Here is a 919,503-nt window from a genome sequence, read left to right on the forward strand (position 1 = left end):
CAGCCAGGTCATCGATGCGCTGAACCTGGACATCCGCCCCGGCGAGAAGATCGGCCTGATCGGCCCGTCCGGCGCCGGCAAGTCGACCCTGGTCAACCTGCTGCTGCGCCTGTATGACGTGCAGGCCGGGCGCATTCTCATCGACGGCCAGAACATCGCCGAGGTCAACCAGGCCAGCCTGCGCGCACAGATCGGCATGATCACTCAGGACACCTCGCTGCTGCACCGCTCGATCCGCGACAACCTGCTGTACGGTCGCCCCGATGCCACTGATGAAGAAGTGTGGGAAGCGGTGCGACGGGCAAAGGCCGACGAGTTCATCCCGCAGTTGTCCGACGCCCAGGGCCGCACCGGCTTTGACGCCCATGTCGGCGAGCGCGGGGTCAAGCTCTCCGGCGGTCAACGCCAGCGCATCGCCATTGCCCGGGTGCTGCTGAAGAACGCACCAATCCTGGTCATGGACGAAGCCACCTCAGCGCTGGACTCGGAGGTCGAGGCAGCGATTCAGGAGAGCCTGGAGACGCTGATGCAGGGCAAGACAGTGATCGCCATCGCCCACCGCCTGTCGACCATCGCCCGCATGGACCGCCTGGTGGTGCTGGACAAAGGGCATATCGTCGAAAGCGGCAGCCACAGTGAACTGCTGGCCCAGCACGGGCTGTATGCGCGGCTGTGGCATCACCAGACCGGTGGCTTCGTCGGCGTCGACTGACCGTGCATGTCGCCTCAAGCTCGCGCCCACCCTGCCGACATATGTTGTCGTACAACAACATGAGGGCCCTGGTGGGCCGGCGAGGTGGTAATGCTGTTACGCCAATGGAACATCGCGCCCCGAGCAACATCGGGGTTCGCCTGCATTGCACTGATGGTTGCCTTACTTGGCATGTTCTCCCTTGCCAAGATGGACGACATCCGTGACTCGGCCACGGCCATGGAAGAAAACTGGGTGCCCAGCATCCGCACCGTGGACACCATTCGCGAAAACATGCTGCGGGTACGAACCATCTCGTTGCGCGTTGCTCTCGACCCGAACCCGGCCAACGTCGACACCTATGTCAGCCAGTACGAAGCCCGCAACAAGGTCCTGATGCAGAACATCAAGGACTACGAGGCGTTCGTCGACACCCCTGAAGAATCCCGCATCTACCAGCAGTTCCAGCGCGACTTCGCGACTTACCAGAAAGGCATGGCCGACTCCTTCTCGCTGGCCCGGCGCGGCGACATCGTCGCCCTGCACAAACTGGTGCTGGTCGACATGAAGCCGGTCGTCGACGGCACCGGCGCGCAATTGGCCGAGCTGGGCGAACTGTATGCCAAGAGCATCGAACGCGAGGGTAACCAGGCGGCCGAGCGTTATGACCAGTCCCGAGCCATCGTCATCGGCGTGATCCTGCTGGCCGCACTGTTCACAGTCACCCTGGCCTGGCTGCTCACTCGCAGCATCGTGCAGCCGCTCAAGGATGCGGTACTGGCAGCCAAGCAAGTGGCCGAGGGCAACCTGAGCAATGCCATCGCCGCCAGCGGCAACGACGAAGTCAGCCAGTTGCAGCACTCACTGGCACAGATGCGCGACCGCCTGCGCGACACCCTGGGCGAGATATCCGGCTCCTCCACGCAACTGGCGGCGGCGTCCGAAGAGCTGCACGCGGTCACCGAGGAAGCCGGACGCGGCATCACTCGCCAGCACGACGAAATCGAGCAGGCCGCCACCGCCGTCAACGAAATGAGCACAGCGGTCGAAGAAGTGGCGCGCAATGCCGTGTCCACCTCCGAAGCCTCGCGACAATCGACCCAGTCGGCGCAGCAGGGCCAGGCCCGGGTGTCGCAGACCATCGAGGCGATCAGCGACCTGGCCGAAGAAGTGGCAGCCTCCGCTGCGCTGGTGGGGCAACTGGCCGAACAGTCCCAGAAAGTGGGCACGGTGTTGGATGTGATCCGCGCCATCGCCGAGCAGACCAACCTGCTGGCGCTCAACGCGGCCATCGAGGCCGCCCGTGCCGGTGAGTCGGGCCGCGGCTTCGCCGTGGTAGCTGACGAGGTGCGCGCGCTGGCCCATCGCACCCAGAACTCGACCCAGGAGATCGAGCAGATGGTATCGCTGATGCGCAGCGGCGCCAGCCAGGCACTGACCGCCATGCAGACCAGCAGCACCCGCGCCCGCGATACTCGCGAACTGGCCCAGAGCGCTGGCCACGCGTTACAGGAGATCACCTCGGGGATCAGCGAGATGTACGAGCGCAACCTGGTGATCGCCAGTGCCGCCGAAGAGCAGGCACAGGTGGCCCGAGAGGTGGACCGCAACCTCACCAACATCCGCGACCTGTCGGTGCAGAGCGCCACGGGTGCGCAGCAGACCAATGCCTCGAGCCAGGAGCTGTCGCGCCTGGCAAGCGGGCTCAATGGGTTGGTCAAGCGCTTTACCCTTTGAGGGCCCATGGGGCTGCTTTGCAGCCCTTTCGCGACACAAGGCCGCTCCTGCAGGGGATCGCGTGTACCTGTAGGAGCGGCCTTGTGCCGCGAAAGGGCCGCAAAGCGGCCCTGACAATCTCAAGCCTTGCGATAAGGCAGCGCTGCCTTCGCCTGCTCGGCATACCCCAGCACCCCGGCCCGCTCCTGCAACAGGAAATCCTCCACCGCCCGTCGCAACCCCGGGTGCAGCAGGTAGTGCCACGAACGGGTAATCACCGGCTCGAACCCTCGAATCAGCTTGTGCTCACCCTGTGCCCCGGCATCGAAACGCTGCAGCCCTTCGGCAATGGCAAAGTCCATGCCCTGGTAGAAACAGGTCTCGAAATGCAGGCGGTCGAACTCGTCCAGGCAGCCCCAGTAACGACCGTAGAGGCTGTCGCCCCCCACCAGGCTCAAGGCCATGGCCACCTCACGACCGTTCTGCCGGGCGATCACCACCCGGATCGCCTCAGGCATGCGCGCGGCAATCAGGCTGAAAAATTCGCGGGTCAGGTAGGGTGAACGGCGGCGCACGGTGTAGGTGTTGGCGTAGCACAAGTAGACGAAGTCCCACTGCGCCTCGCTCAGTTGGTCGCCCCGGTACCACTCGAACTCGATGCCATGGGCCGATACCTGCTCGCGCTCCTTGCGCATCTGTTTGCGCTTGCGCGAGCTGAGCGTGTCGAGGAAGTCCTGGAAGTCGCGGTAACCCCGGTTGCGCCAGTGGAATTGGCAGCCCAGGCGCTCCATCCAGCCCGGCAGGCCAACCACCATCTCGTCCAAGGCACTGTCGGTGAAGTTGATATGCGCCCCGGACAACCCACCCTTGCCCAGGTATTCCGGCAGTGCCTGCAACATCAGCAGGGCGTCGCCGGGCTCGGTACTCAACAGGCGCGGCCCGCTGACCGGGCTGAACGGCACAGCGCCGAGCAGCTTGGGGTAGTAGGCGATGCCGGCACGTTCGCAGGCGTCGGCCCAACCATGGTCGAACACGTACTCGCCGAACGAATGCCACTTGCGGTAGGCCGGCAGCAGCGCCCGCACCTCACCGTCGCGCTCCAGCACCAGGTGTTCGGCGGCCCAGCCGTTGTCAGGCGCGACACTGCCGCTGTCTTCCATGGCACAGAGAAAGGCGTGGCGCAGGAAGGGCTGGCCAGCGGGCACCAGTGCATCCCAGGTGGTCGCCGGCAGGTCGCGCAGGTGGGCAAGGCTGTGAAGGCTGATCACGATTGGGACTCGTTGAATTGAAGTGGGCAGTATTGCCAATGCAGCCGCGACACTCAATTGAACTGCCGTTCACTTAACAGCAGTGCCACCAATTGGACATTATTCTGTCATTCCCCCCCGCAATACTGGCGCCTGTTTTTCGGAAGCCAAGAACCTGTCTAGCCAGGGCTTTTCCGAAGGCATGCCAACTCGGGGGCGGCCGCATGAGCCTCCCCACTTTATTCAACAGGGAGAACCTTATGCGTCTTGTTTCTACACTTACTGGAGTGAGCCTCACCGGCATGATGCTGGCTCTGAGTACTCCAGCCAGTGCTGCTGTCGACGCCAAGCTGCTCGAAATGCTCCGCGCCAATGGTTCGATCAACCAGGCGCAGTACAACGAACTGCAGGGCGACCTGGCAAAAGAAACCAAGGAAAAGGCCGACCAGAAAGCTCAGTCCGAACGTATGAGCTCCTTTGAACAAAAAGTGGCATGGGCCGCCAAGACCCAGATCAAGGGTGATGTGCGCCTGCGTTACGAAGACGTCAACGTCGACAACCCGATCGCCCGCAGCGGCAACCAGGACCGTGAGCGCGTCCGTGCCCGTGTCGGCTTCTACAGCGAGATCAACCCGCAGGTCGACGCCGGCGTGCGTGTGGCCACCGGCAGCAGCGCCGATGCCCGCTCGACCAACCAGAGCCTGGACAACTACTTCGAGAAGAAATCGCTGTGGGTCGACCTGGCCTACCTCGACTGGCACCCCACCGCGGTGCCGAACCTGCACCTGATCGGCGGCAAGATGATGCAGCCTTGGGTCAGCATGGGCGACATCATCTGGGACAGCGACATCAACCCCGAAGGCCTGGCCGTCACCTACAAGACCAACCTGGGCCCTGCCGAAGTGTTCGGCAGCCTCGGTCACTACAACCTGAAGGACAACGTCGACGGCGACGGCGTGCAGTTCAAGCACGACGCACAGCTGTACCACGGCCAGTTGGGCACCAAGTTCAACGCCGCCGACACCCTCAAGGTCACCGTGGGCGGCAGCATCTACGGCTACGACAACGACAAGCAATCGGCGGCACTGCGCTCGCTGGGCAACACCACCAACGAGTTCAACCTGGTGGAAGGTTTCGGTCAGCTGGACTTCACCGGCTTCGCCATCCCGCTGTCGGCCTACGGCCAGTTCGTCAAGAACACCGAAAGCACCGACGGCAAGGACAAGGCCTGGCTGGCTGGTCTGAAAACCAAAGTGGGTGCCTGGAGCCTGGACTACAACTACCGCGACGTGCAGCGTAACGCCGTGGTCAGCCTGTTCACCGACTCCGACTTCGGCAACGGCTTCACCGGTTCGCGTGGCCACAAGTTCAAGGTTGGCTACGAGATCGACAAGAACTTCGCCCTCGGCGCGGCCTACATGATGGCCAAGACCGACTACTCCAACCTGCCGAACAGCGATGCTGACGTAGACACGCTGCAGGTGGACCTGGAAGCCAAGTTCTAAGCGACACGCTCCACTGCTTCGCACTCAGGCGGGAAATGCTGACCCCATCCAGCATTTCCTGCCTTTTTTTGCCTGCTGGAAATGTATCGGCCCTATCGCCGGCAAGCCGGCTCCCACAGGGGAAACATTTATCCTGTGGGAGCCGGCTTGCCGGCGATAGGGCCGATACAGGCGAACCCGCAGATCAGCGCTTGCGCAGAATCACGCTACCGATCGAATACCCCGCGCCAAACGAACTCAACACACCCAGCGAGCCCGCAGCCAAGTCATCCTGGTACAGATGGAAGGCGATCACCGAGCCCGCCGAACTGGTGTTGGCATAACGGTCCAGAATCACCGGCGCCTCTTGCTCGGCCACCTCACGCCCCAACAGCTTCTTGACGATCAGGTGGTTCATGCTCAGGTTGGCCTGGTGCAGCCAGAAGCGCTTGACGTCGTTGGGCTGCAGATCGTTCTCTTCAAGGTGCTGGCCGACGATCTCGGCCACCTTCGGGCACACCTCACGGAACACCTTGCGGCCTTCCTGGATGAACAGTTTGTCCGCGGCGCCCTCGCCCTCCTCTGCCGCACGGTTGAGGAAACCGAAGTTGTTGCGGATGTTGTTGGAGAACTCGGTCCACAGCTTGCTGCTGACGATGTCGAACTGGTGCTTCGAGGTGGCCTGGTCGGCACGCTCGATCAGCACGGCAGTGGCGGCGTCACCGAAGATGAAGTGGCTGTCACGGTCACGGAAGTTCAGGTGGCCGGTGCAGACCTCTGGGTTGACCATCAGCACCGCACGCGCCTGGCCCAGCTGCACGCTGTTGGCGGCGGTCTGGATGCCGAAGGTGGCCGAGGAACAGGCCACGTTCATGTCGAAGGCGAAGCCCTGGATGCCCAGCGCCTGCTGCACTTCGATGGCGATGGCCGGGTACGGGCGCTGCAGGTTGGAACAGGCGACGATCACGCCGTCGACATCGGCGGCAGTGCGACCGGCGCGCTCCAGTGCCTGGCGGGCGGCGGCCACGGCCATTTCGCAAAGCACCGAGGGTTCGTCGTTGCTGCGCTCAGCCAGGCGCGGCTTCATGCGCTGTGGGTCAAGGATGCCGGCCTTGTCCATCACGAAGCGGCTCTTGATGCCCGAGGCCTTCTCGATGAAGGCGGCATCGGACAGCGGCGCTGCCTCGATTTCGCCGCGCTCGATGGCTGCCGCGTTGTCCTGGTTGAACTGCTGCGACCAGGTGTTGAAGGATTCCACCAGTTCTTCGTTGGAAATGCTCTGGGCCGGGGTATACAGGCCGGTGCCGCTGATCACGACGTTGTGCACGGTCGTTCCTCTGGTCAAAGGCCATCGCCATGCGGCGCAGGCCGGGAAAAGGGCAACATAATGGCACCTTGGTACCAATTTACAGACGAGGGCTGCGCCCTCGTTCGCGGGTAAATCCACTCCCACAGCGACTGCATTACCCTGTGGGAGCGGGTTTACCTACGAACGGCCGCACAGCGGCCGCAAATTCCAGCAAGTTTGCCACAAGTTGCAACGGTTAGGCTTCCACCTGACTCCACTGCTTGCTCAGTCGCTTGTCGGAAACCGGCACTTTTGTTCCCAACTGCTGGGCGAACAACGACACCCGGTACTCCTCCAGCAGCCAGCGGTACATCAGCAACTGCTCGTCACGCTTGCCCTCCTGGGCATGCTTGTCGGCACGGGCCTTGTACTGGGCCCAGCAATTGGCCAGTTCGCCACTCCACACCCGATCCTTCTGCACCTGCGACCCCAGCTTCTCCAGGCGCAGTTCCACCGCCTTGAGATAACGTGGCAGTTCCTTGAGCCAGACGCCCGGCGTCTCACGCACGAAGCCTGGGTAGACCAGGTTGGCCAGTTGCTGCTTGATGTCGTTCAGCGCCACTGCCTGGCTCAGGTCGATCTTGCCCTTGAAGCGCTTCTGCAGGCCATGCCACAGCTTCAGCACGTCAAGGGTCAGGCGCGCCAGGCGTTCGGCATGCTCGGTCCAGCTGCCGCGCTTGCGCTCGGCCAGTGACGCCAGGCCGGCACCGTCGCGGGGCAAAGGGTCTTCGCCTTCGAGGATGCAACTGTCGAGGCTGGCCAGCAGGATGTCCTCGACCAACGCCTCGACCCGCCCCAGCTCGCGGTACAGCAAGCCCAGTTCAGTCAGCCCCGGCAGCTTGCCGCGCAGGAACTTGGCCGGCTCGGCCAGCTGCTGCAGCAACAGGCGCTGCAGTGCGCGGCGGTGCTGGAACTCGGCTTCGGCCTGGGTGGAGAAACGCCCCTCGCGCACGGTGCCGTTGTCCTCGACCAGCGCCGGGTAGACGGTCATCGACAGCCCGGCGATCTTCTGCTGGGCGGTCTGCGCCACCTGGGTGAAGGCCTTGGCCTGCACCGGCTGCTCGGCCTTCTCGTTGCGCGGCAGGGCCAGCGCCGCCTGGCTGGCGGCGGCGAAGCGCGCGGTCAGCTCGGCCAGGTCACGGCCCTCACCGAGGAACTTGCCTGCGGCGTCGACCACTTCGATGTTCATGCGCAGGTGGCCTTCCACCAGCCCGGCGGCTTCCGCCCAGGCTTCATCGGACACCCGTGCCCCGGTCATGCGCAGCAGTTCCTGCCCCAGGGCCTGCGGCAGGCCGCCCTGGCCGAAGGTCATGCGCGAAAGCGCCGCCTTGACGAAGTCCGGCACCGGCACGAAGTTCTTGCGCAAGGCCTTGGGCAGGTTGCGCACCAGGGCAATGCACTTGGCCTCCAGCAGCCCCGGCACCAGCCATTCCAGACGTTCGCCCGGCAGGTTCGGCAGCAGTGGCGCCGGCACCCGCACGGTGACACCATCGCGCGGGTGGTTGGGCTCGAAGTGATAGCTCAGCGACAGGCGCAGGTCGCCCACCTGCAGGTGGTCCGGGTACTGCGCGGCGGTCACCTCGCTGGCCTCGCGGGCCAGCACATCTTCCTCGCGCATGATCAGCAGGTTGGCATCCTTCTGGCTGGTCATCCGGTACCAGGCGTCGAAGGTCGCGGTCTGGTGAATCTCTTGCGGCAGGCGCGCCTCGTAGAAGGCGTACAGCGTCTCTTCATCGGCAAGGATGTCGCGCCGGCGTGCCTTGGCTTCCAGCTCGTCGAGCTGCTCGAGCAGGCGTTTGTTGGCCGCCAGGCACTTGGCCCGCGACTGGATCTCGCCGCCGACCAGCCCCTCGCGGATGAACAGCTCCCGTGACGTGACCGGGTCGATCGGGCCGAAGTGCACCGGCCGGCGGCCGACCACGATCAGCCCGTACAGGGTGATCTGCTCGTAAGCCACCACCTGCCCGCGCTTCTTCTCCCAATGAGGCTCGAAGTGATTCTTCTTGATCAGGTGGGTGGCCAGCGGTTCGATCCAGTCCGGCTCGATCTTGGCCACCATGCGCGCATACAGCTTGGTGGTTTCCACCAGTTCGGCGGCCATCACCCATTGCGGGCGCTTGCGGCCGATGCCGGACGAGGGATGAATCCAGAAGCGGCGCTGACGCGCGCCCTGATAGTCGCCCTCTTCGGCCTTGTGGCCGATCTGGCTGAGCAGGCCGCTGAGGATCGCCTTGTGCATGCGCGGGTAATCGCACGGGTCTTTGTTCACCGTAAGCTGCAGGTCGCGGCAGATCAGCGCCAGTTGACGATGGGCATCGCGCCACTCGCGCAAACGCAGGTAGTTGAGGAAGTTCTTCCGGCACCAGTTACGCAGCGGGTTGGCGGTCAGCGCCTGGCGCTGTTCCTCGAAACCGCGCCACAGGTTGACCAGGGCGGCGAAGTCGGAGTCGACGTCCTTCCACTGGGCATGGGCCTGGTCGGCCGCCTGCTGGCGCTCCGGCGGGCGCTCGCGCGGGTCCTGCACCGACAACGCACTGGCAACGATCAACACCTCTTGCAGGCTGCCCAGGCGTGCGCCTTCAAGCAGCATGCGGCCCAGCCGCGGGTCGATCGGCAAGCGCGCCAGTTGGCGGCCCAGCGGCGTGAGCTGGTTCTCGCGATTGACCGCCGACAGCTCCTGCAGCAGGTTGAAACCGTCGCTGATGGCCTTGCCATCCGGTGGCTCGATGAACGGGAACGCGTCGATGGCACCCAGGCGCAGGTGCAGCATCTGCAGGATCACCGCCGCCAAGTTGGTACGCAGGATCTCCGGGTCGGTGAACGCCGGCCGGCCGTTGAAGTCCTCTTCGCTGTACAGGCGGATGCAGATACCCGGCTCGACCCGGCCGCAGCGGCCTTTACGCTGGTTGGCGCTGGCCTGGGACACCGCCTCGATGGGCAGGCGCTGGACCTTGGCGCGGTAGCTGTAGCGGCTGATGCGCGCGGTGCCGCTGTCGATGACATAGCGGATGCCCGGCACCGTCAGCGAGGTTTCGGCGACGTTGGTCGCCAACACCACACGGCGGCCGCTGTGGGACTGGAAGATCCGCTGTTGCTCGGCCGGCGACAGGCGTGCATACAGCGGCAGGATCTCGGTATGGCGCAGTTGCGCCTTGCGCAGAATCTCGGCGGCATCGCGGATTTCGCGCTCGCCGGGCAGGAACACCAGCACATCGCCCGGGCCCTTGCCCTGGCTGCGTTCGTGCTGGGCAATCTCGTCGAGTGTGGCGAGGATCGCCTGGTCGACCGAGAGATCGTCCTCGATCTGGTTGCCCTCCTCGTCCTGCTCGCTGGTCAACGGGCGATACCAGGTATCCACCGGGTACGTGCGCCCGGAAACCTCGATGATCGGCGCGCCGTCGAAGTGCTTGGAGAAGCGCTCCAGGTCGATGGTCGCCGAGGTGATGATCAGCTTCAGCTCCGGGCGACGGTGCAGCAGGGTCTTGAGGTAGCCCAGCAGGAAATCGATGTTCAGGCTGCGCTCGTGGGCCTCGTCGACGATGATCGTGTCGTAGCGCTCGAGGAAGCGGTCGTGCTGGGTCTCGGCCAGCAGGATGCCGTCGGTCATCAGTTTGACCAAGGTGTTCGAATCGCTCTGGTCCTCGAAACGCACCTGGTAACCGACCAGCGCGCCCAGCGGCGTGCCGAGTTCTTCGGCGACCCGCGCCGCCACGCTGCGCGCGGCGATCCGCCGGGGCTGGGTGTGGGCGATCAGGCCATGGCTGCCGCGTCCCAGCTCCAGGCAGATCTTCGGCAACTGGGTGGTCTTGCCCGAACCGGTCTCGCCGGCGATCACCAGCACCTGGTGTTCGGCCAGGGCCTTCTTGATCTCGTCACGCTTGGCCGCAATCGGCAGGCTGTCGTCGTAACGGATGCTCGGCACGCTCTGCTGGCGCGCGGTGACCTGGGCAAAGGAGGCCTGGACCTTCTCCACCCACTGCGCAAGCTTGGCCTCGTCTGGGCGCTTGCGCAGCTCATGCAGTTGCCGCCGCAGGCGATGGCGGTCGGCGATCATGGCGTGGTCGAGGTTGTTCAGCAGTTGGTCGATGGCGTGGTCTGTCATGGGGCTTTTTAATGATGCAGCGGGCGCTGCTTATTCATGATCGGCATTCGAAGGGGCGGGATTGTCGCAGATTTGCCGTTTTTTTGCTGTCTGCGCTGGCCCTTTCGCGGGTAAACCCGCTCCCACAGGGCTGTGTGGGAGCGGGTTTACCCGCGAAAGGGCCAGCACAAATGTTTAGCCGAACGCGGAATGAACGTCGCCATTCACTGCTTTAATCAACCTTACGCACCATGTGAGTATCCAAGGCATGCTCCCCGACCCGCTCATCGCCCGCCCGCTGCCTCGCCCTTCGCTGCCGAAGGCCAGGGCCCGTGCCGGCGAAAATCCGCTGGTGCATGTCATCCTCGCCTTCTGGGCCCTGTGGCACTGCCGCCACGCGCGCCCACCAGACACCTCGCTCGCCACTCACTGACCCGTTGCGGCATCACGCCGACCTTTTCAGTACGACCGACCGAACCATTACGGCGGTCCTGTGCGCCCATGGGCGCGAGCGAATTCCACCATGCACTTTGCACCCGCAGAGCAAGCCAGACGCTTCCTGGCCGACAACCCCGATATCGACCTGATCGAACTGTTCATCCTCGACGCCAACGGCGTGCCACGCGGCAAGCTGCTGCACCGCGATGAACTGCTGGCGGTGTTCGAAACCGGCCGCCCGCTGCCAAGCACCATCCTCGGCCTTACCCTCAACGGCGACGACGTGGAAAACTCCGGCCTGGTCTGGGATGTCGGCGACATCGATTGCCGCGCCTACCCGCTGGAAGGCAGCCTGGTGCGCCTGCCCTGGCGCCGGGTGCCGACCGCGGCGGTGCAGGTCAGCATGCACCCCAGCGAAGGCCTGCCAGCCAGCATCGCCGACCCGCGTCACGTACTGCTGCGCACCATCGATGCGCTCAAGGCCGACGGTTACTACCCGGTGATGGCCTGCGAGCTGGAGTTCTACCTGCTCGACCAGAAGCCTGACGCCCAGGGCCGCCCGCAACCGGCGCTGGACAACGACGGCGGCCGACCGCGCACGACACAGGTTTATGGCCTGCGCGAACTGGAACAGATCGAACCCTTCCTCGCCGACCTCTATGCCGCCTGCAAGGCCCAGGGCATCCCCGCACGCACGGCGATCTCCGAATACGCCCCGGGCCAGGTCGAAATCACCCTGGAACATGGCGATGCGCTGGAGGCGATGGATCAGGCCGTGCGCTATAAACGCCTGGTCAAAGGCGTCGCCCACGCCCACGGCATGCAGGCCTGCTTCATGGCCAAGCCGTTCGCCCAGCTGGCCGGCACCGGCATGCACATGCACCTGAGCCTGGCCGATGCCGACGGCAACAACCTGTTCGCCAGCGAGGACAAGGCCGGCACCCCGCTGCTGCGCCAGGCGGTCGCCGGCATGCTGCGCCACCTGCGCGAATCGCTGCTGCTGTTCTGCCCCAACGCCAACTCGTACCGCCGCTTCCAGGCCAACAGCTATGCGCCGCTGGCGCCGACCTGGGGCGTCGACAACCGCACCGTCAGCCTGCGTGTGCCGGGCGGGCCGGCCAACAGCCGGCATGTGGAGCACCGCATCTGTGGCGCCGACGCCAATCCCTACCTGGCCGCCGCGGCGATTCTGGCCGCCAGCCACCAAGGCATTCGCGAGCAGCTCGACCCGGGCGCACCGGTGCAAGGCAACGGTTATGCCCAGGCCACCGAGCACCTGCCCACCGACTGGCTAACCACCCTCGATGCCCTCGAGCGTTCGGCGTGGGCCCGGGAAGCCTTCGGCGAGGCCTTCCTGGGTGTGTACCTGAAGGTCAAGCGCGCCGAATACCGCCAGTTCATGGCCGAAGTGGGCGAGCAGGACTGGCGCTGGTACCTGCACCAGGCCTGACAGACGAATTACAACAAGGAACACTCATGAACGCAGCAGTGAACAAGGGGCCGGCCCAGCGCGCGCCGTCCTACTACAGCGCCACCCTCAACGACCACAGCGAATACCCCACCCTCAAGGGCACGGTGCAGGTCGACGTGGCAATCATCGGCGGCGGTTTCACCGGCGTGGCCACCGCAGTGGAGCTGGCCGAGCGCGGCCTGAAGGTCGCCATCGTCGAGACCAACCGCATCGGCTGGGGCGCCAGCGGACGCAACGGCGGGCAGGTGACCGGCAGCCTGTCGGGCGACGAGGCCATGCGCACGCAAATGCGTGAACGGCTCGGTGCCGAGGTGGATGACTTCATCTGGCACCTGCGCTGGCGCGGGCACCAGATCATCGAGCAGCGGGTGGAACGCTATGGCATCGCCTGCGACCTCAAGCGCGGCCACCTGCATGCGGCGATGAAACCCTCGCACCTGAACGAACTGCGCGTCTTCGAGGCCGAGGCCCAGCGCCGCGGCATGGGCGACCAGGTGCAATTGCTCGACCGCGCCGCCATGGCCGAGCACCTGCAAAGCCCGCTGTACATCGGCGCGCTGAAGAACCGCCGCAACCTGCACCTGCACCCGCTCAACCTGTGCCTGGGCGAGGCCCGCGCGGCCCACAGCCTGGGCGCACTGATCTTCGAAAACTCCGAGGTCCTGGACATCATCCACGGCCCGCGCCCGGCAGTGGTCACCGCCCACGGCCGGATCGAAGCGCGGCAGGTGATGCTGGCCGGCGATGTCTACCACAAGCTGGAAAAGCGCCAGCTCAAGGGCAAGATTTTCCCGGCCATGGGCGGCATCGTCACCACCGCGCCACTGGGCGAGCTGGCCGCGCAGATCAACCCTCAGGACCTGGCGGTGTACGACTGCCGCTTCGTCCTCGACTACTACCGCCTGACCGCCGACAAGCGCCTGCTGTTCGGCGGTGGCGCCAACTATTCCGGGCGTGATTCGCGGGATATCGAGGCCGAACTGCGCCCGTGCATCGAACGCACCTTCCCGGCGCTCAAGGGCGTGCCGATCGAGTTCCAGTGGAGCTGCGCCATGGGCATCGTGGTCAACCGCATCCCACAGTTGGGCAAGCTGTCGGACAACGTGTGGTACTGCCAGGGCTATTCCGGGCATGGCATCGCCACCAGCCACATCATGGGCGAGATCATGGCCGAGGCATTGACCGGGACGCTGGAGAAATTCGACACCTTTGCGGCGTGCAAGCACATCAAGGTGCCGATGGGGGACCTGCTGGGGAATCCGCTGCTGGCGGCGGGGATGTGGTACTACCAGATGCTTGAAAAGCTGCGCTGATTTTCACTGGCCCATTCGCGGGTAAACCCGCTCCCACAGGTTCATCGCCGCTTCTGAAAACGGCGCGACTCCTGTGGGAGCGGGTTTACCCGCGAATAAGCCGGTGAAGGCTATCAGGCGATCTTCTTCAGGCCCTGCTTCTTCAGCTCTTCATCACGCAGCTCGCGGCGCAGGATCTTGCCGACGTTGGTGGTCGGCAGTGCATCGCGGAACTCGATGTAGCGCGGCACCTTGTAGCCGGTGACGTTGGCGCGCATGTGCTCCAACACCTGCTCCTTGGTGACGGTCATGCCCGGCTTGACCACGATGAACACCTTGATCACCTCGCCGGATTTTTCGTCCGGCACGCCGATGGCGGCGCACTGCAACACACCCGGCAAGGCGGCGAGCACGTCTTCGAGCTCGTTGGGGTACACGTTGAAACCCGAGACCAGGATCATGTCCTTCTTGCGGTCGACGATGCGCATGTAGCCGTCCGGCTGGATCACGGCGATGTCGCCGGTCTTCAGCCAGCCATTGCTGTCGAGGATCTCGGCGGTGGCCTCCTCACGCTGCCAGTAGCCCTTCATAACCTGCGGGCCCTTGATGCACAGTTCGCCTACTTCGCCCAGCGGCAGTTCCTGACCGTTGTCGTCGATGACCTTGCACAGGGTCGAGGGTACCGGGATGCCGATGGTGCCGACCTGGTTGGCCTCGGACGGGTTGACCGTCGCCACCGGGCTGGTCTCGGTCATGCCGTAACCTTCACAGATGGCGCAGCCGGTCACCGTCCTCCAGCGCTCGGCCACGCTCTGCTGCAGCGCCATGCCACCGGACAAGGTGATCTTCAGCCCCGAGAAATCCAGGTTGCGGAAGGTTTCGTTGTTGCACAGGGCGACGAACAAGGTGTTCAGGCCGACGAAGCCGCTGAACTTCCACTTGCCCAGCTCCTTGACCATGGCCGGCAGGTCGCGCGGGTTGCTGATGAGTATGTTGTGGTTACCGATCAGCATCATGGCCATGCAATGGAAGGTGAAGGCGTAGATGTGGTACAGCGGCAGCGGGGTGATGAGGATCTCGCAGCCTTCGTGCAGGTTCGAGCCCATCAGCGCGCGGCACTGCAGCATGTTGGCGACCAGGTTGCGGTGGGTGAGCATCGCGCCCTTGGCCACGCCGGTGGTGCCGCCGGTGTACTGCAGCACGGCCACATCGTTGGCCTGCGGGTTGGCCTCGGTGACCGCGCCGCCCTTGCCCAGGGCCAGCGCATCGTTGAAGCGCACGGCATTGGGCAGGTTGTAGGCCGGCACCATTTTCTTCACGTACTTGATGACGCTGTTGACCAGCAAGCGCTTGAGCGGTGGCAACAGGTCGGCCACTTCGGTGACAATGACGTGCTTGACCTGGGTCTTCGGCACGACCTTTTCGGCCAGGTGCGCCATGTTGGCCAGGCACACCAGCGCCTTGGCGCCGGAATCGTTGAACTGGTGCTCCAGCTCCCGCGCGGTGTACAGCGGGTTGGTGTTGACCACGATCAGCCCGGCACGCATGGCGCCGAACACGGCGACAGGGTATTGCAGGACGTTGGGCAACTGGACGGCAATGCGATCGCCAGGCTTCAGGTCGGTATGCTGCTGCAGCCAGGCGGCAAAAGCGCCGGACAGCGCATACAGTTCGCCGTAGGTGATGGTCTTGCCCAGGTTGCTAAAGGCAGGTTTGTCGGCAAAGCGTTGGCAGGATTGCTTGAGAACCGCCTGGATATTGGGGAATTCGTCAGGATTGATGTCCGCCGTGACCCCGGCTGGGTACTTATCCTTCCAAAAATGTTCGATCATGGAAGCCCGCTCCTTCAGCAACAGCGAATTCGGTACGCGTCGATGCGCTTATTATTGATATGCGAAGCCGGCTCATTGCAAACCGGATCCTGGGAAAGCGCGCCGAGAGTAACAGCTTTACCAGGGGTCGCCTAGAGGCCGAAACGGGCCTCTCGGTCACAAAAATGACTCAAAGAAATGTACAGGTCATTTTTAGAGTATTTATCCAAAGTGTCGCAATATCGGCTGAAAATGCCGAAATAGAGCCATTACTGCTGTGGGAGCGGGTTCACCCGCGAACTTGGCAGTGGCCCCGCCTACGCTTTCGCGGGTAAACCCGCTCCCACAGGACCTGCAAAGCCTCAGGCGATATCGCGCAGCTCCCGACGCAAGATCTTGCCCACCGGTGTCATCGGCAACGAATCACGCAGCACGATGTGCTTGGGCACCTTGTAGCCGGTGAAGTTGGCCTTGCAGTAAGCCTTGAGCTCGTCAACGCTCAGCCCCCCCGCGCGCGGCACCACGAACAGCTTGACCGCCTCGCCGGATCGTTCGTCCGGTACACCGATGGCCGCACAGCTGGCCACCTGCGGGTGGTTCATCACCACGTCCTCGATTTCGTTGGGGTACACGTTGAAACCCGAGACGATGATCATGTCCTTCTTGCGGTCGACGATGCGGGTGAAGCCGTCCGGGTCGATGATCGCAATGTCGCCGGTCTTGAACCAGCCTTCGGCATCCAGCGCCTGGGCCGTGGCTTGCGGTTGCTGCCAGTAGCCCTTCATCACCTGCGGCCCTTTGATGCACAGCTCGCCGCGCTCACCCAGCGGCTGCTCGTTACCCTCGTCGTCGATCACCTTGAATGCCGTACCGACCACCGGGATACCCACCGTCCCCAACCGCGCCAGTTGGCCATAAGGGTTGGTACTGGCCACCGGGGACGTCTCGGTCAGGCCGTAGCCTTCGACGATGCGACAGCCGGTCAAGGCCTCCCAGCGCTCGGCGGTGGCCTTGACCAGCGCCGTACCGCCGGAGTTGGTGACCTTGAGTGCGGAAAAATCCAGGGATTTGAAGCCGGGGTGGTCCATCAAGGCGACGAACAGTGTGTTCAGCCCCAGCAGCGCCGAGAACCGCCACTTGCCCAGCTCCTTGATGAAGCCCGAGATGTCGCGGGGGTTGGTGATCAGCACGTTGTGGTTGCCGGTGACCATCATGCACATGCAGTTCGCGGTGAACGCATAGATGTGATACAGCGGCAGCGGCGCGATCATCACCTCCTGGCCTTCCTTGATCAGCGGCTGGCCGTCGGGGCCGTGCTGGGCGAAGCAAGCCAATACCTGCAGCATGTTGGCCACCAGGTTGCCGTGGCTGAGCATCGCGCCCTTGGCCAGGCCGGTAGTGCCGCCGGTGTACTGCAGCACGGCGATATCTTCGTGCACTTGCGGCACCGGTTTGTGGGTCAGCCCACGCCCCAGGCGCAACACCTGCTTGAACGACACGGCCTGGGGCAACTGGTAGGCGGGCACCATCTTCTTCAGTTTGTCGACCACGGTATTGATCAACCAGCCCTTGGCAGTAGGCAGCAGATCGCCCATCTTCGCCTCGATCAGATACTCGATGCCGGTGTCGGGCAATACCTCCTGCACGCGGCTGCCGAACATGTTCAGGTAGACCAGCGCGCGGGCCCCGGAGTCCTTGAACTGGTGGCGCATCTCGCGTGCGGTGTACAGCGGGTTGGTGTTGACCACCACCAGCCCGGCACGCAGGGCGCCGAACACGGCGATGGGGTACTGCAGCACGTTGGGCATCTGCACCGCGATGCGGTCGCCCGGTACCAGGTCGGTATGCTGCTGCAGCCAAGCGGCGAAGGCCGCGGAGTGGCGTTCGAGCTCGGCATAGCTGAGCGTCACGCCCAGGTTGCTGAATGCCGGGCGGTCAGCGAAGCGCTTGCAGGAGCGTTCGAAGACATCGACGACGGACGCATAGGCCGTCAAATCCAGTGTGGAAGGCACGCCCGCCGGGCGCTTGTCGTTCCAGAAATCGGCTTGCATTTATTGTTGTTCCTCTGCCGGGACCTTCCCTGACCTTGATGCCAGGTGGCAAAAAGGCGTTCTGCCGACGTTAGCAGTTCGGCCCAAGGTGGCAAATACGCCAAGTGCTGCCATTAACATTGTGAATCTTATTTATGCCCTTCCTGCAATTGTGGCCTTTGCGCATACACTGTTCCTCGAACTCCGTGCGCAAGGACCCGCCATGCCCCATGACGCCTTCTGGCTGCCCGCCAGCGAGCATTGCAGCCTCTACGTGCACCAATGGCTGCCGGCCACGCCGGTCAAGGCCGTGGTGTTGCTGGCCCACGGCATGGCCGAGCATGCCGGGCGCTACCAGCGCCTGGGGCATGCCCTGAATGACGCCGGTTACGCCCTGTTCGCGCCAGACCTGCGTGGCCACGGGCGTACCGCCGAACTGGGTCACCTCGGCCTGTTCGCCAGCCACAATGGCTGGAATGCCGTGGTCAACGACCTGGGCTTGCTGGCCCAGCACATCGGCCAGCTGTTTCCCGGCACACCGCTGTTCCTGTTCGGCCACAGCATGGGCAGCTATATCGCCCAGGCCTACCTGCTGCATCACAGCGCCAGCCTGCAGGGGGCGATCCTCAGCGGTTCGAACTTCCAGCCTGCAGCGCTCTACCGCAGCGCGCGCCTGATCGCTCGGCTCGAAGCCTGGCGCCAGGGGCCGCTGGGCAAGAGCGCGTTGATCGACTGGCTGTCGTTCGGTGCGTTCAACAAGGCGTTCAAGCCCAACCGCACCGCCTTCGACTGGCTCAGCCGCGACCCGGACGAGGTGGACAAGTACATCGCCGACCCGCTGTGCGGCTTTCGCTGCAGCAACCAACTGTGGCTCGACTTGCTGCAGGGCCTGGCGCAGATCAGCCAGGCCAAGCACCTCGCGCAGATCGATCCGAACCTGCCAGTGCTGGTAATTGGCGGTGAATGTGATCCGGTGAGTGCCGGCAAGCGTCTCACGGTTCTGGCCGACGCCCTGCGCGCGACCGGCAACCGCCACGTGCAGTTGCGCGTCTATCCTGGCGCACGGCACGAAGTGCTCAACGAAACCCATCGCGACGAGGTCTGCGCCGATATCATCGGCTGGCTGGAACAGGCGCTGGCCCTTGGCCGCCCTGTCCGCAGTGAATGATAGGCAGCCTCGCCCGCCCCACAAGGAAGCCCCGATGACCCAGGTCAGCAACACGCCTTACGAAGCCCTCGAAGTCGGCCAGAAAGCTGAGTACCAGAAGTCCGTGGAAGAACGCGACATCCAGCTGTTCGCCGCGATGTCCGGTGACCACAACCCGGTGCACCTTGACGCCGAGTTCGCCGCCAAGAGCATGTTCCGCGAACGCATCGCCCACGGCATGTTCAGCGGTGCGCTGATCAGCGCCGCGGTGGCCTGCACCCTGCCCGGCCCCGGCACCATCTACCTGGGCCAGCAGATGAGCTTCCAGAAGCCGGTGAAGATCGGCGACACCCTGACCGTGCGCCTGGAAGTGCTCGAGAAGCTGCCCAAGTTCAAGGTGCGCATCGCCACCAACGTGTACAACCAGAACGACGAGCTGGTGGTCGCCGGTGAGGCCGAGATCCTGGCGCCGCGCAAGCTGCAGACCGTCGAACTGGTGAGCCCGCCGAATTTCGTTGCCAGCTGATTTCAGTGCTGGCTTTTTCGCGGGTAAACCCGCTCCCACAGGTTCTGCGCCACTTTTGAAAGCAACGCTTAACCTGTGGGAGCGGGTTTACCCGCGAAGAGTCCTCCCAACCTGCTCAAGCGCCGCTCGATGTGCCGCCGCTCCGGCCCCTGCCGGGTCAGCGCAAGCGCCTGCTGCCAAGCCTCCCGCGCCTGCTCCTCATTACCCAGCTGCCAATGCAGCTCGGCCCGCGCAGCATGGGCCAGGTGATAATCACCCAGCTCGCCACGCGCCAGAATCGCCTCCACCGCCTGCAAGCCCACCTGCGCACCGTCCCGACGGGCCAGCGCCGCCGCACGGTTGAGCTCGACCACCGGTGACGGCCAATGCCGTTGCAGCACCTCGTACAAACCGACAATCTCCCCCCAGTCCGTGGCTTCGGCACTGGGCGCTTCGGCATGCACGGCGGCAATCGCCGCCTGCAGGCTGTAGGGCCCGAACGCCCGGCTACGCAGCGCCTGCTGCACCAACTGGCAACCTTCCTCGATCTGCGCCCGATCCCACAGGCTGCGGTCCTGCTCATCGAGCACCACCAGTTCGCCTTCGGCATCGCTGCGCGCTCTTTGCCGCGAGGCCTGCAGCAGCATCAGCGCCAGCAGGCCGAGCACCTCGGCATCCGGCAGCAACTGCCCAACCAGCCGGCCCAGGCGAATAGCCTCATCGGTCAACGCCTGGGTCACCACGTCTTCGCCCGTCGAAGCCGAATAGCCTTCGTTGAACACCAGGTAGATCACCCGCAACACGCTTTCCAGACGCTCGGGCAACTCGTTCAGGGCGGGCACCTGGTAGGGGATCCTGGCATCACGGATCTTCGCCTTGGCGCGCACAATACGCTGGGCGATGGTCGTCGGGCTCTGCAGGAAGGCACGGGCGATCTGCTCGGTGGTGAGGTCGCACACCTCGCGCAGGGTCAGCGCCACTTGGGCATCGAAGGCCAGCGACGGGTGGCAGCAGGTGAAGATCAGACGCAGACGATCGTCAGCCAGCAGCTCCTCATCGCCGGGGTCGTGCGCCTCGCCTTCGAGCAGCATGATCAGCTCGGCCTGGGAACGGTCGAAACGGGCACGTCGGCGCAAGGCGTCGATAGCCTTGAAACGCCCGGTCGAGACCAGCCAGGCCCGCGGATTGTCGGGGATGCCGTCGCGCTGCCAACGCTCGACGGCAATGAAGAAGGCATCGTGCATGGCCTCCTCGGCCAGGTCGAAATCCCCCAGCAAGCGGATCAGGGTAGCCAGGATGCGCCGCGAGTCGCGGCGATAGACCGCCTCGACCTCCTCGCGTACCTGCGCCGGCGCTTGCATCAGTCCGGCATCCGCTGGGTCACTACCTCCACCAGGCGGTCCAGGCTTTCTCCCCAGCCCTGATGAAAGCCCATTTCTTCATGGGCAAGGCAGTCGGCGGCATTCCAGTGCCAGGCACGCGCGGTATAGCGGGTCTTGCCATGCTCTTCATCGAAGGTGACCACGGCGGTCATGAAGGCCTTCTCCGACGGCACCCACCCAGGGCGGAAGGCGTCGGTGAACACCAGCCGGTGCGGTGGGTGGATTTCCAGGAACACGCCCTGATGCGGGTATTCGCTGCCGTCAGGCGCACGCATCAAGGTGCGGAACAGCCCACCCGCCCACAGTTGCATCTCGCATTCCGGGGTGGTCATGCCGTGCGGCCCCCACCACTGCATCAGCCATTGGGGTTCGGTCCAGGCCCGGAACACCTTGGCCGGCGGGGCATCGATCAGGCGGCTGATGGACAGCTCGTGCGGGGCCTGTAGCGGTTGCGCCAGTGTCATGCTTGCTGTTCTCCTTCAGGGTTGCAGTTCGCGTATGGGCCGTACTTCAACACTGCCAACCCGTGCTGCCGGGATGCCCTTGGCGATGTTCAGCGCCTCGTTGAGGTCACGGGCTTCGACCAGGTAGAAGCCCGCCAGCTGCTCCTTGGTTTCGGCGAACGGGCCGTCGGTGAGGCTCATGTGCCCACCGCGAACACGCACCGTGGTGGCCGTCTGCACCGGCTTCAGCGCCTCGGCGGCGAGCATGCGCCCGGAGCCCTGGATGGACTGGGCGTAGGCCATGCATTCGGCGTCTTCGGGGCTGTCGGGCAGGCTGTGCAACAGCCCTTCATCACAGTAGACCAGGCACAGGTATTTCATGATCGTCTCCAGCGTGAGGTGGCGATGGGCGGTCGACAGGCTTCAGGGCTTGAGGTCGAACAGGGCTTTTTGCGTTTCTATGTCGAAAGGTGCCGACCAGTGCTCATGGATGACCTGCCATTGGCCCGCCTGGCGCCGGTACGCCACCGTGACCCGCATGAAGCCGCACTGGCTTTCATCGTCAGAGGGCCCGCAGCGGTTGAGCCAGTGGGCCAGGCCCAGGTCGCCGTCGGCATGCACGGTCAGTTGCGCCACTTCGAATACCATGGGGCCGGTGCAAAACCCCATGCACATTTCCCAGTGCGCGCGGTAGGCGGCCTTGCCCTTGAACTGCAGGGCCTGGATCGCATCGAAGGCGAGGATGTCGTCGGCGTAGGGCGCGACGATCTTGTCGACATCGCGGTCGCGCACGGCCTGGATCCAGTGCTCGATCAGTTGGCGGATTTCATGTTCGGCTGCGCTGTTCATCGATGTTTCCTCCGGACGTTGGGGCGACGGTGTTGATGTTGCGTTCACCTTTGGTCGAACGGGGATCGGGCAAATCGACAGCGCCTGGGAGAATTTCCCATCGCCTCAGCGGCGCTCGAGCGGAATCCAGATTTCCATGACGGACTGCGGGTCGGCAGGGTCGAACCCGGCCGGGTAACGCTCGAACACCGCGGCGTTGGCCGAGCGCTCGCCGGAGGCAGGCAGCCACTGCTGGAAAATGCCGTCGAAGGTCGCCTTGATGCCCTGCAGGCTGCCGTGGTGTTCGAACACTGCGTAATGCTGCGGCGAGAGCGTCAGGTGAGTGAAGCCGGCGGGCAAGCCGGCAGTCGCAGCGACCTCGACGCCGGCCAGATAGTCGAAGCCGCCCTGCTCGTCAGGGTTGTAGCACACACCATAACTGTCATGGCCATGGGCGCCGGGCACATGCCCGATATGCGGCCCGAAGCGCTGCCACAGGCGCGGCAGCCCACTGAGATCGGCCATGTCGAAGCGCTCGGCGAAGCCGGCCAGGGTCAGCGCCCGGCCATCTTCGTAGCGAACGGGGATCGGGTTCTTCATCATTGCTCTCGCTGAATTGACGTGGAGGCCATTGCACCGGGCCATGCTGGTTCGATAGCGTAGCCCAGATCCGCCACAGGAAAGCGCCCCCATGCCGTTGACCAGCCAACCCCTGCTCGCCTGCGCACAGCTGGAGTTGTCGTGGGTGCACGCGCAGGGCAGTGCCAGTTTTGCTCGCCATACCCACGACGAATACGTGCTGGGCGCCAATTTGCGAGGCGCTGAACAGATTTGGCTGGACGGTCGCGAGCTGGCCGTACCCGCCCGCCGCGTAACCTTGTACAACCCATTGGCCGTGCAGGCTTCGACCTTCGGCCCCGACGGCGTTGAATACATCAGCCTGCACCTGGCCACCGATACCCTGCGCCAGGTGATCGGTGACAACAATCTGCGCTCGTCCGACCAGCCCCCGGCGTTCGAGCAGGGCATCCTCGAGCACCCCGGCCTGTTTGCAGCCCTGCTCGACCTGGCCCGGGCCGACGCTGGCGAGCGCGAGCAGGCATTGCTGTTGCTGGTGGCGCAATTGCTCGAACAACCCACGGCCACGCCCGGCGAGCAGTCGGTCGCGGTCAGTCGCAGCCTGGCCGCGATGAACGCGAGCCTCGACAGCCGCCTGGAACTTGAGCAACTGGCGCAGCTGGCCGGGCTCAGCAAATACCACTACGCGCGCTGTTTCAAGAAAGCCACCGGCCTTGGGCCGCTGCAGTACCACATGCAACTGCGCCTGATCGAAGCGCGCCGCCGCCTACGCGCAGGCCAGCACCCGCAGGACGTGGCGCTCGACCTGGGCTTTTATGACCAGAGCCATTTCATCGGTGCCTTCCGCCGCGTGCACGGGGTAACCCCGCAGCACTACGCGACCCACTACAAGGGTGGCGCGGCCAGGATGAATTCGCGGTAACCGGAGAGGACTACGTACAATTCTTGAGGCATTTAGGTCCGAGTGAGCTGGCAACGCAGCACCAGCCTTTTGCAGTCAATAAAAAATCGTGGCACCCCATCACTCTGCTCGTGACCAAACCACCTCATCACTATCACCACAGAACACCAACACTTTCTTTGTCGAGTCAATCAACCAGTATATAAACCCAGTGGTCTCATGCAGCAACAACTGCAAATCCTTTGGCGACTGAAATTGCCAAACATGCCACTCATCATCCACCACCATCAAATAGACAAAACTCTCTTCCTGGCAAACTACCTTCCTCCAAAAATCAGCATCATAACAACTACTAGCCTCGCTAATATAACGAGGATCCAACCCACCACCCGATTCATAAAAAATTTCTACGTAGCTCAGAAACTCATCGAGCTCCGCACCAAGCACGCGAACAACCTCAATGGAATTATTCAACAATTCCTCTTCAATCTCTTTCTGCAAATACCTCATATCTCGCTTACGTCCCTTCCGCATCTCGCAAGCCACCCATGACTTCCGAAACCTCACGACAACAGAGGCCAACCGAACTAACACTACTCCGCTTCAATAGCGTAATGTTTTCTCGCGACAGCAACAAACTAAACGCACCCATCAAATAGTACACACCCACCACAACACTCAAACACCACGCAAGCTTACTCTACATGCGACCAGACCACTTCATCGCTATCTCCAAAAAACACTAAAACCTTCTTGGCAGAATCTAGCAACCAAAAAACATACCTCGTTGTTTCCGCTACAAGCAGCTGTAGATCCTCTTTGCTTTCGAACCTCCAAGCATGCCAATCACTATCTCGAACAAACAGATAAACAAAGCTATCCGACTGCCTTGATATCTTGCTCCAGAAATTTTTATCATAGCGAACCATCGGCCTCTGCCTGTAAGCGAACTCAAAACAAGCACCACCACCATAAAAATTATGACTCAAATAATCCATAAGCCCTTTCAAATGCTCACCTTCTATCCGCTCCACATTTAGCGAATGCAGAGCTATCTCCTCTTCAATTTCCAACTTCAAATACTCCATACAACCTCCTACCCCTCTGACGCTCTGCCTCTTGCAACATGTACTCGTTGAACGAGAATATGCCCACTTAATGACCCGGTACGCCTGCGCTTCCCAGCAGTCTGGTAACCAATGTGCGGGACTTTCGGGCCAAGCTGACTTGCTGCAAGCCCTGGATCATCAATATTAACCTCAGCTCCTTTGTTTAGCCCTCCCCTAACCGACCACTCTGTCGGATGTGACTTCCCATATTGATCCTTACCCCATCTCGTCACCTCAAATTCCGACCTGGGAACCCCTGTTCGTCTAAATGCCTCATCCAATGCCTTTCTATCTTGATCATAGGGCGATCCTGGCAGGGTTCGATAATCCAGATCCTTTTCTGGGTCAAACTTCCGGACAGCACCCCGCCAACCCCAACGGATCCACCCACCCCGTCGGGTTCACACCATACAAATACCCATTAACCCCACCCGCCAGTCCAATCGGATCCGGCGTCAGGTACTGCCCAGTCTGCGGGCTGTAATAGCGGTGCCGATTGTAATACTGCCCGGTTTCTTCATCGTAGTACTGCCCCTGGAAGCGCAGGGGGTTGTCGACGTGGTCCACGTCCAGCCGCAGCACGTGGCCGTATACTGCCAATTTTCACGTTCACACACGACCATTCACACCGAGTTATCCAAACACAAAAATCTGCCAATTAGCCATAGTCACCGTACAGACAAACCAAACGATCACACTTATTCATCACCTCCGCATTATCCTTACTCACATTCACCTCGCACCAATCAAAAATCATTCTTGCACCCTCAGACATCTTATACACAGCAGACTCTCCAATAAACTCGAACGCCATTCCATTTTCAAAATCAACTAGATATGCTGGCATATTATCCAAATCCTCATCTTTCTGAACGAACACGCCAGACATCTCAATACCGACACCCTCAAACTGCAGCAAGCAATCAAGCAAAACATCAAGATAGCTCTCTACATATTTTGCCCCTGAATCCCGAAAATCCATCAAGCACGCACTAACAATTTCAGCAAAACTAAATGCAGCCATAAAGCCACCCTGACTAGGTCATCAACTCATTAAAAACCCCTTAATAACATTCTATTTCCGCACACACACCCTCTCACTCGATAGCACTAAGCCTTATCTAGCTGCCTTACATAGCACAACAACCACTCTCACTTACGTTTCCCCAAGCCACTTCCACCATAAACTGACACCAATTTATTACACGCCTCCAGAACAACCTCCCTATCACGATAAACTTTCCTCTCACACCAATCACGTATAATTTCCGCCCCTCCGGCATAGTACATACGAAGCTCTTACCCATAAATTCAAAAGCCATACAACCTTCTCGACCAACCAAGTACGATGGAATCATTTGAAAATCCTCATCACACTCCAAGTACACACCAGATTCTTCTACGGCAATACCCTCATAGACCAATAGCTTTCGCAACATTACACCTATGTAGCTATCCGCACAGCTACTAGAACACTCTCTAAAACCCACCAAACAATCCCATATAACAGATTTATCGCCTCCAAGTTTCATTAGCCTTACCTCATGGGCGAATCTAAAACCACACCAGAAATACCTTTATAAACTTCAAGCCCCACCCCTTACACGCCGCTTTACAAATCCCTGATATACAAACTACGCACACCACCGCCAATCCAAAAATTTCTCACAGCACTCAAAACCTCCAGATCACCATGAAGAGCGGAATAAGAACTTGAATAAAGGCAATGAACGACTCCCTCACACCTCTTTAAATCAAATAAGCTCTCCACTAGGATGCAGCCAATTGCGGCCTGCACCATCCAAGGCTCCTTATTCGCGTCAATAACTTTAATCGCCGATGCAATCAAGGAAACGTCAGCCAAAATAATCCCCTAATCCTCTCCCATGTCCTCAGCTGAGAGGCTTAACAACTTTGTAACTCGCACTCACACATCCGGCGGCGCGCCAACGCACTCCATAAATTCCTCTCAACCAAACTCCCAGTCCATCTAATAAAATCGCATCCGAACAAATTATAAAACCCTGCAAGACCTATCCATCTACAGAACGCGCCTAGCGCGACAAAAACCATCACAGAGCTCCACCAACTTATCACAAGCAGCTATTATCGCTACTTTATCTGAAGCATCACCTACGGAATGGATATTATTCTTACACCAATTTTTAATATAACTAGCACCTACCAAAATAGAACAAGTGATACGCTCACCCATAAATTCAAAGACCATACTCCTATCACAGCCAAACACCTCCCCCTCCTTCACATACACCCCAGCGATGCCCACTCCCATACCCCCACCTTTAACCAAACAATCCAACAACTGTAAAATCTTACTATTTCCACACGTATCCAAAGAAAGAAAAACAGCAAGCAGACACTCACCTGAAATCTCACTCCGAGTGAGGCTACTCATCCCGCCATACAGGCTAACCAACTTACTACATGCTTTTAGTGTTGACTCCCTTTCAACGACCACATTTCTATAACACCACTCCTCTATAAACCTCGCGCCAACCCCCATAGGGCAAACTACATGCTCATCATTATATTCAAACGACATATCAAACCCATCAGGATCCAAGTAATTTGGAATACTCAGAGGATCACTATCACAACCCAATGAAATATCCGACATTTCCGTACCCACCCCTTCAAAATCAAGCAGCCGATCAATCAGCACCCCAATGAAGCTCACACCTTCAACATCTGCAGAGATTTTGAAATCAAGCATACAGATGCTCATTATCTCTTTATCAACTTCACTTAGCATTTGACTTACCTACGGAAGGATGGAAGTTTGTAACTGCCTTGGTATCCCTATCAAGATAAACCCTATAACTAATCCCATTATAACTTGAACTATAAACAGCCTGACCGCCTTCAACAGCCTCTTCATATTTAAGAAGCGCCGCCCTCAGACCTCCAAAATACACCCTATCCGTTGGATGCTTAACATCATCATAGACAGTTTTCGGCCTATCAAATTTCTTTACACCAATCACAGTCCCGTCCCGCTCCAGTAAATCCAGCCCATAAAAAACCTGAGTAACCCCATCCACATCGCCTGGAGCTTCCGAAATAATATGCAACTGCATTTCATCCACTACCCTCACAAATTCACTTCGACTATGTGCCCCTTTAACTCCATGTTTTTTGGAAAAACCATCATACCTCTCCATATGTTGCTTTATCCCCTTGTTAACTGGCATTCCCCGATAGGTGAATACCTCCGGACAACACGCCTCCAACCCCAACGGATCCACCCACCCCGTCGGGTTCACACCATACAAATACCCATTAACCCCACCCGCCAGTCCAATCGGATCCGGCGTCAGGTACCGCCCTGTCTGTGGGTTGTAATAACGGTGCCGGTTGTAATGCAGCCCGGTTTCTTCATCGTAGTACTGCCCCTGGAACCGCAGGGGGTTGTCGACCTGGTCCACGTCCAGCCGCAGCACGTGGCCGTAGGCGCGGTAGCGCGCCGACCAGCGGATGCGGCCGTTGGCGGCGGTCAGCTCCTGGGGAGTGCCGAGGTGGTCGAGGTGGTAGTGCAGGGCCTCGGCGGGGGTGTCGCCGTCGCGTAGCAGCATCACCATTGGGCGAAAGCTGCCGGGTTCGTACACGTAGCTGCGCCAGCGGCTTTGGCAGTGCTCGGCCAGCAGGCGCTCGCCTTGCCAGATGAAGGCGGTTTCGGTGCCGTCGACGTCCTTGGACACGCGCCGTCCGAAGGCATCGTAGCGGTAGCGGGCCTGGCGGCCGTCGGGCAGCTGGACGCTGGCGAGGCGGTGCTGGCTGTCGTACTGGTAATCGGTGACCAGCTGCTGGCCGTGGCCGCGGCGTTCGCTGGCCTGGTTGCCGAAGCGGTCGTAGCTGTAGTGGCAGTCGCCGTGCATCAGCAGGCGGTTGGCCTGCACCTGCACGTCGCGGGGGTCGCCGCGCAGGCCGCTCTGGGCCAGGAGGTTGCCGGCGGGGTCATGGACGAAATACTCGGCCAGTTCGCCGCGCACGCTGGTCAAGCGGTCGAGCGGGTCGTAGTGGTAGCTGCGGGTGCCGCGGCGGGTGTCCTCCAGGCGTGCCAGGTTGCCGCTGTCGTCGTAGTGGTAGCGGCGCATGAACACCGGGCCTTCCTTGCGATCGACCCGTTGGCTTACCAGGCGGCCCTGGCCGTCATGCTGGAACTGGCTGAGCAGCTCGCCCTGCTCACGGGCCAGTTCCTGGCCGAGGCCATGGCGGTGGGCGGTGAGGCGCTGGCCGTCGAGGTCGATGGTTTGCAGGTGGCCACCGGGCTGGTAGCGGTAGTCGAGGCGGCTGCCGTCGGGCAAGCGGCAATGGCTGACCTGGCCCATCACGTCGTAGCCGTAGTGCAGGGTCGCCCAGCCCTGGTGCTCGGTAACCAGGCGGTCGCACAGGTCGTACTCGTAGGCCAGCGGCCAGTGGCCGTCGTCCACCCGCACCAGGCGGCCCAGGGCGTCGTACTGGTGGCTGACCTGCTGGCCGTCGGGCAGGGTCTTGACCAGTAGCCGGCCTTGCTTGTCGCGGGTGTAGCGGGTCAACCAGGGCTCGCCGTCGTCGCCCAGCTCGGTCTTTTCCAGTAGCTGGCCATTGAGGTCGTAGCCGTAGCGGGTGACGCGCCCGTCGAAACCGGTTTCTTCGGCGAGCAGGCCGTTGGCGTGGTAGGCCAGGCGGTAGCATTCGTCACGCTCGTTGATGACTTGCGACAGTTGCAGCTGGCCGTTGTCGTAGCGGTAGTGCAGGCAGCTGCCATCGGGGTTGATGCGCCGCGACGGCAGGTGCAGGCCGCCCTCGTACTCGAAGCGGGTCACCCGGCCCTGCTCGTCGCTTTGCGCGGTCACCCGGCCATAGGCGTTGTACTGATAGCGGCGCACACCGCCGCCAGGCAGCGACACTTCGCTCAGGCGCCCGGCCAGGTCCCAGGTGTACTGGGTGGCCGAGGCATTCTCGCGCAGGCGCATCACCAGGCGGCCGAGGGCGTCGTAGCGGTAGCGCCGCGAACCGCCGCCGGGCAGGGCTTCGCTGACCAGTTGCCCAGAGGCGTTCCAGCCCAGCTCGTGCAGGCCGCCGTCGGCCTGGCGGATGGCGACCAGGCGGCCCTGTTCGTCGTAGCGGTAGCCGGTGACCTGCCCGCAGGGGTCGGTCTGGCTGAGCACATCGCCCTGGGCGTTGCGCTGGTACAACCAGCGCGCCTGGCCACGGCGCACCTCGCACACATGGCCGTCGCGATAGTGGTAGTGGGTAGCCTCGCTGTCCTCGGGGCGCACCGACAGCAAGTAGCCGGCGTCGTCGTAGCTGTAGAAGGTTTCGGCACCCAGCGGGTTGCGCTCGCCGATCAGCCGGCCCTTGGCGTCATAGGTCTTGTGGTGCTCGGCGCCGTCGGCGTCTACCTGGCGCACCAGCCGGGCCTTGTCGTCGTGCTGATAGAACTGCTGGCTGCCATCGGCGTTGTGCACCGTCACGCCGCCCTGGCCGTCCCACTGGTAGCGAGCCTCCAGGCCCGGCACGCTGGACCAGTGGCGCACGCAGCGGGCGTGCCGGCCCTCGCCTTCCCACTCCCAGTAAAACGCCGCGCCCCCCGCCAGCTGGCGCTCGAGGATGACGTTGGCGGCGTCATAGCGGTAGCGCTCGCGCTCGTCCAGGCCATTGCCGGCCTCGGTCAATTGCCCGGCGTCGTTGTAATGGTAGGTGGCCAGGATCGCCACCCGCACCCAGGGCGCCTGCTCGCGCCCCTTGCTGTCGTACATCGACTGCCAGAACTGCTGCTCCACCGTCACCAGGCGGCCTTGCTGGTAGCTCAGCAGCAGGCGGTTGCCGGCGCCGTTGTCGATGTGCTGCAAGCGGCCGCTGTGATCGTACGCCAGGCTTACGCGGTTACCGTAGGCGTCGCTCAGGGCCATCAGCCGGCCATCGATGAAGTGCAGGTAGCGTGGGCGCGCGCCGGCCTCGGCGATCACCAGCTCGCCGTCGGCCTGGCCCAGGTAGATGGCCGCGCTGCACAGGCTGTTGCCGATCACCGGGCGCTGGCTGTCCGGCATCGGGAAGTGGGTGCGGCGGTTTTCGTGGTCGCACCACAGCACGCCCTGGCCGTCGGCCTGCAAACGGTGGCACAGGCTGTGGCTCCAGCCGGGGCCCAGGCCGTGGTCGATTTCAGCCGCACTGGTGCGGTACAGGCGCACCCACTCTACCGGCAGCACGCCGAACAGCTCGGCATCCTTGAGGGTAAGCAGTTCCTCGCCGGTGACCATCGACACCGGGCAGCGGTGGGTGGCGGTCTCGTCGGCGCGCTGGGCGGGTTTGTCGCTGGGGGTGCGCGGCTGGCTGGGGGCATCGGGCAGGTCGAGCTCCTGCTCCACCCGCAGCGTGCTGTGGCGCTTGCCGCGCACCACCGACACGGCATCGTCCACGACCAGGTCGAGGTCCTGCGCGGCGCTCTTGATTGCCAGCGGTACCTTGGCCGCGCTGTTGACCTCGACACTGCCGCCGGTCAAGAGCGGCTGGGCGCGTTTGGTATGGGTCGCCAGGGCATGCTGGCGGCTGAGGTCGATCAGCCGTTGCAGGCCGTCCAGCAAGCCGTCGGCCCCCCGGGCGGTATTGCTGGCGTACTTGAGGCCCTTGGCGGTGAGGCGGAACGCCAGCCCCAGGCCGCCGGACAGCACGATCCCCAACAGCACATCCAGCAACAGCCCGGCATTGAGCATGGCGTAAGCCTGGGCTTGCCACTCGGGCGGGCTCAGGGCCAGCCACTGCAGGATCGCGGTGGCGTAGTAGAACATCAGCAGCTCGTCGTCGAGCATCAGGAAGGCGGTGTGCAGCAGGCTGCCGGCCTGGGCCTTGAGCTTGTCGAAGTCGGCCTCGCTGATGAACTGCAACAGTTGGTCGCGCGCGCCGTCGAGGTTGAACAGCAGCTTGACCAGGGCCTTGAGGTCGTCGAACAGGTTCATCAGCACGCTGCCGACACCCTTGGCCATTGCCTTGTGGATGTCGTTCACGCGCTGCATCGACCCCACCGGCGGCATGCGGTCCCAATGTGGGGCGATACGTTCGGCCCACTCGCCGTCCAGCCAGCCCTTGAGCTGGTCGAGCAGGCTGTCGTACGAGGCGTACAGGGCCTGGACCTCGGCCGGGCTGACCTTGGGGTGGAAGTACAGGCGATAGCGGCGGTTGGCGTGGCAACCGCTGATGGTTGCCTGGCCGTTGGCATCGAGCACCCCTTCGAAGCGTTGCGGGGTCTGGCCCGCCGCCACCTGCTCGACCAGTTGGTAGGGGGTGCCGCCGATGGGCACGAAGGCCAGGCTTTCGAAGCGGTGCACGATATTCAGCACGCCATTGGCCGGGCAGTTGGCGTAGCCGGTGATGCGCCGTTCGCCAAGGCCCTTGGCCTGGCGCATCACCTCGTTGCCAACACTGTCGGTGAAGCGCAGCTCTTGCTCCAGGTCCAGCGCCCAGCCCAGCAAGAAGCTGTCCTGCAGCGCTTCGAAGGTGGCGAGGCTGTGCTGGCGGAAGGCGGCGATGCGTGCCGGGCCATCGGGCTTGTGGGCGTCGAGATTGTCGAGGAGGAACTTGGCGTAGATGATCAGGCTCATGGCGTGATGTCCTTGTTCACGTGCGCCAGCAACCGTTCCAGGGCTGGCGGGTCGAGCGGAGCACCCAGGGCCAGGCGCGCGACCTTGCAGCGCAGATTGGCCTCGGGGAGGGCGAAGTAAAGGTCGGCATGGGCCTCGCGCAGCCATTGCATGAGGTTGTCCAGCACCGGGCCGGGGTCGTGGCGGTGCAGGCGCTCGAGTAGCGCGGCACTCACCTGCCACCAAAGGAAGGGTTCGATGTTCAGGCGCTGCGCCTGGCGCAGCGGACGGGCCTGGCCGTTGCACCAGACGCGGCTGAATACCGGCAGCAGCGGCGCCTCGCCTGGCGCGTGGTGATCGAGCAGGGCCAGCAACTGATGGCCGTCCCACAGACGCGGGAACACCGCGGTGCCGTCGGGCAGCTTCACCTGGGTCAGGCTGCGCAGGTAGTCGAACACCAGGGTCGGTGAATGCGAGGACACCGCCAGCCAGCCCCAGTCAAGGCAGCGCTGGTTGCCGCACCAGGTGAGGAAGTCCCCTTGCGGCGCGGCCTCCACCAGGTAAGGCATGGCCTCCAGCCAGCCGGCATAGGGGGTACCTTTCCACAGCGGCTGGGGCACGTGGGAGCCATCGCGCTGCCGGTAGGCGGCCAGCGTATCGGCCTTTGCAAGGCTGCCGAACACCAGGTAAAGCCGCTCACCATCAGCCAGCGGGCTGGCTGCCAGCCAGTCTTGGGGGGCAAGGGATTCAAAGCTCACAGGCACCCTCCTTGCACCGCTCGCATTCCTCGCAGAACGCGGCATTGCGCCGGAAGGTGTCGAGCTGCGCCTGGGTCAGCGGCAGGCCCGAAACCGAGCGTTCGGCCTCAGCCGTGATACCCGGCAGCACTGGCGCGGCCGGGGTGCCGGCGGCGACCTGGCCACTGGAGTCGACATACAGCGAGCCACCCACGGTTACCCCGCCAGCCGCGATCCGCACGAAACCACCGCCCGCCCGTAGCACCACCTCGCTGCCGGCATCCAGCACCAGGCGCTTGCCGGCCGACAGGTGGATTTCCTGCCCGGCCTCCACCAGCAAGGCCTGGCCCAGGGTGATATGCCGGCTGTTGGCGACGGTCAGGTGGTCGTCGCCGCGCAGCTCGGTCTTGCGATCGCCGTGCACGGTGCGGTGTTGCTGGGCGTGGTACTCGCTGTGTACATCGGCCAGCACAGTGTCGTGGCGCTCATGGCCAACGTGGCTGCGCTGGTCGTGGCCGATACGCTGCTCCCAGTCACGCTGGGCGTGGATGTAGATCTGCTCCTGGCCGGCGCGGTCCTCGATACGCAGCTCGTTGTGGCCTTCGGCGGCGGGCGAGCTGCAGGTCTTGAACACGCTGCGGGTCTTGTTGGCGGGCAGCTCATAGGGCGGCTGGTGCTCGGCGTGGTACAGGCAGCCGGTGACCAGCGGCCGGTCGGGGTTGCCGTCGAGGAAGCTCACCAGCACTTCCATGCCCACCCGCGGGATGACCAGCCCGCCGTACTGGTTACCGGCCCACTGGCTGGCGACGCGCAGCCAGCAGCTGGACTTTTCATCCAGCCGGCCATCGCGATCCCAGTGGAACTGCACCTTGATCCGGCCAAGGCGGTCGCAGTGGATCTCCTCCCCTTGCGGGCCGGTCACCCGGGCGGTCTGGGCGCCGTGTACCCGAGGCCGGGGGCTGGGGGCGGGCGGCCGGTAGGGGGTGCCCCAGGGCAAAGCCTTGAAAGTGTTGCGGTAGCCTTGCCAGGCCTCGCCGGCGGTGCTGGCGGCGGCCTCCTCCAGCACCTGGGGCTGGTGGCCCTCGTGTGTCACCTCCCCCAACAGCCAAAGCGCGTTCCAGGCGGCGCGCGGATGTGCTTCGAGGGTGAAGAAATGACCGCAGCGCAAGGCCGGTTGGTCACTGTTGCCTTCGGCTTGCAGGTAGTCGGCGCGGTGGCCTTCCAGGGCCCGCTGGCTCAGTTGGCGGCCACGCTCGCGGTCGGTGAAATCCCCCGGGTAGCCGTAGTCCTCCAGGTCCGGCTGGGGCACAGGCAGTTCGGGTTGATGCTGGGCTTCGAGCAGCAGCTTGGGCTTGAGCGGGTCGTAGTCGCGCCGGCTGACCCGCCCGGTACGCGCCGCCACCCGCGCGCCGAACTGGCTGACCACCGGCTGCTGCGCGACCTGGCCGCTGTCCGGCGCGAAGGGGGTGGGCCGCGCCAGGCGCGGGAAGGCGCTCTGCTCGTCGCCAAACACCAGCAGGTGGGCGTCGGCACTATGCTCGAAGTGGTAGTGCAGCCCCTCCTCCTCGCACAGGCGCTGCACGAAGGCGAGGTCGGTCTCGTCGTACTGGGTGCAGTACTCGCGTTTTGGGTATGGGGTGGGGCCGAGGCGGAACACGTAGGCGTCGGCGAGAATACCGTGAGCCTTGAGCACCCCGGCGATGATCTGCGGCACGTTCTGCTGCTGGAAGATCCGCAGGTTGCGGCAGTGCGCCAGGCTGGCCAGGCGCGGCACCAGCTCCAGCCGGTAATGGGTCAACCGCCGCCCGCTGTCAGCCTGAGCGACGCTGGCGACCTGGCCGTGGAAGCACTGCTCATCGTTGCCGACCCGCAGCGTGGCCAGTTTGTGCAGCAGGCTTTCGAGGTCGAGCGACGGGTCTTCGCTGACCAGTTCGAGGTGGAATGAATAGGGGCAACTCAGTGCCTCTGCCCCTTTGAAACGCAAAACCTGCAAGTCCGTTTGAACACCATGAACCTGCAAACTGAAAGGGGGTTGATCGCCAGGGCCGGACATTCGCATTCCTTATGACAGGTACGTCCAAAGCTCCCCGCTTGCATTCCGTGCAAGTAAGGGGTCGCTCTAGAGCGATAAATAAGCACCCGAATCATAAGGCAATGAAAATGCGCAAGTTTCTGCGCACCCGCACACAAATCAATGATTTAAAAGAAGAATTACGAAATTACTTCAAATCGTTACTTATAAAAATAACGCAGAATTTTAACTTCCCTGCATTTATCAATTCAGATGCTTCCTATACGCGAATAGGAAGGATCCGAATAATTAAGTAAATATTTAAACAAACTTATAAACAGCGCCCGGCACAACCAGGCCGTTTCAGACGGGAACAGCCAGAATGAACTCGCGATACCCGGACAAGATCACGTACACCGCGAAGTAACAGAAGATCGCCGCCGACAGCAGGTACGACCAGGTCAGCAGCCGGTCGCCAAGCAGGCGCCCGCCGTGGCTGGCGATGGTGCACAGTGATACGCACCAGAACAGCCCGGCAGCGAAGAAGCCACTGAGGAACAAGCCCGCATCCAACGCGCTGCCGCCACCGGACCGGGAGATCAGTACACCGCCAACGGCGGCGAACCAAAGGATCGCGGTAGGCGAGGACATGGCCAGGAAGATCCCGCGCAGGAACTCGCGCCAGCCCGACTCGATCACCACCTCGCGGCTGGCCTCCATGTGCCCGCCACGCCAGGCCGCCAGCAGCATCTTCACGGCGAACCACACCAGCAACGCCGAACCGCCCAGCCACAGGGTCCAGCGCACGCTTTCGAACTGCAGCAACACGGTCATCCCGGCCAGGGCGGCGATGGCATAGACCAGGTCGCCGACGCAGGTACCCAAGCCCAGCCAGAAGCCCTTGAGAAAACCGCGTTGCATGGCCAGGGTGATCATGGCGATGTTGGCCACGCCGATGTCCAGGCACAGGGACAGGCTGAGGAGGAAACCGTTGGAAAAAGGCATGGCGCACTCGGTGCAGTGAGAAAGTTGGCCAATTGAACACTGGGCGAGGGGCGCCGGTATTGGAAAAAATTGCGCCTGTTCAGGCCATCGCCGCCTGCTCGAAGACCTCATCAGCCCATTGGTTGAGGCTCTTGCCGGCAGCATGGGCGGCAATACTGGCGGCCGCATGGACTTCCGGGCGGATGCGCAGCATGACTTTGCCAGAGGCTGGTTTTTCAGGGGTGATGCCCTGCTCGGCGCAATCGGCCAGGTAATCGTCCAGCGCCTCGCGAAACGCTTCATGCAGCTCGGGAACGGAGCTTGCGTGGAAGCTGATGATATCGCGCAAGCCAAGTACACGGCCGACGAAGATATCGTCACGTGCGTCGTAATCGATGCGGGCGGCATAGCCCTTGTAGCGCATGCAGCTCATGGTCGGACTCCTGCCCGCAACAGAAACTCGCGGGCTTCTTCAATCTAATACCGCCTGGCCTCCCTGCCAGGATGTGGGCGGTGGCATCGCCAGCACTGCTCACCCAGCAGGATCTTCACTCGGGAGCCCTGCCGTTCAAGTACCTGGCCGCCGAGGTACAGCACCAATGCCTCGATTTCAGCGAAAGGCAGTGATGCCGTGGTCGGCGTTCGGAAAATACTGTCCAGGATCTTGCGATATCGTGAGTTCATCGGAAAATGCTATCAAATTAAGATAGCACCTCCGTCCACAACATTCATTCAGGATTTTTCATCACCCGCCAATACCCGCGCATAGCGTTCACGGTCCACATTCGCCCCGCTCAACACCACCGCCACCCGTTTGCCGGCCTGGCGCCCACGCTCCTGCATCAGCGCAGCCAGCGCCGCAGCCCCTGCCCCTTCGGCGGTGTTGTGGGTGGTTTCGTGATACAGGCGCATGGCGCTGGCGATCTCGTCATCGCTCACCCGCACGATACGTGCCGCATGCTCGCGCACCAGCGCAAAGGCCTGCGGATGGGGGACCCGGCAGGCCATGCCGTCGGCAAAAGTGTTGGCGCTGGCGGTAGTGACGATGCGGCCCTGTTCGAAGCTTTGCGCGTAGGCATCCGCCGCGCCGGAGACCACACCGACGATCTCGGTGCGCAGCCCCAGCAGGTTACGCGCCTGGATCAGCCCGCAAATGCCCGACCCCATGCCGATCGGCACATACACACAATCGAGGTCGGCGACCGCCTCGAACAGCTCCAGGGCGTAAGTGGCAACGCCCTTCACCAGTTCCGGATGGAACGACGGCACCATGGCATAGCCACGCACTTCGGCCAGGCGGGCCGCCTCTTCACGCGCCACGTCGAAATCGACGCCGTGCTCCACCAGTTCGGCGCCGAGGGCGCGCATGGCGGCGTTCTTCTCCCGCGAGTTGCCTTCAGGCACCACGATCACCAGGGGCAGGCCAGCCTGGCGTGCCGCCAAGGCCATGCTCTGGCCATGGTTGCCACGGGTGGCGGTGACCAGACCACGCGGCAACACAGCCTGCGCCAGCAGCGAGCGCACATAGACCAGCCCGCCGCGCACCTTGAAAGCGCCGGTGGGCGCGTGGTTCTCATGCTTGACCCACAACTGGCAGCCAAGCCGCTCGGCCAGCAGCGGCCAGGCGTGCTGCGGGGTCGGCGGGACGTGCTGATGGACGTAGGTGGCCGCTTCACGCAGCGCGGGCAGGTCGAACATGACGATCATCCTTCATCGGTACGAGGTTGAACCGATCCTAAGCGCCGGGCATTGTATGGGTCCAAAGTTATATTGCATGGGTGGCAATATCGTGTGGACTCCAACCCTGGCCGATGACGGCCAGCCGCGTTACCTGGCATTGGTGGCAGCCATTGCCGAGGCCATCGAACGCGGTGAACTCAAGGTGGGTGAGCGCCTGCCACCGCAACGTCGGCTGGCCTGGACCCTCGGCCTCAACCCCAGCACCACGCAGCAGGCCTACCGTGAAGCGGCGGCGCGGCACCTGGTGTCCGGCGAGGTGGGGCGTGGCACCTATGTGCTGGCGGGAAGCAAGGAGGCCACGCTGTTCCGTCTCAAGCAACCGGACCAGCAGCAGGCGGTCATCGACCTGTCGACCAACGTGCCGGTAGCCGACCCGCATAACCTGGACCTGCAACACAGCTTGCAGGCCCTGCTCAGCCAGGGTGAAACCGCACTGCTTGAACACTACCTGGGCCCCGAGCAATTGCTACTCGGCCGTGTGCAGGGTGCCCGCTGGCTGGCCAATCGCGGCCTGACCCTGGCGCCGGATGAACTGCTGCTGTGCGGCGGTGCCCAGCAAGGCCTGACGACGATATTGCAGTCGCTGTGCCAGGCCGGTGAGCCGGTCATGGTCGAGGCGCTGACCGCCCCCGGCATCAAGGCCGCCTGTCGCCAACTGCGCCTGCCGGTGCATGGTGTGGCGCTGGATGAGCAGGGCCTGTGCCCAGAGCAACTGGACCGGGTTGCCCGCGCCAGCGGTGCGCGCATGCTGGTGACCACCCCGACCCTGCACAACCCCACCGCTGCCTGCCCCAGCGACGAACGGCGCCAGGCCCTGGCCGACGTGGTCAGGCGCCACCAACTGCTGGTGATCGAAGATGACGTGTATGGAGCGCTGGCAGACAGCCCGCCGCTGTATCCGTTGCTGGAGGGCCGCGGCATCCTGATCAGCAGCCTGTCCAAGACGGTCGCGGCCGGGCTACGCCTGGGCTGGATCGCCGCCCGCCCGGGCTTGCTCGAACAGATCGACCCCCATGCCCAGGCCACCCACTGGCCGGTTTCGCCGCTGAATTTGCACATTGCCTGCCAGTGGATTGCCGACGGCACCGCCGCACGGCGGCTGGCCTGGCAAAGGCAGGAGATCGGCGAGCGCTGGCGCCTGGCGCGGGCGATATTGGGCGATCACCTCGTGGCCGGTGCAGTGCCTTCACCGCATGCCTGGGTCGCCACGCCTGGCGATGCCGAAACGCTGGTGGGGCGCTGCCGCGCGCAGGGTGTCGAGGTGGTCCCGGGAGTGTGTTCGCGATTGGTACGCAAACGCTGCAGGCGGTGCGGATCAGCCTGTCGGCGGCACTTGGCCGCGCCCAGTTGAAGCAGGGGCTGGAAATTGTTGCCCGGGTGATGGCGCAACAGGCGTAAAGGACCAGCGGTTTGCAAGGCCTGTACGGGCCTCATCGCTGGCAAGCCAGCTCCCACTCTGATCGCGCACGGCTCGAGGTCAGCGCGGTCGAGGTGGGAGCTGGCTTGCCAGCGATGAGGCCCGCACAGACAACACAGGACAGTTGCTCCCACAGGGGAAAGCAGCGGCTTGTCGGCGATGACAGGGCCAGGCTCAACCCTGCTGGCAACCCTCGCCCATGGCACGGTACTGCAGCGTGTGCACCTGCCCTTGATGATCCTCATAGGTCATGGTGGCGGGTACCACTTCACAGACGTTGGGGATGGTCGACAGGTTGATCACGCGCTTGATGTCGAGGTTGGTGGAGTAATCGTACTGCTCGACCACGGGTTGGCTGGCGGCGGGCTTGGCCTCGTCTGCCAGGGCGAACGAGGACATACCGACCAATGCAAGAATCAGTAGGGCTTTCATGGGCAACGACCTTGATGGTTTTCAAGCTGATCGAGTGACTTCTGATGCCGTCAATGGCGCGGAGAAGTTGTCATCGGCGATGCAGATGACACGAAGTACCGATCCCGCTGTGTCGTACTGCTGGGGGGATGAGGAAAATTCTACTCCCCGCCTGGAATAGTTGAACCCCGAAGTAGGACAATCACCCTTGCCGGTTTTGCAACAATCTGCGACAAAGCCAGGCCCTGATTGTTACCCGCCATTGCATTGCCTTTGACCATGCCCACCCTGACCTTCACTCACCTCCCTCACCTGCAACGCCGCCTGCTGGACCATTTCTACCGCCAGCACGGTTCACGCATGCGCGCCGCCGGTGAGGGCGAGCAGTGGGTGGCCCGCGCAGGCGACATGATCGCAGGGATGAACCTGATAAGCGTGACGGGCGGCCGCTGGCTGACCGGGCTGTTCGTCGCGCCGGGCTGGCGTGGCCAGCGGGTGGCAGCACGGCTGATCGAAGCAGGCTTGCAAGGCAGTACTGGCCCCACCTGGCTGTTCTGTGAGCCGCAACTGGCACCCTTCTATGAGCGTCTGGGCTTCAGCGTTACCGAGCAGTTGCCCGAAGCACTGGCCTCGCGCCTGGCCCGCTACCGGCGCAGCAAGCCATTGGTGGCGCTGGTGCGCAATCAGTCCTCGGCCACATCAAGCCCGGGGAATAGCACTTCGGTGTAGCCGAATTTGCTGAAATCCTGGATGCGTGAGGGGTAGAGCCGGCCGATCAGGTGGTCGCATTCATGCTGCACCACCCGGGCATGGAAGCCGTCGGCGAAGCGGTTGATCGGGTTGCCCTGCGGGTCGATGCCCGAATAGCTGATGTGCTTGTAACGTGGCACCACACCCCGCAGCCCCGGCACCGACAGACAGCCTTCCCAACCGTCCTCGACCTCCGTGGCCAGCGGCGTGATCACCGGGTTCAGCAGAATGGTCGTGGGCACCGGCTCGGCGTCCGGGTAGCGCTCGCTGCGCTCGAAACCGAAGATCACCAGTTGCAGGTCGATACCAATCTGCGGCGCCGCGAGCCCCACACCGCCGACATGACGCATGGTCTCGAACATGTCGTCGATCAGCTGTTGCAGTTCGGCGCTGCCGATCATCGCTGCGGGCACGGGCGGGGCGATGCGCAGCAGGCGTTCGTCGCCCATCTTGAGGATGTCACGGATCATCGGGTGCTCGACTCGTGGGGGTGAGGTTCGGATGTCACCGGGTGTTCATGGCCAAGCACGGTGATGGTTTCCTGCGGATTGTCATGGGCAAAGCCCTTCTCGCCAGGGTTCTTGCCCTCACTCGACATATGCTCGATCACCGCGTTCATCTCCGCACCCAGCAGCAGCACGGCGGCAGAAATGTAGAAATACAGCAAGAGCACGATGATCGCACCAATGCTGCCGTACATGGCGTTGTAGTCGGCGAAGGTCTTCACGTAATAGGCAAAGCCCAATGACGCGATGATCCACACCACCACCGCCAGCACCGAGCCCGGGGTGATGAAGCGAAATTTCTGCTTCACGTCGGGCATCACAAAATAGATCAGCGCCACCGCCACCATCATCAGGATGATGATCGCCGGCCAGCGCAACACGGTCCAGACGATGACCACCGCCTCCTGCAGGCCTACCTGGGCGGCGATCCACTCCATGACCTGCGGCCCGAGCACCATCAGCGCAGCGGCGGCCAGCAGCATGCCGGCGATGCCGATGGTGTAGATCACCGACAACGGAATCCGCTTCCACAACGGCCGCCCCTCGGGCACGTCATACGCGGCGTTCATCGCGCTCATCATCAGGCGCACGCCCGCCGACGCGGTCCACAGGGCAATCACGATACCCACCGAGAGCAAGCCGCCTTTGGATTGCTGCAACTGGTCGATCACCGGGTTGACCTGCTCCAGCGCCTGCGGTGGCAGCACCAGCTCCGACTGCAGGCGCAGCCAGGAGAAGAAGTCCGGCAAATGCAGGAAACCGATCAGGGCGATCAGGAACAGCAGGAAGGGGAACAGCGAGAACAGCATCTGGTAGGCCATAGCAGACGCGTAGGTGGACATCTCGTCGTCAAGGAACTCCTTGACGGTGCGCACCAGCACGCGGTGCAGGGGCAGGCCGCGCAGGTCGGGGAAAATCATAGCGTCTCCTTTCGCCGCTTGATCATCTGAGGGTCTGGCTTACTACAGGGGAAGGCCTGTCAATGCAGACAAGTCTAATAGACCCTGCCGCAGCTGTGGTTGCTCAGTGCGCAGGTTAAGAAAAACGCCACACCCGCCCCCACGTCGTGGGAGCGGGCTTGCCCCGCGATCAGCGCTTCAGGGTCATGGCTTCTTCAACGCATCCTTGGCCTTGCCCACCGCCTGCTGCGCCTCGCCCTTGAGCTCCTGGGCCTTGCCTTCGGCGCGCAGCCGATCGTTGTCGGTCACCTTGCCGACGCCTTGCTTGATGTTGCCCACGGCCTCGTTGGCCAGGCCTTTGGCTTTGTCTTTGGTGCCACTCATGGGATCTCTCCTTGCGCGAAAGACACGGGAAATCGTGCCGACAGTGGGTCGACCCGCGCCCCTTTGCCAGAGTTTCAATCGGTTCGATTGCCGCCAGCCGAACGGTAAACAGCGGGCGAATACCGCACCGATTCACCTGCCACGACGCCGCGAAGCCGAACGGCTGCCCTAGAATCGCCCCCAGACAGCCCGCCCGATCACGGCGTGGCGCATAACAACAAACAGTCAGTGGAATCCCGCACCATGCGCTTGATGCCTGCGCTGGCAGCCCTGCTGCCACTACTCCCCTTGTCCGCTCACGCCGTTGCGCCTCCCCAAATACAGACGCTGACCGTCAACCGCTATGCCGACGACGGCCAACCCGGCACCCTGCGCTGGGCCATCGAAACCAGCAACCTGAACCCCGGCCACTACCGCATCGATATCGCCGCCGTGGGTAAACCGCCCCATGTGATCCGCCCGAATCGAGCGCTACCGGAAATCAAGGGGCCGGTCAGCATCACCGGCCTGGCCTGGGCCCGCGACGGCCAGTACATCACCCTCGATGGCTCGGGTTATATCAAGGACCAGGGCGTACACACCTGCCCTGGCGCCCTGCCCGGCCAGTACGGCACCAACGTGCGCACCACCACCAACCCTGGCCTGGTGCTGCGCGATACCCAAGGCGTGCACCTGCAGGGCCTGGAAGTGCGCAACTTCTGCATCGGCATCCTGATCAACCGCGCCAGCCACAACGTCATCGAAGACAACCGGATCGTCGCCAACAAGGGCGGCGCCGGAATCATGCTGACCGGCGACGACGGCGCCGGCAACCCGACCGCCACCACCACGAACAACAACAAGGTCCTGCGCAACCAGCTGATCGACAACGGCGATGGCCTGGAGCTGACCCGTGGCGCGGCCTTCAACCTGGTAGCCGACAACCTGTTCCGCTCCACCCCTGCCAACCCGGAACCCTCCCAGGGCATCGAGATCCTGCTGGGCAACGACAACAGCGTGGTGCGTAACCGCTTCGAAAACTACTCCGACGGCCTGCAGATCAACTGGGGCAAGCGCAACTACCTGGCCGCCAACACCTTCAGCGGCAACTCCATCGGCGTCAGTGTCACCGGCGAGGGCAATATCCTCGACGGCAACCTGATCCACGGCAACCGCATCGGCGTGGCGCTGCGCCCGGAGCCGGAGATCACCGCCACCCGCCTCACCGCCAACCGCATCTGGGGCAACAGCCAGGATATCCGCCGCTGCGAGGCCGGGGGCTCGTGCGTGGCCGACCAGCGCACCGGCGCCATCGTGTTCGGCGTGCCGGCCCAGGCCCATGCGCTGTACGTGGGCTCGCGCGGCATCGGCGCGCAGTTGGCGACGCAGGACCAAGCCATCATCTGCGACGGCAAGGGTGAACCCAAACCCTGCCAGCCGCTGCCCAACCATAACCAGCAGCCACCGACACTGCTCGCCCTGCAAGGCAATGTACTGCGCGGCGAGGTGCAGGGGCCGGCATCAAGCCTGCTGCGGGTCGAGCTGTTCGGTAATGCCCAGGCTGAAGCGACCGAGGCCGAGCAGTATCTGGGTGAAGTGCTGGTGAACAGCGATGACAAGGGGCAGGCGCGGTTTGCTCAAGTGCTTGAACAAAGCGAAGGGCTGCAAAGCTTCACCGCGACCGTCACCACCGCTGATGGCGCCACGTCGGCATTGAGCGCCGCACTTCGCCGTTGAGGCCACAGACCTTATCGCCGGCATGCCGACGATAAGGTCACCCCGCGCCCCAGGCAGCCGCTACCGATTTCACGTAGCATGCGCACATACCCACCACCACTGCCCATCGCCATGCTGATCCCCTACGAGCAACTCGAAGCCGACACCCTCACCCGCCTGATCGAGGACTTCGTCACCCGCGACGGCACCGACAACGGCGACGACACGCCACTGGAAACCCGTGTGCTGCGAGTGCGCCAGGCGCTGGCCAGAAAGCAGGCATTCATCCTGTTCGATTTCGAGAGCGAGCAATGCCAACTGCTGGCCCGGCATGATGTGCCGCCGGAACTGCTGGCACCCTAGGCCCCAGGCCTGTTTCAGGCCCGCGCTTTCGCCTGCTGCTCCTTGATCCGCTTGTACACCTCCACCCGGTGCACATCGACATTGCGCGGCGCGCTGATGCCGAAGCGAACCTGGCCATTCTCGACCGACACCACCTGGATGCTGATGTCGTCTCCGATGAAAATCACCTCACCCACTTCACGTCCGATTACCAACATGCTCCGATCCTCCAGCCTTAGGGAAAACCGGAGACTGCCTTGATGGCTTTATCCTACTCAATCACTCCAGGGTGAAAGAGATCTAGCCTACCAACAGAGGTAAAAGGTCCTACAAAAATGCGGCTCAACCATAATGTCAGCCAGTTAAGCCAATTGGGGCCGCCCTGCGGCCCTTCGCGGGTAAACCCGCTCCCACAGGATTGCGCAAAATCTCAAGCTAGCGCTGTACCTGTGGGAGCGGGTTTACCCGCGAAGGGCTGCAAGGCAGCCCCATTAGTGGCTTTGAAGCGCTATCTGACTGGCATCAGGCTCAACCAGCACTCTTGCCGGCCTTGGCGCGCATCTTGACCGCCATATCGGCCATTTCGTCATACAGCCGCTGGGGCGCCTGGCACTTGAGCTGCCAAGCCTGGCGCCCGGTTTCGTGGGGCAGGATGAGGAACTCGCCGGCGGCCACCTGTGCATGAATGTACTCGGCAATATCGGCAGCGCTGATGGGCGAGCCTTCCAGCAACTTGCCCACCTGGGCTTTCATTGCCGGGGTCGGCCCACGGAACGAATCAAGCAGGTTGGTCTGGAAGAACGACGGGCAGACCACGTGCACCGCCACCCCGACCTGGCGCAGCTCCACCAGCAGGCTTTCCGACAGCGCCAGCACCCCGGCCTTGGCCACGTTGTAGTTGCTCATCCCCGGCCCCTGCATCAGCGCGGCCATGGAGGCAATGTTGATGATCCGTCCGCGGCTGCGTTCGAGCAGCGGCAGGAACGCCTTGCAACCCTTGACCACGCCCATCAGGTTGACTGCGATCTGCCAGTCCCAGTCTTCCAGCGACAGCTCGCTGAAGAAGCCGCCCGAGGCCACCCCCGCGTTGTTGACGATCACGTCGCAGCCACCCAGTCGCTGTTCGCAGGCCTGGGCCAGGGCGGTGAGCTGGCTGTAGTCGCGCACGTCGCAGCGCTGGACAAAACCGTCGCCACCGGCGGCGCGCACTTGCTCCAGTGTCTCGCGCAGGCCTGCCTCGTTGACATCGGCCAAGGCCAGCTGCCAACCCTCGCGGGCCCAGCGCAGGGCAATCTCACGGCCCAGGCCGGAACCGGCCCCGGTGATCATCATTCGCTTGTGCATGGTCGCTGCCTTGTACTGAACAGTGGGAATGCCCGGAGTCTAGCGACAAGCAGGGCTGCGCCGGTGTGGCATCAGGCAGCTGAATGTGGGGGTATCGGGCGACGCCGGGGGACCGGCCTGCGTGTACCGACAGCCGATTGAATTATTACCGGCGTGCACAGGTCGGAAATTGTGAGCGGCCAGCATTGTTCCGCGGCCCTTGACCCCCAACCACGCAAGGACTCCGCCATGACCACGATCCTCATCATCATCCTGATCCTGCTGCTGATCGGTGGCTTACCGGTCTTCCCCCACTCGCGCAGCTGGGGCTATGGCCCTTCGGGCATCGTCGGCGTGGTGCTGGTGGTGCTGTTGATACTGGTGTTGCTGGGGCACATCTGACCTAACCAGGCGGCACCAAGCGCAGGTCACCGCGCAGGCGCCGCAACAGCGCCTCGCGGTCCAGCGGCAGTGCAAGGTAGTCGCCCTGGGCGCTCTCGCAGCCCATCCCCAGCAAGGCCAGGTGCTGTTCGGCGCTGGATACCCCGACCACCGTCAGGTGCTGCTCGAGGGCCAGCGCCAAGTTCAGGCAATGCTGGACCACAGCACGGCACCGGGCTTCATGGGGCAGGCCACGAATGAAGCGCTCGGCCAGTTTGATCCGGGTGAACGGTAGCTGGCACAACAGCTGGCTGCCGGCCTGGTCGCTGCCGAACTCGGCCAGGCTCAGCTCGCAACCCAGCGCCCGCAGGCGCAGCAAGTTCTCAAGCTCCACCACGGTGATGTGGTAGAGGCTGCGCCCGCTCAGCTCGAAGCACAGGTGACGCACATCGAAGCGCTGCTGGTGCAGCAAGGTACGAATACGCAACACCAGCGAGCGATCCAGCAGTTGCGGCCCCTTCAGGCGCAGGGTGATGCGCAACCGGCGCCCCTCGGCCTGCAGTTCGCTGTGCAGCGCCAGGCCCTGCTCAAGCAGTAACAACGCCAGTTCATCGAGCAAGCCACAACGTTCCACGGCAGGCAGGAAGATCTCCGGCGCCAGCACCCCCATCAACGGATGGTGCCAGAACGGTATCAGGTCAACGCCAGTGATGCGCCCGTCGCGCAAGTCGAAACTGGGTAGGTAGAACGCCGTGAACTGCCCGTCGCGCATGCCGCCGCGCACCCCTTCCTCACCCGGCCAGAACACCGCAGGGCGAGGTGAGGCCGTATCCACCGGCAGCGGATTCGGCAGGCACTGGCGCAGCATCTCCACCGACAAGGGTGGGTCCAGGTCGGCGATGAAACGCATGCCAAGCCGCTCCACCAATTGCTGTACGCCGCGGCGCATGCTCGGGCTCAGGCTGCAGGTCAACAGCACCGCCCCCGCCAACCTGGCCTTGCCCAGTCGATGGAGGAATTCAAGGGTATCCATGCTGCCGTCGCTCCCGCCCGTCAGGGCACACACCGCCAGATCGACCCGTCCTGCCTGCTGCAGGCACAGCAAGGCTTCATTGATATCCTGTGCCTGCAACACCTCGGCACACCCCAGGTAACCAAAGGTCTTCACCGCGATCACCCGCTGGAAGCGGTGCTCTTCGACTACCAGCACCCGCAACCCGTCTACCTCCATGTTCCACCTCTCGCTGCTCAATCCTGGCCGACGTGCCTGTCACGCGCGGCGCTGTTCTGTGTGCTGTAGCGCTGCAACACCCGTTCGAGCTCACTCAGCGCCTGGCAAACGGCCTCCAGTTGCCCGGGCGGGAGCGTGCCACCGGCGCAACTGCGCTCGACCTGCTCGCAGGCTTCGATCACCTTGCGGGCGCGAATGATTCGCGCCCCACCCTTGATCCGGTGAGCCAGCGCAGCAAGTGCCCCCAGATCCTCGTCTTCACCATGGCCGAGCAGTTGGCCAAGGTCTTTGCGGTTGCTGGCCAGCAGGTCATTGAGCAGCGCGTCCAGCGCCTGCTGGTCCCCCCCGGTCAGGCGCTCCAGGCTGCTCAGGTCGAAGCCGTCGTCCACCGCGACGGGCGCGTCGTCACTCACCCGCGGCATGCCCGCCAGAGCCAAGGCCAGGGCCTTGAGCCCCAACGGCTTGAAATGGCAGGCATCCATGCCGGCCCGCTCGCAGCGCTGACGCTCGCCCACCAGTGCATTGGCAGTCAGCCCCAGCACCCGGCAGGCCCGGCGCCCCTGCCGACGCTCGTGCAGGCGAATCGCCCGGGCCAGGGTGTAGCCATCGAGCACGGGCATGTTGCAGTCGCTGATCACCACATCGAAATTGCCCTGCAACCATGCACGCAAGCCTTGGGCACCATCTTCGGCAACGCTGGCGCGATGGCCCAGGTAGCCCAGCTGGTTGACCAGCAACAGGCGATTGGCCGGATAGTCATCGACCACCAGTACCCGCAAGCTCTCACTCTTCGCCAGCAGGGCGTCGGGCGCCTCCTGCGCCGCCATCGTTTCGCGGGCGTCGACTCGCTCGAGCCGCAGTGCCAGATCGATCCGCGTGCCCACGCCCAGGGTGCTGCGCAGGTGCATGTGCCCGCCCATCAACTCGCACAAGGTACGGCTGATCGACAAGCCCAGGCCCGCCCCGCGCCGTGCCGACTGACGGTTGTTGCTGGCCTGCCAGAAAAGCCCGCCAAGCCGTGACAGCTCCGCCTCGGGAATGCCGATACCGGTGTCCTCCACGGTCAGCTCGACCGCCACCGCACGCGCCTGCACGGTGCTGCGCAGGCTTACCCGGACGCTGCCACGGTGGGTGAACTTGATCGCGTTGCTCAGCAGGTTGGCGAGGATCTGCTTGAAGCGCAGCGGGTCGAGCAGCACCTCCGCGTCCGCCGGTCCCTCCAGTTCCAGCAGCAGCTGCAACCCTTTGCTGCGTGCCTGCTGCTCGAACAACTGCACCACCTCGGCCACATGCTGTTGCAGGCACCCCGGCTGCGGTGCCAGTTGCAGATGGCCAGTTTCGATGCGGGTAACGTCGAGGATGTCGCCGATCAGCCCGAGCAGGCTGCGCGCCGCGTCCGAGGCGACTTCGATCGACAAGCGGTCGAGCACTCCCTGCTCGGCCTTGCGCAAAGCCAGCTCGAGCATGCCCAGCACGGCATTGAGCGGTGTGCGTATCTCGTGGCTCATGGTGGCAAGGAAGTGGGTCTTGGCCTGGTTGGCACTGTCGGCATCGTCCTTGGCCGCCTGCAACTGCGCCTGCAGGTGCTGGCGTTCGGTAACATCGATCCAGCCGGCGATCACCCCTGCCTGGCCATCGCGCAGACCGCGGTAAGGCAGCATCCAGTGTGACAGGGTGCGTTGCACGCCTTCGCCCAGGCTGACCTGCAGGTCTTCGACATGCACCTGGCCGCTGGCCAGCACCTCGCGCCAGACGCCCTGCCAGGCCAAGGCCTCGCTCTGGCCCAAAGGCTGACCGATGACCGCCGCCTGACTGACCTGCAAGGCCTGCAGGTAGCTGTTGTTGCAGGTCAGCAGACGGCCGTGCTGGTCGCAGACATAGATCGGATGCGGTGTGCCATCGATCATCACGCGCATGAACGCTAACTGGTCAGCCAGTTCTCGCTCGGCCTGCTCGCGCACCCGCACCAGCCGGCGCAGGTAGCGGACCCAGGCCAGTGCCAGCAGCAGCGACAGGGCGACCGCGGCAAAACCTTGCAGCACCGCCAACCGATAGCGCTGCCAGAAACTGTCGGCAACGATCACCTCGCTGCGCCAACGGCGGGCCAAGGCGTCCATTTCCTGGGGTGACAGGCTGAGCAGCGCCTTGTTGAGGATCGCCTGCAGTTCCAGCGCGCCCCGTGGGCTGGCGAACGCGAAATAGGCCGGCTCCAGGGTTAGGCTGGCACTGATCTTCAGGCGTGTCGGCGCCAGCCGCTCGGTCAACGCCCGGGCACCGATCATGGGCACCAGCGCAGCATCGGCGCGGCCGCTGGCCACGCGCCAGACCGCATCCACCGGCCCGTCGGACTCGACCAGGTGGATGTCCGGATAGTGCTGGCGCAGATACGCCTTGGGATAGCCGCTGCGGGTCACGGCCAGGCGCAGCCCGGTCAGTTGCTCCAGGGTGGATACCGCCGCGCCGCTGTCGGCAGTGACCAACACCCGCGCCGAACTGGCAAAGCTGCGGCTGAACGTCAGGTGCTGCTCACGTTCATTGCTGGGCGTGACGCCGGCGATCAGGTCGGCCTCGCCCCTGGCGGTACGCTCGATCATGCGCTCCAGGGTCCCGCCGGCCACCAGGTCGAAGGTCAGGCCGGTGCGCCGGCCTATGCGTTGCAACACATCCACCGCCAGCCCGCGCAGACGCCCCTCGCCGTCGCGGTAGCTGATGGGTGGGTATTGATCGTTGAGCAGCACCCGCAACGGCCCCTGGCCCTGTACCCAACTCAGCTCCTTGTCACTCAGTCGCAGCGGACCGCGCTCAACCAGCCCCTGCCCGCCCCAGCGACGACGGATGCGCGCATGCTCCTGCGGCTCGATGCTGGCCAGCACCGAATCGACCAGGCCGTGCAACGGCGTGTCGTGCGGATGCATGGCAAACCCCAGCGGCTGGCTTTCTAGGTCGGGACTGTCGAAGGCTTCCAGCGGCCCGACCAGCCCTTTGCCGATCAGGTACTGACTTTCCAGTGCACCACCCAGGTAAAGGTCGGCCTGGCCAAAGGCCAAGGCACCCAGCGCTGCACGGGTGGAGGGGAATACCTGGACCTGCGCCTGAGGATATCGAGCCAGTATGCTGTCGAGCCTGCGGTAACCTTCGCGCATGGCCACGCGCAAAGGCACATCGGCCGCTGGTTCATCCTCTCGCAGCACCACCACTGGCAGGTCTTGCGCATAGGCATGCGACAACCACAGGCCGGCATCGCTGGCCTGCCGGGCAGTGACACTGGCCAGCAGGTCCACTTCACGCGCCCGCAACGCCTCGATGGCGGCATTGAGCGAGGCATACACATGGATTTGCACGGGTAGCTGCAGTTGCCCGGCCAGCAACCCGGCATAGTCGGCGCTGATCCCTTCGTAGTCGCGACCGGTACCGAGGACGTCCAACGGCGGGTTGTCCGGCCTCACCACTGCCAGCCTGAGCTGCTGTCGCTCCCACAGCCAGCGCAACTGCGCTTCATCCGGGGTCAGCCGGGGGCCAGAGAAGGTCGAGCGGCCGTGCAACTGCGGCAGTTGATCGGCAGGCAGAAGAGGTGCGTAACACAACAACACAGCCAGCAGCCCCCTGTGTATCAGCCCCACGCGATGACCACTAGATCAGCAGGTTGCGACGGGCAACGTCGGCCAGTTCTATCACCGAACCGACCCGTAGCTTGTCCAGCAGCCTGGACTTGTAGGTGCTGATGGTCTTGTTGCTGAGCAGCATGGTTTCGCCGATGGCCTTGTTGCTCAGGCCCCGCGACAGGTGCTGGAGAATGATCACTTCCCGGTCGCTGAGGCCGGAAAGGCGCTGCGCTTCGCTGGCATGGATATCCTGGCGGTTTACCGAGCTCAGCGACACCTCGGGGAAATAGCTGTAGCCCGAGCGCAGGGCCAGCACCGCCTTGCTCAGTTCGCAGAGGTCATCGGACTTCGACACGAAGCCGGCAGCCCCGGCCTTCATGCAGCGCAACGAGAAGCACTCGGCCAACTGCGAGGTGAGCACCAGGATCTTCGGTGGCTGTGGCAGCGCCCGCAACCGCGCCATGACCTGCAGCCCATCCAGGCCAGGCATGATGATGTCGAGGATGACCAGGTCAGGGGTGTGCTCGCGGGCCAGCTGCACGGCATCGACGCCGTTGTCGGCCTGGCCGATGATGTCCAGGCGCTCCTGACGCAACTGCAGGCACACACTGGCGCGGATAAAAGGGTGATCGTCCACCACGAGGGCTTTTTGCATGGCGTTGTCCTCTTCGTTGAGCGGTTTCTTGGCTCGCAGTACGAGTAGACGCGCGAGGCGGCCATTGCGGGCCTTGGGGCACATTGTTCACCCTGCCCCAGGCCCCCGAATGCACGATACGTCCTAAATAAAACAAGAATTTTCCCAAGATCGAGTCGACCTTCCCTGCTTATCACCGCACAAAAAAAACGCCCCGCAAGCGGGGCGTTTTTCACACCAGGGTTGGATCAGTGCGAAACCGCACCACTGGCCCCCAGGCCGGTCTGCGAGCGGACGAACTGCGGGTAGAACAGCGCGCGTTCGTCTTCGGCAGCCTTGGACTTGTCGGTGACCGAGAAGAACCAGATACCGACAAAGGCGATCAGCATCGAGAACAGCGCCGGGTACTCGTAGGGGTAGATGGCTTTCTCGTGGCCGAGGATCTGTACCCAGATGGTCGGGCCGAGGATCATCAGGCCCACCGCGCTGATCAGCCCCAGCCAGCCGCCGATCATGGCGCCGCGGGTGGTCAGCTTCTTCCAGTACATCGAGAGCAGCAGCACCGGGAAGTTGCAGCTGGCGGCAATGGAGAACGCCAGGCCGACCATGAAGGCGATGTTCTGCTTCTCGAACAGAATCCCCAGGCCGATTGCCAGCACACCCAGGGCGATGGTGGTGATCTTCGATACGCGGATCTCGTCCTTGTCGTTGGCCTTGCCCTTGCGCCAGACGCTGGCGTACAGGTCATGGGACACCGCCGAGGCACCGGCCAGGGTCAGGCCGGCAACCACCGCCAGGATGGTGGCGAAGGCCACGGCCGAGATGAAGCCGAGGAAGATGCTGCCACCCACGGCATCGGCCAGGTGCACCGCCGCCATGTTGTTGCCACCCAGCAGGGCGCCGGCGGCGTCCTTGAAGTCCGGGTTGGTGCTGACCAGCAGGATTGCGCCGAAGCCGATGATGAAGGTCAGGATGTAGAAGTAACCGATGAAGCCGGTGGCGTAGAGCACGCTCTTGCGGGCTTCCTTGGCGTCACTGACGGTGAAGAAGCGCATCAGGATGTGCGGCAGGCCGGCGGTACCGAACATCAGCGCCAGGCCCAGCGAGAACGCCGAGATCGGGTCCTTGACCAGGCCGCCCGGGCTCATGATCGCCTCGCCCTTGGCGTGCACCTTGACGGCCTCGGAGAACAGGGTGTTGAAGTCGAAGCCCACGTGCTTCATCACCATCAGCGCCATGAAGCTGGCACCGGACAGCAGCAGCACGGCCTTGATGATCTGTACCCAGGTGGTGGCGAGCATGCCGCCAAACAGCACGTACAGGCACATCAGCACGCCGACCAGGATCACCGCAACATGGTAGTCAAGGCCGAACAGCAGCTCGATCAGCTTGCCGGCACCGACCATCTGCGCGATCAGGTAGAACGCCACCACCACCAGCGAGCCGGAGGCCGACAGGGTGCGGATTTCCTTCTGCCCGAGGCGGTAGGAGGCAACGTCGGCGAAGGTGTACTTGCCCAGGTTGCGCAGGCGTTCGGCGATCAGGAACAGGATGATCGGCCAGCCGACCAAAAAGCCGATGGAGTAGATCAGGCCGTCGTAGCCCGAAGTGAACACCAGGGCGGAAATACCCAGGAACGAGGCTGCCGACATGTAGTCGCCGGCAATCGCCAGGCCGTTCTGGAAGCCGGTGATCTTGCCGCCGGCGGCATAGTAGTCGGCGGCAGAGTTGTTGCGCTTGGAGGCCCAGTAGGTGATGCCCAGGGTAAAGGCGACGAAGGCCACGAACATGGCGATCGCGGCAACGTTCAGCGGTTGCTTCTGCACCTCGCCAGTCAGGGCATCAGCTGCCCACACCGCGGGTGCGAAAGCGCCGCAGGCCAGGACGGCCAGGGCTTTGGCATGACGGATCATTGCTTGGCCTCCTCGAGGATTGCCTTGTTCAACTCGTCGAACTCGCCGTTGGCGCGGCGTACGTAGATGGCGGTGAGCACGAACGCCGAAACGATCAGGCCGACGCCCAGGGGGATGCCCCAGGTGATCGACGAGCCGGGGCTGAGCTTGGCACCAAGCAGGTGCGGGCCGTAGGCGATGAGGAGGATGAAGGCGCAGTAGAGGCCGAGCATGACTGCCGAGAGGATCCAGGCGAAACGCTCGCGCTTGGTGACCAGTTCCTTGAAGCGCGGACTGTTCTGTATCGATTGGTAAATGCTGTCGTTCATTGTTTTTGTCCTAGCAGCACAGATGTAGGGAGAACCCGACTCCACTTTATGCTGCCGCTGGACGCCAACCAGACGACCTTAGTCTTAGATGCAAGGGTGTTTTACAGATTGCGTAACAAAGTGACGACATATTCGCGGGTAAACCCGCTCCCACAGGTCGCCACGATGTTTGGGTGCGTGGTGATCCTGTGGGAGCGGGTTTACCCGCGAAGGGGCCTTGGCCTAATTGGCCCTTGATGTCAGGTTACTTACCGGTCCACTCCTTGACCCGCTCCGGATGCTTGGCCACCCAGTCCTTGGCCGCCGCTTCCGGCTTGGCGCCTTCCTGGATCGCCAGCATCACTTCACCGATCTCATCCTTGGACTGCCATTGGAACTTCTTCAGGAACTCGGCCACTTCCGGGGCCTTGGTGGCCAATTCCTTGCTGCCGATGCTGTTGACCGTTTCCGCGGCGCCATACACGCCTTTCGGATCTTCAAGGAACTTGAGCTTCCACTTGGCGAACATCCAGTGCGGCACCCAGCCGGTGACGGCGATGGATTGCTGCTTGGCATAGGAGCGCCCAAGCTCGGCGGTCATTGCCGCGCCGGAGCTGGCGGTCAGTTTGTAGCCGGTCAGGTCGTAGTCCTTGATGGCCTGTTCGGTCTTGAGCATGACCCCGGAGCCTGCGTCGATGCCGACGATCTTCTGCTTGAAGCTCTGGTCGGTCTTGAGGTCTTCGATGCTGTTGGCCTTGACGTACTCGGGGACGATCAGGCCGATCTTGGCGTCCTTGAAGTTGGGGCCGTAGTCGACCACGTTGTCCTTGTTCTTGGCCCAGTACTCGCCGTGGGTGACCGGCAGCCAGGCCGACAGCATGGCGTCGAGTTTGCCGGTGGCCACGCCCTGCCACATGATGCCGGTGGCCACGGCCTGCAGTTTCACGTCGTAGCCGAGCTTCTGCCTGATCACTTCGGCGGCCACGTTGGTGGTCGCCACGCTATCGGACCAACCATCCACGTAACCGATGCTGACTTCCTTGGCCATGGCTTGCGCAGTGCTCATGGCCAGTACCACAGCAGTGCCCACGCCCAGGAAACGTCGCATTCTTGTAAAAGTCGCCATCAAAGCATCCCCTCGTCAGGTCTTGGAGATTGCATCATCAACCTGACACAACAGGCGACCTGCTCTGTCAGCGACCTTTAGCGAACGATCAGCGACAGCACTGTGCCATTAGCGCCAGCAGCCCGCGCCGAACTGCGCGATCCTTGCATGCCAAACGCTTGGCGCCGGGCTAATATCACAGGTTCGCCCGCACCGGGCCCATCGCCGGCAAGCCGGCTCCCACAGGGTTCATGCGATTTTCTGTGGGAGCCGGCTTGCCGGCGATGGGCCGCGCAGCGGCCCCTGCTCACGAACCCGACGATGGACCGCCCGATGTTCCGCACGACCTACCTGCTCGCCTGCCTGCTCGCCGTCCTCGGCCTGGGCGCCCTCTGGTACGGCCTCGGCAAGCCGGTGCAGCTGCCAGACGCCGCCAGCCCCACACACAAGTTGCAGTGCGCCTCCTACACGCCATTCGACAAGGACCAGTCGCCGTTCGACCAGCCGTTTCGCCTGCGCCCGGCGCGCATGGACGCCGACCTGGCCTTGCTGGCCGAGCGTTTCCAGTGCATCCGCACTTACTCGATGACCGGCCTTGAAGCCATCCCGGCACTGGCCCGCAAGCACGGCCTGAAGGTGATGCTGGGGGCCTGGGTCAACGCCAACCCGCTGGACACCGACAAGGAAATCGACCTGCTGATCGCCGCCGCCAACGCCAATCCCGACGTGGTCAGCGCAGTAATCGTCGGCAACGAGGCGCTGCTGCGCAAGGAAGTCACCGGCGAGCGCCTGGCCGAGTTGATCAACAAGGTGAAAAGCCAGGTCAAGGTGCCGGTGACCTACGCCGATGTCTGGGAGTTCTGGCTGCAGCACCCGCAGATTGCCCCTGCCGTGGACTTCCTCACCATCCACCTGCTGCCGTACTGGGAGGATGACCCGCGTGGCATCGATGCGGCCCTGACGCATGTCGCCGAGGTGCGCCAGGTGTTCGGCAACCGCTTTGCGCCCAAGGACATCCTGATCGGCGAAACCGGCTGGCCAAGCGAGGGCCGCCAGCGCGAGACGGCGGTGCCGAGCCGGGTCAACGAAGCGCGTTTCATCCGTGGTTTCGTCGCCCTGGCCGAGGCCAATGGCTGGCACTACAACCTGATCGAAGCCTTCGACCAACCGTGGAAGCGCGCCAGCGAAGGCGCGGTGGGCGGCTACTGGGGGCTGTACGACGCCGACCGCCAGGACAAGGGCGTGCTCGAAGGGCCGGTAAGCAACCTGGCGCTGTGGCCACAGTGGCTGCTGGCCTCGCTGCTGTTGCTGCTGGCGACCCTGGCCCTGGCCGGGCGCCCGGCGAATGCCCGCGCCGCCTTGCTATTGCCGCTACTGGCGGCGTTGGGCGCCGGTAGCCTGGGGCTGTGGGGCGAGCTGATGCGCACCAATGCACGGTTTGCCGGTGAGTGGCTGTGGGCCGTGTTGCTGGCGGGGCTCAACCTGCTGGTGCTGGCCCAGGCGGCCTTGGCCCTGGCCCGCCGTGACGGCTGGCGGCAGCGGTTGTTCGCCTGGCTTGAAGGGCATGCTGGCAAGTGGTTGCTGGCTGCGGGGTTCGCGGCGGCGGTGAGCATGCTGGCGATGGTGTTCGACCCGCGCTATCGCAGCTTCCCCAGTGCGGCACTGCTGCTGCCGGCGGTGGTCTACCTGCTGCGCCCGGTGCGCGCGTCTCGGGCCGAGGTGGCGTTGCTGGCGTTCATCGTTGGTGCGGGCGTGGCGCCGCAGTTGTACCAGGAGGGGTTGGCAAACCGGCAAGCGTTGGGTTGGGCGCTGGTCAGCGTGTTGATGGTCGGGGCGTTGTGGCGCAGTTTGCGATTGCGCAAGGCCTGAAGATGCCTGTCAGTCAAGCCAATTGGGGTCGCTGCGCGACCCTTCGCGGGTAAACCCGCTCCCACAGGGCCCGCGCAAGTTTCAAGGGCAGTACCTGTCCTGTGGGAGCGGGTTTACCCGCGAAGGGGCGCAAAGCGGCCCCAGCAATCTCAAGTAAACAGCCTTACTCATCAACCGCGGCTTTCGCACTGCCCGATCGGCTTCAAATGCGCAACAAAGTTGCACGGCCGGTGCCGAGCATCCAACTGCTCGGCCAGAATACCCTCCCACGCCGTCCGGCACGCCCCGGTCGAGCCCGGCAGGCAGCACACCAGAGTGCGGTTGGCCAGCCCGGCCAGCGCCCGGCTCTGCACGGTCGAAGTGCCGATGTCGAGGATCGACAGCGCGCGGAACAACTCGCCAAAACCATCGATGCGCTTGTCCAGCAGGCACTCGACCGCTTCGGGTGTACTGTCGCGGCCGGTAAAGCCCGTGCCGCCGGTGATCAGCACCACCTGCACCTGCTCATCGGCAATCCAGGTGGCGACCTGGGCGCGGATCTTGTACAGGTCGTCCTTGAGCAGTTCCCGTGCGATCAGCCGATGGCCGACCTCCACCGCGCGGCTGGCCAGCAGCTCGCCGGAGGTGTCGTTGGCGTAACTGCGGGTATCGCTGACAGTCAGTACGGCGATGTTCAGTGGCACGAACACCGCATCCGGTTTGACACTCATCAAGTTCTGCTCCGTGATTGGCCTTGCGGCCACGTTAGAGGCAAGCCTCGGACCGCGTCCAATCGATAGGGCGAACCAACCGATCAAGGGCCTCTATCAAGCGGTCACCATTAAAGATTGGCCAGCCCACGCGGAGTTGGTTAAGGTCGCCGAACCCGCCACCCCGCTCGCCAGGCCGCACCATGGACATCAAGCAGCTCAAGTTCCTCATCGCCCTCGACCAGACCCGTCACTTCGGCCAGGCCGCAGCGCTGTGCCATATCACCCAGCCGACCCTGTCGATGCGCCTGCGCAACCTGGAGGACGAGCTGGACCTGGTGCTGGTCAAGCGCGGCCAGCGCTTCGAGGGTTTCACCGAGGCCGGCGAGCGCATCCTGGCCTGGGCCCGCACCCTGCTGGCCGCCCACGACGGCCTGCAGGCCGAGGCCGCCAGCTGCCGTGGCCAGGTGGTCGGCAGCCTGCGCCTGGGCACCGTGCCGCTGGCCAGCTTCAACCCCATGCAACTGCTGCTGCCGCTGCGGGAGAAATATCCCGAGCTGAGCTTCCAGCTGTCGTCGCTGAGCTCCGAGCAGATCATCGACGGCCTGTCGCGCAACCAGCTGGACTTAGGCATCTGCTACCTCGACCAGGTCAATGCCAGCTTCTTCGAAGTGATCGAGCTGAGCACCACCACCATGGGCCTGCTGCACGACACCCGGCACTTTCAGTTCGACGCCGACACCCTGCGTTGGGACGAACTCGGCGAGATTCCACTTGGCCTGCTGAGCAAGGGCATGCACTACCGCCAGTCACTTGACCTGAGTTTGCGCAGCCGTGGCCTTGAACCCAACTCCGTGCTGGAAAGCGACTCGACCTTCCAGCTGATCCAGGCCATCAACGTTGGCGTGTGCTGCGCGATCATGCCGCTGGATTGCGGCCTGGAAGAGCTGAGCACGCACCTGCGGATCATCCCCGTGGCCGACGCCAGCATCCACAGCCCGGTGGGCCTGCTGCTGCGCCGCAGCGAGCCGCGTTCAGCCATTGCCGAACAGTGTTTCGCTGAAGCCAAGGTGCTGTTTCAACCCTCCTGAGCCGTCGCCTGGCGATACTGCCTCGGAGTAAACCCGGTCAGCTGCCGGAACTGGCGGCTGAACGCGCTGTGGTCGGTGTAGCCGCAGCGCAGGGCGACCTCGGTGATCGGCAGGTCCGAATGCAGTAACTGATGGGCGTGTTCCAGGCGGGCTTTGTGGATCATCTGCCGTGGCGTCAGGTGGAACACCCGTTTGCAGTAGCGCTCCAGCTGCGCCACTGAAATCCCGGCGATACGGGTCAGCTCGCCCATGCTGATCGGCTGGTGAAAATGCGCGCGGATATGCGCGTCCACCGCAGCCAGGCGCTGATAAGCGGGGTGGGTGTCGGCGGCGGATTGCAGATCCACGGAAATACCCACCAGGCCGATGATCCTGCCAGCGGGATCGTAGAGCGGGCGCTTGTGGGTCAGGCACCAGCCCGGTTCGCGACTGCCGTACAGGTGCAGTTCCAGCTGGTCCTCCAGCACCAACCCTTGCTCCAGCACACGGCGGTCCTGTTCGGTATAGCCGGGCCCGAGCCGGGCCGGGAACACTTCGGCGCTGGTCTTGCCCAGCAGGGGTTGCAACTGTTTCAGGCCGCAGCGCTGCACCAGGGTGCGGTTGGCCAGCACGTAACGCGCCTGCTCGTCCTTGATGAAGATCGCCGCGTTGGCGATGACGTCGAGCATCGGCAGCAGCCAGACCACCCCGGTGAGCAGCGCCTCCAGGGACTCGGGGCGGTGCTGGTCGAGCTGCTGGTACAGGGTGGCGAGAGGTTGCTGGGGCATCAGTATCTTCGCTCTTGATTGTCGGCCTCTCGCGGGGCAAGCCCGCTCCCACGCATTGCTCGTGGGAGCGGGCTTGCCCCGCGATTGCACACGCACAGCCGGCACAGCTGTTACGGCAAGGCCTGCAGCCTATCCAGCCACATCGCCCTTCACCAGCGCTTTCGAGAACTGTGCCGATTTCGTCATCCCCCTTGCCGAAAACCATCAAGAACCCCCGCCCCGATCGGTCCACTCTATGCCCCACGCAAGCCGCCCCATGACCTACAAGAACGCGGCCCGCAAAGCCGCATCGTGACATCAGACCTGCCTATCCAAAACCTACAAAAAGGCGACCCCATGTCAGGCAAATTCAAGAAACAGCTGTCATTGCTGGACCTCACCTTCATCGGCCTCGGCGCCATCTTCGGCTCCGGCTGGCTGTTCGCCGCCAGCCACGTGTCGGCCATCGCCGGCCCGGCCGGGATCCTCTCCTGGTTCCTCGGCGGTTTCGCCGTACTGCTGCTGGGCATCGTCTACTGCGAGCTCGGCGCTCCACTGCCGCGCGCCGGTGGCGTGGTGCGCTACCCGGTGTATTCCCACGGCCCGTTGCTGGGCTACCTGATGGGCTTCATTACCTTGATTGCCTTCTCCAGCCTGATCGCCATCGAAGTGGTCGCCTCGCGCCAATACGCCGCGGCCTGGTTCCCCAGCCTGACCAAGGCCGGTTCCAGCGACCCGACCGTGCTCGGCTGGCTGGTGCAGTTCGCCCTGCTCGGGCTGTTCTTCGCGCTCAACTACCGCAGCGTGAAGACCTTCGCCAAGGCCAACAATCTGGTCAGCGTGTTCAAGTTCATCGTGCCGTTGCTGGTGATCGGCGTGCTGTTCACCTTCTTCAAACCGGAAAACTTCGAGGTGCAGGGCTTTGCCCCGTTCGGCATGTCCGGCGTGGAAATGGCCGTGTCGGCCGGCGGCATCATCTTCGCCTACCTGGGCCTTACCCCGATCATCTCGGTGGCCAGCGAGGTGAAGAACCCGCAGCGCACCATCCCCATCGCGCTGATCCTCTCGGTCCTGCTGTCCACCGCGATCTACGCCCTGCTGCAACTGGCCTTCCTCGGCAGCGTGCCGACCGAAATGCTGGCCAATGGCTGGGCCGGGGTGACCAAGGAACTGGCCCTGCCCTACCGTGACATCGCCCTGGCCCTGGGCGTCGGCTGGCTGGCCTACCTGGTGGTGGCCGATGCGGTGGTCTCGCCCAGCGGCTGCGGCAACATCTACATGAACGCCACCCCGCGGGTGATCTATGGCTGGGCGCAGACCGGCACCTTCTTCAAGTACTTCACCCGCATCGACGAGCAGTCCGGTATCCCGCGCCCGGCACTGTGGCTGACCTTCGCCCTGTCGGTGTTCTGGACCCTGCCGTTCCCGTCCTGGGAGGCGCTGATCAACGTGGTCTCGGCCGCCCTGGTGCTGAGCTACGCGGTGGCGCCGGTGACCGTCGCCGCCCTGCGCCGCACGGCCCCGGACATGCCGCGCCCGTTCCGGGTCAAGGGCATGGGAGTGCTCGGCCCGCTGTCGTTCATCATCGCTGCGCTGATCGTCTACTGGTCGGGCTGGAACACCGTGTCGTGGCTGCTGGCCCTGCAGATCGTGATGTTCGTGCTGTACCTGCTGTGCCGCCGCTTCGTGCCCACCGAGCACCTTTCCATTGGCCAGCAAGTGCGCTCGTCGGCCTGGCTGATCGGCTTTTACGCCGTGACCATCCTGCTGTCCTGGCTGGGCAGCTTCGGCGGGCTGGGGGTGATCGGGCATCCGTTCGACACGGCGGTCGTGGCTGCTGCGGCGCTGGGTATCTATTACTGGGGCGCGGCGACCGGCGTGCCGGCGCATCTGGTGCGACTGGAAGGTGAGGACGAGAGCGAAGCCAACCATGAGCCCCTGGTTGGTCACCGTCCGGCTGCACTGGCTCCGTGAAGGCTACTGGCCCTATCGCCGGCAAGCCGGCTCCCACAGTTTCAACGCGGTCCCTGTGGGAGCCGGCTTGCCGGCGATGAGGCCCGCAGCAACTGCACAACACTTCGCTTATCGGAAGACGGACAAGCCCATGAAACAGATCCACGTCATCGACTCCCACACCGGCGGCGAACCGACCCGCCTGGTCATGCAAGGCTTCCCGCAATTGACCGGCCGCAGCATGGCCGAACAGCGCGACGAACTGCGCGAGCTGCACGACCACTGGCGCCGCGCCTGCCTGCTGGAGCCACGCGGCAACGATGTGCTGGTGGGGGCGCTGTACTGCCCGCCGGTTTCCAGCGACGCCACCTGCGGGGTGATCTTCTTCAACAACGCCGGCTACCTGAACATGTGCGGCCACGGCACCATCGGCCTGGTCGCCTCCTTGCAGCACCTGGGGCTGATCGAACCGGGCGTGCACAAGATCGACACCCCGGTGGGCCAGGTCAGCGCCACCCTGCATGAGGACGGCGCGGTCACCGTCGGCAACGTGCCGTCCTGGCGCTACCGCCAGCAGGTGGCGGTCGAGGTGCCGGGCTTTGGCCCGGTGCGCGGCGACATCGCCTGGGGCGGCAACTGGTTCTTCCTGGTCAGCGAACATGGCCAGCGCATCGAACTGGACAACGTCGAGGCCCTGACCGACTACACCTGGAAAATGCTCAAGGCCCTGGAAACCCAGGGCATCACCGGCGAGCACGGCGCGCCGATCGACCATATCGAGCTGTTCGCCGACGACGCCCACGCCGACAGCCGCAACTTCGTGATGTGCCCGGGCAAGGCCTATGACCGCTCGCCCTGCGGCACCGGTACCAGCGCCAAGCTGGCGTGCCTGGCCGCCGACGGCAAGCTCGCCGAGGGCCAAGCCTGGGTGCAGGCGAGCATCACCGGCAGCCAGTTCCAGGGCCGCTTCGAACGTGAAGGCGAGCGTATCCGCCCGTTCATCACCGGCCGCGCCCACATGACCGCCGACAGCACCCTGCTGATCGACGAACAAGACCCGTTTGCCTGGGGCATCTGACCCCGCTTTCTTCCCAACGAACACTGCAAGGAGTGACAACAATGACTGACAACATCTTCACCGGTTGCATGCCCGCCCTGATGACCCCGTGCACCGCGCAGCGCACCCCCGACTTCGATGCCCTGGTGCGCAAGGGCCGCGAACTGATCGAGGCCGGCATGAGCGCCGTGGTGTACTGCGGCTCGATGGGCGACTGGCCGCTGCTGACCGAGGCCGAGCGCCAGGAAGGCGTGGCGCGCCTGGTGGCCGCTGGCATCCCGACCATCGTCGGCACCGGCGCGGTGAACACCCGCGAGGCGGTAGCCCATGCCGCCCACGCGGCCAAGGTCGGCGCTGCCGGGCTGATGGTCATCCCCCGCGTGCTGTCCCGTGGCGCGTCGCTGATTGCCCAGAAGCATCACTTCTCGGCGATCCTGGCGGCCGCGCCCAAGCTGCCGGCGGTGATCTACAACAGCCCCTACTACGGCTTTGCCACCCGCGCCGACCTGTTCTTCGAACTGCGCCGCGAGTACCCCAACCTGATCGGCTTCAAGGAGTTCGGCGGCGCCGCCGACCTGCGCTACGCCGCCGAACACATCACCTCCCAGGATGACGACGTGACCCTGATGGTCGGCGTCGACACGCAAGTGGTGCACGGCTTCGTCAACTGCAACGCCACCGGCGCCATTACCGGCATCGGCAACGCCCTGCCACGCCAGGTGCTGCAACTGGTGAGCCTGAGCAAGCAGGCGGCCAAGGGCGACGCCAAGGCCCGGCGCCTGGCGCGGGAGCTGGAAGCCGCGCTGGCGGTGCTGTCGTCGTTCGATGAAGGCTGCGACCTGGTGCTGTACTACAAGCACCTGATGGTGCTCAACGGCGATACCGAGTACAGCCTGCACTTCAACGAGACCGACGCCCTCACCGATGCCCAGCGCCACTACGCCGAGCAGCAGTACACACTGTTCCGCACCTGGTACGCCAACTGGTCGGCCGAACAGAACCTGGCCTGAAGCCCTGCTCGCCAGCAAGCACGGCTCCTGTGGGAGCCGGCTTGCCGGCGATCACCGGCCTGGCCGGTGCCATCCTCCGAATCCTCCGCCCCAAGGACGCCCCCATGCCCCTCACAGGCAACCTGCTGATTGGCCAGCGCGCCGTAACCGGCACCCAGGCCGCGATCCGCGCTATCGACCCGGCCACCGACAAACCACTCGATCCGCCCTACGCCGGCGCCAGCGCCGAGCAAGTGGCCCAAGCTTGTGCCCTGGCCTGGTCGGCGTTCGATGAATACCGCGTAACCTCGCTGGCGCACCGCGCCCGCTTTCTTGAAACCATCGCCGAGCAGATCGAAGCTCTGGGCGATGAACTGATCCACCGGGCCGTCGCCGAAACCGGCCTGCCCGCGGCCCGCATCCAGGGCGAACGCGCACGCACCTGCACCCAGTTGCGCACCTTCGCCCGAGTAGTGCGTGCCGGCGAATGGCTGGACGTGCGCATCGACCACGCCCTGCCCGCGCGCCAACCATTGCCACGCGCCGACCTGCGCCAGCGCCAGGTGGCCCTGGGCCCGGTGGCGGTGTTCGGCGCCAGCAACTTCCCGCTGGCCTTTTCGGTGGCCGGTGGCGATACCGCCTCGGCGCTGGCTGCTGGCTGCCCGGTGGTGGTCAAGGCCCACAGCGCCCACCCCGGCACCAGCGAGCTGGTCGGCCAGGCCGTGGCCCGGGCGGTGCAGTTGTGCGAACTGCCCGAAGGCGTGTTCTCCCTGCTGTACGGCGCCGGCCGCGACATCGGCCTGGGCCTGGTCAACGACCCGCGCATCAAGGCGGTCGGTTTCACCGGTTCGCGCAGTGGCGGCGTTGCCCTGTGCCAGGCCGCCCAGGCACGCCCGGAACCGATTCCGGTGTACGCCGAAATGAGTTCGATCAACCCGGTGTTCCTGTTCGACGCCGCCCTGCAAACCCGCGGCGAAGTGCTGGCACAGGGTTTCGTCGCTTCGCTGACCCAGGGCGCCGGCCAGTTCTGCACTAACCCCGGCCTGCTGATCGCCCGCCAGGGCCCGGCGCTGCAACGCTTCATCGCCGCCGCCGGCGAACAGCTGCAGCGCACCGCCGCGCAGACCATGCTCACCCCTGGCATCTTCGCGGCCTATGCCGCCGGCGTCGCCGCGCTGACCGCAAACCGCAACGCCCAACGGGTCGCCAGCGGCCAGGCGCCGCAGGGGCCGAACCAGTGCCAGGCGCAGCTGTTCCTGACCGAGGCTAAGGCTTTCCTGGGTGACCCGGCCTTGCAGGCCGAAGTGTTTGGCGCGGCCTCATTGGTGGTGGCCTGTGACAGCGATGCGCAGGTGCGCCAGGTCGCCGAGCACCTGGAAGGGCAACTGACGGCCACCTTGCACCTGAACGAGGCCGACTTCGACAGTGCCCGGCAACTGCTGCCGACCCTGGAGCGCAAGGCCGGGCGCATTCTGCTCAACGGCTGGCCGACCGGCGTCGAGGTGTGCGATGCGATGGTCCACGGTGGCCCCTTCCCCGCCACTTCCGATACCCGCAGCACCTCGGTGGGGACGGCGGCAATCCTGCGCTTCCTGCGCCCGGTCTGTTACCAGGATCTCCCCGATGCCCTGCTGCCCGCTGAGCTGCAACACGCCAACCCGCTGCATCTGCGCCGTCTGGTCGACGGCAAACGGGAAGGCTAGGCATGCTCGAAACCCCTGAAACCGATATCGCCGTGGTCGGCGCCGGCATCGTCGGCGTCGCCTGTGCCTTGCAACTGGCCCGCCAGGGCAAGCGGGTGTTGCTGATCGACCGCCAGGCCCCCGGCCACGGCGCGTCCTGGGGCAATGCCGGGCACCTGGCCACCGAGCAAGTGTTCCCCATCGCCGACCTGTCGATCCTCAAGCGCCTGCCGGCCATGCTGCTGGACCCGATGGGCCCGCTGCGCCTGGACTGGAAGTACCTGCCCAGGGCGTTGCCCTGGTTCACCCGGCTGCTGCTCAACCTGCGCCCGGCCCCTTTCCAGCGCAGCGTGGCCGGCCTGCGCGCGCTCAACGAGGCCAGCCTGGGCGCCTGGCAGCGTTTGCTGGGCTCGATCGGGCGTGCTGACCTGCTGCATGAGGATGGTTCGCTGCTGGTATTCGAACGCGCCGAATCGCGCCCGGCACTGCAGGCCTTGCGCGCACGCCTGCAGCAGCAGGCGGTGCCGGTGGACTACTGGTCGGCGCAGGCCGTACAGGCCGCAGCGCCACAGTTGAGCCCGTCGCTTCAGGGCGGCCTGTTCTTCCCGCGTACCGGGCATTTCGTCGACCCGTACCGGGTGGTCGGCGCGCTGTTCGACGCCGCCCAGGCGGCCGGTGTGCGGTTCGCCAGGCGCCAGGTAAGCGGTGGCCGGCTGCACGCTGGCAGGGTCACCCTGCACAGTGACCAGGGCGAGCTGCAGGCCCGCCAGGTGCTGATCGCATGCGGTGCGCATTCGGCAAGGCTGGTGCACAGCTTGACCGGCAAACGCGTCCCGCTGGACACCGAACGCGGCTACCACCTGATGCTGCCCAACGAGCAGCAGCGGCTGCCGTTCGCGGTCACCTCACTGGAGCGCAAGTTCATCATGACGCCCATGGCCGGTGGCTTGCGCCTGGCCGGCACGGTGGAGTTCGCCGGGCTCGATGCCGCACCGAGCATGCAGCGGGCGTGGCAGTTGCATCGGTTGAGCAAGGGGTTGTTCCGGCGCGAGCTGGATGCTGAGGGGGCGACGCCGTGGATGGGGTTCAGGCCGTCGTTGCCGGATTCACTGCCGGTGATCGATCGGGTGGCGGACGGCAAGGTGTTGCTGGCGTTCGGGCACCAGCACTTGGGGTTGACCCAGGCGGCGGTGACGGCGCAGTGGGTGGGGCAGTTGATTGAAGGTTTGCGGATTCCCGAGGCTTACCGGTTGGATCGGTTTTGATAGCGGGGGCCGCTGCGCGCCCCTTCGCGGGTAAACCCGCTCCCACAGGTTCTGCGCCGACCTGAATGTGGGAGCGGGTTTACCCGCGAAGGGCTGCGCAGCAGCCCCCCATTCACTCAGCGATAACGCTCAAGCCAGTGTGCGTAAGGCGCAGGCAGCGTCCACGACGCCTTGTCCACGCCCAGCGCCTTGGCCGCGAAATACGGCCAGTGCGGATCAGCCAGGTGCGCACGCCCCACCGAGACCAGGTCCAGCTGGTTGGCTTGCAGCGCCCCTTCGGCCAGCTCCGGCGTACCGAAGCCCCACGCCGAAGTCACCGGCAGTTTCGCTTCCCGGCGTACACGCTCGGCAATCGGCCCCATGAAGGCCGGGCCCCACGGAATGTTGGTCTCGGGGATGGTAAAGCCGACGCTGACGCTCAGCAGGTCCAGGCCACCGGCCTTGAAACGCCGCGCCAGTTCGATGGACTCCTGCAGGGTCTGCTCGTCACGCCCGTCGTATTCCAGCACACCAAAGCGCGCCGTCAGCGGCAGGTGCTCCGGCCACACTTCACGCACGGCCGCCAGGGTTTCCAGGAGGAAGCGGCTGCGGTTGTCGAAGCTGCCGCCATAGGCGTCGGTACGCTGGTTGGAATGCTCGGAGAAGAAGCTCTGCCCCAGGTAGCCGTGGGCGAAATGCAGCTCGATCCACTCGAAACCGGCATCACGGGCACGGCGGGCGCCGTCGACGAAGTCCTGCTTGACCCGGGCGATGTCATCCAGGGTCATGGCCTTTGGCACTTTCGGCAGGTGGGCACCGAAAGCGATGGCCGAGGGGGCGATGGTGTCCCAGCCGCGTGCGTCGTCGGCGGCGATATGGTCGTCACCTTCCCACGGGCGGTTGGCGCTGGCCTTGCGCCCGGCGTGGGCGATCTGGATGCCCGGCACCGAGCCTGCGGCCTTGATCGCCTGCACCACCGGCACGAAGGCCTGGGCGTGGGCATCACTCCAGATACCGGCGCAGCCGGGGGTAATGCGGCCTTCCGGCGACACGGCAGTGGCTTCGACCACCACCAGGCCGGCACCGCCCCGAGCCAGGCCGGCCAGGTGGACGTGGTGCCAGTCGTTGATCATGCCGTCCTCGGCCATGTACTGACACATCGGCGGGATGGCGATGCGGTTGCGCAGGGTGACGTCCTTGAGGGTATAGGGTTCGAACAGGGCGGACATGTGGTTACTCCGGGGTGAGTTAACTTACGATTGTTCGATCATATTCGAACTATGGCAATTTGTGAAACCCCCGTTATCATGTCGGCCATGCGAACCTATACCCACCCCTCCCCCGACAACCTCACCCTGGAGCGCCTGCTCTACGCCCTGAGCGACCCTGTGCGCATGGAAATCGTCCGCCACCTGGCCGGTGTGGCCGAGGCCAGCTGCGGCGAACTGGATGGCGGGCGGCCGAAGTCGAGCATGTCCCATCACTTTCGCGTGTTGCGCGAGGCGGGGCTGGTGTTTACCCGCAATGTGGGGACCACGCACATGAACTCGCTGCGCAGCGATGAGCTCGAGGGGCGCTTCCCCGGGCTGCTGGGCAGCATTCTCGGGCAGCGCTGATAGGCGCGCACTCCGTGGGAGCGGGCTTGCCCCGCGATGACACCTCACGCTCGACACGCCAGCCTGAGCTAACAGCATCGCGGGGCAAGCCCGCTCCCACGCCCGTGTACAAATTTGCAGGCACAAAAAAACCACGAGGCCGCCGGGGGCGACGCTCGTGGTTGGTGTTGCCGGGTTTCCCCGGCAAGCAGCAGGGCCTTACAGGGCCATGTCGTTAGCAGGCTTGCTCTCGACCGCTGCGGCTGGCGCAACGCTGGTGCCGACGCTCTGGTCGATCACTGGCGGCTTCTCCAGCTGCAGTACTTCGGCGGTGTAGTTCCACTCTTTCTGGGTAGCCGCTGCCGAATCGTTCAGCTTGGTACCGTAGCTCGGGACGATCTCCTTGATCTTGGCCTGCCACTCAGGGGTAGCCACCTTTTCCTTGAACACGGTCTGCAGCACGTTGAGCATGATCGGCGCGGCAGTCGATGCACCTGGGGAGGCGCCCAGCAGGCCGGCGATGGTGCGGTCTTCGGAGGCAACCACTTCGGTGCCCAGCTTCAGCACGCCGCCCTTCTCTTCGTCACGCTTGATGATCTGCACGCGCTGACCGGCCTGCCACAGGCGCCAGTCTTCTTTCTTGGCGTTCGGGAAGTAGGTGCGCAGGGCTTCGAATCGGTCATCATCCGACAGCATCAGCTGGCCGGCGAGGTACTCGACCAGTGGGTACTGTTCGATACCGACCTTGGTCATCGGCCACACGTTGTGCATCGTGGTGCTGCCCAACAGGTCCAGGTACGAGCCGTTCTTCAGGAACTTGGTCGAGAAGGTGGCGAATGGCCCGAACAGGATGACGCGCTTGCCGTCCAGAACGCGGGTGTCCAGGTGCGGCACCGACATGGGTGGCGCGCCGGTCGAAGCGATGCCGTAGGCCTTGGCCATGTGCTGCATGGCAACAGTCGGGTTCTCGGTCACCAGGAACGAACCGCCCACCGGGAAGCCTGCGTATTCCTTGGCTTCCGGGATGCCCGACTTCTGCAGCAGCTTCAGCGCGCCGCCGCCGGCACCGATGAACAGGAACTTGGCGTCGGTAGCCGATTCGGTACCGTCCTTCAGGTTCTTGTACTCGACGTGCCAGGAGCCGTCCGCATTGCGGGTGATGTCCTGCACTTCGGTGGACAGCTTGAGGTCGAAGTTCTCTTTGGTCTTCAGGTGGCCAACGAACTGGCGGGTGATCTCACCGAAGTTGACGTCGGTGCCGATCGGCGTCCAGGTCACGGCCAGCTTCTGGTTCGGGTCACGCCCTTCCATCATCAGCGGGACCCACTTGGCGATCTGCGCGTGGTCTTCGGAGTACTGCATCGGGCGGAACAGCGGGCTGGTCTGCAGCGCGTCGTAACGCTTCTTCAGGAACTTGATGTTGTCATCGCCCCAGACGAAGCTCATGTGCGGGGTGGTGTTGATGAACGAGTGCGGGTTCTTCAGCACGCCCTGGCGCACCTGCCAGGCCCAGAACTGGCGGGAGATCTGGAACGACTCGTTGATCTCGATGGCCTTGGTGATGTTGACGTTGCCGTCTTTGTCTTCCGGGGTGTAGTTCAGCTCGGCCAGCGCGGAGTGGCCGGTACCGGCGTTGTTCCAGCCGTTGGAGCTTTCTTCGGCGACGCCGTCCAGGCGCTCGACCATTTCCATCGACCAGCTTGGTTCCAGCTCGTTGAGCCAGACAGCCAGGGTGGAGCTCATGATGCCGCCGCCAACCAGCAGCACGTCAACTTTTTTGGTCTCTGCTGCGTGCGCTTGCATGAAGCTCGCTGCAACAGCCAGACCCAGCAAGGTCTTGCCAGCTTTCTTGAACATTGATCAATTCCAGTGTGTAGAACGGAGGGTGGGCCTGTGGCTGGCCCAGGTGTTCCATGTTCTTCAGCGCAGGCTTGTTGTGATCATTGTTCAGCAGCCAGAGAGCATTGGACGCGCCAGCCTTTGGTCGGATTGACCGACAGGGCTGAAACGATTTACGGATTGTATCTGAATTGCCAGCACAAACAAATTGCGGGGCAACCCGCAAGGCGGTGGGTTGTCACGCGACAAGGTGCCACGCCCCAGTGGGCAATGGCGGGCGCCAAAAACAAAAACCCCCAGCCACATCCATGGCCGGGGGTCTTGGATCAGGTCGCAAACGACCCGATCGGGGTGCAACCAAGATTACTGCTGAGGCAGTTTGTCGATCGCGCCGCAGCCGCCGATGATCTTGGAGATGGAAACCGATGGGTGGAACAGGTAGTCGTACGAGCAGTTCTTAGGCTGGTTGTAGACTTGGCCGGTGCAGCCGGACAGCAGGGCAACGCCCGAAACGAGAGCAACGGCAACAGTAGCTTTGATCAGCTTTTTCATAAAAAATCCTTTAGTCCATGATCCGCCATCATTCTGATGGCCGCCGGATGATACGGGAAAAGTTGCCCGAGTAGAAGCCAGATAGTGCATTCGTAATAACTGCCCTGCTCCCGGCAAGTTTTTCGGCAGCGACTAACTCATGTTCAAGCAGCGCATTATTGCGGACGCACAGCGCACTGCATGCAATGAATTCAGTACCAATTGGAATGAACTCGAGCATGCTCTGCCGATGATTTAGCGATAATCGGTAAAGACCCGAATGCCCTGGGTAAAACAAGGTAAATGCTCTACCGATTTTGCTGTACTCCACCTGCCCCCTTGAAAGATAAGCCCGCACAACGGCCAGTTGTAGGGGCCTTCGATCACCTGATCAGAGCTTGAACTGGCCCACCAACGTTTGCAGTTCTGCACCGAGGCGGGCCAATTTTACGCTGGACGCCGCTGTTTCTTCGCTGGCCGCCGCAGTCTGTTCCGAGACTTCGCGCACATTGAGCACGCTGCGATTGATTTCCTCGGCCACAGCGCTTTGCTGCTCAGAAGCGGTGGCAATTTGCAGGTTCATCGATTCGATGGTGGCCACCGAACGGCTGATACTCATCAATGAAGTGCCCGCTCGGCGCGTCAACTCTACGCTGTTGCTGGTCAGTTCGCGGCTGCGCTCCAGAATATCGCCCACTTGCTGCGTACCACGGTGCAGGCCGCCAATCAGCCCTTCAATTTCTTCGGTGGAAGTCTGTGTGCGTTGCGCGAGGCTGCGAACTTCATCGGCAACTACCGCAAAGCCACGGCCTGCCTCACCGGCACGTGCGGCTTCGATGGCTGCGTTCAAGGCCAGCAGGTTGGTCTGCTGGGCAACCGACTTGATCACATCCAGCACCGTGCCGATCTTGTCGCTCTCGCGCTTGAGTTCGGCCATGGCTTGCGTCGAGTGCCCCACCTCGGCATCCAGGTGGGTAATCTGCTCGATGGCCTGATTGACCACCACGTCGCTTTCGCGCGCCTCCTGGCTGGCATTGACCGCCGCAGTCGATGCCTGCTCGGCACTGCGCGCCACATCCTGCACGGTCGACGCCATCTGGTTCATGGCCGTCGCCACCTGATCGGTCTCGACCTTCTGGCTGCTGACCCCTGCGCTGGTCTGCTCGGTCACGGTGGACAGTTCCTCGGCTGCACTGGCGATCTGCACCACACCGTCACGCAATCCACCAATAAGACCACGCAGGTTCAGGGTCATGCGCTGCATGCTGGCTTGCAGTTCACCCAGCTCATCACGCCGGGATACCTGGATATCCTGGCTCAGATTGCCATTGGCGACCCGCTCGACGCTCTGCAGCACCTCTTTCAAAGGCACGACGATCAGACGGGTGATCGACCAGGCAGCCAGCGCTCCGAGCAACAGCGCCAGCCCAGCTGCGACGATCAAACGCTGGATAAAGGACTGCACTTCGTTGTCACGCTTGCTCGACTGGCTATCCGATAACTGCCCGAACGCCTCGAGCAGGCTCTTCAGGTTGGCCTCCAGGGCATCGAGGGCCTGGACTGCCTGGGCATCGTTGTGTGCGTCGATGGCGCGGGCATAGTCCTGGAAGTGGGCGCGGTAAAGTTCGACAGCGCTACTTGCCTGCTTGGTCCAGCGCAGGTCGTTCGGGTCGCTGAGCAGTTTGGCGAGCGTATCCACCCGAAGATTGAGTTCATCAAGCGCCTTGACCAAGAGCGTTGCTTGCGCGGCACCAGGAGAGACTGTGTAGTTCAGGCGTGCAATGCGAACCTCGCGTGCCTCTTCATTGACCTTGGCAATACTGCTGAGTTTGGCACTGCGCTCGCCCAGTCCGCTCAACCCTCCCCAGCCAATGCCCGCGATAATGATGGTCAGCAATAAAACCAGTGCAAAGCCCAAGGTCAGTTTCGACCTCACACTCATATCGGCCAGCACCTTCACACTTGCATCGAACATCTGCACAGCCCTTATATCTATGTTCTTCAGACAACCATCGCCGGCCAAACCTGCAGCGGTTGAAGGAGGTAGGGAATACCGTCAGGTCCAGCTGAAGTGACGGCGCAAGAGAAATAGAGCAAGGCCCGTAAAAGATGAATGCGCGCAATTCATGCGCCTTCGCAAACACTAAGGGAAAGCCTGAGGGGATTCGAAGGATTGAAACGACGCGATTCATAGCACTAGGCCATCATTCGCGAAGAAATATACATCTGAGAGAAATTTTCGACAACATAACACCATGCTATTTGTGACCAATAGCACGATTAAATTGTGAACAATATCCAGTTGGCATTCACCACATCGCTGATGCACCGCCCCGCCTCCAAGGGCAAACCGTGCATTAACTGGCTCAGCGAGAGATCTGTCGTCGAAGCATCGCGAAGGGAGGTTGTATTGATAGCACCCAGAAACGACGAAGCCCCCGAAAACTCAAGGTTTTCGGGGGCTTCGACTACTTCGCGTATGGCGGAGAGATAGGGATTTGAACCCTAGGTACTGTTGCCAGTACAACGGATTTCGAATCCGTCCCGTTCGACCACTCCGGCATCTCTCCAATGGCGCGCATCATACCAGCGATTTAGATTCTGGCAAACCTTTTTTTGAAAAAAAATCGCGTGGTATCAGGCGCTTGCGTGAACGTGCCGGTTACAGCGGCACGCCCAGGCGTTTTGCAACTTCTTCGTAGGCTTCGATCACATCACCCAGGCCCTGGCGGAAGCGGTCCTTGTCCATCTTCTTGCGGGTCTCTTTGTCCCACAGGCGGCAGCCGTCCGGGCTGAACTCGTCGCCCAGGACGATCTGGCCGTGGAACACGCCGAACTCCAGCTTGAAGTCGACCAGCAGCAGGCCTGCGTCATCGAACAGCTTGGTCAGCACTTCGTTGACCTTCAACGACAGCTTCTTCATCTCGACCAGCTGCTCGGCGGTGCCCCAGCCGAACGCGACAACGTGGGATTCGTTGATGAAGGGGTCGCCCTTCTCGTCGTTCTTGAGGAACAGTTCGAAGGTGGACGGCTCGAGCTTGATGCCCTCCTCCACGCCCAGGCGCTTGACCAGGCTGCCGGCGGCGTAGTTGCGCACCACGCACTCGACCGGGATCATGTCGAGCTTCTTGACCAGGCACTCGTTATCACCCAGCAGTTTGTCGAACTGAGTCGGCACGCCGGCTTCTTCGAGCTTCTGCATGATGAAGGCGTTGAACTTGTTGTTCACCATGCCTTTACGGTCGAGCTGCTCGATGCGCTTGCCGTCGAACGCCGAAGTGTCGTTACGGAACAGCAGGATCAAGCGATCGGCGTCATCGGTCTTGTAAACCGATTTGGCCTTGCCACGGTAGAGTTCTTCGCGTTTTTCCATGATGGGCTCCGCTTGCTTGAGTTGGTGGGCTAGGCGATCAGGCGCCAGTCGAGCCCATGGTCTTGATTAGCCACCTGGAGCCAGTCCGGGTCGCACCCGAGGGCGTCGACGAAGCACTGGCGGGCCAGGTGTGGCTGGTTGTTCTTGCTGCTGAGGTGGGCCAGCACCAGGTGCTGAAGGTTCTGCCAGCCCAACTCGGCCACCAGGCTTGCGGCCTGGTGGTTGTTCAGATGTCCTTGGCTGCCGCCGACCCGTCGCTTGAGGAACTGCGGGTAATGCCCGCGTGCCAGCAGGTCACGGCAGTGGTTGGCCTCGATCAGCAGGGCGTCGAGGGCCTGGTAACGCTCCAGCAGGTACATGTCGTAACTGCCAAGGTCGGTCAGCATGCCGAAGCGCCGGCGACCATCGCTGATCACGTACTGCAGTGGCTCGTAGGCATCATGCTCGACCCGTGCGGCGCTGACCTGCAGATCGCCGATCTGCAGTGTATCGCCACAGCTGAGAAACCCCGCTACCTCCACCGGCTTGCGCAGGCCACGCAAAGTGCCCTGGCTCATGTAGACCGGTACATTGTAGCGGCGCGCCAGCAAACCCACCCCATGCACATGGTCGGCATGTTCGTGGGTGACCAGCACCGCGCTCAGTTGCGTGGCCGACACCCCGAGCAGCGCCAGGCGCCGCTCGGTCTCCCGCAACGAGAAGCCGCAATCGACCAGGATGAGCGTGTCACCACTGGCGATCAGCGTGCCGTTTCCCTGGCTACCGCTTCCAAGAACCGCGAAACGCACTTAGCCCAGACGGTCCTGGATTGCGCTCAGCACGCGGCGGGCCACATCGGCCGGGGCCACGGTATTGATGTTCTTCTCGACGGTGACCTGGACGTTTTCACCGACCTTGCTCAGGCGTACCTGGTAACGCTCGGCGCGGGCCTCACGCTCTTCCTTGCTCGGTTCGCTGCCGAACAGACGACTGAGGAAGCCAGGTTCCTTGTGCTTGTCGTCCGGTTTTTCCGACAGGTTGATGTAGTACAGGCCCAGGCTGCGGTTGATGTCCTCGACGCGCCACTCACCCTGCTCCAGGGCACGGCCCACGCCGGACCAGGCACGGTCCAGGTCGGAGCCCAGGTACAGCACCGGGTTGCCGCTGCCGTCCTCACTGAGGCTGACCTGGCTCGGCGCATCAAAATCACGCGCGGCCAGCAGCGACACCGAACCGCCCTTCTCGGCGTTGCGGTTCATGCTGGCGAGCATTTCATCGACCAGCAGCGCGTCGGCGCCAGTGTTGCTCGAAGTGGACGAGAACTCGGGCTCGGCGGTGCTGCCTGCCGGGCGCTCGACGCTGACCACATAGACTTCCGAGGTGTTGCGCTGCACGCCTGGTTCCATGCGCACCCGCACCCGGACTTCGCTGTCGGGGCTGCTGGAGGCGCTGGCCAGACGCTGGCCGAGCGACGCGGAGAGCTCGTCAAAACGCTGCCAGCTGGTGCTGAACTCACCAGTCTGCGGACGCTCTTCGGCAATGCGGAAGCCGTTGTCTTCGAAGAACTGATGGGTCACCGGCCAGACTTCGGCCGGCGAGCGCTGGGCCAGCACCCAGCGGCTGCTGCCACTGCGCTGCAGGCTGAAATCGCTGATGTCGGCTGTTGCCGACAGCGGTTGCGGGCGCGGTACTTCGAACTCGCCAGTGGCGTGATCGTCGGCAACGTTGCGCGGGATCGGCAGCAGCGGGTCCATGCGTTTGACGTTGCTGGCGTCCGGCGGCAGCTGCATCGGCGCGGTGGGCTGCGCCTGCAGGTAATCGCTGCCGCGGTCGCGGAAATAGCCATCCTCGCCCCACAGCCAGCCACAACCGCTGGTGCTGGAGATGATCAGGGCAAGGGTGGAAAGACCAGCCAGTCGCTTCATGCGGTGTACTTCCTCGATTAAACCAGTACGCCGGACTGGCGCAAGGCAGTACGGACTTTTTCGTGACAGCTGTCGCTCAGCCAGGTCAGCGGCAGGCGGATACCTTTGTGCATCAGGCCCATTTCAACGAGCGCCCACTTCACCGGGATCGGGTTGGCTTCGCAGAACAGGTCTTTGTGCAGCGGCATGAGTTTTTCGTTGATCGCGCGGGCCTTCTCGGCATTGCCCTCAAGGGCGGCCTCGCACAGGTCGGCCATTTCGCGCGGGGCGACGTTGGCGGTAACGGAGATGTTGCCCTTGCCGCCCATCAGGATCAGCTCGACGGCAGTCGGGTCGTCGCCGGACAGGACGACGAAGTCGCTGTCAACGCCGTCGAGGATGGCCTTGGCGCGCACCAGGTCGCCGGTAGCTTCCTTGATGCCGATGATGTTCTTGACCTTCGACAGGCGGATCACGGTATCGGCCTGCATGTCGCAGGAGGTGCGGCCGGGTACGTTATAGAGGATCTGCGGGATGTCGACGGCTTCGGCAATGTGCTTGAAGTGCTGGTACAGGCCTTCCTGGGTTGGCTTGTTGTAGTACGGGACTACCAGCAGGCAGGCGTCGGCGCCAGCATTCTTGGCGTTCTGCGTGAGGTGAACGGCTTCGGCAGTGGAGTTGGCACCGGTGCCGGCGATGACCGGGATGCGCTTCTTGCTGTGCTTTACACGCTCGACCACGTGCTTGATGACCAGGATGTGTTCCTCCACATCCAGGGTGGCCGACTCACCGGTGGTGCCGACAGCGACGATCGCATGGGTGCCATTTTCCAGGTGGAAGTCTACAAGTTTGTCGAGGCTGTCCCAATCAAGACGCCCTTGTGCATCCATGGGAGTGACCAATGCCACCATACTGCCCGCAATCATGTAACTGCTCCTGCCGGAAAAAGAGAGCGGTAATGGTACTGGGGGCATCGGCCTTGCACAAGCGAAGCAGGCGGGCGGAGCATTCCCCTTCGCGCCGCTTTTCGCTACCCTTGATCCTTTGATCGGTACAGCGCGGCCCGCCGGGCCGTCGACAGTGCTCCCGGCCTGTGTTCATCGCCATGAAACCGTGGCCGTGCCCCCACGCAAACAGCAGGCTTGTCCCGTCCTGTACCGACCGCTCATCGCTTTAGGAATGCTGCATGTCCACCCCCACCGTTCGCGAACAATTCCTCGTCATCAGCGCCCTGGGCCCCAACCCGATGGAGCTGGCCAATGTTCTGAGCCGCGCAGCTTTCGAAAACCGCTGCGCGGTCGTCACCTCGCGCCTGAGCCGCCACGGCGAAACCAGCGCCCTGGTATTGCAGGTCGGCGGCAGCTGGGATGCCCTGGCGCGCCTGGAGACCACGCTGCCGGGCCTGGCCAAGAAGCACGGCCTGACCCTGGACGTGGTGCGCAGCGCCGAGCAGGAAGTGCGCCCACAGGCCCTGCCTTATGTGGCCTACGTCAGCGCCGCCTATCGCCCGGACATCATCAACGAGCTGTGCCAGTTCTTCCTCGACCACCGCGTCGAGCTGGACGCGATGACCTGCGACACCTACCTGGCCCCGCAGACCGGCAGCAGCATGCTCAATGCCCAGTTCACCGTGATCCTGCCGGCCGGCACCCAGATCAGCTGGCTGCGCGACCAGTTCCTGGACTTTGCCGACGCCCTCAACCTGGACGCGCTGATCGAACCGTGGCGCCCACAGAACCCTGTCTAAGGAAGCCCTCATGGCCGTAGCACTCGACCAACCCGTTGCCGATTTCCAGGTCCAGGCCACCAGCGGCCAGGCCGTCAGCCTCGCCCAACTCAAGGGCCAGCAGGTAGTGCTGTACTTCTACCCCAAGGACAGCACCCCGGGCTGCACCACCGAAGGCCAGGGTTTCCGTGACCAGTACGCGGCGTTCCAGGCCGCCAATACCGTGGTATTCGGCGTATCGCGCGACGGCATCAAGTCGCACGAGAACTTCAAGGCCAAGCAAGCCTTCCCCTTCGAGCTGATCAGCGACAAGGACGAGGCGCTGTGCCAGTTGTTCGACGTGATCAAGCTGAAGAAGCTGTACGGCAAGGAGTACCTGGGCGTCGACCGCAGCACCTTCCTGATCGACAAGGACGGTGTGCTGCGCCAGGAATGGCGTGGGGTGAAGGTACCGGGGCATGTGGATGCCGTGCTCGCGGCAGCCGAGGCCTTGAACAAAGCCTGATACCTCTGTGGGAGCGGGCTTGCCCCGCGATGGCGCCAGCGAGGCCATAGGTGTTGCCTGGGCAGGCGCTATCGCGGGGCAAGCCCGCTCCCACGAAGCACGCTCCCACGGGTAGCCCCTAGAGCATCGGCGCGACCGATGCCTCCTGCCGCGGCCACGCATCCAGCACCGCCTTGAACAGCGTCGCCAGCGGGATCGCGAAGAAGATCCCCCAGAAGCCCCATAACCCGCCAAACAACAGCACCGCGCAGATGATCGCCACCGGGTGCAGGCTCACCGCCTCGGAGAACAGCAGCGGCACCAGCACGTTGCCATCGAGCGCCTGGATGATCGCGTACACCGCCATCAGGTAGATGAACTGATCGCCCCAGCCCCACTGGAACAGCGCGATCAGGGTCACCGGCACGGTCACCACCACCGCCCCCACGTAAGGCACCACCACCGACAGCCCCACCAGCAGCGCCAACAATGCGGCGTAGTTGAGCCCCAGGCTGATGAAGGCGATATAGGTGGCGACGCCACAGATCAGGATCTCGATGCCCTTGCCACGGATGTAGTTGGCGATCTGCCGGTTCATCTCGTCGCCCACCCGGTTGAGCAGGGCGCGCTCGCGTGGCAGGTAGCCACTGACCCAGCGGCCGATCAGTTCGCGGTCCTTGAGGAAGAAGAACACCAGGATCGGCACCAGCACCAGGTAGATCATCGCGTTGACCAGCAGCGGCAGGCTCGACAACGAGAAGGTCAGCGCCCACTGGCCGAACTTGCCGATTTCACCGCGCACCGATTCGATGGCACGCAGCACCTGCTCATCCGACACCAGGTGCGGGTAGCGCTCGGGCAGCAGCAGCAACAGCGACTGCCACTTGCCCAGCATGCCGGGCAGCTCATTGAACAGGGTGATCAACTGATGCCAGAGCAACGGCACCAGCACCAGCATGAACACCGCCAGGGCGCCCATGAACAGCGCGAACACCAGCCACACCGCCAGCCGTGACGGCACCTTGAAGCGCTCCAGGGCGTTGACCAGCCCCTGCATCAGGAAGGCCAGGACCATGCCCGCCAGCACCGGCGCGAGCATCCCGCCCAACGTCAGCACCACGGTGAAGGCCAGGAACAGCAGGACCGCCAGCACCACTGCCTCCTCATCGGAGAAGTAGCGCTGCATCCAGTCGCGTAGCACTTTGATCATTGCCGATCCTTGAAAGAAAACTCAGGCCTTGCGCAGCCAGTACGTGTACACCCCGGCCTCGGCCGTTTCGTGCAGCAGCGTATGACCGGCAAGCCGGGCAAAAGTGCGAAAGTCGCGTTGCGAGCCTGCGTCGGTGGCGATCACCTTGAGCACCGCGCCACTGGCCAGGCGATTGAGCTCCATCTTCGCCTTGAGCAGCGGCAACGGGCAGTTCAGCCCGCTGGCGTCGAGTTCGGCGTCGCAGGTCAGGGTGTCACTCATCGGGCGCGTCTCCACTGGCAAGGCAAAAAGGGCACTAGGATACCGCCACTGGTCGGCATCGTGCGACCCGGCTACAGTAAGGCTTTTGACCGACGCGAGCTTGTGCATGAATCTACTGCGCCCCACCCTGCTGACGCTGGCCTGCCTGATGGCCCTGCCCGGCCACGCCGACGACCTGCCGTCACTGGGCGATGCCAGTTCCGCGATCGTTTCGCCACAACAGGAGCACCAGCTCGGGCGCGCCTGGCTGAGCCTGCTGCGTGGCAACGTCAACCAGCTGAACGACCCGCAACTCAAGGATTTCGTCGAGACCAGCGTGTACAAGCTGGCCGAGACCAGCCAGGTGCAGGACCGGCGCCTGGAATTCATCCTCATCGACAGCAAGGAACTCAACGCCTTCGCCGCGCCCGGCGGCATCGTCGGGGTCAACGGCGGGCTGTTCCTCAACGCCCAGACCGAAGGCGAATATGCCTCGGTACTGGCCCACGAACTGGCGCACTTGTCGCAGCGCCACTTCGCCCGTGGCGTCGAAGCCCAGCAGCGCATGCAGTTGCCGATGATGGCAGCGCTGCTGGCGGGCATCGTGCTGGCGGCGGGGGGCGGTGGCGACGCCGGCATTGGCGTGATTGCCGGTACCCAGGCGGCGGCCATCCAGGAGCAGCGGCGCTTCTCCCGGCAGAACGAGCAGGAGGCCGACCGAATCGGCATCCAGAACCTCGAAAAAGCCGGTTACGATCCGCGCAACATGCCCAACATGTTCGAGCGCCTGGCGCGCCAGTACCGCTACGACGCCAAACCGCCGGAATTCCTCCTGACCCACCCGGTCACCGAATCCCGGGTGGCCGACACCCGCAACCGCGCCGAGCAGGCGCCGGCGGGCGGCGTCGAGGACAGCCTGCGCTACCAGTTGATCCGCGCCCGCGTGCAGCTCACCTACGAAGGCACCCCGGGCCTGGCCGCCAAGCGCTTCCGCGCCCAGCTTGAAGAGAACCCGCAAATGGACGCCGCGCGCTATGGCCTGGCCTTGGCGCAGATCAAGGGCGGCCAGCTCAACGAAGCGCGGGAGAGCCTTAAGCCGCTGCTGGCCAAGGCGCCCAACGACATCACCTACAACCTGGCGCAAATCGACCTGGACATCACCAACAACCGCCTGGCCGACGCCCAGCAGCGCGCGACACGCCTGCAGGCGCTTTACCCGGGCAACTATCCGCTGAAACAGGTGCGCGCCGACCTGCTGGTCAAGCAGGGCAAGCCGGCCGAGGCGGAGAAAGTGCTGGATGATCTGGTCAAGAGCCGCCCGGACGATCCGGACGTGTGGTACGACGTTGCCGAAGTGCGCGGCCTTTCCGGCAACACCATCGGCCTGCACCGCGCCCGCGCCGAGTACTTCACCCTGGTTGGCGACTTCGACCAGGCCATTCAGCAGCTCGACTATGCCAAACGCCGTTCGGGCAGCAACTTCCCGCTGGCCTCGCAGATCGACCAGCGCCAGCGCGAGGTCATGGAGCAGCAGCGCATGGTCAAGGACATGATGGGGCGCTGATTTACCGCCAGAAAGCATCGCGGGGCAAGCCCGCTCCCACGCCGCCAAGGGTTGGTTTGATGATGCTTCATCAGCCCTGGCTACGTGGGAGCGGGCTTGCCCCGCGATGGTTTCAAGCTTCGGTCAGGCGTTGCCCGACAACTTCAAGCGCGCCGCCTGGGTGAAATCCAGCATGCGGTTGAGCGGCTTGATCGCCTTGGGGATCAGTGCCGGCTCGACGAAGATTTCGTTGCTGCCAGTGCGCAGGCAATCCAGCACACGCTCCAGGGTATTCATGGCCATCCACGGGCAGTGCGCGCAGCTGCGGCAGGCCGCGCCGTTGCCGGCTGTGGGGGCTTCGACGAATTCCTTGTCCGGGCACAACTGCTGCATCTTGTAGAAGATGCCGCGGTCGGTCGCGACAATGAACGTCTTGTTCGGCAGGGTCTGCGCAGCCTTGATCAGCTGGCTGGTGGAACCCACCGCGTCGGCCAGCTCGATCACCGCTTCCGGCGACTCCGGGTGAACCAGGATCGCCGCGTCCGGGTACAGCGCCTTCATGTCGGCCAATTGGCGCGACTTGAATTCTTCGTGGACGATGCAGGCACCGTCCCACAGCAGCATGTCGGCGCCGGTCTGCTTCTGGATGTAGCGACCCAGGTGCTGGTCCGGGCCCCAGATGATGGTCTCGCCGTTGTCCATCAGGCTTTCGACGATTTCCAGTGCGCAGCTGGAGGTCACTACCCAGTCGGCCCGTGCCTTCACTGCGGCGGAAGTGTTGGCGTACACCACCACGGTGCGCTCGGGGTGCTGGTCGCAGAAGTCCGAGAACTCCTTGACCGGGCAGCCCAGGTCGAGCGAGCAGGTGGCTTCCAGGGTCGGCATCAGCACGCGCTTTTCCGGGGTGAGGATCTTCGCCGTCTCGCCCATGAAGCGCACCCCGGCCACGATCACCGTGTCAGCGGGGTGGTTCTTGCCGAAGCGGGCCATTTCCAGCGAGTCGGACACGCAACCGCCGGTCTCCTCGGCCAGGGCCTGGATCACCGGATCGCAATAGTAGTGGGCGACCAGCACGGCATTCTGCTTCTTCAGCTCGGCGGCGATGGCCGCACGGTACTCGGCCTCCTGCGCGGGCGTCAGCGGGTGGGGCTGCTTGGCGTCGAGGTGAGCCTGTACCAACAGGCGTTCGGAAATCTGGGTCATGATCGCAGGACCTGCAGGGCGCGTACGCGCGTCAATCGAGTGTATCACCCGGCCCTGACAGATCGGCTAGCGGTGCCGGACGGCCAGCTGGACGGGCCCTCGCGGCCCCTCTGCGGGCGCGGATTATTATCGGACGGCGAAGGCTACAGGCAATCGCAGCGATGCAAAAGGGGTTTTTGCGTGGCGGGCCTGAATGCAATCGCGGGGCAAGCCCGCTCCCACTGTGGGAGCGGGCTTGCCCCGCGAATTGGGCCTGGGACCTGCGATCAGCCCTGGGGCTGCAGGGCCGCCAGGTGGCCACTGATCAGCATGGCGAACTCTTCGACGGTCATCTTCTTGCCGTTGAAGTCGACCATGCCATCGGCATACTTCAGGCTCGAAACCACGTCAGTGCCCTGCACCGTGGCCATGCCACTCTGCACCGCCATCATGCCGACCATCTCACCGGCCTGGCTGGATTGTTGGGCGATGGCCTGCGCGTCGGTCTCGCCACCCAGCAGTGCTTGCAGGGTGGCCAGGTCACCGACCATCGGCTTGGACACGCTCAGCTTGCTGTGCAGGCTGCTGACCAACTGCTTGCCCAACTGATCAGGCGGCAGGTCGAACGAGGTCGGGTTGGCGAAGTCCATGGCCAGGCTGAAGTGGCTCTCGCCGTTGGCCGTCTTGAACGACAGTTTTTCCAGCGCCAACTGCGGCTTGCCGGCCAGCATCTTTTGCAGATCGCCCTGGACCTTGGCCTGTTCTGCCGGGGTCATGTCGAGCGACGGCAGCGCCTGCCCTTCGGCGGCAGCCTGCTGAACCTGCGGCATCTTGGTCTGGTACCACTCCAGCAGTGCCTGCATGGCCTGGATGTCGATGGACTTCATGGTGAAGACCATCTCGCCGCTGCCCACCTTGCGCCCGGCATAGCTGATGTCGGCCACCTTGTACTCCAGGCGCCCGGACAGCTTGTCCTTGGCTTCGCCTTCGGCGCTGTACAGGTTGTTCTGCTGCAGCCCCTTGAGCACCAGCACTTGCTGATCGGCACCGCTGGTGATCTGCGTATCAGCCAGGGCCAGGTCGATGTTGCCGAGGTAGATCATGTCGTGGGCGGACTGACTGAGCTTGCCACCGACCTTGAAGCCGCTGAGCAGGATCTTCACCGGCGTCTCTTGCGCATCGGCGAAATTCAGTTCCAGACGGTCGGCATTGGCGTGAATTTCGGCAGCCTTGCCCTCGCGGTCACCGCTCACCAGCAATTGCATGCCGGAGAAGTCCAGAACCTTTTTGCCATCCTGCTCGAGCTTGACCGGCGCCAGGCGGATATCGCTTTCGACCGTGCCGCCATAGCCCAGGCTGAATTGGCCGGTGACGGGCGCTTTGTCACCCGCCGCAGCGAACCACGACGCGGTGAAATCGTCCTTTTCCAGTGCGCTGTTGCTGGTGGCCATCACCGGCATCAGCTTGAATGCCTTGACCCGCGACCAGGGGAACGGGCCGTGCTCGATCTGGTCGACCACGCCGACGTCGAAGTTCAGCTTCTCGACCTCGCCCAGTTGAATGTCCTTGGCCTTGAGGCGGTAGTGCGCCGTGCTGGTGAAGAAATGCTGCTCCAGCGAAGCCAGTTCGATGGTCATGCTGCCGCCAGTGCCGACCAGGGCTTTCTTCAGCTCTTCGTTACCCTGGGTGATGGAGCGCTCCAGCTCCGCCGGCAGTTGTTTGCCGGTGTACCAGGCGCCAGCGGTGGCTGCGACGGCGATGGCGACGGCCAGGCCGGAAAGGATGCTTACTGATTTCTTCATGAATAGAACCGATTGCTGTCCATAAGGGGCTGCGCGTGGAGGTACGCGAGGACGCGCAGAATACCACTGTCAGGGTGAGCGCATGGCATAGCAGCAGCACACACGCAGGCGAGGCACCGTACCACCACCCGCCAAATCGTAAATATTTATAGACACGAAAATCCGCACAAAACAGGTAAAGCGCCAAGAAAAGGCCGAAAACCCCTTTCAATGTAGATAAAAAACAACATGACCGGTCAGTCTGTCATGTTTAACTTGACACCCTAATGACCATCGTTTTTTATTTCACCCACCTTGCAAGCGCCCATTCCACGAAGAAGAACAATCGCGCCGCCATCATGCCCAAACGCCCCTGCCCGCACGCGCCGCCTTCCTCGTCCCGGCGCTTGAAGCCCTGACACCCGCGCCCTCTCCGCGCACTTCGCAGCTCCAACATAAAAGGTGAACAACATGGAGCCCACCCGCTCGACCTTGCCGTGCCCGCCGCACGCCGTGCCTGCCGTCCAACGCCAGGAGTACCACGCGCATGCAGCCTGACCACCGCGCCACCGGCAACGGCCAGTTCCGTAAATCCCTGCGCCTCTGGCACGTAGTGATCATCGGCCTGGCCTACCTCACCCCGATGACCGTGTTCGACACCTTCGGCATCGTCTCCGGCATCACCGCCGGGCACGTGCCCAGTGCCTATATCCTGGCGCTGGCGGGCATCCTGTTCACCGCTGTGAGTTATGGCACCCTGGTGCGGCGCTTCCCGCAGTCCGGTTCGGCCTACACCTACACCCAACGCGCGATCAACCCGCACGTGGGCTTCCTGGTGGGCTGGTCGTCGCTGCTGGACTACCTGCTGCTGCCCATGGTCAACGCGCTGCTGGCCAAGCTGTACCTGTCGGCGATGTTCCCCGAGGTACCGGCATGGATGTGGGTGGCCGGCTTCGTCACCGTGATCAGCCTGATCAACATGCGCAGCATCAACCTGGTGGCGCATTTCAACCTGCTGTTCGTGCTCGTCCAGGTGGCGATCATGAGCGTGTTCGTCTACCTCTGCGTGCGTGGCCTGGATCAAGGAGAGGGCCTGGGCACCGCGTGGAGCCTGGTACCGTTCGGCGACGAGCAGACCCAGTTCGCCGCCTTGGCCGCGGGTGCGACCATCCTGTGCTTCTCGTTCCTGGGCTTCGACGCGGTCACCTGCCTGTCGGAAGAAACCCGTAATCCAGGCAAGACCATCCCGCTGGCGATCTTCCTCACCGCGCTGATCGGCGGCGTGGTGTTCATCGGCGTGTCGTACTTCATCCAGGCCTACTTCCCGACCATGCAGCGCTTCCACGACCAGGAAGCGGCGCTGCCGGAAATCGCCCTGTATGTCGGCGGCAAGCTGTTCCAGTCGGTATTCATCGCCTGCACGGTGATCAACACCATCGCTTCGGGCCTGGCGTCGCAGACCAGCGTGTCGCGCCTGCTGTACGTGATGGGCCGCGACAAGGTGATCCCGGCCAGCGTGTTCGCCCGCCTGCACTCGCGCTACAAGACCCCGGTGCTGAACATCGCGATTGTCGGCCTGGTGGCGCTGTCGGCGATCTTCTTCGACCTGGTCACCGCCACATCGATCATCAACTTTGGCGCGCTGGTGGCGTTCAGCTTCGTCAACCTCTCGGTGATCAACCACTGCTACCTGCGCGAGGGCAACCGCCAGGGGCTGGCCAACAAGATGAAGTACCTGGTGCTGCCGACCATCGGCTTCTGCATCATCGTTTCGCTGTGGCTGGACCTGAATGAACACTCGCTGCTGTTCGGCGGTGTCTGGGCGGCACTTGGCGTGCTGTACCTGGGCTGGCTGACCAAAGCCTTCCGGGTTGCGCCACCGAACTACATCGCTGAATGAACCACACCCGACGCCCGCCTGACCGCGGGCGTTCTGTTTTGATCGAGAAGGAAAAGCCCATGTCGCTGCGCCGCCTCTCCATCCAGTGGAAGATCACCCTGCTCGCCGGCCTGTGCCTGTTGGCCATCGTCGCCCTGCTGGTGGCCACCTCGCTCACCCAGGCCCGGCGCAACGCCGAGCAGGTGTTCCAGGCCAACACCGAGCTGCTCGACCGCAGTGCCCGCCTGCGCCTGCAGGCCCACGGCGAAACCCAGGCACTGCGCATCCAGCGCTACTTCATGGACGCCTACCAGTACGGCAACGGTTTCGCCCGCCTGGTGCAGGCGCTCAAGGCCCGGGGCGGCACCGACCTGCGCAACCAGCTCAACCACGAAGCCCGCGCCGCACTGGCCGGCAACCCCGACCTGATCGGCCTGTACCTGGTGTTCCAGCCCAACGCCCTGGACCAGCGCGACGCCCAGTTCGTCGGCCAGGCCGATGCCGGCAGCAACGACAGCGGGCGCTTCTCGCTGTACTGGTCGCAAAGCAGCCCAGGCGCGCTGGAAACCGAGGCCATGCCCGAGTCGATGCTCGCCGACGCCAGCATTGGCGCCAACGGCTCACCCTACAACCGCTGGCTGACCTGCCCACTGGAAACCGCCAAGGCCTGCGTGCTCGACCCCTACTTCGACGAGATCAACGGCCAGAAGGTGCTGATGACCAGCATTGCCCTGCCGTTGCTCGAAGGCGGCAAGGTGGTGGGCGTGATCGGCCTGGACATCGGCCTGGACAACCTGCAGCAGTTGGCCCTGGCCGGGCGCCAGGAACTGTTCGACGGCCAGGGCCAGGTGAGCATCGTCAGCCCGGTCGGGCTGTTGGCCGGCCATAGCCAGGACGCCCGGCAACTGAGCCAGACCGTGGAGCAGGCCTTCGGCAGCGCCGCCAGCGCCTTTGCCGCTCCCCTGCGCGCCAGCCAGCCGGTCGAGCGCCTGGATAACGGCATGATGCGCATCTCGCGCCCCTTCACCCCGATCCCCGGCGCCGCGCCCTGGCAGGTGCTGCTGGAGCTGCCGGAGAGCGTGCTGCAAGCGCCGGCGGTAGCCCTCAACCAACGCCTGGACGATCACAACCAGCGCGCCAACCTGACCAGCCTGCTGATCGGCCTGGGCGCTGCCGTACTGGGCCTGCTGCTGGTGTGGCTGACCGCCCGCGGCGTGACTCGGCCAATCCTGGCGGTGGCCGCGCGCCTGAAAGACATCGCCAGCGGCGAAGGCGACCTGACCCGGCGCCTGGACTACGCCCGCGACGACGAACTGGGGCAATTGACCGGCTGGTTCAACCGCTTCCTGGACAAGCTGCAGCCGGTGATCGCCCAGCTCAAAGGCTCGGTGCAGGAGGCCCGTGGCACCGCCGACCAGTCATCGCTGATCGCCAGCCAGACCAGCACCGGCATGCAGCAGCAACACCGGGAAATCGAACAGGTGGCCACCGCCGCCAACGAAATGAGCGCCACCGCCCAGGACGTCGCCCACAACGCCGCGCAAGCCGCCCAGGCCGCACGCGGCGCCGACCAGGCTACCCGCGAAGGCCTGGCCCTGGTCGCGGCCACCCGCCAGGCCATCGACCAGCTGGCCGGCGGCATGGATGCCGCCATGGAGCAGGCACGCTCGCTGGAGAGCCGTGGCGAGCAGATCGGCTCGGTGCTCGAGGTGATCCGCGCCATTGCCGAGCAGACCAACCTGCTGGCACTCAATGCCGCGATCGAGGCCGCCCGCGCCGGCGAGGCCGGGCGTGGCTTCGCGGTGGTCGCCGACGAAGTGCGCAGCCTGGCCCAGCGCACCCAGGTATCAGTGGAGGAAATTCGTCAGGTGATCGAAGGCCTGCAACAGGGCACCCAGGACGTCGTCGGTGCCATGCACGGTGGCCAGCGCCAGGCCCGCGAGAGCGCCGCGCAGATGGAACAGACCCTGCCCGCCCTGCAACGCATCGACCAGGCGGTAACGGTGATCACCGACATGAACCTGCAGATCGCCTCCGCAGCCGAGCAGCAGAGCGCGGTGGCCGAGGAAGTGAATCGCAATGTCGCGGGGATTCGCGATGTGACCGAATCGCTGGCCGGGCAGGCCGATGAATCGGCACGGATCAGCCAGGCGCTCAACCGGCTGGCCAACCAGCAACAGGGCCTGATGGAGCAGTTCCGCGTCTAGGTACGGCTGCGCACTGAAACTTTGAGGGCCGCTCAGCGGCCCAGACAGGTGCCAGCAGACGTTTCTCGAGGCTTTCATTTCCTGTTGACGATCTTTTCACTTCACCTGCTCTAGCGTCGCCTCCTTTAAGCAGCCGCCAGCCTAATGGCGGCTATCTGGCTCCTGAGGCGCACGTGACCACCCCATCCCCCTCCGCTAAAAAAACCATGGACTGGGCAGGCCTCGGCTGGCTCCTGCTGTTTTTCTGGTATTTCTCCGGCGTCACCCAGGCGCTGTTGCTGTTCAGCGGTACCACCGGTTTCGCCGGGTTTCGCGACGCTTTCATCCTCAGCAGCCTGTGGCTGGCACCGGTACTGTTGCTGCCACGCCTGACCCGCGGGCTTGCGGCCGTCATCGGCCTGGTGTTGTGGGCCAGCTCGCTGGTGGGCCTGAGTTACTTCGGCATCTACCATCAGGAGTTCTCGCAGAGCGTGATCTTCGTGATGTTCGAGTCGAACACCGCCGAGGCCAGTGAGTACTTCAGCCAGTACTTCAGTGTTTCGCTGTGCCTGGCACTGCTGCTGTACACGGCGGTTGCAGTGCTGCTGTGGACCCGCATTCGCCCGGTTACCCTGCCTCTGCGCAGCCGCATCCCCGTGGTAGCCTTGCTGCTGGTGTCGCTGCTGGTGCTGCCGTTCTACAAACAGCTCGTCACCCAGCAACGCACCTTTGCCGAAGCCCGCGAGAAGGTCGAACAGCGCATGGAGCCGGCAGTCCCCTGGCAGTTGGTGGTGGGCTACCGGCAATACCGCCAGCAGCTCGACAACATGCAGGAGCTGCTGCAACAGAACGCCGCCCTGCCGCCGCTGCAGAACCTTGCCGACAGCAGCGGCGACACGCCGCGCACCCTGGTGCTGGTGCTGGGTGAGTCCACCACCCGCGAGCACATGCACCTGTATGGCTACAACCGCGACACCACGCCGAACCTCGACGCCCTGGCCGCCAGTGACAAGGGCCTGACGGTGTTCCGCAACGTGGTGTCGCCGCGCCCCTACACCATCGAAGTGATGCAGCAGATCCTCACCTTCGGTGACGAACAGCACCCGGACCGTTTCCTGACCGATCCGTCGCTGATCAACCTGATGAAGCAGGCGGGCTACAAGACCTTCTGGATTACCAACCAGCAGACCATGACCAAGCGCAACACCATGCTCACCACCTTCTCCCAGCAGACGGACGAGCAGGTCTACCTGAACAACCAGCGCAACCAGAACGCCAGCCAGTACGACGATGTGGTACTCGCCCCCTTCGAAAAAGCGCTGCAGGACCCGACGCAGAAGAAGTTCATCATCATCCACCTGCTCGGCACCCACATGGATTACCGCTACCGCTATCCGGCAGATTACGAGCATTTCAAGGACAATGCCGGCGCCCCGGCGGCGCTGTCGCCGGACAAGGTGCAAACCTACAACTTCTATGACAACGCGGTGCGCTACAACGACTACGTGGTATCGAGCCTGATCAAACGGTACGCGGCCACCACGCCGAACGGCTTCTTGCTGTACCTCTCCGACCATGGCGAGGATGTCTACAGCTCCGGCCAGCACGATCGCCTGGGGCGCAACGAAGGCGACCCGACCCGACCGATGTACACCATCCCGTTCCTGCTCTGGACCTCGCCGAGCTGGCAGGCCAGCCACCCACGAGACCTGCAGGCGATGGCCTCGCGCCCTTACAGCAGCTCGCACCTGATCCACACCCTGTCCGACCTGGCCGGGCTGAGCTACGACCGCTACGAGCCCGCCAAGAGCCTGGTGAGCACGCAGTTCAGCCCCGGCCCACGCTGGATCGGCAACCCTTATGTGAAGAACGGCCTGCGCGAATTCGACCAACTGCCCGACAGCAAGGCGCAACACGAGCAAAGCACCGCATCCAGCGACGAGGTAAAGCCGGGCAAAGGCTGACAGAGACAACGCCCATCAAAAAGCCGATGCCCGAACAATCAGGTATCGGCTTTTTTGTTGTAACCAGGGCGATGGGGAGAACATTCTCGCGGCAGCGGAAACGAAAAAGCCCGCCATGAAGGCGGGCTTTTCGTACTGCAATATGGTGGGTCGTGTAGGATTCGAACCTACGACCAATTGGTTAAAAGCCAACTGCTCTACCAACTGAGCTAACGACCCGTTGGATGGCGCGTATATTACTGATTTCTCAGGAGAAATCAACACCTCATACGCATTTTTTTAAAAATAACGAGTCGGGTCCGCTACACCGGCTGCACTGAAGCCATCGGCCCGCAGGCGGCAGCTGTCGCACTTGCCGCAGGCGCGCCCATCATCATCGGCCTGATAGCAGGACACGGTCAGGCTGTAGTCCACGCCGCGAGCGATACCGGCCTGGACAATCTGCGCCTTGCTCAGGTTCTGCAGCGGCGCCTGGATGCGGAAGCCCTGCCCTTCGACCCCGGCCTTGGTGGCCAGGTTGGCCATGCGCTCGAAGGCCTCGACGAACTCGGGGCGGCAGTCCGGGTAACCGGAATAGTCCACCGCATTGACACCAATGAAGATGTCGCGCGCCTGAAGCACTTCGGCCCAGCCGAGCGCCAGCGAGAGGAACACGGTGTTGCGCGCCGGCACGTAAGTCACCGGGATGCCTTCGCTTGGCGCTTCCGGCACGTCGATGCTGCTGTCGGTCAGGGCCGAGCCGCCGATACCGTTCAGGTTCAGGCCAATCACCTTGTGCTCGACCACGCCCAGGTCATGGGCAACCCGCGCCGCGGCCTCGAGCTCGGCACGATGGCGCTGGCCATAGTCGAAGCTCATGGTGTAGCAGGCGTAGCCTTCAGCCTTGGCCATGGCCACCACGGTGGCCGAATCGAGGCCGCCAGAAAGCAGGATTACCGCGCGTTTTTCAGTCATGTCTTTTCTCTCAGCGTCCAGGTTCGTCGTTCCACAGCAGCTTGTGCAGCTGCAGCTGGAAACGCACGGGCAGGTTGTCGGCGACGATCCAGTCAGCCAGGTCGGAGGCTTTCACCTGATGGTGGCTGGGCGAGAACAGCACTTCGCCGGCACGCTCGGTCAGGTTGTACTGGATCAGTTTGGAGACCGCCCAGTCGTAGTCTTCGCGTGAGCAGATAACGAACTTGACCTGATCGTTGCGGGTCAGTAGCTCGATGTTCTCGTAGCGGTTACGGTGCGACTCTTCGGAGCCTGGCGTCTTCAGGTCGACCACGCGGCTGACCCGGGTATCGACGCCGCTGATATCGAGAGCGCCGCTGGTTTCCAGAGAAACCTCGTAACCGGCATCGCACAGGCTGCGCAGCAGCGGCAGCGCATTCGGCTGGGCCAAAGGCTCACCGCCGGTGACACAGACATAGCGCGGCTTGAAGCCGGCCACCTGCTCGAGGATCGAATCCAGGCTACGCAGAGTGCCGCCGCTGAAGGCATAGGCACTGTCGCAGTACTGGCAACGCAGGGGGCAACCGGTCAGGCGCACGAATACCGTGGGCAGCCCAGCCGTTCGCGTTTCACCCTGCAACGAGTAAAAGACTTCGGTGATGCGTAATGTGTCTTGCATGATCGCCACGGGCGTGACAGCTGAACAGGCTGTCCGCCTCCGTCAGGCACTGTCGCGGACTCGACATGGCGTTATCCGCAGCAGCGTGTTTACGAAAAAAGGGCAGTGATTCTAACGAAAAAACCCGCGACAGGCGCGGGTTTCTTCATGAAGCATTGACTCAGAGCTTTTGCAGGTCACGCTCAGCCAGTTTGGCGGCAGTGGTTTTAGGGTAGTCAGTGACCACCTTCTGCAAAATGCCTTTGACCTTGTCGGTGTGGCCCAGGCGGCGCTCGACGTCGGCCAGCTTGTAGAGCGAATCCGGCACCTTATTGTGCTGCGGATACAGCTGGCTGACCTTGGCAAAGGCCTGGCTGGCGCCCTGCAGGTCGCCTTTGGCGAGGTTCACTTCGCCCAGCCAGTATTGCGCGTTACCGGCGTACTGGCTGTTGGGGTACTTGCGCAGGAAGGCGTTGAAGGCCTGGCTGGCCTTGTCGAAGTCCTTCTGCTTGATCAGGTCGAAAGCGGCGTCGTAATAGAGCTTTTCTTTCGCCGGATCACCCGGCTCGCTGCTGGCGGCCGGTGGCTGCGCGGCGCTGGCGCCGGCGGCGGCACCCGTGGCTGCGTTGTTCGCACCACCGGTGGAGGAATTATCGGGAGTCGCGGCAGGTGCCGTTCCGCTGCCAATGCGGCGGTCCAGTTCCTGATAGCGCTCGAGGTTTTCCTGCTTCATGCGCGACACATCGTTCTGCAGCTCTTCGATGATGCCTTGCTGGCGGGAAATCTGGTCCTGCATCTGCTGCAGCTGCATGAACAGCTGGCCGTTTGCAGAAGCAGGGGCCGAAGCCCCTGCTCCGGCATAGGCGCCGCTCGTGCCATAACCCGCAGGTGGCAAACCACCTGCGTTGTCATCTACTACGGGAACCGCAGCCCACGCCGAGAGGGGCAGGCTGAGTGCGAGGACGGTTACTACACGGCGGCACATACGCATAGGAACTTACTTACGCAGTTCTACGCGACGGTTCTGAGCCCAGGACTGCTCGTCGTTGCCGGTGGCAACTGGACGCTCTTCGCCGTAGGAGACCAGTTCCAGCTGAGCAGGGGAAACGCCCTGCAGAACCAGGTAACGCTGAACGGCCTTGGCACGACGCTCACCCAGAGCCATGTTGTACTCGCGGGTGCCGCGCTCGTCGGTGTTGCCTTCCAGGACAACGCGGTTGCCGTTGGACTTCAGGTCCTTGGCGTGAACGTCCAGAGCGCGCATGGCTTCTGGCTTCAGGTCCGAGCTGTCGTATTCGAAGTAGAAGGTGGTGATTGCGCGCAGGGCGGCTTCTTCGCTCAGGGAGCCGTCAACAGCGCCAGTGTTGGCACCGTAGCCAGCGTTCGGATCAACAGCGCCTTCACCAGCGTTGTCGCCGCCTTTCGAGGAGCAACCTACAGCTACGGCCATGGCCAGAGCCAGCGCAGCGAATTTACCAAACTTCAGCATTTCCATCTTGAAACTCCTAATGAAACCCCAATGTGTTAAGCAAAACGTGTTACGCCGCAATCAGTTCAGGTAAGGGGACCAGGACGGTTCTCTGACTTCGCCTTGAGCGGTAGGAAGCGGGAGCCTCACGCGGCCGTTAAGCGACACGAGCATCAAGACTCCCCGGCCCTGCTGGCGGGTGGCGTAGATTAGCATGGTGCCGTTTGGCGCAACAGTGGGAGACTCATCAAGACTGGTCTCGGTGAGAATCTTTACACTTCCGCGTTGCAGATCCTGGGCAGCCACTTTGAAGTTGGTGAAACCCTGTTGGCGATGGATCATCACCAGGGTCTTTTCATCCGCCGACAGTTTCGGGTTGGCGTTGTAGTTGCCCACGAAAGTTACCCGCTCGGCACCACCGCCACTAACCGACTGTTTGTAGATCTGCGGCTTGCCGCCACGGTCGGATGTGAAGTAAAGGGTGTTGCCATCCTTGCCCCAGAACGGCTCGGTATTGATACCGGGGCCGGCAGTGACACGGCTGATCTGACGCGAGGCGACGTTCATCACGTAGATGTCCGGGTTGCCGTCCTTCGACAGCACGAACGCCAGGCGAGTACCGTCGGGCGACCAGGCTGGAGCGCCGTTCAGGCCTTCGAAATTGGTGACCTGTTCGCGGCGACCGGTATCGATGTGCTGGATGAAGATGCGCGGACGCTTCTGCTCGAACGACACGTAGGCGATGCGCTTGCCATCCGGGGCGAAACGCGGCGACAGGATCGGCTCGCGCGACTGCAGCAGGGTGACCGCGCGGGCGCCGTCGTAGTCCGAACGCTGCAGGGTGTAACGGGTGTTGTTGGTCGAGAAACGCTCGGCGGTCACGTACAGCATACGGGTGGAGAACGCACCCTTGATGCCGGTGAGCTTCTCGAACGACTGGTCGGCGATGTAGTGGGACATGTCACGCAGCTGATCGACACCACCCGCGACGCTACCGGTCAGCACTTGCTGCTCGGTGGCGACGTTGAACAGTGCATAGCTGACCTGCAGGCGACCACCGGCAGGCACGATGCTGCCGACCATGACGTACTGCGCGCCCAGTGCTTTCCAGTCACGGAAGATGACTTCGCTGGCCTGGGTAGGCTGGCTGATCATGTTCTGCTTCGGAATCGGCGAATAGTAGCCGGAGTTGCGCAGGTCGTTGCCAATGATATCGGCCATGTCCTCGGGCAGCACGCTGCCGCCCTGCACGCCGAAGGGCACTACCGCGATGGGGGTTGCCCGGTCGCTGCCGCTGGTGACCAGGATGTTCTTTTCCTCCGCCATGGCCATGCCTGCCACGCAGCAGAGCAAGACCAGGAGTCCTCTCAGACGTTTAATCACAACGCTAGATCCTCAGGTGTAAATGTCATCTTGAATGAACGATACGGATTGAATTCGTTCGGCTTCAAGCCCTGCATCTCGGTCAACCGACCAATGTTCTTCACCGCGGCCACGGCCGAGCTGTCGAACGGACCGTCGCCGCTGGATTTGGCCACGCTCACATTGGTGAGGGTACCGTCCGGCAACATGTTGATCTGCAGAACTACCGTCATGCCCTTGCGCGCAGAGGGCGGACGCGCCCAGCCTTCGGCTGCTCGCATACGGATCAGGTCGTCGAAATCGCCGGCCACCTGGTCACCCTGCTCATCGGCCAGCGCCTGCTGGCGCTCGGTGGTGTCGGACAACAGCTCGGCAAGTGCCTGAGCCTTCTTGTCTTCCGCCGATTTGCGGGCCGCTTCCTGTGCTTTTTTCTTCTGGGCGTCTGCAGCGGCCTTTTTCTTGGCCTCTTCAGCTGCCTTCTTCTTCGCTTCCTCGGCCGCCGCTTTCTTCTTGGCGTCCTCGGCTGCTTTTTTCTTTGCGTCTTCGGCGGCTTTCTTCTTCGCCTCTTCCGCTGCCTGTTTCTTGGCCTCTTCTTCGGCCTGCTTTTTCGCCTCTTCTTCAGCCTTCTTCTTGGCGATGTCGGCCTGCTGTTTTTCAGCTGCCTTCTTCGCTTCTTCGGCTTTCTTGGCTTCTGCGGCTTTCTTCTGCTCGGTCGCCTTGGCGGCCTCTTCGGCTTTCTTGGCCTCGGCGGCTTCGCGGGCTTCCTCAGCTTTTTGAGCAGCGTCGGCTTTCTTTTGTTCCGCAGCCTTCACGGCTTCCTGCTCGACCTTCTTCTGCTCCAGCTGCTCGACCTCGGTCTGCCGCGACGCGGTCTTCTTCGCTTCCCCGGCAATCTTCTGATTGGTCTGGGTGGTAGCTTGACTCTTGGACTTGAGCTGGTAGAGCGTGGCCTGGACGATCGGCTTGGAGGGTGGCAGCTCAGGCGTCATGGCGAAACTGACGAACAGCATGCCGAACACCAGCACATGCAGGCCGATGGCCCAGACACTGGGCCAGAAGTAGCTTTCCGAGGCGGATGGCTCTCGCTGCTGCATCAGGGCGCCTCGGTAATCAGGCCAACGTTACCGACACCAGCCTTCTGCAACCCGCCCATGGCACCCATGACCGCGCCGTAGTCGACGGACTTGTCGCCACGAATGAAGACCTGGGTCTGCTTGCCCTGGTCGCGACCGGCGGCAATGATCTTGGTCACCGCGCTGGTCATTTCCGGCAAGGTCATGGCCTTGTCCATCTGCTTGTCGGTGTCGACTTCACTGCCGAGGTTCCAGAAGTAAGTCTTGTCGGCCTTGATCGAGATGGTCAGGATCTGGACATTGTTGTCCTGCGGCAGGGCCTCGCTGGACACCTTGGGCAGGTCTACTTTCACGCCCTGGTTGAGCATGGGGGCGGTCACCATGAAGATGACCAGCAGCACCAGCATCACGTCGATGTAGGGCACCACGTTCATCTCGGCGACCGGCTTGCGTTTGTGGCGAACTCGGGCCATGGGTTTCTACCTGATCACTCTTCGCTGGTGTGTACTTTGCGGTGCAGGATCGCCTGGAACTCGTCGGCGAAGGTGTAGTAACGACCAATCAGTACTTCACTGCGTGCGGCAAAGCGGTTGTAGGCGATGACCGCCGGGATCGCGGCAAACAGGCCGATCGCAGTGGCAATCAGGGCCTCGGCGATACCGGGAGCCACGGTGGCGAGGGTCGCCTGCTGGGCGCTGGCCAGGCCGCGGAACGAGTTCATGATGCCCCAGACGGTACCGAACAGGCCGATGTACGGGCTGGTGGAGCCGACGGTGGCGAGGAACGGCAGGCTCTGCTCGAGCTTCTCTTCTTCACGGGAGATGGCAACGCGCATCGCACGGCCAACACCTTCCATCACGGCGTCCGGGTCGACACCCGGCTGCTGGCGCAGGCGCGAGAATTCCTTGAAGCCGGCACGAAATACCTGCTCGACACCCGAGTCCGGGTCCGGGTTGCTGCCGGCCTGGCGGTACAGCTTGGACAGGTCGATACCCGACCAGAAGCGCTCCTCGAAGGCATCCAGGGCACGACGACCGGCGCGCAGCATGGTGCTGCGCTGGAAGATCATGACCCAGGACATGACCGAAGCGGCCACCAGGGTGAGCATTACCAGCTGAACCACGACGCTGGCATTGGCGACCAGGCTCCACATGGAGGTATGGTCGACGACGTTTGCTTCCACGCTTATTCTCCTGCGTTGGATTGAGTACCCGCACCGTCCGCCAGGAACGCATCGCGCAGTTCTGGGGGAATGGCCCGGGGCTTGAAAGTGTCGGCACGCACGGCGGCCACAAGGAACTGCCCCTCGCAGAGCAGCACTTCATCCTTTATTCGCCATACCTGCTGCACGAAGCGCAGGCTGGCGCGATTCAATTCAAGCACTTGCGCGGTTACCCGCAATTCGTCGTCCAGCCGCGCCGGCGCGTGGTAGCGCGCTTCGCTGGAGTGCACGACGAACAGAAGATTGTCACCCGCCAGTTGCGCCTGGGAAAAGCCCAGGTGACGCAGGCGCTCGGTACGCGCTCGCTCCATGAACTTGAGGTAGTTGACGTAGTACACCACCCCACCCGCGTCGGTATCCTCGTAATAGACGCGACAGCGGTGTGCGAACGGTTCCAGCCCATTTTGCGCGCGCATACTCTAGTGCTTACTCCTGAACTTGCCAATCCGCCCAGGCAACTGTTTTTGCCGGGTTAATGTCGTATTGCCAGCGTTTGGTGGGCATGCCTGCGGTAGGACCACGAAATCGCCGGTTCGATCTGTCATTCGTCGTCCTGCGCGGAATATTCCCCGCCTTCACAGAAACGCCCGGGAATGTTCAGGCCGAAATGCAGGTAGGCGTGGCGAGTGACCACCCGGCCTCGCGGGGTGCGCATGATATAGCCTTGCTGGATGAGGTACGGTTCCAGCACGTCTTCAATGGTATGGCGCTCTTCGCTGATAGCCGCGGCCAGGTTGTCCACGCCCACCGGGCCACCGTCGAACTTCTCGATCATGGTCAGCAGCAGGCGTCGGTCGGAATGGTCGAAACCGCGCTCGTCGACGTCCAGCAGGTTGAGCGCCATGTCTGCCACGGCCTTGGTGATTTCGCCCTTGCCGCGCACCTCGGCGTAGTCACGCACGCGGCGCAGCAGGCGGTTGGCAATACGCGGGGTACCGCGCGCACGGCGGGCAATCTCGAACGCACCGGTATCCTCGATCGACAACCCGAGAATGCCGGCCGAACGGCTGACGATGGTCGCCAGGTCCCGATCGCTGTAGAACTCCAGGCGCTGGACGATACCGAAACGGTCACGCAGGGGGTTGGTCAGCATGCCTGCGCGGGTGGTGGCGCCGACCAGGGTGAACGGTGGCAGATCGAGCTTGATCGAGCGCGCAGCCGGCCCCTCTCCGATCATGATGTCCAGCTGGAAGTCTTCCATTGCCGGATACAGCACTTCCTCGACCACCGGCGACAAGCGGTGAATTTCGTCAATGAACAGCACATCGTGCGGTTCCAGATTGGTGAGCATCGCCGCCAGGTCGCCCGGGCGCTCAAGGATCGGCCCTGAGGTACTCTTGACCGAAACGCCCATTTCATGGGCAATGATATTGGCCAGCGTGGTCTTGCCCAGACCGGGCGGGCCGAAGATCAGGGTATGGTCGAGGGACTCGTTGCGACCGCGCGCAGCCTGGATGAACAGCGCCATCTGCTCGCGCACCACCGGCTGGCCGATGTATTCCTCCAGCCGCAGCGGACGGATTGCGCGGTCCTGGACCTCTTCGCGGTCGCGTCCGGAGGCGGCAATCAGGCGGTCGGTCTCGATCACTTGGTAATCATCCCTTTGAGGCTGCGACGGATCAGTTCTTCACTGCTGAGGTTGGCCTTGCCTTCGATGGCGGAAATGGCCTTGCTGGCCTCCTGCGGCTTGTAGCCCAACGACACCAGCGCACTGACCGCGTCTGCCTCGGCCGTGTTGACGCTGGCCACCGGCAGCGGGCCGTCGGACACCAGGGCGAACATCGCCGGCGAGGTTTCCCAGGCCTTGAAGCGGTCCTTGAGTTCGACCAGCAGGCGCTCGGCGGTCTTCTTGCCGACGCCCGGCACGCGCACCAGCACGGCGGCGTCCTGCGCCTGCACGCAGCGCACCAGATCGTCGACTTCAAGCCCGGACATCAACGCCAGCGCCAGCTTCGGGCCAACGCCATTGAGCCGGATCAGCTCGCGGAACAGTTCACGCTCGCGCTTTTCAGCGAAGCCATACAGCAGGTGGGCATCTTCACGCACCACCTGGTGGGTATGCAGGGTCACGACCTCCCCCACCTTTGGCAGGCGATAAAGGGTGGTCATCGGCACTTCGAGCTCGTAGCCCAGGCCATTGACGTCGACAATCAGGTGCGGCGGCTGTTTTTCCGCCAGGGTGCCGCGCAAACGTCCAATCACGTTCCGATCCTTTCTCTGGGGCGCCGGTCAGAAACCGCACAACCCTATCAGCAAATGCTTCGGGCGAACGGGCCACCCGGACAAAATGTGTATCAGCGCATGAAGCGGCTACAGACGCAAGCGCCCGCCGCGTCGCCGCGCCGTGGTCAAACCATGAGGAATCAGGCTGGACCGGGTATGGGCATGGCACAGGGCGATGGCCAGGGCATCGGAGGCATCGACTTGCGGTTTCTGGGTGAGCTTGAGCAGGTGCATGACCATCAACATCACTTGATCCTTGTTGGCCCCACCGGTGCCCGCTACCGCCTGTTTGACCTGGCTGGCGGTATATTCGGCGATCTCCAGGCCCGCTTCTGCGGCGGCAACGATCGCGGCACCACGCGCCTGCCCCAGCTTGAGCGCCGAGTCGGCATTGCGCGCCATGAACACCCGCTCGATACCCATGGTCACCGGGCCGTGCTGGCGAATGATCTCGCTGACGCCGCGAAAGACGACGAGCAGCCGATCGTGCAGCTCGCCATCACCGGTGCGAATACAGCCCGAGGTGACGTACTCGCAGCCGCGCGCAGTCTGCCGGACCACACCGAAGCCGGTGATGCGCGAACCGGGGTCGATACCAAGAATCAGAGTCATAACGCCTACAGATATTTACGAATTTGCCGGCCCTATCGCGGGACAAGCCGCATCGGCGCACCGCCGCTCCCACAGGGAGCATGCAAAACCCCCTGCGGGAGCGGCGGTGCGCCGATGCGACTTGCCCTGCGATAGCGCCTGTCGCCGAAACTATCAGCCCAGTGCTTCCATGATCTCGTCGGAGATCTGTGCATTGGAGTAGACGTTCTGCACGTCGTCCAGGTCCTCGAGCATGTCGATCAGCTTGAGCACCTTCTCGGCGCCCTCCTGATCCAGCTCGGCACTGGTGGTCGGCTGCATCACGATCTCGGCATCCGAAGCCTTGAAGCCCGCCTCTTCCAGCGCATTACGCACCGCGTAGAAGCTGTTGAACGAGGTGAACACATCGAAGGAGCCGTCGTCGTTGACCACCACGTCGTCGGCATCGGCCTCCATCGCGGCTTCCATCAGCGCATCTTCGTCAACGGCCAGTTCTGCGGCGAAGCTGATCTGCCCCTTGCGCTCGAACAGGTAGGCCACCGAACCGTCGGTGCCCAGGTTGCCACCGCACTTGGTGAAGGCATGGCGCACGGCCGCGGCGGTACGGTTGCGGTTGTCGGTCATGGCTTCGACCATGATCGCCACGCCACCCGGGCCGTAACCTTCATAGCTGAGCTCTTCGACGTTGTCGCTTTCGTTGGTGCCGGCACCCCGGGCCACGGCGCGATCGATGATGTCGCGGCTCATGTTCGCACCCAGGGCCTTGTCCAGCGCCAGGCGCAGACGCGGGTTGGAAGCCGGGTCACCACCGCCCTGCTTGGCGGCGACGGTCAGCTCGCGGATCCACTTGGTGAAGATCTTGCCCCTCTTGGCATCCTGGCGCTCTTTGCGGTGCTTGATGTTCGCCCACTTGGAATGACCAGCCATAACGACTCCAAATCCTTGAAACAGAAACAGGTTCCGCCCCGAAGGGCGGAACGCGTGGAATACGTGGGCGCAGCGCTAGCTACCGATGCGCCCGAGGTCGCAATTACTCGACCTTGGTCTGCTCGCGCAGACGGATGTGCAGCTCGCGCAGGGCCTTGGCGTCGACCAGACCAGGGGCCTGGGTCATCACGCACGCGGCGCTCTGGGTTTTCGGGAAGGCGATCACTTCACGGATCGACTGGGCACCGGTCATCAGCATGACCAGGCGGTCCAGACCGAAGGCCAGGCCACCGTGGGGCGGCGCACCGAATTTCAGGGCGTCGAGCAGGAAGCCGAACTTCTCTTCCTGTTCCGCCGCCTCGATACCCAGCAGACGGAAGACCGCCTGTTGCATTTCTTTGCGGTGGATACGGATCGAACCGCCACCCAGCTCGGTGCCGTTGAGCACCATGTCGTAGGCACGGGACAGTGCAGTGGCCGGGTTGGCCTCCAGCTCTTCCGGGGTGCATTTCGGCGCGGTGAACGGGTGGTGCAGTGCGGTGAAGCTGCCGTCTTCGTTCTCTTCGAACATCGGGAAGTCGACGACCCACATTGGGGCCCACTCGCAGGTCAGCAGTTCGAAATCGTGGCCCAGGCGGATACGCAGTGCGCCCAGGGCTTCGCTGACGACTTTGAACTTGTCGGCGCCGAAGAACACGATGTCGCCGTCGACCGCACCCACGCGATCGAGGATGTTGTTGAGGTTGGCCTCGGGGATGTTCTTGACGATCGGCGACTGCAGGCCTTCGACACCCTTGGCGCGCTCGTTGACCTTGATGTAAGCCAGGCCCTTGGCACCGTAGATGCCGACGAACTTGGTGTACTCGTCGATCTTGCTGCGCGGCATGCTCGCGCCGCCTGGCACACGCAGGGCGGTGACGCGGCATTTAGGATCGTTTGCCGGGCCGGCGAACACCTTGAAGTCGACGTCCTTCAGCTGGTCGGCAACGTCAACCAGTTCCAGCGGGTTACGCAGGTCGGGCTTGTCGGAACCGTAGCGACGCATGGCCTCTTCGAAGGTCATGTGCGGGAATTCACCGAACTCCAGATCCAGCACTTCCTTGAACAGCTTGCGGATCATGCTCTCGGTGAGGCCCATGATCTCGGATTCGTCGAGGAAGCTGGTCTCGATGTCGATCTGGGTGAATTCCGGCTGGCGGTCGGCACGCAGGTCTTCGTCACGGAAGCACTTGGCGATCTGGTAGTAGCGGTCGAAGCCCGCGACCATCAGCAGCTGCTTGAACAGCTGCGGCGACTGCGGCAGGGCGAAGAAGCTGCCAGCGTGGGTACGGCTCGGCACCAGGTAGTCGCGGGCGCCTTCCGGGGTGGCGCGGGTCAGGATCGGCGTCTCGACGTCAAGGAAGCCATTTTCGTCGAGGAAGCGGCGGATGCTGGTGGTGATGCGCGAACGCAGGCGCAGCTTCTCGGCCATTTCCGGACGACGCAGGTCGATGAAGCGGTAACGCAGACGGGTTTCCTCGCCAACGTCGGAGTATTCGTTCAGCGGGAACGGCGGCGTTTCGGCTTCGTTGAGCACGGTCAGCTGGTAGCCGAGGATCTCGATGGCGCCGGAGGCCATGTTGGCGTTTACCGCGCCTTCCGGACGCTTGCGCACCTTGCCGGTGATCTGTACCACGTATTCGCTGCGCACGCGGTCGGCGGCGGCGAAGGTTTCGGCGCGATCCGGGTCGAATACGACCTGGGCCATGCCCTCGCGGTCACGGATATCGAGGAAGATCACCCCGCCGTGGTCGCGACGACGATGGACCCAGCCGCAAAGGGTGACTTCCTGGCCGTCCAGGCTCTCGTTCAGTTGGCCGCAATAATGGCTGCGCATCATGGTCGTGGTTTCGCTTCTCGTGATTCGTGTATTCGGTGGAGGTCTTCGCCGCCCAAGGGGCTAATACTGCAAGACCCGGTCGGTGCAATTCAACTCAGTCGGCCTTGTCGCCGCCTGCCAGATTCTTTTTTGCCCCGGTCTTGAAGTCGGTCTCGTACCAGCCGTTGCCACTCAGGCGAAAGCCGGGGACCGACAGCAGCTTCTTCAATGCCGGGGCCTGACACGCCGGGCAATCGGTCAGCGGCGCAGCACTGATCTTCTGCAACACCTCCATGCGGTGTTCGCAGGATGCACATTGATAGTCGTAAAGGGGCATGGTGTCTCTCGTCAACCACATTGCAGGCTGCCCACGGCAGCAAAGAGCGGGATTATATATGGTTAACCGGAGCAGTGCAGCCCGCCTGGCGAACAGTGTGAATCCGACGCATCCTGCAGCCAAGCCACGCAGATCACCCGGATCAGGCCACTGAAGTTCCTCACCCCGCCATGGCGCAGGTGCACCTCACGGTCCACATAGGACAGCACAGCACTGACCGAACACCGATTGGCCTGGGCAATCCGTTCAAGGATCCGCCAGTAGACCGCCTCCAGGCGCAGACAGGTTGCAAAACCATTGAGCCGTACCGAACGCGACACCGGCCCGGCCTGCTGCATGTCGAAATCAACCTTGAACGGGTCAATGCGCGGCCGACCACTCCCCTGCCCTTGCCTGCTCCCAGCATTTACTCCTTGCGTAACACCGTACATCGCTTCGCTCCATCGTCACGAACATCCCCGTCCGTCGCTCCGGACAGGGTCCTGGCCGTCAATGAAGCGCTGCCACGCATGCAGATAGCAGCAGCAAAGTCTTCCCCCCAAACGAACAGAGCACGGCACCTTCCCTGGCGCCGCCCCTCCCTTCAATGCTTGCGCAAGAATCAAGCAGCAATTACTTCCCGTCGAGCAATACCCGCAGCATCCAGGCCGTTTTCTCATGCACCTGCATGCGCTGGGTGAGCAAGTCAGCGGTTGGTTCGTCGCTGACCTTGTCCACCACTGGGAAGATGCTGCGCGCGGTGCGCACCACCGCCTCCTGGCCCTGCACCAGTTGCCGGATCATTTCATCGGCGACGGGCACCCCCTCTTCCTCCTTGATCGACGAATGGCGCGCATAAAAGGCATAGGAACCCGGCGCGGGAAAACCCAGCGCGCGGATGCGTTCGGCAATGGAGTCCACTGCCAGCGCCAACTCGTTGTACTGCTCCTCGAACATCAGGTGCAGGGTGCGAAACGACGGGCCGGTGACGTTCCAGTGGAAATTGTGGGTTTTCAGGTACAGCACATAGGTATCCGACAGTAATCGGGACAACCCTTCGACAATGGATTTGCGATCTTCTTCACTGATACCGATATCGATTGCCATGACGCTCCCCTCTCCTTAGTAGGCCTGGATGATCAAGCGGGCGCGAGTCACTGTGAGACGTGACTGCGCGACAACCCTACAAACCCTAGCAAGAGATTCCTCGCCACGCAGGCCGCGACGTCCAGCCGGCGCACGCGGTTTGAGATGCCTGCGCCTTTGCTGTTAAATAGGCAGCGTGCCACCCGTGCGGACTGTTATTGCCGGGTGCATAGGCTGGCCTGTCACGTTTTTGCGCTTACACCTCACGCGCACCGTGCAGCCAGCTCATCCTGTGATCGGCCTTATCAATGCGAGCCTAATCAAATGTTCAAGATCGTCCATCTGGTGACGGGCGTGGCTGCCTTGCTGCTATCGCTCATACCCAGCCTCAGAACCGACGCCACACCCCTGCTGCAACAACCCGAGGCCGTATACCTGGCCTTGCTCGGGCTGCTCAACCTGATCCTGGCCCCGGCCCTGCCGCTGTATTACAACGGCATGCGCCAGCAATTGCAGCGCGCGACCAGCATCCTGCTGGTACTGGCCGTAGCCCTGCAGACGCTTACCCTGCTGGCACGCCCGGAACTGGGCAGCCTGCCCGCACTGGCCTGCGCCATCTTCGCCTGCGCCCTGCACCTGGCAGCAGGTTTTGCCCGCACGCCACGCAAAGCCCGCAGCCAGGGCGTAGCGCAAGACGCAGGTCTGCGCGATACCGGTACGGTGAAGTGGTTCAATACCTCGAAGGGCTTCGGCTTCATCTCCCGCGATACCGGTGACGATATCTTCGTGCACTTTCGCGCCATCCGTGGCGAAGGCCACCGCGTCCTGGTCGAAGGCCAGCGCGTGGAGTTTTCGGTGATGCACCGTGACAAGGGCCTGCAGGCCGAAGACGTGGTCGCGGTCTCGCGCCGCTGACCACAGACTCCGCCGCCCTCAATAATGAGGCGGCGGAGCCTCCTCTCCCTCGCTGCCGTACTGGCCGACCATCTCTTCGTAACGCTTGATCAACTCGGCCACCTGCAATTGCAGGCGCTCGATCACCCGCCCCTGTTCGACCACCACGTCATTCAGCGCCTGGATGGTGTCATCCTGGAACGCCTGTCGGGTTTGGAGCTCGACGATCTGCATTTCCAGCGACATGCCTCAGGCCTCCTTGAAGCTTTCACCGAGCAGCGCACGCACACGCTGGCGAATGCCTTCCACCTGTTCCGGCGCATAGTCGATGGCCGGCACCTTGCCCCACACCGGCGCAGGCCAGGCGGCATCGCCGTGGCGACGGACGATGACATGCATGTGCAACTGGCTGACAACGTTACCGAGCGTGGCGACGTTCATCTTGTCGGCGGCAAAGGCATCCTTCAACGCTTCGGCCAAGGCATTGGTTTCCTGCCAGAGCTGCTGCTGATCAACCTCCTCGAGGTCGAAAAGCTCGCTGATGTCGGCACGACGCGGCACCAGGATGAACCAGGGGTAGTTGGCATCCTTGCTCAACAGCAAGCGGCATAGCGGCAGATCGCCCAGCACCAGGGAATCCTGCTGCAGGCGCGAATCGAGAGTGAACACGGCGTACCTCCTGAAAACAATGACGCCCCACAGGGCGAAAACAGGGGCGAAGGATACCCTGCTTCCACTTTTGCCACATCAGCGAGGATGCGCACCCAACAGGCATGCGCCCCCGTTTGAGCCGGCGGCGGTAACACCACGCTACTTTTCGCACCAAAATGATGCCAATCGTCACCGCACCACCACACTTTCTTCACACAAAACACGCAGGATCAACAGTTACGGGTAACACCTTGACTTTGAAGGCAACTGTTGCCAACAAGCAGGACATTGATCTATGGCACACCATAAGACAGGCGCCGCCCCGTGTTTACGGTGATTTCCACCCTACCGCTTCGGCAACTGTGAAAATTTCATCAAACGTTCGTGATTTTGAGCACGCTTGTTGCATTCGTTTGACGCCAAGTCGGCACGACACCTGCATCGTCGGGTGGACGCGACAAATAACAACAGCGGCATCGGATCCACCAGGGAGTTTGCAGGCCACAACTTTGTGATTACGCACTTTTGATGGCTTGACAACAGCGCTGGCGTTGTACGCCCAACTAAACAGGGCGTGATTTGCGACATGGAAATAACTGTACGCGACACGGCCATAAAGTTATCGAAAGGTTGTTTTTGCCCGTATCGCCAAGAATAGTCAGCGTGATATACATTTTCGCCGACATAACAAGAAAGAGCTGCCCCTATAACTAAAACACCTGGGCGCAGCGGTACTCTTCCTAAAAACCAAAGGAGCAAATCACGATGCGCGTGATGAAGTGGAGCATGATCGCCCTGGCAGTAGCAGCAGGGACCTCGCAGTTTGCTGTCGCCTCTTCGCAGGATGAGTCCAAGGGCTTCCTCGAAGACAGCAAGCTCAACGTCAAGACCCGGATGCTGTATTTCAGCCGTGACTTCCGCAACAACGATCGTGACAAAGACGGCAACCGTCAGAGCCGCGTTGAAGAAACCGGCCTGGGCTTCCTGGGTACCTACGAGTCCGGCTTCACCCAAGGCACCGTCGGTGTCGGCGTCGACGCCATCGGCATGCTGGGCCTGAAACTGGACAGCGGCAAAGGCCGCGCCGGCACCGGCCTGTTCCCGACCGGTTCCGACGGTCGCTCGCAGGATGACTACTCGAAAGGCGGCGGCGCGGTCAAATTCCGCGTATCCGACACCGTGCTGAAGGTCGGCGACCAGTTCACCGCACTGCCGGTCTTCGCCACCGACGACAGCCGCTTGCTGCCAGAGATCGCCCAGGGCGGCCTGATCACCAGCAACGAGATCAAGGGCCTGACCCTGCACGCCGGTCGCTTCACCAGCCTGACCGCGCAAGCCGAGACCAACCGCGACAGCCTGCACCTCAAGGAAGCTGACGTACTCGGCGGCACCTACGCCTTTACCGATACCCTGAGCACCAGCCTGTACTACTCCAAGGTTGAAGACTACTGGCGCAAATACTACGCCAACATCAACTGGGCACTGCCGATCTCCGACAAGCAAGGCCTGGTGTTCGACTTCAACATCTATGACACCAAGAGCGACGGCGCTGCCCTGGTCAAGGCCTTCGACGGCGACAAACTGGACAACCGTGCATTCAGCCTGTCCGGCGCCTACAACATCGGCGCCCACACCTTCACCCTGGCCTACCAGAAGGTCACCGGTGACGGCGACTACGCCTACGGCGTGGACGGCGGCGGCACCATCTTCCTGGCCAACTCCATTGCCCGTTCCGACTTCAACGCCGAAGACGAGAAATCCTGGCAGGCTCGCTACGACCTGAACTTCGCCGAGTACGGCATTCCAGGCCTGTCGTTCATGACCCGTTACGTCCGCGGTACCGGCGCCAACGTCACTGGCACCGACAACGGCAAGGAATGGGAACGCGACGTAGACGTCAAGTACGTGCTGCAGGAAGGCCCGGCTAAAGACCTGAGCTTCCGCGTCCGTCAAGCTACCTACCGCTCCAGCGATGGCGTTTACTACGGTTCGAGCTCGATCGACGAACTGCGCCTGATCGTCGAGTACCCGCTGAGCATCCTGTAAGCCTGTGCTTGCAACGCTTCGCGAATGAAAAAGCCCGGCCTAGGCCGGGCTTTTTCATGGCTGACACAATCGCACGACTGCTGCATTCTGTACGCTTTCGTCTCGCCCCCGTACAATGCGGGGTCATTTCACATTCAGGCAATCGACACGGCTCACCATGCGCACCAGTCAATATTTGCTCGCCACCCAAAAAGAAACTCCGGCAGATGCCGTGGTCATCAGCCATCAGCTCATGCTGCGTGCCGGCATGATCCGCAAGCTGGCCTCCGGCCTCTACACCTGGCTGCCGATGGGCCTGCGGGTGATGCGCAAGGTCGAGGCCGTGGTCCGCGAGGAAATGAACGCCGCCGGTGCCCTCGAAGTGCTGATGCCAAGCATCCAGCCCGCCGAGCTGTGGCAGGAATCCGGCCGCTGGGAACAGTACGGCCCAGAACTGCTGCGCCTGAAGGACCGCCACAACCGCGACTTCTGCGTCGGCCCGACCCACGAGGAGGTCATCACCGACCTCGCGCGCAACGAGCTGTCGAGCTACAAGCAGCTGCCGCTGAACATGTACCAGATCCAGACCAAGTTCCGTGACGAGATCCGTCCGCGCTTCGGCCTGATGCGCGGCCGCGAGTTCATCATGAAGGACGCCTACTCCTTCCATGCCGACCAGGCTTCCCTGCAGGAAACCTACGACCGCATGCACCTGGCCTACAGCAACATCTTTACCCGCCTGGGCCTGGACTTCCGTCCGGTGCAGGCCGACACCGGTTCCATCGGTGGCAACTACTCCCACGAATTCCACGTGCTCGCCTCTTCCGGTGAGGACGACGTGATCTTCAGCGACAGCTCCGACTACGCCGCCAACATCGAGAAGGCCGAGGCCATCCCGCGCGAAACCGTGCGCCCGGCCCCAACCGAAGAACTGCGCCTGGTCGACACCCCTGACGCCAAGACCATCGCGCAACTGGTGGAAAACTTCGGCCTGCCGATCGAGAAGACCGTCAAGACCCTGATCGTGCATGGCGCCGAAGAAGGCAAGCTGATCGCCCTGATCGTCCGCGGCGATCACGAACTCAACGAAATCAAGGCCACCAAGCTGGAACAGGTTGCCGAGCCACTGGTCATGGCCAGCGAAGCCGAACTGCGCGACGCGATTGGTGCCGGCGCCGGCTCCCTCGGCCCGCTGAACCTGCCGCTGGAATGCATCATCGACCGTTCGGTCGCCCTGATGAGCGACTTCGGCATCGGTGCCAACATCGACGACAAGCACTACTTCGGCGTGAACTGGGAGCGTGACCTGCCGGTTCCACAAGTCGCCGATCTGCGCAATGTCGTCGAAGGCGACCCGAGCCCGGACGGCCAAGGTACCCTGGTCATCAAGCGCGGCATCGAAGTCGGCCACATCTTCCAGCTCGGCACCAAGTACAGCGAGGCGCTCAAGTGCCAGGTGCTGGGTGAAAACGGCAAGCCGGTGGTGCTGTCGATGGGTTGCTACGGCATCGGCGTATCCCGCGTGGTCGCCGCTGCCATCGAGCAGAGCTACGACGACAAGGGCATCATCTGGAACGACGCCCTGGCTCCCTTCCAGATCGCCCTGGTACCGCTGCGCTACGAAACCGACGTGGTACGCGAAGCCACCGACAAGCTGTACGCCGAACTGACCGCTGCCGGTTTCGACGTGCTGCTGGACGACCGCGACAAGAAGACCAGCCCCGGCATCAAGTTCGCCGACATGGAATTGATCGGCATCCCGCACCGCATCGTCGTCAGCGATCGCGGCCTGGCTGAAGGCAACCTGGAATACAAGCACCGCACCGAGCAAGACGCCCAGGCGTTGCCGCTCAATGAAGTGCTGAGCTTCCTGCAGGCCCGTATCCGCCGCTGATAAACCGTTGCGCGAGTGATCATGTCCAAGCGAAGTACCTACACCCTGGGGGGCGCCGCACTGTGCGGCGCCCTGCTCCTCAGCGGTTGCGCCAACCAGATGCCCCAGCGCAGCGACCATGAAGAGCGCGTCGAGCGCAAGCTGCTCGAACACAGTCTGCAGATCGATGTCGGCGAGCCCAAGGTCATGGAGCTTCCGCAACGGCGCGTGCGCATTCACGAACAGCAGCGCTTCGAGGTCACCGAATTCGAGGTGACCCGCCGATACGACCGCTACACGCCCTACCAGCCCTGGCGGGAGATCTACGAGATCCCGCTGGGTGCGGTTGCCGTGGTTGCCGGTATCGGCGCCAACGTGGCCAACGTGTTCGCCCTGGGCAACCTGCCCGAGAGCATGACCCACGACTGGCTCAGCTATGGCGTGGCAGGGCTCAACCCCTTCATGAACACGCCGTCCAACGGCCGGGCGCAACAGAACCTGGCCGGCATCAGCGAAGTCGAGAAGGGCAAGCGCGAAGAGTTCACCAGCGTGCCCTGGAACGAGCGCCTGGTCGAGGTCAAGGCTGGCAAGATGACCCACGAGCTGACCACCGACAAGAACGGTGTTCTACGCCTGAACCTGCTCGACAGCCCGTTCTCCGAGCAGAACCTCAAGCACGTTGGCACCCTGCACTTGCAGGTGGTCGACGAGGACAACGGCGTGCGTGGCGATGCCAGCCTGCTGGTAAGCGGCAACCTGCGTGGCAAGCTGCTGGAAGCGCACGAGCTGATCTTCGATGACCTCGAAGACGACGATGTCGGCCAGTGGGTACATCGGGTCAAGCGCCTCTCAGAGCTGGGCCTGGAAGAGGAAGCCAGCGAGCTGGAGCAGAGCCTGATCGAGCTGACTCGCAACGATCCGGAACTGCAGCAGGACTTCCTCAAGACGTTGACCAAGGAAACCGGCCGCCTGGTCGCCGACCCTGGCGCGCAATGAATGGCTTGACGCAATAACAGCAAGGGGCGCACATCGCGCCCCTTCTTTATGTGTCTTCGAACAACTCCAACTGCTCATGGGCGCCGCGCAGATCACGCAACCTCACACCTACGCCCAGTAAGCGCACGGGCTTGCCCCCGCGCGCGAACGCCTGGCTGAGCAACTGCCGGTAACTATCAAGGCTACGCCCTGCCCCTGCCTGCTCCAGGGTGGTTTGGCTGAAGTCATGGAACTTCACCTTGACGAAAGGCTTGTCGGGCCGGTAGCTACTGTCCATCCGGGCAATCCGCTCGTTCAGGCTGGCCAGCAGGTCGGGGAGTTTTTCCAGGCAACTGGCCAGGTCCGGCAGATCATGATCGTAGGTGTTTTCCACGCTGACCGACTGGCGACGGCTGTCATTTTGCACCGCACGCTCATCGATCCCCCGCGCCAGCCCCCACAAGCGCTCACCGAAACTGCCGAATTCACGGACCAATGCCAGGCGCGACCAATCACGCAAGGATAGGCAGGTATCAATACCCAGCCGCGACAGCTTGTCCGCAGTGACTTTACCTACCCCGTGCAGACGAGCGACCGGCAGCGCGGCGACGAACGCCTCCACCTGATCCGGGGTAATCACGAACAGGCCGTTGGGCTTGCGCCAGTCACTGGCAATCTTGGCCAGGAACTTGTTGGGCGCCACCCCGGCAGAAACCGTGATGTGCAACTGCTGCGCGACACGCCTGCGGATATCTTCGGCAATGCGCGTGGCGCTGCCGGCAAACCACTGGCTGTCACTGACATCCAGATAAGCCTCGTCCAGTGATAAGGGTTCGATCAGCTCGGTGTAGTCACGGAAGATCGCGTGTATCTCGCGCGACGCTTCACGGTAGGCGTCGAAGCGAGGCTTGACGATCTGCAGGTCTGGGCACAGCTTCATGGCATGCCCTGAGGACATCGCCGAGCGCACGCCATAGGCCCGCGCTTCATAATTGCAGGTGGCAATCACCCCACGCTGCCCTGGCTGCCCACCCACCGCCATGGGGCGCCCCACCAGGCGCGGGTCGTCACGCATCTCGATGGCGGCGTAGAAGCAGTCACAGTCGACATGAATGATCTTGCGCAAGGACATGGACGACAGCCAGTACTGTAAATTCATACAGATATTACCCCAAGCCCCATGAACGGAGACAGGGTGTACACGACAATCGGCCTGAAACCCCCGTCAACACTGGGTCAGCCACCGATCTGGCACGCTAAGAGTCTGAACGGGAAAGGTTTTTTTGATTTAAAACTTGACATCGGGAAGGAATTCCGTAGAATTCGATCTCACAGGCGCGGGATGGAGCAGCCTGGTAGCTCGTCGGGCTCATAACCCGAAGGTCGTCGGTTCAAATCCGGCTCCCGCAACCAGATTAAAGAAAAGGCCACTGTTTCGACAGTGGCCTTTTTTATTGATCCCTGAAAAGCATTTCGGATAAACCTTAGAGATTATTAAGCATTAATGCTTGACAGCTTTTGGATAATCCGTAGAATGCGCACCTCTGACGCGGGATGGAGCAGCCTGGTAGCTCGTCGGGCTCATAACCCGAAGGTCGTCGGTTCAAATCCGGCTCCCGCAACCAGATTCTAGAAAGGCCACTGTTTTTACAGTGGCCTTTTTTATTGCCCACGTTCGGCAGTTTTGAAAAGTTCAAGTAAATCAAGCATTTGTGCTTGACAGCCACTCGCTAATCGGTAGAATGCGCACCACTGACGCGGGATGGAGCAGCCTGGTAGCTCGTCGGGCTCATAACCCGAAGGTCGTCGGTTCAAATCCGGCTCCCGCAACCATATCGTCAGAACAAGCCCCGCCTATCGAAAGATAGTGCGGGGCTTGTTGCATTCCGGCTCATCGCATTGAGCCACGCAGACCAGGCGCAGTGCGCCTCCCGCCTCGCCTCCGCGGCTGATCCACATAGCTGAATGAACTATCTTTAACTATCCTGAAACAGATTAACTACATGGGCCGGAGTAATATCTGGACACGTTTTTCCAAAGGGATTTTCACTTGGCCGTAGCTCGCTTGCACCTCGCGCTGATCGCACGGGGTAACCCATGACCGCCCCCACCCCCGAAACCCAGGCACCGCTGACTGCGGCCTTGCCTACGGCTGCACAACGCCTGCCCTGGCTGGAACGCCTGAGCAAGTACCGCCAACCCCTGGGCCTCGCGCTGACCCTGGTGCTGTTCACCATGGGCCTGATTGCCTGCCGTCACCTGTTGAGCGAGCTGGACATCTACGCGCTGCATGACGCCATGCTCAGCGTGCCGTCCAACGCTTTGCTGGGGGCACTGCTGGCGACCGCAGTCGGCTTCCTGATCCTGCTGGGCTACGAATGGTCGGCCAGCCGTTTCGCGGCGGTGCAGTTGCCGCCACGAACCTTGGTGTTAGGTGGTTTCAGCGCCTTCGCCATCGGTAATGCCATCGGCCTGTCGATGCTCTCAGGTGGTTCGGTACGTTATCGCCTGTATGCCCGCCAGGGTCTGAGCGCTACGGAAGTCGCACGCATGACCGTGTTCGCCAGCCTGTCGCTGGGCTGTGCGCTGCCGCCGCTGGCTGCCCTGGCCTCCCTCAGCAATCTGCCGGCCGCAGCCACTGCACTGCGCCTGCCCGCGCCGCTGCTGGGCGGGATTGCCGTGGCAGTGCTGGCCTTGACCGCTGCCTTGGTCCTGGGCCTGTACCGTCGCCGCCTGGCAGAGCAACCGCACAAGGACAGCCTGCTGGTTCAGTTCGGTCGCCGCACCCTGCGCCTGCCAAGCGCTCGCCTGGCCGGCCTGCAACTGCTGATCACCGCGCTGGACGTAGCCGCCGCCGCTACAGTGCTGTACCTGTTGCTGCCGGAAGCTCCACCATTTGGTGCCTTTGTACTGGTCTACCTGCTGGCACTGGCTGCCGGTGTGCTGAGCCACGTACCCGGCGGTGTCGGTGTATTCGAGGCGATCCTGCTGGCCGCCTTTGCCAACCAGCTGGGCGCCGCACCACTGGCCGCCGCACTGCTGCTGTACCGGCTCATCTACGTTGTGCTACCGCTGCTGCTGGCGTGCGTACTGCTGCTGGCCAACGAAGCGCGCCGCCTGCTGTTCGCCCAACAAGCCATCCGCGCGGCTTCCGGGCTGGCTGCACCGGTACTGGCAATCCTGGTGTTCCTCTCCGGTGTGGTGCTGCTGTTCTCCGGCGCCACCCCCGAGATCGACAGCCGCCTGGAACACATGGGTTTCCTGATCCCGCACCGGCTGATCGATGCGTCGCACTTCGGCGCCAGCCTCATCGGCGTGCTGTGCCTGCTACTGGCTCAGGGCCTGCGCCGCCGTCTGTCAGCCGCCTGGCTACTGACCACCGTGCTGCTGCTGGCAGGCGCAGTCCTGTCGCTGCTCAAGGGCTTCGACTGGGAAGAGGCCACGCTCATGTGCCTCACCGCTGCCCTGCTGGCACTGTTCCGCCGTTCGTTCTATCGCCCCAGCAGGCTGCTCGAGCTGCCGTTCTCGCCGGTGTACCTGGTGGCCAGCGCCTGCGTGGTCGGTGCGTCGATCTGGCTGCTGCTGTTCGCCTATCAGGACGTACCCTACACCCACAAGCTGTGGTGGCAGTTCACCCTTGATGCCGATGCCCCACGCGGCCTGCGCGCAGCCATGGGCAGCGCCGTACTTCTGGTGATCGTCTCCCTGACCTGGCTGCTGCGCACCGCGCGCCCGGTGATCCACCTGCCCACCGAAGACGAACTGCAACGCGCCAACCGCATCCTGCTGGCCTCCGACCAGCCCGACGGTGGCCTGGCGTTGACCGGCGACAAGGCCCTGCTGTTCCATCCCAGCGACAACGCCTTCCTCATGTACGCCCGCCGTGGCCGCAGCCTGGTGGCGTTGTACGACCCGATCGGGCCGGCCCAGGAGCGCGCCGAGATGATCTGGCAGTTCCGCGACCTGTGCGACCTGCACCACGCCCGCCCGGTGTTCTACCAGGTGCGCGCGGAGAACCTGCCGTTCTACATGGACATCGGCCTGACCGCGATCAAGCTGGGCGAGGAAGCCCGGGTCGACCTGCGCCGCTTCGACCTCGAAGCCAAGGGCAAGGAAATGAAGGACCTGCGTTACACCTGGAACCGCGGTGGGCGCGACGGCCTGAGCCTTGAGGTGCACGAGCCCGGCCAAGCGCCGCTGGCCGAGCTCAAGGAAATCTCCGACGCCTGGCTCGAAGGCAAGAACGTGCGCGAGAAAGGCTTCTCGCTCGGCCGCTTCAGCCCTGAATACCTGCAGCACTTCCGTATCGCGCTGATCCGTTTTCAGGGCCGCCCGGTGGCCTTTGCCAACCTGCTGGAAACCCACAGCAACGAGCTGGCCAGTCTGGACCTGATGCGCGCCCACCCGGACGCGCCGAAGCTGACCATGGAATTCATGATGGTTGGCCTGATCCTCCACTACAAGAGCCATGACTATGGCCGTTTCAGCCTGGGGATGGTCCCCCTTTCCGGCTTGCAGCCGCGGCGCGGTGCACCCTTGACCCAGCGCTTGGGTTCGATGGTGTTCCAGCGTGGCGAGCAGCTGTACAACTTCCAGGGCCTGCGGCGCTTCAAGGACAAGTTCCAGCCGGACTGGGAACCCCGTTACATGGCCGTGCCGGCCGGGCTCGACCCGCTGGTGGCACTGGCTGATACCGCCGCCCTGATCGCTGGTGGCCTGACTGGATTGGTGAAACGTTGATGATCCGACGCTATTGGCTGTACGTACTGATTCCCCTGCTACTGGCCGCCCTGGCCGGCGCTGCAGCCTTCTGGCTGTGGACCCGCCCTGCCCCAGAAGCGCGCCTGGACCACCTGACCTTGGGCGACGGCAGCAGCCTGACCCGAGCCACCCCTGGCGTGCATGCCAAGGCCCGGGTAGCCATCGGCGTGCCACAGGAGCAGGCCTTGAGCGACAAGCAGCTGCTGGACCTGAGCCAGGCCGGCGAAGCTCAACTGGTGCAGGTGATCCTGCCACCGGCCGACTGCGGTAAACAGCAGGCGGCCATGAATGAGGCGCTGGCGCAGTTGTCCGACAAACCCACCGTGGTCGCCGGCATCGGCCCCGGCGCCGCCCAGGCCTGGCGCTGGCTGGCCACACAGAGCGATGACAAGGCCCGCGCCATCTCGGTGGACTTCACCCTTGAACAACCGGGCTGCCAGGTTGCATTGCCCAAATCCGCCGCCCACGGCCACTGGAACGTGGCCTGGAACGACAACCCGGACGATGCCAGTGCCGCCTTCGTGCGCGACCAGGCCAACGCCGAGACCAGCATTGCCGACTACGACATCCACCTGCCCCAGGTACTCAAGGCTCAGCTCACCCAAGCCCTGGTCGGCCAGGACGGCAACGCCCTGGCGATCCCGGTAGTCGAAGTCCCGGCCGGGCAGACCACCGACACCGTCACCCTGTTCCTCTCGGGCGACGGTGGCTGGCGCGACCTGGACCGCGACGTCGCCGGCGAGATGGCCAAGCTCGGCTTCCCGGTGGTGGGTATCGACACCCTGCGCTACTACTGGCAGCACAAGGCGCCGGAGCAAAGCGCCGCCGACCTGTCCGAGCTGATGCAGCACTACCGCCAAAAATGGGGCACCAAACGTTTCGTGCTGACCGGCTACTCGTTCGGCGCCGACGTACTGCCAGCCATCTATAACCGCCTGCCCGAAGAAGACCAGAAACGCGTCGATGCGGTGATCCTGCTGGCCTTCGCCCGCAGCGGCAGCTTCGAGATCGAGGTCGAGGGCTGGTTGGGCAAGGAAGGCCAGGAAGCCCCGACCGGGCTGGAGATGGCCAAGCTGCCCGCCGCCAAGGTGGTCTGCGTGTATGGTGTCGAGGAAACCGACGAAAGCGGCTGCACCGACAAGACTGCCGTGGGTGAACGCATGAAGCTGCCCGGCGGCCACCACTTCGACGAGAACTACCCGGCACTGGCCAAGCGCCTGATCAACGAGATCGAGACCCGCCAGGGGAAGTCCAGCGTCGCTGAAAAATGATGTGAAAAGGGGCCGCTATGCGGCCCCTAACTGTTACTAAATCTCGACCTGGGTTCCCAGCTCGATCACCCGGTTCAACGGCAGGTTGAAGAAGCGCAGGTTACCGTTAGCGTTCTTGAGCAGGAATGCGAACAGGTTGCTGCGCCAGCGCGACATCCCCTCCAGCCGCGATGCAATCACCGTCTCGCGGCTGAGGAAATACGTGGTGCGCATCGGGCTGAAATCCAGCTGGTCCAGATGGCACAGTTTCAAGGCCGCCGGCACGTCGGGCTCATCCATGAAACCGAAGTGCAGCAGCACCCGGAAGAAGCCGTCGCCATAGGCCTCCACTTCAAAACGCTCGCTCTCCGGCACCCGCGGCTGGTCCTCGCTGACGACCGTCAGCAACACCACCTGGCTGTGCAGCACCTGATTGTGCAGCATGTTGTGCAACAGCGCGTGGGGCACGGCGTTCGATCGCGCGGTGAGGAACACCGCTGTTCCCTCGACCCGGTGCGGTGGTTGCACACGGATGCTGGCGATGAACAGCGGCAGCGGCAACGCGCCTTCGTCGATGCGCTCGACCAGGATCTGCTTGCCACGCTTCCAGGTGCTCATCAGCACGAACAGCACGATCCCCGCCAAGACCGGGAAAGCACCGCCCTGGACGATCTTCGGCACGTTGGCGGCAAAGAACAGCCCGTCGACGAACAGGAAGCCCACCAGAATCGGCACCGCCAGTACCGGTGGCCACTTCCACAGCAGCAGCATCACCGCCGACACCAGGATGGTGGTCATCAACATGGTGCCGGTCACCGCCACCCCATAGGCCGCGGCCAAGGCGCCGGACGACTCGAAGCCGATCACCAGCAGCACCACGCCGACCATCAGCGTCCAGTTCACCGCACCGATGTAGATCTGCCCCTGCTCGTCGCTGGAGGTGTGCTGGATCTGCATGCGCGGGATATAGCCGAGCTGGATGGCCTGGCGGGTCAGGGAAAAGGCACCCGAAATGACCGCCTGCGAAGCGATCACCGTAGCCATGGTAGCCAGACCCACCAAAGGCAGCAGTGCCCAGCTCGGTGCCAGCAGGTAGAAGGGGTTACGGGCGGCTTCGGGGTTCTGCAGCAGCATCGCCCCCTGGCCAAAGTAGTTGAGCACCAGCGCCGGCAGCACCAGGATGAACCAGGCACGGGCAATCGGCTTGCGGCCAAAGTGCCCCATGTCGGCATAAAGCGCCTCGGCACCGGTCAGCGCCAGCACCACGGCGCCGAGGATGGCCACGCCCATGCCCGGATGAACGATGAAGAAGTTCAACGCCCAGCCCGGGTTGAAGGCCTTGAGCACTTCCGGGCTCTGCGAGATGCCATGCACCCCGAGTGCCCCCAGCACCAGGAACCAGGTGACCATGATCGGGCCGAACAGCTTGCCGATCGTCTCGGTGCCGTGCTTCTGCACCAGGAACAGCGCCACCAGCACCACCAGCGAGATGGGCACCACCCAGTGATCGATGCCGTCGAACGCCAGGCCCATGCCCTCCACCGCCGACAGCACCGACACCGCCGGGGTGATCATGCTGTCGCCATAGAACAGCGAGGCGCCGATCAGGCCGCAGATGACCATCAGCGCGCGCAGCTTCGGATGGCTGGCCGTGGCCCGCCGTGCCAGCGCCGTCAGTGCCATGGTGCCACCCTCGCCCTGGTTGTCGGCGCGCAAGATGAACATCACGTACTTGAACGACACCACCCACAGCAGCGACCAGAGGATCAGCGACAGGATGCCCAGCACCCCATCGTGGTTGACCGGTACGCCATAACCTCCGGTGAAGACCTCTTTGAGGGTGTAAAGCGGGCTGGTGCCGATATCGCCATAGACCACCCCAACAGCTGCCACGAGCAGGCCCAGCGACCGCGTCGCGCCCTGCTTACCCTCGTGCCCGCCCTCGGCGTGACTGCTTGCCTGAACCATCGACCACTCCCGCAGAAGGCCTGTTAGACCGATTGAATTCCCATCCGCGTCGGGGCATCCCATAGGCCCCTGCGCAACGGCGCGAAGCATAGCGCAGCGTTCGTCGTATTTCTGCTGGTCAAGCGACCTTGCGCTCGCTAGAATTGCGCACTTTTTGATCAGAGGCGCGAAAAGCGCCCGCCAGGATCGCCCCCGTTACCGGCCGGGCGACCTGTATTCAATACCGAGGTTAGCCATGTCCACCACTCCCGCCACCCCTAAGGTCGGCTTCGTTTCCCTGGGTTGCCCCAAGGCCCTGGTCGATTCCGAGCGCATCCTGACCCAGCTGCGCATGGAAGGCTATGAAGTCGTGCCGACCTACGAGGACGCCGACGTGGTGGTGGTCAACACCTGCGGCTTCATCGACAGCGCCAAGGCCGAGTCGCTGGAAGTGATCGGCGAAGCCATCAAGGAAAACGGCAAGGTCATCGTCACCGGCTGCATGGGCGTCGAAGAGGGCAGCATCCGTGACGTGCACCCGAGCGTGCTGTCTGTCACCGGCCCCCAGCAGTACGAGCAGGTGGTCAACGCCGTGCACGAAGTGGTGCCGCCACGCCAGGACCACAACCCGCTGATCGACCTGGTGCCGCCTCAAGGCGTGAAGCTGACGCCGCGCCACTACGCCTACCTGAAGATTTCCGAAGGCTGCAACCACAGCTGCAGCTTCTGCATCATTCCATCGATGCGCGGCAAGCTGGTCAGCCGCCCGGTCGGTGAAGTGCTGAGCGAGGCCGAGCGCCTGGTCAAGGCCGGCGTCAAGGAAATCCTGGTGATTTCCCAGGACACCAGCGCCTACGGCGTCGACGTCAAGTACAAGACCGACTTCTGGAACGGCCGCCCGGTCAAGACCCGCATGCTCGAGCTGTGCGAAGCGCTGAGCAGCCTGGGCGCCTGGGTGCGCCTGCACTACGTCTACCCGTACCCGAACGTGGACGACGTGATCCCGCTGATGGCCGCCGGCAAGATCCTGCCGTACCTGGACATCCCGTTCCAGCACGCCAGCCCCAAAGTGCTCAAGTCGATGAAGCGCCCGGCCTTCGAAGACCGCACCCTGGCCCGTATCAAGAACTGGCGCGAACAGTGCCCCGAGCTGGTGATCCGTTCGACCTTCATCGTCGGTTTCCCAGGCGAGACCGAGGAAGACTTCCAGTACCTGCTGGACTGGCTGACCGAAGCCCAGCTCGACCGCGTCGGCTGCTTCCAGTACTCGCCGGTAGAGGGCGCCCCGGCCAACGACCTGGGCCTGGACGAGGTACCGGATGACGTCAAGCAGGAACGTTGGGACCGCTTCATGGCCCACCAGCAGGCCATCAGCACCGCCCGCCTGCAACTGCGCATCGGCAAGGAAATCGAAGTGCTGATCGACGAAGTCGAAGAGCAGGGTTCGGTAGGCCGTAGCTTCTTCGACGCGCCGGAAATCGACGGCAGCGTGTTCATCGATGGCGACCACGGCTTCAAGCCAGGCGACAAAGTGCGTTGCCGCGTCGTTGATGCCGATGAATACGACATGTGGGCAGAGCCAGTCTGACAGCCCGCTGCACTGAAAATACCCCGCCCACTGGCGGGGTATTTTTTTGCATCTATGTTTGTGCAGAGGCCAACGCACACCGGAGCCGCCGAGGATGAAGCCGACGCTGACCCTGCACACCCCCCGCTATGCCGACTACCCGGAACTGGTGCGGATCTGGGAGGCTTCGGTACGGGCTACCCATGATTTCCTCCCCGACGCCTACATCCAACTGTTACGTGAACATGTGCTGTCCCAATATCTGGATGCAGTGATGCTGGTCTGCTGCAAGGACCGTGACCGCCGCATCCTTGGCTTTGCCGGCGTGGCCAATGGTCGCGTCGACCTGCTGTTCGTCGCTCCCGAACATTTCGGCCGGGGCGTCGGCCAACTTTTGCTGCGTCACGCAGTGGCAGAACTGAATGCCGAACGCCTGGATGTCAACGAACAAAACCCCCAGGCCATTGGCTTCTACTTGCACGAAGGCTTCGAGATCATTGGCCGCTCGGCAACGGACGGCCTGGGGCAGCCTTATCCACTGCTGCACATGCAACGGGGCCGTGCAACGCTGTGAAGCGCGGCCTACGAGGTAGCGGTTGTTTGCCGAAATGGCGCAAATGACACCAATTTGCAGCCCCAAACCTACCGGGGCAGGTACAATGAGCGCTTTCCCTGCCCTGCGAACTCATTGTCCATGTCCGAGCCTATCCGCCTGTCCAAACGCCTCATCGAACAGCTTGGCTGCTCGCGCCGAGAGGCCGAGCTGTACATCGAAGGAGGCTGGGTCACGGTCGATGGCGAAGTGGTCGAGCAGCCGCAATTCAAGATCGTCGACCAACGCGTGGAACTGCTGCCTGGCGCCCGCGCCGAAACCCTCGAGCCGGTAACCTTGCTGCTCAATCAGCAAGCTGGCCAGAACGTGACAATCGCCCAGGCCGGCATGTCCATGGCCACCCTCAGCGAAGCCCACCGCGAAGGCCTGCGCCCGCTGCACGGCCACTTCACCCGCCAGGACTGCATCGCCCCACTGCTGCCGGGCGCCAGCGGCCTGCAGGTGTTCACCCAGGACTGGCGCGTCAGCCGCAAGATCGACGCCGACCTGCGTCGCCTCGAGCAGGAATACATCGTCCAGGTCAGCGGCGAGGCCAAACCTGGTGCGCTGGAACGCCTGGCCCGCGGCGTGGAGCGCAAGGGCGTGGAGCTACCCAAGGCCAAGGCCAGCTGGCAGAACGAACAGCATCTGCGCATGGTGCTGAAGAACCCGCAACGCGGGCAGATCGAGGCGCTGTGCGAAACCGCTGGCCTGACGGTGCTGGGCATGCGCCGCATCCGCCTGGGCGGCGTGTCGATGGGCAAGCTGCCAGCCGGGCAATGGCGCTATGTCGCCGCCACCGAACGCTTCTAGCATTACTGCCGCGCGCACAGGTGCGGCACTTGAACAGGATTTGCTGCAATGAACCATAACGATGTCATGCGTAGCCTGCGCTACATGATCAAAGCCAACGACCAGAAAATGGCCGAGATCATCGGCCTGGCCGGCCTGCAGGTAACCGCAGAGGCGATTGCCGGCTATGTGAAGAAAGAAGAAGAGCCCGGCTTCGTACAGTGCCCGGACAAGGTCATGGCCTATTTTCTCGACGGCCTGGTGATCCACCGCCGTGGTCGCGACGAAAGCCGCCCGCCACAACCTGTCGAATTGCCGGTGACCAACAACACCATTCTCAAGAAGCTGCGAGTGGCCTTCGAGCTGAAGGAGGACGACCTGCACGCGGTGCTCAAGGCGGTCAACTTCCCGGTGTCCAAGCCCGAACTGAGCGCGCTGTTCCGCAAGGTCGGCCATGACAACTACCGCCCTTGCGGCGACCAGTTGCTGCGCAACTTCCTCAAGGGCCTCACCCAGCGCGTGCGTGGCTGATGCAACACACCGTCTCGCCGGTCGGCATCGTCCGCTCCTGCTTCAAGGAGAAGTTCGCCATCCCGCGCCAGCCGCAACTGGCGCCAGCAGCGCGGGGCGTGCTCGAACTGCTGCCGCCGTTCGACCAGGGCGACGCGGTAGAGGGATTGGAGCAGGTCAGCCACGTTTGGCTGTTGTTCCTGTTCCACGAAGCGCTGGAGGACAAGCCACGGCTGAAAGTGCGCCCGCCGCGCCTGGGCGGCAACAAGAGCATGGGGGTGTTCGCCACCCGCGCCACCCATCGCCCCAACGGCATCGGTCAGTCAGTGGTGCGCCTGGAAGGCGTCGAGCCTGGGCGCCTGCTGCTTTCAGGCATCGACCTGCTCGACGGCACGCCGGTGCTGGATATCAAACCCTACGTGCCCTATGCCGATAGCATCCTGGAGGCGACCAACCAGATGGCTGGCGCGGCACCAGCGCCCATTACCGTACAGTGGAGTGAAAGCGCCCTGCCCCAGGCTCGCGAGCATGCGCTGCGCCTGGATGAGCCACTGGTGGCGTTGATCGAACAATGTTTGGCACAGGACCCCCGGCCCGCCTATCAGGTACCGCCCGTCGAGCGGGTTTACGGGGTGAAGTTCTGGGATGTGCAGGTGCGCTGGCACTACCCTCAGCCTGATCAGATCCGGGTGCTGGAGGTCGTGCGGGATTGTTGAGCCTGCACCGGCTTTGCTGAATCCAGGCATAAAAAAACGCAGGCCAAGGCCTGCGTTTTTCGTTTACCGCGCTCGCCTTACTTCTCGACGAAGGCGCGCTCGATCAGGTAATCACCCGGCTCGCGCATGCGCGCAGAGATCTTCAGGCCGAAGCTGTCCAGCACTTCGCTGGTCTCGTCGAGCATGCTCGGGCTGCCGCAGATCATCGCGCGGTCGTCCTGCGGGTTGATCGGTGGCAGGCCGATATCGCTGAACAGCTTGCCGCTGCGCATCAGGTCGGTCAGACGGCCCTGGTTCTCGAACGGCTCGCGGGTCACGGTCGGGTAGTAGATCAGCTTGTCACGTACGGACTCGCCGAAGAACTCGTTCTGCGGCAGGTGCTCGGTGATGAACTCGCGGTAGGCGACTTCGTTCACGTAGCGCACGCCGTGGACCAGGATCACCTTCTCGAAACGCTCGTAGGTCTCGGGATCCTGGATGACGCTCATGAATGGCGCCAGGCCAGTGCCGGTGCTCAGCAGGTACAGATGCTTGCCCGGGTTCAGGTCGTCAAGCACCAGCGTGCCGGTAGGCTTCTTGCTGATGATGATCTCGTCGCCTTCCTTCAGATGTTGCAGCTGCGAGGTCAGCGGACCATCCGGCACCTTGATGCTGAAGAATTCCAGGTGCTCTTCCCAGTTCGGTGACGCGATGGAGTAGGCGCGCATGAGCGGGCGGCCGTTGTCCTGCTGCAGGCCGATCATCACGAACTGACCGTTCTCGAAGCGCAGGCCCGGATCGCGGGTGCACTTGAAGCTGAACAGGGTGTCGTTCCAGTGGTGAACACTGAGGACACGTTCGTGGTTCATGTTGCTCATCGATGGGGCTCCTGAAGAAAAACGCAGCGCGCACAAGGCGCACAGTTGCGCGATAGTTTAGGGGCAGCGACAATATCTGTTAACTGAATTATCAAGATATGTGTTATCGGTTATATAGATATGCGATTTACACTTCGTCAACTTCAGGTCTTCGTCGCCGTCGCCCAGCACCAGAGCGTGTCCCGGGCTGCGGGCGTGCTGGCCTTGTCGCAGTCAGCCGCCAGCACCTCGATCACCGAACTGGAGCGCCAATCCAGTTGCCAACTGTTCGACCGCGCCGGCAAGCGCCTGAGCCTCAACGCCCTGGGCCATCAGTTACTGCCCCAGGCAGTGGCCCTGCTCGACCAGGCCAAAGAAATCGAGGACCTGCTCAATGGCAAGTCCGGCTTCGGCTCGCTGGCGGTCGGAGCCACCCTGACCATCGGCAACTACCTGGCCACCCTGCTGATCGGCAGTTTCATGCAGGTACACCCGGAGAGTCAGGTCAAACTGCACGTGCAGAACACTGCGCATATCGTGCAACAGGTCGCCCACTATGAAATTGACTTGGGTCTAATCGAAGGTGATTGCAACCACCCTGACCTGGAAGTACAGCCCTGGGTGGAAGATGAACTGGTGGTGTTCTGCGCCCCACAGCACCCACTGGCCAAAGTCGGCCACGCCAGCATCGAGCAGCTCTCCCATGAGGCCTGGATTTTGCGTGAACAGGGTTCTGGCACACGCCTGACCTTCGACCAGGCCATGCGCCATCACCGCGCCAACCTCAATATTCGCCTTGAACTGGAACACACCGAAGCGATCAAGCGCGCGGTGGAGTCAGGCCTGGGGATCGGCTGCATTTCGCGCCTGGCCCTGCGCGACGCCTTCCGCCGCGGCAGCCTGGTGCCGGTGGAAACCCCGGCCCTGGACCTGGCGCGGCAGTTCTATTTCATCTGGCACAAGCAGAAGTACCAGACCTCGGCCATGCGCGAGTTCCTCGAACTGTGCCGCAGCTTCACCGCAGGCGTGCAGCGTAGCGACGAAATCGTCCTGCCGCCGATCGCCTGAAGGTCAGCCCAGCAGGATCACGCCCCACACCACCGCCACCATGGACATCGCCACCAGTTGCGCGGCGCTGCCCATGTCCTTGGCGTTTTTCGACAGTGGGTGGCGCTCCAGCGAAATGCGATCGATGGCCGCCTCCACCGCCGAGTTGAGCAGTTCGACGATCAGCCCCAGCAGGCACACGGCAATCAGGATCGCCCGCTCGACACGGCTCACCGGCAGCCAGAAAGCCGTCGGGATCAGCAGCACATTGAGCAACACCAGTTGGCGGAAAGCGGCTTCGCCCTTGAAGGCGGTACGCAGGCCGTCCAGCGAGTAGCCGGCAGCATTGAAAATCCGTTTGAGGCCGGTCTGGCCCTTGAATGGCGACATGTGTCACTCACTTCATCGATGAAAGCCTGGCAGGCTAATCCGACACTGGTCAAAAAAGCGTGAAGGCGCAGGGACTTAGCTGGCGGAAACCGATTCAAGTTGTTGCAACAGCAACGCGGCCTGCGTGCGCGTGCGCACCCCGAGCTTGCGGAAGATTGCAGTCACATGGGCCTTGATGGTCGCTTCCGACACGCTCAGCTCATAGGCGATCTGTTTGTTCAGCAGGCCTTCGCAGACCATGGTCAGCACCCGGAACTGCTGAGGGGTTAGGCTTGCGAGCCCCTCGCTGGCGGCCTTTGCCTCTGCCGATACATCGACCTTCTCGAATGCCTGGGTGGCCACCAGACATCGCCATCGAGCACGTTGCGTACCGCTTCCTGGATCTTGCTCAGCTCGCTGGACTTGGGAATGAAACCACTGGCACCGAACTCACGGGATTTCACCACGACCGCCGCTTCTTCCTGCGCCGACACCATCACCACCGGGATTTGCGGGTACTGCCCACGCAACAGGACCAGGCCAGAGAAGCCATAGGCACCGGGCATGTTCAAGTCCAGCAGGACCAGGTCCCAATCGGACTTTTCCGTCAGGCTGGCTTCCAGTTCGGCGATGCTTGCCACCTCAACCAGCCGCACGTCCGGCCCGAGGCCGAGGGTAACGGCCTGGCGCAGTGCGCTGCGAAACAACGGGTGGTCATCGGCAATCAGGATTTCGTATGTGGCCATCGATCTATGGATCCTGTTCTGTGCCAGGCGCGGGGATACGGGATACACCTGGCAGGCAACTCAAGGCGCGAACGGCAGGGCCGCCGGCCGGGACGGCACGGCGAAGTCCGGGGTAACAGCAGCTTCGTCGTGCCCGAATCGGCGCCAAGGATGACGAGCACGCACCGAGTGGTCAAGCCAATTGCCCGGTCGAACCCACCTCCCTGGCTGCCAGCCCCGTCAGTATGAACCAATCCGCAGCGCCCGCCCCTTGGACTATAGGAAGGTATGCAAACGCTGGTGTACCTCATCCTGCTCGTCGAGCGGCAGGCGTCGCTTGCCACTGAGGTAATGCAGGCTGAACACATCCAGATAGGCATCCAGGGCCTGCGAAGCCTGGCTGTCGCCGGCCAGGTCCAGGCACATGGCCGCCACTTCAGCCGTGCAGAAATGGTCGTCGCGCTTGGAGCGACGCAGGCGATAGCGCGACATTTGTTCGGCCTGCAGGCTCAGTACCGGGAATTTGTCGAGGTACGGGCTCTTGCGGAACATCTTGCGCGCTTCGGTCCAGGTGGCATCCAGCAGGATGAACAGCGGGCGCTTGCCCGGGGCGCAGGCGACCTCGCTGACCACCCGCTCCTGGGCGACGAACTCACCAGGGAAGACGATATAGGGCTGCCACTGCGGATGTTCCAGCAGCGCCAGCAAACCCTCGTCCACCGACGTGCGCAGCCAGCCGAAGGCCGAGGTGTCCTCGATCAGGTCGGCGATCAGCCAGCCAGTATTGGTGGGTTTGAGTGGCTCGGTGTCATGCATCAGCAGGCACATGCCGGACTCGGCCTGCACCCTGGGCTTCCAGGCACACAGGCAATGCGTGGCGATGACCCGGCACTGCGGGCAGCGTTCGGCACGCGAGCCGCGGGCGACGAAAGGTTTGATGCTGCGGGCCAGACGCTCGGCGCGCAGCCGCGCTACCGCATGGCTCATGGCTGCAGGCCTTGGCGTTGAGAAGGGACGAACACAAAAAACGACTCTACGGATGACAAGGCGCCAGTCTACCAGAGGCGGCGTCATTTGCCGTGCAGCCCCGCCTGCGGCTCCTTTATAATCGCCGGTTGTGGCGGCCGGAAACACCGAGTTTCAGGGAACGCCGCCTGCCGGCGCAGGTCAAAGCGCCAGTCATCGAACCAGGAGAGATCCATGCTGCGTCTAATTGCCCCGACCCTGAGCCTGCTGCTCGCCCTGCCCCTGGCTGCCCAGGCCGCCTCCAAGCAGGAATACGAGCTGAAACAGACGCTGGAGAAGGTCGCCAAGGAAAGCAGCGTCGGCACCCCACGCGCCATCAACGAAGATATCCTCGACCAAGGCTATACCGTCGAAAAAGGCAAGGCGCTGGTCAACCACCTCAGCGTGCGCGAAAGCCATGCCGAACGCATGCGCGCCAACCCGCAGCAGGTACGCAGCCAGCTGGGCGACAGCGTTTGCCGCAATACCGGCTACCGCCAGCTGATGTCCAAGGGTGCAGTGCTGGTCTATCGATTCACCGTCTACAAGACCAACCAGCCCATCATGGATCAGGCCTTCGATGCCGCCAGCTGCGTGGCCGGCAACAAGAAGAAGTGATTTAGACCACCTGATCGCTGGCGCGCCGTTGCTCTTCGTCGGCGCGCAATTCAGCCAGCAAGGCCTGTAGATACCGTGATTGCCGCTCTGCACCTTGCAGACGACGCAGGCATTCACCTTCAAGGCTCAGGTGATGGGCCTGCGCCTCGCGCGCCAGCAACTGAAACAGCTGCCCATCCACCTCGATCACCAGTCGATGCATACCGCCACCTCCCGCGTCGCGCTTTTGCCCCCCTCCAGTAAACCAAAGCCCCATAAAGGCTGGGCCTGACCTGACCGACGGCCCGCTTGCAGGGCGGGCGGCGCAATGGCGCGCCAGCGTCTAGATTGATAACGAGACCCACAACAACGACAACAAGATGGAATTGCCACTGCATCATGGCCTTGAAGGCCTACTGCAATGCTCGGGGTGCACACTCGAGCCATAGCAGCCAGCGGCACACGCAGTGCCGCGGCCGGGACACACCATCGACCCGGTCAGAGGTTTTGCTGCAGAAGGAGACGTTGAATGCCTTACCAACCGAATGAGCTTCTGTTCAACCATTTCAAAGACCAGGGTATCGACCTGGGCAACATCGACAAGCAACTGCAACTGGTCGCCCCGAACAGCCCCAACCTGCCGTTGTACCGCGACATGATGCTGACCATCCTGCGCATGGCTCATGACGACCGCAACCGCTGGAACGCCAAGATCACATTGCAGGCCCTGCGTGAGCTCGACCAGTCGTTCCGCACCCTCGAACGCTACAAAGGACGGCGCAAGGTGACGGTCTTCGGCTCGGCGCGCACCCCGCTGGAACACCCGATGTACGCCCTGGCCAGGGAGCTGGGCGCGACGCTGGCACGCTCCGATTTAATGGTCATCACCGGTGCCGGGGGTGGCATCATGGCCGCTGCCCACGAAGGTGCCGGCGCCGACCACAGCCTGGGGTTCAACATCACCCTGCCCTTCGAGCAGCATGCCAACCCCACGGTCGATGGCACCGACAAACTGCTGCCGTTCCACTTTTTCTTCATTCGCAAGCTGTTTTTCGTCAAGGAAGCCGACGCGCTGGTGCTGTGCCCCGGGGGTTTCGGCACCCTCGACGAAGCCCTGGAAGTGTTGACCCTGATCCAGACCGGGAAAAGCCCGCTGGTGCCTGTGGTGCTGCTGGATTCGCCCGGCGGCAGCTTCTGGCGCGACTGCCTCGATTTCATCAGCCGCCAGCTGGAAGAGAACCGCTACATCCTGCCCAGCGACCTCAAGCTGGTGCGCCTGGTGCACAGTGCCGACGAGGCCGTGGATGAGATCAACCAGTTCTACAGCAACTACCACTCCAGCCGCTGGTTGAAGAACCAGTTCGTCATCCGCATGCACCATCCGCTCAGCGAAGCGGCGTTGCATGACGTCGAGGAAGGTTTCGCCGACTTGCGTCTAAGTGGCCGTTACAACCAGCAACCGGACAGTGGCGCCGAACATGAGGAGGGGGATTTCAGCCACCTGACACGCCTGACATTCGCGTTCAATGGCCGCGACCAGGGGCGCCTGCGTGAGCTGGTGGACTTTATCAACTTGCCGGAAAACTGGGCCAAGCCCCAGCCGATGCACACCACCCAGCGGGCGCGAGAAGCCTTGAAGGTGAGCTGAACGCAAAATGCCCTGCATGGCTCCCTTCAGGTGGCCATGCAGGGCATCAGTAGGCTTTGTACGAAAAGTGCCTGCGCGACGATCATGCTGCGTTGAAAACAGGCTGGTGCGCCAGCCCGGTCGGAATGCTCATTTGCAACCAGCAAAGTCGAGCGCGACCCCGGCCGTTCCTCGCCTGTTTTCGCCTTGCCTGATCGCCGCTCGGCGACTTTTCCTACAAACCCTAGTCGTCGAGATCCCGACCGCTGAGCAGCCGCCCGATCATCTCCATGGAAAAACCACGGTAAGCGAGAAAGCGCGTTTGCTGCCCACGGCTGCGTGGGTCATGTGGGCGCTGACCGGCGAACTTGCGCTGCCAGACATCTTGCAACTGCGCCGCCCAGTCCACCTCGCTTTCACGCAGGGCCTGGTCAATGTCACTGCGGGCAAGCCCACGCTGCCCCAGCTCCTCGCGAATACGCGCGGGGCCGTAGCCAGCACTGGATCGGTAGCGGATAAAGCTTTCGAGGTAGCGGGCCTCACTGAGCAGCCCTTCTTCGGCAAGCCGATCGAGCGCGGGCTCGATCAGCTCATCCGTTGCGCCGCGCTGACGCAATTTGCGCGTCAACTCCACGCGACCATGCTCGCGGCGTGCAAGCAGGTCCATGGCTGTCCGCCGCACGGCGACCGGGGTGTCGAGTACGGCGGACATGGGGCAGATCAATAACCGGCGTCGGCGTCAGCCATGTCGTCGGCATCAGCCTCAACGGCAGCGGCCTTGCCAGCAGCGGCGACGGCGCCAGCAGTGAGCAGCTTCTCGCGGATCTGCTTCTCGATCTCGGCACCGACGGCCGGGTTTTCTTGCAGGTACTTGGCGGCGTTGGCCTTACCCTGGCCGATCTTGTTGCCCTGGTAGCTGTACCAGGCACCGGCCTTCTCCACGAAGCCGTGAGCAACGCCCAGGTCGATGACCTCGCCGTTACGGTAGATACCCTTGCCGTAGAGAATCTGGAATTCGGCTTGACGGAACGGCGGCGAGACCTTGTTCTTGACGATCTTGACGCGGGTTTCGCTACCCACCACCTCGTCGCCTTCCTTGACCGCGCCGGTACGGCGAATGTCCAGACGTACCGAAGCATAGAACTTCAGGGCGTTACCACCGGTGGTGGTTTCCGGGCTACCGAACATCACACCGATCTTCATACGGATCTGGTTGATGAAGATGACCAGGCAGTTGGCGTTCTTGATGTTACCGGTGATCTTGCGCAGCGCCTGGGACATCAGACGCGCCTGCAGGCCGACGTGCATGTCGCCCATCTCGCCTTCGATCTCGGCCTTGGGTACCAGTGCAGCCACGGAGTCGACGATGATCACGTCGACCGCGTTGGAGCGCACCAGCATGTCGGTGATTTCCAGGGCCTGTTCGCCGGTGTCCGGCTGCGAAACCAGCAGGTCGTCAACGTTGACTCCCAGCTTGCCAGCGTATTCCGGATCGAGGGCGTGCTCGGCGTCGACGAAGGCGCAGGTGGCGCCGTTCTTCTGGGCTTCAGCGATGACCGACAAGGTCAGCGTGGTTTTACCGGAGGATTCCGGACCGTAGATCTCGACGATACGGCCCTTGGGCAGGCCGCCGATGCCAAGGGCGATATCCAGGCCCAGGGAGCCGGTGGAGATGGAAGGGATGCCTTGGCGCTCGTGGTCGCCCATGCGCATGACGGCGCCCTTGCCGAATTGGCGTTCGATCTGACCCAGGGCCGCAGCCAAGGCGCGCTTCTTGTTGTCGTCCATTGAAATCCTCACGTGTTCGACTTGGCCCTGACGGCCGGAATAACTGTATAAGTAGCCAGTATTATTCCACAGGGATTCGTTTCCGCAAACCCCCGCTTGGCGATTTACTCCGCGCCAAGCTGTAACAAGCCGTCTAACGCGGCGATTACCGTCTGTCGGCGCACCGCTTCGCGGTCACCTTCGAAGTGACGCCGTTCGCTGCGGACATGGGCCCCATCGGCCCAGGCCAGCCATACCGTGCCCACCGGTTTGGCCGGCGAGCCCCCATCAGGCCCGGCCACACCACTGACCGCCACGGCAAAGCGTGCGCCGCTGGCCTGCTGGGCCCCGCGCGCCATCGCCTCGACCACCTCCTGACTGACCGCGCCCACCTCGGCGAACAACGGTTGCGGGACGCCCAACTGACGGGTCTTCTGCGTATTTGAATAGGTGACGTAGCCCGCCTCGAACCAGGCCGAGCTGCCGGGGATACGGGTAATGGCCTCGGCGATGCCACCCCCGGTGCAGGATTCGGCGGTGGTCACCTGGGCATTGAGGCGTCGCAGGTGCTCGCCCAGGCGGGTGGAAAGCGCGGTGATCGGGTCCATGACGGGCTCCTGAGTGAATGCCGCCCTACCCTAACACCCGGCAAGGGCTCACCGCGACAAGGCACGAACATAGTCCTGGCAGGCGCGCAGGGCGATCAGTCCGCGGTCGCCGCTGTCGGTGATGGCGATAATTCGTCGAGCATGCGCTGGGTCAAGTCGGGCGCGTACGGGACCATGATCCAAGCCGCTGGCGGCGGTGGCGGCAGGCACTGCGCCACAGCTGGCGCCGCGCTCGACCAGGACCGACAGGCGCAGATCGGCAGTAGCAAGGCGGTCACGCAGGCGAGCCTGAGTCTGTTGCGCATCGGTAAGCTCCTGGAAATGTCTCGATTCACTCTCGTGCAGGCGTTGCTCCACCCCCTGGCGCTGTTCACGCTCGGCGAGCAGCAGGCCATGCAGCGCCTCGGCCTGATCCAGCCGTTGCTGCACCAGCTGCTGCTCCTGCTGTGCCAGCAACCGCCCATAGCGCCAGGCCTGCAGTTGCCAGGCCAGCGCCGCCCCCAACAGCAGGAGCAGCGCGCAAAGCCCGAGCTGCCAGCGGCTCAACACAGCACCTCACGGGCTCGCTGCCACAGCAGCAGGCGATCGGAAAGGCCATTGAGGCCGCCATTGATGTGGCGGGTGATGCGATTGAACTCACCTTGGTCGGCCAGCGCGTTCAGCCCGCGCGAGTGCCAGAACCAGGCCGCCGATTCGCAGGCCCAGCGTGGTTGTTCTAGCATCTGCGGCTGCGCCAGGAGGCGTTCGTCACCGAACAAGGCGCGGCTGCAGGCCTGGTAGTTGTTGCGGCCGGTCACCTGGATGAGGCCGCGGCCACAATAGCGCTGGCCGTCGCCATCGGCCTCGGGCGTGTTGCCCAGGCGCAGGGCCAGGCTGCCGGTGTCATAGCGTGCCAGGTAACGGTCGCCACCCAGTTCCTTGACGTAGCGCAGTTGGCCGGACTCATGGCCGACCTGGGCAAGAAACGCGGCGACACGCTTTGGATGGTCGATTTCCCAACGGGCCATGGCCTCATTGAGCGCCGGCAGGAAGGCTGTGACCCGCTGGCCGGCTGCTGGATAGATTTCTTTCAATTGCGGTTCGGTTAACACCATCGATGGCGGCTCCATTGCGGTCTGATCGAATGGCGGCCAGTGCCGCCGGTGATTCGCTCAGGGGCGATGGCTCGAAGCGCATGGCTTTCACATGATTCAACGTGCGGCAGCGGCCACATTTGATCTGGAGCTCGGAAGCGGGCGTGATGCGGGCCAGCAGCTTGCGGCACTGGCCACAGCGAAAATCGATGAACATAGGCGCAGGTCCTGGCGGGTTGACCACTGATGTCGGCTTGGGCGGCCTTGCATTCAAAGGCACGCCTGCGCCGACTATAGAAAGCCTGCCGCCACACGGGCATCGGGAACCTTCACCCTGTGCACTGGGCCTTGAGCGACGTCGCGCGACGCGGCGCCGCGCCCTTGGCCCTGGCCTTGCCCTGCCGGCCACCGCTGCACTGCACGGTGGTGCGCCAGCCACTGCTGGTGAACACCTGCTCCACCGACTCGATCAGGTATGGCCCATCGAGTCCGGCCAGAAACCCTCGGGCGTCGATTTCGCGTTCGGCGAACAGGTCGGTACGCCCGGGCATGTCCAGTCGCACACTGGCGGTATCGCGGTTGAAGCTAGCCAGGCGCGCCTTCGCGGCCTGTTCGGCTGCGGCCCGATTGGGGTACAGATGGCGGTCGGTGTGCACCGCCTGCAAGCCATCCGGGGCATCGCCGTTGGCCAGTTCCACGGCCTGCATGCGACCGCTGGCACTGTCCATATGACGGGTGCGAACGGCCTTGTGGGTGCTCCTGTCAGCCAGGCGGAACTGCCACTGGCTAACCTCGTCGCGAGCGATAGTGACCACACCCAAGGCCTTGCCGCTGGCGCTCTGTCGCCCCTGACGCGGGAGCACCAGCAACTGGCCATTGGCGAGTTTTCCGGTGCAGTCGTGCAGGCGGGCCAGGCGCGTGATGAAGTTGTAATCCGACTCGCTGTACTGGTCGACACGCGGTATCTGCACCGTCACCGGGCATACCGCCTGCCAGCCGTTGCGGGCAGCGATCTCGGCGACGATGCGCTGCAGTGTCACATTCTCCCAACTGCCGCTGCGGATGGTCTTGCCACTGCCGCGCAAGTCGCAGGCCTTGCCACGGATCACCAGGGTGTCGGGCGGGCCGGACAGTTCCACCTCGTCTACGGTGTAACGGCCCAGGCGGTTCAGGGGCTGCCCGGCATAGCCGAGCAACACCTCGAGCACCGCCCCCCGGGCCGGCAACGCAACGGCGCCGTCACGGGCATCGATGCGCAGTTCGAACTCGTCCGATTCAAGGCCCGGTTTGTCGGTGGTACGCATCAGCAACAGGCGATCGTTGATCAGCGCGGTGATGTCCTTGCCATCGGCCTGGATGCTGAACACAGGTTTCATGATTCTGCCTCCCTGGGGGCTACGCTGCGCAATCGGCACCGTAGCCCCCTGTCAGTCCCACAATTGAAGGGTATTGCTCGCCACCACAGGCCGTTCCGGCAGCACTATCCTTACCCCGGCGCGAAACGGCTGGGCCTCGTCCGCGAGCCCCTGGTTGGCATCCAGCACCGCCTCGACCATCCCTTCGAGCTGCCCGTAGTAGTGCTGGCAGAGGGTGTCGAGCAGGTCGCCTTCAGACGTTATGCAGATCCTGGCCATAGCTCACGAACTCCAGTGAAAAGCCTTGTTTGCGTGGAATACCGCCGGCCTGCAGCAGGCTCTGTTCCTCTTCGATACTGGTCAGGCACCAAGTGCCAAGTACCTCGCCATAGCCACTGGTCAACGACAGCGGCAACAACTGGCGACCAATGCTGCGCAGGGTCTGCAGCTGGCCAAGGCCGCCCTTGAAGCCGGGGAAGATTGCCCCGCGGATACTGATGCTTTCTTCGCCCAGGCTGACCGCCTGCTGTGCGCTGTCGCGGCTCAGGCGTTCCTGCCCGGCCCAACGAAAGCGTGTTTGCCGGCGCAACTGGTCGAAGGCCGCAGTGTCGAGGTTGAAGTAGTAGGGTGTGGCCCCGGCTTTGAGGGGTTGCAGCACCAGCAGATGGGGGAATGGCTTGATCGCCTCCGCCGCTGGTGTCGCCTGGGGCGCAAAGCCCAAGGTCGACAGCACGCCGTTGACGGTCGAACGCACCTCACCCACCATCCGCCGAATGGCCGCACCGGCCTTGGCCACATGGCCGGCGAACCCGTCGATGCGGTCACGCACCTGGCGGACCACGGCCACGGCCTGGTCATACTTGGCCACCACCTTGGCCACCCGTGCCTGGGCGGTTTCGATGGCGCGCATCGTGCGCTGCAACTTGGCGCCGATGATCGGGCCGACCACCGGCAACCCTTCCAGCTCGACGACCGCACCTTGAATATGGTCGATCGCCTCGTTCATTGGGTCGAGCATGGCGTCGGCACGCCGACGCCCTGCCTCTCCCGCCTTGACCAGGGCGTGCAGCGTGGCTTGCAGCTGCTCCAGATAGGTCATGCATGCTCCTTAAAGTGCGATATGTGAGGGGTCGGTCATCTGCACCGATTGGGCCTGACGCATGAACTCGTCCAACTGCCGGCGCATCATGGCCTCCAGTTGCTGCACCACACTCGGGTCGCCCAGGCTGTTGGTGAAGGTCACTGGCAAGTTGGCGTTGAAGGTGAACTGCTGATTGACCGGGGGCGCGGGTGCAGCGGTCTGCGCCGGTTGCATTTGTACGTTCGTCGGCGCTGCCGGAGAATCCAGAGCCCGGGCCGCATTGCCCATCGCCGGCTGGGCGAGGGGGTCATCCTTTCCAGCTCCCAGTGCCTTACCCAGCAAGCCACCCAGGCTTTCCCCGCCCATGCTGCCGAGCACACCACCGACCAGGCCACCGATCGCAGTACCAATCACGGGCACCACCGAGCCGATCGCCGCACCCACGGCAGCACCGGCCAGGCCACCGCCCAGACCTCCTACGGCTGTTCCGTAACCTTCGAGTTTCTGTTCTGCCGTGGCATCGCTGTTGTAGGTTTCGGCAAGTTGTAGCCCAGTAGTGAGCTGACTCATTCCCGGTAGGCGCCGCAAAATCCGGCCCGTTAGAGAGGCACCGGCGTGGCTCGCGCCGGCCTTGCCCATCGACCCAAGAAGCGAGGTGGCGCCAAGCGCGGCCGAGCTGGCCGTCGACACGAAGCCTGCACTTTCCGATGGCCTGCGCGAAACGCTGTCTTTTGCTTCAAACTGCGCTTCCTCCTCTTCCTCCTCTTCCTCCTCTTCTACCTCTTCCTCTTCCTCCTCCTCCTCTTCCTCCGTCTTCGCTGCATTTTTTTCGGCCACGCGCCGGGTCAGCTTGGACGGTTGCTGGCCCTGTGTGGGTGAGTTCGTTTCATCGCTGGCGAACCAGCCATAGACATTCTCGCCAACCAGCCCCCCCATCGACTCACCAAGCATGCCGCCGACCAGACTGCCGTAGTTCTTTCCACGCTCTTTGTTTCCCAGCAGCCCTCCGAGGGCGGCACCTAGCACGGTCCCCCCCATCTCACCAAGCGCACCGCCAATATCCTTGGCTCTCTCCGCACCCGATTTATCGCTTAAGGCCGAGACTGCAGATTTGGCGAGAAAGGTGGCACCGGCCATCTCTAAGCTTTTTTTTCCAGCATTGGCAGCATTCAGGCGCTGCCCGGGTGTCGTCCGCTTACCGAGCTTGTATGCCCCCACGCCAAGCGCGCCCGCCGCTGCAAGGCTTCCTGCCGACAGGGCCAGGCTGGCGCCAATGACCGACGGAGACTGTTCGAAAGGCACCCGCCCGTGCTCAAAGCTGCGACCGTCTACCGGGTCGTCCTGTTGCGGCTTTGGCTTGGAACGCACGGTCGCGCGGATCGCTGCGCTCCAGTCCTCCGGTGCCAGGAACGCCTGTGAGTCGTACACCTCGCCACTCACGTTTCTACCAGGTATGACTGAGGGCTGAGGTATGCGCCATGCCTGAGTCTCGATGACTGGAAGTGAGGGTACAGCTGTCAGGCTGATCCGCCCCAGCGCCAGATAATGCTGTCGCAAACGCCTGACTTGTTCGGCTTCCAGCTTTAGCCGTTCAATCTGCGCCATACGTGCTTTTGCCTGTTCTGCGCTCGAGGCCTGATCAACCTGGCGAGTATCGTTCAGCTCCTGTCGAACCGTCCCCATACGAAAAGGCACGCCTCCCGCGCCACTGAGCTGCCCGCGAGAGGCCTCCAGCTGCAGGCGAAGTGCTTCAAACAACCTACCAGGCGAAGCGTCGGCCCCGACGCCCAGCCCCAGGGTGAACACAGGTGTGTTCGCCATGCGTTCCTCCTTGTCACTCCGCCAGCCACCAGAGCATGTCGCTGAACGACATGCCCATGATTTCGCTGGCGGAAAAGTTCAGCTCCTTGGCCAGCCGCCGTGCAGCGGCCTTCTGCCGGGCTGGATCAAACTTCGTCGTCCTGCACCAGGCGAAAGTAGCCACTCTGCAGGCGGCTGTAGTCCTTCAATGCCAGGCCTTCGAGGTCCTTGACGCCGACTTCGGCGAGGGAGGCGAACAGGTTCAGCTCACGCTGCTCGTCGTCCCCTGCGCCACCAAGCTGCGCGTTACGGATGTCACGCACGGTCGGCGCCCGCAGCGACAGGCTGTCCACCTGCAGGCCATTGGCCTCGCTGGGGCGCGACAGGCGCACGGTCACCCGCTCGGCGCTGAGCATCATCCATTGCGGCAATTTCTTCGCTTGAGCCATTGCAGGTTCTCCTTACAAACCAAGGGCGGCGCGCTGGGCGGCCAGTTGGTCGACACCGTCGATCACCCGCTTCATGCCCAGAGCGTCGATCTCGTAGACCAGCCGACCGTCCACTTCGAGCTTGTAGTAGGTGACGCCGACACTGTGCTTGATCTCGGCCTTGTCGCCGGACTTCCAGTCGCCCATGTCGACTTCCTTGAGGGTGCCGCGCAGGGTGACCACCACCGGGTTGATCTGCCCCTTGAGGCCCTTGAAGGCGCCGCGGAAGGTGCCGTTGAAGCCGTTGCCGTCGGCCAGGCCGAAGAACTTCAGCGACTCGCGGCGCACACCGGTGGTGGTGAAGGCCGCTTCCTGTTTCTCCATGCCCTGGTCCATCTCGACCGCCATGTCCATGCCGCCCGGGCGGTACTCCTCCATCTTCAGGGTGAGCTTGGGCAGGGTCAGGCTGGGTACATCGCCCTGGAAGCTGACGCCATCTACGAACAGGTTCAGGTTGGCCAGGGTTTCGGGAATCATTGCCATGTAAATGCGCTCCTTAAGCGGCGGAATCGAGGACTTCGGTCAGCCACTGGTTGGTGACTTCAACGCGGAAATTGGGGTTTTCGGCAGGCGGTACGTCGGTGAAGCGGATGTTCCAGTACACCTTGCCCTGCTCGAGTTGGCTGGCGGTGTTCAACTGCGGGTCGGCGTAGACCTCGAAGTTGATGATCGCGCCCTGGTTCTTCAGGTCGCGCATGAAGGCCTGCAGGCCTTCGGTGACATCCTTCACGTAGGTGGCGGTGATGGAGCGGTCGACGGCCCACTTGTGGCCATAAAGGATCGCGTCCATGACGATGTCCATGGTCCGCACGCGGGTGACGAAGGCCCACTTCGGGTCGCTGGACAGGGTGCGGTTGCCCCACAGGCGGAAGCCGTCGTCACGGATGATGGTGGCGATGTTGGCGTTGTTCAGCAGGTTGGCGCGGCAGCTGTCGTCGCCATCGAGGAACTCCACCGCGCGGGTGGTGCCGGTGATGCCGACGAACTCCTTGTTCGACGGCGAAGCCCAGAAACCGTATTCACGGTCGGTCCAGGCGAACAGGCCGGCGACCCAGGCCGAGCCGGGTGCGTCGACAGTGGCCTCGGCGTCGTTGTCCCAGTAGCGCACGCCCGGGTCGACCAGGAATGCGCGCTTGGCGCCGAAGTTCTTGGCGTAGGCGATGGCTGCCTCATCGGTGCTGTTGGGGCCGTCGATGATGGCGATGGCGCGCAGCTTGTCGGCCAGGGCCACCAGCGCGGTGCCGACGGCCTGGGTGGCGCTGTGTTTCGGCGCCACCAGCAGGCGCGGCTGGGCGTTGAAGCGGCTTTTGCCGTCGAGCAGCGCTTGCAGGCCGGTACGTTTGCCGTCGGCCAGCACGTTGCCGATGATCGCCGAGGTTTGCTCGGCGGCGTCCTCGACCTTGGCCACGCCGCAGGCAACGATGACCGCCTTGGCGCGGCTGTAGATGGCGCGACAGGCCTTGGTGATCGGCGCATTCAGGCCGAACGCCGCAACCGCCTCGCGCTCGCTGGTGATCAGCACCAGGTCGTTGGCCTTGGCGCTGACGTTCGGGCCTTCGGTGAAGGTATCGACCAGGCCGATGATCGAAGAAGACGGCAGCGCGATGCTGCGCGCGCCGGTGTCGACGTTGGTCACGGTGACGCCGTGGAAAAATCCACTCATACAGGTTTACTCCAGGTTCGGGTATGAAAAGGCCCTGCGGGTGCAGGGCCTTGAGAGGTTGTTTACGGGTGAAAAAAAGCCCCGGCGGTGCGGGGCTTCATTGGATGTATTCGGCGAGCCACGGCAGTGCCACGGGGCCGTTCAGGGCGCAGGACGGTTCGATAAGGTACGTATGCATGCCACCCTCAAATCAGTTTGATACGCATAGGGAAAGCAAGGTTGCGCGGGCGGGTTGTGCCAAACATGTACGCGCCGCTTGGCGAGACTGGGGTTAACGATGACGTGGTGACCGTATAGATGCCCGTCCACTCCGCATTGGCCGAAGGGTCATAGCCATACTCCGCCGCGCCCTGTGAGGCCGTCGGCGCCAAGGCGGTCGCCCCTTGGCCGCCGGACGGGTAGTCCGCGACAATCAGCGAACCACGCTGGCGACTGCCGGCCGCGCGGGCCACATCCACACCGCGCCCTTCATCCAGCGCCCGCAGGAACTCACCACGCAGCTCCGGCATGCGGAACGAGTTAGTACCGTCACCGCTGGTCCAGGCACCTTCCATGCCTACGCGCTGGGCCTCGGTCACGATCAAACCGGACTGCTGGGCGTGGTCCCACAGCCAAGGCCACTCGGCGCGGTTCAGCAGTGAACCGTTGGGTACCCCCCAACCACCCGGGCTTATTGCAGTAGTCGTCTCGAAAATCGGTCGACCCAAGGCCGTGCCGTCCAGACGGTCCAGAGGCAGCCACGCACCGGCGCCATCGCTACGCAAATGCCAGAAGTCACCAGCGCCCATCAAGACGAAGAACGCATAACCCGTCGCACGCAAGTGGGTGTGAAACCTGACCGTTTCATCGCTGGCGGCCTGGACCGTCAGGCGATTATCGCTGCTATCGATGCGCTGTACGCGCACATCCATGGGCCTGTTGGCCGGCGGCAAGGTGATGGTCACGGCACCCGCCGAGGCATCTACCAGCAGCACACCGGTTTCATGGGGTGCAAGTACCTTGCTTGTGGTAATTGGGGCGTTGTTCAGCCCACGCAATGCGAGCAGGCCGCGCTCCAGTTCGGCCAGGTCATCGGCGCGACTCATTGATCAATCCTCGCTTGTTCAAGAAATGCGGGCGGCTCAGGGCGGTCCGAAGATACAGGGAAAGCTTCGGATTGCGGCCAGTCGCGCAGTTGCTGCATGTACACCAGCAATCCGCTGAACTGCTCAGGTGTCAACGTGCTGCCCGCGCCGATTTCCAGCTGGTCGCGGTGGCGATCACGCAGCCAGACCAACGCCGTCAACGCGGTGTCACGCCACACTCTCTCCTCGGCGAACAGTGCAGCCTGCAAATCATCCGGCGATGGCACCTGAACCGCCCAAAGCCCGCCTTCCTGCGCAACATGCTCGGGCGATGGACGCTGTCCCTGCATCACAACCCAACCTTGCGGACATTCACCGCCAATCTGCTGACAACTTCCGCCCAGTTCTGCGTAGACAGTCATGCAATCACCCCTTTCAATTTCCAAATGAGCACACGGCATGGCAACGGTGATACGAGAGACGTTGCACCTATTACAAACGGGGACCCGCCATATGCATTGGGATAGACGAGGGTATCGAGCCCTGTCTGGACAACGATTGAATTGCCCATCTGATTCGCCCTTACCCCATGCGCCACTCGTGAACTGGCACTATAGGTATGATCCCCGAACTCAGCATTGGCCCACTCGCCGTTGTAGAGCACCTGCGCCATACAAATCACGTGATGATCGGGGAATGGGTTCGCCTCGACATAGCGGCTGTTGATCGCAACATTGCCCGGAGCGGCCTTGCTACCGCCTGCCGGATACAACACTGCAAACGCAACACTGTTCTGCAACTCAGACATCTGCAGAGCTAATGCAGCAATGTCTATTTGCCCCTGATTGACAGGCGCACTCCACGCCTTGATGCACCACATCACCGCCAGGTTGCGCGAGCGCGTTTCCGACCCAGTCCGAGCTCCAGGCGATGCCGCCGAATCAAACTCAAGGTCTTTCGGCCAAGATCCGCCCCCGGATGTGGTGTGAGACTGGACGTTGCTGCCACTCTTTTTCAGCGCGCCCTCACCGGCACCGAAAGCGGTGCCGGAGTTAATGTTATCCAGCCTGCCAGTGATGCGTTGCATCTGGTCAAGCTGAGCGCTTCCCAACGTCCGTCCAGGATCGATCCCGCGTCCATGATCCCAGCCACGCAAGAATTCACCGCGCGAGTCAGGCAAGCGGAAGAACCCGACCTCCTCGGTGCCGGTATTGAACGTCGAGCCAAGGTAAGCAGCCAGGTCCGGATAGCACGCTGCGCTCTGCGCACTGCCATCGACCTCCAGGAACCCCAGCGGCACCGTACCTTTGGGGAACGGCAGCATGGTGCCAACCGGGAGTGCTGAGGCCGTCTTCACCAACATATCCATTTCGGCCTTGGTGTACGTGTCGACCGCCTGGAATGTGCCGAACGACAGGATCTCCACCGCCTCCCCCATGCCACAAGGAGCACGGAAGGTGATCTTCTGGCCATCCGCCAGGTAGTCGGTCACTTCCCGGCCATTACGCAGGACGACGGTGCTCCCTATCGAATGCGGGGCATTGAACACCGTTTGCCCCAGCGAGGCCGCAAACGAAAACCTTTCAAAAGCCCGGCCGCTGCTGACACCGCCCCCCAGCTGGAAGTAAGTGCCGTCGTAGTTCAGGTCATAGAGCGCCCCGGCGCGCACATCACCGCCGGCCAGGTCGACCAGGCCGCCGGGGCCGGCCTTCTTCACCGCCACCGCCGGTCGGCCATTGATGCGTGCCGTTACCGCGCCAGTGTTGGTGGCGACGGCCTGGAACTGGAAGCGCTGGCCAGCCGCGTAGGTAGGTAGCGCGGCCTCGCTGCTCTTGAGCGTCAACACCAGGGCATCTGCCGTGCCGTTGGCCGCGCCGAGCCAAGCCAGCGGCCCGGCGTCCTTGGCCACATCGGCGCGGCGCAGGTATTGCGGATGCGGGTCGGTGGCTTCGACGTGGGCCTTGAGCTGATTGCGTGCATAAAGCTCGGCCGCTTCGCGGGCCTTGTCGACGTAGTCGCGGGTGGCCAGGACGATGCTCGGGTCGATCTTCAAGGTGACGTTGGCCAGGTTGCCGAACACCACGTGCATGCGGATGGTCTGGGTACGCCCCGAACCTTGCGCCAGCAGTGGCTTGTAGCTCGGCGCCGGCTTGGCCACGGCAATGAAGTTGCCGTTGGCGTCTTCCAGCGCCAGTTCACGGATCCACCAGCCGCCGGTCTCCGGCGGCAGCACCAGCTCGGCCACCAGCACGCCGGGGTCGGCAGGCGACTGGTAGAGCGCGTTGAGTTGCGCACGGTAGACCTGGCGCACCAGCGCATTCTGAGTTGGTTTCGGTGTCGGGTCGGGGGTTTGTGAGGGTTCGCCGCCGGCATCGCCGATCAGCATGTGGGTGATGTTCCAGGGCAGCCCCAGCGCGGCAGTGTTGGCCTGCTGGGCGATGCCGACGTTGGTCAGGAACCCACCGAATTGGGTGGTTGAGTTAGCCATTAAGATAGATGTCCAGTATGTCCAGAGTGGTTTCGTTCACCCAGTGCGCAGCGCCCAGGTGCACGTCGATGTCCGCCGCTTCCCAGGGGTACACCTCGAGCAGTTCGCCCTCGTTTAGGGCAACCGCCTGGTAGGCCGGCAGCAGGCTTTCGAGGCTGATATCGAGGCCGATGAGGTGGCGGCTGACCGGCTTGGCGTCGTCGATCAGGCGGCTCAGTTCCTGGTAGGTCTGCTCATCGATACCGGCTTCCTCCACCCCCACCTTGAGGGCGAAGGTGCCGGGTACGCCGACCGGCTCGAGTTGCCACCATTCGCGCACCTCGATCAGGTAGCCGAAGGGCTCGACCACCCGCCGCAACGCGCCGAGCGTGCCCTTGTGGGCATGCACGAAAAACGCCGAGCGGATCACCGATCGCTTGATCGTCTCGCTCCAGCTGTCGTCCCAGCGGTCGACCGACCATGCCCAGGCCAGTTGGTAAAGCAGATGCGCCGGGCAACTGTCGGGGTTGTACAAGCTGCGCAGCCCTGCCTTGAGGTCTTCGTCGGCGGCCGCCTCGAGGGCGCGTTCAAGGGGTGTGCGGTTGAGCGGCAGAAGGCTTTGCATGTCAGCCTCCGCGCTTGAGGTCGAAGCCGCTGCACCAGGCCGCCTGCGCCTTGCTCGGCTGCAGGTCGGCCCAGCCGATCAGCTCGACCCGGCTGACGCCGTCGATGTGCAGCAGCGCGTCGATACCCGAGCGCGCTACCTCAACGCCCAGGCGCCGTCGCGGGTTGATCGCACATTCAAGGCGCCGTCGACACTCGGCGAGGATCGCTTCGTACTCCGGGCCGCTGCCGGCCATATGCAGCACGGCATCGATGCGATACGGCAGTATCTCGGCACTGCGCACCACCACCCGGTCAGCGACCGGACGAATGTCGTCGTCGTTGAGGTAGCTGGCCACTTCGGCCAGCAGTGCCGGGCTGGCGGTACCGTCGCCGTCCAGGCTCAGTACGGTGATGTCCACCACGGCTGGCGACGCGCTTTCGGCCGTGGCATCGGCAACCTGCCCCGAGGCATTGCGGGCATGCAGGATGTAGCTGTTGCGCGGGCCGGCGGTGGTCAGGCCTTCATAGACCAACTGCACCCGCTCGCGCAGGGCGTCGTCGGACTCGAGCAACGCTTCGGCAGGAGGCGAGGCGGTTGGGTCCGCGGCCTGGATGACCAGGCGTTGCAGGCTGACGTTGCCGGCCAGCTGCTCCAGGTCGCTACCTTCGGCGTAGGCCAGCAGCAGCGCCTTGGCCGCGTCGTTGATCCGCGCCCGGTTGAGCAGCTTGCGGTAAGCCCCGACTTCCAACAGCTTGGTGACCGGGTCGCTCTCCAGCAAGGCGTTCCAGCCGTCGCCCAGGCGGCTTCGGAAGGTGTCCAGGTCTTCCTGGTAGATCGCCTCGAAATCGAGGTCTTCGAGCACCTGGGGTGCCGGCAGCCTGGACAGGTCGACCTGGCTCATACGCTCACCTCCAGCAGTGCGTCGTCGCCCAGGTAACGGCCGCTCAGGGCCAGGCTGACCTGGCCGTCGAGCACCGCCACCACCCGCACCCGTTCAAGCGCCAGGCGCGGCTCCCAGCGCCCAAGGGCCCGGGCAACTTCGGCCTGCACGGCGCTCTTCCAGCCGTCGTTCACCGGCAGGTCGACGTAGCGACGCAACTGGCTGCCATAGTCGGGGCGCATGCGCCGGCTGCCGAGGGGGGTGGAAAGGATGTCTTCGATGGATTGGCGAAGGTGGGCGATGCCGCTCAGGGGCTGCCCCGTACGGCGGTCCAGGCCGATCATGGGGCACCTCCCGACGCAGGCGCATCCCGTTCATGAATATGCATGGCGTTCTCTACCTGTAGAAGAGCGTGATGGCGTGCGCAAAGCTGCGCACTCTGGTCGCTCGCAGGCGATCGCGCAGGGCTCGAGGCCTTGGCATGATTCAAGGTGCCGCAGCGCGGGCACTTGATCTGCAGTTCAGTGAAATCGCCCGTGCGGGCGAGCAGTCGCGCGCAATGGCCGCAGCGCAGGTCTTTGAGCATGGGCTTGCCTCCCTGGCATCGATTAGGTGGGCTCAGTGCTTGTGATTGGCGGTGTTGCCGGCGGTATCGATGATCCGACCGCCGCCGTTGATGTCACCGCTGACCAGCAGCGGGCCATCGATGGCGACATTGCCAGTGAGGGTGATGGACGTGGCATCCAGAGCGATGGACGTGGCCTCCAAAGTGATGGCCGACGTCTCGAGTGTGATGCCGGCATCGCTGACCTGCAGTGTGCTGGCGCCCACCTTGATGTTGGCGTTGCCCTTGGGCAGCTGGATGTCGTAGCGGCTGGCCTGCCAGTCGTAGCTCAGCGAACCGCCATCGTCGAAACGCCAGATCTCGACATGATCGCGGTTGTCCGGCGCAGCCCCGGCATTGCCATACAGGCCCGGCACGAAGGTGCCTTGCGCGGGCTCGCCACTGGGGCTTACCAGGACCCCCTGTTCATCCAGGCTTGGCACCCGCCAGTGGCGGGCCTTGCCGGCAGCCAGTGCGTGCCAGCGCACCCAGGTGCTGGTCCAGCCACCGCCGTCACTCACACGCACCCGGGCAGCGGCCAGGTCCACCGCCACTACCCGACACGGGATCACCAGCGCGGCCAACATGCGATCGTGCATGGCACTGGCGTAACTCATGCCAGATCCTCCGGGTTGATATAGCGGCCTTCGTTGCCCGGCCCGGTCTCAGGCTCAAAACCCAGCACCAGGCTGCCCGGCGGCTGGTCAGGCCACTCCCAGCGTGGCTCGCCCAACAGCACCGGCTGTTCCCAGCGCACCTTCCACTGGGCCCCGAGGTACTGGGCCTGGACGTTGCGGGTCGCCTCGACGAACTCCAGCCCCCAGAGTTGCTGGCGCAGCAGGTCCATCAATTGCGCTGCCAGTTCGCTGCCTTGCAGCCGAGCATCCGTGCTGGCCGTGTCAGGGGTGATATCGGCCTCGAAGGTGATCGCCAGTACCGAACGGCCATCCCGAGGCGCGGCGTCGGCGACCATGCTGACGATGCCATGGCGCAGGGCCGGTAACGCCGTGTTGCTTCCTACAGCTGCTTGCGCCTCTACCGACGCAAGATCCGGTATCGCCTCACGAATGGTCTGGGTCAGCGTCGTTTGCAACATCGCCAACTGGCTCATGCATCCTCCTTCCAGGGTTGATCACCGTTGATCGGTTCGCGCAAACCCAGACGCTTGGCGGCCCATCGTTCATAGAGACCGATGGCCACATCAGCGCCTGCCATGGCCGTCAGGCAACCAAAGGCGCTGGCGCTCCATATCGACATGCCCGTTGCATACAGCAGCATGACCGTTGAAACCCCGCAGACCATGCAGGCCCCGGATCGCAGCGCCAGCCGCCTGATCAGCGACCAGCCTCGGGCACCGGCCTTGTCGGCGCGCCACATTTCGCCGCTGAGGCCGCCCAGCAATGCCAGGACGATCACCAGCCAGAGCGGCATTTCCAGCAACGTCTGTTGCTCGTTCGTCACTGTCCTGTACTCCTTGTGTGATGCCCGCCGGCGACATGCCGGCGAACGGATGGTTGTTGCCTTCGGCATTCCAAAAAGCCCGGCTTGCAGGCCTTTCAGTAATGCGTTGGCGAACCGCTGGCCACGACTGGTGACGCCGCGCGGTTCCGCTTCAAATTGGTGTCTCCGACCGCGGCCACCTGCCCGCCGGATAACTGATCGTGGTGCTTTACGCTGCACACCCGGGCCAGTTGCCAACCCTCTGAACAGTTGAGGCCTGTTCATCGCTGCCTGTGTAACAACCGGTTGCTGACCGGCTTGAGACACAGGTTATGCATCAATGCATATGCAGTCAATGCATTTGTTCAAACATTTATGCATTCACTTTTGCCTAAATGCATGAAGGGCTTGTTGGACGTGGGGTGTAGGGCTTTTCTGCAGACGAAAAAAAACCCGCCTAAGCGGGTTTTCGTCGGGAATCAAGGTGGGTCAGCGTGCGTACATGCCCCACCAGAACACGTGGCCCAGCAGACTGATCTGCTCGTCCTGCATCTGCTGGAAGCTGTAGTCCTCGTCAGGGTGCTCATCACGGTTGAAGCTGCGCAGACGGATGCCAGTGGGCAACCGGTAGACCTGCTTCACCCGCAGCTGGCCGTTGTGGTTGATGGCGTAAAGATCGCCATCGATGATATCGCCGATGGTGCACCTGCCGGTGTTGACCCCTACCGTAGCGCCGTCACGCAGCACCGGCAGCATGCTGTTGCCGCGTACCGTCACGCACTTGGCATGATCGAATTGCACGCCGTTGTGGCGCAGGCTGCGTTTGCCGAAGCGCAAGCGTGCGTGCTCGCTTTCTTCGATGACGAATCTTCCTGATCCTGCTGCCAACTCGACCTCACGAAGAAAAGGAACAGACACCTCGTCATCCTCGACGGGGGTTTCATCGTCCCACAGGCTGATATCGCTCAGCGCCGCATGCGCCTCGGTGCGTGGCGCCGCTTCACGGGTGTCGCCCAGTTCGGCACGGCCGCGCAGTTGATCGGTGCTCACGCCGAAATACTCGGCGATCTTCGACACGTGTTTGTCGGACGGGTCGACGATCTTTTCGCTGAGAATGCGCGAAAGCGTGGATTGCGGGATGCCCGTGCGCCGGTGCAGCTCTGTCGGGGACAGGCCGTGGCGTTCGAGCAGCGCTTTAAGAGTGGAGGCTACGTTGCGTTTTTGCATAGCGTGCATAATGCCGCCCACCCAAGGTAAATGCAATCACTCCGCGGCGCGTAGTTTTGCCCCACCCATACGCCCTGCAGCAGGCGTAAAAAGCCTGTACCATTACGCGTTTCGCAATTTGCCACCAGACCACCCGCTGTAAGGCCCTGAATGTCTGATCTCTCCGCACACACCCCGATGATGCAGCAGTACTGGAAGCTGAAGAACCAGCACCTGGACCAGCTGATGTTCTACCGCATGGGCGATTTCTACGAGATCTTCTACGAAGATGCGAAGAAAGCCGCGAAACTGCTGGATATCACCCTGACCGCCCGCGGCCAGTCGGCGGGCCAGTCGATCCCCATGTGCGGGATTCCGTTCCATTCGCTGGAAGGCTACCTGGCCAAGCTGGTCAAGCTCGGCGAATCGGTGGTGATCTGCGAGCAGATCGGCGACCCGGCCACCAGCAAGGGCCCGGTGGAGCGCCAGGTGGTGCGCATCATCACCCCCGGCACGATCAGCGACGAGGCCCTGCTGGACGAGCGCCGCGACAACCTGATCGCCGCCCTACTGGGCGATGAACGCCTGTTCGGCCTGGCGGTGCTGGACATCACCAGCGGCAACTTCAGCGTGCAGGAAATCAAGGGCTGGGAGAACCTGCTGGCGGAGCTTGAGCGCATCAACCCGGTCGAGCTGCTGATCCCCGATGACTGGCCCCAGGGCCTGCCGGCCGAGAAGCGCCCAGGCGCTCGTCGCCGTGCACCATGGGACTTCGACCGTGATTCGGCGCGCAAGAGCCTGTGCCAGCAGTTTGCAACCAAGGACCTCAAAGGTTTCGGCTGCGACAAGCTGACCCTGGCCATCGGCGCCGCCGGTTGCCTGCTGACCTACGCCAAGGAAACCCAGCGCACTGCCCTGCCGCACCTGCGCAGCCTGCGCCACGAGCGCATGGACGACACCGTCATCCTAGATGCCGCCAGCCGCCGCAACCTGGAGCTGGACATCAACCTGGCCGGTGGCCGCGACAACACCCTGCAGTCGGTGCTGGACCGTTGCCAGACCGCCATGGCCAGCCGCCTGCTGACCCGCTGGCTGAACCGCCCGCTGCGCGACCTCAAAGTACTCAAGGCGCGCCAGGACTCGATCCGCTGCCTGCTCGACGGCTACCGATTCGAAAAGCTGCAGCCGCAGCTCAAGGAGATCGGTGACCTCGAACGCATCCTGGCGCGTATCGGCCTGCGCAACGCCCGCCCGCGTGACCTGGCGCGCCTGCGCGACGCCCTCGGCGCCCTGCCCGAGCTGCAGAACGCCATGGCTGAGCTTGAGGCGCCGCACCTGGCGCGTCTGGCCGCGATCACCGGCACCTACCCCGAACTTGCCGGCATGCTAGAGCGGGCGATCATCGACAACCCGCCCGCGGTGATCCGCGACGGCGGCGTGCTCAAGACCGGTTACGACAGCGAGCTCGACGAGCTGCTGGCGATGAGCGAGAACGCCGGCCAGTTCCTCATCGACCTGGAAGCCCGCGAGAAAGCCCGTACTGGCCTGGCCAACCTCAAGGTCGGCTACAACCGCGTACACGGCTATTTCATCGAATTGCCGACCAAGCAGGCCGAGCAGGCACCGGGCGATTACATTCGCCGCCAGACGCTCAAAGGCGCCGAGCGCTTCATCACCCCTGAGCTCAAGGCCTTCGAGGACAAGGCGCTGTCGGCCAAGAGCCGCGCCCTGGCTCGCGAGAAGATGCTCTACGACGCCCTGCTCGAAACCCTGATCGGTCACCTGGCACCGCTGCAAGACAGCGCTGCCGCCCTGGCTGAACTGGACGTACTGAGCAACCTCGCAGAGCGCGCGCTGAACCTGGACCTGAACTGCCCCAGCTTCGTCGACGAACCCTGCCTGCGTATCGAGCAGGGCCGCCACCCGGTGGTCGAGCAGGTGCTGACCACGCCGTTCGTGGCCAACGACCTGGGCCTGGACAACAGCACACGCATGCTGATCATCACCGGCCCGAACATGGGCGGTAAATCCACCTACATGCGCCAGACCGCCCTGATCGTGCTGATGGCCCATATCGGCAGCTTCGTGCCGGCAGCCCGTTGCGAGCTGTCGCTGGTCGACCGCATCTTCACCCGTATCGGCTCCAGCGACGACCTGGCCGGCGGGCGCTCGACCTTCATGGTCGAGATGAGCGAGACCGCCAACATCCTGCACAACGCCACCGACCGCAGCCTGGTGCTGATGGACGAAGTGGGCCGCGGCACCAGCACCTTCGACGGCCTGTCGCTGGCCTGGGCCGCCGCCGAGCGCCTGGCCCAGTTGCGTGCCTATACGCTGTTCGCCACGCACTACTTCGAACTGACCGTGCTGCCGGAGAGCGAGCCGCTGGTGGCCAACGTGCACCTGAACGCCACCGAACACAATGAGCGCATCGTTTTCCTGCACCACGTGCTGCCTGGCCCTGCCAGCCAGAGCTACGGCCTGGCCGTGGCGCAACTGGCGGGCGTGCCGGGGCCGGTGATCCAGCGTGCCCGTGAGCACCTGGGCCGCCTGGAAACCACCAGCCTGCCCCATGAAACGCCGATTGCCAGCAAGAGCAAGGGCGAGCCGGGCGTGCCGCACCAAAGCGACCTGTTCGCCAGCCTGCCACACCCGGCCATCGAGAAGCTGGGTAAGCTGGAGCTGGACGACATGACGCCGCGCCAAGCTATCGAAATGCTATATCAACTGAAGAACCTGTTATAACGGCCACCCACACAAGCTGGTAGAATCCGGCGCGGTTCGCGAGCGCTGCAGGTTATTAGCCTGGCCTGCAGCCACCACCGTGAACCGCGCTGCCCTGGAAGGAAGGGCAAGCTGCCGTCGCCTGAGGAGAGAATTAGAAATGACCTTCGTCGTCACCGACAACTGCATCAAATGCAAATACACCGACTGCGTGGAAGTCTGTCCGGTGGACTGCTTCTACGAAGGCCCGAATTTCCTGGTGATTCACCCGGACGAGTGCATCGATTGTGCACTCTGCGAGCCAGAGTGCCCGGCCCAGGCCATCTTCTCTGAAGACGAAGTGCCTTCCGGCATGGAGAACTTCATCGAGCTGAACGCCGAGCTGGCGGAGATCTGGCCGAACATCACCGAGCGCAAGGACGCTCTGCCCGACGCTGAAGAGTGGGACGGCAAGCCAGGCAAGATCGCCGATCTGGAGCGCTGATCGTCCAGATGCAAAAAAGGCCCTTAATGGGCCTTTTTTCATTTTCAGCGGGCAAAAAAAAGGGGCGGTTTGACCCGCCCACATTTTTTCCGTAGTCCCTGTATATCCCACTCATCGTCCTGATGAATCGCTTCCTGCGATGTCCTGGCACTCATCCTGAGCACCTGTGCCTGTCCGTCGGCACAGTTCGAATACTAGCGATTCCCACGGCGCCGGCAAGCGACGAATCTCTCAAGAGATTTCAGGCGCAACAATCGTTAACATCGAAAAATATCTTTATATTCAGCCACTTAGAAAAAGTACGTCAGTGGAAACGACATTGATTTACTAACCCCTACAACGATTACTTACATCACAAGTAAGCGATCGCTTACACGCGATAGCACAAGGGTAGATAACTAAACATTTAGCCTGGGTGAACAAAAACGCCCCGAGATTATCGGGGCGTTTTTTTGCGGCGACGTCAGTGCTACTGGAACAAGGACTCGCTGGACAAACCGTTCTTCTCGAGGATCTCGCGCAGGCGCTTGAGGCCCTCGACCTGGATCTGCCGCACCCGCTCACGGGTCAGGCCGATCTCCAGGCCCACGTCCTCCAGGGTACTGCTTTCATGGCCGCGCAAGCCGAAACGACGCACGACGACCTCACGCTGCTTGTCGGTCAACTCGCCCAGCCACTGGTCGATGCTTTGCGACAGGTCATCGTCCTGCAACAACTCGCAAGGGTCGGTGGGGCGGTCATCGGTGAGCGTATCCAGCAGCGTCTTGTCGGAATCCGGACCCAGCGAGACGTCCACCGACGAAACCCGCTCATTGAGACCGAGCATGCGCTTGACCTCGGCTACCGGTTTCTCCAGCAGGTTGGCGATCTCTTCTGGTGACGGCTCATGGTCGAGCTTTTGCGTCAGCTCCCGCGCAGCACGCAGGTAGACGTTGAGCTCCTTGACCACGTGAATCGGCAGGCGGATGGTGCGGGTCTGGTTCATGATCGCCCGCTCGATGGTCTGGCGGATCCACCAGGTGGCATAGGTCGAGAAGCGGAAGCCGCGTTCGGGGTCGAACTTCTCCACCGCACGAATCAGGCCCAGGTTGCCTTCCTCGATCAGGTCGAGCAGCGACAGGCCACGATTGACGTAACGACGGGCGATCTTCACCACCAGGCGCAGGTTGCTTTCGATCATGCGCTTGCGCCCTGCGGGGTCGCCCTTCTGCGACAGGCGCGCGAAATGCACTTCTTCCTCTGGCGAGAGCAGAGGCGAGAAGCCGATTTCGTTGAGATACAGCTGGGTGGCATCGAGCGCCCGGCTGTAATCGATGTACTTGTGCTGCTTGAGCGATGCGCTCTGTTTCGACTTGGTCCGAACCGAAGGTACAGCAGGTTCGTCTGACACCACATCCGTTTCCAAAACGATGCCTGTCTCCATCAGGAGCAGGTCGTCGTCGATGTCAAACTCCGGCACTTCTTTACTGAGAGCCATTGTTATAGTCCTTTGCTGAGTTCGAACTCAGACTCGAGCGTCACCTTTCCGTGGTAGCGCTGGAGCCTGTCCCCTCTACGTCGGAGGAACAGGCTGGGACAAAGATCAACGGCGTGGCAGGAACTGGAGTGGGTCGACGGGTTTACCCTGGCGGCGAATCTCGAAATGCAGCTTCACCCGATCAGTGCCCGTGGATCCCATCTCTGCGATCGTCTGCCCTGCCTTGACCTGCTGCCCCTCCCGAACCAAAAGCCTGCGGTTGTGGCCGTAGGCACTGACGTAGGTATCGCTGTGCTTGATGATGATCAGCTCGCCGTAGCCCCGCAAGCCACTCCCCGCGTAAACCACTGCACCATCAGCGGCAGCAAAAACAGGCTGTCCCAAATCACCGGCGATATCAATGCCTTTATTCAAACTGCCGTTTGAAGCAAATTTTCCAATCAGCACGCCGTTCGCCGGCCACGTCCAGCCGCCAACGGCGCGCTCTGCGGCGGGCACCTGGGCAACCGTTTGCGAGGAAGACGAAGACGCCGAAGTGGCCGATTTGCCATTGCTCGCCGGCGGCGGCGGGGTACCGACCGGGCGGCGGATGACTGTGGTCTTACTCGACGAAGATGGGCTGCTGGTGACCACCGTGGTACTGCCACCGGCACCACTGCTGAAGCGAATCGGCTGGCCCGGACGAATGGTGTAGGGCGGGGGAATATTGTTGCGCGCCGCCAACTCCTTGTAATCCCAGCCGTAGCGGAAGGCGATGGAGAACAGCGTGTCGCCGGGTTTGACCACGTACTGCCCAGAGGTGACAGCCGGGCGCTTGGGCGCGGCATTGTTGCGGTCGACCACCCGCGCACCGCTCGAGCCGGTACTGGAGCAGCCGGCCAACAGGGTTCCCATGGCCAGCGCAATCACCACAAGCTTCAAAACCGATCGTTCCTTGCGCTGCCCAATGCCTGTGTGACCCACCCGCGCTCCCCTCATGGTGCCGAAAGATGACGATGCAAAATGCAATAATGTTGCAATTATAACCGAGCCGCCTCGCTTGGGGTGGCCCGTAGTGAACCGGCGAACGCCAGATACCCCGCCAGATAGACAGGGCCCGGCCGCGGGAATTCGCTGCTGGCGCAAATATTCCGTGTTTTGTCAGGCCAACGGGCCGTTGAGCAACGGCACGAAGCGCACCGCCCCCAGCACGCGGCGCGAGAAACCGTGCTCTTCGCGGACGATCAGCATCAACTGCTGCACCTCCCCTGCCGGCCCGACCGGGATGACCATGCGCCCGCCGGGTGCCAGTTGGTCAAGCAGTGCCTGGGGCACCTCCGGCGCCACGGCGGTGACGATGATGCCGTTGTACGGCGCCAGCGCCGGCCAGCCTTCGCAGCCATCGCCCCAGCGAAACACCACATTGCGCAGGTTGAGCTCGACCAGACGCTCCTTGGCACGGTCCTGCAGGACCTTGATGCGCTCCACCGAGAACACCCGCTCCACCAACTGCGCCAGGATCGCGGTCTGATAGCCCGAACCGGTGCCGATCTCCAGCACCTTGTCCAGCGGACCGGCCTCCAGCAACAGCTCACTCATGTGCGCAACCATGAAGGGTTGCGAGATGGTCTGGTTGTGGCCGATCGGCAACGCGGTGTCTTCGTAGGCACGGTGCGCCAGGGCCTCGTCGACGAACAGGTGGCGCGGGGTACGGCGAATCGCGTCGAGCACCTGGGTATTCGACACGCCTTCCTCGCACAAGCGCTGGATCAGCCGCTCCCGGGTACGCTGTGAGGTCATGCCGATACCTCGGCGCATCAGATCGTCCTGTTCGCGCATCAGAGCACGCCCTCCAGCCAGCCCTCGAAGCGCTCGAAGGCGTCATTGAAGGTGCGGTCCAGCTGCAACGGGGTGATCGACACATAGCCCTGCATCACCGCGTGGAAGTCAGTGCCCGGCCCACCATCCTCGGCATCGCCGGCCACGGCGATCCAATAGCCTTCCTTGCCCCGCGGGTTGACCACCTTGGTCGGTGCCGCCGCGCGTGCTCGATGCCCCAGCCGGGTGAGCTGGATGCCGCGGATATGCTCCAACGGCAGGTTGGGGATGTTGATGTTGAGCACGGTGCGTGGCGGCAGCTCCAGGCGTGCCTGCGCCTCGACCAGGCGACGGGCGATGTAGGCCGCCGCCGGCAGGTTGTCGGTTTGCCGCGAGAGCAACGAGAAGGCCAGTGACGTTCCACCCAGGAAGCGCCCTTCGAGCGCAGCCGCGACCGTGCCGGAATACAGCACGTCATCGCCCAGGTTGGCGCCCAGGTTGATACCCGACACCACCATGTCAGGGGTATGCGGCAACAGGCCGTTGAGCCCCAGGTGCACGCAGTCGGTCGGCGTGCCGTTGAGGCTGATGAAGCCATTGGCCAATGTCTGCGGGTGCAGGGGCCGGTCCAGCGTCAGCGAACTGCCGGCGCCGCTCTTGTCTTGATCCGGGGCAATCACCGCGCACTCGGCGTAATCCGCCAGCGCAGCATGCAGCGCGGCGAGGCCTGGTGCGGTAACACCGTCGTCATTCGAAATCAGAATACGCATGGGCTGTCCGTCTGCCCTGCCGGCACCAGATCGACGAGTTCGCGCACCACCACGGTGGCGAAGCATCCGGCCGGAAGGACGAATTCCAGTTGCAGGATATCAGGCTCGGGATAATGCCACGTCAGCCGCCCAATAGGGAGCCGCAGGATGCGTCGTTCGTGATCCATGCCCGCACGCGCCAGCCATTGGCACAGTGCCGGATGCTGTTCGGCGATGGCCGATTCGATCGCCAGCGTGGCGCCACTGCTCGGGGCATCGCCTTCGCCCCACAGCGGGCCGGTGGGGTGCAGGTCGAGAATGGCCAGGCGCGGATCGCTGCACTCGGCCTCTCCCGCCGGGAAGAAGCTGCGGCTGTCGGTGAAGGCCAACAAGTCGCCGACCTGGGCGCGCTGCCAGCTGCCATCGGCCACGCGCGCGGCCAGCACCTGGTTGAACAGGTAGCTGCGCGCCGCCGAGAGCAACCGCGAACGTAGGTTGCGTTGCTCCGGCAACGCCTGGCGCGCCGCCCATTCCTGGGCATCGTGAACGTTGCCACCGGCATGGCCGAAACGTTGGCCACCGAAGTAGTTGGGCACACCCTTTTGCTTGAGTTGCTCGAGGCGCGCATCGAGGGCCTGGTGGTCGGCCTGCAGCGCGGTCAGGCGCAGCGTGAAACCGTTGGCCGCATGGGCGCCACGCTGCAGCTTGCGCTGGTGGCGTACCTGCTTGAGCACACGCAGGGATTCGTCTTCGGCACGGGACAGGTCAGGGTCGGCCTTGCCCGGCAGGTGCAGGCTGAACCATTGGCGGGTCAGGGCCTGACGGTCCTTGAGGCCGGCATAGCTGATCGAGCGCACTGGCACGCCGGCGGCGCGCGCCAGGCGGCGGGCGGCTTCTTCGGTATTGAGGTCACGCTTCTCGACCCACAGCCACAGGTGCTCGCCCTGGCCGGACAGCGGGATGTCGAGCACTTCGTCGACCTGGAAATCTTCGGCCACCGCCTTGAGCACTGCAGTACCCAGGGCGTCACCCGAGGCACGCGGCCCCAGCAGTTGCAGTTCGTTCATACCGGCAGCAACAGGGCAACCGCGTGAACGGCGATCCCCTCCTCACGGCCGGTGAAGCCCAGCTTTTCTTCGGTGGTGGCCTTGACGTTGACCTGGTCGAGCTCGACCTGCAGGTCTTCGGCGATGCGCTGGCGCATGGTTTCGATATGCGGGGCCATTTTCGGCGCCTGGGCGACGATGGTGGCGTCGACGTTGCCGACCTTCCAACCCTTGTTGCGCACCACACCCAGCACATGGCGCAGCAGCACGCGGCTGTCGGCGCCCTTGAACTGCGGGTCGGTGTCCGGGAAGTGCTTGCCGATGTCGCCCAGCGCCGCAGCGCCAAGCAGGGCATCGCTCAGGGCATGCAGCAGCACGTCACCATCGGAATGGGCCAGCAGGCCGTATTTGTGGGGGATACGCACCCCGCCCAGGGTAATGAAATCACCGTCGGCGAAACGGTGGACATCGTAGCCATGGCCAATACGCATAGAAAAACGCCCTGATTGAGACAGGGCGTGATTCTACCTGCTTTCATGCAGTCTTGGGGCTGCTGTGCAGCCCTTCGCGGGTGAACCCGCTCCCACAAGGAACGCTGCAAGCCGAGGGCTGCAGATACCCTGTGGCAGCGGGTTTACCCGCGAAAAAGCCAACACCATGCTGCCAGGTCAAACCCTGCCCAGTGCCACCGCATGATGGCGCAGATGCTCATCGATGAAGCTGGCGATGAAGTAGTAGCTATGGTCGTAACCCGGCTGCAAACGCAGGGTCAGCCCATGCCCACCCTTGCGGGCGGCCTGCTCCAGCGCCTCTGGCTTGAGCTGTTTTTCGAGGAAGTCGTCGCGATCCCCCTGGTCCACCAGCAGCGGCGGGCATTCACCCGCCTCGGCCAGCAACACACTGGCATCCCACTCGCGCCAGCGCGCCCGGTCTTCGCCCAGGTAGCGGCTGAAAGCCTTCTCGCCCCAAGGGCAGTCCATCGGGTTGCTGATTGGCGAGAACGCCGACACCGAGCGGTAACGCCCCGGGTTGCGCAGGGCGCAGACCAGCGCGCCATGCCCGCCCATGGAGTGGCCACTGATGCTGCGCTGATCGGACGCAGGGAAGTGCGCTTCGATCAGTGCCGGTAACTCGTCCACCACGTAGTCGTGCATGCGGTAGTGCTGAGCCCAGGGCTGCTGGGTGGCGTTGAGGTAGAAGCCGGCCCCCAGGCCGAAGTCCCAGGCGCCCTCCGGATCACCCGGCACCCCTTCGCCACGCGGGCTGGTATCAGGGGCGACGATGATCAGCCCAAGCTCCGCGGCCAGACGCTGGGCGCCGGCCTTCTGCATGAAGTTCTCGTCGGTGCAGGTCAGGCCGCTGAGCCAGTACAGCACCGGCAGCTTCTCGCCCTGCTCGGCCTGGGGCGGCAGGTACACGGCGAACACCATGTCGCAACCGAGCACCTTGGAACTGTGCCGGTAGCGCTTGTGCCAGCCGCCGTAGCTTTTCTGGCAGGAGATGTTTTCCAGCGTCATGGCAGGGGCCTCAGAAGTGGATAACGCTACGGATGCTCTTGCCTTCGTGCATCAGGTCGAAGGCCTTGTTGATGTCTTCCAGGCCCATGGTGTGGGTAATGAAGGTATCCAGCGGGATCTCGCCCTTCTCGGCCATCTCCACGTAGCTCGGCAGCTCGCTGCGGCCACGCACGCCGCCGAACGCCGAACCGCGCCAGACGCGGCCGGTGACCAGCTGGAACGGACGGGTGGCGATTTCCTGGCCGGCACCGGCCACGCCGATGATCACTGACTCGCCCCAGCCCTTGTGGCAGCACTCCAGCGCCGCACGCATCAGCTGCACGTTGCCGATGCACTCGAAGGAGAAGTCCACGCCGCCGTCGGTAAGGTCGACGATGACTTCCTGGATCGGGCGGTCGTAATCCTTCGGGTTGATGCAGTCGGTGGCGCCCAATTGGCGGGCGATCTCGAACTTGGCCGGGTTGATGTCGATGGCGATGATGCGCGAGGCCTTGGCCTTGACCGCACCGATCACCGCCGACAAGCCAATGCCGCCCAGGCCGAAGATGGCCACGGTGTCACCCGGCTTGACCTTGGCGGTGTTGAGCACGGCACCGATGCCCGTGGTGACGCCGCAGCCGAGCAGGCAGACCTTCTCCAGCGGCGCTTCCTTCTGGATCTTGGCCACGGAGATTTCCGGCAGCACGGTGTACTCGGAGAACGTCGAGGTACCCATGTAGTGGAACAGTTGCTGGCCCTTGTAGCTGAAACGGCTGGTGCCGTCGGGCATCAGGCCCTTGCCCTGGGTGGCGCGGATCGCCTGGCACAGGTTGGTCTTGCCCGACAGGCAGAATTTGCACTTGCCGCATTCCGGGGTGTACAGCGGGATCACATGGTCACCGACCGCCACCGAGGTGACGCCCTCACCTACCGCCTCGACGATCGCCCCGCCCTCATGGCCGAGGATCGACGGGAAGATGCCCTCCGGGTCGGCACCGGACAGGGTGTAGGCGTCGGTGTGGCAGACCCCGGAGGCGACCACGCGCAACAGCACTTCACCGGCCTTGGGCATGGCCACGTCAACTTCGACGATTTCCAGGGGTTTCTTGGCCTCGAAGGCTACGGCAGCACGGGACTTGATCATCATGGGTCTCCAGACAGAGTGTCGATATCAGTCTCGCAGTGTAATTCATGCCTATTTGATGAATAATCCGGCCAACTAAAAAACATTATTGCCATACAGGGATAATCCATGAGCAGTCGCTGGGAAGGCATCGACGAGTTCGTCGCCGTCGCCGAATCAGGCCAGTTCACCGCGGCCGCCGAGCGCCTGGGGGTGTCCTCGTCCCATATCAGCCGGCAGATCGCCCGCCTTGAAGAACGCCTGCAGACCCGCCTGCTGTACCGCAGCACCCGGCGGGTGACCCTGAGCGAAGCCGGGCAGACCTTCCTCCAGCACTGCCAGCGCCTGCAGGATGGCCGTGAAGAGGCGCTGCGCGCCATGGGCGATCTGGCCAGCGAACCCAAAGGCTTGCTGCGCATGACCTGCGCCGTTGCCTATGGTGAGCGGTTCATCGTGCCGCTGGTGACGCGGTTCATGGCGCAGTACCCGCAATTACGGGTCGAAGTGGAACTGAGCAACCGCACCCTCGACCTGCTGCATGAAGGCATGGACATGGCGATCCGCCTGGGCCGCCTGCAGGACTCGCGACTGGTCGCCACGCGCCTGGCGCCTCGGCGCATGTACCTGTGCGCCTCGCCCGCCTACCTGGAGCGTTATGGTCGCCCCCACAGCCTGTCGGAACTGGCGCGGCACAATTGCCTGATCGGCAGCTCCGACCTGTGGGCGCTGCAGCAGGATGGGCGCGAATTCAGCCAGCGGGTGCAGGGCAATTGGCGTTGCAACAGCGGGCAGGCGGTGCTGGATGCGGCGCTGCAGGGGATGGGCTTGTGTCAGCTACCGGATTATTACGTGCTGGAACATCTGCACAGCGGCGCGCTGGTGTCGTTGCTGGAGGGGCACCAGCCACCGAACACGGCGGTGTGGGCGCTTTATCCGCAGCAGCGGCATCTGTCGCCGAAGGTGCGACGGTTGGTGGACTATCTCAAGGAAGGGTTGGCGCTGTTGCCGGAGTATCGCCAGGGCTGAAGATAGCGGCTGGTTGTACTGGCCTCTTCGCGGGTAAACCCGCTCCCACAGGATTTCACCGCACCTGAAGTCAGTGACAGTCCTGTGGGAGCGGGTTTACCCGCGAAGAGGCCATTACAGGCAGATGACCTTTAGCGGCGAGTCGCCCAGCGCTGACGCAACCACTCCAGGTCTTCCGGCCGGGTCACCTTGATGTTGTCGCTGCGCCCTTCGATCAGCCGTGGCGCGTAGCCGGCCCACTCGATGGCGGAGGACTCGTCGGTGACCGCCACATCCGACACCAGGCACTCGGCCAGCGCCCGGTGCAGCATCCCCAGACGGAACATCTGCGGCGTATACGCCAGCCAGACAGTACTGCGGTCCACCGTGGCACTCACCCGGCCATCGGCGCCGGCACGCTTGAGGGTGTCCCGCGCCGGGACCGCCAACAAGCCACCCACGGCGTCATCGGCCAACTCGGTCAACAACCGGTCCAAGTCGCTACGTGCCAGGTTCGGCCGCGCCGCATCGTGCACCAGTACCCAGTCGTCGTCCGACGCACCCTGGGCATGCAGCAACAGCAAGGCATTGAGCACCGAGTCGGCACGCTCGTGCCCGCCCGGGGCACGCTGGATGCGCCCATCGCTGGCACAGCGCAGGCCGGGCCAGTACGGGTCTTGATCGGCAATGCTGACCACCACGCCCTTGAGCGCAGGATGGCCTAGAAAACAGTCGAGGCTATGCTCGAGGATGGTCTGCCCGCCCAACTGCAGATACTGCTTGGGCCGGTCGGCAGCCATGCGGGCACCAACGCCCGCGGCGGGAATCACGGCCCAGAAGGCCGGCAATTGCTGAGTCATTTTTGCGGCAACTGGTAGAGGGTTTCGCCCTCCTTGACCATCCCCAGTTCATGACGAGCCCGTTCTTCCACGGTCTCCATACCTTTCTTCAGCTCCAGGACCTCCGCATCGAGCACGCGATTACGCTCCAGCAGCCGTTCGTTCTCGGCGTGCTGTTCGTCAATCTGCTGCTTGAGCTCGGTCACTTGCGCCAGGCTGCCATTACCCACCCAAAGGCGATATTGCAGGCCGCCGAGCAGCAGGAGCAGAACGAGAAACAACCAATAGGGACTGCGCATGAAGATATCCAGGGTATAAGGCCGCCGCAGCGAGCTTCCGATAGCACGAAGCCTGGCCGAGGCCAGGCTTCGTCGACAGAAACCCGTGTGAAGCATCTGAACATTCAGTACGAATGTTCAGGCTGCCTCGGCTGCTGCCTTTTTACCATCTCTTGCTCAGCCGCGAAACTCGGCGCGGCCACGGTAGACGGCCTTGGCACCCAGTTGCTCTTCGATACGCAGCAGCTGGTTGTACTTGCTGACGCGGTCGGAGCGGCACAGCGAGCCGGTCTTGATCTGGCCAGCAGCGGTACCAACGGCCAGGTCGGCAATGGTCGAGTCCTCGGTTTCACCCGAACGGTGCGAAATCACCGCGGTGTAGCCGGCGGCCTTGGCCATCTGGATGGCTTCCAGGGTTTCGGTCAGCGAGCCGATCTGGTTGAACTTGATCAGGATCGAGTTACCGATGCCCTTCTCGATGCCTTCCTTGAGGATCTTGGTGTTGGTAACGAACAGGTCGTCGCCCACCAGCTGGACTTTCTCGCCGATCTTGTCGGTGAGGATTTTCCAGCCAGCCCAGTCGGACTCGTCCAGGCCGTCTTCGATCGAGATGATCGGGAAACGCTCGGTCAGGCCTTTGAGGTACTCGGCGAAACCTTCGGCGTCGAACGACTTGCCTTCACCGGACAGGTTGTACTTGCCGTCTTCGTAGAACTCGGAAGCGGCGCAGTCCAGGGCCAGGGTCACGTCGGTGCCCAGCTTGTAGCCGGCTTTTTCGACGGCTTCGGCGATGGCGGCCAGGGCGTCTTCGTTGGAAGCCAGGTTCGGCGCGAAGCCACCTTCGTCACCGACGGCGGTGTTCAGGCCACGGGCCTTGAGCACGGCTTTGAGGTGGTGGAAGATTTCGGTGCCCATGCGCAGGCCGTCGGAGAAGGTCTTGGCGCCAACCGGCTGCACCATGAACTCCTGGATGTCGACGTTGTTGTCGGCGTGCTCGCCGCCGTTGATGATGTTCATCATCGGAACCGGCATGGAGTACTGGCCCGGGGTGCCGTTGAGGTTGGCGATGTGCGCGTACAGCGGCAGGTCCAGGTCCTGGGCGGCAGCCTTGGCGGCAGCCAGGGAAACAGCCAGGATGGCGTTGGCGCCCAGCTTGGCCTTGTTCTCGGTACCGTCCAGCTCGATCATGGCGCGGTCCAGGGCCTTCTGGTCAGCCGGATCCTTGCCCAGCAGCAGTTCGCGGATCGGGCCGTTGATGTTGGCGACGGCCTTCAGCACGCCCTTGCCCAGGTAACGGCTCTTGTCGCCATCACGCAGCTCCAGCGCTTCGCGCGAGCCAGTGGAAGCACCCGACGGCGCGCAGGCGCTGCCGATGATGCCGTTGTCGAGCAGCACGTCGGCTTCCACGGTGGGGTTGCCACGGGAATCGAGAACTTCACGACCTTTGATGTCGACGATCTTTGCCATTGTTGTAAGCACTCCAGAATTGACGAAACTAACGCAACTTTTGGGAATTCTTGCCGTTCACCAGGCGACATGGCACGGGCAGGCCTGGCGAAGGGAGCCCCTGACCGATAGGTCAGGGGGTGGAACGGGCGGTACTTTACCCGAGAAATGAGCTTTACGCGGTTTCTACCGTCGGAAAACTTTTCACCAGGTCGTCCAGCTGCTTGAGCTGGGCGAGGAACGGTTCCAGCTTGTCCAGGCGCAGGGCGCACGGGCCGTCGCACTTGGCGTTGTCCGGGTCCGGGTGGGCTTCGAGGAACAGCCCGGCCAGGCCCTGGCTCATGCCGGCCTTGGCCAGGTCGGTGACCTGGGCACGGCGGCCACCGGCGGAGTCGGCACGGCCGCCCGGCGTCTGCAGCGAGTGGGTGACGTCGAAGAACACCGGGTACTCGAACTGCTTCATGATGCCGAAGCCGAGCATGTCCACCACCAGGTTGTTGTAGCCGAAACTCGAACCGCGCTCACACAGGATGAGCTGGTCGTTGCCGGCTTCGACGCACTTGGCGAGGATGTGCTTCATCTCGTGAGGCGCAAGGAACTGCGCCTTCTTGATGTTGATCACCGCGCCGGTCTTGGCCATCGCCACCACCAGGTCGGTCTGGCGCGACAGGAAGGCCGGCAACTGGATGATGTCGCACACCTTGGCCACCGGTTCGCACTGGTAGGGCTCGTGCACGTCGGTGATCACCGGCACGTTGAAGGTCTGCTTGATCTCTTCGAAGATCTTCAAGCCTTCTTCCATGCCCGGGCCACGGTATGAGGCCACCGACGAGCGGTTGGCCTTGTCGAAGCTGGCCTTGAACACGTACGGGATGCCGAGTTTCTCGGTCACCCGCACGTACTCCTCGCAGACCTTCATTGCCAGGTCACGGGATTCCAGGACGTTCATGCCGCCGAACAGGACGAACGGCTTGTCGTTGGCGATCTCGATGTTACCGACGCGAATGATCTTCTGAGTCATGGATCAGGCCTTGTTCTTCTGTGCCAGGGCTGCCTTGACGAAGCCGCTGAACAGCGGGTGGCCGTCACGTGGCGTCGAGGTGAACTCTGGGTGGAACTGGCAGGCGACGAACCATGGGTGGTCCTTGGATTCGACCACTTCCACCAGCGCGCCGTCTTCGGAACGACCCGAGACCACCAGGCCGGCATCGACCAGTTGTGGCAACAGGTTGTTGTTCACTTCGTAGCGGTGACGGTGACGCTCGGTGATGATGTCCTTGCCGTAGCAGTCGTGCACTTTCGAGCCCGATGCCAGCTGGCAGTCCTGTGCGCCCAGGCGCATGGTGCCGCCCAGGTCGGAGGCTTCGGTACGGGTCTCGACCGCGCCGGTGGCGTCTGCCCACTCGGTGATCAGGCCGACGACCGGGTGGCCGCTGTTGCGGTCGAACTCGGTGGAGTTGGCGTCTTTCCAGCCCATCACGTTACGGGCGAACTCGATCACGGCCACCTGCATGCCGAGGCAGATGCCCAGGTACGGGACCTTGTTCTCACGGGCGTACTGCACCGCGGTGATCTTGCCTTCCACGCCGCGCAGGCCGAAACCGCCCGGGACCAGGATGGCATCGGCGCCTTCGAGCAGGCTGGTGCCCTGGTTCTCGATGTCTTCGGAGTCGATGTAACGCAGGTTGACCTTGGTACGGTTGGTGATGCCGGCGTGGCTCATCGCTTCGATCAGCGACTTGTACGCGTCCAGCAGCTCCATGTACTTGCCGACCATGGCGATGGTCACTTCCTGCTCAGGATTGAGCTTGGCATCGACCACCTTGTCCCACTCGGACAGGTCGGCGCTGTTGCACTGCAGGGCGAAGCGCTCGACGACGAAATCGTCCAGGCCTTGTGCGTGCAGTACGCCAGGGATCTTGTAGATGGTGTCGACGTCTTCCAGCGAAATCACCGCACGCTCTTCGACGTTGGTGAACAGCGCGATCTTGCGACGCGACGAGGCATCGACCGGGTGGTCGGAACGGCAGATCAGCACGTCCGGCTGCAGGCCGATGGAGCGCAGCTCCTTGACCGAGTGCTGGGTCGGCTTGGTCTTGGTCTCACCGGCGGTGGCGATGTACGGCACCAGCGTCAGGTGCATCAGCATGGCGCGCTTGGAGCCCACTTCGACGCGCAGCTGGCGGATGGCCTCGAGGAACGGCTGCGACTCGATGTCACCCACGGTGCCGCCGATCTCGACCAGCGCGACGTCGGCATCGCCGGCGCCCTTGATGATGCGGCGCTTGATTTCGTCGGTGATGTGCGGGATGACCTGGATGGTAGCGCCCAGGTAGTCACCACGGCGCTCTTTGCGCAGCACGTGCTCGTAGATACGGCCGGTGGTGAAGTTGTTGTTCTGGGTCATCGTGGTGCGGATGAACCGCTCGTAGTGGCCCAGGTCGAGGTCGGTCTCGGCGCCGTCGTGGGTGACGAATACTTCACCGTGCTGGAACGGGCTCATGGTGCCCGGGTCGACGTTGATGTACGGGTCCAGCTTGAGCATGGTGACTTTGAGCCCCCGCGCTTCCAGGATGGCCGCCAGGGAAGCCGAGGCAATGCCTTTCCCCAATGAAGAAACAACACCGCCCGTGACGAATATGTAGCGCGTCATGAAAAACCCTAGAAGTCTGCGTTAAGGCGGCATGCGCCGCCGGAGAAAGCGAAGGAAGGCCGAAGCCCCCGATCACCTGCGTCAATCACAGTGCATCTCGAACAACTGCCGCGTCTGTACAGACCAGGGGTATCCCCGGCATGGAGCTCGCTCGTCATTTTAAGAATCAGCCCAGCAAAAAACTGCTTGGTAATCGGCAACCCCTGTGTTTTCGAGGAACCCACAGAAGTTGTATCAAGAAGGGAGGGTAGTCTACCGGAATGTACCCTTCAGCTCAAACCTTGCACGCTGGTCGGCGGCTGCCAGTGCAACTGGCAATTTGCCGCCCCCAGCTCGGGCAGGTTGGCCACCGCCAGCAACTGCTCGCCCTGATACAGCAACGGCAGACGCGGGCGCACGAAATGCGGGATCTGCAACTCGTTGAGCAGACGCTTGAGGTCGCGCCGGCCACGACCAGGAAGGTCCAGCACTTCGCCACCCTGGCGATAGACGATGCGCAGGCCCGCAGCGACTGATTGCGCAGCCAACCGCACATGACCGTTGCCCGGCAATGCCAGCGGCCGGGTCGGGTCCTGCCAGGCCAGCGCCCCGGATGGCGCGCGCTGCCACTCGCCACTCAACCACCAGATGCGTCCATGGCTGCGCTGCAACTCGCCGTCGGTCAGGCACCACACCGGCCGGGCGTCGGCTGCTGCGTCGCGCAGGTCGTTCCAGCCCGCCCAGTGGCGGCTGTCGGGCAACCGGGTGCGGCGGCCAAGCCAGTATTGCAGGGCATTGCGCTGGCGCGCTGGCGACAATGCCGCGATGGTGGCAAGGTCGAGGGAGTCCAGCCCGAGCCAGGGCAGCGGCGCATTGCCGCAGGCCGTCGCCAGGTCGTCTGTGGCCAGTTCATCGAGCAGGCCCAATGCCTCCCCCAGGTGCTCGGCGCTGCGCGCCAGGCTCGCTTCGGCCTGGGGCCAGCGCTGCCTCAGCAGCGGCAACACCTCGCTACGCAGGTAGTTGCGGGCGAAGGTGGTGTCGGTATTGGTGGGATCATCGACCCACACCAGCCCCTTGCTCCGGGCATAGGCCTGCAATTGCGCGCGCGACAGTTTGAGCATCGGGCGAACCAGCCCGCCCTGCCCCAGCGGCCGCACCTCGGGCATGGCCGACAGGCCCCGCAACCCGGCGCCGCGCAGCAGACGGAACAGCAAGGTTTCGGCCTGATCGTCACGGTGCTGGCCGGTGAACAGCACGGCGCCTGGGGCGAGCAGCTTTTCGAAGGCTGTGTAACGGGCATCGCGGGCAGCCTGCTCAAGGCTGGCACCCAGGGCTACCTGAACGTGAATGACGTCGAGTTCAATGCCCAGGGCATCACAGACGGTTCTGCAGTGGGCGGGCCATGCATCGGCGGCAGCTTGCAGACCATGATGCACATGGACGGCACGCAGCGGCGGCGCGGGGTGGTTGCGGGCGTAGTCGGCCAGCAGGTGCAGGAGGACGGTGGAGTCGAGGCCACCGGAGAAGGCGATGTACCAGCCGGGGGCGCTTAGCCAAGGGGTGAGGTTGAGCATCGGGGCCTCACTTGCGAAAGCATCGCGGGGCAAGCCCGCTCCCACGGGAACGGCGCTTGCTTCAGACATTGCGCGATCCCGTGGGAGCGGGCTTGCCCCGCGATTGCTGCTGCGGCGTATTAGAGACCGTAGCTCATCAGGCGATCGTAACGGCGCTTGAGCAGCGCATCGTTGTCGAGCTTGCCGAGCATGTCCAGCTGTTCGATCAGGTCGGCACGGATGCTTGCAGAGACCTTGGCCGGGTCACGGTGGGCGCCGCCCAGCGGTTCCTGGATGACCTTGTCGACGATGTTCAGGCTCTTCAGGCGATCGGCGGTCACGCCCATGGCCTCGGCAGCGTCGGCGGCACGGTCGGCGGTCTTCCACAGGATCGAGGCGCAACCTTCCGGCGAGATCACCGAGTAGGTCGAGTACTGCAGCATGTTCAGCTGGTCGCACACGCCAATGGCCAGTGCACCGCCGGAACCACCTTCACCGATCACGGTGGCGATGATCGGAGTCTTCAGGCGCGCCATCACCCGCAGGTTCCAGGCGATGGCTTCGCTCTGGTTGCGCTCTTCGGCGTCGATGCCTGGGTAGGCGCCGGGGGTGTCGATGAAGGTCAGGATCGGCATCTTGAAGCGCTCGGCCATCTCCATCAGACGGCAGGCCTTGCGGTAGCCCTCCGGGCGCGGCATGCCGAAGTTGCGGCGAACCTTCTCGCGCACTTCGCGGCCTTTCTGATGACCGATGACCATCACCGGCTTGTCGTTCAGGCGCGCGGTACCACCGACGATGGCGGCGTCGTCGGCGAAATGACGGTCGCCATGCAGCTCTTCGAACTCGGTGAAGATGTGATCGATGTAGTCGAGGGTATACGGACGGCGCGGGTGACGGGCCAGGCGAGCGATCTGCCAGCTGGTCAGGTTGCCGAAGATGCTCTCGGTCAGTGTGTTGCTCTTGTCTTGCAGACGGGCAATTTCATCGCTGATGTTCAGCGAGTTGTCGTTGCCTACCAGGCGCAGGCCTTCGATCTTGGCTTGCAGGTCGGCAATCGGCTGTTCGAAATCGAGAAAATTCGGGTTCATAGTCATCCGTCTTGGGTCTACGGCCAGGCGGCCGGCCGGTTGATCCGTTTGGCGCCCTACCTTAAGGGATCAGGCGCATTCAGGTCGAGATTAAATTTTTTGTCGATTCAACGATATTGCAGGAAGACGTTCTCACGCCCGAACTGGTCACGCAGTGCCTGAATCAACCCATCGGCCGGGTCGATGCACCACTGGTCGCCGAACTGCAGCATGGCCTTGGCGTCGCTGCCGGTGTACTCCAGGGTGATCGGGCAGCCCCCGCGATGACGGGTGATCAGCTCGCCCAGCCACTTCAGCCGATCGCCCTTGAGCGCCTCATGGGCGACTTTCAGGCGCAGGCTCTCGGCCAGTTTGGTGCGTGCATCCTCCATGGTCATCACCGTCTTGACCCGCAGGCGCAGGCCGCCGGAGAAGTCATCGTTGCTGACCTCCCCTTCCACCACCACCATGGCGTCGGTCTGCAGCAACGCTTGCGCGGCCATGAAGGCGTCGGCGAACAACGAGGCTTCGATACGCCCGGAGCGGTCGTCCAGGGTCACGAAGCCCATCTTGTCGCCCTTCTTGTTCTTCATCACCCGCAGGGCAATGATCATTCCAGCAATGGTCTGGGTGTCACGCGCCGGCTTGAGGTCGATGATGCGCTGGCGGGCGAAGCGGCGGATCTCGGCCTCGTACTCGTCGATCGGGTGGCCGGTGAGATACAGCCCGAGGGTGTCCTTTTCGCCCTTGAGGCGCTCCTTGAGCGTCAGTTCGCGCACCTTGCGGTGGTTGGCGTAGACGTCGACATCCGCCTCGTCGAACATGCTGCCGAACAGGTCGACGTGACCACTGTCGGCGGTATGCGCCGCCTGCTCGGCAGCCTTGACGGCCTCGCCCAGCGCCGACAGCAAGGTGGCGCGATTGATGTCGATGTTGGCCTGGTAGGCCTTGATCTCGTCATGGAAGTGCGGGCCCAGGCGGTCCAGCGCACCGCTGCGGATCAGCGCGTCGAGGGTACGCTTGTTGACCCTTTTGAGGTCGATGCGTTCACAGAAGTCGAACAGGTCCTTGAACGGGCCACCTTGCGCCCGCGCCTCGACAATCGCCTCCACCGGCCCCTCACCCACGCCCTTGATCGCCCCCAGGCCATAGACGATGCGGCCATGGTCGTTGACGGCGAACTTGAAGTCGGAGAAGTTCACGTCCGGCGCATCGAGCCGCAGCTTCATGCTGCGCACTTCCTCGACCAGCACCACCACCTTGTCGGTGTTGTGCATGTCCGCCGACAGTACCGCGGCCATGAACGGCGCCGGGTAGTGGGTCTTCAGCCAGGCAGTCTGGTAGGAAACCAGGCCATAGGCTGCGGAGTGGGACTTGTTGAAGCCGTAACCGGCGAATTTTTCTACCAGATCGAAGATGTTACCGGCCAGGTCCGCATCGATGTTGTTGCCAACGCAACCCTCGATGAAACCACCGCGCTGCTTGGCCATCTCCTCGGGCTTTTTCTTACCCATCGCCCGGCGCAGCATGTCGGCGCCACCGAGGGTGTAGCCGGCCATCACCTGGGCAATCTGCATCACCTGTTCCTGGTACAGGATGATGCCGTAGGTGGGCGCCAGTACCGGCTTGAGGCCTTCGTACTGGTAGTCGGCGTGCGGGTAGGCCAGCTCGGCGCGGCCGTGCTTGCGGTTGATGAAGTCGTCCACCATGCCCGACTGCAGCGGGCCGGGACGGAACAACGCCACCAGTGCGATCAAGTCTTCCAGGCAGTCGGGCTTGAGCTTCTTGATCAGCTCTTTCATGCCGCGCGATTCAAGCTGGAACACTGCAGTGGTCTCGGCCTTCTGCAGCAGCTCGTAGGTCTTGCGGTCATCCAGCGGGATGAAGTCGATGTTCACGTCGGGCAGATTGTTCTTTTTCTGCTCGCGATTGATGATCTCCATCGCCCATTTGATGATGGTCAGCGTGCGCAGGCCGAGGAAGTCGAACTTCACCAGGCCCGCGGCCTCGACGTCGTCCTTGTCGAACTGGGTCACCAGGCCGCCGCCCTCTTCGTCACAGGCGATCGGCGAGAAGTCGGTGAGCTTGGTGGGCGCGATCACCACACCACCGGCGTGCTTGCCGGTACCGCGGGTGACACCCTCGAGCTTGAGGGCCATGTCCCAGATCTCGCGGCCATCCTCGTCGCTCTTGAGGAAGTCGCGCAGGATTTCTTCCTGCTCGTAGGCCTTCTCCAGGGTCATGCCCACTTCGAACGGGATCATCTTCGACAGCCGGTCGGCCAAACCGTACGACTTGCCCTGCACCCGCGCCACGTCACGCACCACCGCCTTGGCGGCCATGGTGCCGAAAGTGATGATCTGGCTGACCGCATTGCGGCCATAGGCCTCGGCCACGTAGTCGATCACCCGGTCGCGGCCATCCATGCAGAAGTCGACGTCGAAGTCGGGCATGGAAATACGTTCAGGGTTGAGGAAACGCTCGAACAGCAGGTCGTAGGCCAGCGGGTCGAGGTCGGTGATCTTCAGTACATAGGCCACCAGCGAGCCGGCACCCGAGCCCCGGCCCGGGCCGACCGGCACGTCGTTGTTCTTGGCCCACTTGATGAAGTCCATAACGATCAGGAAGTAACCGGGGAAGCCCATCTGGATGATGATGTCCAGTTCGAACTTCAGACGGTCCAGGTAGACCTGGCGCTTCTCTTCGTAGTTGGGCGTGGTCTCCTTCGGCCAAAGTACCGCCAGGCGCTCTTCCAGGCCTTCGTGGGAGACATGGCGCAGGTAGTCGTCGATGCCCATGCCGTTGGGCGTGGGGAAGTCGGGCAGGAAGTACTTGCCCAGCTGCACGGTGATGTTGCAGCGTTTGGCGATCTCCACGGTGTTGGCGATGGCGTCAGGCAGGTCGCTGAACAGCTCGGCCATCTCTTCGGCGGACTTGAGGTACTGCTGGTCGCTGTAGCCACGTGGCCGACGGGGATCGTCGAGGGTCCAGCCTTCGCCGATGCAGACCCGGGTTTCGTGGGCGTCGAAGTCCGACTGCTTGATGAAGCGCACGTCGTTGGTCGCCACCAGCGGCGCGCCGAGCTTGTCGGCCAGGGCCACGGCGGCGTGCACATACTCTTCGTCACCGGCACGGTTGGTACGCTGCACCTCGACGTAGAAGCGCTCCGGGAACATGCCCATCCAGTCGCCGAGCAAGGCCTCGGCCTCATGCTCGCGGCCCGCCATCAACGCCGCGCCGATATCGCCTTCCTTGCCAGCGGACAGGGCGATCAGGCCCTCGCTGGCCGGGGCGATCCATTCGCGCTGGATGATCACCAGGCCATTGCGCTGGCCGTCGGTCCAACCCCTGGAGATCAGCTCGGTGAGGTTGCGGTAGCCCTGGGGGTTCATAGCCAGGAAACAGATCCGCGACAGTGGCGCCTCGGGATCGCTGCCCGCCAGCCACAGGTCTGCGCCGCAGATGGGCTTGATACCGGCGCCCATGGCGGTCTTGTAGAACTTCACCAGCGAGCACATGTTGCTCTGGTCGGTGATCGCCACCGCCGGCATGTTCATCCCGGCCAAGGCCTTGGCCAGCGGCTTGATCCGCACCAGGCCGTCGACCAGGGAGAATTCGGAATGCACGCGAAGGTGAATGAAGGAGACCGACATGGAAAGTCCTGTAGCAGCGCTGAACGACAAGGGCGGGATTGTAGCGTAAACGGGCGGAATGTATGGGGCCGCTTCGCAGCCCTTTCGCCGGCAAGCCGGCTCCCACAGTTACAGTGCAGCTCTTGAAGTCTGCACCGGCCTGTGGGAGCCGGCTTGCCGGCGAAAGGGGCGCGAAGCGGCCCCAATGGATCAGATCAAGGAAGTGGACAGCCCCTCACGGGCCTCCCAGGCCGCTCGCACCGGCGCGAACGAGCGCCGATGAATCGGCGTAGGCCCAAGCCGAGCCAGCGCCTCCAGGTGCACCGGCGTCGGGTAGCCCTTGTGCCCGCCGATCCCGTAGCCCGGGTAGATCAGCTCGAACGCGCTCATCTCACGGTCACGGGTGACCTTGGCCAGGATCGACGCGGCGGCAATGGCCGGCACCTGGGAATCCCCCTTGACCACCGGCGCCGCCGGCACCGACAGTTTCGGGCAGCGGTTGCCGTCGATCAGCGCCAGTTTGGGCGTGACGTGCAACCCCTCGACCGCGCGCTGCATGGCCAGCATGGTGGCTTGCAGGATGTTCAGGCGGTCGATTTCCTCGACCTCGGCGCGGGCGATGCAGAAGCTCAGGGCTTTCTCGCAGATCTCGTCGAACAACGCCTCGCGCTTGGCTTCGGTGAGCTTCTTCGAGTCGTTCAGGCCAAGGATCGGGCGCTGAGGATCGAGAATCACCGCCGCAGTAACGACCGCGCCGCACAGCGGGCCGCGGCCGACCTCATCGACACCGGCGACCAGGTCCTCGACCAGGTTGAAATCCAGTCCCATCTGCATGTCAGTGATCCTTCAACAGGGCAAGCACCGCGTCAGCCGCCTGATTGGAGGCATCACGGCGCAGGGTACGGTGGATCTGGTCGAAACTTTCGGTCTGCTGCGAGCCATCCTTGACCAGTGGTGCCAGGGTCTGGGCCAGGGCTTCGCTGGTGGCGGCATCCTGCAGCAGCTCGGGCACCAGCAGGCGCTGGGCCAGCAGGTTGGGCAGCGACACGTAGGGGCTCTTGACCATGCGTTTGAGGATCCAGTACGTCAGCGGCGCCAGGCGATAGGCCACCACCATCGGCCGCTTGTACAGCATCGCCTCCAGCGTGGCGGTACCGGAGGCGATCAGCACCGCATCGCACGCCGCCAGGGCTGTGTGCGACTGGCCGTCCAGCAGGGTCAACGGCAGCTCGCGCCCTGCGAGCATCTGCTCGAGCTGGGCACGCCGCGCGGCATTCGCGCAGGGCAGCACAAAGCGTACGCCCGGCACCAGCTCGACCAGACGCTGGGCAGCGTCCAGGAACAGTGCGCCCAGGCGCCCTACTTCGCCGCCTCGGCTACCTGGCATCAGTGCCACCACTGGCCCGGCGGCTAGCCCGAGTTCGCTGCGGGCTCCGCTGCGATCAGCCTCTAGCGGTATGGTGTCAGCCAACGGGTGACCGACGAAACGCACCGGCACGCCCTGCTCTTCATAGAAGCGCGCCTCGAACGGCAGCAGGGTCAGCATCAGGTCGCAGCCTTCGCGAATCTTCAACACGCGCTTCTGCCGCCACGCCCATACCGAGGGGCTGACGTAGTGCACGGTCTTGATCCCGGCCTGACGCAACTTGAGTTCGATGTTGAGGGTGAAGTCCGGCGCGTCGATGCCGATGAAAACGTCCGGCTTTTCGTCGATCAGCGTCTGGATCAGCAGCTTGCGCCGTTTGAGCAGCTCACGCAGGCGCCCCAGCACTTCCACCAGGCCCATCACCGCCAGGCGCTCCATGGGGAAGTAGGAGGTCATGCCTTCGGCTTCCATCAAGGGCCCGCCCACGCCGATGAAACGCACATCGGGATGGCGGGCCTTGATGGCGCGCATCAGGCCGGAGCCTAGGATATCGCCGCTGGCCTCACCCGCGACCAACGCAACACAGAGTTGGGCCATATCAGCGGGTGATGCCGCGGGCGGAATCGACGATCGATTTGCGGAACACTTCGACTTCAGGGAACTGGCTGGCCAATTCCTCGAGTTCCTTCAGTGCTTCCTCGACGGTCAGCCCCTGGCGATAGACCACCTTGTAGGCACGGCGCAGGGCATGCAGCACTTCGTCGCTGAAACCGCGACGGCGCAAGCCTTCGAAGTTCATGCTGCGTGCTTCGGCCGGGCTGCCGAATACCGTGACGAAAGCCGGGACATCCTTGCCGATCGCCGTCCCCATGCCGGAGAAGGCGTGGGCACCGATATGGCAATACTGGTGCACCAGCGTATAGCCGGACAGGATCGCCCAGTCACCCACATGCACATGGCCAGCCAGCGCTGTGTTGTTGACCAGGATGCAGTGGTTGCCGATCACGCTGTCGTGGCCGATGTGCGCGTAGGCCATGATCAGGTTGTGGTCGCCCAGGGTGGTCTCCGAACGGTCCTGCACGGTACCGCGATGGATGGTGACACCCTCGCGAATCACATTGTGATCGCCGATCACCAGGCGGGTGAGTTCACCCTTGTACTTCAGGTCCGGGGTGTCTTCACCGATGGAACTGAACTGGTAGATACGGTTGTGTTTGCCAATGCGGGTCGGGCCCTTGAGCACCACATGAGGGCCGATAACGGTACCCTCGCCGATTTCCACATCAGGGCCTACGATCGACCAAGGGCCGACCTCGACGCCTTCGGCCAGCTTGGCCGAAGGGTCGATGATCGCCCGAGGATCAATCGAATTCATAGGGACTGTTCCGCGCAAGTGATTTCTGCCGAGCAGACGGCCTTGCCATCAACCAGTGCACGGCATTCGAACTTCCAGATCATGCGCTTGCGGCTGATGAATTTGGCTTCCAGCACCAGCTGATCGCCCGGCAGCACAGGCTGGCGGAAACGCAGCTTGTCGGAACCGACGAAGTAGTACAGGGTGCCATCAGCCGGTTTGGCATCGAGCATCTTGAAACCGAGAATTCCGGCCGCCTGGGCCATCGCCTCGATGATCAGCACGCCCGGCATGATCGGGTGCGCCGGGAAATGGCCGTTGAAGAACGGCTCGTTGATGCTGACATTCTTGTAGGCACGAATGCTCTGGGCCTCGAAATCCAGATCCGTCACCCGGTCCACCAGCAGGAACGGGTAACGGTGAGGCAGGTATTCGCGAATCTCGTTGATGTCCATCATTTCGGGGGGAAGCCTGTAATAAGAATAGGGAGCGCAGGTGCTGACCACACGCTCCTTTTGCAGATCCAAAGAGGAGCCAGCTAGCGATTGTGCACGCTTGCTCAGAAGGCGGTATTAGCCTTCTGATGTCGGCTGGCCACCTGAGGTCACTGTATCGACACGTTTTTCCAGCTGCTGCAGGCGCTTGGCCGTCTCATCCAACTGGCGAATTCGCGCGGCACTCTTGCGCCATTCGGCCAGTGGTTGCATGGCCGTGCCAGAAGAATAGCCGCCTGGCTCGGTGATCGAACGGGTAACCATGGTCATGCCGGAAACGAATACGTTGTCGCACACCTCGATATGCCCGACCATGCCGACGCCGCCCGCAATCATGCAATGCTTGCCGATCTTGGTGCTGCCGGAAATACCGACGCAGGCCGCCATCGCCGTGTGGTCACCGACCTGCACGTTGTGGGCGATCTGGATCTGGTTGTCGAGCTTGACGCCATTGCCGATAAGGGTATCCGACAGCGCACCGCGGTCGACGGCGGTGTTCACGCCGATCTCCACGTCATCGCCCAGCGTCACGCCACCGATTTGGGCGATCTTCTGCCACACGCCCTTCTCGTTGGCGAAACCGAAGCCCTCACCACCGATCACGGCGCCAGACTGGATGACCACACGCTTGCCGATGGTCACGTCGTGATACAGCGTGACGCGCGGCGCAAGCCAGCCACCTTCACCGATGACGCAACGTGCACCAATGAAGCAGTGCGCGCCGACCGTGACGTTCGCGCCAATACGCACGCCAGCTTCGATCACCGCGAAGGGACCGATGCTGGCGCTGGCATCCACCTGTGCGTCCTCGGCTACCACGGCGCTGGGATGAATTCCCGCCACAGCCTTGGGCTTAGGGTCGAACAGGTGCGAAATACGAGCATAGGCAAGGTACGGGTCAGGCACGATCAGTGCGTTGCCGGCAAAGGCTGCGGCATCCTCGGCCTTGAGCAGCACCGCACCTGCCTGGGCATTGTCCAGGTACTTGCGGTACTGCTTGTTGGCGAGGAAGCTCAGTTGCCCGGGCCCGGCCTCCTGCAAGGTGGCCAGCCCACTGATTTGCAGCGCCTCGGGGCCTTTGAGCTCAGCCCCGAGGGCCTCGGCCAGCTGGCCGAGCGTCATGGTCACGGTCATATCAACGGGCTTGGTTCATGCGCTCGATGACCTGGCGGGTGATGTCGTACTGCGGTTTGACATCGATGACCGCGCCACGCTCGAGCACCAGGTCAAAGCCACCCTTCTTGATCACTTCTTCGACAGCACCGTCCAGCTTGGGCTTGAGCTGCTTGAGCATGTCGCGGTCGGCTACGGCCTTGGCTTCGTTCAGCTCCTTGGACTGGAACTGGAAGTCACGGGCCTTCTGCTTGAATTCGAGTTCCAGACGCTCACGCTCAGGCTGTGCCATTTTATCCCCGCCTTTGATCAGGCGGTCCTGGATGCCTTTGGCGCTGCTTTCCAGGCCCTTGAGCTTGGTCAGTTGCGGGCCGAATTTCTTCTCGGCGTCAACGGCGTACTTCTTGGCCGCATCGGACTCGAGCAGGGCCATCTGATAGTTCAGCACGGCAACCTTCATTTCGGCGAAAGCCGGGGTGGCGACCAGCGCCGCAGCCACGAGGGCCAGTTGGGTCAACTTACGCACGATGCACTCCTGGATAAACCGTTGTCGTTATGCAAGGGCTGACCTTAGAAGGTCTGGCCCAGAGAGAATTGGAACACCTGGGTGTCGGCGTCGTCCGGCTTCTTGATTGGCATCGCCAGGCTGAAGCTCAACGGGCCCAGCGCGGTGATCCAGGTCACACCCAGACCAACGGAGCTGGCCATGTCGGAGAAACCGACCTTGGCGCAATCCGGCTTGGAGCCGCAATTGGTGTCGAATACGTTACCCACATCCCAGAACACCGAGGTACGCAGGGAGCGCTGGTCCTTGACGAACGGCAGCGGGAACAGCAGCTCTACACCGCCCTGCACCAGCACGTTGCCACCGAACGGCAGCGGATCCTGGTCCGGGTCGGCGATGGTGCCTGGGTTCTTGCCGGTACTTGGGGTACTGCGCGGACCGAGGCTGCTGTCCTTGAAGCCACGTACCGAGTTGAAACCACCCGCGTAGTAGTTTTCATAGAACGGCAGGCCGGAGGTACCGCCGAAACCATCACCATAGCCCAGTTCAGTGTGCAGGCGCAGGGTGTAGTCGTTGTTGATCGGCTTGAACAGCTGGCCGCGGTAGTCGAGCTTGTAGAACGACAGGTCGCTGCCTGGGACGGTAGTTTCGAGTGTCAGGCTCTGCGAGTGGCCACGGGTAGCCAGCACGCCCTTGTTGAGGGTCGATTCGGACCAGCCGACCGAGGCCTTGAAGTTCAGGAAGCTGTCGCCCTCCTCTTTGAGGAAGTCGAAGATCTCGTCGACGGTGTAACGGCCGGTTTTAAGCTTGTCCTGCTGCACGGTCAGGCCGTAGGTCAGACGCGAGGTTTCGCTGATCGGGTAACCCAGGCTGACACCGGCGCCGAGGCTGTCGACCGCATAGCTGGCCACGTCGACGTCGAGGTCGTCGTAGTTGGTGCTGCGGTAGAAGGCGTTGTAGCCCAGGCTCACGCCGTCGGCAGTGAAGTAGGGGTCAACGAAGCCGAAGTTGTAGCGAGTCTGGTATTCCGAACGGGTCAGGCCGATGGACACCTTGTTACCGGTACCCAGGAAGTTGGTCTGGCTGATCGAACCACCGAGGATCAAACCGGCACTCTGGGCGAAACCGACGCTGGCGGTGATCGAGCCGGAGGCCTGCTCTTCTACGCTGTAGTTGACGTCGACCTGGTCGTCGGTGCCTGGCACTGCCGGGGTCTCGACGTTGACTTCCTTGAAGAAGCCCAGGCGCTCGAGGCGGGTCTTGGACTGATCGATCAGGTAGGTCGAAGCCCAGCCACCTTCCATCTGACGCATTTCACGACGCAGCACTTCGTCTTCGGTCTTGGTGTTGCCGCGGTAGTTGATGCGGTTGACGTAGGCGCGTTTGCCCGGATCGACGACGAACATGATGTCGACGGTGTGATCCTGGTCGTTCGGCTGTGGCACGCCGTTGACGTTGGCGAAGGTGTAGCCCTCGTTACCCAGGCGGCGGGTAATGAGGTCGGAAGTGGTGGTCATCACCTTGCGCGAGAACACCTGGCCTGGCTGTACCAGCAGCAGCGACTTGACCTGGTCTTCCGGTACCTTGAGGTCGCCGGAGAGCTTCACGTCACGGACGGTGTACTTCTCGCCTTCATTGATGTTGACGGTGATGTAGACGTGCTTCTTGTCCGGGGTGATGGACACCTGGGTGGACGCGATGTCCATGTTGATGTAGCCGCGGTCCAGGTAGTAGGAGCGCAGGCGCTCGAGGTCACCGGACAGCTTCTCGCGGGCGTACTTGTCGTCGTTCTTGAAGAACGACAGCCAGTTGGTGGTTTTCAGCTCGAACAGCTGGCCCAGGGTTTCGTCGTCGAACACCGTGTTGCCGACCACGTTGATGTGCTGGATTGCAGCGACGGTGCCTTCGTTGATCTTGATCTTCAGGCCGACCCGGTTGCGCGGCTGCGGCACGACTTCGGCGTCGACTTCGGCCGAATAGCGCCCCTGGGCCACATACTGGCGCTGCAGTTCGTTACGCACGCCTTCGAGCGTCGCGCGCTGGAAGATCTCGCCTTCGGCCAGGCCAGACTGCTTGAGGCCCTTCATCAGGTCTTCGGTGCTGATGGCCTTGTTGCCTTCGATCTCGATGCTGGCGACCGACGGGCGCTCGACCACGTTGATGATCAGGACATTGCCGTCGCGATTCAGCTGGATGTCCTGGAAGAAACCGGTCTTGAACAGCGAGCGGGTGGAGTCGACCAGACGGCGGTCATCGACCTGATCGCCGACGTTCAGCGGCAGGGCGCCGAACACGCTGCCGGCGGAAACCCGCTGCAGGCCGTTGACACGAATATCGGAGATGGTGAAGGACTCGGCGTGAACTTCAGCGATCATCAGTGCGGAGAGGACCGCAGTTAGCAGCAGACGTTTCATGAAGTCCTTTTATTCCAACTGGCAATAAACTACCCGCCGCGATGAGGCAGCAGGTTTCGCGATTGAGCGAAGCTTTTATAGTCGACCCAGATCGTTGATCAGGGCGAGCAACATCACCCCTATGACCAAACTGATACCGATCTGGACCCCCCAACCCTGCACCCGATCCGAGAGCGGACGACCGCGCGCCCATTCGATCAGGTAGAACAGCAAATGCCCCCCATCCAGTACTGGAATAGGCAGCAAATTCAGAACCCCCAGGCTTATGCTCAGGTAGGCCAGGAAATTCAGGAAATCCCCAACGCCCGACTGGGCTGAAGCGCCCGCCACTTTAGCAATGGTTATCGGTCCGCTCAAGTTTTTTACCGAGAGCTCCCCGAACAGCATTTTCTTCAACGATTCAAGGGTCAGGACACTCATGCTCCAGGTCCGCGAAAGGCCCTCGCCCACGGCCTCAAGCGGGCCGTAGCTGACTTCGCGGAGCATCTGCGGCGGCCATTGCGCGCCTTTCACACCGGCGCCCAGATAACCACCGGCTGCCTGGCCTTCACCCTTGCGCGCCAGCGTTACCGGCAGCTCCAGCTGCGCGCCGTCACGTTCGATGCGCAGATTGACCTTTTGTTCAGGGCGGGCGCGAACGGCATCGACCACCTGCTGCCAGTCAGCCAACGCCACACCATCGAGGGCCAACAGCTTGTCGCCGGTCTTGAGCCCCGCCGCTGCGGCAGGGCCCTTGGGATCGATCTCGGCCAGCACCGGCGTCACTGCCGGGCGCCACGGGCGCAGGCCCAGTGACTGGATCGGGTCGGGCTCGTCGACGCCCTTGAGCCAATGGCTCAGCTGGATATCGCGCTGCTGCGGGGCCGTTGCGCCCTCATCGAGCACGCCCACGCGCAGGGTGCCGCTCTCGCCGAGGCGACGCACCAGTTGCAGGTTGACCGCCGACCAGCCATTGGTCGGCTCACCGTCAACCGAGACAATTTCCTGGCCCGCGCTCAAGCCGGCGACAGCCGCCAGGCTGCCCGACTCGACTGCACCGATGACCGGGCGCACCTGCTGGGTGCCGAGCATGGCGATGACCCAGAAGAACAGGATGGCGAGCAGGAAGTTGGCGATGGGGCCGGCGGCAACGATGGCGATGCGCTGGCGTACCGACTTGCGGTTGAACGACTGCTCGATCAGCGCTGGCGGGACCTCGCCCTCGCGCTCATCGAGCATTTTGACGTAGCCACCCAGGGGGATGGCTGCCACCACGAACTCGGTGCCCTGCCGATCATGCCAACGCAACAGCGGCGTGCCGAAGCCTACCGAGAAGCGCAGCACCTTGACGCCACAGCGCCGCGCCACCCAGAAGTGACCGAATTCGTGAAAAGTGACCAGCACACCCAATGCCACCAGAGTGCCAACAATCATGTACAGCGCAGTCATGTGCTATCTCCGCAAGACGTTCGGTGCTGCCGCTCAGCGGCCGTGGCGCCTCAGCCACTCACGGGACAGCTCCCGCGCACGCTGGTCGGCGGCGAACACCGCATCGAGCGTGGCAACTGGCACCACAGGCTCCTGTTCGAGCACCTGCTCGATCATACCCGCGATCTCCGGGAAGCGGATACGCCGCGCCAGGAACGCGTCCACCGCCACTTCGTTGGCGGCATTGAGTACCGCTGGCGCACTATTGCCCGCCTCGGCAGCCTGACGCGCCAGGCGCAGGCAAGGGAAGCGCTGTTCGTCGGGGGCCTGGAAATCCAGACGGGCGATGGCGAACAGGTCCAGTGGCGCAACCCCCGAGTCGATACGCTCCGGCCAGGCCAGGGCGTTGGCGATCGGGGTACGCATGTCCGGGTTGCCCAGTTGGGCGAGCACCGAGCCATCGATATAGTCGACCAGCGAGTGGATCACGCTTTGCGGGTGCACCACCACTTCCACGGTCGCAGGCGCCGTATCAAACAGCCAGCAGGCCTCGATCAGCTCCAGGCCTTTGTTCATCATGCTGGCCGAGTCGACCGATATCTTGCGCCCCATGGACCAGTTGGGATGGGCGCAGGCTTGTTCAGGCGTGACATCGACCAGCGCCGCCGCAGGCATTTCGCGGAACGGGCCGCCCGAGGCGGTGAGCAGGATGCGCCGCACCCCCACTGCACTCAGGCCGCGGGCGTAGTCGCCAGGCATGCACTGGAAGATCGCATTGTGCTCGCTGTCGATCGGCAACAGCACGGCGCCACTGCGACGCACGGCATCCATGAACAGCGCGCCGGACATCACCAGCGCTTCCTTGTTGGCCAGCAGTACCTTCTTGCCCGCCTCGACCGCCGCCAGGGTTGGGCGCAAGCCTGCGGCGCCAACGATGGCCGCCATCACCGCATCCACTTCCGGCGCGGATGCGACCTGGCACAAACCTGCCTCGCCCTCGAGCACCTCGGTGGCGCAGCCGGCAACAGCCAAGCCCTCACGCAGACGAGTGGCCGCTTCGGCGCTCGGCACCACGGCGAACGCCGGACGATGGCGCTCGCACAGCGCCAGCAACTCGTCGACCCGGGAGTAGCCGGTCAGCGCGAATACCTGGTAGCGCTCGGGATGTCGGGCAATGACATCCAGGGTACTCAGGCCGATTGAGCCGGTAGCGCCCAGTACAGTGATGCGCTGCACAGTACTCACAGCACACCCCACTCGGCGGCCCACAGCAGCACGGCGAACATCGGAATGGCCGCGGTCAGGCTGTCTATACGGTCGAGCACGCCACCGTGGCCGGGCAGCAGGTTGCTGCTGTCCTTGATCCCTTCGCGGCGCTTGAACATGCTCTCGGTCAGGTCACCGACCACCGAGGACATGACCACCACCACTGCGCCCAGCAAGCCCAGCAGCAACTGGCCAACACTCCAGTCGCGGTACAGGGCGACGCCCAGGCTGATCAGCAGGCTGACTGCCAGCCCACCGTAGACACCTTCCCAGCTCTTGCCCGGGCTGACTTGCGGCGCCAGCTTGCGCTTGCCGAAGGCACGCCCCGAGAAGTAGGCGCCGATGTCGGCGGCCCACACCAGCACCATGACCGCCAGGATCAGCCAATTGCCCTGCGGCCAGTGCTTGAGCAGCACCAACCCCTGCCAGGCCGGCAACAGGATCAGCAGGCCGATCAGCAAACGACAGGCGGCACTGGTCCACAACTCGTTGCTGCGCGGGTAGGTCAGCACCAGCCAGGTGGCCAGCGCCCACCAGATCACCGAGGCACCCAGCACCCAGGGCGCAAGGTCGGGCATGAGATAGAGCAGCATCAGCGCGCCAGCAACCACCGCGGCATAGGCAATGCGCAGCGGCTGGGCCACCAGCCCGGCCAACCGCGCCCACTCCCAGGCACCCAGCGTGACCACGAAGCCGATGAACAAGGCGAAATCCCCACCGTTGAGCAGGAAGAAACCACCCAGCGCGACCGGCAACAGGATCAGCGCAGTAATGATGCGTTGTTTAAGCATTAAGCACGGGCTCCGGCTTCGACCTGCTCGCTGGTCTTACCGAAGCGGCGCTGGCGCGAAGCGAAATCGGCCAGTGCGTTACGCATGGCCTCGTGTTTGAAGTCCGGCCAGAACAGGTCGGAGAAGTACAGCTCGGCATAGGCCAGCTGCCACAGCAGGAAGTTGCTGATGCGACGCTCGCCGCCGGTGCGGATGCACAGGTCGGGCAGCGGCAGGTCACCAGTGGCCAGGCACGTCTGCAGCAGCTCGGGAGTGATGTCGTCCGGGCGCAGATGACCGGCCTGGACTTCCCGCGCCAGGCGTTGGGCCGCCTGGGCGATATCCCACTGACCACCGTAGTTGGCGGCAATCTGCAGGATGAACCGATTGCTGCCGACAGTGGCGGCCTCGGCCTCGCGCATCGCTGCTTGCAGCTCAGGGTGGAAGCGCGAACGGTCACCAATGATGCGCAGGCTGATGTTGTTGTCATTCAGCCGCTTGGCCTCGCGGCGCAACGCAGAGAAGAACAACTCCATCAACGCCCCGACCTCTTCGGCCGGGCGCTGCCAGTTCTCGCTGGAGAAGGCGAACAGAGTCAGTACTTCAACCCCGGACTCGGCGCAGACTTCGATGACCGCACGCACGGCATCGACACCCGCCTTGTGCCCGGCAACGCCGGGCAACAGGCGCTTCTTCGCCCAGCGATTGTTGCCATCCATGATGATCGCGACGTGACGCGGCACCGAAGACAGTGCCGCCAGCTTGGTCTTTTCCATTAAAAAACCTCGGCCTTAGACGGCCAACAGGTCCTTTTCCTTGGCTTTGTACGCGGCGTCGACTTCGGCGACGAACTTGTCGGTCAGCTTCTGGATTTCGTCAGCGGCGCGACGCTCTTCGTCTTCGCTGATTTCCTTGTCCTTGGTCAGCTTCTTCAAGTCGGCAAGGGCATCGCGACGCACGTTGCGCACGGCAACCTTGGCATCTTCGGCAACGCCGCTGGCCTGCTTGGTGTAACCCTTGCGGGTTTCCTCGGTCAGGGCCGGCATCGGTACACGGATGGTGGTACCGGCGCTGGACGGGTTCAGGCCCAGGTCGGAGGTCAGGATGGCCTTCTCGATGGCTGCGCTGAGGTTCTTGTCGTGGGCGACGATCTTCAGGGTGCGGGCATCTTCGACGGTAATGGCGGCCACCTGGTTCAGCGGCATGTCGCTACCCCAGGCAGGAACCTTGACGCTGTCCAGGATGCTTGGGTGGGCACGGCCGGTGCGGATGGCAGCCAGGTGGCGACCCAGCGCCTCGATGGACTTGCCCATGCGGTCCTGGGCGTCTTTCTTGATGTCGTTGATCATTTCTGAACTTCCTCGATCAGGGTTCCTTCAGCGCCGCCGTGCACGATGTTCAGCAGGGCGCCAGGCTTATTCATGTTGAAGACGCGCAGCGGCATCTTGTGGTCGCGGCACAGACAGATTGCCGTCAGGTCCATTACCCCCAGCTTGCGATCCAGCACTTCATCGTAGGTCAGATGATCGAACTTCTCGGCATGCGGGTCTTTGAATGGATCTGCAGTGTATACACCATCGACCTTGGTTGCTTTCAATACTACGTCGGCATCGATTTCGATGGCGCGCAGGCAAGCGGCAGAGTCGGTGGTAAAGAACGGGTTGCCGGTACCGGCAGCGAAGATCACCACTTCTTTGGCGTTCAGGTGGCGCATGGCCTTGCGGCGATCATAGTGATCGGTCACACCGACCATGGAGATGGCAGACATGACGATGGCGGTGATGTTCGCACGCTCCAGCGCGTCGCGCATGGCCAGGGCGTTCATCACGGTTGCCAGCATGCCCATGTGGTCGCCGGTGACACGATCCATGCCGGCTGCGCTGAGCGCCGCACCACGGAACAGGTTGCCACCACCGATCACCAGACCGACCTGAACACCGATACCGACCAGCTGGCCGACTTCCAGCGCCATGCGATCCAGGACCTTGGGGTCGATCCCGAACTCTTCCGAGCCCATCAGGGCCTCGCCGCTCAGTTTGAGTAGAATGCGTTTATAGCGAGCCTGATAACCACTGCCCTGCTGAGCCATTGCGAATCTCTCCTGCGGCGTTTGTAAAATTCTGGCGGGCTGTTTCAGCCTGCGCGTAACTCCAGCGTGACGCAGCTTCTGCGTCAGCGAGCAGCGGTTGGGTAAACCGCTGCCGCTTTGACAAAGAGGCTGCGCGCGTGAGCGGGCAGCCTCTTTGGGGCGACAGACGAGTCTGTCTTACTGCTTGGCAGCAGCCAGCTGAGCGGCAACTTCTTCAGCGAAGTTGTCGACTGGCTTCTCGATGCCTTCGCCTACTTTGAAGTAGGTGAAGGAAACGATTTCAGCACCGGCTTTCTTGGCCAGCTCGCCGACTTTGACTTCCGGGTTCATGACGAAGGCCTGCTCTTTCAGCGACGCTTCGGCTTTGAACTTGGAAATACGGCCGTTGACCATGTTTTCAACGATGTTTTCCGGCTTGCCGGCGATCTTGTCGGCGTTCAGTTGCAGGAAGACGTTCTTCTCGCGCTCGACGGCCTCGGCGGAAATTTCCGACGCATCCAGGAACTCTGGGTTCGAAGCTGCAACGTGCATGGCGATGTTCTTGGCCAGCTCGACGTCGCCGCCTTTCAGGACAACGACAGCACCGATCTTGTTGCCGTGCAGGTAGGCACCGACAACGTCACCCTCAACGCGCACCAGGCGACGGATGTTGACGTTCTCGCCGCACTTGGCAACCAGGGCTTCACGAGCGGCTTCGCGGGAAGCGATCAGCGGAGCAGCTTCGGTCAGCTTCTGAGCGAAGGCTTCTTCAACGCTTTCAGCGACGAAGTTCTTGAAGTCGTCTTGCAGGGCCAGGAAGTCGGTCTGCGAGTTCACTTCCAGCAGAACGGCGGCTTTACCGTCGGTCTTGACCGCGATAGCGCCTTCAGCGGCAACGTTGCCGGCTTTCTTGGCGGCCTTGATGGCGCCCGAAGCACGCATGTCGTCGATGGCTTTTTCGATGTCGCCACCGGCCTTTTCCAGGGCCTTCTTGCAATCCATCATGCCTTCGCCGGTACGCTCGCGCAGTTCTTTGACCAGCGCTGCAGTAATTGCTGCCATTTCAAAATCCTCTTGGAAAGTTTTTCAACCATTCCACCCGCTCTTCACGGGCGTTAAATTCTGCAAATCCGCTGCTTTTATGCATCAGCGCGCCCATGATGCGGGGCCGTTGCTGACAGCAGGATTTCAAGGTGGCAAAAAGGGGGCCTAGCCCCCTTTTTGCGTGCCAAGTAGACGCTAAGCGTCAATTACTCAGCAGCAGGTGCAGCCGCTTCTTCAACGTAGACTTCGGTGCCGCCAGCAACGTTGTTGCGGCCGCGGATGACGGCGTCAGCCATCGAAGTCATGTACAGCTCGATGGCGCGGATGGCGTCGTCGTTACCTGGAATGACGTAGTCAACGCCTTCTGGGCTGCTGTTGGTATCGACAACGCCGATAACCGGGATGCCCAGCTTGTTGGCTTCGGTGATCGCGATGCGCTCGTGATCAACGTCGATAACGAACAGTGCGTCAGGCAGACCGCCCATGTCCTTGATACCACCCAGGCTGCGGTCCAGTTTTTCCAGATCGCGCGAACGCATCAGGGCTTCTTTCTTGGTCAGCTTGGCGAAGGTGCCATCTTCGGCCTGGACTTCCAGGTCGCGCAGACGCTTGATCGAAGCACGAATGGTCTTGTAGTTGGTCAGCATGCCGCCCAACCAGCGGTGGTCAACGTATGGCGAACCGCAACGAGCAGCTTGCTCGGCGACGATCTTGCCGGCGGAACGCTTGGTGCCGACGAACATGATCTTGTTCTTGCCCTGGGCCAGGCGCTCGACGAACGACAGAGCGTCGTTGAACATCGGCAGGGTTTTTTCCAGGTTGATGATGTGGATCTTGTTACGCGCGCCGAAAATGTACTTGCCCATTTTCGGGTTCCAGTAACGGGTCTGGTGGCCGAAGTGCACACCGGCCTTCAGCATATCGCGCATGTTGACTTGGGACATGATAGTTCCTTGATAAGTCGGGTTGGGCCTCCACGCATCCCAATGACCAACCCGCGAATCCGTGGACTCGGGGCACCCAGGTCATCGTGTCGACACGTGTGTGGGTTTGAGCTTACGGAGGTCATCCCCCGAAAGCGGCGCATTTTATACCACAGAGTACGAACGAACGGAACCCGTTAACGCAGCTTCAAGTCTCAAGCCGCAAGCTGCAAGAAAAAGCAGCCGGCACACGCCCCGCTTTTTCTTGCAGCTCGCAGCTTGCGGCTTGAAACTCGAGACCTGAGGCTTGCTGCCAGTTCTACATCGCCCTCTGGTAGAATGAGGCCTTTCCCGTTTGTTTGCGCCGTACCCGGTGCCGTAGAGAGCCTGTTCATGACCGTTACCATCAAGACTGCAGAAGACATCGAGAAGATGCGCATTGCCGGCCGCCTGGCCGCCGAAGTGCTGGAAATGATCGAAGCACACGTCAAGCCCGGTGTCACCACCGAAGAGCTCGACCGCCTGTGCCATGACTACATCGTCAACGTCCAGCAGGCGATCCCGGCGCCGCTCAACTACAAAGGTTTCCCCAAGTCGATCTGCACCTCGATCAACCATGTGGTGTGCCACGGCATCCCCAACGAGAAGCCGCTCAAGGACGGTGACACCATCAACATCGATGTCACCGTGATCAAGGACGGCTACCACGGCGACACCAGCCGCATGTTCCACGTCGGCACCGTCGCCCCCTGGGCCGAGCGCCTGTCGCAGGTCACCCAGGAGTGCCTGTACAAAGCCATCGAGCTGGTCAAGCCGGGCTGCCGCCTGGGCGATATCGGCGAAGTGATCCAGAAACACGCCGAGAAGAACGGTTTCTCGGTGGTCCGCGAGTTCTGCGGCCACGGCATCGGCAAGGTGTTCCACGAAGAGCCGCAGATCCTGCACTACGGGCGCGCTGGCACCGGCATGGAACTCAAGGAAGGCATGACCTTCACCATCGAGCCGATGATCAACCAGGGCAAGGCAGACACCAAGGTACTGGGCGACGGCTGGACCGCCATCACCAAGGACCGCAAGCTCTCCGCCCAGTGGGAACACACCCTGGTGGTGACCGCCACCGGCTACGAGGTGTTCACCCTGCGCAAGGACGACACCCTGCCGCGCACCTCGGCCTGATATTCATACACAGGAACGCGACTCGATGCCCCAGGTGGATCCCGAGCTGTTCGACCGTGGCCAGTTCCAGGCGGAACTGGCCCTCAAGGCAAGCCCCATCGCCGCTTTCAAGAAAGCCATTCGCATGGCCGGCGAGGTGCTCGACAAGCGTTTCCGTGAAGGCCGCGAGATTCGCCGGCTGATCGAGGACCGCGCCTGGTTCGTCGACAATATCCTGCAGCAGGCCTGGCACCAGTTCACCTGGGGGCAAGCGGACGGCATCGCCCTGGTGGCGGTTGGCGGCTATGGGCGTGGCGAGCTGCACCCCTGGTCGGACATCGACCTGCTGATCCTGCTCGACGCCGCCGAGCACGAGCAGTACCGCGACGCCATCGAACGCTTCCTCACCCTGCTGTGGGACATCGGCCTGGAAGTCGGCCAGAGCGTGCGCACCGTGGACGAGTGCGCCGAGCAGGCCCGGGCCGACCTCACGGTCATCACCAACCTGATGGAAAGCCGCACCATTGCCGGGCCCGAGTCGCTGCGCCAGCGCATGCTGGAAGTCACCAGCACCGCGCACATGTGGCCGAGCAAGGAGTTCTTCCTGGCCAAGCGCGCCGAACTCAAGGCGCGCCACCACAAATACAACGACACCGAGTACAACCTCGAGCCCAATGTCAAAGGTGGGCCAGGCGGGCTGCGCGACATCCAGACCGTACTGTGGGTGGCTCGCCGCCAGTACGGCACCCTGAACCTGCACGCGCTGGCCGGCGAAGGCTTCCTGCTGGAGAGCGAGAACGAATTGCTGGCCTCGTCGCAGGCCTTCCTCTGGCGCGTGCGCTACGCCCTGCACATGCTCGCCGGGCGCGCCGAAGATCGCCTTTTGTTCGACCACCAGCGCAGCATCGCCACGTTGTTGGGCTACAGCGACGAAAACCCCAAGCGCGCCATCGAGCAGTTCATGCAGCAGTACTACCGGGTGGTGATGAGCATCAGCCAGTTGTGCGACCTGATCATCCAGCACTTCGAGGAAGTGATCCTCGCCGATGACGACAGTGGCAGCACCACACCGCTCAATGCCCGCTTCCGCCTGCACGACGGCTATATAGAAGCCGTAAGCCCCAACGTGTTCCGCCGTACACCCTTCGCCATGCTCGAGATCTTCGTGCTGATGGCCCAGCACCCCGAAATCAAGGGGGTACGCGCCGATACCGTGCGACTGCTGCGCGAACACCGTCACCTGATCGACGACAAGTTCCGCCACGACATTCGCAATACCAGCCTGTTCATCGAGCTGTTCAAGTGCGAGATCGGCATCCACCGCAACCTGCGCCGGATGAACCGTTACGGCATTCTTGGCCGCTACCTGCCGGAATTCGGCCTGATCGTCGGGCAGATGCAGCACGACCTGTTCCACATCTATACGGTCGACGCGCACACCCTCAACCTGATCAAGCACCTGCGCAAACTGCAGTACACCCCGGTGTCGGAAAAATTCCCGCTGGCCAGCAAGCTCATGGGCCGCCTGCCCAAGCCCGAGCTGATCTACCTGGCCGGGCTTTACCATGACATCGGCAAAGGCCGCCAGGGCGACCACTCCGAGCTGGGCGCCGTAGACGCGCAAGCGTTCTGCGAACGCCACCAGCTACCCGCCTGGGACAGCCGCCTGATCGTCTGGCTGGTGCTGAACCACCTGGTGATGTCCACCACCGCCCAGCGCAAGGACCTCTCCGACCCACAGGTGATCAACGATTTCGCCCTGCATGTCGGCGACGAGACACGCCTGGACTACCTCTACGTGCTGACCGTGGCCGACATCAATGCCACCAACCCCAGCCTGTGGAACTCCTGGCGCGCCAGCCTGCTGCGCCAGCTCTACACCGAGACCAAGCGCGCGCTGCGCCGCGGCCTGGAAAACCCGCTGGACCGCGAAGAGCAGATTCGTCAGACACAAACCGCAGCACTGGACATCCTGGTGCGCGAAGGCACCGATCCGGACGACGTGGAGCAGCTCTGGTCGCAGCTGGGTGACGATTATTTCCTCAAGCACAATGCCGCCGACGTGGCCTGGCATTCCGACGCGATCCTCCAGCAGCCGGCCGATGGCGGCCCGCTGGTGCTGATCAAGGAGACCACCCAGCGCGAGTTCGAGGGCGGCACGCAGATCTTCATCTACGCCCCCGACCAGCACGACTTCTTCGCCGTGACCGTAGCCGCGATGTCGCAGCTCAACCTGAACATCCACGACGCGCGCATCATCACCTCGAGCAGCCAGTTCACCCTCGACACCTACATCGTGCTCGACAACGACGGCGGCTCGATCGGCGACAACCCGCAGCGGGTCAAACAGATCCGCGACGGCCTGACCGAAGCCCTGCGCAACCCTGAAGACTACCCGACCATCATCCAGCGCCGGGTGCCGCGCCAGCTCAAGCATTTCGACTTTCCACCCCAGGTGACCATCCTCAACGACGCCCAGCGCCCGGTGACCATCCTCGAGATCACCGCCCCTGACCGCCCCGGCCTGCTGGCACGGATCGGGCGGATCTTCCTGGAGTTCGACCTGTCGCTGCAGAACGCCAAGATCGCCACCCTGGGCGAACGCGTGGAAGACGTGTTTTTCATCACCGATGCCGACAACCAGCCGCTGTCCGACCCGCAGCTGTGCAGCCGCCTGCAGGAAGCCATCGTCCAGCAGCTGCAGGCCGGCCAGGCCAGCGACGCCAGCCCTACCCGCATGACCTTTTGACGATTACGAGACCTTGCGCCGATGAACCATGCCTTGACCCAGCTTCAGCCCTACCCGTTCGAGAAACTGCGCGCCCTGCTGGGCACCGTACAACCGGCAGCGGACAAACGTGCCATCGCCCTGTCGATCGGTGAGCCGAAGCATGCATCGCCGGCATTCGTCGCCCAAGCCATGGCCGACAACCTCGACAAGCTGGCGGTGTACCCAAGCACCATCGGCCTGCCCGCCCTGCGCCAGGCCATTGGCCAGTGGTGTGAGCGGCGTTTCGGCGTACCGGCCGGCTGGCTCGATGCCGACCGCCATATCCTGCCGGTCAACGGCACTCGCGAGGCACTGTTCGCCTTCACCCAGGCCGTGGTCAACCGTGCCGATGACGGCCTGGTGGTCAGCCCCAACCCGTTCTACCAGATCTACGAAGGCGCGGCGCTGCTGGCCGGCGCCACCCCACATTACCTGCCGTGCCTGGAAGACAATGGCTTCAACCCCGACTTCGACGCCGTGCCGGCCGATGTGTGGAAGCGCTGCCAGATCCTGTTCCTGTGCTCGCCGGGCAACCCCACCGGCGCGCTGGTGCCGATGGACACCCTGAAGAAGCTGATCGCCCTGGCCGACGAGCACGATTTCGTGATCGCTGCCGACGAGTGCTACAGCGAGCTGTACTTCGACGAAGACGCACCGCCACCCGGCCTGCTGAGCGCATGCGCCGAGCTTGGCCGTAGTGACTTCAAGCGCTGCGTGGTGTTCCACAGCCTGTCCAAGCGCTCCAACCTGCCAGGCCTGCGCTCGGGCTTCGTCGCCGGCGATGCCAGCATCATCAAGCCGTTCTTGCTGTACCGCACCTACCACGGCTGCGCCATGCCGGTGCAGACCCAACTGGCCAGCGTCGCCGCCTGGCAGGACGAGGCCCATGTGCGCGAGAACCGCGACCAGTACCGCGCCAAGTACGATGCCGTGCTCGACATCCTGCAGCCGGTGATGGACGTTCAGCGCCCCGACGGCAGCTTCTACCTGTGGGCCAAGGTACCGGGTAACGACGATGCCGCCTTCACCCGCGACCTGTTCGAAGCCGAGCACGTGACCGTGGTACCGGGTTCGTACCTGTCCCGTGAAGTGGATGGCGTCAACCCGGGTGCCGGGCGCGTGCGCATGGCGCTGGTCGCGCCGCTGGCCGAATGCATCGAGGCGGCCGAGCGGATCCGCGCGTTCCTGAGCAAGCGCTGAACACCGGGATGGCCTGCCCTCCACCCAAGACATAACTAATGCATGGCCTGCACGGCCTTGACCAATGCTCTGGCCTCCTTCAACCAGGAGTCCAGAGCATGATCGAACTCATCAACTGCAGTGCCCACGGCCCTGCCCATCACCACCGCCAGAAACGCTCCCTGGGCGACTGGCAGGTGAACATCAATTCACAGGTCAGCGAGAAGGACAAAGCCTTCATGCGCATGGCCTACCCGCACTGATACGGCTTTGGGCATTGCGCCATCGTGGCACCTGCGCCGCTCGACGAGGTGCCACGCCCCGGGCTGCCCGGCTGGCTTGTCCAACCTGAAATACCCACCGTTGGGCAAGGCGCGTCCGGTCAGATATCCCCCAGCGATATGTACCGCTCTTGCCCGACCGCCAAACCGGATAGTGCGCCTCCATTCAATCGAAAAGGCGCTTACCGATGACCGATGTACTTCTGGCCAACACGCTCTACCGCCTGCGCGAGAAACTGCACGCAGGGCCTGCAACCTCCGGCATCCGCAAAAAACGCTCCCTGGGCGCCCACTCGACCTTCTGGCAACCCGGGCAAACGCTCAGGATATCCTTCACGGGCACCCCTGATCCGTGGCTGAAACGGGCGGTTTTCCAGACGGCCAGCCAATGGCTCGAACATGCATACCTGCAGTTCGAACTCGTCGACGACAACGATGATCGCGCCGAAATCCGCATCCGCACCGACGTGGCCGAAAACGTCAACTACAGCTTGCTGGGACGCGACTCCCAATGGGTTACGGGCGCCAGCATGGCGTTAGGGGTAAGCCTGTCCGACCCCCAGTTCGACCAGATCGTGCTGCATGAATTTGGTCATGCACTGGGCATGGAGCACGAGCATCAACATCCTCATGCCCATATTCCATGGAACCTCGACGCCTTGAGCCAAGGGTTGGCACAAGCCCTGAGCCAGGAGCAGAAAGATCCGCAAGAGTTGCTGACCGCCATCGAGACAGAGCTCACCACTCAGTTCCTGCCCCTTGCCGAAGACGACGTACAACCGCTGCTGCCCTACGACGTAGAGTCGATCATGCACTACCCCATCCGGCAGGCGCATACCTGGGGCAATTGGGAAGTTGGGCAGAACACCAAGCTCAGCCAGAAAGACAAACGCTTCATGCGCCTGCTCTACCCAGCGCCAGGTCAGAACGGCTGCCGCCGCACATGAGCGTATTGCATCTGACTGACGCCCAGGTTGCCCGCCTGCCAGGCAGGCTACCCGAGGCACCTGGCGCACCCGGCATTGGCCTGGTTCGCCTGCGCTTCGATCCGCGCCAGAAGCGTCACGCAAAGCGTTGCGTTACCTGACCTGGCCAAGATTGGCCTCGCTCAGATCAAGCTCGCCGAGCACCTGGCGCACCACTTCATCCCCCACCAGGTGCTGGCGATGCAGGTTGTACAACTCCAGCCGCTGCGCCCGCAGCGCACGCAACCGTAAACGACGCTCCAGCAGATCCATCTGCTCGGCCAGGGCACGGGCCTCGGCGCTGTCGTTGTAACTGTCGAGTTCATCCCGATATTCGGCCATAAGCCGTGCCTTGAGTTCGGTGGCCAGGGTCGCCTGCGTCGCATCCTGGGGGGCGCTGGCGTCGATCACTTCTTCGGCCTCCAGGGCATGGATCGCCGCCTCGGCGGTGCGTCTCCAGGCTTCCTGCACCTCTTGATGCAGCCGCTCATCCGGGCTCCGAGTAACGCCGCGCAGCAGGATGGGCAAGGCAATCACGGCACTGACCAGCGACAACAGGATCACCCCGGCGGCAATGAAGATCAGCAGGTCACGCTCAGGGAAGGCCTGGCCGGCGCCGATCAGCAACGGAATCGACATCACGCCGGCCAGGGTCACCGCCCCGCGTACCCCACCCAAGGTCAACAGCCAGCACGACCGCGCGGTCGGCATCAGCACCAGCGCCGGCCTGCCGCGCCAGCGCCGCACCACGCCGATGGCACGCCAGATGCTCTGCACCCAGACGAAGCGCAGCAACACAAGCGCGGCGAAAATCGCCAGCACGTCCAGACAGCGCCAGGCTAACGCCGGCCAGACGGTCGGCTCGTGGCTGACCACCGCCTTGATGATGTCCGGCAATTGCAGGCCCAGCAGCAGGAAGATCAGGCCATTGAAGGCGAATTCGAGCAACGACCAGACACTGCGATTGAGCAGGCGCGTGCTGGTCTGGCGTGGCAGCAGGTCGAGCCAGCTCTGCATCATGCCGGCGGCCACCGCCGAAAGAATGCCCGACACCCCAAGGCGCTCGGCCAGCACATAGGCGGCGAACGGCAACAGCAACATGAACACCACGTGGGTGGCCGGGTCGTCCCAGCCGCGGGTGATCATCCACATGCGCAGACGCCCCACCAGCCAGCTCAGAACCACCCCCACCGCCAGGCCGCCAAGGGCGACAAGGACGAAGGTAAGGCTGGCTTCGGTCAGGGAGAACACCCCGGTGATGGCCGCGACCAGGGCAAACTTGAAAGTCACCAGACCCGAGGCGTCGTTCATCAGCGCCTCGCCCTGGAGCATGTGCATCAGCGGCGTGGGCAAACGGTCCTGGGCGATGGCCGAGACCGCCACGGCATCGGTGGGCGACAACACCGCCGCCAGGGCGAAGGCAACGGCCAACGGGATACTCGGCAGCAACCAGTGGATGAAGTAACCGGCGCCGACCACGGTGAACAACACCAGCCCCACCGCCAGCGCCACCACCGGCCCGCGGATGCGCCACAGTTCGCGCTTGGGCATGCGCCAGCCATCGGCGAACAGCAGCGGCGGCAAGAACAGGAACAGGAACAGTTCCGGGTCCAGCGCCACGTGCAGGCCCAGGGTGGGCCAGGCCAGCAAGGCACCTGCGCCGATCTGCACCAACGGCAACGGCAGCGGCACCACGCGCCCCACCAGTTTCGACAGGCTCACCAGCATCAGCAGGATTAGGACGGTATAGGCTGACTGCATCGGCAAGCTTCCTGTTAATCGAAAAACGACAGCGGGGCGAAACATCGCCATTGAAACAATATGTTAGCGGCGACCGGCTATGCTGGACCGCTCCACAATAGTCGCAGCCAGGCCAAGAATATGTAACACAATGCTACCCACACGCGAATGACACACCTCAAGCCGTGCCATCTGGCCCGCAGCCGTGGCGCCAGCATCCTTGATACCGCATAATCGCCCCCACCCAGTCTTCAAGGAGCATCGGGGACGCCCGGCCAGGCCCGGCAGCCCCAGGCATTCAATGGCTTACACTCTCTACGGCATCAAAGCCTGCGACACCATGAAAAAGGCGCGTACCTGGCTCGAAGACAAGGCCATCGCCTACGAATTCCACGATTACAAAACCCAAGGCATCGACCGTGACAGCTTGAACCGCTGGTGCGACGAGCACGGCTGGGAAGTCATCCTCAACCGTGCCGGCACCACCTTCCGCAAGCTGGACGACGCCAGCAAGGCAGACCTCGACCAGGCCAAGGCCGTCGAGCTGATGCTGGCACAGCCGTCGATGATCAAACGCCCGGTGCTGGACCTTGGCGCGCGTACCCTGGTCGGCTTCAAGCCCGACCTGTACGCCGCTGCCCTGGCCTGAGCCCCTACCCTATTTCGCACGAGGTAATCACATGTCCAATACCCTGTTCAGCCTGGCCTTCGGTGTCGGCACCCAGAACCGCCAGGGCGCCTGGCTGGAAGTCTTCTACGCGCAGCCTTTGCTCAACCCATCCGCCGAGCTGGTCGCCGCCATCGCGCCGATCCTTGGCTATGAAGGTGGCAACCAGGCCATCGCCTTCAGCAATGCCCAGGCCGCGCAACTGGCCGAGGCCCTGAAAGGCGTCGATGCCACCCAGGCCGCCTTGCTGACCCGCCTGGCCGAGAGCCACAAGCCGCTGGTCGCCACCGTGCTGGCCGAAGACGGTGCCCTGGCGTCCACCCCAGAGGCGTACCTCAAGCTGCACCTGCTGTCGCACCGCCTAGTCAAGCCACACGGTGTCTCGCTGGCCGGCATCTTCCCGCTGCTGCCGAACGTGGCCTGGACCAACCAGGGCGCGGTCGATCTGGCCGAGCTGGCCGAGCTGCAACTGGAAGCGCGCCTGAAGGGCGAACTACTGGAAGTGTTCTCGGTGGACAAGTTCCCGAAGATGACCGACTACGTCGTGCCGGCCGGCGTGCGCATCGCCGATGCCGCCCGTGTGCGCCTGGGCGCCTACATCGGCGAAGCCACCACCATCATGCACGAAGGCTTCGTCAACTTTAACGCCGGCACCGAAGGCCCGGGCATGATCGAAGGCCGCGTCTCCGCTGGCGTATTCGTCGGCAAGGGCTCGGACCTGGGCGGCGGCTGCTCGACCATGGGCACCCTGTCCGGTGGCGGCAACATCGTCATCAAGGTCGGCGAAGGCTGCCTGATCGGCGCCAACGCCGGTATCGGCATCCCGCTGGGTGATCGCAACACCGTGGAAGCCGGCCTGTACATCACCGCCGGTACCAAGGTGAACCTGCTGGACGAGAACAACCAGCTGGTCAAGGTGGTCAAGGCCCGTGACCTGGCCGGCCAGACCGACCTGCTGTTCCGCCGCAATTCGCTCAACGGCGCAGTGGAGTGCAAAACCCACAAGTCGGCCATCGAGCTGAACGAGGCGCTGCACGCCCACAACTGAGAACCTGCGAGTTCGAAGTGATAAGATCGGGGCTGGCCGCAAGGCCCGCCCCGATTTTTCATTCCAGGCCCCGCGAACATGTTCCAGCCCTCCCCCTGGCGTGCCGACTTCCCCGCCATTGCCGCCCTGCAACGCCAGCACCAGACCTACCTGGACAGCGCCGCCACCACGCAGAAGCCGCAGGCCCTGCTCGACGCCCTGAGCCACTATTACGGCCATGGCGCGGCCAACGTGCACCGTGCCCAGCACCTGCCGGGCGCCCTTGCCACCCAAGCCTTCGAAGCCAGCCGTGACAAAGCCTGCGCCTGGCTCAATGCCGCCGACTCACGGCAGATCGTCTTCACCCATGGCGCCACTTCAGCCCTGAACCTGCTGGCCTATGGCCTGGAGCACCGCTTCGAGGCCGGCGACGAGATTGCCGTCAGCGCCCTGGAGCACCACGCCAACCTGCTGCCCTGGCAGCAGCTGGCGCAACGTCGTCAACTGCGCCTGGTGGTGTTGCCGGTGAATGAACACGGCCATGTCGATCTGGACCAGGCCCTGCAGTTGATCGGCCCACGGACTCGCCTGCTCGCCATCAGCCAACTGTCCAACGTGCTCGGCACCTGGCAACCCCTGGCCCCGCTGCTGGCGCACGCCCAGGCTCAGGGCGCGCTGACCGTGGTCGATGGCGCCCAGGGCGTGGTGCATGGCCGCCACGATGTGCAGCAACTGGGCTGCGACTTCTACGTGTTCTCCAGCCACAAACTGTACGGCCCCGACGGTGTCGGCGTGCTGTATGGCCGCCACCAGGCCCTGGCGCTGCTGCGCCACTGGCAGTTCGGTGGCGAAATGGTGCAACTGGCCGAGTACCAGAGCGCCAGTTTCCGCCCCGCGCCGCTGGGCTTCGAGGCCGGTACGCCGCCCATCGCCAGTGTGATCGCCCTGGGGGCTACCCTGGATTACCTGGCCAGCCTCGATGGCGAGGCCGTCGCCCGCCATGAAGCCGGTCTGCACCAGCAACTGCTGCGGGGCCTGGGGGATCGCGAAGGTATTCGCCTGCTGGGTTCACCACAGGCAGCGCTGGCCAGCTTCATCATCGAAGGTGTGCACAACGCCGACATCGCCCACCTGCTGACCGAACAGGGCATTGCCGTGCGTGCCGGGCATCATTGCGCCATGCCGTTGCTCAAGGGCATGGGGCTGGAGGGAGCGATCCGCGTATCGCTGGGGCTGTACAACGACAGCGATGACCTGCAGCGCTTCTTCGACGCGCTGGACCAAGGCCTGGGGCTGCTGCGATGAGCCTGTCGCCAGAAGCCAGCCAGGCGCTGGAGAGTTTCGAGCAGGCGCGCGGCTGGGAGCAGCGGGCAAGGCTGCTGATGCAGTGGGGGGATCGGCTGGAGGCGCTGGACGACAGTGAGAAAACCGAGGCCAACCGGGTGCATGGGTGCGAGAGCCTGGTGTGGCTGGTGGCCCTGCAGGAGGACGGCCAGTGGCGGTTCAAGGCCAGCAGCGATGCGCGGCTGTTACGCGGTTTGCTGGCGCTGTTGCTGGTCAGGGTACAGGGGCTGGCCAGTGATGAATTGGCCAAAGTGGCTCTGGGCGGCTGGTTCAGCCAACTGGGGCTGGAGCGCCAGCTGTCGCCATCGCGCAGCAATGGGTTGCATGCGGTGTTGCAGCGGATGGCTGAGCTCGCCTCCAACCGGTGAATCGGTGGCGCCTTCTTCGCAGGTAAACCCGCTCCCACAGGTTTTGCGCCGGCTTTGCGGCACGCACGCACCTGTGGGAGCGGGTTTACCCGCGAAGAAGCAAACGCCGCCTATTCTGCCTTGACCCGCTCCGCCGGCCGCCGCGCGCCGGCAACCAGCTTCTCCACCGCCTTGCTCGCCGCCACCATGCCGAACGTCGCGGTCACCATCATCACCGCGCCAAAACCGCCCGAACAATCCAAGCGTACGCCCTCACCGACGAAGCTCTTCTGCAGGCACACGCTGCCGTCGCCCTTGGGGTAGCGCAGCTGTTCGCTGGAGAACACGCAGGGCACCTGGTAATTGCGGCTGGTATTGCGCGAGAAGTTGTAGTCCCGGCGCAGGGTCGAGCGCACCCGCGAAGCCAGCGGGTCGTTGAAGGTCTTGTTCAGGTCGCCAACCTGGATGCGCGTCGGGTCGATCTGCCCTCCCGCGCCACCTGTGGTGATGATGGCGATCTTGCGCCGCTTGCACCAGGCAATCAGCGCGGCCTTGGCCATCACGCTGTCGATGCAGTCGATCACGCAATCCATCTGTTCGGTGATGTACTCGGCCATGGTCTCGCGGGTGACGAAGTCGGCCACCGCATGCACCGTGCAGGCCGGGTTGATCGCCCGCAGGCGTTCGGCCATCACCTCGACCTTGGGCCGCCCCACTTGGCCGTCCAGGGCATGGGCCTGGCGGTTGGTGTTGCTGACGCAGACATCGTCGAGGTCGAACAGGCTGATCTCACCCACGCCGCTGCGTGCCAGGGCCTCGGCCGCCCACGAGCCCACCCCGCCGATGCCGACGATGGCCACATGGGCCTGGCGCAGGCGTTGCAGCCCGTCATCGCCGTACAGCCGGGCGACGCCGGCAAAGCGTGGATCTTCTGTGCTCATGTTCGTACCCCAGGCCAATACCTCGAAAATCGGCGCGCAGTATAAGCCAAGCGCCTGGATTAAGGGCTGCCGTTGGCAAGTGTCCTACCAAGCCTGCTTTAATGTCCTATCAGACAAAAAGATCTGGACGACAAACAGGCGGCCGCAGAACTTCATCCTCTGTTGAAAATCCAACGGATTGCCTTCTTCGGTAAGCGTAGGACCGACGCACCGGAGACACCGCCCCGCCCTCAGCTTCGGAACCTCGACCCCTTATGTCATCACGCAAATTCGGCCTCAACCTGGTGGTGGTCCTGGCCATCGCCGCGCTGTTCACCGGGTTCTGGGCGCTCATCAACCGCCCGGTGTCCGCCCCTGCCTGGCCGGAGCAGATCTCCGGCTTTTCCTATTCGCCGTTCCGCCTCGGTGAAAGTCCGCAAAAGGGCCAGTACCCGACCGAGGACGAGATTCGCCAGGATCTGGAACAGCTGAACAAGCTGACCGACAACATCCGCATCTATACCGTCGAAGGGACCCAGGCCGAGGTGCCGCGGCTGGCCGAGGAACTGGGGCTGCGGGTTACCCTGGGCATCTGGATCAGCAAGGACCTGGAGCGCAACGAGCGCGAGATCGAAAAAGCCATCGGCATTGCCAACACCTCCCGCAGCGTCGTGCGGGTGGTGGTGGGCAACGAAGCGCTGTTCCGCGAAGAGGTCACCCCCGAGGAACTGATCGCCTACCTCGACCGCGTGCGCAAGGCGGTGAAAGTGCCGGTGACCACCAGCGAGCAGTGGCACATCTGGAAGGAACACCCCGAACTTGCCAAGCATGTCGACCTGATCGCCGCGCACATCCTGCCCTACTGGGAGTTCGTGCCGATGAAGGACTCGGTGCAGTTCGTCCTCGACCGCGCCCGTGAGCTGCGCAAGCAGTTCCCGCGCAAGCCGCTGCTGCTCTCGGAGGTCGGCTGGCCGAGCAATGGCCGCATGCGCGGCGGCGCCGACGCCACCCAGGCCGACCAGGCCATCTACCTGCGCACCCTGGTCAATACCCTCAACCGCCGCGGCTACAACTACTTCGTCATCGAAGCCTACGACCAGCCGTGGAAAGCCAGCGACGAAGGCTCGGTGGGTGCGTACTGGGGCGTGTTCAACGCCGAGCGCCAGCAGAAGTTCAACTTCGAAGGCCCGATCGTCGCCATCCCGCAATGGCGCGCCCTTGCCGTAGCCTCGGTGGTGCTGGCCATGATCGCCCTGATGGTGCTGTTCATCGACGGCTCGGCGCTGCGCCAGCGCGGGCGCACCTTCCTCACGTTCATTACCTTCCTGTGCGGGTCGGTGCTGGTGTGGATCGCCTACGACTACAGCCAGCAGTACAGCACCTGGTTCAGCATGACCGTGGGCGTGCTGCTGGCACTGGGTGCGCTGGGTGTGTTCATCGTGCTGCTGACCGAGGCCCATGAACTGGCCGAAGCCGTGTGGACGCACAAGCGCAGGCGCGAATTCCTGCCCGTGCACGCCGACAGCGCCTATCGCCCGAAAGTGTCGGTGCATGTGCCGTGCTACAACGAGCCGCCCGAGATGGTCAAACAGACCCTCGACGCCCTCGCCGCACTGGACTACCCCGACTACGAAGTGCTGGTGATCGACAACAACACCAAGGACCCGGCCGTGTGGGAGCCGCTCAAGGCCCACTGTGAAAAGCTCGGCGAGCGCTTCAAGTTCTTCCACGTCGCGCCCCTGGCCGGCTTCAAGGGCGGCGCGCTCAACTACCTGATCCCGCATACCGCCAAGGACGCCGAGGTGATCGCGGTGATCGACTCGGACTACTGCGTCGACCGCAACTGGCTCAAGCACATGGTGCCGCACTTCGCCGATCCGAAGATCGCCGTGGTGCAGTCGCCCCAGGACTACCGCGACCAGCATGAAAGCGCCTTCAAGAAGCTGTGCTACAGCGAGTACAAGGGCTTCTTCCACATCGGCATGGTCACCCGCAACGACCGTGACGCGATCATCCAGCACGGCACCATGACCATGACCCGACGCTCGGTGCTCGAAGAGCTGGGCTGGGCCGAATGGTGCATCTGCGAGGATGCCGAACTGGGCCTGCGGGTGTTCGAGAAGGGCCTGTCGGCCGCCTACGCCCACAACAGCTATGGCAAGGGCCTGATGCCCGATACCTTCATCGACTTCAAGAAGCAGCGTTTCCGCTGGGCCTACGGCGCCATCCAGATCATCAAGCACCATGCCAGCGCCCTGCTGCGCGGCAAGGACAGCGAACTGACCCGCGGCCAGCGCTATCACTTCCTGGCCGGGTGGCTGCCGTGGATCGCCGATGGCATGAACATCTTCTTCACCGTCGGCGCGCTGCTATGGTCGGCGGCGATGATCATCGTGCCGCACCGGGTCGACCCGCCACTGATGATGTTCGCCATCCCGCCGCTGGCGCTGTTCTTCTTCAAGGTCGGCAAGATCGTGTTCCTCTACCGCCGTGCGGTGGGGGTGAACCTCAAGGATGCCTTCGCAGCGGCCCTGGCGGGCCTGGCGCTGTCGCATACCATCGCCAAGGCGGTGCTGTACGGCTTCTTCACCAGCAGCATGCCGTTCTTCCGCACGCCTAAGAACGCCGACAGCCATGGCCTGCTGGTGGCCATCTCGGAAGCGCGGGAAGAGCTGTTCATCATGCTCCTGCTGTGGGGCGCAGCCGGCGGCATCTACCTGGTGCAGGGCCTGCCGAGCTCGGACATGCGCTTCTGGGTGGCCATGCTGCTGGTGCAATCGCTGCCGTATCTGGCGGCGCTGATCATGGCCTTCCTGTCTTCGCTGCCCAAGCCCGCCGAGGCCAGCGAACCGGCCACCGCCGGCCAGGCCTGAGCCTGAGGCGCCGATACCGTTGCGCGGTATCGGCGCCAGCGCTTACAGGTACACCACCTCCATCGTCCCCTCACCGTCAAAGGCAATATCGTCGCTGGTATCCAGCGATTCGGTCGGCGCCACCACCACCTGCACCATCAAGGTCGCGGTGAGATCGCGGATCGGCACCGGCCCGGCAGTGCTGCCGAGGGTGTCGCTGAACCCCAGCAGCAAGTCGTTGCTGCCGATCCGGTCCACCTGCAGGTCGGCCGCATGCCAACCGCGCCCGCCGGTAGTGGAGTCGGTGATATACACCTGGGTCAGCGCATCGGCCTGGATGCGCCTGGGGTCGAACTGCACCTCGTACAAGCCGATGCGGTTGCCGCGCTTGTCCAGCCCCAGGCCGTAGTAGATGCCACTGTTCACCAGGGCGCTGCCGTCGCGGTTGTCGCGCATGCGCAGGGCAAAGCGGGTGGCCGCGTCGCAGCTGATGCTCAGGCCGATGGGGCGGGGCTTGAGCATCGTGCGCTGGGTCTTGCTCAAGTCCTGCACCGAGATCCGGCCGAAATCCACCACCCCGCCGCTGGTCAGTGCCGGCGTACAAGAGGCGGGAGTCACACTGCCGCGCACGTTCAGCTCGATGGTCGATTGGGCATGAGCCCAGGGTGCGATCAGCAGGGCCAGCATCGTCAGGGCTTGGGGTTTCATGGTGTTCGCTTCCTATGAGTCGTGGTGCCTAGAGGTAGATGATTTCAAGGGTCGCGGCACCATCGATGGGTGCCTCCTCGTTCAGGCTCAGGGCGCCGGCCGCCGGCAGGAACAGCTCCACCGCGAGGCTGGCGTTGAGTTGGCTCATCGCCGTGGGGCCTGCCTGGCGGGCGTTGCCTTGGGCGAAGCCGAGCAGGCGGCGATCAGGTGCCAGGTAGGCCGGGCCACTGGGCGAAAGCCATTGCAGCGCGCCGAACGGGGCCTGCAGCGCCGATACCGAAGCCCCGTCAGCCAGCACACTGTCGAACGACACCGCATAGGCACCCAGCGCCTGCCCCGCACGGGTCCGGCCCACACCGAACAGCAGCGTGGGGTCGACCAGCCCCGGGAAGTGCCGCACGCTGGCTGACCGGTTGTCACGGGCACTCAAGGCAAAACGGGTTGGCGCATCGCAATGCACGCTCAGCGATACGCTGCGCTGCCAGCGGCTGCCGGCCTCCTGCAGCAGTTGCCGGGCGGGAATACGGCCAAAGTCCACCACCCCGCCATTGCCCAGTTGCGGGGTGCAGGCTACGGGTGCGATGGCCGCCATTACATCCAGGTGGCCCTTGCCGCCAGCGGCTTCAACCTGGCCTGCAGCGCGCAGCGACAGCGCATCGGTCAGGCCCAGCATCGCCGGCAAGCCCCAGCCCTTCACCTCCAGGCGGGCGCTGAACACCCGCCCTGGCAAGGTCTGCCCGGCACGCAGGGGCGCCAGCCAGGTTTGCGGCAGCCAGTCCAGCGCCCTGCCACTGGCCTGCGGCGCCTGCCCGGGCGCGCTGAACCGCCCCACTTCCACGGGGGCGCCATCGAGCAGCGCCTGGTCCAGACGCACGGCGAAACTGCCCTGGTCGCCGAGGGCGAATCTTGTACCGTTGTGCTGCGCAGCACGGAAGAACAGCGACAAGTCCTGAGCCTGTGCGCAGGTCACCGTCAAGCCAACACTGCGCGTGCCCAATTCGAGCTCTTGCGCATGCTTGATGAGGGTGGTGCGGTTGAAGCGGCCGAAATCCGCCTGGGGCTGGCTGAGGCTTACCTGGCAATCATCGGCCTGGCCGATCGTCGGCAACAGGCCGACAGCGGCGAGCAATTCCGGAATAAAACGTCGAAACGAGCGCATGGCGGGCTCCATCAAGGGACGCGGCACAGGGCCGTGGTGGATTCGAAATAGGCGTCCAGATCCGCTTGCTGCGCCAAGCTGAACTGCAGTTCGCACGCAGGGCCATCGACCGGGTTGACCCAAAGCCGTCGGGCCTCCTGCAGGCCATGGACAAACACCAGCCCGCCCTCCTGCACCAGCGTGACGAACTGCCCCTCGCCATCGGTGACCATCGCCCCGCCCGGCAAGGGCTCGCCGGCCTGATCGCGGGCCTGCAGCAGTGCCCGGCGCGTGCTGGTCACGCGAAAATCGATGCGTGGCACTGCGCCGCGCCCGGCCTGGACCAACTCGACAGCGTTGTCCAGGTCGACGTTGCGCGGCAACGAACGTGGCTGCACTTCCACGGTGCTGCTGCCATAGGGGGTCAGTTGCGCCACCAACGCCTGGCCATCGCCGTCGGTCCAGGTCGGCCCGGCCGGCGTATCGAGCTTCACCCCGGACAACTGGCCCACCGACACCAGGGCAAAGGTGTCCTGCACCGCGTAGGGCGAGAAAGTGATGCCTTCGCCGTGCATCGCCACACCGCCGCGCATGCCCAGGCCGATACTGCGGTTGCCCTTGCCGTAGCCGGCGTAGTTGACGTCCACCTGGGTGTAGCGTGGCAAGGCCGACAGGCCGGCATTCAGGTCCACCAGGCGGTCGCGGCTGTCACGCTCGGCGCCCAGGCGGTAGCTCAGGGTGTCACTGACCCGTTCCTGCATCGACAGGCCCAGACGGCTGTCGCCACCGCTCTCGCGCAGCGAAGCGCGCAAGCGTCGTTCACGCCCCAACGGCATGCTCACACTGACGTAGGCGGCATTGCCCAGGTTGCTGCTGCCCCCCAGGTTCCATTCCATGCTGGCCGACAACGACACCTCTGCGAAACGCCGCCCCCAGGAGGCATAGGCGCGGCTGGATTCACTGCCGTCATGCAGCGCAGCCCGGGAAAAACCGCCGCTGAGGCTGCCGACCCAGGGCTGGGCCCAGGATACGCCGAAGCTGTACTGGTGCTTGAAGCGGCTCGCTACGAAGGCATCGTCGTCACGGGCAAAGCTGTCCAGCAGGTCACGGTAGCCTTGGGTCTGCTGGGTATAAGCACCATTGATGGCCCACTGCGGGGTCAGTTGCTGGGAAAACGATACCTGGCTCTGCAACCCCCGCGAGTCCGACTCATGTGCTCTGGCCGCCTGGACCATCCACTGCACCTGCGAGCCCAACCAAGGCTGCAGGCCCACACCCAGGCCTGCCGCCTCGTATTCGCTGGCCATCAGCACGCCGCTGCTCAGGGTGGTGACCGGGCTCAGGCCCTGGGTCCAGCCTGCGCTGAGCACCCAAGGGTCGGCGGCGACATCGGCGTTTTCCCGCACACGCCCCAGGCCCAGGTTGAAACCCGGGGCAGGTATGTCCAAGGCCACCATGGCCGCCGGCACCGTGAAGCTGCGCTGCATGCCATCGGCTTCGATCACCGTCACTTCAAGGTCGGTGAGACGGTCCAGGTGCGGCAGATCGCCCAACGCGAAGGGGCCGGCGGGCACCACGGTCGAGTAGATCAGCGCGCCTGCCTGACGTACCTCGACCCGTGCCTGGCTCTGTGCGATGCCTTCGATGGCAGCCCGCCGCGTGGGGCCGTCCAGAGCCTGCTCGGTGCTCAGTTGCAGGCCATCGACCCGTGCACCGGCCAGCACCGGGTTGACCAGGTTGATCTGCCCGGCCTGGAACACCGTGCCCAGTTCGGCGAAGGTGCGCTGAGCATAGGCATCGAGGAACTCGCTACGGCGCATGCCATCCACGGCGGTGTGAATCTGGTGACTGCGCACCACCCAGTCGCCGGCGTTGAAACCCAGTTCGGTGCTGGCCGACCAGTAATCGCTGTTACGCCCTTCGAAGCGGTTACGCAGGCCCGAAAGCTCGTAGTTGAAAATGCCGGCCATGCCGCCGGTGTGGTAGGCCGACAGGTCCTGACGCGTCTCGACCGGACGCAGGGCCTGGGTTGGCACCACCAAGCTGGCCCGCGCGGCCTGTGGATCCAGGTTGACCTGCGCCTGGCGGTACTGGCCAAGAAAGTTCTGACAGGCGTCAGGGTCTACACCCTCGCCTGCGGGCGACAGCAGTCCTGCGGCATCCAGCAGACGCTGATCGAAACACAGTTGCCCATCGCTGGAAAACCGCGCCTCGACCCGCCCGCGGGGCTTGTCGTTAACGCTCAGGCTGATCCGATGGCTGCCCGGAGTGAAGCGCGCCGTCTCACCCAGATAGGCCGCCAGCGCCGGGTCGATGCCGCGCAGCCGCAGCACTTCGGCATCGAACGCCACAGGCTCGGCAGCCATCGTTTCGCCCGCCACGAAAACCATCAGCCCAAGCCAGGCAATTGGCCGCCCCATCTCAGGCACCACCGGCCTGCACAGCGGCTTCATGGGCATCCACCGCAAAACCGTAGACCGTCGCCGGGAACGAGCGAACCGTCACCGGTGCACCTTGCAAGGCACCATCGGTTTCGACGTCCAGTGTGTCGCCTGGCAGTACGTAGCTGCGCCCCAGGCGGGCCGCCTGGCCGCTGGGCAGCAAACGCAGCTCCTGGGCCAGACGTACCACGTAGGGCGAGCCGTTGTGCACGCTTAGCTTGCCGTCGACCAGGCGCCACTGCAGCTCGACCCACGGCGTGCGGTTCAGCGCCAGCCCCTTGGGATGGATGATCACCGGCAGGTTCTGGCGCAGGCTGACACCGACTTTGGCCACGCCCTGCGCCTTGGCATCGGCCGACTGCGCAATGCCTTCGAAGATCACTCGTTTCAGGCGCTGGGTGACCAACGGCTTATCGCCGCGCAGGATGAAACGCACCAGTTGCTCCTTGCCGGCATCCACTCGCCAGACCGGCTGCGACAAAAACAGCAAGGGTTCTGTGTCTTCGGGCAGGTCCTGCAAGGTGACGTGCAGCAACGCCGTGCTGTTGTCGCTGTTACGCACCTTGATGGAGGCTTCGCCGTCTTCTTCCTTGACGATGACCACAGAGGTTTCGGGGATCATGCCGTCCGCCCAGGCAGGCAAGGACGCGGATACGGCCAGCAGACTGACCAACAGCGGGTGGGACAGACAACGCGGGATGAATGGCACGGCTAACTCCAGGCGTGACCCGGCCGCCCGTGGGCAACCGGGTGAAATAGGGGGGGGGTGAAAAAAGGGCCCTCGCCCTGCCGTCTTGCTGCGGCTCAGGGACTGCCAGGGCCTTACAGGTAGGCCACCTCGAGGGTGGCTGCACCGTCGATGGGCACCTCGTCGGTCAGTGTCAGCGACTCACCTGGCGCCAGATGCATGTCCACTTCGATCAGTGCGTTCAGCGAGCGGGCCGCCGACGGCTCCAGGCTCCCGACCGTGGCAAAGCCGATCAAACCGGCGCCACCATCGTTGGGCAACGGGCTGTCCGCGGTAGGCACCAGTTGCCAGCTGGCGCCGTTGTCGGCACTTCTCAACCTGGCGACCTGGGTGCTGCCATCTAGCGTGAGCCCCTCGGACTTGAACAACACGAAGTAGGTACCCACTTTCTGCGTGCCATGCAGGCCCACGCCGAAATGCCGATCATGCACAGGCCACTGCGCCGAGCCTGCGCGCCCGTCGATACCGCGCAAGGCGAAGCGGGTAGGTGCCAGGCAGGTGATCGACAAGCGCTGACGAGCCGACACGAACTGCGTACGGTGTACCGGGTGCAGTTCGATCGAGCCGATCTTGCCGTATTCGAAGCTGCCATCGCCGCTGAGTGAAGGCACGCAGGCAGCCGGGGTGATCAGGCCGGTGACATTGATCACTGCCGAGGACTGGGCGAACGAGGTCGGTGCCATGGCAGCGCAGAGCACCAGCAGCAAGTAAGTGGGTTTCATGTGGACGCTTTCCCTGAGCTGCGGCAGACGGTCAGAGGCAGACGAGGATCGCTCCTCGTCTGCCCAGAGGTCACAGGTAGGTCACCTCGATGCTGGCGGCGCCATCGATGTTGATGTCGTCGGTCAGGGTGAGGTCGCTGCCCTTGACGATGTTCATCGTGACCTGCAGGTCAGCCGCCAGCGTACCGATTGGCGCAGGCTCGGTAGCGCCTTGCCGTCCAAAGCCCAGCAACACTCGAGCGATGTCACGGTTGATCAGGTAGCTGACCTGGTCGCTGCGGGGAATCCAGCTTGCACCGCCGTTGACCGAGATCATGCGCTGAACGTCGGTATTGCCATCAGCCGTGATCCCGGCGGCCTGCAGCCCCATCATGAAGCCGCCGATCTTCTCGGTACCGTTCAACCCCAGGCCAAAATACGAACTGTTCGCAACATGCGCCGTACCGGAACGGTTATCAACGCCATCAATCGCGAAGCGAGTAGGTGCACTGCAGGCGACGGTCAGACGCTGGAACTCGGACTTGAAGCTGGTGATCTTGTCCTGGTTGAGGTCCTGCGCGGAGATCTTGCCGAAATCGAAGCTGCCCGCACCGCTCAGCGAAGGGGTACAGGCTGCCGGAGTGATCATGCCGGTAACGCTGACATCGGTGGAGGAAGCCGCCAGGGCAGAAGTACTGCCGAGCAGGGTTGCGCACAGAGCAAGCAGAGGAGCGTATTTGTTCATTGTGTAGTCCGATCAAGCGGGTCAAGGGAAGATGTTTGATGCAGGGCCCATGGTAGGGACCCGGCTCTTGGCCACATCACTGGCAATTTCCCAGCGACTTTGAGAAATCTCCTGCCGGAGCGTCATCTTTTCCCAAGCTCCGGTTCCCAGCCGTCCCACAGATCCGACGCTTTTTGCTTTAGACTATCGCCCCTCAATGCCCGCCTTGCCTTGCCTTCGGAGTTCCCCCATGACGGCCCCCGCCGAGCTCTCGCCCACCCTTCAACTGGCCTGCGACCTGATCCGCCGCCCATCGGTCACCCCGGTCGACGCCGACTGCCAGACGCAAATGATGAACCGCCTGGGCGCCGTCGGCTTCATGCTCGAGCCCATGCGCTTCGAGGACGTCGACAATTTCTGGGCCACCCACGGTACCCAGGACGGCCCGGTGCTGTGCTTCGCCGGCCACACCGACGTAGTGCCTACCGGCCCGGTGCAGCAATGGCAGCATGAGCCGTTCGAGGCGCTGATCGATGCCGACGGCATGCTCTGCGGCCGTGGCGCCGCCGACATGAAAGGCAGCCTGGCCTCGATGGTGGTGGCCAGCGAACGCTTCGTGCAGGACTACCCGAACCACCGTGGCAAGGTCGCCTTCCTGATCACCAGCGACGAAGAAGGCCCGGCGCACCACGGCACCAAGGCCGTGGTCGAGCTGCTCAAGGCGCGCAACGAGCGCCTGGACTGGTGCATCGTCGGCGAACCGTCGAGCACCACCCTGCTCGGCGATGTGGTCAAGAACGGCCGCCGTGGCTCCCTCGGCGCCAAGCTGACCATCCGCGGCAAGCAAGGCCACGTGGCCTACCCGCACCTGGCGCGCAATCCGATCCACCTGGCCGCACCGGCCCTGGCGGAACTGGCCGCAGAGCACTGGGACGAGGGCAACGCGTTCTTCCCGCCGACCAGCTTCCAGATCTCCAACCTCAACTCGGGCACCGGTGCCACCAACGTGGTGCCGGGCGAGCTGACCGCGCTGTTCAACTTCCGTTTCTCCACCGAGTCGACCGTCGAAGGCCTGCAACAGCGGGTCGCGGCGATCCTCGACAAGCATCAGCTGGAGTGGTCGATCGACTGGGCGCTGTCAGGCCTGCCGTTCCTCACCGAGCCGGGCGAGTTGCTCGACGCGGTCGCTTCGAGCATCAAGACGGTCACCGGCCGCGAAACCCAGCCGTCCACCAGCGGTGGCACCTCCGATGGCCGCTTCATCGCCACCATGGGCACCCAGGTGGTCGAGCTCGGCCCGGTCAACGCCACCATTCACCAGGTGGACGAGCGCATCCTGGCCAGCGACCTCGAGCTGCTGACCGAGATCTACTACCAGACCCTGGTGCGGTTGCTCGCCTGATGCTCGCCTGCCCACTCTGCCAGGCGCCCCTGGCGCGGCTCGACAACGGCGTGGCCTGCCCCGCCGGCCACCGTTTCGACCGTGCCCGCCAGGGCTACCTGAACCTGCTGCCGGTGCAGCACAAGAACAGTCGCGACCCCGGCGACAACCAGGCCATGGTCGAAGCCCGCCGCGGCTTCCTCGACGCCGGCCACTATGCACCGGTGGCCCGCCGCCTGGCGCAACTGGCCGCCGAGCGCCAGCCAGGCACCTGGCTGGACATCGGCTGCGGCGAGGGTTACTACACCGCCCTGCTGGCCGAGGCGCTGCCACAGGCCGAGGGTTACGCCCTGGACATCTCACGCGAGGCGGTCAAGCGTGCCTGCCGGCGTGCCCCGCAAGTCACCTGGATGGTCGCCAGCATGGCCCGCGTGCCCCTGCAGGACGCCAGCTGCGGCTTCATCGCCAGCGTGTTCAGCCCGCTCGACTGGGACGAGGCTCGGCGCCTGCTGGCCCCCGGCGGCGGCCTGATGCGGGTCGGCCCGACCAGCGGCCACCTGATGGAACTGCGCGAGGTGCTCTACGATGAAGTGCGCCCCTACGCCGATGACAAGCACCTGGCCCTGGTCCCCGAGGGCATGGCCCACGCCCATGGCGAAGTACTCGAGTTCCGCCTGAGCCTGGCCGAACCCCAGGCCCGCGCCGACCTGCTGGCCATGACCCCGCACGGCTGGCGCGCCAGCGCCGAGAAACGCGCCAAGGTGATCGACCAGCCCGAGCCGTTCGAGGTCACGGTTTCCATGCGTTATGACTATTTCGTGCGCCAAGCCTGAGCACACCCCGGAGCCCCTTATGCGCCAACCCGATATCGAGATTTACCTGAAGGACGCCGACGTCGATCACAAGCAGATCGCCGCCTGGCTGGCCGAGGCCTTGGGCCCGTGCAGCGAATGGAAGCAGAAAGGCCAGACCTTCAAGTGCATGGCCGGTAACATTCCGGTCACCTGGTTACCGAAGGCTGTGGGGAAATGGAACAGCCTGCTGCTGGAAAGCGACCAGACCCCATGGGCCGATGACATCGCCTGCGCCCACGCGGCATTCGCCGCGCTCAACGTCGAAGTACGTTGTGCACCAGGTAGCTGGACAGAGGAACAAGGGGAAGAAGATGCCGATCGCTGGATCCGCATCAGCGCCGACGGTGAAGAGGAAATCACCTGGCGCACACACTGAAGCTGCAAGCTACGAGTTGCAAGCTTCTAGTTCGATCGCATCAGGCTGCAAGCTCCACGGACAGCTTGCAGCTTGAAGCTTACCGCTTGCGGCGGCGGTCAGAGACCGACGACGTCTTCAGCCTGCAGGCCTTTCTGGCCCTGCACGAGTGCGTACTCCACCTGCTGCCCTTCGACCAGGGTGCGATGCCCCTCACCGCGGATAGCCCGATAGTGGACGAACACATCCGCACCACCGTCGCGCTGAATGAAGCCATAACCTTTGGCATCGTTGAACCACTTCACATTCCCAGTCTCACGAGACGACATCTGCACTACTCCGGATTTTTATTTTGAAGATCGCCTTGCTGGCATGGGCTCACCGCCCCTGCCGTCGCAGCTTGCTCAAATAGTAAGCAAGCGGCAGGCCGAGTATATGACAGGGAACAAAAAAAATTCATTACAGCCCTGATTTTTGCCGATTTTTGCTGAACTTACGCAGATACGGCAGACTAACGTCCTGAAAAACACCGAAACATCTCACCCAGGGCACCTACCCCATGACCCGTTCCCCCCTGCGCCGCCTGATCTTCGGCGCCCTGCGCCGCGTGCTGTACCTATGGGTGCGCTCCGAGACCATCAACCAGTCTTCGCTGACCCTCAAGCTCGACCGCAGCCGCCCGGTGTTCTACGCCCTGCCCTCGCCCTCGCTGACCGACCTGGCCGTGATCGACCACGAATGCACCAAAGCGGGGCTGCCACGCCCGGTCTTGCCGGTGGCGGTCGGCCCGCTGCAGGAGCCTGCCGGGTTCTTCTACCTGACCCCCGACCCGGACTGGCTCGGCCGCCACGACAAACGTGGCGCGCCACCGACCCTGGAGCGCCTGGTCGCGGCGATCAGCCAGCATGCCGAGGAGGACGCGCAGATCATCCCGGTCAGCGTGTTCTGGGGCCAGACCCCGTCCAGCGAGTCGAGCCCCTGGAAACTGCTGTTCGCCGATAGCTGGGCGGTCACCGGGCGCCTGCGCCGGCTGCTGAGCATCCTCATTCTGGGGCGCAAGACCCGGGTGCAGTTCTCCGCGCCTATCCACCTGCGCGAGCTGGTGGGCCACAACAAAGGCCATGAGCGCACCGTACGCATGGCCCAACGGCTGATGCGCGTGCACTTTCGCAATCTCAAGACCGCGGTGATCGGCCCGGACATCTCGCACCGTCGCAACCTGGTCAAGGGCCTGGTGCACGACCCACTGGTGCGCCAGGCCATCAGCGACGAAGCCGAGCGCGAGAAGATCCCCTACGCCAAGGCAGAGGCCAAGGCACTGCACTACGGCAACGAAATCGCCTCGGACTACACCTACACCGCGATCCGCTTCCTCGAAGTGGTGCTCAGCTGGTTCTGGAACAAGATCTACGACGGCATCAAGGTCAACCACATCGAGCAGGTGCAGGGCATCGCCCCGGGCCACGAAGTGATCTACGTGCCCTGCCACCGCAGCCACATCGACTACCTGCTGCTGTCCTACCTGCTGTTCCGCAATGGCCTGACACCACCGCACATCGCCGCCGGCATCAACCTCAACATGCCGGTGATCGGCGGCCTGCTGCGCCGCGGCGGTGCCTTCTTCATGCGCCGCACCTTCAAGGGCAACCCGCTGTACACCGCGGTATTCAACGAATACCTGCACACCCTGTTCACCAAGGGTTTCCCGGTGGAGTATTTCGTCGAGGGCGGGCGTTCGCGCACCGGCCGCATGCTGCAGCCACGCACCGGCATGCTGGCGATCACCCTGCGCAGTTTCCTGCGCTCGTCGCGTACGCCGATCGTGTTCGTGCCGGTGTACATCGGCTATGAGCGGGTGCTGGAAGGCCGCACCTACCTGGGTGAACTGCGTGGCGCGAGCAAAAAGAAAGAGTCGATCTTCGACATCTTCAAGGTCTTCGGTGCCCTCAGGCAGCGCTTTGGCCAGGTGTACGTCAACTTCGGCGAACCGATCCGCCTGGCCGGTTTCCTCGACCAGCAGCAGCCCGGTTGGCGCGAGCAGTCACTGGCCCCGCAGTTCCGCCCGGACTGGCTCAACGACACCACCACGCGCCTGGGCGAAACCGTGGCCCGACACCTCAACGAAGCGGCGGCGGTCAACCCGGTCAACCTTGTAGCCCTGGCACTGCTGTCGACCAGCCGCATGGCCCTCGATGAGCGCGCCCTGACCCGTGTGCTCGACCTGTACCTGGCCTTACTGCGCCAGGTGCCCTACTCGCCCCACACCACCTTGCCCGAGGGCGACGGCAATGCGCTGATCAAGCATGTGCTGGGCATGGACCTGCTGGCCGAGCAGAAGGACGCGCTGGGCCACATCCTGTATCTGGACGAAGCCAACGCGGTGCTGATGACCTACTACCGCAACAACGTCCTGCACATCTTCGCCCTGCCAGCGCTGCTGGCGAGCTTCTTCCTCAGCAGCTCGCGCATGAGCCGCGAGCTGGTTGGGCAGTACGTGAAGGCGTTGTACCCGTACCTGCAGGCCGAGCTGTTCCTGCGTTGGGCGCCCGAGCAACTGGACGAGGTCATCGACCAGTGGCTGGCGGCGCTGGTCGAGCAAGGCCTGCTGCGCTTCGAGAACGGCGTGTACCTGCGCCCAGCCCCCAGCTCGCGGCAGTTCGTGCTGCTGACGCTGCTGGCGCGCACCATCACCCAGACCCTGCAGCGCTTCTACATGGCCACCTCGTTGCTGCTCAACAGCGGGCAGCACACACTGACTGCCGAAGAACTGGAGGAGCTTTGCGTGATGATGGCCCAGCGCCTGTCGATCCTGCATGGGCTCAACGCTCCGGAGTTCTTCGACAAGACCCTGTTCCGCCACTTTATCCAGACCTTGGTGCGCGAAGGGGTGCTACGCCCCGACAGCAACGGCAAGCTGGGTTACCACGACAAACTGGCCGAACTGGCCGAAGGCGTGGCCAAGCGTGTGCTGTCGGCGGAGTTGCGTTTGTCGATTCGTCAGGTGGCGCTGCACCGCGATGAAACAGCGGAGCCTGCGCCCTCCGAGTGAACTGGCCTTGGTGCGCCCAGGGCCGCTGCGCAGCCCATCGCCGGCAAGCCGGCTCCCACAGGAGTCATCACCCTCTGTGGGACCCGGCTTGCCGGCGATGGGGCGCACAGCGCCTCCATACCGAAAGCCGCATCCCAGGCAAAAATCCGCTAAAGTCCCCGGTGTTGGCCACAAGCCAGCGCCATGTACACCGGAGATACCATGAAAAAACTCTTCACCCTGTGCTGCGCCACCCTGCTTGCAGCGTGCTCCAGCAACACCCCGTCGAACCACGCCAGCCTCGATGGCGAAGTCTTCTACCTGCAGCGCATCGCCCTGCCGCCCGCCGCCACCCTGAACGTGGCCCTGCAGGACGTGTCGCTGATGGACGCACCGGCGGTCACCCTGGCCAGCCAGAATGGCCCGGTCAAAGGCAACGTGCCGCTGCCCTTCCACCTGACCTACGACCCAGCCCAGATCAAGCCCGGCCACCGCTACGCGGTGAGTGCGCGCATCGAACTGGACGGCAAGCTGCTGTTCATCAACACCGAGCACCACGGCGTGATGCTCGACGGCAGCGACCAGCAGCCGGTGCGGATCAAGGTCGACCCGGTCCGCTGAGCCCCCGCCCCACATTGCCCATAAGGAAATATCCATGATCCGCACCTCCCTGCGCTTCACCACCCTGTGTGCCGGCGTGCTGCTTTCGGCCAGTGCCATGGCCCTGTCGCTGGGCGACCTGTCGCAAAGTGACGCCAGCGGCGGCCTGAAGGACGCCCTCACCCAAGGCACGCAGATCGCTGTCAAGCAACTGAGCACCCCAGGCGGCTTCAGCAACAACCCCGACGTGCGCATCGAGCTGCCAGGCAACCTCGGCAAGGCCGCCAAGGCCATGAAGATGTTCGGCAAGGGTGATCAGGTGGAAGCCCTGGAAGCCGGCATGAACAAGGCTGCCGAAGCGGCCGTGCCACAGGCCCAGGCGATCCTCGTGGATGCGGTGAAGAAGATGACCGTGACCGATGCCAAGGGCATCCTCAGCGGTGGTCAGGACTCGGCTACCCAGTACCTGAACAAGAGCAGCCGCGAGCAGATCCGCGCCAAGTTCCTGCCGATCGTCAAGCAGGCCACCGACAAGGTCGGCCTGGCCCAGCAGTACAACAGCTTCGCCGGGCAGGCCAAGGGCCTGGGGCTGATCAAGGATGACGCCAACATCGAGAACTACGTGACCGAGAAGGCGCTGGACGGTCTGTTCGAAATGATCGGCAAACAGGAAGAAAGCATTCGCCAGAACCCGGCCGGGGCTGCTACCAGCCTGGCCAAGAAGGTGTTCGGCGCGCTGTGATTCTGCTTTGAGACCCTCAGGGCTGCTGCGCAGCCCGTTCGCGGCACAAGGCCGCTCCTACAGGGGGACACACTCGCCTGTGGGAGCGGCTTTAGCCGCGAACACCGGCATAGCCGGTGCCATTCACCGCGTCGTCTGCTTCGCGGCTAAAGCCGCTCCCACAGGGTGCGTGACTCATTCCTTCCTCACCCTGAACCACGCCGCATACAACGCCGGCAGGAACAGTAGCGTCAGTACCGTGGCCACGATCAAACCACCCATGATCGCCACCGCCATCGGCCCGTAGAACACACTGCGCGACAACGGAATCATCGCCAGCACCGCCGCCAGCGCGGTCAGCACGATCGGCCGGAAGCGCCGCACCGTGGCCTCGATGATCGCCTGCCAGCGCTCCATCCCGGCAGCGATGTCCTGCTCGATCTGGTCCACCAGGATCACCGAGTTGCGCATGATCATGCCCGCCAGGGCGATGGTGCCGAGCATCGCGACGAAACCGAACGGCTGGCGGAACACCAGCAGGAACAAGGTCACGCCGATCAGCCCCAAAGGCGCGGTGAGGAACACCATGAACATCCGCGAGAAGCTGCGCAGTTGGATCATCAACAGGCTCAACACCACCACGATGAACAGCGGCATGCCGGCATTCACCGAACGCTGGCCACGCTCGGAGTCCTCCACCGTGCCGCCGACTTCCAGCAGATAGCCGTCCGGCAGTTCCGCCTTGATCTGCTGCAGGCTCGGCTGGATCTGTTTCACCAGCGTGGCCGGCTGTTCCTTGTCGTAGATGTCGGCACGCACGGTCACCGTCGGCAGGCGATTGCGGTGCCAGATGATGCCTTCCTCGAAGCCATATTCCAGCGTGGCCACCTGCGACAGCGCCACACTCGGACCGTTGTCGGTGGGCAGCGCCAGGCTGCCGAGGTTGCCCAACTCACGGCGTTCTTCAGGGGTGCCGCGCAAGAGGATCTCGATCAGTTCATTGTCTTCACGGTACTGGCTGACGGTGCTGCCGGTCAGCGAACTCTGCAGGAAACTCGACAAGTGCGCGGTGCTCACCCCCAGGGCGCGGGCGCGGTCCTGGTCGATGTCCAGGTACACCGCCTTGCTCGGCTCCTCCCAGTCCAGGTGGACGTTGACCACATGGGGGTTCTCGCGCACCTTGGCCGCCACCTCGCGGGCCAGGGCACGGACCTTCTCGATGTGCTCGCCGGTGATGCGGAACTGCACCGGGTAGCCCACGGGCGGGCCGTTCTCAAGGCGGGTGACCCGCGAGCGCAGGTCGGGGAATTGCTCATCGAGGGTTGCGATCAGCCAGCTGCGCAGGCGCTCACGGTCTTCCAGCGATTTGGCCAGCACCACGAACTGGGCGAAGCTCGCGGCCGGCAGTTGCTGGTCCAGGGGCAGGTAGAAGCGTGGCGAGCCGGTGCCGACATAGGCCACATAGTTGTCGATGCCGTCCTGCTGCTTGAGCAGCGCTTCCAGCTGTTTGACCCGCTCGGCGGTGTTGTTCAGCGAAGCACCTTCGGCCAGCTTCAGGTCGACCATCAGCTCTGGCCGGCCGGAGGCCGGGAAGAACTGCTGGGGCACGAAGCGGAACAGCAGGATGCTGCCGACGAATGCCGCGATGGTCAGCAATATGACTGTCTTGCGCCGCCGCACGCACCACTCCACCACCCGCCGCACGCGCTGGTAGAACGGCGTGGCGTAGGGGTCGGGCGCATGCCCGTCGCTGCCATGGCGCGCCGCATGCAGCTTGGCCAGGTCCGGCAGCAGGCGTTCGCCCAGGTACGGCACGAACACCACCGCCGCTACCCACGAGGTCAGCAGGGCGATGGTCACCACCTGGAAGATCGAGCGGGTGTACTCGCCGGTGCTCGACGCCGCCGTGGCGATCGGCAGGAAGCCCGCTGCCGTGATCAGGGTGCCGGTGAGCATCGGGAAGGCCGTGCTGGTCCAGGCGTAACTGGCCGCCTTGAGCCGGTCGTAGCCCTGCTCCATCTTGATCGCCATCATCTCCACGGCAATGATCGCGTCGTCCACCAGCAGGCCCAGCGCCAGCACCAGCGCGCCCAGCGAAATCTTATGCAGGCCGATGCCGAAGTAGTGCATCAGGGCGAAGGTCATGGCCAGCACCAGCGGGATCGCCAGGGCCACCACCAGCCCGGTGCGCAGGCCCAGGGAGAAGAAGCTCACCAGCAGGACGATGGCCAGCGCCTCGACCAGCACCTGGACGAACTCGCCGACGCCGGCTTTCACCGCCGCCGGCTGGTCGGACACCTTGCGCAACTGCATGCCTGCCGGCAGCCCTTCGGCCAGGCGGGCGAACTCGCCCTCCAGGGCCTTGCCCAGCACCAGGATGTCACCGCCGTCCTTCATCGACACGGCAAGGCCGATGGCGTCCTCGCCCATGAAGCGCATGCGCGGCGCGGGCGGGTCGTTGAAGCCACGCTGAACCTCGGCGACGTCACCGATGCGGAAGGTGCGGTCGCCCACGCGGATGGGGAACTGGCGGATCTGCTCGACACTGTCGAAACGCCCGCTGACCCGCAGTTGCAGGCGCTCGCTGGGGGTCTCGAAGAAGCCGGCGGTACTCACCGCGTTCTGCTCGCGCAGTGCCTGCTGCACCGCGGCCAGCGGCACACCCAGGGTGGCCAGCTTGACGTTGGACAGCTCGATCCAGATTTTCTCGTCCTGCAGGCCGATCAGCTCGACCTTGCCGACATCCTTCACCCGCTGCAGCTGGATCTGGATACGGTCGGCGTAGTCCTTGAGCACCGCGTAGTCGAAGCCCTCACCGGTCAGCGCGTAGATGTTGCCGAAGGTGGTGCCGAACTCATCGTTGAAGAACGGCCCCTGGGCCTCGGGCGGCAGGGTGTGCTTGATGTCCGCGACTTTTTTGCGGATCTGGTACCACAGCTCGGGGATGTCCTTGGAGTGCAGCGAATCGCGGGCCATGAAGGTGACCTGGGACTCACCTGGCCGGGAGAACGAGACGATCTTCTCGTACTCGCCGGTCTCCATCAGCTTCTTCTCGATGCGCTCGGTGACCTGGCGCGACACTTCTTCGGCAGTCGCCCCCGGCCACAAGGTGCGGATGACCATGGCCTTGAAGGTGAAGGGCGGATCTTCGCTCTGCCCGAGCTTGGTGTAGGACATGGCGCCAATAGCCGCCAGCAGGATCATCAGGAACAGTACGATCTGGCGATTGCGCAGCGCCCAGGCGGAAAGGTTGAAACCCATCGGGACTTACTCCTTGGCCGTCAGGTTCACGTCTCGGTTGCTGCGGTCCACAGGCCGCACCTGTTGCCCTTCGCGCAGCACATGGCCGCCGGCGGCGACCACCCAGTCGCTGGCCTGCAGGCCCTCGAGCACCGGCACGCTGTCGGCGCCATAAGGCCCCAGGCGAACCGCCGCGCGCTCCAGCCGGTTGTCCTTGCCGACCCGCCACACATAGGCCTGCCCGGCTTCGGCGCTGACCGCCGAGAGCGGCACCGCCAACGGCGCGTTTTCAGCGTGGGCGATGAACACCCGCGCGCTCTGGCCGAGTTCGGCCGGGGCGTTGCCGGAGGTGAAGGCAATACGTGCGGCAAAGGTGCGCGAACGCGGGTCGGCGGCTGGCGACAGCTCACGGATACGCCCGTCGAACCGAGCATTGGGGTGCGACCACAGCTCCACGCTGACGGCCTGGCCGACGCTGAAGCGGGCGAACTGTTGCTCGGGCAGGCCGATCACCACCTCACGCTCGCCGTCAGCGGCCAGGGTGAACACGGTTTGCCCGGCGCCCACCACCTGGCCGACTTCGACCTGGCGCTTGGCGATCACTCCGGCCTGGGGCGCACGCAGCACGGCGTACTCGGCCTGGTTACCGGCCACCTCGAATTCGGCCTTGGCCTGTTTCAGGCGAGCGAGGCCGGCACGGTAGAGGTTTTCGGCGTTATCGAATTGGGAATGGCTGACCATCTGGCGGTCGAGCAGTTTCTGGTAGCGTTCACGTTCGGTGCGCACCAGCGCCAGGTTGGCTTCGGCAGCCGCTACCTGGGCACGGTTGGCCTCCAGTTGCAGGCGCACGTCCTGCGGATCGAGTTCGGCCAGCGCCTGTTCGGCCTTGACCCGCTGCCCCTCCTCCACCAGGCGCTTGCTCACCTTGCCGCCGATGCGAAACGCCAGCTCAGGCTCGAAGCGCGCACGCACCTCACCGGGGTAACTGTCTGCCGACGCGCCTGCGGGCTGGGGCTGGACCACCAGGGCCGGGCGCGGCGCAGCAGGTGGCGCGGCCTCCTGGCCGCAGGCGGCCAGCAGCACAAGGGCAGCGGGCAAGGCGAGGGATAACACACGACGCAACATGATGAAGGACCTTTGGCAGAGGGGCGCATCGAATATTTATACTGGCGAGTATATTAAGTCAGCACATGCGCTCCGGGAAGCGGTCTGCCAAGAGAAAAACCATAATAACGTTGCGACGCACGCTACAGCCGGATCGTGCGCGACCCGGTAAGATGGTCACCTTTCCCAGCAGGTAACGATTGCACATGCCCACTGACGCACCCATCGGCCCCGGCCGGCCCAAGGATCTGGCCAAGCGCGAGGCCATCCTCCAAGCCGCCAAGTCGCTGTTCCTCAGCCTTGGCTATGCCAACACCAGCATGGATGCGGTCGCTGCGGCGGCAGGTGTTTCGAAACTCACGGTCTACAGCCACTTCACCGACAAGCAGACGTTGTTTGGCGCGGCGGTCATGGCGACCTGCCAGGCGCAATTGCCCGATTTGATCTTCGAGTACCCGGAAGGGGCGGCGCTGATGGATGTGCTGCTGAACATCGCCCGTGGCTTCCAGGCGCTGATCAGCGCGGACGAGTCGGTCCAGCTCAGCCGCCTGATCATTGCCTTGAGCAGCCAGGATCCGGGGTTCGGGCATTACTTCTATGAGGCCGGGCCCAAGCGGGTGGTCGCGGGAATGGAGGCGCTGCTGCGCGGGATCGACCAGCGGGGGTTGCTGCGGATCGACAATCCGTTACGGGCGGCGGAGCAGTTCTTCTGTCTGGTGAAGGGGGCGCCGGATTACCGGTTGTTGATCGGGTGTGCGCCGGCGCTGACGGGGGATGAGGCGGAGGTGCATGTGCGGGAGGCGGTTGAGGTGTTTGTTCGGGCTTATCGGAGTTAGATCGCGTTCGGCGTTCGGCGTTCGGCGTTCGGCGTTCGGGGCTGAGTGTGTTGGTTTTGATAGATGTATGCGCATTCGGCGGCGATGGCGACTTTTAGTCACCTTTCCGCCCTTACGGCGGGTTACTTTGGTCTTGCCTCGCCGGCCGCGGCCAAAGTAACCAAAGCCGCCCGCTCCCATCATACGGCCCCTGCGCTGCGCTCCGGGGTCCCCTCGCTCCGGTGCCTTCCGGGCCCGCGCGGCCTACGACTTGCTACGCAAGTCTACATCTCGCGCCTTCGGCTGCGCCGAAGGGTGCTGCGCACCAGGGCCCTACAGTCACCTCCACTCGGCCTCCTGAAGTCGCAATTTGTGTTGCCTGGACTATTGCGCGCTTAGAAGCAAAAGCAAAAACAGATCAAGAGCAGATCAAGAGCAGATCAAGAGCAGATCAAGAGCAGATCAAGAGCAGTGATACGGCTATCTAGGTTTGGCTGTTGTTTATGTGTTGTTTATTCGGGCCCTATCGCCGGCAAGCCGGCTCCCACAGGTGCCGCGCAAGGCTGAAAGTTCGCACTAACCTGTGGGAGCTGGCTTGCCAGCGATTGCAATCCTGAGTTCCCAACCCATCCAACTAGCGTCAGCTAACGCCAGCCCAGGCGCCGCCCCTAACTTCGCGACTTCAGGAGGCTGAGCGTAGGCGTCTGGAGGGCCCTGGTGCGCAGCACCCTTCGGCGCAGCCGAAGGCGCGAGATGTAGACTTGCGCAGCAAGTCGGAGGCCGCGCGGGCCCGGAGGACGCCGGAGCGAAGGGACCCCGAAGCGCAGCGTAGGGGCCGTATGATGGGAGCGAGCGGCTTTGGTTACTTTGGCCAAGACCAAAGTAACCCGCCGTAAGGGCGGAAAGGTGACTATGCGTCGACATCGCAAACGAATGCGCATACAACTACAAAAACCAACCAACCAACCAACCAACCAACCAACCAACCAACCAACCAACCAACCAACCAACCAACCAACCAACTAACCAACTAACTAACTAACTAACTAACTAACTAACCAACTAACTAACTAACTAACTAACTAACCCAAGGCCAGTCACCGCGCCTCCATGTGAGCAATCATCAACTGCACACTCTCATTCCCACGAAACTCATTCACATCCAACTTGTAAGCCAACTCCACCCACCGCACCGTAGGATTCGGCCAAACCTCCCGATCAATCCCAAAGGCAATCCCATCCAACCGCACCGAACCACACTCGCTCTTGAGCACCACCTTCAGGTGCCGCTCACCGACAACCCGCTGCTCGACCAACTGAAACACCCCATGGAACAACGGCTCAGGAAAGTGCTGCCCCCAGGGCCCGGCATTACGCAGAGCCCGCGCCAAGTCCAGGTGAAACTCCTCGACCGCCAAGCTGCCATCGGACAACAACCGCCCGGTCAGATCCTCCTCCCGCAGTTGCCGCCGCACCTCTTCATCGAAGGCCTCGGCAAACGCCGGGAAGTTCTCAGCCGGCAACGACAATCCCGCCGCCATGGCATGCCCACCGAACTTGCTGATCAACGCCGGGTGCCGCGCCGCCACCGCATCCAGCGCATCACGGATATGGAACCCCGCCACCGAACGCGCCGAGCCCTTGAGCATGCCCTCGCCCGCGTCGGCAAAAGCGATGGTCGGTCGGTGGTAACGCTCCTTCAGGCGTGAGGCCAGAATACCGATCACCCCTTGGTGCCAATCGGCATCGAACAGGCACAGGCCATAGGGCATCGATTCGACCGGCAGGTCCTTGAGCTGCGCCAGGGCTTCGCGCTGCATGCCCTGCTCGATGGACTTGCGGTCCTGGTTCAGGCCATCCAGTTGCTGGGCCATGTCCAATGCCAGCGCTGCGTCATCGCACAGCAGGCATTCGATGCCCAGGCTCATGTCGTCCAGACGCCCGGCGGCGTTGAGCCGTGGGCCGAGGATGAAACCCAGGTCGGTGGAGGTGATGCGCCGATGGTCGCGGCGGGCCACCTCGAGGATCGCCTTGAGCCCGGGACGGGCGCGGCCAGCGCGGATGCGCTCAAGGCCCTGGTGCACCAGGATGCGGTTGTTGGCATCCAGCGGCACCACGTCGGCGACGCTGCCCAGCGCGACCAGGTCGAGCAGTTCACCGATGTTCGGCTGCGGCTGGCTGTCGTAGCGGCCGAGGCTGCGCAAGCGCGCACGCAGGGCCATCAGCACGTAGAAGATCACCCCCACGCCCGCCAGCGACTTGCTCGGGAACGCGCAGCCTGGCTGGTTCGGGTTGACGATGGCATCAGCATCGGGCAGCTGCTGGCCCGGCAGGTGGTGGTCGGTGACCAGCACCCTGAGCCCGGCCGCCTTGGCCGCTGCCACGCCTTCGACGCTGGAGATACCGTTATCCACGGTGATCAGCAGCTGCGGCTGGCGCTGCAACGCCACTTCGACGATCTCGGGGGTCAGGCCGTAGCCGTATTCGAACCGGTTGGGCACCAGGTAATCGACATGCGCCGCGCCCAGCAGGCGCAGCCCCAGCACACCGACGGTGCTGGCGGTGGCGCCGTCGGCGTCGAAGTCGCCAACGATGAGGATGCGCTGGCGCTGATCCAGGGCTTCGACCAGCAGGTCCACCGCCGCCTCGATGCCCTTGAGCTGCTGGTACGGCAGCAGCCGGGCCAGGCCTTTGTCCAGCTCGGCTTCGGACTGCACGCCACGGGCGGCGTACAGGCGGGTCAGCAAGGGCGGCAGGTTGCCCAGGAATGGCAGGGTCGACGGCAGGGGGCGGGGTTCGATACGCATGGGGTCTTCGGTAATCAGTGTCAGGGGCGGCTCAGCCGCGCTCGCCAAGCAGCCACTCCAGCTGCACTTCGTGCTGGCCACGGTCGTCGGTGACGAAAATGGTGCCTTCGCTGATCATCACGTCCCACTTGATGGTACGTGGCATGTCGGTGGCCAGGGTCTCCAGCACCTCTTGCGGCACAGCGGCGATGTTCAGGTTCTTCAGGCCCTTGACCGCATCACCGACCTTGGTCCGCCACACCCGCAGGCTGCCGTAGGCCAGCAGGCTGGTGCGTTCAGTGCGGCGCGAGCACCAGGTCAGGCGCTCGGCGTCCGGCTGGCCGACTTCGATCCAGTGCAGGATGCGGTCGTCCAGGCTCTTTTCCCACAGTGGGGCTTCGTCGACATCCGACAGGCCACGGCCAAACGACAGCTGCTCGTTGTACCAGATGGCATAGGCCAGCAAGCGCACGGCCATGCGTTCCTCGGTCTCCGAAGGGTGACGGGCGATGGTCTGACGGACGCTCTCGTACACGCCGCGATCAAGGTCGGTCAGATTCAGTTCGAATTTGTAGGTGGTGGACGGCTGGGCCATGGGCGCGGGGCTTCGTAGAAAAGAAAGTCGCACAGTTTAACCGATCTGGCAGACGAAGGCCCTTGCGCATCGCGAGTGCGCCGCGACAGTACCTGCCACTGCCGAGCTGTGATACAACCTGCGTTTACGCCCAGCTGCCACGGATGCCCCATGCCCACGCCCAGCAAACCCCTCGCCGGCCTGAAAGTGATCGAACTCGGCACCCTGATCGCCGGCCCGTTCGCCTCGCGCATCTGCGCCGAGTTCGGTGCCGAGGTGATCAAGGTCGAGTCGCCCGACGGCGGCGACCCGCTGCGCAAGTGGCGCAAGCTGTATGAAGGCACGTCGCTGTGGTGGTTCGTGCAGGCACGCAACAAGCAGTCGCTGACCCTCAACCTCAAGCACCCGGAAGGCCGCGAGGTGCTCAAGCGCCTGCTGGCCGAGGCCGACATCCTGATCGAGAATTTCCGCCCCGGCGTGCTGGAAAAACTCGGCCTGGGCTGGGATGTGCTGCACGCGTTGAACCCGCGCCTGGTGATGGTGCGCCTGTCGGGCTTCGGCCAGACCGGCCCGATGAAGGACCAGCCGGGCTTTGGCGCGGTGGGCGAGTCGATGGGTGGGCTGCGCTACATCACCGGTTTCGAGGACCGCCCGCCAGTGCGCACGGGGATCTCCATCGGTGATTCGATCGCCGCCCTGTGGGGCGTGATCGGCGCGCTGATGGCCCTGCGTCACTGCGAGGTGAACGGCGGCCAGGGCCAGGTGGTGGACGTGGCGCTGTACGAGGCGATCTTCGCCATGATGGAGAGCATGGTCCCGGAGTTCGACGTGTTCGGTTTCATCCGCGAGCGCACCGGTAACATCATGCCCGGCATCACCCCCTCCTCCATCCACACCACCGCCGATGGCCGCCATGTGCAGATCGGCGCCAATGGCGACGCGATCTTCAAGCGCTTCATGCAGGCCATCGGCCGCGACGACCTGGCAAACGATGCGGCATTGGCCAGCAATGATGGCCGCGACGCACGCCGCGACGAGCTATATGGGGTGATCGACCGTTGGGCCAACGGCCTGCCGCTCGACAGCGTCATGCAGGTACTCAATGACGCCGAAGTGCCGGCCAGCCGGATCTTTTCGGCCGAAGACATGTTCAGCGACCCGCAGTACCTTGCCCGCGAGATGTTCCTCCAGGCCAAGTTACCGGACGGCAAGCCGTTCAAGATGCCCGGCATCGTACCCAAGCTCTCCGACACCCCAGGCTCCACCGAATGGGTAGGCCCGGCCCTGGGTGAGCACACCGACAGCGTGCTGGCCAGCCTGGGCTACGACGCGGCGGCCATCGCCGGCCTGCGCCAGGCGGGCACGGTCTGACTCGCGCAACAGCCTGGCGCAGGCGCCTTGCGCGCCTGCCCGTCATCCTCTGCCTGCTGCTGGCGATGCCGCTGGCGCACGCCAAGGAGCGCCTGTTCTGGCTGGTCCGCGACCTGCCGCCGTTCACCATTTTCGAAGGTGCCGAGAAGGGCCAGGGCGTAATGGACCTGATGCTGCCGAAGCTGATCGCGCAGATGCCCGAGTACGACCACAGCATCGTGCGGGTCAATCGCGCCCGGGGCATCCAGATGCTCATGGAGCCGAGTTTCACCTGCGACCCGACCCTGCTCTGGACACCCGAGCGCGCCAAGTACGTGCATTTCTCCAAGCCTTCGCTGGGGGTGCTGAGCACCGGGCTGGTGGTGCGCAAGCAGGACCAGGCATTGCTGGAACCCTTCCTCGACGGCCAGCAGGTCGAGCTCAAAGCCTTGCTCGACAAGACCCGGCTCAAACTGGGCATCGTCGCCGAGCGCAGCTACAGCGCGCAGGTCGACGAAATCCTGCGCCAGCTGCCCGACAGCGCCTTCAGCCGCCACTTCGGCAACGATGCGACCGCCAGCCTGCTGCAGATGCAGCAACTGGGCCGCCTGCAGCTGGTGCTCAGCTACTGGCCAGAGGCGCGCTACCTGATCGAGCAGCAAGGCGGCTCACTGGAGGACTACCGCTTCTACCCCATCAGCGGCGTAAACCACTACCAGTTCCTGCATGTGGGTTGCTCGGACACACCGCAAGGGCGCGAAGCCATCGCCCACATCGACCAGTTGCTGCCAGCCCTGCGCCGCGACACCCTGCCCGCCCTGTATGCCCGCTGGCTGGACCCGGATCTGCGCGAGGACTACCTGCAACAGGCGCGTCACTTCTTCGACGACAGCAACGGCGCCTCGGCAGCGCAGCCCTGAAGCGGGCAAAAAGAAACCCCGGCCGCTGGGGAAGACGACCGGGGTCAAGCGAAAGCCAATGCGGGCTTCCCGCGACAGCCTGACACTACCGGAGCTAAGCACCGTCAAACTGGCGTTGATGAATCTGATGCGGCTGTCAGGCAAAGGTTCCCTGGGTGGGGCGTTGATGTTGCAACGCGGCGATCACACAGGGCTGCAGGCGGCCCTCGGCAATCTGCAGGTCACGGTGCAGGCCATCGACCAGGTCGATCAGCAACTGCTGCTCCTGCAACTGGCGCTCAGCCACCTGGCGCTGCAAGGTCACGCCGCCGCGTGGGTCGTAGAGGGTCAGTTGGCGATTACCGCTGGCGTCGACGGCGCCAAGTGCGGCCAGGTAGGGGGTCAGGGCATCGTTGAGCAGGCTGCAGACTCTTTCCATCCGTATCACTCGCTGGCTTATGGGCTTGGAGGAACTGACCGTCAGGCCTGGCGCAAAGTTCTCGAGTGCCGGCCCTTGCAGCGAGCATGCGCGGGCAAGATGACAGTTTGAATGCCCTAGCCGTCCAGTTAGCCAATCGGTGCCGGCAGACGCCCAAGTGCCTTGCCCAACGCTACGGTGGACATCGGCCATGGCAGCTCGTCCAGCACCCACAACCCCAGCTTGCGGGCTTCCCGGGCCAGATCCGGGCCATTGCCTTTGCCTTGCCCGACGAACAACAGCGCCTGTGCCGCACCTTCGGTCGCCAGGTGGCGGAACAACGACTGCGCGCTGCTGATCGGCATGTCGTGATCGAGCACCAGCACATCCACTGGCCGCTCCTGGTTCAGGCAGGCCAGGGTACCCGGCATGTCCTCGGTCAGCCGCACGCTGTAGACGCCCTGGGCATTGAATGCCTGGTGCAGAACAATCTGGTGGAAAGGACGGGGCTGGTGGATAAGAACCTGAAATTGATGCATGGACGTTTCCCTCGACGAGGCGCTCTGGCGGTTCGATGCCCCGCACTTTAGTAGCCACTTCGACAACGCCAAACAGGAAAATTCTGAAAAGCCCTGAGAAAAAACGCAAAAAAAATCGCGCGCACAAAAAAGCCCGTCCGAGGACGGGCTTTTTCAGTTGCAGCCAGGCTTACAACGGCTTGCCGCGATTCCCATGCTGGCTGACGAAGGCCTGTACGGCCTTCAGGTCGTTGGCCAGCACCGTGCAGCGCTCTTCGCGGCTGAACAGGTCGCTGAGGTGAGCCGGCAGCTCCAGGGCCTTGCCGACGCCGGCTTTCTCGACCGCGTCCGGGAACTTGACCGGGTGCGCGGTACCCAGCACCACCATTGGCGTGTCCAGGCTGCGACGGCATTCGCGGGCGGCCTTGACGCCGATCGCGGTGTGCGGGTCAAGCACTTCACCGGTGCTGGCGAAGACTTCGGCGATGGTCTCGCAGGTCTGCTCGTCGGTCACCGCCAGCGAATCGAACAACTTGCGCGCTTCGGTCCAGCGGTCCTGGTCAACGCTGAAGCCGCCACCTTGCTTGAAGGTGTCCATCAACTCGGCGATGGCGGCACCGTTGCGGCCGTGCAGGTCGAACAGCAGGCGCTCGAAGTTCGACGAGACCATGATGTCCATCGACGGCGACAGGGTCGCGTGCAGGGTTTCCTTGACGTACTGGTTGCCGCTCATGAAGCGGTGCAGGATGTCGTTGCGGTTGGTCGCGACCACCAGCTGGCTGATCGGCAGGCCCATGTTGCGGGCCAGGTAACCGGCGAAGATGTCGCCGAAGTTGCCGGTCGGCACCGAGAACGCCACCGAACGTGCCGGGCCGCCGAGCTGCAGAGCGGCGTGGAAGTAGTAGACGATCTGGGCCATGATCCGCGCCCAGTTGATCGAGTTGACCGCCACCAGGCGGGTGCCCTTGAGGAACGACTGGTCGGCGAAGCTGGCCTTGACCATCTCCTGGCAGTCGTCGAAGTTGCCCTCGATGGCGATGTTGTGGATGTTGTCGCCGAGGATGGTGGTCATCTGGCGGCGCTGCACTTCCGACACACGCTGGTGCGGGTGCAGGATGAAGATATCGACGTTGTCGCAACGGCGGCAGCCTTCGATGGCGGCGGAACCGGTGTCACCGCTGGTGGCGCCAACGATCACCACACGCTCGCCACGCTTGACCAGCAGGTGGTCGAGCAAGCGACCGAGCAGCTGCAGGGCAAAGTCCTTGAACGCCAGGGTCGGGCCGTGGAACAGCTCCATCACCCACTCGTTGCCGTTGAGCTGGCGCAGCGGCGCGACGGAGGCATGGGCGAAGGAGCCGTAGGTTTCTTCGAGGATCTTCTTGAAGTCGGCGTCGGCGATGCTGCCGGCGACGAACGGGCGCATCACCCGGAACGCCAGCTCGTGGTACGGCAGGCCGGCCCAGGAAGCGATCTCTTCCTGGGTAAAGCGTGGCAGGTTCTCAGGGACGTACAGGCCACCGTCACTGGCCAGGCCGGCGAGCAGCACGTCTTCGAAGTTCAGGGCCGGAGCCTGGCCGCGGGTACTGATATAGCGCATGGGTACAAACCTTTGGTTTGAGCGACAAGCTTCGAGCTGCAAGCTACAAGTTAAAGCCGATTGGCGTTGCTCTCGTGCTCTGCGTCTCACCTTGCCACGAATGTTTTCTGTTCAAGCCTCAACACCGCACTGCCTTTACTTGCAGCTTGCAGCTTGAAGCTTGCCGCTTAGTTGAGCTGTTCGACGCGGATGCGCACGACCGGGCCAACCACGTCCTGCAGGGATTCCAGGGCGACGATGGCATCATTGATGCGCTGCTCGACCACGCCGTGGGTAACCAGGATCATCGGTACCAGGCCATCCTGCTCCTCGGCTTCCTTCTGCATGATCGACTCGATGTTGATGCCGCGCTCCGAGAGGATGCTGGCGACCTGCGCGAGCACACCCGGATGGTCCTTGGCCTGGATGCGCAGGTAGTAGGCGCTTTCGCAGGCTTCGATCGGCAGGATCGGGTGGGCCGACAGCGAGTCCGGCTGGAAGGCCAGGTGCGGCACACGGTTCTCCGGGTCGCTGGTCATGGCACGGACCACGTCGACCAGGTCGGCGATCACCGACGAGGCGGTTGGCTCCATGCCGGCGCCGGCGCCGTAGTACAGGGTGGAACCAGCAGCATCACCGTTGACCATCACCGCGTTCATCACGCCATTGACGTTGGCGATCAGGCGGTCGCTGGGGATCAGGGTCGGGTGCACGCGCAGCTCGATGCCTTCGGCGGTGCGACGGGCCACGCCCAGGTGCTTGATGCGGTAGCCCAGGGCTTCGGCGTAGTTCACGTCGGCAGTGGTCAACTGGGTGATGCCTTCGGTGTAGGCCTTGTCGAACTGCAGCGGGATGCCGAAAGCGATGGACGCCAGGATGGTCAGCTTGTGCGCGGCGTCGATGCCCTCGACGTCGAAGGTCGGGTCGGCCTCGGCATAGCCCAGCGCCTGGGCTTCGGCCAGCACGTCGGGGAAGGCACGGCCTTTTTCGCGCATTTCGGTGAGGATGAAGTTGCCGGTGCCGTTGATGATCCCGGCCAGCCAGTTGATGCGGTTGGCCGACAGGCCTTCACGGATCGCCTTGATCACCGGGATGCCACCGGCGACGGCTGCCTCGAAGGCGACGATGACGCCCTTCTCGCGGGCCTTGGCGAAGATCTCGTTGCCGTGCACGGCAATCAGCGCCTTGTTGGCGGTGACCACGTGCTTGCCGTTTTCGATGGCCTTGAGCACCAGGTCGCGGGCGATGGTATAGCCACCGATCAGCTCGATGACGATATCGATTTCGGGGTTGCTCGCCACGTCGAACACATCAGCGGTAATGGGGGTACCGGTAATCTGGCAGTTCGGGTTGGGCGAGCGCATGGCAATCTGTGCCACTTCAATACCGCGCCCGGCACGGCGGGCAATCTCCTCGGCGTTGCGCTGAAGTACGTTGAAGGTTCCGCCACCGACGGTCCCTAACCCACAGATGCCTACTTTGACCGGTTTCACTGTGAACTCCCCATTGAACGGCCGACACTTGCGCCGACCGTGAAACATGCCATCACCCCATGACGATGGCGTATTGATTTGATTACTTGCGCTCTGCCAGGGCCAGCTTGGCCACTTGCGGTGCCGGCTGATAGCCCGGAATCACCTGGCCACTTTCCAGGACGATGGCGGGCGTGCCATTCACGCCGATCGACTGGCCGAGCTGGAACTGCTTGCCGACCGGGTTGGCGCACTTGGCGGCCTTGATCTCTTTACCGTCGACCATCTTGTCCATCGCAGCGCGGCGGTCGCTGGAGCACCACACCGCCTGCAACTGCTCGTCACCCGGCGAGCCCAGGCCCTGGCGCGGGAAGGCGACGTAGCGCACTTCGATACCGCGGCGGTTGAGCTCCGGTACTTCAGCGTGCAGCTTGTGGCAGTACGGGCAGGTGGTGTCGGTGAACACGGTGATGTGCGACTTGGTCTCGCCCTTGGCTGGATAAACGACCATTTCCGCCGCCGGGATGCCGTTGATCAGCTTGGCGATGCCTTGGCGCTCGGTCTTCTCGGTGAGGTTGACCGGCTTGCCATCCTGGATCTGGTACAGGTAGCCCTGCATCACGAACTGGCCATCGGCGCTGGCGTACAGCACGCGACCGCCCTGCAGCTTCACTTCGTACAGGCCGTTGAGCGGGCTGCTGGCAACGCTTTCGACCGGCACTTCCAGGGCCAGGTTCTGCAGCGACTTGCGGATCGCCTGCTCGGCACCGGCCGCAGGTTCAGTGGCAGCAGCGCCGGCAAAGGTGCTGACCAACGCCAGGGCGGCGGCGGCAAAAATACGGGTGACACGCATGGGGGTACTCCTGAAGACGGACGGGGCCGGAGGGGCGTCGCCCACGCTTCAGAGGTGGCGAACGGTCGGCCCGTGCAACAAACCGTCCAAGCCTACCACAACAGGCCCGCGCAGAAAGGCTCCTCAGGCACCGGTAAGCGGAACATGAAGATCATTCATCCACGCGGATGGTGCTGGGCGTGCAACTGCTGCAGCCGCGCCTTGGCCACATGGGTGTAGATCTGCGTGGTGGACAGGTCGCTGTGGCCCAGCAGCATCTGCACCACACGCAGGTCGGCACCGTGGTTGAGCAGGTGCGTGGCGAAAGCGTGGCGCAGGGTATGCGGCGACAGCGGCTTGTCGATACCGGCCACCCGCGCCTGGTGCTTGATACGGTGCCAGAAGGTCTGGCGGGTCATCTGCTCACCGCGCAGGCTGGGGAACAGCACATCGCTGGGGCGACCGTTGAGCAGCTCGGTTCGGCCATCGCGCAGGTAGCGCTCGATCCAGACCACCGCCTCTTCGCCCATCGGCACCAGGCGCTCCTTGCTGCCCTTGCCCATCACCCGCAGCACACCCTGGCGCAGGTTGACCTGGTCGAGCGTGAGGCTGACCAGCTCGGTCACCCGCAGGCCGCAGGCGTACAGCACTTCGAGCATGGCCCGGTCACGTTGGCCGATAGCTTCACCCAGGTCCGGCGCCTGCAGCAGCGCCTCGACGTCGGCTTCCGACAGCGACTTTGGCAGCGGGCGCCCCAATTGCGGCATGTCCACCTGCAGGGTCGGGTCGACGGCGATCAGTCGCTCGCGCAGCAGGTAGCGGAAGAACCCCCGTACGCCGGAGAGAAATCGCGCCGTGGAACGGGGTTTGTAGCCTTGGTCGAAACGCCAGGCGAGATGATCGAGGATCAGCTCGCGACCGGCATCGGGCAGCGCCACCCCGTGCTCCTGCAACCAGCCATTGAACAAGGCCAGGTCGCTGCGGTAAGAGGCGCGGGTGTTGTCGGAAAGCCCCTTTTCCAGCCACAGGGCATCGAGGAACTGGTCAATCAGGGGGTGGTCGAGGGCGGGCATGAAGACTCGGTGGCAAACGGCGAAATGGCGCTTAGTCTTTCATAACCGCGCACGCATAGGGAGCCCGCATGAGCGAACAGCAGATTCTCCTGAGTTTCGGTGGCATCGGTGCCGCCGCCCTCGCCTGCCAGTGGCTGGCCTGGCGCCTGAAGTTGCCGGCGATCCTGTTCCTGCTGCTGTCCGGCATACTCGCCGGGCCTGTGCTTGGCTGGCTGCAGCCACAAGCGCTGTTTGGCCCGTTGCTGATGCCGTTGGTGTCGCTGGCCGTGGCCCTGATCCTGTTCGAGGGCAGCCTGACCCTGCATATCTCGCAATGGCGCGAGATAGGCAGCGTGGTGCACCGTCTGGTCACGGTCGGCGCCCTGAGTACCTGGCTGGTGATCGCCGTGGCCACCCACTGGCTGCTGGGTTTCGACTGGCCGCTGGCGATCCTGTTCGGCACCCTCACGCTGGTCACCGGGCCCACGGTGATCGTGCCCATGCTGCGTGTGGTTCGGCCCAAGGCGACCATCGCCAACATCCTGCGCTGGGAAGGCATCGTCATCGACCCGATCGGCGCGCTGCTGGCGGTGGTGGTGTACAGCTTCATCATCGCCCGCAGCGACGGTGACGGACTGATCCAGAGCCTGGGCACCTTCGCCGGGGTGATCTTCTGTGGCGGCGCGCTGGGCGCCGCCGGGGGCTGGTTGCTTGGGCAGATCATGCGCGCCCAGTGGCTGCCGGAATACCTGCACAACCTGGCCTCGCTGGCCGCGGTGCTGGGCATCTTCATCGCCGCCAACCAGATCGTCCACGAGTCCGGGCTGCTGGCCGTGACGGTGATGGGCATGTGGCTGGCCAACATGCCAGGAGTGGATGTGCGGCAGATCCTGCACTTCAAGGAAAACCTCAGCGTACTGCTGATCTCCGGCCTGTTCATCCTTCTGGCGGCACGCCTGGACCTGCATGCCATGCTCGGCTTGGGCCCCGCTGTACTCGCCCTGCTGCTGGTGATCCAGTTGCTGGCGCGACCGCTGAACGTGTTCATCTCGACACTGGGCTCCACCTTGAGCTGGCGCGAACGTGCGCTGCTGGCCTGGATCGCCCCGCGCGGCATCGTTGCGGCGGCGGTATCGGCGATCTTCGCCATCCGCCTGCATGAGGCCGGCCACGAGGGGGCGCTGCTGCTGGTGCCACTGACCTTCGCCGTGATCATCGGCACCGTGGTACTGCAGAGCGCTACCGCCAGGCCCCTGGCGCGCCTGCTCAAGGTCGCCGAGCCCGCCCCCAGCGGCTTTCTCATGGTGGGCGCCAACCCGCCTGCGCGGGCCATTGCCAAGGCCTTGCAACAACTTGGCTGCCGCGTGCTGCTGACCGATTCGAGCTGGGAGAACATCCGTGCCGCGCGCATGGACAACCTGCCCACCTACTTCGGCAACCCGGCCTCGCAACATGCCGACGCGCATTTGGACCTGGTAGGCCTGGGGCATCTGCTCGGCCTGTCACCGGCCGGGGAAATCAACGCCCTGGCCTGCGCACGGTTCCGCCACGATTTCGGCCATGGCCGGCTGTTCGTGCTGGCCAGCGGCCTGGAGAAACAGCGCAGCGACAAGCACCGGGCCAGCGAGGAGCATCGTGGCCAGCCACTGGGCTCCAGCGCGCTGACCTACAACCAACTGGCCACGTTGCTGAATCAGGGGGCAGAGCTATACAGCACGACCCTGACCGAGGCGTTCAACTGGGATGCCTACCGGCAATTGCACGGTGAGCGTGCGACATTGATGTTCGCCCGTGACAACCACGGCTGGGTGCATGTGGCCACCCCGGAACACCCGCTGCAGCCGCAGCCGGGCTGGACGCTGGTGGCGCTGATAGAGCCTGAAAATAAAGCACAGGCTGAAGGGGCAGCGTAATTCGTGTGGGAGCGGGTTTACCCGCGAAGCAGGCGGCGCGGTGGATGGCGCCGGCTCTGCCGGTGTTCGCGGGTAAACCCGCTCCCACAGTGGCCGTGCAAGTCCGTTTAGTGGGAGCCGGCCTGCGGCAGCACCGGCACCGGGCGCTTGTCCTCGTCGATGGCGACGAAGCTGAACACCCCATGGATCGCGCGCTCGCGGCCATCGAGGTACATGTTCTCGACGAACACATCCACCTGCACTTGCAGGCTGGTGTTGCCGACCTTGATCACGCTACCCACCAGCTCGACGATCGAGCCCGCGGGGATCGGGTGCTTGAAGTCGATGCGGTCGGTGGACACGGTCACCAGCGGCAGGCGGCAAAAACGCGTGGCGGCGATGAACGACACTTCGTCCATCCACGCCAGGGCCGTACCGCCGAACAGGGTGTTGTGGTGGTTGGTGGTGTTGGGGAACACCGCCTTGGTCACACGGGTTTCCGACAGTTCGGTGCGGCGCAGGATTTCCTGGTCTCGGGAGGTGGTCATGAGGGGCTCGCAAAGGTGATGGGGCTGGCGGCCTCATCGCGGGGCAAGCCCGCTCCCACGCGGCAGTGCGAGGTTCGTGGGAGCGGGCTTGCCCCGCGATAAGGCCAGAAAGCAAAAAAGCAGCCCGAAGGCTGCTTTTTCTCTCGCAAGATGGCCGAGGCCACCGGTCAAACTGCACTCAGGACAGTTTTTCCTTGATGCGAGCGGCTTTGCCGGACAGGTCGCGCAGGTAGTACAGCTTGGCTTTACGCACGTCACCACGACGTTTCACGGCCAGGCTGTCGATCTGTGGGCTGTAGGTCTGGAAGGTACGCTCTACGCCAACGCCGCTGGAGATCTTGCGCACGGTGAAGGCGCTGTTCAGACCGCGGTTACGCTTGGCGATAACGACGCCTTCGAACGCCTGCAGACGCGAGCGGTCGCCTTCCTTCACTTTAACCTGGACGACAATGGTGTCGCCTGGTGCGAAGGTCGGGATCTCTTTGCTCATCTGCTCGGCTTCGAGCTGCTGGATGATCTTGTTGGTCATGCTGTGCTCCTAAGATGGATAACGCGATCCACCATCGATACGTTTAACTATCGTCCCGCTCGCGGAGGTATTCCTCGAGCAGCTTCTTCTCTTCTCCAGAAAGCGAGCGACTTTCCAGAAGATCGGCGCGTCGTTCGAAGGTCCTACCAAGGGACTGCTTCATCCGCCAACGCCGGATGTGTGCATGGTTGCCACTAAGCAACACGTCGGGTACACGCTGATCCGCATACACCTCAGGTCGGGTGTAGTGCGGGCAATCCAGCAGACCGTCGGTGAAAGAATCTTCCTCCGCCGAGTCCACATGCCCTAAAGCTCCGGGCAGCAGCCGCGTAACCGCATCGATCAGTACCATGGCCGGCAGCTCGCCACCGGAAAGCACATAGTCGCCAATCGACCACTCCTCATCGACATGAGCCTCGATAAAGCGCTCGTCGATGCCTTCATAACGACCGGCGATCAGGATCAAAGATTCCTGTTCGGCCAGGCCTTTGACCGCTTGCTGAGTCAGCTTGCGGCCTTGCGGCGAAAGGTAGATCACCTTTGCCGTTGCTCCGGCGACTTGCCTGGCGTTGACCAGGGCGTCTTCCAGAGGCTTGATTTTCATCACCATGCCCGGACCACCGCCAAACGGCCGATCATCCACGGTGTGGTGGCGATCAGTGGTGTAGTCCCGCGGGTTCCAGCAGGTCACTTGCAGCAACCCCTGTTTCACCGCACGGCTGGTAATGCCGTACTCAGTGATGGCCGAGAACATCTCGGGGAACAACGTGATGACGTCTACGCGAAGGTTACCCATCGTTTAGAAATCCGCGTCCCATTCGACTCGCATCACACCCGCTTCGAGGTCGATTGCCAGCACGCATTGCTCCGTATAGGGCAACAGTCGCTCGCGATCATCCAGGCTGCCTGTGCAAGGCTTGACCACCATTACATCGTTCGCGCCGGTCTCCAACAGGTGATCGATCGTGCCGAACAGCTGTTCGTCCTGATTGATGACCTTCAGGCCTTCCAACTGGTACCAGTAGTACTCGTCGGCTGCCAGGTTGGGCAAAAGGCTCCGCGCAATGCAGATTTCGTAACCACTCAGAAGCCGGGCTTCATCACGATCATCGAGGCCTTTCAATTTCACGACCAGGCCCTTTTGGGAGCCACGACCGCTGACCAGCTCGACCTGCTTTACCTTGCCTTCGTGCTTGAGCGTCCAGCGCGGATAATCCAACAGGTTTTCAATCGGATCGGTAAAGGAGTACACCTTCACCTCGCCGCGAACGCCGTGAACCGAAAAAATCTTGCCAACGACGATGAGGTCGTCAGCCTTTTCTGGCGTCGCGTTCATACTGCTCAGGCTGCAGCCTTGGCAGCTTCCTTCAGCAGCTGAGCAACACGCTCAGACGGCTGTGCGCCCTGGCTCAGCCAGTAGGTGACGCGCTCTTGGTTGACCGACAGCTTGACTTCGGCGCCCGATGCGATCGGGTTGAAGAAGCCAACGCGCTCAACGAAACGGCCGTCACGGGCGTTACGCGAGTTGGTCACGGTCAGGTGGTAGAAAGGGCGCTTTTTCGAGCCGCCACGGGCAAGACGGATGGTTACCATGTGAACATCGTTCCTATAGTCGGTGCTGCAAAACTGAATGCCCAATGGGCACACGCGTGCCCAAAAGGCCGCATATTCTCGGGGAATACACGGACATTTGCAAATGCCTTTTTCGGCGAGGCTGCGCCCCACCGTTCAGTTCTGCTGATTGAGCCGCCTTTCGGCGGCCGTGTTCCCGCCGAGGCGGGGGCTGGTGGGCAGCTTTCCCATGGAAGGCAGCCCGCCAAATTCGATTACATCTTGGGCATGCCGCCGCCCGGCAGCATGCCGCCAAGACCGCGCATCATCTTGGCCATGCCGCCCTTGGCGGAGAATTTCTTCATCATCTTCTGCATCTGCTTGTGCTGCTTGATCAGCCGGCCGATGTCCTGCACCTGGGTACCGGAACCCAGGGCGATGCGGCGCTTGCGCGAACCGCTGATCAGGTCAGGGTCGCGACGCTCGGCCGGGGTCATGGAGTTGATGATCGCCTCCATCTGCTTGAACTGCTTCTCGGCCGCGCCCTGGGCGTTGCCCATCTGCGACAGGTTGACGCCGCCCATGTTCGGCAGTTTGTCCATCAGCCCGCCGAGACCGCCCATGTTCTTCATCTGCTGCAGCTGATCACGGAAGTCTTCGAGGTCGAAGCCCTTACCCTTCTTCAGCTTCTTGGCCAGCTTGTCGGCCTTGGCCTTGTCGATGGTCTGCTCGGCCTGCTCGATCAGGCTGAGCACGTCACCCATGCCGAGGATGCGCGAAGCGATCCGGTCAGGGTGGAACGGCTCGAGGGCTTCGGTCTTCTCGCCCATACCGATGAACTTGATCGGCTTGCCGGTGATGGCACGCACCGACAGTGCGGCACCGCCACGGGCATCACCGTCGACCTTGGTCAGGATCACACCGGTCAACGGCAATGCGTCGCCGAAGGCCTTGGCGGTATTGGCGGCATCCTGGCCGGTCATGGCATCGACCACGAACAGCGTTTCGATCGGCTTGACCGCGGCGTGCAGCGCCTTGATCTCGTCCATCATTTCGGCGTCGACGTGCAGGCGACCGGCGGTGTCGACGATCACCACATCGATGAACTTGAGCTTGGCTTCGCGGATCGCCGCTTGCGCGATGTCCACCGGTTTCTGGCTGATGTCGGACGGGAAGAAGGTCACGCCGATGTCGTTGGCCAGGGTTTCCAGCTGCTTGATCGCCGCCGGGCGGTAAACGTCGGCGGACACCACCATCACGCTTTTCTTCTTGCGCTCTTTCAGGTGGCGCGCCAGCTTGCCGGCGGTGGTGGTCTTACCGGCACCCTGCAGGCCGGCCATCAGCACGACTGCGGGCGGTGCGGCATTGAGCGTCAGCTCTTCGTTGGCCGCGCCCATCAGGCGTTCCAGCTCGGCCTGGACGATCTTGACGAAGGCCTGGCCCGGGGTGAGGCTGCGCGACACTTCGGTGCCGACCGCGCGCTCCTTGATGCTGTTGACGAAATCCTTGACCACCGGCAGGGCAACGTCGGCCTCGAGCAGGGCCATGCGCACTTCGCGCAGCGTGTCCTTGATATTGTCTTCGGTCAGCTTGGCCTTGCCGGTGACATGGCGCAGCGTCTGTGACAGGCGGTCGGTCAGGTTTTCGAACATGGTGATCCTTTCAGGCCCAGTGAAGCCGAGGTTTTTCAGGCGCCCAGGTGGAAATGCACACGCGCTGGGCACAACAAGGCGGCGATTATAGCGAAGACTGCCGCCGCCGCACACCTTGCTCGGGACCACCGGCCATTCGCGGGGCAAGCCCGCTCCCACAATGCCCCACAGCCCCTGTGGGAGCGGGCTTGCCCCGCGATTGATCCGCAGTCTTCCTTGCCCACCGCGTTCTATGCCAAACTCCGTCCCTTTAAGGCTTGCCTGCCAGGACTTATGCTCTCTTCACCCAGCCTCATCCCCAACCTGATCGCCGCCTTCCTTTATGTGGCCGCGACCGTCTACCAGGCTACCGGCCTGGCCCGTGGCGCCCGCGCCGACAAGCGGCTGCTCGGTGTGCTCGGCGCACTGGCGGTGCTCGCCCAGGGCGGCGCGCTGTTCTTCCAGCTGATCACCCCGCTGGGGCTGAGCCTGGATTTCTTCAGCGCCGCCAGCCTGATCGCCGTGGCGGTGATCGGCCTGACGCTGATCGCCTGCCTGAGCATTCCAGTGGAGAACCTGCTGGTGCTGCTGTTCCCGCTGGGTGCCATAACCGCGCTGCTGGCGCAGTTCGCCCCGCCCGGCACGGTGCCGCTGATCAATGAAGAGCCGGGCATCCTCGCGCACATCCTGCTGTCGATCCTCGCCTATGGCCTGTTCACCATCGCCGTGTTCCAGGCCCTGCTGCTGTTGCTGCAGGACCACCAGCTCAAGCACAAGCACCCGTCCGGGCTGATCCGCAATTTCCCGCCGCTGCAAACCATGGAAAGCCTGCTGTTCGGCTTCCTCTGGGCCGGTTGGGGGCTGCTGTCGCTGTCGCTGGTCTCCGGCTGGCTGTTCCTCGACAACCTGTTTGCCCAGCACCTGGTGCACAAGACCCTGCTGGCCTGCGTGGCGTGGATCGTGTTCAGTGTATTGCTGTGGGGCCGCACCCGCCTGGGCTGGCGTGGCCACAAGGCGATCCGCTGGACCCTCGCCGGTTTCTGCCTGCTGATGCTGGCCTATTTCGGCAGCAAGCTGGTCCGCGAATTCATCTTGCATATCTGACGGCCGCCCATGGATACCCTGCCGTACGCCCCGCTGCTCGGCACACTGGTACTGGCACTGCTGTGGTCGGCGCTGTTCACCGCCGTGGACTGCGCTCGCCAGCAACAGAACGGCCACGCCGACCCGACCCTGCCCGCCCAGGCCCTGGTGCTCTGCGCCAGCCTCGGCAAGCTGCTGGTGTTGGGCCTGGCCTGCCTGATCGGCCAGCGCTACAGCGGCGAACACGGTTTCTGGCTCGCTGGGCTGGCCGCTACCGCAGCCCTGCTGGTGCTCGCCGAATACCTGCCGCGACGCCTGGCCCGACGCAATCCGCAGGCATTCATCAGCCTTGGCGCCAGCCTGCTCAAGGTCCCGCTGGCCGCACTGCAACCCTTGGCCTGCCTGCTCGATGGCTGCGCCCGGTTGATCCTGCGCCCGTTCCGCGTGCAGCCCATGGCGGTGGCGCTGCACCCGCAGGAAGACGACTTCGATGACGACGAGCAGCATGACCCGTCCCACAATGGCTTGCTGGCGGGCTTGCAGGCCCTGGACAAGATCACCGTCAACGACATCCTGGTGCCGCGCAACGAAGTCGACGGCATCAACCTCGACGACCCCATCGAGCGCATCGTCGAGCAGCTGATCGTCAGCCGCCACACCCGCCTGCCGGTCTATCACAACGACATCAACCAGGTGGAAGCGGTACTCAACACCAAACTGATCAGCCACCTGCTGCCGCGCGCCGAACTCACCTTCGAAAAGCTCCAGGCCGCCTGCTACGAGCCCTACTTCGTCCCCGAAAGCACGCCCCTGCAGATGCAATTGCTGAATTTCCACAAGCAACAGCGGCGCATGGGCGTGGTGGTGGACGAATACGGCGAAGTGCTGGGCATCGTCACCCTCGAAGACATCCTCGAAGAGATCGTCGGCGAATTCGAAGACGAACACAGCCTCGACAACCCGCATGTGCACCCGCAGAGCGATGGCCGCTTCATCATCGAAGGCACCGCCTCGCTGCGTGAGATCAACCGCACCCTCGGCTGGCACCTGCCCTGTGATGGCGGGCCGAAAACCCTCAACGGCCTGGTCACCGAGGCGCTGGAAAGCATCCCGGCAACGGCGGTATGCCTGAAGATCGGCCGTTATCGCCTGGAAATCCTCGAAACCGAGGACAATTGCGCCAGCAAGGTGCTGGTCTGGACCCTGACCCGATAGTTATACTCGGCCAACGCTTACCCAGCCCTGCCGTCCCGCCTGCTACCCGCACCCGGCGCCCCACGGCCAGTCCGCATCACTGACACGCCCCACGGCCCTGCGTCACCACCCCGAACAGCGCCCGCCCCTCCCTACCCCCTGGGCTATCGTCAGTCACGCGACTCATAACAATACGCTCCGGCTCCCGTGTGCCTGCCACATGGGCCGTGCCCCATGGAGCATCGACTGTCAGGGACCTACGCATGACTACCAGCAGCACCTACGCCGAACCTGCCTCGGCGGCCCCGGTCAACTCGCCAGCGCGGGTGGCCACCGCCAGTTTCATCGGCACTGCCATCGAGTTCTACGATTTCTACGTCTACGCCACCGCCGCCGCCCTGGTGATCGGGCCGGTGTTCTTCCCGTCCGGGTCGGGCACCGCGCAGATGCTCGCGGCCTTCCTCACCTTCGGCATCGCGTTCCTCGCCCGACCACTGGGCTCGGCGCTGTTCGGCCACTTCGGCGACCGTATCGGGCGCAAGTCGACCCTGGTCGCTTCGCTGTTGCTGATGGGGGTTTCGACCACGCTGATTGGCGTGCTGCCGGGCTATGACAGCATCGGCGTATGGGCGCCGGTCCTGCTCTGCATCCTGCGCTTCGGCCAAGGCCTGGGCCTGGGCGGCGAATGGGGTGGCGCGGCACTGCTGGCCACCGAGAACGCCCCCGAAGGCAAGCGCGCCTGGTTCGGCATGTTCCCGCAACTGGGCCCCTCGATCGGCTTTTTGGCCGCCAACGGCCTGTTCCTCACCCTGGCCCTGGTGCTCAGCGACGAGCAGTTCCGCGACTGGGGCTGGCGCATTCCGTTCCTGCTCAGTGCCGCGCTGGTGCTGGTTGGCCTGTACGTGCGCCTGAAACTCGAGGAAAGCCCGGTATTCGCCAAGGCCGTGGCGCGCCAGGAGCGGGTCAAGATGCCGGTGGTCGAGCTGTTCGCCCAGTACTGGCTGCCGACCCTGCTGGGCGCGGCGGCGATGGTGGTGTGCTACGCGCTGTTCTACATCTCCACGGTGTTCTCGCTGAGCTACGGCGTGACGACGCTGGGCTACAGCCGCGAGACCTTCCTCGGCCTGCTGTGCTTCGCCGTGGTGTTCATGGCCCTGGCCACGCCACTGTCGGCCTGGCTCAGCGACCGCTACGGGCGCAAGCCGGTATTGATCGTTGGTGCGCTGCTGGCCATCGCCTCGGGCTTCGCCATGGAGCCACTGCTCACCTCGGGCTCGACCACGGGCGTGGCACTGTTCCTGAGCATCGAGCTGTTCCTGATGGGGGTGACCTTCGCGCCGATGGGCGCCTTGCTGCCAGAGCTGTTCCCGACCCACGTGCGCTACACCGGCGCCTCGGCGGCCTACAACCTGGGCGGCATCGTCGGCGCCTCGGCGGCACCGTTCTTTGCCCAGAAGCTGGTGAGCATGGGGGGCTTGAGCTGGGTGGGGGGATATGTGTCGGCGGCGGCGGTGATCAGCCTGATTGCCGTGTTGTGCCTGAAAGAGACGCGTGACAGCAAGCTGTAAGCTACAAGCTACAAGAGGAAGCAAACCCGCATGCGGCCTGCTTCCTCTTGCGGCTTGAAGCTTGTAGCTCGAAGCTTAGAACTCGACCTTGACCGCCTGCGAAGCGCGGGTCGCCTTGGCGCGTGCCGCTTCAACCGACTCGTCACGCGCCAGGCACACGCCCATGCGGCGGGTGCCATTGATCTCAGGCTTGCCGAACAGGCGGATGGCGGTGTCCGGCTCGCTCAAAGCGGCGTTCAAGTTGGCGAAGGCGGTCTGCTGCGACTGGCCTTCGGGCAGGATCACCGCCGAAGCCGACGGACCGAACTGGCGCACCACCGGGATCGGCAGGCCGAGAATCGCCCGGGCGTGCAGGGCGAACTGCGACAGGTCCTGGGAAATCAAGGTCACCAGGCCAGTGTCGTGCGGGCGCGGCGACACTTCGCTGAACCACACCTGGTCACCCTTGACGAACAGCTCGACGCCGAACAGGCCACGCCCACCCAGGGCATCGGTGACCGCCTGGGCCACACGCTGCGATTCGGCCAGGGCTTTCGGGCTCATCGCCTGAGGCTGCCAGGACTCCTGGTAGTCGCCCTTCTCCTGACGGTGGCCGACCGGCTCAAGGAAGGTGGTGCCGCCCACATGGCGCACGGTCAGCAAGGTGATTTCGTATTCGAAGTCGATGAAGCCCTCGATGATCACCCGGCCCTTGCCGGCGCGGCCGCCTTCCTGGGCATAGTCCCAGGCCTTCTGCAAGTCATCGGCGCTGCGCAGCAGGCTCTGGCCCTTGCCCGACGAGCTCATCACCGGCTTGACCACGCATGGGTAGCCAAGGTCGGCGACGGCCTTGCTGTAGTCCTCGAAGGTGTCGGCGAAGTGGTAAGGCGAGGTCGGCAGGTCCAGCTCTTCGGCGGCCAGGCGGCGGATGCCTTCGCGGTTCATGGTCAGTTGGGTGGCGCGGGCGGTGGGGACGACATTGAAGCCTTCGTTCTCAAGCTCCACCAGCGTGGCGGTGGCGATGGCCTCGATCTCGGGGACAATGTAGTGCGGTTTTTCCGCCTCGATCACCGCGCGCAGGGCCACGCCATCGAGCATGTTGATCACGTGGCTGCGGTGCGCGACCTGCATGGCCGGGGCATTGGCGTAGCGGTCGACGGCGATCACCTCGACGCCCAGGCGCTGCAGCTCGATCACCACTTCCTTGCCCAGCTCGCCGCAGCCGCACAGCAGTACACGGGTCGCGGTGGGCGACAATGGGGTTCCGATACGGGTCATTTCAGGTCCTCGAAGGCGTCCGGGGCCGCGCCACGCTGGCTGCCGCCCGCTGAAAATTGGACCCGCATTCTACATCAGGATACGACCATCGCGCGCCGGGCACGCCAGGCCATGATCAGCCATACCGCGGTGACTCCGGCGAACTTCGACGCCAGCGCCGTGCCGATCACCACGGGGGTCAACGCGCCGATCATGCCGAAGAAGATGAAGGTATCCACCGGGATGCTCAGCGCCGAGCTCAGCCACAGGCGGTCGCGCAGGGGCCGGCGGGTGACGCTGAATACCAGCCAGTCGATCAGTTCGGAGACGAAGAACGCCGTAGCGCTGGCCAGGGCGATGGCAGGCTCGGAGGTGGCATACGAGAGCACCAGCGCCGCCAGCATGGCCAGCAGCGCGCCATGGCCGTAGCGGGTCTGCACCATGTCGCGCAGGATGAACACCAACCCGCCCCAGGCGGACCAGATCACATCCAGGTGCGGTGCGCTGGAGAAGGCGTAGTTGATCAGCACCACGCTGCTGATATAGGCGATGAGGTAGAACATGGGCTATCTGGATGTTGGGCAAGCCGCACAGAATACTTGAATTCAAAGTCAGCGCCAGACTCTTCGCGGGTAAACCCGCTCCCACATGGATCGCGCTAGGCTTGAGGCAAGCATCGTAACTGTGGGAGCGGCGGTTCGCCGCTGCGATTTACCCGCGAATGAAACCGCAACGGTTCACAAGCCGATGATCAGCCCCGCCGCCACAGCCCGCTCATGGCAGCGCTTGAGCACCTCACGGCGCTCCTGGTTGTCCATCCGCCCCCAGCGGGTGATCTCGCTCACCGTGCGCTGGCACCCGGTGCAGATATCCTGCTCGTCCAGGGCGCAAATGCTGACGCAGGGGGAGGCCACGGGCCGTTCGTCAGTCTTCATCGGGCACCAGTTCACGGGCGTAACGCTGAGCGTTGTGCACGTAATGCGCAGCGCTGGCTTCGAGCATGCGCTGCTGCTGCTCGGTCAGCTCGCGCACCACCTTGCCAGGCGAGCCCATTACCAGCGAGCCGTCGGGGATTTCCTTGCCTTCAGGGATCAGTGCATTGGCGCCGATGATGCAGTGTTTGCCGATGCGCGCACCGTTGAGGATCACCGCGTTGATGCCGATCAGGCTGTAGTCGCCCACCGTGCAGCCATGCAGCATGGCGTTATGGCCGATGGTCACGCCCTTGCCGAGGGTCAGCGGCGAGCCCATGTCGGTGTGCATCACCGTGCCGTCCTGGACGTTGCTGTCCTCGCCGATGTCGATCAGCTCGTTGTCGCCGCGCAGCACCGCGCCGAACCACACGCTGGCACGCGCCTGCAGGCGCACCTTGCCGATCAGCGTGGCATTGGGTGCGGCCCAGCTGGTGGGATGGGTCTCGACCCGCAGGTCGCCCAGGCGGTATTTCATGTGTCGCTCCTCACGGTTGAACGCCGGTGGCGGGGTGTGCCCCGCTCAGTTCTGGATGAAACGCTCTGGCGGCTTGTGCAGGCTGATACCGGCATCGAACAGCAGGTTGACCAGCTCGACGATCATGATCGCCGACAGCCCCCAGATCTTGTAGTCGCCGTAGCGGTAGCTGGGCACGTACCAGCTGCGGCCCTGGTAATCGATACGGTGGGTGTGGTCGCGCGGGTCCTGGCGAAAGAATGCCAGCGGCACCGTGAATACGGCGGCAATTTCCGCATCGTTGGCGTGGTACTCGACGTAATCGGGGATCAGCCCGACGAAGGGTGTCACCTTCAGGCCATGCAATGAAATCAGCGGGCTGAGCGGGCCGATCACCTCGACCAGGCCAGGCGGCAGACCGATCTCTTCTTCTGCTTCACGCAGGGCCGTGAACACCAGGTCCGGGTCCTCCGGATCGCGCCGCCCGCCAGGGAACGCCACTTCGCCACCGTGGGTGGACAAGCCCTTGGCACGCAGGGTAAGCACCAGCTCGGGCTCATCGCTGCGGGTGATGGGTAACAGCACCGCTGCTTCCGGAAAACGGCTGTCCACCTGCAGTGATGCAGGGGTGTGGTTGCTCATTCGGCGAAGAAGCTCGTCCAGCATTACGCACTCTCGATTCCAAGGCCTGCCGTGCATGATGCACCAAAGCCTGCGGGCACCCAAGCCCTGCCCCGGGCTGCTTGCAGTGGGCCGACCGCGCGCGCCAAGATAGCCAGACCCCACAGGAATGATGAAAGCATGAAATTCTGCAGCGCGTGCGGCCAGCCGGTCATCCAGCGAATCCCCGAGGGCGACAGCCGCCCACGGTTTGTTTGCGAGCATTGCCAGACCATCCATTACCAGAACCCCAACATCGTTGCCGGTGTGCTGCCCACCTGGGGCAGCCAGGTGCTGCTGTGCCGCCGCGCCATCGAGCCACGCCGCGGCTTCTGGACCCTGCCCGCCGGTTTCATGGAGAACGGCGAGACCCTCGACGACGCCGCTCGTCGCGAAACCGTCGAAGAGGCCTGCGCCCGGGTCACGCAAATGAGCCTCTACCAGTTGTTCGACTTGCCGCACATCAACCAGGTGCACGTGTTCTTCCGCGCGGAACTGGCCGACCTGGACTTCGCCGTCGGCGTCGAGAGCCTGGAGGTGCGCTTGTTCGAGGAACACGAGATCCCGTGGGATGAGCTGGCTTTCCGCACCGTCACACGCACACTAGAATGCTACTATCGCGACCGCGTCAGGCAGCACTACCCGATAGGCCATGAATACCTGCCGCCGATGAATGTCGCGTCATCCACCACTTAAGTTTTCAGGGATACGGTTTCATGCGCTGGTTGCTTGCCCTTTTCTGCCTCAGTGTCGCCTCGGTGTCGCATGCCGCGTTCACCGAAACCATCATTCGCAAGCCACAACCGGTCGTGCAGCCCGTTTCACCCGCCAGCGCCGTGGTGCAGGGGCCGTTGATCGACAAAGTGCTGGTGCTCAAGTCCGAACGCCGCCTGCAACTGATCAGCCGTGGCGAACCGCTGAAGACCTACCGCATTTCCCTGGGCAAGCAACCCAAGGGCGCCAAGGTGCGCGAGGGCGACAAGAAAACCCCCGAGGGCCTGTACTGGCTCGATTGGCGCAAGGTCAGCGACCGCTACAACCTGGCAATGCATATCTCCTATCCGAACATCACCGACGCCGCCAAGGCGCGCCGTGAAGGGGTGGATGCCGGTGGCATGATCATGATCCACGGCACCCCGATCAACGAGGAATACCCGGAGTGGTACTTCCACACCCTCGACTGGACCGAGGGCTGCATCGCCATGCGTAACGACGACATGCGCGAGGTGTGGAGCATGGTCAAGGACGGTACATTGATCGAAATTCGCCCTTGAGCGACCGCCCCGTCGACGCAATTTCTTAGGAAACACCCTACATTTTCTCACCACCCATCTGACATTCAGATGGGCGCGAGACCGCATCTAATCGGCTAGGCAGATTCATAGAATCCACGCAAACGAGTACTTCCTTCGTACACGAATTGCCGGATTTCGCCATGCCGACCACCCTCCGTCGTGCCATCCCGCTGTACCTCGCCTGCCTGCTGCTGAGCCTGTGCAGCGTACCGGCTGCCGCGGCAGAAGACCCGGCCAGCCTGCAACTGCGCGACCAGCAGCAGTCGATACGCGAACTGGAACAGCGCCAGCGGCTGCAACGCTGGCAGTACCGCCAGCCGTCCAGCCGCATGCCGCGAGGCACTTCGCCAGACGATGCCGGCAGCCCCTGCTGGCCAGTGTCGGGGGCGCGCATGAGCGGCAATCGCCGCCTCTCGGCCAGCGACCTCGAACGCACCTTGCGCCCGCTGGTGCTGCCCTGCATGGACGTGGCAGCCGTCAACCGGCTCTTCAGGGCGCTGACCGAACGCTATGTGCAGGCCGGCTATCCACTTGCGCGCCCCTATCTGCTGCAGGCACCGCAGCCCGGCCTGCCACTGGACATCCTGATCGTCGAAGGTTTTGTCGAAGCCATCGAACTGGCCGGCGACGAGCTGCCGCTGTCGCTGCGCGGCGCCTTCCCCGGCCTGCTCGGCCAGCCACTGCACCTGCCAGACCTGGAGCAAGGCCTGGATCAGCTCAATCGCCTGCGGGCCTACGAGCTTGGCGCCGACCTGCTGCCCGGCGAGGTGGCCGGGGCGACGCGCGTGCGCATAGTCCCACACCAGGTCGGCGCCCGCTGGCACCTGGACAGCCGCTTCGACAACCGCGGCAGCCCACTGACCGGCCGTCAGCGCCTCAACCTCGGGCTCGGCCTGGACAGCCCGCTGGGGCTGAACGACGACCTGCGGGTGGCGCTGTTCTCGACCGTGCTGCAGGCGCCCGGCGCCAGCCAGGGGGTGAGCCTGTACTACAGCATTCCTTACGGCCCCTGGTCCTTCGCGCTCAACGCCAGCCAGTTGCGCTATCACTCACCGTTGCCCGGCGGGCGCCAGGCCAGCGGAGGCAGCCAGTTCCAGGGCCTGAGCGGCGAGCGGGTACTGTGGCGCAACCAGCAGGGCATGCTCAGCGCCGGCCTGCGCCTGGACCACAAACGCTTGGACAACTACCTGCAACGCCAGCGCCTGGCGGTGCAAAGCCCGACCCTCACCACCCTCGACGCCGGCCTCAACCTGCTGTGGCTGGAGCATGGGCTTTGGAGCGCCTCGCTAGGGGTCAGCCAAGGCCTCGACGCACTCGGCGCCGACCGCGGCGCGCTGCGCCCCGGCGCCCCGAAACCCGACTTTCGCAAGTACCGCGCCAGCCTGCTGTATCTGGCCCAGGCACCGCCCGCGCATCCCTGGCGCTGGCAAAGCGAGCTGAACCTGCAATACAGCCCCGACCCGCTGCCCGCCATCGAGCAGCTGCTGCTCAGTGACAACAACAGTGTCCGCGGCGTGCGCCAGCGCACCGTCTCCGGCGCCAGCGGGGCCGTCTGGCGCAATACCCTCAGCTACCCCTTCGACCTCCTTTCATCCACCGCCGTGCAACTGCGCCCCTATCTGGGCCTGGACCTGGGCTGGACCCGCTTCGACCACGGCAGCCCTTCGCAGCGCCTGGCCGGCGGCACCCTGGGCCTGGAGCTGAGCCTGCCCGGCAACCGCATACGCCTCGACTACCAACGCGCCCTGTACGCCAGCGATCGCCCGCGCCACGCGCTCGAGCCCGGCTTCTGGGGCCTGGAGTGGACCTTGAACCTCTGATTCATCCACCGAAAGGAGAGCACCACCATGAAACCGTCCGAACATCCCCGCCCGCTGCACCCTGACCGACTGCGCTGGGCGATGTTCCTCTGTCTGTGCGCCTCGCCCACGCTGCTGGCCGCCGGCCCGCTGCAACCTGCCACCGGCCCGGGCGGCACGCCATTGGTCAGCGAGGCGCACGGCGTCCCGGTGATCGATATCGTTGCGCCCAACGCCAGCGGCCTGTCGCACAACCAGTTCCTCGACTACAACGTCGGCAACCAGGGCCTGGTCCTGAACAACGCCGTGCACGCCGGCCAGTCGCAACTGGCCGGCGCCCTGGCGGCCAACCCACAGTTCCAGGGCCAGGCCGCCTCGACCATCCTCAACGAAGTGATCAGCCGCAACGCCTCACTGATTGAGGGCCCACAGGAAATCTTCGGCCGTACGGCCGACTACATCCTCGCCAACCCCAACGGCATCACCCTCAACGGCGGCAGCTTCATCAACACCACCCGCGCCGGTATGCTGGTCGGCACCCCGGTCATCGAAGACCAGCAGCTCAAGTACCTGGATACGCTCGAGGCCGAGGGCGCGCTGCAGGTACTGGCGGGAGGGCAGTCCAACAAGGAAGGCGCGCTGGACCTTATCGCCCCGCGTATCGAAAGCGTCGGGCCGCTCGAGGCCAAGGGCGAGCTGAACCTGAAGGTCGGCCGCCAGCGCCTCGACGCTGCCAGCGGCGAGGTACTTAAGCACCTGCCAGGCACCCCGGGCAGCATCGACGCCAGCCTGTTCGGGGCCATGCGTGCCGGGCGCATCCGCGTGCTGAGCAGCGCCGAAGGCGCAGGCGTCAAGGTCGGCGACGTGGCCTTGCATGCCGATGACGGGCTGACCATCCGCTCCGCCGGCGACCTGCGCGTGCAAGGCACCGGGCAGCACCAGGCCAGCCTGACCAGCACCCGCGGCGCCCTGACCCTGGACGCCGCCGGCGACCTGCAACTGACCGCCACCCGTGGCCAGGCCGAGCGCATCGACGCCCGCTCGGGGCAGACGCTGACCCTGGATGCCGCCACCCGCGAAGAGGTGCAGCGAGACCGCGAGGCCTGGGACAAGAAATGGTGGTTCGTCACCAGCGAAACCTACAGCCGCGAACGCACCCAGACCGACCTTGCGCAACAGGGCTCGGACCTGCAGGCCAGTGACAACCTCACGCTCGACGCCCGCGACGACCTGCAACTGAGCGCCGCCCATCTGCAGGCCGGCGGCACGCTGGCCTTGCACAGCGGTGCCGACCTGGCAATCGACGCCGCAGTCGACAGCAGCACCGTCGACGAGCAGGTGCGCCATCGCAAACACCTCTGGCGCGGCGACAGCGACAGCCAGCAATACCGCGAAAAGGCCAGCCCCAGCACCCTCCAGGGCGCGCAGATCGTGGCCAGCGCCGCCAATGCCCTGCGGGTTCGCGCCAGCACCCTGCACAGCCAGGGCGACCTGCAATTGCAGGCACGCCAGGTCGAGGTGGGCGAGCAGGCGCTCAAGGACAGTGGCAACCAGCGCGACTACCGCGGCGACCTGGTGTCCGGCACCTTCTTCGGCAAGCGCAACGGCGACCAGACCCAGGGCAGCCAGGCCAGCGGCAGCAGCCTGCGCGCCGAAGGCAAGCTCAGTGTCAGTGCCGACAGCATGGCCATCCGCGGCAGCACGGTCAGCAGTGGCGGCGACGCCGTGCTGTACAGCGACAAGGCCTCGCTGACGGTCGAGGCCGCCAAGAGCACCCGCCAATCGCAGCAAAACGCCAGTGACAGCAAAGTGTTCGGCCTGCTCGGCAAGAGCAGCGAAACCCGGCAGAACACGCAACAGGTGCTGCAGAGCGACCTGCGCTCCACCAGCAACCTGCGCCTGGCCAGCGCCGATGAGTTGAAGGTGCAAGGGGCTACCCTCAGTGCCGGGCAAAAACTGGAGCTCGATGCCAAGGGCAACCTCGACATCGAAAGTGCACAAACCACCCACAGCAGTGAACGCTCCAGCCAACATCGCTATCTGACCGCCAGCGCCCAGCAAACCCGGCTGGCGCAGGACGGCAAGCCGGACTCGCGCCAGTACGACGCCAGGGTCGGCTATGAGGTTGCCCAGGTCGACGAGCGGCAATCGGCAACGCAGCAGGTCGCCAGCACGCTGAGCGGCGCTGCCGTTGACCTGCACAGCGGCGGACAGCTGAACGTCACGGGCTCACAGGTTCTGGCCAATTCCGGGGACCTGAACCTGCAGGCGCAGAAGGTGGTTCTCGACGCCGCGCGCCATACCGAGGACAACCAAACGATCGACACTCGCAGCGGCGGCGGCCTTGCCTTGACCGGCGGCATCGACCGCATCGGCAGTGCCTTCTACGGCCACCGCAAGCAGGACAGCCAGCGCGAAACCAGCAGCACCCTGCAACGCAGCGAACTCAAGGCCGCTGGCGACCTGCGCATCGACACCCCGCACCTGGCCAGCGAAGCGGCCAGTGTCGAGGCCGCAGGTACACTGCTGGTCAACGCGCCGCGCATCGACAATGGTGCCGCGCACAACAGCACGACCCGCGAACAGCGCAGCAACCACTGGCAGGGCAGCCTGGGGGCGAGCCTCGAGTACCGCGATATTTCCCGGCCTGTCGAGCGCCTGATCAACGGCGAAGAAGCCGCGCGCTTCCAGCAGCCCGGCATCGAGGACGCGCTGGCGCCCCCCAGTGTCGGCGCCGACCTGAACGTAAACCACCTTGCCCGCACCCAGACCGACACCAGCAGCAGCGCCCAGGCCAGCACTTTCAGTGGCGCCACGGTGCGTATCGACGCCAAGCGTATCGATGACCAAGGCACCCACTACAGCGCCAGCAGCGGCCCGCTGCAGATCCAGGCCGACACGCATCAACTGCTTGCGGCAAGCGACGAGCTGCAGCACGAAGTGCGACGCCTGGCAGTCGACGGCGGCTTGCGCGTGGATACCAGCACCGGGCAGGACATCAACGGCCGCCTCGAAGGCAAAGGCGGCACCCTGGCGCATGAGCAGACCACTACCCTCGCCCGCCCCGGCAGCCTGTATGGGCAAACCGGTATCCAGGTACAACTGGGCAGCGATGGGCGGTATGAAGGGACGCGCTTCAACGGTGGCGATGGCGCGGTCAACCTGGCCAGCACCGGCAACCTGACCTTGGCTGCGGCCCATGACAGCACCACGCAGAACAAATCGCAGCTGGACGCCAGCCTCTGGGCCAAGGGCGGCAACCGCCCCGGCAGCCAAGGCCTCGACCTGCGTGGCTACCTCGATCACAGCTGGCGGCAAGGCGAAGACACCAAGGCGCAAGTGGCCCAGGTCGACGCCAAAGGCGCGGTCGAGCTCAGCAGCGCCTCCAACCTGCACCTGGAGGGCACGCGCATCGATGCCAACGGCGATATCACGCTGCACAGCGACGGCCTGCTGACCGTTGGCGCCGCCAGTGAAAGCCATGAGGCCAGCGGTTCCACCCTCGGTGGCGGGCTGGAAATCGCCGGCACAATCGGTGCAGGCAAGGGCGGTAACCTGGGCGGGCATTTCACCAGTGCCAAGGTGGATGAACATGACCTTCAGGCCGTGGATGCCCGCTTCACCAGCAACGCTGCGCTGCAGTTCACAAGCCTGGCCCGTGATGACGTCGCCTTGCAGGTTCAGGGGCTGCAGGCCAGCGCCGCGCGGATCGGCCTGGATGCCAGGAATGGCGGTTTGCTGATCGAAGCATCGAGCCAGCAGGAGCACCGCAACAATCGCGATATCACCGCCGGGGCCGGCTTCAAGCTGAACCGTGGCGAAGCCCGCGACAAGGATGTGCGCGCCCTGCACGGACGGGTGCAGGTGGCACTCGACAGGCGCGACAACCAGACCTGGCACGACAGCACCCTGAACGCCGGGGAAATCGACCTGCACAGCCGTGGCGACTCACGTATCGAAGGCGCGCGCCTGGATGCCGAGCGCATCCGTGGCAAGGTGGGCGGTGACTTGCTGGTCGCCAGCCGCAAGGACCGAGTCGACAGCCTCGCACTGAAGGTCGACGGGCGCCTCAGCCAGGAAAAGAACCCGCAGGGCCATATCAACGCGGTCAGCGCACTGGCCGGGCCGGCTGGCGGCAAGGTGCGCGACAAGGCGGGCAAATTGCTGGCCAAGTCGGAGCCCGCCTTGTCGCCGACGCTCAAGGTGGAAGTCAGCCATCAACAACGTGACACCGTCACCCGGCAGACCACCCTCGCCGGCACCCAGGGCATCGACCTGAAAGTGGCAGGCGATACCCGTCTGACCGGTGCCAGGCTGCTGGCCAGCGAAGGCCGCGTCGATCTGGGCGGCAGCAGCGTCACCCGCGAGACCTTGAGCGGTCGTGACTATCGCCGCGACCTGTCGCTGGACGCGTCCAACTCGCCGATCGACCTGGGCACCGCGGTGCTCGAAAGCACCAGAGGCAAAGGCGCCGCCGAGGGCGACAACCCGCTTGACCTGGGCCTGTTGCGTACCAGTGGCCACAGCCGTGATGCCGAGTGGGCATCACGAATCGACGGCAAGCCGTAGCCATCACGGCTAAACATGCAGAAACAAAGCATGCGCAGCAATCGCCGGGGCCCCGCGCCCCGGTAACCTTTCTGCAAACTGATCGTCATGTTTGCGACCTACAGTTTGCGTTTGCTTCAACTCGGATAAAAAAGGACACCTGATGAGTCGAGACAGCGGCGACAACCTGGACCGCAACCTGAGCGGCAACCTGCCGATGGCCAGCATCATGGACGCCTACCTGAGCCGTCGGGCCGTGGTACGCGGCGGCCTTGGCGCGGCGATCGCCATGATCGCCGGCGCAGGCCTGACCGGCTGCTTCGACAGCGGCGCCAGCACCCCTGCCCCCACGCCAAAACCTGCCACACCCAAACTTGGCTTCCAATCGATCAAGGGCTCGCGCACCGACGCCTGCGTCGTCGCCGCCGGCTACAGCGCCTATGTACTGGCGCCTTGGGGCACGCCGCTCAACAGCAGCGGCAAACCTTGGCAAGCGGACGGCAGCAACAGCGCCGCCGACCAGGCCAACGCCATGGGCATGCACCATGACGGCATGCATTTCTTCCCCATCGATGGCAGCTCCGAAGACGGCCTGCTGGCGATCAACTTCGAATACATCGACACCGCCGCCCTGCACCCGGCCGGCCCTACCACGGTCGACGGTAAACGCCCGGCCGAAGAGGTGCGCAAGGAGATCAACGCACACGGCGCTGGCGTGGTGCGCATCCGCAAGGTCAGCGGGCGCTGGCAGGTGGTCGACAACGACCCGCTGAACCGGCGCTTCACCACCGCCACGGTGATGGACATCGCCGGCCCCCTGCGTGGCACAGAGCACGTCAAGACCCGCTTCTCGCCCAGCGGCGTGGAATGCCGTGGCACCAACAACAACTGCGGCAACGGCTACACCCCATGGGGCACTTACCTGACCTGCGAGGAGAACTGGCCGGGCATCTTCGTCAACACCGCCACGCGCCCCGCCGACCAGGTACGCATCGGCGTCTCCGCCACCACGGGCCAGTACAGCTGGGAAACCGCCGCCGGTGACGCCAGCGAGTTCGACGACGAATTCGCCCGCTTCAACCTCACCTCAAGCGGTGCCAGCGCCAGCGACGACTACCGCAACGAGGCCAGCACCTACGGCTACATCGTCGAGATCGACCCATACAACAGCGCCAGCCGGGCGGTGAAGCGCACCGCGCTGGGCCGATTCCGCCACGAGGGCTGCTGCCCGGGCCTGGCCGTGGCCGGCAAGCCGCTGGTCTGGTACAGCGGCGACGACTCCAACAACGAGTACCTGTACAAGTTCGTCTCGGACGCGCCGTGGGACCCTGCCGACGCCAAGCCTGCCGACCGCCTGGCCACCGGCGCCAAGTACCTGGACAAGGGCAAGCTCTACGTGGCGCGGTTCGATGCCGACGGCAAGGGTGTGTGGCTGCTGCTCGATGCCGTATCCGCCACGACCGACGGCGCCACCCTGGGGGCACGTTACGGTGACCTGGCGGGCATCATCCTCAATACCCGTGGCGCCGCCGACGCCGTGGGCGCAACGCCGATGGACCGCCCCGAGTGGACCGCGGTCAACCCGCTCAATGGCGACGCCTACCTCACCCTGACCAACAACAGCGCGCGCAGCCCGGACAAGGTCGATGCGGCCAACCCGCGCGGCCCCAACCGCCACGGCCACATCATCCGTTGGCACGAAAGCGACGATCACCAGCGCTTCACCTGGGACATCTTCGTGTTCGGCGCCAACGCCGCCGGCGGCCCCGACATCAACCGCTCCGGCCTGACCGAGATGAACCAGTTCGCCAGCCCTGACGGCATGCGCTTCGATAGCCGTGGCGTGCTGTGGTTCGAGACCGACAACGGCGAACAGAGCGTGACCAGCTACACCAACGACCAGTTGCTGGCGGTGATCCCCACCGACCTGGTGGATGGCAACGGCAAGCAGATACCGGTCAACCCCAGCAACCAGGCGGACCTGCGGCGCTTCTTCGTCGGGCCCAATGGCTGCGAGGTGACGGGCATCGCCTTCACCCCGGATAACAAGACCCTGTTCGTCAACATCCAGCACCCGGAAAACTGGCCAGCCAGCGGGATCGCCACCGATGCCACGCCGGCCGGCGATAAGGTGCGCCCACGCTCTTCGACCGTGGTGATCCAGCGTAACGACGGCGGGGAGATCGGCATCGCCTGAAAGGCGCGGTAAATCGCTTGCAACAGGCCACATGGCAGCAACTGACGGCAAGGTCGTCAGTTGCTGCGGCCAGCCGACTCAGACCTGGATGAACACCAAGAAAGATGTTTCCCGCGTCACTGTAGGTTCCAGTTCCATATTCTTCCGGTGCTTGTGAACCATCACGCTGAACGTCCTACACATTTGATGAGAGGACGCGACATGCACGACATGAACAACGCCACGATGTACGAGGAAGAAGCACCCGTTTTCGAGAGTTCCTTCGCTCACGACCAGCTTACCGTGTTTGCCATGGATACCCCGGAGCTCGACTTCATGCTCACCTTCATGCCGGTGTTCGGCCTGGAAGTACCGGCTGAGGTCTATCTCAAGCTGCGCACCGACATACTTGAAGGCACCCTCACCAACCCTGCATACCAGGTGGTGACGCAGCAAGACACCATCACCCGCTACGACAACGACTTGCAGGTCATCTTCATCGACCAGTCGGCCATCGACCGGGTGCTCGCCAACCCACAAGACACACCCGAATTCCTGTTGGCCCTGCTCGGCGCCTTTGGTAGCCATCTGGCGAACCTGATCCAGATCGAGCGCCACGCCATGGGCGAGAGCGATCTGTCGCCAGAAACACCCGAACAAGCGCAGCAAGTTGCCGGCAGATACGCCAGCATGATGGCCTTCATCGACAGCTCACCCGAGAACGGCACGGTGTTCGGCTATTTCACCGTTGCCGGGGAAGAACTGACACTGGCACTGGATGTGAGCGACGCGCCCCCTGTCGAAGCAGTGATCCCGGAACTGCGTCGTGTCGGGCCACAACCACGGTTCGCCGCAGGCGAAGATGGCCACGAAACGATCGCGCAGGTGCTGAGGGAAGTCGGTTTCAGTGCGCAGGAAGTCCAGGCTGTCTACTTCGGCAACTGGCTACGCGACCATTCGCAACTGATCGACCCCAAGCTCGTTCGCCCCGAAGGTGCCCCCAAGCAATTCCCCAGGAAGATCTCCAGAGACGTCCTCACCCAGATCGTCGACCTGTTGGCACTCAAAGCGTTCAACGGCCTGCAGAACACCGAGGAGGGGCGCGAAGCCTACAGGGTGACCACCGAGCTGCTCGGGGTGTATCGCCCGTCGGAACACATCGACAACCCCACCGACCATAGCGAGATGCCCCTCGACCCTAGGGAAATCGACAAGGATTTCGAAGCGCCAGTCAGGCCAGGTGATTACGCGACCATGGTCTATCCCTATCAATCGATAAAGGGCTACATGGATGGGCCGATCACTAACCTGCATCACCACATCCAAAGGGCTGGGTACTCCAGCGAAAAAACAGATCGCCTTCGGCATTTCGGCGAAGCCCTGCATATCGTTGAAGATTATTTCGCCCACTCCAACTTCGTCGAGCTTAGCTTGCGCAAGCTTGGCTATACGGAGGTACTGCCTTGGACAACAGAAGCCGAATGTAGACATGGCCTGCCGGTGGTTACCGGCCTGTTCAGCGGTTTCGACATCCTCGCCAGTGTCGCCGAACCGTTGGGCAAGATGATGTTCCCCGCCACCCCTCCGGCGTTCGAGGACATTGAACGTGGCTACCGTAGCGATGCCGAGAAGGTGATGCTAATTCTGCTCCGCGAGCAGGAAAATCCCATGTGGCTGCAAGCACTGGAACGACTGCTGGCCCTGCGCGACAACCTCGCCGATAACCCGTTGTTCCGCTTTGCCCATCATGCGTATTGGGCAGTGACCCTGCCGTTGCGGGTGGTCGGCCATTACTGCAACCAGGTCTTCCAGTCACTGCTGACAAAACTCGGCGACCTGGTGGACGATTTCCAGACAGAGTTTGGTGATGACCCCAACACTACGCCGGGCGTAGACCCGACCCACTCACAGCTGGCCAAGGATCACGACACCCACCCCTTCCACGAACTGGCGATGTTGCTCGCCAAGGAGGCAGTACGACAGTTGGGTGGTCACATGCAGGCGTACTGGAGGGGTGAGCTGGCACTGCCACCCTCAGAAGAGGCCACCGCCTTCATCAAGCACCCTTATGACACCGACTGGCAGGATGCAATCGTCGCCGAATGGGCAAGTACCCATGAACAGGAAATTGCGCGGGGAGCCTCTTCCAGCCTGTTCGACGAGCTGCGTGACAATTACGAGAAACATGCACGGGAACATCTGCGCGAGCTTGATGAGAACAAGAACTACACGCCGATCAAGACCAGCGAAAGTTTCAGAAATCTCTTCCCGTTCTTTTGATTGCAATAACCTTTGAGCACAAAAAAAGGGTGGGCCTATGGCCTAATGTCGGTCAGTTAAGCCAATTTGGGCCGCTTTGCGGCCCTTCGCGGGTAAACCCGCTCCCACAGGATCTCGCAAAGCCTGAAGCTGGCGCGAAACCTGTGGGAGCGGGTTTACCCGCGAAGGGCTGCAGAGCAGCCCAAATAAGTGCAATGAAGCGCTAACTGACTGGCATTAGCCTGTGCCCACCCTTTTGGGGCCCATTCAAATCTCGGCTCAAAGGTCCAGCAACTGCCAGACCTCAAAAGCCGGTGTCTGATACGGATGGCTGCGCTTGAGCGCGTCGACGACCTGCATGATCAGCCCGTCGGCCACCACCAGCTCCACTTTCCACTCCTCGACCACCTCGACCTGGCCGGCCTGCCCGAGGTACGGCTGGCTGCCGTGCAACGGGCGGAACTGGCCCTGGCCGAGGGTCTGCCAGGCGCAGTGGTCATAGTCGCCGATGCGTCCGCCACCGGCGGCAAACACAGCGGCCTTGACCACCTCGACATGGCTGTCGGGGACGAAGAAGGCGAGCTTGTGCACCCTTAGTTCACCCAGACGCGCGCGTTACGGAACATGCGCATCAGGGCCGCGTCTTCCTGCCACTCGTCCGGGCGCCAGGAGTTCTGCACGGCACGGAACATACGCTCCGGGTGCGGCATCATGATGGTCACGCGACCGTCACGGCTGGTGAGGCCGGTAATACCGCGCGGCGAGCCGTTCGGGTTGGCCGGGTAGGCTTCGGTGACCTTGCCGTGGTTGTCGACGTAGCGCAGGGCCACGCAACCGGACAGGTCGGCCTCCAGCAGTGCCTCTTCGCTTGCGAACTCGGCATGGCCTTCACCGTGGGCAATGGCGATCGGCATGCGCGAACCGGCCATGCCCTGCAGGAAGATCGAGTTGGACTTCTGCACCTCGACCATGGCCACGCGCGCCTCGAACTGCTCCGAGCGGTTACGCACGAAGTGCGGCCAGTACTCGGTGCCCGGGATCAGCTCGTGCAGGTTGGACATCATCTGGCAACCGTTGCACACGCCCAGGGCGAAGCTGTCGGTACGCTCGAAGAACGCCTGGAAGGCATCGCGGGCACGGGCGTTGAACAACGCCGACTTGGCCCAGCCTTCACCGGCACCGAGTACATCGCCGTAGGAGAAGCCACCGCAGGCCACCAGGCCCTTGAAGGCTTCGAAGTCGACGCGGCCGGCGAGGATGTCGCTCATGTGCACGTCGATCGCGGCAAAGCCTGCGCGGTCGAAGGCGGCTGCCATCTCGACCTGGCCGTTGACGCCCTGCTCGCGCAGGATCGCCACTTGCGGGCGCACGCCCTTCTTGATGTACGGCGCGGCGATGTCGTCGTTGACGTCGTAGCCGAGCTTGACCGACAGGCCAGGGTTGTCTTCTTCGAGCAGCAGGTCGAATTCCTGGTCGGCGCAGTCGGCGTTGTCGCGCAGGCGCTGGACCTGGTAGCTGGTCTCGGCCCACTGGCGCTGCAGCAGACGACGATCGCCCTTGAACAGTTCTTCACCTTCGAAGTTGATCAGGACTTCACCATTGTTGATCGGCTGGCCGATCACCGCGACGCAGTCTTCACCCAGCCCGGCGGCGCTGAACTGTGCCAGCACTTCACCGGTGGCGTCCTGACGCACCTGGATCACCGCACCCAACTCCTCGTTGAAGAGGATGGCAGCAACCTTTTCACGCTTGCTGGTCAGGGTGTTCAGTTCCAGCTCGAGGCCGCAGTGGCCAGCGAAAGCCATTTCCAGCACGGTGGTCATCAGGCCGCCGTCGGAACGGTCGTGGTAGGCCAGCAGGTGACCGTCTTCGTTGAGGCCCTGGATCACGGCGAAGAACGCCTTGAGGTCTTCGGCGTCGTCGACGTCAGGGGCGGCACTGGCCAGCTTGCCGTGGGTCTGCGCCAGGATCGAGGCGCCCATGCGGTTCTGGCCACGCCCCAGGTCGATCAGGATCAGGTCGGTTTCGCCCTTGTCCATGCGCAGTTGCGGGGTCAGGGTCTTGCGGATGTCGGTGACCGGGGCAAAGCCGGTGATGATCAGCGACATTGGCGAAGTAACGCTCTTCTCGCCGCTCTCATCGCTCCACTTGGTCTTCATCGACATCGAGTCTTTGCCGACCGGGATGGTGATACCCAGTTCAGGGCACAGCTCCATGCCCACGGCCTTGACGGTGTCGTACAGGCGGGCGTCTTCACCCGGGTGACCCGCGGCGGACATCCAGTTGGCCGACAGTTTGATGTCGGACAGTTTTTCGATGCGCGAGGCGGCCAGGTTGGTGATGGTCTCGCCGATGGCCATGCGGCCGGACGCTGGGGCATCCAGCAGTGCCAGCGGAGTACGCTCGCCCATGGCCATGGCTTCGCCGGTGTAGACGTCGAAGCTGGTGGCGGTGACGGCGCAGTCGGCCACCGGGACCTGCCACGGGCCGACCATCTGGTCGCGGGCAACCAGGCCGGTGATGGTGCGGTCGCCGATGGTGATCAGGAAGCTCTTGCTGGCCACGGCCGGGTGACGCAGGACGCGCTCGACGGAATCGGCCAGCTCCAGCGTGCTCGGGTCGAACTCATCGCCCAGCTCGGCTTCGCGGGTCACCGAACGGTGCATACGCGGCGGCTTGCCCAGCAGCACGTCCAGCGGCATGTCCACCGGGGTGTTGTCGAAGTGGCTGTCGGTGACGGTCAGGTGCTTCTCTTCGGTGGCTTCGCCAACGACCGCGAACGGGCAGCGCTCGCGCTCGCAGATGGCTTGGAAGCGCTCGAAGTCTTCGGCGCTGACCGCCAGCACGTAGCGCTCCTGGGATTCGTTGCTCCAGATCTCGTGCGGGGCCATGCCCGGCTCGTCGTTGGGTACGTTGCGCAGTTCGAAGCGCCCGCCGCGGCCGCCGTCGTTGACCAGCTCAGGGAAGGCGTTGGAGATACCGCCGGCACCCACGTCGTGGATGAAGGCGATCGGGTTCTTGTCACCCAGCTGCCAGCAACGGTCGATGACCTCCTGGCAACGGCGCTCCATTTCCGGGTTTTCGCGCTGTACCGAGGCGAAATCCAGGTCGGCAGAGCTGGCGCCGGTGGCCACCGACGAAGCGGCGCCGCCACCCAGGCCGATCAGCATGGCCGGGCCGCCGAGCACGATCAGCTTGGCGCCGACGGTGATCTCGCCCTTCTGTACGTGGTCTTCACGGATGTTGCCCATGCCGCCGGCGAGCATGATCGGCTTGTGGTAGCCGCGCACTTCTTCGCCGTGGGGGGTGTTGATGCTCTGCTCGAAGGTACGGAAGTAGCCGGTCAGTGCAGGGCGGCCGAATTCGTTGTTGAACGCAGCGCCGCCCAGCGGGCCCTCGATCATGATGTCCAGCGCGTCGACGATGCGCTCCGGCTTGCCATAGGCTTTTTCCCATGGCTGTTCGAAGCCCGGGATACGCAGGTTGGACACGGTGAAGCCGGTCAGGCCAGCCTTGGGTTTGGCGCCGCGGCCGGTGGCGCCTTCGTCGCGGATTTCGCCGCCGGAGCCGGTGGAGGCGCCGGAGAACGGGGCGATGGCGGTCGGGTGGTTATGGGTCTCGACCTTCATCAGGATGTGCACCGGCTCCTGCACCGCGCCGTATTGGCGGGTTTCAGGGTTCGGGAAGAAGCGGCCGGCCACCGAACCGACGATCACCGAGGCGTTGTCCTTGTAAGCGGACAACACGCCTTCGCTGTGCATCTGGTAGGTGTTCTTGATCATGCCGAACAGGCTTTTTTCCTGCTCTTCGCCGTCGATGTCCCAACTGGCGTTGAAGATCTTGTGGCGGCAGTGCTCGGAGTTGGCCTGGGCGAACATCATCAGCTCGATGTCGTTCGGGTTGCGCTTCAAGCCCTGGAAGGCATTGACCAGATAGTCGATCTCGTCTTCGGCCAGGGCCAGGCCCAGGTCGATGTTGGCTCGCGCCAGGGCGGCGCGGCCACCGGCCAGCACGTCGACCGAGGTCATCGGCTTGGGCTGGGCGTGGCTGAACAGGTCGGCTGCCTGCTCCAGCTTGGCCAGCACGCGCTGGGTCATGCGGTCGTGCAGCTCGGCGGCGATCAGCTGGGCATCGGCGTCGGACAGCTCACCGGCGACGTAGTAGGCGATGCCGCGCTCCAGGCGCTGGATCGACTGCAGGCCGCAGTTGTGGGCGATGTCGCTGGCCTTGGAGGCCCAGGGCGAGATGGTGCCCAGGCGCGGGACCACCAGGAACAGACGACCGGTCGGCTCCTGCACCGGCACGCTCGGGCCGTACTTGAGCAGACGGCCCAGCACCTGCTGCTGGTCGGCGGTCAGCTCGCCGTCGACGTCGGCGAAGTGGGCGAATTCGGCATACAAACCAGTAACAGCGGGGACTTTCTGGCTCAGTTGCTCGAGTAATTTACCGTGGCGAAAGGCAGAAAGGGCAGGAGCGCCGCGCAGGATCAACATCGTCGGGACAGCCTCAGGAAGGGGTGTGCTTAGAGGCCGTGCATTCTAGCCTAATTTGCAGGCTTTCGGCACCCGCTCTAAGCCAATGGTGCCGGGCGGTGGAACCGGACCTCGGGGTCAAAAAAGCAGCTGCAAGCTGCAAGCTCCAAGCCACAAGAAAAAAGCGAGCATGCATGCCCTGCTTTTTGCTTGCAGCTTGCAGCTTGTCACTTGCCGCTCAGGTCAGCTAGCAGACCTGCCAACCATTGTCGAGATATGGCGCCAGCAGTCCTTTGCGTATACTGCACGCTATGTTCGCCCACACTGCTTTGCGCCAGCGTTGCGCCAAATGGCTCTTCGCAACCGGACTCTTCCTGATGCTCGGTGCCTGCGTTGAAAAACCCAGCACCCTCGAACGCGTCAAGGAGGACGGCGTATTGCGCGTGATTACCCGCAACAGCCCGGCCACCTACTTCCAGGACCGCAACGGCGAAACCGGCTTCGAGTACGAGCTGGTCAAGCGTTTTGCCGACGACCTTGGGGTGAAGCTGCAGATCGAGACCGCCGACAACCTCGACCAACTGTTCGACCAGCTGGGCAAGCCGTCCGGCCCGGTGCTGGCCGCCGCCGGCCTGGTCAGCAGCGAGCGGCGCGCTACCCAGGCGAAGTTCTCCCACCCCTACCTTGAAGTCACGCCCCAGGTCATCTACCGCAATGGCCGTTCGCGCCCCACCAACGCCAAAGGCCTGGTGGGCAAGAAGATCATGGTGCTCAAGGGCAGCAGCCACGCCGACCAGCTGGCGGAACTGAAAAAGCAGAACCCGGGGCTGGAATACGAAGAGTCCGACGCCGTCGAAGTGGTCGACCTGCTGCGCATGGTCGACGAAGGCCAGATCGACCTGACCCTGGTCGACTCCAATGAGCTGGCGATGAACCAGGTCTACTTCCCCAACGTGCGCGTGGCCTTCGACCTGGGCGACAGCCGCGACCAGCGCTGGGCGGTGGCCGCCGGTGACGACAACAGCCTGCTCAACGAGGTCAACGAGTTCCTCGACAAGGCGCAGAAGAACGGCACCCTGCAGCGCCTGAAAGACCGCTACTACGGCCACGTCGATGTACTCGGCTACGTGGGCGCCTACACCTTCGCCCAGCACCTGCAGCAGCGCCTGCCCAAGTACGAGAAGCACTTCAAGAGCTACGCCAAGGTCGAGCAAGTGGACTGGCGCCTGCTGGCGGCCATCGGCTACCAGGAATCCATGTGGCAACCGGAGGTCACCTCCAAGACCGGCGTGCGCGGCCTGATGATGCTCACCCAGCGCACCGCCCAGGCCATGGGGGTGTCCAACCGCCTCGACCCCAAGCAGAGCATCCAGGGCGGTGCCAAGTACTTCATGAAGATCAAGGAAGAGCTCGACGACAGCATCAAGGAGCCCGACCGCACCTGGTTCGCCCTGGCCGCCTACAACGTCGGCAGTGGCCACCTGGAAGACGCCCGCACCCTGGCCAAGCGCGAAAAGCTCGACCCGAACAAGTGGCTGGACGTGAAGAAGATGCTGCCGCGCCTGTCGCAGAAACAGTGGTACAGCAAGACCAAGTACGGCTATGCCCGCGGCGGTGAGCCGGTGCATTTCGTGGCCAACATCCGCCGTTACTACGACATCCTCACCTGGGTGACCCAGCCGCAGCTCGAAGGCCAAGTGGCCGAAGGCAACCTGCATGTGCCAGGGGTGAACAAGGACAAGCCGGCGGAGCAGTCGCCGGCGATGTAATTCCGGCTTCCCATGGCGACTGTGGGAGCGGGTTTACCCGCGAAAGGGCCGGCACAGGCGACACAAGACTGCCAGAGCTACCCCTTCGCCCGCCTGGCCTTGAAGAACGCGCTCAGAATCGCCCCGCACTCCTCGGCCAACACCCCGCCCTCGACCATCACCCGATGGTTGAGAAAGCCCTGCCCGAAGAACTGCCCCTGGCTCTGCACGATGCCGGCCTTGGGTTCCAGCGCCCCGAACACCACCCGCGCCACTCGCGAATGGACGATCAGCCCGGCACACATGCTGCAGGGCTCCAGGGTCACGTACAGGGTGCTGCCCGGCAGCCGGTAGTTGCTGGCGGATTTCGCCGCAGCACGGATGGCAACCATCTCGGCATGGGCACTGGGGTCGCTGTCGACGATCGGCCGGTTGAAGCCCTGGCCGATCACCTGGCCGTGCTGCACCAGCACCGCCCCCACCGGTACTTCGCCCAGGCTTGCGCCTTCGGCGGCCAGTTGCAGCGCCAGGCGCATGAATTCCTGATCGCGGCTGCGATCGATGATCTGTGGGCGCATCAGACCACCGCGATCGCGGCCATCAGGCCGGTTTCCATGTGGTCGATGACATGGCAATGGAACATCCAGGTCCCCGGGTTATCGGCCACCAATGCCACCTGGGCACGCTCGTTCTTGCCCAGCAGGTAGGTGTCGGTGAACCACGGCTCGACGATTTTGCGGCGATTGGACGCGATCACCTTGAAACTCATGCCATGCAGGTGGATCGGGTGCTGGTACTGGGTCATGTTCTTCAGCTCGAAGATGTAGCTCTTGCCCTTCTGCAGCGTGGCGATCGGCCGGTCGGCGCAGGTCTTGTCGGTGATGTCCCAGGCCTGGCCGTTGATCTGCCACAGGCTCGGCGGCTTGCCGTTGTCGGTGTTCACCGAGACCTTGCCGACCCATTCGAAGTTGAAGTTGAGCTTCTCGGCGTTCTGCAGGTCCGGCTCGGCAATCGGGTTGGCCGGCAGCGCCTTGGGCCAGTCGCCCGGCGCCTGGTTGCTGGCCACCGAGCGCAGGGTCCCCAGGCGCACGAAGCCGTCACGCAGGGAAACCTCCTCGCCCGCCTCTGGGATACGGATGGCCAGGCAGATACGCATGCCCGGCCCGAGCCAGTAATCGTCGTCCAGAGGGCGCGGCGTGACCGGGTTGCCATCGAGGGCGTAGATCATCGCCTCGCAGTTGCCCTTGAGGTTGAGGCGATAGGTCCAGGTGTTGTCCAGGTTCAGCAGGCGCACCCGCACCACCTGCCCGGCCGGCAGCTCGGTGACCGAGTCGGCCTGGCCATTGATGGTGATCAGCCGGCCTGCGGTGCCATTGCGGGCAGCCTCGCGCGGCACGCTGAACGGCATCCAGGCGCCCTGCTCATCGACATGCCAGTTTTTCAGGCTGAGGGTGCGCTCATGCGCGAAGCCGGTCGGCTCGCGCTCCTCGACGATCAGCGGGCCGACCAGCCCACGGCCGAGCTCCTCGGAGCTGCTGACGTGCGGGTGGTACCAGTAACTGCCCGCATCCGGCACCTTGAACTTGTAGTCGAAGTACTCGCCCGGCTTGACCGGCAACTGCGATACATAAGGCACACCGTCCATTTCCAGCGGCAGGCGGATGCCGTGCCAATGAATGGTGGTTTCCACCGGCAGGTGGTTGATGAAGCGCACCCGCAACCAGGTGCCCTGACGTACCCGCAGCTCGGTACCCGGCGCCGACGGGCCAAAGGCCCAGGCCTCGGTCTTGAAACCCGGCACCAGCTCGACATCCAGGGGGGCGGCGATCAGCTCGTAGTCGTGCCCGGCGTTGTCATCCTCGACCTTGCCCAGCCAGTAGCGCGCCGCGCCCCCGGCGCCCAGGCCTACCACCACAAGCCCGGTCAGGCCCTTGAGCATTTGTCGACGGGTAAAGGACATCGGTGCGGGTACCTCGTTTCTGCACAATCAGTACACCGGCAGTGGCCGGCGATGAAGGGCGAATACGATACACCTGCATTTGCGAAATATTAAGTGAAAGGACACATTTAAGCCCGAGCCTGTCCAGGCCCCAAGCAATATGTACCACCAGCATGGCTACGCTTCCGACAGGCTGACATCCGTACCTCCCACACGGATAAAAGCAATGTCACTCGACCCCATGCATACCAATGAACAAAAAGCCCTGCACAACCTGGCAAGCCAGCTGATCGCAGACTGCCCGGACATGCGCGAAATGGCGCGCCATGTCGCGCAGCAGGTCCTCGAACGCAACGGCTTGCGCTCGCTGGACCCCGACAAAGTTTTTCTGCATCGATTCAAAAGGGCCGTCAGCAGCCCCAGGACGTTCAATGGATGGCAGCATTTCGAAACCCCTTACCAGTCGCTGACCTTGCCTCAGCTGGTAATGCATCGCTTCAACGTCAGCGAGCAGGACAATGCCGACCTGCTCGGCTACCTGGTCGGCTTCTACAGCGATGGGCCGGACAAGGGTGTGTACGACGAACACAACGAAGTGAGGCTCGATGCCAGGCAAGTCATGGACTACTTCTGGAGCATCGATTTTGCCGCCGACTTCAACAAGCACCTCAGCGCGTTCTGGTCCGGGCAGTCGACACAGTTCCGCACCCTGGCTAAAGCCAACTTCCTGAGCAAGGTGCTGGAAGTATGCGCCCACGACCCGGGTTCGGCGCTTGCCCGGTGCTGCGGCGAGGTCTCGCAGGCCCTCGTTGGCGGACAGTTCTGGCCACCCACCCAGGAACAGTTGCAACAGGAAGTCGTCCCAAGCCCAGAAATTCGCCTGTGCGCCCTGGATATCGGCGGCCATGTGGCAACCGATATTCTGCGGGTGGAAATGCAAGACGGTCGGCAATTGCTCTACTTACCCGGCGAAGTCGATGCCCTGCAGCTATTCCCGGACAGCAACGAACTGTTCTGGTGGGTGCTCAATCACAACAACCAGGCCGAGAACCGCGTCCGCTTCATGGGGCACTTCTCGCTTGCAGATCGCGAAGAAGGCGACAGCAATGTCGGGCTCAACCACCTGGTCGACCTGCTGTACCAAGGCTGGGGCAGAAGCGACTACTCGGGCCTGAATACGCTGGACCTGACGATCCAGGGCGACGCGTTCAGCTGGCTACGGGACAAGGCTCACCAGCGCATGCTGGATGATGCGTACTTCTCCTTGCGCACCAACAGCGACCTGCGCAAGCAAATGTGGATCGGCTACCTGAGAGCATTCGCGCGGGTATTCGGGCCTATGGCTGCGGTGGACTGGCCCGTCGCGCTGGCGGTGGTCGGCGCGGGCCTGGCCGAGACCGGCCTGAACATCGACCAGGCGATCAATGGCCATACCACGCGCGACCGCAAGGCTGGCGTCACAGGCGCAATCTTCGCCGCCATCAATACGTTGTTCAATGCCACCTTCCTACGCGGCGCCCCTGGCAAACCTCTGGCAGAGCTGGGAGAGTCTGCCGAGGCCGCAGAAACGGGCAGCATCGAAGAAGATGCCGCTTCATCCGAGCAAGACGAGACGCAAGCCCAGGAGGAGGATCGCGCCATTGAGGCGGATGACCTGCATGCCTGGGTGCCTCGCCCCTTCTGGCCGGGTCAGAGCTGGGAGCTGCTGGCCCCCTTCGAAACCAACGTGCTGCTCACCGGCGAACCCGGCTCCGGCGTGCTCGAAGGCGTCTACACCCAGGACGGCCAATTCTACGTGCTGGTCGACGAGCTGCCCTACCAGGTGCGCTATGTGAACGAGCTGAAGACTTGGACCATCGTCGACCCCGAAAACCCGTTCTCCTTCTACAAGAGCCAAGGCATTCGCCTGGCAGACGACGGTCAGTGGTATCCCCTCGAACGCCTGGGTCTCAATGGAGGCGGGCTCTCGCGACTGAAAGTCTGGGGGCGCACCGGCAACGGGGCCAGCCTGCCTGCACTTCCCGAGACGCCTTATGAGGTTCCGGCGAACCAGCGCCCGCTCTTGAGAGCGGTCACCGACCTGGAGCTCACTGGTGACCGGCTGGACATCATGAATCCACAGCGCAATACGGCCATTCAACACTTCCTCGAATTGCGCGAGCAATTGGCGGCTGACGCGGCCAGGTTCATGCAGGCGCCTGAACTGCCGCCGCGACCACGGATACCTGAGCCTGTCGCCAATTCGACACCCAAAGACCTGTTCAGACAGATCTATGACAACACCAATGGCCTGGTCGTCGGGGAAGCCCACAGCGGTATCGGCAGCAAGCGCTTGCTGATCGACAACATGAGTTTGCTGCGCAAGTTAAAGGTAAAAACGCTGTACATGGAGCACTTCCAGACCGATTTCCAGCAGGCCGACCTCGACATGTTCAACCGCACCGGCCAGATGAGCCCGGACCTGGATACCTATGTCAGCAGCCAGGACAGAGGCCACTTTACCGACCCCTCGGGCCGCTACACATTCCGCCAGGTACTGGTAGCGGCACAAAAGAACGGCGTACGGATCCAATCCATCGACTGCATGGCGAGCTACAAACAGCAATGGTCCACCGCGCCGTCCAAGGTGGCGCGCCAGGAAATGATGAACTTCTTCGCCCACCGCATCATCCAGGCCGATCAGGCGGTACGCGGCCCGGGGAGGTGGGTGGCCCTGGTGGGCAACACGCATGCCAATTCATTCGCAGGGGTCGCAGGGCTTGCCGAGACGGAAGGTGCCATCGGCCTGCGTGTCGAGGATGTACCCACAGGCCAGCCGGACCGCTTCGACACCGATCCTGGGCTCGACATCGCCGACGGCCGGGTATCCCGAGTCAAGAGCGACCTGCGCCTGCGGGCGGCCGTGGACACATCTCGCTCGGCTGCCCAAGACCTCGATACGCTACTGCCACACCCAGGCGACTACACCCTCGAGCATGAAGGTGGCAATTCGGTTGTGGTCAGCAGAGGCCGTGACATGACCCTGCGACGCACCCTGATCAAACGCGAAGGCCGCTATATCTACATCGAACGACCGGAATGGGGATCGCTACATGAACGTCGGCTGCCGCAGCTCGCCGACCTGCACACCTTCCTCGCGCTGCGCGGAATGCACTACATCGGCACTTGAGGACCAATAAACCGGGCAATGCCGACAAGTGTGCTGCATAGCGCACTTGTCGTACCCGTCCTCCGAGTCGGGCACCAGCCTCACGACGGCTCGTCGACCTTGCGCAGTTCTGGGCCGGCTGCTTAAGTTCTTGCAATCGAGGCCTGCCAGCGACGGCCTGCCCAACGCCCGTTGAGCATATTGCATCCCTTCGACGAACTGGGGCTTGAAACCATGTGGAAAAGGACTTGGCCGCTGCACATCGCCCTACTGCTCGCCTTATCCCTGTTGCTGGTGCCGAAGATCATCCTGATCGGCTACTTCGCCAATCGCTGGATCGACACCAGCCCGTCCAGCATCGCCCTGTACCTGCTGCAGGACCTGCTTTTGGCGGCACTGGTCTACCTGCTTGCCATCACCACGTTGCGCAGGCGCAAGTACAGTTTCTTCCTGGTCGCGTTCCTGGCCGGCGCCCTGCTGCTCCTGTTGCTCATCGACATGCGCGTCAGGGAGCTCTGGCTCAAACCGCTGGACTGGTCGCTGATCCAGTACAGCCTCGAGAATGCCAGCAACCTGACGTCAGGGGCGCCGGTGTTCCTCAACCAGCTGGCAGGCTTTGGCCTGACCTTCCGCTTCATCGTGTTCGTTCTGTGCCTGGCTTACCTGGCCGCTTGGGGGCTGGTGGGCCTGGCCACCTACCAGGCGTTCAAGCGCCCTCCTGCCGCGCCGGCTAGGGCACGCACGCTGGGTTTGGTCGTGTTGCTGTGCGGCCTGCTGCTGGGGGCGATCTTCGCCAAGGACGCCCGCTATGACCTGAACGAGAACATCGTCACCCGCTCGCTGGTCTCAGCCCTGCAGAACGCCACCCAGGTGAATGCGAGCCTGCACCCCAACCTGCTGCCCTTCGAACAACCCGCTTACCCCGTGTCGGCCATCAACACCCTACCCAAACTCGACAGCGCGCCCGCGGCAGACTTCAAGAACCTGGTGTACATCGTCATGGAGTCGGTGCGCTGGAACAGCATTTTCGGCACCGAGGTCAACACCGCCCAGCGCTACCCCACCTTCGACAGGCTTGCGCGCGAGGGCATGCTGTTCAAGTCGTATGTGACGGTGCCCCATTCATCCAAGGGCTACTACTCGATCTTCACCGGGCAGCACGCCTACCCCGGCGTTGAAATCAAAGAGGCGATGCCCCTGCACCAGCCCGGCGTGATCCATGAACTGCAGCAGAAAAACAACATGCAGGCCGTCGCCTTCAGCTCACTCTTCCTGCAGTTCGAAAACATGGACGGTTTCCTCAAGTCCATCGGTGTTGCCAAGGCCTATGCCGTCGCCGACATCGCGCCCGCCAACACACTGGCGCAGAACAACAGCAGCTTTGGCGACAGCGACGAGCTGCTGTACACATCCAGCATTCCCCACCTGCAGGCCATCAGCAAAACCGGCAAAGGGTTTATCGCGTTGTACTTCCCAAGCGCCGCGCATTACCCCTACGACTGCACGGGCACGTCCGCCTCGCAATCAGCGCTGGAAAAGTACGAAACCTGCATCGAGACCACCGACACCCTGATCGGGCAAATGCTCGAGGGGTACGACAAGGCGGGCCTGCTCGACTCCACCCTGTTCGTGCTGGTGGGCGACCATGGCGAGTCGTTCGGCGAACACGGGCTGTTCATTCACAACTCGTCCATGCACGAAGAAGAAGTGACCGTGCCGCTGATTTTCTGGGCCAAGGGCAAGACCCTGGCCAAGCCGATCTCGACCACCAGCCAGCAGACCGACATCGCCCCCACCATTGCCGATTTCTTCGCGGTGGCCGACGCGCCGTTCAACGTACAAGGCATCAGCTTGCTCAGGGACCACGGCAAGCGGGTGTTCTACATGTCGACGTTCTTCGACCAGTTGTCCTCGGCACTGGTGGAGCACCCGTACAAGTACATCTACGAATACAGCCCGGATACCCTGGTGCGCTACCACCTTGAGGACGACCCACAGGAAAAGAACCCTCAGCCGGTCGAAGGCGACGCGTTCACGACCCTGAAGAACCGCCTGCTGTCCTACGACGCGTACCAGAAGGCGCTGTTTGCAAAAGACCCCAAGCCAGGCGAGTGATGTGCAATTATCCTCCGGCCATACGCACTCACAAGGAGGGGGTCATGAAAGAGCATACCTACGCGCTGACCGTGAACTGGACCGGCAACACCGGCCAGGGCACCACCAGTTATACCGCTTACCAACGGGACTTCAGTGTCGAGGCCCAGGGCAAGCCAGCGCTGCCCGGCTCGGCCGACCCGGCTTTTCGTGGCGACCGCAGCCGCTGGAACCCCGAAGACCTGCTGCTCGCCTCGGTATCAGCCTGCCACAAGCTGTGGTACCTGCACCTGTGCGCGGTGAACAACGTGAATGTGCTGGCGTACATCGACAACCCAGAGGGCCGAATGGTCGAAGGCGATGGCGAACGCAAGGGGCATTTCACGGGCATCGTGCTGCGCCCGCAGGTAGTGGTGAGCAACGATTCGGATGCGCAAGTCGCCCTGCGCCTGCATGAAGACGCCCATCACGAATGCTTCATCGCCAACTCGGTGAACTTCCCGGTGCATTGTGAGGCAGTGATCAATCGCGAAGGCTGAGGCCAGATACGACAAGGGCGCCTTGCGGAGCCCTTGTGGCTCAACCTATTCCCACTCTATTATCAATAGGCACATATAAACCCTTGAAACCACACTCCTTAAAGCAACTGCTATTTCAAGATCATGAGAAATACCATGCTAGGGACTCCTCTTTAGGGTGATATCGCTAGAAACACCTTCCCAAGGCAACGCCGGTAAACGCTGACGTATCAACACCGGAATCCGGAGAACATCAGTCCATAATCGAACCGATTGGGATCAAGCAATGAGAGGCTAGGAAGCGAACGGGTTGAGCGGATACGGCTTAGGCCTTAACGGCGCAGCGCAAATGCCGCAGCATCCTCAGCGCCGTGCACCTCGGCGTCAAGCAGGCGCTCGTAGATCGTCATCGCACGAGTTTTGATCTCTATTGGTGAGCGCTGAAGTGCAATAACTAGCCCTATAAATTCGCCGTCGTACAACCCTCCAACGGTCCTATCCAACGATGTACGTGCAAGCTCAGTTGCAGCCTCTGCGATTTCAAGTACCAACATTTCAAAGCCTGGATAAAGCAACAGGTGCTGAAGCGAACGTACAAACAGCAGCCCCATCGATTCTCTGAGCAGATCAATATTTACTGCAACAGACGCCAGCAGGGCTCGCGTCATCTCATCGGGAGGTAGTCGCTCGCCACGATCTACAGCTGTAGATAGAGCATGAGCCTCGAACCCACTGACAATGCTGGCGACAGAAATGAGGTAGGCATGCGAGCGGCTTCGAATATCGTGATCAAGTTCACCCCACCCCGCTGCAGCCGCAAATAATACGCCAGATCTGGCGGAAATATCATTCCCACCCATAACCGCTTCGACTATCTCGCCCATCCCACAAGAAGCAGCGCCATCGACAATCACGCTAGCAGCAGAGAACTCACCACCGATCTGCCTTAGCTTATGATCGCTATGACTTATCCAGAAGTTGACAATCTCCTGCTGTAGGCTCGAATGCATGCGAGTGCGCAGGCGCCACAACGACTGGATTACAGCTGCGTCTTCAAACGCCGCTGGAAACCTCCGCCAGATCGCCCCAATCAGCTCGCCCACTCTTGTCGCATCTGCCCACCAAAGTTGATGCGACCTGAACATTAGGATCGCACTCCAGACCTCGGGATCTTCAGGATAAGTAACGTGTAGTTCCAACTCCGCCAGCCAACCATCGCAATCCACGCCGTCACGATGGATATATCCCGCAGCGATCGCTGACAGCAGCGTGAAATTGCGATGAGGGAGAAAATGCATCCCGCCGCCCCGGCCAAATAGCATGGCCTCAGGGCGTTGATCTGGTTTCTCATTCCGCTCACGATTGGATTTGTTTAACTCGGCATGACGTACAGTTTCTGCGGCCAACACATTGGGGTCGCGCTGCAGCCAGCCCTTGAGCAACTCGATGTCACGAGCCTCAAGACCTTTCAGGCGTTTAGCGAGTACCTCCATGGCACTGGCAACATCGTGGCGAAAGCTAGTCGACGAAAAACCTCGGGATTGGGCATCCCAAATCAAAATTTTTTGTGCCTGAGCGTCAACTGCCTCAACCGCCGACAACTCCCTAATCGCGGCGCCCATAACCTGCTCGTGCAGACGCGGTTCTAAACGCGGAATGATACGAAGAACACGATCTGGAAACGACTTCGCAAACGCGGCAAAAGCCCGAGACAACTCAGTAACACCGCCCTTCAGCCAGCGTTTCGGGTGCTCATGGCGGCCTGTATGGTCATTTACTGCATCGAACATTTTGATAATCGCATCGTCACTGGCTTTCGCCATCTGATCGTGGCTCATGGGTGATCCAACGAGCTGCGCCATCCTCCGACCGCCACGCTTTGCTTTTAGCGTGGGCTGTTCGACCTGCCACTCTTCAACTTGCCTACGACGACGGGGCGTCAGCACCTGCACAGGTAGTTCGGCAAGTAAACGCAACCTCCGCTCGTCAGACCAACGGAGAAATTGCCTTCGCAGGGCAGGTTCTCGCTCTTCCTGTAATTCTTCCTCCCAAGGCCCCCAAGCCTCAATGTAATCGCGCAACTGCTCAATATCAGCGAGAGAGAGGTAGGGAATGATCTGGGCAATTAGTGTGCTTGACGACCAACCGCAGATCACGTGGCCGACACTGCTTTCATCGTCAAACATGTCGCTACCTAGGTGAAGACGCCGCTGATCGGCCAGGAGAAACGTGAGCGCATACTCAGCAAATACAGCCGAATTCGCCGCTAGGGTATCGGCCACTAGCGACTGGACCTCGTCAATTTCCACATCCACAACAGTAACAAGCAAGGTGCGCACACCTAGCGGGTCAGATACTGCTGACTCTTCGAGCGCACTTCGCAGAAGCTGCGTCAAATGCCCCTGGCCAGAGTCATATTTCCAATCGTATGGAATAGATATCGATTGCGGATACCGACGCCCTGGCCGTCCATCACCAACCTCACGCGATGCCAAGCCGACAAACCAAGGCAGGAGCCGTTCGGCACAATAGAGCGGCGCGGCTGCCGCAATCATTTCAACACCATAAATCCTGATGCCGTTGTGTCGATCCGCAGGCTGCAACTCAGCCCATAATGAGATGAGATCTAAAGCAACGCGAGTATTACCGTTCTCATGCAAAGTCTTGGCGTAATGGGATATCGCCCAACCTGCCAACGTCGTTCGATTAAAGATCGTACGGACATGGGCGACTGCACGGTCGGTCGCAATACCAGAACGCTCAAAGAGATTAAACACGTCTCCGTCATGTGAAGCATCCGACCAATAGCGGTCGACCAGATCCATAACTTGCTTCGAGTCCTCATAAACTTCACGAACGAGTAGCATGGTCGCATTCCAGCGATGCTTTTCGTCCTGTAGAAGAAAAGGAAGTAGCGGCAGCACCCCTGACCTCCAGCACGGCCATCTTGTCGCTAGCTGCCTGAATGCCCGATTCGCAAGCGCATGATCGTTACGCGCCATCCAATCGACCCACGCAATATCACTTGCGCTCGGATCATCAGCACTCGCCAAATAATCGGCCACAAGATGGCGCAAATGTCTGCGTGTCTTCGGGTTTGGTAGCAACAAGCGAACAGACCCTTCATAGGAAGCTATATCAACCCTTCGCATGTGCTCAAGGCCGCGCAGGACTGTTCCCCGCGCAAATAACCCTTCTTGGCGACTCCAAGCGTAATCAGCCAACTCTTGTGCGGTTCGGAGCGTCTTAGCCTGAAAATCATCGAGCCAAGACTGATGACTGAATCCAATACTGGCGTCTTCACGGATGACAATGCCAATCGACTCGGCCCAACGCAGCATCTCGCTGTAGTCCGGGTCATAGTAAGCGGCCGGCCGCCAGAGGCTCTCATGCTGCGTCATGTCAGCTGCGAGTTGGCGCAAGAACGCCAGACACGACGCACGCGCGGCCCCTACAGGTAGTTTTTTGTCGAGCCATCGATCAAGTAAGTTTGCTGCTGTAAAATCTGCAGGATTCAAGCCAGATTTTACAAGATCGACGTATATACCCAGAGCAAAAGGTATGCGCAGCGCCTCCTTGAGACTATCCGGCACGACCGTGGAGTCGATACCAAGCTCACCAAGCAGTGTGGATATCCGCTCGAACGGAGGCAGAGTAAGTAGTAACTCATCCGCATCAAGCAACCTGAATCGAGCGTCAAACTTCGCCTCAAATGGTCGCGAAGAAACGATGACATGAATGGGAAGTTTATTACCCTCTTGACTCTCTGCCTCCTGTAGCCGAGACGCAAGGCGAAGTAAGACCTGCATGCGCTGTGAACTCTGGTCCATCACTTCACTGACAGCGTCAAGCTGATCAATGATCAGCACAACTGGGGCTTCAACCGCCAGCGAAAGAAGCTCCTGTTCGATATCACCTGACATACCAAGATCGCGAGCGAGGTCGGCGAAATTCACAATATTAGGGCTAAGCATGTCGGCCTTTATCGCTAGCACAATCTGGCCGCGGGCTTTGAGGGCACAATACAGCTCAGCGAGAAGTGCTGACTTCCCTGTCCCTGCTCCTCCAACGACCAGCGTGGAGCCTGCAGGATGCCGATTAATTCGCTGGATCAGATCGTCGAACTCTGGTCGTTCTATATGCTGCCCCCAAATCAGTTGAGGCCAGTCAGCCAGACCGCGCGACCCGCGCGTAATGTCTTCCTCAATATCAGCTCTGGTGAATGTTTGTGTGCTCTTTGAGATCAAACCAACTGCAGCGAACTGAGCCTCAATCATGGCCTCGGCATCCTCCACAGCCACGACAAGTTGAACTTTGAAAAACCGCCCACGGATAGCAGGGATGCACTCCAGTAACGCATCGAGGTCGACTGGTCTAAGAAGCTCATATCTCAGGTTCTTCAGAGCCGTCCTGATGCCTGGCATGACAACCTCGATCTTCAGCATCGAGAATGCTTCATACTTTTTAATGACGTCGGTAGCCAGATCTAAAAGCTCTGTTTCATTGGCAGTTAGCCAAGCCTGTGGCGCTTCGAAAAAGTCGGTTGTAGTGCTGGCAGGATCAGAAGCAAGGGCAAGAATGAATCGAAAACCGGCCGAGTCTGGCATAAGCGCCGGCTCAAGCATGACATTTAGAAGGAACTTGATTACCTCACGAAGCGTGTCCGGCCGGGTGAAACCACCCTTAACCTTTTTGCACTGAATAAGCCCAACTGGCCGTTCATCCTTCGTGAGCCAAACATCCCGCCCTTGATCAGCGCCTGTGACCATCAAGCGAGCATTGCTGTACCACGACGACTCAGATGCACGCCCTCGATAGATGCTATACAGGAGAAGTTCAAAATCAGCGTCCGTTAACGCAAGATAATTTGCTCTATCTGGTCCCACACGTCCTTCGTCTACTGCCTTGACATGATCGTACGCAACGTTAGCTTCATCATCTGTGAGGACTTTCATACTCGTCTTCCGTATTTGACGATATCCAACTACCGACAGAGAGCTGCTGCCAACACAATGCGGCACTTTCAATAGCGATAATAAACCATTACTGCAGGCATGAAAAAACCGGCCAAGGCCGGTTTCTTCATGCAGCCATACGGCGCTGCAGGATCATTCCCACTCGATAGTGGCAGGCGGCTTGCTCGACACGTCGTAGGTGACGCGGGAGATACCGGCGATTTCGTTGATGATGCGGCCGCTGACGGTTTCCAGCAGCTCGTACGGCAGGTGCGCCCAACGTGCGGTCATGAAGTCCACGGTCTCGACAGCGCGCAGCGCCACGACCCAGGCGTAGCGACGGCCATCGCCGACGACACCCACCGATTTGACCGGCTGGAACACCACGAAGGCCTGGCTGGTCTTGTGGTACCAGTCGGCCTTGCGCAGTTCTTCGATGAAGATGTGGTCGGCGCGACGCAGGATGTCGGCGTATTCCTTCTTCACTTCACCGAGGATACGCACGCCCAGGCCCGGGCCCGGGAACGGGTGGCGGTAGACCATGTCGTACGGCAGGCCCAGCTCCAGGCCGATCTTGCGCACTTCGTCCTTGAACAGTTCACGCAGCGGCTCGACCAGCTTGAGGTTCATCTCCTCCGGCAGGCCACCGACGTTGTGGTGCGACTTGATCACGTGGGCCTTGCCGCTCTTGGCGCCAGCCGACTCGATCACGTCGGGGTAGATGGTGCCCTGGGCGAGGAACTGGATGTTGTCCAGTTTGCTGGCTTCGGCGTCGAACACGTCGATGAAGGTGCGGCCGATGATCTTGCGTTTCTTCTCCGGGTCCGCTTCGCCTTCCAAGTTGTCGAGGAACTGCTTCTCGGCGTCGGCGCGGATCACCTTGACGCCCATGTTCTCCTTGAACATGGCCATCACCTGGTCGCCTTCGTGCAGACGCAGCAGGCCGTTGTCGACGAATACGCAGGTCAGCTGGTCGCCAATGGCGCGGTGCAGCAGCGCGGCAACCACGGAAGAGTCGACGCCGCCGGACAGGCCCAGCAGGACGTTGGCCGAACCGACCTGCTCACGCACCTGGGCGATGGCGTCTTCGACGATGTTCGACGGGGTCCACAGGGCTTCGCAGCCACAGATGTCCTGGACGAAGCGCGAGAGGATGCGGCCGCCCTGCTTGGTGTGGGTCACTTCCGGGTGGAACTGCACGCCGTAGTAGCCCAGGGCATCGTCGTACATGCCGGCGATCGGGCAGCTCGGGGTGCTGGCCAGCACGCTGAAGTTGCCTGGCATCTGGGTGACCTTGTCGCCGTGGCTCATCCACACGTCCAGGCCCAGTACGCCGTCATCGTCGACGTGGTCTTCGATACCGTCGAGCAGGCGGCTCTTGCCAACCACGTCAACGCGGGCATAGCCGAACTCGCGCAGCTCGGAACCTTCGACCTTGCCACCCATCTGTTCGGCCATGGTCTGCATGCCGTAGCAGATGCCCAGCACCGGCACTTTCAGGTCGAACACGGCCTGTGGCGCGCGCGGGCTGTTGGCTTCGTGGACCGACTCGGGGCCGCCAGCGAGGATGATGCCGCGCGGGTTGAATTCGCGGATCGCTTCATCGTCCATGTCGAACGGGTGCAGCTCGCAGTACACGCCGATTTCGCGCACGCGGCGGGCGATCAGCTGGGTGTACTGGGAACCGAAATCGAGGATCAGGATGCGGTGAGCGTGAATGTCGAGGGCCATGACTCAATCTCTGATGCAGCTGCATGCTTCAAGCCGCAAGCTGCAAGTTGATCGGGGAAAACGCGGTAGTTGCAGAAGGGCAACTACCGCTTGTAGCTTGAAGCTTGTCGCTTACCGCTGGAGGCGTTAGCCGACCCGGTAGTTAGGGGCTTCTTTGGTGATCTGCACGTCATGCACGTGGGACTCGGCCATGCCGGCACCGGTGATGCGCACGAACTCCGGTTTGGTACGCATCTCTTCGATGGTCGCGCTGCCGGTGTAGCCCATGGACGAACGCAGGCCGCCCATCAGCTGGTGGATGATCGCCGACAGGGCGCCTTTGTATGGCACGCGGCCTTCGATCCCCTCGGGAACAAGCTTCTCGGCACCGGCCGAGGAGTCCTGGAAGTAACGGTCGGAGGAGCCTTGCGCCTGCGCCATGGCGCCCAGCGAGCCCATGCCGCGGTAAGCCTTGTACGAACGGCCCTGGAACAGCTCGACTTCACCCGGGGCTTCTTCGGTACCGGCGAACATCGAACCCATCATCACGCAGGAAGCACCGGCAACGATGGCCTTGGACAGGTCACCGGAGAAGCGGATGCCGCCGTCGGCGATCAGTGGCACACCGGTGCCTTCCAGCGCAGCGGCGACGTTGGCGATGGCGCTGATCTGCGGCACGCCGACGCCGGCAACGATACGGGTGGTGCAGATCGAGCCTGGGCCGATACCGACCTTGACGGCGTCAGCGCCCGCTTCGGCCAGGGCCTTGGCAGCAGCGCCGGTGGCGATGTTGCCGCCGATCACCTGCACTTGCGGGTAGGTTTCTTTCACCCAACGTACGCGGTCGATCACGCCTTTGGAGTGACCGTGGGCGGTGTCGACCACCACCACGTCAACGCCGGCAGCAACCAGGGCGGCAACGCGCTCGCCGGTGTCCTTGCCGGTGCCGACGGCAGCGCCGACGCGCAGGCGACCCTGGTCGTCCTTGCTCGCCAGTGGGTAGGCCTTGGCTTTTTCGATGTCCTTGACGGTCATCATGCCCTTGAGCGCGAACTTGTCGTCGACGATCAGGACTTTTTCCAGACGGTGCTTGTGCAGCAGCTCGCGGACTTCGTTCTTGTCGGCGCCTTCGCGCACGGTGACCAGGCGCTCTTTAGGCGTCATCACGTCGCGGACCTTGGCGTCCAGGCGGGTTTCGAAGCGCACGTCACGGGAGGTGACGATGCCTACCAGGTCGCCGTTGGCCAGCACCGGAACGCCCGAGATGTTGTTCAGGCGGGTCAGGTCGAACAGGTCGCGCACGGTGGCGTCGGCGTCGATGGTGATCGGGTCCTTGACCACGCCAGCCTCGAACTTCTTGACCTTGCGCACTTCGCCGGCCTGCTGCTCGATGGTCATGTTCTTGTGGATGATGCCGATGCCGCCTTCCTGGGCCATGGCGATGGCCAGACGCGCTTCGGTCACGGTATCCATGGCGGCGGAAACAAGGGGAATGTTCAGCTCGATGCCACGAGTCAAACGGGTCTTGAGACTGACTTCATTGGGCAGTACCTCGGAATAACCAGGTACAAGGAGGATATCGTCGAAAGTCAGGGCTTCTTGGCTGATACGCAGCATCGCGGGGGCTCCCGGGAGGGAAAAATGGAAGCGCGCCATTATACTCATCCACGGCGCGCCGCTCAATGCAATTCAAGCTTCAAGTTACAAGCGGCAAGCTACAAGAATCAGCGTCTGGACAAAGCGCGCATGCTTGATGCTTGCGGCTTAAAGCTTGCAGCTGACTTGTACCACCGCCACCGGCTGATCGAGCCAGTCGGCAAAGCTGTCGAGGAAGGCCTGGGTAAACCCGGCCTCGCCCCAGTTGTTGAAGATGAACCCCAGGTTGGAAAAGGCACATGGCTGCAGGTAAAGGAAGCCATTGATGTCGTCCTCGAAGCCGCACAACGGGCAGGTGAAGTTGTCGCTCACCCCCGGTGTCCACTCCTCCAGGCTCTCGAACAGCGGCTCGCCGACCTCGCGCCGGCACTCCGGGCAGCCAGCTTCTTCGAGGAAACCGTCGGTGGGGGTGTAGATGCACCGCTTGAGCACCACCTCAAGGCCGTTGACCTGCTCGCCGAAGGGCAGTTTCTCCGGGTGCAGGGCCACCTTGCGCGCGCCCTCGGCCAGGGCATGGCCCATTCGGTTGCCGGTACGCCCACAGGTGGTCAGCTGCTCCTCGACGATCTTCTCGCGCACCAGCCAGCGCAGGATGGCCCTTGAGCGGGCTTCGTGGGACGGCACGGTGGACAGTTTGGGGACGATGATGCTTTGGGTGTTCATGAACGAAACGCGCCTGCGGACTGCGGTAATGGCGCAATTCTACCGCTCACGCGCCCAGGTAGCGACCGATCAACGCCAGGCCGCTGGCCAGCACCAGCCAGGTGACCAGGCGCACGAAGGCTTCGCGGGACAACTTCAGGGTCAACCGCCTGCCAACCCACAGCCCGAGGAACATCACCGGTAGCAGGCAGGCGGCCAGCAACAGCAGGCTGGTATCGGCATACACACCGGCGATCAGGAACAGCGACAGGCGTACCACCGTGCTGCAACTAATCAATGCGCTCTGGGTCGCCCGCACCTGCTCCTTGGCCTCCAGCCGTGCGCTGAGGTAGATCGCGTATAAAAAACCACCACTGCCGAACATGGCGCCGAACAATCCACCCACCGTGCCCATGGGCACCGCCCAGGCGCCCGACAGCCTCGCCGGCCTCACCTTCACCGCCAGGCCGTAGACCGCGTAAGCGGTGACGAACAGCCCCATCAGCAACAGCAGCACATCCGACTTCAGGCGCAGCAGGAACACCACGCCCAGCGTGCAGCCCACGCCCATGAACGGCAGCAGCCTCAGCAGTTCGCCGCGCACCACGTCGCGCCGCGACGGCAGCAAGTTGCCGAAGGCGGCGACGAAGTCCAGCAGCACCAGCAACGGAACGATCCGCGACAATGGCATGAAATGGATCAGCACGGGGCCGGCGACCAGCGCAGTGCCGAAGCCGGCGATGCCGAAGACGATATAGGCCACCCCCACACCGAGCAGAATGGGTAGCCAGTCGAGCATGGAAAACGAAAGTTGAGCGAGCATTGCGGCAGTTCCTCGGGAGACCCCAGAAGGTTAGCCAGCGACAAGCCATGCCGACTAATATGCCTTTACGCCATGAGCCATCTGAAAAAGGCATGACATGACCTCGATTCGCCAACTGCGCTATTTCGTCGAAATCGCCGAGGCCGGCAGTTTCAGTGCCGCCGCCGAGCGGCTGTACATCGCCCAGTCGGCACTCAGCCGTCAGATCAAGGAACTGGAGCTGCACCTGGGGTCCGCGCTGTTCGAACGTACCGCCCGCCAGCCACGGCTGACCGCCGCTGGGCTGGCCTTCCTCGACCGCGCCCGACGCCTGCTGGCCGACCTGGACAAGGCCGAACGCCTGGCCCGCGAGGTGGGCCAGGGCCTGCGCGGCAACCTGCGGCTGAACCACTCCAGTACCGTGCCGCTGACAGGGCAGCTGCTGCAGCGCCTCGGCAGCTACCTCGAGGACAACCCCGGCGTCTCCCTGGAGATCGCCCAGCAATCGTCGGAGGCGCAACTGGAAGACATCGCCGAAGGCCGCCTGGAGATCGGCCTGCTGCGCCTGCCGGTGCTGCGTCAGCACGAGGGCGTGGAGCTGCATGCACTGTTCGACGAGCCCCTGCTGCTGGCGCTGGCGGCAAGCCACCCACTGGCCACGGTCGGCAGTGTTCGGCTGGGGCAACTGCGCGAGGAACGCTTCATTTCCATACCCCATCGTCAGCGCGGCGGGTTGAGCTACCTGTCGGCGTCGTTGTGCATGAACGAGGGATTCTTCCCCCAGGCGGCGCAGGTGGTGTCGCGCAAGACCACGCAACTGCAGCTGATCCAGGCCGGGTTCGGGGTGGCGTTGCTGCCCCTGAGCATGCGCGAGATCGCCCCGCCCTCGGTCACCTTCGTGCCGCTGGCCGAGGCCTGCCAGAGCACCGTGGCCCTGGCCTGCCGACGCGACGCGGGAGCGCTGTCGAGAAAGCTGCTGGACAGCCTGCGCTCGCCATAGGGCGATCAGGGCATGTAGCGCTCCGCCAGCGCAAAGGCGATCGCCGCGGTCTCGGCATCCAGCACACCGTCAAAGTTGCCCGGCCGGAAATGCAGCTGGAACGCCCTGAGCAAGGCTCGCACCTGGGCCGGACCGGGGCTGGTCGGGAAGCTGTACCCGTACGTACGCAGCTTGTCGAGGACGACCTCGAGCTGCGGCAGGCAACCCGCAAACCGCTGCTGGTAGTGCGCCTTGCGTGCCTCGTCGTACCAGGCACCGATACCGGCCTGGTGCAGGGCCTGCCAGGGGAAAGCGGCGCCAGGGTCGCTCTTGCGGCCAATGGCAATGTCGCTATGGCCGACCACCTGGGTCGGCGTGATGTCCGGATAACGCTGCAGGATCGCCTGGCAAAGTTGGATCAAGGCTTCCACCTGCTGGGGGTGATAGGGCGGGAACATGAGCTGGCCGTTGCTCACCGACGCCTGGTTGACGATCTCGATGCCGATCGACGTATCGTTCAGGTTGCTGCGTCCTGCCCAGCCGCTGACACCTGCGTGCCAGGCACGCTCGTTCTCGTCGACGAGGCTGAAGGTGCGCATGGCGTCAAAACCTGCTCTCGCGAAGCTCGGATCGGACGGGTCGGGCACCAGGTAATGGGCGCTGACCTGAGTGCCGTTGACCAGCGCATTGATCGAGCCGTTGAAATTGACGGCTGTGTAATGCAGCACGAGGAATCGCACCCGTCGGTTGGAAGCCTTGGAGCGGTAGGTGTGGGCGTCTATGGGGTACATGGCGGATCTCCTCATGGAGTCAGGCGCCCAGACTGCATCGCCGGGTGTCGGGGCCGGCAGCCGGAAATGCTCCCAAGGTTGGGCGTGCCAGCAGCCGGCACAGTGCATCCGCGCGACGGCTCCTTTATGATGCCCGGCATGATCAGAGACCCTTTCGAACGACTCGGCCTGGACCGCGAGGTCCTCACCGTCAGCCAACTCAACGGCCGCGCCCGCGTGCTGCTCGAGGACGTGTTCCGCAGCGTCTGGGTGGAAGGCGAGATTTCCAACCTCGCCCGCCCGGCATCCGGCCACCTGTATTTCACCCTCAAGGACAGCGGCGCGCAGATCCGCTGCGCGCTGTTCCGCCAGAACGCCCTGCGCGTGCGCCAAGCGCTGCGCGACGGCCTGGCGGTCAAGGTGCGCGGCAAAGTCTCGCTGTTCGAAGGCCGTGGCGACTACCAACTGATCCTCGACACCGTCGAACCAGCCGGTGACGGCGCCCTGCGCCTGGCCTTCGAGGCCCTTAAGGAAAAACTCGGCGCCGAAGGCCTGTTCAGCACCGAGCGCAAAAAAGCCTTGCCGGTGCATCCGCAACGCATCGGCATCATCACCTCGCCCACCGGCGCTGTGATCCGCGACATCATCAGCGTGTTCGGCCGCCGTGCGCCGCAGGTCGAGCTGAACCTGATCCCCACCGCAGTGCAGGGCCGTGAGGCCATCGGGCAGATCGTCCGCGCCCTGCAGCTGGCCGACCGCCAGGGTTTCGATGCGCTGATCCTGGCCCGTGGCGGTGGCTCGCTGGAAGACCTCTGGTGCTTCAACGAAGAAGCCGTGGCTCGCGCCGTGGCGGCGTGCGTGACGCCTATCGTCAGTGCCGTGGGCCATGAAACCGACGTGTCGATCAGCGACTTCGTCGCCGACGTGCGCGCCCCCACCCCGTCGGCCGCCGCCGAACTGCTGGCGCCCGACAGCAGCGGCCTGCAGCAGCGCCTCGACAGCCTGCAGCGGCGCCTGTTGCTGCGCATCCAAAACCGCCTGGCCCACGACCGCCTGCGCGTCGATGGCCTGGCCCGGCGCCTGCGCCACCCGGGCGAGCGCCTGCGCCAGCAGGCACAGCGCCTGGATGACCTGGACATGCGCATGCGCCGCGCCTTCATGCTCAGCCTGCAACGCCGCCACGAGCGCCTGGGCCGTCTCGACACCCGCCTGGCCGCGCAACACCCAGGCCGTTCGCTGAAGCTGCTCAAGCAACGCCTGGACAGCCTTGGCGAACGCCTGCCACGGGCCATGCGCGAAGTGCTCAAGGACCGTCGCCAGCGCTTCCAGGCGCAACTGCAGACCCTGCAGGTGGTCAGCCCGCTGGCGACCCTGGCCCGTGGCTACAGCATCCTGCTCGACGAACGCGGCCAGGCCATTCGCAGCGCCGCCCAGACCCACAACGGCCAGCGCCTGACCGCCCGCCTCAACGAAGGCGAGCTCAAGGTGCGGGTCGAGGACAACCACCAGACTCCGGTCACCCTTTCGCTACTGGACTGACACATGCCTCGCCTGCTCGCTCCCCTGCTTGCCCTGTTCCTGCTGCTGCCGGTCACCGCTGCCCAGGCCAGCTACATCACCCGCACCCTCGACAAGCCGGTGCCCGGCGGCGTCGCGGTGGTCGACCTTGGCCCTTCGGCCAGCGCCCCGAGCGCGCGCTTCGATGGCAAGCCGGTGCTGGTGATCAAGGAGCAGGACACCTGGCTGGCCATCGTCGGCATCCCGCTGACGCAAAAGCCCGGCAACGCCGTGCTCACCCAGGGCGGCCGCACCCTGCCCTTCACCGTCGGCAGCAAGAAGTACCCCGAACAGCACATCACCCTGAAGAACAAGCGCCAGGTCAACCCCGAGCCCGACGACCTCAAGCGCATCGAGCGCGAACTGGCCGAGCAAGTAAAGGCCTACCGCAGCTTCAGCCCCATGCTGCCGAGCAATCTGATCCTCGACAAGCCGGTCAATGGCCCGCTGTCGAGCAAGTTCGGCGTGCGCCGTTTCTTCAATGGCGAAGAGCGCAACCCCCACGCCGGGCTGGACTTCGCCGTGCCCGCCGGCACGCCGATCAAGACCCCGGCTAATGGCAAGGTGATCCTGGTGGGCGATTACTTCTTCAATGGCCGCACGGTGTTCGTCGACCATGGCCAAGGTTTCATCAGCATGTTCTGCCACATGTCGAAGATCGACGTTAAGCCAGGCCAGGTGCTGCGCCGTGGCGAAGTGGTCGGGCGAGTGGGCTCGACCGGGCGCGCCACCGGGCCGCACATGCACTGGAACGTCAGCCTCAATGATGCGCGGGTCGATCCGGCGATTTTCATTGGTGCGTTCCAACCCTGAAATCGGCATCCCCCCATTCGCGGGTAAACCCGCTCCCACAGGCACAGTGACACCTGTGGGAGCGGGTTTACCCGCGAAGAGGCCAGCACTGCCACCCGCAGAGCCCATGTCTTGCGCCATCCAAAAATACTGCGCAACGACACAAACAAAACAAACAACAACCAGCCATAAAATCTCGCAAATCCTGTTTTTTTAAGCATTCCTCTCAATTTTTTCTGAAGCCTTGCCATCCCCCACCCCACTGGTTAGGGTTGAGCACATGAAAACCTTCAGCACCCTCATCCTTCTCCGACAACATCGCAGCCTCTGCCTGGTCAGTGCACGACTACCAGGTTGAATCGCGTCGCCTCGCCTTTTCATCTCGTTATCGTTTGGCAGGCCCGATTTCGGCCGCACATAAAAGGATTGCTTCCATGACCATGCTCAAAGACCCTTCGAAGAAATACCGCGCCTTCCCGACCATCGACCTGCCCGACCGCACCTGGCCGTCGAAAACCATCACCCAGGCGCCGATCTGGTGCAGCTCCGACCTGCGTGATGGCAACCAGTCGCTGATCGAGCCGATGGATTCGGAGAAGAAGCTGCGTTTCTGGAAGACCCTGGTGCAGGTCGGCGTGAAGGAAATCGAAGCCTCGTTCCCGTCGGCATCGCAAACCGACTTCGACTTCGTGCGCACCCTGATCGAAGACGGCCACATCCCGGACGACACCACCATCCAGGTGCTCACTCAAGCCCGTGAAGACCTGATCGCCCGCACCTTCGAATCCCTGCGCGGCGCCAAGAAGGCCATCGTCCACCTGTACAACGCCACCTGCCCGTCGTTCCGCCGCATCGTCTTCAACCAGGACAAGCAGGGCGTCAAGGACATCGCGGTCAACGCCGCCAAGCTGTTCGTCAAATACGCCGCCCAGCAGCCGGAAACCCACTGGACCTTCCAGTACTCGCCAGAGACCTTCAGCGCCACCGAGCTGGAATTCGCCAAAGAGGTGTGCGACGCGGTGATCGAGGTGTGGAACCCGACCCCTGAGCACAAGGTCATCCTCAACCTGCCGGCCACCGTCGAAGTCGCCACGCCGAACATCTACGCCGACCAGATCGAATGGTTCTGCCGCAATGTCAGCCGCCGCGACAGCGTGATCATCAGCCTGCACTGCCACAACGACCGTGGCACCGGCATCGCCGCCACCGAGTTGGGCCTGATGGCCGGCGCCGACCGTGCCGAAGGCTGCCTGTTCGGCAACGGCGAGCGCACCGGCAACGTCGACCTGGTGACCCTGGCGTTGAACCTCTACACCCAGGGCATCGACCCACAGCTGGACTTCTCCGACATCGACGGCGTGCGCAAGGTCGTCGAAGAGTGCAACCAGTTGCCGGTGCACCCACGTCACCCGTACGTCGGCGACCTGGTCCACACCGCCTTCTCCGGCTCGCACCAGGATGCCATCCGCAAAGGCTTCGCCAAGCAGCAGGAAGGCGAATTGTGGGAAGTGCCATACCTGCCGATCGACCCGGCCGACATCGGCCGCAGCTACGAGGCGGTGATCCGCGTCAACAGCCAGTCGGGCAAGGGCGGCATCACCTACCTGCTCGAGCAGGAGTACGGCATCAGCCTGCCGCGCCGCATGCAGATCGAGTTCAGCCAGGTGGTCCAAGGCGAGACCGACCGCCTGGGCCTGGAAATGACCGCCAAGCAGATTTACACCCTGCTGCAAAAGGAATACCTGCAAGCCAATGCGCCGTACGCGCTGGTCAGCCACCGCCTGCAGGAAGAGAACGGCAGCAGCCACGTGCAGGTGGAAGTTTCCGGTGAAGGCGAGACCACCCTGCACTGGCACGGTAAAGGCAATGGCGCCCTGGAAGCCTTGGTGGCCGGCCTGCCGGTGGCCGTGGAAATCATGGACTACAACGAGCACGCCATCGGCGCCGGCACCAACGCCAAAGCCGCGGCCTACATCGAGCTGCGCGTTGCCGGCGGTCGCCCGGTGCACGGCGTGGGCATCGACGAGAACATCACCACCGCAAGCTTCAAGGCACTGTTCAGCGCGCTGAACCGCTCCCTGAGCCAGCAGGAAGCCAAGGCGGCGTAAACCCGCCCTGCTCGCCTGCAAACCCGCATCCTCGGATGCGGGTTTTTTTATGCCCGGAATATCCAGCAAGGTGCGTCAGACAACGCCGTCATTTCGCCATGGCGAAAAATTTGCAGGATGCCTTGGATCAAGCGGCGCAGCCGGCTGCCTACAGGGAAGCACAATGCAGGCAGCCTGCTTTACAACCCCCGATCAAAGCTTATTAAGTCGCTGATGCACTGATATGGATCAATACTTTATTACTTGAACTAAATAAGTGCATTTTCATTAGTCAAAACCTGTCGCTACTTACTCTTTATTAGTGCAACACAATAAAAGTAAAATAGTGGCAGCGAGCCATCAAACAACAACAGCAGCGGCATTCGCCTATTAACCTACTGCCCACTTCCCAGAGGCCAGACGCATGCTGACCAATGCCCCGCTTCGCCTGAAGCTGTTGTTGATACTGATATTTCCCTTACTCGGTTTCCTACTACTGAGCAGTGTTTACCTGCTCGATAATTATCGAACCTTGCGCGACATGGAAAGCACCGTAAGCGCCAGCAGCACGGCGCAATCGCTGAGCGTGTTGATCACCAGCCTGCAGCGTGAACGCGGTGCGAGCGGGGTGTTCATCGGCAGCCGCGGCACGGCCATGGGCAACCGCCTGGGGCAAATCCGCGAAGAAAGCAGCGCCGCCATCGAAGCGGTCCGACGCTTGCCGACAGCCAATGACAGCGACATCGCCAAGTTACTCGGCACCTTGCAGGCGATTACCGAGCTGCGCCAGCAGGTGAGCCAGTTGTCGATTGACAGCACTGTATCCGGCACCCGCTATACCGAGATGATCCAGCAATTGATCGGCTATACCCACTCACTGGAAAAACGCGTCAACAACACTGCCGTGGTTCATGCGCTGAGTGCACTCAATCAGTTCATCGAGCTGAAGGAGCGGGCCGGCCGTGAGCGGGTCATCCTTGGCCTGGCATTCAATCAAGATCACTTGGACGCTACTCTGCTGTCGCGCTTCAGCCGCAACCTCGGTGAGTTTTCCGCCTATGCCGACGGGTTCCAGCGCAAGGCGTCAGCTGAACTGCTGAGCCAGTTCCAGGCCCGCCAACAATCGCCTGCCGCCAATGAAGTGAGCAGGCTGCAACGCCTGGCCTTCGAGGTGCCGCTGGGCCAGGCGCTGGGGATCAAACCGGAAGCCTGGTTCGACATTTCGACCCAGCGCATCGACCAGATGAGCGAGGTCGAGCAGGCCCTGGCCGAGCGCGTCGGCAAACTTGCCGCCAACGCCCATGGCAACGCCAGCCAAGCCCTGTGGCTGACGCTCGGCGGCGCGCTCCTGGCGCTGGCCCTCGTAGCCCTGCTGTCGTGGATGATCATCCACAGCATCGGCAAGGCGGTGCAGGACATCAACAGCGCCCTCGATGGCCTCGCTCGCCGCGACCTTACCGCGCGCAGCGGTTACCGCAGCAAGGACGAGTTCGGCCAGATCGCCGACAACCTCAACCGCATGGCCGACGAACTCGGCGAAATCGTCCGCGAGATCGGCAGCGCCACCGCCCAGGTCGCCACCGCCGCTGAAGAGTCCTCAGCGGTGACCCTGCAGACCAGCCGCAGTGTCGAACAGCAACGCCAGAGCACCGAGCTGGTGGCCACCGCGATCAACGAGATGAGCGCCACGGTGCGTGAAGTGGCACACAGCACCAACGACGCGGCCAATCTGTCCCAGCAGATTCACACCAGCACCAGCCAGGGCCAGGCCGAAGTCGAAGGCACCATCGAACTGATCCGCGAGCTGTCGTCCCAGGCCGAACAGACCGCCAACCTGATCAATGAGCTGAAGCAGGAAAGCGATGCGATTTCATCGGTACTGGACGTGATCCGGGGTATCGCCGAGCAGACCAACCTGTTGGCCCTGAATGCCGCCATCGAAGCCGCCCGCGCCGGCGACCACGGTCGCGGCTTCGCCGTGGTGGCCTCGGAAGTGCGCACCCTGGCACAGCGCACCCAGGAATCGACCGGCAATATCCAGCAGATGATCAGCAACCTGCAGGCCGGCTCTGATCGGGCCAGCAGTTCCATGCTGGAAACCTTGGGCAAGGCGCAGTCCGGCGCTAGCCGCATCGGCCGCGCAGGCGAGCTGCTGGCGTCTATCACCGAGGGCGTCGCCCGCATCAGCGACCGCAACATCCAGATCGCCTCTGCTGCCGAAGAGCAGAGCGCGGTGTCCGAAGACATCAACCGCAACGTCAACGCAATCAATGACCTGGTGATACAGGTCAGTGCCGGCGCCCAGCAGACTGCGGTGACCAGCCAGGAACTGGCCCGCCTGGCCGAGCATCAACAGCAACTGGTCAGCCGCTTCCGCCTGGCATGACGGCCTCGATCCTTTCGTTGCCTGACACGGCCCTATCGCCGGCAAGCCGGCTCCCACAGGTACGATACTGGGCTTGAGGCCAATGCGGTCGGGGTGGGAGCCGGCGATAGGGCCAAGGCAGGCAATACAAAACCCACAGGCAAAAAAAAGGGGCGCCGACCAAGCGCCCCACAAGCCGTGTAGCACACAACGAAATCGGTCAGTCCAGCAGCGCCATCGCCTCGGCGCTGCACGCCTCGATACGGGCCCAGTCGCCGTTCTTGATCCAGCTGCTGTCGAGCATCCAGGTGCCACCCACGCACATCACATTGGGCAGTGCCATGTAGTTGCGTACGTTGGCCGGGTTCACCCCGCCGGTGGGGCAGAAGCGGATATCGCCGAACGGGCCGGCGAAGGCCTTGATCGCCGCCACGCCGCCGCTGATCTCGGCCGGGAACAGCTTGAAGCGCCGGTAACCCAGGGCGTAGCCCATCATGATCTCGGACGGCGTGCTGATGCCGGGCAGCAGCGGGATGTCGCTGTCCACGCCGGCCTCGAGAATGTCCTGGGTGATGCCCGGGGTGACGACGAACTGCGCGCCTGCGGCCTGCACGGCGGCGAACATGCTGCGGTCGAGCACGGTACCGGCACCGACGCACAGCTCCGGGCGCTGCTCACGCAGCACCTGGATGGCCTTCAGGCCCAGCGCCGAGCGCAGGGTCACTTCCAGGGTGCGGATGCCACCGGCGGCCAGGGCGTCGGCCAGCGGCAGGATGTCTTGCTCGCGGGCGATGGTGATCACCGGCAGGATGCGCGCCTTGGCGCAGATCGCGTCGATGCGTTCGGCTTTCTCGGCCATCGAGAGCAAAGGCTGTGGGCGTTCGAGGGTGGTCATGACTGTGGATCCTTGGCTCATGGGCACCAGTAGATGCTCAGGGGGTCGTGAAGAAAAGCGCGAATCGGCATTTCGGTAAGGTCGTTGCCCGCCAGCGCGGCGCGCAGGGTAGCGAGTTTGCCGGCCCCTTGCACGGACAGGGCAGTGAAACCGGCGCTGGCCAGCAGCGCGCGGGTCATGCTCAGGCGCTGGTGCGGCACGCTGGGCGCCAGCATCGGCAGGCAGCGGCGCTCACCCACTTTGGCCAAGCCCTGGCGCAGGTTGGGGCTGGCCGGGAACAGCGAGGCGGTGTGGCCATCGTCGCCCATGCCCAGCACCAGTACATCGATCGGCGGCAAGTCGGCCAGTACCTGGTCGGCCTGTTCGGCAGCGGCTTCCAGATTGGCGGCAGCCTGGTAGAGGCCGATGAAGCGTGCCTTGGCCGCCGCGCCCTTGAGCAAGTGACGGGCCAGCAAGCCCGCGTTGCTGTCGGCATGCTCCACCGGCACCCAACGCTCGTCGGCCAGGCTCACGGTCACCTTCGACCAGTCCAGCTCTTGCGCAGCCAGCTGCTCGAGGAACGGCACCGGGCTGCGCCCGCCGGACAGCACCACACAGGCCTGGCCCTTGCTGGCGATGGCCTGGCGCAGGCGTTCGGCCACGTCATGGGCCAGGGTCGCCGCCAGGCTGTTCGAATCGGCCAGCGCATGCGCCTTCACGCTCGCCGGCAGTTGCAGTTCAGATATCGCCATACCAGGCCCTCCCATCACGTGTAATCAATGCAATCGAGCTCATGGGCCCCCAGGAACCGGCCGCATAGGGCTTGGGGGCATCGCCGCTGGTCTTCCAGCCGGCGATCAGCTGGTCGCACCATTTCCAGGCGTATTCGATTTCGTCCTTGCGCACGAACAGGTTCTGGTTGCCGCGCATCACTTCCAGCAGCAAGCGCTCGTAGGCATCAGGAATCCGCGCGCTGCGCCAGGTGTCGGAGAAATTCAGTTGCAGCGGGCCGCTGCGCAGTTGCATGCCCTTGTCCAGGCCCTGCTCCTTGGTCATCACCCGCAGCGAGATACCTTCGTCCGGCTGCAGGCGGATGATCAGCTTGTTGCCGATCTGCAAGCGCTGTTCCGGGGCAAAGATGTAGTGCGGCGTCTCTTTGAAGTGGATGACGATCTGCGACAGCTTGCCGGGCATGCGCTTGCCGGTGCGCAGGTAGAACGGCACGCCCGACCAGCGCCAGTTGCGGATGTCGGCGCGCAGGGCGACGAAGGTTTCGGTGTCGCTTTGGGCGTTGGCGTTGTCTTCTTCCAGATAGCCCGGCACCGGCTTGCCGTCGCTGTAGCCGGCGATGTACTGGCCACGCACCACGCGAGTGCTCAGGCCCTCTCCGGTGATTGGCGCCAGGGCCTTGAGCACCTTGACCTTCTCGTCGCGGATGCTGTCGGCGGAGAGGTCGCTGGGCGGGTCCATGGCGATCAGGCAAAGCAGCTGCAACAGGTGGTTCTGGATCATGTCGCGCAGTTGGCCGGCCTTGTCGAAGTAGCCCCAACGGCCTTCGATACCGACCTTTTCAGCGACAGTGATCTCCACGTGGGAGATGGAATTCTGGTTCCACTGGGTTTCGAACAGGCTGTTGGCAAAGCGCAGGGCGATCAGGTTCTGCACCGTCTCTTTGCCCAGGTAGTGGTCGATGCGATAGACGCGGTTTTCCGGGAAGAACCGCGCCACGGCGTCGTTAACCCGGCGCGACGACTCCAGGTCGTGGCCAATGGGCTTTTCCAGCACCACCCGGGTGCGCGGCGCCAGGCCGGCCTTGTCGAGGTTCTCGCAGATCGCCCCGTAGACTGCGGCGGCCGTGGCGAAGTAGGCGATCAGTGGCAGCTCGCCTGGCGTTTGCTCGACCAGCGCCTGGTAATCCTCGGGCTGGACGAAGTCCACATGCAGGTAGTTCAGCCGTTCAAGGAAGCGGCCCAGGGCAACGGCGTCGATGTCCGCGTCGGGGACGTGGCGGCGCAGGTGCGCCTCGATGGTGCCCAGGTGCTCCTGCGCGGTGCCCGGCTCACGGGCCAGGGCCAGCAGCCGGGTATCCGGGTGCAGCAGGTTGGCACGGTCGAGCTGGTAGAGCGCGGGAAACAGCTTGCGCAATGCCAGGTCGCCCAAGGCGCCAAACAGGGCAAATGTGCAAGGTTCGACACTGATCGCAGCCATGATGTTGGTTCTTTTATTAAAGTTGAGCTAGGAATACCGCTTTCAAAGCGGGTTTTCAAGGCCTAATGTAGTAAAAACCACAACATTATCTACATCTATTACAACCCAGTGGTGTGACAATCTCACCGCCAGTAGGATACACAACACTGCAAAAAGCCTGCTGCCCCGCCAGCCGGCTGTCACCTAGAGCCGACCAAGGACACCCCATGGACCGCGTGCGTAACCTCCTGGAACAGATCCAGGGCCGCCTGGACGAGTTGAACAAGGCCGAACGCAAAGTCGCCGAAGTCATCCTGCTCAACCCGCAACAAGCCACCCGCTTCAGCATCGCCGCGCTGGCCCAGGCGGCCTCGGTCAGCGAACCGACCGTCAACCGCTTCTGCCGCTCGTTCGGCGTCAACGGCTACCCCGAGCTCAAACTGCAACTGGCGCAGAGCCTGGCCAGCGGCGCGGCCTACGTCAGCCGTGCGGTGGAAGCCGACGACGATCCTGCGGCCTACACCCAGAAAATCTTTGGCAGCGCCATCGCCTCGCTCGACAGCGCCTGCCAGCAACTCGATCCACAGCAGGTCAGCCGCGCCGTGGACATGATGATCCAGGCCCGGCAGATCCACTTCTTCGGCCTTGGCGCTTCCGCCCCGGTGGCCCTCGATGCGCAACACAAGTTCTTCCGCTTCAACCTTGCCGTGTCGGCCCATGCCGATGTGCTGATGCAGCGCATGCTGGCCTCGGTGGCCCACACCGGCGACCTGTTCGTGATCATCTCCTACACCGGGCGCACCCGCGAACTGGTCGAGGTGGCGCGCGTGGCGCGGGAAAACGGCGCCTCGGTGCTCGGCCTGACCGCCGCCGGCTCGCCCCTGGCCCAGGCCTGCAGCCTGAGCCTGCACATCCCGTTGCCGGAGGACACCGACATCTATATGCCGATGACCTCGCGAATCATCCAGCTCACCGTGCTCGACGTGCTCGCCACCGGCATGACCCTGCGCCGCGGCGTGGACTTCCAGCCGCACCTGCGCAAGATCAAGGAAAGCCTCAACGCCAGCCGCTACCCGATCGAGGACGACGACCTCAGCTGAGGCGGTGCGCCTGCAGCCGCAGGTGCGCACGCTCACCCGGCCTCAGGCTCAGGCCTTCATCGCTGCCGCTGGCCGCCTCGACGCAGACGAAACCCTGGCACTCGCGCCCGCTCACGCCCATCAGCGGGCGGTTGCCCGGGTGCCAGACCACGGTGTCGTCGCTGTCGCCGGTGTCGATGCACAGCTCGCGCTGCCAGGCCGGGTCCTGCAACTGCACCTTGGGCGTGCCGGGGTAGACCTTCTGGCAACCGCCCTTGAGTTTCAACGCGCCGTCTTCGCGGCACGCCTGGCGGTTGAGGCGGTCGTAGCCTTCTATGTCCTCAAGCCCAGACAGCGCTATCTTCGACACGTCACTGATCCGCCAGTAAGCCAGCAGCGCATGGCTCAACTGACAGGGCTCGCTGTCCTGGTGCTCGGTACTCAGGCTCAATTCCATGCTGGCGCCCAGGCGCGCATGCAGGTCGACCTGCCAGTCGCACAGGTCCAGGCGCCACTTCAAGGTCACGCCCTCCTCGTCTTCACGGCTGTCCACCAGCTTCCAGTCCAGCAGCCGTGCCCAGCCGTGGGCCGGCCACAGGTCCTCGCTTGGGTGGCGGCCATACCAGGGCCAGCACACCGGCACGCCACCGCGAATGGCGCCAACCTGCGGCCACTGTTCGGCGCACCACAGCCAGGGCTTTTCACCGGTGGGCTGAAAATGCAGCAACTGCCCGCCCTGGCGGCTGAACACCGCCTGGCAGCGAGGGTGGTCGATGATCAGCACATCGCGCTGCTGGTAACGCTCCCACTCGAAGGTCGGCCTCGGCCGTTGCGAGGTGAAGAAGCGATGTAGCGGATGTTCTGCCATGGTTCCAAGCTCTTTTGTTGTTCGAGATAGCGCTGTCTCAGCCCGTACCCGCTAACCACTGCAGACCAGTGGTTAGCGGAGGGCCGAAAATGGATGGCGTAAATTTACAACAATTCGTCTCAGAATGACGACTGAATCTTCAACCCTGCGACCAGCGCGTTGTCCACCTCGTCCACCGCACCCGGGCTCTTGATGTACTGCAGGTTCGGCCGCACGGTCAGCCAATTGGTGACGTGGAAGCCGTAGTAGAGCTCGGCGTTGTACTCGGTACGCTGCAGCGGCACGAAGCCTGGATTGTCGTAATCGCTAATGCCGGACTGAGCGTTGAGCAGCTCGGCGCGTTTCTTCACGTCGTCGTTGACATGGATACGGGCCACGCCGAAGCCGATATCGTCCTTGGGCCGGGCGTCGAAGGCGCCTTTGTACACCAGGCCGACCTGCTGGTAGTTGTCGACCACGTTGGTGGCCTTGTCGTGCACGGTGAAGTTGGCGAACAGGCTCAGGCCACGGCTGGCATCACTGGCGTGGGCAGTCACCTGCTGCTGCGCCACCACCCACCAGCCATGCTTGCTGGAGTGCGACTTGAAGTCCTGCCCGGTCAATGCCTGCGGGTTGCCGTTGATGTCGTCATATACATCGTCGGCCTTGGCGGTGCTGTAGTAGTAGCCCAGGCGATACTCGCCCGGCAGGCCGTTGACCTTGGGCGACCACACCGCTTCCACCGGCAGGATCGCGCCCTTGGTGCCGCTGCCGCTGAGCTTGAAGCCGTTGCCGGTCTCCAGGTTCGAAGGGTTCTGCTCGTAGGCACCGACCTGGACGAAGAATTCCGGGGTGATGTTGTATTTCACCCGCAGGGCCCACTGGCTGACCGGCCAGTTGTACCAGATGCCCCCCACCCAGTTGCCCACCTGCGAGCCGCAGAACGCCAGGTTCTGGAAGTCGCAGGGGAAGCTGTTGAAGTCTTCGCCTTCGCCAAAGCGGCCGACTTTCACGTCCAGCGCACCGTCGAAGTACTTCTGCTTGACCCACATCTGCGTCAGCCGCCAGGTCTGGCCGCGCCCCCAGACCTCCTGCACCGAGCTGAACTGCCCGGCGCGTGGGTCGCTGATGCGGTCGTTGGACAGGTTGCGGCCGCTGCGCTCGGTGATCGCCAGTTTGAACTCGGCATCGTGCCAGCCGAAGATCTTTTCCAGGTCCAGGTGCGCGCCGAGGGCGAACTGGTCGCTGTAGCGCGCAGTCTTGTCGTCGTTGTAGCCACCGTGCAGGTTGCCGGCCACCTCGCCGACGTAGTCGAGGGTGAAGTCATAACCCTTTTCCAGCAGCTCGGTGCGGGTGCCACCCCAGTCGCCGGTCATCCATTTCGATTCCGACGAGAAAGCCTCGGCAGCCTGGGCCCCGCTGCTGCCAACCATGGCCAGCAGTGCCAGCGAGCCCAATGTCCTGATGCGATTGCGCTGTTCCATCCCTTTGCGTCCTCTTTTCTTGTTATTAACAGAACGGTTTAACGGTCGAGCCCTTGCAGGCCGTGGGAGCGGTCTTGCCCCGCGATGGCGATTTCAGCCTATCCATCGCTATCGCGGGGCAAGCCCGCTCCCACATCAACGCCCCTTGAAGCGCGTTACGTTGTCCTTCACGGCGCTAGCGGCCAGATCGAGCCGCTCGCCGCTGGCGGCGTCGAACAGCAGCACCCGCGCCGGGTCGAACTGCAGGTTCAGGCTGTCGCCCACCCGGCACGCCACATCCGGCGCCAGGCGGCAGCAAACCTTGGTCTGGTTGAGGGTGACGAACACCAGCAGGTCCGGCCCAGTGGGCTCGGTCACCTGCACTTCGGCGCGGATACCCGGCAGGCCGTTGCCTTGCGCGTCCCCCAGCGAAATCTGCTCCGGGCGCACACCCAGGATGACCTCGCGCCCGTCCAGCACATCGGCCTCCACCCCCAGCGGCAGTTCGCAGCGCGCCTGGCCACTGTCGAGCAGCGCCAGCACCCGGCCGTCCTGGCGGGTCAGGCGCACCGGGATGAAGTTCATCGGCGGCGAACCAATGAAGCTGGCGACGAACAGGTTGGCCGGTTCGTTGTAGATCTGCTGCGGCGTGCCGAACTGCTGGATCAGGCCGTCCTTCATCACCGCCACCTTGTCGCCCAGGGTCATGGCCTCGATCTGATCGTGGGTGACGTACACCGTGGTGGTCTTCAGGCGCTGATGCATCAGCTTGATCTCGGTACGCATCTCTACCCGCAGTTTCGCGTCGAGGTTCGACAGCGGCTCGTCGAACAGGTAGATCTTCGGCCGCCGTGCCAGCGCCCGGCCCATGGCCACGCGCTGCTGCTGGCCGCCGGAGAGCTGGCCTGGCTTGCGGCCGAGCAGGTGCTCGATCTGCAGCAGCTTGGCGACCCGCGCCACCTCCTCGTCGATGGCCGCCTGGGGCAGCTTGCGGATCTTCAGGCCGAACGCGATGTTGTCGCGCACGTTCATGGTCGGGTACAGCGCGTAGGACTGGAACACCATGGCGATGTCGCGATCCTTCGGGCTCATGCCGCTGACGTCTTCATCGTCGATCAGGATCGCCCCGCCACTGATGTTCTCAAGGCCGGCGATGCAGTTCATCAAGGTGGACTTGCCGCAGCCCGAGGGGCCGACCAGGATCAGGAACTCGCCGTCCTTGATCGCCAGCTGGATGTCCTTGAGCGTGTCCGGCAAACCGGCGCCGTAGGTCTTGTTCACGTTGCGAAGTTCAAGCGTTGCCATGACTTACCCCTTTACCGCGCCGGCGGTCAGCCCGCGCACGAAATACTTGCCCGCAATCACGTAGACCAGCAGCGTCGGCAGCCCGGCGATCATCGCCGCGGCCATGTCGACGTTGTATTCCTTGGCCCCGGTGCTGGTGTTGACCAGGTTGTTGAGGGCCACGGTGATCGGTTGCGAATCGCCGCTTGAGAACACCACGCCGAACAGGAAGTCGTTCCAGATCTGGGTGAACTGCCAGATCAGGCAGACCATGATGATCGGTGTCGACATCGGCAGAATGATCCTCCCGAAGATGGTGAAGAACCCGGCGCCATCCAGGCGCGCAGCCTTGACCAGGGCATCGGGGATGCTCACGTAGTAGTTGCGAAAGAACAGCGTGGTGAAGGCCAGCCCATACACCACATGCACCAGCACCAGGCCGCTGGTGGTGCTGGCCAGGCCGAGCTTGCCGAGGGTGAACGAAGCCGGCAGCAGCACGGTCTGGAACGGCAGGAAGCAGCCGAACAGCAGCAAGCCGAAGAACAGCTGCGAGCCACGGAAGCGCCACATCGACAGCACGTAGCCGTTGAGCGCGCCGATGGTGGTGGAGATCAGCACCGCCGGCACGGTGATCAGCACCGAGTTGACGAAGTAGCCGTTGACCGTGGCCCAGGCCTTGGCCCAGCCGATGCCGGTGAACACCGTCGGCCAGCTCAGCAGGTTGCCGGTGCTGATGTCTTCGGGGGTCTTGAAGCTGGTCAACAGCATCACCACCAGCGGCACCAGGTACAGCAGCACGGCAAGCAGCAGCACGGCATGGATGGCGATGCGGCTGAGGCTCAATGCGGGTTTGTCGAGGCGGCTATTCATGGCGTTTACCCCGCAGCTCCGAGTACAGGTAGGGGACGATGATCGCCAGGATGGCGCCGAGCATCAGGATCGCACTGGCCGAGCCCATGCCCATCTGCCCGCGGCTGAAGGTGAAGGCGTACATGAACATCGCCGGCAGGTCGGAGGAATAGCCGGGGCCGCCGGCGGTCATGGCCGCGACCAGGTCGAAGCTCTTGATGGCGATGTGCGCCAGGATCATCAGTGAACTGAAGAACACCGGGCGCAGGCTGGGCAGCACCACCGTCCAGTAGATGCGCGGCAGGCTGGCGCCATCCAGTTGCGCGGCGCGGATGATCGACTGGTCGACCCCGCGCAGGCCGGCGAGGAACATCGCCATGATGAAGCCCGAGGCCTGCCACACCGCGGCGATCACCAGGCAGTAGACCACCCGGTCCGGGTCGATCAGCCAGTCCAGGCGAAAGCCCTCCCAGCCCCAGTCGCGCAGCAGCTTGTCCAGGCCCATCCCGGGGTTGAGCAGCCACTTCCAGGCGGTGCCGGTGACGATCATCGACAGCGCCATGGGGTAGAGGTAGATCGTGCGGATAAAGCCCTCACGGCGAATGCGCTGGTCCAGCAGCACGGCAAGGAACACGCCGATGGCCAGGGTGATGGCGATGAACAGGCCGCCGAACAGCAGCAGGTTCTTGCTCGCCACCCACCAGCGGTCGTTGTCGAACAGCCGTGCGTATTGCGCAAGCCCGGCCCATTTGTAGGTGGGCAGGAAGGTCGAGGTGGTGAACGAGAGGACGAAGGTCCACAGGATGTAGCCGTAGAACCCCACCAGGATGATGAACATGCTCGGCGCCAGTACCAGTTTTGGCAGCCAGCGCTGGAGCGCGTCCAGGGGTGAGGCCCGCAGGCGGGCGGTTGCTGTAGTCATGGTTTCACACCTGAAGAAGGGGCAATACATCACCTGTGGGAGCGGGTTTACCCGCGAAGCAGACACTGCGGTGCCTGGCACCGGCTATGCCGGTGTTCGCGGGTAAACCCGCTCCCACAGGGATCTCGCCAGCCTCGGCGTTGGCTATTGGGCGGCTTTGACTGCGGCGTAGAGTTTCTTCGCCGCATCGGCAGGCTCAGCCTTGGGGTCGTTGATGTAGTTGGTCACCACATCGAAGAACGCCCCTTGCACGGCCAGCGTGGTGGCCATGTTGTGCGCCATGCTCGGCTGCAGGCCGCCACTCTTGGCGTCGGCCAGGAAGTCCTTGGCGGAGGTCTGGGCGCAGGCGTCGAAGCCGTACTTGCCCATGTCGGCGAGCATGTCGTTGCGCACCGGGATCGAGCCCTTGTTGGTGCTGAACACCTTCTGGAAGTCCTCGCCCAGCACCTTGCGGGCAATGTCCTGCTGGCCCGCCGCGGTGCCGGCATCCTTCTGCTTGAACACCACCAGCGAATCGATGTTGTAGAGGAAGGCCTTGTCGGTGCCGGGGAACGCTACGCACTGGTAGTCCTTGCCGGCGGTTTTCCTGGCCAGGGTCCACTCGCTCTTGGCCCAGTCACCCATGATCTGCATACCGGCCTTGCCGTTGATGACCTTGGCGGCTTCCAGGTTCCAGTCCTGGCCCTTGCCGTCGGGGTCCATGTAGGTGGCGACCTTCTTCAGTTCGGTCAGCGCCTTGACCATCTCGGGGCCGGTCAGGGCTTTTTCATCGAGGTCGACCAGGGCCTTCTTGTAACCCTCCACGCCCATCACCGAGAGCACCACGCTCTCGAACACGGTGCTGTCCTGCCATGGCTGGCCACCGTGGGCAAGCGGGATGAAACCGGCGGCCTTGAGCTTGTCGCCTGCTGTGTAGAATTCATCGAGGGTGGTTGGGGCCTTGTCGATCCCGGCCTTCTTGAACACCTCGGGGTTGATCCACAGCCAGTTGATGCGGTGGATGTTCACCGGCACGGCCACGTAGTCACCGTCGTACTTCACGGTGTCGGCGACTTTCTTGTCGAGCAGACTGTCCCACTTCTCTTGCTTGGCAACGTCCTTCAACACATCGGCATCGAGCAATCCGGTGGACGCCCAGTCCTGGATATCCGGCCCCTTGATCTGCGCCACACCGGGCGGGTTGCCGGCCACTGCGCGGCTCTTGAGCACGGTCATGGCGGTGGCACCGCCGCCGCCGGCAACCGCGCCGTCCTTCCAGATGAAACCGTCTTTTTCGACCTGAGCCTTGAGCACATCCACGGCGGCTTTTTCACCGCCGGAAGTCCACCAATGGACCACCTCCACGCTGCCTTTGGTATCGGCGGCATGGGCACTGAGGGCGTACAGGGAAGCGAACGAGATCGCGGCGGCGAGACGAAGCGTCGAATGCATGGGGAATACCTTTCTTGTTGTTATGCGTGGCAAGACTGTCGCTTGCTTTGCAGTGAGTGTAAGGACCTCGCGCCCGGCGCCAGGTAACGAACGGATGCGCGAATGTCAGCGTTTGGTTACAAAGCCAGCGCAGTGGCCAGGCTCGGCGCCAGCGGCAGGCGCGGCAGCAACAGGGCCTGCAGTGCGTGGTAGAGATCGGGCTTGCCGCCCCAGATGCGCGCGCTGGGCTGGTTGCTCGGGTCCAGTTCGTGGTGCCAGCTGCCGTGTACGCGGTCGATGAAATGCGTGGCAATGAAGTCCCAGAAGCAGCGGTACCACTGCTCGTAGTGCGGCTCGCCTGTGCGCCGCAGCAAGGCGGCGGCGGTGGCGGCGGCCTCGGCATGCACCCAGTGCAAGCGCTCGCGCACCAGCGGGCGGTCGCACCAGTCCAGGGTGTAGACCAGGCCCGGGGCGCCGTCGGCGAACCAGGCGTTGCGGCAAGCGCTGCCGAACAGGCCTTTGGCGGCGTTCAGCAGCGCCTTGGGCACCGGCAGGTCGGCACGCCGCCGGGCAGCTTCCAGGTGCAACAGCAGGCGCGCCCATTCGAAGGCATGCCCGGGGGTGGTGCCATATGGGCGAAAACCATCGGTGGGGTTGTCACGGTTGTAGTCCGGCAGCGCTTGCCAGCCTGGGTCGAAATGCTCGGTGACGCGGAACCCGTCGCTGGCGGCCTGGTCGAGGATCAGCCGCTCGACGATGCGCAGGGCGCGGTCCAGCCACAAGGCATCGCCGGTGACATCCGCCAGCGCCAGGAAGGCCTCGACACCATGCATGTTGCTGTTGGCGCCGCGGTAGGCTTCGGCCTGTTGCCAGTCGCGGCTGAAGGACTCACGCAGGGCGCCCTGCGCTTCGCACCAGAAGCGGGTTTCGATGACCTTGATCGCTTGTTCCAGCAACGCGCGAGCAGCGGCGACACCCGCCACCACCGCCGAACTGGCGGCCAGGGCAACGAAAGCGTGCAGGTACGCGGCCTTGTCGCTGCCGGCCTGGCCTTCAGGATGGGTGAACCAGCCACCGTACTCGGCATCACGCAGCGGACCTTGCAGGGCGGCGACGCCATGCTCGACCAGGTGCAGACAACCCGGCACGCCCTGCAGATGGGCCAGGGCAAAGCTGTGGGTCATGCGGGCGGTATTCAGGGTTTCGGCGAGGGCGCCGCGCGGCAGGCGGCCATCGTCATCCAGGTTGCCGAAGCCCTGGGGCAGGCGTGCGGCCTTGGCGAAATCGAGCAGGCGCAAGGCCTCGGTGGTGAGCCAGGCGTGGTGTACGGGGGAATCGAGCCAGCTACGGGTCATTGGCGTCTTCCTTGTTGTTGTCAGCCGATTCTAGCCAGCCGTCCTGGGTGGCATGTCACGAAGGCCCGCCGGTTTGTCACCATACCGTGACAGTGGCGAAGTCATCGCGGGGCAAGCCCGCTCCCACGAGGTCAACACCGTGGGAGCGGGCTTGCCCCGCGATTGGCATCAATCAGGCGTACGCGGCAAGTACAGCGTCACCCGCAACCCACCCTCACGCAGATTCAACAGGCTCACCTCACCGCCATGGCTATGGGCGATATTGCGCGCAATCCCCAGCCCCAACCCATATCCCTGCTGCTGCCCAGCCAAACGGAAGTGCGGCTCGAACACCTGCTCCAAGCGCTGCTCCGGCACCCCCGGCCCCTGATCGTCGACCTGCAACACAAAGCTCTCGGCGCTATCGATGATGCGCAGTTGCGCCCGTTCGCCGTACTTGATGGCGTTGTCGATCAGGTTGCCGATGCAGCGGCGCAGGGCCAGCGACTTGCCCGGGTACGGCGCCAGCGCCCGGCCTTCGAGGGTGATGCGGCCGTCGCGCAGATAAGGCTCGGCCAGCAGCTCCAGCACCTGGTTGAGATCGATCGGCTCGATGTTCTCGTGAATGTCGGTGTCCTTCACGCATTGCAGCGCCCCCTTGACCAGCAGCTCCAGCTCATCGAGGTCACGGCTGAACTTGGCCTGCAAGGCCTCGTCCTCCAGCAGCTCGACCCGCAGCCGCAGGCGGGTGATCGGTGTGCGCAGATCATGGGAGATGGCACTGAACAGTTGCGAGCGCTCGGTCAGGTAGCGGCTGATGCGCTCGCGCATGTTGTTGAAGGCCCGCCCCACTTCCACCACTTCACTGCCGCCGCCTTCGGCCACCGGTGCCACCTCGGCGCCCAGCGACAGCTCCCGGGCCGCCCGCGCCAGGCGCTTGAGCGGCCGGCTCTGCCAGTGCACCAGCAAGCCGATGAACAGCAGCAACAGGGCGGTGGTCAGGGCGATGAAACCGATCTGCTGGCGCGGCAGGCGTTCGGCTTCAAGGCTGGTGTAGGGCTCGGGCAACAGCGAGGCGATATACAGCCACTCGCCCTCGCCCAGGCGGATCTGGGTGACCAGCACCGGCGGGTTGAGCGGTTCGAGGGTCAGCGAGTAATGCGCCCACGAGCGCGGCAGCTCATCGAGCTTCAGGCCACTGTTGAAGATGCGCAGATCGTCGGGGCTGACGAACTCCACCGAGATGTCCATCTGCTGCCCGAGGCGTTCGTGCAGCACCTGCTGGAACACTTCGATCACCGCCTGCTTGCGCGGGGTGACGGGCAGCACCGGCATGTCCAGCGGCTTGACGTTGAGCGACACGAAGAAGCGCGTGCCGCCCATGCTGCGCAACTGGTCGAGCACCATTGGCCGGTAGGCCACCGGCAACGAACGGAAGTAGCTGACGCTGGCGCTCATCGAGTGGGCCAGGCTGCTGGCGCTGGCCCGCAGGCCCTGCAGCTGGCTGGCGCGCAGCTGGGCGACCCAGATCACGCTGGAAAGCCCCTGGGCCAGTACCACCACCAGCAAGGTGAGCAGCAACATGCGCCCCAGCAGGGAGCGTGGCAGCAGGCGCCAGCGCCGCTCGCTAGGCCGGGCTGACATGGGCCGCCAGCAAGTAGCCGCTGCCACGCACGGTGCGGATCAGCCGGGGTGGTTTTTCGGTGTCACGCAGGCGCTGGCGCAAGCGGCTGACGCCCATGTCGACGATACGGTCCAGGGGCATCGGCTCGCGCCCACGGGTGGCATTGCCGATGGTGTCGCGGTCGAGGATCTGCTGGGGGTGGTCGAGGAACAGCTTGAGCAAGGCGAAGTCGGCGCCGGAGAGGATCACCTCCTCGCCATCGCGGTGGAACAGCCGGTGGCTCACCGTGTCCAGGCGCCAGTCGTCAAATGCCAGCACAGCGCTGGCCGGTGCGGCCTGACCGAAGTCGGCGCGGCGCAGCAGGGCCTTGATCCGCGCCTGCAGCTCACGCGGGCTGAAGGGTTTGCCCAGGTAGTCGTCGGCGCCCAGCTCCAGGCCGATGACCCGGTCGGCCTCGTCGGAGCTGGCGGTGAGCATGATGATCGGCACCCGCGACAGCCGGGGGTGCTGGCGTACCCAGCGGCACAGGCTGAAGCCGTCTTCGTCGGGCAGCATCACGTCGAGGATCACCAGGTCGCAGGGGCTGGCGTCCAGTGCCCGGCGGAAGGACTGACCGTCGGGCTCGGCCTGCACCTGGAAACCGGCGCGACTCAGGTAGGTTTGCAGCAGTTCGCGAATATCCTGGTCGTCGTCGACCATCAGGATCGATTTGCCGGCAGTGGTCATCATGGTCCGTCCTCTTGTATGCGCAGATCTTCTGCCTGCTGTACGGATCCTGTGGGAGCGGGTTCACCCGCGAAAGCGTCGGTAAGGCAGCCGCCGCATTCGCGGGTAAACCCGCTCCCACAGCAATCGCCTTGTGCTTCAGCTACCCAGATCTTGCTGCAAGGCCACCCCCGCCCCCAGCAACCCGGAAAACTCCGCTGTCACCAGCCACACCGGCACCCCAGCGAAATACCCGCTCATGCAGCCCTTGTCGGCGAAACTCGCGGCAAAGCCACTGCGCAGGAACAGCTCGGCAAAACGCGGAATCACCCCGCCGACGATATAAACCCCGCCGCGCGCGCCCAAGGTGAGCACATTGTTGCCCGCCACCCGCCCGAGGAACCGACAGAACTGCTCGACCACCGCCAGCGCCCGTGGCTCACCGGCCAGTGCCGCATCAGTGATCTGCGCCGGGGTCTTGTGCCTGGGCATGTCGCCATCGAGCGCGCAGAGCGCCTGGTACAAACGCACCAACCCGCCACCGCTGAGCACCGTCTCGGCACTGACATGGCCGATCTGGCGCTGAATCTCCTGGTGAATCGCCGCTTCGCGGGCATTGCCCACCGGCAGGTCGACATGCCCACCCTCACCCGGCAGCGCCAGCCATTGCTCGCCGTGACGCACGAGGCTACCAACACCAAGGCCGGTGCCAGGGCCAATCACCAGCACTGGGCGGGAGGGATCGGCCTGGCCCGGGCAGACTTCTCGATATTCGCCTTCGCGCAAACGGGTCATGCCCAGGGCCATGGCGGAGAAATCGTTGATCAATTGCAGCCGCTCGACCTGCAGGGTCTGGCAGAACGCCCGGCGGCTCAGGCGCCAGTGATTGTTGGTAAAGCGAAACTCATCGCCATCCACCGGCCCGGCAACGGACAGGCACACCGCCGCCAGCCCGCCACGGGCGATGCCCTGTTCGCCCAGGTACGCCTCGATCGCCTGTTCGGGACTGGTGTAGTCAGCGGTCGCGAGCACCTGGACCGCGTGCAGCTGGTTGTCGCGCCACAGGGCAAAACGTGCGTTGGTACCACCAATGTCGCCAACCAGCAGTTCTTTCACTTGAGAGTCTCCAGGCCAGAGGTGAAGGCACTGGCGCCCTTCTCTGCCGAGCTGAACGCCACACGCATGAAGCCGAACAGCTCGCGACCACAGCCCAGGTCGTTGCCCTTGGGCGGCTCGGGCAGCTCGCGGCTGGCCAGTTCCTCGGCCGACAGCAGGATCCGCAACGTGCCTTCGACACCATCGACCCGCACGATATCACCATCGCGCACCCGCGCCAGCGGGCCGCCGTCGAAGGCCTCCGGGCACACATGGATGGCCGCCGGGATCTTGCCCGAAGCGCCGGACATGCGCCCGTCGGTGACCAGCGCCACCTTGAAGCCACGGTCCTGCAGCACGCCGAGGAACGGCGTCAGCTTGTGCAGCTCGGGCATGCCGTTGCAGCGCGGGCCCTGGAAGCGCACCACGGCCACGAAGTCGCACTCCAGCTCACCGGCCTTGAACGCATCGGCCAGCGACTGCTGGTCGTGGAACACCCGCGCCGGGGCTTCTACCACCTGGTGTTCAGGGGCCACGGCGGAGACCTTCATCACGCCACGCCCCAGGTTGCCTTCCATTACCCGCAGGCCGCCCTCGGCGGAGAACGGCCGCGCCACCGGGCGCAGGATGCTCTCGTCGAGGCTCTGTTGCGGGCCTTCGCGCCAGACCAGCTGGCCATTGTCGAGGAAGGGTTCCTGGGTGTAGCGACGCAGCCCCGGGCCGGCCACGGTGTTGACGTCCTCGTGCAGCAGCCCGGCATCGAGCAGCTCGCGGATGAGGAAGGCCATGCCGCCGGCGGCCTGGAAGTGGTTGATGTCGGCTTTGCCATTTGGGTACACGTGGGACAGGGTCGGCACCACCTCGGACAGGTCGGCCATGTCCTGCCAGGTCAGCTGGATGCCGGCGGCCTGGGCGATGGCCGGGATGTGCAGGGTGTGGTTGGTCGAGCCGCCGGTGGCGTGCAGGGCGACGATCGAGTTGACCAGCGCCTTCTCGTCGACGATCTCGCCGATCGGCATGAAGCTGCCGCTGGCCTTGGTCATGCGCGTGACCTGGCGCGCAGCCTCGGCGGTGAGGGCATCGCGCAGCGGCGTGTAGGGGTTGACGAACGAGGCGCCGGGCAGGTGCATGCCCATCACTTCCATCACCAGCTGGTTGGTGTTGGCGGTGCCGTAGAAGGTACAGGTGCCTGGGCCGTGGTAGCTGTTCATTTCCGATTCGAGCAGCTCTTCACGGGTGGCCTTGCCCTCGGCGTAGCGCTGGCGCACGTCGGCCTTCTGCTTGTTGGAGATGCCCGAAACCATCGGCCCGCCGGGGACGAAAACGGTCGGCAGGTGGCCAAAGCGCAGCGCCCCCATCATCAGCCCGGGGACGATCTTGTCGCAGATGCCCAGCATCAGGGCGGCATCGAACATGTTGTGGGACAGGGCAATGGCGGTGGACATGGCGATCACTTCGCGGCTGGCGATGGCCAGCTCCATGCCCGGCTCGCCCTGGGTCACGCCGTCGCACATGGCCGGCACGCCACCGGCGAACTGGCCGACCGAGCCAACCTCGCGCAGGGCCTGCTTGATCTGCTCGGGGAAGTGCAGGTACGGCTGGTGCGCCGAGAGCATATCGTTATATGACGAGACAATGGCCACGTTGGCGGCGTTCATCAGGCGCAAGGTCTGCTTGTCGTCGGCACCGCAGCCGGCCACGCCATGGGCGAAGTTGGCGCATTGCAGGCTGGCGCGCATCGGTCCGTCACTGGCCGCGCCGCGGATAAGCTCAAGGTAGCGTTCACGGGTGGGACGGCTGCGTTCGATCAGCCGTGCGGTGACCTCAAGGATGCGCGGATGCATGTACTGGACTCCAGGCTAACGGTAAGGGCGGCTTCAATGGGCATTTTCCCTCCAAACGATTGCGGCCTAGGCTTGCAGTAAAGGTACCCGGCACATTCGCGGAGCAGCCTGCCCGGCCACTCGTTGTAGATTTAACAAAATACTGCCACTAAAAAGGCTTGTTTTCTATCACGCAGTGAATAATCTTGTAATTCCAATAACAAAACCGTTTCAGTGAAGCTGCCTTTTTGCCACAGGCTTCACCCGACTGCCAGAGGTAACGCCATGACCCTACGCATCGCCATCAACGGATTCGGCCGCATCGGACGCAATGTCCTGCGCGCACTCTACACGCACGGCTACCGTCAGGACCTGCAGGTCGTCGCCATCAACGACCTGGGCGACAGCGCGATGAACGCCCACCTGCTCAAGTACGACAGCGTTCACGGCCATTTCGATGCTCAGGTCGAGGCCGACCACGAGAGCCTCACCGTCAACGGCGACCGCATTGCCGTCAGCGCCATTCGCAACCCCGCCGAGCTGCCCTGGAAAGCCCTGGCCATCGATGTGGTGTTCGAATGCACCGGGCTGTTCACCGAGCGCGCCAAGGCCGCCGCGCACCTGGCCGCCGGCGCCGGCAAGGTGATCATCAGCGCACCGGCCAAGGGCGCCGACGCCACCGTGGTGTACGGGGTCAACCACGATGTGCTGCGCGCCTCGCACCAGATCATTTCCAATGCCTCGTGCACCACCAACTGCCTGGCACCGGTGGCCCAGGTGCTGCACCGCGAGTTCGGCATCGAGCAGGGGCTGATGACCACCATCCACGCCTACACCAACGACCAGGTGCTCACCGACGTCTGCCACGCCGACCCGTACCGCGCGCGCTCCGCCACCCAGTCGATGATCCCGAGCAAGACCGGCGCCGCCGAGGCGGTGGGCCTGGTGCTGCCAGAGCTGGCCGGCAAGCTCACCGGCATGGCCGTGAGGGTGCCGGTGATCAACGTGTCGCTGGTCGACCTTACGGTCAACCTGCAGCGTGAGACCACCACAGAGGAGGTCAACCAGCTGTTCCTCGAGGCCAGCCGCCATTCGCGAGTGCTGGGCTACAACGCGCTGCCGCTGGTGTCGTGCGACTTCAACCACAACCCACTGTCGTCGATCTTCGACGCCAACCATACCCGCGCCAACGGTCGCATGCTCAAGGTGCTGGCCTGGTACGACAACGAATGGGCGTTCTCCAACCGCATGCTGGACAACTGCCTGGCGCTGTTCAGCGCCAAGTAAGTACTTTGGCGGTGGGCGTGGGAGCAACTGTCTTATGTTGTCAGTGCTGGCCTCATCGCTGGCAAGCCAGCTCCCACAGGTACGATGCTGCCTCAAGTTAGCGCGATCCATGTGGGAGCGGGCTTGCCCGCGATGAGGCCGGAGCGACATGGCACCCATCGCGGAGCAAGCCCGCTCCCACGCCCACCGCCCCACGCGCAAAGCGCAATCTTTACCTGTTCGTGACATTTCAGCGCTTGACCTGCCATATGGATGATAAGCATTATCATTCGCCCCACAGTGGCCAGGTCCCCCCGTGAGTCAATCCCGGTTCAATTCAGTCTTCCTCACCCAGCGCCTCAGCCTGCTGCGCACCTTGCAACGCATGGTCGGCAACCCCAGCACCGCCGAGGACCTGCTGCAGGAAACCTACCTGCGGGTCACCCGTGCCCTGGGCGAGCGGCCGATCGAGCACCTTGAACCCTTCGTGTTCCAGACCGCGCGCAACCTCGCCCTGGACCACCTGCGCGCCCGCCGGGTGCAGGCACGCACCCTGGTCGACGACGTGCCCGAGCAAGTGCTGCACAACGTCGCCGCGCCCGCCGGCAGCAGCGAGGATGCCGCCCACGCCGAGCAACTGCTCAAGCACCTGAGCACGAGCCTCGGCCAGCTGACCGAACGCCAGCAGCGCATTTTCATCCAGAGCCGCCTGCATGGCGCCAGCTACCTGGAAATCGCCGAGCAACTGAACGTCTCGGCCAGCACCGTGCAGAAGGAACTGAAACTGATCATGGCCATCTGCATGGGCGTCGCCGCTCGGCACCAGTGACGCGACCACTCGCCGCGCACCTGCGTAAAGCCCTTGCCATGTGCCGGGCCTGCGCCGATCATGCGCAAAAAAGCCCCCGCAAGGATCCTTCGTGACCGATCAGCCCACCCCTCGCCCGACACCTGCCGAGCCTGATGCCCGCGCCCGTGCCCGCGAGGAGGCGATGGACTGGCTGATCCGCCTGCAGTGCGCCACTGACCAAGACACCCAGGCCTTCGAGCACTGGCTGGGCGCCGAGCCGGAAAACGCCGAAGCCTACGTCGAGGCCGAAGCGCTGTGGAACGGTGCGCCACTGCGCCAGGCCGCCGAGCAAATGCAGCAACGCCAGCGCCGCTCCCTCGGCGGGCGCCTGCGCAGCCACTGGAAGCCGCTGGCCACCGCCGCCGTGCTGCTGGTCGGGCTTTTCACCTTCGGCAACCTGCCTGTGCGCCTGCAGGCCGACCACCTCACCGTGGTCGGCGAGCGCCAGCGCCTGCAACTGGAGGACGGCGCCAAGGTTCTACTCAACACCAACTCGGCCTTCGCCAGCGATGTGCGCGACGGGCGCCAGGTTGCCCGCTTGCTGCAGGGCGAAGCCTACTTCCAGGTCGCCGGCGGCAGCCAGCCGCCGCTGGAGGTGCAGGCCGGGCCGCTGCGCGCCAACGTGCGCGACACCGACTTCGCCGTGCGCTACCTGGATGGCGAAGCGCAGGTGCGCGTGCAGCGCGGCGACGTCGATCTGCAGGGGGCCCGCGACCAACGCATCCGCCTGAGCGCTGGCGACAGCATCAGTGTCGGCCCCCAGGGCTTCGGCCAGCGCCAGCGCGTCGACCTGAACAAAGAACTGGCCTGGGTCGAAGGCCGCCTGGTATTCGAGAACTGCCCGCTGGGCCAGGTCATCGCCGAAGTGCAGCGCTACTACCCAGGCTGGATCATCAGCCGCAATGCGCAGCTGGAGCAGGTTGCAGTCACCGGCAACTACCGCCTCGACCAGCCCCTGCAAACCCTGCGCGCCCTCGCCCACATCACCTCGGCGCAGCTGCATGAATACCCCGCCGTGGTGATTCTCAACTAAGCCAACAAGTTTTTTTACGCGACCCCTGTAGGCAGCACGTCTCGTTATAGCCAATGCAACTGATTCTCGTTCGATAACGACAACAGTCCACGCCTATAACCCCTCGCGCGACAGGGAGCGCTTTCGATGTCCACAGGTCCAACCCGCCCGTTCACCCCTTCCCGCCGCCACGGGCAGCTGTCCTTGCTGACCCTCGCCCTGCTCGCCAGTGGCGCCGGCAGCCTGCCGGCCCTGGCCGTGGAGCCCGCCCAGGCGAGCAGCCCGCGCATGGGCGACTACCGCTTCGCCATTGCCCAGCAGCCGTTGGTTTCGGCGATCAATGCGTTCAGCCAGGTCACCGGCTGGCAGGTCGGCTTCAACGCCGAGCTGGCCGAAGGCGTGGCCTCGCCAGGGGTGCAGGGCTCGCTGGCCCCGGAAGCGGCGCTGCAGCGCCTGCTGCACGGCACTGGCCTTGCCTATCGCAAGATCGACAACGCCAACGTGGTGCTCGAGCGCCAGGCGGGCAGCGCCATCGCCCTGCAACAGATGACCGTCAGCGCCACCCGTAGCGCCCAGGAAGTCAGCCAGGTGCCCAGCACCGTCAGCGTGCAGACCCGTGAGCAGCTGGACCGGCAGAACGTCAACGACATCAAGGACCTGGTGCGCTACGAGCCAGGCGTGTCGGTCGGCGGCGTTGGCCAGCGCAGCGGCCTGAACGGCTACAACATCCGCGGCATCGACGGTGAGCGCATCCTCACCCAGGTAGACGGCGTGTCGATCCCCGACAGCTTCTTCTACGGCCCCTACGCCCAGACCCAGCGCAACTACGTCGACCCGGAAATCGTCAAGCGCGTCGAGATCCTGCGCGGCCCGGCCTCGGTGTTGTACGGCAGCAACGCCATCGGCGGCGCGGTCAGCTACTTCACCCTCGACCCTGAAGACATCATCAAGCCCGGCAAGGATGTCGGCGCGCGCCTGAAGACCGGCTACAGCTCCGCCGACGAGAGCTGGCTGACGTCCGCCACCGTCGCAGGCCGCCACGCCGACTTCGACGGCCTGCTGCACCTGAGCCAGCGCAACGGCCACGAGACCGAGTCCTACGGCGAACACGGCGGCAGCGGCCTGGCCCGCACCGAAGCCAACCCCGAGGACGTGCGCACCACCAACGTGCTGGCCAAACTGGGCTGGAACTACGCCGACGACGCCCGCCTGGGCCTGACCTACGAGCACTACAAGGACGACCGCGACCAGAACATCCTGAGCTCCGTGGGCGGGCCGTTCATTCCCGGCTTCGGCGCCTCGAACTCGTACCGCATGCGCCAGGGCAACGACACCGTCACCCGCGAACGCTTCGGCATCAATCATGAATTCGGCCTCGACAGCCTGGTCGCCGACCACGTGAAGTGGAGCCTCAACTACCAGATCGCCAAGACTGACCAGCGCACCGACGAGCTGTACTTCGCCGCCGGCCGCCAGGTGTTCCGAGACCGCCAGACCACCTACAAGGACCGCCAGTGGGTCGTTGACGCCCAACTGGACAAAGCCTTCAGCATTGGCACCACCGAGCACCTGCTGACCTATGGCACCACCCTCAAGCACGAGAAGATCAGCGGCATCCGCCAGGGCGTCGGCACCTGCCTGAACGTCGGCGGTTCCTGCACAGCCGTCGGCCAGAACAGCGCCCGTGATGGCCAGGTACCGGTCAGCGACTTCCCCGATCCGACCGTGAACACCTACAGCCTGTTCGCCCAGGACGAGATCCGCTGGAACAACTGGACCTTCCTGCCGGGTGCCCGCTACGACTACACCCGCATGGAGCCCAAGTTCACCGACGAATTCCTGCGCGGCGTGCAGAGCACCAGCGTGACCGGTGCCGCCAATGCCGACGACTCGGCCAAGAAGTGGCACCGCGTATCGCCCAAGCTGGGGGTCACCTACGCCTTCAACGACAACTACACCTGGTACGGCCAGTACGCCGAGGGCTTCCGCACGCCGACCGCCAAGGCCATGTACGGCCGCTTCGACAACCCGGGCCTGGGTTACAGCGTGCAGCCCAACCCTGACCTGGAGCCGGAAAAGAGCAAGAGCTACGAGACCGGCCTGCGCGGCAACTTCGACGCCGGCAACTTCGACGTGGCGGTGTTCTATAACAAGTACCGCGACTTCATCAACGAAGACGCCATCCTGTCGTCCAACCTGGGCGCCAGGTTCCAGGCCAACAACATCAAGCACGCCACCATCCGCGGCGCCGAGTTCAAGGGCCGCCTGAACCTCGACCACTTCGGTGCCGCGCAAGGCCTGTACACCCAGGGCTCGGTGGCCTATGCCCGTGGCCGCAACGACGACAACGGCCAGCCGCTGAACAGCGTCAACCCGCTCACCGCCGTGCTCGGCCTGGGCTACGAGCAGCAGAACTACGGTGGCTTGCTCAGCTGGACCCTGGTCAAGCAGAAGGATCGCGTCGACGACACCACCTTCTTCGCCCCCGACGGCACCAGCAAACAGTTCCGCAGCCCCGGCTACGGCGTGCTGGACCTGACCGGCTTCTACAAGGTGAGCGAGGACGTCACCGTCAACGCTGGCCTGTACAACCTCACCGACAAGAAGTACTGGCAGTGGGATGACGTGCGCGGCTACGACTCGATCGGCGAAGCCAGCGTGACTCAGCCAGCCAACCTCGACCGCCTGACCATGCCGGGGCGCAACTTCGCCATCAATGTGGTGTGGGATATCTGATCTGAAATCGGTGCAGCCCCTATCGCCGGCAAGCCGGCTCCCACAGACAAAGCGCCAAGCCTGAGGCGGGCGCTCACCTGCGGGAGCCACTGCCTTGCTCGCCATTCAAACAGCTGCGCGATCACTGTGGGAGCGGGTTTACCCGCGAACACGGGCATAGCCCGTGCCAGGCACCAAGTTGTCATCTTCGCGGGTAAATCGCAGCGGCGAACCGCCGCTCTCACAGCCTGAGTGCAGGTCTTGAGTTAGGCGCGGTCAGGTGGGAGCCGGCTTGCCGGCGATAGGGGCAACGCCAATGCTGCGTCCGACGAATGATTCAACTTCCCAGATGAGGTTTTTTTACTGTCGTGCGTCATCTGTTTCGTCTTAACACTAGACAACCCATTTCCCAAGGATGCCCCCGATGTCCACCTCCTCCGAGCGCGCCGCCCTGCGCTCCCAGCGCCTGAACCAGGTCACCCACGCCCCGCACACCGAGCTGGACGCCCTGGTCAAGTCGCACAAGCCGTTCGACAGCCGCGAGAGCTTCGCCCGCTTCGTGGTCGCCCAGTACCTGTTCCAGTCGGAGCTGCAGGCCCTGTACAACGACCCGCAATTGATCGCCATCGTCCCCGACCTGGCGGCGCGCTGCCGCGCCGAACAGGCTCGCCTGGACCTTGCCGACCTCGACACCGAAGTGCCGGCGCCCTTCGCCGGCGCCCTGCAGAAACCGAGCCTGGGTGAAGCGCTGGGCTGGATCTTCGTCTCCGAAGGCTCCAAACTGGGCGCCGCATTCCTGATCAAGCGCGCCGTGGCGCTGGAACTGTCCGACAGCTTCGGTGCCCGTCACCTGGGCGAACCGGAAGGTGGCCGCGCCGAAGGCTGGAAGCAGTTCACCCGCATTCTCGACAGCCAGGCCCTGTCGCCCGAGGAAGACGCCGCCGCCGAACGTGGCGCGGTCGCCGCCTTCGAGCGCTTCACCGAGCTGCTCAAGCATGCCTACGCCACCGACGCCGCGCTGGCCTGACACGCTTCACCCGGCCGCCCGCGGGCGGCCGCACCGCTGTAGTGAGACCATGACCCGACTCGCCCGCTCCAAAGTGTCCCGGCTGCTCTACGCGATCCTGGCTTATGTCAGCTTAGGGATCGGCCTGGTTGCCATCGTCATCCCTGGCCTACCCACCACCGAGTTCATCCTGCTCGCCGCCTGGGCCGCTACCCGCAGTTCGCCGCGGCTGTCCGCCTGGCTGGAGAACCACCGGTTGTTCGGGCCGATCCTGTACAACTGGCGCAATGGCCGGGTGATCCAGCGTCGCGCCAAGGTCAGCGCGACCCTGAGCATGCTGCTGTGCGCGGGGCTGATGCTGACCTTTCTTGCGCACCACTGGCCGGTCTACCTGGCCATCGCCGGCATGACCCTGGGCAACCTTTGGATCTGGTCGCGCCCGGAGCGGCCGACCACGCCGAGTTGCGCCGAACCGCAACGCTGAGGGGTTTGCACTGTGCTGGCGGATGTACTGCAATAGGGCCCAGCAAGGAGGACCCTGCATGCAGCCGTTGCTCGACACCATCGCCCAGTCCCTGAGCCTCGACCCCGCCGCCGTGCGCTGGCAAGGGGTCGGCGCACTGCCCTCGACGTTCGCCGTGAGCGAACTGGCCACCGCCAGTATTGCCGCCTGCGGCCTGGCTCTGGCCAAACTGCTGGAAAGCCAGGCGGGCGCTTGCCCAGCGGTGCGGATCGACCGTCGCCTGGCCTCATTCTGGTTCAACACCAGCCTGCGCCCTCACCGCTGGCAACTGCCGCCATTGTGGGACGCCATCGCTGGCGACTACCCAACCGGCGACGGCTGGATCCGTCTGCACACCAATGCCCCGCACCATCGTGCCGCTGCCTTGCAGGTGCTCGGCACCCACGCCGAACGCGCCAGCGTCGCCCGCGAGGTGGCCAGATGGCAGGGCGATGCCCTTGAAGCCGCTGTGGTCGCAGCCGGTGGCTGCGCGGCGCGCATGCGCAGTTGGCCGCAATGGTGCGCCCATCCACAGGGCCAGGCGGTCAACCGGCAACCGCTGATCCTGCGCCAGGCCTTCGCCGGGCCGGCACAGGCCTGGCAGGGCAACACCGCCAGGCCGTTGGCCGGCGTGAAGGTGCTCGACCTCACCCGCATCATCGCCGGCCCCGTGGCCACCCGCTTGCTGGCCGCGTTCGGCGCCGAGGTGCTGCGCCTAGACCCACCCGGCTGGGACGAGCCTTCCCTAGCGGCGGAAGTCACCCTGGGCAAGCGCTGCGCGCGCTTGGACTTGCGGGCACAGGCTGATCGCCAGGTATTCGAACGCCTGCTGAGCGAGGCCGATATCCTGGTCCACGGTTACCGCGCCGATGCGCTCGAACGGCTGGGTATGGGTGCCGAACGTCGCCGCCAGCTCAACCCCGGCCTCATCGATGTGGGCCTGAACGCCTATGGCTGGGGTGGCCCCTGGCAGGACCGCCGCGGCTTCGACAGCCTGGTGCAGATGAGCGCCGGCATCGCCCACGAAGGCATGCGCTGGCAGCAAGCGGATCGGCCTGTGCCGCTGCCAGTGCAGGCGCTGGACCATGCCACCGGCTACCTGATGGCGGCGGAGGCGATCCGCGCGCTGACCGAGCGTTTACGCAGCGGCCAGGGGTGCCAGGCGCGGCTGTCGCTGGCGCGTACCGCGGCATTGCTGGTGGAACGCGGAACGGTGGCAGAAGACCTGCCGCTGGCGGCGGAAACGGCTGCGGACCTCGAGCCGTACATCGAGCACACCCCATGGGGTGCGGCGCAACGGATCAAAGGGCCGCTGCAGGTGGGCACGGCGGTGATGGCATGGGCACGAGGGAGTTGCGAGCTGGGTTCGGCCACTGCTCAGTGGTGACCACTCAACACGCATCTTGTACCGCTCAACGCGCATTCTCTGTGTAAGAGCAACTGTCTTGCTCAACTGCTAAAGCCAGCGCGATCCCTGTGGGAGCGGGCTTGCCCAGCGAACACGGGCGAAGCCCGTGCCACCCTGCACAGCCCTTTCGCGGCGCAAGGCCGCTCCTACAGAAGGCGCGTCATGCGCGGTTCACAGACTCAACAGCCCCGAATACAACGCATACGCCGCCAGCCCCGCGCCTGCCAGCACCCCCGCGAAGATCAGCTTTTCCCACGGGGTGAACAGCGCCTGCCCCTGCTCGTGCCTGGCCCGGGCGAACAGAATCACCCCCGGCGCGTACAGCAGCGCTGACAGCAGCACATACTTGAGCCCACCGGCATACAGCAGCCAGACCGCGTACAGCAAAGCGATCAGCGCCACCAGCAGGTCATTGCGGCGCACGCTGGGCTGGCCTTGATAGCTGTCGCCACGCAACGCCAGCAACACCGCATAGGCCGCCGACCAGAAGTACGGCACCAGGATCATCGATGACGCCAGGTAGATCAGGCTGGTGTAGGTCCCCGCCGAGAACAGCGTGATCAACAGGAAACCCTGAATCATCACGTTGGTCAGCCACAGCGCATTGGCCGGCACGTGGTTGGCGTTTTCCCGGGCAAGGAAGCGCGGCATGGTCTTGTCGCGGGCGGTGGCGAACAGGATCTCGGCGCACAGCAGCGCCCAGGACAACAACGCGCCCAGCAGCGACACCGCCAGCCCGATGCTGATCAACAGCGCGCCCCACGGCCCGACGATGTGTTCCAGCACCGAGGCCAGCGACGGGTTCTGCAGCCCGGCCAGTTCCGGCTGGGTCATCACCCCCAGCGACAGCACGTTGACCAGCACCAGCAGCGCCAGCACCCCGAGAAAGCCCACCACCGTGGCCTTGCCCACATCAGATCGGCGCTCGGCACGGCCGGAATACACGCTGGCACCCTCGATACCGATGAACACGAACACCGTCACCAGCATCATGTTGCGCACCTGTTCCAGCACGCTGCCGAACTTGGGGTTGCTCAAGCCCCAGATGTCGCGAGTGAAGATATCGGCACGGAAAGCGAACGCGGCAATCACGATGAACATCAGCAGCGGCACCACCTTCGCCACGGTGGTCACCTGGTTGATGAACGCCGCCTCCTTGATGCCGCGCAGCACCAAAAAATGCACCGCCCACAGCAGCAGCGAGGCGCAACCGATGGCCAGCGGCGTATTGCCTTCACCGAACGCCGGGAAATAGAAACCCAGGGTGCTGAACAGCAACACGAAGTAGCCGACGTTGCCCAGCCAGGCGCTTATCCAGTAGCCCCAGGCGGACGAAAAACCCATGTAGTTGCCGAAGCCGGCCTTGGCGTAGGCGTACACCCCCGAGTCCAGTTCCGGCTTGCGGTTGGCCAGGGTCTGGAACACGAAGGCCAGCGCCAGCATGCCTACTGCGGTGATGCTCCAGCCGATCAGCACGGCGCCGACGTCGGCGCGCGCCGCCATGTTCTGTGGCAGCGAGAAGATCCCCCCGCCAATCATCGAGCCGACCACCAACGCGATCAGGGCGCCTAGGCGCAGCTTCTGTCCCGGTTCGCTCATGGCGCTTCTCCCCTCTGCCCCGTGCGGCGCATGAAATTTCGATCTAACGCATATAAATGTTACAGCATATTTATATTAATGCAGGACATTAAAGCTAGTTCACTCATAACTCCTTTGTCTAACTAAAAGCGCACGACGCGCAGAGTTTTAACGGACTTTCTCGCGCATGGCGCATTGCCACCACTCAATCATGTGAAAAATTTGCGAAATATCCAGAAACGGCTAGCTTCATAGCGCAGGCAAAACGGAGCGTTTGCTCTAGATGGACACGGAGGTGCCAGTGCACAAGGCTTGCAGCAGAGCTGTCGGCATCCTCCAGGAGGTACATGAAGGGTCTTTTTAACCCTTCATGTCGGCATGAACTGATCTAAATCAGCTAATGACCCAGGCGTCAGATTTATTCTGAAGTCAACTTTCTCCTGGTACGGAGTCGTTAAATGTCTGATTCTCCCGCAAAACTAAAGTTAGGTGCACTTGTTGCACTTGTCGTCGGCTCGATGATTGGTGGCGGGATCTTCTCGCTGCCGCAAAACATGGCCGCCAGCGCCGGCGTAGGGGCCGTGCTGATCGGCTGGGCCATCACCGCGGTGGGCATGCTCACCCTCGCCTTTGTGTTCCAGACCCTGGCCAACCGCAAACCTGACCTCGACGGCGGCGTATACGCCTACGCCAAGGCAGGCTTCGGCGATTACATGGGCTTTTCGTCCGCCTGGGGCTACTGGATCAGCGCCTGGCTGGGCAACGTCGGCTACTTCGTGCTGCTGTTCAGCACCCTGGGGTATTTCTTCCCGATCTTCGGCGAAGGCAATACACCGGCGGCGGTGATCGGTGCCTCGATCCTGCTGTGGGCCGTGCACTTCCTGGTGCTGCGCGGCATCAAGGAAGCGGCGTTCATCAACCTGGTCACCACCGTGGCCAAGGTCGTGCCGCTGGCGCTGTTCGCGTTGATCTGCCTGTTCGCCTTCCGGCTCGACATCTTCACCGCTGATATCTGGGCCGTCGGTACGCCGGAGCTGGGCAGCGTGATGAACCAGGTGCGCAACATGATGCTGGTCACCGTGTGGGTGTTCATCGGCATCGAGGGCGCGAGCATCTTCTCCTCCCGCGCCGAAAAACGCTCCGACGTGGGCAAGGCCACGGTCATCGGTTTCGTCACCGTGCTGCTGTTCCTGGTGCTGGTCAACGTACTGTCGCTGGGGGTGATGACCCAGCCGGAACTGGCCAAGCTGCAGAACCCGTCCATGGCCGCCGTGCTTGAACATGTGGTCGGCCACTGGGGGGCGGTGCTGATCAGCGTCGGCCTGATCATCTCGCTGCTGGGGGCGCTGCTGTCGTGGGTGCTGCTGTGCGCCGAGATCATGTTCGCCGCCGCCAAGGACCACACCATGCCGGAGTTCCTGCGCCGCGAGAACGCCAACCAGGTGCCGGCCAACGCCCTGTGGCTGACCAACGCCATGGTGCAGATCTTCCTGGTGATCACGCTGTTCTCCAACAGCACCTACCTGTCGCTGATCTACCTCGCCACCTCGATGATCCTGGTGCCCTACCTGTGGTCGGCGGCCTACGCCTTCCTGCTGGCCTGGCGCAGCGAGACCTACGAGCAGGCCCTGGCCGAACGCAAGAAAGACCTGATCATCGGCGGCATCGCCCTGGTCTACGCGATCTGGCTGCTGTACGCCGGCGGCGTGAAGTACCTGCTGCTCTCGGCCCTGCTGTACGCCCCTGGCGCCATCCTGTTCGCCAAGGCCAAGCGCGAAGTGGGCCAGCCGATCTTCACCAGCATCGAAAAACTGATTTTCGCCGCCGTGGTGGTGGGCGCCCTGGTGGCGGCCTACGGCTTGTACGACGGCTTCCTGACCCTTTGAACACCTGTCTTCGCTTTACTGGAGGAATGAACCATGTCCACTGAAAAACAGAAATACGGCGTCCACTCCGAAGCCGGCAAACTGCGCAAAGTGATGGTTTGCTCGCCAGGCCTGGCGCACAAGCGCCTGACCCCGAGCAACTGCGACGAACTGCTGTTCGACGACGTGATCTGGGTTGACCAGGCCAAACGCGACCACTTCGACTTCGTCACCAAGATGCGCGAGCGCGGCGTCGATGTGCTGGAAATGCACAACCTGCTGACCGACATCGTCCAGCAACCCGATGCGCTGAAGTGGATTCTCGACCGCAAGATCACCTCCGACTCTGTCGGCGTCGGCCTCACCAACGAAGTGCGCAGCTGGCTCGAAGGCCTGGAGCCGCGCAAGCTGGCCGAGTTCCTGATCGGCGGCGTGGCCGGTGAAGACCTGCCTGACAGCGAAGGCGCCAGCGTGATCAAGATGTACCGCGACTACCTGGGCCACTCCAGCTTCCTGCTCGACCCGCTGCCCAACACCCAGTTCACCCGCGACACCACCTGCTGGATCTATGGCGGCGTGACGCTCAACCCGATGTACTGGCCGGCGCGACGCCAGGAAACCCTGCTGACCACCGCCATCTACAAATTCCACAAGGAATTCACCGGCGCCGACTTCCAGGTCTGGTACGGCGACCCTGACAAGGACCATGGCAAGGCCACCCTCGAAGGCGGCGACGTGATGCCGATCGGCAATGGCATCGTGCTGATCGGCATGGGCGAGCGCACCTCGCGCCAGGCCATCGGCCAGCTGGCGCAGAACCTGTTCGCCAAGGGCGCGGTGGAAAAAGTCATCGTCGCCGGGCTGCCCAAGTCCCGCGCCGCGATGCACCTGGACACCGTGTTCAGCTTCTGCGACCGCGACCTGGTCACGGTCTTCCCGGAAGTGGTCAAGGAGATCGTGCCGTTCATCATTCGCCCGGACGAAAGCAAGCCTTACGGCATGGACGTGCGCCGCGAGAACAAGTCGTTCATTGAGGTGGTCGGCGAACAGCTGGGGGTCAAGCTGCGCGTGGTCGAAACCGGCGGCAACAGCTTCGCCGCCGAGCGCGAACAGTGGGATGACGGCAACAACGTGGTGGCCATCGAGCCCGGCGTGGTCATCGGCTACGACCGCAACACCTACACCAACACCCTGTTGCGCAAGGCCGGCATCGAAGTCATCACCATCAGCGCCGGCGAACTGGGCCGGGGCCGCGGCGGCGGCCACTGCATGACCTGCCCGATCGTCCGCGACCCTATCGACTACTAACGCCCATTGCACCCGGCCGCTTCCAACAGACAGCGGCCGGGCATACCTCACCGAATCCAAGGAGAACCGTCATGGCGTTCAACATCCATAACCGTAACCTGCTCAGCCTCGAGCACCACACCACCCGCGAACTGCGCTACCTGCTGGACCTGTCCCGCGACCTCAAGCGCGCCAAGTACACCGGCACCGAGCAGCAGCACCTGAAGGGCAACAACATCGCCCTGATCTTCGAGAAGACCTCGACCCGCACCCGCTGCGCCTTCGAAGTCGCCGCCTACGACCAGGGCGCCAATGTCACCTACATCGATCCCAATTCCTCGCAGATCGGCCACAAGGAAAGCATGAAGGACACCGCCCGCGTGCTCGGGCGCATGTACGACGCCATCGAGTACCGTGGCTTCAAGCAGGAGATCGTCGAAGAGCTGGCCAAGTTCGCCGGCGTGCCGGTGTTCAACGGCCTGACCGACGAGTACCACCCGACCCAGATGATCGCCGACGTGCTGACCATGCGTGAGAACAGCGACAAGCCGCTGCACGACATCAGCTACGCCTACCTGGGCGACGCCCGCAACAACATGGGCAACTCGCTGCTGCTGATCGGCGCCAAGCTCGGCATGGACGTGCGCATCGCCGCGCCGAAGGCGCTGTGGCCCCATGACGACCTGGTCGAGCGTTGCAAGAAGTACGCAGAAGAAAGCGGTGCGCGCATCACCCTCACCGAAGACCCGAAAGCCGCAGTCAAAGGCGTGGACTTCGTTCACACCGACGTCTGGGTATCGATGGGCGAGCCGGTCGAAGCCTGGGGCGAACGCATCCAGCAACTGCTGCCCTACCAGGTGAACAAGGAGCTGATGAAGGCCACCGGCAACCCACGCACCAAGTTCATGCACTGCCTGCCGGCATTCCACAACTCCGACACCAAGGTCGGCAAGCAGATCGCCGAGCAGTACCCGCACCTGGCCAACGGCATCGAAGTGACCGATGACGTGTTCGAATCGCCGGCGTGCATCGCCTTCGAGCAGGCGGAAAACCGCATGCACACGATCAAGGCGATCCTGGTTTCGACTCTGGCTGATCTCTGAACCCCGGTAGCGGCAAGCTGCAAGCGGCAAGCGACAAGAAGAAGCAAGACCGCGTGCGATCCGCTTTTTCTAGTAGCTTGAAGCTTGAAGCTTGCAGCTCCAACCAAAGGACATTCCCCATGCGTATCGTTGTTGCATTGGGCGGCAACGCCCTGCTGCGCCGTGGCGAGCCAATGACCGCTGACAACCAGCGCGCCAATATCCGCACCGCCACCGAACAGATCGCCAAGATCCACCCCGGCAACGAACTGGTCATCGCCCACGGCAACGGCCCGCAGGTCGGCCTGCTGTCGCTGCAGGGCCTGTCGTACAAGCCGGATGAAGCCTACCCGCTGGATGTGCTCGGCGCCGAGACCGAAGGCATGATCGGCTACATGATCGAACAGGAGCTGGGCAACCTGCTGGCCTTCGAGGTGCCGTTCGCCACCCTGCTCACCCAGGTTGAAGTGGACGCCAATGACCCGGCCTTCAAGGACCCGACCAAGTTCATCGGCCCTGTGTATGCCAAGGAAGAAGCCGAGCGCCTGGCCAAGGAGAAAGGCTGGGTGGTCAAGCCCGACGGCGACAAGTACCGCCGCGTGGTGGCCAGCCCCAAACCCAAGCGCATCTTCGAGATCCGCCCGATCAAGTGGCTGCTGGAAAAGAGCAGCATCGTGATCTGCGCCGGTGGCGGCGGCATCCCCACCATGTACGACGAAAACCGCAAGCTCAAGGGCGTCGAGGCGGTGATCGACAAGGACCTGTGCTCGGCACTGTTGGCCGAGCAATTGGAAGCCGACCTTCTGATCATCGCCACCGACGTCGATGCCGCCTACATTGACTACGGCAAGCCGACCCAGAAAGCGATTGCCCAGGCCCACCCCGACGAGCTCGAAAAGCTGGGCTTCGCCGCCGGTTCCATGGGGCCCAAGGTGCAGGCTGCCTGCGATTTCGCCCGGCATACCGGCAAGGTCGCGGTGATCAGCTCGCTGGAAAACATCGAGGACATCGTCAAAGGCACCGCCGGCACACGGGTTTCCACCGCCAAGCCGGGTATCAGCTACCGTTGAATGCAGTTGGCGGGCGCCCGGCGCCCGCCGTTTTCAACCTTCCGGAGGTTTCCACCATGGCCCAGTACCAACCCGGTCACGTTCATATCGAGCGCACCGCGCTGAACACCAACGACCACAGCTACGACCTGAACATCGAGTACGAGGCCACGTCGGACCCCAGGGAAGGCCGCGGCATCCAGTTCCGTATGCATGGCAGCATCGAGGGTAAGAATGTCGACGAGAAGTTCTTCCTGGCCAAGGACCAGGTGCTGCCGAGCTTTCTGATGCAGTTGAGCCGCAAGGCCCAGTCTTACCTGCCGGCGCCGAAGAAGTTCGAGAACCTCGGCTCGCCGCACAAGCTCTACGACTACATGTTCGAGGACATCCGGCAGAAGCTTGATGTGAAGTCCGGCGACCCGATCAAGCCTGAACACCTGGAATAGTCGAATTCATCGCGGGGCAAGCCCGCTCCCACAGGGACTGCACCACCCTCCGGGGCAGCGCTGTAATTGTGGGAGCTGGTTTACCAGCGATGAGGCCCGTACAAGCAACACCGGACAGATGCTCACATGTTGCCACCGTGGGAGCGGGCTTGCCCCGCGATAGGCTTCATACGATCACCAAGGCATACTGTCGCCCTCCCCGGCCATAACCGCCTACCCCATGCGCATCCACGTCAGCTTCATCGACCGCGTCGGCATCACCCAGGAAGTCCTGGCCCTGCTTGGTGCCCGCAACCTCAACCTCGATGCCGTGGAGATGGTCCCACCGAACGTCTACATAGACGCCCCGACCCTCAGCCCCGCCGTGCTCGAAGAGCTGCACGACGCCCTGTTCGAGGTGCGTGGCGTGCAGTCGGTGGAAGTGGTCGACATCCTCCCCGGCCAACGCCGCCACCTGCAGCTCGACGCCCTGCTCGCCGCCATGAGCGACCCGGTGCTGGCGGTGGACAGCGCCGGCAAAGTGCTGCTGGCCAACCCGGCGCTGATCGCCTTGTGCGGGCGTGAGTCGGCCGGGCGTTCATTGGCCGAGCTGTTCGGCGACCCCGACCTGCTCCAGGTCCTGCTGGATAACAATTTCCACCTGCCCATGCGCGAGATGCAGCTCAATGGCCAGAGCCTGCTGCTCGACGCCACGCCGATCACCAATGCCGGCGGGCTGCTCACCCTGTACCCGCCCAACCGCATGGGCGAGCGGCTGTCGGCGCTGCACCACGATCACGCCGAAGGCTTCGACGCCATGCTCGGCGACTCGCCGGCCATTCGCACCCTCAAGGCCCGCGCCCTGCGCGTGGCGGCCCTCGACGCACCCTTGCTGGTGCACGGCGAAACCGGCACCGGCAAAGAGCTGGTAGCCCGCGCCTGCCATGCCATCAGCAGCCGCCATGCCGCGCCCTTCCTGGCCCTCAACTGCGCCGCCCTGCCCGAGAGCTTGGCCGAGAGCGAGCTGTTCGGCTATGCTCCGGGCGCCTTCACCGGCGCCCAGCGCGGCGGCAAGCCGGGGCTGATGGAGCTGGCCAACCAGGGCACGGTGTTCCTCGACGAGATCGGCGAGATGTCGCCCTACCTGCAGGCCAAGCTTCTGCGCTTCCTCAGCGATGGCAGCTTCCGCCGGGTCGGTGGCGACCGCGAAGTGAAGGTGGACGTGCGCATCATCAGCGCCACCCACCGCAACCTTGAGCAGATGGTCAGCGAAGGCAGCTTCCGCGAAGACCTGTTCTATCGCCTCAACGTACTCAACCTGCAAGTGCCGCCGCTGCGCGAGCGCGGCCAGGACATCCTGCTGCTGGCGCACTACTTCATGCAGCAGGCCTGCACCCAGATCCAGCGGCCACAGTGCCGACTGGCGCCGGCCACCCATGCGGCGCTGCTGGCCAACCCCTGGCCGGGCAATGTGCGCCAGCTGCAGAACGTGATCTTCCGCGCTGCGGCCATCTGCGAAAGCAACGTGGTGGATATCGGCGACCTGGACATCGCCGGCACCTCGGTGGCGCGCGGGCAGGACGGCGAAGTGGCGAGCCTGGACCAGGCCGTCGGCGATTTCGAGCGCGAGCTGTTGCAGCGGCTGTATGCCAGCTATCCGTCGACCCGGCAGTTGGCCGGGCGGCTGCAGACCTCGCACACCGCCATCGCCCAGCGCCTGCGCAAGTACGGCATTCCCGGCAAGGCCTGAGCGTCGCCATCGAGCTCGACGACTCATCAGAAAATAGCAAAGGCAATCTCAGAATTACCCTACCCGCACACCCCAAACTTCCTAAACGCCGCCGCGTACCATACCGGGCTCTGTTCATGGGGCATGCGGTTTTCGCCCCGGCTTTTAAGGAAGAGTACGCTGAATGCTTGAGCTCGATTTCTATGGAACGCTGGTGGCCGCTTCGCTGGTCCTTCTGCTGGGACGCGGCCTGGTCAAACGGGTCGGTTTCCTGCGCACCTACAACATTCCCGAACCGGTAGCCGGCGGCCTGGTGGTCGCCCTGCTGCTGTTGGCGCTACGCGGCCTTGATGTCCGGGTCCAGTTCGACACCTCGTTGCAAACACCGCTGATGCTGGCGTTCTTCGCCACCATCGGCTTGAACGCAGACATAGCAAGCCTGAAAAAGGGCGGGCGCGTCGTCGGCGTATTCCTGCTGGCAGTCGCCGGGCTGCTGGTCGTGCAGAACGCCCTGGGCATCGGACTGGCCAAGGCCTTGGGGCTTGACCCGCTGATGGGCCTGCTGTCCGGCTCCATTTCCTTGTCCGGCGGCCATGGCACCAGTGCCGCGTGGGGCGCGACCTTCAGTGAGAAGTTCGGCCTGGCCTCGGCCACCGAACTTGGCATGGCCTCGGCAACGTTCGGCCTGGTGCTGGGGGGCCTGATCGGTGGCCCCGTCGCGCGTCTGCTGATTGCCGGGGTCAAGACGCCTGGCTTCGAACAGCAACCTCCCCGGCTGCCCAAGGGCTTCGAACAGCCCGACAAGGAGCGCTTGATCACGCCCTTTTCCCTCATCGAAACCATTGCCCTCATCGCCATCAGCCTGCTGGCCGGTACCCAGCTCAATGGTGTGCTGCATGACACCGCCTTCGAGTTGCCGACCTTCGTGTGCGTGCTGTTCGTCGGCGTGACCCTGCGCAACGGCTTGTCAATGCTGGGCGTGTACCAGGTGTTCGAACGGGAGGTTTCAGTGCTGGGCAATGTCAGCTTGTCGCTGTTCCTGGCGATTGCACTGATGTCGCTCAAGTTGTGGGACCTCGCCGCCCTGGCCTTGCCCTTCCTCGTCCTGTTGGCCGCGCAGACGCTGGTCATGGCGCTGTTCGCGATTTTCGTGACCTTCCGCATCATGGGCCGCAACTACGATGCGGCAGTGCTGGCGGCCGGCCATTGCGGCTTCGGCCTCGGCGCCACGCCGACGGCCATCGCCAACATGCAGGCGATCACCCAACGCTACGGGCCTTCGCAACTGGCCTTCCTGGCAGTGCCGATGGTGGGCGCGTTCTTCATCGACATCATCAATGTCATCGTGATCAAGCTGTACCTTGCCTTGCCCTTGTTCAGCGTCGGCTGATCAGCTGAGCGCCCGCCTGTTCCCCTCGCCTACGGCTACGGGAATCGCCGCTGCGTATTGCGCTCCACCCACATGTGCTGGTTCCCCCAGAAGGCGGTGCTCAGGCGCCGCCTTTTTTAATGTAACGAAACAAGTACATCGTATCGAAATCAATACACACCCATTCGAGTGCGCCTGCACAAGGGTTTGATCCTCAAGTGCTTTTGAATCCAGCTGGCTGTGTATCGATTTCATTCCATGCACATGACAAAACGCGTGCTAAAAATATGTAAGCCATTGATTTTAATGCATTTATCTATACTGGCCGCATTATTGCTAAGGAAATTCCAACCTTAAGAGCGCGGGTCTACCGCGCCAACGCCCCCTGCTTCCCGAGGAATTCCCATGAGCGAGTTGCGTTTCACCGAAGATCACGAATGGCTGCGCGTCGAAGCCGACGGCAGCGTCACCGTGGGCATCACCGCCTACGCCCAGAACGCCCTTGGCGATGTGGTCTACGTGCAACTGCCGGAACTGCAGCAGTACGACAAAGGCGCCGAAGCCTCCACCGTGGAATCGGTCAAGGCCGCCAGCGGCGTGTACATGCCCCTGAGCGGTGAAGTGGTCGCGGTCAACGACGGCCTCAACGATCAACCCGAGCTGGTCAACGAAGACCCGCTGGGCGAAGGCTGGTTCTTCCGCTTCATCCCCGCCGACATGACCGAAGTGGCCGCCCTGCTCGACCAGGACGCCTACGACCGCCTGCTCAAAGCCAACGACGACGCCTGAGGAACCTGCCATGACCATCAACCTCGGCACCGCCAACGAATTCATCGCCCGTCACATCGGCCCACGCGCCGCTGACGAGCAAGCCATGCTCGCCACCCTCGGTTTCGACTCGCTGGAGGCCATGAGCGCTGCGGTCATCCCCGACAGCATCAAGGGCACCAGCGTGCTGGGCAGCGAAGACGGCCAGAGCGAGGCCGATGCCCTCGCCGCCCTGAAAGCCATCGCCGCCAAGAACCAACTGTTCAAGAGCTACATCGGCCAGGGCTACTACAACACCCACACCCCGGCACCGATCCTGCGCAACCTCCTGGAAAACCCGGCCTGGTACACCGCCTACACTCCCTACCAGCCAGAAATCTCCCAAGGCCGCCTGGAAGCGCTGCTGAACTTCCAGACCCTGATCAGCGACCTGACCGGCCTGCCGATCGCCAACGCCTCCCTGCTCGACGAAGCCACCGCTGCCGCCGAGGCCATGACCTTCTGCAAGCGCTTGTCGAAGAACAAGGCCAGCCATGCCTTCTTTGCCTCGGTACACTGCCACCCGCAAACCCTCGACGTGCTGCGCACCCGCGCCGAACCGCTGGGTATCGACGTGGTGGTGGGCGACGAGCGTGAACTGAGCGACGCCAGCGCCTACTTCGGCGCCCTGCTGCAGTACCCGGCCAGCAACGGTGACGTGTTCGACTACCGCGCCGTGGTGCAGCAGTTCCACGCCGCCGGCGCCCTGGTGGCCGTGGCCGCCGACCTGCTGGCCCTGACCCTGCTGACCCCGCCTGGTGAATTCGAGGCCGACGTGGCCATCGGCAGCGCCCAGCGCTTCGGCGTGCCCCTGGGCTTCGGTGGCCCGCACGCGGCCTACTTCGCCACCCGTGACGCGTTCAAACGCGACATGCCAGGCCGCCTGGTCGGCGTGTCGATCGACCGCTTCGGCAAGAGCGCCCTGCGCCTGGCCATGCAGACCCGCGAGCAGCACATCCGCCGCGAGAAAGCCACCAGCAACATCTGCACCGCCCAGGTACTGCTGGCCAACATTGCCAGCATGTACGCCGTGTACCACGGCCCGGCCGGCCTCAAGCGCATCGCCGAACGCACCCACGCGCTGACCGCGATTCTGGCCACCGGCCTGGTGAAACTGGGTGTGAAAGTGCTCACCAGCGATTTCTTCGACACCCTCACCCTGGCTACCGGCACCAACACCGCCGGCCTGCATGACAAGGCCCGCGCCCAGGGCATCAACCTGCGCCAGATCGACGCCGCGTACCTGGGCCTGTCGCTGGACGAAACCACCAGCCAGGCCGATATCGAAGCCCTGTGGCAGCTGTTCGCCGAAGGCCAGGCCACCCCGGACTTCGCCGCCCTGGCCGCGACTGTCGCCATGCGTCTGCCGGCCGCCCTGCTGCGCCAGTCGGCCATCCTTGAACACCCGGTGTTCAACCGCTACCACAGCGAAACCGAGCTGATGCGTTACCTGCGCCGCCTGGCCGACAAGGACCTGGCGCTGGACCGCACCATGATCCCGCTGGGCTCGTGCACCATGAAGCTCAACGCCGCCAGCGAGATGATCCCGGTGACCTGGGCCGAGTTCGGCAACCTGCACCCGTTCGCCCCGGCCGCGCAAAGCCAGGGCTACCTGCAGATGACCAGCGAGCTCGAAGCCATGCTCTGCGCTGCCACTGGCTACGACGCCGTATCGCTGCAGCCCAACGCCGGCTCGCAAGGCGAATATGCAGGCCTGCTGGCGATCCGCGCCTACCACCGCAGCCGTGGCGACAGCCATCGCGATATCTGCCTGATCCCGTCCTCGGCCCACGGCACCAACCCGGCCACCGCCCACATGGCCGGCATGCGTGTGGTAGTGACCGCCTGTGACGCCCGTGGCAACGTCGATATCGACGACCTGCGCGCCAAGGCCCTCGAGCACCGCGAACGCCTGGCCGCGATCATGATCACCTACCCGTCGACCCATGGCGTGTTCGAAGAAGCCATCGGCGAGATCTGCGCGATCATCCACGACAACGGCGGCCAGGTGTATATCGACGGCGCCAACATGAACGCCATGGTCGGCCTGTGCGCCCCGGGCAAGTTCGGCGGCGACGTGTCGCACCTGAACCTGCACAAGACCTTCTGCATCCCCCACGGCGGCGGCGGCCCGGGCGTCGGCCCGATCGGCGTCAAATCGCACCTGGCACCGTTCCTGCCGGGCCACGCTACGCTTGAAAACACCGCTGGCGCGGTATGCGCCGCACCGTTCGGCAGCGCAAGCATCCTGCCGATCACCTGGATGTACATTCGCATGATGGGTGGCGCCGGGCTCAAGCGCGCTTCGCAGATGGCGATCCTCAACGCCAACTACATCGCCCGTCGCCTGGAAGAGCACTATCCTGTGCTGTACACCGGCGGCAACGGCCTGGTGGCGCATGAGTGCATCCTCGACCTGCGCCCGCTCAAGGACACCAGTGGCATCAGCGTCGACGACGTGGCCAAGCGCCTGATCGACTTTGGTTTCCACGCCCCGACCATGTCGTTCCCGGTAGCGGGCACGCTGATGATCGAGCCGACCGAGAGCGAATCGAAAGAAGAACTGGACCGCTTCTGCAACGCCATGATCCAGATCCGCGAAGAGATCCGCGCCGTGGAGAACGGCAGCCTGGACAAGGACGACAACCCGCTGAAGAACGCCCCGCACACCGCGGCGGAGCTGGCCGGCGAATGGACCCACGGCTACAGCCGCGAGCAGGCGGTTTACCCGCTGCCGAGTCTGGTGGAAAGCAAGTACTGGCCACCGGTCGGCCGCGTCGACAACGTGTTCGGCGACCGCAACCTGGTCTGTGCCTGCCCGTCGATCGAGAACTATCAGGACGTCTGATAGCCCTCGGGCCGACAGCGCGCCCTGTGGGAGCGGCGGTGCGCCGGTGCGATTCACCCGCGAATGCGATAGTGGTTTCACCGACGTATTCGCGGGTAAATCGCATCGGCGCACCGCCGCCCCCACAGGTTCACCGTCAACCTGTAGAGCCGGGAGGTCAGCATGTCACTTAGCGTCTTCGACCTGTTCAAGATCGGCATCGGCCCCTCCAGCTCCCATACGGTCGGGCCGATGCGCGCCGCCGCGCGCTTCGCCGAAGGCCTGCGGCGCGACGGCCTGCTGACCGGCACGGTCAGCGTCAAGGCCGAGCTGTATGGCTCGCTCGGCGCCACCGGCAAGGGCCACGGCAGCGACAAGGCCGTGCTACTCGGGCTTGAAGGCGAGCACCCGGACACCGTCGATACCGAAAGCATCCCCGCCCGCCTCAAGGCAATCCGCGACAGCGGTCACCTGCGCCTGCTTGGCGAGCATGAGATCGAATTCGTCGAAAAACAGCACCTGGCGATGATCCGCAAGCCGTTGGCCTACCACCCCAATGGCATGATCTTCCGTGCCTTCGATACGGCCGGGTTGCAGGTCCGCAGCCGCGAGTACTACTCGGTGGGTGGCGGTTTCGTGGTCGATGAAGAGGCCGCCGGCCATGACCGCATCGTCGAGGACAGCACCGTGCTGCCCTACCCGTTCAAGACCGGCAAGCAGCTGCTCGGGCATTGCGCCACGCAACAGTTTTCGTTCAGCCAGGTGATGCTGGCCAACGAAGCGGCATGGCGCCCCGAGGCCGAAACCCGCGCCGGGCTATTGCGCATCTGGCAGGTGATGCAGGACTGCGTCGAGGCCGGTTGCCGCCACGAGGGCATCCTGCCAGGTGGGCTGAAGGTCAAGCGCCGCGCGCCGGCGCTGTACCGCCAGCTCAGCCAGCACCCGGAAGCCAGCCTGCGCGATGCCCTGTCGGTGCTCGACTGGGTCAACCTGTACGCCCTGGCGGTGAACGAGGAAAACGCCTACGGCGGGCGGGTGGTCACGGCGCCGACCAATGGCGCGGCCGGCATCGTGCCCGCGGTGCTGCACTACTACATGCGCTTCGTCCCCGGCGCCAACGAGGATGGGGTGGTGCGCTTCCTGCTCACCGCAGCGGCGATCGGCATTCTGTACAAGGAGAACGCGTCGATTTCCGGCGCCGAGGTGGGCTGCCAGGGCGAGGTCGGCGTGGCCTGCTCAATGGCTGCCGGGGCCTTGTGCGAGGTAATGGGAGGGACCCCGCAACAGGTGGAAAACGCCGCCGAGATCGGCATGGAACATAACCTGGGCCTGACCTGCGACCCCATCGGCGGGCTGGTCCAGGTGCCCTGCATCGAGCGCAACGCCATGGGCTCGGTGAAGGCAATCAATGCGGTGCGCATGGCCCTACGCGGCGACGGGCAACATTACGTCTCGCTCGACAAGGTCATCCGCACCATGCGCCAGACCGGCGCCGACATGAAAAGCAAATACAAGGAGACCGCCCGCGGCGGTCTGGCCGTCAACATCATCGAATGTTGACCCGAACAAAAACCAAGGAGTCACCGATGTCCGAAACACTGCTCAAGACCCCACTGCACGCCCTGCATCTCGAACTGGGCGCACGCATGGTGCCGTTCGCCGGCTATGACATGCCGGTGCAGTACCCGCTGGGTGTGCTCAAGGAGCACCTGCACACCCGCGAGCAGGCCGGCCTGTTCGACGTCTCGCACATGGGCCAGATCGTCCTGCGCGGCAGCGATGCGGCCCGCGCGCTGGAAACCCTGGTGCCAGTGGACATCATCGACCTGCCGATGGGCATGCAGCGCTATGCCATGTTCACCAACGAACAAGGCGGCATTCTTGACGACCTGATGGTCGCCAACCTGGGTGACGACACCCTGTTCCTGGTGGTCAACGCCGCCTGCAAGGACCAGGACCTGGCCCACCTGCGCCAGCACATCGGCGCGCAGTGCGAAATCGAGCCGCTGTTCGAAGCCCGCGCGCTGCTGGCCCTGCAAGGCCCGGCGGCGGTCAAGGTGCTGGAGCGCCTGGCGCCGGAAGTGGCCGGCATGACCTTCATGCAGTTCCGCCCGGTCACCTTGCTGGGCAGCGAATGTTTCGTCAGCCGCTCGGGCTACACCGGTGAAGACGGCTACGAGATCTCGGTACCGGCGACTGCCGCCGAAGCCCTGGCCCGTCGCCTGCTGGCCGAGCCGGAAGTACAGCCGATCGGCCTCGGTGCGCGCGATTCGCTGCGCCTGGAAGCCGGCCTGTGCCTGTACGGCCACGACATGAATACCGCCACCACGCCGATCGAGGCCAGCCTGCTGTGGGCGATCTCCAAGGTGCGCCGTGCCGACGGCGCGCGTGCCGGTGGCTTCCCCGGCGCCGCAGCCGTATTCGCCCAACAGCAACAAGGCGTTGCACGCAAGCGCGTAGGCCTGCTGCCGCAGGAACGCACCCCGGTGCGCGAGGGTGCCGAAATTGTCGACGGCACCGGCAAAATGGTTGGCCAGGTGTGCAGCGGTGGATTTGGCCCGACCCTCGGCGCACCGGTGGCGATGGGCTATGTCGATACCGAACATGCGGCACTGGACACGGCATTGTTCGCTGTCGTGCGTGGCAAGCAAGTTGCCCTTAAAGTCAGCAGAATGCCTTTCGTGGCACAGCGTTACTACCGCGGTTGATTGACGGTTTGGGCAGGTTCGGCATATTCGTTTCCGAACCTGCCCAATAACTTCTGAACATAGCGCCAGGCCAGGCGCCATGCCGCTTCGGGCAAATCGCTCAAGGCTTCGGAAAAGCCTGATTTTCACCCCGGCGCAGGGCTTGTTTTTCGCTCGACAGTTGGCGTAGAGTCACTGCACTGTGTTTGCATGGGTCGCAACAGTTCGTGACCTGGGCCAGTAGCCGCAATTTGCTACAACCCGTTCGACGTCTCTTACTTTCCTGCAACCCAGCCCAGTACTCTTTCACGTACATAACGTGTGAAAGAAACTGTCATCAAATTCAAGTTTCATAGGAAATAAGACAATGTCCCAACGTCAGAGCGGTACCGTCAAGTGGTTCAATGACGAGAAAGGTTTCGGTTTCATCACCCCTGAAAGCGGTCCGGATCTGTTCGTGCACTTCCGTGCCATTCAGGGCAACGGCTTCAAGAGCCTGAAAGAAGGCCAGAAAGTGACCTTCATTGCCGTGCAAGGCCAGAAAGGCATGCAGGCTGACGAAGTCATCGCAGAAGCCTGACTTCTTAAAAAAAGCCCCTGTGTTGACGCACAGGGGCTTTTTTGTGCCCGCAATTCCATAGAATGGGCCTTTGCCATCTGGAGCCGTCGTGCATGTCCAAGCCTTTGCTCAATCCCCAGGGTGAATTCCCCCCCGTCGGCCTGGGCCGCCGATTGGCAGCGATGTTCTATGACTTCCTGCTGTGCACCGCCCTACTGATCGTGACCGCCGGTGCCTACAAGATGGTCCAGATGGCGATTATCGGCGAAGCACGTATGCGCGAACTGACCGAGGCCGGCGCGCTGGATGGCGACCCATTGCTGTCGACCATCCTGCTGTTCGCGCTGTTCGGCTTCTTCGCCAAGTTCTGGACCCATGGCGGCCAGACCCTTGGCATGCAGGTATGGGGAGTGCGCGTACAGAACGCCGATGGCAGCGCCATCAGCCTGTGGCAGGCGTTACTGCGTTTTGTGGTGTCGATCGCTTCATGGCTGTGCCTGGGGCTGGGCTTTATCTGGTCACTGTTCGACAAGCGCAAGCGCAGCTGGCACGACATCTACTCCGACACGCAGTTGGTGCGACTGCCAAAGCGTAAAAAGTGACTGCAAAAGTCACAGCGTGGGAGCGGCGGTTCGTGGGAGCGGGCTTGCCCCGCGATGGCCTTCGCAACGCCATCGCGGGGCAAGCCCGCTCCCACGAACCGCCGCTCCCACACTCCACACAGAGCAGCAATGAAAAAGCCGACCCAAGGGTCGGCTTTTTCATTGCTGTGACGCCATCAACCGGCTCGACGCAACATCCACACACCCGCCAGCGCACAGATCCCGGCCGGGATCAGTACCGCCAGCAGCGGCGGGAAGCCGAACACCTGGCTCGACGGGCCAAGCAGGTCGCCGGCGATGCGGAACACGAAGCCCACCAGCACACCGGTGAACACGCGCTGGCCGAGAGTGACCGAACGCAGCGGCCCGAAGATGAAGGAGATCGCCATCAGCACCAGCGCTGCCGTCACCGCCGGTTGCAGCACCTTGGTCCAGAAGGCCAGCCAGTAACGGGCGTTGTTAAGGCCCTGGTCGGAAAGGTAGTGGATGTAGTCCCACAGGCCAGTGATCGACAGCGACTCCGGCGCCAGCACCACGGTGTTGAGCAGCTCGGGGGTGACCGAGACATCCCACGGTTCCTGGGCGTTCTTCACCACTTCGGTGTGATCGCCACGGAAATAAGTGGTGCTCACATCGCTCAGCATCCAGCGGTTGTCGCTGTACTGGGCCTTGCGCGCAAAGCTCGAGGTGAGGATCTTGCGCTGGTCGTCGAAGCGGTAACGGGTGACACCCAGCAGCAGGCCGTTGGGCTGCACCGAGTTGATGTGCACGAACTCTTCGCCCTGGCGATGCCACATGCCGCGCTTGGAGCTTTGCGCCTCGCCACCACCCTGGGCCAGCGAGCGGTCGGCCTGGGCCTTGTTCTCGGTAGCGGGGGCGACGTATTCGCCAATCAGTACGCCCACCAGCATCAGCACCAGCATGGGCTTCATCACCGCCCAGACGATGCGGCCGATGGATACACCGGCGGCACGCATGATGGTCAGTTCGCTGCTGCTGGCCAGACTGCCCAGGCCGATCAGGCAGCCGATCAGCGCTGCCATCGGCAACATGTCGTAGAGCCGGCGCGGCGCGGTCAGCAGCACGTAGCTGCTGGCATCCAGCACGGTATAGGTGTCGCTGAGGTCGCTCATCTCATCGATGAAGGCGAACAGCGAAGCCAGGCCGAGGATGATGCCCAGCACGGCAAGAATGGCCAGCAGCACGCTCTGGCCGATGTAGCGATCCAGTTTAACCACGGGCCACCTCCGCACGGCGCGCGGCGCGCTTGAGGCGCAGCGGCTCCCAGTACATCAGCCCCAGGCCGATGAGCAGGAACAGGCCATGGACCCACCAGATACCCAGTGAAATGGGCAACTTGCCCTTCTCCAGGGCGCCACGCACGGAAATCAGCATCGTCAGATAGGCCATGTACAGAAGAATCGCCGGCAGCAGCTTGAGGAAGCGGCCCTGGCGTGGATTGACGCGGGACAGCGGTACCGCCAGCAGGGTCACGACGAACACCAGCAGCGGCAGCGACAGCCGCCACTGCAGTTCGGCGCGCTCACGCGTACCGTCCTGGCCGAACAACTGGGAGGTCGGGATCGCTTCACGCTCGGTCACGTCCTCGGCGACTTCCGGCTTGGGCAGCAGCACACCGTAGGTGTCGTACTTGATCGCACGGTAATCGGCCTGGCCGGGGTTGCCGTCATAGCGGTAGCCGTTCTCCAGCACCAGGTAGCGGTTGCCGTCGGCCTGCACTTCCTGGTGGCCCTTCTCGGCAACCAGCACCGAAGGCGCGCGGTCCTTGGTCTTGTCCTGGTTGAAGCGCTTCTCGGAGATGAACACCCCGGCCAGGTTTATACGGTCGTCGGACAGCTGCTCGGTGTAGGTCACCCGGGAGCCGTCACGCAGGGTCTGGAAACGGCCCGGCACCAGGGTGTCGAACTCGGTCAGCGCATCCTGCTGGGCAATGATCTTCTGCACCTGGGCCACGCCGAGCGGCGCCAGGCTCAGGCTCAGCCAGGCCACCAGCAGGGCGACCAGCGCCGCCGGCGCCATGGTCATTGCCAGCAGGCGTTGCTGGCTCATGCCCGTGGCCGAGAGCACGGTCATCTCGCTCTCGAGATAGAGCCGGCCATAAGCGAGCAGGATGCCGAGGAACAGGCCCAGGGGCAGGATCAGCTGCAGGAAACCCGGCAGGCGGTAGCCCATGATCAGGAACAGCACGCTCGGGTCGAGCACGCCCTGGGCGGCCTGGGCCAGGTACTTGATGAAGCGCCCGCTCATGATGATCACCAACAGCACGGCGCTGACGGCGCTCAAGGTCAGCAGGACCTCGCGGGACAGATAACGAAAGACGATCAAACCAGACACTCCTGGGTTGTCAGGGGCGGACAGCCATACGAACGATTCGCAACAGCCAGGACCAATGCCGGTTCGCCAAGGCGAACCTCCATGTAAAGTGCGCGCATTATCCTGTGATTGACGGCGCCTGTCACTTGGCCGCGCATGACAGAGCACATCGGGGTTGTCATGAAGGTTGCGCCAGGCTCAAACTGGCAGCTTTTCCGCTGGCCGGCAAAGGCCGCCAGCCCCGTATTCCGAGCGCCTGCGAAAGACAGCGCCCACTCACAGACCATTCGGGGATCCAGACATGGAACTGGTTGTAAAAAGCGTAGCCGCCGCATCCGTCAAGACCGCCACCTTGGTGGTGCCGGTGGGTGAAGGGCGCAAGCTCGGCAATATCGCCAAGGCCGTCGACCAGGCCACCGACGGCGCCATCAGTGCGCTGCTCAAGCGCGGTGACCTGGCCGGCAAGCCGGGCCAGACCCTGCTGCTGCACAGCCTGCCCGGCCTCAAGGCCGAGCGCGTGCTGCTGGTGGGCAGCGGCAAGGAAGAGGCGCTGGGTGACCGCGCCTGGCGCAAGCTGGTCGCCAGTGTCGCCGGCGTGCTCAAAGGCCTCGGCGGTACCGATGCGGTGCTGGCCCTGGACGATATCGCCGTGACCGCCCGTGACGGCCACTACGGCAAATACCGCCTGCTGGCCGAAACCCTGCTCGACGGCAACTACGTGTTCGACCGTTTCAAGAGCCAGAAGGCCGAGCCGCGTGCACTGAAGAAAGTCACCCTGCTGGCCGACAAGGCCGGCCAGGGCGAAGTGGAGCGCGCCGTCAAGCACGCCACCGCGATCGCCAGCGGCATGACCTTCACCCGTGACCTGGGCAACCTGCCGCCGAACATCTGTCACCCAAGCTTCCTCGCCGACCAGGCCAAGGAGCTAGGCAAGGCGCACAAAGGCCTCAAGGTCGAAGTGCTGGACGAGAAGAAGATCAAGGACCTGGGCATGGGCGCGTTCTACGCCGTGGGCCAGGGCAGCGATCAACCACCGCGCCTGATCGTGATGAACTACCAGGGCGGCAAGAAAGCCGACAAACCTTACGTACTGGTCGGCAAGGGCATCACTTTCGACACCGGCGGCATCAGCCTCAAGCCAGGTGCCGGCATGGACGAGATGAAGTACGACATGTGCGGCGCCGCCAGCGTGTTCGGCACGCTCAAGGCCGTGCTGGAACTGCAACTGCCGATCAACCTGGTGTGCCTGCTGGCGTGCGCCGAGAACATGCCGAGCGGCGGCGCCACCCGCCCGGGCGACATCGTGACCACCATGAGCGGCCAGACCGTCGAGATCCTCAACACCGACGCCGAAGGCCGCCTGGTGCTGTGCGACACCCTCACCTACGCCGAGCGCTTCAAGCCCCAGGCGGTGATCGACCTAGCCACCCTGACCGGCGCCTGCATCGTCGCCCTGGGCAGCCACACCTCGGGCCTGATGGGCAACAACGACGAGCTGATCGGCCAGTTGCTGGACGCCGGCAAGCGCGCCGACGACCGCGCCTGGCAGCTGCCGCTGTTCGACGAGTACCAGGAGCAGCTGGACAGCCCGTTCGCCGACATCGCCAACATCGGCGGCCCCAAGGCTGGCACCATCACCGCCGGCTGCTTCCTGTCGCGCTTCGCCAAGGCCTACCACTGGGCACACCTGGACATCGCCGGCACCGCCTGGATCAGCGGCGGCAAGGACAAGGGGGCCTCGGGCCGCCCGGTGCCACTGCTGACCCAGTACCTGCTCGACCGCGCCGGCGCCTGATGGCGCACGGTCGGTGGCGCCTGCTGGCGCCACTGACTGGCGAAACCAACCATGAGCAAAGTCGACTTCTATATCCTGCCCACCGACTCGCTGTCGGCGCGGCTGGATTTTGCCTGCAAGCTGTGCGAGAAGGCCTGGCGCCTCGGCCACCGGGTCTACCTGCACTGCCAGGACGAGGCGCAACGCCACGAACTGGACCTGCTTCTTTGGCAGTTCAAGGGCGAGGCATTCGTGCCCCACGACCACGCCGAACTGCACCAGGACGCCCCCGTGGCGCTGGGCGTCGGCAGCGATGCCGGCGAGCACCGTGACCTGCTGATCAACCTGGGCGGCGATGTGCCCGGGTTCGCCAAGCAGTTCGAACGCGTCGCCGAAATCGTCGTCGAGGCACCGGCAATCCGCCAGGCCGCCCGAGAACGATTCCGTTTCTACCGCGAACAGGGCTATGCTCTGCAAGACCACCGCTTACAGCGACTCTGACGACGATGGATAAGCAGCTGAACTCCCTCACCCATTCCGCCCACCTGCTCGACGATCTCGAATCGATTCGCGAACTGCTGGGTGACGCCAACCTGCAACCGCCGCTGCTGACCGAGACGGTTGAGCAGATTCCACTGTTGCTCGATGAGCCTGCCGGCGCACCTCCGGTCGCCCAGGCGACAGCCGCACCGGCCCTCGAAGAGGATGCCCAGACCCGCCGCCAGGACACCCTGCTGCACCTGGACGCCGAGCTGCGTGCCGCCGCCGCGCAGATCATGCAGGACGTGATCAACGACTTCACCCCGCATATCGAGACCGAGATCAAGCGCCGGCTGGATGCGCGACTGGAACGCCTGCTCAAGCGCTCCGAATAAGCTGCCCCTTTCAGCGCCTTCTTCGCGGGTAAACCCGCTCCCACAGGTACAGCGCTGTCCTTGAGTGCAGCACTGTACCTGTGGGAGCGGGTTTACCCGCGAAAAGCCTCACTCGGTGCAATGTCACTACACCGTGTCCCCTGCCGTCTCGCCGTTGTATACTTCCCGGCTTTCCTGAACAAATGCCATAGGGTCCCGCCGCGCATGGACAAGACCTACCAGCCGCACGCCATCGAAACTTCCTGGTACAACACCTGGGAGTCCGAGAACTACTTCGCCCCACAAGGTGCAGGCGAGTCCTACACCATCATGATCCCGCCGCCGAACGTCACCGGCAGCCTGCACATGGGTCATGGCTTCAACAATGCGATCATGGACGCCCTGATCCGCTTCCGCCGCATGCAGGGCCGCGACACCCTGTGGCAGCCAGGCACCGACCACGCCGGTATCGCCACCCAGATGCTCGTCGAGCGCCAGCTGGAAGCCAAAGGCCAGAACCGCCACGACCTGGGCCGCGACAAGTTCCTGGAGAAGGTCTGGGAGTGGAAGGATCAGTCCGGTGGCAACATCAGCCGCCAGATCCGCCGCCTGGGCTCTTCGGTGGACTGGAGCCGCGAGCGCTTCACCATGGACGACGGCCTGTCGGACGCGGTCAAGGAAGCCTTCGTGCGCCTGCATGAAGACGGCCTGATCTACCGCGGCAAGCGCCTGGTCAACTGGGACACCAAGCTGCACACGGCGATCTCCGACCTCGAAGTGGAAAACCACGACGAGAAAGGCCACCTGTGGAACCTGCGCTACCCGCTGGCCGACGGCGCCAAGACCGCCGAAGGCAAGGACTACCTGGTGGTCGCCACCACCCGCCCGGAAACCCTGCTGGGTGACGCCGCCGTGGCCGTCAACCCGAACGACGAGCGCTACCAGGCGCTGATCGGCAAGTTCGTCAAGCTGCCGCTGGTCGGCCGCCTGATCCCGATCATCGCCGACGACTACTGCGACCCCGAGTTCGGCACCGGCTGCGTGAAGATCACCCCGGCCCACGACTTCAACGACTATGAAGTCGGCAAGCGCCACAACCTGCCGCTGCTGAACATCTTCGACAAGAATGCGATGGTGCTGGCCAGTGCCCAGGCGTTCAACCTCGACGGCAGCGTCAACGAGCAGATCGATACCAGCCTGCCCGCGCAGTACGCCACCCTCGACCGCTTTGTCGCGCGCAAACAGATCGTTGCCGACCTCGACGCCCAGGGCCTGCTGGTCAGCATCGACGATCACGCCCTGAAAGTACCGAAGGGCGACCGTTCCGGCACCGTCATCGAGCCGTGGCTGACCGACCAGTGGTACGTGTCCACCAAGCCGCTGGCCGAACCGGCCATTGCCGCCGTGGAAGACGGCCGTATCCAGTTCGTGCCGAAACAGTACGAGAACATGTACTTCTCCTGGATGCGTGACATCCAGGACTGGTGCATCAGCCGCCAGCTGTGGTGGGGCCACCGCATCCCGGCCTGGTACGACGAGGCCGGCCAGGTCTATGTCGGCCGCGACGAGGCCGAAGTGCGCGCCAAGCACAACCTGGGCAGCGATGTGCAACTGCGCCAGGACGACGACGTGCTCGACACCTGGTTCAGCTCGGGCCTGTGGACCTTCTCCACCCTGGGCTGGCCGGAACAGACCGAGTTCCTCAAGAAGTTCCACTCCACCGACGTGCTGGTCACCGGCTTCGACATCATTTTCTTCTGGGTCGCCCGGATGATCATGCTGACCATGCACCTGATCAAGAACGACGACGGCACCCCGCAGGTCCCGTTCAAGACCGTGTACGTGCACGGCCTGGTGCGTGATGGCCAGGGCCAGAAGATGTCCAAGTCCAAGGGTAACGTGCTCGACCCGCTGGACATCGTCGACGGCATCACCCTCGACGCCCTGCTGGAAAAACGCACCAGCGGCATGATGCAGCCCAAGCTTGCCGAGAAGATCGCCAAGCAGACCAAGGCCGAGTTCCCCGAAGGTATCGCCAGCTACGGCACCGACGCCCTGCGCTTCACTTTCTGCTCGCTGGCCTCCACCGGCCGTGACATCAAGTTCGACATGGGCCGTGTCGAGGGCTACCGCAACTTCTGCAACAAGATCTGGAACGCCGCCCGCTACGTGCTGGACAAGGGCGAGGACTGCGGCCAGAACGGCGAGGCCTACGAGCTGTCGCTGGCTGATCGCTGGATCATCTCGCAGCTGCAGCGCACCGAAGCCGAAGTGACCCGCCAGCTCGAGCAGTTCCGCTTCGACCTGGCCAGCCAGGCGCTGTACGAGTTCATCTGGAACCAGTACTGCGACTGGTACCTGGAGCTGTCCAAGCCGGTGCTGTGGGACGAGAATGCCCCGGTCGAGCGCGCCCGCGGCACCCGTCGCACCCTGGTGCGCGTGCTGGAAGTGGCGCTGCGCCTGGCCCACCCGTTCATGCCGTTCATCACCGAAGAAATCTGGCAGCGCATCGCGCCGCTGGCTGGCATCGACGGCAAGACCATCATGCTGCAGCCTTGGCCAGAAGCGAACGAGAGCCGCATCGACGCCGCCGCCGAAGGCGACATCGAATGGCTCAAGGAGCTGATGGTCGGCCTGCGCAACATCCGCGCCGAGATGAACATCGGCCCGGGCAAGCCACTGCCGCTGTTCCTCAAGAACGCCAATGCCGACGACCAGCGTCGCCTGCAGGAGAACGAAGCCCTGCTGAAGAAACTGGCCAAGGTCGAGTCGTTCACCGTGCTGGGCGAACAGGACGAAGCACCGCTGTCGGCCACCGCGCTGGTGGGTGACCTGCAAGTGCTGGTACCGATGGCCGGCCTGATCGACAAGGACGCTGAGCTTGCACGCCTGAACAAGGAAATCCAGCGCCTGCAGGGCGAAGTCCAGCGCGTGGGCGGCAAGCTGTCCAACGCCGCCTTCGTCGACAAGGCCCCGCCTGCCGTGATCGAGAAAGAGCGCGCCAAGCTGGCCGAGTCGGAACAGGCCCTGGCCAACTTCACCGAGCAGCATGCGCGGATCGCTGCGCTGTAACATTCAGTGAAGCTATCGCGGGGCAAGCCCGCTCCCACGGGATCCGCACCGGACTCGTGGGAGCGGGCTTGCCCCGCGATGCTTTTCAGGACCGAAACCATGACCGACAAACCCACCCTGCACCCCCGCAACCGTCACCAGGGCCGTTACGACTTCCCGGCACTGATCAAGGCCCATCCGGACCTCGCCCGCTTCACCATCACCAACCCCTACGGCAAACCCAGCATCGACTTCGCCAACCCCGAAGCCGTGCGGGTGTTCAACCGTGCGCTGCTCAAGGCCCAGTACGGCATCCAGCACTGGGACATCCCGGCCGACTACCTGTGCCCGCCGATCCCGGGCCGCGCCGACTACATCCATGTGGCCGCCGACCTGCTGGCCGCCGACAACGCCGGCGAGGTGCCACGCGGCGCCCAGGTGCGCGTGCTGGACATCGGCGTGGGTGCCAACTGCATCTACCCGCTGCTCGGCCACAGCGACTACCGCTGGCGCTTCACTGGCTCCGACATCGACCCGATCGCCCTGGCCTCGGCCAAGGCCATCGTCCAGGCCAACCAACTGGACAAGGCCATCGGCCTGCGTCTGCAAGCCGAGCGCAAGAAAATCCTCAGCGGTTTGTTGCAGGAGGGTGAGCGCTTCGACCTGACCCTGTGCAACCCGCCCTTCCATGCCTCGCGCGAAGAAGCCACCCGCGGCAGCCAGCGCAAATGGAAGAACCTCGGCAAGCAGGACCCCAAGCGCAAGCTGCCGGTGCTGAACTTTGGCGGGCAGAACAACGAACTGTGGTGCGAAGGCGGCGAGATCCGTTTCGTCAGCCAACTGATCGATGAAAGCGTGCAGTACGCAGCGCAAGTGCTGTGGTTCACCAGCCTGGTATCCAAGGCCAGCAACCTGCCGGGCATCGAGGCGGCGCTGAAGAAGGCCGGAGTGAAGGCCTTGCATGTCGTCGAGATGGGCCAGGGGCAGAAGCAGAGCCGCATGGTCGCGTGGAGCTTCCATGACGACGAGGCGCGCAAGGGCTGGCTGACCAAGCGCTGATCTTTCTGTGGGAGCCGGCTTGCCGGCGATCCAGACGACACGATGGATGGCACCGGCATTGCCGGTGATCGCCGGCAAGCCGGCTCCCACAGGCACAAAAAAAACCGCGCCCGGGCAAGCCGGGCGCGGTCTCGTCAACGCAGCAACAATTACTTGTTGATGGCGTCGTTCAGCGACTTGGCCGGAACGAACTTGACGACTTTCTTGGCAGCGATTTCGATGGCAGCGCCAGTCGAAGGGTTACGGCCGGTACGGGCAGGACGCTCGGAGACTTTCAGCTTGCCGATGCCTGGCAGGGTGATTTCGGCGCCGTTTTCCAGTTGGTCGGCGACGATCTGGCCCAGTTGCTCCAGGGCGTTGCGCGCGGTGGTTTTTGGCGCGTCGATGGCTTCAGCGATATCGGCAATCAGTTGGTCTTTGGTCAGTGCCATGGTGGTGTTCCTTCCCTATCAAATCAGAGGTTGTGCAGCGTGCTTGGTCGGTGGTCGGGCCAGCCCGGGACAATCCAGAGGCCGCGTCGATCGCGTATGTAGATGCGCAAATCGGCGTTTGGTTCGACACCCCGCCAGCACGCTGCCAGCAATGCGCCACTCAAGGGGCGCAAGACCGCGCAAAGCTACCACAGGAATCGATAAATATCCGCTGTCGACACTGATTTTGTGCAGGTTTTTCGGGGGTTTAAGGAAAAAACGCACAAAAATGAACAAAAAACGAACAACCGTCATTTCTGCCAACATCTGGCCACTGCATCGTCCCCACCCTGAGGTAAACTGAGCGACTTTGCAGCGCGGCCTCGCTCCCGCTTACATCACAGAGAATTCCATGCCAATCCGTCATTGCATCGTTCACCTGATCGACAAGAAGCCCGATGGCAGCCCCGCTGTACTGCATGCGCGCGACAGCGAACTGGCGGCCTCGGATGCCATCGAAAACCTGCTGGCCGACCTCAACGACAGCTACAACGCCAAGCAAGGCAAAGCCTGGGGCCTGTTCCATGGCGAATCCGGCGCCTACCCGTTCAGCGGCTGGCTCAAGCAGTACCTGGAACAGGAAAAGGACTTCACCAGCTTCAGCCGCGTCGCCGTCGAGCACCTGCAGAAGCTGATGGAAGAATCCAACCTGTCCACCGGCGGCCACGTCTTGTTCGCCCACTATCAGCAGGGCATGACCGAGTACCTGGCAATCGCCCTGCTGCACCACAGCGAAGGCGTGGCGGTGAACGCCGAACTCGACGTGACGCCATCGCGCCACCTCGACCTGGGCCAGCTGCACCTGGCCGCGCGGGTCAATCTGTCCGAGTGGAAGAACAACCAGAACTCCAAGCAGTACATCTCGTTCATCAAGGGCAAGAACGGCAAGAAAGTCTCGGATTACTTCCGTGACTTCATCGGCTGCCAGGAAGGCGTGGACGGCCCGGGCGAAACCCGCACCCTGCTCAAGGCCTTCAGCGATTTCGTCGAGAAGGAAGACCTGCCGGAAGAATCCGCCCGGGAAAAGACCCAGACCCTGGTCGACTACGCCACCTCACAGACCAAGATGGGCGAGCCGATGGGCCTCGAAGAGCTGTCCAGCCTGATCGACGAGGACCGCCCACAGGCGTTCTTCGATCACATCCGCAACAGTGACTACGGCCTGTCGCCGGAAATCCCCGCCGATAAACGCACGCTCAATCAGTTCCGCCGTTTCACCGGGCGGGCCGAAGGGCTGTCGATCAGCTTCGAGTCGCACCTGCTGGGTTCGAAGATCGAGTATGACGAGGAAGCGGGGACGCTGGTGATCAAGGGGCTGCCGACGCAGTTGGTCGATCAGCTGAAGCGGCGCAAGGACTGAACATACGCTGTGGGAGCAACTGTCTTACTGTAGGAGCGGCCTTGTGTCGCGATTGGGTCGCGAAGCGGCCCCAGTTTTCAGCAACGCAACAAAAATCGCCGGGGCTGCTGCGCAGCCCTTTCCGACCGGTCCGGCGCCCCGGCACGGCCGCTCCTACAGTTGTCGTGCAATACATGTGGGAGCGGGTTTACCCGCGAAGCAGGCAACACGGCGGATGGCACCGGCTTTGCCGGTGTTCGCGGGTAAACCCGCTCCCACAAATCAGTGCGCTGAGGTTTCGCAATAGGAGGCAACAAGCGCCTCCTTGGCCTTCTTGCGCAGCTTCTTCACCAGGCGCTCCTGGCGCAGCGCTTCGCCTTTGTCCGGCCACTGCTCCACGTACACCAGCGCCTGCGCCGGGCTGGTCTTGAAGTAACGTGCGCCCTGCCCCTTCTGGTGCTTGATGAAGCGCCGCTGCGGATCATCGCTGATGCCGCAGTACAGCGAGCCATTGGCGGCCCGCACCAGGTAGACGTACCAGGGTTTGCACTCGACGGTGGAAGGTATCTCGCTCACGGCTCGATTCGATACAGCTGAAGATGGCCGCCAGCTTACCCGCTCAGCGCGCCTGCTGGAACGCCCGCAGCCCTTTGAAGGCTTGCTGGCGAACCTTGTTCTGCAGCATCGGCGACCAGCCAAGCAACACCCCCGGCATGCCCAACGCCTGGCGCGACCAGCGCCACAGGTCAAAGCTGTCGTCGTGCTGGCAGATCAGCCCGTCGCGGATCACGAAACGCGCCTGGATATCGTTGACCACTACCCGCCCGGTCTGGCTGAACAGGTAGGTTGCCACCCAGTGGGCCTCGCCGCCGCGCTCATCGCTGCGAACGTTGTCGAAGGTCAGGGTGAAGTCCTTGGCGCGGCGGGTGAGCATCCGCCACATATCGCCGGCATCCTGACCGCGCAGGGTGCCGAACACCGGGTCGCTGAAGGCGATGTCGTCGCTGTAGCAGGCCACCATGGCCTCGGCATCCAGGCGCTGGAAGGCCTGGTAGAAACGGGTGATCAGGGCGCTGTTGGCATCGCTCATGGGGTGGTCCTGCGAAGATACGGAACCCGCACGATACTGCGTGGCTCGCAGCAGTACCATGCCCATTCGCGCCGTGAATGATGATCGCGGGCGGCGTGCTCTACACCCGCTCGCTGCTGACCTGCACATGCAGGGACCGCCCGGCGCCCAGCCCGAACGCGATAGCCCCTATCCCCAGCACTGCGAAGATCCAGCCCAGGGCATCCCAGCCCCCGGTCAGGTCATGCACCAGGCCGACAGCGAAGGGCCCGGTGGACGCCAGGGTGTACCCCACCCCTTGGGCCATGCTCGACAGGTTGGCAGCCACGTGCGCATCCCTGGAGCGCAACACGATCAGGGTCAAGGCCAGGGCAAAGGTGCCGCCCTGGCCCAGCCCCAGCAGCACCGCCCAGCCCCACAGCCCGTCAATAGGCGCGTAGAGGCAGCCGAACAGGCCGGCCAGGGTTACCAGCATCACCACCACGATAGCCAACCGCTGGTCCTTGCCACGGGTCGCCAGCCACGGCGCGCTCAGTGAGCTGATCAGTTGCACCAGCACCGATCCCGACAGCACCAGGCCTGCCTCGGTCGGGCTCAGGCCTCGGCCCACCAGGATCGAGGGCAGCCAGCCGAAGACAATGTAGGCCAGCGACGACTGCAAGCCCATGTACAGCGTCACCTGCCAGGCCAGTGGGTCACGCCACAGCCCGCGTACCCGATACGCCACCTTATGCAGGCCGTGGCCCTGTTGTGCCTGGGGCAGCCAGACCAGCATCGCCAACAGCGCCGGCAGCATCCAGAAACCCAGGCCCAGCGCCCAGCTGTCATCGAAGTGCTGGCTCAGCGGCACGGTTGCGCCGGCGGCCAGCGCCGCCCCCAGGCACAAGGCCATTGTGTAGACCCCGGTCAGGGTGCCGGCATGTTGTGGGAAGTCGCGCTTGACGATACCTGGCAGCAGCACACCGATGATGCCGATGCTCGCCCCCGCCATCAGGCTGCCGAGGAACACCCCCGTCACGCCCAGTACGCTGCGCACCAGGATGCCCAGGGCCAGGGTGAGGAGGATCCCGAGGATCACCCGCTCGCTGCCGAAGCGCCGTGCCAGGATCGGCGCCAGCGGCGCGAACAGCCCCAGGCAGAGCACCGGCAAGGTGGTCAGCAAGCCCGCTTGCGAGGCGTTGAGGCCGAGGCTTTGCGAGACCTGGCCCAGCGCCGGCGCCATGCTCGACAGGGCCGGGCGCAGGTTCAGTGCTACCAGCACCAGGCCCAGCAACAGCAGCCAGGGCCGGCGCAACAGCACCGGCTGTTGCTGCACTTGCTCGTCGTCAGCCTCAGCGTCGATCAGCAGTTCGTCGAGCTCCGCTTCGCGGGGAGTCGTGTCGCGTGTCATAGGTTCGGCCATGGCCATCTCCCGTTCAGGATTCGATAAGGGTTCGGCTCAGGCGCTTGGCCAGTTCCGGGTCGCGCTGTGCGACGGCGTCGAGAATCTGCTCATGCAGGTCGAACACCGCCTGGCAACGGGGGACGGTGGTCATGTTGTGCTGCAGGGCGGCGGCCGCCACGCCGGAGAAGTAGCGGTAGAGTTCGCTGAGCGCCGGGTTGTGGGCGGCATCCACCAGGCGCTGGTGGAAATTGATGTCGCATTCGACGTAGGCGTCCACGTCCCCCTGGAAGTGTGCCGCGCTGTGCTGCAGGGCTTGGCGCAGTTCGCGCAGGTCCTGTTCGGTGCGGCGCAGCGCCGCCAGGCCGATGGCTTCGGCTTCGAGGATGTGGCGGGTTTCGCGGGCGTGCTCGACGGTGCAATGGGCCATGGCCTGCACGGCTTGCAGGGGGTCCTGAGCGGTGCGCAGGTAGCTGCCGTCGCCTTGGCGGATTTCGACCAGGCCGCTGAAGGCCAGGACGCGCATGGCTTCGCGCACGGTGTTGCGGCTGATGCCGAGGTCGCTGGCCAGTTCGGGTTCGGTGGGCAGGCGCTGGCCTATCGACCAAGTGCCTTGGGCAATGCGATCGCGGAGCTGGTCGACGGCTTGCTCGACCAGGGAGCGTTTGATCAGGAGGGTCACCTGGGCACGTCCAGTCATCGGATGAATTTTTGGGGTGGTGGGACGATAGCGGGTTGGGGTGGGGGTGGCAAGGTTCGGGTTCGGCGTTCGGCGTTCGGCGTTCGGCGTTCGGCGTTCGGCGTTCGGCGTTCGGGTTTCAGGGTGTTGGTTTTTGTAGATGTATGCGCATTCAGCGGCGATGGCGACTTTTAGTCACCTTTCCGCCCTTACGGCGGCCTACTTTGGTCTTGGCCAAAGTAGGCAAAGCCGCCCGCTCCCATCATACGGCCCCTGCGCTGCGCTCCGGGGTCCCCTCGCTCCGGTGCCTTCCGGGCCCGCGCGGCCTACGACTTGCTGCGCAAGTCTACATCTCGCGCCTTCGGCTTACGCCGAAGGGTGCTGCGCACCAGGGCCCTACAGTCACCTCCACTCGGCCTCCTGAAGTCGCAATTTGTGTTGCCTGGACTATTGCGCGCTTAGAAGCAAAAGCAAAAACAGATCAAGAGCAGATCAAGAGCAGTGATACGGCTATCTAGGTTTGGCTGTTGTTTATGTGTTGTTTATTCGGGCCCTATCGCCGGCAAGCCGGCTCCCACAGGTGCCGCGCAAGGCTGAAAGTTCGCACTAACCTGTGGGAGCTGGCTTGCCAGCGATTGCAATCCTGAGTTCCCAACCCATCCAACTAGCGTCAGCTAACGCCAGCCCAGGCGCCGCCCCTAACTTCGCGACTTCAGGAGGCTGAGCGCAGGCGTCTGGAGGGCCCTGGTGCGCAGCACCCTTCGGCGTAGCCGAAGGCGCGAGATGTAGACTTGCGCAGCAAGTCGGAGGCCGCGCGGGCCCGGAGGACGCCGGAGCGAAGGGACCCGGAGCGCAGCGGAGGGCCGTATGAATGGAGCGAGCGGTTTTTGGTTACTTTTTTCCAAGAAAAAAAGTAACCCGCCGTAAGGGCGGAAAGGTGACTACGCGTCGACATCACAAATGAATGCGCATAAAACTTTCAAAACAACAACAACAACAACAACAACAACAACAACAACAACAACAAAGGGCGAATCAGGAGAAAACCAACCAACCCCCAATTCGCCCCAGCATCAACAACTCAAATCAACTCAAATCAATCAAGCGCATCAAGCAACGCCTGATTCATCTCCGGCGTCCCAACCGTAATCCGCAAGAACTGCGCAATCCGCGCCTGCTTGAAGTGCCGCACAATAACCCCCTGCTCCCGCAGCCGCGCCGCAATCCCCGCCGCATCCTGCTGCGGATGCCGGGCAAAGATGAAGTTCGCCGCCGAAGGCAACACCTCGAACCCCCGCGCCTGCAACGCCGCAACCAACACCTCACGGCTCTCGACCACCTTGCGGCACGTCTCGTCAAAGTACTCGCGATCCTCGAACGCCACCGCAGCCCCGACAATCGCAGCCCGATCCAACGGGTAAGAGTTGAAGCTGTTCTTGATCCGCTCCAGCGCCTCGATCAGGTCAGCATGCCCCACCGCCAGGCCAACCCGCAGGCCAGCCAGCGAACGCGACTTGGACAGCGTCTGCGTCACCAGCAGGTTGTCATAGCGATCAACCAGGCTGATGGCCGTCTCGCCACCAAAGTCGATGTACGCCTCGTCCACCACCACTACCGAATCCCGATTGGCCTGCAGCAGCTGCTCCACGGCCTCAAGCGGCAGCAGGCAACCGGTCGGTGCATTGGGGTTGGGGAAGATGATCCCGGCGTTCGGCTTGTTGTAGTCCGAAACGCGAATCTGGAACTGCTCGTCCAGCGCCACCTGCTCGTAGGGGATGCCGTACAGGCCGCAGTACACCGGGTAGAAGCTGTAGCTGACGTCCGGGAACAGCAACGGCGCATCGTGCTGGAACAGGCCGTGGAAGATGTGCGCCAGCACCTCGTCCGAGCCGTTGCCGACAAACACCTGCGCCGGGGTGACGCCATAGTACTCGGCCACCGCCTGCTTGAGCCGGTCACCATTCGGGTCCGGGTACAGGCGCAGGTTGTCGTTCAACTCGCCACGCATGGCCTCCAGCGCCTTGGGCGATGGGCCATAGGGGTTCTCGTTGGTGTTGAGCTTGACCAGCTTGGCCAACTTGGGCTGCTCGCCCGGCACATAGGGCACCAAGTCCTTGACGAAGGGACTCCAGAAACGACTCATGCTCAATTCCCCTTCTCGGTGAGGATGCGGTATTCGGCGCTGCGGGCGTGGGCGGTCAACGACTCGCCACGGGCCAGTACCGAAGCGGTGTGGCCAAGCTCGGATGCGCCCTGCTCGGAACAGAAGATGATCGACGAGCGCTTCTGGAAGTCATACACACCCAGTGGCGAGGAGAAGCGCGCGGTGCCGGAGGTCGGCAGTACGTGGTTGGGGCCGGCGCAGTAGTCGCCCAGCGCCTCGCTGGTGTGACGGCCCATGAAGATCGCGCCGGCGTGGCGGATCTGCGGCAGCCAGGCCTGCGGGTCGGCCACCGACAACTCCAGGTGTTCCGGGGCGATGCGGTTGGCCACTTCAATGGCCTGTTGCATATCGCGCACCTGGATCAGGGCGCCACGGCCGTTGATCGACTTTTCGATGATCTCGGCGCGCTCCATGGTTGGCAGCAGCTTGTCGATGCTGGCGGCAACGCGATCGAGGAACTCGGCATCGGGGCTGACCAGGATGGCCTGGGCATCTTCATCGTGTTCGGCCTGGGAGAACAGGTCCATGGCGATCCAGTCCGGATCGGTCTGGCCATCGCACACCACCAGGATCTCCGACGGGCCGGCGATCATGTCGATACCAACCTGGCCAAATACATGGCGCTTGGCGGTGGCCACGTAGATGTTGCCCGGGCCGACGATCTTGTCCACCTGCGGCACGCTTTCGGTGCCGTAGGCCAGGGCCGCGACGGCCTGGGCGCCACCAACGGTGAACACCCGGTCGACGCCGGCGATGCAGGCAGCGGCCAGCACCAGCTCATTGACCTCGCCACGCGGGGTCGGCACCACCATGACCACTTCAGCGACACCCGCGACCTTGGCTGGAATCGCGTTCATCAGCACCGACGAGGGGTACGACGCCTTGCCGCCCGGCACGTATAGGCCGGCACGGTCCAGCGGGGTGACCTTCTGGCCAAGCACGGTGCCGTCGGCTTCGGTGTACTGCCACGAGTCCTGCTTCTGCCGCTCGTGGTACAGACGCACGCGGTTGGCGGCTTTCTCCAGCGCCTCACGCTGCACCGGGGTGATGCGGGTCAGCGCCAGCTCCAGGCGGGCACGGTCGAGGATCAGGTCATCGATGGTCTTGGCGTCGACACCGTCGAAGCGCTGGGTGAATTCGACCAGCGCTGCGTCACCGCGCTCGCGCACGGCCTTGATGATGTCGAGCACGCGCTGGTTGACCGCGTCATCGGACACACTTTCCCAGCTCAGCAGATGATCCAGATGTCGGGCGAAATCCTGATCAGCGGCGTTGAGACGGGCAATTGCAGTGGACACGGTCATGGCGAGGGCCTCGATTATTAGCGAATGCTCAGGCGCCCTAGGCTACCAGTCCATCCGCGCGGGCACCTGAGAAAGAAGGCTATGACGCGGATAGACGGGCGCGACAGCGAAGGTCGCGCGCAGAAGTCAGCCGCGGTGTCGCGATTCGACGGCGTTGCGCAGGGTGTCGATCAGGCTTTGAATACGGGCGTGCTGCATTTTCATCGAGGCCTTGTTCACCACCAGGCGCGAACTGATCGTGGCAATCAGCTCCTGGGGTTCGAGGCCATTGGCACGCAGGGTGTTGCCGGTGTCGACCACGTCGATGATCTTGTCGGCGAGGTTGATCAGCGGGGCCAGTTCCATCGAGCCGTACAGCTTGATGATGTCGACCTGGCGGCCCTGTTCAGCGTAATAACGCTTGGCCACGTTGACGAACTTGGTCGCCACACGCAGACGGCCCTTGGGCTCAGGGGCACCGGTGACGCCAGCGGTCATCAGCTTGCATTGGGCAATCTGCAGGTCCAGAGGCTCGTACAGGCCCTGGCCGCCGTATTCCATCAGCACGTCCTTGCCGGCTACACCGAGGTCGGCGGCGCCATGCTCGACATAGGTCGGCACGTCGGTGGCTCGCACGATGAGCAGGCGCACGTCGTCCTGCGTGGTGGGGATGATCAGCTTGCGGCTCTTGTCCGGGTTCTCGGTCGGCACGATACCGGCCTCGGCCAGCAGTGGCAGGGTATCGTCGAGAATACGGCCTTTGGATAGCGCGATGGTCAACATGGGAAACGTCGGTCCTTAAGCGGCTACAGCCGGCCAGGCAGTGAGCCTGGCCGGTATTCGATTCGGTAGGCGCGTCCGTGCGCCTGCAGGCTACTAGCCCGGTACGCGACGGATCTTCGCGCCCAGCATCTGCAGCTTCTCCTCGATGCACTCGTAACCACGGTCGATGTGGTAGATGCGATCGATCAGGGTGTCACCTTCAGCGACCAGCGCCGACAGCACCAGGCTGGCGGAAGCACGCAGGTCGGTGGCCATCACCGGAGCGCCCTTGAGCGCCTTGACGCCAGTAACGATGGCGGTATTGCCTTCGACCTGGATCTGCGCGCCCATGCGGTGCATCTCGTAAACGTGCATGAAGCGGTTTTCAAAGATGGTTTCGATCACTGCGCCAGTGCCCTCGGCGATGGCATTGAGCGAAATGAACTGCGCCTGCATGTCGGTAGGGAACGCCGGGTAAGGAGCGGTACGCAAGTTGACGGCCTTGGGCCGCTTGCCGTGCATGTCCAGCTCGATCCAGTCTTCACCGGTGGTGATGTCGGCGCCGGCCTCCTTGAGCTTCTCAAGCACGGCTTCAAGGATGGTCGGATCGGTGTCCTTGACCTTGACGCGACCACCGGTGACGGCAGCGGCGACCAGGTAGGTACCGGTCTCGATACGGTCGGGCATGACGCGGTAGTTGGCCGAGGCCAGGCGCTCGACGCCATCGATGGTGATGGTGTCGGTGCCAGCGCCCTGAACCTTGCCGCCCATGGCGTTGATGAAGTTGGCCAGGTCAACCACTTCAGGCTCGCGAGCGGCGTTCTGCAACACGCTGCGGCCCTTGGCCAATGCTGCGGCCATCATGATGTTCTCGGTACCGGTCACGCTGACGGTATCGAAGAAGAAGTGTGCGCCGCGCAGGCCGCCCTCGGGGGCCTTGGCCTTGATGTAGCCGCCTTCGACCTCGATCTTCGCGCCCATGGCTTCCAGGCCGCGGATGTGCAGGTCTACCGGACGAGAGCCGATGGCGCAGCCGCCAGGCAGGGCCACTTCGGCTTCACCGAAACGGGCAACCATCGGGCCGAGTACCAGGATCGAGGCACGCATGGTCTTGACCAGCTCGTAAGGAGCAACCAGGGTCTTGATGGTGCGCGGGTCGATCTCCACGGCCAGCTTTTCGTCGATCACAGGCTCGATGCCCATGCGACCGAACAGCTCGATCATGGTGGTGATGTCGTGCAGGTGTGGCAGGTTGCCCACGGTAACCGGGCCGTCGGCCAGCAGGGTCGCCGCCAGAATCGGCAGGGCCGCGTTTTTCGCGCCGGAAATGCGAATTTCGCCGTCGAGGCGTGGGCCGCCAGTGATAATCAGTTTGTCCATTTGTGTCTCGCCGCCAAGTTGGCTCAGGTGCGCTCAGCCCAGGCTGCGCTGCTGAAGAATTTCATGGTTACCGCGTGAATGGCGCCATTGGCAATCCACGGATTGAGGTGAGCATAGATCGCCTGCTGACGCTTGACCGGGCTCAGGCCGGCCAGCTCGTCGCTGATCACGTTCAACTGGAAGTTGCAGCCTTCGCCTTCAACTTCGACCCGGGATCCCGGCAATTTCTCTTCCAGAAAGCTTTTGACTTCTACGGCCTGCATGCTCAACCTCGATCGGCGCCCAACGCGCGCGGGTCGGCCATCATACAAAAAAGCCCCTCGCCTGCGAAGCCCATGACGGGATGCGCTGACCGAGGGGCCTTCACCTTGGTGCAAGCCATCAACCGGCCAGCACTTCATCGAGGTCATAGACCCCGGCAATTTCCCGCATGTCGGCAGGCATGCCGTGCACTTCGCAGGCCTTGCCAGCCGCCTGTGCATCGCGCATGAAGGCCAACAGCAGGGCCAGCCCGACGCTACTCGACTTGACCACCGCGCTGCAGTCGAGCACCAGCCGCTGCTCGCCACTGGCGGCGATCAGCGCCTTGCCCTGCTGGCGCAGGGCCGGCCCGCTGCGGTAGTCGAGCACCCCGGCCAGGCAGAGAACGCCAGGCTCGGACATGCTCACGACGGCATCGCTCATTTGACTTCCTTATCCGGCGAGTTGTCGGCGGTTTCCTTGGCCTTGGCCACCTCGCCGGCCCAGCCGTCGATGGTTTTGTCCAGGCTGTTGCCGTTGCGCTGCATGGCGTCGGCGAACTGGTCGCGGAACAGCTTGCCGATGTTGATGCCGTTGACGATGACGTTGCGCACTTTCCACTCGCCGTCGATCTTCTGCATGGTGTACTGCACCGGATAGACCGCACCGTTGTTGCCGGTGATCTTCATGCCGACACTGGTGCGATCGCCATCCTCGGCCTTGGCCGGGTCGACGGTGATGCCCTGGTTGTTGTACTCGAGCAGGGCATTGCCATAGAACTGCATCAGGCTGCGCTTGAAGTTCTCCTGGAAGCGCTGCATCTGCTCCGCAGTGGCCTTGCGCGAATACTTGACGGTCATGATGCTCTTGGAGATGCCGTCAGCATCGACCACCGGGCCAAGGTTGCTGTTGAGCGCGGTATAGAATGCCTCGGGGTTGGCCTTGTACTGCGCCTTGTTGGCCTTGAGGTCGTTGAGCAACTGGGTCGTGGTGCCCTGGATGACATCACGGGCGGACTGCCCCGGCGCCGCCATGGCCAGCAGGGGGAAGGCCGCCAGCAGAACCAGCAGGCCACGTCGCAGGATCGAAATCATGGAAACTCCTTAATTAGCCGGTTGCGCTTCTTTGGGTTCCTTGCCCACTGTATTGAGCAGGAATTTGCCGATCAGGTCTTCCAGCACCAGCGCCGACTGGGTGTCGTGGATGGTGCTGCCGTCTTTGAGAACCGCTTCTTCGCCGCCCACGCTGATGCCGATGTACTTCTCGCCCAGCAGGCCGGCGGTCAGGATCGAGGCAGTGGAGTCGGTCGGCAGGTTGTCGACGTTCTTGTCCAGCTGCAACGTGACCCGACCGGTGTACGAGTCGCGGTCCAGATCGATGGCCGTGACCTTGCCGATGGTCACACCAGCCATGGTCACTTTAGCTCTGACCGTCAAACCGGCGATATTGTCGAAGTAGGCATAAACTTTGTACGTGTCGCTGCTCGGGCTGGCCGACAGCCCGCTGACACGCAGGGCCAGCAGCAGCAGCGCCAGGATCCCGGCCAGGAGGAACAGGCCGACACCGATTTCCAGGGTGCGGTTTTGCATCAGAAATCTCCAAACATCAAGGCGGTCAGAATAAAGTCCAGACCCAGCACTGCCAACGAGGCATAGACTACGGTCTTGGTGGTGGCACGACTGATCCCTTCTGAGGTGGGCTCGCAGTCATACCCCTGGAATACGGCGATCCAGGTGACGACGAAGGCAAACACCAGGCTCTTGATCAGCCCGTTGATCACGTCGTCGGTGAAAGAAACGCTGTTCTGCATGTTGGCCCAGAACGAGCCTTCGTAGACGCCCAGCCAGTCGACCGCGACCCACGAGCCACCCCAGATACCCACCACGCTGAAGATCAGCGCCAGCAGCGGCAGCGAGATGAAGCCGGCCCACAGGCGTGGGGCGACGATGTACTTGAGCGGATCGACACCGATCATTTCCAGGCTCGACAGCTGCTCGGTGGACTTCATGTTGCCGATTTCGGCCGTCAGCGCGGAACCCGCACGGCCGGCGAACAGCAGGCCGGTCACCACTGGCCCGAGCTCACGCAGCAGGGTCAGGGCAACCATCTGCCCCACGGCCTGCTCCGAACCATAGCGGGCGAGGATGCTGTAGCCCTGCAGCGCCAGCACCATGCCGATGAACACCCCGGACACGACGATGATCGCCAACGACAGCACGCCAACCGAATAGAGCTGCTTGACCAGCAACTGGAAGCCGCCGCCGACACCACCTCGACCGCTCAGCGCGTGACCAAGGAACAGGCAGGAACGGCCCAGCACCGCCAGCACGTCGATGGCCGAGCGGCCAAACAGACGGATACGTTCGAGTAAGGATTTTCTGCGCATCAACGCGCCCCCAGCAAATCGGCGCGGTAGTCTGGCGCAGGGAAGTGGAAGGGTACCGGACCGTCCGGGTCGCCCTTCATGAACTGGCGGATACGCGGGTTGTCCGAGCCCATCAGTTCGGCGGGCGTGCCCTGCCCCAGCACCTGGCCATCACCCACCACATAGATGTAGTCGGCGATGCTGGCGGTTTCCGCCAGGTCGTGGGAAACCACGATGCTGGTGATACCCAGGGCGTCGTTGAGCAGACGGATCAGGCGGACCAGCACGCCCATGGCGATCGGGTCCTGGCCGACGAACGGCTCGTCGTACATGAGGATCTGCGGGTCGAGGGCAATCGCCCGGGCTAGCGCCACGCGGCGCTTCATGCCGCCGGAGAGCTCGTCGGGCATCAGGTCGATGGCACCGCGCAGGCCCACGGCCTGCAACTTCATCAGGACGATGTCACGAATCAGATCGTCCGGCAGCTCGGTGTGTACGCGCAGCGGGAAGGCGACGTTCTCGAAGACATCGAGGTCGGTGAACAGGGCGCCGCTCTGGAACAGCACGCCCATCTGCTTGCGTGCATCGAACAGGTCGCCACGCGACAACGCGGGCAGGTTCTGGCCATTGACCCAGACTTCACCGCTGGACGGCCGCAACTGTGCGCCCATCAGACGCAGCAATGTCGTCTTGCCGCACCCCGAGGGCCCCATGATACCGGTGACCTTGCCACGGGGAATGCGAATGTCCACGTTGCTGAAAATGCTGCGCGAACCACGCTTGAAGGTGACTCCCTTCAGCTCGACCGCGCAGGCGCTATCCACACTCATCTAGACTCCTTGCAATGCAGCCTCGTCTTCGTGGACGCCTGCCCTCATCTTGAAGGCACACTGGTCCCTGGCGGGCCGAACAGCGGCGAACTATAGCACCGCAGATGGCACGCCCCCAAGGCCGCAAATCCGGCTGTTCAGGCAGGCGACAGCCTTGCGTTGCTTTCTTACGACAATCGAATGGATGAGCCTTTCACACATTGCGGCTATAATCGCCGCCTTTTCATCAGGCATTGCGTTTTCGACATGAGCCAATCCAGCGAGCTGATCCAATCCGCCCAGCGCACCCTGCGCCTGGAACTCGAGGCTGTGCAGGCACTGCTGGCCCGCATCGACGGTGACTTCGTCAAGGCCTGCGAGCTGATCCTGGCGAGCAAGGGCCGGGTAGTCGTGGTCGGCATGGGCAAATCCGGGCATATCGGCAACAAGATCGCCGCCACCCTCGCCAGCACCGGCACGCCGGCATTTTTCGTGCACCCGGCCGAAGCCAGCCATGGCGACATGGGCATGATCACCCGTGACGATGTCATCCTTGCCCTGTCCAACTCGGGCAGCACCGCCGAGATCGTCACCCTGCTGCCGCTGATCAAGCGCCTGGGCATCCAGTTGATCAGCCTGACCGGCAACCCGGACTCGCCGCTGGCGCAGGCCGCCGAAGTCAACCTCGACGCCAGCGTCGCCCAGGAAGCCTGCCCGCTCAACCTGGCACCGACCTCCTCCACCACCGCCTCGCTGGCCCTGGGCGATGCACTGGCCATCGCCCTGCTGGAAGCGCGCGGGTTCACCGCCGAAGACTTCGCCTTCTCCCACCCCGGTGGGGCACTGGGCCGCCGCTTGTTGCTGAAGGTCGAGAACGTGATGCATGCCGGCGACGAACTGCCCCAGGTGCAGCGCGGCACCCTGCTCAAGGACGCGCTGATCGAAATGTCGCGCAAGGGCCTGGGCATGACCGTGGTACTGGAGCACGACGGCACGCTGGCCGGGATCTTCACCGACGGCGACCTGCGCCGCAGCCTTGATCGCAATATCGACGTGCACAAGACCCTCATCGACGAAGTCATGACCGTGCACGGCAAGACCGCCCGCGCCGAGATGCTCGCTGCCGAGGCGCTCAAAATCATGGAAGACCACAAGATCAGCGCACTTGTCGTTGTCGATCAGAGCGACCGGCCGACCGGCGCCCTGAACATGCACGACCTGCTGCGCGCCGGAGTGATGTAAATGAACCAGGACCTCATGCAACGCGCCAAGGCCATCAAGCTGGCGGTGTTCGACGTTGACGGCGTGCTCACCGATGGCCGCCTGTACTTCCTTGAAGACGGCAGCGAATTCAAGACCTTCAACACCCTCGACGGCCACGGCATCAAGATGCTCATGGCCGCAGGGGTCACCACGGCGATCATCAGCGGGCGCAAGACGCCGGTGGTCGAGCGCCGGGCGAAGAACCTCGGCATCCCGCACCTGTTCCAGGGGCGCGAGGACAAGCTGGTGGTGCTGGACGGCCTGCTTGCCGAACTCAATCTAAGCTACGAACAGGTGGCTTATCTGGGTGACGACCTGCCCGACCTGCCGGTGATTCGCCGAGTGGGCCTGGGCATGGCGGTAAGCAATGCCGCGCCGTTCGTTCGCCAGCATGCCCACGGCGTCACCCAGGCACGCGGCGGCGAGGGTGCCGCCCGCGAGTTCTGCGAACTGATCATGCAGGCCCAGGGTACCCTGGACGCTGCCAACGCCCACTACCTGTAAGGCCCCCCATGTTCAGCAAGAAGATCAGAAATTTCGCGCTGCTTGGCGTGATAGCCGCCGTGCTGGCGGCCGTCGGGTACTGGAACATCAGCCCCGAGAGCTTCCTCGACAAGCCGGTCGCGCAGACCGACGAGAGCGCCATCGACTACTACGCGATCAACGCTCACAGCGTGCAGTTCCTGCCTGACGGCAAGCTGCAATACGAAATGACCGCCGACAAGGTCGAGCACCTCAAGGCCAGCGAAGTCACTCTGGTGACCACACCCGACCTGCACATGTACCGCGGCACCGAGTACCCCTGGCATGTGCAGAGCACGCGCGCCGAGGTCAACCCGGACGGCACCGAAGTCGAATTGATCGACAACGTGCGGGTTGCCCGCACCGACGAAAAGCAACGTCAAACCATCATTACCAGCACACGCATGACCGTGTTCCCGCAGAAGCAATATGCGCAGACCGAGCAAGCCGTTAGAATCGACGGCGCCGGTGGCACGACTACGGGCAAAGGAATGAAAGCGTATTTGAAAGAAGGCAGGATGGACCTGCTCTCTAACGTAAGAGGACAGTATGAGGCTCGTTAAAACCATCCCCCTTCTGCTCAGCCTGGGCGTAGCACTGGGAAGCGCGAGCGCCTTCGCCCTGCCGAACGACCGTGACCAGCCAATTCGCATCCAGGCCGACAACGCGCACCTGGACGACAAGCAGGGTGTGGCCACCTACACCGGCGACGTGATCATCACCCAAGGTTCGATGATGATCAAAGGCAACACCGTGACCATGACCCGCGCCGCCAACGGCGACATCGACGTGGTCACCTCGGTGGGCAACCTGGCCTACTTCGAGCAGCAGCAGAGCGCTGCCAAGCCGGACAAGATGAAAGGCTGGGCCGTGACCATCCAGTACCAGGCGCAAAAAGAAATGGTCATCCTGACCGACCGCGCCAAGGTCGAGAACGAAGGCAACACCACCGAAGGCGAGAAGATCGTCTACAACACCAAAACCCAGGTGGCGACCGCCGGCCGCGGCGGCAACGTGACTGCACCACGTCAGCGCATCGACATGGTCATTCAACCGAAGAAAAAGGCCGAGTAAATGGCAACCCTCAAAGCCCAGCACCTGGCCAAGAGCTACAAAGGCCGGCAAGTCGTTCGCGACGTCAGCCTGTCCATCGACAGCGGCCAGATCGTCGGTTTGCTCGGCCCTAACGGCGCCGGCAAGACCACCTGCTTCTACATGATCGTCGGCCTGGTACAGGCCGATCAGGGCCGGGTACTGATCGACAGCCTCGACGTCAGCCACCAGCCCATGCACGGCCGCGCCCAATCCGGCATCGGCTACCTGCCGCAGGAAGCCTCGATCTTCCGCAAGCTGTCGGTGGCCGACAACATCATGGCCATCCTCGAGACCCGCAAGGACCTCGACCGCGACGGCCGGCGCAAGGAGCTGGAAAGCCTGCTGCAGGAATTCCACATCAGCCACATCCGCGACAACCTCGGCATGAGCCTTTCCGGTGGTGAACGCCGCCGTGTCGAAATCGCCCGCGCCCTGGCCACTGCGCCCAAGTTCATCCTGCTGGATGAACCGTTCGCCGGCGTCGACCCGATCTCGGTGGGCGACATCAAGCAGATCATCCACCACCTCAAGAACAAGGGGATCGGCGTGCTGATCACCGACCACAACGTTCGCGAGACGCTCGACATCTGTGAGACGGCCTACATCGTCAACGATGGTCAACTGATCGCCGAGGGCGACGCCGAGACCATCCTGGCCAACCAGTTGGTCAAGGAGGTCTACCTGGGTCACGAGTTCCGCCTCTGATCCAGGCCCGCCTGGAGCACTGGCGCACACGCCCGTTCAGGGCTTAAGTGTTACTGTGCTCTAGGCAAGCGCTAGAATTTCAGGCATACGAGTTGCATACGAACTTGCTTAAAATCGGCGCCCAGCGCCCTACAGGTAGTAGATGGCGCATGTGCGCCGGCTAACAAGGTATTAAGCCCCTGCCATGAAACCATCGCTCGTCCTAAAAATGGGCCAGCAACTGACGATGACCCCGCAGTTGCAACAGGCCATTCGTCTGCTTCAGCTTTCCACCCTGGACCTACAGCAGGAAATCCAGGAGGCGCTGGAATCCAATCCGATGCTCGAACGCCAGGAAGACGGCGACGACTTCGACAACAGCGACCCGATGGCGGACAACGCCGAAAGCAAACCGGTCGCCGAAGCCCAGGACACCAGCTTCCAGGAAACCACCGGCAACACCGAAACCCTGGAAGAAGGCGAGTGGGCCGAGCGCATCCCCAACGAGCTGCCTGTCGACACCGCCTGGGAAGACATCTACCAGACCAGCGCCAGCAGCCTGCCCAGCAACGATGATGACGAGTGGGACTTCACCACCCGCACGTCCGTGGGCGAGAGCCTGCAAAGCCACCTGCTCTGGCAGCTCAACCTCGCGCCGATGTCCGACACCGACAGGCTGATTGCCGTTACCCTGATCGACAGCATCAACGGCCAGGGCTACCTGGAAGATACCCTCGAAGAAATCTGCGCCGGCTTCGACCCTGAGCTCGACATCGAGCTGGACGAGGTAGAGGCGGTGCTGCACCGCATCCAGCAGTTCGAGCCCGCCGGCATCGGCGCCCGCTCCCTGGGTGAGTGCCTGTTGTTGCAACTGCGCCAGCTGCCGGCCTCGACGCCGTGGATGAGCGAAGCTCAGCGCCTGGTCAGCGACTATATCGACCTGCTCGGCAGCCGCGACTACAGCCAGCTCATGCGCCGCATGAAACTCAAGGAAGACGAACTGCGCCAAGTCATCGAGCTGGTGCAGACGCTCAATCCGCGCCCTGGCTCACAGATCGAGTCGAGCGAACCCGAATACGTGGTGCCGGACGTCATCGTGCGCAAGGACAACGAACGCTGGCTGGTCGAGCTCAACCAGGAAGCCGTGCCGCGCCTGCGGGTCAATCCGCAGTACGCAGGTTTCGTGCGTCGCGCCGACACCAGCGCCGACAACACCTTCATGCGCAACCAGTTGCAGGAAGCGCGCTGGTTCATCAAGAGCCTGCAAAGCCGCAACGAAACCCTGATGAAAGTGGCGACCCAGATCGTCGAACACCAGCGCGGCTTCCTTGATCACGGCGACGAGGCCATGAAGCCGCTGGTGCTGCACGACATCGCCGAGGCGGTGGGCATGCATGAGTCGACCATTTCCCGGGTCACCACACAGAAATACATGCACACGCCACGCGGCATCTACGAGCTCAAGTACTTTTTCTCGAGCCACGTGAGCACTGCCGAAGGCGGCGAATGCTCGTCCACGGCGATCCGCGCGATCATCAAGAAACTGGTCGCTGCGGAAAATCAGAAAAAGCCATTGAGTGACAGCAAGATCGCTGGTTTACTGGAGGCACAAGGCATCCAGGTAGCCCGTCGCACCGTCGCCAAGTACCGTGAATCGTTGGGCATCGCCCCTTCGAGTGAGCGCAAGCGACTGATGTAGCCCCTGGGTAAGCCATAGCGTTTCAGTGGCAGGTGCAATACCTGCCTCTTTATGCACGGGCAACAAAGGAGAAGCTGTATGCAAGTCAACATCAGTGGACAGCATGTAGAAGTCACCCAACCACTGCGCGATTACGTGCTCGAAAAGCTCGCCCGACTGGAGGGTCATTTCGACAAGATCACCAACGTGACGGTGATCATGAAAGTCGAGAAGCTGCAGCAAAAGGTTGAAGCCACGCTCCAGATACCCGGTGGCGAAGTTGTTGCCAATGCCGAACACCAAGACATGTATGCCGCGATCGACGCGCTTGCCGACAAGCTCGACCGCCAACTGAAAAAACACAAGGAAAAACAGCAAAGCCTGCTGCAAGGCGCAGCCGCCCGCTGATCCCCCTCATCCATGATCCGACTTGAAACCATCCTGACCCCCGGCCGTTCACTCGTGAACGTGCCGGGCGGCAGTAAGAAGCGCGCCCTCGAAAAGGTCGCCACTGTAATTGCCGAGCAAATCCCAGAGCTCGAGATGCAAGACGTCTTCGAGAAGCTGATTGCCCGCGAAAAGCTCGGCTCCACCGGTTTTGGCAATGGCATCGCCATTCCCCACTGCAGGCTCGAGGGTTGCTCAGCGCCCGTCAGTGCCCTGCTGCACCTGGAAGCTCCCATCGATTACGACGCCATCGATGGCGCGCCCGTGGACCTGCTGTTCGTCCTGCTGGTCCCCGAAGCCGCGACCGATGCGCACCTTGAATTGCTGCGCCAGATCGCCAGCATGCTCGATCGCGAGGATGTGCGTAAGCGCCTGCGTGCTGCCAACAGCAACGAAGCGCTCTACCAGGTGGTCCTGGACGTCCAGAACGAGGCCTGAACATGCGCCTGATCATCGTCAGCGGCCGCTCCGGCTCGGGTAAAAGCACCGCCCTCGACGTGCTGGAAGACAATGGCTACTACTGCATCGACAACCTGCCTGCCGGGTTGTTGCCGCAGTTGGCGGAAAACGCGCTGATCAACACCGAGTTGCAACAGCCCAAAGTGGCTGTCTCCATCGATGCGCGCAACCTGCCCAGCCACCTGACGCGCTTCCCCGAACTGCTGGAAGAGGCACGTTCCCGGCATATCCAGTGCGATGTGCTGTATCTGGACGCTGACGAAGAAACCCTGCTCAAGCGCTTTTCCGAGACCCGCCGCCGCCACCCGCTGACCAACGCCAACCGTTCGCTGGCCGAGGCCATCCGGGTAGAAAGCGAGCTGCTGGGCCCCATCGCTGACCTGGCCGACCTGAAGATCGACACCACCCGGCTGAACCTCTACCAACTGCGCGACTCGATCAAGCTGCGGCTGCTCAACCAGCCCGAGCCCGGCACCGCCTTTCTGGTCGAATCCTTCGGTTTCAAGCGAGGCATGCCAGTGGATGCCGATGTGGTATTCGACGTGCGCTGCCTGCCCAACCCTTATTGGAAGCCGGAACTTCGTGACCACTCCGGGCTCGAACAGCCGGTGATCGACTACCTGGCCGCCCAGCCGGACGTCGACGAGATGTTCCAGGACATCTCCAGCTACTTGCTTAAATGGCTGCCCCGCTTCGCCGCCAGCAACCGCGCCTATGTCACCATCGCCATCGGCTGCACTGGCGGCCATCACCGCTCGGTGTACATCACCGAACGGCTCGGCCAGTTGCTCCAGCAATCCCTGAAAAATGTCCAGGTCCGCCACCGCGACCTCTAGCCCACAGGATCCGCCACACGATGCCCGCCCGCGAAATAACCATCATCAATAAGCTGGGCCTGCATGCCCGCGCGGCAGCCAAGTTCGTCGGCGTGGCCGGGCGCTTCCCCTGCCAGGTGCGGGTCGGCCGCGCACCGGACAAACTGGTGGACGGCAAGAGCATCATGGCGGTGATGATGCTCGCCGCCGGGAAGGGCACCCAGGTGCATCTGCTCACCGAAGGCGAGCAGGACAACGACGCCCTCGAAGCGCTGGTGGCGCTGATCAACAACTTCTTCGACGAAGGCGAGTAACCCTCCCCGCGTAACATCCGCTACCAATTGTCGGTGTGAACAATCCTGCGATTGTCTCTATACCAATATAGGTATAGATTCGAGGCGATCTCATGGAAGCGATCAAGAATGTCAAACGCCTGTTCTGGGTTGGTAGCTCCCGAAAGGATATCCAGGCACTCCCGGCTGATGTCCAAGATGTGTTCGGTTTTGCTCTGTATCAGGCTCAGGAAGGCGGCAAGCACTGGCAGGCAAAGGTGCTTAAAGGGTTTTCAGGCGGCGGCGTGCTCGAGGTGGTCGAAGACCATCACGGCGACACCTATCGTGCGGTCTACACCATCAGCCTGGTCGACGCGGTTTACGTGCTGCACTGTTTCCAGCAGAAATCCCGCAGCGGCATCAAAACCTCAAGGCATGACGTGGATTTGATTCATGCCCGCCTGAAACTGGCACAGGCTCACTCGAAGGGGAAAACACATGATTGAAATCGAAGAAGGCACAGACAACGTCTATGCCGACCTGCACCTTGCCGACGCCAGCGAGATGCTGGTCAAGGCCTGCCTGGCCAGCAAGATCTGCAGCATCATCAAGGCACGCCAGCTCACTCAACTACAGGCCGCTGAGCTGCTCGGCCTGAGCCAACCCAAGGTCTCCGCCCTGACCCGCGGCAAATTCCGTGGCATCAGCGAAAGCAAGATGATCGATTGCCTCGCCCGCCTGGGCCGGGACATACAGATCGTGGTCAAGGAAGCCCCCAAGACCCGGCGCGAAGGCCGGGTGGAAGTGATTTTCGCCTGACACTCAGGACATCGCCGTATCCATCACCATCATCAGACAGAAGCCCACGCACAACCCCAGGCTCGCCAGGCGGTGATGTCCGTTGCTGCGTGATTCGGGGATGATTTCCTGGGTCACCACCAGCAGCATCGCTCCCGCCGCGCAGGCCAGGCCCAGTGGCAGCAGCAGTTCGGCGATGTTCACCAGCCAGGCGCAGATGACCGCCGCCAGCGGCTCGACCAGCCCGGACGCAGCGCCAATCAGGAATGCCTTGAAGCGCGGCATCCCGGCCCCCGCCAACACCAGGGCAATCACCAGCCCCTCCGGCACATCCTGCAGGGCAATGCCCATGGCCAGGCTGTCGGCATCGGCCATGCCGCCCCCGGCAGACACACCAATGGCCATGCCTTCGGGAATGTTGTGGGCGATGATGGCAATGACGAACAGCCAGATTCGCGCAGCGATCACCGGCTGCTGCCCGGTACCGACCAGCGCTTCGGGGGACGCCCCGGAAACCCTGAGATCGACCAGGAACAGGCACAACGCCCCGAACAGCAGGCCGCCGCTGATCAAGCCACCGGCGCCCCAGGGGCTGTAGCCGATGGCCTGGGCCGCCTCCAGCCCCGGGATGATCAACGAGAACGCGGTGGCGGCCAACATCACCCCGGCGCCAAAGCCAAGCAAGGTGTCGGCCAGCGCCACAGGCATGTTGCGAATCACCAGCACCGGTACCGCGCCCAATGCCGTGCCCAGTGCGCACAGTGCACCGCCCTCCAGGGCACGCAACATGCGCGGTTCCAGGTCCAGCCAGGCGATGCCGCGCGCCACCAGCAGCGCGGTGCCAACCAGCAACAGCAAGGTCCCAAGCGCCAGGCGGAACAGGCGCACACTGCTGACAGACATCACCTCGGAGCGCATACCGGTTCGACTCACTTCAGGGTTTCAAGGTAGCGGCGTTCCACTTCGGCCCAGTCGACCACGTTGTAGAAAGCACCAATGTATTCCGGGCGACGGTTCTGGTACTTCAGGTAGTAGGCATGCTCCCACACGTCGAGCCCCAGGATAGGCGTGTTGCCGTGCATCAGCGGGCTGTCCTGGTTGCCACTGCTTTCCACCACCAGTGTTTTCGCCGGCGTGACGCTGAGCCAGGCCCAGCCACTGCCGAAGCGGCTCAGCGCGGCCTTGGTGAACGCGTCCTTGAATGCCTCGAAACCACCCAGCTGGGCATCGATGGCCTTGGCCACCTCGCCCTGTGGTTCGCCTCCGCCCTTGGGCGACATGACGGTCCAGAACAGGGTGTGGTTGGCGTGGCCGCCGCCTTGGTTGATCACTGCCCCTTGCAGCTTCTCGGGCAACTGCTTGACCGCGCCAACCAACCGCTCCACCGGCCATTCGGCCCACTCGGTGCCCTCGATGGCGGCGTTGAGGTTGTTGATGTAGGTCTGGTGGTGCTTGCTGTGGTGGATCTCCATGGTCTGGGTATCGATGTGCGGCTCCAGCGCATCGTAGGCATAAGGCAGTGCAGGCAAGGTATGGGGCATGTCAGTGGATTCCATGAGCAGATGTACGAAGCGTGAGGTCCGCTTGTGCGACCAGTTCACTGGCAGCCGGCGCCTGGCGATTGAGCAGGCGCTCGGTGCGCGGGTACTGGCCATAGTCGGCGATGAAACTCAGCAACTCGGTGTAGGTGCGTGCGCTGTGGCGCAGCGCGGCATCGCGCAACGCCTGGGGCAGACGTTGCTCCTGGCTGGCCTGGAGCAATGCCTGGTGCGCAGCGCACAGGTAGTCGGCGCTTTCGTGCGGCTGGTTCAGCCGCAGGTGTAGGTCGGCCAGGTTGTGATGGGCGACGACCAGCGCGGCCACCGCCTCATCGACGTCATGCCAGCGCTCGAACAGCACCTGGGCCAAGGCCAGCGCTTGCAGGTAGTGTTCCCGGGCATCGACCAGCTCGCCCTGGTCGAACAGGCGATTGGCGTTTTGCGTGGTGCGTCTCCAGTGCTGCATGACGTGCCTCCTGGGCAGCCTTGGCTCAGATGCCGCCGGCGGTGAGTTTTTCCGGATCCAGCAGCGCTTCGAGCTGGTCGCGGGACAGGTCGGTGTGCTCCAGCGCCACGTCGATGACCGGGCGCCCCTGCTTGTAGGCGGTCTTGGCGATTTCGGCAGCCTTGAGGTAACCGATGATCGGGTTCAACGCGGTGACCAGGATCGGGTTGCGCGACAACGCTTCCTTGAGCTTGCCTTCGTTGACCTTGAAGGTCGCGATAGCCTTGTCGGCCAACAGGCGGCTGACGTTGGCCATCAGTTCGATGCTTTCCAGCAGGTTGCGGGCGATCACCGGCAGCATCACGTTGAGCTCGAAGTTGCCCGACTGCCCCGCCACGGCGATGGTGGCGTCGTTGCCGATCACCTGGGCTGCAACCATCGCGGTAGCCTCCGGGATCACCGGGTTGACCTTGCCCGGCATGATCGACGAACCCGGCTGCAGGCCCTGCAGTTCGATTTCACCGAGGCCGGCCAGCGGGCCGGAGTTCATCCAGCGCAGGTCGTTGGCGATCTTCATCAGCGCCACCGCGGTGGTCTTGAGCTGGCCGGACAACGCCACGGCGGTGTCCTGGGAGCCGATCAGAGCGAACAGGTTCTGGCCTGGGGTGAACTCGACCTTGGTCAGGCCACTGAGCTGGCGAGCGAAGCCAGCCGCGAACTGCGGATGGGCATTGATCCCGGTGCCGACCGCGGTGCCACCCTGGGCCAGCGCCTGCACGCTTGGCAGCGTGGCCTCGACATGGGCCTGGGCGCCTTTGATCTGCGCCGCCCAACCATCGAGCACCTGGCTCATGCGCACCGGCATGGCATCCATCAGGTGGGTGCGGCCGGTCTTGACGTACTTGTGCACTTCGACGGCTTTGCTCTCGATCACCTGCGTCAGGTGACGCAAGGCCGGCAGCAACTGCTCATGCAGGGCCAGGGCGGCGCTGACGTGGATGGTGGTGGGGATGATGTCGTTGCTGCTCTGGCCGCAATTGACGTGGTCGTTGGCATTGACCTGCTCGCCAAGCACGCGGCTGGCCAGGGTGGCGATCACCTCGTTGGCGTTCATGTTCGAACTGGTGCCGGAGCCGGTCTGGAACACATCGACCGGGAAGTGCTGGATGAAATCCTCGGCCAGCAGTTGCTCCACGGCCTTGACGATTGCCCCGCCCTGCTCCGGGCTCAGTTGCTGCAGTTCGACGTTGGCCTTGGCCGCGGCCGCCTTGGCCAGCAGCAGGGCGCGGATGAACTGGGCCGGCATCGGCTTGCCGCTGACCGGGAAGTTGTCGACCGCGCGCTGGGTCTGGGCGCCGTACAGGGCCTGGGCCGGCACCTGCAGTTCACCCATGCTGTCACGCTCGATACGGGTATCACTCATCTTCAAGTCCTTGCATCAGTTCTTCGGGAGAAATCGACGGCAACAGCACACAGGTGGCCAGTTGCATCGCAAAGGGTTGCCAGCGCTCGTTGTGCGCCTGGCGATCGAGGTTGCGCAGGTCGAGCAACGGGCGCCATGCCTGGTCGAGGCACAGGCAGCGCCAGTGCCAGGGCAGCATGCGGTCGCAGGCGGTATCCAGCAGCAGGCGGAAAGAGGTCATTGCCACCGTCCAGGGCGAGGTCTCGGTGCAGCACACCAGGTAACGGCCTTCGGCCAGGTAGTGCTCGATCAGGCGTGGCTCGTCAGGCGCCAGGGCGCAACGAATACGCCGGCTGAGCCAGCGCCAGTTTTCCAGGTAGGGCAGTTCGTGGAGGACGGTTTTCATGAAGATCATCGCCGGGTGACTGGGTAATGATATTCATTATTAATTGATAAATAGAATCAATTCAAGCTAACCAAAAGGCAAATAAAAACCCGGCGCGATGGCCGGGTCGGGGTACAGAGGATGCTGACAGCGTGGGAGCGGCGGTGCGCCGCTCCCACAAAGGTGCCGCGCAGGCTTTTGAGTCAGCTACCCGCCACCGTCATCCGCTCGATCAATACCGAGCCACTGTGGATATTGCTACGGGTTTCGATATCGCTGCCAATCGCCACAATTTGCTGGAACATGTCTTTCATATTGCCGGCGATGGTCACTTCCTGCACCGCATGCTGGATCTCGCCGTTCTCGACCCAGAAGCCCGCCGCACCACGGGAATAGTCGCCGGTGACCATGTTCAGGCCATGCCCCATCAGCTCGGTCACCAGCAGACCGCGCCCCATGCGACGGATCAACGCCGCCTGGTCCTCGACCCCATGGGTGACGAACAGGTTGTGCACACCGCCGGAGTTGGCGGTGCTCGGCAGCCCCAGCTTGCGCCCGGAATAAGTGCCGAGGATGTAGGAGACCAGCTCACCCTTGTCGACGAACGGCTTGGCGTAGGTAGCCAGACCATCACCGTCGAACGAGGCACTGCCCAGCGCTCGCGGAATGTGCGGGCGCTCGTCCAGGGTCAGCCAGGTGGGGAACAGGCGCTGGCCAAGGGTGCCTTCGAGGAACGACGACTTGCGGTACAGGTTGCCGCCGGAGATCGCCGACAGGAAGCTGCCGAACAGCCCGCCCGCCAGCTCGGCGCTGAACAGCACCGGCACTTCGCAGGTCGGCACCGGTCGGGCCCCCAGGCGGCTGGCGGCGCGCTGGGCGGCCCGCACGCCAATGCTGCTCGGGTCGGCCAGCAAATGGCCCTGGCGATTGACGTCGTACCAGTAGTCACGCTGCATCTGCCCGTCGCCCTCGGCGATCATCACGCAGCTCAGGCTGTGGCGGGTGGAGGCGTAGCCGCCGATGAAGCCATGGCTGTTACCGTAAACCCGTACACCTTGGTGGGTATTGAGGGTGGTGCCATCGGCATTGAGGATGCGCTTGTCGGCATCGAAGGCGGCAGCCTCGCAGGCCAACGCCATCTCGATGGCCTTTTCCGGCTCGATGTCCCAATCGTGGTACAGATCGAGGTCGGGCAGCTCCCGGGCCATCAGCGCCGCATCGGCCAGGCCCGAGCATTCGTCTTCGGAAGTATGCTTGGCGATGGCCAGTGCCGCCGCGACGGTCTCACGGATCGCCTCAGGGCCGCTGGCCGAGGTGCTGGCCGAGCCCTTGCGCTGGCCAACGTAGAGGGTGATGCCGAAGCCCTGGTCGCGGTTGAACTCGACGGTCTCGACTTCGCGCTGGCGCACGCTGGTGGACAGGCCCTGCTCCAGCGACACCGCCACTTCGCAGGCGCTGGCACCCTGGCGGCGCGCTTCGGCGACGATCGCTTCGACCTGTTCCTGCAACGCCGGCAGGTCCTTGGGGCCTACGCTCTGGACTGCACTCATGGTTCTCTCCACTGAAAATTCTGCGTACGGCTTGGGTCATTCTACGACCGGGCCGGACAAGCGGCCCCGACTGGTTATCATGGCGGCGATTTCTTGCGGACGGCCCCCATGGTTGATTCTTACGACGACGCCTTCGATGGCGAAAAAAGCAAAACCCAGATCAAGCGCGAGCTGCATGCGCTGGTCGAACTCGGTGAGCGCCTCACCACCCTCAAGGCCGACACCCTGGCGCGCCTGCCGCTGACCGACGAGCTGCGCAAGGCGCTGGCCGAGGCCAGCAAGCACGTAGCGCACGGTGCCCGTAAACGCCACATGTCGTTCGTCGGCAAGTTGATGCGCGTGCAGGACCTGGACGCCATCCATGCCGTGCTCGACCAGATCGACAGCTCGACCCGTCAGTACAACGAGCGCTTCCACAACCTGGAGCGCTGGCGCGACCGCCTGATCGACGGCAACGACGAGGACCTCGAGCGCTTCGTCAACGAGTACCCCGACACCGACCGCCAGCAACTGCGCTCGCTGATCCGTCATGCCCAGCACGAGAAGGCGCGGAACAAGCCGCCTGCTGCCATGCGTAAAGTGTTCAAGTACATCCGCGAGCTCGACGAGTCCCAGCGCGGCCTGCGCTGAGCCCATCGCGGGGCAAGCCCGCTCCCACAAACGTGGGAGCGGGCCTGCCCCGCGATCGTTCATCAAGCGCCCGTACCGCCCACGGTAATGGCGTCCAGCTTCAGGGTCGGCTGGCCCACTCCCACCGGCACCGACTGCCCATCCTTCCCGCACGTCCCCACGCCGCTGTCCAGTGCCAGGTCATTGCCGACCATCGACACCCGGCTCATCGCCTCCGGGCCATTGCCGATCAACGTGGCGCCCTTGACCGGCGCGGTGATCTTGCCGTCCTCGATCAGGTAGGCCTCGCTGGTGGAGAACACGAACTTGCCGCTGGTGATGTCCACCTGGCCACCGCCGAGGTTGGCGCAATAGATGCCCTTCTTCACCGAGGCGATGATCTCCTGCGGGTCGCTGTCGCCAGCACGCATGTAGGTGTTGGTCATGCGCGGCATCGGCAGGTGGGCGTAGGATTCGCGACGGCCGTTACCGGTCACCGCCATGCCCATCAGGCGGGCGTTTAGCTTGTCCTGCATGTAGCCCTTGAGGATGCCGTTCTCGATCAGCGTGGTGCACTCGGTCGGGGTGCCTTCGTCATCGACGCTCAGCGAACCGCGGCGCCCTTCCAGGGTGCCGTCGTCGACGATGGTGCACAGGCTCGACGCCACTTGCTCGCCGATGCGCCCGCTGAACGCCGAGCTGCCCTTGCGGTTGAAGTCGCCTTCCAGGCCATGGCCGACCGCTTCATGCAGCAGCACGCCGGACCAGCCCGAGCCGAGCACCACCGGCAGGGTACCGGCCGGAGCAGGGATCGCTTCAAGGTTGACCAGCGCCTGGCGCAGCGCTTCGCGGGCATAGCCCATCACCCGATCTTCGGTGAAATAGCGGTAGTCGGTACGCCCGCCACCGCCCTGCCCGCCGCGCTCGCGACGGCCGTTCTGCTCGACGATCACGCTGACGTTGAAACGCACCAGCGGCCGAATGTCGGCAGCCAGACTGCCGTCGGCGGCGGCAATCAGAATGCGCTCCCACACCCCGGCCATGCTCACGCTGACTTGCTGGATCCGCGGATCGAGCGCACGGGTGGCGGCGTCGACGCGCTTGAGCAACTCGACCTTCTCGGCACGGCTGAGCACGTCCAGAGGGTTGTCCGGTGCGTACAGCGCGGTCACGTCCTGGCTGCGGAAGGCCTGCACCGTGCCGTTCTGCCCGGCGCGGGAGATCGAGCGGGCGGCGCGGGCGGCCGAGGTCAGGGCTTCAAGGTTGATCGCGTTGCTGTAGGCAAAGCCGGTTTTCTCACCGGACTGGGCACGCACGCCCACGCCTTGGTCGAGGTTGAAGCTGCCTTCTTTGACGATGCCATCTTCCAGCGCCCAGGTTTCCGAAATCTGGCCCTGGAAATACAGGTCTGCCGCGTCGATACCGGGGCCCGCCAACTCGCCGAGCACCGTCTGCAAGCTGTCGAGGGTCAATCCGCCCGGGGCCAGGAGCTGCTCACTGACGGTGGATAACATCTGGCTCATAGTCACTCCGAGGTCTGCGCAGGCCGCAAAGCGTCCTGCGGGAAAAAGCGCCGGTGGGTAAGCACCGGCATGCGCGCCCGGATGGACGCCTGTTCTTCGCTGTCGCGCGTGGCCAGCAAGACTGCTTCGCCACGCGCCTGTTGCGCGACGATCCGCCCCCAAGGGTCGACGATCGCCGCCTGGCCGTGGGTTTCCCGCGGCCCTGGATGCATGCCGCCCTGGGCGGCGGCCAGTACATAGCACTGGGTCTCGATGGCCCGCGCGCGGATCAGCACTTCCCAGTGCGCCGCGCCGGTCACTGCGGTGAACGCCGCCGGTGCACTGATCAGCTCGGCACCGGCAGCGCGCAGGGCGCTGTACAGCTCTGGAAAGCGCAGGTCGTAGCACACCGACAAGCCCAGGCGCCCCACTGGCGTATCGGCGACCACCACCTGGCTGCCATGGGCGTAGTCATCCGACTCGCGGTAGCGGCCACGGTTGTCGGCCACATCCACGTCGAACAGGTGCAGCTTGTCGTAGCGCGCGGCGATCTCGCCGTGCTCATCGATCAGCAGCGAGCAGGCGTGGGACTTTGCCTCAGGCTGGCCGACCGGTGGCAGCGGCAGCGTGCCGGCGACAATCCATAACTTGAGGTCGCGGGCCGTGCGTTTCAACCACGGCAGGATCGGCCCCTCGCCCAGGGCCTCGGCCCGCCCGATGGCGGCAGCGTCGCGCCGGCCCATGGCCGCGAAATTCTCCGGCAGCACCGCCAGCCGCGCACCGCCGGCAGCGGCCTGCTCGAGCAGCGCAGTGGCACGTTGCAGGTTGGCCAGCACATCGTCCTGGCTGACCATCTGGATCACTGCTGACGTCATCGCAACCCCGGGCTTATTTATCAAAAGGTTTCACAAAGGTGATTTTAGGCTCTTTCACCGGCCCCTCGACGCGGTAATGCACGCTGGCAAAACGCGCCACACGGTCGCCGATCAGGCGGTCGACCAGGAACAGTGCCCCACCCACTGCCGGCGCACCGATGATCAGCGCGGCGAGCGGCAGGTTGTTGGTCACCGGCAGCGTCACCATCAGGTTGGCGTCGACCCGATCGCGCGCCAGATCCAGGGTGCCATCGAGCTCAAAGTTGCTCGACGGGCCGGTGACGGTGATCGGTTCGCGGGTCACGTACACGCCCTCGCTCGCCACCAGCAGGCCTTTCACCCGGTCGTAGGCCAGGCCTTTGCTGAACAGGTCGGAGAAGTCCAGGCGCAAGCGTCGGCCAATCGAGTTGAAGTTGAGCAGGCCGAACACCCGCAGGGCCTGGGCGCTGCCTTCGACCTCGACGAACTGACCGGTACGCAGCGCCGCGTCGAGGCTGCCCGAATAGCGATTGAGGCTCACCCAGGCAGGCGAACCCGGCCAGCGGCCGTCCACGTCCATGCGGAAGTCGCGGCTGGTGACGGTGGGCGCAAAGCCCCAGGCCTTGAGCACTTCGGCGAGGTTCTTGCCGTCCAGGCGGCCCTTGTACCAGCTCGAGGTGCTGCCCGCTTCACCTTCCCAACCGCCACTGCCATCGATGTGCAGGCCCTTGAGGTCCAGATCGACGTCGCTGAGGGCGATACCACGGGGGGTCTGGCGTACTTTCAGGGTTGCACTGCCGAACAGGTCGTCGCCTCGGTACAGCTTGTCGATGGTCAGGTCCAGCGGTGGCACGTTGCGCGGATCGACGCTGGCCAACGGGTCCGGAGCGTTCTCCGGCGCGGTCACGTTCGGATCGGCGGGCGGCAGGCGCAGCGATGGCAAGCGGATGGTGAGCGGCACACCCTTGGCATCGGGAATACGTGCATTGCCAATGACTTCCTTGCTGTCCAGGCGCAGGTCCCAGGCTGGGCCGCTGCGCGCCAGGCGCACCACGGCCTGGTTGAGGTCCATGCCGAAAGCCTTGAGCTGGCCAATGCTCAGGTCGACGCCTTGCAGGTTCTGCCGGGCACTGCCGCCTGGGTCCTGGCCGGCCAGGCTCGACATCTGTGCCTGCCAGGGGGCCAGGTCCAGTGTTTCGAGGTGTCCGCGGACCCGCAAGCCCTGGCCGCCGGGCAGGTTGGCCTCACCGCTGCCCAGCAGCAGTTCGCCACGGCCCTGGCCAAGCTTGTCGGCGGGCGCGGCATAGGCAAAGCGGGCCAGGTCTGCATAAGCTGCGTCGATGCGCCGCTCCGGGCCTTGCAAGGTCAGGCTGAAGCGGCTGTCGCGGATATCCGAGGCCGCCTTGCCGAATGGCGCCGGCAGGTCGATGGTCAGGCCCTTGAGCGAAGAGTTGACGGTCAGCCGGTTATCGCGGCTGCCCAGCAGCAATTGCAACTGGTAGGGCAGCTCACCCGAAACGGGCAGCGTCTGCTGGAACTGCAGCCAGTCGGTCAGCGCCTTGAGGCCCACCTGGCCATTGGCGGTGATGCGGCTCTGGATCTGCCCGTCCTTGCCTTCGGCGGCAATCTGCGCCGTGACCGGCTTGCCGAACGCCTGCAGAACAATGTCCTTGCCGCTCAGCCCCTTGTCGTAATCGAAGCTGAAATCACCTTTGAGGCGGCTCAGTTCCAGGGTTGGCGGCGCCACCTTGAGCGTGGCGTTCGCGGTTGCAAAGTCCACCAGCACCTTGGGCCGCTGGCCATGTTCCAGGGGAATGTCCAGCTTGACCTTGCCCTTGAGCGGCCCCTCGCCTTCCCAGCCGGCGAAGATCGCCCCCGTGCCGATGGGGGCTTCCTTGAGAATCTTCAGGCCGTCGCCGAGGCTGCCGTCGAAATCGCCATCCAGGTAAAGGTGGCTGTGCTGCCCCGCGTCGACATGCGGAATGTTGACGCGGACATCACTGACCTGGGTGTCGAGCAGCATGCCACTGCGGGCATTGACGCGAACACCGCTGTCTTCGATGAATACTTCGCCGTCCACCTGCTGCACCTGCGGCCAGCCCGGCTGGAAGTCCAATGCCGCGTCATGCACCTTGAAGAACAGGCTGATGTCGCGGGCATGTGGCGGCGCGCCATGGTTGAGCGAGCCCTGGTACTGGAAGTAGCCCTCGTCGACGTTGCCCTTGACGATGGCACTGCGCAGCCATTCGTCGAGCGCCGGGCTGAGCACCTCGGGCAGGTATTTGGCGGTGTAGCGGCCGTCGCCCTCGGTCATGCCGACACGCAGGTCCATGTAGTCTTCGCGGCCCTCTTCGAACAACAGCCGGATCAGGAAGTCAGCCGCGATCTTGCCCTCTTCGCCCAGCACCTTGATGTAGGGGGCGATCAGCGTGAAGCCTTCCTTGTCGAGCGTCCAGGTCAGGCGGGCGTTGGCTTTCTGGTAATGCCAGGGTTTGGCGAAGATCGGGTACAAATGCAGCATGAGCGCCTCGGTATCCAGGCGCAGCTCGCCCTGACCCAGGTCGCCGCTGATGGCGCCGCTGACATTACCGGCCGCAGGCGCTCCGTGGTAGGCATCGAAGCCGACCTTCTCCAGGTTGGCGGCGAACTGCACGCGCTGGTCGCCTTCGGCCTTGGGGCGGATGTCCAGGCGCACATTGCGCAAGGCGCCCGTGACCTTGAGGGCGTCGACCACGGCCTTGAGGTTGTCCGGCAGCGGCGCCAGGGCGTCGATCAATGGGGTCAGGGGCGTCAGCTCGAGGCGATCGGCCTGGACCTGCCAGGACTCCTCGGCCGGCGTCTGCCCCGTGCGCTGCGCCACTTGCAGGTGAGATTCCCAGCGGGTCTTGCCGATGCTCGCGGCAAGCGAGTCCACGGCCACATCGAAACCTTCGCTGCGGCGCTGGAACCAGGCCGACAACGCCACGTTGTCGAGGGCGACCGCTTTACGCTCGCTGTAGGCGCCCTTGAGTTGCGGTGCATTCAGGCGCACCACGGCGCTTTGCAGCTGGCCTTGGCTCCAGTCGACCCAGAACTCGCCGCCGGCCCGCAGGGTATCGGCTTGCCACTGGCCCAGCAGGCGCGGCGGCAGCCAGCGCGCCCAGTCACTCTGCGGCAGGCTGAGGTAGGCTTCCACCTGGCCATCGCGCCAGGCCCTGGCCGTGGCCCGGCTGCGCAGGCTGACGGCCAGCGGCTGGCCATCGGGCAAGGTGGCGCGCAGGTCCAGGCTCTGGCGCGAGGCACCGGCCTGCAGGCCGAGGCTGACATAGGTGAGGGTAAGGGGCTCGCGCTGCCACGGGTGCAAGGTGACCTGGCTGTCGAACAGGTCGACCCGGCCCAACTGGCGCAGGCGCTTGAGGGCATCTGCCAGGTCGAGCGGCGCATCATCCTTGTGCGGCAAGCCTTCCAGGGCCCAGGCGCCCTGCTCGTTTTCACGCAGGATCAACTGCAGGCCACCGAGCTGGATGCGCGCCAGGCGCACTTCGCGCGCCTTGAGGCTGGCCCACAGGTCCGGCACCAGCTTGACGTCGTCCAGGCGCAGCGCGGCGGCGCCTTCGCCCAGTTGCAGATCGCGCACCCGCAGGACCGGGGCCAGGCCGCTCCAGCGGCCTTCCAGCGCCCCCACATGCACAGGCAGGCCCAAGGCCTGTTCGGCCTTGAGCTCAGCGTCTGCACGGTATTCGGCGACCAGCGGTATCAGTTGCCGACCGAGGCTGACGTAAAGCGCCACTAGCACCGCCAGCAGGGCGCAAATTGCCAACCCCCAGCGGGTCAAGGCGCTCAGAACGCGGGTCAGACGCTCCATGGCCAAGGCCCTCCAAGTCGTCCACTAACTATGGCCGCTGAATAGCGCTTTGCCAGCCCGTCCCTGGGGCAGATAGGTTCAGTGACGGTCAGAGCAGCACCACATCATATTGTTCCTGGGAATACATGGACTCGACCTGGAAGCGGATGGTTCGCCCAATGAAAGTCTCAAGTTCGGCGACGTTACCCGACTCTTCGTCCAGCAGCCGGTCGACCACCTTCTGGTTGGCCAGTACCCGATAGCCCTCTGCCTGGTAGGCACGGGCTTCGCGAAGGATCTCACGGAAGATCTCGTAGCAAATGGTCTCGGGCGTCTTCAGTTTGCCGCGCCCCTGGCAGGCGGCACACGGCTCGCACAGCACCTGTTCGAGGCTCTCGCGGGTGCGCTTGCGGGTCATCTGCACCAGGCCCAGCTCGGTGATGCCGATGATGTTGGTCTTGGCGTGATCGCGCTCCAACTGCTTCTCCAGCGTGCGCAGCACCTGGCGTTGGTGCTCTTCGTCTTCCATGTCGATGAAGTCGATGATGATGATCCCGCCGATGTTGCGCAGGCGCAGTTGCCGGGCAATGGCCGTGGCCGCTTCCAGGTTGGTCTTGAAAATGGTCTCTTCAAGGTTGCGATGGCCGACGAACGCACCGGTGTTGACGTCGATGGTGGTCATCGCCTCCGCCGGGTCGACCACCAGGTAGCCGCCTGACTTGAGCGGCACCTTGCGGTCCAGGGCACGCTGGATTTCGTCCTCCACGCCATACAGGTCGAAGATCGGCCGCTCGCCCGGGTAGTGCTCAAGGCGATCGGCGATTTCCGGCATCAGTTCGCCGACGAACTGCGTGGTCTTCTGGAAAGTTTCTCGTGAGTCGATGCGGATCTTCTCGATCTTGGCGTTGACCAGGTCGCGCAGCGTTCGCAGCGCCAGGCCCAGGTCTTCATAGATCACGGTAGGGGCGCCACAGGTCTTGATCTGCGAGCCAATCTGCTCCCACAAGCGGCGCAGGTAGCGGATGTCCTGGAGAATGTCCTCGGCACGCGCGCCCTCGGCGGCGGTGCGCAGGATGAACCCACCGGCGTCCTTCATCTCTTCCTGGGCCATGCAGTCGGTGACCACCTGCTTGAGGCGATCACGCTCGGCTTCTTCCTCGATTTTCAGCGAGATGCCGACATGGCTGCTGCGCGGCATGTACACCAGGTAGCGCGAGGGGATCGACAACTGGGTGGTGAGGCGCGCGCCCTTGGTACCGATGGGGTCCTTGGTCACCTGCACCACCAGTGCCTGCCCTTCATGCACCAGCGCAGTGATGGTCTCTACCGCCGACCCTTCGCGCAGGGAAATCTCCGAGGCATGGATGAACGCCGCACGCTCAAGGCCGATATCGACGAACGCTGCCTGCATGCCCGGCAACACCCGGACCACCTTGCCTTTATAGATGTTGCCGACGATGCCGCGGCGCTGGGTGCGCTCTACGTGCACCTCCTGCAGGACACCGTTCTCCACCACTGCCACGCGTGATTCCATCGGGGTGATGTTGATCAGAATCTCTTCACTCATGGCAGGCTCTCGTCAAGGTTTTCGGTAATGATGGATCGCTGCGGGATGGCTGGCTAGCGCGCTGTCGAACCCTCTTGCGGCTGCCAGACAGCAACGGCGAATTGCTCCAGCAGCTCGGCGGTCTCGCTCAAGGGCAGGCCGACCACGGCCGAATAGCTGCCCTCGATGCCGCTGACGAATACCGCGCCCAAACCCTGGATGGCATAGCCACCGGCCTTGTCCAGCGGCTCGCCGCTGGCCCAGTAGCGCAGGGCTTCTTCGAAGGAGATGGCGCGAAAACGCACCGTGGTGCTGACGCAGCGGCTGATGCTGCGCCGGCCGTCGGTCAGCGCCACCGCGGTGAGCACCTGGTGCTCGCGCTTGGACAGGTCGCCGAGCATCGCCAGGAAGTGTTCGCGGTCTTCTGGCTTGCCGAGGATTTCGTCATCGAGCACCACCGTGGTGTCCGCGCCCAGCACCACGCCGTTGCCGTCGGTGTGAGCGAAACCGGCCACCGCCTTGGCCTGGGCCAGGCGCTCGACATAGGCTGCCGGGGCTTCGCCGGGCAACGGGGTTTCATCGATGGGGGCACTGACGACCGTGAACGGCACGCCGATCTGGGTCAGCAGTTCACGACGACGCGGCGAACCGGAGGCCAGGTAAAGTTGAGGCATGTGGACATCTCCCTGTCAGTGGTGGCGCAGCGTCAATGAATGTGCAAGCGCACGCGCAAGCCGCGCAGGGCGAAGCTGACCCACGGCCAGAGCAAGGCACTGATCACCGCCGACCAGACCAACGCCAGCGTTGGCAGGCGGTTGCCGGTCAGGGCGCTGAGCCACAGCTGGATCAGTTGGGCGATACCGAAGATCACCAGGATCACCAGGCTCTGCTGCCACATGGGGAACATGCGCAGGCGCTGCTGCAGCGACAGCACGAGGAACGTGATGAGGGTAAGGATGAGCGCGTTCTGCCCCAGCAAAGTGCCGTACAGCACATCTTCCGCCAGGCCCAGCACGAAGGCGGTGGTCATGCCGACCTTGGTGGGCACCGTGAGGGTCCAGAACGCCAGCAGCAACGCCAGCCACATGGGCCGGAACACTTCCATGAACTGCGGCATCGGCGAGACGCTGAGCAACAGGCCGATGGCAAAGGTCAGCCAGATGGCCCAGCCGTTTCTGCTACGGGTGCTGGCCATTATTGCCTCCGGGGTTGAGCGGGCGCTGCGGCCGGGTGGGCCGGGGCCGTGACGTTTGCGGCAGGTGCCGGAGCTGCGGCGGGTGCGGCAGGCTGCGCGGCGTTGGCCGCGGCTGGCGTTGCCGGGGCTGCAGGTGCCTGGCCATGCCCGGCCCCCTGGCGGTCGGCTTCTTCCTGGGCAATCGCCGCTTCCGTTGCACGCTCTTCCGGGGTCCGCCGGTCGCTGAACACCAGCAGCATGTAGCGGCTGCGGTTGAGCGCGGCAGTCGGGATGGCGCGGACGATGGCGAATGGCTGGCCGGAATCGTGGATCACTTCGTTGACCGTGGCCACCGGGTAGCCGGCCGGGAAGCGTTGGCCCATGCCGGAGCTGACCAGCAGGTCGCCTTCCTTGACGTCGGCAGTGTCGGCTACGTGGCGCAGTTCCAGGCGCTCCGGGTTGCCGGTGCCGCTGGCGATGGCGCGCAGGCCGTTGCGGTTGACCTGCACCGGAATGCTGTGGGTGGTATCGGTGAGCAGCAGCACCCGCGAGGTGTACGGCATCAGCTCGACCACCTGGCCCATCAGGCCACGGGCATCGAGCACCGGCTGGCCGAGGAACACGCCGTCGCGCTCGCCCTTGTTGATCAGGATGCGGTGGGTGAACGGGTTGGGATCGACACCGATCAGCTCGGCAACCTCGACCTTCTCGTTGACCAGCGCCGAGGAATTGAGCAGCTCACGCAGGCGCACGTTCTGCTCGGTCAAGGCCGCCAGCTTTTGCAGGCGCCCTTGCAGCAGCAAGGCTTCGGTCTTGAGTTTCTCGTTTTCGGCGATCAGCTCGGTGCGGCTGCCGAACTGGCCAGCCACACCCTGCCACATGCGCTGCGGCAGGTCGGTGATCCAGTAGGACTCCATCAACACCAGGCCCATCTGGCTGCGCACGGGCTTGAGCAGGTCGAAACGCGAGTCGACCACCATCAGTGCGATCGACATCACCACCAGCACGAGCAGGCGTACGCCCAGCGAGGGGCCTTTGGAGAAAAGCGGTTTAATGGGCCGTTCCTCGCGGACGACTCAGGAAGTCACTGAACATGGGGCAACGCACCGGCCTGCTTGCGGATTGACGGAAAACGACGCCCTCACGGGCGCCAACCCAGCGCATACAGGTAGCACTGCGCGTGCTACCTGTAAACCGGGTGATGAAACGGCAGCGTCAGGGCTCACTCGCTGGAGAGCAGGTCCATCGCGTGCTTGTCCATCATTTCCAGGGCGCGGCCGCCGCCACGGGCGACGCAGGTCAGCGGGTCTTCGGCGACGATCACCGGCAGGCCGGTTTCCTGGGCCAGCAGCTTGTCCAGGTCACGCAGCAGCGCGCCACCACCGGTCAGCACCAGGCCGCGCTCGGCGATGTCCGAGGCCAGCTCAGGCGGCGATTGCTCCAGGGCGCTCTTGACCGCCTGGACGATAGTCGCCAGCGACTCTTGCAGAGCTTCAAGCACTTCGTTGGAGTTCAAGGTGAAGGCACGTGGAACGCCCTCGGCCAGATTACGGCCACGGACGTCGACTTCGCGCACTTCGCCGCCCGGGTAGGCGGTGCCGATTTCCTGCTTGATGCGCTCGGCGGTGGACTCGCCGATCAGGCTGCCGTAGTTACGGCGCACGTAGGTGACGATGGCTTCGTCGAAGCGGTCGCCGCCAACACGCACGGACTCGGCATAGACCACGCCGTTGAGCGAGATCAGCGCGATTTCGGTGGTACCGCCACCAATATCGACGACCATCGAACCGCGGGCTTCTTCGACCGGCAGGCCGGCACCGATGGCAGCGGCCATCGGCTCTTCGATCAGGAACACTTCACGGGCACCGGCACCCAGGGCCGACTCGCGAATGGCGCGACGCTCTACCTGGGTCGACTTGCACGGCACGCAGATCAGCACGCGAGGGCTGGGCTGCAGGAAGCTGTTTTCGTGAACTTTGTTGATGAAATACTGCAACATTTTTTCACAAACGCTGAAGTCGGCGATCACGCCATCTTTCATCGGACGAATGGCCGCGATGTTGCCGGGTGTACGGCCCAGCATGCGCTTGGCTTCGGTACCGACAGCGACGACGCTTTTCTGGTTGCCGTGGGTACGGATGGCAACAACCGAGGGCTCATTCAGGACGATACCGCGCTCACGCACGTAAATAAGGGTGTTGGCAGTACCCAGGTCGATAGACAGATCGCTGGAAAACATGCCACGCAGTTTCTTGAACATGGGAAAGTGACCCTGGGGAAAGCGTGGGTAAAAAAGTGCGGCAAACTCTAACAATGGCAGGGATTTTGGGCAAGGAGCCAATATGTTAAATTGGCTGTTTTTCCGAGCATGCCTACCGATGATCGCGGCCCTTTGACCGCCAGAATCCTGACATGTTCCTCATTTTGTTAGCGGACAATTCCGTTCATCGTTCCCCCTGGAGATCCCCATGGCGCTGCAACGCTCCGACGTGGAAAAGATCGCCCATCTGGCCCGCCTGGGCCTGAATGAAGGCGAGCTGCCACGCATTACCGACGCCTTGAACAGCATTCTCGGGCTGGTCGACCAGATGCAAGCCGTCGACACCACAGGCATCGAACCCCTCGCCCACCCGCTGGAAACCACCCAGCGCCTGCGTCCCGACCAGGTCACCGAGAGCAATCAGCGCGACCAGTATCAAGCCGTCGCCCCGTCGACCGAGAACGGTCTGTACCTGGTTCCGAAAGTCATCGATTAAGGGATAGCGCCTGCCATGCATCAATTCACTCTGGCCGAGATCGCCCGCGGCCTCGCTGACAAGTCGTTCTCTTCGGCAGAACTGACCGGCGCGCTGCTGTCGCGCATCAAGCAGCTCGACCCACAGCTCAACAGCTTCATCACCGTCACCGAAGAGCAGGCCCTGGAGCAGGCGCGCGCCGCCGACGCCCGCCGCGCCGCCGGTGAAACCGGTGCGCTGCTGGGCGCGCCGATCGCCCACAAGGACCTGTTCTGCACCAACGGCACCCGCACCAGCTGCGGCTCGAAGATGCTCGACAACTTCACCGCCCCGTATGACGCCACCGTGGTCGCCAAACTGGCCGCAGCCGGCATGGTCACCCTGGGCAAGACCAACATGGACGAGTTCGCCATGGGCTCGGCCAACGAGTCCAGCCACTACGGCGCGGTGAAGAACCCGTGGAACCTGGAACACGTGCCTGGCGGTTCGTCCGGCGGCTCGGCCGCGGCCGTGGCCGCGCGCCTGCTGCCGGCCACCACCGGTACCGACACCGGCGGTTCGATCCGCCAACCGGCGGCCTTCACCAACCTGACCGGCCTCAAGCCGACCTACGGCCGTGTTTCGCGCTGGGGCATGATTGCCTATGCCTCCAGCCTCGACCAGGGCGGCCCGCTGGCCCGTACCGCTGAAGACTGCGCCCTGCTGCTGCAAGGCATGGCCGGTTTCGACGCCAAGGACTCGACCTCGGTCGACGAGCCAGTGCCGGACTTCAGCGCCAGCCTGAACGGCTCGCTGCAAGGCCTGCGCATCGGCGTGCCGAAGGAATACTTCGGTGCCGGCCTCGACCCGCGCATCGCCGAACTGGTGCATGCCAGCGTCAAGGAGCTGGAAAAGCTCGGCGCCGTGGTCAAGCAAATCAGCCTGCCGAACATGCAGCACGCCATCCCGGCCTACTACGTGATCGCCCCGGCGGAAGCGTCCTCCAACCTGTCGCGTTTCGACGGCGTGCGCTTCGGCTACCGCTGCGAAAACCCCAAAGACCTCACCGACCTGTACAAGCGCTCGCGCGGTGAAGGCTTCGGCGTCGAAGTGCAGCGCCGGATCATGGTCGGCACCTACGCCCTGTCGGCCGGCTACTACGATGCCTACTACGTCAAGGCGCAGCAGATCCGCCGCCTGATCAAGAACGACTTCGTGGCCGCCTTCCACGACGTCGACGTGATCCTCGGCCCGACCACGCCAAACCCGGCCTGGAAGCTCGGCGCCAAGAGCAGCGACCCGGTCGCCGCCTACCTGGAAGACGTCTACACCATCACCGCCAACCTGGCGGGCCTGCCGGGCCTGTCGATGCCGGCCGGCTTCGTCGATGGCCTGCCGGTGGGCGTGCAGCTGCTGGCCCCGTATTTCCAGGAAGGCCGCCTGCTCAACATCGCGCACCGTTACCAGCAAGTCACCGACTGGCACACCCGCGCCCCCAACGGCTTCTGAGGAATTCACACATGCAATGGGAAGTTGTGATCGGGCTGGAAATTCATACCCAGCTCGCCACCCAGTCGAAGATTTTCTCCGGCAGCGCCACCACCTTCGGTTCCGAGCCGAACACCCAGGCCAGCCTGGTCGATCTGGGCATGCCCGGCGTACTGCCGGTGCTCAACCAGGAAGCCGTGCGCATGGCGTGCATGTTCGGCCTGGCGATCGATGCCGAAATCGGCCCGCGCAACGTGTTCGCGCGCAAGAACTACTTCTACCCTGACCTGCCCAAGGGCTACCAGATCAGCCAGATGGACCTGCCGATCGTCGGCAAGGGCCACCTGGACATCGCCCTGGAAGACGGCACCGTCAAGCGCATTGGCGTGACCCGCGCGCACCTTGAAGAAGACGCCGGCAAAAGCCTGCACGAAGACTTCAACGGCGCCACCGGCATCGACCTGAACCGCGCCGGCACGCCGCTGCTGGAAATCGTCTCCGAGCCGGACATGCGCAGCGCCAAAGAGGCCGTGGCCTACGTCAAGGCGATCCATGCCCTGGTGCGCTACCTGGGCATCTGCGACGGCAACATGGCCGAAGGCTCGCTGCGCTGCGACTGCAACGTGTCGATCCGCCCGAAAGGCCAGGCCGAGTTCGGCACCCGCTGCGAGATCAAGAACGTCAACTCGTTCCGCTTCATCGAGCGCGCGATCAACAGCGAAATCCAGCGCCAGATCGACCTGATCGAGGACGGCGGCAAGGTGGTGCAGGAAACCCGCCTGTACGACCCGAACAAGGATGAGACCCGCTCCATGCGCAGCAAGGAGGAAGCCAACGACTACCGTTACTTCCCCGACCCGGACCTGCTGCCGGTGGTCATCGAGCCTGCGTTCCTCGACAGCGTGCGCGCCGGCCTGCCGGAGCTGCCACCGCAGAAAGTCGAACGCTTCCAGAGCCAGTACGGCCTGTCGGCCTACGACGCCAACGTGCTGGCCTCCAGCCGCGAACAGGCCGACTACTTCGAACAGGTGGTGAAGATCGGCGGCGACGCCAAGCTGGCCGCCAACTGGGTCATGGTCGAGCTGGGCAGCCTGCTGAACAAGCTGGGCCTGGAGATCGATCAGTCGCCGGTCAGCGCCGAGCAACTGGGCGGCATGCTGCTGCGCATCCGTGACAACACCATCAGCGGCAAGATTGCCAAGACCGTGTTCGAGGCCATGGCCGCTGGCGAAGGCGATGCCGACAGCATCATCGAAAGCAAAGGCCTGAAGCAGGTCACCGACACCGGCGCGATCGACAAGATGCTCGACGAGATGCTCGCCGCCAACGCCGACCAGGTCGAACAGTACCGCGCCGCTGACGAAGCCAAGCGCGGCAAGATGTTCGGCTTCTTCGTCGGCCAGGCGATGAAGGCCTCGAAAGGTAAGGCCAACCCGGGACAAGTGAACCAATTGCTCAAGTCCAAGCTCGAAGGGTGACCTGAAAGCGCGGCGAGGGCTTCGCCCTCGTTCGCGGGTAAACCCGCTCCCACAGGACAGCGACATACCTGTGGGAGCGGGTTTACCCGCGAAGGGCCGCACAGCGGCCCCAATGGCGGAGCTTCCAAATTGCAGAAATATTTCCTCACCAGCCTCACCCTCTTCGCCCTGCTGGCCGGCTGCGCCAGCCACGACATCGACCCACGCGGTTACAACGAAACCGGCACCGCCTCCTACTACGGCAGCCGCCACCACGGCAAACGCACCGCCAGTGGCGAACCGTTCAACCAGCATGGCCTCACCGCCGCCCACCGCAGCCTGCCCTTCGGCAGCCGGGTGCTGGTGACCAACCTCGCCAACCAGCGCAGCGTGGTGGTACGCATCAACGACCGCGGCCCGCACACACGCGGCCGGCTGATCGACCTGTCACGCGCCGCAGCAGAAAAAATCGGCATGCTCCGTAGCGGAACGGCGCGAGTCCGGGTACAAGGTCTGAGCGATTGACCTGACTGGAGCCCTCGCCATTTTCGACCTGGCCACCCTCCCCACCTTCAGCCTGCTGCAACTGGGCCTGGGCCTGCTGTTGCTGATCCTCGGCGCCGAGCTGCTGGTGCGCGCGGCGCTGCGCCTGGCCACCCGCCTGCATGTTCGCCCGCTGATCATCGGCCTGAGCCTGGTGGCGTTCGGCAGTACCGCGCCGCAACTCACCGTCAGCCTGCAGGCTGCCTATCAAGGCGCGCCCGATGTGGCGGTGGGCAGCGTGATCGGCAGCAATATCTTCAACGTGCTGGTGATTCTCGGCCTGGCCGCGCTGATCATTCCGCTGCGCGTGTCGCGCCAGCTGGTGCGCCTGGACATTCCCTTGATGATCGCCGCCAGCGGCCTGGTCTATCTGCTGGCCGGCAATGGCCAGCTGGGGCGCTTCGAAGGTGCGCTGTTGCTGCTCGGCCTGCTCGGCTACCTGCTGATGCTCCGGCACCAGTCACGCCACCATGCGCGCACCTACCCGGCAGCGAATACGCCGGTCACAGGCGCCGGACGCTTCTGGAGCGGCGTATTGCTGCAGGTGTTCCTGGGCCTCGGCCTGCTGAGCCTGGCCGGGCACCTGCTGCTGCAGGCCGCCGTCGAGGTCGCCACCGACCTCGGGCTCTCCGAACGGGTCATCGGCCTGACCGTGGTCGCGGTGTGCACTTCGTTGCCGGAGTTGGCCGCCGCCCTGATCGCCGCGCTGCGCGGCGAACGCGAGGTGGCCGTGGGCACGGTAATCGGCAGCAACCTGTTCAACCTGCTGGCGGTGCTGGGGCTGACCGCCGTGGTTGCACCCGAGCCGCTGTCGATCTCGCCCAACGCCCTGGATTTCGACCTGCCGGTGATGCTCGGGGTCGCGGCGCTGTGCCTGCCGGTGTTCTATTCGGGCTTTCGGGTGACCCGCGCCGAGGGCTTGGTGTTCCTCTGCCTGTACCTGGCCTACGGCCTGCACGTGGTGACGTTCACCACCGGGCTGCCCCTGGCCGGGCGCCTGGAAAACCTGATGCTGTTCTACGTTCTGCCAGCGCTCGGCGTCGTGCTGCTGTATACGACATTGCGCGCCTGGCGCCGCCAACACTAGGCTTTGTACGAAAAGTGCCTGCGCGACGATCATGCTGCGTTGAAAACAGGCTCGGAATGCTCATTTGCAACTAGCAAACTCCGCTTCCTCGCCTGTTTTCGCCTTGCCTGATCGCCGCTCGGCGACTTTTCGTACAAACCCAAAGGAAAACAACATGGCTGATACGAAACAGACCGGCGAAAGCATTCGCCGCCAGGTGATGGGCGATGCCTTCGTCGACCGCGCCCTGGGCAATGCGACCGCGTTCACCCAACCGCTGCAGGACTTCGTCAACGAACATGCCTGGGGCAGCGTCTGGGCCCGCGACGGCCTGCCACTGAAGACCCGCAGCCTGATCACCCTGGCAACGCTGACCGCGCTCAAGTGCCCGCAAGAGCTCAAGGGGCATGTGCGCGGGGCGTTGAACAATGGCTGTACGGTGGAGGAGATTCGCGAGGCGTTGCTGCATTGCGCCGTGTATGCCGGCGTACCGGCGGCGATCGATGCGTTCCGGGCGGCGCAGGAAGTGATCGACAGCTACCAGAACTGAGAGCTCACAAACCTCTTCGCGGGTAAACCCGCTCCCACAGGTACTGTGCATTCCCTGGGATGGCACAGCACCTGTGGGAGCGGGTTTACCCGCGAAGAAGCCAACGCGAAAACCGAAGTCAGGCCTTGGCCTGACGGGCCTTCTTCATGCGGAACGCCACCCAAAGCACCAGGATCCACGCCGGGATCAGCATCACCGAGATACGAATCGGTGGCGTCAGGTACATCACCACCAGAATCAGCACGATGAACGCCAGGCACAGGTAGTTGCTCACCGGGTGCCCCCAGCTGCGGTAGGACGGCGTGATGCCGACCGCCAGCTTGGCCTTGCGGAACTTCAGGTGGGTGATGCTGATGCTCGCCCAGTTGATCACCAGCGCCGAAACGGCCAGGGCCATCAACAGGCCGAAGGCTTCACCGGGCATCAGGTAGTTGATCAGCACGCACATCCCCGTGGCGAATGCCGACACGCCCAATGCGGTGAGCGGCACGCCCCGACGGCTGACTTTGAGCAGCTGGCGCGGCGCATCACCCTGGGAGGCCAGGCCGAACAGCATGCGGCTGTTGGCGTAGACACAGCTGTTGTACACCGACAGCGCGGCGGTCAGCACCACCACGTTGAGGATGGTCGCCACCAGGTCGCTGTCCAGCTCGTGGAAGATCATCACGAACGGGCTGCCGCCCTGCACCACCTTCTGCCACGGATACAGCGACAGCAGCACCGCCAGGGCACCGATGTAGAAGATCAGGATGCGATACACCACCTGGTTGGTGGCTTTGGGGATGCTCTCGCGCGGGTTTTCGGCTTCGGCAGCAGTGATGCCGACCAGCTCCAGGCCGCCGAAGGAGAACATGATCACCGCCAGCGCCATGATCAGCCCGGTCACGCCATTGGGGAAGAAGCCACCGTATTGCCACAGGTTGGCGACGCTGGCGTCCGGCCCGCCGTGGCCGCTGCCCAGCAGCCAGGCACCAAAGCCGATCATGCTGACGATGGCCACCACCTTGATCAGGGCGAACCAGAACTCCATCTCGCCATACACCTTCACCTGGGTCAGGTTGATGGCGTTGATGGCCACGAAGAAGATCGCTGCCGTGGCCCAGGTGGGGAAATCCGGCCACCAGTACTGCACGTAGATGCCCACGGCGGTGAGCTCGGCCATGCCGACCAGCACGTAGACCACCCAGTAGTTCCAACCCGAGACGAAGCCTGCGAACTCGCTCCAGTAGTGGTGCGCGAAGTGACTGAAGCTGCCGGCCACCGGCTCCTCGACCACCATCTCGCCAAGCTGGCGCATGATCAGGAAGGCCATCAGGCCGGCGACGGCATAGCCCAACAGCACGGAGGGGCCGGCCAGCTGGATGGTCTGGGCGATGCCCAGGAACAACCCGGTGCCGATGGCACCGCCCAGCGCGATCAGCTGGATATGGCGATTCTTCAGCCCGCGCTGCAAGCGCTCGGGCGTGCTCTGGTCTTGCATGAAGTGTCCTTTAGGTGAGGCCGTGTTGTTGGTGTTGTGTGCAGTCAAGCTCTAGATCCAGCCGCCCCACTGCAAGACGAAAATTCCGATGTTGGTGGTGATGGCCGCCATCAGTGTAGTGATCACGATGATCGAGGCGGCCAGTTCGTGGTTGCCGTTGGCCGCCCGCGCCATCACATAGCTCGCCGCCGCGGTGGGGCTGCCGATGTAGAGGAACAGGATGCCCAGCTCGGCCCCGCGGAAACCGCAGAGCCAGGCGCCCAGGGTACCCAGCAGCGGCAGCCAGACCATCTTCACCAGGCTCACATCGAACGCCAGCCTGCCGCTGTCGCGCAGCGCCGCCAGCGACAAGGTGCCACCGATGCAGATCAGCGCCAGCGGCAAGGTCATCTGCGCCAGGTAGTCGGCAGACGTCAGCAGCCAGTTGGGCAGCGGCACCTGGCCATAGGCCATGGGCGTTGCGAGCAGCACGCTGATGATCAGCGGGTTGCTGAGAATGCTCTTGCAGATGCTCCACGGGTCGGACTTCAGGTCCGGGCTGTACACCGCCAGTACCACTGCCGACAGCGAGTTGTACATGAGGATAACCAGCCCGGCCAGCACCGCGCCGAGGGAGATACCGTAGTCGCCGTAGAGGCTGGCGGCCAGCGCCAGGCCGATCACGCCATTGTTGCCGCGAAATGCGCCCTGGGTGTAGATCCCTCGGTCCGCCTGCGGACAGCGCCAGATCGCCAGGCCCCAGGCCAGGCCGAACCCCACCAGGGTGGCAACGATGAAGTAGAGGATGACCCCGGGCTTGACCGCGGCGGCCAGGTCGGCGTGGTAGATGCCAAGGAACAATAGCGCCGGCATGCAGACGTTGAACACCAGCGATGACGCGACCTTGCTGAAGTTGTCGTCGATCACGCGGATGCGCTTGAGCAGCACGCCCATGAACAGCATGGCGAACACGGGCGCCGTGATGTTCAGTGTCTGGATAAGAAGGGCGAGCATGCAGCTTGATCCTGGGAGTTGCCGTTAGGGGGCTAATCATACGTTAGTGCCAGGGCCTTGCGCCCATCGAAGGTGCCAGTTGGCAGCACAAACTGAGCTTGACGTAGGAAATTTCCCGAATATGATGGTGAATACTGTATATACATACAGTTCAAAATGGATTATCCCGACATCGCAAGGAGCTGATCATGTCAGGAATGCAAACCGCGCCCGTGGCCAACCAAGCCCAGGCCAAACAGGTCGTTGCCGACCTCGATCAATTGTTCGACCCGCAGGGCATCGACCTTCCCGGCCCGGACAGCCAGCTGATGCTGGTCATGCACGGCCACCACACCCTCAAGTACCATCGCTTCGCCGTGCCACAAGGCACAGGCCAAGCGCCCAAACGCAAACCCGAGCTGTTCTTCGAAGGGGGTGAGCACACCGCTATCGGTGACAACACCCTGCTGCGCTATGAAGCTGGCCAGCCGGGCATCCCCGCCCACCAGTCGCCCCTGCCGTTGCCCAACGGCCTGAGCCTGACCTACGGCCAGGTCATCGCCCTGGGCGGCGACTTCTATGGCGTACCCGAGCGACCCATCGCCGATGGCGCCAGCGAGGCCGAACGCATCACACGCTTCACCCAGGCCTTCGACTCCCTGGCTCGTCTGCCGGCGGCCAAGGAAGAAGCCGGGCAGATCCTCGCCGTGATGCAGGAAGAAATCGCCGCCGCCAACCAGGCCATCCAGGACGGCCGCCAGCCCCACGAAGCCTACGACGCACTGGGCGACAGCCTGTCGGCACGCTGGAATCGCATCACCGGCGGCGGCAGTTTCGCGTCCGACCTGTTCCCGCTTGGCCGCTACCTGAAGCTGGCCGCCAGCAACTGGGACCATTTCGGCCCCTGGGCGCTGCTGGCCTACCAGGCCGGCCACGCCGCAGCCTTGCAGCAAGCCGTGAAGGCGCATGCCAGTGGCGAAGAGCGCGACCTGCAACTGGCCTACGCCATGAATGCCTTCGCCGATCACTTCCTCACTGACCTGTTCTCCGCCGGCCATTTGCGGGTGCCGCGCAAGGCCCTGGCCGACAGCGTCACCCCGAGCGACGTCGGCTCGCTGATTTCGCGCTTCATGCACGATGAAGACAGCAAGTACGGCCTGCTGGTGCGCAACGCCGAAGGCGAGCAATGGCGCGCCTATGGCGACAAACGCTACTTCGACAGCGTCGATGTGGCCAACCGTCGCCAGGTCGGCCGGGCAGTGCAGCGCTCGGCCGACGAGGTGTTCCAGGCGTTCGTCGATGGCCGCCTGCCCTTGGCCAAGGACTATGCCGCCCTGCGCCTGGCGCCGGATCTGCACGCCGCCGAGCAGGACCTGGTGCCGGGCAACTTTGCTCCGCTGTATTTCCAGGACGGCAAGACCGTGTTGCGGCGCAAGGACGTCAACAACCTCAACGACCGCGAGCGCATCGCCGACTGGTGGGGCTGGAGCACCTACCTGCTGCTCAAGGACTACAAGCCCAATACCCCCAGCGGATTCATCGCCCCACCGAGTGCGTCACCGGCCATCATCGGCTGGCAAAGCACCGAACCGGATGGCCTCAACTGGCAGCGGGGCAACTCGGTGCGTTACGCCTTCAGCGTGAGCGAACAGTTCAACGAGTCCTATATCGGGCCGTGGAGCGCCTATGCCCTACTGGGCGAGCAGTTCCACCCGACCGTACAGGTACCGCTGGACGGCAAGCAGCGCGGGCGCAACCTGTTCCGCCAGTTCCGCGGCGGCTCGCCGGAGCTGATCGCCAGCCTGGACAGCGTGGCAACCACTTACATCGATCGCAATGCGTGACAAGGAGGTCACCGATGAACATCAAGATCAAACTGGAGCTGGCTTCGGGTCAGTCGCTGGCAGGCATGCCGCTGGAGTTGCTGCGTGATGGCAAGGTCATTGGCCGGGCCAAGGTGCCGGCTGGAGGGCTGGTGGCGTTCGAGGCGCCTGCTGGTGCAGGGCCACTGGCGGTGCGGGTTGACCGCTCTGGGGTAAAAGCCTTCTAAATACAATCGCGGGGCAAGCCCGCTCCCACGTGGGAGCGGGCTTGCCCCGCGATGCCTTTAGCGCCGTACCGGGCGCTTCTGCAACTTGCGCTGCAAGGTGCGCCGGTGCATGCCCAGCGCTCGCGCGGTGGCGGAGATATTGCCTTCATGCTCGCCCAGCACGCGCTGGATATGCTCCCACTGCAAGCGATCCACCGACATCGGGTTTTCCGGCACCAGGGCATCCAGGTCGGTGTGCTCCGACAGCAGTGCAGCCAGCACATCGTCGGCATCTGCAGGTTTGCACAGGTAGTTGCAGGCCCCGCGCTTCACCGCTTCGACCGCAGTGGCGATGCTCGAGTATCCGGTCAGGATCACCACGCGCATTTCCGGGTCCAGCTCCAGCAGCTTGGGCAGCAGCACCAGGCCCGAATCGCCTTCCATCTTCAGGTCCAGCGTGGCGTAGTCCGGCAGGTCCTGCTCGGCCAGCTTCAAGCCTTCCTCGGCAGAGCTTGCGGTACTCACGCGGAAACCGCGGCGGCTCATGGCCCGCGCCATGACCCGGGTGAAGGTGGCATCGTCATCCACCAGCAGCAGGTGCGGCAGTTCTTCGCCTTCGACCTGGTTTTCTTCGCTCATCATTCATCTCCTCGCTTGCCATGGGGCAGGCGCAATTCGGTCAGGGTGCCACCCTGCTCATGACTATAGAGTTTCACCGAACCGCCCGCACGCGTCACGCTGGCCTTGCTCAAGAACAGGCCCAGGCCGAAGCCTTTGCCCTTGGTGGTAATAAAGGGTTTGCCGATCGCTTCGGCAATGGCCGGCGGCATGCCGGGGCCATGGTCGCGGATGCTGATGACGATGTCCTGGGCGTCCCAGTCAAGGCGCACCTCCAGGTCGTCCGGGCAGGCATCGGCGGCATTGTTCAGCAGGTTCAGCAGGGCCTGGGTCAGGTCGGGCGGCGGCGCCAGTCGCGGTACCTGGCCATCACGCAGGCGCTGGAAACGGTAGCTGGCTTCCGGGCGCATCAGGTGCCAGCGGTTGAGCGCTTCGTCGAGCCAGGCCGTGACGTCCTGCTCGACGATGGCCAGGCGGCGGTTGGCTTCGGCAGCGCGTACCAGTTGCTGCAGGGTTTCCTTGCACAGCTTGACCTGGTCCTGAAGGATCTGCAGGTCTTCCTGCAGCAACGGATCGGTGTGGTCCTGGCGCATTTCATTGAGCAGCACGCTCATGGTCGCCAACGGCGTGCCCAGCTCATGGGCGGCGCCGGCGGCCTGGGTGGCCACCGCCAGCAGTTGTTCGTCGCGCAGGCTCTCTTCACGGCGCTCGGCACGCAGGTGCTCCTGGCGGCGCAACTCCTCGGCCATGCGTGCGGCGAAGAAAGTAATCACCGCCGCGGCCAGGGCGATACTCAGCCACATGCCGTAGACCTGCATGGTGTCGCGCGACTGCGGCAAGGTTTCCAACGGATAGAACTGCACCAACAGCAGGCTGTAGGCCACCAGGGCGATGCCCGACAGCACCAGCGAGTAGATCCACGGCAGCGTGACGGCGGCGATCGCCAGCGGCACCAGGTAATAAGAGACGAAGGGGTTGGTCGAACCACCGGAGTAATACAGCAGCGCGCTGTGGATAAGCAGGTCGCAGGCCAGTTGCAGCGCGTACTCAAGTTCGGTGACCGGCAGTGACAGGCGCAAGCGCACGGCGGTGAACGCGCACAGCAGCGACGACAGGGCCAAGGTGACCACCAACGAAAACCATGGCAGCGGCAGCAACTCGGTCCAGTAGGCCACGCCCACGGAACCGGCCTGGGCAGCCAGCACAAGGATGCGGATGAAGGTCAGGCGCCAAAGGTTCTGGCGTGTAGCGGACAGCGGATGTGCGGCGGCGAGCATGAGCTCTCCCGATGAGGCTCCAAGAAAATCGGCTGGAGTATACCGAAGCCAGGCGCCTCGCTGCAGCGATGCGGCAAAGCGCCACAGGAGTCAGCTTCAAGACTCTAGCTACAAGCTTCAAGCGTTCTCGCGGCGAACCTTCATTTGATGCTTTGACCTAGGGGCTGTGAAACTTATCTCGATAATACCCACATACTTTCTTACAGCTTGCCGCTTGTCGCTTTGAACTGCCTAAACTGTCCCCGGTCTGATCGGCCATGCGTGGCACGAACGTTCTAACCACGCTTTTCATTGCCAAGGAGCTACACATGCACATTTCCCGTCGCGGCAAAGCCTTCGCCCTGTCCTGCGGCCTGCTCGCCACCCTGCCCGCCGTGGCCGCCGACGAGCCACGCTACAACCAGGTGTCGCTGCGCGCCGAAGTCAGCAAGGAAGTCGCCCGCGACCTGATGGTCGTGACGCTGTACAGCGAAGCGCAGAACAGCGACCCGGGCAAGCTCGCCAAGCAGATCACCGAAACCATGAACAAGGCCGTACAGCAGGCCCGTGACGTGAAGGACGTGAAGATCAGCCAGGGCAGCCGCAATAGCTACCCGATCTACGACACCAAGGGGCAGAAGATCACCGGCTGGCGTGAGCGCGCCGAACTGCGCCTGGAAAGTGCCGATTTCCCGGCCCTGTCCAAGCTCACCGGCGAACTGCTGCAGGACCTGAAGATGGGCGGCATGGACTTCTCCATCGCCCCGGCCACCCGCAAGACCAGCGAAGACGAGCTGCTCAAGGATGCCGTGGCCGCGTTCAAGGCTCGCGCCCAGCTGGCCACCGAAGCGCTCGGCGGCCAGGGCTACAAGGTGGTCAGCCTGAACCTCAACAGCAGCGGCTACCCGCGCCCGTACCTGCGCAGCGCACCGATGGCGATGATGGCCAAGGCTGCCGACGAAGCGGCGCCAGCGCCTGATATCGAGGCCGGCACCAGCGAAGTCAGCATGAGCGCCGATGGCCTGATCGAAGTCCAGGTGCCCTGACCCCTCCAAGTGGATGTCCGTGGCGGTGAAATCCGCCTCGGACAGCACTTTCCGACTATTCCTACGCACCAATCAGGTGCGTCCGTCTGTCATCGAAAATGCGAAACATCTTGAAATTCTTGCAATTTCAGGCCGCGCAAACGATCAACATTCGACAAACTTATATTTTTGCGACATCCATGTACGACCGTCCCACGTTTTGCCGCCAACCACCCTGCTGAGTGTTGCATTGGGAATAGCCCCTGCATAAGTATCCGCAGGTCGGCTCACGAGGCCGCCTCACTCTAAAAAAATGACAACAATGAGGCCACCATGCTCAAACACGCAGTCATTCCGTTCCTGGTCGGCGCAGGCTTGCTAGCCGGCGCTCCCTCCGCCCTCGCCGCGACCAACCTGGTGTTCTGCTCCGAAGGCAGCCCGGCCGGCTTCGACCCAGGCCAATACACCACCGGAACCGACTTCGACGCCTCGGCTGAAACCATCTTCAACCGGCTCACGCAATTCGAACGTGGCGGCACCGCGGTGATTCCGGGCCTGGCCACCAAGTGGGAAGTGTCCGACGACGGCAAGGCCTACGTCTTCCACCTGCGTGAAGGCGTCAAGTTCCACACCACCGACTACTTCAAGCCGACCCGCGAATTCAACGCCGACGACGTGCTGTTCACTTTCAACCGCATGCTCGACAAGGACCAACCGTTCCGCAAGGCGTACCCCACCGAATTCCCGTACTTCACCGACATGGGCATGGACAAGAACATCGCCAAGGTCGAGAAGGTCGATGACCACACCGTGAAGTTCACCCTCAACGAGGTCGACGCCGCGTTCATCCAGAACCTGGCCATGAGCTTCGCCTCGATCCAGTCGGCCGAATACGCCGACCAGTTGCTCAAGCAAGGCAAGCCTGCCGACATCAACCAGAAGCCGATCGGCACCGGCCCATTCGTGTTCAGCAAGTACCAGAAGGACGCGCAGATCCGCTACAAGGGCAACAAGGACTACTGGAAGCCCGAGGACGTGAAGATCGACAACCTGATCTTCGCCATCAGCACCGACGCCTCGGTACGCATGCAGAAGCTCAAGAAGAACGAGTGCCAGGTCACCCTGTTCCCCCGCCCGGCCGATATCCAGCCGCTGAAGCAGGACCCGAAGCTGAAGATGCCCGACCAGGCCGGTTTCAACCTCGGCTACATCGCCTACAACGTGATGGACAAGGTCAAGGGCAGCAACGAGCCTAACCCGCTGTCGCAACTCAAGGTGCGTGAAGCCCTGGACATGGCGGTGAACAAGCAGCAGATCATCGAGTCGGTGTACCAGGGCGCCGGCCAGCTGGCGGTCAACGCCATGCCGCCAACCCAGTGGTCCTACGACACCACCATCAAGGATGCCAAGTACGACCCCGAGAAGGCCAAGCAGCTACTCAAGGAAGCCGGCATCAAGGAAGGCACCGAGATCACCCTGTGGGCCATGCCGGTGCAACGCCCCTATAACCCCAACGCCAAGCTGATGGCCGAAATGCTGCAGTCCGACTGGGCCAAGATCGGTATCAAGGCCAAGATCGTCAGCTACGAATGGGGTGAGTACATCAAGCGCTCCAAGGGCGGTGAGCAGGGTGCCATGCTGATTGGCTGGAGCGGCGACAACGGTGACCCGGACAACTGGCTGGGCACCCTCTATGGCTGCGACGCCATGGACGGCAACAACTTCTCCAAGTGGTGCTACAAGCCGTACGACGACCTGATCAAGCAAGCCAAGGCCACCCCCGACCAGGCTAAACGCACCGAGCTGTACAAGCAGGCGCAACACATCCTCAAGGAACAGGTGCCGATCACCCCGATCGCCCACTCTACCGTGTATCAGCCCATGAGCACGTCCGTGAAGGACTTCAAGATCAGCCCCTTCGGCCTGAACTCCTTCTACGGGGTAAGCGTGGACAAGTAACGGCCATGCCCGCCCCGCCCGCACGGTTTGCGGCGGGGCGATTACATGACCGGGCGGCGCGTAGGACTTTTCCACCGCAGTCGCCGGAATACTCCCGCTCCCTTATCAGTCTCTGAACCATGGCTCCCACGCCTTGACGACTCTATCGTCAGGGCCGGGATGTCATCGCCGCGCTTTGCCTGTCGCGGCCAGAAAAGACCAGGACAAAGGATTTGCCATGCGCCCTACCACGCTGTGCTCCACCCTCTTTGCACTCGGCCTGCTGAGCCACGCGCCGCTGACACTGGCCAACAACCTGGTGTTCTGCTCCGAAGGCAGCCCGGCAGGCTTCGACACCGCCCAGTACACCTCGGCCACCGACAACGATGCCGCCGAACCGATCTACAACCGCCTGGTCGAGTTCGAGCGCGGCGGCACCGCCGTGCATCCAGCCCTGGCCACCGACTGGCAGGTCTCCGACGACGGCCTGCGCTACACCTTCCACCTGCGGCCCGGGGTGAAGTTCCACGCCAACAAGGGCTTCCAGCCCACCAGGGATTTCAACGCCGACGACGTGCTGTTCACCTTCAACCGCATGCTCGACAAGCAGCACCCGTTCCGCCAGGCCTACCCCACCGAATTTCCGTACTTCATCAGCATGGGGCTGGACAAGAACATCGCCAAGGTCGAGAAGACCGCCCCGCTGACCGTGGTGTTCACCCTCAACAAGGTCGATGCCGCGTTCATCCAGAACCTCGCCATGGCCTTCGCCGCGATCCTCTCCGCCGAGTACGCCGAACACCTGCTGGCCGAGGGCAGGCCGAGCGACATCAACCAGAAACCGATCGGCACTGGCCCGTTCGTGTTCCAGCGTTACCAGAAAGACGCGCAGATTCGCTACAAGGGCAACAAGGACTATTGGGCACCGGACCAGGTGAAGCTCGACAACCTGGTGTTCTCCATCAACATCGACCCGTCGGTGCGCATCCAGAAGCTGCGCCGCAACGAATGCCAGGTCACCCTGCACCCGCGCCCGGCCGACCTGCCCGCTCTCAGGCAGGACGGCAAGCTGCAGGTGCTGCAGCAACCCGGCTTCAACCTCGGCTACATCGCCTACAACACCCAGCACCCACCCTTCGACCGCCTCGAAGTACGCCAGGCCATGGACATGGCGGTGAACAAGCAGGCGATCATCCAGGCCGTCTACCAGGAAGCCGGGCAACTTGCGGTCAATGCCATGCCGCCCACGCAGTGGTCCTACGACGACTCGCTCAAGGACGCACCGTTCGACCCGCAAAAGGCCAAGGCCCTGCTCAAGCAGGCCGGGGTCAAGGAAGGCACCGAAATCACCCTCTGGGCCATGCCCGTACAGCGCCCCTACAACCCCAACGCCAAGCTCATGGCCGAAATGCTTCAGGCCGACTGGAGCAAGCTCGGTTTCAAAGTGCGCATCGTCAGCTACGAGTGGGGGGAATACCTCAAGCGCATGAAAAGCGGTGAACACGATATCGCCCTGATCGGCTGGACCGGCGACAACGGCGACCCCGACAACTGGCTGGGCACGCTCTACAACTGTGACGCCATCGGCAGCAACAACTACTCGCTGTGGTGCGACCCGCAGTACGACGCGTTGGTCAAGCAAGCCAAGCAGGTCACCGACCGCGAACAACGCAGCGCCCTCTACCAGCAGGCCCAGCAACGCCTCAAGCAACAGGTACCGATCACGCCCGTGGCCCACTCCACGGTCAACCAACCGCTGAGCAGTAACGTCAACGATTTCAAGGTCAGCCCCTTCGGACGCAACGTTTTCTCCGGCGTCAGTATCGATTGACCCCTGCATGGTCTGGCCGGGAGTGCGACCCACTCCCGCGGCCGCGTGCAGCCTGGATTTGCCTGGCGACCCCAGGCGAATACCTGCAGTACCGCGTCACCGTTGCAGGCCCGGCCCACGAGGCACGGGTGATAACTAAAAGAACAGAAAGGGAGCTTTGATTTTGAAACGCACCATGAAAACCGCATTGGCCTTGTCCATCGGCGCCTTCAGCGCCTTGGCCCAGGCCGAACCGATGAGCCAGGACTTCGTCCCTACCACGCTCAAGTCCAGCAGCGAGCAAGCCGAAGCCAAGGGCTTCATCGACGGCCAGAGCCTGTCCGGCAGTACCCGCAACTGGTATGCCCGCGAACGCGCCACCCGCGCGCCACTGTGGAAGTACTACAAGAGCGACGGTACTCGCAAACCCACCCACAGCCGCGACAACTGGGTGCAGGGCACCATCCTCAACTACAGCTCTGGCTTCACCGAGGGCACCGTGGGCTTCGCCGTCGAGGCCGCCGCCTACAACGCCGTGGCGCTGGAGCGCGGCCGTGCCGCCGTGGCCGGCCCCAACAACCGCACGCTCACCCACAGCGACGGCGACGTGATCGGCCAGTGGAGCAAGATGGGCCTGGGCAACGTCAAGGCGCGGGTGTCCAACACCACCCTCACCCTCGGCCGCCAGGCGGTCGACACCCCGATGATCGCCTACATCGGCAACCGCGCGCTGCCGTCGAGCTTCCAGGGTGCCTTCCTGCACAGCGCCGAGTTCGACAACCTGTCGCTCGACCTGGGCACCTTCGACCGCGTCTCGCCACGTACCGAGCAGAGCCTGAGCAAGTTCCGCAGCGAATACGGCAATGGCGTGGAAACCGACCGCGCCAGCACCGCCGGTATCAACTACCAGCCGCTGAAAAGCCTGAGTACCAGCCTGTACGCCACCAAGGTCGACGACTTCTGGAATCAGTACTACTTCGGCGCCAACCATGTGCTGGGCGACAGCGCGGTGCTGAGCCTGACCACCGGCTTGAACTACTACAAGACCGTAGACGCCGGCAGCAAGAAGATGGGCGAGATCGACAACGACACCTACAGCCTGTCGTTCGGCCTGACCCATCAGGCCCACACCCTGAGCGCGTCGTGGCAGCAGGTGAATGGCAACGAGTACTTCGACTACCTGCATGAAACCAACGGCATCTACCTGGCCAACTCGCTGTTGTCGGACTTCAACGGCCCCAACGAGAAATCGCTGCAGATCAGCTATGTGCTGAACATGGCGCCCTACGGTGTGCCGGGCCTCAAGTTCAACCTGTACAACGCCCGCGGCTGGGGCATCGACGGCACCCACTACAAGGGTAACGTCTACGACGTGAAAGGCCTCGACGGCGAAACCCACTACGAGTGGGGCTTCGGCACCAGCTACGCGGTGCAGAGCGGCCCGCTGAAAGACACCAGCATCCGTGCCACCTACACCGCCCACCGCGCCAGCAAGGCCCAGGGCGATGGCAGCCTCGACGAGTTCCGCCTGGTCACTACCATTCCATTCAACATCCTCTGACCGCTGGCGCCACGGCCCGACTCCCCACGGGCCGTGGCGGCTACGCTGGAATAGCACTGCAGGGAGGTTTCATGAAATCGTTACCGCTACGCGCTGCCCTGGCAGCGGTCATCCTGGGCGCTGCATCCACCGTTGCGGCCAAGCCGCTGGTGGTGTGCACCGAGGCCAGCCCCGAGGGCTTCGACATTGTCCAGTACACCACCGCCGTCACCGCCGACGCCTCGGCCGAGACCATCTTCAATCGCCTGGTCGACTTCAAGCCAGGCACCACGGATATCCAGCCGGCCCTGGCCACCCACTGGGACATCAGCCCGGACGGCCTGGTCTACACCTTCCACCTGCGCGAAGGCGTGAAGTTCCACAGCACCGACTACTTCACCCCCACCCGCGATTTCAACGCCGACGACGTGCTGTGGAGCCTGAACCGCCAGCTCAGGCCAGACCACCCGTGGCACGACAAGAGCAGCGTCGGCTACCCCTATTTCGAGAGCATGGCCTTCAAGGACCTGCTCAAATCGGTGGAGAAGACCGACGACCACACCGTGGTGATCACCCTGACCCGCCCGGAAGCACCCTTCCTGCATGACCTGGGCATGGCCTTCACCTCGATCTACTCCGCCGAATACGGCGACCAGTTGCTCAAGGCCGGCAAAACCGCCGAACTCAACAGCAAGCCCATCGGCACCGGCCCGTTCGTCTTTCAGCGCTACAACAAGGATGCCCAGGTCCGCTACAAGCCCAACCCGGACTACTTCCGTGGCAAGCCACCGGCCGACGCTCTGATCTTCGCCATCGCCACCGACAGCAATGTCCGCCTGCAAAAACTGCGTGCCAACGAGTGCCAGGTGGCGCTGTACCCCAAGCCTGACGACGTGTCCTCGATCAAGGCCGACCCGAAACTCAAGGTTGTCGAGATCGAAGCGCTGGTCACCGGCTACATCGCGATGAACACCGAGCACAAGTACCTGAGCGACGTCCGCGTGCGCAAGGCGATCAACATGGCCTTCGACCGCCAGCCCCACGTCGACCAGTTGTTCGGCAAGGGCAACGCGATGGTAGGGGTCAACCCGTATCCACCGAGCATGCTCGGCTACAACAGTGCCAACCAGAACCCGCCCCACGACCTGGACAAGGCTCGCGCCCTGCTCAAGGAAGCCGGCGTACCGGAAGGCACGGTGATCACGCTGTTCACCCGCAATGGTGGTGGCGCGACCAACCCCAACCCACGCCTGTCAGCGGAAATGCTGCAGGCCGACCTGGCCAAGGTCGGTATCAAGCTCGATATTCGCGTGATGGAATGGGCCGAAATGTTGCGCCGAGCCAAGAACGGCGAGGCCGACCTCGTGTCGACCGGCTGGGCCGGTGACAACGGCGACCCGGACAACTTCCTCAGCCCGCTGCTCAGCTGCGATGCGGCAAAATCCGGCGAGAACTATGCGCGCTGGTGCAACCCCAAGTTCCAGCAGTTGATCACCCGCGCCCGTGAAGCCATCGACAACGACGAACGCGCCAAACTCTATAGCGAAGCGCTGGCGGTGTACGATGAGGACCAACCGTGGATCAGCATGGCCCACCCGAAGATGTTCACTGCGATGCGCGAGAACGTCGAGGGCTACGTGATCAACCCACTGACCAACAATAACTTCGCCACCACCAAGGTGAAGTAGAACAACAACGACCGCCGGCGATCTGCAAGGCAGCCGGCGGCTGTGCCCTTAGTGGCTGATGAGGTACCCCAAACATGTTGAGTTTCATTGCCCGGCGTCTGGGCCTGCTGATCCCGACCTTCTTCGGTATCACCCTGCTGACTTTCGCGCTCATACGCCTGATCCCCGGCGACCCCGTCGAAGTGATGATGGGTGAACGCAGGGTCGACCCCGAAATGCATGCCCAGGCCATGGAGCGCCTTGGCCTGAACAAACCGCTCCCGGTGCAGTACCTGGACTACGTCGGCAAGCTTGCCCAGGGCGATCTCGGTGAGTCGCTGCGCACCCGCGAAAGCGTCTGGCACGAGTTCACCACGCTGTTCCCGGCGACCCTCGAACTGGCCTTTGCCGCCCTGCTGTTCGCCGGCATCATCGGCCTGCTGGCCGGGGTGATCGCCGCGCTCAAGCGCGGTTCGCTGTTCGACCACGGCGTCATGGGCATCTCGCTGGCCGGCTACTCCATGCCAATTTTCTGGTGGGGCCTGATTCTCATCATGTTCTTCTCCGTGAGCCTGGGCTGGACGCCAGTCTCCGGGCGCATCGACCTGCTGTACGACATCGAGCCGAAGACCGGCTTCATGCTCATCGACACCCTGCTCAGCGACGAAGAAGGGGCCTTCAAGGACGCGCTGATGCACCTGATCCTGCCGGCCATCGTGCTGGGCACCATCCCGCTGGCGGTGATCGCCCGCATGACCCGCTCGTCGATGCTCGAAGTGCTGCGCGAGGATTACATCCGCACCGCCCGCGCCAAAGGCCTGTCGCCCGCCCGCGTGGTGTTCATCCACGGCCTGCGCAACGCCCTGATCCCGGTACTGACCGTGTTCGGCCTGCAGGTCGGCACGCTGCTGGCCGGCGCCGTGCTCACCGAAACCATCTTCTCCTGGCCGGGCATTGGCAAATGGCTGATCGAAGCCATCGGCGCCCGTGACTACCCCGTGGTGCAGAACGGCATTCTGCTGATCGCCTGCCTGGTGATCCTGGTCAACTTCGTCGTGGACATCCTCTACGGCCTGGTCAACCCACGCATCCGCCATCAGCGCTGAGGACTTCGTCATGACCAGCCCGATTCCAAAATCCGTCACCCCGCCAGCCGCGGTTGACCAAAGTTTGCTCTACCCCTCGCCCTACAAGGAGTTCTGGCAGGCCTTCTCGCGCAACAAAGGCGCGGTTGCCGGCCTGGCCTTCATGACCCTGGTGGTGTTCTGCGCGCTGTTCGCGCCCTGGGTGGCACCGCACAACCCCAGCGAGCAGTACCGCGACTTCCTGCTCACGCCACCGGTGTGGCTCGAAGGCGGCACCTGGCAGTTCATCCTCGGCACCGACGAACTGGGCCGCGACCTGCTTTCACGGCTTATCCAGGGTGCACGCCTGTCGCTGCTGATTGGCCTGTCGTCGGTGGTGATGTCGCTAATCCCCGGCATCCTGCTGGGCCTGTTGGCCGGGTTCTTCCCGCAGATTCTCGGCCCGTCGATCATGCGCCTGATGGATGTAATGCTCGCCCTGCCCTCGCTGCTGCTGGCCGTGGCCATCGTCGCCATCCTCGGCCCAGGCCTGATCAACACGGTGATCGCCATCGCCATCGTTTCGCTGCCGTCCTACGTGCGCCTGACCCGCGCCGCGGTGATGGGCGAGCTGAACCGTGACTACGTGACCGCCGCACGCCTGGCCGGCGCCAGCCTGCCACGGCTGATGTTCGTCACCGTGCTGCCCAACTGCATGGCCCCGCTGATCGTGCAGGCCACCTTGAGTTTCTCCTCGGCAATCCTCGACGCCGCCGCCCTGGGCTTCCTCGGCCTTGGCGTGCAGCCGCCCACCCCCGAGTGGGGCACCATGCTGGCCTCGGCGCGCGACTACATCGAGCGCGCCTGGTGGGTGGTGAGCCTGCCCGGCCTGACCATCCTGCTCAGTGTCCTGGCCATCAACCTGATGGGCGACGGCCTGCGCGATGCGCTGGACCCGAAACTCAAGAACGCCGCCTGAGGAGACCGCCATGTCACTGTTGCAGATCAACAACCTGAACGTGCGCTTCGGCGACGCCAATGCAGTACCGGTGGTGGACGGCCTCGACCTGAACGTGGACGCCGGCGAGATCCTCGCCATCGTCGGCGAGTCCGGCTCCGGCAAATCGGTCACCATGATGGCCCTGATGGGGCTGATCGACGCCCCCGGGCGCATCACCGCCGATGCCCTCACCTTCGATGGCACCGACATGCTCAAGCTCAGCGGCCGGCAACGGCGCAAGGTGGTGGGCAAGGACATCGCCATGGTCTTCCAGGACCCGATGACCGCGCTCAACCCCAGTTACACCGTGGGCTACCAGATCGAGGAAGTGCTGCGCCAGCACCTCGGGCTCAAGGGCAAGGCCGCCCGCCAGCGGGCCCTGGAGTTGCTGAAAAAAGTCGAGATCCCGGGCGCCGAAAGCCGCCTGGACGCCTACCCGCACCAACTGTCCGGGGGCATGAGCCAACGGGTGGCGATCGCCATGGCCATCGCCGGTGAACCCAAGCTGCTGATCGCCGACGAACCGACCACCGCGCTGGATGTGACCATCCAGGCGCAGATCATGGAGCTGCTGGTCAACCTGCAGAAAGAGCGCAACATGGCGCTCATCCTGATCACCCACGACCTGGCCGTGGTCGCCGAGACCGCCAAACGCGTGTGTGTGATGTATGCAGGCCAAGCCGTCGAGGTCGGCCAGGTGCCGGAACTCTTCGACATCCCTGCCCACCCCTACAGCGAAGCGCTGCTGGCGGCCATCCCCGAGCACAGTATCGGCGCCGAACGCCTGGCCACCCTGCCCGGCATCGTTCCCGGCCGCTACGACCGCCCGCAGGGTTGCCTGTTGTCGCCACGCTGCCCTTACGTGCAGGACAACTGCCGCCGCCAACGCCCCGCCCTCGACCCACAGGCCCATAGCCTGGTGCGTTGCTTCTACCCGCTCAACCAGGAGGTGGCGTGATGGCCGTCGTTCTTTCAGCCCGTGAGCTGACCCGTCACTACGAAGTGTCCCGCGGCCTGTTCAAGGGCCATGCCCTGGTGCGCGCGCTGAACGGCGTGTCGTTCGAACTGGAGGCTGGCAAGACCCTGGCCGTGGTCGGCGAATCGGGATGCGGCAAGTCGACCCTGGCCCGTGCCTTGACCTTGATCGAGGAGCCGTCGTCCGGCTCGCTGCAGATCGCCGGCACCGAGGTCAACGGCGCCGGCAAGGCCGAGCGCAAGCAGCTGCGCCGCGATGTGCAGATGGTGTTCCAAAGCCCTTACGCCTCGCTCAACCCGCGGCAGAAGATCGGTGACCAGTTGGCCGAGCCACTGCTGATCAACACCTCGCTGAGCAAAGCCGAGCGCCGCGAAAAAGTGCAGAAGATGATGGAGCAGGTGGGCCTGCGCCCCGAGCACTACCAGCGCTACCCGCACATGTTTTCCGGTGGTCAGCGCCAGCGCATCGCCCTGGCCCGGGCGATGATGCTGCAGCCCAAGGTGCTGGTGGCGGATGAGCCGACCTCGGCGCTCGACGTGTCGATCCAGGCCCAGGTACTGAACCTGTTCATGGACCTACAGAAGGAGTTCAACACCGCCTACGTGTTCATCTCCCACAACCTGGCGGTGGTGCGCCATGTGGCTGACCAGGTGCTGGTGATGTACCTGGGCCGGCCGGCGGAGATGGGGCCGAAGGAGGATATCTACGAGAAGCCCCTGCATCCGTACACCCAGGCACTGTTGTCGGCGACGCCAGCGATCCATCCGGACCCGCTGAAGCCGAAGATCCGCATTGCCGGTGAACTGCCCAACCCGCTGAATCCGCCGGATGGCTGCGCGTTCCACAAGCGTTGCCCGTATGCCACCGAGCGTTGCGCCAAGGAGGTGCCGGCGCTGAGGCAAGTGGGTACGCGGCAGGTGGCCTGCCACTACGCCGAGCAGTTCCTGTAAACGTCATCGCGGGGCAAGCCCGCTCCCACGAGCCCGCACAGGCCTCGTGGGAGCGGGCTTGCCCCGCGATTTTCTCAATGCATAAAGAACCAGATCAGGATGATCACCGGAATCGGCACACCGATCATCCACAGCAGTATCGAGCGCATGATGCTTCTCCTCGTTCGTGGTCTACCAAGGTCCGTGCAGCGCTCATGCCAGTTGTGTCAAAAAATGACATCCATATGAAACAAGGCCTTAGCTGTTAAGCCGCTTTGATTCGCCGTGCAAAATGCCGGATCACCGCTTGGCCCCGAAGGCGTTCTGCAATGCCTGGCCTTGTCACCCGCAAGCGGGCCAATGCACTATCGCTGCCATGACCTCGACCCCCCTCCCCGACGGCCCTGGGCAAACCCCGCTCACCGCCGACACCGTCATGCGCTACCACCTGTGCTGGAAGCATCGCGACCTGGACGGGGTGATGGCGCTGTACCACCCGGATATCCAGTACCACGACTTCTTCCAGAACCGCGTGCTCGGCCATGATGAGCTGCGCGACTACGTGCGCGCCTGCCTGCCCCATGAGGCCGGCGAGGACATCGTCCACAGCGACCGCATTCGCGTCGACGGCTGCACCGCGTTCATCCAGTACCAGGTCACCGTGCAAGGGGGCGAAGGGCTGGTGGCGTTCCAGTCCAGCGAGGCGATCACGGTCAAGGACGGGTTGATCTGGCGGATCAACGAATACGCAACACTGGTGCGCCAGCACGCCAAAGGCAGCCAGACAGGCGGCCCGCGCCCGGCCACCAGCCGCCTGGGCCTGTCGCCGCGCCAGCTGTCGACCATGGCCCAGGACCTGGAGCACTACTTCAATCACCAGCGCCCCTACCTGGACCCCGAGCTGGACCTGCAACAAGTGGCCGATGAAAGCGGCTACAGCCGCAACCAGATTTCCTACCTGCTCAACCAGGTGCTGGGCCAGAGCTTCTACCGCTACGTCAACCAGGCGCGCCTGCAATACCTGATGGCCGGCCTGGACAACGGCAGCGCCGAAGCCCCTATCGACCAGCTGGCGTTCAATGCCGGGTTCAACTCGCTGTCGGCGTTCTACAAGTGCTTCCGCGAACACACCGGGCTGTCGCCCAAGGCCTACCTCAAGCAAATTTCCCTGCGTGCACGCACGTAAGACAGCCATCGCAGCGCACTAATAGGATCGCCCACAGACCAAGACGGATGTGGAGCCCGACCCGATGCAACCCCTGCGCACGATCAGCCTGTGGATGGACCAGCTCGAAGAGCCGCTGTGCGCACGCCCGGCACTGCGCGCAGACCTGGATCTGGATGTGTGCATCATCGGCGCCGGCTACACCGGGCTGTGGACCGCCTACTACCTCAAGCGCCAGGCCCCGCAGCTGAACATCGCGGTGATCGAGGCCAATATCGCCGGCTTCGGTGCCTCCGGGCGCAACGGTGGCTGGCTGATGGGCAACCTGCTGGGCGAGGACCGCCTGCTGGCCAGCCTGTCACCGCAACAGCGCCGCGCCAGCATCGACCTGCTGCACGGCGTCCCTGACGAAGTGCACAGCGTGCTGCAGCGCGAAGGCATCGACTGCGACTACCGCAAGGGCGGCGTGCTCTACTGTGCAGCCCGCTACCCGGAGCAGGAGCGCAGCCTGCGCGCATGGCTGGACGACCTGTATCGCCAGGGCATGACCGAGGACGACTACCACTGGCTGCGCCCCGAGCAGCTGGATGCGCACCTGCGCATCAGCAACCCCTACGGCGCGATCTTCAGCCCGCACACCGCGACCATCCAGCCGGCCAAGCTGGTGCGCGGGCTGGCCCGAGCAGTGGAAAACCTGGGTGTGCCCATCTACGAAAACACCCCGGCCATCGACTGGCAAACCGGTGAGGTACGCACACCCTTGGCGCGCATCCGCAGCCACTGGGTCGTGCCGGCAGTGGAGGGCTATGCCGCCAGCCTGCCGCCGCTCGGGCGCCATCAGTTGCCCGTGCAGAGCTTGCTGGTGGCCACCGAACCGCTGCCGGAATCGACCTGGGAGCAGATCGGCCTGAGCCAGGGGCAGGCCTTCAGCGAAAACAGCCGCCAGGTCACCTACGGCCAGCGCAGCGCCGATAACCGCCTGGTGTTCGGCGCCCGCGGCGGCTACCGCTTCGGCGGCCGGCTACGCGAAGATTTCACCCTCACCGACAGCGAAGTCGAACTGCGTCGCTACCTGTTCGGCGAGCTGTTCCCGCAACTCAAGCACGTGCGCATCACCCATTCCTGGGGCGGCAACCTGGGCATGGCCCGACGCTTCAGGCCGCACATGCTCTGCGACCGCCAGCGTGGCGTCGCGCTGTCGGGCGGCTACGGCGGCGAAGGCGTCGGTGCCACCAACCTCGGCGGGCGCACCCTGGCGGCGCTGATCCTCGGCCAGCACAACGCCCTCACCGCACAGCCCTGGGTACACGACAACCGCCCGCTGGCCAGCCTGGCCAGCTGGCCGCCCGAGCCATGCCGCTGGCTGGGCTACAACGCAATCATCCAGAGTTTCGTCCACGAGGACCGGACCCTCGCCAGCCCGGCCAGCGCCCCCTGGCGGCGGCGCCTGGCCAGTGGGCTGGCCGACTTCATGGAAGGCTTCATGCACTGACTTCCCCCTCCACAACAACAGGATCCACCGGTCATGAGCATCACCCAGTTCAAGCACACCGACAGCGCCATCCTGCAGAGCTGCAACCCGGTCGCCGTGCCCCTCGGCGAGCCGGTCGCCGTCACCTCGGTCACCTGCGTCGAACGCAGCGACGGGGTCGAGACCGGCATCTGGGAATGCACCCCCGGGCGCTGGCGGCGGCAGATCGTGCAACAGGAGTTCTGCCATTTCATCAAGGGCCGTTGCACCTTCACCCCCGACGGTGGCGAGCCCCTGGTCATAGAAGCCGGAGACGCACTGATGCTACCGGCCAACAGCGTCGGCACCTGGGACATCCAGGAGACCGTGCGCAAGACCTACGTTCTGATCTTCTGATCCGCTGATCGCCTGCCTTCGATAACAACAGACAAAGCAAGGTAACCCCGACATGCGCACGCTCCTTCTCGCTCCCCTGATGCTGGCCGCCAGCGTGGCCAGTGCCGCCGACTCGGTGAAGATCTACAACTGGTCGAGCTACATCGCCCCCGACACCTTGAAGAACTTCCAGCAGGCCAGTGGCATCGTGCCGACCTACGACGTGTTCGACAGCAACGAGACCCTCGACGGCAAGCTGATGACCGGCAACTCCGGCTACGACGTGGTGTTCCCCTCCAACCACTTCATGGCCCGGCAGATCCAGGGCAAGGCCCTGAAGAAGCTGGACAAGTCGCAGTTGCCCAACTGGAAGAACCTCAACCCGGTGCTGCTCAAGGCCCTGGAAGTCAACGACCCGGGCAACCAGTACGGTTTCCCGTACCTGTGGGGCAGCACCGGCATCGGCTACAACATCGACAAGGTCAAGGCGGTACTGGGCGACAACGCCCCGGTCGATTCCTGGGACCTGATCTTCAAGCCCGAGTACATCGGCAAGCTGAAAAGCTGCGGCGTGGCGGTGCTGGACAACGGCCCCGAACTGCTGCCGATCGCCCTGCATTACCTGGGCTTGCCGCAGCACAGCCAGGACCCGGCCGACTACGACAAGGCCAAGGCGCTGCTGATGAAAGTGCGCCCGTACATCAGCTACTTCCACTCATCGAAGTACACCGGCGACCTGGCCAATGGCGATGTGTGCGTGGTGGTGGGTTTCTCGGGCGACGTGCTGCAGGCGAAAAACCGCGCCGAAGAGGCGAAGAACGGGGTGAAGGTGGGGTATTCGATCCCCAAGGAAGGCGCGCCGTTGTGGTTCGACATGGTCGCCATGCCGGCCGATGCGCCGGACGAAAAAGCCGGCTACGCCTACATGAACTACCTGTTGCAGCCTGAGGTGATGGCGGGCATCAGCAACTTCGTGCAGTACGCCAATGGCAACCAGCAGGCCGACGCGAAGGTGGACCCGGCCATCAAGGGCAACACGATGATCTACCCGAGCGAGGATGTGATGGGCAAGCTGTATGCCCTGGAGGCGATGCCGGCGAAGATTGACCGCATCAGGACGCGAATCTGGACCAGCATAAAAGCAGGCAACTGACATTCGTCAGTTGCAAAGTCTCAAGCTGCAAGCGGCAAGAAGAAACGGGCCAATTCGGGCCCGCTTCTTCTTGTAGCTTGTAGCTTGCAACTTGAAACTTGTCGCTGCTGTCAGTGGTGCTCGCGGGTCGCGCGGAACTTCACATCCGGCCAGCGCTCTTCCATCAGCGACAGGTTGACTCGGGTCGGCGCCAGGTAGGTCAGGTGCCCACCGCCGTCGATGGCCAGGTTCTCCATGGCCTTGTTCTGGAAGTCCTCGAGCTTCTTCTTGTCATCGCAGCTGATCCAGCGCGCCGACCACACGGTGATGGGCTCGTAGGCGCACTCGACCTTGTACTCTTCCTTCAAACGGCTGGCGACCACATCGAACTGCAGCACACCGACCGCACCCAGGATGATGTCGTTGCTGCGCTGGGGGAAGAACACCTGGGTCGCACCCTCTTCGGCCAACTGCTGCAGGCCCTGGCGCAGCTGCTTGGATTTCAGCGGGTCCTTCAGGCGCACGCGGCGGAACAGCTCCGGGGCGAAGTGCGGGATACCGGTAAAGCCCAGCGCCTCGCCTTCGGTGAAGGTGTCGCCGATCTGAATGGTGCCGTGGTTGTGCAGGCCGATGATGTCGCCGGCGAAGGCCTCGTCGAGCTGTTCACGCTCGGAGGAGAAGAAGGTCAGCGCATCGCCGATGCGCAGGTCCTTGCCGGTGCGTACGTGGCGCATCTTCATGCCCTTTTCGTACTTGCCCGAGCAGATGCGCATGAAGGCGATACGGTCGCGGTGCTTCGGGTCCATGTTCGCCTGGATCTTGAACACGAAGCCCGAGAATTTCTCTTCCACCGGCTCCACGGTACGCTCGTGGGCCACACGTGCCAACGGGCGCGGCGCCCAGTCGACCACCGCGTCGAGCACATGGTCGACACCGAAGTTGCCCAATGCGGTACCAAAGAACACCGGGGTGAGCTGGCCGTTGATGAACTCGTCCTGGTCGAACTCGTGGCAGGCGCCCTGCACCAGCTCCAGTTGCTCGAGGAAGCGCTCGTATTCGTCACCCAGGTGCGCGCGGGCTTCATCGGAGTCGAGCTTTTCGATGATCTTCACCGCGGTACGCTCGTGGCCGTGGCCTGGGGTGTAGACGATGATGTAGTCGCCCGCCAGGTGGTACACACCCTTGAAGTCGCGGTAGCAACCGATCGGCCAGGTGATCGGCGCGGCCTTGATCTTAAGTACTGCCTCGATTTCGTCGAGCAGCTCGATCGGGTCGCGGATATCACGGTCGAGTTTGTTGATGAAGCTGACGATGGGCGTATCGCGCAGGCGGCAGACGTCCATCAGGGCGATGGTGCGCGGCTCTACACCCTTACCGCCGTCGAGCACCATCAGCGCCGAGTCCACCGCGGTCAGGGTGCGGTAGGTGTCTTCCGAGAAGTCTTCGTGGCCGGGGGTGTCGAGCAGGTTGATCATGTGCTCGCGGTAGGGGAACTGCATCACCGAGGTGGTGATGGAGATGCCGCGCTGCTTCTCCATTTCCATCCAGTCGGAGGTGGCGTGGCGGTCGGACTTGCGCGACTTCACGGTGCCCGCGACGGAGATCGCCTTGCCCATCAGCAGGAGCTTCTCGGTGATGGTGGTCTTACCGGCGTCGGGGTGGGAAATGATTGCGAAAGTGCGGCGTTTCGCGACTTCGGCGGCCTGGTTGGTCATGGGAAATCGCCTGACTGGGGGATTAAAAAAGGGGCCGTATCATACCTGAAGTTGGTCCTAGACCAAAATTTGCGGAACCAGCGGCACCTGTTCCGGCCCTTTCGCGGGTGAACCCGCTCCCACAGGTACTGCACTCGGCCTGAGGTCGGTGGAGAGCTCAGGTACTGCATGGCTATCGCACAAGGCCTAGGGCAATGCAGAACCCTGTGGGAGCGGGTTTACCCGCGAAAGGGCCGGCACTGCCACAGCAAATTCATCAGGCAACCGCTTCATCACGACAAATGGCCACAGCACAGTTATTTCAACGCCTGTAGCGCATTAACCTGCTGTTTTTTCTCGCCAGAATCCCTTCACCCCAGTGATTAACACTGGCCAAATGCCGCCTCAGATGGGAACCTTTACGCCCACGGAGACGTCCACTCCCCTGCAACCCGCTTCGGTTGGGGGATTGGTTTCATCAGCATTTTCGGGCCCGACGGGGTTCGGCTCATGGCGTGATCGCGGCGTTCTGCCCGCCTCGCGCTGCTACTCGCGTTCACACCGCCCGCCGCCAGGAATGGCCGGCCACACGGGGGTGCGAGCGCCGACTACAAGAAGGAGTCCGCCTGTGGCTGCACGCTACGGAAAAGGGCTGTTGGGATGGGCCGCCGTGCTCGTCATCCTGGCCCTGCTGGTCCACTGGATCGGCATCGATACGATCGCCCGCTACCGCGACGATCTTGCTTTCTACCTGCAAGCGCACCTGATGCTGGTGCTGGCTTCGATGGCGGCGGCGTTGGCCGTGGGCATCCCCGCCGGCATTGCCCTGAGTCGACCGCAACGGGTCGACAAAGCCGAACGCTTCATGCAGTTCTTCAACATTGGCAACACCATTCCTCCCCTGGCCGTCCTGGCCATCGCCCTGAGCGTTCTGGGCATCGGCGCAGGTCCTGCGATCTTCGCGCTGTTCCTCGCCTCGCTGCTGCCCATCGTGCGCAACACCTACGAGGGCCTGAAAAACGTCCCTGCCTCGCTCAAGGAAGCCGCCACCGGCATCGGCATGACCCCGCGCCAGCAGTTGTGGCAGGTGGAGTTGCCCAACGCCGTGCCGATCATTGTCGGCGGCGTGCGGGTGGCCCTGGCCTTGAACGTGGGCACCGCGCCCCTGGCGTTCCTGATCGGCGCCAACAGCCTGGGCAGTTTGATCTTCCCCGGCATCGCCCTGAACAACCAACCGCAGCTGTTGCTCGGCGCCGCGTGCACGGCACTGCTGGCCCTGGTGCTCGACGCGCTGGTAAGTGCCTCCAGCAAGCGCTGGCTGGAACGTGGCCTGGCCCACTAAAAAAGGGAACCCATGAACAAGACAATCGCCTTGCTGCTGGGCGCGGCCCTGCTGTACGCAGGATTTGCCCAGGCAGCGGAAAAACCGCTGATCCACGTCGGGGCGCGGATGTTCACCGAACAGACCGTGCTCGCCGAAATCACCGCCCAGTACCTGCGTGCCAACGGCTTCGAGGTACGCGTGACCACCGGCCTTGGCAGCAACATCGCGCGCCAGGCGCAGGAAACCGGCCAGCTCGACCTGATGTGGGAATACACCGGCGTGTCGCTGGTGTCCTACAACCATATCGACGAGCGCATGCCCAACGCAGACGCCACCTACGCCCGGGTGAAAGCACTCGATGGCAAAAAAGGCCTGGTCTGGCTGACCCCGTCGAAGTTCAGCAACACCTATGCCCTGGGCCTGCCCAAGCAGGTTGCCGAGGCCTACCCGCAGATCAACACGATCAGCGACCTCAACCAGGTACTGCACGACGAGCAGCAACGCCTGCACCTGGTAGCGCTGGACACCGAGTTCGCCAACCGCCCCGATGGCCTGGTCGGCCTGCGCGAGCTGTACGGTCTGCCGCTGGATCGACGCAACATCCGCCAGATGGACGGCGGCCTGGTGTACACCGCGATGCGCAATAACCAGGTATTCGCCGGCCTGGTCTACACCACCGACGGGCGCTTGAACGCGTTCAACCTCAAGCTGCTCGAAGACGACAAGCACTACTTCCCCGATTACACCGCCGCCCCGGTGCTGCGCCAGGCAGTGCTCGACGCCCATCCGCAACTGGCCACGCTGCTCAAGCCACTGGCCGAACAGCTGGATGACGAGACCATGCGCCAGCTCAACGCCAAGGTTGATGTCGAGCACCAGAGCCCGGCCGTGGTCGCCGCAGCGTTCCTGCAAGCGCACCCACTCAGCGAGGTGACACCATGAACCTGCTCGACACCTTCGCCCACCTGGACTGGGCCCAGGTCCTGCAACTGACCGGGCAGCACATCACTCTGGTCGGCATCGCGGTGGGCCTGGCGATCCTCGTCGGCGTGCCGCTGGGCATTCTGATGACCCGCTTCCCGTCCCTGGCCGGCCCGCTGCAGGCCAGCGCCACGGTGCTGCTGACCATTCCGTCGATCGCCCTGTTCGGCCTGCTGCTGCCGTTCTACTCGAAGTTCGGCCAGGGCCTCGGCCCGCTGCCGGCCATCACCGCGGTGTTCCTTTATTCACTGCTGCCGATCCTGCGCAACACCTACCTGGCCCTGACCAATGTCGAGCCCGGTATCCGTGAGGCCGCGCGCGGCATCGGCATGACCTTCGGCCAGCGCCTGCGCATGGTCGAGCTGCCCATCGCCGTGCCGGTGATCCTCGCCGGCGTGCGCACCGCCGTGGTGATGAACATCGGCGTGATGACCATCGCCGCCACCATCGGCGCCGGCGGCCTGGGCGTGCTCATCCTCACCTCCATCAGCCGCAGCGACATGTCGATGCTGCTGGTCGGCGCCGTGCTGGTCAGCCTGCTGGCGATCGTCGCCGACCTGCTCTTGCAAACCCTGCAACGTGCCCTGACTCCAGAAGGACTGCGCCCATGATCGAATTGAAGAACCTCAGCAAGACCTTCCACGCCAACGGCAAGGAGGTCAAAGCCGTCGATGCCGTGAACCTCACCGTCAACGAAGGCGAGATCTGCGTGTTCCTCGGCCCCTCGGGCTGCGGCAAGAGCACCACGCTGAAAATGATCAACCGCCTGATCACCCCCACCTCAGGCCAGGTGTTCATCAATGGCGAGGACACCAGCGGGTTGGACGAAGTGACCCTGCGCCGCCATATCGGCTATGTGATCCAGCAGATCGGCCTGTTCCCCAACATGACCATCGAGGAAAACATCACCGTCGTGCCGCGCCTGCTCGGCTGGGACAAACAGAAATGCCACGACCGTGCCCGCGAACTGATGAGCATGATCAAGCTGGAGCCCAAGCAGTACCTGCAGCGCTACCCGCGCGAGCTGTCCGGTGGCCAGCAACAGCGCATCGGGGTGATCCGCGCACTGGCCGCCGAGGCGCCGGTGCTATTGATGGATGAGCCGTTCGGTGCGGTCGACCCGATCAACCGCGAGCTGATCCAGAACGAGTTCTTCGAGATGCAGCGGGCGCTGAACAAGACCGTGATCATGGTCAGCCACGACATCGACGAGGCGATCAAGCTGGGTGACAAGATCGCCATCTTCCGTGCCGGCAAGCTGTTGCAGCTGGATCACCCGGACACCCTGCTGGCGCACCCGGTGGACGACTTCGTCAGCAACTTCGTCGGCCAGGACAGCACGCTCAAGCGCCTGCTGCTGGTGCGCGCCGAAGACGCGGCGGACAACGCGCCGTCGGTGAGCCCGCAAACGCCGGTGGCCGATGCGCTCGAGCTGCTGGATGAGCACGACCGCCGCTATGTGGTGGTGACTGACGGGCAGAACAAGGCGCTGGGCTATGTGCGCCGGCGCGACATGCATCGCCAACAGGGCACCTGCGGCGACTTCCTGCGGCCGTTCAACGCCACGGCATCACACGATGAACATCTGCGCATCCTGCTGTCGCGGATGTACGAGTTCAACCGGGCGTGGCTGCCGGTGCTGGATGCCGAGCAGGTGTTCCTTGGGGAGGTGACGCAGGAGTCGATTGCGGCGTACCTGAGTTCCGGGCGATCGCGGGGGGGCAAGACCAGTATCGTGTCGCCGGCTGAGGCCGTGGCCTCCTGATACGCCCAATCGCGGGGCAAGCCCGCTCCCACGATCTGCGACCTGGCGTGGGAGCAACTGTCTTGCTCACAACTTAAAGACCTGGCGCGATCCCTGTGGGAGCGGGCTTGCCCCGCGATGAAGGCAACGTCGGATCAGAACCCTACACTGGCCTGCACATAGAACGTGCGCGGCTCACCCACATAGATCCCCGAGTTGTTGTCGCTGGAGCGGGTGAAGTACTGCTTGTCGAACAGGTTCTTCACCCCGGCTGCCAGCTTCAGGTTGGACAGCTGCGGCCCGAAGTCATAGCCACCCCGGGCATGCCAGGTCACGTAGCCCGGGATATCGCCGTACTGCCCATCGGCGCTCGGTTCGGTGATGTAGTTGCCGGTGAACTGGCCGGTCCTGGTCATGCCGGTACCCGGAGCGCGCTGCCCGGACTGGGCGAACGCATCGAGGTTCCAGGTCCAGCGATTGACCTGGTAACGCAGGCCGGCAGTCGCCACCTGGCGCGAGTAGAACGGCAGGTCGCGGCCTTCGAAGCCGGGGATGTCACCCTCGTAGGTGGCACGGGTGTAGGTGTACCCGGCATTTACCGACAACCCTTGCAGGCGTGGGTCCAGCCCGGCCAGGTCATAGCGCGCCGACGCCTCGATACCCTGGTGCGTGGTGGCGCCGAGGTTGGTCCAGCCCACCGTGTTGCTGATGTACTGCAGTTCGTCATCGAAGTCGATGTAGAACGCCGTCAGCTCACCGGCAAAATGGCCATCGTCATAGCGCGTGCCAAGCTCGTAGGTCTTGGCCTTCTCCGGCTCCAGGCCATTGGCGGTACTGTCGCCGCTACCGCCCTGGCCCAGCTGGAAGTACTGCAGGCTGCCGAACGAGGTCTCGTAGTTGGCGAACAGCTTCCACGCATCGGACAGGTGGTACATCACACTCAGCGCCGGCAGCGGCTCGTTGCTGGTGATGCTGCGGTTCTTCTCCGCCACCGGCTTGAGGCTGTCGTCCAGCACCGGGCGGTCGCGCCAGTCGGTGTTGATGTGCTCGAAGCGGATACCCGGGGTGATGGTCCAGTTGCCCACGTCGATCTTGTCATCGATGTAGTAAGCGCTGGCTTCGGTGCCGCCGCTGCGGTCCTGGAACACATGGCCGTCGGACTTGGCGGTCTGGGTCGGCACATTGTCGATCAACGACAACCGGGTCGATTGCTCGCGCATGGCCTCCTTCAGGTAGCGGTAGCCGACGCTGACCTCCTGGGTGGTCGGGCCGACGAAGAACACCCGCGACAAGCGCGGCTCGATGGCGAAGGTGTGGTAGTTGCGCGGGTACGACGACAGGGTCTTCATGTCGCTGGAAGCGATGGTGCTGCCACGGAAACTGTCGGTGTAGTAGGTCAACACCTCGAACTGGGTGGCGTCGTCGAGCTGGCGCTGCCACTTGAACGACACGTCCTTGCGCCGGCCTGCGAAGTAGTCGTAGTCACGCAGCGACTGGTAGGGGTCCTGGTCGTACTGGGCCTGGGTCAGGCCGCCGGGCATGTCGGCGCGGCCATCGTAGTAGTGGAAGTTCAGCCAGAACTCGTCGACATCGGTCGGCGCCCAGTGGGTCTTGAGCAGCACATCGTCGATGTCGTTGTCGTTGTTGCTGCGCCGGTAGCCATTGCCATTGACGCCGCTGTACAGCAGCGCGACGCCGATGCCGTTGTCGGCGGTGCCGCCGAGGAAGGCCGACTCGGTGTGTTTCCAGCCGCCATAACGCGAGGTCTCAAGGGTGCTCGCCAGCTCGCCGCTGGCCTTTTCGGGGATCGCCCGGGTGACGAAGTTGATCACCCCGCCGACGTTCTGCGGGCCATAGCGCACCGAGCCTGCACCACGCACCACGTCGATGCTGTCGAGGTTGCCCGAGGAGATCGGCGCCATCGACAGCTGCGGCTGGCCATAGGGCGCGAAGGCGGCCGGGATGCCGTCGATCAGCACGGTCGAGCGCGGCGACAGGCGCGAGGTGAGGCCACGCACGCCGACGTTCAGCGACAGGTCGCTGCCGCCGGTGCCGTTGGAGTCCTGCACCTGCACCCCGGGGATGCCCCGCAGGGCATCGCGCACGTTCATGGTGCCCTGCTCCACCATCGCCTCGCGGCGTACCACGGTGCGCGCGCCGGGGTGGTTCTGCACCACGCTCTGCTGAGCATCGCCCAGCCAGTCGCCGACCACTTTCACATCGGTGGGCGCCAGCTCCAGGCTGCCGGTTGTCAGCGTCCCGGCGACTGCCGCCGGCTTGACCACCACGGTATCGGCCGACTGCTCGAAGGTCAGCCCGCTGCCTTGCAGCAGCTGCTGCAGCGCCTGTTCCGGAGCCAGGTCGCCGGACACCGCCGGGGCCTCTTTGCCCGCCACCAGTTCGGGGCTGAAGAACAGCTGCAGGTTGGTCTGCTGGCCCAGTTGCTTGAGGGCGGTCGCCAGCGGCTGGGCCTGGATCTGAATACTGTCGGCGTAGCTGTTGGCGGCAGCGGCACTGACCGCCAGGGCCAGCGCCAGGCGGCGCAGCTGGAGAAGGGGCTTGTTGTTGTTCACGTCTTCGAGAAATCCTGAAAGGTCGGATAAACGCCAACCGCATGCAAATGTAAATGCTTGGCAGTTGCAGCTGGCGGGGAAGACGAACGGGCGAAAAAAAACCTGAATCTATTTTGCAATTATTTCGCTGGAGCCATCGGCATGCTGCCTGATCGCCACCGGCAGGATGCTCGGCAAGGCGCGCAGCAGGGCATCGGGGTCATCCGTGCTGAAACTGCTCGACAGGCGCAGGCCGGCCACTTTACCGGGGGCGACTCGCAGCGGTTGGGCACGGTAGCGCGACACTTCGACGACCACTTCGCTGAGCGGCGTGTTGTCGAACACCAGCTTGCCCTGGCGCCAGGCGGTGAGCGAATCGACGTCGATGGCATAGGGCGCGGCAACCTTGCCGTGGGCATCGATATGCGAGCCCTGGCCGGCCCCCAACTGCGCCAGCCCATCACCTGCGCCTTGCACCCGCACCGAGCCCTGCTCCACTGCCACGCGAGTGCTGGCCGGGTCCTGGCGCACATCGAAGCGCGTGCCGGTGACCGTCACCTCACCCTGGGCGGTGCTGACCACAAAGGGGCGACTAGTGTCGTGGGCGACGATGAACATCGCCTCGCCCTGGCTCAACAGCACATGCCGGCGACCCACTGAAAAGTCCACGCTCAACCGTGTGCCGCTGTTGAGCTGCAACTGCGAACCGTCCGGCAGGTCGAACTGGCGGCGCTCGCCCAGTGCCGTTTGCAATGCGTCCTGATGATTGAGCCGCTGGTAGTGCCAGCCACTCCAGCCCAGGCCAAGTGCGGCGATCGCCACCCCGGCCGCCAGGGCTTGGCGCAGTACCCGTCGGCGTGGCAACTGGCGCACCGGCTCAGGTGCGCAGAGCGCCTGAAGCCGTTGCCGTGGAATCAGCTCGGCGGCGCGCCACAGCTGCGTGAGCCGGCGATACTCGTCGCGGTGCCGTGCATCCTGCGCCAGCCACTGCTGCAGGGCCGCCTGCAGCTCGGCGTCGCCCGGCGCGTCCTGAACCCGGGCGAACCAGGCGGCCGCCTGCTCACCGGCGGGGTCGAACGCATGCTGTTTCATCAATGGGGTCTCCTGACTCATCTGGCCGACACATCCAGGTGCTCACGCAGATGTCGGAGCGTGCGGATCATATACTTTTCGACCATGTTCTTGCTCAAGCCCATGCGCTCGGCGATCTCGGCCTGGCTCAGGCCCTCGAGCTTCTGCCAGACGAACACCTGCCGGCAGTTGAGTGGCAGCTCGGCCAGCGCCCGCTCGACACTGTCGGCCAGTTCCAGGGCATGCACGTAGGCCTCCGGGTCATCACCCGCCGCCGCTTCGTCGTCGAAACCTTCCAGCACCAGGGCCTGGCGGCGGTCTTCACGGCGGTAGCCATCGACAGCGATATTGCGTGCGGTCTGGTGCAGGTAGGCACGTGGCTGCTCGACCTGATCGCGCGGATTTTCCAGAACCCGCACGAAGGCATCATGGGTGAGGTCCTCGGCCTGCTGACGACTGCGCAACTTGCGCGTCCAGGTGCCGATCAGCTCGTGATAGTGGTCGAGGAAGCCTTTGTGTCCGGACACGGTGGGTGATCATCAGGCAGGCAGATAAGGGTGCGAATAGTAATGTTTCTCATCAAAAGCGGCAATTCCGCCAGTCGGTAACAAAAAATTTATGACGGGTTTCATGCACCGACGTACCAGGTATACGTGGCCATAAATATGAACACCTTGGCCTCCTTCGCGGGTAAACCCGCTCCCACAGGAATCGCGTAATCCCTGTGGGAGCGGGTTCACCCACGAAGGGGCCAGCCCGGTCTATTCCACAATATTTAACGCTTCAAAGATCCCGGGGAACATCTGCCGGTCACACGAGTCGGTTATTCAGGTAACTGCTCGTCGATCCACGGCGAACCCACCGGGATTGCCTGTTGATCTTGCTGGAATCACGCCCTAAAGTGCGCGCCGAACGTCCATGCTGGAAACGATCCATCCGGCTCAAGTACTGACGACGAGACAGCAAGGTCACCCGCAGCCACAGCCTGGCACGGTTGACCTTTTTGCTTTCGGCGACATGCCTTGGGAAGTAGGCGAACCAAAGTGGGGATACGGAGGACGTTCAGTTTGCAGCCACTTATTCTTTCAGTTTGCCCATGGAGCCCTTGAGCATGTCGATCCAGGTCGAAGACTATTTCGCGCGTGACACCTTCCAGAAAATGAAGGCGTTCGCCGACAAGCAGGAAACCCCGTTCGTACTCATCGACACCCAGATGATCAGCCAGGCCTACGACGACCTGCGCGCCGGGTTCGAATTCGCCAAGGTCTACTACGCGGTCAAGGCCAACCCGGCCGTCGAGATCATCGACCTGCTCAAAGAGAAAGGCTCGAGCTTCGACATCGCCTCGATCTACGAGCTGGACAAAGTGCTTGGCCGTGGCGTCAGCCCTGATCGCATCAGCTACGGCAACACCATCAAGAAGTCCAAGGACATCCGCTACTTCTTCGAAAAAGGCGTGCGCCTGTTCGCCACCGACTCCGAAGCCGACCTGCGCAACATCGCCAAGGCCGCGCCGGGCTCGAAGGTCTATGTGCGTATCCTCACCGAAGGCTCCACCACCGCCGACTGGCCACTGTCGCGCAAGTTCGGCTGCCAGACCGACATGGCCATGGACCTGCTGATCCTCGCCCGCGACCTGGGCCTGGTGCCGTACGGCATCTCCTTCCACGTTGGCTCGCAGCAGCGCGACATCAGCGTGTGGGACGCCGCCATCGCCAAGGTCAAGGTGATCTTCGAGCGCCTTAAGGAAGAAGACGGCATCGAGCTGAAGCTGATCAACATGGGTGGCGGCTTCCCGGCCAACTACATCACCCGCACCAACAGCCTCGAGACCTATGCCGAAGAGATCATTCGCTTCCTCAAGGAAGACTTCGGTGACGACCTGCCGGAAATCATCCTCGAGCCAGGCCGTTCGCTGATCGCCAACGCCGGCATCCTGGTCAGCGAAGTGGTGCTGGTGGCACGCAAGTCGCGCACCGCGGTCGAGCGCTGGATCTACACCGACGTGGGCAAGTTCTCCGGCCTGATCGAAACCATGGACGAGGCCATCAAGTTCCCGATCTGGACCGAGAAAAAAGGCGAGACCGAAGAAGTGGTTATTGCCGGCCCGACCTGCGACAGCGCCGACATCATGTACGAGAACTACAAGTACGGCCTGCCACTGAACCTGGCCATCGGTGACCGCCTGTACTGGCTGTCCACCGGTGCCTACACCACCAGCTACAGCGCGGTGGAATTCAACGGCTTCCCGCCGCTGAAGGCCTACTACCTGTAATGCAGAGCGGGGCCGAAAGGCCCCGTTTTCATGCCTGATCAGAGGCGGCGAAACATCGAGAAATTGTCGAAACTCGGCACATTCACCTCGCTGACGCTCATCCGCATGATCAACTTGTTTGGCGCACCCGCGCTGACATAGCGATCCTCCCAGGACTTTCGGTTACGAACCCCTAGCGGCACGCTGCCCACGGCGGCAATCGTCACCTGGGAGTAGTCGCTGACCTCAGGAATCGCCAGTTTCTGGCCATCGACCCAGATACGCCACAACAGTGGCTTGGCCACCTTCACGTAATAGCCGACGCAATCTCCGCGCCCCAGGTCCCAGATATCACGATGGGATGCACCCGCCTCCGACTCCACGGTAACGACCTTATAGCCAGGGTTCGCCCCCTCGTAGTAACCGAACCAGAAACGCTGCTGCGCGTGTACCGAAAAATGGGAAGTGAGGGTCAGCCAATTATTGCAGCGTGAGGCAGGAACGCTTTTGAACTCGACCGAATCGAGAACACCTTCATATCCAGGCGTCGTGGAAGAGAGTGTTGCAATGAATGAACGTTCTTGAATGAAACGCATGCCAGTTCCTCCGTGGTAAAGCGCTACCATGATCGGAAAGGAAGCTTGATGATCAGCTGGAAACACTGACAACGGCGCCCATAAATGCCATGGGCCGACAGGTTCACCTTTACTGTTCGCGCAGTTCGATCTCGTCGGCATACCGCGCCCGGTGGCCAGCAGGTTACCCACGTTGTACATGCCCCAGTCCAGCCCGGTGTCGGCCGCGTGCGCATAGTGAAGGCCGCCTGGGCCAGGGCCAACACCTGCTCACGACGCAACTGGCAGGACACGGCTCAGACCTCGGCCCAGCGGTGAAGCAGGTTGTACTGTCCGACAAAAACCTAAAGCGGCTCTTCGATGCCCATTTGCACGATATCCACATCGAACAGGGCTGACGGCTCCGCCCCCAAGCGCAGGTAGCTACCCATGCGCCCGGTGCTCCAGGCTGCCTTGTCCCAGTGCACGCCCACCCCTTTGCCGTCGAGACTGGTCATGCGCATCTTGCCGTCATCGGTATGCGCCATGCGCCAGAGGGGGCCCACGATTGGGGTGATTTCATAGAGGCCTAAGTAACCATTGGAACTGATGTCGAACCGCCGGTTGTACATCGGGCCCGCACTGTTGCCGGTCCATAGACGGACCTCATAGACATGGCCTTCGTCGCCGTACTCCACGGCGCCGAACCACAACTTCAAGGCCTCACGGTCTTGGCGCGAGGTCGTCAGCCAGGTGTTCTGATGCCAGTGGACGCTGCCGTTGTAGCCCGGGCTGTACTCCCAGCGACCTACAGGCCCCGGATACTTGGTGTTGAGCACATTCAGACGGGCAATGAAGGATTGTTCTGTGATGTAGGGTTCAGCCATGGTGCGACTCCTGTGGGAAAGTCGCCTCAGCATGCTCGTCACCCCACGCCCGCTTAAGATCGAAGGCTTTCCCCTGCACCAGCACGCAGCTCGAGCTCGCCGCTATAACGGGCCGCCTGAGCAGACAGCAGCGGGCCGGCCGCCAGCAGGAGCGCCTGGCTGCTGCGCAGGAAGTTCAGGTTGCCCTCTGCACGAGCCTGCTCGAACCATGGCTCGGCCTCGGCCATCTGACCGCGCTCGGCAAGCACCATCGCCAGGCTGAACATGCCACGGAAATCACCCGCCTCGGCCGAGCGGCGATACCAGCGCACGGCACGGGCCGGGCTGGCGGCGGTGGCGATACCTTGCTCCAGATAACGGCCGTACAAGTTCATCGACTTGGCATGGCCCAGCTGAGCAGCCTTCTCGTAGCACGCCAATGCCTGGGTCTGGTTGGTCGGTACGCCGCGCCCCGTGGCCAGCAGGTTACCCAGGTTGTACATGCCCCAGTCCAGCCCGGCGTCGGCCGCACGCGCGTAGTGAATGGCCGCCTGGGCCAGGTCCACTGCACCGCCCCAGCCATGCTCCAAGCAGCGCCCCAGCATGTTGTGCGCCATGCCGTTGCCCCCTTGAGCAGCAATCTGGAACCAGCGCCGGGCGACCTCGGCATCCTGCTCGATGCCGCGCCCGTCGAGCAGGATCTGCCCCAGCAGCAACTGTGCCTCGACCGCGCCCTGCCCCGCTGCCGCGAGGATGGCCTGGGCGGCCTGGCCCGGGCTATGTTCGAGCATGGCCTGCAGCCCGGCGAGGTCCACCACCTGTTCACGACGCAACTGATAAGACACGGCTCAGACCTCGGCCCAGCGGCGCAGCAGGTTGTGGTAGGTGCCGGTCAGTTGCAGCAGCGATGGATGATCCGGCACGTCGGCAGTGAGCTGGCGGATGGCGTTGTCCATCTCGAACAGCAGGGTGCGCTGGCCGTCATCGCGCACCAGGCTCTGGGTCCAGAAGAACGCTGCATAGCGGGCGCCGCGGGTCACCGGGTTGACCTTGTGCAGGCTGGTGCCGGGGTACAACACCATGTCGCCAGCCGCCAGCTTGACCTGCTGTACGCCGTAGGTGTCCTGGATCACCAGCTCGCCGCCGTCGTAACTGTCAGGGTCGCTGAGGAACAGGGTGGAAGACAGGTCGGTGCGCACCCGCTCCGGGCTGCCTTTGGGTTGGCGCAGGGCGTTGTCGATATGGAAATCGAAATTGCCCCCCTCCTGGTAACAGTTGACCAGCGGCGGGAACACCTTGTGCGGCAGCGCTGCCGACATGAACAACGGGTTGCGCCACAGCCGTTCGATCAGCGCGCTGCCGATCTCCTTGGCCAGCGGATGGCCTTCGGCCAACTGCAGGTTGTGCTTGGCCTTGGCCGACTGGTAACCCGCCGTGACCTTGCCATCGGCCCAGTCGGCCTGCTCCAGGGCCTGGCGAATACGCGAGATTTCGTCGGCGTCGAACAGCCCGGGAATGTGAAGCAGCATGGCGATGGCACCTGGCGCGGGTTAGGGGCGCCAATGATATTGATTCCCTTTTACCAATCACAAGCCCCTTTCGGACCAATCGACGCACGAACCCGTAAAAACCGTAAGGTGAAAATGTAAAGAATGTAAATTTCTAGCGAATGGTAACGCTTCTCAATTGTTCCTTACATTCGCTTACATTAACATCCGCGGCCTTCATACCTTGGGGAAGGTCAATAACAATGCGTCACGTGCCAACCGCCGTCAGTTCACCACGTCTGCTCGCCTCCGCCATCGGCCTGGCGATCACTGCCACTTCTGCTTACGCTGCCGACCCGGCCGCCAACAACGCCATCACCCTCGACGCCACCAGCGTCAACGGCAAGGCCGAACAGGCGAACACCGAGTACAAGGTCGAGAAAGCCTCTTCGCAGAAGTACACCGCACCCTTGGTGGACACGCCGCGTTCGGTCACCGTGATCCCGCAGCAAGTGATCAAGGACACCAACGCCCTGAACCTGCAGGATGCCCTGCGCACCGTGCCCGGCATCACCTTCGGCGCTGGCGAAGGCGGCAACCCGCAAGGCGACCGCCCGTTCATCCGTGGCTTCGACGCCCAGGGCGATACCTACCTGGACGGCGTGCGTGACACTGGCGCGCAAACCCGTGAGATCTTCGCCATCGAATCGGTGGAAGTGGCCAAGGGCCCGAACTCGGCCATCGGTGGCCGTGGCGCGGCGGGCGGCACCATCAACCTGGTGAGCAAGCGCGCGCACCTGGGCAACTCGCTGGACGGCGCCTGGACCTGGGGCAGCGACCAGACCCAGCGTTATACCTTCGACGGCAACTACCAGTTCAGCGATACCGTTGCCGGGCGCCTGAACCTGATGACCCACGAAAGCAACGTCGCCGGCCGCGACAAGGTCAACTACGACCGTTGGGGTATCGCCCCGTCGCTGGCCTTCGGCCTGGGTACGCCGACCCGCGTCAACCTCGACTATTACCACCTGGAAAGCGACGACCTGCCGGATTCGGGCATCCCGTACAGCATTCCTGTGCGTGGCAGCGCAGCGCGAACCTCGGCGCACCCGAGCAAACCTCAGGACGGTGGTGACAGCGACAATTTCTATGGCCTGACCGACCGAGATTTTCGCAAGTCGCGGGTGGACATCGCCACCTTCGCCATCGAGCACGACCTGACCGACGCGCTGACCATAAAGAACACCCTGCGCCACGGCAACAGCATGCAGGACTACATCCTGACCCAGCCCGACGACAGCCAGGGCAACGTCAACCGTGGCAGCGTCTGGCGCCGAGCCAACACCCGGGTCGGCAATACCTCCACCACCACCAACCAGACCGACCTGTTCGGTGAGTTCTACCTGGGCGGCCTGAAGAACAGCTTCTCCACCGGTATCGAGCTGAGCCGCGAGGAGTCCGACCGGACGTCCTACGATGTCGCCACCACCGCCGGCACCACCGTGGTCAACAACCTGCGCCAATGCAACGGCATCGGCGCACCGTCCTACAACTGCACCTCGCTGAGCAACCCGAACCCGGACGATCCGTGGAACGGCGCCATCTCGCGCAACTACGCCGGCACCAACACCAAGAGCAACACCCGCGCCCTGTACGTGTTCGACACCCTCGAGCTGAGCCCAGCCTGGCTGCTGAACATGGGCCTGCGCTACGACCACTTCGATACCCAGTACCGCACCCGCAACGCCAACGGCAGCACCACGGTGAACGCCAAGGGCGTCGCCGCCAAGGGCGAGGACACCAGCGAATTCATCACCGGCCAATTGGGCCTGGTATGGAAACCGGCCGACAACGGCAGCGTCTATGTGTCCTACGCCACTTCCGCCACCCCGCCGGGCGCGCAACTTGGCGAAGGCATGGAAGGCAACCCGCTGGGCAACACCACCGACCGCGCCGGCAACCTGCTCGCCAGCGACATGGAGCCGGAAGAAACCACCAACTACGAGATCGGCACCAAGTGGGACCTGCTCGAAGAGCGTCTGTCCCTCACCGCCGCGCTGTTCCGCACCGAGAAAGAAAACGCCCGTGTGCAGGTTGGCACCACCAGCTACGAAAACGTCGGCGAAACCCGCGTGCAGGGCATCGAGTTGTCGGCCAGCGGCAAGCTGACCAACAAGTGGCAGGTATTCGCCGGCTACACCTACATGCAGGCCCGCCAGATCGACGGCGGCCCGCTGGGCAAGGCCAACGACGGCAACCAGCTGCCGAACACCCCGAACAACAGCGCCAGCCTGTGGACCACCTACCAGGTCACGCCTAAGTTCACCGTCGGCGGCGGCGCCTTCTACGTCGATGACGTGTTCGGCAACGTGGCCAACACCACCATGGTCGACAGCTACGTGCGTTACGACGCCATGGCCGCCTACAAGCTGACCAAGAACATCGACCTGCAGCTGAACGTGCAGAACCTCACCAACGAGGTCTACTACGACAAGGCGTTCTCCACCCACTTCGCCAACCAGGCGGCGGGCCGGACCGCATTGCTGACCACCAGCGTCCACTTCTGAAGGATGCAACCCAAGCCCCGTTCATTTGCCTGAACGGGGCTTTTGCGTATCAAGGCATAATGCACGCCGCGCGGCAGGCGGCCAGACAAGGTGATCGATGTGTTGAAGAAGACGCTGTTCCAGGTGCACTGGTTGTTCGGCATCACCGCTGGCCTGGTGCTGGCGCTGATGGGCATCACCGGGGCGATCTGGTCGTTCCAGGAAGAGCTGCTGCGCGCGTTCAACGCCGAGGTGCTCAAGGTCGAGGTGCGCCAGGAGGGCGTGCTGCCGCCGGCCGAGCTGGTGCGCCGGGTCGAAGCCGCGCAAGGCGACAAGGTCTCGATGCTGTGGGTAGACACCCGCGAGGGCAATGCCGCACGGATCTTCTTCACCCCCGCGCCCGGTGAGCGCCGTGGCGAGTTGCGCTATGCCGACCCCTACACCGGCGAGCTCAAGGGCGAAGTGAGCGGGCTGGGCTTCTTCAATTTCGTGCTCAACCTGCATCGATTCCTGGCCATGGGCGACACCGGCCGGCAGATCACCGGCGCCTGCACCCTGATGCTGATCTTCTTCTGCCTGTCCGGCCTGTACCTGCGCTGGCCGCGCAAGGCCCTGAACTGGCGGACCTGGCTGACCCTGGATTGGGCCAAGAAGGGCCGCGCGTTCAACTGGGACCTGCATGCAGTGTTTGGCACCTGGTGCCTGCTGTTCTACCTGTTGTTCGCCCTGACCGGGCTGTTCTGGTCCTATGAGTGGTACCGCGCAGGCCTGAACAAGTTGCTGGCCGACCCACCGGTGGCCGGCGAGCAGAAGCGCGGCGAAGGCCGCGGTGGCCGCCACGGCCCGCCCAAGGTCGACAAGAACGCCCCGCCACTGGTGGTCGACTACGACGCCATCTGGGCCAACCTCAAGGACGCGGCGGGCCCTGGCCTTGCCACCTACAACCTGCGGCTGCCGCCGGCCGGCGGCCAGCCGGCCACGCTGTTCTACCTGTTGCAGGACGCCGACCACGAGCGCGCCTTCAACACCCTCACCCTCGACCCGGCCAGCGGCCAGATCAAGCGCCACCAGCGCTACAGCGACAGCTCGTTCAAGGCCCAATTGCTGCAGAGCGTCTACGCCCTGCACGTGGGCAGCTACTTTGGCTTGCCGGGGCGGATCATCGTCACCGTGGCCAGCCTGACCATGCCGCTGTTCTTCGTCACCGGCTGGCTGCTGTACCTCGACCGCCGACGCAAGAAGCGCCAGGTGCGTGCCGCCCGTGGCGCGGTATCTGCTGCCACCGGCAACGGCGACAGCTGGCTGATCGGTTTCGCCAGCCAGAGCGGCTTCGCCGAGCAACTGGCCTGGCAGAGCGCCGGCCAGTTGCAGGCCGCCGGCTTGCCGGTGCAGGTGCGCCCGCTGGCGCAGTTGGGCGAAGCCGAACTGCGCCAGGCCAACCGCGCGCTGTTCGTGGTGAGCACCTTCGGCGACGGCGAAGCGCCGGACAGCGCTCGGGCCTTCGAGCGCAAAGTCATCGGCAAGCCTTGGGCACTGAAACACCTGGACTATGCCGTGCTGGCCCTGGGCGACCGCCAGTATCCGCACTTCTGCGGCTTTGCCCGACGGCTGCAGGCCTGGCTCAGTGAACGTGGCGCCAGCAGCGCTTTCAGCGCGGTCGAAGTGGACAACGCCGACCCCGCCGCGCTGCAACTGTGGCAACAAGAACTGGCACAACTGACCGGCGCGCACCCGGTAGCCGCGTGGCAGCCCGCCAGCTTCGGCAATTGGCGCCTGACCCGCCGTGATTTGCTCAACCCGGGCAGCCAGGGCGCACCGGTGTTCCTGCTGGGATTGCAGGCGCATGCCCCGGCAAGCTGGGCGGCCGGCGACCTGGTGGAGATCCTGCCGCGCAATGGCCAGCCCCGCGTGGCGGCGTTGCTGGCAGGCCTCGGGCTCGATCCGCAAAGCCCGGTGCAACTGGACGGCCTCGAACAAACCCTGGCCCAGGCCTTGTCCAGCCGGCAGTTGCCGGCCAACCGCGAGCACCTGGTGGGCCTGCACGCCCAGGCGCTGGTCGATGCGCTGATCCCGCTGAGTACCCGTGAATACTCGATCGCCTCCATCGCCAGCGATGGCGAGCTGGAATTGATCGTGCGCCAGGAGCGCCACCCCGATGGCAACCTGGGCCTGGGTTCCGGCTGGCTGACCGAGTACCTGGCGCTGGACGGCACGGTCAGCGCTCGACTGCGCCGCAACAGCGGCTTCCACTTGCCCGACGCCGCCGCGCCGATGGTTCTGATCGGCAACGGCACTGGCCTTGCCGGTTTGCGCAGCCTCTTGAAGGCACGTATTGGCGCAGGCGAACAGCGCAACTGGCTGCTGTTTGGCGAGCGCAATCGTGCCCACGACCTGCTGTGTGGCGAGGAGCTTCAGGGCTGGTTGGCCAAGGGGGACCTGCAGCGGCTGGACCTGGCGTTTTCACGCGACCAGGCCGAGAAGGTCTATGTGCAGGATGTCCTGCTGCAGCAGGCCGCCGAGTTCAAGCGCTGGATTGATGATGGCGCCTGTGTGTATGTGTGCGGCAGTTTGCACGGCATGGCTGCAGGGGTGGATGCGGCGCTGCAGGGGATGCTCGGTGAAGCGCAGGTGCAGCAGCTGATCGAGGATGGGCGCTATAGGCGGGATGTGTACTAATCAGACAGTGATATCGTCAGTACCGGCCTCATCGCCGGCAAGCCGGCTCCCACAGGTACAGCACCAGGCGCTGAATGTGTGGGAGCCGGCTTGCCGGCGATGAGGCCGGTGCAGCAATCAGTGCAATTCGAAGGTATCGGCGTCCAGGTTGGCCGGGAATCGCGCCCGGTACGCTGCCAGTTCCGCAGCACGCAGCACCACGGTGAACACCCCGTCGGCCTCGCCCGCGCTCAACAGGCTCTCGCCCTGGAAGTCCAGCACCTGGCTGTCGCCGGAATAGGCAAAGCCCTTGCCATCGGTGCCCACCCGGTTCACCGCCGCCACGAAGCACAGGTTCTCGATCCCCCGCGCCGGCAGCAGCCGGTTCCAATGGGTGCGCCGTGCCGCGGGCCAGTTCGCCGTGTACAGCAGCAGGTCGGTGTCCTGGGCGTCGCGGCTCCACACCGGGAAGCGCAGGTCGTAGCAGATCAGCGGGCGAATGCGCCAGCCCTTGAGTTCGAACTGCACCTGGCGCTCACCGGGGGTGTAGTGCTTGTGTTCGCCGGCCATGCGGAACAGGTGGCGCTTGTCGTAGTGCAGGATCTCGCCATCGGGCCGCGCCCACAGCAGGCGGTTGCGGTGGCTGCCATCGGCGGCCTGGATGATCACGCTGCCGGTGATCACTGCATTGCGCTTCTTCGCCTGGGCCTTGAGCCATTTGTAGGTCGGGCCGTTCTCCGGCTCCGCCAGGCTTTGCGACTCCATCGAAAAACCGGTGGTGAACATTTCCGGCAGGATCACCAGATCGACTTCACCGGCCTGGCCAATCAACTCCTCGAAATGGGCATAGTTGGCTTCGCGGTCATGCCAGGCCAGGGTGGTCTGCACCAGGGCGATTTTCAGGTTCGGCAGTTCACTCAGATCGCGCATAGTTTTTCCGCCGCCTGTCGCAGCGTCTCCTCACGTTTGGCAAAGCACAGGCGCACCAGGCGTTGCTCGGGGATGGGTTGCTGGTAGAACACCGACACCGGGATGCTGGCCACGCCGTGTTCGCGGGTCAGCCACAAGGCCATGTCGACGTCGTTCAGGTCGGGGCGGATCTGCGAATAGTCCACCAGTTGGAAATAGGTGCCCGGGGTGCGGGTGAAGCTGAACCGCGAGGCCTGCAACAGGTCGCAGAACAGGTCACGCTTGGCCTGGTAGAAGGCCGGCAGCTGGTCGATGTGCTCCGGGTGCTCGGCCATGAAGTCGGCCAGGGCGCACTGCAAGGGCGTGACACCGCAGAAGTTGACGTACTGGTGAACCTTGCGCAGTTCGGCGCTGAGCGCCGCTGGCGCGACCACGTAGCCGGTCTTCCAGCCGGTGACGTGGTAGGTCTTGCCGAACGAGCTGATGACGAAGGCTCTGCTGTACAGCTGCTCGTGGGCCAGCACGCTGGCGTGGCGCACGCCGTCGTAGATCAGGTGCTCGTAGACTTCGTCACTGACCAGGTAGATGTCGCGGTTGGCGATCAGCGCGGCCAGCTGGTCCAGGTCGTCGCGGCTGATCAGCGCGCCGCTGGGATTGTGCGGCGAGTTGAGGATGACCATGCGCGTGCGCGGGCTGAGGGCGTCGCTGAACTTCTGCCAGTCGATGCTGAAGCTGCCGTCAGTGAGCGGCACGTGCACGCAGCGACCACCGGCCAGCTCCACCGAGGGTTCGTAGCTGTCGTAGCACGGGTCGAAGACGATCACCTCATCGCCGGGGTGGATCACCGCCTGGATGGCACAGAAGATCGCTTCGGTGGCGCCGGGGGTGATGGTCACTTCCTGGTCCGCGTCCACCGCCACGCCGTACAGCCGGGCGATCTTGGCCGCTACTTGCTGGCGCAGGGCGGGCAGGCCGGTCATCGGCGAATACTGGTTGTGCCCGGCGGCCACATGGCGGCCAACGGCATCGAGCAGGGCCTGGGGGCCGTTGAAGTCAGGGAAGCCCTGGGACAGGTTGAGCGCACCGGTCTGCATGGCGAGCTGCGACATGGTGGTGAAGATGGTCGTGCCGACGTTCGGCAGTTTGCTGCGGATCATGGAGCCCTCTTTCCTGGGGACTGAGAGCTATAAGCTACAAGTTTCAAGCCACAAGAAAAAGCAGCGTGGATCGCCATCTGCTTTTACTTGCAGCTTGAGGCTTATAGCTTGCCGCTGATCAGCGCTTGTCGCGGCGCTTCTTCTCGGCCTTCTTGTGGTGCGACATCAAGCGGCGTTTCTTGTTGACCTGGCGATCGGTGAGGGTGTTCTTGTTGCCCTCGTACGGGTTCTCACCGCCCTTGTACTCGATGCGGATCGGCGTACCGACCAGCTTGAGTACACGGCGGTAGGTGTTCTCCAGGTAACGCGAGTAGGACTTGGGCACCTTCTCGGTCTGGTTGCCGTGGATCACGATCAGCGGCGGGTTGGCGCCACCGAGGTGGGCATAGCGCAGCTTGATGCGGCGACCGTTGACCAGCGGCGGCTGGTGCTCGCTGATGGCGTCTTCGAGGATCTGCGTCAGGCGGCTGGTCGGCCAGCGGGTGACCGCCGACTTGAACGCGGCCTGCACCGACTTGTACAGGTGGCCAACGCCGGTGCCGTGCAGAGCGGAGATGAAGTGGATGTCGCAGAAGTCGACGAAGAACAGCCGGCGCTCCAGCTCGGTCTTCACATAGTCGCGCTCGCCCGCTTCCATGCCATCCCACTTGTTCAGCGCGATGACGATGGCCCGGCCGGCTTCGAGAGCGAAGCCCAGCAGGTTGAGATCGTGGTCGACCACGCCTTCGCGGGCGTCCATGACGAAGACCACCACGTTGGCGTCCTTGATCGCCTGCAGGGTCTTCACCACCGAGAACTTTTCGACCTCCTCGTGGATCTTGCCGCGCTTGCGCACCCCGGCGGTGTCGATGAAGGTGTACTTCTCGCCATCACGCTCGAACGGGATGTAGATACTGTCGCGGGTGGTTCCCGGCTGGTCGTACACCACCACGCGCTCTTCGCCGAGCATGCGGTTGACCAGGGTCGACTTGCCCACGTTCGGGCGGCCGATGATAGCGATCTTGATGCCGTCTTTCTCGCTCGGGCCTGGGATGCGCACGGCCTCTTCGCCTTCGGCGACGTTCAGGTCGAGGGCTTCTTCCTCGGCATCACGCGGGATGTGGCCGAGCAGCGATTCCATCAGGGCGTTGATGCCACGGCCCTGGGAGCCGGCCACCGGGATGGCGTTGCCCATGCCCAGCGGCGAGAACTCGGCGCGGGCGATGTCCGGATCGATGTTGTCGATCTTGTTGGCCACCAGCACCGCCGCCTTGTTCCGCTTGCGCAGGTGGTCGGCGATCATCTGGTCGGCGGCGGTCATGCCGGCGCGGGCATCCACCAGGAACAGGACGTAGTCGGCTTCTTCGATGGCCATCAGCGACTGCTCGGCCATCTTCTCGTCCATGCCCACTTCGTCACCGGTGATACCGCCGGTGTCGATGAGGATGAAGGAACGACCCTGCCAGGTGGCATCGCCGTACTGGCGGTCACGGGTCAGGCCCGACAGGTCACCGACGATGGCATCGCGGGTCTTGGTCAGGCGGTTGAACATGGTGGATTTGCCGACGTTCGGGCGGCCCACCAGGGCGATTACGGGAACCATGCGGCTCTCCACTCTTGAATTCTTGAAAATGCAAAGGCCGCTGCAAGGCAGCGGCCGGAGTTCGGGCGGCGTTTCCTACGCCGCTACTTGAGCCCGCGAACGGGCTCAAGCATAGCTTCAGCGGATGGTCAGTGCCTCGAGCTTGCCGCTGTTGCCGAAGACGTAGATGGTGTCGCCGACCACAAGTGGGCGGGCGCGCAGGCCATCGCTGTCGATACGCTCACGGCCGACGAAGCGGCCATCGACCTGGCTCAGCAGGTGCAGGTAACCCTCGAAGTCACCCACCGCCACGTAGCTGGAGAACACTTCCGGCGCCGACAGCTGGCGACGGGCCATGCTGTCGTTGCTCCACAGGGCGCTGGAGGAACGCTCGTCGATACCCTCGACGGTGCCCGAAGCCAGGCTCACGTAGACGTTGCCGAAGCCCTGGGCGACACCCACGTAGCTGGAGGCATCACGCTGCCACAGCACACGGCCGCTTTCCAGGTCCAGGCCGGCGACGCGGCCCTGGTAGGTGCTGACGTACAAGGTGCCACCGGACAGCAGCAGGCCGCCGTCGATGTCCACCACGCGGTCCAGCTCGGAGCGGCCTTGCGGGATGGCCACGCGGCTTTCCCACACCGGTACGCCGTTGTTGATGTCCACCGCCACCACCTTGCCGGTGGACAGGCCGGCGACGGCCAGGCGATTGGTGACGATCGGCGCGCCGGTACCACGCAGGGTGAGCACCGCTGGGGTGTTTTCGTAGATCCAGCGACGGTCGCCGGTGGCGGCGTCGAGGCCGATCAGGCGGTCGTCCTGGGTCTGTACCACCACCACGTCGCCGTTGTTGGCGGGCGGTGCCAGGACTTCGCTGGTGACGCGCGAACGCCAGCGCTCTTCGCCGGTGCTCGAGTCCAGGGCAATCACCTCACCCTTGAGCGTGCCCAGCATGACCAGGCCGTAGCCCACACCAACCGCGCCGGAAACCGGCAGATCGAGGTCCTTCTTCCACACCACGTCGCCGTTGAGACGGTCGAGTGCGAAGACTTCACCGGTAACGTCGGCAGCGTAGATGCGGTCGTTCTCGATGGCCGGTACCAGGGTGTTGTACGTCTCGCCCTGGCCGTCACCGATCGAACGGCTCCACTGCTTCTTCAGCACCACTTCCTCGGTGAACTTGGTCAGCTCGGCCGGGGGCAGTTCCTTCTTGCTGTTGCTGCTGCAACCCGCCGCCAGAACGGCGAGGGTGAGCACTGCTGCTTGTTTCCAACCCTTCACTTCAGGCGTCCCCTTTGGCCAGGTCATCCAGCTTCAGTTGCAGGCCACCGATCGCGGCGTCGTCGGACAGCGCGGCCTTGGCTTTTTCGTAGGCGCCGTGGGCGTCGTCGGCACGGCCCAGCTGCACCAGCAGGTCGCCCTTGAGCTCCTCGCGGCTGGCCAGGAAGGCTTTGTCGGCATCGCCGTCGAGCAGTTTCAGGGCCTCTTCGGCCTTGTCCTGTGCCGCGAGCACGCGGGCCAGGCGCTGACGGGCGATTTCACCCAGGGTGGCGTCGGCCGGCTTGTCCATCACGGCCTTGAGCTCGGTGGCGGCGTCGTCCAGCTTGCCGCTGTCGACCGCAACCTTGGCCACGAACAGGCTGCCGTACTGGGCGTAGGCGCTACCGCCAAACTCGCTCTTGAGCTTGCCGGACAGCTCGGCGACCTTGCTAGCGTCAGGCTGGCCAGACGGCGTCAGCGAGGTCTCCAGCAGGGCCTGGTACAGCGCCGAGGCGCCTTGCGACTGGTTGGCCTGGTACTTGTGCCAGGTCTGCCAGCCCATCACCACCACACCGGCCAGCAGCGCGCCGGTCAGCAGTGGCTTGCCGTTGCGGTTCCACCAGTCCTTGACCCCAGCCAGCTCGTCATCATCGGTACTCGACACCCCAATACTCCTTTTCGCCTATTCGTTGTTGAACCGCGTTACGCCTGGGCGATCGCGGTTTCCAGGTGCTCGGCAAGAGCATCCCAGGCAATGTTCTGTTGTTCGCCCTGGCCACGCAGGGGCTTCAGACCGATTTCTTGCTTGGCCAGCTCGTCGTCGCCGAGGATCAGGGCGAACAGCGCGCCGCTCTTGTCGGCTTTCTTGAACTGGCTCTTGAAGCTGCCGGCACCGGCGTTGACCGCCAGGCGCAGGCCCGGCAGGCGGTCGCGCAGGCTTTCGCTCAGACGCAGGCCGGCCAGCTCCGCCTGCTCGCCGAAGGCGCACAGGTAGACGTCGATGGTGCGGCTGATCGACTCGGGCACCTTGCCCAGGGTCTCCAGCAGCAGGATCAGGCGTTCGATGCCCATGGCGAAACCAACGCCCGGGGTCGGTTTGCCGCCCATCTGCTCGACCAGGCCGTCATAGCGGCCACCGGCACAGACGGTGCCCTGGGCGCCGAGCTTGTCGGTGACCCACTCGAACACGGTCTTGCTGTAGTAATCGAGGCCACGCACCAGCTTGGTGTTGATCACGAACGGGATACCGGCGGCATCCAGGCGAGCCTTGAGGCCCTCGAAGTGCACGCGGGATTCTTCGTCCAGGTAGTCTTCCAGCTTCGGCGCGCCGACCAGCACCGCCTGGGTGCCCGCATCCTTGCTGTCGAGGATGCGCAGCGGGTTGCTCTTGAGGCGACGCTGGCTGTCTTCGTCCAGTTGCTCGAGGCGCGCGGACAGGAACTCGACCAGCGCATCGCGGTAGCGCGCGCGGGCTTCGCTGGTGCCCAGGCTGTTGAGCTGCAGCTCCACGGCGTCCTGGATGCCCAACAGGCCCCACAGGCGCCAGGTCAGCATGATCAGCTCTGCATCGACGTCCGGGCCGTCGAGGTTGAACACCTCCACGCCGATCTGGTGGAACTGCCGATAGCGGCCCTTCTGCGGGCGCTCGTGGCGGAACATCTGGCCGATGTACCAGAGCTTCTGCACCTGGCCGTTGCCGGTGATGCCGTGCTCGAGTACCGCGCGCACGCAGGCGGCGGTGCCTTCGGGGCGCAGGGTGAGCGAATCGCCGTTGCGGTCGTCGAAGGTGTACATCTCTTTTTCAACGATATCGGTGACTTCACCGATCGAGCGCTTGAACAGCTCGGTGAACTCGACGATCGGCGTACGGATCTGGCTGTAGCCGTAGCTGTCCAGCAGGCCGGCCACGGTGCCCTCGAAGTAGCGCCACAGCGGCGACTGGTCGGGCAGGATGTCGTTCATGCCACGGATGGCTTGCAGCGATTTGCTCACGAGTAGTCCTTACGAATTCTGTGTATCAGCCACGGGCGATCAGCGCCGCGTCGGCCTCGGCCTTCTCGGCCGCTTTCTGGCGGATGAGTTTTTCCAGCTCATCGACCAGGTTGTCGTTGTTCAGCTTCTGCGATGGCTTGCCATCGATGTAGATCAGGTTCGGCGTGCCGCCGGTGAGGCCGACGTGCGCCTCCTTGGCTTCGCCCGGGCCGTTGACCACGCAACCGATCACGGCCACGTCCAGCGGTACCAGCAGGTCTTCCAGGCGCCCTTCCAGCTCGTTCATGGTCTTGACCACATCGAAGTTCTGCCGCGAGCAGCTCGGGCAGGCGATGAAGTTGATGCCACGGGAACGCAGATGCAGCGACTTGAGGATGTCGTAGCCGACCTTCACTTCTTCGACCGGGTCAGCGGCCAGCGAAATGCGGATGGTGTCGCCGATGCCTTCGGCCAGCAGCATACCGAGGCCGACGGCGGATTTCACTGTCCCCGAACGCAGACCACCGGCTTCGGTGATCCCTAAGTGCAGCGGCTGGATGATCTGCTTGGCCAGCAGGCGGTAGGCTTCGACGGCCATGAACACGTCGGAGGCCTTGACGCTGACCTTGAAGTCCTGGAAATCCAGGCGGTCGAGGTGCTCGACATGGCGCAGCGCCGACTCGACCAATGCGGCCGGGGTCGGTTCGCCGTACTTCTTCTGCAGGTCTTTCTCGAGGGAGCCGGCGTTGACGCCGATGCGGATCGGAATGCCACGGTCACGGGCGGCATCGACCACCGCGCGCACACGGTCTTCGCGGCCGATGTTGCCCGGGTTGATGCGCAGGCAGTCGACGCCCAGTTCGGCCACGCGCAGGGCGATCTTGTAGTCGAAGTGGATGTCGGCGACCAGCGGCACGCTGACCAGTTTCTTGATCTTGCCGAACGCCTCGGCGGCGTCCATGTCCGGTACCGAGACACGCACGATATCGACGCCGGCATCGACCAGGCGCTGGATCTGCCCCACGGTGGCGGCGACGTCATTGGTGTCGGTGTTGGTCATGCTCTGCACCGCGATGGGCGCATCGCCGCCCACCGGCACATTGCCGACCCAGATTTTGCGGGATTCGCGACGTTTGATCGGAGATTCGCCGTGCATGACTTACTGTCCCAACTTCAGGCGAGCGGTTTCGCCACTGGTGAACGGGGCGACATCGACCGCCTGGCCGTTGTAGCTCACCTGGGCGCCGCGGGCGAACCCGAGGCGTACCGCGAACGGTGGCTTGCCGGTCAGTTCCAGGCTGTCGCCCTTGCGCTTGATGGCGCTGAACAGCACCTTGCCGTTGCCGTCAGAGACCTGGGTCCAGCAATCGGCGGTGAACTGGATGTGTACGCTGCCGCTGCCGGCCGGTACTGGCGCCGGAGCCGCTGTCGCCTGGGCGACGGGAGCCGGGGCGACGGCCACCGGGCTGGCGGGCGCAGGCTGGGCGACCGGGGCGACGGTTGCAGCCGCAGCAGGCGCGGGAGCAGGAGCAGTGCTTGGCGCTGGCGCCGGCACGCTGTTGGACGGTGCCACAGCCACTACCGGTGCCGGGGTTTCAGCGGCCACTGCCGGAGCTTGTTCGCTGGCCACGGGCTCCAATGGCAGCACTTCACCAGCAGGCTGCTGGGCTTCGCTGACAGCCTGGTCTTCCGGCTCGTCCAGCGGGTGAATCTGGGTAGTGCCGTCGGCGCTCTCGACCTCGACGTGCTCCAGGGCGATCTTGGCCAGGTCCTTGCCGCGCAGGCTGCCTTGGTCCTGCCACCAGAAGAAGCCACCGCCCACCACGGCCACCAGCAACAGCAGGCTGACCACGCGCATGATGTTGTGCGACAGGCGGACCGGCTCCTCGATGCGACCGAGTGCGTGCACGTCGCTGCCTTGGGCGTGGGTGCCGGTGATGTTGTCGAACGCCTGCACCAGCGGAGCCTGGTCCATGCCCATCAGTTTGGCGTAGGCACGGATGTAACCACGGGCGAAGGTGTGGCCGGGCAGCTTGTCGAAGGCGCCGGCTTCCAGGTTGTTCAGCGAAGATACCGTGAGGTTGAGCTTTTGCGCGACTTCGGCCTGGCTCCACTCCCGCTGTTCACGGGCCTGGCGCAAGACGTCACCGGGGTTCTGGCGAGTCGCTGCTACTTCTGTTTGCGCGGCTTTCATCGTTGCTCCGACAGGTATTGCTGATATTCCGGCGTACCGGGATAAAGTCGTTGTAATTGCTGGCCCAACCGGGCCTCGTCACCCTGTTGATCAAGGGCGCGGGCCAAGCGGCTGCCCAGCAACAGGCTACGGGCGTTCTGTTCGCTCAGCTGGCTGAAACGATCGTAGTAGTCCCGGGCCGGCACATAATGCCTGTTTTCGTAGGACAACTCAGCCATTTCAAGCAACGCCTTCGGTTGCCGCTGATCGAGGCGCAGTGCCTTTTCCAAGTATTCGCGGGCCTGCTCGCCCTGCCCCAGCTTGCGCGCGGTCAGGCCGAGGTTCTCGTACACCCGCGAACGCTCAGGGTACAAGGTATCGGCGGCCGCCTGGCGAAACATCGCTTCAGCGTCGGCAAAACGGCCCTGAGCATATAGGAAACTGCCGTAGTTGTTGCGGATTCGCGTGTCATCCGGGCGTGCAGCCAGCGCTTTGCGGAAGTGCTGGCCTGCCAGTTGCGGCTCAGCCTCGGCCTGGAACACCAGCGCCAGTGCCGCATTGGCGTCGGCATCGGTACCGTTCAAGGCCAGTGCCTTGGCCAATGGTGCCTTGGCCTGCCCGGTCAAACCTTGTTGCAAATAGCCCAGCCCCAGTTGCACATAAGCCCGCACAGCCTCGTCACGCCCCTGGCGGCTGGCCAGCGGGTCGGCCCCACCGCTGGAAACGCAGCCAGCCAGCAGCGCAAGCGTGAGGATCGACAGCACGGCGCGCAGGCTCATGGGGCGGGTGCTCGTCAGGGGCGCGCGGCGCTGTCTTGCGGCTCGTCGGCAGCCAGCTGGCGCACGGCGATGTAACGCTCGCTGCGGCGGGTGCGGTCGTTGACCTGGCCGACCAACTGCCCGCAAGCGGCATCGATGTCGTCACCGCGGGTGGTGCGGGTGGTGACGTTGAAACCACCGTGGTGCAACAGGTCCTGGAAGCGGCGAATGGCATTGTTGCTCGGCCGCTCGTAGCCCGAGTGCGGGAACGGGTTGAACGGGATCAGGTTGATCTTGCACGGCACGTCGCGCAGCAGCTCGATCATCTGTGCCGCGTGCTCGGGCTGGTCGTTGACGTCCTTGAGCAGGGTGTACTCGATCGTCAGCACGCGCTTGCCGCCGAGCGTGGACATGTAGCCCATGCACGACTCCAGCAGCATCTTCAGCGGGTACTTCTTGTTGATCGGTACCAGCTGGTTGCGCAGTTCGTCGTTGGGAGCGTGCAGCGACAGGGCCAGCGACACGTCGATGTGCTTGGCCAGCTCGTCGATCATCGGCACCACGCCCGACGTCGAAAGCGTCACGCGGCGCTTGGAAATGCCATAACCCAGATCTTCCATCATGATCTTCATGGCGGCGATGACATTGTCGAAATTCAGCAGGGGTTCGCCCATGCCCATCATGACCACGTTGGTGATGGCGCGGTCGATCTTGGCCGGAACGGTCCCGAAGGATTTGTTGGCAAGCCACACCTGGCCGATCACTTCGGCGGCGGTGAGGTTGCTGTTGAAGCCTTGCTTGCCAGTGGAGCAGAAGCTGCAGTCCAGGGCACAGCCGGCTTGCGACGACACGCAGAGCGTACCGCGATCGTCGGTAGGGATGTAGACGGTCTCGACGCAGCTGCCAGAGGCAACGCGGACCACCCACTTGCGGGTGCCGTCGGCGGAAATGTCTTCACTGACCACTTCCGGGCCCCGAATCTCGGCAACGGCCTCGAGCTTTTCGCGCAAGACCTTGCCGACATTGGTCATGGCGGCGAAATCATCGACGCCAAAATGGTGAATCCATTTCATCACCTGACCGGCGCGGAAGCGCTTCTCCCCGATTGAGTCGAAGAACTGTTCCATTTCCGCCAGGGTCAGCCCCAGCAGGTTGATCTTGCCAGTAGATGTCGTCATGGATTCACCCTCACCCGTAAGCTTTCGCTTAGCGAGTGGTTACCTCGGTAGCAGCGAAGAAGTAAGCGATTTCGCGAGCAGCGGCAGCTTCGGAGTCCGAACCGTGAACGGCGTTGGCGTCGATCGACTCGGCGAAGTCAGCGCGGATGGTGCCTGGAGCAGCTTCTTTAGGGTTGGTGGCGCCCATCAGCTCACGGTTCAGAGCGATGGCGTTTTCGCCTTCCAGAACCTGGACAACGACCGGGCCGGAAGTCATGAAGGCAACCAGGTCACCGAAGAAGCCACGAGCGCTGTGCTCGGCGTAGAAGCCTTCGGCTTCGGCTTTGGACAGTTGCTTGATTTTCGAGGCAACGATTTTCAGGCCGGCTTCTTCGAAGCGAGTGGTGATCTTGCCGATGACGTTTTTGGCGACGGCGTCAGGCTTGATGATCGAGAAAGTACGTTGAACAGCCATGGAGAACTCCAGAAATATGAGTGTTGCGAAAAATTAAACCCGCGAATTATACGCGGGTTCCAGGGGATTGCCTAACCTGCAGCGTGCGCTTAGTCGGCTTCGTCGATCCAGGCCGCCTGGATGGCCTCGAGCACTTTCTCACCGCCGCGTGACGGATCGTCGCTGAAGTCTGGCAGTGCCAGCACCCAGCGGTGCAGATCGACGAAATTCACGTAACGAGGATCGACGTCGGGCTTGCTTTCTGCAAGCTGGATGGCGATCTCAAGTACATCAATCCATTTCAGGCTCATGGGGCAAACCTCAGTGCGGCGCTTCGGCGGCGTGGTTGAGCGAGTATTTGGGGATTTCGATGGTGAGGTCTTCATCGGCCACCACCACCTGGCAACCCAGGCGCGATTGCGCTTCCAGGCCCCACGCTTTGTCCAGCATGTCTTCTTCGAGCTCGTCGGCCTCTTCAAGCGAGTCGAAGCCCTTGCGCACGATGCAGTGGCAGGTGGTGCAGGCCTTGACGCCGCCGCAGGCGCTTTCCATCTCGATGTGATGGTCGTGGGCCAGCTCCAGGATATTGGTCCCGGCGGGCACTTCCACGGTCAGCCCCTCGGGGCAGAACTTTTCATGCGGCAGGAATGTCACCAGCGGCATCGGTTACTCCTCGATCTCATTCAGGTTGCGCCCGGCCAGTGCGGCTTTGACCGTCGAATCAAGGCGACGGGCGGCAAATGCATCGGTCACCTGCGACAGACGCTTGGTCTGTTGCTCGATGGCAGCGCCATCGGTGCCGCTCAGCAAATCACGTAGTTCCTGCATCTGGAATTGGATGGCGTCGCGCTCGTCGGCACTGAGCAGACGCTCACCATCGGCGTCCAGGGCGCCCTGTACCGCTTCGAGCAGACGCTCGCCGTCGACTTGGTGCTCGCGCAGCTGGCGCGCCTGCTTGTCAGAGCCTGCGTGCTCGAACGAGTCCTTGAGCATGCGGGCGATTTCGCCGTCGGTCAGGCCATAGGATGGCTTGACCTGGATGCTCGACTCCACGCCCGAACCCAGTTCGCGCGCGGCGACACTGAGCAGGCCATCGGCATCGACCTGGAAGGTGACGCGGATCTTCGCGGCGCCGGCAACCATGGCCGGGATGCCGCGCAGCTCGAAGCGCGCCAGCGAGCGGCAGTCGCTGATCAGCTCGCGCTCGCCCTGCAGCACATGGATCATCATGGCCGACTGACCATCTTTATAGGTAGTGAACTCCTGGGCACGGGCCACCGGAATGGTGGTATTGCGCGGAATCACCTTTTCCATCAGCCCGCCCATGGTCTCAAGGCCGAGCGACAGCGGGATGACGTCGAGCAACAGCAGCTCGCCCCCTTCGCGACGGTTGCCGGCCAGGGTGTCGGCCTGGATGGCGGCGCCAATGGCGACCACCTGGTCCGGGTCGATGGAGGTCAGCGGGGTGCGGCCAAACAGCGTACCCACGGCGTCGCGCACACGCGGCACGCGGGTAGAGCCGCCAACCATCACCACCGCCCCCACCTCCTCCAGCTCGATACCGCTGTCGCGCACGGCGCGGCGGCAGGCCTTGAGGCTGCGGGCAATCATCGGCTCGATCATGGCGTCGAAGGCGGCGCGGGTCAGCTCGCCCTGCCAGGCAGCATGCTGCACGCTGACCACGTCGGCATCGGTCAAGGCTTCCTTGGCCGCACAGGCAGTTTGCAGCAACAGGCGCTGGGTGGCGGGGTCGAGATCGGCGGACAGGCCGGCCTGTTCGATGATCCAGCCGGCAATGGCGTGGTCGAAGTCATCGCCACCCAGGGCGGTGTCGCCGCCGGTGGCCAGCACTTCAAAGACGCCGGCCGTCAGGCGCAGGATGGAAATATCGAAGGTACCGCCGCCCAGGTCGAAGATCGCCACGACGCCTTCGGCATTCTGATCCAGGCCATAGGCCACGGCAGCAGCGGTCGGTTCGTTGAGCAGGCGCAGCACGTTGAGGCCGGCCAGCTTGGCGGCGTCTTTGGTGGCCTGACGCTGGGCGTCGTCGAAATACGCAGGAACAGTGATCACCGCGCCCACCAGCTCACCGCCGAGCGTCTCTTCGGCACGCGCACGCAGCACCTTGAGGATGTCGGCCGACACTTCCACCGGGCTCTTCGGCCCCTGGACGGTGTCGATGAACGGCATGTGCGACTCACCGCCGACAAACCGGTACGGCAGCTGCTCGCCGAGCTGCTTGACGTCGGCCAGGCCACGCCCCATCAGGCGCTTGACCGAAACGATGGTGTTGAGCGGGTCGCTGGGCGCAGCTTCGCGCGCGCTCAGGCCAACGTCGACGCCGTTATCCAGGTAGCGCACCGCGGAGGGCAGGATGACCCGGCCCTGAGCATCGGGCAGCGGCTCGCTGCGCCCGCTGCGCACGGCGGCGACGAGAGAATTGGTGGTGCCCAGGTCGATACCCACCGCCAGGCGGCGCTGGTGCGGCTGGGGGCTCTGACCGGGTTCGGCGATCTGCAGTAGGGCCATGCTTATCTGAGTACCTTAGGCGTCATCACGGGTAACGCCGGGATTAATCGTCGAGGCGCTCTTCGAGTTGGCGCACTTCTTGGGCGAGCTTGTCGAGGAACTGCATGCGGCGCATCAGGCGTTCGGCCTGGTCACGCTCGGCTGCAACATCCCAGCAGGCGGCGAAATCCTCGTTCAGCGTGTCCTGGGCGGCCTTGAGCCGCTTCTTGAACACGGCCACGCCGTCGAGGTCGGCTTCGTCCTGCAGCTCTTCGAGCTCTTCGCGCCACTGCATCTGCTGCAACAGGAAGGCCGGGTCGTGCACCGTGACTTCCTGGGGCACTTCATGGCCACCGATGGCCAACAGGTAACGAGCTCGGCGCGGTGCGCTGCGCAAGGTCTGGTAGGCGTCGTTCAGAGCCGCCGACTTTTCCAGGGCAACACGCTGTTCGCGCTCGGAGGCATCGGCGAAGCGGTCCGGATGGACCTCACGGGCCAGCTCGCGATAGCGAGTGGCCAGTTTGTCGAGGTCCAGGCGAAAGCTCGGTTGCAGGTCAAACAGTGCGTAATGACAAGGAGTACCCACGGCCAGCCTCAAACGTTGAAGCTTTCGCCGCAGCCACATTCACCGCGCACGTTGGGGTTGTTGAACTTGAAGCCTTCGTTCAACCCTTCCTTGACGAAGTCCAGCTCGGTGCCGTCGAGGTACACCAGGCTTTTCGGGTCGATGATGACCTTCACGCCGTGGTTCTCGAACACCTGGTCTTCTTCGGCCAGCTCGTCAACGAACTCCAGCACGTAGGCCAGGCCCGAGCAACCGGTGGTGCGCACGCCCAGGCGAATGCCTTCACCTTTGCCGCGCCCGTCGAGGGAGCGGCGAATGTGGTTGGCGGCGGCTTCTGTCATGCTGATGGCCATCGGAACTCCTTACCTTGCAACAGGCGACTTAGACCAGGCCTTTCTTCTGCTTGTAATCGCGAACGGCTGCCTTGATGGCATCTTCGGCGAGTACGGAGCAGTGGATCTTGACCGGCGGCAGTGCCAGCTCTTCAGCCAGCTGGGTGTTCTTGATGGTTTCGGCTTCGTCCAGGGTCTTGCCCTTCATCCACTCGGTGGCGAGGGAGCTGGAGGCGATGGCCGAACCGCAGCCGTAGGTCTTGAACTTGGCGTCTTCGATGATGCCTTGCTCGTTGACCTTGATCTGCAGACGCATCACGTCACCGCACGCCGGAGCGCCGACCATGCCGGTACCGACATCCGGATCCTCGGCATTCATCTTGCCGACGTTGCGTGGGTTTTCGTAGTGGTCGATGACCTTTTCACTGTATGCCATGGTGCAATTCCTTCCTCATCAGGGAGCCGCTCTTGCCGGCGACTGCTTAGTGGGCGGCCCACTCGATCTTGGAGATGTCGACGCCGTCTTTGTACATGTCCCAAAGGGGCGACAGCTCACGCAGTTTGTTGACGGCCTCGCAGACTTTCTGCGCGGCGTAGTCGACTTCTTCTTCGCTGGTGAAGCGGCCGAAAGAGAAGCGGATCGAGCTGTGCGCCAGTTCGTCGTTGCGGCCCAGGGCGCGCAGGACGTAGGACGGCTCGAGCGAAGCGGAAGTGCAGGCCGAACCGGACGAAACAGCGATGTCCTTGAGCGACATCAGCAGCGACTCGCCTTCGACGTAGTTGAAGCTCAGGTTCAGGTTGTGCGGTACGCGGGCGGTCTGGCTGCCGTTGACGTACAGCTCTTCGAGGCCCGAGACCTGCTTGAAGAAGCGCTCGCTCAGAGCCTTGATGCGCACGTTTTCGCTGGCCATTTCCTGCTTGGCAATGGCGAAGGCTTCGCCCATGCCGACGATCTGGTGGGTTGGCAGGGTGCCCGAGCGCATGCCGCGCTCATGGCCACCGCCGTGAACCATGGCTTCCAGGCGTACACGCGGCTTGCGGCTGACGTACAGCGCGCCGATGCCTTTGGGGCCGTAGACCTTGTGCGCCGAGAACGACATCAGGTCGACTTTCAGCTTTTGCAGGTCGATTTCGACCTTGCCGGCCGACTGGGCGGCATCGACGTGGAACAGCACGCCGCGCGAGCGGGTCAGTTCGCCGATGGCGGCGATGTCGTTGATCGAGCCGACTTCGTTGTTCACGTGCATCAGCGAAACCAGGATGGTGTCGTCACGCAGGGCAGCTTCGACCATGGCCGGGGTGACGATGCCGTCATCGCCTGGCTCGAGGTAGGTGACTTCGAAACCTTCACGCTCGAGCTGGCGAGCGGTGTCCAGGACCGCCTTGTGCTCGATCTTGGAGGTGATGATGTGCTTGCCCTTGGTCTGATAGAAGTGCGCCACGCCTTTGAGGGCGAGGTTGTCGGACTCGGTGGCACCGCTGGTCCAGACGATCTCGCGCGGGTCGGCATTGATCAGCTCGGCCACCTGGCGACGGCCATTCTCGACCGCTTCTTCGGCTTTCCAGCCAAACACGTGGGAACGCGAGGCCGGGTTACCGAAGTTCCCGTCGACCAGCAGGCATTCGGCCATTTTCTGGGCCACACGTGGATCGACCGGTGTGGTCGCGGAGTAATCGAGGTAGATCGGCAACTTCATTGAGTATCTCCTATCAGGCGTTGGCGTCGCTCGGCGCTGAATTTCAGTCGACGGCGGACGTCTCAATCTTGTCCAACATGGCGGTACGGCCTGCAACACGGCGCAGGTCCTGGCGCTGGGCGACTTCTTGCACCTCACGGCGCTTGACGAGGTCGGCCAGGCTGATGCCGCTGAGGAATTCATGGATCTGCTGGCTCAGGTCGCACCACAGGTGGTGAGTCAGGCAGGTATCACCGGCATGGCAGTCGCCCAGGCCCTGGCAGCGGGTGGCATCGACCGACTCGTTGACCGCGTCGATCACCTGGGCCACCTGGATGGTTTCCATGCCGCGCGACAGCTGGTAACCGCCGCCCGGGCCGCGAACGCTGGATACCAGGCTGCTGCGGCGCAGCTTGGCGAACAGCTGCTCCAGATAAGAAAGGGAAATGCCCTGGCGCTCGGAAATATCGGCCAGTGACACCGGCCCATGCTGCGCGTGTAACGCCAGGTCAAGCATGGCGGTCACGGCGTATCGGCCTTTGGTAGTCAGTCGCATGGCGTATGGTTACCACGGGAGTTACAGAATGTGTGCGAGTATGCGATTCCCGAGCATTTAAGTCAACTATTAGACCTAGTGCTTTAGTCGGGTATGCATGCGGGAGGCGGGCGCGAGTGTAGCAGACGAGGGGCGCGAGCACACGCCCCTTGTGTCGGGCTGGCGGAATCAATGCGGCTGAGTGTCGCCCTGCTTCAGCTCTGCGCAGGCATTGGCGAAGTCATCGGCGGGCAGTGCCGGCAGCTCCTTGGCACAGTAGTCACTGCCCATCCTGGTCAGGGCGCCACACATCCCCTCCAGGCGCTCGTCGACTGCCTGCAAGTGGTCGAGCATCTGGCCGATGGCCCTGGCCACCGGGTCAGGCATGTCGCCGCTGACGCCATAGGCGTCGAAACCGATCTTCTCGGCCATGGCCTTGCGCTTGGCTTCGACGGCATCGTCCTCGCTCTTGACGATGATGCGCCCCGGGATGCCCACCGCCGTGGCGCCGGCCGGCACCGCCTTGGTGACCACGGCGTTGGAGCCGATCTTGGCCCCGGCACCGACCGTGAACGGCCCCAGCACCTTGGCGCCCGCCCCCACCACCACGCCGTTTTCCAGGGTCGGGTGGCGCTTGCCTTTGTTCCAGCTGGTGCCGCCCAGGGTTACGCCCTGGTACAGCGTCACGTCGTCACCGATCTCGGCAGTCTCGCCAATGACGATGCCCATGCCGTGGTCGATGAAGAAACGCCGGCCGATGGTCGCGCCCGGGTGGATCTCGATACCGGTCATCCAGCGCCCGAAGTTCGACACCAGGCGAGCCAGCCATTTGAAATCGCGCTTCCACAGGGCATTGCCCAGACGGTGCAGCCAGATAGCGTGCATGCCCGGGTAGCAGGTCAGGACCTCGAAGGCGTTGCGCGCCGCCGGGTCACGATGGAAAACACTTTGAATATCTTCACGCAGACGCTCGAACATCGTTCAGTCCTTCCGTTTATGCGGCTCGCCCCGGACGACTTTCTGGGTCTCGGTGAGGATGCCGCGCAAAATGCTCATTTCCGTACGCTCGACCGAGCTGCGCCCGAACAGCCGGCGCATGCGCGGCATCAGGTGCTTGGGCTTGGCGGGGTCGAGGAAGCCAATGTCCACCAGGGTTTTTTCCAGGTGGTCATAGAACAGCTCCATTTCGTCCATGGTCGCCAGCTCGTTGGCGTCCGCTTTCTCGACCTTGGGCGCCACGCCCTGCACCGCCAACGAGGCCATGCGCACCTCGTAGGAGAGCACCTGGACGGCGGCGGCCAGATTCAGCGAGCTGAAGTCGGGATTGGATGGAATGTGCACGTGGAAGTGACATCGCTGCAGTTCTTCGTTGGTCAGCCCGGCGTGTTCGCGACCGAACACCAGGGCGATTTCCTCGCCAGCCAGGGCATGCTCCACTGCCTTGGTGCCGCACTCCCGGGGGCCGATCAACGGCCAGGGGATGCTGCGCTCACGAGCACTGGTGCCCATCACCAGGTTGCAACCGACCAGTGCCTGCTCGAGGCTGTCGACCACCTGGGCATTGTCGAGCACATCGTCGGCACCGGAGGCGCGCGCCGAGGCATCGGCGGCCGGGAATTCTTTTGGCTGCACCAGCACCAGACGCGCCAGGCCCATGTTTTTCATGGCACGCGCAGCGCCGCCGATATTGCCGGGGTGGCTGGTATTGACCAGAACAACACGAATATTTTGCAGCAAGGTGTTGTGCTCACAGACGCGGATGAAGAAGGTTTCGATCTTACAGAACCGACCAGCGTAACGCCATGAAAGCAAATGTGACACTTCTTCCGTCAAAGATTTCTGCTAGAATGTGCGGCTTTCTTCTTTAACATCTCCAGGTGACCTTCCCATGCAGCCTATGCTGAATATCGCCCTGCGCGCCGCTCGCAGCGCCAGTGAACTGATTTTCCGCTCCATCGAACGCCTGGACAGCATCAAAGTCGACGAAAAGCAGGCCAAGGACTATGTGTCCGAGGTCGACCGTGCCGCCGAGAAGGTCATCGTCGAAGCCCTGCGCAAAGCCTACCCGAACCACTCGATCCAGGGCGAAGAGACCGGCCTGCACGCCGGCACCGGCGAAGAAGGCAAGGACTACCTGTGGATCATCGATCCTCTGGACGGCACCACCAACTTCCTGCGCGGCATCCCGCACTTCGCGGTCAGCATCGCTTGCAAATACCGCGGCCGCCTGGAGCACGCCGTGGTCCTCGACCCGGTTCGCCAGGAAGAATTCACCGCCAGCCGTGGCCGTGGCGCCCAGATCAATGGCCGTCGCCTGCGCGTCAGCTCGCGCACCAGCCTGGAAGGCGCCCTGCTGGGCACCGGCTTCCCGTTCCGTGACAACCAGCTGGCCGACCTGGACAACTATCTGGGTATGTTCCGCGCACTGACCGGCCAGACCGCCGGCATCCGCCGCGCCGGCTCCGCCAGCCTGGATCTCGCCTATGTGGCCGCCGGCCGCTTCGACGCCTTCTGGGAGTCGGGCCTGTCCGAGTGGGACATGGCTGCAGGCGTGCTGCTGATCCAGGAAGCAGGCGGCCTGGTGAGCGACTTCAACGGTGGCCATGACTTCCTCGAGAAGGGCCATATCGTTGCCGGCAACATCAAGTGCTTCAAGGCCGTGCTGACTGCCATCCAGCCGCACCTGCCGGAGAGCATGAAGCGCTAAGCGCTGATTGCCGAGCACAAAAAAGCACCTCTAGAGGTGCTTTTTTTATGCCGTTTTTATAGGGAATCGCTAGCTGTTTGGGCGGCGTTGTCGCGCAGAGTAACGCGTGGGAGCGGGCTTGCACTGCGATGCGATCGATATATGGCACCGGCTTCGCCGGTGATCGCGGGGCAAGCCCGCTCCCACGCTGTTCCTGCTAACCGATTAAAGCCATGAGAGCGGCAGGCAAACGACTCACTGCCCCGCCTGGTTCTCGCTCAGGATCAGCTTGCCGTTCTTGTCCACAGGGATGGTCGAGCCCGGCTCGTGATTCATCTTCACCTTGCCCACCTGGTCACCGAGGGAATAGGTGACGTTGTACCCCACCACCTTCTCGCTGATGTCGTTGACCGTGCTGCAGCGGGTCTGCATGGTCGTGGTGGTGTCACGCTCCTGCATGTATTCCTGGGTCTTGTTGCCCGCATAGCCACCGCCTACCGCGCCGGCGACCGTGGCGATCTTCTTGCCGGTACCGCCGCCGATCTGGTTACCCAGCAGACCGCCGGCAATGGCTCCGACCACGGTACCGGCAATCTGATGCTGGTCCTTGACCGGTGCCTGGCGGGTCACAGCGACCTCCTTGCACACCTCGCGCGGTGTCTTCACCTGCTGCTTGATTGGCTGCACGTCGGTGACCTGGGCGTATTCAGGGCCCTTGTTCACCAAGCTGTAGGTCGCCACAGCACCTCCGGCAGTCACACCGACAGCACCCAGTACCGCACCCACCAGCATTGATTTATTCACCTGAACCTCCTGATCTTTCTTACGGGCTCCAGCCCGCTTTCTCCCAGCCTTGGAGCAAAAAAAAAGGCGCGAGTTCAACACTCGCGCCTTTGATTACGCCGAACGGCGTTGAACGATCGTTTACGGACGCTCGTCCACACCCTCGTTCTTGGCCGGCGGGATCAGGTCTTCACTGTTCAGGTTCAGCCAGATCAGCACCACGTTGGCGATGTAGATCGACGAGTAGGTACCCGCCATGACGCCGATGAACAGCGCCAGGGAGAAACCAAACAGGTTGTCACCACCGAAGAACAGCAGGGCCGCGATGGCCAGCAAGGTCGACACCGAGGTGGCGATAGTGCGCAGCAGGGTCTGGGTGGTCGAGACGTTGATGTTCTCGATCAGCGAAGCCTTGCGCATCACCCGGAAGTTCTCACGCACCCGGTCGAACACGACGATGGTGTCGTTGAGCGAGTAACCGATGATCGCCAGCACCGCTGCCAGCACCGTCAGGTCGAAGGTGATCTGGAAGAACGACAGGATACCCAGGGTCACCACCACGTCGTGGATCAGCGAGACGATGGCACCCACGGCGAACTTCCACTGGAAGCGGAACGCCAGGTAGATGAGGATGCCGCCAAGGGCCAGGAGCATGCCCATGCCGCCCTGGTCACGCAGCTCTTCACCCACCTGCGGGCCGACGAACTCGACGCGCTTGAGGGTGGCCGGGTTGTCACCGCCGGCCTTCTGCAGCGCCGCCGCTACCTTGTTGCCCAGCAGCGGGTCATCGCCCGGCATGCGCACCAGCAGGTCGGTGGTGGCGCCGAAGCTCTGCACCACGGCCTCGTGGAAGCCCGACTCGACCAGCTCGGCACGGACGGCCTTGAGGTCTGCAGGGCGCTCGTAGGTGAGCTCGATCAGCGTACCGCCGGTGAAGTCCAGGCCGAAGTTCAGGCCCTTCTGCCACCAGCTGAACAACGCCAGTACGGTGAGGAGCACGGTAATGGCGAATGCGACATTGCGCACGCCCATGAAATTGATGGTTTTCATCGCAGCTCCCTCAAACCCACAGCTTCTTGATGTCACGCCCGCCACAGGTCAGGTTGACCATGGCGCGGGTCACCATGACGGCGGTGAACATCGAGGTGAAAATCCCGAGGGACATGGTGACCGCGAAGCCCTTGACCGGGCCGGTACCCATGGCGAACAGGATGCCGCCCACCAGCAGGCTGGTCAGGTTGGCGTCGATGATCGCGGTGTACGCACGGTTGAAGCCTTCGTGGATGGCACGCTGCACCGACATGCCCGCTTTGAGCTCCTCACGGATACGCGAGAAGATCAGTACGTTGGCGTCGACCGCCATACCCATGGTCAGCACGATACCGGCGATACCCGGCAAGGTCAGCGTGGCGCCCAGCAGCGACATCAATGCCAGCAGCAGCACCATGTTGCCCGCCAGGGCGACAGTGGCGATCACGCCGAAGCCGCGGTAGATGGCGATGATGAACAGCGAGACGAACAGCATGCCCCACAGGGATGCATCGATACCCTTGGTGATGTTGTCGGCACCCAGGCTCGGGCCAATGGTACGTTCTTCGGCGAAGTACATCGGCGCAGCCAGACCACCGGCACGCAGCAGCAGGGCCAGTTCGGACGATTCGCCCTGGCCGTTCAGGCCGGTGATGCGGAACTGGCTGCCCAGCGGCGACTGAATGGTCGCCAGGCTGATGATCTTCTTCTCTTCCTTGAAGCTCTGGACCGCAACGTCCTTCTCGACGCCGTTGACTGTCTGCTTCTCGTAGTGAGTGACCGGCTTCTGCTCGATGAAGATCACCGCCATGCTGCGCCCGACGTTGGAGCGGGTAGCGCGGCTCATCAGCTCGCCGCCGTGGCCGTCGAGGCGGATGTTCACCTGCGGGCGACCGTGCTCGTCGAAGCTGGCCTGGGCGTCGGTGACCTGGTCACCAGTGATGATCAGGCCGCGCTCGACCGGGGCAGAGCGGCCGCCTTCGCGGAACTCGAACACCTCGGTGGTGGCTTTGGACGCACCCGGCTCGGCGCCGAAGCGGAACTCCAGGTTGGCGGTCTTGCCGAGGATACGCTTGGCTTCTGCGGTGTCCTGCACACCCGGCAGCTCGACCACGATGCGGTTGGCGCCCTGGCGCTGTACCAGCGGCTCGGCCACACCCAGCTCGTTCACACGGTTGCGAACGGTGGTCAGGTTCTGCTTGATGGAGTATTCGCGGATTTCGGCGACCTTGGCCTGGGTCAGTGCCAGGCGCAGCACGGCGAGCTCGTTGCGCTCGGTGGTGGTCAGTTCGAAATCATTGAAATTCTTGCGGATCAGGCTGCGGGCCTGTTCGCGGGTAGCGTCGTCGGCGAAGCCCAGCATGATGCCGCCATCCTGCTGAGGCAGGCTGCGGTAGCGGACGCGCTCTTTGCGCAGCAAGGTCTTGACCTCGCCTTCGTAGACTTTCATGCGGGCAGTCATGGCCTTGTCCATGTCCACTTCCAGCAGGAAGTGCACACCACCGGACAGGTCCAGGCCCAGCTTCATCGGGCTGGCACCCAGGTTGCGCAGCCACTGCGGGGTGGTCTGGGCCAGGTTCAGGGCCACGACATAGTCATCGCCGAGGGCCTTGCGCGCCACATCCTTGGCTGGCAGCTGGTCTTCCTGGTTGGTCAGGCGCACCAGCGCACTGCCCTTCTCGCCCAGGTTGCCGCCTTTCACCGCGATGCCGGCATCGGTCAGCGCCTTGGTAACGCGATCGAGGTCAGCCTGGCTGACATGCAGCGCGGAGCTGGCGCCGCTGATCTGTACCGCCGGATCATCCGGGTAGAGGTTGGGTGCGGAATAAATAAAACCGATCGCCAGTACCACCACGATCAGCAGGTATTTCCACAGAGGGTATTTGTTCAGCATCACGCCGCCCGTTCAAGACGCGGGGCGCTTTGCGCGCCCCGACTGGAAAAATGAAACCGGTAACTCAGATAGCCTTGAGCGTACCTTTTGGCAGGGTCGCGGCAATCGCGCCCTTCTGGAACTTCAGTTCGACGGTGTCGGACACTTCCAGAACCACGAAATCATCGGAAACCTTGACGATCTTGCCGGCGATGCCGCCGTTGGTGACAACTTCGTCACCCTTCTGCAAGTTGCTCAGCAGGTTCTTCTGCTCTTTGGCGCGCTTGGCCTGTGGGCGCCAGATCATCAGGTAGAAGATGACCAGGAAGCCGACCAGGAAGATCCACTCGAAGCCGGTACCGGCTGGGCCGGCGGCAGGGGCTGCAGCGTCCGCGTAGGCGGCGGGAATCAAGAAGCTCATTGTGCACTCCTAATGCAAATTTTCTAATAATGGATGCAAACAGTCAGTCCAAAGGCGGCACAGGGAGCCCGCGTTTGGCGTAGAAGGCGTCGACAAAGGCGGCCAATTTACCCTGTTGAATAGCCTCGCGTAAACCGGCCATCAAGCGCTGGTAATGGCGCAAGTTGTGGATGGTATTCAGCATGCTGCTCAACATTTCGCCGCACTTGTCCAGGTGGTGCAGGTAGGCGCGCGAGAAGTTGGTGCAGGTGTAGCAATCGCAGGTCGGATCCAGCGGCGATTCATCATGACGATGGAACGCATTGCGGATCTTGATCACCCCTGTGTCGATGAACAGATGGCCGTTGCGCGCATTGCGCGTGGGCATCACGCAGTCGAACATGTCGACGCCGCGGCGCACACCCTCTACAAGATCCTCCGGCTTGCCTACCCCCATAAGGTAACGAGGTTTGTCAGCCGGCATCTGGCCTGGCAGGTAGTCCAGCACCTTGATCATCTCGTGCTTGGGCTCACCCACCGACAGACCACCGATGGCCAGGCCGTCGAAGCCGATGTTGTCCAGGCCTTCCAGCGAACGCATGCGCAGGTCCTGATACATGCCGCCCTGCACGATACCGAACAGCGCCGCGGTGTTGTCGGCGTGGGCGTTCTTCGAGCGCTGGGCCCAACGCAGCGACAGCTCCATCGAGGTGCGCGCCACGTCGTGCTCGGCCGGGTACGGCGTGCACTCGTCGAAGATCATCACGATGTCCGAGCCCAGGTCGCGCTGCACCTGCATGGACTCTTCCGGGCCCATGAACACTTTCGAGCCATCCACGGGCGAGGCGAAGGTTACGCCCTCCTCCTTGATCTTGCGCATGGCGCCCAGGCTGAATACCTGGAAACCACCGGAGTCGGTGAGGATGGGGCCTTTCCATTGCATGAAGTCGTGCAGGCCGTTGTGCTTCTTGATCACCTCGGTGCCTGGGCGCAGCCACAGGTGGAAGGTGTTGCCAAGGATGATCTCGGCGCCGATGGCTTCAATGTCGCGCGGCAGCATGCCCTTGACCGTGCCATAGGTACCCACCGGCATGAACGCCGGGGTTTCCACGGTGCCACGGGGGAAGGACAGCCGACCGCGACGGGCCTTGCCGTCGGTGGCCAGCAGTTCGAACGACATTCGACAGGTGCGACTCATGCTTGATCCTCTGGGCCGCGTGGCGCCGGATTGCGGGTGATGAACATGGCATCACCGTAACTGAAGAAGCGGTAACCGTTCGCCACCGCCGCCGCATAGGCAGCCATGGTCTCGGGGTAACCGGCGAAGGCCGAGACCAGCATCAGCAGCGTGGACTCCGGCAGGTGGAAGTTGGTCACCAGGCAGTCGACCACATGGAACGGCCGGCCCGGGAAGATGAAGATATCGGTGTCGCCGCTGAACGCCTTGAGCACGCCATCGCGCGCCGCGCTTTCCAGCGAACGCACGCTGGTGGTACCCACGGCGATCACCCGGCCACCACGGGCACGGCAGGCCTCGACGGCGTCGACCACATCCTGGCTCACTTCGAGCCACTCTTTGTGCATGTGGTGGTCTTCGATCTTGTCGACCCGCACCGGCTGGAAGGTGCCGGCGCCCACATGCAGAGTGACGAAGGCGCGCTCGACGCCCTTGGCTGCGATCTTTTCCAGCAGCGCCTCGTCGAAGTGCAGCCCGGCGGTAGGCGCAGCCACTGCGCCCGCACGCTCGGCATAGACCGTCTGATAGCGCTCACGGTCGGCGCCCTCGTCCGGGCGGTCGATGTAGGGCGGCAGCGGCATATGGCCGACACGTTCGAGCAGAGGCAGCACCTCTTCGGTGAAGCGCAGCTCGAACAGGGTATCGTGGCGCGCGACCATCTCGGCCTCGCCACCGCCATCGATGAGGATCACCGCGCCTTCTTTCGGCGCCTTGCTGGCGCGCACATGGGCCAGCACGCGGTGGCTGTCCAGCACACGCTCGACCAGCACTTCCAGCTTGCCGCCGGAGGCTTTCTGGCCGAACAGCCGCGCAGGAATAACCCGGGTGTTGTTGAACACCATCAGGTCGCCGGGGCGCAGGTAGTCGAGCAGGTCAGTGAATTGCTGGTGGGCCAGCGCGCCGCTTTGACCGTCGAGCACGAGCAGGCGGCTGCCGTGACGCTCGGCCAACGGGTGGCGGGCGATGAGGGAGTCTGGGAGTTCGAAAGAAAAATCGGCGACGCGCATGATGATGTTCGGTTCGACAGGGCCGGGAAGTTTAGCCCAACGCATGAAAATTGACCATGAAAGACGATTGACCGACCTCATGCGCCTCTCTATACTGCGCCGCGACAAGCCCTGATGGCGGAATTGGTAGACGCGGCGGATTCAAAATCCGTTTTCGAAAGGAGTGGGAGTTCGAGTCTCCCTCGGGGCACCAAATCCAGAAAAAACCGACCTTATGGTCGGTTTTTTTGTGCCTGGGAATCGGGGAAAGTTGGGCTGACCGTAGTGGTTTCATCGCCGGCAAGCCGGCTCCCACAGGTATGTGCCATGCCTGAACCCTGCGCCGTCCACTGTGGGAGCTGGCTTGCCAGCGATGCGCCACGACAGTGAAGCCCGCTTCGCTGATTCAATCTTGCACCCAAGTCTTTAAGACTTTCCCCATTCCCTGTAGTCCATTTCCCAAACATACTCCAAACCCCTTTCAAGCCATTGCGGTGGTCTGGGTCGGGCTCTAGTCTCGGCCGATCGTTGCTAAATCAACGATCAGCTTTGACAGGCTGACTCAGTAATAAACTCGCATGGCTTCGCCTTTCATGGCGGCTGTACGTGGGGCACTTTCGAGTGCGCCGGGTTTTCCTTACTGACCGGTCTGTCAACCCACGTACGCTGCCACCCACTTGTTTGACAGCAATGGTGGATAGCTCTTCAGTAAGGATTACCCCATGTTGAAGATTGTCCCCGACCCACCGCTTTCCCCTGAGAAGTTCCACTCCCTTGAAGACCTCCTGGTCCAGATCTCGGAGAGGCTCTTCTGCGCCCTCTCCATCATCCACCTGCACACCCCGGCCCATGTCACGCCCTTGGACCGAGGCCTGTCGCTGACAACTACCCACGAGATCGAAGCCGCCCGTCAATTAGCGGAGTTGGCATTGAGCACACTGCAGGTCAAGCACTGACCAAGGGGAAAACGCGATGACCGACTGGACTGCCGGCATTACCAGTTTCGGTAATGCCTATGGTGAACAGGACGTGTACGCATAGAGCGTGGTAGCCACGCCAGCCCCGCAATTGGACTATGAGGGCAACATGCTGCGGGTAGGGATGGCGAAGCTCCAAACGGCCCTGTATGAGGCTCCTAGAAGCCTTTTTGGCCACTGCTCTGCGTAGGCAGCACCGACGCCTTATACATAGAGCGTGGGAGCGGGCTTGCCCCGCGATGAGGCCAACCCAGCCAGCCTCACTGCCTGAGCAGTGCCTGGCCAGAGCTATCGCGGGGCAAGCCCGCTCCCACAGGCGCTCCTCACCAGGCTTGTGTAATCGCGGAAAAGACAAAACCCCTACCTGCATGCGCAGATAGGGGTTTTGCGAAATGAATCTTGACGATGACCTACTCTCACATGGGGAAACCCCACACTACCATCGGCGATGCATCGTTTCACTACTGAGTTCGGGATGGGATCAGGTGGTTCCAATGCTCTATGGTCGTCAAGAAATTCGGTTGCCCAGAATGTCTTGTGAACACTCTTGGCTAATTCAGATATGTGATTTGTGATGTTGCGAACTTTCGGGTCTTTCGTCTTCACCACCACAATTTGGCATACGTGCTCAAATTGCTTGGGTGTTATATGGTCAAGCCTCACGGGCAATTAGTATTGGTTAGCTCAACGCCTCACAGCGCTTACACACCCAACCTATCAACGTCGTAGTCTTCGACGGCCCTTCAGGGGATTCAAGATCCCAGTGAGATCTCATCTTGAGGCAAGTTTCCCGCTTAGATGCTTTCAGCGGTTATCTCTTCCGAACATAGCTACCCGGCAATGCCACTGGCGTGACAACCGGAACACCAGAGGTTCGTCCACTCCGGTCCTCTCGTACTAGGAGCAGCCCCTCTCAAATCTCAAACGTCCACGGCAGATAGGGACCGAACTGTCTCACGACGTTCTAAACCCAGCTCGCGTACCACTTTAAATGGCGAACAGCCATACCCTTGGGACCGGCTTCAGCCCCAGGATGTGATGAGCCGACATCGAGGTGCCAAACACCGCCGTCGATATGAACTCTTGGGCGGTATCAGCCTGTTATCCCCGGAGTACCTTTTATCCGTTGAGCGATGGCCCTTCCATACAGAACCACCGGATCACTAAGACCTACTTTCGTACCTGCTCGACGTGTTTGTCTCGCAGTCAAGCGCGCTTTTGCCTTTATACTCTACGACCGATTTCCGACCGGTCTGAGCGCACCTTCGTACTCCTCCGTTACTCTTTGGGAGGAGACCGCCCCAGTCAAACTACCCACCATACACTGTCCTCGATCCGGATAACGGACCTGAGTTAGAACCTCAAGGTTGCCAGGGTGGTATTTCAAGGATGGCTCCATGAGAACTGGCGTCCCCACTTCAAAGCCTCCCACCTATCCTACACAAGCAAGCTCAAAGTCCAGTGCAAAGCTATAGTAAAGGTTCACGGGGTCTTTCCGTCTAGCCGCGGATACACTGCATCTTCACAGCGATTTCAATTTCACTGAGTCTCGGGTGGAGACAGCGCCGCCATCGTTACGCCATTCGTGCAGGTCGGAACTTACCCGACAAGGAATTTCGCTACCTTAGGACCGTTATAGTTACGGCCGCCGTTTACCGGGGCTTCGATCAAGAGCTTCGCTTGCGCTAACCCCATCAATTAACCTTCCGGCACCGGGCAGGCGTCACACCCTATACGTCCACTTTCGTGTTTGCAGAGTGCTGTGTTTTTAATAAACAGTCGCAGCGGCCTGGTATCTTCGACCGGCATGGGCTTACGGAGCAAGTCCTTCACCCTCGCCGGCGCACCTTCTCCCGAAGTTACGGTGCCATTTTGCCTAGTTCCTTCACCCGAGTTCTCTCAAGCGCCTTGGTATTCTCTACCTAACCACCTGTGTCGGTTTGGGGTACGGTTCCCAGTTATCTGAAGCTTAGGAGCTTTTCTTGGAAGCATGGCATCAACCACTTCGCGCTCTAAAGAGCACTCGTCATCAGCTCTCGGCCTTGAGATCCCGGATTTGCCTAAGATCTCAGCCTACCACCTTAAACTTGGACAACCAACGCCAAGCTGGCCTAGCCTTCTCCGTCCCTCCATCGCAATAACTGGAAGTACAGGAATATTAACCTGTTTTCCATCGACTACGCTTTTCAGCCTCGCCTTAGGGACCGACTAACCCTGCGTCGATTAACGTTGCGCAGGAAACCTTGGTCTTTCGGCGTGGGAGTTTTTCACTCCCATTGTCGTTACTCATGTCAGCATTCGCACTTCTGATACCTCCAGCAAGCTTCTCAACTCACCTTCACAGGCTTACAGAACGCTCCTCTACCGCATCACCAAAAGGTGATACCCGTAGCTTCGGTGCATGGTTTGAGCCCCGTTACATCTTCCGCGCAGGCCGACTCGACTAGTGAGCTATTACGCTTTCTTTAAAGGGTGGCTGCTTCTAAGCCAACCTCCTAGCTGTCTAAGCCTTCCCACATCGTTTCCCACTTAACCATGACTTTGGGACCTTAGCTGACGGTCTGGGTTGTTTCCCTTTTCACGACGGACGTTAGCACCCGCCGTGTGTCTCCCATGCTCGGCACTTGTAGGTATTCGGAGTTTGCATCGGTTTGGTAAGTCGGGATGACCCCCTAGCCGAAACAGTGCTCTACCCCCTACAGTGATACATGAGGCGCTACCTAAATAGCTTTCGAGGAGAACCAGCTATCTCCGAGCTTGATTAGCCTTTCACTCCGATCCACAGGTCATCCGCTAACTTTTCAACGGTAGTCGGTTCGGTCCTCCAGTCAGTGTTACCTAACCTTCAACCTGCCCATGGATAGATCGCCCGGTTTCGGGTCTATACCCAGCGACTAAAGCGCCCTATTAAGACTCGCTTTCGCTACGCCTCCCCTATTCGGTTAAGCTCGCCACTGAATATAAGTCGCTGACCCATTATACAAAAGGTACGCAGTCACCTAACAAAGTAGGCTCCCACTGCTTGTACGCATACGGTTTCAGGTTCTATTTCACTCCCCTCTCCGGGGTTCTTTTCGCCTTTCCCTCACGGTACTGGTTCACTATCGGTCAGTCAGTAGTATTTAGCCTTGGAGGATGGTCCCCCCATATTCAGACAAAGTTTCTCGTGCTCCGTCCTACTCGATTTCATTGATAAGAGATTTTCGTGTACGGGGCTATCACCCACTATGGCCGCACTTTCCAGAGCGTTCCACTAATCTCAAACCAACTTAAGGGCTGGTCCCCGTTCGCTCGCCACTACTAAGGGAATCTCGGTTGATTTCTTTTCCTCAGGGTACTTAGATGTTTCAGTTCCCCTGGTTCGCCTCTTGCACCTATGTATTCAGTACAAGATAACCAGCTTATGCTGGCTGGGTTCCCCCATTCAGAGATCTCTGGATCACAGTCTGTTTGCCGACTCCCCAAAGCTTATCGCAGGCTACCACGTCTTTCATCGCCTCTGACTGCCAAGGCATCCACCGTATGCGCTTCTTCACTTGACCATATAACCCCAAGCAATCTGGTTATACTGTGAAGACGACATTCGCCGAAAATTCGCATTTCGCTCAATTAAGAGCAGAACTCACAAATTTTACCTTAGCCTGATCACACACCAGTGAAAGTGCATGTCAGTCTATCTATCACATATCCGAATTTTTAAAGAACGTACTAGTCAAAGACTAGAAATCAATATTCACAATGGAATATTCATTTCTAAACTCTAACGCGACAGACCAACATCATGGCTGGCCTTCCGTCTTTCACAAAGAATCAAGCAATTCGTGTGGGAGCTCATCAGCAGGCTGATGTCGTCGATTAAGGAGGTGATCCAGCCGCAGGTTCCCCTACGGCTACCTTGTTACGACTTCACCCCAGTCATGAATCACACCGTGGTAACCGTCCTCCCGAAGGTTAGACTAGCTACTTCTGGTGCAACCCACTCCCATGGTGTGACGGGCGGTGTGTACAAGGCCCGGGAACGTATTCACCGCAACATTCTGATTTGCGATTACTAGCGATTCCGACTTCACGCAGTCGAGTTGCAGACTGCGATCCGGACTACGATCGGTTTTGTGAGATTAGCTCCACCTCGCGGCTTGGCAACCCTCTGTACCGACCATTGTAGCACGTGTGTAGCCCAGGCCGTAAGGGCCATGATGACTTGACGTCATCCCCACCTTCCTCCGGTTTGTCACCGGCAGTCTCCTTAGAGTGCCCACCATAACGTGCTGGTAACTAAGGACAAGGGTTGCGCTCGTTACGGGACTTAACCCAACATCTCACGACACGAGCTGACGACAGCCATGCAGCACCTGTGTCAGAGTTCCCGAAGGCACCAATCCATCTCTGGAAAGTTCTCTGCATGTCAAGGCCTGGTAAGGTTCTTCGCGTTGCTTCGAATTAAACCACATGCTCCACCGCTTGTGCGGGCCCCCGTCAATTCATTTGAGTTTTAACCTTGCGGCCGTACTCCCCAGGCGGTCAACTTAATGCGTTAGCTGCGCCACTAAAATCTCAAGGATTCCAACGGCTAGTTGACATCGTTTACGGCGTGGACTACCAGGGTATCTAATCCTGTTTGCTCCCCACGCTTTCGCACCTCAGTGTCAGTATCAGTCCAGGTGGTCGCCTTCGCCACTGGTGTTCCTTCCTATATCTACGCATTTCACCGCTACACAGGAAATTCCACCACCCTCTACCATACTCTAGCTCGCCAGTTTTGGATGCAGTTCCCAGGTTGAGCCCGGGGCTTTCACATCCAACTTAACGAACCACCTACGCGCGCTTTACGCCCAGTAATTCCGATTAACGCTTGCACCCTCTGTATTACCGCGGCTGCTGGCACAGAGTTAGCCGGTGCTTATTCTGTCGGTAACGTCAAAACAGCAAGGTATTAACTTACTGCCCTTCCTCCCAACTTAAAGTGCTTTACAATCCGAAGACCTTCTTCACACACGCGGCATGGCTGGATCAGGCTTTCGCCCATTGTCCAATATTCCCCACTGCTGCCTCCCGTAGGAGTCTGGACCGTGTCTCAGTTCCAGTGTGACTGATCATCCTCTCAGACCAGTTACGGATCGTCGCCTTGGTGAGCCATTACCTCACCAACTAGCTAATCCGACCTAGGCTCATCTGATAGCGCAAGGCCCGAAGGTCCCCTGCTTTCTCCCGTAGGACGTATGCGGTATTAGCGTTCCTTTCGAAACGTTGTCCCCCACTACCAGGCAGATTCCTAGGCATTACTCACCCGTCCGCCGCTGAATCGAAGAGCAAGCTCTTCTCATCCGCTCGACTTGCATGTGTTAGGCCTGCCGCCAGCGTTCAATCTGAGCCATGATCAAACTCTTCAGTTCAATACTGCTTGGGTTTTTAAGAAACCCTAAACTTGGCTCAGCAATCTCAAATGACTATGTGATTTCTCGCATGGCCACTTGTGATGCTGATAATCTTTTTGACTATCAGTCCGTACTCACAAGCACCCACACGAATTGCTTGACTCAATCTGTTAAAGAGCGTTTGGTTAAGAGCTTTTCGTCTCAACCGAGGCGCGCATTCTACGCTTTCCTCATTGGCTGTCAAGCGTTTATTTTGAAGTTCTTTCCGAGAAACTCGTTTAGCTTCAACCGCTTAACTCGCTGCGATCTCTCGTAGCGGGAGGCGAATCATACAGCGTTACAACCTGCTGTCAACTGCCTCGTTGAAATTTTTTCAGGAATTTCAACAGCTTACTGCTTCTCCGCTGCGATGTCTCGCTGCGGGAGGCGAATAATACAGTATTAAATCAGGCCGTCAACCCTGCCCAACAATTAAATGCTTAGCAAGGTCCCCGCGCCCACCCCAAGCGCTTTCAAGCCCCCACAAGGCATTACCCTATATATAAGGTACTGCCCAAACCACAGGCGCTAAGCTCGCCTAACCCTTTCAGGATGAAGCCCCTATGCCGCTGACCCACCGCCCAGTCCAAACCACCGACATCCCCGCCATCTGCTGCTTCCCCCAGGGCCCGGACGAACTGTTCTACATGTTCCCCAAAGCCACCTACCCGCTGACACCCAACCAACTGAGCGAAGCCATCGCCCAGCGCAGCGGTTCGACAGTGGTTGAAGAGGACGGCGTACTACTGGGTTTCGCCAACTTCTATAAAGCAGAAGCCGGCGGCATCTGTGCGCTCGGTAACGTGGTGGTCGCCCCCGCCGCACGCGGCAAGGGCGTGGCGCGCTATCTGGTGCAGTGCATGATCGCGCTGGCCCGCGAACAGTACGCAGCGCAAGAAGTCTGGGTGTCGTGCTTCAACCACAATACTGCAGGCTTGTTGCTCTATCCGCAGCTTGGGTTCACGCCCTTCCATATAGAGGAGCGCCAGGCACCGGATCACAGCCGGGTTGCACTGATACAGATGAAGCAACTGCTGGGCTGATTGCGCGCCTCAGCGCCCCGCCGCCGCAAACGCCTGCAACTGTGGATAGAACGCCCGAAAATCCGTCAGCAACGGCTCATACAGGCGCTCCAGCTCCACCATCACCCCTTGCAGGCCTTCCGGTCGCGACAAACGCCGGGCGATGCCGCCAAATACCTGCTCCAGGGTGGCGAAATCGCCATACGCCCCCAGCCAGTCATCGGCGGCCATGAACGGCGCGATACGCGCCAGCCGCCCCGGCAATTGCGGTTCGGCCAATAGCACACGGTAGAAGTTGCCGGTGAACTGCGCCAACGGCTGGTCAGCGTACTCCCCCCAGAAACGCGCCAGGCAGTGGTCGAAGAACACATCCAGAACGATCCCGGCATAGCGCCTGCGTTCACGCGGGAAGCGCGCCAGCGCGGCCAGCACCAACGGGTGGCTGTCGGTGTAACTGTCGATCTGCCGGTGCAAGCGGATCGCGGCCTCCAGTTCCGCTGGAAAGCGCCCTTCCAGCGCGCCTTTGACGAAATCGCCATACAGGCTGCCGAGCAGTTGCTGCGGCGCGGGGCCGCCCAGGTGCAGGTGTGCGAGGTAATTCATGGCCGCAGTCTAGCACTGCGCCAACCTATATCGTCATAACCCGATATAGCGATTTTCGATCAACTCAGAACCTTTTCATATTTGTATATCGCGAAATACCGATTTATATTTCGCTCCATCGCGATATACCGCTATACACCACGAGCCTATCCATGCCACTCGATCTCGACGAAATAATAAAAGCCCTGTCCCACCCGGTACGGCGAGAAATCCTCAGCTGGCTGAAGGACCCGGCCACGCAGTTCCCCGACCAGCATCACAGCACCGAACAAGGTGTATGTGCCGGGCAGATCGACCAACGCTGCGGCCTATCGCAGTCGACCGTCTCGGCCCACCTGGCGACCCTGCAGCGCGCCGGCCTGATCAGCAGCCAGAAGATCGGCCAATGGCACTTCTTCAAACGCAACGAGGCCACCATCCAGGCGTTCCTCGCGCAGATGAGCCAAGAGCTCTGACAAGGACCTTGCAATGCCCCTTTCCTTATTGATCCTGGCGCTCAGCGCATTCGCCATCGGCACCACCGAGTTCGTCATCATGGGCCTGCTGCCCGATGTCGCGCAGGACCTGGGCGTCAGCATCCCCGGTGCTGGCTGGCTGGTGACCGGCTACGCCCTCGGCGTGGCCATCGGCGCGCCGTTCATGGCCCTGGCCACCGCTCGCCTGCCGCGCAAGGCCGCGCTGGTGGCGCTGATGGGCGTGTTCATCATTGGCAACCTGCTGTGCGCGGTGGCCGGCGACTACAACCTGCTGATGTTCGCCCGGGTGGTAACCGCGTTGTGCCACGGCGCGTTCTTCGGAATCGGCTCGGTGGTGGCGGCCAGCCTGGTACCAGCCAACCGCCGCGCCTCGGCCGTCGCGCTGATGTTCACCGGCCTCACCCTCGCCAACGTACTGGGTGTGCCGCTGGGCACTGCGCTGGGCCAGGTCGCCGGCTGGCGTTCGACATTCTGGGCGGTGACCGGCATCGGCGTGATCGCACTGATCGGTCTGCTGCGCTTCCTGCCACGCCAGGCCGAAGAGCAGAGCGTGAACATGCGCGCCGAACTGGCTGCGCTCAAAGGCGCCGGCATCTGGCTGTCGCTGAGCATGACCGTGCTGTTTTCGGCGTCGATGTTCGCCCTGTTCACCTACGTTGCGCCGCTGCTCGGCGATGTCACTGGCGTGTCGCCGCGTGGCGTGACCTGGACCCTGCTGCTGATCGGCCTGGGCCTGACCCTGGGCAATATTGTCGGCGGCAAGCTCGCCGACCGACGCCTGGGCGCCACCTTGGTGGGTGTATTCACCGCCATGGCCGTGGTGTCCACCGCACTGAGCTGGACCAGCACGGCGCTGGTCCCCGCCGAGATCACCCTGTTCCTCTGGGCCACCGCCGCCTTCGCCGCCGTACCGGCACTGCAGGTCAATGTGGTCACCTACGGCAAGGCAGCACCTAACCTGGTGTCGACCCTCAATATCGGCGCGTTCAACCTGGGCAACGCCCTGGGGGCCTGGGTGGGCGGCAGCGTCATTGCCCACGGCTTCGGCCTGACCCGCGTGCCGCTGGCTGCGGCGGCCCTGGCGGTACTGGCGCTGATCGTCACCCTGATCACCTTCAACCAGCGCGGCAGCGACGCCGAACTGGCCACGGTTTCCAATTGATAGCTGCGAGGCAATCGGTATGACCACGCTGTTCGATCCAATCACACTGGGCGACCTGCAACTGCCCAACCGCATCATCATGGCCCCGCTGACCCGTTGCCGTGCCGACGAAGGCCGGGTACCCAACGCGCTGATGGCCGAGTACTACGTGCAACGCGCCAGCGCCGGGCTGATCCTCAGCGAAGCGACCTCGGTCACCCCGATGGGTGTCGGCTACCCCGACACCCCAGGCATCTGGAACGACGAGCAGGTACGTGGCTGGCACAACGTCACCAAGGCCATCCATGCCGCAGGCGGGCGCATCTTCCTGCAGCTGTGGCACGTCGGGCGCATCTCTCATCCGTCGTACCTGAACGGCGAGCTGCCGGTAGCCCCCAGCGCCATCCAGCCCAAGGGCCACGTGAGCCTGGTGCGGCCGCTCAGCGACTACCCCACCCCGCGCGCCCTGGAAACCGAAGAGATCGCCGACATCGTCGAGGCCTACCGCAGCGGTGCGGAGAACGCCAAGGCCGCCGGTTTCGACGGTGTGGAGATCCATGGCGCCAATGGCTACCTGCTCGACCAGTTCCTGCAGAGCAGCACCAACCAGCGCACCGACCGCTACGGCGGCTCGCTGGAAAACCGTACGCGCCTGCTGCTGGAAGTGACCGACGCAGTCATCGAGGTGTGGGGCGCCGGCCGCGTCGGCGTACACCTGGCACCACGCGCCGATGCCCACGACATGGGCGACGCCGACCGCGCCGAGACTTTCACCTACGTGGCCCGGGAACTGGGCAAGCGCGGTATCGCGTTCATCTGTTCACGGGAGAAGGAGGCCGACGACAGTATTGGCCTGCTTATAAAGGAAGCGTTCGGCGGCCCGTACATCGTCAACGAGCGCTTCGACAAAGCCAGTGCCAATGCCGCCCTGGCCAGCGGCAAGGCCGATGCGGTGGCCTTTGGCATCCCGTTCATCGCCAACCCCGACCTGCCGGCACGGCTGGCGGCCGATGCGCCGCTCAATGCGCCGCATCCGGAAACCTTCTATGGCAAGGGGCCGGTGGGGTACATCGATTACCCGCGGCTGTGAGCCATGCCCTGGGGCTGCTTTGCAGCCCTCTCGCCGGCAAGCCGGCTCCCACACTGACCGCACTAGCCTTACCTGTGGGAGCTGGCTTGCCAGCGTTTGAGCCGCACAGCGGCCCCTTGCATCAACGCTTCTTGCCGCCGAGCAACGACCCCATCAACCCGCGCACCAACTGCCGCCCCAACTGGTTGGCCGCCTGGCGCACCGCCGACTTGATCGCCTGCCCGGCCGCACTCTGCAGAAACTCGCCGGCCTTGTCGGCCAGGCTTTCCTCATCGGCCTTGGGCTGGGGCGCCGGCTCCAACGGCGCGCCTTTGCGCTGCAAGAGCATTTCATAGGCCGACTCGCGGTCGATCGGTTTGTCGTAACGACCCAGCAATGGCGAAGCCGCGATCAACGCGCTGCGCTCGGCCGCGCTCAACGGCCCGATCCGCGACTGCGGTGGGGCAATCAGCACCCGCTGGACCACGGCCGGCGTGCCCTTTTCTTCCAGGGTGCCCACCAGCGCCTCACCGATACCCAGTTCGGTCAGCACCGTCAGGCTGTCGAACGCAGGGTTGGGGCGAAAGCCATCGGCCACGGCGCGCAACGACTTCTGCTCCTTGGCGGTGAATGCCCGCAGGCCGTGCTGAATACGCAACCCCAACTGGGCCAGCACGGTGTCGGGGAGGTCGCCGGGCGACTGGGTGACGAAATACACCCCTACGCCTTTGGAGCGGATCAGTCGCACCACTTGCTCCAGGCGGTCCTGCAACGCCTTTGGCGTATCGCTGAACAGCAGGTGAGCTTCATCGAAGAACAGCGCCAGTACCGGCTTGTCGGCATCACCGCGCTCGGGCAGTTGCTCGAACAGCTCGGCGAGCAGCCATAGCAGGAAGGTCGCGTAGACCTTGGGCGCCTCATGCACCAGGCGGCTGGCGTCAAGCAGATGGATGCGACCACGGCCGTCGCTGTCCGGGTGCAGCAAGTCCTGCAATTGCAGCGCTGGCTCGCCGAACAGCGCCTCGGCGCCCTGCTGCTCGAGGGTGGCCAACCGGCGCAGCAGGGCTTGGGTCGAGGCACTGGTCATCAGCGCGCTGTCCTCGCCGAGCAGTTGCGGGGTGTCCTTCAAGTGCGCCAACAAGGCCATGAGGTCCTTGAGGTCGAGCAACAACAGCCCCTCACGGTCGGCCACCTTGAACGCCGCATACAAGGCTGCCTGCTGGCTGTCGGTGAGCTCCAGCAGGTTGCCCAGCAGCAAGGGCCCCATTTCACTCAGGGTGGTACGCAAAGGGTGCCCCGACTGGCCGGCGATATCCCACAAGGTGACCGGGTAGGCCTGCGGCCGGTGGTTCAGCCAAGGCATCCCGGCGATGCGCTCGGCCACCTTGCCCTGCGGCGCGCCGGCCGCGCCCAGGCCGCACAGGTCGCCCTTCACATCGGCGGCGAACACTGCCACACCGGCATCGCTGAACAGCTCGGCCAGATGCTGCAAGGTGACGGTCTTGCCGGTACCTGTGGCACCCGCCACCAGCCCGTGGCGATTGGCCAGGCGCATGGCCTGGGACACTGGCTGACCGTCAGGGCCAGCGCCTACAAGCATCTGAAAAGAATCCGACATCTTCGTCATCCTTTGCTCAAGTTCTGCGTGGTAACGGCCGATATTTCAAAATGATTCCAAACAGAAAGACAGTTACAACCCGAAAAGGACCCACGGGACCTGTTGCACTGTTTTCCCACCGTGCTTTGTGCGAACGACCCGATAAAAAAACCTTAGCGGACGCGATCACGTCATGAATAAAAGCCTTCGTTTCAGCCACAAGATTCTTATGGCGGCATCACTCATCGTGATCCTCGCCTTCAGCCTGTTCACCCTGTACAACGACTACCTCCAGCGTAATGCCATTCGCGAGAACCTGGAGAATTACCTGGCTGAGATGGGCGAATCCACGTCCACCAACATCCGCAACCTGTTCGAGGGGCGCATCAAGCTGGTCGAGAACGTTGCCCAGAACCTTGCCCAATACCCACAGAACATCGGCACCCTGCTGGGCCAGAATGCCCTCACCTCCAGCTTCCTGACCATCTACCTCGGCCAGCCCGACGGCACCTTCACCGTGCGCCCGGACACCAAGATGCCAGATGGCTACGACCCACGCGTGCGCCCCTGGTACAAGGACGGCATGAACGCCAACGGGCCGATGCTCACCGAACCCTACATCGACATGGCCACCAACAAGATGGTCATCTCGATCATCAGCACCGCTTCGCGCTCGGTCGGCGTGGTCGGTGGCGACCTGGCCCTCGACGGCCTGGTCGAGATCATCAACTCGCTGAACTTCGGCGGCATGGGCTATGCCTTCCTGGTCAACGACCAAGGCAAGATCCTGGTGCACCCGGACAAGAACCTGGTAATGAAGTCGCTGTCGGACCTGTTCCCGCAGCACACACCTAAGCTGTCCCGTGAGTTGACTGAAGTCGAACTCAATGGCCAGACCCGCCTGCTGACCTTTACCCCGGTCAAAGGCCTGCCTTCGGCCAACTGGTACATCGGCCTGTCGGTAGACAAAGACAAAGCCTTCACCATGCTCAGCAACTTCCGCACCTCGGCGGTCATCGCCACCCTGGTGGCGGTGGTGATCATCATCGCCCTGCTCGGCCTGCTGATCCGAGTGCTGCTGCAGCCGCTGCACACCATGACCCGCGCCATGGAGAACATTGCCGAAGGTGAAGGCGACCTGACCCGTCGACTGCAGATCGACAACCACGACGAGTTCGGCATTCTCGGCACGGCGTTCAACCGCTTCGTCGAACGCATCCACACCTCGATCCGCGAGGTGTCCTCGGCCACCGAGCAGGTCAACGAAGTGGCCCTGCGGGTGATCAGCGCCTCCAACTCGTCGATGACCAACTCCGACGAGCAGTCCAACCGCACCAACAGCGTCGCTGCCGCCATCAACCAACTGGGTGCCGCCGCCCAGGAGATCGCCGGCAACGCCGCCCAGGCATCGCAGCACGCCAGCTCCGCACGCCTGCTGGCCGAGGAAGGCCAACACGTGGTGCAGCGCAACATCGATGCGATGAACCGCCTGTCGGACCTGATCGTCACCTCCAGCTCGCACATCGAGACGCTCAACAACAAGACCGTCAACATCGGCCAGATTCTCGAGGTGATCACCAGCATCTCGCAGCAGACCAACCTGCTGGCGCTCAACGCCGCCATCGAGGCTGCACGCGCAGGCGAAGCCGGGCGTGGTTTTGCCGTGGTCGCCGATGAAGTGCGCAACCTGGCCCACCGCACCCAGGAGTCGGCACAGCAGGTGCAGACCATGATCGAGGAGCTGCAAATCGGCGCCCGCGAGTCGGTCGACACCATGGGCCAGAGCCAGCGCCACAGCCAGGACAGCATGGAGATCGCCAACCAGGCCGGCGAGCGCCTGGGCAGCGTGACTCAGCGCATCGGCGAAATCGACGGCATGAACCAGTCGGTGGCCACCGCCACCGAAGAGCAGACCGCCGTGGTCGACTCGATCAACATGGACATCAACGAGATCAACATGCTCAACCAGGAAGGCGTCGAGAACCTGCAAGCCACCCTGCGCGCCTGCTCGGACCTCGAGCAACAGGCCGGCCGCCTCAAGCACCTGGTCGGCAGCTTCCGCATCTGACCTTCTGACCAAGTTGCCTGCTTCGCGGGTGAACCCGCTCCCACAGGATCTGTACAGTATCTGAAACTGTCTCGATCACTGTGGGAGCGGGTTCACCCGCGAAGAAGCCAGCGCCGCTCCCCCTGCCAGCCCCACAGCCCGATCGAACAAACTATCCTTCTGTAAGGTCAACCTTCAGGCGAATCATCATCGGCGTATCACCCCCGATGACGATCCTGAAGTCGATCCCGGAGGGATGCTGATCGTGCACATCGCCGACATCACCATGTTCTACGCTCCAGCCAGCGGTGGTGTGCGGACGTACCTCGATGCCAAGCACCGCCGCCTCGGCGCCATGCCCGGCGTACGCCACAGCTTGTTGATCCCCGGCCCCAGCGCCAGCTGCGCCGATGGCATCCATCACGTCCCCGCGCCACCCCTGCCGTTCGGCAACGGCTACCGTTTCCCGCTGCGCCTGGCCCCCTGGTGCAACATGCTGCGCCGCCTGCAGCCCGACCTTATCGAAGTCGGCGACCCCTACCTCACCGCCTGGGCCGCGCTGGAGGCACGGCGCAAGCTCGGTGTACCAGTGATCGGCTTCTATCACTCCGACCTGCCGCTGCTGGCAAGCAACCGCATGGGCCACTGGTGCACGCCCAATGTCGAGGCCTATGTGAGCAAACTGTACGGCAACTTCGATCGGGTGCTGGCGCCGAGCCAGGTGATGGCCGACAAACTGCGCCGGCTGGGGATCAGGGATGTGCACGTGCAGCACCTGGGCGTTGACCTGGCACTGTTCAACCCAACCCAGCACGACCCCGGCCTGCGCGCCCAGCTGGGCATCGCTGAAACCAGCCGCCTGCTGGTGTTCGCCGGGCGCGGCTCGCGGGAAAAGAACCTGCCGGTACTGCTCGACTGCATGCGCCTGCTGGGCCACCGCTACCACCTGCTGCTGCTGGGTTCGAACATGCCGGCCAGCGTGCCGGACAACGTCAGCGTGATCGACCATTTCTGCCCAGCGCAGGAAGTCGCCCGGCTACTGGCCAGTGCCGACCTGCTGCTGCATGCCGGCGATCAGGAAACCTTTGGCCTGGTGATTCTCGAAGCCATGGCCAGCGCTACGGCGGTGGTCGCCGTGCGTGCCGGCGCGTTCAGGGAGATCGTCAACGAGCAGTGTGGCCGCCTGTGTCGCCCCAACGACAGCCAGGCCATGGCCGACGGGGTGCGCGAAGCGTTCGAGGACGGCGTGGCCCGCCTCGGTGCCCAGGCCCGCTTGCATGCAGAGCAGCACTATAGCTGGGACCAGGTAGTCAACGGCCTGCTGCTGCACTACCAGGCGGTACTGGGCCACCTGCCGCAGGTACGCGCCCATGGCTGAGCCCGCCGGCGCCACACGTAGCCTGATGCTGGTGCTGCACGATGTCGCGCCACAAACCTGGCACGACTACCAGCCCTTCGTGCAGGCCATCGACACCCTCGGCGGCGTGCCGATGACCTGGCTGGTGGTCCCGGACTTCCACCACCGCAACTACCTGGCCCGCTCACCGACCTTCTGCCGGCTGCTCGAGCGGCGCCTGGCACTGGGTGACGAGTTGGCACTGCACGGTTACTACCACGCCGACGACGGGCCGCCGCCCCGTGGGCCTGGCGAGTACTTCATGCGCCGTGTCTTCACCCATGAAGCCGAGTTCTACGGGCTCGACCAAATGGCTGCCTTGCAACGCCTGCAAGCCGGGTTGGCGCTGTTCGATCAGCAAGGCTGGCCCGTTGCCGGATTCGTCGCCCCTGCGTGGCTGATGAGCGAAGGCACTCGGCAGGCCTTGCGCCAATTGCCGCTGCGCTACACCAGCACTGCCCGATACCTGTATCGCCTGCCAGACTTCACCGCATTAGACGCCCCAGGCCTGGTGTGGAGTGCGCGCAGCCCCTGGCGCCGCAGCCTGTCGAAGCTGATGAACGACTGGCAGTACCGACGCTGGCAACAGGCCGATACGTTGCGCCTGGGTGTACACCCGATCGATATGCGCTATCCAGCCTCCCGCAACTACTGGCTGGACACCGTGCACCAACTGTTGGCCGAAGGCCGCGAACCCCTGACCAAATGCGCCTGGCTTGATCGCCAGATCACAGCATGAAATGCACCGAGGCGCGGTTACCTGCTATTGCTCTCGGTCGGCCGCAATGGGCAGCGGGCGTTCGCCTGCTTGCGTGTGCGCTGCTCGAGCGCTGGCGGCCTCAGGGGGGTTAAGCGCTTGCCACAACGCGGCGGCACCGGGGAACTCGGTGCCGTCCTCGTCGCGCAGCGCTTCGGGGTCGAAGCGCGCCAGGCAGCCTTCGCCCAAGGTCGGGGGCGCGCTGGCGCCGGCCTTGTCGCGAGAGCCTGCCATGGTCAGTCGAAGACCACGGTCTTGTTACCGTGCACCAGCACGCGGTCTTCGAGGTGATAACGCAGGCCACGGGCCAGCACCATCTTCTCCACGTCACGGCCGAAACGCACCATGTCCTCGATGCTGTCGGCGTGGCTGACACGCACCACGTCCTGCTCGATGATCGGGCCGGCATCCAGCTCTTCGGTGACGTAGTGACAGGTCGCGCCGATCAGCTTCACCCCTCGCAGGGCGGCCTGGTGGTAGGGTTTGGCACCGACGAACGACGGCAGGAAGCTGTGGTGGATATTGATGACCTTTTCCGCGTAGTCGCGGCACAGCTGTGGCGGAAGAATTTGCATGTAGCGCGCCAGCACCACCACGTCGGCACCATGTTCCTGGACTAGGCGCGAGACTTCGGCGAAGGCCGGGGCCTTGTCCTTCGGGTCGACCGGCACATGGAAGAACGGAATCCCATGCCACTCGACCATGCTGCGCAGGTCGTCATGGTTGGAGATCACGCAGGGGATCTCGCAATCCAGTTCATCGGTGTGCCAGCGGTGCAGCAGGTCGGCCAGGCAGTGGGATTCCCGGCTGGCCATCAGCACCACGCGCTTCTTCTGCGCCGAGTCGGTGATCCGCCAGGTCATGGAGAACTCTTCGGCGATCGGCGCAAAGGCCTCGCGGAATGCTTCGATGCCGAACGGCAGGGATTCGGCGCGGATTTCATGGCGCATGAAGAACCAGCCACTCTGTTCATCGGAGTGGTGGCTGGCCTCGTTGATCCAGCCATTATAGAGGGCCAGGAAATTACTGACTTTTGCCACGATGCCGACACGGTCGGGGCAGGCAATCACCAGTCGATAGGTGCGCATGAGGGGGGCTCCAGAACTTCGCAAAGGCGCATATTCTAGCGGCCCGGAAGGAAAAACGCAGTATTGATCGACAGGCATCGCAGCGCCGGCGACAGGGAAAATTCGCACACGGCATATCCCTTCTTCGTAAAGGGGTATGGCGATTAACCTGTCATTTATGTAAATTTTTTTTAACCAAACAGCGATCTGGCCATTCACTGCTATTAATTGATTCGTGACTTTTTAATTGTTTACTTGCGAGTATCGCCTGTCTATTATTGCCCGCACTGTCTCCCTGAATATGCATTAAGGAACACGCCATGTCGCTGATCAACGAATACCGCGCCACCGAAGAAGCCATCAAAGAACTTCAGGCCCGCCTGGCCAACCTGTCCCAGGATGACAAGCTGAAGAAAGAACTGGAGTTCGAAGGCAAACTGCGCACCCTGATGGGCGAATACTCCAAGTCGCTGCGTGACGTGATTGCCCTGCTCGACCCGGAAAGCAAACTGAGCAAGGCCCCACGCGGCGCGACCAAAGTCACCGCCACCAAACGCGCACGCAAGGTCAAGCAGTACAAGAACCCGCACAATGGCGAGGTTATTGAAACCAAGGGTGGCAACCACAAGACCCTGAAAGAGTGGAAAGCCAAGTGGGGCGGCGACGTCGTTGAAGGCTGGGCCACCCTGCTGGACTGATACGCGTATCACGCAATCAGTTACAACTTGAAAAACGCCGGCAGCTGCCGGCGTTTTTATTACTGCTTGCGTTCAAATCTGGAACTGCGCTTTCAATTGCCCGGCATGCGCCTGCCAGGCCTTCAATACCGCTTTCCCCGCCTCGTCAGCCTCGGCCCAACTGCTCTGCAACGCCTTCTCGAAGTCACCCAGGGTGTTCGGTGCGCCCATGGCAGGGTCACTTAATCGCTGCTGGCAGAATGCCTGCCAACGCGCCTGTTCTTGTGCGTCGAGGGTGTCGGCAAAATTGCGTGCACGATAACGGAACAACAGCTCGGGCAAGCGCGAATCATCGAACATCCAGTGGCCCTTGGCCAATTGCGCCGGGTCTGTGGTACGTACTTGTTCACACAAGCGCCTGTCTCGATCACCGATGAATCCGTCGTACAACTGTTGTTCCGGATCCTCACACGGGGCAAAGTCTTCTTCCCCGTAAATAATCTCGAGCTTGTTACGCCAATGGGCCTGCTGGCTGGCCAATTGCTCAGCGTGCTTCTGCAATTGCGCCATATCCAGGCCCAACCGTTGTTGATCGGCGGGGCGCACTACCGACAAGGGTGCCAGCACCGGGCAACGATTGACATGCACCAACTTCAACGGCACGGGTAGTTCGCCTTCAGCCAATGCTTCGCGCCGCGTGTACAACCGCTGACGCAGCACCTCGGCACTGTCCTGCAGCAGCGGTGAAGTTTCCTGCCCCAAGTCACAGACAATCAGGGCGTTGCGATTACGCGGATGCCAGGCCAATGGCAGCACCACACCGATGTAATTACGCTGGGCAGAGAAACGCCCTGACACATGTACCAATGGTTGCAGCAGACGAATCTGCTCCATCACTTTGTGCTTGCTGCGCAACTGGAACAGCCAGTCATAGAGTTTCGGTTGTTTCTCGCGAATCAGTCGCGCCAGGGCGATGGTTGCCCGTACGTCGGACAGCGCTTCGTGGGCGTGGCCATGGTCGATGCCATTGGCCTTGCTGAGCAGCTCCAGGCGCAGGCTGGTGCGTCCCTCCTGCTGCGGCCAGACAATCCCTTCAGGGCGCAGTGCATAGGCAGTGCGCACCACATCAATCAGATCCCAACGGCTGTTGCCGCCTTGCCATTCGCGGGCATAGGGGTCGAAAAAGTTGCGGTAAAGGCTGTAGCGGGTGACTTCGTCGTCAAAGCGCAGGGTGTTGTAGCCGGCACCACAGGTGCCTGGGCGCGCCAACTGCTCATGGATGCGGGTCATGAACTCGGCCTCGCACAAGCCCTGGCTGGCCAGTTGCTGCGGCGTGATACCGGTCACCAGGCACGCGGCGGGGTGCGGCAGGATGTCATCGGAGGGGCGGCAATAGAGGCTGATCGGCGCCTCGATCTCGTTGAGGTCGAGGTCGGTGCGCACACCGGCCACCTGCAACGGGCGGTCGTTACGTGGGTTGATGCCGGTGGTTTCGTAGTCGTGCCAGAAGATGCTGGAGCTCACGGGGTCTTCCTGTAACAAGGTCGACCAGAGTCTAGCGGGCGCAGTGGCGCCAGGGCCAGCGTTCAGGCAGAGGCGTTGAGCGGGCGGAAGCTGAAGTAGTCGCGCAGCGAGCGCACGAAATCATCGTATTCCTGGGGTGCCTGCAACAGCATGAAGCCGGCATCGTAATGCCCCGGCGTCTCGTCTTCGCGGCACCACAGGCAACTGGCGGTGAGGTTGATCGGTTGCTGCCCGCCACCGGCCTGCGGCACGCGCAGTTGCAGCTCGAAGTCTGGCCCCACCAACACCGGCAACTGACTGATCAGCATCAGGCCGTCCTCGGAGGCATTGCCCAGGTAGCCGATCTGCTGGTCGGTAAAGCGGTTGTAGACCTTGAGTACGCAAGGCAGTTGGTGACGTTGAATATGACGTTCGATGAACATGGCGGCTATGTATTCCTGTACCCGGAGCCAGGAAGACAAGGTACTGGCAGTGATCGTTACAACTTGTTTAACAGATTAGCGCAGCCCGATGGGCCATTACCATGAAATCGATGACACCTTGGGATTAACGCCAAGGTGTACCTTTTACCGGGCTGGCCACTGCCGCTTCACCCCGCAGATAGCCCAGCCTTTCCAGGGTCTGCAGACGGGCCTGAGCGCGATAGGCGTATTCGTTGCGCGGGTACTGCTGGATCAGGTACTGGTAGGTCTGCGCTGCATCTACGTAGAGTTTCTGCCGCTCCAGGCACTGGCCACGCAGCATCGACACTTCCGGATGGATGAACGGCCGTGCGCGGCTGGCGCGGTCGACCTGGGACAGCTCCAGCATGACCCGCGAGCAGTCGCCACGGTCATAGGCGCGGTAGGCATTGTTCAAATGGTGGTCCATGGACCAGCGGGTGCAGCCGACGACACTGGCCGCCATGGTCAAAACGATCAGGGTGCGCATGGGAACTCTCCTTGGATGCCAAGTGTATCGGCGCCTGTGTGAAATTCTCCAGCATCAAGTTACAACTGGCGAAATGCACGAGTCCGCCGCTCATCCATCTGCTTGTAGCTTGCCACTTGTAGCTTGCAGCTTTAAGCGTGCAAGCGACCGTTGATTCTGCCTCCCGGTAGTGCAACGGAACAATGACTACAGCTCAATTGAGGAGTAGCCTTTCGCTGCGCTTCACTATAGGAGTCTGTGCATGACCATCCGCCGTACCAAAATCGTCGCCACCCTTGGCCCCGCCAGCAACTCGCCGGAAGTGATCGAACAACTGATCCTTGCCGGCCTGGACGTGGCACGCCTGAACTTCTCCCACGGCACCCCGGACGAGCACAAAGCCCGCGCCCGCCTGATCCGCGACATCGCCGCCAAGAACGGCCGCCACGTCGCGCTGCTGGGTGACCTGCAGGGTCCGAAGATCCGCATCGCCAAATTCAGCAATAAGCGCATCGAACTGAAAGTCGGTGACAAGTTCACCTTCTCCACCGCCCACCCGCTCACCGAAGGCAACCAGGACATCGTCGGCATCGATTACCCCGACCTGGTCAAGGACTGCGGCGTCGGTGACGAACTGCTGCTCGACGACGGCCGCGTGGTCATGCGCGTCGAGACCGCCACCAGCGATGCCCTGCATTGCGTGGTGATCATCGGTGGCCCGCTGTCCGACCACAAGGGCATCAACCGCAAGGGTGGCGGCCTGACCGCGCCAGCCCTGACCGAAAAAGACAAGGCCGATATCAAGCTGGCCGCGGAAATGGACCTGGACTACCTGGCCGTCTCCTTCCCGCGTGACGCCAGCGACATGGAATACGCCCGCAAGCTGCGTGACGAAGCCGGCGGCAGCGCCTGGCTGGTGGCCAAGATCGAACGCGCCGAAGCGGTGGCCGACGACGAGACCCTCGACCAGCTGATCCGCGCCTCCGACGCGGTGATGGTTGCCCGTGGCGACCTGGGCGTGGAAATCGGCGACGCCGAGCTGATCGCCATCCAGAAGAAGATCATCCAGCACGCACGCCGCAACAACAAAGCGGTGATCGTCGCGACCCAGATGATGGAGTCGATGATCCAGAACCCGATGCCGACCCGCGCCGAAGTGTCCGACGTGGCCAACGCCGTGCTGGACAACACCGACGCGGTGATGCTGTCGGCCGAAAGCGCCGCCGGTTCCTATCCGATCGAAGCCGTCCAGGCCATGGCACGGATCTGCTCGGGCGCCGAAAAGCACCCGACCAGCCAGAAATCCAGCCACCGCCTGCACACCACCTTCGAGCGCTGCGACGAGTCCATCGCCCTCGCGGCGATGTACACCGCCAACCACTTCCCCGGCGTCAAGGCGATCATCGCCCTCACCGAAAGTGGCTACACCCCGCTGATCATGTCGCGCCTGCGTTCGCACGTGCCGATCTTCGCGCTGTCGCCGCACCGCGCCACCCAGGCCCGTGCCAACATGTTCCGCGGCGTGTACCCGATTGCCTTCGACCCGGCTTCGCTGCCGGCCGACAAGGTCAGCCAGGCGGCGGTCGACGAGCTGCTCAAGCGTGGCCTGGTGGAGCAAGGTGACTGGGTCATCCTCACCAAGGGCGACAGCTACCACACCATCGGTGGCACCAACGGCATGAAGATCCTGCATGTCGGTGATCCGCTGGTCGGCTGATCGGCACGCGGTCCCCATCGCGGGGCAAGCCCGCTCCCACGCAGCCGATACTGGTTGCGTGGAGCGGGCTTGCCCCGCGATGCTTTTCAGCCCTCAAGCGTGCTCGGTAAATACGTCCGCAAACACCTGATTGCGTGGCACCCCGGCAATGAACAAGCGCCGGGCGAAACGTTCCACACTCGCCGGCGACCCGCACACCAGCGCCATGGTCCGACGCGACATCAGCTTCAACCCAGCCACCGCCTCATCCAACTGCGCCGCCAACACCAATTCGACCGTCACCCCATCCAGCGCCTGTAACTCCTGCGCCAAATAGTGCCCTTCAGCGCTGTGTGCAACGTGCAGCACCCGAATATCCCCCTGATGCCCCTGGCGCAGCGCCTCGCGCAAGATGCCCCACAACGGTGCCAACCCGGTCCCCGCCGCCAACAACCACAGCGGCCGCTCCTGCCAGTCCGGGTCGTAATGCAACGCCCCACCTCTCAACTCGCCCAGCCTCAGCTCATCGCCCACCTGTAACTGCCTGGCCCGATCGCAAAAGGCGCCCGAACGCCTGCAATCAAGGTGAAATTCCAGAAAAGCTTCCTCGCCCGGCAGGCTGGCCAACGAGTAGGGCCGCGCAACATCGCCGCACCACAGCACCTGGTGCTGGCCGGCCTGGTAGCGCAAAGGGCGCTCGGCCAGCAGCCGCAGGCGCAACACATCGCCAAACCAGGCCAGTTCGCTGACCGTGGCAGCAACACCGTCGCGTCGAGGGTCGAACAGTTCCAGCACCAGGTCACTGTTGACCGAGCACTGGCAGGCCAGGCGCCAGCCTTGTTCACGCTTGTCCAACGCCAGAGCCTCGGGCTTCGCATCCCCGGGAATACCGTCCAGGCAGCGCACCAGGCAGGCATGGCAACTGCCGGCGCGGCAGCTGTAGGGCACGGCGTAACCGGCGCCGTTGAGCGCATCCAGAAGATTACTGCCGAAAGGCACCGCCCATTGGCGCGCCCCCACATTCAGTTGGGCCATGTCATTGATCTCCGAATACTCGCCTGATGATCAAGCAATGGGGCCGCTTGGCGGCCCTTCGCGGGTAAACCCGCTCCCACAAGGTCGGTGCATTCCCTGTGGGAGCGGCGGTTCGCCGCTGCGATTTACCCGCGAAGGGCTGCGCAGCAGCCCCAGTCGATGTCACCCGTTAAACCATTGAATAGCATCACACTGCCCACGTCATCAGCAAAAACGATGCCCGCCCCGCAGCCGACCAAGGTCCAGACCACCCGCAGGTGTTTCCCACGGCGGGGCGCGGTATACTGCCGCGCCTTTTTGCCCCGGCCCGACCAGCCGGAGCCTTGCCAGGCACTGCCGACATACCGGTGTGCGTTGTCGGTGTGCCTATTTGAATGTTCCCGTCTTTAAGAGGAGCGCGCTGCATGACCGTGATCAAGCAAGACGACCTGATTCAGAGCGTTGCCGACGCCCTGCAATTCATCTCGTACTACCACCCCGTCGACTTCATCCAGGCGATGCACGAGGCCTACCTGCGTGAAGAGTCGCCCGCCGCGCGTGACTCGATCGCCCAGATCCTGATCAACTCGCGCATGTGCGCCACCGGCCACCGCCCGATCTGCCAGGACACCGGTATCGTCACCGTGTTCGTGCGCGTGGGCATGGACGTACGCTGGGACGGCGCCACCCTGAGCGTCGACGACATGATCAACGAAGGTGTGCGCCGCGCCTACAACCTGCCCGAGAACGTCCTGCGCGCCTCGATCCTGGCCGACCCGGCCGGTGCCCGCAAAAACACCAAGGACAACACCCCGGCCGTCATCCACTACTCCATCGTCCCCGGCGACAAGGTCGAGGTCGATGTCGCAGCCAAGGGCGGCGGCTCGGAAAACAAGTCGAAGATGGCCATGCTCAACCCGTCCGACTCGATCGTCGACTGGGTACTCAAGACCGTCCCGACCATGGGCGCTGGCTGGTGCCCGCCAGGCATGCTGGGCATCGGCATCGGCGGTACCGCCGAGAAAGCCGCGGTAATGGCCAAGGAAGTGTTGATGGAGTCCATCGACATTCATGAGCTCAAGGCCCGCGGCCCGCAGAACCGCATCGAAGAGATCCGCCTGGAGCTGTTCGACAAGGTCAACCAGCTGGGCATCGGCGCCCAGGGCCTGGGCGGCCTGACCACCGTGCTCGACGTCAAGATCATGGACTACCCGACCCACGCCGCTTCCCTGCCGGTGTGCATGATCCCCAACTGCGCCGCCACCCGTCACGCCCACTTCGTGCTCGACGGTTCCGGCCCTGCCGAACTGGAAGCACCGTCGCTGGACGCCTACCCGGAAATCGTCTGGGAAGCCGGCCCGAGCGCCCGTCGCGTCAACCTCGACGAGATCACCCCGGAAGAAGTCGCCAGCTGGCAGCCAGGCGAGACCATCCTGCTCAACGGCAAGATGCTCACTGGCCGCGACGCCGCGCACAAGCGCATGGTCGAGATGCTCAACCGCGGCGAAGAGCTGCCGGTCGACCTCAAAGGCCGCTTCATCTATTACGTCGGCCCGGTCGACCCGGTCGGTGACGAAGTGGTAGGCCCAGCCGGCCCGACCACCGCCACTCGCATGGACAAGTTCACCCGCCAGATCCTCGAACAAACTGGCCTGCTGGGCATGATCGGCAAGTCCGAACGTGGCCCGACCGCCATCGAAGCGATCAAGGACAACAAGGCCGTGTACCTGATGGCCGTCGGCGGCGCCGCCTACCTGGTGGCCCAGGCCATCCGCAAGTCGAAGGTCCTGGCCTTCGCCGAGCTGGGCATGGAAGCGATCTACGAGTTCGAAGTGAAGGACATGCCAGTCACCGTTGCGGTGGACAGCAAGGGTGAGTCGGTGCACATCACCGGCCCTGCGCTGTGGCAGAGCAAGATTGCCGAAAGCCTGGCGGTGGAAGTTAAGTAATCATCGCCCATGCGATATGAAACGCCCGGCCATTGCCGGGCGTTTTTATTCAATTTCATTATTTGGTTTCTGATTGCCGACCTTTATCGACGCCTGTGACAGGGGCACTGCCGATATCGCCAACTGATATTTTTGCCAAGTTTCAACTGCTCGCAGCCTGAATACGGAGTCTTACCTGAACGCCGACAGGTGGAAGTCATCAGACTCCCTTGCAGACAGCGTCCGCCTCTAGACACCGACAGCCATCGCATTGGATCGGCCTTCAAGATTTAAGTACCGCTTATCCCTGATCACTTCCCACTTAAATGAGCCCTCATCTCCCACAGAGGAAAGGCTCATGACCCACTCACAATCCGCCAATCAATGGCTTAGTCGTTTCCGCGTCGATATCACCTCCAACTCCAATCGCGTCTACGCCAACGGCCGCCAGCAGGTGGAAGTCACCGTCACCCTCGAACCGCGCGATGGCCAGACCATTTCGGAACAAAGCCTGGCCTCGCTCGAACTGCTGCAGATCGACGACGAAGGACAGTTCCACATCCTGGATGCCGAACTGCAAGCCCATCACGAGCGCGACCCGCGCTTTACCTACCACGCAGCCTCCGGCGTTGTACCCAGCCCCTTGATGGAGTCCTCGCCCCGTACCCTCCGTCGCCGCTTCTACGTGACCTCGACACTGCCCGGCGGCACCCTGAGCACCCTGTATGCCGGGATCTGGAAGGACGAGCAGAGCCATTACGAAACCAACGTCGCCCCGTTCAAGTCGTCGGTGGTCATCGAGTCCATCTCGCCCCAGCGCCTCCCCGAGTCGGCCTTCGAGCTGAAGATGGAAGACACCATCGCTTACAAGGAGTCCGTCGGGCGCACCTGGGATGACGAAGTCGAGCACCAGGTCGGTTACTTCGGCCTCAGGGACCCCAACACCTTCATCGTGGAAAGTCGCTCCCAGGCAACACCCGGTGGGCGCGCCTTCTATGAACGCCACAACTGGGACCATGCGCTGTTTTCCTTGCAACTGACCAACGACTACAGCCAGCACGCCGAAGTGAGCGTCCATGGTGTGGATCAGGCCTTCGCACTGGATGCAGGTACGCGGGGCCGCCTGACCCATCGCCCCCACCAGATGACGCTGCACCGCTACCACCGACGCTTCTATGCACGCCACTACAACGCGCTCAGCGAAGAGCAGAGCCTGTGGAAAGTCATCGACCGTAACGGCAACGAACATCGCATCGAATTCCTCAGCAAGGAAAACGGCAACGCCATCGCGTTCCAGATCATCCAGGACAACGCCTGATCCACAGGCTCAGCGCCCCGAAAAGGGGAGCCTGGCGTTTCTGCTTCAACCGAGGAAAGCTGCATGTCCACACTGCACACCCAAGCCGGCAACTTCCTGGACTTCCTGAAGACCGGTGTAGACCAACGCACCGGCCAGTTCACCCTGGCCATCGCCCTGCCCCTGCCACCGGCCAACCAACTCTGCGGCCCCACCCTGCCCCTGACACTCAGCTTCAACCTGCTGAACTCCGCGCTCGATCGCGGTTATGGCCAAGGCTGGGCCCTGGGCCTGTCGGAAATCGATCTGGACCAGAAAGCAGCAAGGCTGCGCCTGAGTTCGGGCGAGCAGTTCGCCGTCGACCTGAGTGCCTCCCAGTTCACCGTCAATGGCCGACTGGCGTTGCGCGATCAGAAGCTGGCCACCTTCCTGGTGACCTGGCAGGCCGACGGCAGCCTGCGCGTCGACCACAAGTCCGGGGAATGCGAGATTCTCAGGCGCCAGGACAGCGACAGCGGCCGCTACCTGTTGGCCGAGCTGCGCTCCCCGGAAGGTCGCCGACTGTTCTTCGACTGGCTGCCGTTCGCCGAGGGCGATTACAGGCTCCAGCAGATCCGCGACGAGCAACGCACCCTGCTGAGCCTGGAGGATCGCCAGGGCGAGCTGCACTTCATCCTGAACCCACACAGCGAGCAGTCCGCTACCTTGCGCGCGCTGCTCAGCAATGACTGGCTGACCGAGGTCCATCTACCTGGTGTCGACGAACCGTTGAGCATCGACTATGAGCCCATCGACCTTGCCGGCGCGACGACCCTGTTGCTGCCCAGCTACATCCGCAGCCCGCTGGGTGCCGAGGACTTCGTGCACTGGGCCAGCGACAGCGATGGCCATCACCTGCCTCCGGGGGCACCCTTCCCCTACCTGCCTCGGGTGACGGCCTGGACCCATGCCACAGGCCGCAATGGCAACGAACTCAACCGTAGCTATACCTGGCTCGGCGAACACAACTTTCTGGGCTTCGGCAGCGACCAGGCCTTCGTGTGGCACACCGGCCGAGACAACCTGTACCAAGTCGAAGGCGACTATCGCTACGAAGTCATCGAAACCCTGAGCGACGGCGACGGCCGGGCCCTTGGCAGCCATCACTTCACCTGGGACCGTCATCACCTGCTGGTCAGCGAAGTGACGCGCCAAGGCCTGTGTGAAACACGCAGGACCACCACCCATGGCGTGGACCCGAGCCTCACCTGGGAACAGCAGCCGGCCTGGTGCCAGTTGCCCCTGCAGGTCTGTATGACCTACATCGACCATGCCCGCGATGGCGCCAGCCGCACCGAGACCACTACCTACCTATACGATGATGCAGGCAACATCCTGCACGTGCGCTACCCCAGCGGTGTCGAGGAACACAACAGCTACTACCCGGCGACAGGCGCCGACGGTTGCCCAGCCGATGCCCTGGGCAGGGTGCGCTGGCTCAGGCACAAGACCGTGATGCCGGCTCCGGCTGACGGCCAGGCCCCCACACTAGGCACCCTGTATACGTACCAGGCTCTGCCATCGCTGCTCGAGGGCGAACCTGCCCACACCGTGGTGGCACGCGAACAGGGCTGGGATGAGAGCGAGCAACGCCTGCTGGAATCCACCAGCCAGGCCTACTGCACCGCACCAGGTCCCGGCTACGGGCGGCTGGCCGGCAGCGCCACGACCCTGAACGGCAAGACCACCACGACCGAGTACCGCTACCGCACCGAACACGACGAGCTGGTCACGCAGACCACGCTCATCGGCTTCGAAAACGACGCCGAGAACCGCTCGACCCGCAGCGATGCCCGCTCGCTGCTGAGCGGCCTGACCACCTGGGAGCGTGACGAAGCAGGGGCACTCACGACCTACGCCCATGACGCGCTCGGCCGGATCGTGCGCACCATCACGGCCGCCAACAGCCCCTACCAGGCCGAGCGCCAGGCCAGCTACCACCTGGGCGACGCCGTCGCCAGGCAAGCCGGCAGCGGCGAGGCGCTCAACCCCGTGATGATCGAACAGGTCGAGATCACCGGTCGCCGCCAACGGCAGTGGCTCGATGGCGATGGACGAACGGTCAGGGTGGAGTTGGAAGATATCCAACAGGCACCCGGCACCTTCAGGACCGTCGCTCACACGCAGTTTGACGCGATGGGCCGTCCGGTCAGCGAGACGACCGTCGACTGGCTCGGCGAAGGCATTGCACCACTACGCCTGACCACCACCACCGCCTACGACGACTGGGGTCAGGCCGCACTCAGCATCAGCCCAGAAGGCATCGAGCGCCATGTTCGCCATGACCCGGTTCGCCAGCGTACCGAGCACTGGCAGGTTGCCGCAGGGCGCAACGGCCCGCGCCAGGTCATCGAGCTGAATGCGGCCGGCAGCCCTGCCCGACAACAGCATTTCGACAGCGACGGCCGGCTGGTGCGCACCTTGAAGCTCACACGCGACGGCCTGGACCGGGTCATCGAGGAGCGCCTCACCGCCCCAGGCGCTACCGACATCGTCAACCGCAAGCGCTACGACCACTACTCCCGGCTGGTCGAGCACCAACTGCCCGACGGTACCCGCCTGGCCTGGACCTTCGCCGCCCACAGCGATGACCAGCACGTGGAATCCATTGCCATCACTCCCGCACCAGCGCAGGCCCCCGCATGACCACCGACACCCTGATTCTCGGTCGCCAGACCTTCGACGGCCTCGGCCGCCAGCGCTCGGTGCAAGTCGCCGGGCGCAGCACCCACTACCACTACCGCGCCGGGCAGCTACCGCCCAGCGCCAACACCTTGGCCGATGGCAAGCGCGTGGCCTTCACCTACGAGCCACAACTGGGTAATGCATTGCTTGGCAGCCACGCCGAGGGCGCCACACAGCAACGACTCGACTACCACCCCACGCTCGGCCTGCCGTGCACCGCCAGTGGCGAGCTGGGCAGCCAGCATTGGAGCTTTGACGCAGCGGGCCTGCCACTGCGTGACGCATGGCAGGTCGATGGCGAGGAGCACAGCACCCAATGGCGCTACTCGCTCAATGGCCTGCTGCTGGGTTTCACCGACAGCGGCGCAGTGGAGCACCAGCGTCAGCACGATGGGTTCGGCCGGCTCAGTGTGCTCAAAGTCGGCGAAGTGACGACCACTTTTGCCTACGACGCCTTCTCCCGCCTCGACACCCTGACCACCCAGGACCCCGTCGCTGACCGTCGGCTCACGCGAAAAACCACTTACGACAGCCTGGGCCGCGAACATCGCAACACCTTCACCGTGGTCCAGGACGGCAACCCCCGGACCTTCACCCAGACCCTCGCCTACTCGGGCCTGGACCAACTCATCTCACGCACCTGGCACGACGGCGAGCAGCAGGGCGAAGAGACCTTCGCCTATGACCTGCGCGGACGCCTGGTGCTCTACCGGGCCGACCTGCACGCCGCGCCGCAAGCCCCCTTCGGTAACCGGGTCGTAGAACAGCGCTTCAGCTTCAACGCCCTGAACGGCCATACCCAGATCATCAGTGCCTTTGCCGATGGCAGCCGTGACGAGGCTCGGTTCAGCTACGCCGCACACGACCCCACCCAGGTAGTCTCGATCACCCATACCCATCCATCCTGGCCCGAACGGATCGACCTCACCTACGATGCGTGCGGCCGGCTGATCGCCGACAGCCTGGGCCGTCAGTTGGCCTGGGACGCGCATGAGCGGCTGGCACGGGTGCAGCTCGATGGCCAAACCTGCGAATACCGCTACGACGCCAGCGGCCACCTGTGCGACCGGGTGCTCGATGGCCAGCTCGATCGCAGCTTCTTCAGCGCCGATCAACTGACCCACGCGCAACAGTCTGGTCAACGCCACGGCCTGGTGGGTGATGGTGCCTCGCTGTTCGCGATCAACCACCCAGGCGCCGCTACCACCCTGCTGGGCTGCGACGGCCAGGGCAGCGTACGCCTGGAAGTGGACGACGATGTTCGCCAACGCCGCTACACCGCTCACGGCTGCGGGCCAGACGGTTCGGCCGTGTCCCGGTTCGGCTTTACCGGGGAGCGCCAGGAGCCGCTGACCAACTGGCTGATACCCGGTGGCTATCGCCCCTACGATCCGCTGTTGATGATTTTCCTCGCTCCCGACAGCGAAAGCCCGTTCGGCCGTGGTGGCATCAATGCCTACGCCTACTGCGGCGGCGACCCGGTCAACCGCATCGACCCGGATGGCCACAGCTGGATGAGCTGGACCTTGGCCGGCATCGGCCTGGCCATGGGCGCCGCGGCCTCCCTGGCCAGCCTGGGCAGCGCCGCCCCGGCCGTCGCCGCCGTCCTCGCCGGAGGCCTGGGCGCCCTCAGCGCCAACAGTGCCCTGGCAATCGGCACCGCCGCCCTCAGTGCCGTTTCCCTCGGCACCGGCGCCGCTGGTGCCGCCCTGCAAGCCAGCGATGCCGACAGCAAGGCCGCCAGCGTGCTTGGCTGGATCTCCCTGGGCGCCGGCATTGCCAGCGCGGTGACGGGCATGGCGCCTGCTGCGGCCAAATGGGCCGCCGGGCTCGCGAACAGTTCAGGTCGCGCGGCCAGCAAACTTGCTCAATTCAAGCCCTACAGAATAGGGCCGGGTGACGGCCAGCGCCCCGCCACGGTGCTGTTCGGCAGGGCCAAGGACAGCAGCGATGTGGCCTTCATCCCGAACTTGTATGCAGAGAACACCGCGGCATTCGTGACTCACGGCCACCCGCTGGGCATGCTGATGAATGCCCAGGGCCAAGCCGACGATGCCGTGAACATCGCCAGGAACCTGATCGCACCACGCCTGGCCGAGATGGGCTACCCGGCCGAGCAGAAGATCGTGCTACTGGCGTGCTGGGGCGGCAAGAGCGGTGCGGCGCAGAAGATCGCCAATGAGCTGCGTCGGCCCGTGGAAGCCTACAACCAGAAGATTTTCCTGCGAGGGGCCGCCGCCCTGCAGATGCCTCGAACGTACGAACCGCTCTGGAACAAGGGCTTCAACAACATTCCTGTCTACAAGCCCTCTTTGGCAAGCAGGGCCTGGAGCCGGTTGCACGGCCATTTCCCGGCTTTTGCCGACAAACCCTACTCGGTTGCCAGCAGCAAGCTCTATCACCCTGGCTGAGCGACGCAAGCAGACAACTGTTCCGGCCAGTCCCGCCGGGTGAGGACCTGCCCTTCCTGCCTCACCCGACGGAGCTGAACAAGGTCAAGATCGCACGACAACCATTGGCTGCCAGGCGGATCAAGCTCGGTGCTCAGTGCGATCACGCCATCCGCCGGCATGCCATGGTCCGGCGGCACGAACAACCCGGCGCGGCCGACATTCACGTCCAGCGCCGGCGACCAGCTCGCCTGCCCCACGGTCGGGCTCTGCAATACGGCGATCTGGCTCTCCAGCGCCCGGGCCTGAGCACCGATGCGTACGCGGTGATAACCGGCCTCGGTGTCGGTGCAACTGGGCGCCAGGATCAGGTCGGCACCGGCCTCGGCCAGGTGCCTGGCGAGCAGGGGAAATTCGTTGTCGTAGCAGATCAGGATGCCCAACCGCCCCAACGCCGTGTCGAACACCCGCAGCCCTCGCCCGGGGGCGATGTCCCACTGCTCGCGCTCGAAGCGCGTCATCATCAGCTTGTCCTGGTGGCCTAGCCGCCCCTCGGGGCCAAACAAAAAGGCGCGGTTGCGGTAGCGGCCATCGATACCCAGTACTGGTGCGCTGCCGGGCTGCAAATAGATGCCCCGACGCCGGGCGATGCCTTCGCACAACGCCAGCCAAGGCTCGATCAGCGGCTGAACCCCAGCGATCGAGCCCTTCAGGTCACTGCGCTGGGCGGCAGGCAACTGGCCGCTGAGCACCAGCCCTGCGTACTCAGGCAACAGCAGCAGTTGCGCGCCCTGCCCGGCGGCCTCGGCGCACAGCCGTTCAAGGTGCGCCGCATAAGCCTCCCAGGTTTCGAACAGCTCGATGGCGTACTGGCAGGCGGCGAGGCGAATCATGCCGGCAACGCCTTGAGCCAGAACGACATGATCTTGCTCGTTTGCTCCTGCTCGTCGAGGTCGCGCCAACTGTAAGTCGTGCGCAGCGAGGGCTCATGCAGAAAGCCACGGTTGCGCCAGAAGCCATGCAAGGGTTTGTAGTCCGAAGGCCTGCGCGGATGCCCGGCCGGGCGCTCCACCGCGCAGAAGGCGCAGCAGTCGAACTCGGCCAGTTTGTGCGCATAGGATTCGCGCTCGATGAAAAAGCGCACGCCCAGGCCCTGGCCACGGTAGGCCGGCAGCAGCACCGACTCACCGAAGTAGTAGACCGAGGCCGGGTCACGGCCCTGGGCCAGGAACGGCTGCTGGAACTCGGGCGTCTCGTCCACCAGCGGCAGGCCGGTTGAAGCGCCGACCACCTGGCCGCCGTCCAGCGCCAGCACTGCCAGGCTGCGCCCGGACTGGGCATAGGTGGCCAGGTAGTCGGCTTCGTAGGCTTCAGTGCCTTGGTAAAGGTAGGGAAACTCGCGGAACACCGTCAGGCGCAGGCGAGCGAGGTCATCGATGTAAGGCGCGATGGCGGCGCCATGGAGCAGGCGAATTTCCATGGGGGGCGGTCGTTTTGTCGATGTGGATGACGCGCTCGGCTAAGCCGGGCCTGAGGGGAAACCCTATCATCGGGCCCAAGCCATTCCCTTTCCCCTGCGCGACAGGTATTTCTCCATGACCGCTACCGAACTCGTCACCGCCTACTACAACGCCTTCAACGCCGGCGACATGCCCGCCTTCCTCGCCCTGCTCAGCGAAGACGTGATCCATGACATCAATCAGGGCGAGCGGCAGATGGGCAAGGCCAGGTTTGCCGCGTTCATGGACAAGATGAACCGCTGCTACCGCGAGCGGCTGGCCGATCTGGTGGTGATGCAGAACGCCGAAGGCAACCGCGCGGCGGCGGAGTTCACCGTGCATGGCGAGTACCTGGCCGACGATGAAGGGTTGCCGCCGGCCAATGGGCAAAAGTATGTGCTGGCGGCGGGGGCGTTCTTCTACATTCACTGCGGCAAGATTGCCAGGGTGAGCAACTACTACAACCTCAATGACTGGGTCGAGCAGGTGGGTTGAAAGATCAGCGGAGCCTGGCAAGCATGTCGCGTACCCTGTGGGAGCGGGTTTACCCGCGAAGCAAGCGACGCGGTAAATGGCACCGGCTTCGCCGGTGTTCGCGGCTAAAGCCGCTCCCACAGGCCCCTGCTAAATCAACCACTCATCTGCAGTTCTGTGGCAGAAGGTCAGGCGATCCTCGTCCCCAGCACCTTGAGAAACGCCGCCAGCCAAGCCGGATGAGCAGGCCACGCCGGCGCGGTCACCAGGTTGCCATCCACATGCGCCTGGTCCACCGCGATGTCGATGAACTTGCCACCCGCCAGCCGCACTTCCGGCGCACACGCCGGGTAGGCGCTGCACTCGCGACCTTCCAGCACCCCGGCCGCCGCCAGCAACTGCGCACCATGGCACACCGCTGCAATCGGCTTGCCCGCCTGGTCGAACGCCCGCACCAGCTCCAGCACTTTGTCATTCAGGCGCAGGTACTCCGGTGCCCGCCCGCCAGGGATCAGCAGCGCGTCATAGCTTTCGGCCCGCACCTGGACGAAGTCGTAGTTCAGGGCAAAGTTGTGCCCGGGCTTCTCGCTGTAGGTCTGCTCGCCCTCGAAGTCGTGGATCGCCGTACGCACGGTCTGCCCCGCGATCTTCTCCGGGCATACCGCATGGACGGTATGGCCCACCATGGCCAGGGCCTGGAACGGCACCATCACCTCGTAGTCTTCGACGTAGTCACCGACCAGCATGAGAATCTTCTTCGCCGTCATCGCATCCACTCCTTCCGTTGCATGGGAACAATCCCAGCACGATAGTCCGCTTTGCCGGCCAGCGATATAAGCCGCTAGTCGCGTCGATTGAGCAGGTTGGCTACCAACCGATCCAGCCAGCCCCACAGCCGCTGCTGCACCCGCCGCCACAACGGGCGGGCATGCCAGCGGGCCAGGTCGACTTCCTGGCTCTGGGCGAAATCGCGCTCGAAGCTGGCGGCCACGGCGGCGGTCAGCGGCGGGTCGAGTGCTTCGACGTTGGCTTCGAGGTTGAAGCGCAGGTTCCAGTGGTCGAAGTTGCACGAACCGACACTGACCCAGTCGTCCACCAGCACCATCTTCAGGTGCAGGAAGCACGGCTGGTATTCGAAGATCCGCACCCCGGCGCGCAGCAACCGGGGGTAATAACGGTGGCCGGCGTAGCGCACCGCCGGGTGGTCGGTGCGCGGGCCGGTGAGCAGCAGGCGCACATCGACGCCCTTCTGCGCGGCGCGGCGCAACGAGCGGCGCACGCTGAAGGTGGGCAAAAAGTACGGGGTGGCCAGCCAGATGCGCTGCTGGCCGCTGTTCAATGCGCGCACCAGCGCATGCAGGATGTCCTTGTGCTGGCGGGCATCGGCATAGGCCACCCGGCCCATGCCCTGCCCCTGCGCCGGCACCTGCGGCAAGCGCGGCAGGCCAAAGCCTTCGGGTGGACGCCAGGCGGTACGCCGCTGGTTGGCGGTCCATTGACGGTCGAACAGCAGTTGCCAGTCGCCGACCAACGGCCCCTGGATACCCACCATCACTTCGTGCCATTCGCTGGTGGGTTCGTCGGGCTGCCAGAAATCGTCAGTCACGCCAGTGCCGCCGACCACCGCCCAGCGCTCGTCCACCAGCAGCAGCTTGCGATGATCGCGGTACAGGTTGCGCAAGCCCCGGCGCCAGCGCAGGCGGTTGTACCAGCGCAGGTAGACGCCGGCGGCCAGCAACCTTTGGCGCAGGGCCGTCGGGAAGGCCAGCGAGCCGTAGTCGTCGAACAGGCAGCGTACCCGCACGCCACGTCGGGCGGCCTGCTCGAGGGCATCCACCACCGCCTCGGCGCAGGCGCCGCCTTCCACCAGGTACAGCTCCAGGTCAACCTGGAACTCGGCACGCACGATGGCCAGCAGCATGCGCGGAAAGAATTCGGGGCCGTCGATCAACAGTTCGAACTGGTTGCCATCCCGCCAGGGGAAGACCGGCCCCGGCATGTCAGCGGGCGTTGAAGATCAGCACCGCACTCACCGGCACCGATGGGTTGATCGACTTGAGCCCGGCAAGCTTGCGCAGCTTGTCCAGCCCCGGCAGCAGGCCGAAGTGATCGGCACGCAGCACCAGCGGCTCCAGGGTCACCACCTGGAAGCGCCGTTCGTCCAGGCGCGTGGCCAGCAACAGAGTGTCGTAGTTGTGGGTCTGGCCATGCAGGGTGACGCTCACCGGCAGGCGCAGCTCCAGCTGGGCACCGTTGGCCAGGTCGTTGATCGGGCGCAGGTCGATCTGCGCCTGCACCTTGCCGTCGGCGAAGCGTTCTACTTCGAACAGTTCGTCACGCAGGCGCTCGTCGCGCAGCGGGATGCCGCTGCTGACCGAGTCCATCTCGATGCTCACCTCGGCCGCGCCCTTGCGATCGACCGTGCCATGCAGCACCAGGAAACGGTTCACTTCAGCGATATTGCCATTCTTGCCAGTGACGAAGGACAGCCGCGACGACTCGCCATCCAGGTGCCAGTTGGCATGGGCGGGCAAGCCAGCGGCCAGGAACAGGGGCAGCAGCAGCGAGGGCAGAACACGGGACGGCTTGAACATGTGAAATCCTGTTACACAAGGCCGTCAACCTTAACCGCCCGGTTTCACGGCAGCAAGCGGCAGCCCGCGCGCGCGCCCTGCCAGGCCGCCTCGTGTCGCCGGCCCAAACCCTCGGCGCTGACCCGGCGGCCAGCGCTGTCTTCCTCAAGCAGGCCCAGCGGCAGATATTGCTGCACATAGCCACGGCAATAGGCCTGGTCGAAACCCATGACAAAGCGACACGAGCAATACTCCTTGGCCGAATAGGCCGAGAGGATGCCGGGGAAGTCCGCCAGCGCCTGGCGTTCATGCCAGGCCCAGGCCAGCAGGGCCACTACCAGTAGCAGGGCAATCCGCTTCATGCACCCTCCCCGGCCAGTGCGGCCAGCACGCGCTTGAGCAGTTCGTTGTGGCTGTAACTACCGTCGCGGTCATCGGCGTAGCGCACGATCACCAGCTTCTGCGCCGGCAGCACATACAAGGCCTGCCCCCAGTGGCCGAGCGCCGCGAAGCTATCCGCCGGTGCGTCGGGCCAGGGCAAGGGTTGGCCGGCTAGCGGCTGGTTGAGCCACCAGTGGCCGCCCGGGTTGGCCTCACCGGGTATCGCTTCGGCCTGCGCGAACAGGGTGCGGTTGAACGCCACCCAATCGGCGGGCAACAACTGCCGCTCGCCCCAACGTCCGCCGCGCTGCATCAGCAGGCCGATGCGTGCCAGGTCGCGAGCGCTCAGGTACAGGTAAGAGGAACCGACCAGGGTGCCGGCGTCATCGCGCTCCCAGACCGCACTGTCGATGCCCAGCGGGGTGAACAGCGCCTGCCAGGCATAGTCATCGTACTGGCCGGCGTCGAGCATGCCACGCAAGGTGGCGGCCAGCAGATTGCTGTCACCGCTGGAATAGACAAAGCGCTGGCCGGGCGCGCTGGCGGCGGGCATGGCCGCGGTGTAGGCCGCCATGTCGGCGCGGCCACGGGTGTACAGCATAGCCACCACCGATGACTTGAGCGGTGCGTATTCATAGTCTTCCTGCCAGGCCAGGCCGCTGGCCCAGTGCAGCAGGTCGCGCTGCCGCAGTTCGGGATGTTGCTGCAAAGGCGGGTAATAGCGGGCGGCAGGCTCATCGAGCTTGAAGCGGCCTTCGCCGAAGGCTACGCCCATCACCGTCGCCAGCACGCTCTTGCTCACCGACCAGGACAGGTGCGGGGTATCGGCGCGGGTCGGGGCGCTGTAGCGCTCATGGATGATTCGGCCATCGCGGATGATCAGCAGCGCGTCGGTGCGGATGCCGCTGCGGTCGGTGGTGCGTGGCGGGAAGGCGTAGGTGTCGACGGCTTGCCAGTCGATGGCGGTTTTGTCGACCGGCCAATCCAAGGTGGGCCAGTCCTCGGCCCAGACAGGGCCAATAACCATGGCCAAGGCCAGCAGTATTGCCTTCATTGTGATTGCCTTCGGCTGCTTTGCGACCTATCGCGGGGCAAGTCGCATCGGCGCACCGCCGCTCCCACGATATGGACTGGCCCCACAGGTTGGATTGGTGTCCAACTTCTTGGGGGCAGTCCAACCCTGCGTGGGAGCGGGCTTGCCCCGCGATGGCCTTGCAAATGAAACAAGCCTCTCAGGCTTTCATGACAATCCTGCGGCGCTCCAGGCCTTGCCCAGACGCTTTTCTCGGGCAGCGCTGGCCAGCGCCAACACCCCCTGGTCGCGCTGCCACAACTGCGCCCAGTGGCCCGGCCCGTTGCCAAAGGCCTTGTCGATCTCGGCGCGCAGGCTCTCGAACTGCGCGAACAACCCACCCAGCAACAGGTGACAGGCCACACTGTCGGCACACTGCCGACTGCCTTCGGCACAGCCGGCGAGCAAGCCGATCAAACGCAGACGCAACGGCTGCGGCCACGCGCATTCCTGGGCCACGCCATGCAGCCAGGCCACCAGCGCGGCGAGCACATAGAGGTCTTCGAGGGAGCGGAAGGGTTTGACGTAGGCATCCCAGCCGTCGCCGGCCAGCAGCTCGCAGGCCGCCTCGTCCAGGCGCACACGGCCATGCCCCACCTCAGGCATCAGCGGCAAGGTCGGCAAGGCCTCCACGGTCACCCCCGGCTCACCGGGGTAGACCACCGCCAACTGCAACCGTACCGCCTCGCCGGGCAGTTCGCTGCGCGCCGCCACCAGCAGCCATTCAGCATCCAGCCCTGCGGTGACGAAGTCCTTGCTGCCGGTCAAGCGCAGGCCCTCCAGGCGGGTATGCATGTCGGCCGGGCGCACGCTGCGCCGCTCGGTGGCGCACAAGGCGCCGAGGCTGGCCGGGGCGCTGGGCCAAAGCACACGCAAGGCGGCCTGGTAGCCCACCAGGAACGCCAGCCCCGGCGTGGCCATGGCCCGCCCGCCGAGCACCGCCAGCTCGAACGGGCTGACGCCCCCGAGGCGTTCGAGCAATGCCGCGTAGGTTTCACCAAGGGTGGCCGCCAGCGGGTGCCGCAGCGGGTCGTTGAGTCGTTGCAACCAGGCCATCGGACGCTCCTTGAAGAGGGCTTGTGGGGGTGTCACGCAAGCATCACCAAAGGTTCACAGGGGTGACACCACCCCTACCTAGGCTGACTTTGCACAACAAAGCCGACCGGCCGCAACCCTTTGGCTGGCTTATGGAGACTCGCAATGACTCGGATCGCTCGCTCTGGCGACAACAGCCCTGAACGCCGTCTGCAAGCCGAACGCCTGGTTGGCGAGGCGGCCCTGCAGGAAGCACAGGCCCTGCGCTACAAGGTGTTCAGCGCCGAATTCAAGGCCAAGCTCAAGGGCGCCGAACAGGGCCTGGACATGGACGACTACGACATCCACTGCCGCCACATCGGCGTACGTGACCTGGCCACCGGGCAGCTGGTGGCCACCACCCGCCTGCTCGACCACCAGGCCGCCAGCAGCCTGGGGCGCTTCTACAGCGAAGAAGAGTTCCGCCTGCATGGCCTGCTGCAACTGCAAGGCCCGATCCTTGAACTGGGCCGCACCTGCGTCGATGCCGACTACCGCAACGGCGGCACCATCGCCGTACTCTGGGGCGAGCTGGCAGAGGTGCTCAACGAAGGCCGTTACAGCTACCTGATGGGCTGCGCCAGCATCCCCATGCAGGATGGCGGCGTGCAGGCCCACGCGATCATGCAGCGCCTGCGCGACCGCTACCTGTGCACCGAACACCTGCGCGCCGAACCGAAGAACCCGCTGCCCAGCCTGGATATCCCCGGCAACGTCATCACCGAGATGCCGCCGCTGCTCAAGGCCTACATGCGCCTGGGCGCGAAGATCTGCGGGGAACCGTGCTGGGACGAGGATTTCCAGGTCGCCGACGTGTTCATCCTGCTCAAGCGCGACGACCTCTGCCCGCGCTATGCCCGCCACTTCAAGGCGGCAGTCTGATGCCGCGCCTGCGGGCCTGCGCCCGCCTGCTGCGGTTGTTCATGGTCCTGGCGCTGGGCTTAGGCCTGGCCAGCCTGATCGCCGTTGGCGAACGCCTGGGGTTCAAGGCTTCCCTCGCACGCCGCCAGCGCTGGACGCGCATGTTCATGCAGCGCCTGGTCGGCGCCCTGCCCTTCGAGGTGCGGGTGGTCGGTACCCTGCCGCAACGGCCAATGCTTTGGGTCAGCAACCATGTGTCCTGGACCGATATCCCACTGCTGGGCATGCTCACCCCGCTGTCGTTCCTGTCCAAGGCCGAAGTGCGCCACTGGCCAGTAGCCGGCTGGTTGGCCGAGAAAGCCGGCACCCTGTTCATCCGCCGTGGCGGTGGCGACGGCCAGCGCCTGCGCGAACAGATCAGCGGCCAGCTGGAGCAGCAGCAACCGCTGCTGATCTTCCCCGAAGGCACCACCACCGATGGCCGCAGCCTGCGTACCTTCCATGGCCGCCTGCTGGCCGGTGCCATCGACCACGGCACCCCCTTGCAGCCGGTGGCTATCCAGTACTTGCGCGCTGGCATGCCGGACCCGATCGCCCCCTTCATTGGCGAGGACGACCTGGTGTCACACCTGATGCGTCTGTTCGGCCAGGACCGTGGCGAAGTGGTGATCCACTTGCTGGCGCCGGTCACCAGCGCCGACAAGGAACGCGCCGCGCTGGCCTTCCAGGCCCAGCAGGCGATTCAACGGGCACTGTTCGGCGCCGAGCCAGTAGAAGCGGCGCCGCGACGCCAGGCGCGTGCGGCCTGAGGTTCAGGCGCGCACGTAGCGCTGGCGCAACAGGTCGCTGAAGGCATCCACCAGCAGCACCAGCACCAGCATGGCGATGATCACCGTGCTGGCCTGGGCCTCCTGGAACAGGCTCAGGGTGGTGTAGAGCATCTGCCCCAGGCCGCCTGCGCCGACGAAGCCCAGCACGCTGGCCATGCGGATGTTGTTCTCCCAGCGGTACAGGCTGTACGCCAGCAACTGCGGCCACAGGTTGGGCAAGGTACCGAAGCAGAACGCCGCCACCTGGCTGCCGCCCTGCAGGCGGATCGCCGCCGCCGGTTCAGGCGGCGCGTTCTCCAGCGCCTCGGCGAACAGCCGGCCGAGCACCCCGGCAGTGTGCAGCGCCAACGCCAGGGTCCCGGCATTGGGCCCCAGCCCTGCGGCCAGCACGGTCAGCGCTGCCCAGACCAGTTCAGGAATTGCCCGCAGCGCATTGAGCAGCAACCGCGTCGCCCCCTGCAACGGCCAACCGAACCGGCCAGCGGCCGGCAGTGCCAGCAGCATGCCGAGGGCCATCGCCAGCAAGGTGCCCAGCCCGGACATGGCCAGGGTTTCCAAAGCGCCCCAGCCCACCGCGCGCAGATGCCCGGCGGACAGGTCCGGGGCCAGGAAGCGCCCGGCGTACTCGCCCATCTGCGCCAGCCCGCCATTGCCGACCACGGCCTGCATGTCCAGCTCAAGGTAGGCGAACGAGGCCAGCACCGCGGCAACGATCGCCAGCAGCACCAGCAGGTTGATCGCCCGGTTCATGCCAACCTCCCGCGCAGCAGGCGGCTGAGGATATCGGCGAGGGTCACCAGCGCCAGGAACGCCAGCAGCATGCTCGCCACCTCGGCGCCGGCGAACATGCGCATCGACAAGTCGATCTGCTGCCCCAGGCCGCCGGCGCCGACGAAGCCCATCACCACCGAGGCACGCACCGCGCACTCCCAGCGGTACACGGTGTACGACACCACTTCGGCCGCCGCGTTGGGCAGGATGCCGTAGCAGAATGCCGCCAGCCGCCCGCTGCCGGCTTGCATCAAGGCGTGGGCCGGGCGCTGGTCGACCGACTCGAAGATTTCCGCATAGACCTTGCCCAGCATGCCGCTGTAGGTGATGGCGATGGCCAGCACCCCGGCGGTCGGCCCCAGGCCCACGGCGCGCACGAACAACAGCGCCCAGACGATCTCCGGCACGCTGCGCAGGAACACCAAAAGCCCCCGCACCGGCAGCCGCAGGGTGCGCGACCAGCCGCCTGCCCTGCCGCCCCGCGACGCCGCACGCAGCGACAGCGCACGGCTCGCCAGCAAGCTGGCAGGCAGCGCCAGCAGCAGCGCCAGGGTCATGCCGGCGGTCGCCACGGCCAGGGTCTGCAACGTGGCCTGCCACAGCAGGCCGAGGAAATCGCGGTCATGGGCCGGCGGCCAGAAGCCCGCGACGAAGCTGGCCATCTGCTGACGGTTTTCTGCCTGCAGCAACACACCGGGGTTCAACTCGCTCAGCTGCAACCCTGGCCACAGCAAAGCCAGGCACAGCAGCGTCACCAGCAGACGCGGCAGCGCCGCCGGATCGCGGGCGTCAGTGTTCAGCATCGCGGGATCTGCACGGTCAGGGTCGGGCCTGGGGCAACAGGTGACCCAAGCTGTTCGTTGGCATAGAGCGCATCGAGCAGGCCCTGGGTCACCGCCGTGGCCGGGCAGTCGAAGGCCACCTGGCCCTCGCGGATACCGACCACCCGCGGGAAGTGCGCCAACGCCAGTTCAACGGCATGCAGGCTGGCCACCAGCGTCACGCCCTGGGCCACGGCGTGGCGGTTGAGCAGTGCCAGGCTGTGATCAGCCAGCACCGGGTCCATCGCCGACACCGGCTCGTCTGCCAGCAGTACCTGCGGCTGCTGATACAGCGCCCGGGCGATACCGACCCGCTGCAGCTGGCCACCGGACAACTGCCCGCACTGCACGAACAATTTGTCCGCCAGGCCCAGCTCGGCCAGCACCTGGCGCACGCCAGGCACATCGCTGGGGTGCAGCAGGTTGAGCAGGCCACGCAAGGTGCTCCACTGCCCCAGGCGCCCGGCCAGTACCGCCGTCACCACCCGCTGGCGCGGCGGCAGCGGTGGCGCCTGGTGCACCAGCGCCACCCGCGCACGCAGGTGTTGGCGGGCGCCTGCCGACAGGGCCCAGGGTTGCGTGCCCAGCAGTTCCAGGCGCCCGGCGCTGGGTTGCACCGCCGTGGCCATCAAGTGCAGCAGGCTGGATTTGCCCGCCCCGGACGGGCCGATGATCGCTACCCGCTCGCCCGTTTCGATACGCAGGTCGACTGCGTGCAGGGCCTGGACCTGGCCATGGCGCAGGCCGGCCCCTTGCAGACGGATACTCACTTGAGCAGGCCGGCCTCGCGCGCGGCTTGCTCGGTGCCCTGGTAGTTCTCGGGCTTGGTCTCGATGAAGCGGCTGGCGGCCTGCAGGTCGAGGATCGCCTTCTGCTCAGGCTTGGCCGGGTCGAGGGCGAGGAAGGCCTGCTTGATCTTTTCCTTGAGCGCCGGGTCCATGTTGCCGCGCACGGTCCAGTTGTAGTCGTAGTAGGTCGGGGTGGTGGCGAACACTTTCACCTTGCTGGTATCGACCTTGCCGGCATCGACCAGCTTCTGCCACACGCTCGCGTTGAGCACGCCGCCATCGACCTTGCCGGCCGCCACCCAGGCCACGGTGGCGTCGTGGGCACCGGAGTAGGCAACGCGGCTGAAGTAGTCCTCGGGCTTGATGTTGTCTTCTTTCAACATGAAGTAGCGCGGCATCAGGCTGCCCGAGGTAGACGAGATCGAGCCGAAGGCAAAGGTCTTGCCCTTGAGGTCTTTGAGGCTCTTCACCTCGGGGTTGGCGGTGATGAACTTGCTGGTGAACTGGGCGTCTTGCTCACGCTGCACCAGCGGGGTGGCGGTCGGGTCCTTGAGGTGCACCTGGACGAAGGTGAAGCCACCCAGCCAGGCCAGGTCCAGGCGGTTGCTGGCCAGCGACTCGACCACCGCCGGGTAGTCGGCGACCGGGACGAACTTGACCTCCATCCCCAACTGCTTCTCGAGGTATTCGCCCAGTGGCTTGAACTTGCGCAGCAGTTCGGTCGGCGCTTCATCGGGGATGGCGCTGACCCGCAGTACCTCGGCGGCCTGGGCAACGACGGCGCAGCAGGACAGCACGAGGCCGGCAGCGAGTGCCAGAGGGCGTTTGAGCATGGGGGTTCTCCGAATTTGAAAGCAGCATTGAAAGCAGCTTCAAGCTGTGAGCTTCAAGCGACAAGAAGAAAGCAAGACAGCATGCGGACAGCTTCGACTTGCTGCTTGAGGCTACAAACTTGCAGCTGTGTTGGGGAATTATAAGAGCCGCTGGCGCAAAGGCCAGCTTTGCTACAATCGCGCCACTATTTGTGCAGAGGTGCGTATGAGCGAGCCGATTCGTCTGACCCAGTACAGCCACGGCGCCGGTTGTGGCTGCAAGATCTCCCCCAAGGTGCTGGACGTGATCCTCGCCGAGAGCGGCACCCAGGCGCTTGACCCGAAGCTGTGGGTCGGCAACGCCTCGCGCGACGACGCCGCGGTGTACGCCCTGGACGACGAGCGCGGCGTGGTCTCGACCACCGACTTCTTCATGCCCATCGTCGACGACCCCTACGACTTCGGCCGCATCGCCGCCACCAACGCCATCAGCGACATCTACGCCATGGGCGGCGACCCGCTGATGGCCATCGCCATCCTCGGCTGGCCGGTCAACGTGCTGCCGCCGGAAGTGGCCCGCGAAGTGATCCGTGGCGGCCGCGCCGTGTGCGCCGAAGCCGGCATCCCGCTGGCCGGCGGCCACTCCATCGACGCCCCCGAGCCTATCTTCGGCCTGGCCGTCACCGGCGTGGTGAGCAAGCGCCACCTCAAGCGCAACGACACCGCCAGCGTTGGCTGCCGCCTGTACCTGACCAAGCCGCTGGGCATCGGCATCCTCACCACCGCCGAGAAGAAAGCCAAGCTGCGCGACCAGGACCGTGGCCTGGCCCGCGACTGGATGTGCACCCTCAACACCCCGGGCAGCCGCTTCGGCAAGCTCGACGGCGTCAAAGCCATGACCGACGTCACCGGCTTCGGCCTGCTCGGCCACCTGGTCGAAGTCGCCGAAGGCAGCAAGCTCACCGCACGCCTGCAGTTCGCTGCCGTGCCGCGCCTGCCCAGCGTCGACCACTACTTGGCCGAAGGCTGCATCCCCGGCGGCACGCTGCGCAATTACGAAAGCTATGGGCACAAGATCGGCGCCCTCAGCGACGATCAGAAGCACCTGCTGTGCGACCCGCAAACCAGCGGTGGCCTGCTGGTAGCGGTCAGCCCTGAAGGCGAAGCCGAGTTCCTGGCCGTGGCCGCCGAGCTGAACCTCGCACTGGCACCGATCGGTGAACTGGTGGAGCGACAGAGCCACGCAGTCGAGGTGATCTGATGCGCCCCGACTGCACCCACCTGAAACAACTGTTCCTCGACGACGTGCCGATGATGGACATGCGCGCCCCGGTCGAATTCAACAAAGGCGCCTTCCCCGGCGTGGTCAACCTGCCGCTGATGACCGACCAGGAGCGGCAGAAGGTCGGCACCTGCTACAAGCAGCAGGGCCAGGCCGCCGCTATCACCCTTGGCCACCAGTTGGTCAACGGCGCGGTGAAAGCGCAACGCCTGGAAGCCTGGGCGGCGTTCGCCCAAGCCCACCCCGACGGCTACCTGTATTGCTTCCGTGGCGGCCTGCGCTCGCAGATCGTCCAGGGCTGGCTCAAGGAAGCCGGCATCCACTATCCCAAGGTGGTCGGTGGCTACAAAGCCATGCGCACCCTGCTGCTGGAAACCACCCAGCAGGCGGTCGAGCAGTGCGACTTCGTGCTGCTGGGCGGCCTCACCGGCACCGGCAAGACCGACGTGCTGCACCAACTGGACAACGTGCTGGACCTCGAAGGCCATGCCAACCACCGTGGCTCCAGCTTCGGCAAACGCGCCACCGCGCAACCGGCGCAGATCGACTTCGAGAACGCATTGGCCATCGATGTGTTGAAAAAGCGCGACCGGGGCATCGGCCAGTTCGTGCTGGAAGACGAGGGCCGCATCGTGGGCAGCTGCACGGTGCCATTGGAACTCTACCAAGGCATGCAGCACTACCCGCTGGTGTGGCTGGAGGACAGTTTCGACAGCCGCGTGGCGCGTATCCTGCGCGATTACGTGACCAACCTGTGCGCCGAGTTCGTTGCGGTGCACGGTGAAGAAGAAGGCCGCAGGCTGTATGCCGAGCGCCTGCGCCAGAGCATGGCCAATATCCACAAGCGCCTGGGCGGCGAGCGTTTTCAGCGGTTGTCCGCGCTGCTCGGCCAGGCCCTCGACGAGCAGTTGCACAGCGGTGATGTGAGCCTGCACCGGGGCTGGATCGAAGGGTTGCTAAAGGAATACTACGACCCGATGTACGCCTACCAGCGCGACGCCAAGGCCGGGCGGATCGAGTTTGCCGGGGATGCGCGGGAAGTGCGCGAGTACCTCAAGGCCAGGGCCCGGCGCGGGCAGCATTAAGGACGCTTCGCCGGCAAGCCGGCTCCCACATGTACTGCCGCTCCTACACCGACTGCGTGATCTCAAGAATTGCGCGGTACCTGTGGGAGCGGGCTTGCCCCGCGAAGTAAACGCCGCGGTGGATGAAGGCCGTCACTGCCCTGGGCTGAGCACCCGTTCCAGCTCCGCCGCGCGGTCCTTGCTCATGTCCATCACGCACATCGCCCCTTCGATACGGTAGAGGCTGCCGCTGCTCAAGCTACCGTGAAACGCGCAGTTGCCATCACGGTATTTGATCCAGCTGCGCTGCACCTCGCGCAGGTCCTTCTGCTGCTGGCCCTCGAGCTTGGCCATCAATTGCTTGTAGACACGGTTCAGGCGCTCATCCTGCAATTTGGTCTCGGCCTGGATGCAGGCGCCCATGGCCAGGGTGCTGGAAGCCTTGTCCATGCACTGGGTGTAGCTGGCCGAGTAATCTTCGGCCTGGGCCGCAGTGATGGCCAGCAGGGTGCTGCCGGCAAGCAGATAACGCTTGAGCATGGGTAATCCTTTCAAAGGTGATCGGCGCAAATCCTAGCACTCGGCCAACGCCGGGGCCGTACACAAAGTCTGAAGTTGCCTGCGCAGCCAACGGTGCCCGGCATCCCCCTCGCGGCGCGAATGCCAGGCCTGGCAGAACGTGAATGGCGCGATCGCCAGCGGTGGCGGGAACTGGCGCAAGGCGGGGTCCAGGCGGGCGCCCTCCAGGCTGCGGCGGGCCACCGTGAGCACCAGGTCGGTGCCGGCAAGCAGCCCCTGGGCGGCCCCCCAGTGCGGCAGGCTGAGGGCGATGCGGCGGCGCGCACCGAGCGCGCCAAGGGCCAGGTCGATTTCGTTGTCGATCCCCGGGCGTACCGCCACCAGCACATGGGGGCGGGCCAGCCACTGGGCAAAGTCCAGCCCGCCGCGCGGCGGTAGCGTGCCACGGTCGGCCAGGCAGACGAACGACTCCTCGAACAGCACTTGCTCGCAAACCTCGGCAGGCAACTCGGGAAACACACCCAGCGCCAGGTCGGTCTCGCCATCGATCAGCTGCCCGAGCATCGCCTCGCGGCTGCCCTGGGACACCACCAGGTCGATGCCCGGCGCCTGCTCGCGCAACAGCCGCATCAACGCCGGCAGCACCACCCGCGCGCCGTAGTCCGACATCGCCAGGCGGAAGGTACGGCGCGCTCGGCCCGGCTCGAAGCCGGGGCTGCCGAGCAGGCCATCGAGCTGTTGCAGCGCCTGCTGCAAAGGCTCGCGCAGGGCTTCGGCACGGGCGCTCAGTTGCAACCCGCCGCCCCGGCGGACCAGCAACGGGTCGGCGAAAATCTCGCGTAGCTGGGCCAGCGCGTGGCTGACCGCTGGTTGGCTGCGATGCAGGCGCAGAGCCGCCCGCGAGACATGCCGCTCGCTGAGCAGGGCATGCAGGGTGAGCATCAGGTTGAGGTCGATGCGGCGCAAATCATCCATGTGGCGAATACAGCCTCTACAGAATTCGAATTTCCATCATTCAAGTGCATATCACAAACTGATACCAGTGTTTCGCACAGGAGTAGACACCATGCCCAACAGCCTTTTTGCCGCCCTGCCCTTGCTGATCGCCTTGCTCGCCGGCGCCGCCGTGCCCTTCCAGGCAGGCAGCAACGCCGCCCTTGGGCGCTTGCTGGGGCATCCGTTGTGGGCGGCGGGGGTGTCGTTGCTGGTCAGCCTGCTGATGCTGGTACCCGCCCTGCTGCTGATGCGTGCGCCGCTGCCGCCGCTGCCGCCGCTGCACAACCTCGCCCAGGCCCCGTGGTGGGCGTGGTTCGGCGGGGTTGCCGGGGTGCTCTACATCACCGCGGCGCTGGTACTGACACCACGCCTTGGCGCTGCCGGGTTCATCGTCTGCGTGGTGGCCGGGCAAGTGCTGTCGTCGCTGTTGATCGACCAGTTCGGCCTGATGGGGTTGCCGGAACGGCCAGTCAACCTGCTGCGCCTGGCCGGGGTGGGGATGATCGTGGTGGGGATGCTGGTGGTGCAGTGGGGGACAGTGCGTTGAATCGCGGGACAGGTCGTATCGGCGCACCGCCGCTCACACGGGCCTTGCACAAGCTTCGTGGGAGCGGGCTTGCCCCGCGAGAGGTTCAAAAGGCCTGCGGTAGCTCGGGCGGCATAATCACCTTGTGCGGTTCGAATTGCAGCTCAGGCATCTGCGTGGCGTAGCAGAACGTTGCCCCAAGCGCCGCCATCAATGCCACATCCAGCCAGCGCCAGCCCGGCACATCCGCTGCGGATTTCGCCTTCCAGCACCACCACGCCTGCCCCAGGGTAAATACCAGGATGGCCATCAACCACAGGTAGAACCCCGCGCCAAAACCGCTGAGGTCGTGGAAGGCATAGCTCTGGTTATCCGGCAGCCGTTCGACCGCGAAGCTGCTGGCCGCCAGGTACAGCGCCAGCAGGCCGCACGCCAGCGCCAGCCGCCGGAACCGGCGATGGGCAAGCACCGCCAAGGCCAACAAGGGGTTGGCAAACCACTGGTACAGCCCGAAGGGGATGCCCCACGGCCCATACAGCAGCATCTGCAATGCCGGCAAATGCCGCCCGGCACCGGTCAAGGCACCGTCGAACGCCAGGCTCAGCAGGTACAGGGCCAAGCTTGTGGTCAGGTAGAAGGCGGGCAAGTAAGGCACCTGGTGGCAGCGGGACGAAGTGCGACCTTAACCCAGCCCTCGCTGTCATTCCAAACCCGGTGCAGGTTCCTTCACCTCGGCCGATGGGCTGATCCGTACGCCCAGGCTCGGCAGGTTGGTCGCAACAACGATCGTCGCCACCAGCACCGCGATCAGTAGCCCATCGAACCAGCGCCAAGCCGGCATGCCTTGCGCCGAACTTGCCTTGCGGCACCACCACCCCTGCCCCAGGCAGAACAGCAGAATCGCCAGGGCCCAGAGGTAGTACCCGGCGCCAAAGCCGGTCAGCGGCAGGAAGTCGTAGCTACGGTTGTCCGGCAACCGCTCGATGCCCAGGCAACTGAGCGCCAGGCCCAGGGCGATCACCCCTGCGCCCAGCGCCACCCGGCGAAAGCGCCGACGGGCGAGTATCGCCAGCCCCAGCAGCGGATTGGCAAACCACTGGTAGAGCCCGAAGGCGATGCCCCACGGGCCCATGATCAATATCTGCAAGGCCGGCATATGCCCATCGACGCCCATCGACAGGCCGTCGAAACACAGGCTCAGCAGGAACAGCACGAGCGTGAAACTCACGTAGAAAGCAGGCAACCGCAGGCTCCATCCATTATCCAAAAGCACTGCCGAACGTCAGGCAACAGGCGGCTCGAGCAGCAACCCATAAAGCCCTGAGTCGGACAGCTCGCCGGCCACGCACCAGCGCGCGCGCAGCGTGCCTTCGAGCACGAAGCCCTGGCGCTCCAAGGTGCGCGCCGAACCCTGGTTGCGCGGGTCGATTTCCGCCTCCAGGCGGCGCAGGTGCAGGGTGTGGGCCAGGTAGTCGATGAAGCAGGTCAGGGCTTCGTCCATGTAGCCGCGGCCCTGGACGGACTTGGCCAGGCAGTAGCCGATCTCGCCCCGGCGCGAGCCCTCTTCGAGGTTGAACAGCTGGACCATGCCGATCAGCTCGCCGTTGTCGCGGCGGTACATGCCCAGTTTGAGCAACTGGCCGGCGGCATAGGCTTCACGGTCGGCGGCCAGGGCGCTCTCGGCCTCGGCCAGGGTCTGCCACGGGGCGTGGTACCAGTAACGCATCACTTCGGGGTCGGCCATGATGGTCAGCCATTGCTGCGCATCGCCATGGCGCATGGGGCGCAGCTGCAGGCGTGGGCTTTGCAGGCTCAGGTCGCTGGGGAAACTGCGGGGGTCGGGCACGCCGGGACTCCTGTCCGGTGGTGGGGAGATGACAGTCTAGCGACAGTGGCATGGTCTGGCATCCGGGAAAACAAACGGCGCCCACCGCGATGGCGTGTCGTGCCAACAAGGCGGACGAGGTGATGGCACAGGAAAGACTGGCCCGAAACAAACTGTGGGAGCGGGTTTACCCGCGAAGCGCCGCGCGGGCGGCGCTCGATCTCATAGGCGCTGAAAATCTTCCGCCCTGCACCTCGTGGCCCACATGCGATCCCAATACAGGCCCTTGGGCATCACACCGCTGGCCTTGGGTAATCAGGATTGGGTAATGGCCGTCAGGTGTATGGCGGGAGATAGGGTGAAGGCCACCAGGTGCCTGCCGATGTTTTTGCAGCGCCTATGAGATCGAGCGCCGCCCGCGCGGCGCATCGCTGGCAAGTCGCAGCGGCGAACCGCAGCTCCCACAGTTTGTTTCGGGCCAATTATTCCTGTGAAAGTACCGCTGCCCGCCTTGGTGCATGTCGCAAGGCAGTAGCAGCACCAGTCACCTCAGCGGGCTCTGATGTTTATCCGCCACACCGCCTTGTAGGACCTGAGCCGCGCAGGATGCCGCTGATTCTGAGCCGGCCATCGGAGCCGTCCTGCATCGTCGCCGCTGCCATTGCCCTAGGGTCTTACTCTTTTCAACCCAGAGAAGTGAACCCATGGCTTATCTCAGCTACTTGTCCATCAACGGCGACCGTCAGGGCCTGATTTCCGCTGGCTGCTCCACCGAGGCCTCGATTGGCAATCATTGCCAGGCGGGACACACCGACGAGGTGATGGTGCTCTCAGTCGCACATCAGCTGATCGGCGACGACAGCCAGCGTGCCCTGCACCAACCGGTGCTGATCACCAAGTTCGTCGACAAGGCGACCCCACTGCTGGCCCAGGCTCTGGACAGCGGCGAACGCCTTGAATGCAACCTCAACTTCTACCGCACTAACCCCGCCGGGCTTCTGGAACGCTACTTCACCCTCAAGCTCGGCGGCGCGGTGCTGGTGGAGCAGCGCGTGGACATGCCCCACAGCATGCTGCAAAGCGACCAGGAGGCTCAGGAACACCTGGCAATCCGTTACCGCGATATCAGCTGGATCCACCACACCGGCAGCACCTCGGCCCGTGTCGCCTGGCGAGACCTCACATGAGCGCTCGTCAAGGTAACTATCCGCTGGGGCCCGACTATTGGGATGTAAACCAGGCCGCTACGCGCCTGACTGCGTTCGCCTGCACGGTCAGTGCACGGCATTTGAGCCATGGCATGGGTCGGATGCAGTTCAATCGGGAGATTGCCTATTTCTCCAAACAGGTTATGGACAAAGTGGCTCTGCGTGAACTGAGCCCAGAGGACGGGTTGAAGTTGCTCAGGGCGGAGGAAGTGAGCCTACGGGGCCAGGCTGAGACGTTGGGCCTGCAGGCCATTGGGCTAGTTGGTGGAGTCAGCCAGATGGCAGCGGGCGCAGGCGCCTGCGCGACAGGCCCCCTCTTATGCACTTTTTTTGGGGCGCCTATGCTCGCCCACGGTGCAAACAACGTTTACGAAAACGCGAGCAATATGTGGAACAAACGAAGCGATACCGTCGGCCCTGTTCGCAAGGGGTATCAACATATCGCCAGTGAACTGGGACATGGCGAAAGAGAGGGTAATATTGCCTATTACACAGCAGATCTGGGTATGGCCGGGTACGGTGTGTTTTTTCGAAAACTACTGAAGCCAGGAGCGTGGCGCCTCTACAAATATCATGACGTTGACCGAGCGCGAGCATTCCGCGTGATGGGGCATCATACACTGCTTCTGGAAGGAGTTATCAGCGGGTTAACGAGCTACCAATTGATTTTAGAGCACTTCCGAAAATGATAATTGCACTGTCCGCATTTATCATAATTGATATTACTGCCTCATTAAAACTCAAATCTTACCTGGCACATGATAATTGCTCCTGGCCTGGTGCAATTTTCGGCTACTTCTATAACACGCTGATCGGAGCACTATATCTCTACATGGCCATCCACAATAAGTTCCTATTGGTGCTTGACATCACAGAACTGTACGCAAGGCTTTGGCCCGTTTCATTTGCATTCTGCTTCTTCATGGTGTTTTTTCATTGCTGGGCATTTCCGGCGAATTTCAAAGAATGACCCATGGAAACTTGGATTGTGAGGTGCTAGAGGAAAATAGCCATCAACGGAAACTCATAAGCTTGGCCTATCGAGACTGCCCGGCAGTCTCGATAAGTGTTGGCCTTTACTTGCCTTGGCCAGCCCGTTCAGGATCCCCACGGTGCTGCCGGCCAGGAGATCACCCTCCATTTCAGCTTCGGTGATCAGGTGCCTGATGCAGCCAGATGCACCAATGGGTCAAAGAGTATTTTCGCGAATGATTTTTGCACTTGCACTTTTTGTCGTATCAGACATATGCGCCTCAGTCATCTTGAGGCGCCACGCCATTCAAAACACTCAATCACTAGCCGCCGCTATCACAAGCTACATCTACAACACAGCAACTGCAGGACTTTACTTGCACTTGATCACACACAGAAGCTTTTTGATTTTCATAGACTTTGAGGAAACCCACATGAATTTCCGAGGTTTGATTTTCTTTTCATCAGTATTCATGGTTCTCTTCCACTGCTGGGCGTTTTCAGGAAGTGCTAAAAAATAGTCCATCACTTGCTGAGACCTACCATAAGCGCCGCAGCGGCGAACCACCGCTCCCAGGACAAGGCATGTCCGACATATTATCCAGTGTCAGCCTGCGGTATGGATGCAGACGGCAGAATTCGACGTGTTACGTGATTATAGAAAACCCTGCCGACATGCCCAGCGTGTCCCCGGCCTCAGCACTTTATCAGGCAGTAACTTACCGCCAGCAAACATGTCCCTAGGGTGTTGGCCCAAAATGACAGTTGCAGACAGCGCTTTAAAAAAATCGGAACAGTCCGATAATCGTATTCACTCAACCAGCCATGACGAATGCCAAATTTTGGCCAGGCCACACCAACACTTACGCCCGCGACAATCACCACACGCGAGCGGAGTGTCAATGTACCCCATAGTTTCCGATCATCTTCCAAACCACGACTATTCTTGAATGCCTCGCACAGAGCAGAAAAATGCTGCGTACCTGCAACCAGCCACGTCGCGAACATTCCGACTATGATAATTAGCGTGGGCACCAACAATAGAATCAACTTTGCAGCAACAGGCCAATTGGCGGGATCAGTCATAGATGACTCCATGAATGAACTCTCCCAACGCCTCGCCTCCAGCGCCCCCCCCTGAACTACCAGCAAAGGATCCAGCACCAACAACGGCGACACCACAAATAGCTCTGCCATGGGGAGTGAAACGACAGACCGCCTTGATTGCATAACCTCCCAAGGTTGCTCCTAAAGATCCACCCAATAAACCACCGGTGAAACTGCCTGTCTCAGTGAACCTAATCCGTTTGCACGTTTCGGTCTCCCCCGCCCGGCACGCCTCGTAGATCTTCATGTACGACGATGTCGCCCCCACCCCCACCGCCACATGCCCGCCGTACTTGAGGTACTTGGTCATCTTCGCCACCTCATCCAGGTGCGTCGCATACCCAGGAATCGCCCCCGGCGCGCCGGCCTTCGACCAGTGATGCACCAGGCTCTTGGTCGAGATCCCCAGCCCCCGGCGCAAGTCCTCGTGCTGCCCCAGGTTCAGGTACTTGCCGAGAAACGCGCTGCGCAGCTGTGCATTCAGCTGGCCAGACAGCGCCTTGCGCTCGGCGAAGAACTGCGGGCTGTTCAGGTGCCGATGCGCAATGAACTCGCGCTGGTGCAAACGCTCGATGCCTTTGAGTGTGTCTTCCACCTGACCCAGCCCCCGCGACAGCATGTCCTTGCCCACCCCCATCGACTGGCTCGCGCCGTTGAGCACACCGGCGATCTCGGCCATGTGTCGCATCATGAAGTCGGCTTCTTCGGTGCTGAGCTGCGCCAGCGACGCCCGGGCACTGCGGGCCGCTGCCATCAATTCGGCTTCTTCGCGAGTGCAGGCGTAGCTGTGCTCGGGGGCGCCAAGCACGAATAGCTCGCCCGCCTTGAAGCCCTCGTCGAAGGTGGGGTTGAGGCGACGCACCAGCGACAGCGGCAGGTTGCCCGGCAGCGCGGCCAGCTGTTGCAGCACCTGCTCGCCGGTCATGCTGCGCGGCACGATGTAGAAACCGGGTTGCAGCCCTGCAGGGGTCGCCATGGCGGCTTGTGGGGTGAGTGTGGCGCGTTCAGCAGCCACCGGTGAAGTGACAGGCGCCTTGGCCGGGGCGGCCTGCGAGGATGCGATCAGGCGGTTGCTGCCCAACGGGCAGCCACAGCGCACGCGGGCGCCGTCGACGACGGTGGGTACGCCATCCTGGAGGAAGCGCTGTTCGCCGTCGATGAGGGTGCCCACCTGTCCGCACTTCGGGCAGGCGGTGGTCTGGTCGCCTTCGAGCAGCCAGGCGCGGCCATTCACGTTACCCGCTGCGCGGTCTCCGATGCAGGTGGCGCCGGTGGTGGTGCGGTCGCCCACCAGGCCCTGCCCCTTGCCGAAAATCACGATGCGATAGGTCATGGGCGGTCACCTGCGGCGATGCCCTTGAAAGAGTTGCGGGTCATGCGGCCTTTCCTTTGTACGCAGAAAACGCCGAACGCTAGCAGCTTGATGACGCCTCCGACGGCACCGGAAGCGGATCGAGAAACGTCCTACAGCAACAGCAGAACACTCACTCGAACATGCCTTGTTCTGGAGACAGTCCTCCGCAACAGTGGGTTGTTATGTATCAGAAGGTCAGGCCCACCTGGCATCCCATTCACAAGGCCAGTGCAACGGCAGCAGCGCCACCACGATGCAGCGTCACGACCTTGGCACATCGAGACTGCCCGGCAGTCTCGATAAGTGATGGGTTTACTTGCCTTGGCTCATTCCCGACTCCATGTCATCGATCAGCCCCTTGGCCAACCCGCTCAGGATCCGCGCGGCGCTGCCGGCCAGCAAATCACCCTCCATTTCAGCTTCAGTAGTCAGGTGCCTGATGCAGCCAAGCAGCGCGGACAGCTCGCCGAAGGCATGTTCGAACGGGATGCCCGGCTTGATGCAGAACAGGTCCAGGCAGGTGGTGCTGCCCTCGGTCGGGCCGTAGAGGCTTTTATCGCTCATGGGCGGCCCTCTTGGACTTGGCGTGGTTGATCAGGGCGATCACCAATTGCGTGAGGACCGAGGCGTTGTCCAGCAGGATGTCCGAACGCAGCTCGGGAGGACAATCGGCGTAGGCGTGGACGGTATCGACGAGGGGGTCCATCAACGTGGCGGCATGGGCCATGGCCTGCTCGGCGGTGAGGTCGTTGATGATGGTGATGAAAGGAATCGGATACGGTGGATCGGGGACGATCTTTTTCATAGTTGTCACTCTCTGAAAGTAGTTTTCATGAGCAACCACCGACATCCTTCTCACAGACAAGGGTGGCAGCCGTACGCGAGGTGAGAAGACCGTGTTCAGAGCACCACGGCCAGACCGGAGTCTGCACGCGCACGGCTGCCATAACAGGCGGCCTGCTACTGAAAACACCACGGGCTTCTCACACCCGGTCGCCAAATGTGACGACCCAGCGACGTTACCCCCGAGGTATTTCCCAGCCAATGCAGAGCCTTCCGACAGGCGCGTAGGATAGGTCCCAAGCGCTGGCCGATTGAAGTATTTGGTTTCAGATTCGGAAATGTCTTACGCCTTCTGGCCTGCCCCCACGCTGACCGTGCCAACGCGATTTCGCGCCATGCCAACAAGGCGGACCAGGTGATGGCACAGGAGAGACTGGCCCGAAACAAACTGTGGGAGCGGGTTTACCCGCGAAGCGCCGCGCGGGCGGCGCTCGATCTTGAGAACGCTGCAAGGCTACCGTCATGCACCTGGTGGCCCTCATGCGATTTCAAGACAGGCCCTTGGGCGTCACACCGCTGGCCCTGGGGAATCAGGATTGGGTAATGGCCACCAGTTGCATGGCGGAAGATTGGGTGAGGGCCACCAGGTGCCAGGCGAAAGCTTTGCAGCGCCTATGAGATCGAGCGCCGCCCGCGCGGCGCGTCGCTGGCAAGCCAGCTCCCACATTTGTTTCGGGCCAATTAGTCCTGCGAAGGTACCGCTGCCCGCCTTGGCGCATGTCTCAAGTCGGGCGAGGCGCCAGTGGTGCCCACCTCAATACCAAGTCGAACCAACAAGGCGGACAGTGGTGAAATCACAGGAGTAACTGTCCCGAAACAAATGTGGGAGCTGGCTTGCCAGCGATGCGCCGCGCGGGCGGCGCTCGATCTTCAGAGCGCTGCAAGGCTACCGTCATGCACCTGGTGGCCATCATGCGGTCTCAAGACAGGCTAATGGGCGTCACACCTAGGATTTGGCAATAGCTCTCCCACATCTGTTTCGGCCAGTCATGCCTGTTGTCTCACCGCCGCTCGCCTTGCGAAAGGGCCGCAAAGCGGCCCCGGCCATAACCCTCAGAACCCCATGCTAAAGCTCACCGTCACCCCATGGTCGCGGGCATCATTGGACAGCTGCCCGGAATACCCGATGCCCAGCTTGCCACTCTCGCCCACCGCCAGGTCCAACCCGGCCTCGACCACCGCCGCATCCTTGGCAATCGGCACACCCGAGCTACTGAAACCTGCCCCGCCTTCGATAAACCGCAGGTCGGCGTCGGGCTTGGTGTCGCCGAAGGCATGCCGCCAGCCCAACGACGCGCGCGGGGTGATGGCGGTGCCGTTGGCCAGCTCGATACGCTTGCCGGCGCGCACGCCCAGGGTGGAATAGGTCACGTCCTGATCGACGCTACCCTCCAGCCGCCCTGCCCCGCCCTTCTCATGGGCGGTATCGCTGTCGTAGTTGACGTAGGCCAGCCCGGCAAACGGCTCCAGGGCAATGCCGCCGGCGTCGATGGCGTAGCCCACTTCGCCGAACACCTGGGCGCTGCGGGCCTTGTACTTGGCCTTGAGGCGGTCGTTGTAGGCGCCCACCTCGACGTCACGCTTGGTGTCGATGTCGTGCCAGCTGTAGGCCACGCCCAGGCGGGCGGCGAAGGCGTCCAGCTGGTAGCCCAGGTAGGTGCTCAGGTGGTAGCTGTCGACCGAAGCATCCGAACGGCGCTGGTGCGCATCGATGCTGGAGTTGGTGTAGCCGGCGGCAACGCCGACCTTCCACTGCTCGTCCAGTGCCCGGTCGACGCCAAGCATGAAGCCCTGCAGGTCGCGATCGACACTGGCGTGGCTGCTGCTGCCATCGAAGTCGCCCCAACCACCGAGGGCGCGGATCCAGCCGACGGCCTGGCCCTGGCAACCTTCGCTGGTGAGCTGCTGGTTGGCGCTGGGGGCCAGGGTGCGACGCGGGTCGTCCTGGCGGCTGCAATCGGCCTGGCGCAGGCGGTCGTTGACCGCTTCGCGCACGTAGCGCGAGTCCTCGATCAGCACGCTCGCCGTGCTGGCGTGGATCTCGCCGGACAGGCTGTCGAACGCCGCCCGCGCCTGCGCCGCGCTCATTGGCAGGATATTGCCGGTCAACTCGGCTGGCGCGCCCGGGCCGCTGAGGGCGGTTGCCACGCCACGCTGGTTGCCGGTGTAAGCGACCCCGGCAAAGCCGGTGCCGTTGCGGCTCAGCGACAGGGTCACCTGGTTGGCGCCATAGGCCACGGCGCTGTTGAGGAACGCCGAGTTGCTCAGGTTGGTGCTGGCGAAGGTCCCGGTGACACCGCCCGCGGCAGTGACCACGGTGTAATGGCCACTGCCACTGAAGCCCGCCAGGTTGACCACCTGCAGGCTGCCGCCGAGGTTGGCGGTGCCGCCGACGTCGAGGTAGCTGGTCGGGTTGCCGCTGACATCGACGAGCAGGCTGCCGCTGGCGGCGTTGGTGAAGTTGCCGGTGACACTGAGTTCACCGCCCTTGCCCGGCATTACCGTGCCTTGGTTGACCAGGCTGGCGACCGTGCCGGTACCGGTCAGCGCGGCGCCATTGGCCACGGTGACCTGCGCCGCGAGGCTGGCGCCGGGGTTGGCGGCATTGCCCACCTCAAGCACGCCCTGGTTGACGTTGAAGGCGCCGCTGAAGGCCTGGTTGCCGGTCAGCAGCAAGGTGCCGGCGCCGGTCTTGGTGGTGGTGCCGGTACCGGTCAGGCTGCCGTTGAAGGTGCCATTGGCGCCCTGGGCGAATACCAGGCTGGCGTTGTTGAGGATGTTGCCTTGCAGGCTGGTGGTGTTGCCCATCAGGGTACCGCCGCTGACCGTGGTGCCGCCGGTGTAGGTGTTGGCGCCGGCCAGTACCAGGGTGCCCGAGTCGAGTTTCTGGATACCGCCGGTACCCACCAGCGGCGCGCTGATCAACGCCGTGGCGCCGGCATCCACACGCACCGCCGCGAGGCTGCCGCCGCTACCGTTGGTGGCGGTCAGGCTGCCATTGTTGCCGGCCACCAGTTGGTAGCCATTGGTGAGGAACTGCATGCCGGTGAACGCCTGGTTGCCGTCCACGGTCACGGTGCCGGCCTGGCCACCGAACACGGCGAACTGCGCGCCCCAGTTGTTGCTGGCGGTGCCGGTGGAGTTGGTCCAGTTGGTGGCCGAGTTCCAGGTACCGCTGCCGCCACCGATGCTGCCATTGGGGGTAGTCTGGCTGCCGTTCCAGAACTGCAGCGAACCGCCGGCGCCCTGCACCACCAGGTTGAGCTGGTTGGCGATGGCGGTCTGCAGGCTCAGGTCGCCCAGCACCACGCTGCCGGGGATGGCGCCGAACACCAGGCCGTTGTCGGTCAGCGAACCGCCATAGCTGAACAGCCGGTATACCCCTGGGCCGAAGCCGCCGGCGTCGGTGATGTTGAGGGTGCCGTCGACGGTCAGGTTGCCGTCCACCTGCACCACAGTGGTCGCCGCATTGGGTGCGCCAAGGCTGAAGTCCAGGGTACTGCCAGAGGCCAGGCTCAGGCTGCCCACCGACAACGGCGTGCTGCCAGGGCCTGCGGCGAGGGTGGCGCCGTTCTGGATCTGCACCGCACCGGCCAGGGTGCCGCTGCCGCTCAGGCTGGCGCCGGTGGCGACCGTGACCGTGGCGCTGTCGAGGCGGCCGTTGACCACCAGGCGCCCGGCGTTGACGTTGGTGGCGCCGGTGAGGCCGTTGTTGCCGGTGAGCAGCAGCTCGCCGGTGCCGGCCTTGGTCAGGGTGCCGCTGCCGGTGAGGTTGCCGGTGTAGCTGCCGTTGGCGTTCTGCTCGAAGGTCAGTGCGGCGTTGTTGACGATGGCGCCCTTGAGGCTGTCGCTGTCGCCCACCACGCTACCGGCGTTGATCAGGGTGCCGCCGGTGTAGCTGTTGCTGCCGCTGAGGGTGAGCTGGGCGCTGCCGTTCTTGATCAGGCCGCCCGCGCCACTGATGTTGCCGGCCAGTTCCAGGGCGTTGCTGCCGGCAATGGCCAGGGCGCCGTTGAGCACGGCATTGTTGGCCAGGGTGACGGCGCTGTTGCTGTCCAGCGTGGTGCCGGCGGCTGCGGTCAACGCGCCGCTGCCCAGGGCGCTGTTGTTGCCCACCACCAGGGTGCCGCCGTTGAGCGCGGTGCCGCCGCTGTAGCCGTTGGCGGCGTTGAGCACCAGGGTACCGGTGTCGTACTTGGCGATGCTGCCGGTGCCATTGAGGGCGACGTTGAGGGTGGCCGTTGCGCCGTTATCGACCCGCAGGTTGGTGGTGCCGGTGGTGAGCAGCTCACCGGCGGCGCCAGCATTGAGTACATAGCCGTTGCTGACGAACTGCATGCCACCGATGCTCTGGCTGCCGTTGACGGTGACGGTACCTGGGGTGCCCTGGAACACCGCGAAGGTGTCGTTCCATGGGGTGTTGAGCACGCCGTTGGCGTCGGTCCAGTTGGTGTTGGTGGCATCCCAGGTGCCGCTACCGCCGTCGATCACGCCGTTGGGGACGGACTGGCTGCCATCCCAGAACAGCACGTTGCTGGCCCCACCCACCACCAGGTTGACCTGGTTGGCGATGGCGGTTTGCACGGTCAGGTCGCTGGCCGGTACCGGCGTGCTGCCGATGGCCATGCCGTTGTTGACCAGGCTGCCGCCGTAGGCGAACAGGCGGTACACCCCGGCGCCGAAGCCACCGATATCGGTGATGTTGAGCGTGCCGCCGAGGGTCAGGTTGTTGGCCACGTTGACCAGTGGGGTGCTGCCGATCGGCGCACCGAGGGCGGCGTTGAAGTTGGCGCTGCTGCCAAGCACCAGGTTGCCGACGTTCAGGGTGCTGCCGCTGGCGGCGCTGAGGGTGCCGCCGTTGGCCACCGCCACCGTTCCGCCAATGCTGCCACTGCCGCCGAGGGTGGCGCCACTGGCAACGTTGACCGTGTTGCTGGCCAGGCTGCCGTTGACCACCAGGCCACCGGCCTGGACGTTGGTGGTGCCGCTGTGGCTGTTGCTGGCGCTGAGGGTCAGGGTATCGATGCCCAGCTTGTTCAGGGTGCCGGTACCGCTGATGTCACCGGCGAATACGCCGCCCTGCACGCCCAGGCTGTTGCCCGCGGCAATCTGGATGGCGCCGCTGCCGCCGATGTCGCCCAGGGTGGTGTTGCCGTCCAGGTTGAGGGTGGCGCCGCTGCTGACATTGAGCTCGCTCTGGCTGCCCAGGGCCGTGGTGCCGATGGTGCTGAGGCTGCCGGCGAGCAGGTTGATGATGCCGCTGAAGGTGTTGTTGCCCGACAGGGTCAGGTCGGCCAGGCCGCTCTTGTTGAGGGTGCCGTTGCCGCTGAGCACGCCGGCCAGTTGCAGGTCGTTGCTGCCCAGCACGTTCAGCGTACCGCTGACGGCCACCGGATTACCCAGGGTGACCGCGCTGCTGCTGTCGAGGTTGGCGTTGCCGGTGACGCTCAGGCCACCACTGCCGAGCGCTGCGTTGTTGCCGAGCACCAGCGTGCCCGCCTGCAGCTCGGTACCACCGCTGTAGGTATTGGCGCCATTGAGCGTCAACGCCGAGGCACCGCTCTTGACCAGGCGCCCGACACCCGCCAGGGTGCCGCCGAGGGTCAGGTCGTTGCTGCCCAGCACGTTGAACAGGCCGGCCAGGTTGAGGTTGTTGGCCAGGGTCACGGCCTGGCTGCTCTGCAGGCTGGTGCCGGCAGCCGCATTCAGCGCGCCGCTGCCCAGCGCCGTGTTGGAGCCGACGATCAAGGTACCGGCGTTGAGCGCAGTGTTGCCGCTGTAGCTGTTGTTGCCGGCCAGCAGCAGGCTGGCGTTGCCGGCCTTGACCAGGCCGCCGCTGCCGCTGATGTCGCCATTGAGCGCCAGGTCGTTGCTGCCGGCGATGTTCAACGGCCCGGCCAGGCTGATGGCGTTGCCCAGTGCCACGGTCTTGTTGCTGTCCAGGGTGGTACCCGCCGTGGTGCTCAGCACGCCGCTGCCCAAGGCACTGTCGCTGCCGACGATCAAGGTGCCACCACTGAGGGTGGTGCCGCCGCTGTAACTGTTGCTGCCATTGAGCACCAGGGTGCCGCTGTCGAGCTTGTTCAGCTTGCCGCTGCCGGCCAGGGCCACGTCGAGGGTGGCGACGGCCCCCGGGTCGACACGCACGCTGGTGTCGCCGCTACTGCCGTTGACCAGGTTCAGCACACCGCCGGCACCGCCCAGCAGGCGGTAGCCGTTGCTGACGAACTGCATGCCATTGATGGCTTGCGGGCCAACCACGGTGACATCGCCGGCAGTGCCCTGGAACACCGCGAAGCTGCCGTTCCAGGCGCTGTTGGTGGTGCCGTTGAGGTCGGTCCAGTTGTTGCTGCCGGCGTTCCAGGTGCCGGTGCCGCCGTTGACCTGGCCGTTGGCGGTGGTGTCGCTGCCGTCCCAGAACAGGATGTTCTGGCCACTGGCGCTGACCAGCAGGTTGACCTGGTTGGCCAGGCTGGTCTGCAGGCTCAGGTCGCCGAGGCCGAAGCCAAAGGGCAGGTTGCCGAAGTCCAGACCGTTATCGGTGAGCAAGCCGGCGTAGTCGAAGATCCGGTACACGCCGTTGCCGAAGCCGCCGATATTGCTGACGTTGAGCGTACCGTCGAGGGTCAGGTTGCCGCCGACGTTGAACAGTGCGGTACCGCCGGAGGCGGGCGAGCCGAGGCCGGCATCGACGACCGAGCCGCTGTTGAGCACCAGGGAACCGAGCCCCAGGGTGCTACCGCTCTGCCCGGCCAGGTGGCCGCCGTTGTTGATGACCACCGTGGCGTTGGCACTGCCGCTGCCGGTGAGGGTGGCGCCGCTGGCGACGGTCAGCAGGTTGCTGCCCAGGGTGCCATCGACCTTCAGGGTGCCGCCGTTGACCTGGGTGTTGTCGGCGAGGTTGCTGGTGCCGGTCAAGGTCAGGGTGCCGGTGCCGACCTTGGTCAGGCCACCGAGGCCGTTGAGGCCGCCGGCGAAGGTGCTGTTGAGGTTGTTGCTGCCCAGGCTCAGGACGCTGCCGACACCGACATCGACCAGGCCGCTACCGGTCAGGCTGCCCAGGCTGGCATTGCCATTGAGGTTGAACTGGCCGCTGGCACCAACGTTGAGGGTGTCGACGTTGGCCAGCACGCCGCTGCCCAGGGTGGTAAGGGAGCCGGCCTGGATATCGACGTCACCGGTGAAGGTCTTGACGCCAACCAGGGTGAGGTCGTCGACGCCGGTCTTGATCAGGTTGCCGGTACCACTGAGGTCACCGCTGAGGATCAGCGCGTTGTTGACGTCGAAGGTCAGGTTGGCGTTGTTGCTCAGGGCAATGGTGTTGCCCAGGGCCATGGGTGCGCTGTTGGCCAGGGCGGCATCGGCGCTGACCGAAAGGGTGCCGGTGCCCAGGGCGCCACTGCTGCCCAGGGTCAGGCGCCCGGCATTGAGCTGGGTACCGCCCTGGTAACCATTGTTGCCGTTGAGGGTCAGGTTGCCGCTGCCGTTCTTGGTCAGCCCGGCGGTGCCGTTGAGCACACCGTTGAGGGTCAGGTCGTTGACGCCGGCGACGGTCAGGCCGGCGTTGAGGGTGACGTTGTTGGCCAGGCTGACGTTGCTGCCGGCGCTCAGGGTCGAGGCCCCGGCGACGGTCAGGGCGCCCTGCCCCAGCGCGTTGTCGTTGCCGACCACCAGTTGGCCGGCGTTCAGGGTGGTGCCACCCAGGTAGTTGTTGGCGCCATTGAGGGTCAGGGTGGCAGCGCCCGACTTGTTCAAGCCACCGACGCCATCGAGCACGCCGTTGAGGGTGAGGTCGGCGCTGCCCAGCACATTGAGCAGGCCCCCCAGGTGCACGGCGTTGGCCAGGGTAACGCCCGCGCCGCTGGCATCGAGGCTGGTATTGGCGCCGGCACTCAGGGCACCGCTGCCCAGGGCGGTGTTGCTGCCCACCACCAGGGTACCGCCGTTGAGCGTGGTGCCGCCGCTGTAGGTGTTGTTGCCGTTGAGCGTCAGGCTGGCGGCGCCGTTCTTGATCAGGCTGTTGTTGCCCGCGACCACGCCGTTGAGGGTCAGCGCCTGTCCGCCGCCGAGGGTGAGGTTGCCGCCAGCCAGGTTGATGGCGTTGGCCAGCGCCAGCGCCAGGCTGGTATCGAGGGTGGCGGCACCGTTCACGTTCAGCGCGCCACTGCCCAGGGCGCCGGCATTGCCCAGCAGCAGGCTGCCGGCTTGCAGCGCGGTGCCGCCGGTGTAGGTGTTGTTGCCGTTGAGGATCAGTTGGCCACTGCCCAGTTTGTTCAGGCCGCCATCACCACTGATGACGCCGTTGAGGGTCAGCGCCTGGGTATTGCTGACGCCAAGGGTGGTACCGCTGCCAAGGCCGATGGCGTTGGCCACCTGCAGCACCCCGCTGCTGGCCAGTGTGCTGTTGCCGGTCACCGAAAGGTTGCCCTGGCTCAGCGCAGTGTTGTTGCCCAGGGTGAGGGTACCGGCGTTGAGGGTGGTAGTGCCCTGGTAGGTGTTGGCGGCGCCAAGGGTCAGGTTGCCCGTGCCGGTCTTGCTCAGGCCAGCGGTGCCGCTGATCACGCCGTTCAGCGCCAGGTCATTGTTGCCGGTCAGGCTCAGGTTGCCGTTGAGCAACACTTGGTTGGCCACAGTCAGCGCGCCGAGGGTAGCCAGGTTGGCGGCGGCGCCGACGGTGAGGGTACCGGTGCCCAGCGCCTGGTTGTTGCCCAGGGTCAGGGTGCCGGCATTGAGGGTCACACCGCCGGTGAAGGTGTTGGCGCCACTGAGGGTCAGGTTGCTGGCACCGTTCTTGGTCAGGCTGCCGGCACCGGTGACGAGACCGCCCAGACCCAGGTCGTTGCTGCCAGCAATGGTCAGGTTGCCACCAAGGTTGACGGTATTGCCGATGTTCAGCGCGGTGTTGCTGTCCAGTGTGGTGCCGGCGGCCGCGTTGAGCTGGCCCAGGCCGAGGGCGCTGGCGTTACCGAGCACCAGGGTGCCGGCATTGAGGTTGGTGTTGCCCAGGATGCCGTTGGTCCCGTTCAGGGTCAGGATGCCGCTGCCGGTCTTGGTCAGGCCGCCGACACCGTTGATATTGCCGCCCAACGTCAGGTTCTGGGCACCGGCAAGGGTCAGGTTGCCGGCCAGGTTGATCTGGTTGGCCAGGGTCACGTTGGCGTTGCTGCTCAAGGTGGTACCACCTGCGGCATTCAACGCACCAGTACCCAACGCGGTGTTGCTGCCCACGACAAGCGTGCCACCGTTGAGGCTGGTGATGCCCTGGTAGCTGTTGCTGCCGTTGAGGGTGAGGGTGCCGCTGCCGGACTTGACCAGCCCACCGGTGCCGCTCACGACGCCGTTGAGGGTCAGGTTGTTGCTGCCCGGCAGGGAGAGGTTGGCGTTCAGGGCGACGCTGTTGGCCAGGCTGAAATCGCCCGTGCTGGTCAGGCTGGAAGCGCCGTTGACCGTAAGGCCGCCAGTGCCAAGCGCCTGGGCGTTGCCCAGGGTCAGGGTGCCGGCGCCGAGCGTGGTACCGCCACTGTAGGTGTTGGCGTTGCCCAAAGTGAGATTGCCGCCGCCGGTTTTGATCAGGCTGCCATTGCCCGAGACGATGCCGGCCAGGCCAAGGTCGGCACTGCCGGCCACGGTCAGCGCGCCGTTGAGGGTGAAGGCGTTGCCAAGGGTGACGGCGGTGTTGCTGTCCAGGCTGGTGCCCGCTGCGGTACTGACCGAGCCGGTGCCCAAGGCGGTGTTGCTGCCGACCACCAGCGACCCACCGTTGAGCAGGGTGCCGCCGGTGTAGCTGTTGGCACCGTTGAGCACCAGGGTGCCGCTGTCCAGTTTGGCCAGCTGGCCGCTGCCGGACAGGCCAACGTTGAGCGTGGCGGTGACGCCTGGGTCGACACGCACAGCGAAAGCGCCGTTGCTGCCGTTGACCAGGTCCAGGCCACCGGCGCCGATCAGGCGGTAGCCGTTGGTGACGAACTGCAGGCCGGTGGCGGCCTGGGTACCGACCACGGTGACGTCGCCTGCAGTGCCCTGGAACACGGCGAAGTCGGCGGCCCAGCTGCCGTTGAGCACCCCGTTGACGTCGGTCCAGTTGGTGTTGCTGCCATTCCAGGTGCCGGTGCCGCCGTCGATCACACCGTTGGCCACGCTCTGGCCACCATCCCAGAACTGCACGGTGCTGGAGCCGCCGCCCACCAGCAGGTTGATCTGGCTGCCGATCGAGGTCTGCACCTGCAGGTCGCCTGGCAACATGGCGCCAGGCACCGTACCCAGTACCAAGCCGTTGTCGACCAGGGCGCCGGTGTAGTCGAACAGGCGGTAGATGCCCACGCCGAAGCCGCCGATATCGGTGACGTTGAGGGTGCCGTCCAGGGTCAGGTTGCCATTGACGTTGACCAGCGCGGTGCCGCCGGTGGACGGCCCGGCCAGGCCGAAATCGAGGATCGAGCCGCTGTGCAGGGTCAGCGAGCCGGTACTCAGGGTGGCGCCGCTGTTGGCCAGCAGGTGCGCGCCATTGGCGATGTCCACGGCGCCCACCAGGCTGCCGGTGCCGCCCAGGCTGGCACCGCTGTTGACCTGCACGTTGGCGCTGGCCAAGGCACCGCTGACGTTGAGCAGGCCGCCATTGACCGTGGTATTGCCCGCCAGCACGCTGACGCCGGACAGATCCAGGCTGCCGCTGCCGTTCTTCACCAGCCCGCCCGCGCCTGCCAGCACGCCGCTGAAGACGTTGTTGAGGTTGTTGCCGCCCACGCTCAGGTTGCCGCCGCCCGCCACGTTCACCGTGCCGGCACCGCTCAGGCCGCCGACGGTGGTACTGTTGCCAAGGTTGAGGCTGGCACCGGCGCCGACATTGAGCGCCGAGGCATTGCCCAGGGCGCCAGTGCCGACGGTGGTCAGGCTGCCGCCGAGCAGGTCGATGGCGCCGCTGAAGGTGTTGTTGCCGGCCAGTGTCAGGTCAGACAGGCCGTTCTTGATCAGGCCGCCCGTGCCACTGATCACCCCGCTCAGGGTGAGGTCGTTGCTGCCGCCCAGGGTCAGGTTGGCACCCAGCCCGATGTTGTTGCCGAGGTTGAGCACGGCGCTGTTGTCGAGGCTGGCGGCACCGGTCACGTTCAAGGCGCCACTGCCCAGGGCGTTGCCGTTGCCGATGACCACGCCACCGGCATTGAGGGTGGTGCCACCGGTGTAGGTGTTGACGCCATTGAGGGTCAGGGTGGCAAGGCCGTTCTTGATCAGTTGCCCTGCCCCGCTGAGCACGCCGCCGAGGGTCAGGGCGTTGCTGCCGCCCAGAGTGAGATTGGCGTCGAGCGCGACGTTGTTGCCCAGGCTGATGGCGCTGCTGTTGTCCAGGCTCGCCGCGCCGCCCACGGTCAGGGTACCGGTGCCGATCGCACTGCCGTTGCCCAGCACCAGCCCGCCGGCGTTCAGCAGGGTGCCACCGGCGTAAGTGTTGAGTCCGCCGAGGGTGAGCGTGGTGCTGCCGTTCTTGATCAGACGGCCGGTGCCGTCGATCACGCCATTGAGGTTGAGGTTGTTGCTGCCGGCCAGGGTGAGGTCGGCGTCGAGGGTGATGGCGTTGCCGACACTGACGGCGGCGTTGGTGTCGAGGCTGCCGGCGCCGGCCACGGTCAGTTTGCCTACGCCCAAGGCGGCGCCGTTACCCAGCACAAGGCCACCGGCGTTGAGGGTGGTGCCGCCCAGGTAGGCATTGGGGCCGGACAGGGTCAGGGTCGCGCTGCCATTCTTGACCAGGCTGCCGGCACCGCTGATCAGGCCACCGAGGCCGAGGTTGGCACCACCGCCGATGGTCAGGGCACCGGCCAGGTTGACGGCATTGCCGAGGGTGACCGCGCTGCTGGCATCCAGGCTGGTGCCGGCGGCGGCATTGAGCGCGCCGCTGCCCAGCGCGGTGTTGCTGCCGACCACGATGCGCCCGGCGTTGAGGTTGGTGGCGCCGATGTAGGTGTTGGCACCGTTGAGGGCCAGGGTGCTGGTGCCGTTCTTGGTCAGGCCGCCGACGCCGGCAACCACACCGCCAAAGGTGAGGTCGTTGCTGCCGGCCAGGTTGAGGTTGCCCGCCAGGTTGAGGTTGTTGGCCAGGCTCAGCCCGGCCACGCTGCTGTCAAGGGTGGTGTTGGCGGCGGCATTGAGCGCGCCGGTGCCGAGCGCGGTGTTGCTGCCAAGCACCAGGGTGCCGGCGTTGAGCGTGGTGCTGCCGCTCTGGGTGTTGTTGCCGCTGAGGGTCAGGCTGCCTGCGCCGTTCTTGATCAACCCGCCGGCGCCACTGATGTTGCCGGCCAGGATCAGGTTGTTGGCGCCGGCCACGGTCAGGTTGCCGCCCAGGCTGACGGCGTTGTTCAGGGCCATGGCCACGGTGTTGCTCAGCGTGGCGGCGCCACCGACGGTCAAGCCCCCGGTACCAAGCGCGGCGGCGTCGGCCAGGGTCAGGGTGCCGGCGTTGAGGGTCAGGCCACCGCTGAAGGTGTTGGCACCGGCCAGGGTGAGGTTGCTGCTGCCGTTCTTGATCAGGGCGCCGGCTCCGCTGACCACCCCGCCCAGGGTGGTGGCGTTGCTTCCTGCCAGGGTCAGGGTGTTGCTCCCCAGGTTGATGGCGTTGCCCAGGTTGACCGCAGTGCTGGCGTCGAGCCCGGCATTGCCGCCAAGGGTAAGCGCGCCGGTACCCAGGGCGTTGTTGTGGCCCACAATCAGTTGCCCGGCGTTGAGCGTGGTGCCACCGCTGAAGGTGTTGTTGCCGCTGAGGGTCAGCCCGGCGCTGCCGTTCTTCAGCAGTGCGCCGGTGCCGCTGATCACCCCGCCCAGGGTGGTGGCGCTGGTGCCCAGCAGGCTGAGGGTGTTGGCGCCGAGGTTGACGGCGTTGCCCAGGCTGACTGCGGTGCTGGCATCGAGGCTGGCATTGCCGCCCAGGGTCAGTGCGCCGCCGCCCAGGGCGTTGCTGTGGCCGACGGTAAGCTTGCCGTTGTTCAGCGTCAGGCCGCCGCTGAAGGTGTTGTTGCCGTTCAGGGTCAGGTCGCTGGCACCGTTCTTGACCAGCGCGCCGGTGCCGCTGATCACGCCGCCCAGGGTGGTGGCGCTGGTGCCCAGCAGGTTGAGGGTGTTGGCGCCCAGGTTGATCGCATTGCCCAGGCTGACCGCGGTGCTGGCATCGAGGCTGGCGTTGCCGGTCAAGGCCAGGGCTCCGGTGCCCAGCGCGGCACTATTACCGACGGTAAGCTTGCCAGCGGCCAGGCTGGTGCCGCCGCTGTAGGTATTGACGCCGTTGAGGGTGAGGTCGGCGGCGCCGTTCTTGACCAGGCTGCCAGTGCCGCCGATCACGCCACCCAGGGTGAGTGCGTTGTTGCCCGTCAAGGTCAGGGCACTGCTGCCCAGGTTGATGGCGTTGCCCAGGGACATCGCCGCCGTGGTGTCCAGGCTGGCGTTGCCGGTGAGGCCCAGGGCTCCCGTGCCCAGGGCGTTGCTGTTGCCCAGGGTGAGCGTGCCGTTGGCCAGGGTGGTGCCACCGCTGAAGGTATTTATACCGTTGAGGGTCAGGTTGCCGCTGCCGTTCTTGACCAGTGAGCCGGTACCGCTGAGCACACCGCCCAGGGTCAGGGCATTGCTGCCAGGCAGGCTGAGGGCGGCGTTGAGTGCCACGGCGTTGGTCAGCACCAGCGGCACGCTGCCTTGCAGGCTGCCGGCGCCGTTGACGGTGAGCCCGCCGGTGCCAAGCGCCGCAGCGCTGGTCAGGTTGAGGCCGCCGGCGGCCAGGGTGGTGCCGCCGCTGTAAGTGTTGGTGCCGCCGAGGGTGAGCAGGCCGGCGCCGGTCTTGGTCAGCCCGCCAACACCACTGACCACGCCGCTGAGGGCCATGTCGGTGGCGCCGCCGACGTTCAGGCCGGCGTTCAGGGTCAGCGCGTTGCTCAGGTTCAGCCCGCCAACGGTGCCTGCCAGACCACCGCCATTGACGGTAATGGCACCACTGCCGAACGCGCTGGAATTGTCAAAGTTGACCTGGCCGCCATTCAGGGTGGTCAGGGTGGTGCCGTTGAGCACTTGGCCGAGCAAGCTCCAGGTGCCGCTGTCGACGATCAGCCGGCTGAAGTTGATGTAGTTGCTGGCGTTGATGGTGCCGCTGCCACTGGTGCCGCTGCCGCCGCCGATGGCGTTTTGCAGCGCCAGGGTGTTGGTACCGCCGGCGCCGCCGTCGATCTTGCCCGCTGCCGCGTAGGCGAGGTTGGGGTTGCTGGTGACCAACAGGGCCACGCCGACGCCCAGCCCCGCGCCGACACTGGAACCGGTGATGGCGTTGAAGCGGTTGGTGCTGTTGGCGCCCATCGACAGGCTGCCGGTGAGGGTGCCGGCGTTGGTGAAGGTGTTGCCTGCCGCAGAGGCCTCGAAGGCTGCACGGCCGAGAATGGTGCCGGTGTTGGTGAAGTTCACCGTGCTGCCGCCGGTGACGGCGATCACCGGGGTGTCCTCGCTCACCAGGGTCAGGCTGGCCAGCGCCGAGGAGCCGATGCTGCCGGCGTTGGTAATGGTGGTGGTGCCACCTGCACCGTTGCGCGCATCCAGCGCCATGCCCGTGAGGTTCAGCAGGTTCGCGCCAAGCAAGGCACCGGTGCCCTTGATCACGCCCGTGGCGTTGTTGTTGATGTTGAGGGTGCTGCCGGTGCCGGTGTTGCCGATCAGCACCGCACTGGACTGAATGCTCAGCAACCCCAGCAAGGTCGGGTCGATGGTGCCGGAGTTGTTCAAGGTGTTGTTGTTGCCGGCCAGCGACAACGAGGTGCCGCCCACGCCCAGCAGCGTCCCCAGGCTGGCGCCTGGGTTGACGTTGACCGTGAGGCCACTGCCGCCGTTGGTATAGCTCGGCGCCAGCGGGTTGGCCGCGCCGTTGCAGGTGATCGTGGACCCCGCCGCGCTACAGACGGCCAGCGCCTGTTCACTGTTGAGGGAAAGGGCCATGCCCCCGACAACCAGGCTGACAGCCAGGGACAATTGCGAAAGACGGGCAGGCAAACGGGCGGCGACACTTCTGTCCACGGAGAGCTCCTTCGTGGATCAGGTCATTCAGTCCTTGAATACGTGTATCGCGGTGATGCAGGAGCGCGACATACGCCGGCCGAAACGCCTGACCCTGGCTACAAGTTCCTTTGTGGAAATGTGTAGCCGCTCAAGCACGGACAGCACGCCGCTTGGGGCGGTCAAATGGTGTTAATACTATTTCGAGGCAGTACGAACTACGCGGGTTGCAGCGCAGTGGCGATTGGATCCATCCGACAAGCGGTCATGGCCAATCGCCAGAATGTGACCGCTTCACCGTTTCGCCTGGGCCTCAGGCAACCTCGGCGCCGTCGTCCGGCCAATGCGGCTCGTTGGCGCCAGGCGGTGTCAGGGGTGGCAGGCCGTAGGCCGCACGGGCGTCGTCGCAGCTGGGGTTGTGCACGCCATGCTCCCAGGATGCTTCGAATTCACGGCAGGGGCTCGAGCGGTTCTCGTAGATGCCGCAGGCGACCTGCTTGCCGATCTCGCCGCCCAGGCTGGTACAGCGGCAGGGCTTGGCGTCGGTGCCGATCATGGCGACGCGGGTGGGGTTGATCTGCACCACCAGGTCGTCGGGCACCAGGCCGCCGGCCGATTGGCATTCACCCCAGAAGAAAGACACACGAAAGTAGCCGCAGCAGGCGCCGCAGGTCAGGCAAGGGTTCTGTTCGGACATGATGGCCAGGGAGGGAGGTTGTTGTTATCGGGGCGAGCGCCCGCGGCGCTATTTGTAATCCAGGCGCGACTGGCTGAGAAGAGGGGGAATGAAAAAAAGATCGCCGCTGATCGGCGTAAACGCATCGCGGGGCAAGCCCGCTCCCACGCCGAGCATACCTTGCGTGGGAGCGGGCTTGCCCCGCGATCAGGCCTGGCCTGCTTACTTGCTGGTCAGCCCATCGGCGCGGAACATCTGGCGAATGCCGCGAATGGCCTGGCGAATACGGTCCTGGTTCTCGATCAGGGCGAAGCGCACGTGGTCATCGCCGTAGTCGCCAAAACCCACGCCTGGCGATACGCAGACCTTGGCTTCGGCCAGCAGCTTCTTGGAAAACTCCAGCGAACCCAGGTGTGCGTACTGTTCGGGGATCTTGGCCCAGACGTACATCGACGCTTTGGGGTTCTCGACCATCCAGCCCATCTCGTGCAGGCCCTTGACCAGCAGGTTGCGGCGCTGGCGGTACTGCTCGGCGATGTCGCGCACGCACTGCTGGTCGCCTTCCAGGGCGGCGATGGCCGCCACCTGCAACGGGGTGAAGGTGCCGTAGTCGTGGTAGCTCTTGATGCGTGCCAGGGCGCTGACCAGCTCCGGGTTGCCGACCATGAAGCCGATCCGCCAGCCGGCCATGTTGTAGCTCTTGGACAGGGTAAAGAACTCCACCGCGATGTCCTTGGCCCCCGGCACCTGCATGATCGACGGCGCCTTCCAGCCGTCGTAGACGATATCGGCGTAGGCCAGGTCGTGCACCACCAGCACGTCATACTGCTTGGCCAGGGCCACCACGCGCTCGAAGAAATCCAGCTCGACGCACTGGGCAGTGGGGTTGGACGGGAAGCCGAGGATCATCATCTTCGGCTTGGGGATCGACTCGCGGATCGCCCGCTCCAGCTCGTTGAAGAAGTCCACGCCCGGCACCAGCGGCACCGAACGCACCTGGGCGCCGGCGATCACCGCGCCGTAGATGTGGATCGGGTAGCTGGGGTTGGGCACCAGCACGGTGTCGCCCTGGTCGAGGGTGGCGAGCATCAGGTGCGCCAGGCCCTCTTTCGAGCCGATGGTGACGATGGCTTCGCTCTCCGGGTCGATCTCGACCTCGTAGCGGTCCTTGTACCAGTTGGAGATGGCCCGGCGCAGGCGCGGGATACCGCGCGAGGTGGAATAGCCATGGGTGTCTTCACGCTGGGCGACCTGCACCAGCTTCTCGACGATGTGCGGCGGGGTGGCGCCATCGGGGTTGCCCATGCTCAGGTCGATGATGTCCTCGCCACGGCGGCGGGCAGCCATCTTGAGCTCGGCGGTGATGTTGAAGACGTAAGGGGGCAGACGATCGATGCGCGCGAAACGGCGCGGCGAACCTGGATTGGCCATGGTTTCCTCTGGAGACGTAAGCGCCCGGAACCGTCCGAGCGACGTTGGCCGCCGCGGCGGCCGAATCAGAAGATAATCCCGCCAAGTAAATTTCGCAAAGGATAATTTTCTGTTTTTTTTAAACTTTTCAGGCGCATAGATTGAAAAACCAGAAAATTCAAAATTGACGAGTCCCTGTGGGAGCGGGTTTACCCGCTCCCACAGGCAGGTCAATGAATCAATAAACCTGCACCCGCCACAACTCACGCGAAGCCGAGGCGGCGCTCATGGGCAGGCGCCCGTGCAGGGTCCGGTAATTGTCGATCAGCACCAGGTCGCCCGCCGCCCATTCATGGGCGATCAGGCACTGCGGGTCGTACACCAGCCCGTCGAGCTGTTCGATCAACTGACGCTGATAGGCCTCGTCACCGCCCTGCACCTGCTGCTCGAGGGTCTGCAACGACGACTCGCACCCTTCCTGGTAACGCAGCACCGGCTCGCCCGTGCGCGGGTCGCGGTCCACCAGCGGATAGGTACGTGGCGAGCCGCCGAAATAGGTCATGCGCGTGTAGTAGGTGATGTCGACCTCCTGCCATTGCCGGGCCACCTTGAGCCCGACCTGACGCAGGGCGTTGCGGCTGTCGACGATGGTGGTCTGCCCTTCCCCGGGTTGCGGCGGCGTCTTGCAGTAGAGCATGAAGGTATGGGCGCAGAACTTGGGGTCGCGCTGCACCAGCGGGTCGCTGTCGGGCAGCAGGTTGAGGTCCCAGTGCAGCGGCGTCTTCTCCAGCGAATGCACCACGCCCTGGGGCTGCTCGGCCGGCTTGACCACGTGCACCTCGCCAAAGGCCCAGCGGTAGATGGTGCCGAAGCGCGCGCAGTCGGCGGCGAAGTTGCCCTGGTCGGGATATTCGCAGCCCTTCAGGCAGACGAAGCCGAAACTGCGCACCAGCGCCTGCAAGGTCTCGGTGGCCAGCCGTTGTTGCCCCTCCCCCGTGGGGGCGCTGACCACCAGGCCGAACAGCGGCAGTTTCTGCAGTTCGAAGCGGTAGCCCTCCAGCGCCTCGCCGGTGGTTTCATGCAGCAGCCACGGCCGTCCTTGCCAGGTCACCTGCACATGCCGAGCGTTGTCGATCTCGGCACGGCCACGCAGCGACTGGCCGCCATCGAGCTGGCGCACCGGCACCGCGTGCCAGGGGCTGACGACATGGCTCAACCCCTCGGCCAGGGCCAGGGTGAACTTGGGCCCGGCGTTGTCGTACTGGTGCACCGACAGGCGAATGTGCTCGGGGAAGAAGCGATCGACCGCCGCATTGAGCGCTTGCCCGCGCAGCATCATCTGGTAGGCCTTGTGGGAGAGCTGGCGCAGATGCTCGTCCTGATCCTGGCCGGGCTCGCAACACAGGCGCAAGTCGTTGTACAGGTGGCTGCACAGCTTGTCGTGGCTGCGGGCCAGGGTTTCGTCGCCCTGGCAGTGCTCGATCAACGCCTCGACGTTCTTCCACGGCAGGCGCGCCTGCTTGACCAAGGTCGCGCGCAGCGCCTCGGGGCTGCTGGCCTGGGGGAACAGGTCTTCCATGCTCACCCAGCGGATGCAGTGGGTGACGCACAGGCTGCGCAGGGCCTGGTTGTAGGCGCGGCGTACCTCGTCGGGCACGCCGACGATGTCGTTGAAGGTGGTGCCATCGCTGAGGATGGCGATCTCGCAACCCGGTGCGTGCAGCGCGGCGATCTCCTGGCCGAGGCGGTCGAGACGCTCGATGGCCATCACCTCGCCGTAGTCCGGCAGCACGCCGAAGGTTTTGTCGCGATCGTTCGGCGATTTGCAGGGGAAACCCGGCAGCACCATGCGCAGCGGCTCGCCACGTTCGAAGCAGCGGGCCAGGCTCTGGGCCAGGTGCGCCTTGCCGCTGTCGGCGAAGCGATCGCCCTCGGCCTTGAGCAGATAACCGTCCAGCACCTGGCTGACGGCTGCGATCCAGCTGTCTTGATCATGCATCTGTGTGTCGTCCTTTGGTGGTGTTACAACGAGCCGGCCAGTTCCATGGATTGGCTCAAGGGGGGAACAGCTGTGGGGCGCAAGGCCGCGAGCAACTGGTCGGGGGTCTGGCAGTACAACTGCGGGCCGTGGGCACGCAGCGTCTCGGGCTCGCCATAACCCCAACCTGCGGCGACCACCGGCATGCCGGCAGCGTGCGCCGTCAGCAGGTCGATAGGCGTGTCGCCGACGAACAGGCAATGCACGGGTGCCACGCCGAGCCGCTCGGCAGCCAGCAGCGCGGTATCAGGAGCGGGTTTGAGCGGCTGCCCCGGTTGGTGCCCCAAGACCGCGCCAAAGGCCGTGGTCGGCAGCAGCCGCTCCAGCACTTGCAGGGCCAGGACGTGGGCCTTGTTGGTGACCACGGCGATGGGCAAGCCGCGCGCTGCAAGGGTTTCGAGCAGCCGATCGATCCCGGCATAGGGGCGCGAGTACTGCACCAGGTGCTGACGGTAACAGGCGCTGTAGTCAGCCAGCAGGCGCCCGGCGTCCGATGCCCCCTGCTCCAGCGCCACCTGTTCGATCATCGCCGCCACGCCACCGCCGACCAGGGCGCGCACGCGTGCCTCGGGCAGCGCGGCCAACTGGTGCTGGACCAGTACTTGATTCAGGCACCAGGCAATGTCCGGCAGGGTGTCCACCAGGGTGCCGTCCAGGTCGAACAGCACCGCTTGCGCTTCGCTCAACCGCGCCATCACTGCACGCTCGCGTAATGGCAGGGGCGGCCGCGACGGAACACCAGGCGGCTGTAGCGCTCGTCGACATTGCTGCGCCGCTCGAGGGTAACCACGCCACGGCGCTTGATCGCCACCGAGTGCCAGGGCGTGCGCCACAGGTCGCTGGTGGGCACCAGGCGGATGCCGATCTTGCTCGACACGGCCAGTTGCGGGTGGATCGACAAGCGCAGGCACTGCGGATAGCGCGCCTGCAGCAGCGCGCTCCAGGCTTCGCTGCGCTGGATCACCCGCTGGGAGGCAGGCTTGGCCACTTTCTTCACCGCGTTCATGCTCATGCCGGCAAAGTCGGCAAGGCCGGCGTAGTCCTCCGACAGGAAACGGTGGATGCCGCAGTACATCAGCATCATGTGGTCCTCGGACTCGAAGCGCTGCTGCAACGTACGTAGCGACTGGCCGTGCTCGATCATCAGCTCTTCGCGCATGGAGTCCAGGCAGCCCAGTTGCGGGTAGGCGTCCTTGAGGTCGAACAGGGTGAACCGGCCCGGGTAGTGCTGGTCGGCGTAGCGCTGGATATCGTCGGTGTAGGCCTGAACATGGGCGTCGGGCACCCGCACCAGGTCAGAGAACACATAGCCGTCGGAGCAGATATGGATCACCGCGCCCGGTGCGTGCAGCGCGCGGATCTCTTCACAAAGCCTGTGCAGTTCATCGATGGCGTGGTGCTCGGCCAGGTCCGGCAGCGGGCCGAGGGTCTTCTGGCGATTGGGGGACTTGCCTGGAAAAGCCGGCAGCACCATTTCGATCGGCTGACCCTGCTCGAGGGCGGCCAGGACCTTGGGCAGGTGCGGCGCGAGGGCTAATTCGTCCAGCGCAGGATCCTGCCCCGGCGCCAGGCTGCGGCGACTGAACAGGCAGTGCAGGATGGCAAGGGCGGTGTCGATGGGCGCAGCGGGGTGACGTTGGCGCAACAACGCGCCATACGCCGAAAGAGCGAGGCTCGAATCGGTCATGGGACATTCCTTTGTCTGAAAACGCGGCATTTGGGCCGCCGGGTCATCCTGACCCGCGGCGCATAAAGTCCTGCAAAGCGGGTGACGATGTCAACCACGCCCCGATGAATTTTTACCAAGGCATAAAAAAACCCCGGCGCAAAGGCCGGGGTTTTTCGGGTAACAGCCCGCTGTATCAGCGTGCGTAGGTCATCAGCACATCGGCTGCGGTCTGGCTGTCCACACCCATCATCACGCTCAGGGCGGTGACGGTGAGGATGGAGAAGCCGAATACCTTGCGCGCCCACTTGCTGTCGTCCTCGGCCTTGTAGCCGCCCCAGGCCATGTACAGCCAGTACAGGCCCATGGCAGCTGCCACGGCGAGGTAACCCAGGCCGGCGTAGCCGCCCAGGGTCAGCATCAGGGTGGCAAGCACGAAGGCCAGCACGTACAGCACGATCTGCTTCTTCGCCGCGAGGATACCGCGCGCCACCGGCAGGACCGGGATGTTGGCGGCGCTGTAGTCCTTGAAGCGGAAGATGGCGATGGCAAAGCTGTGCGGCATCTGCCACAGGCTGAACATCACCAGCAGGGTCACTGCAGCGAGGTCGAAGCTGTTGCTCACGGCGCAGTAGCCGATCACCGGAGGCATGGCACCGGACAGGCTGCCGACCAGGGTGCCGTGCACCGATTTGCGCTTCAGCCAGAGGCTGTAGAAACCGACGTAGACCACGAAGCCAACCAGGGCGCAGAACGCCGACAGTGGGTTGGCCTGCACATACAACAGGCTGAAACCCGCCACCCCGAGCAGGGTGGCGTAGATCAGCGCGAGGGGCAGCGACATGCCGCCCTGCACCATGACGCGGTTCTTGGTGCGCTCCATCTTGTGGTCGATGTCACGGTCGATGCAGTTGTTGAACACGCATCCGGACGCGACCACCAGGGAGGTACCGATCACCACTGCCAGGAACAGGGCGAAGTCCACTTGGCCCTTCGCGGCAAGGAAGAACCCGCCTGCCACGGAAAGCACGTTACCGAAAATGATCCCCGGTTTGGTGATTTGGATAAAGTGCTTCACGGACATGCAGTCTTACCTCACTTGGCCATCATTTCGAAGTGGATGCTGAACATGATCCACAGCGACAGGCCGACCAGCAGTGCAATTACCAGAACGGTGAACAGGAACGTCGACACGTTGGAACGCTGCTCTTTCGAGCGGTCCATGTGCAGGAAGTACACGAGGTGCACTACCACCTGGATGACGGCCATGGCCACCACGATCAGGACGGTCAGGTTCTTCGGCAGGCTTGGGTACATCACCAGGCCGAACGGGATCGCGGTCAGGATGATCGACAGTACGAAGCCGATCATGTAGGACTTCACGCTGCCGTGGCTGCCTTCGTGATGAGTGTCGTGTGCGTTAGCCATTACAGAACCCCCAGCAGGTAGACGACGGTGAATACGCAGATCCAGACCACGTCGAGGAAGTGCCAGAACAGGCTCAGGCAGCTCATGCGGGTCTTGGCGGTCGGCGTGATGCCGTGCTTGTTGATCTGGTACATCATGATCGCCATCCAGATCAGACCAGCGGTCACGTGCAGACCGTGGGTACCGACCAGCGCGAAGAACGCCGACAGGAAGCCGCTGCGCTGCGGGCCGTAGCCCTCAGCGATCAGGTGATGGAACTCGTAGATTTCCATCGCGATGAAGCCAGCACCGAACAGGAAGGTCACAGCCAACCAGCCCAGTACACCTGCTTTCTTGCCGTCGAACATCTTCAGCATGGCGAAGCCGAAGGTGATCGAGGACAGCAGCAGGAACGCGGTTTCAACCAGCACGAAGTCGAGCTGGAAGATGTCGTGACCCGACGGGCCGCCGGCGAAACCGCCGGACAGCACCGCGTAGGTGGCGAAGAGCGACGCAAACAGGATGCAGTCGGTCATCAGGTACAGCCAGAAACCGAGGACGGTCATCTGGCCCGAGTCGTGGTGGTGCTCGTCGTGCCCATGGTCGTGACCATGAGCAGCACCGTGGATTACTTGACTGGACATTGATTACACCCGTTCAAACGATTCGACACGTGCGCCGCCGGCAGGCAGTACACCAGCCTTGGCCAGCGCCTTCATGCGCTCGCCTTCGATGCGCGCCACTTCTTCGGCCGGAACCATGTAGCCCTGGTCGTCACGTGCAGCGTGGCGAACGAAGACCGCGATGGTCGCAACCAGGCTCGCACCCACCAGCCACCAGATGTGCCAGATGAAGGCGAAGCCGAACACGGTCAGGAACAGACCCATGAACAGACCGGTGGACGTGTTGCTCGGCATGTGGATCGCTTCGTACTTGGCCGGAGCCTTGTACGCAACGCCGGCTTCCTTGGCTTCGTGCCAGGCGTCCAGGCCAACTTTCTCAGGCATGTGAGCGAAGTTGTAGAACGGAGGTGGCGACGAAGTGGACCATTCGATGGTACGGCCGCCCCATGGGTCGCCAGTGACGTCCATGTTGTCTTTGCGGTCGCGAACCGATACGAAGATCTGGATCAGCTGGCAAGCGATACCGAACAGGATCAGCACGGCGCCGACAACGGCTACGTACAGGTAGGGTTCCCACAGTGGGTTGTCGGAGTGGTTCAGACGACGGGTCATGCCCATGAAGCCCAGGGCGTACAGCGGCATGAACGCAACGTAGAAGCCCGACAGCCAGAACCAGAAGGCAGCTTTGCCCCACTTCTCGTTCAGGGTGAAACCGAAGGCTTTCGGGAACCAGAAGGCGAAACCGGCGATGTAGCCGAATACCGCGCCACCGATGATCACGTTGTGGAAGTGAGCGATAACGAACAGGCTGTTGTGCAGGACGAAGTCAGCACCTGGAACGGCCAGCAGTACGCCGGTCATGCCACCGATGGAGAAGGTGACCATGAAGCCCAGGGTCCAGAGCATCGGTGCGGTGAAGCGCACACGGCCTTGGTACATGGTGAACAGCCAGTTGAACAGCTTCACACCGGTCGGGATGGAGATCAGCATCGTCGCCAGGCCGAAGAAGGTGTTGACGCTGGCGCCGGCACCCATGGTGAAGAAGTGGTGCAGCCAGACCGCAAAGCCGAGGATGGCGATGGCGCCCGATGCGTAGATCATCGAGTGGTGGCCGAACAGGCGTTTGCCAGAGAACGTCGAAGTCACTTCCGAGAACACGCCGAAGGCCGGCAGGATCAGGATGTAAACCTCAGGGTGACCCCAGGCCCAGAACAGGTTGACGTACATCATCGGGTTCCCACCAAGCTCGTTGGTGAAAATGTGGAAGTCCAGATAACGGTCAACAGTCAGCAGGGCGAGTGCGGCGGTCAGGATCGGGAACGAAGCGACGATCAGCACGTTGGCCCAGGTGCAGGTCCAGGTGAAGATCGGCATGTCCATCAGCTTCATGCCAGGTGCGCGCATCTTCATCACGGTGACGAGGAAGTTCACGCCGGTCAGTGTCGTACCCAAGCCTGAGAGCTGTAGCGCCCAGATGTAGTAGTCGACACCCACCCCAGGGCTGTACTGAATGCCCGCGAGCGGCGGATAGGCAACCCAGCCGGTCTTGGCGAATTCACCAACGCCCAGCGAGATGTTGACCAGCAGCACGCCTGCCAGCAGCAGGTAGAAGCTCAGGGAGTTCAGGAACGGGAAGGCAACGTCACGTGCACCGATCTGCAGAGGAACCGCCAGGTTCATCAGGCCGGTGAAGAACGGCATCGCCATGAAGATGATCATGATCACACCGTGGGCGGTGAAGATCTGGTCATAGTGTTCAGGCGGCAGGTAGCCTTCGGAGCCACCGGTAGCGGCAGCCAGCTGGGTACGCATCATGATGGCGTCGGCGAAGCCGCGCAGCAGCATGACCATAGCGACGATGATGTACATCACGCCGATTTTCTTGTGGTCGACCGTGGTCAGCCACTCGGTCCACAAGTAGGTCCACTTGCGGAAATAGGTGATGGCACCAACGACAGCGATACCACCGAGCGCGATCATGGCAAGCGTCACCATGACTATCGGCTCGTGATACGGTATCGCCTCCAGAGTTAATTTACCGAACATCTCTTACTCCTCTGCACCGGCAGCTGGTTGCATACTCGATTCCACACCCTTGGTGGTCGCCAGATCTTTGCTGCCTGCTTCTTCGTGGACCGGCTTGCCGCGGTTCATGCCTTCGTACTTGTCGACGATGCGCTGGAACTGGTCAGCCGGTGCCTCGCTGTACAGCGCGACCGGGTTGTTTTCGCTTGGTTTGGCCAGGGCTTCGTATTCGGCCTTGTCCAGCTTCTTCGGCGAGGCCTTCACTTCAGCGACCCATGCATCGAAGTCAGCTTGCGAAGTGGCGGTTGCCTTGAATTTCATACCGGTGAAACCGGCGCCGCTGTAGTTGGCGCTGATACCGTCAAACACACCGTTCTCGTTGGCGATCAGGTGCAGTTTGGTGGTCATGCCAGCCATGGCGTAGATCTGGCCGCCCAGGCCCGGGATGAAGAACGAGTTCATCACGGCGTCCGAGGTGACGCGGAAGTTGACCGGGGTGTTGGCCGGGAAAACGATCGTGTTGACCGTGGCAATGCCTTGTTCCGGGTAGATGAACAGCCATTTCCAGTCCAGCGCGACCACGTCGATCTGCACCGGCTTCACATCGGAATCCAGTGGACGGTACGGGTCCAGCTTGTGGGTGGAGTGGTAGGTGACGTAACCCAGGGCGATGATGATCAGGATCGGGATGATCCACACCGCGGCCTCGATCTTGGTCGAGTGCGACCAGTCGGGGGTGTAGGTGGCGGACTTGTTGGAAGCACGGTACTTCCAGGCGAACGCCAGCGTCATGATGATCACGGGAATGACCACCAGCAGCATCAAGCCGGTGGCGATCAGGATCAGGTTCTTCTGCTCAATGCCTACCTGGCCCTTCGGGTCGAGCAGGGTCCAGTTGCACCCACTGAGTAAAAGCATGCCTAAAAAGGGCAATATGCCAAACAGTCTGGGGTAACGCTTTTTACTCATCTCACGACCTCTAGATCAGCTTGCTTCAATGCAATTTGTGTTTTGGTAGCCAACACTTCGTCCTGCCAAGCGTCAGCAATTCGAGCCCGAATTCGCCCCTGCCTGGGGTCCGACTGCTGGACCTGGGCGCGAGCGCATATACGGTGCTTTATGGTTTCGTAGGCAAACGGCCTGTACTTCAGACCAAGTCCATTTGGTGCGGGAAAACGCGGAGGGGTGTCCGCCCGGATCGCCGTTGGGCGAAACTTGTCGAAGTCAGCAATAAGAAAGCGCTGCGGCTTCCTTCAATCCTGCGACTCGCAAGCAGTGCCGAACGGAAATTGGGGGCGATTGTAGATAGGTCGCCCCCCATTGACTATGACTTATTGAGCAACAGTCTTTTACAGAATCCGCAACAATAGCACCCCAAAAATCAACTTCGCGACAGTTTGTCGCACCCTGCGCAGTAGCCCTGAAACCCTTGTAGCGCAAGGCTTGGGGGTTGATCCAGAGCAACCCTGGGGGCTGATTTCCTACTTATCTCGTCGCGCAATAGACCTGGGTCAAACAAGGACTTTGGTCTAACGAACGGTGCGTTCGTGGCGACGGTTACGGTAGATCCCCAGCGGCACCAGGATGGCCGTCAGCACGAACGCCAACAGGGCCCACTGGGCAAGCGACAGACCGAGAATCGGTGGGTAGGGCGTTGAGCAGAAGCCATCGACCTGGAAGGCCAGCGGCCAGAGCTTGGCCAGCGGCAGGTCATCGACGATCGGCTGCAAGGTGTCGATGCCGCAGCTGACCATCGGGTTGGCGAGTATATACACATGGTTACCGGCTGCAACGATGCCACCGATGGCGCTCAGCACCACCAGCGCCTCGAACAGGGTCAGGCTTTTACGCCCGGGCATGGCCGCGGCGATGAAGGCGAAGATCGCGATGAACAGCAAGGCGTAGCGTTGCAGGATGCACAGCGGGCATGGCGCTTCGCCCAGCACCACCTGCATGTACAGGGCACCGCCGATCAGCGCCAGGCAGATCAGGCCAAGGAGCACCAGAAAGCGCCGTTCGCGGTTCAGGCGCGATGAGAGTTCGTTCATTGCCGATTCCTTCGATGGAGAGTGGCAGCGCTGGCTGCCCGAGGGGCGCCAAGTCTACACGCTGGAGTGGACCTGTGACTGCGTCGAGGAACGGTGAGCGCGGCTATCCATTGATGACCTAGGACCGAGCGTGTCGGTTTCGGTTCACTGCCGCGCGTAAAAAACACGGCAGCCCGAGCGCCGGACAGGGACAAGCCCCTCGACACTCGGGAGTGAAGGATACAGTGATTAAAGGAGGATTAAAGATGAAGGCGGGTGTAACCGCGTTCATCACTTCCTTATATAGAAGAGAGGCTGGGCCCAATCGCTGCGGTTCGGCGCTCGGCCAGGCCGGCAGCGCCGAATGTCATCGTCCGCTTCGTTCTCGATTACCCACGGCCGGAGCATCCGGGTGCTGCCGGCCCGACAGAACGCCGAACCGCAGCGATTGGGATGAAACCCATCGCGGGGCAAGCCCGCTCCCACGAAGATCGAGATCTGGCGTGGGAGCGGGCTTGCCCCGCGATGACATCAGTGCATCACTCCAGCGCCGCCGCCGGCCCGAAGAACTCATAACGGCTCTGCCCTTCCGGCACACCAATCGCCTTGAGCTGGCGCTTGATCGCCGCCATGAAGCCCTTCGGCCCCAGGAAGTAGGCATCCACATCACGCTCGCGTGGCAGCCACTCAGCCAACAGCTCCTGGCTCAGCAGGCCCACGGCATCAGCCGCCTGGCTACCGTCATCCTCGGCGTAGCAGTAAAAGCGCTTGAGCTGCGGATGACGCGCAACCAGGCCGTCAATCCAGTCGGCAAAGGCATGCACCGCGCCATTGCGTGCGCAGTGGATGAAATGCACCGGGCGCTGGGTTTTCAACGCAGCCTCGAGCATGGCCAAGGTCGGGGTAATGCCCACGCCGCCACTGATCAGCACCAGCGGCTTGTCGCTGGCCGCCAGGGTGAAGTCGCCGGCCGGCGGGAACAGCTGCAGGCTGTCGCCCACCATCAGCCCGTCATGCAGGTAGTTGGACACCTTGCCGCCCGCTTCGCGCTTGACGCTGATGCGGTACTGCTCGCCGTCGCACAGCGCCGACAGCGAATAGTTGCGACGCTGCTCCTGGCCATCGATGAACAGCTGCAAGCCGATGTACTGGCCCGGCTCGGCCTTGAGTACTGGCTTGCCATCCACCGGGGCGAAGTAGAACGAGACGATCTCGCTGCTTTCCTGCTCGCGGCGCACCAGGCGGAACTCGCGGGCACCACGCCAGCCGCCGGCGGCTTCTTCCTTCTGTTTGTACAGGCTCTCTTCGGCGCCGATCAGGATGTCGGCCAGCTGGCCGTAGGCGGCGCCCCAGGCGGCGATCACCTCAGGGGTGGCGATCTCCTTGCCCAACACTTCCTCGATGGCGCGCAACAGGCAGCTGCCGACGATCGGATAGTGCTCGGGGAGGATCTGCAGGGCCACATGCTTGTTGATGATCTGGCCGACCAGGCCACCAAGCTGTTCAAGCTTGTCGATGTGGCGGGCGTACATCAGCACGCCGTTGGCCAGGGCGCGCGGCTGGTCGCCGCTGGCCTGGTGGGCCTGGTTGAACAGCGGACGCACCTCGGGGAACTCGCTGAGCATCATCTTGTAGAAGTGGGTGGTCAGCGCTTCGCCGCCGCTTTCCAGCAGAGGAACAGTGGCTTTGATGATTGCACGTTGTTCGGCATTGAGCATTGCTGCAACTCCTGAGCCTTTGGCTTCGAATGGTTGCCTTGGACTTATCAGCAATCGTGCCAACTTTAAAAGCCAATGAAATCAGGCACTTGAGCATATAAGTGTCAAAAAGACACACTCAGGCGTATAGTCATTTCGACCAAATGGAGTCCATATGACTGCAAAACCCCTGCTCACCGCCCTCCTCCCCCTGGTCAGCGACCTGTCCTGCGACCTGCCCGACCAGGAACGCTATCGCCGCCTGCTCCAGGCCATGCGCGGCCTGTTGCCATGCGATGCTGCGGCGCTGCTGCGCCTGGATGGCGAATGGCTGGTGCCGCTGGCGGTGGATGGCTTGTCGCCCGACACCCTCGGCCGGCGCTTTCGGGTCAGCGAGCACCCGCGCTTCCAGGCCCTGCTCAGCCGCCCCGAGCCGACCCGCTTCCCCAGCGACAGCCCGCTGCCCGACCCCTACGACGGCCTGGTCGATGCCGAACATGTCGACCTGCAAGTGCACGACTGCATGGGCTGCCCGTTGATGGTCGACGAGCAGCCCTGGGGCCTGCTGACCCTCGACGCCCTCACCGCCGGGCAGTTCCAGAGCCTGGAGCTGGACGCCCTGCAGGCCTTCGCCAGCCTGGCCGCCGCCACCGTCACCGTGGCCGAGCGCATCGAGCACCTGGCCCTGCGCGCCGAGGATGAACACCAGCGCGCCGAGGTGTACCGCCAGGCCAGCGGCCAGGACAAGGAACTGATCGGCCAGAGCAAGGCGCACAAACGCCTGGTCGAAGAAATCCGCCTGGTCGGCGGCAGCGACCTGACCGTGCTGATCACCGGTGAAACCGGTGTCGGCAAGGAGCTGGTAGCCCAGGCCCTGCACCGCGCCAGCAAGCGCGCCGACAAGCCGCTGATCAGCCTCAATTGCGCCGCCCTGCCCGACACCCTGGTGGAGAGCGAGCTGTTCGGCCACGTGCGCGGCGCGTTCACCGGCGCCCATGGCGAGCGGCGCGGCAAGTTCGAACTGGCCAACGGCGGCACGCTGTTCCTCGACGAAGTCGGCGAACTGCCCCTGGCGGTGCAGGCCAAGCTGCTGCGGGTGTTGCAGAGCGGCCAGTTGCAGCGCCTGGGCTCGGACCGCGACCACCAGGTGGACGTGCGCCTGATCGCCGCCACCAACCGCGACCTGGCCGAAGAGGTACGCAACGGCCACTACCGAGCCGACTTCTACCACCGGCTCAGCGTGTACCCGTTGCAGGTGCCGCCGCTGCGCGAGCGCGGCCGTGATGTGCTGTTGCTGGCGGGGTATTTCCTCGAGCAGAACCGTTCGCGCCTGGGCCTGGGCAGTTTGCGCCTGTCCGCCGAGGCTCAGGCCGCGCTCGAAACCTACGACTGGCCAGGCAATGTGCGAGAGCTGGAACACTTGATAGGGCGTTCGGCGTTGAAGGCCATGGGGCGTCATGCACAACGTCCGCGCATCCTGACCTTGAGCAGCGATGATTTGGACCTGCGCCAAGCCGCCTTGCCCGGCACTGTGGCGCAGGTAGCGCCCCCCCAGGCCACCGGCGTGCCGGACGGCGGCCTGCGCGAAGCGCTGGATGCTTATCAACGCCAACTGATCGAGGCCTGCCTGCAACGTCATAACCACAACTGGGCAGCGGCAGCACGCGAGCTGGGGCTGGACCGCGCCAACCTCAGTAGACTCGCCAAGCGCCTGGGGCTGCAATAAGCAGTACCTGTTGCTGATTCAGACACAGGCAAGGCGAACCAGCAAGGGTTCGCCTTGCCTGATCGCCGCTCGGCGACTTTTCGTAGAAACCCTACATGGCCCAATACCATGGGTCCAGGTCCGAAGGTGGCTGCCCCGATAAGCGCGGCAACCACCCCCTACTCCTGACTACTCTTCGGACACCGTGACCTCGATTCCCACCAATCGCGACAATGCGCTCTGCACGCCTTCCTTGTTGGTGACGCGATAGCCGAAGAACAGAACGCGATTGTTCCCCAGCGTCAACATGTCACGGCGTGAGAAAGCAATCAGCGACTTTTGCTCCGGATCCCCAGCGACGAACATCTTCAGGTACTGTCCGGAGTCTGTTGACTCGGACGTACCCAGCCAGGTTTCAATGCGGTCTCCCGCCTCCCCCCCGAAGTAGGGATTCACCCAGGTATTGAGCAACCCTCCATCCAGGTCGGCCTCGCTGATGCCTTGACGCTGCGCATCGCTGAAGGCAATCGCGGGTAGGTTCACGGGTACGCGACTGAAGGAACTAACGGCGGTGTTGCCAAACAGCACCGGGCAACTACCCCCCGCCACGTTCAACGCGAAGCGAACGAACTTCTGCGGCGCAGCTTTTGAACCGTACTGATTGGCCAGCGTGTAATCCAGTGTCGCGCCATTCCTGCAGATCAGCCGGATATGGGCATAGGGCATGGAGATTTCGAAGTAGCCCTGATCAAGGTGTTGCTGTGTCAGTGGCACATTGTCCACTTTCAATCGAGTGGCCTCAATTGGCGCTGCTGGCGGATTTGTAGGAGGCACCGTCGCATCACCACTCTGGATCCCGACGAAGTTGTAACTGAGTGTAGGGCTCTTGACCAGTTCAATATTGCTCACACCCGCCAGCGGAATCCTGAATGGCGTACCATCAAGACCGTTTGCACGGGTGATGATGTTATTGGCATTGGCCTCAGGGAATACACCCGGAAGCAATGCAGCAGGGCCACCCGGCAAACTCTCCACAGACGCGACTTTCACGATCTGGACAGGTGATTTCACCGTAACAGGAACAGGCCCCTTGTCACCCGCCAACTCACGTGTGATCTCATAGTAGACAGGAATATCACCGACACCCTCGGTTTCGATGACGTCAGCATGGGGCACCGGATAATCAATATTGGCCCCCTCGTTACTCTGATCGACGGTCTTAGTATTGGGTAATTTGGTCGATCCCCAATACAACTGGATGACATCACCCCTCTGCCAGATCAGCGTGTTTTCTTCGCCCTGCCGGCGAATCACGGCGGTGGCGTCCTTGCCGAAATCGCCCGGAAGGATTTCATTGAGCGGACTGCTGCCCTGGTTGACACGCACTTCGGCTCGGCGCAGGTTGTCATGTTCCGGCGTACCAGGGTCCGGATCAACGATACCGCCCGGCCCGCTCAGGTCGACCCTGATCGTGGTAGTGGGTGAGGAGACGACCGGATCGCTGCCGTGCGCCATGTTATAGCTGACGTTGACACTGCGTGATGCGTAACCGCCCGCAGCAACCTCGGCCAATGGCACCTGAACACTCAGCACAGGGTCGCCGGCCGCGTTGCTGATGGGCACCGCAGGCTGGGCTCTGCCCTCCCAGATGACAGTGATCATATCGCCGTCGGCAACGCCGTCATAGGTAGGGATCTGCACCTCTACATGGGTATTGGCATCAGAAAAGGTCACCAGACCGTCGTCGGCTTCCGGTACCAATGGCGCGTCAAGGGCGGCCAAGTTGATGTAGACGGGGATACGCGTGACGAAGGAACGCGGGCTGACGTTGCCGGCATAATCGGTGACCCGATAGGCGAAATACAGCGGTTTGCCATCGCCCGCAGTGACGAAGTCATTCGTCAGGAACTTGACCTCCGTGGGGTCGCTGGCCGGGTCCACCTCATAGCTGCCGGATAGGTACTTGGTATCGTCCTGAGCATTCGAGTCACTCAGCCACATCTGGATCTTATCGCCCAGTTCCGCGTACAAGTAGGGGTCTACCAATACTTCCAGATCGCCGTCGGTATTCAGATCAGCGACCGTGATGCCACTCAATTGATCATCGCTGAATGCGATCGGCGGCAGCTGGGAGCCCCCGGCAGCTCGGCGATCAAAGCGTACTTGCACCGGATCGATGGATGTTTGTCCGTCCTCCGAAGCGGCATCATAGAGGAAGTAGTCCAACTTAACGGTTACATCACTACCGTTAGCCGGATATTTACTAGTCTTAAAAAGCAACGTTAATTCATCAGGCACAGGGAGTGCAATTTGCAGTACTTCACTCACCACGCTATCCGGATCCAGCGGATCGTCACCAATGAACAAACGCACCGACAAAGTATCTACGAATTCAGCATTCGTCGGAATGATAACTTCCAAGTCATTGACCAAATCCGCAATCTTGATAAGACCTCTATCGAGTTTGGGAACCGTGGGTGCGGGCAGTGTAGCGTTAACCCCTGCTTTACCTGCACGATTTAATTTGTCAAACGCAGTCATACGATCACCTTTATTGGCAATGATAATCACACTAACGACAAAAACCAGAAATACCAAACTGTAAGGTTTCAGCACCCTCTACTTTTACTTGCCTGCCACTTCCGACAACCAAGCACTGACAATCCTAACCCACGCATCTGCACCAGAAACCTAGCATTATTGTCAGGTGCCAAAACAACAATCCTGCGTATAGTGATCAATCAAGACTGACCTCGGTGATAAACATGCACTCGACGCGATAAGCCACATGCCGTCAACTTGGAGGTAGAGGCAATGAAATCCCGTCAATCGACCAGGGCCACACCCAGTCAATTCCGATCATTGCTTCTATTGCTCTCCACCCTGGGAGGCGTGGCCTCGGCAGCCACCCTTCCCCCCGGCGGCAGCGCCAGTGTCGGCCCAGGCACCCCGGCGGAGTCATGGCTGCTGAACAGCGCCACCTTGACTGTCCAGCCAGGTGGGCAAACCCTGCAGATCACCGCCAACCAGGGTTCGCAAGTGACCCTGGACGCAGCCACCGTCAACGGCGGCAATGCTCGGGCCTTGGTGCTGTCCGCCAGCCAGGCCACCATCCGTGATTCCACCTTGACCTCCAGCGCCAACATCGGTCTGTCGCTGACCAGTGATCTGGCGGGCTCATCGCCGGGCTCCAGCGCGCTAGTGCAGAACAGCACGATCACCGGTTTCGGCCGCGGGCTCAACGTTTCAGGAGGCAGCAGCGCCACGCTCGTCAACTCGACCCTCACAGGCACAGGGACCGGAGCAGGGGGTGTGGCTGGCGATGGGCTGGGCATCAGCCTGGTCGGCGGTGAAGCGATCCTGCAAGACAGCACGGCCACTGGCAGCAACAGAGGCGCGGGGCTGTTCGCCAACGCCGTCGGGGGCAATACCCAACCCCACCTGGTGCTGGATCACTCCAGCCTCACCTCGCAGACGGGCAGCGCGATCGTGGTGAGCAACCTCAACGCGCCGGCGATGCTGGCGCGCATCGAGATACGCAATGGCTCGACGTTGTCGGCGGCCAACGGCACCCTGGTTGAAATCGGCCTACCGGACGATGGGCCCGGCACGCTGACCCAGGCCAGCGTGAGCATCGATGCCAGCAGCCTGCAAGGCGATGTGCGTGCCAGCAATGGCGCCATCGCGGATGTCGCCTTGAACAACGGTGCCGCGCTGACAGGGAACATGATCGATGTCACCAGCTTGTCGCTGGATGCCAGCCGTATGACGGGCGATGTGCGTTCGTCATCGGCCAGCACGGTCATACGCCTGACCAACCAGGCCAACCTGACGGGCTCGGTGAACACGGCCCAGAGCACGCTGGTCGCCAGCGGTTCACGCTTTGACATGGTCAACGACTCTCACGTCGGTGCCCTGACGCTGGATGGCGGCACGGTGAGCCTGCGCGGGGGCAATGGCGCCTTTCGCACCCTGACCGCCACCCAGCTGAACGGCGCCGGCACCTTCGTGCTCGGCACGGACCTGGCCCAGGTGACGGGCGACCTGGTGAACATCGAGGGGCAGGCCCAAGGCACCCACGGCCTGCTCATCGCCAACACCGGCGCCGAGCCCGCGGCGGGCAGCGCGCCCCTGCGGGTGGTGCATACCCAAGGGGGCGACGCTCAGTTTTCGGTGCTGAGCAGCAATGGCCGGGTGGATGTCGGCACCTTCTCCTACGGACTGGAACAGCGCGATACCGACTGGTACCTGGTGCAAGGCGACACCCCGGTCATCTCCTCCAGCACGCAGACCGCCATTGCCCTGTTCAGCGCCGCACCCACCGTGTGGTACGGCGAACTCAGCACGTTGCGCAGCCGCATGGGCGAGCTACGCAGCGGCTACGGCCAAGGCGGTTTCTGGGCACGGAGCTACGGCAACAAGTACCGGGTGGCCGCCGCCGACCAGGTGCACTACGCGCAGAATCAGCAAGGTGTTTCATTCGGCGTCGACACCCCGCTACCCAGCCAAGGCGGCCTCTGGCTGCTCGGCGTGATGGCCGGCTACAGCGATTCGCAACTGGACATGCGCCTGGGCAGCAATGGCCGTGTCGCCAGCTACTACCTGGGCGTATACAGCACCTGGCTGGCCGACAACGGCTACTACGTCGACGCGGTGCTCAAGGCCAACCGCTTCGACAACAAGGCCGATGTGCGCATGAGCGATGGCGCCAAGGCCAAGGGGGACTACAACAACTATGGCCTGGGGGGCTCCGTGGAGGCTGGCCGGCATTTCAAGCTGGACGACGGCTGGTTCATCGAACCCTACGTCCAGCTCTCGGCACTGTGGGTCAATGGCGAACACTACGACCTGGACAACGGCATGCGCGCCAGCAGCGACAGGGCCGACTCGCTGCTGGGCAAGGTGGGGGCACAGGCCGGCCGGACCATTCCCCTGCAAGCGGGTGGTTTCGTGCAGCCCTACGTGAAAGCGGCGGCCGTGCGCGAGTTCGCGCGCAACAACGATGTGCAGATCAACCAAACCTCCTTTCATGACGACCTGTCCGGAGAGCGTCTGGAACTGGGAGCAGGTCTCGCGGCCCAGGTTTCAGCTCGCCTGCAACTGCATGCCGACATCGACTACGGCAACGGTAAGAACATCGAACAGCCCTGGGGTGTGAACCTCGGTTTGCATTACGCCTGGTAAGGGCATCGACGGACGGACCCGTTCGGCATCATGGCTATATTCCTACAACATCACAGGTATTTTCCTAGGGTCACTTGGGATTCGCCTCGGTCAAATAGCACCTCTTTTTTGACCGGGCCACCCCATGACCTACTTACCCATTCGCACGCTGCTCGCGTCGACGATCGCAGCCTTGGCGGTATCTGCCCACGCCGTGGACGTCATCGAAGTACCTGCCGGTGACAGCCACACCGTAGGCCAAGGCGATCCAGTCAACCGCTATCACGTGCTCGGCGGGACACTGAACGTCACACAAGGCGCACAGACCGAGCGAATCCTGGGCAGGAACGGGGCGCAGCTGAACATGAGCGGCGCAACCGTGAATACCGTCGGTATCGCGGGTATTTCCTTGTTCGACAGCAATGCCGTCATTGACGGCAGCACCATCACCGCCACCGCCGACCCTGCGCGCCCCGGAGACTCCGCCGCGGGCATCACCCTGCAGGACTCCAGCGCCCGCGTCAGCAACAGCCGCGTCTCTGGCAGCGGGCATGGCATCAATGCTGCGGGTGCGAGTGTGCTCGATCTGTCGAACTCACAGGTCGATGGCCGCGCACTGGCCAATGGCAGCGGCCCTCTGGCGGGCGGCGTCGGCCTGGTGGCCACCGGCGCGACGGTGCGCATCCGTGAGAACAGCGTGATCTCGGGCGACGACAATGGCGTCGTGCTGTTCACCAGTTCCCTGTTCCCGGGCAGGCCCGCAACGACACTGAGCCTCGACGGCTCCGCCATAGTCGGCCGCAACGGCAGTGCCATCCGGGTCATCCGCGCCCCTGGCGCCGACGAAACCGTGCAGATCGACATCAGCAATGGCTCGACGCTCTCGGGCGGCAACGGCGTGATCATCGAGGTCGTGGAAGGTGGCCGCGCCAATGCCGTGGTGAACGACAGCCAGTTGACCGGCAACATCGTGGTCGACGAGGACTCTACCCTGGACCTGAAGCTCACCAACCACGCCAGCCTGACCGGCCGCCTCGACAACGTCACATCGCTGGTGCTCGAAGACGCGTCCAGCTGGGTCGTGACCGGCGACTCCACGGTCGGTCGCCTGTCGCTCGACACAGGTACGGTCGACCTGCGCGGCAATGCCCCTGGCGCCGCTTTCAACCACCTGCAAGTGGGCGAATTGTCCGGCAGCGGGACCTTCATGCTGCGCGCCGACCTGAGCGGCCAGCAGGGCGACTTCCTCGATGTCAGCGGCAAGGCCAGCGGCGATCACCAGTTGTTGGTGCAGAGCACCGGCACCGACCCGAACAGCGCGGTGGACGCCCATCAGGTCGTGCATACCGGCCAAGGCAGCACCTCGCAGTTCGGCCTGATCGGTGGGCAAGTGGACTTCGGTACGTTCGCCTACGAGCTCGAGCAACGGGGCGATGACTGGTTCCTGGTGCGCAAGGGCAACACCACCACGCCGGGCACGCGCTCGGTCACCGGCCTGTTCAGCGCCGCGCCGACCGTGTGGTACGGCGAGTCGAGCACCCTGCGCGGGCGCATGGGCGAGTTGCGCAACGGCCAGCAAAGCGGCGGTGGCTGGCTGCGCAGCTACGCCAACAAGTATCAGGTAGCGGCCGGTGCCGGCGCGGCTTATGACCAGGTGCAGCAGGGTATCGCCTTCGGTGCCGACGCCCCGTTGCCCTCCCGCGATGGCCAATGGCTGGTGGGCCTGATGGGCGGCTACAGCCGCTCGCAACTGGATCTTTCCGGCGGCACCACTGGCCAGGTCGACAGCTACCACATCGGCGCCTACAGCACCTGGCTGGCGGACGATGGCCTGTACATCGATGCCCTGATCAAGGCCAACCGCTTCCAGAACAGCTCGGACGTGCGCATGAGCGATGGCCGCAAAGCCAAGGGCGAATACAGCAACCACGGCATCGGCGCCTCGGTCGAGATGGGCAAGCATTTCAAGCTCGACGATGGCTGGTTCGTCGAACCCTACGCCCAAGGCTCCGCACTGTGGGTCGACGGCGCCAGCTATAGCCTCGATAACGGCATGCGCGCCAGCACCCGCAACGCCGATTCGCTGCTGGCCAAGGCGGGCAGCCATGTGGGACGCACCTTTGCCCTGGCCGACGGCGGCTTCGCGCAACCCTATGTGAAGGCGGCTTACGCCCACGAGTTCGCCCGCGACAACCAGGTACGGGTCAACGACACGCGGTTCGCCAATGACCTGTCGGGCAGCCGCATCGAACTGGGGGCCGGCATCAACGCCCAGCTGACCGACGTGCTGCAGGTGCAGGCCGGTTTCGACTACATGAAGGGCGAGCGCATCGAACAACCCTGGGGGGTCAACCTGGGGGTACGTTACAACTGGTAATCAGCAAAGGGCCGCAAGGCCCTTTTTATCTAAAGCCTGGCCGTCGCAGGCCGATACCCCGGCATCCTCCTCTATTCCCGACACTCCGGAAGGTTGCCCATGGCCACGCAAAAAGCCCGCGCGGACTCGTTGTCCCTGCTGCTGTTCACCCTGCGCAGCGGCAAGCTGATGGCAATCAACCTGCTCAAGGTCAGCGAGATCATCACCTGCCCGCCGCTGACCAAGCTGCCGGAGGCCCACCCGCACGTCAAAGGCGTGGCCACCCTGCGCGGCAACTCGCTGTCGGTGATCGACCTGTCCCGCGCCATCGGCGAAATGCCCCTGGCCGACCCCGACGGCGGCTGCCTGATCGTCACCGAGATCAGCCGCTCGCGCCAGGGCCTGCACGTGCAGGCGGTGAGCCGCATCGTCCACTGCCTGAGCACCGACATCAAACCGCCGCCGTTCGGCTCGGGCAACCGCTCGTTCATCACCGGCGTGACCCGGGTCGACAACACCCTGGTGCAGGTGCTGGACATCGAAAAGGTCATCCACGGCATCGCCCCGCCACAGCACGAACCGCACCCGGGCGAAGTCAGCGAAGAAGACGCAAGCCTGCTGGCGGCCGCCAACATCCTGGTGGTCGACGACAGCCAGGTGGCGCTGCAGCAGTCGGTGCACACCCTGCGCAACCTCGGCATCGAATGCCACACCGCACGCAGCGCCAAGGATGCAATCAACGTACTGCTGGAGCTCCAAGGCACCGAGCGGGAGATCAACATCATCGTCTCGGACATCGAGATGTCCGAAATGGACGGCTTTGCCTTCACCCGCACCCTGCGCGAAACCCCGGACTTCCAGCACCTGTACATCCTGCTGCACACCTCGCTGGACAGCGCCATGAGCGGCAAGAAGGCCGAGGAAGCCGGGGCCAACGCCATCCTCACCAAATTCAGCTCGCCGGAGCTGACCGACTGCCTGGTGGTGGCGGCCCGCGCTGTGGTGTTCGCCGAGCGCTGATATATTCAGCGACAAACTCCCCGGCTTGCTGTCGGGGAGCGTTCGGGCATAATTCGCGCCCTTCGCAGCCAACGGCGGACCCGCACATGAAATACCTCAGCTCCCTGCTGATCGCTTTCGCGTTGTTCAGCGGCGCGGCCCACGCGTCCAGCACCCAGGCCTGGAACGACCAGCGCCAGCACATGCTCAAGGCTTGCCTGAAGGCCAGCCAGTTCAAGCAAGCCCACGCCCTGGGCAAGCCTGCCGAATTCGACGACCAGGTCGGCTACAGCGCCCTCCTGATCGAAGGCGTGTACCCGCAAAAGCACATGAACAACGCCACCGGCACCGAACTGTGCCTGTACGACCGCCAGCGCCAGCAGGCTTTCGTCACCGAGTGGGCGGCCGGCAAGTGAGCGACAGCATCCGTTTCGGCTGTACCGGCTGCGGCAAGTGCTGCACCGGCCACCATGTGCCGCTGACCCTCGCCGAGGCGGGCCAGTGGGCGCATGCCGGGGGCCAGGTGATCGTGCTGATCGAAGGCTTCATGGTCGATGGCCCGGGCATGCCGCCAGAGCAGCGCGAACACGTGCTGCGCCGCTCCCACCCGGTGCCCTGCGGCACAGGCGAGCTGAGCGTGTCGGTGACCTTCGCCGCGTTCAACCCGGGGCGCTGCCGCAACCTGAACGCCGACGACCTGTGCAGCATCTATGAAAGCCGCCCGCTGGTGTGCCGCATCTACCCGGCCGAAATCAACCCGCACCTGCCGCTGCGCCCCGAGAGCAAGGACTGCCCGGCCGAAGCCTGGGAGCAGGGGCCGGAGCTGATCCATGGCGGATTGCTGCAGGATGCAGAACTGCGCCGGTTGATCGAGGCGTCGCGCCAGGCCGACCGTGACGACATCGCCAGCAAGGTCGCCATCTGCCAGGCGCTGGGGATGACCACCAGTGCGCTCAAGGGCAATGGCTTCACCGCCTGGCTGCCGGACATGGGCGCCTTGGCAGCCGCGCTGGCCGCAGTGCCTGTGGATAACCCTGCGCAGTGGCAGGTGCATGTGGTGGATGGCGAGCTGGCCGGCGGCCTGCAGGGGCATGGGTTGCAAACCACCGCCGAGACGCCGGTGTATTACGCCTTTATCGGGTTCTGATCTGCCCGCTACCCATTGGCCAAACCAGCCCCTGTGGGAGCGGCTTTAGCCGCGAAAACCGGCAAAGCCGGTGCCATCCACCGCGTCGTCTGCTTCGCGGCTAAAGCCGCTCCCACAGTGATCGCTTCTGCAAACTACCCAGCCGCTTACTGACACCTGCGCCAGAACTCATCCGCCAGCCGCCGCAGGTCCTGCGCCAGATCCGCCACGTCGCTGGCGCTGCCATGGCTGCGCTGCCCCACCTGCACCGTCGCCTCGCTGGCCTGGCGGATGCTGATGATGTTGCGGTTGATGTTCTCGCTGACCTGGCTCTGCTGCTCCACCGCCGCGGCAATCTGCAAACTCATCTCGTTGATCTGGTTGACCCGCACGCTGATGCTGTCCAGCGCATCGCTGGCCAGTTGCGCCTGCTCGACGCTGTGCCCGGCATGGGCGCTGCTCTCGCGCATCACCTGCACGGCAGCGCGGGCGCCGTCCTGCAGGGCGCTGATCATGTGCTGGATATCATGGGTGGACTGCGCGGTGCGCTGGGCCAGGCCACGCACCTCGTCGGCCACCACGGCAAAGCCGCGCCCCTGGTCGCCGGCCCGCGCCGCCTCGATGGCGGCGTTGAGCGCCAGCAGGTTGGTCTGCTCGGCAATGCCGCGGATCACGTCGAGCACCCCGGAAATCTCGCTGCTGTGGCTTTCCAGTTGCTGGATCACCTCGCCGGCCTCAACCAGCGAACCGGCCAGGTCCTGGATCGCGCAGCGGTTACGGTCCACCAGCTGGTGCCCGGCCTGGGTCTCGCCCTCGGCCTGGTCGGCGGCCATCGAGGCCATCTGCGCGCTCGTGGCCACCTGGGCCACGCTGGCGCTCATCTGGTGGATGGCAGTGGCCACCTGGTCAGCCTCGCTTTGCTGCTCAAGGCTATTGGCATGGCTGCTGTGCAGGGCCTCGACCAGCGAGCCGGAATGCCCGGCCAGGCGCGACGAGGTGTCGCCGATGCGCCCGACCACGGCGCCCAGCTGCGCCTTGAGCATGCGCATGGCGAACTCGATCTGGCCCAGGCCATCGCGCCGGCCTGTGTATAAAAGCTGGCTCAGCGGGTTGTCGGCAATCGCCAGGGCCTGACGACGCAGGCGCTCATAGGGGCGCAGCAACAGCAGGATGGCCAGGCCAGCCAGGCCCGCCACGGCAAGCACTTCGGCCAATGACACCAGCAGTGACGCCCCTGCCCACCACTGCCCCACGCCGATCACCAGTGCCGCTACCCCCGCCACCGCCAGCGCCAGGCGCGTTGCCAGGCCCGCCACCGGCAAGCGTTCGCGCCAGCTGCGCCGCCCTTCGCGCAGGCGTGCATAGCAGGCTTCGGCCGCCGCCACCTGCTCTGCGCGAGGTTTGGTACGCACCGACTGATACTCCAGCGCCTGCCCGCCACTGCTGATGGGCGAGACGAACGCACTGACCCAGTAATGGTCGCCGTTCTTGCAGCGGTTCTTCACCAGCCCCATCCACGAACGCCCGGCCTTGAGCGCCTGCCACATCTGCGCGAAGGCCTGGGGCGGCATGTCCGGGTGGCGGACCAGGTGGTGGGGCTGGCCCAGCAACTCGTCGCGGGTAAAACCGCTGACCTGCATGAACACGTCGTTGGCGTAGGTGATGCGGCTGTCCAGGTCGGTGGTGGACAGGATGTTGGCGTCGCCGGGGTAATCCACTTCGCGACCGGTAACAGGCAAATTGCACTTCATCGGAGGCTCTCGTTGTTGTTGGGGACAATCGGCAGGGCGCTCGAGATTAGTGGCAATTGGCAATCATTTTTTGATCTGGCTCAATCATTTGTAGGTCAGGGTGAAGCTCAGCGAAGCGTTGGCTACACCGGCCGTGGGGGCGTCGTCGCCCAGCTGGATGTAACGAGCGGATAACGGCAGATCAAAATCGCCATCGGAGAACTCGAAGATCGGCACCTCCTCGTTAAGCCGCATAGGTTTTCCGCCGTAGGACTCCATCACCTGTACGCCAATCCCCGTGGCGTCGGACTCGGCATTGAGGCCAATGATGCCATTCGCGGAATCCACCACGGGCGAGCCATTGCGTGGGTCCAGGCGCAGGTAGGCAGTGGGGTAGTTGCCAGGCTCCGATCCACCTATGCAGTTCCTGAGCGGCAGGTAGAACACCTTGGTGTCGGTGAAACTGCCCGGCCCGCTGAAATGCGCGACCTGCCAGGTGCCCATCGGTACCCGTACCTGCTCCGAGGACGCGCCAGGCAAACCACACTGCGCCACATTCAGCGTGCCGCCGGAAAAGTCCACCTCCAGCACCTTGCCGCTACGGTTGCTGGTGAACTGGGCCAGGGTGTGCCCGGCAAGCGGTTGAGGGCCCATGCCTGGGTCGATGGGGCCGATCTTGATCAGGCGGTAGTGGTATTGCAGTGAGTTCACAAAAGGCACCCGGATCGCGCCGCCCACCTCTGCCGGGCTGACGATCTCGCGGTGCGGCACGCCCCAGCCAAAACGCCCCTGCCCCGGAATGAACTGCCAGTGCCGGCCAGGCGTGGCGTTGCCGAAGCTGGCCAGCACGGCCAGGCCGACACCGGGGATATTCGTGTGCAGCAACACCTCTCCTGGCGCCACCCAGGGTGAACCCGTCTCTTGCCGCAAGGGGGTGGCGACCTCGAATACCGTCTGCTCAGGGCAGTTGATATTGACTGCGGAGAAAACCACCGAGCTGTAGGTGTAACGGGTTTCGCTCGAGAAGATGAGGCTGCCGATGGGCGCATCCCTGCCCACCACCAGGTTGCCTGGGTCGAAGGAGATCCGCTGGAAGAATCCAGGGGGAAACTCACAGGCCAACGCCTGCAACGGCAGGTACAGGCCAGCCAGCACTACCAGTTTGCGCAAATACATACTGCTACGCCTCCGGGGTAAGAAACCGGTTCAAGCTCATTTGTAGGTCAGGCTGAAGGCCACCGATGCATTGGCCACGCCACCGACGGGGGCGTCCTTGCCAACCTGGATGTAGCGGGCAGCCATGGGGATGTGGATATCGCCGTTCTGCAGGCGAGTCATCGGCACATCTTCCAGCAGCGGCATGGGCGTGAGGTCAGGCTTGAGCACCTGCACGCCGATGCCGGTGGCATCCGAGTCCTGGTTGAGGCCAAGGATGCCGCGCGGCGCGTCGAGCACACTGGAACCATTGCGTGGGTCCAGGCGCAACTCGGCAAAGTGCTCGTTGCCGGGCTCGGTGCCGGCCTGACAGGCTTGCAGCGGGAGGTTGAACGAACGGGCGTCGGTGAAGCTGCCCTCGCCGGTGAACTGGCTAGTGCGCCAGGTCCCCATGGGCACGGTGACCTGGGTGGACGGTGCGCCGGGCAAGCCACACAGGGCGATGTCGAGGGAACCCGCCGAGAACACCAGCTCGACCACTTTGCCTGCCTTGTCGTTGATGACCTCCGCCAAGGTGTGGCCAGCCAGGGATTGTGGCCCCATTCCCGAATCCACAGGGGCGTACTTGATGATGCGGTAGTCGTAGTACATGGGGCGGATTCCAGAACCCACCTCATCGCTTTCAGTCTGGACGGTCGACGTGTGGGGCACGCCCCACCCGAAGCGTCCATGGCCAGGCATGTACGTCCAGTAGCGACTCGAGGGCCAGCCATAGCTGGCGCCCATCACGACGCCGATCCCCGGTATCCGCGTCTGTAGGATCACCTCGCCAGGGCCGACCAGACTGGAGCCATGGATCTGCGGCATGGGCGATTTGACCTCGAACCTATTGGTCCCACGGCACCAAATCAGCTCCACGCTTGTGTACTCCCATTGATAGCTCGGCCTCTGAGGACGAATGACCGTGCCGACGGGGGCGTCCCGGCCGACAAACAGGTGCCCCGGGTCAATGTTCACCCGGTAGAAGAAACCCGGTGGAAAATCGCAGCCCAGCACTGACAGCGGCAACCACGAAAACATCGCCAGCACCCACTTCAATGCCCCACGCCAAATGGCACCATCCGACACACCACGCATTGCTCTGTCCAACAGACTGCTCCTCATCCACGCCCCTCGGCATGATGCTCAACCAACGCCACCTCTCCTGGGCGACAGACACTCTGCACCTGTCGATACCCTTGTGCAGGCGCTGCGCCAGCCAGTGCCAGCAGCGCCCGGCACTGTTGCGAGGCACTGGCGCCCCAGCGCACGGTCAGCGCCCCTGCTGCCCCTTCGAATGCCAGCAATGCCTGCCCGCCAGGCCCGACCACGCCGACCGTGCGCTGCGCCGCGTCCAGCACCTGAGCGCCGAAAGGCGGCAGCCCGCCGTCTTCCAGGCGCAGGTTCAACAACACCTTCTCCACCCGCTGCGCGGCAAATTCGGCCTTGACCACCGCACCCCGGCGCGGCACCACGTTGGTGACGCCGTTGTCGATCTCGGTGCTGTGGTCCAGCCCGCTGGTATCCAGGCTCACACGGTTCTTGCGGTACGGCGTGAGGTAGGGGATCAGCGCATAGCCGCTGCTGTCGGTTCGGGTGCCCGGTGCATTGCCAAGGCCCACCCCCGGCGTGTCGGCCACATGCACCAGCCCCAGGGTTTCGCCCAGTGTCTGGCCCAGGGCGATGCCGCCGCCATGGGCGAGCAACGAGCCCGAGGCACTGACGTTGACTTGCTGGTAGCGTTCGCCGGCACTCACCCCGGCGCCGAGCTGGGCGAACGGCGCCAGGTAGTTGAGCGAGGCCGAGCCGCTACCGCCGGAACGCTCGGCATGGCTGGCATCCACCGCGTAGTTGAGGTGCCCTGAACGGCCCCGGTAGCCGGCACGCTGGTCGTAGCTGCCGTCGTTATTGCGGGTCAGCGCCAGGGTGCCGCTGCTGCCGCCCCCCAGCGGAATCGACAGGTTGAAGCTGATGAAACTGGACTGGCCGAACGAGTCGACCAGGCTCTTGCTGGCGTACAGCCCATAGCTCACCCCGCGGTACACGGTGTTGACGCCCAACTGCAACTGACGCTCGCGGCGCGAGGTGTTCCAGTAGTCCTGCTGGCTGAGGTTCAGGTACAGCGAGGTGTTGCCGAAATTCTGGTTGATGCTGGCCTGCACCCGGCTGCGCTTGGTCATGCGGTTGAAGTCATCGCCCTGGTGCTGCCACACCGCCTCGCTGAAATCGCGGTAGCCCTCGGTGGAGTAGCGGTAACCGGCGAAGCGCACCGAAGTGCCAGTGGCGAAGGCCTTGCCGTAGCGAATGCCATAGCTGCGCCCTTGATCGCTGTGCCCATCACGGCCCTCGGTGCGGGCCTGGGTCACATCCAGCGAGATGGCGCCGAGGCTGCCCAGGTTCTTGCCCAGGCCCACCTGCGTGGCGCGGTAGAAGTCATTGCCCAGCAGGCCGCCTGACAAGGTGTAGTCATGGGGCAGGCCGTAGGCCAGCGTGGCCTGGGCCAGGCCTGGGCGATTGCCGTTTTCGTCGGCGGCGTTGTACTCGCCGAAGGTCAGGCCGTAGCGCCAGGTATTCTCGCGCAGCAGGTTGCCGAGGGTGGCGTAGGGCTGGGTGAAGCTCCGCTCACGGCCATCGGCCTCGGTGATGATCACCTCGAGGTCACCGCTGCCGCTGGAGGCGTTGAGGTCGTTGATCTCGAACGGCCCGGGCGGCACGTAGGTGGTGTACAGCGAATAGCCGTTATGGCGCACCTCGACCCGCGCGCGGGTTTCGGCCACGCCACGGATCACCGGCGCGTAGCCCTGCATCGAATCGGGCAGCATGCCGATGTCGCTGGCCACCTGCACACCACGAAACGGCAGGCTGTCGAACACATCACCGGCCGTGAAGCTCTCGCCGAGGGTGAAGGTGCCGAGGCTGCCCGGCAGGTCGGTTTGCGCGTAGCTGGTCGAACGCTGCCACTGGCGGCGGTTGTTCTGGTCCTGGGTGAAGCTGCCATTGGAGCGCAGGCGCCAGCCGGAAAGGTTGAGCCCGCCATTGAGGTACAGGCTGAACTGGTTGTGATCGCCCTGCCCTGCCGTGTGCCCTTGCGAGCTGGTGAACTGGTAGTTGAGCAGCCCGGCGTTGATGCCGGCGTCCCATTCCTCCGGCGCCACGTAGCCCGCTGCGTCGCGACGCAGGGCCACCTGCGGCACGCTGATGTCCAGCGCCAGATAGGCGGGATCGAAGGTCACCAGAGCGCCTTCGACCGCCTGCTGCAGGTCGACGCAGTCCAGCGTATCCAGCTCGCGCTGGTCGATGAACGCGGCCAGCTTCACGCCCATGGCGTCGAGCATTGCCGGGCTCAGGCAGGCACGAACCTCGCCGTTGCCGGCATCGTCGAAGCGCAGTTCGCGGCGCTCGTAGAAGCTCTGGTTCAGGCGGATGGTCACCTGGTGCAGGCCAGGAGGTACCTGGGCGTTGTGGGCGATAGCCTCGAGGTCGAGGTTGGGGCCGGCCGAGCCGCCGCCAAAGGGCTGCATGAAGCTGCTGTCGAACATCGCCGCCTGGGCAACCGGCAGGCCGACAGCGAACAAACAGGCGAGCAGGGTCGGGCCGCAGGCGCCAGGCCTGCGGCAGGAAGAATTGGGCATTACGGTTACTCGATCAGAGAGCGTGCGCCAGTCAGCGCGTAGCGCCAAGGCTGACCCGTTCGGGCTTGGTGTAGCCGCCGTAGTCGTTAATCACCGAGAACTCGACGCTGTTCGGCGTCCAGCCCAGGCGCGGGGCAATGGCGTACTGGCGGGTGGAGAACGGCGCCACCATCACCGGCTTGTCGATTTCGCTGTCGCGCCCGCCGTCGGCCACCTTGATATGGATGAACGAGACGTGGAACGGCGTTGGGTTGTGCACCTGAAGCCGCGCTTCGCCGGCCTCCTGGCGAATGGCCCACTCCAGCCGTGGCAGGGCTTCGAGCAGGCTGCCCTGCAACCCCTTGGGCCGGTAGAACAGCTTGATCCGCGTGCGCAGGGCGATCTTCAGGGTGTTGCCATCGTCGTTGCTGGCAGCGGGGATTTCCTGGGCGTTGAAATAGAACACCGACTCGCGGTCGGTCGGCAGGTTGTGCGCGGTCGGCACGATACGCACCATCTGCTCCTTCATCGCATCCAGTCGAAACAGCGGCGGCGTGGCAATGAACGGCGCGCTGATGGCGTGGTCGTCTTCCTCGGTGTTGACCCAGGCCTGCACGGCGTAGGGTTTGTCGGTGCCGTTGCCAGCGGTGATCGATGCATCGCGCTTGCTGGCATCGAAGATGATGCGCGTGCCGCTCAGGGTCACCCCTGCCTGCGCCATTGGCAGCAGTGCCAGCAACAACGCGCCGGCCAGCCACCTGTGTGAATGGGTGCGGAACATCACAACCCCCTTGGTTTCAGGGTGAGCCACGCCCTGCACAGGGCGCGGCTGCAGCCCGGTTTACTGGATGTTCACGGTGAACTGCGCCTTGGCGTTGGCCGGGCCAGGGGTGGCAGTGCCGGTGGCGATGTAGTTGGCGGTGAAGCGCAGGGGCTGGCTGAGGTTGGCGTACTCGGCGGACGGCTCGGACACCGGCAGCTCGGTGCCCCTGAAATCGCGCAGTTGCACCGCCACGTTGCTGGCGGCACCGGCCACCGGCTCCAGTGCCAGCCACTGGCCCGCCGCACCGGCGGAGCCGGTGATCGGCAGGAAAGTCACGGTGGCGGCTTTGCCGGTGATATCGCAACCTGGGTCGCTGGCGTTGACCTGCAGGGTGAATGCCCCACCGCCGGCCACGTCGCCGGCCTTGGCCAGGCTGCTCACCGGCACTTGGTCGCCGAGCTTGACCACACCCTTGGCACCGCCGGTGCCGTTACCCACCTCGATGGCGCAGGTGCTGTTGACGATGGTGCCTTCAAAGCTGATCTCGCCGTCGGCGGCCTGTGCGAACTGGGCCGCGCCCATCAATGCCACTGCGGCGGCCAGGCCGCTCAAGGTTACCTTTTTCATGGTTGCTCCCTTCATGATGCTGCGCGCGTTGCGCCTTGATGATTCGTGCAACGGCAACCGTGGGTGGCTTGCCGAGCACGAAGAGCATCATGCCGTGGCCGACAGGCCGGTCCACGGCGAAACGGAGCAAGTTCATGGGAACGCTTTCCCAAGCAAACTGCGAAATTTCCCAAACGCATGCAAAACTGACAGTGCTGACAGCCAGCGGTCACCCTGGCGACCCGATCGGCACGCTATAAGACACTGTCCCCTTCCCCTTTCCGGCCACCGCCACATGACCCGACCCCTGCCCCGCAAAGCCCTGATCCTGCTGCTCGTCGTCGCCCTCGGCGGCGCCGCCTGGTGGCTGCGCCCGAGCGCGAATACCGCGCACAAGCCGGCTGCCGCCATCCCGGTGCGGGTGGTCGGCGTGGCCCAGCAGGATGTGCCGCGTTACCTCGGCGCCATCGGTTCGGTGCTGTCGCTGCACAGCGTCGAGGTGCGCCCGCAGGTCGAAGGCGTGCTGACCCAGGTGCTGGTGAAGGAAGGGCAATGGGTGAAGCAGGGCGACCTGCTGGCCACCCTCGATGACCGGGCGATCCGCGCCAGCCTCGACCAGGCCCGTGCCCAGCTTGGCCAGACCCAGGCGCAACTGCAGGTGGCGCGGGTCAACCTCAAGCGCTACCAGTTGCTGAGCAGCGATGACGGCGTGTCGAAGCAGACCCTCGACCAGCAGCAGGCGCTGGTGAACCAGTTGCAGGCAACGATCACCGGCGACCAGGCGGCCATCGACAACGCCGCCGTACAGCTCAGCTATACGCAAATCCGCTCACCGGTAAGCGGCCGCGTGGGCATCCGCAACGTCGACCCGGGCAACCTGGTGCGCACCAGCGACAGCCAGGGCCTGTTCAGCGTTACCCAGATCGACCCGATCGCCGTGGAGTTCAGCCTGCCCCAGCAAAACCTGCCGACCCTGCACAAACTGCTCGAAGCCCCCACGCCCGCCGCAGTGGAGGCGTTCATGGATGCCGACGGCGAGCGCAGCCTGCTGGGCAAGGGCCACCTGGCATTGATCGACAACCAGGTGTCGGCCAATACCGGCACGGTGCGGGTCAAGGCCGAGTTCGACAACAAGGACGGCCACCTGTGGCCCGGTCAACTGGTGACCGTGCGCCTGCTCACCGCGGTGGACGAGAACGCCCTGGTGGTGCCGCCGCCGGTGGTGCAGCGCAGCATCGACGGGCACTTCGTTTACCGCCTCGATGGCGACAAGGTCGCCGCCGTGCCGGTGAAAGTGCTGTATCAGGACAGCACGCTGAACGTCGTTGATGGTGTGAAGCCTAGGGATTGCCTGGTGCTCGATGGCCAGTCGCGGCTTAAGCCCGGCAGCCGGGTTGAAACCAGCGGACAGTGCGCAGAGCCGCAGCGCCTGGCCGATGGCAATCGCGGGGCAAGCCCGCTCCCACGCGATACCGCCACTGCCCGGGATGCAGGTAGTACCGTGGGAGCGGGCTTGCCCCGCGATGGCGTCAGCGCAAACAACCCGGAGCCCCAGCCATGAACACCCGCAACGGCGTGTCGGCCTGGTGCATCGACCACCCCATCGCCACCCTGCTGCTGACCTTCGCCCTGGTGCTGCTGGGCGCCATCGCCTTCCCGCGCCTGCCGGTGGCGCCGCTGCCGGAGGCCGACTTCCCGACCATCCAGGTTACCGCCCAACTGCCCGGCGCCAGCCCCGAAACCATGGCCTCGTCGGTGGCCACGCCCCTGGAGGTGCAGTTCAGCGCCATCCCCGGCATGACCCAGATGACCAGCAGCAGCGCCCTGGGCTCGACCAACCTGACCCTGCAGTTCACCCTCGACAAGAACATCGACACCGCCGCCCAGGAGGTCCAGGCGGCGATCAACACCGCCACCGCGCGCCTGCCCCAGGACCTGCCCAGCCCGCCGACCTGGCGTAAGGTGAACCCGGCCGACAGCCCGGTGCTGATCCTCACCGTAAGCTCGGCGCAGATGCCCGGCAACGAGCTCAGCGACTACGCCGAAACCCTGCTGGCGCGCCAGCTCAGCCAGATCGACGGGGTCGGCCTGATCAACATCACCGGCCAGCTGCGCCCGGCCATCCGCGTGCAGGCCCAACCGGAGAAACTCGCCGCCATCGGCCTGACCCTGGCCGACATCCGCCAGGCCATCCAGCAGACCAGCCTGAACCTGGCCAAGGGCGCGCTGTATGGCGAACACAGCGTGTCGACCATCGCCGCCAACGACCAACTGTTCCACCCCGAAGACTATGCCCGGCTGATCGTCAGCTACCGCAACGGCGCCCCCGTGCACCTTGCCGACGTGGCCAAGGTGATCAACGGCGCCGAGAACGCCTACGTCAAGGCTTGGTCGGGCGACCAGCCGGGGCTCAACCTGGTGATCTTCCGCCAGCCCGGGGCGAACATCGTCGACACCGTGGACCGGGTGCTCGATGCCCTGCCGCGCCTGCAGCAAATGCTGCCGGCCTCGGTCGAGGTGTCGGTGCTGCAGGACCGCACCCAGACCATCCGCGCCTCGCTGCACGAGGTGGAACTGACGCTGATGATCGCCGTGGCCCTGGTGATCGGCGTGATGGCGCTGTTCCTGCGCCAGTGGTCGGCAACCCTGGTGGTGTCCAGCGTGCTGGGCGTGTCGCTGATCGCCAGCTGCGCATTGATGTACGTGTTCGGCTTCAGCCTCAACAACCTGACCCTGGTGGCCATCGTCATCGCCGTGGGCTTCGTGGTCGACGACGCCATCGTGGTGGTGGAGAACATCCACCGCCATCTGGAGGCCGGCGACGACAGCCGCACCGCCGCGCTCAAGGGCGCGGGCGAAATCGGCTTCACCGTGGTGTCGATCAGCTTCTCGCTGATTGCCGCGTTCATCCCGCTGCTGTTCATGGGCGGCGTGGTCGGCCGGCTGTTCAAGGAGTTCGCCCTGACCGCCACAGCGACCATCCTGATTTCGGTGCTGGTGTCGCTGACCCTGGCGCCGACGCTGTGCGCGCTGTTCATGCGCAAGCCGCCGCAGGAGCAGCATGGCGGCTTCGGCCAGCGCCTGCTGGGCTGGTACGAGAAAGGCCTGGACCGCGCCCTGGCGCACCAACGCCTGACCCTCGGCATCTTCGGCATCACCCTCGCCCTGGCGGTGGTCGGCTACGTCGGCATCCCCAAGGGCTTCTTCCCGCTGCAGGACACCGGCTTCATCCTCGGCACCACCGAGGCGGCGGCGGATGTGTCATACCCCGCGATGATCGAAAAACACCTGGCCCTGGCCAAAATCATCGGCGACGACCCGGCGGTGCGCGCGTTCTCCCATTCGGTGGGGGTGACCGGCAGCAACCAGACCATCGCCAACGGCCGCTTCTGGATCTCGCTCAAGCCCCGTGGCGAACGCGATGTCTCGGCCAGCGAGTTCATCGACCGCCTGCGGCCCAAGCTGGCCCAGGTGCCCGGCATCGTCCTGTACATGCGCGCCGGCCAGGACATCAACCTCAGCTCCGGCCCTTCGCGCACCCAGTACCAGTACGTGCTCAAGAGCAACGACGGCGTGGCGCTGAACCTGTGGACCCAGCGCCTGACCGAGCGCCTGCGGGAAAACCCGGCGTTGCGTGACCTTTCCAACGACCTGCAACTGGGCGCCAGCGTCACCCGCATCGACATCGACCGCCAGGCCGCGGCGCGCTTCGGCCTGACCACCACCGATGTCGACCAGGCGCTGTACGACGCCTTCGGCCAGCGCCAGATCAGCGAATTCCAGACCGAGACCAACCAGTACAAGGTGATCCTCGAGCTGGACGCCCGCCAGCGTGGCAAGGCCGAAAGCCTGAACTACTTCTACCTGCGCTCGCCGTTGTCGGGCGAGATGGTGCCGCTGTCGGCACTGGCCCATGTGGCGTCGCCCAGCACCGGGCCGCTGTCGATCAGCCACGACGGCCTGTTCCCCGCCGCCAACCTGTCGTTCAACCTGGCCCCCGGCGTGGCCCTGGGCGATGCGGTGCAGATCCTCGAACGCACCCAGCGCGAGCTCGGCATGCCCGACTCGATCACCGGCAACTTCCAGGGCGCGGCCCAGGCATTCCAGAGCTCGCTGTCGAGCCAGCCGTACCTGATACTCGCCGCGCTGGTGGCGGTGTACATCATCCTCGGCGTGCTCTACGAGAGCTTCGTGCACCCACTGACCATCATCTCCACCCTGCCCTCGGCGGGCCTGGGGGCGATCATCCTGCTGTGGGGCAGCGGGCAGGACTTCAGCATCATGGGGCTGATCGGCGTGGTGCTGCTGATCGGCATCGTCAAGAAGAACGGCATCCTGTTGATCGACTTCGCCCTCGACGCCCAGCGCCACCACGGCATGACGCCTGAACAGGCGATCCGCCAGGCGTGCCTGGTGCGCTTCCGGCCGATCATCATGACCACCCTGGCCGCGCTGCTCGGCGCGGTGCCGCTGATGTTCGGCTTCGGCGCTGGTGCCGAGCTGCGCCAGCCACTGGGCATCGCGGTGGTGGGCGGGCTGCTGGTGAGCCAGGCGCTGACGCTGTTCTCCACCCCGGTCATATACTTGGCCCTGGAGCGCCTGTTCCATCGCCGCCAGGCCGCCACCGTCGCCGCGCCGACCGCCCGCTGAGACAAGACCATGCGTGTACTGATCATCGAAGACGAAGAAAAAACCGCCGACTACCTGCACCGCGGCCTGACCGAGCAGGGCTTTACCGTGGACCTGGCGCGGGACGGCATCGACGGCCTGCACCTGGCCCTGGAAGGCGACTATGCGGTGATCGTGCTCGACGTGATGCTGCCGGGCCTGGACGGCTACGGTGTGCTGCGCGCGTTGCGGGCACGCAAGCAGACGCCGGTGATCATGCTCACCGCCCGCGAACGGGTCGAGGACCGCATCCATGGCCTGCGCGAAGGCGCCGACGATTACCTGGGCAAGCCGTTCTCGTTCCTTGAGCTGGTCGCCCGCCTGCAAGCCCTGACCCGCCGCAGCAGCAGCCACGAACCGCTGCAGGTGCAGGTGGCCGACCTGTGGATCGACCTGATGGCGCGCAAGGCCACCCGCGCAGGCCAGCGCCTGGAGCTGACCGCCAAGGAGTTCTCGTTGCTCAGTGTGCTGGCCCGGCGCCAGGGCGAAATCCTGTCCAAGACGGCCATTGCGGAGCTGGTGTGGGACATCAATTTCGACAGTGACGCCAATGTGGTGGAGGTGGCGATCAAGCGCCTGCGCGCCAAGCTTGACGGGCCCTTCGACAACAAGCTGCTGCATACCATCCGAGGCATGGGCTATGTCCTGGAAAACCGTGGGTAGTGAGCAGTCCCTGTGGGAGCGGGTTTACCCGCGAAGTGGCCACCGAGGTGCCTGGCACCGGCTTCGCCGGTGTTCGCGGGTAAACCCGCTCCCACAGGGGCTTGGCGGCGGCGATTGGATTGACAGTCAATGAACACAAAAGACCATTTGCGCAAAAGAGCCGGCAACTCCATCGCCCTGCGCCTCTGCGCCCTGTTCACCCTGGTCGCCCTGGGCGTGTTCGTGCTGATCGGCAGCGCCCTGTACCGCCAGGTCGACCGCAGCCTCGACCTGCTGCCTGCCGCCGAACTGGAAGCCCGCTTCAGCGTGCTCGAGTCCGCCCTCAACCGCTACGGCACGCCCGAGCACTGGGCCAAGATCCACAACAAGCTCAACCTGCTCGGCGAAGAGGACAAGCGCATCCGCTTCTGGGCGGTCGGCAGCAACCCGAACTACGAATATGGCCAACCCACCGAACTGATCCGCGCCTTCGCCGAAGGCCCGCCGGGCATGCGCGAGCTGCGCCTGGCGAACAGCCCCTACCCTTACAAGGTGCTGGTCAGCGAGCTGCCGGCACTGGGCGAACGCCCGCCGCTGCGCTTTCTGATCGGCATCAACACCGAAACCTTCTGGCAGGCCCAACACAGCCTGCTGGTGGCCATCGTCGGCCTGGCAGCATTCGGCGTGGTGCTGGCATCGCTGCTCAGCTACTGGGTGGCGCGCATCGGTTTGAAGCCCTTGCTGACGCTGTCTGACCAGGCCCAGGGGCTCGCCCCGCCACGCCTGGACGGGCGCCTGCCAACCGAAGCCCTGCCACCGGAACTGGCGCGCTTCGCCGGCGCCTTCAACGCCGCGCTGGACCGGGTCAGCCAGGCCTATACCCAGCTCGAAGCGTTCAACGCCGACGTCGCCCACGAGCTGCGCTCGCCGCTGACCAACCTGATCGGCCAGACCCAGGTGGCACTGACCCGCGGGCGCAGCGCCGAACACTACTTCGAGGTGCTGCAATCGAACCTGGAGGAACTGGAGCGCCTGCGCAGCATCATCAACGACATGCTGTTCCTCGCCAGCGCCGACCAGGGCAGCAAGGCCACCGCCCTGGCCGAGGCCTCGCTGGCCGAAGAGGTGGCCACCACCCTCGACTACCTGGACTACATCCTCGAGGACGCCCAGGTGCGCGTGAGCGTCAGTGGCGACGCCCGCGCACGCATCGAGAAAGCCCAGCTGCGCCGGGCGCTGATCAACCTGCTGAACAACGCCGTGCAGCACACCGCGCCTCACCAGGTGATCCAGGTACGCATCGAGGCCGATGAGCAACAGGTCAGCATCACGGTGAGCAACCCGGGGCCGAGCATCGCCGAGGAACACCTGCCGCTGCTGTTCGAGCGCTTCTACCGGGTGGATGCCGCGCGCGCCAACAGCGGTGGCAACAACCACGGCCTGGGGCTGGCGATCGTCAAGGCCATCGCCTTGATGCATGGAGGTGAGGTCTTCGTGCACAGCGATAAGGCAGGGAATTGCTTTGGGATCCGCTTACCGAATGCGGGACCGGAGTACACCGCACAAGACGCCAGCAAAAAGAAAAGAGGCGAGCAGGTCTGAACGCCTCTTTCGCTAGGGGTTGTACGAAAAGTCGCCGAGCGGCGATCAGGCAAGGCGAAAACAGGCGAGGAACGGTCGGAGTCGCGCACGACTTTGCTGGTTGCAAATGAGCATTCCGACCGGGCTGGCGCACCAGCCTGTTTTCAACGTAGCATGATCGTCGCGCAGGCACTTTTCGTACAAAGCCTAAAACCGATCTGCTATTTCTTGGCGCTAACAGCCGTGGCCTTGAATTTGCCCGATTTGTTTGGGTCGAGTACCTTGGTGAAGGTTACTTCTGAGCCTACGGCAATTCCGGAGTTGGCTATTAATTCGAATTGAAGCTGGTCATCCTCTTCCTCCGACTCAGGTTCGAATTCAATCCAACCGAACTGCAAGTCGGTGTTCATTGATTTAACTTTTCCACTCTGCTCGGCCATGTTGTTCACCTAAATATTGAGTTGCTCCAAGCGCTCCGAATGCCTTGACAACTCAGTATTCGGAACAGCCTCTCTTCAAGCCTATTAAACTCATCAAACAAGCGCCACTAGCATTTCTATCAGGTCCTGCACCACGCGGCGAGTCAAATACTGAGCTCCATTGCGCTGCGAATTTCGAACTGGCTAATAGCACGTGCTACTTCCTTGATGTTGGGATCAGGAAGATAAGAGCCTCTTGCCCTTGCACTGATTGTCGAGGTTTGATTACCCCGCGCCAGTGCAATCGACGACTCGATCGTCCCGCGCAGGATGTTCGCCTCGATCGCCAACGCCATGTTTTCACTGAGTGTGGAAACAAAGCGCGATTGGTTCGCCCACTTGTAGAAGGCGGCCGATCTACCCGTGAGTTTGAGGGGATCCGGTCCCTCCCAAAGGCTTTTCAACTTGCCGAACACACCATGCCTTCCGTAAGTGGGCATAGGCTCAAGCCGAGCGGCCGGGGCCTTGATAAAGTCGTCCACCTTACACAGGAGCTTTCCAGGCGCGGACTTGGCGGCTGCTATCGCCCTGGATGCACCTTCTCGCATACTCAGCCACACTGATTGGCGCGTGACGCCCAGTTTGGCGGACTTCAGTCGCTTGAAGCCCTGCCCGACGGCCTTCAACCCGTTCCCCACCCACCGGACAGTGCGTTGCACCAAAGTCCTGGTAGCGTTGAACAGCTTGATACTGGCTTTCATCACCCCCTGGAAGCCCTGCGTGGACGCCACGCCGGTTGCCATTGACGCAATCCCCAGCGCCTTGGACAACTCCGGATTGGTCTCTGCGGTCAACGCCGAGGCCACTTCCAGTCCGAAGGACGTTACAGCCATGGTGGTCAAAAAGGCGAAGAGCAACATCGAGGCTGTTCCCCCCGAAAACACCGTCGCTCCCACTCCTAGTACCGTCAGCACGAATGACAAGGCCAGCCCTCGCCACTTGCCCCCCAGCCCCACGTTCCTGGTCCCCCGCAATTGCTCCTCGCGCTCGCGCAATTGACGGTCCTGCCCCCATCGGCTGAGCATGATCGCGCCGCTAGGGTCATGCAGGTTGACCGGGTCCGGACAGTGCTGATAAGGATTGTGGCCACCGTCCCCAAACGGGGCCAGCCAGTCAGGCTGAGCATAGCGGCCTATGCCGGGATCATAACTACGGTACCCGTTGCCCGCAGGATACTGCCCTGTCACTGGGTCACGACGCATGCCGTTGTATCCGCTGACCACGCCCTCCAGCAACGCGCCCTCGCCAAACGGCAATCGCGGGGCCAACGTGAGCCCACCGTCCCTGACCTGCCCTGCAATGCCAACCTGTGGATCGTCGATCAACCAGCGCACCTGGTCGTCTTCGTACTCCGCCAGGCCTGCCGAGATGCTCGTACGACGCGTGACGGCACGAGTCTTGTCGAACCAGATTTCGCCAATCAGCTCATCACCGTCATATCGCAGCTCGCAAATGCTTTCGTCCTGTTCGACGTGTTGCGCGACCAAGCGCTGATAGCCGTCGTACTGATAGCGCGATAACAGTTGGCCTTCGGCATCCTTCACCCTGCTCACCTGGCCGGCACCGGTATAGCTGAATGCGTGGCTCTGTCCATCATCGACCAAGTAGCCATTATCGCTCCAGCTCAAAACCCGAGACTGCGAGCCGTGCTGCACCGAGGTCATGCGCGTGGGGTCTGCATTCGCGTCGTAGCTGAAATCCTGCGTGTGCTGGGTGCCATCAAAGCGCGTAGTCACTTTAGTGACAACGTTGTCCAAGGCGTCCCAGGTAAACGCTTGCGCCTTCACGGCATCGCCGCTGGCATTGGTCGGGCAGTAGGCGGTATCGTCGCTTTCGCAGGTGTAGCCCTCAAGACGATCAAGTGCATCGTAAACGAAGCGCTCGGTGCTCTTGAGCTGACCGTCCTGGTAGTTCTCTTTGCTGATCAGCCGGCCATCACCGCGCCAGGTCATGCGTTGACTGAAGCGTATCGCGCCATTGTGCAGGAAAGTCCGCACGATCTCCTGACCGAGACCATTGTGTTCACTGAGTACCTGCCATTGCTCACCGGCCTTCATTGCATGGACGAGGCGCGACTTCAGCCTGCCCAAGGCATCGTAACGGTACAGCACATCCTCATGATCCTTGCATGTACGTAGCAACCGCCCCTGGTCGTCGACGAAGACTCGCTGCCAACGCCCATCGGCACGCAGTGAAGCCACGGTGGCGCCACACAAGGTCTGCCAGTCCTGCGTCGGCACCTTTCCACGAGGCGTAGTCTCTGTGCCCTCGATGCGCCCTGGCAGGTCGCCCTGGATGAAGCGGTGCCTCCAGGTACCGCCCGCTCCATCCTCGCAGACCACAGTGGCTCCGCCATTCTTGCGTGCAAGACTGCCCATGGCGCTGTCGCCCGCGCGCCAACGGACGCAGTCGGCATCGATGTGCGTCTGCAGGCACGTCTTGTCGGGCAGGGTAATGGTATCGTCATCGAAGGAGTAAGTGCGGTTGCCGACCGTGCGCGACTTTAGCGTGGAATCATTGGCCACGGTCTGGGTGGCAATGACCCTGCCGTCTATCTTGAGGGCAGTGGGCTGGTTGCTGAAACCGTGATAGGCACGTTCGACAGTGCTGCCATCGGGGCGCGTTGCCTTGGTAATCCGGCCCAGATCATCACGCTCGAAGGCATAGATGCGTGTTTCACCGTCCACGAAGCGTTCGCTGCGCACCACTTGGGCACTCGCATCGAGTTGTTGGACCAGTTTTACCTGCTGCAGCCCGGCACCGTCGACGAGGGTTTCGGTACGCTCGAAGGTGCCATCCGTTAGGGTCACGTATTCGGTGGTGAGTTCAGACAGGCATTGTTGCGCCAATCCCTCTTTCACAACCTGACGGGTAGTGGTGCCTTTGGCAGGATTCGCATAAGTGAAAAGCACGGGACTGGCGATCTGTAGATAGCCTCGTGCCCGCTCGGCTTCTGCTGAATCGAGTAGCTTCAGAAAGTCCAGAACCTCAGCATTCTCGACATCAGCCCCGCCGAGGTTGAAGTCTTTAATTACGAGGTTCGCGGCCCACCTTTCGAGCTTCTGCCCATATCTGACCGGAATCCGAGACGCCCCCACCACTGGAATACATTGACCCCCTTTGCGCCCCGCAAGACCTTGAAAGAACTTGAAGAAATAAGGGAGAAAATATCTGTATCTATCGAACAGGCTCACTAACAGATACAGGGCTTGCCTAATCAAGTCTGTGATGTATTCATCGGACACATCGTGTGCATCTCTCACATCCCTTAGTTGCACAAGACAAGTAAGAAACTTGAGCATTTCCTCTTCATCATCCCCACCACTGCACGTTAGCGCGACAGCAACGTCCCACTCACTTGAATCGACGTCCGGTGGAGTTTGGTTTGCGCTCGATTGCTCCTCGACAACGGCTCCCAGCGCTGTCAGCCACGGTTCTCGCCCGTCCTTGGGCTGCACCTGTGCCATCTCGATCACTGCCTGGCCCCCCGGCAGATAGTCCCACTCCCAACACCCTACCGACTGCGATTCATCGAGCCCGTCCCTGCAGTACTCATCCAGTGGCACATAATCAATGGCCCCAGCGGGCTGCCATTCACTGCGCCAAACCCGCTGAACACCGTCCAGGTGATTGCGGCGTTGAGCACCGTTGGCATGGGTGTGAGTCTCCAACTTGTTATCCGCGGAATAAGCAGTGGTGATATGTATCACTGCTCGCTGGTTTTCTGCCCTGCTTTTTCTGCCAGGCTCCAGGCGATACCGAGCGTCGTCCACGACCCGCCCAAGAGCGTCGTACTGCCTTGTCATCTCGATCTCAGCGTCCGTTTGAGTAAGCCAGTTCGCGCTAAGGCGTGAGAAGTGACGGACACTGACCTGCTGCGTGCCGGCCTGGGTTTGCAAGGTAATACGCTCCAGGATGTACGGGGCATTTGGGTTGTCCTCGAACGTCTTGGTGGTTTTCTCCCAGAAGACATCAGGCCCCTGAAGCGTCATCTGAGTATCCTGGACGGTCCATACTTTGACCTTGCTCGCATCGCTCGGCGTCACCTTGTGCGTCACCGTCGACGAACCATGCAAATGTCGACGACACAGCACCGAGGCAAGGCCGATTTGCGTCGGTTCGTCCGTAGGGATGAAGAGCTCGCCGGATGCCATCTCCAGGCGCCCCCCCTGAATGACTCGCTCTTCGGCCAATTCAAGGTACGGTCTGCCTGCATGCGCTACCGTGCGGTAGCCGAAGAGTTTCAGACCAAGTGGATGACCGAAATCGTCACATTCATACTCGAACATCACAGGTAGCATCGCGTACTCAGGTACTGCCGGGCAGTCCAGTAGCGGTAGTTCCTGTAGTTCCTGTAGTTCCGGCAGGCAGTCAACTGTGCGCAACAGATCGGCCTCGATACGATTCGCGCCACCCGCGCGACCATAGTAGCCACGGCAAAGCGTATGCTGGCCCTCGATGACCACTTTCACGGGCAGTCCGTCATCGTCCGTCGTCATGATCTGCATATCGACCGCCTTGCCATGGGGCTGACGCTGTGCGACCGGGACGACTTGCAAGCAGGCCTGAATAGCGTTGACCAACACCACACGTTGATTGCGGCTGAATCGCCAGAGCATCTCTACGATTTCCTGCTGATGCTTGACGGATTGTTTGCCAGCCAATGCAGGCTTTCCCTTCCTGATGACCAACTTGATCGACTCGATCACCTTGATCAGGTCATTCCCATACCCCGTGTATCGAATGCTCTGCGTCGTATTCTTGTTCTGGGCCTTTAACTCCAGCCACTGGTCCTCGGCGGATGCCTCACCTGCCAGTATTTCTCGCCTGTGACTGCCGTCCTCACCGAACACCTGCAAATGATGCCGTCGCTTGCCATAGGGACCTCGCCGGCCGGCAATGATGTACAACTGATCAGAGATGTCACGCAACTCCCCCGTGTATTGGTAGGTGGCCACGTGGTTCTCTTGCCCACCGCCAGGAATCAAGGCATGGAGCTTGACCTTGGGCCACGAGGGCCACTTATTGGTGTCGTGTGGTTCTGGGCGTACACCCGGGGTGTAGCGCACGTACTCGACCGAACCATCCAACTCCTCTAACCGACACAGCACCCGGTCTAGAACCGGATCGTCTTCATAGCCACATTTGACCTGCTGAAGGCACGCACCTGCTTGAGTCCACTCAAGGGTCCGTAGCAGCCAGTCTTTCAATTGCAGCTTGACCTCGAAGCGTTCATCGCTTGCTGGCCATATCTGCATGTTCACCTGCGCAGCCGACTTGTCCGGGGTGACGTACTCAGCCGTGAACAAGGTTTGTTTCTCGCTCTCGATGCGCATGAGCAGGAATTGCCCAAGCTGACGCTTCCACGTCAGTTCGAGCACCTCACCATAATGCGAGATGATGCGAGCAGGCAGCAGCTGCACGAATGGACGCTCGTAGTAGGCGATGCGCTCGTTCAGCTCCTCGATCGTTCCATGCGTTGCCCAGGCCTTGGCGGCCTCGTTGTAATCGAGCGCCGCACCAATGTAGTAGGCCCCCGGTGAAGCCACCAGCAGCACCCATTGAGTCCAGTGCTCAGGCACGGCGGGAAACTGCGGTTTGCTTTTCTCCTTGATAGCCCGCAGGAGCTTCAGGACTGTCTGGCGAAATTCATCATTGGGCTCGACCTCGTTGGCGGCCACCACGGCAGGCTTTTTCAAGACTTCCTGACGGCCATTGGGCAGCTCGATCGTGAATTCACTGTAATCCTTGTTGCAGCTCAACAGGCAATGCTTCTTCTTCAACGGTTGTTCCTTGCCTAGGTCTTCCCACTCCTTGGGGGTGAACGTGATTCGCCCGCCATTGGCCAGGGTCAACACACGGTCACGCACGTCCAGGCTGGAGAAGCGCCAGGCCCAGCCATCCCCCAACCCCGCCTCGTTTCCGCGCAAGGCCGAATAATGCAAGGTCAGGTCGCACAATGGCCCCCGTGCGCCCAGACCTTGCAGCGTTGCGATCGGGTAGTGAGCATGGAACAAGCCCAGGCGGCCATCCACGCCGGTCATGTCATGCCCGAAAGTATCGAAAATTTCCGAGTGATCCGTGTTCCCCCAGTCTTCGCATAGCAGACTCCTCGGCGTGTAGGGCGCCAATGCGGCGGACGGGGTGAACTCGACCGATTTCGAATTTTTCCAGAATGCGTGTTCGTCAAAGGCGCCGAAATGGCCGACGATCAATTTGTCTTCACCGCGCAGGCTTTCGGGATAATCCAGAACGATCTCGTAGTCTTGCTTGACCCGGCCGCCCCAGATGATCTTGCCGGCGCTGACCCAAAGCGGCGACTCTTCACCTTTGCCGAAAACCGTCGGCTCGCAGGCGGCCACCCGTATACCCTTGTCCCAGGCGTGCTGAGTCAGACGAAACTCGAGCTCCCCTGACTGCAAGTTGATGGAGGCATTGAGTTGGCCCTTGGCTGAGTCGAACTCAACGGACGGCGCCGAGGCCATTTCCTCCTTCAGAACATCGGGTGCCACTTCTACGAAGGGTTCGAATTCGACCTGCAGTTCACTGAAGGCTGAGTCGAAGTCAACGGACAGCACCGAGGCCATTTCCTCCTTCTGAACATCGGGTGCCTCTTCTACGAGGGGTTCGAATTCGACCTGCAGTTCACTGAAGCGTGGGATTGATAGCGACCCGGCACCTCCAGTCGTGCTGTCAATGTCAACGTAAAGTTCAGGCCAGGCTTGTTCCTGGAGAAAACGCGCCAAGGCAATGCGCCAGGACGGCAGCTCGATCTCGCCGCCTTTCTCTGTCTGCGGAGGTCTGAACACGCCAGTATGTAAGGCCCGGTTGCTAAAGGGATGCCGTACCGCAACGTTCAGCGAGGCTCGGGACATCGCTTTTGTCGGAAGCTCCAGCGCCGGTACCCAGTTACCCGCATCCGGCAGCGAGGTGAAGATGCGCAAGGCGTCGCCCCGGTGCCATAAACCAAGGCCGAGGGCATCCTGGCCGATAAGATTGTTGGACGCAGGCCTTGAGGAACTGGCTTGCACATAAGCGGACACCTCTGAACGATTCAGGGCAGTAGCCCAGTCCGCCAGCCATTTGCCACTTGCCCTCAGGGTCGTGGTGGGGCCCCACTGATGATGACCCAGCAAGCGCTGAGAACATGCATCGTAGACCCAGGTATGCAACGTGGTACCGACCGGTAAAGCCTGCGATCCTTCGACTTTGCGGCTTTCCCACCAGCCTGAGACGGTCAGGTTCACGCTCAGTTCGGCCCGCTGCGGCACCCAAAACGCGTTGCCGATTTCGGCGGGCGTTACCTGACAGTCGCTGTTCAATACACCCGCCCGCAGCAGATGGCTGTCACGATTGATCTGATCGCACAATGCCTTGGACCAGCCCAAGCCGACCTGCCCCTGCGTGGGGCTGAAGAAATGATTTTCGAACAGCGCTTGTGTTTTAAGGTCGCGAACCTGCAAACAAAGCGTCTGCCGGGCAGTCAAGCGGAAACTGTCATTGCAGGCCAGCGCCTGTACCAGATTGCTATCGAAGGGAGCATTGCTGAAAGCCCGGTACTTGGCATGGCTCCACAGCCGTAATGGGCCACTCTCGGTCGTGAAGTTATTGTTCTCGTCCCATGCTCCGGCAGTGATCGGGGCGCCCTGGTCGGCAACAAACTTGGCGAATGCCCGAGGCCACTTCTGTGCCGTTAGTTCACTGGCCTGAGGGGTGAAGGCAAACCGACTGACCTCTCCATCGCAGCGGTTGACCAGAAACGCACTGAGCGTTTCATCACGCGCGAGTTCGCGACCTGCCTTGATCGGTACGGTGCTGTACCACCCATCGTCGACGCTGCCCTCTCGCATCAGTGTGAAGTCGGTCATGTCAGGAAGGTAACCGTCAGACCGCGTGGTGATCTGGTAAGGAACCGCATAAGGGTCAATCTGACTGACGATTCCGCTGAGCAAATAGACATTCTTGATGAAGCTGAAAAACTCATGCTGACCATTGAATAGGCCAGTCCCCTTCAATATCGGATAGTCAAGGGTGAGTTGAGCATGATGATCCTGCAGAGCATCATCGACAGTGAACACAAATTTCGCGTATTGACCGGGGTAGTCTACGACCGTTACGTGGCCAAAAAATGAGTAGTAGCCGTTTAAATCAGTAGTCAGCTCCACCCACACCGCCCCCAACGCTGGTGACAGCTTCCCCCACTCCTCGGGTTTGACCAGTACCGCGCCGCTTTCGAGCATGGCCTCCAGCTGCATGGCCTCTTGCTCTAGCTTCGCATCCAGCTCGGGCACAAGCTCGATGTCGGTGTAAGCCAAGTTTCGTTTGTCTGGAGACCTGATACGCAGCACATCGTTCTCTGCGAATTCGTAAACAGCTTTGACGCCGTTCACCGTGATGAGATCGCCATTCTTGAAGAATTTCCTGAAGGCGTGACAGTTGTAGGTCATCACCAAACCCTCGCGTGCTATCGGCTCGTCGTCATTGAATGGCGACCAGGTGATCTGCACAACTGACAAAAATGCCAGGTGCCCGCTGCGTGGGCGAGAACATGTGCACCGCGAGAAGATGCGTTTCAATCCTGAAGCGCTCTACAACGTGGGTTGTGAACGAAAATCCGCGCATGCAAGCGCCTACAATTACATTTTTCGCAACAGTGCTTATCGAACGGGGTGCTGTTTCAGGCCTAGGGAAACGACTAACTTTAGCCCTGTCTCCATTAACACTTGCCCCCGCAAGAAGGTAGTTTCAAATGTCCAACAGTATGGGTATTGCCAGCGTTTTCGTCCTGTCTTCCCTGTTGTTGTCGCCACTGGCCATGGCCGAAGAATCCCAGGCCTTCGTCACCCGCAATACAGAACTTGCCGCTGTTCACCAAGAATCCCGCGAAGCCTTGGCGCACAAGGCCGACGCCGGCGAGTCCGCAGAACAGACAGCCTCGAAGGTTTCCAGCGACGCCAATGTCGATAGCTGATCGCGCACCGTCGCACCTCCCATCTTCCCTTGGCTACACATGGGCACCCGCGGTGCCGATATGTTAGCCTTTCAAAGCCGCTGCTCATCAGCGGCTTTTTTTATGTGTCGAAAATATCAGCCAGGCTGCTGCGTCTCTAATAAGAAACTTGCAGAACACGACAATAAAAAACTGCCCCACCGCTTGACCAAAGGAGTTTGTACCGGTGTCTTTCGCGTTTCGTTTTACCCCGCTTTTCCTTGCGTTAACCGCAACGATGCCCCTGGCCGCCCAGGCCGATGAAGACAAGGCTGATGGCTTCATCGAAGGCTCTACGCTGAACCTGCATTTTCGCAATGCCTACTTCAACCGCAACGAACTCAACCGCGACGTGCGTGACAAGCGCGAATGGGGCCAGGGCGCCGTGGCGCGCTTCGAGTCCGGCTACACCCCTGGTGTGATCGGCTTCGGCCTGGACGCCCACGGCATTCTCGGCCTCAAGCTCGACGGTGGCGCGGGCCATGCCGGCACCTCGATCCTGCCCAACCACGTCAAGGACGACGGCAGCCAGGGCGCTGCCCCGCACTCGTTCTCCACTGCGGGCGGGGCGATCAAGCTCAAGGGCTTCGACACCGAGTTCAAGGCCGGTGACCTGTTCCTCACCAACCCGGTGATCGCCGGCGGCGAATCGCGCATGCTGCCGCAGACCTTCCGTGGTTTCGCCCTGACCAACACCAGCATCGACGGGCTGATGCTCGAAGGTGGCCAGGTAAGCTTCACCAAACCGTACAACCAGAGCGGCCACCGCCGTATCGACACCTACTACGGTGCACTGGAAGACGGCGACAAGAGCAAGCACCTGAACTGGGCCGGCGCGTCCTGGAGCGGCACCGAAAACGTCACCGCCAATGTCTACGCCGCTGAGCTGAAGGACATCTGGAACCAGTACTACGCCGACTTCGACTACACCTACCAGGTCAACGACCTGGTCAGCCTGAACCCGGGCGCGCACTACTACCATACCCAGGACACCGGCCAGTCGCTGCTGGGCAAGATCGACAACAACACCTACAGCCTGCACTTCACCGTGGCCGCCGGGTTCCACAGCGTCACCGCCGCCTACCAGCGGGTCAACGGCAACACGCCGTTCGACTACATCAACCTGGGTGACAGCATCTACCTGGACAACTCGCGCATGTACTCGGACTTCAACGCGCCCAACGAGCGCTCGTGGAAGCTGCAGTACGACTATGACTTCGCCGGTGTCGGCGTGCCGGGGCTGACCAGCTCGCTGTCGTACTCGCGCGGCGAGGCGGACCTGACCAAAGCCACCCAGGACACCACGCACTACGACTACTACAACGAAGATGGCAAGCACGCCACCCACTGGGAGCGTGACTTCGACCTGAAGTACGTGTTCCAGGAAGGCCAGCTGAAGGATTTGTCGGTGCTGCTGCGCTATGCCAGCCACCGGGCCAATGCGGCCTACGCGGCAGAGTCGGATAACGACGAAGTGCGGGTGATCGTCGATTACCCGGTGAACGTGTTCTGATCTGACGTCGGCGCACGGCGAGGGCTTCGCCCTCGTTTCGCCGGCACTGAAAACGCCAGACCGAAGGTAAACGTGGGAGCGGGCTTGCCCCGCGATTGCAGCACCGCGATATACGGCACCGGCTTCGCCGGTGCTCGCGGGGCAAGCCCGCTCCCACGGTAAGTGCTATTGCCGCGATACCGATGAAACAGGATATGCAAGGTTTCAGCAGTTTCTGTTCAACCCGAGTTCCAGGTCATTGACCAGTGCCTTGGCCATCGCGCTGAGAATCCGCGCCGCACTGCCGGCCAGCAAATCCCCCTCCATTTCCGCCTCGGTCGTCAGGTGCAGGATGCAGCCCTGCAACATCGACAGCTCATCGAATGCCCGGCTGAACGGGATATCGGGCTGGACACGGTACAACTCAAGGAAGGTCTCGACGCCTGCGGTGAAGGCGGGTTCGGGTTTGTCGCTCATGGCGTCACCTGCAGTGACCGGGCATGGTCGAACAGGCAGCGCAGCAACTGGCTGAGGATGGCCACGTTTTCCATCAGGACCATGGGGCGGTCGTCAGGGGGGAACGCGCGGTAGGCGTCCAGGGTTCGGCTCATGGTCGACATCAGCACGGCGGCGTGGGCCATGGCGGCGTCGTGGGTCAGGTGGTCGATGATGCTGATGTAGGGGATGGGGGGATCGGGGACTAGCTTTTTCATATGCAATTCCCAATATCGATAAAGGAAACCGCCAGCTCATCCTTTCTCACGAGACAAGGGTGGCAGCCGTACATGGGGTGAGAAAGCCGAGGACATTGGAACCCGGCCAGACCTAAGTCTGCCCATGCACGACTGCCATAACAGCGTGCGGGACCAACATCGTTCGGGTTTCTCACGCCCGGTCACCATTCGGCGACCCGAGAAAGTTATCCCTGATGATTGTCCCGGCATATCTGGAACCTTCCGGCAGGCGCGTAGGATAGGTCCCAAGCATGGCCTGACTGAAGTATTTGGTTTCATATTCGGAAATGTCGTACGCCGTTGCGGGGTGGCTGATCGGGAGCTGGTAATGGCCACCAGGTGCATGTCGAAAGATGGGGTCAGGGCCACCAGGTGCTTGCCGGTGTTTTTGCAGCGCCTATGGGGACTGTCAGTTTTTTTGTGTTCGGGCCGGTAATGGCCTGCCGCTAGGCAGGCCCTGATTTTCACCAGGTCGGCCTGATGAACCGATCTCCGTACAAAATCGCAAATTGATTCATCGCGCTTTTCCAGTCATGGGCCGGTTTTCCCCAATTGGCTGTGATGTTGCGCAATCCCAGCCAAATCAGTTTGGTCGCTGCATCATCATTCGGGAAATGCCCGCGAGTCTTGATGACCTTGCGTAGCTGGGCATTGATGCTCTCGATGGCGTTGGTGGTATAGATCACCTTTCGGATGGCGGGCGGGAAAACAAAGAATGGAATCACGCGATCCCAAGCCCGTCGCCAAGCAGCCACCACCGTCGGATATTTCTCGCCCCACGGCCCGTTCTCAAACTCATCGAGTGCTTGCTCTGCCGCTTCAGCATTGATGGCTTGGTAAATCGGCTTCAGCTCCTTGGCCAGAGCCCGCCGCTTGTCCCAGGCCGCGTAGTCGAGGCTGTTGCGGATCAGGTGCACGATGCACGTCTGCAGCGTCGTTTCTGGAAACACTGCGCTGAGGGCCTCTGGCATGCCTTTGAGGCCATCGGTCACGGCAATCAGCACATCTTCGACGCCACGCTTCTTGAGGTCGTTAAAGACCTTCATCCAGAACTTCGCACCCTCGGTGTTCTCGATCCAGATGCCCAGGATATCGCGCGTCCCGTCGGGGAGAACGCCCAGGGCCAAGTAAATGGCCTTGTTGCGAACCAGACCTTCTTCGCGGATCTTCACCCGCAGCGCATCGAAGAAAATGACCGGGTACATCGGCTCCAGTGGCCGCTGTTGCCACGCGCCAATCTCTTCCATGACCTCGTCTGTCACAGAGCTGATGAAATCGGGTGAAACGTCGGTTCCATACTGCTCGGACAGGAAGGCCCGGATCTCTCTGACCGTCATTCCACGGGCGTACATGGCGATGATTTTGTCATCGAATCCGGTGTAACGGCGCTCATGCTTGGGGATCAGAATGGGCGAAAAACTGCCGTCACGGTCCCGAGGGATATCCAGCCGTAGCGGGCCATCGCCTGTCAGTACAGTCTTGCCACTCGTGCCATTGCGCTGGTTGGTCTCATCCTCTGGGCGCTGCGCGCCCGGCGGATAGCCCAGGTGATGACCAAGTTCGGCGTTCAGGGCTCGCTCGATCAGTGCTTTCTTGAAGGCGGCAGAGGCCTCTTCGATAGCCTCTGCGGTCATCAGTGGGGTCGCGGAAAACTGTTCAAGCAGCTCTTTCGGGACCTTCGGTAACTCTCGAAGCGGTTTCTTTTTGGTTGGCATACATGCACCTCTTACTCATGGTATGCCCGAACACAAAATTTCTGACACCCTCCGCCTATGAGATCGAGCGCCGCCCGCGCGGCGCTTCGCGGGTAAACCCGCTCCCACAGTTTGTTTCGGGCCAGTCTCTCCTGGGCCTTTACCTGGTCCGCCTTGTTGGTACGACGCGGTTTCATTGTGGGCGTTGCCGCCGCCCCGCATGACTCAAGGCATGCACCAAGGCAGGCGCCGGTACTTTCATAGGAATAATTGGCCCGAAACAAACTGTGGGAGCGGGTTTACCCGCGAAGCGCCGCGCGGGCGGCGCTCGATCTGATAGGCGCTGCAAGGGCTGCGGCAAGCACCTTCATGCCCTGATGCAATCAACAGCCAGGCCCCTGTATGCCCTGACGCCATCAACAACCAGCCACCCGATACCCCTCAAGCGACCCCAAGCCCGCCACCAGACTCCCCGCCCCCCACGATTTCGTCGGACGAATCACCATAATTCTTGTCCGACAATCCACCGTTCCTTAGAATACCGCCGCCGCGTAATGGCCCATCCCCCATGGATCAAGGGGCTTATGCAGTAGCGAGCATGACGTCAGTTACCCGATCACCGCGTTCAGCCCTGTACAAGTCGCACCCCGAACTGATCCTCAACCTGGGCAGTTGCCTCGCCGTGCTCGCCATAGTGGGCATCGTCAGCTACCTGCTGGCGCGCGAGCGCGACAGCGTCGAGCAGTCGGCCATCCGCTCCTCGGGCAACATCGTGCAGCTGATCGAAAGCGACATCGTGCGCAATGTCGAACTCTACGACCAATCCCTCAAAGGCCTGATCTGGGCCGTGAAACACCCCGAATTGCTCAGCGTCCAGCCCAGCCTGCGCCAGCAGATCCTGTTCAGCCAGGCGATATCGGCACCGGTGCGCGGCGACATTCTCTGGCTCGACGCCAAGGGCGATGTGGTCGGTGACTCCACCAGCGTGGTGCCCCGCCAGGCCAACTTCGCCGACACCATCCCCTTCCAGCGGCACCGCGACCACCCCGGCCTGGGCCTGCTGATCAGCCCACCGTTCAAGGCCCGGCTGGGCGACCTGGACTGGTGCATCAGCTTCAGCCGGCGGATCTCCGGCAGCAACGGTGAATTCGTCGGCCTGGCCGCCGGGGCCCTGCGCCTGTCGTATTTCAGCCGGCTGTTCGAGCGCCTGGACATCGGCGACGACAGCAGCATCAACCTGCTCAACACCGACGGCCAGCTGCTGGCCCGCCAGCCTTCCCGGCCACAGGACCCGCTGATCGGCACCAGCTTCAGCGAACGGCCCAACTTCAAGCGCATCCTCAGCGAGCGCAGTGGCAGCTTCACGGCCAGGTCGAGCCTGCAGGACACCCAGCGCATGTACACCTTCGCCCGGGTCGCCGACCTGCCGTTGATCGTGCTGGTGGTGCACTCCACCGACGAGGTGTTCCAGTCCTGGCGGCGCACGGCCATCGTGGTCAGTGTGGCCACCGGCGTGCTGTGCATCGGCATCCTCTGGCTCACGTTGTTGCTGGGCCGTGAATTGCGCCGGCGCCACGATGCCGAGCAGGGCCTGGCGACCCTGGCTGCCACCGACAGCCTCACCGGGCTGGCCAACCGCCGCCGGCTCGACCAGGTGCTGCGCCTGGAATGGGCACGCGCCCAGCGCAACCGCAAGCCACTGGCGGTGCTGATGGTGGATGTGGATCACTTCAAGGCGTTCAACCAGCGCCACGGCCATGCCGGCGGCGACCATGTGCTACGCGAGGTGGCCAAGACCATCGAGCATTGCATTCGGCGCCCGGCGGACCTGGCGGCGCGTTATGGCGGGGAAGAGTTCCAGGTGGTACTGCCGGAGACCGAACTGGCCGGCGCGCTGCTGCTGGCCGAGCGTATTCGCGCCAGCGTCGAGTCGATGCCGCCGTTCGGCGCGGACGAACGCTCGGTGACGGTGAGCGTCGGCATCGGCCTGCACATCCCCGGCACCCAGCACGACCTGACCCGGCTGCTGGGTGACGCGGACGAAGCGCTCTACCGGGCCAAGGCCAATGGCCGTAACCGGGTAGAGGGCCCTCAGGTTTAAGAAGCGGCGCGGGCTGCGTTGCGCAGCGCCTTCACCTGGTCGTGGTTGCGCTGTACACCCTGCAGCTGGTTTTCCACCAGCATGTAGGTCTGGTCACTGGCGGTGCGGCCCAGTTTCACCAGCTTCTCACGGCCATCCTTGTAGGCCTTGAGCGCGTGATCCTCACCGCGCTCCACTTCATTGAGCACCGCCGCTTCATCCTTGCCGGTGACCATCGACTTGAGGTTGACCCAGCCACGGTGCAGGTCGCCGCTGATGCTGGTGCTGGTTTCCGGGTCGCCACCCAGGCGACGGACTTCGCTTTGCAGCTGGGCCGCGGCATTGGCACACTCGCCGGCACGCTGAACGAAGAACGCCTTGAGTTGTGGGTTCTTCACATCCTCGGCGGAGGTCTTGAAGCCCTTCTCGCCGTCCTTGCTGTACTCGATCAGGTCGTTGAGCACATCGATGACGTCTTTGTTGGGGTTACTCATGGCAACAACTCCTTGGCAGGTGATAGTCACCTTAACTGGAGCAGGCTTCATGCCAGGCTTGCCGGTTAAAAATAATTTATAAAAATCAATAATTTACAGTTATTGCGAAACCGTCGTGCTGGTGCGTTCTGCATGATCGCCGCTTGGGTCGTCGTGCAGATTGCAGTATCGTCCGCGCTTCACCCGCCACAGGCTGCCGCGCCAATGAAACCTGAATCCCTGCAACTGCTGGTTACCCGCACCATGCCTTTTGGCAAGTACCAGGGGCGGATCATCGCCGACCTGCCGGGCGACTACCTGGCGTGGTTTGCGCGCAAGGGTTTCCCCCATGGCGAGCTGGGCGCGTTGCTGGCGTTGATGCATGAGATCGACCACAACGGCCTGGCCGACCTGCTGGTGCCGCTGCGCGCAAAAACACGTCAGGGCTGAGCGCTCAAGACTGCGCTGTACCCGCCGAAAACTCGAAGAACTCTTTTCAAGGACGAATGACCTTCCATGCAATCGCGTCAATCCGCTTCATCGGCGTTTGTCATTTCCCTGCTGATCGCAGGCTCAGGGCTCTACTATGTAGGCCGCCTGCGTTGGGCGCTGATACTGCTGGCACTGTTCCTCATCGACTTCTTCCTGATCGGCCTGTTCGCCACGCCCAAGGCGGTGATCGTCGGCCTGTGCGTCGCCTTGGCGCTGAAGCTCGGCTCGGCCTGCCTGGCCGCCTGGATCGCCTGGCGCGGCCACCCGGGCAGCGAACCACCCGGGGCACGCCTGGTGGCCTACGCCGCTGCGGTGGTAGTGCTGGCCGGCGTGCTGGTGGTGCTGCGGGGGCCGTTGTTCGGTTACCGGCTCGACCAGATTCCTTCGGGCTCGATGGAGCCGGCGCTGCAGATCGGCGATCACATCGTCAGCGACTCGCGCTTGCTTGGCGATCTCAAGGTGGGGGATGTGGTGCTGTACCGCCAGGGCAATGTGGAAGGGTTCAAGCGCGTGGCGGGGGTGGCCGGCGACCGGCTGGAGATCGTTGCGGGCGAACTGTTGGTCAATGGCCGCAACCTGGGGTTGTTTCACGCACCCGCCGAGATGGTGCGCAGCGCTTATTCACTGAGCCTGGCGCCCCTGGTGGTTGAACCCGGCCATGTCTACCTGCTCGGCGACCGGCGCGACAACAGCACCGACAGCCGTTACTTCGGCCAGGTCGCAGTGGCGGATGTAACGGCGAAGGTTAACGGGGTCTGGTACGCGAAGAATCGCCAGCGGATCGGTACGACCTTCGAATAGCCATCGCGGGGCTAACAATGTGGGAGCGGCGGTGCGCCGATGCGACTTGCACCGCGATGGGCGCTAGCCCTTGGCCGGCGCCACCACCATCTCCACCTGCTCGCCCTTCTTGATCACGGCATACACCACCGCCGTCACCAGGCTCCCTGCCAGGATCGCCAGCAAGTACAGCAACGCGTGGTTGATGGCATTGGGGATCAGCAGCACGAACAGCCCGCCGTGCGGGGCCATCAGCTTGCAACCGAAGTACATCGACAGCGCGCCGGTCAAGGCGCCGCCGGCGATGCTCGCCGGGATCACCCGCAGCGGGTCCTTGGCGGCGAACGGGATGGCACCCTCGGAGATAAAGCACAGCCCCAGCGCCAGCGCCGCCTTGCCGGCCTCGCGCTCGCTCTGGGCGAACTTGCGCCGGGCAAGGAAGGTGGCGATGCCCAGACCGATCGGCGGCACCATGCCGGCTGCCATGGTCGCCGCCATCGGCGCGTAGCTGGACGACGCCAGCAAACCCACCGAAAACGCATAGGCGGCCTTGTTGATCGGGCCACCCAGGTCGACGCACATCATGCCGCCGAGCAGCAGCCCGAGCAGGATGGCGTTGGTGGTGCCCATGCTGTCGAGGAAGTGCGTGAGGCCTGCGAGCATGGCCGCCACCGGCTGGCCGACCACGTAGATCATCACCAGCCCGGTGAACAGGCTGGCCAGCAGCGGGATGATCAGGATCGGCTTGAGCGCTTCGAGGCTGCTGGGCAGGTTCACCCAGCGAGCGATGGCCTTGGCGCTGTAACCGGCGAGAAAGCCGGCGACGATGCCGCCGATGAAACCTGCGCCGAGGGTGCCGGCCAGCAGGCCGCCGATCATCCCCGGCGCCAGGCCCGGGCGGTCGGCGATGGACCAGGCGATGTAGCCGGCCAGCAGCGGCACCATCAGTTTGAACGCCGCTTCGCCGCCGATCTGCATCAATGCCGCCGGCAGCGTGCCGGGCTGCTTGTAGGCCTCGATGCCGAACACGAACGACAGGGCGATCAGCAAGCCGCCGGCCACCACCATCGGCAGCATGAACGACACGCCGGTCAGAAGGTGCTTGTAGACGCCGGTCTTCTCGGCTTTTTGCGGGGCGCTGGCGGCATCAGCGGCGCTTTCCACCTTGCCTTCGGCCAGGGCCTTGTCCAGGGTGGCGCGGGCCTGCTTGAGGGCGATGCCGGTACCGCAGCGGTAGATGCGCTTGCCGGCGAAGCGCGCGGTGGGCACTTCGATGTCGGCGGCCAGCAGCACCACGTCGGCGGCGGCGATGGCCTCGGCCGGCAATGGGTTGCGGGCGCCTACCGAGCCTTGGGTTTCCACGGTCAGCGTGTAGCCCAGGGCCTGGGCGGCCTGCTGCAGCGCCTCTGCGGCCATGAAGGTATGGGCAACGCCTGTCGGGCAAGCCGTTACCGCAACAATCTTCGGCGTGCTGGCTGCCGCACTGGGGGCGGATTGCTGCTCGTGCACCCGGGCCTTGGCGGCGGCTTCGTCAAGAAAGCCTTCGCGGTCGGCCAGGGCCTGGGCCGGCGTGCTCTGGTACAGGCGCTTGCCGGTGAAACGGGCCAGATCGACCGGCCCGGTGCTCACTACCAACACCCAGTCGGCCTCGGCGATCTGCGCGGGCGACAGGCGCCGCTCGGGGTGTTCGGCCTCCTGCACTTCGACACTGGTGCTCCAGCCTCGACGCTGGGCGGCGGCGGCCAACAGGCGCGCACTGAGCACGCTGGACACCTGGCCGTTGGGGCAGGCGGTGACAATGGCAATGTTCATCAGCAGCCCTCTTGTTGTTCTGTCAGGTGCACGGCGGCTTCCAGGCGCGCCAGTTGCTCGCGGTCGTGGATGCCGAAACCGACCTGGGTGACCGCCTGGGCGGCGATCGCGGTGGCGCGGCGCAAGGTAGCTGTGGGCGCTTCGCCCTGCAGCAGGCCATGGACCATGCCTGCCACCAGTGAATCACCGGCGCCCACGGTGCTGGCGATGCGCACCTGCGGTGGCTGAGCATGCAGCGCCAGGCCTGCGGCAAACCAGGTGACGCCGTGCTCGCCCTGGGACACCACCACATGCTCGACACCACTGGCCAGCAACTGGTCGGCGGCGGCGCGTTGCTGTGCCAGGCCGTCCACTGGCAAGCCGAGCACTTCACCCAGTTCGTCAGTGTTCGGCTTGACCAGCCAGGGCGCGGCCTGCAGGCCGGCGCGCAAGGCTTCGCCGCTGCTGTCCAGGGCCACTTTCAGGCCCTGCACCTTGAGCATCTGCAGCAACTCGCGCAACCAGTCCGGGCTGATCCCCCGTGGCAGGCTGCCGGCCACCACCACCGCATCATGCCCCGGCGCTACCTGCGCCAGGCGGTGCAGCAGGTCGTTCCTGGCGGCCTCATCGACCTGCGGGCCCTGGCCATTGATGTCGGTGACCCGGCCGTCGGCCTCGACCAGCTTGATGTTGCTGCGGGTCTCGCCAGGCACGCGGACGAAGCAGTCGGCAAAGCCGCGCTGGGCGATCAGCGCCTCGAAGGGTTGCAGGTTTTCCTGGCCGAGAAAACCACCGACGGTGACGCTGTGGCCCAGGTCGGCCAGCACCTGGGCGACGTTCAGGCCCTTGCCGGCGGCATGGCTGTGCTGGGCCTGGCTGCGGTTGACGGCACCGGCCTGCAGGCGGTCGAGGCTGACGGTGATGTCCAGCGCCGGGTTGAGGGTAAGGGTGAGGATCTTGGCCATTTCAGTAACGCTCCACCAGCGCCCGGACCGCTTCGGCGCTGTCTTGTTGCAGGGCCTCGCGCGCCAGGGCGCGGGCCGTCGATAGGGTGGCCTGGCGCACCAGTGCCTTGACTTCGGGGATGCTGCGGGCGGCGACGCTCAACTCGTCCACCTCCAGCCCCAGCAACACCGCGACCGCCTGCGGGTCGGCCGCCAGTTCACCGCAGATACCCACCCATTTGCCTTCGGCGTGGGCGGCGCGCACGGTCATGTCGATCAGTTGGAGCACTGCCGGGTGCAGGCCGTCGGCCTGGGCCGAAAGGCTCGGGTGGCCGCGGTCGATGGCCAGGGTGTACTGGGTGAGGTCGTTGGTGCCGATGCTGAAGAAGTCCACCTCACGCGCCAGCTGCGGCGCCAGCAACGCGGCGGACGGCACCTCGACCATGATCCCGACCTGCAGGTCGCTCACCGGGATCTCCAGGCGCAAGCGCTCGACCATGGCCTTGGCGGCGCGCCACTCGTGCACCTGCCCGACCATGGGGAACATGATCCGCAGGGGGCGATTGTCGGCCGCGCGCAGCAGGGCACGCAGCTGCTCTTCCATCACCTGTGGGCGTTGCAGGGTCAGGCGTACGCCGCGCACGCCGAGGAAGGGGTTGTCTTCCGCCGCGATCGGCCAGTAGGGCAAGGGCTTGTCGCCGCCCACGTCGAGGGTGCGCACCACCAGTGGCCGCCCGCCCAGGCCGTCGAGCACGCGGCGGTATTCGGCTTCCTGGGTGGCCACGTCGGGGGCCTGCGGGTGGGCCATGAAGATCAGCTCGGTGCGCAGCAGGCCGACGCCTTCGGCGCCCTGCTCCACCACCTTGTCGATGCCGCTACTTTCGCCAATGTTGGCGCACACTTCGACGCGGTGGGCGTCGCGGGTCACTGCCGGTTCATGGCGGTTGGCCCAGGCGATCTGCAAGCGCCGCTCGCGGGCATCGCGTTCGGCCAGGGCGCGTTGCAGTTCATCGGCGGGCGGGGCAATGGCGACACGCCCGCGCTGGCCGTCGAGCAACAGCGGCGTGCCGCTGTCGAGCAGCAAGATCGCCGCGCCGGCACCGACCACCGCCGGGATGCCCAGGGCGCGGGCAACGATGGCGCTGTGCGCAGTGGCGCCCCCTTGGGCGGTGACGATGCCGGCGACCCGTGCCGGGTCCAGGCGCGCCACGTCCGAGGGGCCCACTTCGGCCATCACCAGCACGTAGGGTTGTGTCGGCTCGACGGCCTGCTGCACACCGCACAGCTGGGCGAGCACCCGCCGGCCGATGTCGCGCAGGTCGGCGGCGCGCTCGGCCAGCAGGGTGTCGTGCAGGGCCTCCTGCTGGCGCGCGGCGGCGTCGATCACGGCCATCCAGGCGGCGGCGGCGCTTTCGCCCTGGGCCAGGCGCAGCTCGACCTCGTCCATCAGGGCCGGGTCGCTGAGCATCTCTTGATGGGTGACGAAGATTTCGCCGATGGCCTTGTCACTGCGCTGCACCAGGGCCTGCAGCTCGGCGTGCACCGCCGCCACGGCGCTGCGCAATTTCAGGCGCTCCTGTGCCGGGGACTCGCCGCGCAGGGGGTAGTCGATGTCGCGCTCGACCCGCACAAAGGCCGGGCCGCTGGCAATCCCGGGGGCTGCCGCGACGCCTTGGACAGTGCTGCCGGGCAGCGGCGCCTCAAGCACCTGCGCGGATGCCTCGGCGACAGGCTGGGTAACGGCCGGCAGTGGCTCCACCTCCTCACCAAGGCCTTGCTCGATGGCGGCCAGCAATACCGGCAGCGCGTCACTGGCGATGGCCGGTTCGGCGATCAGCTCCAGCACCTGGCCACGCCGGGCGCCCAGGCTGAGCAGCTTGCTCAGGCTCTTGACCGAAACCGCAGGCTGGGGGTTGTCGAGCACACGCACGCGGATCTCACCGTCGAAGCCCTTGGCCAGTTGCGCCAGCGCCTTGGCCGGGCGGGCATGCAAGCCATGGGGGTTGGCCAGCGCCACCCGGGCGCTGGGCCAGTCGGCAGGCGCTTCACCGCCGAGCACTTCGAGCACGGCACGGCTGCTGGTGGCCTGGTAGAGCATCTGCCCGCGGCCTTCGATCAGCACTTCGCACAGGCGTTCGAGCAAGGCCTGGTGCGCGGCACCGAGGCTGGCCAGGCAGAACAGGCCATTGAGTGGCTGATCGCGGTAACGCAGGGGTGTTTGCGGGGTGACGAAGGCCAGGCCCGGCTGGCGCACCTGGCGCTCGCTGTGCAGCCACCACAGGCCTTCGCCCAGGGGCAGCGGCTCGGCCTGTTGCAGTACGGCGGCAAAACCGCTGTCGACACAGCCGGCGCGCTGCAACAGGCGTGCACCGCGCCAGGCCAGTTCGTCGAAGTCTTCGGCGGCCAGGTTGAGGCCGACCAGTTGCGCATCCAGTGCCAGTTCCTGGGGGGCGCCCTGCAGCAGCTTGAGCAAGGCCTCGGCACTGCCAGCACGGCGCAAGGCCTCGGCCAGGTCGGTCTCGCCGAGGGCGCGGGTGAGCAGTTGCAGCAGGCGCAGGTGTTCGTCGGAACGGGCGGCGATGCCGATGGCCAGGTACACGATTTGCCCATCGCCCCAGTCCACCCCTTCGGGGAACTGCAGCAGGCGCACGCCGGTGGCGAACACCAGCTCACGGGTCTGCGGTGTGCCATGGGGGATGGCGATGCCCTGGCCGAGGAAGGTCGAGCCCTGCGCCTCACGGGCGCGCAAGCCGTCGACATAGCCCTCGGCAACCAGCCCGTCGGCCACCAGCCGCGCGGCCAGCAAGGCCAACGCCTCGCCTTTGTCGGCAGCCTTCTGGCCCATGGCAATCTGCTCCACGGCAAGCTCGAGCATGACCTTCTCCTTTCCGGCGCCCAGGTGGGGTACCGAGGTATTGTTGTGGATTTTCCGGCAAAAGCCGTTCAATTGATCAGCGCAAGTGGCCAGGCTGGATGTGGCAAGCAGGAAAAATCAGCCAAGCTGAAACGATTAATCTGACCAAGCGGCCACGTTACTCGATAATCTGCCGACGAAAAAGCCCCATCCTGTCGGACAATTGCGACAATGGTCGTCTGCGCGCGGGCCTGCGCTTGGGTGAAACTACCCGGTCAGGCAAGCAGTCAGCCCCGGAAATAACAAGGAAAATTCGGTGAAACTCAGCGATATCGCCCGTCTGGCCGGTGTGTCCGTGACCACGGCCAGCTACGTCATCAATGGCAAGGCCGAGCAGCAGCGCATCAGCAACAGTACCGTCGAGCGCGTGCGCGCGGTGGTCGAGGCCCATGGCTTCACCCCCAACCCGCAGGCCGCCGGCCTGCGCAGCCGGCACACCCGCACCCTGGGCTTCATTCTCCCCGACCTCGAGAACCCCAGCTACGCCCGCATCGCCAAGCAGCTGGAACAGGGCGCCCGCGCCCGTGGTTACCAGTTGCTGATCGCCAGCAGCGACGACCAGCCCGGCAGCGAGCACCAGTTGCAGCAACTGTTCCGCGCCCGCCGCTGCGATGCGCTGTTCGTCGCCAGCTGCCTGCCGCCCGAGGACGACAGCTACCGTGAGCTGCAGGACAAGGGCCTGCCGGTGATCGCCATCGACCGGCGCCTGGACCCGGCGCACTTCTGCTCGGTGATCAGCGACGACCGCGACGCCAGCCGCCAGCTCGCCGAGAGCCTGCTGAAAACCCGCCCACAAAGCATCGCGCTGATCGGCGCCCGCCCCGAGCTGTCGGTGAGCCAGGCCCGCGCCGGTGGCTTCGACGAGGCCATGCATGCCTATGCCGGTGAAGTGCGCCGCTACCAGGGCGATGCGTTCAGCCGCGAGTGCGGCCAGCGCCTGATGCAGCAACTGATCGCCGAACACGGCGGCCTGCCGGACGCCCTGGTGACCACCTCCTATGTGCTGCTGCAAGGGGTGTTCGACATTTTGCAGGCGCGCCCGGCCGATTCGCGCCAGCTGCAACTGGGCACCTTCGGTGACAACCAGTTGCTCGACTTCCTGCCACTGCCGGTCAACGCCATGGCCCAGCAGCACGGGCTGATTGCCGCCACCGCGCTGGAGCTGGCGCTGGCCGCCATCGAAGAGAAGCGCTACGAGCCCGGCGTGCACGCCATCGGTCGCACCTTCAAGCAACGCATTCCGGGCGCCTGACATGCGCCTGATCGACACCCACACCCACCTGGACTTCCCCGACTTCGACGCAGACCGCCCGCAGCTGCTGGCCAACGCGGCAGCGCGCGGGGTGGAGCGGATGGTGGTGCTGGGGGTGTACCAGGCCAACTTCCAGCGCGTGTGGGAGCTGGCCTGCAGTGACTCGCGCCTGTACGCCGCACTCGGCCTGCACCCGGTCTACCTCGATCAGCATCGCCCAGAGCACCTGGTGCATCTGCGCGACTGGCTGGAGCGCCTGCGTGGCGACCCGCGCCTGTGCGCGGTGGGCGAGTTCGGCCTGGACTACTACCTGCCGGAACTTGACCCGCAGCGCCAGCAAGCGCTGTTCGAAGCCCAACTGCAACTGGCCTGCGACTTCGAACTGCCGGCCCTGCTGCACGTGCGCCGCAGCCACGCCCAGGTGATCGCCACGCTCAAACGCTACAAACCGCAGCGGGCGGGGATCATCCATGCCTTTGCCGGCAGTTACGAAGAGGCGCGCGAGTACCTCAAGCTGGGGTTCAAGCTGGGCCTGGGCGGCGCGGCGACCTGGCCACAGGCGTTGCGGCTGCGCAAGACCCTGGCGCGCCTGCCGCTGGACAGCGTGGTGCTGGAGACCGACTCGCCGGACATGGCGCCGGTGATGTACCCGGGGATGCGCAACAGCCCGGAGCACCTGCCGGAGATCGCCGCGGCGCTGGCCGAGGTGATGGGGGTTGACGTCGGGCTGCTGGCCGAGGCCAGTAGCCGTAATGCCGGCGAGCTGTTTGGCTGGTAGTTGTGTGGTGCTCCTACCGGCCTCATCGCCGGCAAGCCGGCTCCCACAGTGACGGCCTGTGGGAGCCGGCTTGCCGGCGATGAGGCCGGTACAGGCAGTCACTAAACCCTGAACGCCCCGATCAACCGCTTCAACTCCACCACCTGCACCGACAACGCCCGGCTGGCATCCTCGGTCTGGCAGGCACCTTCGGTAGTGTCCTGGGCGGCCCGGTTGATCGCCACGATGTTCTGGTCGATGTCGTGGGCCACGGCGGTCTGCTGCTCCACCGCTGCCGCGATCTGCTGGTTCTGCTCGACGATGCCGCTGACCGCGCCAAGGATGTTGCCCAGCGCCTGCTGCACCTGGCGCGCCTCGTCCACCGTACCGGCGGCCATCTGGTGGCTGCTGCCCATCACCCGCACCGCCGCACCGACCCCCTCGCGCAGGCGCTCGATCATCTGGGCGATCTCCTCGGTGGAGTCCTGGGTGCGCCTGGCCAGTGTGCGGACTTCATCGGCCACTACCGCAAAGCCGCGGCCCTGCTCGCCGGCCCGGGCGGCTTCGATGGCGGCGTTGAGGGCCAGCAGGTTGGTCTGCTCGGCTATGCTGCGGATCACCTCCAGTACCCGGCCGATGGCCTGGCTGTCGGCGGCCAGCTGGTTGACCGCCACCACGCTCTGGTCGATCTCCCCCGCCAGGCGGGCGATGCTGCCCTGCTGGCTTTCGACCAGGTCGCGGCCCGAGGCGCTTTCGTGGTTGACCCGTTGTGCGCCCTCGGCCGCCAGCGCCGCGCTGCGCGCCACTTCCAGCGCGGTGGCGGTCATCTGGTTCATGGCCGTGGCCACCTGCTCGATCTGCTCGCGCTGGCCGCCAACCGCCTGGTTGCTGCGCGCCGACACCGACAACACCTGGCCGGCCTGTTCCTCGACCGTGGCTACCGTATGGCCGACCTGTTCGATCAACCCGCGGATGCGCCGCACGGTCTCGCTGAAACCACGGCCCAGCTCGCCCAGTTCGTCCTGGCTGCTGGCCTGGAAACTCACCGTCATGTCGCCGGCGGCCACTTTGTCCATGGCGCTGCCGAGCTTGCCCAGGGTTTCGCGGGTGGACACGTAAAAGCCGCTGTAGAGGTAGATGATCAGCACGAACACCGTGGCCAGCGCGGCGACCAGGGCGACCATGCGCACGCGGTGCTGGGCGAGGCGGTCTTCCAGTTGCCCGTTCAATTGAGCCAGCACGGCGTCGTTGAGGCGGTAGGTCTGGGCCATCAGCTCGCTGGTCTGCTGGTAGAAACCGGCCCAGGGCGCGTCCAGGGTCTCGGCCACCACCACCTGGTCCTCGAACAGGCTGGCGGCCTGCTTGACCGTGGCTTGGCTGGCCTGGGCACTGGCCGCCAGCGCCGCCTTGGCCCGGTTGTCGGCAGCCAGGGCGTCGTCCAGGCGGATGGCGTAGTCGGCAGAGAGCCGCTCCAGGCGTTGCAGCAGGTCTTCGAAACGGGCGCTGCCGGCGGAGTCCATGAAGCCGCGGCCCAAGGCCACCGAGCCCATCGCCCGCCCTTCGCCAAGGGCCTGGGTGACCTGCGCCGTGGCACTACCGATCAGCTCGCCGAGCTGGCGCACCGAGGCCTGGCTGTCCTGGTTGAGGCCCGACTGGCTGGCAACCAGCTTGCCCAGCACTTGGGCCTGGGCGAGCAGTTTTTCGAACAACGCTGCCTTGTTCTGCAACGAGGTTTCGCCGCGGGCGCGGGTGAAGGCGTCGGCCAGCTCGGCGCGCTTGGCTTCGAGGGCCGGGTCGCTACCCTTGAGCGCCTCGAGCCGGGCCTGAACCTTGTCCTGCAAGCTGGCGATTCGGCCTTCCACATCACCGGCCTGGCCCGACTGGCCAAGTACGGCGTTGATCTGCAGCAGGTTGCCGAGGGTTTCCAGGTCGCCCCGCAACGCCAGGCTCTCGCCCAGTGGGGCCAGGCCCTGCAGCTCGACGCGGGTGGCGTGGAACTGGTTATAGGCGTCGCGAACCAGATAGAAGCTGGTGACCAGCATGGGCAGGAAGAACAGGACGCTGATCAGGCTGAACTTCATGCCGAAGCTCAGCCGATTCATCAGCGCGATGGCCGGATAGAGCAGACGCTTCACAGGTCACCTCCTTGAATTCTTGTTGTTCTGCGGGGTAGCACTTGGCCATCGAGGGCCAAACACTTTGTATAACGCAGAATGAATTCAAGGTTTGTAACTTAAGGTTAAGCGACCCGCCCTCAACCCTTGCGTCAGACCAGTACCGTCCACAGGGCGAAACAGGCATACCACAGCACCGCGCTGCGCAGCAGCAGCTCCCACAGGCTGTCCAGCCGCTCCAGCCCGCGCTGGCGGTCTTCTTCCTCGGGAATGTCGTCGGCTACCCGACCGACCTTGGCCACCAGATGGCCGGCGCTGATATGCCAGTCGAGCAGTTCGTGCAGCATCACCCGGGTGACTGCGACGAAGTTGCCGACCAGGGCAAAGCTCACCGCCAGCACCCGTACCGGCAGCCAGTCCAGCGCATGGCGCAGTTGCTCGGCGAGGGTCTTGAGCGCCGGCTGGCGGCTGTTTTCGCCGGTCAAGGCCAGCAAGCGGTAGGCCAGCGCCGCCGCCGGACCGAGCAGGAAGTACCAGAAGATCACCGCGAAGAAACTCTGGTAGGCCTGCCACAGCAGATGCCCCTGGGCCCGCTTGATCAGGCCCATGGCATCGTCGGCGGCCAGCCCCAGGTCGCGCTCGGCCACGTGCAGCGCGGCCTGGTCGTCGCCACGGCGCCAGGCGTCGCGGAACGGGCCAAGGGCGGCTTTGACGTCACCGCGGCCGAGGCTGTAGATCAGCACCAGCAGATGCACCGGCAGCGCCAGCAAGCCATAGGCTACCGGCTCCAGCACATGCAGCAGCAGGACCAGCAGCGCCACCGGGGCGAGGATCAGGATGGCCAGGGTCCACCAGGGGTGAACCTTGCCGCTGCGCTCCAGGCGCACCAGTTCGCCAAGGTAGAAACCGTCGCGCTGCAACCGTTGGCGCAGCGACGAAAACTTCTCGAACCACAGCGCCAGCACCAACACCAGAAAGCTCATGCCTTGTCCTCATTGCGTTGCACAGCGTCGCGGTAGCGCGGCCAGTCGAAGGCCGGGCCTGGGTCGGTCTTGCGTTGCGGGGCGATATCGCTATGGCCGCAAATGCGCTGCAGGTCGATCACTGGCCAGGCTGCGCGAATCGCTTGGGTGAGTTGGCGCAGGGCGCTGTACTGGGCATCGGTGTAGGGCAAGTCGTCGGTGCCTTCCAGCTCGATACCGATGGAAAAGTCGTTGCAGCCTTCACGGTCCTCGAAGCGCGACACACCCGCGTGCCAGGCGCGGTCGAGCAGCGAGACGAACTGGGTGACCGCGCCGTCGCGCTCGACGAACAGGTGCGCCGACACGGTCAGGTGGCTGATGCTGGCGAAATAGGGGTGCTCGTTCGGGTCGAGGCGGTTCTGGAAGAACTGCTGGACCTTGCCGGTGCCGAAGCAGGCCGGTGGCAGGCTGATGTTGTGGATCACCAGCAGCGAGATCGCCTCGCCGTCAGGGCGGGCATTGCAGTTCGGTGAAGGGCAGTGGCTTACGCCGGTGAACCAGCCGGTCGCATGGTCCAATTGCATGGGGCAGATCCTGAATGACGCCGGGGGCAGGCGTTTAGTATGCCGCGCACGTGCAGCGCTTGCATGTAAATGATTGTTCAGCCAATGCCCTGCTCGGCACGCAGCCGCGCCAGCACGGCCTCCAGTGCGCGCTCGAACAACTGCCCGTCATCGAGCGTGCGCACCTGGCCCAGGCACAGCGCCTGGGCCAGGCCCGCGTGGCTCCATTCGCGCACTTTCATGCCGGTACGGTTGGCGAACACCAGCCGATCACTGCCGTCGATGCGGGCCACCAGCTTGCAGCGCAGTGGCTCTTCGTCGTCCAGCACCTCGATCCAGGCGCCGATGCGCAAGTGCTCCACCAGGCGCTGCGCGGGCGCCTGCTCATCGCCGTCCAGGCATGGGCCACCGGGCGTTTGCTCGGCAGTGGCCAGGACGATATCGGCCTGTACGCACACCTCCTGCAACGCATCATCGGGCACCCACGGGCCGCCGCAGGCGCGCTGGTGCAACTGCTCCAGGTGCTGGAAGAAATCACGGGTGGCCGCGGCGTCCAGCGCCACGCCAGCCAGCCCCTCGCGCAACGCTTTGAGCAAACCGGGCAACTGCTCCAGCAGCTGCGCAGGTTCGCGCTGCGGGGCAATGCTGGCCAGCAACTGGTCGACCGTCACCAGGCCTGCTCGCCAGGCCGCAGAGGCCTCGCCCTGCTTCAGCCAGGCCAGCAGCAGCACCTGGCTCCAGGCCTGCTCCAGCATCTGCACCACCACCTGCGGCAACACCCGGCCGCGCAGGCGCAGGTTGAGTGCCTGCTGTACCCGCAGCTTGGCCTGCAACGCCCGTGCGCGCCCTTCCTCGGCGTCGCGGGTGCGCTGCTCGAGCAGTTCGTTGCGCCGCCGTTCGTCCTGGCTGAAGGCAAGAAACTCGTCGAGCAGTTCGTCGAACAGCTGACAGTCTTCGGCGAAGTCCTTGAGCAGCCGCTGGACGATGCGCTCGACGCGTCGGTGCAGGCCCTCGCCGTCGGCCTCCCAGCCGATGGCCACGGCGGCGATCTCGTTGAGCAGGCGGCGTGCCGGGTGGCTGGCGCGGCTGAACAGGCCTTTGTCGATCAGGGCAACCTTGAGCAGCGGGATATGCAGGCGGCCGACCAGCGCGCGCACTGTCGCTGGCAGGTTGTGGTCAGCGTCGATGAAGGTGAACAGCAGGCCGAACAGGTTGATCATGTCTTCGTCGCCGGTGGCGATATAGCGGCGTGTGCCGCTGCGCACGCTGACCCGCAGCACCAGCTGTTCGAGCTGCATGCCCAGGTCGAAATCGTCTGCCTCGCCGGGGCCCGGAACATAATGCTGCAGGTGGGTCAAAAGGCGCAGCAGGTCGCCGGTGCTGATCGGCTGTGCGTCGGTGGCCGCCTGCAGGCGCGGCGCTATACGCCCGCGAACAGGGGCCAGCAGGGCTTGCAGGGAGGCGAAGAACGCCTGACCGGCAACGTCGACCCCGGCGCCCCTCTCTTGCGCAGGGCTGGCCGCCACCCTGCGGGGAATATTGCGTCGATCGTCGGCGCGACGGCGTGGCGCGGGCGCCAGGTCAGGCAACACGCCAGCAGCGACGAGCAACTGGTTGGCCTCGCCATAGAGCAGGTCGAGGTCGCGCAACACATAGCGCTCGAACAGTTTGAGCAGGACCTGCTTGACCTCAGGCCCCACGCCCAGGTTGCGCCCGGCAGTGAGGAAGTAGCCACACAGGTTGCCAGGCCCCAGCGGGTTGCAGGCCGGGTCCAGGCCCTGCTCGAGCAGGGCGGCGCAGCGCAGGTTCAGTTGCAGCAAGTCGAAACCGTCGCGCGACAGTACACGGTCGACCATCGCCTGGACCACGGCGGAATGCGCCGGTGCGGCCATGGCATCGGCCTGACCGATCAGGGCGAAGGCCTGGTAGAAGGTGTCGAGGAAGCCGCGCTCTATGCTCTTGCGCTTGAGGCGCAAGTCACGCATGGCCTCGAAGTGCAGATTCTGATCAAGACGATCGCTGGCCTTGTCGGCCATCTCGAACAGGGTGTCGTCGGCATTGTCGAACAAAGCCTGAAGGCCTTGGCGCAGCTGAAGCGCAGCCTTGTCACGCACTTGCAGGAGCAACAACGGAAGGCTGGGCGAGGGCGTTTGCGCACCTCGATCGATGGCTGCCGCCAAGGGCACCACCTTGCCTTCTTCATGCATCCCGGACTCCTTGATGGATGTTGCGTAATCGACCGCGCAAAAATCGTCAAAGCTATGACGCCAAATACAAGGCGCCATTATCTGTGAAAATCATTACAGCTGCCAGCGTGCCTTTCGCACGACTCAACAGACCGTGCTTTACCGCAATCACTCGCAGAGCCCGACCAACGGTCATCGTCCGCGCTGCTGTACACACCGCCCCCCTGCCCTATAATCGCCGCCATCTAGCTTGTGGAGCCGACCATGCCGAACCTACGCCTCGCCGACCTGACCGCCGAAATCGAAGCCAACGTGCGCCGCGCGCTGCTCGAGGACATCGGCAGCGGCGACATCACCGCCCAGCTGATCCCGGCCGAGCGCCTGGCCAAGGCGACCATCATCACCCGCGAAGATTGCGTGGTTGCCGGCACGGCCTGGGTGGATGCGGTGTTCCGCCAGCTCGACCCACGGGTGGCGGTGCACTGGCAGGTGGCGGATGGCGAGCGGGCCAGCGCCAACCAGGTGCTGTTCCACCTCGAAGGCCCGGCACGCTCGCTGCTCAGCGGTGAGCGCTCGGCGCTGAATTTCCTGCAGATGCTCTCGGGCGTGGCCACCCGCGCACGCTTGCTCGCCGACTTGGTCGAGGGTACCCAGGTGCGCTTGCTCGACACCCGCAAGACCTTGCCGGGCCTGCGCCTGGCGCAGAAGTACGCGGTCACCTGCGGTGGCTGCCACAACCACCGCATTGGCCTGTACGACGCCTTCCTGATCAAGGAAAACCATATCGCTGCCAGTGGCGGCGTGGCCCAGGCAGTGGCTGCGGCGCACCGCATCGCCCCGGGGAAGCCTGTGGAAATCGAAGTGGAAAGCCTGGACGAGCTGCGCCAGGCACTGGCGGCCGGGGCCGATATCGTCATGCTCGACGAACTGACCCTGGATGAAATGCGCGAGGCGGTGCGCATCAACGCCGGCAAGGCCAAGCTCGAGGCCAGCGGCGGGGTCAACGAGACCACCCTGCGGGTGATCGCCGAGACCGGAGTGGACTACATCTCCATTGGTGCCATGACCAAGGATGTGAAGGCGGTAGACCTGTCGATGCGCCTGAGCCTGTAAGGTTTTCCACAGGCACAAAAAAACCGGCCATAGGGCCGGTTTTTTCATTTCTGGATCGGTGCTGACTTCATCGCCGGCAAGCCGGCTCCCACCCCGACCGCATCAAACACAAACCATGCGCTGATTCTGTGGGAGCCGGCTTGCCGGCGAAAGGGCTACAAGGCAGCCCCTGATGCATCAGTGCGCGGCGTTGGCCAGGCCGTCCAGGTAACGCTCTACGTCCAGTGCGGCCATGCAACCGGCACCGGCCGAGGTGATGGCCTGGCGGTAGACGTGGTCGGCCACGTCGCCGGCGGCGAACACGCCTTCGACGTTGGTGGCGGTGGCGTTGCCTTCACGGCCGCCGTGCACTACCAGGTAGCCGTCCTTCAGGGTCAGCTGGCCTTCGAACAGCGAGGTATTCGGGGTGTGGCCAATGGCAATGAACACGCCGTCGACCTTGATCTCGTCAAAGCTGCCGTCGTTGTTCTTCAGACGCGCACCGGTCACGCCCATGTTGTCGCCCAGTACTTCGTCCAGGGTGGCGTTGAGCTTGAGCTCGATCTTGCCTTCGGCCACGCGGGCGTGCAGCTTGTCGATCAGGATCTTCTCGGCACGGAAGGTATCGCGGCGGTGCACCAGGGTGACCTTGCTGGCGATGTTGGCCAGGTACAGCGCCTCTTCCACGGCAGTGTTGCCGCCACCGACCACGGCAACCGGCTTGTTGCGGTAGAAGAAACCGTCGCAGGTAGCGCAGGCCGAAACACCTTTGCCCATGAAGGTTTCTTCCGACGGCAGGCCCAGGTAGCGGGCGCTGGCACCGGTGGCGACGATCAGTGCGTCGCAGGTGTAGGTACCGCTGTCGCCACGCAGGGTGAACGGCTTGTTGGCCAGGTCGACGGCATTGATGTGGTCGAAGACGATCTCGGTCTCGAAACGCTCGGCGTGTTCCTGCATGCGCTGCATCAGGGCCGGGCCGGTCAGGCCGTGGGGGTCGCCCGGCCAGTTGTCGACTTCGGTGGTGGTGGTCAGCTGGCCGCCGGCCTGCATGCCGGTGATCAGCAGCGGCTTGAGGTTGGCGCGGGCGGCATATACCGCGGCGCTGTAACCGGCAGGGCCGGAACCCAGAATGATGACGCGCGAATGACGTACTTCAGACATGTCGAACTCCTGTCGAGCGGGCCGCAGCGGGCCGGCATCGGGATGCCGGCTGTGCCAGCTGGAATTAAAAGGGACCCACGCAGCACTTGGGGAAGTGCTACAACGCGTCGGCCCAAAAACGAAAAGTTGAGCGCACTGTAGCGAGGCCGCAGAGATTAAGGAAATATCCTTCGACAATCCACCTTATAGAGAGTCTCTATCCAAGGAGAAAACCGATAGGGATTGTCCATACGCTTTGTTACAGACCGTTTCGCAGGCAGCGGGCGCCTTTCGTCGAAACGGCAAACTCGGTAAGGTCAGCGCGTTTTCCTTCTGCGGAGCGTTCCGATGCAAGCCCCCGTCCTTTCTGGCCCGCAATACCTGCGCGAAGGCCTGAAACTGATCCTCAGCCCGAGCCTGCGGCTGTTCGTGCTGTTGCCCCTGGCGGTCAACCTGCTGCTGTTCGGCGGGCTGATCTGGTTCGCCGGCCACGAGTTCAGCCTGTGGGTCGATGCGCTGATGCCCAGCCTGCCCGACTGGCTGAGCTTTCTTTCCTACATTCTCTGGCCGCTGTTCGTTGCCCTGGTGTTGTTGATGGTGTTCTTCACCTTCACCATGCTGGCCAACGTCATCGCCGCGCCGTTCAATGGCTTCCTCGCCGAGAAAGTCGAAGTGGTGGTGCGCGGCCAGGACAACTTCCCGGCGTTCAGCTGGGGTGAGCTGGTGGCGATGGTGCCGCGTACCTTCGGCCGTGAAATGCGCAAGCTCGGTTACTTCCTGCCGCGCGCCATCGGCCTGTTCATCCTGTCGTTCATCCCGGTGGTCAACGTGGTCGCCGCGCCGCTGTGGCTGGTGTTCGGCGTGTGGATGATGGCCATCCAGTACATCGACTACCCGGCGGACAACAACAAGATGAGCTGGCAGGACATGCTGGCCTGGCTGCGCCAGAAGCGCTGGCAGTCGCTGGGCTTTGGCGGCATCACCTATCTGGCGCTGATGATCCCTGGGGTCAACGTGGTGATGATGCCGGCGGCGGTGGCCGGGGCTACGTTGTTCTGGGTGCGCGAGCGCAATTAAGCGCGTGAGGGCACAACTGTCTTGTGTTGCTTGCAATGGCCTCATCGCCGGCAAGCCGGCTCCCACAGGTACGACGCGATCCATGTGGGAGCCGGCTTGCCGGCGATGAGGCCAGCGCAGGTCATGCGAATGGGTCAGTGACTCAACTGGCTGGAAAACTGCCCCACCGCATCCACCACCTTCTTCGCGCCTTCCTGGATCTCCACGATCACCCCGCCGGTATCGGCTGCCAGGGCCAGGCCCTGTTCGGCCTGGCGCTTGCTGGTGTCGATGATGTCCACCGCCGCCTGGGCCAGTTGCTCGTTCTGCTGCACCACCTTGGCGATTTCTTCGGTGGCGCTGCTGGTACGCGAAGCCAGCTGGCGCACTTCGTCGGCGACCACCGCAAAGCCACGGCCCTGCTCGCCAGCGCGGGCGGCCTCGATGGCCGCGTTGAGCGCCAGCAGGTTGGTCTGGCCGGCGATGTCGCTGATGGTCTTGATGATCGCGCCAATCACCTTGGACTGCTTGTCCAGCGCCTGGATGCCGTCGGCGGCATCCTGCATCGAGCCTTCCAGCCCGCGCATCACGTCCACGGTCTGGGTAACCACGTCGGTGGCCTTGCGCGCGCAGCTGTCGGTTTCCAGCGAGGTGTTGTAGGCGATGTCCGCAGCCTGGGCCACCGCCAGCTCCTGGTTGACTTGGTCGGTGATCACCGTGGCGAACTTGACCACTTTGTAGAGCACGTCGTGGGCGTCGATGATCGGGTTGTACGAGGCTTCCAGCCACACGGTGCGGCCATGGGCGTCGATGCGCTTGAAGCGCTCGGCAACGAATTCGCCGCGGCGCAACTTTTCCCAGAATGCCTTGTACTCCGGCGAGTTTGCCTCTTCCGGATCGCAGAACATGCGGTGATGCTTGCCACGCACCTGCTCCAGGCTGTAACCCATGCCCTGCAGGAACCGGTCGTTGGCGGTCAGCACCTGGCCGTCGAGGTTGAATTCGATCACGGCGGTGGAGCGCATCAACGCCTTGATCAGGCTTTCATGTTCACGCGACGTTTCGATGGTGCGGGTCAGGTCGCTGGAATGCAGGGTGAAGTACTTGATCTGCCCGCTGCTGTTCTTCACCGGCTGCAGGATCGAGCGCAGCCAGGCTTCTTCACCGTTGCCGCGCAGCAGGCGGAATGCGCCGTTCAGATGCTCGCCACGGGTGATTGCGGTTTTCATGCGCTGGTAGAAATCGAGCTTCTTGACGTGGGCCGGCACGATGTCTTCGATGTTGCGCCCGATCAGTTGCTCGGCGCGGTAGAGCATCTCGGTCTCGAAATTGCCGTTGACCGTCTCGATGCGCCCCTGGGGGTCGAGCTGGAGTACCAGCATTTCGCTGTCGAGGCTGTTCTTGACTTGTTCGATGGACATCAGCTCTTCACGCAGCTGCTGGATTTCTTGCTTCAGTTTGCTGTTGAACATCACCGCTCTCCCGGAGCGCACACCATAGTCGAATGCATCTTCATCGGCTGCGCCCCAGGGATTCTTGAGCGGTTGATGGCAATAATTCATCTGCGCAACGCGCCGAAAATCAGGCGTCATCCAGACGTCACAAAGCCGTCACATACCCGCAACGGGTGCGACGGAAACTTTTGCACATGAATACACCGTCCCTGCGCATCACCCTGGTCAGCGAAACCTTCCCACCGGAGATCAACGGCGTGGCCAACACCCTTGGCCGCCTCGATGCCGGGCTGCGCCAGCGGGGCCATCAGGTAGAGGTGATCCGCCCGCGCCAGGCGGGCGACAGCGTGCCGGATACGGAGGGTGAACTGCTGCTGTGCCGAGGCTGGCCGTTGCCGGGCTACCCCGGGCTGCAGTGGGGCGAAGTGTCGATGCACAAGCTGCTGCGGCGCTGGCGCCGCCAGCGCCCGGACGTGCTGTACATCGCCACCGAGGGCCCGCTGGGCCTGAGCGCCCTGCGCGCGGCCCGGCGCCTGGGTATTTCGGTGGTCAGTGGCTTTCATACCAACTTCCCACAGTACTCGGGCCAGTACGGCCTGGGCCTGCTGACGCGGCTGCTCACCCATTACCTGCGTTGGTTCCACCGGCGCACCACGATCACCCTGGTACCCAGCGCCAGCCAGCGCCTGGCCCTGGAGCGACGCGGCTTCGAAAACCTCGGCCTGCTGGCGCGGGGTGTCGATGCCTGCCTGTTCAACCCGGCGCGGCGCAGCCAGGCCCTGCGTGAGCAGTGGGGGTTGGCGGCCGATGACATTGCCGTGGTGCATGTCGGGCGCCTGGCTGCGGAAAAGAACCTCGCCCTGCTGCGCCCTGCCCTGGACACGCTGCAAGCACGTCATCCACAGCGCCGGCTGCGCCTGATCATGGTGGGTGACGGTCCGCAGCGCGCCAGCCTTGAACAGCAGTTGCCAGATGCCCTGTTCTGCGGTGCGCAACGTGGCGAACAGCTGGCCGAACATTACGCCAGCGGCGACCTGTTCCTGTTCCCGAGCCTGACCGAGACCTTTGGCAACGTGGTGCTCGAGGCGATGGCCTCGGGGTTGGCGGTGGTTGCCTACGATGAGGCCGCCGCCGCCCAGCACATCCGTCATGGCCACAGCGGCGCCCTGGCCATGCCGGGTGACCAGGCAGCGTTCATCGACGCCGCCTGTTGGCTGCTGGAAGAAAACGAAACCTTGCGCAGGGTGCGCCTCAACGCCCGCCAGCATGCCAGCCGCCAGGGCTGGCCGGCGATCGTCGAGCAGTTCGAAGGGTACCTGCGCGACGCCTGCCGTGCTGGCGTGCATGCGAGCGAGCAGGCGCCAGCCCATGTCGTGGCGATCAAGCCAGGGTCGTCAGCGCCTCGCGGCTGAACGGCAGCACATCCGCCTCACGCCCTTCACGCACTTTCTGCGCCCACTGCGCATCTACCAGCAGGGCACGACCCACGGCCACCAGGTCGAACTCCTCGGCCTGCAACCTGCGCAGCAGCCCTTCCAGGCTGGCCGGTTTGGCCACCTTGTCGGTATCGACCATGAACTGCAGGAACTCGCCGTCCAGGCCGACACTGCCCACGGTGATGGTCGGTTTGCCGGTGAGCTGACGGGTCCAGCCGGCCAGGTTCAGCTCGCTGCCATCGAACTCCGGCTCCCAGAAACGCCGGGTAGAGCAGTGGAAGATATCCACACCCGCCTCGGACAGCGGCTTGAGGAACGCCGCCAGGGCCTGCGGGGTTTGAACCAGGCGCGCGTTGTAGTCCTGCTGCTTCCACTGGGAGAAACGGAAGATGATCGGGAAATCCGGCCCCACCGCAGCACGCACGGCCTGGATCAGTTCGATGGCAAAGCGTGAACGCCCGGCCAGGTCACCGCCATATTGGTCATCGCGGCGGTTGCTGGCTTCCCAGAAGAACTGATCGATCAGATAACCATGGGCGCCGTGGATCTCGACACCGTCCATGCCGATGGCCTGGGCATCACGGGCAGCCTGGGCGAAGGCGGCAATCACCTCGCGGATGTCGTCATGGCTCATGCCATGGACCACGACCTTGCCGTCCTTGTCCTTGCCGCTCGGGCCATGGCCCGGCACGCTGGCATCCGGCTCGGTGCCCAGCCGGCGCACACTGCCCACATGCCACAGCTGCGGCACGATCCGCCCGCCTTCGGCATGTACGGCTTCGACCACGCGTTTCCAGCCGGCCAGCGCATCTTGGCCGTAGAAGCGTGGAACGTTGGGATAGCCGTTGGCGGCCTTATGACCAACCGTGGTGCCTTCGGTGATGATCAGGCCGACCCCGGCAGCAGCACGGCGGCGGTAGTACTCGACCACGCCATCATGGGGTACGCCACCGGGGCAGAAGGTACGGGTCATCGGTGCCATGACCACGCGGGTCGGCAAGTCGAGGGTGCCAAGGGTGAAAGGCTGGAACAGAGGGTTGCTGGACATGCGGCGCTCCCGACGGGTGAGGAAATGCGCCTGAGCTTAGGGGTAGCGGGTGGGTGGGCACAGCATTATTGATCGGGGTGATTGGCAGGTATCCCAGATGAGCGCGGGGCAGGCTGAGATCTCACAGAACTGCACAGCGCTTGCTGATTCGCGCGAACCTGTGGGAGCGGCTTTAGCACCGAACACCGGCATAGCCGGTGCCCAGCACCGCGTTGCCTGCTTCGCGGCTAAAGCCGCTCCCACAGGCTGCAAGTCAGGCCAAGGCCTTCTCGATCGCCTGCACCACGGTCGGATCGTCCGGCGCGGTACGTGGCGCGAAACGCGCCAGCACGCGACCATCCTTGCCCACCAGGAACTTCTCGAAGTTCCAGGTGATATCACCAGGAAACTCGGCGCCCTCGCCGGCCAGCAGCCGGTACAGGGCATGCCGCTCGGAGCCGTTGACGTCGAGCTTCTCGCTCAGCGGGAAGCTCACGCCATAGTTGCGGCTGCAGAACGCCTGGATCTCATCCGCGCTGCCTGGCTCCTGGCCGGCAAACTGGTTGCACGGCAGCCCCAGCACGTTGAAACCCTTGCCCTTGAACTGCTGCTGGAGTTTTTCCAGCGACGCGTATTGCGGCGTAAGACCACACTTGGAGGCGACATTGACCACCAGCACCACCTGGCCCTTGAATGGGGCAAGGGGCAGGTCTTCGCCGTTCAGCGCCTTCAACGTCAGGTCGTGAAATACACTCATGTTGATCCCCTCTCAGGTTCCCGGTTGTCGCTGGGGCGAATTGCGCCCACTAAAAAGGCGCGCAGCCAAACCGTCCACTCCCTGAGGATGTCCGGCTTGCCCGAGCGCCTGGCGACTCTCTGAGCTTAGCGCAGAAAATCAGTGGTGATGGCCACCTTCACCGTGGATGTGGCGGTGAGCGATTTCTTCTTCGCTGGCGTCACGCACGTCAACAACCTTGACCTGGAAGTTCAGGCGCTGGCCGGCCAGCGGGTGGTTGCCGTCGACGGTCACGTCGTCGCCGTCGATGTCGCGGATGGTGACGATCTGCATCTGGCCGTCCGGCGCCGAAGCGTGGAACTGCATGCCGACTTCCAGTTGGTCGACGCCTTCGAACAGGCTGCTGCTCAGGGTGCTGACCAGTTCAGCCGAGTATTCGCCGTAGGCTTCTTCGGGTTCGATGGCAACGGTCAGCTCGTCACCGGCCTGCTTGCCTTCCAGGGCTTTTTCCAGGCCCGGGATGATGTTGCCGGCACCGTGCAGGTAAACCAGCGGCGCACCGCCGGCAGAGCTGTCGATGGTCTCACCGGCGTCGTTGGTCAGGGTATAGTCGATGGAGACAGCCTTGTTGGCGGCGATCAGCATGGGGCAGGACCTTTTGCAAAAGAATGTAGAGCGGGGAAGTGTAACCAAGGCACCGTCCGATTGCGAACCGACCATGGACGAAGGGAGGCCCGTCAGTCTGATCACCGGCTTCCATCAGGACGAGGAAGGCCACTGGGTGGTCGACCTGTCCTGCGGCCACACCCAGCACTTGCGTCACCAGCCGCCCTGGCAGGCGCGGCCCTGGGTGCTCGAGCCCGGCGAGCGCGAACGCCGCATCGGCCAGGTATTCCACTGTGGCTGGTGCGCCCAGGGTGCGGTTAGCGATACCCTTGGCCGTTGATTTCCTTGCACCGCTTATTTCGAGAAGCACGCATGCAAACATTTTTCATTGCGCCGACCGACTTTGGTGTCGGCCTCACCTCCATCAGCCTGGGCCTGATCCGCACCCTGGAGCGCGCCGGGCTCAAGGTCGGCTTCTTCAAGCCGATCGCCCAGCCGCACCCCGGCGACACCGGCCCGGAGCGCTCCACCGAGCTGGTTGCCCGCACCCATGGCATCAAGCCGCCCCTGCCACTGAGCCTTGGTCATGTGGAGCGCATGCTGGGGGACGGCCAACTGGACGAGCTGCTCGAAGAAATCATCCGCCTTTACCAGCAAGCGTGCGTGGGCAAGGACGTGGTTGTGGTCGAAGGCATGGTTCCGACCCGCCACGCCAGCTACGCGGCCCGGGTCAACCTGCACCTGGCCAAGAGCCTGGATGCCGAGGTGATCCTGGTGTCGGCGCCCGAGAACGAGGTGCTCAGCGAGCTGTCCGGGCGCGTCGAACTGCAGGCCCAGTTGTACGGTGGCCCGCGCGACCCGAAGGTGCTCGGGGTGATCCTCAACAAGGTGCGCACCGATGAAAGCATGGCCGACTTCGCCACGCGGCTGCGCGAGCACTCGCCGCTGTTGCGCGGCAACGATTTCCGCCTGCTCGGCTGTATTCCCTATCAGCCCGACCTCAATGCACCGCGCACCCGCGACGTCGCCGAGCTGCTCGGCGCCCAGGTGCTCAACGCCGGTGACTACGACCAGCGGCGCATGAACAAGATCATCATCTGTGCCCGCACCGTGGCCAACACCGTGCCGCTGCTGACCTCGGGCACCCTGGTGGTGACGCCGGGCGATCGCGACGACATCATCCTCGCCGTGAGCCTGGCGGCGATCAATGGCGTGCCCCTGGCCGGCCTGTTGCTGACCAGCGACAGCAAGCCCGACCCACGCATCCTGGAGCTATGCCGCGGCGCACTGCAGGCCGGCCTGCCGATCCTGTCGGTCAGCACCGGCTCCTATGACACCGCCAATCAGCTCAACTCGCTGAACCGCGAGATCCCGGTGGACGACCGCGAGCGCGCCGAGTTCATCACCGACTTCGTCGCCAGCCAGCTCGATGCCGCCTGGCTGCACCAGCGCTGCGGCACGCCGCGCGAACTGCGCCTGTCGCCGGCGGTGTTCCGCTACCAACTGATCCAGCGTGCCCAGCAGGCCAACAAGCGCATCGTCCTGCCCGAAGGCGCCGAGCCCTTGCTGGTGCAAGCCGCCGCCCTGTGCCAGGCACGCGGTATCGCTCGCTGCGTGCTGCTGGCCAAGCCCGAAGCGGTGCAAGCCGTAGCACGGGCCCAGGGCATCACCCTGCCGCCCGATCTGGAAGTGCTCGACCCCGACCTGATCCGTGCCCGCTATGTCGAACCGATGGTCGATTTGCGCAAGAGCAAGAACCTCAACGCGCCGATGGCCGAGCAGCAGTTGGAAGACCCGGTGGTGATCGCGACCATGATGCTGGCCCTGGGTGAGGTCGACGGCCTGGTCTCGGGCCTGGTGCATTCGACCGCCAACACCATCCGCCCGGCCTTGCAGTTGATCAAGACCGCGCCGGGTGCAAGCCTGGTGTCGTCGGTGTTCTTCATGCTGTTCCCGGACCAGGTGCTGGTGTATGGCGACTGCGTGATGAATCCGCACCCCAGCGCCGCCGAACTGGCCGAAATTGCCCGGCAGAGCGCCGAGTCTGCCGAGTCGTTCGGTATCGCGCCACGGGTGGCGATGCTCAGCTACTCCAGCGACTCGGCCGCCAGTGACGAGGAAGTGGAAAAGGTTCGCGAGGCCACGCGGCTGGCGCAGCAGGCCGAGCACGACCTGCTGATCGACGGCCCGTTGCAGTATGACGCCGCCGCCAACCCCGAGATCGCCCGCCAGCTGGCACCGGCAAGCCCGGTGGCCGGGCGCGCCACGGTGTTCGTGTTCCCCGACCTGAACACCGGCAACACCACCCATAAAGCGGTGCAGCGCAGTGCTGACTGCGTAAGCCTCGGGCCGATGCTGCAAGGGCTGCGCAAGCCGGTCAACGACCTGCCACGCGGGGCCCAGGTGGATGACATCGTGCACACCATCGCGTTGACGGCGATCCAGGCCAGTACCGTGCACTGAAATGAAAAAGGGCCGCTGCGCGACCCATCGCCGGCAAGCCGGCTCCCACAGGGTTACAGTGATCTCTGTGGGAGCCGGCTTGCCGGCGATGGGCTGCGCAGCAGCCCTTTCGATATCAAGCGTTATGGATACTGCTGGACAGTACCCTGCTGGTCATACTGCTGACCCGGGATCGGCTTGAGGTTGACTTCAACCCGACGGTTCTGCGCGCGGCCATTGGCGTCGGCGTTGCTGGCGATCGGCTGGTCAGGGCCCATGCCACGCACCGTCACCCGCGATGCATCGACACCTTGCGAGGTCAGGTAGCTGCTGACGGCCTGGGCGCGGCGCTGCGACAGGTCCATGTTGTGCTGGCGGCTGCCGGTGCTGTCGGTGAAGCCGACCACTTCGATGGTGTTCTGGTTGAACTGCTTGAACGAACCGGCGAGGTTGTTCAGCGGCGAGTAGAAGCTTGGGGCGATGTTCGCCGAATCGGTGGCGAAGGTGATGTTGCCCGGCATGATCAGCTTGATCTGGTCACCCTGGCGCTGCACTTCGACGCCAGTGTTGGCCATTTGCGCACGCAGCTCGGCCTCTTGCTTGTCGGCGTAATAACCGTAGCCAGCGGCGGCGGCGCCCACTGCGGCGGCGCCGATCAACGCACCCTTGCCGCGGTTGTTGTGATTGATGGCGGCGCCGGCAACGGCACCTGCCAGCGCGCCCAGGCCGCCGTACTTGGCAGTTTTGCTCATCCCTGTGGAGCCTTGCGCCTGGCCTTGGTTGTCATACGGGTTGGGGCTGGCACAACCGGACATCAGGGCGGCGGCGGTAGCGACGATAATCAGACGACGCATGGTGAACATGGACAAGCTCCTACTGAAATTCAAAAGTGCGGCGGATCACTCACGGATCTGTGCCAGCCTTGGATTGCGGCAATGCGGAAAAATTCCATGCAACCTCAGGCTCGCACGAACGGGTTTTCGCGCATTTCGTCGCCGAGCCGGGTTTCCGGACCATGGCCGGTCACCACGATGGCGTCTTCATCGAGGCGGTACAGTCGCTCCTTGATGGAACGAACGATAGTCCGCTGATCACCACCCCACAAATCGGTGCGGCCGACACCACGGCGGAACAGGGTGTCGCCGGCAATCAGCAGTTTCTGCTCGGCGAACCAGAAGCTCATCGAGCCGGGGCTATGCCCTGGCGTATGCAGGGCCACGCCACAACCACAGGCCAGTTCCTCGTCGTCGCTCAGCCAGCGGTCCGGTGCAGGTACGGGCGTGTAGGGCATGCCGAACATCTGGCATTGCATCTCGAGGTTGTCCCACAACGGCTGGTCGTCCTTGTGCAGGTGCAAGGTGGCGCCGGTCAGTTCCTTGAGCCTGCCCGAGGCGAGGAAGTGATCGAAGTGGGCGTGGGTGTGGATGATGCTCACCAGGGTCAGGCCATGGTGCTGCAGGCGGGCGAGGATCTTCTGCTCGTCACCGCCCGGGTCGACGACTATGGCCTTCTTGCTGAGCGGGTCGCCGATCAGCGTGCAGTTGCACTGCAAGGGGCCAACGGGGAAGGTTTCGCGGATGAGCGCTACGGATGGTTTTTCCATGACAGGACACTGCACACAATTAATCGAAGAGGGTTTGAACACGCGCCAGCGCGTCCAGGATCACGGCTTCGGGAACGGATTCGATGCGCTTGGCACCCCTCGCTTCAAGGTCTACCGTGCGTAGCTGATTGCACAGCATCACACCTTGCGTCTGGGTACCGGCGCCGCTCAGGGTAACTGCAAAACCTGCGTGCCGGGAGAAATCCCCACCTTGTGAAATCGGCACGATCACCGCGAGCCCAGAGGTATTGAACATGGCGGGCGTCAACACCAGCGCAGGGCGCGAAGCACCTTGCTGTTCTCTACCGACGGTGGGGTCCAGGTTGATCCGGACGATATCCCCCCTGTCGAACCTGCCCCGCTTCAAACCTCACGCCCCACCGGACGCATTGCGTTCCAGTCAGCCATGTCTGCGGGTTCCGGCGCTGTCAGGTCACATTGCGCCATCAACTCTTCGAGCCGGTACTCGGGCTTCGATCTGACAGGTTTGAGCACCAGGGTCTCGCCGGAAGTATCCAGGCTCAGGGTCGACCCCACGCTCAGGTGCATTTGCTTGAGGACCGTTGATGGCAGACGAATCGCTGCGCTGTTGCCCCATTGCTGAATCTTGATCTGCATAAGTATCTCCCAAGGTAGATACATAGTAGAAACCCTCTCGACGATGGCAAGTGAAATGTAGAAACAGCGTATCTACATTGTCATCCACTCGACGTCGATGTAAGCCCATGTACTGCTTGAGAGACATCTCTCACATGACCTTGGGATGCAGCCTCAGCAATCAGCAATACTCAGGGCAGATACAACCTGAACAACCCGCCCCCCAGCGCCCCGCCATTGGCGATCTCGATTCGCCCATGCACGCCATTGCGCTCATGCAGTGCGGCGATGCGCGCAGCGAAGTACAAGCCCAGCCCGGTGCTTCCGCTCTGCTGATCGATACCTTGCACGTAATCCTGCTGGCGCTCGAGCATGCGCTGTGGATAACCGGCGCCATCGTCGTTGACGCTGATCACCAGCTGCTCGCCCACCTCCTCGATACCGATCAGCAACGTGTGGCCGGCATAGCGGATGGCGTTGGTCAGCACGTTGGCCAGCACCGATGCCACCAGTTCACGGTCGAAGAAGCCCAGCGGGCTCTCGGTGTCGATGCGCCAGGTGGCGAGGATGTCACGGTGCTTGAGCACCTCCTCATGCGCGGCCAGCTGAGCCTCGATGAAGTCGTCCAGCTCGTGGTAGTCCGGGCAGACCGGGAGCTGGTTCACCCCCAGTTTGTACAAGCCCAGCATCTGCACCAGCATGCCGTTGAGGTGGCGGAACTCGTGCTCCATCACGCCCTGCTCGGCACCGCCTTGCAACGCCTCGGGCAACCGCGCCAGCCACTGGTTGTGCGCCTGGATCAACGCCGACAGCGAGTTCTTCAGGTCGTGCACGGTGGAGGCGATCACCGTGGAGAAATCCAGCCCCTGGTTGTCCTGGTTCATGCGCCAAAGACCCGGATATGCAGTTTGCGGTAGCGATCGTAGCGGCTGTCGCTGGCAGGGATGCCGGCCACGCTGGTGAGGCAGCTGCGACACTCTTCCATCAATGCCGGTGGCGGTGTCTCGCCACCGATGCGCAGCAGCGCCTGGGCGGTGTTGAGGGCGATGCTGATGTTCTTCGGCTGCAGCGACAGCGCCTTGCGGAACATGCCCAGCGCCTCGCTGAGCTGCCCGCCCTGGTAGCTGCGCACGCCTTGACGGTTAAGGTCGACCGCCTCGGTCACAGCGCCGAGCACCACCGGGTCATCGGTAAGTTTGGCCACGCTCTGCATGACCTTGGGGTCGTCGCCGTAGGTTTCCACGCAGCCTTTGAGAATCGAAGTACCCGCCGCGTCCTGGCCCAGCTGCTGCAATTGCTTGGCCACGGTCAGCGCCGCTTCGACCGAGAAGAACTGCTCCATCTTCTCCAGGCGTTGCATGGCCTGTTCGGTGAGCTTGGCGGCTGTTTCCGCATCGCCCGCCTGCTGCAGGCTCGCCGCCTTCATCAACCGCGCCCGTACTTGCAGGCCTTGGTCCTCGACGTTTTCCTTGGCCACTTCACTGAGCACACTGTTGATCTCGACCCGGGTTCGCGCGTCGAGACCGTTGCCGGCATTCTTGTTCATCAAGGCCTGGGCCAGCCCCAGGTTGGTTTCGGCACTCTTGTAGCGCGAACTCTGGCCTTGGCTGACGGCATGCCGAAACGCTTTAGAAGCACCCTCGAAGTCGGCATTGTCCAGCGCCAGCTTGCCCAGCGCCGCTTGCCGGCGCACCGCCAGTGGCGACAGGCGTACCGCCTCCTCGAGCATGTGCTGGGCACGCCGGCTCTCGCCCTGGGCCACCAGCACCTCGGCCATGCCGTCATACAGGCTGGGCATGATCGGGAAGGCTTTGAGCGCCTGTTCGTATACACCCTGCGCCTGGGCATGCTGGCCGCGCTTGTGCAGCAAGCTGCCCAGCGCCGCATAGACCCACGGTTGCGGGCGGCTCGCGAGGATGCCTTTGAGGAATTTTTCCAGCTCGTCGAAGCGGTTGAGCTCGCGCAGCGCATCGGCACGATAGCGCAGGCACAGCGGCGCAAAGCGTGGGTCCTGCTTGCACAGCTCGGCACAGGCCGTCAGCACTTCGGCCGGGCGACCACGGTCAAGGGCCTGGAGAATCGGTTTGAGCAGGGTCTTGCGCTGAACCAGCTTTTCAAGGCGTTGGGCCAGGCCTACGCGGTTGAATGGCTTGGTCAGGTAAGCGTCAGGTTCGTGCTCGATGGCACTCAGAACGATGGCCTGGCTGCTTTCAGCGGTGACCATGATGAACACGCACTCATGGCTGATCAGCTTGTCGAGAATCAGGTCTTCGAGCACCTGCTGGCCGTTCTTCTTGCCGTCGCCCAGGTGAAAGTCCTGCAAAACGAAGTCATAGCGCTTCTGCCCACACATGCGCAGCGCCTGCTCGCCACTGTCGGCAGTGTCCACGTCGCGTGCACCCAGTTCGCGCAACATGGAGCGCGTCGACGTGCGAAAGTCTGTGAAGTCGTCGACGATCAGAAAGCTTTTTTGCCCGTACTGCAGCATCAACACGACCTGTAAAAGGAAGAAGGGAAATTGGCGCGTGGCAATGCAAGACGCCGAAATGTGTATCGGCAGCCTCTGCACAAAGATGAGTGGGGAAAAAGCAGTGCGCCTTGGTAGCCAGTGGCCAGCATTTTAACGGCCAGCGCGCACCTGGGCCAGCCTTCAGGCCAGCACGCCCAGAGACTTGGCCCTGGCGACGGCTTGCGTGCGCCGCTCTACCCCAAGCTTGCTGTTGATATGGCTGGCGTGGGTCTTGACCGTGTGCAGCGAAATGAACAGGCGCTCGCTGATCTGCTGGTTCGAGCAGCCCTGGGCAATCAGCTCCAGCACCGCGAGTTCGCGCGCACTCAACGCTTCAGAGGCCCCATTGGCAGTGGTCAGCGCCTCGGGCAAGCGCGCAATCAGCTCCGCCTGGGCCGGGCAGGCAGCCCTGAGCTCGAGTTGATCGCGCAACCACTGCGGGTGCTCCGCGACAAGCCGCGCGAAGGCTTGCAACGCGCCCCCTTGCGCAGCCTCCATGGCGTGCGCCAACCGCTTGCAGGCTTCGGGCTCACGACCTTCGGCCAGCAACAACTCGATCAGCTGGCACGACGCACTGACCACCAGTGTCATGCCGCCATTGGCCTGGCCACGCTCGACCAGTGCCTGCAAGCGCGACTCGGCCTCGCGCGGGCGTTGCAGCACACGATCGAGCAGCGCCTGCTGCAGCTCGATGTGCAAGGGCAGCAACGGGTGAAACTCCGGCGCGGCGGCTGGCTGCTTGCCGCCGTAGGTCTGGCCCAGGCGCAGCAGCCAGGACTCGGCGAGGTCTGTGCGCCCCTGGGCGATCCACAGCTCGCACTTCACCAGCGTTATCATGGCCAGGTAGAAGATCGGCGGAACATCCCAGATGTGCATCAGCCGCTCCGCCTCGGCCAGTTCCGAAAACGCCTCGGTGAAACGCCCTTCACGACCCTCGAGCGAGGCGATCACGCAATGGCCGATCAGCACGCTGATATCGCGGCAGGTGCGTGCTTCGCTAAGCCCCGCGCGCAAGCGTGCGCGCCCCTGGCCAGGCTGCAGGCCCGCCGCAAGCAGATAGCCTTCGTACAAGGTGAGCCGTGCCCGCACGGCATACAGCCGCTGCCCCGACAACCCCTGCAGCCGCTGCAAGCCCTGACGGACCTCATCCAGCGCGCGCCGCACTTCGCCACGAGCATGCAGCACACGGGCACGGTCGTAGTGCGCCAACGCCTCGAACAACGGGTTGCCGACACGCTGGGCCAACTCCAGCGCCTCGCGATTCCAGCCACGCGCCCGCCAGAAATCACCATCGGCGATGGCCAGGTTGGACAGCGTGGAAAGGCACACCAGGCGTTGCCCGTAACGCTTGCGAGGCAGGCTGCGCAGTGCTTGCGTACAGTAAGCCAGGGTGCGCTCGCGATCGCCGCGGCCGCGGGCGATCACACCGCTGAGCGCCAGCCACTGGGCCAGCATCGACTTCTGCGCCGTCGCCGACGGCGCCGGCAGGAAGCGGCTCAGATAACCTGCGAGTTCTTCGGCCGCGTCCAGCTGGCAAGCCAGCCCCAGGGCCCAGCTGTACAGTACGATCAGCCGGGGTGTGCTGATCAGCAGGCTGTCAGGCAAGTCCATTTTCCAGCGCAGCAACATGCCAACGTTCTGCTCGGCCAGCAGTTGCTCCTCGGACAGGCTCTGCACCAGGTCCGCCGCCACGTCGAGATGCCCGGCACGCAATGCCTGCTCTACCGCTTCATCCAGCAGCCCCTGGCCCTCGAACCAACGACAGGCACGCAAATGCAAACTCGCCAGCGGCTCGCTGGCCTGCCGACTGCGCAGCAGGTCGGAGAACAGGTGGTGGTAACGGAACCAGCGGCCATGCTCATCGAGCGGCACCAGAAAGACCTGATGGGCCTGCAGGAAGCTCAATACCTGCGCACTGTCCTCACGCTCGCGCACCGCGTCGCACAGCTCAGCGCAAAAGCGCTCCTGGCATGCGGTGTCGTAGAGAAATGCCTGCACGGGTGCGGGCAGTATGTCGATGACTTCCTCGAGCAGGTAATCACGGATCAAGCCTTCGCCACCGTGCAACGCCTGCGGCAAGGCATTGTCATCACCGGACTCACTGGCCGCCAGTTGCCAGAAACGCAGACCTGCCACCCAACCGTCGCTGCGCTGGATCAGGTTATCGAGCGCCTGGCCACGCAAGCCGGTGGGCTGGCGGCCAATCACCGCCAAGGCTTCATCGGGGGTCAGGCGCAAGTCCTGCTCGTTGAGTTCGACCAGTTGGCGCGACAGCCGCAGGCGCGCCAGGTGCCAGTCTGGCCGCTGCCGGCTGGTGACCAACAGGACCAACCCGGCAGGCAGATGATTGAGGAAAAACTGCAGGCAGCGATCGAGTACTGCGCCTTGGGCGAGGTGGTAGTCGTCCAGGACCAGCAGCAGGGGGGTATCGGGCTGCAGATACAGCGCAAGCTCGTCGAGCAGGCCATCGAGCCACTCTTCGAAGGCAAAGGGTTGGTGGCGCTGGCGCATTTTCAGCAGCCCCAGGGCTTGGCCCCCCAATGCCGGGCAGAACTGCTGCAACCCTTCAAGCAAGCGCTCGAGGAAGCGACCAGGGTCGGCGTCGCGCTGGCTCAGGCCCAGCCAGAGACTGCGCCAATGGCCAGGCAGCTCCTGGCAGAACTCGATGGCAAGCGAACTCTTGCCAAAGCCGGCTGGCGCGTTGACCAACAGCAAGCGCCCATCCAGCCCCGCTTGCAGGCGTTGGCACAGGCGGGCTCTCGGTACGTGGGCGTCGGGCAGGGGTGGCCTGAAGAAACGCCCGTCCAGCAGGCCCAGGGCCTGGCTGGCGACTCCATGCATACGGGACAGGTCTGTCATGGCCGGCTCGTTCTATTGGGAAGACTACGGCGATATGGATTTTTGCGAGACTAGCGGCAAATGTTATGCATTTGAAGATGATGGCGGCGATTTAGCCAAAAAAGACTACGACAAAAAGAAACGCTGGCGATGGACATCATCTCGATTGATGTCACCCCATTAAGAAAATCGTCTTGAAGGTGCCCGACGACAATAACCCCTTACAACAGAAACGCCCCGGCAAGCCGGGGCGTTCTGGGAGTTCACAAGAAGTGTGCAGCAGTCAGTTCATCGCACCCCCGCCTGACGCAAGGCAGCGGGCTGGAACTCGGCCTTGCTGGCACTGAAGCCGAAGTTGTAGGCACTCTTCTCTTCGTTTTTCATGCCCAGGGCCAGGTAACGGCCAGACTGCAGGTCGTAGATGGCTTCCAGGGTGTACCACGGCACCTGCACGTTGTAGTACGGCTGGGCGTGGGCCTCGGAGATACGCCACAGTTGCCCGCGGCCGTCGTACTGGTCGATCACTGCGGCTTGCCAGGTATCCTCGTCGATGTAGAAGTCACGTTTGGCATAGATGTGGCGCTGGCCCGGCTTGAGCGTGGCGACCACATGCCAGACTCGACGCAGCTCGTAACGCGACAGGTCCTGGTTGATGTGCCCGGCCTTGATGATGTCGCCGTACTTGAGTTTCGGGTCATCGAGCTTGAAGGCGTTGGCGGCGATGTACATCTCCTTCTTGCCTTCGAGTTTCCAGTCGTAGCGGTCCGGGGCACCGTTGTACATGTCCAGGTTGTCGGACGTGCGCAGGCCGTCGGCGGCAGTGCCCGGACCGTCATACGACACTTGCGGTGCCTGGCGTACCCGACGCTGGCCGGCGTTGTAGATCCACGCCTTGCGCGGTTCCTTGACCTGGTCGAGAGTTTCGTGAACCAGCAGTACGGTACCGGCCAGGCGCGCTGGCGCAGTCACTTCCTGCTTGAAATAGAACAGGATGTTGCCCGGGTTGGCGGGATCATAGTCCTTCATCTTGTCGCGAAAGACGAACTGGTCCTGGAAGTACACCAGGCTATAGGAGCCATTCTGCTGCGGGGTGGCTTGAGTGACCAGGCGGGTCACGCTACCGCCGCGGTAGCGGGTGATGTGGTTCCAGATCACCTCAAGGCCATCCTTGGGAATCGGGAACGGTACGGCGGTCTGGAAGTTCTCCAGGCCGTTACCGCCCGCCACCAGGGTGGTCTTGGTGGCGTTTTGCTTGATCGCCGCAAAGACGTCGTCTGGCACCGTGGAGCCGCGGTGGGTCTTGTATACCGGGATCTTGTAAGAGTCCGGGTAGCGCTTGAACATTGCCAGCTGGCCAGGCGAAAGCTTGGCCTTGTACTGGTCGACGTTCTGCGCGGTGATGGTGAACAGTGGCTTTTCACTGCCGTAAGGGTCGGAGAGGAAGCCCTTGCTGTCGGCGCTGCCAGCGCTCTTCGACAGCGGTTCCCAGGGGCCGATCGAGCCATCGGCGTTGCCGGCTTTTTCCGCCCCCATGGGGGTCAGCGATGCGCCCAGCTTGGCCGCCTCGTCGGCGGAAACCGCAGCCATGACGCTGGTAGCCAACAGGGACAGGCCCAGTACACCGGCTTGCAGCAGACGTGTGGTCGTTTTCATTCTGTTGTCGTCCTGGATCAATGTGCTTAGAAGTTCACGCCGAAGCTGAGGGCGACGAAGTCGCGGTCATCCACGGTGGTGTACTTGCCGTCGAAGAAGTTGGTGTACGACAGGCTCGCGGTGTAGGTGTTCTGGTACTCGGCGTCCAGGCCCAGGCTGACCGCCTTGCGGCCTTCCTCGAAGGCGCCGCCAGGGCCCGGGGAGTAGCCATCGACGTCGTGGGACCAGGCCACGCTGGGGCGCAGGTTCACGCCGGCGAAGACGTTGTTGTAGTCCCAGATGGCACGCACGCGATAACCCCAGGAGTCGGCGGTGGTAAAGCCATCGTTTTCGCAGTAGCGCGACAGGTTGTTCTGCTCGACGCCCGCCAGCGTACTGGCGTTGAGCCGCTGGCAACTGCCACCGGGTAGCGGGCCTGGCCCATAGACCGGGTCACGGCCATAGCGTGCCTTGGAGGTGCTTTCCAGGCCACCCACATGGGTCCAGCCCACTTCGCCGACCATGGTCAGGCGTTCGGCGCCCATGACCTGGTCGAAGAAGTGAGTGAAGGTGGTTTGCAGTTGGGTGATTTCCTTACGGCGATAGCCAGGCTGATCAGTGTTCGCTGTGCCCTTCAGCACCGAGGCGTTGGGGTCTAGCGGCGTCAGGCCGGAGTACAGGATATCGGTGGTGTTCAACTGCACCGGCGCATTAGGCCGGTAGCTGATTTCGCCGCTCCACGCCGTGCCAGTTGGCAAGGTCGTGGAGAAACTCACGCCATACAGGCGAATATCCTCCGGATATTCCACGTGGTAGCTGGAGTTGCCGGCGACATACAGCGGCATGAGCTGCCTGAGCAAGGCCGGGTTGGTGGCGGCCCCGAACGGAACCCCCGAACGGATCAGCGCGGCAGCCAGGTTGTTAGGGTTATAGAAGCTGGCATTAGCTCCGCGGCCACTGAAAATCGGCGCCCGGCTGTGGTAGTTCATGAAGTAGCCACCGAACTCGGTGTTCAGAGGCTCGTACATGTAGCGCAGAGCCAGGCCGAACTGGCCACTGTCCCGGGCATCGCGATCGGCGCCGCGACGCACGATCACACCCTCGTCGGGCGACCCCCAGCTGACCCCCTGCGACTTCAGCGCATTCAACGCGGGTGCTGCGAGCGGGCCCAGGCCTCGCGCCACTGCCGATTGCTTGGCCAGCACGGCCAGGTTGTTGTCGCAACCATCGGCAATTACGTCAGGCTGAGAGAAGAACGTACCGCAGTTGTCGACGACCGTCTGGTCCCACTCGATCTGGTAGAAGCCTTCTGCCGTCAGGTTGTCGGTCAGGCTCTGCGACACATAGAACATGTTGACGGGGATCAGGCCTTCCTTGATCTCCGCGCCTGGGCGGCGAAACGCCGAGACGTCGATGGGGTTGATGGCGTTGATACCGCCACCGATGAAGGTGCTCTCACCCCAGCTCACCACCTGCTTGCCCAGGCGCACGGTGCCCGGCAGGTCGGCGATGTTGTAGTTGTGGTAGACGAAGGCATCGAGCAGCTCCGCACCCGAGGACTTGGCGCCTTCCTTGCGGTTGGAGTCGCTGATGTCCTTGAACTCGCGATGTTCGTCCTTGAGCTCGAAGTCGTACCAGTACTTGCCACGGACGAACACGCCGGTGTCACCGTACTTGAGTTCGAGGTCATGGATACCCTTGAAGATCTTCGAGAAGGTCTCGCCCTTCTTGAAGTTCAGGTGACCATCGTCGGAGGTCTGCGACAACCCTCTGCCGCCGTTGTTGGCGCCGATGAGGTTCTTGTTCGGATTGGCCGTCGACCAGCTGGCGCCCACGGAGAGCGACGAGTCGAACTGGCCTTCGATTTCCCCGATGTTGAAGCTGACAGCGAAAGCAGGACTTGCGAGCGTAGAAGCGAGGCTGACTGCCAGTGGCAGTTTTGCCCGGCGCCAGAACGGGTTTGCAGATGTCATCGACGCTACTCCATGTACTTTATTGTTATGGCAGTGAGTCCTTTCAAGAACGGCTCGAGCGCCTGGTAAAGCCGGCTCCTGCCCGTGGTATCGCACATCAATGATGCGCGGCACCCTCCCCCATTCCTGAAAAATCCCCTGGCCCGACTATAGCCAGCGGTCACAGGTGCTTGATCCCTCTAAAGTGTGATTTGCGCGCCCTGCTTGCGGCCGGCCTTGAAGGAGCGGCCCCATGGGCTGGCAGTGCTCAAGCATGGCCCAAATTTTCTGTCTGGCAAGGCTTCGACCGCTCTAGCATGCGGCCCGCACCTTGAAAGACACGGGCCGCCACAGGGTCAGAGCGTGGAAAGGAAAGTGCTGTTGCTGGCCTGCCACTGAGTGATGTCCAGGCGGATGCGCTTCTTGTCGAGCTTGCCGACACTGGTCTTGGGAATTTCAGTAACAATGGCGATCTGGCTGGGGATCGCCCACTTGTTGATGTGCCCTTGCTCGACGAACGGCTTGAGGTGTTCCTTGAGGGAACGCGCGTCGATGCTCAGCCCCTCGCGCACCACCAGCAGCGCGAACGGGCGCTCGCCCCATTGCGGGTCGGCCACGCCGACCACCGCCACCTCGCGCACCGCAGGATGCCGGCTGACCAGGTCCTCGAGGTCGAGCGACGAGATCCACTCGCCCCCCGTCTTGATCACATCCTTGATGCGATCGCGGATATCGATGTAACCCATGCCGTCGAGGGTCGCGACGTCACCGGTATGCAGCCAGCCGCCCTGCCACAGCTCCTCGCTTTTATCCGGTTCATTGAAGTAACCCATGGTCAGCCACGGCGCACGCAGCACCAGTTCGCCCTGGGACTCCCCATCGGCAGGCAGGAAGTTGCCATCGCCATCGACGATCGCCGCCTCCACCAGCGGCACCGGTACCCCGGCCTTGATGCGGTAGGTGACCCGCTCATCCTCGCTGCCGGCCTGCAACTCATCGTTCAGGTGCGCGGCGCTGATCAGCGGGCACGTTTCCGACATGCCATACGCCGCCGTGAGCTGGATGCCCCGGGCCAGGGCCGCCTCATACAGCGCCCGATTGAGCGCGCTACCGCCGATGATGATCTTCCAGCCGCCGAAGTTTTCACCCTGGGAGGACGGACAGTTGAGCAGCATCTGCAGGATGGTCGGCACGCAGTGGGAGAAGGTGACCTTTTCCTCGCGCCACAGCTTGACCAGCATGTCCGGCTCATAGCGCCCGGGGTAGACCTGCTTCATGCCAAGCATGGTGGCCGCATAGGGAATGCCCCAGGCGTGCACATGGAACATCGGGGTGATCGGCATGTACACATCGTTGCTGCCCAGCAGCCGCACGCTGTCGATGCTGCCGGTGACAGCGGCCTCGGCCAGGGTGTGCAGCACCAGCTGGCGATGGGTGAAGTACACGCCCTTGGGGTTACCGGTGGTGCCGGTGGTATAGAACGTGGTGGCCACCGAGTTTTCGTCGAAATCGGGGAAGTCGTACTGCGGGCTGGCAGCCGCCAGCAGTTGCTCGTACTCGCCGTGAAGGCCCGGCAGGTCGGCGCTCTTGTCCGGCCCGTCGGTCAGCAGCACGGTGCCTTGCACAGTGGTCAACTGGCTGGCGATGCCCTGGTAGAGGCCGACAAAATCGCTGTTGACCAGCACGAAGCGGTCTTCGGCGTGGTTCATGGTGTAGAGAATCTGCTCGGGGGACAGGCGCACGTTGATGGTGTGCACCACCGCACCGATCATCGGGATGGCGAACATGCATTCCAGATAGCGGTGGCTGTCCCAATCCATGACCGCCACGGTATCGCCAGCCTTCACGCCAGCGGCGCTCAGGACGTTGGCCAGGCGCGCGATGCGCTCGCTCAGTTGCGGGTAGGTGAGGCGTAACTGATCGCGATAGACGATTTCACGGGTCTTCTCGTAGCGCACGCCCGACATCAGCAGGCGCTTGATCAGCAGTGGGTATTGGTAAGCGCCCTCGGCGGGCTTGATGATGCGCGTCTGCAGCATGGGTATCCCTTTTCTGGAAAGCGGGCCGGACAATTCAGGCACTTACTGTAGAACGGTGACGCACCGGTCAAATCAGCCGAAGGAATGATTTGGCTGGCACAGGTATGAGTGGGGCCATCGTCGTTGACGAGCGGCGCCTGCGGAACTGACACTGCGCCCTGCATCCTGAGACCCCTTCGCGAGGCAAGCCCGCGCCCACGGATAGCCGAACACCTTTGCCCAGACCGGAGCCCCACATGCCCAGCCTACGTCGCGCCGTGTTTCTCGATCACCACTCCCTCGACCTCGGCGACCTCGACCTTTCGCCCCTGCGCACCCAGTTCGACGACCTGCAACTGCATGCCGCGACCCGTCCGGCCGAGGTTGCCGAACGCCTGCAGGGCGCCACTGCGGTGATCAGCAACAAGGTCATGCTCGATGCCGAGTCGCTCGCGGCCAACCCGCAGCTCAAGCTGATCCTGGTTGCCGCCACCGGCACCAACAACGTCGACCTGGCCGCCGCTCGCGCCCAGGGCATCACCGTGTGCAACTGCCAGGGCTACGGCACCCCGTCGGTGGCGCAGCACACCCTGGCCCTGTTGCTGGCACTGGCCACGCGCCTGTGCGATTACAACCAGGCCGTGGCGGCCGGCCAGTGGGCCAAGGCCAGCCAGTTCTGCCTGCTGGACTTCCCCATCGTCGAGCTGGAGGGCAAGACCCTCGGCCTGCTCGGCCATGGCGAACTGGGTGGCGCGGTGGCGCGGCTGGCCGAGGCATTCGGCATGCGCGTGCTGACCGGGCAGATTCCCGGGCGCCCACCTCGGGCAGATCGCCTGCCGCTGGAAGAGCTGCTGCCGCAGGTCGACGCCCTCACCCTGCATTGCCCGCTCAACGAACAGACCCGCCACATGCTGGGCGCCCGCGAACTGGCGCTGCTCAAACCGGGCGCCCTGGTGGTCAATACCGCCCGTGGCGGGCTGATCGACGAGCAGGCGCTGGCTGACACACTGCGCAGTGGCCATCTGGGCGGTGCGGCCACTGATGTGCTGAGCGTCGAGCCACCGGTCAATGGCAACCCACTGCTGGCTGGCGACATCCCGCGCCTGATCATCACCCCGCACAGCGCCTGGGGCGCGGTGGAGTCGCGCCAGCGCATCGTCGGCCAGCTCGCCGAAAACGCCCTGGCCTACTTCGCCGGCCAGCCGCGGCGAGTGGTCGGCTGATCGACTGAAGCCTCTGCTACACTGCGCCACTTTTTTCAGGAGGCGTCGTCCATGGACCCGCGCAGTGAAGTGTTGCTCCGCCAGGCGGACCTGTTCCAGGGCCCGCTGTTGATCGCCGGCGCCCAGGCCGATGGCCTGCTTGGCCAGTTGCCGGCGGCCCATGGCTGGACCTGGCATGCGGGTGATCAGGCAGTGCTTGAGAGCCGCTTCGCCGGGCGCAGCCACTATGGCGTCGAGGTGCCTGCGGTGGCCTTCGACAGCGCGGTGCTGTTCCTGCCCAAATCCCGCGAACTGGCCGCCTACCTGCTCAACGCGCTGGCGTCACGCCTGGCCGGCCGCGTGCTCTACCTGGTGGGTGAAAAACGCGGCGGCATCGAAGGTGCGGCCAAGCTGCTGCAGGCTTTTGGCAAACCGCGCAAGCTGGACAGCGCGCGGCACTGCCAGCTGTGGCAGGTGACCGTGGACAACGCCCCTGAGGCCAAGCCACTGCATAGCTTGGCCGAACGTTTCGAGCTGCCGCTGGCCGATGGCCCGCTGCAGGTCATCAGCCTGCCGGGCGTGTTCAGCCATGGCCGCCTGGACAAAGGCACGGCGCTGTTGCTGGAGCACCTCGACGGCCTGCCAGGCGGCCATGTGCTGGACTTTGGCTGCGGCGCCGGTGTGCTGGGGGCAGCGATCAAACGACGTTACCCGCACAGCCGGGTCACCCTGCTGGATGTGGATGCATTCGCCGTAGCCGCCAGTCGCCTGACCCTTGCGGCCAACAACCTTGAAGGCGAGGTGATCAGCGGTGACGGCATCGATGCCGCCCCTGTCGACCTGGACCTGATCCTGAGCAATCCGCCCTTCCACACGGGGGTGCATACCGATTATCAGGCCTCGGAGAACCTGCTGAAAAAATCTGGCGAACATCTTCGAAAAGGCGGAGAAATGCGCCTGGTTGCCAACAGTTTCCTGCGCTACCAACCCTTGATCGAAGGCGCGCTCGGCAACTGCGAAATTCGCGCCGAAGCCCAGGGCTTTCGCATCTACCGGGCAACCCGTGGCTGAAAACAGCGCTTGCCGAATGCGCGCGGTGTAGGCAGAATCCGCTCCGTCCTAGGGGAGTAGTCTCCCGCGAGCGCCCTGCTCGCCCGGTACGCGTCAACACACTTGGCCCACAGGCCATGGCGCGTACGACCCACGATCCGCACAGACGGATCCAGGGTTTGACAAGACCTATGACACGCACACCTTACCCGGGGCGGGGAGGCTGTACGTGTCATAGCCGTGTCGACCCGCCCCCGTAGGAAACCTGATGCTGGAATCTCTGCTGGTCCCCACCGCCATCGTTGCGCTCGCTGAAATCGGCGACAAGACGCAACTGCTCGCACTCATCCTCGCGGCGCGTTTTCGCAAGCCCTGGCCGATCATCGCCGGCATTGTCGCCGCGACCCTGGCCAACCATGCCGCCGCTGGCGCCGTGGGTGCCTGGGTGAGCAGCTTCTTCACCGAATCGGTGCTGCACTGGATCCTTGCCGCAAGCTTCACCGCCACCGCGCTGTGGACCCTGGTGCCGGACAAGATGGACGATGACGAAAGCAGCAGCGCACGCCGTTTCGGGCCGTTCCTGACCACCCTGATCGCGTTCTTCCTGGCAGAGATCGGCGACAAGACCCAGGTCGCCACGGTAATGCTGGCGGCGCAGTATCCGCACCTGATCATGGTGATCATCGGTACCACCCTGGGCATGCTGATTGCCAACGTGCCGGTGGTACTGGCGGGTAACTTCGCGGCCGAGAAACTGCCACTGACTCTGATCCGGCGCCTGGCGGCAGCGGCGTTCGTGGTACTGGCGATCGTCGCGGTGTACTCGGCGATGAAGACCAGTGGCTGGATAGGCTGAAGCAGCGGTAAGCGGCAAGCTACAAGCGGCAAGAAAGAGCAGAAGCGCCCTTACTTGCCGCTTGAAGCTTGAAGCTTGAAGCTGCTTTTACTTCTTGGCCGCCTGATACAGCGGCATCACCTTCGGAATCGCTGCCTGCAGCGAGGCGATCCGGCTGCTGGAGGCCGGGTGGGTGCTCATGAACTCAGGCGGCGCACCTTCGGAGGCCTTGCTCATCTTGTTCCACAGGGTGATCGCGGCGTTCGGGTCGTAACCGGCACGGGCCGACAGCTCCAGACCGATCAGGTCGGCCTCGTTCTCGTTGCTGCGGCTGTTGGGCAGGGTCATGGCGTAGTTCACCACGGTGTCGGCCAGCGCCATGCTGTCCTGGCCAAGCCCGAGGAAGGCACCCGCGCCCTGACGGGCCATTTCCACGCCATAGGCCTTGGACATCGCTTCACGGCCGTGCTCACGCAGGGCGTGGGCAATTTCGTGGCCCATGACCGCGGCGATCTCGGCATCGTTGAGCTTGAGCTGATCGATCAGCCCGGTGTAGACGATGATCTTGCCGCCCGGGCCGCAGTTGGCATTGAGCTCGTCGCTCTTGATCACATTGACTTCCCACTTCCACTGCGCGGCATCCGGCCGGAACACTGGAGCCTGAGCGATGAGGCGATCGGCGATGGCCTGCACGCGCTTGGCGTCGGCACTGCCCTTGTCCAGCACGCCCTTGCTCGACGCTTCGCCGAGGGTCTGCTGGTACGACTGGGCATACATCTGGTTGACCTCATCGGTCGAGAGCATGCTGAACATGTACTGCTTGCGCTCGACGCCCACGGCGCCACCGCTGGTGGTATTGACCGCCTGGCAGCCGCCCAGCAGGACGCTGGCGCTCAACATGCTGACAACGAATGACTTACGCATTAAAACACTCCCTTTTTACGTGCCGCGTATCCTAGGCCCTGATGCTCGCCTCGACCAGAGCCACAGGGAAGATTTCTTACGCGCCCCTCATGCTTTGGTATTAGCCCGCCGATAACCCAGGGATACGACCTCCTTGCGCGCGGAGCTTTTCATGAAGTTCAAGTCGATCCAGTTTTCCGTGGCCGCCCTGGCCGGTGCCATCGTGCTGAGCATTGTCGCGGCACTGGTGCTTTATGCCGTGTACTCCGGCCAACGCACCCAGGCGCTGGTGGAACAGCGCACACAGAAGCAGTTCGAAAGCGTGATCGAGCAGCGCCTGGCAGCCCTGGCCCGCACCCAGGTCAGCGAGATCCAGCGCGGCCTCGAGGCGCCCCTGGCGATTGCCCGCAGCCTGGCCACCAGCAACGCCATGCTCGGCATGCAGGCCGCCGATGGCAGCCCGCTGATGCGGGTCGACCGTGAACACTTGATCAACCAGCTCAAGCGCACCGTCGAGGTCAACCCGACGGTACTGGGCGCGTATCTGGGCTGGGAGCCCAACGCCCTCGACCATGACGACGCCCGCTACGTCGGCAGCAAGCTCACCGGTATCGACAGCGCCAACGGCCGCTTCCTGCCCTGGTGGTTCCGCAACGGCGACGGCAGCCTCGGCCAGGACCAACTGGCCGACGTCAATGACCGCACCGTGCTGGCCACCGGTGTGCGCGCCAGCGAGTACTACCTGTGCCCGAAAGAGTCGAAAAAGGCCTGCGTGATCGACCCGGCACCCTACAAAGTCGGCGACAAGATGGTCATGCTCGCCTCGTTCGTCGAACCGATCATGGTCAATGGCCAGTTCCAGGGCATGGCCGGCGCCGACCTGTCGGTGAACTTCATCCAGGACCTGCTCAACGCCGCCGACCGCCAGCTCTACGACGGTGCCGGCGAACTGGCACTGGTGTCGAGCAACGGCCGCCTGGTCGCCTACACCCGAGACCCGGCGAAGTTCGGCGAAAAAGCCAGCGAGGTTCTCGCCAGCGAAGAGGCGGCCACCCTGAGCAGCTTGAGCGGCGAAGCGCTGCATTATGAAGTGGACGCCAGCAAGGACCGCATCGAGCTGTACCTGCCGTTCAAGGTCGCCAGCACCGATGCGCGCTGGACCTTGCTGCTGGAACTGCCGTTGAGCACGGTGATGGCCGACGTCAACCAGCTGCAGCAGGACCTGGCCGAGCAACGTCGCACCGACATCGCCGGCATGACCGTGGTCGGCCTGGGCATCGCCGCGCTGGGTCTGCTGGTGATCTGGCTGCTGGCCCACGGCATCGCCCGCCCACTGCGCCAGATGGTGGCCATGCTCGACGACATCGCCCAGGGCGAAGGCGACCTGACCCGCCGCCTGCAAAGCGACCGCGCCGACGAACTGGGCGCCATCGCCAAGGGCTTCAACACCTTCCTGATCAAGCTGCAGGCCATGATCAGCCAGGTGGTCAGCTCGGTGCAGAAAGTCAGCGATTCGTCGGAGCACACCGCCGACATCGCCATCCGCACCAACCAGGGCGTGCACAAGCAGATGGTGGAGATCGACCAGGTGGCCACCGCCGTGCAGGAAATGACCGCCACCGCGCAGGATGTGGCGCGCAACGCCACCCAAGCGGCCCAGGCTGCCAGCGAGGCCGACCGTGCGGCCAACCAGGGCCTGGAGATCGTGCGTGACACCTCGCACTCGATCAGCGCTCTGGCCGGCGAGATTGGCCGGGCGGTGACCGTGGTGCAGGACCTGGCCCGCGACAGCGAGAACATCAACGCCATCCTTGTGGCGATTCGCGCGATTGCCGAGCAGACCAACCTGCTGGCGCTCAACGCCGCCATCGAGGCTGCCCGCGCCGGCGAGCAGGGCCGTGGCTTCGCCGTGGTCGCAGACGAAGTCCGCAACCTGGCACAGAAGACCCAGCAGGCCACGCAGGAAATCCAGCAGATGATCCAGCAGCTGCAGCAGGGCACCCGCGAAGTGGTCAAGGTGATGGAAGACAGCCAGGGCAAGACCGATGTCAGCGTGCAGCAGGCCAGCCGCGCGGCGCAGTCGCTGGAGAGCATCACCCAGGCGGTTTCGGTGATCAACGACATGAACACCCAGATCGCCAGCGCCGCCGAGCAGCAGAGCGCGGTGGCCGAGGACATCAACCGCAACGTGATCAGTATCGGCCAAGTGGCCGGCGAAGTGGCCGGCGGCGCCGACGAGTCGAGCCAGGCCAGCGCCGAGCTGACCAAGCTGGCCGAGCAGCAGCGGCGCTTGATCAATCAGTTCAGGGTTTGATCCCTGGGTGCACAGGTACTCCTGTAGGAGCTACTGTCTTGCATCAAATCTAAAATCTGGCGCAGCCCCTGTGGGAGCGGGCTTGCCCGCGAACACCGGCGCAGCCGGTGCCATCCACCGCGCCGCCTACTTCGCGGTGGTCCGGCACTCCGGTAAACCCGCTCCCACAGGGACTACGCATCAACCAGGCTTTAGGCCGGGGTCAGGCACTCCGGCCCATCGAGCTTCGGATCATTGACGAACAGCGCCAGCGCCCGCTCGCGCAAGGCACCTGGCGGCTTGGCCAGGATTTCGTGCAAACGCGGCAATGGTGTGTCCGGGTCGAGCCAGAGCGCCTGCTCGGCCTCATCCAGGATCAGCGGCCGGCGCTGGTTCATGGCCGCCTGGGTGATCACCGCGCAACTCAGCCAGACCTGCTCCTGCACCGGATACTCTTCCCAGACCGCGGCAAAGAACAGCGCCGAACCCTCCCCCGGGGTGACCCAATAAGGGCGCTTGCGCGCCGTGCCGCGCCACTCGTAGAAGCCGTTGGCCGGTATCAGGCAGCGCCGCTGGCGGAACGGTTCACGGAACATCGGTTGCTCTGCGAGGGTCTCGGCGCGGGCCTGGGCGGGGGTACGGGAGAGGTCGGTCAGCCAGGCCGGGGTCAACCCCCAGCGGGCACTGGCCAGTTGCAGCTGGCCATCGAGCTGGCGCTGAATCAGCACCGAGGCACCGGGCGAGATGTTCCATTGAGGCTGCTGGCCCGGGGGGAACCCCGGCAGACCGGCGAAGGCCTGGGACCAGCGAAACAGGGCATAGCGTCCACACATGGGCGAAATCAAAACCTAACAGATCAGGGTTCCCGGATAACTTTCCGGTTCGTCGCCAGCAAGAGGCTGGGCCGCATTGTACGCATCGATCAACTGCCGCGCGTAGCCGGCCTGCTCATCGGCCACTGCCAGGCCGAGCAGGCCCTGCATGGGCAGCTCGCCCACACCGCCCATCAGGTCGCGCCCGACCAGGTGCACCTCGATGCCCTCGCTGACCAGCATACCCACCAGCATCTGTGCCTCCAGGAGGTTTTCCGGGTCATAGATTCGCTGCATCAGTCATTCTCACCGTAGACATCGAGCATCCACTCCTCGCCATGTACCTGCAGCACGAAGCGGATAGGCTTGCAGCACACCTGGCAGTCCTCGATGTATTCCTGATCGCCGCCGGACAGGTCCACCGTCGTTTCGACTTCTTCACCACAATAGGGACAATCGTAGAGTGCAGTCTCCAGCATCGCGGCCTCCCGAGTGACTTGTGCGTATAATTGCCGGTCTGTTTACAGGGCCTGTGTGTGTCGGAGCCGTTTGTCCGACCCCGTCCCTACCTTATTACCCTAGCCGTTTCCAACAAGAGAGCATGATGGGCGAATTCGATGCCATCCGACCGTACGACGACGCTGAGGTCCCTGCCGTTCTGGCACGCCTGCTCAGCGACCCGGCATTCCTCGATATCCTCACCCACTTCCGCTTCCCGCGCGCGGCGGGCGCCCTCGGCTGGCTGCTCAAGCCGCTGATCGCCCGGCGCCTGCGTAAAGAGTTCGCCGGCGTTACCTGCGTCTCGACGCTGCAGGACAAGGTCGAGTACTACGTCGACCGCACCATCGACCGCGCCACCGACGGCGTCACCTATTCCGGCGTCGAGCAGCTCAAGTCGGGCACCGCCTACCTGTTCCTGGCCAACCACCGCGACATCGTCATGGACCCGGCCTTCGTCAACTACGCGGTCTATCACGCGGGCCTGCCCACGCCGCGCATCGCCATTGGTGACAACCTGCTGCAGAAGCCGTTCGTCAGCGACATGATGCGCCTGAACAAGAGTTTCATCGTGCACCGCTCGATCAGCGGGCGCCGCGAGAAACTGGCCGCCTACCAGCTGCTGTCGGCCTACATCAACCACTCGATCCGCAACGACGGTGCTTCGATCTGGATCGCCCAGGCCGAAGGCCGCGCCAAGGACGGTGACGACCGCACCGATTCGGCCATTCTCAAAATGTTCCACATGAGCCGCAAGGACGAGCCGTTCGGCGCGGTGATCCAGAGCCTGAACCTGATCCCGGTGTCGATCAGCTACGAATACGACCCCTGCGACCAGGCCAAGGCCCGCGAGCTTTACATCCGCGCCACCACCGGCAGCTACAAGAAGGCCCCGGGCGAGGACGACAACAGCATCGCCCAGGGCATTACTGGCTACAAAGGGCGCGTGCACATCAACTTTGCCCCACCGGTGACCGAGTACCACGAAGACACCAAGCAGCTGGCGCAAGCCATCGACCGACAGATTCTCGGTGGCTACCGGTTGTTCCCGGTGCACTACCTGGCCTATGCGATGTGGGCCGAGAAGGATGCGGCACTCGAGGTGCCAGGCGCGGAGAAGTTGTTCCCGGCGGACGAATTGGCCAAGGCCAAGGAAGAATGGCAGCGTCGCCTCGACGCATGCCCGGTGGAACAGCAGCCGTACCTGGTGCAGCAGTATGCGACGCCAGTGCGCAACCAGTACCAGGTGAAGCGCCAGCCCCTGTCCGCCTGAAGAGTGGCTTGTGCGAGCAAGTGTCTTGCTCGCCATTCAAACAGCTGCACTCTGCCTGTGGGAGCGGGTTTACCCGCGAAGATGACACCTCGGTGCCTGGCACGGGCTATGCCCGTGTTCGCGGGTAAACCCGCTCCCACAGGCAGAGTGCAGGTCTTGAGTTCGCCGCTACCACAAATGGAACACCAGGCTTCAGACCCAGGTGCTGAACCACGACAGCAGCAGCGCCATGGCCAGGCACGAAAAACCGAGGATGTAGTAGTAACGCGGCACGCGCCGGTCGAAGGCATCCACCAGCCCTTCGTCCACCGCCAGGCTTTCACGGGTCATGCTGGCGCGGCGCCGGGCACTGTGCAGCAGCAGCCCGCCAGGGCAGGTTATCAACAGGGCCAGCAGGTTGATCAGCTTGGCCGGGTGGGCAGCCAGGAAGCCCCAGAGCACTTGCAACGACATCGCACGACCTCGGTATCACGACGGCAAAGCCCGGCATTCTACCCAAGCCGGCATGCCCCTCCCGCTTTTTGCGACAAAGTGTCAGTTAATTTCATCTGTCACACGCTCGTCATCAGGACAGGCCACCCTGTCGGCCTTCCACCGTACCGGAGCTTGTCATGCTGCACGCCGAAAACCAGGACCGCCTGTACCTCGTTGCCCAGAGCGATGAGCAACAAGCGCTGATCGACAGCTTCTCGATCAATGTCCAGGACCGCCAGTGGCTGGTGTATTGCGCCTTGGGCGGACACAGCCATGACGACCTGCCCGAGGTCGACATGCAGACCGGCATCAGCTTGCTGGACTTCCACGTCCTAGCGGCCTGAGACATCTTCAACGGCTTCATCGCAGGCTGAATGCATCGTTTGAAACCAGCAAACATCCTGTGGGAGCGGCTTTAGCCGCGAAGCAAGCGACGCGGTGCATGGCACCGGCTTCACCGGTGTTCGCGGCTAAAGCCGCTCCTATAGGGCCGGCGCTCTACTCAGGATATGCATAGTCCTGTGGGCACCGGCGAAGCCTGCGCACAAAAAAGCCCGCTGCATGGCACCCAGGCAGCGGGCTTTTGCATTACACCGAAGCGCTTACTCGCCCAGCACCTGCCCGATGGTCGGGTCCTTGAACAGGCGGGTCAGGGCATCGCTGAGCACATCGCTCACCAGCTTGGTGTTGGTTTCCTGGTTCGGCGCCATGCCGAAGCGCTGGTCGAGCGAAGCACCGTAGCGGCCGCTGTAGCGGCGGTTGGCGTTCGACACGTCGGCGCGGAAAGTGGCGCCGATGGTGGCCTCGGTCACGTACATCTTGTCCTTGGGCGACTGGTACTTCAGTTCGGCCAGGGTCACGGTCAGCTGCGGCACGTTGCCAGCGTTGGGCGTCGGGGTAAAGCCAAGCAGGCGCACCGCCGCTTCGGCCTGGGCCTGCAGCTTGGGCACGACATCATTGCCACTGACGCTGATGGTGCTGGTTTCGGGGTACATGCCCCCACGGGTGCCCAGCGATTGCGAGGCGCGACCGTCAACCACCCTGACCACCACCGGCTGGCCATGGCCGACCGGCGCCAGTTGCTGAGTGAGCTTGGGTTGCGGGCTGAGTTGTTGCGGGCTGTGGGCACACCCGGCCAGGCTCAGGCTGGCCACCGCGAACAAACCGACCAACAGACGTTGCAACATGCGCATTTCTCCAGAAAAAGCGGCAAAGGCCCACAGTATACCTAGGGGCAAGCTCTAAGCGGCAAGCCTCAAGCTGCAAGAGGAGGCAGAGCGCGTGACGGCACACGACTTTCTTGCTGCTTGCAGCTTTCGGCTTGCAGCTCGCCCCGCTTGTCACAATGGTTTCATGCCCCCGCCGTTATGCTTGCGCCAGCCCGACCTGACAGGACAAACCGCCATGGCCTCGCTCTGGACCCTGCTTTTCAAACGTCAGCGCCACTTCACCTACGCTCACCTCGACAGCAATGGCATCTGCCTGGGCTTCAAGCAGACCCGCCAGCCGCCAACGGCCGCCGGCTGGGTCCTGGTCAGCGAGGCGCACCTCGGCTGGCTGGGCCAACCGCTACCCGCCAGCGCCCGAATTTGCAGCCACGCAACCAGCCGTTGGCAGCGTCGCCCCCTCGCAGCCTGACAAACGCTGCAATAAAAACCCATAAAGACCGACCTTTCTGCCTGCGACCTCGCTATAATCTGCCCCCGATTATAAGGACGTCTCCTGATCGGGCCCCGCATTCGCCGACTGACCCCGGCACCTTCTACGCTTCGCCCACAGAGAGCCTTCCACTCAGGTCTTGCATTGGCTGTCGTGCCTGCTGTTTCCGGCCTTCTGCTGCGCATGAACCTGCGGGTTGCCATCGTGCAGTCCACTTTTGAGGTTCACGTCTCCAAAAGAGCGTGAAAAAACGGTTTTTCACAACTTCACGAGAGTGTGGCGAGCAATGAACAGTCTGGCATGTGTAAAAGCAGCAGATCTTTCACAAACAGCCCTGCGCAGACGGCACAAGCGCTCATCCTGGATGGGAGCCTGAGGCCGGCCCGTAACGCATGACGGATCACTTGACCATAAGTCGAATTGCCGCACCCGTGGCATACGGCGTTCAATACCTGAACACCCAAGACTGATTGGCAGTGTCCGCTGAAGTTGCAAGAACTGCGAAGAGTCGGACATGGCGATCCTGGCAAACCCAGGGATCCTGTGCTGTCAATTAGGTAGCTGTAGATTGTGGAGACGCGTTAAATGGCGCAGAACGAATCGGTTGATGTGGTACTGGTAGGCGCGGGCATCATGAGTGCCACCCTGGCCGTACTGCTCAAGGAGCTCGACCCGACCCTGAAGCTTGAGGTCGTAGAGGCGATGGACTCCGGAGCCGCGGAGAGTTCCAACCCCTGGAACAACGCCGGTACCGGCCATGCCGGCCTGTGCGAGCTGAATTACACCCCGCAGGCCGCCGATGGCAGCATCGACATCAAGAAAGCCGTGCACATCAACACCCAGTTCGAGGTTTCGCGCCAGTTCTGGGCCTACCTGAGCAAGAAGGGCAACTTCGGCTCGCCGCGTGCTTTCATCAACCCAGTTCCGCACCTGAGCTACGTCGAGGGTGACAAGGGTATCGACTTCCTCAAGAAGCGTTTCGAGCTGCTCAAGCAGCACCACGCCTTCTCGGAGATGGAATACACCGAAGACAAGGCCGTGATGAACGACTGGATGCCGCTGATGATGCCTGGCCGCCCGGCTGACCAGCGCATCGCCGCGACCCGCGTGGCCAAAGGCACCGACGTCAACTTCGGCGCCCTGACCAACAAGCTGCTCAAGCTGTTGGGCAACAGCCCGGACACCCAGGTCAAGTACAGCAAGAAGGTCGTCGGCCTGCGCCGTAACGGCAGCGGCTGGACCGTGAGCATCAAGGACGTCAACAGCGGCGGCAGCCGTGAAGTCGACGCCCGCTTCGTCTTCCTCGGCGCCGGTGGTGCCGCACTGCCCCTGCTGCAGGCCTCCGGCATCCCGGAAAGCAAAGGCTTCGGCGGCTTCCCGGTCAGCGGCCAGTGGCTGCGTTGCGACAACCCGGAAATCGTCAAGCAGCACCAGGCCAAGGTCTACAGCCAGGCCGCGGTTGGCGCCCCGCCCATGTCGGTTCCGCACCTGGATACCCGCGTGGTCGATGGCAACACCTCGCTGCTGTTCGGCCCGTACGCCGGCTTCACCACCAAGTTCCTCAAGCACGGCTCGTTGATGGACCTGCCGCTGTCGGTGCGCATGGGCAACATCGGCCCGATGCTGGCCGTGGCCCGCGACAACATGGACCTGACCAAGTACCTGGTCAGCGAAGTGATGCAGTCGATGGAGCAACGCCTGGAAGCCCTGCGTCGCTTCTACCCCGAGGCGAAAGCCGAGGACTGGCGCCTGGAAGTGGCCGGCCAGCGTGTGCAGATCATCAAGAAAGACCCGAAAAAAGGCGGCGTGCTGCAATTCGGCACCGAGCTGGTTTCGGCCGCGGACGGCAGCCTGGCTGCACTGCTCGGCGCATCGCCGGGCGCTTCGGTGACCGTGTCGATCATGCTTGAGCTGATCGAGCGCTGCTTCCCCGAGCAGGCGAAGGGTGCCTGGGCTGCCAAGCTCAAGGAAATCTTCCCGGCCCGCGAGAAGGTCCTGGCGACCGACGCTGCGCTGTACCACAAGATCAGCGCCGACAACGATGTGGCGCTGGACCTGGCGCAGGACAGTCCGGCCAAGCACTACGCCTGAACCGGCTGAAACGAAAAAAACGCCCCTCGGGGCGTTTTTTTGTGCCTGGATATCTATCAGCCTGTGCCGGCCCTATCGCGGGGCAAGCCCGCTCCCACAATGCCTGGAGTCGGCGGCGTGGGAGCGGGCTTGCCCCGCGAAGAGGCCAGTACAGGCCAATCAATCAGCCGCGGGCGTTGTCGATGATCTCGATGTACTCAGGGGCGTTGCGCTGGTCGGCAATCACCTCGACGAACGTCTTGCCGTGCTCGTCCTTGCCATCCAGGTCGTAACCGGCCTCGAGGAAGAAACCGACATAACGCTCGAAATCGTCGATACGCAGGCCGCGGTAGCCTTTGATCAGCTTGTGGTGCGACGGCGAGGTGAGGCCATCGGCCGGCTCGAACTGCAGGAAGCTCTTGATGTACTCGTCGCTGATTTCGTCACCAATCACCTGTTTCTTGTCTTTACGCATCAAGGACTCCCACTGGACTGTCTAGGACATTTTCGAAGGCCGGCAGTGTACCCCTCGAATTGATCGTGCCTCAACGCGTACGTACGGTTCCGGTGTGCAGATCGGCCCAGACATGGCCGTTGCCGTAAGTGAGGAACTGCACGTAAAGGGTCTCGTTGCGCAGCAGGTCCATGATCACCCGGTAGTCGGCCATCGGGTAATTGAGGGTCAGGGTGCGGCGCTTGTCGTCATAAGCCGGCTTTTTCAGGCTCTTGCCGCCCTCGCCGTCGAAGTTGATCAGCACCTCGCCGATGGTCGAGCCCTTGCTCAAGGGCTTGCCCTTCAGGCGCATCTGCAACGAGGAGGTGATTGGGATGGGTTGCTGGTCGGACTGGCGCTGGGTGCCCACCACCACCGAATAGTCGGTGACCTGCAGCAGCTGCTGGCTGGTCGGTGCTTCCTGGCGCAGGGCGAGGTCGTCGGGGGGCAGGAACTGGCTGTGCAGCGGGGCAGCAGATAGCGGCAGGCTCACCGCCAACAGGAGAGGGACGAACGCACGCATGTGAGGCTCCTTGGCTTGAAGGGGCACTCTAGCATGGTCTGTTCGGCCGTAGCGGCCTGCTCAGCGAGGCCGCCTGGCCGCTCAGTCGAACTGCGCGCGCATCCAGGCCTGGTACTCGGCCACACCGGCCTCGCCTTCACGCGGCGCCCAGTGGGCAAGCTCGCCCTCGCCCACCGGGCGATAAGGGCCGGCCTTGCACTCGAACAGCATGCTGTCGGCTTGCAGCACCACCAACCCGTGATAGGTCCCCGGCGCCAGATCGACACCCAGGCAGTCGCCGCCCGCCTCCATCACACGTTTGTCGGTGACGGTACCCTGCTCATCGAAGATCAACAGGCCGATCCGCCCTTTGAGCACGATCAACGCCTCGGCCTTGTCCACGCTCAGGTGCCGGTGCGGCGGAATGTAGGTATCCGGTTGCAGGCCCACGGCCATGCGGTGGCAAGGCTCTTCCATGTCATGGAAGTTGTGGTGCTGGCGGCCACGCGGGTTGGCCGCTGACTGCGCTGCCAGCCCGGTGAACAACGCCTGATCGATAAACGCGGGCTGGCGCATGATTACAAGCCCTTGACGGCGAAGATGCCGTTGGCGTTGCGCCAGTAGCCCTTGTAGTCCATGCCATAGCCGAAGATGTAGCGATCGACGCACGGCAGGCCGACGTAGTTGGCTTTCAGGTCCGGGCTGGCCTTGCGGTCGTGATCCTTGTCGATCAGCACGGCGGTGTGCACCGAGCGGGCACCGGCATGCTTGCAGAACTCGATGATGGCGCTGAGGGTGTGGCCCTCGTCGAGGATGTCGTCGACGATCAATACGTCACGGTCAATGAACGACACCTCGGGCTTGGCCTTCCAGAACAGTTCACCGCCGCTGGTCTGGTTGCGGTAGCGGGTGGCGTGCAGGTACGACGCCTCCAACGGGAACTGCAGGTGGGTGAGCAGCTTGCCGGCGAAGATCAGGCCACCGTTCATCACGCAGAAAACCACCGGGTTCTTGTCATGCAGGTCCTTGCAGATCTGTTTGCCGACCTCGGCGATGGCGGCCTCGACCTCGGCTTCGTTGTACAGGCAATCAGCCTCGTGCATCACTTGACGGATATGCTCGAGATCGGCGGACATGGCGCTCTCCAGGGGGTGCGTTTTGGAAAAGCGGGCAAAGGTACGCATCCGCTCGTCCCAGATCAAGCCTTTATGGACTAACGTGCACAATGACCGCACGACAGTCAGGACTGAATAGATTAATCTAGCGCGGTTTTTTTGCCCGCCTTCCGGAGCCCCCCCTATGCCTACTCGTGAGATCCGCCATCCGCTGATCCGCCATAAGCTCGGCCTTATGCGCCGCGCCGATATCAGCACCAAGAATTTTCGCGAACTCGCCCAGGAAGTCGGCGCGCTGTTGACCTATGAAGCCACCCAGGACCTGCCACTCGAGACCTACGAGATCGACGGCTGGTGCGGCAAGGTGCAGGTCGAGAAAATCGCCGGCAAGAAGATCACCGTGGTGCCTATCCTGCGTGCCGGCATCGGCATGCTCGACGGCGTGCTCAGCCTTATCCCCGGCGCCAAAGTCAGTGCGGTGGGCGTTGCCCGCAACGAGGAAACCCTCGAAGCGCACACCTACCTTGAAAAGCTCGCACCGGACATCAACCAGCGCCTGGCCCTGATCATCGACCCGATGCTGGCCACCGGCGGCTCGATGGTCGCCACCATCGACCTGCTGAAGAAAGCCGGCTGCAAAGAGATCCGCGCCATGGTGCTGGTCGCGGCACCTGAAGGTATCGAAGTGGTGGAGAAAGCCCACCCGGATGTGAAGATCTACACCGCCTCGATCGACCAGCGCCTGAACGAACATGGCTACATCGTCCCCGGCCTGGGCGATGCCGGTGACAAGATCTTCGGCACCAAGCAGAAGGACGCCTGATCATGCAGGACGGCTTCAACGACCCGCTCTGGCGCCAGGTCGTCTCGGGCGCGCAGATGCTCTTCGTGGCATTCGGCGCGCTGGTGCTGATGCCGCTGATCACCGGCCTCGATCCTAACGTCGCGCTGTTTACCGCCGGCATCGGCACCTTGCTGTTCCAGCTGGTGACCGGTCGCCAGGTCCCGGTGTTCCTGGCATCGAGCTTTGCCTTCATCACCCCGATCATCCTCGCCAAGGGCCAGTTCGGCCTGGCCGAGACCATGGGCGGCGTGATGGCCGCAGGCTTCGTCTACACCTTCATGGGCCTGATGGTGAAGGTCAAAGGCACCGGCTTCATCGACCGCATGCTGCCGCCCGTGGTCATCGGCCCGGTGATCATCTCCATTGGCCTGGCCATGGCGCCGATTGCCGCCAACATGGCCATGGGCAAGGGCGGTGACGGCGCTGCGCTGATGCCGTACAAGACCGCGATGATGATCTCCATGCCGGCGCTGCTGACCACGCTGATCGTGGCGGTGTTCGGCAAAGGCATCTTCCGCCTGGTACCGATCATCTCCGGCGTGCTGGTGGGCTTTGCCCTGTCGTTCGCCTTTGGCGTGGTCGACACCGCCAAGATCGCCGCGGCCCCTTGGCTGGAACTGCCGAACTTTACCGCCCCGGCCTTCAACTGGCAGGCCATCCTGTTCATCGTTCCGGTCGCCCTGGCACCGGCCATCGAGCACATTGGCGGGGTAATCGCCGTCGGTAGCGTGACCGGCCGTGACTACCTGAAGAAGCCTGGCCTGCACCGCACCCTGCTGGGCGACGGCCTGGCGACCACCGCCGCCGGCCTGTTCGGTGGCCCGCCCAACACCACCTACGCCGAAGTGACCGGCGCGGTGATGCTGACCAAGAACTACAACCCGAAGATCATGACCTGGGCGGCGCTGTTCGCCATCACCCTGGCCTTCATCGGCAAGTTCGGCGCACTGCTGCAGAGCATCCCGGTACCGGTGATGGGGGGCATTCTGTGCCTGCTGTTCGGCTCGATCGCGGCGGTGGGCATGAACACCATGATCCGCCACAAGATCGACTTGGCCGAAGCACGCAACCTGGTGATCGTGTCGGTGACCCTGGTGTTCGGCATCGGCGGCGTACTGATCGGCAGCGGCGACGGCCCGGACGACTGGGGCCTGAAAGGTATCGCCCTTTGCGCCATTGTGGCCATTGCCCTGAACCTGATCCTGCCGGGCAACGATGGTTGGAAACACAAGAAGCTGGATGATCAGTTGCCTTGATTCGGCGCTAGCCTGATCTGGCCTCTTCGCGGGTAAACCCGCTCCCACAGGTTCGCTGAAAAACCTGTGGGAGCGGGTTTACCCGCGAAGAGGCCAGCCCAGGCAACCCAGGCCTCAGGCCTTCTCGCACATCCCCGCCAACACCTTCACCCACTCCGGGTGATCATTCAGGCACGGCACCAGCACCAGTTCCTTGCCTCCCGCCTCGATGAACTGCTCCTTGCCCCGATCGCCGATCTCTTCCAGCGTCTCGATGCAGTCAGCGACGAATGCCGGGCACATCACCAACAGCTTCTGCACCCCCGCCTTGCCCAGCTCATCCAGGCGCGTTTCGGTGTAGGGCTCGATCCACTTGGCGCGCCCCAGGCGCGACTGGAACGACACCGACCACTTGCCATCCGGGATACCCATCTTCTGCGCGAAAGCCTTGGCGGTGGCCAGGCACTGGCCGCGATAGCACACCGCGCGCATCTCGGCGCTGGCGCCAGCACAGCAATCGGCGGCCTGGAAATCGTGCTTGCCGGTAGGGTCGAGCTTCTTCAGATGGCGCTCGGGCAGGCCATGGAAGCTCAGCAGCAGGTGATCGTAACCCTGCTCCAGGTGCGGCCGGGCGCTGGCGACCAGCGCGTCGATGTAGTCGGGGTGGTCGTAGAACGGCTGCAGGATACGGGTCTGCAACGGCAGCTTGCGCTCGGCGATGGTCTGCTTGGCCAGCTCCACCACGGTGGTCACAGTGCTGTCGGCGAACTGTGGATAAAGCGGCGCCAGGGTCACCTTACGCACGCCCTGGGCAGCCAGGCGCTCAAGCACCTCGGGCAGCGCCGGCTGGCCATAGCGCATGGCGATCTCGACCGGGCCATGGGGCCAGTGGGCGGTCATCGCCTGTTGCAAGCGGCGGGTCAGCACCACCAGCGGCGAACCTTCGTCCCACCAGATCGAGGCGTAGGCATGGGCCGACTGCTCGGGGCGCTTGATCAGGATCAGCGACACCAGCAGGCGTCGCACCGGCCAGGGCAGGTCGATCACGTACGGGTCCATGAGGAACTGGTTGAGGTAACGGCGCACGTCGGCCACCGAGGTGGAGGCCGGCGAGCCCAGGTTGACCAGCAGCAGAGCGTGATCGGTCATGCAGCGTCCTATGTCAGAGGCGGCTGGACAGGTTGCCCAGCGCCGATTGCAGATCGTTGAAGCGGAACGTGAAGCCTGCCGCCAGCAGGCGCACCGGGCGGGCACGCTGGCCGCCAAGCAGCAGTGTGGATAACTCACCCAGCCCGGCCTTGAGCAGCACCGCCGGCATCGGCAGCAACGCCGGGCGATGCAGGGCACGCCCCAGTTGCCTGGCGAACTCGCGATTGCGCACCGGCTCCGGGGCGCAGGCATTATAGGGACCGCTGGCCTCCTTGTGCTGCAACAGAAAATCAATCAGGGCGACCTGATCGTCTATATGCACCCACGGCATCCACTGCCGGCCATCGCCCAGCGGCCCGCCCAGCCCCAGCTTGAACGGCAGGCGCAGGCGCGACAAAAAGCCGCCGTCGCTGGCCAGCACCAACCCCGTTCGCACCAGCACTACGCGGATGCCGAGGGCCTGGGCGCGCAAGGCGGTCTCCTCCCAGGCGATGCACAACTGGCTGGCAAAATCTTCCTTGACCGGCGCGGACGCCTCGGTCAGCTCGCGCTCGCCACCGTCGCCATACCACCCAACGGCAGAGCCGGATATCAGCACCTCGGGGCGTTGCTCGCGGCCCTCGAGCCAGGCCAGCAACTGCTCGGTGAGGGTGATCCGGCTGGCCCAGAGCAGGCTGCGTCGCCCGGCTGTCCAGGGCCGATCGGCGATCGGCGCGCCGGCCAGGTTGATCACCGCGTCCACGGCATCATCCGCGGCAATGTCCTCCAGCCGAGCGACACCGCGCACGTCGCTGCCGCAGCGTTTGGGCACCTGCGCGGGGGTACGGCTCCACACGGTCAGGCGGTGACCCTGCCCTCGCCACAGCTGGCAAAGGTGCTGGCCGATGAGGCCGGTACCGCCGGTCAGCAATATATGCATGACTGTGTCCTCAGAGTTGGCGGCCGTGGTCTATTTTTAAGATCAAGGCACTTTTTTGACCGAACGCTCTCGGATAAACATAGGCCAAGCTGCCCTATCGAGCGGAATAACCTTATACAAACATTGCGTATTGTACAGGTTTGCCTGGCAGCGTAGGCTGCGAACAGCGAGGTTCGAAGAGGCCATCATGACAGTACCTATTGCCATCATCGGTGCCGGCATCGCCGGTTTGTCCGCCGCCCAGGCCTTGCAGAAAGCCGGGCACACCGTCCATCTGTTCGACAAAGGCCACGGCAGCGGCGGGCGCATGGCCAGCAAACGCAGCGAGGCGGGTGCGCTTGACCTCGGTGCCCAATACTTCACCGCCCGCGACCGGCGTTTCGTCGAGCAGGTGCAACACTGGGTCGCCAGCGGCTGGGCCGAACAGTGGAAGCCACAGCTGTACAACTACCGCGATGGCGAACTCACCCCCTCCCCCGACGAACAGACCCGCTGGGTCGGCGTACCGCGCATGAGCGCCATTACCCGCGGCTTGCTCAAGGATGTCACGGTCAACTTCGGCTGCCGCATCGCCGAGGTGTTCCGCGGCAAGCACTACTGGCACCTGCAGGACACCGAAGGCTGCAGCCACGGCCCGTTCAGCCGGGTAGTCATCGCCGTGCCGGCGCCGCAGGCAACGCAACTGCTGACCGCCACCCCAAAGCTTGCCGCGGTCGCCGCAGGCGTGCAGATGGAGCCGACCTGGGCGATCGCCCTGGGCTTCGAAACCCCGCTCGATACCCCCATGCAAGGCTGCTTCGTACAAGACAACCCGCTCGACTGGCTTGCGCGCAACCGCAGCAAGCCCGGGCGCGAAGCGCACCTCGACACCTGGGTGCTGCACGCCACCTCCAGCTGGAGCAAGCAGCACATCGACCTGCCCAAGGAAGACGTGATCGAACAGCTGTGGGGCGAATTCGCCGAGCTGGTCGGTTGCGTGGTGCCTGCGCCGACCTTCGCCCTCGCCCACCGCTGGCTGTATGCCCGGCCAGCCGTGAACCATGAATGGGGCGCCCTGGCCGATGCCGACCTGGGCCTGTATGCCTGTGGCGACTGGTGCCTGTCCGGGCGCGTCGAAGGCGCCTGGCTCAGTGGCCAGGAGGCGGCTCGGCGGCTGCTGGAACACCTGGAATAACCGGACAGAAAATCTATACAAGAAATAATTCTTGTATAAGTTTTCAAATGTGCTGGAATTGCCTTGTACAAACCCTGCTGCCTGTACAAGTACTTCCGGAGCACACCATGAACCTTCCCTCCCCGAGCGCTAAGCCACGCCTGGCCATCAGCGCCTGCCTCACCGGCCTCAACGTGCGCTACAACGCCGGGCACAAGCACTCCGACCTGTGCCATGAGCTGCTCGATGAGCACTTCGAATGGGTGACCGTGTGCCCGGAAGTCGCCATCGGCCTGGGCGTGCCTCGCGAGCCGATCCGCCTGGTCGGCGACCCGGAGCACCCTGCCGTCACCGGCACCCGCGACAGCAGCACCGATTTTTCCGGCCCGCTGCGTGCCTACGGCCAACAGATGGCCAGCGAACTCGACGATATCTGCGGCTACATCTTCATGCAGAAATCGCCCTCCTGCGGGCTCGAGCGGGTCAAGGTGTACCAGGAGAACGGCTACCCGGCCAGCCAGGGCGGGCGTGGCGCCTACGCCGCCGCCTTCTGCGCCAACCGCCCGGACCTGCCGGTGGAAGAAGAAGGCCGCCTGCACGACCCGGTGCTGCGCGAGAACTTCATCAGCCGCGTGTATGCCTACGCCGACTGGCAGCAGGTGCTGCAGGGCGGCCTCAGCCGTGGCGCGCTGATCCGTTTCCACGCCCGCTACAAGTACCTGTTGATGGCCCATAACCCGCAGGCGTATCGAAGCCTGGGCAAGCTGCTCGGCAGCATGACCCGCGACCACGACCCCGAACAATTCGGCCGCGCTTATTTCAGCCAGCTGATGCAGGCCCTGCGCCGCTGCGCCAGCCGCGGCACCCATGGCAACGTGCTGCAGCACCTGAGCGGTTACCTGCGCAACGACCTCGACCAGGCCGACAAGGCCGAGCTGCAGCAGATCATCGGCCAGTACCAGCAAGGCGTGGTGCCGCTGGTGGTGCCCTTGACCCTGCTCAAACACCACCTGCGTTGCCACCCCGACCCCTATCTTTTGCAGCAGGCCTACCTGCAACCCCACCCTGAACGCCTCGGGCTGCGCAATGCCATCTGAAGCCCTGCTGCCGATTGGCGAAGTCGCCCGGCTGACCGGCGTCAACCCGGTCACCCTGCGCGCCTGGGAGCGCCGTTACGGGTTGATCAAGCCGCAACGCACAGCCAAGGGCCACCGCCTTTATCCACAGGACCAGGTGCAACGCGTGCAGGCAGTGCTGCGCTGGCTCGAACGCGGCGCGGCGGTAAGCCAGGTGCGCGCACTGCTGGACAACGCGGCAGATGCCAGCACCCCGGTCGAGGGCGAATGGGGTGAGCGCATCGAGCAACTGATCCAGGCTATCGCCCAGCTGGCGCAACGCCCACTCGACCAACTGCTGAATCAGGCCATGGCCCTGTATCCGGCCGTCACGGTGTGCGAACGCCTGTTGCTGCCGCTGCTCGACGCGCTTGCCCTGCGCTGGCAAACACACTTCGACGCGGGCCTGGAGCAAGCGTTCTTCAACACCTGGCTGCGCAGCAAGCTGGGCGCCCGGGTGTACCACGACAGCCATTCCCTGGCGGGGGCTTGCGTACTGCTGGCACGCACCGACGACACCCCCTTCGATGCCGAATTCTGGCTCTGCGCCTGGCTGCTCAGCAGCAGTGGCCAGCCGCTGGAGATCCTCGAATGGCCGGTGGAACCCCGCCAATTGCGCCAAGCCGTCGAGCTGCTGCAGCCACGCGCGCTGCTGCTCTACCTCGGCCGGCGCCCGGACCTCGCCGCCCTCGGCCGCACCCTGCAGGAGGTAAACGGCGCAAAACTGCTGGGCGGCCGCAGCATCAGCCTGCATCAGGCCGAACTGCATGCCCTGGGCCTGCCCGGCCTGCAGCTGTTCGACAGCCCACAGGCCGCCTTGCACCGCCTTCAACACTCAACAGGCCGCTAAACCCATGCAATTGATCTGGCTGCGCAGCGACCTGCGCATCGACGACAACACCGCCCTCTCGGCCGCCTGCCAGCGCGGCCCCACCGTGGCCCTGTGGATCGCCAGCCCCGGGCAGTGGCAAAGCCACGACGACGCCGCCTGCAAGGTCGACTTCTGGCTGCGCAACCTGCTCCAGCTGCGCCAGTCGCTGCAAGCCCTGAACATCCCGCTGCTGATCCGCCATACCGACAGCTGGGCCGAGGTGCCTGAAGCGGTACTCGAGGTGTGCCGCCAGCACAACATCGAGGCCGTGCACTGGAACGACGAGTACGGCGTCAACGAAGCCCGACGCGACCAGGCCACCGCACGGCTGCTGGAACAGGCCGGGATCGGTGCCCATGGCCATCTCGACCAGTTGCTGTTCAAGCCCGGCAGCGTGCTCACCCGCAGCGGCCACTACTTCCAGGTGTTCAGCCAGTTCAAACGGGTCTGCCTGGAGCACCTGCACCGCAGCCTGCCCGCCCGCGCCCCGCGTGTTCAGCGCCAAGGCGCCCTGGACATCGCCAGCGACCCCATCCCTGCGCACATCGAAGGCTTCGACAGCACACCCGCGGCCCTGCGCGAGCACTGGCCGGCCGGCGAGGACGAGGCGCACCAGCGCCTGGCGCGCTTCCTCGACGAATGTGTCGAAGACTACCCACAACAGCGCGACCTGCCCCCCGTGGCCGGCACCAGCCAACTTTCACCCTACCTGGCCGCGGGGGTGATCTCGCCGCGTCAGTGCCTGCATGCCGCCCTGGCCAGCAACCAGGGTGAGTTCGACAGCGGCAATGCCGGCGTGCAGACCTGGGTCAACGAACTGCTCTGGCGGGAGTTCTACAAACACATCCTGGTGGGGTATCCACAGGTGTCCCGGCACCGCGCCTTCCGTGCCCACACCGAGGCCCTGCCCTGGCGCAACGCACCTGAAGACCTGCAAGCCTGGAAAGAAGGCCGCACCGGTTTCCCGATCATCGATGCCGCCATGCGCCAGCTGCTGCACACCGGCTGGATGCACAACCGCCTGCGCATGATCGTGGCCATGTTCCTCAGCAAGAACCTGCTGATCGACTGGCGCGAGGGGGAACGCCATTTCATGCGCCACCTGATCGACGGCGACCTGGCCGCCAACAACGGCGGCTGGCAGTGGAGTGCCTCGACGGGCACGGACGCGGTGCCCTACTTCCGCATCTTCAACCCGGTCACCCAATCACAACGCTTCGATTCCAAAGGCGTTTTCATACGCCACTGGTTGCCTGAGTTGCGGCAGAGGGATGATAAATACATTCATTCCCCGGTGAAATCTGCCGACCTATTTGCTACAAATTACTACACCAGTCCGATCGTCGATCTCGAAAGCAGTCGCCAGCGTGCATTGGACGCCTTCAAGGGTTTGTCCACCTGGCAGAATCAGAGGGAAACCATTTGAGTACTACTCGCAGTTTCTGGGTAACGGGGGCTACCAACGGACTTGGTCTGGCCCTGGTGGAACGATTGCTCGACCTGGGGCAACGGGTCGCCGCAAGCAGCAGGGACTGCGAGCAACTCCAAACTTTGAGCGAACAGGTGCTTTGCCTTCCTGGCCAGTTACAGGAGGTAGGCCAGGCCGATACCGCCAGCCAGCAGCTGCAGGCGCGGTGGGGTGCGCTCGACACCTTGATCATCAACGCCGGCAGCTGCGACTACCTGGCCGACGACGTGACGGGCACCGACCTGTTCGAGATGATCGTCGCCAGCAACCTGCGCGCCGCCGAGCACTGCCTGGCGGCGGCCCTGCCCTTGCTCGCCAAGGGTGACAAACCGCAGGTGATGGTGGTCCTGAGCCGCTATTCGGCGTCACAACTGTTCGAGCCAAACCAACGGCCCAGCGGTCTCAACAGCCTGCCAAGGTGGCTGCGCAACCAACGCGCAACCCTGAAGACGTTGGGCGTGGACCTGACGATCGTCGCGCCACAGTCGTTGAAAACCCCGGTCACCTTGGCCCAGGCCATCCCGGAACCCTGGACCGCACAGACCGCAGCCAACGAATTGCTGGCACGCCTGGAACAGCGCCAACCTGAACTGGTGCTTGAGGCGCTGAGCCTGAACAGCCTCTGGCCGTTACCAGGCTGAACCGCTTCGCCGACAGGCCAAGGCGTTAGGCTTTGTATGAAAAATTTCGTGGGAGCGGCGGTGCGCCGATGCGACTTGCCCCGCGATGGAGTGCGAAGCGCTCCTGTACCCAATTTCGGGCTTTACTGCCGCGTTGCGGCAGATCGCGGGGCAAGCCCGCTCCCACGATGTTGGAAGCAGGGCTCAGTTCTACAACGGCATGCGGTAATGCAGGGCGTAGCTTTCCACCCCGTCGTTGGGCTGCTTGAACCCGGCATTGGAATAGTGGGTGGCGCGAATCCCCAGCTCATGCCCGCCCGCGAAGCGCAGGCCAAAGCCGATACGGTCCTCGAACTGGAATGACGAGCCCAACTGATTGTCTTCAAGTTCGGTGCTGGAGAATGCCGCTACACCAATCCCCGCCTCGATGTAGGGCTTGATCGACTCGCCCGCGAACTCATAGACGAACACCGGCGCGAACGACAGGCTGTGGTTGCTGGCGGTCTTGTCACCCTGCCAATAGCTGTAGGCGCCATCCCAGTAGCCCGTCAGGCGCCCGACCCCGGTTTGCCACCAGCTGGCGTCCCAGTTCGACTGCAAGCCCAGCCGATAGACCCAGGTCGAGTCCCCCGTCTGCCCCACCGAAAACGAAATGTCAGCAGCCTGCACAGCCACTGCCTGCCCCAGAGAAACGGCGGCAACGGCCGCCAAGACGCCCAGTTTGCGCATGCGCACCCCCTACTTCCTGATGGTGTTTGCTGTGTTTGCCCGCCATGCAGGCAGAGCGGTAGAAATCGACGGCGAAACGATAGTTCCAACGGCGATTGACGCCCTTCACACTTTTTATAAAGGGAAGCTTTGCACGCAGTCAGACTTATGCCACAGCAACGGCAGGATTTTTTTCAGGGTGGCCGGGTCGGCACTGCTCCAGAACCGGGTGGGCTGCGCCGGCCCCTCGGCGAGCAAGCCGCGCACCGCCAGCAGGCGCTGGAGCTGGCGTGCCACGGCGGCACCGGTGTCGATGATCGCCACGTCTGCCGGGACCATCTGCGCCAGCAGCGGGCGCAGGAAGGGGTAGTGGGTGCAACCCAGGATCAAGGTATCGCAGCCCGCCTCGAGCAACGGCTGCACATAGCCCGCCAGCAATTGGCGCAAGACCGGGCTGGCCAGGTCGCCGGCCTCGATGCACTCCACCAACCCCGGGCAAGGCCGGGTGATCACCTGCACATCGCTGGCGAAACGGTCGAGCAAGGCAGCGAACTTGGCGCTCTGCAGCGTGCCGGTGGTGGCCAGCACGCCGACCACGCCAGAGCGGGTTGCCGCCGCCGCCGGCTTGACCGCCGGCTCCATGCCCACCAGCGGCCAGTCGGGGTACAGCTCGCGCAGGTCGGCGACCGCCGCCACGGTGGCGGTATTGCAGGCCAGGACCATCGCCTTGGCACCCTGCTCGCGGAAGAACCCGGCGATATGACGCAGGCGCTGGCGAATGTAGTCGGGGGACTTTTCGCCATAGGGGACGTGGCCGCTGTCGGCCACATACAGCAGCGATTCATTGGGCAACAGGCGCTGGATTTCGGCGAGCACCGACAAACCGCCGACCCCCGAATCCATCACGCCGACCGGCGCCAGCCCTTCAGCCATGGCGGGTAGCGCACACGGCGCAGGCTGGGTCGCGCTTGACCCGCAGTTCGCGCATGCGGGTGCCCAGCGCATCGATCAACAGCAGGCGCCCCACCAGCGGCTCACCGAAGCCCGCCAGCAATTTCAGGGCTTCCAGTGCTTGCAGGCTGCCGACCAACCCAACCAGCGGGCCCAGCACGCCGGCTTCGCTGCAGGTCAGCTCGGCCTCGCTGCCATGGCCGTACAGGCAGTGGTAGCAGGGGCTGGTGTCGCGCCGCGTATCGAACACCGACAGCTGGCCTTCGAGGCGGATCGCCGCGCCGCTGACCAACGGCTTGCCGGCCGCGACACAGGCGGCATTGACGGCCTCCCGGGTGCCGAAGTTGTCGGAGCAGTCCAGCACCACGTCCACCGCCGCCACCGCGGCGGCCAGCGAATCTTCATCCAGCGCCTGGCGATGGGCGACCAGGGTGATTTCCGGGTTGATCGCCTGCAGGCGCTTGATCGCCGAATCCACCTTGCTCATGCCGACACTGTCGCTGTCGTGGATGACCTGGCGCTGCAGGTTGGTGAGGTCGACGGTGTCGAAATCGGCCAGGTGCAATTGGCCGACGCCGGCGGCGGCCAGGTACAGCGCCACCGGCGAGCCCAGGCCGCCAAGGCCGATCACCAGCGCCTTGCCGTGCTTCAAGCGCAGCTGGCCGTCGATGTCCACTTGCGACAGCAAAATCTGCCGGCTGTAACGCAACAGTTCCAGGTCGCTCAGCATGGCAGGCGCCCCAGGCTGATGCGCTCGTGGCCACCCAGGTCGACACGGCTGGCGACCTCGATGAAGCCGCTGGCCGCCAGCAGTTCGCGCACCGCCGGGGCCTGGTCGTAGCCATGTTCGAGCAGCAGCCAGCCGCCAGGCAGCAAGTGCTGCGGCGCCTGGGCGACGATCACCCGCAGGTCGTCCAGGCCATCTTCGCCTGCCACCAGGGCACTGCTGGGCTCGAAGCGTACATCGCCGGCAACCAGGTGCGGGTCGGCGGCGCGAATGTAGGGGGGGTTGCTGAGGATCAGGTCGAAGCGCTCACCGACCAGTGCATCGAACCAATGGCTGGCGCGAATCTGCGCATTGCCCAGGCCCAGGCGCTGACGGTTGCGCTCGGCCAGCGCCACGGCTTCATCGACACGGTCCACCGCCGTCACCTGCCAGGCCGGGCACTCGCTGGCCAGGGCCAGGGCGATGGCGCCGGTGCCGGTGCCCAGGTCCAGCACCCGGGCAGGCGAGGCCGGGACCAGCTCAAGGGCGGTCTCCACCAGCAGCTCGGTGTCCGGGCGTGGGATCAGGGTGTGCGGCGCCACTTCCAGGTCGAGCTTCCAGAAGCCTTGCTGGCCCAGGATGTAGGCCACCGGCTCACCCGCGCGACGGCGCTCGATAAAACCGGCGAACGCCTCGGCGGCCTCGCTGCTGACGATGCGCTCGGGCCAGGTGTGCAGGTAGCTGCGCGACTTGCCCAGGGCCGCGGCCAAAAGCAGCTCGGCGTCCAGGCGCTCGGTAGGCGACTCCGGCAACTGCGCGTTGCGCAGCAGGCTGGCAATGATGGTCATCAATCCCCCAGGGCGGCCAGCTGATCGGCCTGATACTCGGCCAGCAGCGGCTCGATCACCGCGTCCACACCGCCGGCGAGGATATCGTCGAGGGAGTAGAGGGTGAGGTTGATGCGGTGGTCGGTCACCCGGCCCTGTGGATAATTGTAGGTGCGGATGCGCTCGGACCGGTCGCCCGAACCGACCAGCAGCTTGCGCTCGCTGGCAATGGCGTTCTGCGCGGCGCTGGTCTGCATGTCGTTGAGCTTGGCCGACAGCCAGGACATCGCCCGCGCACGGTTCTTGTGCTGCGAACGCTCTTCCTGGCATTCGACCACGATGCCGGTCGGCAAGTGGGTGATACGGATCGCCGAGTCGGTCTTGTTGACGTGCTGGCCGCCGGCGCCAGAGGCGCGGTAGGTGTCCACGCGCAGGTCGGCCGGGTTGATCTCGATCGCCACCTGCTCATCGGGCTCGGGCAGCACGGCCACGGTGCAGGCCGAGGTGTGGATGCGGCCTTGCGACTCGGTCTCGGGCACACGCTGCACGCGGTGGGCGCCGGACTCGAACTTCAGCTTGCCGTACACACTGTCGCCTTCAACCCGGGCGATGATCTCTTTGTAGCCGCCGTGCTCGCCTTCGTTCTCGGAGAGAATCTCCAGGCGCCAGCCGCGTTTCTCGGCATAGCGCGAGTACATGCGGAACAGGTCGCCAGAGAAGATCGCCGCCTCGTCACCGCCGGTGCCGGCGCGGATTTCCAGGAACACGTTGCGCCCGTCGTTGGGGTCCTTGGGCAGCAGCATGCGCTGCAGGTTCGACTCAAGGCCAACCAACTGCTCCTTGGCCTCGCGCACTTCCTCGACGGCCATTTCGCGCAGGTCGGGGTCGGCGTCCTTGAGCAGTGCCTGGGCGCCTTCGAGGTCATCCTGGACCTTGCGCCACTCTTTATAGGCGGCGATCACCGGCTCGACTTCGGCGTATTCGCGGGAATAGGCACGGAAGCGGGTCTGGTCGGAAATGACTTCGGCATCACCCAGCAGCGCGGTGAGTTCCTCGAAGCGGTCCTGGAGCGTGTCCAGTTTGTTCAGCAGCGACGCTTTCATTGCGGGGTTTTGTCCGTCGAGCCCTCATGGAGGGCGAAGAGTTCCTGGGCCATGGCCAGTGCATCGAGGCGGCCTTCGGCAGAGAGCTTTTTCAGTTGCACGCTGGGCGCGTGCAGGAGTTTGTTGGTCAGCCCCCGGGCCAGTTGCGCCAGTACCTCTTCGGGGTTGCCGCCGTTGGCCAGCAGGCGCTGGGCCTTTTGCAGCTCTTCGTCGCGCAGGCGCTCGCTTTGTTGGCGATAGGCCTTGAGCACATCCACCGCGGCCAGCTCGCGCAGGCGCACCATGAAATCGTCGGCGCCGGCCGACACCAGCTCTTCGGCGGCCTGGGCCGCGCCCTGGCGGCTCTTGAGGTTTTCCGCGACCACATCGTGCAGGTCGTCGACGGTGTAGAGGTAGACGTCATCCAGGTCGCCGACCTGCGGCTCGATGTCACGCGGCACCGCGATGTCGACCATGAAGATCGGCTTGTGCCGGCGCTGCTTCAGCGCGCTTTCCACCGCCCCCTTGCCCAGGATCGGCAACTGGCTGGCGGTGGAGCTGATGACGATGTCGCTGTTGGCCAGCTCCTGCGGGATATCCGCCAGCAGCACGGCGTGGGCGCCGAACTGCTCGGCCAGCATGCTGGCGCGCTCGAGGGTGCGGTTGGCCACGACGATGCGGCGCACGCCCTGCTCGTGCAGGTGGCGGGCGACCAGGGTGATGGTTTCGCCAGCACCAATCAGCAGCGCCTGGCTGCGCCCCAGGTCGGAGAAGATCTGCTTGGCCAGGCTGACCGCGGCAAAGGCCACCGACACCGGGTTCTCGCCGATGGCGGTGTCGGTGCGCACCTGCTTGGCGGCGCTGAAGGTGGCCTGGAACAGCCGCCCGAGCAGCGGGCCGACGGTGCCGGCCTCGCGGGCCACGGCGTAGGCCGACTTCATCTGGCCGAGGATCTGCGGTTCGCCCAGCACCAGCGAGTCGAGGCCCGAAGCCACCCGCATCATGTGCCGCACCGCGTCGTGCTCTTCGTGCACATAAGCGCTGGCGCGCAGTTCATCGAGGCTCAGCTGGTGATAGTCGGCCAGCCATTGCAGCACCGCGTCGGCGCCGAGCTGGTCTTGCTCTATATAGAGTTCGCTGCGGTTGCAGGTGGACAGGATCGCCGCCTCGCGGCTGGCGGTCAGTCGGCAGAGCTGCTGCAGGGCATCCACCAGCTGCTCTGGGGTAAACGCCACGCGCTCGCGTACGTCTACCGAGGCAGTCTTATGGTTGATACCAAGTGCAAGAAAGGCCATGCAAGGTCGCTGGTTGGGACGTGAAGCCGATAATTGTCCTACTTCGCAGGTTTTAGAACAACCACCGTTCGCTATTGTGGCGATAGGCAGGCGGTGGCGAGGGTGGGTATCGACAGGGTCGAAGGCGAAGGCTCCCACGCTCAGGCGACTTTTTGCGGGGTTGTGGGCGGTAAATGGGAATGGGAAGAATCAGATTAAGCACCTTTCCTGTAGTCCATTTCCCAAACATACTGCCAGGTCCTTTCAAGCCATTGCGGTGGTCTGGGTTGGCCTCTAGTCTCGGGCGGTCGCTGCGAAAACAGTGATCGGCTTTGACAGGCCGTCCTAGGTTTATTCCCATGGCTTGCCTTTATGGCGGCTGTACGTGGGGCACTTCGTGTGCGCCGGGTCTTGGGATACCTACCGGTCTGTCAACCCATGTACAGCTGCCACCTTCTTGTTTGACAGCAGGCGTGTTGCGGCCCTTCCCAGGTACCCCAAAATGCTAAAGATCGTCCCCGATCCACCCCACAATCATCATTCCCTTGAAGACACCCTGATCCAGGCCACGGAGTACGCCCTGTGCGCGCAGGCTGTGGCGCATCAGGCCATTTCGATCCAGCCCAAGTCGCCCGCGTCGATTTTGATCATGGCGTTAATGCATGAGATCGAGGCGCTGCGGGTGCTGCTCGAGTCGGCATTGATCCAGGTGCAGATGCCGCAGATGGAGCGCCAGGCGTTCCACTAGGCCGTTGGTCATGTGTCGCCTGGGCTGGCGCTATCGCGGGGCAAGCCCGCTCCCACGCAACCCAGCCCGCAGCGTTATACCTGCGTGGGAGCGGGCTTGACCCGCGATAGGGCCAGCCCAGGCACCATCATTTCAGGGAGAGTGAGCAATGAACACAGACGACACCACGCCCCGCACCACTGCGGGCAAAACCAAGTTCTACCAAGGCGAAGGCATGACCGCCCCGCTGTTCTGCATTGAACCCGGCATCCCCTGCCAGCACGCCCGTGACCAGGCATCGGAGCTGATGGGCTGCGTACGCGACCTGACCATCGCCGGGATCATGGAAGAGAAACCCCAACTGCTTTGGGCGTCGTACTACCTGAGCGCGCTGGCCAAGGCGCTGATGGATGATGCCGAGTTAGGGATGAGGCACTGAGTGGTGCTGTGCCAGGGAGTCGGCGTGTCGGCGCCCTGGCAATTGGGTTGAGCGATGCGCGCACCTAATGTGCTTGGGCCCGCCTCTGATCACCCGGTACAGATGTCTCTAGGTCATCCATCAATCCCTGATCACGAAAACTGGAACGTCATCAGGCCACATTTGCCTGGTCTGCACTGCTTGTGGAAGTCAGTGCTCAAAAATACGTAAACCACGCCATCGGAAAAGACCCCTGGCGCCTCGGCAAGACCCACATCGAAATCATCGCCATTGACCATCAAGTGGCATGCGTGTCCTTCAATCTGTTCGCAATCCTGCAGCCAGGCAATGTGTTGGCTCACGCGGGACTTGAAGTGCCCGCAAGGTTCAGCCTCATCCGTGATGTCCAACTGGATCAGGCGCGCGGGCGAGAGTGAATCATGGCCGCCACTGCTAGCGATGCCGCTGTTATCGTGAAGAAGCACCACGGAGGCATTGCCCGCTTCGCTTGTCAGTGTTTCCCAGTGCAGGTATGTGTCTTCCTGATCGTAAGGCGTAAAAAACGACAACCAACCCTCGCAACCTTCTTCAATCCACGCGGCCGGGATCGTCATCAGATGTAACTGCGGTTCACCTCTTGTGTCCACAGGCCAATGCTGATCATCAGGCAGCAAACAGCTACCACCACTATGTGGCTCAGTATTTTCGGACAGTGTTTCTTTGAATTTCAGTACCTTCATCGTAACTGCTCCAATGCCAACCCGAACTCGCCCGACCATTTTGACCAGCCGCTTATTTCGGCCAACTACAGAGGACAAACATCTCTTGAATCACTCTCATCTAAAGAAATAAACTCAACACCTAACACGCCATGGCGCTCCGCTATTTCTTTGAAGTCTTCAGTACAGTAGAGTGTATCAATGTAGGGGGACAACCCACCAATCCTGAATAATGCACTATCAGTAGACCGAAGCTCTAAACGTTCAAAAGATTCGATCCAGCCATATTCATCGCACGTCATCTTTGATGTTGACTCAATCACTTCATCGCACGGGTAGGTCTTGAAGACCGCCGCATAGTAGCTGACTGGATTTTCCGCTCCCCCATCAACGATGAATTTGACTTTCTCCACATCGACAAATTTAACTCCCACCTCCAAGCAAGCGAGATAAAATTTCGCATTGATCGCATATAGGCCTCTTGCAAGTCTGCGAGCTCCGAAATAATACTTTTTGGATTCCCCTACAAGAACCATTCCCGACGGCATTTTCTCATGCGGAACTGTACCTGTAGCATTCGCATACCAGGGGAAATATCCATACTGTACCTCACCCCAGTTCTCATATGCCTTATCAAAAAGAGCTGCATCCAGTAGACCCAAGTGCGAACCCGCGTCTTTTTTTTGACTAATCACATAGAATTTCATTCCCCCTCCCGGAAAACCTGGAATCGTTGTTCTGATTTGAGCTGCACACACTCAATGTGCTTCAGATGCCTGGCTTATCAACATCTGAGGCATTCGCTTTATGGCCTGAGATTCGACATTTCCTGCAACAGCCGACCGACAAGGTCGCAGAACACCATTCAACGCCCCAACAAGAATTACTTTTCCAGTAATACTGGAAGGGTAATTTCAAGCTGATATTTATCATATAAAATGGCCGCCATAAAATTTCGACAAGCCCTAATAGTTAATTAAACCCTCTTACCTGTTAAATACTGCCAGCAGCCATCCAAACACCAATCCTTAAGGAACGACATCCAAGAAATCATCGTAATCAGCGTAGTAATTCAAACACCTCACCAATGCTTCATCACTGACTTTAGGATCTTGCGAAACAGCCAAATCGATAACATCCTGGAAGTGATCTCGAATATAGCAAAATTCATAATCGGCATCTTGGACTTTTTTCGGCAAAACCTCATTATCGTCATCATCATACGACGGAGTCTCACCAACAAAAATATCTTGCCCTAAAGCCAAATTCTCCACGCCCAACTTATTATAGATGGCATAAATATAGTCCCTATCCGCCCTGTTTTTCACAAGGCCAATAAGATCTTCCAACCTATAAACCTCATTGAGTTCAAATTTTCGCATGACGGGCTATCCTGTAAGTCATAGTGCATCCTAGGGCCTCAAGAGGGGGATGCGCTCGAGAAGGACGTAACCATGGCACAGCCCGCACGTCTCCGCGAAACCGCAGCCAAGTTCGCGTTGGAGTTTGACCTGCTCCAACTGGCTCCAACCGTTACCGGCCTTAGGCCGGCCTCAGAAGTGTGCTTCCGAGTGATATTGCAGACGGAGCCCTAGGACGAGCTGTAGTCGACCTTGAGTTTGTCGTCCCGATAGCTAACTAACCGGTCGTAATGCGCTGGCTCTTGGTGACATGGCGATTACAGCTGAACAAAGCAGTTGCAATACGAAATATTTTTAGTACAAGAAACCATGAATAGCCGTCAAACTAGTTGCACCCACCACCACCTGTAAAACAATGAGCCTAACTGTCTAGCCACCAGTCCAACAACGTATCATCATCAAGATCATTGAAATTCTTATATATATTCGAATAGTACCATTCAATACCTGCCTCCCCCTTGAACTTATTAAATACCTCCCTAATTCTATCCCGCCCACTTCTCGCTGGAACACTAAACGCCAAATTTCCTCGGTATACGCCATCAAGCGTACCACCCAGCGAGTTATTCACTTCAGCCTCAAGCCTTGAAATCGTGTCCGCATCAATATGCTCCGCATACAAATTAATACAGAAATTACCCCCTCTTTTTATAACCACAGCAGGGGAGTCTGGATCTTCAATGCTAATCAGATCCCCCCTTGCAAGGTTAAGGGCGAGCCCTGGAGATGACAAAAGCTCATAGACATGCTCGCCTTTTCGAAGAGCAGGAAGTTCTTCATATACTGGGCTTTTTTTTGCTCGAAACAAACACCCTGATAACACAAAAATCTTCTTTACCTTCCATGAACAACTTCAAAACCCCCTCATTCAACACAGAACAGCCCTTCTGTCACACAACCACTATTCCCAGCACTCAAATTGCAAGACACCCCTTCCAAAACAGTATTACATGCTGCCAAATCCCCTTCCCTGGATGTGGAAACATTTGCATGACCTATCTGCTCCCTCTAACCTCCCTCCCATTAAATTAGAAAACTAAAACCACGAAAATCACTAGCGGCCTTAAACCCAAACACTTAATCAAGGCGAGTGAAGCAATGAGCACCTCAAAACACTCAAAAGTCCCACCCTCCCATGAAGCAACTTCTAAGGTCTACCCAAGCTGCAGAAAGAAGCCACGCTCTGCTTCTGACTGCCCCATCAAAAACTCATCACTTAGAAGCAAATACCCCATACCATCCGACAACACCCCCTTATTCTTTGGGATGGACAAATCCAAGTCTCCACCATAAATTGAAACTCGTCTTCTTGCACCAGCCAACCCCAAAGCCCCTTGTAGCCAGGCATCAACACCATCAATCTTAGAGGCGAGATTTTCGTCGTCATCATCCTCATCAGATAGTGAAATCACAAACCTTCCACATTTTTCAATTTTCCCTTCAGCCTCGTTCCGAAGCTTGGATCCTTTATCATAAATCAGTACAACCGCCTGAGACTTACCGCTATTCATCCGAAGTTTTCGATAGTGGCCAACATCGCTAGGCTCATATGGGATAAAAACTGAAATCCAGCTAGACGATTCCTCGCCCGCTAACCAGTTGCTAGGAAAGGCGATCAGATGTACCAAAGCGGCCCCATCTTCTGACTTCGGCCATGGTATAGATTCTGGCAACCATACTCCTCCTCCAACGTAACCATCATCTCCCAAAGAGGCGTCCGAAGAAAAAACCAATTCCTTAAACATCTCAACTCACCTAGCAACAGAAATTTAGTGTTTTTAGATATTGCTCAGACTGCTTTCTTAGTGGCGCGCCACCTAGCCTCACGCGCCTCCGGGCTATTCTGGATTACCCACACAACCAAATCATATCGCCTTCTGTTTCTCCCACCTCTCAGAACTTTCACGCCAAGCGTAAATGGCATCAACCCTTGGATCTTCACCTTCGAAAACCATAGAATATCGACGGCGCGAAACTATATCTTTCTCATTATATGTTTCAATATACACCTTCTTCCCAACCTGAGTTTCCGTCCCCTCAACAATCAACTGCGCATACTCTGGAGGACGGGCTGTACCCATAGTGCTTAAACGCGCTTGTGCAGTCGTCGCCAGAGCGGAGGAGCTTAAATGCTTCTCGAATATCCCCAGCAATTTTTCTCTATTGTCTTGTATCAAGCGCAATCGACCTTCTTGATCGCCAGGCATTTCTCTCTGGTGGGCACGCCTTTTAGACCCAAACGAAGTCTCCCATTCAAGCATGTCCTCAATAAAGCATCGCAACCGTTCAATTGACTCCATTTCAACCACCCCTAACCACACTCGCAGGAACAAGGGTTTTCAAATGCTCGCGATTTTGTCACGCCATTAATCCTAGTTTAATAAAGTATGTCCGGTGCGACTCAGAACCAGGGGTGGCTAGGGCGATACTGGCAGAGCTCAACACAACCCTTGCCAGCCGCCAATAGTTCAATCAAACCGCAACCTAAATTTTAAGCAGCTCTTGAAACCAAACCCACCCTTATTAAATAGCAACAACACTAAGCATTCCAGACTCAAGACCCTATGTACCTATACTTTAAATCACACTTATCAGCATCAATCGAAAACTCGACATGCAAGATCGCCTCTCCTACTTTGCCGTCAATGAGCAACACACATTCCACACCCAAACAGCCATCACTCATAGGATAGAAATCGATCAGACTCCGTCCTCCAAGCAGGACATACCCAGCATCTGCCAAGGTCGCAATTGATAGCTTTACTTCTGGACCATAATAGTCGTCAATCGACTCATATATTTCATCAATCACAGAGCAATTTATAGAAAACTCTCGCTGCAACACGGAGGAATTCCTGGTCGAAATGCCTTCTACGAAACGCTCTAGCTTGTTGTAAGCCAACTGTTCTACAGACTTCATATTTTCCGTTGCTTCATATTCTTTAAATTGCCTACATATGTGTAATCAAGCGGTCTTGGGCAGATCCTTTTGGTGCTTGGCTGTGCTGCCGCGCGGCTCGGCAGTGAGCAGCGCGGCCTGCTGTGCGTCGTGTCGGTAGGTTTTCAGAACAATGACGCTGACACGGAATGCCTGGTTAAATTCTCTTGACCTGGGACCAAACAATGGAATCCATAGGTTGAATTGTAATGCCGTGCAAGTCTTTCGCAGAGTCAGCAAAACGTTCAGAACATATCAAAGTACCACTTCCTGCGTGCAGCCCTTTGAAACGAAAAAGATCGAGACCAACCTCCCTATCCATCACAAGTTTCTTGATTCTAAAAATCAAACCATCCTCTTCTATGAAAGCAGACTCGGGGGCTGCATAGTCTCGAACATCCAGGCCACCGAGATAAGCCGCGCTGTATTTCTTTTCTGATATTTTTTTCCCATCCCTGGCAACAACTTCAATAGAAGCGAAGTCTTCGACACAGGTGGTAAAACTATTACAGACACGCAGAAACTCATCACTCACCACATAGAATCCTGCCACGCCCCTAATATCAAACGAATAGCTTTTATCCTTTGATATCAGCACCATACCTGCCGGGAACGGCTTATGCTCTCTAGATGCTCTACGCTCGGCGTACCAAGAAAAAAATCCATACTCCACATTTTCACTATTTTCATAGTATTTATCATACAGGGCCGCATTCAAAAAACCTAACGGAGCCCCCGGTGCTTCCGCTTGCGAAATAACAAAATATTTCATCCTGCCACCCCCTAACTTATCTAACACGCCGCTGTTTTTTACCCGAGACCGACAGGCTTGTCCTTAATCTCTTCTGGATAGTGGCCACCTCTGAGCGAGCCTGTGCCTCATCTATCACTCCAGCGTCGTACCTATCTTGAACTTTCGCAACCATGTTATCCACCATAGGCGAATACACCTTCCCATGAGAGCCGCAATGATAAAACATCTTACCCATACTCTTTGCTTTATCTGCACTATCGGGCATTAACAATCCATTCTCTTTGGCATCACGCTGCTCATACATCCCAATATCCGAGAAGAAGCTTGCTCGCTCACGCCAAATCTGCTCTGGAATCAAATGATGCGCCTGCATATGATCATTCGGCACCCCTCCCAGTGCATCATTCAGAGCCTTACTACATAGCCCACTTGGATCGATCCATTGATTGGGGTTGCTTACATACTGGTAGAGGTTCAAGCCTCCCGCATAACCGATTGGATCTTGCCCCATGAAGCGTCCCGTTCTTGGGTCATAGTACCGGAAACGGTTGTAATGCAGCCCCGTCTCATGATCCTGGTACTGCCCTTGGAAACGAATCGGGTTACTCAGCCCGTGTTGCTTAGCCCATTCCGAGCGCTCCACGCGGACGCCCCCCCACGCCTTGTACTGTCCCGTCCAAGCGACATTGCCTTGCTCATCGGTCAACTCCATCGGCGTGCCGAGGTGGTCACACTGGTACCAGGCAATAGCATCGAAGGCCTGCGGTTTGACCTCGGTGTGCCACAACGGATCCTGATCAAAGTCGTACTCACGCAGGCTCCAGTCCGGTTGCTTGTGCAGGCGGATCGGACTCTTGCGCAAGGCCTGAGCGACCGGCACATAGCTGCCCGGCTCGTACAAGTAGTGCACGGTACATCCAGTATCGCCCTCATCCCGTGGTGGTGAGCTTTCCCAAGCCAGAGTGTCGCCATCCCAGCCAAACAGGGTGAAGCCGCAGCCGAGTTCGCGTTGGCGTTTGGCCCGTTGTAGCTGGTTCCAGCCAGTGCCCGCCTCGGGGCGATCCCAGAAATGCGCCACCGAGTGTTTGTGCAGACGTCGACCCAAGGCGTCGTAGCTGTAATCGACCTTGAGCTTATCGTCGTTGTAGCTGACCAGCCGGTCGAACAGGTCCCAGGTGAAGTGGCCATGGGAGCCGTTGTGCAAACGGTGGATCAAGTTGCCGCGTTCGTCGTAACGGTAATGGGTGCCAGCGTACTCACGCAGCAGGTTGTCCATCAGCTTGTTGCGACGCGGATCCGCTTCCAGCGGACGGTTCAGTTCCTGGGTCTTCTGGTCGAGCAGGTTGCCGGCCGGGTCGAAGGCGAAGGTTTCCACGCCGAGGCGACTGGTAGCCTGCAGCAAACGACCGACTGGATCGTATTGATACTCCAACTGACCACGGCGAGAGTCATGGATATTGGTGAGTTGGCTGGCAGCGTCGTAGCGGTACTGACGCTTGAGCAGCGTGGACTGGCCGTCATGGCTGCCCAGCAGTTGTTCCTGCAAACGCCCGACCGGATCCCAGGCCTGGGTCTGCATCAGCTGGTTGCCTTGATGCCGTACCACCTCGCGGTGCAGGTCATCGCGCTCGTAGGCCAGCATCTCGTGTTGGTCGAGGGTCATACCAAGCAGGTGACCGCTGCCATAGGTCAGCAAGCTGACCTTATGGCCGTCCGGACGAATCGTTGCAATACGTTGGTTTAGCGCGTCGTATTCGTGCTGCCACACCGCGACCATCGGCGTGCCGGTGGCCAGGTAGTACTGGTGCTCGCGGGTCATATTGCCCGCTTCGTCACGGAACCATTGCAGCTTGCTGGCGGCGTTGGTGGCCTGGATCAGCTGGCCATTACCATCGTAGGCAAAGGTTTCGGTCTGGCTCTGATCGCCCAGGCGGGCGGTACGCTCGGCCAACCGGCCCATGCGGTCGAGGCGCAGTTCAATACGGCGTTGGCCGACCTGGGTGCTCGCCAATCGACCGGTGTAAGGGTCGTACTGATAGTGGGTGACCAAGCCATCGAAGCCAGTCTCTTGCAACAGGCGACCCACCGGGTCGTAGAGGAAGTTGGCCTTGCTCTCGTTTTCGTTTTCCAGCCCGATCAACCGGCCCAGCTTGTCCCAACGGTAGCGCAGGGTATGTTCTGCCGCATCGACGCGCTCTGCCAGCAGGCCGACCTCGTTGTAGGTCCAGGTGGTGCAGCGGTCGAGGGCATCGACATGCGCCAACAGGCGGCCTTCCGCGTCACGCTCGAAGTGTTCTTCGGTCTTGTCCGGATGGGTGACCTTGGCCAGTTGCCCGGCCTTGTATTCGTAGGCGGTCTTGTTGCCGGCGGCATCGGCGAACTCACACATCTGGCCGAGGGCGTTATAGCTCCACTGGCTGGTCTTGCCGGAACAGTCGGTGTACTCCAGCAGCTGCCCGGCGTCGTTGTAGGCGATTTTCTTCTCGTTGCCGATAGCATCCTTGATCGCCTTGACCAACCCGGCCGGGGTGTAGGCGAACTCGGTCTTGTTGCCCAGCGGGTCAACGGTCTCGACCAGGTTGCCGCGCTCATCGTAATCACGCAGCCAGAGCCCGCCCTCGGCGTCACGGATCTTGATCAGCTGGTCGTGGTCGTCGTAGGCGTAGTGCACCACGCTGTGGTCGGCGCGGATGTGCTTGAGCAGGTTGCTACGCTCGTCGTAGGCGAAGCGATCCTGGCTGCCGTCGGGGTGGACGTGGCGGATGATGTTCTTGCGGTCATCGCGGAACAGCCATTCGGAATTACCGTCCGGATGCTTGATGCGGTAGGTGTAGCCGAGGATGTCGTAGTAATGCTTAGTCTGCTGGCCGTGGGCATCGGTCACGGTGGTCAGGCGGATATGCTTGTCCCATTGCAGGCGCGTTTCGAAGCTGCCGTCGTCGGCCCACTCGCGGATGGCCTTGGCATGCGCTCCCGAACCATCCCATTCGAGGTTGAAACCGCGCTGAGTACGGTCGGTGTAACGGGTCACCAGGTGATGCTGGTACTGGTAGTGCCAGGCGGCGCCGTGCTCGTCCTGGGCGATGACAAGGTCGCCCTGGTCATCGTAGTGATAGGCGCACAGCTGGCGCAGCGGCTTGCCGTCGACCACCTGCCACACGCCCTGGATGTGGCCCTGGTCGTCGAGCAGCGTACCCAGTTGCAGGTGCACCTTGGTCGGGTCGTTGTCCTCATACGTGTTGATGTCGGACAACACCGGACGGCCGTTGAAATGATGCTCGTAGTGCAGCATCGCGCCAGCGCCGCTGCGCAGGACGATATGAACCAGATAGAACCGATCACCGAACCGCTCGTAGGTTTCACGCCGCTCCAGCCCACGCGTGAGGATGATCTGGGTCTCAGTGGTGCGGACCAAGCTTCGGTACTCGATCGGGTCATAGTGCGGCTTGCCCTGTTTGGGCATGGGGTACGGGTGGCTACGGCCATCGACGTCGTGGAACACCAGACCATCGTCGACCACATCGATGCAGGTGGTGAACTCGGTCAGCCAACGGGCACCCAGGCTACTGTCGTCGAGTTCTGCCAGCCGTGAGTTGTAGGTCCGCGCCCAGGTGACCGGGAATGGGCCGGGCAGGCTGAAGTCGACGTGCTGCAGCGTCTCACAGCCAAGGGCAAAGTTGATGTCGCGTTTGGTACCGGTACAACTGCCGTTCTTGCAGCTGTTGGCCGCATTCTTCGGCGGCGCTTCCTCGCGCTGGGTTTCAAGCTTGCCTTGCGTGGCCTGGTGCTGCGCGGTGCTGGTGGAGTTGGGTTTGATGTTGGTGTCCACCAACTGCGGATTGCGCTTGCGCCACAGCGCCACGCTAGCGACCAAGATCAGACGCAGAGCTTCGATCGAATGCGGATTGCTGGCCGCGCCGAGCTTGAGGATCTCGCTCTTGATCTGAGGCGCCAGCACGCGCAATTTGGCGACTTGCTTGTGGCCATAGTCCTTGGCCTCCTCACTGATCGTTGCGCTGGCGGCCATGTTGGCCATGCCCTTGCCTGCCGCCTTGGAGGCGCTCCAGGCCGCATCGAAAATGTTGTCGATACTGGCCAAAGGGTCATGCAGCAGTTGGTCTGCCGCCTTGCTCGCTTTTTTGCCGGCCTCGCCAAGGTCCTTGCCGCTGTCGAGATCGCCATCGATCAAGGCATCCAGGCCTTTGCAGATCTCGTTGAGTATTTCCTCGCCCTTGCCACCTGCCGCAGTGAGGGTTTCCTTGAGCTTGTCTTCTGCTTGGCTGACGAAGTCATCCAGGCTACCGACGATATCGGCGTTCAGGTGCCCGACAATGATCTCGATCAGCGCGTCGCCGAGGACCTGCTTGCCTTCCTGGCGCACCATGAACAGCATCGGTCGCAGGCTCATGCGTGCGGCCGCCATACTCGGTGGAATAGGCACCACGCCGATCAGGTTGATGCCCAGGCTGACCCAGTCCCACGGGTCAGGCTTGTCACTTTCAGCCAAGGTGACGACATCACCCAGGGCGTCGACCAGGGCGATGATGTTGCCCACCACCGGCAAGGAACCCGCGACGTTCTTGATGCGTTCGAGAGTGACATAACCGTCGCTGACGTCACGCAGCCAGGCATCGAACACTGCAGCACCACGGCCGACGTCTTCGATGTGGATGTCGCTCAGGGGAACGATGGCGACTTCGCGGCCACCGGGTTGGGAAGTCTGTTCGGTCATGAAATCAGCTCGCCTGGCATCAGGTCAGTCAGGGTGTTCAGGTTCGGTGCCTTGAAGGCGGGGAGTTTGGGTGGTGGCGGCAGCTTCGGCAGGCTGGCCATGGCGCCCTGGACTGCGGCGCCTGCCTTGCCAGCGGCGCCCAGTGCGCCAGAAGCGGCCGGCAGTGCCGAACTGGCGGCGCTCGCCAGTTGCGGTAAACCGGCCACGCCAGCCTTGAGCGCACCTTGTACCTGCTGCGCACTCTGCATTGCTCCCTGCCCGGCCTTGAGCAGGCTCATGCCGGTCTTCGCCGCGTCCATGCCACTGCTGGCCAGTCGCTTGACCGTATCCATCGCCGCGCCACTGCCATCCGGCGTCAGCGAGTCGATCATCGAATCCAGCATCGACGGCGCGCCTTCTTCGGTCACCGCCAGCTTCGGCCAGGGCAGGCCCTTGGCGAAGCTGCCGATGCTCCAGGTGTCGGCCGTGTCGAGGCCGAACTTGGCCGTCGCCGGCCCCGGCGCGGCACCGGACACAGCCTTGAACCCCTGCCCGTCTAACGTGCCCTTGAGCAGCGTGCCCAGGGCGTCGGTGACTTCGTAGTCGCCGGCCTTGATGCCTTTGGTGTTGGCGTACAGGTTGAACAGTTCCAGCGCGCCCTTGCCCGGCTTGGGTGGCTCGGGGAAGGTGCCGGCCAGGCTCGCCGCGCCGATATGGGCGAACTGGGCGGCCTTGGCGGTGTAGTTGGCGCTGGTGACGTGGGTGATGCCACTGGCGTTGTAAGTGGTGGCGCTGCCGCCGCCCTGCACCACCAGTTCGGTCTTGGCCTTGAGCAGGATGCGGTCGGCGTTGGCGGTGATGTCGAGCTTGGCCAGCAGGTTGATGCTGTCCTTCAGGGCGCGGATGTCGATGTCGCCGGAGGCCGTGACCAGCTTCCAGCCCAGGCTCTGCACGAAGAAGCGCATGCCCTGGCTGGCGCTGGCCAGCAGGCGCTTGCCGACAGACATGCTGGTGTGGCCGGTGCTGCTAAGGGCCAGGTGGCTGCCGCTGGTGAGGTGGTTGGGGCCGGGGGTGGTCAGCGCGATGCCGGCGGGGCTCGACACCACCAGGTGCGGCTGGGTGAATTCGGCGAATTCGTTTTTGCTCAGGTCGCCCGGGCCGCTGCCGAGGATGCCCTGGTGCTGCTTGTGCAGGTCCTTGGCCACGGTGTCCTGGTCGCCGGGCTCCTGGGCCTGCATCTGCTTGGCCAGCTCGGCGAGGCTGTCCTGCTGGTCGCTGGCGGTAGCCAGGCGTTCGGCGGTTTCGGGCAGGTCCTTGTGGTGCTTGGCTTCGTTGGCGCGGGGCTCGGTGGTGAGCAGCAGGCCGCCGGCAGCGCGGATGGCGCCATGGCGGTCGGTGCGCAGTTCGAAACCTTCACCACGCGGGGCGCCGCCGGAGGGGCGCGGGTGGGTGAGGTAACCGAGGTTCAGCGCACTGGCGCCGTGGTCGCTGCGCAGGGCGATGCTGATTTCGCTGGTGGTGTCGTCGATGCGCAGTTCGTTGCCGCGGCTGCCCTTGTATTCCTTGCTCTTGATGGTGGCCAGGGTTTTCAGATCGGGCAGCTTGTAGTGCGGCATGTTCACGCCGTGGTACAGGCAGCCGGTCACCAGCGGTTGGTCGGGGTCGCCTTCGAGGAAGCTGACCAATACCTCCATGCCCACTCGCGGCAATTGCAGCCCGGCGATGCCCTGCCCGGCCCAACTGCTGGCCACGCGCATCCACACGCTGGACTTGTCGTCAGCCTGGCCTTCGCGGTCCCAGAAGAACTGCACCTTGATGCGGCCGTACTCGTCGCAGTAGATCTCTTCGCCGGCCGGGCCGCTGACCACGGCGCGCTGGGTGCCGAGCACCTTGGGCTTGGGATGCAGCAGCGGCGGGCGGAACGGTTGCTGCCACGGGGTCACCACGAAGAAGTTGCGGTAGCCCTGCTGGAAACCGTCGTACTTGGCATCGACGTCGCTGGTGATGGCTTCTTCCAGTACCTGCGGTTGGCGGCCCTGGTGGCGCACGTCGGTGAGCAGCCACAGGTCATTCCACTGGGCGTTGGGGTGGCTGGCCAGGGTCAGGAAGTGCCCGCTGGCGAGCAGCGGCTGGTCGCTGTCGCCGCTGGCCTGCTGGTAGTCGCTGCGGTGGCGTTCCAGGGCGCGGTTGGCCAGGTGCTTGCCGCGCGGACGGTCGAGGAAGCGGCCGGGATAGTCGTAGTCTTCCAGGGCCGGCTCGTCGAGGCTGTCGGCGGCGCCTTCGAGCTGGATCAGCGGCTTCTTGAAGTCGTAATCGCGGCGGGTGACGCTGCTGGTGCGGGTTTCCACGCGCAGGCCGAAGCGCTTGATCATCGGCGTGTCGGCGACCAGCCCGGCATCCTGCTGGTAGGCCACCGGGGCCAGCTTGGGGAACACGGTCTGGTCGTCGCCGAACACCAGTTGGTGGCCGTCGGCGCTGTGGCGGAAGTGGTAGTGGATGCCTTCTTCTTCACACAACCGCTGGATGAACTGCAGGTTGGACTCGTCGTACTGCACGCAGTACTCGCGCTCGGGGTACGTCGCGCCCAGTTGGAATTGGTAGGCGTTGGCGAGGATGCCATGCTCCTCGAGCACCTGGGCGATGATTGCCTGCACGGTCTTGTGCTGGAACATGCGCTGGTTGATGCGGTGGGCCAGGTACGCCAGCTGCGGGCGTAAGGTGACCTGATAGCGGGTCAGGCGCTTGCCTGCCTCGCCTTGCGCGGCACGGTAGATCAGGCCGTGCAGGCCCCGCCCGTCGTCGCCGAGCTGAAGGAACGCGGGCTTGTGCAGCAGGCTCTCCAGGTTCAGCGAGGGGTGCTCGCTGACCAGCTCCAGGTCGATGGCGTAGGGTTGGCTGATGGCTTCCGTGCCGTCGAAGGCGAGGACCTGGAAGTCATGCTCCAGGCCATCGATGTGCAAGCTGAAGTGGGTCTGGTTCGCGGCGGCAAACATCCTTGTCCCTCATGTTGCGAAAATTCGGTGGCAAAACGACCGCAGCCCGCTGCGCGAACGCGGCGGGCTGCGGTGGGTCCAGGCTTAGCCTGCGACCGGCGCGCGCCAGTCGTCGGAACCGGAAGTACCGGACACTTCGTGGGTCCAGGTGATCTTGCGGTAGGTGAAGTGCACGTCTTCCAGGTGGGTGAAGTGAGCGTTGCTCGGGTCCTGGCAGTTGTGCATGTAGTCCTTGATGTCGACGATGATCGCGTCTTCCAGGACGGTGGTGTAGTAGTGCTCCTGAGTGCCCTGGGCCGAGGTGCGGTACCACTTGATCTCGATCTTGGTCATGCGCTCGCCCGAGGTCAGGGCAGCCAGCAGCAGCGGCGAAGCCTTGTCGAAGACCTTGGTGATTTTGACTGGTTTGTGCACGCGCTGACCGGTCGGCTGGCCGGACTGCGGGTCACGCGGGATGATCACTTCGTGCTCGAAGCCCTGGACCATCACCTGGTCTTCGTGGCCTTCCTGGTAGGTGTTGCCCACCGAGTCGGCGGTGAACGCGCCAGCGGTGATCAGGCCTTGTTTTTCGCCAGTGACGGACATGTAGGCGGGAGTTGCCATGCGTGTTGCTCTCCATGCGTTGAGAAAGTCACCCGGTGGCAGAAAGTTGCCGAACGGGGGATGCGCATCCATACAAAATCTGCGCCAGTGAATTTTTATCTATATAAATCAATGCCTTATATGACAATGCCATTCGTTTGGATTGGCTTTTCAGGGATCGACATTCAAAAGTTGCGCAACTTCTTGCGCAGTGCTGGCAAAAAGTTGCGCACTTGGCTGAAGAGCCCGTGCCACAAGGGCTGCAGCGCGTCAGAGAGCATTTTTTGACTGACCAAGTGCGCAACTTCTTGCGCAGTTGAACCTGAGGTCAAATCTGCCGAGTCGCCGAGGGAGAAACGATACCGAAGCGGTACTAAAGGAGGGAGTCAGACGCTTCTCAGTCAAAAGGAAGGATTGTTCTGACAACGAGACTGCAAAAAACCTACAAACACCAGGGCCGGATAAACAACGCAGAAGCTGACTACAGGCGCTGCGCCACGCCGCTACGGAACCTGTGGCGCCCGGCGAAGGTCGCAGCTATCCGAACGCTTCGCAGGTGGGTTTGCCACTGCGCTTGTGTCATCATGCTCCGACCGCCGGTTAGCCACCAAAGCCCTCTATGAACAAATCCTACGCATTGCTGCTTACCCTCGCCCTGCTCCAAGGCTGCCAGAGCCTGGCCCCGAACACGTCGGGCGGCCAGACACCCGCCGCCGATGCCAGCAAGAGCGCGGAAAAGCCCGTGGTGTACGGATCGTTCAAGCAGGAGACGGTCTACAGCCTGCTGGTGGCGGAGCTGGCCGGCCAGCGCAACCGCTTCGACATCGCCCTGAAAAACTACGTCGACCAGGCCGAGAAAACCCAGGACCCTGGCATTTCCGAACGCGCCTACCGCATCGCCGAATACCTCGGCGCCGACGAACCGGCCCTGGACACCGCGCTGATCTGGGCCCGTAACGACCCGCAGAACCTCGACGCCCAACGCGCCGCCGCCATCCAGCTGGCCCGCGCCGGGCGCTACGACGATTCCATGACCTATATGGAAAAGGTGCTGCAAGGCCAGGGCGACACCCACTTCGATTTCCTCGCCCTGTCGGCCGCCGAGACCGACCAGAGCACCCGCGACGGCCTGATGCAGAGCTTCGACCGCCTGCTGGTGAAGTACCCCGACAACAGCCAGCTGGTGTTCGGCAAAGCCTTGCTGCTGAACCAGGACAACAAGCCCGAACAGGCCCTGGAGCTGCTCGAGAGCCACCCGCCGCAGAACGGCGAGATCGCTCCGGTGCTGCTGCGTGCCCGCCTGCTGCAGGCGCTGGACCGCGGCCCGGAAGCACTGCCGCTGCTGCGCGGGGCGATCCGCGACAACCCGCAAGACAAGCGCCTGCGCCTTACCTACGCGCGCACCCTGGTCGAGCAGGACCGCATCGACGACGCCAAGGCCGAGTTCGAAAGCCTGCTGCAGCAATACCCCGAAGACGACGAGATCCGCTATTCGCTGGCGTTGGTCTGCCTGGAAACCAAGCACTGGGACGAGGCCGAAGGCTATCTGCAGGAAATGGTCGAGCGCGACGCCAACGTCGACGCCGCCCACTTCAACCTCGGCCGCCTGCGCGAAGAGCGCGGCATGCCCGCCGCCGCCCTGCGCGAGTACGCCCTGGTGGGTGCCGGCAATGACTACCTGCCGGCGCAACTGCGCCAGGCCGACATCCTCATTGCCAACGGCCGCAGCGCCGAAGCCTCGCGTTTGCTCGCCGAGGCCCGTGAAGCGCAGCCCGACTACGCCATCCAGCTGTACCTGATCGAGGCCGAGAGCCTGGGCAACAACGGCAAGGAGGCCCAGGCCGACCAGGTGCTGCAGCAGGCGATCAAGCGCTACCCCGACGACCTCAACCTGCTCTACACCCGCGCCATGCTCGCCGAGAAGCGCGACGACCTGGCGCAGATGGAAAAAGACCTGCGCGCCATCATCGCCCGCGAGCCGGAGAACGCCATGGCGCTCAACGCGCTGGGCTACACCCTGGCGGATCGCACCACCCGCTACGGCGAGGCCAAGGCGCTGATCGACAAGGCCCACCAGCTCACCCCGGACGACCCGGCGGTGCTCGACAGCCTGGGCTGGGTCAATTACCGCATGGGCAAGCTCGACGAAGCCGAGCGCCTGCTGCGCCAGGCCTACGAGCGTTTCCCCGACCATGAAGTGGCCGCCCACCTGGGCGAAGTGCTGTGGGCCAACGGCAAGCGCCGCGAGGCCAAACAGTTCTGGGCCAAGGGCTTCGAAGCACAGCCCGACAGCCCCATCCTGCGCAAGACCCTCCTGCGCCTGACCGGATCCGAGAGCCTGTAAACATGTTTCTGCGTCATTGCATCACCTTCTCGCTCATCGCCCTGCTCGCCGGCTGCGCCGGTTTCGGCAGCAAAGAAGCCGTACAAGGCCAGGGCAGCCCGCAACTGTGGCGTGAGCACAAGCAGCAGCTGGCCAGCCTCGATGGTTGGCAGATCAACGGCAAGGTCGGCATCCGCGCCCCGCGTGACTCCGGCAGCGGCACGCTGTTCTGGCTGCAACGCCAGGACTACTACGACATCCGCCTGGCCGGCCCGCTCGGCCGCGGCGCCGCGCGCCTGACCGGGCGCCCCGGTGGCGTGGTGCTTGAAGTGGCCAACCAGGGCCGTTACCAGGCCGATAACCCCGAAGCCCTGCTGGAAGAACAGCTTGGCTGGCGCCTGCCGGTCTCGCACCTGGTGTGGTGGGTGCGCGGCCTGCCCGCTCCGGACAGCAAGAGCCAGCTCACCCTCGACGGCGACAGCCGCCTGGCCAGCCTCAAGCAGGACGGCTGGCAGGTGCAGTACCTGAGCTACACCGAACAGAACGGCTACTGGCTGCCCGAGCGCCTGAAGCTGCATGGCGAGAACATCGACGTGACCCTGGTGGTCAAGGACTGGCAACCACGCCAGCTGGGGCACTGACAGCTGATGGAAAAGCTCACCCTCCCCGCCCCGGCCAAGCTCAACCTGTGGCTGCACATCACCGGCCGCCGCCCGGACGGCTACCACGAGCTGGAAACCGTGTTCCAGTTCCTCGATCACGCCGACGAGTTGAGCTTCGCGCTGCGCGACGACGGCCAAATCCGCCTGCAGACCGAAATCGAAGGCGTGCCCCACGACAGCAACCTGATCGTTCGCGCGGCGCGCCAGTTGCAACAGCAATCCGGCACCTCGCTGGGCGCCGATATCTGGCTGCACAAGGTATTGCCCATGGGTGGCGGCATTGGCGGCGGCAGCTCTGACGCCGCGACCACCCTGCTGGCGCTGGCCCACCTGTGGCAACTGGACTGGGATGAAGATCGCCTGGCCAGCCTGGGCCTGAGCCTGGGTGCCGACGTACCGGTGTTCGTCCGTGGCCATGCCGCGTTCGCCCAGGGCGTCGGCGAGCAGTTGACCCCAGTCGACCCCAGCGAACCCTGGTACGTCGTACTGGTGCCGCAAGTGTCTGTCAGCACAGCGGAAATTTTTTCGCATCCAGAGTTGACACGTGATTCCCTCCCCCTTAAGATGCGCCCCGTTCCCGAGGGAAACAGTCGAAATGACTGCCAACCGGTAGTAGAGCAACGTTATCCTGAAGTTCGCAACGCGCTGATTTCATTGGGTAAATATACGGAAGCTCGAATGACCGGCACTGGAAGTTGTGTGTTTGGGGCCTTCCCAAGCAAAGCCGAAGCTGATAAAGTTCTGGCCCTTCTTTCAGCGACCCAAACAGGGTTTGTGGCGAAAGGAAGCAATGTTTCGATGTTGCATCGCAAGCTGCAAAGTCTGCTCAAGAAGTCGAGTTCATAAGAGCTCGCAGCAACAGATACAGGGGCGTCGCCAAGCGGTAAGGCAGCAGGTTTTGATCCTGCCATGCGTTGGTTCGAATCCAGCCGCCCCTGCCATTTTCCTATACTCATCCAGGTATACCCTCAGCCTTCAGGTACTGCGCGTGTCCAAGATGATGGTCTTTACGGGGAACGCTAACCCCGATCTGGCTCGGCGTGTCGTACGTCAGCTGCATATCCCTCTCGGTGACGTCTCTGTCGGTAAATTCTCCGACGGCGAGATCAGCACTGAGATCAATGAAAATGTCCGCGGTAAAGACGTCTTCATTATTCAGCCGACCTGTGCCCCGACCAACGATAACCTGATGGAACTGGTAGTGATGGCCGATGCCTTCCGCCGCTCCTCAGCATCCCGAATCACCGCCGTGATTCCTTACTTCGGATACGCCCGCCAGGACCGCCGTCCGCGTTCGGCACGTGTAGCCATCAGCGCCAAAGTCGTCGCTGACATGCTCACTGTCGTAGGTATCGACCGTGTACTCACCGTCGACCTGCACGCTGACCAGATCCAGGGTTTCTTCGATATCCCCGTCGACAACATCTACGGCTCGCCCGTACTGGTCGACGACATCGAAGACCAGCGTTTCGAGAACCTGATGATCGTCTCCCCGGACATCGGTGGTGTGGTACGTGCTCGTGCCGTCGCCAAGTCCCTGGGTGTTGATCTCGGGATCATCGACAAACGCCGCGAGAAGGCTAACCACTCCGAGGTTATGCACATCATCGGCGACGTCGAAGGGCGCACCTGCATCCTGGTAGACGACATGGTCGACACCGCCGGCACCCTGTGCCACGCGGCCAAGGCCCTGAAAGAACACGGCGCTGCCAAGGTTTACGCCTACTGCACGCACCCTGTCCTGTCGGGCCGCGCGATCGAGAACATCGAGAAGTCGGTACTGGACGAACTGGTGGTGACCAACACCATCCCGCTGTCCGCCGCTGCTCAAGCCTGTGACCGTATCCGTCAGTTGGATATCGCACCGGTAGTAGCTGAAGCGGTACGCCGCATCAGCAATGAAGAATCGATCAGCGCGATGTTCCGCTAAGCGGGACACGTGTTGATGTGAAGCGCCCCGCCCCAACCTGTGTTGGGGCGGGGCTTTTTTGCCATCCCCGTCTGGCGCTGGTCGCAAACGCCTTGCGGGAGGCTATTTTGGAGAAACAAAATGACTGACTTCATCCTGAACGCCCAAGCGCGTACTGACCTGGGGAAAGGTGCGAGCCGCCGCCTGCGTCACACGCTGAACATCCCTGCCGTTGTTTACGGTGGCGATAAAGAAGCTCAATCCCTGACCATCCTGGCCAAGGAAATCACCAAGCTGTTCGAAAACGAAGCTGCCTTCAGCCACGTGATCGAGCTGAACGTCGACGGCGCCAAGCAAAACGTCGTGGTCAAGGCCATGCAGCGTCACCCAGCCAAAGGCTACATCATGCACGCCGACTTCGTTCGCGTCGTTGCTGGCCAGAAGCTGACCGCCAAGGTTCCAGTTCACTTCGTCGGCGAAGAAGCCCCGATCAAGAAAGGCGGCGAAATCTCGCACGTTGTTTCCGAGATCGAAGTTTCCTGCGAAGCCAAAGACCTGCCTGAGTTCATCGAAGTTGACCTGAGCAAGGCCGAAGTCGGCGCGATCATCCACCTGTCGGACCTGAAAGCTCCGAAAGGCGTAGAGTTCGTTGCTCTGGCCCACGGTGATGACAAAGCTGTTGCCAACGTTCACGCTCCACGCGTTGCTCCAGAAGCAGAAGGCGCTGCCGAGTAATCCACTCGCGCGCCGGTGTTGACCGGGTTACAGTGCGCGCCGCGCCCTGTAACCCACCAACTCCAAGGAAGAGCCCCTGACGTGACCGCCATCCAGTTGATCGTTGGCCTGGGTAACCCCGGCCCCGAATACGAACAGACCCGGCATAACGCAGGGGCTCTTTTCGTTGAACGCGTAGCCAGCGCCCAGCGCGTCTCCTTGACCGCTGACCGCAAATATTTCGGCCTGACGGCTAAATTCAGCCATCAGGGCAACGACGTTCGTTTGCTGATCCCCACCACCTACATGAACCGTAGCGGCCAGTCCGTGGCGGCCTTGGCCAATTTCTTCCGGATCAAGCCGGAGGCCATTCTGGTGGCACACGACGAACTCGACCTGCCTCCCGGCGTCGCCAAGCTCAAGCGCGGTGGCGGCCACGGTGGGCACAACGGCCTGCGCGACATCATCGCGCAGCTCGGCAACCAGAACGATTTCCACCGCCTGCGGCTTGGCATTGGCCACCCGGGCGACGCCAAGCTGGTCTCCAACTTCGTCCTGGGCCGCGCACCGCGCGCCGAACAGGAGAAGCTCGACGCCAGCATCGATTATGCCCTCGGCGTGCTGCCGGACGTGCTCGCTGGCGACTTCGCCAAGGCGATGCGCGAGCTGCACAGCCAGAAGGCCTGACAACTCTAGTAAGGGGAATACCCATGGGTTTCAATTGCGGCATCGTCGGCCTGCCCAACGTCGGCAAGTCCACCCTGTTCAACGCCCTGACCAAGTCCGGTATTGCGGCTGAGAACTTCCCCTTCTGCACCATCGAGCCGAACAGCGGCATCGTGCCGATGCCCGACGCGCGCCTGAATGCGCTGGCCGAGATCGTCAAACCGAACCGCATCCTGCCGACCACCATGGAGTTCGTCGACATCGCAGGCCTGGTGGCCGGCGCTTCGAAAGGTGAAGGCCTGGGCAACAAGTTCCTCGCCAACATCCGCGAGACCGACGCCATCGCCCACGTGGTGCGCTGCTTCGAAGACGAGAACGTGATCCACGTTTCCAACAGCGTCGACCCCAAGCGCGACATCGAGATCATCGACCTCGAACTGATCTTCGCCGACCTCGACAGCTGCGAGAAGCAACTGCAGAAGGTCGCGCGCAACGCCAAGGGCGGCGACAAGGACGCCCTGGCGCAGAAAGCCATCCTCGAGCAGCTCATCCCCCACTTCACCGAAGGCAAGCCTGCGCGCAGCCTGATGAAGAACATGAGCGCCGACGAGAAAGCCGTCATCCGCGGCTTCCACCTGCTGACCAGCAAGCCGGTGATGTATATCGCCAACGTGGCCGAAGACGGCTTCGACAACAACCCGCACCTGGACGTGGTCAAGGCCATCGCCGAGGAAGAAGGCGCGGTGGTGGTGCCGGTGTGCAACAAGATCGAAGCGGAAATCGCCGAGCTGGACGATGGCGAAGAGAAAGACATGTTCCTCGAGGCCCTGGGCCTGGAAGAGCCTGGCCTGAACCGCGTGATCCGCGCCGGTTACGAGCTGCTCAACCTGCAAACCTACTTCACTGCCGGCGTGCAGGAAGTACGTGCCTGGACCGTACGCGTCGGCGCCACCGCGCCACAGGCCGCGGGCGTGATCCACACCGACTTCGAAAAAGGCTTCATCCGCGCCGAAGTGGTGGCCTACGACGACTTCATCCAGTTCAAGGGTGAAGGCGGTGCCAAGGAAGCCGGCAAGTGGCGCCTGGAAGGCAAGGATTACATCGTCAAGGATGGCGACGTGATGCACTTCCGCTTCAACGTCTAAGCACAGCTCGACGTCCTCCTATCGCGGGCGGTGCGACGCCTCGACAAGCCTGCTCCCACGCAGTCTGCACTGGACTCGTGGGAGCGGGCTTGTCGGGACGCCGCACCGCCCGCGATGCATTTGTTGAGTGTCAACGCAACTGACTGCCAGCAGAGTTGCATTTAACGCGGCGTGGGACTGCCCCAGGCTAGTCACCTTTCCGTGACCAGGCATGCTCCCATGACGCAAACAATTCAACGCCCCCAGGCCGTGCCCACCGTGCAGGTGGACACCGACGAAGTCATCGTCACCGAATGGCGCTTCGCCCCCGGCGCCGAGACCGGCCGCCACCTGCATGGCCACGACTATGTGGTGGTGCCGATGACCGACGGCACCTTGCTGCTGGAAACGCCCGAGGGCGAGAAACGCGCCCCGCTGGTGGCGGGCCAGAGCTACTTCCGCAAGGCCGGCGTCGAGCACAACGTGATCAATGCCAGCGAGCATGAAGTGGTGTTCATCGAGACCGAGCTTAAATAGACAAGCCGCCCGCCAGGCTAACTGCACTGTCCCCATCGCTGGCAAGCCAGCTCCCACAGGGTATGCGCAAGCCTTGAAGTCGGCGCGGTCAAGGTGGGAGCCGGCTTGCCGGCGATAGGCATTGCTGTCGTTCGCTGACTTCACCCCCGCCGCACAACCGTCTACACTCCTCCCCTGCTTGAACCGGGATAACCGAAGCACTGCCTCGAAACCCGATGGACCTGACCACTGCTGGTCAACCGTCGGGACTAATGGGTCCGGACCTTGGCCGGCCTGTTTATCGGAGGCAACACATGAACCCGCGTATCTGGCTGCTGGCCCTGGCGACTTTCGTCACCGGCATGGCCGAAAACATCACCGTCGGCATCCTGCCGGCACTGGCCGATGGCCTGGACGTTCCGCTCGGCGTGGCCGGGCAACTGACAACCGTCTTCTCCCTGAGCTTCGCCCTCGCCGCGCCCTTCTCTCCCCTGCTGACCACACGCTTGCCGTTGCGTGGCCTGCTGTGCGCCACCCTGGCGCTGTTCGCCCTGTGCAACCTGCTGGCGGCATGGGCGCCCGGTTACACCGCGCTGTTGCTCGCCCGCATCGGCATGGCCGCGACCAGCGCCTTGACCTGCCTGACCTGCACCCTGATGGCCACGCGCATGGCGCCCGAAGCCCTGCGCGGGCGCGCCATCGGGGTGATCTTCATGGGCATCTGCAGCTCGCTGATCCTGGGCGTGCCGGCCGGCATGCTGTTGTCCGACGCCCTGGGCTGGCGCGGCGTGTTCGTTGGCCTGAGCGGCCTGGCGGTGGCGGTGCTGCTGATGGCCTGGCGCGGGCTGCCGACGTTGCAGAGCGACGAACGCATCGCCCTGGCCAGCTACCTGCGCCACCTGCGCGACAGCCGCCTGACGGCCGCGCAAGGGGTGTCGCTGTTGATGATCGCCGGGCACTTCACCGTGTTCGCCTACCTGGCGCCCTACGCCCAGCAGGTCGCCCAAGTGCCGAGCCAATGGCTGGCGGCGGTGTTCGCGGCATTCGGCATCGCCGGTGTCTCGGGCGGTTACATCGGCGGCTGGATGGCCGATCGCCTGGGTGTGGCCAAGGCCATCCTGCTGGCGCCCTTGTTGTACCTCGCCAGCCTGTTGCTGCTGCCGCTGAGCGCGGGTACGCCGTGGCTGTTCCTGCCGGCGATGATGCTCTGGGGCGGGCTGAGCTGGACCACCTCGCCGGTGGTGCAGAGCTACCTGGCCAAGCGTGGGGAAGATACCTTCCCGGCGGGTATGAGCCTGAACATGTCGGCCATGCACCTGGGCGTCGGGTTGGGGTCGGCCATCGGCGGCGTGGTGATAAGCGGCTCGACGCTGGCCGCCACACCCTGGGCCGGGGCACTGTTGACGACACTGGCGGCGGGGCTGGCGATCTGGTCGGCCATGCCACGGGCTGGCGCGTTGAAAATGGCGCAGTGATCACTCACGGCGCCAGTCGAGGGGTTTACTTGGCCAGCTTGTCGTAGCTGGTCATCAGGTTGCGGTAGTCGGGGATGTGGTTGGAGAACAACGTCCCCAGCCCTTCGATGTCGTTGCGCCAGTCACGGTGCAGCTCGCAGGCCACGCCGAACCAGGTCATCAGCTGCGCGCCGGCAGCTTCCATGCGCCGCCAGGCCGAATCGCGGGTCAGCTCGTTGAAGGTGCCGGAGGCGTCGGTGACCACGAACACTTCGAAGCCCTCCTCCAGCGCCGAGAGGGCCGGGAAGGCCACGCAGACCTCGGTCACCACCCCGGCGATGAGCAGTTGCTTCTTGCCGGTGGCCTTCACCGCCTTGACGAAGTCTTCGTTGTCCCAGGCGTTGATATTGCCTGGCCGGGCAATGTACGGCGCATCGGGGAATTGCGCCTTGAGCTCGGGCACCAGCGGGCCGTTGGGGCCGGTTTCGAAGCTGGTGGTGAGGATGGTCGGCAGCTTGAAGTACTTGGCCAGGTCCGCCAGCGCCAGCACATTGTTCTTGAACCGGTCGGGGTCAATGTCGCGCACCAGCGACAGCAACCCGGCTTGATGGTCGACCAGCAGGACGGCAGCGTTGTTCTTGTCCAGTCGCTTGTATTGGAACGCCATGGCTGAACTCCTTGCTTTGCAGGTAGGGAGTTTCCAGCGTAGGCAATCGACAGGCACAAGGCCGACCGTCAGTCGGCCAAACGTGACTGGTTCGCCTACGCAAGCGCTTACCTTATGACGCGGCGATATTGCTGCGCCGGGCTGCGTGGCGCATCAGGGTCAGTCATTTCGATCAAGCCGTCAGCCAGCGCAGGCTTGAGATAGTTCGCTCGAAAGGTCGGGCGGTGGGACAACCCGAGACGCTCCATCAGCTCATTGGCGCGCAGCGCGATACCCGGCTTCAGAACCTCCAGCAATCGCGCTACTTGGTCGGTTACTTGGTCGGTTACTTGGTCGGTCTCGCTCGCCTCGGCCAATGCCTGCCGCAGCGCCTGGAGCATGAACTCGACAAAGGGCGTAGCCTCGCCAGCCTGATCCGCAGCCGCCAAGGCGCCATAGTACGCCTCCTGTTGGGCACAGATCACCGACTCCACCGGCAGATAGGCGAGTACCGGGCGCCAGCAGCTCAGTATCAGCGTCTGCCACAGTCGTCCCATACGCCCGTTGCCATCGGCGAAAGGATGAATGAACTCGAACTCATAGTGAAAGACGCAACTGCTGATCAAAGGGTGCCAGTCACTGGCGCCCAGCCAACGCAGCAGGTCATGCATCAGCGGCTGCAAGCGACTGGCAGGCGGTGCCATGTGCAACAGGCGCTGGCCGCGATAGATGCCGACACCTCCTTGGCGAAACTGACCGGCGTCGTCGATCAAGCCCATCATCAGCAGCTTGTGGGCAGCCAGCAGATCAGCCTGACGCTCGGGCTGCCAGTGGCTCATCGCTTCATAGGTGGCAAAGGCATTGCGCACCTCCTGGATTTCACGCGGCAGGCCGAGTACCCGCTTCCCTTCCAGAACCGCAGTGACCTGCTCGACGCTCAGGGTATTGTTCTCGATCGCCAGCGAGGCCTGGATGGTACGAATGCGGTTACCTCGGCGCAGTTGCGGGGTAAGCGCCACTTCCCGATTGGCCGTGAGTGCCCCCACCTGCTCGCTGATATCGGCAACCAGAGCCAGCATGCGCGGTGTCACAGTCAGCGGCGGCAGATACTGGCTCATGGTGCAATGTCCATCGGGTCTGAAAGCGTGGGAATGATCGTGAAGCTTGATGAGGTCAAGGCTGCCGACACCTTAGCCAGTGGCAACACCAGGGTAAAGCGCAGCACCCCATTGGTTCACGATTTCCTGAACTGATTATTTGTCCACAGCGATTTTTCCCCCCGCCCGCCCCCACCAGAATCGCTTCACCAACAATCACAATAATCGTGAGGCCACTCCCGTGGACCAGACACTCCAGGTACGGCAGGCCGCCGCCGACCTCGTTGCCGCCTTCGCCAGCAATGACACCGCCCGCTACTTCGCCTGCTTCAGCGAAGACGCCACCTTCCTTTTCCATACTTTGCCGCAACCGCTGCTGTCGCGCCGCGCCTACGAAGAACTCTGGGCTTCCTGGCAGGCAGACGGCTTCGCCGTGCTCGGCTGCGAATCCAGCAATGTGCAGGTCAGCCTGCAAGGTGACGTGGCGATCTTCATGCACGATGTGGCCACGCGCCTGCGCGTTGCCGGCGAAGAACTGGCCCTGAGCGAGCGCGAGACCATCGTCTTCCGCCGCCACGGCGAGCGCTGGTTGGCCTGCCACGAGCACCTGTCGGTCGTCTCGCCGGCCTGATCCCCTTTCAAGCGGCCTTGCCGCACTGCCATCGCACACACAACAAGGCCCCTTGAGGCCGACAACATTCGCGCTGGAGCACCACCATGAGCCACTCGACCGGTATCGAGACCAATGGCGTCGAACAGATCCCCGACGATCAACGCGACGCCGCCCCGCTGGACCTGTTCCGCCTGATCTTCGGCGGCGCCAACACCTTTGCCACCGCCGTGCTGGGCAGCTTCCCGGTGCTGTTCGGGCTGTCGTTCCAGGCAGGCGTGTGGGCGATCCTGCTCGGCGTCGGCGTGGGCGCGCTGATCCTTGCGCCGATGGGCCTGTTCGGCGCGCTCAACGGCACCAACAATGCGGTGTCCTCGGGCGCGCATTTCGGCGTGCACGGGCGCATCGTTGGCTCGTTCCTGTCGCTGCTCACTGCCGTGGCGTTCTTCTCGTTGTCGGTGTGGAGCTCGGGCGATGCCCTGGTCGGCGGCGCCAAGCGCCTGGCCGGCCTGCCGGAAACCGACCTGACCCTGGGCCTGGCCTACGGCCTGTTCGCGGTGCTGGTGCTGGTGGTGTGCATCTTCGGCTTCCGCTTCATGCTGTGGGTCAACAAGATCGCCGTGTGGGCCTCCAGCCTGCTGTTCCTGCTGGGCATCTTCGCCTTCGCCGGGCCGTTCGACGCGGGCTACGCCGGTAGCGTCAACCTGGGCCAGGCCGGCTTCTGGGCAGCCTTCGTCGGCGCGGCGATCCTGGCCATGAGCAACCCGGTGTCGTTCGGTGCCTTCCTCGGTGACTGGTCGCGCTACATCCCGCGTGCCACGCCGAAATCGCGGATCATGCTGGCGGTGATCCTGGCCCAGGTGGCCACGCTGATCCCGTTCCTGTTCGGCCTGTGCACCGCCACCCTGGTGGCCAGCCAGGCGCCGGACTATACCGCCGCCAACAACTACGTCGGTGGCCTGCTGGCGATCTCGCCGGGCTGGTTCTTCCTGCCGGTGTGCCTGATTGCGGTGATCGGCGGCATGTCCACCGGCACCACGGCGCTGTACGGCACCGGCCTGGACATGTCCAGCGTGTTCCCGCGCCTGCTCAGCCGCGCCGCTGCCACGCTGCTGATCGGCGTGCTGGCCATCGGTTTCATCTTCGTCGGCCGCTTCACCTTCAACCTGGTGCAGAGCGTCTCGACCTTCGCCGTGCTGATCATCACCTGCACCAGCCCCTGGATGGTGATCATGATCCTCGGCCTGATCACCCGCCGCGGCTTCTACCACGCCGACGACCTGCAGGTGTTCACCCGTGGCCAGCAAGGCGGCCACTACTGGTTCTGCCACGGCTGGAACTGGCGCGGCATGGGCGCATGGATCCCCAGTGCGCTGGTCGGCCTGTGCTTCGTCAACCTGCCTGGGCAGTTCGTCGGACCACTGGGCGAACTGGCCGGCGGCATCGACCTGAGCCTGCCGGTCACCCTCGGTATCGCCGGCGTGCTGTACCTGATCCTGCTCAACCTGTTCCCTGAACCGGCTGGCGTGTACGGCCCGCAAGGCCCGCGCTGGGTGCGTTGCAAAAGCACGCCGGTGAAGCCCGTGACCACCGCCGAAATGGCCTGACTGGAAACCGACCATGACCACTTCTCACTACATCGACGGCCGCTGGGTCGAAGGCCAGGGCAGCGACTGCATCGTTGTGCAGAACCCCTCCGACGGCCTGCCGTTCGCCGAACTGATGGCCGCCAGCACGGGCCAGGTCGACCAGGCCGTGGCCGCCGCACGCCGTGCGCTGAGCACCTGGAAAACCGTGCCCGCCAGCGAACGCGCCAGCTACCTGCGCGGCTTTGCCGAGCAACTGGGCCAGCGCCGCGACGAGCTGATCGCCTTGCAGATGCGCAACAACGGCAAGCCGCGCCACGAGGCCGAGATCGACCTGGACGACGCCATCGCCACCTTCGCCTACTACGCCGACCTGGCTGAACAGTTGCCGGCGAAAAACCGCGATGTGCCGCTGGCCGCACCGGGCTTTACCGCCCGCACCCGCCTGGAGCCGGTGGGCGTGGTCGGCCTGATCGTGCCGTGGAACTTCCCGCTGGTGACCAGCGCCTGGAAGCTCGCCCCGGCCCTGGCCGCCGGCTGCACCGTAGTGCTCAAGCCTTCGGAAGTGACCCCGCTGATCGAGCAGGCCTATGGCCAGATCGCCGAAGCATTGGGCCTGCCGGCCGGCGTATTGAACATCGTCAACGGCAAGGCCGAGACCGGCGCCGCCCTGAGCGGCCACAACGGCCTGGACAAGCTGTCGTTCACCGGCAGCAACGGCGTCGGCAGCCAGGTGATGCGTGCAGCCGCCGCGCAATGCCGGCCGGTGACCCTGGAGCTGGGCGGCAAGTCGGCCATCGTGGTGTTCGACGATTGCGACGTCGACCAGGCTGTGGAATGGATCGTCGCCGGCATCACCTGGAACGCCGGGCAGATGTGCTCGGCCACCTCGCGCCTGCTGGTGCAGGACGGCATCGCCGATGCGTTGCTGGCGCGCTTGCAGGAGGCGCTGGAGAAGCTGCGCGTCGGCAACCCGCTGAGCGAGGAAGTGGACATGGGGCCGCTGACCAGCCAGGCGCAGTGGCTCAAGGTCGCCAGCTACTTTGCCAAGGCCCGCGAGGAAGGCTTGAAGTGCCTGGCCGGCGGCAAGGCGCTGGACCGCGACGGCTGGTTCGTCAGCCCGACGCTGTATGTGGACGTGCCTGAGAGCAGCCGCCTGTGGGCCGAGGAGATTTTCGGGCCGGTGCTGTGCGCGCGGCGCTTCGATACGGAAGCCGAGGCCATCGTGCAGGCCAACGACAGCCGCTTCGGGCTGGTCGCCACCGTGTGCTCCGCCGACCTGGAACGCGCCGAACGCGTGGCCGATGCGCTGGAGGTGGGGCATGTGTGGATCAACTCGGTGCAGGCGGTGTTCGTCGAGACGTCGTGGGGCGGGACCAAGGGCAGCGGGATTGGCCGCGAGCTCGGGCCTTGGGGGTTGTCGGGGTATTTGTCGGTGAAACATGTGACGCGGTGTTTGGGGTGATTGGGTAGGCGTCCCGTTCAAGGGCTTGGGGAGGCTGGCAGGTGTTCGCCGATGCGGGACTGTCAGTTTTTTTGTGTTCGGGCCGGTAATGGCCTGCCGCTAGGCAGGCCCTGATTTTCACCAGGTCGGCCTGATGAACCGATCTCCGTACAAAATCGCAAATTGATTCATCGCGCTTTTCCAGTCATGGGCCGGTTTTCCCCAATTGGCTGTGATGTTGCGCAATCCCAGCCAAATCAGTTTGGTCGCTGCATCATCATTCGGGAAATGCCCGCGAGTCTTGATGACCTTGCGTAGCTGGGCATTGATGCTCTCGATGGCGTTGGTGGTATAGATCACCTTTCGGATGGCGGGCGGGAAAACAAAGAATGGAATCACGCGATCCCAAGCCCGTCGCCAAGCAGCCACCACCGTCGGATATTTCTCGCCCCACGGCCCGTTCTCAAACTCATCGAGTGCTTGCTCTGCCGCTTCAGCATTGATGGCTTGGTAAATCGGCTTCAGCTCCTTGGCCAGAGCCCGCCGCTTGTCCCAGGCCGCGTAGTCGAGGCTGTTGCGGATCAGGTGCACGATGCACGTCTGCAGCGTCGTTTCTGGAAACACTGCGCTGAGGGCCTCTGGCATGCCTTTGAGGCCATCGGTCACGGCAATCAGCACATCTTCGACGCCACGCTTCTTGAGGTCGTTAAAGACCTTCATCCAGAACTTCGCACCCTCGGTGTTCTCGATCCAGATGCCCAGGATATCGCGCGTCCCGTCGGGGAGAACGCCCAGGGCCAAGTAAATGGCCTTGTTGCGAACCAGACCTTCTTCGCGGATCTTCACCCGCAGCGCATCGAAGAAAATGACCGGGTACATCGGCTCCAGTGGCCGCTGTTGCCACGCGCCAATCTCTTCCATGACCTCGTCTGTCACAGAGCTGATGAAATCGGGTGAAACGTCGGTTCCATACTGCTCGGACAGGAAGGCCCGGATCTCTCTGACCGTCATTCCACGGGCGTACATGGCGATGATTTTGTCATCGAATCCGGTGTAACGGCGCTCATGCTTGGGGATCAGAATGGGCGAAAAACTGCCGTCACGGTCCCGAGGGATATCCAGCCGTAGCGGGCCATCGCCTGTCAGTACAGTCTTGCCACTCGTGCCATTGCGCTGGTTGGTCTCATCCTCTGGGCGCTGCGCGCCCGGCGGATAGCCCAGGTGATGACCAAGTTCGGCGTTCAGGGCTCGCTCGATCAGTGCTTTCTTGAAGGCGGCAGAGGCCTCTTCGATAGCCTCTGCGGTCATCAGTGGGGTCGCGGAAAACTGTTCAAGCAGCTCTTTCGGGACCTTCGGTAACTCTCGAAGCGGTTTCTTTTTGGTTGGCATACATGCACCTCTTACTCATGGTATGCCCGAACACAAAATTTCTGACACCCTCGCCGATGCTTTTTCAGCGCCTGTGAGACCGAGCGCCGCCCGCGCGGCGCATCGCTGGCAAGCCAGCTCCCACATCTGTTTCGGGCCAATCAGTCCTGTGAAAGTACCGGCGCCTGCCTTGGTGCATGCCTTGAGTCATGTGGGGCGGCGGCAACGCCCACACTGCAACCGCGTCGTACCACCAAAGCGGACAGTGATGACCCCGCTGAAGTAACTGGCCCTAAACAAACTGTGGGAGCTGGCTTGCCAGCGATGCGCCGCGCAGGCGGCGCTCGATCTGACAGGCGCTACAAGGGCCGCGGCCGGCACCTGCTGGCCCTCACTCGGTCAACAGCCCTCGTGCCCAGGGCCCCAGAAAGGCCTTTTGCTTTAAGCCGACAGGCGAGTCTCACCGAAGTGCAAGCATCATCGTCTTCGGTGACAGCTGTGGACAGGCTGCGAACCCCGCAGTTTTGGCATAGAAGCGCTCCAGACGCTCATCAAGCGGGTGCACGATCATTGCAACACATCCGACGATCTCGGACGCAACCAGAGCTCTCTCGACAGCGTCCTGCAACAGGTCCGTGGCGACCCCTTGCCCAGCAGCTCTCAGGGTTACGCCCATTCGCCCCAGTACCACCACCGGCAAATCAATTGGGGCATTGCGTCGCACACTTGCGGGAGAACCATGAGCACGCGCCACAGACCCCGTCGAAAGCGTGTAGTAACCGGCCACAATCGACGTGCCCTTGAAGCAGGTGACATACACCACCGCGTGCTTCGCTATCTGCGCCTTGTAAGCCTTTTCACGGAGGTAGCCATTGATCGACGCCTCTCCACAGTCGAACTGACCTAGCTCATGAAAGGCTTCGAGCTTCTGCGGAGCGCTCAGCTCCAGCGCTTCGGCCTTGCCAACAGCTTCTTCACGCATTCATTGCTCCTGATGGGGCTGTCTTCAAGCGCCTGGGTGAATTGATCGAAGGCTTCGTCATCAAGCAGGAACAACCGACGCTCCATCAGTACTTCCTCAGCACGTCGGCAAGCCGCATCGAGCACGAAGCTGGTGCGGTCACCGCCCACAATCTCCACGGCGGCATCGATGAGGTCTCTGCGATGCTCGGCCACTCTCATGTTCAACGGTACGGCCTTGCTCCGATCCTTGATCTGTAAATCGCTCATTGGTGACTCCCAGCCCATCCCACGGGGCACTGAATCGACGAAGGATATCGACCAGACAAAGGCTACTCCGGCGTAACGCAAATGTATAGCCAGATATCAATTTACGTTACGCTTAGACTGCTCATGTCGAGGCTTAGATTGACCTTGCTCGCTTTGGCTTGCACGTCAGGACATTCTGAGATTGGAACCAGTTGCTTCAACTGCGTCACGGCTACAGGGTGCAGGGCGAATGCCTTGCAGCGCTCTTGAGATCGAGCGCCGCCCACGCGGCGCATCGCTTAGGGGCCCTCACCCAATCATCCATCTCCCCCGTGACTTTTCCCCCGCCCCGCAAAGTCCCACCTCCTGGTAGCCCCATAACCACAACACCAGGCCAGCCTTCCATGCACCCTCAACGCACCACCTTGCACAACGAACTGCACGCCCGCCCGTCGCTGTATTTCGACGGCCCGGCCCATGTCTTCCACCTCGCCCTGCTCGGCGGCGACGCGGCCTGCCAGTCGCTGCTGCAACGCTGCTGCCCCGAAGCGCCCGACCCGTACGCGGCCCAAGGCATCACCCAGCTCGACGGCCATCCATTCAAATGGGAACGGCATACCGAGTTCTTCACCCTGACCCTGGTCGTGCCCTGCGCCAGCAGCGACAGCGACTGGCAGGTGCTGCCAGACGTGCTGGCCAAGGCCATCGCCCCGCAGGCAGCGCAGGTGATCAACGCGGTGCAGGTGCTGGTGCGCGATGAACAGGGCCTGGACCTCACTCGCTACGGTTTCAAGGACCCTTGCGGCTCCTGCGTCGGCGGTGGCGATGCCGCGGTATGGAGCGACTTCCGCCTGACCGCCGACGGCAGCAACCGGTTCCTGTTCATCAACCGCCGCCTCAACGCCTACCGCCAGGGCCGCATGATCCGCCGCCTGCTGGAGATCGAGACCTACCGCATGATGGCCTCGCTGACCCTGGACACGGCGAAGACCCTGAGCCACGAACTGGACGCCTTCGACAAGACCCTGGTGAGCCTGTCCGAACGCGGCGCCAGCGCCGCCGGGCATGACTCCAAGGCGTTGCTCGAAGCCATCGCCCTGCTGTCGCGCCAGGTGGTCAGCCGCACGGTGAAGACCCGCCACCGCTTCGGTGCCACCCAGGCCTATGCGCAACTGGTGTTCGAGCGCCTGGGCGAATTGCGCGAAAGCCATGTAGGTGATTGCCAGCGCCTGGGGGTGTTCATCGAGCGGCGCTTCAAGCCGACCGTGCGCTACTGCGCGGCCACCGAACAGCGCCTGGAGCAACTGGCGAAGAACGTGGCCAACCTCGGCGACCTGTTGCAGGCGCGGGTGCAGGTGGAGATGGAAGAACAGAATGCCGGGATCCTGCAAAGCCTCAATGCCCGGGCCGATGCCCAGGTGAAGATCCAGCGGGCGGTGGAAGGCTTGTCGATCATTGCGATCACCTACTACCTGCTGAACCTGTTCAAGCTGCTGTATGGCGGGCTGAATGTACTGGGCGCGGGGCTGGCGGCGCGGGAGGCGTTGCTGGGGATGGCGCCGCCGGTGCTGCTGGTATTGCTGGTGATCTTGCTGCGCATCAGGCGCGCCAAGCAGCACTGAACAAGCCATCGCGGGGCAAGTCGCATCGGCGCACCGCCGCTCCCACGCCAAACTTGTGGCCGCGACGGTGCGTGGGAGCGGGCTTGCCCCGCGATGATCGTTACGCCAGCTCGTCGGCCGGCCGGCCATTCTCCTGCACCAGCACCATGGTCTGCTGCGAGGACAGGGCGATGCCTTCATCGCGCAGGCGCCCGAGGATGGTGAACAGCAGATCACTGCGGGTGCTCGACACTTGCCGCGGCGAAGCCACGTAACCGCTTACGCCAATCACCATGCCACTGCTGGTCAGGTCCTTGAACGTCACCGAACAGGCCGGCGCATCGAGGATCGACTCGTGCTCGTGGTAGGCCGCCAGCAACACTTCGCGCACCTTGGCAGGGTCGGTCTCCAGCGGCAGCGTGAGGGTGATGCCGACCACCCCGAGGGCATTGGCCATGGTCACGTTGCGCACGTTCTGCGAAATGAACTGCGAGTTGGGCACGATCACCGTCGAGCGGTCGGACATCTGGATCTCGGTGGCGCGCACGTTGATGCGGCGGATATCACCCTCCACACCCGCCAGGCTGACCCAGTCGCCCACTTTCACCGGGCGCTCGGTCAGCAGGATCAGGCCGGAGATGAAGTTCTGCACGATCTGCTGCAGGCCAAAACCGATACCGACCGACAGCGCACTGACCACCCAGGTCAGGCTGGTCAGGTTGATGTGCAGGGTGGACATCACCAGCATGGCCAGGAACAGGAAGCCCAGGTAACCCACCAGGGTCACCAGGGAGGCACGCATGCCGGCGTCCATATCGGTTTCGGGCAGCAGGCGATCGCTGAGCCAGCGCTTGACCACGCGAATGGCGAACCAGCCACCGATGAAGATGGCCACGGCCATCAGGATGTCCTGAGGCACGATGTTCAGGTTGCCGAGCACCTTGCCGCCGGTGCCGTCCCAGTCGGCCAGGCTCAGCAGCAGCTCACCCGGGCTGGTGCCCGATGGCATGAATACCAGCAAGGCAGCGGCGAACAGCAGCACAGTGCGGCCGATACCGGCCAGGATGGTGCTGGCCTGGGCCTGGTGGCGCTGTTGCAGGCCCAACGCCGAAGCCAGCGCCAGGCCGCCGGGCTGGCGTGGCGAAAGCAAGGTTTCGCAGAGATCGCCGAACACCGTGACCAGCAGGTAGGCACACACGGTGACCACGCTGATCCACAGCAACTTGGCCGTGAGGAAGTAGGCCAACGTCAGGTAGCCGGCCACCAGCGCCAGCAGGATCGCCACCACCCACACCACGATCACGAACGGGATCAGCCCGGTCAGGCCTTTGGGGCGTTCCAGGCCGTGCTGGCGACGGGCGCGGCGGTAGCACACCAGCGCAGCCACGAACAGCAGCGACACCACCAGCGCGGTCAGGCCGTTGGTGGCCAGGGTCAGCGCCAGGCTGGTACCGATCACGCTGTTGATGCGCTCCATGGTGAGCATCACCATCAGCGTCAGGGCCAGCACCTTGGGGAACCAGCCCAGGGCGCTGGCCACTTCGTCGGCAATCGGCGGCAGGCGCCACGACGGGCGCTGCAGCATCAGCATGGCGCGGCCCAGGCCCGAGATGAAGGCGCTGAACACCACCAGGGTGAGGACATGGTTGGTCAGGCTGGCCAGGTCGGTGCCCAGCTCGGCGCTGCTTTCCAGGCCCCAGCGCAGCAACGACACCGAGCCGGAGATGGTGCCCAGGGTCGCCAGGCTGACGCTCACGGCCAGGGCGCTGCGGCGCAGCCGGCCTTCGGGCAGCCAGCGCACCATGGCATCGGCCAGCAACCGTTCGAGCACCCGGCGCACCAGGGTCCAGACCAGCACTGCGGCCACCAGGGCGCTGATGAACAACCAGCGGTGCTCGGCGCTGAACGCGCTGGCCATGGCGTCGGCGGCCTCTGCGCGCAGGTCGCGCAGGCGGGCCACGTCGTCATCGGTGGGACGGATCAGGCTCGACCAGAACGCCGGGCTCAGCGGGCTGGCGGCGCGGCTGGTGATCTGCGAGTTGAACAGGCTGCGGCGCAGGTTGACGATCTGCGTGGACAGGTCACGGGCCGACTGGGCCAGCGCGGTGGTGTCCTTCTGCTCGGCAAGCACCGCGTTCTTCTGATCGGTCAGTTGCTTGCGCTGGCGGGTCAGGCTCTCGGCCTCTTCCGGCATCGGCGGGCCGAGCACGTTGAGCTGATCGTCCAGGCGCTGCACATCGGCGGCACGCGCGGTGACCAGTACATCGGCCTGACGCTGCACCTGCAGGGCCGATTGGCGCAACTGCGCGAGCAGGTCGTCGTTGGCGTTGCTGGTGACGCCCTGGCGGATCTGGTCGAGCCGTTCGCTCAGCTCTTCCAGGCCAGCGTTCTCGTCCAGCACCTGCTGCTCGGCCACGGCCAGCCGCGACACCGGGGTGACTGGGGCAGCCCAGGCGGGTACGGCCACCCACAGTAGCAGGGCCAAAATCCCCACATAGAATCGGTCAAGGCTGACACGCCTCATCGAATATTCCTCTATACAACTCGACAGGGCGTGAATTCTACGCGGTCCGGCCGCTCAGGAGGGTGCCGTTTCTCGGGCCAGCAGCTGGCGTTTGCGCTCCACCCCCCAACGGTAGCCGCTGAGGTCGCCATCGCGACGCACCACGCGGTGGCAAGGGATGGCCACCGCGATCGTGTTGGCCGCGCAGGCCTGGGCCACGGCGCGTACGGCCTTGGGCGCGCCGATGCGCTCGGCGATGTCGGTGTAGCTGACCCGGCTGCCCGCCGGCACTTCACGCAAGGCCTGCCAGACCCGCTCCTGGAACGCCGTGCCCTGCACATCCAATGGCAGCGCCAGGCCCAGCGCCGGGGCTTCGACAAAGCCGATCACCTCGGCAACCAGGCGCTCGAAGGCGGCATCGCCACCGATCAGCTGGGCTTTGGGGAATTTGTCCTGCAGGTCCTGGAGCAACGGCTCGGGTTCATCGCCCAACAGGATCGCGCAGATGCCGCGCTCGCTCTGCGCCACCAGGATCGCCCCCAGTGAACACTGGGCGAGGGCAAAGCGGATGGTCGCGCCCTGCCCGCCGGCCCGGTACTCACGGGGGCGCATGCCCAGGCGCTCGGCGGCACTTTCATAGAAGCGGCTGTTGGAGTTGTAGCCGGCGTCATAGATGGCCTCGGTGACACTGCCGGCAGCCTCCAGCCCCTCGCGCAGGCGCCGGGCGCGAAAGGCTGAGGCATAGGCCTTGGGGGTAAGGCCGGTTTCGGCCTTGAACAGGCGGTGCAGATGGAAGGGGCTGAGGTTCAGGTCGGCGCCCAGCTGCTCGAGGTTGGGTGCCGTGTCGCTGGCTTCGATCAGGCGGCAGGCGCGGGCCACCACTTCGCTGCGGCGTACCGCGTGGGTGCCACCTGCACAACGTTTGCAGGCACGGTAACCGGCCGCCTCGGCTTGCCGGGCGTCATTGAAGAACTCGACGTTCTGGCGTTTGGCCAGGCGCGACGAGCAGGCCGGCTGGCAGTACACGCCGGTGGTGCGCACGGCGTAGACGAAGTGGCCGGTGGCTGCGCTGTCGCGGGTTTGCACGGCGTGCCAGCGCTCGGCGTCAGAGGTGTAGCTGGGGACGAAGATCATGGCGTCGCTCCTTTGATTCGCTGCAGTTACCTTGCCTGGACAGGCAGAGCGCCGAACTCCGATTCTTGCGGTGATTACACCGGCCTCATCGCGGGGCAAGCCCGCTCCCACGAAAGATCGAGATCTGGCGTGGGAGCGGGCTTGCCCCGCGATAGGGCCGATAGCCAGTCATGCGCGCCACAGATACCAGGCCGCCACCGTCCGGTACGGGCTCCACCCTTCTCCCAGCGCCCGCATCCGCGCAGGTGTCGGTGCTTTGTCCAAGCCCTTCATCCGCCGATACCCCTCGCGCACGCCAAAGTCATCCACCGGCAGGATATCCGAGCGTTCCAGGCTGTAGATCAGCAGCATCTCCACCGTCCAGCGCCCCACCCCGCGCAGCGTCACCAGGCGCTCGATCAATGAATCATCGGCCAGGGTCAGCGCTTCATCGCGGCTGGGCACGATGCCGTCCAGGCTGGCCTGGGCGATGCCCTGCAGGGTCGCGGTCTTGCTGGCGGAAAACCCACAGGCCCGCATCGCCTCCGGCGTGACCCGCAGTAATTGCTCGGGCGCAGGAAAGCACTGCCCGGGAAACAACGCCAGTAATCGCCCAAGAATCGCCTCTGCCGCCCGCGCATGCAGCTGCTGATAGGCAATTGCCCGCACCAACGCTTCGTAGGGTTCACGCCCTGGGGTGGCGGCATGCAGGCAAGGGCCGGTTGCGGCAATATGCCGCGACCAGTCCGGATCCTGCCCGGCCAGAAACTCGGCGGCGGCCGTGAAGGCACGGGGCGTAAGGTCTGCAAGGATCATCGGGGGCTCGAACAGGCTGAAAGACTTCAGCCTAGCGCAACCGCTCATCGGCGAAACGCTCAATCTTGCGCATTGAATCGTTGGCATACCATTGATCTGTCTGCGGTGTCCCGCATAGAATTGAGAACAATTCACAATCACATTAACCGGGCAAGGCTCTCCAGACGATGCAGATCCCTGACACGCTGCAACCGGCCGAAGTCGATCTGCTTTATCGCAATCACCACAGCTGGTTGCGCAACTGGCTCAGCGCCCGCACCGGTTGCCGGGACAACGCCGCCGACCTCGCCCAGGACACCTTCGTGCGCCTGCTCAAGGCGCGCCAGGTTTCACCGCTGAAAGCGCCGCGTGCCTACTTGAGCAGCATTGCCCGCGGCCTGATGATCGACCAGTTCCGCCGCCGCGCCCTGGAAAAAGCCTACCTCGAAAGCCTGGCCAACCTGCCGGAACTGCAAGTGCCCAGCGAAGAACAGCGCCTGGTCATCCTCGACACCCTCGAACGCCTCGACAGCGCCCTGCACAGCCTAAAGCCCCGCGCGCGCCAGGCCTTCCTCATGGCCCAGCTCGACGGCCTGCCCCTGGCCCAGATCGCCCTGCGCCTGGACGTATCGCGAGCCACGGTCGAACGCGACCTGGCCAAGGCCCTGGGCGTCTGCTATCGGTTGCGCTATGCCGACCTCTGACCAGCACCCCACCCAAGCCCAGGTCGACCAGGCCATCGACTGGCTGGTGAAGCTGCGCTACGACAGCCCCGGCCCGCGTACCCAGCAACAGTTCCAGCTGTGGCTGGCCAGCCACCCGCACCATGCCGAGGCCTGGCAACGGGTCAGCGAACTGAGTGACGAACTGGCCAGCCTGCCCGGGGAGTTGAGCCGTCGCACCCTGGAGGGCAGCGAGCGTCAACGCATGAACCGTCGTGACCACCTGAAGCTGCTGTCGGTACTGGCGCTGGGTGGCACGCTGGGCTGGGCGGCACGCGAGCCGCTGGGGCTACCGGCACTGCTGGCCGACAGCAGCACCGCCACGGGTGAGCGCCGCGAGCTGCAGGGCAGCGACGGCAGCCGCATCCGCCTCAACACCGCCAGCGCCATCGACCTGCGCTACAGCGCCGACCTGCGCCAGCTGACACTGGTACGTGGCGAGGTCAGCCTGGACAGCAATGGCAGCGACAATCGCCCGTTCCGCATCGCCACCCCCTTCGCCGCCCTGGCCACCCAGGGCGGCCAACTGCTGCTGCGCGAAAACGCCCGGGGCCTGCTGCTGGCAGTACGGCGCGGCGACGTGACGCTGTTCCCTGGCTCTGCCGCAGCCCATCAGGTCAAGCCCGGTGAGGTGGTGCAGGTGCTGGCGGCGGGCAGCTATCAACCGGCCACGCTGCACGGCGACCCCTGGGGCTGGACCGATGGCGTGCTCAGCGTGCAGCAGATGCCGCTGGGCGAGTTCGTCGCCGAACTGTCGCGCTACCGCCCGGGCCTGCTGCGCTGCGCGCCGGCGGTGGCCGGGCTGAAGGTGTCCGGCACCTACCAGCTGGCCGATACCGATCAGATCCTGCTGCTGATCGCGCGCAACCTGCCGGTGCGCATCGACTACCGCACGCGTTACTGGGTGAGCATCGATGCCGCGTGAAAAAATCGTGAAAATAAATGAGGTGAAATCTCATTCTCGTCCGGCCTGAAGGAACAAAGCCCGCAAAGTGGTCTTCACAACCTTCAGGAGCGCTTCATGATTCGCCCGTGTGCCCCCCGCAACGACACCCTGCGCAACGCCATACGCGGCGCCGCCCTCGGCCTTGGCCTGGCCACCGTCGGCCTGCTGCCGGTACAGGCCAGCGCCGCGCCGGCCAGCCAGAGCCAGCAACGCGACTGGAACATCCCGGCCGGCCCGCTGGCCGTCGCGCTGGACCAGATGGCGCGCCAGGGCGGGCTGAACCTGTCGTTCGACGCCGACAGCCTGAAGGGCAGGACCACCAACGGCGTGCGCGGCCACTATGACAATGCCCAGGCCCTGCAGATCCTGCTGCATGGCAGTGACGTGCAGATGCAGCAGCAAAGCGAGCAGAGTTTCCTGCTGATCCCTGCCCTGGACGCCGGTGATGCCTTGCAACTGGGCGCCACCAGCATCTCCAGCAACCGCCTGGGTGAAACCACCGAGCACAGCGGCTCCTACACCACCGGCGCGGTGACCATCGGCAAGGCCCCACAGAGCATCCGCCACACCCCACAGTCGGTCACCGTGGTCACCCGCCAGCGTATCGACGACCAGAACATCACCAACCTCACCAACCTGCTGGAGCAAACCCCGGGGGTGGTGGTCAACCTCACCGACAGCGAGCGGGTGCAGTACTTCGCCCGCGGTTACGCGATCGACGCCATCCAGTACGACGGCGCCACCGTGGTGCAGAGCAGCGGCGGTGGTTCGTTCATCCAGAGCGACTCGGCGATCATCGACCGCGCCGAGATCCTGCGGGGCGCCACCGGCATGCTGCGTGGCGCCGGCAACCCGTCGGGCACCGTCAACCTGGTGCGCAAGCGCCCTACCTACGAATTCCAGGGCGAAGGCAGTGTCACCCTGGGCACCTGGGATGCCCAGCGCTATGTCGCCGATATCTCCGGGCCGCTGACCGAGACCGGTAACGTGCGCGGCCGGGTGATCGCGGTGCATGACGAGAAAGACCACTTCCAGGCGTCGCGCCAGGAGCGCAAGGACGTGCTGTACGGGGTGATGGCGTTCGACCTGAACGACAGCACCACCCTGACCACCGGCCTTGAATGGACCCAGCTCGACGCCACGGGCGCCTGGGGCAACCTGCCCGCCGACTACGACGGCTCGCCATTGCCGTTCGGCCGCAGCACCTACCTGGGCGCCGACTGGAACCGCTGGAACCGCAGCAACCTGCAGACCTTCGCCGAGCTCGAGCACCGCTTCGACAACGACTGGACCCTCAAGCTGATGGCCCAGCGCACCCACTTCGAGCTGGACGACAACGGCTTCAAGCAAACCTACTTCACCCGCGCCACCGGGGCCGCCAACCCCAACCGCAACCCCTACCTGATGAACTACCAGGTCACCGAGGGCGATGGCGGCGAGAGCCTGCAGAACAACCTCAGCGCCACGTTCAACGGCCCATTCGACCTGCTCGGGCGCAGCCACGAGCTGATGCTCGGTGTGGAGCGCATCCGCAACGACTCCTATGCCTCGGCCACCAACTTCGTGACCTCCGGGGTGTTCGATACCCGCACCTGGGACCCGAAAACCAGCCTGGCCAACCCGGACATCAACATCACCGCCCACCCGGTGCGCACCCGCACCACCCAGGAAGGGGCCTACGCCACCTGGCGCATCTCCCTGGCCGATCCGCTCACCGCGATCATCGGCGCGCGCGCCAACTGGTATGACTACGAGCAGGAAAACAACACCAAGGCCAACGGCAAATTCAGCGTCGACAACAAGATCGTGCCGTACGCCGCGCTGATCTACGACCTGAACGACAACTTCAGCACCTACGCCAGCTACACCGAGATCTTCAACCCGCAGACCAACACCGACGCCACAGGCTCAGTGCTCGAACCTGTGACCGGCGAAGCCTACGAGACCGGGATCAAGGGCGAGTTCTACGACGGGCGCCTGAACACCTCGCTGGCGTTCTTCCGCATCTACCAGGTGGGCAACGCGCTGGACGACATCAGCGGCCCCAACCCGTGCCTGCCCAACTACACCAGCGGCTACTGCAAGGTGGCCGCGGGCAAGAACCGCAGCCAGGGCTTCGAGCTGGAGATCTCCGGCGAAGTGCTGCCAGGCTGGAACCTCAGCGGTGGCTACACCTACAACACCACCGAATACCTGAAGGACACCACGGGCAACAACGGCAACCCGATCCGCACCACCGACCCCAAGCGCCTGTTGCGCCTGTTCACCAGCTACCGCCTGCCGGGCGAGCTGCAGGCCTGGACCGTGGGTGGCGGGGTGCAGGCGCAAAGCGACATCTACAACCGCAGCGGCACCGCCGAGGCCTCGCAGTCGGGCTATGCGGTGTACAACGCGATGGTCAACTACCGCTTCAACGACAACTATTCGCTGCAGTTGAACGCCAATAACCTGTTCGACAAGAAGTACTACCGCCAAGTGGCGCCGACGCCGACCGGGTATTACTGGGGGGATCCGCGCAATGTGTCGGTGACCCTGCGCGGCACGTTCTGACTGGCGCTGCCTGAGCGATCGTATTCGCGGCTAAAGCCGCTCCCACAGGGCCTGCGCACATCCTGTGGGAGCGGCTTCAGCCGCGAAGAGGCCGGCACAAGAGGATCAGTCCGCCACTACCTCCAACCGCCCCACCCGCCGATATGCCTGCCGGGCAAAACACACGAACAACCCAGCCATCAGCGCCAGCGCCATGGGCAAGCCATGGGGCGCCACATCCATCGCCGCACCACTGACCAGCGGCCCGACCAGGCTACCCACGCCCCACAGCAAGCCGACACTGGCATTGGCCGTGACCAGGTCCTGCCCTTTGAAGCGCTGGCCGATCAGCACCAGCGCCAAGGTATAGATGCCGCCCGCCACGGCGCCCAGTACCACCAGCAGCGGCCACAACAGCCAGGTCATCTGCAGCAGCCACGGCAGGCCGATGCCGATGCTCATCGCCACCAACCCGCACACCAGGTGCAGCCCGGTACGCTCGACCCGGTCGGCCAGCCAGCCCAGGGGCAACTGGAAAATCATGTCGCCGGCGAACACCACGGTCACCATCAACGCCGCCACGCCCACGGCAAAACCATGGCTGGTGGCATACACCGGCAGCAGCGACAGCACCACGGCATCGAAGAACGAGAAGAACAGCACCGCCATGCAAAGCGCCGGGGCGACGCGGAAGAAGCCGGCCAGGCCGAAGCTCTTCTCGCCTTCCTCGTGTTCGACATGGTCGTTGGGCACGGTGAACAGGATGCACAGCAGGGCCAGGCCATAGCAGGCGGTGACGATGTAGGTGAGCCACGGGCTGTCGGCGCCGAGCAGCGCCAGCAGCGCCGGCCCCAGCACCTGGAAGCCGGTGAAGCTGGTGGCGTACAGGGCCATGATCTTGCCGCGGTTGTGGTCCGGGCACAGCTCGTTGACCCACGACTCGCCGAGGATGATCGCGATGCCCATGCCGATGCCCAGACCCAGGCGCAGCAGCGCCAGCCACAGCATCGAGTCGAAGGCCCACTCCAGCAGGGCGATGCTCAGGGTGCACAGGCTGAAGCTGAGCAGGTAGATGGTGCGCCGGGTCAGGTGCTTGCAGCAGGCATCGACCATGAACGCCGAGAGCATCATGCCCGCCGCGGGGATCGCCGAAATGATGCCGATCTCCAGGGTTCCCGCCCCGGCCTCGTGCAGGCGCAACGACACCAGCGGCAGGCTCGCCCCAAGGCTGAAACCCACCACCGACACGGCGAACAACAGGCCCGCCAACAAACGCATGTTCATGTACCACTCCTTGCCCGCCGGCGCGCAGGGGCTGTGGCCCTGGCCGGCGGTTGAATCCACTGAAAAATGATCGAACGCAAACGCCCGCCGTCACGCCGGGTAAGGCGCGCAACGCAGGGGCGAGAATCAGTTCAGGGCAAGGTGTGGCGAGAAGGTGAAGGCAAACAGCACGCTGCGCCGACGCTTGAGCACCGTGTCGCTCGGCCACGCGCGGCGCGCTGTCGGGGCGACAGGCTGGCGGGGGGAGCTGAAGACATCGGTACGGCGCATCGCTTGAACTACGCAGGTGGAAGAATGGAGGCGGCACTCTAGGCCAGGGGTGGGCGTTCCGTCAATCGCGGGGCAAGCCCGCTCCCACTGGCCTTGTGCAAGGCTTTCGTGGGAGCGGGCTTGCCCCGCGATGGCATTCAGCGCTTGCCGGTGGATGGCAGGAACACCGCCAACAACCCGAACAACGGCAAGTACGAGCACACCCCGTACACATATTCGATGCCACGCAGGTCGGCCACATACCCCAGCAGCGCCGCGCCGATGCCGCCGAAGCCGAACATCAAGCCGAAGAAGATCCCAGCGATCATCCCCACATTGCCCGGCACCAGCTCCTGGGCATACACCACGATGGCCGAGAAGGCCGAGGCGAGGACGAAGCCGATCACCACGCTGAGCACGGTGGTCCAGAACAGGTCGGCATAGGGCAGCGCCAGGGTGAACGGCGCCACGCCCAGGATCGAGAACCAGATCACCGCCTTGCGCCCGATACGGTCACCGATCGGCCCGCCGAAGAAGGTGCCGGCGGCCACCGCGCCAAGGAACAGGAACAGGTGCAGTTGGGAGCTGGCCACCGACAGCTGGAACTTCTCGATCAGGTAGAAGGTGAAGTAGCTGGTGAAGCTGGCCATATAGAAGTACTTGGAGAACACCAGCAGGCCCAGCACCAGCAGCGCCATCATCACCCGTTGGCGCGAGATGCCATGGGTGGCCTGCGCCGCCTTGCGCGCCTTGGCCTGGTTGAGGTGTTCCTTGTACCAGCGGCGCAGCATCAGGGTGACGGCGAAGAACAGCAGCCCAGCCACGCCAAACCAGGCCACGTGGCTCTGGCCAAACGGGATGACGATGGCCGCCGCCAGCAGCGGGCCGAACGCGGAACCGGCGTTGCCGCCGACTTGGAAGGTCGACTGGGCCAGGCCGAAGCGCCCGCCCGAGGCCAGCCGGGCAATGCGCGAGGTCTCGGGGTGGAAGGTCGACGAGCCGATGCCCACCAGCGCCGAGGCCAGCAGGATCATCGGGAAGCTGCCGACGAACGCCAGCATGACGATGCCCACCAGGGTGCACAGGGTGCCCAGGGGCAGCAGGTTCGGCGTCGGCCGCTTGTCGGTGAAGAAGCCCACCCAGGGCTGCAGCAGCGAGGCGGTGACCTGGAAGGTCAAAGTGATCAGGCCGATCTGGGCGAAGCTCAGGTTGTAGTTGGCCTTGAGCATCGGGTAGATGGCCGGTAGCACCGACTGGATCAGGTCGTTGATCAGGTGCGCCAGGGCGCAGAAGGTGATGATGCGCATCACCAGCGGGTTGGCCTGGCTGGCCGTGCTGCTGGCGCTGGCGGTTTGGGTGCTGCTGGTGGCCATGGGCTGGATGTCCGTGCGCAGGATGGGATCCGATTATCATGAAACAAATAGATACGAAGCTACCTTTTTATTTTTTTCAGGAGCGCTTCCTGATGTAACGTACTTGTAAATGGTTCTCAATATATTTAGCATCCTCAGGCATCACCTCCCGTAAACGCTGGGCAAAACTGCCCCGCCCTTGCGAGTAGAACCATCCCATGAGCCCGATGCCCGCCTTGCAGCCACAGCCCGACCCCGAGCAGGAAGCGTTGGACTGGTTCTCGCGCCTGCGCCAGCCCGGCTGTGACGACACGCTGCGTCAGGCCTTCGCCAACTGGTGCCAGGACCCACTCAACGCCAGGGCGTATGCCCAGCTCGAAGCTTACTGGCAGCAACTGCAGGTGCCGGCTGCCCGGCCACGCCCGCGGGTCGCCAAGGCCCGCCGCAGTCGCAGCGGGTTGTATCTGGGGTTGCTGTTCCTGATGCTGCTGGCGACCCTGGCATGGCTCTTCTGGCCACACATGCAGCGCCTGGCCAGCGAGTTGCACACCGGTAGCGGCGAACGGCGCAGCGTGCGCCTGGCCGATGGCTCGACCCTGCACCTGGACAGCGCCAGCGCGATCAACGTCGACTTGCGCGATCGCACCCGCCGGCTGCACCTGGTGCAGGGCCAGATATCCCTGGAAGTGATGCTCGATGGCCGGGCCCTGGAAGTGCAGGTGGATGATGCACGTATCCAGGTGTTCGGCACCCGCCTGCAGATCACCCGCTACAGCGACCATGACGAACTGCTGGTATCGAGTGGCAAGGCCGCCGTCCTGCAGGGCGGCGACCAGCGCATGGTCAGTGCCGGGGAACGGGTGACCTTCACCGACAGCCACATCAACCCGGTGGAAAAGATCGACAGCAAGGCCGCCGATGCCTGGCGCAATGGCCGTTTGCAGGTCAGCCAAAGGCCCTGGCCGAGGTGCTCGAACGCCTGGCGGCTTATCAGGGGCAACGCGTGTGGCTACTGGATGAAGAGGCCGGCCATCGACGGGTGAGTGGCGATTTCGACCTTGATCACCCTTTGCTGAGCCTGGAACAGCTTGCCCGCGACCAGCAGCTGCGCCTGTACAACGTGCTTGGCCAAGGGCTGATCGTCCGTTGAAGCGAGCTTCCCGGCTAAGTTTTTGAAAGGTTGGCAATTTTTTTTAAAAACGTTGTTGACAGGATCGCGATTCGAGCTAATAATGCGCGCCAAGTTGGCTACATAGCTCAGTTGGTTAGAGCATAGCATTCATAATGCTGGGGTCCGGGGTTCAAGTCCCTGTGTAGCCACCACCTTCTAAAAGGGCTTATCGAAAGATAAGCCCTTTTTCTTTGCCTGCGAAAAAGCTACCTCACCCCCGACACCACCACGGCCAACCCAAGGCCAATCAAAGCCACGCCGATGACCCGATCGACGATGCGCTGGCGCTCGATCATCGCGGCGCGCAGGCCCGCACTGGAGAAGAATACCGCCACCAGGCTGAACCACGCCCAGTGAGCGAGCGACATGAACGCCCCATAGGCGAAGTCCAGCGCCAGCGGGCTACCAGGCTGAACCACCTGGGTGTAGGCACTGACCACGAAGAGCATGGTCTTGGGGTTGAGCGCATTGGTGAGAAAGCCCGTGCGCAGCGCCTTGATGACACCGCCGTCACCACCATCCTGCCCACCTCCCAGGCTGATGCGCGTGGTATTGGTCAGCGACTTGTAGCCCAGGTACACCAGGTAACCCGCCCCCACCACCTTCATCGCCAGGAACAGCACCGGGCTGTGGCTGATGATCACGGCGATACCGAGCACGGTGTACAGCACATGCACCTGCACCCCCATGGCGATACCCAGCGCAGCAGCCAGGCCTGACTTGCGGCCCTGTGCATAACTGCTGCGGGTGACCATGGCGAAGTCGGCGCCTGGGCTGATGACAGCCAGGAGGGTGAAGAGAGCGACGGCGATGAGTTCGTTCACGAACAGGTTTCCTCGATGAAAGTTCACAGAAGATGGGATTATCCTGTTGCCTCGAACGAGTAAAAATCGATTTAAAGTGACGCCAATCTGCTAGTTTTACTCACCTATTTGCATGTAATCGACCGGATGCTGCATTTCGTGGGAGCGGGCTTGCCCCGCGATAGCGCCGGCACAGGACAGCACATGAAACTGCCCCCACTGACCGCCTTTCGATACTTCGACCTCGCCGCCCGCAGCGAAAGCTTCGTGCGCGCCGCCGAGCAGATGCACGTCACCCACGGCGCCGTCAGCCGCCAGGTTCGCCTGCTGGAGGAAAGCCTTGGGGTGGAGCTGTTCGAGCGACGCAACCGAGCGGTGTTCCTGACCAGCGCCGGCCGCGAGCTGCACGGCACCACCCAGGCGATCTTCGAGCAGCTGGAGAGCACCGTGCAGCGCCTGCAGCAGCAAACCGACGACAAGGTGCTGGTGGTCTCCTGCGAGCCGACCATCGCCATGCGCTGGCTGATCCCGCGCCTGCCGCGCTTGCACGCCGCGCACCCTGACCTGCAACTGCACCTGGTGGCGGCGGGTGGCCCGGTGGATTTCGCCCGCGCAGGCGTGGACATGGCCCTGCGCCGGGACGACTTCCACTGGGACCGCCGGCTGTACAGCCTGAAGATCTGCGATGAATGGATCGGCCCAGTGTCCGCCGCAGGCCTTGAAAGCCATCGCCTACTCCACAGCAAGACGCGCCCGGATGCCTGGTCGACCTGGCTGCGCCTGAGCGGTCACCCTGCCGAACACCAGGAGCGCAGCGACTTCGAGCACTTCTACCTGTCGATCCAGGCTGCCAGCGCCGGCCTGGGGCTGGCCATGGCCTCGGCGCTGATGGTCGGCGACGAGCTGGACAACGGCCAGCTACAAGCGCCCTTCGGCTTCCTGCGCGACGGCTCCAGCTACCATCTGCTCAGCCCGCACCCTTTGGACGACGGCAGCAAGCGCCAGCGCTTCGCGCAGTGGGTCGGCGCCGAATGCCAGGCGCACCTGGCTCACCTCGGTTTGCTGCAGAACGATGACCCGGCACCACCATCACCGCCCCAGGTACGGTAACCGGCCGTATCGATGTGAATGCGCCCTGACGGATAGCGCCCCAGCCCCATGCTCCAGGCTTGGCCGTGCTGCTGCCAGAAGCTGCACAGCGGATTGGGGTCGGCCCCGGCCGGCAGCAGCAGGTCTACGGCGAAGGCGCGCATATGGGCACTGCTCGGCGCACCGCCGGCGCAGGCATTGAGGCTCGGATCGCGATAGGCCGAGACCACCTCGAACTGGCGCAGGATGCCCTGCTCGTCCAGCGTTTTGATCAGTGACAGCGTCGAGCGCACCGCCGGCCAGTGACTGGCCGGCGGCACCGCGAACGGCGAGGCACGGCACTGGCGCCAGTCTGAAGCCGAGCGCAACAACTGATGGATCGGCACCACCCCGTACAACCGCGCATCCACCAGCATTTCCCGGAACTTGCGGTTTTCGTGATCCCCCGCCCATTGGGCGAACATCCACACATCGCGCTCGTCGGCCTGGGCTACGCCCATGCAGGAAAGCGCCCCCGCCAACAGCCATGCCTTGCCGCTTTTCATCGCCCCACCTCTTCATCCACCATGGGCGCGCCCGCCGTCCTGGCGGCCACTGACATGGAGTTAAGCATGCACAAGATTGCTCTATCGGGCCTGGCCGCCCTCGCCTTCAGCGGCCTGGCACTGGCCGACGCGCAGATCGACCTGGGCGACGCCCAGCGTGTCACCCGGCTGTTCGCCTACCCCAACAACTGCAACGTGATCTGCTACCGCGACTGGACCTTGGAAAAAACCGTCGAGCACTACCTCACCCAGAGCGTGCAACGCGACGGCTATGCCAACGCCAAGGTCACGGTGAGCCGCGACAATCACAAGTTGCACGCCAGCATCACGGGCGTGCCGAGCGGCTATACCGAGCCCTTGCGCAAGCTGCTCGACAACGGTGAACTGGCCTACCAAGGCGCCGCCCGCCTCAACCAGAAAGGCGGCTGGGACTACAACTGGTACCTGTTCCTGCCGCTGGGCATGGCCCTGGAGAACCGCCGCAGCATCGAGCTGCTGCACTTCCCGCCGGACTACTCGCTGACCCGCTACCAGGACTACCTGAAGTCCAACACCACCGACCGTTGGGCAGACCTGCTCACCTACAACGGCATCGACGCCAGCCAGACCCCGGCCTACCAGACCATCGTCGATATCGCGCCGATCGCCGCGCCGTCCGATGCCGGCAAGGCCCTCGAAGGGGTCTACGACTATTTCCGTGACTACCAGCTGAGCATGGTCAAGCAGATGACCGTCACCCATGCCGGCCAAGCGCTGCCGATGGTCGCCTTCGGCGCACCGGTGCGCGCCTGGATCCAGCAGCAGTACGGGCCGAAGGTGAACGTGCTGGGCCTGGTCAGCATCACCCCCACAGCCAATGGCGCCAAGGTGCCGGTGCTGGGCGCCAACCACCCCAGCGCCATCTGGTACGCCGCCGACCCGAAAAGCTACGGCGGCGACCAGGACAAGGCCGACGCCGCCGGCCTGAAGATGATGGGCCAGGACCTCTCCGCCGCCTGCTGGCAGGCCGGCATGGGCCGCAACCCGCAGGCCGACGCCAAGCTCACCCTGGACGCTTGCAGCACCAAGTGGCAGGTAACCCAGAAGAAGCAGACCTGCGAGCTGTTCTACCGCACCATCCGCAACATGACGCCGGAGCAGGCGGCAGCCAAGTGCAATACCGGTGCGGTGACGCGCAGTTTGCGGGATTTGCGTAAACCCATCGATATCCCGCAAGCGCTTTAGCGCCAGGAAATGCACAGCAACAATCCTGGGATGCTCAGGCGCGGGTCTTTGAGTGATCATCCCCAAGCCGATTGCTTGCTGGTGTGCCCGCTTGACTGTCAAGGTTGAGGTGGCATACTCACTCTCACCACTCAACCCCGTACGCGATGATTCAGTTCGTCGGCTGTTGGGGTGAAAAAACCGGCCCTTGGGCCGGTTTTTTCGTTTCAAGGGAATGGAACCTTGCGTACCGCCTGCTTCGTTGATGGATACAACGTCTTTTACGGCCTGGTCGCCGGCACCCGCTACAAATGGCTCGACCTGCCTGCGCTACTGGCTCACATCCTGCGCACGGAACAACCAGGCAGCCTGCTGAGCGCGATCAACTTCTACACCTCGGGCGTAAAGCCATCTTTGGCAAGCCGTGGCCGGCTGTCGAAGGAGGCCCAGGACACCTACCTGCGAGCCCTGATTGCGCGCAACGTATCGGTCTTTTATGGCCGCCATCAACTCGAACCACGCAACGCCCCGCGCTTCATCGACAAAAAAACGCCACCTTCCCGAGTCGATCAGGTCGCCATCTGGAAACTCGAAGAAAAGGAAACCGACGTTCGCATTGCCTTGAGCATGTACCGGCTGGCCGCCCGGCAAGCACACTTGCCGACCGAGCAGCGAGTGAGGCAGATAGTCCTGGTGTCCGCAGACACGGACATGACGCCAGCCCTGCAGGCTTTGCGCGAAGACTTCCCTGAGATCTGCCTGGGCGTGGTGCTCCCGCACCGAGAGGGGATGAAACGTATACCGCCGGGCTCACTCAGAAACCACTGCAGCTGGATGCGTCAGCTTGTGACGAATGAAGAGCTTGCCTGTCACCAGTTCCCTGAACGGGTTGCCACTCTCAAGAAGCCGGCTATCAAACCGGCATACTGGTAACCCATCAGTCCTCGAGCAGGGTACAAGCCATCACCAGCGCATCTTCACGCCCACCCGCCACCGGGTAGTAGTCGCGCCGCCGGCCGATTTCGTTGAAGCCGTAACGCTCGTACAGCCGATAGGCCGACTGGTTGCTGGCACGCACTTCAAGGAAACACTCACGGCCATTGAGCTGGTAGGCCCGTGCCATCAGGTGCTCGAGCAGGCGCAGACCCATGCCACGGCCCTGGCTCTCTGGCTTGACGGTGATATTGAGCAGGTGCGCCTCGTCGATGATCACGTTGATCACGCCATGGCCGATCTGCTGCTGACCATCGAACATCAGCCACACTTCGTACGACTTCAGCGCATCCTGGAAGATGCCGCGGGTCCAGGGGTGGCTGAAGGCTGCGTATTCGATCTTCAACACGGCATCCAGATCCGCCTCGGTCATCGGGCGGAAACTGATCGACTCACTCATTCAACGCTCTTCCAGCGCGCCATCAGCTGGCGCATGGCTTTCCAGACGTCCGCCTTGCGCTGCGGCTCGTCCATCAACAGTTCAAGGCCGGGCAAGGCCCAGGCATCGCCGAGCAGGTCGACCTTGAGTTCTTGGTAATAGGCCTCGGCGTCGGCCTGGCCGGCAAAGCGAATGGCAGGCAGGCCGATCAGCCACAGGCAGCTGCTGGGCGCCTCTTCCAGGCGTGCGGCGATGAAGCCCTGGACGAAGTCGCGGGCAGCGTCCGGCCCTTGATCCATGTTGCCGCGCATCAGCAGTGGCCAGCGCACCGGCTCGCCGATGATCTGCGGGGCGTCCGGCAGGCCGGCGGCGCGCAGCATGTCCTTGAGCAGCAGGTACGACGGGTCGCGGCTCTGGAAGGGTTGACCGGTGGCCAGTTCCACCAGCAGCAGGCAGCTGCCGGCGCGCAGCAGCTGCAAGGCAAAGCGCGGTGGTGGCACTGGGGCGGGACGCGCCACGGGGGCCTCTACCTCGGCTTCGACCGGCTTGGCGACCGGCTTCGGCATGCTGCCAGGGCGCGGGATCTCGATTTTCGGCCGCTCTGCCCGCGGCTGGGGCGCCACCGGCGCTTCCCGGGGCGCGGGCGCCGACGGCCGCACCTCGAAGTCGATATCCTCGACCGGCGCCAGCGGCAACAGCAGTTCCGGGCGCGACGGCGCGGCGAACGGCAGTTCGGCACGCGGCAGCCAATGCACCACTTGCATGGCGGAAAGGTAGGCGCGGCGGCGGGGTTCGGTCAGCAAGGCTCGGGGGTCCGGGGTTCGAAACGTCGCACATTCTAACGTTGTTGGCCGGGCTGTGCCGCAACTGGTCGGCGGATTTTTGTCAGCTGTGACGCCCCCCTTCGCAGGACAAGCCCGCGCCTACAGATTTCGCGGGCCCTGTAGGAGCGGGCTTGCCCCGCGAAAAGGCCAGCGAATCCCCTACAGCTGACAAGGTTATCCCCCATTGCAGACCAAGGGGTGAAATCCTCCCCCCCGTATGCAGTACAATCGCCCCTTTTATTTGGCAACGAGTCGACCCGCCAATGATCGAACCCAAGCGCGTCCTGCGCGCCCTAGCCGAACACTGGGCCTTGATCGAGCCGCTGTGCGAGCGCTTCGACCAGGGCACCCTGAGCCTGATCGAACTGCGCCAGCAGTTGGCCCGCCAACAGGTGGAAAGCACGCCGCAGGACATCACCCAGCTGCTCGACGTGTGGATCCGCCTGGACATCCTGGTCCCGGTGGCCAAGAGCCCGAACCGTTTCGAGCTCAACGCGCAGATCCACGACTTCCTCGCCTACCTGCGCCGCGAGCACCGGCTGGGCCTGTGCCTGGAAATCGAAGCCTACCTGCGCCACCTGGAGCGCCTGGCCGGGCATATCCAGGACGCCTTCGACAACCGCGACAGCGACGACCTGGCGCGCCAGCTGCGCTTGCTCGACATGCGCGTGCGCGACGTGCTGAAGAAACTCGACAACGACGAGCAGGCGCTGGTAGCCGTGGCCGAACGGGCCAAGACCAGCAACCGGCAGATCCCGCTGCGCCAGCGCTACGCCGAAGTGCTGGCGACCTGGGACGAATACGTCGAACCGATGATCCAGCTGGTCAACGCCGACGGCGCCTTCGAGCAGGGCGTGCGCAAGGTCGAGACTGTGCTGCTGCGCCTCCTGGGCGAGCAGGCGCGCCTGGGCCACCTGGTCGACGACGACATGCTGCTGCGCACCCACGCGCGCATCCTCGAGATGCAGACCAGCGCCCAGCTCACCCTGCGCCACGCCCGCGAACTGCTGCTGCCGCTGCGCGAAGAAGCCCGCCGGCACAACGCCGTGACCCGTGGCGCCGCGCTGGCCTTGTCGGTGATCCGCAAGAAGGGCATCGACGCCGTGCCGCAAGCGGCCATGCCGATGTTCACCCGCCCGCAGAGCACCTTCCTGGGCAGCGCCAGCCAGGTCGAAGCCTATGTCTATGCCCTGGCCCGTTTCGAGCCCAAGCCTGCGCGCTTCCCCAAGGCGCACAAGACCCAGAAGGGGCCGCTGCCCCGCGCCCCGCGCACGGTCAAGGAAATGCTCGAGCGCTGCGAGGACGCCCTGCCGCTGCCGGACCTGATGGTCTGGCTGCTGGAGCAGGAACCCGAGGGCGCCACCGACGAACTGCTGTACTGGTTCTCGCGCCTGTCGCGCGAGAAGCGCTTCGCCCGCCAGCGCCTCGATCGCCAGGAATACATCACCCGCGAACACCTGGTCAGCCTGCGCTCCTTCGCCCTGACGTCCAGCCGCGAAAACAAGCCGGCCACCACGACCGAATCCACCGCGAGCCCCGCCCATGCATCTTGATCTTTCCGAACTGTCCCAGCTCGCGCCGATCTTCCGCGAGCTGTTCAAGGGCTTCCACGTCAGCCGCCGCGACCCGGAGCTGTACGCCCAACTGTCGAATTTCCAGGACCAGTACCGCACCCTGTTCAAGGCCCTCGGTTTCGAGTTGGTCTGCGACACCCGCGGTTTCTACTACTTCGTCCCCGAGCAGGCCGCCGCGCAAGTCAACAAGACCGCCCAGCGCCTGTCGCTGTTCACCTTCATCCTGGTCGAGCACCTGGCCGACCAGGGCCGTGACCCGATGGCCGTGCTCGACGGCGGCAGCATCGGCCGCGACGAACTGCCGTCGCTTTTGGACAAGTACCGCGACCTGTTCTTCCAGGCCGAAGTGCAGACCGTCGAAGAGCTGGAAGAGAAGATCCTGCGCCGCATGACCCAACTGGGTTTTGCCCACGAAGAGGGTGGCATCTACCGCTTCCTGCCGCCGATGCACCGTTTCCTCGACGTGTGCCTGTCGGTGCAGCAGGACCGCGACCTCGCCGCCACCCTGCACAGCGACCTGCCACTGCCCATCCCGGTACTGGTGGTGGAAGAGACGCCCGAAGAACTCAACCGCACCGACGACCCGCTCGACCTCACGCCGTTCGACGGCCAGGAGAGCGAAGAGGAAGCCCTGGCCCGGGCCATCCGCGAAGAGCAACAGGAGATTGACGCATGAGCCAGGAACGCTACGGCATCCGCCGCTTCGCACTGCTCAACACCGCCGGCTACAGCCTCGGCCTGTTCCCCCTGGAACACCCGCTGTCGGTCTATGGCGCCAACAACCTGGGTAAATCGGCGTCGATCAACGCCCTGCAGTTCCCGATCCTGGCGCGCATGTCGGACATGAGCTTCGGCAAGTACAGCCTGGAACAGTCGCGGCGCTTCTACTTCGCCAGCGACACCAGCTACATCCTTTGCGAGCTGAACCTGCCCCACGGCCCGCATGTGATCGGCGTGGTCGGCCGCGGCCCGGGCGGCGGCTTCGGCCACCAGTTCTTCGCCTACCAGGGCGAGCTGGACCTGGCCCACTACCAGAAAGACGACACCTGCCTGCGCCAGAAAGAGCTGTTCACCAACCTCGAGCGCAACGGCCTGAAAGCCTACGAGCTCAAGCCGGATGAACTGCGTCGGCTGCTGGTCGGCGGCCACACCTCGGTGCCGCTGGACCTCACCCTGATCCCGCTGCGTTCGACCAGCGAGCAGAGCCTGAAGACCTTCCGCGCGCTGTTCATCAACCTGCTGCACATGCGCGAGATCACTGCGGCCAAGCTCAAGCAGCTGTTCCTCGACGCCTTCGAACACAGCCTGCGCTCGGGCAGCGTCGACTACATCGCCGCCTGCGAAGAGGCCTTCCGCGACGTGCGCCGCATGGAGGGCGACTACAACGCCCTGGTGGCCGCAGGCCCACTGGTCGAGGCCCTGGCCGGCGGCGTGGCCCAGCGCGACATCCTGCGCGGCAAGCTGCACCGCATTTCGCCCCTGCTCGACAACCTGCTGGGCACCTGGCAGGAATACGCCATGGCGCGCAAGGAAGAGCTGGTCATCCAGTCCGAGCACTACCGCGGCGAGCAGGACCGCCTGCAGAACGACCAGCGCGGCGGCACCCAGGAGCTGATGCGCCTGGAGCGCGAGATCACCGGCATCCAGCGCTGGCTGGGTGAGCTGTCGGTGCTCAAGCACCGCTTTGCCCTGGTCACCGACGTCAAGACCCTGGAACAGCAACTGCTGGCCGCCAAGGACGCCCACGACGAACTGGCCGGCGCCCTGGCCCAGTCGCGGCAGTTCTCCGCCGAAGACCTCGACGAGCGCGTGCGCGACCTCGAGAAGCGCGTGAAAGCGGTCAAGCTGCAACTCGACCACGCCGACAACAACAGCTACGCCCGCCTGCGCGAAGAGTTCTCCCAGCAGGACGTCGACCGCCTGATGCGCCTGTTCAACGGCGCGCTGTTCAGCCTGCCGCTGGGCGAACGCGGCATCGAACTGGATGACAGCGATATCTGGGTCAAGACCCTGGAAGGCGTGCTTGACCGCTTCAAGGGCGAGCGCTTCGAAGTGCCGGGCCTGTCCATCGATATCTCGCACATCGACCCGCCCGCGCTGCAGGCCCTGGCCGACCGCGCCGCCCTGCGCGACCAGAAGGAACGCCTGGATAAAGAGCTCAAGCAGCTCAAGACCCAGCAGGCCGTCGCCCTCGACCGCGCCGCCAGCAAGGCACAGACCGAAGCGCTGTACCAGCAGGTGCTGGATGCGCAGAAGGCCCTGGAAGATTTCCGCCGCGCCGAGACCCTGGCCGCCGAAGAGCCGGAGAAGATGGAGCAACTGAGCCAGCTGGAAGCGGCCCAGGACGAGCTCAAGCGCTCCAGCGACGCCTTCACCGAACGCGTCCAGCAGCTCTCCGCCAAGCTGCAGCTGGTAGGCCGGCAGATCGCCGACCTGGAAGCCAAGCAGCGCACCCTGGAGGACGCCCTGCGCCGTCGCCAGTTGCTGCCGGCCGACCTGCCCTTCGGTACGCCGTTCATGGAAGCGATCGACGACTCCATGGACAACCTGCTGCCGCTGCTCAACGACTACCAGGACAGCTGGCAGGCGCTGCAGCGCGTGGACAACCAGATCGAGGCGCTGTACGCCCAGGTACGCCTCAAGGGCGTGGCCAAGTTTGACAGCGAAGACGACATGGAGCGCCGCCTGCAGCTGCTGATCAACGCCTACTCGCACCGTACCGAGGAAGCGCTGACGCTGGCCAAGGCGCGCCGCGCGGCGGTCACCGACATCGCCCGGACCCTGCGCAACATCCGCAGCGACTACGACAGCCTGGAACACCAGCTGGCGCTGTTCAACCGCGAGATCAACAAGCGCCAGGTATCCAACCTGGAAAGCTTCCGCGTGGTGCTGGCGCCGAACAAGGAAGCGCTCAAGCACATCGACCAGATCATCCACAGCGCCGGCCAGTACGAGGAAGGCGAGACCCTGTCGGTGTTCGACCTGACCCAGAACAGCGACCAGGATCACAAGAACGAAGAGGCCAAGGAATACCTGGCGCGGCTGGTGGCGGCCAACCACAACCAGCTGGGCCTGAAGGACCTGTTCGAACTGGCGTTCGAGATCACCAAGATCAACAGCCAGCCGGTGATCCACGCCGACATCGACGGCGCCGCCTCCAACGGCACCACCATGACCATCAAGGCGCTGACCAACATGTACCTGTTGCTGCACCTGATGGACCGCGACCTGGCCGGGCGCATTCGCCTGCCGTACTACCTGGACGAGGCGGCGGACATCGACGAACGCAACCAGGCCGCGCTGCTGGAAACCAGCCAGCAGCTGGGCTTCGTGCCGATCCTGGCGAGCGTGAAGCCGCAGGTGTCGGCGCGGGTGGCGATCGATCTGGAAGGCGGTAGCGGGCCGAATGGCATCTACATCGACGAGGCGGACTGGAAATACATCAGCCGTCGCGATGAGGTGAAGGCCATCGTGCGTGAGGATGAGGCCGAGGAACTGGCCTGATTCAGACAGCAGAAAGCATCGCGGGGCAAGCCCGCTCCCACGCCATGAGTGCTTGGCGTGGGAGCGGGCTTGCCCCGCGATCATTTCAACTGGCTGTTACTGTTGTGCCCAAGGCAGAATCGGAATCGCCGTCACTGCATTCTGCGGGCTGCCTTCGATCACGCGGTCGCTGTACACCAGGTACACCAGCGTATTGCGCTTCTTGTCGAGGAAACGCACCACCTGCATGGTCTTGAACACCAGCGAGGTGCGCTCCTTGAACACCTCCTCGCCGTCCTTCAATTCATCCTTGAACTGGATCGGCCCGACCTGACGGCAGGCGATCGACGCTTCGGCACGGTCCTCGGCCAGGCCCAACCCACCTTTCAGGCCGCCGGTCTTGGCCCGCGACAGGTAGCAGGTCACGCCCTCGACCTTGGGGTCGTCAAAGGCTTCGACGACGATACGGTCGTTGGGCCCGACGAACTTGAACACGGTGGACACCTGGCCGATCTCCTCGGCCCCGGCCAGCATCGGCAGCGCCAGGGCTGCCATGGCAATCATCCTTTTCAGCACGTTCGCTTCCTCAGACCAGGACCAGGTTGTCGCGGTGCACCAGTTCAGGCTCGGCGCTGTAGCCCAACACGCTTTCGATGGCATCGGACGGCTGGCCGATGATCTTCTGCGCTTCCAGCGCGCTGTAGTTGGCCAGGCCACGGGCCACTTCCAGGCCATCCGGGCCGACGCAGACCACCATTTCGCCGCGGCGGAAGCTGCCCTGCACGGTCTTCACGCCGACCGGCAGCAGGCTCTTGTTGGCTTGGCGCAGGGCCTGCACGGCACCGTCATCCAGCACCAGGGTGCCACGGGTCTGCAAGTGGCCGGCCAGCCACTGCTTGCGCGCGGCAAGCATGCCGCGCTCGGGCGACAGCAGGGTACCCAGGCGCTCGCCGGCCTTCAGGCGGTCCAGCACGCGCTCGATACGGCCACCGATGATGATGGTGTGCGCACCGGAACGGGCAGCCAGGCGCGCGGCGCGCAGCTTGGTCTGCATGCCGCCACGGCCCAGGGCACCACCGGTACCGCCGGCCACGGCGTCGAGCGAGGGGTCGTCGGCACGGGCTTCGTAAATAAGCTGGGCTTCGGGGTTGTTGCGCGGGTCGGCGTCGAACATGCCGTCGCGGTCGGTAAGGATCACCAGCAGGTCGGCCTCGACCAGGTTGGCCACCAGCGCGGCCAGGGTGTCGTTGTCGCCGAAGCGGATCTCGTCGGTGACCACGGTGTCGTTCTCGTTGATCACCGGCACCACGCCCAGGTCGACCAGGGTGCGCAGGGTGCTGCGCGCGTTCAGGTAACGCTTGCGGTCGGAAAGGTCGTCATGGGTCAGCAGGATCTGTGCGGTGTGCTTGCCGTGCTCGCCGAAGCTCGATTCCCAGGCCTGCACCAGGCGCATCTGACCGAGCGCGGCAGCGGCCTGCAGCTCGTTCATCGCGCTCGGTCGGGAGGTCCAGCCCAACTGGCTCATGCCGGCGGCCACGGCCCCGGAGGAGACCAGCACCAGTTCCACGCCTGCTTCACGCAGGGCCACCATCTGCTCGACCCACACCGCCATGGCGCCACGGTCCAGGCCCTTGCCATCGGCAGTCAGCAGCGCGCTGCCGATCTTCACGACCCAGCGCTTGGCGCCAGTCACCTTGCTTCGCATCTTCTCTTCCAACCTATGTCGAATCTGTAGATACCTGAGATACAAAAACGCCGCTCCAGAGAGCGGCGTTCAGTGTACTGCAACCGATCAGTCGCGCACGTAAATGATTTCCGGGCCGTCTTCGTCGTCCTCGAAATCATCATCCCAGCCGTCATCGTCGCCGATGTCGTGCACGCTCTTGACACCGGTACGGCGCAGGGTTCGCGCGTCATCCAGGGCCTGCAGCTGGGCACGGGCCTCGTCTTCGATGCGCTGGTCGAGGTCGGCCAGCTCTTCGGCGTAGGCCGGGTCGTTGGCCAGACGGTCGGCGCGGTCTTCGAGGTAGCGCATCAGGTCGTGGCTGAGCTTCTCGGTGCCTTGCTTGGAGATCGCCGAGATCACGTACACCGGGCCTTCCCACTGCAGGCGCTCGACCACTTCCTTGACCCGCTCGTCGCGCTCGTCGTCCATGACCATGTCGGCCTTGTTCAGCACCAGCCAGCGCTCACGCTCGGCCAGCGACGGGCTGAAGCGGGTCAGCTCGTTGACGATCACTTCGGCGGCATCGGCCGGGCTGCTTTCGTCCAGCGGCGCCATGTCGACCAGGTGCAGCAGCACGCGGGTACGGGCCAGGTGCTTGAGGAAGCGGATACCCAGGCCGGCACCGTCGGAGGCGCCTTCGATCAGGCCGGGAATATCGGCGATGACGAAGCTCTTCCAGCGGTCGACGCTGACCACGCCCAGGTTCGGCACCAGGGTGGTGAACGGGTAGTCGGCGACTTTCGGCTTGGCGGCCGATACCGAGCGGATGAAGGTGCTCTTGCCGGCATTCGGCAGGCCCAGCAGGCCGACGTCGGCCAGCACTTTCATTTCCATCTTCAGGTCGCGCTGGTCACCTGGCTTGCCTGGGGTGGTCTGGCGTGGCGCACGGTTGGTGCTGGACTTGAAGCGGGTGTTGCCCAGGCCGTGCCAGCCGCCCTGGGCGACCATCAGTTTCTGGCCCGGGGTGATCAGGTCGCCGATGACTTCCTGGGTGGAGGCGTCGATCACGGTGGTGCCGACCGGCACGCGCAGGAACAGGTCGTCGCCTTTCTTGCCGGTGCAGTCGGTGCTGCCGCCGTTGGAGCCGCGCTGGGCTTCGTGATGACGGGTGTAACGGTAATCGACGAGGGTGTTGAGGTTCTCGTCGGCCACCATGTACACCGAGCCGCCGTCGCCACCGTCACCGCCGTTGGGGCCGCCGTTCTCGATGAATTTCTCGCGGCGGAAGCTCATGCAACCGTTACCGCCGTCACCGGCTTTTACCCGGATCGATACTTCGTCAACAAACTTCATTCAAAACCGCCTCTCGTCGAATGACGAGTCGAAAACCAGAAAACCTGAGGCTCTTGCAAAAATGAGCGCGGCGGCCCCGCACGACCAGAAACCAACGCCAGCAGCCCAAACAAACAGCTTTGCAAGAGGCTCAACACAAACGAAAAAGCCCCGTCGCATGACGGGGCTTCTGGAGCGACGTCGCGATTAAGCGGCGACGATGCTCACGTAACGGCGGTTGAACTCGCCTTTCTTCTCGAACTTGATCACGCCTTCGATCTTGGCGAACAGGGTGTGATCCTTGCCCATGCCAACGCCGTAGCCGGCGTGGAACTGGGTGCCGCGCTGACGGACGATGATGTTGCCGGCCTTGACGACCTGGCTGCCATACATCTTCACGCCAAGGCGTTTCGATTCTGAGTCGCGACCGTTACGGGTACTACCACCAGCCTTCTTGTGAGCCATGGTTCAATTCTCCAAATAAATTCAGGGGATCTAGGGGATTAAGCCTGGATGCCGGTGATTTTGATCTCGGTGAACCACTGGCGGTGGCCCATGCGCTTCATGTGGTGCTTACGACGACGGAACTTGATGATACGAACCTTGTCGTGACGGCCTTGCGAAATCACTTCGGCCACAACTTTGGCACCAGCGACAACTGGAGCACCGATGGTGACTTCTTCACCGTTGGCGACCAGCAGAACGCGATCGAAGGTCACGGATTCGCCAGTGGCGACTTCCAGTTTTTCGATCTTGAGGAATTCACCTTCAGCGACTTTGTACTGCTTGCCGCCGGTAACGATTACTGCGTAAGACATGGTATTTCTCCGATAATCCTGCTCACCCAGCGCTTTATATGATGAGTATTGGCTGGCATGGCTGCATGGGGCTGGAACGGCCCGGTGCAATTGCGTAAGGCAGGTGCTGCCCAGGAAGTTAGGGTGCGCGATTGTACGCAACCCCAGAAATGCTTGCAAGTACTGGCCAGGGCCCACGGGCACCGCGCCTTGACACACCGATACCCGCGACCTAGCATGCCGCGCAACCTCAATGGAGCAGCCGATGCAACCCCAATCCTTCTACCGCGCGGTAGCTGACGATTTCAGCGCCGTCGACGAGATCATCAAGAAGCAGCTGACCTCGCGCGTGCCGCTGGTATCGAAGATCGGCGACTATATCACTTCCGCTGGCGGCAAGCGCCTGCGCCCGCTGCTGGTGCTGCTGTGCGGCAAGGCCCTGGGCCGCGAAGGCGACGACCTGCGCCTGCTGGCCGCCACCATCGAGTTCCTGCACACCGCCACCCTGCTGCATGACGACGTGGTCGACATGTCCGGCATGCGCCGTGGCCGCTCCACCGCCAACGCCCTGTGGGGCAACGCGCCGAGCGTGCTGGTGGGCGACTTCCTTTATTCGCGCTCGTTCGAAATGATGGTCGAACTGGGCTCGATGCCGGTCATGCAGATCCTCTCCAAGGCCACCCGGGTGATCGCCGAAGGCGAAGTGCTGCAGCTGTCGCGCGTGCGCGATGCCAGCACCACCGAAGAGGTGTACATGGAGGTCATCCGCGGCAAGACCGCGATGCTGTTCGAGGCCTCGACCCACAGCGCCGCCGCGCTGGCCCAGGCCACCGACGAACAGCGTGAAGCCCTGCGCACCTTCGGCGACCACCTGGGCGTGGCCTTCCAACTGGTCGACGACCTGCTGGACTACAAGGGCGACTCGGAAACCCTGGGCAAGAACGTCGGCGACGACCTGGCCGAGGGCAAGCCGACCCTGCCGCTGATCTACACCATGCGTGAAGGTACGCCTGAGCAGGCCGCCCTGGTGCGCAAGGCGATCCAGAAAGGTGGCATCGAAGACCTGGAACAGATCCGCATTGCCGTCGAGGCGTCGGGCGCCCTGGCCTACACCGCCCAGATGGCCCGTGACTATGTGGCCCGTGCCACTGCCTGCCTGGAAGTGCTGCCGGCCAGCGAATACCGGGATGCACTGATTGAGCTGAGCGAGTTCGCGGTAGCGCGCACCCACTGATTCATCGCGTCATCTTCATCGCGGGGCAAGCCCGCTCCCACGCCAGCACACATCCTGGCGTGGGAGCGGGCTTGCCCCGCGATGCATTTGTGCAGGAAAAAACTAAACCCTATACAATGTGCGCCTTTAATGCCCTGCAACCCAAGGAACCGAAGTGAGCACTCTGCCACCCTGCCCTAAATGCAACTCCGAATACACCTACGAAGATGGCGCGCAACTGATCTGCCCCGAGTGCGCCCATGAGTGGTCGGCCAGCGGCGAAGCCGAAGCCAGCGACGACGTGGTGAAGAAGGATTCGGTGGGCAACGTCCTGCAGGACGGCGACACCGTCACCGTGATCAAGGACCTCAAGGTCAAGGGTTCCTCGCTGGTGGTCAAGGTCGGCACCAAGGTCAAGAACATCCGCCTGTGCGACGGCGACCACGACATCGACTGCAAGATCGATGGCATCGGCGCGATGAAGCTCAAGTCCGAGTTCGTACGCAAGGTCTGACCTCCCTTTCGGGGCTGCCCCCCGGGTGGCCCTGACAGATCCTGCAATAGGATCGCCTGCACCCTTCGCAACATTTTCGCCAATTGTCACTTGCTATTTTGATAATAAGAATTATTCTCATTGGAGCCGCTATCCAAGGAGAATAGCCATGACTTATCTGATCGACGCCTGGCTGGAACGCCCCCACCCCTACCTACGCATCCTGCATCGCGAGACGGGCGAAGTGTGCGCCGTGCTCGAGGAAGACGCACTCGACGAGCTGCGTGACCAGGGCGACCTGGACATGACCGGGTTGAATTCCAGTGAACCGGGGGTACTGAAGGAGCTGGTGAGGAACCTGTTTCTGTTCTGCTATGCGCGGGCATTGCGCCCTGGGGGAACGGATTGGAACTGAAAAATCGCGGGGCAAGCCCGCTCCCACGGAGATTACGTGGGAGCGGGCTTGCCCCGCGATTGTGTAGGTCTTACAGAACGTCGAGCAGCTCGACGTCGAACACCAGGACGCTGTGCGGCGGGATGCTACCGACGCCTTGGGCGCCGTAAGCCAGCTCGCTTGGCACGTACAGGCGCCATTTGCTGCCGGCGTTCATCAGCTGCAGGGCTTCGGTCCAGCCAGCGATCACGCCACCCACCGGGAACTCGGCCGGCTGGCCGCGCTCGTAGGAGCTGTCGAACACGGTGCCGTCGACCAGGGTGCCGTGGTAGTGGGTGCGGACATTGTCTTCGCGAGTCGGCTTGGCGCCTTCACCGGCGGTCAGTACTTCGTACTGCAGGCCCGAAGCCAGGGTGACGATACCTTCACGCTTGGCGTTATCGGCCAGGAATTCCTTGCCCACTGCAGCAGCGGCTTCGGCCTTGGCAGCAGCTTCGGCTTGCATCACCTCACGGATCACCTTGAAGGCAGCCGACAGGTCGGCTTCGCTGACACGGCTTTCGGCGCCATTGAAGGCGTCGGTCAGGCCGGCAACGATGGCGTCCAGGTTGACGCCTGGTGGCGGGTTGTCACGCAGTTGGCCACCCAGCTGGCGGCCGATGCCGTAGCTGACGCGGGTTTCGTCGGTGGTCAGGATGAGTTCGGACATTTCGCTCTCCGCTGTAGGGCGAACGAACTCCGCCCTGTAAGAAAAAGGGCATGAAGCCTAGCACACAGCGGTGCGGTGAATCAGCTACCAGGCCGAACGCTGGGAAATCGGCACCTTCAGGTCTTCTTCCGGGTGCGTACCCATGCCACACATCTCGTCTTGCACCGACCAGTGCATCAGGTTCATCGAGACCATCGGGATAGCCCTGAGCAACCCCCGCGCATCCTCCACCGAATGCACGCGCAAGCGCTCGCCACTGGGGCTGGAGAGGGGGTGGGCACGGCCCTTCACCCGGGCTTCGAGCAGATAATCACCGCCTTCGATGGCGATCAGGTTAAGTTCGTCGACATGGCCAGCCCTGGCCTCGGCGTTGAGCTGCTGCAGGTTCATGGGTGCACCTCGCTGCGGGAACCCCGCTTGAGTGCTCATTTTTTGTACAGGGCGCTTTAAAGCACAAGCCTCCGTCGGTCAGAAAACATCGCGGGGCAAGCCCGCTCCCACGTCTCCGTGGGAGCGGGCTTGCCCCGCGATGGCAGATGTCCAGGCAGATCAGTGCTTGGTGAGGCGATCCAGGTAGCCCATGACGAATGCCGAGACGACAAAGGTCATGTGGATGATCACGTACCACATCAGGTATTCGGTGGAGATGTTCTGCGCATCCATGAACACCCGCAGCAGGTGGATCGAAGAGATGGCGACGATGGACGCGGCCACTTTCATCTTCAACGACGAAGAGTCCATCTTGCCGAGCCAGTTGAGCTTCTCCTTGCTCTCGTCGATGTCCAGTTGCGAGACGAAGTTCTCGTAGCCGGAGATCATCACCATCACCAACAGGCCGCCAACCAGCGACATGTCGATCAGCGACAGGATCACCAGGATCAGGTCGGCCTCGGCGAGGGAAAACACGTTGGGCAGGACATGGATGATTTCCTGGAAGAACTTCAGGGCCAGTGCCAGCAGGCCCAGCGAGAGGCCGAAGTAGATCGGTGCGAGCAGCCAGCGCGAGGCATACATCGCGTTTTCGAGGATACGTTCCATGGACAGTGGGGACTCATAAGGTGACTGGAAAAGCGTGCGCGAGTATAGCCAGCCACCCGTGACAGCAAAAGCCTGCGGCGGCTTGCCGCAGCCCGAGATGCCCCCCCGAAACCCGATCGCCGTCAAGCCGGCTCCCACAGGGTAGGTGTGGGAGCCGGCTTGCCGGCGATGAGGGCATGCGGTCAGTTTTCGGGATGGAACTGGTAATCCCCAAGATTGCGGCACCGCTCGCCGTTGATCTTGCGCAACTGCGCCTGCAGGTGCAGGCACCAGATCTGCGGATCTTCAGCGACTTGGTAACCATGAAGGGTGAGGCTGTCGACAATGGCATTCATCACCGACTCGGCCACCATAGGGCCATGGAACGGCCCCTGGGCCTTGATCGCCGAGGGTTGTTCGCCGGCCATGCCGGCGGCGAACAGCAAGGTCCACATGCCGTTGTCACCGGCCAGTGGGCGAATACTGCATTCGATGCGGGTCACCAGGCCCAGGCACTGGCGGGTAAGGCTGAGGTTGCGCATGGCGGCGTCCCCTCTGTGGAGCCCTGTTCAGCCCGCAAGCAACGGGCTGTTTCCATCCTGAACCCTGTAACCGTCCTTAAGTTCCACTGTAGCCGACCTACGGAAAAGTTAAAAAACCGGCGCTGAACGGTAGCACTTGGCCGCCAGCGCCGGATTATTGACTTAAGCCGGATTTGCCTGGGCGATGACTTCCTCGAGCCGCTCCTTCTCGGCCTCCTTGATCTCTTCCTCGCTGATCATTTCGGAAATCACCCGCAGGCGCTCGACTACCCGGGCATTGACGCTGCCTTCGGCGAACTCGCCCTTGTCATCCAGCGCGCCCGCCTCCTCGCCCACCAGCAGGCTCAGGGCCTCGTCGGCCTGGCTGACGGCGTAGACGTGGAAGCGCCCGGCCTCGACCGCCTGCAACACACGCTCGTCGAGCATCAGCGTGGCAACGTTGGCCTTGGGAATGATCACCCCCTGTTCGCCGGTCAGGCCACGGGCTTCGCAAAGGCGGAAGAAGCCCTCGATCTTCTCGTTGACCCCGCCCACCGCCTGTACTTCGCCAAACTGGTTGATGGAACCGGTGATGGCGAAGCACTGCTTGAGCGGCGTGCGCGACAGTGCCGAAATCAGTGTGCAGGCCTCGCCCAGCGAGGCGCTGTCACCGTCGACATAACCGTAGGACTGCTCCAGGGCGATGCTCGCCGAGATCGCCAGGGGGAACTCCTGGGCATAGCGGCTGCCCAGGTATCCAGTAAGGATCATCACCCCCTTGGAGTGGATCGGCTGGCCCAGGTTGACCTCGCGCTCGATGTCGACGATGCCGCTGCCGCCCGGGTAGACGGTGGCCGAAATACGCGCCGGCATGCCGAACGCCGAATCGCCCACCTCCAGCACGGTCAGGCCGTTGCACTTGCCGATCGCCGCGCCTTCGGTGTCGATCAGGATGATCCCGGCGAGCATGTCGTCGAGCACCCGCTGCGACACCCGCCCGGTACGCGTGGCCTTGGCCTTGAGCGCACGTTCGATGTGGCCGGCGTCGGTCATGCTTTCATTGGCCAGCTGGCGGACGAAGTCGGCCTCGCTGACCAGCTGGAACAGGTCGCCGATACGTGCCGACAGCCGCGACTGGTTTTCTGCCAGGCGCGCGCTGTAGGTGGCCAGACGCGCCACGGCGTCGCTGGTCAGTGGCGCCATGCCTTCTTCGTTGGTGCGGGTGCGCAACAGCTGGGCAAACTGCTCCAGGCTCTCGTCGACCATGGGCAGGTCTTCGTCGAAGTCGACCAACACCCGGAACATCTCCTGGAAGTCCGAATCGTGGTCCTGCAGCGCGTAGTACAGCTGGCGCGAACCGATGATCACCAGCTTGACCCCCAGCGGGATCATCTGCGGCGTCAGGCTGACCGTGGCCACACGCCCCAGCTCGCCCAGCGGCGACTCCATCTTCAGCTTGCGCGACTGCAGGGCGCGCTTGAGTGCATCCCAGACGAAGGGCTCACCGAGCATCTTGTCGGCTTCAAGAATCAGGAAACCACCATTGGCGCGGTGCAGTGCCCCCGCCCGCAGCTGGCGGTAGGAGGTGTACAGGGCGCCCTGGTCGGTGCTGTATTCGATGCGGCCGAACAGGTTGTCGTAGGTCGGGTGCGGCTCGAACACCACCGGTGCGCCGCCGTTGCCGCAATGGCCCACCACCAGGTTGGGCGCGTACTGCTCTTCGAGCATCTTGCGCGCCACGGCGTCGGTCTTGCTGTCGTCGACCAGTTGCTCGACCACCGTGCGCAGCAGGTTCAATTGCATGGATTGCAAGTAAGCGCAGACAGCTGCGTTCTCCGCATACTTTTCCGACAGCGGTGCCAGCAGCGGCTGCAGTGCCAGGGTGATGGTTTCTTCGTTGAGCTGGCGCAGCTGGTTGTTCGACTCGCGCTTCCACTGCGGCAGGCTGGCCAGCTCTTCGTTCAGGCGCTCTTCGAGCAGGGCGATGTCTTCATGGAAACGCTCGCGCAATTCTTCCGGCAGCTGGGCGAACTCGGCTTCGTCCAGTGCCTTGCCGTCGGCCATGGGGGTGAAGGCGACGTTGCTGCTGTCGCGGTACAGGGCCACGTCCTTTTCCAGCGAGGCGCGCTCGATCACGTCCAGCGCACGGTCGTAGCGCTGGTTGAAAGCGCGGTCGATGGCGCTTTTCTTCTGCTGGTAGGAGGGGTGCTCGAACACCGCCGGGAAGGTCGCCACCAGGTTGTCGATCAGGCCATTCATGTCACTGATGAATGCATGTGCGCTGCCGGCGGGCAGCTCCAGCGCACGCGGCTCGCGGGAGTCCTCGAAATTGTTGACGTAGAGCCAGTCGGACGGCGTGGCCTGGCGCTTGCCTTCGGCCTTCAGGTAGCGCTTCACGAACGAGAAGCGGCCGGTGCCAGGCTCGCCCATCACATACACGTTGTAACCGGGGCGCGGCATTGCCACGCCGAACTGCAGGGCCTCGACGGCACGCTCCTGGCCCAGCACACCACGAAATGGCTCCAGATCGTCGGTATTGGAGAAAGCAAACTGTTCAGCGGAGAAACGCCGGGTCAGGGCTTCGGGCGCGAGACGCAGGCGCGAGGCGACAGGATCGGGCATTGGGTTTCCTTACTTCGGCGGGGCGGATGGAAAGCATTCTGGCGCCGCCAGCGCGCAGCTTGCAAGGCTCTGCGGGACTTTATGTCGCAGCCCAACAATGGCGATCACGCAAGACATTTTTCGCAATAAACAACGCAACCTTTGGATCCTGCCTAAACTCCTAGCTGCGCGGGGGGGTGGCACGACTTCCTGTGCTGGCAACCGCGTTGCCAGAACCCTGACCATTGGTACGTCACTTGAGAATGAGAACAACGCTATGAAACGGATTCTTCTGGGTACTCTGTTCGCCGCTGTCTCTATCAACGCCATGGCCGAAGCGCCGGGTGGCCCCAACTGCGGCTGGGGCAACCTGCTGTTCGAAGGCCAGCGCGGCACCCCGGCCCACTTCCTGGCCTCCACCACAAACGGCACGTCCGGCAACGCAACCTTCGGCATGACCTCGGGCACCAACGGTTGCTCGACCAAGGCCTCCCTCACCTATGGCGGCAAGTCGTGGTTCGCCATGAACGGCATGATGAACGAACTGTCCGAAGACATGGCCAAGGGCCAGGGCGAAGCCCTGACCACCTACGCCGTGGTCCTCGGCGTGGCGCCTGAAGACCGCGCGCATTTCGCCGCCGTCACCCACGAGCATTTCCAGCAGATTTTCAGCAGCGCCGACGTCACTGCCGAAACCGTCCACAGCAACACCCTGGCAGTGCTCAAGAGCGACCCGCAACTGGCCAAATACGCCACCGAGGCATGAGCCCCACGCCTCCCGCCCCGGCAGCGGGGCGGGCTTGGCGATCCACCTTCGGCATCATTCAGACGTAGTTGCCCGACATGCTCAAACGCTTCGCTACCCTGGCGCTGTTCGTCAGCGCACCCTTGCACGCCGCACCACAGCCAGACCCGGCCCGCCTGCAACAGCTGGCCGCCACACCCTACTGGATCGCCCTGGGCCACTATGAAACGGCCAAGCTCGGCGGCTGGCGCAGCTATGTGGACGACAGCCGGTTCTTTCTTGCAGAAGACGGCGCGCACCATCCAGACCAGGAGCTCAAGGCCACGGTCGCAGCGCTGTATGCCCCGGCCAGCCTCGGCGACAAGCACCCGCAGTGCGTATTCCCGGCACGCACCCGCTGGTTGCGCGAACAGCTGGGCCTGACCGACCTGCCGAAGCCGGCTTGCCAGGAGTTCGCCACCTGGTACACATCGGTCGACCCGCACAGCGCGACGCTGATCTTCCCGGCGGCCTACCTCAACAGCCCGTCGTCGATGTTCGGCCACACCTTGCTGCGCATCGACCAGTCCAACACCCGCCGCGACGACACCACGTTGCTCAGCTACGCGATCAACTTCGGTGCCTATATCGAAGGCAGCGACAACAGCATCCTCTACGCCTGGAAAGGCCTGATGGGTGGCTACCCCGGGCTGTTCGCGATCATGCCCTACCAGGAAAAACTGTCCGAGTACCGCAGCCTGGAAAACCGTGACCTGTGGGAGTACCAGCTGGACCTTACGCCGGAAGAGACCGGACGGATGGTCGAGCATGTGTGGGAGCTCAAGCAGATCAAGTTCGACTATTTCTTCTTCGACGAAAACTGCTCCTACCGCCTGCTCGAACTGCTGCAGGTGGCGCGCCCGAGCCTGGACCTCACCTCCCAGTTCCCGCTGACCGCCATCCCCACCGACACCGTCAAGGCGGTCAAGCAGTCCGGGCTGGTCACCGATGTGCGCTACCGCCCGTCCCGCGAGCGTGAGCTGCTGGCCCGGGCCGAGCCGCTGGAGCCTGCGGAGAAACAGCAGGTATTGGCCCTCAGCGCCGACACTGGGCAACTGCAAAGCCCCGAATTCACCGCCCTGCCCCGCGACCGCCAGGCCCTGGTGCAGGACGCCGCCTACCGCCTGGAGCGATACCGGGCCAACGGCCAGGAACGCGACCCAGCCCAGGCCGCGCGCAGCTTCGAGCTGCTCAGGGCGATCAACCGCAACCCGCCGCCAGCGCTGCAAATTGAGCGGCCCGGCCTGCCTGAAGATGGCCACCAATCGCGGACCTGGCAGCTGGGTGTCGGCACCCGTGAAGACCGTGCCTTCGCCGAGTACGGCCTGCGCATGGCCTACCACGATCTCAACGACAACATGTACAGCTTCCCCCTCGGCGCGCAGATTGAGATCCTCCAGCTCAAGCTGCGCCAGTACGAAGGCAACGACTGGCAGGTGCAGCGCCTGGACCTGGCCACCATTCGTTCGCTGACCCCGCGCAATGAGCTGCTCAAGCCCTGGTCGTGGCAGGTGGCGGGCGGGCTGGAACGGGTGCCGGGCAAGCATGATGACGAAGTGCTGGTCAGCCACGTCAACGGAGGCGCCGGCGGTACCTGGCAACTGAGTGACGGGCTGCTGGGCTTTGCCCTGGGCACGCTGCGTGTGGAGCATCACAACGACTTCGCCGAGTTCGTCTCACCGGCGGCCGGTTTCAATGGCGGCCTGTTGTGGCGCAATGGGCTGGGCAACCTGACACTGGAGGCCAAGGGCGACTACTTCACCAACGGCGAGGTGCGGCGCAGCGTGAGCCTGAACCAGCAGTGGGAGATCAGCCGGGACCTGGGCGTGCGGTTGAGTGCTTCGCGCCAGTTCAGCCATCTGGCCACGGCGCAGAACGAAGTGATGCTGGAGTTGAAGTGGTATCAGTATTGAGCGGTGCGGGCCTCATCGCTGGCAAGCCAGCTCCCACAGGTACGATGCTTGCCTCGAGGTTAGCGCGGTCCATGTGGGAGCGGGTTTACCCGCGAAGCCGGCAATACACTCCTCGATGAAAACCAACTGACTCTTTGACGCTGTTTTGACATTGGCCCGACAAACTATCCCCTAGACTCCCCACCATCACTTCAAGGGTCTGGTGGATATGTCGCGGTACTGGTTGGGCCTGTGTGTCCTGTTGCTGTTGGCAGGCTGCGAGACCACTCACGAACAGATGGTCAACCAAGGGTATCCCCCCGCCTACGCCGACGGTTTCGAGGACGGCTGCAGCAGCGGTCGCCAGGCCGCCGGGCCGATGGCCGGCGATTTTCGCAAGGACGTTGCGCGCTACCTGCACAACCGCCAGTACGAAAGCGGCTGGGACGACGGTTTTCGCCAATGCCAGGCCATGCAGAACAGCGAAGAGCAGCGCCAATACCATGACCGCTATTGGGACGAACGCGACCGCGACTGGCAGCGCGAGAAGGACCAGGGCGCCGCCCGCGCCTATCGCCGCAACTGACGTCGCAAACGGACAACCATTGCAACCCACGACCTGCCACCATGGTCTCCAGCACAAGGAGGCCCCCATGAGCCGAGCATTCGTCAACGAGGACCAGGCCGCCGCCCAGGCCGACCAGCCGGTAGAGCGGCGTGTCAGCGAAGAACCCAACTACGTCACTGCCAGCGGCCTGTGTCAGCTGCAAGCGCGCGTGGCCGAACTGAATGCCTTGCGCAGTGAACTGCAGGCGCAGGGCGAGCATGGCGACAAGCAGCGCCTGGCCGACACCGAACGCGACCTGCGTTATTTCAATGCCCGCGTGCAGAGTGCCCAGGTGGTGCCGGCAGCGGCTTCACGCAACAAGGTGCAGATTGGTAGCCGGGTACGCTTTGTCGATGCGCAGGACCAGGAGCATGTGGTGCGGCTGGTGGGCGAGGATGAAGCGGATGCTGGGCGGGGATTGATCAACTGGAGTTCGCCGTTAGGGCGGGCTTTGCTGGGCGCGGGGCCTGGGGATGAAGTGGTTTGGCGGCGGCCGGTGGGGGATCAGCTGATCGAGATACTTGAAATTGAGGGTGAAAGCTGAGGGCCTTGGGGGCTGCTTTGCAGCCCATCGCGGCACAAGGCCGCTCCTACAGGGAGCGCGAAAATCTGGATGATCGCGCAATCCTGTAGGAGCGGCCTTGCGTCGCGAAAGGGCCGCAAAGCGGCCCCGTCGGTCTCGGATCAAACCACGCCCTGCGCCAGCATGGCATCGGCGACTTTCACGAAGCCGGCGATGTTGGCGCCCTTGACGTAGTTGATGCTGCCATCGTCTTCCTGGCCATAGTGCACGCACGCATGGTGGATCGACTGCATGATGTTGTGCAGCTTGCTGTCCACCTCGCCCGCAGTCCACAGCAGGCGCATGGCGTTCTGCGACATCTCCAGGCCCGACACGGCCACGCCACCGGCGTTGGACGCCTTGCCCGGCGCATAGAGAATGCCAGCCTCGATGAAGATATCCACAGCGTCGAGGGTGGTTGGCATGTTGGCGCCTTCGGCCACGCAGATGCAGCCGTTGCGCAGCAGGGTACGGGCGTCTTCGGCGTTCAGTTCGTTCTGGGTGGCGCACGGCAGGGCGATGTCGCACGGCAAGGCCCATGGCGTCTGGCCCTTGCGGAACTCCAGGCCGTACTGGGTGGCCAGCTCGCTGAGGCGGCCACGCTTGACGTTCTTCAGTTCCATCAGCGCATCCCATTGGGCATCGCTCAAGCCGGCTTCGCAGAACAGCGTGCCTTCGGAGTCGGACAGCGAGATCACCTTGCCACCCAGGTCCATCACCTTGCGCGCAGCATACTGGGCAACGTTACCCGAACCCGAGATCGCCACGCGGCGGCCATCGATACGCTTGTCCTGGCGCTTGAGCATCTCTTCGGCGAAATACACGCAGCCGAAGCCGGTAGCCTCAGGGCGGATCAGGCTGCCGCCATAGGTCATGCCCTTGCCGGTCAGCACCGAGGTGAACTGGTTGGCCAGGCGCTTGTACTGGCCAAACATGTAGCCGATCTCGCGGGCACCCACGCCGATGTCACCGGCCGGTACGTCGAGGTCGGCGCCGATGTGGCGGTACAGCTCGCTCATGAACGCCTGGCAGAAGCGCATCACTTCAGCATCGCTCTTGCCCTTCGGATCGAAGTCCGAGCCACCCTTGCCACCGCCCATCGGCAGCGAGGTCAGCGAGTTCTTGAACACCTGCTCGAAGGCCAGGAACTTGAGTACGCCCAGGTTCACCGACGGGTGGAAACGCAGGCCACCTTTGTACGGGCCGATGGCGCTGCTCATCTGGATGCGGTAGCCGCGGTTGACCTGGACCTTGCCCTGGTCATCCACCCACGACACGCGGAACAGCACGGCGCGCTCGGGCTCGACCATGCGCTCGAGGATGCCGGCTTTGAGGTAGTGAGGGTTGGCTTCGAGGAAGGGCCACAGGCTGCGCAGCACCTCTTCCACCGCCTGGTGGAACTCGGGCTGGGCAGGGTCGCGCTGTTGCAGACGGGCCAGGAAGGCGTCGACAGATTCAGTCATGGTAGACATCTCACCAAGAGGGATTGTTTTTGGTTTTTTCGGGAATGTACCAAGAACCAATCGCACTGGAACAGGGCGCAATGTCGTTTTTATGAAATTATTTGGTGCGTTTTATATAACTGTATACAAAATTGCTCTCGCGTCGCCCTCTTCGCGGGTAAACCCGCTCCCACAAGGACTGCACCAATTTCACTGCCAGTGCCGGACCTGTGGGAGCGGGTTTACCCGCGAAGAAGCCAGCCCCGCTTTTCGATCAAGCACAAAAATGGGGCCGCATAGGGCCCCATTCTTGTGCAGCTAAAACCGGCTTACTGAGCCAGCTTCTTGTGACGCACACGGTGCGGCTGGGCAGCGGCATCGCCCAGGCGCTTCTTGCGGTCGGCTTCGTACTCGGTGTAGTTGCCTTCGAAGAACACCACGCTCGAGTCGTCTTCGTACGCCAGGATGTGGGTGGCCACACGGTCCAGGAACCATCGGTCGTGGGAAATCACGATGGCGGCGCCCGGGAAGTCCAGCAGGGCCTCCTCCAGCGAACGCAGGGTTTCGACGTCAAGGTCGTTGGACGGTTCGTCGAGCAGCAGGACGTTGCCGCCCTCTTTCAGCGTAAGGGCCAGGTGCAGACGGCCACGCTCACCACCGGACAGGTCCTTGACGAACTTCTGCTGGTCGCCGCCCTTGAAGTTGAAGCGGCCGACATAGGTGCGCGACGGGATCTCGTAATTGCCGATACGGATCTGGTCGGAACCGTCGGACACTTGCTGGAACACGGTCTTGTTGCCGTCCAGGTCTTCGCGGCTCTGGTCGACGCAGGCCAGTTGCACGGTTTCGCCGATCTCGATGCTGCCCGAGTCCGGCTGCTCCTTGCCCATCAGCATGCGGAACAGAGTCGATTTACCGGCACCGTTACCGCCGATAACGCCGACGATGGCGCCCTTGGGCATGGCGAACGACAGGTTGTCGATCAGCACGCGGTCGCCGTAGCCCTTGGTGACGTTCTTGAACTCGATGACCTTGTCGCCCAGGCGCGGACCGGCCGGGATGTAGATCTCGTTGGTCTCGGAACGCTTCTGGAACTCCTGCGACTGCATCTCTTCGAAGCGCTGCAGACGAGCCTTGGATTTGGACTGGCGGGCCTTGGCGCCTTTGCGCACCCACTCCAGTTCCTCTTTCATGGCCTTTTCGTGGGCGCTCTGCTGCTTGGATTCCTGCGCCAGACGGTCCGACTTGGCCTCCAGCCAGCCCGAGTAGTTGCCTTCGTACGGGATACCGGCGCCGCGGTCCAGTTCGAGGATCCAGCCGGCGACGTTGTCGAGGAAGTAACGGTCGTGGGTGATCGCCACCACGGTGCCGGGGAAGTCGTGCAGGAAGCGCTCAAGCCAGGCCACCGAGTCGGCGTCCAGGTGGTTGGTCGGTTCGTCCAGCAGCAGCATGTCGGGGGCCGACAGCAGCAGGCGGCACAGGGCCACACGGCGCTTTTCACCACCGGACAGATGCTCGATCTTCGCATCCCAGGCCGGCAGGCGCAGGGCGTCGGCGGCGACGTCCAGCTGGCGCTCCAGGTTGTGGCCGTCGGCGGCCTGCAGGATGGCTTCGAGCTTGGCCTGTTCGGCGGCCAGCTTGTCGAAATCGGCATCCGGGTCGGCGTAGGCGGCGTAGACCTCGTCCAGGCGGGCCTGGGCGTCCTTGATCACGCTGACCGCTTCCTCGACCACTTCACGCACGGTCTTGGTTGGGTCCAGCTGCGGCTCCTGAGGCAGGTAGCCGACGTTGATGTCGGGCATCGGACGGGCTTCGCCGTCGAATTCCTTGTCGACGCCCGCCATGATGCGCAGCAGCGTCGATTTACCCGCGCCGTTCAGGCCGAGCACGCCGATCTTGGCGCCCGGGAAGAACGACAGGGAAATATTCTTGAGAATTTCCCGCTTCGGCGGCACGACCTTGCTCAGCCGATGCATGGTGTAGACGTATTGAGCCAAAACCAAGCCCTCTATCAGATAGGTAAAGACATCGACGTACGCCCGAGGCGGTTGCCCGGGGGATGTGTTTACGGGGTGTCATTGAACAAAGTGGGCCATTCTACGCCAAGCGCAGGCTTTGCACAGAGTGGTCGCAGGGTGGCCGAGCCCTTGGGGCTGGAGTGACAGCGATGGCCTGTCACGGCTTCATCGCAAGCAAGCCCGCTGCCACAGGGTTCGCAGCGCCGTGAGGGGCTTCGACATACCTGTGACAGCGGGCTTGCCGCGATGGGGCCAGTAGGGTCTGGCAGGGCTCAGACGTGCGACTGCCTGGCCTTGCCACGCGGCAGGCGGCAACGGTCCGACTGCTCGGCCAAGCGTGCGGCCCAGGCCGACTTGACGCTGAAGGCGCCGCTGCGTGCTGGCTTGTCGACGTGCTTGGCGGCCGGCTTGCTCACCGCCTTGGCGGGTGCTGCGGCAGGCTTGGCGAGCGGCTGCGCGGCAACTTCGGCAGCAGGCTCAGCGGCGGCCTTGGCCGCCTTGGCCGACTTGCGCAGCTCGGCCAGCGACGGCGTCTTGTTCAGGTTGGCAGCAGCCGCGTCCGGCTTGGCCAGCGAGCGCTGGCAGGTCTTGCAGGATACGTCCTCGGCCGCAGCAGTGCTGACCAGGGTCTGACTGCTGCGGCCGCAGGCAGAATCAAGACCATTGGTGGAATAGTGGGTAACCAAAACCTTACTTCTCCGATGCGTTGACTATGAAGCGGCCGGTATTCTCGCACAGGATGCAGGGGCTTGCCGAACCGGCAGGACCAGCTGCGATCACACCCACTGGCACTTTGCCATGTTTGAAGGCATGCTAGGCGGCTTCACATTGGCGGCTTATAGTGCGCCCGGCGGCTTGCCTGGCCACGGCATGCGCCGTGCATGCGCCCTCCCTGCCGTCAGCCCAATCGCAGGACCAACGCTTGACCAATCTCACGCATCCGTCACCCCTGCGCCCCGCTGCTGCCAAGGCCGGCAGCCATCTGCGCGGCTCGTTGAAAGGGGCGCTGGCCCTGCTGGCGCTGGTGTTGCTGGGCCTGCTGTTATGGCAACTGTTCACCCAGTTCCGCCACACCCAGGCTGACCTTCGCCAGCAAAGCCTGACGACCAGCGCGGAACTGGCCGACCATCTGAGCCTGAACATGGCGCTCAAGGCACAGCAAGCGCTGAACCTGGTCCAGCCCTACGTCAAAACTCCGGCGCCCGCCGCCCTGCCGACCCTGCTCGAAACCTTGCAGGCGCGCCTGCCTGCCCTGCAGCAATTGGCCTGGCTGGACAGCAATGGCCAGCCCCTGGTCGACACCCTGGACGGCAGTGACGATCGCCCACTGATTGACGAGCTCCTGCAACTCAACCAGGGGCGCGCCTTCTTCTATACCAACAGCCCTGACAACACCCAGGTCTACCTGCTGCTGCGCCAACCCGCCGAGCAGGACCGCGGCTACTGGCTGCTGCGCCTGAGCCCCGACTACTACAAGGAACTGGCCCAACACCTGGATGGCCCCGGCCACCCATTGTGGTTGCTGGAAAACAGCCGCAGCGGCGAGGTAATCGAGCGCCACGGCCCGACCACCACCAGCAACGAGCCGCTGCAGAGCGTGATGCTGGCCTACATCGACAACAGCAGCTGGCAGCTGCGCGGCCTGTTCGACGCCGGCCTGGCCCGCAGCAAGCTGCTCCCGGCGCTGATCGGCAAATGCGTGCTGGTGCTGTTCTGCGCCCTGCTGCCGGTACTGGCGCTGATCAACATGCGCCGCCGCCAGCGCGCCTTGCAGGAGGACCGGCGGCGTTATCAGGAAATCTTCGAGGGCACTGGCGTGGCCCTGTGCGTGCTCGACCTTTCCAGCCTGCCTGGCCAGCTCGACCGCTACCACTTGCGCAACCGCGCCGCGCTCAAGCAAAGCCTGGCCCTGGACCCGAACCTGCGCCGCTCGCTGCTGGCCGAACTGAAGATCACCGAAATCAACCAGGTCGCCCGCCAGCTGCTCAACGTCGATTGCAATGAAGGCGCCTGGCAACGCCTGATCGATGGCAGCGGCGACGGTCGCGACAGCGTCGGCATGCAACTGATCGACGCGCTGATCGAAGAACGCAGCCAGCTCGAACTGGAAGTGCGTCTGCCGGCCCCGCTGGGCGGTGAACTGCACCTGTGGCTGATGGTGCGCCTGCCGCAGCAGCGCCGCGACTTCCAGGCGGTGATCCTGAGCATCAGCGACATCACCAGCCGCAAGCAGGTGGAACTGTCGTTGCTCGAACGCGAGAGTTTCTGGTCGGACGTGGTCCGCACCGTGCCCGACCAGCTCTACGTGCAGGACGTGCACAGCCAGCGGATGATTTTCAGCAACCGCCACCTCGGCCAGACCCTGGGCTACGACCGCGCGGAGCTGGCGCAGATGGGCGAGCGCTTCTGGGAGTTGCTGCTGCACCCCGAGGACGCCGAGCACTATCAAACGCTGCGCCGGCAACAACTGGACAGCAACCGTGAACAATCGCTGTACTGCCAGCTGCGCTTCCGCCACCGCGACGGCGGCTGGCGCTGCTATGAAATTCGCGAGCAAGTGCTGACCCGTGACAGCGACGGCCTGATCACCCGCATCATCGGGGTGGGCAAGGACGTCACCGTGCAGATCGAGGCCAGCGCGTCGCTACGCGACAGCGAGCAGCGCTACCGCATGCTCGCCGAAAGCATCAGCGACGTGATCTTCTCCACCGACAGCCTGTTGCAGCTCAATTACGTCAGCCCTTCGGTGCAGGCGGTGCTCGGTTACCAGGCCGACTGGATCTTCGCCAACGGCTGGCAGTCGATCGTCGCCAACCCGGCCCAGCTCAGCGGCGTCTATGCCCTGATGGAACGGGTCAGCAAGGCCCTCGGCGACAACCAGCAGCTGGCCCTGCTGCGCACCACCCTGCCCACGCAACTGTTCCTGTTCGACTGCCTGCGCGCCGACGGCCGCAAGATCCCCATCGAGCTGCGCCTGGTGCTGGTGTGGGACGAGCATGAGCGGTTCGAGGGCGTGCTCGGCGTGGGCCGCGACATCAGCCAGCAGCGCCGGGCCGAGAAGGACCTGCGCATGGCGGCCACGGTATTCGAGCACTCAACCTCGGCGATTCTGATCACCGACCCGGCCGGCTACATCGTCCAGGCCAACGAGGCGTTCAGCCGGGTCAGCGGCTATGCGGTCGCCGAAGTGCTCGACCAGCTGCCGGGCATGCTCACCGTCGAACACCAGCAGGATGCCCACCTGGGCTACGTGCTCAAACAGCTCAACCAGCGCGGCAGCTGGGAAGGCGAAGTGTTCCTCAAGCGCCGCAACGGCGAGCACTACCCGGCCTGGGTCGGCATCACCGCGGTACTCGACGACGAAGGCGACTTGGCCAGCTACGTGTGCTTCTTCACCGACATCAGCGAGCGCAAGGCCAGCGAACAGCGCATCCACCGCCTGGCCTACTACGACGCCCTCACCCACCTGCCCAACCGCACGCTGTTCCAGGACCGCCTGTACACCGCCCTGCAGCAGGCCGAACGGCAAAAGGCCTGGGTGGTGCTGATGTTCCTCGACCTCGACCGTTTCAAGCCGATCAACGACTCCCTCGGCCACGCCGCGGGCGATCGCATGCTCAAGGACATGGCCGAGCGCCTGCTGGCCTGTGTCGACGACGACGACACCGTGGCGCGCATGGGTGGCGATGAGTTCACCCTGCTGCTGCAACCCAAGGCTACCCGCGAACTGGCGCTCAACCGCGCCATCCACGTCGCCGAGAACATCCTCGGCAGCCTGGTCACCCCGTTCGTGCTGGAGAACCGTGAGTTCTTCGTCACCGCCAGCATCGGCATCGCCCTCAGCCCTCAGGACGGCAGCGAGCTGAGCCAGTTGATGAAGAACGCCGACACCGCCATGTACCACGCCAAGGAGCGTGGCAAGAACAACTTCCAGTTCTACCAGGCGGACATGAACGCCAGCGCGCTGGAGCGCCTGGAGCTGGAGAGCGACCTGCGCCACGCCTTGGAGCAGAACGAGTTCATCCTCTACTACCAGCCGCAGTTCAGCGGCGACGGCAAGCGCCTGACCGGCGCCGAGGCGCTGCTGCGCTGGCGCCACCCGACTCGCGGCCTGGTACCGCCGGGCGACTTCATCCCGGTGATCGAGGAGCTGGGGCTGGTGGTGGACGTCGGCGACTGGGTGCTGCGCGAGGCCAGCCGCCAGCTCAAGGCCTGGCACCTGGCCAAGGTGCGGGTGCCGAAAGTGTCGGTGAACATCTCGGCCCGGCAGTTCTCCGATGGCCAGCTTGGCACGCGCATCGCCACCATCCTGGAAGAAACCGGCCTGCCGCCGGCATGCCTGGAGCTGGAACTGACCGAAAGCATCCTGATGCGTGAAGTCCACGAGGCCATGCAGATCCTCGACAGCCTGAAGAACCTTGGCCTGAGCATCGCGGTCGATGACTTCGGCACCGGCTACTCGTCGCTGAACTACCTCAAGCAGTTCCCCATCGACGTACTGAAGATCGACCGCACCTTCGTCGACGGCCTGCCCGAGGGCGAGCAAGACGCGCAGATCGCCCGGGCGATCATCGCCATGGCCCACAGCCTCAACCTGGCGGTGATCGCCGAGGGCGTGGAAACCCACGAGCAGCTGGAGTTCCTGCGCGAGCATGGCTGCGACGAGGTACAGGGCTACCTGTTTGGCCGGCCGATGCCGGCCAACCAGTTCGAGGCGCAGTTCAGCAACGAGACGTTGTTCATGTTCCAGTGAGCTGCTGCAGTCTGGTGCGATCCATGTGGGAGCGGGTTTACCCGCGAAGCAGGCCACACGGTACATGGCACCGGCCTGGCCGGTGTTCGCGGGTAAACCCGCTCCCACAGGTACATCGTCGCGACTGAAATGCGCATCTAAAAACGGACCCAAGGGTCAACTCTCATTTCCGCCCAACCCAGACACCACGCGGCCTGCAACATGAGCCCCATTGGTCCGCGACTTGATGCCACTTCATATGCCAGGCGCGAATCAATCGGTTAGAATGCCCCCCCAATCCAGCCCGATCCTTGAGGACCGCCATGTTCAGCCGTGATTTGACCATTGCCAAGTACGACGCCGAGCTCTTCGAAGCCATGCAGCAAGAAGCCCTGCGCCAGGAAGAGCATATCGAGCTGATCGCTTCGGAAAACTACACTAGCCCCGCCGTCATGGAAGCCCAGGGTTCGGTACTGACCAACAAGTACGCCGAAGGCTACCCAGGCAAGCGCTACTACGGTGGTTGCGAGTACGTCGACGTGGTCGAGCAACTGGCCATCGACCGCGCCAAAGAGCTGTTCGGCGCCGACTACGCCAACGTCCAGCCGCACGCCGGCTCCCAGGCCAACGCCGCCGTCTACCTGGCGCTGCTGTCGGCCGGTGACACCATCCTGGGCATGAGCCTGGCCCACGGTGGCCACCTGACCCACGGTGCTTCGGTAAGCTCGTCGGGCAAGCTGTACAACGCCATCCAGTACGGCATCGACGGCAACGGCCTGATCGACTACGACGAAGTCGAGCGCCTGGCGGTCGAGCACAAGCCGAAGATGATCGTTGCCGGCTTCTCTGCCTACTCGCAGGTACTGGACTTCGCCCGCTTCCGCGAAATCGCCGACAAGGTCGGTGCCTACCTGTTCGTCGACATGGCTCACGTCGCCGGCCTGGTTGCCGCTGGCGTGTACCCGAACCCGGTGCCGTTCGCCGACGTGGTCACCACCACCACCCACAAGACCCTGCGCGGTCCACGTGGCGGCCTGATCCTGGCCCGTGCCAACGCCGACATCGAGAAGAAGCTGAACTCCGCCGTCTTCCCTGGCGCCCAGGGCGGCCCGCTGGAGCACGTCATCGCCGCCAAGGCAATCTGCTTCAAGGAAGCCCTGCAACCTGAGTTCAAGGCCTACCAGCAGCAAGTGGTGAAGAACGCCCAGGCCATGGCTTCGGTGTTCATCGAGCGCGGTTTCGACGTGGTTTCCGGCGGCACCCAGAACCACCTGTTCCTGCTGTCGCTGATCAAGCAGGAAATCTCCGGTAAGGACGCCGACGCCGCCCTGGGCAAGGCCTTCATCACCGTCAACAAGAACTCGGTGCCGAACGACCCACGTTCCCCGTTCGTCACCTCGGGCCTGCGTTTCGGCACCCCGGCCGTGACCACCCGTGGCTTCAAAGAAGCCGAGTGCAAAGAGCTGGCCGGCTGGATCTGCGACATCCTGGCCGACCTGAACAACGAAGCGGTGATCGACGCCGTGCGTGAGAAGGTCAAGGCCATCTGCAAGAAGCTGCCGGTGTACGGCAACTGATTGGCAGACCGCTGATGTGAAAAAGCCCGGCCATGTGCCGGGCTTTTTTGTGGGTGCTTGGCGAGAGTCTTGCGGCGCTCGATCTCATAGGCAAAACAACTGTTACGTCACACAACTAGTAGTCTCCACGCTAATCCCGCTAATAGTTCTAGCGGGCTGAGGCGTTTCTGCTTCGGCATTTGCCCCGTCGAGTCTTAATGCACGACAGCGCTTGATGGCTTGCATCAGTTGCCAGATGAGCACCCGTTTCAACGCTGGCTCCATCACCGCCTCAGCTAAACCCTCTTCCAAAAGGAAGTCATCGAAATTCGACCCGATGTGAAGATTCATTTGACCCACTCTCATGAAGACCTTGAGGTGGAAAAAATGCCGCCATAAGGCGGCATTCACAAGTCAGACACTTCTGACCGACCCATCACTCAAAGCCTCGAAACCTGCCCGGATCTTCTCCTCCGGCAGCTCGTCACCAATAAACACCATTACGCTTTCCCGGGCCTCGCCTTCCTTCCACTCGGCATCCCAGTCAAACCCATACAGCTTGAGCACCCCCTGAAACACCAGACGGCGGTCTTCGCCGGCGATGTTCAGCACGCCCTTGTAGCGCAGCAATTGCTTGCCGTGCTCCTCCAGCAGCTCGTTCATGAAGTCGCTGAGACGATCAATATCCAACGGCGTTTCGGTGCGCAGCACCAGCGTCGAGATACGGTCCGGCGTCGCGGGCTTGAGCACGGGGCGCAGGCTCGGTTTCAGGCTGATGCCCAAATCCGGGTTGAGGTTGAAGCCGCGCACATCGAGCAACTCGGCCAGGTCGATACGACCATGCTCCACCACGCGGATCGCCGCCCGGCCGTTAATGCGCGCCAGGCGTTCGCGCAGGGCCTCCACCGCCGCACGTTCCGCCAGGTCAGTCTTGCTCAGCAGCAGGCGGTCGGCAAAACCGACCTGGGCCTGGGCGATGGCCTGGGTCAGGTGCAGTTCGGCATGCACGGCATCGACCAAGGTGATGATGCCGTCGAGGACATAGCGCTCACGCAGTTCCTCATCGATGAAGAAGGTCTGCGCCACCGGCGCCGGGTCGGCGAGGCCGGTGCACTCGATCACCAGGCGGTCGAAAGCGATTTCGCCGGCATCCAGGCGCTCCAGCAGCAGGTACAGGGCGCGGGTCAGGTCGCCATGGATGCTGCAGCACACGCAGCCGTTGGCCAGGGTCATGACCTGCACCGGTTCGTCGCCCAGCAGCTGGCTGTCGATGCCGGCCTCGCTGAACTCGTTTTCGATCACGGCGATCTTCAGGCCGTGCTCGGCCTTGAGCATGTGTTTGAGCAGGGTGGTCTTGCCGGCGCCGAGGAAGCCGGTCAACACGGTAACGGGAATCGGCGTTTGCACGCGGTTGTCTCCTGGGGCTGAAAACGAAAGTGGGAGCCCGGTTGCCCGGGCTCCCACTGATTCACACGTGTCGCGGGTTCAACAGCACTTGGGCCCGGACTTGCCACCGTAGCGCGCTTCCTGGCGTTCGCGGAAGAACGCTTCGTAGCTCATCACCGGCTTGTCCGGGTGCTTGGTCTGCATGTGCTCGACGTAGTTGTCGTAGTCGGGCATGCCGACCATCAGGCGGGCTGCCTGCCCCAGGTACTTACCCAGTCGACTCAAGTCGTTGAACATCGCGGCATTCCTCTCAAGCGTCAGGCAAAGCCTGGAACGGGGTTTCCTTGTCGCTGCGCTCCTTGCGGCCCCAGGCGGCATAGCCGACCTTGAGGGCGAAGAACAGGATGCTGAACACCACCAGCAGGAACAGGATCGTCAGGCCGGCGTTGGTGTAGGCGTTGAAGATCACGTGCTGCATCTGGCCGATGTCCTTGGCCGGGGCCAATACCTGGCCGGCGTCCAGCGCGGTGCTGTACTTCTTGGCCAGGGCCAGGAAGCCGACGGCCGGGTTCGGGTCGAACAGCTTGATCAGGCCCGCTGCGGTGGTGCAGATCAGCAGCCAGACCGCTGGTACCAGGGTGACCCAGATGTAGCGCTGACGCTTCATCTTGATCAGCACCACGGTGCCGAGCATCAGGGCGATACCGGCCAGCATCTGGTTGGAGATACCGAACAGCGGCCACAAGGTGTTGATACCACCCAGCGGATCGATCACGCCCTGGTACAGCAGGTAGCCCCACATCGCCACGCAACCGGCGGTGGCGAGCAGGTTGGCGCCCCACGACTCGGTGCGCTTGAGCGCCGGCACGAAGCTGCCCAGCAGGTCCTGCAGCATGAAGCGCCCGGCACGGGTACCGGCGTCCACGGCGGTCAGGATGAACAGCGCTTCGAACAGAATCGCGAAGTGGTACCAGAACGCCATGGTGTTCTCACCCGGCAGCACCTGGTGCAGGATCTGCGCGATACCGACCGCCAGTGTCGGCGCACCACCGGCACGGGCCAGGATGGTGTGTTCGCCGATGTCACGGGCAGTGGCTTCAAGCTGCTCGGGGGTAATCAGGAAGCCCCAGCTGCTGACCGTTTGCGCCACTGAAGCGACGTCGGCACCGACCACTGCGGCCGGGCTGTTCATGGCGAAGTACACGCCTGGTTCGATCACCGAGGCGGCAACCATGGCCATGATGGCGACGAACGACTCCATCAGCATGCCGCCGTAGCCGATGTAACGGGCGTTGGTTTCGTTGTCCAGCAGCTTGGGCGTGGTCCCCGAGGAGATCAGCGCGTGGAAGCCGGACACCGCGCCGCAGGCGATGGTGATGAACAGGAACGGGAACAGGGTGCCCTTCCACACCGGGCCCGTGCCGTCGGTGAACTGGGTCAGCGCCGGCATTTTCAGCTCAGGAGCGATGATCAGGATACCGATGGCCAGACCGACGATGGTGCCGATCTTGAGGAAGGTAGAGAGGTAGTCACGCGGCGCCAGCACCAGCCAAACCGGCAGCACGGCGGCGACGAAACCGTAACCGACCAGCATCCAGGTGATCTGCACGCCGGTGAAGGTGAAGGCCGGGCCCCAGACCGGATCCGCGGCGATCTGGCCCCCCAGCCAGATCGACAGCAGCAACAGCACCACGCCGATGACCGAGATTTCGCCGATGCGGCCCGGGCGGATGTAGCGCATGTAGATGCCCATGAACATCGCGATCGGGATGGTCGCCATCACCGTGAACATGCCCCACGGGCTCTCGGCCAGGGCCTTGACCACGATCAGCGCCAGCACCGCGAGGATGATGATCATGATCAGGAAGCAGCCGAACAGGGCGATGGTGCCCGGGATGCGGCCCATTTCCTCACGCACCATGTCGCCCAGCGAGCGGCCGTTGCGACGAGTGGAAAGGAACAGGACCATGAAGTCCTGCACCGCGCCAGCCAGCACCACGCCGGCGATCAGCCACAGCGTGCCGGGCAGGTAGCCCATCTGTGCTGCGAGCACCGGGCCCACGAGCGGGCCGGCACCGGCAATGGCGGCGAAGTGGTGGCCGAAGAGGATGTGTTTGTTGGTCGGGACGTAGTCCAGGCCATCGTTGTTGAGTACCGCGGGCGTGGCCCGACGGGGGTCCAGTTGCATCACCTTGGTGGCGATGAACAGGCTGTAGTAACGGTAGGCAACCAGGTAGATGGCCACTGCCGCGACCACGATCCACAAGGCGTTGATTGCCTCGCCGCGCCGCAGGGCTACCACACCCAGCGCGCAGGCCCCTATGACTGCCAGCGCCAGCCACGGAATGTGGCGTAGCAGGCTATTATTGTTGTTCATGGTTTACTTCCAGCTGGTGGATTGGAAAGACCGCCCATCGAGTCTAGGGCGTGTCATCGCGCATTGCCACACTTGCTTTGGTCTAGAGCCTCTGCGGCCAGATTGCGGTACCTGCTACAGCGACATTAACCACTATAGTCAGGTTGAACCCCCGAGGGCTTTCCCCCATGAGCAGTCACGACGAGCGCCGCCGCTTCCAACGCATCAACTTCGATGCACCTACCGAACTGCGCCAGGGCGAACGCCGCTGGCCCGCCAAGCTGCTGGATCTTTCGCTCAAGGGGTTGCTCATCGAGCGCCCCGCCCCCTGGGACGCCGACCTCACCCAGGACTTCGAGGCGATCATCCAGCTCGATGACGGCACGACTCAGGTGCGAATGCAGGTCGAACTGCGCCATGAAGAGGAAGCCTGCCTGGGTTTCATCTGCCTCTATATCGACATCGACTCGATGACCCATTTGCACCGTCTGGTGGAATTGAACGTGGCCGACAGCACCGAAATGATGCGTGAGCTGCGTGAATTGATCGAAGATTGAAATCTCTTAGCCTGCTAACAAACTGACCTGGGAGTGTTTCCTGTCTACCCAGACAGCTTTGTGCGGGCCCCATCGACCCTTGTACACACCCTTCTAGTACCGCATTTGTCGAGTTGGAACGCATTCTGCATCCAGAAAAAGTGCACCCTGGAGGCAGTACTGTGCGCGTCAGGATCAAAATATTGTATACAATTCTGATAGCAATCGAATCCACATCCTGTCTACAGTAGTGCCACAACAATAAATGCTGAGAGCCTGCTCCATGACTACGTCCCCTAGCACGTCTCCCACCCAACGCCCCGAGGATGAAAACCTCGGGCTTGGCGCCAACCTGGCCTACGGCCTGCAACACGTTCTGACCATGTATGGCGGGATCGTCGCGGTACCGCTGATCCTCGGCCAGGCGGCCGGTCTGGCCCCCGCGGAGATCGGCCTGCTGATTGCGGCTTCGTTGTTCGCGGGGGGGCTGGCGACGCTGCTGCAGACCCTCGGCCTGCCGTTCTTCGGTTGCCAGTTGCCCCTGGTGCAGGGCGTCTCGTTTGCCGGTGTGGCGACCATGGGCGCGATCCTCGGCAGCCAGGACGGTGGTGGCTTGCCGGCGGTGCTGGGTGCGGTCATGGCCGCCTCGCTGATCGGCTTCTTGATCACCCCGGTGTTCTCGCGCATCACCAAGTTCTTCCCGCCGCTGGTGACCGGTATCGTCATCACCACCATCGGCCTCACCCTGATGCCCGTCGCGGCGCGCTGGGTAATGGGCGGCAACAGCGCTTCGCCGGAGTTCGGCAGCGTGGCCAACATCGGCCTGGCGGCACTGACCTTCGCCATCGTCCTGGTGCTGAGCAAGCTGGGCAGCGCGACCATCTCGCGGCTGTCGATCCTGCTGGCCATGGTGGCGGGCACCCTGATCGCCTGGGCGCTGGGCATGACCGATTTCAGCAAGGTCACCGAAGGCCCGATCTTCGCCTTCCCCACCCCTTTCCACTTCGGCATGCCGACCTTCCACATCGCCGCGATCCTGTCGATGTGCATCGTGATCATGGTGACCCTGGTCGAAACCTCGGCCGACATCCTCGCGGTCGGTGAAATCATCGACACCAAGGTCGACTCCAAACGCCTGGGCAACGGCCTGCGCGCCGACATGGCATCGAGCATCCTGGCGCCGATCTTCGGTTCTTTCACCCAGAGCGCCTTCGCCCAGAACGTTGGCCTGGTGGCCGTGACCGGGGTCAAGAGCCGCTACGTGGTCGCCACCGGCGGCGTGATCCTGGTGGTGCTCGGCCTACTGCCGATCATGGGCCGCATCATCGCCGCAGTCCCGACCCCGGTTCTCGGCGGCGCCGGCATCGTGCTGTTCGGCACCGTGGCTGCCAGTGGTATCCGCACCCTGTCGAAGGTCAACTACAAGAACAACGTCAACCTGATCATCGTCGCCGCCTCGCTGGGCTTCGGCATGATCCCGATCGCCGCGCCGAGCTTCTACCACAACTTCCCAAGCTGGTTCGAAACCATCTTCCACTCCGGCATCAGCTCGGCGGCGATCATGGCCATCCTGCTCAACCTGATGTTCAACCACTTCACCACCGGCAACTCGGAAAACCAGTCGGTGTTCGCCGCGGCCTACGAGCGCACCATCCAGTACTCGGACATCTCGTGCCTGCGCGATGGCGACTACTTCAAGGATGGCAAGCTGTTCGACGCCGATGGCAATGAGGTGCCGGTCATGGAACTGGACGAACACGGCAACGAAGCGCCCAGGCGCAAGGCCGTTGCCGAGCACTGATCGCTGAGCGAAGCGATCACGCAGGGGAGCCGATGCGCATCGTCGGCTCCCCTTTTTGTTTACCTGCGCAGATCGCTGATTTCGCAAACGCGGCGCGTTTCCTGTGGGAGCGGGTTTACCCGCGAACACCGGCGAAGCCGGTGCCCTGCACCGCGTCGTCTGCTTCGCGGGTAAACCCGCTCCTACAGGCCCCCGCTAAATCAACAAGTCATTTGCAGTTCTTGGGATTGATCAGCCGTGGGCGGTAAAGTAACCGTTCAGCGCATTCAGGTCCCCGGCATCCAGCACCCCCGCCAGGTAGCGCAGTTTCAGCCACGCCCGCAGGTAGTCGTAGCGCGCCTGGGCCAGGTCGCGGCGGGCACTGTAAAGCTGCTGTTCGGCATCCAGCACATCCAGGTTGACCCGCTCGCCGCCCGCCACGCTCTTGCGCGTGGCCTCCACCAGCGCGCCCGCAGCGTTCACCGCCAGGTCATAGGCACGGATCTTCGCCGTGCTGCTGGCGCACAGGTTGAACTGCCGGCGCAACTGGTTGACCGTGTCGCGCAACTGGGCATCCAGCTCGAAACCCGCGGCATCGCGCTGGGCCTGGGCCTGGCGCACCGAGGCCGACACCCCGCCCCCGGCAAACAGCGGCATGCTCAGTTGCAGGCCGACACTGTCGGTGTCGTAGCGCTGGTTGTAGCTGCTTTCGGAACTGGAACTGGAAACCCCGCTGCTGGCATACGCACTCAGCGACGGCAGGTGCCCGGCGCGCTGGCGCTCGACGTTGTGCTCGGCCACCTCCAGGCCATGGCGCTGGCTGGCCAGCTCGGCGTTGTGGGCAACGGCCAGGTCGCGCCAGGGTTCGAAACGTGCCGGTGTCAGTGGCTGGACCGTGAAGCGCGTCGCCAGCGGTGCCAGGTCCTCGACCGTCACAGGCTCGCCGATGATCGCCTGCAGCGCCTGCAGCGCGGCATCGAGGCTGTCGCCGGCCTCGATCTCCTGGGCCTGGGCCAGCTCGAAGCGGGCGCGGGTTTCCAGAAGGTCGGTACGGGTGCCCTCGCCGCCCTTGAGCAATCGCTCATTGAGTGTCAGCTGCTCGGCATAGGTGCGCCGCTGGGCCTGGGCAAGGCCGATCTGCTCGTTGGCGAACAACGCCTCGCTGTAGGCCTGGAACAGCCGTACCACCAGTTCCTGGCCGCGCCCGCGCAGGCGCTCGTCCGCCAGTGCAGCCTGGGCCACGCCCTGGCGATAGGCACTCCAGGCGGCGTAGTCGAACAGCGGTTGCTCCAGGGTCAGCGTCGAACTGTAGCTGCGGTAGTCGCGCTGGGTGGTGACGTTGCCGAGCGGGCTGCGCTGGGTCACCTCGGAGTCGTTGCGCGCGCGGTTGTAGCGGTACGACAGTTTGGGCAACAGGCCGGCACGGCCGATTGCCAGGTTCTCCACGCCGGCGGCGCGCTCGGCGATCGCCCCCTGCCAGGCCGGGTCGTTGCGCAGGGCCAGGGCATAGGCATCGCCCAGATCAAGCGCCTGCGCCGGCAGGCTGGCAGCGATCAGCATGGGCAGGGCAAGGCGGGCAAACAGCGGCATCCGCATCACTCCTCCGCCAGGGCGACATGCACCCGGTCGGCCAACGGCTTGAACAGGTAGTTGAGCAGCGAGCGCTCACCGGTGCGCACGAACGCCTCCACCGGCATGCCCGGGCGGATGTCCAGCCCCGCCAATTGCTGCAGGCCCTGCTCGCTGACCTTGATGCGCACCTGGTAGTAGGGATGCTGGGTCTTTTCATCGACCAGCCGATCAGCCGACACCAGGCTCACCTCCCCCTCCACCCGAGGCGTGGTGCTCTGGTTGAAGGCGGCGAACATCAGCTCCACCGGCAGCCCCGGGCGCAAGCGGTCGACCATCTCCACCGGAGCCCTGGCATCGACCAGCAGCGGCGCACCGGCCGGGACGATCTCCATCAACTGCTGGCCACGGGCGATCACCCCGCCATTGGTGAACACACTCAACCCCACCACCGTGCCGGCCACCGGGGCACGCACCTGGGTGTGGGCCAGCTCGAACTCGGCGCTGCGCAGGCGATTGCCCAGGTCCTCGGCACTGGCTTGCAGCTCGGCCAACTGCTGACGCACTTCGTTCTGGAACTCCTGTTGGCGCTGGCCGATGCGCAGCTTGAGTTCCAGCACCTGGCGCCGGGTGCGGCCGATCGAGCCCAGGTCTTCGGCGATCGAGCCGTTGACCTGAGCCAGCAGGCGTTCATTGTCGAGCAGCCGGTTACGGGCGATATAGCCATCCCGGGCCAGGTCGCGCAGGCCACGCAGTTGCTCGTCGAGGGCGTCGCGCTGGGCCTGCTTGCTGGCCAGCGAACCCTGCAAGCCTTGCAACGAAGCTTCGGCGCCGGCGATGCCTTCGCGCATGCCAGCAAGCTCCATGTCCAATGCGCGGGCACGGCTGACCCGCAATTGGCGTTGGCCCTCCAGGGCCGCGGCCACCCAGGGCGTGCCGGCCTCGGCCTGCAGGCCCTCCGGGAACGCCAGGCCCGGCAGGCCGTCACGCTCGGCCAGCAACCGCGCCTCACCGGCGCGGGCGTTGACGTACTGCACCCGCAGCGAGCCGACCTGGGCCTGGGCCTGAGTCGGGTCCATGCGCAGCAACACCTGGCCGGCACTGACCGGCTCGCCATCGCGTACCAGCAGCTGCTCGATCACCCCACCCGTGGGGTGCTGCACCGCCTGCTTGCTGCCCGCCACCACCACGTTGCCGGTCACCGGCACGCCCTTGTCCAGCGGCGCCAGCGCAGCCCACAAGAGGAAGCCGCCAAAGCCGGCCAGTACCAGCCAACGCCCCATCCGGGCGGGGCGATGTTCACTGAGGCTGAGCACGTTGTAGGGGTCGGCGGGCACATCGGTCTTGCGCTTGGTAACGGCATGTACGGTCATGAAGTCAGGCTCTTGGCAGGCCGAAGCTGGCGCTCAGGCCAAGGGGCGGGCGTGTGGCGGGGGCGGCGGCAACCGGCGCCGGGCGGGCGGCGCGCTGCAGGTCCTGCAGCACCCGGGCGGTCGGCCCGTAGGCTTGCAGTTGGCCGTTCTGCAGCATCAGCAGATTGTCCAGGCCCGCCAGCAACGACGACTTGTGGGTGATCAGGATCAGCGTGCGCTTGTGCTCACGCAGCTTGCCGACGGCCTCGAGCAGCGCCTGCTCACCGGCCTCGTCGAGGTTCGAGTTGGGCTCGTCGAGCACGATCAACGCCGGCAACCCGTACAGCGCACGGGCCAGGCCGATACGCTGGCGCTGGCCGCCAGACAACCCGCTGCCGCCCTCGCCCAGCAGCGTGTCATAGGCAGCCGGCAGCTTGAGGATCATCTCGTGCACACCGGCCATTTGCGCGGCGGCCACCACCTGCTGGGCGTCCACCGGGCCAAGGCGGGCAATATTGTCGGCAATGCTGCCGGCGAACAGTTGCACATCCTGCGGCAGGTAGCCGATATGCCGGCCCAGCGCCTGGCGCTCCCACACCCGCAGGTCGGCACCGTCCAGGCGCACCTTGCCGGTGGACGGCGCGGCAGCACCGACCAATAGACGGGACAGGGTCGACTTGCCCGAACCCGACGGGCCGATGATGCCCAGCGACTCGCCGGCAGCCAAGTCGAAACCCAGGTTGTTCAGGCAGGGCCGGTTGCTGCCCGGCTGCAGCGCGCCCACTTGTTCCACCGTGAGCCTGCCCACCGGCGCCGGCAAGGGCATGCCGGCCGGGCGTGGCGGTTGCGTGCGCAACAGCTCGCTCAGGCGCAGGTAGGCCTGGCGGGCACCGCTCCATTGGCGCCAGGCGCCGATCAACTGGTCGATCGGCGCCAGCACCCGGGCCATCAGGATGGAGCCGGCGATCATCATGCCGGGGGTGATCAACTGCTCGATCGCAAGCCAGGCGCCCAGCCCCAGCACCAGCGACTGCAAAGCCAGGCGCACGGTCTTGGACACCGCGCTGACCGCCGCAGTGCGCTCGCTGCCGAGGTTCTGCCGGGCCAGAAAACCATGGTGCAGGCGTGCCCAGCGCTGGCGCACCGCGCCCAGCATGCCCATGGCTTCGATCACCTCGGCATTGCGCAGGTTGGCGCTGGCCTCCAGGCCAGCCTGCTGCGACAGCTCGCCCGCTTCGGCGAACGGGGCCTTGGTCAGGCGCTCGTTGACCCAGGCCAGCACTGTCAGCAACACCGCGCCCACCAACGCCATCAGGCCAAGCCACGGGCTGAACATGAAGATCACCAGCAGGTACACCGGGAACCAGGGTGCGTCGAAGAAGGCGAACAGCGCCTGGCCGGTGGCGAACTGGCGCAGGCTGGTCAGGTCGGCGAGCATCTGCCCGGCCGCGCCCTTGTGCCCCGTCAGGCTGGCCGCGTAGGCGGCGTCGAACACCCGCGGGTTGAGGTCCATGTCCATGCGCGTGCCCAGGCGCACCACCACTTGGCTGCGCAGCCACTCCAGCACGCCCATGAAGGCGAACAGGCCCAGCACCAGGAGGCTGAGCATGAGCAGCGTCATCTCGTTGCGCGACGACAGGACCCGGTCATACACCTGCAACATGTACAGCGCCGGCGCCAGCATCAGCAGGTTGATCACCGCAGTGAACAGGGCGACGTTGGCGAGGCCGGCACGGCAGGCCTTGAGCGCCTGCAGCACTTCGTTGGCCGCGGCGGGAGCGGTTCGCATTCGTTGGAAACCTCACAGGGTGCGTCGACCGGCGATTGCTTTGTGCCGGTCGACGCCACAGAATTCGCACCACCGCAGCCTGGGCCCGGCAAAGACACGGGCTGCGGGGTAAATGCAACAAATCAGCGAATGGCAGGGTTACCTTCCATTCGCTTTTTCATGCCTGGGCTCAGGCCGCCAAGGCCAGGTCTTCAGGCAGCGCCTGCACGCCAACGGCTTCGGCCGAGGCCGCGACCGGGCCAGCCGCCAGGGCGGTGTTGATCTGGGCGAAGGTGTTGTTGGTGGATACGCCGTAGTCGGCCAGCAGGTTGTCCAGCACGGTTTCCAGGCCGCTGGTCTTGCCCTGCATCAGGTTGTAGATCACGTTGTGTACGTCGTTGCCTGCACGACCGGCACCTTGAGCGGCGTTCAGGTCCAGGCCGTCGAAGCTCACGGCCAGCGCCTGCACGCTGTAGTTGCCGCTGGCGTCACGCAGCAGGGTGTTGCCCAGGGTCACGGTGTCCAGCTCGCCGTACAGGTAGTGGTTCTGGTTGTCGCCGGCCGGCAGCGAGGCATTCCAGACGTAGTGCAGGCCGGTCGGGGTGTCGCTTTCGGCGATCACGGCAAAGTTTGAACCATTGGTGCCGCGAATGGCGTACTGGCTGCCATCGGTGCCGCCCTCGTTGAAGCCACCGGTGTTGCTGGCGTTGTGGGCGGCGGTCTTGAAACCGGTGGCCCAGGCCGAGAGGTACTGGTCAACGGTGAAGTTGGCGAAGGAAGCCGAGTAGGTAACGGACAGAGACATTGCATTTCCTCATTGCGTTGCAGTTGAGAGCGAAGGCGTCCAACGCCTTCGTGTTGCCCGACAGTGGGCGAACCTGGTGAATCAGAATCGATACTCGAGCATGCCGGAGAGGGTCCGGCCACGGGCCAGGGAGAGGTTGTTGGCGTCGCCCATGGCCACGAAGTAAGCCTCGTCGGTGACGTTTTCCAGCGACAGGGCAATGTTCAGCTGCGGGGTCGCCCAGTAGCTGGCATACAGGTCGTAGACCTTGTATTCCGGCCAGCGGGCCTTCTCCAGGTTGCCGTAGCCCTGGCTATTGAGGTGCTCGCCCCGGCCCGCGCTGTAGCGCAGGCGGGCGCCGACATCGAGGGTGTTGTCGAAGAAGCGCAGGCCGGTGGTCACCGCGCCACGGTCGGACGGCATGTAGGCGGCGTTGCCCATGATCTCGCCACAGCTGACCTGGTCATTGATCGCCTGGCCCTCGCTGAAGTTGTAGGCCGGCAAGGTCACCGGGATCGGGAAGCCGCCGAAGTCGATCACCGTGTCGATCATGCCGGCGTCGTTGCGCTGCACACCGCCGCCCATGTACAGCTGCTTGGAGCAGAACTCGTTGCTGCCGATCATGTGGGTGTAGCTGAGCTGGGTGTAGAAGCGGCCGTTGTCGTAGTCGAGCGAGTACTCCACGCCACGGAAGTTGGTGCCTTCAAGGTTGTTGGTGTAGGCACTGTTGCCCAGCGACAGCCCGGTAATGTCGGTGCCGGGCAGGTCGACGCTGTAGTCGAGGTACGAGAAGTTCTCGATCCGCGTATCGAAGTAGGCCACCTTCACACCGAGGCGGTCGCCATCGCGAAACAGCGATTCCTTGAAGATATTGAAACCGGCTTCCCAGTTATGCGACTGCTCGGGCTTGAGGAACGGGTTGGGGTACACCAGTTCATTGCCGCCACCGTGCGGCTTGCCGCTCATGAACGCTTCGGTCACCGCCGGCGGGCGCCAGCCGCGACCCCAGCGGGTATAAAGCTGCAACCAGTCCAGCCCCGGCTTGACGCCGATACCGAAGGTCGGCGAGAAGCGCCCCTCTTCGCGTTCGACGTCGTAGGCAAACTCGGTTTGCTCGCGCAGCACGTCCACGCCGGTAACCCCGACCGGGTAGGCCCAGGTGGTGAACCCGGTCTTGCCCGTCAGGCGATAGCGGTCGTAGCGCAGGCCGGCATCCAGGGTCAGCCAGCCGTCATGCTCGAACGACAGGTTGCCGAACAGGCTGCCCATGGCCCGCTTGCCTTCTGGGTCAGCCCCGGCGATGAACGGGTTGTCCCTTTCACTCGGCGCGGGGATACGCTCGCTGCTCGGCTTGAAGGTGTCCAGGAACAGTTCAGCGCCGTAGTTGAAGCTCAGCAGGTTGCTCTGGCCGAAATAGAAGCGCGAGGTGTTCTGCGCCTGCAGGCCCCAGGTGTCGGTCTGGAAGTGATCGTTGTAGTCGGCGTAGAAGTTGCCGCTGCCGACGCTGGCGGTATTGCTGTTGTTCCAGCGGTCCTGGCGGGTGGTGACGAAATACAGCTTGGCCTTGAAGTCGATCAGGTCGTTGTCCGGCGCATAGCTGTAGTCGAGCCCGAAGTTCTTCGCGTTGATGTCGCTGCTGGCGGTGCGCCGGTAGTAGAACGAGTTAAGGTCAGAGGCGAGCCAGGTCCAGGCGTCCTTGCTGTCGGTGTCGGTTTCCATGTAGCTCAGTTGCAGACGCTGGTCTTCGGGCAGGTTCAGGCCCACCTTGATCAGGTTCGAGCGGGTCACCGTGCCCATGTCGCCAACCTCGGACTCGATCCAGTTGTCCCAGGCCCGCGGGAACAACTTGCGCAGGCGCATCTCGGTGCCCAGGTTGTCCTTGTTGTTGGTGCCGGCGCGGTAGTTGCCGAAGTGGCGCTCGCTCATGCCCAGCAGCAGGTCACCCAGTTCGTTGCCGAAGGCGAACACGCCGCTGCCGTTGAAATAGGTGCCGTTGCCCAGCTCGCCGATGCCATGCCCGGCACGAATCCGGCCGCCCATCTCCTTACCTGGGCCGAGAAACTCGGCGGCGTTCAAGGTATTGAAGCTGGCAATGCCGCCGAGCACACCCGCGCCGCCCATGCCGGACTGGCTGCCCTTTTCGATCTCGACGTTGCTGACGAACTCCGGGTCGATGAACATCGTGCCATTGCGCTGCTGGTGGCCGTTGACGCTGAAGTTCTGGCGCATGCCGTCGATGTTCATGTTGACCCGGCCGTAGTCCTGCACGCCGCGGATGTTCACCGACAGGCCCGGATCGCGCTGGTTGACTGCGGTGTACACCCCGGCGGTCTGCTCGAGCATGTCGGCGGCATGGCGCGGCGGGCGTTTGTCGATCTGATCGCGGGTGATCACGCTGGCCGAACGTGGCGCCTGGTACACCCAGTCACCGTCACGGCTGGACTCGACTTGGGTGGCCCCCAGTTCCAGGGCCGCGCCGGACTCTTCGAGCCGCTCCAGGCCCACCTGCCCCGCAGCGCTGAAGTGGTAGCGCACCGGCATGTTGCGCAGCAGCAGGCGCAGGCCCTCTTCCACGCTGTAGCCACCACGCAGCCCTTCGCTGTACAGGCCGACCAGCTTGCGGCTGTCATAGAACACCTGCACACCGGACTGTTCGGCATAGGCCAGCACTGCGCTGTCGAGCGGCTGGGCGGGAATGTCGAACTGCACCAGGCTGCGGCTGGTGCTGTTCGGTGGCGTGGCTGCCTGGGCCAGGCCGATCCCCATCGGCAGGCTCAAGGCGCCAATGGCCAGGCTGCTGGCCAAGGCGATGCGGCTCAGGGGCCGGCGGGGTTGTGCGGGGTGCGTGCTCACTGCGCGTCTCGTCTTCTGTTGGCGATTTCTAGTAATGAAAATCAATCTCAACAATCAGACGTGCGACGTAGGAAAACTCAGTAACGCGAAACCAAAGTTTTTTTCAGCGGTTCAGTAGATCAGCGTCAAACCAGGCAATTGCAGGCGTTCGGCCTTGAGTTCGGCGCTGAGCACATCGGCGGCCACGGCCAGGTTGTCGAGGCGGAACACCCCACTGACCTGGCGTTGCGCCAAGGCCGCGTCGACCACCAGCAGGCGCCCGTCACGGTAGCGGTTCAGCCGTTCGACCACCTCGGCCAGCGGCTGGCGCTCGAACACCAGCACCCCACGCTGCCAGTCGGTGGCCCGCTGCACGTCGCGCCCTGGCCACAGGCGCACGCCCTCGGCCTGGTCGTAGCGCAGCGCCTGGCCCTCCTGCAACAGCTGGCTGGTCACCCCCTGTGCCGGCGCGGCTTGCAGCTTTACCTCGACACTGTGTTCGAGCATGCCGACCCAACCGCCCTCGCCCGCCCTGCCGACCACGAACCGCGTGCCCAGGGCCCGCGTGCTGGCGCCGGCATAATCGACCACGAACGGCCGTGGCTCGGCGGCCGTGACCGGCGCGGCACTGAACACTGCATCGCCGGCCAGCAGGCGCACCCGCCGCTGCTGGCCATCGAAGGCCAGTTGCAAGGCGCTGCGGCTGTCGAGATCAACCAGGCTGCCATCGGGCAAGGTCACCCGACGCACTTCGCCGGCAGCGGTGACGTAGTCCGCGCGCCAGTCCAGCAGCAGGCCGGGCCCCTGCTCCACCCCCAGCACCGCCAGCAGTACCAACGCGCTGCAGGCCACAGCCCGCCGAATACGCGAACCCCTGCGCCGGGCAGGCGTGCGCGTACTGCGCGGCAGCGGCGCGCGATGCGGCGCGCCAGCGGGAGCAAGGCCCGCCAGTTGCCCCAGGTCGCCCCAGGTCGCCTGCGCGAAGGCATAGGCCTGGGCATGGCGCGGGTCACTCGCACACCACTGCTCCAGCGCCTGCTGCTGCACACTGCTCAGGGGGCCGGCGCCTTGCAGCACCACCCACTCGGCGGCCTGCTCGCGGATGGCTTGCTCGTTCTGGCTGCTCACACGGTTCTCTCGCGATCTGGTTATGTCTGGGCTGACGTCTGAAGCGGCGTTTGTCAGTAAACCGTTGGTCATTCCGCTTCCTGCAGGCACTGCATCACATAGGCCAGGGCCTTGGCCAGATGCTTCTGCACGGAGCTGTCGGAAATACCCAGGTGACGCGCGACTTCGGCGTGGGTCATGCCCTCCAGGCGATTGAGGCGAAACACCTGCCGGGTACGTTCGGGCAACGCCTCGAGGATCGCCTGCAAGCGGCGCAGGTGCTGGATGCGAGCAGCCTGCTCGTCGAGCCCGGGGCCGTCCTCGATGATGCTTTCCAGCGCTTCGTGGGGGACCAGATCGGTCTTGCGCCGCTGCTGCTGGCGCACATGATCGACCATCAGGTTGTGGGCCGTGCGGTACAGGTAGGCCTGGGCATTGTCGATGCGGTCGACGTGCTGCTGCTCGGCCAGGCGCAGGAAACTGTCCTGCACCAGGTCGGCGGCCAATTGCGGGTCGCGCACCTTGCGCGAAAGCATGGCCTGCAGGTTTTTCGCGTGCTTGAGGAACAGCCGCTTGAGGTCGAACTCCGCCACACGCACTCCATACGATGGTCGCAAGGTGGCGGCATGCTACTAGCTATTGAGAATCACTTGCAAGAAGCCGACTATTCGAACAATGCATCCAAGGCCTGCTCCAGACGCGTCACGGCAATCACCTGCAAGCCCGGCGGCGCCTCTTTCGGCGCATTGCCCTTGGGCACGATGGCACGCTTGAAGCCATGCTTGGCGGCCTCCTTGAGGCGCTCCTGGCCGCTGGGCACCGGGCGCACCTCGCCAGACAGGCCGATCTCGCCGAACACCAGCAGGTCGTGGGCCAACGGCCGGTTGCGCAGGCTCGACATCACCGCCGCCAGCAGCGCCAGGTCAGAGGCGGTCTCCAGCACCTTGACCCCGCCGACCACGTTGAGGAACACATCCTGGTCGTGGGTGGGGATGCTGCCGTGCCGGTGCAGCACCGCCAACAGCATGGCCAGGCGGTTCTGGTCCAGGCCCAGGGTCACCCGCCGCGGGTTGGCCAGGTGGCTGTCATCGACCAGTGCCTGCACCTCCACCAGCATCGGCCGGGTACCTTCCCAAGTGGCCATCACCACGCTGCCGGGCACCTCTTCCTGGGTACGGTTGAGGAAGATCGCCGAAGGGTTGGAGACTTCCTTGAGGCCGCGATCGGTCATGCCGAACACGCCCAGTTCGTTGACTGCGCCAAAGCGGTTCTTCACCGCCCGCAGCAGGCGCAGGCGCCCGTCCGATTCACCCTCGAAATACAGCACGGTGTCGACCATGTGCTCCAGCACGCGCGGGCCGGCCAGCGAACCTTCCTTGGTGACGTGGCCGACCAGGAAGATCGCCGTGCCGCTCTGCTTGGCATAGCGCACCAGCAGCGCCGCGCTTTCGCGTACCTGGGCCACGCCACCCGGGGCCGATTGCAGCTGCTCGGTGAAAATGGTCTGGATCGAGTCGATCACCATCACCCGCGGCTTCTCCTGGCGGGCAGTGGCGATGATCGCCTCGATGCAGGTTTCGGTCATGACCTTGAGCTGGTCCTGGGGCAGCCCCAGGCGCCGCGAGCGCATGGCCACCTGCTGCTGCGATTCTTCGCCGGTGACGTACAGCGCCGGCATCTGCGTGGCGATGTTGCACAGGGTCTGCAGCAGGATGGTCGATTTGCCGATGCCCGGGTCGCCGCCGATCAACACCACCGAACCATCGACCAGGCCACCCCCGAGCACCCGGTCAAGCTCGGTGCTGCTGGTGGTGAAGCGCGGGATCTCTTCGACGCTGACCTCGGCGAGGGTCTTGATCTGCGCCTGCTGCCCGGCCCAGCCGGCCCGACCGCTGGGGGCCGCCGCGCCGCCGCTTTCGATCATGGTCTCGACCAGGGTGTTCCAGGCGCCGCACTCGCCGCACTGGCCGGCCCATTTGGGGAAAGTCGCGCCACATTCGGTACAGCCATACAAACGCTTGGCCTTGGCCATGGGCGCAGTCTCCTGGAAAAAACCGCCATGATAGCCGAAGCCGGACGTGTCCCGAACGCACCGAGAGGCGACAAAACTATTCGCTCTAACCGCAGTCAGTAGCCCTGAATGCCACGCATGAAGCGTTTAAGTGGCTTACACTGCGTCTACCTCACCATTTGTTACAAGGAAATCGCACATGGGCATGCTCAGTGAGTTCAAGGCCTTCGCCGTCAAAGGAAATGTCGTGGACATGGCCGTCGGTATCATCATCGGCGCCGCCTTCGGCAAGATCGTCTCGTCGTTCGTCGGCGACGTGATCATGCCCCCCATCGGCCTGCTGATCGGTGGTGTGGACTTCAGTGACCTGGCCATTACCCTGAAGGCCGCCGAGGGCGATGTACCGGCCGTGGTCCTGGCCTACGGCAAGTTCATCCAGACCATCCTCGACTTCATCATCGTCGCCTTCGCCATCTTCATGGGCGTGAAAGCGATCAACCGCCTCAAGCGCGAAGAAGCCGTGGCACCGAGCGCACCGCCGGTACCAAGCGCCGAAGAAACCCTGCTGACCGAGATCCGCGACCTGCTCAAGGCGCAGAACCAGAAGTAAGCGGCAAGCTTCAAGCTACAAGCTGCAAGAAAAAGCCGGACCGCGATCTGTCAGCATCTGCGGTCCGGCTTTTTCTTGCAGCTTGCAGCTCGAAGCTTGCCGCTTATTACCAGTAGTTCTCCACCGCGACCTGCCCTGGCCGCTTGCTCAGGCTCAATTGCAAGTCGCGCGCCTTGAGCACCTTGCGCGTCTCATCGATCATGTCCGGGTTGCCGCACAGCATGATCCGCGAATGCTCCGGCGACAGCTCCAGCCCCGCCGCGCGCTCCAGCTCGCCGTTTTCGATCAGCGTGGTGATCCGCGCATTCAACGCCCCCGGATGCGGCTCTCGGGTCACCACCGGAATGAACTGCAACTTGCCGGCGAACTCCGCCAGGTAGTCGCGTTGCTCAAGCCCGGCGATCTCCTGCACATACGCCAGCTCCTTGGCCTCGCGCACCGAGTACACCAGTTTGATGTTGTCGAAGCGCTCCCAGGCCTCGAAGTCCTGCAGGATCGACATGAACGGCGCGATACCGGTGCCGGTAGCCAACAGCCACAGGTCGCGGCCACCGGTAAAGCGGTCGAGGGTCAGGTAGCCGAATGCTTGGCGGTCGATCAGCAAGGTATCGCCCGCGCCCAACCGGCTCAGCTCGCTGGTGAACTCACCGCCGGGCACCACGATGGAAAAGAAGTCGAGGAATTCGTCGTGGGGTGCGCTGACCATCGAGTAGGCGCGCCATACCACGCTGCCATCGGCCTTGGTCACGCCCAGGCGGGCGAACTGCCCGGAGCGGAAGCGAAAGCCTGGATCACGGCTGACCCGCAGGCTGAACAGGTTCGGCGTCAGTGGCTGAACATCGAGCAGGGTCTGGCGGGTGAACTTGTCGGCGCTGGCGGTCATGACGGGCTCCATAAATCAGATGCGCCAAGTGTCTCGCAAAGCGCCGGGGATAAACACCACCGGATTGTAGGGCATCGTTTTTGGCTGACAAAAAGCTGCGCAACAAATGCGACAGCTATAGCAAAAAAACCCAGCGCATCACGAGGACTTTTCCTACAATTGGCCCGTGCAGTCCGGTAATTGGATCCATCGGATTTCAGGGAGTTTCACCCATGTCACAGTGGCACAGCGAACAGCTTCAACAGATGCTGGGGGAGCACGACCCCGACAGATTGTTCCTCCAGGCGGTTGAGCTGGTGCAGGCACTCGGCATGCAATTCGTCGGCCTGGCGACCCACATGCATGTCGCGGGTAAAGCCCCCAAGGTGTGTTTCCGCAGCAACTACCCGGACGAGTGGCACCAGGTCTATCAGCACGAGTTCATGAACAGCGACCCGGCTTGCTGCGAATGCCGCAAGACTACCCTGCCGCTGTTGTGGAACGACGACCTGTTCAAAGAAATGCCGCAGCTGCGCGAGTCAGCCTGTGCCCACGGCCTGCGCCATGGCTGGACGCAATCGTTGTTCGATCAACTGCACAACGAGAGCCAGCTGAGTGTAGCCCGGCCAGACGACCCGATTCGCCCCATCGAACTCTATGAAAACGGCGCACAGATCATGTGGTTGTGCCAGGTGCTGCATGCCGCAGTGAGCGAACAGCATATGGCCAGCGAAGAGCACTATCCGCCACTGAGCAAGCGTGAGCTGGAAGTGATTAAGTGGTCCTCGGAAGGCAAAATCGCCGAGGATGTCGCCAAGATACTCTCGCTATCCACCAGCACCGTGAACTTCCACATCCGCAGCGTGATTGCCAAGACCAACACAAACAACAAGGTGGCAGCCATCGTCAACGTCTTCCGCCAAGGCCTGCTGTAACCCCCTCGAAGCGCAAAGCCCTGTAGAATCGCGTACCTCAAGCCCGTCGCGCACCGCGACGGCCAGATTCGCGCCGAGCCGTACTTAATGCCACTGTTCAACAGCCCCTTCGCCGACCTCGACCTGATTCGCCAGCCGGAACAGGCCAACGACCCGCTGCTGGCGTTCGACGCCGCCGACCAGTACCTGCTGGAGCACCTGGCGGCCCAAGCACCGGCCGCAGGCTGCCGGGTGCTGGTGCTCAACGACAGCTTCGGCGCCCTGGCCGCCAGCCTGGCCGGCAGGTTGGATGTCACCAGCAGCGGCGACTCGCACTTGGCGCGCATGGCGCTGGAGAAGAACCTGGCAGGCAACGGCAAGCCGTTTGATGCCGTGCCTTTCGTACCCGCCAACCAGCACTGGCAAGGGCCCTTCGATCGCGTGCTGGTGCGCGTACCGAAAACCCTGGCCCTGCTCGAAGAACAGCTGATCCGCCTGCAGGGCCACCTGGCCCCCGGCGCTCAGGTGATCGCCGGCGCCATGATCAAGCACCTGCCACGTGCGGCCGGCGACCTGATGGAAAAATACATCGGCCCGGTCCAGGCCTCGCTGGCCCAGAAGAAGGCCCGGCTGCTCACCGCCACGGTCGCCGAGCGCCCACTCGCCCAGTCCCCCTACCCTAGCCGCTACCGCCTCGACGCGCCGGCACTGGAGCTGGTCAACCACGCCAACGTGTTCTGCCGCGAAGGCCTGGACATCGGCACCCGTGCCTTCCTGCCGCACCTGCCACGCGACCTGGGCCGCGCCCGGGTGGCAGACCTGGGCTGCGGCAATGGCGTACTGGCCATCGCCAGCGCCCTGGCGAACCCTGACGCGCATTACACCCTGGTGGACGAGTCGTACATGGCGGTGCAATCGGCCCGTGACAACTGGCAGGCCGCGCTGGGCGATCGTGAAGTAGCCATTGAGGCGGCGGATGGCCTGGCGGGGCTAGCCAAGCAGTCGCTGGACGTGGTGTTGTGCAACCCGCCGTTCCACCAGCAGCAGGTGGTCGGCGATTTCCTCGCCTGGCGCATGTTCCAGCAGGCACGGGAGGCGCTGGAGGTGGGGGGAGCGTTGTACATCGTCGGCAACCGGCACCTGGGCTACCACAGCAAGCTGGCGCGGTTGTTCAGAGGTGTGGAGCAAGTAGCGGCGACGCCGAAGTTCGTCGTGCTCAAGGCGCGCAAGTAATGTAGACCCGGTGACAAGGTGGGAGCGGCGCACTGCCGCTCCCACGCTACCCACGATGGTTTCGATGCAGGCTCAGTGCGTGCTCAACCCCGCAGCACTCATGAACATCCGCATCCCGTAGGCGAATACCCCAAGCGCCGCGACACTCAGCGCCCAGATCAGCACCAGCCAGCCCAGGCGTTGCCACAACGGTTTCTTCTGTTCGACATCCATCATGGCGCGCTCCTAGTGATAGCCGTCTTCATGGGTCACCTTGCCGCGGAACACGTAGTAGCTCCAGTAGGTGTACCCGAGGATGAACGGCAGGATGAACAACGTGCCCACCAGCATGAAGCCCTGGCTCTGCGGCGGTGCGGCGGCATCCCAGATGCTGATCGACGGCGGGATGATGTTGGGCCACAGGCTGATCCCCAATCCGCTGTAGCCAAGGAAGATCAGCACCAGGGTGAGCAGGAACGGCGTGTAGTGCGCATTACGTGCCACCGCGCGCAGCAGGCCATAGAAGGTCACCATCACCAGTAGCGGCACCGGCATGAACCACACCAGGTTAGGCATGCTGAACCAGCGGTCGGCGATCTGCGGGTAGGCGATCGGTGTCCACAGGCTGACGATGCCGATCACTGCCAGCAGCACCAGCGCCAGGGGCCGCGCCATGTCGTGCATCTTCTGTTGCAGCGGCCCTTCGGTTTTCATGATCAGCCAGGTACAGCCCAGCAGGGTGTAGGCGACGATCAGGCCCAGGCCGGAGAACAGGGTGAACGGCGTCAGCCAGTCCAGGTAGCCGCCGACGAACTTGCGGTCGACCACCTTGAAGCCTTCAATGAAGGCGCCCAGGGCCACGCCCTGGAAGAAGGTGGCCACCAGCGAGCCCCAGATGAACGCCTTGTCCCAGATATGCCGCTTGTTGGCCCGCGCCTTGAAGCGGAACTCGAAGGCCACGCCGCGGAAGATCAGCCCCACCAGCATCAGGATCAGCGGCAGGTACAGCGCTTCCAGCACCACCGAGTAGGCCAGCGGGAAGGCGCCGAACAGCGCGGCGCCACCCAGCACCAACCAGGTTTCGTTGCCGTCCCATACCGGGGCGACGGTGTTCATCATCACATCACGGTCACGCTCGTCCTGGACGAACGGGAAGAGCATGCCGATCCCAAGGTCGAAACCGTCCATCACCACGTACATCATCACGCCGAAGATGATGATCACGGCCCAGATCAGCGGAAGATCGATACCCATCTCAGTTCCCCTCGCTCAGGCGGGTGGAGGTGGCCTCATGGCCATCATCGGCGGCGGACAGTGGCCGCGCCGGCGTACGTTGCTGGCCAGGGCCACCTGGGGTGTGCTCCTCGCCTTCGCCGGTTTTCGGCCCTTTGCGCACCAGCCGCATCATGTAGCCGATGCCGGTGCCGAACAGGGCGAAGTACACCACCACGAACATCACCAGGGTGAAACCGAGCTGCGCATAGCTATGGTTGGACACCCCGTCGGCGGTCCGCATCAGCCCGTAGACCACCCATGGCTGGCGACCGATCTCGGTGGTGAACCAGCCAGCGAGGATGGCGATCAGCCCCGACGGGCCCATCCACAGGGTCAGGTAGAGGAACGGCCGCGAGCTGTAAAGGGTGCCGCGCTTGCGCAGCCACACGCTCCACAGGCCAACGAAGATCATCAGCATGCCCAGGCCGACCATGACCCGGAACGACCAGAACACGATGGTCGAGTTGGGGCGGTCTTCGGGCGGGAACTCCTTCATTGCCGGCACTTGCTTGTCCAGGCTGTGGGTCAGAATCAGGCTGCCCAGGGCCGGGATCTCGATCTTGTAGCGGGTGGTTTCGGCTTGCATGTCCGGGATGCCGAACAGGATCAGCGGCGTCGGTTCACCGGGTTTGTTTTCCCAATGGCCCTCGATGGCCGCGATCTTCACCGGCTGGTGCTTGAGGGTGTTGAGGCCGTGGAAGTCACCGATCACCGCCTGGATCGGCGCGACGATCAGCGCCATCCACATGGCCATCGACAGCATCTTGCGTACCGCCGGGTTATCCCGGCCGCGCAACAGGTGCCAGGCCGCCGAGGCGCCGACGAAGAACGCCGTGGCGACGAAGGCGGCGGTGGCCATGTGCATCAGGCGGTAGGGGAAGGACGGGTTGAAGATCACCGCGAACCAGTCCACCGGGATCACTTGGCCATTGACGATCTCGTAGCCTTGGGGGGTCTGCATCCAGCTGTTGGACGCCAGGATCCAGAAGGTCGAAACCAAGGTGCCGAGCGCCACCATGCAAGTGGCGAAGAAGTGCAGGCCTCGGCCGACACGGTTCCAGCCGAACAGCATGACGCCAAGGAAGCCGGCCTCGAGGAAGAACGCCGTCAGTACCTCGTAGGTCAGCAAGGGGCCGGTGATGGAGCCCGCGAAGTCGGAGAACTGGCTCCAGTTGGTGCCGAACTGGTAGGCCATGACCAGGCCGGAGACCACGCCCATGCCGAAGTTGACGGCGAAGATCTTCGACCAGAAGTGGTAGAGGTCACGGTAGGTGTTGTTGCCGGTCTTGAGCCAAAGGCCTTCGAGAACCGCCAGGTAGCTCGCCAGGCCAATGGTGATGGCCGGGAACAGAATGTGAAAGGACACGGTAAAGGCAAACTGGATTCGGGCGAGCTCTAGGGCTTCTAATCCGAACATGGTGCTTCCTCTTCAGATAATCCGGCGTCCAGGCTTGTGGCCCTTGTCGCCCACTGCCCCCACAGTGATCGAGTGCGGCTCGTTGGAATTGTTCTGTTCGATCGCAGGGATTCCGGCCCGAGGGCCAAATTCGTTGCATCTGGAACGATTGATCCAAGTCAACGAATGTCTGGAAGCATAGTCCCGAATCAAGTCACAAGATGTGTGGTTGATTGCCGCGTGACCCGTTGTCCCACCCCCTTTTCCGGGCGCTGAAAAACTGTCCACCTCGACATTCAGCAACTAAATGTTACAAACAGATGCTACTCTGCAGACCCCTCTATTGCCGAGGTTACAGGCCTGCCGATGTCCGACTCCGCCCCGCAATTGCTGCGTCATCACCGCCCTTTCATGGCCTTCTGGCTGGCCCGCGTCTTCACTGCCAGCGGCTTCCAGATGCTCACCGTGGCCATCGGCTGGCACCTCTACCAGTTGACGGGCAATGTGCTCGATCTGGGCCTGGTCGGGCTGGTGGAATTTGCCCCGCGCGTGCTGTTCATGCTGCACACCGGGCACGTTGCCGACCGCTATGACCGGCGCAAGGTCGCCGCGCTTTGCCAGACCTTGCAGGCGCTGATCGCCCTGGCATTGGCCCTTGGCAGTGTCACTGACAACGTCAGCCGCGAGCTGATCTTCGTGCTGGCCTTCCTGCTGGGCGCCACCCGCTCGTTCGAGATGCCGGCCACCCAGGCGCTGCTGCCCAACGTAGTGCCACCGGGGCTGTTCCCGCGGGCGGTGGCGGCGTCGGCCTCGGCGACCCAGACCGCGACCATCGTCGCCCCGGCGGTGGGCGGTTTCCTGTATGCCTTCGGCAGCATCTGGGTGTATGCCCCGACCGTGGCCCTGTACGTGATTGCCTGCCTGCTCATGCTCAGCCTCGACGCCCGCCAGCAACCGCTCCAGCAAGGCCGCGCCAGCCTTGAGTCGCTGCTGGCCGGGATCCGCTTCATCCGCAGCCGCCCGGACATCCTCGGCGCCATCTCGCTGGACCTGTTCGCCGTACTGCTGGGCGGCGCCACCGCGCTGCTGCCGGTGTTCGCCAAGGACATCCTGCTCACCGGCGCCTGGGGCCTGGGCCTGCTGCGTTCGGCCCCGGCGGTGGGCGCGCTGCTGATGTCGCTGTGGCTGGCGCGCTTCCCGGTGGAACGCAAGGTGGGCCTGGTCATGTTCACTGCGGTGGGGGTGTTCGGCGTGGCGACCATCGCTTTCGGCTTGAGCACCTCGTTCTGGTTCTCCCTGGCGGTTCTGGTGGTGCTGGGCGCGGCTGACATGATCAGCATGGTCATCCGTGGCGCCTTCGTGCAGTTGGAGACCCCGGATGAAATGCGCGGCCGGGTGAGTGCGGTGAACGGGCTGTTCATCGGCGCCTCGAACCAGCTCGGCGAGTTCGAATCAGGGCTCACCGCGCACTGGTTTGGCACAGTGCCGGCGGTGGTGCTCGGTGGTGTCGGCACCCTGGTGGTGACCGGGGTGTGGATGAAACTGTTCCCGACCCTGACCCATCGGGATCGCTTGCACAACGGCTGAGCTCCACACAAATCCCTGTAGGAGCGGCCTTGTGTCGCGAAAGGGCCGCAAAGCGGCCCCAGATATCAGCCTTGCCTCAACAGACGCTGGGGCTGCGGTGCAGCCCTTTCGCGACACAAGGCCGCTCCTACACCGGACAACATTTCGCCGGTCAGGCACTCCCCAATGGCCATAGGCCCCCGCCCCCCATGCTGGTATGATGCGCGGCTTTTTTGCCCCCCACGCAAAACCGCGGCATCCGGTACGGTCTGTGCTTTGCTGTTGGGGACGATACATTCACGGCGCGAGGCGCCCTGGGAGCAGGCATGCTGGAAAGGCTGTTTCAACTAAAGGCACACAACACCAACGTGCGCACCGAGATTCTCGCGGGCGTCACCACCTTCCTGGCCATGGCCTACATCCTGTTCGTCAACCCGAGCATCCTCGGCGAGACCGGCATGGACAAGGGCGCGATCTTCGTCGCCACCTGCCTGGCCGCGGCCATCGGCTCGGTGACCATGGGCATCATCGCCAACTACCCGATCGCCCTGGCGCCGGGCATGGGCCTGAACGCCTTCTTCACCTACACCGTGGTTCTGCACATGGGCCACACCTGGCAGGTGGCGCTGGGTGCGGTGTTCCTGTCCGCCGTGCTGTTCTTCCTGCTGTCGATCTTCCGCATCCGCGAATGGATCGTGAACAGCATCCCGCTGCCGCTGCGTTCGGCCATTGCCGCCGGTATCGGTCTGTTCCTGGCGCTGATCGCCCTGCATAACGCCGGCATCGTCGTCGATAACCAGGCCACCTTGGTGGGCCTGGGCGACCTCAAGAAACCAGCGCCAATCCTCGCCACCCTGGGCTTCTTCCTGATCGTTGCCCTCGAGGCGATGAAAGTGCGTGGCGCGGTGCTGATCGGCATCCTCGCGGTGACCGTGGCCTCGATCGCCATGAACGTCACCCCATTCGGTGGCGTGGTGTCGATGCCGCCATCGCTGGCACCGACCTTCCTGCAGTTGGACATCAAAGGCGCCCTGGACGTCGGCCTGATCAGCGTGATCTTCGCCTTCCTGTTCGTCGACCTGTTCGACAACTCCGGCACCCTGATCGGCGTGGCCAAGCGCGCCGGCCTGATGGGCAAGGACGGCCACATGCCGAAAATGGGCCGCGCCCTGATCGCCGACAGCACCGCCGCCATGGCCGGTTCGCTGCTGGGCACCTCGACCACCACCAGCTACATCGAATCCGCCGCCGGCGTCAGTGCCGGTGGCCGCACAGGCCTGACCGCCATCGTGGTCGCCGTCTTGTTCCTGCTGGCGCTGTTCTTCGCCCCATTGGCCGGCAGCGTGCCGGCCTTCGCCACCGCCCCGGCGCTGCTGTTCGTCGCCGTGCTGATGGCCTCGGGCCTGGCCGAGATCAACTGGGATGACGTTACCGAAGCCGCGCCGGTGGTGGTCACCGCCCTGGCCATGCCGCTGACCTACTCGATCGCCAACGGCATCGCCTTCGGCTTCATCGCCTGGACCGCCATCAAGCTGCTGTCCGGCCGTCACCGCGACCTGAACCCAGCGCTGGTGATCCTGTCCATTCTGTTCGTCATCAAGCTGGGCTGGTTCAACGCATGAGTGCCGTTTTCGACCCTACGCAATACGACGCGCAGCTGGCGACCAAGGTCGCCCGCCTGCGTGAGCTGCTGGCGCCGTTCGCGGCGCCCAAGCCTGCGGTGTTCGACTCGCCGCGCGAGCACTACCGCCTGCGCGCCGAGTTCCGCCTGTGGCGCGAGGACGGCCAGCGCCATTACGCGATGTTCGCCCCGGGCGAGAAGCACAAGGCGATCCTGATCGACGACTTCCCCATCGCCAGCCAGCGCATCAACCAACTGATGCCGCGCCTGAAGGCCGCCTGGCAGGGCAATGAGGCGCTGAACAACCGCCTGTTCCAGGTGGAGTTCCTCACCACCCTGGCCGGCGATGCCATGGTCACCCTGTGCTACCACCGCCCGCTGGACGACGCCTGGGAAGCCGCTGCGCAGCAGTTGGCCGCCGAGCTGAATGTCAGTGTCATCGGCCGCTCCAAGGGCAAGCGCCTGGTGATCGGCCGTGACTACGCGGTAGAGAAACTGGACATCGCCGGCCGCACCTTCAGCTATCGCCAACCCGAAGGCGCGTTCACCCAACCCAACGGCGCGGTGAACCAGAAGATGCTCGGCTGGGCCTTCGAAGCCATGGGCGAGCGCGACGACGACCTGCTGGAACTGTACTGCGGCAACGGCAACTTCACCCTGCCGCTGGCCACCCGGGCCCGCCAGGTGCTGGCCACCGAGATCAGCAAGACCTCGGTCAACGCCGCGCTGCACAACCTCGACGAGAATGGCGTGGACAACGTGCGCCTGGTGCGCCTGTCGGCCGAAGAGCTGACCCAGGCGCTGAACGAGGTGCGCCCGTTCCGCCGCCTGGAAGGCATCGACCTCAAGGCCTACGACTTCGGCACCGTGTTCGTCGACCCGCCGCGCGCCGGCATGGACCCGGACACCTGCGAGCTGACCCGGCGCTTCGAGCGCATCCTGTACATTTCCTGCAACCCGGAAACCCTGGCGCAGAACATCGCCCAGCTGCACGATACCCACCGTATCGAACGCTGCGCGCTGTTCGACCAGTTCCCCTATACCCACCACATGGAAAGCGGGGTGCTGCTGGTTCGGCGCTGACCCTCGACATGGCGGGGCCGCAAGGGCCCCGTCGTGCGCTGCAAGGAGTGATGTGCCATTGGATCAGTTGAGTGCCATGCAGGCCTTCCGCCGGGTCGTCGACCACGGCGGCTTCAGCGCCGCCGCCCAGCAGGCAGGCGTTTCCCACACCGTACTGTCGCGCCGGGTGAAGAACCTCGAGCGCCACCTCGGCACCCAGCTGCTCAATCGCACCACCCGTCGCTTGCAACTGACCGAGGCCGGTGCGCTGTTCCATCGCCACTGCGTGCAGATTCTCGAGCAGATGCAGGCCATGAACCTGGAACTGTCCGAACACCAGCAGCAGCCCACCGGCACCCTGCGCCTGGGCGTGGCGACCGCCTTCGGTGAACTGGAACTGGGGCACTGGCTGCCGGACTTCATCGAGCGCCACCAGCGGTTGCAGGTCGAGCTGCACTGCAGCGACCGCTTCATCGATCTGCTGGAAGAAGACATCGATGTCTGCCTGAGGGTCACCGACCACCTGCCCGACTCCAGCCTGGTAGCCCGCAAACTGGCGGTCAGCACCCGTGTGCTGGTAGCCGCGCCCAGCTACCTGGAGCGTCATGGCACGCCGACCACACCTGACGCCCTGCTGGCCCATCCGCTGCTCGGCTACAACCGCTTGCCACAGCCACAGCGCCTGCAACTCACCGGCTCCACGGGTGAGCACCATGAGGTACTGATGCCCCGGCGCCTGGGCGCCAACTCGCCGATGGCCCTGCGAGCCGCGGCGATTGGCGGGCTGGGCATCGCCAGCTTCGATCGTTTCATTGTCCACGATGCCTTGCGCGACGGGCGCCTGGTACCGCTGCTGGCGGACTGGTCCCAGCCTTCACGCACGCTGTACGCCGTGTATCCGCAGAGCCGCCACGTCGCCCCCAAGGTACGGGCGCTGCTCGAGTATGTGCAGGCCTACTATGCCAGGCCACGGTGGGAACCTTGATTTGTGCATATTCGACACAAGACCTGGCTATTTTTTGACGTATTTGTGCGCATTTTCAAAGGCTAGTCTTCGCCCACTGTCATCTGGCGAAGGAGCCTCCCCATGAAAGTACTGCACACGATGTTCGTCGGCCTCACGCTGGCCGCACTCACCACCACGGCAAGCGCCGCTGGCGAGCCACCGAGCTCGGTACCTGACAGTACTGCCTTGAGATGGCAGGACGTGTCCGGCACCCAAGGCGTCGTGAGCTATGCCAACGTCGAGGGCGATCTGTTCGGCAAAGGGCCGTATTCAGCGTACGTGAAGTTTCGCAAAGGCACGGACAATGGCCTGCACAGCCACAGCCAGACACTGCCGACCGTGGTACTGAGCGGTACCTTCTATGCAGTGATCGATGGCAAAAGGGTCGAGTATCCGGCGGGCGCCTACTACAAGCTGCCGGCCAACCTCGTGCATGAAAGCGGCTGCACCGCTGCCGCGGATTGCCTGTTGTTCCAGTACCAGGCCGATGCGTTCGACCTGAACCCGGTCAAGGGCTGAGACTTGTCGCAAGGCCGGCTCCTGCGGGAGCCGGCCTTTGCTGGTCTTGAAACCTCAGAAGTCGAAGAACACCGTCTCCCCGTCCCCCTGGATACGGATATCGAAGCGATACGCCGTCTTCCCCTCCACTTCGCAGCGCTTGGCAATCAGCGTCTCGCGCCGCTGCGGCTGCTCGATGAGGTTGAGCACCGGGCACTTCGCGTTCGCCTCGCCCTCGTCATCGAAATACAACCGCGTGTGCAGGTGGATATTGATGCCCCGGGCAAACAGGCTGATGTTGATGTGCGGCGCCATCGGCACGCCCGCGGCGTTGTTCACCACACCCGGCTTGACCGTGTGCAGGGTCCATTCACCGGCATCGAAAGTGGTGGCGGTGCGGCCGAAGCTGTTGAAGACGTTCTCCTGGTTGTAGTCGTCCTGATACAGGCCGTTAGCGTCGGCCTGCCAGATCTCCAGGAACGAATCGCGCACCAGGTGGCCATTGCCGTCGTACACCTGGCCGATCAGCAGGATGTGCTCACCCGGGGCATTGGCCTTGGCCAGGCGGTTCCAGATTTCCTGGTCGCGGGTCGGGTTGCCGGCCGCTTCCAGGGCCAGGCCTATGTGTACGTAGGGGCCGGCGGTCTGCGAGGGGGTTTCCGGCAGCAGTTCGATAGGCATGACGGTGCTCCTCAGCGGTTTTCGAAGTGGGTCTGGCGCTGGCCGCGCAGGACGATGTCGAAGCGATAGGCCAGGCAATCCATGGGGTTGGCGTGGCTCATGTCGAGCCTGGCGATCAGCCGCTCGACCGCATCCGGGTTGGCGATCGACTTGACGATCGGGCACATCGGGATCAGCGGGTCACCCTCGAAATACAGCTGGGTGATCAGCTTGGTAGCGATCGACGGGCCGCTGACGGAGAAGTGGATATGCGCCGGGCGCCAGTCGTTGGGGCCGTTGCGCCATGGGTACGGGCCAGGCTTGATGGTGCGGAAGCTGTAGTAGCCGTCGCGGTCGGTCAGGCAACGACCGACGCCACCGAAATTCGGGTCCAGCGGCGCCAGGTAGCGGTCGTTCTTGTGCCGGTAACGGCCACCCGCGTTGGCCTGCCACATTTCCACCAGGGTGTTGGGCACCGGTTTGCCGTACTGGTCGACCACGCGGCCGGCGACGATGATCCGCTCGCCGATCGGCAGCCCACCGTTGTTGAAGTTCAGCAGCAGGTCGTGGTCATGCTCGCCGAAGCGCAGGTGGGAAAAGTCCGGGCCGGTGCTTTCGCTGATCGACTGCGGGATGCTCACCAACGCCTGGCGCGGCGAGCGGGCGACCGAGGTCTTGTAGTCGGGGGTGAAGGCCTTGGGGTGCCAGTTGCGATCACGGATCACGAAACGGCTGGTGTCCTGGGCAGGCATGCCGGTTACCTCTTTTGGAATTATGAAGTCGCCTGGGCGTGGCAGGCGGACTTGCAGTTTCCGGCAGGTACGACGGGATGAATATTGAATTCAGCGGTCATAGGCATAACCATTTGGTTATGCTCTTGCGCTTACCTCTACGGCCAGCGCGGCGCTGAACTAATCTTTTGACTTCATGTTTCAAAAAACTGGAGAGCAGCACATGGAATGGCGAAAAGGCCGACGCAGCGACAACGTGGTCGATGCCCGCGGCGAAGGTGGCGGTGGCGGCGGCATGCGTTTCGGCGGCGGCAAGGGCCTGGGGCTCGGTGCCATCCTGTTGATCGTCGGCATCGGCTGGCTCACCGGGCAGGACCCGCTGCAGATCCTCGGCCAGCTGGCCGGGCAGATGGACCAGCAGCAACAGACTGCCCCAGCCAATGTCGGCAGCAAGGCACCGCCCGCCAACGACGAACAGGCGGCGTTCGTCGCCTCGATCCTCGGCGACACCGAAGACACCTGGAAAGCCTTGTTCGCCCAGGCTGGCAAACAGTACCGCGACCCGAAACTGGTGCTGTTCAGCGGCCAGGTCAACTCGGCCTGTGGTTTCGCCTCGGCGGCGGTCGGGCCTTTCTACTGCCCGGCCGACCAGCGCGTGTACCTGGACATGAGCTTCTTCCGCGAAATGGAAACCCGCTTCGCCGCCGCCGGCGACTTCGCCCAGGCCTATGTGATCGCCCACGAAATCGGCCATCACGTGCAGACCCTGCTCGGGGTCTCGGCCAAGGTCGACGCCGCTCGCCGCAGCGGCCAGCGCCTGGAAGGCGACAATGGCTTGCTGGTGCGCCAGGAGCTGCAGGCCGACTGCCTGGCCGGCGTCTGGGCCTACCAAGCGCAAAAGCGCCTGAACTGGCTGGAACCGGGGGACGTGGAGGAAGCCCTGAACGCCGCCAATGCCATCGGCGACGACCGCTTGCAGCAACAGGGCCAGGGGCGTGTGGTACCCGACTCGTTCACCCACGGCACCTCGCAACAGCGGGTGCGGTGGTTCAAGGCCGGGTTCGGCAGTGGCGATGTGAACCAGTGCGATACCTTCTCCAGCCGTAGCCTTTGATCATCGCGGGGCAAGCCCGCTCCCACGCTTTGGGGCGGTCCACCGCGTGGGAGCGGGCTTGCCCCGCGATGATTTCGAATAAACGCAAACGTTTTCAGGCAGTTACAAATCTGCTGAAAAAGCGTTTCAGCTTGCCCCTGCCCTGCCGATAACCCCTGCACGAATCAGCGGGGCTCCCACAACAATAACGCCCAGCGATTGAGATCAAGTGAGCGAAATCATTTTCTGGGAGAGCGTGCATGAACAGCTGGTTCGCCAACATCAGCGTCAACCTCAAACTCGGCCTGGGCTTCGGCCTGGTGCTGGTACTGACCGGCCTGCTGGCCCTGACCGGCTGGAACAGCCTGGGCAGCCTGATCGACCGCAGCAATTGGATGGGCGACATCGGCCAGCTCAACAAGGACCTGACCGACCTGCGCATCGCCCGCCTGCAATACATGATCGCCAACGGCGACGACACAGCGGCGGCCAACACCCAGGCCAAGCTGGACGCATTCAGCAAGCAGCAGGAATACCTGGTCAGCACCTTCAAGAGCCCCGAGAACGTCAAGCTGCTGCGTGAGCTGGGCCAGACCATCAGCGAGTACAAAGTCTCGCTTAACAAAATGCGCACAGGCTACAAGGCCTCGCTGGCCGCCCGTGAAGTGATGACCGCCTCGGCCATCAAGGCTGACGAAGCCATGGACACCCTGAGCCAGGATGTCATGGCGCGCGCCGAGAGCGACAGCGTGCGCCTGGCCCAGTACCAGCTGATCAGCAAGGCGCGCCAGCAACTGCTGCAGGTACGCATCGACGTGCGTGGCTACATCGCCGACAACAGCGCGGCCAACGAGCAAGCCGCCCTGCGCCAGCTGGATGCCGCGCTGGCCGAAGCCGACAACCTCAAGGGCCAGCTGCCCAACGAAGCCACGCGCCTTCGCCAGTTCGAGCAATCGGTGCAGAGCTACCGTGACGCCGTGCGCCAGTTCCGCGACGCCGTGGCCAGCATCGCCACCGCCCGCGCCGAAATGACCGTGCAGGGCGCCGACATCGTCAAGCGCAGCGACGCGCTGTACCAGATCCAGCTTGAGCGCCGCGACATCGAAAGCGCCCAGGCCCGTAGCCTGCAGATCACCGCCACGCTGCTGGCATTGCTGGTCGGCGTGCTGGCGGCAGTGATCATCACCCGTCAGATCACCCGCCCGCTGCGTGAAACCCTGCAGGCCGTGGAGCAGATCGCCGGCGGCGACCTCACCCAGAACCTGCGCGTGACCCGCCGCGACGAGCTCGGCGTGCTGCAACAGGGCATCGGCCGCATGGGCACCACCTTGCGCGAACTGATCACCGGTATCCGCGACGGCGTCACCCAGATCGCCAGCGCAGCCGAAGAGCTGTCGGCGGTGACCGAGCAGACCAGCGCCGGTGCCAACAGCCAGAAGGTCGAGACCGACCAGGTGGCCACCGCCATGCACGAAATGGCCGCCACCGTGCAGGAAGTGGCGCGCAATGCCGAACAAGCGGCCTTTGCCGCGACCAATGCCGACGGTGAAGCCCGCGGCGGCGACAAAGTGGTGGGTGAGGCGATCAGCCAGATCGAACGCCTGGCTCAGGAAGTCAAACGCTCCACCGACGCCATGACCCTGCTGCAGCAGGAAAGCCAGAAGATCGGCAGCGTGATGGATGTGATCAAGTCGGTGGCCGAGCAGACCAACCTGCTGGCCCTCAACGCCGCCATCGAAGCTGCCCGTGCCGGTGAAGCCGGGCGTGGCTTTGCGGTGGTCGCCGACGAAGTGCGCGGCCTGGCCCAGCGCACCCAGCAGTCGACCGAGGAGATCGAAGGCCTGATCGCCAGCCTGCAGCACGGTACCCAGGAGGTCGCCGAAGCGATGAACGGCAGCCGTAGCCTGACCGACAGCAGTGTGGAACTGGCGCGCAAGGCCGGTAGTTCGCTAGAGAACATCACCAGTACGGTGTCGAATATCCAGTCGATGAACCAGCAGATCGCCGCCGCCGCCGAGCAGCAGAGCGCCGTGGCCGAAGAGATCAGCCGCAGCATCCTGAATGTGCGTGATGTGTCGGAGCAGACCGCTGCGGCCAGTGATGAAACCGCGGCCTCCAGCGTGGAGCTGGCGCGCCTGGGTGGTCACCTGCAGACACTGGTCAGCCAGTTCCGCGTCTGACCCACAAAAGCATCGCGGGGCAAGCCCGCTCCCACAGGTCGTGGGAGCGGGCTTGCCCCGCGATCATTTCACCCCTGCCCTATTTGACGATCATCCCCACGCCCCGCCCACGCGGATCTGACGCGGTCTCCAGCTTCTCCCCGGTAACCCGGATCGCCTGGATGTCGCCCATCTCCCAGCCCTGATCCTCCAGCACATAACCCATCTTCTTCAGGTCATCGGCCACCTTGCCGGTGAGCGGCGCATAGCTGTCGAAATAGATGGTGTCCTTGGGCAGCAACTGGTGATGCACCCGCTGCGCCGCCACCGATTTCTCCAGCGGCATGTTGTAGTCATACAGGTTGTTCATCACCTGGAAGATCGAGGTGAAGATCCGCGAACCGCCCGGCGTGCCCACCACCAGCACCACCTTGCCGTCACGGGTCACCAGGGTCGGGCTCATGGACGAGAGCATGCGCTTGCCCGGGGCGATGGCGTTGGCGTCACCGCCCACCACGCCGAAGGCGTTGGCCGCACCGGGCTTGGCGCTGAAGTCATCCATCTCGTCGTTGAGCAGGAAGCCTGCGCCCTTCACCACCACGCCGCTGCCGTAGTCGAGGTTGAGGGTGTAGGTGTTGCTCACCGCGTTGCCCTGCTTGTCGACGATGGAGAAGTGCGTGGTCTGGTGCGGCTCCAGGCCCGGCTTGACCTTGTCGGTCTCGGAGATCGCGTTCGGGTTGACCTGCTCCGCGCGCTTGGCCAGGTAGTCCTTGGCGACCAGCTTGTCCACCGGCACCTGGGTAAAGGCGGGGTCACCCAGGTAGTCGGCGCGGTCGGCGAACACGCGCTTCTCGATTTCGGCCAGCAGGTGGATGTACTTGGCCGAGTTGTGCTCGACGCCCTTGAAGTCGGCCGCACGGTCTTCCTTGATGCCCAGCAGCTGGGCCAGGGCGACGCCGCCAGAGCTCGGCGGCGGCGCGGTGTAGACCACGTTGCCGCGCCAGTCGATGGCCATCGGGTTGCGCCACAGCGCCTTGTAGTCCTTGAGGTCTTCCTTGGTGATCAGGCCCTTGTCGGCCTGCATCTGCGCCACCAGCAGGTCGGCGGTCTTGCCCTGGTAGAACTCGCTGACGCCCTTGTCGGCGATGCGCTCCAGGGTCTGCGCCAGCTCCGGCTGCTTGAACAGCTCACCCACCTTCATGCTGCCGAAGTAATCATTGAAATTGGTGGCGGTCTTGAACAGGCCCTGGGCGTCGTCGCGGTACTGGTACTGCTTCTGGGCAATCTTGAAGCCGTTCTTGGCATAGCCGATGGCGGGGGTGAGCAGCTCGCTCCACTTGAGCTTGCCGAACTTCTGATGCGCCTCCCACAGGCCCATCACCGTGCCCGGCACGCCGGCTGCACGCACGCCGACCAGGCTGAGGTTCTCGATCACCTCGCCCTTGTCATCCAGGTACATGGTCTTGGTGGCGGCCTTGGGGGCCACTTCGCGGTAGTCGAGGAAGTACGGTTTGCCGTCGACGAACAGGGTCATGAAACCACCGCCGCCGATGTTGCCGGCCTCGGGGTAGGTGACGGCGAGGGTGAAGGCCGTGGCGACGGCGGCGTCCACCGCGTTGCCGCCCTTCTTGAGGATATCGGCGGCCACCTGTGCGCCATATTGATCAGGCGCGGCTACCGCGCCGCCTTCCAGCGTCACGGCAAAAGCAGAGGAACAGCTCAGGATCGCGGCCCCGAGGGCCAATGGCTGGAACATGACAAGACGCATGGGCACTTCCTTGGTGTTGTTTTTGTTGATCAGTCATTAAGGCCGAAGCGCTCCGACTAAGCAAACACCGTAGGAAATTTCCGCCGCCGACGGGCAGCAGTTGTCGCATTCAGGCAACTGCGCAGGCGTACGCCGCCAGCTTGGCCTGGATGAAATCAAGGAAGCACTGAATGCGCAGGGCCAGCTGGGTATTGCGGTAGTAGACCGCATTGATCGGCTGGCGATAGCCGTTGTTGTGCTCCGCCAGCAGCACCTGCAGGCGGCCGGCACGGATGTCTTCGTGGGTCATGAAGTGCGACAGGCTGACGATGCCTTCCCCGGCGATGGCCAGCTGGCGCAGGGTCTCGCCGCTGGACGCGAGCAACTGCGGGCGGATCGCCCAGTGCTCGCCCTGGGCGTGGCGCAGCGGCCACTGGTTGAGCGACTCGGGGGAGCTGAAACCGAGCAGGCAATGCTCGGCGAGGTCCTCGACGTTCTGCGGGGTGCCGTGCCGGGCCAGGTACGCAGGGCTGGCGAGCACCTGCACCGGGCTGCAACCCAGCGCCCGGGCATGCAGGCTGGAGTCGGCCAGCTCACCGATGCGGATGGCTACGTCGGTGCTCTGCTCCAGCAGGTCGATGATCAGGTCGTCGGTGTTCAGTTCAAGTTCGATATCGGGATACTGCTGACGGAACTCGCTGATCCAGGGCAGGATCGCGTGCAGCATGAACGGCCCGGCAGCATTGATGCGCAGGCGCCCGGACGGGGTCTGGCGGTGCATCGACAGGCGCTCTTCCATGTCGTCCATCTGCTCGAGGATCTGCCGCGAACGTTCGAGGAAGAAGCGCCCTTCTTCGGTCAGGTCCATGCGCCGGGTGGTGCGGTTGACCAGCGTGGTGCCCAGCTTGCCCTCCAGGCGCGACAAGGTGCGACTGACCGCCGACGGGGTCTGGCCGATCTGCTCGGCAGCGGCGGAGATCGAACCGCAATCGATGACGGCGACGAATACCTGGAGTTCTTCGGAGCGGGTTTTCACGCGAGTGGCCTAGATTGAATGTCGAACTGATTCATAGCTGCTACGTCGGCGCCGTGCAAGGGGCCGCTGTGCGGCCCATCGCCGGCAAGCCGGCTCCCACAAGCCTCTGTGGGAGCCGGCTTGCCGGCGAAAGGGCTGCGCACGCTTATTGCGCCTTGCCGAACACCGCTTGCAGATGCTGCTCATAGGCCGCCAGCGCCGCCGGCACATCCGGCCGCTTCATCACATCCACCGCCAGGAAGGTCGGCAGCCCGGTCATGCCGAGGAACTGGTTGGCCTTGTGGAACGGGAAGTACACCGCGTCCACGCCCTTGCCTTCAAAGAAGTCAGCCGGGTCATCGAACGCCTGCTGGGGTGCGTTCCAGGTCAGCGACAGCATGTACTGCTTGCCATGGATCAGCCCGCCGCTGCCGTACTTCTGCGAAGCGTCCGAGCGGGTACGGCCATCGCTGGCATACAGGCTGCCGTGGCCAGCGGTGAACACCTCGTCGATGTACTGCTTCACGGTCCAGGGGGCGCCCATCCACCAACCGGGCATCTGGTAGATGATCACATCGGCCCAAAGGAATTTTTCGACTTCTTCCCGGGCGTCGTAACCGCCATCGATGAAGGTTTGCTTCAGGTCGAAACCGGCACGGTCCAGGTGGGCCAGGGCAGCCTCGTGCAGGGTCTCGTTGAGGCGACCGTCGGAATGGGCGAATTGCTTGCCGCCGTTGAGCAGAAGAATTTTTTTCATGGTGTGCCTCGAAGGGTCGGTATCGGCGACCGGGTCAATTGGATGGCGGCAGATTAGGCAGTCGCGGGCGGCGGATAAAGCCGGGGCACTGCAAAATACATTTGCCTGCAAATCACGAATTGCCAGCCAATTATTGCCTTAGAATCTGCTCACCATCTCATCCACAGAGGCCTCACCATGAGCGAGCAGTTTGCTTTCATCCTCCAAGCCAAGACCCGCCCGGAAATGTCCGATGCCTTCGAGCAACTGCTGCGCCCCTACGTGGAGCCGAGCCGCCAGGAGCCGGGCTGCATCGAGTACCACATGCTGCGCGACAAGGAAGACCCGAGCCTGTTCCTGTTCTTCGAGGTGTGGGCAGACAAGGCGGCACTGGACGTGCACTCGGCCCTGCCGCACATGACTGAATTCTTTGAAAACCGCATGAAATACCTGGAGCGCGACTTCGATTTGCAGATGATCGAAATGCTCAGTGCCTCCTCCGCTAACCGTTGATCAGCAGGTGCCCGCCGAGCAGCGCCAGGCCGATGAAAAAGCAGCGCCTGAACAGCGCTGCACTGATACGGCTGCGAAGCCAGGTACCGGCGAGCATGCCCAGCAACGCCGGGGCCAGCACCAGCAATGAGGCACCCAGCGCCTGGCCGTCCAGTACCTCCTGGCCGGCCAGGCCGATGGCCAGCGCCAGGGTCGAGACGGTGAACGACAGGCCCAAGGCCTGGACCATCTCGTCTCGGCTAAGGCCGAGGCTCTGCAGATAGGGCACGGCGGGCATCACGAACACCCCGGTGGCAGCCGTGACCACTCCCGTCACCAGCCCGCACAACGGGCCCAGCCAGCGCTCGTGATGCCGCGCCAGGCGCAGGCCCGGCCCGATCAAGCCATACAGGGCGTAAACCACCAGCGCACCACCCAAGGCGTGGGCCGCCCAGGGGCCACTGTCGATCCCCAGCCAGCGACTGCCCAGCAAGGTGCCGACGAAGATCATCAGCAGCACCCCGCCCAAGCGCCGCACCAACGCCCGCAGATGCCCGCCTGCCGCCAGCTGCCACAGGTTGGTCAGCGTCGAAGGCACGATCAGCAGCACCGCAGCCTGCGCCGGAGGCATAGCCAGCCCAAGCAGGCCCATGGCGATGGTCGGCAACCCCAGGCCGATGACCCCTTTGACCGCGCCGGCCAGCAGGAAGGTGAGCACCACCAGCAACGTCAATGCCGGGCCGATGTTCTGGTAAAACGCGAAAAATGTATTCATGGCGCCATCCTGACCTGGCCGCGCAGGCCTGAAAATTCGCCATATACTCAGCCAGACTTTTGCCAGGACAGAGGCTGATGCATTTCGACCTGACCGACCTTGCGCTGTTCCAACACACCCTGGAGTGCGGCAACATCACTGCCGGCGCACGCCGCAGCCACCTGTCGCTGCCGGCCGCCAGCGCACGGATCCGCGCCATGGAAACCTCGCTCGGCATCCCGTTGCTCGAACGCAATCGCCGCGGCGTGCAGCCGACACCCGCTGGCCAGGCCCTGCTGCAGCACGCGCGGTTGATCGCCGCGCAGGTGGAGCGGTTGCAATACGACCTGGCTCAGTACGCCAAGGGCCAGCAGGGCCAGGTGCGCCTGCTGTGCAACACCGCGGCGCTGACCGAGTACCTGCCCGAGTTGCTGGCACGGTATCTGGTCGAGTACCCGGGGGTGAGCATCGACGTGCAGGAACAGCCGAGCCTGCGCATCGTCCAGGCCATTACCCAAGGCATGGCCGACCTGGGCATCGTCTCCACCGCTGCGCCCAGTGGGCATCTGCAGACTCGAGTGTTTCGCGACGATCCGCTGGTGCTGGTGATGCCGGAGGGGCATGCACTGGCCGAAGCAGCCGCGCCCGATTTTGTGCAAAGCCTTGCATACGGGCATGTCGGCTTGGGCACGAACAGCGCCCTGGCCTTGCACCTTGAGGAACAGGCACTGCGGCTGGGGCACAGGATGCGTGTGCGGGTACGCGCCGAGGGCTTCGATGGAGTGATCCGCATGGTGGCTGGCGGGGCCGGCGTGGGGGTGGTGCCATTGGCCTCGGTACGGCGTTGGGAAGGTGTATTGCCCCTGCACTGGGTGGCGCTGCACGAGGCGTGGGCGAACCGGCAATTGCAGGTGTGCGCCCGGGATTTTGCCGCGCTGCCAGGCTATGCGGCGGCGCTGGTCGAGCATTTGCTGACGACCTGATCAGCTGCGCGATCCCTGTAGGAGCGGCCTTGTGCCGCGATAGGGGCGCGGAGCGGCCCCAGGATCGGTGTATGTCACACAATTGCCGGGGCTGCTACGCAGCCCTATCGCGACACAAGGCCGCTCCTACAGGGACCGCGCCAACCCCGGCGGCTAGCGGAAGGCGACCGCCAGCTCGCGCAGCGCAGCCGAGGCGAGGAAGCCAGAGCGCGAGGCATAACGATGATCGCGTTTCACCTTTTCGTCGATGCGCTGCAGCAGGTTCTCGGGCAACGTGGCATTGAAGCGCACCGCCTTGCCCAGGTACGGGGTGACATCGAAGTCCACCACCGCCCAGACGCCCCCGGCGTAGTCGGGATTGGCCACATGCACATCCACCTCCTCGGCCTGCGGCAGCGCCTCGCCGTCGGCCACCAGGCCTTCGAAATGCAGGGCCAGCGCTTCCTGCACATTCTCCAGCGCCTGGGAAACAGTAGCGCCGGCCGAGAAGCAGCCAGGCACGTCGGGCACGATCACGCCGTAATCCGAGCCCTCATCCTTATGCAGTACAACGGGGAATTTCATGGTCTGTCTCCCTTGGTCCTGCGGGCCGCGAAGCGCCCCGCTCAACGCAACCGGCCTCATTTCAAGCCAGCCTGTTTCAAAATGCTGTGCACGGTGCCCCTGGGTAGATCGCTTTTGGGATGGGGAACCGTGACCCGCCCTCGCTTGTACGGATGCCTGAATTGATGGTGACTTCCTTTCACTTCCACCTCGTACCAACCATCAGCCTCAATGAGCTGGATCACGTCCCTGCTGCGCATGCATCCGTCCTTTGGCAGGTGATGTGTAGCGTACACACCACTATGGGTTTTAACCAAGCCAAATACACACCATGCACACAATAGGCGACAAGCGGCACATTCCTTCCATTTCGTAGGCCTGATGCACTTCACAGATGGGCGCTTTCAACTTGCCGCCACCCACGCGCCTTATTCACAATTGCCGCATCGCCGCACCACGACAGGGAATTCCACGTGCCATCGATCTACCAGCTCAAACCCCGCTTCCAGGCGCTGCTGCGCCCGACCGTGCAACGCCTGTTCGAGCGGGGCGTCACCGCCAACCAGGTCACCGTCGCCGCTGGCGCAATCTCCGTGCTCATCGGCCTGCTGCTGGCCTGGCTGCCCCAGGTGACGTGGCTGTTCATCCTGGTACCGGTGTGGATGCTGCTGCGCATGGCACTGAATGCGGTGGACGGCATGCTCGCCCGGGAGTTCGGCCAGCAATCGAAGCTGGGCGCCTACCTCAACGAACTGTGCGACGTGATAGCCGACGCCGCGCTGTACCTGCCTTTCGCCCTGCTGCCCGGCGTGTCGCCGGCACTGGTGGTGCTGGTGGTGCTGCTCGCGGTCATCAGCGAGTACGCCGGGGTGATGGGCCCGCTGGCCGGCGCGTCGCGGCGCTACGACGGGCCGATGGGCAAGAGCGACCGGGCCTTTGCCTTTGGCGTGCTGGGCACCGGGGTAGCCTTCGGGCTGCTGAGCGCAACCTGGATCAACGGCCTGCTGCTGGTCATCCTGCTGCTCTCGCTCTATACCCTGTACAACCGGGTTCGCCAGGGCCTGGCCGAAACCCGCTGAGCCCCCCGCTGCCGGACAAGGATATTCGCCATGCGCCAAGCGCAATCGCTGCATTTTTCCACCCATGACGGCGTCGAGCTGCACTACCGTCACTGGCCCGCCACACGCAACGAACACCAGCCGCGCCGTGCCGTGGTGATGTTCCACCGTGGCCACGAGCACGGCGGGCGCCTGGCGCACCTGGCCGACGAGCTGGACCTGCCCGGCTATGACGTTTTCGCCTGGGACGCCCGTGGCCATGGCCAGTCGCCGGGCGCGCGCGGCGACAGCCCGAGCTTCGCCACCAGCGTGCGCGACGTGCAGACCTTCATCGAGCATATCCAGGCGCAGCACGGCATCGCCGAGCCCGACCTGGTGGTGCTGGCACAGAGCGTCGGGGCAGTGCTGATCGCCACCTGGGCCCATGACTACGCGCCCAAGGTGCGCTGCCTGGTGCTCGCCTCGCCAGCGTTCAAGGTCAAACTCTACGTACCTTTTGCCCGCCCCGGGCTGAAGCTGATGAAAGCCCTGCGCGGCAATTTCTTCGTCAACAGCTACGTCAAGCCACGCCTGCTCACCCACGACCCGGAGCGGGTCATGTCCTACGTGGCCGACCCGCTGATCAGCCGGCCGATCTCGGTGACCATGCTGCTCGGCCTGTACGAAGCCGCCGACCGCGTGGTGGCCGATGCCCAGGCGATCCAGGTGCCGACGCAACTGCTGGTATCGGGCTCGGACTTCGTGGTCGAACGCGCCCCGCAGGAGCGCTTCTTCGAGCGCCTGGGCAGTGCGCGCAAAGAGATGCACATCCTGCCCGGCTTCTTCCACGACACCCTCGGCGAACGGGACCGTGGCCATGCCCTGGCACGGATCAAGCGCTTCGTCGAGCATTGCTTCGATAACCCCGCACCCGTGCCATCGCTGCTCGATGCCGACAAGACCGGCGCCAGTTGCGCCGAGGCCGAAAGCCTGGCCGCGCCGCTGCCGCGCAACTCGCCACGCGACCTGTACTGGCGCGCCACCCGCGCCGGCCTGCAACTGGGCAAGGGCCTTTCCGATGGCGTGAAACTGGGCTTCGACACCGGCTTCGACTCTGGCTCGACCCTGGACTACGTGTACCGCAACCAGCCCACCGGCAAGGGCCGGCTGGGCGAGATGATCGACCAGAACTACCTCAACGCCATCGGCTGGCGCGGCATCCGCCAGCGCAAGCTCAACGTCGAGGAACTGCTGCGCCTGGCCATCGCCCAACTGCGTGAGCAACAGCGCCCGGTGCACATCGTCGATATCGCCGCCGGCCACGGTCGCTACATCCTCGAAGCGCTGCAGGGCTTGCAGCAACTGCCCGACTCGATCCTGCTGCGCGACTACAGCGAGCTGAACGTGCAGCAAGGCAACGCGCTGATCAGCGAAAAGGGTCTGGGTGAAATCGCCCGTTTCGTCCAGGGCGACGCCTTCGACCGCCAGAGCCTGGCCAGCCTCGACCCACACCCGACCCTCGCCGTGGTCTCAGGCCTGTATGAGCTGTTCCCCGGCAATGAGGCCGTGGCTAACTCGCTGGCGGGGCTGGCCGATGCCGTCGAGGAAGGCGGCTACCTGGTGTACACCGGCCAGCCCTGGCACCCGCAACTGGAGATGATCGCCCGGGCGCTGACCAGCCACCGTGGCGGCCAGGCCTGGGTGATGCGCCGGCGCAGCCAGGCGGAGATGGACCAGTTGGTGGCGGCGGCTGGCTTTCGCAAGATCACCCAACGCATCGACGAGTGGGGCATTTTCAGTGTCAGCCTGGCGCAGCGGGTGCGTTGATGGCCCGTGAAACAGGGCTGATCCGACGTGGCGTGCTGTGGCTGTTGCTGCTCGGCCCGTTGTTTTTCCTCAGCTACGGCCTGGCCAACAACTACACGGCTGGGCGCGAAGATGTCGGCAGCCTGGTGTTCGCCTGGGAACGGCACATGCCGTTGTGGCCATGGACGATCATCCCGTACTGGTCGATCGACCTGCTGTACGGCTTGTCGTTCCTGTTGCCGCACACCCGGCGGGAGATGGACCGGCACGCCCTGGCGCTGCTGACCGCGCAGTTGGTCAGCGTCGCTTGCTTCCTGCTCTGGCCGTTGCGCTTCACCTTCGAGCGCCCGGAACTGTCAGGGCTGTTCGGCTGGCTGTTCGATGTGCTGATGGGCTTCGACAAGCCTTACAACCAGGCGCCATCGCTGCATATCGCACTGCTGGTGATCATCTGGACGATGTTCGCCCGGCACACCCAGCAGCCTATGTGGCGTTGGCTGGTGCATGGCTGGATGGGGCTGATCGGGGTGTCGGTGCTGACCACCTGGCAACATCACTTCATCGACCTGCCAACTGGCGCACTGGCCGGTTTCGTCTGCCTGTGGCTGTGGCCGCAGCAAGGCCCGCTGCCCTGGCAGCAGGCCCGGCTGGCGCGCGACCCCAAGCATTGGCGCATGGCGTTGCGCTACGGGCTCGGCGCGATGCTGCTGGCCGTGCTGGCCCTCAAGTTGGGGCACCTCAGTTTGTGGTTGTTGTGGCCGGCTGTGTCGCTGCTGCTGGTGGCGCTGAACTATGGCCTGTTCGGTGCGGGTGGTTTCCAGAAAGGCGCGGATGGCCGGCTGTCGATTGCCGCGAGCGTGTTGCTGGCGCCCTATCTGCTGGCAGCGTGGGCCAACTCACGGTTGTGGACCCGGCGGCACCCGCAGGCGGATGAAGTGTTGGATGGGGTGTATCTGGGGCGGATGCCGGGGCACGGGGAGGCGACGGCGTTTGCAGCGGTGATCGACCTGTGTGCGGAGCTGGCCTGTACCGACGCCATCGCGTGGCAAGCCCGCTCCCACGAGCCATTGCCAAGCGCTGAGTGGGAGCGGCGGTGCGCCGCTGCGACTTGCCCCGCGATGGCCCTCGAACAGCCTGTGCAGTACTACCAGAGCTTGCCGAGCCTGGACCTGATCGCCCCAAGCCGGCAAACCCTGGAGCAAGCCGCCGCCGCCATCGAACACCTGCGCCAGCATGGCCCGCTGCTGGTCTGCTGCGCTCTGGGCTATTCGCGCAGCGCCAGCGCGGTGGCTGCCTGGCTGATCATCAGCGGCCGTTGCAGCGACGCCAGCCAGGCCGAAATGCTCATCCGCAAGGCACGCCCCAGGGTGGTCCTGCACCCGGCCCATAGGCAGGTGCTGCAGCAACTGGAGGCCCGGCCATGAACCTGCGCGTCGTCGCCAGCTTGCTCGCCCGCGGGCGCCAGCTGGAACGTCTGTCGGACGGCATCAGCCTGCTGGCAATCGCCAGCAGCCTGGCGCCGCTGTTCGGCGTGGCGCTACCTTCGCCAACCCACGCACTGTGCGTGGCGCTGCTGGTCATCGGCCTGGCCCACAAGTACTGGGCGATACGTGTCGCCCTGGATGCCGAGCTGTTCGCCCACCTGGCCGCCAGCAGCGACCTGCCCGCCGATACCCAGGCCCTGGACCGTGCCCTGCATGAACTCCGCCTCAAACCCAGCGCCAGCGACAGCCGCGCCTGGCCGGCACGCAGCCAGGCCGCCCTGGCCCTGCTGCGCCGCCAGGCCCTGTGCCTGGCCGTGCAAGTGCTGCTGGTACTGACCCTCCCCTTCACCGGATAAGACCGCCGCCATGCTCGCCAGCCTGACCGCCTTCGTCATCACCTCCGCCGCCCGCCTGATCACCGGCGCTCGCGCCCTGTGGCTGGGTTGCACGCCACAGCCGGTACAACGGCTGTATTTCGCCAACCACAGCAGCCACGGTGACTTCGTGCTGCTGTGGGCGGCACTGCCCGACCCCCTGCGCCGCCATACCCGCCCCGTGGCGGGGGCCGACTACTGGTGCAAGCCCGGTATTCGCGACTTCCTCATCCGCCAGGTGTTCAACGCCGTGCTGATCGATCGCACGCGCACGCCGGCCGAGGGCAATCCGTTGCAACCGGTGCTCGACGCGTTCGCCCAGGGCGACTCGCTGATCTTCTTCCCGGAAGGCACGCGCAACCTCGGTGACGAACCGCTGTTGCCCTTCAAGAGCGGCCTGTTCCACCTGGCCGCGGCCAACCCGCAGGTCGAGTTGGTGCCGGTGTGGATCGCCAACCTCAACCGGGTCATGCCCAAGGGCCGTGCCCTGCCGCTGCCGCTGCTGTGCACCTTGAGTTTCGGCGAGCCGCTGCACCTGCAGGCGGACGAAGGCAAACACGCATTTCTCGAGCGGGCCCGCGAGGCCCTGCTGAACCTGGCCCCGAAGGATGCCTGAGATGGATCACAACACCCTTTCGCTGTTCGCCGGCATCGGCGCCCTGTTGCTGCTGGCCAGCGCCATCGGGCGCCTGCTCAAGTGGCGCGCCGGCCCTGCGCCCCACGCTGTGATCGACAACCTCAACGCGCGCATCAATGCCTGGTGGGTCATGGTGCTGGTGATCGGCATCGCCTTCGTGTTCGGCAAGTACGGGGTGATCGTGCTGTTCTACGGTGTGTCGTTCTACGCCCTGCGCGAGTTCATGACCCTCACCCCGACCCGGCGCAGCGACTACCCGGCGCTGGTGGCGGCATTCTACGTGGCGCTGCCGGTGCAGTACCTGCTGATCGCCATGGACTGGTACGGGCTGTTCAGCATCTTCATCCCGGTGTACCTGTTCCTGCTGCTGCCGATCCTCGCCAGCTTCGGCGGCGACACCACGCGCTTCCTCGAGCGTGCCTCGAAGGTGCAATGGGGGCTGATGATCGCGGTGTACTGCGTGTCGTCGGTGCCGGCGCTGATGACCCTGGATATCCCTGGCTTCGAAGGCCGCAACCTGCTGCTGATCGCCTGGCTGATCCTGGTGGTGCAGATCAGCGATGTGCTGCAGTACGTGTGCGGCAAGCTGTTCGGCAAACGCAAAGTGGCGCCCAACCTGTCGCCGTCGAAAACCGTCGAAGGCCTGGCCGGCGGCGTGGCGCTGGCCACCCTGGTGGGCGCGCTTTTGTGCTGGATCACCCCGTTCACCTTCTGGCAGGCGGCGCTGATGGCGCTGACCGTCAATGCCATGGGCTTCTTCGGCGGGCTGGTGATGTCGGCGATCAAGCGCGACCGCGGGGTGAAGGACTGGGGGCACATGATCGAAGGCCATGGCGGCATGCTCGACCGCATGGATTCGGTGTGTTTCGCAGCGCCGGTGTTCTTCCACTTCGTGCGCTACTGGTGGGCCTGAGTCGGTGGACATCCCCGGGGAATACATCGTCCACGAGAGCGAGCACTGGATCGTCAACCATCACCTGACGTCGCGCCTGCCCGGCTACCTGATGCTGGGTTCGCGGGCGCCGGTGGACAGCCTGGCCGACCTGCCCGACCAAGCGCTGGCGGACATGGGCCGGCTGATGGCCAGGCTGCAACGGGCCATGGAGCAAGCGCTGGCGCCCAGGTGGTTGTACATCGGGCGTTTCGGGCATGTACCGGGTTGCCCGCTGCATTTTCACTTCATCCCGGTCCATGACTGGGTCGAGGCGCTGTTCTGGGCTGATGAGCGTTACCGCGCGCTGCAACAGTTCGGCTCGCTGGAGCATGCCCTGTCGAAGACCGACGGGGCGGAGCTGACGTTGTTCGTCTGGCGCGAGTTCGGCGAAAGCCCGACGCCACCCAAGGTACTGGGGAGGGGTATCCCTGAGGTGATTGCCGCTGTGCGTGAGCGGTTGTAGCGCGTATCGCGAGACCAGCCCCACGGTGTTGGCAAACGCTATTTCAGGTAGGAGCGCAGCAGCGCAGCTACCTTGTCGGCCTCCTCCAGCCGTTCCTCGGCGCTCAGCCCCTCCGCCACCAGATGCTCGCGGATATGCCCTTCCATCATTTCGGCCATCAGCCCGTTCACTGCACCGCGCACGGCGGCGATCTGCTGCAGGATCGCCAGGCAGTCCTTTTCCTGCTCCAGCGCGGTCTCCAGCGCGGCTGCCTGGCCTTTGATCTTGCGCACCCGGGTCAGCAGCTGCTTCTTGCTCTTGAGGGTATGTGCCATTCTGCTTCCATCACTGCAGGTATACTGGGGTATAGTATATTTCACGCCTGTTCGAGAGCATGATAAACCATGACCACGCAAACCTCCGACCGCTGGCTGCACAGCCACCAGTTCCATACCAGCAACCTCGGCGCAGAGCGCAAGACGCGGCTGGCGGTATGGCTGACTGCCGTGATGATGGTGGCGGAGATCGCCGGTGGCTGGTTCTTCAACTCCATGGCCCTCCTGGCCGACGGCTGGCACATGAGTTCCCATGCCCTCGCGCTCGGCCTGTCGCTACTGGCCTACGCCGCTGCGCGGCGCTACGCAGGCGACCGTCGTTTTGCCTTCGGCACCTGGAAAATCGAGATTCTCGGCGGCTACTCCAGCGCCCTGTTGCTGCTTGGCGTGGCCGCACTGATGGCGTTCCAGTCGGTTGAACGGCTGCTGACGCCAGGCGCCATCCATTACGACGAGGCGATCTTCATCGCCGTGATCGGCCTGGCGGTCAACCTGATCTGCGCCTGGTTGCTGCGCGATGACCACAGCCATCATCACGAGCATGCACATGACCACGGCCATCACCACCACGACCTCAACCTGCGCTCGGCCTACCTGCATGTGATCGCCGACGCCGCCACTTCGGTTCTGGCGATCGTTGCCCTGGTGGCCGGCAAACTGTGGGGTGCCGGCTGGCTCGACCCGGTCATGGGCCTGGTCGGCGCGCTGCTGGTGGCGCTGTGGGCCAAAGGCCTGCTGCGCGATACCGGGCGGGTGCTGCTGGATGCCGAAATGGATGCGCCGGTGGTCGCGGAGATCCGCGAGGTGGTCGCGCAGCTGCCGGTGGCTGCCGCCATTACCGACCTGCATGTGTGGCGCGTTGGCAAGGACCAGTACGCCTGCATCGTCAGCCTGGCCACTGCCGGCGCACTGAGCGCCGACAGCGTGCGCCAGGCGCTCGGGGTGCATGAAGAGCTGGCACACATCACCGTCGAGGTGAATGCCCTGCGCTGAGCGTCGCTCAGACAAGCGCCAGTGGAGCCAGCAGGCCGGATAGCGCATCCAGACAGCCAGGCGTCGAGCACAGGCAACTGGCCGACGACGCCTGGCCCTATGGTGATGCGTTCTATCACTCATTGCCTGGAGCCACGCCATGTCCGATTTCATCACCGTCCTGCGCGAAACCTGCCCCACCCCGGTGGTCGACGCGACCAAGTGGAAGCGCATCGGCGGCGACCCGCACACCGTCAACCTCAACGCCTACCTGTCGGCCGACGGCAGCAAGATCATGGGCACCTGGATCTGCACCCCGGGCAAGTTCGAGGTCAACTACGAGAAATGGGAGTTCTGCCACTTCCTCGATGGCTACTGCATCGTCACCCCGGAAGGTGAAGAGCCCAAGCACCTGAAGGCAGGGGATGTGTTCGTGATCGAACCGGGGATGAAAGGCACCTGGGAAGTGGTCGAGACGGTGCGCAAGTACTTCGTGTTTGCCTGAAGCGCTAATCGTGGGAGCGGGCTTGCCCCGCGATGACGTCAGGCGGGACAACGCTGTAGCCTGACATGACGTCATCGCGGGGCAAGCCCGCTCCCACGATTCGAAAGCCGGTTCTAACGGGCAAAAAAAATCGCGGAGCGCATGCCCCTCCCCCAAGGTGCGCAGTTACAAGGGGGAGGACCATACGGCCCGCGATGAAGTCCCTCTCGCCCATCAATCCTTCTTGCGATACCCCTCGACGATCGCCGAGAAATCCTTGCCGCCTTCGCCGCGCAGGCTCATGGCCTGGTACAGCTGCTGGGCCACGGCGCCCATGATCACCGGCTGGTGCGCCTGGCGTGCGGCCTCGGTGGCCAGGCCCAGGTCCTTGAGCATCAATTCGGCGCCGAAGCCGCCGGTGTAGCCGCGTGAGGCCGGTGCGGTCTCGATGATGCCCGGCCACGGGTTGTAGGTGTCCGAACTCCAGCAACGCCCGGTCGAGCTGTTGATGATCCCGGCCAGTACCTTGGTGTCGATGCCCAGCGCATTGCCCAGGGCCATGGCTTCGGACACGCCGATCATCGAGATGCCCAACAGCAGGTTGTTGCAGATCTTGGCGATCTGCCCGGTACCTACCTCGCCGCAGTGCACGATGTTGCGGCCCATCTGCTCCAGCACCGGCTTGAGGGTGGCGAACAGCGCCTCGCTGGCGCCGACCATGAAGGTCAGCGTGCCGGCCGCCGCGCCGCCAGTGCCGCCGGAGACCGGCGCGTCACCCATGTCGATGCCCTTGGCCGCCGCGGCCTTGGAAACCTCGCGGGCGGTCTGCGGGTCGATGGTGCTGCAGTCCACGGTCGGGGTGCCGGGGCGGATGCCGGCCAGCACGCCGGTCTCTTCGTCCAGGTAAACACTGCGTACATGGGCAGCGGCCGGCAGCATGGTGATTACCAGCTCGCTGTTGGCCGCGGCCTCCTTGGGCGAGGCGCTGACCTGCCCACCCAGCTCGGCAAGCTCCGCCAGTACGGTCTTGTTCAGGTCGAACAGGTTCAGCGAGTGCCCGGCCTTGATCAGATTGCGGGCCATGGGCGCGCCCATGTTGCCCAGGCCGATGAATGCGATACGCATGGTCAGCTCCTTAGCGCAGGCTGATGGTGGTGTTTACACCGTCGTTGACACTGTCATCGTCGAACCAGCGGGCGGTGACGGTCTTGGTCTGAGTGTAGAACTGCACCACCTGCTTGCCGTAGGGACCGAGGTCGCCAAGCTTGGAGCCGCGCGAGCCGGTGAAGCTGAAGTACGGCACCGGTACCGGGATCGGGATGTTGATGCCGACCTGGCCGATGTCGATCTCGCTCTGGAACTTGCGCGCCGCCGCGCCGCTCTGGGTGAACAGGCCGGTGCCGTTGCCGAACGGGTTGGCGTTGACCAGGGCGATGGCCTCGTCGAGGGTGTCCACCTCCAGCGTGACCAGCACCGGGCCGAAGATTTCCTGGGTGTACACCTGCATGTCGGTCTTGACCCCGGAGAACAGGGTCGGGCCGACGAAGTTGCCCTGCTCGTAGCCCGGCACCTTCACGTCACGGCCGTCCAGCTCCAGCTTGGCGCCTTCCTTGATGCCGCTTTCGATCAGGCCCAGCACCCGCTCCTTGGCACGCTTGGACACCACCGGGCCGACGTCGGTGCCTGGCTCGTTGCCGGCATTGACCTTGAGCTTGCTGGCCGCGTCCTTGATGTCCGGCAGCCACTCGCGGGCCTTGCCCACCAGCACCGCCACCGAGGTAGCCATGCAGCGCTGGCCGGCGGCGCCGAACGCAGCACCGACCAGCGCATTGATGGTCTGGGTGCGGTTGGCGTCAGGCAGCACCACGGCGTGGTTCTTCGCGCCCATCATCGACTGCACGCGCTTGCCGTGCTGGCTGCCCAGGTTGTAGACGTGGGTGCCGACTTCGGTGGAGCCGACGAACGAGATCGCCTTGATGTCCGGGTGGGTGCAGATGCCATCGACCACCTGCTTGCCGCCGTGCACCACGTTGAGCACGCCAGCCGGGATCCCGGCTTCCAGCGCCAGCTCGACCAGCATCATGGTCGACAGCGGGTCCTGTTCGGACGGCTTGAGCACGAAGGTGTTGCCGCAGACGATGGCCATCGGGAACATCCACAGCGGGATCATCGCCGGGAAGTTGAAGGGGGTGATGCCGGCGCACACGCCGATCGGCTGGCGCAGGGTGTAGGTGTCGACGCCACTGGCGACGTTCTCGGCGAATTCGCCCATCTGCAGGGTGCCGATGGAGGCGGCGTGCTCGACCACTTCCAGGCCGCGGAAGATGTCGCCCTCGGCGTCGGCAATGGTCTTGCCCTGCTCGGCGCTGAGGGTCACGGCGATGCGTTTGCTGTGTTCGCGGATCAGCGCCTGCAGCTTGAGCATGATGCGCATGCGCGCGCCGATCGGGGTGTCGCGCCAGGTCTTGAAGGCGCGCTCGGCGGCGGCCACGGCGGCGTTCACTTCATCGACGGTGGCAAACGGCACCCGCGCCAGCACTTGCTGGGTGGCCGGGTTGACGATGTCGCGCCACTCGGTGGTCTTGGATTCGACCCATTGGCCGTCGATCAGCAGTTTTACCTGTTCGACCTTGGTCTGGCTGGGGTTGTGGGGTGCGTTCATCTGCGCTCTCCTTGGAATTATTGTCGGAACGAAGACGCCTACGCCGGGGTGGACACGGGGTGGCGTGTAGGGGCTGAGATCGAGTATAGATGTGCAAACATCCAACAAGAATGAACAAAAAAACCGGATCATCATGCAAAAAGACCTCACCTCCCTGAGCGCGCTGAACTGGGACGACCTCAAGTTCTTTCTTGAGGTAGCGCGCACCCGCAAGGCCAGCAGTGCGGCCAAGCGCCTGGCCGTGGACTACACCACGGTGTCGCGGCGCATCGGCTCACTGGAAGGGGCGCTGGGTACCTTGTTGTTCGAGAAGTCGCGCACCAACGGCTTCGTCCTCACCGCCGAAGGCCAGCGCCTGCTGGGCTACGCCGAGTCGATCGAGAGCACCCTGCACATGGCCTGCGAGCAGGTCTCGGGCTCGGGCGTGGCGTTGTCGGGGCATGTGCGCATGGGCTGCACCGAAGGCTTCGGCAGCTTCTTCGTCACCCCGCAGCTGAGCCATTTCGTCGATGCCTGGCCGGCGATCTCGGTGGATATCCTGCCGTTGCCGCACTTCATCAGCCTGTCCAAGCGCGAGGCCGATATCGTCATCGCCCTGGAGCGGCCCGAGCATGGGCCTTATGTGTGCTGCAAGCTGTGCGACTACCGGCTGCGGCTTTACGCCACCCAGGACTACCTCGACAGCCACGCGCCGATCGGCGCGGTGAGCGACCTGGCGAGCCACCCCTTCATCAGTTACGTCGACGATCTGGCGTTCAGTTCGGAGCTTTTGTACCTGGCGAACCTGATCCCCAATGCCAATGCGCACCTGCGCAGCACCAGCGTGATCGCGCAGTACACGGCGGCCTTGCAGGGGCGTGGGCTGGCGATTTTGCCGTGCTTCCTGGCGGCGCAGGATCCGCGGTTGGTGACGGTGTTGCCGGAGGAGATCGAGGTGACGCGGCAGTTCTGGATGTACTGCCGGGAGGATTTGCGCAAGCTCAAGCGGATTACCCTGCTGTGGGATTACATCCGTGAGGTGACCGAGGCGAATGCGCCGTTGTTGATGGGGGAAACCCGCGAGATGCGCTTCGCCGATTAGTCAAAGGCGACAAGGAGAAATCTCCCAAAGCCTGCCCCAAGGTTGCGCCTTGAGCCCAACAGAGATAGATTTCCCCAGTCGTCGGAGCATCGGCGACGCGACCTTGGCCGGTCGGAATCGAAAGGCGCAGCAGCGCCCAGTCTTCATCGCAGGCGCTTTTTTTGTGCCCGCGATGTCGCGTTATGGCGGTGGTGCGCGGGACACCTTCGGGTGTGCCGGGCCCCTTTCGTCCCGGTCGGCCAACCCGCGTACTGCTGCCACCTCAACTTGCTTGGCCGCGAGCGGTGGCAGTTCCATAACGAAAGGAACTCATGCATGACCACCACGATACTGAGGATCCTCGCATCCGCTCTCCGCCGCCCATCCCCCGCGGCGCCCCCTTCTCCAACCTTCTACCCAATCGACAGCCAATCCCTCGCCACCCGCGCAAACCGGGAGGCATCCCATGACTAAGCACGAACGCCTGTCCACCATCCAAAGCTACGCCTGGACCCTCGAATTGCTCGGTGAAGCACTGGTCCAGCATGACGAGGTGCTGGAGTGCGAGCACAACCCACAGCTGAGCTTCCGCAATACGGCGGGGATTCATCAGGCGATCCGGATCATCAGCCGGCTGGCCAGCGAGCAGGTCGGCAAGCTGGAGGCGATGAAGGAGACGGAGTGACCTTGGGGCAGTGAAACCTGCAGCATTGGGGCCGCTTTGCGGCCCTTTCGCCGGCAAGCCGGCTCCCACCCCGACCGCATCGACCACATGCTATACGCGATCCCTGTGGGAGCTGGCTTGCCAGCGATTGGGCCGCGCAGCGGCCCCGGGGCGTCAGTCCGACGCCACCACGATCGACACCCGGCGATTCTCCATGCGCCCGGCGCTGGTGCGGTTGTCGGCCACCGGCTGACTGCTGCCCAGGCCGCGGGTCTGGATGTTCTGCGGCTGCATGCCGATGCCGGCCAGCGCCTTGGCCACGCTCTGGGCGCGGCGTTCGGACAGCTGCTGGTTATAGGCGGCCTTGCCCGAGGCATCGGCGTGGCCGTCGATGCGCACGCGCTGGATATCCACCGACAGCAGCGCCTTGCCGATACGCTCGACGATCGCTTCGCTCTGGCTGTTGAGGCCGTCCAGGTCGCTGCCGAACAGCACCTTGCCGGACAGATCGAAGGCCCAGCCCTCATCGATAGGGGCAAAGCCTTCGCGCTTGAGCACGGCCACCTGCTCCGGGGTCAGGCCCTTGGGCGGTACGCTCTGGCAGCCGCCGAGGGCGAGCAGGGCCAGAGCCATGGCGAACAACGGCAAACGCAGCGATAACAAACGGTCGATCACGGTTCAGCTCCTGTGCTTTTTACATCCGTGGCGCAGCGTTCCGTCTGCGCCACTTGCCAATGGCCACGGCGCTTGCGCTTGGCCTGGTACATCGCCGCATCGGCGGCATTGAGCAGACTGGCCGGGTCGTGGCCGTCGTCCGGGTAATAGGCGATACCGACACTGAGCGAGCTGGTGATGCGGGTGCCATCCTCCAGCAGGATCGGCAGCTGCATGCTGGCGATGATCTTCTCGGCGATGCGCTGGGCATCTTCACGCGCCTGCAGCGGCGCCAGCAGCACGGCGAACTCGTCGCCGCCCAGGCGCGCCACCAGGTCATGCTCACGCAGTTGCGCGCGCACCCGGCTGGCGATGGTGATCAGCACTTCGTCACCCACGGCATGGCCGAGGCTGTCGTTGATCTGCTTGAAATGGTCACTGTCGAGGAACAGCAGGGCCAGGCGCTCGCCCTGGCGCTCGGCACTGCGCAGGCTGCGGTTCAAGCGGCCCTCGAAGAAGGCGCGGTTGGGCAGCCCGGTGAGGCTGTCGTGGCTGGCCTGATGGGCGAGGGTTTCGTTTTCGCTTTGCAGGTGGCTGTGCCAGACCTCCAGTTCGTCGAGCAAGGCATTGAAGTCATTGCCCAGTTCGTTGAGTTCGGCGATCTGGGTTTGCGGCACGCGCCGGTCGAAACTGCGTTCGCGGCGCGCTGCGTGGGCCACGCTGGCCAGGTGGCGCAGCGGGCGGATGATGTCGGCGAACAGCCGGCGCGACAGGTACAACGCCAGTAGCGCACTGAGCACCGTGCACAGCAGGATCCCGACCAGGCCACTGAGCAGGAAGCGCAACAGGCTGCCGCCCTGGCCGACCAGTTCGACATGCCCGACCTTCTGGCCCTTGTGCTGCACCGGCAGGTTGACTGGCTGCTCCAGCAGGGTCCGCGCCACCTGGCTTTGCAGCTGTGCCATCAGGGTTCGGTCATCGCGCTGCCAGTGGGCGAGCAGCTTGCCATCGTTGTCGAAAACCTTGGCCTCGGCCACCTCTTCGGTCTCGGCGATCAGCGCCAGTGCCTCGTTGGCCGCTGGGCTGTCGTCGAACACCACGGCGGCTTCGACGGTGTAATTGATCGAGCGGGCGATCAAATGCAGGTTGTGGTTGGCATAGACGCGCAAGGCGGCCACCCCGAGCAGGGTCACCAGCACCCCGGCCAGGCCGGCGGCGAGCAGGGCAATACCCAGGTGGCCACGCCCCAGCGCCGCTCGCAGCGTCGGCCGGGGCATGCGCTGGTCAGGGCCGCTCATGGCTGCGCCGCCCGCCGCCGCGACAACTGCAGCACGCTGGGGTGGATGCGCACGCCGCTGCGCGCCACCGAGTCGAGGTTGACGTCGAATGCCACCTGCTGATCGCTGACCCGCAGGCAGAACAGGCTGCCCACGGTACAGGGGTCGTCGGCTTCGGTGATGCTCAGCACCGGGTGACCGCTGATGGCCTGGAACAGGCGATCACGCTCGCCGGGTTCGAGCTTGCCGATGTAAACGGCGTCACAGGCACTGGCCAGGCTGGCATTGCCGGCCAGCAGGCGGCGCACCTGCAGTGGCTGCCCGGAACTCTGCGCAGTGCCTTTGATCAGGTCGTCGGCGTATTCGGTGGGGCCGACCAGGCACAGGCGCAGGGGGTTGGGCTCGGCGGGCCAGCGGGCATAACTGAGGATGCCCAGTACCACCTGGGTCACGGCCTTGGCCCGTTGCTGCGCCTGCGCGCTCGGCTCGCCGGCCTGCGCCTGGGCGCACACGCCGGTCAGCAACAGCGTGGCCATCAGCAGCGAGCGCGCGCAATCCTTCACCCGCCTCAAGACCGAGACAGCCACTGTCATGTGGGAAATCTCTCAAAAAGTTGCCAGATAATGCCGCAACGATAGCACAGCAACGTGGTACGCCCGTATCACAGTTGTTCCAGCATCAGCCCCGAAACACGTCGCACCCTGCGCCCCACAGCCTCCTCGAACACGCCACTGCGCGGCTCGATCAGGCTGAAGCAGTGCTTGGCCCGGGTGATGCCGGTGTACACCAGCTCCTTGGTCAGCACCGGGTTGAGAGCGTCGGGCAGCACCAGCGCGGTGTGGCTGAACTCCGAGCCCTGGGACTTGTGCACGGTCATGGCGAACACGGTTTCCACTTCGCTCAGGCGGCTGGGCAGGACGAAACGCACCCCGCCACTGCCGTCGTTACGCGGGAAGGCCACGCGCAGCGGGGCCTGGCCCTGGTCATCGGGCAGGCGCAGGGCAATGCCGATATCACCGTTCATCAGGCCGAGGCCGTAGTCGTTGCGGGTTACCAGTACCGGGCGCCCCTCGTACCACAGCTGCTGGCTGTCGATCAGCCCGGCATTGTGCAACACCCGCTCCACCCGCTGGTTCAGGCCTTCCACGCCCCAGGCGCCCTTGCGCACCGCGCACAGCAGCTGGAAGTCCTCGAAACGGCTCAGCACTTCGCCGGCCCACTGTTCCCAGCGCGGATCCTCTGCCGGGGTGCCCGGCGGCGGGCGCAGGCGGCCGATGTTGCGCAGGTAGCTGCGATAGCCCTGCGGGCCTTCGGCGCCGCGGTTGAGGCCTTCGAGCAGCAGGCGGTCGAAGCGCTTGTCGTGCTCGCCGCCGAGGGTCAGGCAAAAGACGTCATCGGGCTTGCTGGCCAGCAGCGCGCGGGCCTCGGGGGCCTGCTGGCGGTTGACCAGCCGTGCCAGCTGGCCAATGCCGCTGCCTTCACCGAAACGCCGGGAATGGCGCAGCATGACGATCTGCTGGGCCAGCGGGCTGCGCGGGCTTTCGCCCGGTTTCAGGCCGCTGTTGGCCAGCGATTGGCCGCCGATCTGCTCCAGCCAGGCCTGGGTCTGCGGCCAGTAGCAGCCATCCTCGGCGTCGCGGCACAGGTCGCCGAGCACCGCACCCGCCTCCACCGAGGCCAACTGGTCCTTGTCGCCCAGCAATACCAGTCGCGCATTGGGGGGCAACGCGTCGAGCAGGTTGGCCATCATTTCCAGGTCGATCATCGACGCCTCGTCGATCACCAGCACATCCAGTGGCAACAGGTTGCCTGCGTTGTGCCGGAAGTGGCGCGAGCCCGGGCGGCTGCCGAGCAGGCGGTGCACGGTGCTGACGTCGGTGGGGATCTGCGCGCGCACCGCGCTGTCGACCTGCAACCGCTCGACCTGCTGGCCGATGGACTCGGTCAAGCGCGCCGCTGCCTTGCCGGTGGGCGCCGCCAGGCGAATGCGCAGGGGCCGGCCCTGCTCTACCGCCGGTGCCTGCAGCAGGGCCAACAGGCGCACCACCGTGGTGGTCTTGCCGGTACCGGGGCCGCCGGTGATGACGCTGAAACCGGCACGGGTGGCCAGGGCGCAGGCAAGTTTCTGCCAGTCCACTTCACCGGTGGGGGCACCGCCTTCGAACAGCTGCGCCAGGCGCGCCGCCAGGTCCGCTTGCAACGGCTGCTGACGGGCCAGGCGCTCGTGCAAGGCGCTGTCGATGCGCCGCTCATAAGCCCAGTAGCGGCGCAGGTACAAACGTTCACCGCTGAGCACCAATGGGCGCGTGTGCTGTGCGCGGCTGCCGCCTGCTGCCAGCAAGGGGCTTTGGTCGATGCGCTGCAACCAGGTGTTCAGGTCGAGGCTGGCGAGCAACTGCGAAGGCAGCAGCAGCGGCCCGGCCAGGGCATCGCCTTCCGGCGGCAGCGACAGGGCGAAGTCTGGCTCGGCCAGAGTTTGGGCAAGGTCGAGGCAGACATGGCCGTGGCCCAGTTGGTGGCTGGCCAGCGCCGCCGCCAGCAGCACCAACGGATCGCTGCCCGGGGCGAGCTCTTCGAGGAAGCCGACGAAGGCCCGGTCCAGCGCACGCAGCCAGCCACGCTCCACCCAGCGGTCGAGCAGGGCCAGCAGGTCGTGGCTGTCGTGCAGTGGCGCCAGGGCAGACAGGTGCTCGGCCTGCAGCGGGGTCGGCAGAAGGTCGTCGAGACTGCGGCTCATGGCGTGGCTCCAGCAAACAGATCCTGCTGCGCGGGCGCGTGCTCGCCACGGAACAGCGCATCGAGGGCTTCGATCAGCGCGCGTGGCGGCCGGGCGTGATACAGGCCATGGCCGGCCGAGTGGGTGCCGCGCAGGAAGATGAACAGGGCACCGCCGACATGGCGGTCGTAGTCGTAGTCGGGCAGGCGTGCGCGCAACTGTCGGTGCAGGGCCAGCAGGTAGAGCACGTACTGCAGGTCGTAGCGGTGCTCGAGGATCGCCTGCTCCATGGCCAGTGCGCCATAGGCCTGGGCGTCGGGGCCGAGCCAGTTGGATTTGTAGTCGGCCACGTAGTAGCGCCCGTCCAGCTCGAAGGCCAGGTCGATGAAGCCTTTGAACATACCGTTGAGCTGGGTCGGCTGCAGCGCCGGGCGCGCGGCGCCGTCATGGGTATGGCGAACCACCAGTTGGTCGAGGCGCACGGCATCGACCTGATGGCTGGCAAACCAGAATTCCATCTCGATCTGATACTGGCTCAGTGCCGCCAGCTGCAAGGTAGCGCCCTGCAACGGCATGGGCTGCACCAGCATCTGCTGCAGCCACTGGCTGAGCGTGGGGATCCAGCCGGCCCAGTCGCGACGGTTGCAGCGCCGGCCCACGGTGCGCTCGATCAGCTCGGGCTGGCTGCTCACGGCGGCGAAGCCTTCCAAGCCGGCCCATTCGAGCAGGCCATGGAGGAAGGTGCCGGGGTTGGGGCCACGGGGGAAGCGGTGGATATCACCGGACTCGGCCGGCACTTCGCGCAGCAGCTGGCTGTCCAGGGCTTCGTCGTCCAACAGTTGCTGGGCCTGGGAGCTGTCGGCGATGAGCGTTTGATCGCCGACGCGCAGCGCACTGTAGGAGGCGATCCACCACTGCTCGGCGGCGGCCCGTCGAGGTTTGCGTGCCGGCAACAGCTCACTGTCGTTCGCCGGGGTACGGTAGCTTTGCTCGTCTGCCTCGGGCAGCGGCCCACTGATGATGGCCGGGCTGTTCGCCCCCAGGGCCTGCAGCCACTCGCCCAGTTGGCTGGAGGCCGTCAGAGGCAGGCCGCCGCCGAGCAGGTAACCCAGGGCCGAGCGGTGCAATTGCGAGCTGCGCTGGGTGCCGCGCTTGAGGTCGGCGACACCCAGCCAGCAACCGTGCTGGGCGCGGGTCAGGGCGACATAGAGCAGGCGCAGGTCTTCTGCCAGGCGCTCGTCGTCGGCACGTTCGACTTGCTGCGCATCGGGGGTGAGCGTGAGGTGCGCGATGCCGTCGTCGTCATGCCAGGACAGCGGCAGGCGCGAGCCATCCACCGGCTTGCTGGTGCAGATGAACGGCAGGTACACCAGGGGGTATTCCAGGCCTTTGGATTTGTGGATGGTCACCACCTTGACCAACTGCTCGTCGCTTTCCAGGCGCAGGATCTGCTCTTCGCCGGCCTGCCCGGCATTGGCCAGGTGCTCGGCCAGGTGGCGGATCAATGCCTGCTCGCCATCCAGTTCGCCGGCCGCCTGCTGCAGCAGTTCGGCCAAGTGCAGCAGGTTGGTCAGCACCCGCTCGCCGTCGGTGCGCGCCATCAGGCTGCGCGGCAGGTGGAAGTCGTGCAGCAGGCGGCGCAGCATCGGCAATACGCCTTGGCGCTGCCAGATCTCGCGGTAACGGCGAAAGCGCATGACCCAGTCTTCCCAGACCCGCTCGTCCTGGTTCAGGCGTTCCAGTTCGATCAGCGGCAGGCCGAGGGTCAGGCTGGCCAGGGCGGCCTTGAGCATGCGCTCGGCGTCCGGCTCGGCGCAGGCCTTGAGCCAGGCCAGCAGGTCGTGGGCTTCCTGGGCGGCGAACACTGAATCTTTGTCCGACAGATAGACGCTGCGCACCCCGCGGGCCGCCAGTTCAGCACGGACCAACTGCGCTTCGCGACCGTCGCGCACGAGGATGGCGATATCGGACGGCAGGCACGGGCGCAGTGCGCCGTCACTGCCGGCAAAGCCACTGACGCCCTGCTGGCCGCCGTTGAGCACGGCCACGATATGGCTGGCGCAACTGGCGGCCAGGCGTTGGCGATACAGGGTGTTGGACACTGGCTCGTCACTTTGCAGATGCCAGCAGTACAACGCCGCTGTGGGCTGGCCGTCGATCAGCAGCTGTTCGCTGCGGCCTTTGGCGCGGACCTCGACGAAGGGCAAGGGGTTGTCGCCATGGGCGCGGAACAGGAAGGCGCCGCGGCCTTGAGCACGCGCCTCGGCCTGCAGGAAGACACGGTTCACGGCCGCGACCATGGCCTGGCTTGAGCGGTAGTTGGTGTCCAGGCTGTGCAGGCGCCCGGCGGTGGCGCGGCGGGCGGCCAGGTAGGTGAAGATGTCGGCGCCACGGAAGGCGTAGATCGCCTGCTTGGGGTCGCCGATCATGAACAGGCCGGTTTGCGGGTTGTTCTCGGTGATGCGATAGATGCGCTCGAAGATGCCGTACTGCACCGGGTCGGTGTCCTGGAATTCGTCGATCAGCGCTACCGGGAACTGCTCGCGGATCAACCCGGCCAGGCGCTCGCCGGACTCGCTGGCCAGCGCATGCTGCAGGCGCAGCAGCATGTCGTCGAAGCCCATTTCGGCGCGGCGGCGCTTTTCCACTTCGAAGCGCGCCGAGACCCAGGCGGCGGCATGTTCCAGCACGCGCACCTCGGGGCTGGCGAGCCCCTGCAATTGTTCGCGCAGGGTTTGCATGGCGTGCAGGGCTGGATGGCTCGGCGGCTCGCCGACCTTCCACGCCTCGGCCATGCCGTCGGGGGTCAGGCGGGTGAAGCCGGTGCCCAGGTCGAGGTCCATCGCTTGATCGTCGCCAGCCCAGGCCTTGAGCTTGTCGAACCAGGGCTCGAAATAGCGCGCCTGAAGCTTGCGACCGTCGGCCTGCTTGGCGGCCACGGCGTCGCGGCAGATCTGCTGCAGCTCATCGGCCCAGGCGGCCCATGGCGCCTTGAGCTGGCGCAGCTGCTCACTGCGCTCGCGCAGGGTCGTTTCGATCAGTTGTTGCGGGTCTTCGTCGTGCTGTTCGCTGCGCACCCGGCCGAACAAGGGCCGGATGCGGGGCAGCAGTGCATCGGGGCTGCCCCAGTTGCCGCGCACCCACGCAAGGGACTCGCCGCGCATGCCGTAGCAGAAGCGCCGCCAGTAGTCGCGCATGACCTGGCCAAGCAGCTCGCTGTGGTCGGTTTCCAGGCTTTGCGTGAACAGGCTGCCACTGTCGAAGGCGTGCTCGCGCAACATGCGCTGGCACCAGCCGTGGATGGTCGATACCGCGGCCTCGTCCATCCACTGCACGGCGATCTCCAGGCGGCTGGCACAGCGTGGCCAATGCTCCTGTGGATACTCGTCGCGCAGCTGCTGCAGCAGCGGGTCGGCGTCGTCCAGCTCGCCGCGGAAAAACCGGCCCGCCTCGGCCAGGCGAGCACGGATGCGTTCGCGCAGCTCTTTGGTGGCGGCGTCGGTGAAGGTCACCACGAGGATCTGCGGGGGCAGCAGCTCGCGGGCAAAGCCCTGCTCGCCGCCGTGGCCGAGGATCAGTCGCAGGTACAGCGCCGAAATGGTGAAGGTCTTGCCGGTGCCGGCACTGGCTTCGATCAGCTGGCTGCCGTGCAGGGGGAAACTCAAGGCCAGCGGGCGGGCTTGGCTCATTGGGCGCTCTCCGGGTTGCCGAGGGTCTGCCAGGGCGCTGCGAACAGGGGGCGGTACAGGGCTTCGCACCAGCCTTCGAAGGTTTCATCCAGCACCAGCGCGGCGAAGTCGTTGTACTGGCGGGCCAGGGCGAGGCTTTCGCTGCGCTCGCCGTGGCTGATCAGGCCGTCACCTTCGTAGGCGCGGGCGGCAGCGGCAAGCGCCTTGTCCGGGTCTTCCTGGGCCAGCCAGGCGAAGGCGGTCTTGGCCGCGACAGGCAGGGGCGCGTTCATGCCGGCCTGGCGCGCCACCAGCAGTTCGCCCAGCCGTTCGGCGGCCTGGCCTTGCGGCAAGGGCGCCAGGAGCAGGGTCAGGTCGCTGGCCACCAGGGCGCTGTGCAACGGGTAGCCCGAGGCGCAGGCGGCCAGGTGCATGACCCAGGCCGGGATCAGCCGGTGCCACTTGAGGTTGTTGCGCCCGGCGCTGAGGGTGTTGGGCACGGTGGCGATGCTCAGCAGGCTCTGGTCGTCGGCCTGGTAGACCCGGCCCAGCCAGCCCTCGAGGCGGTGCAGGCCGTGCTCGAAGTGGATCGGCAAGGCGCCTTCCACCAGCGTTGGCCAGCGCTGCAGCAATTGCCCATGGCGTTGCAGCAGGTCTGGCAGGGGCTGGATCAGCTCGGCCTGCAACGCCTCGCCGAACCCGGCCAGCGGCAGCAGGCCGCAGGCTTGCAGGCGGCGGGCCTGGGCCTGCAGCGCCTGCTCGGGGTTGTCCGGCTCGGCCAGGGCGGCACCCAGCAGGCTTTCACTCAGGCCGTAGCGTTGCAGGGCGTCGAGGGCGAAGGGTTCTTCGTCCGGCGTGGGTGCTTCCAGGGCTTCGAAGTAGACTTTCAGGCGCTGGCTGAAGAAGTGCCTGACGGGATGGCGCAAAAAATCCTGCAACTGCGTCAGGCTCAATGGCTCATCGCTGCTGTAGGGCAGCAACGGGGCATGGGCTGCCTGGGCCTCTGCGGCATCCTGATGCAGGACCAGCCACTCATGGGCAAAGCTGAACAGCGGGCTGCCTTTCTGGAAATAGCGCTGGCTGAACGGTTGCAGCGGGTGCTCCTGGGTCAGGGCATGCAGCAGTTGTTGACCGGCATCGTCCTTCTGCCCTGGTTTGGCGTTGGTCAGTTGCCAGCCGGCGGCCAGGTGATCGCGCAACTGTCCGATCAGCACCGAGGCTGGGCGCTCGCTGTTGTCGCGGATGCTGCGCCCGACCCAGCTGACGTACAGTTGGTCACGCGCCGACAGCAGCGCTTCGAGCAACAGGTAGCGGTCATCTTCGCGGCGCGAACGGTCGCCCGGGCGGTAGTCGCTGGCCATCAGGTCGAAGTCCAGCGGTGGCTGCGCACGAGGGTAGTCGCCGTCGTTCATGCCCAGCAGGCAGACCACCCGGAACGGGATGGCGCGCATGGGCATCAAGGTGCAGAAGTTCACTGAACCGGCGAGGAAGCGCTGGGACAATTTGCCCTGGTCGAGGCCCGACAACCACGCCTCGCGAACCACGGTGAGCGGTAGCAGGTCTTGCAGGCTGACCGCCTCGCAGGTTTCCAGCCAGGTGTCGCGCAGGTCCTGGAGCTGCACCAGCAGCAGTTCGTCGTGCTCGTTTTCGGCCAGGAAGAAGATCTGCAGCAGCGCATGCAGGCGCTCGCCCCATTGCGTGGCCGTGGCCGGCTGCGAAAGTGCCTGGCAGGCTATGTCCAGGGCGTCGAGCAAGGCAACCAGCGGCCCGATCAGGGCGGCATCGAGCCCGCCGATCTCGTCGTAGGGCTCGATGCCATCGCAGCCCTCGCCTACGCCAACCGCGTACCCCAGCAGCATTCGGCGCAGGCCGAAACGCCAGCTGTTCTGCTCCAGGCCCTCGGGCAACCCGAGGGTGGCGCGTTGCCGGGCGCTAAGGCCCCAGCGAATGCCGGCGCCTTCGATCCAGCGGTGCAAGGTGGGCAGGTCGCTTTCTTCGATCGCAAAGCGGGCGCGCACTGCCGGTACGTCCAGCAGGTCGAGTACCTCACTCACGGCAAAACGGCTGTCGGGCAGCTTCAGCAAGTGTTCGAGGGCGATCAGCAAGGGATCGCGGCCGCGTTGGCCTTGGTCGGTCAGGGTGAAGGGGATGTAGCGTGGGTCGCTGCGCTCCAGCTGGCCGAACACCGCGCGAATGTGCGGGGCGTAGGTGTCGATGGCCGGGAGCATGACGATGATGTCGCGCGGGCGCAGGCTGGGGTCGGCACTGAAGCGGGCCAGCAGCTGGTCGTGCAGGATCTCGACTTCGCGCTGCGGGCTGTGGGCCACATGGAAGCGCACGGAGCGGTCCTTGGCAGGGTCCACCTGGGGCCATTGCTCGCGGGTTTCGGCCAGTGGGCGAAGTTCGAGGATGTCGTCCTGCAGCTGGTTGAGCAGGGTCTTGGGGTCACCGTCGCTGAACAGGTCGATGCGGCCATCGCTGAACACGGATTGATAGCTGCCGGGGTCGTCGTAGCTGTCGAGCAGGTTGATGTAGTCACGGCCCTGCTTGCCCCAGGCGGCCAGCAGCGGGTGCGCATGCTGGTGCAGCAGCTCGTCGTCCAGCAGCATGGGCATGCCTTGCTTGCGCTGCTGGCGTTTGTACTGATGGCGCAGCAGGTCCTTGTCGGCAACGATGTCGCCCCAGTGGTGGCGGCAGGGGTTGTGCACGCACAGCAGTACCTGGCTGAAGCGTGCCAGACCGGCCATGGCCTCGAGGATCTGGGCCGGCAGCGATGAGATGCCGAACACGATCAATCGGGCGGGCAGGCCAGCGGGCGCTTGTTCCAGGCTATTGATACGTTCGATGAAGCGCTGGTGCACACCGGCGCGGCTCTGGGCCATGCCCTCTTCGCCTACGTCTTCGAGCAGGATTCGCCACAGCTCGGCCTGCCAACGGTTGCCGGCAGCCAGCGGCTTGCGTTCACCACGCGCAGTGTTGAGCACATGGTGCCCGGCAGCCCAGTCCTTGAGCCAGTCGGCACGGTAGACCTGGTATTGGTCGAACAGGTCGGCCAGGCGTTCGGCCAGCTGATAGCGTTTGCGCAGGTCGCTGTCGTCGGTGAGGAAGCGGCGCAGGGGCTCGAAGTGCGGGCGCTCGATGACCTCCGGCAGCAGGCGCATGAGGCGCCACGTCAGGGGGGCTTTGTCGAGCAGCGACACTTCGGGGATTTCATCGCGGCCCAGCACCCCTCGATACAGTTGCCACATGAAGCTGCCGGGCAGTTGCACGTCGATCGCGGCAGCGATGCCGCAGCCGCCTTGGTCGTCGTCCTGTGGGTCCTCGGCCAGCGCCAGTTTCAACCACTGGGCGATACCGTTGCTTTGAACCAGGGCGATTTCGTTTTCCAGCGGTGCCAAGGGGAAGCGGCGCATCACACTCACCACCAGATTGCGCAGGTCATCCAGGCGATTGCCCTGGACGATCATGAAACCTGGGTGCAGTGAGGTCGTGCTGGCCATTGGGCGCTCTCGTGAAGGCGGGCGAATATGGTGGGGAACCATATCACGGGGTTGATCTTTTCCGATCCGGAAAAGACAAAACCCCTACCTGCATGCGCAGATAGGGGTTTTGCGAAATGAATCTTGACGATGACCTACTCTCACATGGGGAAACCCCACACTACCATCGGCGATGCATCGTTTCACTACTGAGTTCGGGATGGGATCAGGTGGTTCCAATGCTCTATGGTCGTCAAGAAATTCGGTTGCCCAGAATGTCTTAGGAACACTCTTGGCCAATTCGGATATGCGATTTGTGATGTTACGAACTTTCGGGTCTTTCGTCTTCACCACCACAATTCGGCTTACGCGCAAATTGCTTGGGTGTTATATGGTCAAGCCTCACGGGCAATTAGTATTGGTTAGCTCAACGCCTCACAGCGCTTACACACCCAACCTATCAACGTCGTAGTCTTCGACGGCCCTTTAGGGGATTCAAGATCCCAGTGAGATCTCATCTTGAGGCAAGTTTCCCGCTTAGATGCTTTCAGCGGTTATCTCTTCCGAACATAGCTACCCGGCAATGCCACTGGCGTGACAACCGGAACACCAGAGGTTCGTCCACTCCGGTCCTCTCGTACTAGGAGCAGCCCCTCTCAAATCTCAAACGTCCACGGCAGATAGGGACCGAACTGTCTCACGACGTTCTAAACCCAGCTCGCGTACCACTTTAAATGGCGAACAGCCATACCCTTGGGACCGGCTTCAGCCCCAGGATGTGATGAGCCGACATCGAGGTGCCAAACACCGCCGTCGATATGAACTCTTGGGCGGTATCAGCCTGTTATCCCCGGAGTACCTTTTATCCGTTGAGCGATGGCCCTTCCATACAGAACCACCGGATCACTAAGACCTACTTTCGTACCTGCTCGACGTGTTTGTCTCGCAGTCAAGCGCGCTTTTGCCTTTATACTCTACGACCGATTTCCGACCGGTCTGAGCGCACCTTCGTACTCCTCCGTTACTCTTTGGGAGGAGACCGCCCCAGTCAAACTACCCACCATACACTGTCCTCGATCCGGATAACGGACCTGAGTTAGAACCTCAAGGTTGCCAGGGTGGTATTTCAAGGATGGCTCCATGAGAACTGGCGTCCCCACTTCAAAGCCTCCCACCTATCCTACACAAGCAAGCTCAAAGTCCAGTGCAAAGCTATAGTAAAGGTTCACGGGGTCTTTCCGTCTAGCCGCGGATACACTGCATCTTCACAGCGATTTCAATTTCACTGAGTCTCGGGTGGAGACAGCGCCGCCATCGTTACGCCATTCGTGCAGGTCGGAACTTACCCGACAAGGAATTTCGCTACCTTAGGACCGTTATAGTTACGGCCGCCGTTTACCGGGGCTTCGATCAAGAGCTTCGCTTGCGCTAACCCCATCAATTAACCTTCCGGCACCGGGCAGGCGTCACACCCTATACGTCCACTTTCGTGTTTGCAGAGTGCTGTGTTTTTAATAAACAGTCGCAGCGGCCTGGTATCTTCGACCGGCATGGGCTTACGGAGCAAGTCCTTCACCCTCGCCGGCGCACCTTCTCCCGAAGTTACGGTGCCATTTTGCCTAGTTCCTTCACCCGAGTTCTCTCAAGCGCCTTGGTATTCTCTACCTAACCACCTGTGTCGGTTTGGGGTACGGTTCCCAGTTATCTGAAGCTTAGGAGCTTTTCTTGGAAGCATGGCATCAACCACTTCGCGCTCTAAAGAGCACTCGTCATCAGCTCTCGGCCTTGAGATCCCGGATTTGCCTAAGATCTCAGCCTACCACCTTAAACTTGGACAACCAACGCCAAGCTGGCCTAGCCTTCTCCGTCCCTCCATCGCAATAACTGGAAGTACAGGAATATTAACCTGTTTTCCATCGACTACGCTTTTCAGCCTCGCCTTAGGGACCGACTAACCCTGCGTCGATTAACGTTGCGCAGGAAACCTTGGTCTTTCGGCGTGGGAGTTTTTCACTCCCATTGTCGTTACTCATGTCAGCATTCGCACTTCTGATACCTCCAGCAAGCTTCTCAACTCACCTTCACAGGCTTACAGAACGCTCCTCTACCGCATCACCAAAAGGTGATACCCGTAGCTTCGGTGCATGGTTTGAGCCCCGTTACATCTTCCGCGCAGGCCGACTCGACTAGTGAGCTATTACGCTTTCTTTAAAGGGTGGCTGCTTCTAAGCCAACCTCCTAGCTGTCTAAGCCTTCCCACATCGTTTCCCACTTAACCATGACTTTGGGACCTTAGCTGACGGTCTGGGTTGTTTCCCTTTTCACGACGGACGTTAGCACCCGCCGTGTGTCTCCCATGCTCGGCACTTGTAGGTATTCGGAGTTTGCATCGGTTTGGTAAGTCGGGATGACCCCCTAGCCGAAACAGTGCTCTACCCCCTACAGTGATACATGAGGCGCTACCTAAATAGCTTTCGAGGAGAACCAGCTATCTCCGAGCTTGATTAGCCTTTCACTCCGATCCACAGGTCATCCGCTAACTTTTCAACGGTAGTCGGTTCGGTCCTCCAGTCAGTGTTACCTAACCTTCAACCTGCCCATGGATAGATCGCCCGGTTTCGGGTCTATACCCAGCGACTAAAGCGCCCTATTAAGACTCGCTTTCGCTACGCCTCCCCTATTCGGTTAAGCTCGCCACTGAATATAAGTCGCTGACCCATTATACAAAAGGTACGCAGTCACCTAACAAAGTAGGCTCCCACTGCTTGTACGCATACGGTTTCAGGTTCTATTTCACTCCCCTCTCCGGGGTTCTTTTCGCCTTTCCCTCACGGTACTGGTTCACTATCGGTCAGTCAGTAGTATTTAGCCTTGGAGGATGGTCCCCCCATATTCAGACAAAGTTTCTCGTGCTCCGTCCTACTCGATTTCATTGATAAGAGATTTTCGTGTACGGGGCTATCACCCACTATGGCCGCACTTTCCAGAGCGTTCCACTAATCTCAAACCAACTTAAGGGCTGGTCCCCGTTCGCTCGCCACTACTAAGGGAATCTCGGTTGATTTCTTTTCCTCAGGGTACTTAGATGTTTCAGTTCCCCTGGTTCGCCTCTTGCACCTATGTATTCAGTACAAGATAACCAGCTTATGCTGGCTGGGTTCCCCCATTCAGAGATCTCTGGATCACAGTCTGTTTGCCGACTCCCCAAAGCTTATCGCAGGCTACCACGTCTTTCATCGCCTCTGACTGCCAAGGCATCCACCGTATGCGCTTCTTCACTTGACCATATAACCCCAAGCAATCTGGTTATACTGTGAAGACGACATTCGCCGAAAATTCGCATTTCGCTCAATTAAGAGCAGAACTCACAAATTTTACCTTAGCCTGATCACACACCAGTGAAAGTGCATGTCAGTCTATCTATCACATATCCGAATTTTTAAAGAACGATCTGACAAAAGTCAGAAATCAACATTCATTGCCGAATGTTCATTTCTAAGTTCTGAGCAGTGCTGCGAAACCTGAAAGAGTGGTGGAGCCAAGCGGGATCGAACCGCTGACCTCCTGCGTGCAAGGCAGGCGCTCTCCCAGCTGAGCTATGGCCCCATTTGACCAGCCGCACCAAGTAATTGGTAGGTCTGGGCAGATTTGAACTGCCGACCTCACCCTTATCAGGGGTGCGCTCTAACCAACTGAGCTACAGACCTATAACAGGGTTGCGTTACAGCATCGTCTTTACACAATGAATCAAGCAATTCGTGTGGGAGCTCATCAGCAGGCTGATGTCGTCGATTAAGGAGGTGATCCAGCCGCAGGTTCCCCTACGGCTACCTTGTTACGACTTCACCCCAGTCATGAATCACACCGTGGTAACCGTCCTCCCGAAGGTTAGACTAGCTACTTCTGGTGCAACCCACTCCCATGGTGTGACGGGCGGTGTGTACAAGGCCCGGGAACGTATTCACCGCAACATTCTGATTTGCGATTACTAGCGATTCCGACTTCACGCAGTCGAGTTGCAGACTGCGATCCGGACTACGATCGGTTTTGTGAGATTAGCTCCACCTCGCGGCTTGGCAACCCTCTGTACCGACCATTGTAGCACGTGTGTAGCCCAGGCCGTAAGGGCCATGATGACTTGACGTCATCCCCACCTTCCTCCGGTTTGTCACCGGCAGTCTCCTTAGAGTGCCCACCATAACGTGCTGGTAACTAAGGACAAGGGTTGCGCTCGTTACGGGACTTAACCCAACATCTCACGACACGAGCTGACGACAGCCATGCAGCACCTGTGTCAGAGTTCCCGAAGGCACCAATCCATCTCTGGAAAGTTCTCTGCATGTCAAGGCCTGGTAAGGTTCTTCGCGTTGCTTCGAATTAAACCACATGCTCCACCGCTTGTGCGGGCCCCCGTCAATTCATTTGAGTTTTAACCTTGCGGCCGTACTCCCCAGGCGGTCAACTTAATGCGTTAGCTGCGCCACTAAAATCTCAAGGATTCCAACGGCTAGTTGACATCGTTTACGGCGTGGACTACCAGGGTATCTAATCCTGTTTGCTCCCCACGCTTTCGCACCTCAGTGTCAGTATCAGTCCAGGTGGTCGCCTTCGCCACTGGTGTTCCTTCCTATATCTACGCATTTCACCGCTACACAGGAAATTCCACCACCCTCTACCATACTCTAGCTCGCCAGTTTTGGATGCAGTTCCCAGGTTGAGCCCGGGGCTTTCACATCCAACTTAACGAACCACCTACGCGCGCTTTACGCCCAGTAATTCCGATTAACGCTTGCACCCTCTGTATTACCGCGGCTGCTGGCACAGAGTTAGCCGGTGCTTATTCTGTCGGTAACGTCAAAACAGCAAGGTATTAACTTACTGCCCTTCCTCCCAACTTAAAGTGCTTTACAATCCGAAGACCTTCTTCACACACGCGGCATGGCTGGATCAGGCTTTCGCCCATTGTCCAATATTCCCCACTGCTGCCTCCCGTAGGAGTCTGGACCGTGTCTCAGTTCCAGTGTGACTGATCATCCTCTCAGACCAGTTACGGATCGTCGCCTTGGTGAGCCATTACCTCACCAACTAGCTAATCCGACCTAGGCTCATCTGATAGCGCAAGGCCCGAAGGTCCCCTGCTTTCTCCCGTAGGACGTATGCGGTATTAGCGTTCCTTTCGAAACGTTGTCCCCCACTACCAGGCAGATTCCTAGGCATTACTCACCCGTCCGCCGCTGAATCGAAGAGCAAGCTCTTCTCATCCGCTCGACTTGCATGTGTTAGGCCTGCCGCCAGCGTTCAATCTGAGCCATGATCAAACTCTTCAGTTCAATACTGCTTGGGTTTTTAAGAAACCCTAAACTTGGCTCAGCAATCTCAAATGACTATGTGATTTCTCGCATGGCCACTTGTGATGCTGATAATCTTTTTGACTATCAGTCCGTACTCACAAGCACCCACACGAATTGCTTGATTCAATTTGTTAAAGAGCGTTTGGCTAAGAGCTTTTCGTCTCAACCGAGGCGCGCATTCTACGCCTTCCTCATTTGCTGTCAAGCGTTTATTTTGAAGTTCTTTCCGAGAAACTCGTTTAGCTTCAACCGCTTAACTCGCTGCGATCTCTCGTAGCGGGAGGCGAATCATACAGCGTTACAACCTGCTGTCAACCACCTTTTTCACCGCTGCCGATCCTGAGACCGAAACGCCTCCGGAGCTTTCGATTCGCTTAACTCGTTGAATTTCAAGGAGTTTTGCGTTCCGTTGTCGCTGGAAGTGGGGCGCATTATAAGGGGATCTGAAACCCCGTCAACCTTTAATTTCAAGAAAGCTTCATTTGCCTGAAAACAAAGCGGGGAGGCCTGTCGGCCTCCCCGCTTTTATATAGCAACCGCGCTTACAGGCTAGGGAACGCGAACTGCGACGCCTCGTGGCTTGCACGTTGCGGCCAGCGCTGGGTGATCGCCTTGCGACGGGTATAGAAGCGCACACCGTCTGGCCCATAGGCATGCAGGTCACCAAATAGCGAACGCTTCCAGCCACCGAAGCTGTGATACGCCACCGGCACCGGCAGCGGCACGTTGACCCCGACCATGCCCACTTCGATTTCGTCGCAGAACAGCCGCGCCGCTTCACCGTCACGGGTGAAGATACAGGTCCCGTTGCCATACTCATGATCGTTGATCAACTGCATGGCCTGCTCCAGGCTGTTCACCCGCACCACGCACAGTACCGGCCCGAAGATCTCTTCCTTATAGATGCGCATCTCGGGGGTGACCTTGTCGAACAGGGTGCCTCCGACGAAATAGCCATCTTCGTTACCCGCCACACGCAAGCCACGGCCATCGACCACCAGCCGGGCACCAGCGGCGACGCCGTCGTCAATGTAACCCAGCACCTTGTCACGCGCTGCGGCAGTCACCAGCGGCCCCATGTCCAGGCCACAGGACGTGCCGGCACCGATCTTCAGCGCCTTGATCTGTGGCTCGAGCTTGGCAATCAGGGCATCGGCCACCTGGTCCCCCACACACACGGCCACCGAAATGGCCATGCAGCGCTCGCCGCAAGAACCATAGGCAGCCCCCATCAGCGCGCTCACCGCGTTGTCGAGGTCAGCATCCGGCATCAGCACGGCATGGTTCTTCGCTCCGCCCAAGGCCTGGACGCGCTTGCCGCGCTTGGTGCCCTCGGCATAGATGTACTCGGCAATCGGGGTCGAACCGACGAAGCTCAGGGCTTTCACCTCCGGCGCCTCGATCAGCGCATCGACCGCTTCCTTGTCGCCGTGCACCACATTGAGGATGCCCTTGGGCAGGCCGGCTTCCAGCAACAGCTGGGCAATATAGAGGGTAGAGCTCGGGTCGCGCTCGGACGGCTTGAGGATGAATGCGTTGCCGCAGGCGATGGCCAGTGGGTACATCCATAGCGGCACCATGGCCGGGAAGTTGAACGGGGTGATACCAGCCACCACGCCCAGCGGCTGGAAGTCGGACCATGCATCGATGTTCGGGCCAACGTTGCGGCTGTACTCACCCTTCAGTACTTCTGGCGCAGCGCAGGCGAACTCGACGTTCTCGATACCGCGCTTCAGTTCGCCGGCAGCGTCTTCCAGCGTCTTGCCGTGCTCCTCGCTGATCATCTGCGAGATCTTCGCTTCGTTCTGCTCAAGCAGCTGCTTGAAACGGAACATCACCTGGGCGCGCTTGGCTGGTGGGGTGTTGCGCCAGGCCGGGAAGGCGGCCTTGGCCGAATCGATGGCTTCCTGGACAGTGGCACGGCTGGCCAGCTCGACCTTGCGCACGGCCTGGCCGGTAGACGGGTTGAAGACATCGGCGGTGCGCTCGCCCTTGGTGACCAGCTCGCCGTGGATCAGGTGCTGAACAATGCTCATGCAGAACTCCAGATAAAGAAGGTAGTGCCAGGCCCGTGTCGTTCACGCGCCTGGCATCAGAATCAGAAAGATCAGTCGATTTTGTTGAGGGTTTCGCCTACCGCGTCGAACAGGCGGTCCAGCTCCTGCGGCTGGGTATTGAAGGTTGGCCCGAACTGCAGGGTGTCGCCGCCGAAACGCACATAGAAGCCGGCTTGCCACAGCTTCATCGCGGCCTCGTAAGGGCGGACGATGGCATCACCGTCACGCGCCCCAATCTGGATCGCGCCGGCCAGGCCGTAGTTGCGGATATCTACGATGTTCTTGGTGCCCTTCACTCCATGCAGCAGCTTCTCGAAGTGCGGCGCAAGTTCGGCGGCGGACTGCACCAGGTTCTCTTTCTGCAGCAGGTCCAGCGCGGCGATACCGGCGGCGCAGGCGACCGGGTGCGCCGAGTAGGTGTAGCCGTGGGGGAATTCCACCGCGTACTCAGGGGTCGGCTGGTTCATGAAGGTCTGGTAGATCTCGCCAGTGGCGATCACTGCGCCCATCGGGATGGCGCCGTTGGTGACCTGCTTGGCGATGCACATCAGGTCTGGGGTCACGCCGAAGGCCTCAGCACCGGTCATGGCGCCCATGCGGCCAAAGCCGGTGATGACTTCGTCGAAGATCAGCAGGATATTGTGCTGCGTGCAGATCTCACGCAGACGCTTCAGGTAACCCTTCGGCGGTGGCAGCACGCCTGCGGAACCGGCCAGTGGCTCGACGATCACTGCGGCGATGTTCGAGGCATCGTGCAGTTCGATCAGCTTGAGCATCTCGTCGGCCAGGGCGATACCGCCCTCCTCCGGCATGCCCTTGCTGAAGGCGTTGGCCGGCAGCACGGTATGAGGCAGGTGGTCGACGTCCAGCAGCTGGCCGAACATCTTGCGGTTGCCGTTGACGCCGCCCAGGCTGGTGCCAGCGATGTTCACACCGTGGTAGCCACGGGCACGGCCGATGATCTTGGTCTTGGTGGCCTGGCCCTTCAGGCGCCAGTAGGCACGGACCATCTTCAGCGCGGTGTCGGCGCATTCGGAGCCGGAGTTGGTGTAGAACACGTGGTTCAGGTCACCTGGCACCAGGTTGGCAATTTTTTCGGCCAGCTGGAACGACAGCGGGTGACCGAACTGGAAGGCCGGGGAGTAGTCGAGCGTCGCCACCTGGCGGGCCACCGCTTCGCTGATTTCCTTGCGGGTATGCCCGGCGCCGCAGGTCCACAGCCCCGACAAAGCGTCGAAGATCTTGCGGCCCTTGTCATCGACCAGGTAGTTGCCCTCTGCCGCCACGATCAGGCGCGGGTCGCGGTGGAAGTTACGGTTGGCGGTGTAGGGCATCCAGTGGGCATCCAGCTTGAGCTGGCTGGCCAGGCCGGAATGGGCGGTTTCGGGCATGTTCATCGGCGGTTCCTCGGAAGACGATTAGGCAACGATGGATGTTGTTGCAGCTAAATTCGCACGGGGATAAAGTCCGGAAAACCCAACATTTCTAATCTTCAGTCAGCAGATAACTAAACATATGAGCCGACGCCCCGATCCCCTCGCCCAAGTCAGTGATTTCGATATTCGTTTGCTGAAGATCTACCGTAGCGTGGTGGAATGCGGCGGTTTCTCCGCGGCAGAGAACGTGCTGGGTATCGGCCGCTCGGCGATCAGCCAGCAGATGAACGACCTCGAGCAGCGTCTGGGCCTGCGCCTCTGCCAACGCGGGCGCGCCGGTTTCTCGCTCACCGAAGAGGGCCGTGAGGTGTACCACTCGGCCTTGCAGTTGCTCAGCGCCCTGGAATCGTTCCGCACCGAGGTCAATGGCCTGCACCAGCATTTGCGCGGCGAGCTGAACATCGGCCTCACCGACAATCTGGTGACCTTGCCGCACATGCGCATCACCCACGCCCTGGCCGAACTGAAGGACCGCGGCCCCGACGTGCGAATCCAGATCCGCATGATCGCCCCCAGCCAGGTCGAACAAGGCGTGCTCGACGGCAGCCTGCACGTCGGCGTGGTGCCGCAGACCAGCCCGCTGTCGGGCCTGGAGTACCAACCGCTGTACAGCGAGCGCTCGCTGCTCTACTGCGCCGTCGGCCACCCGCTGTTCTACGCCGATGACCAGCAGATCGACGACGAGCGCCTCAACAGCCAGGACGCCATCGCCCCGACCTTCCGCCTACCCGCCGACATCCAGGCGCACTACCAGGCGCTGCACTGCACCGCCAGTGCCTCGGACCGCGAAGGCATGGCCTTCCTGATCCTCACCGGGCGCTATATCGGTTACCTGCCCGACCACTACGCCAGCTTCTGGGTGCAGCAAGGCCGCCTTCGCGCGCTCAAGCCCGCGCAACGCTTCTATGACCTGGGCCTGAGCTGGGTTACGCGCAAAGGCCGACGTCCCAACCTGGTACTGGAAAGCTTCCTCGAGAGCCTGGCTGCGACACGTTGATACTTATCCAGGCCGCAAATGCTTGTCACTTCGGCACAGGCAGGTAATCTGTCGAACATTCGTAACGACCCGTCCGGAATCGTCCATGACCCTAGAAGTCCCTGCGCATCGCTCCCCCGCCTCGGGCAAGCCCGCCGGCCGCATCCGCCAGAAGAACGAGCAGGCCATCATCCAGGCCGCCGAAGACGAATTCGCCCGCCACGGCTACAAGGGCACGAGCATGAACACCATCGCGCTCAAGGCCGGGCTGCCCAAGGCCAACCTGCACTACTACTTCACCAACAAGCTGGGCCTGTACATCGCGGTGCTGAGCAACATCATCGAACTGTGGGACAGCACCTTCAACGCCTTGAGCGTCGACGACGACCCCGGCGAAGCGCTGAGCCAGTACATCCGCACCAAGATGGAGTTCTCCCGGCGCAACCCGCAGGCCTCGCGGATCTTCGCCATGGAAGTGATCAGCGGCGGCGAGTGCCTCACCGAATACTTCAGCGCCGACTACCGTGAATGGTTCCGTGGCCGCGCCGCGGTGTTCCAGGCCTGGATGGAGGCCGGCAAAATGGACCGGGTCGACCCCGTGCACCTGATCTTCCTGCTGTGGGGCAGCACCCAGCACTACGCCGACTTCGCCACCCAGATCTGCCAGGTCACCGGCCGCAGCCGCCTGACCAAGCAGGACATGGAAGACGCGAGCAACAATCTTATCCACATCATTCTCAAAGGCTGCGGCATCAGCACGCCCGCCTGACTCGGACCTATGCCTTCTACCCTGCTCGACCTCTGCGAGTTCCGCGAGGAAATCCGCAAGAGCCGTTTCATCACCCTGGCCGGCCCGATCGCCAGCCCTGCCGAGGCAATGGCCTTCATCGAACGCCACAGCGACCTGGCGGCCACCCACAACTGCTGGGCCTGGAAGCTCGGTGGCCAGTACCGCAGCAGTGACGACGGTGAACCCGGTGGCACCGCCGGGCGCCCTATCCTCGCCGCCATCGAGGCGCAGGATTGCGACCAGGTGGTGGTACTGGTGATCCGCTGGTACGGCGGCATCCAACTGGGCACCGGTGGTCTGGCCCGCGCTTACGGCGGCGGCGCCAACAAATGCCTGCAGCAAGCGCCCAAACGACTGCTGGTGCAGCGCAGCGAATTTACCTGCAGCTGTACCTTCAGTGAGCTGGCACTGGTCAAGCTGCGCCTGGCGGAGGTAGACGGCCTGGTGCTGGACGAACAATTCACCGCCAATGGCGTCGACCTGCATATCGCACTGGGCGATACACACCAGCACACCCTGCAACAACAACTGGCCGACCTGAGCCGCGGGCGCATCCTGTTGGAACGCTGCTGAGCGTTGCCCACAACTACTGTGGGCCCGCCTGTGGATAAGCTTGGGGCATTCTTGCCCAGGCCTTGCGCTCCAAGGCTCGCAGCGCTTTGATCATATTTTGATCACAATCATGTGACGGTGACCCAAGTCACTGAAACCCGGTGAGTTATCCCCAACCTTGAACACAGCTACGCACTGAAACCAGCGTTTCAGCGGCAATTTGCTTGCGCACAATAACTGTGGAGCAGCCTGTGGATAACCCGTTAGCCAGTCAGCCAAAGCCCGATTCCATCGGCTGCGCAGCGAGCTGTTCATTTTTTGTACAGCCCTCATCGGCCGCACAGGCCTGCGACGCATTACTGGGATATGCTCCTCATCCACGCCCTGCGCATATGAGGGCGCCCACACTTTGCCATGGGGCGAGCAGCCACTCGTTTCACCCAATCAAGGAGCATCGCAATGACCGCGAACAAGACCGCCCTGATCATCGGCGCCTCCCGAGGCCTCGGCCTGGGCCTGGTACAACGCCTGCGCGAAGATGGTTGGAACATCATCGCCACCGTACGTGATCCACAGCAGCCCGGCGCCCTCGGCGAGGTAGCGGGCGTGCGTATCGAGCGCCTGGAGATGAACGACACCGCCCAGCTCGATGGCCTCAAGCAACGCCTGCACGGCGAAGTTTTCGACCTGGTGTTCGTCAACGCCGGCGTAATGGGCCCGCTGCCGCAGGACCTGGAGAGCGTCCAGGTACCGCAGATCGGCGACCTGTTCATGACCAACGCCGTGGCCCCTATCCGCGTCGCCCGGCGCCTGGCCGGCCAAGTGCGTGAAGGCACCGGCGTGCTGGCGTTCATGAGCTCGATCCTGGGCAGCGTGACCATCCCCGACGGCGGCGAGATCTGCCTGTACAAGGCCAGCAAGGCCGCGCTCAACTCGATGATCAACAGCTTCGTGGTCGAGCTGCAGCGCCCCGACCTGTGCGTGCTGGCCATGCACCCGGGCTGGGTGAAGACCGACATGGGCGGCGAGAACGCCGAGATCGACGTGCTCACCAGCACCCGTGGCATGCTTGAGCAGATCAAGGCCCAAAGCGGCAACGGCGGCCTGCGCTTCATCAACTACAAGGGCGAAGCACTGATCTGGTAAGCCCCGGGCGATACAGGCCCGGGTGGGCGCATTGCCCGGCCGGGCCCTGTAGAATGGCGGCCAACCGTACCTGATCGAGATTGCACACATGTATGACTGGCTGAACGCCCTTCCCAAGGCGGAACTGCACATGCACCTGGAGGGCTCGCTGGAGCCCGAACTGCTGTTCGCCCTGGCTGAACGCAACAAGATCGCCCTGCCCTGGGCGGATGTGGAAACCCTGCGCAGCGCCTACGCCTTCAACAACCTGCAGGAATTCCTCGACCTCTATTACCAGGGCGCCGACGTACTGCGCACCGAGCAGGACTTCTATGACCTGACCTGGGCCTACCTGCAACGCTGCAAGGCGCAGAACGTTATCCACACCGAGCCCTTCTTCGACCCGCAGACCCACACCGACCGTGGCATCCCCTTCGAAGTGGTACTGAGCGGCATCAACCGGGCGCTCAAGGATGGCCGCCAACAACTGGGCATCAGCAGCGGCCTGATCCTCAGTTTCCTGCGCCACCTGAGCGAAGACGAAGCGCAGAAGACCCTCGACATGGCCCTGCCCTTCCGCGACGCCTTCATCGCCGTGGGCCTGGACAGTTCGGAAAAAGGCCACCCGCCGAGCAAGTTCCAGCGCGTGTTCGACCGCGCCCGCAGCGAAGGTTTCGTGGCCGTGGCCCATGCCGGCGAGGAAGGCCCGCCCGAGTACATCTGGGAAGCCCTCGACCTGCTCCAGATCAAGCGCATCGACCATGGCGTGCGCGCCATCGAAGATGAGCGCCTGATGCAGCGCATCATCGACGAACAGATCCCGCTGACCGTCTGCCCACTGTCCAACACCAAGCTGTGCGTGTTCGACCATATGAGCCAGCACAACATCCTCGACATGCTCGAGCGCGGTGTGAAGGTCACGGTCAACTCCGATGACCCGGCCTATTTCGGTGGTTACGTCACCGAAAACTTCCACGCCCTGCACCAGCACCTGGGCATGACCCAGGACCAGGCTCGTCGCCTGGCGCAGAACAGCCTGGACGCCCGCCTGGCAGGCTAACCCACCTGCCGGGCAGGAAGGCTTGCGATACCGTTGATCTGCTGAAGGCCGAGCGGGGTAACATGCACCGCCCGGCTACCTTCCTGTTCACGCACCCAGCCCGACTGCACGAACAGTTTGAGCAGGGCCTGCCCCAGGCTACCGCCAAGGTGCGGCCCCTGATCGCTCCATTCGCTGCAATGGCAGATCACACAATCACGTGGCTGCCCCGGTGCCAGCGCATCGATGTATAGCCCCATCGCCTGCAGCCGTAGCCGGCCTTCCTGGCTCACGAACAGTTGCTGCTCGCTGCCTTCCAGCCATCCGGCGGCAAGCAGGCGCTGGTATAGCTCGGCAACCACTTCGCCGCCCAGGTGATCGCCGCACAGACGCGCCTTGCGCATGGACAGTGGTATCTGCCGCGGCGAGCCGGCGTGGGCTCCCGCACGGCTCTCGAGCTGCACGCTGGCCAACGCCTCCACCGCCGCTATCACCTCTGGGTTGGCCAGACGGTAGAAGCGTTTGCGCCCGCGAATTTCCAGCCGCAGCAAGCCTGCGCCAGCCAGCAGGGTCAGGTGCGAACAGGCCGAGGAGACGCTCAGGCTGGTCATGCTCGCCAGCTCGTCCGCCGCACGCGGAGTACCATCGATCAGTGCCCATAACATGGCACTGCGTTTGGGTTCTGCCATCAGGCCGGCGGCCTGGCTGATACTGTGGACTGCGTTCATCAACCTGAAGCTCCCTGAAAGTTCTCGTCCGAAAAACCAGAGCGAACCTGCCGGTCTCATCAAGGTGGCCCAGACTAGGGTGTCGATGAATGATCGGCGAATGGTGCGATACCCCTGCACATCCCTGAGCGCTGGTTCGCCCTTCTGGCGGGGAAGTATCTCTGGCTGGCACTGGCTGCCGGGAGCAGTATAAGCCGCGTGAAAGCACGCGCCCTGCCACTGGTGGAGCGCAGCCGTAGAGGGGAGCACCTGGCTGTCACGGTCGGCGGCAGGCACTTGGCAAGGCCTTTTCCCCCGTGCCACAGCGCCCAAAGCCTGCAACGGCCAGCCGCCCCAGTTGCATCGCCCGACAATACCGACAGTGCCCTACATAACTTTCGGGCATCAAACCAGAAAGCTTCCCGGCTCCTGCCCGCCATGACCGTCAGTCCGAGTACTGATATCGGTCATGGCGAGCGCCTTGGGCGGCGCTAAACTTCATCGGCGCTCGCTCACTGGAGGTGGATCGCGATGAAGATTGTCGTCTGTGCGTCGAACCGAAACCCCAATTGCCCGTGGCAGGTCCAGCTTGATCAGCACGTCGTGAGTTTTCGCAGCGAAAGCGAAGCGCGTGCCTTCGTCGCCCTGCTGGAAACGCGGCTCAATGCCCCCCACCCGCTCACGCAGAGCGCTTGGCCTGCAAGCGTCGGGTCAGCACTGCGACACTGACCACCAGCGCGCCGCACAGGCTGATCACCAGCGCCATGGGCACCGCGCTGCCGTCGTGTAGCACGCCAACCAGCGCCGCCGCACCGGCGGCGACGCTGAACTGCAGGCAACCCATCAACGCCGAGGCACTGCCGGCCCGCGCACCTTGCCCGCTCATGGCGCAGGCCGAGGCGTTGGGAATGATGCATCCCAGGCTGGAGATGCACACGAACAGCGGTACCAGCAACGGCCACAGTGCGGCCGGGTGCAGTGCCGCCACCGCCAGCAGTAGCAAGGCAGCCGCCAGGTACAACCACACCGCGCGGGCCAGCAGGAAGGCCGGGCCACGCTTGGCCAGCAAGCGGGCATTGACCTGGGCCATGAGGATGAACCCTGCGGCGTTGCTACCGAACAGCCAGCCATAGTGCTCCGGCGCTACGCCGTACAGCTTGATGAAAACGAACGGCGAACCGGCGATATAGGCGAACATCCCGGCAATGGCGATGCCACCGGTCAGCGCATGGCCAACAAAAGCCCGGTCAGCCAGTAACCGCAGGTACTGGCGCAAGGCGCCAGACAAGGGTTGGCGCGGCACATGCGTCGGCAGGCTTTCCGGCAAGCCCAGGCCAACGGCCAGCAGGCACAGGCCGCTGAACAGGCTCAAGGCGAGGAAGATCGATTGCCAGCCGGCCACGTTCACCAGCACGCCACCGAGCATCGGCGCCAGGATCGGCGCCAGTCCCATCACCAGCATCAATTGCGAGAACACCTTGGCCGAGGCCACCGGGTCGCACTTGTCGCTGACGATCGCCCGCGACAAGACCATGCCCGCACAGCCGCCCAGCGCCTGGACGAACCGCGCCAGTATCAAAGTGTCGAGGTTCGGCGCGAAGGCACAGGCCAGGGAGGCCAGGGTGAACAGCGCAACACCGAACAGCAATGGCTTGCGTCGACCAAAGCGATCGGCCACCGGCCCATAGGCCAGTTGCCCAAGGGAGAGGCCCAGGAAATAGGCAGCCAGGGTTGTCTGGACATGTTTTTCATCGGTGGCGAACGCCTGAGCCATGGCCGGAAAGGCAGGCAGGTAGAAGTCGATCGCCAGGGGCCCGAACGCACTCAATGCGCCCAGGATCAGCACCATTCGCAGGTTCATCAGGAATCCATAGCAGGCTAAGCAAGTGCCCAGTCTACCTGTACCGCTCGCGGACGCTATCAAAACCTGGCAAAGCACGGTCGATCCGTCTCGAACAAGCGCCTGAGACCTAGCAGAAATGCCAGGTTACACACTCTCGGCTGACTTCTAAGATCGCAATCAACGTCCAGGACCCAGTACAGGCTCGTGCCCCAGGCCTGGATGGCCTGTGTCCCTTTGGCCTATGTCAGACAGCAGGAGATAAACATGAACATGTCCCCCACAGGGCCAGGCATCAAAGCGGCTGCCGAACTCTACTTCACCGACCTGAATGACTCGCCCGCCAACCCGCGATTGGGCATCGGCTACGAGCTGCTGAAAAGTCCGATCAGGCTGCATGCGGGAATGCCGATCACACCCCGGAACGGCGATTCGGCCATTTTGTACTGGAACAACCAGCAGGTGGATCGCATCGACATCAACGCAGAGAACATCGACAAACCACGGCTGGAGTTCAGCGTCCCCACTCTTTACATCCAACCGCCCCAAGGGTCGGTCTACTACGAATACACGGACACCGATGCCGGCAACACCACGCCAAGCCTGACGCGGACCATCGCCGTCAATACCCTGGTACCCGGCGGGCCGGGGCCCGATCTGAACCCTCCGTTCAACGACAACCTGCAAGCCTGTGTCGTCACTCCCAATCCTGTCACCAGCCTGAGCGCCTCGGTCACCGTACAAGTCCCCCAGTGGCTGAACAAGGAAGCAGGGGATGAACTGGTCGTCACCTGGGGAAGCATTCCGGTCGCTCACCCCAAGGTCACCAACCCTAACGGTGGCGAGACAGTGACTATCCCGGTGGATGTGCTCATGCAGGCGGGAACACAACCCAGCCTGCCGGTGTTCTATGAAATCCGCGACAGCGTCGACAACTACTCACGCCTGGCCCGACCGACCCAGGTACCGGTGCAGTTGCCCGCGCCCCAGGTCATCGCCAATGGCAGCGTCGTCACGCAGATCGACCTGAACGGGCTCAACCAGCTTGAAGCCAGAATCTCCAACTACGGCATGGAACAAGGCGACACGGTGACCGTCGTCTGGAGCGGGGTCGTCGTACGCCAGAAAACCGAGCCGGTCGTGGTGACCGGCCCATTACCAATCCCACTCGATCTGGCATGGGCACAGGAAAACAAGGATCGCCAGGTAACCGTGACCTATGTGGTCACGCGCAATGGCAGGACGATGTCGTCATCCCCAGTCACGCTCCAGGTCGTGGAGGGTGACGAAGGGATATTTCTGCCTCCCCCCACGGTCAACGACCTGCAGAACGGTCAGCTCGACTACTACTGGTTGCTGGATAACCGCGGTGGCGAGGCCACCATCGTCGTACCCGCTTACACTGGCATGAAACCAGGCCATTCCGTGAGGGTCACCTGGGCCAACAACATCAATTGGAACACTGAAGCGAAGACCGTCGGCACCATCGGCCCGATGGAGTTCAAGATCCGCAATACCGAGATCATCGACACCATCGGCGGGTCGGCCAACGTCAACTACACCGTGGTCACCGCCACGGGCGCTCCTCCCGTGGCATCGACGCACACCGTATGTCGCGTCAAGGACAATCCTCCACCCTTCGAGTCGATGCCACCGCCCACGCTGCAAGGGCTGAACCTGCGGATTCCCAAGAGCGGGCAGACTACCTGGGCCGTAAGAGTGCGCTGGTATCACCCGGAGTCGGGCTGGCAACAGGAATCGCCAATACTCCATTACGGTTACAACGGTCAGCCCTATCTGGATTACACGGTGCCCCAGGCATGGGTCACCGCGAACAGAGGGAGGCTGGTCTATATCAGCTATTCCATGAGCGTTGGCACTGACCGAATCCGGATTTCACGCTACCTGCGCTACAACGTCGCGGCAGCGGACCAACCGGTCAGCACCGGCATTTCTCAGGGTAGCGACCCAGCGACCCAGGCACTGGCCGACAGCCTGCTATCGATGCTTCAGGCACTCAAGCGTTGGTTCAACTCCTGATCGCTGCAAATGAGGGCCAAGGGTGCAACACTGCCCCTCGGCCCTCAATCTTCAGACGCTGCTTGCCTGATACCCCTCATCGCGGATCGCCGTCAGGATTTGCTCCACACCGAGCGCGCTCTCCACACGCACTTGTGCACCCGCCAGGTCCACTTCGACACGTGCCTTCGAATCCAGCTCCTGCACCGCACGCGTCACGGCCTTCACACAGTGACCACAGGTCATGCCTTTCACATTGAACACTTGCATGGGTGTTGCCTCCTTCAGGATTTTGCGCAGTCTCAGGGTTGCCATCGGGGTAAGGTCAAGTTTCGTCTGCAACGGCCGGGCTGGAAATCCGCGCCCCGCTCGGCCAAGCTTCGCCTCTGACGATTTTGCCAAGCAGGAGATTCTTCATGATCAGGACCGCATTGACCCTCGCCGGATTGCTCGGTGCGCTGGCCGTGGTGCCACCGGCCAGCGCCGAGGGCAACTCGGACTACAGCGTGCTGATCATTTCCCGGGAGCGCCTGGAAGTGGCCACCAATTGCGAGATCGGCATCTACCTCAACGATCAGTTGTCCGGCCGGGTATTCCAGGAGCAGTCGACCTCCTTCAACCTGCCCGCCGGCCCGATCGATGTGCGCCTGCGCCTGCTACCTGGGCAGAGCCCCGGTTGCGCCCCCGGCATCGAGGACCAACGCAGCACGCGCCTGACCTTGCAGGCGGGCCAGATCAACAAATACCGCATTGCCATGGGGCACAATGGCCTGGTGCTCAAGCGAGCCAGCCTGGGCTATTGACCTTGCCAGCATGGCAAGGTTGATGCTGCTGGCTTGTCCACGGAGGAAAGAGCCATGCCCGCATCCACCATCTTCGACCTGCCGATCGCCGGCATGACCTGCGCCAGCTGCGCAGGTCGGGTCGAGCGCGCGCTGCGCAAGGTCACTGGCGCAGAACAGGTCAGCGTCAACCTCGCCACCGAACAGGCCCGGGTCCAGGCCCCGGCCGACAGCCTGCCGGCGCTGGTCGACGCAGTGCGCGAGGCAGGCTACAGCGTGCCCACCCGCACCCTCGAACTGCAGATCGGCGGCATGACCTGCGCCAGTTGCGCCGGCCGTGTCGAGCGCGCCCTCGGCAAAGTGCCGGGGGTCGAGCAGATCAGCGTCAACCTGGCCAGCGAACGCGCCCACCTCGAAGTGCTGCAGGCCGTCGATGACGCCGTGCTGATCGCGGCGGTGGAGCATGCCGGCTACAGCGCCACCCTGCCGCGCACCGCACACGATGACCTGGCCCAGGCGCAACGCCGCTTGCGCAACGAACGCCTGGCCGTCGGCGCCGCCCTGCTACTGGCGCTGCCATTGGTGCTGCCGATGCTGGTGCAACCGTTCGGCCTGCACTGGATGCTGCCGGCCTGGGCGCAGTTCCTGCTGGCCACACCGGTGCAGTTCATTCTCGGTGCACGCTTCTACGTCGCCGCCTGGAAGGCCGTGCGCGCCGGGGCCGGCAACATGGACCTGCTGGTCGCCCTGGGCACCAGCGCCGGTTACGGCCTGAGCCTGTACCAATGGGCCAATGCCCATGCCGGCATGGAGCCGCACCTGTATTTCGAAGCCTCGGCGGTGGTGATTGCCCTGGTACTGCTCGGCAAATACCTGGAAAGCCGCGCCAAGCGCCAGACAGCCAGCGCCATCCGCGCCCTCGAAGCCCTGCGCCCGGAGCGGGCGGTGCGGGTGGTCGATGGTCATGAAGAAGACGTGGCAATCAGCCAACTGCGCCTGGGCGACCTGGTGCTGGTCAAACCTGGCGAGCGCTTCCCGGTCGACGGCGAAGTGCTCGAAGGCAGCAGCCATGCCGACGAAGCGCTGATCAGCGGTGAAAGCCTGCCTGTCCCCAAACAACCCGGCGATGCCGTCACCGGCGGCGCCATCAACGGCGAGGGCCGGCTGCTGGTGCAGACCCGCGCACTGGGTACCGAAACCGTGCTGGCGCGCATCATCCGCCTGGTCGAGGACGCCCAGGCAGCCAAGGCACCGATCCAGAAACTGGTCGACCGGGTCAGCCAGGTGTTCGTCCCCGCCGTGCTGGTGCTGGCGCTGCTCACCCTGGTGGGCTGGTGGCTGGCCGGCGCGCCGCTGGAAACCGCGTTGATCAACGCCGTTGCCGTGCTGGTGATCGCCTGCCCCTGCGCCCTCGGCCTGGCCACGCCCGCCGCGATCATGGCCGGCACCGGTGTCGCCGCCCGCCACGGCATCCTGATCAAGGACGCCGAAGCACTGGAACGCGCCCATGCGGTCAACCGCGTGGTATTCGACAAGACCGGCACCCTCACCTCCGGCAGCCCGCGCATCGTCCACAGCCAGGCGGCCAGTGGCGACAAGGGTGAGCTGCTGCGCCTGGCCGGGGCCTTGCAACGCGGCAGCGAACACCCACTGGCCAAAGCGGTACTCGACGCCTGCAGCGAACAAGGCTTGCAAGTGCCACAAGTAAATGACAGCCAGTCCCTGACCGGCCGAGGTATTGCCGGCCTGGTGAATGGTCGCGATCTGGCGCTGGGCAATCGCCGCCTGCTCGATGAAAGCCAGTTGCTGCCCGGTGGGCTGGCGGCCAGTGCCCAGGCCTGGGAGGCCGAGGGCCGCACCCTGTCCTGGCTGATCGAACGGGGCAGCCAACCCCGCGTGCTGGGCCTGTTCGCCTTCGGCGACAGCCTCAAGCCCGGCGCGGCCCCGGCCATCGACGCCCTGCACGCCCGTGGCATCAGCAGCCACCTGCTGACCGGCGACAACCGTGGCAGCGCCAAGGTCGTCGCCGACGCCCTGGGCATCGACGATGTGCATGCCGAAGTGTTGCCGGCCGACAAGGCCGCCACGGTTGCCAAACTCAAGCAGGATGGCGTGGTGGCCATGGTCGGCGACGGCATCAACGACGCCCCCGCCCTGGCCGCCGCCGACATCGGCATCGCCATGGGCGGTGGTACCGACGTGGCCATGCAGGCCGCCGGCATCACCCTGATGCGCGGCGACCCACGCCTGGTGCCCGCCGCGCTGGAGATCAGCCGCAAGACCTACGCGAAGATCCGTCAGAACCTGTTCTGGGCCTTCATCTACAACCTGGTCGGCATCCCCCTGGCAGCCTTTGGCTACCTCAATCCGGTGCTGGCCGGCGCCGCCATGGCCCTGTCCAGCGTCAGCGTGGTGAGCAATGCCCTGTGGCTGAAAACCTGGAAACCCACCGGCACCGACCAGGAGGCGCCATGAACATCGGCCAGGCCGCCCGCCACAGCGGGCTCAGCGCCAAGATGATCCGCTACTACGAATCCATCGGCCTGCTGCGCCCGGCCAGGCGCAGCGACAGCGGCTACCGCCTCTACGGCCCGCAAGACCTGCACAGCCTGGCGTTCATCAAGCGCTCGCGTGACCTGGGCTTCTCGCTGGAAGAAGTGGCAAAACTGTTGACCCTGTGGCAGGACCGCCAACGGGCCAGCGCCGACGTGAAAGCGCTGGCCACCCAGCACATCGATGCGCTCAACCGGCGTATCGAAGAGCTGGTCAACCTGCGCGATACCCTCGGTGAGCTGATCGCCCACTGCCAGGGCGACGACCGCCCGGATTGCCCGATCCTCAAGGACCTGGCCAATGGTTGCTGCCACTGAACCCAGGCCAGTGCGTGGGAGTGGCGGTGCGCCGCCGCGACTTGCCCCGCGATCGTGCCAAACCGGCCGATCGCGGGGCAAGCCCGCTCCCACGCCTCCTTGCCTCTCAATCGCTGCACTTGGTATGCCATATTAGCCAACCCCGACCGATTCCCCCTCAAACACCCGTTTAATCCAATAATTACGGGCATTTCCCTTCAAGAAACCCAGACGCTGCCGATGCCCTGAGTACCTGCCTCGTGTATCGAAAAAAATAATCTGGGAGCGTGGATGAACATCAAGCAAAAACTGACCTGGGCGTTCGCCGTCATTGCCGGCCTGCCCATCGTCATCGTCGCCACCCTGGTAGTGGTCAACCTGCGCGGTGAAGCCCGTGACGATTTCCTCGACAACAGCAGCCGGGAAATCCGTCAGGTCGGCAACGCCATGAACCTGTTCTTCCAGGGCATCACCCAGAACGTCGACTACCTCGCCGCGCAGCCGTTGGTGGCCGCCAGCGCCGACAACGTGAAAAAGCACATCAGCGCCGATGCCGCCAACATTGCCCCTGGCGAGCAGGACAAGGTCCTGTTCGACCTGTTCAGCCGCCTGGCCCAGAGCCACCCGGACTACGCCTATGTGTCCTACGGACTGAAGGACGGCGGCTATGCGTTCTGGCCCGGCGATCCGAAAATGGCCAACTACGACCCGCGCACCCGCCCCTGGTACCAGGCCGCCATGGCCAACCCTGGCAAGACCCTGCGTACCGCGCCTTACTATTGGGCCGGTGACGACGCCGTACTGGTCAGCACCGTGCGCGCCGTGGCCAACCAGCTGGGCAACCCGGGCGGTGTGGTCAACATCGACGTGTCGCTCAAAGGCCTGACCGAGATCGTCAAGCAGATCAAACTGGGCGAAAGCGGCTACCTGATCCTGATGGAAAACAACGGCAACGTGATGGTCGACCCCCGCGATGCCAGCCACAACTTCAAGCAGCTTTCCAGCTTTGGCGATGGCTATGCCGAGCTGGCCAAGGCCGGCAAAGGCCTGGTCGAGGTCGAGATCAACGGCGAGCGCTTCATGGCCAACGTCTACCCTGACGAACAACTGGGCTGGACCTTCATCGGCCTGATCCACGAAAGCGAAGTGATGCAGACCACCACCCGCCTGACCTGGCTGATCGGCGCCGTGGCGCTGATCCTCGCCGCCGTGTTCGCGGTGGTCGGCGCGGCCTTCGCCAAGCTCATCGTGCGCCCGATCAACAGCGTCACCCATGGCCTGGAAGACATCGCCCAGGGCGAAGGCGACCTGACCCGCAACCTGGAAATCCGCGGCCGCGACGAAACCGCGCAGCTGGCCAGCTGGTTCAACCAGTTCCTCGGCGCCATTCGCAGCCTGATCCAGCACATCGGCACGGCGGCCAGCCAGATCCTCAGCACCTCCAGCAGCTCGACCCGGGTCTCCGCCGACATGAGCGAAGCCGCCGGGCGCCAGCGCGAAGCGGTGGACATGGTCTCGACCGCCTTCCACGAGATGGTCGCCACCGCCAACGAAGTGGCGCGTTCGTGCAGCCAGGCCGCGCAGTCCGCCGACAGCGGCCAGCAGCAGGCCCGTGACGGCCAGCAGCAGATCGACGCCGCGGTGCAGAGCGTCGACCGCCTGAGCCGTGAGATCGAGCAGTCGGCGCAGTCGATCCAGCAGCTGGAACGCGACAGCAACGCCATCCAGTCGATCCTCGGCACCATCCGCTCGATCGCCGAGCAGACCAACCTGCTGGCGCTCAACGCCGCCATCGAAGCCGCCCGCGCCGGCGAGCAGGGCCGTGGTTTTGCCGTGGTCGCCGACGAAGTCCGCGCCCTGGCCAAGCGCACCGCCGATTCCACCGCCGAAATCGACGGCCTGCTGGGCAACCTGGCCAGCCGCACCGCCGAAGTGGCCGAACAGATGCACGCCAGCATCGAGGTGTCGCAGCAGTCGGTCAGCCGCATCGGCCTGGCCCGCGACAGCTTCGGCCAGATCCGCGAGTCGGTGGATGTGATCCGCGACATGAACACCCAGATCGCCACTGCCGCCGAAGAGCAGCACCAGGTGGCCGAGGACATCAACCGGCACATCAGCCAGATCCATGGCGATGCGCAGCTGGTGGCCGAGCTGGCCCAGGCCGCGCGACAGGACTCCGAGAGCCTGGCCGGGCTGTCCAACGAGCTGGATGCCCTGGTGCGACGCTTCCGCACCTGATTTTCCCTATCGCCGGCAAGCCAGCGCCCTGTGGGAGCCGGCTTGCCGGCGATAGGCCCTTGAATGCGACACAAGGCCCACAGGGGCCTTACAACCTCAACTCCCCCGGCGTCGCCCCGAACAACTGCTTGAACGCCGCAATGAAGGCCGACGGAGAGTCATAGCCACAGCCCAAGGCCGCGTCCGTCACACTCTCCCCCGCCTCCAGCAGCGCCAGCGATGACAAAAGGCGCATGCGCTGGCGCCAGTTGCGAAAGCTCAACCCCGTTTCACGCTGAAACAGGCGCATCAAGGTCTTCTCCGACACCCCCAACTGCACCGCCCATTGCTGCAAGGTCTGCGGCTGGTCGGGCGCGGCGATCAGCCCGTTGCACAGCGCCAGCAGGCCGGGATGGCGGGGCAACGGCAGGGAGAACGCGACTTGCGGCAAGAGGCGCAACTGGTCGAGCAACACCGACACCAGGCGTGCCTCGACACTGTCGCCTTCGGGGTAGTCCACGGCAAAGGTGCAGAACTGCTTGATCAGCTCACGCGCCAGCGGCGTCACCTCCAGCACCCGGCACTCCTGCGTGGCCCAGGGGCAGGCATCGCGGCGCACGTACAAGCTGCGCATCTCGGCCTGCATCGAAGTCACCACCTCGTGCTCGGCCCCCGCCGGTATCCACACCCCCCACTGCGGCGGGGCGAAGTAGCTGCCGTCACGGGTATACACGCCAAGCACGCCGCTGATGGCGTAGGAGAACTGCACCCAGTCATGCTGGTGGCGCGTGGTCCAGGAGCCGGCACCGAGGCTTTCGGCACGGGCGTAGAGTGGCCTGGGCAGATGGTCCAGGGCGGGGATGGGGCGCGGGGCGGGGGTCTGTCCGACGGTCGACATGGCTGGGCCTGTTGTTTCTGATCGGACAAGACTAACAGCCCCGCGCCGGCTTAGCGCTCGACGATGGCCGTCACCCCCTGCCCGCCCGCCGCGCAGATCGAAATCAGCCCACGCCCCTTGCCGCGCCCGGCCAACAGCTTGGCCATGTTGGCCAGGATGCGCCCGCCGGTCGCCGCGAACGGATGCCCGGCGGCCAGCGAGCTGCCCTTTACATTGAGCTTGCTGCGGTCGATGGCCCCCAGCGGTGCGTCCAGCCCCAGGCGCGTGCGGCAGTAGTCGGGGTCTTCCCAGGCCTTGAGCGTGCACAGCACCTGCGCGGCGAAGGCTTCATGGATCTCGTAGAAATCGAAGTCCTGCAGGCGCAGGCCGTTGCGCGCCAGCAGCCGTGGCACCGCATACACCGGCGCCATCAGCAGGCCCTCCTGGCCGTGGACGAAATCGACGGCGGCGTTCTCGCCATCGACCAGATACGCCAGCACTTCCAGGCCATGGGCCTGCGCCCAATCATCACTGCCCAGCAGCACCAACGAGGCGCCATCGGTCAACGGCGTGGAATTGCCTGGCGTCAGGCTGCCCTGGCCGCTGCGATCGAACACAGGCTCAAGCCTGGCCAACTGTTCCAGAGTGAGGTCGGGGCGCAAGTTGTTGTCGCGGGTCAGGCCCAGGTAAGGCGTCAGCAGGTCGTCGTGCCAGCCTTCGGCGTAGGCGGCGGCCAGTTTCTGGTGGCTCTGTAGCGCCAGTTCATCCTGCGCCGCCCGCTCGACCTGCCAAAGCTGCGCCATGCGTTCGCAATGCTCGCCCATCGACAGCCCGGTGCGCGGTTCACCGTTGCGCGGCAGTGCAGGCTTCAAGTGCCGTGGGCGCAACTTGAGGAAGGGCTTGAGGCGTTCGCCCAGCGTCCGGCCACGGTGGGCCTGCAGGAGAATCTGGCGCAGGCCCTCGTTGACCGCGATCGGTGCATCGGAGGTGGTGTCGACGCCGCCGGCAATGCCACTGTCGATCTGCCCCAGGGCAATTTTGTTGGCGACCAGTAGCGCGGCCTCCAGCCCCGTGCCGCAGGCCTGCTGGATATCGTAGGCCGGGGTGCATGGCGACAGGCGCGAGCCGAGCACACATTCGCGGGTCAGGTTCATGTCGTGGGAATGCTTGAGCACCGCCCCCGCCGCCACTTCACCGAGGCTCAGGCCGTGCAGGCGGTAACGCTCGATGAGGCCCTCCAGCGCCGCCGTCAGCATCGCCTGGTTGCTGGCCCGGGCGTAGGCGCCATTGGAGCGTGCGAAGGGAATCCGGTTACCACCCAGGATCGCGACCCGGCGAGTTGAACGCATGCCTGTAACTCCAGAAGCAAATTGATCCGTAAGCGTAGTTCTTTTCGCCTGGTAGAACGCCCCTGCCACAAACATGGTCCACACTTGCATGCTTGCCTTCAGGGAGATCCGTACATGAGTGATCGCTATCTCGGCTTTGCCAACTCCAACCTCGGCCGGCGCCTGGTCGATGCCCTTGGCCTGCCACGCCCGGCCCCGCTGGAACGCTGGCAACCAGGCCGCCTGCGCCCGGTGGAAGGCGCCCTGGTGCTGGGCGGCGGGCCACTGGCCAGGCAGGTGGAGAGCATTGCCCCGCGCCTGACCGGCGAATGCTACAGCTTCAATGACGACAGCCTGCAATCGCCGGCCTGGGTTGCAGGCCTGGGGCCAAAACCCAAGGCGCTGGTGTTCGATGCCAGCGCGTTGGCCGATAGCGACCAGCTCAAGCAATTGCGCGAATTCTTCCAACCGCTGCTGCGCAGCCTGGCGCCTTGCGCCCACGTGGTGATCCTCGGCCGCCCCCCGCAGGCCACCGCCAATCCGCAGGCCAGTGTTGCCCAGCGCGCCCTGGAAGGCTTCAGCCGTTCCCTGGGCAAGGAGTTGCGCAACGGCGCCACCGCCAACCTGCTGTATGTCAGCGCCGATGCCGAGGACCAGCTGGAGGGTGCGCTGCGTTTCTTCCTTTCGCCCAAAAGCGCCTTCATCAGCGGCCAGGTACTGCACCTGAGCGCCTGCGCCGCCCAGGTCGGTGACTGGACCCGCCCGCTCGCCGGGCGCCGGGCCCTGGTCACCGGCGCCGCCCGTGGTATCGGCGCGGCCATCGCCGAAACCCTGGCCCGTGATGGCGCCGAGGTGACCCTGCTCGACGTGCCCCAGGCGCAAAAGGACCTCGACGCCCTCGCCGAGCGCCTGGGTGGCCGCGCCCTGGCCCTGGACATCTGCGCCGCCGACGCCGCCACGCAACTGGTCGAAGCGCTGCCCGATGGCCTCGATATCCTCGTGCACAACGCCGGCATCACCCGCGACAAGACCCTCGCCAACATGACCCCGGAGTACTGGGACGCGGTGCTGGCGGTCAATCTCAAGGCGCCGCAAGTGCTCACCCAGGCGCTGTTCGAGGCCGGCAAGCTGCACGATGGCGCACGCATCACCCTGCTCGCCTCGGTCAGCGGCATCGCCGGCAACCGTGGCCAGGCCAACTACGCGGCGAGCAAGGCCGGGCTGATCGGTTTTGCCCAGGCCTGGGCACCGACACTGGCCAAGCACGGCGCCAGCATCAACGCAGTGGCCCCCGGCTTCATCGAAACCCACATGACTGCCGCCATGCCCATGGGCCTGCGCGAGGCCGGGCGACGCCTGAGCTCGCTGGGCCAGGGCGGGCTGCCGCAGGATGTCGCCGAAGCCATCGCCTGGCTCAGCCAGCCGGGTTCGGGGGCGGTCAACGGCCAGGTCCTGCGCGTTTGCGGGCAGGCACTGATAGGAGCCTGACATGACCTTGACCTGGCACGACCTGCACAGCCCCGACGCACGGGTCAACCTGTACCTGCGCGCCCTGCGCAAACGCAAGATCAGCGCCACGCAGCTCCCCGAGCAAGGCTTGCGCTGCTTCCTGCGGGTCGACCCGAACCACCTGGCGGCCTACCGCCGGCTCTGTCACTTCCCCGACGATGGCCGCCTGCCGGGCACCTACCCGCACATCATGGCGTTCACCCTGCAGTTGCAACTGCTGACCGCCAACGCCTTCCCCTTCCCACTGCTGGGCATGGTGCATCTGCATAACAGCATCGAAGTGCTGCGCCCGCTCGGCGGCATCGACGGGCTGCGCTTCGCCGTGCATGCACAGAACCTGCAGGCGCACGACAAAGGCGGCACGTTCGACCTGATCACCGAGGCCGAGGATGGCCTGGGCCTGCTCTGGCGCGAGACCAGCCGCATGCTGGTGCGCGGGCTGAAACTCGACGCCAGCGCGCAACCAGCCGGCGAAACCGCCCCCACTGAGCTGCCCGAAGCCACCCGCTGGTACGCCGACAGCGATATCGGCCGGCGCTACGCCCGGGTGTGCGGTGACTACAACCCGATCCACCTGAGCGCGGCCAGCGCACGCCTGTTCGGTTTCCCCAGGGCCATTGCCCACGGCATGTGGAGCAAAGCCATGGCGCTGGCGGCGCTGCAGGGCCATCTGCCGAAGGCCGGCTATGGCTTCGAAGTGGATTTCCACAAGCCGGTTCGGCTGCCGTCGGAAGTCGTGCTCAGTGCCAGTGCCGCGGCGCCAACGGGTGAGCTGCGCTTGGATGGGCATGGCGGACTGCTGCACATGGTAGGTCGCTGGCGCTCATGCTGATCATCGCGGGGCAAGCCCGCTCCCAGGCCAACTGTGGGAGCGGGCTTGCCCCGCGATAAGGCCACCACTCATGTCACTTGCTTTACCCTCGACCTCGCCGGAAGCTATGCGCCACGAGGAGAACCCCGATGAACCTGCAAGAACTGACCGAACGCCTGCACCGGATCCGCGACACCAACGACTGGCGCGGCTTCCACAGCCCGAAGAACCTGGCCATGGCTGCCAGCGTGGAAATGGCCGAGCTGGTGGAAATCTTCCAATGGTTGAGTGAGGACCAGTCACGCCAGTTGCCCCCGGAGCAACTGGCCCATGCCGGCCAGGAGGTCGGCGACATCGTCCTCTACCTGTTGCTGCTGTGCAGCGAGCTGGGCCTGGACATGAACGACGTGGTACGGGCCAAGCTGGCCGACAGCGAGAGGCGCTTCGGCAAATGAACGACCGTCACTTCGATGAACTGGCCACCCGCTTCGCCGAGAAGATCTACGGTGGCGCCAAGGGTGCGATCCGCCTGGCGGTGCTCCAGGCCGACCTCGCCGACGCCCTGCCCGACCGCCCGCTGCGCATCCTCGACATCGGCGCCGGCCTCGGCCACATGGCCCTGTGGCTGGCCCAGCGCGGCCACCAGCTGACCCTCGCCGAGCCCGCCGAGCCGATGCTCGAAGGCGCCCGTACCCGCTTCGCCGAGGCCGGCGTGCAGGCCACGTTCATCCAGGCGCCGTGGCAGGACCTGCTCGGCCAGCTGACCGAACCCTACGACCTGGTGCTGTGCCACGCGGTACTGGAATGGCTGGCCGAACCGGAAAGCATCCTGCCGGTACTGCACCAGCTGACCGCCCCCGGCGGCTGGCTGTCGCTGGCGTTCTACAACCGCGACGCGCTGGTCTACCGCAACCTGCTCAAGGGTCACTTCCGCAAGTTGCGCAGCAACCGCCTGGCCGGTGAAAAGCAGAGCCTGACCCCGCAAAAACCACTTGATCCGCGCCAATTGCGGGCGCAACTTGAACCTCTGTGGCAGGTCGAAAGCGAAAGTGGCGTGCGCGTGTTCCACGACTACATGCCCAAGGAATTCCAGGACAAGGCCGAGCTGCTCGACCTGCTGGAAATGGAACTGGCGCACCGCCGTCACCCGAGTTTCGCCGGGCTCGGCCGCTACCTGCACTGGATCTGCCGCCCGCACTGACCCCAACGGCCAGGAGGAACCATGCCGTACCGCTTGCTCTGCCTGGCCCTCTTGCCATTCGCCCTGGCCGCCTGCCAAAGCAGCAACCCCTACGTGGCCAGTGGCAACCCCATCCCGCCGGCCCCGCCCCAGGCCGCCGGCACCTTCGATGCCAGCGCCTACCCGACGCCACCGCGCGACTATGGCCGCTACCGCAGTTGGAGCTGGCGCGACAACCAGCAGCCCATCGGCCTGGCCAACGGCGAACCGGGGCAACTGGCCGACGCGGTGAGCAGCGCCCTCGATCAACAAGGCCTGCGCCCGGCCCGGGGTGGCGCGCCAGACTTGCTGGTCAGCGCCGACATCCGCCTGGAGCGGCGCCTGCGCCAGGTGCGCGACTACGACAGCTACGACCCCTACTACGGGCCCTACCCTTACGGCAGCGTCGGCTACGGCGGCTACCGCAACGGCTACGGCGCCTATGGCAGCGTACCGATCGTGCGCACCTACCAGGTCGAGGTCATGGTGGTGCGCATCGACCTGTTCGACGCGCGCAACGGCCAGCCGGTGTGGAGCGCCAGCGCCGAAAGCGGCAGCGACAAGGACTCGCCGCGCGAGCGCGAGAGCGCCCTGCGCGAATCGGTGAGCAAGGCACTGAGCGGCTATCCTCCCAGTTAACTTTTTAACGGAGAACCATCATGTTGCGACGTCTGGTTGTACTGTCCTTCGCGCTGCTGCTCGGTGCCTGTGCGAGCAACAACGTCCAGCAGGATTTCGATGCCAGCCGCGATTTCGCCGCCTACCGCAGCTGGGCCTGGCAGGAGCCCGGCCTGCAGTACCGGCCGGATGACCCGCGGATCAAGAGCGACCTCACCGAGCAGCGCATCCGCCAGGCCGTCGCCGGCCAGCTCGACCAGCGCGGCCTGCGCCCGGTACAGGGCAACGCCAAACCTGATGTGAAAGTGCGCGCCTACCTGATCGTCGAGGACCGCCAGCAGCAGGTCACCACCAACTACGGTGGCGCCTGGGGCGGCTATTGGGGGGGCTACTGGGGCGGCCCGATGTACAACGAGACCCGCAGCGTCGACTACAAGGTGGCGACCATCCAGGTCGACCTGTTCGATGGCCGCGACGGCAAGCTGGTCTGGCGCGGCAGCGCCGAGCAGATCATGAACAACTACCCGCCCAGCCCACAGGAGCGCAACACAGCGATCCAGAAAACCGTGACCCAAGTGTTGAGCAACTACCCACCCCATTGAGTGAGTGGTGGCCCCATCGCCGGCAAGCCGGCTCCCACAGGTACAGCGCCGCTCTGCAGACATTCGCCACACCTGTGGGAGCCGGCTTGCCGGCGATAGGCCGTGACAGACAGTCCACGACCTATACCCCAATCAAGGCAACATGCCACCACCTTGACTACACTCCCTGCACCGCCGCCGTGCTGCCAGGCCACTGGCCGGCAAAGGAGTGCCTGTGGTTGCCCATCCAGCAATACGTCAACGCGGCGCGATCGGCCTGATGGCCGCACTGACCCTTGGCCTGGCCCTGCTGTTCATGCTGCTCACCGTCGACAGCGGGCGCCTGTACCTGGAACAACGCAAGCTGCAGCGCATCGCCGACATGGCCGCGCTGGAGGCCGCCGAACATGGCGGCGTCTGCAGCGGCGCCGGCGTCCAGGCCTCGGTCCTGGCCCGCAACGCCGCCACCCGCAACGGCCATTCCGTCAACAACCCCTTGATCGCCAGCTGTGGCTACCTGCGCACCGGCACTGACAACCTGCGGGTATTCAACGCCGATAACAGCCGCCCTGAAGCGATCAAGGTCGAAGTCCGCGAGCAGGTGACCACCAGTGCCGCCGGCGGCCTGTTCAGCCTGATCGATGGCAACTTCTCGCGTACCACCACGCTGCATGCCACTGCGGTGGCGGCCAAGCCCGCGCCGCCACAGGCAATGCTGCGAATTCGCAGTACCCTGGCAACCCTCGACTCGCGCCACTCCACCTTGCTCAATGCCCTGTTGACCAGCCTGGGCGGTAACGCCCAGCTCAACCTGGCCGGCTGGCAGGGCATCGCCGATACCCAGATCAACCTGCTCAAATATGTCGAGCAACTGGCGGTAGACCTGAATATCAAGGCCGGTGATTACGACAAGCTGCTCAACACGGATGCCACGCTCACCCAGTTGCTGAACGCCGCCGTCCATGTCTTGCAACAGAGCAGTTCGACGCTTGGCGTCGCCACCAACCTTGGCAATGTTGCTGTCGGGACACCCAGCGGCAAACTGCATCTGGGTGACATTCTCGACATCCAGAACGGCACGGCGCAGGCCGGTCTGGACAGCAGCATTCAGCTGTTGCAACTGGTCCAGGGAGTGATCCAGTTGGCCGTGAGCAAGAACGCTGCCAACGTCGATCTACCCATCAGCGTATTGGGGCTGGTCAATGGCCGAGTCCAGATGAAGGTGATCCAGCCCGAACAGGTCTCGGCGGTGGGCAACCCCGCCACCGACGTGATCGAAGTGCATACCGCACAGGTGCAGGCATTGGTATCGCTCGACCTGCCACTGCTCGATGGCGTGCTTGGGCTGGTGAATGCTGTGACCAGCCTGGCCGCCCCGCTGACCTCGGTGCTCAACGACCTGCTGCACTTGAACCTGGTGGGTGTGGTGCAGTCGCTGACTTGCGCGTTGGGGCTCAGTCAGTGCAAGTACGTCGACGTGAAAGTCGTGCCGGACAAAGCATCACTGCACATCGGTATCGAGGTGGCCAAGGCCGAAAGTCGGGTGACCGACTACCGTTGCCAACCCGACAAGCGCCTTACCGCCACCACTCGCAGTGCAGCGGCCATCGTGACCATCGGCAAGTACAAGGACGCGAACACCTTCTTCGTGAATGGAAGCTCGGCGCTCACCCCAATACCGCTCGTTGATATCGGCATCAAGACCTGCGGCCCACTCGGCGCCGCCTGTACCCGTGCCGCTTTCGCCGGAGGTGGCCTTGGGCTCAAGGCCAATGCCCCGATCATGCAGGCGACGACCACGCCGCTGCTGTTCGAAGGGAGTTCTGCACCGCCCGAGCTCAACCAGCTGCCGGCCTACCAGCGCATGAGCAACCAGGATGTGGTCGGCAGCCTGACCAGCACATTTGCGGGCGTTCAGATAGAAGCCTACAAGCCTGACGTGAACAATGTGTTCGGTGACCTGATGACCCTTGTGGCAGGCACGCTCTCTACCGTGAAAGGTATCCTGGAGCCGCTGATCAAAAACCTGCTCAGCCCACTGATCGACCCCTTGCTCAACGTGCTGCTCAAGACCCTGGGCATCGACCTGGCCAACGCCCAGGTCGGCGCCAACCTCAGTTGCAGCAGCGGGCATGCTCAACTGCTGCTGTGAAGCGGCAGTTCAACCCGGAAACACGCGCCCTCGTCGCTGTTGGCCACCGACAGGCTGCCGCCCATATGGCTGACGATCCCGTGGCTGACCGACAGCCCAAGGCCGGTGCCGACCCCGGCCGGCTTGGTAGTGAAGAAGGGTTCGAAGATACGTTCGAGCAGATGCGGGTCGATGCCACCGCCGTTGTCTTCCACCAGCAGGCACAGGCGCGAACCCAGCAAGGTCTGGCGAACACGAATCCACGGCTGCGCGCGGCGCTGCTCGAGCAAGGCGTCCCGGGCGTTGACCATCAGGTTGATCAACACCTGCTCCAGCTGGTCCTGATGGCCGAACACCTGCGGTTGCTCGGCGGGCGCCTCGATGCACAGGTTCACGCCCTTGCCGCGCAGCCCCTCCTCCAGCAAGGCGCGGGCCCCTTCCACCGCGCCCCAGGCGCTGAAGCACTCACGCTCGGGCGCCGAACGCCGGCCATACACGCGCATGTGCTCGACCAACCGCGCGGCGCGCTCGATCTGGGCCTCGATCCGGCGCAGTTTCTGTTCCATGTACGCAGGCTCGGCAGTGCCGTTCTCCAGGCGTTGCAGCGCGTTGACCAGCGCCATGCGCATCACGTTGAGCGGCTGGTTGATCTCGTGCACCAGCCCGGTGGCCAGCTCGCCCAGCGTGGCCATCTTCGCCCCCTGCAGCAATTGCTGCTGGCTGCGCCGCACCGCCGTGTTGTCACGGCCGACAGCCTGGATCTCCAGCAGGCGGCCCTGGGCATCGAACAGCCCGCGATCGGCCCACACCCACCAGGCCTGTTCACGGCCAGGCAGTTGCAGGCAAATTTCCGCGCTGCTCATCGGCTGCTCCGGGGTCAGTGCCTGCAAGCGCTGCAGGAAGTCTTCACGCTGGCTGGCGGACAGCCACTGGCCCAGGTTCGCGCCCACCAACTGCTCCGGCGTGCAGTGCAGGTAGTCGGCCAGGGGCCGGTTGCCGAACACCAGGCTCAGGTCCGGGCGGTAGCGGCAGATCATCGCTGGCGAGTCCTCCACCAGCACGCGGTAGCGCTCCTCACTCTGGCGCGTGCGCTCAGCGGCCTCGGTCGCTTCGCTGACATCCAGCCACAGCCCGACCACCTCCCGTGGCTGGCCGAGGTCGTCACGCAGCAGGCGCGCCTCATCGTGCATCCAGTGGTAGCCGCCAAGCTGATCACGCAGGCGGTAACGGCAGCGCACCTGGCCGTCGCGCAACAGGTCGCGGGTGCGCGCCAGCCACAGCGGCCGGTCATCCGGGTGCACGGCCAGGCCCGGCTGGCGGGCCAGCTCGCCGTCGGCAGGCCAGCCCAGCAACGGCGCCAGGCTGGCGCTGAAAAACTCGCTGTGCAGCGCGCCGTCGGCGTAGCGCTGCACGTAGATCACCGCCGGCGAACTGGCGATCAGGTTTTCCAGCCGGGCACGGGCAGTGCCGGCCTGATGTTCCTGGATCTTGAGCGCGCTGATGTCGAGCAGAAAACCGCGCAACTGCTGCCCCTGCAACTGGCCGACCCATTGGAACCAGCGCTGCGCCCCCATGCCTTCGGCCTCGCCCAGGCGCAGGCTGAGGTTCAGCGCCAGCCCTTCACGCGCCTGCTGCAACGCCAATTGCGCGGGCTCACGGTCGGCCGGGTGCAGGCGCGCCAACCAGTGCCCTTCACCGACCTGGCACGGCAACGCCAGCGTCGTGGCCAGCGCCGGGTCGAGTTGCAACTGGCCGTCCAGCGGCCACTCCCACCAGCCCGCCCCCAGTTGCTGCTGGAGGTCGTCGAGGTGGCTGGCCTGGTGCTGCAACTGCTGGTGCCGATGGCGCGCCAGCAGCGGCTCGACCAAGGTCCGCGCCAACGCCAGCGCCATGTCGGCCGGGGGCGGCTGCGTGGCCCCGGCGCACAGCAGCCAGGCCTCGGCATCCCGCCCTTGGCGGTAGGGCACCAGGAACAGCGAAAGCCCCCCGCAGCGCGCCAGCAGCTCGGGGTCATCGGTGACCTCGATCAAGGTCTGCGCTGGCAGTTGCCGCAGCCAGGGCTGCAGCCGGCCATCGTCCGGCCAGGGCCACTGGTCTTCGTTGCTGGCGTAATGGCGCCAGCCACCCGGCTCACGCAGCATCAGCCTCAGCGACGAGGCCTGCCAGTGTTCAGCCAGCGCCTGCAACTGCTCGCGGGTGGTCTGCAGCAAGCGCTCGGCGCCGCATTCACGTAGCGCATGGCCAATCTCCACCAGCAGTGGCCGCTGGCGGTCCCAGCGCTGCTCGCGCAGCAGGTCACCAATATCGAACAGCTGCAGCAGCCAGGCCTCGCCATGGCGCTGCAACCAGCCACGGGTATGCAGCGCCTGGCCCATGACGGTGTGGAAGTCCAGATCCAGCGGCTGCCCCTGCCAATCGCCGGGTTCGCCCTCGAGCACCAGCCAGCTGTGGCGTTGCAGGTAGTCGTGCACCCGCGCGGCGGAACGCCCAGGCAAGGCCAGCAAGGTCCGCAGCGGGCCCGCCAGACGCAGCACCCGAGCCTGATCGTCGAGCCACAGTTGCAGGCCCACCGCCGGCACGTTGGGCAGCTCGGGTGCAGGGGACGGCGCCATGCGCCAACGGTCGAACAGGCCGCCCGTCACAGTTGCAGGCTCGCCTGGGCCTGCAGGCGCGCAGGCAGCTTGGGCACCTCGCCGATCAGCGGCAGCACCAGCACTGGCAGTACCCGCTCCAGCCGATCACGGGGGTAGTCGATGGTGACCGTCAGCAACTTGTCCGCCCCCACCACAACCCGGGTGTCGCCCGCCACGTTGAAGCCGAGGGCGTCGGGCATCCAGGCCAACTGCCGGCTTATTACCTGGTGCGCCACGCCTTGCACGTCCAGGGCATAGGTGGCGCTTGCCGGGTCGACGGCCACGCAGCGACGCACCGCCTCGCTGCTGGCCTGGTTGAACGACTGCAGCATCAGCATCGGCAGGGCATAACTGACCAGCCCGTAGAACACCGCGAAAAAAATCATGAAAACAGCGACAAACTCGATGGCTGCCGCGCCTTTTTGCCGTCCCGCCGGGCTTGCTTGCATGATCGCGTCTACCCTGACTGTGAGACCTGTCTGACAGCATAGAACCGTTCAACGAATAGGGATGGCAATTTGCCAATGCAAAGCATTGTTCTCCTGATGTGGCTTGCCTTGTGCACCGAACAAGATGTCCGTGAACGGCAGATTTCCAACGCCCTCACCCTAGGTGTCGCGACCTGTGCCCTGGCCTGGCTGTTCGCCACCGGCCACACCTGGATCGGCGCCGATGCCAGCGAGGCCGGCTGGGCCCTGGCCATCGTCATGCTGCTGACATTGCCCGGCTACATGCTTGGCCGTTTCGGTGCCGGCGACGTCAAGCTGATGGGCGCCCTGGCCCTGGCCACCAGCCCGCAGTATGTGCTGGGTACTTTCATTGGTGCCGGCATCACCGTGCTGGCCTGGCTGCTGGGCCGGCGCCGGCTGTGGACCTTGCTCAACCCCAAACTGAAAAAGCGCCTACAGAAACTCGCTGAGGAAGTCGGTGACAAGCAGCCCTTTGCGCCTTATGTACTGGCCGGTTTTCTCCTGACGGCAGTTTGGATCCAATGAAGACTGAACGTTCGGATAGGGTGTACAGTCCATGTACTTGATTGCAAAGTGCGACTACTTTTTTGTTGCCGGTGCCTGCGGCCCGGCAGCAAGACCGATACGACAGGGAGTTGATCGTGAACAAGTCCGTCAGTGAAGTGAAAGTGCTGGTTGTCGACGACCAGCCGATGATTGTCGAAGAGTTGTGCGACTGGCTGGAAAGCGAAGGCTATCGCTGCATCCCGGCCCATTCCACGGACCAGGCCATCGAGCAGTACATCGCCGACGAAGCCATCGGCCTGGTGATCTGCGACCTGCACATGCCCGAGCGCGATGGCATCGAGCTGGTCCGTGCGCTGAAACAGATCTCCGGCAACCAGCGGATGTTCGAGGCAATCATGCTGACCGGCCGCGCCGACAAGCAGGATGTAATCCGCGCCCTGCGCGAAGGTTTCGCCGACTACTACCAGAAACCCATGGACCTGACCGAGCTGCTCGAAGGCGTGCGGCGCCAGGAACTCGCCTTGCTGGAGCGTAAGCGCAACTTTCGCGAACTGGGCAGCCTCAACCAGCGCTTGCAGGGCCTGGCCGAGTCCATCGACGAGCTCTACCAGGACCTGGAAAAAGCCCGCGGCCAGGGCGTGCATCGCCGCGCCACGGACATCGAGGAGGCCGAGCCGGAGCTGCCGTCGGCATTCGAGAAGCTGTCCCCGCGCCAGATGGAAGTGGCAAAGCTGGTGAGCAAGGGCAAGACCAACTACCAGATCGCCTGCGAGCTGGGCATCACCGAGAACACCGTCAAACTCTACGTGTCACAGGTATTGCGCCTGACCCACATGCACAACCGCACGCAGCTGGCACTGGCGCTGGCGCCCGGCTCGTCGCCGCTGCACCAGCGCTTCACCACCCATTGACGGCCATCAACCGCCGTTGTTCGACGAGCTGATCTTGGTCCAGCGATAGAAGTCCGGAATCTCGTACTTGTAGCTGTCCAGCCAGCGCTGCATGGACTGGTCGCGCTCCTTGTCGGTCTGCTGCTGGCGCACCGGCGAGGCCTGCCGATTGCTCGCCTGCACCTGCAACAGCGCCTCGGTGGCAGTTTCTGCCCGCGCTTGGCGCAGCGGCTGCTCGGCCTGTGCCAGCAGTGGCGTGGCCAGGCAGGCCAGGGCTATCCAGGGCTTGAACATGCTCACCTCCCGTTCAATTGATGGCCGCCGTCGGCGTGTTGCGGGCGGCGAGCGGGCCGCGCCCGCCGGCCCTGAGCTGCTGGGCCCGGGCCTGGGCTTCGGCGAACTGCTCAGGCTTGAGCCGCAGGCGCTTGACCAGGTCCTCGGCCTGGTTCCAGTTGTCCTGCAGCAGTGACAGGGCCACCAGGTTGACCGCCGGCAATGGGTTGTCGTCCTTCAGCTCAAGGGCAGTGAGGAACTCGAAGCGCGCCTGCTCATCGTTGCCCAGCTTCATCTGCACCAGGCCCAGGTCGTTGCGCACTTTTTCATCGGTCGGCGCCAGGCGTACTGCGCGCTGCAGGTTACGCAGGGCCTGGGTGTCGTCGCCCCGCGCCGCGGCTATCTGCCCCAGGCCATGCTCGCCCTCTGCCGCCAGGCAGCCCCCCAGCAGGCTGCGGTACAGCGGTTCGGCCTCGCTGCGCCCCAGCAGGCGCAGCACCTTGGCCTTGCGCAGGCGCACCTGGTCAAGGGTTTCCGGCAGTTGCTCCAGATGCGCCAACCCCGCATGCGGGCGACCTTCGCCAATCATCTGGTCGGCCATGTCCAGGCTCAGTTGCTGGTCGGCTGCGGGCTTGCCGCAGCTGCCGCCGCCGAGCAGGCGGGCCAGGCCTTCGGGCTGCTGCCCGGCACAACCGGTCAGCAGCAACAGGCCCGTCATCAGCACGATCGCTTTCATCCCTCTCCCCCCTCAGGATCCCAATGCCCGCGCCAAGGCGGAAAAGCCCGGCCCGGCCAGGACGATAAGCAAGGCCGGGAACAGGAACACCATCATCACCGCCGACATCTTTGCCGACATCTTCGACACCCGCTCCTGCAGGCCGGTCAGGCGCCGGTCATCCAGCAGCTCCTTGAGCGCCAGCAACGACTTCATCGAACCGCTGCCTTGCACCAGCAACTGCTGGAGGATCACGCAGGTGTCGATGAACTCGTCCACCGCCAGCAGCCGTGCGGTCTTTTCCAGTTCCGGCCCCAGCGCCAGCCCCGAGTCGACCCGCTGCAACACCAGCTGCAATTCGTCGCAGATGTTCGGCACCAGGCTGCGCCCCTCCAGGGCCAGCACGCGCAAGGCCTGCTCCACCGCAAGGCCGGTCTCGAACAGAATGCGCAGCAAGGGGATCATCAGGCTGACTTCCTGGGCGATCTTGCGTTGGCGCCGAGCCGCCGCCGCGGCGAGCAGGCGCTTGGGCACCAGGTAGCCGGCACCCAGCGCGCACAGCACCAGCACCATCCAGTTGCCCCGGCGCTCACCCGGCAAGCCATGCACCATCACCAGCACCAGGACCGTGGCCAGCAACGGCAGCCCGAGCTGCAGCGCGGCGAACAACGCCCGCTGCCGGCTGCGCCGCCAGCCCAGGCGCTCCAACAGCACCTGGGTCTCGCCGTCGAGACGCTGCAGGCGTCGCCCCAGCCGGCTGCTGCCCAGCCACTGCAGCCAGTCGCCCAGCCGTTCGTCAGGGGCCAGCCGCCCCTGCAGCCGCCGCGCCACCCGCTGACGGGCGCGCATCTGCCGCGCGGCCTGCAGCGCCAGCAGGGCAAAGCCTGCCAGCAGGCACAGGGCGCTGAACAGCATGGCCGCGTTCACAGGCGCCTCATCATGCGCCACAGCACCAGGCAACCGATGGCCTGGAGGGCGAAGGCCAGCAGCAACATCGTCTGCCCATGGCTGTCGCGCCACATGCCCAGCAGGTAACCGGGGTTGGCGAGCAGGAAATAACCGACCATGCCCAACGGCAACGCCCCCAGGATCCACGCGGTGATGCGCGTTTCGCCGGTCATCGCGCGCAACTGGCGGTCGCCCTGCTCGTGCTCGCGGATCAACTTGATCAGGTTCTCCATCAATTCACTGGCATTGCCGCCATGGCGCTGGTTGATGCGCAGGCCCAGGGCAAACAGGCGCAGCTCGTCCTGGCGGTACAACTCGGCCAGTTCACTGACCGCATCCTCCAGCGGCACGCCCATGCGCACGTTGCGCCGCACCCGCAGCATCGCCGAGTGCAGTGGCTCGCGCGTGCCATCGATCCCCCCGAGCACCGCGTCGTTCAAGGTACGCCCGGCTTTGAGGCTGCGCACGCTGTAGTCCAGCAGCCCAGGCAGTTGCGCGACGATCTGCCGCACCCGTCGGCGGCAGCGCCAACTGAGGTAGGCATGGCCAAGCAAAGGCAGGCCGAGCAGCATCAGCACTGCCGCCACCCAGCCTGCGGCCAGGCCGGCGACCAGCACCAGGCCCAGCCAGGCCAGCAACCCGTAGTGCAAGCTGCGCTCGCCCGGCGTCAGGCCGGCCCGCTGCAACAGCGGGTCGAGCCAGTCACGCCTGCCACTGGCGCCGCGCACTGCGCGGTAGGCCCGGCCCAGGCGATGCAGGATGCGCTCCTCACCGCGCTTGTGCAGGGCCACACGCCACAGCAGCAACGCCATGCCCAGGCACAGCGGCGCCAATGCCAGCAGCAGCGGGCCGATCACAGCAGGCCCTCGTGGCGCAGCTTGGCCCCTGCCGGGTGCGGTGCCTCGCTGAGGAACACATCGCCGCCGCGCCGGTCGAGGCGAAACAAGGTATTGGTGACGTACACATCGTCACGCACGCCGACCACCTCCAGCACTTCGCTCACGCAACGGCGGCCATCGGCCAGGCGGGTCAGCTGGATCACCACATCCAGCGCCGCGCAGATCATCTGGCGCAGGGTCTTCTCGGCCACCTGGCGGCCCGTCAGGCCGACCAGGGTTTCCAGGCGCAGCAGGGCATCCTGCGCACTGTTGGCGTGCACGGTGCTCATCGAGCCATCGTGGCCGGTGTTCATCGCCGTCATCACATCGACCACTTCGGCGCCACGGATCTCGCCGAGGATGATGCGGTCGGGGCGCATGCGCAGGGCGTTGCGGATCAACTCGCTGGCCTTGATCTCGCCATGGCCTTCGGCGTTGGGCGGACGGGTTTCCAGGCGCACCACGTGCGGGTGGTGCAGTTGCAGCTCGGCGACATCCTCGATGGTCACCAGCCGCTCCTGGGGCGCGATCATCTGGCTGAGGATATTGAGCAAGGTGGTCTTGCCGGTGCCGGTGCCGCCGCTGACGAGGATGTTGCAGCGCCGGCCCACGGCGCGCTCGAGGAAATCGTAGATCGCCTGGTCGATGGCCCGGGTGGCCAGCAGGTCGGCACTCTTGAGCATGTCCTGGCGAAACTTGCGGATCGACAGGCACGGCCCGTCCAGCGCCACCGGCGGGATGATCGCATTGACCCGGCTGCCGTCGGGCATGCGCGCATCGACCATCGGCGACGACTCGTCCAGGCGCCGCCCCAAGGGCGCCAGGATGCGCTGCATCACCCGTTGCACATGGTGTGCGTCGATAAAACGCAAGTCGGTGTGCTGCAGCAGCCCGCCCCGTTCGACGAATACCCGGTACGGGCCATTGACCAGGATTTCGGTGACACTCGGGTCGCGCAGCAGCACTTCCAGCGGACCGTAGCCGGTCAGCTCGTCGACGATCTCTTCGGCCAGGCGCTCCATCTCGTAACGCGACAGGGCCAGGCGCAGGCGCGCCACATAGTCGCCCACCTGCTCCAGGACGAACTGCGCCAGGGCCGGGCGCGCGCCTTCGAGCAGGTTGCGGCCAGTGTCCTCGATGGCATCGATGACATGCCGGTGCAGGGCCCGCTTGAGCACCTGCGGGTCGTTTGCCGCCTGCCGCGGCCCGCCAAAGGGTTCTTCGCTGCTCATCGGTTGCTCCACAGGCGGCGCAGCCAGGTGTGGGTGGGGGGCGCCAGGTTTTCCGAGCGCCGCGCCAGGCGCTCGCCGAGTTCGCGCAGTGCCTGGCTCAGCGCTTCGCGTGGGGCCAGCTCGAACAGGCTCAGGCCCTGGTTCTTGGCATTCAGGCGCAGCTCCGGGCTGTAGGGCATGACCTTGAGCAGCGTCAAGCCATAGCGCTTGGCCAGGGCCTCGGCATCCGGCGCCACATGGCGCATGAAGCGGTCGACCAGCAGGCTGGCATGGTCGAGCTTGATGCCGCGATCACGCCACTGCTCGAGCAGCTCCAGGTTGCGCCGGCAATCGAGGATGTTCTGGTCGGTGTACAGGATCAGCTTGTCGCAATGGCTGACCAGGGTGCGCAACGCTTCGCTGTCGGCCTGCCCGGTGAGGTTCAGCACGATGTGCTGGAAATGCTGGCGCAAGGCACTGAGCAGCATGTACAGCTCGGCGGCGCTGGTCTGCTCCAGCGCCTCGTCGTTGGCGGCGTAGGCGAGAATGCGCAGGCCGCCTTTGTCGCGGGTGAAGGCGCTGTCGATCAGCGTGGCGTCGAGCCGGCGCAGGTGGCGCAAGGCATCGCCGAAGTGGAACGACGCCTCCAGCCCCAGCAGCGCCAGGCTGTCGCCACGGGGCAGGCCCAGGTCGAGCAGCAGGGTCTGCTGGCCGCTGTCCTGCACCACCCGCGCCAGGTGGGTGGTCAGCAGCGCACCGTCGGCCCCGCGCTGGGCACCGTAGAGCACGCTGAGCACACCCAGGCTGGGGTTGCTGGCCACGGTCGGCAGGCGTTTGCCCAGGCGCCGTACCAGCCCGGCCACCTCGCTGGCACGCGAACCATAGGCGACGAAGTCGCGGGCGCCAGCGCGCATGGCATGCAGTACCAACTGGTTGTCCATGCCATCGCCGAGCGCGACGATGGCCAGCATCGGCTTGGCCTCCAGTACCCCTTCGATCAGCGCGCACTGGGCGATCAGTTGCTCGCGGTCGAGGCCGATGAACACCAGGTTGCTGAAGGTCATGTCGACCAGCGCCAGCAACTCGTCGAGGCTCGGGCCATTGGCGCCGATCACCTGCCCCAACGGCGCCAGGGCGCCCTGCAGCCATTGCAGGTCGTCCTGGTTGCGGGTCAGGGCCAGGTACGTCTGGTTGTGGCTTTCGTTCATCGGGACAACCCGCCTTGGCCTTCGAAACTGCCGTTTTCCATGAAGAACAGGCGACCCCAACTGGGGTCGTAGGTACGCAGCGCCTCGCCGGGCAGCTCCGGCAGGCGCGCGTCGGCGGCCAGCGGCTGGACCAGGTGCGGGGTCACGATCATCAGCAGTTCGGTCTCTTCACGGTTGAGCGCCGATTGGCGGAAGAACGCGCCGATGATCGGCAGGTTGCCCAACCCCGGCAGCTTGTCCACGGAAGAGCGCACGTTACTGCTGACCAGCCCGCTGATGATGAAACTCTCACCATCGGCCAGGGAAATGCTGGTGTCGGTGCGCCGCACGCTCAGGGCCGGCACCTGGGTGCCGGCGATGGTCACCGCGTTGCTGTAGTCCAGCTCGCTGACCTCGGGGGCCACCTTGAGGGTGATGCGGTTGCGGCTGACCACCGTGGGGGTCAAGGCCAGGCGCACGCCAAATTCCTTGTACTCGATCGAGACGTTGTCGCTGCCACTGCTGGGCACCGGGATGGGCACCTCGCCGCCGGCCAGGAAGCTTGCGGTCAGGCCGCTGAGCACGGTCAGGCTGGGGCGCGCCAGGGTGTAGGCGAAACCGCTGTTCTCAAGGGCGTTGATCATTGCCAGGAACCGGCTGCTGCCGCCGCCCCAGACAATGTTGAAGACGTTGTTGTCGAGCGGGATGCCCGGCCGCACATCGGCGTAGGTCACCGGGTTGGTTCCGGTCTGGATGCCCGGCACATAGTCGGGGCGCACAAAGGTGTTGGGCACCGTGTTGGGCGAGCCGAACAGGCTGTTGTTGGAGCCTTTGAAGAACAGCCTGGCGCCGGCTTCCTTGTATTTTTGCCGACGCACCTCGACGAATCGGATATCGGCCTGCACCTGGATCGGCAGGGCGTCCTGCCCAGCGGAGGGTTGCGCCACCTCGGCCATGTCCGCGCTGGCCCGGCCCTTGACGAACAGCATGGCCCGGTGCGGTCGCGGGGCGCAGTCTGTCCACAGCATCACGCTGGTATTGCCCTGCCCCACCGAGGTCAGCAGCACGGCGCGTTCGCCGCTGGGCTGCACATCGGCCACCTTGGGGTCACCCACCGCGGCGCGGATGATGGCCACCGGCAGGCGCAGCTCCTGCTGCAGGCCCTGATCCATCTCGATCACCGAAGGCAACTGGTCGAATGCCGCGCACCCCTTGCCCGCCGCTTGCGCCACCGGCATCGACAACGACAGGGCGAGACACAACAGCCAGGGCCGCTGCGCGGAGCGACGCGGCGTGCGACGCCAGGTACTACGCAAAGAACTACGCATGAAATGCATCCTTGCCGGGTCAGGGGGTGTTGTTCGTGTCGGCGGCCTGGGCAGCGCCACGAATGATCTGCATGGTGGGTACCGCCGCAACCGCGGCCGGGCCAGCCAGCGGCACCTGGGACAGCTGGCTGAAGCGGTAGAGTTCTCGGTTGGCGGCGTCCACTTGAGCGCCTGCGTCCTGGCCGGACCAGTAACGCGCCAGCAACTGTTCGTCGGCGCTGCGCACTGCCAGGCGCAAGGTACCGGCCTGAGCGGCCAGCATCAGGCGGCTGGCCAGGGCCTGGGGCACGGCCAAGCCCACGGTGCGGGTAACGGTGCCACCCATCATCTGCTGATCACGGCGGGCTTTTTGCTCTTCGGCGGTCTGCGCCGGGCGACCGTCATTGGCCAGGCCCGTCTGCTGGTCGACGCTGAGCACACGCAGGGCCGGCAGCACCACCTGGGCGGAGGATTGCGGGTTGTTGGTCTCTTCGCGCAGGAACAGCAGCACATCGACATAGTCGCCGGGCCGCAGTTGCCCTGCTGCGCCCACCACATCATCCACCGCCACCGCCACCGCGCGCTCATGGCTGCGGATCATCCGCGCCAGCGGGCCGCCCGCCTGGAAGCTCGACTCGTCGAGCCAACTGCCGGCCTCCAGCGGCCGCGAACTGCTGCGCCCCAGCACCTGCTCAGGCTGCTGGAACGCCCCGGCGGGCACCACCTGCAAGCGCTCGACCAGCAGGTCGTCAGCGGTCAACGGGGTATTGGCCGGCACCGCCCTGCGCAGCACCAGCATAGGGGTGCGTGGCGGTTCCGGGGGTTGTACGGGAGCCGGGGCAACGGCGGGGGCCGACGCCTCGGTGGGGGCGACAGCGACAGGCGTTGGCGCGGTTTGCGCCGGGCGGCTGAGGCGCAGGCCCCAATAGCCGGCCAGCAAGGCAGCCAACAGAAACAGGCCAGCGAGGACCATGGTCAAGCGACTGCTCATTTCCGCACTCCCTGCGCCGGGGACCAATGCTGGCAAAAAGTAACTATTTCGCTATTGCAAGTTAGCGCAGCCCTGTCGAATCGCCATTTGTCCGGCTACGTTTTTTAAGCCATGAAATTGACGCATAAAGAAAACAGGAACTTAGCCTCGCTGATTAAAGTTAATACTTTAGAACTAATGCTTTGTTACATTTGCAGGTTGCCACGGCTTGGCAATCCTGTGATGGCAAAGGGGTGTCACATTTCAAGCCCCGTGACCGGCGCCGACCGTGCGCAAGGAGATCTGCCATGCTGCTCCACCTGATCATCCTCCACTGCAAGAACTTCCTTCAGCGCAAGGACGGCGCCTCCGGTATCGAATACGCGGTGATCGCGGCCATGGTCGCGGTCGTGCTGGCCGGGTTCGTCACCCCCATCTCGGGCGAGGTGAAAGCCATCATGACCACCATCCAGACCGCGATCACCCAGTAACCTAGCGCTGCGTGCATGCCGATTGATCCAGACCTTCGGGAGCCGACCATGCCGACCTCTTCCTTGCGTCAACAGATCCTGCTGGTCGATGACGAGGAGGAGGCCCTGCTGGAGCTGGCCGAACTGCTGGAAAACCAGGGTTTCTGCTGCCATACCGCCGTCTCGGTGAAGACAGCCCTGCAACTGCTCACCCGCCACCCGGATGTCGCCCTGGTGATCACCGACCTGCGCATGCCTGAAGAGAGCGGCATCGGCCTGATCAAGCGCCTGCGCGACCATACTGCCCGCCAGCACCTGCCCGTGATCGTCATGTCCGGGCACGCTGACATGGACGACTGCAGCGATCTGCTGCGCCTGCAGGTGCTGGACCTGTTCCGCAAGCCGATCTACCACGCGAGGTTGCTGGAGACGCTGGAGAACCTGTTCCCCAAGCCATTGCTGCATGCGGTGAACTAGCGGCGGGCCCGCGCGCGAGGTACATCCTGTCACGGCTACACAAGCGACAACCATTGGACAGCCCTGCAACAATGGCCGCCCCCTTGCCGGGAGCAATGCCATTGAGGACTACCACCGCCAATGCCCGCCGAAGACCTACGCCAGCGCATCGAAACAGCCATTGCCAACCATGGCCTGCCCACTCGACGGATTGTCCGCGCCACGCGTGTCTATCGCGTACAGCACTGCGGCTTCAAAAACCCGATCTACTACAACCGCAACTCGGACAGCCGCTACGGCGACCCGCAGTTGGCCATAGGTGTCTGCTATGTGGCCCTGAGCGATATCGTTGCGGTGGCCGAAACGCTCCAACATGGCCGAGCGGGCAGCGCCAGCTCGGTGCTGCGCAGTGAGATCGCGATGCTGGCCCTGCATGAGTTGAAGGCCACCCGTGAGCTTGTCGTGGTCGATGCTGGCGCACTGGCCCGCAATGCTGGCAGCCCCTTGCAGGCGATCGTGGCGTCGAAGGGCCAGGGCAGTGTCGGCTATCTATACACCCAACTGCTCAGCGGCGTGGTCATGCGCCATGCCGCGCAGGTGGACGGCATTCTCTACCCTTCGCAGGTCTACCCCATCACCGCGAGTCTTGCTGGCTGCAACCTGGTGCTGTTCGAAGGGCGAGGCGACCAGCTGACAGCCCTGCGCTGCCGGGCGCTGGATGATCTGCTATTGAGCACAGATGAAACCGTCGGCGAAGTGCTCTTGCGCACGCAGGTGGCCGTGCAATAACAAACCGGCCACAAGGCCGGTCTGCTATTTGCCCATGCTCAAGCGATTACCAAAGTCGCGAACGATGACCGCGAATGCACCGGGTTCATCAAGCAAGTGGTAGCGAGGGAGCTCGTTGGGCGCCTGCCCTGGGTTGGAGTAGTCCATGCTCCCGAGCAGGAAGCCGAGCAGCAGGTTCACCTGCGCTGTATCTCGTGGCTGGACGGCCACAGCCTTCACCAGTTCCGCCACCTGCGGGCATGCCGCGTTGTTGACGAACTGGAAAGCCGGATAGTGTTTGCGCGCCCCTTCGCTATAAGCCAGGACCTGTCCTTGCAATACCCGCTTGTTCAAGGCCTGGCGGGTAATGCCGAGGATCGCGCAGACGGTCTTCGAATCGAGCAGTTCGTACCCCTTGCTGATCTGCTCGAAAGCCAGTGCCTTACCTTTGGCATAGGCAATCTGGTTACGCACCTTGGGGCTGCGCGGCTGTTGCTCAGGGCGTGGCAAGATGGCCTGCAAGGCCTCGAAATAATCGTGCTCGACATCACGCTCGGCCAATGCCGCCAGCTGGGGTTGGGACAACTGCGCCAGAAAATGCTCGAACCCTTCCAGCAGCGCAGTTTTAGTCGCCTCGGATGCGGCTTGGGATATACGGGCGGCGGTGGGTTCGGCGACTTTCATGGCATGGCCTCATCAGTGATGGGTAGCAGTGCCGATCAGCCTATAGCGGCACCAACACACCGTCAACCTGTCAACCCGTCAATCCATCTCCTCGTCTCAGAGTGGATAGCTGAAACTGAAGCTCAACCTCGGTCGCCGGCTCAGACTGTCCAGCGCAATGTCCGACATCGGCTTGGCCACCTCGACGGCGATGTTGTAACCCTGCCCATCACCAAAGCGCAGGCCAATCGCAGCAGAGGACATATGCGCCGACTGCACCTCCAGCCTGTTGAACCAGGCCCGCGCAACATCCAGCACGGCATACGGCTGCAGCACTCGAAGCCAATCGCCCTCACCCCTGAAACTGTAATTGAGCTCGTAGGCCAGCCCCCAGCCCTTGTCACCGGTGGCCTGGTCACGGGGGTAGCCACGGCCGAAGTTCTGCCCGCCGAACACCACCCGCTCACTGTCGGGCAGGCTGTCATTGCTCCAGTAACCCGCCGCCGAGGCCACGCCCTGCCAATGATCGGTGAAGTTGTCGCGCTGCAGGCCCGACAGGCGCAAGCGCAGAAAATCCAGGTCGTGGCCGGCGTTGCTGCGCGCACCGAAATGGTCCAGCCCCTGGTACACCCCGCCACTCACAATGCGCAGGCGCCGAGCCTCTGCCTTGCGCCAATCGACCTCGAACGACAGCGCGCGGACATCGGTCTCGCTGTCCATCTGCCGGGGCGCGCCAAGCCACTGGTAGTCGGTACGGTCCTTGACCATGTAGATACGCCCCACCGCCTCCAGCCACTCGCTGGCAGAGACGATCAGCGGTTGGCTCAGGCCAATCGAATAGCGCTCACTGTCGCGCTGCTGGAGCAAGTCATCGCCATTGTCCAGGCGAATCCGCGTGCGCGGATCACTGCGATAACGCGAGGCCGACAGCAGCAACTGCGAGCCCTCAGCGTCGACGAACTGGGCGTAGTCCAGGCGATAGTAGTGCGCCTTGTCCTCACCCGGAGGCGTCAGCACGCTGGCGCTCAGTTGCTCGGCGAAACGGGTCTGGGCGTTGCTGCTGGCACCCAGCAATGCCTGCAGGTCATCGCGGCTGCCGTCGTTGAGCTGGATAGTGCCGGTGAACGGTTTGCGCAAGGCCCGGACAACCATCCGGGCGCGCCCGTCGGCAGTGCCCGGCGCCAGTACCTGCGCCTGGGCAGTGACACCGGGGATGCGGCCGATCAGGCCGGTATAGCGTTCCAGGCTGGCCCGGGTCAGTGGCCGCTCGCTCACCAGTTTGTCCAGCAACTGGTCCAGGTAGCCGCGCGCCGGGCCAATGTCGCCCTCGAGCTGGCAATCGCCAATGTAGCCTTCCACCAGCACCACCCGCACTCGCCCCTCGCTGAAGTCCTGGGGCGGCAGGAAGGCGTACGAAAGCAGGTAGCCGTCCTGCTGATAGCGCTGGGTCAGTCGGTCAGTCAGCTCGACCAGTTCGCCCAGGCTGACCTGTCGACCGATCAACGGCTGGTAGTGTTCGCGCAAGTCGCTCAAGGGGTAGACGGTGCCCCCTTCGAACCGCACCTTGTGCACCTGCACCGGCGTGCTCATCGACAGCGCTGGCTGCTGCACCGCACGCGGCGCGGGCAATTGCAGCACAGGCGCAGCGGGGCGGTAGGCATCCACCGGCAGGTTCGGCGTGGGCAGCTGTGCTTCGATCTGGCTGCTGTCGAGGAAACCCGGCAGCGGGGCAGCGCAGACCAGGCCGCCCCAGCACACCAGTAACAGCACCAGCAGTGGACGCATGCGGACGCTCCCTGATCCCGAAGGTGCGCGAGTGCCCGTTGCTCACCCCCGCCACAGCAAGCGTAGGTGCCGGGATTGCAATCAGCCACCAGGCCACGGCCCGCTGAATCACTCGCTGACCTGGAACTCCACCCGCGCGGTTTCGCCGCTCTCGTCCAGCGCACTGAGCTCAATGCGCCCGGCCTGTTCGAAGCGCACCAGCAGGCTGTCCTGCCCGCGGGTTTCGCCCAGCGGCTGGCCATTCATGAACCACCAGCGCTGCCCGCCACCGCCCAGCGCCGACACCCGCACCTGCAGCGGCTCGCTGTTGGTGGCCGGGCGGCGCAGGTTGTCGCCCGGGCGCACACCGACGATCGACAGCGGGGGTGCGCTGGCCGCCACCTGCGGCGGGCAGCTCGGGTCCACGGCCGGCAGCCGCGCCGCACGCTGTTCGACTCGCGGCAGCCAAGGCTCCAGCGGCGCCGGCCACAGGGCTATGTCACGGGCCCTGGCGCCCGGGCAACCGGCATCGACGCGTAGCCCCTGCTCGTTGACCCATACCGTGTCGCGCAAGCCCAGGCCCAGCGGCTGGTCGGCGGCCTGCAAGGTGGGTGGCGTGGTGTTGTCGAGGGTCCAGGCGAAGCGCTGGCGGCGGCAGTTGGGGTCCTGGCGGTTCATCGGCTGGCCCAGCGGCCAGCAGATCGCGGCAACGCCCACCGAGTCCGGCACGGCCTCCACCGGCAGGCGGATGCCGCGCTGGGCATCACGGTTGCTCAGCAGGTCGTGCACCTGCAGCATCAGCGGCGCCGCCGAGGCCAGGCCGAACTGGCCCGGCACTGGCGTACCGTCCGGGCGACCGATCCACACGCCGATCAGGTAACGCGGGCCGACGCCCACCGACCAGGCATCACGAAAGCCATAGCTGGTGCCGGTCTTCCAGGCTAGTTGCGGGCGCTGCACCAGCTCGGCGTGAGGGTCGCGGTCGGGGCGTGCCAGGCCGCTGAGAATACGCCGGGTGACCCATGCCGAACCCGGTGACAGCAGGCGCTGCTCCAGCAGCGGGTCCTGCGGTTGCAGGCGGATCTTCGCGCTGCGCCCCTCACGGGCGAAGGCGGCGTAACCGCCGACCAGGTCTTCCAGCCGGCTGCCGGCACCACCGAGGATCAACGACAGGTTCGGCTCGGCCAAGGGCGGCAACACCAAGGGCACGCCGCCCATGCGCATCTGTGCAGCGAAGCGTTTCGGCCCGTAGGCTTCGAGCAACTGCACCGCCGGCAGGTTGAGCGACAGCGCCAGTGCCGAGCTGGCCGACACCGGGCCACTGAAGCCCATGGAGAAGTTACCCGGGCGGTAATCGCCATAACGCCGCGGCACATCCTGCAGCAGCGACTCGGAGTGGATCAGGCCATCGTCCATGGCCATGGCATAGAGGAAGGGCTTAAGGGTCGAGCCGGGTGAACGCAGGGCATGGATCATGTCGACATGCCCGAAGCGGCGCTCGTCGCCGATGTCGATCGAACCAAGATAGGCACGTACCGCCATGCTCTGCGTCTCCACCACCAGCAACGCCGCCGAGGTGCGCTCGGGCAGGCGTGCACGCCAGCCCAGCAGCAGGTCTTCCAGGCGCCGCTGCAGGCTGGCGTCGAGGGTGGTGCGGATCAACGGCGGGCTGTTCGGCGTGTTCAGACGCCGGGCCAGCAGCGGTGCCAGTGCCGGTTCCTGGCGCGGGGCGAGCAACAAGGGTTCCTCACGCGCCTCGGCAATGCGCTGTGCCGGCCACACCTGGTACTCGGCCAGGCGCTGCAGCACCTTGTCGCGGGCACGCTGGGCGCGCTGTGGATGGCGGTCGGGGCGCAAGCGGCTCGGTGCCTGCGGCAGCACCGCGAGCAAAGCGGCCTCGGCCGGCGTCAGGTGTTTCGGTGATTTGCCCAGGTAAGCCCAACTGGCGGCCGCCACACCCTGCAAGGTGCCGCCGAACGGTGCGCGGTTGAGGTAGATCTGCAGGATTTCGCGCTTGGGCAGGTGCCACTCCAGCTGCGCCGTGCGCCACAGCTGGCGCAGCTTGCCCGGCAGGGTACGGTCATGCGGGTCGAGCAGGCGCGCCACCTGCATCGACAGGGTGCTGCCGCCGGACACCACGCGCCCGCCGCGCAGGTTGAGCCAGGCCGCACGGGCCAGGGCCATGGGGTTGACCCCCGGGTGGTGGTAGAACCAACGGTCCTCGTAGCCGAGCAAGGCCTCCAGATAGAGCGGCGAAACCTCGTCCGGGCTGACCGGATAACGCCACACGCCATCGGCATCGGCGAAACGCCACAGCGGTGTACCATCCTCGGCCAGCACCACCCGCGCCAGGTCGTCGCCCGGCATCGGCAGCGGCCAGATGCGGTCGGCCAACCACAACAGGGCGATGGCCAGCAACAGGCCAACGGCGCCGCGCCGCAGGGCTCTCATCAGGCGTGGGCGGGCTAAGCTTGGCATCGGGAACCGACCGGGCCGGGTGATGGCCAAAGGCTTGGAACCACCGATTCGTTCATCAGGAAGCAACTATGCATGTAGAAGGTTTTTTCGAGTGGCTGGGCCAGGTACTGGGGTCGGTGATCCGTTTCATCGTCGATGGCCTGAGCGGGTTGTTCAACCTGCTGGCCAATGCCGGCGGCAACTTCATCGATGGCCTGGCACGCACCCTGGGCATGGACACTTCGCTGATCAGCATCCTCGCCTTGATCGTCGGGCTGATGCTGCTGTACTCGGCGGTGCGCGCGTTCATGCGGGCATCGATCATTCTCGGGATCATCTGGGCGTTGCTGGGGTTGTGGGTGTTGAGTTGGGTGGTGCATTGATTCACTGAGTGATCCCATAACGCCCCATCGCTGGCAAGCCAGCTCCCACAGGGTTGGCGCAAGCCTCGAAGACTGCGCCGAACCTGTGGGAGCTGGCTTGCCAGCGATGCGGCCGATACGGCCCTGCCAATCAGCGGGCGCGCACCACCATCTCGCCCTGGCTCTCGCCGACGGCCTGCACGTTCGGCCGGTACATCGACTCCACCTGCGGCGGCGGGATGCGGTAGCTGCCCGGGGTCACCGCACGCGCCAGGTACAGCAGGTGGGTGGTGCCATAGCTGTCGAGCTTGAGCGCCGCCACGTAGCGGTCGTCGCGGTACTCCTGGTGCACCACGCTGGCGTTCTGCATCGACTCGCGCCACTGCTTCACCGCGCTGCTGGCGTTGTCCAGGCTGGCGGCGCTCTGCGCCAGGTTCTGGTTTTCAAGCTCCAGCCCCGCCGGCAGCAGGTCGACCACCAGGGCATCCGGCACGTGGTCCCGGGCCTTGAGCGCCAGGTGCACCAGCACCAGGTCGCCACTGCGCAGGCTGCGTACATCCAGCGGTTGGCCATTCATGCCCAGGTACTCGCGGCGGATTTCCAGGCCATTGCCGCTGGCGACCGGGGCCTGGCGCGGGTAGCCCGACAGCGTCAGCTGCTGGTACAGGGTGTCGCTGCCTTCGTTCTGCACCGTCAGTGGCGAGGCCAACAGCGGGCCTTCGAGCTTCATGCCCGAATCACTGTTGCTGAACTCACGAACCTCGCCGGCGCTGTCCAGGCGTGCCTTCCAGCTGCCCTCCGGCTTGCCCAGCAAGCCACGGCCGGCGAGGAACAGGGCATTGCGCTCCTGGGTCGACAGCCAGCGGTTGGCTGCCAGCTCGTCAGACAGCGCGAACAAGCGCTGGTCGACCTGGTTACCGGCCAGGTTGTTCTCCTGCAACAGCGCGAGGATCAGCGCCTGGTCACGCAGCGCGCTGCCATAGTCGGCCATCCAGCCCTGGCTGCGACTGACCGCCAGGCCCGCCTGCAACGCCTGCTGCGAACGCGGCTTGTCACCCATCTTGTCCAGCGCCACCGCCAGTTGCACCAGCGGCAGGCCGGAGCGGGCATCGCTGCGGCGGTCGAACAGGCTGCGCAAGGCACCCAGCGGCGCCTGTTGGCTGCGCGCCAGCACCAGCGCGGCATAGGCCTGCACGGCAAAACGGGTGTGTTCGGCGTTCTGGCTGTAGTTGACCTCGATCAGGTTGCGCTCCTGCACATAACGCAGCAGGCGCTCGCTGGCCTTCTTCAGGACTTCGGCCGGCACCGCGTAGCCTTGCTCGCGGGCGCGCAGCAGGAAGTCAGTGACATAGGCGGTCAACCAGTACTCTTCCTCGCTGTCCGAACTCCACAGGCCGAAGCTGCCGTTGTAGCGCTGCATGCCCAGCAGGTGCTCGATGCCCATCTCGATCTTGCGCTTGCGCACATCGGCCGGCTCGCCCTTGATGCCCAGGCGCTTGAGGCTGTCGGCATCGGCGTACAGCGAGGGGTACAGGCCACTGGTGGTCTGCTCCAGGCAGCCATAGGGGTAGGCTTCCAGGGCGCGGATCTGCTCGGCCAGGTTCAGCGGCGGGCGGCTCGACAAGGCCAGCGTGGCCTCCAGGCCCGCCGGCTCGAACTCGGCCAGGTCGCTGCCCGGCAGGCTCCACGGCTGGTCCTTGAGGGCCACACGGTAGTGCTTGAGCATCGCCGGGTAGGCCGGGCGGATGCCCAGTGTCCACTCGCGTTCGAAGGTGTTGGCCGGCTCGCCCGGCAGTTGCAGGCCATTGACCTGCACCCGCACCTTGCCCTGGCCGAGGCCGCCCTGGGCCTGCACCGGGATCATCAAGGTGGTGCGCTGGCCTTCGCCGAGCGCGACGTTCTGCTGGGCCCCGCCCAGCAGGTTCAACTGGCCTTCGCCGATCACCTGCACGGTAAGTTGCTGGGCACGGCCGGACAGGTTGGCCAGGTCCAGCGCCAGGCTGGTGCGGTCGCCACCGGCAAGGAAGCGCGGCGCCGACAGCTCGGCAATCAGCGGCGCGGCCACCACCGTCTTGCCTTCGGCCATGCCGAAGTGCTCTTCGGTCCAGGCCTGGGCCATCAGGCGCAGCTCGCCGTTGAAGTCGGGGATGTCGACCGTGGCCTGGCCTTCGCCTTTCTCATCCAGGGTCACCGGCAGGCTCTGCTGGGCAACGATGGTGACCGTGGTGTTGGGGCGCTTGCCCCCCTTGGCCATGGCCGCGTCGCCACCGAACGCCAGGCTGGCCAGGCGGCCCTGGCCGGCCTCGATCAACTGGCCGTAGATGTCCAGCTGGTCGGCGCCGTAGGCCTTGCGGCCGAACAGGCTGGCGAACGGGTCGGGGGTCTTGAAGTCGGTGATGTTGAGGATGCCCACGTCCACCGCGGACAACAGCACATGCACCTGCTTGGGCACGCTGCCGTCGGCGTTGACGGCCTTGAACTTCACGGTCAGCGGCTGTTTCGGGCGCATCTTCTCCGGCGCCTGCAGGCTCACCGCGAGCTTGCGCTCGGCGCGGTCCAGCGGCAGGTGCAACACGCCTACGGCGCGCTTAGGCGTGGCATTGGCCTTGCGCTCGCCCGGGCGAATCACCAGGGCACTGATGTACAGGTCATGGCGTGCCCACTTCTTGTCCAGCTCGACCTCGAAGGTCTTGCCTTCGGCCGGCACGTCGATTTCCTGCCACCACAGCGGGCCATCGGCGGACTCGACCATCAGGTAGCCGGAGCCTGCGGCCGGCGGGGTGACGGTGACCTTGGCGGTGGTACCTTCCTTGAAGGCCGGCTTGTCCAGGGCGATCTTCACCTGGTCGGGGCGCACCGCGCCGCCTTCGGCGTTGTCCTGGGCGCGGTAGCCCGCCCAGAAGCGCGCGCTCGACACCAGGCCGGTCTGCGGGTCTTCCACCTCGACGCGGTACGGACCCCACTCCACCTGGAAGTTCAGCTTGGCGGTGGAGCCGGCCTTGACGCTGACGGTCTCTTCGCTCTGGGTGAGGAATTTTTCGTTGTAGTTGTAGCTCCAGCCGTCGCTCTGGGAGTAGTTCCAGTAGTAGTCGCGGCGCTCACGGATCAGGCGCACCTTGAGGTCATTGGCGGCGAGCTTGTTGCCGTTCTGGTCGGCGACCAGGAACTCGAACTCCACCGGGCCGTCGCCGTCGGTCTCTTCACCGTCGAACAAGCCACGCAGGCCCGGCAGGCGCTCGGCGGGCCAGATCGGCTGTTCCAGGCGGCGGGTGATCGGCCGGCCACCGGACTCCTGCAGGCTGGCCTGCACGGTCAGTTGCAGCGGTGAACGCGCTTCGCTCCAGCGGCTTTCGATATCGATACGGGCCTTGCCGGCCTGGTCGAGGGTGACTTCGTCCAGCTCCAGGTCCTGGTTCAGCTCGGTCTCGGTGACCGCGCCGAACTGGTAGCCCGGCAGCGCCTTCACCGCTTCGCGCAGCGGGCGCACGTAGGCCTGGCCGCTGAGGCGGTTGCCGGCCGCCGGGGCGCCGTAGAGGTAACGGCCATTGACCTGGATGGTGGCGGTCTGCTCGGGCGACAGCGGTTTGCTGCTGCCCTTGAGCTCCAGCGCCAGGCGCTCGGGGAGGAAGTCCTCGACGAGGAATTCGTAAACCTGTTTGCGGCCACCGCCCAGGTCCAGCAGCAGTTGCCAGCGGCCGGTCGGTGCTTCCGTGGCCAGTTGCAGCTGGTACTGGAACAGGCCGTTCTGGTCGGCCTCCCAGACGAACTTGCGGCTCACCTGCTCATCCGGGCGACGCACTTCGACGCTGACCGGCTGAGCCTTGACCGGCTTGCCGTCCTGGTCGCGCAACAGGCCGTTGAGCAACACCGTTTCGCCTGGGCGATACAGGTCGCGTGGGCCGAAGATGAAGAACTGCAGCGGGTTGGCCTGGGGGCCGGTGATGTCGAATTCGGCCAGGTCCAGGGCCGCGGTGTTCAGGCGCAGCAGGGTGGTGTGCACGCCCTGGGTGGCGATCAGCGTGTCGGCCTTGGCGGTGATCGGCAGTTGCGCGTGGCCGTCGCCGTCGGTCTTGGCCTGCGCCAGCAGCTTGCCCTTGTCGTCGTGCAGTTCGAGGGTCACGTCCTTGAGTGCCTTGCCGCCTTCCAGGGCCTGGGTGAAGACGTCCAGGCGGTCGCGGTAGCGGTGGGCAGAGACGCCGATGTCACTCAGGGTGAACAGGGTCGCCGGCTGCGAATAGTCGTAGGTGCCCGAGGCGCGCATCACGGCCAGGTACACCCCCGGTTCCTGCAACGGCTTGATCCCGGCGATCGGCAGCAGCACGGTCTCGCGGGTGTTGCGCGCAGGGTTGAGGTCGAAGCGGCCGCCGTAGACCAGCTCGGCCATGTCCAGGGTTTCCTTGGACTGGTAGTAGTACAGGCTGCTGTTGCGGCCCCAGTTGGCCAGGAAGGTCGAGAGCATCTCGGGTTTGACCCGGAAGAACTCGACATCGACCTTGGGCACGTTCAGGGCAATCACCGGCAGGCCTTCGGCCAGACGGGTCGGCAACAGCGAGCCACGGCTGGCGAAGCCCACGGTGGGCTGCATGTCGCGGGTTTCGAAGCGGCTGACCGATTCGCTCTCGAGCGTATTGCCGTTGACCGCCAGCAGGCCCTTGTCGATGGTCAGGACCATCTTGCGCTGCGGCTCCAGGTGGCGCAGGCGCAACTCCATCTGATTGTCGGAGAGTTCCCAGGCGCCGTCGACCTTGCCCTTGACGGTGTCGACCAGGTGCAGCTTGGCGGCGAAGTCCTGGTTGGCGTCCAGCGGCGCGGACAGGCTGACCGACAGGGTGCTGGCACCGTCGAGCTGCACTTCCGAGACATCCAGCACGTTGAGCTCGCGGCCGGCGTAGCGCTTGGCGAGCACGGCCGGGTCTTCGCGCTTGGCCGCTGGTTGCTCGATGGCAGCGGCGGGTTTCTCGGCGGGCGCCGGTGGTTTCTCCGGTGTGGAGGAATCACAGGCGCTGAGCAGGGCCAGCGCGCAGGCCAGCAACAATCCTTTGTTGAGCATTTTGAGGGTGAACTCTTTGGCAGCGTGTACGTGAGGGGGGCAACTATAGCGCAACGCGGTCAGGGTTACCCGACCGCGCGCGGCAAGTGAGACCCTGTTCGCGCCGATTGGTTGCCGGGCAGGTACAATGCCGGACCTTCATTCAAGGGGCGCGCAGCGGCCCCAAGCACTCCCGGCCCACGCATGTCTGAACTGTCCACCGCCTGGCACCACCGCCCCACCCACCGCAAGGTCTGGGGCCTGGCCGCGCCGATGATCCTGTCCAACATCTCGGTGCCGCTGGTGGCGCTGGTCGACAGCACGGTGATCGGCCACCTGCCCCATGCCCACCAGTTGGGCGCGGTGGCCGTCGGCGCCACGCTGTTCACCTTCATGGTCGGCCTGATGGGTTTCCTGCGCATGGGTTCCACCGGCTTCGCCGCCCAGGCCGCCGGCCGTGCCGACGGCGCTGCGCTGCGCCAGGTGCTGGTGCAAGGGCTGTTGCTGGCACTGGCGTTCGCCGTACTGATCGGCCTGCTGGCCCTGCCCTTCAGCCAGTTGGCGCTACAGGCGATACAGCCCAGCGCCGCCTTGCACGCGTCCACCGAAGCCTTCTTCCACACCCGCCTGTTCGGCCTGCCGGCAGCCCTGGCCAGCTATGCCCTGGTCGGCTGGTTCCTCGGCACCCAGAACGCCCGGGCACCGCTGGCGATCCTGCTGACCACCAACCTGCTCAACATCGCCCTGAACCTGTGGTTCGTGCTGGGCCTGGACTGGGGCGTGATCGGCTCGGCCCGGGCCTCGGTGATCGCCGAATGGAGCGGTGCACTGCTGGGCCTGGCCCTCACCCGCCCGGCGCTGCGCGCCTACCCCGGGCACATTGCCTGGGCCGCGCTGCAACGCTGGCAGGCCTGGCGACCGCTGCTGGCAGTCAACCGCGATATCTTCCTGCGCAGCCTGGCACTGCAACTGGTGTTCCTGCTGCTGACCCTGCAGGGTGCGCGCCTGGGCGAGGCAACGGTGGCAGCCAATGCCCTGCTGCTCAACGGCCTTCTGCTCACCGCCTATGCGCTCGACGGCCTGGCCCATGCGGTGGAGGCCCTGTGCGGCCATGCCATTGGCGCGCGCGACCGGGACAGCCTGCGCGGTGCACTGGTGGTGGCCTGCGGCTGGTCGCTGATCGTCAGCCTGGGCTTTGCCGTGCTGTTCCTGCTGGGCGGGCATTTGTTCATCGACCTGCAAACCGATATCGCCAGCGTGCGTGAGGCGGGGTATCCGTACTTGCCGTATCTGGCGCTGCTGCCGTTGATCGCAGTGTGGAGTTACTTGCTCGATGGGTTGTTTATTGGCGCCACGCGGGCGCGGGAGATGCGCAATGCAATGCTGGTGTCGGTGCTGATCGCCCTGCCCTTTGCGCTGGGGTTGAGCGGATTGGGCAACCATGGCTTGTGGCTGGCCTTTTTGCTGTTCATGGCGCTGCGGGCGGTGACGCTGGGGTGGGTGGGGTGGCGGATGCAGCAGAAGCGGCTTTGGATTCAGTGACGCCGGGGCCGCTTTGCGGCCCTTCGCGGGTGAACCCGCTCCCACAGGGCTGACTCGCAAGCGTGGGAGCGGGTTCACCCGCGAAGGGCTGCAAAGCAGCCCCAATAGACCTCAAGAAGACAGGTACGAAGAGCGGGTCAGCCCCAGGCGCAAGGCATCCAGGAACTGGGTCCGCTCGCGGGCGCTGATCTTGGCGCTGGCCACCTTGTCGCGGTAGTGAGTCATCAACTCCTCCGGCGACAGGTGCACGTAGCGCAGCATGTCCTCGATGGTGTCGTGGGTCTCGATACCGGCGTGGTACACGCTGCCATCGGCATTCTGGTAGATGTTCACCGAGTCGGTGTCACCGAACAGGTTGTGCATGTCACCCAGGATTTCCTGGTAGGCACCGACCAGGAACACGCCCAGCAGGTAGTCCTCGCCCTCCTTGACCGCATGCACCGGCATGCTGGTCTCGATGCTCTGCTCGTCGACGTACTGGTTGATCTTGCCGTCGGAGTCGCAGGTCAGATCCTGCAGCACCGCGCGGCGCAGCGGCTCTTCGTCCAGGCGGTGCAGCGGGATGATCGGCAGCACCTGGCCGATGGCCCAGGTGTCCGGCAGGCTCTGGAACACCGAGAAGTTGCAGATGTACTTGTCGGCCAGCTTGTCGTTCAGCTCATCGAGCACCTGGCGGTGCGAGCGCTGGCGGGCCTTGAGCGAGTTGTGCAGGCGGCGGCACACGGCGAAGTAGCATTGCTCGGCCAGGGCTTTCTCGGCCAGGGTCAGCTTGCCGTCTGCGTACTGCGCAGCCACGTCACCCATGTAGTGGGTGGCGCGCCAGTAGGTCTCGGTGACCATCTCGATGTCGGTCGGGCCCAGCAGGTCGGCCAGCCACTGCACGGTCTCGGGCAGGCTTTCCTTGTTTTCGATCCGCGGCACTTCGTCGTTGTGGCTCTCGACGTCGGTCACCTGGATCACCAGCATGGCGTGGTGCGCGGTCAGCGAACGGCCACTCTCGGAGAAGATGTGCGGGTGCGGCAGGCCCTGCGCGTCGCAGAACTCCTTGAGCATCCCGACCACCACGCCGGCATAGTCGTCCATGTCGTAGTTGATCGAGCTGGCGTTGCGCGAGTGGGTGCCGTCATAGTCGACGCCCAGGCCACCGCCGACGTCGATGTGATCGACCGGCAGGCCCAGGGCGCGCAGTTCGCCGTAGTAACGGATCGCTTCCTTGAAACCGTGCTGGTAGTCGGCCAGGTTGGCGATCTGCGAGCCCATGTGGAAGTGCAGCAGGCGGATGCCCTGGTCCAGCTTGGCGTCACGGAAGCGCTGCACCACCGAGATCAGCTGGGCGGCGGACAGGCCGAACTTGGACTTCTCGCCACCGGTGTCGGCCCACTTGCTCGACGCCAGCGACGACAGGCGCACGCGCAGGCCGACCTGCGGCTTCACCTTGAGCTCGGCGGCCTCTTCGATCACCAGGGCGACCTCGGATTCCTTCTCGATCACGATGAACACGTTGTGGCCGAGCTTCTGGCCCATCAGTGCCAGGCGAATGAACTCGCGGTCCTTGTAACCATTGCAGACGATGGTGCCGCCTTTCGGGGCCAGCGCCAGCACCGCCAGCAGCTCGGGCTTGGAGCCGGCTTCCAGGCCGATGGAGACGTTCTGCGTGGCGATGATGTTCTCGACCACCGCCTCCTGCTGGTTGACCTTGATCGGGTACAGCGCGGTGTACTGGCTCTGGTATTCCAGGCGCGCGATGTTGGCGTCGAACGCACCGGTCAGCTGGCGCACGCGGTCCTGCAGGATGTCCGGGAAGCGCACCAGCAGCGGCAGCGACAACCCGCTCTGGCGCAGTTCATCGACTTGTTCGTACAGGTCGATCGGGGCGCTGCCCGGGCCGTTGGGGCGCACTTCGACGCGCCCGGCTTCATTGATGGCGAAATAACCCGCGCCCCAATGGCGGATGCCGTAAACACTGCGGCTGTCCGCCACGGTCCATTGGCTACCATCGTCTTTGCGTGTGCGTCGTACGGACATTCAAGTCCCCTATGGATAAGTCGAAGACACTGCCCCGCAAGGGGCGGGCGCAGTGTAGAAGCTGAAAATGACGATTCGTCCGTGCCCGCAGGTAGACCGCGCGCACAGAACCGAGTTTAGAAAGCCTTGGGCAAAAATCCCGTGACGGCCTCAGCCGCCGGACTTTTTCGCCTTGAAACCCTGCTTGATCAGCTCGCCGAGCAACAGCTCGACGTGGTCGCCCTGGATTTCGATGACCCCGTCCTTGAGCGCGCCGCCGGTGCCACAGCGGCGCTTGAGGGCGGTGGCGAGCTCCTTGAGCTGGTCCAGGGGCAGCGGCACACCGCTGATCGTGGTCACGGTCTTGCCACCGCGGCCTTTGCTTTCGCGGCGCACGCGGGCGATTCCGTCGCCTTCGGGGATGACCTGCTGGCTGCAGATGCAGGCGTCCACCGGTTTGCCACAGTCAGGGCAGTGCCGACCGGCATCGGTGGAGTAAACGAGACCGCCAAGGGCGGCGAAGGAAGAAGCTTTCTTGGTCACTTTTGTGCCTCTGTGCTGAGGACAAAAACTGGCCGACGGGAGCCGACCGCGAAGCCCCACTCTGGCAGGGGCGGCGCTACTGCCGCAAGGTTGTGCGGCAGCCCGAAAAGGGCGCGCAGTGTAACGATAAATCCGGCGCTTGCTAAGTACAGGATTGCGCCAATTTACGAATGTTTTGCGACCTCTCGGGCCTCATCGCCGGCAAGCCGGCTCCCACAGGGATTTCGCCGACCCTGTGGGAGCCGGCTTGCCGGCGATGGGGCCCTGAGCCATTACCCCTGGCTGGCCTTGTAGCGCTGCAACGCCGCCAACGAATCCGGGCAATAGGGCCGTGACGCACTTTCCAGCTCGGCCTGTTCGACAGGGATGAACCGCGCCTCGCTCACCTCTTCAGGCTGCAAGCGCAACGCCCCGTCCCACACTGCCGAAAACACCGCGCACCACAGCCGATTGCCCGGCTGGTCGAAGTAGAACTTCTCGTGGAAGCGCAGCGCAACGCCGCTCACCCCCAGTTCTTCTTCCAGCTCCCGGGCCGCCGAGTCTGCATAGCTTTCCTCATGCCCGACCATACCGCCCGCCGCCACATCCCAATACCCGGGATACAGCGCCTTGCTCAGGGTACGCCGGTGCACGCACAAGTCGCCGGCACTGTTGAACAGCAGGATGAAGGTGCAGCGCCCGATCAGGCCGCGCTCTCGCAGCTCGGCCCGCGGCAAGGCGCCGAGCGGCTGGTCGTGGTCATCCACCCAGGCCACCCGTTCGGCGTCGGAGGCCGCGCGGTGCGCGACCTCGGCAGGGCTGATGGCCATGTCAGCCCTGGGACAGCAGCTGGCGCAGGTCGATGACCGCGGCGTTGGCCCGGGAAATGTAGTTGGCCATTACCAGCGAGTGGTTGGCCCACATGCCGAAGCCGCTGCCGTTGAGCACCATCGGGCTCCACAGCGCTTCCTGGGAGGCTTCCAGCTCACGGATGATCTGGCGCACGCTGACGGTGGCGTTCTTCTTCGCCAACACGTCGGCAAAGTCGACCTCGATGGCGCGCAGCAGGTGCGACAGCGCCCACGCCTGGCCACGGGCCTCGTAGAACACGTTGTCGATCTGCAGCCACGGGGTTTCGACCACTTCTTCATCGACCTGGGGCGCCTGGCCCGGGGCCACCGACTCGGTCTTCAAAGTGTTGTTGAGCTTGACCCGGCCAACGCTGGCCGACAGCCGTTGCGACAGCGAACCCAGGCGGGTCGCGACGTCACCCAGCCAGTTGTTGAGGTTGTCGGCGCGGGTATAGAAGATCGCGCCCTGGTCGCCCTTGGCCAGACGGTTCTGGTAGCGGCCGAGCGACTTGATGCCCTCTTCGAACTCCGACTCGCTCGACGGCAGGATCCAGCTCTTGTTGTCGAAGTTGAAGCGCGGCTCGGCCTTGGCCAGGTCGGCGTCTTCGGTGGACTGCGACTGCGAACGGGCGAAGTCCTTGCGCAAGGCGCGGGACAGGTCGCGCACCTGGACCAGCACGCCATATTCCCAGCTCGGCATGTTGTCCATCCACAGCCCAGGCGGGAAACGGTCGTTGGAGATGTAGCCACCCGGCTTGTCGAGCAGGGTGCCGGCAACGGTCTTGAGGGTTTCGACGGTGGTGTAGCCGATCACCATCTGCTGGCCGTTGCGCTCGGCGGCGGCCTGGGCGTTCTGCTGCACCGGGAACAGTGCCGGCTCCTCGCTCCAGTACCAACCCAGGCCCAGGCAGACCAGCAGGTACAGACCGATCAGGGTCCCCAAGGCGCGGCTCCAGAGGCCGCCCAGATAGCTACGGGTGGCCGAGCCACGGGCTTCAACCCGCTCGCGAGGCTCGGCTTTGGCCTCGCGGTTTTTCCAATCCAGCATGGCATTGTCCTTGATCAGTGGAGACGGTACAGGGCTTGGACCTCTGGTTGGCGCCAGGGTGCCACGGCAAGCCCGCGTGGCAGCACTATAAAGCAGACGCCGCCATTCGTATAAGCGACCAACGGGTCGACAACTGAATAATCGTCCCTGAACACTTTGTTGACCCTGGGCACTCGCTTGTCGGAAAAGCGGTGCTAGCATAGAGCCATCACTGAACCTGCACCTCCTCTACTAACAAGCAGTCAGGACATGACCCAGCCAGCCGACCCGAGCCACGAGCGCCTCAAGCAGCATTTTGCCCAGCGGGTCATCCACCAGGCCCGGCAGATCCTCGAAATCTGGCAGCGCCTGCAGCGTGGTGAATGGTCGAGCGCCGGCCTGGGCGAGCTGGGCGAAGCCAACCTGCGGCTGCAGCGTTACGCCGAGCGCTTCGAGCAACCCGAGCACGGCAGCCTGTCCACGGCCATCGGCCAGACGCTGCGCGCGATCGAAGCCAACAGCGCGCGGCTCAATTCCGAACTGATCGCCGAACTCAACCGCTTGATGCAACGCCTGTCGCGCACCGGCCTGCGCAAGGGCGACCAGCTCGACAACGTACCGCTGCCGCCCCTGCGCAAACCGGTGTACATCGTCCTGCAGGATCATGAGCGCGCCGAGCGCCTGGCCCAGCAACTGGAGTTCTTCGGCCTGACCGTGCAGGCCCTGTGCAGCGCCAACGCCTTCCAGGCGTCGATGAGCGAGCGCCTGCCGGCGGCCATCATCATGGACGTGGACTTCACCGGCCCCGGCGTCGGCCTGCAACTGGCGGCCCAGGCCCAGCAAGGCTTGGAGCAGCACATCCCGCTGCTGTTCTTCAGCCTGCACGAAACCGATACCCCCACCCGCCTGGCCGCCGTGCGCGCCGGCGGCCAGGAATTCCTCACCGGCACCCTGGAAGCTTCCAGCCTGCTGGAAAAAGTCGAACTGCTGACCAGCGCCACCCAGTACGACCCGTTCCGTGTACTGGTGATCGACGATTCACGCGCCCAGGCCCTGCACACCGAGCGCCTGCTCAACAGCGCCGGGATCATCACCCGCACCCTCACCGAGCCGATCCGCACCATGAGCGAGCTGGCCGACTTCCAGCCCGACCTGATCATCCTCGACCTGTACATGCCCGCCTGCACCGGCCCGGAGCTGGCCAAGGTGATCCGCCACAACGACCGCTATGTCAGCGTGCCGATCATCTACCTGTCGGCCGAGGACGACCTGGACAAGCAGCTCGACGCCATGAGCGAAGGCGGCGACGACTTCCTCACCAAGCCGATCCGCTCGCGCCAGCTGATCACCACCGTGCGCAACCGCGCCGCCCGCGCCCGCCACCTCAAGGCGCGCATGGTCCGCGACAGCCTCACCGGGCTGTACAACCACACCCACATCCTGCAATTGCTCGAAGACTGCAGCTTCCGCGCCCGGCGCGAGGAGCAGCCGCTGTGCTTCGCCATGCTCGACATCGACCACTTCAAGAAGATCAACGACCGCCATGGCCACCCCATGGGCGACCGGGTGATCAAGAGCCTGGCGCTGTTCCTCAAGCAACGCCTGCGCAAGACCGACTTCATCGGCCGTTATGGCGGCGAGGAGTTCGCCATCGTCATGCCCAACACCGGGCTGGCTGCCGCGCACAAGGTGCTCGACGACATCCGCCGACGCTTTGCCGAAATCCATTACCCGGCGCAGCCGCACGACCTGCAGTGCACCTTCAGCGGCGGCGTGGTGCAGCTGGATGACAGCCTCGATGCACTGACCATGGCCAGCGCGGCGGACGAAGCGCTGTACCGGGCCAAGCATGCCGGGCGCAATTGTGTGGTGCGGGTCGATCCGTAACGCCGGTACCGGCACTGTGCCACTTATTTTTGGCGCCAACGCTGCGTCGTCATCACCTCGTCATAAAACCGCAATAACTTCAGGCACCTACCTCCACTCCCCGCAGGAAGTCCGCGGCTATGCGCCTGAAGTGGCTGACCAATTTCAACACCCTGTTGCTGGTAACCGTGTGTATCGCCCTGGGCGCAACCCTGTGGTGGTCGCAACGTGCACTGGAGCGCCCCTATCAACTGATGGAGCGCTACCTGGGCCTGTCGCAGCAGTTCCAGAACGACGCCGCGCGCAACACCCAGGCCTACCTGGCCAGCGGTGACGCCCTGCGCCACGCCGCCGCCGTGGAAGCCAACAAGCAACTCCAGGCCGCTCTGGCTGACTGGCCCGAGGACTTGTCGGGCGAACTGCGCCCGAGCCTCGACAGCCTGCAGGCCTTCACCGCCAACGAACTGCTGGCCGCCGGCAAGCTGGCCGGCGACCCGCAGGCCTTGCTGTTGCAGGCCGAGCGCGAACTGGGGGCCAACCTTGAACAACTGGCAGGCTACGCCCGCGACAGCAGCAGCGCCGAGGCCAGCCGCTACCTTCCGCCGCTGATGGAGGCCACCCTGCACCTGGGCCGGCTGTCGCTGGCCCGCGACAAGCTGGTCAGCAGTAGCCGCGCCGAGCTTGCCGATGAAGTGCAACGCGAACTGCAACTGATCGCCGCCCAGGCCCAGACCCTCGACGGCCTGCCGCTGCTGGGGGTAACCCGCGCCGCCGAATCCAACGCCGACGACTTTGCCGCCATGATGGGCCTGGACGCGCAAGCCAGCGCCCAGCAGGAAGACGTCGCGGTCGGCCTCAAGCGCGAGCTGCAAAGCCTGCTCAAGCGTTACCCCGCCGAGCTGCAACGCACCCGCGAGCAGATCGAGCGGCGCGCCGCCCTCGCCGCCAGCACCGGCGAGCGTCTTGACGCCGTGCAGCAGGCCATCGCCGGGCTGGAGCCACAGGTGCGCGCCCAACACGGCAAGATCGCCGGCGAAGTGCGGATCCTCCAAGGCCTGATGATCGGCCTGATCCTGCTCATCGCGTTGCTGATCGACACCCTGCAACGGCGCCTGGCAGGCACCCTGAGCAGCCTCGCGCCGGCCCTGTCGCGCTGGGCCGAGGGCGACTTCGCCCACACCATCGAGCTGGGCAAGACCAACCGCGAACTGCACGACATCCAGGAGTCGCTGAACCGCCTGCGCCAGTACCTGGTTGAGCTGGTAGGCACCCTGCGCCACAACGCCGAGCAGGTGGCCGGCAGCAGCCACGCCCTGGCCGGCATGAGCAGCGCCCTGCACGACGGCGCCGAACGCCAGGCCGGCGACACCGCGCAGATCCGCGATGCCCTGGGCGAGCTGGAGGCGACCATCCAACAGGTGGCCGGCGATGCCAGCGCCGCCGCCGAGGCCAGCCACCACGCCGGGCGCGCGGTGGAACAGGGCCAGACGGTGATCGGCCAGAGCCTGTCCGGGCTGCGTTCGCTGGTCGACGAAGTGCAGGGCAACGCCCGCATGATCGAACAACTGGCCGAGGAGTCGGCCACCATCGGCGGCGTGCTCACGGTGATTCGCGCGATTGCCGAACAGACCAACCTGCTGGCCCTCAACGCCGCCATCGAAGCCGCCCGGGCTGGTGAAATGGGCCGGGGGTTTGCCGTGGTCGCCGACGAAGTGCGCTCGCTGGCCCAGCGCACCACCGGCGCCACTGGCGAGATCCAGGCGCTGATCGACCGCCTGCAGCAGGCCGCCCGCGACTCGGTGGACGGCATGCGCACCCAGCTGGAGCATGCCGAGGCCACCGCCAACCAGGCGCAATCGGCTGATGGCGCGCTGGACGAGATCGTCAGCGCCATCCGCACCATTGCCGACACCGCCGTGCGGATTGCCGATGTGACCGCGCAACAGACCGGCGCGGTGAGCGAGATTCGCGGGCACAGTGAGCGGATTCACGAGCTGGGCGAGGACAACCTGCAGCGTATTGGTGAAGGGCGCGAGCAGGGGGAGCAGTTGCTCAAGCTGGGCGGGGAGTTGAACACCGCGGTACGCGCGTTCAGGCTCTGAACGCATCGCGGGGCAAGCCCGCTCCCACGTCCTCGTGGGAGCGGGCTTGCCCCGCGATGGCCCATAGCCGCGCCAACTCCGCTATGATGCCCGCCAAGTTCCACCTCGCGAGTCCGCCATGCGCCGCCTGTTTTTCCTGCTGTTCCTGCTGCTGGCCAGCCCCGCCTTCGCCAGCGGCCTGCTCGACAACCGCCCCAGCGCCACCCTCGGCGCCGCCTCGCTGTCCAACAGCGCCGACTTCCTGCCGGTACACGAAGCCTTCAAGCTCAGCCTGGTGCAGGCCGACGCGCAAACCATCAAGCTGCGCTTCGTCGCCACCGACGGCTACTACCTGTACCGCCACCGCTTCCAGTTCCGCACCGAGCCTGCAGACATCGCGCTGGGCGCACCGAACATCCCCAAGGGCGAGGCCAAGCACGACGAGTTCTTCGGCGACGTCGAGGTGTACCACGGCGTACTGGACATCGAGCTGCCACGCACCGATCAACGCGCCTTCACCCTGCTGGTGGGCTACCAGGGCTGCGCCGACAAGGGCCTGTGCTACCCGCCGGAAACCGAACGGCTGAGCATCGAGGGCGAAGGCGGCGCGCTGCCGGCCACCGCTGAAACCGGCTGGAACTGGAAGTCCCTGGCGCTGTTCTTCCTCGCGGGCCTTGGCCTGACCTTCACTCCCTGCGTGCTGCCGATGCTGCCGATCCTGTCCGGAGTGGTGCTGCGCGGCCAGGTCGGCGGCCTGCGTGGCCTGTCGCTGTCGCTGGCGTATGTGCTGCCGATGGCGGCCAGTTTCGCCGTGCTGGGGGCGCTGATGGGCCTGTTCGGCGCCGGCCTCAACCTGCAGGCACGTCTGCAGTCGGCCTGGGTGCTGGTGCCGTTCGCCGGGTTCTTCGTGTTGTTCGCCCTGGCCATGTTCGGCCTGTTCGAGATCAAGCTGCCACAGGCGCTGGGCAACCGCCTGGAGAAGGTCGCCAACCACACCCGAGGCGGCTCGCTGCTGGGTGCGGCGGTGCTGGGCGTGCTGTCGAGCCTGCTGGTTTCACCTTGTGTTTCGGCGCCGTTGGCCGGTGCGCTGCTGTACATCAGCGCCAGCGGCGACGCCGTGGGTGGCGCGCTGAAACTGTTCGCCCTGGGCCTGGGCATGGGCGCCCCGCTGCTGCTGGTGGCCACCGGCGGCGCGGCCTGGCTGCCGAAAAGCGGCCCGTGGATGAACACCGTCAAGAACGCCATTGGCGTACTGCTGCTGGGCCTGGCCATCGGCCTGCTCAGCCGCGTGCTGCCGGGGCCGCTGACCCTGCTGCTGGTCGGCCTGCTGGCCGCTGGCGTGGCGCTGTTCCTTGGCGCCCTCGAGTTCGTGGTCAAGTCACCGCGCCAACGCCTGGCGCAGCTGCTCGGCCTGGTACTGCTGGTGTACGCACTGGCCTGCTGGTACGGCGCCCTGAGCGGCCAGGGCGACCCGCTGCGCCCGCTGCCAGCGCCGGTCGTGGCCACTGCCCCAACACAGGCCAAGGCCGATGCCTGGCAGACCCTCACCACCCCGGCCGCCCTCGACGCGGCCCTGGCCGAGGCCAAGGCCGCAGGCCAACCGGTGCTGCTCGACTGGTACGCCGACTGGTGCATCAGCTGCAAGGTGATCGAGCACGAAGTACTCAACGCCGAGCCTGTGGTCAAGCAATTGGGCGCGTTCCGCCTGCTGCGCTTCGATATCACCCAGAGCAACGCCGAACAGCGCGCCCTGCTCGACCGCTACCGCCTGTTCGGCCCGCCCGCGCTGATGTTTTTTGCGGCGAACGGCAGCGAAATGACCACTGATCGGGTGATCGGAGAGATAAACGCCGGCGATTTTGCGCAGATTTTGGCGCGCGTGCGTGGCCAACTCGGTCTATAACTTCCCGCGACCGGTGAAAAAACCGGTAACAAGTGACCAGAGTTAATCATCTGGTCACATACTTTGCGCGAATCTCGGTCATCGTGCTGGCTATTGCCGGGAACTGGACACTCATCGCTGCTTGCGGCATAGTCGCCGCGCTATGTCGAATTGCCCTACAAAACCAAGGAATCGCAGATGGCAACCCTACTGGTGCTGCACGGCCCCAACCTGAACCTGCTCGGCACCCGCGAACCGGGCCACTATGGCGCAGCCACGCTGGCGCAGATCAATCAGGACCTGGAGCAGCGCGCCCGCGCCGCCGGCCACCATCTGCAATACCTGCAGAGCAATGCCGAATATGAATTGATCGACCGTATCCACGCCGCGCGTAACGAAGGCGTGGACTTCATCCTGATCAATCCGGCCGCTTTCACCCACACCAGCGTCGCATTACGTGACGCATTGCTCGCGGTGAGCATCCCATTCATCGAAGTGCACTTGTCCAACGTGCACAAACGCGAGCCGTTCCGTCATCACTCCTACTTCTCCGATGTTGCCGTAGGGGTGATCTGCGGCCTGGGCGCCACCGGTTACCGGCTGGCCCTGGAGTCTGCGCTGGAACACCTGGCTGCCAACGCACAGCCCTGATGACACAAGGCCTTGGCCCACCGGCCAAGGCTCAGATGAAACGTTTTCGACACGTTTTCAAATTAAGTCCCCGACCGAACCTTGGGAGTTGCTGATTAATGGATATCCGTAAAGTCAAAAAGCTGATCGAACTGCTGGAAGAGTCCGGCATCGACGAACTGGAGATCAAGGAAGGCGAAGAGTCCGTTCGCATCAGCCGTAACAGCAAGACTCCGGCCGCTCAACAGTACTACGCACCTGCTCCGGTAGCCGCGCCTGTCGCCGCCCCGGTTGCCGCTGCTGCTGCCCCGGCTGCCGAAGCCGCTGCTGGCGCCCCGGCCCTGAAAGGCACCGTGGTGCGCTCGCCGATGGTCGGCACCTTCTACCGCAAGCCTTCGCCGACCTCGCCGAACTACGCCGAAGTGGGCCAGACCGTGAAGAAGGGCGACACCCTGTGCATCGTCGAAGCCATGAAGATGATGAACCACATCGAATGCGAAATCGGCGGTGTGATCGACGCCATCCTGGTAGAAGACGGTCAGCCGGTTGAATACGACCAGCCGCTGTTCACCATCGTTTGAACCGCGGAGAGCCAACGATGTCTGGGAAGCTCGAAAAAGTCCTGATCGCCAACCGCGGGGAAATTGCCCTGCGGATCCTGCGTGCCTGTAAAGAGCTGGGTATCAAGACCGTCGCCGTCTACTCCAAGGCCGACAAGGAACTGATGCACCTGGGTCTGGCGGACGAGACGGTCTGCATCGGCCCGGCGCCGTCCAAGGAATCCTACCTGCACATCCCGGCGATCATCGCCGCTGCTGAAGTGACAGGCGCCACTGCCATCCACCCGGGTTACGGCTTCCTCGCGGAAAACGCCGACTTCGCCGAGCAGGTGGAAAACTCCGGCTACATCTTCATCGGCCCGAAAGCCGACACCATCCGCCTGATGGGCGACAAAGTGTCGGCCAAGGACGCCATGATCAAGTCGGGCGTGCCGACCGTTCCGGGCTCCGACGGCCCGCTGCCGGAAGACGAAGAAACCGCGCTGGCAATCGCCCGCGAGGTGGGTTACCCGGTGATCATCAAGGCCGCCGGTGGCGGTGGTGGTCGCGGCATGCGCGTGGTGCACAAGGAAGAAGACCTGATCGAATCGGCCAAGCTGACCCGCACCGAAGCCGGTGCTGCGTTCGGCAACCCGATGGTCTACCTGGAGAAGTTCCTGACCAACCCACGTCACGTGGAAGTGCAGGTACTGTCCGACGGCCAGGGCAACGCCGTGCACCTGGGCGACCGTGACTGCTCGCTGCAGCGCCGTCACCAGAAAGTTCTCGAAGAAGCGCCGGCCCCGGGCATCGACGAGAAGGCCCGCCAGGAAGTGTTCAAGCGTTGCGTCGACGCGTGCATCGAGATCGGCTACCGCGGTGCCGGTACCTTCGAGTTCCTGTACGAGAACGGCCGCTTCTACTTCATCGAGATGAACACCCGCGTCCAGGTCGAGCACCCGGTTTCGGAAATGGTCACCGGCATCGACATCGTCAAGGAGATGCTCAGCATCGCCGCTGGCAACAAGCTGTCGTTCCGCCAGGAAGACGTGGTGATCCGTGGTCACTCGCTGGAGTGCCGGATCAACGCCGAAGACCCGAAGAAGTTCATCCCGAGCCCAGGCACGGTCAAGCATTTCCACGCCCCGGGTGGCAACGGCGTTCGCGTCGATTCGCACCTGTACAGCGGTTATTCGGTTCCGCCGAACTACGACTCGCTGATCGGCAAGCTGATCACCTACGGCAAGGACCGCGACGAAGCCATGGCGCGCATGCGCAATGCCCTGGACGAGATCGTCGTCGACGGCATCAAGACCAACATCCCGCTGCACCGCGACCTGGTGCGTGATGAAGGTTTCTGCAAAGGCGGCGTCAACATCCACTACCTCGAGCACAAACTGGCCCACCAGGAGTGATCGCGTTAGCGAGATGAAAGAACCCCGGCCCAGTGCCGGGGTTTTTTATTGCCTGCCAGCGGTTCGCCGATCCCTGCAGGAGCGGCCTTGTGCCTTAGCCCTTCATCCGCGGCATCTCGATCCGGTGCTCATGCACGCGTCGATACAGGGTCGCCCGCGATATCCCCAGCGCCCGCGCCGCATCGGCCGGTTTCCAGCGATGACGGATCAGGGCATCCAGCAGCAACTGCCGGGCCGGGCAAGACGCGCCGCCTTCAGCCGAATCAACCGCGTCACCGCGCACCTCTTGCGGCAGGTCCTGCAATTGCAACTCCCCGCCCTCACTCACCGCACAGGCATAGCGCAACACCTGCCGCAGCTGGCGCAAATTGCCCGGCCAGCGATACACCAGCAATGCCTCCAGGGCCGCGTCCGCCAACAGCACCTCGACCCCGCAGGCCGCCGCCTCCTCGCCCAGCAACTGGTGGATCAACCCCAGCCGGTCATCGCGCTCGCGCAGCGGCGGCAATTCGAAACGGGCGTTGGCCAGGCGGAAGTACAGATCCTCACGGAAACGCCCCTCAGCGACCATCGCCGCCAGGTCACGGTGGGTGGCGCAGATCACCTGGATATCCACACGCTCGCGCCGCGCCGCGCCCAGCGGCGCCACCTCGCCTTCGGCCAGTACCCGCAGCAGGCGGGTCTGCAGGTGCAGCGGCATGTCGCCGATCTCGTCGAGGAACAGCGTGCCGCCATTGGCCTGCTGCAACAGGCCCTGCATGCCTTTGGCCGAGGCGCCGGTGAAGGCGCCGGCGACATAACCGAACAGTTCGCTCTCGATCAGGCTCTCGGGGATGGCCGCACAGTTGAGGGTGACGAAAGGCCCCTCGCGGCGCTGGCTCTGCTGGTGCAGCTGGCGAGCGAACACCTCCTTGCCGGCGCCGGTTTCGCCCTGTACCAGCACCGCCAGGTTGCAGTCCTTGACCCGCGTGGCCAGGCGCAGGTGCTGTTCGATGCGCGCATCCTGCGCCTGGCGCACGGGCTGCGCGCGCCCATGCCGTTGCGGCGCGCTGACCCGCCCATAAAGCCCACCCCAGCCCGGCAGGCGCTGGGCTGAAGCATCATGGGCGCGGCGCAACTGGTCCAGGTCGAACAACTCGCCGATATGCTCAGGCAACCGCCCGTCACGTTCCAGCAGACGCTGGCGGGCCAGGCTGTTGAGCGCCTGCAGGCGGCCATCGCTATCCCAGGCCAGCAGGTAGTCCGGCTGGCTCTCGACGTAGCCCGGCGTGCCATGGGCGCGCATCACCCAATGGCCCTGCACGCTGTGCATGAAGAAGGCGTTCTCGATCTCCCGTGCGGTCTGCTCGACCAGTTGGCGGATCAGGTGCTGGCTGCGCCGGTCATCCGGCGATTGCAACGCCGACACGTCCACCACCCCAAGCAGCTCGCCGGCCGGGTCGAACACCGGCGCCGCGGTGCAGGTCAGGCCAATGAACGCGGCGCGAAAGTGATCGCGCTTGTGCACCGTGACCGGCGCCTTGCTGGTCAGCACCGCCGCCACCCCACAGGTGCCCTCCTCGCCTTCCGACCAGCAGGTGCCCAGGTACAGCCCGGCCTTGCGGCAGTCGTTGCGGATCGCCGCCTCGACCCGGTAATCGATGGTGCGGCCCTGGGCATCGGTGAGCAGCACGCAGTAGTCGGCGCCACGCACCCGCTCATGCAGGCGTGCGACGGCATCGCTGGCGATGCGCAGGAACAGTTCGGCGCGCTCGCGGCATTCGTTGAGCAGGCTTTGCGAAAGGATGCGCGGGCCCTGCTGGGAGGCAGGGTCGAGGCGGTACAGCTCCATGGAACGGCGCCACGAGTCGAGGATCAGCGGCGGCACCGGCGCCTGGGGCAGGCGTTCGGCGTTCTTCAGCACCCGGCTGACGCAGTCGACATGGGCTTTGGAGTTCGCGGCAAGCATTGGGGCCCTCCGGTTCTCATTGTTCTTGTCGTTGTGCGGCCATTAAGCGCCAGCGCGGATACCCCGACAAGCGCTGTGTGATTGCCGGCCCACCTGAGACGCAGCGTCTCAGCGTCTCGCCCAGGCCCGCCCGGCCTGGCACCGGGCGTCTCGCCAAGGGCCTTCGCCAGGGCCCGTCAGCAGCGGCGCAAGCGCTCTGCTGCGGCACTCCCAGCGCCTTTGCAGAAACCTGGCACCGCGCTTGCTCCTGCCCTGGCAAACAACAATTCGAGGTGCGCCATGCCGCAACCCGCCGCTACCGTAGGGATCATCGCCAACCCTGCCTCCGGCCGTGACCTGCGCCGTCTGACCGCCAGCGCCGGGCTGTACTCCAGCACCGACAAGGCCTCGGCGATCCAGCGCCTGCTGGCTGCCTTCGGTGCCTGCGGTATCGCAGGGGTGCTGCTGCCCACCGACATGACCGGCATCGCCGCCGCCGTGCTCAAGGCCAGCCAGGGCCCCGTTGCCCGCGAGCAGCACTGGCCAGCCCTGCAACTGCTCGACCTGCCACTGACCCAGACCGTGGCCGACACCCGCCTGGCTGCCCGGCGCATGGTCGAGGCCGGCGTGGCGATGATCGCCGTGCTCGGCGGCGACGGTACCCACAAGGCGGTGGCCGCCGAGGCCGGCGACGTACCGCTGCTGACGCTGTCCACCGGCACCAACAACGCCTTCCCCGAACTGCGTGAAGCCACCAGCGCCGGGCTGGCCGGTGGCCTGCTGGCCAGCGGGCGCATCCCGCCGAGCCTCGGCCTGCGCCGCAACAAACGGCTGCTGGTGAAGGTGCCCGAGCAGGGCCTGTGCGAATGGGCGCTGGTCGAGGTCGCCGTGTCGCCGCAGCCTTTCATCGGCGCCCGCGCCCTGAGCCGCAGCGATGACCTGGCCGAGGTCTTTGCCTGCTTCGCCGAACCCCACGCCATCGGCCTGTCCGCCCTGTGCGGGCTGTGGCAGCCGGTCTCGCGCCAGGCCCCGCACGGCGCCTGGGTACGCCTTGACGCCAGTGCCGACCAGGCCCTGCTCGCACCACTGGCCCCAGGCCTGCTGCAAGGCTGCGGGATCAGCGCCAGCGGCACGCTCATGCCCGGCATCCCTCAGCGCCTGAGCCTGGCCAGCGGCACCCTGGCCCTGGACGGCGAGCGCGAGATCGAGTTCGCCGCCCACGACACCCCGACCATCACCCTCGACGCCCAGGGCCCGCTGACCGTGGACGTCGAAGCCGTGCTCGCGCATGCCGCCCGTCATCACCTGCTGGCGGTCCCGCGCGGCCACCGGCTGCACCCTGCAACCCCGTGTTGAGACAACCCTGGAGAACAACAAGATGTCCAATCAGCTCAGTTCGCAACAGCTGCTGCATGCCTATGAAGTGATGCGCACCATCCGCGCCTTCGAAGAACGCCTGCACGTGGAGTTCGCCACCGGCGAGATCCCTGGCTTCGTCCACCTTTATGCCGGCGAAGAAGCCTCCGCCGCCGGGGTCATGGCCCACCTGCGCGACAGCGACTGCATCGCCTCCACCCACCGTGGCCATGGCCACTGCATCGCCAAGGGCGTCGACGTGTACGGGATGATGGCCGAGATCTACGGCAAGAAGACCGGCGTGTGCGGCGGCAAGGGCGGCTCGATGCACATCGCCGACCTGGAGAAAGGCATGCTCGGTGCCAATGGCATTGTCGGTGCCGGCGCGCCCCTGGTGGCCGGCGCCGCCCTGGCGGCCAAGCTCAAGGGCCGCGACGATGTATCGATCGCCTTCTTCGGCGATGGCGCCTCCAACGAGGGTGCCGTGTTCGAGGCGATGAACCTGGCCTCGATCATGAACCTGCCGTGCATCTTCGTCGCCGAGAACAACGGCTACGCCGAGGCCACCGCCTCGACCTGGTCGGTGGCCTGCGACCATATCGCCGACCGCGCCGCCGGCTTCGGCATGCCGGGCGTGACCATCGACGGCTTCGACTTCTTCGCCGTGCACGAAGCCGCCGGCGCCGCCATCGAACGCGCCCGCGCAGGCCAGGGGCCGTCGCTGATCGAGGTCAAGCTCAGCCGCTACTACGGCCATTTCGAAGGCGACGCCCAGACCTACCGCGCCCCGGACGAGGTGAAGAACCTGCGCGAGCAGCGCGACTGCCTGCTGCAGTTTCGCAACAAGACCACCCGCGCCGGCCTGCTCAGCCCGGAACAGCTCGACGCCATCGACGCCCGTGTCGCCGACCTGATCGAGGACGCCGTGCAGCGCGCCAAGTCCGACCCCAAGCCACAGCCCGCCGACCTGCTCACCGACGTCTACGTCAGCTACCCCTGAGCCCGGATTACAAGAACAAGAAGGAGCACCACCATGGCAAGAAAGATCAGCTACCAGCAGGCCATCAACGAAGCGCTGGCCCAGGAAATGCGTCGTGACAGCACGGTGTTCATCATCGGCGAGGACGTCGCCGGCGGCGCCGGTGCACCCGGCGAGGACGATGCCTGGGGCGGCGTGCTCGGCGTCACCAAGGGCCTGTACCACCAGTTCCCCGGCCGCGTGCTCGATGCACCGCTGTCGGAGATCGGCTATGTCGGGGCGGCCGTGGGCGCCGCCACCCAGGGCCTGCGACCGGTGTGCGAACTGATGTTCGTCGACTTCGCCGGCTGCTGCCTGGACCAGATCCTCAACCAGGCCGCCAAGTTCCGCTACATGTTCGGCGGCAAGGCGGTCACCCCGCTGGTGATGCGCACCATGTACGGCGCCGGCCTGCGCGCCGCCGCCCAGCACTCGCAGATGCTCACCTCGCTATGGACCCATATCCCCGGCCTGAAGGTGGTGTGCCCGGCGACGCCGTACGACGCCAAGGGCCTGCTGATCCAGGCGATCCGCGACAACGATCCGGTGATCTTCTGCGAGCACAAGTTGCTGTACAGCATGCAGGGCGAGGTGCCGGAAGAGGTCTACACGGTGCCGTTCGGCGAGGCCAACTTCGTCCGCGACGGCGACGACATCACTCTGGTGACCTACGGGCGCATGGTCCATGTGGCGCTGGAGGCGGCCAACAACCTGGCGCGCCAGGGCATCGACTGCGAAGTGCTGGACCTGCGCACCACCAGCCCATTGGATGAAGACAGCATCCTGGAAAGCGTCGAGAAGACCGGGCGCCTGGTGGTGATCGACGAAGCCAACCCACGCTGCTCGATGGCCACCGATATCAGTGCACTGGTGGCGCAGAAAGCGTTCGGCGCCCTCAAGGGCCCGATCGAGATGGTCACCGCGCCGCACACCCCGGTGCCGTTCTCCGACGCCCTGGAAGACCTGTACATCCCCGATGCGGCGAAGGTCGAGGCCGCCGTGCGCAAAGTGATCGAAGCTGCAAGGAGCGCCGCATGAGCCAGATCCACACACTGACCATGCCCAAGTGGGGCCTGTCGATGACCGAGGGCCGGGTGGACACCTGGCTCAAGCAGCAAGGCGATGAAATCCACAAGGGCGACGAAGTGCTGGACGTCGAGACCGACAAGATCAGCAGCAGCGTCGAAGCCCCGTTCAGCGGCGTATTGCGCCGGCTGGTGGCGCAGCCCGACGAAACCCTGCCGGTGGGCGCGCTGCTGGCAGTGGTGGTCGAAGGTGAAGCCGAAGAAGCCGAGATCGACGCCGTGGTGCAACGCTTCCAGGCCGAGTTCGTCGCCGAGGGCGGTGCTGAGCAAGCCCAGGGGCCGACGCCGCAGAAGGCCGAAGTGAACGGGCGCCTGCTGCGCTGGTTCGAGCTGGGCGAAGGCGGCACGCCGCTGGTGCTGGTGCACGGGTTCGGCGGCGACCTCAACAACTGGCTGTTCAACCACCCGGCATTGGCCGCCGAGCGGCGGGTCATCGCCCTCGACCTGCCCGGCCATGGCGAGTCGGCCAAGGCCCTGCAACAGGGCGATCTGGATGAACTGAGCGACGCGGTGCTGGCCCTGCTCGACCACCTGGACATACCCCGTGCGCACCTGGCCGGCCACTCCATGGGCGGCGCGGTCAGCCTCAACCTCGCCCGCCGGGCGCCCCAGCGCGTGGCCAGCCTGAGCCTGATCGCCAGCGCCGGGCTCGGCGAGGCCATCAATGGCCAGTACCTGCAAGGCTTCGTCGCCGCCGCCAACCGCAATGCGCTGAAGGGGCCGATGAGCCTGCTGTTCGCCGACCCGGGGCTGGTCACCCGGCAACTGCTCGAAGACATGCTCAAGTTCAAGCGCCTGGAGGGCGTCGACAGCGCACTGCAGCAACTGTCGGCTGCCCTGGCCGACGGCGACCGGCAGCGCCACGACCTGCGCGCCGTGCTCGGCCAGCACCCGGCGCTGGTGCTGTGGGGCGCCGCCGACGCGATCATCCCGGCCAGCCATGCAGATAGCCTGGACGCCGAGGTGCAGGTGATCCCGGCAGTCGGCCACATGGTGCAGATGGAAGCCGCCGAGCAGGTCAACCAGCAGCTGCTGGCCTTCCTGCGCAAGCACTGACCCTTTTACGTGAGCCTGGAGAACAACAATGAACGACCTGAGCCACACCCATATGCGCGCCGCCGTCTGGCATGGCCGCCACGATATCCGCGTCGAACAGGTGCCGCTGCCCGCCGACCCGCCGCCCGGCTGGGTGCAGATCAAGGTGGACTGGTGCGGCATCTGCGGCTCGGACCTGCACGAGTACGTCGCCGGCCCCGTGTTCATCCCGGTCGAGGCGCCGCACCCACTGACCGGCATCCAGGGTCAGTGCATCCTCGGCCACGAGTTCTGCGGCGAGATCGTCCAGCTCGGGGATGGCGTGCAGGGCTACGCCGTGGGTGACCCGGTGGCGGCGGATGCCTGCCAGCACTGCGGCACTTGCTACTACTGCACCCACGGCCTGTACAACATCTGCGAGCAGCTGGCCTTCACCGGGCTGATGAACAACGGCGCCTTCGCCGAACGGGTCAACGTGCCGGCCAACCTGCTGTACAAGCTGCCCGAGGGCTTCCCGCGCGAGGCAGGGGCGCTGATCGAGCCGCTGGCGGTGGGCATGCACGCGGTGAAGAAGGCCGGCAGCCTGCTGGGGCAGAACGTGGTGGTGGTCGGTGCCGGCACCATCGGCCTGTGCACCATCATGTGCGCCAAGGCCGCCGGCGCGGCGCAGGTGATCGCCCTGGAAATGTCCTCGGCGCGCAAGGCCAAGGCGCTGGAAGTGGGAGCCAGCAGCGTGCTCGACCCCAGCCAGTGCGACGCCCTGGCCGAGATCCGCGCACTGACCGGCGGGCTGGGGGCCGATGTGAGTTTCGAGTGCATCGGCAACAAGCACACCGCCAAGCTGGCCATCGACACGATTCGCAAGGCCGGCAAGTGCGTGCTGGTGGGCATTTTCGAAGAACCCAGCGAATTCAACTTCTTCGAACTGGTGGCCACCGAGAAACAGGTGCTCGGCGCGCTGGCCTACAACGGCGAGTTCGCCGACGTGATCGCCTTCATCAATGACGGGCGACTGGATATCCGGCCGCTGGTGACCGGGCGTATCGGGCTGGAGCAGATCGTCGAGCTGGGCTTCGAGGAGTTGGTCAACAACAAGGAGCACAACGTGAAGATCATCGTTTCGCCGGGCGCGTCGTGAGTGGTGAAAGGGCCCAGGCGCCAAAACCGATCGGTTAAGCGGCTTGCGGCCCTTTCGCTGGCAAGCCAGCTCCCACAGGGACAGCGCATGCCTTCAGGCCTTGCGCGCCCTTTGTAGGAGCGGCCTTGTGCCGCGAAAGGGCCGCAAAGCGGCCCCAGGATTTCAGCGTGAAAGCAGAAATCGCCGGGGCTGCTCTGCAGCCCTTTCGCGGCACAAGGTCGCTCCTACAGCGGACGTGCAAGTTCATAGAGCGGGGGCTGGCTTGCCAGCGACTGGCTGCGCAGCAGCACCCGGCTACTGCTGCCAGGCCAGCAGGAGCGAGGCTGCCTGCTCGGACCAAGCCTGCTGGTAAGCCTGGATATACCCCTGCAGGGCATCACCCGCATGACCTTGCTCCAGCAGTGCCTGCAGGTCCATCACATGATCGAACAGCACATCGCGCAGGCGCTGCACATAAAGCGTCGAATCTACCAGGTCGGCGGGGCGTCGCGACCAGTGGCGCCGCAGAGCGTCGTCATAGGCAGTGATAAAACGCACACTGACACTCTCAATCACGATTTCCACGCTTTCATGCTGGCTTTCCGGCACCTGCTCTCGCCATGGCTGCTCGGCGTCTGCCTCAGTCTCCGCAAACAACCCGCTGGCGCGCATGACCGAGGCCTGGTAAAGCGCCGACAGCAGCTCCGGGGTGAACGCCACTTCGGGCACCAGAAACTGGAATTCGACTGCAATCTGCTCTTCGATCACCGCCTGCAGCGACATCTGCGTGGCCAGACGCTCTTCGACGATTTCGCCCCATTGAGTCATCCGCGCGTCCAGTGTTTCGTTGCTCATCATCGGTACCTCACAGTGAATATGCCTGCAGTCTGACGCTGACCAGAGACCGATCCGCGGTATCTATTGCTATGCCCCGCTCGCCGCCTCACTCCCTTTTAGCGCCCGCCTGACGTAAACTGGCGCCCTTTCGCGCAGCCTCGGGCTGCCCCTGTCGATTTACCAAAGGTGCCCGCCATGCCCTGGCTGCAAGTACGCCTGGCCATCAGCCCGGAACAAGCCGAAACCTACGAAGACGCCCTGCTGGAAGTGGGTGCTGTGTCGGTGACCTTCATGGACGCCGAAGACCAGCCGATCTTCGAACCGGACCTCAACACCACCCCGCTGTGGTCGCACACCCACCTGCTGGCACTGTTCGAGGCCGATACCCAGCCCGACGCGGTATTCGCTCACCTGGCCCTGCTGACCGGCGCCGCACTGCCCGAGCACCAGGCCGAGGTGATCGAGGACCAGGACTGGGAGCGCAGCTGGATGGACGGTTTCCAGCCCATGCGCTTCGGCCAGCGCCTGTGGATCGTGCCGAGCTGGCACGAGGCGCCGGAAAAGGACGCGGTCAACCTGCTGCTCGACCCGGGCCTGGCGTTCGGCACCGGCACCCACCCGACCACTGCACTGTGCCTGGAATGGCTGGACGGCCAACAGCTGCAAGGCACCCAGGTGCTGGACTTCGGCTGCGGCTCGGGCATCCTCGCCATCGCCGCGCTGCTGCTCGGCGCCCGTGAAGCGGTCGGCACCGACATCGACGTGCAGGCGCTGGAAGCCTCGCGCGACAATGCCCAGCGCAATGGCATCGCCGACGACAGGTTCCCCCTGTACCTGCCCGAGCACATGCCGGCCATGCAGGCCGACGTGCTGGTCGCCAACATCCTGGCCGGCCCGCTGGTGGCGCTGGCGCCGCAACTGTCCGGCCTGGTACGCCCCGGCGGCCTGCTGGCGCTGTCGGGCATCCTTGCCGAACAGGGTGAGGAAGTGGCCGCGGCCTACGCCGCCGACTTCGACCTGGACCCTATCGCCGTGCGCGACGGCTGGGTACGGATCAGTGGTCGCCGCCGCTAAGCGCGCCTAGACTCAATACCTGCACAGCCCCCCGGACCGCCGCATGACCGACAGTTTCGTCACCCAGTGCCCACATTGCCAGACCAGCTTTCGCGTCACCCATCACCAGTTGAGTGTGGCGCGTGGCGTGGTGCGCTGCGGCAACTGCCTGCAGGTGTTCAACGCCGCCAAGCAGTTGCTGGAGCAGAATCGCGCGGCGACGGGGCAGCCAGCCGCCCCGGCCGCCGAGCCTGAGCAGGCGGCCGAGCCGGTCGCGGCGCAGGTCGTGGCGCCGGCCATCGAGCCGGTGCCGCCGGTCAAGCAGGACTGGGCCAGCACCGCCGAGGCGCTGGAAGACTTCGACCTCGATCAGGAACTTGCTCGCCTCGAACGGCGCAGCCCAGGCGACCGGCGGGCCGCCACACCAGCACCCACCTTGCATGCCAGCCGTGACGAGCACGGCATCGACGAACACAGCGACGAGCCATTCGGCACCGCCACCGACGACCCCGTCGAGCCCGTGGCGCAGCACACCGAGGCGCCGGTACTGGTCGAACAGGAGCCGCTGGACCTGGAACCGGCTGCCGACGAACGCACCGAACCGACCCTGGGCAGCGCCGAACTCGACCTCGACGACGAGCCAGCCGTCAGCCAGCCAACACAGGATGATGACCTCGACGCGCCGGTCGAACGCTTGTCCAGCCGCGACGAGCCGCTCCCCGAGCCAGGCCTGTCGGCACTGGACGACGGCCTGCGCAGCGAACGCCTGTCGGCCCGCGATGCAGACGAACTGGACGAACAGCCCGACGAGCGTGTGGAGCCGAGCCTGGCGCTCAAACCTGAACGCACGCGCAAGGAGCCGCTGGTCGATGTGGTCGACGACCCCTTGCAACTGGGCTGGGAAAAGCCCGCCCCGAACTGGGGCAAGCGCCTGTTGTGGGGGCTGCTGACGCTGCTGGCGGCCGGTTTGCTGGCATTCCAGTACATCTGGTACCACTTCGACGAAATGGCTCGCCAGGACCAGTACCGCCCGTGGTTCCAACAGCTGTGCCCGATGGTCGGCTGCCAGGTGCCGACCCGCGTCGACATTTCGCGGATCAAGAGCAGCAACCTGGTGGTGCGCAGCCACCCTGACTTCAAAGGCGCGCTGATCGTCGATGCGATCATCTACAACCGCGCCCCCTTCGCCCAACCTTTCCCGCTGCTGGAGCTGCGTTTCGCCGACCTCAATGGCCAGCTGATCGCCAGCCGACGCTTCAAGCCCAGCGAGTACCTGTCGGGGGAGCTGGCCGGCCGTGGCGAGATGCCCAGCCAGACACCGATCCACATCGCCCTGGACATCCTCGACCCGGGGCCCAAGGCGGTGAACTACAGCCTGAGCTTCCGCTCGCCGGAGTGAAGCAGCTGCAAGCTTCAAGCTGAAAGCTTCAAGAAAAAGCCGATCGGCATCTGTCTTGCAGCTTGAAGCTTGCCGCTTGAAGTTGCCGTCCGTTGTTCAGATTTTATCCAAATCCTTCTTTATCCGGTCATCGAGAGCGGGTATTATGCCCACCCTTTTTCGACTCCAATGATTCGGCCCCACAACAGGGAACACCTATGTCGGCGGTACGCATCGGCCCATACACACTGCACAACAACCTGATCCTTGCGCCAATGGCCGGGGTCACGGACCAACCTTTCCGTACGCTGTGCAAACGCCTGGGGGCGGGCATGGTGGTGTCGGAAATGGTGTCCAGCGACATGAGCCTGTGGAATAGCCGCAAGTCGAGCCTGCGCCGCATCCACGAAGGCGATCCCGAGCCGCGCTCGGTACAGATCGCCGGTGGTGACGCGCAGATGATGGCAGCCGCTGCACGGGCCAACGTCGAAGCTGGCGCCCAGATCATCGACATCAACATGGGTTGCCCGGCGAAAAAAGTCTGCAACAAGGCCGCCGGCTCTGCTTTATTGAGAGACGAAGCCCTGGTCAGCGAGATCCTCCACGCCGTGGTCGGCGCTGTCGAGGTGCCGGTGACCCTGAAGATCCGCACCGGCTGGGACCGGGCGAACAAGAACGGCCTGAACGTGGCGAAGATCGCCGAACAGGCCGGCATCCAGGCGCTGGCGGTGCATGGCCGCACACGCGCCGACCTGTACACCGGTGACGCCGAGTACGACACCATCGCCGCGATCAAGCAGGCGGTGTCGATCCCGGTATTCGCCAACGGCGACATCACCTCGCCGGAAAAGGCCCGGGCGGTGCTGGACGCCACCGGGGTCGACGGCCTGCTGATCGGCCGTGCCGCCCAAGGGCGGCCGTGGATTTTCCGCGAGATCGAGCATTACCTGCGCACTGGCGAGCACCTGCCCGCCCCTGCGCTGGACGAAGTAGAACGCATTCTGCTGGAACACCTGGCCGCGTTGCATGCCTTCTACGGCGATGTGATGGGCGTGCGGATCGCCCGCAAGCACGTTGGCTGGTATCTGGCAACCCGACCTGGCGGCAAGGAGTTCCGCAGCCAGTTCAACGCTTTGCAAGACACACAAGCGCAGTGCGCCAACGTTCAGGCTTATTTCGCCGAACGTCGACAGAGCCTTGGGACAGAGGACGAACAAGGGGTGGCCGCATGACGATGATGACCGAGACAATTGTGAGTGGAACAACGCCCGTGAGCGATAACGCCAACCTCAAGCAGCACCTGAACACGCCGAGCGAGGAGGGCCAGACCCTGCGCGACAGCGTCGAGAAGGCGCTGCACAACTACTTCGCCCACCTGGAAGGCGCAACCGTCACGGACGTGTACAACCTGGTGCTCTCCGAAGTCGAGGCGCCCCTGCTCGAAAGCGTGATGAACTACGTCAAGGGCAACCAGACCAAGGCCAGCGAGATGCTCGGGCTCAACCGAGGCACGCTGCGCAAGAAACTCAAGCAGTACGATCTGTTGTAAGGCCAGAACCCCAACCAAAAAGGCGCTCGTAACGAGGCGCCTTTTTTGCTGACTCCACCGCGTTATGGAATCTGAAATGACCGACCAGACTACCCGCCTGCCGATCCGCCGCGCTTTGATCAGCGTCTCCGACAAGACCGGGATCCTCGAATTTGCCCGTGAGCTGCAACAGCTCGGTGTCGAGATCCTGTCCACCGGCGGCACCTACAAGCTGCTCAAGGACAACGGCGTCAACGCGGTGGAAGTGGCCGACTACACCGGCTTCGCCGAAATGATGGATGGCCGGGTCAAGACCCTGCATCCGAAGATCCACGGCGGCATCCTCGGCCGTCGCGGCACCGACGACGCCATCATGAACGAGCACGGCATCAAGCCGATCGACCTGGTCGCGGTCAACCTGTACCCGTTCGAAGCCACCATCAGCAAGCCGGGTTGCGACCTGCCGACTGCCATCGAGAACATCGACATCGGCGGCCCGACCATGGTCCGTTCGGCAGCCAAGAACCACAAAGACGTGGCCATCGTGGTCAACGCCAGCGACTACGCCGATATCGTCGAAGGCCTGAAGGCCGGCGGCCTGACCTACGCCCAGCGCTTCGACCTGATGCTCAAGGCGTTCGAGCACACCGCCGCCTACGACGGCATGATCGCCAACTACATGGGCAGCATCGACCAGACCCAGGACACCCTGTCCACCGAAGGCCGCAGCGAGTTCCCGCGCACCTTCAACAGCCAGTTCGTCAAGGCCCAGGAAATGCGCTACGGCGAGAACCCGCACCAGAGCGCGGCGTTCTACGTTGAAGCGAAGAAAGGCGAAGCCAGCATCTCCAGCGCCATCCAGCTGCAAGGCAAGGAGCTGTCGTTCAACAACGTGGCCGACACCGACGCCGCGCTGGAATGCGTGAAGAGCTTCGTCAAGCCGGCCTGCGTCATCGTCAAGCACGCCAACCCGTGCGGCGTCGCGGTCGTGCCGGAAAACGAAGGCGGCATCCGCAAGGCCTACGACCTGGCCTACGCCACCGACACCGAATCGGCCTTCGGCGGCATCATCGCCTTCAACCGCGAGCTGGATGGCGAAACGGCGCAAGCCATCGTCGACCGCCAGTTCGTCGAAGTGATCATCGCCCCGAAAATCTCCCAGGCCGCCCGCGACGTGGTGGCCGCCAAGCAGAACGTACGCCTGCTGGAGTGCGGCGAGTGGCCAGCCGAGCGTGCCGCCGGTTGGGACTTCAAGCGCGTCAACGGTGGCCTGCTGGTGCAGAGCCGCGATATCGGCATGATCACTGCCGATGACCTGAAGATCGTCACCAAGCGTGCGCCGACCGAACAGGAAGTCCACGACCTGGTGTTTGCCTGGAAAGTGGCCAAGTTCGTCAAGTCCAACGCCATCGTCTACGCCAAGCAGCGCCAGACCATCGGTGTCGGCGCCGGCCAGATGAGCCGCGTCAACTCGGCGCGTATCGCGGCGATCAAGGCCGAACATGCTGGCCTGCAGGTACAGGGTGCGGTCATGGCCTCGGATGCGTTCTTCCCGTTCCGTGACGGCATCGACAACGCGGCTAAAGTGGGTATCAGCGCGGTTATCCAGCCGGGTGGCTCGATGCGCGATGCCGAAGTCATCGCCGCTGCCGACGAAGCCGGTATCGCGATGGTGTTCACCGGCATGCGCCACTTCCGCCACTGACAGCAGCGGCAAGCTTCAAGCTGCAGGTTGTAAGCAAGAGCAGTCCACACCAGCCTTGGCTTGCAGCGACAGCCACTAGAATCCCCAGGCTGCATGCATTGAGTAGCAAAGCGCGATCCGCTTTTTCTTGATGCTTGCAGCTTGCAGCTTCTCCGAAGGAGTCTGTAATGAAAGTTTTGATCATCGGCAGCGGCGGCCGTGAGCACGCCCTGGCCTGGAAAGTCGCCCAGGACCCACGGGTCGAGAAAGTCTTCGTGGCGCCAGGCAACGCCGGCACCGCCACCGAAGCCAAGTGCGAAAACGTCGCCATCGACGTGACCGCCCTGGAGCAACTGGCCGACTTCGCCGAAAAGAACGTTGACCTGACCATCGTCGGCCCAGAGGCCCCGCTGGTCATCGGCGTGGTCGACCTGTTCCGCAGCCGCGGCCTGGACTGCTTCGGTCCGACCAAGGGCGCTGCCCAGCTGGAAGGCTCCAAGGCCTTCACCAAGGACTTCCTGGCCCGCCACAAGATCCCGACCGCCGACTACCAGAACTTCACCGAGATCGAGCCGGCCCTGGCTTATCTGCGTGAAAAAGGCGCACCGATCGTGATCAAGGCCGACGGCCTGGCCGCCGGTAAAGGCGTGATCGTCGCCATGACCCTGCAGGAAGCCGAAGACGCCGTGCGCGACATGCTCGCCGGCAATGCCTTCGGTGAAGCCGGTTCGCGCGTGGTAATCGAAGAGTTCCTCGACGGCGAGGAAGCCAGCTTCATCGTCATGGTCGACGGCCACAACGTGCTGCCGATGGCCACCAGCCAGGACCACAAGCGTGTCGGCGACCAGGACACCGGCCCGAACACCGGCGGCATGGGCGCTTACTCCCCGGCCCCGGTGGTCACCGCCGACGTGCACCAGCGCGTGATGGACCAGGTGATCTGGCCGACCGTGCGCGGCATGGCCGAGGAAGGCAACGTCTACACCGGCTTCCTTTACGCGGGTCTGATGATCGACAAGGCGGGCAACCCCAAGGTCATCGAATTCAACTGCCGCTTCGGCGACCCGGAAACCCAGCCAGTCATGCTGCGCCTGGAGTCGAGCCTGGTGCTGCTGGTCGAAGCCGCCTTCGCCAAGGCCCTGGACAAAGTCGAAGCGCAGTGGGACCCGCGCCCGAGCCTGGGCGTGGTACTGGCTGCCGGTGGCTACCCGGGTGACTACGCCAAGGGCGCTGCGATCAGCGGCCTGGACGCTGCCGCCAAGCTCGAAGGCAAGGTGTTCCATGCCGGTACCGCGCTGAAGGATGGCCAAGTGGTCAGCGCCGGTGGCCGCGTACTCTGCGCCACCGCCATGGGTGATACCGTCGAGGCCGCCCAGCAACAGGCCTACCGCCTGGCCAAAGAGGTCAAGTGGGAAGGCAGCTTCTACCGCAACGACATCGGCTACCGGGCCATTGCCCGCGAGCGCGGTGAACACCAGCAGTGATGCTGTAGCCCTGGGCCGTTGCACTCGGCCCTCGGCTCGTCGGCAAGGCCCCCACGGGGCCTTGCCTTCGCCTTGGCGCGCCGCGCATAGTTGCTATCCGGCACATTAGCTAAGAAGGGATTTCGTCGTGCGTCGGCTTCGGATTGCCACAGCCCTGATCATCAGCCTGCTGACCCTGTTCTGCCTGCTCCCGGCTGCGGCCGAAGACGCCGGCGGCTGGTCGGTGCTGCTCGACGAACAGGCCAATCTGCAGCTTTCCGACGTACGCTCCGAGCGTTACCGCAACCAGTTCAGCCCCCTGCCGCTCGACGAACTGGACGCCGCCCTCCCCGACCAGGCCCTGTGGCTGCACTACCGCCTGGAACCCGGCGAGCAGGAGCAGTTGCTGCGCATCTTCGCCCCCGACCTGTCACGTATCGACCTCTACGCCCTCGAAGGCGGCAAGCTGCTGCGCCTGCTGCACCACGGGCGCCAGGGCGAGACCAGCACCTTGTCGATCAATGGCAGCGACCACGTGTTGCCACTTCCACGCAGCAGCCAGGCGGTGGATGTATACCTGCGGCTGGTGTCGGAACACCAGTTGCGCCCGGCCATCAGCCTGGAACCTGCCGCCGAGGCCGCATCCGACCAGCGCCAGCCGCTGCTGTTCGGCCTGCTGTTCGGTGGCCTGGTGATGCTGATCCTGCACAACCTGATCCGCTTCGCCTACAGCCGCTCCAGCACCACCCTGATCCTGGCGCTCTACCACGCCCTGATGCTGCTCAGCGCACTCATTCTGCTCAACCTCAGCGGCCCCTGGTGGCACCTGTGGTACAGCGCCCAGACCCCAGCCGCCTACCTGACCCTGATGCTGGCCGGGCTGTCCGGCCTCTACTTCACCCTGCATTTCTTCGCCCCCTGCAGCTCGACACGCATGAGCCGCCTGCTGCACGCAGAGATGCTGGTGGCCGCTGTCAGTGGCCTGGTGCTGCTGTTCGTCGACACCCTGCCGCTGAACCTGATGACCTACGCCCTGCTTGCCCTGGGTAGCCTGAGCATGCTGCTGGTCAGCAGCTATCACTGGTACAAGGGCTATGGCCCGGCGCGGCTGTTCGCCCTGGCCATGCTGGTGTACAACATCGGCGGCCTGGTGCTGCTGCCGGCACTGCTCGGCCTTACGCGCACCCCCACACCCTGGCTGCTGTGCATCCTGATGGTGCTGACTGTGGTCAGCGGCCTGCTGCTCAACCTGGCCGTCAGCGAGCGCCTGCGGCGCATCAGCGAGGAGCGCTTCCGCGCCAGCCGAGCCCTGGCCGCCAGCGATGCCGAGATCAACGCCAAGGCCGAGTTCCTGGCCAAGATCAGTCACGAGATCCGTACCCCCATGAACGGCGTGCTGGGCATGACCGAGCTGCTGCTGGGCACGCCACTGTCGGTCAAGCAGCGCGACTACGTGCAGACCATCCACAGCGCCGGCAACGAACTGCTCACCCTGATCAACGAAATCCTCGACATCTCCAAGCTCGAATCGCGGCAGATCGAACTGGACGACGTGCAGTTCGACCTCAACGCCTTGATCGAAGACTGCCTGAACATCTTCCGGGCCAAGGCCGAGCAGCAGAACATCGAGCTGATCAGTTTCACCCAGCCACAGGTGCCACGGGTGGTCAGCGGCGACCCGACCCGCCTGCGCCAGGCCCTGTCGAGCCTGCTCGACAATGCGCTGAAGAACACTGAACAGGGCGAGATCCTGCTGGTGGTGGCGCTGGACCAGCGCGGCGACACCCCGCGCCTGCGCATTGCCGTGCAGGACAGCGGCGCACCCATGGCGCCGGCCGAGCGCGACGCCCTGCTGCAGGCCGAACTGCACAGCCGCCACTTCCTCTCCAGCAACAAGCTCGGCGGCCACCTCGGGCTGGTGATCGCCAAGCAGCTGATCGGCCTGATGCAGGGGGAGTTCGGCATCAAGACCAGCACCAGCATGGGCAACACACTGTGGCTGACGCTGCCGCTCGACCCGCACCGTCTGGAGCAACCGCCGACCGACCTCGACAGCCCGCTGCGCGACGCGCGGGTGCTGGTGGTCGACGACAACGACACCTGCCGCAAGGTCCTGGTGCAGCAATGCAGCGCCTGGGGCATGAACGTCAGCGCCGTGCCTTCCGGCAAGGAGGCGCTGGCCCTGCTGCGCACCAAGGCGCACCTGCGCGACTATTTCGACGTGGTGCTGCTCGACCAGAACATGCCCGGCATGACCGGCATGCAGCTGGCAGCGAAGATCAAGGAAGACCCAAGCCTGAACCACGACATCCTGGTGGTCATGCTCACCGGCATCAGCAATGCGCCGAGCAAGGTCATCGCCCGCAATGCCGGGGTCAAGCGCATCCTTGCCAAGCCCGTGGCCGGCTACACGCTCAAGACCACCCTGGCCGAAGAGCTGGCCCTGCGCGGCCGCGAACTGGCCGCACCGCCATTGCCACCGGGCATCCAGCAACCCCTGGACCTGCCGCACGACTTCCGCGTACTGGTGGCCGAGGACAACAGCATCTCGACCAAGGTCATCCGCGGCATGCTCGGCAAGCTCAACCTCGAACCGGACACCGCCAGCAATGGTGAAGAGGCCCTGCAGGCGATGAAAGCCAAGCGCTACGACCTGGTGCTGATGGACTGCGAAATGCCGGTGCTCGACGGTTTCTCCGCCACGCAACAGTTGCGAGCCTGGGAAACCGCCAACCAGCGCCCGCGCACCCCGGTGGTGGCGCTGACCGCGCACATCCTCGCCGAACACAAGGAACGCGCACGCCTGGCCGGCATGGACGGGCACATGGCCAAGCCGGTGGAACTGTCGCAGCTGCGTGAGCTGATCCAGTTCTGGGCGGGGCAGCGCCAGGTAGTGACCGCGCCTCTCGAGTGATGCGACTGGCCCTTTCGCCGGCAAGCCGGCTCCCACACTGACCGCGCTAACCTCGAGGCAAGCATCGTAGCTGTGGGAGCTGGCTTGCCAGCGATGAGGCCAGCACTGACAACATAAGACAGTTGCTCCCACACTGGCCGCGCCGACCTCGAAGCAAGCATCGTACCTGTGGGAGCTGGCTTGCCAGCGATGAGGCCAGCACTGACAACATAAGACAGTTGCTCCCACACTGGCCGCGCCGACCTCGAGGCAAGCATCGTAGCTGTGGGAGCTGGCTTGCCAGCGATGAGGCCAGCACTGACAACATAAGACAGTTGCTCCCACACTGGCCGCGCCGACCTCGAGGCAAGCATCGTACCTGTGGGAGCTGGCTTGCCAGCGATGAGGCCAGCACTGACAACATAAGACAGTTGCTCCCACACTGGCCGCGCCGACCTCAAGCCTTGTGCAGTTCCTGTAGGAGCCGCCCGGCTACAGGGGCGCGAAGCGGCCCCAACAGCCGTCAAACCTGCTGATACACTTGCCCGCACCTACTCCCGCTGCGGACCCACCCCCATGCTCCATGAGTTGTTCAGCGTCTACCTGAAAATGCTCGTGCTCTACAGCCCGTTCTTCGTGCTGTCGTGCTTCATCAGCCTGACCCGAGGCCATTCCAGCAAGGAGCGCAAGCAACTGGCCTGGCGCGTGGCCATCGCCACGCTCATCGCCAGTGTGCTGCTGTACCTGTTCGGGCGGGTGATCTTCGGCGTGTTCGGCATCACCGCCGACGCCTTCCGTATCGGCGCCGGTTCGGTGCTGTTCATCTCGGCGCTGGCCATGGCCCAGGGCAAGTCGGCGATCCAGACCGACAATGTGCAGCAGGACGTGACCATCGTGCCGCTGACCATCCCGCTGACCGTCGGCCCGGGCACCATCGGTGCGCTGTTGGTGATGGGGGTGGGCCAACCGCACTGGGACGACAAGCTGCTGGCCATCGTCAGTATCGCCCTGGCCAGCTTCACCGTCGGCCTGGTGCTGTACCTCTCGCACCGCATTGAACGCCTGCTCGGCGACCAGGGCCTGCAGATCGTCAGCCGGCTGATGGGCCTGTTCGTCTGCGCCCTGGCGGCGCAGATCATCTTTACCGGGATCAAGGGCTACATGGTGCCGTAACGCGCCTCAGATCTCGAAGGACAGGATCTGCTGCCGGGCAACCTTCTCCAGGCGCTGCTCCACCAGGCTGCGATACGCCTGGTCGAACAAGCGCGTATTGAAGCGCACCAGCTCTGCCTGCACCCGCGTCGCTTCACGACTGCGAAGCAAAAAACCGGTGTTGAGCATGTCGCGTTCGCAGTGTTCGCGGTAGAGCACCAGGTCCACATATCCCGGCTTGCTGGGTGCACACGGCAACAGTTGAAAAACCCCGCGCTCGCGGGTTCGTTGCTCGAAGTTGAGCAAGGCCCAATCACTCCGGGCCAACCCCGCCATCGCCAGCCCCAGTGCGGTCGCGTAGTGCTCACCCGCCGTGGCATCGATGCGCCGCAACGCGGCATTGACGATACCGGGGCGCTCGAGCCCAGGCCAATGCACCTGCTCGGCCGACAAGCCATCCCATCCGTAATACTGCAGTTGCCTGCGGTAGTGGCTGAACCAGTCGGTCACCAATCCCTGCTCATGGTCGGTACGCGTCACGCGCTCCGCCATCAACGCCGCCAGCTGCACCGCGCTGCGCTGCGCGGGCGTAACGCCAGGCAAGAACGCGACCAGGCTGCTGCCCGCCACCGCCGCTCTGTACTTGTTCATGATGCATGCCCCCTTGTCAGCGCCCGGCCTTGTCTGCCGGGCAAGCCTGGCCACCGCCACAAAGGACGGCGACCACGGTTCATGGATCAGAAATCGTATTGCAGCACGTTCTCGAAACGACGATCACCCAAGCGCTTCTCCACATGCTCGCGCACGCGGGCATAGTGATGATTGTTGAAGGTGAGCAACGCGGTACCCGAGTAGTGGTAGGTGTCGATGCTTTTCCATTCGAAGGCCACGGTATCCAGATCGCGGCTCATGCCCTTGGTGCTGACGGCGGTCTGCACCATCATCAGTTGCCCGTCTTCGGTTTCAAGGCAAGCCGCCAGGCCAATGGTCCCGACCAGCTTGTCCTTGAAGTTGTGCTTGAAGATGTCCTGGGCCTCGGTAATTTGCCCCAGGCCTTCAAGGGCAGCCTCGGCCACTTTGCCGATGGCCTCGGCCACCGGCCCACCGAACGCGGCCTGGCCTACAACGCGCATGGCCTTGAAGGCGACGGCGCCCAGCGTGAGGGACTGCGAGTCAGAGATTTCGCGCTCGTAGGTACGACGCACGGTCAGCCAGCCCAAGTCCTCCATCACTTTCAGGTTCTGCTTGTACCAGGCCTCGCTCTGGTTCTCGCTGTCATACAGCCTGGAAGCCACAAGCGAGGCGAACTGGTACGAATTCATGACGTCGGTACGATTCTGCAGGCTCATACCGGCAGCGAAGGCCATCAGCGACTGCTCGACGACGGCAGCGGAATGGGTATCGGCGATCAGGTTATTGCTCATCATGCATATCCTTGAGTCAGAACCCGGCGGATGCCGGGTGAGACTCGAAGACTATGCAGGTAAGAATGTGCCGTTCAGCAGGCCAGCCTTCCTCGCAGGTCAGGCTTTCGCGGGGTACCAGCGCGGCGTGTAGACCCACTGGTTGCCGTCGGCACGGGGGAAGGTGCAGGTGGTCGACGAACCGACCAGCACCATGGTGCGCATGTCGACCATCTCGGGCACCAGCTCGCCCAAGGTGACTGTCCTGAGGGTCTGCCCCGGGCGCCCGATGTCACGCCCCAGCACTACCGGCGTATGCCCCTCACGATGGCGGCGCACCACTTCCAGTGCATGGCCCAGCTGATGCGGCCGCGACCTGGAAATCGGGTTGTAGAACGCCAGCACCAGGTCGGCCTGGGCTGCCAGGTCGAGGCGTTTCTCGATGATCGACCAGGGTTTGAGGTTGTCCGACAGCGACATCACGCAGAAGTCGTGGCCCAAGGGTGCACCGGCTTGTGCGGCGGTGGCCAGAGAGGCAGAGACGCCTGGCAGGATCTCAAGATCGACCCGCTGCCAGGCCGGGTCACTGGATTCGTGCAGCGCCTCGAGTACCGCGGCAGCCATGGCGAACACGCCCGGGTCGCCCGACGACACCACCACCACCGAGCGCCCTTGCGCCGCCAGCTCGAACGCATGGCGGGCACGCTGCATCTCTTCGCGGTTGTCGGTGCAGTGCAGCACCTGGTCGTCGCGGAACGGGCCGGCCATGCGCACGTAGGTTTCATAGCCCAGCACATCCTGGGCCCGGGCCAGTTCGGCCTTGACCGCCGGCACCATCAACTCGGCGGCGCCAGGGCCCAGGCCGATCACGGCCAGGCGGCCACGACGGCGACCCAGTTGCGCGCTGTCGACCGGCATTGCAGCAACCGCCACAGCCAACCCGGCATGGGTTTCGACCCGCGCCTGCGGCAGCGTATCGGCCAGCATCTGTTCAAGGCTGCTGGCAGCAGGGGCGAAGCGCAGGGCAAGGTTCAGGCTTTGCGCAGCCTCGTGCAGAGCCGGCTCGGCCATGTCGGCTTCGCTTGCCAGCAAGCAGGCCAGCGCCGCTTCGGCGATACCCGCCGCCTGCAAGGCTTCACGCACCTGCTGGGCCAGGTCGGCGCCACCGGCAGCAACCGCCACCACCACGCAACGGGCATGGATCACCAGCTCATCCCGGTTGGCCGGGCGCGCCGCACTGCCCACATGGAGGGTGCGCTGCGCGTTGTCGCTGACCGGCAACTGGGCACGGTCGAGCCAGGGTGCATCGCCTTCGATGCGCAGCGCTTCCCCGGCCAGCAGGTCGGAGACAAAACGCTTGCCCTGCTCCAGGTCCGCCAGGGCATAGCCCTCTGGCGGGTTGAGCAGGCAGGTGCCGAAACGCAGCTCACCACTGGTGGTGATCGCGGCAGTCACGCCCAATGCCTCGGCGATTTCCCGAGCCATGACATTGACCCCGCCCAGCCCACCGAGCAGCGGCACCACGGCGCTGCCGTCCTCGGCCACGGCCAGCACCGGCGGCTCTGTGCCTTTCTCGTCGAGCAGCGGCGCCAGGCTGCGGATCACGATACCGGCCGCGCACAGGGCGATGATCGGGGTGTCCTGCCGATACAGGACCCGCAGGGTGTCGCCGAATGCGCTGTAGTAGCTGTCGGCCCCTTCCACGCGCCCTTGCAGGCCATGGATCACCGCCTGTGGATAACGTTGCTGAATGCGCTGCGCGGTCGCCAGGCTGCCGGGGCCGAGAATGACGATGGCCGGTGCGTTGTTCATCCCTGCCATTTTTCACCCGGCACGATGATCAGCGAGAAGTACGGCGAGGACTGCGGGTCTACCTGGTCCAGCGGCACGATTTTCTGGTTGGCCATGGTCGCACGCTCGACGTACAGCGCGCGGCCATCCATGCCCAGTTCGGTGAGCGCCTGGCGAACCTTGGGGAAGTTGCGCCCCAGCTTCATGATCACCGCCGCATCGGCATCGGCCAGGCGCCGCTTGAGCTCGTCGGCAGGCAGCACGCCGGAGAGCACGGTCAGGGTCTGGTTGCGATACACCAGTGGCGCGCCCAGCACCGAGGCACCGCCGAGCATCGAGCAGACGCCCGGGATCACCTGGGCCTCGTAGCGCGACGCCAGGCGGTCATGCAGGTACATGTAGGAGCCGTAGAAGAACGGGTCGCCCTCGCAGATCACCGCCACGTCGCGGCCGGCGTCGAGGTGTTCGGCCACCTGCACACTGGCTTCGTCGTAGAAGTCGCTGATCACCTGCTCGTAGGACAGCGGCGCCGGCAGCGCTTCGGTGGTCACCGGGTACACCAGCGGCAGCAGGGTCTGCTCGGCCTGCAGGTGCGCCTCGATGATGCCGAAGGCATTGCCACGCTTGCCCTTGGCCACGAAGTACGCCACCACCGGCGCTTCACGCAGCAGGCGCAGGGCCTTGACCGTGATCAGTTCGGGGTCGCCAGGGCCCACGCCCAGGCCCAGCAGTCGTCCGCGAGCCTGCATCATTCCACCTCCGTGGCGAGGGCATTGACCGCGGCGGCGGCCATGGCGCTGCCGCCCAGGCGGCCCTGCATGATCACGAAAGGCACGCCGCGGCTGTCGGCGGCAAGCATGGCCTTGGACTCGGCAGCCCCGACAAAGCCGACCGGGAAGCCAAGGATCAGCGCAGGCTTGGGTGCACCGGCATCGATCATTTCCAGCAGGTAGAACAACGCAGTCGGCGCGTTGCCGATCACCACCACGCTGCCTTCCAGGTGCGGGCGCCACAGCTCCAGGGCCACCGCCGAGCGGGTGTTGCCCTCGGCCTTGGCCAGCTCCGGCACGCTGGGGTCGCGCAGGGTGCAGATCACCGGGTTGTTCGCCGGCAGGCGCGCGCGGGTGATGCCTTCGGCGACCATGTGCGCGTCACACAGGATCGGCGCCCCCTTGGCCAGGGCTTCACGCCCAGCGGTGCCGGCGCCCTCGGAGAACTGCAGGCCGTCGATGGCCTCGACCATGCCGCAGGCATGGATCACGCGCACGGCGAGCTTCTCCAGGTCGGCGGGAATGCGCTCGAGCCGGGCCTCCTCGCGAATGATGCGGAATGAATTGCGATAGATCTCCTGACCATCGCGGATGTAATCAATCATCAAGGTGCTCCGTCGGCAGGTCGAGCATGGCGCCTGCTTCTTCTGGGGTGAGGTTGGCGGCGCGCAGCCTGCCGAAACCCGGCAGGCGCGCATCGCGCAGGTAAAGGTCGTAGCGGCCCGGGGCGCAGGCCAGCAAGGTGGCCGGGGCGACATGGGCCACGGCGCAGGAACGGGGGCAGGCGGACAGGTGCACGCTGGCGGGGGCACCATGCTGCAGCCGGGCGGCCAGGGCAACGGCGTCAGCCTTGGTGTCGGCCAGGCCCTTGGCACAGCCGCTGGAGCCGGTGCAGGCGGTGACACGGGCCAGTGGCTGGTCAGGGGCGCAGAGCAGGCCCAGCGCCGCGAGCTGAACGCGAGCCTGGTCGATAGCGTTCTGGGCTACCGAAGTCAGCACCAGGCTCTGCCAGGGGCTCAGGCGCAGGCTGCCGTCCCCCCACTGCCGGGCAATGTGCGCAGCACCACGCAGCATGGCCGGGGTCAGGCGCCCCAACGGCGGGGCCACGCCTAGGGCCACGCCTTGACCTTGCGCCAACACGCCCAGCCAGGCGCCCGGTGCCTGAGCACGCCGCCAGCTCCGCACGGCATCGTCGCGGCGGATGTCCAGCCCATCTATGAACTGCTCGACGCTGCAGGTCGCCAGCAACTGACGCATGCGCGACTGCTCGGGCGTGGCCAGGTCGAGAAAGCGCGCAAGCACTGCCCTGACCAGCGCCAACCCCTGCTCCACCGGCACCGCGCCCACTGGCGGGTCGACCGGGCAGCCGGCCAGGCCGAACATCAGCCAGGTGCGCTGCTCCAGCCGTGCGGCGCACAGCCACAGGTCATGGGGGTGTTCGAGCATCGCCAGCCCTTCACCGCCGTCGAGCTGCACGGCGAACTTGGCCGACAGCTCATGGAAGCGTGGTGTGCCTTCGAGCAGGTCGAGGATCTGCCCGGCCAAGGGCCGGGTGTCGAACAGCATGCTCGGGTCGAGCCCGGCCAGCGGGCTGAGCATCAGGTTGCGCACATCGTCGCCGGCCGCCTCGCGCGGGCCCAGGCCCGCCGCCAGCAGGTATTCAACCAGCCCGTGGTGGTCGTTGCCGATGCCACGGATCTGCAGGTTGCCGCGGTTGGTCGCCTCGATCACCCCGCCAGCGAAGCGCTCGGCGGCGTCGGCCACGGCCTCGGCCTGGTCAGCCAGCAGCAGCCCGCCGGGCAGCTTGATCCGGCAGATGCCGCCATCGCGCGCGGCGACGACGCGCCACAACCCCGGGCAGGCCGAGGGACGAGGCGTAATGTTGGGGGGCTGGGCCTGCTTCAAAGGGGCATCCGGCAATCGTGAAGGTGCGCTTCAGTGTAGAAGGCGCGGTATTATGCCTGCTTTGTCCGGCGGCATGAAAAGCCGGTGGTCGAGCATCTGCTGCGATTGAGCAGAAATTCTGAACCGCATCGCCTGCTTCGCGGGTAAACCCGCTCCCACAGCATCACATCCTGCACCTGTGGGAGCGGGTTTACCCGCGAAGAGGCGCGAAGCGGCTCCAACATTGGCGGAACGAAACACATGGCCCCCTGGCTCACAGTTATAGGCATCGGCGAAGACGGCTTCAGCGGCTTGGGCAAGCAGGCCCGACGCGCCCTGCTGGCGGCCGCGCACATCGTCGGCAGCCCGCGCCAGCTGGCCCTGCTGCCCCACTGCGCGAGCGCCGAGCAGATCCACTGGCCCAGCCCGTTTTCGCTGGAGCCGGTGTTGGCCCTGCGCGGCCAGCCGGTGTGCGTGCTGGCCAGCGGCGACCCGATGTTCTATGGCGTCGGCGCCAGCCTGGCGCGCCAGTTGCCCAGCAGCGAGATGCAGGTGCTGCCAATGCCCTCCTCCTGCGCCCTCGCCGCCGCCCGCCTGGGCTGGCCGTTGCAGGACGTGCAGGTGGTCTCGGTGGTCGCCCGTCCGCTGGCCGCGCTCAATGCCCACCTGTTCAGCGGCCTGCGCCTGCTGGTGCTGAGCAACGACCAACACAGCCCGGCCGCCATCGCCGCGCTGCTGCGCGAACGCGGCTTCGGCCCGAGCCGCCTGCAGGTGTTCGAGCATCTCGGCGGGCCACTGGAGCGCCAACTGAGCGGCACGGCCGAAGACTGGCCACACGCCGACATCGCCGCGCTGAACCTGGTGGCCATCGATTGCCAGGCCAGCGCCGATGCCCCACGCCTGCCCCGCGTCGCTGGCCTGCCGGACAGCGCCTTCCGTCATGACGGCCAACTGACCAAACGCGATGTGCGCGCCATCACCCTGGCCCGCCTGGCGCCGCAACCCGGCGAACTGCTGTGGGACGTGGGCGCCGGCTGCGGCTCGATCGGCATCGAGTGGATGCGTGCCCACCCCAGCTGCCGCACCCTGGCCATCGAGGCCGACGAAGGCCGCCAGGGCTTCATCGAACACAACCGCGATGCCCTGGGGGTGCCCGGCCTGCAGCTGATTCGTGGCAAGGCCCCACAGGCGCTTCACGACCTGGAGCGCCCCGATGCGATCTTCATCGGCGGCGGCGTCACCGGCGAAGGCGTGCTGGCCCTGTGCTGGGAACGCCTGCGCCCTGGCGGGCGGCTGGTGGCCAATGCCGTGACCTTGCAGAGCGAAGTCGCCCTGGCGCAGTTCCGCGAACTGCATGGCGGCGAACTGACCCGCATCCATATCGCCCACACCCAGCCGTTGGGCAGTTTCGACACCTGGCGCCAGGCGCTGCCGATCACCCTGCTCGACGTGGTCAAGCCTCTCGATGCGTGAAGAAACCCGTGAACAACCCGCGCCCCTGCGCAGCGGCCTGACCACTGGCAGCTGCGCCACCGCCACCAGCCTTGCGGCAGCACGCCTGCTGCTGACCGGCCAGCACCATGATGCGGTGCACATCACCCTGCCCAAGGGCAAGGTGGTAGAGATGCGCCTGGAGTTCTGCCGCGCCTGCGCAGACGGCGCCGAGGCCGGCACGCTCAAGGATGCCGGCGACGATCCGGATGTCACCCATGGTGCGCTGCTCTATAGCCAGGTGCGCCTGCTCGCCGAACCCGGCATCCGCTTTGTCGCCGGGCAAGGCGTGGGGACCGTGACCCGCCCGGGCCTGGTACTGGGTGTTGGCGAGCCCGCGATCAACCCGGTGCCGCGGCGGATGATCAGCGAGCACTTGCAGCAGTTGGCAAACGAATGTGCCTACGCCGGAGGTTTCGAAGTCACGGTCAATGTCCGCGACGGTGAAGCCCTGGCCCTGAAGACCATGAACCCGCGCCTGGGCATCCTCGGCGGGCTGTCGATCCTCGGCACCAGCGGCATCGTCCGGCCGTTCTCCTGCGCGGCCTATATCGCCTCGATCCACCAAGGCATCGATGTTGCCCACACCAACGGCTACACCCACATCGCCGCGTGCACCGGCAACGCCAGCGAAGACACCATGCGCCGGGTGTACGGCCTGCCCGAAATCGCCCTGATCGAGATGGGCGACTTCGTCGGCGCCGTGCTCAAGCACCTGCGCAAGGTGCCGGTACCGCGCCTGAGCCTGTGCGGCGGCTTCGGCAAGATCAGCAAGCTGGCCGCCGGGCACATGGACCTGCACAGCCGCCATTCGAGCATCGACCTGCCACAGCTGGCCGGCTGGGCCGCCGACATTGGCGCCGACGCAGCCTTGCAAGCGGCCATCGTCGGCGCCAACACCAGTCAGCAGGCCCTCGCCCTGGCCCACGCCGCCGGTATCGCCCTGGGCGACGAGGTCTGCCGCCATGCGCTGGCCTTCGCCCGCAGCGTGGTGCCGGCCCAGGTGCAGGTGGAGGTGTTCGCCATCGACCGCCAGGGCGGCATCGTCGGCAAGGCGGGCGTGCAATGAAGAGGCGCATCCTGCTGCTGGGCGGGGTTACCGAGGCCCTGGCCATCGCCCGCACGCTCGGGCCGCAGCATGTCTACAGCCTCGCCGGCATCGGCCGCGTGCCCCAGGACCTGGCCTGCCAGGTGCGGGTCGGTGGCTACGGCGGCGCCGAGGGCCTGGCGCGTTACCTGGGTGAGGAAGGGATCGAGCTGCTGGTAGATGCCACTCACCCCTATGCTGCGCAGATCAGCCAGAACGCCGCACAGGCTGCGGCCATGGCCGGCATTCCCTGTTGGGCACTCAGGCGCCCGGCCTGGCAGGCGCAACCGGGGGACGACTGGCGCGAGGTGGCGGGCTGGGATGAGTTGATCGAGGCGCTGGCGCCGTTCCAGCGACCGCTGTTTACCCTCGGGCGCGAGCCGCTGCAACATCTGGACGAGATTCCTTTGCATCAGTTCTGGACCCTGCGCGCCCTTGAGGCTTGCCCGGGTAATGAGCGCTGCGAGGTGATCGGTGCGCGTGGGCCGTTCCGTATCGACGATGAGCGCGCGCTGTTCGAACGCCGGCAGATCGATGTGCTGGTGAGCAAGAACAGCGGCAGTACGGCGACTGAGCCGAAGCTGGAAGTCGCGCGCGAACGGGGGGTGCCGGTGTTGGTGCTCAAGCGGCCGGTACTGCCGGAGGTGGAGCGGGTTTTCGAAGGTCCGAAAGAGCTACTTGAAGCGCTGGAAACACGCTGAAACTTGCCGGAATCCTTGGACATACATTGCCGCTTTGTGCTGCGAGGTTCATGAGGCATGTTTCCACCTTCAACAGCAGCGCATTCGGGATGATCGCGTCAGGGCTGCAAGGTGCCCGCCTGAAATTTTTCAGCGCCTGTGAGATCGAGCGCCGCCCGCGCGGCGCATCGCTGGCAAGCCAGCTCCCACAGTTTGTTTCGGGCCAATGAGTCCTGTGAAAGTACCGCTGTCCGCCTTGGTGCATGTCTTGAGTCATGTGGAGCATCTTTAGCGACCACGCCAATACCGCGTCGCCCCAACAAAGGCGGACCAGGTGATGGCACAGAAAAAACTGGCCCGAAACAGATGTGGGAGCTGGCTTGCCAGCGATGCGCCGCGCGGGCGGCGCTCGATCTCACAGGCGCAGCAAAAGTTGTGGCGAGCACCTGGCAGCCCTGACACAAACATCCTGAGAATGCTAACCCTCAACAGTGGAGCAGCAGCCATGCCAGACCCAACCCAACTCCCCGAGCAATCAGAACTCTCCTACGCCGACTCTGGCTGGGATCGGTGGTTTGCTGCCGATACCGTAAGCGAGGACTACATCACCAACCGTGACCAACCTGTTGAACAGCAACCCCAGCACGCGCTCAGTTCAGAGCAGCACGCAACAGATGGCCCTGTGCCTTGATCTTGCCGTAAAATCCCCCCCCCTCTACTGGAAGGCTCCACCCATATGGAAATGCAATGGTGGATCTGGCTCGTCTTCGGCGTGGCCCTGATCCTGCTGGAACTGGTGCTCCCCACCTTCTTCATTCTCTGGTTCGGCATCGGCGCCGTGCTGGTGTCGTTCATCGCGCTGCTCGCCCCCAGCCTGCAACTGGATATGCAAGGGCTGCTGTGGGTAGTGTTCTCGTCCATCACCACCGTGCTGTGGTTCAAAGTGTTCCGCCGCAAGAAAGCGGACGTACGCTGGACCGCCGACAGCGTGATCGGCGAAGTCGGCCTGCTGACCGCCAGCGTCTCGCAATTCCAGAAAGGCCGCGTGCGCTTCCAGAAGCCGATCCTCGGCAACGAGGAATGGACCTGCGTCGCCGACAGCGACATCCCCGCCGGCGAGCGTGTTCGCCTGGCCGCCATCGAAGGCAATACCGCCCGGGTCACCCGGGCTTGAATCCGCACTAAAAGGAAGTTCGCAAACATGACCAGCCTCATCGTCGTCGCCACCCTCGCCGTATTCGTCCTGATCACCGTGTTCAAGGGGGTGCGCATCGTGCCCCAGGGCGAGGAATGGATCGTCGAACGCCTGGGCCGCTACCACAGCACTCTCAAGCCCGGCCTGAATATCGTCATCCCGTACATGGACGTGGTTGCCTACCGCCTGCCGACCAAGGACATCATCCTCGACGTGCAGCAGCAGGAGATCATCACCAAGGACAACGCGGTGATCGTCGCCAACGCCCTGTGCTTCGCCAAGGTCGTCGACCCTCAGAAAGCGTCCTACGGTGTGCAGAACTTCTCGTTCGCTGTCACCAGCCTGACCATGACCTCGCTGCGCGCCATCGTCGGCGCCATGGACCTGGACGAAGCGCTGTCCAGCCGCGAGCAGATCAAGGCACGCCTGCGTGAGGCGATGTCCGAGCAGACCGAAGACTGGGGCGTGACCGTGCGCTCGGTGGAGATCCAGGACATCAAGCCATCGCCGAGCATGCAGACCGCCATGGAACGCCAGGCAGCCGCCGAGCGTGAGCGTAAAGCCGATGTGACCCGCGCCGAAGGCAACAAGCAGGCCGCCATCCTCGAGGCCGAGGCACGCCTGCAAGCCGCCAAGCTGGATGCCGAGGCCCAGGTCAACCTGGCCGAGGCGTCGGCACGGGCGATCACCCTGGTGAAGGAAGCGGTGGGCAGCGAGACGGTGCCGGCCATGTACCTGCTGGGTGAGCGCTACATCGGCGCGATGGAGAACCTGGCTGCCAGCGACAATTCGAAAGTCGTGGTGCTGCCTGCGGACCTGCAAGAGACCGTGCGCGGTTTGATGGGCCGCGCCAAGGCCTGACATCACCGGCCCTGCGGGAGCGGGCATTGTGGGAGCAGGGGTTGTGGGAGCGGGCTTGCCCCGCGATGGGGCCCGCCCGGGCAACATCATTCCCAGGCCTGGCCCCATCGCGGGGCAAGCCCGCTCCCACAATGCCCGCTCCCACGAACGTGCGGTGATCTGCCCCAGGTGCGGCACTTCACCGCACCCCGGCATTTTTACCTATACTCCGCCGTACAATAGCCCCCACGATTCCTGACCGGATCTCTCCATGCCCCCACGTCGGCACATCGCCTGGATAGCCTGCCTTGCAGTGCTGTTCAACCTGCTGGCCATGCCGCTGTCCTCTGCCGTGCCCAAGGGCCCGGCCGAGCAGCTGCTGTGGGGGGCTTTCTGTTCGAGCATGGCGAACAAGGCCAAAGTCGATGTACAGGCCCTGGCCAAGATCGACCTCGGGCCGCAAAGCGATGACAGCGCCAGCATGATGAACTGCTGGTGCTGCTCGGGCGCCGCGCCTTTGCTGGCCTTGCCCGGCTACCCGCCACAACTGCACAACCCGCCGTTGCTGCTGGCCGGGCACATCCCGCACCTCGCCGACTACCAGCCCACGCCGCGCCAGTTATGGCCCGCGCTCAATCCCCGTGCCTCTCCGCTGGCCTGATGTTCACTACGCTGTCCATCAGAACCTGAACAGACCGGAGATTCACCCATGCTCAAGCAAGCCCTTGTCCTGGCCGCCCTGTTGCTGCCCGGCGCCTATGCCAACGCCCATGAATACAAAGTGGGCGACCTGCACATCGCCCACCCGTGGTCGCTGGAGCTGCCGCCGAACGCGCCCAACGTGGCGGCCTACTTCGTCGTGCACAACAACGGCAAGGCCGATGACCGCCTGCTCTCGGTGGACAGCCCCATCACCGATGATGCCCAACTGCACGAACACGTGATGAGCGCCGCCGGCGCCATGAAGATGCAACACGTGCAAAGCGTGGTGGTACCGGCCGGCAAGGATGTGGTGTTCGCCCCCAGCGCCTACCACGTGATGATCATGCAGCCCAAGGACCGCAGCCTGCTCACCGACGGCAAGCGCTTCCCGCTGACCTTGCACTTCGAAAAAGCCGGTGACGTCACCGTCGACGTGGCCGTGCAGAAGCAGCCACCGGCCGACCAGCCCGCGTCGCACGAACACGCACACTGATCAGCTGACTGGCGCTCACCATGAGCCTGCCGCGCAACAGCTCAACCCGCAGCACCCGCCCTGATCGCAGGCGCGTCGGTGGCGGCTGGCTGAGCCTGTTCGCCATGTGGATGATCTTCATCGGCCCACTGGTTTCCCAGTCGATGCCGATGGAGCACCACGCCGGCATGTCCATGCCGATGGACATGTCGATGGCCATGCCCATGGAACATGGCCACGATCATCACCAGGGCCACGGCAACGATGGCCAACTGCATGTGATGTGGGAAAAGTGCGGCTACTGCAGCCTGCTGTTCAACTGCCCCGCCCTGCCTCAGACCCTCAGCCCGCTTACCGCGGGCAGCGTACTCCCACCCGTCCACCTCGCCGTCGCCACGCGCCAGGGCCATGCCCGGCAGGCTGTATTCCCCGGCGCGCGCAGCCGCGCGCCCCCCACCTCGATCGTCGTCTGAAACCACTTTTTACTGCCCGAAGCCAGGAGGCTTCGCGCTGACTCACGACTGATCGACTGGAATCACTATGTCCGGCTGTACCCCTGTTTTTGCCCTTTCCCTGCGCGGGACCATCGCCCTGCTGTGCGGCTCACTGCTCGCACCCCTGGCCGTGGCCGCCGAAACCGGCCACGAAGGCCACACCCACGACGCTGCCGAGCTGAGCCCGACGGTGATCACCGCCATTGCCCCCAGCTCGCCACTGACCGTGGTCACCAACCCCAAGGACCCACGCCAGCCAGTGCCGGCCAGCGACGGCGCCGACTACCTCAAGACCATCCCCGGTTTCTCGGTGATCCGTGCCGGCGGCACCAACGGCGACCCGGTGCTGCGCGGCATGTTCGGCTCGCGCCTGAACATCCTCACCAACGGCGGCATGATGCTTGGCGCCTGCCCCGGCCGCATGGATGCGCCGACTTCGTATATCTCGCCGGAAACCTACGACCGCCTCACCGTGATCAAGGGCCCGCAAAGCGTGATCTGGGGCCCCGGTGGTTCCGCCGGGACCATCCTCTTCGAACGTGAACCGGAAAAGTTCGGCGAGCTCGGCAGCCGGGTCAACGCCAGCGTGCTGGTCGGCTCCAATGGCCGCTTCGACAAGGTGCTCGACGCCGCCGCCGGCAACTCGCTGGGTTACGTGCGCTTCGTCGGCAACCAGTCGCATTCCGACGATTTCGATGACGGCAACGGCGACACCGTGCCCTCGCGCTGGGACAAGTGGAACGGTGATGCCACCGTCGGCTGGACCCCGGACGCCGACACCCTGCTGGAGCTGACTGCCGGCAAGGGCGACGGCGAGGCCCGTTCCGCCGGGCGCGGCATGGACGGCTCGCAGTTCGAGCGCGAAAGCCTCGGCCTGCGTTTTGAAAAGTCCAACCTCGGCGAGGTGCTCGACAAGGTCGAGGCGCAGGTCTACTACAACTACGCCGACCACGTGATGGACAACTACAGCCTGCGCACCCCGTCGGGCACCGGCATGATGGGCATGCCCATGGTCAGCAACGTCGACCGCCGCACCATGGGCGCACGGATCAAGGCCACCTGGCGCTGGGCCGACGTGCAGTTGATCAGCGGCATCGACGCACAGACCAACGAGCACCGCCAGCGCGGCGGCATGGGCATCGATGCGCACAAGGGCAAACCCTGGACCAAGGACGCCGACTTCCACAACTACGGCGCCTTCGGCGAACTGACCTGGTACGCCACAGGTGTTGACCGCCTGATCACCGGCGCCCGCCTGGACCGTGCCTCGGCCCGTGACTTCCGCAAGGCCAGCCCGACTCAGGGTGACACTCGCGCCGACACCCTGCCCAGCGGCTTCGTGCGCTACGAGCACGACCTGGCGGCGATCCCCGCGACCACCTACATCGGCCTCGGCCATGCCCAGCGCTTCCCCGACTACTGGGAGCTGTTCTCGCCCAAGCTGGCCCCGGCCGGCTCGGCGAACGCCTTCGACGGCATCAAACCGGAGAAAACCACCCAGCTCGACTTCGGCATCCAGTACCAGGGCGAACGCCTCGAGGCCTGGGCCTCGGGCTACGTCGGCCAGGTGCGCGACTACATCCTGTTCGACTACCGCCGCACCATGATGGGTGGCTACACCTCCCAGGCACAGAACATCGACGCCCGCATCATGGGCGGCGAACTGGGCGCGGCCTACAAGCTCACGGAAAACTGGAAGGCCGACGCCACCCTGGCCTACGCCTGGGGCAAGAACAGCAGCGACGGCAAGGCGCTGCCGCAGATGCCACCCCTGGAAAGCCGCCTGGGCCTGACCTACAGCCAGGACGCCTGGAGCGTCGGCACGCTGTGGCGGCTGGTGGCCGAGCAGAACCGCATCGCCGAGAACCAGGGCAACGTGGTGGGCAAGGACTACGGCAAGAGCGCCGGCTTCGGCGTGTTCTCGCTCAACGGCGCCTACAAGGTGAACAACAACCTCAAGCTCAGCGCGGGCGTCGACAACCTGTTCGACAAGGCCTACGCCGAGCACCTGAACCTGGCAGGGAATGCCGGGTTCGGCTATCCGGCGAACTCGACTCAGCCGGTGAACGAGCCAGGCAGGACCTTCTGGACCAAGGTCGACTTCAGCTTCTGACAACAACAAACGGGCGCGGGGCCTGACCGCGCCCAACTCAGGTCTACGGGAGGCTCCCATGAGCAAACCAAACGTATCGTTCTACAACCTGGCCTGGCGCTGGCATTTCTATGCCGGGCTGTTCGTCGCGCCGTTCATGATCCTGCTGGCGATCACCGGGATCATCTACCTGTTCAAGCCACAGCTCGACCCGCTGATGTACCGCGACTTGATGGTGGTCGAGGCCGGCCACCACCGGAAAAGCGCCGACACCCTGCTGGCCAACGTGCGCCAGGCTTATCCACAGGGGCATGTGGGCCAGTACCTGCCGCCGCTGGACGCCGAGCGCAGCGCGCAGTTCGTGGTGCACGACGGCGGGCACGAACTCAATGTGTTCGTCGACCCGTACAGCGGCAAGGTGCTGGGCGAGCAGGACGGCAAGCAGAACCTGCAAGCCATCGCCCGCGCCCTGCATGGCGAGCTGATGGTCGGCACGCTCGGTGACCGGCTGGTGGAACTGGCGGCCGGCTGGGGCATCGTCCTGGTCGTGTCCGGCCTCTATTTATGGTGGCCACGCGGGCGCAGCAGCGCCGGGGTGCTGTGGCCACGCTTGAGCGCACGCGGCCGAGTGCTGTGGCGCGACCTGCACGCGGTCACCGGTTTCTGGGGCTCGGCCCTGTTGCTGCTGATGCTGATCAGCGGCATGACCTGGACTGGCCTGTGGGGCAAGCAGTACGCCGACCTGTGGAACCGATTCCCGGCGGCCATGTGGAACGACGTGCCGAAGTCGGACAAGCAAGCGGGCGAGCTGAACGACGCCCACCGCCAGACCGTACCCTGGGCGCTGGAAAACACGCCGATGCCGGTGTCTGGCGCCCATGCCGAGCACGCCGGCCATCACATGGCCGACCAGGCGCCCGCCGCGCCGCAGGTCAGCCTGCAGCAGGTCGAGGATGTCGCCACCCTGCGCCAGGTCGCGCCGGGCTACAGCATCACCTTGCCAACCACGGCCGACGGTGTGTTCACCATCGCGGTGTTCGCCGACGACCCGCGCAACGACGCCACCCTGCATGTCGATCAGTACACCGGCAAGGTGCTGGCCGACGTGCGCTGGCAGGACTACAGCCCGGTGGCCCGCGCTACCGAACTTGGCGTGATGTTGCACGAGGGCAAGATGTTCGGGCCGTTGAACCAGATCGTCATCCTGCTGGTGTGCCTGATGATCCTGCTGGGGTCGGTGAGCGGGCTGGTGATGTGGTGGAAGCGCAAGCCCGCCAGTGGCCTGGGCGTGCCGCCGCTGCGCCATGACCTGCCGCGCTGGAAGACCGCCGTGGGGGTGATGGTGGTGCTGGGCGTGGCGTTTCCGCTGGTGGGGCTTTCGATGGTGGTGATGTGGGTAGTCGATAATCTCGTGATGCGCCGGCACAGGGCCATGGCCCAAGCCTGACTCCGCGCCGGCCCCTTCGCGGGTAAACCCGCTCCCACAGGTTCAACGGCGTTCTCAGAACCTGTGGGAGCGGGTTTACCCGCGAAGAGGCCGGCGCGGGCAACCATTGATTCCGATCATGCCGAGCACCAGGCTGCATCGCCAAAATCGTGTCGATCTGTCGCGCCCCCATCTGGAACGGGCGTGTTAGCCTACCCGGCTACCTCTGACAAGAAGACTGACCCTCAATGGAATGCAGCCTATGACCCGGACCTCCTCCACCCCTGCTGAAGACCAGCACCTGCAACGCAACCTGACCAACCGTCACATCCAGCTCATCGCTATCGGCGGTGCCATCGGCACCGGCCTGTTCATGGGCTCGGGCAAGACCATCAGCCTGGCCGGCCCGTCGATCATCTTCGTCTACATGATCATCGGCTTCATGCTGTTCTTCGTCATGCGCGCCATGGGCGAACTGCTGCTGTCAAACCTCAACTACAAATCGTTCATCGATTTCTCCGCCGACCTGCTCGGCCCCTGGGCCGGCTACTTCACCGGCTGGACCTACTGGTTCTGCTGGGTGGTCACCGGCATCGCCGACGTGGTGGCGATCGCCGCCTATACCCAGTTCTGGTTCCCCGACATGCCGCAGTGGATCCCCGCGCTCAGCTGCGTGGCGCTGTTGCTGTCGCTGAACCTGGTGACAGTGAAGCTGTTCGGCGAGATGGAGTTCTGGTTCGCCCTGATCAAGATCGTCGCCATCCTCGGCCTGGTGGTCACCGGCCTGTACATGGTCATCACCGGTTTCCAGTCGCCCGGCGGCGACACCGCGAGCCTGGCCAACCTGTGGAACGACGGCGGCATGTTCCCCCACGGCCTGATGGGCTTCTTCGCCGGCTTCCAGATTGCCGTGTTCGCCTTCGTCGGCATCGAGCTGGTGGGCACCACTGCCGCTGAAGCCAAGAACCCCGAGCGCACCCTGCCCCGGGCGATCAACTCGATCCCGATCCGCATCATCGTGTTCTACGTGCTGGCCCTGGTGGCGATCATGGCGGTCACGCCATGGCGCGACGTGGTGCCGGGCAAGAGCCCGTTCGTTGAGCTGTTCATGCTGGCCGGCCTGCCGGCGGCGGCGAGCATCATCAACTTCGTGGTGCTCACCTCGGCGGCCTCGTCGGCCAACAGCGGAGTGTTCTCCACCAGCCGCATGCTGTTCGGCCTGGCCCAGGAAGGCGATGCGCCCAAGGCCTTCGAGAAACTGTCGCGCCGTGCGGTGCCGGCCAATGGCTTGTACTTCTCCTGCGCCTGCCTGCTGCTGGGCGCGGTGCTGATCTACCTGGTGCCCGACGTGGTCGAGGCGTTCACCCTGGTGACCACGGTGTCGGCGGTGCTGTTCATGTTCGTCTGGACGCTGATCCTGCTGTCGTACCTGAGCTACCGCAAACACCGTGCGGCGCTGCATGAAGCGTCGAGCTACAAGATGCCCGGCGGGCGCTTCATGTGCTACGTGTGCCTGGTGTTCTTCGCCGGCATCCTGGTGCTGCTGAGCCTGCGTGACGACACCCGCCAGGCGCTGGTGGTGACGCCGATCTGGTTTGTGCTGCTGGCGGTGACTTATCAGTTCGTGCGCAGCAAGCGCCAGCCGCGTGCGGCGGTGGGTGAAGCCTCTAACCGCTGATCCAGCCAGAGACCTGATTTCGCAAGCGCGCGGCGCTCACTGTGGGAGCGGGTTTACCCGCGAAGAAGGCAACGCGGTGGATGGCACCGGCTTCGCCGGTGTTCGCGGCTAAAGCCGCTCCCACAGGTCCCTGCTAAACGGTAAGTTATGCGCAGTCCTGTAGGAGCGGCCTTGTGTCGCGAAAGGGCTGCAAAGCAGCCCCGGCGATTTTCAGCCTTGCTCAAACCCCACAAGCACGGCCTCGGCCAGCGCCAACCCTTTCTCCAGCGAATTCTCCGTAGCCGTCAGCAAACTGCGCAACGGCTCCCCGGCCTTGTCCAACGCTGCGGCATTGGTCTCATACGCCGCCTTCAACGCCGCCACGGCGCACACCAGCGCATCCTCGCTATCGACCCCGGCATGCACCGAAAGCATCGGGTCATGGGCGTGATTGCAGGTGCCGAAATGGGAACAGGCGGTAACGGGGCGGGGTTTGCAAATGGCGGGATTGACCCGCGATTCCGGGTTCATGGCTGCACCTCTCGCTGAGGGGCATCGATGAGAGGTGCGCCAGCGACAGGCGCGAACGGTGGATCTGGAACGATCTTCTTGAGCATGGTGCTACTCCTTGCAGCCTTCTGAAGTGTTTCTCCGTGCCCACACGCCAATGTGGGTGGACGGAGCCGTGCGGGTTGGCGTTGCCGGTCAGAAGTTCCGGTGAGCCCGAAGGCTCCCACACACGGCTCCGCCCATAACGGGTGCAACCATGCAGGACACAACTATCGCAGGTGCGATGTGTCCGGTTCTGACAACGGGACGCCAATCCCGAACCGCAGAAACTACTGGGGTGCGGCACGGTACTCAAGTACCGCTTATGTGTCAAAAGTGTTCACGGCCCCAGGCCCCAATCCTGTGCAGGCCAATCCGGCAAGCACCATCCTGGACACCCCAAACGCCCCGATTCGTCGCACAACCGCTCTATCACAAGCCTTCCGCCGCTCGGCACAGCCTTTGCAATCTCCGATCTGCCAGCACCACAACCTCACATCGGAGTGACCAAATGAAGCGACGCAGTCTGATCAAGGCCTTCACCCTCAGCGCATCGATCGCGGCGATGGGCCTGAGCTGGAGCATCCAGGCCGCCGAGACCATCAAGGTCGGCATCCTGCATTCGCTGTCGGGCACCATGGCGATTTCCGAGACCTCGCTCAAGGACATGGCGCTGATGACCATCGACGAGATCAACGCCAAGGGCGGGGTCAACGGCAAGCAGCTCGAAGCGGTGGTGGTGGACCCGGCGTCCAACTGGCCACTGTTCGCCGAAAAGAGCCGCCAGCTGCTGACCCAGGACAAGGTGGCGGTGGTGTTCGGCTGCTGGACTTCGGTGTCGCGCAAATCCGTGCTGCCGGTGTTCGAGGAGCTCAACGGCCTGCTGTTCTACCCGGTGCAGTACGAGGGTGAAGAGATGTCGCCGAACGTGTTCTACACCGGCGCCGCGCCTAACCAACAGGCGATCCCGGCGGTGGAGTACCTGATGAGCGAAGACGGCGGCAGCGCCAAGCGCTTCTTCCTGCTGGGCACCGATTACGTGTACCCGCGCACCACCAACAAGATCCTGCGCGCCTACCTGCACAGCAAGGGCGTGGCCGACAAGGACATCGAAGAGGTGTACACGCCGTTCGGCCATGCCGATTACCAGACCATCGTCGCCAACATCAAGAAGTTCTCCGCCGGCGGCAAGACGGCGGTCATCTCCACGGTCAACGGCGACTCCAACGTGCCGTTCTACAAAGAGCTGGCCAACCAGGGCCTGAAGGCCACCGAGGTGCCGGTGGTGGCGTTCTCGGTGGGGGAGGAAGAGCTGCGCGGCATCGACACCAAGCCATTGGTGGGGCACCTGGCGGCGTGGAACTACTTCGAGTCGGTGGAGAACCCGGTCAACCAGAAATTCGTCGCCGACTGGAAGGCCTACGCCAAGGCCAAGAACCTGCCGGGCGCCGACAAGGCGGTGACCAACGACCCGATGGAAGCCACCTACGTGGGCATCCACATGTGGGCGCAGGCCGCCGAGAAGGCCAAGTCCACGGATGTGGACAAAGTGCGCGAGGCGCTGGCCGGGCAGAGCTTCAAGGCGCCGTCGGGCTTCACCCTGACCATGGACAAGACCAACCACCACCTGCACAAGCCGGTGATGATCGGCGAGATCCAGGATGACGGGCAGTTCAGCGTGGTGTGGCAGACCGAACAGCCGCTGCGGGCGCAGCCGTGGAGCCCGTTCATTCCGGGGAACGACAAGCGGCCTGACTATGCGGTGAAGGGCAACTGACGCCATCGCGGGGCAAGCCCGCTCCCACGCTGCACTCACCTCTGGATAAGGGGGCGGCGTGGGAGCGGGCTTGCCCCGCGATGAATCCACCGCCGATTTCCAGGATTGCCCGCATGCTCAGACTCCTGCTCACACTACTGCTGCTACTGCCCCTGGCCACCCAAGCCAGCGAGGGCGAATTCTTCCTCAGCACCAAGCCCGCCGAACAGGCAAGCCTGCTCGAAACCTGGGCCGCACAACCCGATGCCGCGCGCCTGCCGCTGCTGGAAAACCTGCGCCAAGGCCGCATCGCCGAAGGCGACACTCGCAAGCTGCGCCTGAACAACCGCCTGCGCGGCCTGCTCGACAACACCCTGGCCAGCCACCAACTGCTCAGCGATCAGGCCGCGGTCCGCCTGGCCGCCGCCCAGCAATTGCAAAAATCCGCGCAACCGGCGCAGATGGCCTTCCTCGACCGCCGCTTCGCCGCCGAGCCGGACGCCGCCGTCCACGCCGCCCTGGGCCTGGCCCTGGCCAATTTGCAACTGGGCGCCAGCGAACCGGCCGTGCGCCTGGCCGCCGTGCGCCTGCTCGGTGAAACCGGCGACCCGCTGGCCCGCACCCGCCTCGAAGCGCTGCTGCAACCGGACGCCGAAACCGATGCCGCCGTGCGCACCGCCGCCGAAACCAGCCTGGCCCAGGTGCAACGCAAACTGCTGGTGGGCGAACTGCTGGGCCAGGCCTTCAGTGGCCTGTCGCTGGGCTCGATCCTGCTGCTGGCGGCCCTGGGCCTGGCGATCACCTTCGGCCTGCTCGGGGTGATCAACATGGCCCATGGCGAGATGCTGATGCTCGGCGCCTACAGCACCTACATGGTCCAGGTGCTGCTACAGCGCTACGCGCCAGGGGCGATCGAGTTCTACCCGCTGATCGCCCTGCCGGTGGCCTTCGCCGTCAGTGCCGGGGTCGGCATGGCCCTGGAGCGCACGGTGATCCGCCACCTGTACGGCCGCCCGCTGGAAACCCTGCTGGCCACCTGGGGCATCAGCCTGATCCTGATCCAGGCCGTGCGCCTGATCTTCGGCGCGCAGAACGTCGAGGTGAGCAACCCGGCCTGGCTGTCCGGCGGCATTCAACTGCTGCCCAACCTGGTGCTGCCCTACAACCGCATCGTCATCATCGCCTTCGCCCTGGCCGTGGTGCTGCTCACCTGGCTGCTGCTCAACCGCACACGGCTGGGTCTGAACGTGCGCGCAGTGACCCAGAACCGCAACATGGCGGCCTGCTGCGGGGTGTCCACCGGGCGCGTCGACATGCTCGCCTTCGGCCTGGGCTCCGGTATCGCCGGGCTGGGCGGCGTGGCCCTGAGCCAGGTCGGCAACGTCGGGCCTGACCTGGGCCAGAGCTACATCATCGACTCGTTCCTGGTGGTGGTGCTCGGCGGTGTCGGGCAACTGGCCGGCAGCCTCTGGGCCGCCTTCGGGCTGGGCATCGCCAACAAGCTGCTGGAGCCGCAGATCGGTGCGGTGCTCGGCAAGATCCTCATCCTTGCGCTGATCATTCTGTTCATCCAGAAGCGCCCGCAAGGCCTGTTCGCCCTCAAGGGACGGGTAATCGACTGATGAACCAGCCACTGCTTGTCACTGCCGCACAAAAGGCCGGGCCGCGGGTTTCGCTGGCCTTGGGCGCCGCCGTGGTTCTGGTGTTGCTGGCCTTGCCGCTGCTGTCGCTGTTGCCCGACGGGCACGCGCTGCAGGTCTCGGCCTACACCCTGACCCTGGTGGGCAAGATCCTCTGCTACGCCATCGTCGCCCTGGCGCTGGACCTGGTGTGGGGCTACGCCGGGCTGCTGTCCCTGGGCCACGGGCTGTTCTTCGCCCTCGGCGGCTACGCCATGGGCATGTACCTGATGCGCCAGGCTGCCGACGACGGCCTGCCGGGGTTCATGGCCTTCCTGTCGTGGAACGAGCTGCCCTGGTACTGGGCCGGTACCCAGCACTTCGCCTGGGCCCTGTGCCTGGTGGTGCTGGCGCCGGGGTTGCTGGCGCTGGTATTCGGCTGGTTCGCCTTCCGCTCGCGGATCAAGGGCGTGTACTTCTCGATCATGACCCAGGCCCTGACCTTCGCCGGCATGCTGCTGTTCTTTCGCAACGAGACCGGCTTTGGCGGCAACAACGGCTTCACCAACTTCCGCACCATCCTCGGCTTCGACATCACCTCGCAAGGCACTCGCGCGGTGCTGTTCCTGCTCACGGTCGGCCTGCTGCTGGCCAGCCTGTACCTGTGCTGGCAGCTCACCCGCAGCAAGTTCGGCCGGCTGCTCACCGCCGTGCGCGATGCCGAGAACCGCTTGATGTTCTGCGGCTACGACCCGCGTGGCTTCAAGTTGCTGGTGTGGGTGCTCAGCGCCGTGCTGTGCGGCCTGGCCGGGGCGCTGTATGTGCCGCAGGTGGGCATCATCAACCCCAGCGAGATGTCGCCGACCAACTCCATCGAGGCGGCCGTGTGGGTGGCCCTGGGCGGGCGCGGCACGCTGATCGGGCCGCTGCTCGGCGCCGGGCTGGTCAATGGCATGAAGAGCTGGTTCACCGTGGCGTTCCCCGAGTACTGGCTGTTCTTCCTCGGCGCGCTGTTCATCATCGTCACCCTGTACCTGCCCAAGGGCGTGGTCGGGCTTGTGAAGAAAAGGAGCCAGCCATGAGAGGCGTGCCCCCGGTGCATCCTGAATTCATGTTGGAACCGGTGTTCGACCAACTGGGCGCCGGCCGTGACGCCATCGGCCTGGGCCAGGCGCGCAAGGCCGGGCTCGATACCCGCCACGGTACGGTGCTGAGCCTGGAGGACATCAGCGTCAGCTTCGACGGTTTCAAGGCGCTCAACGGGCTGAACCTGTACATCGGCGTGGGCGAGCTGCGCTGCATCATCGGCCCCAACGGCGCGGGCAAGACCACGATGATGGACGTGATCACCGGCAAGACCCGCCCCGACAGCGGCAGCGCCTACTTTGGCGACACCCTCGATTTGACCCGCATGAGCGAATACCAGATCGCTCAGGCCGGGATCGGCCGCAAGTTCCAGAAGCCCACGGTGTTCGAGGCACTGACGGTGTTCGAGAACCTGGAGCTGGCCTTGAAGGCCGACAAGTCGGTGTGGGCCAGCCTGGCGGCGCGCTTGGGTGGCGAGCAGCGCCAGCGCATCGACGAGGTGCTGAGCACCTTGCGCCTGCTGCCATTGGCCCAGCGCCCGGCCGGATTGCTGTCCCACGGGCAGAAGCAGTTTCTGGAGATCGGCATGCTGCTGGTGCAGGAGCCGCAGTTGTTGCTGCTGGACGAGCCGGTGGCGGGCATGACCGACGCCGAGACCGAGTTCACCGCCGAGCTGTTCCGCTCGCTGGCGGGCAAGCATTCGCTGATGGTGGTGGAACACGACATGGGCTTCGTGGGCAGCATTGCCGACCATGTGACGGTGCTGCACCAGGGCAGTGTGCTGGCGGAGGGATCGCTGGCGCAGGTGCAGGCGGATGAGCGGGTGGTCGAGGTGTATCTCGGGCGCTGATCGGGTTTTGATTTTTGTCTGCCTGCGCTGGCCTCTTCGCGGGTAAACCCGCTCCCACAGGCTTTGCGCTGTACCTGTGGGAGCGGGTTTACCCGCGAAAGGGCAGGCACGGGCAATACGAATACTCCAGGAACAACACATGCTCAAGATCGACTCACTGCACCAATACTATGGCGGCAGCCACATCCTGCGCGGCCTGTCCTTCGAGGCCAAGGTCGGCGAAGTCACCTGCCTGCTGGGCCGCAACGGCGTGGGCAAGACCACCCTGCTGCGTTGCCTGATGGGCCTGCTGCCGGCCCGCGAGGGCCGCGTGGAATGGGAAGGCAAAGCAATCACCGCGCTCAAGCCGCAGCAACGGGTCCAGGCCGGCATCGCCTACGTGCCCCAGGGCCGCGAGATCTTCCCGCGCCTGACGGTGGAGGAAAACCTGCTGATGGGCCTGTCGCGCTTCCCCGCCCGCGAGGCCCGGCAAGTACCACCCTTCATCTACGAACTGTTCCCGGTGCTTGCGCAGATGAAACAGCGCCGTGGCGGCGACCTCTCCGGCGGCCAGCAGCAACAGTTGGCCATCGGCCGTGCGCTGGCCAGCCGCCCGCGCCTGCTGATCCTCGACGAACCGACCGAAGGCATCCAGCCCTCGGTGATCAAGGAAATCGGCGCGGTGATCCGCAAACTCGCCGACCGTGGCGACATGGCCATCCTGCTGGTGGAGCAGTTCTATGACTTCGCCGAGGAACTGGCCGACCAGTACCTGGTGATGGCCCGTGGCGAGATCGTCCAGCAGGGGCGCGGCGAAAACATGCAGGCCGAAGGTGTGCGTGGCCTGGTTACCATTTAATCTGCACAGACTTCCCTTGCGAGATGCCGTCATGAGTTACCCGCTGCGCGATGCCCTGGCCGAAGACCTGCCAGGCATCCTCGACATCTACAACGACGCCGTGCGCAACACCACGGCGATCTGGAACGAAACCCCGGTCGACCTGGCCAACCGCCAGGCCTGGTTCGAGGCCCGCGCGCAGCAGGGCTATCCGATCCTGGTGGCGGTGGATGATACCGGGGTGCTGGGCTATGCCTCGTTCGGTGACTGGCGGCCCTTCGAAGGCTTCCGGCATACCGTCGAGCACTCGGTGTACATCCGTGGCGATCAGCGTGGCAAAGGACTGGGGCCGATCCTGATGGCGGCGCTGATCGAACGTGCGCGCACTTGCGACAAACATGTGATGGTCGCCGCGATCGAGAGCGGCAACGCCGCGTCGATCCGCCTGCACCAGCGCCTGGGCTTCGCCATCACCGGGCAGATGGCCCAGGTGGGCGTGAAGTTCGGCCGTTGGCTGGACCTGACCTTCATGCAGCTGAATCTGGACGAGAACGCCCTTCCCCCCTCGAGGAGCTGAACCCGATGAACGCCGCCCACCTGCAACGCGTCACCCACGAAGGCCTGGCCTATTACCGCGAGGGCCTGGTGGCCCTGCTGCTGGATGCGGTGCGACAGGGTGCTTCGGTGGGCTTTCTGGCGGATATCGACGAGCAGCAGGCCAATGCCTATTTCGATGAGGTGAGGGCGCGCCTGGCCAGTGGCGAGCAACTTTTATGGGTGATCGCCCAGGGCCATGAGGTGCTGGCCAGCGTGCAGCTTGGCCTGTGCCTGAAGCCCAACGGGCTGAACCGGGCCGAGGTGCAGAAGCTGCTGGTGCATAGCGATGCGCGGCGGCGTGGGCTGGGTCAGCAACTGATGAATGCGCTGGAGGCCGATGCCCGGCGGATCAGGCGGGGGATGCTGTACCTGGATACCGAGGCCGGCTCCGGCGCGGAGGCGTTTTATCGGGCGCAGGGGTACAGCAAGGCGGGGGAGATCCCGGATTATGCCTGTGGGCCGGATGGGGCTTATCGGGCGACGGCGTTGTATTTCAAGGTGCTGACTCCCGCTTGAGAGTGGTGATGTAGCCATCGCGGGGCAAGCCCGCTCCCACGCCATGTACCGAGGTGCTTCGTGGGAGCGGGCTTGCCCCGCGATGCTGTAACGCTCACATCTGGGTGAACCTGCCCAAGCGCTGGCGCAACATGCTGTTCTCACTGCGCAACTGCTGCACCTCCTCCAGCAACTCCAGCGCCAGCGCCACCCCTTCCCACTCCAGCTCCAGCTCCTGATGCAGCTTCACCGCGCGCTTCAAGGTCACCGGCGCGCGGTCATCGAACAGCCATTCGTCGGGCGTTCGCCCCGACGGTTCAACAATGCCGTGCTCGACGATCTCGATCACCCAGTCGGCCGTGACATCGGCCTCCTGGCACAGGGTACGCATGTCCAGTTGAACGATCAGGGTGCTGCTCATGGTCACTTACTCCATTGAGTCCTCGGGTTGAACGCAGCTTTCTCGGAGAGCTGGGTCCACAGCTCGCGCGCGGCGGCGTCGGACTGGGCGGGCATTACCACTTTCAATTGCGCATAAAGGTCGCCGCGCTCGCCCTGTTTGTTCAACAGGCCCATGCCCTTGACCCGCAGGCGCTGGCCGCTCTGGCTGTCGGGGCGGATGGTCAGGTTGATCTTGCCGGTCAGGGTCGGCACCGCCACCTTGGCGCCCAGCGCGGCCTCCCACGGGGCCAGCGGCACGGTGATGATCAGGTCATGGCCTTCGACATCGAACAGCGGGTGCGGGGCCATGCGCAGGGTCAGGAACAGGTCGCCGTTGGCGCCACCGCCCACGCCTGGCGCGCCCTGGCCCTTGAGGCGGATGCGCTCGCCATCGGTCACCCCGGCGGGGATCTTCACGTTCAGGGTCTTGGTGGTGAACCCGGTACGCTGCCCGGCGCCGTTGGTCTGCGGCACCTGGAAGCTGATCTGCTTGGATTCGTTGTTCAGGGTCTCTTCAAGGAAGACCGCCAGTTCCAGTTCCACGTCCTGCCCTCGTCTGCCGGTACTGCGCTGTTGCCGGCCGCCACCACCGAAGGGGTTGCCACCCCGGGCGCCGAAGATCGAACTGAAGAAGTCGGAGAAGTCGCCGCCCTCGAAACCGCCGCCGCCGTTGCCGCCGCGGCTCTGCCAGCCAGGCGGGGCCTGGAACGGCCGGCCGTGCTGGCCGCCGTACTTGCGGATTTCGTCGAACTCGGCGCGCTTGTCCTTGTCGCCAAGCACTTCGTAGGCCTCGTTGGCCTCCTTGAATTTTTCCTCGGCGTCACGCTCCTTGCTGACGTCGGGGTGATACTTGCGCGCGAGCTTGCGGTACGCGGCCTTGATCGCCTTCTCGTCCGCGCTCGGTTCGACGCCGAGTATCTTGTAATAGTCTTTGAAGTCCATCTGTGGATCACCAATGTGAAAGTGCAGGTTGCAACTGAAGATAGGGGCCAAGCATAGCCTTTCAAGGTGCGCTTGGCTTTGCCTCACGGCAGACGACCGGTCTTGATTCTGTAGCCAACTGGCATACACTGCGCGGCCGTTTTGCCTCCGGAAGCTTTCCCCTCATGTCTGACGTATCCCCGGCCCGCGCCCTTGGCATCGATTTTGGCACCTCCAACTCCACGGTCGGCTGGCACCGCCCGGGCGTCGAGTCGCTGATCGCCCTGGAAGACGGCAAGATCACCCTGCCTTCGGTGGTCTTCTTCAACATCGAGGAACGTCGCCCGGTGTACGGCCGCCTGGCCCTGCACGAGTACCTGGAAGGCTACGAAGGCCGCCTGATGCGCTCGCTCAAGAGCCTGCTGGGTTCCAAGCTGATCAAGCACGACACCAGCGTGCTGGGCAGCGCCCTGCCGTTCAAGGACCTGCTGGGCATGTTCATCGGCGAGCTGAAAAAGCGTGGCGAAGCCGCCGCCGGCCGCGAGTTCGACCAGGTGGTGCTGGGCCGCCCGGTGTTCTTCGTCGACGAAGACCCCGCTGCCGACCAGGAGGCCGAGGACACCCTGGCCGAGGTGGCACGCAAGATCGGTTTCAAGGACGTGTCGTTCCAGTACGAGCCGATCGCCGCGGCGTTCGACTACGAGTCGGGCATCAGCCGTGAAGAGCTGGTGCTGATCGTCGATATCGGCGGTGGTACCTCGGACTTTACCCTGATCCGCCTGTCGCCCGAGCGTCACCTGGTGGATGAGCGTCAGGACGACATCCTCGCCACCGGCGGCGTGCACATCGGCGGTACCGACTTCGACAAGCAGTTGAGCCTGCAGGGCGTGATGCCGCTGTTCGGTTACGGCAGCCGAATGAAGAGCGGCGCACTGATGCCCACCAGCTACCACCTCAACCTGGCCACCTGGCACACCATCAACGCCCTGTACTCGCAGAAGTCGCAGCTGGCGCTGGGCAACATGCGCTACGACATCGAGGACACCCTGGGCATCGACCGCCTGTTCAAGCTGATCGAAGAGCGCGCCGGGCACTGGCTGGCGATGGAAGTGGAGGCCAGCAAGATCGAGCTGACCGAGCGTGACAGCCGTAGTGTGGACTTTGGCCGCATCGAACCGGGGCTCTGCGCCGAGCTGACCCGCGCGTTGTTCGAGGATGCCATCGATGGCTTGCTGGAGCGTGTGCGTGGCAGCGTGACCGAGCTGCTGGCCAGGGCCGGGGTGAATGAAAGCCAGGTGGACACGGTGTTCTTCACTGGCGGTTCCAGCGGCATCCCGGCACTGCGCAACAGCGTGGCGGCGATGCTGCCCAAGGCACGGCATGTGGAAGGCAATATCTTCGGCAGCATCGGCAGCGGGCTGGCGATCGAGGCGCGCAAGCGCTACGGGACAATCTGAACCTTTGCCTTCGCCTGTACTGGCCTCTTCGCGGGTAAACCCGCTCCCACAGGATTACCTATGCCTTGAAGGCAGCGGTAAACCTGTGGGAGCGGGTTTACCCGCGAAGAGGCCGGTACAGGTTCAAGCAATCCCTCAGACCAGCTCCATCCGCTTGAGCTCACTCTTCAGGTACGCGTAGTAGATCGGCCCCGCCACCACCCCCGGCAGACCGAACGCGGCCTCGAACACCAGCATCGCCAGCAACAGCTCCCAGGCCTTGGCACTGATCTGCCCGCCGACGATCCGCGCGTTGAGGAAGTACTCGACCTTGTGGATCACGATCAGGTAGCCCAGCGCCGCCGCCGCCACCCAGATCGACAGCGACAACCCGACGATGGTGATCAGGGTGTTGGACATCAGGTTGCCGATTACCGGTAGCAGGCCGAGCAGGAAGGTCAGCACGATCAGCGTCTTGGTCAGCGGCAGGTGCACGCCGAACAGCGGTAGCACCACGGCCAGGAAGATGCCGGTGAACGCGGTGTTGAGCAGCGAGATCTTGATCTGCGCGAAGACGATGTTGCGAAACGCCTGCACCAGCAGGCTCAGGCGCTCGAACAAGGCCGCGGCCAGGGGCTTGCGCCGGGAAATGTCGGGGATGCGCTGCAAGGCGACGATGGCGCCGAGGATCATGCCGATCAGCAGCGTCACGAACATGTGCGCCATGCCCTTGCCCACCAATTGCAGATCGCTCAGGTGGCTCTTGATCCAGTCGCCGATGGCCACCTTGAACTCGGCCGCGCTGGCCGGCAGGTAGGCTTCGATGAACGGCGGCAACTGGCCACGGGCGCGTTCGACCAGGGCCATGAACTTGTCCAGCGAGGCGCCGGGGTTCTCGGCTTCGTGCAGGAGGAAACTGAAGGCGCCGGCGAACAGCAGGGTCAGGGTGCTCACCACCAGCGTGCCCAGCAGGGCCACCGCCAGCCAGCGGGCGCGCTGCCCGGCGATCAGCGGCTGCAGGCGCGGGGTGAGCATGTTGACCAGCTCGAACACCAACAGCCCGGCCAGCAGGCTGGGGAGCAACTTCAGGGGCAATGCCAGCAACAGGCCGGCGATGACGATGACCAGGCTGGCAAGGGAGATCTGGCGGGGGGTGAAGGTCATACAGCCTCGACGGCAGACAGCGGAAAGTCCCGCAGTCTGCCAGCCTTCAATGCACAGGCATAGGCACAGGTCATTTCTTCTTCAGGCAGTCGCTCATGTAGGCCTTGCGCTCGTCGCCCTTGAGCGCCTTGGTGGTGGCGTCGGCATTGCAGGTTTTCATCTTGTCCTGTTGGGTCTGCGGCACATCCTTCTTCAGGCAGGTGCTCATGAACGCCTTGCGCTCATCGCCCTTGAGCGCCTTGGTGGTGGCGTCGGCGTTGCAGGTCTTCATCTTTTCCTGTTGCGCGGTGGCGGCGAATCCTTGCCCGGCGATCAACATGCCCAGCACCAGCAGTGGCACATGCAGCAGCTTCATGGAGTGGTCTCCTTGTCGGCGCGCCCAATGCGCGCGTGTCGAGCTGAGTGTAGACAAGAAATCTTACATCTCTGCCCGGGCCTGCCGCCGGTACTGCTCCGGCGTGCAGCCGGCCTGGCGCTGGAACATGGCGATGAACGCCGAGCCGCTGCTGTAGCCGAGGTCGAAGGCGATGGCCTGGATCGGCAGGCCGGCTTCCAGCGCCTCGATGGCCCGCAGAAAGCGCAGGCGCAGGCGCCACTCACCAAAGCTCATGCCCAGCTCGCGCAGGAAGTGCCGGGCCAGGGTGCGCTCACTGACGTGCACCTGGGCGGCCCAGTCGGCCAGTGGGCGGTTGTCGCCGGTCTCGGCCTGCAGCCCGGCGAGCACCTGGCCCAGGCAGTCGCTGCGGGCGAACGGCAGGTAGCAGGTTTGCCTCGGCGCCTGGTGCAATTGGTCGAGCAGCACCTGGACCAGGCGCTGGTCGCAGGCGTCCTGGGCCACCTTGAGGTCGCGCCGGGCGAAGTCGCCGAGGATCGCCTTGAGGATGTCGCTGACCACCAGGCTGCAGGGCTGGGCTGGCAGCTCGGCGCACAGGCTGCGGTCCAGGTACACCGAGCGGTAGACGATGGCCTGGGGGTTGTAGCAGCCGTGCTCGGTGCCCGGCGGCACCCACACGGCGTAGTGGGGAGGCGAGATGAAGCGCTGGCCTTCGACATCCAGGTGCATGACGCCATGGGAGGCGTAGTTGAGCTGGCCCCAGGGGTGGCGATGGGGCGCGCTCTGGCTGCCGGCGCCGAATTCGTCGTAGCGGAAGTAGACCGGGGCAGGGAGCTGGTCGAATTGCGGGATGTCGAGGTACTGGCGGGGCATGTTGGCTGCTTCGCGGGGCGGGTTGTCTGGATGGGAGTATAGGCCTTGCGACAGACAACGGATAATACCGAGCCATCAGGGGCTGCTGCGCAGCCCTTCGCGGGTAAACCCGCTCCCACAGGATCTGCGCAAACTTCTGTGGGAGCGGGTTTACCCGCGAAGGGCCGCACAGCGGCCCCAGTCTGTCACTGTGAGTACCCGTTGCATGAATTACCTCTTCCCCCTCACCGCCATCCTCATCTGGGCCGGCAACACCGTGGTCACCAAGCTGTCCGCCGGGGCCATCTTCCCGGCCGAGATCGGCTTCTACCGCTGGCTGCTGGCCGGCCTGCTGTTCACCCCCTTCCTGCTGCCCCAGGTATGGCGCAACCGCGCGGCGATCCGCCCGCACCTGGGCAAGGTCTTCGTGCTGGGCGTGCTGGGCATGGCCATCTACCAGAGCCTGGCCTACTTCGCCGCTGGCATCACCAGCGCCACCAACATGGGCATCATCCTGTCGCTGATGCCGCTGATGTCGCTGGCCCTGTCCATCGCCTGGCTGGGCCAGCGCCTGAGCTACGGCGCCTTGCTCGGCGCGCTGGTGTCGTTCTTCGGCGTGCTCGAGGTGGTCTCGGCCGGCCAACCCTCGGCGCTGCTGCACCAGGGCCTGAACAGCGGTGACCTGATGATGCTGGTGGCCACCTTCGCCTATGCGCTGTACAGCTTCCTGCTGAAGAAATGGCAACTGCGCCTGCCGCCGATGCAGCTGCTGTACCTGCAAATCCTGGTGGCGATCCTGGTGCTGCTGCCGCTGTTCCTGCTGTCGCCCAAGACCGGGCTGAACGGCCATAACATTGGCCTGGTGGTGTATGCCTGCGTGCTGGCCTCGATGGTCGCGCCACGGGTGTGGATGCAGGCGGTGCACCGGCTGGGGCCAAGCCGCACCACGCTGTTCTTCAACTTGCTGCCGGTGGTGACGGCGGTGATTGCGGCGGTGGTACTGGATGAGCAGTTGGCCAGTTATCACCTGGTTGGCGGGTTGCTGACCCTGGTTGGAGTGCTGCTGGCTGAGCGCTGGACTACGCCAGTGCGTCGGACCTCATAGAACTGCACATGACTCGGTGACTGAGTGAGGACCTGTGGGAGCGGGTTTACCGGAGTGCCGGACCACCGCGAACACCGGCGCAGCCGGTGCCATGCACCGCGTCGTCTGTTTCGCGGCTAAAGCCGCTCCCACAGGGTACGCGCTGGCCGCTGGATCACAACCCCGCCGCCTTGAGCCGGGCGGCATGCTCGGTAAACAGCCGCACCGGCTCGGCGCCCTTGCCCACCGCGCCGAGCGACTGGTTGACGATGTCGAGGTGGTCGAGCGGATAGTCGTCACCGATCACCTGCCCCAGGTGCGAACTGAAGCGCCCGACCATGCCATCGCACTGGCCTTTCTCCCTGACGAAGCTGCGGGCGAACAGGCGGCAGAAGCGGTTGCTGCCATCAAAACGGTTGCGACCCTGGTCGGTGAGCCCAGGCTGCAGGGTGCCGGACCAGGAGTAGTAACGCACCCCGTTCACCTCAGCCGGCCCTTCCCCACCCCAGACCTCGGGCAGCCCCTGCGGATAAGCCTGGTTGAACAGCGCCACCCCGGCGCAGGTCAACGACTGATGCGAGGCATGCACGTCGATCGGCAGCGGGTCGCGGCGCCAGCCGGTCTCCAGCCACACCAGCAACACTGCCAGGCCATGCAGCACAGCCCTGAGGATACGCCCCTGGGCTGAGTCGCCCGGTGCCGTGCGTTCCAGGTGGTCGGCCAGCTCCGAACCATGGTTGGGCCCGGCCACCGAGGTCACCGAGGCTACCCGGTCAGGGCGCTTCGCCGCCGCATAGCGGGCACTCAGCGCGCCCTGGCTATGGCCGATCAGGTTGACCTTTTCGGCCCCCGTGCGCTGGCAGATGTCTTCGATGATGGCCAGCAACTGTTCGCCGCGCACCTCGCTGCCATGCAAGGGCGAGACCTGCACCGGGAACACCTGCGCGCCACCCCGGCGCAAGGCCGGGACGATGCCGAACCAGTAGGGATAGAGCAGCAACCGCACAAACCCGAGCATGCCCGGCACCAGCACCAGTGGATAGCGTGTAGCCAACGCTTGCGTCATTGCCCCAGCCCCTTTCCATGGACGACCGGCCCACACTACAGCGCCGCTTGAGCCCTGCGCAATCGAACTCCTGGCGCGGCGCGCGGTTCCAAGCAGAACAGACCCTCGAGCAAGGAGCGGGACCATGTACAAGCAGACCCTGGCCATTCTTCTGGCAAGCGCCACCCTCGCCGCCTGCAGCAGCCGCCCGGAAAACCCGGTGGACTATGTGACCTACCGCGACCAGCCGCTGGTCAAGCAGGTGGAAAACGGCATGACCATGCAGAAAGTCATCGCCATCGGCGGCAGCCCGTCGAATGTCATCGACCTGCCCCATGGCGGCACCTGCAACGACTACATCCTCAACCGCGACGGCCACCAGCAGGCCTACTACGTGCGTTTTGACGCCACCGGGCATGTTGACGCCAAGGGCTTCAAGACGTGCAAGCAACGCCAGCAAGACAGCGACGCCGCCCACGGCGCATGACCACCCTGATGCTTACGGAGATGAACATGAGCGTTGAACTGACCGATGTGAAGACCCTGCGCGAACGTGCGCGCAAGCACGCTGAAAACGGCGCGGTGACCGAGGGTTACCAGGCCGACCGCGAGAAGATCCTGCGCCTGCTCAACGAGTCGCTGGCCACGGAGCTGGTGTGCGTGCTGCGTTACAAGCGCCACTACTTCATGGCCAGCGGCATCAAGGCCAGTGTCGCTGCGGCGGAATTCCTCGAGCATGCCACCCAGGAAGCCGAGCACGCCGACAAGCTGGCCGAGCGCATCGTGCAACTGGGCGGCGAGCCGGACTTCAACCCGGACAACCTGAGCAAGCATTCGCATGCCCAGTACGTGGAGGG

782 protein-coding genes, 10 tRNA genes, 6 rRNA genes, 21 pseudogenes and 1 riboswitch (2 of these 820 only partly in view) are annotated in these 919,503 nt (G+C 63.9%); of the genes and pseudogenes, 347 read left to right on the forward strand and 472 right to left on the reverse strand.

Features of this window, described 5'->3' with window-relative positions:
• Positions 1–712, forward strand: the final stretch of a protein-coding gene (locus LOY51_RS20080) for an ABC transporter ATP-binding protein (RefSeq protein WP_258642763.1). 1,121 nt of this gene lie to the left of the window's left edge; only the last 712 of its 1,833 coding nucleotides appear in the window; its start codon lies beyond the left edge, outside the window; it ends in the stop codon at positions 710–712.
• A 90-nt stretch (positions 713–802) separates the two neighbouring features.
• On the forward strand, positions 803–2,428 hold the full coding sequence (locus LOY51_RS20085) for a methyl-accepting chemotaxis protein (RefSeq protein WP_125859594.1): 1,626 nt from the start codon (positions 803–805) through the stop codon (positions 2,426–2,428).
• A gap of 119 nt (positions 2,429–2,547) precedes the next feature.
• Here the strand turns inward: LOY51_RS20085 and LOY51_RS20090 are convergent, their stop codons facing one another.
• Entirely contained in the window at positions 2,548–3,675 is a 1,128-nt protein-coding gene (locus LOY51_RS20090) for a GNAT family N-acetyltransferase (protein WP_258642766.1), read from the reverse strand.
• 239 nt (positions 3,676–3,914) lie between these two features.
• Here LOY51_RS20090 and LOY51_RS20095 point away from each other — a divergent pair, with 239 nt between their 5' ends.
• Positions 3,915–5,159 (forward strand): putative porin, encoded by a 1,245-nt coding sequence (locus LOY51_RS20095; RefSeq protein WP_258642768.1) that lies wholly within the window; start codon positions 3,915–3,917, stop codon positions 5,157–5,159.
• A 184-nt stretch (positions 5,160–5,343) separates the two neighbouring features.
• Here LOY51_RS20095 and LOY51_RS20100 read toward each other — a convergent pair whose 3' ends face one another.
• Positions 5,344–6,465 carry a beta-ketoacyl-ACP synthase III gene (locus tag LOY51_RS20100; RefSeq protein ID WP_125859596.1) on the reverse strand — a complete coding sequence of 374 codons (1,122 nt, stop codon included), beginning with the start codon at positions 6,463–6,465 and terminating at the stop codon, positions 5,344–5,346.
• A gap of 217 nt (positions 6,466–6,682) precedes the next feature.
• Positions 6,683–10,588 (reverse strand): ATP-dependent RNA helicase HrpA, encoded by a 3,906-nt coding sequence (gene hrpA / locus LOY51_RS20105; RefSeq protein ID WP_258642770.1) that lies wholly within the window; start codon positions 10,586–10,588, stop codon positions 6,683–6,685.
• A 502-nt stretch (positions 10,589–11,090) separates the two neighbouring features.
• Between hrpA and LOY51_RS20110 the strand changes: the two genes are divergently transcribed.
• Together LOY51_RS20110 and LOY51_RS20115 are read left to right on the forward strand one after the other, a co-directional pair.
• Positions 11,091–12,455 carry a glutamine synthetase family protein gene (locus tag LOY51_RS20110; protein WP_258642771.1) on the forward strand — a complete coding sequence of 455 codons (1,365 nt, stop codon included), beginning with the start codon at positions 11,091–11,093 and terminating at the stop codon, positions 12,453–12,455.
• Between the two features lie 26 nt (positions 12,456–12,481).
• Positions 12,482–13,789 carry an NAD(P)/FAD-dependent oxidoreductase gene (locus LOY51_RS20115; RefSeq protein ID WP_258642772.1) on the forward strand — a complete coding sequence of 436 codons (1,308 nt, stop codon included), beginning with the start codon at positions 12,482–12,484 and terminating at the stop codon, positions 13,787–13,789.
• 113 nt (positions 13,790–13,902) lie between these two features.
• Here the strand turns inward: LOY51_RS20115 and fadD1 are convergent, their stop codons facing one another.
• Both fadD1 and fadD2 read right to left on the reverse strand, forming a co-directional pair.
• Positions 13,903–15,600, reverse strand: a complete 1,698-nt coding sequence (gene fadD1 / locus LOY51_RS20120) for a long-chain-fatty-acid--CoA ligase FadD1 (protein ID WP_125859601.1) — start codon at positions 15,598–15,600, stop codon at positions 13,903–13,905.
• Between the two features lie 341 nt (positions 15,601–15,941).
• A complete protein-coding gene (gene fadD2 / locus LOY51_RS20125; protein ID WP_258642773.1) occupies positions 15,942–17,630 on the reverse strand; it encodes a long-chain-fatty-acid--CoA ligase FadD2 in 1,689 nt (562 codons plus the stop codon).
• A gap of 202 nt (positions 17,631–17,832) precedes the next feature.
• Here fadD2 and LOY51_RS20130 point away from each other — a divergent pair, with 202 nt between their 5' ends.
• Together LOY51_RS20130 and LOY51_RS20135 are read left to right on the forward strand one after the other, a co-directional pair.
• Positions 17,833–18,777 (forward strand): alpha/beta hydrolase, encoded by a 945-nt coding sequence (locus tag LOY51_RS20130; RefSeq protein ID WP_125465090.1) that lies wholly within the window; start codon positions 17,833–17,835, stop codon positions 18,775–18,777.
• Positions 18,778–18,811: 34 nt separating this feature from the next.
• Positions 18,812–19,282 (forward strand): MaoC family dehydratase, encoded by a 471-nt coding sequence (locus tag LOY51_RS20135; RefSeq protein WP_125465091.1) that lies wholly within the window; start codon positions 18,812–18,814, stop codon positions 19,280–19,282.
• Between the two features lie 68 nt (positions 19,283–19,350).
• Here LOY51_RS20135 and LOY51_RS20140 read toward each other — a convergent pair whose 3' ends face one another.
• The 5 genes from LOY51_RS20140 to LOY51_RS20160 form a co-directional block, all read right to left on the reverse strand.
• Positions 19,351–20,622: an RNA polymerase sigma factor gene (locus LOY51_RS20140; protein ID WP_258642774.1), complete on the reverse strand. Its 1,272-nt coding sequence runs from the start codon at positions 20,620–20,622 to the stop codon at positions 19,351–19,353.
• A complete protein-coding gene (locus LOY51_RS20145; RefSeq protein WP_125465093.1) occupies positions 20,622–21,107 on the reverse strand; it encodes an SRPBCC family protein in 486 nt (161 codons plus the stop codon). The genes LOY51_RS20140 and LOY51_RS20145 overlap by 1 nt, the downstream gene beginning before the upstream one ends.
• 15 nt (positions 21,108–21,122) lie before the next feature.
• Positions 21,123–21,467, reverse strand: a complete 345-nt coding sequence (locus tag LOY51_RS20150; protein ID WP_258642775.1) for a YciI family protein — start codon at positions 21,465–21,467, stop codon at positions 21,123–21,125.
• A gap of 42 nt (positions 21,468–21,509) precedes the next feature.
• Complete coding sequence (locus tag LOY51_RS20155) at positions 21,510–21,935, reverse strand: YybH family protein (protein WP_258642776.1); 426 nt, start codon at positions 21,933–21,935, stop codon at positions 21,510–21,512.
• 105 nt (positions 21,936–22,040) lie between these two features.
• Complete coding sequence (locus tag LOY51_RS20160) at positions 22,041–22,517, reverse strand: GyrI-like domain-containing protein (protein ID WP_258642777.1); 477 nt, start codon at positions 22,515–22,517, stop codon at positions 22,041–22,043.
• 88 nt (positions 22,518–22,605) lie between these two features.
• Between LOY51_RS20160 and LOY51_RS20165 the strand changes: the two genes are divergently transcribed.
• Complete coding sequence (locus LOY51_RS20165; RefSeq protein ID WP_258642779.1) at positions 22,606–23,415, forward strand: helix-turn-helix transcriptional regulator; 810 nt, start codon at positions 22,606–22,608, stop codon at positions 23,413–23,415.
• A 99-nt stretch (positions 23,416–23,514) separates the two neighbouring features.
• Here LOY51_RS20165 and LOY51_RS20170 read toward each other — a convergent pair whose 3' ends face one another.
• The 12 genes and pseudogenes from LOY51_RS20170 to LOY51_RS20225 all read right to left on the reverse strand — a co-directional run bounded on the left by LOY51_RS20170 (position 23,515) and on the right by LOY51_RS20225 (position 37,513).
• Positions 23,515–23,904, reverse strand: coding sequence for a hypothetical protein (locus tag LOY51_RS20170; RefSeq protein ID WP_258642781.1), 390 nt, complete (start codon positions 23,902–23,904; stop codon positions 23,515–23,517).
• Positions 23,905–24,089: 185 nt separating this feature from the next.
• On the reverse strand, positions 24,090–24,482 hold the full coding sequence (locus tag LOY51_RS20175) for a hypothetical protein (RefSeq protein ID WP_258642783.1): 393 nt from the start codon (positions 24,480–24,482) through the stop codon (positions 24,090–24,092).
• An 8-nt stretch (positions 24,483–24,490) separates the two neighbouring features.
• On the reverse strand, positions 24,491–24,886 hold the full coding sequence (locus LOY51_RS20180) for a polymorphic toxin type 47 domain-containing protein (RefSeq protein ID WP_309475598.1): 396 nt from the start codon (positions 24,884–24,886) through the stop codon (positions 24,491–24,493).
• Positions 24,855–25,094 (reverse strand): annotated as a pseudogene (locus LOY51_RS20185) (RHS repeat-associated core domain-containing protein); the annotation flags it as partial. The pseudogene LOY51_RS20185 and the gene LOY51_RS20180, both read right to left, overlap by 32 nt.
• Before the next feature lie 67 nt (positions 25,095–25,161).
• Positions 25,162–25,527 carry a hypothetical protein gene (locus tag LOY51_RS20190; protein WP_258642784.1) on the reverse strand — a complete coding sequence of 122 codons (366 nt, stop codon included), beginning with the start codon at positions 25,525–25,527 and terminating at the stop codon, positions 25,162–25,164.
• 1,017 nt (positions 25,528–26,544) lie between these two features.
• The gene (locus LOY51_RS20195) at positions 26,545–27,237 is read right to left on the reverse strand and encodes a hypothetical protein (RefSeq protein WP_258642785.1); all 693 of its coding nucleotides are present in this window, start codon (positions 27,235–27,237) and stop codon (positions 26,545–26,547) included.
• A 28-nt stretch (positions 27,238–27,265) separates the two neighbouring features.
• Entirely contained in the window at positions 27,266–32,104 is a 4,839-nt protein-coding gene (locus tag LOY51_RS20200; protein WP_258642786.1) for an RHS repeat-associated core domain-containing protein, read from the reverse strand.
• Positions 32,101–32,841 (reverse strand): DUF4123 domain-containing protein, encoded by a 741-nt coding sequence (locus LOY51_RS20205; RefSeq protein WP_258642788.1) that lies wholly within the window; start codon positions 32,839–32,841, stop codon positions 32,101–32,103. Before LOY51_RS20205 ends, LOY51_RS20200 begins: the two co-directional genes overlap by 4 nt.
• Positions 32,831–34,873, reverse strand: coding sequence for a type VI secretion system Vgr family protein (locus tag LOY51_RS20210; RefSeq protein WP_125859613.1), 2,043 nt, complete (start codon positions 34,871–34,873; stop codon positions 32,831–32,833). The genes LOY51_RS20205 and LOY51_RS20210 overlap by 11 nt, the downstream gene beginning before the upstream one ends.
• Positions 34,874–35,194: 321 nt before the next feature.
• A complete protein-coding gene (locus LOY51_RS20215) occupies positions 35,195–35,836 on the reverse strand; it encodes a LysE family translocator (protein ID WP_258642790.1) in 642 nt (213 codons plus the stop codon).
• A gap of 79 nt (positions 35,837–35,915) precedes the next feature.
• Positions 35,916–36,248, reverse strand: coding sequence for a type II toxin-antitoxin system HicB family antitoxin (locus tag LOY51_RS20220; RefSeq protein WP_125465099.1), 333 nt, complete (start codon positions 36,246–36,248; stop codon positions 35,916–35,918).
• 299 nt (positions 36,249–36,547) lie between these two features.
• Positions 36,548–37,513 carry a threonine dehydratase gene (locus LOY51_RS20225; RefSeq protein WP_258642792.1) on the reverse strand — a complete coding sequence of 322 codons (966 nt, stop codon included), beginning with the start codon at positions 37,511–37,513 and terminating at the stop codon, positions 36,548–36,550.
• A gap of 91 nt (positions 37,514–37,604) precedes the next feature.
• Between LOY51_RS20225 and LOY51_RS20230 the strand changes: the two are divergent.
• Positions 37,605–38,953 (forward strand): annotated as a pseudogene (locus tag LOY51_RS20230) (aminotransferase-like domain-containing protein).
• Between the two features lie 193 nt (positions 38,954–39,146).
• Here LOY51_RS20230 and LOY51_RS20235 read toward each other — a convergent pair.
• Positions 39,147–39,404, reverse strand: a complete 258-nt coding sequence (locus tag LOY51_RS20235) for a DUF2790 domain-containing protein (RefSeq protein ID WP_125465102.1) — start codon at positions 39,402–39,404, stop codon at positions 39,147–39,149.
• A gap of 339 nt (positions 39,405–39,743) precedes the next feature.
• Between LOY51_RS20235 and LOY51_RS20240 the strand changes: the two genes are divergently transcribed.
• Positions 39,744–40,112 carry a GNAT family N-acetyltransferase gene (locus LOY51_RS20240; RefSeq protein ID WP_258646691.1) on the forward strand — a complete coding sequence of 123 codons (369 nt, stop codon included), beginning with the start codon at positions 39,744–39,746 and terminating at the stop codon, positions 40,110–40,112.
• Here LOY51_RS20240 and def read toward each other — a convergent pair.
• The 3 genes from def to LOY51_RS20255 form a co-directional block, all read right to left on the reverse strand.
• Positions 40,067–40,603 carry a peptide deformylase gene (gene def, locus LOY51_RS20245; protein WP_125465103.1) on the reverse strand — a complete coding sequence of 179 codons (537 nt, stop codon included), beginning with the start codon at positions 40,601–40,603 and terminating at the stop codon, positions 40,067–40,069. The two genes, LOY51_RS20240 and def, sit on opposite strands and share 46 nt — an antisense overlap.
• Positions 40,600–41,559 carry a YihY/virulence factor BrkB family protein gene (locus LOY51_RS20250; protein WP_258642796.1) on the reverse strand — a complete coding sequence of 320 codons (960 nt, stop codon included), beginning with the start codon at positions 41,557–41,559 and terminating at the stop codon, positions 40,600–40,602. The genes def and LOY51_RS20250 overlap by 4 nt, the downstream gene beginning before the upstream one ends.
• A gap of 183 nt (positions 41,560–41,742) precedes the next feature.
• On the reverse strand, positions 41,743–41,922 hold the full coding sequence (locus tag LOY51_RS20255; RefSeq protein ID WP_125465105.1) for a CsbD family protein: 180 nt from the start codon (positions 41,920–41,922) through the stop codon (positions 41,743–41,745).
• Between the two features lie 243 nt (positions 41,923–42,165).
• Here LOY51_RS20255 and LOY51_RS20260 point away from each other — a divergent pair, with 243 nt between their 5' ends.
• Positions 42,166–43,638 carry a right-handed parallel beta-helix repeat-containing protein gene (locus LOY51_RS20260; protein WP_258642798.1) on the forward strand — a complete coding sequence of 491 codons (1,473 nt, stop codon included), beginning with the start codon at positions 42,166–42,168 and terminating at the stop codon, positions 43,636–43,638.
• 111 nt (positions 43,639–43,749) lie between these two features.
• The gene (locus LOY51_RS20265) at positions 43,750–43,980 is read left to right on the forward strand and encodes a YheU family protein (protein ID WP_125466238.1); all 231 of its coding nucleotides are present in this window, start codon (positions 43,750–43,752) and stop codon (positions 43,978–43,980) included.
• 14 nt (positions 43,981–43,994) lie between these two features.
• On the opposite strand, the gene csrA is transcribed toward LOY51_RS20265, so the two are convergent.
• Together csrA and LOY51_RS20275 are read right to left on the reverse strand one after the other, a co-directional pair.
• On the reverse strand, positions 43,995–44,177 hold the full coding sequence (gene csrA, locus LOY51_RS20270; RefSeq protein WP_125465107.1) for a carbon storage regulator CsrA: 183 nt from the start codon (positions 44,175–44,177) through the stop codon (positions 43,995–43,997).
• Between the two features lie 310 nt (positions 44,178–44,487).
• Positions 44,488–45,303 (reverse strand): SDR family oxidoreductase, encoded by an 816-nt coding sequence (locus tag LOY51_RS20275; RefSeq protein ID WP_125859618.1) that lies wholly within the window; start codon positions 45,301–45,303, stop codon positions 44,488–44,490.
• A 228-nt stretch (positions 45,304–45,531) separates the two neighbouring features.
• On the opposite strand from LOY51_RS20275, the gene LOY51_RS20280 reads away from it, so the two are divergent.
• Positions 45,532–45,684: a DUF3309 family protein gene (locus LOY51_RS20280; RefSeq protein WP_110996334.1), complete on the forward strand. Its 153-nt coding sequence runs from the start codon at positions 45,532–45,534 to the stop codon at positions 45,682–45,684.
• A gap of 1 nt (position 45,685) precedes the next feature.
• Here LOY51_RS20280 and LOY51_RS20285 read toward each other — a convergent pair whose 3' ends face one another.
• The 6 genes from LOY51_RS20285 to LOY51_RS20310 all read right to left on the reverse strand — a co-directional run bounded on the left by LOY51_RS20285 (position 45,686) and on the right by LOY51_RS20310 (position 54,456).
• On the reverse strand, positions 45,686–46,894 hold the full coding sequence (locus LOY51_RS20285) for an EAL domain-containing response regulator (protein WP_125465109.1): 1,209 nt from the start codon (positions 46,892–46,894) through the stop codon (positions 45,686–45,688).
• Between the two features lie 17 nt (positions 46,895–46,911).
• Positions 46,912–50,478, reverse strand: a complete 3,567-nt coding sequence (locus LOY51_RS20290; RefSeq protein WP_258642800.1) for a transporter substrate-binding domain-containing protein — start codon at positions 50,476–50,478, stop codon at positions 46,912–46,914.
• 46 nt (positions 50,479–50,524) lie between these two features.
• Positions 50,525–51,151: a response regulator transcription factor gene (locus LOY51_RS20295; RefSeq protein WP_125465111.1), complete on the reverse strand. Its 627-nt coding sequence runs from the start codon at positions 51,149–51,151 to the stop codon at positions 50,525–50,527.
• A 227-nt stretch (positions 51,152–51,378) separates the two neighbouring features.
• Entirely contained in the window at positions 51,379–53,043 is a 1,665-nt protein-coding gene (locus LOY51_RS20300) for a cation acetate symporter (protein ID WP_125465112.1), read from the reverse strand.
• On the reverse strand, positions 53,040–53,351 hold the full coding sequence (locus LOY51_RS20305) for a DUF485 domain-containing protein (protein ID WP_110996339.1): 312 nt from the start codon (positions 53,349–53,351) through the stop codon (positions 53,040–53,042). The genes LOY51_RS20300 and LOY51_RS20305 overlap by 4 nt, the downstream gene beginning before the upstream one ends.
• Positions 53,352–53,595: 244 nt before the next feature.
• Positions 53,596–54,456: a glycine betaine ABC transporter substrate-binding protein gene (locus LOY51_RS20310; RefSeq protein ID WP_125859621.1), complete on the reverse strand. Its 861-nt coding sequence runs from the start codon at positions 54,454–54,456 to the stop codon at positions 53,596–53,598.
• A gap of 300 nt (positions 54,457–54,756) precedes the next feature.
• Here LOY51_RS20310 and LOY51_RS20315 point away from each other — a divergent pair, with 300 nt between their 5' ends.
• Complete coding sequence (locus LOY51_RS20315; protein WP_125859623.1) at positions 54,757–56,304, forward strand: glycoside hydrolase family 17 protein; 1,548 nt, start codon at positions 54,757–54,759, stop codon at positions 56,302–56,304.
• A gap of 170 nt (positions 56,305–56,474) precedes the next feature.
• Here the strand turns inward: LOY51_RS20315 and moaB are convergent, their stop codons facing one another.
• Positions 56,475–57,014, reverse strand: a complete 540-nt coding sequence (moaB, locus tag LOY51_RS20320) for a molybdenum cofactor biosynthesis protein B (RefSeq protein WP_125859625.1) — start codon at positions 57,012–57,014, stop codon at positions 56,475–56,477.
• Positions 57,015–57,196: 182 nt separating this feature from the next.
• Between moaB and LOY51_RS20325 the strand changes: the two genes are divergently transcribed.
• Positions 57,197–58,084, forward strand: coding sequence for a LysR family transcriptional regulator (locus LOY51_RS20325; RefSeq protein WP_125859627.1), 888 nt, complete (start codon positions 57,197–57,199; stop codon positions 58,082–58,084).
• On the opposite strand, the gene LOY51_RS20330 is transcribed toward LOY51_RS20325, so the two are convergent.
• Positions 58,072–58,851 (reverse strand): AraC family transcriptional regulator, encoded by a 780-nt coding sequence (locus LOY51_RS20330; protein WP_125465117.1) that lies wholly within the window; start codon positions 58,849–58,851, stop codon positions 58,072–58,074. The two genes, LOY51_RS20325 and LOY51_RS20330, sit on opposite strands and share 13 nt — an antisense overlap.
• A 336-nt stretch (positions 58,852–59,187) precedes the next feature.
• Here LOY51_RS20330 and LOY51_RS20335 point away from each other — a divergent pair, with 336 nt between their 5' ends.
• The 5 genes from LOY51_RS20335 to LOY51_RS20355 all read left to right on the forward strand — a co-directional run bounded on the left by LOY51_RS20335 (position 59,188) and on the right by LOY51_RS20355 (position 65,776).
• Positions 59,188–60,804 (forward strand): APC family permease, encoded by a 1,617-nt coding sequence (locus LOY51_RS20335; protein WP_258642804.1) that lies wholly within the window; start codon positions 59,188–59,190, stop codon positions 60,802–60,804.
• Positions 60,805–60,934: 130 nt separating this feature from the next.
• Entirely contained in the window at positions 60,935–61,861 is a 927-nt protein-coding gene (locus tag LOY51_RS20340; RefSeq protein ID WP_125465119.1) for a 4-hydroxyproline epimerase, read from the forward strand.
• A gap of 41 nt (positions 61,862–61,902) precedes the next feature.
• Entirely contained in the window at positions 61,903–62,850 is a 948-nt protein-coding gene (locus LOY51_RS20345; RefSeq protein ID WP_125859631.1) for a dihydrodipicolinate synthase family protein, read from the forward strand.
• Positions 62,851–62,954: 104 nt separating this feature from the next.
• Positions 62,955–64,532 carry an aldehyde dehydrogenase (NADP(+)) gene (locus LOY51_RS20350; protein WP_258642806.1) on the forward strand — a complete coding sequence of 526 codons (1,578 nt, stop codon included), beginning with the start codon at positions 62,955–62,957 and terminating at the stop codon, positions 64,530–64,532.
• Positions 64,533–64,534: 2 nt separating this feature from the next.
• Positions 64,535–65,776, forward strand: coding sequence for an FAD-dependent oxidoreductase (locus LOY51_RS20355; RefSeq protein ID WP_125859635.1), 1,242 nt, complete (start codon positions 64,535–64,537; stop codon positions 65,774–65,776).
• A 116-nt stretch (positions 65,777–65,892) separates the two neighbouring features.
• Here LOY51_RS20355 and xenA read toward each other — a convergent pair whose 3' ends face one another.
• Positions 65,893–66,984 (reverse strand): xenobiotic reductase XenA, encoded by a 1,092-nt coding sequence (gene xenA / locus LOY51_RS20360; protein WP_125859637.1) that lies wholly within the window; start codon positions 66,982–66,984, stop codon positions 65,893–65,895.
• Positions 66,985–67,035: 51 nt separating this feature from the next.
• Here xenA and LOY51_RS20365 point away from each other — a divergent pair, with 51 nt between their 5' ends.
• A complete protein-coding gene (locus tag LOY51_RS20365) occupies positions 67,036–67,371 on the forward strand; it encodes an ArsR/SmtB family transcription factor (protein ID WP_125859639.1) in 336 nt (111 codons plus the stop codon).
• A gap of 198 nt (positions 67,372–67,569) precedes the next feature.
• On the opposite strand, the gene mqo (LOY51_RS20370) is transcribed toward LOY51_RS20365, so the two are convergent.
• The 8 genes from mqo (LOY51_RS20370) to dapA form a co-directional block, all read right to left on the reverse strand.
• A complete protein-coding gene (mqo, locus tag LOY51_RS20370; RefSeq protein ID WP_125465125.1) occupies positions 67,570–69,207 on the reverse strand; it encodes a malate dehydrogenase (quinone) in 1,638 nt (545 codons plus the stop codon).
• A 345-nt stretch (positions 69,208–69,552) separates the two neighbouring features.
• Positions 69,553–69,741 (reverse strand): YhfL family protein, encoded by a 189-nt coding sequence (locus tag LOY51_RS20375; protein ID WP_110992320.1) that lies wholly within the window; start codon positions 69,739–69,741, stop codon positions 69,553–69,555.
• 370 nt (positions 69,742–70,111) lie between these two features.
• Positions 70,112–71,695 carry a methyl-accepting chemotaxis protein gene (locus tag LOY51_RS20380; protein ID WP_258646693.1) on the reverse strand — a complete coding sequence of 528 codons (1,584 nt, stop codon included), beginning with the start codon at positions 71,693–71,695 and terminating at the stop codon, positions 70,112–70,114.
• 505 nt (positions 71,696–72,200) lie between these two features.
• Positions 72,201–72,290, reverse strand: a tRNA-Ser gene (locus LOY51_RS20385).
• A gap of 92 nt (positions 72,291–72,382) precedes the next feature.
• On the reverse strand, positions 72,383–73,093 hold the full coding sequence (gene purC, locus LOY51_RS20390) for a phosphoribosylaminoimidazolesuccinocarboxamide synthase (protein ID WP_103444794.1): 711 nt from the start codon (positions 73,091–73,093) through the stop codon (positions 72,383–72,385).
• Positions 73,094–73,122: 29 nt separating this feature from the next.
• Positions 73,123–73,881 carry an MBL fold metallo-hydrolase gene (locus LOY51_RS20395; protein ID WP_125465127.1) on the reverse strand — a complete coding sequence of 253 codons (759 nt, stop codon included), beginning with the start codon at positions 73,879–73,881 and terminating at the stop codon, positions 73,123–73,125.
• Positions 73,882–74,997: an NlpB/DapX family lipoprotein gene (gene bamC, locus LOY51_RS20400; RefSeq protein WP_125859641.1), complete on the reverse strand. Its 1,116-nt coding sequence runs from the start codon at positions 74,995–74,997 to the stop codon at positions 73,882–73,884.
• A 17-nt stretch (positions 74,998–75,014) separates the two neighbouring features.
• Positions 75,015–75,902, reverse strand: a complete 888-nt coding sequence (gene dapA / locus LOY51_RS20405) for a 4-hydroxy-tetrahydrodipicolinate synthase (RefSeq protein ID WP_125859643.1) — start codon at positions 75,900–75,902, stop codon at positions 75,015–75,017.
• A gap of 260 nt (positions 75,903–76,162) precedes the next feature.
• Here dapA and LOY51_RS20410 point away from each other — a divergent pair, with 260 nt between their 5' ends.
• Together LOY51_RS20410 and LOY51_RS20415 are read left to right on the forward strand one after the other, a co-directional pair.
• Positions 76,163–76,723, forward strand: a complete 561-nt coding sequence (locus LOY51_RS20410) for a glycine cleavage system transcriptional repressor (protein WP_110992325.1) — start codon at positions 76,163–76,165, stop codon at positions 76,721–76,723.
• A 10-nt stretch (positions 76,724–76,733) separates the two neighbouring features.
• A complete protein-coding gene (locus LOY51_RS20415; protein WP_125859645.1) occupies positions 76,734–77,207 on the forward strand; it encodes a peroxiredoxin in 474 nt (157 codons plus the stop codon).
• Between the two features lie 118 nt (positions 77,208–77,325).
• On the opposite strand, the gene LOY51_RS20420 is transcribed toward LOY51_RS20415, so the two are convergent.
• Both LOY51_RS20420 and LOY51_RS20425 read right to left on the reverse strand, forming a co-directional pair.
• Positions 77,326–78,396, reverse strand: a complete 1,071-nt coding sequence (locus LOY51_RS20420) for an AI-2E family transporter (RefSeq protein ID WP_125859647.1) — start codon at positions 78,394–78,396, stop codon at positions 77,326–77,328.
• 21 nt (positions 78,397–78,417) lie between these two features.
• Positions 78,418–78,657: a sulfurtransferase TusA family protein gene (locus LOY51_RS20425; RefSeq protein ID WP_110992328.1), complete on the reverse strand. Its 240-nt coding sequence runs from the start codon at positions 78,655–78,657 to the stop codon at positions 78,418–78,420.
• Between the two features lie 106 nt (positions 78,658–78,763).
• On the opposite strand from LOY51_RS20425, the gene LOY51_RS20430 reads away from it, so the two are divergent.
• Positions 78,764–80,200 (forward strand): M48 family metalloprotease, encoded by a 1,437-nt coding sequence (locus LOY51_RS20430; RefSeq protein WP_125859649.1) that lies wholly within the window; start codon positions 78,764–78,766, stop codon positions 80,198–80,200.
• Between the two features lie 123 nt (positions 80,201–80,323).
• Here the strand turns inward: LOY51_RS20430 and nadA are convergent, their stop codons facing one another.
• Positions 80,324–81,382 (reverse strand): quinolinate synthase NadA, encoded by a 1,059-nt coding sequence (nadA, locus tag LOY51_RS20435; RefSeq protein ID WP_125465132.1) that lies wholly within the window; start codon positions 81,380–81,382, stop codon positions 80,324–80,326.
• Positions 81,383–81,648: 266 nt separating this feature from the next.
• The gene (locus LOY51_RS20440; RefSeq protein WP_258642814.1) at positions 81,649–83,163 is read right to left on the reverse strand and encodes a YdgA family protein; all 1,515 of its coding nucleotides are present in this window, start codon (positions 83,161–83,163) and stop codon (positions 81,649–81,651) included.
• A gap of 526 nt (positions 83,164–83,689) precedes the next feature.
• Here LOY51_RS20440 and LOY51_RS20445 point away from each other — a divergent pair.
• The 4 genes and pseudogenes from LOY51_RS20445 (at position 83,690) to LOY51_RS20455 (ending at position 89,171) form a co-directional block, all read left to right on the forward strand.
• The gene (locus LOY51_RS20445; protein ID WP_110992332.1) at positions 83,690–85,042 is read left to right on the forward strand and encodes an APC family permease; all 1,353 of its coding nucleotides are present in this window, start codon (positions 83,690–83,692) and stop codon (positions 85,040–85,042) included.
• A gap of 278 nt (positions 85,043–85,320) precedes the next feature.
• Positions 85,321–86,370, forward strand: a pseudogene (locus LOY51_RS27220) (methyl-accepting chemotaxis protein); the annotation flags it as partial.
• 345 nt (positions 86,371–86,715) lie between these two features.
• Positions 86,716–87,228 (forward strand): annotated as a pseudogene (locus LOY51_RS27225) (methyl-accepting chemotaxis protein); the annotation flags it as partial.
• Between the two features lie 173 nt (positions 87,229–87,401).
• Positions 87,402–89,171 (forward strand): phosphoethanolamine transferase CptA, encoded by a 1,770-nt coding sequence (locus tag LOY51_RS20455; protein WP_258642818.1) that lies wholly within the window; start codon positions 87,402–87,404, stop codon positions 89,169–89,171.
• A 143-nt stretch (positions 89,172–89,314) separates the two neighbouring features.
• On the opposite strand, the gene LOY51_RS20460 is transcribed toward LOY51_RS20455, so the two are convergent.
• The 18 genes from LOY51_RS20460 to LOY51_RS20545 form a co-directional block, all read right to left on the reverse strand.
• Positions 89,315–89,390, reverse strand: a tRNA-Lys gene (locus tag LOY51_RS20460).
• Between the two features lie 60 nt (positions 89,391–89,450).
• Complete coding sequence (gene queC / locus LOY51_RS20465; RefSeq protein WP_125859814.1) at positions 89,451–90,125, reverse strand: 7-cyano-7-deazaguanine synthase QueC; 675 nt, start codon at positions 90,123–90,125, stop codon at positions 89,451–89,453.
• Positions 90,126–90,135: 10 nt separating this feature from the next.
• Positions 90,136–90,783 (reverse strand): 7-carboxy-7-deazaguanine synthase QueE, encoded by a 648-nt coding sequence (gene queE, locus LOY51_RS20470; RefSeq protein ID WP_125465138.1) that lies wholly within the window; start codon positions 90,781–90,783, stop codon positions 90,136–90,138.
• A 160-nt stretch (positions 90,784–90,943) separates the two neighbouring features.
• Positions 90,944–91,753, reverse strand: a complete 810-nt coding sequence (gene ybgF / locus LOY51_RS20475; RefSeq protein WP_125859816.1) for a tol-pal system protein YbgF — start codon at positions 91,751–91,753, stop codon at positions 90,944–90,946.
• A gap of 6 nt (positions 91,754–91,759) precedes the next feature.
• Positions 91,760–92,257, reverse strand: coding sequence for a peptidoglycan-associated lipoprotein Pal (gene pal / locus LOY51_RS20480; RefSeq protein ID WP_008090230.1), 498 nt, complete (start codon positions 92,255–92,257; stop codon positions 91,760–91,762).
• Between the two features lie 54 nt (positions 92,258–92,311).
• The gene (gene tolB, locus LOY51_RS20485) at positions 92,312–93,562 is read right to left on the reverse strand and encodes a Tol-Pal system beta propeller repeat protein TolB (protein ID WP_223277225.1); all 1,251 of its coding nucleotides are present in this window, start codon (positions 93,560–93,562) and stop codon (positions 92,312–92,314) included.
• 47 nt (positions 93,563–93,609) lie between these two features.
• Entirely contained in the window at positions 93,610–94,686 is a 1,077-nt protein-coding gene (gene tolA, locus LOY51_RS20490; RefSeq protein ID WP_125465141.1) for a cell envelope integrity protein TolA, read from the reverse strand.
• Positions 94,686–95,138 (reverse strand): protein TolR, encoded by a 453-nt coding sequence (tolR, locus tag LOY51_RS20495; RefSeq protein ID WP_110992339.1) that lies wholly within the window; start codon positions 95,136–95,138, stop codon positions 94,686–94,688. Before tolR ends, tolA begins: the two co-directional genes overlap by 1 nt.
• A 14-nt stretch (positions 95,139–95,152) precedes the next feature.
• Entirely contained in the window at positions 95,153–95,848 is a 696-nt protein-coding gene (tolQ, locus tag LOY51_RS20500; protein ID WP_125465142.1) for a protein TolQ, read from the reverse strand.
• Between the two features lie 2 nt (positions 95,849–95,850).
• Entirely contained in the window at positions 95,851–96,303 is a 453-nt protein-coding gene (ybgC, locus tag LOY51_RS20505; protein WP_125465143.1) for a tol-pal system-associated acyl-CoA thioesterase, read from the reverse strand.
• 125 nt (positions 96,304–96,428) lie between these two features.
• Positions 96,429–97,475: a Holliday junction branch migration DNA helicase RuvB gene (gene ruvB / locus LOY51_RS20510; RefSeq protein WP_110992342.1), complete on the reverse strand. Its 1,047-nt coding sequence runs from the start codon at positions 97,473–97,475 to the stop codon at positions 96,429–96,431.
• Complete coding sequence (gene ruvA / locus LOY51_RS20515; RefSeq protein ID WP_110992343.1) at positions 97,472–98,089, reverse strand: Holliday junction branch migration protein RuvA; 618 nt, start codon at positions 98,087–98,089, stop codon at positions 97,472–97,474. The genes ruvB and ruvA overlap by 4 nt, the downstream gene beginning before the upstream one ends.
• A 108-nt stretch (positions 98,090–98,197) precedes the next feature.
• The gene (gene ruvC, locus LOY51_RS20520; RefSeq protein ID WP_125465144.1) at positions 98,198–98,722 is read right to left on the reverse strand and encodes a crossover junction endodeoxyribonuclease RuvC; all 525 of its coding nucleotides are present in this window, start codon (positions 98,720–98,722) and stop codon (positions 98,198–98,200) included.
• 153 nt (positions 98,723–98,875) lie between these two features.
• Entirely contained in the window at positions 98,876–99,628 is a 753-nt protein-coding gene (locus LOY51_RS20525) for a YebC/PmpR family DNA-binding transcriptional regulator (RefSeq protein ID WP_125465145.1), read from the reverse strand.
• A gap of 103 nt (positions 99,629–99,731) precedes the next feature.
• Positions 99,732–101,507: an aspartate--tRNA ligase gene (aspS, locus tag LOY51_RS20530; protein ID WP_125465146.1), complete on the reverse strand. Its 1,776-nt coding sequence runs from the start codon at positions 101,505–101,507 to the stop codon at positions 99,732–99,734.
• A 94-nt stretch (positions 101,508–101,601) separates the two neighbouring features.
• Positions 101,602–101,823: an FmdB family zinc ribbon protein gene (locus LOY51_RS20535; protein WP_003254776.1), complete on the reverse strand. Its 222-nt coding sequence runs from the start codon at positions 101,821–101,823 to the stop codon at positions 101,602–101,604.
• 62 nt (positions 101,824–101,885) lie between these two features.
• Positions 101,886–102,254 (reverse strand): ribbon-helix-helix domain-containing protein, encoded by a 369-nt coding sequence (locus LOY51_RS20540; protein ID WP_125859820.1) that lies wholly within the window; start codon positions 102,252–102,254, stop codon positions 101,886–101,888.
• Positions 102,255–102,435: 181 nt separating this feature from the next.
• Entirely contained in the window at positions 102,436–102,909 is a 474-nt protein-coding gene (locus LOY51_RS20545; RefSeq protein ID WP_016392255.1) for a Dps family protein, read from the reverse strand.
• 303 nt (positions 102,910–103,212) lie between these two features.
• Here LOY51_RS20545 and LOY51_RS26995 point away from each other — a divergent pair, with 303 nt between their 5' ends.
• A complete protein-coding gene (locus tag LOY51_RS26995) occupies positions 103,213–103,803 on the forward strand; it encodes a cold-shock protein (protein WP_125465148.1) in 591 nt (196 codons plus the stop codon).
• A gap of 18 nt (positions 103,804–103,821) precedes the next feature.
• Here LOY51_RS26995 and LOY51_RS20555 read toward each other — a convergent pair whose 3' ends face one another.
• Positions 103,822–104,028 (reverse strand): SlyX family protein, encoded by a 207-nt coding sequence (locus LOY51_RS20555; RefSeq protein ID WP_258642829.1) that lies wholly within the window; start codon positions 104,026–104,028, stop codon positions 103,822–103,824.
• A gap of 3 nt (positions 104,029–104,031) precedes the next feature.
• Positions 104,032–104,451, reverse strand: a complete 420-nt coding sequence (locus LOY51_RS20560; protein ID WP_125859824.1) for an HIT family protein — start codon at positions 104,449–104,451, stop codon at positions 104,032–104,034.
• A 747-nt stretch (positions 104,452–105,198) separates the two neighbouring features.
• On the opposite strand from LOY51_RS20560, the gene LOY51_RS20565 reads away from it, so the two are divergent.
• The 3 genes from LOY51_RS20565 to LOY51_RS20575 all read left to right on the forward strand — a co-directional run bounded on the left by LOY51_RS20565 (position 105,199) and on the right by LOY51_RS20575 (position 109,327).
• On the forward strand, positions 105,199–106,479 hold the full coding sequence (locus LOY51_RS20565) for an OprD family porin (RefSeq protein ID WP_258642830.1): 1,281 nt from the start codon (positions 105,199–105,201) through the stop codon (positions 106,477–106,479).
• A 157-nt stretch (positions 106,480–106,636) separates the two neighbouring features.
• Positions 106,637–108,352: a proline--tRNA ligase gene (locus tag LOY51_RS20570; RefSeq protein WP_125859828.1), complete on the forward strand. Its 1,716-nt coding sequence runs from the start codon at positions 106,637–106,639 to the stop codon at positions 108,350–108,352.
• Between the two features lie 21 nt (positions 108,353–108,373).
• Entirely contained in the window at positions 108,374–109,327 is a 954-nt protein-coding gene (locus LOY51_RS20575) for a YceB family lipoprotein (RefSeq protein ID WP_125465153.1), read from the forward strand.
• 46 nt (positions 109,328–109,373) lie between these two features.
• Here the strand turns inward: LOY51_RS20575 and dinB are convergent, their stop codons facing one another.
• The gene (dinB, locus tag LOY51_RS20580) at positions 109,374–110,432 is read right to left on the reverse strand and encodes a DNA polymerase IV (RefSeq protein ID WP_258646697.1); all 1,059 of its coding nucleotides are present in this window, start codon (positions 110,430–110,432) and stop codon (positions 109,374–109,376) included.
• A gap of 210 nt (positions 110,433–110,642) precedes the next feature.
• On the opposite strand from dinB, the gene LOY51_RS20585 reads away from it, so the two are divergent.
• From LOY51_RS20585 to LOY51_RS20605, 5 genes are all read left to right on the forward strand, one after another.
• Positions 110,643–110,719, forward strand: a tRNA-Met gene (locus tag LOY51_RS20585).
• 135 nt (positions 110,720–110,854) lie between these two features.
• A tRNA-Met gene (locus tag LOY51_RS20590) sits at positions 110,855–110,931 on the forward strand.
• A gap of 131 nt (positions 110,932–111,062) precedes the next feature.
• Positions 111,063–111,139, forward strand: a tRNA-Met gene (locus LOY51_RS20595).
• A 264-nt stretch (positions 111,140–111,403) separates the two neighbouring features.
• Positions 111,404–114,046, forward strand: coding sequence for a bifunctional lysylphosphatidylglycerol flippase/synthetase MprF (gene mprF, locus LOY51_RS20600; RefSeq protein WP_258642833.1), 2,643 nt, complete (start codon positions 111,404–111,406; stop codon positions 114,044–114,046).
• Positions 114,046–115,338, forward strand: a complete 1,293-nt coding sequence (locus LOY51_RS20605) for a virulence factor family protein (RefSeq protein ID WP_258642835.1) — start codon at positions 114,046–114,048, stop codon at positions 115,336–115,338. The genes mprF and LOY51_RS20605 overlap by 1 nt, the downstream gene beginning before the upstream one ends.
• A gap of 36 nt (positions 115,339–115,374) precedes the next feature.
• Here the strand turns inward: LOY51_RS20605 and LOY51_RS20610 are convergent, their stop codons facing one another.
• The gene (locus tag LOY51_RS20610) at positions 115,375–117,285 is read right to left on the reverse strand and encodes a potassium transporter Kup (protein WP_258642837.1); all 1,911 of its coding nucleotides are present in this window, start codon (positions 117,283–117,285) and stop codon (positions 115,375–115,377) included.
• Between the two features lie 235 nt (positions 117,286–117,520).
• Here LOY51_RS20610 and rimO point away from each other — a divergent pair, with 235 nt between their 5' ends.
• The 5 genes from rimO (at position 117,521) to tsaA (ending at position 121,441) form a co-directional block, all read left to right on the forward strand.
• On the forward strand, positions 117,521–118,852 hold the full coding sequence (gene rimO / locus LOY51_RS20615; RefSeq protein ID WP_125859836.1) for a 30S ribosomal protein S12 methylthiotransferase RimO: 1,332 nt from the start codon (positions 117,521–117,523) through the stop codon (positions 118,850–118,852).
• A 94-nt stretch (positions 118,853–118,946) separates the two neighbouring features.
• Positions 118,947–119,405, forward strand: a complete 459-nt coding sequence (locus LOY51_RS20620; protein WP_125465159.1) for a GNAT family N-acetyltransferase — start codon at positions 118,947–118,949, stop codon at positions 119,403–119,405.
• Positions 119,406–119,525: 120 nt separating this feature from the next.
• On the forward strand, positions 119,526–120,236 hold the full coding sequence (locus LOY51_RS20625) for an rRNA pseudouridine synthase (RefSeq protein WP_258642841.1): 711 nt from the start codon (positions 119,526–119,528) through the stop codon (positions 120,234–120,236).
• A gap of 48 nt (positions 120,237–120,284) precedes the next feature.
• On the forward strand, positions 120,285–120,746 hold the full coding sequence (locus LOY51_RS20630) for a YehS family protein (RefSeq protein ID WP_125465161.1): 462 nt from the start codon (positions 120,285–120,287) through the stop codon (positions 120,744–120,746).
• Positions 120,746–121,441, forward strand: a complete 696-nt coding sequence (gene tsaA / locus LOY51_RS20635; RefSeq protein WP_258642842.1) for a tRNA (N6-threonylcarbamoyladenosine(37)-N6)-methyltransferase TrmO — start codon at positions 120,746–120,748, stop codon at positions 121,439–121,441. Before LOY51_RS20630 ends, tsaA begins: the two co-directional genes overlap by 1 nt.
• 77 nt (positions 121,442–121,518) lie before the next feature.
• Here the strand turns inward: tsaA and fpr are convergent, their stop codons facing one another.
• On the reverse strand, positions 121,519–122,298 hold the full coding sequence (fpr, locus tag LOY51_RS20640) for a ferredoxin-NADP reductase (RefSeq protein ID WP_125465163.1): 780 nt from the start codon (positions 122,296–122,298) through the stop codon (positions 121,519–121,521).
• A gap of 120 nt (positions 122,299–122,418) precedes the next feature.
• Here fpr and finR point away from each other — a divergent pair, with 120 nt between their 5' ends.
• Entirely contained in the window at positions 122,419–123,345 is a 927-nt protein-coding gene (gene finR, locus LOY51_RS20645; protein ID WP_110992362.1) for a LysR family transcriptional regulator FinR, read from the forward strand.
• A 3-nt stretch (positions 123,346–123,348) separates the two neighbouring features.
• Here the strand turns inward: finR and LOY51_RS20650 are convergent, their stop codons facing one another.
• The 3 genes and pseudogenes from LOY51_RS20650 to LOY51_RS20660 form a co-directional block, all read right to left on the reverse strand.
• The gene (locus LOY51_RS20650) at positions 123,349–123,714 is read right to left on the reverse strand and encodes a diacylglycerol kinase (protein ID WP_011535182.1); all 366 of its coding nucleotides are present in this window, start codon (positions 123,712–123,714) and stop codon (positions 123,349–123,351) included.
• A 75-nt stretch (positions 123,715–123,789) separates the two neighbouring features.
• Positions 123,790–124,439: pseudogene (erdR, locus tag LOY51_RS20655) on the reverse strand (response regulator transcription factor ErdR).
• Between the two features lie 255 nt (positions 124,440–124,694).
• Entirely contained in the window at positions 124,695–125,405 is a 711-nt protein-coding gene (locus LOY51_RS20660) for a tRNA-uridine aminocarboxypropyltransferase (protein ID WP_125859844.1), read from the reverse strand.
• 213 nt (positions 125,406–125,618) lie between these two features.
• On the opposite strand from LOY51_RS20660, the gene LOY51_RS20665 reads away from it, so the two are divergent.
• On the forward strand, positions 125,619–126,041 hold the full coding sequence (locus LOY51_RS20665) for a quorum-sensing-regulated virulence factor family protein (RefSeq protein ID WP_110992365.1): 423 nt from the start codon (positions 125,619–125,621) through the stop codon (positions 126,039–126,041).
• Position 126,042: 1 nt separating this feature from the next.
• Here the strand turns inward: LOY51_RS20665 and LOY51_RS20670 are convergent, their stop codons facing one another.
• Positions 126,043–126,243 carry a hypothetical protein gene (locus LOY51_RS20670; RefSeq protein ID WP_258642847.1) on the reverse strand — a complete coding sequence of 67 codons (201 nt, stop codon included), beginning with the start codon at positions 126,241–126,243 and terminating at the stop codon, positions 126,043–126,045.
• A 306-nt stretch (positions 126,244–126,549) separates the two neighbouring features.
• On the opposite strand from LOY51_RS20670, the gene LOY51_RS20675 reads away from it, so the two are divergent.
• On the forward strand, positions 126,550–127,668 hold the full coding sequence (locus LOY51_RS20675; protein ID WP_258642848.1) for an LOG family protein: 1,119 nt from the start codon (positions 126,550–126,552) through the stop codon (positions 127,666–127,668).
• A gap of 223 nt (positions 127,669–127,891) precedes the next feature.
• On the opposite strand, the gene recX is transcribed toward LOY51_RS20675, so the two are convergent.
• From recX to LOY51_RS20795, 24 genes and pseudogenes are all read right to left on the reverse strand, one after another.
• Positions 127,892–128,359, reverse strand: a complete 468-nt coding sequence (gene recX, locus LOY51_RS20680; RefSeq protein WP_110992368.1) for a recombination regulator RecX — start codon at positions 128,357–128,359, stop codon at positions 127,892–127,894.
• An 8-nt stretch (positions 128,360–128,367) separates the two neighbouring features.
• Positions 128,368–129,435, reverse strand: a complete 1,068-nt coding sequence (recA, locus tag LOY51_RS20685) for a recombinase RecA (protein ID WP_125465169.1) — start codon at positions 129,433–129,435, stop codon at positions 128,368–128,370.
• 104 nt (positions 129,436–129,539) lie between these two features.
• On the reverse strand, positions 129,540–130,022 hold the full coding sequence (locus LOY51_RS20690) for a CinA family protein (RefSeq protein ID WP_125859848.1): 483 nt from the start codon (positions 130,020–130,022) through the stop codon (positions 129,540–129,542).
• Between the two features lie 48 nt (positions 130,023–130,070).
• Positions 130,071–130,568, reverse strand: coding sequence for a lysis system i-spanin subunit Rz (locus LOY51_RS20695; protein ID WP_125859850.1), 498 nt, complete (start codon positions 130,566–130,568; stop codon positions 130,071–130,073).
• Entirely contained in the window at positions 130,565–131,116 is a 552-nt protein-coding gene (locus LOY51_RS20700; RefSeq protein ID WP_110992372.1) for a glycoside hydrolase family 19 protein, read from the reverse strand. The genes LOY51_RS20695 and LOY51_RS20700 overlap by 4 nt, the downstream gene beginning before the upstream one ends.
• A 28-nt stretch (positions 131,117–131,144) precedes the next feature.
• Positions 131,145–131,312: pseudogene (locus LOY51_RS20705) on the reverse strand (zinc finger domain-containing protein); the annotation flags it as partial.
• 112 nt (positions 131,313–131,424) lie between these two features.
• Positions 131,425–132,471 carry a phage late control D family protein gene (locus tag LOY51_RS20710; RefSeq protein WP_125859854.1) on the reverse strand — a complete coding sequence of 349 codons (1,047 nt, stop codon included), beginning with the start codon at positions 132,469–132,471 and terminating at the stop codon, positions 131,425–131,427.
• A 51-nt stretch (positions 132,472–132,522) separates the two neighbouring features.
• Positions 132,523–132,729, reverse strand: a complete 207-nt coding sequence (locus LOY51_RS20715) for a tail protein X (RefSeq protein WP_125465175.1) — start codon at positions 132,727–132,729, stop codon at positions 132,523–132,525.
• On the reverse strand, positions 132,704–133,549 hold the full coding sequence (locus LOY51_RS20720) for a phage tail protein (protein WP_125465176.1): 846 nt from the start codon (positions 133,547–133,549) through the stop codon (positions 132,704–132,706). Before LOY51_RS20720 ends, LOY51_RS20715 begins: the two co-directional genes overlap by 26 nt.
• Before the next feature lie 9 nt (positions 133,550–133,558).
• A complete protein-coding gene (locus LOY51_RS20725; protein ID WP_258642854.1) occupies positions 133,559–135,352 on the reverse strand; it encodes a hypothetical protein in 1,794 nt (597 codons plus the stop codon).
• 125 nt (positions 135,353–135,477) lie between these two features.
• Positions 135,478–135,780, reverse strand: a complete 303-nt coding sequence (locus LOY51_RS20730; protein WP_110992378.1) for a phage tail assembly protein — start codon at positions 135,778–135,780, stop codon at positions 135,478–135,480.
• A 12-nt stretch (positions 135,781–135,792) separates the two neighbouring features.
• On the reverse strand, positions 135,793–136,302 hold the full coding sequence (locus tag LOY51_RS20735; protein WP_110992379.1) for a phage major tail tube protein: 510 nt from the start codon (positions 136,300–136,302) through the stop codon (positions 135,793–135,795).
• 13 nt (positions 136,303–136,315) lie between these two features.
• A complete protein-coding gene (locus tag LOY51_RS20740) occupies positions 136,316–137,482 on the reverse strand; it encodes a phage tail sheath subtilisin-like domain-containing protein (protein WP_258642863.1) in 1,167 nt (388 codons plus the stop codon).
• Between the two features lie 185 nt (positions 137,483–137,667).
• On the reverse strand, positions 137,668–138,567 hold the full coding sequence (locus LOY51_RS20745) for a phage tail protein (protein ID WP_258642865.1): 900 nt from the start codon (positions 138,565–138,567) through the stop codon (positions 137,668–137,670).
• Positions 138,564–138,968, reverse strand: coding sequence for a phage tail assembly chaperone (locus tag LOY51_RS20750; protein ID WP_258642867.1), 405 nt, complete (start codon positions 138,966–138,968; stop codon positions 138,564–138,566). Before LOY51_RS20750 ends, LOY51_RS20745 begins: the two co-directional genes overlap by 4 nt.
• On the reverse strand, positions 138,965–141,034 hold the full coding sequence (locus tag LOY51_RS20755; protein WP_258642869.1) for a phage tail-collar fiber domain-containing protein: 2,070 nt from the start codon (positions 141,032–141,034) through the stop codon (positions 138,965–138,967). The genes LOY51_RS20750 and LOY51_RS20755 overlap by 4 nt, the downstream gene beginning before the upstream one ends.
• A complete protein-coding gene (locus LOY51_RS20760; RefSeq protein ID WP_125465184.1) occupies positions 141,027–141,638 on the reverse strand; it encodes a phage tail protein I in 612 nt (203 codons plus the stop codon). Before LOY51_RS20760 ends, LOY51_RS20755 begins: the two co-directional genes overlap by 8 nt.
• A gap of 1 nt (position 141,639) precedes the next feature.
• A complete protein-coding gene (locus LOY51_RS20765) occupies positions 141,640–142,521 on the reverse strand; it encodes a baseplate assembly protein (protein WP_258642872.1) in 882 nt (293 codons plus the stop codon).
• On the reverse strand, positions 142,518–142,844 hold the full coding sequence (locus tag LOY51_RS20770) for a GPW/gp25 family protein (protein ID WP_125465187.1): 327 nt from the start codon (positions 142,842–142,844) through the stop codon (positions 142,518–142,520). Before LOY51_RS20770 ends, LOY51_RS20765 begins: the two co-directional genes overlap by 4 nt.
• 95 nt (positions 142,845–142,939) lie before the next feature.
• A pseudogene (locus tag LOY51_RS20775) lies at positions 142,940–143,086 on the reverse strand (Com family DNA-binding transcriptional regulator); the annotation flags it as partial.
• 32 nt (positions 143,087–143,118) lie between these two features.
• Positions 143,119–143,721 (reverse strand): phage baseplate assembly protein V, encoded by a 603-nt coding sequence (locus LOY51_RS20780; RefSeq protein ID WP_125859875.1) that lies wholly within the window; start codon positions 143,719–143,721, stop codon positions 143,119–143,121.
• Positions 143,718–144,215 carry a hypothetical protein gene (locus LOY51_RS20785; protein WP_125859877.1) on the reverse strand — a complete coding sequence of 166 codons (498 nt, stop codon included), beginning with the start codon at positions 144,213–144,215 and terminating at the stop codon, positions 143,718–143,720. Before LOY51_RS20785 ends, LOY51_RS20780 begins: the two co-directional genes overlap by 4 nt.
• The gene (locus LOY51_RS20790; protein WP_125465192.1) at positions 144,212–144,565 is read right to left on the reverse strand and encodes a phage holin family protein; all 354 of its coding nucleotides are present in this window, start codon (positions 144,563–144,565) and stop codon (positions 144,212–144,214) included. The genes LOY51_RS20785 and LOY51_RS20790 overlap by 4 nt, the downstream gene beginning before the upstream one ends.
• A 468-nt stretch (positions 144,566–145,033) precedes the next feature.
• The gene (locus tag LOY51_RS20795) at positions 145,034–145,780 is read right to left on the reverse strand and encodes a LexA family transcriptional regulator (RefSeq protein ID WP_110992390.1); all 747 of its coding nucleotides are present in this window, start codon (positions 145,778–145,780) and stop codon (positions 145,034–145,036) included.
• Positions 145,781–145,921: 141 nt separating this feature from the next.
• Between LOY51_RS20795 and mutS the strand changes: the two genes are divergently transcribed.
• Both mutS and fdxA read left to right on the forward strand, forming a co-directional pair.
• A complete protein-coding gene (mutS, locus tag LOY51_RS20800) occupies positions 145,922–148,495 on the forward strand; it encodes a DNA mismatch repair protein MutS (protein ID WP_125859881.1) in 2,574 nt (857 codons plus the stop codon).
• Positions 148,496–148,634: 139 nt separating this feature from the next.
• Positions 148,635–148,958 carry a ferredoxin FdxA gene (gene fdxA, locus LOY51_RS20805; protein ID WP_003252355.1) on the forward strand — a complete coding sequence of 108 codons (324 nt, stop codon included), beginning with the start codon at positions 148,635–148,637 and terminating at the stop codon, positions 148,956–148,958.
• 469 nt (positions 148,959–149,427) lie between these two features.
• Here the strand turns inward: fdxA and rpoS are convergent, their stop codons facing one another.
• The 8 genes from rpoS to LOY51_RS20845 all read right to left on the reverse strand — a co-directional run bounded on the left by rpoS (position 149,428) and on the right by LOY51_RS20845 (position 156,667).
• A complete protein-coding gene (rpoS, locus tag LOY51_RS20810; protein WP_110992393.1) occupies positions 149,428–150,435 on the reverse strand; it encodes an RNA polymerase sigma factor RpoS in 1,008 nt (335 codons plus the stop codon).
• A gap of 105 nt (positions 150,436–150,540) precedes the next feature.
• Positions 150,541–151,398: a peptidoglycan DD-metalloendopeptidase family protein gene (locus LOY51_RS20815; RefSeq protein ID WP_125465194.1), complete on the reverse strand. Its 858-nt coding sequence runs from the start codon at positions 151,396–151,398 to the stop codon at positions 150,541–150,543.
• Positions 151,399–151,575: 177 nt separating this feature from the next.
• A complete protein-coding gene (locus tag LOY51_RS20820) occupies positions 151,576–152,214 on the reverse strand; it encodes a protein-L-isoaspartate(D-aspartate) O-methyltransferase (protein ID WP_189654577.1) in 639 nt (212 codons plus the stop codon).
• Between the two features lie 38 nt (positions 152,215–152,252).
• The gene (gene surE, locus LOY51_RS20825; RefSeq protein WP_110992396.1) at positions 152,253–153,002 is read right to left on the reverse strand and encodes a 5'/3'-nucleotidase SurE; all 750 of its coding nucleotides are present in this window, start codon (positions 153,000–153,002) and stop codon (positions 152,253–152,255) included.
• Positions 152,990–154,048, reverse strand: a complete 1,059-nt coding sequence (gene truD / locus LOY51_RS20830; RefSeq protein ID WP_125859883.1) for a tRNA pseudouridine(13) synthase TruD — start codon at positions 154,046–154,048, stop codon at positions 152,990–152,992. The genes surE and truD overlap by 13 nt, the downstream gene beginning before the upstream one ends.
• Positions 154,045–154,518, reverse strand: a complete 474-nt coding sequence (gene ispF / locus LOY51_RS20835) for a 2-C-methyl-D-erythritol 2,4-cyclodiphosphate synthase (protein ID WP_125465197.1) — start codon at positions 154,516–154,518, stop codon at positions 154,045–154,047. Before ispF ends, truD begins: the two co-directional genes overlap by 4 nt.
• Before the next feature lie 177 nt (positions 154,519–154,695).
• Complete coding sequence (fghA, locus tag LOY51_RS20840; RefSeq protein ID WP_258642876.1) at positions 154,696–155,544, reverse strand: S-formylglutathione hydrolase; 849 nt, start codon at positions 155,542–155,544, stop codon at positions 154,696–154,698.
• A gap of 10 nt (positions 155,545–155,554) precedes the next feature.
• Positions 155,555–156,667 (reverse strand): S-(hydroxymethyl)glutathione dehydrogenase/class III alcohol dehydrogenase, encoded by a 1,113-nt coding sequence (locus LOY51_RS20845; RefSeq protein ID WP_125861402.1) that lies wholly within the window; start codon positions 156,665–156,667, stop codon positions 155,555–155,557.
• Positions 156,668–156,775: 108 nt separating this feature from the next.
• Here LOY51_RS20845 and LOY51_RS20850 point away from each other — a divergent pair, with 108 nt between their 5' ends.
• On the forward strand, positions 156,776–157,672 hold the full coding sequence (locus tag LOY51_RS20850) for a LysR substrate-binding domain-containing protein (protein ID WP_125465199.1): 897 nt from the start codon (positions 156,776–156,778) through the stop codon (positions 157,670–157,672).
• Between the two features lie 131 nt (positions 157,673–157,803).
• Here LOY51_RS20850 and ispD read toward each other — a convergent pair whose 3' ends face one another.
• From ispD to rpsB, 23 genes are all read right to left on the reverse strand, one after another.
• Positions 157,804–158,511, reverse strand: a complete 708-nt coding sequence (ispD, locus tag LOY51_RS20855) for a 2-C-methyl-D-erythritol 4-phosphate cytidylyltransferase (RefSeq protein ID WP_258642878.1) — start codon at positions 158,509–158,511, stop codon at positions 157,804–157,806.
• A complete protein-coding gene (ftsB, locus tag LOY51_RS20860; protein ID WP_110992403.1) occupies positions 158,508–158,789 on the reverse strand; it encodes a cell division protein FtsB in 282 nt (93 codons plus the stop codon). The genes ispD and ftsB overlap by 4 nt, the downstream gene beginning before the upstream one ends.
• A gap of 156 nt (positions 158,790–158,945) precedes the next feature.
• Positions 158,946–160,235: a phosphopyruvate hydratase gene (gene eno, locus LOY51_RS20865; RefSeq protein ID WP_125859888.1), complete on the reverse strand. Its 1,290-nt coding sequence runs from the start codon at positions 160,233–160,235 to the stop codon at positions 158,946–158,948.
• A 154-nt stretch (positions 160,236–160,389) separates the two neighbouring features.
• Positions 160,390–161,235, reverse strand: coding sequence for a 3-deoxy-8-phosphooctulonate synthase (kdsA, locus tag LOY51_RS20870; protein WP_258642880.1), 846 nt, complete (start codon positions 161,233–161,235; stop codon positions 160,390–160,392).
• A 3-nt stretch (positions 161,236–161,238) separates the two neighbouring features.
• Entirely contained in the window at positions 161,239–162,867 is a 1,629-nt protein-coding gene (gene pyrG / locus LOY51_RS20875) for a CTP synthase (protein WP_110992406.1), read from the reverse strand.
• A gap of 269 nt (positions 162,868–163,136) precedes the next feature.
• Entirely contained in the window at positions 163,137–164,420 is a 1,284-nt protein-coding gene (gene tilS, locus LOY51_RS20880; protein WP_258642883.1) for a tRNA lysidine(34) synthetase TilS, read from the reverse strand.
• Positions 164,421–164,539: 119 nt separating this feature from the next.
• Positions 164,540–165,487 (reverse strand): acetyl-CoA carboxylase carboxyltransferase subunit alpha, encoded by a 948-nt coding sequence (locus LOY51_RS20885; RefSeq protein ID WP_110992408.1) that lies wholly within the window; start codon positions 165,485–165,487, stop codon positions 164,540–164,542.
• 107 nt (positions 165,488–165,594) lie between these two features.
• Positions 165,595–169,119, reverse strand: a complete 3,525-nt coding sequence (gene dnaE, locus LOY51_RS20890; protein WP_125859894.1) for a DNA polymerase III subunit alpha — start codon at positions 169,117–169,119, stop codon at positions 165,595–165,597.
• Positions 169,120–169,308: 189 nt separating this feature from the next.
• Positions 169,309–169,932: a ribonuclease HII gene (gene rnhB, locus LOY51_RS20895; protein ID WP_125465205.1), complete on the reverse strand. Its 624-nt coding sequence runs from the start codon at positions 169,930–169,932 to the stop codon at positions 169,309–169,311.
• Position 169,933: 1 nt separating this feature from the next.
• Positions 169,934–171,061, reverse strand: a complete 1,128-nt coding sequence (gene lpxB, locus LOY51_RS20900; protein ID WP_125859896.1) for a lipid-A-disaccharide synthase — start codon at positions 171,059–171,061, stop codon at positions 169,934–169,936.
• Between the two features lies 1 nt (position 171,062).
• Positions 171,063–171,839 carry an acyl-ACP--UDP-N-acetylglucosamine O-acyltransferase gene (gene lpxA, locus LOY51_RS20905; protein ID WP_125465207.1) on the reverse strand — a complete coding sequence of 259 codons (777 nt, stop codon included), beginning with the start codon at positions 171,837–171,839 and terminating at the stop codon, positions 171,063–171,065.
• On the reverse strand, positions 171,836–172,276 hold the full coding sequence (fabZ, locus tag LOY51_RS20910; protein ID WP_125465208.1) for a 3-hydroxyacyl-ACP dehydratase FabZ: 441 nt from the start codon (positions 172,274–172,276) through the stop codon (positions 171,836–171,838). Before fabZ ends, lpxA begins: the two co-directional genes overlap by 4 nt.
• Positions 172,277–172,390: 114 nt before the next feature.
• Complete coding sequence (gene lpxD / locus LOY51_RS20915; RefSeq protein ID WP_125465209.1) at positions 172,391–173,446, reverse strand: UDP-3-O-(3-hydroxymyristoyl)glucosamine N-acyltransferase; 1,056 nt, start codon at positions 173,444–173,446, stop codon at positions 172,391–172,393.
• 1 nt (position 173,447) lies between these two features.
• Positions 173,448–173,951: an OmpH/Skp family outer membrane protein gene (locus LOY51_RS20920; RefSeq protein ID WP_110992415.1), complete on the reverse strand. Its 504-nt coding sequence runs from the start codon at positions 173,949–173,951 to the stop codon at positions 173,448–173,450.
• Positions 173,952–173,995: 44 nt separating this feature from the next.
• The gene (gene bamA, locus LOY51_RS20925; RefSeq protein WP_125859898.1) at positions 173,996–176,344 is read right to left on the reverse strand and encodes an outer membrane protein assembly factor BamA; all 2,349 of its coding nucleotides are present in this window, start codon (positions 176,342–176,344) and stop codon (positions 173,996–173,998) included.
• 75 nt (positions 176,345–176,419) lie between these two features.
• Positions 176,420–177,772, reverse strand: coding sequence for a sigma E protease regulator RseP (gene rseP, locus LOY51_RS20930; RefSeq protein WP_125465211.1), 1,353 nt, complete (start codon positions 177,770–177,772; stop codon positions 176,420–176,422).
• 33 nt (positions 177,773–177,805) lie between these two features.
• Entirely contained in the window at positions 177,806–178,996 is a 1,191-nt protein-coding gene (ispC, locus tag LOY51_RS20935; RefSeq protein ID WP_125859900.1) for a 1-deoxy-D-xylulose-5-phosphate reductoisomerase, read from the reverse strand.
• A complete protein-coding gene (locus tag LOY51_RS20940; protein WP_125465213.1) occupies positions 178,993–179,808 on the reverse strand; it encodes a phosphatidate cytidylyltransferase in 816 nt (271 codons plus the stop codon). Before LOY51_RS20940 ends, ispC begins: the two co-directional genes overlap by 4 nt.
• Positions 179,808–180,563: a polyprenyl diphosphate synthase gene (gene uppS / locus LOY51_RS20945; protein WP_125859902.1), complete on the reverse strand. Its 756-nt coding sequence runs from the start codon at positions 180,561–180,563 to the stop codon at positions 179,808–179,810. Before uppS ends, LOY51_RS20940 begins: the two co-directional genes overlap by 1 nt.
• A gap of 15 nt (positions 180,564–180,578) precedes the next feature.
• Positions 180,579–181,136: a ribosome recycling factor gene (gene frr / locus LOY51_RS20950; RefSeq protein WP_110992421.1), complete on the reverse strand. Its 558-nt coding sequence runs from the start codon at positions 181,134–181,136 to the stop codon at positions 180,579–180,581.
• Positions 181,133–181,876: a UMP kinase gene (pyrH, locus tag LOY51_RS20955; protein ID WP_016392310.1), complete on the reverse strand. Its 744-nt coding sequence runs from the start codon at positions 181,874–181,876 to the stop codon at positions 181,133–181,135. Before pyrH ends, frr begins: the two co-directional genes overlap by 4 nt.
• Before the next feature lie 177 nt (positions 181,877–182,053).
• Positions 182,054–182,917 (reverse strand): translation elongation factor Ts, encoded by an 864-nt coding sequence (tsf, locus tag LOY51_RS20960; RefSeq protein ID WP_125465216.1) that lies wholly within the window; start codon positions 182,915–182,917, stop codon positions 182,054–182,056.
• A gap of 188 nt (positions 182,918–183,105) precedes the next feature.
• Positions 183,106–183,843, reverse strand: coding sequence for a 30S ribosomal protein S2 (rpsB, locus tag LOY51_RS20965; protein ID WP_110992423.1), 738 nt, complete (start codon positions 183,841–183,843; stop codon positions 183,106–183,108).
• Positions 183,844–184,215: 372 nt separating this feature from the next.
• Here rpsB and map point away from each other — a divergent pair, with 372 nt between their 5' ends.
• The 5 genes from map (at position 184,216) to LOY51_RS20990 (ending at position 190,154) form a co-directional block, all read left to right on the forward strand.
• Positions 184,216–184,998 (forward strand): type I methionyl aminopeptidase, encoded by a 783-nt coding sequence (map, locus tag LOY51_RS20970; protein WP_110992424.1) that lies wholly within the window; start codon positions 184,216–184,218, stop codon positions 184,996–184,998.
• A 25-nt stretch (positions 184,999–185,023) separates the two neighbouring features.
• Positions 185,024–187,726: a [protein-PII] uridylyltransferase gene (locus tag LOY51_RS20975; protein WP_125859906.1), complete on the forward strand. Its 2,703-nt coding sequence runs from the start codon at positions 185,024–185,026 to the stop codon at positions 187,724–187,726.
• A gap of 21 nt (positions 187,727–187,747) precedes the next feature.
• Positions 187,748–188,947, forward strand: coding sequence for a succinyldiaminopimelate transaminase (dapC, locus tag LOY51_RS20980; protein ID WP_125859908.1), 1,200 nt, complete (start codon positions 187,748–187,750; stop codon positions 188,945–188,947).
• 98 nt (positions 188,948–189,045) lie between these two features.
• On the forward strand, positions 189,046–189,189 hold the full coding sequence (locus LOY51_RS20985) for a hypothetical protein (RefSeq protein WP_189654489.1): 144 nt from the start codon (positions 189,046–189,048) through the stop codon (positions 189,187–189,189).
• A gap of 206 nt (positions 189,190–189,395) precedes the next feature.
• Entirely contained in the window at positions 189,396–190,154 is a 759-nt protein-coding gene (locus LOY51_RS20990) for a M12 family metallopeptidase (protein ID WP_258642893.1), read from the forward strand.
• 132 nt (positions 190,155–190,286) lie between these two features.
• Here LOY51_RS20990 and LOY51_RS20995 read toward each other — a convergent pair whose 3' ends face one another.
• A complete protein-coding gene (locus tag LOY51_RS20995; RefSeq protein ID WP_125859912.1) occupies positions 190,287–191,933 on the reverse strand; it encodes a Na+/H+ antiporter in 1,647 nt (548 codons plus the stop codon).
• Positions 191,934–192,213: 280 nt separating this feature from the next.
• Here LOY51_RS20995 and LOY51_RS21000 point away from each other — a divergent pair, with 280 nt between their 5' ends.
• The 4 genes from LOY51_RS21000 to LOY51_RS21015 all read left to right on the forward strand — a co-directional run bounded on the left by LOY51_RS21000 (position 192,214) and on the right by LOY51_RS21015 (position 195,318).
• Complete coding sequence (locus LOY51_RS21000; protein WP_125465221.1) at positions 192,214–192,561, forward strand: ArsC family reductase; 348 nt, start codon at positions 192,214–192,216, stop codon at positions 192,559–192,561.
• A gap of 31 nt (positions 192,562–192,592) precedes the next feature.
• Positions 192,593–193,627 carry a 2,3,4,5-tetrahydropyridine-2,6-dicarboxylate N-succinyltransferase gene (gene dapD / locus LOY51_RS21005; RefSeq protein ID WP_258642894.1) on the forward strand — a complete coding sequence of 345 codons (1,035 nt, stop codon included), beginning with the start codon at positions 192,593–192,595 and terminating at the stop codon, positions 193,625–193,627.
• 78 nt (positions 193,628–193,705) lie between these two features.
• Complete coding sequence (locus LOY51_RS21010; RefSeq protein WP_125859914.1) at positions 193,706–194,911, forward strand: aminotransferase class V-fold PLP-dependent enzyme; 1,206 nt, start codon at positions 193,706–193,708, stop codon at positions 194,909–194,911.
• The gene (locus tag LOY51_RS21015) at positions 194,908–195,318 is read left to right on the forward strand and encodes a SufE family protein (protein WP_125859916.1); all 411 of its coding nucleotides are present in this window, start codon (positions 194,908–194,910) and stop codon (positions 195,316–195,318) included. Before LOY51_RS21010 ends, LOY51_RS21015 begins: the two co-directional genes overlap by 4 nt.
• A gap of 110 nt (positions 195,319–195,428) precedes the next feature.
• Here LOY51_RS21015 and tcdA read toward each other — a convergent pair whose 3' ends face one another.
• Positions 195,429–196,238, reverse strand: a complete 810-nt coding sequence (gene tcdA, locus LOY51_RS21020; RefSeq protein WP_258642897.1) for a tRNA cyclic N6-threonylcarbamoyladenosine(37) synthase TcdA — start codon at positions 196,236–196,238, stop codon at positions 195,429–195,431.
• Between the two features lie 254 nt (positions 196,239–196,492).
• On the opposite strand from tcdA, the gene LOY51_RS21025 reads away from it, so the two are divergent.
• A complete protein-coding gene (locus LOY51_RS21025) occupies positions 196,493–199,090 on the forward strand; it encodes a glycosyltransferase (RefSeq protein WP_125859920.1) in 2,598 nt (865 codons plus the stop codon).
• A 42-nt stretch (positions 199,091–199,132) separates the two neighbouring features.
• On the opposite strand, the gene LOY51_RS21030 is transcribed toward LOY51_RS21025, so the two are convergent.
• The 6 genes from LOY51_RS21030 to LOY51_RS21055 all read right to left on the reverse strand — a co-directional run bounded on the left by LOY51_RS21030 (position 199,133) and on the right by LOY51_RS21055 (position 205,550).
• Positions 199,133–199,777, reverse strand: coding sequence for a DUF1120 domain-containing protein (locus LOY51_RS21030; protein ID WP_125859922.1), 645 nt, complete (start codon positions 199,775–199,777; stop codon positions 199,133–199,135).
• Between the two features lie 28 nt (positions 199,778–199,805).
• A complete protein-coding gene (locus LOY51_RS21035; protein WP_258642900.1) occupies positions 199,806–200,936 on the reverse strand; it encodes a DUF1120 domain-containing protein in 1,131 nt (376 codons plus the stop codon).
• 11 nt (positions 200,937–200,947) lie between these two features.
• Entirely contained in the window at positions 200,948–203,281 is a 2,334-nt protein-coding gene (locus LOY51_RS21040) for a fimbria/pilus outer membrane usher protein (protein WP_258642902.1), read from the reverse strand.
• Between the two features lie 55 nt (positions 203,282–203,336).
• Complete coding sequence (locus tag LOY51_RS21045) at positions 203,337–204,065, reverse strand: fimbria/pilus chaperone family protein (RefSeq protein WP_258642904.1); 729 nt, start codon at positions 204,063–204,065, stop codon at positions 203,337–203,339.
• Between the two features lie 113 nt (positions 204,066–204,178).
• On the reverse strand, positions 204,179–204,826 hold the full coding sequence (locus LOY51_RS21050; protein ID WP_125859926.1) for a DUF1120 domain-containing protein: 648 nt from the start codon (positions 204,824–204,826) through the stop codon (positions 204,179–204,181).
• Positions 204,827–204,896: 70 nt separating this feature from the next.
• Complete coding sequence (locus LOY51_RS21055) at positions 204,897–205,550, reverse strand: DUF1120 domain-containing protein (RefSeq protein ID WP_125859928.1); 654 nt, start codon at positions 205,548–205,550, stop codon at positions 204,897–204,899.
• 229 nt (positions 205,551–205,779) lie between these two features.
• Between LOY51_RS21055 and dapE the strand changes: the two genes are divergently transcribed.
• From dapE to LOY51_RS21070, 3 genes are read left to right on the forward strand one after another with little or no spacing between them, the layout of a single operon-like run.
• Positions 205,780–206,931: a succinyl-diaminopimelate desuccinylase gene (gene dapE, locus LOY51_RS21060; protein ID WP_258642906.1), complete on the forward strand. Its 1,152-nt coding sequence runs from the start codon at positions 205,780–205,782 to the stop codon at positions 206,929–206,931.
• A complete protein-coding gene (locus tag LOY51_RS21065; protein ID WP_125859932.1) occupies positions 206,931–207,743 on the forward strand; it encodes a putative RNA methyltransferase in 813 nt (270 codons plus the stop codon). The genes dapE and LOY51_RS21065 overlap by 1 nt, the downstream gene beginning before the upstream one ends.
• A gap of 19 nt (positions 207,744–207,762) precedes the next feature.
• Positions 207,763–208,140 (forward strand): hypothetical protein, encoded by a 378-nt coding sequence (locus tag LOY51_RS21070; RefSeq protein WP_125465232.1) that lies wholly within the window; start codon positions 207,763–207,765, stop codon positions 208,138–208,140.
• Positions 208,141–208,238: 98 nt separating this feature from the next.
• Here the strand turns inward: LOY51_RS21070 and LOY51_RS21075 are convergent, their stop codons facing one another.
• The gene (locus LOY51_RS21075) at positions 208,239–208,448 is read right to left on the reverse strand and encodes a cold-shock protein (protein WP_110992443.1); all 210 of its coding nucleotides are present in this window, start codon (positions 208,446–208,448) and stop codon (positions 208,239–208,241) included.
• A gap of 230 nt (positions 208,449–208,678) precedes the next feature.
• Between LOY51_RS21075 and plsB the strand changes: the two genes are divergently transcribed.
• The 3 genes from plsB (at position 208,679) to LOY51_RS21090 (ending at position 212,489) form a co-directional block, all read left to right on the forward strand.
• Positions 208,679–211,168 carry a glycerol-3-phosphate 1-O-acyltransferase PlsB gene (plsB, locus tag LOY51_RS21080; protein WP_258642909.1) on the forward strand — a complete coding sequence of 830 codons (2,490 nt, stop codon included), beginning with the start codon at positions 208,679–208,681 and terminating at the stop codon, positions 211,166–211,168.
• Positions 211,169–211,369: 201 nt separating this feature from the next.
• Complete coding sequence (locus LOY51_RS21085; RefSeq protein ID WP_110992445.1) at positions 211,370–211,768, forward strand: YbaY family lipoprotein; 399 nt, start codon at positions 211,370–211,372, stop codon at positions 211,766–211,768.
• A gap of 34 nt (positions 211,769–211,802) precedes the next feature.
• The gene (locus tag LOY51_RS21090; RefSeq protein WP_125465235.1) at positions 211,803–212,489 is read left to right on the forward strand and encodes a DUF4197 domain-containing protein; all 687 of its coding nucleotides are present in this window, start codon (positions 211,803–211,805) and stop codon (positions 212,487–212,489) included.
• Positions 212,490–212,663: 174 nt separating this feature from the next.
• Here the strand turns inward: LOY51_RS21090 and LOY51_RS21095 are convergent, their stop codons facing one another.
• Entirely contained in the window at positions 212,664–215,729 is a 3,066-nt protein-coding gene (locus LOY51_RS21095) for an efflux RND transporter permease subunit (protein ID WP_258642912.1), read from the reverse strand.
• 6 nt (positions 215,730–215,735) lie between these two features.
• On the reverse strand, positions 215,736–216,833 hold the full coding sequence (locus tag LOY51_RS21100) for an efflux RND transporter periplasmic adaptor subunit (protein WP_125859938.1): 1,098 nt from the start codon (positions 216,831–216,833) through the stop codon (positions 215,736–215,738).
• A 185-nt stretch (positions 216,834–217,018) separates the two neighbouring features.
• On the opposite strand from LOY51_RS21100, the gene LOY51_RS21105 reads away from it, so the two are divergent.
• Entirely contained in the window at positions 217,019–217,648 is a 630-nt protein-coding gene (locus LOY51_RS21105) for a TetR/AcrR family transcriptional regulator (RefSeq protein ID WP_110992449.1), read from the forward strand.
• Between the two features lie 1,076 nt (positions 217,649–218,724).
• On the opposite strand, the gene recJ is transcribed toward LOY51_RS21105, so the two are convergent.
• Together recJ and LOY51_RS21120 are read right to left on the reverse strand one after the other, a co-directional pair.
• Positions 218,725–220,434, reverse strand: a complete 1,710-nt coding sequence (recJ, locus tag LOY51_RS21115; RefSeq protein WP_125465239.1) for a single-stranded-DNA-specific exonuclease RecJ — start codon at positions 220,432–220,434, stop codon at positions 218,725–218,727.
• 31 nt (positions 220,435–220,465) lie between these two features.
• Positions 220,466–221,008, reverse strand: coding sequence for a YaeQ family protein (locus LOY51_RS21120; protein WP_110993311.1), 543 nt, complete (start codon positions 221,006–221,008; stop codon positions 220,466–220,468).
• Positions 221,009–221,158: 150 nt separating this feature from the next.
• On the opposite strand from LOY51_RS21120, the gene LOY51_RS21125 reads away from it, so the two are divergent.
• Both LOY51_RS21125 and LOY51_RS21130 read left to right on the forward strand, forming a co-directional pair.
• Positions 221,159–222,358 carry a CaiB/BaiF CoA transferase family protein gene (locus LOY51_RS21125; protein WP_258642915.1) on the forward strand — a complete coding sequence of 400 codons (1,200 nt, stop codon included), beginning with the start codon at positions 221,159–221,161 and terminating at the stop codon, positions 222,356–222,358.
• A gap of 65 nt (positions 222,359–222,423) precedes the next feature.
• The gene (locus tag LOY51_RS21130; RefSeq protein WP_374046867.1) at positions 222,424–223,257 is read left to right on the forward strand and encodes a TIGR02285 family protein; all 834 of its coding nucleotides are present in this window, start codon (positions 222,424–222,426) and stop codon (positions 223,255–223,257) included.
• Between the two features lie 136 nt (positions 223,258–223,393).
• Here LOY51_RS21130 and LOY51_RS21135 read toward each other — a convergent pair whose 3' ends face one another.
• The 6 genes from LOY51_RS21135 to xerD all read right to left on the reverse strand — a co-directional run bounded on the left by LOY51_RS21135 (position 223,394) and on the right by xerD (position 229,128).
• Positions 223,394–223,675 carry a DUF3509 domain-containing protein gene (locus LOY51_RS21135; RefSeq protein ID WP_258642916.1) on the reverse strand — a complete coding sequence of 94 codons (282 nt, stop codon included), beginning with the start codon at positions 223,673–223,675 and terminating at the stop codon, positions 223,394–223,396.
• Positions 223,676–223,803: 128 nt separating this feature from the next.
• Complete coding sequence (locus LOY51_RS21140) at positions 223,804–224,193, reverse strand: histidine kinase (RefSeq protein ID WP_125465243.1); 390 nt, start codon at positions 224,191–224,193, stop codon at positions 223,804–223,806.
• A 169-nt stretch (positions 224,194–224,362) separates the two neighbouring features.
• On the reverse strand, positions 224,363–225,772 hold the full coding sequence (gene thrC / locus LOY51_RS21145; RefSeq protein ID WP_258642919.1) for a threonine synthase: 1,410 nt from the start codon (positions 225,770–225,772) through the stop codon (positions 224,363–224,365).
• A 167-nt stretch (positions 225,773–225,939) separates the two neighbouring features.
• Entirely contained in the window at positions 225,940–227,244 is a 1,305-nt protein-coding gene (locus tag LOY51_RS21150; RefSeq protein WP_125465245.1) for a homoserine dehydrogenase, read from the reverse strand.
• An 82-nt stretch (positions 227,245–227,326) separates the two neighbouring features.
• On the reverse strand, positions 227,327–228,076 hold the full coding sequence (locus LOY51_RS21155) for a DsbC family protein (protein WP_125465246.1): 750 nt from the start codon (positions 228,074–228,076) through the stop codon (positions 227,327–227,329).
• 155 nt (positions 228,077–228,231) lie between these two features.
• A complete protein-coding gene (gene xerD, locus LOY51_RS21160) occupies positions 228,232–229,128 on the reverse strand; it encodes a site-specific tyrosine recombinase XerD (protein WP_125465247.1) in 897 nt (298 codons plus the stop codon).
• 68 nt (positions 229,129–229,196) lie between these two features.
• On the opposite strand from xerD, the gene LOY51_RS21165 reads away from it, so the two are divergent.
• The gene (locus LOY51_RS21165) at positions 229,197–231,020 is read left to right on the forward strand and encodes a cation:proton antiporter (protein ID WP_258642923.1); all 1,824 of its coding nucleotides are present in this window, start codon (positions 229,197–229,199) and stop codon (positions 231,018–231,020) included.
• Positions 231,021–231,127: 107 nt separating this feature from the next.
• Here LOY51_RS21165 and LOY51_RS21170 read toward each other — a convergent pair whose 3' ends face one another.
• The 6 genes from LOY51_RS21170 to ffh all read right to left on the reverse strand — a co-directional run bounded on the left by LOY51_RS21170 (position 231,128) and on the right by ffh (position 235,279).
• A complete protein-coding gene (locus LOY51_RS21170; protein ID WP_125859952.1) occupies positions 231,128–231,547 on the reverse strand; it encodes an acyl-CoA thioesterase in 420 nt (139 codons plus the stop codon).
• A gap of 178 nt (positions 231,548–231,725) precedes the next feature.
• Positions 231,726–232,076 carry a 50S ribosomal protein L19 gene (gene rplS / locus LOY51_RS21175; protein ID WP_023629812.1) on the reverse strand — a complete coding sequence of 117 codons (351 nt, stop codon included), beginning with the start codon at positions 232,074–232,076 and terminating at the stop codon, positions 231,726–231,728.
• A 43-nt stretch (positions 232,077–232,119) separates the two neighbouring features.
• The gene (trmD, locus tag LOY51_RS21180; RefSeq protein ID WP_110993301.1) at positions 232,120–232,872 is read right to left on the reverse strand and encodes a tRNA (guanosine(37)-N1)-methyltransferase TrmD; all 753 of its coding nucleotides are present in this window, start codon (positions 232,870–232,872) and stop codon (positions 232,120–232,122) included.
• 3 nt (positions 232,873–232,875) lie between these two features.
• Complete coding sequence (rimM, locus tag LOY51_RS21185) at positions 232,876–233,412, reverse strand: ribosome maturation factor RimM (RefSeq protein WP_125859954.1); 537 nt, start codon at positions 233,410–233,412, stop codon at positions 232,876–232,878.
• 5 nt (positions 233,413–233,417) lie between these two features.
• A complete protein-coding gene (rpsP, locus tag LOY51_RS21190; RefSeq protein ID WP_011535318.1) occupies positions 233,418–233,669 on the reverse strand; it encodes a 30S ribosomal protein S16 in 252 nt (83 codons plus the stop codon).
• A 233-nt stretch (positions 233,670–233,902) separates the two neighbouring features.
• Positions 233,903–235,279: a signal recognition particle protein gene (gene ffh / locus LOY51_RS21195; protein ID WP_258642924.1), complete on the reverse strand. Its 1,377-nt coding sequence runs from the start codon at positions 235,277–235,279 to the stop codon at positions 233,903–233,905.
• A 273-nt stretch (positions 235,280–235,552) separates the two neighbouring features.
• Here ffh and LOY51_RS21200 point away from each other — a divergent pair, with 273 nt between their 5' ends.
• From LOY51_RS21200 to LOY51_RS21210, 3 genes are all read left to right on the forward strand, one after another.
• Complete coding sequence (locus LOY51_RS21200) at positions 235,553–236,362, forward strand: cytochrome C assembly family protein (protein ID WP_125859956.1); 810 nt, start codon at positions 235,553–235,555, stop codon at positions 236,360–236,362.
• A 9-nt stretch (positions 236,363–236,371) separates the two neighbouring features.
• Positions 236,372–237,556, forward strand: coding sequence for a transporter associated domain-containing protein (locus tag LOY51_RS21205; RefSeq protein ID WP_125859958.1), 1,185 nt, complete (start codon positions 236,372–236,374; stop codon positions 237,554–237,556).
• A 242-nt stretch (positions 237,557–237,798) separates the two neighbouring features.
• Positions 237,799–239,103 (forward strand): MFS transporter, encoded by a 1,305-nt coding sequence (locus LOY51_RS21210; RefSeq protein ID WP_258642927.1) that lies wholly within the window; start codon positions 237,799–237,801, stop codon positions 239,101–239,103.
• Positions 239,104–239,178: 75 nt separating this feature from the next.
• Here the strand turns inward: LOY51_RS21210 and purT are convergent, their stop codons facing one another.
• From purT to LOY51_RS21235, 5 genes are all read right to left on the reverse strand, one after another.
• Entirely contained in the window at positions 239,179–240,360 is a 1,182-nt protein-coding gene (purT, locus tag LOY51_RS21215) for a formate-dependent phosphoribosylglycinamide formyltransferase (protein ID WP_110993295.1), read from the reverse strand.
• Between the two features lie 74 nt (positions 240,361–240,434).
• On the reverse strand, positions 240,435–240,902 hold the full coding sequence (locus LOY51_RS21220) for a VUT family protein (RefSeq protein ID WP_125465255.1): 468 nt from the start codon (positions 240,900–240,902) through the stop codon (positions 240,435–240,437).
• 174 nt (positions 240,903–241,076) lie between these two features.
• On the reverse strand, positions 241,077–241,274 hold the full coding sequence (locus LOY51_RS21225; protein ID WP_125859962.1) for a DUF1289 domain-containing protein: 198 nt from the start codon (positions 241,272–241,274) through the stop codon (positions 241,077–241,079).
• Positions 241,264–241,788: a gamma carbonic anhydrase family protein gene (locus LOY51_RS21230; protein WP_125465257.1), complete on the reverse strand. Its 525-nt coding sequence runs from the start codon at positions 241,786–241,788 to the stop codon at positions 241,264–241,266. The genes LOY51_RS21225 and LOY51_RS21230 overlap by 11 nt, the downstream gene beginning before the upstream one ends.
• A 45-nt stretch (positions 241,789–241,833) precedes the next feature.
• Positions 241,834–242,433 (reverse strand): CoA pyrophosphatase, encoded by a 600-nt coding sequence (locus LOY51_RS21235; RefSeq protein WP_125465258.1) that lies wholly within the window; start codon positions 242,431–242,433, stop codon positions 241,834–241,836.
• 135 nt (positions 242,434–242,568) lie between these two features.
• On the opposite strand from LOY51_RS21235, the gene LOY51_RS21240 reads away from it, so the two are divergent.
• From LOY51_RS21240 to LOY51_RS21265, 6 genes are all read left to right on the forward strand, one after another.
• The gene (locus tag LOY51_RS21240; protein ID WP_125859964.1) at positions 242,569–243,123 is read left to right on the forward strand and encodes an NUDIX hydrolase; all 555 of its coding nucleotides are present in this window, start codon (positions 242,569–242,571) and stop codon (positions 243,121–243,123) included.
• Positions 243,124–243,143: 20 nt separating this feature from the next.
• On the forward strand, positions 243,144–243,701 hold the full coding sequence (locus LOY51_RS21245) for a L,D-transpeptidase family protein (RefSeq protein WP_110993289.1): 558 nt from the start codon (positions 243,144–243,146) through the stop codon (positions 243,699–243,701).
• 161 nt (positions 243,702–243,862) lie between these two features.
• Complete coding sequence (locus tag LOY51_RS21250) at positions 243,863–245,542, forward strand: ShlB/FhaC/HecB family hemolysin secretion/activation protein (protein WP_258642931.1); 1,680 nt, start codon at positions 243,863–243,865, stop codon at positions 245,540–245,542.
• Between the two features lie 27 nt (positions 245,543–245,569).
• Positions 245,570–250,090, forward strand: coding sequence for a hemagglutinin repeat-containing protein (locus tag LOY51_RS21255; protein WP_258642933.1), 4,521 nt, complete (start codon positions 245,570–245,572; stop codon positions 250,088–250,090).
• A 142-nt stretch (positions 250,091–250,232) separates the two neighbouring features.
• On the forward strand, positions 250,233–252,266 hold the full coding sequence (locus LOY51_RS21260) for a PhoX family protein (RefSeq protein ID WP_258642935.1): 2,034 nt from the start codon (positions 250,233–250,235) through the stop codon (positions 252,264–252,266).
• 201 nt (positions 252,267–252,467) lie between these two features.
• Entirely contained in the window at positions 252,468–254,525 is a 2,058-nt protein-coding gene (locus LOY51_RS21265; protein ID WP_258642937.1) for an HET-C-related protein, read from the forward strand.
• Positions 254,526–254,783: 258 nt separating this feature from the next.
• On the opposite strand, the gene LOY51_RS21270 is transcribed toward LOY51_RS21265, so the two are convergent.
• Together LOY51_RS21270 and purL are read right to left on the reverse strand one after the other, a co-directional pair.
• Positions 254,784–255,095, reverse strand: coding sequence for a YqfO family protein (locus LOY51_RS21270; protein WP_125859974.1), 312 nt, complete (start codon positions 255,093–255,095; stop codon positions 254,784–254,786).
• A gap of 2 nt (positions 255,096–255,097) precedes the next feature.
• Complete coding sequence (purL, locus tag LOY51_RS21275) at positions 255,098–258,997, reverse strand: phosphoribosylformylglycinamidine synthase (RefSeq protein WP_258642940.1); 3,900 nt, start codon at positions 258,995–258,997, stop codon at positions 255,098–255,100.
• A gap of 290 nt (positions 258,998–259,287) precedes the next feature.
• On the opposite strand from purL, the gene mltF reads away from it, so the two are divergent.
• A complete protein-coding gene (gene mltF, locus LOY51_RS21280) occupies positions 259,288–260,745 on the forward strand; it encodes a membrane-bound lytic murein transglycosylase MltF (protein ID WP_110993284.1) in 1,458 nt (485 codons plus the stop codon).
• A 77-nt stretch (positions 260,746–260,822) separates the two neighbouring features.
• Here the strand turns inward: mltF and tadA are convergent, their stop codons facing one another.
• The gene (gene tadA / locus LOY51_RS21285; RefSeq protein ID WP_125859978.1) at positions 260,823–261,302 is read right to left on the reverse strand and encodes a tRNA adenosine(34) deaminase TadA; all 480 of its coding nucleotides are present in this window, start codon (positions 261,300–261,302) and stop codon (positions 260,823–260,825) included.
• A complete protein-coding gene (locus LOY51_RS21290) occupies positions 261,302–262,684 on the reverse strand; it encodes a multicopper oxidase family protein (RefSeq protein ID WP_125859980.1) in 1,383 nt (460 codons plus the stop codon). Before LOY51_RS21290 ends, tadA begins: the two co-directional genes overlap by 1 nt.
• 139 nt (positions 262,685–262,823) lie before the next feature.
• On the opposite strand from LOY51_RS21290, the gene LOY51_RS21295 reads away from it, so the two are divergent.
• The 3 genes from LOY51_RS21295 to LOY51_RS21305 all read left to right on the forward strand — a co-directional run bounded on the left by LOY51_RS21295 (position 262,824) and on the right by LOY51_RS21305 (position 268,444).
• The gene (locus LOY51_RS21295) at positions 262,824–265,832 is read left to right on the forward strand and encodes a membrane-targeted effector domain-containing toxin (protein ID WP_223811869.1); all 3,009 of its coding nucleotides are present in this window, start codon (positions 262,824–262,826) and stop codon (positions 265,830–265,832) included.
• Between the two features lie 213 nt (positions 265,833–266,045).
• Positions 266,046–267,926 (forward strand): sulfatase-like hydrolase/transferase, encoded by a 1,881-nt coding sequence (locus LOY51_RS21300; protein ID WP_125859982.1) that lies wholly within the window; start codon positions 266,046–266,048, stop codon positions 267,924–267,926.
• A 44-nt stretch (positions 267,927–267,970) separates the two neighbouring features.
• Positions 267,971–268,444 carry an OsmC family protein gene (locus tag LOY51_RS21305; protein WP_258642944.1) on the forward strand — a complete coding sequence of 158 codons (474 nt, stop codon included), beginning with the start codon at positions 267,971–267,973 and terminating at the stop codon, positions 268,442–268,444.
• Between the two features lie 311 nt (positions 268,445–268,755).
• On the opposite strand, the gene LOY51_RS21310 is transcribed toward LOY51_RS21305, so the two are convergent.
• From LOY51_RS21310 to LOY51_RS21330, 5 genes are all read right to left on the reverse strand, one after another.
• The gene (locus LOY51_RS21310; protein WP_258642945.1) at positions 268,756–273,378 is read right to left on the reverse strand and encodes an ATP-binding protein; all 4,623 of its coding nucleotides are present in this window, start codon (positions 273,376–273,378) and stop codon (positions 268,756–268,758) included.
• A gap of 153 nt (positions 273,379–273,531) precedes the next feature.
• Positions 273,532–275,109 carry a glutamine-hydrolyzing GMP synthase gene (gene guaA / locus LOY51_RS21315; RefSeq protein ID WP_125859986.1) on the reverse strand — a complete coding sequence of 526 codons (1,578 nt, stop codon included), beginning with the start codon at positions 275,107–275,109 and terminating at the stop codon, positions 273,532–273,534.
• 126 nt (positions 275,110–275,235) lie between these two features.
• Complete coding sequence (gene guaB / locus LOY51_RS21320; RefSeq protein WP_125465273.1) at positions 275,236–276,705, reverse strand: IMP dehydrogenase; 1,470 nt, start codon at positions 276,703–276,705, stop codon at positions 275,236–275,238.
• A gap of 147 nt (positions 276,706–276,852) precedes the next feature.
• Entirely contained in the window at positions 276,853–277,407 is a 555-nt protein-coding gene (locus tag LOY51_RS21325) for a sugar ABC transporter ATPase (protein WP_125859988.1), read from the reverse strand.
• Between the two features lie 46 nt (positions 277,408–277,453).
• On the reverse strand, positions 277,454–278,209 hold the full coding sequence (locus LOY51_RS21330) for a sulfite exporter TauE/SafE family protein (RefSeq protein WP_125859990.1): 756 nt from the start codon (positions 278,207–278,209) through the stop codon (positions 277,454–277,456).
• A gap of 97 nt (positions 278,210–278,306) precedes the next feature.
• Between LOY51_RS21330 and LOY51_RS21335 the strand changes: the two genes are divergently transcribed.
• Positions 278,307–279,188: a LysR family transcriptional regulator gene (locus LOY51_RS21335; RefSeq protein ID WP_258642948.1), complete on the forward strand. Its 882-nt coding sequence runs from the start codon at positions 278,307–278,309 to the stop codon at positions 279,186–279,188.
• A 5-nt stretch (positions 279,189–279,193) separates the two neighbouring features.
• Here the strand turns inward: LOY51_RS21335 and LOY51_RS21340 are convergent, their stop codons facing one another.
• Positions 279,194–279,958 (reverse strand): N-acetylmuramoyl-L-alanine amidase, encoded by a 765-nt coding sequence (locus LOY51_RS21340; protein WP_125859994.1) that lies wholly within the window; start codon positions 279,956–279,958, stop codon positions 279,194–279,196.
• A 138-nt stretch (positions 279,959–280,096) separates the two neighbouring features.
• Here LOY51_RS21340 and xseA point away from each other — a divergent pair, with 138 nt between their 5' ends.
• From xseA to LOY51_RS27240, 5 genes and pseudogenes are all read left to right on the forward strand, one after another.
• On the forward strand, positions 280,097–281,476 hold the full coding sequence (gene xseA / locus LOY51_RS21345; RefSeq protein ID WP_125859996.1) for an exodeoxyribonuclease VII large subunit: 1,380 nt from the start codon (positions 280,097–280,099) through the stop codon (positions 281,474–281,476).
• 3 nt (positions 281,477–281,479) lie between these two features.
• The gene (locus LOY51_RS21350; RefSeq protein WP_125859998.1) at positions 281,480–282,307 is read left to right on the forward strand and encodes a M23 family metallopeptidase; all 828 of its coding nucleotides are present in this window, start codon (positions 281,480–281,482) and stop codon (positions 282,305–282,307) included.
• Positions 282,308–282,720: 413 nt separating this feature from the next.
• Complete coding sequence (gene leuA / locus LOY51_RS21355; RefSeq protein WP_258642951.1) at positions 282,721–284,394, forward strand: 2-isopropylmalate synthase; 1,674 nt, start codon at positions 282,721–282,723, stop codon at positions 284,392–284,394.
• 520 nt (positions 284,395–284,914) lie between these two features.
• Positions 284,915–285,895 (forward strand): annotated as a pseudogene (locus LOY51_RS27235) (nitrate- and nitrite sensing domain-containing protein); the annotation flags it as partial.
• Positions 285,893–286,759, forward strand: a complete 867-nt coding sequence (locus LOY51_RS27240) for a methyl-accepting chemotaxis protein (RefSeq protein WP_374046961.1) — start codon at positions 285,893–285,895, stop codon at positions 286,757–286,759. The pseudogene LOY51_RS27235 and the gene LOY51_RS27240, both read left to right, overlap by 3 nt.
• 199 nt (positions 286,760–286,958) lie before the next feature.
• Here LOY51_RS27240 and LOY51_RS21365 read toward each other — a convergent pair whose 3' ends face one another.
• Genes LOY51_RS21365 through zwf form a run of 3 tightly spaced genes read right to left on the reverse strand, consistent with a single transcriptional unit; the run spans position 286,959 to position 289,820 of the window.
• Positions 286,959–287,633, reverse strand: coding sequence for a bifunctional 4-hydroxy-2-oxoglutarate aldolase/2-dehydro-3-deoxy-phosphogluconate aldolase (locus tag LOY51_RS21365; protein WP_125465287.1), 675 nt, complete (start codon positions 287,631–287,633; stop codon positions 286,959–286,961).
• A gap of 17 nt (positions 287,634–287,650) precedes the next feature.
• A complete protein-coding gene (gene pgl / locus LOY51_RS21370; protein ID WP_258642955.1) occupies positions 287,651–288,364 on the reverse strand; it encodes a 6-phosphogluconolactonase in 714 nt (237 codons plus the stop codon).
• Positions 288,351–289,820: a glucose-6-phosphate dehydrogenase gene (gene zwf / locus LOY51_RS21375; protein ID WP_258642957.1), complete on the reverse strand. Its 1,470-nt coding sequence runs from the start codon at positions 289,818–289,820 to the stop codon at positions 288,351–288,353. The genes pgl and zwf overlap by 14 nt, the downstream gene beginning before the upstream one ends.
• 215 nt (positions 289,821–290,035) lie before the next feature.
• Between zwf and hexR the strand changes: the two genes are divergently transcribed.
• Positions 290,036–290,899, forward strand: a complete 864-nt coding sequence (hexR, locus tag LOY51_RS21380; protein ID WP_178125804.1) for a DNA-binding transcriptional regulator HexR — start codon at positions 290,036–290,038, stop codon at positions 290,897–290,899.
• Here hexR and LOY51_RS21385 read toward each other — a convergent pair.
• From LOY51_RS21385 to edd, 11 genes are all read right to left on the reverse strand, one after another.
• On the reverse strand, positions 290,892–291,746 hold the full coding sequence (locus LOY51_RS21385) for a D-hexose-6-phosphate mutarotase (protein WP_125860010.1): 855 nt from the start codon (positions 291,744–291,746) through the stop codon (positions 290,892–290,894). The two genes, hexR and LOY51_RS21385, sit on opposite strands and share 8 nt — an antisense overlap.
• Before the next feature lie 119 nt (positions 291,747–291,865).
• The gene (locus tag LOY51_RS21390) at positions 291,866–293,158 is read right to left on the reverse strand and encodes a carbohydrate porin (protein ID WP_223811943.1); all 1,293 of its coding nucleotides are present in this window, start codon (positions 293,156–293,158) and stop codon (positions 291,866–291,868) included.
• A 186-nt stretch (positions 293,159–293,344) separates the two neighbouring features.
• Positions 293,345–294,493 carry an ABC transporter ATP-binding protein gene (locus tag LOY51_RS21395; protein WP_258642959.1) on the reverse strand — a complete coding sequence of 383 codons (1,149 nt, stop codon included), beginning with the start codon at positions 294,491–294,493 and terminating at the stop codon, positions 293,345–293,347.
• Between the two features lie 3 nt (positions 294,494–294,496).
• On the reverse strand, positions 294,497–295,342 hold the full coding sequence (locus LOY51_RS21400) for a carbohydrate ABC transporter permease (RefSeq protein ID WP_258642961.1): 846 nt from the start codon (positions 295,340–295,342) through the stop codon (positions 294,497–294,499).
• Positions 295,335–296,243, reverse strand: coding sequence for a carbohydrate ABC transporter permease (locus LOY51_RS21405; protein ID WP_110993259.1), 909 nt, complete (start codon positions 296,241–296,243; stop codon positions 295,335–295,337). The genes LOY51_RS21400 and LOY51_RS21405 overlap by 8 nt, the downstream gene beginning before the upstream one ends.
• A 144-nt stretch (positions 296,244–296,387) precedes the next feature.
• Complete coding sequence (locus LOY51_RS21410) at positions 296,388–297,674, reverse strand: ABC transporter substrate-binding protein (protein ID WP_125860020.1); 1,287 nt, start codon at positions 297,672–297,674, stop codon at positions 296,388–296,390.
• A gap of 116 nt (positions 297,675–297,790) precedes the next feature.
• Positions 297,791–299,008, reverse strand: coding sequence for a D-mannose isomerase (locus tag LOY51_RS21415; protein WP_258642964.1), 1,218 nt, complete (start codon positions 299,006–299,008; stop codon positions 297,791–297,793).
• Positions 299,009–299,176: 168 nt separating this feature from the next.
• On the reverse strand, positions 299,177–300,631 hold the full coding sequence (locus tag LOY51_RS21420) for an ATP-binding protein (RefSeq protein WP_125860024.1): 1,455 nt from the start codon (positions 300,629–300,631) through the stop codon (positions 299,177–299,179).
• Positions 300,615–301,337, reverse strand: coding sequence for a response regulator (locus LOY51_RS21425; protein ID WP_125466242.1), 723 nt, complete (start codon positions 301,335–301,337; stop codon positions 300,615–300,617). The genes LOY51_RS21420 and LOY51_RS21425 overlap by 17 nt, the downstream gene beginning before the upstream one ends.
• A 138-nt stretch (positions 301,338–301,475) precedes the next feature.
• Entirely contained in the window at positions 301,476–302,432 is a 957-nt protein-coding gene (locus LOY51_RS21430; protein WP_258642967.1) for a glucokinase, read from the reverse strand.
• Positions 302,429–304,255: a phosphogluconate dehydratase gene (gene edd / locus LOY51_RS21435; RefSeq protein WP_125860028.1), complete on the reverse strand. Its 1,827-nt coding sequence runs from the start codon at positions 304,253–304,255 to the stop codon at positions 302,429–302,431. Before edd ends, LOY51_RS21430 begins: the two co-directional genes overlap by 4 nt.
• A 264-nt stretch (positions 304,256–304,519) precedes the next feature.
• On the opposite strand from edd, the gene gap reads away from it, so the two are divergent.
• From gap to LOY51_RS21470, 7 genes are all read left to right on the forward strand, one after another.
• Complete coding sequence (gene gap / locus LOY51_RS21440) at positions 304,520–305,521, forward strand: type I glyceraldehyde-3-phosphate dehydrogenase (protein ID WP_125860030.1); 1,002 nt, start codon at positions 304,520–304,522, stop codon at positions 305,519–305,521.
• Between the two features lie 295 nt (positions 305,522–305,816).
• A complete protein-coding gene (locus LOY51_RS21445; protein ID WP_110993252.1) occupies positions 305,817–306,329 on the forward strand; it encodes an RNA polymerase sigma factor in 513 nt (170 codons plus the stop codon).
• A 91-nt stretch (positions 306,330–306,420) separates the two neighbouring features.
• A complete protein-coding gene (locus LOY51_RS21450; protein ID WP_125860032.1) occupies positions 306,421–307,383 on the forward strand; it encodes a FecR family protein in 963 nt (320 codons plus the stop codon).
• Between the two features lie 126 nt (positions 307,384–307,509).
• Positions 307,510–310,098, forward strand: coding sequence for a TonB-dependent receptor (locus LOY51_RS21455; RefSeq protein ID WP_258642970.1), 2,589 nt, complete (start codon positions 307,510–307,512; stop codon positions 310,096–310,098).
• A gap of 403 nt (positions 310,099–310,501) precedes the next feature.
• Positions 310,502–311,104 (forward strand): biliverdin-producing heme oxygenase, encoded by a 603-nt coding sequence (locus LOY51_RS21460; protein WP_309475583.1) that lies wholly within the window; start codon positions 310,502–310,504, stop codon positions 311,102–311,104.
• Positions 311,105–311,153: 49 nt separating this feature from the next.
• Positions 311,154–311,567, forward strand: a complete 414-nt coding sequence (locus LOY51_RS21465; RefSeq protein ID WP_125465304.1) for a YbaN family protein — start codon at positions 311,154–311,156, stop codon at positions 311,565–311,567.
• A gap of 58 nt (positions 311,568–311,625) precedes the next feature.
• Positions 311,626–312,972 (forward strand): CoA transferase, encoded by a 1,347-nt coding sequence (locus tag LOY51_RS21470; RefSeq protein ID WP_258642975.1) that lies wholly within the window; start codon positions 311,626–311,628, stop codon positions 312,970–312,972.
• Between the two features lie 192 nt (positions 312,973–313,164).
• Here LOY51_RS21470 and arcD (LOY51_RS21475) read toward each other — a convergent pair whose 3' ends face one another.
• Positions 313,165–314,592 (reverse strand): arginine-ornithine antiporter, encoded by a 1,428-nt coding sequence (arcD, locus tag LOY51_RS21475; RefSeq protein ID WP_125860040.1) that lies wholly within the window; start codon positions 314,590–314,592, stop codon positions 313,165–313,167.
• Positions 314,593–315,029: 437 nt separating this feature from the next.
• On the opposite strand from arcD (LOY51_RS21475), the gene arcD (LOY51_RS21480) reads away from it, so the two are divergent.
• The 13 genes from arcD (LOY51_RS21480) (at position 315,030) to LOY51_RS21540 (ending at position 330,859) form a co-directional block, all read left to right on the forward strand.
• Positions 315,030–316,457, forward strand: coding sequence for an arginine-ornithine antiporter (gene arcD, locus LOY51_RS21480; RefSeq protein ID WP_125860042.1), 1,428 nt, complete (start codon positions 315,030–315,032; stop codon positions 316,455–316,457).
• Positions 316,458–316,490: 33 nt separating this feature from the next.
• Entirely contained in the window at positions 316,491–317,744 is a 1,254-nt protein-coding gene (gene arcA, locus LOY51_RS21485; RefSeq protein ID WP_125860044.1) for an arginine deiminase, read from the forward strand.
• Positions 317,745–317,815: 71 nt separating this feature from the next.
• Complete coding sequence (locus LOY51_RS21490) at positions 317,816–318,826, forward strand: ornithine carbamoyltransferase (RefSeq protein ID WP_110993243.1); 1,011 nt, start codon at positions 317,816–317,818, stop codon at positions 318,824–318,826.
• Between the two features lie 119 nt (positions 318,827–318,945).
• Positions 318,946–319,875 carry a carbamate kinase gene (arcC, locus tag LOY51_RS21495; protein WP_258642979.1) on the forward strand — a complete coding sequence of 310 codons (930 nt, stop codon included), beginning with the start codon at positions 318,946–318,948 and terminating at the stop codon, positions 319,873–319,875.
• Positions 319,876–319,931: 56 nt separating this feature from the next.
• Positions 319,932–320,300 carry a DUF5064 family protein gene (locus LOY51_RS21500; protein ID WP_125860048.1) on the forward strand — a complete coding sequence of 123 codons (369 nt, stop codon included), beginning with the start codon at positions 319,932–319,934 and terminating at the stop codon, positions 320,298–320,300.
• A gap of 220 nt (positions 320,301–320,520) precedes the next feature.
• Entirely contained in the window at positions 320,521–322,029 is a 1,509-nt protein-coding gene (gene gcsR / locus LOY51_RS21505) for a transcriptional regulator GcsR (protein WP_125465311.1), read from the forward strand.
• Positions 322,030–322,192: 163 nt separating this feature from the next.
• The gene (gene gltS / locus LOY51_RS21510) at positions 322,193–323,398 is read left to right on the forward strand and encodes a sodium/glutamate symporter (protein ID WP_258642980.1); all 1,206 of its coding nucleotides are present in this window, start codon (positions 322,193–322,195) and stop codon (positions 323,396–323,398) included.
• A gap of 384 nt (positions 323,399–323,782) precedes the next feature.
• Positions 323,783–324,166, forward strand: a complete 384-nt coding sequence (gene gcvH, locus LOY51_RS21515; protein WP_125465316.1) for a glycine cleavage system protein GcvH — start codon at positions 323,783–323,785, stop codon at positions 324,164–324,166.
• A 10-nt stretch (positions 324,167–324,176) separates the two neighbouring features.
• Complete coding sequence (gene gcvP, locus LOY51_RS21520; RefSeq protein ID WP_258642982.1) at positions 324,177–327,032, forward strand: aminomethyl-transferring glycine dehydrogenase; 2,856 nt, start codon at positions 324,177–324,179, stop codon at positions 327,030–327,032.
• A gap of 162 nt (positions 327,033–327,194) precedes the next feature.
• Entirely contained in the window at positions 327,195–328,571 is a 1,377-nt protein-coding gene (locus LOY51_RS21525) for an L-serine ammonia-lyase (protein WP_258642984.1), read from the forward strand.
• Positions 328,572–328,597: 26 nt separating this feature from the next.
• The gene (gene gcvT, locus LOY51_RS21530; protein WP_258642985.1) at positions 328,598–329,719 is read left to right on the forward strand and encodes a glycine cleavage system aminomethyltransferase GcvT; all 1,122 of its coding nucleotides are present in this window, start codon (positions 328,598–328,600) and stop codon (positions 329,717–329,719) included.
• A 346-nt stretch (positions 329,720–330,065) separates the two neighbouring features.
• Complete coding sequence (locus LOY51_RS21535) at positions 330,066–330,278, forward strand: cold-shock protein (RefSeq protein ID WP_010220199.1); 213 nt, start codon at positions 330,066–330,068, stop codon at positions 330,276–330,278.
• A gap of 92 nt (positions 330,279–330,370) precedes the next feature.
• Positions 330,371–330,859 (forward strand): RDD family protein, encoded by a 489-nt coding sequence (locus tag LOY51_RS21540; protein ID WP_258642987.1) that lies wholly within the window; start codon positions 330,371–330,373, stop codon positions 330,857–330,859.
• Between the two features lie 176 nt (positions 330,860–331,035).
• Here the strand turns inward: LOY51_RS21540 and lptG are convergent, their stop codons facing one another.
• Positions 331,036–332,097, reverse strand: a complete 1,062-nt coding sequence (gene lptG / locus LOY51_RS21545; RefSeq protein ID WP_125465321.1) for an LPS export ABC transporter permease LptG — start codon at positions 332,095–332,097, stop codon at positions 331,036–331,038.
• Positions 332,090–333,205 carry an LPS export ABC transporter permease LptF gene (lptF, locus tag LOY51_RS21550; RefSeq protein ID WP_110993233.1) on the reverse strand — a complete coding sequence of 372 codons (1,116 nt, stop codon included), beginning with the start codon at positions 333,203–333,205 and terminating at the stop codon, positions 332,090–332,092. The genes lptG and lptF overlap by 8 nt, the downstream gene beginning before the upstream one ends.
• A 289-nt stretch (positions 333,206–333,494) precedes the next feature.
• On the opposite strand from lptF, the gene LOY51_RS21555 reads away from it, so the two are divergent.
• From LOY51_RS21555 to rlmF, 5 genes are all read left to right on the forward strand, one after another.
• Positions 333,495–334,988 carry a leucyl aminopeptidase gene (locus LOY51_RS21555; protein ID WP_125860054.1) on the forward strand — a complete coding sequence of 498 codons (1,494 nt, stop codon included), beginning with the start codon at positions 333,495–333,497 and terminating at the stop codon, positions 334,986–334,988.
• A 51-nt stretch (positions 334,989–335,039) separates the two neighbouring features.
• Complete coding sequence (locus LOY51_RS21560) at positions 335,040–335,468, forward strand: DNA polymerase III subunit chi (protein ID WP_258642990.1); 429 nt, start codon at positions 335,040–335,042, stop codon at positions 335,466–335,468.
• 5 nt (positions 335,469–335,473) lie between these two features.
• A complete protein-coding gene (locus LOY51_RS21565) occupies positions 335,474–335,842 on the forward strand; it encodes a DNA polymerase III subunit chi (protein WP_258642992.1) in 369 nt (122 codons plus the stop codon).
• Between the two features lie 204 nt (positions 335,843–336,046).
• A complete protein-coding gene (locus LOY51_RS21570; protein ID WP_258642994.1) occupies positions 336,047–338,893 on the forward strand; it encodes a valine--tRNA ligase in 2,847 nt (948 codons plus the stop codon).
• 99 nt (positions 338,894–338,992) lie between these two features.
• Positions 338,993–339,931: a 23S rRNA (adenine(1618)-N(6))-methyltransferase RlmF gene (gene rlmF / locus LOY51_RS21575; RefSeq protein WP_125860064.1), complete on the forward strand. Its 939-nt coding sequence runs from the start codon at positions 338,993–338,995 to the stop codon at positions 339,929–339,931.
• Between the two features lie 149 nt (positions 339,932–340,080).
• On the opposite strand, the gene LOY51_RS21580 is transcribed toward rlmF, so the two are convergent.
• Positions 340,081–340,362: an HU family DNA-binding protein gene (locus tag LOY51_RS21580; RefSeq protein ID WP_110993227.1), complete on the reverse strand. Its 282-nt coding sequence runs from the start codon at positions 340,360–340,362 to the stop codon at positions 340,081–340,083.
• A 391-nt stretch (positions 340,363–340,753) separates the two neighbouring features.
• Here LOY51_RS21580 and yejK point away from each other — a divergent pair, with 391 nt between their 5' ends.
• Complete coding sequence (gene yejK / locus LOY51_RS21585) at positions 340,754–341,761, forward strand: nucleoid-associated protein YejK (RefSeq protein WP_125465327.1); 1,008 nt, start codon at positions 340,754–340,756, stop codon at positions 341,759–341,761.
• A 261-nt stretch (positions 341,762–342,022) separates the two neighbouring features.
• On the opposite strand, the gene LOY51_RS21590 is transcribed toward yejK, so the two are convergent.
• The 14 genes from LOY51_RS21590 to LOY51_RS21655 all read right to left on the reverse strand — a co-directional run bounded on the left by LOY51_RS21590 (position 342,023) and on the right by LOY51_RS21655 (position 353,893).
• Positions 342,023–342,316: a GIY-YIG nuclease family protein gene (locus tag LOY51_RS21590; protein WP_125860068.1), complete on the reverse strand. Its 294-nt coding sequence runs from the start codon at positions 342,314–342,316 to the stop codon at positions 342,023–342,025.
• 43 nt (positions 342,317–342,359) lie between these two features.
• On the reverse strand, positions 342,360–342,830 hold the full coding sequence (locus tag LOY51_RS21595; protein ID WP_110993224.1) for a nuclear transport factor 2 family protein: 471 nt from the start codon (positions 342,828–342,830) through the stop codon (positions 342,360–342,362).
• Positions 342,831–342,930: 100 nt separating this feature from the next.
• Entirely contained in the window at positions 342,931–344,211 is a 1,281-nt protein-coding gene (locus LOY51_RS21600; protein ID WP_258642998.1) for a CynX/NimT family MFS transporter, read from the reverse strand.
• A gap of 13 nt (positions 344,212–344,224) precedes the next feature.
• Positions 344,225–344,872 (reverse strand): FadR/GntR family transcriptional regulator, encoded by a 648-nt coding sequence (locus LOY51_RS21605; RefSeq protein WP_223811871.1) that lies wholly within the window; start codon positions 344,870–344,872, stop codon positions 344,225–344,227.
• A 1,093-nt stretch (positions 344,873–345,965) separates the two neighbouring features.
• Positions 345,966–347,012: a histidinol-phosphate transaminase gene (hisC, locus tag LOY51_RS21610; RefSeq protein ID WP_125860076.1), complete on the reverse strand. Its 1,047-nt coding sequence runs from the start codon at positions 347,010–347,012 to the stop codon at positions 345,966–345,968.
• Positions 347,013–347,014: 2 nt separating this feature from the next.
• Positions 347,015–348,337 carry a histidinol dehydrogenase gene (hisD, locus tag LOY51_RS21615; protein WP_125465334.1) on the reverse strand — a complete coding sequence of 441 codons (1,323 nt, stop codon included), beginning with the start codon at positions 348,335–348,337 and terminating at the stop codon, positions 347,015–347,017.
• 126 nt (positions 348,338–348,463) lie between these two features.
• Positions 348,464–349,099: an ATP phosphoribosyltransferase gene (gene hisG, locus LOY51_RS21620; RefSeq protein WP_011532429.1), complete on the reverse strand. Its 636-nt coding sequence runs from the start codon at positions 349,097–349,099 to the stop codon at positions 348,464–348,466.
• Between the two features lie 93 nt (positions 349,100–349,192).
• Positions 349,193–350,458 (reverse strand): UDP-N-acetylglucosamine 1-carboxyvinyltransferase, encoded by a 1,266-nt coding sequence (gene murA, locus LOY51_RS21625; protein ID WP_110993419.1) that lies wholly within the window; start codon positions 350,456–350,458, stop codon positions 349,193–349,195.
• Between the two features lie 23 nt (positions 350,459–350,481).
• Complete coding sequence (locus LOY51_RS21630; protein ID WP_110993420.1) at positions 350,482–350,721, reverse strand: BolA family protein; 240 nt, start codon at positions 350,719–350,721, stop codon at positions 350,482–350,484.
• 118 nt (positions 350,722–350,839) lie between these two features.
• The gene (locus LOY51_RS21635) at positions 350,840–351,142 is read right to left on the reverse strand and encodes an STAS domain-containing protein (RefSeq protein WP_258643001.1); all 303 of its coding nucleotides are present in this window, start codon (positions 351,140–351,142) and stop codon (positions 350,840–350,842) included.
• Entirely contained in the window at positions 351,139–351,792 is a 654-nt protein-coding gene (locus LOY51_RS21640; RefSeq protein ID WP_125465337.1) for an MlaC/ttg2D family ABC transporter substrate-binding protein, read from the reverse strand. Before LOY51_RS21640 ends, LOY51_RS21635 begins: the two co-directional genes overlap by 4 nt.
• Positions 351,793–351,801: 9 nt before the next feature.
• Positions 351,802–352,287, reverse strand: coding sequence for an outer membrane lipid asymmetry maintenance protein MlaD (mlaD, locus tag LOY51_RS21645; protein ID WP_110993423.1), 486 nt, complete (start codon positions 352,285–352,287; stop codon positions 351,802–351,804).
• The gene (mlaE, locus tag LOY51_RS21650) at positions 352,287–353,084 is read right to left on the reverse strand and encodes a lipid asymmetry maintenance ABC transporter permease subunit MlaE (protein ID WP_110993424.1); all 798 of its coding nucleotides are present in this window, start codon (positions 353,082–353,084) and stop codon (positions 352,287–352,289) included. Before mlaE ends, mlaD begins: the two co-directional genes overlap by 1 nt.
• A complete protein-coding gene (locus tag LOY51_RS21655) occupies positions 353,084–353,893 on the reverse strand; it encodes an ATP-binding cassette domain-containing protein (RefSeq protein WP_110993425.1) in 810 nt (269 codons plus the stop codon). Before LOY51_RS21655 ends, mlaE begins: the two co-directional genes overlap by 1 nt.
• Before the next feature lie 246 nt (positions 353,894–354,139).
• Here LOY51_RS21655 and LOY51_RS21660 point away from each other — a divergent pair, with 246 nt between their 5' ends.
• The 12 genes from LOY51_RS21660 to LOY51_RS21715 all read left to right on the forward strand — a co-directional run bounded on the left by LOY51_RS21660 (position 354,140) and on the right by LOY51_RS21715 (position 361,926).
• A complete protein-coding gene (locus LOY51_RS21660; RefSeq protein ID WP_125465338.1) occupies positions 354,140–355,114 on the forward strand; it encodes a KpsF/GutQ family sugar-phosphate isomerase in 975 nt (324 codons plus the stop codon).
• Complete coding sequence (locus LOY51_RS21665; protein WP_125465339.1) at positions 355,115–355,639, forward strand: KdsC family phosphatase; 525 nt, start codon at positions 355,115–355,117, stop codon at positions 355,637–355,639. It begins immediately after the preceding gene.
• A gap of 8 nt (positions 355,640–355,647) precedes the next feature.
• The gene (gene lptC, locus LOY51_RS21670; protein WP_125465340.1) at positions 355,648–356,220 is read left to right on the forward strand and encodes an LPS export ABC transporter periplasmic protein LptC; all 573 of its coding nucleotides are present in this window, start codon (positions 355,648–355,650) and stop codon (positions 356,218–356,220) included.
• Positions 356,207–356,731: a lipopolysaccharide transport periplasmic protein LptA gene (lptA, locus tag LOY51_RS21675; protein WP_258643005.1), complete on the forward strand. Its 525-nt coding sequence runs from the start codon at positions 356,207–356,209 to the stop codon at positions 356,729–356,731. The genes lptC and lptA overlap by 14 nt, the downstream gene beginning before the upstream one ends.
• Positions 356,732–357,457, forward strand: a complete 726-nt coding sequence (lptB, locus tag LOY51_RS21680; protein ID WP_110993430.1) for an LPS export ABC transporter ATP-binding protein — start codon at positions 356,732–356,734, stop codon at positions 357,455–357,457.
• 184 nt (positions 357,458–357,641) lie between these two features.
• Positions 357,642–359,135, forward strand: coding sequence for an RNA polymerase factor sigma-54 (locus LOY51_RS21685; protein WP_125860080.1), 1,494 nt, complete (start codon positions 357,642–357,644; stop codon positions 359,133–359,135).
• Positions 359,136–359,213: 78 nt separating this feature from the next.
• Complete coding sequence (gene hpf / locus LOY51_RS21690; RefSeq protein WP_110993432.1) at positions 359,214–359,522, forward strand: ribosome hibernation-promoting factor, HPF/YfiA family; 309 nt, start codon at positions 359,214–359,216, stop codon at positions 359,520–359,522.
• Positions 359,523–359,534: 12 nt separating this feature from the next.
• A complete protein-coding gene (gene ptsN / locus LOY51_RS21695; RefSeq protein ID WP_110993433.1) occupies positions 359,535–359,999 on the forward strand; it encodes a PTS IIA-like nitrogen regulatory protein PtsN in 465 nt (154 codons plus the stop codon).
• A 2-nt stretch (positions 360,000–360,001) separates the two neighbouring features.
• The gene (gene rapZ, locus LOY51_RS21700) at positions 360,002–360,856 is read left to right on the forward strand and encodes an RNase adapter RapZ (RefSeq protein ID WP_125860081.1); all 855 of its coding nucleotides are present in this window, start codon (positions 360,002–360,004) and stop codon (positions 360,854–360,856) included.
• Between the two features lie 20 nt (positions 360,857–360,876).
• The gene (locus LOY51_RS21705) at positions 360,877–361,149 is read left to right on the forward strand and encodes an HPr family phosphocarrier protein (RefSeq protein ID WP_125860083.1); all 273 of its coding nucleotides are present in this window, start codon (positions 360,877–360,879) and stop codon (positions 361,147–361,149) included.
• Positions 361,150–361,241: 92 nt separating this feature from the next.
• Positions 361,242–361,613, forward strand: coding sequence for a type II toxin-antitoxin system RelE/ParE family toxin (locus tag LOY51_RS21710; RefSeq protein WP_258643011.1), 372 nt, complete (start codon positions 361,242–361,244; stop codon positions 361,611–361,613).
• The gene (locus LOY51_RS21715) at positions 361,606–361,926 is read left to right on the forward strand and encodes a helix-turn-helix domain-containing protein (RefSeq protein WP_125860088.1); all 321 of its coding nucleotides are present in this window, start codon (positions 361,606–361,608) and stop codon (positions 361,924–361,926) included. Before LOY51_RS21710 ends, LOY51_RS21715 begins: the two co-directional genes overlap by 8 nt.
• Positions 361,927–361,929: 3 nt before the next feature.
• Here the strand turns inward: LOY51_RS21715 and LOY51_RS21720 are convergent, their stop codons facing one another.
• From LOY51_RS21720 to pmbA, 6 genes are all read right to left on the reverse strand, one after another.
• A complete protein-coding gene (locus LOY51_RS21720) occupies positions 361,930–362,823 on the reverse strand; it encodes a ZIP family metal transporter (protein ID WP_125861410.1) in 894 nt (297 codons plus the stop codon).
• A gap of 11 nt (positions 362,824–362,834) precedes the next feature.
• Positions 362,835–363,446: a superoxide dismutase gene (locus tag LOY51_RS21725; RefSeq protein ID WP_125860090.1), complete on the reverse strand. Its 612-nt coding sequence runs from the start codon at positions 363,444–363,446 to the stop codon at positions 362,835–362,837.
• A 1-nt stretch (position 363,447) separates the two neighbouring features.
• Complete coding sequence (locus LOY51_RS21730; protein ID WP_125860092.1) at positions 363,448–363,909, reverse strand: DUF2753 family protein; 462 nt, start codon at positions 363,907–363,909, stop codon at positions 363,448–363,450.
• A gap of 25 nt (positions 363,910–363,934) precedes the next feature.
• Positions 363,935–365,311 carry a class II fumarate hydratase gene (locus LOY51_RS21735; RefSeq protein ID WP_125860094.1) on the reverse strand — a complete coding sequence of 459 codons (1,377 nt, stop codon included), beginning with the start codon at positions 365,309–365,311 and terminating at the stop codon, positions 363,935–363,937.
• On the reverse strand, positions 365,304–365,705 hold the full coding sequence (locus tag LOY51_RS21740) for a FagA protein (protein WP_125860096.1): 402 nt from the start codon (positions 365,703–365,705) through the stop codon (positions 365,304–365,306). The genes LOY51_RS21735 and LOY51_RS21740 overlap by 8 nt, the downstream gene beginning before the upstream one ends.
• A 173-nt stretch (positions 365,706–365,878) precedes the next feature.
• Complete coding sequence (pmbA, locus tag LOY51_RS21745; protein WP_125860098.1) at positions 365,879–367,225, reverse strand: metalloprotease PmbA; 1,347 nt, start codon at positions 367,223–367,225, stop codon at positions 365,879–365,881.
• Between the two features lie 108 nt (positions 367,226–367,333).
• Between pmbA and yjgA the strand changes: the two genes are divergently transcribed.
• Positions 367,334–367,855 (forward strand): ribosome biogenesis factor YjgA, encoded by a 522-nt coding sequence (gene yjgA / locus LOY51_RS21750; RefSeq protein WP_125465349.1) that lies wholly within the window; start codon positions 367,334–367,336, stop codon positions 367,853–367,855.
• Between the two features lie 62 nt (positions 367,856–367,917).
• Here the strand turns inward: yjgA and tldD are convergent, their stop codons facing one another.
• The 8 genes from tldD to mreB all read right to left on the reverse strand — a co-directional run bounded on the left by tldD (position 367,918) and on the right by mreB (position 378,993).
• Positions 367,918–369,357: a metalloprotease TldD gene (gene tldD, locus LOY51_RS21755; RefSeq protein WP_258643015.1), complete on the reverse strand. Its 1,440-nt coding sequence runs from the start codon at positions 369,355–369,357 to the stop codon at positions 367,918–367,920.
• A gap of 2 nt (positions 369,358–369,359) precedes the next feature.
• Entirely contained in the window at positions 369,360–370,211 is an 852-nt protein-coding gene (locus LOY51_RS21760; RefSeq protein WP_258643018.1) for a carbon-nitrogen hydrolase family protein, read from the reverse strand.
• Between the two features lie 13 nt (positions 370,212–370,224).
• Positions 370,225–374,034, reverse strand: coding sequence for a YhdP family protein (locus tag LOY51_RS21765; protein WP_258643019.1), 3,810 nt, complete (start codon positions 374,032–374,034; stop codon positions 370,225–370,227).
• 88 nt (positions 374,035–374,122) lie between these two features.
• Positions 374,123–375,580 (reverse strand): ribonuclease G, encoded by a 1,458-nt coding sequence (gene rng / locus LOY51_RS21770; protein ID WP_125465353.1) that lies wholly within the window; start codon positions 375,578–375,580, stop codon positions 374,123–374,125.
• Positions 375,581–375,633: 53 nt separating this feature from the next.
• Entirely contained in the window at positions 375,634–376,233 is a 600-nt protein-coding gene (locus LOY51_RS21775; RefSeq protein WP_125465354.1) for a Maf family protein, read from the reverse strand.
• A 32-nt stretch (positions 376,234–376,265) separates the two neighbouring features.
• A complete protein-coding gene (mreD, locus tag LOY51_RS21780; RefSeq protein WP_125465355.1) occupies positions 376,266–376,754 on the reverse strand; it encodes a rod shape-determining protein MreD in 489 nt (162 codons plus the stop codon).
• Positions 376,754–377,740 carry a rod shape-determining protein MreC gene (gene mreC / locus LOY51_RS21785; protein WP_374045899.1) on the reverse strand — a complete coding sequence of 329 codons (987 nt, stop codon included), beginning with the start codon at positions 377,738–377,740 and terminating at the stop codon, positions 376,754–376,756. Before mreC ends, mreD begins: the two co-directional genes overlap by 1 nt.
• Before the next feature lie 215 nt (positions 377,741–377,955).
• On the reverse strand, positions 377,956–378,993 hold the full coding sequence (gene mreB, locus LOY51_RS21790; protein ID WP_003255163.1) for a rod shape-determining protein MreB: 1,038 nt from the start codon (positions 378,991–378,993) through the stop codon (positions 377,956–377,958).
• A gap of 208 nt (positions 378,994–379,201) precedes the next feature.
• On the opposite strand from mreB, the gene gatC reads away from it, so the two are divergent.
• The 6 genes from gatC (at position 379,202) to LOY51_RS21820 (ending at position 384,551) form a co-directional block, all read left to right on the forward strand.
• Positions 379,202–379,489, forward strand: a complete 288-nt coding sequence (gene gatC, locus LOY51_RS21795; protein WP_110993452.1) for an Asp-tRNA(Asn)/Glu-tRNA(Gln) amidotransferase subunit GatC — start codon at positions 379,202–379,204, stop codon at positions 379,487–379,489.
• 15 nt (positions 379,490–379,504) lie between these two features.
• Positions 379,505–380,956, forward strand: a complete 1,452-nt coding sequence (gene gatA / locus LOY51_RS21800) for an Asp-tRNA(Asn)/Glu-tRNA(Gln) amidotransferase subunit GatA (protein WP_125465357.1) — start codon at positions 379,505–379,507, stop codon at positions 380,954–380,956.
• An 11-nt stretch (positions 380,957–380,967) separates the two neighbouring features.
• Positions 380,968–382,413, forward strand: coding sequence for an Asp-tRNA(Asn)/Glu-tRNA(Gln) amidotransferase subunit GatB (gene gatB / locus LOY51_RS21805; protein WP_125465358.1), 1,446 nt, complete (start codon positions 380,968–380,970; stop codon positions 382,411–382,413).
• A gap of 129 nt (positions 382,414–382,542) precedes the next feature.
• The gene (locus tag LOY51_RS21810) at positions 382,543–382,917 is read left to right on the forward strand and encodes a septal ring lytic transglycosylase RlpA family protein (protein ID WP_125860105.1); all 375 of its coding nucleotides are present in this window, start codon (positions 382,543–382,545) and stop codon (positions 382,915–382,917) included.
• Positions 382,918–382,978: 61 nt separating this feature from the next.
• A complete protein-coding gene (locus LOY51_RS21815) occupies positions 382,979–384,022 on the forward strand; it encodes a calcium/sodium antiporter (RefSeq protein ID WP_258646703.1) in 1,044 nt (347 codons plus the stop codon).
• Positions 384,023–384,176: 154 nt separating this feature from the next.
• On the forward strand, positions 384,177–384,551 hold the full coding sequence (locus LOY51_RS21820; RefSeq protein WP_125465361.1) for a carboxymuconolactone decarboxylase family protein: 375 nt from the start codon (positions 384,177–384,179) through the stop codon (positions 384,549–384,551).
• Positions 384,552–384,669: 118 nt separating this feature from the next.
• Here LOY51_RS21820 and LOY51_RS21825 read toward each other — a convergent pair whose 3' ends face one another.
• On the reverse strand, positions 384,670–386,031 hold the full coding sequence (locus LOY51_RS21825) for an amino acid permease (RefSeq protein WP_125465362.1): 1,362 nt from the start codon (positions 386,029–386,031) through the stop codon (positions 384,670–384,672).
• A 51-nt stretch (positions 386,032–386,082) separates the two neighbouring features.
• Positions 386,083–387,024: an AEC family transporter gene (locus LOY51_RS21830; RefSeq protein ID WP_125465363.1), complete on the reverse strand. Its 942-nt coding sequence runs from the start codon at positions 387,022–387,024 to the stop codon at positions 386,083–386,085.
• A gap of 188 nt (positions 387,025–387,212) precedes the next feature.
• Here LOY51_RS21830 and LOY51_RS21835 point away from each other — a divergent pair, with 188 nt between their 5' ends.
• Both LOY51_RS21835 and LOY51_RS21840 read left to right on the forward strand, forming a co-directional pair.
• On the forward strand, positions 387,213–388,847 hold the full coding sequence (locus LOY51_RS21835) for a phospholipase (RefSeq protein ID WP_125860109.1): 1,635 nt from the start codon (positions 387,213–387,215) through the stop codon (positions 388,845–388,847).
• Between the two features lie 14 nt (positions 388,848–388,861).
• Positions 388,862–389,053, forward strand: coding sequence for a hypothetical protein (locus LOY51_RS21840; protein WP_258643025.1), 192 nt, complete (start codon positions 388,862–388,864; stop codon positions 389,051–389,053).
• 57 nt (positions 389,054–389,110) lie between these two features.
• Here LOY51_RS21840 and LOY51_RS21845 read toward each other — a convergent pair whose 3' ends face one another.
• Positions 389,111–389,671: a response regulator transcription factor gene (locus tag LOY51_RS21845; protein ID WP_110993462.1), complete on the reverse strand. Its 561-nt coding sequence runs from the start codon at positions 389,669–389,671 to the stop codon at positions 389,111–389,113.
• On the reverse strand, positions 389,671–390,927 hold the full coding sequence (locus LOY51_RS21850; protein WP_110993463.1) for an ATP-binding protein: 1,257 nt from the start codon (positions 390,925–390,927) through the stop codon (positions 389,671–389,673). Before LOY51_RS21850 ends, LOY51_RS21845 begins: the two co-directional genes overlap by 1 nt.
• Positions 390,928–391,235: 308 nt before the next feature.
• Between LOY51_RS21850 and LOY51_RS21855 the strand changes: the two genes are divergently transcribed.
• The 13 genes from LOY51_RS21855 to LOY51_RS21915 all read left to right on the forward strand — a co-directional run bounded on the left by LOY51_RS21855 (position 391,236) and on the right by LOY51_RS21915 (position 407,019).
• Complete coding sequence (locus LOY51_RS21855) at positions 391,236–391,952, forward strand: SIMPL domain-containing protein (RefSeq protein ID WP_258643028.1); 717 nt, start codon at positions 391,236–391,238, stop codon at positions 391,950–391,952.
• 312 nt (positions 391,953–392,264) lie between these two features.
• Positions 392,265–393,890, forward strand: coding sequence for an ABC transporter substrate-binding protein (locus LOY51_RS21860; protein WP_125465367.1), 1,626 nt, complete (start codon positions 392,265–392,267; stop codon positions 393,888–393,890).
• A 217-nt stretch (positions 393,891–394,107) separates the two neighbouring features.
• On the forward strand, positions 394,108–395,700 hold the full coding sequence (locus tag LOY51_RS21865) for an ABC transporter substrate-binding protein (protein ID WP_125860115.1): 1,593 nt from the start codon (positions 394,108–394,110) through the stop codon (positions 395,698–395,700).
• Positions 395,701–395,875: 175 nt separating this feature from the next.
• Positions 395,876–397,240, forward strand: coding sequence for an OprD family porin (locus LOY51_RS21870; protein WP_125860117.1), 1,365 nt, complete (start codon positions 395,876–395,878; stop codon positions 397,238–397,240).
• 71 nt (positions 397,241–397,311) lie between these two features.
• Positions 397,312–398,907 carry an ABC transporter substrate-binding protein gene (locus tag LOY51_RS21875; RefSeq protein ID WP_258643030.1) on the forward strand — a complete coding sequence of 532 codons (1,596 nt, stop codon included), beginning with the start codon at positions 397,312–397,314 and terminating at the stop codon, positions 398,905–398,907.
• A 74-nt stretch (positions 398,908–398,981) separates the two neighbouring features.
• Positions 398,982–399,992, forward strand: a complete 1,011-nt coding sequence (locus tag LOY51_RS21880; RefSeq protein ID WP_125465371.1) for an ABC transporter permease subunit — start codon at positions 398,982–398,984, stop codon at positions 399,990–399,992.
• 10 nt (positions 399,993–400,002) lie between these two features.
• The gene (locus LOY51_RS21885; RefSeq protein WP_125465372.1) at positions 400,003–400,929 is read left to right on the forward strand and encodes an ABC transporter permease subunit; all 927 of its coding nucleotides are present in this window, start codon (positions 400,003–400,005) and stop codon (positions 400,927–400,929) included.
• 10 nt (positions 400,930–400,939) lie between these two features.
• Positions 400,940–401,908, forward strand: coding sequence for an ABC transporter ATP-binding protein (locus LOY51_RS21890; protein ID WP_125860121.1), 969 nt, complete (start codon positions 400,940–400,942; stop codon positions 401,906–401,908).
• The gene (locus tag LOY51_RS21895; RefSeq protein WP_110993472.1) at positions 401,908–402,876 is read left to right on the forward strand and encodes a peptide ABC transporter ATP-binding protein; all 969 of its coding nucleotides are present in this window, start codon (positions 401,908–401,910) and stop codon (positions 402,874–402,876) included. Before LOY51_RS21890 ends, LOY51_RS21895 begins: the two co-directional genes overlap by 1 nt.
• Before the next feature lie 355 nt (positions 402,877–403,231).
• The gene (locus tag LOY51_RS21900) at positions 403,232–404,041 is read left to right on the forward strand and encodes a helix-turn-helix domain-containing protein (protein ID WP_258643033.1); all 810 of its coding nucleotides are present in this window, start codon (positions 403,232–403,234) and stop codon (positions 404,039–404,041) included.
• A gap of 64 nt (positions 404,042–404,105) precedes the next feature.
• Complete coding sequence (locus LOY51_RS21905; RefSeq protein ID WP_258643035.1) at positions 404,106–405,512, forward strand: NAD(P)/FAD-dependent oxidoreductase; 1,407 nt, start codon at positions 404,106–404,108, stop codon at positions 405,510–405,512.
• A gap of 33 nt (positions 405,513–405,545) precedes the next feature.
• Positions 405,546–405,887, forward strand: coding sequence for a cupin domain-containing protein (locus LOY51_RS21910; protein WP_125465379.1), 342 nt, complete (start codon positions 405,546–405,548; stop codon positions 405,885–405,887).
• A 52-nt stretch (positions 405,888–405,939) separates the two neighbouring features.
• On the forward strand, positions 405,940–407,019 hold the full coding sequence (locus LOY51_RS21915; RefSeq protein ID WP_110993476.1) for a polyamine ABC transporter substrate-binding protein: 1,080 nt from the start codon (positions 405,940–405,942) through the stop codon (positions 407,017–407,019).
• Between the two features lie 110 nt (positions 407,020–407,129).
• Here the strand turns inward: LOY51_RS21915 and LOY51_RS21920 are convergent, their stop codons facing one another.
• Positions 407,130–408,713, reverse strand: coding sequence for a peptide chain release factor 3 (locus LOY51_RS21920; RefSeq protein WP_125860125.1), 1,584 nt, complete (start codon positions 408,711–408,713; stop codon positions 407,130–407,132).
• Positions 408,714–409,320: 607 nt separating this feature from the next.
• On the opposite strand from LOY51_RS21920, the gene LOY51_RS21925 reads away from it, so the two are divergent.
• Genes LOY51_RS21925 through LOY51_RS21940 form a run of 4 tightly spaced genes read left to right on the forward strand, consistent with a single transcriptional unit; the run spans position 409,321 to position 412,762 of the window.
• Positions 409,321–410,034 (forward strand): ABC transporter permease, encoded by a 714-nt coding sequence (locus LOY51_RS21925; RefSeq protein WP_125860127.1) that lies wholly within the window; start codon positions 409,321–409,323, stop codon positions 410,032–410,034.
• A 12-nt stretch (positions 410,035–410,046) separates the two neighbouring features.
• A complete protein-coding gene (locus tag LOY51_RS21930) occupies positions 410,047–410,958 on the forward strand; it encodes a glycine betaine ABC transporter substrate-binding protein (RefSeq protein WP_125860129.1) in 912 nt (303 codons plus the stop codon).
• On the forward strand, positions 410,955–411,608 hold the full coding sequence (locus LOY51_RS21935) for an ABC transporter permease (RefSeq protein ID WP_125860131.1): 654 nt from the start codon (positions 410,955–410,957) through the stop codon (positions 411,606–411,608). Before LOY51_RS21930 ends, LOY51_RS21935 begins: the two co-directional genes overlap by 4 nt.
• Positions 411,605–412,762 (forward strand): osmoprotectant ABC transporter ATP-binding protein OsmV, encoded by a 1,158-nt coding sequence (locus LOY51_RS21940; protein ID WP_125860133.1) that lies wholly within the window; start codon positions 411,605–411,607, stop codon positions 412,760–412,762. The genes LOY51_RS21935 and LOY51_RS21940 overlap by 4 nt, the downstream gene beginning before the upstream one ends.
• 134 nt (positions 412,763–412,896) lie before the next feature.
• Here the strand turns inward: LOY51_RS21940 and LOY51_RS21945 are convergent, their stop codons facing one another.
• From LOY51_RS21945 to LOY51_RS21955, 3 genes are all read right to left on the reverse strand, one after another.
• Entirely contained in the window at positions 412,897–415,314 is a 2,418-nt protein-coding gene (locus tag LOY51_RS21945) for a TonB-dependent siderophore receptor (RefSeq protein ID WP_258643040.1), read from the reverse strand.
• A gap of 108 nt (positions 415,315–415,422) precedes the next feature.
• On the reverse strand, positions 415,423–416,385 hold the full coding sequence (locus tag LOY51_RS21950; RefSeq protein ID WP_258643042.1) for a FecR family protein: 963 nt from the start codon (positions 416,383–416,385) through the stop codon (positions 415,423–415,425).
• A gap of 17 nt (positions 416,386–416,402) precedes the next feature.
• Complete coding sequence (locus LOY51_RS21955; RefSeq protein WP_110993484.1) at positions 416,403–416,891, reverse strand: RNA polymerase sigma factor; 489 nt, start codon at positions 416,889–416,891, stop codon at positions 416,403–416,405.
• A gap of 584 nt (positions 416,892–417,475) precedes the next feature.
• Between LOY51_RS21955 and LOY51_RS21960 the strand changes: the two genes are divergently transcribed.
• Positions 417,476–418,639 carry a type III PLP-dependent enzyme gene (locus tag LOY51_RS21960; RefSeq protein WP_125860139.1) on the forward strand — a complete coding sequence of 388 codons (1,164 nt, stop codon included), beginning with the start codon at positions 417,476–417,478 and terminating at the stop codon, positions 418,637–418,639.
• 710 nt (positions 418,640–419,349) lie between these two features.
• On the opposite strand, the pseudogene LOY51_RS21965 reads toward LOY51_RS21960, so the two are convergent.
• The 4 genes and pseudogenes from LOY51_RS21965 to LOY51_RS21980 form a co-directional block, all read right to left on the reverse strand.
• Positions 419,350–419,436: pseudogene (locus LOY51_RS21965) on the reverse strand (sel1 repeat family protein); the annotation flags it as partial.
• Positions 419,437–419,537: 101 nt separating this feature from the next.
• Positions 419,538–420,059, reverse strand: a complete 522-nt coding sequence (locus tag LOY51_RS21970) for a hypothetical protein (RefSeq protein WP_258643045.1) — start codon at positions 420,057–420,059, stop codon at positions 419,538–419,540.
• A 53-nt stretch (positions 420,060–420,112) separates the two neighbouring features.
• Entirely contained in the window at positions 420,113–420,883 is a 771-nt protein-coding gene (locus LOY51_RS21975; RefSeq protein WP_258643047.1) for a tetratricopeptide repeat protein, read from the reverse strand.
• Between the two features lie 3 nt (positions 420,884–420,886).
• Entirely contained in the window at positions 420,887–421,567 is a 681-nt protein-coding gene (locus LOY51_RS21980; RefSeq protein ID WP_125465391.1) for a Fe2+-dependent dioxygenase, read from the reverse strand.
• A gap of 221 nt (positions 421,568–421,788) precedes the next feature.
• Here LOY51_RS21980 and LOY51_RS21985 point away from each other — a divergent pair, with 221 nt between their 5' ends.
• Both LOY51_RS21985 and LOY51_RS21990 read left to right on the forward strand, forming a co-directional pair.
• Entirely contained in the window at positions 421,789–424,092 is a 2,304-nt protein-coding gene (locus LOY51_RS21985) for a TonB-dependent receptor (protein WP_125465392.1), read from the forward strand.
• Between the two features lie 99 nt (positions 424,093–424,191).
• Complete coding sequence (locus tag LOY51_RS21990) at positions 424,192–426,747, forward strand: sulfite reductase flavoprotein subunit alpha (protein WP_258643050.1); 2,556 nt, start codon at positions 424,192–424,194, stop codon at positions 426,745–426,747.
• Positions 426,748–426,864: 117 nt separating this feature from the next.
• On the opposite strand, the gene LOY51_RS21995 is transcribed toward LOY51_RS21990, so the two are convergent.
• From LOY51_RS21995 to trmJ, 21 genes are all read right to left on the reverse strand, one after another.
• Positions 426,865–427,656, reverse strand: a complete 792-nt coding sequence (locus LOY51_RS21995) for an amidohydrolase (protein WP_125465394.1) — start codon at positions 427,654–427,656, stop codon at positions 426,865–426,867.
• Positions 427,644–428,792 (reverse strand): pyridoxal phosphate-dependent aminotransferase, encoded by a 1,149-nt coding sequence (locus LOY51_RS22000; protein ID WP_125860151.1) that lies wholly within the window; start codon positions 428,790–428,792, stop codon positions 427,644–427,646. Before LOY51_RS22000 ends, LOY51_RS21995 begins: the two co-directional genes overlap by 13 nt.
• A gap of 118 nt (positions 428,793–428,910) precedes the next feature.
• Positions 428,911–430,374 carry a ribosome biogenesis GTPase Der gene (gene der, locus LOY51_RS22005; RefSeq protein ID WP_125465396.1) on the reverse strand — a complete coding sequence of 488 codons (1,464 nt, stop codon included), beginning with the start codon at positions 430,372–430,374 and terminating at the stop codon, positions 428,911–428,913.
• A 117-nt stretch (positions 430,375–430,491) separates the two neighbouring features.
• The gene (gene bamB, locus LOY51_RS22010; RefSeq protein ID WP_374046869.1) at positions 430,492–431,661 is read right to left on the reverse strand and encodes an outer membrane protein assembly factor BamB; all 1,170 of its coding nucleotides are present in this window, start codon (positions 431,659–431,661) and stop codon (positions 430,492–430,494) included.
• Positions 431,636–432,277: a tetratricopeptide repeat protein gene (locus tag LOY51_RS22015; protein ID WP_125465398.1), complete on the reverse strand. Its 642-nt coding sequence runs from the start codon at positions 432,275–432,277 to the stop codon at positions 431,636–431,638. The genes bamB and LOY51_RS22015 overlap by 26 nt, the downstream gene beginning before the upstream one ends.
• A gap of 38 nt (positions 432,278–432,315) precedes the next feature.
• The gene (gene hisS, locus LOY51_RS22020) at positions 432,316–433,605 is read right to left on the reverse strand and encodes a histidine--tRNA ligase (RefSeq protein WP_258643055.1); all 1,290 of its coding nucleotides are present in this window, start codon (positions 433,603–433,605) and stop codon (positions 432,316–432,318) included.
• A 25-nt stretch (positions 433,606–433,630) separates the two neighbouring features.
• A complete protein-coding gene (gene ispG, locus LOY51_RS22025; RefSeq protein WP_110993496.1) occupies positions 433,631–434,740 on the reverse strand; it encodes a flavodoxin-dependent (E)-4-hydroxy-3-methylbut-2-enyl-diphosphate synthase in 1,110 nt (369 codons plus the stop codon).
• A 3-nt stretch (positions 434,741–434,743) separates the two neighbouring features.
• Positions 434,744–435,778 carry a RodZ domain-containing protein gene (locus tag LOY51_RS22030; protein WP_125860157.1) on the reverse strand — a complete coding sequence of 345 codons (1,035 nt, stop codon included), beginning with the start codon at positions 435,776–435,778 and terminating at the stop codon, positions 434,744–434,746.
• Positions 435,775–436,536: a type IV pilus biogenesis/stability protein PilW gene (gene pilW, locus LOY51_RS22035; RefSeq protein WP_258643058.1), complete on the reverse strand. Its 762-nt coding sequence runs from the start codon at positions 436,534–436,536 to the stop codon at positions 435,775–435,777. Before pilW ends, LOY51_RS22030 begins: the two co-directional genes overlap by 4 nt.
• A gap of 14 nt (positions 436,537–436,550) precedes the next feature.
• The gene (gene rlmN, locus LOY51_RS22040; protein WP_110993499.1) at positions 436,551–437,693 is read right to left on the reverse strand and encodes a dual-specificity RNA methyltransferase RlmN; all 1,143 of its coding nucleotides are present in this window, start codon (positions 437,691–437,693) and stop codon (positions 436,551–436,553) included.
• A 28-nt stretch (positions 437,694–437,721) separates the two neighbouring features.
• Complete coding sequence (ndk, locus tag LOY51_RS22045; protein ID WP_011532343.1) at positions 437,722–438,147, reverse strand: nucleoside-diphosphate kinase; 426 nt, start codon at positions 438,145–438,147, stop codon at positions 437,722–437,724.
• A gap of 89 nt (positions 438,148–438,236) precedes the next feature.
• On the reverse strand, positions 438,237–438,437 hold the full coding sequence (iscX, locus tag LOY51_RS22050; RefSeq protein WP_125465402.1) for a Fe-S cluster assembly protein IscX: 201 nt from the start codon (positions 438,435–438,437) through the stop codon (positions 438,237–438,239).
• A gap of 10 nt (positions 438,438–438,447) precedes the next feature.
• Positions 438,448–438,789 (reverse strand): ISC system 2Fe-2S type ferredoxin, encoded by a 342-nt coding sequence (gene fdx, locus LOY51_RS22055; RefSeq protein ID WP_110735783.1) that lies wholly within the window; start codon positions 438,787–438,789, stop codon positions 438,448–438,450.
• 3 nt (positions 438,790–438,792) lie between these two features.
• On the reverse strand, positions 438,793–440,655 hold the full coding sequence (hscA, locus tag LOY51_RS22060) for a Fe-S protein assembly chaperone HscA (protein ID WP_125465403.1): 1,863 nt from the start codon (positions 440,653–440,655) through the stop codon (positions 438,793–438,795).
• A gap of 43 nt (positions 440,656–440,698) precedes the next feature.
• A complete protein-coding gene (gene hscB, locus LOY51_RS22065; protein WP_125465404.1) occupies positions 440,699–441,220 on the reverse strand; it encodes a co-chaperone HscB in 522 nt (173 codons plus the stop codon).
• An 8-nt stretch (positions 441,221–441,228) separates the two neighbouring features.
• Positions 441,229–441,552, reverse strand: coding sequence for an iron-sulfur cluster assembly protein IscA (gene iscA / locus LOY51_RS22070; protein WP_011532338.1), 324 nt, complete (start codon positions 441,550–441,552; stop codon positions 441,229–441,231).
• 28 nt (positions 441,553–441,580) lie between these two features.
• Positions 441,581–441,967 (reverse strand): Fe-S cluster assembly scaffold IscU, encoded by a 387-nt coding sequence (gene iscU, locus LOY51_RS22075; RefSeq protein WP_010452756.1) that lies wholly within the window; start codon positions 441,965–441,967, stop codon positions 441,581–441,583.
• A 46-nt stretch (positions 441,968–442,013) separates the two neighbouring features.
• Positions 442,014–443,228, reverse strand: a complete 1,215-nt coding sequence (locus tag LOY51_RS22080; RefSeq protein ID WP_258643064.1) for an IscS subfamily cysteine desulfurase — start codon at positions 443,226–443,228, stop codon at positions 442,014–442,016.
• A 43-nt stretch (positions 443,229–443,271) separates the two neighbouring features.
• The gene (gene iscR, locus LOY51_RS22085; RefSeq protein WP_110993503.1) at positions 443,272–443,763 is read right to left on the reverse strand and encodes a Fe-S cluster assembly transcriptional regulator IscR; all 492 of its coding nucleotides are present in this window, start codon (positions 443,761–443,763) and stop codon (positions 443,272–443,274) included.
• A gap of 168 nt (positions 443,764–443,931) precedes the next feature.
• Positions 443,932–444,720, reverse strand: a complete 789-nt coding sequence (gene cysE, locus LOY51_RS22090; protein ID WP_125465406.1) for a serine O-acetyltransferase — start codon at positions 444,718–444,720, stop codon at positions 443,932–443,934.
• A 3-nt stretch (positions 444,721–444,723) separates the two neighbouring features.
• A complete protein-coding gene (gene trmJ, locus LOY51_RS22095; protein ID WP_125466245.1) occupies positions 444,724–445,479 on the reverse strand; it encodes a tRNA (cytosine(32)/uridine(32)-2'-O)-methyltransferase TrmJ in 756 nt (251 codons plus the stop codon).
• Positions 445,480–445,630: 151 nt separating this feature from the next.
• On the opposite strand from trmJ, the gene suhB reads away from it, so the two are divergent.
• The gene (gene suhB / locus LOY51_RS22100) at positions 445,631–446,449 is read left to right on the forward strand and encodes a type III secretion system regulator SuhB (RefSeq protein WP_110993505.1); all 819 of its coding nucleotides are present in this window, start codon (positions 445,631–445,633) and stop codon (positions 446,447–446,449) included.
• A 234-nt stretch (positions 446,450–446,683) separates the two neighbouring features.
• Here suhB and LOY51_RS22105 read toward each other — a convergent pair whose 3' ends face one another.
• From LOY51_RS22105 to queA, 6 genes are all read right to left on the reverse strand, one after another.
• Complete coding sequence (locus tag LOY51_RS22105; protein WP_125465407.1) at positions 446,684–447,232, reverse strand: glycine zipper 2TM domain-containing protein; 549 nt, start codon at positions 447,230–447,232, stop codon at positions 446,684–446,686.
• Positions 447,233–447,352: 120 nt separating this feature from the next.
• A complete protein-coding gene (secF, locus tag LOY51_RS22110; protein WP_110993507.1) occupies positions 447,353–448,261 on the reverse strand; it encodes a protein translocase subunit SecF in 909 nt (302 codons plus the stop codon).
• Between the two features lie 10 nt (positions 448,262–448,271).
• Positions 448,272–450,134, reverse strand: coding sequence for a protein translocase subunit SecD (secD, locus tag LOY51_RS22115; protein ID WP_125465408.1), 1,863 nt, complete (start codon positions 450,132–450,134; stop codon positions 448,272–448,274).
• Positions 450,135–450,198: 64 nt separating this feature from the next.
• Positions 450,199–450,534, reverse strand: coding sequence for a preprotein translocase subunit YajC (gene yajC / locus LOY51_RS22120; protein WP_008092587.1), 336 nt, complete (start codon positions 450,532–450,534; stop codon positions 450,199–450,201).
• Between the two features lie 43 nt (positions 450,535–450,577).
• A complete protein-coding gene (gene tgt, locus LOY51_RS22125; protein WP_258646704.1) occupies positions 450,578–451,693 on the reverse strand; it encodes a tRNA guanosine(34) transglycosylase Tgt in 1,116 nt (371 codons plus the stop codon).
• 14 nt (positions 451,694–451,707) lie between these two features.
• Positions 451,708–452,757: a tRNA preQ1(34) S-adenosylmethionine ribosyltransferase-isomerase QueA gene (queA, locus tag LOY51_RS22130; RefSeq protein ID WP_125465410.1), complete on the reverse strand. Its 1,050-nt coding sequence runs from the start codon at positions 452,755–452,757 to the stop codon at positions 451,708–451,710.
• Between the two features lie 108 nt (positions 452,758–452,865).
• On the opposite strand from queA, the gene LOY51_RS22135 reads away from it, so the two are divergent.
• Positions 452,866–452,950: transfer RNA gene (locus LOY51_RS22135), tRNA-Leu, on the forward strand.
• A 508-nt stretch (positions 452,951–453,458) separates the two neighbouring features.
• Positions 453,459–453,692, forward strand: a complete 234-nt coding sequence (locus LOY51_RS22140) for a hypothetical protein (protein WP_125860165.1) — start codon at positions 453,459–453,461, stop codon at positions 453,690–453,692.
• Between the two features lie 418 nt (positions 453,693–454,110).
• Here LOY51_RS22140 and rrf (LOY51_RS22145) read toward each other — a convergent pair.
• The 3 genes from rrf (LOY51_RS22145) to LOY51_RS22155 all read right to left on the reverse strand — a co-directional run bounded on the left by rrf (LOY51_RS22145) (position 454,111) and on the right by LOY51_RS22155 (position 459,106).
• Positions 454,111–454,226: ribosomal RNA gene (rrf, locus tag LOY51_RS22145) — 5S ribosomal RNA — on the reverse strand.
• Positions 454,227–454,361: 135 nt separating this feature from the next.
• A 23S ribosomal RNA gene (locus LOY51_RS22150) occupies positions 454,362–457,255 on the reverse strand.
• A gap of 314 nt (positions 457,256–457,569) precedes the next feature.
• A 16S ribosomal RNA gene (locus LOY51_RS22155) occupies positions 457,570–459,106 on the reverse strand.
• Together the 16S, 23S and 5S rRNA genes form the textbook arrangement of a ribosomal RNA operon.
• A 584-nt stretch (positions 459,107–459,690) precedes the next feature.
• Here LOY51_RS22155 and LOY51_RS22160 point away from each other — a divergent pair.
• Positions 459,691–460,170 (forward strand): GNAT family N-acetyltransferase, encoded by a 480-nt coding sequence (locus tag LOY51_RS22160; RefSeq protein WP_125465412.1) that lies wholly within the window; start codon positions 459,691–459,693, stop codon positions 460,168–460,170.
• Between the two features lie 9 nt (positions 460,171–460,179).
• Here LOY51_RS22160 and LOY51_RS22165 read toward each other — a convergent pair whose 3' ends face one another.
• Complete coding sequence (locus LOY51_RS22165; RefSeq protein ID WP_125465413.1) at positions 460,180–460,752, reverse strand: acyl carrier protein phosphodiesterase; 573 nt, start codon at positions 460,750–460,752, stop codon at positions 460,180–460,182.
• A 152-nt stretch (positions 460,753–460,904) separates the two neighbouring features.
• On the opposite strand from LOY51_RS22165, the gene LOY51_RS22170 reads away from it, so the two are divergent.
• From LOY51_RS22170 to LOY51_RS22180, 3 genes are read left to right on the forward strand one after another with little or no spacing between them, the layout of a single operon-like run.
• Entirely contained in the window at positions 460,905–461,207 is a 303-nt protein-coding gene (locus LOY51_RS22170; RefSeq protein ID WP_125465414.1) for an ArsR/SmtB family transcription factor, read from the forward strand.
• 13 nt (positions 461,208–461,220) lie between these two features.
• Positions 461,221–462,390: an MFS transporter gene (locus LOY51_RS22175; RefSeq protein ID WP_125860171.1), complete on the forward strand. Its 1,170-nt coding sequence runs from the start codon at positions 461,221–461,223 to the stop codon at positions 462,388–462,390.
• Positions 462,391–462,409: 19 nt separating this feature from the next.
• Positions 462,410–463,459, forward strand: coding sequence for an alkene reductase (locus LOY51_RS22180; protein WP_258643071.1), 1,050 nt, complete (start codon positions 462,410–462,412; stop codon positions 463,457–463,459).
• 121 nt (positions 463,460–463,580) lie between these two features.
• On the opposite strand, the gene LOY51_RS22185 is transcribed toward LOY51_RS22180, so the two are convergent.
• Positions 463,581–465,056: a helicase HerA-like domain-containing protein gene (locus LOY51_RS22185; RefSeq protein WP_258643073.1), complete on the reverse strand. Its 1,476-nt coding sequence runs from the start codon at positions 465,054–465,056 to the stop codon at positions 463,581–463,583.
• A gap of 208 nt (positions 465,057–465,264) precedes the next feature.
• Between LOY51_RS22185 and LOY51_RS27245 the strand changes: the two are divergent.
• From LOY51_RS27245 to gpgD, 4 genes and pseudogenes are all read left to right on the forward strand, one after another.
• A pseudogene (locus LOY51_RS27245) lies at positions 465,265–466,245 on the forward strand (HAMP domain-containing protein); the annotation flags it as partial.
• 93 nt (positions 466,246–466,338) lie between these two features.
• On the forward strand, positions 466,339–467,103 hold the full coding sequence (locus tag LOY51_RS27250) for a methyl-accepting chemotaxis protein (protein ID WP_371923764.1): 765 nt from the start codon (positions 466,339–466,341) through the stop codon (positions 467,101–467,103).
• Between the two features lie 235 nt (positions 467,104–467,338).
• Entirely contained in the window at positions 467,339–468,460 is a 1,122-nt protein-coding gene (gpgS, locus tag LOY51_RS22195; protein ID WP_125860177.1) for an N-acetylglucosaminyl phosphatidylglycerol synthase, read from the forward strand.
• The gene (gene gpgD, locus LOY51_RS22200; RefSeq protein WP_258643076.1) at positions 468,453–469,217 is read left to right on the forward strand and encodes an N-acetylglucosaminyl phosphatidylglycerol deacetylase; all 765 of its coding nucleotides are present in this window, start codon (positions 468,453–468,455) and stop codon (positions 469,215–469,217) included. Before gpgS ends, gpgD begins: the two co-directional genes overlap by 8 nt.
• A gap of 24 nt (positions 469,218–469,241) precedes the next feature.
• Here gpgD and LOY51_RS22205 read toward each other — a convergent pair whose 3' ends face one another.
• Both LOY51_RS22205 and purU read right to left on the reverse strand, forming a co-directional pair.
• Entirely contained in the window at positions 469,242–469,469 is a 228-nt protein-coding gene (locus LOY51_RS22205) for a hypothetical protein (protein WP_125860181.1), read from the reverse strand.
• Between the two features lie 2 nt (positions 469,470–469,471).
• Complete coding sequence (purU, locus tag LOY51_RS22210; protein WP_125465422.1) at positions 469,472–470,323, reverse strand: formyltetrahydrofolate deformylase; 852 nt, start codon at positions 470,321–470,323, stop codon at positions 469,472–469,474.
• 299 nt (positions 470,324–470,622) lie between these two features.
• Between purU and mvaT the strand changes: the two genes are divergently transcribed.
• Positions 470,623–471,000 (forward strand): histone-like nucleoid-structuring protein MvaT, encoded by a 378-nt coding sequence (gene mvaT / locus LOY51_RS22215; RefSeq protein ID WP_110994923.1) that lies wholly within the window; start codon positions 470,623–470,625, stop codon positions 470,998–471,000.
• A 72-nt stretch (positions 471,001–471,072) separates the two neighbouring features.
• Here mvaT and sbcB read toward each other — a convergent pair whose 3' ends face one another.
• From sbcB to LOY51_RS22230, 3 genes are all read right to left on the reverse strand, one after another.
• Positions 471,073–472,503 carry an exodeoxyribonuclease I gene (gene sbcB, locus LOY51_RS22220; protein WP_125465423.1) on the reverse strand — a complete coding sequence of 477 codons (1,431 nt, stop codon included), beginning with the start codon at positions 472,501–472,503 and terminating at the stop codon, positions 471,073–471,075.
• Between the two features lie 62 nt (positions 472,504–472,565).
• A complete protein-coding gene (locus LOY51_RS22225) occupies positions 472,566–472,925 on the reverse strand; it encodes a PilZ domain-containing protein (RefSeq protein WP_125860183.1) in 360 nt (119 codons plus the stop codon).
• 124 nt (positions 472,926–473,049) lie between these two features.
• The gene (locus tag LOY51_RS22230) at positions 473,050–473,433 is read right to left on the reverse strand and encodes a tol-pal system YbgF family protein (protein ID WP_125465425.1); all 384 of its coding nucleotides are present in this window, start codon (positions 473,431–473,433) and stop codon (positions 473,050–473,052) included.
• A 241-nt stretch (positions 473,434–473,674) separates the two neighbouring features.
• On the opposite strand from LOY51_RS22230, the gene pyk reads away from it, so the two are divergent.
• Positions 473,675–475,129, forward strand: a complete 1,455-nt coding sequence (pyk, locus tag LOY51_RS22235; RefSeq protein WP_125465426.1) for a pyruvate kinase — start codon at positions 473,675–473,677, stop codon at positions 475,127–475,129.
• Positions 475,130–475,222: 93 nt separating this feature from the next.
• On the opposite strand, the gene LOY51_RS22240 is transcribed toward pyk, so the two are convergent.
• Entirely contained in the window at positions 475,223–476,143 is a 921-nt protein-coding gene (locus tag LOY51_RS22240) for an iron-sulfur-binding ferredoxin reductase (protein ID WP_258643080.1), read from the reverse strand.
• Positions 476,144–476,547: 404 nt separating this feature from the next.
• Between LOY51_RS22240 and LOY51_RS22245 the strand changes: the two genes are divergently transcribed.
• The 4 genes from LOY51_RS22245 to LOY51_RS27000 all read left to right on the forward strand — a co-directional run bounded on the left by LOY51_RS22245 (position 476,548) and on the right by LOY51_RS27000 (position 484,482).
• The gene (locus LOY51_RS22245) at positions 476,548–478,071 is read left to right on the forward strand and encodes a fumarate hydratase (RefSeq protein WP_023629003.1); all 1,524 of its coding nucleotides are present in this window, start codon (positions 476,548–476,550) and stop codon (positions 478,069–478,071) included.
• Between the two features lie 337 nt (positions 478,072–478,408).
• The gene (locus LOY51_RS22250; protein ID WP_258643082.1) at positions 478,409–479,368 is read left to right on the forward strand and encodes a hypothetical protein; all 960 of its coding nucleotides are present in this window, start codon (positions 478,409–478,411) and stop codon (positions 479,366–479,368) included.
• A gap of 63 nt (positions 479,369–479,431) precedes the next feature.
• Complete coding sequence (locus tag LOY51_RS22255) at positions 479,432–482,032, forward strand: RHS repeat domain-containing protein (protein WP_258643084.1); 2,601 nt, start codon at positions 479,432–479,434, stop codon at positions 482,030–482,032.
• Positions 482,029–484,482 carry an RHS repeat domain-containing protein gene (locus tag LOY51_RS27000; RefSeq protein ID WP_309475584.1) on the forward strand — a complete coding sequence of 818 codons (2,454 nt, stop codon included), beginning with the start codon at positions 482,029–482,031 and terminating at the stop codon, positions 484,480–484,482. Before LOY51_RS22255 ends, LOY51_RS27000 begins: the two co-directional genes overlap by 4 nt.
• Here LOY51_RS27000 and LOY51_RS22270 read toward each other — a convergent pair.
• The gene (locus LOY51_RS22270) at positions 484,470–485,354 is read right to left on the reverse strand and encodes a carbon-nitrogen hydrolase family protein (RefSeq protein ID WP_258643085.1); all 885 of its coding nucleotides are present in this window, start codon (positions 485,352–485,354) and stop codon (positions 484,470–484,472) included. The two genes, LOY51_RS27000 and LOY51_RS22270, sit on opposite strands and share 13 nt — an antisense overlap.
• On the reverse strand, positions 485,351–485,941 hold the full coding sequence (locus LOY51_RS22275; RefSeq protein ID WP_125465433.1) for a GNAT family N-acetyltransferase: 591 nt from the start codon (positions 485,939–485,941) through the stop codon (positions 485,351–485,353). Before LOY51_RS22275 ends, LOY51_RS22270 begins: the two co-directional genes overlap by 4 nt.
• Before the next feature lie 115 nt (positions 485,942–486,056).
• Here LOY51_RS22275 and LOY51_RS22280 point away from each other — a divergent pair, with 115 nt between their 5' ends.
• The gene (locus tag LOY51_RS22280; RefSeq protein ID WP_125465434.1) at positions 486,057–486,455 is read left to right on the forward strand and encodes a nuclear transport factor 2 family protein; all 399 of its coding nucleotides are present in this window, start codon (positions 486,057–486,059) and stop codon (positions 486,453–486,455) included.
• 167 nt (positions 486,456–486,622) lie between these two features.
• Here LOY51_RS22280 and LOY51_RS22285 read toward each other — a convergent pair whose 3' ends face one another.
• From LOY51_RS22285 to LOY51_RS22310, 6 genes are all read right to left on the reverse strand, one after another.
• On the reverse strand, positions 486,623–487,201 hold the full coding sequence (locus tag LOY51_RS22285; RefSeq protein ID WP_125465435.1) for a DJ-1/PfpI family protein: 579 nt from the start codon (positions 487,199–487,201) through the stop codon (positions 486,623–486,625).
• A 74-nt stretch (positions 487,202–487,275) separates the two neighbouring features.
• Complete coding sequence (locus LOY51_RS22290) at positions 487,276–488,433, reverse strand: phospholipase D-like domain-containing protein (protein WP_125465436.1); 1,158 nt, start codon at positions 488,431–488,433, stop codon at positions 487,276–487,278.
• 1 nt (position 488,434) lies between these two features.
• Entirely contained in the window at positions 488,435–489,028 is a 594-nt protein-coding gene (locus tag LOY51_RS22295; RefSeq protein WP_125465437.1) for a YceI family protein, read from the reverse strand.
• A 44-nt stretch (positions 489,029–489,072) separates the two neighbouring features.
• On the reverse strand, positions 489,073–489,369 hold the full coding sequence (locus tag LOY51_RS22300) for an amidase (protein WP_125860195.1): 297 nt from the start codon (positions 489,367–489,369) through the stop codon (positions 489,073–489,075).
• On the reverse strand, positions 489,366–490,442 hold the full coding sequence (locus tag LOY51_RS22305; protein ID WP_125860197.1) for a serine hydrolase domain-containing protein: 1,077 nt from the start codon (positions 490,440–490,442) through the stop codon (positions 489,366–489,368). Before LOY51_RS22305 ends, LOY51_RS22300 begins: the two co-directional genes overlap by 4 nt.
• A 186-nt stretch (positions 490,443–490,628) precedes the next feature.
• Positions 490,629–491,516 (reverse strand): acyl-CoA dehydrogenase middle domain-containing protein, encoded by an 888-nt coding sequence (locus LOY51_RS22310; RefSeq protein ID WP_258643088.1) that lies wholly within the window; start codon positions 491,514–491,516, stop codon positions 490,629–490,631.
• Positions 491,517–491,660: 144 nt separating this feature from the next.
• Here LOY51_RS22310 and olsB point away from each other — a divergent pair, with 144 nt between their 5' ends.
• Together olsB and LOY51_RS22320 are read left to right on the forward strand one after the other, a co-directional pair.
• A complete protein-coding gene (gene olsB / locus LOY51_RS22315) occupies positions 491,661–492,416 on the forward strand; it encodes an L-ornithine N(alpha)-acyltransferase (RefSeq protein ID WP_110994904.1) in 756 nt (251 codons plus the stop codon).
• Positions 492,416–493,204 carry a lysophospholipid acyltransferase family protein gene (locus LOY51_RS22320; RefSeq protein WP_258643091.1) on the forward strand — a complete coding sequence of 263 codons (789 nt, stop codon included), beginning with the start codon at positions 492,416–492,418 and terminating at the stop codon, positions 493,202–493,204. The genes olsB and LOY51_RS22320 overlap by 1 nt, the downstream gene beginning before the upstream one ends.
• A gap of 3 nt (positions 493,205–493,207) precedes the next feature.
• Here the strand turns inward: LOY51_RS22320 and phnE are convergent, their stop codons facing one another.
• From phnE to LOY51_RS22340, 4 genes are read right to left on the reverse strand one after another with little or no spacing between them, the layout of a single operon-like run.
• A complete protein-coding gene (gene phnE / locus LOY51_RS22325) occupies positions 493,208–493,975 on the reverse strand; it encodes a phosphonate ABC transporter, permease protein PhnE (protein WP_125860205.1) in 768 nt (255 codons plus the stop codon).
• The gene (locus tag LOY51_RS22330) at positions 493,972–494,799 is read right to left on the reverse strand and encodes a PhnE/PtxC family ABC transporter permease (RefSeq protein WP_125465445.1); all 828 of its coding nucleotides are present in this window, start codon (positions 494,797–494,799) and stop codon (positions 493,972–493,974) included. The genes phnE and LOY51_RS22330 overlap by 4 nt, the downstream gene beginning before the upstream one ends.
• Positions 494,793–495,587 carry a phosphonate ABC transporter ATP-binding protein gene (locus LOY51_RS22335; protein WP_258643093.1) on the reverse strand — a complete coding sequence of 265 codons (795 nt, stop codon included), beginning with the start codon at positions 495,585–495,587 and terminating at the stop codon, positions 494,793–494,795. Before LOY51_RS22335 ends, LOY51_RS22330 begins: the two co-directional genes overlap by 7 nt.
• Complete coding sequence (locus tag LOY51_RS22340; protein ID WP_258643095.1) at positions 495,584–496,438, reverse strand: putative selenate ABC transporter substrate-binding protein; 855 nt, start codon at positions 496,436–496,438, stop codon at positions 495,584–495,586. Before LOY51_RS22340 ends, LOY51_RS22335 begins: the two co-directional genes overlap by 4 nt.
• A gap of 205 nt (positions 496,439–496,643) precedes the next feature.
• Here LOY51_RS22340 and selD point away from each other — a divergent pair, with 205 nt between their 5' ends.
• Both selD and mnmH read left to right on the forward strand, forming a co-directional pair.
• Positions 496,644–497,678 carry a selenide, water dikinase SelD gene (selD, locus tag LOY51_RS22345; RefSeq protein WP_258643097.1) on the forward strand — a complete coding sequence of 345 codons (1,035 nt, stop codon included), beginning with the start codon at positions 496,644–496,646 and terminating at the stop codon, positions 497,676–497,678.
• Positions 497,678–498,784, forward strand: a complete 1,107-nt coding sequence (gene mnmH / locus LOY51_RS22350) for a tRNA 2-selenouridine(34) synthase MnmH (RefSeq protein WP_258643099.1) — start codon at positions 497,678–497,680, stop codon at positions 498,782–498,784. Before selD ends, mnmH begins: the two co-directional genes overlap by 1 nt.
• A 132-nt stretch (positions 498,785–498,916) precedes the next feature.
• Here the strand turns inward: mnmH and LOY51_RS22355 are convergent, their stop codons facing one another.
• Together LOY51_RS22355 and LOY51_RS22360 are read right to left on the reverse strand one after the other, a co-directional pair.
• Positions 498,917–499,303, reverse strand: coding sequence for a lysozyme inhibitor LprI family protein (locus LOY51_RS22355; protein WP_258643101.1), 387 nt, complete (start codon positions 499,301–499,303; stop codon positions 498,917–498,919).
• Between the two features lie 33 nt (positions 499,304–499,336).
• The gene (locus LOY51_RS22360; protein WP_125860217.1) at positions 499,337–500,257 is read right to left on the reverse strand and encodes a LysR family transcriptional regulator; all 921 of its coding nucleotides are present in this window, start codon (positions 500,255–500,257) and stop codon (positions 499,337–499,339) included.
• A gap of 91 nt (positions 500,258–500,348) precedes the next feature.
• Here LOY51_RS22360 and LOY51_RS22365 point away from each other — a divergent pair, with 91 nt between their 5' ends.
• Positions 500,349–500,825, forward strand: a complete 477-nt coding sequence (locus LOY51_RS22365) for a DMT family transporter (protein ID WP_258643104.1) — start codon at positions 500,349–500,351, stop codon at positions 500,823–500,825.
• Between the two features lie 85 nt (positions 500,826–500,910).
• Here LOY51_RS22365 and LOY51_RS22370 read toward each other — a convergent pair whose 3' ends face one another.
• From LOY51_RS22370 to LOY51_RS22380, 3 genes are read right to left on the reverse strand one after another with little or no spacing between them, the layout of a single operon-like run.
• The gene (locus LOY51_RS22370; RefSeq protein ID WP_125860221.1) at positions 500,911–501,450 is read right to left on the reverse strand and encodes a hypothetical protein; all 540 of its coding nucleotides are present in this window, start codon (positions 501,448–501,450) and stop codon (positions 500,911–500,913) included.
• Positions 501,451–501,504: 54 nt separating this feature from the next.
• Positions 501,505–502,047 (reverse strand): hypothetical protein, encoded by a 543-nt coding sequence (locus LOY51_RS22375; protein WP_258643106.1) that lies wholly within the window; start codon positions 502,045–502,047, stop codon positions 501,505–501,507.
• 39 nt (positions 502,048–502,086) lie between these two features.
• Entirely contained in the window at positions 502,087–502,650 is a 564-nt protein-coding gene (locus LOY51_RS22380; protein WP_125465455.1) for a GNAT family N-acetyltransferase, read from the reverse strand.
• 683 nt (positions 502,651–503,333) lie between these two features.
• Here LOY51_RS22380 and LOY51_RS22385 point away from each other — a divergent pair.
• Positions 503,334–503,816, forward strand: a complete 483-nt coding sequence (locus LOY51_RS22385; RefSeq protein WP_258643109.1) for an Hcp family type VI secretion system effector — start codon at positions 503,334–503,336, stop codon at positions 503,814–503,816.
• A complete protein-coding gene (locus LOY51_RS22390) occupies positions 503,813–504,526 on the forward strand; it encodes a DUF4225 domain-containing protein (protein ID WP_258643111.1) in 714 nt (237 codons plus the stop codon). Before LOY51_RS22385 ends, LOY51_RS22390 begins: the two co-directional genes overlap by 4 nt.
• A gap of 979 nt (positions 504,527–505,505) precedes the next feature.
• Here the strand turns inward: LOY51_RS22390 and LOY51_RS22395 are convergent.
• The 17 genes from LOY51_RS22395 to hmpA all read right to left on the reverse strand — a co-directional run bounded on the left by LOY51_RS22395 (position 505,506) and on the right by hmpA (position 536,715).
• A complete protein-coding gene (locus LOY51_RS22395; RefSeq protein WP_258643113.1) occupies positions 505,506–505,895 on the reverse strand; it encodes a hypothetical protein in 390 nt (129 codons plus the stop codon).
• Positions 505,888–507,249, reverse strand: a complete 1,362-nt coding sequence (locus LOY51_RS22400; RefSeq protein ID WP_258643115.1) for a PAAR domain-containing protein — start codon at positions 507,247–507,249, stop codon at positions 505,888–505,890. The genes LOY51_RS22395 and LOY51_RS22400 overlap by 8 nt, the downstream gene beginning before the upstream one ends.
• 333 nt (positions 507,250–507,582) lie before the next feature.
• Positions 507,583–507,834, reverse strand: a complete 252-nt coding sequence (locus LOY51_RS22405) for a DUF3077 domain-containing protein (RefSeq protein ID WP_125860235.1) — start codon at positions 507,832–507,834, stop codon at positions 507,583–507,585.
• Entirely contained in the window at positions 507,824–508,075 is a 252-nt protein-coding gene (locus LOY51_RS22410) for a hypothetical protein (protein ID WP_125860237.1), read from the reverse strand. Before LOY51_RS22410 ends, LOY51_RS22405 begins: the two co-directional genes overlap by 11 nt.
• Positions 508,076–509,166: 1,091 nt before the next feature.
• Complete coding sequence (locus LOY51_RS22415) at positions 509,167–523,146, reverse strand: autotransporter-associated beta strand repeat-containing protein (protein ID WP_258643119.1); 13,980 nt, start codon at positions 523,144–523,146, stop codon at positions 509,167–509,169.
• A 292-nt stretch (positions 523,147–523,438) separates the two neighbouring features.
• Positions 523,439–523,822, reverse strand: coding sequence for a YkgJ family cysteine cluster protein (locus tag LOY51_RS22420; RefSeq protein ID WP_110994885.1), 384 nt, complete (start codon positions 523,820–523,822; stop codon positions 523,439–523,441).
• A gap of 201 nt (positions 523,823–524,023) precedes the next feature.
• Positions 524,024–525,232, reverse strand: a complete 1,209-nt coding sequence (gene alaC / locus LOY51_RS22425) for an alanine transaminase (protein WP_110995869.1) — start codon at positions 525,230–525,232, stop codon at positions 524,024–524,026.
• A gap of 217 nt (positions 525,233–525,449) precedes the next feature.
• Positions 525,450–527,210, reverse strand: a complete 1,761-nt coding sequence (locus tag LOY51_RS22430) for an isocyanide synthase family protein (protein WP_258643121.1) — start codon at positions 527,208–527,210, stop codon at positions 525,450–525,452.
• A 23-nt stretch (positions 527,211–527,233) separates the two neighbouring features.
• A complete protein-coding gene (locus LOY51_RS22435) occupies positions 527,234–527,944 on the reverse strand; it encodes an HAD family hydrolase (protein ID WP_125860243.1) in 711 nt (236 codons plus the stop codon).
• Positions 527,944–528,936 (reverse strand): isocyanide synthase family protein, encoded by a 993-nt coding sequence (locus LOY51_RS22440; protein ID WP_125860245.1) that lies wholly within the window; start codon positions 528,934–528,936, stop codon positions 527,944–527,946. Before LOY51_RS22440 ends, LOY51_RS22435 begins: the two co-directional genes overlap by 1 nt.
• Positions 528,937–529,111: 175 nt before the next feature.
• Positions 529,112–529,999 (reverse strand): heme o synthase, encoded by an 888-nt coding sequence (cyoE, locus tag LOY51_RS22445; RefSeq protein ID WP_125465460.1) that lies wholly within the window; start codon positions 529,997–529,999, stop codon positions 529,112–529,114.
• An 11-nt stretch (positions 530,000–530,010) separates the two neighbouring features.
• Entirely contained in the window at positions 530,011–530,343 is a 333-nt protein-coding gene (gene cyoD, locus LOY51_RS22450) for a cytochrome o ubiquinol oxidase subunit IV (protein ID WP_110995871.1), read from the reverse strand.
• Positions 530,343–530,966, reverse strand: coding sequence for a cytochrome o ubiquinol oxidase subunit III (gene cyoC, locus LOY51_RS22455; RefSeq protein WP_110995872.1), 624 nt, complete (start codon positions 530,964–530,966; stop codon positions 530,343–530,345). The genes cyoD and cyoC overlap by 1 nt, the downstream gene beginning before the upstream one ends.
• A gap of 3 nt (positions 530,967–530,969) precedes the next feature.
• Positions 530,970–532,991 carry a cytochrome o ubiquinol oxidase subunit I gene (cyoB, locus tag LOY51_RS22460; RefSeq protein WP_110995873.1) on the reverse strand — a complete coding sequence of 674 codons (2,022 nt, stop codon included), beginning with the start codon at positions 532,989–532,991 and terminating at the stop codon, positions 530,970–530,972.
• 3 nt (positions 532,992–532,994) lie between these two features.
• A complete protein-coding gene (gene cyoA, locus LOY51_RS22465; protein WP_125860247.1) occupies positions 532,995–533,939 on the reverse strand; it encodes a ubiquinol oxidase subunit II in 945 nt (314 codons plus the stop codon).
• 560 nt (positions 533,940–534,499) lie between these two features.
• On the reverse strand, positions 534,500–535,018 hold the full coding sequence (locus LOY51_RS22470; protein WP_110995875.1) for a disulfide bond formation protein B: 519 nt from the start codon (positions 535,016–535,018) through the stop codon (positions 534,500–534,502).
• Positions 535,019–535,536: 518 nt separating this feature from the next.
• Positions 535,537–536,715 carry an NO-inducible flavohemoprotein gene (hmpA, locus tag LOY51_RS22475; RefSeq protein ID WP_125860249.1) on the reverse strand — a complete coding sequence of 393 codons (1,179 nt, stop codon included), beginning with the start codon at positions 536,713–536,715 and terminating at the stop codon, positions 535,537–535,539.
• A 154-nt stretch (positions 536,716–536,869) separates the two neighbouring features.
• Between hmpA and norR the strand changes: the two genes are divergently transcribed.
• The gene (norR, locus tag LOY51_RS22480; protein ID WP_125860251.1) at positions 536,870–538,420 is read left to right on the forward strand and encodes a nitric oxide reductase transcriptional regulator NorR; all 1,551 of its coding nucleotides are present in this window, start codon (positions 536,870–536,872) and stop codon (positions 538,418–538,420) included.
• A gap of 168 nt (positions 538,421–538,588) precedes the next feature.
• On the opposite strand, the gene LOY51_RS22485 is transcribed toward norR, so the two are convergent.
• Complete coding sequence (locus LOY51_RS22485) at positions 538,589–540,940, reverse strand: hypothetical protein (protein WP_258643126.1); 2,352 nt, start codon at positions 540,938–540,940, stop codon at positions 538,589–538,591.
• Positions 540,941–541,213: 273 nt separating this feature from the next.
• On the opposite strand from LOY51_RS22485, the gene LOY51_RS22490 reads away from it, so the two are divergent.
• From LOY51_RS22490 to LOY51_RS22510, 5 genes are all read left to right on the forward strand, one after another.
• Positions 541,214–543,583, forward strand: coding sequence for an autotransporter outer membrane beta-barrel domain-containing protein (locus tag LOY51_RS22490; protein WP_125860255.1), 2,370 nt, complete (start codon positions 541,214–541,216; stop codon positions 543,581–543,583).
• 124 nt (positions 543,584–543,707) lie between these two features.
• A complete protein-coding gene (locus LOY51_RS22495) occupies positions 543,708–545,939 on the forward strand; it encodes an autotransporter outer membrane beta-barrel domain-containing protein (protein WP_125860257.1) in 2,232 nt (743 codons plus the stop codon).
• A 99-nt stretch (positions 545,940–546,038) separates the two neighbouring features.
• Complete coding sequence (locus LOY51_RS22500; RefSeq protein ID WP_125465463.1) at positions 546,039–546,938, forward strand: chemotaxis protein; 900 nt, start codon at positions 546,039–546,041, stop codon at positions 546,936–546,938.
• A gap of 86 nt (positions 546,939–547,024) precedes the next feature.
• On the forward strand, positions 547,025–547,333 hold the full coding sequence (locus tag LOY51_RS22505) for a hypothetical protein (protein WP_110995879.1): 309 nt from the start codon (positions 547,025–547,027) through the stop codon (positions 547,331–547,333).
• Complete coding sequence (locus LOY51_RS22510) at positions 547,330–548,064, forward strand: YkgJ family cysteine cluster protein (protein ID WP_125860259.1); 735 nt, start codon at positions 547,330–547,332, stop codon at positions 548,062–548,064. Before LOY51_RS22505 ends, LOY51_RS22510 begins: the two co-directional genes overlap by 4 nt.
• Positions 548,065–548,210: 146 nt before the next feature.
• Here LOY51_RS22510 and LOY51_RS22515 read toward each other — a convergent pair.
• The 7 genes and pseudogenes from LOY51_RS22515 to LOY51_RS22540 form a co-directional block, all read right to left on the reverse strand.
• Positions 548,211–549,206, reverse strand: a pseudogene (locus LOY51_RS22515) (methyl-accepting chemotaxis protein); the annotation flags it as partial.
• Positions 549,207–549,512: 306 nt separating this feature from the next.
• Positions 549,513–549,794 (reverse strand): annotated as a pseudogene (locus tag LOY51_RS27255) (PAS domain-containing protein); the annotation flags it as partial.
• Positions 549,795–549,878: 84 nt separating this feature from the next.
• A complete protein-coding gene (locus LOY51_RS22520) occupies positions 549,879–550,949 on the reverse strand; it encodes a fimbrial protein (RefSeq protein ID WP_125860263.1) in 1,071 nt (356 codons plus the stop codon).
• Positions 550,950–550,985: 36 nt separating this feature from the next.
• Positions 550,986–551,795 carry a fimbrial protein gene (locus LOY51_RS22525; RefSeq protein ID WP_190306021.1) on the reverse strand — a complete coding sequence of 270 codons (810 nt, stop codon included), beginning with the start codon at positions 551,793–551,795 and terminating at the stop codon, positions 550,986–550,988.
• A gap of 293 nt (positions 551,796–552,088) precedes the next feature.
• On the reverse strand, positions 552,089–554,599 hold the full coding sequence (locus tag LOY51_RS22530; RefSeq protein WP_258643131.1) for a fimbria/pilus outer membrane usher protein: 2,511 nt from the start codon (positions 554,597–554,599) through the stop codon (positions 552,089–552,091).
• A gap of 31 nt (positions 554,600–554,630) precedes the next feature.
• Positions 554,631–555,359: a fimbrial biogenesis chaperone gene (locus tag LOY51_RS22535; protein ID WP_125860268.1), complete on the reverse strand. Its 729-nt coding sequence runs from the start codon at positions 555,357–555,359 to the stop codon at positions 554,631–554,633.
• Positions 555,360–555,419: 60 nt separating this feature from the next.
• Positions 555,420–555,968, reverse strand: a complete 549-nt coding sequence (locus LOY51_RS22540) for a fimbrial protein (RefSeq protein ID WP_125860270.1) — start codon at positions 555,966–555,968, stop codon at positions 555,420–555,422.
• A 274-nt stretch (positions 555,969–556,242) separates the two neighbouring features.
• On the opposite strand from LOY51_RS22540, the pseudogene LOY51_RS22545 reads away from it, so the two are divergent.
• From LOY51_RS22545 to LOY51_RS22560, 4 genes and pseudogenes are all read left to right on the forward strand, one after another.
• Positions 556,243–557,385 (forward strand): annotated as a pseudogene (locus LOY51_RS22545) (efflux RND transporter periplasmic adaptor subunit); the annotation flags it as partial.
• A gap of 119 nt (positions 557,386–557,504) precedes the next feature.
• Positions 557,505–560,597, forward strand: coding sequence for a multidrug efflux RND transporter permease subunit (locus LOY51_RS22550; RefSeq protein WP_125860274.1), 3,093 nt, complete (start codon positions 557,505–557,507; stop codon positions 560,595–560,597).
• 9 nt (positions 560,598–560,606) lie between these two features.
• The gene (locus LOY51_RS22555; RefSeq protein ID WP_110995887.1) at positions 560,607–561,278 is read left to right on the forward strand and encodes a heavy metal response regulator transcription factor; all 672 of its coding nucleotides are present in this window, start codon (positions 560,607–560,609) and stop codon (positions 561,276–561,278) included.
• Between the two features lie 129 nt (positions 561,279–561,407).
• Positions 561,408–562,859, forward strand: coding sequence for a heavy metal sensor histidine kinase (locus LOY51_RS22560; protein ID WP_125860276.1), 1,452 nt, complete (start codon positions 561,408–561,410; stop codon positions 562,857–562,859).
• A gap of 200 nt (positions 562,860–563,059) precedes the next feature.
• Here LOY51_RS22560 and LOY51_RS22565 read toward each other — a convergent pair whose 3' ends face one another.
• Both LOY51_RS22565 and LOY51_RS22570 read right to left on the reverse strand, forming a co-directional pair.
• Complete coding sequence (locus LOY51_RS22565; protein WP_258643135.1) at positions 563,060–563,278, reverse strand: hypothetical protein; 219 nt, start codon at positions 563,276–563,278, stop codon at positions 563,060–563,062.
• 143 nt (positions 563,279–563,421) lie between these two features.
• A complete protein-coding gene (locus LOY51_RS22570) occupies positions 563,422–571,764 on the reverse strand; it encodes an RHS repeat-associated core domain-containing protein (protein WP_258646705.1) in 8,343 nt (2,780 codons plus the stop codon).
• Positions 571,765–572,066: 302 nt separating this feature from the next.
• On the opposite strand from LOY51_RS22570, the gene LOY51_RS22575 reads away from it, so the two are divergent.
• Complete coding sequence (locus LOY51_RS22575; protein WP_125465476.1) at positions 572,067–572,288, forward strand: hypothetical protein; 222 nt, start codon at positions 572,067–572,069, stop codon at positions 572,286–572,288.
• 205 nt (positions 572,289–572,493) lie between these two features.
• Positions 572,494–573,819, forward strand: coding sequence for an OprD family porin (locus LOY51_RS22580; RefSeq protein ID WP_125860282.1), 1,326 nt, complete (start codon positions 572,494–572,496; stop codon positions 573,817–573,819).
• Positions 573,820–574,023: 204 nt separating this feature from the next.
• Here LOY51_RS22580 and LOY51_RS22585 read toward each other — a convergent pair whose 3' ends face one another.
• From LOY51_RS22585 to LOY51_RS22595, 3 genes are all read right to left on the reverse strand, one after another.
• Positions 574,024–574,275 carry a DUF3077 domain-containing protein gene (locus LOY51_RS22585; protein ID WP_110995893.1) on the reverse strand — a complete coding sequence of 84 codons (252 nt, stop codon included), beginning with the start codon at positions 574,273–574,275 and terminating at the stop codon, positions 574,024–574,026.
• Complete coding sequence (locus LOY51_RS22590; protein ID WP_258643138.1) at positions 574,272–574,511, reverse strand: hypothetical protein; 240 nt, start codon at positions 574,509–574,511, stop codon at positions 574,272–574,274. The genes LOY51_RS22585 and LOY51_RS22590 overlap by 4 nt, the downstream gene beginning before the upstream one ends.
• Before the next feature lie 485 nt (positions 574,512–574,996).
• A complete protein-coding gene (locus tag LOY51_RS22595; protein WP_125858773.1) occupies positions 574,997–576,247 on the reverse strand; it encodes an IS256 family transposase in 1,251 nt (416 codons plus the stop codon).
• A 577-nt stretch (positions 576,248–576,824) separates the two neighbouring features.
• Here LOY51_RS22595 and LOY51_RS22600 point away from each other — a divergent pair.
• Positions 576,825–578,327: a GGDEF domain-containing protein gene (locus LOY51_RS22600; RefSeq protein WP_258643141.1), complete on the forward strand. Its 1,503-nt coding sequence runs from the start codon at positions 576,825–576,827 to the stop codon at positions 578,325–578,327.
• Here LOY51_RS22600 and LOY51_RS22605 read toward each other — a convergent pair.
• Positions 578,324–578,800, reverse strand: a complete 477-nt coding sequence (locus tag LOY51_RS22605; RefSeq protein ID WP_125465481.1) for a ferritin-like domain-containing protein — start codon at positions 578,798–578,800, stop codon at positions 578,324–578,326. The two genes, LOY51_RS22600 and LOY51_RS22605, sit on opposite strands and share 4 nt — an antisense overlap.
• 204 nt (positions 578,801–579,004) lie before the next feature.
• Between LOY51_RS22605 and LOY51_RS22610 the strand changes: the two genes are divergently transcribed.
• Both LOY51_RS22610 and lepB read left to right on the forward strand, forming a co-directional pair.
• The gene (locus LOY51_RS22610; protein WP_110995897.1) at positions 579,005–579,229 is read left to right on the forward strand and encodes a DUF3820 family protein; all 225 of its coding nucleotides are present in this window, start codon (positions 579,005–579,007) and stop codon (positions 579,227–579,229) included.
• Positions 579,230–579,295: 66 nt separating this feature from the next.
• Positions 579,296–580,072, forward strand: a complete 777-nt coding sequence (gene lepB, locus LOY51_RS22615) for a signal peptidase I (protein ID WP_258643145.1) — start codon at positions 579,296–579,298, stop codon at positions 580,070–580,072.
• A gap of 63 nt (positions 580,073–580,135) precedes the next feature.
• On the opposite strand, the gene LOY51_RS22620 is transcribed toward lepB, so the two are convergent.
• Genes LOY51_RS22620 through ptsP form a run of 3 tightly spaced genes read right to left on the reverse strand, consistent with a single transcriptional unit; the run spans position 580,136 to position 585,661 of the window.
• Positions 580,136–581,863 carry a PTS fructose-like transporter subunit IIB gene (locus tag LOY51_RS22620; protein ID WP_258643147.1) on the reverse strand — a complete coding sequence of 576 codons (1,728 nt, stop codon included), beginning with the start codon at positions 581,861–581,863 and terminating at the stop codon, positions 580,136–580,138.
• Positions 581,863–582,807, reverse strand: coding sequence for a 1-phosphofructokinase (pfkB, locus tag LOY51_RS22625; RefSeq protein WP_258643149.1), 945 nt, complete (start codon positions 582,805–582,807; stop codon positions 581,863–581,865). The genes LOY51_RS22620 and pfkB overlap by 1 nt, the downstream gene beginning before the upstream one ends.
• 1 nt (position 582,808) lies before the next feature.
• Positions 582,809–585,661 (reverse strand): phosphoenolpyruvate--protein phosphotransferase, encoded by a 2,853-nt coding sequence (gene ptsP / locus LOY51_RS22630; RefSeq protein WP_258643151.1) that lies wholly within the window; start codon positions 585,659–585,661, stop codon positions 582,809–582,811.
• Between the two features lie 295 nt (positions 585,662–585,956).
• On the opposite strand from ptsP, the gene cra reads away from it, so the two are divergent.
• Both cra and LOY51_RS22640 read left to right on the forward strand, forming a co-directional pair.
• Positions 585,957–586,952, forward strand: a complete 996-nt coding sequence (gene cra / locus LOY51_RS22635) for a catabolite repressor/activator (protein WP_258643153.1) — start codon at positions 585,957–585,959, stop codon at positions 586,950–586,952.
• Position 586,953: 1 nt separating this feature from the next.
• Positions 586,954–587,730: a TatD family hydrolase gene (locus tag LOY51_RS22640; protein WP_125860297.1), complete on the forward strand. Its 777-nt coding sequence runs from the start codon at positions 586,954–586,956 to the stop codon at positions 587,728–587,730.
• A 101-nt stretch (positions 587,731–587,831) separates the two neighbouring features.
• Here the strand turns inward: LOY51_RS22640 and LOY51_RS27260 are convergent, their stop codons facing one another.
• The 5 genes and pseudogenes from LOY51_RS27260 to LOY51_RS22660 all read right to left on the reverse strand — a co-directional run bounded on the left by LOY51_RS27260 (position 587,832) and on the right by LOY51_RS22660 (position 593,555).
• Positions 587,832–588,545: a methyl-accepting chemotaxis protein gene (locus LOY51_RS27260; protein WP_371923702.1), complete on the reverse strand. Its 714-nt coding sequence runs from the start codon at positions 588,543–588,545 to the stop codon at positions 587,832–587,834.
• 144 nt (positions 588,546–588,689) lie between these two features.
• Positions 588,690–589,811, reverse strand: a pseudogene (locus tag LOY51_RS27265) (HAMP domain-containing protein); the annotation flags it as partial.
• A gap of 164 nt (positions 589,812–589,975) precedes the next feature.
• Positions 589,976–590,806: a regulatory signaling modulator protein AmpE gene (ampE, locus tag LOY51_RS22650; RefSeq protein ID WP_125465490.1), complete on the reverse strand. Its 831-nt coding sequence runs from the start codon at positions 590,804–590,806 to the stop codon at positions 589,976–589,978.
• The gene (gene ampD, locus LOY51_RS22655) at positions 590,803–591,369 is read right to left on the reverse strand and encodes a 1,6-anhydro-N-acetylmuramyl-L-alanine amidase AmpD (RefSeq protein ID WP_125465491.1); all 567 of its coding nucleotides are present in this window, start codon (positions 591,367–591,369) and stop codon (positions 590,803–590,805) included. The genes ampE and ampD overlap by 4 nt, the downstream gene beginning before the upstream one ends.
• A 77-nt stretch (positions 591,370–591,446) precedes the next feature.
• Entirely contained in the window at positions 591,447–593,555 is a 2,109-nt protein-coding gene (locus tag LOY51_RS22660; RefSeq protein WP_258643158.1) for a DUF1631 domain-containing protein, read from the reverse strand.
• A 243-nt stretch (positions 593,556–593,798) separates the two neighbouring features.
• On the opposite strand from LOY51_RS22660, the gene nadC reads away from it, so the two are divergent.
• Positions 593,799–594,647, forward strand: coding sequence for a carboxylating nicotinate-nucleotide diphosphorylase (nadC, locus tag LOY51_RS22665; protein ID WP_125465493.1), 849 nt, complete (start codon positions 593,799–593,801; stop codon positions 594,645–594,647).
• A gap of 177 nt (positions 594,648–594,824) precedes the next feature.
• Here the strand turns inward: nadC and trxB are convergent, their stop codons facing one another.
• Positions 594,825–595,787, reverse strand: a complete 963-nt coding sequence (gene trxB / locus LOY51_RS22670; RefSeq protein ID WP_028689829.1) for a thioredoxin-disulfide reductase — start codon at positions 595,785–595,787, stop codon at positions 594,825–594,827.
• Between the two features lie 327 nt (positions 595,788–596,114).
• Between trxB and cysZ the strand changes: the two genes are divergently transcribed.
• The gene (gene cysZ / locus LOY51_RS22675; protein ID WP_125465495.1) at positions 596,115–596,843 is read left to right on the forward strand and encodes a sulfate transporter CysZ; all 729 of its coding nucleotides are present in this window, start codon (positions 596,115–596,117) and stop codon (positions 596,841–596,843) included.
• Positions 596,844–596,977: 134 nt separating this feature from the next.
• On the opposite strand, the gene LOY51_RS27270 is transcribed toward cysZ, so the two are convergent.
• Both LOY51_RS27270 and LOY51_RS27275 read right to left on the reverse strand, forming a co-directional pair.
• Positions 596,978–597,409, reverse strand: a complete 432-nt coding sequence (locus LOY51_RS27270; protein ID WP_371923703.1) for a methyl-accepting chemotaxis protein — start codon at positions 597,407–597,409, stop codon at positions 596,978–596,980.
• 114 nt (positions 597,410–597,523) lie between these two features.
• Positions 597,524–598,414, reverse strand: a pseudogene (locus tag LOY51_RS27275) (PAS domain-containing protein); the annotation flags it as partial.
• Between the two features lie 56 nt (positions 598,415–598,470).
• On the opposite strand from LOY51_RS27275, the gene LOY51_RS22685 reads away from it, so the two are divergent.
• Positions 598,471–599,688 (forward strand): glycosyltransferase family 4 protein, encoded by a 1,218-nt coding sequence (locus LOY51_RS22685; protein ID WP_258643160.1) that lies wholly within the window; start codon positions 598,471–598,473, stop codon positions 599,686–599,688.
• On the opposite strand, the gene LOY51_RS22690 is transcribed toward LOY51_RS22685, so the two are convergent.
• The 3 genes from LOY51_RS22690 to LOY51_RS22700 form a co-directional block, all read right to left on the reverse strand.
• Entirely contained in the window at positions 599,657–600,760 is a 1,104-nt protein-coding gene (locus LOY51_RS22690) for an NADH:flavin oxidoreductase (RefSeq protein ID WP_125860311.1), read from the reverse strand. The genes LOY51_RS22685 and LOY51_RS22690 overlap by 32 nt on opposite strands.
• A 253-nt stretch (positions 600,761–601,013) precedes the next feature.
• Complete coding sequence (locus tag LOY51_RS22695) at positions 601,014–601,496, reverse strand: glutathione peroxidase (RefSeq protein ID WP_110994814.1); 483 nt, start codon at positions 601,494–601,496, stop codon at positions 601,014–601,016.
• Positions 601,497–601,634: 138 nt separating this feature from the next.
• Positions 601,635–602,120 (reverse strand): FKBP-type peptidyl-prolyl cis-trans isomerase, encoded by a 486-nt coding sequence (locus LOY51_RS22700; protein WP_125465500.1) that lies wholly within the window; start codon positions 602,118–602,120, stop codon positions 601,635–601,637.
• On the opposite strand from LOY51_RS22700, the gene LOY51_RS22705 reads away from it, so the two are divergent.
• Both LOY51_RS22705 and pta read left to right on the forward strand, forming a co-directional pair.
• Complete coding sequence (locus tag LOY51_RS22705) at positions 602,119–602,421, forward strand: DUF3565 domain-containing protein (protein WP_125860315.1); 303 nt, start codon at positions 602,119–602,121, stop codon at positions 602,419–602,421. The two genes, LOY51_RS22700 and LOY51_RS22705, sit on opposite strands and share 2 nt — an antisense overlap.
• Before the next feature lie 32 nt (positions 602,422–602,453).
• Entirely contained in the window at positions 602,454–604,544 is a 2,091-nt protein-coding gene (pta, locus tag LOY51_RS22710) for a phosphate acetyltransferase (protein WP_258643162.1), read from the forward strand.
• A gap of 122 nt (positions 604,545–604,666) precedes the next feature.
• Here pta and LOY51_RS22715 read toward each other — a convergent pair whose 3' ends face one another.
• The 7 genes from LOY51_RS22715 to LOY51_RS22745 all read right to left on the reverse strand — a co-directional run bounded on the left by LOY51_RS22715 (position 604,667) and on the right by LOY51_RS22745 (position 612,091).
• The gene (locus LOY51_RS22715) at positions 604,667–605,386 is read right to left on the reverse strand and encodes a YiaD family glycine zipper/OmpA-like lipoprotein (protein WP_125465502.1); all 720 of its coding nucleotides are present in this window, start codon (positions 605,384–605,386) and stop codon (positions 604,667–604,669) included.
• Positions 605,387–605,481: 95 nt separating this feature from the next.
• Positions 605,482–606,126 carry an MBL fold metallo-hydrolase gene (locus tag LOY51_RS22720; protein ID WP_110994809.1) on the reverse strand — a complete coding sequence of 215 codons (645 nt, stop codon included), beginning with the start codon at positions 606,124–606,126 and terminating at the stop codon, positions 605,482–605,484.
• 19 nt (positions 606,127–606,145) lie between these two features.
• Entirely contained in the window at positions 606,146–606,493 is a 348-nt protein-coding gene (locus tag LOY51_RS22725) for a type II toxin-antitoxin system ChpB family toxin (protein WP_125860317.1), read from the reverse strand.
• On the reverse strand, positions 606,490–606,768 hold the full coding sequence (locus tag LOY51_RS22730) for an AbrB/MazE/SpoVT family DNA-binding domain-containing protein (protein ID WP_258643165.1): 279 nt from the start codon (positions 606,766–606,768) through the stop codon (positions 606,490–606,492). Before LOY51_RS22730 ends, LOY51_RS22725 begins: the two co-directional genes overlap by 4 nt.
• Before the next feature lie 146 nt (positions 606,769–606,914).
• The gene (locus LOY51_RS22735) at positions 606,915–607,607 is read right to left on the reverse strand and encodes a sensor histidine kinase (RefSeq protein WP_258643167.1); all 693 of its coding nucleotides are present in this window, start codon (positions 607,605–607,607) and stop codon (positions 606,915–606,917) included.
• Positions 607,604–609,211, reverse strand: coding sequence for a tetratricopeptide repeat-containing response regulator (locus LOY51_RS22740; protein ID WP_125860321.1), 1,608 nt, complete (start codon positions 609,209–609,211; stop codon positions 607,604–607,606). Before LOY51_RS22740 ends, LOY51_RS22735 begins: the two co-directional genes overlap by 4 nt.
• Positions 609,212–609,373: 162 nt before the next feature.
• Positions 609,374–612,091 carry a winged helix-turn-helix domain-containing protein gene (locus tag LOY51_RS22745; RefSeq protein WP_258643169.1) on the reverse strand — a complete coding sequence of 906 codons (2,718 nt, stop codon included), beginning with the start codon at positions 612,089–612,091 and terminating at the stop codon, positions 609,374–609,376.
• Between LOY51_RS22745 and LOY51_RS22750 the strand changes: the two genes are divergently transcribed.
• A complete protein-coding gene (locus LOY51_RS22750) occupies positions 612,090–612,254 on the forward strand; it encodes a hypothetical protein (RefSeq protein WP_258643171.1) in 165 nt (54 codons plus the stop codon). The genes LOY51_RS22745 and LOY51_RS22750 overlap by 2 nt on opposite strands.
• Before the next feature lie 104 nt (positions 612,255–612,358).
• Here LOY51_RS22750 and LOY51_RS22755 read toward each other — a convergent pair whose 3' ends face one another.
• The 3 genes from LOY51_RS22755 to LOY51_RS22765 form a co-directional block, all read right to left on the reverse strand.
• The gene (locus LOY51_RS22755; protein ID WP_125465509.1) at positions 612,359–613,723 is read right to left on the reverse strand and encodes a DUF1329 domain-containing protein; all 1,365 of its coding nucleotides are present in this window, start codon (positions 613,721–613,723) and stop codon (positions 612,359–612,361) included.
• 26 nt (positions 613,724–613,749) lie between these two features.
• Entirely contained in the window at positions 613,750–615,675 is a 1,926-nt protein-coding gene (locus LOY51_RS22760) for a DUF1302 domain-containing protein (RefSeq protein ID WP_125860327.1), read from the reverse strand.
• A 335-nt stretch (positions 615,676–616,010) separates the two neighbouring features.
• Positions 616,011–617,693 (reverse strand): fatty acid--CoA ligase, encoded by a 1,683-nt coding sequence (locus tag LOY51_RS22765; RefSeq protein WP_258643173.1) that lies wholly within the window; start codon positions 617,691–617,693, stop codon positions 616,011–616,013.
• A gap of 236 nt (positions 617,694–617,929) precedes the next feature.
• On the opposite strand from LOY51_RS22765, the gene LOY51_RS22770 reads away from it, so the two are divergent.
• The 3 genes from LOY51_RS22770 (at position 617,930) to LOY51_RS22780 (ending at position 620,780) form a co-directional block, all read left to right on the forward strand.
• Positions 617,930–618,895 carry a 2-hydroxyacid dehydrogenase gene (locus tag LOY51_RS22770; protein ID WP_258643175.1) on the forward strand — a complete coding sequence of 322 codons (966 nt, stop codon included), beginning with the start codon at positions 617,930–617,932 and terminating at the stop codon, positions 618,893–618,895.
• Between the two features lie 51 nt (positions 618,896–618,946).
• Complete coding sequence (locus LOY51_RS22775; protein WP_258643177.1) at positions 618,947–619,945, forward strand: methyltransferase; 999 nt, start codon at positions 618,947–618,949, stop codon at positions 619,943–619,945.
• A gap of 38 nt (positions 619,946–619,983) precedes the next feature.
• A riboswitch (yybP-ykoY riboswitch) is annotated at positions 619,984–620,105 on the forward strand.
• 90 nt (positions 620,106–620,195) lie between these two features.
• On the forward strand, positions 620,196–620,780 hold the full coding sequence (locus tag LOY51_RS22780) for a TMEM165/GDT1 family protein (protein ID WP_178125815.1): 585 nt from the start codon (positions 620,196–620,198) through the stop codon (positions 620,778–620,780).
• An 87-nt stretch (positions 620,781–620,867) separates the two neighbouring features.
• On the opposite strand, the gene LOY51_RS22785 is transcribed toward LOY51_RS22780, so the two are convergent.
• Entirely contained in the window at positions 620,868–621,683 is an 816-nt protein-coding gene (locus LOY51_RS22785) for a M48 family metallopeptidase (RefSeq protein WP_110994799.1), read from the reverse strand.
• 1,234 nt (positions 621,684–622,917) lie between these two features.
• On the opposite strand from LOY51_RS22785, the pseudogene LOY51_RS27280 reads away from it, so the two are divergent.
• Positions 622,918–623,118 (forward strand): annotated as a pseudogene (locus tag LOY51_RS27280) (HAMP domain-containing protein); the annotation flags it as partial.
• Positions 623,119–623,232: 114 nt separating this feature from the next.
• Positions 623,233–623,976 carry a methyl-accepting chemotaxis protein gene (locus tag LOY51_RS27285; protein ID WP_371923704.1) on the forward strand — a complete coding sequence of 248 codons (744 nt, stop codon included), beginning with the start codon at positions 623,233–623,235 and terminating at the stop codon, positions 623,974–623,976.
• A 191-nt stretch (positions 623,977–624,167) separates the two neighbouring features.
• Here the strand turns inward: LOY51_RS27285 and LOY51_RS22795 are convergent, their stop codons facing one another.
• Genes LOY51_RS22795 through LOY51_RS22805 form a run of 3 tightly spaced genes read right to left on the reverse strand, consistent with a single transcriptional unit; the run spans position 624,168 to position 625,246 of the window.
• A complete protein-coding gene (locus LOY51_RS22795) occupies positions 624,168–624,788 on the reverse strand; it encodes an SOS response-associated peptidase (RefSeq protein ID WP_125465516.1) in 621 nt (206 codons plus the stop codon).
• A 15-nt stretch (positions 624,789–624,803) separates the two neighbouring features.
• Positions 624,804–625,064 carry a putative signal transducing protein gene (locus LOY51_RS22800; RefSeq protein ID WP_125465517.1) on the reverse strand — a complete coding sequence of 87 codons (261 nt, stop codon included), beginning with the start codon at positions 625,062–625,064 and terminating at the stop codon, positions 624,804–624,806.
• Positions 625,064–625,246 carry a CPXCG motif-containing cysteine-rich protein gene (locus LOY51_RS22805; protein WP_045196022.1) on the reverse strand — a complete coding sequence of 61 codons (183 nt, stop codon included), beginning with the start codon at positions 625,244–625,246 and terminating at the stop codon, positions 625,064–625,066. Before LOY51_RS22805 ends, LOY51_RS22800 begins: the two co-directional genes overlap by 1 nt.
• Before the next feature lie 125 nt (positions 625,247–625,371).
• On the opposite strand from LOY51_RS22805, the gene LOY51_RS22810 reads away from it, so the two are divergent.
• Positions 625,372–626,538, forward strand: coding sequence for a 1-acyl-sn-glycerol-3-phosphate acyltransferase (locus LOY51_RS22810; RefSeq protein ID WP_125466248.1), 1,167 nt, complete (start codon positions 625,372–625,374; stop codon positions 626,536–626,538).
• Between the two features lie 192 nt (positions 626,539–626,730).
• On the opposite strand, the gene LOY51_RS22815 is transcribed toward LOY51_RS22810, so the two are convergent.
• Positions 626,731–626,991 carry a hypothetical protein gene (locus LOY51_RS22815; protein WP_258643182.1) on the reverse strand — a complete coding sequence of 87 codons (261 nt, stop codon included), beginning with the start codon at positions 626,989–626,991 and terminating at the stop codon, positions 626,731–626,733.
• A gap of 158 nt (positions 626,992–627,149) precedes the next feature.
• Between LOY51_RS22815 and LOY51_RS22820 the strand changes: the two genes are divergently transcribed.
• Complete coding sequence (locus LOY51_RS22820) at positions 627,150–627,356, forward strand: hypothetical protein (protein ID WP_125465519.1); 207 nt, start codon at positions 627,150–627,152, stop codon at positions 627,354–627,356.
• A gap of 258 nt (positions 627,357–627,614) precedes the next feature.
• On the opposite strand, the gene LOY51_RS22825 is transcribed toward LOY51_RS22820, so the two are convergent.
• Positions 627,615–628,199, reverse strand: a complete 585-nt coding sequence (locus tag LOY51_RS22825) for a YajG family lipoprotein (RefSeq protein ID WP_110994791.1) — start codon at positions 628,197–628,199, stop codon at positions 627,615–627,617.
• Between the two features lie 217 nt (positions 628,200–628,416).
• Here LOY51_RS22825 and LOY51_RS22830 point away from each other — a divergent pair, with 217 nt between their 5' ends.
• Together LOY51_RS22830 and mqo (LOY51_RS22835) are read left to right on the forward strand one after the other, a co-directional pair.
• The gene (locus tag LOY51_RS22830) at positions 628,417–628,650 is read left to right on the forward strand and encodes a hypothetical protein (RefSeq protein WP_125465520.1); all 234 of its coding nucleotides are present in this window, start codon (positions 628,417–628,419) and stop codon (positions 628,648–628,650) included.
• A 606-nt stretch (positions 628,651–629,256) separates the two neighbouring features.
• The gene (gene mqo, locus LOY51_RS22835; protein WP_110994789.1) at positions 629,257–630,762 is read left to right on the forward strand and encodes a malate dehydrogenase (quinone); all 1,506 of its coding nucleotides are present in this window, start codon (positions 629,257–629,259) and stop codon (positions 630,760–630,762) included.
• Positions 630,763–630,925: 163 nt separating this feature from the next.
• Here mqo (LOY51_RS22835) and LOY51_RS22840 read toward each other — a convergent pair whose 3' ends face one another.
• The 4 genes from LOY51_RS22840 to LOY51_RS22855 form a co-directional block, all read right to left on the reverse strand.
• Positions 630,926–631,216: a PA4642 family protein gene (locus LOY51_RS22840; RefSeq protein ID WP_110994788.1), complete on the reverse strand. Its 291-nt coding sequence runs from the start codon at positions 631,214–631,216 to the stop codon at positions 630,926–630,928.
• Between the two features lie 70 nt (positions 631,217–631,286).
• On the reverse strand, positions 631,287–631,757 hold the full coding sequence (locus LOY51_RS22845) for a hypothetical protein (protein ID WP_125465521.1): 471 nt from the start codon (positions 631,755–631,757) through the stop codon (positions 631,287–631,289).
• A gap of 81 nt (positions 631,758–631,838) precedes the next feature.
• Complete coding sequence (locus LOY51_RS22850) at positions 631,839–632,312, reverse strand: WbuC family cupin fold metalloprotein (protein WP_125860339.1); 474 nt, start codon at positions 632,310–632,312, stop codon at positions 631,839–631,841.
• A gap of 2 nt (positions 632,313–632,314) precedes the next feature.
• Entirely contained in the window at positions 632,315–632,872 is a 558-nt protein-coding gene (locus tag LOY51_RS22855) for a hypoxanthine-guanine phosphoribosyltransferase (protein WP_125465523.1), read from the reverse strand.
• Positions 632,873–633,035: 163 nt separating this feature from the next.
• On the opposite strand from LOY51_RS22855, the gene upp reads away from it, so the two are divergent.
• Together upp and LOY51_RS22865 are read left to right on the forward strand one after the other, a co-directional pair.
• Positions 633,036–633,674 carry a uracil phosphoribosyltransferase gene (upp, locus tag LOY51_RS22860; protein ID WP_110994785.1) on the forward strand — a complete coding sequence of 213 codons (639 nt, stop codon included), beginning with the start codon at positions 633,036–633,038 and terminating at the stop codon, positions 633,672–633,674.
• 2 nt (positions 633,675–633,676) lie between these two features.
• Positions 633,677–634,951 (forward strand): uracil-xanthine permease family protein, encoded by a 1,275-nt coding sequence (locus tag LOY51_RS22865; RefSeq protein WP_110994784.1) that lies wholly within the window; start codon positions 633,677–633,679, stop codon positions 634,949–634,951.
• 114 nt (positions 634,952–635,065) lie between these two features.
• On the opposite strand, the gene hemH is transcribed toward LOY51_RS22865, so the two are convergent.
• Positions 635,066–636,079 carry a ferrochelatase gene (hemH, locus tag LOY51_RS22870; protein WP_125860341.1) on the reverse strand — a complete coding sequence of 338 codons (1,014 nt, stop codon included), beginning with the start codon at positions 636,077–636,079 and terminating at the stop codon, positions 635,066–635,068.
• Between the two features lie 13 nt (positions 636,080–636,092).
• Positions 636,093–636,998: a TIGR01777 family oxidoreductase gene (locus tag LOY51_RS22875; protein ID WP_258643189.1), complete on the reverse strand. Its 906-nt coding sequence runs from the start codon at positions 636,996–636,998 to the stop codon at positions 636,093–636,095.
• 187 nt (positions 636,999–637,185) lie between these two features.
• Between LOY51_RS22875 and LOY51_RS22880 the strand changes: the two genes are divergently transcribed.
• From LOY51_RS22880 to LOY51_RS22900, 5 genes are all read left to right on the forward strand, one after another.
• Entirely contained in the window at positions 637,186–638,172 is a 987-nt protein-coding gene (locus tag LOY51_RS22880; protein WP_125465526.1) for an NAD(P)/FAD-dependent oxidoreductase, read from the forward strand.
• 107 nt (positions 638,173–638,279) lie between these two features.
• Positions 638,280–639,248: a YbgA family protein gene (locus LOY51_RS22885; RefSeq protein ID WP_125860345.1), complete on the forward strand. Its 969-nt coding sequence runs from the start codon at positions 638,280–638,282 to the stop codon at positions 639,246–639,248.
• A complete protein-coding gene (locus LOY51_RS22890; RefSeq protein WP_258643191.1) occupies positions 639,238–640,116 on the forward strand; it encodes a MerR family transcriptional regulator in 879 nt (292 codons plus the stop codon). The genes LOY51_RS22885 and LOY51_RS22890 overlap by 11 nt, the downstream gene beginning before the upstream one ends.
• Positions 640,117–640,120: 4 nt before the next feature.
• Positions 640,121–641,563: a deoxyribodipyrimidine photo-lyase gene (phrB, locus tag LOY51_RS22895; RefSeq protein ID WP_258643193.1), complete on the forward strand. Its 1,443-nt coding sequence runs from the start codon at positions 640,121–640,123 to the stop codon at positions 641,561–641,563.
• Entirely contained in the window at positions 641,560–642,246 is a 687-nt protein-coding gene (locus LOY51_RS22900) for an SDR family NAD(P)-dependent oxidoreductase (protein ID WP_258643195.1), read from the forward strand. The genes phrB and LOY51_RS22900 overlap by 4 nt, the downstream gene beginning before the upstream one ends.
• Positions 642,247–642,435: 189 nt before the next feature.
• Here the strand turns inward: LOY51_RS22900 and LOY51_RS22905 are convergent, their stop codons facing one another.
• From LOY51_RS22905 to hemA, 6 genes are all read right to left on the reverse strand, one after another.
• Positions 642,436–642,954 (reverse strand): acyloxyacyl hydrolase, encoded by a 519-nt coding sequence (locus tag LOY51_RS22905; RefSeq protein ID WP_258646707.1) that lies wholly within the window; start codon positions 642,952–642,954, stop codon positions 642,436–642,438.
• A 114-nt stretch (positions 642,955–643,068) separates the two neighbouring features.
• Positions 643,069–643,866, reverse strand: a complete 798-nt coding sequence (gene murI, locus LOY51_RS22910; protein ID WP_125465531.1) for a glutamate racemase — start codon at positions 643,864–643,866, stop codon at positions 643,069–643,071.
• The gene (locus tag LOY51_RS22915; protein WP_258643197.1) at positions 643,859–644,614 is read right to left on the reverse strand and encodes a molybdopterin-synthase adenylyltransferase MoeB; all 756 of its coding nucleotides are present in this window, start codon (positions 644,612–644,614) and stop codon (positions 643,859–643,861) included. Before LOY51_RS22915 ends, murI begins: the two co-directional genes overlap by 8 nt.
• Positions 644,608–645,438 (reverse strand): peptide chain release factor N(5)-glutamine methyltransferase, encoded by an 831-nt coding sequence (gene prmC, locus LOY51_RS22920; protein WP_258643199.1) that lies wholly within the window; start codon positions 645,436–645,438, stop codon positions 644,608–644,610. Before prmC ends, LOY51_RS22915 begins: the two co-directional genes overlap by 7 nt.
• Positions 645,438–646,520 carry a peptide chain release factor 1 gene (gene prfA, locus LOY51_RS22925; RefSeq protein ID WP_110994772.1) on the reverse strand — a complete coding sequence of 361 codons (1,083 nt, stop codon included), beginning with the start codon at positions 646,518–646,520 and terminating at the stop codon, positions 645,438–645,440. Before prfA ends, prmC begins: the two co-directional genes overlap by 1 nt.
• On the reverse strand, positions 646,517–647,794 hold the full coding sequence (gene hemA, locus LOY51_RS22930; protein WP_110994771.1) for a glutamyl-tRNA reductase: 1,278 nt from the start codon (positions 647,792–647,794) through the stop codon (positions 646,517–646,519). The genes prfA and hemA overlap by 4 nt, the downstream gene beginning before the upstream one ends.
• A 481-nt stretch (positions 647,795–648,275) precedes the next feature.
• Here hemA and LOY51_RS22935 point away from each other — a divergent pair, with 481 nt between their 5' ends.
• Positions 648,276–648,521 carry a hypothetical protein gene (locus tag LOY51_RS22935; protein ID WP_258643203.1) on the forward strand — a complete coding sequence of 82 codons (246 nt, stop codon included), beginning with the start codon at positions 648,276–648,278 and terminating at the stop codon, positions 648,519–648,521.
• Between the two features lie 148 nt (positions 648,522–648,669).
• Positions 648,670–648,939, forward strand: a complete 270-nt coding sequence (locus LOY51_RS22940; RefSeq protein WP_110994769.1) for a DUF3077 domain-containing protein — start codon at positions 648,670–648,672, stop codon at positions 648,937–648,939.
• A gap of 131 nt (positions 648,940–649,070) precedes the next feature.
• Here the strand turns inward: LOY51_RS22940 and LOY51_RS22945 are convergent, their stop codons facing one another.
• The 11 genes from LOY51_RS22945 to LOY51_RS22995 form a co-directional block, all read right to left on the reverse strand.
• Positions 649,071–649,658 (reverse strand): DUF1963 domain-containing protein, encoded by a 588-nt coding sequence (locus LOY51_RS22945; RefSeq protein WP_258643205.1) that lies wholly within the window; start codon positions 649,656–649,658, stop codon positions 649,071–649,073.
• Positions 649,659–649,723: 65 nt separating this feature from the next.
• Positions 649,724–650,344: a hypothetical protein gene (locus LOY51_RS22950; RefSeq protein ID WP_258643207.1), complete on the reverse strand. Its 621-nt coding sequence runs from the start codon at positions 650,342–650,344 to the stop codon at positions 649,724–649,726.
• A gap of 321 nt (positions 650,345–650,665) precedes the next feature.
• Positions 650,666–651,019 carry a DUF7716 domain-containing protein gene (locus LOY51_RS22955; protein WP_258643208.1) on the reverse strand — a complete coding sequence of 118 codons (354 nt, stop codon included), beginning with the start codon at positions 651,017–651,019 and terminating at the stop codon, positions 650,666–650,668.
• A 400-nt stretch (positions 651,020–651,419) separates the two neighbouring features.
• Positions 651,420–651,866 (reverse strand): DUF4265 domain-containing protein, encoded by a 447-nt coding sequence (locus tag LOY51_RS22960; protein ID WP_258643210.1) that lies wholly within the window; start codon positions 651,864–651,866, stop codon positions 651,420–651,422.
• A 346-nt stretch (positions 651,867–652,212) separates the two neighbouring features.
• Complete coding sequence (locus LOY51_RS22965; protein ID WP_258643212.1) at positions 652,213–652,803, reverse strand: hypothetical protein; 591 nt, start codon at positions 652,801–652,803, stop codon at positions 652,213–652,215.
• Positions 652,804–652,923: 120 nt separating this feature from the next.
• Positions 652,924–653,358, reverse strand: coding sequence for a hypothetical protein (locus LOY51_RS22970; RefSeq protein WP_258643214.1), 435 nt, complete (start codon positions 653,356–653,358; stop codon positions 652,924–652,926).
• 254 nt (positions 653,359–653,612) lie between these two features.
• A complete protein-coding gene (locus LOY51_RS22975; RefSeq protein ID WP_258643217.1) occupies positions 653,613–653,978 on the reverse strand; it encodes a hypothetical protein in 366 nt (121 codons plus the stop codon).
• Between the two features lie 175 nt (positions 653,979–654,153).
• Positions 654,154–654,768 (reverse strand): Imm43 family immunity protein, encoded by a 615-nt coding sequence (locus tag LOY51_RS22980; RefSeq protein ID WP_258643220.1) that lies wholly within the window; start codon positions 654,766–654,768, stop codon positions 654,154–654,156.
• Positions 654,769–654,784: 16 nt separating this feature from the next.
• Positions 654,785–659,482: an RHS repeat-associated core domain-containing protein gene (locus LOY51_RS22985; RefSeq protein WP_258643222.1), complete on the reverse strand. Its 4,698-nt coding sequence runs from the start codon at positions 659,480–659,482 to the stop codon at positions 654,785–654,787.
• Positions 659,479–662,454: a type VI secretion system Vgr family protein gene (locus LOY51_RS22990; protein ID WP_258643223.1), complete on the reverse strand. Its 2,976-nt coding sequence runs from the start codon at positions 662,452–662,454 to the stop codon at positions 659,479–659,481. The genes LOY51_RS22985 and LOY51_RS22990 overlap by 4 nt, the downstream gene beginning before the upstream one ends.
• Positions 662,455–662,538: 84 nt before the next feature.
• Positions 662,539–663,057 carry an Hcp family type VI secretion system effector gene (locus LOY51_RS22995; RefSeq protein WP_125462404.1) on the reverse strand — a complete coding sequence of 173 codons (519 nt, stop codon included), beginning with the start codon at positions 663,055–663,057 and terminating at the stop codon, positions 662,539–662,541.
• Positions 663,058–663,655: 598 nt separating this feature from the next.
• On the opposite strand from LOY51_RS22995, the gene LOY51_RS23000 reads away from it, so the two are divergent.
• The 10 genes from LOY51_RS23000 (at position 663,656) to LOY51_RS23045 (ending at position 672,425) form a co-directional block, all read left to right on the forward strand.
• Positions 663,656–665,380 carry a tetratricopeptide repeat protein gene (locus LOY51_RS23000; RefSeq protein WP_258643225.1) on the forward strand — a complete coding sequence of 575 codons (1,725 nt, stop codon included), beginning with the start codon at positions 663,656–663,658 and terminating at the stop codon, positions 665,378–665,380.
• Positions 665,381–665,382: 2 nt separating this feature from the next.
• Positions 665,383–666,000 (forward strand): lipoprotein insertase outer membrane protein LolB, encoded by a 618-nt coding sequence (lolB, locus tag LOY51_RS23005; RefSeq protein WP_258643227.1) that lies wholly within the window; start codon positions 665,383–665,385, stop codon positions 665,998–666,000.
• Positions 666,001–666,006: 6 nt separating this feature from the next.
• Positions 666,007–666,867 carry a 4-(cytidine 5'-diphospho)-2-C-methyl-D-erythritol kinase gene (gene ispE / locus LOY51_RS23010; protein ID WP_125465546.1) on the forward strand — a complete coding sequence of 287 codons (861 nt, stop codon included), beginning with the start codon at positions 666,007–666,009 and terminating at the stop codon, positions 666,865–666,867.
• 20 nt (positions 666,868–666,887) lie between these two features.
• Positions 666,888–666,962, forward strand: a tRNA-Gln gene (locus LOY51_RS23015).
• A 47-nt stretch (positions 666,963–667,009) separates the two neighbouring features.
• Positions 667,010–667,951, forward strand: a complete 942-nt coding sequence (locus LOY51_RS23020) for a ribose-phosphate pyrophosphokinase (RefSeq protein ID WP_099773531.1) — start codon at positions 667,010–667,012, stop codon at positions 667,949–667,951.
• A gap of 120 nt (positions 667,952–668,071) precedes the next feature.
• Entirely contained in the window at positions 668,072–668,665 is a 594-nt protein-coding gene (locus LOY51_RS23025) for a 50S ribosomal protein L25/general stress protein Ctc (protein WP_125465547.1), read from the forward strand.
• A gap of 81 nt (positions 668,666–668,746) precedes the next feature.
• Positions 668,747–669,331: an aminoacyl-tRNA hydrolase gene (gene pth / locus LOY51_RS23030; protein ID WP_110995623.1), complete on the forward strand. Its 585-nt coding sequence runs from the start codon at positions 668,747–668,749 to the stop codon at positions 669,329–669,331.
• A gap of 23 nt (positions 669,332–669,354) precedes the next feature.
• Positions 669,355–670,455, forward strand: a complete 1,101-nt coding sequence (ychF, locus tag LOY51_RS23035) for a redox-regulated ATPase YchF (RefSeq protein ID WP_110995624.1) — start codon at positions 669,355–669,357, stop codon at positions 670,453–670,455.
• Positions 670,456–670,674: 219 nt separating this feature from the next.
• A complete protein-coding gene (locus LOY51_RS23040) occupies positions 670,675–670,971 on the forward strand; it encodes a cupin domain-containing protein (RefSeq protein WP_125860382.1) in 297 nt (98 codons plus the stop codon).
• A 293-nt stretch (positions 670,972–671,264) separates the two neighbouring features.
• Positions 671,265–672,425 carry an MFS transporter gene (locus tag LOY51_RS23045; RefSeq protein WP_125860384.1) on the forward strand — a complete coding sequence of 387 codons (1,161 nt, stop codon included), beginning with the start codon at positions 671,265–671,267 and terminating at the stop codon, positions 672,423–672,425.
• Between the two features lie 25 nt (positions 672,426–672,450).
• Here LOY51_RS23045 and ycaC read toward each other — a convergent pair whose 3' ends face one another.
• A complete protein-coding gene (gene ycaC, locus LOY51_RS23050; protein ID WP_125860386.1) occupies positions 672,451–673,071 on the reverse strand; it encodes an isochorismate family cysteine hydrolase YcaC in 621 nt (206 codons plus the stop codon).
• Between the two features lie 107 nt (positions 673,072–673,178).
• Positions 673,179–674,168 carry a Fic family protein gene (locus LOY51_RS23055; RefSeq protein WP_125860388.1) on the reverse strand — a complete coding sequence of 330 codons (990 nt, stop codon included), beginning with the start codon at positions 674,166–674,168 and terminating at the stop codon, positions 673,179–673,181.
• 220 nt (positions 674,169–674,388) lie between these two features.
• Between LOY51_RS23055 and LOY51_RS23060 the strand changes: the two genes are divergently transcribed.
• From LOY51_RS23060 to LOY51_RS23070, 3 genes are all read left to right on the forward strand, one after another.
• On the forward strand, positions 674,389–674,778 hold the full coding sequence (locus tag LOY51_RS23060) for a YybH family protein (RefSeq protein WP_125860390.1): 390 nt from the start codon (positions 674,389–674,391) through the stop codon (positions 674,776–674,778).
• Between the two features lie 86 nt (positions 674,779–674,864).
• Positions 674,865–676,364: a purine-cytosine permease family protein gene (locus LOY51_RS23065; protein ID WP_258643234.1), complete on the forward strand. Its 1,500-nt coding sequence runs from the start codon at positions 674,865–674,867 to the stop codon at positions 676,362–676,364.
• A gap of 13 nt (positions 676,365–676,377) precedes the next feature.
• Complete coding sequence (locus LOY51_RS23070) at positions 676,378–677,808, forward strand: aldehyde dehydrogenase family protein (protein ID WP_125860392.1); 1,431 nt, start codon at positions 676,378–676,380, stop codon at positions 677,806–677,808.
• Between the two features lie 117 nt (positions 677,809–677,925).
• On the opposite strand, the gene LOY51_RS23075 is transcribed toward LOY51_RS23070, so the two are convergent.
• From LOY51_RS23075 to LOY51_RS23085, 3 genes are all read right to left on the reverse strand, one after another.
• Positions 677,926–679,176, reverse strand: coding sequence for an IS256 family transposase (locus LOY51_RS23075; protein WP_125858773.1), 1,251 nt, complete (start codon positions 679,174–679,176; stop codon positions 677,926–677,928).
• Between the two features lie 439 nt (positions 679,177–679,615).
• On the reverse strand, positions 679,616–680,137 hold the full coding sequence (locus LOY51_RS23080) for a GNAT family N-acetyltransferase (protein ID WP_125860394.1): 522 nt from the start codon (positions 680,135–680,137) through the stop codon (positions 679,616–679,618).
• Positions 680,095–680,385 (reverse strand): type II toxin-antitoxin system TacA family antitoxin, encoded by a 291-nt coding sequence (locus LOY51_RS23085; protein ID WP_081100214.1) that lies wholly within the window; start codon positions 680,383–680,385, stop codon positions 680,095–680,097. The genes LOY51_RS23080 and LOY51_RS23085 overlap by 43 nt, the downstream gene beginning before the upstream one ends.
• A gap of 383 nt (positions 680,386–680,768) precedes the next feature.
• Between LOY51_RS23085 and LOY51_RS23090 the strand changes: the two genes are divergently transcribed.
• On the forward strand, positions 680,769–681,986 hold the full coding sequence (locus LOY51_RS23090) for a DUF3422 domain-containing protein (protein WP_125860395.1): 1,218 nt from the start codon (positions 680,769–680,771) through the stop codon (positions 681,984–681,986).
• A gap of 100 nt (positions 681,987–682,086) precedes the next feature.
• Here LOY51_RS23090 and LOY51_RS23095 read toward each other — a convergent pair whose 3' ends face one another.
• From LOY51_RS23095 to LOY51_RS23105, 3 genes are all read right to left on the reverse strand, one after another.
• Entirely contained in the window at positions 682,087–684,489 is a 2,403-nt protein-coding gene (locus tag LOY51_RS23095; protein WP_125860397.1) for a DUF3772 domain-containing protein, read from the reverse strand.
• 54 nt (positions 684,490–684,543) lie between these two features.
• Positions 684,544–685,602 (reverse strand): bifunctional DNA-binding transcriptional regulator/O6-methylguanine-DNA methyltransferase Ada, encoded by a 1,059-nt coding sequence (gene ada / locus LOY51_RS23100; protein ID WP_258643236.1) that lies wholly within the window; start codon positions 685,600–685,602, stop codon positions 684,544–684,546.
• 168 nt (positions 685,603–685,770) lie between these two features.
• Positions 685,771–686,397, reverse strand: coding sequence for a DNA-3-methyladenine glycosylase family protein (locus LOY51_RS23105; protein WP_258643237.1), 627 nt, complete (start codon positions 686,395–686,397; stop codon positions 685,771–685,773).
• 167 nt (positions 686,398–686,564) lie between these two features.
• On the opposite strand from LOY51_RS23105, the gene LOY51_RS23110 reads away from it, so the two are divergent.
• The 3 genes from LOY51_RS23110 (at position 686,565) to LOY51_RS23120 (ending at position 690,594) form a co-directional block, all read left to right on the forward strand.
• Complete coding sequence (locus LOY51_RS23110) at positions 686,565–687,080, forward strand: sigma-70 family RNA polymerase sigma factor (protein ID WP_258643238.1); 516 nt, start codon at positions 686,565–686,567, stop codon at positions 687,078–687,080.
• Entirely contained in the window at positions 687,067–688,023 is a 957-nt protein-coding gene (locus LOY51_RS23115) for a FecR domain-containing protein (RefSeq protein WP_258643241.1), read from the forward strand. The genes LOY51_RS23110 and LOY51_RS23115 overlap by 14 nt, the downstream gene beginning before the upstream one ends.
• A 96-nt stretch (positions 688,024–688,119) precedes the next feature.
• Positions 688,120–690,594, forward strand: coding sequence for a TonB-dependent siderophore receptor (locus LOY51_RS23120; protein WP_258643243.1), 2,475 nt, complete (start codon positions 688,120–688,122; stop codon positions 690,592–690,594).
• Positions 690,595–690,699: 105 nt separating this feature from the next.
• Here the strand turns inward: LOY51_RS23120 and LOY51_RS23125 are convergent, their stop codons facing one another.
• Both LOY51_RS23125 and LOY51_RS23130 read right to left on the reverse strand, forming a co-directional pair.
• Positions 690,700–691,857, reverse strand: a complete 1,158-nt coding sequence (locus LOY51_RS23125) for an MFS transporter (RefSeq protein WP_258643245.1) — start codon at positions 691,855–691,857, stop codon at positions 690,700–690,702.
• Positions 691,858–692,264: 407 nt separating this feature from the next.
• On the reverse strand, positions 692,265–693,479 hold the full coding sequence (locus tag LOY51_RS23130; protein ID WP_258643247.1) for an MFS transporter: 1,215 nt from the start codon (positions 693,477–693,479) through the stop codon (positions 692,265–692,267).
• Positions 693,480–693,676: 197 nt separating this feature from the next.
• Here LOY51_RS23130 and LOY51_RS23135 point away from each other — a divergent pair.
• Positions 693,677–694,608, forward strand: a pseudogene (locus LOY51_RS23135) (FecR family protein).
• A 96-nt stretch (positions 694,609–694,704) separates the two neighbouring features.
• A tRNA-Met gene (locus tag LOY51_RS23140) sits at positions 694,705–694,781 on the forward strand.
• A 54-nt stretch (positions 694,782–694,835) separates the two neighbouring features.
• Here LOY51_RS23140 and LOY51_RS23145 read toward each other — a convergent pair.
• Positions 694,836–695,453, reverse strand: a complete 618-nt coding sequence (locus tag LOY51_RS23145) for a LysE family translocator (protein WP_258643249.1) — start codon at positions 695,451–695,453, stop codon at positions 694,836–694,838.
• Positions 695,454–695,636: 183 nt separating this feature from the next.
• On the opposite strand from LOY51_RS23145, the gene LOY51_RS23150 reads away from it, so the two are divergent.
• Positions 695,637–696,542, forward strand: a complete 906-nt coding sequence (locus LOY51_RS23150) for a LysR substrate-binding domain-containing protein (RefSeq protein WP_258643250.1) — start codon at positions 695,637–695,639, stop codon at positions 696,540–696,542.
• Here the strand turns inward: LOY51_RS23150 and LOY51_RS23155 are convergent.
• Entirely contained in the window at positions 696,482–697,066 is a 585-nt protein-coding gene (locus LOY51_RS23155) for a YcbK family protein (RefSeq protein WP_258643252.1), read from the reverse strand. The genes LOY51_RS23150 and LOY51_RS23155 overlap by 61 nt on opposite strands.
• 66 nt (positions 697,067–697,132) lie before the next feature.
• Between LOY51_RS23155 and LOY51_RS23160 the strand changes: the two genes are divergently transcribed.
• On the forward strand, positions 697,133–698,290 hold the full coding sequence (locus tag LOY51_RS23160) for a hypothetical protein (protein WP_258643253.1): 1,158 nt from the start codon (positions 697,133–697,135) through the stop codon (positions 698,288–698,290).
• A gap of 222 nt (positions 698,291–698,512) precedes the next feature.
• Positions 698,513–699,202 (forward strand): NYN domain-containing protein, encoded by a 690-nt coding sequence (locus LOY51_RS23165; protein ID WP_125860417.1) that lies wholly within the window; start codon positions 698,513–698,515, stop codon positions 699,200–699,202.
• Between the two features lie 4 nt (positions 699,203–699,206).
• Here the strand turns inward: LOY51_RS23165 and rimI are convergent, their stop codons facing one another.
• The gene (gene rimI, locus LOY51_RS23170; protein WP_125860419.1) at positions 699,207–699,662 is read right to left on the reverse strand and encodes a ribosomal protein S18-alanine N-acetyltransferase; all 456 of its coding nucleotides are present in this window, start codon (positions 699,660–699,662) and stop codon (positions 699,207–699,209) included.
• A complete protein-coding gene (locus LOY51_RS23175; RefSeq protein ID WP_125860420.1) occupies positions 699,659–700,444 on the reverse strand; it encodes an energy transducer TonB in 786 nt (261 codons plus the stop codon). The genes rimI and LOY51_RS23175 overlap by 4 nt, the downstream gene beginning before the upstream one ends.
• Positions 700,445–700,728: 284 nt before the next feature.
• On the opposite strand from LOY51_RS23175, the gene mksB reads away from it, so the two are divergent.
• Genes mksB through mksF form a run of 3 tightly spaced genes read left to right on the forward strand, consistent with a single transcriptional unit; the run spans position 700,729 to position 705,543 of the window.
• A complete protein-coding gene (gene mksB / locus LOY51_RS23180) occupies positions 700,729–702,018 on the forward strand; it encodes an Mks condensin complex protein MksB (RefSeq protein WP_125465570.1) in 1,290 nt (429 codons plus the stop codon).
• Entirely contained in the window at positions 702,008–702,715 is a 708-nt protein-coding gene (gene mksE, locus LOY51_RS23185; RefSeq protein ID WP_125465571.1) for an Mks condensin complex protein MksE, read from the forward strand. Before mksB ends, mksE begins: the two co-directional genes overlap by 11 nt.
• Complete coding sequence (gene mksF, locus LOY51_RS23190) at positions 702,712–705,543, forward strand: Mks condensin complex protein MksF (protein ID WP_125465572.1); 2,832 nt, start codon at positions 702,712–702,714, stop codon at positions 705,541–705,543. Before mksE ends, mksF begins: the two co-directional genes overlap by 4 nt.
• A 96-nt stretch (positions 705,544–705,639) precedes the next feature.
• Here mksF and LOY51_RS23195 read toward each other — a convergent pair whose 3' ends face one another.
• The 5 genes from LOY51_RS23195 to rplU all read right to left on the reverse strand — a co-directional run bounded on the left by LOY51_RS23195 (position 705,640) and on the right by rplU (position 709,338).
• Positions 705,640–706,086, reverse strand: coding sequence for a CreA family protein (locus tag LOY51_RS23195; RefSeq protein WP_258646710.1), 447 nt, complete (start codon positions 706,084–706,086; stop codon positions 705,640–705,642).
• 22 nt (positions 706,087–706,108) lie between these two features.
• Positions 706,109–707,227, reverse strand: coding sequence for a glutamate 5-kinase (proB, locus tag LOY51_RS23200; RefSeq protein WP_125465574.1), 1,119 nt, complete (start codon positions 707,225–707,227; stop codon positions 706,109–706,111).
• 87 nt (positions 707,228–707,314) lie between these two features.
• Positions 707,315–708,541: an Obg family GTPase CgtA gene (cgtA, locus tag LOY51_RS23205; protein WP_110996193.1), complete on the reverse strand. Its 1,227-nt coding sequence runs from the start codon at positions 708,539–708,541 to the stop codon at positions 707,315–707,317.
• Positions 708,542–708,727: 186 nt separating this feature from the next.
• Positions 708,728–708,985: a 50S ribosomal protein L27 gene (gene rpmA, locus LOY51_RS23210; RefSeq protein WP_008092023.1), complete on the reverse strand. Its 258-nt coding sequence runs from the start codon at positions 708,983–708,985 to the stop codon at positions 708,728–708,730.
• A gap of 38 nt (positions 708,986–709,023) precedes the next feature.
• Positions 709,024–709,338: a 50S ribosomal protein L21 gene (gene rplU, locus LOY51_RS23215; RefSeq protein WP_060512528.1), complete on the reverse strand. Its 315-nt coding sequence runs from the start codon at positions 709,336–709,338 to the stop codon at positions 709,024–709,026.
• A 244-nt stretch (positions 709,339–709,582) separates the two neighbouring features.
• Between rplU and LOY51_RS23220 the strand changes: the two genes are divergently transcribed.
• The 3 genes from LOY51_RS23220 (at position 709,583) to LOY51_RS23230 (ending at position 711,438) form a co-directional block, all read left to right on the forward strand.
• Positions 709,583–710,551, forward strand: a complete 969-nt coding sequence (locus tag LOY51_RS23220) for a polyprenyl synthetase family protein (protein ID WP_258643258.1) — start codon at positions 709,583–709,585, stop codon at positions 710,549–710,551.
• Positions 710,552–710,705: 154 nt separating this feature from the next.
• On the forward strand, positions 710,706–711,044 hold the full coding sequence (locus LOY51_RS23225; RefSeq protein ID WP_125465575.1) for a zinc ribbon domain-containing protein YjdM: 339 nt from the start codon (positions 710,706–710,708) through the stop codon (positions 711,042–711,044).
• A gap of 148 nt (positions 711,045–711,192) precedes the next feature.
• Entirely contained in the window at positions 711,193–711,438 is a 246-nt protein-coding gene (locus LOY51_RS23230; protein ID WP_110996196.1) for a PA4570 family protein, read from the forward strand.
• A 70-nt stretch (positions 711,439–711,508) separates the two neighbouring features.
• On the opposite strand, the gene bamJ is transcribed toward LOY51_RS23230, so the two are convergent.
• The 5 genes from bamJ to LOY51_RS23255 all read right to left on the reverse strand — a co-directional run bounded on the left by bamJ (position 711,509) and on the right by LOY51_RS23255 (position 716,286).
• The gene (gene bamJ / locus LOY51_RS23235; protein ID WP_125465576.1) at positions 711,509–712,126 is read right to left on the reverse strand and encodes a BamJ family beta-barrel-assembly machinery protein; all 618 of its coding nucleotides are present in this window, start codon (positions 712,124–712,126) and stop codon (positions 711,509–711,511) included.
• 84 nt (positions 712,127–712,210) lie between these two features.
• Positions 712,211–712,516, reverse strand: coding sequence for a DUF6482 family protein (locus tag LOY51_RS23240; protein ID WP_258643261.1), 306 nt, complete (start codon positions 712,514–712,516; stop codon positions 712,211–712,213).
• 159 nt (positions 712,517–712,675) lie between these two features.
• The gene (locus tag LOY51_RS23245) at positions 712,676–713,164 is read right to left on the reverse strand and encodes a TIGR00645 family protein (RefSeq protein ID WP_110996199.1); all 489 of its coding nucleotides are present in this window, start codon (positions 713,162–713,164) and stop codon (positions 712,676–712,678) included.
• Positions 713,165–713,346: 182 nt separating this feature from the next.
• Positions 713,347–713,685, reverse strand: a complete 339-nt coding sequence (locus tag LOY51_RS23250; RefSeq protein ID WP_125465578.1) for a PA4575 family protein — start codon at positions 713,683–713,685, stop codon at positions 713,347–713,349.
• A 162-nt stretch (positions 713,686–713,847) separates the two neighbouring features.
• Positions 713,848–716,286, reverse strand: a complete 2,439-nt coding sequence (locus tag LOY51_RS23255) for a Lon protease family protein (RefSeq protein WP_258643264.1) — start codon at positions 716,284–716,286, stop codon at positions 713,848–713,850.
• 256 nt (positions 716,287–716,542) lie between these two features.
• Between LOY51_RS23255 and LOY51_RS23260 the strand changes: the two genes are divergently transcribed.
• From LOY51_RS23260 to LOY51_RS23275, 4 genes are all read left to right on the forward strand, one after another.
• Positions 716,543–717,031 (forward strand): DUF3015 domain-containing protein, encoded by a 489-nt coding sequence (locus tag LOY51_RS23260; protein ID WP_110996202.1) that lies wholly within the window; start codon positions 716,543–716,545, stop codon positions 717,029–717,031.
• 77 nt (positions 717,032–717,108) lie between these two features.
• Complete coding sequence (locus tag LOY51_RS23265) at positions 717,109–718,962, forward strand: Lnb N-terminal periplasmic domain-containing protein (protein ID WP_125465580.1); 1,854 nt, start codon at positions 717,109–717,111, stop codon at positions 718,960–718,962.
• 208 nt (positions 718,963–719,170) lie between these two features.
• On the forward strand, positions 719,171–719,527 hold the full coding sequence (locus LOY51_RS23270) for a hypothetical protein (protein ID WP_125465581.1): 357 nt from the start codon (positions 719,171–719,173) through the stop codon (positions 719,525–719,527).
• A gap of 67 nt (positions 719,528–719,594) precedes the next feature.
• Positions 719,595–720,092: a GreA/GreB family elongation factor gene (locus tag LOY51_RS23275; RefSeq protein WP_125860429.1), complete on the forward strand. Its 498-nt coding sequence runs from the start codon at positions 719,595–719,597 to the stop codon at positions 720,090–720,092.
• Positions 720,093–720,232: 140 nt separating this feature from the next.
• Here LOY51_RS23275 and gdhA read toward each other — a convergent pair whose 3' ends face one another.
• The 3 genes from gdhA to LOY51_RS23290 all read right to left on the reverse strand — a co-directional run bounded on the left by gdhA (position 720,233) and on the right by LOY51_RS23290 (position 724,256).
• Positions 720,233–721,573: an NADP-specific glutamate dehydrogenase gene (gene gdhA / locus LOY51_RS23280; protein WP_125465583.1), complete on the reverse strand. Its 1,341-nt coding sequence runs from the start codon at positions 721,571–721,573 to the stop codon at positions 720,233–720,235.
• Between the two features lie 308 nt (positions 721,574–721,881).
• Positions 721,882–723,549 carry an energy-dependent translational throttle protein EttA gene (ettA, locus tag LOY51_RS23285; RefSeq protein WP_110996559.1) on the reverse strand — a complete coding sequence of 556 codons (1,668 nt, stop codon included), beginning with the start codon at positions 723,547–723,549 and terminating at the stop codon, positions 721,882–721,884.
• A gap of 293 nt (positions 723,550–723,842) precedes the next feature.
• Positions 723,843–724,256 carry a hypothetical protein gene (locus LOY51_RS23290; protein ID WP_125465584.1) on the reverse strand — a complete coding sequence of 138 codons (414 nt, stop codon included), beginning with the start codon at positions 724,254–724,256 and terminating at the stop codon, positions 723,843–723,845.
• A 935-nt stretch (positions 724,257–725,191) separates the two neighbouring features.
• Here LOY51_RS23290 and LOY51_RS23295 point away from each other — a divergent pair.
• Positions 725,192–728,323: pseudogene (locus LOY51_RS23295) on the forward strand (sensor domain-containing protein); the annotation flags it as partial.
• Positions 728,324–728,625: 302 nt separating this feature from the next.
• Positions 728,626–729,879, forward strand: a complete 1,254-nt coding sequence (gene glyA / locus LOY51_RS23300) for a serine hydroxymethyltransferase (protein ID WP_110996555.1) — start codon at positions 728,626–728,628, stop codon at positions 729,877–729,879.
• 393 nt (positions 729,880–730,272) lie between these two features.
• On the opposite strand, the gene yjiA is transcribed toward glyA, so the two are convergent.
• The 3 genes from yjiA to LOY51_RS23320 all read right to left on the reverse strand — a co-directional run bounded on the left by yjiA (position 730,273) and on the right by LOY51_RS23320 (position 733,621).
• Positions 730,273–731,265, reverse strand: coding sequence for a GTPase (yjiA, locus tag LOY51_RS23310; RefSeq protein WP_125860433.1), 993 nt, complete (start codon positions 731,263–731,265; stop codon positions 730,273–730,275).
• Between the two features lie 78 nt (positions 731,266–731,343).
• A complete protein-coding gene (locus LOY51_RS23315; protein WP_110994698.1) occupies positions 731,344–731,541 on the reverse strand; it encodes a YbdD/YjiX family protein in 198 nt (65 codons plus the stop codon).
• Positions 731,542–731,554: 13 nt separating this feature from the next.
• The gene (locus LOY51_RS23320) at positions 731,555–733,621 is read right to left on the reverse strand and encodes a carbon starvation CstA family protein (protein ID WP_125465589.1); all 2,067 of its coding nucleotides are present in this window, start codon (positions 733,619–733,621) and stop codon (positions 731,555–731,557) included.
• A 167-nt stretch (positions 733,622–733,788) separates the two neighbouring features.
• Here LOY51_RS23320 and LOY51_RS23325 point away from each other — a divergent pair, with 167 nt between their 5' ends.
• Positions 733,789–734,157, forward strand: a complete 369-nt coding sequence (locus LOY51_RS23325; protein WP_125860435.1) for a PilZ domain-containing protein — start codon at positions 733,789–733,791, stop codon at positions 734,155–734,157.
• 262 nt (positions 734,158–734,419) lie between these two features.
• Complete coding sequence (locus LOY51_RS23330; RefSeq protein ID WP_125860437.1) at positions 734,420–735,937, forward strand: nucleobase:cation symporter-2 family protein; 1,518 nt, start codon at positions 734,420–734,422, stop codon at positions 735,935–735,937.
• Between the two features lie 231 nt (positions 735,938–736,168).
• Here LOY51_RS23330 and LOY51_RS23335 read toward each other — a convergent pair whose 3' ends face one another.
• The 8 genes from LOY51_RS23335 to radA all read right to left on the reverse strand — a co-directional run bounded on the left by LOY51_RS23335 (position 736,169) and on the right by radA (position 747,360).
• Positions 736,169–737,506 carry a TolC family outer membrane protein gene (locus LOY51_RS23335; protein WP_258643271.1) on the reverse strand — a complete coding sequence of 446 codons (1,338 nt, stop codon included), beginning with the start codon at positions 737,504–737,506 and terminating at the stop codon, positions 736,169–736,171.
• Positions 737,507–737,511: 5 nt separating this feature from the next.
• Positions 737,512–738,858, reverse strand: coding sequence for an HlyD family type I secretion periplasmic adaptor subunit (locus LOY51_RS23340; protein WP_309475585.1), 1,347 nt, complete (start codon positions 738,856–738,858; stop codon positions 737,512–737,514).
• Between the two features lie 4 nt (positions 738,859–738,862).
• Positions 738,863–740,626: a type I secretion system permease/ATPase gene (locus tag LOY51_RS23345; RefSeq protein ID WP_258643272.1), complete on the reverse strand. Its 1,764-nt coding sequence runs from the start codon at positions 740,624–740,626 to the stop codon at positions 738,863–738,865.
• Between the two features lie 169 nt (positions 740,627–740,795).
• Positions 740,796–741,410: a heme acquisition protein HasA gene (locus LOY51_RS23350; protein WP_125465595.1), complete on the reverse strand. Its 615-nt coding sequence runs from the start codon at positions 741,408–741,410 to the stop codon at positions 740,796–740,798.
• An 81-nt stretch (positions 741,411–741,491) separates the two neighbouring features.
• Positions 741,492–744,155 carry a TonB-dependent receptor gene (locus tag LOY51_RS23355; RefSeq protein ID WP_258646712.1) on the reverse strand — a complete coding sequence of 888 codons (2,664 nt, stop codon included), beginning with the start codon at positions 744,153–744,155 and terminating at the stop codon, positions 741,492–741,494.
• A 198-nt stretch (positions 744,156–744,353) separates the two neighbouring features.
• Positions 744,354–745,349 carry a FecR family protein gene (locus LOY51_RS23360; protein ID WP_258643274.1) on the reverse strand — a complete coding sequence of 332 codons (996 nt, stop codon included), beginning with the start codon at positions 745,347–745,349 and terminating at the stop codon, positions 744,354–744,356.
• A 68-nt stretch (positions 745,350–745,417) separates the two neighbouring features.
• The gene (locus LOY51_RS23365; protein ID WP_110994689.1) at positions 745,418–745,921 is read right to left on the reverse strand and encodes an RNA polymerase sigma factor; all 504 of its coding nucleotides are present in this window, start codon (positions 745,919–745,921) and stop codon (positions 745,418–745,420) included.
• 71 nt (positions 745,922–745,992) lie between these two features.
• On the reverse strand, positions 745,993–747,360 hold the full coding sequence (gene radA / locus LOY51_RS23370) for a DNA repair protein RadA (RefSeq protein ID WP_110994688.1): 1,368 nt from the start codon (positions 747,358–747,360) through the stop codon (positions 745,993–745,995).
• Between the two features lie 178 nt (positions 747,361–747,538).
• Here radA and mscL point away from each other — a divergent pair, with 178 nt between their 5' ends.
• Positions 747,539–747,949 (forward strand): large-conductance mechanosensitive channel protein MscL, encoded by a 411-nt coding sequence (gene mscL, locus LOY51_RS23375; protein WP_125465597.1) that lies wholly within the window; start codon positions 747,539–747,541, stop codon positions 747,947–747,949.
• Positions 747,950–748,055: 106 nt separating this feature from the next.
• On the opposite strand, the gene LOY51_RS23380 is transcribed toward mscL, so the two are convergent.
• Positions 748,056–748,832: a ferredoxin--NADP reductase gene (locus LOY51_RS23380; RefSeq protein ID WP_125465598.1), complete on the reverse strand. Its 777-nt coding sequence runs from the start codon at positions 748,830–748,832 to the stop codon at positions 748,056–748,058.
• Positions 748,833–749,044: 212 nt separating this feature from the next.
• On the opposite strand from LOY51_RS23380, the gene LOY51_RS23385 reads away from it, so the two are divergent.
• Together LOY51_RS23385 and LOY51_RS23390 are read left to right on the forward strand one after the other, a co-directional pair.
• The gene (locus LOY51_RS23385; RefSeq protein ID WP_125860446.1) at positions 749,045–749,746 is read left to right on the forward strand and encodes an autoinducer binding domain-containing protein; all 702 of its coding nucleotides are present in this window, start codon (positions 749,045–749,047) and stop codon (positions 749,744–749,746) included.
• Positions 749,747–749,833: 87 nt separating this feature from the next.
• Entirely contained in the window at positions 749,834–750,958 is a 1,125-nt protein-coding gene (locus tag LOY51_RS23390) for a methyltransferase (protein WP_125860448.1), read from the forward strand.
• A 72-nt stretch (positions 750,959–751,030) separates the two neighbouring features.
• Here the strand turns inward: LOY51_RS23390 and LOY51_RS23395 are convergent, their stop codons facing one another.
• Genes LOY51_RS23395 through LOY51_RS23405 form a run of 3 tightly spaced genes read right to left on the reverse strand, consistent with a single transcriptional unit; the run spans position 751,031 to position 753,629 of the window.
• Positions 751,031–751,171, reverse strand: a complete 141-nt coding sequence (locus tag LOY51_RS23395; RefSeq protein WP_178125879.1) for a DUF2474 domain-containing protein — start codon at positions 751,169–751,171, stop codon at positions 751,031–751,033.
• 12 nt (positions 751,172–751,183) lie between these two features.
• Positions 751,184–752,191 (reverse strand): cytochrome d ubiquinol oxidase subunit II, encoded by a 1,008-nt coding sequence (gene cydB / locus LOY51_RS23400; RefSeq protein WP_125465602.1) that lies wholly within the window; start codon positions 752,189–752,191, stop codon positions 751,184–751,186.
• Position 752,192: 1 nt separating this feature from the next.
• The gene (locus LOY51_RS23405; protein ID WP_258643279.1) at positions 752,193–753,629 is read right to left on the reverse strand and encodes a cytochrome ubiquinol oxidase subunit I; all 1,437 of its coding nucleotides are present in this window, start codon (positions 753,627–753,629) and stop codon (positions 752,193–752,195) included.
• 345 nt (positions 753,630–753,974) lie between these two features.
• On the opposite strand from LOY51_RS23405, the gene LOY51_RS23410 reads away from it, so the two are divergent.
• The 5 genes from LOY51_RS23410 (at position 753,975) to LOY51_RS23430 (ending at position 759,382) form a co-directional block, all read left to right on the forward strand.
• Positions 753,975–755,195, forward strand: coding sequence for an MFS transporter (locus LOY51_RS23410; protein ID WP_125465604.1), 1,221 nt, complete (start codon positions 753,975–753,977; stop codon positions 755,193–755,195).
• A 305-nt stretch (positions 755,196–755,500) separates the two neighbouring features.
• Complete coding sequence (locus LOY51_RS23415; protein WP_125465605.1) at positions 755,501–756,796, forward strand: NCS2 family permease; 1,296 nt, start codon at positions 755,501–755,503, stop codon at positions 756,794–756,796.
• Positions 756,793–757,878 carry a tRNA (uridine(54)-C5)-methyltransferase TrmA gene (trmA, locus tag LOY51_RS23420; RefSeq protein ID WP_125860454.1) on the forward strand — a complete coding sequence of 362 codons (1,086 nt, stop codon included), beginning with the start codon at positions 756,793–756,795 and terminating at the stop codon, positions 757,876–757,878. Before LOY51_RS23415 ends, trmA begins: the two co-directional genes overlap by 4 nt.
• A 58-nt stretch (positions 757,879–757,936) precedes the next feature.
• Positions 757,937–758,842 (forward strand): LysR family transcriptional regulator, encoded by a 906-nt coding sequence (locus LOY51_RS23425; RefSeq protein ID WP_125860456.1) that lies wholly within the window; start codon positions 757,937–757,939, stop codon positions 758,840–758,842.
• A gap of 120 nt (positions 758,843–758,962) precedes the next feature.
• A complete protein-coding gene (locus LOY51_RS23430; protein WP_374046963.1) occupies positions 758,963–759,382 on the forward strand; it encodes a cupin domain-containing protein in 420 nt (139 codons plus the stop codon).
• A 54-nt stretch (positions 759,383–759,436) separates the two neighbouring features.
• Here the strand turns inward: LOY51_RS23430 and pcaG are convergent, their stop codons facing one another.
• Positions 759,437–760,042: a protocatechuate 3,4-dioxygenase subunit alpha gene (pcaG, locus tag LOY51_RS23435; RefSeq protein WP_125860460.1), complete on the reverse strand. Its 606-nt coding sequence runs from the start codon at positions 760,040–760,042 to the stop codon at positions 759,437–759,439.
• A gap of 11 nt (positions 760,043–760,053) precedes the next feature.
• Positions 760,054–760,773 (reverse strand): protocatechuate 3,4-dioxygenase subunit beta, encoded by a 720-nt coding sequence (gene pcaH, locus LOY51_RS23440; protein ID WP_125465610.1) that lies wholly within the window; start codon positions 760,771–760,773, stop codon positions 760,054–760,056.
• A gap of 202 nt (positions 760,774–760,975) precedes the next feature.
• On the opposite strand from pcaH, the gene ypfJ reads away from it, so the two are divergent.
• Together ypfJ and LOY51_RS23450 are read left to right on the forward strand one after the other, a co-directional pair.
• The gene (gene ypfJ, locus LOY51_RS23445) at positions 760,976–761,866 is read left to right on the forward strand and encodes a KPN_02809 family neutral zinc metallopeptidase (RefSeq protein ID WP_125465611.1); all 891 of its coding nucleotides are present in this window, start codon (positions 760,976–760,978) and stop codon (positions 761,864–761,866) included.
• Positions 761,867–762,240: 374 nt separating this feature from the next.
• The gene (locus LOY51_RS23450) at positions 762,241–764,025 is read left to right on the forward strand and encodes a methyl-accepting chemotaxis protein (RefSeq protein ID WP_445081726.1); all 1,785 of its coding nucleotides are present in this window, start codon (positions 762,241–762,243) and stop codon (positions 764,023–764,025) included.
• A 79-nt stretch (positions 764,026–764,104) separates the two neighbouring features.
• On the opposite strand, the gene ggt is transcribed toward LOY51_RS23450, so the two are convergent.
• The 3 genes from ggt to mdaB form a co-directional block, all read right to left on the reverse strand.
• Positions 764,105–765,772, reverse strand: coding sequence for a gamma-glutamyltransferase (gene ggt / locus LOY51_RS23455; RefSeq protein WP_125860464.1), 1,668 nt, complete (start codon positions 765,770–765,772; stop codon positions 764,105–764,107).
• A gap of 109 nt (positions 765,773–765,881) precedes the next feature.
• A complete protein-coding gene (locus tag LOY51_RS23460; RefSeq protein ID WP_258643286.1) occupies positions 765,882–766,787 on the reverse strand; it encodes a LysR family transcriptional regulator in 906 nt (301 codons plus the stop codon).
• Positions 766,788–766,932: 145 nt separating this feature from the next.
• Positions 766,933–767,523 (reverse strand): NADPH:quinone oxidoreductase MdaB, encoded by a 591-nt coding sequence (gene mdaB, locus LOY51_RS23465; protein ID WP_258643288.1) that lies wholly within the window; start codon positions 767,521–767,523, stop codon positions 766,933–766,935.
• A gap of 177 nt (positions 767,524–767,700) precedes the next feature.
• On the opposite strand from mdaB, the gene LOY51_RS23470 reads away from it, so the two are divergent.
• Entirely contained in the window at positions 767,701–768,015 is a 315-nt protein-coding gene (locus LOY51_RS23470) for a putative quinol monooxygenase (protein WP_125465616.1), read from the forward strand.
• Here the strand turns inward: LOY51_RS23470 and LOY51_RS23475 are convergent.
• A complete protein-coding gene (locus tag LOY51_RS23475) occupies positions 768,005–768,769 on the reverse strand; it encodes a sulfite exporter TauE/SafE family protein (RefSeq protein ID WP_125860472.1) in 765 nt (254 codons plus the stop codon). The genes LOY51_RS23470 and LOY51_RS23475 overlap by 11 nt on opposite strands.
• A 77-nt stretch (positions 768,770–768,846) precedes the next feature.
• Here LOY51_RS23475 and LOY51_RS23480 point away from each other — a divergent pair, with 77 nt between their 5' ends.
• Entirely contained in the window at positions 768,847–769,731 is an 885-nt protein-coding gene (locus tag LOY51_RS23480; RefSeq protein WP_258643291.1) for a LysR family transcriptional regulator, read from the forward strand.
• A 153-nt stretch (positions 769,732–769,884) separates the two neighbouring features.
• On the opposite strand, the gene LOY51_RS23485 is transcribed toward LOY51_RS23480, so the two are convergent.
• Positions 769,885–770,295: a type II toxin-antitoxin system HicB family antitoxin gene (locus LOY51_RS23485; RefSeq protein ID WP_125465619.1), complete on the reverse strand. Its 411-nt coding sequence runs from the start codon at positions 770,293–770,295 to the stop codon at positions 769,885–769,887.
• Positions 770,296–770,351: 56 nt separating this feature from the next.
• Positions 770,352–770,534: a type II toxin-antitoxin system HicA family toxin gene (locus LOY51_RS23490; RefSeq protein ID WP_125465620.1), complete on the reverse strand. Its 183-nt coding sequence runs from the start codon at positions 770,532–770,534 to the stop codon at positions 770,352–770,354.
• Between the two features lie 213 nt (positions 770,535–770,747).
• On the opposite strand from LOY51_RS23490, the gene LOY51_RS23495 reads away from it, so the two are divergent.
• The 7 genes from LOY51_RS23495 to LOY51_RS23525 are packed head-to-tail and all read left to right on the forward strand — an operon-like array spanning position 770,748 to position 777,009.
• Positions 770,748–771,353, forward strand: coding sequence for a CDP-alcohol phosphatidyltransferase family protein (locus LOY51_RS23495; RefSeq protein WP_258643293.1), 606 nt, complete (start codon positions 770,748–770,750; stop codon positions 771,351–771,353).
• A 30-nt stretch (positions 771,354–771,383) separates the two neighbouring features.
• A complete protein-coding gene (locus LOY51_RS23500; RefSeq protein WP_125860480.1) occupies positions 771,384–773,138 on the forward strand; it encodes a bifunctional alpha/beta hydrolase/class I SAM-dependent methyltransferase in 1,755 nt (584 codons plus the stop codon).
• Positions 773,138–774,541 (forward strand): phosphatase PAP2/dual specificity phosphatase family protein, encoded by a 1,404-nt coding sequence (locus LOY51_RS23505; RefSeq protein WP_125860482.1) that lies wholly within the window; start codon positions 773,138–773,140, stop codon positions 774,539–774,541. The genes LOY51_RS23500 and LOY51_RS23505 overlap by 1 nt, the downstream gene beginning before the upstream one ends.
• The gene (locus LOY51_RS23510) at positions 774,538–774,957 is read left to right on the forward strand and encodes a hypothetical protein (protein ID WP_125860483.1); all 420 of its coding nucleotides are present in this window, start codon (positions 774,538–774,540) and stop codon (positions 774,955–774,957) included. The genes LOY51_RS23505 and LOY51_RS23510 overlap by 4 nt, the downstream gene beginning before the upstream one ends.
• A gap of 10 nt (positions 774,958–774,967) precedes the next feature.
• The gene (locus LOY51_RS23515) at positions 774,968–775,591 is read left to right on the forward strand and encodes a lysophospholipid acyltransferase family protein (RefSeq protein WP_125465625.1); all 624 of its coding nucleotides are present in this window, start codon (positions 774,968–774,970) and stop codon (positions 775,589–775,591) included.
• A gap of 1 nt (position 775,592) precedes the next feature.
• Positions 775,593–776,525, forward strand: coding sequence for a phosphatidate cytidylyltransferase (locus tag LOY51_RS23520; RefSeq protein WP_125465626.1), 933 nt, complete (start codon positions 775,593–775,595; stop codon positions 776,523–776,525).
• Between the two features lie 4 nt (positions 776,526–776,529).
• The gene (locus LOY51_RS23525; protein ID WP_125860485.1) at positions 776,530–777,009 is read left to right on the forward strand and encodes an HIT family protein; all 480 of its coding nucleotides are present in this window, start codon (positions 776,530–776,532) and stop codon (positions 777,007–777,009) included.
• Between the two features lie 38 nt (positions 777,010–777,047).
• Here the strand turns inward: LOY51_RS23525 and LOY51_RS23530 are convergent, their stop codons facing one another.
• On the reverse strand, positions 777,048–777,323 hold the full coding sequence (locus LOY51_RS23530) for a metal/formaldehyde-sensitive transcriptional repressor (protein WP_125465627.1): 276 nt from the start codon (positions 777,321–777,323) through the stop codon (positions 777,048–777,050).
• Positions 777,324–777,392: 69 nt separating this feature from the next.
• Between LOY51_RS23530 and dmeF the strand changes: the two genes are divergently transcribed.
• A complete protein-coding gene (gene dmeF / locus LOY51_RS23535; RefSeq protein ID WP_125860487.1) occupies positions 777,393–778,316 on the forward strand; it encodes a CDF family Co(II)/Ni(II) efflux transporter DmeF in 924 nt (307 codons plus the stop codon).
• Positions 778,317–778,455: 139 nt separating this feature from the next.
• Complete coding sequence (locus LOY51_RS23540) at positions 778,456–778,800, forward strand: cupin domain-containing protein (protein WP_125465629.1); 345 nt, start codon at positions 778,456–778,458, stop codon at positions 778,798–778,800.
• A 213-nt stretch (positions 778,801–779,013) separates the two neighbouring features.
• Here LOY51_RS23540 and mmsB read toward each other — a convergent pair whose 3' ends face one another.
• Both mmsB and LOY51_RS23550 read right to left on the reverse strand, forming a co-directional pair.
• On the reverse strand, positions 779,014–779,904 hold the full coding sequence (mmsB, locus tag LOY51_RS23545) for a 3-hydroxyisobutyrate dehydrogenase (protein WP_125465630.1): 891 nt from the start codon (positions 779,902–779,904) through the stop codon (positions 779,014–779,016).
• A 10-nt stretch (positions 779,905–779,914) separates the two neighbouring features.
• Positions 779,915–781,441, reverse strand: coding sequence for a CoA-acylating methylmalonate-semialdehyde dehydrogenase (locus LOY51_RS23550; protein ID WP_125465631.1), 1,527 nt, complete (start codon positions 781,439–781,441; stop codon positions 779,915–779,917).
• Positions 781,442–781,574: 133 nt separating this feature from the next.
• Between LOY51_RS23550 and LOY51_RS23555 the strand changes: the two genes are divergently transcribed.
• Both LOY51_RS23555 and LOY51_RS23560 read left to right on the forward strand, forming a co-directional pair.
• Entirely contained in the window at positions 781,575–782,522 is a 948-nt protein-coding gene (locus LOY51_RS23555; RefSeq protein ID WP_125860489.1) for a LysR family transcriptional regulator, read from the forward strand.
• 445 nt (positions 782,523–782,967) lie between these two features.
• Positions 782,968–783,186: a hypothetical protein gene (locus LOY51_RS23560; protein ID WP_258643298.1), complete on the forward strand. Its 219-nt coding sequence runs from the start codon at positions 782,968–782,970 to the stop codon at positions 783,184–783,186.
• A 153-nt stretch (positions 783,187–783,339) separates the two neighbouring features.
• On the opposite strand, the gene yfiB is transcribed toward LOY51_RS23560, so the two are convergent.
• The 13 genes from yfiB to aptA form a co-directional block, all read right to left on the reverse strand.
• Positions 783,340–783,840 (reverse strand): outer membrane lipoprotein YfiB, encoded by a 501-nt coding sequence (gene yfiB / locus LOY51_RS23565; protein WP_508134339.1) that lies wholly within the window; start codon positions 783,838–783,840, stop codon positions 783,340–783,342.
• On the reverse strand, positions 783,837–785,117 hold the full coding sequence (gene dgcN, locus LOY51_RS23570) for a diguanylate cyclase DgcN/YfiN (protein WP_125860493.1): 1,281 nt from the start codon (positions 785,115–785,117) through the stop codon (positions 783,837–783,839). The genes yfiB and dgcN overlap by 4 nt, the downstream gene beginning before the upstream one ends.
• Positions 785,114–785,689 carry a regulatory sequestration protein YfiR gene (gene yfiR / locus LOY51_RS23575; protein ID WP_258643301.1) on the reverse strand — a complete coding sequence of 192 codons (576 nt, stop codon included), beginning with the start codon at positions 785,687–785,689 and terminating at the stop codon, positions 785,114–785,116. The genes dgcN and yfiR overlap by 4 nt, the downstream gene beginning before the upstream one ends.
• 68 nt (positions 785,690–785,757) lie before the next feature.
• The gene (gene recD / locus LOY51_RS23580; RefSeq protein ID WP_258643303.1) at positions 785,758–787,833 is read right to left on the reverse strand and encodes an exodeoxyribonuclease V subunit alpha; all 2,076 of its coding nucleotides are present in this window, start codon (positions 787,831–787,833) and stop codon (positions 785,758–785,760) included.
• A complete protein-coding gene (recB, locus tag LOY51_RS23585) occupies positions 787,830–791,501 on the reverse strand; it encodes an exodeoxyribonuclease V subunit beta (RefSeq protein ID WP_258643305.1) in 3,672 nt (1,223 codons plus the stop codon). The genes recD and recB overlap by 4 nt, the downstream gene beginning before the upstream one ends.
• Positions 791,498–794,980: an exodeoxyribonuclease V subunit gamma gene (gene recC / locus LOY51_RS23590; RefSeq protein WP_258643307.1), complete on the reverse strand. Its 3,483-nt coding sequence runs from the start codon at positions 794,978–794,980 to the stop codon at positions 791,498–791,500. Before recC ends, recB begins: the two co-directional genes overlap by 4 nt.
• A 121-nt stretch (positions 794,981–795,101) precedes the next feature.
• Positions 795,102–795,217, reverse strand: a 5S ribosomal RNA gene (rrf, locus tag LOY51_RS23595).
• A gap of 133 nt (positions 795,218–795,350) precedes the next feature.
• Positions 795,351–798,244 (reverse strand): 23S ribosomal RNA (locus LOY51_RS23600).
• 245 nt (positions 798,245–798,489) lie between these two features.
• Positions 798,490–798,565: transfer RNA gene (locus tag LOY51_RS23605), tRNA-Ala, on the reverse strand.
• 24 nt (positions 798,566–798,589) lie between these two features.
• Positions 798,590–798,666, reverse strand: a tRNA-Ile gene (locus LOY51_RS23610).
• Between the two features lie 86 nt (positions 798,667–798,752).
• A 16S ribosomal RNA gene (locus tag LOY51_RS23615) occupies positions 798,753–800,289 on the reverse strand.
• A 563-nt stretch (positions 800,290–800,852) separates the two neighbouring features.
• Positions 800,853–802,346 carry a CoA-acylating methylmalonate-semialdehyde dehydrogenase gene (locus LOY51_RS23620; protein ID WP_110992890.1) on the reverse strand — a complete coding sequence of 498 codons (1,494 nt, stop codon included), beginning with the start codon at positions 802,344–802,346 and terminating at the stop codon, positions 800,853–800,855.
• Between the two features lie 71 nt (positions 802,347–802,417).
• Positions 802,418–803,764, reverse strand: coding sequence for an omega-aminotransferase AptA (gene aptA / locus LOY51_RS23625; protein WP_125465650.1), 1,347 nt, complete (start codon positions 803,762–803,764; stop codon positions 802,418–802,420).
• Positions 803,765–803,882: 118 nt separating this feature from the next.
• On the opposite strand from aptA, the gene LOY51_RS23630 reads away from it, so the two are divergent.
• The 5 genes from LOY51_RS23630 (at position 803,883) to LOY51_RS23650 (ending at position 808,306) form a co-directional block, all read left to right on the forward strand.
• Positions 803,883–804,800, forward strand: coding sequence for a LysR family transcriptional regulator (locus LOY51_RS23630; RefSeq protein ID WP_110992892.1), 918 nt, complete (start codon positions 803,883–803,885; stop codon positions 804,798–804,800).
• 85 nt (positions 804,801–804,885) lie between these two features.
• Complete coding sequence (locus LOY51_RS23635) at positions 804,886–805,548, forward strand: TetR/AcrR family transcriptional regulator (RefSeq protein WP_258643311.1); 663 nt, start codon at positions 804,886–804,888, stop codon at positions 805,546–805,548.
• Positions 805,549–805,557: 9 nt separating this feature from the next.
• Positions 805,558–806,142: an IMPACT family protein gene (locus LOY51_RS23640; protein ID WP_125860503.1), complete on the forward strand. Its 585-nt coding sequence runs from the start codon at positions 805,558–805,560 to the stop codon at positions 806,140–806,142.
• Positions 806,143–806,580: 438 nt separating this feature from the next.
• A complete protein-coding gene (locus tag LOY51_RS23645) occupies positions 806,581–807,267 on the forward strand; it encodes an SDR family oxidoreductase (protein WP_125860504.1) in 687 nt (228 codons plus the stop codon).
• An 88-nt stretch (positions 807,268–807,355) separates the two neighbouring features.
• The gene (locus LOY51_RS23650) at positions 807,356–808,306 is read left to right on the forward strand and encodes an adenosine deaminase (RefSeq protein WP_125860506.1); all 951 of its coding nucleotides are present in this window, start codon (positions 807,356–807,358) and stop codon (positions 808,304–808,306) included.
• Here LOY51_RS23650 and LOY51_RS23655 read toward each other — a convergent pair.
• On the reverse strand, positions 808,303–809,013 hold the full coding sequence (locus LOY51_RS23655; RefSeq protein ID WP_125465655.1) for an ArsR/SmtB family transcription factor: 711 nt from the start codon (positions 809,011–809,013) through the stop codon (positions 808,303–808,305). The two genes, LOY51_RS23650 and LOY51_RS23655, sit on opposite strands and share 4 nt — an antisense overlap.
• 510 nt (positions 809,014–809,523) lie before the next feature.
• Between LOY51_RS23655 and LOY51_RS23660 the strand changes: the two genes are divergently transcribed.
• Positions 809,524–809,721, forward strand: a complete 198-nt coding sequence (locus LOY51_RS23660; RefSeq protein WP_125465656.1) for a hypothetical protein — start codon at positions 809,524–809,526, stop codon at positions 809,719–809,721.
• Here LOY51_RS23660 and LOY51_RS23665 read toward each other — a convergent pair.
• Positions 809,672–810,853, reverse strand: a complete 1,182-nt coding sequence (locus LOY51_RS23665; protein WP_258643316.1) for a multidrug effflux MFS transporter — start codon at positions 810,851–810,853, stop codon at positions 809,672–809,674. The two genes, LOY51_RS23660 and LOY51_RS23665, sit on opposite strands and share 50 nt — an antisense overlap.
• A 246-nt stretch (positions 810,854–811,099) precedes the next feature.
• Between LOY51_RS23665 and LOY51_RS23670 the strand changes: the two genes are divergently transcribed.
• Positions 811,100–812,872 carry a hypothetical protein gene (locus LOY51_RS23670; protein WP_125860510.1) on the forward strand — a complete coding sequence of 591 codons (1,773 nt, stop codon included), beginning with the start codon at positions 811,100–811,102 and terminating at the stop codon, positions 812,870–812,872.
• A 51-nt stretch (positions 812,873–812,923) separates the two neighbouring features.
• Here LOY51_RS23670 and LOY51_RS23675 read toward each other — a convergent pair whose 3' ends face one another.
• On the reverse strand, positions 812,924–813,121 hold the full coding sequence (locus LOY51_RS23675; protein WP_125860512.1) for a cation transporter: 198 nt from the start codon (positions 813,119–813,121) through the stop codon (positions 812,924–812,926).
• A 146-nt stretch (positions 813,122–813,267) separates the two neighbouring features.
• Between LOY51_RS23675 and LOY51_RS23680 the strand changes: the two genes are divergently transcribed.
• The 5 genes and pseudogenes from LOY51_RS23680 to LOY51_RS27295 all read left to right on the forward strand — a co-directional run.
• The gene (locus LOY51_RS23680) at positions 813,268–813,654 is read left to right on the forward strand and encodes a hypothetical protein (RefSeq protein WP_125465659.1); all 387 of its coding nucleotides are present in this window, start codon (positions 813,268–813,270) and stop codon (positions 813,652–813,654) included.
• A 54-nt stretch (positions 813,655–813,708) separates the two neighbouring features.
• Positions 813,709–816,108, forward strand: coding sequence for a heavy metal translocating P-type ATPase (locus tag LOY51_RS23685; RefSeq protein WP_125860514.1), 2,400 nt, complete (start codon positions 813,709–813,711; stop codon positions 816,106–816,108).
• Entirely contained in the window at positions 816,105–816,503 is a 399-nt protein-coding gene (cueR, locus tag LOY51_RS23690; protein ID WP_125860516.1) for a Cu(I)-responsive transcriptional regulator, read from the forward strand. The genes LOY51_RS23685 and cueR overlap by 4 nt, the downstream gene beginning before the upstream one ends.
• Before the next feature lie 426 nt (positions 816,504–816,929).
• A pseudogene (locus LOY51_RS27290) lies at positions 816,930–817,862 on the forward strand (HAMP domain-containing protein); the annotation flags it as partial.
• A gap of 261 nt (positions 817,863–818,123) precedes the next feature.
• Positions 818,124–818,720: pseudogene (locus LOY51_RS27295) on the forward strand (methyl-accepting chemotaxis protein); the annotation flags it as partial.
• An 88-nt stretch (positions 818,721–818,808) separates the two neighbouring features.
• Here the strand turns inward: LOY51_RS27295 and LOY51_RS23700 are convergent.
• Both LOY51_RS23700 and LOY51_RS23705 read right to left on the reverse strand, forming a co-directional pair.
• Positions 818,809–819,597 carry an AraC family transcriptional regulator gene (locus LOY51_RS23700; protein ID WP_258643318.1) on the reverse strand — a complete coding sequence of 263 codons (789 nt, stop codon included), beginning with the start codon at positions 819,595–819,597 and terminating at the stop codon, positions 818,809–818,811.
• A 50-nt stretch (positions 819,598–819,647) separates the two neighbouring features.
• Entirely contained in the window at positions 819,648–820,925 is a 1,278-nt protein-coding gene (locus LOY51_RS23705; protein WP_258643319.1) for an acetyl-CoA C-acetyltransferase, read from the reverse strand.
• Positions 820,926–821,039: 114 nt separating this feature from the next.
• Between LOY51_RS23705 and LOY51_RS23710 the strand changes: the two genes are divergently transcribed.
• The 7 genes from LOY51_RS23710 to LOY51_RS23740 all read left to right on the forward strand — a co-directional run bounded on the left by LOY51_RS23710 (position 821,040) and on the right by LOY51_RS23740 (position 827,794).
• Positions 821,040–822,392, forward strand: a complete 1,353-nt coding sequence (locus tag LOY51_RS23710; protein WP_125860520.1) for a 3-oxoacyl-ACP reductase — start codon at positions 821,040–821,042, stop codon at positions 822,390–822,392.
• A 1-nt stretch (position 822,393) separates the two neighbouring features.
• Positions 822,394–823,245, forward strand: a complete 852-nt coding sequence (locus tag LOY51_RS23715) for a MaoC family dehydratase (RefSeq protein ID WP_125860522.1) — start codon at positions 822,394–822,396, stop codon at positions 823,243–823,245.
• Between the two features lie 128 nt (positions 823,246–823,373).
• Entirely contained in the window at positions 823,374–823,679 is a 306-nt protein-coding gene (locus tag LOY51_RS23720) for a MazG-like family protein (RefSeq protein WP_125465667.1), read from the forward strand.
• Entirely contained in the window at positions 823,676–824,425 is a 750-nt protein-coding gene (locus tag LOY51_RS23725) for a methyltransferase domain-containing protein (RefSeq protein ID WP_125465668.1), read from the forward strand. The genes LOY51_RS23720 and LOY51_RS23725 overlap by 4 nt, the downstream gene beginning before the upstream one ends.
• A gap of 21 nt (positions 824,426–824,446) precedes the next feature.
• Entirely contained in the window at positions 824,447–825,082 is a 636-nt protein-coding gene (locus LOY51_RS23730; RefSeq protein WP_125860524.1) for a DUF4136 domain-containing protein, read from the forward strand.
• A gap of 20 nt (positions 825,083–825,102) precedes the next feature.
• The gene (locus LOY51_RS23735) at positions 825,103–825,663 is read left to right on the forward strand and encodes a DUF4136 domain-containing protein (RefSeq protein WP_125860526.1); all 561 of its coding nucleotides are present in this window, start codon (positions 825,103–825,105) and stop codon (positions 825,661–825,663) included.
• Between the two features lie 214 nt (positions 825,664–825,877).
• On the forward strand, positions 825,878–827,794 hold the full coding sequence (locus LOY51_RS23740) for a pilus assembly protein TadG-related protein (protein ID WP_223811874.1): 1,917 nt from the start codon (positions 825,878–825,880) through the stop codon (positions 827,792–827,794).
• On the opposite strand, the gene LOY51_RS23745 is transcribed toward LOY51_RS23740, so the two are convergent.
• A complete protein-coding gene (locus tag LOY51_RS23745; protein WP_258643321.1) occupies positions 827,779–830,385 on the reverse strand; it encodes a PAS domain-containing sensor histidine kinase in 2,607 nt (868 codons plus the stop codon). The two genes, LOY51_RS23740 and LOY51_RS23745, sit on opposite strands and share 16 nt — an antisense overlap.
• A gap of 26 nt (positions 830,386–830,411) precedes the next feature.
• A complete protein-coding gene (locus LOY51_RS23750) occupies positions 830,412–830,855 on the reverse strand; it encodes a TadE/TadG family type IV pilus assembly protein (RefSeq protein WP_110992913.1) in 444 nt (147 codons plus the stop codon).
• Positions 830,856–830,930: 75 nt separating this feature from the next.
• On the opposite strand from LOY51_RS23750, the gene LOY51_RS23755 reads away from it, so the two are divergent.
• Positions 830,931–831,401, forward strand: coding sequence for an A24 family peptidase (locus tag LOY51_RS23755; protein ID WP_125465672.1), 471 nt, complete (start codon positions 830,931–830,933; stop codon positions 831,399–831,401).
• Between the two features lie 110 nt (positions 831,402–831,511).
• Positions 831,512–832,294 carry a response regulator gene (locus LOY51_RS23760; protein WP_374046872.1) on the forward strand — a complete coding sequence of 261 codons (783 nt, stop codon included), beginning with the start codon at positions 831,512–831,514 and terminating at the stop codon, positions 832,292–832,294.
• Between the two features lie 6 nt (positions 832,295–832,300).
• On the opposite strand, the gene LOY51_RS23765 is transcribed toward LOY51_RS23760, so the two are convergent.
• The 8 genes from LOY51_RS23765 to cpaB all read right to left on the reverse strand — a co-directional run bounded on the left by LOY51_RS23765 (position 832,301) and on the right by cpaB (position 839,783).
• Complete coding sequence (locus LOY51_RS23765; RefSeq protein ID WP_125860532.1) at positions 832,301–832,567, reverse strand: DUF3613 domain-containing protein; 267 nt, start codon at positions 832,565–832,567, stop codon at positions 832,301–832,303.
• A 13-nt stretch (positions 832,568–832,580) separates the two neighbouring features.
• Positions 832,581–833,282 carry a tetratricopeptide repeat protein gene (locus LOY51_RS23770; protein WP_125860534.1) on the reverse strand — a complete coding sequence of 234 codons (702 nt, stop codon included), beginning with the start codon at positions 833,280–833,282 and terminating at the stop codon, positions 832,581–832,583.
• 12 nt (positions 833,283–833,294) lie between these two features.
• Positions 833,295–834,176 (reverse strand): type II secretion system F family protein, encoded by an 882-nt coding sequence (locus LOY51_RS23775; protein ID WP_125861429.1) that lies wholly within the window; start codon positions 834,174–834,176, stop codon positions 833,295–833,297.
• Positions 834,177–834,184: 8 nt separating this feature from the next.
• Positions 834,185–835,066 (reverse strand): type II secretion system F family protein, encoded by an 882-nt coding sequence (locus LOY51_RS23780; RefSeq protein WP_125860536.1) that lies wholly within the window; start codon positions 835,064–835,066, stop codon positions 834,185–834,187.
• A complete protein-coding gene (locus LOY51_RS23785) occupies positions 835,063–836,319 on the reverse strand; it encodes a TadA family conjugal transfer-associated ATPase (protein WP_125465677.1) in 1,257 nt (418 codons plus the stop codon). The genes LOY51_RS23780 and LOY51_RS23785 overlap by 4 nt, the downstream gene beginning before the upstream one ends.
• Positions 836,316–837,506 (reverse strand): CpaE/TadZ family protein, encoded by a 1,191-nt coding sequence (locus LOY51_RS23790; protein ID WP_125860538.1) that lies wholly within the window; start codon positions 837,504–837,506, stop codon positions 836,316–836,318. Before LOY51_RS23790 ends, LOY51_RS23785 begins: the two co-directional genes overlap by 4 nt.
• Positions 837,503–838,723, reverse strand: coding sequence for a type II and III secretion system protein family protein (locus LOY51_RS23795; RefSeq protein ID WP_223811946.1), 1,221 nt, complete (start codon positions 838,721–838,723; stop codon positions 837,503–837,505). Before LOY51_RS23795 ends, LOY51_RS23790 begins: the two co-directional genes overlap by 4 nt.
• 109 nt (positions 838,724–838,832) lie before the next feature.
• On the reverse strand, positions 838,833–839,783 hold the full coding sequence (cpaB, locus tag LOY51_RS23800) for a Flp pilus assembly protein CpaB (protein ID WP_258643325.1): 951 nt from the start codon (positions 839,781–839,783) through the stop codon (positions 838,833–838,835).
• 287 nt (positions 839,784–840,070) lie between these two features.
• Between cpaB and LOY51_RS23805 the strand changes: the two genes are divergently transcribed.
• The 3 genes from LOY51_RS23805 (at position 840,071) to LOY51_RS23815 (ending at position 841,477) form a co-directional block, all read left to right on the forward strand.
• Complete coding sequence (locus LOY51_RS23805; RefSeq protein WP_110992923.1) at positions 840,071–840,253, forward strand: Flp family type IVb pilin; 183 nt, start codon at positions 840,071–840,073, stop codon at positions 840,251–840,253.
• Positions 840,254–840,301: 48 nt separating this feature from the next.
• Positions 840,302–840,709, forward strand: coding sequence for a response regulator (locus tag LOY51_RS23810; RefSeq protein WP_125465681.1), 408 nt, complete (start codon positions 840,302–840,304; stop codon positions 840,707–840,709).
• A gap of 120 nt (positions 840,710–840,829) precedes the next feature.
• Positions 840,830–841,477, forward strand: coding sequence for an RES family NAD+ phosphorylase (locus LOY51_RS23815; RefSeq protein WP_258643328.1), 648 nt, complete (start codon positions 840,830–840,832; stop codon positions 841,475–841,477).
• A gap of 24 nt (positions 841,478–841,501) precedes the next feature.
• Here LOY51_RS23815 and LOY51_RS23820 read toward each other — a convergent pair whose 3' ends face one another.
• From LOY51_RS23820 to pbpC, 3 genes are all read right to left on the reverse strand, one after another.
• On the reverse strand, positions 841,502–842,140 hold the full coding sequence (locus tag LOY51_RS23820) for a hypothetical protein (protein WP_258643330.1): 639 nt from the start codon (positions 842,138–842,140) through the stop codon (positions 841,502–841,504).
• 96 nt (positions 842,141–842,236) lie between these two features.
• A complete protein-coding gene (locus LOY51_RS23825; RefSeq protein ID WP_258643332.1) occupies positions 842,237–843,904 on the reverse strand; it encodes a ShlB/FhaC/HecB family hemolysin secretion/activation protein in 1,668 nt (555 codons plus the stop codon).
• A gap of 108 nt (positions 843,905–844,012) precedes the next feature.
• On the reverse strand, positions 844,013–846,361 hold the full coding sequence (gene pbpC, locus LOY51_RS23830; protein WP_125860549.1) for a peptidoglycan glycosyltransferase PbpC: 2,349 nt from the start codon (positions 846,359–846,361) through the stop codon (positions 844,013–844,015).
• Between the two features lie 68 nt (positions 846,362–846,429).
• On the opposite strand from pbpC, the gene LOY51_RS23835 reads away from it, so the two are divergent.
• Positions 846,430–846,723 carry a hypothetical protein gene (locus LOY51_RS23835; protein WP_125860551.1) on the forward strand — a complete coding sequence of 98 codons (294 nt, stop codon included), beginning with the start codon at positions 846,430–846,432 and terminating at the stop codon, positions 846,721–846,723.
• Positions 846,724–846,853: 130 nt separating this feature from the next.
• On the opposite strand, the gene LOY51_RS23840 is transcribed toward LOY51_RS23835, so the two are convergent.
• The gene (locus tag LOY51_RS23840; protein WP_258643335.1) at positions 846,854–851,752 is read right to left on the reverse strand and encodes an alpha-2-macroglobulin family protein; all 4,899 of its coding nucleotides are present in this window, start codon (positions 851,750–851,752) and stop codon (positions 846,854–846,856) included.
• A 183-nt stretch (positions 851,753–851,935) separates the two neighbouring features.
• Between LOY51_RS23840 and LOY51_RS23845 the strand changes: the two genes are divergently transcribed.
• The gene (locus LOY51_RS23845; RefSeq protein ID WP_258643337.1) at positions 851,936–853,273 is read left to right on the forward strand and encodes an MATE family efflux transporter; all 1,338 of its coding nucleotides are present in this window, start codon (positions 851,936–851,938) and stop codon (positions 853,271–853,273) included.
• Positions 853,274–853,384: 111 nt separating this feature from the next.
• On the opposite strand, the gene speA is transcribed toward LOY51_RS23845, so the two are convergent.
• The 4 genes from speA to LOY51_RS23865 form a co-directional block, all read right to left on the reverse strand.
• Positions 853,385–855,298, reverse strand: coding sequence for an arginine decarboxylase (gene speA / locus LOY51_RS23850; RefSeq protein ID WP_125465687.1), 1,914 nt, complete (start codon positions 855,296–855,298; stop codon positions 853,385–853,387).
• A gap of 150 nt (positions 855,299–855,448) precedes the next feature.
• Positions 855,449–855,820: a translation initiation factor Sui1 gene (locus LOY51_RS23855; RefSeq protein WP_125465688.1), complete on the reverse strand. Its 372-nt coding sequence runs from the start codon at positions 855,818–855,820 to the stop codon at positions 855,449–855,451.
• A gap of 272 nt (positions 855,821–856,092) precedes the next feature.
• Entirely contained in the window at positions 856,093–856,629 is a 537-nt protein-coding gene (locus LOY51_RS23860) for an NUDIX hydrolase (RefSeq protein ID WP_125465689.1), read from the reverse strand.
• A 1-nt stretch (position 856,630) separates the two neighbouring features.
• Entirely contained in the window at positions 856,631–857,698 is a 1,068-nt protein-coding gene (locus LOY51_RS23865) for a DUF2333 family protein (protein ID WP_258643339.1), read from the reverse strand.
• A gap of 249 nt (positions 857,699–857,947) precedes the next feature.
• On the opposite strand from LOY51_RS23865, the gene LOY51_RS23870 reads away from it, so the two are divergent.
• The 6 genes and pseudogenes from LOY51_RS23870 (at position 857,948) to accC (ending at position 866,090) form a co-directional block, all read left to right on the forward strand.
• Positions 857,948–859,564: a response regulator gene (locus LOY51_RS23870; RefSeq protein WP_258643341.1), complete on the forward strand. Its 1,617-nt coding sequence runs from the start codon at positions 857,948–857,950 to the stop codon at positions 859,562–859,564.
• A 1,565-nt stretch (positions 859,565–861,129) separates the two neighbouring features.
• Positions 861,130–861,645: pseudogene (locus LOY51_RS27300) on the forward strand (methyl-accepting chemotaxis protein); the annotation flags it as partial.
• A 118-nt stretch (positions 861,646–861,763) separates the two neighbouring features.
• Positions 861,764–863,527, forward strand: a complete 1,764-nt coding sequence (locus LOY51_RS23880; protein WP_125860562.1) for a protein-disulfide reductase DsbD — start codon at positions 861,764–861,766, stop codon at positions 863,525–863,527.
• Positions 863,528–863,704: 177 nt separating this feature from the next.
• Positions 863,705–864,157 carry a type II 3-dehydroquinate dehydratase gene (gene aroQ, locus LOY51_RS23885; RefSeq protein WP_011535870.1) on the forward strand — a complete coding sequence of 151 codons (453 nt, stop codon included), beginning with the start codon at positions 863,705–863,707 and terminating at the stop codon, positions 864,155–864,157.
• A 98-nt stretch (positions 864,158–864,255) separates the two neighbouring features.
• Positions 864,256–864,717, forward strand: coding sequence for an acetyl-CoA carboxylase biotin carboxyl carrier protein (gene accB, locus LOY51_RS23890; protein WP_125465694.1), 462 nt, complete (start codon positions 864,256–864,258; stop codon positions 864,715–864,717).
• Positions 864,718–864,734: 17 nt separating this feature from the next.
• Positions 864,735–866,090, forward strand: coding sequence for an acetyl-CoA carboxylase biotin carboxylase subunit (accC, locus tag LOY51_RS23895; protein ID WP_125860564.1), 1,356 nt, complete (start codon positions 864,735–864,737; stop codon positions 866,088–866,090).
• 94 nt (positions 866,091–866,184) lie between these two features.
• On the opposite strand, the gene LOY51_RS23900 is transcribed toward accC, so the two are convergent.
• Entirely contained in the window at positions 866,185–868,038 is a 1,854-nt protein-coding gene (locus LOY51_RS23900) for a sigma-54-dependent Fis family transcriptional regulator (protein WP_258643346.1), read from the reverse strand.
• A gap of 279 nt (positions 868,039–868,317) precedes the next feature.
• Between LOY51_RS23900 and LOY51_RS23905 the strand changes: the two genes are divergently transcribed.
• The 5 genes from LOY51_RS23905 to LOY51_RS23925 are packed head-to-tail and all read left to right on the forward strand — an operon-like array spanning position 868,318 to position 873,649.
• Complete coding sequence (locus tag LOY51_RS23905; RefSeq protein ID WP_125860566.1) at positions 868,318–869,373, forward strand: ATP-NAD kinase family protein; 1,056 nt, start codon at positions 868,318–868,320, stop codon at positions 869,371–869,373.
• A gap of 22 nt (positions 869,374–869,395) precedes the next feature.
• Positions 869,396–870,373 carry a thiamine pyrophosphate-dependent dehydrogenase E1 component subunit alpha gene (locus tag LOY51_RS23910; RefSeq protein WP_125860568.1) on the forward strand — a complete coding sequence of 326 codons (978 nt, stop codon included), beginning with the start codon at positions 869,396–869,398 and terminating at the stop codon, positions 870,371–870,373.
• Between the two features lie 33 nt (positions 870,374–870,406).
• Positions 870,407–871,429 carry an alpha-ketoacid dehydrogenase subunit beta gene (locus LOY51_RS23915; RefSeq protein WP_125465699.1) on the forward strand — a complete coding sequence of 341 codons (1,023 nt, stop codon included), beginning with the start codon at positions 870,407–870,409 and terminating at the stop codon, positions 871,427–871,429.
• The gene (locus LOY51_RS23920; protein ID WP_125860570.1) at positions 871,426–872,532 is read left to right on the forward strand and encodes an acetoin dehydrogenase dihydrolipoyllysine-residue acetyltransferase subunit; all 1,107 of its coding nucleotides are present in this window, start codon (positions 871,426–871,428) and stop codon (positions 872,530–872,532) included. The genes LOY51_RS23915 and LOY51_RS23920 overlap by 4 nt, the downstream gene beginning before the upstream one ends.
• Before the next feature lie 52 nt (positions 872,533–872,584).
• Positions 872,585–873,649 carry a 2,3-butanediol dehydrogenase gene (locus LOY51_RS23925; protein ID WP_223277232.1) on the forward strand — a complete coding sequence of 355 codons (1,065 nt, stop codon included), beginning with the start codon at positions 872,585–872,587 and terminating at the stop codon, positions 873,647–873,649.
• Positions 873,650–873,943: 294 nt separating this feature from the next.
• On the opposite strand, the gene LOY51_RS23930 is transcribed toward LOY51_RS23925, so the two are convergent.
• Positions 873,944–874,483, reverse strand: a complete 540-nt coding sequence (locus LOY51_RS23930) for a hypothetical protein (RefSeq protein WP_125860575.1) — start codon at positions 874,481–874,483, stop codon at positions 873,944–873,946.
• A gap of 177 nt (positions 874,484–874,660) precedes the next feature.
• On the opposite strand from LOY51_RS23930, the gene prmA reads away from it, so the two are divergent.
• The 8 genes from prmA (at position 874,661) to tspR (ending at position 885,637) form a co-directional block, all read left to right on the forward strand.
• A complete protein-coding gene (gene prmA / locus LOY51_RS23935) occupies positions 874,661–875,539 on the forward strand; it encodes a 50S ribosomal protein L11 methyltransferase (RefSeq protein ID WP_125860577.1) in 879 nt (292 codons plus the stop codon).
• 43 nt (positions 875,540–875,582) lie between these two features.
• Positions 875,583–876,917: a DUF3426 domain-containing protein gene (locus tag LOY51_RS23940; protein ID WP_258643351.1), complete on the forward strand. Its 1,335-nt coding sequence runs from the start codon at positions 875,583–875,585 to the stop codon at positions 876,915–876,917.
• A gap of 197 nt (positions 876,918–877,114) precedes the next feature.
• Positions 877,115–878,128, forward strand: a complete 1,014-nt coding sequence (dusB, locus tag LOY51_RS23945) for a tRNA dihydrouridine synthase DusB (RefSeq protein ID WP_110992941.1) — start codon at positions 877,115–877,117, stop codon at positions 878,126–878,128.
• Positions 878,125–878,445, forward strand: a complete 321-nt coding sequence (fis, locus tag LOY51_RS23950) for a DNA-binding transcriptional regulator Fis (protein ID WP_125465705.1) — start codon at positions 878,125–878,127, stop codon at positions 878,443–878,445. Before dusB ends, fis begins: the two co-directional genes overlap by 4 nt.
• 76 nt (positions 878,446–878,521) lie before the next feature.
• Positions 878,522–880,129, forward strand: a complete 1,608-nt coding sequence (purH, locus tag LOY51_RS23955) for a bifunctional phosphoribosylaminoimidazolecarboxamide formyltransferase/IMP cyclohydrolase (protein ID WP_258643353.1) — start codon at positions 878,522–878,524, stop codon at positions 880,127–880,129.
• A gap of 167 nt (positions 880,130–880,296) precedes the next feature.
• Positions 880,297–881,592, forward strand: a complete 1,296-nt coding sequence (purD, locus tag LOY51_RS23960; protein WP_125860581.1) for a phosphoribosylamine--glycine ligase — start codon at positions 880,297–880,299, stop codon at positions 881,590–881,592.
• Between the two features lie 127 nt (positions 881,593–881,719).
• Complete coding sequence (locus LOY51_RS23965) at positions 881,720–884,485, forward strand: hybrid sensor histidine kinase/response regulator (RefSeq protein WP_258643355.1); 2,766 nt, start codon at positions 881,720–881,722, stop codon at positions 884,483–884,485.
• A gap of 555 nt (positions 884,486–885,040) precedes the next feature.
• Positions 885,041–885,637 carry a type III secretion system genes modulator TspR gene (tspR, locus tag LOY51_RS23970; RefSeq protein ID WP_125860584.1) on the forward strand — a complete coding sequence of 199 codons (597 nt, stop codon included), beginning with the start codon at positions 885,041–885,043 and terminating at the stop codon, positions 885,635–885,637.
• A gap of 6 nt (positions 885,638–885,643) precedes the next feature.
• Here tspR and LOY51_RS23975 read toward each other — a convergent pair whose 3' ends face one another.
• From LOY51_RS23975 to cobG, 6 genes are all read right to left on the reverse strand, one after another.
• Positions 885,644–886,267, reverse strand: coding sequence for a hypothetical protein (locus LOY51_RS23975; RefSeq protein ID WP_125860586.1), 624 nt, complete (start codon positions 886,265–886,267; stop codon positions 885,644–885,646).
• 86 nt (positions 886,268–886,353) lie between these two features.
• Positions 886,354–887,043 carry a hypothetical protein gene (locus tag LOY51_RS23980; RefSeq protein ID WP_258643357.1) on the reverse strand — a complete coding sequence of 230 codons (690 nt, stop codon included), beginning with the start codon at positions 887,041–887,043 and terminating at the stop codon, positions 886,354–886,356.
• Between the two features lie 96 nt (positions 887,044–887,139).
• Positions 887,140–888,831 (reverse strand): precorrin-3B C(17)-methyltransferase, encoded by a 1,692-nt coding sequence (gene cobJ, locus LOY51_RS23985; RefSeq protein ID WP_258643359.1) that lies wholly within the window; start codon positions 888,829–888,831, stop codon positions 887,140–887,142.
• The gene (locus LOY51_RS23990; RefSeq protein WP_258643361.1) at positions 888,828–889,562 is read right to left on the reverse strand and encodes a precorrin-2 C(20)-methyltransferase; all 735 of its coding nucleotides are present in this window, start codon (positions 889,560–889,562) and stop codon (positions 888,828–888,830) included. Before LOY51_RS23990 ends, cobJ begins: the two co-directional genes overlap by 4 nt.
• Positions 889,559–890,185 carry a precorrin-8X methylmutase gene (locus tag LOY51_RS23995; RefSeq protein ID WP_110992948.1) on the reverse strand — a complete coding sequence of 209 codons (627 nt, stop codon included), beginning with the start codon at positions 890,183–890,185 and terminating at the stop codon, positions 889,559–889,561. Before LOY51_RS23995 ends, LOY51_RS23990 begins: the two co-directional genes overlap by 4 nt.
• Positions 890,178–891,500, reverse strand: a complete 1,323-nt coding sequence (cobG, locus tag LOY51_RS24000) for a precorrin-3B synthase (protein WP_125860594.1) — start codon at positions 891,498–891,500, stop codon at positions 890,178–890,180. The genes LOY51_RS23995 and cobG overlap by 8 nt, the downstream gene beginning before the upstream one ends.
• Positions 891,501–891,725: 225 nt before the next feature.
• Between cobG and cbiE the strand changes: the two genes are divergently transcribed.
• The 11 genes from cbiE (at position 891,726) to cycA (ending at position 903,621) form a co-directional block, all read left to right on the forward strand.
• Positions 891,726–892,937: a precorrin-6y C5,15-methyltransferase (decarboxylating) subunit CbiE gene (gene cbiE, locus LOY51_RS24005; protein WP_258643365.1), complete on the forward strand. Its 1,212-nt coding sequence runs from the start codon at positions 891,726–891,728 to the stop codon at positions 892,935–892,937.
• Positions 892,930–894,024: a cobalt-precorrin-5B (C(1))-methyltransferase gene (locus tag LOY51_RS24010; protein WP_125860597.1), complete on the forward strand. Its 1,095-nt coding sequence runs from the start codon at positions 892,930–892,932 to the stop codon at positions 894,022–894,024. The genes cbiE and LOY51_RS24010 overlap by 8 nt, the downstream gene beginning before the upstream one ends.
• The gene (locus tag LOY51_RS24015) at positions 894,021–894,743 is read left to right on the forward strand and encodes a cobalt-precorrin-6A reductase (RefSeq protein WP_125860598.1); all 723 of its coding nucleotides are present in this window, start codon (positions 894,021–894,023) and stop codon (positions 894,741–894,743) included. Before LOY51_RS24010 ends, LOY51_RS24015 begins: the two co-directional genes overlap by 4 nt.
• 715 nt (positions 894,744–895,458) lie before the next feature.
• Entirely contained in the window at positions 895,459–895,896 is a 438-nt protein-coding gene (locus tag LOY51_RS24020; protein WP_125465715.1) for an NfeD family protein, read from the forward strand.
• Positions 895,897–895,923: 27 nt separating this feature from the next.
• Entirely contained in the window at positions 895,924–896,778 is an 855-nt protein-coding gene (locus tag LOY51_RS24025) for an SPFH domain-containing protein (RefSeq protein WP_125465716.1), read from the forward strand.
• A gap of 250 nt (positions 896,779–897,028) precedes the next feature.
• The gene (locus LOY51_RS24030) at positions 897,029–897,418 is read left to right on the forward strand and encodes a DUF2946 domain-containing protein (protein WP_125860602.1); all 390 of its coding nucleotides are present in this window, start codon (positions 897,029–897,031) and stop codon (positions 897,416–897,418) included.
• 48 nt (positions 897,419–897,466) lie between these two features.
• The gene (locus LOY51_RS24035; protein WP_125465718.1) at positions 897,467–897,952 is read left to right on the forward strand and encodes a copper chaperone PCu(A)C; all 486 of its coding nucleotides are present in this window, start codon (positions 897,467–897,469) and stop codon (positions 897,950–897,952) included.
• 20 nt (positions 897,953–897,972) lie between these two features.
• Positions 897,973–898,404, forward strand: coding sequence for a DUF2946 domain-containing protein (locus tag LOY51_RS24040; RefSeq protein WP_258643368.1), 432 nt, complete (start codon positions 897,973–897,975; stop codon positions 898,402–898,404).
• A 67-nt stretch (positions 898,405–898,471) separates the two neighbouring features.
• A complete protein-coding gene (locus LOY51_RS24045; RefSeq protein ID WP_258643370.1) occupies positions 898,472–900,538 on the forward strand; it encodes a TonB-dependent copper receptor in 2,067 nt (688 codons plus the stop codon).
• Between the two features lie 58 nt (positions 900,539–900,596).
• Entirely contained in the window at positions 900,597–901,964 is a 1,368-nt protein-coding gene (locus tag LOY51_RS24050; protein ID WP_258643371.1) for a PepSY-associated TM helix domain-containing protein, read from the forward strand.
• 241 nt (positions 901,965–902,205) lie between these two features.
• The gene (cycA, locus tag LOY51_RS24055; protein WP_125860610.1) at positions 902,206–903,621 is read left to right on the forward strand and encodes a D-serine/D-alanine/glycine transporter; all 1,416 of its coding nucleotides are present in this window, start codon (positions 902,206–902,208) and stop codon (positions 903,619–903,621) included.
• 210 nt (positions 903,622–903,831) lie between these two features.
• On the opposite strand, the gene LOY51_RS24060 is transcribed toward cycA, so the two are convergent.
• Positions 903,832–904,131, reverse strand: coding sequence for a hypothetical protein (locus LOY51_RS24060; RefSeq protein WP_258643372.1), 300 nt, complete (start codon positions 904,129–904,131; stop codon positions 903,832–903,834).
• 529 nt (positions 904,132–904,660) lie between these two features.
• Between LOY51_RS24060 and urtA the strand changes: the two genes are divergently transcribed.
• The 7 genes from urtA to LOY51_RS24095 all read left to right on the forward strand — a co-directional run bounded on the left by urtA (position 904,661) and on the right by LOY51_RS24095 (position 911,390).
• Positions 904,661–905,926 (forward strand): urea ABC transporter substrate-binding protein, encoded by a 1,266-nt coding sequence (gene urtA / locus LOY51_RS24065; protein WP_258643373.1) that lies wholly within the window; start codon positions 904,661–904,663, stop codon positions 905,924–905,926.
• 113 nt (positions 905,927–906,039) lie between these two features.
• Positions 906,040–907,527, forward strand: a complete 1,488-nt coding sequence (gene urtB / locus LOY51_RS24070; protein ID WP_258643374.1) for an urea ABC transporter permease subunit UrtB — start codon at positions 906,040–906,042, stop codon at positions 907,525–907,527.
• On the forward strand, positions 907,527–908,606 hold the full coding sequence (gene urtC / locus LOY51_RS24075; RefSeq protein ID WP_258643375.1) for an urea ABC transporter permease subunit UrtC: 1,080 nt from the start codon (positions 907,527–907,529) through the stop codon (positions 908,604–908,606). The genes urtB and urtC overlap by 1 nt, the downstream gene beginning before the upstream one ends.
• Positions 908,603–909,460, forward strand: coding sequence for an urea ABC transporter ATP-binding protein UrtD (gene urtD / locus LOY51_RS24080; RefSeq protein WP_125465726.1), 858 nt, complete (start codon positions 908,603–908,605; stop codon positions 909,458–909,460). The genes urtC and urtD overlap by 4 nt, the downstream gene beginning before the upstream one ends.
• Before the next feature lie 139 nt (positions 909,461–909,599).
• Positions 909,600–910,298: an urea ABC transporter ATP-binding subunit UrtE gene (gene urtE / locus LOY51_RS24085; protein WP_258643376.1), complete on the forward strand. Its 699-nt coding sequence runs from the start codon at positions 909,600–909,602 to the stop codon at positions 910,296–910,298.
• 31 nt (positions 910,299–910,329) lie between these two features.
• Entirely contained in the window at positions 910,330–910,854 is a 525-nt protein-coding gene (locus LOY51_RS24090; RefSeq protein ID WP_258643377.1) for a GNAT family N-acetyltransferase, read from the forward strand.
• Between the two features lie 5 nt (positions 910,855–910,859).
• On the forward strand, positions 910,860–911,390 hold the full coding sequence (locus LOY51_RS24095; RefSeq protein ID WP_258643378.1) for a GNAT family N-acetyltransferase: 531 nt from the start codon (positions 910,860–910,862) through the stop codon (positions 911,388–911,390).
• Between the two features lie 94 nt (positions 911,391–911,484).
• On the opposite strand, the gene LOY51_RS24100 is transcribed toward LOY51_RS24095, so the two are convergent.
• Both LOY51_RS24100 and cbpA read right to left on the reverse strand, forming a co-directional pair.
• Complete coding sequence (locus LOY51_RS24100) at positions 911,485–911,790, reverse strand: chaperone modulator CbpM (protein ID WP_110992969.1); 306 nt, start codon at positions 911,788–911,790, stop codon at positions 911,485–911,487.
• A gap of 2 nt (positions 911,791–911,792) precedes the next feature.
• Complete coding sequence (gene cbpA, locus LOY51_RS24105; RefSeq protein WP_110992970.1) at positions 911,793–912,752, reverse strand: curved DNA-binding protein; 960 nt, start codon at positions 912,750–912,752, stop codon at positions 911,793–911,795.
• A 164-nt stretch (positions 912,753–912,916) separates the two neighbouring features.
• On the opposite strand from cbpA, the gene LOY51_RS24110 reads away from it, so the two are divergent.
• Positions 912,917–914,188, forward strand: a complete 1,272-nt coding sequence (locus LOY51_RS24110) for an Hsp70 family protein (protein ID WP_258643379.1) — start codon at positions 912,917–912,919, stop codon at positions 914,186–914,188.
• Positions 914,189–914,323: 135 nt separating this feature from the next.
• Here LOY51_RS24110 and LOY51_RS24115 read toward each other — a convergent pair whose 3' ends face one another.
• From LOY51_RS24115 to LOY51_RS24125, 3 genes are all read right to left on the reverse strand, one after another.
• The gene (locus tag LOY51_RS24115) at positions 914,324–915,331 is read right to left on the reverse strand and encodes an AI-2E family transporter (protein WP_194790257.1); all 1,008 of its coding nucleotides are present in this window, start codon (positions 915,329–915,331) and stop codon (positions 914,324–914,326) included.
• Positions 915,332–915,401: 70 nt separating this feature from the next.
• Positions 915,402–915,686: a PsiF family protein gene (locus LOY51_RS24120; RefSeq protein WP_110992973.1), complete on the reverse strand. Its 285-nt coding sequence runs from the start codon at positions 915,684–915,686 to the stop codon at positions 915,402–915,404.
• A gap of 63 nt (positions 915,687–915,749) precedes the next feature.
• Entirely contained in the window at positions 915,750–916,538 is a 789-nt protein-coding gene (locus tag LOY51_RS24125; protein WP_258643380.1) for an AraC family transcriptional regulator, read from the reverse strand.
• Positions 916,539–916,743: 205 nt separating this feature from the next.
• Between LOY51_RS24125 and LOY51_RS24130 the strand changes: the two genes are divergently transcribed.
• Positions 916,744–917,622 carry a DMT family transporter gene (locus tag LOY51_RS24130; RefSeq protein ID WP_125860629.1) on the forward strand — a complete coding sequence of 293 codons (879 nt, stop codon included), beginning with the start codon at positions 916,744–916,746 and terminating at the stop codon, positions 917,620–917,622.
• Between the two features lie 154 nt (positions 917,623–917,776).
• Here the strand turns inward: LOY51_RS24130 and LOY51_RS24135 are convergent, their stop codons facing one another.
• Positions 917,777–918,667 (reverse strand): esterase/lipase family protein, encoded by an 891-nt coding sequence (locus tag LOY51_RS24135; protein ID WP_125860631.1) that lies wholly within the window; start codon positions 918,665–918,667, stop codon positions 917,777–917,779.
• A gap of 124 nt (positions 918,668–918,791) precedes the next feature.
• Between LOY51_RS24135 and osmE the strand changes: the two genes are divergently transcribed.
• Both osmE and LOY51_RS24145 read left to right on the forward strand, forming a co-directional pair.
• Complete coding sequence (gene osmE, locus LOY51_RS24140) at positions 918,792–919,133, forward strand: osmotically-inducible lipoprotein OsmE (protein ID WP_125465735.1); 342 nt, start codon at positions 918,792–918,794, stop codon at positions 919,131–919,133.
• Between the two features lie 26 nt (positions 919,134–919,159).
• Positions 919,160–919,503 carry the 5' portion of a ferritin-like domain-containing protein gene (locus tag LOY51_RS24145; RefSeq protein ID WP_125465736.1) on the forward strand. 184 nt of this gene lie beyond the right edge of the window, so 344 of the gene's 528 nt are visible here — the first part of the coding sequence; it begins with the start codon at positions 919,160–919,162; its stop codon lies beyond the right edge, outside the window.

Source organism: Pseudomonas sichuanensis (genome assembly GCF_024749065.1).
GTDB lineage: Bacteria > Pseudomonadota > Gammaproteobacteria > Pseudomonadales > Pseudomonadaceae > Aquipseudomonas > Aquipseudomonas sichuanensis.

What these genes read in the sequence shown, in the direction of transcription:
- LOY51_RS20085 (WP_125859594.1), top strand. Translation starts at nt 803, where the DNA reads ATGCTGTTACGCCAATGGAACATCGCGCCCCGAGCAACATCGGGGTTC.
- LOY51_RS20095 (WP_258642768.1), top strand. Translation starts at nt 3,915, where the DNA reads ATGCGTCTTGTTTCTACACTTACTGGAGTGAGCCTCACCGGCATGATG.
- hrpA (WP_258642770.1), bottom strand. Translation starts at nt 10,588, where the DNA reads ATGACAGACCACGCCATCGACCAACTGCTGAACAACCTCGACCACGCC.
- LOY51_RS20110 (WP_258642771.1), top strand. Translation starts at nt 11,091, where the DNA reads ATGCACTTTGCACCCGCAGAGCAAGCCAGACGCTTCCTGGCCGACAAC.
- LOY51_RS20115 (WP_258642772.1), top strand. Translation starts at nt 12,482, where the DNA reads ATGAACGCAGCAGTGAACAAGGGGCCGGCCCAGCGCGCGCCGTCCTAC.
- fadD1 (WP_125859601.1), bottom strand. Translation starts at nt 15,600, where the DNA reads ATGATCGAACATTTTTGGAAGGATAAGTACCCAGCCGGGGTCACGGCG.
- fadD2 (WP_258642773.1), bottom strand. Translation starts at nt 17,630, where the DNA reads ATGCAAGCCGATTTCTGGAACGACAAGCGCCCGGCGGGCGTGCCTTCC.
- LOY51_RS20130 (WP_125465090.1), top strand. Translation starts at nt 17,833, where the DNA reads ATGCCCCATGACGCCTTCTGGCTGCCCGCCAGCGAGCATTGCAGCCTC.
- LOY51_RS20135 (WP_125465091.1), top strand. Translation starts at nt 18,812, where the DNA reads ATGACCCAGGTCAGCAACACGCCTTACGAAGCCCTCGAAGTCGGCCAG.
- LOY51_RS20140 (WP_258642774.1), bottom strand. Translation starts at nt 20,622, where the DNA reads ATGCAAGCGCCGGCGCAGGTACGCGAGGAGGTCGAGGCGGTCTATCGC.
- LOY51_RS20145 (WP_125465093.1), bottom strand. Translation starts at nt 21,107, where the DNA reads ATGACACTGGCGCAACCGCTACAGGCCCCGCACGAGCTGTCCATCAGC.
- LOY51_RS20150 (WP_258642775.1), bottom strand. Translation starts at nt 21,467, where the DNA reads ATGAAATACCTGTGCCTGGTCTACTGTGATGAAGGGCTGTTGCACAGC.
- LOY51_RS20155 (WP_258642776.1), bottom strand. Translation starts at nt 21,935, where the DNA reads ATGAACAGCGCAGCCGAACATGAAATCCGCCAACTGATCGAGCACTGG.
- LOY51_RS20160 (WP_258642777.1), bottom strand. Translation starts at nt 22,517, where the DNA reads ATGATGAAGAACCCGATCCCCGTTCGCTACGAAGATGGCCGGGCGCTG.
- LOY51_RS20165 (WP_258642779.1), top strand. Translation starts at nt 22,606, where the DNA reads ATGCCGTTGACCAGCCAACCCCTGCTCGCCTGCGCACAGCTGGAGTTG.
- LOY51_RS20170 (WP_258642781.1), bottom strand. Translation starts at nt 23,904, where the DNA reads ATGAGGTATTTGCAGAAAGAGATTGAAGAGGAATTGTTGAATAATTCC.
- LOY51_RS20175 (WP_258642783.1), bottom strand. Translation starts at nt 24,482, where the DNA reads ATGGAGTATTTGAAGTTGGAAATTGAAGAGGAGATAGCTCTGCATTCG.
- LOY51_RS20190 (WP_258642784.1), bottom strand. Translation starts at nt 25,527, where the DNA reads ATGGCTGCATTTAGTTTTGCTGAAATTGTTAGTGCGTGCTTGATGGAT.
- LOY51_RS20195 (WP_258642785.1), bottom strand. Translation starts at nt 27,237, where the DNA reads ATGCTTGATTTCAAAATCTCTGCAGATGTTGAAGGTGTGAGCTTCATT.
- LOY51_RS20200 (WP_258642786.1), bottom strand. Translation starts at nt 32,104, where the DNA reads ATGAGCCTGATCATCTACGCCAAGTTCCTCCTCGACAATCTCGACGCC.
- LOY51_RS20210 (WP_125859613.1), bottom strand. Translation starts at nt 34,873, where the DNA reads ATGTCCGGCCCTGGCGATCAACCCCCTTTCAGTTTGCAGGTTCATGGT.
- LOY51_RS20215 (WP_258642790.1), bottom strand. Translation starts at nt 35,836, where the DNA reads ATGCCTTTTTCCAACGGTTTCCTCCTCAGCCTGTCCCTGTGCCTGGAC.
- LOY51_RS20220 (WP_125465099.1), bottom strand. Translation starts at nt 36,248, where the DNA reads ATGAGCTGCATGCGCTACAAGGGCTATGCCGCCCGCATCGATTACGAC.
- LOY51_RS20225 (WP_258642792.1), bottom strand. Translation starts at nt 37,513, where the DNA reads ATGTTCGACCTGCCCGCGCTGCGTGAAGCGGCCACCTACGTCCATCAG.
- LOY51_RS20235 (WP_125465102.1), bottom strand. Translation starts at nt 39,404, where the DNA reads ATGAAAGCCCTACTGATTCTTGCATTGGTCGGTATGTCCTCGTTCGCC.
- LOY51_RS20240 (WP_258646691.1), top strand. Translation starts at nt 39,744, where the DNA reads ATGCGCGCCGCCGGTGAGGGCGAGCAGTGGGTGGCCCGCGCAGGCGAC.
- def (WP_125465103.1), bottom strand. Translation starts at nt 40,603, where the DNA reads ATGATCCGTGACATCCTCAAGATGGGCGACGAACGCCTGCTGCGCATC.
- LOY51_RS20250 (WP_258642796.1), bottom strand. Translation starts at nt 41,559, where the DNA reads ATGATTTTCCCCGACCTGCGCGGCCTGCCCCTGCACCGCGTGCTGGTG.
- LOY51_RS20255 (WP_125465105.1), bottom strand. Translation starts at nt 41,922, where the DNA reads ATGAGTGGCACCAAAGACAAAGCCAAAGGCCTGGCCAACGAGGCCGTG.
- LOY51_RS20260 (WP_258642798.1), top strand. Translation starts at nt 42,166, where the DNA reads ATGCGCTTGATGCCTGCGCTGGCAGCCCTGCTGCCACTACTCCCCTTG.
- LOY51_RS20265 (WP_125466238.1), top strand. Translation starts at nt 43,750, where the DNA reads ATGCTGATCCCCTACGAGCAACTCGAAGCCGACACCCTCACCCGCCTG.
- csrA (WP_125465107.1), bottom strand. Translation starts at nt 44,177, where the DNA reads ATGTTGGTAATCGGACGTGAAGTGGGTGAGGTGATTTTCATCGGAGAC.
- LOY51_RS20275 (WP_125859618.1), bottom strand. Translation starts at nt 45,303, where the DNA reads ATGCACAAGCGAATGATGATCACCGGGGCCGGTTCCGGCCTGGGCCGT.
- LOY51_RS20280 (WP_110996334.1), top strand. Translation starts at nt 45,532, where the DNA reads ATGACCACGATCCTCATCATCATCCTGATCCTGCTGCTGATCGGTGGC.
- LOY51_RS20285 (WP_125465109.1), bottom strand. Translation starts at nt 46,894, where the DNA reads ATGGAGGTAGACGGGTTGCGGGTGCTGGTAGTCGAAGAGCACCGCTTC.
- LOY51_RS20295 (WP_125465111.1), bottom strand. Translation starts at nt 51,151, where the DNA reads ATGCAAAAAGCCCTCGTGGTGGACGATCACCCTTTTATCCGCGCCAGT.
- LOY51_RS20300 (WP_125465112.1), bottom strand. Translation starts at nt 53,043, where the DNA reads ATGATCCGTCATGCCAAAGCCCTGGCCGTCCTGGCCTGCGGCGCTTTC.
- LOY51_RS20305 (WP_110996339.1), bottom strand. Translation starts at nt 53,351, where the DNA reads ATGAACGACAGCATTTACCAATCGATACAGAACAGTCCGCGCTTCAAG.
- LOY51_RS20310 (WP_125859621.1), bottom strand. Translation starts at nt 54,456, where the DNA reads ATGGCGACTTTTACAAGAATGCGACGTTTCCTGGGCGTGGGCACTGCT.
- LOY51_RS20315 (WP_125859623.1), top strand. Translation starts at nt 54,757, where the DNA reads ATGGACCGCCCGATGTTCCGCACGACCTACCTGCTCGCCTGCCTGCTC.
- moaB (WP_125859625.1), bottom strand. Translation starts at nt 57,014, where the DNA reads ATGAGTGTCAAACCGGATGCGGTGTTCGTGCCACTGAACATCGCCGTA.
- LOY51_RS20325 (WP_125859627.1), top strand. Translation starts at nt 57,197, where the DNA reads ATGGACATCAAGCAGCTCAAGTTCCTCATCGCCCTCGACCAGACCCGT.
- LOY51_RS20330 (WP_125465117.1), bottom strand. Translation starts at nt 58,851, where the DNA reads ATGCCCCAGCAACCTCTCGCCACCCTGTACCAGCAGCTCGACCAGCAC.
- LOY51_RS20335 (WP_258642804.1), top strand. Translation starts at nt 59,188, where the DNA reads ATGTCAGGCAAATTCAAGAAACAGCTGTCATTGCTGGACCTCACCTTC.
- LOY51_RS20340 (WP_125465119.1), top strand. Translation starts at nt 60,935, where the DNA reads ATGAAACAGATCCACGTCATCGACTCCCACACCGGCGGCGAACCGACC.
- LOY51_RS20345 (WP_125859631.1), top strand. Translation starts at nt 61,903, where the DNA reads ATGACTGACAACATCTTCACCGGTTGCATGCCCGCCCTGATGACCCCG.
- LOY51_RS20350 (WP_258642806.1), top strand. Translation starts at nt 62,955, where the DNA reads ATGCCCCTCACAGGCAACCTGCTGATTGGCCAGCGCGCCGTAACCGGC.
- LOY51_RS20355 (WP_125859635.1), top strand. Translation starts at nt 64,535, where the DNA reads ATGCTCGAAACCCCTGAAACCGATATCGCCGTGGTCGGCGCCGGCATC.
- xenA (WP_125859637.1), bottom strand. Translation starts at nt 66,984, where the DNA reads ATGTCCGCCCTGTTCGAACCCTATACCCTCAAGGACGTCACCCTGCGC.
- LOY51_RS20365 (WP_125859639.1), top strand. Translation starts at nt 67,036, where the DNA reads ATGGCAATTTGTGAAACCCCCGTTATCATGTCGGCCATGCGAACCTAT.
- mqo (WP_125465125.1), bottom strand. Translation starts at nt 69,207, where the DNA reads ATGTTCAAGAAAGCTGGCAAGACCTTGCTGGGTCTGGCTGTTGCAGCG.
- LOY51_RS20375 (WP_110992320.1), bottom strand. Translation starts at nt 69,741, where the DNA reads ATGAAAAAGCTGATCAAAGCTACTGTTGCCGTTGCTCTCGTTTCGGGC.
- LOY51_RS20380 (WP_258646693.1), bottom strand. Translation starts at nt 71,695, where the DNA reads ATGTTCGATGCAAGTGTGAAGGTGCTGGCCGATATGAGTGTGAGGTCG.
- purC (WP_103444794.1), bottom strand. Translation starts at nt 73,093, where the DNA reads ATGGAAAAACGCGAAGAACTCTACCGTGGCAAGGCCAAATCGGTTTAC.
- bamC (WP_125859641.1), bottom strand. Translation starts at nt 74,997, where the DNA reads ATGAAGCGACTGGCTGGTCTTTCCACCCTTGCCCTGATCATCTCCAGC.
- dapA (WP_125859643.1), bottom strand. Translation starts at nt 75,902, where the DNA reads ATGATTGCGGGCAGTATGGTGGCATTGGTCACTCCCATGGATGCACAA.
- LOY51_RS20410 (WP_110992325.1), top strand. Translation starts at nt 76,163, where the DNA reads ATGTCCACCCCCACCGTTCGCGAACAATTCCTCGTCATCAGCGCCCTG.
- LOY51_RS20415 (WP_125859645.1), top strand. Translation starts at nt 76,734, where the DNA reads ATGGCCGTAGCACTCGACCAACCCGTTGCCGATTTCCAGGTCCAGGCC.
- LOY51_RS20420 (WP_125859647.1), bottom strand. Translation starts at nt 78,396, where the DNA reads ATGATCAAAGTGCTACGCGACTGGATGCAGCGCTACTTCTCCGATGAG.
- LOY51_RS20425 (WP_110992328.1), bottom strand. Translation starts at nt 78,657, where the DNA reads ATGAGTGACACCCTGACCTGCGACGCCGAACTCGACGCCAGCGGGCTG.
- LOY51_RS20430 (WP_125859649.1), top strand. Translation starts at nt 78,764, where the DNA reads ATGAATCTACTGCGCCCCACCCTGCTGACGCTGGCCTGCCTGATGGCC.
- nadA (WP_125465132.1), bottom strand. Translation starts at nt 81,382, where the DNA reads ATGACCCAGATTTCCGAACGCCTGTTGGTACAGGCTCACCTCGACGCC.
- LOY51_RS20440 (WP_258642814.1), bottom strand. Translation starts at nt 83,163, where the DNA reads ATGAAGAAATCAGTAAGCATCCTTTCCGGCCTGGCCGTCGCCATCGCC.
- LOY51_RS20445 (WP_110992332.1), top strand. Translation starts at nt 83,690, where the DNA reads ATGCAGCCTGACCACCGCGCCACCGGCAACGGCCAGTTCCGTAAATCC.
- queC (WP_125859814.1), bottom strand. Translation starts at nt 90,125, where the DNA reads ATGACTGAAAAACGCGCGGTAATCCTGCTTTCTGGCGGCCTCGATTCG.
- queE (WP_125465138.1), bottom strand. Translation starts at nt 90,783, where the DNA reads ATGCAAGACACATTACGCATCACCGAAGTCTTTTACTCGTTGCAGGGT.
- ybgF (WP_125859816.1), bottom strand. Translation starts at nt 91,753, where the DNA reads ATGCGTATGTGCCGCCGTGTAGTAACCGTCCTCGCACTCAGCCTGCCC.
- pal (WP_008090230.1), bottom strand. Translation starts at nt 92,257, where the DNA reads ATGGAAATGCTGAAGTTTGGTAAATTCGCTGCGCTGGCTCTGGCCATG.
- tolB (WP_223277225.1), bottom strand. Translation starts at nt 93,562, where the DNA reads ATGGCCATGGCGGAGGAAAAGAACATCCTGGTCACCAGCGGCAGCGAC.
- tolA (WP_125465141.1), bottom strand. Translation starts at nt 94,686, where the DNA reads ATGCAGCAGCGAGAGCCATCCGCCTCGGAAAGCTACTTCTGGCCCAGT.
- tolR (WP_110992339.1), bottom strand. Translation starts at nt 95,138, where the DNA reads ATGGCCCGAGTTCGCCACAAACGCAAGCCGGTCGCCGAGATGAACGTG.
- ybgC (WP_125465143.1), bottom strand. Translation starts at nt 96,303, where the DNA reads ATGCGCGCGCAAAATGGGCTGGAACCGTTCGCACACCGCTGTCGCGTC.
- ruvC (WP_125465144.1), bottom strand. Translation starts at nt 98,722, where the DNA reads ATGACTCTGATTCTTGGTATCGACCCCGGTTCGCGCATCACCGGCTTC.
- LOY51_RS20525 (WP_125465145.1), bottom strand. Translation starts at nt 99,628, where the DNA reads ATGGCTGGTCATTCCAAGTGGGCGAACATCAAGCACCGCAAAGAGCGC.
- aspS (WP_125465146.1), bottom strand. Translation starts at nt 101,507, where the DNA reads ATGATGCGCAGCCATTATTGCGGCCAACTGAACGAGAGCCTGGACGGC.
- LOY51_RS20535 (WP_003254776.1), bottom strand. Translation starts at nt 101,823, where the DNA reads ATGCCCCTTTACGACTATCAATGTGCATCCTGCGAACACCGCATGGAG.
- LOY51_RS20540 (WP_125859820.1), bottom strand. Translation starts at nt 102,254, where the DNA reads ATGTACGGTGTTACGCAAGGAGTAAATGCTGGGAGCAGGCAAGGGCAG.
- LOY51_RS20545 (WP_016392255.1), bottom strand. Translation starts at nt 102,909, where the DNA reads ATGGCAATCGATATCGGTATCAGTGAAGAAGATCGCAAATCCATTGTC.
- LOY51_RS26995 (WP_125465148.1), top strand. Translation starts at nt 103,213, where the DNA reads ATGTTCAAGATCGTCCATCTGGTGACGGGCGTGGCTGCCTTGCTGCTA.
- LOY51_RS20555 (WP_258642829.1), bottom strand. Translation starts at nt 104,028, where the DNA reads ATGTCGCTGGAAATGCAGATCGTCGAGCTCCAAACCCGACAGGCGTTC.
- LOY51_RS20565 (WP_258642830.1), top strand. Translation starts at nt 105,199, where the DNA reads ATGCGCGTGATGAAGTGGAGCATGATCGCCCTGGCAGTAGCAGCAGGG.
- LOY51_RS20570 (WP_125859828.1), top strand. Translation starts at nt 106,637, where the DNA reads ATGCGCACCAGTCAATATTTGCTCGCCACCCAAAAAGAAACTCCGGCA.
- LOY51_RS20575 (WP_125465153.1), top strand. Translation starts at nt 108,374, where the DNA reads ATGTCCAAGCGAAGTACCTACACCCTGGGGGGCGCCGCACTGTGCGGC.
- mprF (WP_258642833.1), top strand. Translation starts at nt 111,404, where the DNA reads ATGACCGCCCCCACCCCCGAAACCCAGGCACCGCTGACTGCGGCCTTG.
- LOY51_RS20605 (WP_258642835.1), top strand. Translation starts at nt 114,046, where the DNA reads ATGATCCGACGCTATTGGCTGTACGTACTGATTCCCCTGCTACTGGCC.
- LOY51_RS20610 (WP_258642837.1), bottom strand. Translation starts at nt 117,285, where the DNA reads ATGGTTCAGGCAAGCAGTCACGCCGAGGGCGGGCACGAGGGTAAGCAG.
- rimO (WP_125859836.1), top strand. Translation starts at nt 117,521, where the DNA reads ATGTCCACCACTCCCGCCACCCCTAAGGTCGGCTTCGTTTCCCTGGGT.
- LOY51_RS20620 (WP_125465159.1), top strand. Translation starts at nt 118,947, where the DNA reads ATGAAGCCGACGCTGACCCTGCACACCCCCCGCTATGCCGACTACCCG.
- LOY51_RS20625 (WP_258642841.1), top strand. Translation starts at nt 119,526, where the DNA reads ATGTCCGAGCCTATCCGCCTGTCCAAACGCCTCATCGAACAGCTTGGC.
- LOY51_RS20630 (WP_125465161.1), top strand. Translation starts at nt 120,285, where the DNA reads ATGAACCATAACGATGTCATGCGTAGCCTGCGCTACATGATCAAAGCC.
- tsaA (WP_258642842.1), top strand. Translation starts at nt 120,746, where the DNA reads ATGCAACACACCGTCTCGCCGGTCGGCATCGTCCGCTCCTGCTTCAAG.
- fpr (WP_125465163.1), bottom strand. Translation starts at nt 122,298, where the DNA reads ATGAGCAACATGAACCACGAACGTGTCCTCAGTGTTCACCACTGGAAC.
- finR (WP_110992362.1), top strand. Translation starts at nt 122,419, where the DNA reads ATGCGATTTACACTTCGTCAACTTCAGGTCTTCGTCGCCGTCGCCCAG.
- LOY51_RS20650 (WP_011535182.1), bottom strand. Translation starts at nt 123,714, where the DNA reads ATGTCGCCATTCAAGGGCCAGACCGGCCTCAAACGGATTTTCAATGCT.
- LOY51_RS20660 (WP_125859844.1), bottom strand. Translation starts at nt 125,405, where the DNA reads ATGAGCCATGCGGTAGCGCGGCTGCGCGCCGAGCGTCTGGCCCGCAGC.
- LOY51_RS20665 (WP_110992365.1), top strand. Translation starts at nt 125,619, where the DNA reads ATGCTGCGTCTAATTGCCCCGACCCTGAGCCTGCTGCTCGCCCTGCCC.
- LOY51_RS20670 (WP_258642847.1), bottom strand. Translation starts at nt 126,243, where the DNA reads ATGCATCGACTGGTGATCGAGGTGGATGGGCAGCTGTTTCAGTTGCTG.
- LOY51_RS20675 (WP_258642848.1), top strand. Translation starts at nt 126,550, where the DNA reads ATGCCTTACCAACCGAATGAGCTTCTGTTCAACCATTTCAAAGACCAG.
- recX (WP_110992368.1), bottom strand. Translation starts at nt 128,359, where the DNA reads ATGTCCGCCGTACTCGACACCCCGGTCGCCGTGCGGCGGACAGCCATG.
- recA (WP_125465169.1), bottom strand. Translation starts at nt 129,435, where the DNA reads ATGGACGACAACAAGAAGCGCGCCTTGGCTGCGGCCCTGGGTCAGATC.
- LOY51_RS20690 (WP_125859848.1), bottom strand. Translation starts at nt 130,022, where the DNA reads ATGGACCCGATCACCGCGCTTTCCACCCGCCTGGGCGAGCACCTGCGA.
- LOY51_RS20700 (WP_110992372.1), bottom strand. Translation starts at nt 131,116, where the DNA reads ATGGTGTTAACCGAACCGCAATTGAAAGAAATCTATCCAGCAGCCGGC.
- LOY51_RS20710 (WP_125859854.1), bottom strand. Translation starts at nt 132,471, where the DNA reads ATGAAACCTGTGTTCAGCATCCAGGCCGATGGCAAGGACATCACCGCG.
- LOY51_RS20715 (WP_125465175.1), bottom strand. Translation starts at nt 132,729, where the DNA reads ATGGCCAGGATCTGCATAACGTCTGAAGGCGACCTGCTCGACACCCTC.
- LOY51_RS20720 (WP_125465176.1), bottom strand. Translation starts at nt 133,549, where the DNA reads ATGACCTATCTGGAGCAGCTGCAAGCCACGCTGCACGCCCTGGTCAAG.
- LOY51_RS20725 (WP_258642854.1), bottom strand. Translation starts at nt 135,352, where the DNA reads ATGGCGAACACACCTGTGTTCACCCTGGGGCTGGGCGTCGGGGCCGAC.
- LOY51_RS20730 (WP_110992378.1), bottom strand. Translation starts at nt 135,780, where the DNA reads ATGGCTCAAGCGAAGAAATTGCCGCAATGGATGATGCTCAGCGCCGAG.
- LOY51_RS20735 (WP_110992379.1), bottom strand. Translation starts at nt 136,302, where the DNA reads ATGGCAATGATTCCCGAAACCCTGGCCAACCTGAACCTGTTCGTAGAT.
- LOY51_RS20740 (WP_258642863.1), bottom strand. Translation starts at nt 137,482, where the DNA reads ATGAGTGGATTTTTCCACGGCGTCACCGTGACCAACGTCGACACCGGC.
- LOY51_RS20745 (WP_258642865.1), bottom strand. Translation starts at nt 138,567, where the DNA reads ATGAGTCGCGCCGATGACCTGGCCGAACTGGAGCGCGGCCTGCTCGCA.
- LOY51_RS20750 (WP_258642867.1), bottom strand. Translation starts at nt 138,968, where the DNA reads ATGACTGTCTACGCAGAACTGGGCGGAAGTTGTCAGCAGATTGGCGGT.
- LOY51_RS20755 (WP_258642869.1), bottom strand. Translation starts at nt 141,034, where the DNA reads ATGGCTAACTCAACCACCCAATTCGGTGGGTTCCTGACCAACGTCGGC.
- LOY51_RS20760 (WP_125465184.1), bottom strand. Translation starts at nt 141,638, where the DNA reads ATGCAAAGCCTTCTGCCGCTCAACCGCACACCCCTTGAACGCGCCCTC.
- LOY51_RS20765 (WP_258642872.1), bottom strand. Translation starts at nt 142,521, where the DNA reads ATGAGCCAGGTCGACCTGTCCAGGCTGCCGGCACCCCAGGTGCTCGAA.
- LOY51_RS20770 (WP_125465187.1), bottom strand. Translation starts at nt 142,844, where the DNA reads ATGATCGGCCTGGACCGCCGTACGGGGCAGCCCCTGAGCGGCATCGCC.
- LOY51_RS20780 (WP_125859875.1), bottom strand. Translation starts at nt 143,721, where the DNA reads ATGAGTTACGCCAGTGCCATGCACGATCGCATGTTGGCCGCGCTGGTG.
- LOY51_RS20785 (WP_125859877.1), bottom strand. Translation starts at nt 144,215, where the DNA reads ATGAGCCAGTTGGCGATGTTGCAAACGACGCTGACCCAGACCATTCGT.
- LOY51_RS20795 (WP_110992390.1), bottom strand. Translation starts at nt 145,780, where the DNA reads ATGCACGCTATGCAAAAACGCAACGTAGCCTCCACTCTTAAAGCGCTG.
- mutS (WP_125859881.1), top strand. Translation starts at nt 145,922, where the DNA reads ATGTCTGATCTCTCCGCACACACCCCGATGATGCAGCAGTACTGGAAG.
- fdxA (WP_003252355.1), top strand. Translation starts at nt 148,635, where the DNA reads ATGACCTTCGTCGTCACCGACAACTGCATCAAATGCAAATACACCGAC.
- rpoS (WP_110992393.1), bottom strand. Translation starts at nt 150,435, where the DNA reads ATGGCTCTCAGTAAAGAAGTGCCGGAGTTTGACATCGACGACGACCTG.
- LOY51_RS20820 (WP_189654577.1), bottom strand. Translation starts at nt 152,214, where the DNA reads ATGACCTCACAGCGTACCCGGGAGCGGCTGATCCAGCGCTTGTGCGAG.
- surE (WP_110992396.1), bottom strand. Translation starts at nt 153,002, where the DNA reads ATGCGTATTCTGATTTCGAATGACGACGGTGTTACCGCACCAGGCCTC.
- truD (WP_125859883.1), bottom strand. Translation starts at nt 154,048, where the DNA reads ATGAACGAACTGCAACTGCTGGGGCCGCGTGCCTCGGGTGACGCCCTG.
- ispF (WP_125465197.1), bottom strand. Translation starts at nt 154,518, where the DNA reads ATGCGTATTGGCCATGGCTACGATGTCCACCGTTTCGCCGACGGTGAT.
- fghA (WP_258642876.1), bottom strand. Translation starts at nt 155,544, where the DNA reads ATGACGCTGGAAAACATCTCCTGCCAGAAAAGCTACGGCGGCTGGCAC.
- LOY51_RS20845 (WP_125861402.1), bottom strand. Translation starts at nt 156,667, where the DNA reads ATGATCAAGTCCCGTGCTGCCGTAGCCTTCGAGGCCAAGAAACCCCTG.
- LOY51_RS20850 (WP_125465199.1), top strand. Translation starts at nt 156,776, where the DNA reads ATGAGCAGTCGCTGGGAAGGCATCGACGAGTTCGTCGCCGTCGCCGAA.
- ispD (WP_258642878.1), bottom strand. Translation starts at nt 158,511, where the DNA reads ATGACTCAGCAATTGCCGGCCTTCTGGGCCGTGATTCCCGCCGCGGGC.
- ftsB (WP_110992403.1), bottom strand. Translation starts at nt 158,789, where the DNA reads ATGCGCAGTCCCTATTGGTTGTTTCTCGTTCTGCTCCTGCTGCTCGGC.
- eno (WP_125859888.1), bottom strand. Translation starts at nt 160,235, where the DNA reads ATGGCAAAGATCGTCGACATCAAAGGTCGTGAAGTTCTCGATTCCCGT.
- kdsA (WP_258642880.1), bottom strand. Translation starts at nt 161,235, where the DNA reads ATGACTCAGAAGATCATTCGCGTCGGTAACATCGAGATCGCCAACGAC.
- pyrG (WP_110992406.1), bottom strand. Translation starts at nt 162,867, where the DNA reads ATGACGCGCTACATATTCGTCACGGGCGGTGTTGTTTCTTCATTGGGG.
- tilS (WP_258642883.1), bottom strand. Translation starts at nt 164,420, where the DNA reads ATGCTCAACCTCACCCCTTGGCTAAGCGCCCCCGGCTGGTACATCGCC.
- LOY51_RS20885 (WP_110992408.1), bottom strand. Translation starts at nt 165,487, where the DNA reads ATGAACCCGAATTTTCTCGATTTCGAACAGCCGATTGCCGACCTGCAA.
- dnaE (WP_125859894.1), bottom strand. Translation starts at nt 169,119, where the DNA reads ATGTCGGTCTCCTTCATTCACCTTCGCGTGCATTCCGAATTCTCCCTG.
- rnhB (WP_125465205.1), bottom strand. Translation starts at nt 169,932, where the DNA reads ATGCAGATGGGACTGGATTTCAACCTGGTCGAGGACCTGGTCGCCGGT.
- lpxB (WP_125859896.1), bottom strand. Translation starts at nt 171,061, where the DNA reads ATGGCCCAACTCTGTGTTGCGTTGGTCGCGGGTGAGGCCAGCGGCGAT.
- lpxA (WP_125465207.1), bottom strand. Translation starts at nt 171,839, where the DNA reads ATGAATTCGATTGATCCTCGGGCGATCATCGACCCTTCGGCCAAGCTG.
- fabZ (WP_125465208.1), bottom strand. Translation starts at nt 172,276, where the DNA reads ATGATGGACATCAACGAGATTCGCGAATACCTGCCTCACCGTTACCCG.
- lpxD (WP_125465209.1), bottom strand. Translation starts at nt 173,446, where the DNA reads ATGACCGTGACCATGACGCTCGGCCAGCTGGCCGAGGCCCTCGGGGCT.
- bamA (WP_125859898.1), bottom strand. Translation starts at nt 176,344, where the DNA reads ATGAAACGTCTGCTGCTAACTGCGGTCCTCTCCGCACTGATGATCGCT.
- rseP (WP_125465211.1), bottom strand. Translation starts at nt 177,772, where the DNA reads ATGACTGCGCTGTACATGATTGTTGGCACTCTGGTGGCATTGGGTGTG.
- LOY51_RS20940 (WP_125465213.1), bottom strand. Translation starts at nt 179,808, where the DNA reads ATGCTTAAACAACGCATCATTACTGCGCTGATCCTGTTGCCGGTCGCG.
- uppS (WP_125859902.1), bottom strand. Translation starts at nt 180,563, where the DNA reads ATGGAAAAGACCAAGCTGGCGGCACTGTCTTCGGTGCCGCGTCACGTC.
- frr (WP_110992421.1), bottom strand. Translation starts at nt 181,136, where the DNA reads ATGATCAACGACATCAAGAAAGACGCCCAGGACCGCATGGGCAAGTCC.
- pyrH (WP_016392310.1), bottom strand. Translation starts at nt 181,876, where the DNA reads ATGGCTCAGCAGGGCAGTGGTTATCAGGCTCGCTATAAACGCATTCTA.
- tsf (WP_125465216.1), bottom strand. Translation starts at nt 182,917, where the DNA reads ATGGCAGCAATTACTGCAGCGCTGGTCAAAGAACTGCGCGAGCGTACC.
- rpsB (WP_110992423.1), bottom strand. Translation starts at nt 183,843, where the DNA reads ATGTCCCAAGTCAACATGCGCGATATGCTGAAGGCCGGTGTGCACTTC.
- map (WP_110992424.1), top strand. Translation starts at nt 184,216, where the DNA reads ATGACCGTTACCATCAAGACTGCAGAAGACATCGAGAAGATGCGCATT.
- LOY51_RS20975 (WP_125859906.1), top strand. Translation starts at nt 185,024, where the DNA reads ATGCCCCAGGTGGATCCCGAGCTGTTCGACCGTGGCCAGTTCCAGGCG.
- dapC (WP_125859908.1), top strand. Translation starts at nt 187,748, where the DNA reads ATGAACCATGCCTTGACCCAGCTTCAGCCCTACCCGTTCGAGAAACTG.
- LOY51_RS20985 (WP_189654489.1), top strand. Translation starts at nt 189,046, where the DNA reads ATGATCGAACTCATCAACTGCAGTGCCCACGGCCCTGCCCATCACCAC.
- LOY51_RS20990 (WP_258642893.1), top strand. Translation starts at nt 189,396, where the DNA reads ATGACCGATGTACTTCTGGCCAACACGCTCTACCGCCTGCGCGAGAAA.
- LOY51_RS20995 (WP_125859912.1), bottom strand. Translation starts at nt 191,933, where the DNA reads ATGCAGTCAGCCTATACCGTCCTAATCCTGCTGATGCTGGTGAGCCTG.
- LOY51_RS21000 (WP_125465221.1), top strand. Translation starts at nt 192,214, where the DNA reads ATGGCTTACACTCTCTACGGCATCAAAGCCTGCGACACCATGAAAAAG.
- dapD (WP_258642894.1), top strand. Translation starts at nt 192,593, where the DNA reads ATGTCCAATACCCTGTTCAGCCTGGCCTTCGGTGTCGGCACCCAGAAC.
- LOY51_RS21010 (WP_125859914.1), top strand. Translation starts at nt 193,706, where the DNA reads ATGTTCCAGCCCTCCCCCTGGCGTGCCGACTTCCCCGCCATTGCCGCC.
- LOY51_RS21015 (WP_125859916.1), top strand. Translation starts at nt 194,908, where the DNA reads ATGAGCCTGTCGCCAGAAGCCAGCCAGGCGCTGGAGAGTTTCGAGCAG.
- tcdA (WP_258642897.1), bottom strand. Translation starts at nt 196,238, where the DNA reads ATGAGCACAGAAGATCCACGCTTTGCCGGCGTCGCCCGGCTGTACGGC.
- LOY51_RS21025 (WP_125859920.1), top strand. Translation starts at nt 196,493, where the DNA reads ATGTCATCACGCAAATTCGGCCTCAACCTGGTGGTGGTCCTGGCCATC.
- LOY51_RS21030 (WP_125859922.1), bottom strand. Translation starts at nt 199,777, where the DNA reads ATGAAACCCCAAGCCCTGACGATGCTGGCCCTGCTGATCGCACCCTGG.
- LOY51_RS21035 (WP_258642900.1), bottom strand. Translation starts at nt 200,936, where the DNA reads ATGCGCTCGTTTCGACGTTTTATTCCGGAATTGCTCGCCGCTGTCGGC.
- LOY51_RS21040 (WP_258642902.1), bottom strand. Translation starts at nt 203,281, where the DNA reads ATGGCTGCCGAGCCTGTGGCGTTCGATGCCGAAGTGCTGCGGCTGCGC.
- LOY51_RS21050 (WP_125859926.1), bottom strand. Translation starts at nt 204,826, where the DNA reads ATGAAACCCACTTACTTGCTGCTGGTGCTCTGCGCTGCCATGGCACCG.
- LOY51_RS21055 (WP_125859928.1), bottom strand. Translation starts at nt 205,550, where the DNA reads ATGAACAAATACGCTCCTCTGCTTGCTCTGTGCGCAACCCTGCTCGGC.
- dapE (WP_258642906.1), top strand. Translation starts at nt 205,780, where the DNA reads ATGACGGCCCCCGCCGAGCTCTCGCCCACCCTTCAACTGGCCTGCGAC.
- LOY51_RS21065 (WP_125859932.1), top strand. Translation starts at nt 206,931, where the DNA reads ATGCTCGCCTGCCCACTCTGCCAGGCGCCCCTGGCGCGGCTCGACAAC.
- LOY51_RS21070 (WP_125465232.1), top strand. Translation starts at nt 207,763, where the DNA reads ATGCGCCAACCCGATATCGAGATTTACCTGAAGGACGCCGACGTCGAT.
- LOY51_RS21075 (WP_110992443.1), bottom strand. Translation starts at nt 208,448, where the DNA reads ATGTCGTCTCGTGAGACTGGGAATGTGAAGTGGTTCAACGATGCCAAA.
- plsB (WP_258642909.1), top strand. Translation starts at nt 208,679, where the DNA reads ATGACCCGTTCCCCCCTGCGCCGCCTGATCTTCGGCGCCCTGCGCCGC.
- LOY51_RS21085 (WP_110992445.1), top strand. Translation starts at nt 211,370, where the DNA reads ATGAAAAAACTCTTCACCCTGTGCTGCGCCACCCTGCTTGCAGCGTGC.
- LOY51_RS21090 (WP_125465235.1), top strand. Translation starts at nt 211,803, where the DNA reads ATGATCCGCACCTCCCTGCGCTTCACCACCCTGTGTGCCGGCGTGCTG.
- LOY51_RS21095 (WP_258642912.1), bottom strand. Translation starts at nt 215,729, where the DNA reads ATGGGTTTCAACCTTTCCGCCTGGGCGCTGCGCAATCGCCAGATCGTA.
- LOY51_RS21100 (WP_125859938.1), bottom strand. Translation starts at nt 216,833, where the DNA reads ATGTTGCGTCGTGTGTTATCCCTCGCCTTGCCCGCTGCCCTTGTGCTG.
- LOY51_RS21105 (WP_110992449.1), top strand. Translation starts at nt 217,019, where the DNA reads ATGCCCACTGACGCACCCATCGGCCCCGGCCGGCCCAAGGATCTGGCC.
- recJ (WP_125465239.1), bottom strand. Translation starts at nt 220,434, where the DNA reads ATGCGTATCGAACCCCGCCCCCTGCCGTCGACCCTGCCATTCCTGGGC.
- LOY51_RS21120 (WP_110993311.1), bottom strand. Translation starts at nt 221,008, where the DNA reads ATGGCCCAGCCGTCCACCACCTACAAATTCGAACTGAATCTGACCGAC.
- LOY51_RS21125 (WP_258642915.1), top strand. Translation starts at nt 221,159, where the DNA reads ATGCCCACGCCCAGCAAACCCCTCGCCGGCCTGAAAGTGATCGAACTC.
- LOY51_RS21130 (WP_374046867.1), top strand. Translation starts at nt 222,424, where the DNA reads ATGCCGCTGGCGCACGCCAAGGAGCGCCTGTTCTGGCTGGTCCGCGAC.
- LOY51_RS21135 (WP_258642916.1), bottom strand. Translation starts at nt 223,675, where the DNA reads ATGGAAAGAGTCTGCAGCCTGCTCAACGATGCCCTGACCCCCTACCTG.
- LOY51_RS21140 (WP_125465243.1), bottom strand. Translation starts at nt 224,193, where the DNA reads ATGCATCAATTTCAGGTTCTTATCCACCAGCCCCGTCCTTTCCACCAG.
- thrC (WP_258642919.1), bottom strand. Translation starts at nt 225,772, where the DNA reads ATGCGCTATATCAGTACCCGCGGCCAGGCTCCGGCCCTGAACTTCGAA.
- LOY51_RS21155 (WP_125465246.1), bottom strand. Translation starts at nt 228,076, where the DNA reads ATGCGTGTCACCCGTATTTTTGCCGCCGCCGCCCTGGCGTTGGTCAGC.
- xerD (WP_125465247.1), bottom strand. Translation starts at nt 229,128, where the DNA reads ATGCCCGCCCTCGACCACCCCCTGATTGACCAGTTCCTCGATGCCCTG.
- LOY51_RS21165 (WP_258642923.1), top strand. Translation starts at nt 229,197, where the DNA reads ATGAGCGAACAGCAGATTCTCCTGAGTTTCGGTGGCATCGGTGCCGCC.
- LOY51_RS21170 (WP_125859952.1), bottom strand. Translation starts at nt 231,547, where the DNA reads ATGACCACCTCCCGAGACCAGGAAATCCTGCGCCGCACCGAACTGTCG.
- rplS (WP_023629812.1), bottom strand. Translation starts at nt 232,076, where the DNA reads ATGACCAACAAGATCATCCAGCAGCTCGAAGCCGAGCAGATGAGCAAA.
- trmD (WP_110993301.1), bottom strand. Translation starts at nt 232,872, where the DNA reads ATGGGTAACCTTCGCGTAGACGTCATCACGTTGTTCCCCGAGATGTTC.
- rimM (WP_125859954.1), bottom strand. Translation starts at nt 233,412, where the DNA reads ATGAACGCGACGCCAGAAAAGGCTGACGACCTCATCGTCGTTGGCAAG.
- rpsP (WP_011535318.1), bottom strand. Translation starts at nt 233,669, where the DNA reads ATGGTAACCATCCGTCTTGCCCGTGGCGGCTCGAAAAAGCGCCCTTTC.
- ffh (WP_258642924.1), bottom strand. Translation starts at nt 235,279, where the DNA reads ATGTTCGAAAACCTGACCGACCGCCTGTCACAGACGCTGCGCCATGTC.
- LOY51_RS21200 (WP_125859956.1), top strand. Translation starts at nt 235,553, where the DNA reads ATGCTCTCTTCACCCAGCCTCATCCCCAACCTGATCGCCGCCTTCCTT.
- LOY51_RS21205 (WP_125859958.1), top strand. Translation starts at nt 236,372, where the DNA reads ATGGATACCCTGCCGTACGCCCCGCTGCTCGGCACACTGGTACTGGCA.
- LOY51_RS21210 (WP_258642927.1), top strand. Translation starts at nt 237,799, where the DNA reads ATGACTACCAGCAGCACCTACGCCGAACCTGCCTCGGCGGCCCCGGTC.
- purT (WP_110993295.1), bottom strand. Translation starts at nt 240,360, where the DNA reads ATGACCCGTATCGGAACCCCATTGTCGCCCACCGCGACCCGTGTACTG.
- LOY51_RS21220 (WP_125465255.1), bottom strand. Translation starts at nt 240,902, where the DNA reads ATGTTCTACCTCATCGCCTATATCAGCAGCGTGGTGCTGATCAACTAC.
- LOY51_RS21225 (WP_125859962.1), bottom strand. Translation starts at nt 241,274, where the DNA reads ATGAAGACTGACGAACGGCCCGTGGCCTCCCCCTGCGTCAGCATTTGC.
- LOY51_RS21230 (WP_125465257.1), bottom strand. Translation starts at nt 241,788, where the DNA reads ATGAAATACCGCCTGGGCGACCTGCGGGTCGAGACCCATCCCACCAGC.
- LOY51_RS21235 (WP_125465258.1), bottom strand. Translation starts at nt 242,433, where the DNA reads ATGCTGGACGAGCTTCTTCGCCGAATGAGCAACCACACCCCTGCATCA.
- LOY51_RS21240 (WP_125859964.1), top strand. Translation starts at nt 242,569, where the DNA reads ATGAAATTCTGCAGCGCGTGCGGCCAGCCGGTCATCCAGCGAATCCCC.
- LOY51_RS21245 (WP_110993289.1), top strand. Translation starts at nt 243,144, where the DNA reads ATGCGCTGGTTGCTTGCCCTTTTCTGCCTCAGTGTCGCCTCGGTGTCG.
- LOY51_RS21250 (WP_258642931.1), top strand. Translation starts at nt 243,863, where the DNA reads ATGCCGACCACCCTCCGTCGTGCCATCCCGCTGTACCTCGCCTGCCTG.
- LOY51_RS21255 (WP_258642933.1), top strand. Translation starts at nt 245,570, where the DNA reads ATGAAACCGTCCGAACATCCCCGCCCGCTGCACCCTGACCGACTGCGC.
- LOY51_RS21260 (WP_258642935.1), top strand. Translation starts at nt 250,233, where the DNA reads ATGAGTCGAGACAGCGGCGACAACCTGGACCGCAACCTGAGCGGCAAC.
- LOY51_RS21265 (WP_258642937.1), top strand. Translation starts at nt 252,468, where the DNA reads ATGCACGACATGAACAACGCCACGATGTACGAGGAAGAAGCACCCGTT.
- purL (WP_258642940.1), bottom strand. Translation starts at nt 258,997, where the DNA reads ATGTTGATCCTGCGCGGCGCTCCTGCCCTTTCTGCCTTTCGCCACGGT.
- mltF (WP_110993284.1), top strand. Translation starts at nt 259,288, where the DNA reads ATGTTCGCCCACACTGCTTTGCGCCAGCGTTGCGCCAAATGGCTCTTC.
- tadA (WP_125859978.1), bottom strand. Translation starts at nt 261,302, where the DNA reads ATGCGCCCACAGATCATCGATCGCAGCCGCGATCAGGAATTCATGCGC.
- LOY51_RS21290 (WP_125859980.1), bottom strand. Translation starts at nt 262,684, where the DNA reads ATGTCCTTTACCCGTCGACAAATGCTCAAGGGCCTGACCGGGCTTGTG.
- LOY51_RS21295 (WP_223811869.1), top strand. Translation starts at nt 262,824, where the DNA reads ATGTACCACCAGCATGGCTACGCTTCCGACAGGCTGACATCCGTACCT.
- LOY51_RS21300 (WP_125859982.1), top strand. Translation starts at nt 266,046, where the DNA reads ATGTGGAAAAGGACTTGGCCGCTGCACATCGCCCTACTGCTCGCCTTA.
- LOY51_RS21305 (WP_258642944.1), top strand. Translation starts at nt 267,971, where the DNA reads ATGAAAGAGCATACCTACGCGCTGACCGTGAACTGGACCGGCAACACC.
- LOY51_RS21310 (WP_258642945.1), bottom strand. Translation starts at nt 273,378, where the DNA reads ATGAAAGTCCTCACAGATGATGAAGCTAACGTTGCGTACGATCATGTC.
- guaA (WP_125859986.1), bottom strand. Translation starts at nt 275,109, where the DNA reads ATGGCCCTCGACATTCACGCTCACCGCATCCTGATCCTCGATTTCGGT.
- guaB (WP_125465273.1), bottom strand. Translation starts at nt 276,705, where the DNA reads ATGCTGCGTATCAGCCAAGAAGCCCTGACTTTCGACGATATCCTCCTT.
- LOY51_RS21325 (WP_125859988.1), bottom strand. Translation starts at nt 277,407, where the DNA reads ATGAACACCCAAAGCATCATCGTCCCCAAACTGTCCACCGTGCCGTCC.
- LOY51_RS21330 (WP_125859990.1), bottom strand. Translation starts at nt 278,209, where the DNA reads ATGCTCGCTCAACTTTCGTTTTCCATGCTCGACTGGCTACCCATTCTG.
- LOY51_RS21335 (WP_258642948.1), top strand. Translation starts at nt 278,307, where the DNA reads ATGACCTCGATTCGCCAACTGCGCTATTTCGTCGAAATCGCCGAGGCC.
- LOY51_RS21340 (WP_125859994.1), bottom strand. Translation starts at nt 279,958, where the DNA reads ATGTACCCCATAGACGCCCACACCTACCGCTCCAAGGCTTCCAACCGA.
- xseA (WP_125859996.1), top strand. Translation starts at nt 280,097, where the DNA reads ATGATCAGAGACCCTTTCGAACGACTCGGCCTGGACCGCGAGGTCCTC.
- LOY51_RS21350 (WP_125859998.1), top strand. Translation starts at nt 281,480, where the DNA reads ATGCCTCGCCTGCTCGCTCCCCTGCTTGCCCTGTTCCTGCTGCTGCCG.
- leuA (WP_258642951.1), top strand. Translation starts at nt 282,721, where the DNA reads ATGACCATGCTCAAAGACCCTTCGAAGAAATACCGCGCCTTCCCGACC.
- LOY51_RS27240 (WP_374046961.1), top strand. Translation starts at nt 285,893, where the DNA reads ATGGCCGACGAACTCGGCGAAATCGTCCGCGAGATCGGCAGCGCCACC.
- LOY51_RS21365 (WP_125465287.1), bottom strand. Translation starts at nt 287,633, where the DNA reads ATGACCACCCTCGAACGCCCACAGCCTTTGCTCTCGATGGCCGAGAAA.
- pgl (WP_258642955.1), bottom strand. Translation starts at nt 288,364, where the DNA reads ATGGCGATATCTGAACTGCAACTGCCGGCGAGCGTGAAGGCGCATGCG.
- zwf (WP_258642957.1), bottom strand. Translation starts at nt 289,820, where the DNA reads ATGGCTGCGATCAGTGTCGAACCTTGCACATTTGCCCTGTTTGGCGCC.
- LOY51_RS21385 (WP_125860010.1), bottom strand. Translation starts at nt 291,746, where the DNA reads ATGGCAGAACATCCGCTACATCGCTTCTTCACCTCGCAACGGCCGAGG.
- LOY51_RS21390 (WP_223811943.1), bottom strand. Translation starts at nt 293,158, where the DNA reads ATGGTTGGCAGCAGCGGGGCCCAGGCTGCCGAGGCTTTCTCGTCGGAA.
- LOY51_RS21395 (WP_258642959.1), bottom strand. Translation starts at nt 294,493, where the DNA reads ATGGCAACGCTTGAACTTCGCAACGTGAACAAGACCTACGGCGCCGGT.
- LOY51_RS21400 (WP_258642961.1), bottom strand. Translation starts at nt 295,342, where the DNA reads ATGAATAGCCGCCTCGACAAACCCGCATTGAGCCTCAGCCGCATCGCC.
- LOY51_RS21405 (WP_110993259.1), bottom strand. Translation starts at nt 296,243, where the DNA reads ATGACTACAGCAACCGCCCGCCTGCGGGCCTCACCCCTGGACGCGCTC.
- LOY51_RS21410 (WP_125860020.1), bottom strand. Translation starts at nt 297,674, where the DNA reads ATGCATTCGACGCTTCGTCTCGCCGCCGCGATCTCGTTCGCTTCCCTG.
- LOY51_RS21415 (WP_258642964.1), bottom strand. Translation starts at nt 299,008, where the DNA reads ATGACCCGTAGCTGGCTCGATTCCCCCGTACACCACGCCTGGCTCACC.
- LOY51_RS21420 (WP_125860024.1), bottom strand. Translation starts at nt 300,631, where the DNA reads ATGTCAGCCCGGCCTAGCGAGCGGCGCTGGCGCCTGCTGCCACGCTCC.
- LOY51_RS21425 (WP_125466242.1), bottom strand. Translation starts at nt 301,337, where the DNA reads ATGACCACTGCCGGCAAATCGATCCTGATGGTCGACGACGACCAGGAT.
- edd (WP_125860028.1), bottom strand. Translation starts at nt 304,255, where the DNA reads ATGCATCCGCGCATCCTTGAGGTCACCGCACGGCTGATCGAACGCAGC.
- gap (WP_125860030.1), top strand. Translation starts at nt 304,520, where the DNA reads ATGACCCTACGCATCGCCATCAACGGATTCGGCCGCATCGGACGCAAT.
- LOY51_RS21455 (WP_258642970.1), top strand. Translation starts at nt 307,510, where the DNA reads ATGTCCACAGGTCCAACCCGCCCGTTCACCCCTTCCCGCCGCCACGGG.
- LOY51_RS21460 (WP_309475583.1), top strand. Translation starts at nt 310,502, where the DNA reads ATGTCCACCTCCTCCGAGCGCGCCGCCCTGCGCTCCCAGCGCCTGAAC.
- LOY51_RS21465 (WP_125465304.1), top strand. Translation starts at nt 311,154, where the DNA reads ATGACCCGACTCGCCCGCTCCAAAGTGTCCCGGCTGCTCTACGCGATC.
- LOY51_RS21470 (WP_258642975.1), top strand. Translation starts at nt 311,626, where the DNA reads ATGCAGCCGTTGCTCGACACCATCGCCCAGTCCCTGAGCCTCGACCCC.
- arcD (WP_125860040.1), bottom strand. Translation starts at nt 314,592, where the DNA reads ATGAGCGAACCGGGACAGAAGCTGCGCCTAGGCGCCCTGATCGCGTTG.
- arcD (WP_125860042.1), top strand. Translation starts at nt 315,030, where the DNA reads ATGTCTGATTCTCCCGCAAAACTAAAGTTAGGTGCACTTGTTGCACTT.
- arcA (WP_125860044.1), top strand. Translation starts at nt 316,491, where the DNA reads ATGTCCACTGAAAAACAGAAATACGGCGTCCACTCCGAAGCCGGCAAA.
- LOY51_RS21490 (WP_110993243.1), top strand. Translation starts at nt 317,816, where the DNA reads ATGGCGTTCAACATCCATAACCGTAACCTGCTCAGCCTCGAGCACCAC.
- arcC (WP_258642979.1), top strand. Translation starts at nt 318,946, where the DNA reads ATGCGTATCGTTGTTGCATTGGGCGGCAACGCCCTGCTGCGCCGTGGC.
- LOY51_RS21500 (WP_125860048.1), top strand. Translation starts at nt 319,932, where the DNA reads ATGGCCCAGTACCAACCCGGTCACGTTCATATCGAGCGCACCGCGCTG.
- gcsR (WP_125465311.1), top strand. Translation starts at nt 320,521, where the DNA reads ATGCGCATCCACGTCAGCTTCATCGACCGCGTCGGCATCACCCAGGAA.
- gltS (WP_258642980.1), top strand. Translation starts at nt 322,193, where the DNA reads ATGCTTGAGCTCGATTTCTATGGAACGCTGGTGGCCGCTTCGCTGGTC.
- gcvH (WP_125465316.1), top strand. Translation starts at nt 323,783, where the DNA reads ATGAGCGAGTTGCGTTTCACCGAAGATCACGAATGGCTGCGCGTCGAA.
- gcvP (WP_258642982.1), top strand. Translation starts at nt 324,177, where the DNA reads ATGACCATCAACCTCGGCACCGCCAACGAATTCATCGCCCGTCACATC.
- LOY51_RS21525 (WP_258642984.1), top strand. Translation starts at nt 327,195, where the DNA reads ATGTCACTTAGCGTCTTCGACCTGTTCAAGATCGGCATCGGCCCCTCC.
- gcvT (WP_258642985.1), top strand. Translation starts at nt 328,598, where the DNA reads ATGTCCGAAACACTGCTCAAGACCCCACTGCACGCCCTGCATCTCGAA.
- LOY51_RS21535 (WP_010220199.1), top strand. Translation starts at nt 330,066, where the DNA reads ATGTCCCAACGTCAGAGCGGTACCGTCAAGTGGTTCAATGACGAGAAA.
- LOY51_RS21540 (WP_258642987.1), top strand. Translation starts at nt 330,371, where the DNA reads ATGTCCAAGCCTTTGCTCAATCCCCAGGGTGAATTCCCCCCCGTCGGC.
- LOY51_RS21555 (WP_125860054.1), top strand. Translation starts at nt 333,495, where the DNA reads ATGGAACTGGTTGTAAAAAGCGTAGCCGCCGCATCCGTCAAGACCGCC.
- LOY51_RS21560 (WP_258642990.1), top strand. Translation starts at nt 335,040, where the DNA reads ATGAGCAAAGTCGACTTCTATATCCTGCCCACCGACTCGCTGTCGGCG.
- LOY51_RS21565 (WP_258642992.1), top strand. Translation starts at nt 335,474, where the DNA reads ATGGATAAGCAGCTGAACTCCCTCACCCATTCCGCCCACCTGCTCGAC.
- LOY51_RS21570 (WP_258642994.1), top strand. Translation starts at nt 336,047, where the DNA reads ATGGACAAGACCTACCAGCCGCACGCCATCGAAACTTCCTGGTACAAC.
- rlmF (WP_125860064.1), top strand. Translation starts at nt 338,993, where the DNA reads ATGACCGACAAACCCACCCTGCACCCCCGCAACCGTCACCAGGGCCGT.
- LOY51_RS21580 (WP_110993227.1), bottom strand. Translation starts at nt 340,362, where the DNA reads ATGGCACTGACCAAAGACCAACTGATTGCCGATATCGCTGAAGCCATC.
- yejK (WP_125465327.1), top strand. Translation starts at nt 340,754, where the DNA reads ATGCCAATCCGTCATTGCATCGTTCACCTGATCGACAAGAAGCCCGAT.
- LOY51_RS21595 (WP_110993224.1), bottom strand. Translation starts at nt 342,830, where the DNA reads ATGAGCGATGCCAACAGCGCCCTGATCACCCGTTTCTACCAGGCCTTC.
- LOY51_RS21600 (WP_258642998.1), bottom strand. Translation starts at nt 344,211, where the DNA reads ATGGCCGAACCTATGACACGCGACACGACTCCCCGCGAAGCGGAGCTC.
- hisC (WP_125860076.1), bottom strand. Translation starts at nt 347,012, where the DNA reads ATGAGTCGTTTCTGGAGTCCCTTCGTCAAGGACTTGGTGCCCTATGTG.
- hisD (WP_125465334.1), bottom strand. Translation starts at nt 348,337, where the DNA reads ATGACCGTGTCCACTGCAATTGCCCGTCTCAACGCCGCTGATCAGGAT.
- hisG (WP_011532429.1), bottom strand. Translation starts at nt 349,099, where the DNA reads ATGTTGACCATCGCGCTATCCAAAGGCCGTATTCTCGACGATACCCTG.
- murA (WP_110993419.1), bottom strand. Translation starts at nt 350,458, where the DNA reads ATGGACAAACTGATTATCACTGGCGGCCCACGCCTCGACGGCGAAATT.
- LOY51_RS21630 (WP_110993420.1), bottom strand. Translation starts at nt 350,721, where the DNA reads ATGCAGGCCGTAGAAGTCAAAAGCTTTCTGGAAGAGAAATTGCCGGGA.
- LOY51_RS21635 (WP_258643001.1), bottom strand. Translation starts at nt 351,142, where the DNA reads ATGAGCGATGCCGTCGTGAGCATGTCCGAGCCTGGCGTTCTCTGCCTG.
- LOY51_RS21640 (WP_125465337.1), bottom strand. Translation starts at nt 351,792, where the DNA reads ATGATTTCGATCCTGCGACGTGGCCTGCTGGTTCTGCTGGCGGCCTTC.
- mlaD (WP_110993423.1), bottom strand. Translation starts at nt 352,287, where the DNA reads ATGCAAAACCGCACCCTGGAAATCGGTGTCGGCCTGTTCCTCCTGGCC.
- mlaE (WP_110993424.1), bottom strand. Translation starts at nt 353,084, where the DNA reads ATGCGCAGAAAATCCTTACTCGAACGTATCCGTCTGTTTGGCCGCTCG.
- LOY51_RS21655 (WP_110993425.1), bottom strand. Translation starts at nt 353,893, where the DNA reads ATGAGTGTGGATAGCGCCTGCGCGGTCGAGCTGAAGGGAGTCACCTTC.
- LOY51_RS21660 (WP_125465338.1), top strand. Translation starts at nt 354,140, where the DNA reads ATGAGCCAATCCAGCGAGCTGATCCAATCCGCCCAGCGCACCCTGCGC.
- LOY51_RS21665 (WP_125465339.1), top strand. Translation starts at nt 355,115, where the DNA reads ATGAACCAGGACCTCATGCAACGCGCCAAGGCCATCAAGCTGGCGGTG.
- lptC (WP_125465340.1), top strand. Translation starts at nt 355,648, where the DNA reads ATGTTCAGCAAGAAGATCAGAAATTTCGCGCTGCTTGGCGTGATAGCC.
- lptA (WP_258643005.1), top strand. Translation starts at nt 356,207, where the DNA reads ATGAGGCTCGTTAAAACCATCCCCCTTCTGCTCAGCCTGGGCGTAGCA.
- lptB (WP_110993430.1), top strand. Translation starts at nt 356,732, where the DNA reads ATGGCAACCCTCAAAGCCCAGCACCTGGCCAAGAGCTACAAAGGCCGG.
- LOY51_RS21685 (WP_125860080.1), top strand. Translation starts at nt 357,642, where the DNA reads ATGAAACCATCGCTCGTCCTAAAAATGGGCCAGCAACTGACGATGACC.
- hpf (WP_110993432.1), top strand. Translation starts at nt 359,214, where the DNA reads ATGCAAGTCAACATCAGTGGACAGCATGTAGAAGTCACCCAACCACTG.
- ptsN (WP_110993433.1), top strand. Translation starts at nt 359,535, where the DNA reads ATGATCCGACTTGAAACCATCCTGACCCCCGGCCGTTCACTCGTGAAC.
- rapZ (WP_125860081.1), top strand. Translation starts at nt 360,002, where the DNA reads ATGCGCCTGATCATCGTCAGCGGCCGCTCCGGCTCGGGTAAAAGCACC.
- LOY51_RS21705 (WP_125860083.1), top strand. Translation starts at nt 360,877, where the DNA reads ATGCCCGCCCGCGAAATAACCATCATCAATAAGCTGGGCCTGCATGCC.
- LOY51_RS21710 (WP_258643011.1), top strand. Translation starts at nt 361,242, where the DNA reads ATGGAAGCGATCAAGAATGTCAAACGCCTGTTCTGGGTTGGTAGCTCC.
- LOY51_RS21715 (WP_125860088.1), top strand. Translation starts at nt 361,606, where the DNA reads ATGATTGAAATCGAAGAAGGCACAGACAACGTCTATGCCGACCTGCAC.
- LOY51_RS21720 (WP_125861410.1), bottom strand. Translation starts at nt 362,823, where the DNA reads ATGCGCTCCGAGGTGATGTCTGTCAGCAGTGTGCGCCTGTTCCGCCTG.
- LOY51_RS21725 (WP_125860090.1), bottom strand. Translation starts at nt 363,446, where the DNA reads ATGCCCCATACCTTGCCTGCACTGCCTTATGCCTACGATGCGCTGGAG.
- LOY51_RS21730 (WP_125860092.1), bottom strand. Translation starts at nt 363,909, where the DNA reads ATGCAGCACTGGAGACGCACCACGCAAAACGCCAATCGCCTGTTCGAC.
- LOY51_RS21735 (WP_125860094.1), bottom strand. Translation starts at nt 365,311, where the DNA reads ATGAGTGATACCCGTATCGAGCGTGACAGCATGGGTGAACTGCAGGTG.
- LOY51_RS21740 (WP_125860096.1), bottom strand. Translation starts at nt 365,705, where the DNA reads ATGATCTTCATGAAAACCGTCCTCCACGAACTGCCCTACCTGGAAAAC.
- pmbA (WP_125860098.1), bottom strand. Translation starts at nt 367,225, where the DNA reads ATGAGTGCAGTCCAGAGCGTAGGCCCCAAGGACCTGCCGGCGTTGCAG.
- yjgA (WP_125465349.1), top strand. Translation starts at nt 367,334, where the DNA reads ATGGTTGATTCTTACGACGACGCCTTCGATGGCGAAAAAAGCAAAACC.
- tldD (WP_258643015.1), bottom strand. Translation starts at nt 369,357, where the DNA reads ATGAGCCAGATGTTATCCACCGTCAGTGAGCAGCTCCTGGCCCCGGGC.
- LOY51_RS21760 (WP_258643018.1), bottom strand. Translation starts at nt 370,211, where the DNA reads ATGACGTCAGCAGTGATCCAGATGGTCAGCCAGGACGATGTGCTGGCC.
- LOY51_RS21765 (WP_258643019.1), bottom strand. Translation starts at nt 374,034, where the DNA reads ATGGAGCGTCTGACCCGCGTTCTGAGCGCCTTGACCCGCTGGGGGTTG.
- rng (WP_125465353.1), bottom strand. Translation starts at nt 375,580, where the DNA reads ATGAGTGAAGAGATTCTGATCAACATCACCCCGATGGAATCACGCGTG.
- LOY51_RS21775 (WP_125465354.1), bottom strand. Translation starts at nt 376,233, where the DNA reads ATGCCTCAACTTTACCTGGCCTCCGGTTCGCCGCGTCGTCGTGAACTG.
- mreD (WP_125465355.1), bottom strand. Translation starts at nt 376,754, where the DNA reads ATGGCCAGCACCCGTAGCAGAAACGGCTGGGCCATCTGGCTGACCTTT.
- mreB (WP_003255163.1), bottom strand. Translation starts at nt 378,993, where the DNA reads ATGTTCAAGAAACTGCGTGGCATGTTTTCCAGCGATCTGTCTATCGAC.
- gatC (WP_110993452.1), top strand. Translation starts at nt 379,202, where the DNA reads ATGGCGCTGCAACGCTCCGACGTGGAAAAGATCGCCCATCTGGCCCGC.
- gatA (WP_125465357.1), top strand. Translation starts at nt 379,505, where the DNA reads ATGCATCAATTCACTCTGGCCGAGATCGCCCGCGGCCTCGCTGACAAG.
- gatB (WP_125465358.1), top strand. Translation starts at nt 380,968, where the DNA reads ATGCAATGGGAAGTTGTGATCGGGCTGGAAATTCATACCCAGCTCGCC.
- LOY51_RS21820 (WP_125465361.1), top strand. Translation starts at nt 384,177, where the DNA reads ATGGCTGATACGAAACAGACCGGCGAAAGCATTCGCCGCCAGGTGATG.
- LOY51_RS21825 (WP_125465362.1), bottom strand. Translation starts at nt 386,031, where the DNA reads ATGCAAGACCAGAGCACGCCCGAGCGCTTGCAGCGCGGGCTGAAGAAT.
- LOY51_RS21830 (WP_125465363.1), bottom strand. Translation starts at nt 387,024, where the DNA reads ATGCTCGCCCTTCTTATCCAGACACTGAACATCACGGCGCCCGTGTTC.
- LOY51_RS21835 (WP_125860109.1), top strand. Translation starts at nt 387,213, where the DNA reads ATGTCAGGAATGCAAACCGCGCCCGTGGCCAACCAAGCCCAGGCCAAA.
- LOY51_RS21840 (WP_258643025.1), top strand. Translation starts at nt 388,862, where the DNA reads ATGAACATCAAGATCAAACTGGAGCTGGCTTCGGGTCAGTCGCTGGCA.
- LOY51_RS21845 (WP_110993462.1), bottom strand. Translation starts at nt 389,671, where the DNA reads ATGAGCGAAGAAAACCAGGTCGAAGGCGAAGAACTGCCGCACCTGCTG.
- LOY51_RS21850 (WP_110993463.1), bottom strand. Translation starts at nt 390,927, where the DNA reads ATGCTCGCCGCCGCACATCCGCTGTCCGCTACACGCCAGAACCTTTGG.
- LOY51_RS21855 (WP_258643028.1), top strand. Translation starts at nt 391,236, where the DNA reads ATGCACATTTCCCGTCGCGGCAAAGCCTTCGCCCTGTCCTGCGGCCTG.
- LOY51_RS21860 (WP_125465367.1), top strand. Translation starts at nt 392,265, where the DNA reads ATGCTCAAACACGCAGTCATTCCGTTCCTGGTCGGCGCAGGCTTGCTA.
- LOY51_RS21865 (WP_125860115.1), top strand. Translation starts at nt 394,108, where the DNA reads ATGCGCCCTACCACGCTGTGCTCCACCCTCTTTGCACTCGGCCTGCTG.
- LOY51_RS21870 (WP_125860117.1), top strand. Translation starts at nt 395,876, where the DNA reads ATGAAAACCGCATTGGCCTTGTCCATCGGCGCCTTCAGCGCCTTGGCC.
- LOY51_RS21875 (WP_258643030.1), top strand. Translation starts at nt 397,312, where the DNA reads ATGAAATCGTTACCGCTACGCGCTGCCCTGGCAGCGGTCATCCTGGGC.
- LOY51_RS21880 (WP_125465371.1), top strand. Translation starts at nt 398,982, where the DNA reads ATGTTGAGTTTCATTGCCCGGCGTCTGGGCCTGCTGATCCCGACCTTC.
- LOY51_RS21885 (WP_125465372.1), top strand. Translation starts at nt 400,003, where the DNA reads ATGACCAGCCCGATTCCAAAATCCGTCACCCCGCCAGCCGCGGTTGAC.
- LOY51_RS21890 (WP_125860121.1), top strand. Translation starts at nt 400,940, where the DNA reads ATGTCACTGTTGCAGATCAACAACCTGAACGTGCGCTTCGGCGACGCC.
- LOY51_RS21895 (WP_110993472.1), top strand. Translation starts at nt 401,908, where the DNA reads ATGGCCGTCGTTCTTTCAGCCCGTGAGCTGACCCGTCACTACGAAGTG.
- LOY51_RS21900 (WP_258643033.1), top strand. Translation starts at nt 403,232, where the DNA reads ATGACCTCGACCCCCCTCCCCGACGGCCCTGGGCAAACCCCGCTCACC.
- LOY51_RS21905 (WP_258643035.1), top strand. Translation starts at nt 404,106, where the DNA reads ATGCAACCCCTGCGCACGATCAGCCTGTGGATGGACCAGCTCGAAGAG.
- LOY51_RS21910 (WP_125465379.1), top strand. Translation starts at nt 405,546, where the DNA reads ATGAGCATCACCCAGTTCAAGCACACCGACAGCGCCATCCTGCAGAGC.
- LOY51_RS21915 (WP_110993476.1), top strand. Translation starts at nt 405,940, where the DNA reads ATGCGCACGCTCCTTCTCGCTCCCCTGATGCTGGCCGCCAGCGTGGCC.
- LOY51_RS21920 (WP_125860125.1), bottom strand. Translation starts at nt 408,713, where the DNA reads ATGACCAACCAGGCCGCCGAAGTCGCGAAACGCCGCACTTTCGCAATC.
- LOY51_RS21930 (WP_125860129.1), top strand. Translation starts at nt 410,047, where the DNA reads ATGAACAAGACAATCGCCTTGCTGCTGGGCGCGGCCCTGCTGTACGCA.
- LOY51_RS21935 (WP_125860131.1), top strand. Translation starts at nt 410,955, where the DNA reads ATGAACCTGCTCGACACCTTCGCCCACCTGGACTGGGCCCAGGTCCTG.
- LOY51_RS21940 (WP_125860133.1), top strand. Translation starts at nt 411,605, where the DNA reads ATGATCGAATTGAAGAACCTCAGCAAGACCTTCCACGCCAACGGCAAG.
- LOY51_RS21950 (WP_258643042.1), bottom strand. Translation starts at nt 416,385, where the DNA reads ATGAAACAGCATGCGTTCGACCCCGCCGGTGAGCAGGCGGCCGCCTGG.
- LOY51_RS21960 (WP_125860139.1), top strand. Translation starts at nt 417,476, where the DNA reads ATGTCGATCCAGGTCGAAGACTATTTCGCGCGTGACACCTTCCAGAAA.
- LOY51_RS21970 (WP_258643045.1), bottom strand. Translation starts at nt 420,059, where the DNA reads ATGGCTGAACCCTACATCACAGAACAATCCTTCATTGCCCGTCTGAAT.
- LOY51_RS21980 (WP_125465391.1), bottom strand. Translation starts at nt 421,567, where the DNA reads ATGCTGCTTCACATTCCCGGGCTGTTCGACGCCGACGAAATCTCGCGT.
- LOY51_RS21985 (WP_125465392.1), top strand. Translation starts at nt 421,789, where the DNA reads ATGCGTCACGTGCCAACCGCCGTCAGTTCACCACGTCTGCTCGCCTCC.
- LOY51_RS21995 (WP_125465394.1), bottom strand. Translation starts at nt 427,656, where the DNA reads ATGCGCGATCTGAGTGAACTGCCGAACCTGAAAATCGCCCTGGTGCAG.
- LOY51_RS22000 (WP_125860151.1), bottom strand. Translation starts at nt 428,792, where the DNA reads ATGATCCGCAGCAAACTGCCGAACGTCGGCACGACCATCTTCACCACC.
- der (WP_125465396.1), bottom strand. Translation starts at nt 430,374, where the DNA reads ATGGTTCCCGTAATCGCCCTGGTGGGCCGCCCGAACGTCGGCAAATCC.
- bamB (WP_374046869.1), bottom strand. Translation starts at nt 431,661, where the DNA reads ATGACCTGGCCAAAGGGGACGCCTGAAGTGAAGGGTTGGAAACAAGCA.
- ispG (WP_110993496.1), bottom strand. Translation starts at nt 434,740, where the DNA reads ATGCACGGCGAATCTCCGATCAAACGTCGCGAATCCCGCAAAATCTGG.
- LOY51_RS22030 (WP_125860157.1), bottom strand. Translation starts at nt 435,778, where the DNA reads ATGAAAGCCGCGCAAACAGAAGTAGCAGCGACTCGCCAGAACCCCGGT.
- pilW (WP_258643058.1), bottom strand. Translation starts at nt 436,536, where the DNA reads ATGAGCCTGCGCGCCGTGCTGTCGATCCTCACGCTTGCGCTGCTGGCT.
- rlmN (WP_110993499.1), bottom strand. Translation starts at nt 437,693, where the DNA reads ATGACGACATCTACTGGCAAGATCAACCTGCTGGGGCTGACCCTGGCG.
- ndk (WP_011532343.1), bottom strand. Translation starts at nt 438,147, where the DNA reads ATGGCTGTTCAACGTACTTTCTCGATCATCAAGCCTGACGCCGTCGCC.
- iscX (WP_125465402.1), bottom strand. Translation starts at nt 438,437, where the DNA reads ATGAGCCTGAAATGGATTGATGTACTTGAGATCGCCATCCAGCTTGCA.
- fdx (WP_110735783.1), bottom strand. Translation starts at nt 438,789, where the DNA reads ATGCCGCTGGTGACATTCCTGCCGCATGAAAAGTTCTGCCCCGAGGGG.
- hscA (WP_125465403.1), bottom strand. Translation starts at nt 440,655, where the DNA reads ATGGCCCTACTGCAGATCGCCGAACCCGGTCAGAGCCCCCAGCCGCAC.
- iscA (WP_011532338.1), bottom strand. Translation starts at nt 441,552, where the DNA reads ATGGCCATCAGCATGACAGAAGCCGCCGCCAACCACATTCGCCGCTCC.
- iscU (WP_010452756.1), bottom strand. Translation starts at nt 441,967, where the DNA reads ATGGCATACAGTGAAAAGGTCATCGACCACTACGAAAACCCACGCAAC.
- LOY51_RS22080 (WP_258643064.1), bottom strand. Translation starts at nt 443,228, where the DNA reads ATGAAGTTGCCGATCTACCTCGATTACTCCGCGACCACACCGGTCGAT.
- iscR (WP_110993503.1), bottom strand. Translation starts at nt 443,763, where the DNA reads ATGCGACTGACTACCAAAGGCCGATACGCCGTGACCGCCATGCTTGAC.
- cysE (WP_125465406.1), bottom strand. Translation starts at nt 444,720, where the DNA reads ATGTTCGAGCGTCTGCGTGAAGATATTCAAAGTGTTTTCCATCGTGAC.
- suhB (WP_110993505.1), top strand. Translation starts at nt 445,631, where the DNA reads ATGCAGCCTATGCTGAATATCGCCCTGCGCGCCGCTCGCAGCGCCAGT.
- secF (WP_110993507.1), bottom strand. Translation starts at nt 448,261, where the DNA reads ATGAAAACCATCAATTTCATGGGCGTGCGCAATGTCGCATTCGCCATT.
- secD (WP_125465408.1), bottom strand. Translation starts at nt 450,134, where the DNA reads ATGCTGAACAAATACCCTCTGTGGAAATACCTGCTGATCGTGGTGGTA.
- yajC (WP_008092587.1), bottom strand. Translation starts at nt 450,534, where the DNA reads ATGAGCTTCTTGATTCCCGCCGCCTACGCGGACGCTGCAGCCCCTGCC.
- tgt (WP_258646704.1), bottom strand. Translation starts at nt 451,693, where the DNA reads ATGTCGTTCGAACTGCTGGCCACCGACGGCAAGGCCCGTCGCGGTCGG.
- queA (WP_125465410.1), bottom strand. Translation starts at nt 452,757, where the DNA reads ATGCGCGTCGCCGATTTTTCTTTCGAACTCCCAGACTCCCTCATCGCC.
- LOY51_RS22140 (WP_125860165.1), top strand. Translation starts at nt 453,459, where the DNA reads ATGTTGAAGATTGTCCCCGACCCACCGCTTTCCCCTGAGAAGTTCCAC.
- LOY51_RS22160 (WP_125465412.1), top strand. Translation starts at nt 459,691, where the DNA reads ATGCCGCTGACCCACCGCCCAGTCCAAACCACCGACATCCCCGCCATC.
- LOY51_RS22165 (WP_125465413.1), bottom strand. Translation starts at nt 460,752, where the DNA reads ATGAATTACCTCGCACACCTGCACCTGGGCGGCCCCGCGCCGCAGCAA.
- LOY51_RS22170 (WP_125465414.1), top strand. Translation starts at nt 460,905, where the DNA reads ATGCCACTCGATCTCGACGAAATAATAAAAGCCCTGTCCCACCCGGTA.
- LOY51_RS22175 (WP_125860171.1), top strand. Translation starts at nt 461,221, where the DNA reads ATGCCCCTTTCCTTATTGATCCTGGCGCTCAGCGCATTCGCCATCGGC.
- LOY51_RS22180 (WP_258643071.1), top strand. Translation starts at nt 462,410, where the DNA reads ATGACCACGCTGTTCGATCCAATCACACTGGGCGACCTGCAACTGCCC.
- LOY51_RS22185 (WP_258643073.1), bottom strand. Translation starts at nt 465,056, where the DNA reads ATGTCGGATTCTTTTCAGATGCTTGTAGGCGCTGGCCCTGACGGTCAG.
- LOY51_RS27250 (WP_371923764.1), top strand. Translation starts at nt 466,339, where the DNA reads ATGACCAACTCCGACGAGCAGTCCAACCGCACCAACAGCGTCGCTGCC.
- gpgS (WP_125860177.1), top strand. Translation starts at nt 467,339, where the DNA reads ATGCTGATCGTGCACATCGCCGACATCACCATGTTCTACGCTCCAGCC.
- gpgD (WP_258643076.1), top strand. Translation starts at nt 468,453, where the DNA reads ATGGCTGAGCCCGCCGGCGCCACACGTAGCCTGATGCTGGTGCTGCAC.
- LOY51_RS22205 (WP_125860181.1), bottom strand. Translation starts at nt 469,469, where the DNA reads ATGGCAGGCTCTCGCGACAAGGCCGGCGCCAGCGCGCCCCCGACCTTG.
- purU (WP_125465422.1), bottom strand. Translation starts at nt 470,323, where the DNA reads ATGCGCACCTATCGACTGGTGATTGCCTGCCCCGACCGTGTCGGCATC.
- mvaT (WP_110994923.1), top strand. Translation starts at nt 470,623, where the DNA reads ATGTCGCTGATCAACGAATACCGCGCCACCGAAGAAGCCATCAAAGAA.
- LOY51_RS22225 (WP_125860183.1), bottom strand. Translation starts at nt 472,925, where the DNA reads ATGTTCATCGAACGTCATATTCAACGTCACCAACTGCCTTGCGTACTC.
- LOY51_RS22230 (WP_125465425.1), bottom strand. Translation starts at nt 473,433, where the DNA reads ATGCGCACCCTGATCGTTTTGACCATGGCGGCCAGTGTCGTCGGCTGC.
- pyk (WP_125465426.1), top strand. Translation starts at nt 473,675, where the DNA reads ATGACCATCCGCCGTACCAAAATCGTCGCCACCCTTGGCCCCGCCAGC.
- LOY51_RS22240 (WP_258643080.1), bottom strand. Translation starts at nt 476,143, where the DNA reads ATGGCCCAACTGAATGTGGGGGCGCGCCAATGGGCGGTGCCTTTCGGC.
- LOY51_RS22245 (WP_023629003.1), top strand. Translation starts at nt 476,548, where the DNA reads ATGACCGTGATCAAGCAAGACGACCTGATTCAGAGCGTTGCCGACGCC.
- LOY51_RS22250 (WP_258643082.1), top strand. Translation starts at nt 478,409, where the DNA reads ATGACCCACTCACAATCCGCCAATCAATGGCTTAGTCGTTTCCGCGTC.
- LOY51_RS22255 (WP_258643084.1), top strand. Translation starts at nt 479,432, where the DNA reads ATGTCCACACTGCACACCCAAGCCGGCAACTTCCTGGACTTCCTGAAG.
- LOY51_RS27000 (WP_309475584.1), top strand. Translation starts at nt 482,029, where the DNA reads ATGACCACCGACACCCTGATTCTCGGTCGCCAGACCTTCGACGGCCTC.
- LOY51_RS22270 (WP_258643085.1), bottom strand. Translation starts at nt 485,354, where the DNA reads ATGATTCGCCTCGCCGCCTGCCAGTACGCCATCGAGCTGTTCGAAACC.
- LOY51_RS22275 (WP_125465433.1), bottom strand. Translation starts at nt 485,941, where the DNA reads ATGGAAATTCGCCTGCTCCATGGCGCCGCCATCGCGCCTTACATCGAT.
- LOY51_RS22280 (WP_125465434.1), top strand. Translation starts at nt 486,057, where the DNA reads ATGACCGCTACCGAACTCGTCACCGCCTACTACAACGCCTTCAACGCC.
- LOY51_RS22285 (WP_125465435.1), bottom strand. Translation starts at nt 487,201, where the DNA reads ATGACGGCGAAGAAGATTCTCATGCTGGTCGGTGACTACGTCGAAGAC.
- LOY51_RS22290 (WP_125465436.1), bottom strand. Translation starts at nt 488,433, where the DNA reads ATGCCGGGGCCGGTCTTCCCCTGGCGGGATGGCAACCAGTTCGAACTG.
- LOY51_RS22295 (WP_125465437.1), bottom strand. Translation starts at nt 489,028, where the DNA reads ATGTTCAAGCCGTCCCGTGTTCTGCCCTCGCTGCTGCTGCCCCTGTTC.
- LOY51_RS22300 (WP_125860195.1), bottom strand. Translation starts at nt 489,369, where the DNA reads ATGAAGCGGATTGCCCTGCTACTGGTAGTGGCCCTGCTGGCCTGGGCC.
- LOY51_RS22305 (WP_125860197.1), bottom strand. Translation starts at nt 490,442, where the DNA reads ATGAAGGCAATACTGCTGGCCTTGGCCATGGTTATTGGCCCTGTCTGG.
- LOY51_RS22310 (WP_258643088.1), bottom strand. Translation starts at nt 491,516, where the DNA reads ATGGCCTGGTTGCAACGACTCAACGACCCGCTGCGGCACCCGCTGGCG.
- olsB (WP_110994904.1), top strand. Translation starts at nt 491,661, where the DNA reads ATGACTCGGATCGCTCGCTCTGGCGACAACAGCCCTGAACGCCGTCTG.
- LOY51_RS22320 (WP_258643091.1), top strand. Translation starts at nt 492,416, where the DNA reads ATGCCGCGCCTGCGGGCCTGCGCCCGCCTGCTGCGGTTGTTCATGGTC.
- phnE (WP_125860205.1), bottom strand. Translation starts at nt 493,975, where the DNA reads ATGAACCGGGCGATCAACCTGCTGGTGCTGCTGGCGATCGTTGCCGCG.
- LOY51_RS22330 (WP_125465445.1), bottom strand. Translation starts at nt 494,799, where the DNA reads ATGCTGAACACTGACGCCCGCGATCCGGCGGCGCTGCCGCGTCTGCTG.
- LOY51_RS22340 (WP_258643095.1), bottom strand. Translation starts at nt 496,438, where the DNA reads ATGCTCAAACGCCCTCTGGCACTCGCTGCCGGCCTCGTGCTGTCCTGC.
- selD (WP_258643097.1), top strand. Translation starts at nt 496,644, where the DNA reads ATGAGCGAGCCGATTCGTCTGACCCAGTACAGCCACGGCGCCGGTTGT.
- mnmH (WP_258643099.1), top strand. Translation starts at nt 497,678, where the DNA reads ATGCGCCCCGACTGCACCCACCTGAAACAACTGTTCCTCGACGACGTG.
- LOY51_RS22355 (WP_258643101.1), bottom strand. Translation starts at nt 499,303, where the DNA reads ATGCTCAAGCGTTATCTGCTTGCCGGCAGCACCCTGCTGGCCATCACT.
- LOY51_RS22360 (WP_125860217.1), bottom strand. Translation starts at nt 500,257, where the DNA reads ATGGATGATTTGCGCCGCATCGACCTCAACCTGATGCTCACCCTGCAT.
- LOY51_RS22365 (WP_258643104.1), top strand. Translation starts at nt 500,349, where the DNA reads ATGCCCAACAGCCTTTTTGCCGCCCTGCCCTTGCTGATCGCCTTGCTC.
- LOY51_RS22385 (WP_258643109.1), top strand. Translation starts at nt 503,334, where the DNA reads ATGGCTTATCTCAGCTACTTGTCCATCAACGGCGACCGTCAGGGCCTG.
- LOY51_RS22390 (WP_258643111.1), top strand. Translation starts at nt 503,813, where the DNA reads ATGAGCGCTCGTCAAGGTAACTATCCGCTGGGGCCCGACTATTGGGAT.
- LOY51_RS22395 (WP_258643113.1), bottom strand. Translation starts at nt 505,895, where the DNA reads ATGACTGATCCCGCCAATTGGCCTGTTGCTGCAAAGTTGATTCTATTG.
- LOY51_RS22400 (WP_258643115.1), bottom strand. Translation starts at nt 507,249, where the DNA reads ATGACCTATCGCATCGTGATTTTCGGCAAGGGGCAGGGCCTGGTGGGC.
- LOY51_RS22405 (WP_125860235.1), bottom strand. Translation starts at nt 507,834, where the DNA reads ATGAGCGATAAAAGCCTCTACGGCCCGACCGAGGGCAGCACCACCTGC.
- LOY51_RS22410 (WP_125860237.1), bottom strand. Translation starts at nt 508,075, where the DNA reads ATGAAAAAGATCGTCCCCGATCCACCGTATCCGATTCCTTTCATCACC.
- LOY51_RS22420 (WP_110994885.1), bottom strand. Translation starts at nt 523,822, where the DNA reads ATGTCCGAACAGAACCCTTGCCTGACCTGCGGCGCCTGCTGCGGCTAC.
- alaC (WP_110995869.1), bottom strand. Translation starts at nt 525,232, where the DNA reads ATGGCCAATCCAGGTTCGCCGCGCCGTTTCGCGCGCATCGATCGTCTG.
- LOY51_RS22430 (WP_258643121.1), bottom strand. Translation starts at nt 527,210, where the DNA reads ATGCATGATCAAGACAGCTGGATCGCAGCCGTCAGCCAGGTGCTGGAC.
- LOY51_RS22435 (WP_125860243.1), bottom strand. Translation starts at nt 527,944, where the DNA reads ATGGCGCGGTTGAGCGAAGCGCAAGCGGTGCTGTTCGACCTGGACGGC.
- LOY51_RS22440 (WP_125860245.1), bottom strand. Translation starts at nt 528,936, where the DNA reads ATGACCGATTCGAGCCTCGCTCTTTCGGCGTATGGCGCGTTGTTGCGC.
- cyoE (WP_125465460.1), bottom strand. Translation starts at nt 529,999, where the DNA reads ATGTCCGTGAAGCACTTTATCCAAATCACCAAACCGGGGATCATTTTC.
- cyoD (WP_110995871.1), bottom strand. Translation starts at nt 530,343, where the DNA reads ATGGCTAACGCACACGACACTCATCACGAAGGCAGCCACGGCAGCGTG.
- cyoC (WP_110995872.1), bottom strand. Translation starts at nt 530,966, where the DNA reads ATGTCCAGTCAAGTAATCCACGGTGCTGCTCATGGTCACGACCATGGG.
- cyoB (WP_110995873.1), bottom strand. Translation starts at nt 532,991, where the DNA reads ATGTTCGGTAAATTAACTCTGGAGGCGATACCGTATCACGAGCCGATA.
- cyoA (WP_125860247.1), bottom strand. Translation starts at nt 533,939, where the DNA reads ATGAGTAAAAAGCGTTACCCCAGACTGTTTGGCATATTGCCCTTTTTA.
- LOY51_RS22470 (WP_110995875.1), bottom strand. Translation starts at nt 535,018, where the DNA reads ATGAACGAACTCTCATCGCGCCTGAACCGCGAACGGCGCTTTCTGGTG.
- hmpA (WP_125860249.1), bottom strand. Translation starts at nt 536,715, where the DNA reads ATGCTCAATGCCGAACAACGTGCAATCATCAAAGCCACTGTTCCTCTG.
- norR (WP_125860251.1), top strand. Translation starts at nt 536,870, where the DNA reads ATGACTGCAAAACCCCTGCTCACCGCCCTCCTCCCCCTGGTCAGCGAC.
- LOY51_RS22485 (WP_258643126.1), bottom strand. Translation starts at nt 540,940, where the DNA reads ATGACTGCGTTTGACAAATTAAATCGTGCAGGTAAAGCAGGGGTTAAC.
- LOY51_RS22490 (WP_125860255.1), top strand. Translation starts at nt 541,214, where the DNA reads ATGAAATCCCGTCAATCGACCAGGGCCACACCCAGTCAATTCCGATCA.
- LOY51_RS22495 (WP_125860257.1), top strand. Translation starts at nt 543,708, where the DNA reads ATGACCTACTTACCCATTCGCACGCTGCTCGCGTCGACGATCGCAGCC.
- LOY51_RS22500 (WP_125465463.1), top strand. Translation starts at nt 546,039, where the DNA reads ATGGCCACGCAAAAAGCCCGCGCGGACTCGTTGTCCCTGCTGCTGTTC.
- LOY51_RS22505 (WP_110995879.1), top strand. Translation starts at nt 547,025, where the DNA reads ATGAAATACCTCAGCTCCCTGCTGATCGCTTTCGCGTTGTTCAGCGGC.
- LOY51_RS22520 (WP_125860263.1), bottom strand. Translation starts at nt 550,949, where the DNA reads ATGTATTTGCGCAAACTGGTAGTGCTGGCTGGCCTGTACCTGCCGTTG.
- LOY51_RS22525 (WP_190306021.1), bottom strand. Translation starts at nt 551,795, where the DNA reads ATGCCGCAGATCCATGGCTCCAGTCTGGTCGGCCCTGGCGAGGTGATC.
- LOY51_RS22530 (WP_258643131.1), bottom strand. Translation starts at nt 554,599, where the DNA reads ATGCCCAATTCTTCCTGCCGCAGGCCTGGCGCCTGCGGCCCGACCCTG.
- LOY51_RS22535 (WP_125860268.1), bottom strand. Translation starts at nt 555,359, where the DNA reads ATGTTCCGCACCCATTCACACAGGTGGCTGGCCGGCGCGTTGTTGCTG.
- LOY51_RS22540 (WP_125860270.1), bottom strand. Translation starts at nt 555,968, where the DNA reads ATGAAAAAGGTAACCTTGAGCGGCCTGGCCGCCGCAGTGGCATTGATG.
- LOY51_RS22550 (WP_125860274.1), top strand. Translation starts at nt 557,505, where the DNA reads ATGAACACCCGCAACGGCGTGTCGGCCTGGTGCATCGACCACCCCATC.
- LOY51_RS22555 (WP_110995887.1), top strand. Translation starts at nt 560,607, where the DNA reads ATGCGTGTACTGATCATCGAAGACGAAGAAAAAACCGCCGACTACCTG.
- LOY51_RS22560 (WP_125860276.1), top strand. Translation starts at nt 561,408, where the DNA reads ATGAACACAAAAGACCATTTGCGCAAAAGAGCCGGCAACTCCATCGCC.
- LOY51_RS22565 (WP_258643135.1), bottom strand. Translation starts at nt 563,278, where the DNA reads ATGGCCGAGCAGAGTGGAAAAGTTAAATCAATGAACACCGACTTGCAG.
- LOY51_RS22570 (WP_258646705.1), bottom strand. Translation starts at nt 571,764, where the DNA reads ATGACCTACAACTGTCACGCCTTCAGGAAATTCTTCAAGAATGGCGAT.
- LOY51_RS22575 (WP_125465476.1), top strand. Translation starts at nt 572,067, where the DNA reads ATGTCCAACAGTATGGGTATTGCCAGCGTTTTCGTCCTGTCTTCCCTG.
- LOY51_RS22585 (WP_110995893.1), bottom strand. Translation starts at nt 574,275, where the DNA reads ATGAGCGACAAACCCGAACCCGCCTTCACCGCAGGCGTCGAGACCTTC.
- LOY51_RS22590 (WP_258643138.1), bottom strand. Translation starts at nt 574,511, where the DNA reads ATGAAAAAGCTAGTCCCCGATCCCCCCATCCCCTACATCAGCATCATC.
- LOY51_RS22595 (WP_125858773.1), bottom strand. Translation starts at nt 576,247, where the DNA reads ATGCCAACCAAAAAGAAACCGCTTCGAGAGTTACCGAAGGTCCCGAAA.
- LOY51_RS22600 (WP_258643141.1), top strand. Translation starts at nt 576,825, where the DNA reads ATGACGTCAGTTACCCGATCACCGCGTTCAGCCCTGTACAAGTCGCAC.
- LOY51_RS22605 (WP_125465481.1), bottom strand. Translation starts at nt 578,800, where the DNA reads ATGAGTAACCCCAACAAAGACGTCATCGATGTGCTCAACGACCTGATC.
- LOY51_RS22610 (WP_110995897.1), top strand. Translation starts at nt 579,005, where the DNA reads ATGAAACCTGAATCCCTGCAACTGCTGGTTACCCGCACCATGCCTTTT.
- lepB (WP_258643145.1), top strand. Translation starts at nt 579,296, where the DNA reads ATGCAATCGCGTCAATCCGCTTCATCGGCGTTTGTCATTTCCCTGCTG.
- LOY51_RS22620 (WP_258643147.1), bottom strand. Translation starts at nt 581,863, where the DNA reads ATGAACATTGCCATTGTCACCGCCTGCCCCAACGGCCAGGTGTCCAGC.
- pfkB (WP_258643149.1), bottom strand. Translation starts at nt 582,807, where the DNA reads ATGGCCAAGATCCTCACCCTTACCCTCAACCCGGCGCTGGACATCACC.
- ptsP (WP_258643151.1), bottom strand. Translation starts at nt 585,661, where the DNA reads ATGCTCGAGCTTGCCGTGGAGCAGATTGCCATGGGCCAGAAGGCTGCC.
- LOY51_RS22640 (WP_125860297.1), top strand. Translation starts at nt 586,954, where the DNA reads ATGCGCCTGATCGACACCCACACCCACCTGGACTTCCCCGACTTCGAC.
- LOY51_RS27260 (WP_371923702.1), bottom strand. Translation starts at nt 588,545, where the DNA reads ATGAACCAGATGACCGCCACCGCGCTGGAAGTGGCGCGCAGCGCGGCG.
- ampE (WP_125465490.1), bottom strand. Translation starts at nt 590,806, where the DNA reads ATGAGCTTTCTGGTGTTGGTGCTGGCGCTGTGGTTCGAGAAGTTTTCG.
- ampD (WP_125465491.1), bottom strand. Translation starts at nt 591,369, where the DNA reads ATGCAATTGGACCATGCGACCGGCTGGTTCACCGGCGTAAGCCACTGC.
- LOY51_RS22660 (WP_258643158.1), bottom strand. Translation starts at nt 593,555, where the DNA reads ATGCATGAAGAAGGCAAGGTGGTGCCCTTGGCGGCAGCCATCGATCGA.
- nadC (WP_125465493.1), top strand. Translation starts at nt 593,799, where the DNA reads ATGCCGAACCTACGCCTCGCCGACCTGACCGCCGAAATCGAAGCCAAC.
- trxB (WP_028689829.1), bottom strand. Translation starts at nt 595,787, where the DNA reads ATGTCTGAAGTACGTCATTCGCGCGTCATCATTCTGGGTTCCGGCCCT.
- cysZ (WP_125465495.1), top strand. Translation starts at nt 596,115, where the DNA reads ATGCAAGCCCCCGTCCTTTCTGGCCCGCAATACCTGCGCGAAGGCCTG.
- LOY51_RS27270 (WP_371923703.1), bottom strand. Translation starts at nt 597,409, where the DNA reads ATGCGCGGGCTGGAAGGCTCGATGCAGGATGCCGCCGACGGCATCCAG.
- LOY51_RS22685 (WP_258643160.1), top strand. Translation starts at nt 598,471, where the DNA reads ATGAATACACCGTCCCTGCGCATCACCCTGGTCAGCGAAACCTTCCCA.
- LOY51_RS22690 (WP_125860311.1), bottom strand. Translation starts at nt 600,760, where the DNA reads ATGTCCAGCAACCCTCTGTTCCAGCCTTTCACCCTTGGCACCCTCGAC.
- LOY51_RS22695 (WP_110994814.1), bottom strand. Translation starts at nt 601,496, where the DNA reads ATGAGTGTATTTCACGACCTGACGTTGAAGGCGCTGAACGGCGAAGAC.
- LOY51_RS22705 (WP_125860315.1), top strand. Translation starts at nt 602,119, where the DNA reads ATGGGGCAGGACCTTTTGCAAAAGAATGTAGAGCGGGGAAGTGTAACC.
- LOY51_RS22700 (WP_125465500.1), bottom strand. Translation starts at nt 602,120, where the DNA reads ATGCTGATCGCCGCCAACAAGGCTGTCTCCATCGACTATACCCTGACC.
- pta (WP_258643162.1), top strand. Translation starts at nt 602,454, where the DNA reads ATGCAAACATTTTTCATTGCGCCGACCGACTTTGGTGTCGGCCTCACC.
- LOY51_RS22715 (WP_125465502.1), bottom strand. Translation starts at nt 605,386, where the DNA reads ATGTTCACCATGCGTCGTCTGATTATCGTCGCTACCGCCGCCGCCCTG.
- LOY51_RS22720 (WP_110994809.1), bottom strand. Translation starts at nt 606,126, where the DNA reads ATGGAAAAACCATCCGTAGCGCTCATCCGCGAAACCTTCCCCGTTGGC.
- LOY51_RS22730 (WP_258643165.1), bottom strand. Translation starts at nt 606,768, where the DNA reads ATGTATCTACCTTGGGAGATACTTATGCAGATCAAGATTCAGCAATGG.
- LOY51_RS22735 (WP_258643167.1), bottom strand. Translation starts at nt 607,607, where the DNA reads ATGAACCAGGACAACCAGGGGCTGGATTTCTCCACGGTGATCGCCTCC.
- LOY51_RS22740 (WP_125860321.1), bottom strand. Translation starts at nt 609,211, where the DNA reads ATGCTGCAGTACGGGCAAAAAAGCTTTCTGATCGTCGACGACTTCACA.
- LOY51_RS22750 (WP_258643171.1), top strand. Translation starts at nt 612,090, where the DNA reads ATGGCCGGCTCGTTCTATTGGGAAGACTACGGCGATATGGATTTTTGC.
- LOY51_RS22745 (WP_258643169.1), bottom strand. Translation starts at nt 612,091, where the DNA reads ATGACAGACCTGTCCCGTATGCATGGAGTCGCCAGCCAGGCCCTGGGC.
- LOY51_RS22755 (WP_125465509.1), bottom strand. Translation starts at nt 613,723, where the DNA reads ATGAAAACGACCACACGTCTGCTGCAAGCCGGTGTACTGGGCCTGTCC.
- LOY51_RS22760 (WP_125860327.1), bottom strand. Translation starts at nt 615,675, where the DNA reads ATGACATCTGCAAACCCGTTCTGGCGCCGGGCAAAACTGCCACTGGCA.
- LOY51_RS22765 (WP_258643173.1), bottom strand. Translation starts at nt 617,693, where the DNA reads ATGCTGCAGACGCGCATCATCAAGCCCGCCGAGGGCGCTTACCAATAC.
- LOY51_RS22770 (WP_258643175.1), top strand. Translation starts at nt 617,930, where the DNA reads ATGCCCAGCCTACGTCGCGCCGTGTTTCTCGATCACCACTCCCTCGAC.
- LOY51_RS22775 (WP_258643177.1), top strand. Translation starts at nt 618,947, where the DNA reads ATGGACCCGCGCAGTGAAGTGTTGCTCCGCCAGGCGGACCTGTTCCAG.
- LOY51_RS22785 (WP_110994799.1), bottom strand. Translation starts at nt 621,683, where the DNA reads ATGCGTAAGTCATTCGTTGTCAGCATGTTGAGCGCCAGCGTCCTGCTG.
- LOY51_RS27285 (WP_371923704.1), top strand. Translation starts at nt 623,233, where the DNA reads ATGGTGGAGATCGACCAGGTGGCCACCGCCGTGCAGGAAATGACCGCC.
- LOY51_RS22795 (WP_125465516.1), bottom strand. Translation starts at nt 624,788, where the DNA reads ATGTGTGGACGCTATGCCCTGTTTCGCTGGTCCCAGGCCTTCGCCGGT.
- LOY51_RS22800 (WP_125465517.1), bottom strand. Translation starts at nt 625,064, where the DNA reads ATGCAGCGAATCTATGACCCGGAAAACCTCCTGGAGGCACAGATGCTG.
- LOY51_RS22805 (WP_045196022.1), bottom strand. Translation starts at nt 625,246, where the DNA reads ATGCTGGAGACTGCACTCTACGATTGTCCCTATTGTGGTGAAGAAGTC.
- LOY51_RS22810 (WP_125466248.1), top strand. Translation starts at nt 625,372, where the DNA reads ATGGGCGAATTCGATGCCATCCGACCGTACGACGACGCTGAGGTCCCT.
- LOY51_RS22815 (WP_258643182.1), bottom strand. Translation starts at nt 626,991, where the DNA reads ATGTCGTTGCAAGTGCTCTGGGGCTTCCTGGCTGCCCACCCGGCCAAG.
- LOY51_RS22820 (WP_125465519.1), top strand. Translation starts at nt 627,150, where the DNA reads ATGCTGCACGCCGAAAACCAGGACCGCCTGTACCTCGTTGCCCAGAGC.
- LOY51_RS22825 (WP_110994791.1), bottom strand. Translation starts at nt 628,199, where the DNA reads ATGTTGCAACGTCTGTTGGTCGGTTTGTTCGCGGTGGCCAGCCTGAGC.
- LOY51_RS22830 (WP_125465520.1), top strand. Translation starts at nt 628,417, where the DNA reads ATGGCCTCGCTCTGGACCCTGCTTTTCAAACGTCAGCGCCACTTCACC.
- mqo (WP_110994789.1), top strand. Translation starts at nt 629,257, where the DNA reads ATGGCGCAGAACGAATCGGTTGATGTGGTACTGGTAGGCGCGGGCATC.
- LOY51_RS22840 (WP_110994788.1), bottom strand. Translation starts at nt 631,216, where the DNA reads ATGCGTAAAGACAAGAAACAGGTGATTGGTGACGAAATCAGCGACGAG.
- LOY51_RS22845 (WP_125465521.1), bottom strand. Translation starts at nt 631,757, where the DNA reads ATGCGTGCGTTCGTCCCTCTCCTGTTGGCGGTGAGCCTGCCGCTATCT.
- LOY51_RS22850 (WP_125860339.1), bottom strand. Translation starts at nt 632,312, where the DNA reads ATGCGCCAGCCCGCGTTTATCGATCAGGCGTTGTTCACCGGGCTGGCA.
- LOY51_RS22855 (WP_125465523.1), bottom strand. Translation starts at nt 632,872, where the DNA reads ATGTCCGCCGATCTCGAGCATATCCGTCAAGTGATGCACGAGGCTGAT.
- upp (WP_110994785.1), top strand. Translation starts at nt 633,036, where the DNA reads ATGCCTACTCGTGAGATCCGCCATCCGCTGATCCGCCATAAGCTCGGC.
- LOY51_RS22865 (WP_110994784.1), top strand. Translation starts at nt 633,677, where the DNA reads ATGCAGGACGGCTTCAACGACCCGCTCTGGCGCCAGGTCGTCTCGGGC.
- hemH (WP_125860341.1), bottom strand. Translation starts at nt 636,079, where the DNA reads ATGACCGATCACGCTCTGCTGCTGGTCAACCTGGGCTCGCCGGCCTCC.
- LOY51_RS22875 (WP_258643189.1), bottom strand. Translation starts at nt 636,998, where the DNA reads ATGCATATATTGCTGACCGGCGGTACCGGCCTCATCGGCCAGCACCTT.
- LOY51_RS22880 (WP_125465526.1), top strand. Translation starts at nt 637,186, where the DNA reads ATGACAGTACCTATTGCCATCATCGGTGCCGGCATCGCCGGTTTGTCC.
- LOY51_RS22885 (WP_125860345.1), top strand. Translation starts at nt 638,280, where the DNA reads ATGAACCTTCCCTCCCCGAGCGCTAAGCCACGCCTGGCCATCAGCGCC.
- LOY51_RS22890 (WP_258643191.1), top strand. Translation starts at nt 639,238, where the DNA reads ATGCCATCTGAAGCCCTGCTGCCGATTGGCGAAGTCGCCCGGCTGACC.
- phrB (WP_258643193.1), top strand. Translation starts at nt 640,121, where the DNA reads ATGCAATTGATCTGGCTGCGCAGCGACCTGCGCATCGACGACAACACC.
- LOY51_RS22905 (WP_258646707.1), bottom strand. Translation starts at nt 642,954, where the DNA reads ATGCGCAAACTGGGCGTCTTGGCGGCCGTTGCCGCCGTTTCTCTGGGG.
- murI (WP_125465531.1), bottom strand. Translation starts at nt 643,866, where the DNA reads ATGGCTGAAGGGCTGGCGCCGGTCGGCGTGATGGATTCGGGGGTCGGC.
- LOY51_RS22915 (WP_258643197.1), bottom strand. Translation starts at nt 644,614, where the DNA reads ATGCTGAGCGACCTGGAACTGTTGCGTTACAGCCGGCAGATTTTGCTG.
- prmC (WP_258643199.1), bottom strand. Translation starts at nt 645,438, where the DNA reads ATGACCATCATTGCCAGCCTGCTGCGCAACGCGCAGTTGCCGGAGTCG.
- prfA (WP_110994772.1), bottom strand. Translation starts at nt 646,520, where the DNA reads ATGAAAGCGTCGCTGCTGAACAAACTGGACACGCTCCAGGACCGCTTC.
- hemA (WP_110994771.1), bottom strand. Translation starts at nt 647,794, where the DNA reads ATGGCCTTTCTTGCACTTGGTATCAACCATAAGACTGCCTCGGTAGAC.
- LOY51_RS22935 (WP_258643203.1), top strand. Translation starts at nt 648,276, where the DNA reads ATGCTAAAGATCGTCCCCGATCCACCCCACAATCATCATTCCCTTGAA.
- LOY51_RS22940 (WP_110994769.1), top strand. Translation starts at nt 648,670, where the DNA reads ATGAACACAGACGACACCACGCCCCGCACCACTGCGGGCAAAACCAAG.
- LOY51_RS22945 (WP_258643205.1), bottom strand. Translation starts at nt 649,658, where the DNA reads ATGAAGGTACTGAAATTCAAAGAAACACTGTCCGAAAATACTGAGCCA.
- LOY51_RS22950 (WP_258643207.1), bottom strand. Translation starts at nt 650,344, where the DNA reads ATGAAATTCTATGTGATTAGTCAAAAAAAAGACGCGGGTTCGCACTTG.
- LOY51_RS22955 (WP_258643208.1), bottom strand. Translation starts at nt 651,019, where the DNA reads ATGCGAAAATTTGAACTCAATGAGGTTTATAGGTTGGAAGATCTTATT.
- LOY51_RS22965 (WP_258643212.1), bottom strand. Translation starts at nt 652,803, where the DNA reads ATGTTTAAGGAATTGGTTTTTTCTTCGGACGCCTCTTTGGGAGATGAT.
- LOY51_RS22970 (WP_258643214.1), bottom strand. Translation starts at nt 653,358, where the DNA reads ATGGAGTCAATTGAACGGTTGCGATGCTTTATTGAGGACATGCTTGAA.
- LOY51_RS22975 (WP_258643217.1), bottom strand. Translation starts at nt 653,978, where the DNA reads ATGAAGTCTGTAGAACAGTTGGCTTACAACAAGCTAGAGCGTTTCGTA.
- LOY51_RS22980 (WP_258643220.1), bottom strand. Translation starts at nt 654,768, where the DNA reads ATGAAATATTTTGTTATTTCGCAAGCGGAAGCACCGGGGGCTCCGTTA.
- LOY51_RS22985 (WP_258643222.1), bottom strand. Translation starts at nt 659,482, where the DNA reads ATGACCGAACAGACTTCCCAACCCGGTGGCCGCGAAGTCGCCATCGTT.
- LOY51_RS22990 (WP_258643223.1), bottom strand. Translation starts at nt 662,454, where the DNA reads ATGTTTGCCGCCGCGAACCAGACCCACTTCAGCTTGCACATCGATGGC.
- LOY51_RS22995 (WP_125462404.1), bottom strand. Translation starts at nt 663,057, where the DNA reads ATGGCAACTCCCGCCTACATGTCCGTCACTGGCGAAAAACAAGGCCTG.
- LOY51_RS23000 (WP_258643225.1), top strand. Translation starts at nt 663,656, where the DNA reads ATGAACAAATCCTACGCATTGCTGCTTACCCTCGCCCTGCTCCAAGGC.
- lolB (WP_258643227.1), top strand. Translation starts at nt 665,383, where the DNA reads ATGTTTCTGCGTCATTGCATCACCTTCTCGCTCATCGCCCTGCTCGCC.
- ispE (WP_125465546.1), top strand. Translation starts at nt 666,007, where the DNA reads ATGGAAAAGCTCACCCTCCCCGCCCCGGCCAAGCTCAACCTGTGGCTG.
- LOY51_RS23025 (WP_125465547.1), top strand. Translation starts at nt 668,072, where the DNA reads ATGACTGACTTCATCCTGAACGCCCAAGCGCGTACTGACCTGGGGAAA.
- ychF (WP_110995624.1), top strand. Translation starts at nt 669,355, where the DNA reads ATGGGTTTCAATTGCGGCATCGTCGGCCTGCCCAACGTCGGCAAGTCC.
- LOY51_RS23040 (WP_125860382.1), top strand. Translation starts at nt 670,675, where the DNA reads ATGACGCAAACAATTCAACGCCCCCAGGCCGTGCCCACCGTGCAGGTG.
- LOY51_RS23045 (WP_125860384.1), top strand. Translation starts at nt 671,265, where the DNA reads ATGAACCCGCGTATCTGGCTGCTGGCCCTGGCGACTTTCGTCACCGGC.
- ycaC (WP_125860386.1), bottom strand. Translation starts at nt 673,071, where the DNA reads ATGGCGTTCCAATACAAGCGACTGGACAAGAACAACGCTGCCGTCCTG.
- LOY51_RS23055 (WP_125860388.1), bottom strand. Translation starts at nt 674,168, where the DNA reads ATGAGCCAGTATCTGCCGCCGCTGACTGTGACACCGCGCATGCTGGCT.
- LOY51_RS23065 (WP_258643234.1), top strand. Translation starts at nt 674,865, where the DNA reads ATGAGCCACTCGACCGGTATCGAGACCAATGGCGTCGAACAGATCCCC.
- LOY51_RS23070 (WP_125860392.1), top strand. Translation starts at nt 676,378, where the DNA reads ATGACCACTTCTCACTACATCGACGGCCGCTGGGTCGAAGGCCAGGGC.
- LOY51_RS23075 (WP_125858773.1), bottom strand. Translation starts at nt 679,176, where the DNA reads ATGCCAACCAAAAAGAAACCGCTTCGAGAGTTACCGAAGGTCCCGAAA.
- LOY51_RS23080 (WP_125860394.1), bottom strand. Translation starts at nt 680,137, where the DNA reads ATGCGTGAAGAAGCTGTTGGCAAGGCCGAAGCGCTGGAGCTGAGCGCT.
- LOY51_RS23085 (WP_081100214.1), bottom strand. Translation starts at nt 680,385, where the DNA reads ATGAGCGATTTACAGATCAAGGATCGGAGCAAGGCCGTACCGTTGAAC.
- LOY51_RS23090 (WP_125860395.1), top strand. Translation starts at nt 680,769, where the DNA reads ATGCACCCTCAACGCACCACCTTGCACAACGAACTGCACGCCCGCCCG.
- LOY51_RS23095 (WP_125860397.1), bottom strand. Translation starts at nt 684,489, where the DNA reads ATGAGGCGTGTCAGCCTTGACCGATTCTATGTGGGGATTTTGGCCCTG.
- ada (WP_258643236.1), bottom strand. Translation starts at nt 685,602, where the DNA reads ATGATCTTCGTCCCCAGCTACACCTCTGACGCCGAGCGCTGGCACGCC.
- LOY51_RS23105 (WP_258643237.1), bottom strand. Translation starts at nt 686,397, where the DNA reads ATGATCCTTGCAGACCTTACGCCCCGTGCCTTCACGGCCGCCGCCGAG.
- LOY51_RS23110 (WP_258643238.1), top strand. Translation starts at nt 686,565, where the DNA reads ATGCAGATCCCTGACACGCTGCAACCGGCCGAAGTCGATCTGCTTTAT.
- LOY51_RS23115 (WP_258643241.1), top strand. Translation starts at nt 687,067, where the DNA reads ATGCCGACCTCTGACCAGCACCCCACCCAAGCCCAGGTCGACCAGGCC.
- LOY51_RS23120 (WP_258643243.1), top strand. Translation starts at nt 688,120, where the DNA reads ATGATTCGCCCGTGTGCCCCCCGCAACGACACCCTGCGCAACGCCATA.
- LOY51_RS23125 (WP_258643245.1), bottom strand. Translation starts at nt 691,857, where the DNA reads ATGAACATGCGTTTGTTGGCGGGCCTGTTGTTCGCCGTGTCGGTGGTG.
- LOY51_RS23130 (WP_258643247.1), bottom strand. Translation starts at nt 693,479, where the DNA reads ATGGCCACCAGCAGCACCCAAACCGCCAGCGCCAGCAGCACGGCCAGC.
- LOY51_RS23150 (WP_258643250.1), top strand. Translation starts at nt 695,637, where the DNA reads ATGAAACTGCCCCCACTGACCGCCTTTCGATACTTCGACCTCGCCGCC.
- LOY51_RS23155 (WP_258643252.1), bottom strand. Translation starts at nt 697,066, where the DNA reads ATGAAAAGCGGCAAGGCATGGCTGTTGGCGGGGGCGCTTTCCTGCATG.
- LOY51_RS23160 (WP_258643253.1), top strand. Translation starts at nt 697,133, where the DNA reads ATGCACAAGATTGCTCTATCGGGCCTGGCCGCCCTCGCCTTCAGCGGC.
- rimI (WP_125860419.1), bottom strand. Translation starts at nt 699,662, where the DNA reads ATGAGTGAGTCGATCAGTTTCCGCCCGATGACCGAGGCGGATCTGGAT.
- mksB (WP_125465570.1), top strand. Translation starts at nt 700,729, where the DNA reads ATGATCGAACCCAAGCGCGTCCTGCGCGCCCTAGCCGAACACTGGGCC.
- mksE (WP_125465571.1), top strand. Translation starts at nt 702,008, where the DNA reads ATGCATCTTGATCTTTCCGAACTGTCCCAGCTCGCGCCGATCTTCCGC.
- mksF (WP_125465572.1), top strand. Translation starts at nt 702,712, where the DNA reads ATGAGCCAGGAACGCTACGGCATCCGCCGCTTCGCACTGCTCAACACC.
- LOY51_RS23195 (WP_258646710.1), bottom strand. Translation starts at nt 706,086, where the DNA reads ATGATTGCCATGGCAGCCCTGGCGCTGCCGATGCTGGCCGGGGCCGAG.
- proB (WP_125465574.1), bottom strand. Translation starts at nt 707,227, where the DNA reads ATGCGAAGCAAGGTGACTGGCGCCAAGCGCTGGGTCGTGAAGATCGGC.
- cgtA (WP_110996193.1), bottom strand. Translation starts at nt 708,541, where the DNA reads ATGAAGTTTGTTGACGAAGTATCGATCCGGGTAAAAGCCGGTGACGGC.
- rpmA (WP_008092023.1), bottom strand. Translation starts at nt 708,985, where the DNA reads ATGGCTCACAAGAAGGCTGGTGGTAGTACCCGTAACGGTCGCGACTCA.
- rplU (WP_060512528.1), bottom strand. Translation starts at nt 709,338, where the DNA reads ATGTCTTACGCAGTAATCGTTACCGGCGGCAAGCAGTACAAAGTCGCT.
- LOY51_RS23220 (WP_258643258.1), top strand. Translation starts at nt 709,583, where the DNA reads ATGCAACCCCAATCCTTCTACCGCGCGGTAGCTGACGATTTCAGCGCC.
- LOY51_RS23230 (WP_110996196.1), top strand. Translation starts at nt 711,193, where the DNA reads ATGACTTATCTGATCGACGCCTGGCTGGAACGCCCCCACCCCTACCTA.
- bamJ (WP_125465576.1), bottom strand. Translation starts at nt 712,126, where the DNA reads ATGTCCGAACTCATCCTGACCACCGACGAAACCCGCGTCAGCTACGGC.
- LOY51_RS23240 (WP_258643261.1), bottom strand. Translation starts at nt 712,516, where the DNA reads ATGAACCTGCAGCAGCTCAACGCCGAGGCCAGGGCTGGCCATGTCGAC.
- LOY51_RS23245 (WP_110996199.1), bottom strand. Translation starts at nt 713,164, where the DNA reads ATGGAACGTATCCTCGAAAACGCGATGTATGCCTCGCGCTGGCTGCTC.
- LOY51_RS23250 (WP_125465578.1), bottom strand. Translation starts at nt 713,685, where the DNA reads ATGCGCAACCTCAGCCTTACCCGCCAGTGCCTGGGCCTGGTGACCCGC.
- LOY51_RS23255 (WP_258643264.1), bottom strand. Translation starts at nt 716,286, where the DNA reads ATGCCCGATCCTGTCGCCTCGCGCCTGCGTCTCGCGCCCGAAGCCCTG.
- LOY51_RS23260 (WP_110996202.1), top strand. Translation starts at nt 716,543, where the DNA reads ATGAAACGGATTCTTCTGGGTACTCTGTTCGCCGCTGTCTCTATCAAC.
- LOY51_RS23265 (WP_125465580.1), top strand. Translation starts at nt 717,109, where the DNA reads ATGCTCAAACGCTTCGCTACCCTGGCGCTGTTCGTCAGCGCACCCTTG.
- LOY51_RS23270 (WP_125465581.1), top strand. Translation starts at nt 719,171, where the DNA reads ATGTCGCGGTACTGGTTGGGCCTGTGTGTCCTGTTGCTGTTGGCAGGC.
- LOY51_RS23275 (WP_125860429.1), top strand. Translation starts at nt 719,595, where the DNA reads ATGAGCCGAGCATTCGTCAACGAGGACCAGGCCGCCGCCCAGGCCGAC.
- gdhA (WP_125465583.1), bottom strand. Translation starts at nt 721,573, where the DNA reads ATGACTGAATCTGTCGACGCCTTCCTGGCCCGTCTGCAACAGCGCGAC.
- glyA (WP_110996555.1), top strand. Translation starts at nt 728,626, where the DNA reads ATGTTCAGCCGTGATTTGACCATTGCCAAGTACGACGCCGAGCTCTTC.
- LOY51_RS23315 (WP_110994698.1), bottom strand. Translation starts at nt 731,541, where the DNA reads ATGTTCAACGACTTGAGTCGACTGGGTAAGTACCTGGGGCAGGCAGCC.
- LOY51_RS23320 (WP_125465589.1), bottom strand. Translation starts at nt 733,621, where the DNA reads ATGAACAACAATAATAGCCTGCTACGCCACATTCCGTGGCTGGCGCTG.
- LOY51_RS23325 (WP_125860435.1), top strand. Translation starts at nt 733,789, where the DNA reads ATGAGCAGTCACGACGAGCGCCGCCGCTTCCAACGCATCAACTTCGAT.
- LOY51_RS23330 (WP_125860437.1), top strand. Translation starts at nt 734,420, where the DNA reads ATGACTACGTCCCCTAGCACGTCTCCCACCCAACGCCCCGAGGATGAA.
- LOY51_RS23335 (WP_258643271.1), bottom strand. Translation starts at nt 737,506, where the DNA reads ATGCCGCTGTTTGCCCGCCTTGCCCTGCCCATGCTGATCGCTGCCAGC.
- LOY51_RS23340 (WP_309475585.1), bottom strand. Translation starts at nt 738,858, where the DNA reads ATGACCGTACATGCCGTTACCAAGCGCAAGACCGATGTGCCCGCCGAC.
- LOY51_RS23345 (WP_258643272.1), bottom strand. Translation starts at nt 740,626, where the DNA reads ATGCGAACCGCTCCCGCCGCGGCCAACGAAGTGCTGCAGGCGCTCAAG.
- LOY51_RS23350 (WP_125465595.1), bottom strand. Translation starts at nt 741,410, where the DNA reads ATGTCTCTGTCCGTTACCTACTCGGCTTCCTTCGCCAACTTCACCGTT.
- LOY51_RS23355 (WP_258646712.1), bottom strand. Translation starts at nt 744,155, where the DNA reads ATGGGGATCGGCCTGGCCCAGGCAGCCACGCCACCGAACAGCACCAGC.
- radA (WP_110994688.1), bottom strand. Translation starts at nt 747,360, where the DNA reads ATGGCCAAGGCCAAGCGTTTGTATGGCTGTACCGAATGTGGCGCGACT.
- mscL (WP_125465597.1), top strand. Translation starts at nt 747,539, where the DNA reads ATGGGCATGCTCAGTGAGTTCAAGGCCTTCGCCGTCAAAGGAAATGTC.
- LOY51_RS23380 (WP_125465598.1), bottom strand. Translation starts at nt 748,832, where the DNA reads ATGACCGCCAGCGCCGACAAGTTCACCCGCCAGACCCTGCTCGATGTT.
- LOY51_RS23385 (WP_125860446.1), top strand. Translation starts at nt 749,045, where the DNA reads ATGTCACAGTGGCACAGCGAACAGCTTCAACAGATGCTGGGGGAGCAC.
- LOY51_RS23390 (WP_125860448.1), top strand. Translation starts at nt 749,834, where the DNA reads ATGCCACTGTTCAACAGCCCCTTCGCCGACCTCGACCTGATTCGCCAG.
- LOY51_RS23395 (WP_178125879.1), bottom strand. Translation starts at nt 751,171, where the DNA reads ATGGATGTCGAACAGAAGAAACCGTTGTGGCAACGCCTGGGCTGGCTG.
- cydB (WP_125465602.1), bottom strand. Translation starts at nt 752,191, where the DNA reads ATGGGTATCGATCTTCCGCTGATCTGGGCCGTGATCATCATCTTCGGC.
- LOY51_RS23405 (WP_258643279.1), bottom strand. Translation starts at nt 753,629, where the DNA reads ATGTTCGGATTAGAAGCCCTAGAGCTCGCCCGAATCCAGTTTGCCTTT.
- LOY51_RS23410 (WP_125465604.1), top strand. Translation starts at nt 753,975, where the DNA reads ATGTCCGACTCCGCCCCGCAATTGCTGCGTCATCACCGCCCTTTCATG.
- LOY51_RS23415 (WP_125465605.1), top strand. Translation starts at nt 755,501, where the DNA reads ATGCTGGAAAGGCTGTTTCAACTAAAGGCACACAACACCAACGTGCGC.
- trmA (WP_125860454.1), top strand. Translation starts at nt 756,793, where the DNA reads ATGAGTGCCGTTTTCGACCCTACGCAATACGACGCGCAGCTGGCGACC.
- LOY51_RS23430 (WP_374046963.1), top strand. Translation starts at nt 758,963, where the DNA reads ATGTTCGTCGGCCTCACGCTGGCCGCACTCACCACCACGGCAAGCGCC.
- pcaG (WP_125860460.1), bottom strand. Translation starts at nt 760,042, where the DNA reads ATGCCTATCGAACTGCTGCCGGAAACCCCCTCGCAGACCGCCGGCCCC.
- pcaH (WP_125465610.1), bottom strand. Translation starts at nt 760,773, where the DNA reads ATGCCTGCCCAGGACACCAGCCGTTTCGTGATCCGTGATCGCAACTGG.
- ypfJ (WP_125465611.1), top strand. Translation starts at nt 760,976, where the DNA reads ATGGAATGGCGAAAAGGCCGACGCAGCGACAACGTGGTCGATGCCCGC.
- LOY51_RS23450 (WP_445081726.1), top strand. Translation starts at nt 762,241, where the DNA reads ATGGGCGACATCGGCCAGCTCAACAAGGACCTGACCGACCTGCGCATC.
- ggt (WP_125860464.1), bottom strand. Translation starts at nt 765,772, where the DNA reads ATGCGTCTTGTCATGTTCCAGCCATTGGCCCTCGGGGCCGCGATCCTG.
- mdaB (WP_258643288.1), bottom strand. Translation starts at nt 767,523, where the DNA reads ATGAAAAAAATTCTTCTGCTCAACGGCGGCAAGCAATTCGCCCATTCC.
- LOY51_RS23470 (WP_125465616.1), top strand. Translation starts at nt 767,701, where the DNA reads ATGAGCGAGCAGTTTGCTTTCATCCTCCAAGCCAAGACCCGCCCGGAA.
- LOY51_RS23475 (WP_125860472.1), bottom strand. Translation starts at nt 768,769, where the DNA reads ATGAATACATTTTTCGCGTTTTACCAGAACATCGGCCCGGCATTGACG.
- LOY51_RS23480 (WP_258643291.1), top strand. Translation starts at nt 768,847, where the DNA reads ATGCATTTCGACCTGACCGACCTTGCGCTGTTCCAACACACCCTGGAG.
- LOY51_RS23485 (WP_125465619.1), bottom strand. Translation starts at nt 770,295, where the DNA reads ATGAAATTCCCCGTTGTACTGCATAAGGATGAGGGCTCGGATTACGGC.
- LOY51_RS23490 (WP_125465620.1), bottom strand. Translation starts at nt 770,534, where the DNA reads ATGCGCAGCAGGGACGTGATCCAGCTCATTGAGGCTGATGGTTGGTAC.
- LOY51_RS23500 (WP_125860480.1), top strand. Translation starts at nt 771,384, where the DNA reads ATGCGCCAAGCGCAATCGCTGCATTTTTCCACCCATGACGGCGTCGAG.
- LOY51_RS23505 (WP_125860482.1), top strand. Translation starts at nt 773,138, where the DNA reads ATGGCCCGTGAAACAGGGCTGATCCGACGTGGCGTGCTGTGGCTGTTG.
- LOY51_RS23510 (WP_125860483.1), top strand. Translation starts at nt 774,538, where the DNA reads ATGAACCTGCGCGTCGTCGCCAGCTTGCTCGCCCGCGGGCGCCAGCTG.
- LOY51_RS23515 (WP_125465625.1), top strand. Translation starts at nt 774,968, where the DNA reads ATGCTCGCCAGCCTGACCGCCTTCGTCATCACCTCCGCCGCCCGCCTG.
- LOY51_RS23520 (WP_125465626.1), top strand. Translation starts at nt 775,593, where the DNA reads ATGGATCACAACACCCTTTCGCTGTTCGCCGGCATCGGCGCCCTGTTG.
- LOY51_RS23530 (WP_125465627.1), bottom strand. Translation starts at nt 777,323, where the DNA reads ATGGCACATACCCTCAAGAGCAAGAAGCAGCTGCTGACCCGGGTGCGC.
- dmeF (WP_125860487.1), top strand. Translation starts at nt 777,393, where the DNA reads ATGACCACGCAAACCTCCGACCGCTGGCTGCACAGCCACCAGTTCCAT.
- LOY51_RS23540 (WP_125465629.1), top strand. Translation starts at nt 778,456, where the DNA reads ATGTCCGATTTCATCACCGTCCTGCGCGAAACCTGCCCCACCCCGGTG.
- mmsB (WP_125465630.1), bottom strand. Translation starts at nt 779,904, where the DNA reads ATGCGTATCGCATTCATCGGCCTGGGCAACATGGGCGCGCCCATGGCC.
- LOY51_RS23550 (WP_125465631.1), bottom strand. Translation starts at nt 781,441, where the DNA reads ATGAACGCACCCCACAACCCCAGCCAGACCAAGGTCGAACAGGTAAAA.
- LOY51_RS23555 (WP_125860489.1), top strand. Translation starts at nt 781,575, where the DNA reads ATGCAAAAAGACCTCACCTCCCTGAGCGCGCTGAACTGGGACGACCTC.
- LOY51_RS23560 (WP_258643298.1), top strand. Translation starts at nt 782,968, where the DNA reads ATGACTAAGCACGAACGCCTGTCCACCATCCAAAGCTACGCCTGGACC.
- dgcN (WP_125860493.1), bottom strand. Translation starts at nt 785,117, where the DNA reads ATGAGCGGCCCTGACCAGCGCATGCCCCGGCCGACGCTGCGAGCGGCG.
- yfiR (WP_258643301.1), bottom strand. Translation starts at nt 785,689, where the DNA reads ATGACAGTGGCTGTCTCGGTCTTGAGGCGGGTGAAGGATTGCGCGCGC.
- recD (WP_258643303.1), bottom strand. Translation starts at nt 787,833, where the DNA reads ATGAGCCGCAGTCTCGACGACCTTCTGCCGACCCCGCTGCAGGCCGAG.
- recB (WP_258643305.1), bottom strand. Translation starts at nt 791,501, where the DNA reads ATGAGCCAAGCCCGCCCGCTGGCCTTGAGTTTCCCCCTGCACGGCAGC.
- recC (WP_258643307.1), bottom strand. Translation starts at nt 794,980, where the DNA reads ATGGCCAGCACGACCTCACTGCACCCAGGTTTCATGATCGTCCAGGGC.
- LOY51_RS23620 (WP_110992890.1), bottom strand. Translation starts at nt 802,346, where the DNA reads ATGAGCATTGTTCAGCACCTGATCCACGGCGAGCTGGTCACCAAGGGC.
- aptA (WP_125465650.1), bottom strand. Translation starts at nt 803,764, where the DNA reads ATGAACATGCCCGAAACCGCCCATTCCGGCCTGGCCAGCCAGCTCAAG.
- LOY51_RS23630 (WP_110992892.1), top strand. Translation starts at nt 803,883, where the DNA reads ATGAGCCGACGCCCCGATCCCCTCGCCCAAGTCAGTGATTTCGATATT.
- LOY51_RS23635 (WP_258643311.1), top strand. Translation starts at nt 804,886, where the DNA reads ATGACCCTAGAAGTCCCTGCGCATCGCTCCCCCGCCTCGGGCAAGCCC.
- LOY51_RS23640 (WP_125860503.1), top strand. Translation starts at nt 805,558, where the DNA reads ATGCCTTCTACCCTGCTCGACCTCTGCGAGTTCCGCGAGGAAATCCGC.
- LOY51_RS23645 (WP_125860504.1), top strand. Translation starts at nt 806,581, where the DNA reads ATGACCGCGAACAAGACCGCCCTGATCATCGGCGCCTCCCGAGGCCTC.
- LOY51_RS23650 (WP_125860506.1), top strand. Translation starts at nt 807,356, where the DNA reads ATGTATGACTGGCTGAACGCCCTTCCCAAGGCGGAACTGCACATGCAC.
- LOY51_RS23655 (WP_125465655.1), bottom strand. Translation starts at nt 809,013, where the DNA reads ATGAACGCAGTCCACAGTATCAGCCAGGCCGCCGGCCTGATGGCAGAA.
- LOY51_RS23660 (WP_125465656.1), top strand. Translation starts at nt 809,524, where the DNA reads ATGAAGATTGTCGTCTGTGCGTCGAACCGAAACCCCAATTGCCCGTGG.
- LOY51_RS23665 (WP_258643316.1), bottom strand. Translation starts at nt 810,853, where the DNA reads ATGAACCTGCGAATGGTGCTGATCCTGGGCGCATTGAGTGCGTTCGGG.
- LOY51_RS23670 (WP_125860510.1), top strand. Translation starts at nt 811,100, where the DNA reads ATGAACATGTCCCCCACAGGGCCAGGCATCAAAGCGGCTGCCGAACTC.
- LOY51_RS23675 (WP_125860512.1), bottom strand. Translation starts at nt 813,121, where the DNA reads ATGCAAGTGTTCAATGTGAAAGGCATGACCTGTGGTCACTGTGTGAAG.
- LOY51_RS23680 (WP_125465659.1), top strand. Translation starts at nt 813,268, where the DNA reads ATGATCAGGACCGCATTGACCCTCGCCGGATTGCTCGGTGCGCTGGCC.
- LOY51_RS23685 (WP_125860514.1), top strand. Translation starts at nt 813,709, where the DNA reads ATGCCCGCATCCACCATCTTCGACCTGCCGATCGCCGGCATGACCTGC.
- cueR (WP_125860516.1), top strand. Translation starts at nt 816,105, where the DNA reads ATGAACATCGGCCAGGCCGCCCGCCACAGCGGGCTCAGCGCCAAGATG.
- LOY51_RS23700 (WP_258643318.1), bottom strand. Translation starts at nt 819,597, where the DNA reads ATGTCGACCGTCGGACAGACCCCCGCCCCGCGCCCCATCCCCGCCCTG.
- LOY51_RS23705 (WP_258643319.1), bottom strand. Translation starts at nt 820,925, where the DNA reads ATGCGTTCAACTCGCCGGGTCGCGATCCTGGGTGGTAACCGGATTCCC.
- LOY51_RS23710 (WP_125860520.1), top strand. Translation starts at nt 821,040, where the DNA reads ATGAGTGATCGCTATCTCGGCTTTGCCAACTCCAACCTCGGCCGGCGC.
- LOY51_RS23715 (WP_125860522.1), top strand. Translation starts at nt 822,394, where the DNA reads ATGACCTTGACCTGGCACGACCTGCACAGCCCCGACGCACGGGTCAAC.
- LOY51_RS23720 (WP_125465667.1), top strand. Translation starts at nt 823,374, where the DNA reads ATGAACCTGCAAGAACTGACCGAACGCCTGCACCGGATCCGCGACACC.
- LOY51_RS23725 (WP_125465668.1), top strand. Translation starts at nt 823,676, where the DNA reads ATGAACGACCGTCACTTCGATGAACTGGCCACCCGCTTCGCCGAGAAG.
- LOY51_RS23730 (WP_125860524.1), top strand. Translation starts at nt 824,447, where the DNA reads ATGCCGTACCGCTTGCTCTGCCTGGCCCTCTTGCCATTCGCCCTGGCC.
- LOY51_RS23735 (WP_125860526.1), top strand. Translation starts at nt 825,103, where the DNA reads ATGTTGCGACGTCTGGTTGTACTGTCCTTCGCGCTGCTGCTCGGTGCC.
- LOY51_RS23745 (WP_258643321.1), bottom strand. Translation starts at nt 830,385, where the DNA reads ATGGCGCCGTCCCCTGCACCCGAGCTGCCCAACGTGCCGGCGGTGGGC.
- LOY51_RS23750 (WP_110992913.1), bottom strand. Translation starts at nt 830,855, where the DNA reads ATGCAAGCAAGCCCGGCGGGACGGCAAAAAGGCGCGGCAGCCATCGAG.
- LOY51_RS23755 (WP_125465672.1), top strand. Translation starts at nt 830,931, where the DNA reads ATGCAAAGCATTGTTCTCCTGATGTGGCTTGCCTTGTGCACCGAACAA.
- LOY51_RS23765 (WP_125860532.1), bottom strand. Translation starts at nt 832,567, where the DNA reads ATGTTCAAGCCCTGGATAGCCCTGGCCTGCCTGGCCACGCCACTGCTG.
- LOY51_RS23770 (WP_125860534.1), bottom strand. Translation starts at nt 833,282, where the DNA reads ATGAAAGCGATCGTGCTGATGACGGGCCTGTTGCTGCTGACCGGTTGT.
- LOY51_RS23775 (WP_125861429.1), bottom strand. Translation starts at nt 834,176, where the DNA reads ATGCTGTTCAGCGCCCTGTGCCTGCTGGCAGGCTTTGCCCTGCTGGCG.
- LOY51_RS23785 (WP_125465677.1), bottom strand. Translation starts at nt 836,319, where the DNA reads ATGAGCAGCGAAGAACCCTTTGGCGGGCCGCGGCAGGCGGCAAACGAC.
- LOY51_RS23790 (WP_125860538.1), bottom strand. Translation starts at nt 837,506, where the DNA reads ATGAACGAAAGCCACAACCAGACGTACCTGGCCCTGACCCGCAACCAG.
- LOY51_RS23795 (WP_223811946.1), bottom strand. Translation starts at nt 838,723, where the DNA reads ATGCCGGTGGCGCAAGCGGCGGGCAAGGGGTGCGCGGCATTCGACCAG.
- cpaB (WP_258643325.1), bottom strand. Translation starts at nt 839,783, where the DNA reads ATGAGCAGTCGCTTGACCATGGTCCTCGCTGGCCTGTTTCTGTTGGCT.
- LOY51_RS23805 (WP_110992923.1), top strand. Translation starts at nt 840,071, where the DNA reads ATGCTGCTCCACCTGATCATCCTCCACTGCAAGAACTTCCTTCAGCGC.
- LOY51_RS23810 (WP_125465681.1), top strand. Translation starts at nt 840,302, where the DNA reads ATGCCGACCTCTTCCTTGCGTCAACAGATCCTGCTGGTCGATGACGAG.
- LOY51_RS23815 (WP_258643328.1), top strand. Translation starts at nt 840,830, where the DNA reads ATGCCCGCCGAAGACCTACGCCAGCGCATCGAAACAGCCATTGCCAAC.
- LOY51_RS23820 (WP_258643330.1), bottom strand. Translation starts at nt 842,140, where the DNA reads ATGAAAGTCGCCGAACCCACCGCCGCCCGTATATCCCAAGCCGCATCC.
- LOY51_RS23825 (WP_258643332.1), bottom strand. Translation starts at nt 843,904, where the DNA reads ATGCGTCCACTGCTGGTGCTGTTACTGGTGTGCTGGGGCGGCCTGGTC.
- pbpC (WP_125860549.1), bottom strand. Translation starts at nt 846,361, where the DNA reads ATGCCAAGCTTAGCCCGCCCACGCCTGATGAGAGCCCTGCGGCGCGGC.
- LOY51_RS23835 (WP_125860551.1), top strand. Translation starts at nt 846,430, where the DNA reads ATGCATGTAGAAGGTTTTTTCGAGTGGCTGGGCCAGGTACTGGGGTCG.
- LOY51_RS23840 (WP_258643335.1), bottom strand. Translation starts at nt 851,752, where the DNA reads ATGCTCAACAAAGGATTGTTGCTGGCCTGCGCGCTGGCCCTGCTCAGC.
- LOY51_RS23845 (WP_258643337.1), top strand. Translation starts at nt 851,936, where the DNA reads ATGTCTGAACTGTCCACCGCCTGGCACCACCGCCCCACCCACCGCAAG.
- speA (WP_125465687.1), bottom strand. Translation starts at nt 855,298, where the DNA reads ATGTCCGTACGACGCACACGCAAAGACGATGGTAGCCAATGGACCGTG.
- LOY51_RS23860 (WP_125465689.1), bottom strand. Translation starts at nt 856,629, where the DNA reads ATGGCCATCAGCCCTGCCGAGGTCGCGCACCGCGCGGCCTCCGACGCC.
- LOY51_RS23865 (WP_258643339.1), bottom strand. Translation starts at nt 857,698, where the DNA reads ATGCTGGATTGGAAAAACCGCGAGGCCAAAGCCGAGCCTCGCGAGCGG.
- LOY51_RS23870 (WP_258643341.1), top strand. Translation starts at nt 857,948, where the DNA reads ATGACCCAGCCAGCCGACCCGAGCCACGAGCGCCTCAAGCAGCATTTT.
- LOY51_RS23880 (WP_125860562.1), top strand. Translation starts at nt 861,764, where the DNA reads ATGCGCCGCCTGTTTTTCCTGCTGTTCCTGCTGCTGGCCAGCCCCGCC.
- aroQ (WP_011535870.1), top strand. Translation starts at nt 863,705, where the DNA reads ATGGCAACCCTACTGGTGCTGCACGGCCCCAACCTGAACCTGCTCGGC.
- accB (WP_125465694.1), top strand. Translation starts at nt 864,256, where the DNA reads ATGGATATCCGTAAAGTCAAAAAGCTGATCGAACTGCTGGAAGAGTCC.
- accC (WP_125860564.1), top strand. Translation starts at nt 864,735, where the DNA reads ATGTCTGGGAAGCTCGAAAAAGTCCTGATCGCCAACCGCGGGGAAATT.
- LOY51_RS23900 (WP_258643346.1), bottom strand. Translation starts at nt 868,038, where the DNA reads ATGCTTGCCGCGAACTCCAAAGCCCATGTCGACTGCGTCAGCCGGGTG.
- LOY51_RS23905 (WP_125860566.1), top strand. Translation starts at nt 868,318, where the DNA reads ATGCCGCAACCCGCCGCTACCGTAGGGATCATCGCCAACCCTGCCTCC.
- LOY51_RS23910 (WP_125860568.1), top strand. Translation starts at nt 869,396, where the DNA reads ATGTCCAATCAGCTCAGTTCGCAACAGCTGCTGCATGCCTATGAAGTG.
- LOY51_RS23915 (WP_125465699.1), top strand. Translation starts at nt 870,407, where the DNA reads ATGGCAAGAAAGATCAGCTACCAGCAGGCCATCAACGAAGCGCTGGCC.
- LOY51_RS23920 (WP_125860570.1), top strand. Translation starts at nt 871,426, where the DNA reads ATGAGCCAGATCCACACACTGACCATGCCCAAGTGGGGCCTGTCGATG.
- LOY51_RS23925 (WP_223277232.1), top strand. Translation starts at nt 872,585, where the DNA reads ATGCGCGCCGCCGTCTGGCATGGCCGCCACGATATCCGCGTCGAACAG.
- LOY51_RS23930 (WP_125860575.1), bottom strand. Translation starts at nt 874,483, where the DNA reads ATGAGCAACGAAACACTGGACGCGCGGATGACTCAATGGGGCGAAATC.
- prmA (WP_125860577.1), top strand. Translation starts at nt 874,661, where the DNA reads ATGCCCTGGCTGCAAGTACGCCTGGCCATCAGCCCGGAACAAGCCGAA.
- LOY51_RS23940 (WP_258643351.1), top strand. Translation starts at nt 875,583, where the DNA reads ATGACCGACAGTTTCGTCACCCAGTGCCCACATTGCCAGACCAGCTTT.
- dusB (WP_110992941.1), top strand. Translation starts at nt 877,115, where the DNA reads ATGTCGGCGGTACGCATCGGCCCATACACACTGCACAACAACCTGATC.
- fis (WP_125465705.1), top strand. Translation starts at nt 878,125, where the DNA reads ATGACGATGATGACCGAGACAATTGTGAGTGGAACAACGCCCGTGAGC.
- purH (WP_258643353.1), top strand. Translation starts at nt 878,522, where the DNA reads ATGACCGACCAGACTACCCGCCTGCCGATCCGCCGCGCTTTGATCAGC.
- purD (WP_125860581.1), top strand. Translation starts at nt 880,297, where the DNA reads ATGAAAGTTTTGATCATCGGCAGCGGCGGCCGTGAGCACGCCCTGGCC.
- tspR (WP_125860584.1), top strand. Translation starts at nt 885,041, where the DNA reads ATGCTCCATGAGTTGTTCAGCGTCTACCTGAAAATGCTCGTGCTCTAC.
- LOY51_RS23975 (WP_125860586.1), bottom strand. Translation starts at nt 886,267, where the DNA reads ATGAACAAGTACAGAGCGGCGGTGGCGGGCAGCAGCCTGGTCGCGTTC.
- LOY51_RS23980 (WP_258643357.1), bottom strand. Translation starts at nt 887,043, where the DNA reads ATGATGAGCAATAACCTGATCGCCGATACCCATTCCGCTGCCGTCGTC.
- cobJ (WP_258643359.1), bottom strand. Translation starts at nt 888,831, where the DNA reads ATGAACAACGCACCGGCCATCGTCATTCTCGGCCCCGGCAGCCTGGCG.
- LOY51_RS23990 (WP_258643361.1), bottom strand. Translation starts at nt 889,562, where the DNA reads ATGATGCAGGCTCGCGGACGACTGCTGGGCCTGGGCGTGGGCCCTGGC.
- LOY51_RS23995 (WP_110992948.1), bottom strand. Translation starts at nt 890,185, where the DNA reads ATGATTGATTACATCCGCGATGGTCAGGAGATCTATCGCAATTCATTC.
- cbiE (WP_258643365.1), top strand. Translation starts at nt 891,726, where the DNA reads ATGGCCCCCTGGCTCACAGTTATAGGCATCGGCGAAGACGGCTTCAGC.
- LOY51_RS24010 (WP_125860597.1), top strand. Translation starts at nt 892,930, where the DNA reads ATGCGTGAAGAAACCCGTGAACAACCCGCGCCCCTGCGCAGCGGCCTG.
- LOY51_RS24015 (WP_125860598.1), top strand. Translation starts at nt 894,021, where the DNA reads ATGAAGAGGCGCATCCTGCTGCTGGGCGGGGTTACCGAGGCCCTGGCC.
- LOY51_RS24020 (WP_125465715.1), top strand. Translation starts at nt 895,459, where the DNA reads ATGGAAATGCAATGGTGGATCTGGCTCGTCTTCGGCGTGGCCCTGATC.
- LOY51_RS24025 (WP_125465716.1), top strand. Translation starts at nt 895,924, where the DNA reads ATGACCAGCCTCATCGTCGTCGCCACCCTCGCCGTATTCGTCCTGATC.
- LOY51_RS24030 (WP_125860602.1), top strand. Translation starts at nt 897,029, where the DNA reads ATGCCCCCACGTCGGCACATCGCCTGGATAGCCTGCCTTGCAGTGCTG.
- LOY51_RS24035 (WP_125465718.1), top strand. Translation starts at nt 897,467, where the DNA reads ATGCTCAAGCAAGCCCTTGTCCTGGCCGCCCTGTTGCTGCCCGGCGCC.
- LOY51_RS24040 (WP_258643368.1), top strand. Translation starts at nt 897,973, where the DNA reads ATGAGCCTGCCGCGCAACAGCTCAACCCGCAGCACCCGCCCTGATCGC.
- LOY51_RS24045 (WP_258643370.1), top strand. Translation starts at nt 898,472, where the DNA reads ATGTCCGGCTGTACCCCTGTTTTTGCCCTTTCCCTGCGCGGGACCATC.
- LOY51_RS24050 (WP_258643371.1), top strand. Translation starts at nt 900,597, where the DNA reads ATGAGCAAACCAAACGTATCGTTCTACAACCTGGCCTGGCGCTGGCAT.
- cycA (WP_125860610.1), top strand. Translation starts at nt 902,206, where the DNA reads ATGACCCGGACCTCCTCCACCCCTGCTGAAGACCAGCACCTGCAACGC.
- LOY51_RS24060 (WP_258643372.1), bottom strand. Translation starts at nt 904,131, where the DNA reads ATGAACCCGGAATCGCGGGTCAATCCCGCCATTTGCAAACCCCGCCCC.
- urtA (WP_258643373.1), top strand. Translation starts at nt 904,661, where the DNA reads ATGAAGCGACGCAGTCTGATCAAGGCCTTCACCCTCAGCGCATCGATC.
- urtB (WP_258643374.1), top strand. Translation starts at nt 906,040, where the DNA reads ATGCTCAGACTCCTGCTCACACTACTGCTGCTACTGCCCCTGGCCACC.
- urtC (WP_258643375.1), top strand. Translation starts at nt 907,527, where the DNA reads ATGAACCAGCCACTGCTTGTCACTGCCGCACAAAAGGCCGGGCCGCGG.
- urtD (WP_125465726.1), top strand. Translation starts at nt 908,603, where the DNA reads ATGAGAGGCGTGCCCCCGGTGCATCCTGAATTCATGTTGGAACCGGTG.
- urtE (WP_258643376.1), top strand. Translation starts at nt 909,600, where the DNA reads ATGCTCAAGATCGACTCACTGCACCAATACTATGGCGGCAGCCACATC.
- LOY51_RS24090 (WP_258643377.1), top strand. Translation starts at nt 910,330, where the DNA reads ATGAGTTACCCGCTGCGCGATGCCCTGGCCGAAGACCTGCCAGGCATC.
- LOY51_RS24095 (WP_258643378.1), top strand. Translation starts at nt 910,860, where the DNA reads ATGAACGCCGCCCACCTGCAACGCGTCACCCACGAAGGCCTGGCCTAT.
- LOY51_RS24100 (WP_110992969.1), bottom strand. Translation starts at nt 911,790, where the DNA reads ATGAGCAGCACCCTGATCGTTCAACTGGACATGCGTACCCTGTGCCAG.
- cbpA (WP_110992970.1), bottom strand. Translation starts at nt 912,752, where the DNA reads ATGGACTTCAAAGACTATTACAAGATACTCGGCGTCGAACCGAGCGCG.
- LOY51_RS24110 (WP_258643379.1), top strand. Translation starts at nt 912,917, where the DNA reads ATGTCTGACGTATCCCCGGCCCGCGCCCTTGGCATCGATTTTGGCACC.
- LOY51_RS24115 (WP_194790257.1), bottom strand. Translation starts at nt 915,331, where the DNA reads ATGACCTTCACCCCCCGCCAGATCTCCCTTGCCAGCCTGGTCATCGTC.
- LOY51_RS24120 (WP_110992973.1), bottom strand. Translation starts at nt 915,686, where the DNA reads ATGAAGCTGCTGCATGTGCCACTGCTGGTGCTGGGCATGTTGATCGCC.
- LOY51_RS24125 (WP_258643380.1), bottom strand. Translation starts at nt 916,538, where the DNA reads ATGCCCCGCCAGTACCTCGACATCCCGCAATTCGACCAGCTCCCTGCC.
- LOY51_RS24130 (WP_125860629.1), top strand. Translation starts at nt 916,744, where the DNA reads ATGAATTACCTCTTCCCCCTCACCGCCATCCTCATCTGGGCCGGCAAC.
- LOY51_RS24135 (WP_125860631.1), bottom strand. Translation starts at nt 918,667, where the DNA reads ATGACGCAAGCGTTGGCTACACGCTATCCACTGGTGCTGGTGCCGGGC.
- osmE (WP_125465735.1), top strand. Translation starts at nt 918,792, where the DNA reads ATGTACAAGCAGACCCTGGCCATTCTTCTGGCAAGCGCCACCCTCGCC.